Below are 916,910 nucleotides of genomic sequence, written 5' to 3' on the forward strand. Positions count from 1 at the left end.
GGCTTCGGCGGTCAGGAACGCCACCGCCGGGGTGGGCAGCACGCCGACCCGCACCACGTTGGCCCCGGCGCTGGTCAGGCCGGCGACGACAGCGGCCTCCAGCATCTCGCCGCTGGCCCGGGTGTCCCGGCCGACCACGGCGAGCGGCGGATGGCTGCGGTCCGTCTCGGCGAGCGTGTGCGCGGCGGCAACAGCGAGCGCCAGCGCCAACTCCGGAGTGAGATCCGCGTTCGCCCGCCCGCGTACGCCGTCCGTGCCGAACAACCGACCCATACCCGCCAACCTCCGATTGAGCACTGCCTGTGAGGAGAAAGCGAAACGGCCGACCCACCTCCCCCGGGTGAGGGGAGGCGGACCGGCCGTCCGTCAGAAGTACAACGCGCTGGGAAAGATCAGCGCTTCGAGTACTGGGGAGCCTTACGGGCCTTCTTGAGGCCGTACTTCTTGCTCTCCTTGACCCGGGCGTCCCGGGTGAGGAAGCCGGCCTTCTTGAGGGCCGGGCGGTCGTCCGGCTCGCTGACGATCAGCGCGCGGGCGATGGCGAGCCGCAGCGCACCGGCCTGGCCGGTGGTGCCGCCGCCCCGCAGGTTGGCGATGACGTCGAACGCCTCGGGCTTCTCGGCGGTGACCAGCGGGTCCTTGATGAGCTGCTGGTGCACCTTGCTCGGGAAGTAGGCCTCGAGGTCACGACCGTTGCAGGTGATCTTGCCGGTGCCCGGGACGATGCGGACCCGGACGATGGCCTCCTTGCGCCGACCCACGGTCTGGATCGGGCGGTCACCACGCGGCGCGCGGGCGACGGGCGCCGGTGCCTCGGTGACCTCGGGGGCGACCTCGGTCTCGGTGATGTCGGTCATGCTGCTTCCTTCGCCCGCGCTCACTGCGCGATCTGCTTGATCTCGAACGGCACCGGCTGCTGCGCGAGGTGCGGGTGCTCGGCACCGGCGTAGACCTTCAGCTTCTTGATCAGCTGACGGCCGAGCTTGTTGTGCGGGAGCATCCCCTTCACGGCCAGCTCGATGGCCCGCTCGGGCCGCTTGGTCAGCAGCTCCTCGTAGCCGACCTGCTTCAGACCACCCGGGTAACCGGAGTGGCGGTAAGCGACCTTGGTCTGGCGCTTGTTGCCGGTCAGCGCGACCTTGCCCGCGTTCACGATGACGACGAAGTCGCCCGTGTCGACGTGCGGCGCGAAAGTCGGCTTGTGCTTACCACGCAGCAACGTGGCGGCGTGGGTGGCCAGGCGGCCCAGCACGACATCAGAGGCGTCGATGACGTGCCACTGACGCTCGATCTCACCCGGCTTCGGGCTGTACGTACGCACAGGTCTACCTTGTCTCGTCGTCGGTCTGGGGTCGCGCGCCGAGGTGACCAGAGCTTGCAGGCCGGACCAGCGCGCACGAACGACCAAGCGTACCTGATGGGGCACGCTTCTGGATGTCGTACAACAGCAGGCAACAATACCGGGCGGGGTGTCCGCAGGTCAAAACGGGGGTAGGGTCCGGCGCGGCCAGGCACGGAGCGTGGCGCGGGTCACACGTTGGCGAGCCGGCCGGCCCTCGGCCGGCGGTAGACGACCCAGGTCACCGCGAAGCACAACGCGTACCAACCGATGAAGGCCAGGTAGGCGGCGTCGGCGTTGCCCGAGCTGAGGAACGACTGGCGGAACGCGATGTTGACCAGCACCCCGCCGAAGGCGCCGATCGCGCCCGCGATGCCGATCAACGCGCCGGTCATCCGCCGGGCCCACCGCGCGGCGGCCTCCGGATCGTGGCGCCCCGCGGCCACCGCGTCCGCCGCCCGCGCCCGGAAGATCGCCGGGATCATCTTGTAGGTGGAGCCGTTGCCGATGCCGGAGAAGACGAAGAGGGCCAGGAAGCCGGTCAGGTAGAGCCCGAACGAGCGCTCGCGGGCGGCGTAGAGCACGGTGCCCGCGCCCACCGCCATCGCCACGAAGTTCCAGAACGTCACCCGGGCCCCGCCCAGCCGGTCGGCGAGGTGCCCGCCCAGCGGCCGGATCAGCGAGCCGATCAACGGGCCGAGGAAGGTCAGCCAGGCGGCGTCGACAGGGGTCGGGAAGCGCTCGGCGAACTGGAGCTGGAGCACCTGACCGAAGGCGAAGCCGAAACCGATGAACGAGCCGAAGGTGCCGATGTAGAGCAGGGACATCACCCAGGTGTGCGGGTCGCGGGCCGCCTCGCGCAGCGCGCCCGGTTCGTTGCGCGCCCCGGGCACGGTGTCCAGCCAGCGGGCCGCCGCCAGCGCGGCCAGCACGATCAGCGGCAGGTAGACCGCCGGCACCAGCCGGGGGTACGCGGCGCCCGCTGTCGCGAGGACCGCCAGGCCGACCAGCTGCACGGCGGGTACGCCCAGGTTGCCGCCGCCGGCGTTGAGCCCGAGCGCCCGACCCTTGAGTCGTTGCGGGTAGAACAGGTTGATGTTGGCCATCGAGGAGGCGAAGTTGCCGCCGCCCACGCCGGTCAGGCAGGCCAGCACCATCAGGGTGGAGTAGGAGACCCCGGGCTCCAGCAGCACCGTCATCGGCACCGCGGGCACCAGCAGCAGGAGGGCGCTGATGATCGTCCAGCGTCGTCCACCGAAGCGGGCCACCGCGAGCGTGTACGGCAGCCGCAACACCGCGCCCAACGCGGCCGGTACGGCGGTGAGCAGGAACTTCCCGGCCGGGTCGATGCCGTACGCGGGGCCGAGGAAGAGCACGGTGACCGACCAGAGGCTCCACACCGAGAAGCCGACGTGCTCGGCGAAGATCGAGACCCAGAGGTTGCGTCTGGCGATCGGCGCGCCGGTGGTCCGCCAGAACTCGGGGTCCTCCGGACGCCAGTCGTGCAGCGGCTGCCGGCGGCCGATGACGGCGGGCGGTTCGGCGGTGACTGCGGTGCTGGTGAGCGTGCTCACGGCGGCTCCTCCTCGTCGATGCGACGAGCAGGAACGCTAGGAACGCCCGGTTACCTCACCATGCCTGGAATGGGTCGGACCGGAAACGCCTAGCGCACCACGGGCCGGGGGCGATGGTGAGCGGGTCGCCCGGTGCGCGGTCAGAGCTGCTGGAGGATGCGCAACGCACGGCCGACCCGGAGCATCGTCTCGGTGTCGGCGACGTCCACGCAACTGGTGAACCACTTCTTCATGGGCGAGGAGATCCGGTCGGGCATCACCACGTACCGGCCCATCGGGACGGCGAGCGGGGAATCGCGCAGCAGCGACTCCTCGACCACCTCGACCACGATCACGATGGGCACGTCGGTGGAGTTGTAGACGTCCGAGCTGATCACGAGGCCGAGGCGTTCCCGGGCGCCCTCGATGCGCCAGACCTCACCCCTACGCAGCACGCGGCCGTCCGTTGGAGAACAGGTCGTTGACCATGCCCACCTCGTGGGCGTCGGCGAGGGCGGCGGACTCCAGGTCCAGGCTCGCGCGGCCCACGGCGGCGGCGTGCGCGCTGAAGACCTCCCGCAGCGCCTTCTCCCGGGCTGCCTGGTCCATCCACGCGGAGAGCGACAGCCCCTCACGCTTGGCGAACTTCCGCGCCTCCTCGATCGTCTCGTCGGTGAACGACAGAGTCACCTTGGCAGTCATGCCGAGCAGACTACCCACCGGTGTGACCGACAGTCATCCTCACGTTCATCGCGTCCGCTCCCGACGTCGAAACGCACATTCCGCCGGGCCTACCCGGCCCGGCCGCCGAACACCGCGAAGCGCCACTCCTTGAAGTAGCAGTCGACGTCCGTCAGCCCCGCTTCGGCGAGCCACCGACACTGGTCGGCGACGGTCGCCGGACGGTCGTGCCGCATCCGCTCCCGGGCGGCGGCGACCTCCTCGGGAGACGAGCCCAGCTCGGCGATCCGCGCCGTCCACACCTCGTCGTAGCGCCGGTCCAGCGTCGGCGTCGGACCGGCCACCTGCTCCGCGTTCACGAACACGCCACCCGGTGCCAGCGCCTTGGCGGCCCGCCGGTAGAGCGCCCGCTTGCCGTCGTCGTCCAGGTGGTGGATCGCCAGGGCGCTGACCACCGCGTCGTACCGGCCGGGTGGAAGCGGGTCGGCCAGGTCGGCCCGGACCGCCCGGTGCGGCACCGAGCGGGCGCGCAACTGGCCGGCGGCGCGGGCGAGCATCGCCGGCGCGGCGTCCACCACGGTCAACCGCACTCCGGGCACCGCCGTGGCGAGCAGGAGCGAGAGCAGCCCGGTGCCCGCGCCCAGGTCCAACACCTCGGGGGTACGACCGGCGGCGAGCGCGGCGCGCAACGGCGGCGCGGCCACCTCCACGGCGGTGCCGTAGAACGCGTCGAAGCACGGCACCAACCGTCGACGGGCCTGGTCGTACGTGCCGGCCACCGCGTCGAAGACGTCCACCACGCTCACCATGATCTCCCACAATTTGAGACGACTTTCCCACATTATAAGTGCTGCGGCTCTGCCGACCCTTGATCCACTCGTGTTCCTTGAAGTCGGGGTATCCGGGCGTGAGCGATGGCCCGATTTCAAGGAAGTCGAGTCGGTCACGGACCGGGCCACGCAAAAGGCCCTCGACTCCCTAGGGGGCGTCGAGGGCCTTGGGTGCTGCGCTGTCTAGCCGACGGGGCCGATCGCCTTCGCCAGGTCGACGAAATTAGCCCAGGCCGCCGGTCCGAAGGTCAGCGCGCCGCCGTCGCGGTGCTTGCTGTCGCGGACGAGGACAACGCCGGGAAGATTGTCAGCGACCTCGACACAGGAGCCGCCGTTGTTTCCGCTCTTCATGCTGTACAGAACCAACTCGTGCACGACGGCGACCAGCAGGGGTGGACGCTCCCGGCGGAGAACTGGTCCGGACGCCTGCGCACCCGGGATCACCCCCACCCGAAGGAGATCTTGGACAGTTTCCGTTAGCGGCTAACGGAAACTGTCCAAGATCTCGGCTGGCGAGCGACCAGGGCGGCCCCCAGTGACGACCAGGAGGAGCACCGAGCACCGTGCCGGAACGGCCAGCCGATCGGACGACCGCACCCCGGCCAACGCGAACTCCGTCTTCACCAACCGGGCTTCCGTCAGGCGAGGACCGGTGCGGGTCGGATGACCAGCCGCCCCCCGCCCACACCTTCCGATGCGCCCGGCGTGGCTCTGCCGTAACTGTGCCGGTTCCTGGCCGTGCGCGCCGGCTCAACTGCACCTCGCTACCGAGTTCCCACGGCCACGCGATCGCCCTGGCGTTCTATCTGGCGGCGAACATGCGGGACGCGGTCGACGACCTGTACTCCCTGGGCGTCCGCCCTGACCTGCGCGCACTGCACGCCCGGTTCCTGGGCTGGCTGTCCCTGACCCGTGGACCACGCCGCGCCGACCTGGGCTGATCGTGCGTCGGTACGGCACCGGGGCGAGGGTGTCGACCACCCGTTCAGCGCCGATCCGCCGTGCGGTGTGAGCCCCACTTGACAGGACCGAAACAGAAGGGACCCGGACCGGAAACCGCCCGCCGGCACGCTTTCCCGACATGACAGACGGTGCACGGTCGGCAACTCCGCCGGGGAGCACACCCCGGGAGGTGGCGACGCACTGCCCGTACTGCGCCCTGCAGTGCGGCATGACCCTGCGCGACGACGGCGGCGCGGTGACCGTCCACCCGCGCCAGTTCCCCACCAACCGGGGCGGGCTGTGCCAGAAGGGCTGGACCGCCGCCGAACTGCTGGACCACCCGGAGCGGCTGACCACTCCGCTGGTACGCGACAGGGCGACCGACGAGCTGCGCCCGGCGAGCTGGGACGCCGCCCTCGACCGGGTGGTCGCCGGCATCCGGGCCGTCCAGCGCGACGCCGGCCGGGACGCGGTGGCCGTCTTCGGCGGCGGCGGGTTGACCAACGAGAAGGCGTACGCGTTGGGCAAGTTCGCCCGGATCGGCCTGCGGACCCGGCACATCGACTACAACGGACGGTTCTGCATGTCGTCGGCGGCGGCCGCCGGGATGCGCGCCTTCGGCATCGACCGGGGGCTGCCGTTCCCCCTCTCCGATCTGGGCCGGGCCGACACCCTGCTGCTGGTCGGGGCCAACCCGGCGGAGACCATGCCGCCGCTGGTGCGCTGGCTCACCGAGCAGCGCCGTGCCGGCGGCCGGTTGATCGTCGTCGACCCCCGCGTCACCGCCACCGCCCGGCAGGCCGACCTGCACCTGCAACCGCTGCCCGGCACCGACCTCGCGGTCGCCAACGCGCTGCTGCACATCGCCCTGACCGAGGGTTGGGTCGACCGGGCGTACGTGGCCGAGCGCACCACCGGCTTCGACGCGGTCCGCCGGAGCGTCGCCGCCTGGTGGCCGGCGCGCGCCGAACAGCTCTCCGGGGTGCCGGTGGCCGACCTGGAGGCGACCGCCCGCGCGCTCGGCACCGGCGGTCGGGTGATCATCCTGACCGCCCGCGGGGCCGAGCAGCACGCCAAGGGCGTGGACACCGTCACCGCGTACGTCAATCTGGCTCTCGCCCTCGGGCTGCCCGGCCGGGAGGGCTCCGGCTACGGCTGCCTCACCGGCCAGGGCAACGGCCAGGGTGGCCGGGAGCACGGGCAGAAGGCCGACCAGCTCCCCGGCTACCGGAAGCTCGACGACCCCGCGGCCCGGGAGCACGTGGCCGGGGTCTGGGGCGTGCCGCCCGACGAGCTGCCGGGGCCGGGGGTGCCCGCCTACCAGTTGCTCGACGCGCTCGGCACCCCCGAGGGTCCGCGCGCGCTGCTGGTGTTCGGCTCCAACCCGGTGGTCTCGGCACCCCGCGCCACCCGGATCGAGGGTCGGCTGCGCGACCTCGACCTGCTGGTCGTGGCCGATCTCCTGCTCTCCGAGACGGCCGCGCTGGCGGACGTGGTGCTGCCGACCGCGCAGTGGGCCGAGGAGGACGGCACGATGACCAACCTGGAGGGCCGGGTGCTGCGCCGGCGAGCGCTCCGCCCGCCGCCGCCGGGCGTCCGGACCGACCTGGCCATCATCGCCGACCTCGCCGCCCGTCTGGCGGCCGCCGAAGCGCCCGGCCCGGCACCGGGACGCGCACCCGCCACCGACCAGGCCAGCGCCGCGCCGACCAGCGCCCAGGCGCCCGGCGCGCGGCCGGAACCCACCGCGGCGCCCGGCCCGGCACCGGCCCGCGCCGAGGAACCCGGGGCCCGACCGGAAGCCGTCGCGGCCGCCCGGTTCCCGGCCGACCCGGTCACCGTCTTCGCGGAGCTGCGCCGCGCCTCCGCCGGTGGGGCCGCCGACTACGCCGGCATCAGCTGGGACCGGATCGACGCGGACGACGGCGTCTACTGGCCCTGCCCGAGCGAGGCCGGGCCGGACACGCCGCGACTCTTCGCCGACCGGTTCGCCACCCCTGACGGCCGGGCCCGGTTCCACGCCGTCGACCACCGGCCGGCCGCCGAGGAGGTCTGCGCCACCTACCCGCTGCACTTCACCACCGGGCGGGTGTTGGCGCAGTACCAGTCCGGCAGCCAGACCCGCCGGGTGCCGGCGCTGCGACGGGCCGCCCCGGAGTCGTTCGTCGAGCTGCACCCCGACCTCGCCGCCCGGCTCGGCATCGACGACGGCGACCCGGTACGGGTCACCTCGCGCCGGGGCGAGCTACGTGCCCCGGCCCGGCTCAGCGCCGGGATCCGGCCGGACACCGTGTTCGCCCCGTTCCACTACGCCGGGGCGGGACGGGCCAACTCGGTGACGAACGACGCTGTGGACCCGATCTCCGGGATGCCGGAGTTCAAGGTCTGCGCGGTCCGGGTGGAGAAGGCATGACCGCCCGGGTGGTGATCGTCGGTCACGGGATGGCGGGTGCCCGCCTCGCCGCCGAGCTGCACGCCCGGGAGGGGGACCACAAGGTCACAGTGCTCGGGGCGGAGCCGCACCGCGCGTACAACCGGATCCTGCTCTCCACCCTGCTGGCCGGACGGATCGGCGAACCGGACGTGGAGCTGACCGAGGCCGCCGGGCACGGCATCGACCTGCGCGGCGGGGTGGCGGTGACGGCGATCGACAGGTCCGCCCGGGAGGTGCGCACTGTCGACGGCGAACGCCTCCCCTACGACCACCTGGTGCTGGCCACCGGCGCCCGCCCGGTGGTGCCGTCGCTGCCCGGCCTGGACCCGGCGGACCTGCCGGAGCGGGTGGTTCCCTTCCGTACGCTCGACGACTGCCGGCGGATCCTCGCCGTGGCCGACGGCGCCCGCAGCGCGTTGGTGCTCGGCGGTGGGCTGCTCGGCCTGGAGGCGGCGCGCGGGCTGGCCGCCCGGGGCCTGGCGACCACGGTGGTGCATCCCCGCGAGCACCTGATGGAACGGCAGTTGGACAGGACGGCGGGGGCGGTGCTCGCCGGCACGCTCGCCGGTCTCGGGGTCACCGTCGAGCTGGCCGTGCCGGCGACCGGCGTGACCGCCGACGCCACTGGTGTCCGCCTCGACCTGGCCGACGGCCGATCGCTCCGGGCCGACCTGCTGGTGCTCTCCTGCGGCGTACGCCCGGACACCGCTCTCGCCCGAGCCGCCGGGCTGACGGTGCGGCGCGGCGTGGTGGTGGACGACCGGCTCCGCACCGACGACCGGTCCATCTCGGCGATCGGCGACTGCGCCGAGCACGACGGTGTGCTCACCGGGCTGGTCGCGCCCGCCTGGGCGCAGGCCCGGGTGCTCGCCGACGTGCTGGCCGGGACCGACCCGCTGGCCCGCTACCGGCCCCGGCCGGTGGTCACCCGGTTGAAGGCGGCCGGGATCGACCTGGCCTCGATGGGCGACGCGGACAGCGGCGGGCCGGGCGAGGAGTTGACCTTCGCCGACCCGGCCCGTGGCACGTACGCCCGGCTGCGGATCCGGGACGAGCGGCTGGTCGGCGCGATCCTGCTCGGCGACAACCCGGCCGTCGGCACGGTGATCCAACTCTTCGACCGTGGGCACCCGGTGCCGGCCGACCGGCGGGCGCTGCTGCTGGGCCGGGCGCTCGGCAACGTCGACCCGACACCGGCGGCGTCACCGGCGCTGATGCCGGACGCGGTCACGGTCTGCCAGTGCAACACGGTGAGCAAGGGCGCTCTGGTCCGCAGTTGGCGCTCCGGCGCCCGGACCGTCGACGCGGTGGTGGCCGCCACCCGGGCCGGCACCGGATGTGGCGGCTGCCGGGACGCGGTGAGCGGCATCGTCGACTGGCTGAGCCAGGCGGAATCGGTGGAGGTGACGCGATGAGCGGCGGCGAACTGGTCGTCATCGGCAACGGCATGGTCGGGCAGCGCTTCGTCGACGCGCTGCGCGCCCGTGACCCGGAGGGCCGGTGGCGGGTGACGGTGTTGGCCGAGGAGGACCGTCCGGCGTACGACCGGGTGCGGCTCTCCGCGTACTTCGACGGGGTGAGCGCTGACGAGCTGAACCTGCACACACCGCACGAGGGGGTACGGCTGCGTCTCGGTGAGCCGGCGACAGCCGTCGACCGGGCACGCCGGGTGGTGACGACCGCCCTCGGCGAGTACCCGTACGACGCGCTGGTGCTGGCCACCGGCTCGTACGCGTTCGTGCCTCCGGTGGCCGGAGCGGACCTCCCCGGGGTCTTCGTCTACCGGACCCTCGACGACCTGGCGGCGATCCGGGCGTACGCGCGGGGTCGGCGGGCCGGCGCGGTGATCGGTGGCGGGCTGCTCGGTCTGGAGGCCGCGAACGCCCTGCGGCTGCTGGGCCTGAGCACCGACGTGGTCGAGTTCGCGCCCCGGTTGATGCCGGTCCAGGTGGACCAGGCCGGCGGCGCGATGCTCCGCCGTTACGTCGACGAGCTGGGGGTGCGTACCCATCTCGGGGTGGCGACGACAGCGCTCCTGCCGGGGCCGGACGGCGGCGTCGCGGCCCTGGAACTCTCCGACGGCACCACTGTGGACGCCGACCTGGTGGTGGTGGCCGCCGGCATCCGGCCCCGGGACCAGCTCGCCCGGGACGCGGGGCTGCCGCTCGGGCCGCGCGGCGGGGTCCTTGTCGACGCGACCTGCCGCACCGCCGACGAGCGGATCTGGGCGGTCGGCGAGTGCGCCGCCGTCGACGGCACCTGCCACGGACTTGTCGCGCCGGGGTACGCGACGGCCGAGGTGGTGGCCGACCGGCTGGTCGGCGGCGCGGCGACCTTCCCGGGCGCGGACACCGCCACCAAGCTCAAGCTGCTCGGCGTCGACGTGGCCTCGTTCGGGGACGCCCACGGCACGACCGAGGGCTGCCTGGACGTCACGTTCACCGACCCGGCGACCCGGGTGTACGCGAAACTCGTTCTCTCCGACGACGCGCGCACCCTGCTCGGTGGGGTGCTGGTGGGTGACGCCAGCGCGTACCCGACGCTGCGGGCCAGCGTGGGTGGCCCGCTGCCGGCCGCGCCGCTGGCGCTGCTCGCCCCGGACGGCGGCGGCGCGGACGCCGGCGCGCTGCCCGCCACCGCCCAGGTCTGCTCCTGCAACGCGGTGACCCGGGGCGACGTGGACGCCGCCATCGCCGGGGGCTGCGCGGACGTGGCGGCGCTGAAGTCGTGTACCCGGGCCGGCACCAGCTGCGGCTCCTGCGTGCCGATGCTCAAGCAGCTCCTGGACGCCGCCGGGGTGACGCAGTCCAGGGCGCTCTGTGAGCACTTCGACGTGAGCCGGCGGGAGCTGTTCGAGATCATCCAGGTGCGCGGCATCCGTACCTTCTCCCGGTTGGTCAGGGAGCACGGCCGGGGGCGCGGCTGCGACATCTGCAAGCCGGTCGTCGCGTCGATCCTCGCCTCCCTCGGCGCCGGCCACGTGCTCGACGGCGAGCAGGCGTCGTTGCAGGACACCAACGACCACTTCCTGGCCAACCTGCAACGCGACGGCAGCTACTCGGTGGTGCCCCGGATTCCCGGCGGCGAGATCACCCCGGAGAAGCTGATCGTGATCGGTGAGGTGGCGCGGGACTTCCAGCTCTACACGAAGATCACCGGTGGGCAGCGCATCGACCTGTTCGGGGCGCGGGTCGAGCAGCTCCCGCAGATCTGGCGGCGGTTGGTGGACGCCGGCTTCGAGTCCGGCCACGCGTACGGCAAGGCGTTGCGGACCGTGAAGTCCTGCGTGGGCGAGACCTGGTGCCGCTACGGCGTACAGGACTCGGTCGGCCTGGCGGTGGCGCTCGAGCTGCGCTACCGCGGGCTGCGCGCTCCGCACAAGCTCAAGTCGGCGGTGTCCGGCTGCGCCCGCGAGTGCGCCGAGGCGCGCAGCAAGGACTTCGGCATCATCGCCACCGAGAACGGCTGGAACCTCTACGTCGGTGGCAACGGCGGCTTCCGGCCCCGGCACGCCGACCTGTTCGCCACCGACCTGAGCACCGACGAGTTGATCACGCTCATCGACAGGTTCCTCATGTACTACATCCGCACCGCCGACCGGTTGCAACGCACCGCCGGCTGGATCGAGGCGATGGACGGCGGTCTCGACCACCTGCGCTCGGTGATCGTGGACGACTCGTTGGGCCTCTGCGCCGACCTCGACGCGGCGATGGCCCGGCACGTGTCGTCGTACTCCGACGAGTGGCGCGACGTGCTCGACGACCCGGACCGGCTGCGCCGCTACACCTCCTTCGTCAACGCCCCCGAGGTGCCCGACCCGTCGATCAGCTTCGTCCGGGAGCGCGACCAGCCTGTTCCCGTACGCGCCGACGGTCCGCCGGGCGGTCACCGTCGGCAACCCGTCACCCTTGGCCTACCGGAGGTACGGCGATGACCCAGACCCTCACGCTGAACTGGACGACCGTCTGCCCGCTCGACCGCCTGGAACCCGACCGCGGGGTCGCCGCCCTGGTCGACGGCGTGCAGGTCGCCCTCTTCCGGACGGCGGACGGCCTGTTCGCCATCGACAACCGCGACCCGGTGTCCGGGGCGTACGTAATGTCCCGGGGCATCGTCGGCAGCCGTGGCGGGGTGCCCACCGTCGCCTCGCCACTGCACAAGCAGGTCTACGACCTGCGCAGCGGGGACTGCCTCGACCTGCCCGGGGTCGCCGTGGCCCGGCACGACGCGCGGTGTCGTGCCGGGCTGGTCGAGGTGCGGTTGCGACAGGAGGGTTGATGCGCGAAGAACTGGCGGGCTTCACCGTCGGGGTGACCGCCGACCGGCGGCGCGACGAGTTGGCCGCGCTGCTCGAACGCCGGGGCGCCCGGGTGGTGCTCGCCCCGGCGCTCCGGATCGTGCCGCTCTCCGACGACACCGAACTGCGCGAGGCGACCCGCGCCTGCCTCGACCAGCCGCCGGACATCCTGATGGCCAACACCGGCATCGGCATGCGCGGGTGGCTGGAGGCGGCCGAGGGTTGGGGCCTGGCCGAGCCGCTGCGCTCGGTGCTGTCCAGCTCGTACGTGGTGGCCCGGGGCCCGAAGGCGCGCGGCGCGATCCGCGCGGCCGGGCTGCACGACCAGTGGTCGCCCGCCTCCGAGAGCTGCGACGAGGTGGTCGACCACCTGCGCCGGCGGGGCGTGGCCGGGCAGGTGATCGCGATGCAGTTGCACGGCGAGCGGCAGCCCGACTGCACCCTCGCACTGGAGGCGGCGGGAGCCACAGTCATCGAGGTGCCGGTGTACCGCTGGGCGCCGCCGACCGACCCGGCGCCGCTGCACCGGCTGATCGACCTGATCGCCGGCCGGCTGGTGGACGCGGTGACCTTCACCTCGGCCCCGGCCGCGGAGGCGCTGTTGCGGGCCGCAGGGGACCGCACCGAGGCGGTGCTCTCCGCGTTGCGCGGCGACGTGCTGGCCAGCTGCGTCGGCGCGGTGACCGCCGAGCCGTTGCTGCGCCGTGGGGTGCCGGTGAGCGCCCCGGGCCGGGCCCGGTTGGGCGCTCTGGTGCGGACCATCGTCGACGAGCTGCCCCGCCGGACCGTGACGTTCAAGGCCGGCGGGCACCTGCTCACCCTGCGCGGGCACGCCGCCGTGATCGACGGTGAGCTGCGGCCCCTCGCCCCCGCCCCGATGGCGGTGCTGCGGGCGCTGGCCCAGACGCCCGGCCGGGTGCTGTCGCGCACGGCGCTGCTGCGGACGCTGCCCCGGGGCGCCGACGAGCACGCCGTGGAGATGGCCGTCGCCCGCCTGCGGGCCGGCCTGCGCGCGCCCCGCGTGGTGCAGACGGTGGTGAAACGGGGCTACCGGCTGCGGGTGGACTGAAGCGTCACGGCCGGCCGCCGCCGGCCGTGACCCGCCGGGTCAGCCGACCGGCGTGGGGAAGCCCCGCCCGTGCTCCGACTGGAGCCGGAGCATCGCGTGCTCGACCACCGTCACCAGCACCTGCTTGACCGAGTCCCGACGCCGGGCGTCGGTCATCACCAGCGGCACCTGCGGTGAGATGGCCAGCGCCTCGCGGATCTCCTCCAGCTCGTACTGGGGAGCGCCGTCGAACCGGTTCAGCGCCACCACGTACGGCAGGTTGCGGTTCTCGAAGTAGTCCAGCGGGGCGAACGCGTCGGTGATCCGGCGGGTGTCCACCAGCACCGCGGCGCCCACCGCGCCCCGGATGATCTCGTCCCACATGAACCAGAACCGGGTCTGACCGGGCGTACCGAAGAGGTACAGGATCAGGTCCTGAGCCATGGTGATCCGGCCGAAGTCCATGGCGACCGTGGTGGTCTCCTTGCCCGGCACCTTGGACGGATCGTCGATGCCGACGCCCGCCGCCGTCATCAACGCCTCGGTGGTCAGCGGTGTGATCTCGGAGATCGCCCCGACCAGTGTCGTCTTACCGACGCCGAAGCCACCCGCGACGACGATCTTCGCGGAGACGATTCCCCGGCCCGGCCGCCCCCCTGCGGAGTCATAGCCTGCGAAGTCCACTTAGCACCCTTCCAAGCAGTTCCATCCGCTCCTCGAACCCCTCGGCGGGAGCAGCAGTGTGTAACGTCAGCAGGCTCTCGGCCACCATGTCGGCGACCAACACCCGGGCGACGCCGAGCGGCATCCGGGTGTACGCGGCGATCTCCGCCAGCGACTGCGCGCGGCCCTCACAGACCGTGGCGATGCGGTGCTTGTCATGCCCGGCGAAGCGGGACTCGGCGACCTGGGTGGGCGAGGCGGTGAGGACTGCCTCGAGGGCGATGTCCTGCCGGGGCTCGGTACGACCGCGGGTGACCGCGTACGGACGCACCAGCGCGCCGCGTGGGTCAGCGCGTCGTTGGTCCATCCCCGATCACCTCCTCGTCCATTGTGGAGCTATTCGACGCCGTTCGCCGGCCGTACGGCGACGCTCGGCCGGAGCGCCGCCGTCCGGTCCTACGAGCGCACCGCGTCGCGCGGCAGCGGCACCAGCGCGGCGCCCACCCGTTCGACGAGCAGCGCCATCTCGTAGCCCACCTGACCCACGTCGCAGCTACGCGCGGCGAGCACCGCCATCGACGAGCCGTCGCTGATCGACATCAGGAAGAGATAGCCGCTGTCCATCTCGATGACTGTCTGCAACACCCCACCCGCGCTGAACATCCGGGCCGCGCCCTCGGTCAGGCTCACCACACCGGAGGTGATCGCGGCGAGCTGGTCGGCCCGGTCCGCCGGGAGATCCCGGGAGGACGCGAGCAGCAGCCCGTCGGCGGACACCGCCACCACGTGGGCGATGCCCGCCACGCTGTCGGCGAAGTTGGTGAGCAGCCAACCCATGTCCTGCATGGCAGCTGGCCTGTTCATTGGCTCTCCTTGGTCGAGGTGCTGTTCAGGTCCGATCCGGCCGTTCGACCGCGCTGCACACCACGGTGGTAGGCGGACAGCAGACCACGTACTTCGTCCGGGGTCCGCCGGCTGCGGTCCCGGCCACTCTTCGGCTCGATGCCACCGGGCACGAGCTGCGCCTGCGGCACCCGCTTGGGCAACCCGGACCGGGTCGTCCCGGCGGGGGACGGCTCAGCCGCCCGACTGGCCCGGGACCAGCCCTCGTCGGCGGCCGTCCGCCACGCCTCCGGCTCCACGGCGGGAGCCGGTCGGGCAGCCGGGGGTGGAGTGTACGACGGCGGCGCTGTCGACGGCGCGCCCAGCGCGTCGGCGCTCGCACCACCGCGGCCGCCGGTACCCGGCGTGCCGCCGCCGTCGGTGGAGCCCGGGGTACGGGTCGGCAGCGGCGGTCGGGCCGGTGCCGCGGCCGGCACCGACGTGGCAGGCTGCTGGCTTCCGCTGTCCGGACGCAGCCCGGCGTCGGCGGTGGTGGGCGCCGGTGGCGGTCCGTCGAAGTTCGGTCGGGTGAAGATCGCCGTGGCGTCGTCGCCGTGCGACCGGAACCAGACGGCCTCCATCTCCCGGAAGATCGGCGCCTCGGCCGGGAAGTCGGGCCGGGTGCTGACCGGTGCGGGCGGCACCGACGGCGCGGGAGGCACCGACGGCGCGACCGGCGGGGCCACCGCCCCCGGTCCGGCGACCGGACCGACCGGGAGGCCCGGGGCGACGGGTCCGTCGGCGGGCTCCGTCGTGGCGCCGCGCCGCGGCAGCGGGTCGACGGCCGGGTAGGCCACCGTCGGGCCGCCAGCCCCGTTGCTGTACGCGGGCTGCGCCGGCGCGAGCGGAGCGGCGGGCGGTGGGGCCGCCGGGGCCGGGACGGACGGCATCGTCGAGCGCGGACCGGTGTAGCCACCCGCCTGCACTGTCGAGGTGGCGTCCCGCGAGTCCAACGGGGACTGCCACTGGGGGGACGCCGGGGTACGCCACTGGTCGGGCAGGGTGGCCGCCGAGGTCGCGGCACCGGCGAACTGCTCGGCGTGCCCCGCGGTGGCCAGCGGCGCCTGCTCGACAGCCATCGGCTGGCGCGGCCGGGTGAGCACCTGCTCGCGGCCCCGGGTGCTGGGCAGAACCACTGTGGTGGCGGGAAGCGTCACCTGGGCGACGGTGCCGCCCTCGGCGTTGCGGCGCAGCTCGACCCGGATGCCGTACCGGGAGGCGAGCCGGCTGACCACGGCCAGACCCATCAGTCGGAACGCGGCGACGTCGACGCTCGGCGGGGCCGCCAGCCGGCGGTTGAGCGAGTCGAGCTGGTCGTCGGTGAGGCCGAGACCACGGTCCTCGATCTGGATCAGGACGTAGTCGCGGATCCGTCGGCCGTCGGCGACCACAGTGGTGTTCGGCGGCGAGAACCGGGTGGCGTTGTCGAGCAGCTCGGCGACGAGGCGTACCACGTCGTTGACCGCGTGCGCGGCCACCGAGATGTCGGTGTCCACGGTCCCGAACTCGATGCGGTTGTACAGCTCCACCTCGGACTGCGCGGCGCGCAGCACGTCCACCACCAGCGCGTCGTCGCGGCGCGGCACCGCGGAGTCGGCGCCGGCCAGGACCAGCAGGTTCTCGTCGTTGCGGCGCATTCGGGTGGCCAGGTGGTCCAGCTCGAAGAGCTGCGCGAGCCGCTTCGGGTCCTCCTCGCCACGCTCGATCGCGTCCAGCTCGCCGATCATCCGGTCGACCAGGGTCTGACTGCGGCGGGCCAGGTTGAGGAACATCGCCGAGACGCTGGTCCGCAGCGCGGCCTGCTCGGCCGCGACCCGCACCGCCTCCCGGTGTACGACGTTGAAGGCCAGCGCGACCTGCCCCACCTCGTCGCGGATGTTGAGCTGGATCGGGTCCCGCACCTGCCGGACGATCTCCTCCACCCCGCCGTCGCCGACGCTGCCCATGTTCTGCAGCCGGTGCACCGCGTCGGGCAGGTCGTGGTTGGCCACCGAGAGGGCGCCCTCACGCAGGCGGCGCAGCGAGTCGTTGAGCGAGCGGGCCAGCACCACGGCCAGCGTCACCGCGATGATCAGGGTCAGCAGCACCAGGACCGACTCGACCACCGCCTGCCGGATCACGTCCGATCGCGCCTGGTCGGCCTGGCGCAACAACCGGTCCTGGAGTTGGATCTCGGCCCAGCGCATCAGGTCGTTGACGGCGCCGACAGCGGCGACGGCGTCCTGCGCGGTGACCAGCGGACGCTGCCCCACCGAGCGGCTGATGTCGGTGGCCACCCGGTCGGCCAGACCGACGGCGTCGCCGGAGACGGTGCTGTCGACGAGCGCGCGCTGCACCGGGTCGGCCGCCAGCGAGAAGGCGACGAGCGCCTCCTGCTGGCCGGTCAACGTCGCCACGAAGGAGGAGAACTGTTCCGAGTCGAGCTGGCCCGCGGTCAGCGCGGTGAACGCGACGGCCTCCTCCTCGGCGACCGCGGCCTTGGCGCGGGCGAAGGCGGCCACCGCGCGTCGGCTGTCCGCCAGGCTCTCGTCGCCGGGCAGTTGGGCCAGGCCGTCGCCGTAGGAGACCAGGTCGGTGAGGATGACCCCGTAACGGAGCACCGCCTCGGCGACCGCCATCTGCCGGCGGTCCAGCACCTCCTGGCGGGTGCCGTCCAGGGTCGCCAGGTGGTCGTCGATGGCGGCCAACCGGTCCCGCAGGGCCGCCGGCACCTCGCCGATCCGGTCCCGCTCGGCGCGGTACTCGTCGACCCGCTGCTGCGTCTGACGGACCCGCAGGTTGTACGCGTCGGCCGGCTGCTGCGGGCTGGCCAGGTAGCCGGCCGCGGCCATCCGCTCGGCCTGGAGGTCCTGGGTCAGGGCGCTGACGTCGATGGAGAGCGCGGTCAGCGCGCGGGCCCGGGTGGCGTCGAAGGCGCCCTCGCCCACCGAGATCAGACGAACCGTGGCGAGGGCGATGACCGCCGCCACCGGTACGACCAGGATCAGCGCCAGTTTGGACCGGATCCGGGCGTCCCGCAGCCGCGGCAACCGTCGACGCGCACGTCGACTGCTGTCGCCGAACGCGGGCAGGGTCGTCGGTCCGGTGCTCACGACATCGCCTCCGTCGTTTCTTCCCCGCCTGACCCGCCGAGCCATGCCGTAAGCGGAGGGGACCACGCGCGGCACGGCCGCGATTTCATCAGAGATGATCCTGTTTGGGAAGCCGCAGTGAGGTAGGAAACGGTCGGACGGAGCGCATCCCCTGATCCGGGCAACTGATACCTTCATTTCCGCAAGCCCCTGAACAGGGCATGTGACTCCAGAGTGGTCACGCGTGTATGCAAAGTGAGGTTTTGCAAACATCGCGTTACCCCAGCATGTGGGATGACCGTCCCGAAAATACCGTCGGGGTCCGCGCTTGACCACAGCGCCGGCCATTGGCAAGGTTTTGCAGGCTTCGCGCACACCGTACGGCAGAGAAGATCCCGCCCTCCACTGAGGACGGATTAGCGGCGGTGACCGGGCAGCGCCCGCGCCCGCACCTGGAGGACTGAGTTGAGCCCCATCCGCTCCGCGACGATCGCGGCGCTCGCATCGGCCGTAGTGGCCACCACCCTCACCGGCTGCCAGTTCGGCGCAGCGGAGCAGGACACGAGTCCGATCGTGATCGGCGCCGATCTCGAGCTATCCGGCGCCGCGGCCTCGATCGGCCAGACATACCAGCGGGCACTGAAACTCAAGGTCGATCAGTTGAACGCCTCCGGGGCACTGAACGGCCGGAAGATCGATTTGGACGTGAAGGACAACCGTTCCGACGCCGCCGAGTCGCTTCGCAACATCGTCGACTTCAGCAGTAATCCGCGGGTCAGCGCCATCATCATGGGCGGCTGCAACGAATGCGCGGTCGGCGCGGTGGGAACGATCAACGAGAAGCGGATTCCCACCATTGCGCTCGCCTCTTCCGGCGCGATCGCGGCCCCGGTCGCCGATCGGCGGTACGTGTTCAAGCTGGGCCCCAACGCCGCGGACAGCGCCGCCGCACTGACCACGGAACTGCGCCGCAACAACATTCGCAAGGTCGGAATGCTCGTCAGCGACAACGACTACGGCCGGGAGGGCTCGGCAGCGCTCAAGAGCGAACTGGACAAGGCCCGGATCTCGCTCCGCGAGCAGCGGGCCAAAATCACCGACACCGACGTCAGCCAGCAGGTCCGGCAGCTCACCACCGGCAAGCCGGACGCGCTGGTCTTCTGGACCCCGCCGGAGCAGGCGACGCTCGCCGCGACCAGCGCCCAGCAGGCCAGCTTCCGTGGGTCGCTCTACTTCGACGCTGGAGCGGCCGGTGACCTCTTCCTCGGCGCGGCGGCCAAGGCCACCGAGCGGGCAACGCTGATCTTCACCCAGACCATGGTGATCGACGACGTGATCGCGACCACGCCGGCCAAGGCGGCGCGACGGCAGTGGTTCCAGGACTACACGGCACGCTTCGGTGACTACAACGGAGCCTCGTCGTTCGCCGCGGACGCCGTCCAGCTCATCGCCGACGCGGAGCTGCGGGCCGGCGGCGAGGCCGGCAAGGTCGACCGCGACGGCATCCGGAACGTCCTCGAGACGTCGCAGATGGACGGCCTCTCCGGTCCGATCCGCATGACGCCGGACAACCACAGCGGCCTGATGCCCCAGGCCCTCACCACGCTCGTCGCGCGCAATGGCCGGTGGCGGTTGGCGGGGTAAGGCTCTGGCCTTGTTTCTCCGTGTCGGGCTTTGTCCGGTGCCGGGTGGGGTGTGGCCGACCGTGCCCGGCTCCGGGCGGTCAGGCTTGATCCCTCCGCCGGGCACGGCCGGCCACACCTGACTCGCCTGCGGCATCGAACAAAAAGGCCGGCCTCCTGGTGGGGGCCGGCCTTCTGCTTACCTTGGTGGTTCTCGTTTTTGGTGGTCAGCGGCTGCTGGTGGTTTCGCGGACCCAGGGCAGGGCCAGGCGTTCGATCAGCAGGAGCGCCGTGTAGAGCAGGATGCTCACCAACGCCACCAGCATGATCGCCGCCCAGGCGGTGGGCGTGTCGCCGACGCCGGCGTACTGCGTGATGACGTACCCCAGGCCGCTCTCGCCGGCCTGGAACTCACCGATCACCGCGCCGATCGCGGCGAGCGGCATCGCCACCTTGAGGCCGACGAAGATCTGCGGCAGCGCGGCCGGGAAGCGCACCTTGCGGAACGCCTGCCAGCGGGACGCGTTCCAGGAGCGCACCAGCTCGGCCAGGTCGGCCGGCGTGGTGGTCAGCCCGGTCGCGGTGGAGAGCACGATCGGGAAGAAGCAGAGCAGGAACACCATGGTCAGGATCGGCTTCTGACCCCAACCGAGCGCCACCACCAGCAGCGGCCCGAGCGTGATCTTCGGTACCGCGTTCACCGCGACCAGCAGCGGTGTGAACATCCGCTCGACGGTGCGGGAGCTGGCCAGGGACAGTCCGAGCAGGACACCGGCGGCCACCGAGAGCGCGAAGCCGTACAGGATCTCCAGCATCGTGTCCCAGGTGTGCTCCAGCATCTGCGCGGGCTTGTCGACGAAGGCGGTGAGCACGTCACCGGGCGGCGGCAGGGCCGCGGGGTGGACCAGCTCCAGACGGGCGATCAGCCACCACGCCCCCAGGGCGACAAGCAGGCCGGCCGTGGGCAGCAGCGCGGCCCCGGCCCCGGCCCGGAGGCCGGCGCCACGACCGGCCCGCCCCGCCTCGCCTCCACCCGCTGATGGCGCTGGCGCCACCGCCGGATCCGCCGACCGGACGTCGGTCATCTCTCCTCCTCCGAAATCCCACGGCCCGCCGGGGAGCCGACGAGCGCCGGGGGTACGCCCCGCCGGAGACGGCGGGACGTACCCCCGGTTGGCGACCCGACGATCAGGCCTTCGGCGCGAGGCCGAAGTCGATGATCTGCTCGGGGGTGATGTTCTGCTTCAGCGCGCCGGCGCCCTGCAGGATGGCGATGCTCTTGGCGACCCGGCCGCTGTCCAGGGTGCCGATCGCGGTGCCGGTGTTGCCGGAACGGACGTACGCGGCCATCAGCTCCAGCTCGGCGGCGGCGGCGACCGGGTTGGAGGCGTCCACGTTCTTCTTCAGGATCTCGCCGGCCTCCTTGGCGTTGGCCAGGCTGTACTCCAGGCCCTTGAGCAGCGCCGCGGTGAACCGCTTCACCATCTCGGGCTTCTCCTTGGCGATCTTGGAGGAGGTGATCAGCACGTTGCCGTAGAGGTCCTGCATCACGTTGCTGTACGGCAGCATGACGGCCTTCTTCTTGGCCACCGCCTCGATGGTCGGCTGACCGACGACGAACTGGCCGATGCCGTCCACGGAGCCGGAGCCGAGCATGCCGATCAGGCCCTGCGCCTCACCGTTGACCCAGGTGACCTTGTTCACGTCCACGCCGGCGAGCCGGGCGTACGTCGGGAAGAGGTTGCGGACCACGGAGCCGGGGGTGTCGGCGAGCTTCTTGCCCTCCAGGTCCTTCGGCGACGCGATGTTCTTGCCCTCGACGGAGGCGATGCCCGCCATGGTGCGCTGCTGGATCGCCGCCACCACGGTGAAGTCCTTGGCCTGGCCGTTGCCGACCTGGAGCAGACCGCCGGTGAGGTCGATCGGGCCGAAGTCGGCCTGGCCACCGACGACGGTCTGGATCACGCCGCCGGTGCCCTGACCGGCCTTGATCTCGACGTCGAAGCCGGCGTCCTTGAAGAAGCCCTTCTCCTTCGCGACCCACGCGTAGGAGTCGCGCCCGAACTGGCCGAACGAGGTCAGGTAGGTCACCTTCTCCAGGGCCTTGCCGTCGCCGCCCTTGGCGTCGTCGGCCGAATCCGACCCGCTGCTGCAGGCGGAGACAAGGGCGAGGGCGGTGGCCAGCGCGGCCGTGGCGACCGTACGGGTCAGCCTTCTCATCAGTGCACCATGTCCTTTCCGACCGGGGCCGGGAGCCACCGGAGGGGGTTGTCGTGACGGGCCGGCGGAAGGGGTGGAAGCCGGACGCCGCCGTCGTGGGGGGACTCTTCGCGGGCACAGCGTACGAGAACCCCACAGTTGCGACGCCAGTCGTACCGGGTTGCGTTACGGAAACAACCTGACGACCACCCCGGACGGTGCGACAGGGCGACAAGCCGGCTAGCCTTTCCCGGATTCCTGACCAACCACTCAGCGGAGGTACGCCGGAGATGATCCGACTGTCCGGGGTGTCCCGTACCTTCGAGGGCCGATCCGGCCGGGTGGAGGCGCTGCGCGGCATCGACCTCGACGTCGCCGACGGGGAGTTCGTCGCCGTGCTCGGCCGCTCCGGCTGCGGCAAGTCCACTCTGCTGCGACTGATCGCCGGGCTGCTCCCGCTGAGCGCGGGCGAGATCACCGTCGCCGGCACGCCGATCACCCGCCCCCGTCAGGACATCGCGATGCTGTTCCAGAAGCCGGCACTGCTGCCCTGGCGCACCGTTCTGGACAACGTTCTCCTGCCGGTGGAGATCTTCGGCTGGAGCCGCGCCAAGCATCGGGAGCGGGCCCGGCAACTGCTCGACGTCGCGGGCCTGGCCGGCTTCGAGAAGCGGCTGCCGCACGAGCTCTCCGGCGGCATGCAGCAGCGGGTGTCGCTGTGCCGGTCGCTGATCGGCGAGCCCCGGGTGATGCTGATGGACGAGCCGTTCTCCGCGCTGGACGCGCTCACCCGCGAGGAGCTCTCCGGCGAACTCCAGCGGGTGCACATGGAGAACAAGTCGACGATCGTCTTCGTCACCCACTCGATCGACGAGGCGGTGCTGCTCGCCGACCGGGTGGTCGTGCTGAGCCCGCGTCCGGGCCGGATCCGCAAGGTCGTCGACGTCGACATCCCCCGACCCCGCACCCTGGGCCGCAACGCGCACCTGGCCGACGTCGCCCGGGTCAGCGCGGATCTGCACGAGCTGCTGATGGAACGCGAGCAGCCGGCCCCGGCCGGCGCGGAAGGACACTGACCATGCGGGTGTCGGTCTTCACCGAGCCGCACCGTGGCGCCAGCTACGACGACCAGCTCCGGTTCGCGCGACTGGTCGAGGCCTGCGGCTACGAGGGCTTTCTCCGTGCCGACCACTACCAGTCGATGGGCGCCGACCCGGGACTGCCCGGCCCGACGGACGCCTGGCTGACCCTCGCCGCGCTGGCCCGGGAGACCGAGCGGATCCGGCTCGGCACCCTGGTGACGTCTGCCACGTTCCGGCTGCCCGGCCCGCTCGCGGTGATGGTGGCGCAGGTCGACCAGATGAGCGGCGGCCGGATCGACCTGGGCATCGGCGCCGGCTGGTACGAGCGCGAGCACACCTCGTACGGCATCCCGTTCCCGGCGGTCGGCGAGCGCTTCGACAGGCTGGCCGAGCAACTTGAGGTGATCACCGGGCTGTGGCGGACCCCGCCGGGCGGGACCTACTCCTTCACCGGCGACCACTACCGCCTGGTGGACGCGCCCGCACTGCCCAAGCCGGTGCAGGTGCCCGGCCCACCGATCATCGTGGGCGGGCGGGGCCCCAAGCGGACGCCCGAGCTGGCCGCCCGGTACGCCGACGAGTTCAACATGCCGTTCAAGTCCGTGGCGGTCACCGCCGGTGCGTTCGACCGGGTTGGTGAGGCGTGCGAGCGCACCGGACGGGCGGAGTCCGGGCGGGCTCCGCTGGTGCTGTCCGCCGGGATCGTGGTGGCCATCGGTCGCACCGACGCGGAGGCCCAGCGGCGGGCCGCGCCACTGCACGAGAAGAGCGCGCTGCCGCCGGAGGACCCGGTGGTCGGCTCCCCGGCCCAGCTCGTGGAGCGGATCGGGGAGTTCGCCGCGATCGGCGCCACCCGCGTGCACCTCCGTCTGATCGACTTCGCCGACCTCGACCACCTCGAGCTGATCGCCGCCGAGGTGCTGCCCCAACTGGACGGAGAACGATGACCGACGTGATCGAGGGAACCGAACTCGGGCCGGTGGGCCAGGAGATCGTGTACGAGAACGACAGGGTCCGGGTCTGGCACATCCGCCTGGAGCCGGGCGAGCGGCAGCCGCTGCACCGGCACGACCACCCGTACCTGGTGGTGGCGATCCAGGGCGCGAAGAACGTCGTGCAGACCGTGGACGGCACCCGGATCGACGCCGACGAGCCCACCGGCGGGGTGGTCTACCGGGACCCGGGTGCGGTGCACATGCTGACCAATGTCGGAGATACGACTTATCTCGCCCGGCTGGTCGAGCTGAAGTAGCCCACCGGTCGCCACCGGCGTGCCGCGCGGCGTGCCGGTGGCGATCGGGTGTACCAGGTGCGTAACGTGCCGGACATGGCCTATCGGACCTGGGGCAGACTGCTGCTCACGGCGCTCGGGGTGAGTGTGCTGGCCGGGGCCGGCCAGCTCGGCGTCGCGTACGGCTTCGGCATCGTCCGGCTGACCGGCGCCTTCACCGGGACGACGGTCAACCAGTGGCCGGCCCAGCTCGTCTGGGTGGGCTGGTTCGCCGGCAACGCCGCCGTCGCCGGCGCCGTCCTGACCGGACGCCTCGCCCGCCGGGACGCCCCGGCTCCCAGCACCGGTCGGCACCTGGCGATCGGTGCCGCGGCGGCGCTCGGCGCCACCGTCATCGCCCCGCTGTGCATGCAGCCCGCCCGCGCCGCGGAGCTGATCTCCGTCGACCCGGTCTGGGCGGTCGGCATCTGCGCCATGGTCGGCGCGGTGATCGGGGCGGGCGCGGCGATCGCCGTCCTGCTCCGTCCCGAGTTGGGCTGGAACATGGCGGCGGTGGCGGGGGCGGTCTGGCTGCTGGCGCTGCTCTCCGTCCTGCCGTCGCTGGGCACGACCGGCCCGCTGCCGACCGTCCGGCTCGGCGTGTTGGAGCCGAGCGGGCTCGACGACGACGTCGCACAGCGGTTGGCTCTGCTCCTGCTGCCCACCGTCGCCCTGCTGGCCGGGGCGGCGACCGCCGGGTTCGCCCGTTGGCGGGGCGAGACACCGCTGGTCAGCGGGGCCACCGGTGTCGCCGGCCCGGTGCTGGTGGCCTTCGCCTACCTCACCGCCGGCCCGGGTGACGGGATCGACCGTTACCAGGCCACCCCGTACTACGGCTCCCTGATCGCGATCGTCGCCGGAGCGCTCGGCGCGGCCGCCGCCGCGCTGCTGCGCTGGCCGCTCGTCGCCCGCACCGCGGACCCGAAGGCTATCGAGCCCACCGCCATTCTGAGGCCGCTGCCCGCCGGTCCGGCCCGGCCCGGCGCCTCCGACGATGGGGACGACGACGCGCAGCCGGGCAACGCCGAGCTGGCCACCCGGGCCGAGCCGGGGGGCGTCGTTCCCGCCCCGTGGGGCGAGCGTGCGGGCGTACGCACCGTCCCGGCCCACTGGGACTGGCCAACCACCGGCACCGGCGGCGAGCAGGGCGTCACCGCTGCGGCCCCGGCGACGCCGGCCGCGTGGTTGACCGCTCCGACGGGTGAGTTCACCGCCGCGGCGCGGACCTCGTCGGCGAGCCGGGACGAGGACGTCAGCTCGGTCGACACCGCCCTGACCGGGGCCACGGCAGGGCCCGCCGACGCCACCGCGGGACGTACCGACGCCGAAGCGGCGACGGCCGACCCCGGGGCCGACGAGCCGACCGGGAGCGTGGCCGGCACGAGCGGCAGGCGTACCTCCCGCAGGAGCGCCACGGCCACGGCCGCGACCGGCACGGCGACGCCGACCCCGGACAACCCCGGCTCGGACCGTAACGACGCGGTCGGGTCCAGCGCGGCAGCGACCACCGGAGCCGTCGACACGCCACCGCCTGTCGCACCACGCCGGACCCGCAGGCCGAAGGCCGAGCCGGAGGCCACCGGCTCCGCCCCGGCCACCGAGCCGCCCGCGTCCGCGCTTGACCAGGGGACGACCGCCGACACGACGACCAGCGACGCGACACCCACCGGCCGCACGCGGAAGGCGTCCCGACCCGGGAAGGCAGCCCCCGAGCCGGCCGACGACAGGGCCGCGCCCAGCCCGGACGGCACGGGTACGGGTGGCGCTTCCGCCGCCACGACGGCAACCGGTCCCGCCGCGACGACGGCAACCGCTTCCGCCGCGACGACGGTGGCTCGATCGGCCGCGACCGGTTCGAAGCGCACGGCGGCGACCCCGAGCACGAAGCGAGCGGCGGCGGGCCCGGCAGCCGCCGGGCCCGGCACGACACCTGCGGACCTCAAGCGGGACACCGCCACGACCGACGGGTCGGCGGCGGCAGTCGCGGCGACTCCCCCACAAGCCCAGGACGATCCGGCAGGCGCGCCCGGCAGCTCCGCCCCCGACGCGGGTACGACGCAACGCGGCCCGGCCGCCGACACCACCACAGCGTCGTCCGACCCCGTGTCGGCGGCCGACCAGGCATCGTCGACAAGCGAATCCGTGCCGCCCAGCACCGCTACGCGCACCACCGAGGACAGCGTCATCGCCGGGTTGTTCGGGGTAACCACCGCCAGCGACCCGGACGCCGCCAAATGGACGCCGACGCCGACGGTCCGACCGCACACGTCGGGGTGGACCGTGCCGCCGCAGCCCTCCCAGCCGGAGACACCGGACGAGCCGGCCGGGCACCTGCCGCGACCTCGGCACCGGGCGCCGCTGCCCGACCTGAGTCAGGCCGGCACCTGGAACGCGTTCGACACCTCTCGCCGCGGACGTCGGGACGCCCAGGACAGCGCCCCGGCATCGACCGGGGATACCGGCCCCGAGCGGCAGACGGCGTCCCCGGGCACGGCGAACACGTCCACCGCCGGCAACCACGACGACAGCGCCACCGCCACCAGCGGCAGCGCCACCAGCACCGGCGCCGGCACCACGACTGGCGGCAACGGCAGCGCCGGCAACGCCACCGGCGCCGGCGCTGGTAATGCCGGCAGCAGCGGCAGCACCGCCACCAGCACCACCAGTAACGGCACCGGTAGCGGCGCCAGCAGCGGCGGTCCGGCGAGCACCGACGCGACACCGGCCGGGTCGACGGACGCCGTGGCAGCACAGCCCTCTCGGCGCGGCCGGCTCGGCGGGCTGTTCCGCCGCAACCGGGGCCGGGCGGACGAGGCGAGCGCCCCGACGTCGGACGAGAGCGAGCCGCTGGCCACCCAGGACGAGGAGTTCGTCGACTGGGTCGCCGGTCTGAGCAAGCCGGTGTCGGACAACGAGCCCGAGCAGGGCAACGGCCGGCGCTCGCTGCGCTCCTCCGGTCGACACCACCGCGACTGACGGACGGCGGCACCCGCGACCCACGCGACGACCCGCGCCGTCACATCTGCCGGCCGCAGCTTGACCGACTCGGGTTCAAGGAAACCGGGCCATTCCACCGGCCCGGAAGCCCCGACTTCAGGAAACTCGAGTCGATCAAGCCCACGACACCGCGCGTCAGGCGATCGGCAGGTAGACCCGCCCGCCGCCGGACACGAACTCCTCCGACTTGTCCTTCATGCCGCGCGCCGCGTACTCCTTCAGCTCCTGGGTGATCTTCATGGAGCAGAACTTCGGGCCACACATCGAACAGAAGTGGGCGGTCTTCGCCGGCTCGGCGGGCAGCGTCGCGTCGTGGTACGAGCGCGCCGTCTCCGGGTCCAGCGAGAGGTTGAACTGGTCCTCCCAGCGGAACTCGAACCGCGCCTTGGACAGGGCGTCGTCCCAGGCCTGCGCGCCCGGGTGTCCCTTGGCCAGGTCCGCGGCGTGCGCCGCGATCTTGTACGCGATCACGCCCGCCTTGACGTCGTCGCGGTCCGGCAGGCCCAGGTGCTCCTTCGGCGTGACGTAGCAGAGCATCGCGGTGCCGAACATGCCGATCATCGCGGCGCCGATCGCCGAGGTGATGTGGTCGTACGCGGGAGCGATGTCGGTGGTCAGCGGGCCGAGCGTGTAGAACGGCGCCTCGTGGCACCACTCCTGCTGGAGGTCCACGTTCTCCTTGATCTTGTGCATGGGCACGTGGCCGGGGCCCTCGATCATCACCTGCACGTCGTGCTCCCAGGCGATCTTCGTCAACTCCCCGAGGGTACGTAGCTCGGCGAACTGCGCCTCGTCGTTGGCGTCCGCGATCGATCCCGGGCGCAGACCGTCGCCGAGCGAGAACGTCACGTCGTAGCGGGCGAGGATCGCGCACAGCTCCGCGAAGTTGGTGTAGAGGAAGTTCTCCTCGTGGTGCGCGAGGCACCAGGCGGCCATGATCGAACCGCCCCGGGAGACGATCCCGGTCACCCGGTCCACGGCCAGCGGCACGTACGGCAGCAGCACCCCGGCGTGCACGGTCATGTAGTCGACGCCCTGCTCGGCCTGCTCGATCACGGTCTCCCGGAACACCTCCCAGCTCAACTTGACCGGGTCGCCGCCGACCTTCTCCAGCGCCTGGTAGATCGGCACCGTCCCGATCGGCACCGGCGAGTTGCGCACGATCGCCTCCCGGGTCTCGTGGATCCGCTTGCCGGTGGACAGGTCCATCACGGTGTCCGCGCCCCAGCGGGTCGCCCAGGTCAGCTTCTCCACCTCCTCGGCGACCGACGAGCTGACCGCCGAGGTGCCGATGTTGGCGTTGACCTTGACCAGGAACGCCTTACCGATGATCGCCGGCTCGCACTCCGGGTGGTTGACGTTGAGCGGGAGCACCGCCCGACCGGCGGCGATCTCGGCCCGGACCAGCTCCGGGTCGACGTTCTCCCGGATCGCCACGAACTCCATCTCCGGCGTCACCACACCGGCCCGCGCGTACGCGAGCTGCGTCGGACGACGACCGTCCACTCCGGCGAGCGGCGTGCCCGCGCCCCGCACCGGGGCCACGTCGCCGCGCTCGGCGATCCACGGCCCCCGCAACGCGGGCAACCCCACCGACGGGTCCGACCCCGGGCCGGACGTGTCGTAGAGCCGCACCGGCGGATGGTCCCCGGTCAACGTCACCTCCGCGAACGGCACCCGCAGGTCCGGCCGCGACCCCTCGACGTACACCTTGCCTCGTGCCTGCATGACAGCCTCCCTGGTGATCAGGCGGACCAGCCGAAGTGGTTCAGCGGCCCGCGCCCAGCTCCCAGCTCCCAACCCCGCGCGCCGGTCAGCGCACGGAGCACGTACTCCTTGGCGGCGCGCACGGCCGCCGGCACCGGATCGCCGTGCGCGAGGCGCACCGCGATCGCCGCCGAGAACGAGCACCCGGTGCCGTGGGTGTGCCGGGTGTCCACCCGTGGGCCGCGCAGCACAGTGCTGACCCCGTCGCCGTGCAGCACGTCGACCGCCTCGCCCCCGTCGAGGTCACCGCCGGTCACCACCACGTAATCCGGGCCGCCGGCCGCCAGGGCCTCGGCGGCCAGCACCATCGCGGCCACGTCGTCCACCGGACGTCCGGTGATGGCCGCGGCCTCCGCGCAGTTCGGCGTCGCCACCCGGGCGTACGGCAGCAGCCGCTCCACGGCGCCCACCACACCGAGCTGATGTCCACTGGTGGCGACCAGCACCGGGTCGACGACGAGCTGGGGCAACCGGCCGTCGCGAGCCGCCTCGGCCACCACCTCGGCGATCGCCGGGGTGCCGAGCATCCCCGTCTTGACCGCGCCGACGGTGAAGTCGGCCAGCACGCTGTCCAACTGCTCGGTGACAGTGCGCGGAGGCAGCGGCAGGACGGCGTCGACACCCCTGGTGTTCTGCGCGGTGACCGCCGTGAGGACGCTCGTGCCGTAAGCGCCGAGCGCCGCGAAGACCTTGAGATCCGCCTGGATGCCCGCGCCGCCGCCGGAGTCGGAGCCGGCGATCGTCAACGTTGTTCGTGGCGTCATCTGTCCTCTTTGGTTGCGGTTTGGGGCTGCTGGAAGGCGCTGACCAGATTTGCGGCTGTCGCAGAGGGGTCTTCTGCGCGCATCAGTGCGCCCAGCACCGCCACCCCGACGGCTCCCGCCTGGACGCAGGTGATGACGTGTTCCGGGGTTTCGATCCCGCCCAGGGCCAGCACGGGGACCGGGCTGACGCCGACGAGCTCGCGCAGCCCCGCGACGCCCAGGGGTGGGCCGTAGCCGGGTTTCGTCCTCGTGTGGTGGATCGGGGAGATGGTGGCGTAGTGCTCGGTGGTCAGGCGGCCCAGCTCTGCCCGGTCGTGGCAGGAGCGGCCGACCAGCGGATGGGACGGTGGCGGGTACGGGCCGGCGGCCGGCAGGTGGACCGCGTCGCCGCCGAGCGGGTCGGGGCCGGCCACGATGAGCGTCCCGCCGACGTCGGCGAGGATCGCGCGGAGGTCGGCGGCGAGGGCGGCGCGCTCGGGCGGGGGCAGGTCCTTCTCGCGCAGCACCACCCAGCGCACTCCCCCGGCCACCGCGCCCGCCACGACCCGGTCGAGCCGGTCCCGCGCGACGAGCCGGTCGGTCAGGAGGACGACTCCGGACGGCCGGCTCACAGGTCCGGTCTTCCCTCGTCCGGGGTGGACGCGAGCGCGTGGAAGCGACGGGCGATCCGCCCGGCGCCCGCCGCCAGGCGCCCGGCCTCGACCGCGTAGCGCATCGCGGTGGCCATCGCCACCGGGTCGGCCGCCCGGGTGACGGCGCTGGCCAGCAGCACCCCGTCACAGCCCAGTTCCATCGCCAGCGCCGCGTCGGACGCGGTGCCGATGCCGGCGTCCAGGATCACCGGTACGTCGACGCCCTGGCGGATGAGCCGGATGTGGTGCGGGTTGCCGACGCCGAGCCCCGAGCCGATCGGCGAGCCGGCCGGCATCACCGCCGCGCACCCCACGTCCGCCAGGCGGCGGGCCAGCACCGGGTCGTCACTGGTGTACGGCAGCACCGTGAACCCGTCGGCCACCAGCTCCTCGGCGGCACGCAGCAACTCCACCCCGTCCGGCAGCAGCGTCCGCTCGTCGCCGATCACCTCCAGCTTGACCCAGTCGGTGTCGAACGCGTCCCGGGCCAGCCGGGCCACCTTCACCGCCTCGATCGCGGTGTGGCAACCGGCCGTGTTCGGCAACAGGCGTACGCCGCAGCGGTCCAGCAGCTCCAGCAGCCCGCCGGTGGAGCCGGGCGCGGTGCCCACCCGGCGCAGCGCCACAGTGACCAACTCGGTCCCGGACGCCCGGATCGCCTGCTCCAGCACGTGCAGGTTGGCGGCTCCGCCGGTGCCCAGGATCAGCCGCGAGGTGAACGTCTGGCCACCCAGCTCGAACGACACCCCGCTCACCCGCCCTGCGCCGCGGTGAGCACCTCGACCCGGTCACCGTCGCGCAGCGCCCGGGTCGGCCAGTCGGCCCGGGGCACCACCTCGCCGTTGACCGCGACCGCCACCCCGCGCGGGTGCGGAACGATCTCGCCGACCAGGTCCGCCACCGACACGTCGGTGGCGACGCTGCGCCCGGTCCCGTTCACCGTCAACTCCACCGGTCCCCCTTCGTGGTCCGTTCCGGTCCGCCCGTCCCGTCCGCGCCGGAACCCGCCGGCGGCGTACCAGCCGCCGCGGAACCGGCAGCGCCGGCACCGTCGAAGCGATCGGCCCGCAGCGGCGCGAGCAGCGGATCGGGTACGCCGCCGAGCACCAGGTCGGCGATCAGGTCGGCGGTGAGCGGGGTGAGCACGATGCCGTGCCGGTGGTGCCCGGTGGCGACCAGGACACCCGGCCGGCCGGGCAACGGCCCGAGGATCGGCGCGTTGTCCGGGGTTCCCGGGCGCAGCCCGGCGACCGCCTCGACCAGCTCGTACTCGGCCAGCTCGGGCAGCAGGTCGACACCCGCGCGCAGCAGGCGCTGCACCGCGCCGGCGGTGACAGTGGTGTCCGACCGCTCCTCGACGGTCGCGCCGAGCACGACCTCACCGTCGGGGCGAGGCACCAGGTAGACCGACTCGCCGTCGGCGTACCCCCGGATCACGTGCCGGAAGCCCGGCGCGCCGCCGTCGGGCGCGCGCAGCCGGAGGATCTGGCCCTTGACCGGCCGCACGGGCAGGCCGGTGAGCGCGGCGGCCCCGCAGCCGGCGGCGACCACGGTGTGCCCGGCGTCCACATCGGACAGCCGGCGGACCGCCCGTGGCACCAGCACCGCGCCGGCCCGCCGCGCGGCCGTGCGCAGCGCCGGCACCAGCCGGCGGGGGTCGACCTGGTGGTCGGTGGGCGCGAGCGCGCCGCCGCGCACCCCCGGGGCGAGCGCCGGTTCGTGGTCGCGCAGCGCACTGGGGCGCAGCGGGGTCACCGGCAGACCCAGCCCCTGCTGGTACGCCCAGAGCCGGCGCGCCTCGGCCAGGTCGTCGCCGGTCAGCCCGACCAGCACCGTGCCCTCGGTCCGGTAACCGATCCCGACGCCGGTCGTCGCGGTCAGCTCGGCGGCGAACGCCGGCCAGCGGGCGGCGGACGCCAGCAGCAGCTCGGTCAACAGCCGCTCCCCGAAGTACGCCTCGGCGACCGGGGAGAGCATGCCGGCGGCGACCGCCGAGGCCCCCGAGCCGGACGCGGCGTCGTACACCTCGACGCGCAGCCCACGGGCGGCACAGCGCCACGCGATGGCCAGCCCGATCGGGCCCGCGCCCACCACCGCCACGTCCGGCCGGGCCCGGTCGCGTGCTGGCGCTGACGGTGACCGGCCGGTCAGCACGCCAGCGCCTCGATCAGCTCGGCGGTCGCCCGTGCCGGATCGGCGGCGGCGGAGACGGCGCCGACGACGGCCACCCCGTACGCCCCGGCGGCGCGCAGCGCGGGCACCCGGGCGGCGGTCACCCCGCCGATCGCGATGACCGGCACGTCGACGGCGTCGACGACGGCGCGTACCCCGGTGGGGCCGATCGGGTCCGGGAGTCCGGTCTTGGTGCTCGTGCGGTGGCACGGCCCGACGCCCAGGTAGCTGGCGCCGGCCGCGACGGCAGCGCTCGCCGTGCCCGGCGCGCGGGCGGTGGCGCCCAGCACACCGGCGGGGCCGAGCACCCGGCGGGCGGCGGCGACCGGCAGGTCGTCGGCCCCGACGTGCCCACCGGCGGCACCCACCGCCAGGGCGACGTGCAGCCGGTCGTTGACCAGGCAGGTCGCCCCGTACGGCGTGCAGAGCGCGAGCACCCGCCGGGCCAGGTCGTACGCCTCGCGGTCGGTGGCGGAGTCCTCGACCCGGACCTGCACGACGAGGTCGGCGCGGGCCGCGCTGAGGGCGGCCCGGACCACGGCGAGCGGTTCGCGCCCGGGTCGGGTGTCGGTGATCAGATGCAGTCGGCCGAGGGACGGCACGGCAACACTCCTCCCTGCGCCGGCATTACCCGGATCAGGTTCGACGGTCGGGGGCTGTCAGCCCCCCTCTCAGCCCGGTACACCGGGCTCCCGTGGGTTACGTGAGTGTCACCGTACGACAGAACCGCCGCTCTGCCAAGGCGCGGGCCGGCGGGGGTCCGGCGGCCGGGCGCGGCGAAATCTGTGGGGCACTTCATACGGTCCTGTTCGGAATGTCGCCCGCCGTTGCAGAACCGTTACCCGTCCGCATCTTGCCCGACATCGAACCAGCCGAATTAATTTGTTCAGCGATTCGACAAAATGTCGGTGGGACACCTGACGAGGTGTGACCACCGACTCCACCGGGGACGGCATTCGGCGAGCCGGCTCCAGCGAGCTCTGTCACTACGACACAGGAGGCGGCGTGTCCCGTTCTCGTCGTGCCCGCGTACCCATCACCGCAACACTGATCTCACTGGCCATGGCCTCGACCACGCTGTTCGGCACGCCCGCCCAGGCGGCCCCGCAGCAGGCCCCGGCAGCCCAGGTGGCGCCGAAGGCGGCCAACGCCGCCGACGATCCCTACTCCGTCCTGATCTTCTCCAAGACCGCCGGTTTCCGGCACGACTCCATCCCCACCGGCATCGCCGCCATCCAACAGCTCGGCGCTGCCAACGGATTCACCGCCGACAACACCGAGGACGGCGCGGCATTCAACGACGCCAACCTGGCGAAGTACAAGGCCGTGATCTGGCTCTCCACCACCGGTGACGTGCTCAACGCCGAGCAGCAGGCGGCGTTCGAGCGCTACGTCAAGGCCGGCGGCGGCTACGTCGGCATCCACGCCGCCTCGGACACCGAGTACAGCTGGGCCTGGTACGGCGACCTGGTCGGCGCGTACTTCGCCAACCACCCGCAGAACCAGACGGCAACGGTCAAGGTGGAGGACCACGCCCACCCGTCCACCGCCGAGCTGCCGGACCGCTGGTCCCGCTTCGACGAGTGGTACAACTACCAGACCAACCCCCGGCCGGACGTGCACGTGCTGGCCAGCCTGGACGAGAAGTCCTACACCCCGGGCGCGGGCGCGATGGGCGCGGACCACCCGATCGCCTGGTGTCAGGACTACGACGGCGGCCGGTCCTGGTACACCGGCGGCGGCCACACCCGCGAGTCGTACGCGGAGCCGGAGTTCCTGTCCCACCTGCTCGGCGGCATCCGGACCGCGGCCGGTGTCGCGGACGCCGACTGCGGCGCGTCGAAGACCGCCAACTTCGAGAAGGTCACGCTGGACAGCAACACCAGCAACCCGATGGAGCTGGACATCGCCCCCGACGGGCGGGTCTTCTACATCGAGCGGGACGGCCGCGTGCAGATCGTGAAGCCGGACACCGGCAACACCGTCACCGCCATCGACCTGGACGTCTTCACCGGCAACGAGGACGGCCTGATCGGCATCCGGCTCGACCCGGACTTCGCCACCAACAAGTGGGTGTACCTCTACTACGCGCCGAACGACGGCGTCACCCGCAACCTGCTCTCCCGGTTCACGGTGACCGGCGACACCATCGACCCGGCCAGCGAGAAGCAGATGCTGCGGGTCGACACCCAGCGCAACACCTGCTGCCACGCCGGCGGCAGCATGGCGTTCGACAGCGCGGGCAACCTCTACCTGGCCACCGGTGACAACACCAACCCGTTCGAGTCGAACTCGTACTCGCCGCTCGACGAGCGGGCGGGCCGCCAGGACTACGACGCGCAGCGCACCTCCGCGAACACCAACGACCTGCGCGGCAAGGTGATCCGCATCCACCCGGAGGACGACGGGACGTACACCGTCCCGTCCGGCAACCTCTTCCCGCCGGGCACCGAGAAGACCCGTCCCGAGATCTACGCGATGGGCTTCCGCAACCCGTTCCGGATCGGCACCGACCCGAAGACCAACACGCTGTACGTCGGGGACTACGGGCCGGACGCCAACAGTGACAACCCGAACCGGGGCCCGCGCGGTCTGGTCGAGTGGAACATCGTCACCCCGGGCAACTACGGCTGGCCGTACTGCACGGGCACGAACGAGGCGTACAACGACTACACCTTCCCGTCCGGCCCGAGCGGCCCGAAGTTCGACTGCGCGGCACCGGTCAACAACTCGCCGAACAACACCGGCCTGACCAACCTGCCGCCGGTCGTCCCGGCGACCGTCGACTACGGGTACGCCGGTGACGCGCGCTACCCCGAGATCGGCGGCGGTGGCGCCCCGATGGGCGGCCCGGTCTACCGGTACGACGCGGACCTCAACTCGACCCGCAAGTGGCCGGCCTACTACGACGGCAAGGCGCTGCTCGGCGAGTGGAACCAGAACAAGATGTACACCATGCAGGTGACCGCCGACGGCAAGTCGCTTGTGGACATCAACCAGCTGCTCGCCGGCATGAGCATGATCCGGCCGATGGACTTCGAGTTCGGCCCGGACGGCGCGCTGTACCTGATCGAGTGGGGCAGCGGCTTCGGCGGCAACAACGACAACTCCGGCGTCTACCGGATCGACTACACCGCCGGTGACCGCGCCCCGATCGCGGCGGCGTCCGCCAACCCGACCTCGGGTCCGGCGCCGTTGACAGTCACCTTCTCCAGCGCCGGCTCCCGGGACCCGGACGGCGGCGCGCTCACCTACGCCTGGACGTTCGGCGACGGGCAGACCTCGACCGAGGCCAACCCGACGCACACGTACGCCACGGCGGGCAACTACACCGCCCAGCTCACCGTCACCAACCCCAAGGGCCGGACCGCGGTGGCCAACGTGCCGGTCACCGTGGGCAACACCGCGCCGACGGTCTCCATCGAGTTCCCGCCGGACGGTGGCTTCTTCAACTGGGGTGACCAGGTCCGCTACTCGATCAAGGTGACCGACCCCGAGGACGGGGAGATCGACTGTGACCGGGTCGGGTTGCAGGTGCTCCTCGGTCACGACGAGCACGCCCACCCGCTGGAGCAGCACACCGGCTGCACCGGCACCGTCCAGACGTCGCTCGCCTCCGGGCACGGCGCCGAGGCGAACGTCTTCGCGGTCTTCGAGGCCACCTACACCGACGAGGGCGGCGCCGGCGGTTCCGGCGCGCTGACCGGCCGGCAGATCGAGGTTCTCCAGCCGAAGCAGAAACAGGCCGAGTACTTCACCGCCACCGGGCGCGCCCCGGTGAGCACCGGCGGTGGCGACCCCGGCGTGCAGCGGGAGACCGGCTCGGACACCGCCGGCGGTGGCCAGAACATCGGCTTCATCGAGGACGGCGACTGGTGGTCGGTCGCTCCGGCGGACCTGACCAACATCACCGAGATCCGGTTCCGGGCCGCCTCGGCCGCCGCTGGCGGTCGTATCGAGGTCCGGGCGGGCGCTGTCGACGGACCGGTGGTCGCCACGGCGACGGTGCCGGCGACCGGCGCGTGGCAGACGTACACGGACGTGAGCGCACCGGTCACCGGCGCGGCGAGCGGCTCGCTGTACTTCCTGGCCCGCGACCCGAACGGCGGCACGGGTTCACTGTTCAACGTCAACTGGATGGACTTCGTCGGTCGCGGTGTCACCGAGAACGCGCCGCCGACGGTCAGTGCCACCGCCACCCCGGCGACCGGCACCGCGCCGGTCACCGTCGCCTTCGACGGCACGGCCACCGACGCCGAGGGTGACACCCCGCTGACGTACGCCTGGGACTTCGGTGACGGCGGCACGGCGACCACTGTGGACGCCAGCCACACCTACACCAGCGCGGGCACCTTCACGGCCACCCTCACGGTGACCGACAGCAAGGGCGCCAAGTCGTACGCCACGGTACCGGTGCGGGTCGACGCGCCGGACACGTCCTGCTTCGGGGCGCGTTCGGACGACTTCAACGGCAACACCCTCGACAAGGAGCGCTGGACCAGCGTCATCCGGGAGAACCAGCTCTACTCCCTCAGTGGCGGCGCGCTGCGGCTGCCCACTGCCGTGGGCGACCTCTACGGCGCCCGCAACGACGCCACCAACCTGGTGCTCCAGCCGGCCCCGACCGGCGCCTGGGAGATGACCACCAAGGTCACCCTCCCGGTGACGGCCAACTACCAGCAGGCCGGCCTGCTGGTGTACGGCGACGACGACAACTACGCCAAGGTGGACCTGCTGTACAACGGCAGCCGGCGGGTGGAGTTCATCCGGGAGACGGCGGGCACGCCGCGCAACGAGTCCACCGACGCCACCAACGCACCGGCGGGTGACACCGTGTACCTGCGGGTCACCAGCGACGGGACGAACCTGACCGCGTCCGTTTCGAGCGACGGGCAGACGTTCACCCCGGTCGGCCGTTCGGCGGCGCTGGCCGGCATCACCAACCCGCGGATCGGGGTCTTCGCGCTCAACGGCGGCACCGAGGCGCCGGTCGTCGAGGCGGCCTTCGACTCGTTCCAGGTGACGCCGGACGCCCCGGCCGGACCGGTCGACCCGTCCGACGAGTTCAACGGCACCACGTTGGACAAGTGCCGGTGGGACGCCATCCTGCGGGAGGACCCGACCGGTTACCGGGTCACCGGCGGCGCGCTGCGCATCGACGTGCCGAACGGTGACATCTACGGCACCGACAACACCGGGCCGAAGAACTTCATCCTCCAGACCGCGCCGTCGGGCGACTGGACCCTGGAGACGAAGGTCGACGGCAGCCTGCTGAACGAGCAGTACCAGCAGGCCGGTCTGCTCGTGCAGGCGGACGACGACAACTACCTGAAGTTCGACTTCATCGCGGACAACCAGGCCGGCCAGGCGGTCACGCGGCGGATCGAGTTCCGCAGCGAGATCGGCGGCGTCGTCCAGAGTCCGCAGCCGGAGGCGACCAGCCTGACCAGTGCCGTCTGGCACCTCCGGTTGGCCCGCACCGGTAACACGTTCACCGCGTCGTACTCGGCCGACGGGACGACCTGGACCGCGCTCGAGGCGCTGACCAACACCGCTGTGGGTGCCACCCCGAAGGTCGGTCTGTTCACCCTCGGCGCCAACCAGACGGCCTCGAAGACCGCCGCGTTCGACTACTTCCGGTTGAGCACCGAGGTTGCCGACGAGACCGCTCCGGTCACCACGGCCGCGGTGTCCGGCACCCCCGTCGAGGGGTGGTACACCGGACCGGTGACGGTGACCCTCACCGCCGCCGACGAGGCCGGCGGTAGCGGGCTCGCCAGCACCGAGTACCAGCTGGACGGGGCCACCACCTGGACGGCCTACACCGAGCCGGTGCAGGTCAGCGGGGACGGCGAGCACGAGCTGCGGTTCCGCTCGACGGACGAGGCCGGCAACGTGGAGGCGACCAAGACCGTCTCGGTCAAGATCGACGCCACCGCACCGGTGACCACCGCGACGTTCGCCCCGGCGAACGACGAGGGCTGGCACAACGGCACGATCCCGGTCGTGCTGGCCGCCACCGACGCCGGTTCCGGCGTCAAGACGGTGGAGTGGTCGCTGGACGGTGGCGCGTGGACGCCGTACACCACGCCGGTCGAGGTGACCGGTGACGGGCAGCACGAGCTGCTGTACCGCTCGACCGACAAGGCGGGCAACGCCGAGACGCTCAAGTCGGCGGTCCTGAAGATCGACGGCAGCAAGCCGACGCTGCTGGTCTCCGGCATCGCCGACGGCCAGCTCTACGGTGACAGCCAGGACGTCCGGGTGTCCTGGCAGGCCGTCGACCCGACCTCGGGCATCGCGTCGGTGGTCGGCCAGTTGGACGGCCAGACGTACGCCAGCGGCACCCTGCAGGCCATGTACGAGCTGTCGCTCGGCCTGCACGAGCTGACCGTGACCGCGACCGACAAGGCGGGCAACAAGACCACCTCGAACGTCCGGTTCTTCGTCACCACCTCGTTCCGGGACATGCAGGGTCTGCTGGACCGGTTCAAGGCGACGGGTCGGCTCTCGGCCAAGGCGCACAAGCAGCTGACCGCCAAGCTCGACGCGGCCCGGCAGGCCGAGGCGGCCGGCAACGACAACAAGGCGATCAAGCAGTTGACCGCGTTCCGCGCGCTCGCCGCCGACGCCACCCTGGTGGCCGAGGCGGAGATCCGCGACGTCCTGATCCGGGACGCCGACGCCATGATCGTCCGGCTCGGTGGCGAGGCCAGCAAGGCCGGGGTCAAGGCGAACGACGGCGAGACGGTCAAGGGCACCGGACGGCTCGGTGGCGACGCCACCCGGCTCGCACCCGGTCGCCAGCTCTGATCCGACGAGGCCCCTTCCCGACGCTCCGGCGTCGGGGAGGGGCCTCCCTCATCGGTAGTGAGGAGATGTCCGTGACGGGTATCCGCAAGGTGTTGGCCGCCGTGTTCGCCGGGCTGGTCCTGACCCTGTTCGTCGCCGCCCCGGCGGCGGCCGAGGCCGCTCAGGTCGCCCCGGCGGCAGCCGGCGCCGCTCAGGTCGCCCCGGCGGCGAAGGCCGCCCCGGCGGCGAAGGCCGACAAACTCAAGCTCACGGTGGCCGGCGACGGGGCCGAGGGAGTCACCATCCAGGCCACCTACGCCGACGGTCGCCGGCTGGAGCAGGTGGTGCGGCTGGTCCTCACCGCCACCGGCCCGGATGGGCAGCGGGTCGGACCGGTGCAGTTGGAACCACAGCCGGAGGGGCAGGGCTTCTACAGCAGTGGCCCGCTGCTCTCCGCCGGCACGTGGAAGGTGACTGTGGACTCCCCCGCTCCCCTGGCGGCCAAGGCCACCGCGACGGTGCAGGCGAAGGCGGCACAAACGCCGCCGGCGCCCGCGCCGGTGGCGGTGACCACGCGGACGGACGAGGCGGGCGGACCGGGCTGGTGGCCGTTCGCGGCTGCCGGCCTCGTGCTGGTCGCCCTGGCGATGGCTGTGGCCATGGTGTTCGGCCGCCGCCGCACGAGCTGACCGAACAGACAGCGCACGACCGGGCCGGGCCGCTGTCGCGGCCCGGCCCGGTGTCGTCTCGGCGACGTGATCAACTCGACGTCCCGCGAAGTCGGGGCCTCCCGATCGCAGGTCACCCCGATTTTCAGGAACCCGAGTGGATCACGCTAGGCGCCCACGCGGCGCGCCCGGCTCACACGCGGCGCGCCCGGCTCAGAGGATGGCGCGCAGCGCGGCCAGGTCCTCGTCGTCGGGCTCCCAGGTGCCGGCGGCGGCGTTCGCACGCACCTGCTCGGGCGTGGTGGCACCGGCGATCACCGAGGTCACCGCCGGCTGGGCGGCCAGCCCACCGATCGCCACCTGGAGCATGCTGAGACCTCGCTCGGCCGCGTACGCCTCGATCGCCTCGATGGTGTCCCAGTCGGCGGCGGCGAACCGCTCGGCGTACCGGCCACCGCCAGCGAGCCGGCTGCCGGCCGGGGGCTGCTCACTGCGCCGGTACTTGCCGGTGAGCAGGCCGTTGGCGAGCGGGAAGAACGGAAGCATGCCCAGTCCGAACCGCTCACAGGCCGGAATCACCTCGGTCTCCACCGACCGCTCCACCAGACTGTAGTGGTTCTGCGCGCTGACGAAGCGGGCCCGACCGTTCGACGAGGCGACCCAGTCCGCGTCGGCGATCTGCCATCCGGCGAAGTTGGAGTTGCCCAGGTAGCGCACCTTGCCGTCACGGACCAGGTCGTCCAGGGCGGCCAGGGTCTCGTCGATCGGGGTGCCCGGGTCGGGCTCGTGCATCTGGTACAGGTCGATGTGGTCGGTGCCGAGCCGGCGCAGCGACGCCTCCACCGCGCGGGCGATGTACCGCCGGGAGCCACGGGCGCCGAAGTCCGGCCCGTTGAGGCCGTGCATGTCCATGCCGAACTTGGTCGCCACCACCACGTCGTCCCGGCGGCCCTTGAGCGCCTGCCCGAGCAGCTCCTCGGAGCCACCCTGCGGCTCACCGTAGATGTCGGCGGTGTCGAAGAGGGTGATCCCGGCGTCCAGGGCGGCGTCCACCACCGCGCGGGTGCCGTCCAGGTCGAGCTTGCGGCCGAAGTTGTTGCAGCCGATGCCGACCACGGACACCACGAGCCCGGAGTCGCCCAGCCGGCGATAGGTCATCTCAGTCACGAGATCCACCCTATGCCGGCTGGACGGTTGTCGTCGGGGACCGGTCAGCCCACGTCCCAGACCGGCTCCGGGGTCTCCACCACCTCGTTGTCGCCCCGGAACAGCACGAACCTGTCGAAGGAGCGGGTGAACCAGCGATCGTGGGTCACCGCGATCACCGTTCCCTCGAAGGCGTTCAGGCCCGCCTCCAGAGCCTCCGCGCTGGCCAGGTCGAGGTTGTCGGTGGGCTCGTCGAGCAGCAGCAGGGTCGCCCCGGACAGCTCCAGCAGCAGCACCAGGAACCGGGCCTGCTGCCCGCCGGAGAGCGTGCCGAAGCGCTGGTCGCCCTGCGCGGCCAACTCGTACCGGCTGAGCATCCCCATCGCGGCGTGCCGGTCCATGCCGGCGCGGTGCTCGTCGCCCCGCCACAGGATCTCGACCAGCGTCTTCGCCATCAGCTCCGGTCGGTCGTGGGTCTGCGAGAAGTGCCCGGGGCGGACCCGGGCGCCGAGCCGGGCGGTGCCGTCGTGGGCCACCGGCGCCAGCCCACCCGCGCCGTCGACCGGCCCGCTCGCCGGGTCGGGATCGGTGCCACCGCGCGCCAGCAGCCGCAGGAAGTGCGACTTGCCGGTGCCGTTGGCACCGAGCACCGCCACCCGGTCGCCGTACCAGATCTCCAGGTCGAACGGGAACGTCAGGCCGTCCAGCTCCAGTTGCTCACAGACGACGGCGCGCTTGCCGGTCCGTCCGCCGCTCAGCCGCATCCGGATGTCCTGGTCCTTCGGGGGTACGGGCGGCGGCCCGGCCTCCTCGAACTTGCGCAGCCGGGTCTGCGCGGCCTGGTAGCGCGAGGCCAACCCGTCGTTGTACGCGGCCTTCTGCTTGTACATCAGCATCAGCTCGCGCAGCTTCTGGTGCTCCTCGTCCCAGCGTCGGCGCAGCTCGTCGAGGCGGGCGTGCCGGGCCACCCGCGCCTCGTGCCAGCTCGCGAAGCCGCCCGGGTGCACCCAGGCGCTACCGCCCTCGACGGCGACCACCCGGTCGGCGCTCTGGGCCAGCAACTCCCTGTCGTGCGAGACGTAGAGCACCGACTTGGTCGACTCGCGCAGGCGCGCCTCCAGCCACCGCTTGCCGGGCACGTCGAGGAAGTTGTCCGGTTCGTCGAGCAGCAACACCTCGTCCGGGCCACGCAACAGCAGCTCCAACGCGAAGCGCTTCTGCTGACCGCCGGAGAGCGTACGCACCGGTCGGTCTCGTACGGCGTCCCACTGCTTGTCGAGCACGATGGTGGCGACGGTGTCGAAGAGCACCTCGGCGTCGTAGCCGCCCGCCTCGCCCCAGGCGCCGAGCGCGTCCGCGTACGCCAGTTGAGCCTTGCCCGCGGCGGTGCTGAACTTCCCGTGGGCCTCGGCGGCGCGCATGGCCGTCTCGGTCTCGGCGAGCCGGCGGCCGGCGTCGCGCAGCGCCGGCGGGGCCAGCGACAGCGCCAGGTCGGCGAGCGTCGACTCGTCACCGATCATGCCGATGAACTGGCGCATCACGCCCAGCCCGCCGGAGCGCGCCACGACGCCGGTGCGCACCGGCAGGTCGCCGGCCACCATTCTCAGCAGCGTCGTCTTCCCGGCCCCGTTCGGCCCGACCAGGGCGACCTTGGCGCCCTCGCCAACCCGGAACGACACGTCGGCGAAGAGTTCCCGGCCGTCGGGCAGGCTGTGCCCGACCCCTGCCACGTCCACGTATCCCACGCCGGGATACTGCCCCAGCGAGGGCGGACGGTACATCCAATTACCGGGTGACCCGCAGTACCCGAAAGCCCTTCTGGCTGGCGTGCCGATCGACCTGCCAGCCCTGCTCGACGAGCCAGCGCTGGAGCGAGTCGCCGCCCAGGTGCCGGGCGACGACCAGCCAACCGACGCCGTCCGGGGCGAGTCGGGGCAGCCACCGCAGCAGCAGCCCGTGCAGGTCGTCCTTGCCGATCCGAATGGGCGGGTTGGACCAGATCTCGGCGAACCGGATGTCCGCCGGAACGTCGTCCGGCGCGCTGACCCGGACCCGGTCACCGGCGCCGATGCGGGCCGCGTTGGCGGCGGTCAACTCGCGCGCCCGCGCGTTGACGTCGACGGCCCAGACGGTGCTCAGCGGCGCGGAGTCGGCCAGCACACAGCTGATCGGCCCGAACCCGCAGCCGAGGTCGAGCAGGTCACCACCGGTGTCGGCGGCGGGCAGCTCGGCCTTGCGCAGCAGCACGGCGGTGCCCGGGTCGAGCCGGCTGGCGGAGAAGACCCCGCCGGCCGAGGCGAGCCGGTAGTCGCGGTCGGCGACCGAGAACTCCACCTCGCGCGCCGGGGCGTCGCTGGTGGGCTGAGCGGTGAAGTAGTGGTCGCCGGTCACCCGGCAATTCTCGCACCGGCCGGGGGCAGCTCCGGCAGGGCCCACGAGCACAATTACTGGAAATTACCCCCTAAAGGGACAATGGCTCCTACTCTGGGCAACATGGTGTATCGGTACGAGTCCGATGAGGACGCTTTCGAGGAGTACCCGGAGCCCGGGTCCGGTCCGTCGACGTTCGGCGCCGGACCGCCTCCGCCGGCCGGGCCCTCCCCGTCCCGCTTCCCCACGCCGTCGCTGCCCCGGCCCAACCAGCTCTCGCTGCCCTCGTCGCAGCCCACACCACCCCGCATCGACCTGGCCCGGCCGACCCGGGCCGAGACGACACAGCCGGCGTCGACAGGTGCCGAGATCCCGCCCGCGCCGCCCCGCAGCCAGATCTACACCTCGGCGATGCCGGCGGAGCCTGCCGGCCGGCGCGGCGGCGGCCGGCTGTGGCAGATGCTGATCGGCGGCGCGGCGGTCCTGGTGCTGCTCGCCCTCTGCGGCCTGGGCGCCGCCGCGCTCCTGAGCGATCGAGGGCAGCAACCGCAGAGCGACCCGACGTTCCAGCCGAACGCCGCGCCGACCTCCGCCGCACCGGCGGAACGGCTGGCCCTCGACTCGCGCGACACCGACCAGGCGCCGCTCACCGCCAAGGAACTCTTCCCCGGTAAGGAACTGAAACTCACCGACGGCCAGCCGGGCTACCGGGTGCTCAAGACCCAGTCCAGCGGCAGTTGCGCCGTCGCCGCCACCGACGAGGTCGCCGACCTACTGGTCCGGCTCGGCTGCAACCAGGCCGTCCGGGCCACCCTGCGGACACCGGACGGCGAACACCTGGTGACCGCGGGCCTGTTCAACCTCACCGACAAGGTCAGCGCGGAGCGCGCCCGGGACCGGATCCGCCAGGTGCTCGACGAACGGCAGGGCCGGTTCCGTGGCCTGACCGCTGACGACGGCGACGGCGACGGCACCGAGGTTCTGGCGACCGCCCCCGCTCGGGTCGGTTGGCAGGTCCGGGGGCACTACCTGGCGTACGCGCTGGTGGTCCGCAGGGACGGCGCCACGATCAAGGCGGGCGACGCCAGGGTGCGCGAGATCCTGTTCGACATGATCGAGCTGCACCTCAGTCGGGGTGTGCTGCAACAGCGCGTCGACGGCGGCACCGCCGCACAACCGACGGCGGCGCCGAGCGGCACCACAGCCACCCAGGACGGCACGGACGAGCTGCCGGGCGACTGACCGGGACCGGTCAGCCCTCGACCGGAACCCGGAGCCGACGGGTGAGGTCCGCGCGGCGGGCGTACTCGGCCGGATCGTCCGGGTAGCCGACGGCGACGAGCGTCAACCCACGGGCCGGCGCCACCGTGACCTCGCTGGACCGCTCCCGGTGCCGGAGCAGGCTGCCCGGCCACTCCACCGGTCGGCGGCCGTCCCCGGCCACCAGCATGGCCCCCACCAGGCTGCGCACCATCGCCTGGCAGAACGCGTCGGCCTGCACCGTCGCGACCAGGATGCCGTCCGGGTCGCGCCGCCAGTCCAGCCGCGTCACCTCGCGCAGCGTGGTCGCGTTCTCCTTGCGCCGGCAGTACGCGGCGAAGTCGTGCTCCCCCACCAGCCCGGTCGCCGCGGCGTTCAGCGCGGCCAGGTCGAGCGGCTTCGGCCAGGCCAGCACCTCGTGCCGGCGCAACGGCTCGACGCCGAAGGACGCGTCGGTGACCCGGTACTCGTAGCGCCGGAACGTGGCCGAGAACCGGGCGTCGAAATCGGCAGGCACCTCCGTCATCGCCCGGACCCGCACGTCGGGGGGGAGCAGCCGGGCCAGCCGGCGCACCAGGCGTCCCTCGTGCTGCCGCCACACCTCGGCGGGCAGATCCAGGTGGCACACCTGTCCCGTGGCGTGCACCCCCGCGTCGGTCCGACCGGCCACCGTCAGCCCGGTGGCCGTACCGACGCCGAGGACCAGGTCCAGGGTCTCGACGAGCACTCCCGCGACGGTACGGCGGGTCGGCTGCGGGGCCCAGCCGGAGAAATCGGTGCCGTCGTACGAGACGTCCAGCCGGAGCCGGAGCCGCTCGTCCACCTCGTACCTCCTGTTACGGGTCGGGCCCGACACCCCAGGTGGGGTGCCGGGCCCGAAACAGCCCTCGATCAGGCCTTGTTCTCGGTGTTCTCGGTGGCCTCGTCGCTGTCCTCGCGGGCGGCGGCGGTGTCACCGGACGCCGACACCGGCGCCTCGGCGTCCTGGTCGGCCGGGGCCGACTGCGGGGCGTCCTCGGCCGGGGCAAGCGCCTCGACCTTGTCCTGCTGCGCGGCCTTGCGGGCGGCGGTCTTCTTGTTCGCCTTCGGCTCGGCGACCTGAAGCTCCTCCACCAGCTCGATGATCGCCATCGGAGCGGCGTCACCCTTGCGCGGACCGGTCTTCACGATCCGGGTGTAACCGCCGGGCCGGTTGGCGTACCGGGGCGCGATCTGGTCGAACAGGGCGTAGACCACGTCCTTGTCCTTGACGACACCCAGCACCCGCCGCCGCGAGGCGAGGTCACCGCGCTTGGCCTTGGTGATGAGCTGCTCGGCCAGCGGACGCAGCCGCCGGGCCTTCGTCTCGGTGGTCTGGATCTTGCCGTGCTGGAACAGCGCGGTGGCCAGGTTGGCCAGCATCAGCCGCTCGTGCGCGGGGCTGCCGCCGAGGCGGGGGCCCTTGGTGGGCGTGGGCATGCTTGGTGCTCCTCAGTTGTGGCGGCAGCGCGGACTAGAGCTGCTCGGTCTCGCGGTAGTCGTCGGTGTCGTAGTCGGCCTCGCCGAAGGTGTCCACGACGTGCGCCGGGTCGAAGTTCGGAGCCGAGTCCTTCAGCCCGAGACCCATCCCGGCGAGCTTCATCTTGACCTCGTCGATCGACTTCTGACCGAAGTTGCGGATGTCGAGGAGGTCGGCCTCGGTACGCCCGATGAGCTCACCAACGGAGTTGATGCCCTCGCGCTTGAGGCAGTTGTAGGAGCGGACGGTCAGGTCCAGCTCCTCGATCGGCAGGGCGAGGTCCGCCGCCAGCTGGGCGTCCTGCGGGGACGGCCCGATGTCGATGCCCTCGGCGGTCTCGTCCAGCTCCCGGGCCAGCCCGAACAGCTCGACGAGCGTCGAACCGGCGGAGGCCAGCGCGGTACGCGGACCCATCGACGGCTTGGTCTCGACGTCGATGATCAGCCGGTCGAAGTCGGTGCGCTGCTCGACACGGGTCGCCTCGACGCGGTACGTCACCTTCAGCACCGGCGAGTAGATCGAGTCGACCGGGATCCGGCCGATCTCGGCGCCGGACTGCTTGTTCTGCGCCGCCGTCACGTAGCCCCGACCCCGCTCGACGGTCAGCTCCATGTCGAGCCGGCCCTTGCCGTTCAGGGTCGCGAGCTTGAGGTCCGGGTTGTGCACCGAGACGCCGGCCGGCGGCTGGATGTCACCAGCGGTCACGTCGCCCGGGCCCTGCTTGCGCAGGTACATGCTGACCGGCTCGTCGTGCTCGGAGCTGACGCACAGCTCCTTGATGTTCATGACGAGCTCGACCACGTCCTCCTTGACGCCGGGGATCGTGGTGAACTCGTGCAGCACACCGTCGATCTTGATCGAGGTGACGGCCGCGCCCGGGATCGACGACAGCAGCGTACGCCGCAGCGAGTTACCCAGGGTGTAGCCGAAGCCCGGCTCCAGCGGCTCGATGGCGAACCGGGACCGGGTCTCGTTGATCGACTCCTCGGAGAGGGAGGGTCGCTGGCTGATGAGCATCTTTTCTCTTCTCTTCCGGGGACGCCCGCTATTTGACGCCCACGACACAAACTGTTCCGGTGGCCCGCCCTGCCGGACGGGCCACCGCAACGAGCCCGACTACTTGGAGTAGAGCTCGACGATCAGCTGCTCCTGGACCTGCGTGTCGATGACCTGCCGGGCCGGGAGGGAGTGCACGAGCACCTTCATCTGGCTCGGGATGGCCTCGAGCCACGCCGGAACCGTCTTCGAGCCGGCCTGGGCCTGCGCGACGATGAACGGGGTGAGCTCCTTGCTCTTGCCCCGAACCTCGATGATGTCGTGCTCCTTGACGCGGTACGACGGGATGTCGACCTTCTTGCCGTTCACCGTGAAGTGACCGTGCTTGACCAGCTGGCGGGCCATGTCCCGGGACTGGGCGAAGCCGGCCCGGTAGACCACGTTGTCCAGCCGCGACTCGAGGATCTGCAGGAGGACCTCACCGGTCTTGGCCTGCTTGCCGACGGCTTCCTCGTAGTAACCGCGGAACTGCTTCTCCAGCACGCCGTACACGCGGCGGGCCTTCTGCTTCTCACGGAGCTGGAGCAGGTACTCCGTCTCCTTGGTGCGGCCGCGGCCGTGCTGCCCGGGCGGGAACGGCCGGGACTCGAACGGGCACTTCGGACCATCGCACTTGCTGCCCTTGAGGAACAGCTTCATCTTCTCCCGCCGGCAACGGCGGCAGTCAGCACCGGTGTAACGAGCCATCTCTCTCTACCTCTCAGACCCGGCGACGCTTCGGCGGACGGCACCCGTTGTGCGGCTGCGGGGTGACGTCGGAGATCTGCCCGACCTCGAGGCCCACGGCCTGCAGCGAACGGATGGCGGTCTCCCGGCCGGAGCCGGGACCCTTGACGAACACGTCGACCTTGCGCATGCCGTGCTCCATGGCGCGACGCGCGGCGGCCTCGGCGGCCAGCTGCGCGGCGAACGGAGTCGACTTGCGGGAGCCCTTGAAGCCGACCTGGCCGGCGGAGGCCCAGGAGATGACCGCACCGGTCGGGTCCGTGATGGACACGATGGTGTTGTTGAACGTGCTCTTGATATGCGCCTGCCCGTGGGCGACGTTCTTGCGTTCCTTGCGCCGGACCTTCTTGACAGCGGCTCCGGCACGAGCCTTCGGTGGCATAAGTCTGTGCGCTCCTGATTGGTTTCTGGCTTGTCGCCCCGTTGATGACGTAGACACCGGTTCCGGTTGGAGCCCGGCCTACCTCGGCGGAGAACGACCAGAATTCCGGTTAAAGAACTACTTCTTGCCGGGCTTCTTCTTGCCGGCGACGGTCCGCTTCGGGCCCTTGCGGGTCCGGGCGTTGGTCTTGGTCCGCTGGCCACGCACGGGCAGGCCCCGGCGGTGCCGGATGCCGGCGTAGCAGCCGATCTCGACCTTGCGGCGGATGTCAGCGGCGACCTCGCGGCGCAGGTCACCTTCAACCTTGTAGTTGCCCTCGATGTGGTCGCGGAGCTGCACGAGCTCCTCGTCCGTGAGGTCCCGAGCGCGCTTGTCCGGCGAGATGCCGGTGGCGGCGAGCGTCTCCAGGGCGCGGGTGCGACCGACCCCGAAGATGTAGGTGAGCGCGATCTCCAACCGCTTCTCGCGGGGGAGATCAACGCCGACTAGACGTGCCATGTGCGGGCGTACTCCTCGTGATGTGTGGCGGAGGTGTGGACCCGTCCCACCCCGCTACCGGCCGTCCCGTCCTTCCGACGCGGTGCGCGCCGGCGACCGGGATCGGTCGCTGCCCGAGCGGGCCCCGGCCTCCGACCGGGGGTCAGCCACGAGAGGAGTACGTCTTCACGTACCGCTCGCGGCTGGGACGAGCATGTGTGATGTGTGGTGTCGCTGGGATCTGCCTGGACCAACGCCACCCGGCCGTGTTCCGGCCGGACGGGCTGAGTCAGCCCTGGCGCTGCTTGTGGCGCGGGTCGCTGCAGATGACCATGACCCGGCCGTGCCGGCGGATAACCCGGCACTTGTTGCAGATCCTCTTGACGCTCGGCTTGACCTTCACGGTTGCCTTACTTCCCATCTGGGCCCGGGGACGCGAATGCGACACCGGACGTCGAAGACGGACACGGGACTTCCCGGCCGTCGTCAGGACTACTTGTAGCGGTAGACGATGCGCCCGCGGGTCAGGTCGTACGGCGAGAGTTCGACGACGACCCGGTCCTCCGGAAGAATGCGGATGTAGTGCTGCCGCATCTTGCCGCTGATGTGAGCCAACACCTTGTGACCGTTCGCGAGCTCCACCCGGAACATGGCGTTCGGCAGGGGCTCGATGACCCGACCCTCGATCTCAATGGCTCCGTCTTTTTTCGGCATGTCCTCCGCTGTCCTGACGTCGATTGCTCCGGGCGACCCACAACGCCTTACACGGAAATCTGACCAGAATCAGAAGACCGCGCCAGCCGCGGCTCCGACTCCCACCGAAGCGCAGGGTGGGCATGCCGGAGTGGACGCTGTGCGCCGATCAGAAAGTGTACGCCCGCCAGCAGGCACCCGCCAAACCGGCACCCACCCCACCCCCGGACCCCCAACCGCCAACCCCCACCCCGGCCCCCACCCCATCCGGTCGATCATGAAGTTGTGGTCACGACACGCCGCGCCCGGTGACCATAACTTCATGATCAGCCGGCAGGGCTCATGCGGGGGCGCATCCTGGGGGCGGGGCGTGGGGGTTGTTCTTCTTGGGGAGGCTTGGGAACCCCGGGCCAACCAGGCCGGCCAGCGTGCGGGCCAGCAGCACCACGCCCAACGGGCCGGCCACCCAGCCCGGCCAGAGGTAGAGCAGTTCCCTGCTGAACAGGGAGGCCGCCGCCCAGATGGTCACCACGATGGCGACGACGCTCAGGTACGGCACCCAGATCTCGACCAACCAGTGCGCCATACCGCCAAGGCCGGCGGGGCGGCTCAGCCGGGATGTCCACCGCCGGCGGAGTGGCTGCGACCGGCACCAGGCGGGATGTCCACCGCCGGCGAAGTGGCTGCGGCCGGCACCAGGCGGGACCGCTGCGGTGGTGCCACCGCCTCCCAGCCCCCGTCCCACCCGTCAAGGCTGGCTGATCATGAAGTTGTCGTTCGCGCCACCGGCGTGTCGTGACCATAACTTCAGGATCAACCTCGGGGTGGGGCGGGTGTTCAGGCGGTCGTCGACACGGCGGGCTGGCGGGCCGTCACCAGGTCGCCCAGGCGGGCCCGGCCGCCGTCGAAGGCGGTGAGGACCCAGACCCCGTCCGGCAACAGTGCCATCGAGTGCTCGACGTGGGCCGCCATCGAGCCGTCCCGGGTCACCACCGTCCAACCGTCGGCCAATTCGACGGTACGCGGGGACGCCATGGTGATCATCGGCTCGATGGCCAGCGCCATGCCGGGAACCAGTCGGGGGCCCTTGCCCGGCCGACCATGGTTCAGCACGTGCGGGTCCTGGTGCATCTCGGTGCCGATCCCGTGCCCGCCGTACCCGTCGACGATGCCGTACCGCCCGCCCTTGCGCACGGCGGTCTCCACAGCGTGTGAGATGTCGGTGAGTCGGCCCCTGCCGCTGGCGGCGCCACGCGCGGCGGCGGCGATCCCGGCCCACATCGCGTCCTCGGCGACAGCGGCCATCTTCAGCAGCGCCGGGTCGACCTCGCCGACCCCGACGGTGATCGCGGAGTCGCCGTGCCACCCGTCCAGCACCGCGCCGCAGTCGATCGAGATCAGGTCGCCGTCCTGAAGGACCTGCTTGGGCGACGGGATGGCGTGCACGACCTGCTCGTTGACCGAGGAGCAGATGGACGCCGGAAAACCGTGGTAGCCCTTGAACGACGGAACGGCCCCCGCCTCGCGGATGGTCGCCTCGGCGATGGCGTCCAGATCGGCGGTGCTCACGCCCGGAGCGACAGCCTCCCGCATGCGGCGCAGCGCCTCGGCCACCACCAGGCCGGCGGCCCGCATCTTCTCGATCTGGTCAGGGGTCTTCAGCTGGATGTCCAGCTGGGGACGACGCATGGAGCGGTTACCTTTCGTGGCCGTTCAGCGGGGCACGTCCTGCGTACCCCGCTGTTCGCACTCTATCCGCCGCGGCCCGGCGGGACCTCAGCCGCTGTACGACCGCAGGGCGTCGATGGCCCGGGTGGTGACGTCCTCCACCGGCCCGGTCGCGTCGATGCCGACCAGCTTGCCCTGGGCGCCGTAGTAGTCGACCAGGGGCGCGGTCTTCGCGCTGTATTCCCGGAGCCGCGTGGCGATGGTCTCCGGCTTGTCGTCGTCGCGCTGGAACAGCTCGGCGCCGCACCGGTCGCAGATGCCCGGCCGGGTCGTCGCGTCGAACTCGACGTGCCAGATCTTGCCGCAGCCCCGGCAGGTACGCCGACCGGACAGCCGCCGGATCACCTCGTCGTCGTCGACGACCAACTCCAGGACGAGGTCCAGGGCGGTGCCCAGGTCGGCGAGGAGCTTGTCCAGCGCGGCGGCCTGCGGAGTCGTCCGCGGGAAGCCGTCGAGCAGGAAGCCCTCGCTGGCGTCGGCCTCGGCCAGCCGGTCCCGGACCATGTTGATGGTGACCTCGTCCGGGACCAGCTCGCCCGCGTCCATGTACCGCTTCGCCTCGACGCCCAGCGGCGTGCCCTGGGTGACGTTCGACCGGAAGATGTCCCCGGTCGAGATCTTCGGCACCGAGAGGTGTGCGGCGATGAACTCGGCCTGTGTGCCCTTGCCCGCGCCCGGCGGGCCAACCAGAACGAGTCTCATCTACCGCAGGAACCCTTCGTAGTTCCGCTGCATGAGTTGGCTCTCGATCTGCTTCACGGTCTCCAGACCGACGCCGACCATGATGAGCACAGCGGTGCCGCCGAACGGGAAGTTCTGGTACTGCTGGTTGTCCAGCCAGATGAAGAAGAAGTTCGGCAGGATCGAGATGATGCCGAGGTAGAGCGCGCCCGGCAGGGTGATCCGGCTGAGGATGAAGTCCAGGTAGTCGGCGGTCGGCTTACCCGGGCGGATGCCCGGCACGAAGCCGCCGTACTTCTTCATGTTGTCCGCGACCTCGGTCGGGTTGAACGTGATCGAGACGTAGAAGTACGTGAAGAAGATGATCAGCAGGAAGTAGACCGCGATGTAGATCGGGCTGCTCGGGTTGACCAGGTTGTTCTGGATCCACGCCTGCGTCTTGCCCGGGTCGTTCTGGTCGAAGAACTGCAACGCCAGTTGCGGCAGGTAGAGCAGCGACGAGCCGAAGATGACCGGGATGACACCCGCCTGGTTGACCTTCAGCGGGATGTAGGTCGAGGTGCCGCCGTACATCCGCCGGCCGATCATCCGCTTGGCGTACTGCACCGGGATGCGGCGCTGCGCCTGCTCGATGAAGGTGACAGCGGTGATGACCACCAGGACCAGCACGATGACCAGGGCGAACATGTCCCAGCCCTTGCTGGTCTTGATCTGCCAACCCTCGCTGGGCAGCCGGGCCGCGATCGAGGTGAAGATCAGGACGGACATGCCGTTGCCGACGCCGCGGTCGGTGATCAACTCGCCGAGCCACATGACCATGCCGGTGCCGGCGGTCATCGTCATCACCAGGATGGTCAGCGTCAGCCAGTCCGGGATGCCGGTGCCGGTCGGGATGATCGGGAACTGGTCGCACCTGTTCTGGAACAGCTGACCGGAGCGGGCCAGCGCCACGAACGCCGACGCCTGGAGCACACCGAGACCCAGGGTCAGGTAGCGGGTGTACTGGGTGATCTTCGCCTGGCCGGCCTGGCCCTCCTTGCGGAGCTGCTCGAGGCGGGGGATCACGACGGTCAACAGCTGCAGGATGATCGACGCGGTGATGTAGGGCATGATGCCCAGCGCGAACACCGAGAGCTGGAGCAGCGCTCCGCCGGAGAAGAGGTTGAGCAGGTTCACCACCGAGGTGGTGTCACCCTGGATGGTGTCGAGGCACTTCTGCACGTTGCCGTACGAGACGCCCGGGCTGGGGAGCGTGGCGCCCAGCCGGTAGACCGCGATGATGCCTACTGTGAACAGCAGCTTCTTGCGCAGGTCAGGCGTACGGAACGCACTGAGAAAGGCGGACAGCAACTTCTTCCTCCTGCGCGCGGCGGGCCGCCGGTGATCCCTGGCGGGTCGGGGTGGATCACGGGCGAGTGCCCGCAACCCATGGCTGGGATGGGACTCTAACAGCCCCAACCCGGTCCGGGCAGATGTGCCCGACTACATAAATCGATTCCGATGTTACCTGGCGCTCATGGCCCCGGGCAGACCATGGCGCCCGCCAGTTGCTCACAACTGGACGGGCGCCATGGGTGTACGCCTTACAGCTCGGTGACGGAGCCACCGGCGGCGGCGATCTTCTCCTTGGCCGACGCACTGAACGCGTGCGCGGACACCTGGAGCGCCACACCCCCGAGGTCCCCGGTGCCGAGGACCTTTACCGGGTGGCCCTTGCGGACCGCGCCGGCCTCGACCAGCTCCAGCGGACCGACCTGACCACCGTTCGGGAACAGCTCAGCGAGCCGGTCCAGGTTGACCACCTGGAAGACGACCTTGAACTTGTTCTTGAAGCCCTTCATCTTCGGCAGGCGCATGTGGATGGGCATCTGCCCACCCTCGAACGCCGCCGAGATGTTCTTGCGGGCCTTGGAGCCCTTGGTACCGCGACCAGCGGTCTTGCCCTTGGAACCCTCACCGCGACCCACGCGGGTCTTCGCGGTCTTGGCACCGGGCGCCGGGCGCAGGTGGTGCACCTTGATCGTCATTACTCGACCTCCTCGACCTTCACGAGGTGGTTCACAGTGAAGATCATGCCGCGGATCTCGGGCCGGTCCTCCTTGACCACCACGTCGTTGATCCGCTTGAGACCGAGCGAACGCAGCGAGTCACGCTGGTTCTGCTTGGTCCCGATACCGGACCGGACCTGGGTGACCTTCAGGCGTGCCATCAGCTCGCCACCCCCGCCCGCGACGCCAGCATGGCGGCCGGCGCGACGTCCTCCACCGGCAGGCCACGACGCGACGCGACCTGCTCGGGGGACTCGAGCCCCTTCAGGGCCGCCACGGTGGCGTGCACGATGTTGATCGGGTTCGACGAGCCGAGGCTCTTGGAGAGCACGTCGTGGATCCCCGCGCACTCCAGCACGGCGCGCACCGGACCACCGGCGATGACACCCGTACCGGCCGAGGCCGGCTTGAGCAGCACCACACCGGCGGCGTCCTCGCCCTGCACCGGGTGCGGGATCGAGGCGCCGATGCGCGGGACCTTGAAGAAGTGCTTCTTGGCCTCCTCGACGCCCTTGGCGATGGCCGCGGGCACCTCCTTGGCCTTTCCGTAGCCCACGCCGACCGTGCCGTCGCCGTCGCCCACGATCACCAGGGCGGTGAAGCTGAAGCGACGACCACCCTTCACGACCTTGGCGACGCGGTTGATCGCGACGACCCGCTCAAGGTGCGGGGTCTTCTCGACGGGCGCGTTTCCGCGGCCGCCCTCACGGCGGTTGTCGCGGCGACCACCCTCGTTGCCACCGGACCCGCCGCCACGGCGCTGTTGACCTGGCATCAGCAGCCTTCCTTCTCTCTCGTGACGGGGTTGTTAGAACTCGAGCCCGGCTTCGCGGGCGGCGTCGGCAAGCGCGGCGACCCGCCCCGCGTACCGGTTGCCACCGCGGTCGAAGACGACCTTGGAGACGCCGGCGGCCTTGGCCCGCTCGGCGAGCAGCGCGCCCACCTTGCCAGCCAGGGCGCTCTTGTCGCCCTCCGCGCCACGCAGCGAGCCGTCCAGCGTCGACGCCGAGGCCAGGGTGTGACCCTTGGTGTCGTCGACGATCTGGGCGACGATGTGCCGCAGGGAGCGGGTGACGACCAGGCGCGGACGCTCGGCCGTACCGCTGACGTTCTTGCGGACGCGGAAGTGTCGACGCGCACGCCCGACGGCGCGCTTGGCGGCGACGCCGCGGCGGCGCTTGAGCAGCGTGGCGCTCACTTCTTACCTGCCTTTCCGGCCTTGCGGCGGATGACCTCGCCCTGGTACTTCACGCCCTTGCCCTTGTAGGGCTCCGGCGGGCGGATCTTCCGGATGTTGGCGGCGACCTCACCGACCTGCTGCTTGTCGATGCCAGCCACGTGGAACAGGGTCGGCCGCTCCACTGTGAAGGTGATGCCCGCCGGGGCGGAGACGACCACCGGGTGCGAGAACCCGAGCGCGAACTCGAGGTCCGAGCCCTTGGCGGTGACCCGGTAACCGGTGCCGGCGATCTCCAGGCTCTTACGGTAGCCCTCGGTGACCCCGACGATCATGTTGGCGACCAGCGTACGGGTCAGGCCGTGGAGCTCCTTGGCCTTGCGCTCGTCGTTGGGCCGGTTGACGTTCAGCTGGCCGTCCTCGGCCCGCTCGATCGTGATCGGCTCGGCGAGGGTGTGCTCAAGCTGGCCCTTGGGCCCCTTGACCTTGACGGTCTGCCCGTCGATCGTGATGTCGACGCCGGCTGGTACCGGGATCGACTTACGTCCAATTCGCGACATTTCTACCTGTCTCCCGTTACCAGACGAAGGCGAGGACTTCCCCGCCAACGCTCCGCTTGCGGGCCTGCCGGTCGGTCAGCAGCCCCTGGGACGTCGAAATGATCGCCACGCCCAGCCCACCGAGCACCCGCGGGAGCCCGTCCGACTTGGCGTACACCCGCAGACCGGGCTTGGACACGCGCTTGATGCCGGCCAGGCTCCGCTCGCGGTTCTGGCCGTACTTCAGCTCGACGACCAGTCGCTTGCCGACGGCACCCTCCTCGGGCTCCTCGACCGACCAGGTGGCGATGTAACCCTCGGCCTTCAGGACCTCGGCGATGTTCGCCTTGATCTTGGAGTAGGGCATCTTCACCTGATCGTGGTACGCCTGGTTGGCGTTACGCAGACGCGTGAGCATGTCTGCGATCGGGTCGGTCATCGTCATGGATTTCGTCAGCCTTTCTCGCCGGGGTTCCCGGGGCAGCAGCCCCGGGCCTACGGCGAAGAGCAATACCTAATCGGTGCAGGAGTCCCAGCCGACGGCCGGGACGCGGTCGCCCTTACCAGGAAGCCTTGGACACGCCCGGCAGCTCACCGCGGTGAGCCATCTCCCGGATGCAGACCCGGCAGAGCCCGAACTTGCGGTAGACCGCCTTCGGACGCCCGCACCGCTGGCAGCGGGTGTACGCGCGAACCGAGAACTTCGGCTTCGCGGCCGCCTTGATGATCAGCGCCTTCTTGGCCATCTCAGTTCTCCTTGAACGGGAAGCCCAGGAGCTTGAGCAGCGCCCGGCCCTCGTCGTCGGTCGTGGCGGTCGTGACCACCGTGATGTCCATGCCCCGCTGCCGATCGATCTTGTCCTGATCGATCTCGTGGAACACCGACTGCTCGGTCAGACCGAACGTGTAGTTGCCATGCCCGTCCAGCTTGCGCCCGTCCAGGCCGCGGAAGTCGCGGATACGCGGCAGCGCGATGGAGAGCAGCCGGTCGAGGAACTCCCACATCCGGTCGCCACGAAGGGTGACCTTCGCGCCGATCGGCATGCCCTCGCGGAGCTTGAACTGCGCGATGGACTTGGTCGCCCGCCGCACCTGCGGCTTCTGGCCGGTGATCGTGGCGAGGTCACGGACCGCACCGTCGATCAGCTTGGCGTCGCGAGCAGCCTCGCCGACACCCATGTTGACGACGATCTTGACCAGCCGCGGCACCTGCATGGGGTTGCCGTAGCTGTGCTGCTCGCGCAGCTGGGCCACGATCTCGTTGCGGTACCGCTCCTTGAGGCGCGGCATGGTCTTTTCGGTAGCCGTGGTCATCACAGGTCCTTACCGGTGCTACGCGCGATGCGGACCTTCTGGCCGTTGTCGTCGATCCGGTAACCGACGCGGGTCGGCTTGCCGTCGGAGTCCAGGACCTGCACGTTCGAGACGTGGATCGGGGCCTCCTGGGTGACGATGCCGCCGGTCTTGGCGCCACGCTGGGTGGTGCTGATGCGGGTGTGCTTCTTGACCCGGTTCACGCCCTCGACGAGGACCTTGTCCTGCCGCGGGTAGGCCGCGATGACCTTGCCCTTGGCACCCTTGTCCTTGCCGGCGATGACGACGACCGTGTCGCCCTTCTTGACCTTCACGGTCACAACACCTCCGGCGCGAGGGAAATAATCTTCATGAACCGCTTGTCCCGCAGCTCCCGACCCACCGGGCCGAAGATGCGGGTACCACGCGGGTCCCCACCGTCCTTGATGATGACGGCGGCGTTCTCGTCGAAGCGGATGTACGAGCCGTCCGGCCGCCGCTTCTCCTTGGCCGTGCGAACGACGACAGCCTTGACGACGTCGCCCTTCTTCACACCGGCACCGGGGATCGCGTCCTTGACCGTGGCCACGATGACGTCGCCGATGCTCGCGTAGCGCCGACCGGAGCCACCGAGAACCCGGATGCACAGGATCTCCCGAGCACCCGTGTTGTCGGCGACGCGCAGTCGCGACTCCTGCTGAATCACGTCTATCTCCTATGTCTGCCGGTTCTCCGGCCGCCGGAGCGGCCGGAGCCTGGCGGAACCTACGCCCGACGCGACGCCGGGCGAGCTCGAGCCTTCGCTACTTGGCCTTTTCCAGGATCTCCACGATCCGCCAACGCTTGGTGGCGCTCAGCGGCCGGGTCTCCATGATGAGAACCCGGTCACCGGTGCCAGCGGCGTTCTGCTCGTCGTGCACCTTCAGCTTGCTCGTACGACGCATGATCTTGCCGTAGAGCGCGTGCCGAACCCGGTCCTCGACCTCGACCACGACGGTCTTGTCCATCTTGTCGCTGACCACCAGGCCCTCACGGACCTTGCGGCGGGACCGCGCGGTGGCGGTGGCGGTGTCTTCGGTCATGATGCAGTCACCTCAGTCGGCGCGGCCGAGAGCCCCAGCTCGCGCTCGCGCATGATCGTGTAGATCCGGGCGATCTCCCGACGGATGACCTGCAGCCGCCGGTTGTTGTCCAGCTGCCCGGTTGCGGCCTGCACGCGGAGGTTGAACAGCTCCGCCTTGGCCTCCCGCAGCTTCGTGACCAGCTCCTCCTCGGAGAGCTCACGCAGCTCGGTCGCCTTAACGCCCGCTGCCATCAGGATTCACCCACTTCGCGCGTAACAATGCGGCACTTCATCGGGAGCTTGTGGATCGCGCGACGCATGGCCTCTCGCGCGGTCTGCTCGTTGGGGAAGGACATCTCGAAGAGGACCCGCCCCGGCTTGACGTTGGCGACCCACCACTCCGGCGAACCCTTACCGGAACCCATCCGGGTCTCGGCCGGCTTCTTGGTGAGGGCCTGGTCCGGGAAGATCGTGATCCAGACCTTGCCACCACGCTTGATGTGGCGAGTCATCGCGATACGTGCCGACTCGATCTGTCGGTTGGTCACGTACGCCGGCTCGAGAGCCTGGATCCCGAACTCGCCGAACACCACCCGGTTACCACCCTTGGACGCGCCACTGCGGTCCGGGTGGTGCGGCTTGCGGAAGCCCTTCGGGGGCTTGCGCGGCATCAGCATCTGTCAGCCCTCCTGCTGCGTTTCTGCCGGAGCAGCCGCGGCGGCGACAGCGGAGCTGTCCACCGGCTCGCCGCTCGGCGTCTCGGCCTGCTGCGCGATCGTGGTCGCAGCGGCACGACCGGCCTCGGTGCCACCAGCCGTGGTGCCGGACGAACCCGACCGACCACGGCGCGGACGCTCGGGACGGTCGCCACGCTCACCACGACGCGGGCGGGACGGACCGGCCTCGGCCGGAGCCTCCCGGCCCGGGACGGCGTCGCCCTTGTAGATCCAGACCTTCACACCGATCCGACCGAACGTGGTACGGGCCTCGAAGAAGCCGTACTCGATGTTGGCCCGCAGCGTGTGCAGCGGGACCCGGCCCTCGCGGTAGAACTCGGTCCGGCTCATCTCGGCGCCACCCAGGCGACCCGAGACCTGAACCCGGATGCCCTTGCAGACCGGGTTCTTCATCGCCGACTGCATGGCCTTGCGCATCGCCCGACGGAAGCTGACCCGGCTGGACAGCTGCTCGGCCACGCCCTGCGCGACCAGCTGGGCGTCCGACTCGGGGTTCTTCACCTCGATGATGTTCAGCTGAACCTGCTTGCCGGTGAGCTTCTCCAGCTCGCCGCGGATCCGGTCGGCCTCCGCGCCCTTACGGCCGATGACGATGCCCGGCCGGGCGGTGTGGATGTCGACCCGGACCCGGTCACGGGTGCGCTCGATGTCGACCTTGGAGATTCCGGCGCGCTCGAGGCCCTTGGACATCATCCGGCGGATCTTGACATCCTCGCCGATGTAGTCCTTGTAGAGCTTGTCCGCGAACCAGCGGGACTTCCAGTCGGTCGAGATGCCGAGCCGGAACCCAGTGGGGTGAACCTTCTGACCCATTACTCGGCGTCCTCCGTCTTGCTCTGCGCTTCGGCCGGTGCGGCCTCCGTGGCCGGGGCGGCCTTCTTCGCCGCGGCCTTCCTCGGCGCTGCCGGCGCGACCGCTTCGACCGCCACGGTGATGTGACAGGTGCGCTTGCGGATGCGGTACGCCCGACCCTGCGCCCGCGGCTGGAACCGCTTCATCGTCGGGCCCTCGTCCACGAACGCCTCGCTGACGAGCAGCGCGTCGGGGTCCAGCCGCTCGTTGTTCTCCGCGTTGGCGATCGCGCTAGCGAGCACCTTGTACACCTGCTCGCTCGCAGCCTGCGGCGCGAACTGCAGCACCGTGAGCGCCTCCTTCGCGGGCAGGCCGCGGACGAGGTTGACCACCCGGCGCGCCTTCATCGGCGAGATGCGCACGTGCCGCGCAACCGCCCGCGCGCCCGGAAGCACCGGAGCGTCGCCCTTTCCTGGCATCGCTGTAACCCCTTGTTCCCTCTATCCGTATGCCCGCGGCGTCAGCGCCGACGGCTCTTCCGGTCGTCCTTCTCGTGACCCTTGAACGTACGGGTCAGCGCGAACTCGCCGAGCTTGTGCCCGACCATCGCCTCGGTCACGAACACCGGGACGTGCTTGCGTCCGTCGTGCACGGCGATCGTGTGCCCGAGCATCTCCGGGATGATCGTCGAGCGCCGCGACCAGGTCTTGATCACGTTTTTGGAGCCCTTGTCGTTCTGGACCTCCACCTTCTTGAGCAGGTGGTCGTCGACGAACGGGCCCTTCTTCAGGCTGCGAGGCATGTCTTATCTCCCTCAGCCGCGCTTACGCGTGGCGTAGCGGCGGCGGACGATCAGCCGGTCACTCGGCTGGCCCTTACGGCGGGTGCGGCCCTCGGGCTTACCCTGCGGGTTGACCGGGTGGCGACCACCGGAGGTCTTACCCTCACCACCACCGTGCGGGTGGTCGACCGGGTTCATGGCGACACCACGGACGGTCGGGCGCTTGCCCTTCCACCGCATCCGGCCGGCCTTACCCCAGTTGATGTTCGACTGGTCGGCGTTGCCGATCTCGCCGACGCTCGCGCGGCAGCGGACGTCCACCCGCCGGATCTCACCGGACGGCATACGCAGGGTCGCGTACGCGCCCTCGCGGCCGAGTAGCTGGATGCCGACGCCGGCGGAACGGGCCAGCTTGGCCCCGCCGCCCGGACGCAGCTCCACGTTGTGGATCGTGGTACCGACCGGGATGTTGCGCAGCGGGAGGTTGTTACCCGGCTTGATGTCGGCGCCCGGGCCGGACTCGACGCGGTCGCCCTGCTTCAGGTCCTTCGGCGCGATGATGTACCGCTTCTCGCCGTCGGCGTAGTGCAGCAGCGCGATGCGCGCGGTGCGGTTCGGGTCGTACTCGATGTGCGCGACCTTCGCCGGCACGCCGTCCTTGTCGACCCGCTTGAAGTCGATCAGACGGTACTGGCGCTTGTGACCGCCGCCGTGGTGCCGCGTGGTGATCCGGCCGTGGGCGTTACGCCCGCCCTTCTTCGGCAGCGGAGCCAGCAGCGACTTCTCCGGCGTGGACCGGGTGATCTCGGCGAAGTCCGCGACACTCGAGCCACGTCGGCCCGGCGTCGTCGGCTTGTACTTACGGATAGCCATTGTCTACACCCCTCAGCTGACCGGGCCGCCGAAGGCCTCGATGCGGTCACCGTCAGCCAGCTTCACGATCGCCCGCTTGGTCGCCTTGCGCTGACCGAAGCCGGTCCTGGTGCGCTTGCGCTTGCCCTGGCGGTTGAGCGTGTTGACCGTCAGGACGCGGACGTCGAAGATCTGCTGGATAGCGATCTTGATCTCGGTCTTGTTCGCGTCCGGGTGCACCAGGAAGGTGTACCAGTTCCGGTTCAGCTCGCTGTAGCTCTTCTCCGAGACGACCGGCGCCACGATGATGTCGCGCGGGTCGGCGATCGTGCTCACTTGCCACCCTCCTCGGTGGTCTCGGCGGGCACGCCCAGGAACTCGTCCAGGGCGTCCTTGGTGAAGACCACGTCGTCGGCCACGAGCACGTCGTACGTGTTCAGCTGGCCGGACTCGATCAGGTGCACCCGCGGCTCGTTGCGCAGCGACACCCAGTTCAGCTCGTCGGTGCTGCTCAGCACGACCAGGACCCGACGGGCCTCGGTGAGCTTCGCCAGCGTGGCCAGGGCCGCCTTGGTGGACGGCTTCTCGCCCGAGACGAACGCCTCGACCACGTGCACCTGGCCGGCGCGGGCCCGGTCGGAGAGGGCGCCACGCAGGGCGGCGGCCTTCATCTTCTTCGGGGTCCGCTGGCTGTAGTCACGCGGCACGGGACCGTGCACGACGCCACCACCGGCGAACTGCGGCGCGCGGATCGAGCCCTGCCGGGCGCGACCGGTGCCCTTCTGCTTGTACGGCTTCTTGCCGCCGCCGGCGACCTCGCCGCGGGTCTTGGTCTTGTGCGTGCCCTGTCGGGCCGCCGCGAGCTGGGCCACCACGACCTGGTGCATCAGCGCGACGTTGGCCTGCACGTCGAAGATGTCCGCCGGCAGCTCGACCGAGCCGCTGGTGGTGCCTTCGACGGTGCGCACGTCAACGGTGGTCACTTGGCCGCACCGCCCTTCTTCACCTTGCTCTTGGCCGCGGTACGGACCAGAACCAGCGCGCCCTTGGGGCCAGGAATGGCGCCCCGGACGAGCAGGAGGTTGTTCTCGGTGTCGACCGCCTGGACGGTGAGGTTCTGCACGGTGAAGCGCACGCCACCCATCCGACCGGCCATCCGGGTGCCCTTGAAGACACGACCCGGAGTGGCGCAGGCGCCGATGGAGCCGGGCGAGCGGTGCTTGCGCTCGACACCGTGGCCGGCGCCCAGACCGTGGAAGCCGTGCCGCTTCATGGCGCCGGCGTAGCCCTTGCCCTTGGTCTTGCCGGTGACGTCGATGGTGACGCCGGCCGGGAACTCCTCGACAGTGACTTCCTGCCCGAGGGAGTATTCCCCGGCGTCCGTGGTGCGCAGCTCGACGATGTGCCGGCGCGGCGCCACGTCCGCCTTGGCGAAGTGCCCGCTGATCGGCTTCTTGACCTTGCGCGGGTCGATGGTGCCGTAGGCCAGCTGGACCGCTGAGTAACCGTCCTTCTCGGCGCTACGAACCTGGCTGATGACGCACGGGCCGGCCTCGACCACGGTCACGGGAACAACACGGTTGTTGTCCCAGACCTGGGTCATGCCGAGCTTGGCGCCCAGGATCCCCTTGACTTGCCTGTCCATTTGTCCGGTCCCTACAGCTTGATCTCGATGTCGACGCCAGCCGGCAGGTCGAGGCGCATGAGCGAGTCGACCGTCTTCGGGGTCGGGTCGATGATGTCGATCAGCCGCTTGTGCGTGCGCATCTCGAAGTGCTCGCGCGAGTCCTTGTACTTGTGCGGCGAGCGGATAACGCAGAAACGGTTGATCTCCGTGGGCAGCGGCACCGGGCCCGCGACCTGCGCCCCGGTGCGCGTCACCGTCTCGACGATCTTCCGAGCCGAGGAGTCGACGACCTCGTGGTCATAGGCCTTGAGCCGGATGCGGATCTTCTGTCCCGCCATGGTGGCTTCTGTTCCTTCTCTCGATGCCGCTGTGTTGCGGGCGCCTGCACCGGCTGGCACAGGCCCACTTCGCCGACCCCCGCGGTCGGGCGTGTCGCGCCCTCGGGCCGAGCTCCGCCCCATTGTTCCGGAGTGGTGCTGACCGCGCGGTGGGTCAAGGCGCCGATCGCATAACCGCGACCTGAACGCCGTGCGAGGGTGGTTGGCGACTGGGCCGCCAACCACCCTACGCTCGACTGTCTCGCCACCCGGAGGTTCAGCGAAAGCCGAACACAGGCGACGAACTGTCGTTACGCAACCTGACTAGTATGCCGCACGACCGGCGGCGGGTCTAATCGGGGTTACCTAGTTCACTTCGTGATCTTGGTGACGAACCCGGCGCCGACGGTACGGCCACCCTCGCGGATCGCGAACTTGAGGTTCTCCTCCATGGCGATGGGCTGGATCAGCTTCACCGACATCGAGGTGTTGTCACCCGGCATGACCATCTCGGTGCCCTCGGGGAGGGTGACGACACCGGTGACGTCAGTGGTCCGGAAGTAGAACTGCGGACGGTAGTTCTGGAAGAACGGGGTGTGGCGGCCACCCTCCTCCTTGGAGAGGATGTAGACCGTCGCCTCGAACTCCGTGTGCGGGGTGGTCGTGCCCGGCTTGATGACAACCATGCCGCGCTCGACGTCCTCGCGCTTGGTGCCCCGCAGCAGCAGGCCGACGTTCTCACCTGCGCGGGCGTCGTCCAGGGTCTTCCGGAACATCTCGATCGCGGTGACCTTGGTCTTGAAGCCCTTCTCCTTGATGCCGACGATCTCGACGTCCTCGTTCGGCAGCAGGACGCCGCGCTCGACGCGGCCGGTGACGACGGTGCCACGACCGGTGATCGTGAACACGTCCTCAACGGGCATGAGGAACGGCTTCTCGGTCTCGCGCTCCGGCTGCGGGATCGAGGTGTCGACAGCGGTCATCAGGTCCAGCAGCTTGCCGGTCCACTCGGGGTCACCCTCGAGGGCCTTCAGCGCCGAGACCCGCACGACCGGCAGGTCGTCACCCGGGTACTCCTGCGAGGAGAGCAGCTCGCGGACCTCGAGCTCGACGAGCTCCAGGAGCTCCTCGTCGTCGACCATGTCGCTCTTGTTGAGCGCCACGACGATGTACGGCACACCAACCTGACGGGCCAGCAGCACGTGCTCGCGGGTCTGCGGCATCGGACCGTCGGTCGCCGCCACCACCAGGATCGCGCCGTCCATCTGCGCGGCACCGGTGATCATGTTCTTGATGTAGTCGGCGTGGCCGGGGCAGTCGACGTGCGCGTAGTGCCGCGCCTCGGTCTGGTACTCGACGTGCGCGATCGAGATCGTGATACCGCGGGCCTTCTCCTCCGGCGCCTTGTCGATCTCGTCGAACGGCGTGTAGGGGTTCAGGTCGGGGTACTGGTCGTGCAGGACCTTGGTGATGGCCGCCGTCAGCGTCGTCTTACCGTGGTCGATGTGACCAATGGTGCCGATGTTGACGTGCGGCTTAGTCCGCTCGAACTTAGCCTTCGCCACTGGTGTCCTCCTGTGGACTTCTTGGTTCGTACGCCCGGCGCGCCGGTCGGCGCTTAGGACTCTGTCGACAGCCTTTCCGGCCTGAACGGCCGGAGAGCCTTTGTGGGTTCTGCGGCGATGAAGCCTACAGGCCCGGTCTCATGCGATCCGATCGTGGTGGCCGCGGGCGGGTGAACCTCCCGCGACCAACCACGAATCACCTGCTCAGAGCGATTTACTCGCCCGTTGCCTTGGCGATGATCTCCTTCGCGACGCTCTGCGGAACCTCGGCGTAGGAGTCGAACTGCATGCTGTAGCTAGCCCGGCCCTGGGTCTTCGACCGCAGGTCGCCGACGTAGCCGAACATCTCCGACAACGGCACCAGGGCCCGGACGATGCGGGCGCCGCTGCGCTCCTCCATCGCCTGGATGATGCCGCGCCGGGAGTTGAGGTCGCCGATGACGTCACCCATGTTCTCCTCGGGAGTGGTGACCTCAACAGCCATCATCGGCTCGAGCAGTGCGGGGTCGGCCTTGCGGGCCGCCTCCTTCATCACCATCGAGCCGGCGATCTTGAATGCCATTTCCGAGGAGTCGACCTCGTGGTACTGACCGTCCAGCAGGGTCAGCTTCACACCGACCAGCGGGAAGCCCGCCAGGATGCCGTACTGCATGGCGTCCTGCGCACCGGCGTCCACCGACGGGATGAACTCCCGCGGAACGCGACCACCGGTGACGGCGTTGGCGAACTCGTAGGTCGGCGAGTCGTTGTCCAGCGGGAGCGGCTCGACGCTCACGATGACGCGGGCGTACTGACCCGAACCACCGGTCTGCTTCTTGTGGGTGTACTCGATCTTCTCCACCGCGCGGCGGATCGTCTCGCGGTACGCCACCTGCGGCTTACCGATGTTCGCCTCGACGTTGAACTCGCGGCGCATCCGGTCGACCAGGATGTCCAGGTGCAGCTCGCCCATGCCGGCGATGACCGTCTGACCGGTCTCCTCGTCCAGCTTGACGCGGAAGGTCGGGTCCTCCTCGGCCAGCCGCTGGATGGCGGTGCTGAGCTTCTCCTGGTCGGCCTTGGTCTTCGGCTCGATGGCGACCTCGATGACCGGCTCCGGGAAGGTCATCGACTCCAGGATGACCGGGTTCGCCGGGTCGCACAGCGTGTCACCGGTGGTGGTCTGCTTGAGACCCTGCACCGCGATGATGTCGCCAGCCTGGGCCGAGCCGCGCTCTTCCCGCTTGTTGGCGTGCATCTGGTAGATCTTGCCGATCCGCTCCTTGCGGTCCTTGGTGGAGTTGACCACCTGGGTGCCGGTCTCGACCACGCCGGAGTAGACCCGGACGTAGGTGAGCTTGCCAAGGTGCTTGTCGGTCTGGATCTTGAACGCCAGGCCGGAGAAGGGCTCGGTCTTCGACGGCTTCCGCAGCAGCGGGGTCTCGCCGTCGGGCGCCGTACCCTCGATCGCCGGAACGTCCAGCGGCGACGGCAGGAAGTCGACGACGGCGTCGAGCATGGGCTGGACGCCCTTGTTCTTGAACGCCGAGCCGCAGAGCACCGGGTTGGCCTTGCCGGCGATGGTGGCACGCCGGATGGCGGCCTTGATCTCCTCGACGGAGACCTCTTCGCCCTCCAGGTACTTCTCCATCACCGAGTCGTCGACGTCGGCGAGGGTCTCCATCAGCTTCTCGCGCCACTCGGCCGCGGAGTCGGCCAGCTCGGCCGGGATCTCCTCGATCGCGTAGTCCTCACCCTTCTGGGTCTCCCCGCGCCAGGTGAGGGCGCGCATGCCGATCAGGTCGACGACACCGATGTGGTCACCCTCGAGCCCGATCGGGATCTGGAGCACCAGCGGGGTGGCGTTCAGCCGGTCGATCATCATCTGCACGCAGCGGAAGAAGTCGGCGCCGGTCCGGTCGAGCTTGTTGACGAAGCACATCCGCGGGACGTTGTACTTGTCGGCCTGCCGCCAGACGTTCTCCGTCTGCGGCTCCACGCCGGCGACACCGTCGTAGACCGCGACCGCACCATCCAGGACCCGCAGCGACCGCTCGACCTCGACCGTGAAGTCGACGTGGCCGGGCGTGTCGATGATCTGGATCGTGTGGCCCTTCCACTCACACTTGGTGGCAGCGGAGGTGATGGTGATGCCACGCTCCTGCTCCTGCTCCATCCAGTCCATGACGGCGGCGCCCTCGTGGACCTCACCGATCTTGTACGTGATGCCGGTGTAGAACAGGATTCGCTCGGTGGTCGTGGTCTTACCGGCATCGATGTGCGCCATGATGCCGATGTTGCGTACGTTGGCGAGCGCGTCTGCGGCGGCCACTTCAATCCCTACTTATCGTCGTCTCGACTCAACTGGTGGCGGTTCCGGCGCCCGGTGGCGCCGGAACCAGGGTGTTACCAGCGGTAGTGCGCGAAGGCCTTGTTGGACTCGGCCATCTTGTGCGTGTCCTCGCGCCGCTTGACGGCGGCACCGAGGCCGTTGCTCGCGTCCAGCAGCTCGTTCATCAGCCGCTCGACCATGGTCTTCTCGCGCCGGGCGCGGGAGTACGTCACCAGCCAGCGCAGGCCCAGGGTGGTCGCCCGGGTCGGGCGGACCTCGACCGGAACCTGGTAGGTGGCGCCACCGACACGGCGGCTGCGCACCTCGAGGGTCGGCTTGACGTTGTCCATCGCCCGCTTGAGGGTGACGACCGGGTCGGTGCCGGACTTCTCGCGGCAGCCCTCGAGGGCCGCGTACACGATCGACTCGGCGAGCTGGCGCTTGCCGCGCAGCAGGATCTTGTTCACCAGCTGGGTGACCAGCGGCGAGTTGTACACCGGGTCAGCGACCAGCGGCCGCCGCGGAGCGGGTCCCTTACGCGGCATGTCAGCTCTTCTCCTTCTTCGCGCCGTAGCGGCTGCGTGCCTGCTTGCGGTTGCGGACACCCTGGGTGTCAAGCGAACCGCGAACGATCTTGTAACGCACGCCGGGGAGGTCCTTCACCCGGCCACCGCGGACGAGCACGATCGAGTGCTCCTGCAGGTTGTGACCGACGCCCGGGATGTAGGCGGTCACCTCGATCTGGCTGCTGAGCTTCACGCGAGCGACCTTGCGCAGCGCCGAGTTCGGCTTCTTCGGGGTGGTGGTGTACACGCGGGTGCACACGCCGCGCCGCTGAGGGGAACCCTTCAGCGCCGGGGTCTTGGTCTTGGTCGTCTTCGCCTGGCGGCCCTTTCGGACCAGCTGCTGGATCGTGGGCACCGGGTTTCTCCGCTCCCTTCGGCCGCGTTCGCGGCCGCGCCGTCTGCTCGTTAGCCGGCCTGGTGACCGGCTCTCCTACATTCCGACCAGGGCCGCCTCGCGGAGACCCCGGCACCCGCGGTCGGGCGTGTCGCCCTCGTCACGGCCCGGTTGCGCCGCTCTCGCGTGCGAACCGGGTTTGTGTCACCGGCGCGCGGGTCGCCCCGCCCCGGGTCTTTGGCTTTGTCGTGCCGCCGCCCGGACCCCGGATGCAGCGCACGCACGAGTTGCCCGGGCATGCCCGGGCACAAGGGGAAAGAGTACCTACCACAACCGCCCAGGTCAAAACGGAATGGCCCGGCGACTGTCCAACACTCGCCGGCCGGATCTCGTTCTGCCTCGTCGCCCGCGATGGGCACCTACGAACACAAGTGTACCGGCTTCCCCACCGAAGCACCCGTCGCCCCCGACCGGGACCGGAAGAGCTCCTGTCGGGAGGGCCGTCAGGTGCCCCTAACTGAACGCCAACAGCAGCGCCAGCCCGAGGCCCAGGACGCTGAGCAGCGCTCCCGCCGCCCCGCAGCTGATCCCGGCCAGCGCCAGCCCTCGACCGGTGAACCGGACCGTGGCGGGCGCGGCCGGACGGCGGATCTGCCGCTGAGCGACCAGCCCGGTGACGACCGCCGCCGCGCCGGCCAGGACGCCGAGGGCGGTGAACGCCCCGGAGGCCCACGCCCCGCCCTCGTCCGAGAAGGCCACGCCGAAGCAGATGACGAGCAGCGAGACCAGTACCGACGCGATGCCCGCCACCAGCGATCCGATGGCCAGCCCGGAGGTGACCGGCGGCACGTCCAGGTGCACCACGGCGAACGGCGTACCCGGCACCGCCTCCACCCGCTTCGGTGGGAGCCGCTGGTCGTCGGTGGGCGGCGGCGGAACCGGCGCGCCACCCCACCCGCCGGCATGACCCGGCGGCGGAGGCCAACCGGGCGGCCCGGACAGCGGCGGACCCGACGGCGGCGGACCCCAACCCTGCGGGCCCGACGCTGGCGGACCCCAACCGGGCGGCCCCGACGGCTGCGGACCCCAACCAGGCGGCCCCCAACCGGGCGGACCCGACGGCTGCGGACCCCAACCAGGCGGCCCCGACGGCTGCGGACCCCAACCAGGCGGCCCCCAACCGGGCGGACCCGACGGCTGCGGACCCCAGCCGGGCGGCGCGGGCGTCGGCGTCGCGCCCGAGACCGGGTACGGCTGATCGGAACCGGGCGGCGGCGACATCAGCCCGCCGTGGTCGGGCGCGGGAGGCGGCGACGCGCCCGGACCCGAGGTGGCAGCGGCGGCATCTGGCGCACCGGCCGGACCCGGCTGAGCCGTCCCCGCCGACTCGGAGGGCGTCGGTCGGTCGGGATCGCCGGCCGGTTCGTCAGCAGGGGGCCGCGCCGGTTCCGTCACGAGTACTCCTGTCGAAAGGCCGCCGCCGCACGGCGGACACCGGCCAGGCTACCGCCGCGAGTGTCGGCGCCCGCGCCCGGCGCGGAACCGCGGGTTCAGTCCATGTTCGTCGGGTAGTCCTGGCCGAACGGCGCGCCGGCCAACCGGACCACCCCGATGACCACCGCGACCACCACACTGACCGCGACCAGCACGAGGCCCGTCCAGGCCATCCGCTCCCCGCGCCGCAGCCAGGCGCCGCCGGTCAGGAAACCCCCCGAGGCGTACGCCTCGCGGCGCGCCTGCCGGGCCAGCAGCAGCGCCACCGTCGCCGGGACCACGCCACCGATGAACAGACCCGTCAGCATGCCGAGCAGCCCCAGCGCGAAGACCGCCCGCGCCTTGGTGGCACGGGCCGGGTCCGGGTCCAGTGGATGACGCAGGTCCTGCGGCGCGACGGGCACCTGCCCGGGTGCTGTCGTCATCCACCCATCATGCCGAACCCGGGCGGCAGGCGGGTGGGGCACCGACGCGACGAGGCCCCCGGCAGGTGCCGGGGGCCTCGTCGTGTGACTGGTGCCTAGCGGTACGACCCGAAGTCGAAGTCGTCCAGCGGAACCGCCTGCCCGCTGGCCGGCCCGAAACCGTAGTCGGTCTCCGGGTAGCCGGTCATCGAGTAGACCTTGGCCTTGGCCTCCTCGGTCGGCTCCACCCGGACGTTGCGGTACTTGCTGATGCCCGTACCGGCCGGGATGAGCTTTCCGATGATCACGTTCTCCTTGAGGCCGACGAGCGAGTCGCTGCGCGAGTTGATCGCCGCGTCGGTCAGCACCCGGGTGGTCTCCTGGAAGGAGGCCGCCGAGAGCCAGGAGTCGGTGGCCAGCGAGGCCTTGGTGATACCCATCAGCACCGGACGACCGGCGGCGGGCTCGCCGCCCTCCGAGACGAGTCGGCGGTTCTCCGACTCGAACAGCGCCCGGTCGACGAGCACGCCCGGCAGGAACTCGGTCGAGCCGGAGTCGATGACCGTCACCCGCTTGAGCATCTGGCGGATGATGATCTCGATGTGCTTGTCGTGGATGAGCACACCCTGCGAGCGGTAGACCTCCTGGACCTCACTGGTCAGGTGGACCTGGACCGCCCGCGGACCCATGATCCGCAGCAGCTCGTGCGGGTCGATGGTGCCCTCGGTCAGCTTCTCGCCGACCGCGACGTGACCGCCGTCGTGGGTCCGGAGCTTGACCCGCTTCGAGATCTTGTCGTAGACGATCTCGTCGCTGCCGTCGTCCGGCACCACGATGATCTTCCGCGAGCGCTCGCCGTCCTCGATCCGGATCCGGCCGGGGGTGTCGGCGATGGGCGCCTTACCCTTCGGGACCCGAGCTTCGAAGATCTCCTGCACACGCGGCAGACCCTGCGTGATGTCCTCACCCGCGACACCACCGGTGTGGAAGGTACGCATCGTCAGCTGCGTACCGGGCTCACCGATGGACTGGGCGGCGATGATGCCGACCGCCTCGCCGATGTCGACCGACTTACCGGTCGGCAGCGACCGGCCGTAGCAGGCCGCGCAGACGCCCAGCTTCGACTCGCAGGTGAGCACGCTGCGCACCCGGACCGTCTCCACCCCGGCGGCGACGATCTTGTCGACGCCGATGGAGTTGATGTCCTGACCGCGCTCGGCCACCACGGTGCCGTCCGGCCCCTTGATGTCGTCGGCGAGCGTACGGGCGTGCACGCTGGTCTCGGCGTGGGTGTGGACCACGAGCTTGCCGTCCAGCCGCTCGCCGATCTGCATCGGGATCGCCCGGTCGGTGCCGCAGTCCTCCTCGCGGATGATGACGTCCTGCGAGACGTCCACCAGACGACGGGTCAGGTAACCCGAGTCGGCGGTCCGCAGCGCGGTGTCGGCGAGACCCTTGCGGGCGCCGTGCGTGGAGATGAAGTACTCCAGCACGGACAGACCCTCCCGGTAGCTGGCCTTGATCGGCCGCGGGATGATCTCACCCTTCGGGTTGGCCACCAGACCACGGATCGCCGCGATCTGCCGGAGCTGGAGCAGGTTACCGCGAGCACCCGAGTTGATCATCTTCCACAGCGGGTTCTCCTGCGGCAGCGCGGTGTCCATCTCCTTGGCGACCTCGTTGGTCGCCTTGGTCCAGATCTCGATGAGCTCGCCGCGACGCTCCTCGGCGGTCATCAGACCACGCTGGTACTGCTTGTCGATCCGGTCGGCTTCCTTCTCGTACCGCGCCAGGATCTCCGCCTTGCGCGGCGGAGCGATGACGTCCTCCATACCGATCGTCACACCGGACCAGGTGGCCCAGTGGAAGCCGGCCTCCTTGAGCCCGTCCAGGGTGGCCGCGAGGGCCACCTTGGGGAAGCGCTCGGCGAGGTCGTTGACGATCGCGGAGAGCTGACCCTTGCGGATCTCGTAGTTCACGAAGCGGTAGCCCTGCGGCAGCGTCTCGTTGAACAGCACCCGACCGAGGGTGGTCTCCACGGTCAGCGGCTCACCCTCGACCCAGCCCTCCGGGGCGGTCCACGGCTCGGCGCCGGCGCCGTTGTCGACACCGATCACGTCCCGCAGACGGATCTTCACCGGCGCCTGCAGGTGCAGCTCGCCGTTGTCGAAGGCCATCCGCGCCTCGGCGTCCGAGCTGAACGCCCGGCCCTCGCCCTTCTCACCGGCGGTGAGGTGGGTGAGGTGGTAGAGGCCGATGACCATGTCCTGGGTGGGCATGGTGACCGGCTTGCCGTCGGCCGGCTTGAGGATGTTGTTCGACGACAGCATCAGGATCCGGGCCTCGGCCTGGGCCTCGGCGGACAGCGGCACGTGCACCGCCATCTGGTCACCGTCGAAGTCGGCGTTGAACGCGGTGCAGACCAGCGGGTGGATCTGGATCGCCTTGCCCTCGACCAGCTGCGGCTCGAAGGCCTGGATGCCCAGGCGGTGCAGGGTCGGCGCCCGGTTGAGCAGCACCGGGTGCTCGCCGATGACCTCTTCCAGCACGTCCCACACGACCGGGCGCTGACGCTCGACCATCCGCTTGGCGGACTTGATGTTCTGCGCGTGGTTGAGGTCGACCAGCCGCTTCATCACGAACGGCTTGAACAGCTCCAGCGCCATCTGCTTGGGCAGGCCGCACTGGTGCAGCTTGAGCTTCGGGCCGACCACGATGACCGAACGGCCGGAGTAGTCGACGCGCTTGCCCAGCAGGTTCTGCCGGAACCGGCCCTGCTTGCCCTTGAGCATGTCGGACAGCGACTTGAGCGGGCGGTTACCCGGACCGGTGACCGGCCGGCCGCGACGGCCGTTGTCGAACAGCGCGTCGACGGCCTCCTGGAGCATCCGCTTCTCGTTGTTGACGATGATCTCGGGCGCGCCGAGGTCGATCAGCCGCTTGAGGCGGTTGTTCCGGTTGATCACGCGGCGGTACAGGTCGTTCAGGTCCGAGGTCGCGAACCGGCCACCGTCGAGCTGCACCATCGGGCGCAGGTCCGGCGGGATGACCGGGACGCAGTCCAGCACCATGCCGAGCGGCGAGTTGCGGGTGTTCAGGAACGCCGCGACGACCTTGAGCCGCTTGAGCGCCCGGATCTTCCGCTGGCCCTTGCCGGACCGGATGGTCTCCCGCAGGCTCTCGGCCTCGGCGTCGAGGTCCATGTTCTGGACCAGCGCCTTGATCGCCTCGGCGCCCATCGAGCCGGTGAAGTACTCACCGAACCGGTCGCGCAGCTCGCGGTAGAGCAGCTCGTCGGTGACCAGCTGCTTCGGCTCCAGCTTGCGGAAGGTGTCCAGCACCTCGTCCAGGCGGTCGATCTCGCGCTGGGCCCGGTCGCGGATCTGGCGCATCTCGCGCTCTCCGCCCTCCTTGACCTTGCGCCGGACGTCCGCCTTGGCACCCTCGGCCTCCAGCTCGGCCAGGTCGGCCTCGAGCTTGGCGGCCCGCTTCTCGATCTCCGAGTCGCGGCTGTTCTCGGACTGCCGCTTCTCGGCCAGGATCTCGTTCTCGATCGTCGAGAGGTCACGGTGACGCGACTCGGCGTCCACGCTCGTCACGACGTACGAGGCGAAGTAAATGATCTTTTCGAGGTCCTTCGGAGCGAGGTCCAGCAGGTAGCCCAGCCGGCTCGGGACGCCCTTGAAGTACCAGATGTGGGTCACCGGAGCGGCGAGCTCGATGTGCCCCATCCGCTCACGACGGACCTTGGAACGGGTCACCTCGACGCCGCAGCGCTCGCAGATGATGCCCTTGAACCGGACGCGCTTGTACTTACCGCAGTAGCACTCCCAGTCCCGCTGCGGACCGAAGATCTTCTCGCAGAAGAGCCCGTCCTTCTCCGGCTTCAGGGTGCGGTAGTTGATCGTTTCAGGCTTCTTGACCTCGCCGTGGGACCACTGACGGATGTCGTCGGCGGTGGCGAGGCCAATGCGCAGCTCGTCGAAGAAGTTGACGTCGAGCACTATGTCCCCTATGTCGTCGTCTTTAAAGCTAGCTATACCGGGGGGTTCGGGACGGGGTGACCGACGGAACGATCAAGCCTGACCGCCTGGAGCCGGTCACCCCGCCCCGAACCGCCACCTCAAACCTCTTCGACCGAGCTCGGCTCGCGCCGGGACAGGTCGATGCCCAGCTCCTCAGCGGCCCGGAACACCTCGTCGTCGGTCTCGCGCATCTCCAGGGCCACACCGTCGCTGGAGAGCACCTCGACGTTGAGGCACAGCGACTGCAGCTCCTTGAGCAGCACCTTGAACGACTCCGGGATGCCCGGCTCCGGGATGTTCTCGCCCTTGACGATGGCCTCGTAGACCTTCACCCGGCCGAGCACGTCGTCGGACTTGATCGTGAGCAGCTCCTGCAGGGCGTACGCGGCGCCGTACGCCTGCATCGCCCAGCACTCCATCTCACCGAAGCGCTGACCACCGAACTGCGCCTTACCACCCAGCGGCTGCTGCGTGATCATCGAGTACGGACCGGTCGACCGAGCGTGGATCTTGTCGTCGACCAGGTGGTTGAGCTTCAGGATGTAGATGTAGCCGACCGCGATCGGGTCCGGCAGCGGCTCACCGGAGCGACCGTCGAACAGCTGCGCCTTACCGCTGGAACCGATCAGCTGCTTGCCGTCGCGGTTGGGCAGCGTGGACGCCAGCAGGCCGGAGATCTCGGCCTCGCGGGCACCGTCGAAGACCGGGGTGGCCACGTTGGTGTCACCCTCGGACTCGTGCGCGTCGATCGAGCGCAGCTGCCGCTTCCACTCGGTGTCGTCGCCCTCGACCTTCCAACCGGTCTTGGCGACCCAACCGAGGTGGGTCTCCAGCACCTGGCCGATGTTCATCCGGCTCGGCACACCGAGCGGGTTGAGCACGATGTCGACCGGGGTGCCGTCCTCCAGGAACGGCATGTCCTCGATCGGCAGGATCTTCGAGATGACACCCTTGTTGCCGTGCCGGCCGGCGAGCTTGTCGCCGTCCTGGATCTTGCGCTTCTGGGCCACGTAGACCCGGACCAGCTCGTTGACGCCCGGCGGCAGCTCGTCGCCGTCCTCGCGGGAGAAGGTACGCACACCGATGACCGTGCCGGTCTCGCCGTGCGGGACCTTCAGCGAGGTGTCCCGAACCTCGCGCGCCTTCTCACCGAAGATCGCGCGGAGCAGCCGCTCCTCCGGGGTCAGCTCGGTCTCACCCTTGGGCGTGACCTTGCCGACCAGGATGTCGCCGGGGACGACCTCGGCGCCGATCCGGATGATGCCGCGCTCGTCGAGGTCGGCGAGCATCTCCTCGCTGACGTTCGGGATGTCGCGGGTGATCTCCTCCGGGCCGAGCTTGGTGTCCCGGGCGTCGACCTCGTGCTCCTCGATGTGGATCGAGGTGAGCACGTCCTGCTGCACGAGGCGCTGCGACAGGATGATCGCGTCCTCGTAGTTGTGCCCCTCCCAGGTCATGAAGGCGACGAGCAGGTTACGCCCGAGCGCCATCTCGCCCTCGTCGGTGCACGGCCCGTCGGCGATGACCTGACCGGCCTCGACGCGGTCGCCCTCGAAGACCACCGGCTTCTGGTTGACGCAGGAGCCGGCGTTCGAGCGACGGAACTTGTGCAGCAGGTACGTCCGGCGGTGGCCGTCATCCTGGTGGATGGTGACGTAGTCGGCGCACAGGTCCTCGATCACACCGCCGACCTCGGCGACGACGACGTCACCGGCGTCGACGGCGGCCCGGTACTCCATGCCCGTACCCACCAGCGGCGCCTCGGCCTTGACCAGCGGCACCGCCTGGCGCTGCATGTTCGCGCCCATGAGTGCCCGGTTGGCGTCGTCGTGCTCGAGGAACGGGATCATCGCGGTCGCGACCGAGGTCATCTGCCGCGGCGACACGTCCATGTAGTCCACGGCGCCCGGCGCCACGTCCTCGGTCTCGCCGCCCTTACGACGGACCAGGACGCGGTCCTCGGCGAACGTCCCGTCGGCCCGCAGCGGCGCGTTGGCCTGGGCCTTGACGAAGCGGTCCTCCTCGTCCGCGGTCAGGTAGTCGATCTGGTCGGTGACCCGACCCTCGACGACCTTCCGGTACGGCGTCTCGATGAAGCCGAACGGGTTGACCCGGGCGAAGGTGGACAGCGCGCCGATCAGACCGATGTTCGGGCCTTCCGGCGTCTCGATCGGGCACATCCGGCCGTAGTGGGACGGGTGCACGTCGCGGACCTCGAAGCCGGCCCGCTCACGGGACAGACCACCCGGGCCGAGCGCGCTCAGCCGGCGCCGGTGGGTCAGGCCCGCCAGCGGGTTGGTCTGGTCCATGAACTGGGACAGCTGCGACGTACCGAAGAACTCCTTGATCGCCGCTACCACCGGGCGGATGTTGATCAGGGTCTGCGGGGTGATCGCCTCGACGTCCTGCGTGGTCATCCGCTCGCGGACGACCCGCTCCATCCGGGAGAGGCCGACCCGAACCTGGTTCTGGATCAGCTCACCGACGGTGCGCAGGCGACGGTTGCCGAAGTGGTCGATGTCGTCGGCCTCGTAGCCCTCCTCACCGGCGTGCAGCCGGCAGAGGTATTCCACGGTGGCGACGATGTCGTCCTCGGTCAGCGTGCCGGTGGTGATCGGCACGTCGAGCTCGAGCTTCTTGTTGAACTTGTAGCGCCCGACCTTGGCCACGTCGTACCTCTTCGGGTTGAAGAAGAGGTTGTCGAGCAGGGTCTGGGCGTTCTCGCGCGTCGGCGGCTCGCCGGGGCGCAGCTTGCGGTAGATGTCTAGCAGCGCCTCGTCGGCGCCGGCGATGTGGTCCTTCTCGAGCGTGGTCATCATCAGCTCGGACCAGCCGAACCGCTCACGGATCCGCTCGGCCGACCATCCGATGGCCTTGAGCAGGACGGTGACGGCCTGCCGACGCTTACGGTCGATGCGTACGCCGACCGTGTCGCGCTTGTCGATGTCGAACTCCAGCCAGGCACCCCGACTCGGGATGACCTTGACGCTGGAGAGGTCGCGGTCGGAGGTCTTGTCCGGCTGCTTGTCGAAGTACACGCCCGGAGACCGGACGAGCTGGCTGACCACGACACGCTCGGTGCCGTTGATGACGAAGGTGCCCTTGGGCGTCATCATCGGGAAGTCACCCATGAACACCGTCTGGCTCTTGATCTCGCCAGTGGTGTTGTTGGTGAACTCCGCGGTCACGAAGAGCGGAGCGCAGTAGGTCAGGTCCTTCTCCTTGCACTCCTCGATCGAGGCCTTGACCTCGTCGAAGCGCGGCGCCGAGAAGGAGAGCGACATGGTGCCGGAGAAGTCCTCAATGGGACTGATCTCTTCAAGGATCTCCGCGAGACCCGAGCGTGCGTGCGGGTCGTCCGCCGACCGGCCCTGCCAAGCCTCGTTGCCGACGAGCCAGTCGAAGGACTCGTTCTGGATGGCAAGGAGGTTGGGGACCTCGAGGTGTTCGGTGATCCTGCCGAATGAAACTCGGCGGGGAGCGAATGCGCTCGACGTACGACTGGTCTTCGCAGGGCGGGAAGCTGCCAAGATGCGTCCTTCCGAGGACCGGTGCTGCAGAACGGCTGGTACGCGTGCACTCCAATGACCCCACCAGAATTATCCGTAAACGGACATTTCCGAGCAGGGGTCAAGTCGGAAGGCAGCGCAAACTAGCAGTGTAGCCGAGAGGCTAACCGCTGTCCAGCCCACCCCGCAGGTCGTTTGCGGAACGCGCCTCGGCCCCCGTCAACCGGGGTCTGCCGGGCCGCTCAGAACGCAACTCCCCACTGGGCCGCTCGGGTGACCGCGACCGATGGTGCCGTCGCTGTCATACCCACATCGTGGCCGTCGCAAGCGCGGTGTCTTGCTGGTGTCAGCGTGCCTGGCAGCCCGGTGCCGCGTCAAGGGCCGGTATCCGGGTCGGCTTGGGTTTCCCACTGGCGGGCGACCCGTCCCGCTCGCCCCGGCGACTGCGGTGGACGGCAGCGCCCCAGGTCAGCGGGCTGTCGCTGGCAGTCACAGCAACACGACGGGCGGCGATCCTTGTCGGATCACCGCCCGTCGCTACGCGATGGTGTCCCGGCTCACTGCCGGGTACGCGCGTGGGGAACGTCAGGTCACTTGAGGGTGACCTTGGCGCCCTCACCCTCGAGCTTGGCCTTCGCCTTGTCGGCGGTCTCCTTGTTGACCTTCTCCAGGATGGCCTTCGGCGCGGACTCGACCGCGTCCTTGGCCTCCTTGAGGCCCAGGCCGGTCAGCTCACGCACGACCTTGATGACCTGGATCTTCTTGCCACCGTCAGCCTCGAGGATGACGTCGAACTCGTCCTTCTCCTCCTCGGCCGGGGCCGCGGCGCCACCGGCGCCGCCACCGGCGGCGGCAACCGCGACCGGAGCGGCAGCGGTGACCTCGAAGACGGTCTCGAACTGCTTCACGAACTCGGAGAGCTCGATCAGCGTCATCTCCTTGAACGCGTCGAGCAGCTCGTCGGTGCTGAGCTTCGCCATGTCTGGCGTCCTTTCCTGAATCTGTTAAGTAAGAACTGGTGCGCCGTGGGGGCCTCAGGCCGCCTCGGCGCCCTCCTTCTCGCGCTTGTCCTGCAGGGCAGCCGCCAGCCGGGCGGTCTTCGACAGCGGGGCCTGGAACAGGGCCGCGGCCTTGCTCAGGTTGCCCTTCATCGCGCCGGCCAGCTTGGCCAGCAGCACCTCGCGGGACTCCAGGTCGGCGAGCTTCGTGACCTCGGCCGCGGAAATGGCCTTGCCCTCGAAGACACCGCCCTTGATGACGAGCTTCGGGTTGGCCTTCGCGAAGTCGCGAAGCCCCTTCGCCGCCTCGACGACGTCGCCCGAAACGAAAGTCAGCGCGGTAGGACCGGTGAACAGCTCGTCGAGGCCGGTGATGCCCGCGTCCGTCGCGGCACGCTTGGCCAGCGTGTTCTTCGCGACCATGTAGCTGGTCTCGGCGCCGAGCGTGCGCCGAAGCTGGGTGAGCTGGGAAACCGTCAGACCGCGGTACTCGGTCAGCACGGTGGCGCCCGAGCTGCGGAAGCTCTCGGTCAGCTCAGCGACGGCCGTGGCCTTGTCGGCTCGGATCGGCTTGTCCGCCATGTCCCTCCTCTCTCGTTACTCCAGGCTGGTCCCGCCTCGGCCGAAGCCGGAACGGGGGCGGAGGCAGCGCGGCAACGAAAAAGCCCCGGCGCAGGGCGCACGGGGCGAGGGCCGGCGGATCGTCACGGTCGGCGGACCGTGTTCACTGCCGAGTTACGCTTGCCGCCCTGCGCGGGTCGCCCGTTGTCGCGGGACCTTCGACCGTGCCGGGGCACGGTGACCAGCGGTCTCTGGGTGGTTCGTCATCCATGAGAACACGGATGACCGGATGAAGACTACGCCCCGTCGCCACCAGCGCCAAATCCAGGTGGGTGAGCCGGGTCACCGGCGCCGGCGCCGTCAGCCCTGGGCGCGCCGCCGCCACAGGTAACCGCCGACCACCGCCGCGCTCCAGGCCAGCCCCCACACTGTCAACCCCACCAGGGTCAGGGCGGCGGCGTCACCCCCGGCGGCGCGCGCGGCGGCCATGATCGGCGGTGCCAGCCAGGGCGCCACCGAGTTGGACAACCCGAACACCACGGCGCCGACGCCGCCGAGGGCCAGCACCGCGACGCCGTACCCGGCGCCGCCGACCGCCGCCCGGCTGGCCAGCGCGCCAAGAGCAACAGCAGCGGGTACGACGAGCAGGTGCGCCCACAGCCCCAGCGCGAGCCCGACCGGGATGGACCGGTCCCCCGGCTCGACCGGGCCGGACACCCCGCCCACCAGCCACGGGAAGAGCAGCGCGACGGCGACCGTCACCAGCGCGGCCAGGGCGGCGGCGAGCAACCCGGCCGTCCGCTCCCGGGCCACCCCCACCAACACCTGGGCGAGCCGACGCTGCACGTCCGGCTCGACGTCCAGGAGGATCTTGGTCTGCCAGGCGAGCACCGGAAAGAGCACCACGGCCGAGACGCCGTACGCCTCCGCCGGCTGAGCCCGCCCACCGCCGTAGAGGATGCCGAGCGCGACGAGGCCGGCGAGCAGCGGCGCCAGCGCCCGCCCGGTCCGCAGGAAGCCGGCCAGCCGCATCCGGATCAGGGCGTTCACCGGACCTCCCCCGCCGCCGGGCCGAGCACCGCGTCGCCGGCGTCCGGCTGCTCCCCCGTCGACGCCCCGGTGGCCGTCGACGGCGGCGCGGCGGGTCGGGCCGGACCAGCCGCCCGGGACGGCTCGCCGGGTCGCGCCTGCGGTGCGGCGGGGGAGGCGTCGGCGCGTACCCGCAGAATCTGGTGGCCCTCGGCGCGCAACCGGGCGACGGCGCCGGCCACCCGCGCGGCCGGGACCGCCACCTCGACCACGGCGATCGTCTCGTCCGCCTCCGACGCCTCCTCGGACAGCGACCCGTCGGCGACCAGCCACCGGCGCGCGGCCGGTAGCCGGACGGTCTCCCCACGGTGGTCGCTGACCAGGACGGACCCCTCGGCGGCCAGCACCTCGTCGATCAGCTCGGGCACCAGCTCGCGGGTGGCCGCGTCCAGCCCCTCCCACGGCTCGTCGAGCACCAGCAGGCCCGGCCGGAGCAGCATCGCCTGGGCGAGACCCACCTTCTGGGCGGTGCCCTTGGACAGCTCCGGCAGTCGGACCGAGCGGAAGGCGGACAGCCCGAGCCGGTCGGTCCAGGACGCCACCGCCGCGTCGGCCGCGGCTCTGCCCAGCCCCGCCACCCGGGCCATCCCGGTCAGATAGCGGGCCACTGTGAACGGCTGGTCGGCGGGGAATCGTTCGGGAACCCAGCCCACCCGCCCCGGACGGCCGGTGACCCGGCCCCGGCCCGGCCGCAGCACCCCGGTGGCGACCTGGAGCAGCGTGGACTTGCCCGCCCCGTTGCGACCGAGCACGATCGCCACCTCGCCCGGACCGAGCCGCGCGTCGATGCCCCGCAGCACCCACGGGCCCCGCCGGTGGTACCGCAACCACACGTTCTCCAGCCGCATGGGTCGAGCCTGCCACACGTCAGACGCGCCGGGGCGCCGCCACTGTCGTGGCGGCGCCCCGGCGGAGCGAACTGTCGACTCAGGCCTCGGCCGAGTCCTCCCGGAGGTTCTTGACCACGTTCGGGTCGACCGGGACACCCGGGCCCATCGTGGTGGTCACGACGACCTTGCGGAGGTACTTGCCCTTGGCGGCGGACGGCTTCGCCCGCAGCACCTCGTCGAGCACGGCGGCGTAGTTGTCCACCAGCTGGTTCTCGCTGAAGGACGCCTTGCCGATGATCAGGTGCAGGTTGGAGTGCTTGTCCACCCGGAAGGTGATCTTGCCGCCCTTGATGTCCTGTACCGCCTTGGTGACGTCCATGGTCACCGTGCCGGTCTTCGGGTTCGGCATGAGACCGCGCGGGCCCAGGATCCGCGCGATCCGGCCGATCTTGGCCATCTGGTCCGGCGTGGCGATCGCCGCGTCGAAGTCGAGCCAACCGCCCTGGATCCGGGCGACCAGCTCGTCGGTGCCCACCTCGTCCGCACCGGCCGCGGCGGCCTCCTCGGCCTTCGCGCCGCCGGCGAACACGATCACGCGGGCGGTCTTACCGGTGCCGTGCGGCAGGTTGACGGTGCCACGCACCATCTGGTCCGCCTTGCGGGGGTCGACGCCGAGGCGCATCGCGACCTCGACCGTGGCGTCGAACTTGACGTTGGTGGTCTCCTTGGCCAGCTTCACGGCCTCGGCGGGGGTGTAGAGCTTGGACCGGTCGATGACGTCGGCGGCCTTGCGGTAGCTCTTGCTGCGCTGCATTGCTGATTACTCCTGTGGTCTCTGGCGGGCCGCTCGGCGCGGGCCCTCCCACGATCGGGTCGGACGGCTGGCGCCGACGTCAGTCGTTGACGTTGATGCCCATCGAACGGGCGGTGCCGGCGATGATCTTCTCGGCCTGGTCCAGGCTGTTGGCGTTGAGGTCGGCCATCTTCTTCTCGGCGATCTCGCGCAGCTGGGCGCGGCTGACCGAGCCGACCTTGGTGGTGTGCGGAACACCCGAACCCTTCTGCACACCGGCGGCCTTGATCAGCAGCCGGGCGGCGGGCGGGGTCTTCAGCACGAAGGTGAAGGACCGGTCCTCGTACACGCTGATCTCGGCGGGGACGATGTCGCCCCGCTGGGACTCGGTCTGCGCGTTGTACGACTTGCAGAACTCCATGATGTTGACGCCGTGCTGGCCGAGCGCGGGGCCGACCGGCGGCGCCGGCGTGGCCTGGCCCGCGGGCAGCTGAAGCGTGAACGTCTTGACGAGCTTCTTCTTCGGAGGCATGTCACTTCCTGGGCTTGGAGCGGGGAAAATGCGGCTGTCGCCGCCTCGGGGCGCGCACGGTCAGCGCGGTGCGACAGCGGCGACATTCAAGAGTAGCGCAGGCCGCAGCCCACCCGTCCGCCGAGGTCGGGCGGGAGCGCGTACGCCGACGTCGGCGGCGGGACGGGCCCGCCGCCGACGACCAATCAGATCTTGGCGACCTGGTTGAAGTTGAGCTCCACCGGCGTCTCCCGGCCGAAGATCGACACCAGCACCTTGAGCTTCTGCTGGTCGGCGTTGATCTCGCTGATCGTGGCCGGCAGCGACGCGAACGCGCCGTCGGTGACGGTGACCGAGTCACCCACCTCGAAGTCGAGGACCTTGACCTCGGGCTTGGCCTTCTTCTGCTCGGTCTCCACGGCCGGCGCCAGCCACTTCAGCACCTCGTCGAGGGAGAGCGGGGCGGGCCGGTCGGCCCGGTCGGTCGCGCCGACGAAGCCGGTCACACCCGGGGTGTTCCGGACACACGAGTAGGACTCGGCGGTCAGCTCCATCCGAACCAGGATGTAGCCCGGGAAGACCTTGGCCTGGACCTGCGAACGCTTACCGTTCTTGACCTCGACCTCCTCCCGGGTCGGCACCTCGACCTGGTAGATGAAGTCCTCCATGTCGAGGCTCGTGATCCGGGTCTCGAGGTTGGTCTTGACCTTGTTCTCGTAGCCGGCGTACGAGTGCACCACGTACCAGTCGCCCGGCGCGTAGCGCAGCTTCTGCCGCAACTCCGCCACCGCGTCGTAGTCCTCGTCCGGTGCGGGCTCGGTCGTCGGGAATTCCGGCTCGCTGGCGGCCTCGACCGACTCGTCACCAGCCGCCGTCGCGACGGTGGACTGCTCGTCCACCGGTCCGGCGGTCTCGTCGTACTCAGGCACGCTCGCTCACTTCCGTCACTATCGGCTGGAGGCAGCCGGTCAGTCCGAGTTGCCGAAGACGAACAGCACGACCTTGGCGAAGCCGAAGTCGAGCAGGCCCACGATCGTCAGCATGACCGCGACGAACGTCACCACCACGGCGGTGTACGTCAGCAACTCCTTGCGGGTCGGCCAGATGACCTTACGCAGTTCGGCTACGACCTCGCGGAAAAACCGGGCGATGCGACCGAACACGCCCACCCGACCGGTTTCCGACCGGGTCGTCGGCCGGCTGTCCGCCGACTCCGCACGGGCACGGGACCGCGTGGCGGTGCCGCCCCGGGAGACCGGCTCGTCCGCGCTGGAGGCGTCGTCGTCGGCTGCCTCGTCGACGAGTTCGTCGTCGAGACGATCGTCGCCGGCGTCCTCGCCGTGCCGCTTGTTGTCGGCCACTTCGCCCTCCGTCGCGGAATCTGGGGTCGTACGCCGGGTGGCGTACGCGGCGTTGGTCACGCCGGCCGGACCCAACCGTCCCGCGACGGGCCGCGGCCGGTGGATCACCGGAGGGCCCGACTGCCTCGGAACCACCCCGCCGATGCCACCACCACGGGCCGGACGCCGCCACTGTGGCGGCGCGACCCACGGGAACGGTCAGGCCTGAGGCGCAGGGGTGACAGGACTTGAACCTGCAGCCTGCGGTTTTGGAGACCGCTGCTCTGCCAATTGAGCTACACCCCTATGCGGCAACAGTCGCCCCACCCGGCCACACACGACCGAGCAGGGGTCACTTGCCCCACGGCGGACCAGTGTACGGGTACCCGCCCGACTTTCCCAACCGGTCTCGCCGTCACGCGTGGCGGACCCGGCTCAGCGCGTCGTCCGGATGGTCGCCCGCGCCTGGGACAGCACCTTCTCCCCACCGCAGATGGCGGTCACGTCGAGACGGGTGAGACCGTCCTCGGTCACCTCACGGACCCGTGCGGTCACCTCGATCTCGGTCCCCTCGTCATCGTCCGGGACCACCACCGGACGGGTGAAGCGGACACCGTAGTCGACCACCGCGTCCGGCGCGCCGGCCCAGCCGGTGATCGCTCGACCCACCAGCGCCATGGTGAACATGCCGTGCGCGATCACCCCGGGCAGACCCACACCGGTGGCGACCCGGTCGCTCCAGTGGATCGGGTTGAAGTCCCCCGACGCGCCGGCGTACTGGACCAGGTCCGCGCGCGTCACCCGGAACGTCTGTGCTGGCAACTCCATCTCAGCTCTCCCCGCGTACGACGTACTTGGCCCAGACCGCGACGACCGGTTCCCCGCCGACGGTGCTCACGTCGGTGCGGGTGGTCAGGAAGCCGTGCCCACCCCGGGTGCTGACGTCCTCGATGGTGTTCGTGCAGACCAGCTCGTCGCCCGCGACCACCGGCCGGGTGTACGCGAAGCGCTGGTCGCCGTGCACCACCCGGCTGTAGTCGACGCCCAGCGCCGGGTCCTCGATGATCTGCCGGCTCGCGGCCATCGTGATCACGAAGGGAAAGGTCGGCGGGGCCACCACGTCGGGGTGGCCCAGCGCCTTCGCGGCGTCCGGGTCGTGGTGGGCCGGATCGGTGGCGCCGATGGCGGTGGCGAACTCACGGATCTTTTCTCGGCCGACCTGGTAGGGGGCGGTCGGCGGATACGTCCGGCCGACGAAGGAAGGGTCCAGAGGCATGCCGCGAACCTACACGGAAAGCACGATCGCCGACCTGACGGTCAACACGGCGGTAGCCGTGCCGGACCGGGCAGATCGGCGATCGGAAGAGCAGGACGACGAGGGCCGGCGCAGTGCCGGCCCTCGGTCAGCGGGTCTCGCGGTGGACCGTGTGCCGACCGTCGCGCGGGCAGAACTTCTTCAGCTCGATGCGGTCGGGGTCGTTGCGCCGGTTCTTGCGCGTGATGTAGTTGCGCTCCTTGCACTCCACACACGCCAAAGTGATCTTCGGCCGGACATCGGTAGCCTTCGCCACGGCGGAGTGCCTTCCTCGCTAACGGAAACAACTACGACGCGCCAGCTTAGACGCTGACAGCGCGGACATGCAAAGTGGGCGCCGGAAGCGCCCATTTCTTACGACCACCGGCAACGAGCCCGGAAGACGAGAGTAGCGGTGGCCGGACTTGAACCGGCGACACAGCGATTATGAGCCGCTTGCTCTACCATCTGAGCTACACCGCTGCGATGGGTCCAGCTGAACCCTCGAGCCCCCTTACGGAATCGAACCGTAGACCTTCTCCTTACCATGGAGACGCTCTGCCGACTGAGCTAAGGGGGCCTGCGCGATCTCCCCGTGGGGCGCGCAGGAGTAAGAGTACACGGCCCGGCTCGCCAGGTGAAATCGGATCCCCGGTGATCGTCTTCGCCCTGCTCAGGGCACGACACGCAGGCGCGGCAGCTCCCCGTTGGCGACAGTGTCCGGCTCGACCTGGGCGCCGAACCAGGCGGCCAACCGCTCGTACGGCAGGGGCCTGCTGAACAGGAAGCCCTGCCCGATCTCACAACCGATGTCCTGGAGCAGCTCGAGGGTCAGCTCGCTCTCCACGCCCTCGGCGACCACGGCCAGCCCGAACTGCTGGGAGAGGGTCACCACGGCGTTGACGATGGCCAGATCCCCGGGGTCGGTCGCCATGCCCTGCACGAAGGAGCGGTCCACCTTCACCTCGTGCACCGGCAGTCGGCGCAGGTGCGCCAGGGACGAGTCGCCGGTGCCGAAGTCGTCCACCGACAGCCGGACACCCAGGTCGCGCAGTCGTCGGAGGGTCGGGATGGGCCGGTCCGTGCCGTCCAGCACCCCCGACTCGGTGATCTCCAGGGTCAGGCGTTGCGCCGGCACCCCGTACTCGGAGAGCAGCTCCTGGACCCGGTCCGGGAAGTGCTGGTCGATGAGCGTTCGGGCGGCGAGGTTGACGGCGATGGGCAGCGGCTGGTTGGCCTCGGCCCAGTCCCGGCTGCGCCGCAGACCCTCGCGGAGCACCACCTCGGTGAGGCGGCTCAACTGACCGGTGTGCTCGGCCACCGCGACGAAGTCCTCGGGTGCGACGGTGCCGTGCGCCGGATGCTCCCACCGGGCCAGGCACTCGACACCGACCAGACGCCGGTCGCCCAGGGTGACCTTCGGCTGGAAGTAGACCTCCAGCTCGTTCTGGTCGAGAGCCTGACGCAGGTCGCCGGCGAGACCCAACCGGCGCATCGACCGGGACTCCAGGGCCGGGTTGAACAGCTGCACGCTGCCCGGCACCGACTTGGCCGCCGTGGCCGCCAGGTCGACCCGGAGCAGCAGGGTGGCGGCATCGCCGCCATGATCCGGGTGTACGGCCACACCGACAGCGGTGTTCACGTCGAGCGTCAGCGCGTCGAAGACCATCTCGTCGCGGATCTGGTCGCGTAGCTGGGCGGCCAGCTCGACAGCCGCCTCGGCGCTCTCCAGGCGGAGCGTGACCAGGAACTCGTCGCCGCCCACCCGGCCGACGAGGGCCGACGACGGCGCGCTCGCCCGCAACCGGGTCGCCACCTCGGCGAGCACCTTGTCCCCGGCGGCGTGGCCGAGGGACTCGTTGACCTGGCGCAGCCCGTCCACGTCGAAGAGCAGCAACGCCACCACCTCGCCGGGGGCGGCGATCCGGAAGGACTCCTCCAACGCTGCGGTGATCCGCCGGCGGTTGGGCAGCCGGGTCAGCGCGTCGTGGTACGCGTCGTGCCGGAGCCGGTCGACCAGCCGGGAGTTTTCCAGGGCGACGGCGGCGTGCGCCGCCACAGTCTCGAAGATGGGGATGTCCGCCGGGGCGAAGTGACCCACGTCGCTGAGCCGGTTGACGACCTCCAACGTGCCGATCACCGCCTGCCCCGACCGCAGCGGCACCGCGATGACATCCTTGATCTTGGAGTCGGCGAGTGCCGAGCGCAGCGCCGGATCACCACCGAAGGCCCGACCGAGAGCGATGGTCCGGCCCGACTCACGGGTCTTCTCCCGGAACACCGCCGGCGTACGGGCGACGTCGAGCAGACCCCGATCGTCCAGGCGCGCGGTCAGCAGCACCTCCGGGTGCCGGCCGTGCGCGGGAAGCCACAGCGTGGCGTACTCGGCCTGCATCAGGGAGCGGACCCGGCCGAGCAGGGCATCGGTCAGGTTGCCCTCCTGACCCGCCTCGCTCATCGCCCGGGTCAGCTCATACATGTCACCGAGCGTGCGGTGCTGCCTGATGAACTGCGAATAGGAGCGGTAGAGCAGCACGCCGGCCACCGCCAGCGCCAACAACAGCAGGCTCGACCAGAGGGTCGTCGCCAGCGCGATGAGGATGATCATCCCGATCGCGACGTTCAGCGCGGTGGTCAACAGGACCTGGATGGCGGTGCTCGTCGTCTCCCGCGTGCCCTGCCAGCCCTGGAGGAGCGTGATCACGCCGACCACGGCGATCAGGCTGATCAGCGCGTTGGCGGCGACGGCGGCGAAGAGCGAACCCCACGTCGCCGGCCCCACCCCGTCGTGCGGCGGTCGGGCGGCCAGCACCAGCCCAGCGACGGAGGAGCCGGCCGCCGCCCGGGCGACGTTGAACCAGTATTTCGGCGGCGCGTAGCCGCGGTGCATCTGGGTGAACAACTCGGCCAGGGTGGCCACGACCACCATGAGCACCGGCGAGAGCCAGAACAGGGCGAGCACCAGCGGGATCTCGCTGAGCGTCACCACCACCGCCTGGCGGCGGACGACGAAGCTGAGCGTGGGTATGCCAGCGGCAGTCATCACCACCAGCAGCACCAACGCTGTCGGCCAGTCCGACAAGCGGATCGGCACCGACAGCGCCAGGACCAACGACCCGACCAGGGCGATCCCGGCTAGGGGGGCCGTGATCAGCCAGGCATGCTCGGTCGTACGACGTCGGACAGTCTTAGGTGACACCGCACCGCCCTGTCATCGGTCACGCCGTCCGCCACGCCAGGGTTACCGAGCGGTGACTGACTGCGCTCCACTCGAAACCGAAACGCTGTGGCCAGTGGGGGCGCCCCATTCGATAGCCGTGGACTGGAAGCCACTGCCAAGTTGGGTGCCCAGGAGACCAACGGCCAGCGCGGCGAGGGCGATGGTCGCCAAGCGCAGCCGGCCATACTTTCGACCAGACATTTGGAACTCCTGTCGGCTGGGGGCCTGCGAGGGGATGGAGATTCCACGATGGTGCCACAGCGACGTCCGCCTGGAAAGTTTCCCACCCGCGATCGAGCCAACCGCCCGCCGAGCTGACCCGCTCGGGCGGACAGTCACAACGTCCGGCCAGACGATCTGCTGATCGACCCACACTCAAACGCTCAACAAACGACCTAGCAGAGGAAAGCTCGCCTACTAGGCGTATCAGTTGAATCGAACTGCATGTCCCCTGCCCCGGCTACGCACACTACTCGCCGCTACCCCGCCGCAACAGGTCACTGTCATCTATATCCCGCAGTTCGGCCAGAACAGTCGCGGCATCCCGCCGTACGCGTCAACGGTGGCCGGGCGCGACGGCTCGGTGGGACGCGACGGCCTGGCGCTCGGCGGCTCCGGTGCGCGGTGGCGCGGCGGCTCCGGTGCGCGGTGGCGCGGCGGCTCCGGTGCGCGGCGGCTCGCCGCTCGGCGGGTCGACGCACGGCCGGTCACCCGGATTCAGGGTGTCCGCAGTGGCCGAAAGACCGCGCGCACCTCGGCGGTGAAGAGCTCGGGTTCCTCCCAGGCGGCGAAGTGGCCGCCGCTGGCCGCCTCGTTGAAGTACGCCAGGCCGGGATAGACGGCCTCGGCCCAACTCCGCGGGGCGGCGAAGATCTCGCCGGGAAAGGTGGTGAATCCGACCGGGACCCGCACCGGCGGGAGCGCCTGACCGGCCGCCCGCGCCGCTGCCTGCATCCGGCCCGCCTCCCAGTACCACCGTGCGGCCGAGGCACCGGTGCCGGTGAACCAGTAGAGCGTGATGTTGTCGATGATCGTGTCGCGGGTGAGTTGGCCGGTGGCCTCGCCGCCGACGAACACGCGGGACATCTTGTAGTAGCTGTCCGTGTCGTGGTCGAGCATCCACGCCGCCAGCCCCACCGGGGAGTCCAGCAGCGAGTAACCGATCGTCTGCGGCCGGGTGGACTGCTCCAGGAAATAGCCGAAGCCATCCGTCGTGAAAAGGTTGAGCGCGTCGAACGCGGCCCGCTCCTCGGCGGACGTCACCGGCAGTTTGTCCTTGATGCCGATAGCCCCGGCGAGCAGGTTGAGGTGGATGCCGAGCAGCCCGTCGGGTGCCTGCCGACCCATCGCGTCCGTGACGGAGGCGCCGACGTCGCCACCCTGGGCCACGTAGCGCGAGTAACCGAGCCGGTCCATGAGCGTCGCCCACGCCTGTGCCATTCGAGCCGAATCCCAGCCGAGGTCGGTGGGCTCACCCGAGAAGCCGTAGCCGGGCAGGGACGGCAGCACCAGGTGGAAGGCGTCCTCCGCCGTACCGCCGTGCGCCGTCGGATCGGTGAGCGGCCCGACCACCCCGAGCAGCTCGACAACCGAACCCGGCCAGCCGTGCGTCATGATCAGCGGCAGGGCGTCCTCGTGTGGCGACCGCACGTGGACGAAGTGGATCTCGACGCCGTCGATGAGGGTCGTGTACTGCGGCAACGCGTTCAGCCTCGTCTCGAACGCACGCCAGTCGTACTCGTTCGTCCAGTAGCGGGCCAGCGCCTGCATCGTCGCCAGCTGCACGCCCTGGGAACGGTCGGTGACCAGTTCACGGGTCGGCCACCGCATGGCCGCTATCCGGCGACGAAGGTCAGCGATCGCCTCCTCCGGCGTATCGAGCCGGAAGGGACGGATCTCGTCGTCGGACATCTCTCCCACCGCCTGGCGAACCGAGGTAGCCGACGCCGGAAGCACCGGTGCGGGCTGGAATTCGCCCAGTTTCGCAGCAGCCCGCTGGTCCCCGGGCCGAAACGCGACACAACCCCTCCAACGGGCTGCGTCGGCAGGACATCCACTCGCGCGGCTCTCCAGGGTTGGACCAACGACACCGGCCCCTGATCAGCAGCTCTGCTGGTCAGGGGCCGTGTCTGCACCTGGTGGCGGGTAGAGGATTCGAACCTCTGTAGCTTTCGCGACGGATTTACAGTCCGCTCCCATTGGCCGCTCGGGCAACCCGCCAGGGCACCCCACCGCGTCGCAACGCGGCGGCGAGAGCAAGAATAGCGGCTGCCCCCGGGCCCGACGCAACCGGGTACGGTCAGGGGGTCGTGCCGCTGGTCGGCGGCCGACGGCACGCCCAGACCGCCGGACAGCAGGAGCAGAAACATGGCAGCGAACCCGTCGTTCGACATCGTGAGCAAGGTCGACCGCCAGGAGGTCGACAACGCCCTCCGGCAGGCGGAGAAGGAGCTTTCGACGCGGTTCGACTTCCGCGGCACGGGCGCGGAGATCTCCTGGTCGGGCGAGGAGGCGATCGGTATCCAGGCGGAGACCGAGGAGCGGGCGCGCGCCGCGCTGGACGTGTTCAAGGAGAAGCTGGTCAAGCGGAACATCTCGCTGAAGTCGCTGGACGCTGGCGAGCCCCGCCCGTCGGGCAAGACCTTCAAGATCGACTGCAAGGTGATCCAGGGCATCGAGACGGACAAGGCCAAGGCGATCAGCAAGAAGATCCGGGACGAGGGCCCCAAGGGCGTGCAGGCCCAGATCCAGGGCGACCAGTTGCGGGTCACCGGCAAGAAGAAGGACGACCTCCAGGCGGTCATCACGCTGCTCAAGGGCGAGGACTTCGGGGTCGCCCTCCAGTTCAACAACTACCGGTAGGCGTCAGCGGACGACGCGGTACCAGTGCGCGGTCTCGCCCGGAACGGGTGCCAGCCGCACCCGTTCACCGCCCGGGTCGTCGAAGATGCGCACCCCGTCGCCGAGCAGCACGGGCGCGAAGAAGATCAGCACCTCCTCGAGCAGGCCGGCCCGGAGGCACTGCCGGGCGACGTCCGCGCCGAGAACGTTGACGTACCGCTCGCCGGCGGCCTCCCTGGCCTGCGCGACGGCGTCGTGCAGGCCGCCGACGAACGTGATGTCCGGGGGTGGCTCGGCCGGAGGTTGGTGGGTCAACACGAACACCGGCCCGTGGTACTGGCCACCGAAGGCGCCTTCACTGTCGGTGCCGCGGTTGGGGTCGTCGCCGCCGTAGGTGCGGTTGCCGGCCAGGATCGCTCCGACGTTGGCCAGCAGACGCTCCGCCGTCGGGTTCGCACCGGTGAGGTGTTCGGTCAGCCAGGACATGTCGCCGCCCGGTCCGGCGATGTAGCCGTCGAGCGACGCCGTCGCCGAGTACAGCAGCTTGGCCATGGGACTTCCCCTCTCCGGGGTTCAGCTTGCATCCGGTACCCGGGTACAGGCTTACCGTCGAATGGTGAGCGACGCACACCCACCGGCCAGTGTGACCTGGGTTCCCGGTTCCTGCCGCCTGCCGACCGTCGAACTTCCCGTTCGCCTCGCCGAGTTCGACAGCTTCTTCGCCGGGTCGGTCCGGCGGTTCGAGCGGCCGTCCGCGCAGCGTCTGCGACTACACCTCGACGGTACGGAGGAGGTGGAGCGCACCGCACGGGACCGGTGTGCCCGGGAGTCGGCGTGCTGCTCGTTCTTCACCTTCGGGATCGTTCGGGGCGGCCCCGACGCGCTGACGCTGGAGGTGCGGGTGCGGCCGGCTGCGACGACCTCAGCGTCTGTGCCGACAGCCCGTGCTGTCCCCTGCCGTTCCCGGACGATGCGGACGGGATGCTGCCCGCCGACGCCAGCACCCACTGAGATCGACTCGACTTTCAGGATGTCGGGGCATCCCGCGCCCCGGGACACCCCGGCTTCCTTGAAACCGAGTCGATCAAGGTCGTGCGGACCCGTCGGCGCGGAGACCGAGTCGACCAAGACCCAAGGGCCCCCCAGCGCGGCGGAGACCGAGTCGATCAGGGCTCGCCCAGCGCGGTGTCAGGCGGCGACGGGCTGCTCGGTACGTACCGCTGTGGTTTCCGCCCGGGCGATGGGCCCGGCGGGTAGCGCGGCGACAGCGGCCCCGACGGCGACCGCCGCCCCGGCGAACAGGAACGCCCACCGGACGCCGCCGGCGTGGTCCACGATCAGGCCGGCCACCGAGCCACCGGCGGCGCTCGCCGCGACCGCCACGGTGACCACCCAGGTGTACGCCTCGTTCAGCATGCTGGTCGGGGCGATCCGACCGACCAGGGTGTTCTCCAGGGTCAGCGCGGGCGCGATGGTGGCCCCGCCGGCGATCAGCGCGACGCCCAACGCCAGCGGGGTGGGCATCACCGCGAAGACGGCGAAGGTGCCGGCCAGCGCGGCGAGCAGCACCGCGAACTGGCGGGTCATGTTCGGCGCCGGCTTGCGCAGGCCGAACCAGAAACCGCCGATGGCGCTGCCGACACCCCAGACCGCGAGCAGGAGACCGGCCAGGCTCTCCGGGTCGTCGGTGGTGTGGCCGCTCGCGTAGGCCGGGACGATCACTCCGGCGGCGCCGAACGCGATGCCCAGGCCGGCGACGCAGAGCAGCAGGGCCGGGAATCCGGCGACCCGCAGCGGACCGAGCCCGCGGGCGTGGTGCTCGCGCGGGTGCGGGCGCCAGCCGCGCATCACCTGGCCGAGAGCGACGGCGGTGGTGCCCACGAGGGTCACCACTGCCGCCCCGATCAGCGCGGCCGCCGCGTCGGCGACCAGGACGAAGCCGGCGACGAGCAGCGGGCCGAGCACGAAGACGATCTCGAAGAGCGTGGTCTCGGCGGCCAGGGCGGTGTTGCGCAGGGCGTACCGGCCGGAGTTGGGGCCGGTCAGGTCGTTCCAGGCGCCCCGGATGGCGGCGGTGAGCGGCGGGAAGGTGGCGCCGGCAACGCCGGACGCGAGGTAGATGACGGCGAGCGCGTCGTCGCCCGAGCGGCTGGCCAGCAGCAGGCCGGTGAGGGCCAGCGGGTGGGCCACGGCGGTGACCAGCAGGACGGGGCTCGGGCCGACCCGGTCGGCGATCCGCCCGGCCACCGGGCTGAGCGCGGCGCCGGCGATGGCGTAGATCCCGCCCGCTACGGCGGCCAGCGCGTACCGCCCGGTGACCTGCTCCACGACCAGCAGCAGCGCCAGCGGGGTCATGCCGATGCCGAGCCGCCCGATGATGCCGGTGATCAGCAACATCGGTGCGCCCGGGATCCGCCAGACACCCAGGTACTGACGCAGCGCGACCACTTCGAACCTCCCGAAGAGTGTAATGAGCGTGGGCCCGTAACGACCCTAACGCCGGGACCCGGGCGGGAGACACCGATATCCGGCCGCAGACGGCACTCCGCCCGCACCCGGCGAGCGGGTACGGGCGGAGTGCGCGAATCAGCCGGTCAGCGCTGGAACTGCACCGGCCCCGAGTTGGCAGCCATCTGCTCCAGCCGGGCGACGCGGTCCTCCATCTTCGGGTGGGTGGAGAAGAGCGCCGCCACGCCGCCGCCCCGGAACGGGTTGGCGATCATGAGGTGCGCGGTGCTGGTGAGCTGACCCTCGGCCGGCAGCGGCCGACGCCGGGCCACCGCGTCGATCTTGCGCAGCGCGCTGGCCAGGGCGAGCGGGTCACGGCTCAACTCCGCGCCCGAGGCGTCCGCCTGGAACTCGCGGCTCCGGCTGATCGCCAACTGGATCACGGTGGCCGCGATCGGGCCGAGGATCAGGGTGAGCAGCAGCACAGCCGGGTTCGGCCGGTCCTCGTCGTCCCCACCGCCCAGCGGGATGAAGAACGCGAGGTTCGCCAGCAGGGTGATGATGCTGGCCAAACCCGCCGCCACGCTGGAGATCAGGATGTCCCGGTTGTAGACGTGCGACAGCTCGTGCCCGATCACACCGCGCAGCTCGCGGTAGTCGAGGATCTCGGTGATGCCCTGCGTCACGCAGACCGCCGCGTGCTGCGGGTTACGACCCGTGGCGAACGCGTTGGGCTGTGCCGTCGGGCTCACGTAGAGGCGCGGCATCGGCTGCCGGGCGTCGGCGGCCAACTCCCGCACCATCCGGTACAGCTCGGGGAACTGTGCCTCGCTGACCGGTTGCGCCCCCATCGAGCGCAGCGCGATCTTGTCGGAGAAGAAGTAGGAAACGCCGTTCATGACCAGCGACACGAGCACGGCGATGACCAGACCGCCGCTGCCGCCGAACCAGTAACCCACCGCGAGGATCAGGGCGGAGAGCAGGCCGAGCAGCGCCGCGGTCTTCAGACGGTTGTGGTGCACGATGTCTCCTTCGGTGCACGGATCGCCGGGATCCGCTGACCGGTTCAACAACCCGGTACCCGCCAACCATCCGTTACAACGCTGAGAGTTGACTGAGACTCATCCGCGCAGGTCAACGGCCGGCCAGGTCGAGCACCAGCTGCGGCGCGACACCCACCACCACGGCGGCCACCGTCGTCGCGGCCAGCACCAGCGCCACCACACCCCCCAGGGGTACGCCCACAGCGCCGCCGCCGTCCGCGGAGGCGGTCGGCGTCGGCGTCCAGAGCGCGGCGGTCACCCGCAGGTAGTAGGCGAGCCCGAGCACCGCGTTCAGCGCCACCACCAGCGCCAGCCAACCCGCGCCGCCGTCCAGCAGCGCCCGCACCACTGTCACCTTGGCGAACAACCCGGCCAGCCCGGGCGGCAGGCCGGCCAGGCCCACCAGCGCGAGACCGAACCCGGCGGCCCGCCACGGGTGCCGGCGTGCCGCCCCGCGCAGGTCGTCGACGGTGCCGCCGTCCGCGCCCACCGGCCGCAGCGCGGTCACCCCGGAGAACGCGGCCAGCTCCAACACCACGAAGAAGACGGCGTACGCGACAGCGGCGGCGTACGCGGCGGCGCGGGCGTCGTCGGTGCGCCCGGCGGCCAGCGCCAAGGCGCCCAGCGGGGCGAGGATGTAGCCGGCCTGCGCCACCGACGACCAGGCGAGCAGCCGGACGGTCCGCCGCTGCCGCAGGGCGACCAGGTTGCCGACGGTCATGGTGAGCACCGCGAGCACCGCCAGCACCGGGCCGGTCTGGTCCGCCGGCAGCGCCCGCTGCACCACGGCGAGCAGCGCGACCAGGCCGCCCAGCTTCGACGCCGTGGACAGGTACGCGGCCACCGGCAGCGGCGCTCCGTCGTAGGTGGCCGGCGCCCAGGCGTGGAACGGCACCGCCGCCACCTTGAAGGCCAGCCCGACCAGCAGCACCGCCACCGCCGCGGTGGTCAGCGGCAACTCCCGCAGCTCCGGGCGTTCGGCGAGCACACCGCCGAGCCGGTCCAGGTGCAGGCTCCCGGTCACCGCGTACAGCAGCGCCGCGCCGAGCAGGGTCAGCGTGGTCGCGACAACGCTGACCACGAAGAAGGTCACCGCGGCCTCGGCGCTCGCGAGGCTCCCCCGGCGCAGGCCGACGAGCACGTACAGCGGAAGGGTCAACGTCTCCAGAGCGACGATGAGCGTGATCAGGTCGCCGGCCGCGCCGAGCACCACGCCGCCGGTCATCGAGCAGGCAAGCAGGAAGCAGTATTCCCCCACCGGCGACCGCCCGGCCCGCAGCGCCGGCACGGACAGCCCGAGCACGCCCACAGTGAGCAGGGCGATCACCGCGCCGACAAGCGCCGCCCGGCCGTTGAACACCCAGGAGCAGTCGGCCCCCACGCAGAACGTGCGGCGCTGTGCGCCCGCGCCGACCAGGGCGCAGCCGACGGCGGTGCCGACCGCGCCGAGCGCCGCCACCGCGATCGTGGCCCGGGGGCGCGCCAGCACCAGGTCGGTGACGAGGACGAGCACGGCGGTGCCGGCCGCCAGGTAGGCCGGCAGCAGCGCGACGCTGTCCACACTCTGCACGCCCGTCACCGGAGCTCACCTTCGTTCGCGACTGCGGGGCTCCGCTTCGCTGCACTCCTCGCGCTCACCGGCCGACCACCCCGATCAACGCGTCGACGGGGGCTTCGGCGACACCGAGGACCAGCGTCGGCGCCAGCCCGATGGCCAACGCGAGCAGCACCAGCGGCACCCACGCGGTCAGCTCCGCACCGGCGAGGCCCGGGGCGACCGGCCCGACGGCCGGGCTCGGCCGCTGGTGGGTGACCTGCCGCAACAGCCGCAGGAAATACGCGGCGGTGAGCGCCCCGCCGACCGCCGCCAGCACCCCGAGCGTGGTCCAGAGCGGGCCGCCCACCTGCACGGCCGCGACAACCGCGAACGCCTCGCCCCAGAACCCGGCCAACCCGGGTAGGCCGAGCGACGCGATCGCCGCGAACGCGAGCAATCCGGCCAGCTGGGGCGCGGTCTCGCGCAGCCCGGACAGTTCGGCGAGCGAACCCGTGCCGGTACGGTCCTTCACCGCGCCGGCCAGGAAGAACAGCAGGCCGGTGATCACCCCGTGCGCGATGTTGCCGATCAACGCCGCCTGGATGCCGGTGGCGGTCAGGGTGGCCACCCCCAGCAGCACGAAACCCATGTGCCCGACGCTGGAGTACGCGATCAGCCGCTTCACGTCCGCCTGCGCCAGGCAGACCAGCGAGCCGACCAGGATCGCGGCGACCGCCAGCACGCCGAGCACCGGCGCCGCCCAGCGGGCGCCCTCCGGGGCCACCCCCACCGCGACCCGGATCAGCCCGTACGTGCCCATCTTCAGCAGCACCCCGGCCAACACCACACTGCCCACGGTGGGGGCCTGGGTGTGCGCGTCGGGCAGCCAGGAGTGCAGCGGCCACAGCGGGCTCTTCACCGCGAACGCCACAGCGAGCAGTGTGAACGCCGCCAACTGGGTGCCCCGGGACAGCCCCGCGCCACCGGTCAACGCCATCAGGTCGGCGGTGCCGGCGGCGGCGACCACCACGTACACACCGACCAGGAGCAACACCGAGCCGAAGAGCGTGTAGAGCGCGAACTTGCGGGCCGCCCGACGCCGGTCCGCGCCGCCCCAGCCGGCGATGATCGCGTACATCGGCAGCAGGACGACCTCGAAGAAGAGGAAGAACAACACCAGATCCAGGGCGAGGAAGGTGCCCAGGATGCCCACCTCGACCACCAGCAGCAACGCCACCAGCGTCCGGCCGCTGCCGCCGTCCGGCACCCGCCACACCGTGTACGCGCAGCAGAGCAGCGTGAGCAGCGCGGTCAACACCACGAGCGGCCAGGAGATGCCGTCCACGCCGAGGTGGAAACGCAACTCCAGACCGGGCACCCACCGCAGATCCAGGTGATGCCACGGGAACACCGCCGGTTCGGTGCCCGACCAGACCAGCCAGTCCCGACGGCCGAACACCAACCCCACAGCGGCCAGCAGGGTCAGCGCCGCCGCGACCGTCCCGACCAGCCGGGCCGCCCGGTCCCGGGGCGTCGCCGCCACCGCGACCGCGCCCAGCGCCGGCAGCACCAGCACGGCGACCAGCAACACCTGCCCGAACGTCATCGGACCGCCCTCGTTCGCGACTGCGGGGCTCGCAGACCCGGCTCACTCCTCGCACTCACCCGGTTCCCCCGATCAGGGCGGCAGCCACGCCGACCAGCAGCGCGCCGGCCAGCACGCCGACGGCGGCCCTCGGCAACGCCGCCCGGTGCAGCGCGGCCAGCGCCGCGCCCAGGCCGGACGCGGCGCGCCCACTGCCCTCGACCGCGCCGTCCACCAGCACCTCGTCACCGGTACGCGCGGCGCTGGCCAGCGCGCGGACCGGGCGTACGACAATGGCGTGCTGGACGTCGTCGAGCCGGAACGCGCGGGCGAAGACCGGCCCCAACGGACCCAGCGCGGCCGCCGGGTCGGCGGCCCGGTCGCGGCGCCAACCCAGCGTCACCAGCAGGGCCCCGACCAGCAGGAAGGCCAGCGGCAGCAGCACCCCCAGCCCGAGGTGGACCAGGCCGTCCTCGGAGCCCGCCACCGGGACGGTGGGGAACCGCAGGCGGTCGGCGAACGCGGGGACGAAGCCGGCCAGGCCGAGCAGCGCGGCCGGCACGGTCAGCAGCAGCACCGGCCAGCGCAGCACGGCCGGTGGGTCGTGCGGCCGGACCAGCGGCAGGCGCGGTTCGCCGAAGAAGGCGCGCAGCAGCAGCCGACCGGCGTACCAGGCGGTGATCGCCACGCCGACCAACCCGGCGACCCAGACCAGCCAGCCCACCCAGGAGGGCGCCGGGCCGGTGCCGTCCAGCGCGGCGGCCTCGGCGACCGTCAGCACGCCGTCCTTGCTCCAGAAACCCGCCAGTGGCGGCACCCCGGCCAGCGCGCCCAGCCCCACCACGGTGCACCAGAACGTGACAGGCATGCTGCGCCGCAGCCCGCCCATCTCGGACATCAGCGTGGTGCCGACCGCGTGGATGACGGCCCCCGCGGCGAGGAACAGCAGGGCCTTGAACGCGGCGTGGGTGAGCAGGTGGAACAGCGCCGCCGACGGTGAGCCCACCGCCAGCGCGCCGGTCATGTAGCCGAGCTGGGACACCGTCGACCAGGCCAGCACCCGTTTGATGTCGTCCTGGGCGGTGGCCGCGAGCGCGCCGAGCAGCACCGTGATCGCGCCGAGCACCCCCAGCACGGTCAGGGTCACCGGCGCGGCGGTGAACAGCGGGTAGAGCCGGGCCACCGCGTACACGCCGGCGGCGACCATCGTCGCGGCGTGGATCAGCGCGGAGATCGGCGTCGGGCCGGCCATCGCGTCCGGCAGCCAGGTGTGCAGCGGGAACTGGGCGCTCTTGCCGGCCACACCGGCGAGCAGCAGCAGCCCGGCGGCGGTCAGCGTCACGCCGGAGTGGTCGTGGGCGAGCACGTCGCTGATCCGGAAGCTGCCCGTCGACACGCCGAGCAGCGCGATGCCGAGCAGGAACCCGACGTCACCGACCCGGGTCACCAGGAACGCCTTCATGGCGGCGGCGGGAGCGCCGGGCAGTCGGCGGTCGTGGGCGATGAGCAGGTACGAGCACAGACCCATCACCTCCCAGCCGACCAGCAGCATGATCAGGTCACCGGCGACCACCACCAGCAGCATCGCCCCGGTGAAGAGGCTGATCTGCGCGGCGTACGGCGGGTAGCGGTGGTCGACGTCGAGGTCGTCGTGCGGACCCCGCCGCAGGTAGCCGATCGAGTAGACCTGCACGGCCAGGGCGACAGCGGTGACCGCCACCGCCACCAGTGCGGCGGCGCCGTCCAGCCGTACGCCGAGGGTCACCGCCAGGCCGCCGAGGTCGACCCAGGTGGTCGACGTCTCCGTCGGACCGTCGACGGTCAGCAGCAGCGCCACGGCCAGGGCCAGCGCGCCGGCCGCACCGGTGACACCGAGCGCGACGGCCGCCGTCCGGGCCCGGTCTCCCCCGGTCGCGTCCGCGTCCCGGTCCCGCGGGGCCGGCGGCAACAGCAGGCCGAGCAGCCCGGCGACCAGGGGTACGGCGGGCAGCGCCGCGCCGAGCAGCCCGGTCACCGGTTCGCCTCCGTGCTCGTGGCGGCCGGCTCCCGCGCACCGGCGGGGTGCGGCGGCTCGGTCAGCGGCACGTCGTCCACCGCCACCGTCCGCCGCAGCCGGTAGAGCTGGAGGACGATCGCCAGCCCCACCCCGATCTCGGCGGCGGCGAGGACGATCACGAACAGGGCGAAGACCTGCCCCGAGTGCGGGAGCACGGCACGGGCGGTGGTGTCGGCGGTGACCAGGATCAGGTTGACCGCGTTGAGCATCAGCTCGACCGACATCAGCACCAGCACCGCGTTGCGGCGGCGCAGCACGCCGTACACGCCGAGACCGAACAGCAGCGCGGCGGTGACGTACGGGATGACCGGCCTCACCGGCGTCCCCCGGGCTCGACCTCGACCGGGTCGGTCACCGCCGCCGTGCTGTGCGGAGCAGCACGGCCGATCTCCGGTCGGGACAGCACTATCGCGCCCACCAGGGCGGACAGCAGCAGCACCGACAGCACCTCGAACGGCAGCACCCAGGACTGGAAGATCTGTTCGCCCAGCCGCTCGGCGGTGCCGGCGGTGGGCAGGTCGACGGCGCTCCAGCGGTACGCGTCGACGAGCAGCACGGCCAGCCCCAGCCCGGCCCCGCCGCCGATGAGCGCGGCCGGCCAGCCCTGCCGGTCCAGATCGTCCGACGCGCCGATCGGGGCGCGGGTCAGCATGACCGCGAACAGCAGCAGCACCACCACCGCGCCCACGTAGATCAACACCTGCACCCAGGCCACCAGCTCGGCGCTGAGCACCAGGAAGTCACCGGCCAACGCGGCCAGGCACACCACCAGGTAGAGCCCGGCGCGGACCAGGTGTTTCGTCGTCACCACCAGCGCACCGGCGCCGACCGCCACCGCCCCGAGGGCGAGCAGCAGCACGTCCGCCCCGGTCACCGGAGGGTCTCCAACGCCGAGGCGGTCACGAGGCGGCGCCGGGTTCGGGGCGTACCCCTGGAGAGGCCGGACGGGCGGTCGCCGCCTTGCGCGCGGCGGACGTCTCCTCCTTGGCCGGCTCGCCGTTGGGGTCGTGCGCCTGCGGCGGCGGGACGGTGGCCATCCACTGACCGAGGTGGTCCTTGTCGTGCAGCAGGTCCTTGATGTCGTACTCCGAGTACTCGAACTCGGGCGACCAGTAGAGGGCGTCGAACGGGCAGACCTCGATGCAGATGCCGCAGTACATGCAGAGCGAGAAGTCGATGTCGAAGCGGTCGAGCACGTTGCGCTGGCGGGGGCGGGCGGCGCCGGGCACCGCCACCTCCTCCTTGTGCGAGTCGATGTAGATGCACCAGTCCGGGCACTCCCGGGCGCAGAGCATGCAGACCGTGCAGTTCTCCTCGGACAGCGCGATCACGCCCCGGGAGCGGGGCGGCAGGTCGGGTGCCACGTCCGGGTACTGCTGGGTGGTCGACCGGCTGGTCATCGTCTTGAGGGTGACCGCCAGCCCCTTCACCAGGCCCGCGCCGGGCAGGCCACGCTCGCCGGCGCCGCCGCGCTCGCTGGGGTCGCTCATGTCGACCATCCTGCCCTGTGCCCACGGCGCGCGCGACCACCACCCACAGGTCGAAGGCGGTACCGTGGTCGCGGGGAGAACGAACGCACCCGGAAGGACCTGCCATGACCGCCGCGCTGCAGAGCGACCACCCGCCCGAGAGCGAGTGGACGACTGACGATCTGGATGCGCTGCCCGAGGATGGCCGCCGCCGGGAACTGCTCGATGGAGTGCTGCTGATGTCCCCCTCCCCCACCCGCATCCACCAGACCATCGCCGGTCGCCTGATGGCCGCGCTCGACGAGGAGTGCCCGGACGGCTACGACGTGACCCAGGGGGTCGAGGTGCGGATCAACCGCACCCGGTCGTTCATCCCCGACGTGTTGATCACCACCTCGACCGCGGCGGCCCGCGAGCCGTCGAGGTACGAGCCGCACGAGGTGGTCCTCGCCGTCGAGATCGTCTCACCGAGCACCCGTTCCATCGACCGGGTGCTGAAGCCGGCGCTGTACGCCCAGGCCGGCATCCCCTACTACTGGCGGATCGAGACCGAGGGCGGCGCGCTGGAGGTGGTCACCCACCGGATCGACGCGGTCAACGAGGTCTACACCGAGACCGGGCGGTGGACGAAGTTCGTCGACACCGGCGAGCCCTTCCCCATCAACCTGCCGGTCGCCCGGATCACGCCTCGGGCCCACTGACCACGGTCGGCGGCAGCATCTCGACGCCGAGCTGCTGGAGCAGCTGGAACAGCTCGTTGCAGCTCCACACCTCGACGATCCGGCCCTCCGTGCCGAAGCGCAGGAACGTGGCCCCGGAGTAGCTGACCACCTGCCCGGTCGGCGGCACCGGCCCGAACTGCCCGACCTGGGTGCCGGCCGCCCGCCAGTGCACCGCCACCCGCTCGCCGGAGGCGACCACGTCGACGATCTTGTAGCGCAGGTCCGGGAACGCCGCCCGGCGTTCCCGGTGCCAGGCCAGCGTCGCCTCCGGCCCGGTGCCGCCGCCCAGCCCCGGGCACTGCTCGCCGACCAGCTCGTACGCCGACTCCTCGCGGCGGGCGTTCCACACGTCGGCGATGAACCGCCGGGCCGCCGCCTCCACATCCGTCATGCCGGGGAGGGTAACCGGACGCCCGGTCGTAGATCCGTAAGGATGGGGTAGAGACAGGGGACCGAACCGGGAGGATCACGTGGGCGAGGAAACAGGCGGGAAGTACGTCGAGCCGGGCGGCGAGTTCACCCGGGACCAGCGGTACATCGCCACTCGGATCACCGAGGACGGGCGCGACGGCTATCCGGTGGAGCCCGGTCGCTACCGGCTGGCGGTCAGCCGGGCCTGCCCGTGGGCCAACCGCCTGATCATCGTACGGCGGCTGCTCGGCCTGGAGGACGCCCTCTCGATGGCGGTGGCCGGCCCGACCCACGACGCGCGGAGCTGGACGTTCGACCTCGACCCGGACGGGCGGGACCCGGTGCTCGGCATCGAACGCCTCCAGGAGGCGTACTTCAAGCGCTTCCCCGGCTACGACCGTGGCATCACCGTGCCGGCGATCGTGGACGTGCCGACCGGGCAGGTGGTGACGAACGACTACGCGCAGATGAGCCTGGACCTGTCCACGCAGTGGCGCGCGTACCACCGCGACGGCGCCCCCCAGCTCTACCCCGAGCACCTGCGTACGCAGATCGACGAGGTCAACGAGGTGGTGTTCCGGGACGTCAACAACGGCGTCTACCGGTGCGGGTTCGCCGGCAGCCAGGAGGCGTACGACAAGGCGTACCACCGGCTCTTCGACCGGCTGGACTGGCTGACCGAGCGACTGACCGACCAGCGTTACCTGGTGGGCGACACCATCACCGAGGCCGACGTGCGGCTGTTCACCACGCTGGTCCGCTTCGACCCGGTCTACCACGGCCACTTCAAGTGCAACAGGCAGAAGCTGAGCGAGATGCCGGTGCTGTGGGCGTACGCCCGGGATCTGTTCCAGACCCCCGGTTTCGGCGACACCATCGACTTCGACCACATCAAGCGGCACTACTACGAGGTGCACCGCGACATCAACCCGACCGGGATCGTGCCGCTCGGCCCCGACCTGTCCAACTGGCTCACCCCGCACGGTCGGGAGGCGCTGGGTGGTCGCCCGTTCGGCGACGGCACCCCACCCCCACCCCCCACCGAGACCGTAGACCCAACCCACACCCCCCTCCCCTGACCCCACGCCCCCACCCTCCCGCCCCCGCTGATCTTGACTCCCGCTCCCGCTGATCTTGACTCCCGCTCCCGCCGATCTTGCACTTAGGTATGCCGAAACACCCGCTTTGCGGGTTTTTGTCACCACAGAAAACGCAAGATCGACGGGGGAGGGCGGGACGCGGGGCCGCGGGCGCGGTTAGAGGGTTAGGCGGACTGTTGCGGTCAGGACGAGCTGGGCCAGGGAGGCGGGGACCAGCACCAGCCAGCAGAGGCGTTGGAGTTGGTCCTCGCGCAGCCGGGGGTAGGACACCCGGAGCCAGATGATCACGAAGGACACGGCGAAGACCTTGAGCAGGGTCCAGAGCCAGCCCAACTGCTCGTCGGCGAACGGGCCCTGCCAGCCGCCGAGGAACAGCACGGTGGTCAGCGCGGCGATCACCACGATCCCGACGTACTCGGCGAGCAGGAAGAACGCGAACCGCAGCCCGGTGTACTCGGTCATGTAGCCGAAGACCAGTTCCGAGTCGGCCACCGGCATGTCGAACGGCGGTCGGCGGATCTCGGCCAGCCCGGCGACGAAAAATACGATCATGGCGGGCGCCTGCCACAGCAACCACCACGGTCGCCACGCCTCCACGATGCCCGGCAGGCTGAGCGTGCCCGCCGCCATCGCCACCGAGGCGGCCGCGAGCACCAGCGGCAACTCGTAGCCGAGTAGCTGCGCGGCGCCCCGCAACCCGCCGAGCAGGCTGTACTTGTTCGCCGACGCCCACGCCGACATGAGCACCGCCACCACCCCGACGCCGACCACCGCCAGCACGAAGAACAGGCCGATGTCCAGCGGTTGCCCGACCAGGTCGTTCGGGCCGAGCGGGATGACCAGCAGCACCAGCAGGTAGGGCACCAGCGCCACCGCCGGCGCCAGCCGGAACACCGCCCGGTCGGCCTCGCGCGGGGTGATGTCCTCCTTCTGCACGAACTTCACGCCGTCGGCCACGAGCTGCGCCCACCCGTGGAAGCCACCCGCGTACATCGGGCCGAGCCGGCCCTGCATGTGCGCCATCACCTTGTGCTCGGCCTGGCCGACCAGCAACGGCAGGGTGAGGAACGCGACCACCACGCCGCCGATCCGCAGCACCAGCTCCAACCAGAGCGGCATCAGGCCGTACCCCCGTCGTGGCCAATCGGGTCGTCGCCCGCCGGCCCGGCAGAGCCCGGGTCGGTCGGTGCCGGGCCCGCGCCGGACCCGGGCCTGTCGGTCGGCGCCGGGCCGTCGGCGGTGCCGGCGGGTCGGGGTGTACGCGCCGGACGGGCCCCCGGGGCGGGCCGCGCCGGACGCCCGCCGGCGGGCCGGGCCGGGGTGCCGCCACGCGGCCCCTCCCCGACCCCACCGGCGCCGGCCGGGGTGGGCGTGGGACCCCACTCGCCCGGGGCGGGGACGCCCGGCGGGCGGATCGGTCGACGCCCGCCGCCGGCCTCGGACTCGCCCGGCTCCTTCGCGCCCGGCCAGGGCTTGGCCACCCGGGAGGCGAGCACGAACTCCTTGCGCAGCGGATGGCCCTCGAACTCCGGCGGCAGCAACAGGGGGCGCAACTCCCCGTGACCGGGGAAGTCGATACCGAACATCTCGTGCGTCTCCCGTTCGTGCCAGGCGGCACCCGGGTAGACGTCGACCACCGACGCGAGGGCGGGCGCGTCGCGGGGCAGGCGGGTACGCAGCAGCACGCCGTGGCGCAACCGCGTCGACCACAGGTGCGCCACCACGTCGAAGCCCTCGGCCAACTCGTCGACGGCGGAGAGCCAGTCGAAGAAGTCGCAGGCCAGCTCGGCGTCGTCACGGGTGGTCCGCAGCGCGGTCAGCCAACTCTCCGGTGGCACGTCGACGGTGGCGCGGGCGAACCGTTGCCCGCCGGAGACCGACGAAGTCGCCGCAACCGGCGCGAGCGACGCCACCAGCCGAGCGCCGACCTCTTCGGGAGTCATGCCGCTGATCCTAGTGCCGCCCCGGCCTCCACCTGGCCGGCGGCGATCTGCCGGCTTCGGGTACGGCACGGCCTGCGGCGGGGAAAGATGAGGGCGTGCGCGCTGTGACTGTGCAACCCGGAGTCGCCGACTCGCTGTACCTCGTCGAGGATCAGCCGGAGCCGCCCGCCGAGGAGGGCTCGATCCTGGTCGAGGCGCTTGCCGTCGGCATCTGCGGCACCGACCACGAGATCATCGCCGGGGACTACGGCGAGGCGCCGCCGGGCGCCGATCGCCTGATCATCGGGCACGAGTCGCTGGGCCGGGTGATCGAGGACGCCAGCGGCACCGTGCGACCCGGCGACCTGGTGGCCGGGATCGTCCGGCACGCCGACCCGGTCCCCTGCCTCAACTGCGCCGTCGGCGAGTGGGACATGTGCCGCAACGGTCAGTACACCGAGCACGGCATCAAGGCGCTGCCGGGGTTCGCCCGCGACCGCTGGCGGATCGACCCCTCCTACGTGGTCCGGCTGGACCCGGCGTTGGCGCAGGTGGGTGTGCTGCTGGAGCCGACGAGTGTGGTGGCGAAGGCCTGGGACCACATCGAACGGATCGGGCACCGGGCCGAGTGGCAACCGCAGACCGTGTTGGTGACCGGCGCCGGGCCGATCGGGCTGCTGGCCGCGTTGCTCGGCACCCAGCGCGGGCTCACCGTGCACGTGTTGGACCGGGCGACCGACGGGCCGAAGCCGGAGCTGGTCGCCGGGCTCGGCGCGACCTACCACGCGGTGCCGGTCAACGACCTGCCGTTCGAACCGGACGTGGTGGTGGAGTGCACCGGGGCGCCGACCGTCGTCCTCGACGTGATGTGCAAGGCGGCGCCGAACGGGATCGTCTGCCTGGCCGGGGTGTCCAGCGGCGGCCGGACCATCGACTTCGACGCCGGTGCGCTCAACCGGGAGCTGGTGCTGGAGAACAACGTGGTGTTCGGCTCGGTGAACGCCAACCGACGGCACTGGACGATGGCGGCGCAGGCGCTCGCCCGCGCGGACCAGATCTGGCTGGAGTCGCTGATCACCCGGCGGGTGCCGGTGAACAGGTACGCCGACGCGTACACCCCGGGGCCGGACGACATCAAGGTGGTGCTCGAGTTCGCGTCCTGAGCGGACGTGCCCGGTCCTAGATGCCGGGCAACCGACCGTTGCGGAACAGGTCGACGAAGAGTTGGTGGTCCTGTCGGGCACGCACCCCGTACGCGTGCGCGAAGTCCACCAGGTGGTTGACGAAACCGGGCTCGTCGCCGTCCACCGCCGCGACGATCGCCTCCTCGGTGGAGTAGTCCACCAGGTCGTGGCTGGACTCGTCGTCGGCGACCGAGTGCATCCGGGCCACCGCCCGTCCCAGGTCGACGAGCACCCCGGTCAGCTCCTCCGGCTCGTTCACGTCGGACCAGTCCAGGTCGGCGGCGTTGTCGATCGTCGTCTGCGCGGCGAGCAGGTCGACCCGGGTGTTGAGCCGGGCCTGCTGGAGCACCCGGCGCAGCACCCCGTCGGCGTTGTCCAGCGTGATAGAGCCGATCGCGTCGTCACCGCCGGCGGCGATCGCCCGCAGCTCGGTCAGGTACGACCGGGCGAAGCCGGCCACCAGTTCCCCGATCGCCGTGTCGGAGAGCGCCTTGCCGTAGCCGAGCAGCGCCACGCTGGCCGGCAGCCGCCGCAGGTCCCAGGTGAACGGCCCGACGTACGCCTCGTCGAAGTCGTTGACGTTGACGTTGACGTTGAACACCAACTGCCCGGAGGCGTTCATGTAGGTGCCGAAGTTCTCCGCGTGCAGGTCGCCATGGATCCATACCCGGCCGGTCCGCTCGTCGAGGAAGCGGTCGTCGGCGAAGTCACCGAGCTGGTCGGCGTAGAAGAGCGCGGCGCTGCCCCGGTAGAAGGCGAACGGGGAGGCCGCCATCTTCCGGAGCCTACGCCGGAACGCGGCCGGGTCGATCGCCATCGACGCCCCGAACTCCGCGCTGAGCACGTCGACGATGTGCGTCGCGCGCTGGCCCCCTGAGCTGCTCATGGTGCGCAGGGTAGTGCGGCGGTTCCAGAACGAGGTGGCGATCCGTCCGGTCATCGACCATGATGTCTCGGTCACGGCACGGGGGCTGGGACACCACGGTTACGACGATCGATCGCACCGCCCGCAGCGGGCGTGCGCGTGCCCCTTGCCGGACGTCGACCATGGAGGACCAGAAACACCATGATCAAACGTACGGGGACACTGCTCACCGCCGCCCTGCTCGGCCTGACCGCGACGATCGGCTGGGCCGGACCGGCCGCCGCCGCGCCGGCCGACGCTCCTACCGTCACGGTGAGCCGGCTGGTGCTCGAACCGACCGAACGCGGCTACCGCGGCAGCATTCGCGTGACGGTCACCAACAACAGTGACAGCACGGATCACGTCACGTTCCAGATCCGGGAGGCGGTGGCGGGCTCCTTCTCCGGTGGGCCCGAGTCGCTCTGCGAATCGGACGGCGTGTCGGAGGGGCGACTGGTCCGTTCCTGCGCCTTCCCGCGCAGTTCCGAGCTGGCCCCGGGTGAGCGCCGTCAGGCCACCGTCGACTTCCAGGTGCTGACCAGTCCCCGCAGCTACCCGATGATCGCGGACGGTGGCCTGGTCACCGTGCAGTCAGCGAACGTCGGGTCGTTGGAGACCATCCCGTTCAGCGCGCGGTTCCGCTCCCTCGACGGCACGCTGACCCGTCCGCAGACGTACGTTCAGGACGCCCTGACGAACGCGTCCGTCGAGCTGATCGGTCCGGTGACCGACGGCCCGGAGAACACCCGACGGGTGCCGTTCCGGGTCCGGTACTCGGGTGACGCTCGGCAGCTCGCCAACTCGCTCACCGCCACGCCGTTGCCCGCCGGGTCGATGATCCTCTTCACCGAACCCTTCGACGGCCCGGTCTACAGCGCACAGGCCTTCGTGCCGGGTGGGCTCCTGATGCAGGGCGAGGAGCGCGACGTGGCACTCTACATCACCCGGCCGACCGACCCGGCGGACGAGTCGAACCCGATCACCCTGGAGCTGAAGACCCACTACTGGGACGAGACGGTTCCCGACGTGGACCCGAGCGACAACACCGTCACGTTCAACCTGGCCCTGCCGACCAGCTGACCCACCAGCGGCGGGCCGTCATCCGGACCAGCTCCGGGTGGCGGCCTGCAGCCGTCAGCGCGCCGTGGGTGGGCGGACCGGCGGGGCGGTGAGCGAGTCGACCGAGCGGGGCGCGGCGGCCTCGCGGGGTGGCGCGTCCAGCGGCGCGGCCAACGCGTCCCGCTGCGGCACCCCGCCGATGCCGGACTGCTCGGCCGCGATCTTCTCCTGCAGGCGCAGGATGCCGTGCAGCAACGCCTCCGGTCGGGGCGGGCAGCCGGGCACGTACACGTCGACCGGAATGAGCTGGTCGACGCCCTTGGTCACCGAGTACGAGTCCCAGTAGGGGCCGCCGCAGTTCGAGCAGGCGCCGAACGAGATGACGTACTTCGGCTCGGGCATCTGGTCGTAGAGCCGCTTGATCGCCGGGGCCATCTTGTCGGTCACCGTGCCCGAGACGACCATCAGATCGGCCTGCCGGGGGCCGTGGGCGAACGGGATCACGCCGAGCCGGATGAAGTCGTGCCGGCCCATGCTGGTGGCGATGAACTCGATCGCGCAGCAGGCGAGGCCGAAGTTGAACACCCAGAGCGAGTAGCGGCGTCCCCAGTTCAACACGAACCGGATCGGCTCACCGAGCACCGCCGGTAGCTGCACGGACGCCCCCTCTCTCCTCCACCGACAGTGAATCACAGTCGGATGTCGCGGACCGGACAGGCCGACACCGCGCTCCGCTGCAACCCCGAGGCCCGCTCAGGACTTTTAACGGGGTACGGCGCGCCGAGCAGGGGCGCCGCCAACGGGGACCACGGGAGGACTCTTGATGAACACTCGTTCCAGACTGCGCGCCGGTGTGCTGCTGGGCTCGGCGCTGGCCCTGGTGGCAGCGCTGCCGGGCACCACCGCGCTGGCGTCGACCGGGACGCCGGCCGCCATCTCGACGGGCCGGCTGCTCCTGGAGCCGACCGCCGACGGTTACCGGGGCACACTGCCAGTGACCATCACCAACCGCAGTCGGGCCGCCGACTACTACAGCATCCAGGTCACCGAGCCGGTCTCCGGCTCGTTCGACGGGTTGGCGCCCAGCACCGCCTGCGTCCAGGCCGGACGGGTGGAGAACCGGCGGGTCCTCGCGTGCTCGGTGCCGGGGCCGGACCTGGAGCCGGGTGAGCGACGCAGCTTCGACGTCGCCTTCGAGGTGCTGACCGCGCCCCGCCCGTACGCGATGAGCGCCACCGGTGGTCGGGTCGAGGTCGTGCCCGGGCACACCCAGCAGGTGGCCGCCGGTAAGGACTTCACCACACTGTTCCGGGCCACCACCGGATCGCTGCGCAACCCGCGACCGTACGTGCAGGACACCGTGGCGAATGCCGCGCTGGGCGCCGGGACCGGCGCGCTCACCCTGACCCGGCAGGCGGACGGGACGTACGCGGGCCGACTGTCGGTGACCGTGCGCTATGCGGGCGACGCCCCGCACGACTACCTGTGGGTCGAGGCGACACTGCCCGCCGGGGTGGAGATCGCCGGCACCGATCCGCAGGACTCCCCGAGCTTCGGCGGGTTCTTCGAGGTCCCCGGTGGGCGGATGGCACCCGGCGAGGAACGCACGTTCGCGGTGCTGTTCCGGGCGTCGTCGGACGTCGTCGTCGGTGACCTCGGGATTGTCGAGATGGCCCTGAACACCCAGTACGGCGCGGGCGTGGTGGCCGACGGCGCTCCGGCCGACAACAGCGTCCAGGTCACGCTGAGCGCCTCCGGCGACAGCTGACCCGGACCGTGCGTCGCCGGCCGGCACGGGGGTCTGGCCGGCGACGCACGCGGGGCGCTGCCCCGATCGGAGATGTGACTGTTGGCGGACGGCCAGCACGGCACCGGTGCCGGTGACCGTTGAGTCCGCAACCCCCTGGCCGACCGGTGAGCGTGACGACCGCCTCGGGCCATCCGACGGCGAACGGGGAGGGGCAGCAACAGTGATGACGGGAGCCCGTGCCAACGAGCCGCCGGGGGCGACTGCCGCGGTCGACCGGGAGCGCGCCACGCCGGTGAGCTTCGACGACTTCTACCACGCGCACTACCGCAACGTGACCACCCAGCTCGGCGCGTACGTGGGCGACCTCTCGCAGGCCCAGGACCTCGCGCAGGAGGCGTTCTGCCGCGCGCTGGCCCGGTGGGACCGGCTGGCCCGGTACGACGACCCGGTCGCCTGGGTCCGTCAGGTCGCCTGGAACCTCGCCCGCAGCCGCTGGCGGAGGCTCCGGACCGCGCGCAACCACCTGCTGCGGCAGCGGCGGACGGAGGCCGCGATGGCGGGTCCGACACCCGATCGGGTGGCGATCGACGCCGCGCTGGCCCAACTGCCCGCCAACCACCGACGGGCCGTCATCCTGCACTACCTCGCCGACCTGCCGGTCACCGAGATCGCGAGCCAGGAGGGGGTGGCCGAGGGCACCGTCAAGTCCTGGCTGCACCGGGGCCGGTCGGCGCTGGCGGGGTTGCTCGACGAGAGCGCGGAAGGAGAGGGCAATGTCTGACGTCGACCCGCGGCTACGGGATCGGTTCGCCGCGTACCGCGCCGAGACGGTCACCCGGATCGCCAGCCCGGGTCCGGAGCAGGCCCGGCGTACCCTCCGCCTGCGCCGCCGACGGACGGCCGTGGCGGTGGCGGTGACCGCTGTCGCGCTGGCGGTCGCGCCGATCGTGGCCCATGGCGCGCTCCGCGACGACGGGTCGCTGCCGACGCCGGCGGAGACCGGCGCGCCGACCGGCACGCCGTCGACGACCACGCCCGCTCCGACACCGTCCAGCCCGCCCACGCCGGACGTCACCACCAGCACCAGCCCGGCCGCGCCGGACGGCCGGATCAGTCGGGCGCAGTTGCTGGCCGCCCGCGTGGACCTGCCGGCGTGGCCCGCGGGCAGCCCGAAGACCTGCCTCACCTCAGACGTACGGCTGCAGCCCTCGTCGCGCACCGACTACGTATCCGTGCTGACCGATGTGGAGCTGCGCTACACCGACCTGGACGACGACGGCGCCACAGAGACGGTCGCACTGGTCGCCTGCCGGTTCGGCGAGGCGTCGGCGAAGCAACTCGTCGCGTTCGACCGGGACCGGCAGGGTCGGATCGTCACCATGGCGCGCGTCGTCGGCACCGGGGAAGGGCTCGACGACATCACCGATGCCGCCGTCACGGCGGAGGGCGAGGTGCGGGCGCAGGTCGCGGACATCCAGCCCTGCTGCTCCATGCGGAGCTACTGGGCCCAGCAACAGTGGCGGACGTACCGCTGGACGGGTGACGGTTTCACCCAGAGCGACGGGCCGAGGTCTTTCGGCACCGACCCCCGGTTGACCGACCTGGTGCTGACCGGCGGCGACCTCGTACTCGGGCCGGCGGACGCCGGCGGGAAGCGTCCGGGCACCCTGACCCTGACCGTGACGAACAGGGGACCGGTGGACGTCGCGAAGGTCGGCTTCGCGGAATTGAGTTTCGTCGGCGCGCTGACGAAGGCCGACTCGTCGATCTGCAGGCCGTGGCAGGAGGCTGACGAGTCGGGGACCAGCTGCCGCACCGCCGGCCTGCGGTCCGGAGAGCGCCGGACGTACACGTTCCACCTGCTCGTCGATCCGGCGGAGCTGGACCAGCCCAGCGTCAGGGCGGTGCACTTCGACGACCAGGACCGGCACTGGCAGGACCTGACCTACCGGGACAACAGGGTGGATGTGCGGGTCGTTTCCTGACCCCGCCGATCGGGCCCGGCCGGAACACCCGGCCGGGCCCCGTGCCGCCCGGTCAGCCGGCGGACCAGGCCGGGCGCTGGAGCAGGCTGACGAACTCGACGAGCAGCCGTTCGCGCAGCGCCGGTGGCGCGGTGTCGAGCAGGGTGTTGATCAGCGCCATCCGCTCCGGCAGCGGCCCCGCGCCCGACCCCGGCTCGCCGCTTAGGCCCAGCCCGCCGGCCAGGCCGGCGACGAATTCCGGTGTCAACGCCTCCGGGGTCAGGGCGCCGAGCACCGACGCCAGCTCGGCGGGCAGCCGCACCGGACCGGCGGACCGGGCGGCGGCCACCGCCGCGGCCAGGTCCGGCCCGAACTCGCCGACCCGGGGCGCGACCGCCGCGGTCACCGTGAGGTGCACGCTGACGGGCAGACCGGCGTACGACAGCTGGGGCTGGGTGTGCCAGCCACGCGCGGTCAGCTCGTCGACCAGCACGAACAGGTCCGGCCCGCCGTCGGTCGCGGTGAAGCAGACCACTGTGGACTCCGGCTCGGCCAGCAGCCGCAACCCGTCGACGGCGCGGACCGCGTCGGCCAGACCGGCGACGGCGTCCCGGGTGGCGGCGGCCAATCGCAGGTAGCCGTCGTCGCCGAGGTGGCGCAGTGTGGCGTACGCGGCGGCGATCGGCCCACCCGAGCGGGTCGAGGCGAGCACCGGGTTGATCATCGTGTACCCGGGCCAGTCCGCGTACGCGAAGTACTGCGCCGCGCGCAGGGCGGCATCGCGGTGCAGGAGCACCGACACCCCCTTCGGGGCGTACGCGTACTTGTGCAGGTCCACCGAGATGGACGTGACTCCGGGCACGGAGAAGTCGAACGGCGGCACCGGCTCGCCGAGTCGACGCAGGTACGGCAGGGTCCAGCCGCCGAAGCAGGCATCCACGTGGCAGCGCACCCCGGCGGCGGCGGCCGACGCCGCGATCTCGGTGACCGGGTCCACCACCCCGTGCGCGTACGACGGCGCGGAGCAGGCGACGAGCACCGTCTCCGGGCGGATCGCGGCGGCCATCGCTACCGGGTCGGGGCGCAGCGTCTCCGGGGAGACCGGCACGACGTCCAGCGCCACCCGCAGGTAGTGCGCCGCCTTGGCGAACGCGGCGTGCGCCGTGGACGGCACCACGATCCGGGGCGCGGCGATCTCCGGGTGGGCGTCCCGGGCGGTCTTGACCGCGAGGATCAGCGACTCGGTGCCGCCGCTGGTGACGCTGCCGACGACATCCGGGGCTGCGCTGCCCGGCCCCGCGCCGAGCACCCGGCCCGCGGCAGCGACCAGCGCGTTCTCCATGGCCAGCAGCGAGGGGAACGCGGTCGGGTCCAGCCCGTTGACGTGGGCGCTCGCGGCGTGGGCGGTGGCGGTCAGGTCGTCCAGACCGGTCACCGCCGGGTCGTAGACGTACGCGAACAGCCGGCCACCGTGGGTGGGACGGTCCGCGCCGCGTAGCTGACGAAGCTCGGCCAGCACCTGCTCGGCGGGTACCCCGGTGGCGGGGAGCGCCCCGGCCGCGACAGTGCTCTCGTCGATCATGAGGTGATGGCACCCTTCTCGTGACGGTCGTGGTCCTCCGCGCCCCGTGCGACCTGATCGTCGCCCCGGCCGCCGCGCGGACCGAGCGTGTACTGGCGCAGGAGCAGGATCGGCGGCCCGATCAGCGCCGCCGGGATCAGCGTGAAGCCCAGCAGGACGCCCAGGCGGGCGGTGTCGGACTGGATGGCCGCCGACCCGGTCTCCGAGGAGACGTAGCCGGACAGTTGCAGCACCAGACCGTAGATGCCCGGCCCGAGCGCCAGACCGAGGGTCTCCCCGGCGGTCCACAGCCCGGTGAAGACGCCGGCCTGACGACGACCGGTGCGGGCCGTCTCGTCGGCGATGCAGTCCGGCAGCATCGCCAGCGCGAAGACCTGCTGCCCGGCGTAGCCCACGCCGAGCAGCGCGACCACCAGGTAGACCGCGACCGACGGCAACAGCGGCGCGGCGACCAGGGCGAGCGCGCCGACGGCCAAAATCAGCGAGGCGACGACGAGCGCGGCCCGTTTGCCCAGCCGGGCGCCGGCCCTGCTCCAGAGCGGCATCACCAGCAGCGCCGGCCCGACGAAGCAGGCGAAGAGCACCGTCGGACCGCTCTCCTCGTCGCGCAGGATCTGCCCGGCGAAGTAGTTGACCCCGGCCAGGATCGTGGCCACCCCGGCGGACTGGACCACGAAGCAGATCAACAGGGCCCGGAACGGGCGGTGGGCGCCGGCCAGGGCGAGCTGGGCCCGCAGCGTCGGCTCGCTCTCGCCCACGGTGCCGGTCGGCGCGGACCGGGTGCCCAGAAACGCGCCGAGGGCGCCCAGGGCGATCAGCGCCGCCACGAACAACCCCATCCACCGGTGCCCGGCCAGCCCGTCCCCACCGGCGCCGACCACCAGCGGCGCGACCGCTCCGGAGACCAGGATGGCCAGCGCCAGCACGGCGATCCGCCAGGTCATCAACCGGGTCCGCTCGGCGTGGTCGCCGGTCAGCTCCGCCGGCATCGCCACGTACGGCACCTGGAAGAAGGCGAACGCGGTGGCGGTGGCCAGGAAGGCGAAGGCGACGTACGCGGCGGCGGCCGAGCCGCTACCGAACGGCGCGGCGAAGATCGAGGCGAACAGCACCGCGAGCGCGAGGCCGGCGACCAGCAGGTACGGCCGGCGGGCTCCCCACCGGGACCGGGTGCGGTCGGAGATCCGCCCGGCGAACGGGTTGACCAGCACGTCCCAGGCCTTGGGCAGCAGGACCAGCACCGCCGCCAGTCCGGCGGCCACCCCGAGCGTGTCGGTCAGGTAGGGCAGCAGCAGCAGGCCCGGCACGGTGCCGAACGCGCCGGTCGCCAGTGAGCCGAGCGCGTAGCCGGCGTGCACCGACCGGGGCAGCGGACCCGGGGCTGACCTGCCGGTGCCCGGCGGCGTCGTCATGGGGCCGAATGTTACTCATGTTATGGCGCGGGTCACATCCCCCTCCTCCGGCGACCAACCCGCTGCCGCGATGTCGACCCTCTCGCCGCGCAGCGGCACGCCCTCCGAGCGCAGCCGGGCCCGCGCCTCCCGCTCGTGCCCCGGGGGCAGCCGCCCGCTCGCCGTCACCACCCGGTGCCAGGGCACCGAACCGCCGTACCGGGCCATGATGGTGCCGACCAGCCGGGCCGAGGTGCGACCCGAGCGCTCGGCCAACGCGTCGGCCACCCCGCCGTACGACATCACCCGGCCCTCCGGGATTCGCTCGACCAGGTCGAGCACCGCCTCCACGTACTCGTCAGGTGTCACAATCCGCCACCATATGGGAACGCTGCCGGGCGGTCCCGCCGTGACCACGCAGAATGGTCGGGTGCGCGACGCAGTCACGTCGGCCCGTCGGGTCGTCGTCAAGATCGGGTCCTCTTCGTTGACCACCGCCACCGGCGGCCTGGCCGACGAGCGCGTCGACACCCTCGTCGACACCCTCGGCCGGCTCACCGCCGAGGGCCGCGAGGTGGTGCTCGTCTCGTCCGGCGCCATCGCCGCCGGCCTCGCCCCGCTCGGCCTGGCCCGACGTCCGCGCGACCTGGCCACCCAGCAGGCCGCCGCCAGCGTCGGCCAGGGCCTCCTGATCGGCAGGTACGCGGCGAGCTTCGCCCGGCACGGCCGCACCGTCGGGCAGGTGCTGCTCACCGTCGACGACGTGACCCGGCGGGCGCACTACCGCAACGCGTACCGGACGCTGCGCAAGCTCCTCGACCTGCGGGCGGTGCCGATCGTCAACGAGAACGACACGGTGGCCACCCAGGAGATCCGGTTCGGTGACAACGACCGGCTGGCCGCCCTGGTCGCCGCGCTGGTCCACGCCGACCTGCTGGTGCTCCTCTCCGACGTGGACGCGCTCTGGACCGGCGACCCGACCAACCCACGCTCCACCCGGATCGCGGAGGTCCGCGACGACGCGGACCTGGCCGGGATCACCATCGGCGGGGCCGGCCGGTCCGGCGTCGGCACCGGCGGCATGGTGACAAAGGTCGAGGCCGCCCGGATCGCCACCGGCTTCGGCATCCCGGTGGTGCTCACCGCCGCCGACCTGGCCACCGCCGCGCTGGCCGGCGAACCGGTCGGCACGCTCTTCCACCCGCAGCGGCGACGCCCGACGGCCCGGCTGTTCTGGCTGGCCCACGCCACCTCACCCCGGGGGCGGCTACACCTGGACCCGGGCGCCGTCGCGGCCGTCGTCGGGCGGCGCAAGTCGCTTCTACCGGCCGGCATCACCGCCGTGGACGGCACCTTCACCGCCGGCGACCCGGTGGACCTGGTGGACACCGCCGGCGCGTCGGTCGCCCGGGGTCTGGTCAACTACGACGCGGTCGAGCTGCCCGGTCTGCTCGGCCGCTCCACCTCCGAACTCGCCGCGGCGCTCGGCCCGGCGTACGAACGAGAGGTCGTCCACCGCGACGACCTCGTGCTGCTGTGAGCCCTTCCCGACTGTGAGGAGTTGTGCCGGCATGAACGTCGTCGAGCAGGCCCGGCGGGCGCGCGACGCCGCCGCCGAGTTGGCGGTTGCCACCCGTACCGTCAAGGACAGCGCGCTGGTGGCGATGGCCGACGCGCTGGTGGCGCGTACCCCGGAGATCCTGGCCGCGAACGAGGCGGACCTGGCGGCCGGGCGCGCGGCCGGGCTGAGCGCGGCCATCCTGGACCGGCTCGCGCTCGACGCGGGTCGGGTGGAGGCCATCGCGGGCGCGCTGCGCGAGATGGCCGCGTTGCCCGACCCGGTCGGCGAGGTGGTCCGTGGGTCGACCCTGCCCAACGGGCTGGAGCTGCGCCAGATCCGGGTGCCGTTCGGGGTGGTCGGCATCATCTACGAGGCGCGACCCAACGTGACGGTGGACGCGGCCGGCATCTGCCTCAAGTCCGGCAACGCGGCGCTGCTGCGCGGGTCGTCGTCGGCCGCGCACTCCAACGCCGCGCTGGTAGCGGTGCTGCGCGACGCCGTCGCCGGGGCCGGCCTGCCCGCCGACGCGGTGCAGCTGCTCGACGCCAGCTCCCGTGACTCGGTCAAGGAGTTGATGCGCGCCCGCGGGCTCGTCGACGTGCTCATTCCGCGCGGTGGCGCGTCGCTGATCCGCACCGTTGTCGAGGAGTCCACCGTCCCGGTGATCGAGACCGGCGTGGGCAACTGCCACGTCTACGTCGATGCCGCCGCCGACCTGGCCAAGGCCGTCGCGGTGACGCTGAACGCCAAGACCCAGCGCCTCTCCACCTGCAACACCGCGGAGTCGCTGCTGGTGCACGCGGACGTCGCCGACGCGTTCCTGCCGCCGGTGCTGGCCGCGTTCGCCGAGGCGGGGGTGACCGTGCACGGCTCCCCGGAGGTGGCCGCCCACTCGAGCGCCGTGGTCCCGGCCACCGAGGAGGACTACGCCACCGAGTACCTGTCCGCCGACATCTCGGTGGCGGTGGTCGACTCGCTCGACGCGGCGATCGCACACATCCGGCGGTACGGCACCGGGCACACCGAGGCGATCATCACCGACTCGACGAGCGCCGCCCGCGAGTTCGTCGCCCGGGTGGACGCGGCGGCGGTCATGGTCAACGCGTCGACCCGGTTCACCGACGGAGGCGAGTTCGGCTTCGGCGCGGAAATCGGCATCTCCACCCAGAAGCTGCACGCCCGCGGTCCAATGGGCCTGCCCGAGTTGACCAGCACGAAGTACGTAGTAACCGGAACAGGCCACCTCCGCTAGCCCCTCCCCGCCTCCCCGCCCCCGCGCCCTCCCTCCCCGCCGATCTTGCAGTTCCTGTCCCGGCATAAGGGGCATATATCGCACAACGGCGACAGAAACTGCAAGATCGCCGCGAAACCGGGGCGGGGGGCGGGGCGGGGTGGGGTGGGGTGGGGTGGGGTGGGGTGGGGCGGGGCGGGGCGGGGCGGGCTCAGGCTGGTGGGGCGGGGCGGGCCGCGCGGATGGCCGCCAGGGTCGCGTGCACGTCGAACTGGTGGCCGTCGTCGCTCTCCCAACCGCCGTCGCTGCGCTGGGTCTCGGTGAGCCGGCGCAGCGCCCGCACCATGATCCACTCCTGCGGCTCGATGCCGGCGCGGCGCAGCGTGGCCCCCAACCACGCCACGTCACCGGGGGACATCGTCGGCATGCGTTCGGCGAGCAGCACCTGGATCCGCGCGGACTCCTGGAACATCTCCTGCCGGTGCAGCACCGCCGCGCTCAGCCAGCCGGCCGCCAGGTAGGACGGCCAACCACCGTCCGGGCGCAGCCGCGCCGCCAGCGAGTGGGCCGCCGCCTGCACCACGCCGGCGTACGCCCCACCGACGCGGTGGTCGAGCGGCCCCGAGGCACGGGCGTCCAGGCCGGCGACGGTGAGCCAGAAGCCGGCGTTCGCCGAGGCCAGGAACCCGGCCTCCGGGTCGCCGGGGCGGGCCCACTCCGGTGCCGAGTCGGCCAACGACGTGTCCTCCTGCCAACCGCCGTCGGCCTGCTGCCGGGACGCCAGCCAGTCCAGCGCGCGGCGGGCGGCGGGACGACCGAGCGCCCCCAGGTCGTCCAGCTCGCCCAGGCGGAAGCAGGTGGCGTCGATCGAGGACACCTCGCCACCCCAGGTGGCCGGCCAGCCGCCGTCGGAGGACTGGCCAACCTCGGCCGTCTCCAGCAACGCGGCGGGCGCGACAGTGCCGTTGCGGAGCCAGGAGAGGCGGGCACGGTCCACCGCGTCCCCATGCGCCACCACGAATCCGATGGCGGCTTCCAAGTCGACCACGGCGGTGACGCTACCTGCGCAGACGCGCCGCCGCCTCAGAGAATCGGCCAGCCCGACCTGGCTGCGTCGCTCCGCCGGTGGCGGCCCTCGGCATGATCTGCGTCGATTCGCCAGCGCGGCCGCGCTGCACGGCACGGCACGGACCCGGGCCGGGGCGGTACGGGCCGCCCCGGCACCTCGGTCAGTACGCGGGGAGCGACGGGTCGATCTGCTTGATCCAGGAGAGCACGCCGCCCTGGACGTGTACGGCGTCGCGGAAGCCGGCGGCCTTGAGCGCGGCGAGCGCCTCCGCCGAGCGGACGCCGGACTTGCAGTGCAGCACGATCTGCCGGTCCTGCGGAAGTTGGGAGAGCGCCTCACCGGACAGGATGTCGCCCTTGGGGATCAGGGTGGCGCCGGGGATGCGGACGATCTCGTACTCGGCCGGCTCCCGGACGTCGACCAGGAAGATGTCCTTCCCGGCGTCCTGCCACTCCTTCAACTCCAGCGCGGTGATCGTCGAGTCGACGGTCGCCTCCTGCGCCTCCTCGGAGACCGCGCCGCAGAAGTCCTCGTAGTCTTCCAGCAGATCGGTGACCGTGGGGTTCTCGCCGCAGAGCGCGCAGTTCGGGTCCTTCCGAACCTTGATCTTGCGGTATTCCATCTCCAGGGCGTCGTAGACCATCAGGCGGCCGACGAGGGGCTCGCCGATGCCGGTGAGCAGCTTGATCGCCTCGTTCACCTGGATCGACCCGATCGACGCGCAGAGCACCCCGAGCACGCCGCCCTCGGCGCAGGACGGGACCATGCCGGGCGGCGGCGGCTCCGGGTAGAGGCAGCGGTAGCAGGGGCCGTGCTCGGCCCAGAAGACCGACGCCTGGCCGTCGAAGCGGTAGATCGAGCCCCACACGTACGGCTTGCCGAGCAGCACGGCCGCGTCGTTGACCATGTAGCGGGTGGCGAAGTTGTCGGTGCCGTCGACGATCAGGTCGTACTGGGCGAAGATCTCGCGGACGTTGTCCCGGTCCAGCGCGGTGTTGTGGATCTCGACGTTGACCAGCGGGTTGATCTCGCGGATCGACGCGGCGGCGGACTCGGCCTTGGACCGGCCGACGTCGGACACCCCGTGGATGACCTGGCGCTGGAGGTTGGACTCGTCGACGGTGTCGAAGTCGATGATGCCGAGCGTGCCGACTCCGGCCGCGGCGAGGTAGAGCAGGGCGGGCGATCCGAGGCCACCGGCGCCGACACAGAGCACCCGGGCGTTCTTCAGCCGCTTCTGCCCGGTGACCCCGACGTCCGGGATGATCAGGTGACGTGAGTAGCGGCGGATCTCGTCAACGGTCAGCTCGGCGGCGGGCTCGACGAGCGGGGGCAACGACACGGTGGACTCCCCGGGATCGGCGGTGTGAACCGCGCCATTGTTGCTCGCGGAGACCCCGGTCGGCCATGAGGGACGACACGTCGTCCGTAATGCGGGAGCGGGAATAACCGGCCATCCGGCCGGTCAGGGGACGATCTCCCCGGCGTAGCGACGGCCGTCGAGGTAGGGCCAGGCGTTCGCCACACAGCCACGCAGACCGTACGTCTGCTGCTGCATCACCGGTGCCGGCTCCCCCGGACCCGGGCAGTTCTCGTGCAGCTCGCCGAACTCGTGCCCCGCCTCGTGGTTGATGACGTAGGTCCGGTAGGTGTCCAGCGGGGCCCCGTAGTCGGGCACCGCCTCCATCCAGCGGGCCAGGTTGATGATCACCCGGCCGGGCAGTCGGCAGGAGGTGTAGCGCTCGGTGGTCAGCCCGCCCTCGGCGCACATCCGCTCGGAGGTGACGGGCGTGGCGAGGTAGATGGTGAAGTCCGCCTCCTCGGCGTCGGCGACCCGTTGCACCCGCAGCTCGTTCGAGGCGATCCAACTGCGGCCGTCGCTCAACACCTCGTCGACCCGGGCGGCGAACGCGTCGACGTCCTGACCGGCGCCGCGCTCGACGGCGACCCGGTAACGGTGCAGCGGCCCGTCCGTCCCGTGCACGGCGGTCCCACCGTCGGCCGCGGTGAAGCGTCCCGCGCCGACCGACGGGTAGCCGCTGGGCGCCGGATGCGCCACCCCACCGCCGTGCCCCATTCCGCCGGGGTTGGTGACGGTCCGCGTCGGCGGCTCGTCGTCGCCTCGACTCACCGTCACCCCGACGCCCACGGCGAGCACGAGCAGGCCGAGCAGCAGGGTACGGCGAGGTCGCCGGCGCATCCGCACGAGCATCGACCGCACGCCGTCGTACGACGGCCGACGCGAGGGGTCGGGCCGCCCTGGCGGGCCGTAAGGGGACGACGGCGTCATGACGTCGAGCCTGCCAGATTATTCGGGCATTTCTCTGCTCTTGCCGATATTGCTGGTAATAGGCCTTTTCGCCTCAGAGCGGTGGACCGGAGTAGCGGCGTCCGTCGAGGTACGGCCACGGGTTGACGGTGCAGCCCTTGAGGAAGAGCGTCTGCTGCATCATCACCGGGGCCGGCCGACCCGCGCCGGGGCAGCGCTCGTGCCGGTGCCCGAGTTGGTGACCGACCTCGTGGTTGACCACGTACGTCCGGTAGACGGCCAGCGGCACCTCGGCCGACACGAAGTGCGGCACCGACAGCCGCCAGCGGTCCAGGTTGATGATCACCTGACCGGGTGCCCGGCACGACGTGTACGGCCGACCCCCCACCCGGATGTCCACCCCACCGGCGGCGCACATCCGGCCCGCCGTACGGGCCGTGGCCAGGTAGACGGTGAAGTCGCGAGGAGCGTCCCCCGGCACCTGCCGCAGGCGCAACCGGCCGCTGTCCACCCAGCTGCCGGGCCCGGCGAGCGCCGCCTCGACCACCTGCCCGAAGTCGGCGGCGGACTCGTCGCTGCCCGACTCCACAGCGACCCGGTAACGCCGCAGCTCACCGGCGCGCCCCAGCACCGGCCCCGAGCGGGCGTCGTACCCGAACCGTCCGCTGCCGGCGCTCGGGACCGCGCCCGGCACGCGCAGCACCGGGGGCGGGCTGGACGGGACCGCATCGGCGGGTACGGGGTCGACGGTCGGCGGCGCGGCCAGCAACGGCGGAGGCGTACGGATCTCCTCAGCGGCCAGGTGCTCCGGCCCGGGACGCCCACCGGGCCCCTCGGCGATCACGGTCACCGCCGCGCCGACGGCCAACACCACCGCCACCAGTTGGGCGAGCACCGCCAAACGTCGCCGACGGCGACCGGGACGACGAGCTGGGCTGGGCATCCACGTCAGCCTGCCAGATCGGACCGCCCGACGGTCTCAGCCGTTTCGGCGAGCAGACCCACCACCGCACGGGCAACCAGCCGAGGAACCTCCAACTGCGCCACGTGACCGACTCCGTCGAGCATCAGCAGCCGGCTGTCCGGTATGACCCGGGCGGTCTGCGGCGCGACCCGTACGTCGACCAGACGATCCTGCCGGCCACCGACCACCAGGGTCGGTGCCCGGACCGCGGCGGCGAGCCGCCACAGCGAACCGGACCCCGGCAGGTACGCCCGCAGGAAGCTCGAGACCAGCCCTCGGAACGTGCGGACGTACGCGGCGGCGTAGTGCGCAGCCTCGTAGCGCACCCGGATCTCCTCCAGCGCCTCGGCCCGGCGCTGGTCGCAGATCCGGCTGAGGTCGGCGACGCAGGCCTCCAGCACCTGCGCGGCCATCACCTCCGGCGCGAGCTGGGTGAGCCGCCGGGCGACCAACCGTTCGCCCATCGGGATGGCGAGCACCGGCAGCATCCGCCCCTGCAACGAGCGGCGGAAGTCGAGGAACGGCAACGCCGGGGAGATCAGGGTGAGCGTCCGGACCAGGTCCGGCCGGAGCGCCGCGACCTGGACGGCGACGGCGCCACCCAGCGAGTTGCCGAACAGGTGCACCGGACCGCGACCGGAATGCTCGATCCAGCGGACGACGAGGTCGGCGAAGGACGCAATGGTGTAGCGGCGACCCGGCTCGCTGCGACCGAAGCCGGGCAGGTCGATGGCCTGGCCGTCCAACCGGTCGGCGAGCAGCCCGGCCAGGTCGGTCCAGTTCTGCGACGACCCGCCCAGGCCGTGCACGTACAGCGCCGGCTCCGCTCCGGGGGCGGTGGCCGGGGTGTCCCGCACGTACGTGACCAGACCGTCGAGGCGAACCTCCCGGCCCGGCCACGGCGGCGGGACGGTGTCGTCGGGGAGCAGGTGGTCCGGCCAGAGGGTGGCGCGTCTCATCACCCCAGTCTGCCTCGGACCACTCAGGACAGCAGGGCCTCCAGTCGACGATTCACCGCCGCCAGCGTCGCCCGGACCACCGCCTGACGCGGATCACCGGCGACCAGCGCGGAGCCGGCCAACTGCTCGACCCAGCCGTCGCAGACGAGCAGTGCCACCACTGTGGCCACCTCGCAGTTGCCGAACGGCACCACCGCCGCGTGCTCGACGAAGCACCGCCCGCGCTCGGCGTTGTCGGTGCCGCGCAGCAACTCGTCCACCGCCGCGGCGGCCGCCACCGCGCAGAGGCGCAGCACGTAACCGTCCACCGCCGGGCCGGTCGCGTACCCGGAGGCGCTCTCCCCTCCGGCCAGCAGCCGGACCTCCACGTGTGCGTCCAGGCCGAAGGTGCTGACCTGCACGTGGTCGATCACCACACGGGGACCCGGAGCGCCGCCGGTGTCCAGCGGCCGGGACGGCGCCGACTCCGTCGTGGTCACCTGACCACCGGAGTACGACGTACCGAGCGTCGCCGGGCTGCCGGTCGCGGCACCGGCCGGCGCCGCCGAGACCGAACCGGGCTCCTCCACCGTCGCGCGACCCCGGTGCGGGGCGTTCGACCGGCGGCGGCGCGAGCTGTCCGTGCCGGTCCGCTGCTCGGGGGCGGTCGGCGGAGCCTCGACCCGGCCGGCGGACCGACGGGCGGCGTCCGCCGCGTCGGCCGCACGGATTCCGTCGACGCCGAGCGCCTCCTTGGTGACCCGTTCGGTGGCCCGGATCTCCGCCGCGCGACGGCGAGTCGCCGGCGGTGGCGTGCTGGGCAGGCCGGGCACGTTCTGCGGGGCGGCGGCCAGGCCCATCCGCTCCTGGAGCAGCCGGGCCACCTGTCGGCTCACCTCGGCCGGGTCGGCGCCGTCGGCCAGGTCCAGTCGCAGGCTGTGCGCACCGGCCGGCGTACGACGCAGGGCGGCGTCACGGACACCGGCCACCTCCCGGACGGCGTCCAGGATGGCGTTGACGTCGAATCCCTCGGGGCGTTCCCGTAGCGGCGCCGGCTCGTCGTCGCGCCGCAGGTGGGTGGCGATGCGGGCGAGTTCCGGGGTTTCGGCGGGCGGCTCCACGCCCGGTGGCTCCGGCACCACCGGCACGTCCGGTTCCGCCGGCACCCGCTGCGGCAACACCGCAGCGCCCTCGGTCGGCTGCACGCCGTCATCCGACGGGCCCGGCGTCGCTTCGGGGGCGGACCGGCGAGCCGTGTACGCGGACGCCGCCGGCTGCCGCTCCCGACGACCCGGCCCGTACGCGGGCGGAGAGGGGAACGCCGCGCCGGGGGACGAGGTGGCATCGCTCGAAGACGGCTCGTTCGCCGGGACGGTGGTGTTGGGTGGCTCGCCGGGCACCGGACCGGGCGGCTCGGGGGCCTCCGGCCGGAGTCGGAACGGTGCGGTCGGCCGGATCTCCGGCCGTGCCGGCCCAGCCGTCTCGCCCCGGTCGCCCCCGCCGGAAGCGCCGGTCGACCGACTGGCCGGCCAGGACGGACGTTCCACGGGAGTCGGCGGTATCCGCCCCTCCGACCAGTCCGGCCGGTCGGCGCGGGAACTGCTCGCCGTCGGCGGGGCGCCGGTCCACGAGGAACGGTCCACCACCAGCGGCGGGCTCGCCGGAGCCGGTGGCGCTTCGGCCAGCGCGGGAGGTGGCCCGGCCGGCGCAGGGGGTGGCGCGTCGTCCGACGGTGCCACCTCCGGCGCTGTCGGGACGGGCGCCCAGGAGGATCGCGCCGACGGGGAACCGCCCGGCACCGGGTCGGGCCCCTGCGCCCAGGACGGTCGTACCGGTGGAACGCTCGTCGCCGTCTCGGACCCACCGGCCCAGGACGGCCGCGCCGGCGGCGCGCTGGTGGGCTCCCGGTCGGCCCCGGCGGACCAGGACGGGAGGCCGGCCGCGTGTCCGCTCGTCGCGCCGGGCCCGGCCCAGGACGGGCGCTCGGCGGGCGGACCGCTGGTCGGCGCCGCACCACCCGCCCACGACGGACGCTCAGCCGGCGGACCGCTGGTCGGCGCCGCACCACCCGCCCACGACGGACGCTCAGCCGGCGGACCGCTGGTCGGCTCGCCGGGCCGGCCGGTCGCGGTCTCCGAGCCGGACTCGGCGCGGGCGGGGTCGTAGGAGCGGGGTCGCTCGACGCGCACCGGCTCGTACGGGCGGGGCGACTCGGCGCGCACCGGCTCGTACGGCTGGTGCGGCTCGGCCACCCAGCCCGGCGCGGGCTCGTCCTCAGACGGTGGGCCGACCGGCTCGTCCCGCTGCTGGGACCAGGGCGGTGCCCAACCGCCACCCCAGCTCGAACGGTTCCAGCTCGGCTCCGACCAGTCCGGGTCACCCGCCGCCGGCTCGCCGGCCCGGTGCGGCTCGCCGGCCCGGTGCGGCTCCGCCGGTCGGGACCTGTCGGCGGCGTGACCCGGTTCGGGCTCGCCGGAGTGCCCGGCCGGACCCGAGGCCGCCGCGCTCTGCTCCGGTGGGAGCGGGTCCTGCCAGTTGTGGGACCCGGCCGAGATGTCGTCGGCGGCCGACCGCTCACCGGTCGGGGCGTGGAATCCGGGCGGCACCTCGAAGCCCGACGCGGCGGTGCCGACGGGCGGCACCTGGACGGCCGGCGGCGCCGAGGTGGGCGGACCGGGTTCGGCCCAGCGGGCCCGGTGAGCGGCGGCCGGATCGACGGTGGACTGTGGGGGGCGAGCCGGGTCGGGTTCGCCGGCCCCCTGCTCGGCCGTGGGCGCGGGCCGCTGGGCGGGCACCACGAGCCGTTCGCCGGCCGCGCTGGGGCGGCCCTCGGCGGGCGCTCCGGGCGGTGCGCTCACCGGGGTGGGGCGGCCGGCCGGCGGTTCCAGGCCGGGATGACGGACGCCGTTGACCGCGTCCGGGTGGTGCGCGCCGTTGACCGCGTCCGGGTGGTGCGCGCCGTTGGCGTGCTGTCCGTTGGCCCGGGTCGGCGCGTCAGTGTCACCCGCGCCTCCGACCAGCGGCGACGGTAGGTCGCCGTGTCGTTTCGACGAGGTACGCCAGCCCGACGCCGGGTCCGGCTGCCAGCGCGGCGCCTCGTCCCGGGGGTCGTCGCGATCGGCGGCTCGGGGCCACCCACCCGCCGGGGGCGCCCACCCACTGCCGGGACGGCCCGGGTCGTCGTGCCGACCCGCTTCGTCACCGTGCTCTCCCGGGGTGGCGGCTCCGGGTTGCCCTGATTCACTCACCGCGCGCTCCTTGGTCGCCCTCGCTGAGGCTACCGTGTGCCGAGAGTGGCGATAAGTTACAGCGGCGGGCCATTTCCACGACGGGGGTCACGGGCTTTGCCCGGTCTGGGGGGAAAATGCCGGCTCGTACGGAGAACTCGGAGGATTCCATGACCGCTGCGGGGAACGGCGCGCAGACCGCTGGCCGGCCCACCCGCCTGCCTCGCTCCGCGCGTCGCAAGCAGCTTCTCGCTGCAGCGCAGGAAGTGTTTGTCGCCCAGGGCTACCACGCCGCCGCGATGGACGACATCGCCGAGCGGGCCGGGGTCTCGAAGCCGGTGCTGTACCAACACTTCCCCGGCAAGATGGACCTCTACCTGGCGCTGCTCGACACGCATTGTGACGCAATCGTCGCCAAGGTGCACGAGGCGATGCGCAGCACCAGCGACAACAAGGAGCGGGTGAGCGCGTCCGTACGGGCGTACTTCGACTTCGTCGACCACGAGAGCGAGGCGTTCCGCCTCGTCTTCGAGTCGGATCTGCGCAACGACCCGGCGGTGCGTCAGCGGGTGGAGCGGGTCGAGCAGGGCTGCATCGCGGCGATCACCGACACCATCATCTCCGACACCGGAGTGAGCCGGTCGCACGCCGAGCTGCTCGCCTCCGGGCTGGTCGGCGCGGCGGAGAGCGCCGCGCAGTTCTGGCTGGCCGGCGGCCGCCAGGTGCCCAAGGCCGAGGCCGAGGCGTTGGTGGCCGCGCTGTCGTGGCGGGGCATCGCGAGCTTCCCGCTGCAAGGTGAGTCAGCCTGACCGCCGGGCCCGTGATCGGATAGCCTTCGCAGGGCGGTTCTTTCGCCCCAGTTGAGGAGGCACAGTGGAGGTCAAGATCGGCGTGCAGTACGCGCCGCGCGAGCTGGTACTGGACAGCGCGCAGTCGCCGGCCGAGATCGAGCAGATCGTGACCGACGCCTTCGCCGGCAACGGCGGCACGCTCTCCCTGACCGACGAGAAGGGCCGGCGGGTCATCGTTCCCGTCGAGAAGGTCGCCTACGTCGAGATCGCCGAGGCGTCGCCCCGGGCGGTCGGTTTCACCGTCCGCTGAGCGGTCCGGCCGCTGCGGCAGGTCGGCGTCGAGCCCACCTGCCGCAGGCCGGCACCGACCGTCGGGCGGTCAGTTGTTCAGCCCGGCGGCGGCCATCCGCGCGGTGTGCGCGCTGGTCAACCGTCCGAACAGCCCCGGCACGTCGACCCGGCCGTCCCGCGCGATCAGCGCGGTGAGTGTGGCCCGCTCGGCGGCGACCCGCCCGGCCTGCGACAACGCCTCCCCGACCAGCCGCCGCGCCCACATCGACAGCCGACCGGCCACCCGTGGATCGTTCGCGACGGCCTCCCGGATCTCCGTCGCGGCGAAGTCCGCGTACCGGGTGTCGTGCAACACCTCCAGGACCAACGTCCGGTCCGGCTCCTCCAGCGCTCCGGCGATCTCGCGGACGAAGTCGTCGGTGATGGCGTCGCCCACGTACGCCTTGGTGACGACCTCCGCCCAGTCCCGCGGCTCGGTCGAGTCGTGGTACGCCTGCAACGGCTCGACGTACGGCGTCATGGCGTCCGCCGGCACCACGCCCAACGCGGTGAGCCGGTCGGCGAGACGTCGGTAGTTGGCGATCCCGGCCCCGGCCATCTCGCTCAGCGCGGCTCGGCGGCGCAGGTCAGGGGCGAGCCGGGCGTCGCCGGCCATCCGCTCGAAGGCGAGCAGCTCACCGGAGGCGACCAGGCCCAACAGGTCGACGACGGCGGAACCGGGGGCGGACACGAGCGCAGGCTACCGCGCCGACCAGGTCGCCCGGCGTCCCAGACGATCACCACATCTTTGTGACCTGGATCACTTCTACTTGCCCCGGGCGCCAGTCGGCCGGCGGGGAATCGGGACGGGAGGGCGCCTGTTCAGGTAACATGGAGCAGTTGCCGTGGGCGCCGATCTGATCGAAGCTCAGCCCGCGGAGCGCGTGCGGCCCGGTCCGGCCTGGCAGTCTGCCCGCCGACCGTGTGGCCCGCGTCATACCGAACGCGCCCTGAGGACATGACGGGCGCACCCACGAGAGGGCACCCCCAGATCCAGATGAGCGAGTTGACTCACGATATGACGGGCGGCCAGGAGCTGGCCCCCACCGCCCCGGTCCGACCGGAGGCACCCACGTTCGCCGAGCTCGGCGCCCGCGCCGAGACCGTCGAGGCCCTGGCCGCGGCCGGCATCACCCGCGCCTTCGCCATCCAGGAGTACGCGATCCCGATCGCGCTGCGCGGCGTCGACCTGATCGGTCAGGCGCCCACCGGCACCGGCAAGACCCTCGGCTTCGGCGTACCCCTGCTCGACCGGGTCTTCGCCCCGGCCGAGGGCGGCGACGGCGTGCCCCAGGCGCTTGTCGTCGTACCCACCCGCGAGCTGGGCATCCAGGTCGCCAAGGACCTGGCCGCCGCCGGCCGGACGCGCGGCGTCCGGGTGCTGCCGATCTACGGCGGCGTGGCGTACGAGCCGCAGATCGACGCGCTGCGCAAGGGCGTCGAGATCCTCGTCGGCACCCCGGGCCGGCTGATGGACCTGCAGAAGCAGAAGCACCTCCGCCTGGACCGGGTGCACGCGCTCGTCCTCGACGAGGCCGACCGCATGCTCGACCTGGGCTTCCTCGACGACGTCGAGAAGATCCTGGCGATGCTTCCGGAGGACCGCCAGACGATGCTCTTCTCGGCCACCATGCCGGACCCGATCGTCACCCTGTCCCGGCGCTTCCTGCGCCAGCCGATGACGATCCACGCCGGGCACACCGCCGAGACCGGCCCCTCGCCGCAGACCCAGCAGCTCGTCTACCGCACCCACTCGATGAACAAGCTCGAGGTGGTGGCACGCATCCTCCAGGCGGAGGGGCGTGGGCTGACCATGATCTTCACGCGGACCAAGCGGGCCGCCGACCGGGTCGCCGAGGACCTCGACTTCCGCGGCTTCGCGGTCGCCGCGGTGCACGGCGACCTCGGCCAGGGCGCTCGCGAGCGGGCCCTGCGGGCCTTCCGGGCCGGCAAGATCGACATCCTGGTCGCCACCGACGTGGCGGCCCGCGGGTTGGACGTCACCGGCGTCACCCATGTCATCAACTACGACTGCCCGGAAGACCAGGACACCTACACGCACCGCATCGGTCGTACCGGCCGGGCCGGCGCGACGGGTGTCGCGGTGACCTTCGTCGACTGGGACGACATGCCGCGCTGGCGGATCATCGACAAGACCCTCGGCCTGGAGATGCCGGAGCCGCCGGAGACGTACCACACGTCGCCGCACCTCTACACCGACCTGCACATCTCCACCGAGGTCACCGGCACGCTGCCCACCGCCGAGCGCACCCGGGCCGGCCTGTCCGCCGAGATCGAGGAGGACCTGGGTGGGACGAGCCGGTCGCGCCGGGGCGACGGCGGTGGCCGGGGTTCCCGTCGCGGTGGCGAGCGCCGTGGCCGGGGCGAGGGTCGCCGCGACCGTTCCGCCGCCGGCACGCCGGCCGACGCCGCCGCACCCTCGGCCGATGCCGAGGAGGAGGGCACCCGTACCCCTCGCCGTCGGCGTCGTCGCCGGGGCGGCGAGGTGGTCGCGGGCGAGACCACCGCGGTGATCTCCGCCGACAGCGGTCCCACCGAGCCGGCCGCGACCTCCGACGGCGAACCGGCCAAGCCGCGCCGCCGCCGGCGCCGCCGTGGTGGCGGTTCCGGCGCGGGTACGCCGGCCGAGGCGACCGCAGACTGACGAGCACCACCTCTGACATCCCCCGGACCGCCGCTCGCGGTACGGGGGATGTTCCCTTCTCCCCACCGCACCTGCTGCCGAAGATGGAACGATGCCGCAACCACTGGACGCCGCCCTGACCGAGGTTCGGGCGTTACTGCTCGACCCCACGCTGACCCGTGCGGTCGCCGCCGGACGCCGCAGAGGGCGGCGCCCCACGGTGGTCCGGGCCGAGCTGCGGCCGGTGACGCTGAAGGCCGGTCCCCGACTCCAGATCGCCACGTCCGACGGCAGCCGGCCGTACACCCGCAACGTGGCTCCCGGCGCGGAGGCGGCGGGGGCGGTCGACGAGCTGCTGGCCGAGCCGTTCGGCAACTGGCACGTCGAGACGGCGGACGCGACGCTGCAACTGCGGGTGACCAAGTCCGGCGAGGCACAGGTGCACCGGGCCGCGACGTCCCGACCGGTGGCGAGTCCGGGCGGCAACGACCGGACGAAGGACTACCTGCTCGACCCCGGTGACCCGATCTTCGCCGAGATCGGCGGCTCGGCGGCCAAGCGCCGGCAGGTGGACGCGTTCCTGCGCGCCCTGGCCGCGACCCTGCCCGACGAGCTGACCGGTCCGTTGCGGGTTGTCGATCTGGGCTGCGGCAACGCCTACCTGACGTTCGCTGCCTACCGCTACCTCACCGGTCGGGGGCTCGACGTCCAACTCGTCGGCGTCGACGTCCGGGAGGACCAGCGGCGGCGCAACACCGAGCTGGCACAGCGGCTGGGCTGGGCCGACTCCATCAGCTTCGTGGCCGGCACGATCGCCGACGCCGTCGTCGACCCCGCGCCCGACCTGGTGCTGGCGCTGCACGCCTGCGACACCGCCACGGACGAGGCGCTGGCCCGGGCGGTGCGCTGGAACGCCCGGTGGGTGCTGGCCGCGCCGTGCTGTCACCACGACCTGGCGAAGCAGCTACGCGCCCACCCCGCCCCCGCACCGTACGAGTTGCTGACCCGGCAGGGCATCCTGCGCGAACGCTTCGCCGACGTGCTCACCGACGCGCTGCGCGCCGGTCTGCTGCGGCTGCACGGGTACCGCGCCGAGGTGGTCGAGTTCGTCGACTCGCAGCACACGCCGCGGAACCTGCTGATCCGCGCCCGCCGCACCGGCAGCGCGGCGACCGAGTCACAGCGTACGGAGTACCGCGAGCTGGTGGACCAGTGGCGGGTCACGCCCCGGCTGGAAACCCTGCTGGCGCCCTAACGGCGACGGTCCGCGTTGCCACCCCGGTCGCGGACGCCGCTGCGCTCGATGCTCCGATCCAGGACCGACACCCGCTCCGCGCCCGGCCGCTGACCCACCCACTCGTCGTCGCTCGACACGGTCGGGAAGGGTACGACCTTGCCCGTGCTCTCCGCGTTGCCGGCCGCCGTGAACGCGTTCCAGGAGATGTCGACGAGCAGCTTCTTCACCTCGCTGTGCCGGATGGCGGCGTTGCGCTGCAACGCCATCCGGGCACCGAGCACGACACCGACCAGCGTGGTGGTGCCGGCGCCGGTCGCCGCCAGCACCTGAAGGCCGGTCGCCGAGTCGGTGCGGAGCACCAGGATCAGCAACCAGATCCAGAACGCGGCGGCGAAGACGGCGGCCTTGGCGACGAAGAAGAGGCTCACCGCACCGGGCTGGTACGGCTGGGGGCGGCTCGAGTCGGCCATGGTGCTCCTCGGCGGTGGTCCGGTCGGACACGCAGGCACCCGTTGCCTGCCGGGACGGGCACCGAGCTTAGTGGAAGAACGACGTTGATCGCTCGATGCAACTTTCGATCTGCAACAGGAGAACCTCAGAGAAGTCTCATTCATGGGACAGATTGTGCGGTCAGTCAGTTGTTTGCGGCCCTCGGCGTACTACCCTCGGAAGGCGCATCGTCCCGGTGCTCCGCGGGGAGGGAAGACACACAGGGATGGGATCCGCAGACGTAACACCGCAGATGGCCTTCGCTCGCTTCGTCCGGCGCGCCATCGATGACGCTCGCGACGAACGCGGCTGGACCGTGACCGATCTTGCCTCGCACACGGGCGTGGGCCGCTCGACAGTCTTCCGCTGGCTCGCCGGCGATTGGCAGGATTACCCCGAATTGGCCAAAGTGCGGGGCTTCTGTTCCGCCCTGGACCTACCGGTCGCCGCCGCGTTCCGCGCCCTCGGCCTACCCGACGCCGGCCCCGCACCCCGCCGTCGCCACGACGACGGCCCGGTCGAGGCGGACGTCCGCGCCATCCTGGACCGACTGGCAGACCCCACGGTCCCCGCCGAGGAGAAGCACCACATCCGCGACCTCCTCCGCTACCTGGCCCGCCGCCCCATCCGCCGAGCCAGCTAACCCCTGACCCCGCCCGACCCCGCCCCCACCCACCCCGCCCCGCCCCACCCCACCCCGCCCCGCCCCGCCCCGCCCCGCCCCGCCCCGCCCCGCCCCGCCCCGCCCCGCCCCGCCCCGCCCCGCCCCGCCCCCGTTGATCATGAAGTTATTGCCATGACACGCCGAGCCACGTGGTCATAACTTCATGATCAACGGGGGCGGGGTGAGGGCTGGGGGATCCGGTCGGGGGGTTTAGGGGATGGTTTGGGTGAAATTGGCGGTTTGGACTTTCTGATCTACCTGGAAGTCGAGGTAGAGGCGGTAGCGTCCGGGGCCGGGTACGGTCAGCCAGAATTTGATCTGCCCGTCGACCAATTCCGGCTCCGGGTGCACGTGCAGGTAGCCGAGGTCGCCCTCGCGCAACGCCACCAGGTGCCCGTACGCCCCGAGGTAACGCTCCAGCGGGGCGGCTCCGGCCGGCCCGTCGACCCGGAAGGTCAACGGCACCGTCGTCCCAGCCTGCGGAGTGCCCTGGTAGGCCACCGTGAACCCGCCGACGGTGGTCGAGGTGGCCGGCGCCGGCAGCGCGACGGGCTGGTAGTCCCCGGGTACGACCAGGTCCGTGCCGAGCGTCACAGCGGTCTGCGTTCCGTCGTCGGCGACGACTGTGAAGTCGGCGTACGCGCGCCAGACCCCCGGCCGCGCGAGGGTCAACGGCACCGACCAGGTGCCGTCCGCCGCCATTGTCGGGTGCAGGTGCTGGTAGCCGGTCAGGTCCCGCCGGACGACGATGAGATGCATCGGCTTGTCGTGCACGATCGCGAACCGGGTGACCGACCGACGCTGCGCGTCACGCACCTGGAAGCGGAGCTGACCCGGACGGTTGGCGGCGAACTCGTTGGTAAGGGGAGCCAGTGTGAACCCGGCCGCGCTGACCGCCAGGCCGCCGGGCTCGATGGCCCCGCCCGGATCGGCGCCGACGGCGGAGCCGTGGTTGTGTGGCCCGACGCCGGGCGGGTCGGTGTGCTCGGCGGCCAGCGACGGGCTGCCGCTGGCGGCCCCTGTGGTGTTCATCCGGCCCAGCCCGAAGCCGAGCAGCACCGCCAGCACCAGCCCGCCGACCACCAGCGCCAGCCGGAGAGTGCCGCGGTCCGGCCCGGCGGAGGCCTGGTCCGGCCCGGCGGAAACCCGATCCGGCCCGGCGGAAACCCGATCCGGCCCGGCGGAGGCCTGATCCGGCCCGGCGGGAATCCGGTCCGGCCCGGCGGGGGCCTGGTCCGGAGTCGTCGTCGCCCGGGGCGCGGCCTCGTCGTCGCCGGCGGTCGGCTCCGCGACGGCGGACGCACGGCGGACGGGCTGCTGGTGGGTCATGTCGCCACGGTACCGTCGCGCCGGGCCACTCTCGGCCGACGTCCGCAGGGCGTGGCGACTGTCGCATTCGCCGCCGCCCGGGAACCAGCCAGCGCCGCCCCGGGAACCAGCCGCCGCCCGGGAACCAGCCAGCGCCGCCAGCGCGCCCGGGAACCAGCCGCCGCCCACGAACCAGCCGGTCGGCCCGGCAAGGGCGAGCGGGAGCCACCGGCGGACCATCCCCCCCGCCCGAACCGGGCGAGCAGGAGCGGCAGGTCAGCCCGCCACGGCGAGGGCGAGCGGAAGGACGTCGGTCGCGCCGGCCCGGCGCAGTTCCCGGGCCACGATCGTCATCGTCCACCCCGAGTCGATCAGGTCGTCGACCAGCAGCACCGGCCCGTCGAGGCCGGCAAGGACGTCAGCCACCGAGGCCGGCACGGTGAAAGCGTCGTGCAGCGCGCGTACCCGTTGGGCACTGTTGCCGCGCGGCCCGACAGGGCTGCCCGGACCGGTCGGGGCGACCTCACCCAGCAGTGGCAGCCGGCCCACAGTGGCGATCCGCTCGGCGAGCGAGCCGAGCAGCCGGGGCCGCCGCCGGGAGCCGACCGCCACCACCGCGACCGGCCGGCGGGGCCACGGGTCGTCGCCGTGCGCCCATGCCTTGAGCACCTCGACCACGGCGGCGGCCACGTCGTCGGGCACCGGCACGTCGGGGACCTCCGGGCCGACGAGATCCCGCAGGCGTCCGCCCCAGCCCAGGTCGGAGAGGCGGCCCACGGCCCGCCCCGGCAGCGCCTGGTCCGTCGGGGCGATCCGCCCCTTCAGGGGTACGCCCACAGCCTCCAAACCGGTCGGCCAGAGCTTCTTGGGCGCGATCTCCACGCCGGGTCGGCCCAGGAAGGTCTGCGCCGCGCTCAGCGCGGCCGTCGACACGTCGGCGGTGAAGAGGGGGTCGGCGCACCTGTCGCACCGGCCGCAGTCTGTCGCGCCGGTGTCGTCCAGGCGCTCCCGGAGGTACCGCATCCGGCAGTCGGGCGTGGTCGCGTACTCCCGCATGGCCTGTTGCTCGACGGTGCGCGCCTCGGCGACGCGGCGCAACCGGGCCTCGTCGTAGGCCCAGGGCTCGCCGGTGGCGAGCCAACCACCGCGCACCCGGCGGACCGCGCCGTCCACGTCGAGCACCTTGAGCATCAACTCCAGGCGGGCCCGGCGCAGGTCGACGAGGGGTTCGAGGGCCTGGGTGGAGAGCGGGCGGTCGGTGTGCAGGGCGGCCAGCACGGCACGGACCTGCTGCTCCGGCGGGAACGCCAGCGAGGCGAAGTACCGCCAGATGGCCGCGTCCTCGACGCCGGGCAGCAGCAGCACCTCGGCGTGCTCGACGGCCCGGCCGGCGCGGCCGACCTGCTGGTAGTACGCGATCGGCGAGGGTGGCGCGCCGAGGTGCACGACGAAGCCCAGGTCGGGCTTGTCGAAGCCCATGCCGAGCGCGCTCGTCGCGACCAACGCCTTGATCTTGTTGTCGAGCAGGTCCTGCTCGGCGGCCCGCCGGTCGGCGTCGTCGGCCTGACCGGTGTACGAGGCGACCGGGTAGCCCCGGGAGCGCAGGAACTCGGCCGTCTCCCCCGCCGCCGCGACCGTGAGCGTGTAGACGATGCCCGAGCCGGGCAGCCGGTCCAGGTGGTCGGCGAGCCAGGCCAGCCGGTGCGCCGGGCTGGGCAGGTCGAGGACGCCGAGGCGCAGCGACTCGCGGTCCAGGGTGCCGCGCAGGACGAGGGCGTCGCCCAACTGCTCGGCGACGTCCTGGGTGACCCGGGCGTTCGCGGTGGCGGTGGTGGCCAGCACGGGCGTGCGCTCGGGCAGCTCGGCGAGGAACGTGCGCAGCCGCCGGTAGTCCGGTCGGAAGTCGTGACCCCAGTCGGAGACGCAGTGCGCCTCGTCGACCACCAGTAGCCCGGTGGTCGCGGCCAGCTTGGGCAGCACGCCGTCGCGGAAGTCCGGATTGTTGAGCCGTTCCGGGCTGATCAGCAGCACGTCCACAGCGCCGCTCTGGATCTCGGCGGTGATCTCGTCCCACTCGTCGAGGTTCGCCGAGTTGATCGTGCGGGCCCGGATGCCGGCCCGCGCCGCGGCCTCGACCTGGTTACGCATCAACGCCAGCAGCGGCGACACGATGACTGTGGGGCCGTGCTCCCCGCCGTGGCCGCCGCCCCGCCCGCGCTCTCGCAGCAGCGCGGTGGCCACGAAGTAGACCGCCGACTTGCCCCAACCGGTGCGCTGCACGCAGAGCACCCGCCGCCGGTCGATCACCAGCGCCTCGATGGCCCGCCACTGGTCCTCACGCAGCCGCGCGTGCTCCCCGGCCAGTCGGCGCAGCACCGCCTCGGCCCGCTCCCGTACCGCCGCCCGCTCGTCGCCCATCCGGCATTTCTACCAGCGCGGGCGGACATCCCCTCGGTCTGCCGCCCGGTCTGCTGCGGGTGGGGTGATGTCGTCCGGGTCGCCACCGCCGACCACGCCGATGAACGTGACCATCACCGAGCGGTGGCCGACGGCGGCGAGCCCGTTCCGCCAGCTTCGTCGTCACAGGGCGTAGACCAGCACCACCAACCAGGTGAGCAGGCCGAATTGGAGCACGCGAACTGCTTGATCAACACGGCCGACGCTGAGCGCCCCGGTCTACCGGCCCAGGACCGAGCCGCCGTTGACGCCGAGGACCTGGCCGGTCACGTAGCCGGCCGCCGGGCTGGCGAGGTAGCGGACCGCCTCGGCGACGTCGTCCGGCAGCCCGGCCCGCCCGACCAGGGTCGCCGCCACCCGCTTGGCGTGCCCCTCGGGAGTCATCCGGTCACCGAAGAACTCGGTCTCGGCGACGTAGCCCGGGCTCACCACGTTGACCGTGATCTGTTCCGGGCCGAGCTGCGCCGCCAGGTCGTACGCCCACCCGTGCAGGGCAGCCTTGGCCGCCGAGTACGGGCCGCCGCCGCCCCGCTGGGCGGCGATCGAACCGACCAGGATCACCCGGCCGCCGGGGCGACGCAGGGTCGGCCGCAGCGCCTCGGTCAGCAGCACCGCGGTGAGCACGTTGGCGTCCAGGTTTGCCCGCCAGTACGCGGCGGTCCCGGCCAGCGTGTCGGTCTCCCCGGCCAGGTAGCCGCCCGCGTTGTTGACCACCGCGTCGACCGGCCGACCGCCTACCGCCGCGAGGACCCGGTCCACCTGCTCCGGCTCGGTCAGGTCCGCGGTCACCGGGGTGACGGCGTCCGGCCGTCCGCAGTCGGCGGCGATCCGCTCGGCGGCCGCCGTCAACACGTCCGCCCGCCGGCCGACGATGAGGACGTCGTACCCGTCCCCAACGAACGCCCTGGCGACCGCCTCCCCGATCCCGGTCCCACCCCCGCTGACCACCGCAATCCGCGACTCCACCCGCCCAACCTCCCGGTAGAAGAACCCCGTCGATCATGAAGTTGTCGCCATCCGACACGGCTTGGGGTCAAGGGGTGAGTGCAATCGTTAGGCGGCGATGAGGTGGTCTAGGCGTTCGGCTGGGGTTGCCCAGTCGAGTGTTTGGCGGGGGCGGGTGTTCAGTTCGTGGGCGATCTCGTCGAGGCCGCTCTGGTTGATGCTGCGGAAGTCGTAGCTGCCTTTGGGGAAGTACTGGCGTAGCAGGCCGTTGGTGTTCTCGTTGCTGCCGCGTTGCCAGGGGCTGTGGGGGTCGCAGAAGTAGACCGGGCAGCCGGTGGCGACGGTGAAGACCGCGTGGGCGGCCATCTCGCTGCCTTGGTCCCAGGTCAGTGAGCGGCGTAGGTGCGTCGGTAGTCGGGCGGCGAGGTCGGTGAGCACGCCGATGACGGCTTCGGTGTCACGCCCGTGCGGCAGCGCGCCGAGCATCACGTAGCGGGTGGCGCGTTCGACCAGTGTCACGATCGCCGAGCGGCCGCCCTTGCCGATGACCAGATCACCTTCCCAGTGACCCGGCACGGCCCGGTCGGTGGCCTCGGCGGGCCGGTTACTGATGTGCAGGTCCCCGATCCAGGGGCGGCGGCCCCGATCCGCTGCCGCCAGCCGCGACTGGGCACGCCGGTCGGCGCGTCCCGAGCGCAGAGCGACCTGCCGAGTCAACTCCTCCCGCAGGCTGCCCCGCGACTGAACGTAGATCGCCTGGTAGATCGTCTCGTGAGACACCTGCAACTCCGGCCGGTCAGCGAACATGGCCCGCAGCCACGCGGCGATCTGCGTCGGAGACCACCTACGCGCCAGTCTGCCCCGCACCACCTGCCGCAGCCGCGTCCCGGCCCCCAACTTCGTCGCCTTCGGCCGACGCCGCGCCGCGTCAGCACGCCGCTGCGCCCACTGCGCCTGATACCCCCACCGATACGGCGCCCGAGCCCGCCCCGACGGCAACGACCGCCCCAACGGGTTCTTCGTCCCATGCCGGGCACTGTGATACCGGCCCACCTCCCGCGAGACCGTGCTCACCGACACCCCGAGCACACCCGCGATCTGCGAAATCGTCCGCCCTGCCCCCCACAGATGCTCCAACACCTGCCGATGCCCAAACGTCACCACACCCGGCCTCGCCACCAGCACCCCCAGCCCAACCAAGATCAGTTGCACTGAAGCCTAGAAACCACCCGGCGTGTCGTGACAATAACTTCATGATCGACGGGGCGGGGGGTGGGGGTGGGGCGGGGGTGGGGGGTGGGGGGTGGGGGCTAGCTGCGGGGTGGGCGGGGGCGGGTCAGGCGGGGGGCCAGGCTGGCCAGGCCACCGGGGAAGAAGTAGACGGCCAGGATGAACACCGTGCCGAGGACGAACAGCGGCTGGCTCAGCGGACGACTGAGGACGGCCGGCAGGTCGTTCACCGCGTCGCTGGCGCCGAAGGCGGTGAGCCGGTGGTCCAGGTACATGTAGAGGACACCGCCGAGCACCGGCCCCCAGCGGGTGCCCGGCCCGCCGAGCACCACCATGACCAGCAGCGACAGGGTCAGCTCGGACGACGTGATGTGCGGTGAGGCACCGCCGACGATCAGGACGTACACCACCCCGCCGGCCGACGCCAGCCCGCCGGCCAGGGTGAACGCCACCAGCTTGTAGCGGTACGGGTCCAGGCCGAGGACGCCGATCCGCCGCTCGTCGTCGCGGAGCCCGGCGAGCACCCGACCGGTGGGCGATCCGCTCACCCGGTGCACGACGAAGACCACGAGCGTCAGGTACGCCAGCGCCAACCAGTACAGGTTGACCGTGTTGGCCACCCCCACCAGCCCGGCGGGCAGCCCGGACACGTCCAGCGGCAGGCCCTCCTCGCCGCCGGTCAGGCCGCCGAAGTCCCGCGCCACCAGGATCGCGCCCACCTGGGCGAAGGCCAGGGTGACCATGGCGAACGCGATGCCCACCGTACGCAGCGCCACCGCGCCCAGCAGCGCGGCGAGGATCGTGCCACCGGTGACGGTCAGCAACGCCGCCTGCCACAGCGGCAGGCCAGCGCGGGTGACGAGGATGTCGGTGCCGTACACGCCGGCCGCGAAGTAGAGCGCGTGCCCGAAGGAGAGCATCCCGGTCCGGCCGAAGAGCAGGTCGTAGCCCGCGGCCAAGCCGCCGAAGATCAGGCAGATGGCGAGCAGTTGCAGGGTGCCGGGTGAGTTGACCGGCCCGTCGAAGATCCCCGGCACCGTGATCGTCGAGTACGGCAGGATCGCGAGCACTGCCAACGCGACGAGCGGCAGGAACGGACGGACCCGGTGCCACCGCCCCCGCTGCGGGGTCAGCTCGTCCGGCACCCGAGCGGGAGGAGCGTCGATCACCGTCATGCCGTTGCCACCTTTCCGGCGATGCCCTGCGGACGCAGCAGCAGCACCACGGCCAGCAGCCCGACCACGCAGATGTCGCCCAGCCCGGACGTGCCGTAGTAGTTGACGAACTGCTGCACCAGCCCGACCACGACCGCCGCGTACGCGGAGCCGACCACCGAGCCCATCCCGCCGATCACCACCACGATGAACGCGAAGATCAGCAGCGAGCCGCCCTGGCCGGGCGAGACGGTGCCGAAGTAGACCCCGCCGAGCGCCCCGGCGAGCGCGGCCGCCGCTCCGCCGATCGCGAAGACCAGCGTGAACGCCTTGCGCACGTCGATGCCGAGCGCGGTCACCATCTCCCGGTTCTCCACTCCGGCGCGGATCACCAGGCCGTACCGGGTCCAGCGCAGGAACGCCAGGATCGCGCCGAGCACCAGCACCGCCGCGATGATCAGCAGCAGGCCGCCGTTCGGCACCTGCGCGCCGAGGATCCCGGTCACCTGCCGGGTCCAGTCGGGGCGCGGGAACGGTCGGGCGTCGGCACCCCAGGTGGCCTGGAGCAGCGCCACCCCGGCCAGCGAGAGACCGACGGTGACCAGCACCTGTTCGATGGTGCGGGAGTAGAGCGGGCGGATCAGCACCAACTCGACCAGCACCGCCACCAGCGTGCCGGCGGCCACCCCGAAGGCGACAGCGAGCACGAAACCCAACCCGTGGGACCCGGCGCCCGGCAGGTTGCCCGCCGCCCACCAGGTGCCGTACGCGCCGACGCCGAGGAACAGCCCGTGCGCGAAGTTGAGCACGTCGGCCAGGCCGAAGACCAGCGACAGGCCGGACGCGACCAGGAAGTACAGCGCCGCCAGGCCCAGCCCGGTCAACGCCAACAGGATCACGGTCCCCATCAGTGACTCACCTCCGCCGAGCCGACGCCGAGCAGCGACTTGGTCAGCGCCGTCTCCAACAGCAGCTCACCGGCATCGCCGGTCCAGGCCACCTTGCCGGCGGAGAGCACCACGGCGTCGCGGGCCAGCCGCCGCACCACTGCCAGGTTCTGCTCGACGAGCAGCACCGGCACCGACTCCGCGACCCGTTCCACCACCTCGGCCACCTCGGTCACCACCTTCGGCGCCAATCCCTTGGTCGGCTCGTCGACGAGCAGCAGCCGGTTGTCGTTCAGCAGCACCCGACCGATCGCGAGCATCTGCTGCTGACCGCCGGAGAGCGAGCCGGCCCGTTGCCGTCCGCGCCGGTCCAGCTCGGGAAAGAGCGCGAAGACCTTGTCGTACGCCGGGGCGCTGCCCCGCCGTTCGGCGAGCCGCAGGTTCTCGGCGACGGTGAGGCCGGCGAACACGCACCGGTCCTCGGGTACGTAGCCGAGCCCGTCACGGACCAGCCGGTGGGTGGGCCGGGCCAGCAGGCTCTGCGCGCCCATCCGGATGGTGCCGCGGACCTCTCCGGCGGGCGGGGTAAGGCCGACGATCGCGCGCAGCGTGGTGCTCTTGCCGACGCCGTTGCGCCCGAGCAGGACCGTCACGCCGGTCGGGGCGACAGTGAAGGACACCCCCTGGAGGATGTGCAGCCCGGCGATCCGGACCGACAGGTCCTCCACCGTGAGAATGGGTTCCATCAGAGCGATTCCCCCAGGTACGCCTCTTGCACCGTCGGATTGGCCATCACCGTCTCCGGGGTGTCGCAGGCCAGCAGCGCGCCGTGGTGCATGACGGCGATCCGGTCGGCCAGCTCCAGGATGACGTCCATGTGGTGTTCGACCATCAGCACCGACCGGCCGCTGTCGCCGGTCAACGACCTGATGACGGCCACCAGCTCCGGTACGTCCTCGGCGCTGACCCCGGCCATCGGCTCGTCCAGCAGCATCACCCGTGGTTCGCCGGCGAGTAGCAGCGCGATCTCCAGCTTGCGCTTCTCGCCGTGGGCGAGGGTGCCGGCGAGCGCCGTACCCCGGTGGGCGAGGCCGACCCGGTCGAGCGCCGCGTCGGCGGCGGCGGCGACCCCGCGGTCGGCCGCCGCCCGTCGCCACAGCGCCATCGAGCCCCCGCGGTGCGCCTGCACGGCGAGCCGGACGTTCTCCCGCACGCTGAGCGAGCCGAAGACCGAGGACGCCTGGAAGGTACGGCCCAGTCCGAGGCGGGCCCGCCGGTGCGGCGGGAACGCCCCGATGTCCTGCCCGTCCAGGGTGATCCGGCCCTCCGTGGCCCGGCGCAGGCCGGTGATCAGGTTGAACAGTGAGGTCTTGCCGGCGCCGTTCGGCCCGATCACGCCCAGGAACTCCCCGGGCGCCAGGTCGAGGTAGACGCTGTCGACGATGGCGACCTCACCGATCCGCCAGGTCAGACCGCGGGTGGCGAGCATGTCTCAGCCCTTCATGGCCACGGCCGGTGGCGCGGTCTCGTCGCCGGTGAGGCTCTTCTGCGCGGTGGCCGTGAAGTCGGTGCCGCTGCCGGTCAGCTTGGCCTGGAACATCGGCTGGAGCAGCGCGTGGTCGGCGGCGCGGATGGTCATCTTGCCCTTGACCCCGTCGAAGCTCCAGTCCTCCAGCGCGGTGACCATCTTGTCGACGTCGTCGCCGCCCTCCTGCACGGCCCGCACCACCATCTGGGCGGCGGCGAAGCCGTCCGGGTGGAACAGGTCGATGGTGTTCACCTTGGCCTTGAGCGCCTTGCTGGCCTCGGTGTCGCTGGCGCCGTCGAAGTAGTGCGACAGGAAGGAGATCTTCGCGCCGGCGGCGCCGAAGGTCGGCCAGGACGCCCGGATGTCCAGACCGGTGACGACGGTGGTGGAGGACAGCACGCCCTGCTGGTCGAGGGTCTGCCACATGGCCGGGGCGGTGGTGCCGGCCCAGGCGACGAAGAGCAGGTCCGGCTTGGCGGCCTTGATCTGGCTGGCGAACGGGGTGAACTCGGTGGCGCTGGCCGGAGCCCGGACGCTGCTCACGGTGGCCCCCGCGCCGCCGATGACGGTCTTGACGGCCGCCTCGTTGGCGTCGCCGAACGCGCCGTCCTGGGCGAAGACCACCACCTTCTTGCCGGTCGGGTCGCCGATGAACGACTTGGCGGTCACCACGTCCTGGTACGACTGCCGGCCGGAACGGAAGGTGTACTTGTTCGCGCCGGTCACCGCGTCGGTCGCGGCCGGCCCGGAGATGAAGAGCACCTTGTTCTGCGCCGCGATCGGCGCGACCTGGAGCGCCACCCCGGAGGCGGTGGAGCCGGCGATGATCTTCGTGCCCTTACCGATCAGGTCCTTCGCCGCGGAGACCGCCTTGGCCGGATCGCCCGCGTCGTCGACCTCGGTCACCTCGATCGTCCGGTCACCGACCTTGCCGGTGCCCTTGGTGGCGAAGTCCAGCCCCGCCCTGAACCCCTCGATGTACTGCTTTCCGTAACTGGCCAGGGCACCCGACTGGGAGTACACCAGGCCGACCTTGACCGGCGCGGCGCTGTCGCCGCCGCCGGTGGCGGTGTCCTGCGGGCTGCCACAGGCCGTGGCGGCCAACGCCGCGGCCATCATCGTGGCGGCGGAGAGGAACACCCGCCGCGTCGTCCGGACCGTCATTGCGACTCCACATGAGGACTCGGAGGGAGAGAAACTTCTTCGTGACGGCCCACGGTAGAAGTGACGTCACCCACGAGCTATGTGGCGGAAACACACAAGTAACAGGAACGAGGTGGCCCGGGGTTACAACGGACCGCGTTCTCACCCGAGGGCCCTCGCTCCCGATGGCCCAAACCCCCACGGACCAGGGTGCCCGTGTGTCGCCCCGCGCCATTCGCCCGGTTGGTCCAACCGCTGAGCCCTTGCTAGACCGCAGGATCGTGCGCGGATCCGGCGGCAACGCGAGGAAGATCAAGCCCGGGAGCGATTTCGGTTCGGGGTGCTGGCCGCCGAGACGCCTTACCGAGCTTCCAGCTGCGGTACACCTCTCTGTCGGAGATCGAAGCGGGCGGCGGCTCTTTCTACTTCTTCCGCTAGAGACGACCCTGATCGGCACGAGGGCACCGACACTGCCACTTCGACGCCGGAGCAGCTACGTCGCGATGGCGCGCCCAGCAGCATCGCCCCGCCGGGTTGGCATCCTCGATGCCCGGGCAACCAAGATTGCCGCCATATCCCTGATGTTGTTGCCTTCCCTCCATCTCACACCCGCAAGGTCCTGCTCGATCCTCGATGTAGTGGTCTCGGATGGCCGTAAAGCCACTACTTCCTGGATCGAGTGCGATCTCCGAACCGCAACGCGTGATCCCCGTCAGTGGCATGCCCTTGACGTGCCGCTGGCCCGCCGTCCGGGTGGCGGACGACGGGCCAGCGTGTGGGCCGGGCGTGATCGGCCCGGTGGTCGGCGCGGAGCGGATCGGCCCCGCGCCGAGGTTCGCGGTTGGTCAGCGGCCGGCGCGCGCGGCGACGGCGGTGTCCGGGTGGTCGCTGAAGACGCCGTCCAGGCCCAGGCCGAGGAAGAGTTCGTACTCGGCGGTGATGTCGCCGCGCGCGTTCGGGTCGGTGCCGATCCGGAGGCCCGCCGGGAGGAACTGGTTCTCGGCCCGGAACGTCCAGGAGTGCACGAGCAGCCGCTCGCGGTGCGCGTCCCGGACCACGTTCGTCGGGGCGAGCAGGTTGCCGGCGGCGTCGCGCGGCACGATCAGGTTCTTGTTCGCCCCGATCCCGTCGGCGTACCCGGCGATCCACTTCAGCCCTGCCGGCGTGGCGAGGTCCTGGTAGCTGCGGGGGTCCCCGGCGGCGGTGAAGTCGTACGGACGACCGGTGGCGTCGAGCAGTTGGATCAGCTTGACGTCGGTCAGCCGGCTCAACCGGCGCAGGTTGGCCGTCTCGAAGGACTGGATGAAGACCGGCGCGTTCTTCCGGTCCAGCTTGTTCTGCCGCAGCACGGCGAGCAGCGGCGCCTCCAACGGCAGGCCGATCGAGGCGAAGTAGCTGGGGTGCTTGGTCTCCGGGTAGATGCCGATGGTCCGGCCCCGTGCCCGCCCCTCGGTCCGGGCCAGGTCGATGACCTCCTGGAGGGTGGGCACCTCGAAACGGCCGTCGAAGGCGGTGTTCGCCACCCGTACCTGCGGCAGGCGCTCCTTGGCCCGCAGGGTCTTCAGCTCGGCGAGGGTGAAGTCCTCGGTGAACCATCCGGTCACCGCGACGCCGTCGATGGTCTTCGTCGCCTTGCGGGCCGCGAACTCCGGGCGGCCCGACACGTCGGTGGTGCCGGAGATCTCGTTCTCGTGCCGGGCGACGAGGACGCCGTCGGCGGTGGAGACCAGGTCCGGCTCGACGTAGTCGGCACCCATCCGGATCGCCAGCCGGTACGCCTCGAGCGTGTGCTCGGGTCGGTAGCCGCTGGCGCCCCGGTGACCGATAACGATGGGTCGGTCGGCGGCCCGTGCACGGTCCGCGTCGTGGGCCGGCTCGGCGGCGGCCATTGTCGGCACGACCACGGCGGCGGCGAGCAGCGCGCCGGCCACGCCGAGGGTCGAGAGGGTACGTCGCAACGCCGTCTCCTGTCGTCGGTGATCCGGGTAAGCAGACCGTCCGTTCCTGGCCAGGAGTTGGTCGATGGCTGGCCGGCAGATGAATCTCCGGAATGCCCGTTCCCACTCGGGGGTGGCGGCCGGTAAGGAAGATTGTCTGGTGCGCCGGTTTCTCCGCAATCCCGTGCGGCTGGTGCCGTTCGCCTTCCTGGTGCCGATCCTGCTGGGCGCCGGTCTGCTCATGACGCGCTGGTCGACTGTCGAACACCAGCGCCCACCGGTGGTCACCGCGCTCTTCACGGCCACCTCGGCGGTGTCGGTCACCGGGATGGCGATCACCGACACGCCGAACTACTGGTCCGGCTGGGGTCTGTTGGTGATCACCATGCTCACCCAGCTCGGCGGGCTCGGCATCCTCACCGTCGCGGCGCTGGTGATCCTCGTGGTCTCCAGTCAGTTGGGGCTGCGCAACCGGCTGCTCGTGCAGGCGGAGACGGCGGAGTTCGGCATCGGTGACGTGGGGAGGTTGCTCCGCCGGATCGCGGTGACCGTCTTCGCCTGCGAGGCGGTGATGACGGCGGTGGTCGCCGGTCGGCTCTGGTGGGGCTACGACTACCCGCCGGGGCGGGCTCTCTGGTCGGGCCTCTTCCACGCCGTGCAGGCTTTCAACAACGGCGGGTTCGCGCTCTACTCCGACGGCCTGCTGGCGTTCAGCCGCGACCCGTGGGTGTCGCTGCCGCTGGCGCTCGGCGCGATCGTCGGCGGGCTCGGGTTCCCCGCGCTGTTCGAGGCGGTCCGTGAGTGGCGGGTGCCGGCCCGATGGGCGGTGGCGACCAAGCTGACCATCTGGGGCAGCGTGGTGCTGCTGCTCGTCGGTTCCGCCGGCCTGCTCGCCGCCGAGTGGACGAACGCGAGCACCATCGGCCGGTACGACGTACCCGGAAAGATTCTCGCGTCGTTCACCCAGATCGCGTTGAGCCGGACCGGTGGCTTCAGCGTGTTGGACGTCGCCGCCCTGCAGGAGGAGAGCTATCCCCTGCTGATCGTGCTGATGTTCATCGGCGGGGGCAGCGCCAGCACGGCCGGCGGCATCAAGGTGTCCACGTTCTTCCTGCTGGCGTTCACCATCTGGGCGGAGTTGCGGGGCGAGCCGGACGTGACGGTCGGGCACCGCCGGGTGGCCACCGCCAGTCAGCGGCAGGCGGTCACCGTGGCGCTGCTCAGCGTCGCGTTGGTGACGGCCGGGACGATGACGCTGCTGCTCTTCACCGAGGGCGTCCGCTTCGTCGCGGCCCTGTTCGAGGTCACCTCGGCGTTCAGCACCACCGGCCTGAGCATTGGCCTGGCCGCCGAGCTGCCGGCCGGCGGACAACTGGCCCTCACCCTGCTGATGTTCATCGGCCGGGTGGGGACGCTCACCCTCGGGTCGGCGATCGCCCTCAACACCCGTCGCCGGCTCTACCGCTATCCGCGGGAACAACCAATCGTCGGCTAGGAGCGAGGGGGTCGAAGTGTCTGCTGGACGTGCGGACAGTCGCGGTGTGGTGGTGATCGGGCTGGGTCGCTTCGGGTGTCACCTGGCCGGTTCGCTCAGCCGGATGAACCGGGAGGTGTTGGCCATCGACCGCAACCCGGCGCAGGTGCAGCGCTGGTCGGCGCAGCTGGACCGGGTGGTCCAGGCCGACTCGACCGAGGAGGGAGCGTTGCGCCAGTTGGGCATCGCGAGTTTCGGGCGGGCGGTGGTGGCCATCGGGGCCTCGGTGGAGGCGAGCGTGCTCACCGTGCTGGCGCTCGTCGAGCTGGGCATCCCGCAGATCTGGGCGCGGGCCACCTCGCAGAAGCACGCCAAGATCCTGTCGTCGGTGGGCGCGCATCACGTGATCTTCCCGGAGGCGGAGACCGGTGAGCGGGTCGCGCACCTGATCGTCAGCCGGCTGCTCGATTTCATCGAGTTCGACGACGACTTCGCCATCGCCACCGTCCGGGTGCCGGACTCCCTGGCCGGGCGTAGCCTGCTCGACCTGCGCCCGGAACAGCGCTTCGGGGTACGCGTGGTCGGGGCGAAGCTGCCCGGCGAACGCTTCCGGTACGCCGCGGACGACACGGCGCTTCCGCGAGGTGGGATGCTCATCGTCGAGGGCGGAATCAACCAGGTGCAGCGGTTCGCCGAGATGAATTGACCGTCACCTGCCGCGACCGTGGCCCTTGGCCGCCTGCGCACCCGGGCCGCCGGCGCTACCGGCGCCCTCGGGAGCCTTCACCCTTTTCCCGGACCACCACCCTTGCCCGGCTTCGCGGGGGCCTTGGGCGCCTTGGGAGCCTTGGGCGGCTGTGCCTTCGTCGCACCACCGGCCGAGCCGCCGCGTACCGTCGTCGTCTTCTTCGGTGGGGCCTTCACAGTGGTGGCCGCCTTGCTCGGCGCGACCACGGCCGGCACGCTGCCAGCCACCCCGGACACGCGTACGCCGCAGGTGGTGTCGCCGATCCGGAACTCGACAGGCAGCGGATTGGTGCCGCTGTACTTCCCGGTGAGGGTGAGCTTCTCCGCCGCGCCGGGCGCGAGGGTGGCACGCTGCGCCGCCGGCCGGACCAGCACCGTGTTGCCGTGTTGCTGCACCGGCGTCGGCTCCGCCTTCGTGACCGACTGCTGGCCGGGGAACGTGAAGCTCATCGTCCAGTCCCGCAGCTCCTGCTTGCCGCTGTTGGTGAGGGTCAGTTCGGCGGCGAAGTCCTTGCCGGTGTCGCTGCGCAGCGCGTACGCCACCTCACAGGGCACAGTCGTCGGCAGACCCATCCGAGCCTCGGTGGTCGGCCGGTCGCCGCCGCTGGCCGGGCTGCGGGAGGTGAACCCCCACATCGCCCCGGTGACCGCGATCAACCCCACGGTCGCCACCCCGGCCTCGATCCGACGGCGACGCCGCTGCTCCCGCCGGGTCCGGTTACGGGTCCGCGAGTACGGCAACGCGTCGGTCGCCGCGGACCAGGGCAGGATCGTGGTGCCCGCGGTGGCCAACGCGGCCGGGTCCAGTGGTCCGGCAGCCGGCGAGACCGGCACCGCCGCCAGCATGCCGGCCGCCTCGGCGAGGGTCCGGGCCAGCTCGGCGGTCGGCGGGCGGTCGGCGGGCCGCTTGGCCAGGCAACGTCCGACCAACTCGGTCACCTCGCCCGGCAGGTCCGGCACCGAGGGCATCGGGTCCGGGTCGGTGTACATGTGCGCCCGCAGCATCTGCGTGGTCGTGGTGGCCTGCCACGGCAGCCGGCCGGTGAGCATCCGGTAGAGCAGCAGCCCCACCGCGTACACGTCGGTGGCCGGGGAGACCTGGCCGTTGTCCAGGCGTTCCGGGGCGAGGTACGCGGGGGTGCCGAGCAGCGCGCCGTCCGGCCCCTTCTCGCTCTCCCCCACCAGCGCGGAGATTCCGAAGTCGACCACCTTGACGCCGGTCGAGGTGAGCATCACGTTGCCCGGGGTGACGTCGCGGTGCACCACACCGCGCGCGTGCGCGGTGGCCAGCGCGGAGCTGACCTCGGCGGCGATGGTCACCGCCTCCCGCCACGGCAGGCGTACCTCCCGGCCCAGCCGGTTGGCCAGCGAGGCGCCGTCGACGAGCTCCATCACCACGTACGGCACGGTGAGGCCGACCTGCTCGGACTCGCCGTAGTCGTACACGTTGGTGATGTTGGGGTGGCAGAGGCGCGCGGCGGCCTGCGCCTCCACGCGAATCCGGTGCCGGAAGGCCCGGTCGCTGGCCAGCCGGGAGGCCAGCACCTTCACCGCGACCTGGCGGCCGAGCACCTCGTCGTACCCACGCCAGACCACCGACATGCCGCCCGCGCCGAGCTGCTCGACGAGCCGGTACCGCTCATCGAGGAGTTGCGCGCTGTTCCGGTCCCCACCGCCCATGGTGGCCGTTGTTGCCCGTCCGGGGACCGCCTACACCTGAAGGATCGGAATCGGTCAGGAAAGTCACCCGATCAGGCGGTGGCCAGCAGTTGGTCCACCGGGGCGTAGTCGTCGGTCAACACCATCGCGTCGTCGACGAAGTCCGTCAACTCGGCGCCGGAGAGCAGGCTGACCTTCGGGTCCACCTCGCCCAGCCGGTCCCGGACCGCGTCCAGCGGCAGCGGCGCGTCGGAGCCGACGATCAGGAAGTTGGCGCCCTGCTGCTCGGCCAGCGCCTCCGGCGGCGCGATCAGCGCGACGTGCGCGAACTCGGCGGACACGGTGGCCAGCTCGGCGCGGATGAACCGTAGCGGCGGGTAGTCGATCACGTTCTGCACGTACACCCCGCCGGGGCGGGTGACCCGCCGGATCTCGGCCGCCATCTCCCGGGTGGCCAGGTGCCACGGCACCACCAGGTGCCCGAAGGCGTCACCGACGACCAGGTCACGGCTGTCCGCCGGCTCGCCGGCGACGAGCATCCGGGCGTCACCCACCACCGCCCGCAGGTCCGGCCCCGGGCGTACGCCCAGCTCCCGCTCGCCCAACTCGACCAGCCCGCCGTCGATCTCGAAAACCACGTTGTCGGTGCCCGGCCGGGTGGCGGTCAGGTAGCGCGGCACCGTGAAGCCGCCGCCGCCCAGATGCAGCGCGTCCAGGCGCCGACCGGCCGGCGCGGCGACGTCGGCGACCGCGCCGATCCATTTCGTGTACGCGTACTCGAGGTGTTTCGGGTCGCGAAGGTCGACGTACGAGTGGTGGGCGGAGTTGAGCAGCAACGTCCGCCCGGAGGGCCGGGACGGGTCCGTGACGACCCGGGCGCAGTGGTACGCCGTCTCGACGTCGCACGGGTTCGGGGCGACAGTGGTCAACCCCGCCCCGACCAGGCCGAGGACGGCCAGCGCGGCGCGGGTCCGGGCCGGGCCGGGCAGCTCGGTGGGCTGCTGCCGGCGCAGATACCAGCCGAGACCGATACCGACCACACCGAGCGAGATCGCCAGGGCCAGCAGGATGACGGTGCTGCGTAGCGCGGCGACCAGCACGAAACCGGTGAGCAGGGTGGCGGTGATGCCGCCCAGGGTGCCGATCCCGGAGAGTCGCCCGACCACCTGGCCGGTACGGCGCAGGTCGGCGAGCTGGAGCTTCACCACCAGCGGGGTGACCGCCGCCAACAACGCGGCCGGGACGAACACGGCGAGCGCCACCAGCAGCAGGATGGCGCTCGCCGCGCCGCCCCGCAGCACCTCGCCGGCATAGCGGACGACGGGCAGGGTGATCGCGGTGGCGATGCCGGCCAGCACCAGCGCCGGCGCCAGCAGGCCGCGCGGGTCGCGCCGGTCGGCCAGCCAGCCGCCGGACCACGCCCCGTACGCGATGGCGGCCAGCGCGATGCCGATCACCGAGCTGGTCACCTGGAGGGTCACCCCGACGTACGGGCCGACCAGGCGCAACGCGACGGTTTCCAGCACCAGCACGGCGCCGCTCGAGAAGAAGACCAGGAAGGCGGCCAGGCCGTTGGGCAGCGCCCGGCCGGTGACCGGCGCTTCCGGGGCCGGAGGAGCCGCTATGTCGGACGGTGGGGAGCTCATCGTCGCGATGGTACGCAGCGAAGCTGGGGCTCCGGGTCAGTACATCGAGAGATGAACATGGTTCGTGTGGGATGCGGCGGGACTGCCGCTACCGCTGTAGGCCCGCCAGCCGGTGCCGGGATGCCAGATCTGCCGGTACCAGATCACGTAGAGCACACCCAGGCGGTCCGCGTTGCGCACGTGCCAGGCGGCGAGGCTGTCCCCGTACGCCTTGTCGCCGCCGGTCGCGTTCTTGTCCTCGAAGCCGTTGGTGGCTGCCGAGAAGTCGCAGGCCCTGCCCTTCGGGTGCTCGCCGCCGCCCCCGCTGCGCTTGCACGAGACGTGCCGCTTGTAGCCGGCCGCCTGGGTCTCCTTCAGGGCGTGCAAGGTGCGCGGGGTGATGCACCCGGAGGTGGTCGGGTCCTTCACCGAGCAGGATTCCGACGGCCAGGACCCGTCGGAGTTTCGCGGCGCCGGCTTCGCCGAGGAGGAGTTGCCGCCGCTGAAACCGTTGCTGCCACCGGAGCTGACCTCGGCGAGCGCCGCCTCGGCCTCCTTCTTCTTCTTCGCCATCACGGCGAGTTGCTTCTGCTGCTCGCGGACCTCGGCGTCGATGGCGACCTTGGCCTGCTGCGCCTGCCGCTGGGCCTCGGTGAGGTCCCGCAACCGCTTGCTGTCCCGCTGGGCCATCAGGTCCAGGTCGTTCGCGCGTTCCAGGAACGCCTCCGGCGAGCCGGTGTTGAGCAGCATCGACACCGCGTTGAGCCGGCCGTACCGGTACGACTGCGCGGCCACCTCACCGACCTGGGCGGTGAGCCCCACCAGGCGGCCCTCCAGCGCGGTCAGCTCGCCGGCCAGCGCCGCCTGCCGACGCTTGGAGTTGTCCAGTTTGGCCTTGGCCTCGATGTGCCCCTTGGCGGTCAGCTCCAACGCGTCGCGCAGCTTCTTGCTGCCGCCCTCGTCCGGCTCCGCGTACGCCGGCACGGCGGTGCCGCCGAGCACCAGCGCGACAGCGGCGAGCAGGGCGAGCAGAGCGCGGCGACCGAGCCGCGGGTTGAGCCTGGTCCTGGGCACGAAAGCGTCCTTCCGTCGACCGCCGGCCCCCCGGTTGGAAACCACTTCGGGGCGGCGTCTCCGCCGGCGCCGGTCGGCGGCCTGCTGGCGGAGACCGCCGTCACGATACCGGACGACGGGCCGGTGACCAGCCCTCCGCCCCGCGCGCTGTCCCGATGTCGACGCAGCGTTCCGGCGTCATCGCGCAGCGCGCGGATCAGGAGCCGAGCAGCGCCTCGTGCACCTCGGCCCAGACCTGCTCGCTGCTGGCGACGAGCAGACCGCGGCCGTCGTCGGCGGGGTGGTAGTCGACGCCGTCGAAGCGGCGGGCCACCCCACCGGCGGCACGGACCAGCAGGGCGCCCGGGGCGTGGTCCCAGGGCAGGGTGCGCCAGAAGAGGACGAACTGCTGCTCGCCGGTGAGGATGTCCAGGTACTCCCGGCCGGCGCAGTGCTGGCCGGGCAGCAGCTCGCCCAGCCGCCGGCCGCCGGCGCGAACCCGGTCGCGGGTCTCCGGTGGCAGGAAGGTGGTCATCGCCGCGCCGCGCAGGTCGCCGGTGGCCGGCACCGCAGTGGTGCTGTCCACCGGCCGGCCGTTGAGCAGGGTGCCCTCGTCCGCCCGGCCCATCGCGAGGGTCTCGGCGAGCGGGTCGAGGATCCAGCCCGCGGTCGGCCGGCCGCCGGTCAGCAGGGCCACCATCAGGGCGAACGGCCGTTTGCCGGCGGCGAAGTTGGCGGTGCCGTCGACCGGGTCGACGAGCCAGACGTCCCCGTCGTCGCGCAGGTGCCGCAGCAACGCCGGGTCGTCGGCGACGCCCTCCTCGCCCACGACCCGCGAGCCGGGCCGGATCCGACGCAAGCCGGCCGAGAGCAGCTCCTCGGCCCGGCGGTCGGCGACGGTGACCACCTCGCCGGGCGCCTTCTCGGTGACGTCGCCGTCGTCGAGTTTGCGGAACAGGGGCAGCACGACCTGGTCGGCGGCCTCCCGGAGCAGGTCGCCGACGTCGTCGAGCAGGGTGTCAGCCACGCGGCGGCAACTTGACCACGCTGACGAAGAACTCGTCGATCTGGCGGACCACCGAGATGAAGCGCTCGAAGTCCACCGGCTTGGTCACGTAGGCGTTGGCGTGCAGCTGGTAGCTGCGCAGGATGTCCTCGTCGGCCTGGGAGGTGGTCAGCACCACGACCGGGATGCGGCGCAGCTCCTCGTCCTTCTTGATCTCTTCCAGCACCTCCCGCCCGTCGCGGCGCGGCAGGTTGAGGTCGAGCAGGATCAGGTCGGGCGCCACCGCGTCGGCGTACTGGCCCTCCCGGCGCAGGTAGGCGAGCGCCTCCGCGCCGTCCGAGACGACCGTCAGCCGGTTGCGCAGCTTGTGCTCCTCGAACGCCTCCTGGGTCATCAGCACGTCACCCGGGTCGTCCTCCACGAGCAGGACCTCGATCGGGCTCTTGCCGTCCGCCGGCGCGGTCATCCCACCGTCTCCCTCATGTCACCCGTTCTACCGCTTTCCGGCGTCTCGTCGACCCGGTCCGGCTGGTCCGACCCGTCGGAGGGCTCCGTCCGCCCGGCCGCAGTATCGCCCGCGGACGTGGTGCCGTCCGCCTCCTGATCCTGCGGCTGCTCCTGCGCGTCGGCGGCGGCAGCCGCCTCGACGTCGGCGGGGAGCGCCGGCAGCGTGAACCGGATGGCGGTGCCCTCCGGCACGTCGGTGTCCACCCAGACCCGCCCGCCGTGGTACTCGACGATCTTCTTGACGATGGCCAACCCGATGCCGGTGCCCGGGTACGCGTCCTTGGAGTGCAGCCGCTGGAAGATCACGAAGATCTTGTCGGCGAACTCCGGCTCGATCCCGATGCCGTTGTCCTGGCAGGTGATCTCCCACTCGGCGCCCACCAGCCGGGCCGACACGTGCACCTTGCACGGCACGTCCGGGCGGCGGAACTTGACCGAGTTGCTGACCAGGTTCACCAGCAGGTTGGTGAGCAGCGGCTCCTCGCCGGAGATCACCGGCAGCGGGCCCCAGGTCAGCTCCGCGTCGGCGTACTGCCGGGCGGCCTCGGTCTGGCCGGCGACGTCGCCCATCACCCGGTTCAGGTCGACCTCGACGAAACCGGTGGTGAGCCGGCCGATCCGGGAGAACGCGAGCAGGTCGTTGATCAGGCGCTGCATCCGTTGCGCGCCGTCCACAGCGAAGGCGATGTACTGGTCGGCCCGCTCGTCGAGTTGCCCGGCGTACCGACGCTGGAGCAGTTGGCAGAAGCTGGCCACCTTGCGCAGCGGCTCCTGGAGGTCGTGCGAGGCGACGTAGGCGAACTGCTCCAGGTCACGGTTGGACCGGGTCAGCTCCTCGGCCTGTTTCTGGAGCTGGTCGTTGACGAACTCGATACGTTCCCGGGCCTCCTGGACCTCGGCCAGGTCGGCGGCGATCCTCTGCCGCATCGCGTCCACGTCCGCGCCGAGGCCGATGAACTCCGGCGGGCCGCTGGTGGCGATGTGGTGCTGGTAGTCGCCCTTGGCGACCTCACGGACCTGGTCGGCCAACACGATCAGCGGCCGGATGACCATCCGGTCCAGGGAGAGCAGCAGCACCGCCCCGGCGACGACCACCACCAACGCCGCGATGATCAACAGTACGACCAGCGCGTTGCTGCTGGTGCGTACGTTCGTCGCGGCCTGCTCCCGGGCGGTCAGTATCTCCGCCTGGAGGTCGTTCACCGCCGCCCGCAACTGGTCGAACTGCTGGCGGGCCTGTTCGCTGATCAACGCCTGCCCGGCGGCGGTGCCACTCCGCTCGGTGGCGGAGATCACCGGCTCCGCCACCGACTGCCGCCACTGCGCGGAGCGCTCCTCGACGATCCGCAGTTCGGTGCCGATCTGCGGGTAGTCGTCGAGCAACGAGCCCATCGAGGCGACGAGGTCCTTCTCCTGCTCGATCCCTTCCCGGTAGGGGTTCAGGTCGGCCGGGTCACCGCTGACCGCGTACCCCCGAACCGCCGTCTCCTGGTCCAGCAGGGCGTTGAGCAGTTCCTGCGACTGCACCCGCAGCGGGCCGGTCTGGTTCAGCACCGCGTCGATCTGGGTGCGGTTGCGGGCCGCCACCGCCGCCTCCGCAGCGGCCAGGCCGAGCAGCAGCACACCGACGACGACGAGCAGGGTGATGACGCGACGGCGCAGGCTCCAGCCGCCGACCCCCGGCCTCACCGGCCACCGCCCCGGCTGACCAGCAGCATCGCCACGTCGTCGGCGAGCGCGCCGCCGTTGAGCCGTTCGGCCCGACCGACCAGCCACGCCGGCAACTCGGGCAGCGACACCGACTGGTTGTCCGGCTCGTCCAGCAGGGCGCTGAGCCCCGGCACGTCGAGTCGTTCGTCGCCGGCGCCCACCCGCCCCTCGATCAGGCCGTCGGTGTACATCAGCAGGGACCAGTCATCGGTGTCGAACTCCAGGTCGTAGGCGATCGGCCGGCGGGGTCGTACGCCCAGCAGCAGACCGCCGGGCGCGGGCACGGGGGCGACCCGGCCACCGGAGAGCAGCAGCGGCGGCGGGTGCCCGGCCAGGCGGACGGTGGCCCGGTTGGCGTCCAGGTCCAGTCGGGTGGTGGCCACCGTGGCGAAGATCTCCTGAAGCCGGCGCTCACTCATCAGCACCTGTTCCAGGGCGGGCAGCACCTCGTCGTCCGGCACTCCGGCGAGCACCAGCGCCCGCCAGGCCACCCGCAGCTCCACCCCGAGCGCTGCCTCGTCGACGCCGTGCCCGCAGACGTCGCCGACGATCAGGTCCAGGCGGTCCGGGCGGGTCTGCACCACGTCGAAGAAGTCACCGCCGATCAACGCGGCGTGCCGGCCGGGCCGGTAGAAGGTGTGCACCGCCACCTCGTCCGTGGTCATCAGCGGCTGGGGCAGCAGGCCACGTTCGAGGCGGGCCGACTCGGCCTGCCGCAACTCGACCTCGCGCAACCGCCGGGCGTTCTCGTCGGCGCGCTTACGCTCCACGGCGTAGCGCAGGGCGCGGGTCAGCAACACCCCGTCGACCTGCCCCTTGACCAGATAGTCCTGGGCGCCCTCGGCGACCGCCACGATGCCCAGGTGCTCGTCCGAGCGGCCGGTCAGCACGCAGACCGCGGCGCCGCTGGACATCTCCAGCACCTGGCGCAACCCGTCCAGCCCCTGCGCGTCGGGCAGGCCCAGGTCGAGCAGGACGCAGTCGACGTCGCTGATCCGCTGGCGCGCCTCGCTGAGGCTGGTGGCGACCAGCAGGTCGATCATCGAGTTCGTCTCGGCCAACAGCTCACCGACCAGGAAGGCGTCGCCCTCGTCGTCCTCCACCAACAGCACCCGCAACCGCTCACCCGGCGGCAGGTTGGCGTGCCGCGCCAGACCGCCGTGCGGGTACGGCACGACTGGGGAACCGGCCGAGCCGGCCCCCCGGTGCGGCCGGGTCACCGCCGCGAGACGCGGGAGATCGCTGGTGATGTCGGGCTCCTTCCGATGGCCCTGCTGATCCTGTATTAGACAACGGTCGCACACAACACGAGGCCTGCGGCGCGGGCGGTGATGGACTGCGTCACCACCCGCCGGACGACAAACCGGACCGGCCATCCCATCCGGAGCCGGTCCCGGGCAGGATGGTGCCACCCCAGGCCCCACCACCTTCGAGGAGTTCCCGTGGGCGCACCTCCCACCCCAGCCACGACGGGCAGACCGCCCCGCCCGACCCCGGGCGTACCGCCGGCCGACCGCGCTCTGACCCGGCCCCGCCGCCGGTTGCTGGCCGCCGCGGCGGCGCTCGCCGCGTTGGCCGCCGTCGGCGCGGGCAGTCTGCTCGACCTGCGCACCCCGGCCCCGAAGGCGGCGGACGCCCCGCCGGACGTGTTCAGCGCCGGCCGGGCGTACGAGGACGTCCAGGTGATCGCCCCCCGGACGCACGTCGCCGGCAGTACGGCGAACGACCAGGTCCGCGCGCACATCGAGCAGCGGTTGCGCGGGCTGGGCCTGGAGACCGAGGTGCAGGACACCGTGGCGCCCGAGGCCGGTCAGCTCAGTGGCGCGGCGGGCGGGGCGACGATGGCCCACGTCCGCAACGTGGTGGCCCGGCTGCCCGGCACCGACCCGACCGGCCGGGTGTTCCTGGTCGCCCACTACGACTCGGTGCAGACCGGGCCGGGCGGCAACGACGACGCGGCCGGCACGTCGGCCATCCTGGAGGTGGCCCGCGCCCTGACCACCGGCCCCCGACCCCGCAACGACATCGTCTTCGTGCTCACCGACGCCGAGGAGGCGTGCCTCTGCGGCGCGTCCGCGTTCGCCGCGAGCCATCCGCTCGCCGCCGACGGCGGCGTGGTGCTCAACCTGGAGGCGCGCGGCTCCACCGGGCCGGTGATCATGTTCGAGACGTCCCGGAACAACGCGAAGCTGGTGGACATCTTCGGCCGCGCCGCCCCGCACCCGGTGGGCACCTCGTTCGCTGTGGAGATCTACCGCGCGCTGCCCAACGACACCGACTTCACCGCGTTCCTGGACCGGAGGTTCGTCGGGCTGAACTCGGCGTACATCGACGGCGGGGCGATCTACCACACCCCGTTGGACACGCCCGCCGCGATGGACCGGGGCAGCCTCCAGCAGCACGGGGACAACGCGTTGGGCCTGGCCCGGGAGTTCGGCGCCACCGACCTGGGCGACCTGCGCGCCGGGCACGACGCCACCTACTTCCCCGTGCCGGGCGGGCTGGTCCGTTACCCGGGCTGGCTCACCGTGCCGCTGGCGCTGCTCGCGGTGGTCGCGGTGGCCGCCCTGGCCTGGCTGACCCGCCGCGGCGGCCGGGCTGGCACCGGCAGGCTCGCCGCCGGCTTCGGGCTGGCCCTGGTGCCGATCATCGCCGCGCCGGTCGCCGCCCAGCTGCTCTGGCTGGCGATCACCACCATCCGGCCGGGGTACGCGGAGCTGCTCGACCCGTACCGGCCGATCTGGTACCGGCTCGCCGTCCTGGCGCTGGCCGCCGCCATCCTGTTCACCTGGTACGCGCTGACCCGCCGCCGGATCGGTCCGGCCGCCCTCGCCGTCGGCGGGCTCGCCTGGTTGGCGGTGCTCGGGGTGCTCCTGGCCGTCGCGGTGCCCGGTGGGGCGTACCTCACGACACTGCCGGCACTGGCCGGCGCCCTCGGCGGGCTGGTCGCGCTGCGTACCCGTCAGACCGGGCCGTGGCCGGTGGTGGCGGTGACGGCCGCCGCGGCCGTCGGCGTGCTCATCCTGCTGCCGACGGTGGTGCTGCTCTTCCCGGCGCTGGGGATGGGCATGGGCGGGGTGGCCGCGCTGGTCGCGGTGCTGCTCGGCCTGACCGCCCTGCCGGTGGTCGACCTCCTGCACCCGCAGGCCGGTGGCCAGCGCGGCCTCTTGGCGCTGCGGGCCCGGCGGCTCGCGGTGCTGCCGGCCGGTGCGGCCGCCGTGGCGGCGCTGGTGCTCGCCGGGGTCGGGCTGGGCATCGACCGGTTCGACGCCGCGCACCCCGCGCCCACCCATCTGATGTACGCCATGGACGCCGACACCGGTCAGGCCCGGTGGCTCAGCCACGAGAGCGACCCGCAACCCTGGACGGACGGCTACGTGGACGGGGTGACCGACGTCGGCGACGACTTCCCCGGGCTGGGCGACGGTGAGCTGCGGGCCGGGCCGGCACAGCCGGCGGACCTGCCGGCGCCGAAGCTGGAGGTGCTGGCCGACACGACAGCGGGCGGCGAACGCACACTGCGGTTGCGGCTCACCCCACAGCGGGTGGCCCGGCTCGCCACGGTGCACGTCGACACGTCGACAGCCACGGTGCTGCGCGCCGAGGTGGCCGGGCGGTCGGTGCCGGTGGAGCCGCGCGCCGGGAGGTGGGGCTTCGGGCTGGTCTTCCACGCCCCGCCGGCGGAGGGTGTCGAGATGACGCTGACGCTGCGCCCGATCGCCGCGCGGGTGTCGATGCGGGCGATGGACGCCAGTGACGGGTTGGACGCGCTGCCCGGCTTCCGTCCCCGGCCGCCGGCGGTCGGCGTCGTCGGGTCGCACAGCTCCGAGATGCTGGCGGTGGCCCGCAGCTATCCCATCTGACCGGGCGTGGTCCGGCGATACGACCTGCCCGCCGGACCACCGCCCTGGTCAGCCCACCGGTTCGGGTTGCCCGGCACCGACCCGGCGCCAGCGGTTGCCGTCGTGATCGGTGAAGGTCAGCTCCACCAGAACGGTGTCGTCCGGGCGCAACCGGTGCTCCGGCGCGACCGTCACGAAAATGTCCTGCACGTCGTGGCCCGGCACCCGGCGGACCTGCTTCGCGGCGGCCAGCCCGACCGGCGGGGCGTCCGGGTCGTCGGGTGCGGCGAGCCGGGCCAGGACCGCCACGTCCAGCACCGGGGCGTCGCTCTCGTTGGCCACAGTGACCCGCAGCACGGACGTGCCCCGGATCTCGGCCACCGCCGAGACCAGCCGGGCCTGGGTGGCCCGGGTCCGCAGGTCGTCGGCGCGACGGGCGCGGATCTCCCGGCGTAACCCGAGGTACACGAAGAGCACGCTGGCGATCGAGCCGACCGCGCCGAACCAGTCGGGCACGGAACCCCAGTCGATCACATCCTGGATTGACGACCAGTTCATCGGTCCATCGTGGAGGCATCCGTCGAGCGCCGGGCCCGGCGGATCGGCCGGATTCGGCCGCGAAATGCGAATGCCGGCACCGATTTCGGTTGGCCGGGCGGCCTAAACGGAGAGTGTGCAACCTACTACGGGGGTGGATACCCTTGCCGTTGACATGGTGTCCGCGGCAAATTCCCTCCGACTGTCCACGCACGGACAGAATCTTCCGCCGTCGGCCCATTGTGATTTCGCCACCGAAGGGGGACCGCATTGACTGCGGACGTTCCACCCGAGGATGTCGGCGTGCCTCGGCCGGCCTACGACCGACCGAGTCGCGTTTCCGTCGATCCACCGTTCGGGCGGCTCGACAGCCCGCTGCACGGGCGTGACGATCTGATCAACGAGATCGTGCGAGCGGCAGAGTTCGCCGACGACAGACCGTCGGTGCACATTCTGTGCGGCATGGGCGGCTCCGGTAAGAGCCACGTCGCCCTGGAGATCGCCCGCCGCGCCCGGGCCGACGGCCGGACGGTCTGGTGGGTGCAGGCCGGGCGGCTCAACTCCGGCATGCGGGAGGTGGTCAGCCAGCTCGGCGCGTCGGAGACCCAGGTCGACCAGGCGTGGGCCGGCATGATCAGCGCCACCGACCTGGTGTGGCGCTACCTCAACCAGGCCGCCCAGCCCTGGCTGCTGATCTTCGACAGCGCGGACGAGCCCGCCTCGCTCGGCCCCACCGACGGGGTGTTGGCGGACGGCACCGGATGGTTGCGCCGCCCGGAGGCCGACGACGGCATGGTCATCGTGACCAGCCGGGACGGCAACCGGGCCACCTGGGGCACCTGGTCGACGCTGCACCAGGTGCGCCCGCTCGATGCCGATGCCGGCGCGCAGGTGCTCATCGACCGGGCCGGCACGCAGGCCGGCGACCTGGCCGACGCCCGGGAGCTGTCCCGCGAGTTGGGCGGGTTGCCCCTGGCCCTGCGGGCCGCCGGCAACTACCTGCGGTCGGTGAACGCCAGCCCGGTCTGGCGCGGCTCGTCGACGATCACCACCTTCGCCGACTACCTGGCCGCCGTGCAGCGCCGCTTCCGGGCGCCCCGCGACGCGTCCGACGCCGACGTCGACCTGGACGAGTCGCTGGGCCTGGAGATCGTCCGTGAGGTCGACGACATCTCACTCGATCTGCTCGCTCGCCGCCAGCTCAGGCAGAGCCGGCCACTGCTCAACGTGCTGGCCTGCCTGAGCACCTCCCCGGTGCCCTACGAGGTGGTGCTCAAGCCGGCCATCCTGGCCGGGTCGCCGCTGTTCAAGGGGCTGACCGCGTCCCAGCGGGTGCGGGTGCTGGAGGGCATCGGCGACCTCGCCCTGGTCGAATTCGACGTGCAGGAGGACGTCAGCGACCCGGCGTTCGCGCACGTGCTGTCGCTGCACCCGCTGGTGCACGCGATGTTCCGCGACCGGGAGGAGGTCCGCGAGCAGATCGCCGAATACCACGGGGTGGTCATGAAGCTGCTGCTCGCCGCCACCGAGGGGCAGAATCCGGACTACCCCGCCGACTGGGCGAACTGGGACGTGCTGGTGCCGCACCTGGTCGAGGCCGTGCGGGAGTACCTCGCCCCGCAGAAACACAAGCACGACCCCGACACGGTACGCCGGGCGCTGGAGCTGGCCCGACTCACCGCCCGCTACCTGATCGCCGTCGGCCTGCCCGGCTCCGCCTACGACATCCTGGAGCCGATCGTGCGTGGCTGCGGGGCGTACGACCACGACCTGGACCGGCCACAGGTGCTGGCGCTGCGCCACGAGCTGGGCCGCACCTGGCTGGAGCGCAACCAGCCGGAGATGGCCGACCGGGTGCTCCGCCAGGTGATCGCGGACCGCACCCGGGTGCTGGGCAGCGACGACGCCGACACCCTGGCCAGCCGGCACAAACTCACCAAGGCGATCATGGCGCAGCGCCAGTGGCCGGAGGCCGAGGCGGAGTTGCGCCAGATCGTCGCCGCGGAGGACCAGGTCCGGGGCCCGGAACACTGGGACACCATGATCATCCGGCACAGCCTGGCGTTGGCGGTGCTCGCCCAGCAACGCGCCGCCGAGGCCGAGGAGATGCTGCACGCCATCCTCGAGGTCCGCTACCGGTTGTGGCCGCTCAACCAACCGGAGACCTGGCAGGCCCGGCACACGCTGGCCCGCTGCATGCAGGCGCAGGGCCGGCTCGCCGAGGCGGAGGCCGAGCTGCGCGCCACCCTGGCCACCGTGGAACCCCGGCACGCCGACCGCAGCGAGGTGCTCGCCATCCGGTTCACCCTGGCCGCGGTGCTCCTGCTCGACGGGCAGGTCGACGCGGCCATCGAGGAGTACGAGCGGTTGCTGACCGACCGGCGGCGACTGCTCGGGGACACCCACCTGGACACCCTCCAGGTGGAGCACGCGTTGCGCCGGCTGCGCGACGGCGGGTGACAGGTCAGTGCGGCGCGGCCGGCCCCAGGTCGCTGGGGTCGGTGTTGCCGCCACAGACGATCACCGCCACCCGCTCGTCCGGCTGCGGCACGTACGCCCCACCGACGAGCGCGGCGAGCGCGGCGGCCCCGCCCAACTCGGCGGCGACCCGCAGCTCCGACCAGAGCAGCCGGCGCGCCCGCACCAGGTCCTCGTCCCGGACCAGCACGGACTCCACACCGGTCCGACTGGCGGTGTCGTAGGCGATCTCACCGATGCGGCGGGCGCCCAGCGAATCCGTGGCGATGCCGCCCACCTCGATGTCGACCGGCCGGCCGGCCTTGAGCGCCGCGTGCAGGGTGGGGATCTGCTCGGGCTCGACGGCGACGACCCGCACCGACCCGTCGAACCAACTGGCGATGCCGGACACCAGCCCACCACCGCCGACCGCCACCAGCACGGTGTCGATCCCGTCGACCTGCCGTTCCAACTCCCGACCGACGGTGCCCTGACCGGCCACCACCTCCGGCTGGTCGTACGCGTGGACCACCAACGCGCCGCTCTCCGCAGCCCGCTGCGTGCTCGCGGCCAGGGCCTCGGCGTAGTGCTGGCCGACCTGGCGCACCTGCGCGCCGAGCCCGGCCAACCGCTGCACCTTCACCGGCGAGGCGGTGACCGGCACGAAGACCTCCGCCGGCACACCCAGCGACCGGGCCGCGTACGCCACGGCGAGGCCGTGGTTGCCGCCCGAGGCGGCGATCACCCCCGCCGACGGCAACGGCCCCTGGAGCATCCGGTTGAACGCGCCGCGCGGCTTGAACGAGCCGGTGTGCTGGTGCAGCTCCAGCTTGAGACCGAGCTGACCGGGCACACCGAGGTCGGCGCCGTCCACGGCGATCACCGGGGTTTCCCGGACCCGCCCCCCGACACGTGTCGCGGCCGCCTCGACGTCGCTTCTGTCCACCATGGGGAAACGCCCTTCGCTACGACCAGAGGGCCAGTCGACCGTCGTCGGTCAGACCCACGAAACATCCTATGGAGATCCGCCGACCGTCGGTCGCCTGACGCACCGTGTGATAGTGCCGGGGATCGAACAGGAAACCCTCGCCGAGGGTCGGGCGCAGCGACAACGACTGCGCGCCAGCGGTCACCGACTCGTCGAAGCCGTACCCGTTGGGAATGCGCAGCTCCTCGTCGTCCGGCTGCCACCGCCGCCGCCACAGCACCGTCTCACCACCGGACGGCGGCACCCTGACGTAGATGTTGAACGCCAACTGCGCCACCAGCTCGCTGTCCAGCAGCCGACCCGCGTACTCCCGGACCGCGTCGTCGAAGTGCACCTGGAGACCGGCGTTGATCTCGCGGACGATGCCGACGTGCATGTCCCGACGCTGCCGCCGCCCGGGCGCGACGTCCGGCCAGGCGCCCCGGAACGCCGCCAGGCACAGCTCCCGTGGCGAATCCGCCAGCCCCAGCGTGGACCAGCCCTTCTCGGCCGCGTGGGCGGCGTCCCAGTAGTCGTCGCGAAGCTCGCCGGCGGAGCGGTGGTCGTTGATGGCCGGGCCGAACTTGGCCACGACCGGGAAGACCCGGCTCTCGTCGTAGCGGTCCATCGGCGCGTCGGCGAGCGCGGCGGTGATCGCCTGACAGCGGGCCGCGGACAGCAGCCCCGGCACCCGGACGGCGGCCAGCCGCCCCGCGATGAGCCCGGCGACATCCGCACGGGTGATCGACTCTGATTCGACGGCGACGAACAACGGGTCGGTCCTACTCGGATGCCGCACGGTGGTCCTCCCGAAACGAAGATCCCTCACCGGACATGTCGCGTCCCCCGAATCGCGCAAGTGCAATGTACCGAGCGTCGGCAAGACGGCTTTTTCTCAGTTCCGGGCGCGGTGGCGCGGGCGTCGCTACCATCGGCGCAACCGGGATACGCGACACCGAACCGTACGGCGAGGATTTTCCACCGATCGGGGAATGGTGACGATTCTCGGCGCGACACATGATGCGACTAGTTCGAACGCTGACGAGGAGTTCGATATGGCTGGCGCCGGCCCATCCGATCTTGACTTGCATGTCGACCGCCTGGAGATGGCGCGTCGGATCGCTCGGGAAATGATCGAGTCGGACCACGAGGCACTGGAGCTCGCCGTCCGGCAGCGCCCGCAGTGCTGGTCCCGCCGCCCGGTCGGCCACGGCGCCCGCGTCGACGCTCTCGGGGGCTGACACCGCTCACGCGGCGGGGCACACTTCACCGTGACTCTGGCACCGGCACGCACCCACTCATCGGTCTCTGACGCACGCTCGGCCCTCCTGGTTCTGGCCCTGCCCGCGCTCGTCCTCGCGCTGCTGGTGAGCCTGGCAACGCTCGCGGCCCTCGTCTCCCGTACCCGGATCGGCTGGTCGGCCATGGTGGGCACCCTCGCCGCGGTGCCTCCGCTGCTCGCGTGCGGCCTGCTCGTCCTGATCGCTTGATGGTGAGTAGCTCCCACCAGGCGCTGGAAGCTACTCAGCATCAACTGATCACCCGCCGCTGCCGACCACATCCTCAAAAGTCCGCACGGAGCGAAATGACCTTGGTGGCGTCGATCTTGTGTGTGAGGCTTCGGCGGTGACTGATCTCGGCTTCCGCGCAGCCATTCCGGCTGATTCCGACTTCCTTGTCGACATGCTCGTGGAGGCCGTGAACTGGCTACCGGGGCGCACCTGGTCGCGCGAGCAGATCCTGGCGAACCCGGCGCTGGCGCACTACGTCACCGACTGGATGCGGCCGACCGACTTCGGCCTGGTAGCGGTGGACCCGACCGACCGACCGGTCGGCGCGGCCTGGTTCCGCTACCTCACCGCCGCCGACCCCGGCTACGGGTACGTGAGCGACGACGTGCCGGAACTGACCATCGGCGTGGTGGAGTCGTGGAGGGGGCGAGGCGTGGGCCGGGCGCTCCTGCGGGCCGTTCTGGACGCCGCCCGAGCACGTGGCATCCGTACGGTGTCGCTGAGCGTGGAGCGGGCGAACTTCGCCGCCAGGTTCTACGCGGCCGAGGGGTTCCGCACCGTCGAGTCGTTCGAGAACGCGGACACGATGATCGCCGAGCTCAGAGACTGACAAACGATCCAGTCAAACGCCATACCGCGCGATCTTGCACTTTCGGCGCGCGCATTAATCGCAAATCACCACAAAGCGGCAACAGCAAGTGCAAGATCGCCGAGGGCGGGAGCGGGAGCGGGGGGCGGGGGCGGGGGCGGGGGCGGGGGTGGATTACTTCCAGCGGAAGTGGACGAAGAGGCGGCCGAAGTTCTTGGAGTCCTTCTCCACCCGGTGGTAGAGCTGCTTGACGTCCTTCTGGTCGAGGAACCGCAGCACGCGCTTCTTGAGCTGGCCGGAGCCCTTGCCGGGGATGATCTCGACGAGGGTGGCCTTCTTCGCCACCGCCTCGTCCATGATCCCGCGCAGCGCGCGGTCGATGTCGTGGCCCTTGTTGAAGATGTCGTGCAGGTCCAGCTTGAGCTTCATGCCGCAGCCCTCGGCCGGTCGAGTCCCATGCCCGCCATCCTAGGCGGGCGGGCGGGCCTGCCGGCCCGCCAGAAGCGGAGGCAGCCCCGGACGACCGAAGGGGCGGCCCCGGAGGACCGCCCCTGTCACGTCACGCGGCACACTCAGCGCCGGCCGCCCACGCGGGTCTCGACCCGCTCCAGCGCGGTCCGGTAGTCGTCGTTCGCCGCGTACATCGCGGCGGCGATCCGCAGGTGCCGGAGCGCGTCGGTGTGCCGGTTGAGCCGTTCCAGCGTCCGCCCCAGCACGTGGTGCGCGTAGTGGTCGCTCGGGTCCCGGTCGACGAGCTCCCGCAGGTGCTCCTCGGCCCGGTTGAGCTGGGCCGACTGGAAGTACGCACGGGCCAGCAACTGCCGGACGGCAGTGTTGCCCGGTTCGGCGTCGATGATCGGCTCCAGCAGCCGGGCCGCCTGGCCGGGGTCACCGGTCTCGAAGAACATGGTCGCCCGCCGGTAGTCCGCCAGAAGATCCATCTGCCACCTCCTCGGGTCGCACCGCCACCTGTTCCGACGCTGGCACAACACCGGGCGTTTGGCGACTGTTCCCGGGAGTGGAGATCAGGTCAGGTGCGCGCGTCCCGGCGTCCGGCGGCGAGTTCCCAGGCCCGGACACCGCCGACGATCCCGGCGGTGTTCGGCACCACCACCACATCGTCGCCCATCCGGGCCAGCTGCTCGGGCCGGATCAGCCGGGAGTTCCCCCCGCCCAGGTAGAGCCGGTCCCAGCGGAACACCGGGCGGAGCCCGTCCACCACCTGCCTGATCCGGCGGGACCAGAAGGCGTCCCCGAGCCGGCGGCGTTCCGGCTCCCCCACGTACGTGTCGTAGGTGGTGCCCCACCGCACGGGCGCGTGCGACAGCTCCAGGTGCGGCGCGAGGAGCCCGCCGTCGAAGAGCGCGCTGCCCAGCCCCGTCCCCAGGGTCAGCACCAGCTCACAGCCGGTGCCGGCGACCACCCCGGCGCCGTGCACCTCGGCGTCGTTGAGCACCAGCGCCGGGACCCCGAAAGCGTCGGCCAGCGCGGCCCGCGCGTCCCAGCCGGACCACTGGGCGAGCAGGTCCGGATCGACCCGGGACCGGGGGCCGCTGCGGGTCACGTAGTGCGGCGTGGTCACCACCACGCCGTGCCGGATCATTCCGGGTACGCCGACGGTGAGCCGGTCCGCCGCCGGCAACCGGGCACCGAGGTCCCGCAGGGTACGGACGAACAGCGCGGTCGGCAGCGGGTACGGGGTCGGCACCCGTAACGGCCGGGCGCGCATCGTCCCCGCCTCGTCGAGCACGGACGCCTTGATGCCGCCGCCGCCGCAGTCGATCGCCAGTGTGGTCACCACGTCGTTGAGTCTGCCCGCTGGCGAGCGCCGGTATGCGGGCGGCCGGATAGGCTGCCGTCCTGATGAGCGCCACGATGATCGTCAAGGACCTGGCCGCCGGACACGGCGACCGCGCACTCTTCGCCGGGTTGGACCTGGTGGTCGCGCCCGGCGACGTGGTCGGCCTGGTCGGGCCGAACGGGGCCGGCAAGTCGACGCTGCTGCGTACCCTCGCCGGGTTGCTGCCGGTCGAGGCCGGCAGCGTGCGGCTCAGCCCGCCCACCGCGAGCGTCGGGCACCTGCCGCAGGAGCCGGAGCGGCGATCCGGCGAGACGGTACGTGACTTCCTGGCCCGCCGGACCGGGGTGACCGCCGCGCAGGCGGCGTTGGACGCGGCGACCGAGGCGCTGACCGCCGGGGCGGCCGGCGCGGACGACGCCTACGGTGACGCGCTGGAGCGCTGGCTCGCTCTCGGCGGCGCGGACCTGGACGAGCGCGCCGAGCAGGTGAGCGCCGACCTGGGGCTCGCTGTCGACCTGGACCACGCCATGACCGGGTTGTCCGGTGGCCAGGCGGCCCGCGCCGGGCTCGCGTCGCTGCTGCTCAGCCGGTACGACGTGTTCCTGCTCGACGAGCCGACCAACGACCTGGACCTGGCCGGCCTGGAGCGGCTGGAGGAGTTCGTGACCGGGCTGCGGGCCGGCACCGTGCTGGTGAGCCACGATCGGGAGTTCCTGACCCGCACGGTGACCCGGGTGCTGGAGCTGGACCTGCCGCAGCAGCAGGTCAACCACTACGGCGGTGGCTACGCGGCCTACCTGGAGGAGCGCGAGGTGGCGCGCCGGCACGCCCGCGCGGACTTCGAGGAGTACGCCGAGACGAAGGCCGGGCTGGAGGCGCGCGCCCGCACCCAGCGGGGCTGGATGGAGAAGGGCGTACGGAACGCCCGCCGCAAGGCCACCGACAACGACAAGATCGGTCGCAAGTTCCGCAGCGAGTCGAGTGAGAAGCAGGCCGCCAAGGCGAAGCAGACCGACCGGCTGATCGAACGTCTCGAGGTGGTCGAGGAGCCCCGCAAGGAGTGGGAGCTGCGGATGGAGATCGCCGCCGCGCCCCGCGCCGGGGCCGTCGTGGCCACGCTGCGCGGCGCTGTCGTACGCCGTGGTGGCTTCACCCTCGGCCCGGTCGACCTCCAGATCGACTGGGCGGACCGGGTCGCGGTGACCGGGGCGAACGGCTCGGGCAAGACCACCCTGCTGGCCGCGCTGCTGGGACGGCTGCCGCTGGACGAGGGCACCGCCGCGCTCGGTCCGGGCGTGGTGGTGGGTGAGGTGGACCAGGCCCGGGGGTTGTTCCTCGGCGACGCGCCGTTGATCGACGCGTTCCAGGCGGCCGTACCCGGGATGTCGCCGGCGGACGCGCGGACCCTGCTGGCCAAGTTCGGCCTGCGGGCGGCGCACGTGCCGCGACCGGCGGCCACCCTCTCCCCCGGCGAGCGGACCCGGGCGGCGCTGGCCCTGCTCCAGGGCCGCGGCGTCAACCTGCTGGTGCTCGACGAGCCCACCAACCACCTGGACCTGCCCGCCATCGAGCAGCTCGAGTCGGCGCTGGCCAGCTACCCCGGCACGCTGCTGCTGGTGACCCACGACCGGCGGATGCTGGCCGCGATCGAGACGAACCGGCGGCTGCGGGTCGACGCCGGGCGGATCGCCGAGGACTGATCCGTGCCCGCCGGTCGTCGCGGGGTGAGAATGACGCCATGCTCAAGTGGGAGTACGCCCTGCTGGTCCGCCGTCGTCAGGCGGCGACCAACGACCTCGGCTGGGAGGTCGTCTTCGTCTGGTACGGCCCGGACGGCTCGATGGTCGACGTGACGCCGTACGGCGACACCTCGCTGGCCCACCTGAACCGGGCCGGCGACCAGGGCTGGGAGTTGGTCGCGATGAGCGAGGACCCGTCCCTGCCCGGCAACCACGAGTTGCACCGCTATCACCTCAAGCGGCCGAAGCCCGCCGACCCGCCACCCCGGCAGCGGATGCGCGGGGGCCGCCGAACCATCTCGGGCTGAGGCGCGGGCCCCGGCGAGCCGGGCATAACGGGCGCGATAGCGGGTATCGCCGCGGCCGGAGGTGGCCCGAAATGGTGGCTTTGGCACAGACTCCGCCCTCGGCCGACCGGCTGCGGGCGATCGACGAGTCCCTCGCGCAGGCGTGGGCGGACCAGGCCCGGCACGACGACCGGCTGCGGGACCTGGCCGTCGAGGTGCGGTTCGACAGGGGCGTGGCCCACCTGAGCGGCGACGTGTCCGAGCCCTCCCAACTGCGACTGGTCCGCGACCTGGTCGGCCGGTTGGCCGGCGTCTACGGCGTCTGGTGCCGGGTCGGCGTCGGCGGTCGGGCGCCGGTGGTGGTGGATCTCGGCTGCGGGCCGACCAAGCAGTGGTCCGGCAACCTGGGGTTGGACATCTACCCCGCGCCCGGGGTGGACGCTGTCGCGGACCTGTCCGGCTCGCTGCCGCTCGCCGACGACTCGGTGGACGTCCTCTTCGCCGTGCACATCCTGGAGCACCTGATCGACTTCCTGCCGCTGGTGGACGAGTGCCACCGGGTGCTCCGGCCGGGCGGCGTCCTGCACGTGATGAGCCCCTGGTGGGGGCACGTCAACGCGGTGGCCGACCCGACCCACGTCCGGCTGATGGACGTGCAGACGTTCAAGGGGATCTGCCAGCTCCGGCCGCCCGGCACGCCGCGCTGGTATCCGCTGCACGCGGGCTGCGACGGCGCGTCGATCTTCGCCGACCTGACCCCCCTGCCGCCGGACGCCGAGCCGGCGTCGCAGAGCCATCTGGCGCGCTTCTTCGACTGAGGGCGCCGGCGACTCCGGCGCCCTTCACCCGGCGCGCTCAGACGGCGGGCTCGTGCCGGGCCAGCCGGTTGCGGCGGTAGCCGTAGCCGAAGTAGATCAACGCGCCGAGCAGCATCCAGGCCAGGAACCGCAGCCAGGTCTCCACCGACAGGTTGAGCATCAGGTAGAAGCAGGCCAGCGCGGAGACGATCGGCAGCACCGGGGAGAACGGCACCCGGAAGGGCCGCTCCAGGTCCGGACGCCGACGACGCAGGATCGGCACCGCCACCGAGACCAGCACGAACGCGCAGAGCGCGCCGATGCTGACCAGGTCGGCCAGCGCTGACAACGGCAGGAAACCGGCCAGCAGCGCGACCGCCACCGTCATGATCGCGGAGATCCGGTACGGGGTGCCCCAGCGCAGGTGCACCTTCGCGATGGCGGGCGGGATCAGCCCGTCCCGGGCGATGGCGAAGCCGATCCGCCCCATCGCCACCAGGTCGACCAGGATCACGCTGGTCAGGCCGGCGACCGCGGCGATGGAGACCAGCACCGCCGCCCAGCCCGCGCCGACCGACTCGAAGGCCGACGCGATCGGCGCGCCCCTGTCGATCTCGGTGTACGGCACCATGCCGACGACCACCAGCGAGACCCCGATGTAGAGCGCAGTCGAGATCAGCAGCGTGCCGAGCAGGCCCAGGGTCAGGTCCCGCTTGGGCTTCCTGGTCTCCTCACCGAGGTTGGCAACGGCCTCGAAGCCGGTGTACGCGAAGAAGACCACGGCCGCGGCGCTGAGCACCCCGACGAAGCCGAAGACCGACGGCTCCAGCCCGAAGAGCGCCTGCGTGACCGGCTGCCTGATCCCGTCGTCGCCGCCACCGGCGGGCTCGGCCGGCGGGATGAACGGGGTGAGGTTGGCGGCCTTGACGAAGAACAGGCCGGCGACCACCACGAAGACGCAGATCGCCACCTTGACCAGCACCAGCAGGTTGGTGATCCGGGCCGACTCGCGGATGCCGACGATCGCGACGACGCCGAGGATCAGCACGATGGCGATGGCGCCGACGTTGACGACGCTGCCCTCCTCACCGAACCAGCGGGTGGGCAGGTCGAGCAGTTCCGCCAGATAGCCGGACCATCCTCGGGCGACCACCGCCGCGCCGAGCGCGAACTCCAGCAGCAGGTCCCAGCCGATGATCCAGGCGACGATCTCGCCCATCGTGGCGTACGCGTAGGTGTAGGCGCTGCCGGCGGTCGGCACGCTGGAGGCCAGTTCGGCGTAGCAGAGGGCGGCGAGCAGGGCCACCACGCCGGCGATGGCGAACGAGATCACCACGCCCGGTCCGGCGCTGTCCCGGGCCTCGATCCCGGTGAGCGTGAAGATGCCGGTGCCGATCACGATGCCGATGCCGAAGCCGGTGAGGTCGACGGCGCCGAGGCGTCTCTTCAGCCCCAGTTGACCATCGCTGCCGTCCACCTCCCCCTGGGCGATCACGTCCTTGATCGGTTTTGTGCGCAGCACGGACATGCGCTCACCCCTCCCCGCACACGGCCACCGCTCGTGGCAGCCGGTGACCGGCGTTGCTACCCAGCGACGCGAACCGCCAATCACGAACCCTTGCGGTTGTGGGCCAGATGTGAAAATTTCCTACCAGCGATACGTATGCATCGGCATATCTTGCCGACTGTCACGCTGATCACACGGGAGCCCCACCGAAGGGACACACCGCATGAAGGCAACTCGCCTCGGCGCGGCCGGACTGGCCGCCGCCCTGCTCGGCACCCTGGCCACCGCCACCCCCGCGAGCGCCGCACCCGACGCGGCCGGCACCACCACCGCCACCTGCGCCACCGACCCGGCCACGCCGAAACGGCAGTTCCGGGCCATGTGGATCTCCTCGGTGGTCAACATCGACTGGCCCAGCAAGGCGTCCCAGACCGACCCGGACCGGATCGCCGCCCAGCAGGCCGAGTACCGGTCACTGCTCGACCTCGCCGAGCGGCTGCACCACAACGCCGTCGTCGTGCAGGTCCGACCCACCGCCGACGCGCTCTGGCCCTCGCCGTACGAACCCTGGTCGGAGTACCTGACCGGGGTACGCGGCCAGGACCCGGGCTGGGACCCGCTGGCCTTCCTGGTCGACGAGTCGCACCGGCGCAACCTGGAGTTCCACGCCTGGTTCAACCCGTACCGCGTCTCCATGCCGGCCCCCGGCGGGGCCGGCGCGGACCCCGGCCAGCTCGCGCCCGGCCACCCGGCCCGCGAGCACCCCGACTGGACCTTCGCCTACCCGCCGGCCGGCGTCGCCGGCAGCCGGCTCTACTACAACCCCGGCATTCCCGAGGTACGCGAGTTCGTGCAGACCGCGATGCTGGACGCGGTGAAGCGGTACGACGTCGACGGCGTCCACTTCGACGACTACTTCTACCCGTACCCCAGCGGGACCCACCAGGTGCCGGACGACGCCACCTTCGCCGCGCACAACAGGGGTTTCACCGACCGGGCGGACTGGCGGCGGGACAACATCAACCTGCTGATCCAGGAGATGAGCGGCAAGATCAAGGCGGCGAAGCCGTGGGTGAAGTTCGGGGTCAGCCCGTTCGGCATCTGGCGCAACGCCAGCGCCGACCCGCTCGGCTCGGACACCACCGGCAGCCAGTCGTACGACATCATCTCCGCCGACACCCGCAAGTGGATCAAGCAGGAGTGGATCGACTACGTGGTGCCGCAGCTCTACTGGTACATCGGCCAGTACCCGGCGGCCGACTACGCGCGGCTGGTGCCGTGGTGGGCCGAGACGGTGCGCGGCACCCGGGTGCAGCTCTACATCGGCCAGGCCGACTACAAGAGCGGCGACCCGGCGTACGGGCCGTACTGGCAGAACCCGCGTGAGCTGTCCGACCACCTGACGCTCAACCGGTCGTACCCGGAGGTGCAGGGCAACGTGCACTTCTCCGCCGTGCAGGTCCGCGCCAACCGGCTCGGCGCCACCGACATCTACGCCGCCGAGCACTACTCGCGCCCGGCGTTGGTGCCCGCCATGCCGCACCTGCCGGCCAAGCCGCCGCTCTTCCCGGTGATCACCAAGACCACCCGGCAGACCGACGGCGTACGCCTCACCTGGCGGCAGCCCGCCGACGGCGCCGGCCCGCTCGGCACCGCCACCTCGTACGCGATCTACCGGTTCGACGGCGTCACGCCGCCCGGTCGGTGCGGTACGGCGGACGCCGCGCACCTGGTCGACACCGTTCGGGCCACGCCCGGCGGCGCCCAGTCCTGGGTGGACACCTCGGCCGAGCCCGGTCGGCGCTACACCTACCGGCTGACCGCGCTGGACCGGTCGGCCAACGAGAGCCCGGCCAGCCCGCCCGCGGTCGTCCTGCGCTGATCCGTCAGCTCCACCGAATGCCCCGGGTGCTCCGCGCACCCGGGGCATTCGTCTGTTTCGACGGATGTCACCAATAGTTGGCGAGGCCCATACCGTCCAGTTGATCAGTTGATCGACACTCGTCGACATCCGGTGACCCGCCGGTAACTTCCGTCCCACCCGCTCACCCCCGCGGAGGAACCCGTGCCCCGACGTCTCACCACACTGCTCGCCTCGGGCGCGCTAGCGCTGCTCGCCACCCTCACCATCGCCTCCCCCGCCGCCGCCGTCACCCCCGCCGAGCGCCTGTCCGTGCTCTCCAGTTGGACCCAGACCAGCGCGTCCAGCTACAACGCATGGAACAACGCCCGGGTCAACCGGGCCCCCTGGGCCGAGTACAACTTCAACTGGTCCACCGACTACTGCTCGTCCAGCCCGGACAACCCCCTCGGCTTCACCTTCAACCTGGGCTGCTACCGGCACGACTTCGGCTACCGCAACTACAAGGCGGTCGGCCAGTTCCCCGCCAACAAGGCCCGCCTCGACAACGCCTTCTACGCGGACCTCAAGCGCGTCTGCGCCACGTACAACTCCGTCGTCCGGCCCGCCTGCTACAGCCTGGCCTGGACCTACTACCAGGCGGTGCACATCTTCGGTTCGGTAGCGGCCGTCCAGCAGGCCGACATCGACCGCGCCGCGAGAATGAAGGCCGAAGCCGAAGCCAAGACCACCCGCCGCTAAACCCCACCCCGGTCCCCCCTGCCCCGCCCCGCCCCCGGTGATCATGAAGTTGTGGACCGTCAGCTCGGCGTGTCCTGGCGATAACTTCATGATCAACCGAGAGAGGGCGGGGCCGGGGGCCGGGCGGGCGGTCAGGGGGTCAGGGGGTCAGGGGGTCAGGGGGTCAGGGGGTCAGGGGGTCAGGGGGTCAGGGGGTTGGGGTGGGTTAGGCGCGTTCGGTTCTGGTGGGGGGTTGGTGGGGAGAGGTCGGTGCTGAAGCGGGTCGAATCGGCTGCCAGATCCGGATGTTCCACGTCGAGGGCCAGCGCCACGGCCTCGTCCAGCCCCAACTCGGCGCCCTCGCCGTACGCGTCGTCGAACGCCGTGTCACCCAGCTTCGCGCGTAGCTCCGCCTGCTGTTCCGCCCAGTAGCCGCCGTAGATGCCCGGGGTCGCCCGCATGCTCGCCCGGGTGGCCTGCGCCGCGCCGAACAGCCGGGCGGCGGTCAGCCGTTCCCCGCCGATCGCGCAGCGCACCGCGATGGCGTTCAGGGTGTCGCACGCCCGGCCGTGGTAGCCGTGGCCCATCCGGGAGCGCAGCGCCACCAGCAGGTGTTCGTGCGCGGCGATCACGTCGCCCCGGGCCAGCGCGACCATCCCCAGCAGCATGTCCACCGAACGCCGACCCCGCTCCACCGGCCGGGCGGCCTCCACCGGCCGGACCGTCCCGAGAAGTTCCGCCGCCTCGTCCAGGGCGCCCCGCCGCCAGAGCAACTCGGCCAGGCTGAACACGGCGAACAGCGCCTCACCGACCACGTCCTGCCCGTGCGCCCAGTCGATGACCTCCCGGCACACCCGCTCGGCCTCGACGAACTGACCCATGTCCGCCAGCGGCGCGGCGCGCCCGGCGAGCACCCGGGCCAGCAGGCCGGCGTCACCGGCCTGCCGGGCCGCTGCCTCGGCCCGTTGCGAGTAGCGCAGCTCCTCGGCGAACTCGCCGTCGGCGCTCGCGTGCAACGAGTGCATGTGGTACGCCGCCGCCAGCTCCGCCTCGGGGATCCGCTCCCCCGTCTCGGCGATGCGCCCGTACAGCCGGAACAGCCACAGCCGGCCCTCCCGCGCCAGGCCGCGCTCCAACCACCACTGGTCCAGACCACCGGCCAGACCGAGACCGGCCCGGGCGCTGCCCCCGGTGGCGCACCAGCGCAACGCGGCACGCAGCTCCCCGGCCAGGGGGTCCAGCGCGTACAGCGAGAGTGTCACCGGCCGGCCGTCCTGCCCCAGGTGCGCCCGGTCCAACGCGTGCGCCGACCAGGCCACGTGCCGATCCCGGGCGGCCTGTTCCTCGCCCGCCTCGGCCAGCCGGCGCGCCGCGTACGCCCGGATGGGATCGAGCATCCGGTAGGTGCTGCCGGAGGCCCGGGGCTCGGCCAGCACCATCGACTTGTCCACCAGGACCGAGAGCGGGTCCAGCGGATCGTCGCCCAGCAGCCACTCCACCGTCGCCAGGTCCACCGGGCCGGCGAAGACCGCCAGCCACCGCAGCAGCCGGGCGGCCCGGGGGCCCAACGTCCGGTACGACCAGGTGACGGTGGCCTGCATGGTCAGGTGCCGCTCGGTGGCCGAGCGTTGCACCGCCCGGCTCGCCGGGGTGGGCGGCGACATCCCGGCCGCCGCGGCGACCAGGTCGACGGTGTCCTGCTGGTTGCCGGACCAACCGCGCTCCATCGGCGGCGGCTCCGGGTCCTCCCGGCCGGCGTCCAGGGTGCCGAGGACATCGTCCAGCCGCTCGGCGAGCTGGCCGACGGAGAGCACCCGCAGCCGGGCGGCGGCCAACTCGATGGCGAGCGGCAGACCGTCCAGCCGTTGCACCACCCGGCGCAGATCAGCGGACTCGGCCGGGTCCGGTTGGCGACCACCACGCGCCGCCGCCGTACGGTCCAGCAGCAGCGCCACCGCGTCGCTCTCCGCGCCGTCGCCGGCCGGGTCCACCGAGAGCGGCGGGATCCGCCACACCACCTCGCCGGGCAGGCCGAACGACTCCCGGCTGGTCGCCAACACCCGTACGCCGCCGCCGCCGGAGAGCAGCCGGGCGATCACCTCGGCGCAGGCGGCCGGTTGGGCGTCGCAGGTGTCCAGGACGACGAGCATGCGGCGGCCGGCAGCGTACTCGACGAGGGTGTCGAGCATCGGTCGTCCCGGTTCGGGTCGCAGGCCGAGCACGGCGGCGACCGCGAAGGCCACGAGCCCCGGGTCGGTCACCGAGGCGATGTCGACGAACCAGACCCCGTCCGGGTACGCCTCGACGACTCCGCTGGCCAACTCCACGGCGAGCCGGGTCTTGCCCGCGCCGCCGGCGCCCAGCACCGTGACCAGGCGGTGCTGCCGCACCAGCAGGCCCAGCTCGACGCGCTCGGTCTGCCGGCCGACGAACGACGTCACCTGGGTGGGCAGGTTGTGCGCCACCGCGTCGGCGGTGCGGGGCCGCGGGAACTGCCGTTCCAGACCCGGCGCTACCAGTTGGAACAGTCGTTCCCGGTCGTCGAAGCCGCGCAGCCGGTGCAGCCCCAGGTCGAGCAGGGTCGCGCCCGGCGGCAACGGCTCGGCGCGGCGCGCGGTGGAGGCGGTGCAGAGCACCTGCCCGCCGTGCGCGGCGGCGGCGACCCGGGCGGCCCGGTGCACCTCGGGGCTGGCGTACTCGCCATCGCGGGGCTCGGCGTAGCCGGTGTGCAGGCCCATCCGCACCCGCGGCGCGGCCTCGGAGGTGGGCCAGTCGTGGCTGGACAACGCGCGCTGCGCGGTCAGACACGCGGTCAGCGCGGCGGTCGCGTCCTCGAACGCCAGGAAGAACGAGTCGCCCTCGGTCAGCAGCTCCGCGCCCCCGGTGCTGGCCAGCGTCCGGCGCAGCAGCCGACGGTGCTCGGCGAGCACCGGCCGGTAGTCGGGGCCGAGCAACTGGGCCAACCGGGTCGAGCCCTCGATATCGGTGAAAACGAAGGTCACCCAACCGCTCGGGAGCTGGATCCGTGGCGACATGCGTGAAACCTCCGCCCGTGACGTCGGGTTCATGCTGCCTGAATCCGAGCGATCACACATCGTGAGAACGGCCGGGCAGGTGCCGCCTCAAGGTGCCACTCCACTCTGCTCCCGCCAGGACCAGCGCACCGGGTGACGGCGGGTCGGTCCGGTCAGCAGCCGCAGGCGCCACCGCAGCAACCACCACCGGTCGGTGCCGGTGCGGTGCCGGCGCCTCTGCCGGTGACCGCCACCGTGGACAGCAGCTTCACCGTGTCGGCGTGCCCCTGCGGGCAGGTCGCCGGTTCACCGGCCGCCGACATCGGGCGGTTGACCTCGAAAGTGTCGCCGCAGGCGCGGCAGCGGAACTCGTACCGGGGCATACGGTCCAGGGTACGTGGATCTGACGGTTGGCGAAGCATGGGTGATACTCGACAGGTGGTGGACGGCGAGGACGACACGCGCACTCGGAAGTTACGACCGGCCGCGCCGCTGGACGGGCCGTTGGAGGGCTCGGGGGCCGCGCCCGACCCGACACGCGCGGTGCCCCGCCCGCGCCGCCCGTGGCTGAGCGGGCGTTCCCCGGCCGCCTCGTCACCAGAGTCGGCAGAACCGACACCCGCGCCGGCGACGACACCGGCAACACCGCCAGCGCCAGCGCCGGCAGCGGCAAAGACGCCGGCCGAGCCGGACGTCAAGGCCGACAGCGCCGGAAGCGCCGAGAGCGCCGACAGCCAGGTCGGGACGCCCACGGCCAAAGACAGTAGGACCGCCGAACCCAAGCCCGACGCCAGCAAGCCCGACGACAGCAAGGCCGACGCCAGCAAGCCCGACGACGGCAAGCCCGACGACGCGACGGCCACCGTGGGACCGGCCAGGACCACTGTGGATGAGATCCCTGTCGTGCCGGCGGCCAACCCCGCCCGGCGGCGGCGGGTGCCCTTCGCGCACGCGGTACGCCTGCCACCGCGCCAGGTCGCGGCGTCGGCCGCCCAGGCGACCCGCGAGTGGTCCCGCCGTCCGAGCGGTCGGTTGACCCTGCCCGGCCTGTTCCTGCTGCTGATGGTGGCGGCGACCGCCGCGGCGGGCGCACTGCTGGTGCCCGCCACGATCCGCGCGCCACGCCCGGTCGCTGTCGACGCGTCCGCCACGCCGAACCCTGTCGTACCGCCGGCGGGGCCGTCCGGTCTGCCCACCACCCCGCTGCCCACCGGTCCACTGCCGACCCTCCCCCTGCCCACCGGCGGGGTGCCCACCAACGGGCTACCGACCGGCCCCGCCGTCGGACCGGGTCTCGGCGGCCGGCCGTCGGACGCCCTGGCCGGCTGGGCACAGCAGGTCAGCGCCAAGGTCGGCGTCCCCGCCACCGCCATGCAGGCGTACGGCTACGCCGAGCTGGTGCTCGCCCAGACCAACCGCAGTTGCGCGCTGAGCTGGACCACGCTGGCCGCGATCGGCCAGGTCGAGTCGGGGCACGGCTCGGCCAACGGCGCGCGCCTGGGGCCGGACGGCAAGGCGCTACCGAAGATCATCGGGCTCCCGCTGGACGGCAAGGACGGCCGCATGCGGATCATCGACACCGACCGTGGGGCGCTCGACGGCGACACAGTCCTGGACCGGGCCATCGGGCCGATGCAGTTCATCCCGACCACCTGGAAGGAGATCGGGGCGGACGCGGACAACGACGGCGTCAAGGACCCGCACGACCTGGACGACGCCGCGCTGGCGGCGGGGAACTACCTCTGCAAGGGCGGGCGCAACCTGAGCATCGCTGGCGACTGGTGGAACGCCATCCTGTCCTACAACGATGTGCGGCGGTACGCCCAGGACGTCTACGACACCGCCAACCGGTACGGACGGGCCAGTCGCTGATGAAGTGATCGTCTCGATACGTTGGAGAACTGGACACTTCCCCCCGACAGCTGTAAGCGGCAAGCTAGACGGGTGATGGTGCGCGAGTGGGACCCGAGGACCGCGTCGTCCGCCGAGATCGCGTCGCTGCTGGCCACGCTCAATGAGGTCCTGGCGGCCGACCTGCCGCAGGACCCGCCCTGGCGGGAGACCTCGCTGCGGGAATATCTCGCCGAGGTGATGCCCGGTGAGCGGCGGATCTCCTGGATCGCCCAGGCCGAGGCGGGCGATCCCGGCGAGCCCGGGGCGGTGCTCGGCCAGGTGCACGTGCTCCTGCTCGGCGACATCGGCGTGATCGAGGTGCTGGTGCACCCGTCGGTGCGGCGCGGTGGCCTCGGCCGGGACCTGGTGCTGCGCGCCGCCCGCCGGGTCTACCAGGAGGGCTTCCGGTCGATCGGGGTCGAGGTGGTCGGCGACACGCCCTCCGTCGCGTTCTACGAGTCGTTGGGCTTCACCAGGGAGTACGTGGAGACCCGCAGCGTGCTCGACCTGACCGCCGTCGACTGGGCCGAGCTGACCGAGATGGCCACCGGCATCGCGGCGGGCTACCAGGTGGAGTTCTTCCCGGGCGGGCCGCCGGACGACCTGCTCGAGGCGTACGCGCGGGCGAAGGCCGAGGTGCGCGACGTCGACGAGGTTGAGCTGCGTCCCAGCTCCTACGACCCGGAGCGGCTGCGCGACAGCCTCGACACCCTGCACCGCCGGGGCATGAAACCGTACATCGTGCTCGCCCGGCACGAGCAGAGCGGCGAGGTCGCCGGCCTGACCGAGGTGGTGGTGCCGGCGCAGCACCCGACCCGCGCCGACCAGTACGACACGATCGTCGCGCAGGACCACCGGGGCTACGGCATCGACCGGGCGATCAAGGCCCGGATGCTGCTGGAGCTGCGCTCCGCCGAGCCGGAGCTGATCGAGGTGCAGACCTGGAACGCCCAGGCCAACGAGGCGATGTTGAAGGTCAACGCGGAGCTGGGCTACCGCCCCGACCGGGACTGGTGCGAATACAGCGTCGACGTCGCCGAGCTGGTGCACCGGCTCGATCCGCAGCGCTGACCGAATTCACGAAAGTGTCCACCTGGGGATGGACGGTGGACAGCCGGGCACCTTAACGTGCGTTGATCCCGTCCCCCATCGTGGAGGCCCCATGCGCCCGCGCCGCTCACTAGCCGCGCTCGCGACCGCCACCGCCGCCGTGACCATCACGGCGCTCGGCGTCGCACCCACAGCGGCCAGCGCCGCGCCCACCGACCTGTTCATTTCGGAGTACGTCGAGGGTTCGTCGAACAACAAGGCCATCGAACTGTTCAACGGCACCGGCGCGCCGGTCGACCTCACGGCCGGGGGGTACCAGCTCCAGCTCTACTTCAACGGCGCCACGACGGCCACCACCATCGCGCTGACCGGCACTGTCGCCGCCGGGGACGCGTTCGTGTTCGCCAGCGCGTCGGCGGGGGCCGCCATCCTCGCCCAGGCCGATCAGACCACCGGGGCGAGCCTGTTCAACGGTGACGACGCGATCGTGCTGCGTCGGGGCGCCACGGTGCTCGACTCGATCGGCCAGGTGGGCGTCGACCCGGGCACCGAGTGGGGTGCCGGCCTCACCAGCACCGCTGACAACACACTGCGTCGGCTGCCGCCCGTGACGAGCGGCGACACCGACCCCTCGGACGCCTTCGACCCCGCCGCGCAGTGGGCCGGCCACCCGGTCGACACGTTCGACGGGTTGGGCGCGCACACCGTGGACGGCGGCGGCCCGGTCGACGTGCCGGCCACGCTCACCTGCGGCCAACCGCTGGTCACCCCCGCCGGCACGGCCGCGAGCCGCGAGGTCACCGGCACCGATCCCGACGACACGATCGTCGACCTGGCGGTCACCGCGGTCAGCCCGACCCCGGCCGCCGGCTCGATCACCCGTACCGCGTTCACACCGGCCGACGCGGTGGGCGGCACCGCCCGCGCCACCGTCGGCGCGAGCGCCGACCTCACCGCCGGGGCGTACACCGTCACGGTGACCGCGACCGACACGGACGGTGGCACCGCGACCTGCGCGTTGGCCGTGCAGGTGACCCGGGAGCTGACCGTCGGCGAGGTGCAGGGCCCGACCACCGACGCCGAGTCCGGTCCGACCGACCGGTCACCGCTCGCGCCGGCGAGCGGCAACGGCACGAGCAGCACGCTGTACGACGTACGCGGCGTGATCACCCAGCTGACCCTGGCCCGCACCTCGGCCGGGGCGGACCAGCACGGCTTCTTCCTGCAGAGCCGCCTTGGTGACACCGACGGGGACCCGACCAGCTCCGACGGCATCTTCGTCTTCATGGGCGGGTTCACCTCGCTGGTCGGCGGTTACGTGCCGACGGTCGGCGACGAGGTGGTGCTGCGGGCCCGGGTGTCGGAGTACTACAACTTCACCCAGCTCTCCGGTGCGTCGCTGGTCCGCCGGATCGGGGGTGGCCTGGCGGTGGACACCGCCGTCGCGGTTACCGACGCGGTCCCGCCGGCCGTGCTGACCGACGCGCAGCGCTTCTGGGAGCGGCACGAGGGTTCCCGGATGCGGGTACGCGCGGGCAGCGGCGCGGTGAGCGGTCGGGACGTCTTCTCCTCCACCGCCGACGCGGAGCTGTGGGTGGTCGACCGTGACGACCCGCTGCTGGACCGCGCGGACCCGTACTCCCGGAGGGTCTTCCGGGACGCGCACCCGCTGGACAACGACCCGACCCGGCGTTTCGACGACGGCAACGGCCAGCGGACGCTGCTCGGCAGCATGGGTGTGAAGGCGACCGCCGGGGACAGCGCCACGGTGCTGCCGCCGGCGCACACCTTCGACACGCTGCGCGCGGACGCGGTGGGCGGTGTCTACTACTCGTTCGAGAAGTACGGCGTCCAGGTCGAGCGGGCGGAGTTCGACGCCGGCTCCGACCCGTCGAAGAACAGCCCGCCCACGCCGGCGGACCGCTCGCAGGAGCTGGCCGTCGCCACCTACAACGTGGAGAACCTGTACGACTACCGGGACGACCCGTTCGACGGCTGCGACTTCGCCGGCAACGCCGGGTGCGCCGGGGTCAGCCCGCCGTTCGACTACGTCCCGGCCAACGAGGCGGAGTACCGGGCGCAGTTGGCGGCGCTCGCCGACCAGATCGTCACCGACCTGCACGCACCGGATCTGATCCTCGTGCAGGAGGCCGAGGACCAGGACATCTGCACGGTCTCCGGGGCCGCGTTGAGCTGCGGTGACACCGACAACGCCGACGGCGCTCCGGACAGCGTCCAGGAGTTGGCGCTCACCGTGGCGGCGGCCGGCGGCCCGGCGTACGCCGCCGCCTATGACCGGACCGGCGCGGACGCCCGCGGCATCACCGCCGCGTTCCTGTACCGCACCGACCGGTTGTCGCTGGCGGCGGCGACGGCGAACGACCCTCTGCTCGGCTCGGCGCCGACTGTTGAGTACCGCGCGGCGGGGCTGCCGGCCAACGCCGACGTGCAGAATCCGAAGGCACTGAACGCGGTGCTGCCGGCGGATGTGGACACCTCCACCGGCAGGGACGGGAACAACGTGTTCACCCGCGCCCCGCAGTTGGGCAAGTTCAGTGTCGCCGCGGCACCGGGTTCCACCGAGCGGTTCACGCTGTACGCGCTCAGCAACCACTACTCGTCCGGCCCGGACAGTCGGGTCGGGCAACGGCGGGAGCAGGCGCGCTACGGCGCGGCGATCGTCACCGCGATCGAGGCGGCCGACCAGGGCGCCCGGGTGGTCTACGGCGGGGACCTGAACGTCTTCCCGCGCCCGGACGATCCCGTCGCCACCGGTGACCAGCCCACCCCGTCGGATCAGCTCGCGCCGCTCTACGAGGCGGGTCTGCACAACCTGTGGGACAACCTGGTCGCGGACGTGCCGGCGTCGGCCTACTCGTACAGTTTCGAAGGGCAGGCGCAGACGCTCGACCACCTGTTCGTCAACGACGCGTTCTACGGCGACCTGGTGCAGGTGCGGGCGGCGCACATCAACGCCGACTGGCCGGCGGAGTCCGCCGGCGACGGGTCCCGGGGCTCCAGCGACCACGACCCGCAGGTGGCCCGGTTCCGGTCCCGCGCGTCGTTGACCGTGGCCGACACGACTGTGGTCGAGGGCAACCAGGGCACCAGGCAGATGACCTTCACCGCCACCGTGTCGCGGCCGTTGTCCCAGCCGGTGCTGCTCTGTGCCGCCGCCGTCGGTGTCACGGCGCAGGCCGGCTCGGACTTCGACCCGTACGCGGGCTGCACCGTGCTCGCCGCCGGGCAGACGTCGGCCACCTTCGCGGTGACGGTGCGCGGTGACCGGAAGCGGGAGTCGGACGAGAAGCTGACGCTGCTGGTGGCCGGTGTTCCCGGCCTCCGCCTGGCCGACCCGCTCGCGGTCGGAACGATCACCAACGACGACTGACGTCGCGCGCTCGGGCGAGGCCCGTCGATCCGGTGCGGATCGACGGGCCTCGCCTCGTTCATGCCACTGTCACACCAGCCCTCGGGCTGGCCGGGGCGGCGGGGGCAGGTGCCTCTGCTGGGCCACACGCACCTCCCACTGGCTGCGTCGACGCATCGCGTCGCGGACCGCCCTGTCGCGACGGAACGTCTCGGGCGGGCGGGCCAGCCCGTAGATGTCGCCCCACCACTCGCCCAGCTCCGGGTCGAGAATGGTGTCCAGGTGCGACGGGTAACGCCGCTCCGCACCGTCGCGGGTGTCCTGCCAGTCACGCATCGGCTTCAGCACTCGGCCGAACTCGTCCACCACGGCCAGTCGGCAGCCCAGCACGCTGATGATGCGCTGGAGGAGGACGATGCTCGGCACCATCCGACCGGCCTCGATCCTGCCGATGGTGGCGTGGTGCACGCCCGCCCACCGGGCCAGCTCGCGTTGGCTCAGGTCAGCGCGGCGTCGGACCGCACGGACGATTCCGGCGGCCGGCCACTGTGTGTCGGACGGTTCGGTGACCAGGACCGGCTCGGCCGAGGCTGCGGAATCGCTCATGCCGTCACCGTCCCGCCTGCGAGGGCAACCGGCAACCCCGAGTGCCGCGCCTGTGGACAACGAGCGGGTCTGTGGAAAACTCCTCACGCCGCCGCTTCACTGTTCGTGTTGCCGTCCCTCAAGCACGTCGTCGGTCACGCGATGTCACGACTCTTGACCTGCTCGCGAGGCCGGCAGTACCAGAAGGAGCCCCGCACTCAGGCCGACCAGGGAAACTCGCATTCCCGCCGCCAGCGTCCCAACGCGCCGTTCCCGCCCTTTGCTCTGCACTTGCATATGCACCAGTAACGGAGCGTAGCTGTCGCCGTCGTGGGTGCAGAGCAAAGGGCCAAAGAACGGTGCTGGCTGGTCGGCGGATTATTACGCGATGTGATCCAGGCTCGGCGCTCGGCTCACGAGCTGACAGGTCCGACACGTCCAGCCGCGAGCCGCGGGGTACGGCACGATCAGGAATCACCAGGGCACCCGCCGGAGCCGCGCCACGGGCCGCCTCCCGGGGGAGACGGCGCGCGGCCAGCAGGGACCCGCGACCGAGATCAGTAGCGCTGGCGGAGCAACCCGGCGGCCTCGACCGCCCAGTAGGTGAGGATGATCTGCGCGCCTGCCCGCTTGATCGACGTCAGGGTCTCCAGCATCACCCGCTCGCGGTCGATCCAGCCGTTGGCGGCGGCGGCCTCGACCATCGCGTACTCGCCGGAGACCTGGTAGGCGGCGACCGGCACGTCCACCGCGGCCCGAACCGCCGACACCACGTCGAGGTAGGGCAGCGCCGGCTTGACCATCACCAGGTCGGCGCCCTCGGCGACGTCGAGCGCCACCTCGCGCAGCGACTCGCGGAGGTTCGCCGGGTCCTGCTGGTAGGTACGCCGGTCGCCCTCCAGCTGCGACTCCACCGCCTCCCGGAACGGGCCGTAGAAGGCCGAGGCGTACTTCACGGCGTACGCCAGCACCGCCACATCCTGGTGCCCGGCGGCGTCGAGCGCCCGGCGCACCACGCCGACCTGGCCGTCCATCATCCCGGACGGCCCGACCACGCCGACCCCGGCGGCGGCCTGGGCCACCGCCATTTCGGCGTACGCGGCAAGCGTGGCGTCGTTGTCGACAGCACCGTCGGGGGTGAGCAACCCGCAGTGCCCGTGCGAGGTGAACTCGTCAAGACACAGGTCGCTCATCACCACTGTGGCATCGCCCACCTCGGCCACCACGTCACGGATGGCGACGTTCAGGATGCCGTTCGGATCGACGCCACCGGAGCCGGTCGGGTCCCGTCGCTCCGGCACGCCGAAGAGCATGATCCCGCCGACACCGGCCTGAACCGCCTCCGCCGCCGCCTTGCGCAGGGAGTCCCGGGAGTGCTGAAGCACCCCCGGGAGCGACCCGATGGCGCGGGGTTCGGTCAACCCCTCCTTGACGAACATCGGCACGACCAGCTCGGCCGGGTCGACCCTGGTCTCGGACACCAGCCGGCGGATCGCCGGGGTGCGGCGCAGCCGGCGGGGCCGGATCTCGGGGTACGACATGGCAGGCCCTCCTCGAACGACTACCGGAAGCGCAGGGCGGTCGGCCCCTGCACCTTCGAACCGCGACGCTGCTTGGCCGGCATGGCGGCCAGCTTCTCGCGCAGCTCAACGGCGTAGGCGGCGAGCGCCTCCACCAGGTCGGGCACCGAGGCGTGCGGCGGCTGGACGTCGACCCGCAGGCCGAACTCCGTCGCGGTCTCCGCCGTCTTGGGCCCGATGACGGCAACAACCGTCCGGGCGTGCGGCTTCCCGGCGATGCCGACCAGGTTGCGCACCGTGGAGGACGAGGTGAAGAGCACCGCGTCGAACCCGCCCGACTTGATCGCGTCCCGGATCTCGGCGGGCGGCGGCGCGGCCCGCACCGTGCGGTACGCGGTCACGTCGTCGACCTCCCAGCCGCGCTCGGTGAGCCCCGCGGCAAGCGTCTCGGTGGCGATGTCGGCGCGGGGCAGCAGCACCCGGCCCACCGGGTCGAGGATCTCGTCGTGCGGGGAGAACTCGGCCAGCAGCCCCTCGGAGGACTGCTCCCCGGCGGGGATCAGCTCCGGCTGGATGCCGAACGCGCGGACCGCGTCCGCGGTGGCCTCACCGATGCAGGCGATCTTGACGCCGCCGAAGTGCCGGGCGTCCAGCCCGTGCTCGGCGAACTTCTCCCAGACCGCGCGGACCGCGTTGACCGAGGTGAAGATCACCCAGGCGTACCGGCCATCGACCAGGCCCTTGACCGCCCGCTCCATCTGCGCCGGGGTACGCGGCGGCTCGACCGCGATGGTCGGCACCTCACACGGGATCGCCCCGTACGCGCGCAGCCGGGCGCTCATCACGCCGGCCTGCTCCTTGGTACGCGGTACGAGCACCTTCCAGCCGTACAGCGGGCGGTTCTCCCACCAGCTCAGCTTGTCGCGCTGCCCCACCCCGACGCCGACGGTCAGCACGACCCGGCCGGTGAAGCCGAGCGCGGCGGCCACGAAGCTGTCCACCGTCGACGTGGTCGTGTACTGGGTCTCGCCGGTGCCGTCACCGGTCACCCCGACGCCGGTGGTGCCCTCGACCCCGGCGGCGAGCAGCCCGTCCCGCACGGCGGCGAGGTCACCGGCGTCCACGGCGAGCGCGAGCGAGCCCCGGCCGACGGCCGTTGCCAGCGCCTCGAAGTCCAGCGTGCTGACGTCCTCGACGTCCGCGGCGGTACGCACACCCGGCAGCGGAACGCCCGCGTAGGTGGCCACACCCTCGGCCTGACCGACGCCCGGCACCACCTCGAAGTGGGCGGCGGTGCGGGCCACCGCCTGCACCTCCTTGACCACCGAGTCGTGACCGAACGGGTCACCGGCCACGAGGTGCACCGCGTTCAACCCGGAGCGGGCCGCGGAGATCAGCACCTTCGCCACGTCCCCCGGGGCGCCCTCGGCCGGGGTGAACTCGGCGTCCTCGGCGGCCTCGGCGCGGACGACGGCGAGCAACGACTCCGGGACTCCCCGGTCGTAGATCACCTGGTCGGCGTCGACCAGGGCGTCGTGGGCCCGGCGGGTCAGCAGACCTGGGTCGCCGGGGCCGGCCCCGACGAACGCGATACGGCCGACGGGCTTACGGGTGCGGGTCATTCTGTGCTCCCAAATTGCTGGGTCCCCGGGCCGGTGGGTCCATCGTGGCCGAGGATCGAGTCGGCGCCGAGGTCGAGGAGTTCGGCGGCGAGTGCCTTACCGATCTCCGCCGCGTCGGCGGGCGTTCCGGTGCGGGACAGCCGGAGGTCACGAGTGCCGTCCGGGCTGATCACCGCCCCGCGCAGGTAGATCTCATCGCCGGACTCACCTTCGGCGAGTTCGGCGTAGGCGGCGACGGGCGCGGTGCACCCGGCCTCCAGGGTTGCCAGCAACGCGCGTTCCGCGATGACCGCGGCGCGCGACGGTGCGTGGTCGAGCACCCCGAGCAGCTCGACCATGTCCTGGTCGTCGACCCGGCACTCCACGGCCAGCGCCCCCTGGGCGGGTGCGGGCAGCATGAGCATCGGGTCCAGCGTCTCGGTGATCACGTCGAGCCGCCCGAGCCGGGCGAGCCCGGCGCGGGCGAGCACGATGGCGTCGAGGTCGGCCTCGGGGCCGATCACCCGCGCGAGGCGGGTGTCCACGTTGCCGCGGATCGGGGCGACCTCCAGTTGCAGGCCGAGCGCGTGCAACTGGGCGATGCGGCGCAGCGCGCCGGTGCCCACCGTGGCGCCCGGGGGCAGCTCGGCGAGCGTCCGGCCGCCGCGTGCGACGAGCGCGTCACGCGGATCCTGCCGGGTCGGCACCGCCGCGATGTGCAGCCCGCCGGCGGCAGCGGTGGGCAGGTCCTTGTACGAGTGCACAGCGAAGTCGATCGTCCCGGCGGTCAGCGCGTCGCGCAGCGCCGAGACGAACACGCCGACGCCGAGCCGGTGCACCGGAGCGGGCGACCGGTCGCCCGCGGTGACCACCTCGACCAGCTCGACCGGGCGTCCGGTGGCGGCGGTCAACGCCTCGGCGATCTGACCGGACTGGGCCATCGCCAGGGCGCTGCCCCGGGTGCCGAGGCGCAGGGGGGCGGTCATCGCACACCTCCGGTGGGTGGGGTCGACTCGACGGTGTCGGCCCCGGACACCGGGCCGACACCGGGGAGCGCCCGGCCCAGGTCGGGGGTCAGCACGTCCGGGACGGTGTCCACCGGCGAGGTCTGCGGCACCTCCAGGTCGAACAGCTCGCGCAGCAGCGCCGCGTACTGGTCGCCGCCGGGCTCCGCGGCCAGCTGACGAACCTTGACGGTGGGCTGGTGCAGCAGTCGTTGCACGACACGGTGCACCGTCCGGGCCACCTCGGCCCGCAGGTCGTCGCCGAGGTCGGGGCGACGCTGGGCCAACCTGCGCAGCTCGGCGCTGACCACGTCGTCGGCCCGGCCGCGCAGCGCGGCCACCGTGGGTGCCACGTCCGCACCCCGCAGCCAGGTGAGGAAGCCCTCCACCTCGGTCAGCACGATGCGTTCGACGGCGGCGGCGTCGGCAGCCGCCGGACCGTCGGCGAGCAGCGCCGCCATCCGGTCGATGTCGATCACCTCGACGCCGGGCAGCTCGGCCACGCCCTCCTCGACGTCGCGCGGAACGGCCAGGTCGAGCAGGACCAGCGGACCCCGGCCGGGGTCGCGCCCGGCGAGCGCCTCGCTGACCACCGCCCGGGTGAGGACCGGTTCGGTGGACGCGGTGGCGGCCACTACGATGTCCACTGTGGAGAGGGTGTCGGCCAGCGCGGTCATCGGCGCGGCGCTCGCACCGTACGACTCGGCGAGCCGGACGGCCCGGTCGGCGCCCCGGTTGCTGACGGTGAGCGGCCCGGCGCCCAGCCGGGACAGCGTGGCCACTCCGAGCGACCCCATCGCGCCGGCGCCGACCACCAGGGCCGGGCGACCGGCCAGGTCGCCGTCGAGGTGCCCGGCGGCCAGTTCCAGCGCGGCGGTGACGACGCTCTGGCCGGCCCTGTCGATGCCGGTCTCGGCGTGCGCCCGCTTGCCGACCCGCAGCGCCTGCTGCATCAGCTCGTGCAGCAGGCGGCCGGCCGAGTCGGCCCCGGTGGCCCAGTGGTACGCGTCGCGTAGCTGGCCGAGGATCTGCGCCTCGCCCACCACCATCGAGTCCAGACCGGTGGCGACCCGGAAGACGTGGTCCACGGCCGCGGTGTCGTAGTGCACGTACAGGTGGCTGGCGAGCGCGGCCGGCGCGGTGCCGGCCTGCTCGGCGAGGACGGCGCAGACGTCGCCGAGCCCACCGTGGAAACCGGACACGGCGGCGTAGACCTCCACCCGGTTACAGGTCGAGACGATCACCGCCTCGGACACGTACGGCTGGGCGACCAGGCGGTCGAGTGTGCGGGTCAGGTCGGCGGGTGGCACTGCCAGCTGCTCCAGCGTGGCGACCGGGGCGGTCCGGTAGGACGCGCCGACGACGAGCAGTTTCACGTGCCGATCGCCTCCTGGGTGTCGGTGGCCGCGAACCCGCCCGGCAGGGCGGTGAGAGCGGACCCGCCGGTGGCCGGCAGCGCGGTCAACGACGCCTTACGGTGCTCGTGGAAGGACAGGATCTGCAGCTCGATGGCGAGGTCGACCTTGCGCACGTCGACCCCCTCCGGAACCGAGAGTACGCATGGCGCGAAGTTGAGGATGCTCGTCACGCCGACGGCGACCAACTGGTCGGCGACCTGCTGGGCGGCGGCGGCCGGAGTGGCGATCACGCCGATCGCCAGCGATTCCTCCGCGGCGACCGCCGGCAGGTCGTCCACATGCCTGACCACCAGGCCGTTGATCTCCTCACCGACCCGGGACGGATCGGCGTCGAGGAGTGCGGCGATCCGGAATCCGCGACTGGCGAAGCCGTCGTAGCCGGCCAGGGCGTGACCGAGATTACCCACGCCGACCAGGGCGACGGCCCGTCGTTGGGTGAGCCCGAGCACGAACTCGATCTGCTCGATCAGCAGGGCGACGTCGTAGCCGACCCCCCGGGTGCCGTACGAGCCGAGGTGGGAGAGATCCTTACGGAGCTTGGCGGAGTTGACCCCCGCAGCGGCGGATAGCCCTTCGCTGGAAACTGTCTCGTGCCCGCCTTCGGCGAGGTTGTGCAGCGCGCGCAGGTACTCCGGGAGCCGAGCGACGGTTGCCTCGGGCAGATCCGGGAGCGCCGGGACGGCACCGGCGCGGCCGGGCGCGCCTGGGTGACGGTGCTGACTCATGAGACTCCGTGCGGTGCGATCCTCGGCCAACTCCGCTGGTCGGCCGTTTGTGGACTCCCGCTGGCGACCGAGGTTGCCGGCTGTGCTAGCAGGGCGCGTAGGACTCACAGCGTAGGCGCTTGTGAAGACGTGCACAAATCGCGATCTTGTCGCTGCGTGACGCGACCTCACCAGCACCTCCTTCTGCAAGATCGATTAAACGCGCAGGTCGGCCCACGGCCCGCGGCGATTATTGCTCAATCCCGACTTCTCTGACCAATCCCGCGCCGCAACCAAACACCCCCCGCCACCCCGACCCACCTCCCAACCCTCACGCCCTCGCGCCCCCACCCCCTCGCCCCTTCGCCCTCGCGCCCTCGCCCCCTCGCCCCCTCGCGCCCTCGCCCACGGGTGCGGCCATGACCCCACCCAACCCCGCGCCGATCTTGCACTTCCTGTCCTCGCTTTTCACATGTAAAGGGACGAAACAACGTCCGCGAGTGCAAGATCGGCGCCGAAGTGGCACCAAGGGCGCGGCCCGGGGGCCGGGGGGGCACTGGCGGGGGGTAGGGGTAGCACTACGGCGGAGAGGCGGGGTTTCGGGATGGGGGCGGTCGGTCGCGGTGCCTAGCCTTCTGGGCATGACCGCAGTTGCCGCCAGCGACCGACCGACGCTGACTCCGAGCATTCCGCGCCAGCTCCTCGTCGACTCCGGGTACGTGCTGCTCGGCCTGCCCCTGGGGGTGGCCAGCTTCGTCGTCCTCATCGTCGGCCTCTCGGTGAGCATCGGCCTGGTCGTCACGGTGATCGGCCTGCCGATCCTCAGCGGCACCCTGTACGCCGCTCGCGGACTGGCCGACATCGAGCGGCTGCGGATGGCCGCTGTGCTCCGGCAGCCCCGGGTCCGGCCGCGCTACCGGCTGCCGGAGACGGGCGCGAGCGCGTGGCGTCGCATCTTCGTGCCGATGCGGGACGCGCAGTCCTGGCTCGACCTGGCGCACGGCATCATCCGGCTGGTCGTCGCGCTGGGCACCTTCGTGGTGACGGTGGTCTGGTGGGGCGTCGCGCTCGCCGGCTCGCTCTACTGGGCGTACGACTGGGCGCTGCCCCGCGCGTCCGGCGACGGTGACCAGGATCTGGCACAGCTCCTCGGTCTGGGTGACTCGACCACCGCCCGGATCGGGCTGCACACCGCGCTCGGGGTGTTCTTTTTGATCACGCTGCCGATCGTGGTGCGGGGCTGCGCGTTGCTCCAGGCCAGCCTCGCGAAGGCCCTGTTGACCGGGGTGGCCGAGATGCGTGACCGGATCACCGTGCTGGAGGAGCAGAAGCGGGCCGCGGTGTCCGCCGAGGCGGCCGCGCTGCGCCGGCTGGAGCGTGACATCCACGACGGCCCCCAGCAGCGCCTGGTCCGGCTGGCGATGGACCTCAGCCGGGCGCGGATGCAGCTCTCGGACGACCCGGGCGCCGCCGGCCAGACCCTTGACGAGGCCGTCGCTCAGACCCGGGACACGCTGGCCGAGCTGCGGGCGTTGTCCCGGGGCATCGCCCCGCCGATCCTGGTGGACCGGGGCCTGCCCAGCGCCCTGGCCGCGATCGCCGCCCGCGGGCTGATCCCGATCGAGTTGCAGGTGGACCCGCAGCTCGGCACCCGCGGCGGACGGCTCGATCCGGCGGTGGAGAACACCGCGTACTTCGTGGTGTCCGAGGCGCTGACGAATGTCGCCAAGCACAGCCGGGCCACCGAGGCCATGGTGAGCGTCGTCCGGCAGGGTGACCGCCTCCAGGTCCGGGTGGGCGACGACGGGCAGGGCGGCGCGCATCTGGCCAAGGGTCACGGGCTGGCCGGGATCGCCGACCGGGTCCGGGCCGCCGGCGGTGAGCTGCACGTGGTCAGTCCGGCCGGTGGCCCCACCGAGATCCGCGCCGAGCTACCCCTGTGACCCGCCGGATGCCGCCCGAAGGCCGAGGGGCCCCGCCCACCCACCGGCGACCACCCGAAGGCCGACAGACCCCGCCCACCCACCGGCGACCACCCGAAGGCCGACAGACCCCGCCCACCCACCGGCGACCACCCGAAGATCGACAGACCCCGGCAACCCACCAGCGACCACCCGAAGGCCGACAGACCCCGCCCACCCACCGGCGACCACCCGAAGATCGACAGACCCCGGCAACCCACCAGCGACCACCCGGGGCGGGTGCGACGTGGTAGACAACACAGCCATGCGCATCGTGATCGCCGACGACGCCGTCCTGCTCCGCGAAGGGCTGCTCCGGCTGCTGACCGAGAGCGGACACCAGGTGGTGGCCGCCGTCGGCGACGGTGAGGCCCTGGTCGCGGCGGTGCTGGAGCACCAGCCCGACGTGTCGATCGTCGACGTCCGGATGCCGCCGTCGCACACCGACGAGGGGCTGCGGGCGGCGGTGGAGGCGCGTCGGCTGGTGCCGCGCAGCCCGATCCTTGTCCTCTCGCAGTACGTCGAGGTCTCGTACGCCGATGATCTTCTCGCCACCACCGGCGGCGCCGGCGGTGGCGGCGGTGGCGGCGGTGGCGGGATCGGCTACCTGCTCAAGGACCGGGTGGCGGCGATCGACGAGTTCCTGGACGCGCTGCGGCGGGTGGCCGCCGGCGGCACGGTGCTCGACCCGGAGGTGGTCGGTCAGCTCTTCGCCCGACGGCGCCGGGACGACCCGCTGCGCGAGCTGACCCCCCGCGAGCGCGAGGTGCTCGCCCTGATGGCCGAGGGTCGCTCGAACACCGCCATCGCGCGCGCCCTCGTGGTCAGCGACGGGGCGGTGGAGAAGCACGTGCGCAACATCTTCACCAAGCTCACCCTGCCGCCGGACACCGAGCAGCACCGGCGGGTGCTCGCCGTCCTCACCTACCTGCGGAACTGACCTCCCGGGCCAGGGCCACCGCGTCGGTGAGGGTGTCGGCCACCGGGTGCCCGGAGGCGCGCAGCCGGGCCGGGTCGGTGAACCCGCCGGTGTAGAGCACGGCCCGGCCACCCACCGAGAGGGCCGCGTCCGCGTCGTCGATCGAGTCGCCGATGAGCACCACCGAGGCGCCGTCCAGGCCCAGCTCGGCGAGGTGCAGCTTGAGCGACTCGGCCTTGCGGTCGCCGCCGACGGTGGCCCGCAGCCCGTCGACCCGGGTGAACGTGTCGGTGAGCCCGTACGTCCGCACGGTCGGCACCAGCTCCTCGTGGAACCACATGGAGAGCAGGCTCTGGCTGCCCGGCCAGGCGGCCATCGCGGTCCGCGCGTCGGCGGCCAGCTCGCAGGTGGTCAACCCGGTGCGGTACGCGTCGTGGAAGATCCGGTCCAGTCGGCCGAACTCGTCGTCGTCAACCGCCTGCCCGAGCACCTCGGCGTAGTACTCGGCGATCGGCCGGCGGAACCGCACCCGGTGCTCGTCCGGTGTGACGGTCGGCCCGCCGACGCTGGCGAAGACGACGTTGGTGGCGGACACCACCAGGCTGAGGTCGTTGAGCAGGGTGCCGTTCCAGTCCCAGACGAGGTGCGGGTGCGCGGGGGTCATCAGAGCACCCTAGGCACTCCTCAGAGCTGCGGCGTCGTCAGGTCCCGCAGCAGCCGGTCCTCCTCGACACGCCAGTAACCGTGCTCCTTGCCGTCCAGCATCACCACCGGCAGCCGGTCGCCGTACTCGCGCTCCAGCTCGTCGTTCCCGGTGACGTCCCACTCGACCCATGTGTCGCCGGTGACCGCCACGACCCGGTCGAGCGCCGCCTTGGCGTCGTCGCAGAGGTGGCAGCCGGGTCGGGTGATCAGCGCGAGCCGGGCGTCAGTTGCCATCGGTTACCTCCGTGCGGTCGGTCGGCGTCGCCGACCGGAGCTGGGTCTTGCGTACCTTGCCGATCGCCGAGTGCGGCAGGGCGTCGACGAACTCGACGGCGGTCGGGCACTTGAACCGGGCCAGGTTACGTGCGCAGTGGGCGAGCAGCTCCTCGCCGGTCACCGGCCGTCCCGGCGCCGGCACCACGTACGCCCGCACAGTCTCGCCGGTCCGGGGGTGCGGCACACCCAGTACCGCCGACTCGGCCACCCCGGGGTGCCCGGCGAGCACCAGCTCGACCTCGTGCGGATAGACGTTGAACCCGTTGACCAGGATCAGCTCGCCGAGCCGGTCGACGAGGAACAGGTCGCCGTCGGCGTCGGCGTAGGCGATGTCGCCGGTGCCCCACCACCCGTCGGCGTCCGGGCCGCCCCGACCGTCGGGCCAGTAACCGGCGAAGAGGTGGGGACCACGTACGACGATCTGCCCCGGGTCGGTGCCCGGCGCCACGTCGGAGATGTCCAGCTCGTCCGGGTCGTCGTCGAGGGCTGCCACGCCGTCGCGCCACAGGTCCGCCCCGTCGGCGCCGACCAGGCGCAGCCCCACGCCGGGCAGGGGCCGGCCGATCGAGCCGGGCGTGGCCACCCCGCCGACCAGTGTCGAGGTGAGCACCGGCGCGGTCTCGGTGAGGCCGTACCCGATGTGCACCCGGTGGCCGGTGACCTCGGTGAAGCGCGCCGCGACCGTGCGGTCGAGCGGCGCCGCGCCGCAGACCGCCACCCGCACCGACGCGGTCGCCGCGCGGGCCGTGCCGGCGTCCGCCCAGGTCGCGAACATCGACGGTACGCCGACCAGCACCGTCACGCGGTGTCGGGCGATCTCGTGCAGCCCCGCTGTCGGGCCCGGCTCGTCCAGCAGCACGCCGGTGGCGCCGTGCCGCACGACCGCGCCGAGCCCCGAGTTGAGCCCGTACGCGTGGAACAGCGGCAACGCGAGCAGGACGGTGTCCGCGGGCCCGACCACCGGCGGATCGATGGCCGCTACCTGGTCCTGGTTGGCGAGCAGCGCCCGGTGCGACAGCATCGCCCCCTTGGGCCGACCCTCGGTGCCCGAGGTGTAGAGCAGGACCGCGAGGTCGTCGCCGCCGCGGCGGGGGCGGGGTGCCGGTCCGGGGGCCTCGGCGGTCGGCGGCGCGGTGTACGTGGCGGTGAGCGCGGGCAGCTCGTCGGCGACGTCGGCGACCAGGCCCCGAACGCGATCGGTGGCGACGAGCAGCGAGGCGCCCGAGTCGGCCAGTAGGTGCCGCAGCTCCGGTGCGGTGAGGCCGGGGTTGACCGGCACGGCGACCAGCCCGGCGCGGAGGGCGCCGAACCAGGTGACCACGAAGTCGGGGGTGTTGGGCAGCGCGACGGCGACGCGGGGCGGGACGGCGCCGGGGTCGGTGGGCGGCGCGGCGACGGACAGGCCGCGTGCGGCGGCGTCGATCGCGGTGTCCAGTTCGGACCAGCTCAGCGTCTGGTCGCGCCAGTGCAGCGCGGCCCGGTCGGGACCGTCGAGGGCCGCCCGGCGGACCTGGTCGGCGAGGTTCGGCGCGGAGTCGGCCGTGGCGTCCTGCACGGTGATCGAGTCTGGCACAGCGGACGGCGACAGGCCACGCCCGACGGGCCGGCCGCGGGACCGGCGACAGGCGGGCGCGATAGTCCCATTTATGGGACTGTCCCGTGTGTCATCGGTGATTCGACGGCGTCCTGCCGACGGGACGCGCGCCGTCCCTCCCGGACACTCCGGCCGGGCCCGCCCGAACACCGGAAACGGCCCGTGCACCGGGCCGGCGAGAGCCCCTCCGAGCAGGGAATCCATCCTGGATCACCGGGCCGACGGAAAGTCAATCGCACACGACGGACAACCGGTCCGCCGCTGGCGCGGAGGAGCGGTAAATACTTCCGCCTTGTGTAACGGACTTGCCACGCGCGGGTGACGTTGGCCCTATCATCACTCGGGTCGGGTCACCCCATTTGCCGTGAGTCGACACCCCTCAGCCCGAGGAGGCCCCCGTGCCTGTGAGCGCATTGGACCAGCACCTCCAGGGGAGTTGCCGCCCGCCGGCAAGCCCCGCGACCGTCCTGCCCGACCGAAGGCCCGGTCGGGCCGCCCTGACCAGACACAGACCGGCCGGTCCGGCGGTCGACGGGACGGAGGCGACACGGTGACCACCTTCGGATACGCGGAACGCCCGCTCGGCCTGACCGGCCAGCCGGCCCGCTCCCACGTCAACGAGCGGCCGGCGGCCCGCGCCCCACTCGACGACCAGCACGGCGCCGTCGTACGCGGTGACGGCGCGACCAGCCGGATCCGCAGCCGACCGCACCACAACGAGCCGCCGCCACGACCCGCGGCGCCCGGCGCGAACGCGAAGTCGGCCGGTGGCCGGGTCGCCGTACCCCGGCCGGCCATGCCGGTGCAGGGTCGCCGGGTCAGCGACACGCCGGCGGTGACGGCCGAGCCGCCGGCGGCGGAGACGGCGGTGCTTCCGGCGGTGCCCGCGGCCGCCGCCACCGCCCCGACCGGGTTTCCGAGCCGCCCGGACCCGTCCGACCCGGCCACCGAGGTCTGGACGCTGATCGAGCGCGCCCAGGCCGGCGAGTCCGAGGCGTTCGGTCTGATCTACGACCGGTACGTGGACACCGTCTTCCGGTTCGTCTACTTCCGGGTCGGCAACCGCCAACTCGCCGAGGACCTCACCTCGGACACCTTCCTGCGCGCGCTCAAGCGGATCGGCAGCTTCACCTGGCAGGGCCGCGACCTCGGCGCCTGGCTGGTCACCATCGCCCGCAACCTGGTCGCGGACCACTTCAAGTCGGGTCGGTACCGGCTGGAGGTCACCACCGGGGACGTGCTCGACGCCGACCGGGAGGACCGGGGTCCGGAGGGCAGCCCGGAAGCGGCGGTGGTGGAGCACATCACCAACGTCGCCCTGCTCAGCGCCGTGAAGCAGCTCAACCCCGAGCAGCAGGAGTGCATAGTGCTCCGCTTCCTCCAGGGCTTCTCGGTCGCCGAGACGGCCCGCGCGATGGGCAAGAACGAGGGCGCCATCAAAGCTCTCCAGTACCGGGCCGTCCGCGCCCTGGCCCGACTCCTGCCCGACGGCTTCCAGCCGTAGATTGTTACGGCGAGCCGACGGCGTCGATCGATGTCCGCGCAGCTCAGGGCCGGCCTCGCCCGGTGACGACGATCACTTTCCGTAATTTCGGCTCCGCCCGGCCCGTAACCCGTGCCCGGCCCGCCGCGTTTCTCCGGGTGCGACCGGTGGTTTCCCGGCCGTGACCAGCGAGAGGAGGTGCCTGCGGTGGACGACATCCTCTTCTCCCGTCGGCGCGCCGAGCGCTTCGCGCAGCTTCTCGACGAGGCCAACGGCGCTCGGCGACACCACGTGCGCTCCCGGGTAGACGGACAACTCGCGCCACTCGTCGCTGTCGGGCAGCGGCTCAGCGTCGACCCACCGGCAGTCGAGGTGAACCAGGAGTTCCGCACCGGCCTGCGGGCGATGCTGCTCGCCACCGCCGAGCGGGAAGGGCTGGGCAACCCACCGGCGGCCGCCACCGAACCGGCCGCCACGACCAACCGTGGTCGGCTGCTGCCGGCGGTCACCGCCCGACGGGCCCGCGCCCGAGGCGCGATAGTGGTCGGCATCGCGGCCGGCGCCATCGCCGTCTCGGGGATCTCCGCCGCCAGCGAGAACGCGGTGCCCGGCGACGCGCTCTACGGCATGAAGCGCTCGACCGAACGGGCGCAGCTCGCCCTGGCCAGCTCGGACATCAGCCGTGGCCAACTCTTCCTCGACTTCGCCCGAACCAGGCTCGGCGAAGCCGCCAAGTTGCGCGGTGACCGGGTCGGTTACAGCGCCGTCCTCGACGACATGGACGCCGACACCCGGCAGGGCGTACGCCTGCTCGCCTCCGCCGCGGTGCAGCAGGCCCAGCCGGGCAGCCTGGACACGCTCAACGCCTTCGTGGCGAGCCAGCGCCGGGCGGTGAGCGGCCTGCTCGACGGGAGCACCCGCGCCGAACGGGAACGCACCCAGCGGTCGCTGCTGCTGCTGGAGAGCATCCGGCACCGGTCGGACGCCCTGCGCGCGGCGATCACCTGCGGTCTGCCGGTGCCCAGCGCCAGCGACGCCCTCGGCCCGAATCCGAGCACCTGCCCCGGGTCGCGCTGACCGCCGCCCTATACCGCACGCCCGGCCGGCCGCGCCGCAGTTCACACTGTGCCCGGCCGGTCGACCGTTTCCGGCGGCTACCCTCGCGGGAGGCAGTTGTCGTACCGGTGAGGAAGGGAATCGTGTGGCGCGTAGCCGTAAGGTGACGGTCAGCACCGACGCCGAGGGGCACACCGCCGGCTGGGCGGAGACCGACCTGGCCCCGGTCGGCGCGCCCGATCCGACCGCCGCCGCCTTCTTCGACGTGGACAACACGATGATGCAGGGCGCCTCGATCTACTGGTTCGCCCGGGGTCTCGCCTCCCGCAACTACTTCACCAGCGCCGACCTGGCCCGGTTCGCCTGGCAGCAGCTCCGCTTCCGGCTGTTGGCCCGGGAGCACGCCGGTGACATGTCGCTGGCGAAGGAGGCCGCGCTGGCCTTCGTGAAGGGCTGGCGGGTCGACGAGGTGGAGAGCCTCGCCGAGGAGATCTTCGACGAGATGATGGCCCCCCGGATCTGGGCCGGCACCCACCAGCTCGCCCAGCGTCACCTGGCGGCCGGTCAGCGGGTCTGGCTGGTCAGCGCCGCCCCGGTGGAGCTCGGCCGGGTGATCGCCGCCCGGCTCGGCCTGACCGGCGCCATCGGCACGGTGGCCGAGGTCTGCGACGGGGCGTACACCGGGCGGTTGGTGGGTGACCTGATGCACGGGCCGGCCAAGGCCGAGGCGGTGACCCAGCTCGCCGCCGTGGAAGGGCTCGACCTGAGCCGCTGCGCCGCGTACAGCGACTCGGCGAACGACCTGCCGCTGCTCTCCGCCGTGGGACGGGCGGTGGCGGTCAACCCGGACGGCACCCTGCTGCGGCAGGCCCGCCAGCACCGCTGGGAGGTGCGCGACTTCCGCACCGGGCGGCGGGCCGTGCGGATCGCCGTACCGTCGACGGCGGCGGCCGGGCTGGTCGTCGGCGCGGTCACCGCCGGCCTGGCCCTCCAGCGTCGTCGTCGCGCCGGCTGAGGGTCAGGGACCGAACGGGTCGGGTCGTCGTTCCAGCAGCGTGTGCAGGGTCTGCTGGATGGTCTCCCGCACCTGGTCGGCGAGGTTGAAGACGACCAGCGGGTCGTCCGCCGAGTCGGTCAGGTGGGCGGTGGGGATCGGCGGGCAGAACTCGATGAGCCACTTGCTCGGCAGCGGCACCATGCCCAGCGGGCCGAGCCACGGGAACGTCGGCGTGACCGGGAAGTAGGGCAGCTTGAGCAGCCGGGCCAGCGGCTTGATGTCAGCGAGCATCGGGTAGATCTCCTCGCCACCCACTATCGCGACCGGCACGATCGGGGTGCCGGTGCGCAGCGCCGCCGAGACGAAGCCGCCCCGCCCGAACCGCTGGAGCTTGTATCTGTCGGCGTAGAGCTTGCCGATGCCCTTGAAGCCCTCCGGGAACACCCCGACCAGGTCACCGCCGCCGAGCAGCCGCTCCGCGTCCGGGTTGCAGGCAACGGTGCCGCCGGTCTTGCGGGCCAACTCGGAGACGACAGGCATCCGGAAGACCAGGTCCGCGCCGAGCAGCCGCAGGTAGCGGTGTGTGGGGTGCTTGTCGTGCAGCGCCGCCGAGAGGATCAGCGCGTCCAGCGCCACCGTCCCGGAGTGGTTACCCACGACCAGGGCGGGCCCGTCGACGGGAACGTGCTCCACGCCGCTGACCTCGGTGCGGAACCAGTCCCGGTAGAGCCTGCGCAGCAGGGGGTGGAAGACCGCGTCGGTCAGGTCCGGGTCGAAGCCGAACTCGTCGACCTCGTAGTCGCCCGCGAGCCGCCGGCGCAGGAACGCCAGCCCGCTCGCGACCCTGCGGTCCCACTGGTCGCCCGGACGGTCCGGCACCGCCGGCTCGGTGCCGCCTGTCGGCGCGGCGTGGGATTCGCCGGCCGGCGTCGGCGCGGCGTCGGACTCGGCCACCGGCGTCGGCGCGGCCTGCGCGGCGGGTCGGTGTCCGTTGCGCCGCGCCGGCTCCGGGGTCGACTCAGGCCCCTGCTGGGGTACGCCGAACCGCCCGACCCACTGCGGGTCGCGCCCCTCCACCGGCCCGGTCACGAGGAACGCTCCCGGACGGCGGCGCGGACCTGTCGGATTCCGTCGAGGACGAGCTGCTCGGCGGCGGCCAACTGGTCCCGGGTGACCACCGCCCCGCCGTGGTGGGCCTTGATGAAGTCCTCGAACGCCTCGGCGGTGGAGCGCGGGGTGAAGCCGTACTCCTGCGCGAGCCGGCTGGTGTCGACCACCCGGCCGTGCACGAACAGGTCGACCTGGTCCAGGCCGTAGCGGCCGAAGCCCATGGTGCGGGCCAGCGCCGCGGCGCCGGAGAGGCCCGGCTCGAACACCGGCACCGCCACCCGGCCGGCGCGCCGGATCGCCTGGGACAGCGACAGCACCCCGGGGCCGGCGACGTTGTAGGTGCCCGGATGGTCCTCCACGATCGAGCGGTGCAGCACCTCCAGCGCGTCGTCGAAGTGCAGGAACTGGAGGCGGGGGTCCCGGCCGAACACTGTCGGCACGAACGGTTGCGAGAAGTAGCGGGTCAACGTGGTGTCGGCCGTCGAGCCGATGAACGGGGCGAAGCGCAGCACCGTGGCGGTGACGTCGGGTCGGCGGCGACGGAAGCCCCGGACATACCCCTCCAGGTCGAGGATGTCGCGGCCGAAACCGCCGCGCGGCACCTCGCGGGGCTCGGTCTCCTCGGTGAAGACCGCCGGGTCCCGGAACGACACCCCGTACGCGGCTGTGGACGAGCGGACCACGAGCTTGCGCAGCCGGGGCGCGCGCTGGCAGGCGGCGAGCATCTGCATGCTGCCGATGACGTTCTGGTCCTTCATCGCGGACCGGCCACCGTGCTGCGGGTCGGGGGCGGTGACCAGCGCGAGGTGCACCACCGCGTCGACGTCCAGGTCGGCGAGGAGGCCACCGAGCGAACCGCTGTCGACGCGGAGCCTCTCGACGCGGTCGAGGAGGTCGGTGAACTCGGCACCGGAGTCGGGCGCGTCCACCCCGATGACCCGCTCGATGCGCGGGTCGGCGGCCAGCCGGGCCGCCACGTGGGCGCCCAGGTATCGACCGATCCCGGTGACGACGACAACCCCCGGAGCACCTGGGGTGCCACCGGGGGTCATCTGACGCACCTACCCCGGCAGGGCGGATCGAGCCGGGACGACCACGGCCTGATCACCTGAGCCTCCGGAGATCGACTGTTGGGCAAGTGACGCCGGGCCGGGTGAGCCGGGGGTACGCCGGCGCAGCATGCGCCGGCGGCCTGCCCGTCAGTGCCCGGCCGCGATCACTTGCCGAGACGGCGACGCTGGACGCGGGTCTTGCGCAGCAGCTTGCGGTGCTTCTTCTTAGCCATGCGCTTACGGCGCTTCTTGACCACCGAGCCCATACGACAGCCTTTCGATACAACGTGCGGGGCGGACCGGATGACACCACGCAGGTGGCGACGGCGACCGCATGCGGACAACGGACCGGACCAGTCTGGGCGGCAGGGCGCACCGGCGGGGTCTCGGTCGGGGTCCAGGGTAGCCGCAGGGCGTCAACCGGACCAACGCGCCCCCGTCGATGGTGGTCAGCGGGCGCTCGGAGGGCGGCGCTGTAGCTCAGGCGGTCTCCTGGAAAGCACCACGGAGATATTCGTGCACCGCGTGCTCGGGCACCCGGAATGACCGGCCCACCCGCACAGCGGTGAGCTCACCGCTGTGCACGAGGCGATAGACGGTCATCTTCGACACCCGCATGACCGTCGCCACTTCCGCGACGGTAAGGAACTTGACCTCCGACAGCCGCCCGTCGGACTGTGACCCGGCCATGGCTCACCGACCCATCCCATGCCCGGCGCGTGCCAACCCGACGGATGCTCCGGGTCGGGCCGGCGACGCGCGTGTTATCAGTACGGTAGCGGGGCGGTTGTGACCGGCGCGATCCCTTCGTACAACTGATCATGTTTCGACGCCGGGTTCACCCGATCCGCGCTCCCGGTATCGGCCCGACCGGCACCCCCGTCCGGTTTCTCCCACGGCCTCTCACTCGGTGCGCAGGGCGACCACCGGGTCGAGCCGGCCGGCGCGCTGCGCGGGGACCACCCCGAAGACGATCCCCACCGCCGCCGACACGCCGAAGGCGAGCGCCAACGACCACCAGGTGATCGCGGCCGGGATGGGCGAGAAGGCATCGACCAGCAGAGCCGTCCCCACGCCCAACGCCATCCCGGTGACCCCACCGATGGTGGTCAGCAGCACCGCCTCCAGCAGGAACTGCACCCCGATGTCGCGGGGGCGCGCGCCGACCGCCTTGCGCAGGCCGATCTCCCGGGTCCGTTCCCGGACGCTGACCAGCATGATGTTGGAGACGCCGACCCCGCCGACGAGCAGCGAGATGCCGGCGATGGCGGCCAGCACGCCGGTGAGGACGCCGAGGATGTCGCCGAGGACGCCGAGGATCTGTTGCTGGGTGACGGCGCTGAACTCGGTGTCCGGGTGCCGGCGGTTCAGCTCGGCGACGATCCGTTCGCCCAGCTCCTCGATCCGCTCCCGGTCCGGGGCCTTCACCGCGATGCCGTCCACCCGCTGGGTACCCCAGAGCCGCTGCGCGGCGGTCACCGGGACGTGCACCTCGTCGTCCCGGTCGACGCCCAGGCTCTGGCCGAGCGGCGCGAAGACGCCGATCACCCGGAACCGCACCCCGGCCAGCGTCACCTGCTGGCCGAGCGGTTCCCGGTCGGGGAAGAGCGCACGGGCCACCGAGTCGCCGAGTACCGCCACCCGCCGGGCGGTGTCCACGTCCGTTCCGGTGAGGTAGCGGCCCCGGGCCAACGACCTGGTGAACACCGCCGGCGTCGTCTCCAGCACACCCTGCACGGTGGTGAAGTCGGAACGGGCACCGGCCCGCGCGGTCGCCCCGGAGGCGACGGTGACCGCCACCCGGTCGGGGTCACCCACCACCCGGTTGACGGCGTCCACGTCCTTGAGGGTCAGCGGGGAGACCACCGGGGCGTTGCCCACCTCGATCCGGCCGGGGACGACGAGCAGCAGGTTGGAACCAAGGCCCTCGACCTGCTGCTCGACCTTCTGCTTGGTGCCGGTGCCGATGGCCACCAGCAGGACCACCGAGGCCACCCCGATGATCACCCCGAGCATGGTCAGCGCGCTGCGCAACCGGTTGGCGCGCAGCGCGTCCAGCGCCACCCGCCACGCCTCGGCGACCCTCACGAAGCGCCTCCGGGCCGCTCGGCGTCGGGCGTACCCCGGTCGGCGCCCCGCCGGGCCTCCTCGGCCCCGCGCGGAAGGCGCCCGGTGGCTCCGGCGGCGCCACCGGAGCCACCGGACGGGTGCCCCGGGCCGCTTCCGGACGCGGACCGGGGCTCCGCGCTGGGAGCGGGGACCAGTGTCGCAGGTCGACTGTGATCAACGGACGGCGGTCGATCATGACCGGCGGAGGGGTCGCCCGTCGGGGGTCCGGCGTCCGCGTCACTGTCCGCGACGACCACGCCGTCGCGCATCGTGATCCGCCGTCGGGCGCGGGCCGCCACCTCCTGGTCGTGGGTGACCATCACCAGCGCCACCCCGGACTCCGCGTTCAGTTGCTCCAGCAGCTCCAGCACCGCCGCGCCGGTGACGCTGTCCAGGTTGCCCGTGGGTTCGTCGGCCAGCAGCACCGTCGGCTCGGTGACCAGCGCACGGGCGATCGCCACCCGCTGCTGCTCACCACCGGACATCTGGTTGGGCCGGTGGTCCAGGCGGTGCCCGAGGCCGACCCGACCGAGCATCGCCGCCGCCCGTGCCCGGCGCTGCCGGGCCGACACGCCCCGGTAGACCAGGGGCAGCGCCACGTTCTCCACCGCCGACGTACGCGGCAGCAGGTGGAACGCCTGGAAGACGAAGCCGATCGTCTCGTTGCGCAGGGTGGCCAGCTCCGGCGGGGTGAGCGCGCCGACGTCCCGCCCGCCGATCACCAGGCGGCCACCGGTGGGCCGGTCCAGCCCGCCGAGCAGGTGCATCAGGGTGGACTTGCCGGAGCCGGACGGGCCGACCAGTGCCACATAGTCCCCCGGTCGCACGACGAGCGTCACCCCCCGCAGCGCCTCGACGGACACCCCGTCGAGCTGGTAGGTCCGGGACACGTCCACCGCCTCGATCGCCGGCGGACCAGCGGTCACCGGACCTCCTGGCCGTCGCGGACCCGGTCCGTGCCGCGTACGACGATCCGCTCGCCGGGTTGGACGCCGTCGAGGATCTGCACCAGGTCCGACCCCTGCACGCCCACCGTCACCGGCGCCCGGTCCGCCCGACCGTCGCGGACCACCCAGACCGCGTCCCGGCCGTCGGCGGAGAACACCGCCGAAGCGGGGACGGTCACCGCGTCGGCGGCCTCGCGTACCCGCAGCCGCACTATCGCGTTCATGCCCGGCCGGGGACTCGGGGCCGGCTGGTCCTCGGCCAGCGTGCCGGCGCCCAGCGCGAGGCGTACCCGGTAGGTGACGCCGCCCTGTGCGGAGCTGGTGGGCAACACGTCGACCGAGCGGACGGTGGCCTCGTAGCTGGCCCCGGTGACGGCGTCCAGCTCGACGGTGGCGGGCACGCCAGCCTTCACCAGCAGCACGTCGGTCTCGTCCACCTCGGCGAGCAGCCCGAGCTGGCCGGTGTCCACCACCGTCAGCACCGGCGCTCCGGCGGTGACCAGGCCGCCGACCGCTACCGCGTCGTCGACCCCGGCGGGCGGCCCGCCCTGGTTGGGGGTGAACACGGACGGGTCGAGCCCGGCCGGGCCGCCGGCCTGCTCCAGGAGCCCGGCGAGACCACCGCTCGGGCCGCCGCCGGCCCGGACGCCGCCCGGCTGGACCACGCCGGCGATGGGCGCGCGCAGGGTCAGCGCGTCCACAGTCGCCCTCGCGAGGTCGTACGCCTGCTGGGCCTGGAGCCGCTGCGCGGCGGAGAGCGCGCCGACGGCGGAACCCAGCCCGTTGATGCCCCGCTGCACCGCGCGGACGGCCTGGTCGGCGCTACGCGCGGCGGCGGCGTACTGCCGCTGCGCCGAGGTGACCTGGGTCAGCAACGCCTCCCGTAGCTGCGGGTCGGCGATCTTCTCGGCGGCGTCCCGGGCGGTGTCGAACGCCTCGTCGGCGGCCCTGTCGGTGCTGCGCCGGCTGCTGCTCAGGTTGCCGGTGGAGACGCCGCGACCCGCGCGCCTGGCGGCGTCGAGGGCCTGCTCGGCCTGGCGCAGCCGCTGTCGGGCCGACGGGGAGTCGACGACGGCGAGCACCTGGCCGCGCCGCACCCGCTGCCCGGGTTGCACCCGCAGGCTGGCCACTGTGCCGTCGGCGGGCGCGGTCAGGGTGGCGGCGGCCCGCGCGGTGACGGTGGCCGGCGCGTCGATCACCTCGGTGACCGGGTTGCGGGCGGCCGAGGCGAGCGCGAGATCGGGCTCGTCGTCCCCGCAGGACGCGGCGGTGGTGGCGGTCAGGGCGGCGAGCGCGGTCAGGACGACGAGCAGGCGGGGCCGGCGGGTGCTGCCCGACCGAGGTGACTGAGGGCGAGGCACCCGTCGATGGTACGGCCCGGGGTCACCCCACCCCCGCGTCCCGTCAGGCGACGGTGGCGCGCACGTACGCGACGCACTCGTCGTGCAGCGTCGACCACTGCTCGCCGAACGCCTTCTCGGCAGCCACGTCGAGGCCACGACGATCGTGCACCACGGTCTTGAAGAAGGTGAGCAACCGCAGCGGCCCGTACCTGTCGACGAGGTGGCGTACGGCCAGGTAGCCGACGCCGTAGCTGCCGGCGACCCGCTCGGCGGAGGCGTCGTCGGCGGGGTTCACGCCCGCCAGCTTCCCGTCCCACCCGCCGCGGACCAGCTTGCGCACGTCGGCGATGCCCTCGTACCTGTCGACGGCCTGACCGCCGGAGCCGGCGAACTCGGCCAGCCCCTCCACCAGCCACCAGTCGTCTTTGCCCGGGTAGCCGCGCTCCGGCAGGGACGCGGCGTGGGTCAACTCGTGCCGCAGCAGGTCGTCGGTGCCGTTGCTGGTCAACCCCTCGGCGTTGAGCACCACCTCGTGGTGCCCGCCGCCCACCGTCACCGCGTAGCCGCCGGTCCACTCGGGACGCTCGCCGCCGTACCAGCGTTGCCACTCGGTCCGGCCGGCGTAGAAGATCCGGTAGCGGTCCGGGGGTGACCCGGTCACCGCGTACCCGTCGGCGACCCGCGCGGCGGCTTCGGCCTGCGTGAGCAGGCCGGGCAGCTTACCGCGCAGCGCCGGGGTGGTGGCGACGATGGTCCGCGCGCCGACGGCCACCGCCAGGTCGCTGATCTCCCACGGACGGGTGCCGGTCTCCACCGACTTGGACTCCTCCAGGGCGAGCAGCCGGGGCTGGTCGCCGCTCTCCCGCCAGCGGGTGCCGATCAGCACCGGGCTGGGCCGGCAGTTCGGTGTGACGAAGCAGTACTGGAAGCGCACCAGGAGACGCCACTCGCCGGCCTTGCCGGTGATCGGGGTGGGTAGTCCGCTCGGCTCGGCCCGCCAGCCGGTGACCCTGAGCGCGCGCAGCGCGGCGAACCGCCGACCCAGGTCCCTGTGGGCGGCGGGATCGGCGATCGCGAGGTAGCCCGCGCGGTCGCCGGCGAGGAGCGCCGACGACTGCCTCTGCAACTGGGCGGTGATCCGGTCGGACAGCGCCCGCGCCACGGCGGTCGCCGGATCGTCGGACGCCGGGGCGCCGGTCCGGCTGATGGTGGTGCGGGCGCCACCCTCCCGGATCACCTGCACCACGAGCAGCGCCGGCAGGCCACAGCCCAGCAGCACGACGACCACCACGAACACCGTCCACAGCGGCCAGAGCCGTCGCGGTGGGGGCTGCTGCACCTCGTCTGTCACCCGCCGAAGGGTACGACCAATCGGCGCGAGCGGCGAGGCCGCCCCGAGCCGATCGACCCGGCGCGGTCGCTCACCCGGCGGAGCCCGGCCAGCCGACCTCGTCGAAACGGCGTCAGCGCTCCGTCGCCGGACCGCTGACCGCCGCGATCACTTCTTGGAGACCAGGGCGCGACCGAAGAAGACGAGGTTGGCGGGGCGCTCGGCGAGCCGGCGCATCAGGTAGCCGTACCACTGGTCGCCGTACGGGACGTAGGTGCGGACCGTGTAACCCTCGCCGGCCAGCCGGGCCTGCTCCTCGGGGCGGATGCCGTAGAGCATCTGGAACTCGAAACGCTCCGGCCCCCTGTCGAACCACCGGGCCCGGTCCTCGCCGATGGCGATCATCCGGGGGTCGTGGGTGGCCAGCATCGGGTAGCCGTCGCCGGACATCAGGATGTTCATGCAGCGGACGTAGGACCGGTCCACCTCGCGGGCCGACTGGTACGCCACCGACTCCGGCTCCTTGTAGGCGCCCTTGCACAGCCGCACCCGGGAGCCGGCCGAGGCCAGCTCCCGGCAGTCCGACTCGGTCCGCCGCAGGTACGACTGGAGCACCGCGCCGGTCGACGGGAAGTCCTTGCGCAGCCGGCTCAGCACCTCCAAGGTCGAGTCGGTGGTGGTGTGGTCCTCCATGTCCAGGGTGACCGTGGTGCCCGCCGCGTCGGCCGCCGCGCAGATCGCCCGCGCGTTGTCGTACGCCAGCTGCTCGTCGAACATCTGGCCGAGGGCGGAGAGCTTCACGCTCACCTCGGCGGCCGGGGTGAGCCCTCCGGCGGCGAGCATCTTCAGCAACGTCAGGTATTCGTCGCGGGTGGCGACGGCCTGCTCGGGGGTGACGGTGTCCTCGCCGAGGTGGTCGAGGGTGACAGCGAGACCGTCGTCGACGAGCCCGCGGGTCGCGCGCAACGCGTCGTCGGTGGCGGCGCCGGCGACGAACCGGCGGACGACGTCCCGGGTGTACGGGGCAGTCGCGACGAGCCGCTCGACCTGGGATGACCGGGAGGCGGCGAGAATGACGGAACGGAGCATGAGCCGAGCGTAACGCCCCTGCCAGGACCCCCGCCGAGGGGCGGTCAGGGCTGCGGGGCTGGCGTCGATCAGCTACAACGATGCCGTGGACCAACACCCCCGCCCCCGCCGCCGGCTCCGGTCGGCCTCCGTCCAGCTCGGCGCTCTCACCGCGCTCGCGCTCGCCCTGTCCGGATGCAACATGACCTCTGACGACGACGATGACGACGACTGCGCCCTCGGGCCGGTCGGCGGCGGCGGAACCGTGGCGCTGGCGATGCGCGTCAACGATCCCGCCGCCGCTCCCCGCGCGCCGGAGTCGACCACCGCGGCGCTGCCCGAGCGCGGCGGGTTCGGCACCCACCTCGCCTCCTGCGGCGGCTGAGGTGCGTCGCGAGACGGTCACGCCCCGCGCGGACTGGGACGCCACCATCCGGGCGCAGGGCCTGGTCTACGTCGACACCGAACTGCCCGACGGCGGGATCTCCTCGTACTGGGACGAGACCGGCGCGTACGCGTTCGACCTGGACGAGGTGCTGCGGCTGGAGGAGGCCACCGAGGAGCTGCACCGGATGTCGGTGGCCGCCGCCGAGCACGTGGTGGCTCGACGTCGGTACGCCGAGTTCGGCATCCCGGAGTGGGCGGCCGAGGCGGTGGCCCGGTCGCTGCGCGAGGCGCCACCCACCCTCTACGGACGCTTCGACCTGGCGTACGACGGCACCTGGCCGCCGAAGATGCTGGAGTACAACGCGGACACCCCCACCGCGCTCGTCGAGGCGAGCATCATCCAGTGGTACTGGTTGGAGGAGACCCGGCCCGACCTGGACCAGTGGAACAGCCTGCACGAACGGCTGGTCGGCGCGTGGGCCAAGATCGGCGCCGGGTTGCACGAACCCCGGGTGCACGTGCTCTGGTCGAACGAGGAGGAGTCCGGCGAGGACCACATGACCGCCGGTTACCTCGCCGAGACCGCCCGGCAGGCCGGCCTGAGCGTGACGTTGCAGCCGATCCAGGAGATCGGCTGGGACGGCCGCCGCTTCGTGGACGCCGCCGACCAACCGGTCACCACCTGCTTCAAGCTCTATCCCTGGGAGTGGATGCTGGCCGAGCCCTACGGGCCGGCGGCGCTGGACCCGGGCACCCCGACCACCTGGATCGAGCCGGCCTGGAAGCTGCTGCTCTCCAACAAGGCGCTGCTCGCGGTCCTCTGGGAGCTGTATCCGGGCCACGAGTACCTGCTCCCGGCGTACCTGGACGCACCGCGCGGCATGCCGGAGTACGTGGCGAAGCCGCTGCTGGGGCGCGAGGGCGGTTCGGTGCGGATCGTCACCGCCGCCGAGGAGATCACCAACCCGGGGATCTACGGCGACGAGGGCTGGTGTTACCAGGAGTTCCGGGCGTTGCCGCAGTTCGCCGGCAACCACATGGTGCTGGGCAGCTGGATCGTCGACGGTGAGTCGGCCGGGGTGGGGGTGCGGGAGAGCGCGAGTCTGATCACCGACGGCTACGCGCGGTTCCTGCCGCACTACATCGACGCGCCACGCGCCCCGTGAGTCGTCTACCGTTGAGGTGTGAACTTCGACGCGTACGCCCGGACCGGCGTTGACCTGGTCAACGCCCGTCTGGACGACCTCGACGACCTGCGGGCCCTCTTCGGCGCCGACCACGCCTGGATGAGCGACGAGGTCGTGGAACGGGACGTCGCCATCTTCCGGCGGGCCCAGAAGCGGCTGCGCGACGTCTTCGAGTACGGCACCTCGGGTCGGGACGCCAAGGCGGTCGCCGAGCTGAACGCGCTGCTGGAGGCGTTCCCGGTGCAGCCGCGCATCTCCGGGCACGACTCCAGCGACTGGCACATGCACGTGACCAGCCGTGGCGCGTCGGTCAGCGCGGAATACCTGGCCGGCGCGGTCTGGGGCCTCTCGGTGTGGCTCTGCGAGTACGGCAGCGCCAGGTTCGGGGTCTGCGCCGACGAGCGGTGCGGCAACGTCTACCTGGACACGTCGTCCAACTGCTGCCGGCGCTTCTGCTCGGAGCGCTGCGCCACCCGCTCACACGTGGCGGCGCACCGTGCCCGCAAGCGGGCGGCGGTCGGCGAGCAGGTGACCGTCGCCCCGCAGCAGACCGCCGACGCGGACTCGCTCTCGCCGGTGCGCTGACCCCGACTCCGCCCCTTGTCGGGCGGGTCAGGCGTCGACCGGGGACGACGCGGTCAGGTGCTGGCGCGCGAACTCCAGCGCGGCGCGCAGGTCCGCCTCGCGCACCGCGCGACTCTTCGCGCCCCGGGTGGCGACCTCCACCGCCACCGCTCCGGTGAAGCCCCGGCCAGCCAGCGACGAGAGCAGCTCCGCGCAGGGCTGGGTGCCGCGCCCGGGCACCAGGTGCTCGTCGCGCCCCTCGCCGGTGCCGTCCCCGAGGTGCACGTGGGCCAACCCGGCGCCCATCCGGTCGGCCATCTCGAGGGGGTCGCTGTGCGACGCCGCGCAGTGCGACAGGTCCAGGGTGTACGACGGGTAGCCGGTGTCGGTGGGATCCCAACCCGGCACGTACGGAACGAACTGCCGGCCGGCCATCCGCACCGGGTACATGTTCTCCACGGCGAAGCGCAGCCCGCCGAACCGGTCGGCGACAGTGGCCAGCCCCTCGGCGAAGTTGCGCGCGTAGTCACGCTGCCAGGTGAACGGTGGGTGCACCACGACTGTCGGCGCCCCCAGCGTCTCGGCCAGCTCGGCGGCCCGGCGCAGACGCTCCCACGGGTCGGGGCTCCAGACCCGCTGGGTGACCAGCAGGCAGGGCGCGTGCACCGAGAGCACCGGCACGTCGTAGTGCGCGGCGAGGCCACGCAGGGCCCCCGCGTCCTGGCTGACCACGTCGGTCCAGACCATCACCTCGACGCCGTCGTAGCCGAGCGCCGAGGCCAGTTGGAACGCCGCGGCGGTCGGCTCGGGGAAGACCGACGAGCTGGACAGGAGCACGGGCACCGGGGAAGTCACATCAGCCAGGGTAGCCCGGCGGCGCTGTCCGCATCGTGACGAGCGCCGGCAAACAGCCCTAAACCGGTCACCCGGTCAGCGCGGTTCGAGTTGGTCGAGCCGGCGGAGGATGACCCCCTCCCGCAGCGCCCACGGGCAGATGTCCAGCGAGTCGATGTCCAGCCGGCGCAGCACCGCCTCGGCGACCACGGCGCCGGCCAGCAGTTGGTGGGCCCGACCCGCGCTGACCCCCTCCAACTCCATGAGCTGAGCCGGTGGGATGTGCCTGATGAAGCCGATGACCTGCCGCAGACCGGCGCGGGTCAGGCTGCGCCGCACCCACAGCCCGGCGCCGGACGGGGCCGCCCCGGCCAGCCGGGCCAGGGTGCGGAACGTCTTCGAGGTGGCCACCGTGCGATCCCAACCGACCTGGATGATCTGGTCGGCCACCTTGTCCAACCGGCCTTCGACGTACTCCCGCAGCTTCTCGACGGCCTCCGCCGACGGCGGGGCCGCGCTGCCCGCATCGACCCGCAGCCGCTCCCGGGTCAGCCGGCCGGCCCCGAGCGGCAGCGAGATGGCGACCTCCGGGTCCTCGTCGATGCCGGCCGCGATCTCCAGCGAGCCACCGCCGATGTCCAGCACCAGCAGCCGCCCCGCCGACCAGCCGAACCACCGCCGGACCGCCAGGAACGTCATCCGCGCCTCGTCCGCGCCGGAGAGCACCGCCAGGCGTACGCCGGTCTCGTCGCGGACCCGGGCCAGCACCTCGGCCGCGTTCGTGGCGTCGCGCACGGCGGAGGTGGCGAACGCGATGAGGTCGTCGGCCTCCAACCCGCCGGCCGCCGCCTTGGCCATGCCCACGGCCTTCACCAGGCCGTCCGCGCCGGTCTCGGTGAGCGCGCCGTCCGGGCCGATCTGCTCCGCCAGCCGGAGCACCACCTTCTCGGAGTGCGCCGGCCACGGGTGCGCGCCGTGGTGCGCGTCCACCACGAGCAGGTGCACGGTGTTGGAACCGACGTCGAGGACACCCAGTCGCATGGTGAAGACAGTAGGCGCAACACGTTCGCGCGGCTCGCCGGCCCGCCGCCGACACCGCGCGTACGCTGGGCCGAGTGACGATGGAGCTCCGTGTGCTGGTGGACGACCCGGGTGACCCGCGCAGTCGTGAGGTGCCGCTGGACTTCCCGCGGGAGTGGATCGAGTTCACCGACCCGGCCGACGAGACGCACGTGATCCGGGCCGACCTGACCTGGCTGCTCTCCCGCTGGACGTGCATCTTCGGCAAGGGCTGCCACGGCATCATCGCCGGCCGGGCCAGCGACGGTTGCTGCTCGCACGGGGCGTTCTTCACCGACTCCGACGACGAGAAGCGGGTCCGCGCCGCCGTCAAGCGGCTCACACCGGAGACCTGGCAGCACTTCCGGCGCGGGTTCAAGAACTGGACCGACGAGGACACCATCGACGGCAAGAACCCGGCCCGGCGCACCGCAACCCAGGGCGTCGACGGTCCGTGCGTCTTCCTCAACGACGCCGACTTCGTCGGCGGGGGCGGTTGCGCGCTGCACGCCCAGGCGCTGCGCGACGGGGTGCACCCGCTGGAATACAAGCCGGACGTGTGCTGGCAACTGCCGATCCGCCGGGACCAGGACTGGGTCAAGCGGCCGGACAACACCAAGGTGCTGGTCTCCACCCTGGCCGAGTTCGACAGGCGGGGTTGGGGCGCCGGCGGTCACGACCTGGACTGGTGGTGCACCTCCTCGACGGACGCGCATGTCGGCGCCGAACCGATGTATTTGTCGTACGCACCGGAGCTGACCGCGTTGATCGGCGCCGCCGCGTACGAGCGGCTGGCCGAGCTGTGCGCGGCCCGGGTGCGACAGGGCATGGTCGCCCCGCACCCCGCCGACGAGCTCTAGCCGGCCCCAGGCGGCCGCTGTCCCGACCGCGCGGGTCGGTCCAGGGCGCTGTCGACGAGCGTGCGGGCGCTCTGCCGGGCCGCCTCGGCGATCGCCGGATCGCCGTCCAGCACGCCGCTGGCGAGCCCGCCGTCGATCAGCAGGGTGAGCTGCCGGGCGAGCAGCTCCGGGTCGGGTGCGCCGGCCTTGCGGGCCAGCTCGGTCACCCAGGCCCGGACGACGGTCTTGTGCTCGACGGTGCGGGCGTGCACCGCTCCGCTGGCTGGCGACTCGGCGGCCGTGTTGATGAACGCGCAGCCGTGGTAGCCGTCCCGGCGACAGGCGCTGGCGAGGGCGTCGAACATCCCGACGAGCTGGTCGCGCGGCTCGTCGCCGGCATCGCGGGCCGCCGCCCGTAACGCGCCGAACCACACCTGGTCGACCCTGTCCAGGTACGCCAGCACCAGGTCGTCCTTGCGGGGAAAGTGCTTGTAGAGCGTCGCCTTGGCCACGCCCGACTCGGCGATGACAGTGTCCACCCCCACGCCACGGGGGCCGTGCGCATAGAAGAGCCGGAACGCGGTGTCCATGATCCGGTCCCGGGCCGAGCCGGCCGGCGTGCGCTGCGCGGACATCGGCGCTCCCTCGTCTTTGCTGGTGGCGGGCACGATTTTACAGACTGCTCCGTCTACCGGCACACGTCAGCGCGGCCGCAGGGGCTGGCGGGATGTTCGACTCCTGTCGAGCTGCCCCGGATACGGGGCTGAGCCGTCGGGGCTGAGGTCACTGGTCACGCGCCACAACGCCCCCCGACCCCGCCGCCCCATTCGCGGGGCAACTCGACAGGCTCCGAGAAAGAACTGCGCCCGCCGTCCAGGAGGGACATCAGTAGACAGACCTGTCTGTTAGCCTGCAGATAATCGGCGCAAGGCCACCGCGCCCCACTGGAGGATCGATCGACATGCGCATCGCAGTTCTCGGCACCGGCTCGGTGGGGCAGGCCATCGCGGCCCGCACGGCGGAGCTGGGCCACCAGGTCACCATCGGCACCCGGGACGTCGCGGCCACCCAGGCCGGCGCGTACGCCGCCTGGGCCGCCGAGCACTCCGAGGTCGGCCTGGCGACCATGGCCGCCGCGGCAGCCGACGCCGAGCTGGTGGTCAACGCCACCAGTGGGAACGGCTCCCTGGCGGCGCTCACCGCGGCCGGCGCGGAGAACCTGTCCGGCAAGGTCCTGCTCGACGTCGCCAACCCGCTCGACTTCAGCGCGGGCTTCCCGCCCTCCCTGACGGTGCAGAACACCGACTCCCTCGCCGAGCGGATCCAGCGGGAGTTTCCGCACGCCAAGGTGGTCAAGTCGCTCAACACGATGACCGCGGAGCTGATGGTCCACCCACGCCAGCTCGCCGACGGCGCCCACAGCGTCTTCGTCTCGGGCGACGACGCCGAGGCCAAGCGGGTCGTCACCGAGCTGCTCGTCAGCTTCGGGCACACCGACGTGATCGACCTCGGGGACCTCTCCACCGCGCGGGGCGCCGAGATGCTGGTGCCGCTCTGGGTGCGGCTCTACGGCCGGCTCGACACCGCGATCTTCAACATCAGGGTCGTCCGCTGAGCGGCCCCCGACAGCCCGGAGGAGGCCCGCGCGTGGCGTGGGCCCCCTCCGGGTCGGCCGATCACGGCTCGAACTTGTAGCCCAGGCCCCGGACGGTCACGATGAAGCGCGGCGCGGACGGCTCCGGCTCGATCTTGGAGCGCAGCCGCTTGACGTGCACGTCCAACGTCTTGGTGTCACCGACGTAGTCGGCCCCCCAGACCCGGTCGATGAGCTGCCCGCGGGTCAGCACCCGACCCGCGTTGCGCAGCAGCAGCTCCAGCAGCTCGAACTCCTTCAGCGGCAACTGCACGGCCCCGCCGTCGACGGTGACCACGTGCCGCTCGATGTCCATCCGCACCGGCCCGGCGGCCAGCGTCGGGGCACCCACGTCCGCCACCTCCGGGCTCTGCCGGCGCAACACCGCCCGGATCCGGGCGACCAGCTCGCGCGGCGAGTACGGCTTGGTGACGTAGTCGTCGGCGCCGATCTCCAGCCCGACCACCTTGTCGATCTCGCTGTCCCGGGCGGTGACCATGATGATCGGCACCGCAGACCGCTGCCGCAACTGCCGGCAGACCTCGGTCCCCGACATCTCGGGCAACATCAGGTCGAGCAGCACGATGTCCGCGCCGGTCCGGTCGAACTCGGTGAGGGCGTCGGTCCCGGTCGCGGCGACCGACACCTCGAAACCCTCCTTACGGAGCATGTACGACAGGGCGTCGGAGAACGACTCCTCGTCCTCGACCACCAGAACGCGGCTCAACGGGGATTTCCTTTCCATTTTCTGTCAGACCTGCCGTAGCCCGGCCGGACCGGACTCGATCCCAACCGGCGGCAGTGTCGCCAGGAGGTCGTCCGGTGGACTGGCGGGCAGCCGGAGGGTGAACGTCGACCCCCCACCAAGAGTGCTCGACACCTCGACCCGTCCGCCATGGTTGCTCGCTATGTGTTTCACGATCGCCAGGCCGAGCCCGGTGCCGCCGGTCGCCCGCGAGCGGGCCTGGTCGGCCCGGTAGAACCGCTCGAAGATCCGGTCGACGTCGGTGGGCGCGATGCCGATGCCCTGGTCGGCGACGGCGATCTCGACGTGCTCGTCGTCGCCGGCGAGGGTCACCCGCACTGTGGTGTTCTCACCGGAGTAGTTGATGGCGTTCTCCACGAGGTTCGCCACCGCGGTGGCGAGCTGGGAGTCGCTGCCGTACGCGGTGAGACCGCGCTGACCCTCGATCAACACCTCGATCCCCCGGGCGGAGGCGGTGGTGCGGGTCCGGTCGACCACCTCGGCGATCACCCAGTCCAGCGCGACCGGCTCCGGTGGCGGCTGCGGCTCGGCCCCCTGCAACCGGGTCAACTCCAGCAACTCCTGCACCAGCCGGCCCAGCCGGGTCGACTCGTGCTGGATCCGCTCGGCGAACCGGCGGGCCGCCACCAGGTCCTCGGAGAGGTCCGGCGCCGCGACGTCGGCCGGCTCGGTCGCGTCCAGCAGCGCCTCGGCGAGTAGCTGCAGGGCCCCGATCGGGGTCTTCAACTCGTGGCTGACATTCGCCACGAAGTCCCGTCGTACGCGGGTCAGCCGGTGCGCCTCGGTCACGTCGACCGCTTCGACCGCGATGAAGCCGTTGCCGAGACCCATCGCCCGCAGGTGCACGCCCAGCGGGTTCTCTCCCGCGCTGTCGCGACCCCGGGGCAGGTCCAGCTCGATCTCGCGCCGCACGCCGGTGCGGCGCACCTGACCGGCAAGGGTACGGATCAGCGGGTGCGCGGCGATCGAGCCGGGCGTACTGCCGGTGCGCAGCAGCCCCATCGCGCGGGCGGCCGGGTTGATCAGCACGGGAACGTCGTCGTCGTCCAGGACCACGACACCGGCCCGGAGCGAGTCGATCGTCCGGCGACCGAGCCCGGTCTGCTGCTCGTCGGCTATCGCGGGCCTCCCCATCATCCGGGGCAGCAGGAAACCGGCGGCCACCCCGGCCACCAACGCCACGGCCACCACGACCGCCACCGCCCACTCCACCCGGCGATCGTAGGGTCATTGTTAACCTGGCTACCACACAGAACGGGACGAACTACCCGCACTTCGAGAAGTGTTCACCCGTACGTCCGGCGTCGTTCACCGTGGTTCATCCGGGGTCCGTCCGCGCCGCCTACCGTTGGCGTCGCACCTGCTCAGCCCCTGCGCCGGCAACCGCTGGCGGCGACCGACCACAGGACGTGATGATGCGCGACGAGTTCCGGGCCGACCTCCAGATCGTCAGCCAACTGCTGGTGGACATGGCGGAGGGCGTCCGCGCCGCCATGCGCCAGGCCACCCGGGCACTGCTCACCGCCGACCGGCAGGCCGCCGAGACGGTCATCGAGCGGGACGCCGAGATCGACGACCTCTACCGGCACGTCGAGGAGCGGGTCTGCGACCTGCTCGCCCGGCAGGCGCCGGTCGCCTCCGACCTGCGGGCGATGATCACCGCGCTGCACGTCGCCGCCGACCTGGAACGGATGGGTGACCTGGCCGAGCACGTGGCGAAGACCGCGCTGCGCCGGCACCCCTCGCCGGCCGTACCGGCCGAGCTGCGGGCGGTCTTCACCGAGATGTCCGAGATCGCCGACCGGATGGCCGTGAAGATCGGTTCGGTGCTGGCGAAGCCCGACGCCGACCTCGCCGGCGAGCTGGACCGCGACGACGACGCCATGGACGAGCTGCACAAGAACCTGTTCGCGGTGCTGCTCGGCGACGACTGGCCGTACGGGGTGGAGACGGCGATCGACGCCACCCTGCTCGGCCGCTTCTACGAGCGCTTCGCCGACCACGCGGTGAACGCCGGCGAGCACGTCATCTACCTGATCACCGGGCAGAACAGCCCCGCCACCACCTGAGGCGACGAACAGAGGGGCCCCCGCCCGGCGCGGGGGCCCCTCTGTTCGTTCACCGGCCCTGGTTGGCGACCGCCGCGGCGGCCTCCTTCGCCGCCGTGGGGTCGAGGTAGGTGCCGCCCAGTGTGAGCGGGCGCAGCTGCGGGTCGAGGTCGTAGCGCAGCGGGATGCCGGTCGGGATGTTGAGCTTGGCGATCGCCTCGTCGGAGATCTGGTCGAGGTGCTTGACCAGCGCACGCAGCGAGTTGCCGTGCGCCGCCACCAGCACCGTCCGGCCGGCCAGGATGTCCGGCACGATCGAGTCGTACCAGTAGGGCAGCATCCGCTCGACGACGTCCTTGAGGCACTCGGTACGTGGCATCAGCTCGGTCGGCAGCAACGCGTACCGCGGGTCGCCCACCTGCGACCACTCGTCGTTGTCGTTGATCGGTGGCGGAGGCGTGTCGTACGACCGGCGCCAGAGCATGAACTGCTCCTCGCCGTACTCGTCGAGGGTCTGCTTCTTGTTCTTGCCCTGCAGGGCGCCGTAGTGCCGCTCGTTGAGCCGCCACGACCGGCGTACGGCGATCCAGTGCCGGTCGGCGGCGTTGAGCGCCAGCTCGGCGGTGCGGATGGCGCGGCGCATCACGCTCGTGTGCACCACGTCCGGCAGCAGGCTGTGCTCGCGCAGCAGCTCGCCGCCGCGTCGCGCCTCACCCTCGCCCTTCTCGGTCAGGTCGACGTCCACCCAGCCGGTGAAGAGGTTCTTGGCATTCCAGTCGCTCTCACCGTGGCGCAGCAGGACCAGCGTCCCGACGGTGGGCCCTTCGCTCGCAGTCATGCGGATCATCCTGCCTCAACCGGCTCGGGGACACGCGGGCACCTGTCGTGACGACCACCACCTGAAAAAGCGGGTGACCAGCCAGCCCGCCCAACACTAGGGTCGTAAGGCGCGATAGCAGTGCCGGTCATTACGTGCGAGCGGGGCGCCATATGCGGACGATGCGGACCTGGTTCCGGGACACCACCGGCGGACTGCCGACCACCTTCTGGTACCTGTGGTCCGGCACACTGATCAACCGGCTCGGCTCGTTCGTCCTCGTCTTCCTAGCGATCTACCTGACCCAGGAGCGCGGGTTCTCGCCCTCCCAGGCCGGCCTGGTGATCGGGCTGTGGGGCGTCGGCGGGGCCTTCGGCACGACCGCCGGCGGCACCCTGGCGGACCGGTGGGGCCGCCGGCCGACGTTGCTCACCGCCCACGTGGGCGCGGCAGCCATGATGCTGGCGCTCGGGCTGGCCCGGGACCTCTGGGCGGTGGCGCTCGGGGCACTGCTGCTCGGCATGTTCGCCGAGGCGGCCCGGCCCGCCTTCGGGGCGATGATGATCGACGTGGTGCCGGCAAGGGACCGGCTGCGGGCCTTCTCGCTCAACTACTGGGCGATCAACCTGGGTTTCGCGTGCGCCGCCGTCCTCGCCGGGCTGGCCGCGCAGGCCGACTACCTGCTGCTGTTCGTTGTCGACGCCGGCACCATGCTGATCACCGCGCTGATCATCTTCGTCAAGGTGCCGGAGACCCAACAGGTCCGCTCGGCGACCGCCGCCGCGACGAAGGCGCCGGGTGGCGCGCTGCGCACGATCCTCACCGACCGCGTGTACCTCGGGTTCGTGGCCCTCAACCTGTTCGCCGCGCTGGTGTTCCTCCAGCACATCTCGATGCTGCCGATCGCGATGGGCGACAGCGGCCTGAGCCCGGCCACCTACGGCTCGGTGATCGCGCTCAACGGCGTCCTCATCGTGGTCGGCCAACTGTTCGTTCCCCGCCTGATCCGCGGGCGCAGCCGCTCCCACGTGCTGGCACTGGCCTCCGTGGTGATGGGCGTCGGCTTCGGGCTGACCGCGCTCGCCGGCACCGCCTGGTTCTACGGGCTGACGGTGCTGATCTGGACGGTCGGCGAGATGCTGAACTCGCCGTCCAACTCCACGCTGATCGCCGAGCTGTCCCCGGCCGAGCTGCGCGGGCGCTACCAGGGCGTGTTCTCGCTCTCCTGGCAGATCGCCGGCGCCAGCGCACCGATCCTCGGCGGCCTGGTCCGGGAGCACGCGGGCAACGACGCGCTCTGGTACGGCTGCGCCGCGCTGGGCGCCCTGACCGCCGTGGCCCACCTGGTGTCGGGCCCGGCCCGGGAGCGGCGCGCCACCGAGCTGCGCCACTCCGGCGAGGCGTTGGCCCCGGTCCGCGCCGATCGGGCGGCGCAGCCCGCCGAGGCCGCCGTCTGACCGTTCGCCCCGTCGGCCCTCGGGCTAGTGTGACCGGAACAGTTAGGAATCCGAACTGTCGGGAGGTCGGGTGCACGCCCTGCGGCGCTGGTGGCACGACACCGCGGGCGGCCTCCCCGCCACCTTCTGGTACCTCTGGGCCGGCCTGCTGATCAACCGGGCCGGCGCGTTCGCCATGCTGTTCCTCTCGCTCTACCTCACCGACGTACGCGGCGCCAGCGAGAGTCTCGCCGGCACCGTGGTCGGCGCGTACGGTGCCGGCGGAGCGGCCGGGGTGCTGCTCGGCGGGGTGCTCGCCGACCGGTGGGGCCGCCGGGCGACACTGCTCGCCGCACACCTGGCCACCGTGGGCCTGATGGTGGCGCTCGCCTTCAGCCAGCACCTGCTGCTGATCGCCGTGCTCTCCGCGTTGATCGGAGTGGTCCACTCGATGCCCAGCCCGGCGTTCGTCGCGGCGATCGTCGACGTGGTGCCGGCCGAGCGCCGCTCCCGGGCGTTCAACCTGCAGTTCTGGGCGTTCAACCTGGGCATGGCGGTCGCCTCGCTGCTCGCCGGGGTGTTGGCCGAGGCGAGCTTCACCGCCCTGTTCCTGGTGGACGCCGGCGCCACCCTGACCGCCGCCGCCGTCATCGGCTGGAAGGTGCCGGAGACCCTACGGCTGGCCGCCCGGCCGACCACCACCGCGTCGGGGCCCACCCCGGCGTCGGTGCGGACCCGCCGGCCCGGACTGCACACCGCGCTCACCGACCGCACCTTCCTCGTCTTCGTCGGGCTCACCTTCGTGCTGGCCGTGCTCACCATGCAGACGTCGACGATCATGCCGCTGGCCATGCGCGCGGACGGCCTGGGCCCGTCGGCGTACGGGGTGGTGGTGGCACTGGGTGGGGCGCTCATCGTGGTGGGGCAACTGTTCGTGCCCCGGTTGATCGACAGGCACCGCAAGGACGTCGTGCTGGCCGTCTCGACAGCGCTGCTCGCGCTCGGTTTCGGGGTGCTCGCCGTCGCCGACGACCTGGCCGTCTACCTCGGCGCCGCAGTGGTCTGGACGGTCGGTTCGATGCTCGCCGCCCCGCCCAACGCGCAGATCAACGCCGACCTGGCACCTCCGCTGCTGCGGGCGCGCTACCAGTCGGTCTTCTATCTGACCTTCCCGGCGGCGGCCTTCGTCGCGCCCACCCTCGGCGGCGTGAGCCTGCAACACCTCGGCGACCGGCACTGGCTGATCGTGGCCGGGCTGGGCCTCCTGGCCGCGCTCGGGCATCTGCTCGCCGGACCGCCCAGGGAGCGGCACGTCGCCGCGCTCCGCCGGAACGCGACGCCCGTCACGACCACAGAACGGGTGCCGGCGCCGTAACGGGTGGTCGACCCATAACCAACGCAAAGCGCCCACCACGTCCCCTGAGGTCGTGGTGGGCGCCCGCCGGTGGGGCCGGCGGCGGCGGGCAACACTCACCCCCGTAAGCGTCGCCCGCTCGCGCCGCCGGTCCAAACAGGTGGGAACCGTCCCCCAACGGTTTATCCACCCGTCCCCTCGCACCTCGCCTGGTGCACGGATCTGATCGATCCGCCGCTCCCCCGAACGTTTCCAAGCGTGGTGCGGTGCAATAAAGCTAGTTCGACCGGATTCTGGATTCAACCCAGAAGGGCTGTCTCGCCGGTCACAACTGGCGAGTATCCACTGCTCCGACCTCGATCTTTGCCAACAGCCGCGTACCCGTCAGCCATTCCCGCAAACACCTCAACCGTCCTCCCGATCGGGTGACTCGGTCCGGAAGAAGTTACTCGGCCGGCCGTCGCGCATCTGTTCCTGGTAAATCAGGTTCAACCGGCGCAGGTCGAAGGTGTGGAACCACTCATCCCAGGTGATCTCACGAATCCGGCTGCTTTCCCGGTATCCGGGAATGTTGAAGGTCAACACACCCGCCCGGCCGTCCCGCTCGGTGCCGGCGATGGTGGCCGGCTTCGCCCCGCGCTCCCGGGCCCATCGCTGGATCACCTCGTGATTCGCCGTGATCAGGCTTCGTCCCGGCCGCTCCGGCCGATCCATCGTCGACGAGATCACCTGCGAGCTGCGAACCGACCGGCCGGTACCCCGTCCGGTACGAATCCCGCCCGTCGTCGTCCCGCCGGAGGCCGAGCCGGGCGTCAGACGCCTGGCCGGCGCGCGCTTCGCCGGCGCGGCGCGCTTCGCCGCCGGTCGGGTGGCCGCCTTCTTCGCCGGCGCCTTCTTCGCCGGTGCCTTCCGGGCCGTCGCCGCCTTCCGGGCCGTCGCCGCCTTCCGGGCCGTCGCCGTCTTCCGGGCCGTCGCCGCCTTCCGGGCCGCGGTGGTCGACGTCGACGCTGCGCTCCGCGCGGTGGTCGTCCGCTGCGCCGCGGTCGTCTTCCTGGCGGCGGCCGTCTTCTTGGCCGCTGTCGTCCTCTTGGCGGCGGGCGCCTTCTTCGCGGCGGTCGACGTCTTCGCCGCCGTCGTCTGCTTCGCCGCCGTCTTCTTCGCGGCGGTCGTCTTCCTAGCGGTCGTCTTCTTCGCGGCGGTCGTCTTCTTCGCGGCGGTAGCCTGCTTCGCGGCGGGCGCCTTCTTCGCCGCTGTCGTCCTCTTCGCCGCCGACGCGCGCGCGGAGGTGGTCTTCCTGGCGGCGGCCGCGCGCTTCGCGGGTGCGCTCTTGTTCGCCGGCACCGCCTTCGCGCGGCGGGACGCCGGCCTGGCGGCCGACTTCTTGGTGGCCGCGGCACGACCCGCCGAGGCCCTGGTGCCGGTGGCCCGACCCGACGGGCCGGTGCTGCTCCGACCCGAGCCGGCCCGCATCGAGCGCGCCAACTGTTTCACCAGGTCGGGCTTGCGCAACGCGGAGATCCCGGTGACTCCGCGCTTGCGCAGTTGCGCGCGGATGTCGTCCACCCGCATCCGGGAGATCTCCGACTCGGAGACCCCGGGCGTACCCGGCGTCTGGTTTCCGGTCTGTCGCTTGGTCCTGGTCGCAGTCGCGCCGCGACCTGAGCTGTTCCGCTGAGCCATGGGACGCTCCGCTCCTTGAACTCCGTCCTCGGCACGCGGGGGTCCCTTGCCGCACCGCGCGCCGCGGCATACCCGTCAGGAGCAGTCCGAACCACCGCTCGCCCGCCATGATCGTGCAACTTCCGGGAAGTAGTGGCCTCGACCCGTGGGGCAGGCCACTACTTCCCGGATCGAGCACGATCTTGCGGGAGGGAGCGCGGGGCGCGAGGGAGCGCGGGGCGCGAGGGAGCGCGGGGCGCGAGGGGGCGCGGGGCGCGAGGGAGCGCGGGGCGCGAGGGCGCGGGGCGCGAGGGGGCGCTGGGGCGGGCGCGGTCAGGCGGGGTTGGAGGCGGTGCCGGAGGGCTCGAAGAGGTGGGCGAACGCGGCCAGGTTGGCCGTCGACTCACCCCGCTTGACGCGCCACTCGTACTCGCGCCGGATCGAACTGCCGAAGCCGATCTCCAGCATCGTGTCGAACGACTCGTCGGCGTACGTGAGCACGGCGCCGAGCAGCCTGTCCAACTCGTCGGCGTCCACGCCGGCCGGGTTGACCCGCCCGGTCAGGTAGACGTCACCGACCGCGTCGGTGGAGAACGAGACGCCGTACATCCGGGCGTTGCGCTGCAACAGCCAGGCCCACAGCTCCTCACGGCGCTCGTCCGGCTGGCGCATCACGAACGCCTCGATCCGCAGCGCGTGGTCGCCGACGATCAGGTTGCAGATCGTCTTGAGCTTGTGGGTGCCCGGCAGCGTCACCGCGTACGAGTCGGGGCCGGTCGACTCCCAGGCCAGGTCCCGCTCGGCGCAGACCGACTCGATCAGGGTCGCGAGATCGCTCTTCGGGCTCATCGGGCCCACTCTACGACCGACCCGACCGGCGCACCTTCCGAGCGACACGCTCCGCTCGGCAGGAGAGCGACGCTCTCGGGTCACCAGGAGCAGGAGAGCGCCGGGTCGCAGGCGAGGTCGGCCGCGAGCCGGGCGCGGTGCGCGGCGATCGCCTCGCCGTAGACGCCGAGCAGACCTGTGACGGTACGGTCCCAGGAGAAGTGCCGGGCGTGCTGCTCGGCGCCCCGGGCCAGCACCGCCCGCAGGGCCCGGTTGGGCAGCAGGCGGGCCAGCGTGCGGGCCCAGTCGACCGGGTCGTGCCCGTTGATCAGGATGCCGCTGACCTGGTCGCGTACCGCGGTGACCAGTCCGCCGACGGCGGCCGCCAGGACCGGCGTACCGCAGGCCTGTGCCTCCAGGGCGACCAGGCCGAACGACTCGTTGTGGGACGGCACCGCGACCAGGTCGGCCGCCCGGTACAGGGCCGGCAGGTCGTCACCGGTGAGCGGCGGCAGGAAGCGTACGCCGTCGGCGACCCCGGAGTTGGCCGCCAGCTCGATCAGCGCGGTCGGCCGGTCCAACCCGCTGCCGCTGGGCCCACCACAGATCACCACTGTCAGCCGCTCGGACAGCGCCGGGTCGCGCTCCCGCAGCGCGGCGACCGCGCGGATCAGCACGTCCGGCGCCTTGAGTGGCTGGATCCGGCCGACGAAGGCGACAACGTACCCGTCGACCGGAAGCCCCAGCCGGCGACGGGCCTGGCGGGCGGCCGCGAACCGGTCACCCGACGCGGGCCGGAACCGGGCCAGATCGACGCCCGGCTGGACGACGGACACCCGGCTCGGGTCGGCGTCGTACCTGTGGATGAGGTCGCTGGCCTCGAACCGGGTGTTGGCGACCAGCCGGTCGGCCTCGGCGACCACCTGCTCCTCGCCGATCACCCGGGCCTTGGGCTCCGGCCGGTCGCCGGCGGCGAGCTGGGAGTTCTTGACCTTGGCCAGGGTGTGCGCGGTGTGCACCAGCGGCACGCCCCACCGTTCCTTCGCCAACCAGCCCACCTGGCCGGAGAGCCAGTAGTGCGAGTGGATGAGGTCGTAGTGCCCGGGCGGGCGGGACGCCTCGGCGCGCAGCACCCCGGCGGTGAAGGCGCAGAGCTGGCCGGGCAGCTCCTCCTTGGTGAGGCCCTCCAGCGGGCCGGAGGTGATGTGCCGGACCTGCACGCCGGGGGCCATCTCCACCACCGGGGGCAGGTCGCCGGAGGTGGCCCGGGTGAAGATCTCCACCTCCACGTCGGCCTCGGCCAGTCGCCGGGCGACCTCGAGGATGTAGACGTTCATCCCGCCGGCGTCGCCCGTGCCGGGCTGGTGCAGCGGGGAGGTGTGCACCGACAGGGTGGCGATGCGGCGGGGTCGAGGCCACGGTCGGGCACCCCGCTGACGCCCGACACCGGTGTGCATGTCCGCCACATCCGCTCCTTCGTCACGGTTGATGCCGTTCGCACGACCGGCGCTTCTCGGTCAACCTGTACGCCGGACCTCATCTTCCCCATCGGCCTACGGAAATACCCCGGCGCGGCTCCCCAGGGTGACGGACCTCATTGCCGTACCCCCGGGCGTGGCCGCCGCACGCCCGGTCGAAGGGGGTCGGACGGCCGAGGGGAGAATGTCGGAATGACAGCAGTCGCCATCGTCACCGGAGCGTCCAGCGGGATCGGCGCGGCCACCGCCCGCCGACTGGCCGCCGAGGGCTTCCACGTCCTCGCCGCCGCCCGCCGCGCCGAACGGCTCGCCGACCTGGTCGCCGAGATCGCCGCCGCCGGCGGGCGGGCCACCGCGGTGACCTGCGACGTCACCTCCGACGAGTCGGTGGCCGGGCTGGCCGAGGCCGCCGCCCGGGCGCCCGGGCCGGTCACAGTGCTGGTCAACAACGCCGGCGGAGCGCGCGGGCTGGACCCGGTGGAGACCGGCTCGGTCACCGACTGGCAGTGGATGTACGACGTCAACGTGCTCGGCACCCTGCGGGTCACCCAGGCGCTGCTGCCGGCGCTGGAGGCGTCCGGCTCGGGCACGATAGTGGTGGTCTCCTCCACCGCCGGCCAGGTCGTCTACGAGGGTGGTGGCGGCTACGCCGCCGCGAAGCACGCGCAGACCGCCATCGCCGGCACACTCCGCCTGGAGCTGTGCGGCCGACCGCTGCGGGTGATCGAGATCGACCCGGGGATGGTGAAGACCGACGAGTTCGGGTTGGTCCGCTTCGACGGCGACGCCGAGCGGGCCGCCGCCGTCTACGCCGGAGTGCCGGATCCGCTGGTGGCGGAGGACGTCGCCGACTGCGTCGTCTGGTGCGCCACCCGCCCGGAGCACGTGAACGTGGACCGGCTGGTGGTCCGACCCCGGGCGCAGGCCGCCCAGCACAAGGTGTACCGCGTCGGCAACTGAGTCCAGGGGTCGGCACGGCCGAGGGGTCGGTGCGAGCGGCCGACGGGTCGACGGGGGCGGCTGAAGGGTCGATGGGGGCGGCTGAGGGGTCGATGGGCGGCGGCTGAGGGGTCGATGGGGGGCGGCATGAGTGGCGCGGCACGGCACCGGCCGCTCGGCGTGGTCACCCGGGGCACGACCAACCCGAACCGGCTGCGTCGGGTGGACAACTGGATCGTCGCCACCTGTGCCGACCGGCTGCTGGCGGCGGCCGACCCCCTGGTCGTCGACCTCGGCTACGGCGCCACCCCGGTGACCGCAGTGGAACTGCGGGCTCGACTCGCGGCCGGGGTCCGTCCGGACGTACGCCTGGTCGGCCTGGAGATCGACCCGGCCCGGGTGGCCGCCGCGGCGTCGGCCGCCGACCCGCCCCGGCTGACATTCGCCCGAGGTGGGTTCGAGTTGGCCGGGCTCCGGCCGGTGCTGGTCCGCGCGTTCAACGTCCTCCGACAGTACGACGAGAGCCAGGTGCCGGACGCCTGGCGGACCATCACCGCAGCCCTCGCACCCGGCGGGGCGCTCGTCGAGGGCACGTGCGACGAGTTGGGGCGCCTGGCCAGTTGGCTGCTGATCGACGCGGACGGTCCTCGGACACTGACTCTCGCGGCGAAGCTCACCACCCTGAGCAGCCCCGCCGAGTTGGCCGAGCGCCTGCCGAAGGCCCTGATCCACCGCAACGTCCCCGGTGAGCCGGTGTACGCGCTGATCCGCGCTCTGGACGACGCCTGGCAGGCCGCCGCCCCCTACGCCACCTTCGGCCCCCGGCAGCGCTGGGTCCAGGCGGTGACCCGCCTACGGCAGACAGGCTGGCCCGTCCTGCACAACCGAACCCGCTGGCGCCAGGGCGAACTAACCCTCCCCTGGCCCCTCCCCTAACCCCAGCCCTCGGCCCCGCGCCCCTGGCCCTGGCCCTGGCCCTGGCCCTGGCCCACGCCCACGCCCACGCCCACGCCCACGCCCACGCCCACGCCCACGCGATCTTGCACTTTCGGTTGGCGATTTGTCACTTCTGGTGCCGTTATGTAACCGCAGAAAGTGCAAGATCGCGCAGGGCGGGGGGCGGGGCGGGGCGGGGCGGGGCGGGGTTAGAGGGTGCAGTTGATGAGGACTGGTTCGGGGTGGAGGGTTACGCCGAAGCGGGTGTGGACCTGGTCGCGGATGGTTTCGGCCAGGGCCAGCAGGTCGGCGGTGTGGGCTGTGCCGCTGCGGTTGGTCAGGGCCAGGGTGTGCTTGCTGGAGATCGCCACCCCACCCGCGCCGGGGTGGCCCTTGCTGAAGCCGGCTTTGTCGATCAGCCATGCCGCGCTCACCTTGACCAGGCCGTCGGCCCCCGGCCAGGCGGGCGGGTCGCCCACCTCGGCGGAGCGCTCCAGCAGCAGGTCGTACGTCGCGCGGTCGAGCACGGGGTTGGTGAAGAAGGAGCCGACCGAGCGGGTGTCCGGGTCGGTCGCGTCGAGCACCATGCCCTTGCCCGCGCGCAGCCGCCGCACCACGGCGCGGGCGTCGGCGAGCGGCACCTGGTCACCGATCTCGACACCGAGCGCCCTGGCCAGCTCGGCGTACCGCACCGGGCCGGAGAGCGGGGACTTGGTGAGCCGGAAGTCGACGCTGAGCACCACCCAGCGGTCCACGTACTTGAAGATGCTGCCCCGGTAGGCGAACCCGCAGTCGGCGGCCGGGATGTCGTAGCGGGCGCCCTCGACCCGGTCGTACACCTCCACGGAGGTGATCGTCTCGGCGACCTCCTGCCCGTACGCGCCGACGTTCTGGATCGGGGTGGCGCCGGTCGAGCCGGGGATGCCGGAGAGGCATTCCAGCCCGGCCCAGCCGTTGGCGACGGTGGCGGCGACCAGGTCGTCCCACGGCTCGCCGGCGTCGACGCGTACGGTGACCGACCCGGCGGTCTCCTCGACGACCCGGAGGCCCCGGGAGCGCACCAGCACGACGGTGCCGGGGAAGCCGGAATCGCCGATGACCACGTTGCTGCCACCGGCCAGGATCAGGATGGGCTCCTCGGCGACCTGGACGGCTCGGACGATCTCGTCGGCGCTGCCGGCGGCCACGATCCGCGCGGCGGGCCCACCCATCCGCAGGGTGGTGTAGCCAGCGAGTGGACCGGGGATGGCACGATCGGCGTCGGTTGTCGGCTGGGCGGAGGCGTCTGGCACGCCCTTCACCTTAGGCTGACTGATAGCCGTGGCACCCACTGGTCGCCCGGCACCCCCGGGAGGATGGCGATGAGCAGACTGCAGGGCAGCAAGGATTTCTGGATCGGGGCGCTCCGGGCGGAGGGCCCGGCTTTCGCCGCGGCGGTGGCCGAGGCGCCACCGGAGACACCGGTGCTGTCCTGTCCGGGCTGGACGGTCAGCGACCTCACCCTGCACCTGGCCGGCATCTACCACTGGGTGTCGTCGTTCGCCGGCTCCGGTGAGACCGGTCAGCCGGCGCGGCGGGAACCGCTCGAGGCGGAGCCGGGGGTGACTCCACTCCAGCTCTGGCAGCAGGGCTACGACCGGCTGATGACGCTGTTCGACGGGCTCGACCCGGAGGCACCGGCCTGGAACTGGGCCCCGCAGCCGAAGAAGGCCGGCTTCTGGCCGCGCCGGATGGCGCACGAGACGGCGGTGCACCGCTGGGACGCCCAGCTCGCCATCGGGGCCGGTGACCCGGTGGAGGCGAAGCTCGCGGCCGACGGGGTGAGCGAGGTGCTGGACACCTGGCTGCCGGCGGGCCGGCGGCAGGCGCCGGGCGACTGGCGCGGGGTGGTGCAGCTCTCCGCGACCGACGCGGCCCAGGAGTGGTATCTGCGGTTGCGCGGCGAGGGGGTGGCGCTGCTCGACACGGCGACCATCTTCGACCACGACGACCACCACGCGCGGGCCCAGGTCAGCGGCACCGCGAGCGACCTGCTGCTGGCGCTCTGGGGCCGGGTGAGCTTCGAGACGCTCGACGTCGCCGGGGACCGCTCCCTGCTGAACGGCCTCCGCACCGGCTGATCGACAGGCCAGCCCGCGAGGGCGTCACCCGTCGGGGTGACGCCCTCGTTCGCGTGGCCGGCACCGGAGCAATCGAGAGAGCGCTCTCTTGACAGGGTGGGTGGCACCCATCACAGTGTCGTGAGAGCGCTCTCTTACCAAACCCGACCCCCTGCAGAGAGGTCCAGATACATGGCTCTCCTCCCGCGCCGCCGCCTCGCCGCGGTGGCCCTCGCCGCCACCACCGCCCTGCTCGTCACCGCCGGCTGCGGCGGCGACGACAAGGGCGGCGACGGGACCGTCACCCTCACCGTCGACGTCTTCGGCCAGTTCGGCTACGAACAGCTCTACCAGGAGTACATGGCCGCGAACCCCGGTGTGAAGATCGTGGAGCGGGGCACCGGCACCAACCTCGACGAATACTCCCCGAAGCTGACCCAGTGGCTCGCCGCCGGCCGGGGCGCCGGCGACGTGGTGGCCATCGAGGAAGGGCTGCTGGTCGAGTACAAGGCCAACCCCGGCAACTTCGTCAACCTGCTGGACCACGGCGCCGCCGACCTCAAGGGCAACTTCCTGGAGTGGAAGTGGAACGCCGGCCTGACCGCCGACGGCAAGCAGCTCATCGGCCTCGGCACCGACGTCGGCGGCATCGCCATCTGCTATCGCAAGGACCTCTTCGCGAAGGCCGGCCTGCCCACCGAGCGGGACGCGGTCTCCCAGCTCTGGCCGACGTGGCCGGACTACATCGCCACCGGCGAGAAGTTCGCCGCGGCGAAGACCGGCGCGTCCTTCCTCGACGGGGCGACGAACACCTTCAACACCATCCTGCTCCAGACCGCCGGCAACACCACCGGCTACAGCTACTACGACACCAGCGACAACCTGGTCGTGGACAGCAACCCGTCGGTACGGCAGGCGTGGGACACCACGATGGACATCATCGACTCGGGCCTCTCCGGCAGGTACGGCTCCTGGTCCGAGGAGTGGGTCTCCGCGTTCAAGCAGTCGAAGTTCGCCACCATCGCCTGCCCGGCCTGGATGACCGGCGTCATCGAGGCCAACGCCGGCACCGCCGCCTCGGGCAAGTGGGACATCGCCCGGGTTCCCGGCAACGGCGGCAACTGGGGTGGCTCGCACCTCGCCGTGCCCAAGCAGAGCAAGCACCGGGCCGAGGCGATCGAGCTGCTCAAGTTCCTCACCAGCGCCAAGGGGCAGATCGGGGCGTTCAAGGCCAAGGGTCCGCTGCCCTCCTCCCCGCAGGCGCTCGACGACCCGGCCATCACCGGCGCGACGAACGCGTACTTCTCCGGAGCGCCGGTCGGCGCCATCTTCGGCACCGGCGCGAAGAGCCTGAAGCCGGTCTACATGGGCCCGAAGAACCAGGCGGTACGCACCGAGGTGGAGAACGCGGTACGGACCGTCGAGCTGGGCCAGCGCAGCCCCGCGCAGGGCTGGACGGACGCGGTGAACAACGCCAAGAAGGCCGCCGCCAAGTAGCCCAACCAGCGTGCGGGCGGGCTCCGGCACCAGGAGTCCCGCCCGTACGGCGGAAAGGAGTTCCCGGGCATGACCGTCCAGCTCGACGCCCGCCCGCCGGTGGCGCCGGCCCCCCAGCGCTCGTCGGGTCGGCTGACCCGGCTCGACACCCGGCTCTCGCCGTACCTCTACATCGCCCCGTTCTTCCTGCTCTTCGCGGTCTTCGGGGCCTACCCCCTGGCGTACACCTTCTGGGTGTCGCTGCACGACTGGGACCTGCTCGGCGCCGACCACCCGTTCGTCGGGGCGGAGAACTACACCCGGCTGCTCGCCGACCCCGACTTCTGGCACGCGCTCGTCAACACGCTGGGGATCTTCGTCATCTCCACGGTCCCGCAGTTGCTGGCCGCGCTCTGGTTGGCCAACCTGCTCAACCGGGGCCTGCGCGCCCGTACCGGTTGGCGGATGGCGGTGCTCGTCCCCAACGTCACGTCCACCGCGGCGGTGGCGATCGTCTTCGGAGTCATCTTCGGCCGCGAGTTCGGCATGATCAACTGGCTGCTGGACTTCGTCGGGGTGGACCCGATCGGCTGGAAGTCCGACCGGTTCGCCTCCTGGGTGGCCATCTCCGCCATGGTCGACTGGCGGTGGACCGGCTACAACGCGCTGATCCTGCTGGCCGCCATGCAGGCCATCCCCAAGGACCTCTACGAGTCGGCGGCCATCGACGGCGCCAACCGGGCCCGCCAGTTCTGGTCGATCACCGTGCCGCTGCTCAAACCGACGATCGTCTTCTGCGCCATCATCGCCACCATCGGCGGGTTGCAGCTCTTCACCGAGCCCCGGCTGTTCCACTCCGGCACCAACCCGATCCGGGGCGGGCCGTCGCGCGAGTCGCAGACGCTGACCATGTACATGTTCGAGAACGCCTTCGCGCCGCACTACAACTTCGGGTACGGCTCCGCCGTGGCCTGGCTGCTCTTCGCGCTCATCGCGATCGTGGCGGCGGTCAACGTGCTGATCCTGCGCCGACTGGGTGGCGGCACGGGCGCGCGAAAGGGAACGGCCCGATGAGCCGACTCTGGCGGGCCAGCCCGCTCACCTACCTCGCCCTGGTCGTCGCCGCCGGCCTGTCGGTCTTTCCGATCTGGTGGATGTTCGTGGTGGCCAGCCGGTCCAGCGACGCGATGGGCCAACTGCCACCGCCGATGACGCCGGGCGGCAACCTCGGCGCCAACATCGCCCGGCTGTTCGACAACACCGACGCGTACTTCCTCACCGGCCTGATCAACTCGACGATCGTGTCCGGCACCGTCACCGTGTCCGTGGTGCTCTTCTCCAGCCTGGCCGGCTTCGCCTTCGCCAAGCTGCGGTTTCGCGGGCGCAACGCGCTGCTGCTGGTCATCATCGCGACGATGATGGTGCCGACCCAGCTCGGTGTGATCCCGCTGTACCTGCTGATGACCCGGCTGGAGTGGAACGACAGGCTCCCCGCGGTGATCGTGCCGGCCCTGGTCACCGGCTTCGGGGTGTTCATGATGCGGCAGTACGCCGGCCAGGCGGTGAGCGACGAGCTGATCGAGGCCGCCCGGATGGACGGCTGCGGCACCGCCCGGATCTGGTGGCACGTGGTGCTGCCCGCGCTGCGTCCCGCCGCCGCCGTCCTCGGCCTGCTCACCTTCATGACCACCTGGAACGACTTCCTCTGGCCGTACGCTGTGCTGAACGATCCGGCGAACCCGACAGTGCAGCTCTCGCTCCGGGCCCTGTCGGACGGGTACTACCAGGACATGTCGCAGGTGTTCACCGGGACCGCCATCGCGACGCTGCCCCTGCTGCTGGTCTTCGTGGTGTTCGGGCGGCAGATCATCGGCGGAATCATGGAAGGTGCGGTCAAGGCGTGAGTGAACTCAAGTTTCCCGAGGATTTCCTCTGGGGTGCGGCCACCGCCGCGTACCAGATCGAGGGCGCCGCCCGCGACGACGGTCGCGGACCGTCCATCTGGGACACCTTCAGCCGCACCCCGGGCAGGGTCTACCAGGGGCACACCGGCGACGTCGCCTGCGACCACTACCACCGGTACGCCGACGACGTGGCGCTGATGGCCGAGCTGGGGCTGCGGGCGTACCGGTTCTCGGTCTCCTGGCCGCGCGTGCAGCCCGACGGCACCGGGCCGGTCAACCCGCGCGGGCTGGACTTCTACGACCGGCTCACCGACGCGCTGCTGGCGCGGGGCATCGACCCGATCGTCACCCTCTACCACTGGGACCTGCCGCAGAGCCTCGGCGACCGGGGCGGCTGGACCAACCGGGACACCGCCGAGCACTTCGCCAGCTACGCCACAGCGGTGTACGCCCGCCTCGGCGACCGGATCGACACCTGGACCACCCTCAACGAGCCGTGGTGCTCGGCCTACCTCGGGTACGCCAACGGGGTGCACGCGCCGGGCGAGCGGAACCCGGCGGCGGCCTTCACCGCCGTACACCATCTGCTGTTGGGGCACGGCCTGGCCGCGCGGGCGCTGCGCACCGCCGGCGCGCGCAGCGTCGGCATCACCCTCAACCCGGCGGATGTACGACCAGCCGACCCGGAGAGCGCTGTCGACGCCGCTGCCGTGCGCCTGGTCGACGGCCTGCACAACCGGATCTTCCTCGACCCGCTGCTGGCCGGCGGCTACCCGGACGACGTCCGGGAGCACGTGGCCCGGATCGTCGAGCCGACGTTCATCAGGGACGGCGACGAGAAGCTGATCGCCGCCCCGATCGACCTGCTCGGCATCAACTACTACGCGCCCGGCTACGTGGCGGGGCGGCCCGACGGCGCCGGCAACCCCGCCTACCCCGGCACCGAGGGCGCTGTGCACTTCCTTCCCCCCACCGGGCCGCTCACCGACATGGGCTGGATGATCGAGCCGGCCGGGCTGACCCGGCTGCTGGAGCGGATCGCCACCGACTATCCCGGTGTGCCGCTGCTGATCACCGAGAACGGCGCGGCGTTCCCCGACAAGCCGGGCGCCGACTCGCCCGACGGGTCCGCACAGGTCATCGACGCCGATCGCATCGCCTACCTCGACGGGCACCTGCGTGCCGCGCACGAGGCCATCGCCCGGGGCGTGGACCTGCGCGGTTATCTCGTATGGTCATTACTGGACAACTTCGAGTGGGCGGAGGGTTACCGCAAGCGGTTCGGGATCGTGCACGTCGACTACCTGACCCAGCGGCGCACACCGAAGGCCAGCGCCCGGTGGTACCAGGAGGTGATCTCCCGGAACGGGCTGTGACGAGCGGGGGGAAAGGCGCGATGACGACGGCGCAGCGGCCGACGCTCGAAGCGGTGGCGGCCCGGGCCGGGGTGTCCCGGGCCACCGTGTCCCGGGTGGTCAACGGCTCCACCACCGTCGCCGAACCGATCCGCGAGGCGGTCACCCGGGCGGTCGCCGAGCTGGGGTACGTCCCCAACCTCGCCGCCCGCAGCCTGGTCACCCAACGCACCGACTCGATCGCCCTGGTCATGCCGGAGGCGGCCACCCGGGTCTTCTCCGACGACCAGGTCTTCCCCGGCATCATCAGGGGTGTCAGCCAGGAGCTGGAGGCGGCCGACAAGCAGTTGGTGCTGATGCTCGCCGGCTCGCCGGCCGGGCACCACCGCGTCGAGCGCTACACCACCGGCCGGCACGTCGACGGGGTGCTCTTCGCCTCGCTGCACGGCGCCGACCCGCTGCCCGGCACGCTGACCCGGCTCGGCATCCCGGTGGTGTGCAGTGGCCGGCCGCTCGGCGACGTGCCGGTCCCGTACGTCGACGTCGACCACGTCGCCGGGGTGACCACCGCCGTCGGCTACATGATCGACAGCGGTCGCCGGCGGATCGCCACCATCGCCGGGCCGCAGGACATGGTCGCCGGGATCGAACGGCTCAACGGCTACCGGCAGGCGGTCGCCGCCGCCGGTCTGCCCGAGCTGGTAGCTGTCGGTGACTTCACCAGGGAGTCCGGCGCGGCGGCGATGCGCCAACTGCTCACCGACCACCCCGACCTGGACGGTGTCTTCGCCGCCTCCGACCTGATGGCGCACGCCGCCCTGCGTACGCTGCGCGAGGCCGGCCGGCGGGTGCCGGAGGACGTGGCGGTGATCGGCTTCGACGACATCGAGACCGCCGCCTACACCGAGCCGCCACTGACCACAGTCCGGCAGCCGATCGTGGAACTCGGCCGCCAGATGACCCGACAACTGCTGCGGTTGGCCGCCGGGGAGAGCATCGAGCAGGTCGTCATGCTCCCCACCGAGCTGATCCGCCGCGCCTCAGCCTGACCGCGTGCGTGCTGGCTCGCGGCGCGCGGCAAGATCCACACAACTTCAGGGAAACAGTGGTTTCCGAGCGTCGGGAGACCACTGTTTCCCTGAAGTTGCTGCCTCGACAGCTCGCGCGCGGCCAGCGGGCGCGCGGTTAATACGTCGCCGTCACGGGCCATCGTCGCTAGCCTCGCCGACATGCCGAAATCCCTTGCGAAACCGCACACCTCCACTCTCAGCGCCGTACCGACGGGGGCCTGACATGGAGATCCGGGTGGCGCAGCCGGACGACGCCCCGGGTGTGGTGGCGCTGCGGGCGATCGTGCACCCGTACCAGGTGCGCGGGGTCGAGTCGACCCGGAAGATGCTCGCCGAGCCTCCGCCCGAGATGGGCTGGACCGCCTTCGTGGCCGAGGTCGACGGCCAGGTCGTCGGCTGGGTGTCGGCACAGTGCTCCACCTGGACCTCCACGCCGAACTTCGGCGAGGTCTCGAACCTGCACGTGCACCCGGAGCACCGGCGACGCGGCATCGGCACCGCACTGCTGACCGCCGCGACCGAGCACCTCAGACCCCTCGACATCCGCCGGGTACGCACCATGGCGCTGCCTGACGGGCTGCCGTTCGCGCGCCGGCACGGCTACGGGCCCAGCCGGGAGGTGCGCTACTCGGCGCTGGAACTGGACGCGCTGCCGCCCCTACCCGAGCCGCCGCCGGGCGTACGGCTGCTGCCGATCGTCGACCTGGACCCGCGCCTGCTGTACGCGGCGGACGTGGCCGCTGCCGCCGACGAGCCGGGCGACGAGCCGGTCGACTCGATCAGCTACGAGAACTGGCGGTACGACGTGTGGGACAACCTCGGCCTGGACAAGTCGGCGAGCACCACCGCCGAGGTTGACGGCGAGGTGGTGGCGTTCAGCCTGGTGAAGCGGGACGGGGACCGGATGTGGTCGGACTTCACCGGCACGATTCCGGCGTACCGGGGGCGAGGGCTGGCCCGACTGGCGAAGACGGCGGCACTGCACCGGGCCGCCGCGAGCGGCGTACGTGTCGCGTACACCTCGAACGACGAGGCGAACGGGCCGATGCTCGCTGTCAACACCCGACTGGGCTACCGACCGGTCGCCTCCCAGTGGACCTGCCTGGCCGACCTGACAGCCCCGGCAAGATCAGATGATGGAGAGTAGTTCGAATCCTCTTCTGGGAACTACTCTCCATCAAGTGATCAAGGGTGCAGCGGCTACCCGACGGCCGTAGCGGGACGCGCGCAACGCCCGGCACTCGGTCAGGATCGCCGGACCGCCACGCCGGTGGATCGCGCCGTCGACGCCACCACCGCCGAGCAGGGACGAGTTCGCCGCGTTGACGATCGCGTCCACCCGCTGGGTGGTGATGTCCCCCTCGACCAGGATGACGTCCATGTCAGCTCCGCTCGATCGGCTGACCGAGCCGACGGCGGGTCAGCAGGGCCGCGCCGGCCACCGCTGCCGGCATGACCAGCACGGCGCCCAACGGGATCAGGAAGCAGAGGAAGACCGCCACCCCGAAGCCCAGCGCGGTGGGACGGTCGGCCTTGAGGATCGCCCGGCGCTCGGGCAGCCGCATCCCGCGCCGGTAGAACGGCGCGCCGACCAGCTCGACGGCGAGGAACCAGCCACCCACAGCGGCCCCGATCACCGGCACCACCGTCTGCCCCAGCACCGGGATGAAGCCGGCGACGAACAGGGGGATGCCGACCAGCGCGGAGAGCGCCACCAGCCGCACCGAGTCCACGGAGCTGCGGCGCAGCGACGACAGGAAGGGCACGTCCACAGCGCCCGGCGTGCCGCCGTACCGCTCCTCCACCCGCTCGGAGATCTTCTCGTAGAACGGGTCGCCGATGACCAGGGTGACCGCGGTGAAGGTGAGCACGCCGAGCAGGCCGCCGAGGCCCAGGAAGGCCAGCCCGGCGATCACCCGGACCAGGCTGCGCGCACCGCTCGACCAGTCGTCGGCGAACGGGGTGACCAGCGCGGCGAGATCGTCCACGAAGTACACGAGCGTGCCGAGCGCGGCCAGGAACAGCGCGCCGGAGATCAGCGCCGGCACGATGCCGAGCAGCATCAACCCCGGGCTGCGGACGTAGAGGCCCAACCCCCGCACCAGCAACCCGGCCCCGCCCAGGAAGCGTCCGACTACCCCGGTCACCGGGCTGGCGATTCTGCTGACGTCCACGAACGAGCAGCCTAGCGAGCGGTGCTCGAACCCGCCCGACGGCGAGCGGCACCGGGCAGGATGGTCGGGTGCGCGCGTCCCGACTGATCTCGCTGTTGTTGCTGTTGCAGTCGCGGGGGTCGATGACCGCGACCGAGCTGGCGCGGGAACTGGAAGTCTCCGAACGCACCGTGTACCGGGACGTCCTGGCGCTCTCCGCCGCCGGCGTGCCGGTCTACGCCGATCGTGGACGCGCCGGCGGCTACCGGCTGCTCGGCGGTTACCGCACCCGACTGACCGGGCTGAGCCGGGACGAGGCGGAGGCGCTCTTCCTCGCCGGGCTGCCCGGGCCGGCCGGCGAGATGGGGCTCGCCGACGCGGTGGCGTCCGCCGAGCTGAAGGTGCTCGCCGCGCTGCCGCCCGCGCTGCGGGACGCGCCGGCCCGCGCCGGTCAGCGTTTCCACCTGGACGTGCCGGGTTGGTTCCGGGAGACGCCACCGCCGGTCGCGCTGCCCGAGCTGGCCCGGGCGGTCTGGGGCGACCGGGTGGTCCGGGTGGGCTACCGCCGGGGCGACGGGGAGGTCACTCGCCGGGTCGAGCCGTACGGGCTGGTGCTGAAGAGCGGAATCTGGTACCTGGTCGGCCGCGTCGGCGACGACACCCGCACCTACCGGGTGGACCGGGTGACCGCCGTCGAGGTGGGCGACGAGCGGTTCGACCGCGACGAGAGCTTCGACCTGGCCGGGCACTGGCGCGAGCAGGCCGGGTCGTTCCTGCGGAGCATGCTGCGGGCCGCTGTCACCGTCCGGCTGAGCCCCGCCGGCCTGCGCCGGCTCCGGCACCTGGTCGATGCTCCCTTCGTGTACGACGAGGTGGTGGCCGCCGCCGGGAAGCCCGACGGGCAGGGCTGGGTGGTGGCCAGCCTGCCCGTCGAGTCCGTCCCGGTGGCGTACCACCAACTGCTGGGCCTCGGCCCGGAGGTGGAAGTGCTCGACCCGCCGGAGCTGCGGCAGTTGTTCGTCGAGGCTGCCGGGCGCTTCGCCGCGCTCTACCGGTAGCCGGTGACGTCCGCCGGCTTGCCCGCGTCGACCACCTCGGTGATGTAGCGGAAACCCTCGGGCTGGCTGCCGTCGAGGTCGGTGAACCCGTACACCTTGGACAGCGTGCCGGCGTCGACGGACTGGCCGTTCCACCGGGCCCGATCCTCGTCGGCGGCGAGCGCCACCACCGCGCGGCCGACGAACGCGGGGGTCTCCGAGATGAGGAAGTTGGGGTCGGTGGCGGCACCGTCGCGCCAGTTCTCCTCGGTCACGCCGAAGTGCTCGAGCATCGCCTCCGACCGGATCCAGCCGGGGGTGAGCGCGACGGCGGTGCAGCCGTGCGGTTTCAGCTCGTGCGCCTGGCTGAAGGCGAGCCTGGTGACCGAGACCTTCGCCAGGTCGTAGAAGATCGAGAGCCGATAGTTCTCGTCGTTGTACGCCTTGGTGCCGTCGCCCATCTCCACCACCAACCCGCCGGGGTTGCGGATCAGCAGGGGCAGCGCGAAGTGGCTGGTGATGATGTGCGTGTCGATGGCCAACCGCAGGGTGCGGAAGCCGGCGTCCAGCGGCTGCTCCCAGACCGGCTTGTCCCAGGTGGTCAGCGGGTCGCCGCCCCAGATGTCGTTGACCAGCACGTCGAGGCGGCCCTGCTCGGCGTCGATCCGGGCGACCAGGTCACGGACCTGCTCGGGAACCAGGTGGTCGACCTGGACGGCGATGCCGGTGCCCCCGGCCTTGGTCACCAGCTCGGCGGTCTCCTCGATGGTTTCCGGCCGGTCCATCTCCGAACGGGCGGCGCGGGTGCTGCGGCCGGTCGCGTACACGGTGGCTCCGGCCGCGCCGAGCTGGACCGCGATCTGCCGACCGGCGCCCCTGGTGGCGCCGGCGACGAGCGCGGTCTTTCCGGTTAGCTGTTGCGTCATGCCTGCGACGGTGTCACCGATACCTGACAACCGACGTCCGAATTCGTGATTCGGCCTAGTCGACGAGTCGGACGCGGACCCGCCGGTTGGCCCGGCCCTTGCTCTCCACCTTGACCACCTGCACCTTGCCGATCTGGGCGGTGGAGGCGACGTGGGTGCCGCCGTCGGCCTGCACGTCCAACCCGACGATGTCGACGATCCGGACCTCCTGCTCGTCGGGCGGGATGAGGTTGGACTGGGTGCGGATGATGTCCGGCAGCGCCAGCGCCTCGGCCCGTGGCAGCACCCGGGTGGCTACCGAGCGGTCGGCGGCAACCTCGGCGTTGACCAGCTCCTCGATCCGGGCCTTGAAGTCCGGCGGCACCTCGGGGAGGTTGAAATCCATCCGGGCCTCACCCGGCTCCATGTTGCCGCCGGTGACCAGCGCGCCGAAGTCGCGGAACACCACCCCGCAGAGCACGTGCAGGCCGGAGTGGGTACGCATCAGCCGGGTGCGGCGCTCGTCCTCCACCGCGCCGACGACAGCGGCGCCGACCGGCGGCAGCGGGTCGCCCTCGGCGGGGATCAGGTACAGGTCGTCGCCCTTGCGGGTGCCCACGATCCGGGTCTGCACGCCCTGCCAGAGCAGCACGCCGTGGTCCGGCGGTTGGCCCCCGCCGCCCGGGTAGAACGCCGAACGGTCCAGCACGATGCCCTGCTCCGGGTCGACGTGCAGGACCGTGCAGGTCCACTCGCGCAGTGTGGGGTCGGCGAGATCGAGCCGGTGCGTCCGGCCGTGCTGTGTGACGCCCATGACAGGGCAGGTTACTCGTTCAGGAAGCCGGAGATGCGGTCGCGCAGGTCGGCGCGTTCCGACCAGAGCACGCCCGGACGGTCGTACACGTGCAGGGTGGCCTGGGGCAGCGCGGCGGCGAGCCGTTCGGCGGTCTCGACCGGGTGCAGGTCGTCGCCCGCGCAACCGATCACCAGCGCCGGCGCGGTGACCGCCGCCAGGTCCCCGAGCCGCCGCAGCGGGGTTTTCCCGGCGAGGGTGGCCAGGTTCTCGGCCAGGCCGTCGCGGAGCAGGTGGTCGAGCCGCTGCCGCAGGTACGCCCAACCGGCGGGGGTGTTGCGCACCGCCGGGGGCAGTTCCAGCGAGACGACGTCGGCGACAATCGCGGCGTCCCCGCTCTCCACCGCCGCCAGGAGGTCGGTGAAGCGTTCCTGGGCGATCGAGCCGCGTGGTTCGTCGAGCACCGCGGGCAGGAAGAACACCAGTTTCTCGAAGCGCTCCGGGCTCTCCACGAGAAGTCGGCAGAGCGCGCCCGCGCCGAGACTCGCGCCGAACGCCCGGCTGGCTCCGCTCAGGTCGGCGACGGCCCGCAGGTCACGGGCCAGGTCCAGGTAGTCCCACGGCCCGTCCGGCGCCTCGGACCGGCCGTGCCCACGGAACTGGAAGAACACCCGGCGACCGGTCACCCCGCTGCCGAACGGTCGGGTGGTGGCGATGCCGTTGCCCAGCCCGTGCGCGAACACGGTGACCGGATCACCGGCGCCGGTGACCAGCCGCTCCAGTCGTACGCCGTGCGGGGTGGTGACCAGGTCGGTGTCGGGTTCCGGCAGTGCCGGCCGACCGGTGCGCGGCCCTCCCGGGCCCGGCCCCCAGGTGCGGGGCCCGCTGTCCGGTGGAGGTGGCCAGCGAAAACCTCTCACCAGAACCCTTTGCCGTCGCTCAGGTCGCGCAGACCGACCCGGACGTCGAGCAGGTAGATGAGCGCGGCGGCGATGCCGATCAGTCCGAAGAGGCTGATCGGACCGAAGCCGAGCAGGGTGAGCACGAGGCAGACCGCCAGGATGGCGATCCAACCGCCCTTGGGCAGCGTCCCGATTGCGGGGAAGGCGTCGGAGCGTTGCGTGATGGCGTGCACCAGCGCGACACCCTGGATGATCAGCGCGAAGACGAGCAGGATCAGCTCGATCACGTAGCGGACTTCGAACGCGAAGATCGGCGCGGCGTTGGCCATGCCGGCAAGTTTATGTCGACGCCCCCGGCTTCGTCCGACAAGGACGTCGCCGGGGGCGTCGACACCGCTCCTACTCGGCCGGCGGGCGGGTCCGCTTGGTGGCCCGGGGCAGCTTCGCCGAGGGGGTCTCGGTCTGCTTGGGCGCCTTCGGCGCGCGGGCGGCCTTCTTGACGGCGGCCGGCTTGGCCTCCGCGATCTCGGCCACCTCGGCCGGGGTCGGCGCCTCGGTCGGGGCCGACGGCGTGGCGGCGGTCGGGGCCTCGGTCGGCGTCGCGGCCTGGGTGGCCTCGATGTCGGCGTTGACCGTCTCGGCGGCCCCGAGCACACCGGCGCCGACGACCCGCTCACCACGGGCGACGAGCGCGCCGTAGGCGGCGAACGCGCGCTCCTGGGCGGCCTGGGCCCCCGCAACCACCAGGGCGGCGTTGCGGGTCGCGGCGGCGCGCAGCTTGTCCAGGTCGGCCGCGTCCCGCAGCTTCGCGAGGTCGGCGGCGTCGCGGAGCTTGGCCAGGTCGGCCGATTCGCGGAGCTTGGCCAGGTCCAGCTCGGCGGCCTTCTGTCGCAGCTCGAAGCCGGTCAGCACGGCCTTGCCGCCGAGGTCGGCGACGACGCGGGTGCCGAGCACGCCGACCGTGGACGGCAGCTTCCGCAACTGCTCGATGGCCAGTTCACCGGCGCCGGCAGCGGCGTAGATCGGGGCGGGGATACGGCTCGTCTTCGGCTCGCTCATGACGTCTCCTTCTTCTGGGGGCTGCTGGTGCTGCCCGGGGCGGGAGCGGTGCCCGCCTCGGTGACGGCGATCGACTCGAGCACGGCCTCGGTCGGGGTGCCGGCTGCGGTGGTGGGGCCGGTGGCGGCCACGTTGGCCAGGTCGGCGGGCTGGGCGGCGGGGGCCGTGCCGGGCACCGTCGTGCTGGTGCCGGACGCCTCGGCCTGCGCCTCCGCCAGCCGGGTGTTCTCCCGGCGGAACGTTTCATAGATCTGGGTGAGCGACTGCTTCTGCGCCATGGTCAGGTCGGCGTCCACCGCGATGGCGGCGAGGACCCCGTGGCCCTCCTTGTCGTCGAGCAGGCCGGCGCGCAGGTACATCGCGGGGGTGGAGACCCGCAGCGCGCTCGCCAGTTGCTGGAGCACCTCCGCGCTGGGCTTGCGCAGGCCGCGCTCGATCTGGCTGAGGTACGGGTTGCTGACCCCCGCCTGCTCGGCGAGCTGCCGCAGCGAGATCTTGGCGTTACGGCGCAGATCGCGGATGAACCCGCCGACATCGGGAAGGTCCTTCGGGGTGGCCATGGGTGCGACGTTAACCGACCCTGCTAGCTCCTGCAAGCAGAACGCTAACCATAGTTAGCAAGGTCTCAGCAACCCGTTTGCGCGCCGCCCACCCGATCCGTACGGTCCGATCGTGCAAAGGATCACTGTCAACGGAGCAAGCATCGCGTACGACGAGGCCGGCAGCGGCTCGCCGGTCGTCCTGCTGCACGCCGGCATCGCCGACCGGCGGATGTGGCGCGCGCAGCTGCCCGTGCTCGCCACCCGGCACCGGGTGATCGTTCCGGACCTGCGCGGTTACGGCGACTCGGAGCTGCCGACGACCCCGTTCGCGCACCACGACGACGTGGCCGGGTTGCTGGACGCGCTCGACCTGCCCCGGGCCGCCCTGGTCGGTTGTTCCTTCGGCGGGTCGGTCGCCATCGACACCGCGCTGGCCCACCCGCACCGGGTGAGCGCGCTCGCGCTGTTCGGCGCGGCCGTCTCCGGCAACGAGTGGTCCGAGCAGACGAACGACCTCTGGGACGACCTGGTCGGCGAGGTCGACCCCGACGACTTCGTGGCCGGCGCGGCCGGCGAGGTGCGGTTCTGGGTGGTCGGCCCGGGACGCCGGCCGCAGGACGTCGACAGCGGGCTGATCGCGTTCGCCCAGGAGATGGACCAGCGCGCCCTCGCCGCCGAACTGGCGCTCGGCGCGGTCGAGGTGGGCGAGCTGACGCCACCGGCGATCGGCCGGCTCGGCGAGCTGACGGTGCCCGTCCTGGTCACCGCCGGCGCCGCCGACGTGCCGGACATCAGCCGGCTCGCCGACCGGATCGCCGCCGAGGTCCCCGGCGCGGTGCGCCTGCCCGACGTGCCGGACGCCGCGCACCTGCTACCACTGGAGCGCCCGGAGCCGGTCAACGCGGCTCTGCTCGACTTCCTGGGCTGAACCGACTCCGCCCGGCGTCCCGGGTTGCCCGGCCGTGCCCGCCTCCCGGGCCGATGACGGTCGGGCCATGCCCCTCCTCCATCCAGCCGGATCGCGCCGGCCCGGGAGCGGACGTCACCAGAGCGGGCGGACCGCCCCGACCGGGACGCCGCCGCCGAACAGCGGCAACTCGGCGTACTCGGTCAGCACCGGCGCGTCCACCCCCAGCCGGCGCAGCGCGGACACCAGCACCGGCATCCGGGCCCGGTCGGCGCCATCGTCGATCTTGAGGGCGACGGCGCCGACGCCCGGCAGCGCCACCGCGAGCACACCCTCCGCGCCGACCTTGGCCAGCAGGCCCGGGACGCCGCGCATCAACCGGGTGTCGTCGGCCTGGGTGCCACCGACGATTTCCGGGTACGCCCGCATGGCGTCGGCCACCGTGCGCGGCACCGACCCGGGATCGGCGTCGACCAGCCGGAGGTACGCGCCGGCCAGGCCGGTCAGCGACACCGCGAGCACCGGGGCGCCGCAACCGTCCACGCCCACCGCGGCGGCCTGCTCACCGGTGAACTCCTCGATGGTGGCCCGCAACCGCTGCTGGAGCGGGTGTTCCGGGCGCCAGTAGCCCGCCAGCGGCCAACCGGCGGCCGCGCAGGTCAGCAGCATCCCGCTGTGCTTGCCAGAGCAGTTCATCTGCACCCGGGTGGGGCCGCCTCCGGCGCGCAGCACCGCCTCCCGGGCGGCCTCGCCCACCGGCAGGTCGGGCGGACAGTGCAGCGCCGACGCGTCCAGCCCGGCGCGCCCCAGCAACGCGGCGACCCGGGCCAGGTGAAAGTCCTCGCCCGCGTGACTCGCGGACACCAACGCCACGTCGGCCGGATCGGTCAGCGCCAGGCCGGCCCGGAGCATCCCGATCGTCTGCATCGGCTTGCTCGCCGAACGGGGGAAGACCGGCGAGGTCACGTCCCCGGCCGAGGCCACCACCGATCCGGCGGCGTCCAGCACCACCACCGAGCCACGGTGCGCGCCCTCCACGAACCCCGACCGGACCACCTCGGCGAGCGGCGCGCCGCCCTCGTACGTCTTCGTCACGAGCTGGACGGTACCGACGGCGTGAGGGTGCCCGACGGCGGGGTGACCAGGGGATCCACCGCTCGGGTGACAGGGGCGCGGGCCGGGGGGCGACCTTACAGCCCGAGCAGCTCGCGGGCCTCGGCGGTGGTCAATGGCGGACGCTGGGCGAGCTGGGCGAAGCCCACCGCGCGGGCGACCAGTTGCATGTTGGACTCCACCGGGCGACCCTTCGCGTACGTCACCGTGTCCTCCATGCCGACCCGCAGGTGCCCACCGGTGGACAGCGCGGCCAGCAGCACCGGGATCGTGCTCCGGCCGATGCCGGTGGCCGAGAACGTGGTGCCCTCGGGCAGGTCGCGCAACATCCGGTGGGCCGCGACGAGCGTCTCGGTGGTGCCCGGCATGCCCCCCGGAACCCCCATCACGAAGTCGACGTGCACGTGCCCGCCGGCTGGGAGGCCGTACCTGCCGAGCAGTCTCTGCAACGCGGAGAGGTGACCGAGGTCGAAGATCTCGTACTCCGGAACGATCCCGCGGTCCTGCATGCGGGTGTGCAGGTCGACGATGAACTCCCAACGGTTGAGGAAGACGTCGTCACCGAAGTTGACGGTGCCCATCGTGCAGGACGCCATGTCCGGCCGCGCGTCGAGGACGGCGAGCCGGGCGGCCTCCGGGTCGGTCACGGCCCCGCCGGAGGAGAGCTGCACGATCAGGTCGGTGCTCTCCCGCAACGCCGCGACGGTGTCCGCCAGCCGCACCGGGTCGAGGGTCGGCCGGGCCTCGTCGTCGCGGATGTGGACGTGGATCACGGCGGCGCCGAGCGCCTCGCACTCCTTGGCGGTGAGCAGCAGCTCGTCGAGGGTCACCGGCAGCGCCGGCACCTCCGCCTTGGCCGACTCGGCACCGGTCGGGGCCACCGTGATCAACGTCCCTGTCGTCATGCCGGCGATCCTAGACGCCGGGTCAGGATGGGTCGATCGCCGCCGCGGTCGCGCCGACGAGCAGTGCCGCGTCGTCCGGAACGTTCCGCTTGACCACCGCGAGGGCCACCTGACCCAGCTCGTGGTGCAGCACCGCGGTGCCGACGAAGCCGACCGTCCGACCGTCGAGGGTCACCGGCGTGCCGGCCGTCGGCGGCTGATCGGTGGTCACCCCGTCCAGGTGCAGCAGGACGAGGCGACGCGGCGGCCGGCCCATGTTGTGCACCCGGGCCACCGTCTCCTGACCCCGGTAGCAGCCCTTGTCGAGGTGCACCGCGGGCCCGATCAGGTCGACCTCAGCGGGAATGGTCCGGTGGTCGGTGTCCACCCCGACCCGGGGTCGGCGGGCGGCCACCCGGATCGCCTCGTACGCCCAGAGCCCCGCGACCGGCACCCCGGCGCCCCGCAGCTCCGCCACCACCTGGTCCATCGCCGACCGGGGCACCAGCAGGTCCACCCCGATCGGGCCGCGTCGGGCCCAGCCGCCGACCGGCAGCGGGCGGACGTCGTACCGAACACTCGCCCGCTGCGGCACGGCGCCGGCGGCGAACTTCGGACCGGGCACCGCGACCAGGTCCGGTTCGGCGAGCCCGGTCACGCCGAGCGTGCCCAGCGCCTCCGTCGCCGCCGGCCCGACCAGCGACAGCAGCGCCCGCTCGGCGGTCGCGTCGCGCGGCTCGACCTTGGTGAAGAAGCGCATCTTCTCCAGGTACGTCAGCAGGCCCTCGGTCGCCCCCGGTTCGGTGTCCAGCCAGGCGGTCTCGCCGTCCTCCGCGACCACCGCGTGCTGCTCCACGTGGCCGTGCGGCGACAGCACCAGCAGCTCGGTGCCCTCCCCGGCGGCCAGCGCGCTCAGGTGCTGCGAGGTGATCGTGTGCAACCACCCGGCCCGCTCCTCGCCGGGGACCGCGACGACCCCGCGGTGTGACCTGTCGACGAGGCCGACAGCGGTGTCGAGGATGCGCTGCTCCCGCAGCGGGTCACCGTAGTGCGCGGCCACCCCGCGCACCCCGGCGGCGACGTGCGCCGGGTCCGGCTGGTCCCGGCTGGCCTCGTCGATGCTCTCGACGGCCACCGCCCCGGCGATGTCGATCATTTGTCGTCCCCGTTCGCGCAGCGTCCGCAGACGCCGAAGAGTGATACGTGCCCGATGTCCACCCGGAACCCGCGCTGCACGGCCAACTGGTCGACGAGCGGGCCGAGCAGCTCCGGATCGATCTCGTCGATCGCTCCGCAGTCCCGGCAGACCAGGTGGACGTGTTGGTGCTCACCTGCCGCGTGGTAGGTGGGCGAGCCGTGCGACAGGTGCGTGTGGGTGACCAGACCGAGTCGTTCCAGCAGCTCGAGCGTGCGGTAGATGGTGGTGATGTTGACGCCGGCGGCGACCTCCCGCACGGCGGTGTGCACCTGCTCCGGCGTGGCGTGCCCCAGATCGAGCACCGCCTGGAGGACGAGCTGCCGCTGGGCTGTCAGCCGCAGCCCACGGGCCCGGAGCATTTCCGCGAGGGAGGATTCGGACACCGTCCGATCATAGTTCGGCCGCCCGACCGGGTCGTGCCGCGCGCTCGACCGCCACTACGCTCGACGGTCATGGTGAGGTCGCCCGTCGGGCACACATCGGGCAGCCCGTCCGCACGGATCGCCGTGCTGGGGCGCGGCCCGGTCCCGGCCCGCGACCCCGTGCTGCGCGCCGACGACCTCGGCGTGCTGCACGGCGACGGCCTCTTCGAGACGATGCACCTGCGCGACGGCCGGCCGTGGCTGCGCGACGAGCACCTTGCCCGCCTGGTCGCGGCGGCCACCGCGGTCGAGCTGGCCCTGCCCCCCACCGCCGCGCTCGTCGACCTGCTCGACGAGGTACGGAAGGGCTGGCCAGCACAGGTGGAGGGGGCACTGCGACTGGTGTGCACGCGGGGCCCGGAGGCCGGCGGCCCGCCGACCGTCTACGCCACGCTGGCCGAGGTGCCGGCGACCTCCCGGGCGACCCGCCGCGACGGCATCGCGGTGGCGACCCTGCCGCTGGGGGTGCCGGCCGCCGCCCGCGCCGGGCTGACCTGGCTGCCCGCCGGCGTCAAATCCACGTCGTACGCGGTCAACAGCGCCGCCCGCCGCTGGGCCCGCCGCACAGGAGTGGACGACGTCCTGTGGACCTCATCCGACGGTTACGCGTTGGAGGGGCCCACAGCGAGTGTGGTGTGGCTCACCGCCGGCACGCTCTGCACGGTTCCCGCCGCCGGCACCGGCATCCTCCCCGGCACGACGGCGGCCTGGCTGCTCGCGCACGCCGCCGAGCTGGGCCTGGACGCCGCCGAGCGGATGGTCGCCCCCGCCGAGCTGCACGCCGCCGACGGGGTGTGGTTCACCTCGTCGCTGCGCGGCGCCGCCGAGGTGCACACGCTGGACGGGGTGCGCCGGGCGCGTTGCCCGCGCACCCCCGACGTGCAGGCGCTGCTGGGTTTCCCGGTCTAGTCAGCCGCCGACCCGGACGAGCCGGGCGGAGAGGTGCGGGCTGAGCCCGTGCCCCATGGCCGCCATCTCCTGCGCGTAGAGCAGCGCGCCCTCGACGATGCCGAAGAGCCGGTGCCCGCCGGTGACCTCCTTGGCGGTCGGCGTCCGGACCACCGCGTCGGTGGCGAACTCGACCTGCGTGCCGGTGCGCTTGCCGAGGTGCAGCTCCATCACCCCGGTCGGGGTGGTCAGCAGCGCCTCCAGCTCGTCGGTCGCCCGACCGTCCACCAGCACCGGCCGCCACCAGCCGACCTCCCGGCCGCCCGGACGGACCGGCCTGCTCTGCTCGTCCAGGATCCAGGCACGCGACTCGTAGTGCAGGAACGGTCGGCCGTCGTGGCTGATCCGGATCTCCTGCGCGTAGTCGAAGTCCTCGATCGTGGGGAAACCACCCTTACCCCGACCCCGCCAGAGGCCGATGTACGGCAGCAGACCGTCGAGCGCGGGGTGCAGCTTCGGCCCGACCCGCAGGTCGTAGGTCTCCTCGAACGGGTACTCCTCGACCGGCGGCGCGTTCAACCACGGAGGCTGCAAGGGGTTCTCGTCGCTCACCAGTGTCACCAACGCCCTCTCGATATGCGTACCGCCAGGTAGACCAGGCCACCGGCGAGCCCGCCGAGGCCGGCGACAAGCAGGCTGACAAACCCGATCTCGGTAACCATCCCGGCCATCCTATGCTGGGCCACATGGCCCGTACTCTCGTCGTCAAGGCCACCGCGGGGGCGGACGCCCCGGAGCGGTGCGCGCAGGCATTCACTGTCGCCTCGACGGCGGTCGCGGCCGGGGTGGACGTCTCGCTCTGGCTGACCGGCGAGTCGACCTGGTTCGCGTTGCCCGGCCGCGCCCAGCAGTTCGAGCTTCCACACTCCGCGCCGCTGGCCGAGTTGTTGCACGTCATCCTGACCAGTGGCCGGGTCACCGCCTGCACCCAGTGCGCGGCGCGACGGGAGATCGGCCCGGACGACGTCCTTCCCGGTGTCCGGATCGCGGGTGCCGCCGTCTTCGTCGAGGAGGCGTTGGCCGAGGGCGCGCAGGCACTCGTCTACTGAGCGGGCTGACGGCACCGGGTCGGTGGTGAGCGGAGTTCCGATACCGACCCGACATCTCGGGCAACTGCCTACGATTCGCATGTGACCGAGGCGACGGAGAGGTTCTTCGCGGGACTGCCGTCGCGTGGCCCCGAGGTCCTGGAGGGATTGGCCGACGGGACCCTCCAGATCGACCTCACCGACGACGAGCACCGCACCGAACACTGGCTGATCCGGTTGCGCCCCGGGTCGGTGCGGGTCAGCCGGGAATGCGGGCCGGCCGACGCGAACTGGTACAGCAGCGTCGCCCTCTTCGACCGCCTGATCACCGGCGAGACCCAGGGTGTCGCCGCCGTGCTCCGCAACGAGAGCACGTTCAGCGGGAACGTGATGCTCTTCCTCGCCTTCCGCAGGTTCTTCCCGGACCCGCCCGGCACCCGTGACCCCCGGGAGACGGCCCGCCGAACAGCCGGACGCCTGGCGTGAAGCAACTGGTCAGCATCCTGGACGGCAACACCTTCGTGGTCAGCGACCGGCGGGGGGACATCGAGCCGTCCTACGACTTCCCGACCGGGCTGTTCTCCTTCGACACCAGGTTCCTGTCGAAGTGGCTGCTCACCCTGGACGGCAACCGGCTGCACGCCCTCTCCGTCGACGACGAGGAGTCGTACCGGACGACCTTCTTCCTCGCCCCCGGCGAACCCACGCACTACCTGGACGCGAAGGCATCGGTGATCCGGAGCCGGGCGATAGTGGGCAGCTTCCAGGAGGAGCTGACAGTGCTCAACCACACCGGCTCGGAGGTCGAGTTCACCGTCCGGATGGAGATGAGCGCCGACTTCGCCGACCTGTTCGAGATCAAGCGTCCCCGGCAGAAGCGCGGGCAGACCACCATCTCGGTGTCCGCTAACGAACTGCGACTGACCTACCGGCGAGAGGCGTTCCACCGGGAGACGATCATCAGCAGCACCGCGGAGGCCCAGGTCGACGAGGCCGGGATGACCTTCCGGATCCGGATTCCCCGCAACAGCCAGTGGAGCACCCGACTGCACGTGTCGAGCGTCGTCTACGGCGCGCGGGGCGAGGACATCAGGGTCACCCTGCCGTACGGCGGCAGCCGCAGCGCGGACGCCATCCGGGCCGAGCAGCAGCAGCTGATCGACCGGGCACCGAAGCTCGACTGCGACTGCCAGCCGCTGGCCGGGGCGTACCGGCGCAGCCTCAACGACCTGGCCGCGCTGCGCTACGAGTCGATCACCCTCGGCGTACGGCTGATCGCCGCGGGCCTGCCCTGGTTCATGACCCTGTTCGGCAGGGACAGCATCATCACCTCGTTGCAGGTGCTGCCGTTCCTGCCGGAGCTGGTCCCGCCGACCATCCTGATGCTGGCCGGCCTCCAGGGGCATCGGGTCGACGACTTCCGGGACGAGGAACCCGGCAAGATCCTGCACGAGCTGCGGTACGGGGAGACCGCCGGCTTCGAGGAGCAGCCACACTCGCCGTACTACGGGTCGGCCGACTCGACGCCGCTGTTCATCATCCTCGTCGACGAGTACGAACGCTGGACCGGCGACGCCGCCCTGGTGCGCCGGCTGGAGCCGCAGATCCGTGCGGCGCTGGAGTGGATCGACACCTACGGGGACCTGCTCGGCACCGGCTACCTCTGGTACCAGACCCGCAACCCGGACAGTGGTCTACAGAACCAGTGCTGGAAGGACTCCTGGGACGCCATCTCGTACGCCGACGGGCGGTTTCCCGGCTTCCCCCGGGCCACCTGTGAACTCCAGGGGTACGCGTACGACGCGAAGATCCGTGCCGCCCGGCTGGCCCGGACCTGCTGGAACGACCCCGGGTACGCGGACCGGCTGGAGCGGCAGGCGGCCGATCTCAAGCGGCGGTTCAACAACGACTTCTGGATCGCCGACCGCGGGTACCACGCGCTGGCGCTGGACGCCGACGGCCGGCAGGTGGACGCGCTGACCTCCAACATCGGGCACCTGCTGTGGAGCGGCATCGTGGACGAGTCCCGCGCCGGCAGCGTGGTCGAGCACCTGCTCGGGCCACGCCTCTTCTCCGGCTGGGGAGTGCGCACGCTCGCCGTCGACGACGGACGGTACAACCCGATCGGCTACCACGTGGGAACGGTGTGGCCGTTCGACAACTCGCTCATCGCCTGGGGGCTGTGGCGGTACGGCTTCCGGGTCGAGGCGGGGATGCTCTGCGACGCGATGCTGGCGGCGTCCCGGTACTTCGGGGGGCGGCTGCCGGAGGCGTTCGCCGGCTACGCCCGTGACCTCACCGACTATCCGGTGGAGTACCCGACGGCGTGCAGCCCGCAGGCGTGGTCCACCGGCACCCCGCTGCTGCTGCTCCGGGTCGTGCTGGGGTTGGAGCCGCAGGGCGAGCACCTGATCATCGATCCCGCCGTGCCGCCGGGCATGGGCCGGATCGAACTGCTGGACATCCCGGGCCGGTGGGGCACGGTCGACGCGTTGGGACGCAGCCGGGGCCCCGGGGAGTAACGGGGCGAGCGCCGTCGGGGCGGCCCGACCGGCTCAACCCGGGCAGCCGACTGTGGCAGCCAGCCGGGCGGCGTCCGGGCCCACCTCGGCCAGCACCGTCACCGAGCCGGTGCGGTACGCGTACACCGGGGGTTGGTCCAGGATCGGGGTGTCGCCGGCCAGCGTGGCGAGAGCGGTGGTCGACGGGCCTGGATCGATCGCGGCCCGCACGCTACGGACCAGGCCGCCACCCGGGCAGGGCGCGGTGACCAGCTCCGGCGCGGCGTCGCCGGGGCGGTCGAGAGCGCGTAGCGCGGCGGTCAGCGCGGCGGCCTCCGGGCCGGCGGGCGTGCTCGGCGCGGGTGAATAGCCGGAGCCGACCGGCCGGCAGCCGGTGTCGACGACCAGACGCACCCGGCCGTCGGTGGTCGGCCGCCCCTCGACCGCCACGAACTCGCCGGCGTCGGCGCGCAGCTCGGGGCCCGCCAGCCCCGGTCCGACCCCGGCCCGCCAGCCGGTGGGGAGCCGCTCGGCGAGGTCGGCCAGGACGGCCTGTTCGGTGCCGGTGGGTGCGAGCACGGCGACCTCGCGGCGCAACCTCGCCCCGTCGGCGAACGGGGTGACCCGGCAACCGGACGCGACCCGCGCCGGGCCCAGCTCCAGCAGGCGAGTCGCGCCAGCCGCGCGGGCCAGCTCGCCGACCGCCCGGTCGACGACCGGACCGGCCTGGTCGAGGGAGCGCTGCTCGCGTACGGTCGGCGGGTCGTCGCGGACCGATGTCCAGGTGAGCGCCGCCAGCAGCACGGCCCAGGCCACCGTCGCCGCCAGCAGCCACCGCCGCCGCGACCGGGCCGGCGCCGGCGGGGTGGGACCGGCCGAGGAGGCCCAACCCGTCTGGACAGCACCGCTCACCCGGCCATGGTGTCACGCCTCCGCCGCCGTTCGAGCGGCGGAGGCCGTCGAGGTCAGTTCGACGGTGGATCGAGTCGGTAGCCGACCCCGTGGACGGCCCGCATCCGCGGCCCGCCGGGAAGGTCACGCAGTTTGTGCCGGAGCCGGTCGATTGTCGATTGCAGCCCCTTCGGGTCCGCGCCCTGAAGGATCGCGGTGCGGAGTTGTTCGTGACTCCACACCACGCGCGGTGGGCCGACCAGACGGGCCAGCACCTCGCGCTCGGTGGGGCTGAGCGGGAGCGGGCTTCCCCGCCAGGTGACCAGGTGCCCGGCCCGGTCGACGACCAGGTCGCCACAACTGACCGGCCCTGTGGGCACGACCAGGGGGACGACCGCCGGACCGGCCCGCGTCGGAGCATCCGGTGACGGGAACAGCAGCGTGCGCAACTGGTACGGGTCGGCCGAGCGCACCACCCGACCGACGCCGCCGAGCTGTTTCAGCACCCGCTCCATCAAGGCGGCGTCCGCGCCGACACAGACGACGATCGGAATCTCCGCGCCGGACGTATCGCCGCCACCCGTACCAACCTCGATATCCACCCGTAGATAGTGACGTACACCGATGAGTTCCATTGGCCCGGCCCGGTGGCGCCGCCGGGCCGAGCTTGATCCACTCGTGCTCCCGGAAGTCGCGGCCTCCCACGCCGTTCGATGGCCCGGCTTCCTTGATATCGAGCCGGAGGAACGACCGGGGCCGGCCACCCGCGGTGGGTGGCCGGCCCCGGTCGAGCAGAGCGTGGGTCAGGCGACGGTGACGGCGACCTCGTTGATGCCCCGTCCGGCGGTGACGGCGGTGTCGCCGTTGCCGTGCCGGGACAGCGCCCGCAACGTCCAGGACCCGGGCGCGGCGAAGAACCGGAACTGACCGGCCGCCGAGGTCACCACCTCGGCGGTGAACTCACCGGTCGAGTCGAGCAGCCGGACGTACGCGCCCGGCACCGGCTCGGCCTCCGCGGACCGGACGATGCCGGTGATGACGGTTTCCTTCTCCAGGTCCAGACCGGCCGGCAGCGGCGCGGCCTGGTCGGGCGCGGCGCAACCCGCGGCGGTGGGCAGAGTCATGATCACGCCTCCCCGGGTTCGTCGCCGAGCGCGACCGGCACGCCGACCAGCGAGCCGTACTCGGTCCACGAACCGTCGTAGTTCTTGACGTTGCGGTGGCCGAGCAGCTCCTGGAGCACGAACCAGGTGTGTGAGGAGCGCTCGCCGATCCGGCAGTAGGCGATGGTCTCCTTGCTGTCGTCGAGCCCCGCGTCGCCGTAGATCCGGCGCAGCTCGTCGTCCGAGCGGAAGGTGCCGTCCTCGTTGGCCGCCTTGGACCACGGGACGCTGATCGCGGTGGGGATGTGGCCACCCCGCTGCGCCTGCTCCTGCGGTAGGTGGGCGGGGGCGAGCAGGCGACCCGCGTACTCGTCGGGGCTGCGCACATCGACGAGGTTCTTGCTGCCGATCGCGGCGACGACCTCGTCGCGGAAGGCCCGGATCGAGGTGTCCGGCTCCTGGGCGACGTACTGGGTGGCCGGGCGGGACACCTGCTCGGTGACCAGCGGCCGGGCGTCCAGCTCCCACTTCTTGCGGCCGCCGTCGAGCAGCTTGACGTCGCGGTGGCCGTAGAGCTTGAAGTACCAGTAGGCGTACGCGGCGAACCAGTTGTTGTTGCCGCCGTAGAGGATGACGGTGTCGTCGTTGCTGATGCCCCGCTCGGAGAGCAGCGCCTCGAACTGCGTCTTGTTGACGAAGTCGCGGCGGACCTGATCCTGCAGGTCGGTCTTCCAGTCGATCTTGATGGCGCCCGCGATGTGGCCGGTGTCGTAGGCCGAGGTGTCCTCGTCGACCTCGACGAAGACGACGCCCGGGGCGTCGAGGTTCTTCTCGGCCCACTCGGCCGAGACGAGTGCGGTGTCGCGACTCATCGAATCACTCCCTGGTGAGGATGGATGGTGAGCCAACGCGCGTGTATCGATGGATGTCTCTGTCGCACCACGCGCGGGACCCAGCGGAAGGACGGGATCACGGGTTCGTGCGACGGCGCCGCTGCCGGGCGTTCGGTGGGATGACCGGAGGGTCTGAGGACCCCGTGCCGGTGGCCGCCGTCAGGCGGCCGGAGACAGCCCCGCCGTCAGATGACGGGGCGACACAGGCAGGTGGCCACGCGGCACAGGTCGACCGCGCGCCGTTTGGTGAGGTGGGTCCCCATGGCCAGGGAGCCTACCAGCCAGTGACCGCGCTGCCACTCAGCCGACCACCATCCGGGATCACCCGAACGACCGAGGACACCGCTGCCTGACGACTCAGCCAACCTTGTTGATCGGCACGTTCCTCGCGTCGGCGGTGACCGCCAGACCCTCCGGCAGTGGCCGGACCTCACGGACCGCGAGTTGGAACGGCAGCTCGGGCAGGGGTACGTCGACCGAGATGCCCTTGGCGTAGTTGCTCAACAGGGCGCGGGCCAGCGGCAGGTTCGGCAGGCCGGCCGCGTCCAGATCGTCGAAGCGCAGGGCGACGGCGCCGTTGTCGGCGACGGTGATGTCGGCGGTGCCGGCGACGGTCAGCTTCTGACCGAGGATGTCGACGGGCGCGGTGACGGCGAGCTTGCCGTTCTGCTCGCCGAGCGTGAGCCCCGGGCGGTTCAACAGTGCGGCGAGGCTGTCGTAGCTGATCGTGCCGGCACCGTTGACGGTGTCCGCGACGATGTCGCCCTGACCGCTGCGCAGGGTGTCCAGCGTGGCCCGTACGTTGCGGGCGGTGACGTCCAGCACCGGCAGTCGTACGGCGTCACCCTCGACCGAGGCGCGCACGTCCCGCAGGTTGATGGTGATCCGCTGGTAGCGGCCGTCGAGCACCTGGGTGAGGAACGGGGTGCCGCCCACCTCCACGTCGGGCTCGGCGGCCTGGGCGCCCTGCTTGGCGATCTCCTGACTGACCCGCTCGGCGATGGTCCGCTCGGCCACCCCGACCGCCACCCGGTCGGCGACCACCAGCAACCCGGCCAGCAGCACGAGCAGGATCACCAGCCCGACGAGCAGCTTGCGACCGCGGCGTCGGGGTCGCGCCTCGTCCACCGGATAGTCGTGCGCCACGCCGCCTCCTGTCTCCGCCCGCCGCGCCGCGACGGGTCGTCCGATACCGGTGCCGCAGGGCGGCGCACCCGTAGGTACCCGACCGGCTCCGGGCTCAACCGTGGCTCAGAGCAAGAGCCTGCACATGGCGTACGCGGCGGGCGCCGCCAGGGCGAAGCCACCGAGCGGACCCTGCATGTGCCGGGCCACCCACATGGTGGGCGGCTCGCCGGCCATCAACCGGCCCGCCTCCGCGTACCCGACGGCGAGGTCGGCGAGGACGGCGGCGACCGCCGCGACCAGGCCGAGCACGGCGGCCCGGGTCGGCGTGAAGGGCGCCACCAGGTAGCTGCCGAGGAGCGCGCTGGTCAACGTGCCGACCATCGCGCCGCCCACCACCCCGGCGGCGCCCCGGGGCACCTGCGGAGCCAGCCGGGGCCAGGGCAGCACGGCGTCGGTGAGCCGGGCGACTGTCAGCGCGACACCGCTCGCGGTCAGGCACACGGTGATCGCCTGGGTGCCGGCCGGAATGCGGCTGAGCACGATCAGGGTGCCGAAGGCCACCACCCCGACCACGATGAGCAGCGTGGCGCCGAGGGAGTCGGTGACCCGGACCCGGTCGACCCGACGGACCAGTTGGCCGAGCACGGCGGCGAGGAAGCCGCCGACGGCCAGATAGCCCAGTGGCGCCAGGCCGGCGACGTCGGTCTGGACCGCGGCGATGTCGGCGAGGGCCGCGACCGCCGCGCTGATCCCGGCCACCACCAGCAACGCGGGCGGACGCATGGCCATCGTCCAGGCGAGCACGAACAGCAACTGGACGCCGAAGATGATGAAGGCGAACGGCAGCCGGTGACCGGGCCCGGACGTCTGCGCGCCGAGCACCAGACCGACGCCGAGCAGCGCGGCGAAGCCGGCGATGGTCAACGCCAACTGGCGGCGCACCTCGACCGGCGGGACGACCTCCTCGTCCGCCTCGTCGTCCTCGTCCTCGGACCGGCGGGCCGGCTCGCCGGAGCGGCGGGCGCGGCGCGGGCCGTCCCGATCGCGCCGATCGCCGTCGCTGACGGCCGGACCGGTACGCGGCGCGGGCGGTTGGCCGCGGGTCGGTGCGGCGGCCGGGCCCGGGTGGGGCCCGGAGGGCCACGATTCGCGACCGGCCTCGGGCGAGGTGGAGGGAAACACGACCCGATCGTGCCAGACCCGCGACCCGACGCGTCGGTCACGGGTTTCAGCGACGTTAAAACCGGGCCACGATCGGGGGCAAGCTAGACAAACAGGAAATGGCCTGCCGACGCGGCCGGAGCGATCAGTTACGCTCAACCCGTTACCCGCCCGTCAGCGACGCCGGGACCACGCTATTCGCAGCGCACTCCCCGGTGGGTGCGACTGGCGCCGCGTGCGGACCCCCGCGCGCCGCCGGGACGGAGGTGATCGTGGAGATCCTGTTGCTGGTGACCGCACGCGCAGGGGAACCGTCGGCGGTGCTGCCGGCGCTCGACCTGCTGCCGCATTCGGTCCGCACCGCGCCGCGCGACGTGCGCACCCTGGTCGCGGGTCCGAGCCCGGACGCGGTGCTGGTGGACGCCCGGTCGGAGTTGAGCGAGGCCCGGGCGACCTGCCGGATGTTGCACGCCACCGGCCTCGGGGTGCCGCTGGTCGCGGTGGTGACGGAGGCCGGCCTGATCGCGCTGAACGCCGACTGGGGCGTCGACGACGTCATCCTCGCCTCGGCCGGCCCCGCCGAGGTCGAGGCGCGACTGCGGCTCGCGGTGGGCCGGTTGAGCAACGCGACGGCTGGCGCGGGCGGCTCGATCCGGGCCGGCGAGCTGACCATCGACCCGGACACCTACGCCGCCAAGCTGAAGGGTCGCCCGCTCGACCTCACCTACAAGGAGTTCGAGCTGCTGAAGTTCCTGGCCCAGCACCCGGGGCGGGTCTTCACCCGGGACCAGCTCCTGCGGGAGGTCTGGGGCTACGACTACTTCGGCGGCACCCGCACCGTGGACGTGCACGTCCGGCGTCTGCGCGCCAAGCTCGGCTCGGAGTACGAGTCGATGATCGGCACCGTTCGCCAGGTCGGCTACAAGTTCGTCGTACCACCGTCGCGGTCGTTGCCGGAGGCGGAGCACGCGCCCCTGCCGGTCTGATCCGGGAGCCCATTCCCGGGTGATTCCCGATATGCCCTTTTCGTGCAGCTTGTCGGTCATATTCTGACTGCCGAGTTTGTCAGAGAAAGGGGCGATGGTGCGCGCACTGACCACGGGGGCGACGGGCCGGCCTGACCGGCCGACCGGGCGGAAGCCGTGACGCGGGGCGGCTCGACCGCACGGGCGGTCGCGATCATGACGCTCGTGGTGACGGGGCTGCTCGGCTCCGCGTACCTGCTGGGCCGCAGCCTCATCCCCGACCAGACCCCACGGCACTCCACGGGCGTCACCACCGCCGTCGACGGGCCGCACTACGCCGACCAGCCGAGCGCGGGCGAGCCGGGCCTGACGCCGCAGGCGAGCGGCAGCGCCGGACCGACCGAGGCCGGTCAGGACGGCACCGGACGGGACGCCGGCGGCGACCGGCTGTTCGGCGCGCACGCCACCACCGGCACCCACCGACTCGCGCTGACCTTCGACGACGGGCCGGACCCGCGGTACACCCCGCAGGTCCTCGCCCTGCTGCGTGAGTTCGACGTACGGGCCACGTTCTGCGTGGTCGGGGAGAACGCGCAGAACCACCCCGACCTGGTCCAGGCGATCGTGAACGACGGGCACACCCTCTGCAACCACTCCTGGCACCACGACGTCGGCCTGGGCGCCCGGTCCGCCGACGCGATCCGCTCCGACCTGCTCCGCACCAACGCCGCGATCCGGGCGGCGGCCCCGGACGCGCCGATCGTCTGGTACCGGCAGCCCGGCGGCGCCTGGACGTACCCGGTGGTGTCGGTGGCGCGGCAGCTCGGCATGACCCCGCTGCACTGGTCGGTCGACCCGTCCGACTGGGATTTGCCCGGGGCCAGCAAGATCGCGGCCACGGTGCTGACCCAGGCCGAACCGGACTCGGTGGTGCTGCTGCACGACGCCGGCGGGGACCGCCAGGGCACTGTGGACGCGCTGCGCCAGATCCTGCCGGAGCTGACCGCACGCTTCGAGCTGGAGGCGCTGCCCACCGACCCGACCTGAGCGCCCGCCCGGGGTGCCGCCCCCGGCGGGGCCGGCACCCCGGGCTGCTTCGGGGCGACCTTCCAGCGGCACGACAGGTAACGGATACGGTGGCGGGATGAGCAGCGCGGAGCCGACCAGCGATCAGGTAACCCGGAGCGAGCGGCTGACGCCCGTGGAGATCGCCGACGTGCTGGCCCTCGCCGGTGTCGCGGGCGACACCGACGGGGCGAGCCCGCTCGACGAGCACGTGCTGCTGCGACTCCGCGAGCCGGACGCCCCGGCCCTGCACCTGATCGCCCGCGCCGACGACGGCACGCTGACCGGGTACGCGCACCTGGACACCACCGACCCGGTCGGCGGGATCGGGGTCGAGCTGGTGGTGCACCCCGCGTACCGCCGGCGGGGCACCGGCCGCGCCCTGGCCCGGGGGGTACTCGCCTCCGCCACCGGGCCGCTGCGGGCCTGGGCGCACGGCGACCACCCCTCGGCCGCGGCCCTCGGTGTGGATCTCGGGTTCACCCGGGCACGGGTGCTCTGGCAGCTACGCCGACCCCTGGCCGGCCCGTTGGGCGAGCCGCGTCTGCCCGACGGGGTGACGCTGCGCGCCTTCCGGCCCGGATCGGACGACGCGGCCTGGCTGGAACTCAACGCGCGGGCCTTCGCCGAGCATCCCGAACAGGGCCGCTGGACCTCCGACGACCTGCGGGTCCGGCTCGCCGAGCCGTGGTTCGACAAGGAGGGCTTCCTGCTCGCCGAGGAGACGGCGACCGGTCGGCTGCTGGGCTTCCACTGGACCAAGGTGCACGAGCGGCCGGGGTCGGCCCGGATCGGCGAGGTGTACGTGCTGGGCGTGGAGCCGACCGCGCACGGTGGCGGGCTCGGTCGGGCGTTGACCACCGCCGGCCTGGCGTACCTGCGGGACCGGCGTGGCCTGGACCGGGTGATGCTCTACGTGGACGAGTCGAACACCGGTGCTGTCGCGCTCTACGAACGGCTGGGTTTCGCCCGCTGGTCCGCGCACATCAACTACCACCTGGGCTGACCGCCTCCACCGACCGGCCCACTGGTCGACACCGGGGCCGCCGAGGCGGCCGGGTCACCGGTCGGTAACGGGCGGGCGTCGGCGGGATAACGGCGAACCGGAAATATCCGCATACTTCCGACAGGTGTACCCCGGTTCACTTAACGGACAACTCACCCTCAGCATGCGGTCACCTGGACGGCCGCACGTGTTCACCTCGCGTTCATTTGCGACCGGCGAACCGGCTACCTGGCACTTCTAACTTTCGTGTCAGCCGGTCAGCGCCGGTCCACGGACCCCGGGATCGGGGTGCCAAGTCAGACGCGAAGGGAAACCCCTCAGGTGAAGCTCCAGCGGTACGGCACTATTGCCTGCCTCGCTCTTACTGCGACGCTCGGTCTCAGTGCTTGCGGCTCGGACAACAACGAGCCCAGCACCAGCGCTTCGGGCTCGACCGCCGCGGTCGACTGCGCCACCGGCACGGTGAACGCCCAGGGCTCCTCTGCGCAGAAGAACGCCATGGCCGAATGGATCAAGGCGTACCAGCAGAAGTGCCAGGGCACCACAATCAACTACGAGTCCTCCGGCTCCGGCGCCGGCATCCAGGCGTTCATCGCCGGAACCGCCGACTTCGCCGGCTCCGACTCCGCGCTCAAGCCGGAGGAGCAGCCGCAGGCCGACGCCAAGTGCACCGGCGGCAAGGCCATCCACCTGCCGATGGTGATCGGTCCGGTCGCGGTCGTCTACAACGCCGGCGGCGACGTGAAGGACCTCCAGTTCAAGCCGGCCACCCTGGCGAAGATCTTCGCCGGCACGGTGACCAAGTGGGACGACCCGGCGATCAAGGCCGACAACCCGGACGCCAAGCTCCCGTCCGCCGCCATCCAGACCGTGCACCGCTCGGACGAGTCGGGCACCACCGACAACTTCACCAAGTACCTGTCGAAGACCGCCGAGGCGGACTGGACCTTCGGCAACGCCAAGGCGTGGAAGGCCCCGGGCGGCGTCGGCGCCGCCAAGTCCGACGGTGTGGCCAGCAAGGTCAAGAGCACGGTCGGCACCATCAGCTACGTCGAGTGGTCGTACGCCGAGAACTCCGGGCTGAACATGGCCAAGGTGCAGAACGGCGCCGGCGAGTGGGCGGCGCTGACCGCCGAGTCCGCCGGCAAGACCATCGCCGGGGCCAAGGTCGAGGGCCAGGGCGACGACCTCAAGCTGTCGATCGACTACAACACTAAGGAGGCCGGGGCGTACCCGATCGTCCTGGCGACGTACGAGATCGTCTGCAGCAAGGGCCTCGCTGCCGACAAGCTGAAGCTGGTCAAGGGTCTGCTGACCCACGCCGCCAGCGCCGAGGGCCAGAACTCGCTGACCGAGCTGGGCTACGCCCCGCTGCCGGAGACCGTCCGGACCAAGGTCGAGACCGCGGTCAAGAACCTCTCCTGACCCGAATCCACCTCCGCAACCGAATCGAGCGAGCAGATGGGTGAAACCCCTCACCGCTCGGCCGACGCCGGCACCGGCGGGACGCGCGTGACCCAGAGTCACGAGTGGCCCGCCGGTGCCTCGGCGCGTGTGGCCGAGGCACCAGTCAGCACCCGTTCCCCGGGCGGCGCCGGGTTCGGCGGCGGCGGTGGCGCGCTGCCCCGCAACCGAAAGTTCGGCGCCGAGCGGGCCTTCCGTGGCCTCACCCTGGCTGCCGGGACGACAGTGTTGGTCATCATCGTGGCCATCGCGGTCTTCCTGATCGCGAAGGCGATCCCGGCCCTACGTGCCAACTCCGCGAACTTCTGGACCTTCGAGGGCTGGTTCCCGAACGACAGCCCGCCCACGTTCGGCATCGGCGCGCTCGCCTTCGGCACCGTGCTCACCGCCGCCCTGGCGCTGCTGATGGCGGTGCCGGTGGCCATGGGCATCGCGCTCTACCTGTCCCACTACGCCCCCCGCAGGCTCGGCAACGGCCTCGGTTTCCTGATCGACCTGCTGGCGGCCGTACCCAGCGTGGTGTTCGGCCTCTGGGGCCGCGACTACCTCATCGGGCCGGTGTCGGACCTCTCGGTGTGGCTCAACACCTACTTCGGCTGGCTCCCGATCTTCGGCGGCGACGGCCCCTACGGCAACTCGATCCTGCTCGGCTCCCTGGTACTGGCGATCATGATCCTGCCGATCGTCACCTCGCTCACCCGCGAGGTGTTCCTCCAGACGCCGAAGGCCAACGAGGAGGCCGCCATCGCGCTGGGCGCCACCCGCTGGGAGATGTTGCGTACCGCTGTGCTGCCGTACGGCCGCCCCGGCATCATCGCCGCCGTGATGCTCGGCCTGGGTCGCGCGCTGGGTGAGACCATCGCGCTGGCGTTGACCCTCGGCTCCACCTACGCCATCTCGTTCAACCTGCTCGAATCCGGTGGCAACACCATCGCGGCCAACATCGCCAACCGGTTCGCCGAGGCGAACGAGACCGGACGGGGCGCTCTGATCGCCTCCGGCCTGGTGCTGTTCGCGATCACGTTGATCGTCAACATCATCGCGCGGGCGATCATCTACCGCCGCCGGGAGTTCACGGAGTCCGCCGCATGACCACAACCGTCACCTCCCCCCGCACCCGCCCGCCGGCCCAGCCGCCCTCGCTGCGGGCCAAGCGGCTGCCCTGGTACGCCGCGCCGGTCATCGCCGTGGCGGCCCTCGCGCTCTCCGCCGTGATCGTCTACGGCGCGGGCATCGGCGGCCCGGTCCTGGTGATCGTCCTGGGCGCGATCCTCTACCTGGTCGGGCTATTCGCCGCGGCCAACGCGGTCGAGGGGCGCCGGTCCGCGCGCAACCGCACCTGGAGCGCGCTGATCCACTCCGCGTTCGTGCTGGCGGTGCTGCCGCTCGCGTCGGTCGTCTGGACGCTGGTCAGCAAGGGCGCCGAGCGACTGGACGGCGACTTCTTCAACAGCTCGATGAACAACATCGGGGCCCGCGACCCGAACGGCGGCGCGTACCACGCGATCGTCGGCACGTTGGAGCAGGTCGGCATCGCCACCCTGATCACCGTGCCGCTCGGCATCCTCTGCGCCATCTACGTCGTCGAGTACGGCCGCGGCCGCTTCGCCTTCGCGATCCGGTTCTTCGTGGACGTGATGACGGGTATCCCGTCGATCGTCACCGGCCTCTTCGTGCTGGCGTTCTGGGTGCTGATCGTCTCGCCGTGGTTCAACGACGGCCGGCCGAGCTTCTCCGGCTTCGCCGCCGCGCTGGCCCTCGCCGTACTGATGCTGCCCACCATCGTCCGGTCCACCGAGGAGATGCTCCGCCTCGTGCCGGCCCCGCTGCGCGAGGGCGCGTACGCGCTCGGCGTACCCAAGTGGAAGACGATCCTGCGGGTGGTGCTTCCCACCGCGCTGCCCGGCATCGTCACCGGCGTCATGCTCGCGATCGCCCGCGCGGCCGGTGAGACCGCGCCGGTGCTCCTGGTCGCCGGCGGTGGCGCGGCGATCAACTTCAACCCCTTCGAGAACAACCAGTCGTCGCTGGCCCTCTTCGTCTACCAGCAGGCCGGCGAGGCGTCGAAGTACTCGCCGGCACGGGCGTGGACCGCGGCACTCACCCTGGTCGCCCTCGTGCTCATCCTGACGATCGCGGCGAAGTTGCTGGCCCGTCGCAACCGGCTCAGCCGATGAACCCCGGAGGTACCACAATGGCCAAGCGCGTCGAAGCCTCGAACGTCACCGCCTACTACGGCGGGTTCAAGGCGATCGAGAACATCAACCTGACGGTCGAGCCGAAGACCGTCACCGCCCTCATCGGGCCGTCCGGGTGCGGCAAGTCGACCTTCCTGCGGTCGATCAACCGGATGCACGAGGTGCTGCCGGGCGCCCGCGTCGAGGGCAGCCTGACCATCGACGACCAGGACATCTACGACCGGGACGTGGACGTCACGGCGGTCCGGCGCATGATCGGCATGGTCTTCCAGCGGCCGAACCCGTTCCCCACCATGAGCATCTTCGAGAACGTGGTGGCCGGGCTGAAGCTCAACGGCGTCCGGAAGAAGTCGATCCTGGACGAGGCCGCCGAGAAGGCGCTGCGCTCGGCGAACCTGTGGGACGAGGTCAAGGACCGGCTGGGCAAGCCCGGCGCCGGCCTCTCCGGTGGTCAGCAGCAGCGGCTCTGCATCGCCCGGACCATCGCGGTCGAGCCGCAGGTCGTCCTGATGGACGAGCCCTGCTCGGCCCTGGACCCGATCTCCACGCTGGCGATCGAGGACCTGATGTTCCAGCTCAAGGACAAGTTCACGATCATCATCGTGACCCACAACATGCAGCAGGCCGCGCGGGTGTCGGACCGGACCGCCTTCTTCTCCATCGAGAAGACCGGCGACCCGGGCCGCCTCATCGAGTACGACAACACCCAGAAGATCTTCAGCAACCCGAGCGTGAAGAAGACCGAGGACTACATCACCGGCCGCTTCGGCTGAGCTGAAGACGTCCGGTCACCGGCGCCCCGCCCTCCCGGCGTGGGCGCCGGTGTCGTCTGTTCGGCCGCCGGCCGCCGGCCCCGGCCCCCGCCCCGGCCGCCGGCCGCCGGCCCGGCCCCGGCCCAATCAGGCCAGCACGAAGCGGGGCTCGCCGTTCGGTGGGACGTCCAGGCGTGGGGTGATGGGGGTGGCGGCGTCCCGGTCGGCCGCCGCCCGCGCGACTCCGGCCAGGTCACCGGCCGCCGCCACCTCCGCCAACGTGACGAGGGTCGGTGGCAGCATGGTCAGCTCGCCGGCCCGCGCCCGGGCCAGCGCGTCCGCCGGTCGGATCCAGAGCGTGTGGTCGGCCTCGCCGGAGACGTCGCGGGTCCGCTGGCCCGCCGGCAGCAGGGCGACGAAAAAGTACGTGTCGAAGCGGCGCGGCTCGAACTCGGGAGTGATCCACCGGCTCCAGGGCAGCAGCAGGTCCGACCGGAGGGTGAGCCGGCGGTCGGCGAGCAGCGCCGCGAAGCCCAGCCGACGCCCCTCCAGGTCCTGCCGGGCGGCCTCCCAGTCGTCGCCGCTGACGTCGCCCACCACCGTCCCCCGGTCCGGGCCGGCGAGCAGCACGCCCGCCTCCTCGAACACCTCCCGCGCGGCGGCGCAGACCACCGCCTGGGCGGCGTCCGGAGCCACGCCGAGGCGGCCCGCCCAGTCGTTCGGCGTGGGCCCGGCCCAGTCGAGGTGTGTCTCCGAGTCGGAGCGGTCCACCCCGCCGCCCGGGAACGCGTACATCCCGCCGAAGGTCATCGCGGCGACCCGGCGGATGACGTACACCTCGAAGTCGGTGTCGGTCGGACGCAGCAGCAGGACGGTGGCCGCGACCCGCGGCGTGGCCGGGACGCCACCCTCGGCGCGGAACCGGCGGGCGTGCTCGACCAGGGCGGCCGGGGCGGGGAAGCCGTCGCTGTCGATCGTCATGCTCGCGAGCCTAGTTCCCCGGGCCGGGCCACCCCCGAGCACGCCCTTTGCTCTGCCGCCGTTGACGCACCACCCCGAGCAGCCGTGCTGGCGCATCGGCGGCGGCAGAGCAAAGGGCGATGCAATAGGTGGTCGGCCGTCGAGGGGTGGGGCGGTCGAGCCGGCGACCGTGGGGGCTAGCGTTTCCGGCATGACTCGTTGGGGCATCCTGGCCACCGGCCACATCGCCAGCCGTTTCGCCGAAGACCTCCGACTGGTGCCGGACGCCGAGTTGGTGGCGGTCGGCTCCCGCGCCGCCGACAGCGCGCGGCGCTTCGCCGACACCTACGGCGCGAAGCGCGCCTACGGCTCGTGGGTGGAGCTGGCCGCCGATCCGGAGGTGGACGCGATCTACGTGGCGACGCCGCACTCCGCGCACCACGAGGCGGCGATGACCTGTCTCACCGCCGGTCGGGCGGTGCTGCTGGAGAAGCCGTTCACCCTCGACCTGGCCACCAGCACCGAGGTTGTGGAGACGGCCCGCGCCGCCGGGGTCTTCCTGATGGAGGCCATGTGGATGCGGACCAACCCCCTGATCCGGCGGGTGGTCGAGCTGGTCGCGGACGGGGCGATCGGCGCGGTCACCGGCGTCCGGGCGGACTTCGGGGTGGCCGGGCCGTTCCCGCCCGAGCACCGGATGCGCAACGCGGCGCTGGGCGGGGGTGCCCTGCTCGACCTGGGGATCTACCCGATCAGCCTGGCCCACCTGCTGCTCGGGGTGCCGCAGCACATCCGGTCCTGGGCGCGGCTCGGCCCGGAGGGCACCGACGAGAACACCGGCATCCTGTTCGGCTACGACGACGGCGCGCTGGCGACCCTCAGCTGCGGCATGGTCGGCGCCACCCAGTTGTCCGCGTCGATCACCGGCACCACCGGTCGGGTCGACCTGCCGGAGCCGTTCTTCCGGCCGGCTTCGGTGACACTGCACCGGGCCGGCGTCGAGCCGGAGACGATCGTCGCGGACGAGGCCGGCAACGGCTACCAGTACGAGGCGATCGAGGTGCAGCGCTGCCTCGCCGCCGGGCTGACCGAGAGTCCGCTGGTCCCGCACAGCACGACCCTCGAGGTGATGGCTCTGCTGGACACGGTCCGCGAGCAGATCGGCGTGCGCTACGCGTGAACGCGAAAGGCCCCCCGCCGAGGCGGATTCTTGGGGTCCTCGCAACACCTGATGGTTTATGTGGTCGTCAGTAGATCACGCAGGCGCTCGGCTGGGGTTCGCCAGCCGAGCGTTTTGCGTGGTCGGCTGTTGAGTCGTTGCGCGACGTGTTCGAGGTCTTCGGGGCTGTGCACGGACAGGTCGGTGCTCTTGGGGAAGTACTGCCGCAGCAGGCCGTTGGTGTTCTCGTTTGATCCGCGTTGCCAGGGTGAGTGCGGGTCGCAGAAGTAGACCGGCACGCCCGTGGCCACGGTGAACTGCTTGTGCGCGGCCATCTCGCAGCCCTGGTCCCAGGTCAGCGAGCCGCGTAGGTGTGCGGGCAGGGTTTGGATCAAGGGCACCAGCACGTCACGGACTTCCTCGGCGGTGTGTCCGCCGGGCAGGTGCCCGAGCAGGACGTAGCGGGTGGAGCGCTCGACCAGAGTCACGATCGCGCTTTCGCTGCGGGGGCCGACGATCAGATCGCCTTCCCAGTGGCCGGGAACCGCCCGGTCCTCGACCTCGGCGGGTCGTTGGGAGATCATCACCATCTCGTCGACGAAGCGGCGGGTGCGCTGCTGCGGACCGCGGTGTGGCTTGCGGCGGGTGCGCCCAGTGCGCAGTGCGACCGCGACCTCGCGGCGCAGCCCGCCACGGGCCTGGACGTAGATCGCCTGGTAGATCGTCTCCGGACTCACCCGCATGCTCTCGTCGTCGGGGAACTCGATGAGCAGAGCGTGACAGATCTGCTCAGGTGACCACTGTTCCCGAAGCTTGTCCGCGACGAACTCGCGCAGCGGACCGTCCTGGGCAAGCTTGGACTCCTTGGGGCGTGACCGGCTCTTCGCCCACGCCCGCTGCGCCCGATGCGGCTGGTAGACACCATCGACTGCACGGGCATCGACCTCGCGTTTGACGGTGGATGCCGGTCGGCCCAGTTCCCGTCCGATCGCGCGTAGTGACCGGCCCTCACGACGCATGTCAGCGATCAATTCCCGCTCACCGACGGTGAGGAACCGAGCGTGCAACTCGGCCTCGACCGCCGCGAGAGACGACGCTGACGTGGCGGCAATGAGGCTGGTCATGCCCGTTGTGTAGTCGATCCTGCGTCCATCGGGGTGCAGGCGCGCGTTGCCGATCTTCCGGATACCACGGTCCCAGTCCCGGGCAGTGCGTTCGTGGACCCCGACCTGCGCCGCAGCGTCGCGCCGTCGCACCCCGCACGCCCGAAGCCGCTCATACTCCACCCGACCCGGATGCCCGCTCGTGCCCGTCTTCCCACGACCACGAACACCGGCCTTGCGCGCCCACCCGAACGCCGTCGCACGGTTCACCCCGACCGCCCGAGCAGCTCCCGAGACGCTGCCGTTCTCCCGGTCCAGCGCCTCGAAGAACTTCACCTTCAAGTCCTCAAAACCCACGATCCCCGCAACTCCCTGGATTTCAGGGTGTTGCGGGGATCGCTAGAACCCGCCCGAGCGGGGGGCCTTTCACACGTCGGGTCCGGTCAGCCGAAGAGTGGCCGGACCAGCAGGTACGTGACGCAGGCGATCAGCGCGGCAGCCGGGAACGTGATGATCCAGGCGAGCACGATGTTGCCGGCGACGTTCCAGCGCACCGCGGAGAGCCGCTTGGTCGCCCCCACCCCCATGATCGCCGAGGTGATCGTGTGGGTGGTGGAGATGGGCGCCTTGAGCACCAGGGCGTTGAAGTAGAGCACCGCGCTGGCGACCGTCTCGGCGGCGAAGCCCTCCGGCGGTCCCAGGTCGATGATCTTGCGGCCCAGGGTGCGGATGATCCGCCAACCACCGGCGTACGTGCCGAGGGCCAGCATCGTCGCCGAGGTCCAGAACACCCATCCGGGGATGTGCGTCTTGCTCTCCTGGAAGCCGCCGGTGTAGAGCGCCAGCACCACGATGCCCATGGTCTTGGCGGCGTCCTGCATGCCGTGACCGACCGACATGGCGGCGGCCGAGGCGGTCTGCGCCCACCGGAAGCCCCGGTTGAGCTTGCCCGGCTGCCCCTTCCGGAACAGCCAGAGGATGGCGAGCATCAGCAGGTAGCCGAGGGTGAGGCCGACGATCGGCGAGAGCACCATCGGCAGCAGCACCTTCTCGCCGATGTTGACCCACTGCACGATGCCGCCGGTGGACAGCAGGGTCGCGCCGACCAGGCCGCCGAAGAGCGCGTGCGAGGACGACGAGGGCAGGCCGAAGTACCAGGTGATCAGGTTCCAGGCGATGGCGCCGAGCACCCCGGCGAAGACCACCCCGAGGCTGCTGATCCCGGTGGGGAGGGTGACCAGACCGTCACCGACGGTCTTGGCCACCCCCGCGCCGAAGTGCGCGCCGACGAAGTTGCCGACGGCGGCGAGCCCGAGGGCGATCCGGGGGGTCAGCGCCCGGGTGGAGACGCTTGTCGCGATCGCGTTGGCGGCGTCGTGGAAGCCGTTGGTGTAGTCGAACGCCAGGGCCACCGCGATCACCGCCAGTACGGCGATGAGTTCAGGGGACACCGGCTCAGGACTCCTTGACGGCGATGGTCTCGACGGTGTTGGCCACGTGCTCGAATGCGTCGCAGGCGGCCTCCAGCTCGTCGGCCACCTCCTTCATCTTCAGCACCGTCAACGCGTCGTACTCACCGGAGAAGAGCCGGACGAGCAGCTGCCTGTTGATCCGGTCGCCCTCGTTCTCGAGCCGGTTGCACTCGATCCAGTAGTCCTCGAGATCCTTCATCGACTTCAGCCGGGGCATCGCGTCGGCGGTGAGCTTGGCCTGCTGGTCGAGCACGTTCACCATCTCGTGCAGCTCGCGGGGCAGCGCCGGAAGCTCGGTCAACCCGTACAGGTAGAGCAGGTCGCCGACCGCCTCCAGGTGGTCCATCACGTCGTCCAGCAGCGAGCCCAGCCGGTAGATGTCCTCCCTGTCGAACGGGGTGATGAAGGTCGAGTTGATCTTCTTGTACAGCTCGTGGGTGATCTGGTCGCTGTCGTGCTCGACCTCGGTCAGCCGCTCGCTGACGGACTGCACGTCCACGCCGGGCAGGGCCAGCTCGTTGAGCAGCTCGGTGCCTCGGACCAGGTTCTGCGCGGCCCTGGTGAAGAGCTCGTAGAAGGCGCCCTCGGTGGGGCGGAAGGAAAACTTCACAGCACAGACCTCGTCGCGTCGGTGGAAGGGTGGCGGTGCCCAGCGGACGCCCGCTCGGTGAATGCTAGGAAACGGCAGATCCGCGAATTCGCCGGCCCACCCCTGGCCAGGCGTCATTCACCGCTCGTTCACCTGCTGTTCATCTCGGCTGCCCCACCCGCACCCGCTCCCCCAGCGAGGAGGCGTTGCCGCTCCCGTGCAACGTCGAAATCGGCCGCCGGATACCCAAGATCGAGGGTGTCGAACGTCTCACGCAGCAGGTGCGCGACGGCCCAGTCCCTGTACCACTTGCGGTCCGCCGGCACCACGAACCAGGGCGCGGCGTCCGTGCCGCACCGGCTCAGGGCCTCGGCGTACGCCGCCTGGTAGTCGTCCCAGCGCGCCCGGGAGTCGATGTCGGAGGGGTTGTACTTCCAGTGCTTGCGCGGGTCGGTGAGCCGCTCCAGCAGGCGCTGCCCCTGCTCCGCGTACGAGATGTGCAACATCACCTTGACCAGCGTCACGCCACCCTCGGTCAACTCCCGCTCGAAGGAGTTGATCTCGTCGTAGCGGGCCCGCCAGGTCGCCTCCGGCACCAGCACGCCGACCCTGGCGATCAGCACGTCCTCGTAGTGCGACCGGTTGAACATCCCCACGTACCCCGGCGGCGGCAGCTCCCGGCGGACCCGCCAGAGGAAGTCGTGCCGCAGCTCCTCCTCCGTCGGCGGCCCGAACGACCGGATGTGCAGGCCCAGCGGGTTCATCGCACCGGCCACCCGCTTGATCGTGCCGTCCTTGCCGCCGCAGTCCATCGCCTGGAGCACCAGCAGCACCCGCCGCGCCGGGTCCCCCGACCCGGCCTTGGCGGTCGCGAACAGCATCTCCTGCTGCCGGCCCAGCTCGGCGCCGACCAGCTCCACCTGCTCCCGCGCCCACGCCTTCCGGTGCTCACCGGGCCCTTCGACGGACGGCAGGCCGGGCGTCGACCGGGGGTCGATCGCGCCGAGGTCAACGGGCGCGGTGACCCGTAACAACTCCCCCACCGAGCCGCCGTCCGGTGCCACGATCCGCCGTTGCCGAGGTGCGTCCATGCACGGATCATCACCCAGCGGCCGGCTTTCCGCCCGCCAGCCGCGGCTCAGACCACCAGGGCCAACCACTTGCGGTACGCGGTCGCGAACGGCTCGGTGCCGTCGCCGAGCGACGTGAACAGCCGCTGGGCGGCGGCCTCGGCCTCGACCACCACGTCGTCCGGGTAGCCGAACCGGGCCCGGTGCTCGGCGAACTCGTCCTCGTCCAGCAACTCGACCAGGCCGGTGGCCCGTCGCCGCACGACGTCCAGGTCCAGGTCGATGAGGTGAACGGTGTCGTCCGATTCCCAGCGGGCCGGGGTGGCGATGTCGCAGTAGACCTCGCTGGTGCGCGGCGGCGGGTTGAACATGGCCGTCCACCAGGCGCGATGTGGCACGAGCAGCACGAACGGGATCTTCTCCACCGACGGCCGGCCGTGGTAGACCGACTCGGTGCCCTCGGGCACGCCGAGCCAGATGCCGAGGTCGTCCTCGGTGAGCCGGCGGGCCGGGTAGTCGCGGTGGGCGCTGCCGTCGTACTTGCGGTAGATCACTCGGACCACGTCGCTCGGCATGATTCGCACCCTAACCGATCCCGCCCACGCGACGTAGTGCGGCCGTAACCGGACGGCGTCGGCCAGAACCCCGACCCGGCGCGCGGCACGCCACGTGGCGGATGGGCACGGCCGCTGTCGGCGGCGCCGGGTACCGTCGCACGGTGACTCCGTCCCGCACCGCCACCGGTTCCGCCAGCCCGTCGGCCCGTGCCGGGAAACGGCGGCGGGGCGCCCGGCCCAGCGGCACCGAGCTGCTGGCGGCGGCGGTCGGCGCGGTGCCCGGTGGCGCGGAACGCCCCGGCCAGCTCCAGATGACCACGGCGATCGAGGAGTGCGTGGCCACCGGCGAGCATCTGCTCGTGCAGGCCGGCACCGGCACCGGCAAGTCACTCGCCTGCCTCGCGCCGGCGCTCACTGTGGACGGTCCGGTGGTGGTCTCCACCGCCACCCTCGCGTTGCAGTCCCAGCTGGTCGACCACGACCTGCCCCGGCTCGCCGACGCGGTCGAGCCGGTGCTCGGCCGTCGACCCACCTTCGCGGTGCTCAAGGGTCGCCACCACTACCTCTGCCTCGCCCGCCTGGACAACTCCACCGAGGAGGAGCCGGAGGACACGCTCTTCGACGCTCCGGCGGCACGCCCCGGTGGCGGCACCAGGTGGCTCGGCGAGGCGGGTCGGCTGGGCAAGCAGGTCGAGCGGTTGCGCGAGTGGGCCGAGAAGACCGACACCGGCGACCGCGACGAGCTGGACCCGGGCGTCGACGACCAGGCCTGGCGGCTGGTGTCGATGCCGGCCCGGGAGTGCGTCGGGGCGACCCGCTGCCCGTTCGGGCAGGAGTGCTTCGCGGAGGCGTCCCGGGCTCGGGCCCGCGAGGCCGACATCGTGGTGACCAACCACAGCCTGCTCGCTGTCGACATGCTCGCCGAGCGGCACATCGTGCCGCCACACAAGCTGCTCATCGTCGACGAGGCGCACGAGCTGGCCGACCGGGTCTCCTCGGCGGCCCAGGCGGAGCTGGTGCCGGAGCTGATCGACAGGTCCGCCCGGCGGGCCCGACCGCTGCTCCGGCCGGAGGTCGCCGAGGCGCTCACCGCCGCCGGGGACGCCCTCGCCGTGGGGCTGGCCGAGGCGCCGGCGGGGCGGATCACCGCCGGGCTGCCGGCGCCGCTGCGGGAGGCGTGCACTCTGCTCGACGCGGCCACCCGCTCGGCTCTCGACGCGATCGGCGACGTCAAGGCCGACGACCCGGACCCGGTCCGCAAGCAGCAGGCCAAGGCCGCGCTGGACGAGCTGTCCAGCACCGCCCAGCGGCTGCTGGAGGAGGCCGACCACGACGTCGCCTGGGTGGAGAAGAACGACAGCGGCAGCCGCCGGGCGCTCGTGGTCGCGCCGCTGTCGGTGGCCGGCACCCTCGCCACCCATCTCTACGACGAGCGCACGGTCGTCGCCACCTCGGCCACCCTGGCGCTGGGCGGCCGGTTCGACACCGTCGCCCGCGCCCTCGGCCTGGACGCGCCGCCGCCCGCCCCGCCCTCGCCCGCCGCCGCCGCGCTGGCCGCCCGTACCGGCCCGGGGCGTCCGGCTGCCGAGACGCCGGGCCGCCGGCTGGCCGGCGACACCCCCAACGCCGTCGTGCCGGCGACCGAGGGCCCGGGTTGGCGCTCCCTCGACGTCGGGTCGCCGTTCGACTACGCCCGGCAGGGCATCCTGTACGTCGCCGCGCACCTGCCCCGACCCAGCGTCTCCGGGCTGCCCGACGCCGCCGGGGAGGAGCTGCTCGGGTTGGTCGAGGCGCTCGGTGGTCGTACCCTCGGGCTCTTCTCCTCCCGGCGGGCCGCGCAGCAGGCGGCGGAGCTGCTGCGGGCGCGCACCGACCTGCCGGTGCTGTTGCAGGGCGAGGAGGCTCTGCCGCTGCTGGTCCGCCGGTTCCGGGAGGAGCGGGCGAGCTGCCTGTTCGGCGTGATGTCGCTGTGGCAGGGGGTGGACGTGCCGGGCGACTCCTGCCAACTCGTCGTCATCGACCGGCTGCCCTTCCCCCGCCCGGACGAACCGCTGGCGGCGGCTCGGGCCGCGGCAGTGGACGCGGGCGGCGGCTCCGGCTTCGCCGCTGTCAGCGTGCCGATCGCCGCCGTGCGGTTGGCCCAGGGTGTGGGCCGGTTGATCCGGGCGACCGGAGACAAGGGCGTGGTCGCGGTGCTCGACTCCCGGTTGGAGACTGCCCGCGGTTACGGGCCGTTCCTACGCCGGTCGCTGCCGCCGTTCTGGTACACGACCCGCCCCGAGGTCGCCCGGGGCGCCCTGAAGCGTCTGGCCGACTCCTGAGCCGCCCGGTCAGGGGGCCTGCGCGGCGACGACCACGGCGTCGGGTGGGGTGTCCGGGACCCGTCGGGCGGCGAGCCGGCGGATCGCCGTGTTCAGCACCGCGATGAGCGGCACCGAGACCAGCGCGCCGGTGATCCCGGCGAGGACGACACCGGCGGCGATGGCGATGATCACGGCGAGCGGGTGCAGGGCGACCGCCCGTCCCATGATCAGCGGTTGCAGGATGTGGCCTTCGACCTGCTGCACACCGATCACCGCCCCGAGGATGATCAGCGCGGTCACCGGGCCGCTGTCGACGAGTGCCACCAGCACTGCCACGCCACCGGAGAGCGCCGCGCCGACGATCGGGATGAACGCGCCCAGGAACACCAGCGCGGCCAGCGGGAACGCGAACGGGATGTCGAAGACGACAAGGAAGATGCCGATGCCGACGGCGTCGATGAAGGCGACGAGCACCGTCGCGCGGACGTAGGCGACGAGCGTCTGCCACGAGGCGCGTCCGGCGTCGTCGACCTTCCAGCGCGCGGCCACCGGTAGCAGCCGGACCAGGAAGCGCCAGATCCGGTTGCCGTCGCGCAGGAAGAAGAACGTCGCGAAGAGCACAAGCAGTGTGCCGGTCAGCACCTCGGCGAGTGTGGCGGCGGTGCTCAACGCGCCGCTGGTGAACCTCGAGGTGTTGCCGTTGATCCAGTTCTGCGCCTCGTCGATGTAGCGGTCGAGTTGGGTGTCGGAGAGGTGCAGCGGGCCCGTCTTGAGCCAGTTCTGGATCTGCCGGACGCCCTCCGAGGACTTCGCGCTCAGCTCCGGCACACCGCGGATGAACTCGTTGACCACGAGCGTCAGGGTGCCGATCACCGCGGCCAGGCCGCCGACCAGCACCACCGCCGTCGCCAGCGACCGGGGGAACCGGGCCCGCAGCAGCCAGCCCACCGCCGGCGCGAGCAGCGCGGAGAGCAGCAGCGCGACGGCCAGCGGGATGATGACGATCTTGATGGTGCCGACCACCCGCAGGAGGGCCCAGGCGACCACGCCGATCACGATCAGGCGCCAGCACCAGGCCGCGGCGATCCGGAGCCCGTGCGGAACGTCCGCGTCGTCCCGGCTGGAGGTGGAGCTGTGCTGGTCCACCGGAGGCTCGGCGCCGTAGACGGCGGCGCTCGGTGGGGCGCTCGGACCGGGCACGCCGGGGGACGCCACCCCGGCCGTCGACGGCAGGTCGTCGACAGCGACCTCGTCGGCGCCCGTCGACGTCTGTCGTGACTGGTAGGCGCGGCGAAGCCGCCCGCGTACCCGCTCGAAGCGGCTCAAGCGCACCTCCTGGCAGAGAGACCGGCCCGCCCACGGCGACAGGTCGGACAGCTTACGCGTGTTCTCGACACCTTAGGGGAGTTCCGCCACACATTGCCCGGACCACCTTCGGCGTAACCACCGGCGGGACCGCCGTCGGCCACACGGTAGCGTCTGCGACGTGACCGCCGACAAGGATCTCGACGCCGGCCTGCCGATCCGCCTGCTGCACGACCGCGTGCTGGTGCGCATGGAGGGCAGCGAGGGCGAACGCCGCTCCACAGCGGGCATCGTCATCCCGGCGACCGCCGCGGTCGGCAAGCGTCTCGCCTGGGCCACGGCGGTCGGGGTGGGGCCCAACGTCCGCGCGATCGTCTCGGGCGACCGGGTGCTGTTCGACCCCGACGACCGCTCCGAGGTCGAGCTGCACGGCCGTGGCTACGTGCTGCTGCGGGAGCGGGACGTGCACGCGGTCGCCGCCGAGCGGATCGAGAACGACTCGACAGGCCTCTACCTCTGACGCTCCTCCCCCGGCCAGCGGAGCCCGCCGGGCGCCGTTTGCCCGCCGGTACGACGGGAAGCCAGCCGGCGACCGTGGCCCTGGGGAGGGACGATGCCGGTATTCGTGAAGAAGGTCTTGACCTGGGGCTTCGTCGCGTTCCTGATCTATTTCGTGGCCTTCCGGCCGGACGGGGCCGCGCAGATGTTCCGGGCGATCGGGGCCGCGCTGATCGCGATGTTCCAGGGTTTCGGTGACTTCCTGACCTCGCTCATGGCCTGACCCAGCCCGGCGGCGGGTACCCGTGCGGAGCAGGTGGCGGAGCCGGCGCGAGCACCACCGGAATCGGCACGACCGGCTCGTGCGGCGCGTCCACCGTGCGCTGGGTGCCGTCCGGGAAGCGCAGGTGGTAGCGGTTGCCGTCCCAGATCCCCGCCGGGGCCTGCGGGTCCCGACCGACGAAGAACGACCGGTACCCGGTGATCGCGTCCAGCAACTCGCGCTCCTCCCGCGCGGTCCGTTCCTGGTCGGCGGGCTTGCGGTCCAACCCGCGCACCGTCCCGTCGCGGAGCAACGCCAACCGGGTGGCGGCGGACTGGTAGCCGCGCATCGCGCGCACCCCGGCGTCGCCGGCCACCCGCCGCGCCCAGCTCCGGGCGGCGTGCCGTCGGGCGAGGCTGCTCAGCGCGGCCACCTCGGGTGGGCTGAGCCAGCCGGCACTTACGTAGGCCGGCAGCGCCCGCTCGGTGAGCCGGCCCTCCCAGGCGCGCAGCCACACCGCCAGGCCGACGGTGCCGAAGAAGACCGGCACCATCAGGCCCAGGAAGCCGTACAGCATGATCACCGCCTCGCCGGTGGCCTGGGTCAGCGTGGGCAGCAGGTTCCACGTGCCGTGCAGCATCATCGCGAGCAGCAGACCGGCGATCGGCGCGAGCACCCGGACCCGCCGGTCGGCGGTCCGGGAGGCGATGCCCAGCCCGAAACCGGTCATCGAGGTGAAGAGCGGGTGGGCGAACCCGAACAGCAGGATCCGCAGGATGAAGATCGCGATGACCTGCTGGATGCCGGTGGCGGGGCCGTACCTGTCGACACCGGACGCGTAGCCCAGACCGCCCAGGTAGAGGATGTTCTCCACCATGGCGAAGCCGACCGCGGAGAGCCCGCAGTAGACCAGGCCGTCGGTGATGCCGGACCACTCCCGGCGACGGAACACCAGCAGCAGGATCGGGCCCAGCGCCTTGGTCAGCTCCTCGATGAAGGGCGCCACCAGCACGCCGGTGAGCGCGGACGGCAGGCCCCAGTCGGCGAACAGGCCGGCGGCGAAGTCGTTCACGGTGAGCGAGGCGGCGGTGGAGACGAACGCGCCCCAGGCGAAGCAGAAGATCAGGTACTTCAGCGGCTCCGGCTCGTACCGGTCCAGCCAGAGGAAGCAGGCGACCAGCACCGGCACCGGCAGGATGGCGGCGACGACGCCGATCAGCAGCGCCTGCGCCCCCAGCGACTGACCGAGCGTGAAGACCATGAACACCGCGCACGCGGCGATCAGCAGCACCACCGCGGCCAGCACCAGGAACCGCCGCCAACCCAGCCGGCGCAGCGGCATCCGGGGCGTCGCGTCGGCCGGCGGGGCCTTGGGGGCGGGCGACGGCGGCAGCGGTGAACCGGGTGGGGTGTCGGCCATGCGGTCAGCGTAGCCATCCGCCGCCGGCTGGTCCGGCCGCATCGGCGGCAGCTATGCTGCCGGCAGGTCACGAGCGCCAGCGTCAAGCCCCGGCTTGCTGGCCGGCAACCCTCGTCAGTTCGCGGTGGGGTGCCCCGGGTGATGACCGGGCCCAGCCCGATCGGCGTGCTGGGCAAGCGCGGACCCCGTCCCGACGTCGCACCGGGGTCCCTGACCCCGGAGGTTCCGGCGTGCCCGTCACCCTCGTCTCCCCGCTGCCCACCCGCCCCGACACCGCGCCCACGCCGGCCCCGTCGCGGCCGCTCGACGTCCTCGGCGTGCCGGGCGAGATCAACCTGGACCACGCGGCCAGCGCGCCGTGCGCGCGAGCCGCCGCCGACGCGGTGGCCGAGCTGCTGCCCTGGTACGCCAGCGTGCATCGCGGGGCGGGGGCGCTGTCCCGGCGGTGCACACTCGCGTACGAGCAGGCGCGGCAGACCGTCGGCGACTTCTTCGGGGCCCGGATCGGCGATCACGTGGTCTTCACCCGCAACACGACCGACGCGCTCAACCTGTTGGGGCGCTCGCTACCGGCCGGCACGACGGTGGTCACCTTCGCCGCCGAGCACCACGCCAACCTGCTGCCCTGGCCGCGCGGCTCGGTACGGCTGCCGGTGCCCACCGACCCCGCCGCGGCGGTACGCGACCTCGCCGCCGCCCTCACCGAGCTGCGCCGGGGCAGCAATCCAGCGCTGCCGGTGCTGGTCGCGGTGACCGGCGCGAGCAACGTGACCGGGGAACGTTGGCCGGTCGCCGAGCTGGCCCGGGTGGCCCACCGGCACAGCGCCCGGATCGTGCTCGACGCCGCGCAACTCGCTCCGCACGCCCCCGTCGACCTGGGCACGCTCGACGTCGACTACCTGGCGGTCTCCGGGCACAAGCTGTACGCGCCGTTCGGCGCGGGTGTGCTGATCGGCAGGTCGGACTGGTTGGACGACGCGCCCCCGTACCTGGCCGGTGGCGGGGCCACCAGTCACGTCGGGTCGGCCACCCACGACGTGACCTGGTCGACCGGCCCGGCCCGGCACGAGGGCGGCACCCCGAACCTGCTCGGCGCGGTGGCGCTGGCGGCCGTCTGCGGGGCGCTCGCCGACGCCGACCGGGCCGCGCTGGCGGCGCACGAGCAGGCGCTGCTGACCCGGCTGCGGACCGGCATCGCCGCCCTGCCGCACGTGGTGGAGCTGCGCACGTTCGGCCCGGACGCGCCCCGGGTGGGCATCGTCTCGTTCGTGGTCGCCGGCCGGGACTCCAGCGAGGTCGCGGCACGGCTGGCCGCCGAGCACCACATCGGCGTACGGGACGGGTTGTTCTGCGCGCATCCGCTGGCCCGGCGGCTGCTCGCCGAGGCGGCGGATCGTACCGGCCGGCGGGACCTGCCGCCGACAGCGCTGCGCGCCAGCCTCGGCCTGGGCAGCACCGCCGCCCAGGTGGACCGACTGCTCGCCGCGTTGGCCGAGCTGGGCTGACTCGCGCGCTCAGCCGACCGGCGGGGCGGTCGGGGGTTTCCGGGGCTCGCCGGACTCGGTGGGCTCACCGACCGGCCGCTCCTGCTCGCCGAACGCGCTGCGGATACACCGGTTCGCCTCCTCCTGGTCGATGCCGGAGGCGACCAGAAGGTCGCTCGCCGTGGTACGCACCTGGGCGACCACCACGCTGCCCGAGAAACCGACACCCGCGCCGTACGCCCGACCGGCCTCGCTGACCGCCCGCAGCGACCGCTCCCGGGCCTTGTGCGGCTCCTCGCCGACGGCGAACTCGTGCTTGAGCAGCCGAACCGACTCGGCGAGGTGGCCGATCGCGTCCGGCATCGGATCGGGCACCGGTTCCTCGTCCTCGACGAGCGTCACGGACCGGCGGATCAGGGTGCCGCTGTTGCGCATCGCCCGGTCGATCGGGTCGGCCGCCTCCGCGTAGTGGGTCAGCTCGCCCCGGCGGTGCCAGCGGGCCGGGGAGAGCGTGGCGGTCTCCTTGGCGCCCTCGATCGCCTCACTGAGGGTGTTCAGCTCCTCCCTGTTGTCGCGCAGCCGGTCCAGCGCCCGCTGGATGGTGGCCCGGTCCCGGCGGCGCAGTCCGTCGGCCGTCTGGTCGAGCTGGTCGGCGAGCAGATCCAGCGCGGGGCGGGCCGCCCGGTTGATCACCCGGAGCGGGTTCAGCGGCAACAGCACCGCCGTGACCAGCAGCGCGATCCCACCCCCCAGGAACGCGTCCACGAAGCGCGGGATCTCCAGGTTCTGTGTGGACGGGCTCAGCGTGACGATCAGCACCGCCGTGGCCGCCGCCTGGATGACGATCGCCACGCTCGCCCCCGCGAAGATGGTGAGCAGGATCGCCACGGTGACCACCAGGCCGAGCTGCCACGCCCCGGTGCCGAGGAAGTAGATCAGCAGGTCGCCGATGAACACCCCGATGCCGACCCCGACGATCAGCTCCACGGTCCGGCGGAACCGCTGGCCGACCGACGCGGCCAGGGTGCCGACCGCGGAGATCGGCGCGAAGACCGGTTGCGGGTTGCCGAGCACCTTGTGCGCGACCAGGTAGGCCAGCCCGGCGGCCAGCCCGGCCTGCACCGCGAGCCCGCCGGCCATCCGCACCCGGTGCAGCCGGTCGTGCAGGGTGGCCCGACCACGGTGGCGCAGTTGCTCGGTGGCCTCGGCGATCCGGGCGCCGTCGATGTCCACCATCCCCTCCCGCAGCGGGGCACGTCGCACCACCGGAGGTCGCTTGTCCCGGGACACGGCCATGGGCGCGACTACCCGTGCTGGGCGCGCTGAATCCTCCCCTTCCGCGCGTCGCGCCGGAATGCGGCAGACTCGGGCGGTGGTCGATCTGCTGAGCCGGTGGCGGGCGGTGGTCCGGGCCGTCGGCACGAGCCCCGAACCGGCGACGATCCGGGCCGGGGAGCGTCTGCTCGCCCGGTGGCGGGAGCCGCACCGGCACTACCACACGCCGACCCACCTGGCGGCTGTGCTCGACGTGGTGGACCAGCACGCCGACCTGGCCGATCAGGTCGACGCGGTCCGGCTGGCGGCCTGGTTCCACGACGCGGTCTACGATCCTCGGGCCACCGGCGACGCCAACGAGCGGGACAGCGCCGCGCTGGCCGGCAGCGTGCTCGGCGGGCTCGGGGTGCCGGCGCCCACGGTGGCCGAGACGCGCCGGCTGGTGCTGCTCACCGCCGGGCACACGGTGGCGGCGGACGACCAGGACGGCGCGCTGCTCTGCGACGCGGACCTGGCCGTGCTCGCCGCCCCGCCGGAGGCGTACGCGCGGTACGCGGCGGCGATCCGCCGGGAGTACGCGCACGTGCCGGAGCCGGCCTTCCGGGCCGGACGCGCCGCGGTGTTGACAGGTCTGCTGGCGCTGCCGGCGCTGTTCCGGCTGCCGCCGCTGGCCGGCAGTTGGGAGGCGGCCGCGCGGAGCAACGTGCGCCGCGAGCTGGCGGCGCTCAGCGCTGAGCCGGCGGACCCGAACTGACCAGGTGCTTCGGCCGGCGCAGCCCGGCGTCCCGGAGCAACCGGACCAGCTCCCGGCTCGGCACCACCCGGGCGCCGAGCCACACCGCCGCCGCGAACCGGTCCGCCGGGAGGTCGTAGTGGTCCCGGTCGAAGCCGCGCCGGGGCGCGCCGAGCGTCTCGGCGAAGGCGTGCAGCTCGGCGTAGGAGACGTCGCTGATCAGGTGCGACCAGAGGCGACCGCGCCACGGCCAGGCCGGCCGGTCCAGGTAGAGCATGACGTTCACGCCATCCCGCACGGTCGATCACGTTGATGATCGCCGACCGGCGACCTAGCCTCGGCTGCATGGCCCCCACCACTCTGCTCGACGACCTGCGCGCCGCGCTCGGTGACGACGCCGTGCTCACCGACCCGGACCTGCTGCGCACACACGAGCGGGACGAGGCCGACCTGTGCGCCGCCGGTACCCCACTGGTGGTGACCCGTCCGCGCAGCACGGAGCAGGTGGTCGCCGTGGTACGCGCGGCGGCGCGGCACGGCGTATCGCTGGTGCCGCAGGGCGCGCGGACCGGGCTGGCCGGGGCGGCGAACGCCGTCGACGGCGCTGTCGTCCTCAGCACCGTCGCGATGGACGAGATCCGGGAGATCGATCCGGTGAGCCGGATCGCCGTGGTCCAGCCGGGGGTGGTCAACGCGACGTTGGCCGGGGCCGTCGCCAAACAGGGGCTCTGGTACCCGCCGGACCCCGGCTCCTGGGAGTCGTCCACGATCGGCGGCAACGTGGCCACGAACGCCGGTGGCATGTGCTGTGTGAAGTACGGCGTGACCACCGAGTACGTGCTCGGCCTGGAGGTGGTGCTCGCCTCCGGGGAGGTGCTGCGCACCGGGCGGCGTACGGCGAAGGGGGTGGCCGGTTACGACCTGACCCGGCTCTTCGTCGGCTCGGAGGGCACCCTCGGGGTGATCACCGAGGTGACTGTGGCGCTGCGGCCCGCCCCGGCCGACTCGCTGACCCTGGTGGCGGTCTTCCCGTCCACCGCGACGGCCGGCGCGGCGGTCGCCGAGATCGCAGCGCGTGGCCTCACCCCCAGCCTGTTGGAGCTGCTCGACCAGACCCACCTGCGGGCGATCGAGGCGTACCGACCGATGGGGTTGCGGACCGACGCGCAGGCGGTGTTGCTGGCAGCCGCGGACACCGGCGTCCGGGCTGCGGACGACCTGGCCGCCCTCGCCCAGGTGTGCGAGACGGTGGGCGCCGACGAGGTCTACGCGGCCACCGACGCGGTGGAGGCGGCGGCGCTGCTCCAGGCCCGCCGGCTGGCCCACCCCGCGATGGAGAGGTTCGCGGCGGACGCCTATCCGGGCGGCAACGGCGGCCTGGTGATCGACGACGTCGCCGTTCCGCGCGGCTCGCTGGCCGCGCTGCTGGATGGGGTGGCCCGGATCGCGGCCGAGTGCGCGGTGCCGATCGGCGTGGTGGGGCACGCCGGGGACGGCAACATGCACCCGAACATCGTCGTCGACCGGTCCGACCCGGCCAGCGTGGAGCGGGGCCGGCGCGCGTTCGACGAAATCATGCGGCTCGGCCTGGACCTGGGTGGCACCTGCACCGGCGAGCACGGGGTGGGGCTGCTCAAGCGGGACTGGCTGGCCCGGGAGATCGGACCGGTCGGGGTCCGGGTGCACCAGGCGATCAAGTCGGCGCTCGACCCGGCGGGCCTGCTCAACCCTGGCAAGGTGCTCTGAGCGGCTGCGGTCAGCCCTTGATCTCGGCCGGGGTGGCCTGGGTGAGCAGCAGCAGGATCTCCCCGGCGACCGGCGGGCGTTCCTCACCCGGGCAGTCCTGCGAGGTGATCAGCCCGCTCGAGGTGATCAGGCTCGACGTCAGCGCGTCGATGCAGGTGGTCCGGTATCTCCGGGCCTGATCGGTCTCGTCGACCAGCAACGGGTTGGCGAGCAGCACCTGGAGTCGTTCGGTCAACTCCGGCGCGAGGGTGCCCCGGGAGGTGACCCCGTCCCCGGCGCAGTCGACGCACTGCCACGCGCCGTTGCGCTCCACGCTCAGCGTCCGCAGCGGGCCGTCCTCGCCCAGCCGCTGGATGAGGCTGACCTGGCCGGCGGCGACGGTGGCGGGGATCTCCAGTTGCGGCGCGCCACCGGCCACGCCGGCGGACGGTTGCGCCACCGGCGTGCGCGGCGCCTCCCGGTCGAAGAGCCCACACCCGGTCAGGGTGCCGACGAGCGCGAGAGCGAGGAGGGGGGCGAGGAGACGAGGGCGCGCGCGGGGTAGCACGGGCGGAAACCTACCTCAGCGTAGGTAGCGTCCGAAACCACCATCCGGGCTGGTATCGATAGTTACCCATTGGTAACGTCGCAATTCGTTACCGAGCGGACGGGCGCAGCTCCGCCTGATCGTCGTCCCCACCCCGGTCGGCGGCGTAACCCCGCACGTCCGGGGCGCCGATCCGGGCCGCGTCGGCGGCGACGTCGTCCGGCATGAGCTGGGACTGCCGCTCCGCCTCCACCCGGGCGCGGTAGTGCTCGACCTCGCGCCCCCTGGTGGTCGCGTTCCACCCGAGCACCGCGCCCATCAGCTCGGCGGTGTGCTCCGCCGACTCCAACCCCCGGTGGCTGGTCTCGAACGAGATCCGGGTCCGCCGGGTCAGCACGTCCTCCAGGTGCAGCGCACCCTCGGCCTGCGCCGCGTAGGTGACCTCCGCCGCCAGGTACTCCGGAGCGCCGGCCAACGGAGACGCCAGCAGTGGATCGGCGTCGACCAGGCCCAGCAGATCGAGCGTGAGGCTGCCGTACCGCTCCAGCAGGTGCTCCACGACACCGACCGGCACACCGTGCCGACGGGCCAGGTCGGCCCGGTCCCGCCACATCGACGCGTACCCGTCGGCGCCGAGCAGCGGCAGGTCGGCGGTCCGCGACGAGCGGCCGCCACCGAGTCGGCGGACGGCCCGGTCCACCACGTCGGAGGCCATCACCCGGTACGTCGTGTACTTGCCACCGGCGACCAGCAGCAGCCCGAGCATCGGCTCGAAGACCGCGTGCTCGCGGGAGAGCTTCGAGGTCGAGTCCGCCTCGCCGGCCAGCAGCGGCCGCAACCCGGCGTACACACCCTCGATGTCGGCGGTGGTCAACGGCCGGTCCAACACCGTGTTGACCTGCTCCAACAGGTACTCGATGTCGTGCGCCGAGGCCGCCGGGTGGGAGCGGTCCAACTGCCAGTCGGTGTCGGTGGTGCCGATGATCCAGTGCCCGCCCCAGGGGATGACGAAGAGCACCGACGTCGGCGTACGCAGGATCAGCCCCGCCTCACCGGTGATCGCCGAGCGGGGCACCACCAGGTGCACCCCCTTCGAGGCGCGCACCCGTACGCCGGGCCGCAGGCCCACGTCGTTGAGCATCCGGGACATGTCGTCGCTCCACACCCCGGTGGCCGCGATGACCGTACGCGCCCGCACCTCGAACTCGGCGTCCGGCGAACCCGCCGGCGCCTCCAGGTCCCGCACCCGTACGCCGGTCACCTCGCGGGCCTGCCGGACCAGCCCGACGGCGCGGGCGCTGCTCACCACCGTGGCGCCGAGGCTGGCCGCCGTCCGGGCCAGGGTCACCACCAGCCGGGCGTCGTCGACCTGCCCGTCGTAGTAGCGGATCGCCCCGGCCAGCGTGTCGGGGCGCAGGCTGGGGAAGACCCGCCGTGCGCCCTCCCGGGTCAGGTGCCGGTGCAGCGGCATTCCCCGACCGCCGCCGAAGACCCCGGCGAAGACGTCGTACGCGGCCACTCCGGCGCCGTAGTAGGAGCGGCGGAACACCCGGGCCGGCAGGTCCCGCAGGCCCCGCCCGGCCGGCAGGGGCACCAGGATCGGCACCGGGCGGACCAGGTGCGGCGCGAGCCGGGTGGCCAGCAGGCCGCGTTCGGTGAGCGCCTCGTGGACCAGGTGGAACTCCAGCTGCTCCAGGTAGCGCAGCCCGCCGTGAATGAGCTTGCTGGACCGGCTGGAGGTGCCCGAGGCGAGGTCCCGCGCCTCGACCAGGGCGACCTTCAGGCCCCGGGACGCCGCGTCCACGGCGGCGCCGGCACCGGTCACGCCACCACCGATGACCAGCACGTCGAAGCGCTCGCCGCGCAGTCGACGCAGGTCGGCGACGCGGCGGACCGGCGAGAGCTGACCGGCGAGGGAACGGGAGATGTTGGGGTCGCGCACAGGTCCACCGTAACCGCCGGCCGACCATGTCGACATTCGCCGCAGCCCTCCCACCGCGCTCGCGTCCACGTCGACCGGCGCAGATCTTGGACAGTTTCCGTCAGCGGCTGACGGAAACTGTCCAAGATCCGCTCGGCTCTTCGGTGTTCCACCGCGCGACGGTCGGTCCGAAACCGTTCGGCGTGGTCGTAAGGTTCTCGGATGCACGGTCACCCTGCGCACCCCGGAGTCGGCGACCGCGGTTCCCCCTGGGCGGTGGTCGCGGCCGTGCTGGTGGGCTGCTGGACGGTGGCGGTCACCGTGGCCGCCCAGACCGGTGGCTGGCTCACCGATCAGGTGCTGTTGAGCTTCGGACGGGACCGGGTCGGCTGGCTCTGGCCGGTGCTCGGCCTGGCCACCGTCGTCCTGCTGGGCACGCCTGCCCTGCTGCTGGCCGCCCTGCCCCGCTCGGCAGCGGTCCGGGCCACCGGACGGGTCTGGCTGGCCGCCGCGCTCACCCTCGGGCTGCTGACACTGCCGCGGGTCGTGCCGCCGGTGCACCACGAGGCGTACCTCGCCGCGCTCGCCGTTGCCGCGCTCCTCGCCGCGCTCCTCGTGCGCCGCTCGACCCGCCGGTGGTCGTACCCCGAAGCGGCCGGCACCGTCGGCGGCCCGGCACCCGCCGCGGGCGGCGACGCCGCGCCCACCCCGGTCGTCGGCCCGGCACCCAGCGACGCGGCCGGCGAGACCGCGCGGACCGGGGCGGGTGTCGCGCCGGCCGAGCTGACGCGGCAGTCGGCGCCACTGCTCGCGGTCGCCGCCGGGCTGGCCCTGCTGCTGCCGTGGGCCTGGCTGGGCGCGCTCGGCGGGCTCCTGGAGACGGTTCTCGCGCTGGTGGCCGCCGCCGCGCTCGGGGCGCTGGCCGCGACGCTGCTGGACGCCACTGTGTGGTCCCGGTTCGCTGTCGGTCGGCCGCCCCGACCGGCTCGGCTGGTGCTGGTCGGCGGCCTGGTCTCCGGGGTGGCGTTGCTGCTGCTCGCCGCCGGGACCGGCCAGTCCGGCGCGCAACTGCCGGCGCTGCTGACCCTCCCGCCGACCGGTTTCGCGCTGGCCGCCCTGTGGGCCGCGACCTGGCGCGCGACCGTCGAGCCGGCCGCGCCCCCGCTATCCACCACCGACCCGGCCGCGACCCCACCCACGGCCGGGGCCGCCCGTGTCGGACGCGCGGCGACCGGGTGGCTCGTGGGCCTGGCCGCGCTCGGCCCGCTGGCCTTCACCGACCCGGAGGAGATCAGCCTGCTGCTGGTCGGCACCCGGGACGTGCCGTTCTGGGTGGCGACCGCCGCCGCCGCCGGGCTCGTCGTGGCCGTCCTGGTGGCCGTCGCGTACGCGGTGCTGCTCGCCCGGCCGGCGGCCCGTACCCCGAGTCGTCGGGTGGCCGCGGCGACCACGCTGGTGCTGCTGGTGGCGTTCGGCGTGGTGGACCTCGGCCCCGGTCAGCCGGGCCTGCACGGCGAACGGCTGTTCGTGGTGCTGCGCACGCAGGCCGACCTGACCGATCTGCCGGCCGGCACGCCGGGGCGGGCGGGGCGGGACGCCCGCGCGGCGGAGGTCTACCGACGGCTGGTGACCACCGCCGAGCGGAGCCAGTCCGGACTGCTCCGGGACCTGCGCCGGCTGCGCCTGGCCCCGGTGCCGTACTACCTGGTGAACGCGATCGAGGTGGACGGCGGCCCGGCGGTGCGGGCCTGGCTCGCACGCCGGCCGGAGGTGGCCCGGGTGCTCGTCAGCCAGCGGCTGCGCCCACTGCCGGCCCCGGCCGGGCAGAGTCGGGGCACCGCGCCCCGACCGACCGGCCCGGAGTGGAACATCAGGCAGATCGGTGCCGACCGGGTGTGGTCGCAGCTCGGGGTGACCGGGGCGGGCGTCGTGGTGGGCAGCTCCGACTCCGGCGTGGACGGCGCCCATCCGGCGCTGCGCGCCGGGTTCCGCGGTGGCGACGACTCCTGGTTGGACCCGTGGGACGGCACCCGGAGCCCGACCGACAAGGGCGGGCACGGCACCCACACGGTCGGCAGCGCGGTCGGGCGGGACGGCATCGGGGTGGCCCCGGACGCGCAGTGGGTGGGCTGCGTCAACCTGGACCGCAACCTCGGCAGCCCCGGGCACTACCTGGACTGCCTCCAGTTCATGCTGGCGCCCTTCCCGAGCGGGGGCGACCCGTTCACCGACGGCCGACCGGAGCGCGCGCCGCAGGTGCTGACCAACTCCTGGGGCTGCCCGGCCATCGAGGGGTGCGACCCGGGCGTGCTGCGGCCGGCCACCGCAGCACTGGACGCCGCCGGGATCTTCGTGGTGGTGGCGGCCGGCAACACAGGTCCGTGGTGCGCGTCCATCGACGATCCACCCGCGCCGTACGCGGATGTGCTGACGGTGGGCGCCGTGGACGCGCAGCGCCGGGTCGCCGAGTTCTCCTCCCGGGGGCCGGTGCCGGGCGGTGCCGCCAAGCCGGACGTGCTGGCGCCGGGGGTGGGCGTGGTGTCGGCGATGCCGGGCGGCACGTACGCCGCGCTGGACGGCACCTCGATGGCGACCCCGCAGGTGGCCGGGGTGGTCGCGCTGATGTGGTCGGCGAACCCGGCGCTGGTCGGTGACCTCGCCCGGACCCGGCAGATCCTGCGGGACACCGCCACCCCGGCGACGCCCACCTACCGTTCCGGCAACCCGTCCGACGCCTGCGGCACGCCGTCGAACGTCACCGGAGCGGGCCAGGTCGACGCGTACGCCGCCGTTCGCGCCGCCCGGGGGTGACGGGTCGGCGCCGGTTCGCGGTGATCTACTGTCGGCGACCATGGACGCCGAGATCACCGTCAGCGAGCTGACCGCCGACGAGTCCCCCACCGTCTCGCGCCTCTGCGAGCAGGCCCTCGACCTGCCGGAGGACGCCGTCGAGGCGACGTCGATCGTGGACGTGCTCTGGTCCCGGGCCGCCGCCGACCGGGTGGTGGTCGGGCTCGGCGCGTACCGGGACGGGGCCCTGGTCGGGGCCCTGCTCTGCTCGCTGTCGGCGACCGAGCCGGGGACCGGGCACGTGGACCTGATCGCCGTCGCCCCGGACCAGCGCCGACGAGGAGTCGGCCGGGCGCTGCTGCGGCGTGCCGAGCGGGTGCTCGCCGAGCGCGGGGCGACCGAGGTGCTGCTGGCCGGCAACCCGCCCTACTACGCGTGGCCCGGCATCGACGTCCGCTACACCCCGGCGGTCTGCGCCGCGCTCGCGCTCGGCTACCGGCAGGACCGGACGGCGTGGAACATGACCGCCGACCTGTCGTACGACACGTCGCCCGCGCTGCGGTCCACCGAGGCTGCCGAGCGGCGGCTGGCCGACCAGGGCGTCACCGTACGTCGGGCGGAGCCGGCGGACCTGCCCGCGCTGGCCGCGTTCGCCCGGTCCACGTTCGGGGGCGCCTGGGACGGCGAGTTGGCCGGGTCGGTGGGTCGCGCCGACGCCGGTTGCCACCTTGCCGAGCGGGATGGCGAGGTGCTCGGCTTCGCCGCGTACGGGTCGTCCCGGCCGAGCTGGTTCGGGCCGATGGGGACCGCGCCGGCCGCCGAGGGATCGGGCATCGGTGGCGTCCTGCTACGGCGCTGCCTGCGCGACCAGCGGGCGGCGGGGTTGGACCAGGCCCAGATCGGCTGGGTCGGGCCGGTGCCGTTCTACTCCGGCAGCGCGGGCGCCCGGATCGAGCGGGTCTTCTTCCTGTACCGGCGGTCACTGAACGCCGAATAGGGAGCGAACGGGATGAAAGCCTAGATAGCGCCATTCGCCCGCGCCGATCGCTGCCGCCCCCTACCGTTTCGGTAGAGGAGGCAGCCATGACCACGGATGACAACCAGACCGAGGACGGCCCGCCGATCACCTGGACACCGGTCGGTGAGCTCCCCGGCCAACTGCCGTTCGACCGACTCGACTACGGCGACGCCGAGCAACTGGCCGAGATGACCACGGACCGGCAGCCGCCGGTCGCCGAGGAGCCGCAGGAGATGGTCGACGCCCCGATCCAGCTGCTTCCGCCGTACGGTCGGGCACACAAACGGCGCAACCAACGCCCCCTGCCCACCTGACGACGAACGGGGCGGACCGCGTCAGCGGCCCGCCCCGTTCGGTGTGTCGGAACTGGACTCAGAAGTCCATGTCCCCGCCACCCGGGCCAGCCGGGGCAGCCGGGGCCTTCTCCGGCTTGTCCGCGACAACGGCCTCGGTGGTGAGGAACAGCGCCGCGATGGAGGCGGCGTTCTGCAGCGCGGAGCGCGTCACCTTGGCCGGGTCGATGATGCCCGCGGCCAGCAGGTCGACGTACTCGCCGTTGGCGGCGTTGAGGCCGTGACCCGCTTCGAGGTTACGGACCTTCTCCACCACGACGCCGCCCTCGAGGCCGGCGTTGACGGCGATCTGCCGCAGCGGGGCGTCCAGCGCGACCTTGACGATGTTCGCACCGGTGGCCTCGTCGCCGACCAGGTCGAGCTTGTCGAAGGCGGTCTTGCCGGCCTGCACCAGCGCGACGCCACCACCCGGGACGATGCCCTCCTCGACGGCGGCCTTCGCGTTGCGAACGGCGTCCTCGATGCGGTGCTTGCGCTCCTTCAGCTCGACCTCGGTGGCCGCGCCGACCTTGATGACCGCGACGCCGCCGGCCAGCTTGGCCAGCCGCTCCTGCAGCTTCTCGCGGTCGTAGTCGGAGTCGCTCTTGTCGATCTCGGCCCGGATCTGGTTGACCCGGCCCTGGATCTGCTCGGCGTCACCGGCACCGTCGACGATGGTGGTCTCGTCCTTGGTCACCACGACCTTGCGGGCGCGGCCCAGCATGTCGAGGCTGGCGGCGTCGAGCTTGAGGCCGACCTCCTCGCTGATGACCTGACCACCGGTGAGGATGGCGATGTCGGTCAGCATGGCCTTGCGGCGGTCACCGAAGCCCGGGGCCTTGACGGCGACCGACTTGAAGGTGCCCCGGACCTTGTTGACCACCAGGGTGGCGAGCGCCTCGCCCTCCAGGTCCTCGGCGATGATCAGCAGCGGCTTGCCCGACTGCATGACCTTCTCCAGGATCGGGAGCAGGTCCTTCACCGAGGAGATCTTGCTGTTCGCGATCAGGATGTACGGGTCGTCGAAGACGGCCTCCATACGCTCCGGGTCGGTCATGAAGTAGGCCGAGATGTAGCCCTTGTCGAAGCGCATGCCCTCGGTGAGCTCCAGCTCCAGCCCGAAGGTGTTGCTCTCCTCGACGGTGATGACGCCTTCCTTGCCGACCTTGTCCATCGCCTCGGCGATGATCTCGCCGACGGTGCTGTCACCAGCGGAGATGGAGGCGGTGGAGGCGATCTGCTCCTTGGTCTCGACGTCCTTGGCGAGCTTGGACAGCTCCTCCGAGACGCTCTCGACAGCGGTCTCGATGCCCCGCTTCAGGGCCATCGGGTTGGCGCCGGCGGCCACGTTGCGCAGGCCCTCGCGAACCAGGGCCTGGGCCAGGACGGTCGCCGTCGTCGTGCCGTCACCGGCGACGTCGTCGGTCTTCTTGGCGACCTCCTTGACCAGCTCAGCGCCGATCTTCTCGTACGGGTCCTCGAGCTCGATCTCCTTGGCGATGCTCACACCATCGTTGGTGATGGTGGGGGCACCCCACTTCTTCTCGAGCACGACGTTGCGGCCCTTGGGGCCGAGGGTCACCTTCACGGCGTCGGCGAGCTGGTTCATGCCCCGCTCGAGGCCGCGGCGCGCCTCTTCGTCGAACGCGATCATCTTGGCCATACGGCGTTGTCCTCCTGGACACTCACGGGCCACCCGAGATGTGTCCCCCGGATGGGCCGCCTGGTGTACGCACCTTGGGACGTCGCCACCTGGCGACGACGACGTCCTTCGGCCGGGCCGGATAGCCCGCGACGACCGGCCATGTGCCGCCCCGGCGTCTCCGCGCCGGCGCAACCTGGCCCCACCGTCCCGACCATTGGCACTCGCGGTGTGCGAGTGCCAATACCTTGTTTAGCACTCTCCCCTGCCGAGTGCAAGCACGATGGGGCCGCTCAGCCGAGTTCCGCCGCCAGTCCGGCGCTGTTCACCGGCCCCTCATGGGCGCGCTGCTCGACGTACGTCAGCAGCAGGCCGATCAACTGGGCGAGGTGGGCCGGAAGGGCCAGGACCGCGGTGATCCCGATCACCACCACCGCCCCGACGGCGCTGCCCGGCGACGCGAGCGGGTCGGTGCCGAACGCGGAGGTGCCGACCCCCTCCAGCGCACCCGGGATCAGGGTGCCGACGAGCACCGCCGCGGCCACCAGGGCCACCCGGCCGAGTAGCAGACCGAGCCGGTCGTGGAACATCCGGAACGAGCGGCCGATCGGGTTGTGGCGTTCGAAGAGGTAGACCGGGCCGGCCATGCTCAGCGCGAACAGCAGGTAGATGCCCGGCAGCACGCAGAAACAGAGACCGACCCCGATGAGCACGCTGATCAGCAGCGTCCAGCCCCACAGCCCGAGCGCGCGGCGCAGGCCGTACCGCAGCGCCGCCTCCAGGCCGGCCGGCTGGCCGGCCGCCTGCCGGGTGATCACCCAACTGCCGGCGGCCCACCCGACCGACTGCGCCAGGCCCACCAGCAGGCTGCCCCCGACGAGCACGACCAGGAGGCTGACCAGCTCGGCGAAGAAGTTGTCCGGCAGCGCCGTGCTCGTCTCGGCCTCGGCGGCCCAGGTGGCGGAGGGGTCCACCCCGAGACTGACCACCGACAGCACCGCCGCCGGCAGCACCTGCGTGAGCAGCGCGATGGGCACCAACTGCCGCCAGCCCCGACGCAGTGCCCCGCCGCACCTGGCGAACCAGCCGCCGACGCCGGCGCCGGGCGGAGTGACCAGGGCGTCGTTCGGATCGAGCCCGTGGCCGGGCGGGTACCACCCGACCGGCGGCCCCGGATACCACTGCTGCCCGCCGTACGGACCGACGCCGGGCGGATAGCCCCCGGTGGGCGGAAACGTCCAGCCCTGTTGCGGTGGCGCGGCCGGCCCGCCCGGACCCCAGCCGGGCGGCGGGCCGACAGGCCCGGTCTGACCCGGCGACGGCTCGGGCGTGGGCGGGACGCCGGGCGCCGTTTCGGCACCGCCGGCGGGCGGGATCGGGTCGGGTCGGCCCGGCTCCCCCGGCCCGGAGGATGCGGTGGGCGGGGGCGGCTGGTCGGTCATGAACGCTCCTCAGCATCGGCTGGAACGGTTCACGATCCTCCCGGCTGCGCGGTCCTGCCGCAGCCCCGCCCCGGGGCCGATCGACCGGGAGGCTCAGCCGATGACGCGGACGTGCTCCGCCTGGGGACCCTTCTGGCCCTGGGCGACCTCGAACTCCACCCGCTGACCGTCCTCCAGCGACTTGTAGCCGTCCATCTCGATCGCGGAGAAGTGGACGAACACGTCCTGACCGCCGTCGACGGCGATGAAGCCGTAGCCCTTCTCGGCGTTGAACCACTTCACGGTGCCCTGTGCCACGGTGCTTCCCTCACTTCGCACTGTGTTGCCTGATCCGGCGCACGGCGCGGCCGGACGCCCCCGACAACCGCCTCAGCGATCGATGACCGCCATTGAAGCGGGTGACGGAAATCGCACGCTACACGAGGAGAGACAGCGGCGCACGGTCACAAATCAGGCATATTTCTTGGCCAACCATTCGGGTTTTCGATCTACCAGACCCCGCGTGTGCCACCTGGTGCAGGAGGCGACACGGTTCCGGCCACCGGACGACGGCCGGGCACATCTCGGCGGACCCCGACCGGCCGCTGTGGTAGGCATGCGGACATGACCACCGACACCGGCTCGACCGCCCTGCGACACGCGCGGATCCGCCGGGTCCGGCCGGAGGACGCCGCCCGGATGCGGGCACTGCGCCTGGAGATGCTCGCGGACGCGCCGCTCGCGTTCCTGGAGACCCTGGCGGACGCGGCGGCCCGACCGCACAACGAGTACGCCGCCCGCGTCGCGTACACCTCGGCCGGTCCCGGCAACGCGCAGTTCGTCGCCGACCCGGGCGGCCGGCTGGTCGGGCACGCCGGTGGCACGACCGCCCCCGACGAGCCCGGCCTGACCGTGATCTACGCCGTGTACGTCACGCCGAGCTGGCGGGGCAGCGGACTGCTCGGCGAGCTGATCGACGGGGTGGCCGCCTGGTCGCGGGAGTGCGGCCGACCGGAGCTGCTGCTGGAGGTGGTGGTCGGCAACGACCGCGCCTACCGGGCCTACCAGCGGCTGGGCTTCACCGACACCGGGGTACGCGTCCCCCACCCGACGATCCCCGCCCTGACCGAACTACAGATGCGCCGCCCCGCCTGAACCCGCAACCAACAATCAGACATGCCGCCGCGACTGCACGGTCCGGAACCGGTTCGCCACGTACGCGCCGTCGGTCAACGCCGAGTTGGCCGCCGCGTTGGCGCCGCTGCCGTGGAAGTCGGAGAACGCCGCCGACTGGTTCACGAAGACCCCGCCGGTGAGGTTGCAGGACAGGTGCACCCCGACCTCGACGGCTACCGCCTCGGTGGCGTCCAGCACCGACTCGTCGGTCGAGTAGACCCCGGCGGTGAGCGCGCCCTTCTCGCCGACGGTGCGGCGCAGCAGCTCCAGGCTGTGCGCCGTGGAGTCGGTGGCGATGACGAACGAGATCGGCCCGAACCACTCCCGGCCGTACGTCTCGGCGTCGTCAGCGGTCAGCTTCACGATGGTCGGGGTACGCACCACCGCGTCGGCGTACGACGGGTGGACCACGGCCCGTGACTCCAGCACCGGCTCGCCGACCTTCGTCACCTCGGCCAGCCGCTCCAGCACCCCGTCGTTGACGATGGCGCCGGTCAGCTCCACCCCCCGGGCCGGGTCGGCGGTGAGCTTGCCGACGGCGGCGGCGATCCCGCCGGCCACCTCGTCGAAGCTCTTGTGCCCCTGGTCGGTCTCGATGCCGCCGGCCGGGATGAGGATGTTCTGCGAGGTGGTGCACATCTGACCGCTGTAGAGGGTCAGCGTGAAGCCGAGGTTGCGGCACATGCCGGCGAAGTCGTCGGTGGAGTCGATGACGACGGTGTTCAGGCCGGCCTTCTCGGTGTAGACCGCCGCCTGCCGGGCGTGCGTCTCCAGCCAGTCGCCGTACTCGGTCGAGCCGGTGAAGTCGACGATCCTCACCGACCGGTGCAGGGCGAGGTCACTGGCGAGCTTCTCGCCGGGCGCCTCGGCCGCCAGCAGGACCAGGTTCGGGTCGAAGCCGGCCTCGGCGAGCACCTCCCGGGCGTACCGCACGGTGATGGCCAGCGGCAGCACCGCGCGCGGATGCGGCTTCACGATCACCGGGTTGCCGGTGACCAGCGAGGCGAACAGACCGGGGTACGAGTTCCAGGTCGGGAAGGTGTTGCAGCCGATCACCAGCGCCACACCGCGCGGCACCACGTGGAACGACTTGGTCATCCGCAGCGGCTCACCCTTGCCGGCGGCCTTCTCCCAGCCCGCGGTGCCCGGGTGCCGGGTCATCTCGGCGTACGCGTACGCCAGCGCCTCCAGCGCCCGGTCCAACGCGTGCGCGCCACCGGCCTGGAACGCCATCACGAACGCCTGCCCGCTGGTGAACTGCACCGCGTTGGCCAGCTCGAAGACGTGCTTGTGCAGCCGGTCGAGGATCTCCAGGCAGACCCCCACCCGGGCCTGCGGCCCGGCGTCGCGCCAGGCCGGCAGCGCGGCAGAGGCGGCGCTGATCAGCTCTCCGGTGCCGGTGTGCGGGTAACGCACCGCCAGGTCCACCCCGAACGGGCTCGTCTCGGTGGCCACCCGGTCGCCCGAGCCGGGCTGGTCGAGCGGGAAGTCACCACCGAGGTACGCCTCGAAGGCGGCCCTGCCGTCGGCGGCGGCGCTCTCGCCGTACACCCGAGGGCTGGGGGATTCGGGGTAGGCGGACCAGTAGCCCCGCTCCGTGATCGCGGTCAGCGCGCGGTTGAGGGTGTCGGCGTGCCTGTCGTACAGGGGATGCGGGGTCTCCGTCATGCCCGCCATCATGCCTGAGGACCGGCAGTGAGCAGTAGCGCCGATACCCGTCAGAGGGTGAGCTGCCAGTCGGTCCAGGCGTCCACCGGGCGGAAGCCGAGCTGCTCGTTGATCGCCACCATGTACGTGTTGCTGGCCGCGTTGAAGGTGTCGATGACGCGTACCGCCGGTTCGTGGGTGAGCAGGTGGTGCAGGTTCTCCGCCTTGGCGATCAGGCCGAGCCGGTGCCCGCGGTGGGCCGGGTCGACGATGGTGATCTGCTGGAAGGCGTGCCAGTCGGCGGACGCGCCCACGTCCAGCAGGGTCCAGGCGACCAGTCGACCGGACGCCTCGTGCCGCATCCCGAGGTGGTAGCGCCGCCGACCCCGGGCGTCCAGGGCGCGCTCGTTGCCGCGGATGCGGTCGGCGTCCACCTGCTCCGGTTCCCACTGCACGTCACCCATCGGCGCGTCCACCAGCAGCCGGCCGTCCAGGTAGGCGACGTCCGCGACGTACTCCTGCGGTGTTGCCCCCTGCCAGCAGACCGCCTGGTAACCCTCGGCTCGCGGGCGGGCCTCGGCCAGCGCCGCCCGCAGGGCGACCCGATCGATCTGGCCGACGTCCAGGCGGCGACGCACCTCGGCCAACGCGGGCTGGGCGCCGGTGGAGGCGGCGAACGCGTCACCGGCCGCCGACCGGGCCGGCCCGCCGGGCAGGGCGGAGACCGTCATCGCGACAACCCGTTTGCGTCCGTGCTCGCGCAGCAGCCGCAGCCCGTACTCGTGCAACGCCCGGCCGACGCCCCGGCGCCGCAGCTCCGGACGCACCGTCAGCTCGGCGGTGGCGTTGTCGGTGTTGTCGAGCTGCGGCAGGTCCACCTGTTGGTAGGCGGCGGGCACACCGTCCAGTCGGGCCAGCGCCCAGAGCGACGCGGTGCCGGGCATCGGCGTCTGGAACAACGCGTCGAAACGCCGCCGGCAGAAGGGCGGGAAGTCCGGCAGATCGACGTCGTTGGCCGCCGCCCCGATCCGGTACGCCTCGTCGACGGAGGCGCGGTCGGTGCCGTCGAACGCCGCGATGGTGATGCTCATTCGGTGAGAGTGCACCGGCGAAAAGCGATCGGGCCAGCGATTTAAATCGCTGGCCCGATCGGACGTGGTCGGGAGGGACACTCGCACAACGCCTCCGGCGTTGGGTCGCAAGAACTTCAAAAGTCTTCGGCGAAGTGCCCTCCCGCACGGAGCATCTTGCGCCGTCCGGTTCCTGCCGTCAAGTCCGCAGGGGCGGGTTTTCCGCACTCAACGCGAAAACCCAGTTACCCGGCGGATCCGCCTGCTCCCCCGATCGGCTGGTCAGCCGTCCCCCACCCGGCTGACGCACCCTCGGCCCGCTTCGATTTTCTTTATGTCGCCCGGTCAGCCGAGCAGGCCCGCGTCGCGCGCGGCGCGCAGCGAGGGCTTGATCTGGTGGGTCGGCCCGACCTGACCGGCCACCGCGTCGATGGTCTTCAGGCCCTCGCCGGTGTTGAACACGACGGTCTCCGCCGACGGGTCGAGCCGGCCGGACCCGACGAGCTTGCGCAGCACCGCCACCGTCACACCGCCGGCGGTCTCCGCGAAGACGCCGGTGGTGCGGGCCAGGTCGCGGATGCCGGCGCGGATCTCGTCGTCGTCGACGTACTCCATCCAGCCGCCGGTGCGGCGGACCGCTTCCAGCGCGTAGAGACCGGCCGCCGGGTCGCCGATGTTGAGTGACTTGGCGATGCCGGTCGGCCGGACCGGGGTGATCGTGTCGGTGTCGGCGTGCAGCGCGGCGGCGATCGGGTTGCAGCCCGCCGACTGCGCGCCGAAGACCTTCCAGCCGCCGGCCGGCGCCTCGACCAGGCCGATCTCCACCAGCTCGGAGAACGCCTTGTCAATCTTGGTGAGCAGCTCGCCGCTGGCCATCGGGATGACCACCTGCGCCGGGATGCGCCAACCGAGCTGCTCGGCCACCTCGTAGCCGAGGGTCTTGGAGCCCTCCGCGTAGTACGGCCGGACGTTCACGTTGACGAAGGCGGTGTCCTCGAACTCGTCGGTCTCCACCAGCTCACCGCAGAGCCGGTTGACGTCGTCGTACGAGCCGTCGATCGCGACCAGGTCACCGCCGTAGACGGCGGTGGTGATGACCTTGCCCTGCTCCAGGTCGCCGGGGATGAAGACCACCGAGGGCGCCCCGGCGCGGGCGGCGTGGGCGGCCACCGAGTTGGCCAGGTTGCCGGTCGACGCGCAGGCGAAGCGGGTGAAGCCGAGCGCCCTGGCGGCGGTGAGCGCCACCGAGACGACCCGGTCCTTGAACGAGTGGGTGGGGTTGGCGCTGTCGTCCTTGACCCACAGCGGCCCGGTGATGCCCAGCTCGGCGGCGAGTTGCGGAGCCGCCACCAGTGGGGTCAACCCCGGGTCGAGGGTGACCCGGCCGGCCGGGTCCTGACCGGCGGGGAGCAGACCGGCGTACCGCCAGATCGTGTTCGGCCCGGCCTCGATCTGCTCCCGGGTGACGGTGGCCAGCGCGGCGACATCGTAGTCGACCTCCAGCGGGCCGAAACACTCGTAGCAGGCGTGCTGGGCGACGAGCGGGTAGCGGGCCGAACAGGCACGGCAGACCAGGGCGCGGGCGGGGCTGGTGGAGGTGTCGATGCCGGTGACGAGCGTCGACGTCATGTCGAGAGTCCTCTCATCTTTCCCCACATCGCACGGTGCGGCGGGGACGGAATTGGCACCTGCCCCGCCGGTCGCTCAGCGGTGAGCGCGCGGGGTGGTTGCCGGGGCGTCGTCGGGCCGTATCCCTCAGCCCCTCTGGATGAGGTATGCAGTTGTGCCGCCGAGTCTAGGACAACGCTGTCGGCCCTTGCTACCGCTCATCCCACACAGTGGGTCAGCGGGCGCTCACCGCCACCGGGTCGGTCACCGCCACCGGGTCCGTGACGGCGGTCGGCCGGGGCAGCGCGGGGGTCCGGGGCAGCGCCTCGGTCCGGGGTCGGGCGGCGAGGTTCGCGGCGACCAGGGCGGCGATCGTGATGGCGGCCCCGACCAGCTCCACCGGCTCCGGGCGGTAGCCGCGAACGATCTGCACGACGAAGGTGGTCACCGGCACCAGGTTCATGAACAGCGCGGCGTTGGCGGCGCCGAGTCGCTGCACGCCGGTGTTCCAGGCCAGGACCGCGACCACCGCGCCGACCAGCACCGCGTACGCCAACTGCGGGGTGACCGCCACGACGTCGCCGACGCCCGGCGCGTGCTGCCAGCCGACGGCGTCGGCCACGATGCTCGCGGCGAGCATGGCGGCGGTGCCGGCGAGCGCGGTCAGCGTGGTGAAGCGCAGCGGCGACCATTCGCCGAACCGGCTGGCGCCGTGGGTGTAGATCGCCCAGCCCAGCACCGCGCCGATCATCATCAGGCCGCCGACACCGAACTGACCGAGGCCGGCCAGGCTTCCGCGCGTGATCACCAGACCGACACCGACGAGCGCCGCCAGGGAGAGGGCCAACAGAAGAGGCTTCGGGCGTACGCCGTCCCGGGCCCAGCGGACGAGCTGGGTGATCACCGGCGTGGTGGCCACGAAGAGGGCGATCTGCTGCGGGGCGGCGTGTTCGAGAGCGAGGCCGGTCAGCAGGTTGAAGCCGGCGAAGCCGACCACCCCGAGCACCACCACCTCCACCGCCCGAGCGCCGAGGCGCAGCGCGCCGGAGCCCTCGCGGAGCAGCAGGATGCCGACCAGGATGACGGCGGCCAGCAGGTAGCGGGCGGTGGTCAGGTTGAGCGGGTCGACCCGGTTCAGGGCGCTGGCGAGGACCGGAAACATGACGCCCCAGCCGAGCGCGGCGAGCAGTGGGTACGCGGCGGCGCGGGATCGCATCGGCATCTCCAATGTTCGAGTATCGTCGAACCAACGACACCGACCCTAGGAGCTTGTTCGAGAATTGTCGAACAACGGTTACACTGCTCACATGGAGCCGCACGAACCCGACCTGACCTCCGTACCGGTGACCGCCGTGCTGGCCGCGCTCGCGGACGACGTGCGGCTACAGATCGTCCGGGCGCTGGCCGAGGGGGGCGAGGCACCCTGCGGCAGCCTCGACTTCGGCGTCTCCAAGGCGACCCGCAGCCACCACCTCCGGGTGCTGCGCGAGGCCGGCCTCACCCGCACCCGGGCCGCCGGCACGAGCCGCCTGGTCCGCCTCCGCCGCGACGAGGTCGACAAGCTCTATCCGGGCCTGCTGAATGCGGTGCTAGCTCCGCGCGCGGAGTAACCCCTCCCCCGCGCAGAGCAACCCCTCGCCCCGCGCAGAGCACCCCCTCACCCCGCGCAGAGCACCCCCTCGCCCCGCGCAGAGCAACCCCTCGCCCCGCGCAGAGCAACCCCTCGCCCCGCGCAGAGCACCCCCTCGCCCCGCGCAGAGCACCCCCTCGCCCCGCGCAGAGCAACCCCTCGCCCCGCGCAGAGCAACCCCTCGCCCCGCGCAGAGCAACCCCTCGCCCCGCGCAGAGCAACCCCTCGCCCCGCGCAGAGCAACCCCTCGCCCCGCGCAGAGCAACCCCTCGCCCCGCGCGATCTTGCACTTACTGTCCCCCCATAAGGGGCATTCCCGGCTTTTCGGCAACAGAAGCTGCAAGATCGACGCGGCTCAGGGGCTTCGGCCCCCTACGCCACCTCGCTGACCGGCTTGGCGTTGTTCTTGATCGAGCGCAGGATCGAGACCATGCGGTCGGCGTCGTCGTTGGAGAACAGCGCCTCCGGCCCGCGCGGGGCGACACCGTTGAACGGCGACTCGTAGAGGCGCCCCGGCTCCATCACACCGTTCATCGTCAGGTCGTTGACGATCAGGTTGATGAAGTCGAGCTGGGCGGCGTTGAGGGCCCGGTCGACGAGGAACTCGCTGAACGCCTCCCGGGCCGCCTCGCGGTCCAGGCCGACCAGTGAGCGGATGAACAGGCCCAGGCCCTCGGAGGACCGCCGGGCCTGGTCGATGTCCTGCTTGTCGCCGACGCCGCTCTCGCCGAGCATCCGTTCCAGCTCGGCGAGGTCGGTGCCGGAGAGCTGCCGGTTGCGGCGCAGCTTCTGCACGGCCACGTGATCCTCGTGGATGCGCAGGTAGACACGCATCTTCGCGCGGAAGCGCTCCAGGTCGGTGCCGACCGTCACCCCGCTGAACGGCAGCTCGATTTCCTGGTCAATCTCGTCGGCGAAGTTGGTGAAGACGAGGGTGCGACGCACCTTCGGCACCAGCCGGACCAGGTCACGCATCCGACGTCGGGCCAACTCCAGCATGGGCAGCGTGACGTCCTGCCACCACTCGTCGCCGGCCACCTCCTCAAGCAGGTGGGCCCGCTGCTGGATCATCGGGATGGTGGTCTGCTCCAGCAGCGCCGAGGCGATCTCCTGGACCTCGGTGCGGTGCCGGTTGAACCGACTGTCGGGCACCAGCAGGCCGAGCTGCATCCGCAGGATCAACAGGTCGAAGCGCTTGGCCTCCTCGCCGTCGTCGCGGACTTCGCTGGGCAGACCGGCGAGGCCGGCGACGAGCTGCGCGGACGACTCGGGCGACAGCCGGTGCCAGTTGGCGAGGTCGACGTAGTACTCGACGAGGCGGCGGTGCGGTCGCACCACCACGTTGTCCAGGCGCATGCCCCGCACCCGGCCGTGCAGGTCCCGGGCGATGTCCCAGCGCAGGCCGGCCTCACTCTGCGTACCGTCGGCGGCGTCGCTGTCGGCGGCGTCGCCGGGTCGGCGCTGGTCGAGTTGGCTGACCAGCTCGACCTTGGCCTTGAAGATCCGTTCGGTGAGGGACGGGCTGAGCGAGCCCTCGGTGGTGGTCGGGTCCTGACTGAAGTACTCGAAGTTGCCGCAGAAGTCGAAGACGAAGAAGTCCTTCTTGTGGATGCCGGGGGCGTACAGGTCGGGCCGCAGGCGGGTGCCCCGACCGAGCATCTGCGCGAATTTGGTCTTGGACCGCACGATCTTGAAGAACACCAGGTTGACGACGTCGGGGACGTCGATGCCGGTGTCGAGCATGTCGACGGAGATGGCGATGTGCGGCTGCCGGTCGGGCAGCGAGAAGCTGTCGATCAGGCCCTGCGCGCGCTCCACCCGGTGGGTGATGATCCGGGCGAAGTCGCCCCGGTAGTGCGGGTAGTTGTCGTCGAAGCGCTTCGCGATGAACTTCGCGTGCTCGTTGTTCTTGGCGAAGATGATCGTCTTGCCGATCCGGTCACCGCCGGCCACCCGGTGACCCCGGGTCATCAGGTATTCGAGGACCTTGTCCACGGTGTCCGCGTTGAAGAACCACTTGTTGACCGCCTCGGCGCTCACCTCGTCGGGCACGTCGACGTCATCGCCCCACTCCAGGGCGTCCCAGTCGTCCTTCTGCTGCTCGGTCAGCTCGTCGTAGCGCAGGCCGGAGCGCTGGATACGCAGGTCGACAGCGACCACCCGGGGCGGCACCAGGTAGCCCTCGTCGACGGCCTCCTCCAGGGTGTACGCGTCGGTCGGGACCCCGTCGACCAGGTCGAAGAGGCCGTAGGTGTTGCGGTCGACCTCGTCCTTCGGGGTCGCGGTCAGCCCGACGAGCAGCGCGTCGAAGTAGGAGAAGATCGTCCGGTACTTCTGGTAGACCGACCGGTGCGCCTCGTCGATGACGATCAGGTCGAAGTAGCCCGGCCCGAAGCGGCGCAACTCGCCGTCGGTCTGGTTGATCAGGCCCAGCATGGTCGGGTACGTCGACACGTACACCCGGCCCTCGGCGACCCTGTCCTCGGTGAGGTTGACGGTGGTCACGTCGGGCAGGTGCGCGCCGAACGCGTTGGCGGCCTGCTTGACCAGCGCCACCCGGTCGGCGAGGAAGAGCACGCGCTTGACCCAGTTGGCCCGCATCAGCAGCTCGACCAGGGCGATGACGGTGCGGGTCTTGCCCGCGCCGGTGGCCATCACGACCAGCGCCTTGCGCTGCCAGTCCACCTCGAACGCCTCGGAGATCAACCGGATGGCCCGCTGCTGGTAGTGCCGTTCGACGATCCCGGTGTCGATGGTCAGCTCGGCGAGCCGCCGCCGGGTGCTGCGTCGCTGCACGAGCAGTTGCAGCTCGTCACGGGTGTAGAAGCCCTGCACCGGACGGGGCGGATAGCAGACGTCATCCCAGAGCCAGGTCTCGTAGCCGTTGGTGTAGAAGATGACCGGCCGCTGCCCGTACGCCGCTTCGAGCGCGTCGGCGTAGTTCTTGGCCTGCTGCTGGCCGGTCAGCGGGTCACGGCGGGTGCGCTTCGCCTCGACCAGGGCGAGAGGCTTGTCGTCCTCGCCCCACAGCACGTAGTCGACCCGCCCGGCACCCGAGCCGTGCGGCAGGCCGCTGACCGGGAACTCCCGGTCCCGCGCCTGGTCCAGCCGCCAACCCGCCTCGGCGAGCAGCACGTCGATGTAGCGGTCGCGGGTCTCCTGCTCGTCGTAGTCGTGCTCGTCCGGCCGGGCCGCGTTCGCGGCCTTGGCCGCCGCGATCTGCGCCCGCAGGGCGGCGACCTGCGCGTCCAGGTCGGCGTTGTCGGCCTCGGCCGCGGCCAGCGCGGCGTCCCGGGCGGCCAGCCGCTCGTCGAGCGCGCGCACCTCCGCGCGGCTCTGCTGCCGTACACCGGTCGCGGTGGGGACCAACGCCGGGTCAAAGGCAAGGGCATCCGGGGGTACGTTGACAGCGTCCCGGGTGTACCGACGAGCGAGCCAATACATCAGGTGGAACAACTCCCGGACGACCTCGGTGCTGACCGCGTCGGAAACCGTGCCCGCCTCGTGGACCGCCTTGTTGCTCTTAACGCGAATGATCCGCATCTTTGCGAACAAGGTGTCTCCGACTAGAGACTTCATCGACGGGTTTGTGGTGAGCCCGACGAGGCGCTTGTCGCTGGGCTCGCGCAAGTCGGGGTCGGCGCGGTAGAGCCACTTCACCGTGTGTTCCAGGCACCGGCGAGCATAGAAACAGGCGGTACGCGGATTGACCACCGCGTTCAGCTCCGCCTGTTCGGCCTCGGCGAAGAGGTCCGGCCACTCGGCGCGCAGGAACACGAAGTTACTCATCGACGAAGATCCCCCTGACACGTGGACAGCCCTCGATCATCACACATCACAGCTCCCCGCGAAAGGCTTTATCCTGAAGGGATGCAAACAGCACTTCCAGCCCGGCCAGGTGCGCTCGGTGCATGACTTCAAGCCGATTGGAGGCACCGACTTGGATCGCAAATTTTCGCAAAAGGTTGGGTGGCGGGACAAGGACCCGGGTAGCCGCGATCTGCTTGATGTTCAAAGTCGGTTGGCTCACTGTCCGCAACTCGCGCACAAAGTAATCCTGCGCGGCCTTTGTTCGCAGATAAGCCATCAGATACTGGCGAGTGTCGTCGTCGTCGACAGGCACTCGCGCAACAGCGCGAGCAATGTTGGATCCTACATCCTCCGGACCAACCATAGACACTGAACCGACCGATCCTACGCAGCTAACAAGCAACTCGTTACCACGGATACGAGATCTAGAGTATTGACTCTCGATCAACGGACTGATGCGTTTCAAGTTAGACCGATCAACTCCATTAACGGTCAAGTCGCCGACACGGATCATTGGCACACCAGCCTCGTCATGAGTTCCCGGCTGAACAACTCCGTAATTGATCCGGTCTCCCACGGATACCAGCTCAGCCAATTCGCATTCAGGAAATTGATAAGGGTTTACAGACGGGTCGCCGAACGCAGCCACGAAAGCAGACCGTTCAAGCTCGCCGAGCACAGCCAGAGTCTGCCGCCTCTTGACACCAAGCCCATCTGCACGATCCAGCACCTCAGCGATTCGCCGCTGAGCCCTTATCGGCGGGACTGGAATCGGCAAATTCCTCAGGCTAGCCTTGTTCAAGACCTCACCCATCGCAGCACGGTTCGCACCACCAGAAAGATCCGCTGCCCGTAGAGCCCAATAAAGATAGGAAGGCAACAATTGCTTCGGCGTCCGGACCGGCAGCGCGGCAATCGCTTCGTTCGTAAACATTGAGGTCGTTAGGATTCCGACCTTTCCGATACTCAACTTGAAGCTGAGCACAACCGTTCCTGAAGGAACAATCTTTCCGGCCGCTGCCGCCGCCGCTCGCGAAATCCCCTCTTTCGTAGTTGCCAAATAGCGCCCCTGCCGCATATCTGCAATAGAAAGCCACGGGATATCACCATCCCAATAATCAGCGCGACCACGGGAAGGTGTTCTACCGACATTTATCTCACACAGCTCACCCAAAGGCAGAGAGGGCCAAGCGCTCATCCGAGCAGCGCCTTCAGGTCGGCCATGCCCTGCTGGATCTCGGATTCGAGGCGTTCGAGGTCCACGAGGATTTCCAATGGGGCCCGGTGCTCGATCTCGTTGTGCACGATCTCCTTGTAGCGATTGAGGCTGAGGTCGTAGTCCTGGGCGACGACGTCGTCCTTCGGCACGCAGAAGCTCTGCTCGGTTCGAGTGCGCTTCAGCTCGTCATCATTACGCTGCGACCAGCGGGCCAGAACGTCCGGCAGGTTGTTCTTAGCGTGGTCGGCCTCGCCGAAATCCGCCGACGGACGTACACCAAGCTTGTCTTCCGGCAGCAGCGGACTTCGCTTGTCATCAAGGCTCCAGCCGTCGGCGGTCATCTCGTAGAACCAAACGTTGTCGGTCCCACCGCTGCTGGTCTTGTTAAAAAAAAGGATGGCGGCAGACACGCCCGTGTAGGGCTTGAAGACGCCGCCGGGGAGCTTGACCACCGCATCGAGCTTGTGGTCGTCCACCAACATGCGGCGGATCTCTTTGTGCGCCTTGCTCGACCCGAAGAGCACCCCGTCGGGCACGATTACCGCTGCCTGGCCACCCGGCTTGAGTAGCCGTAGGAACAGGATCAGGAAGAGCAGTTCGGTCTTCTTGGTCTTGACGACCTGGGTCAGGTCCTTCGCCGTGCTGTCGTAGTCGATGCTGCCGGCGAAGGGTGGGTTGGCGAGGATGACGGAGTACTTCTCGGCCTCGTCGGCGACGCTCTGCGCGAGCGAGTCACGGTATTCAATGACCGGGCTCTCCACGCCGTGCAGCAGCATGTTCATGCTGCCGACGCGCAGCATGGTGCTGTCGAAGTCGAAGCCGTGGAACATCTCGTGGTGGAAGTGCTCGTTCCGCTTCGGCTCGTGGAACAGGTAATCGTGTTCTCTGCGGACGTACTCGCTGGCCTCCATGAGGAAGCCGGCGCTACCGCAGGCCGGGTCACAGATGGTGTCGTCCGGGCCGGGAGCGACCATCTCGACCATGAGCCGGATGATGTGCCGGGGCGTCCGGAACTGTCCGTTGTGGCCAGCCGTCGCGATCTTGCTGAGCAGGTACTCGTACAGGTCACCCTTGGTGTCGCGGTCGTCCATCGGCACGCTGTCGAGCATGTCGACCACCCGGGACAGCAGCGCCGCGTTCGGGATGGTGAAGCGGGCGTCCTTCATGTGGGTCGAGTAGGTGGAGCCGTCGCCACCGAGCGTCCGCAGGAACGGAAAGACGTGCTCACCCACCGTCTGGAACATCTCAGGCGCGCTGGTGTTCTTGAAGCGCGACCAGCGCAGCTCCTCGTATGGCTTGCCGTTGTTGTCCGCGCCGGACGGAAAAATAGGCCGCTCGATCGGCGTGCCGGTGCGGGCCGACTTGTTGAGCGCGAGGGTGTGCAGGTCGTCCAGTCGGCGGATGAACAGCAGGTAGGTGATCTGCTCGATCACCTCAAGCGGGTTGGAGATGCCGCCCGACCAGAAGCTGTCCCAAATCCGGTCGACCTTGCTTTTCAGTTCCCCAGTGATCACGAAGCGTTGTCCCACCATCTCGATACGTCTCGGCTGAGCCCGTAAGGCTACGACGCACCCGCTGATCCCCGGAACCCACCGCTCGGCGTCTTCGGCGTGGTGTCACCATGCCGACTGTGGCGATTTTTCGGGGCAGCGACGGGACGGCGGTGTCCGATAGTGTCCGGCCCAACACACGGAGCGAGAATGTCTCGCCTGTCAGTCGGAGGGGTCAGATGGCGAGCATCGAGGAAGTCAAAGCCGCGCTTGCCCAGGCCGCCGAGCAGGGCAACAGCACCCAGCAGCAGATCCGGGCCGTCATCGAGGCGACCGAGCAGACCCTCGCCCGGCTCCGCGCGGTAGCGGCTGGCACCGGCCATCCGACCCTCGTCGAGGCCATCGCGCGCGGCGAGCAGAGCAAGCAACGCCTCGTCGAGGCGATGACCCTGCTCCAGGGCAGCTCGCAGGCCGCGCGCAACTACATGAACGTCCTGGGCTGACCTCGCCGGCACGGCATCAACTCGGAAGGGCACGGATGTGAGTCGCCAGACGTCTCGGCTGATGACGGCCGACCACCTGGGCGCCCTGTTGTCACCCTTGGCGGAAGCGGTGACGGTCGGCCGGATCATCTGGACCACGAAGAACCACGTCGTACGCGAGGGCCTGATCCGGGTCGACACCTCGATCAACGCCCTCGCCCCCTGCCGACTCCGAGTGCTGGTCAACGAGCGGAAACCGAGCGAGCCGGCATTCCAGTACCTGGCTGGTGACGGCCGGATGGCGTTCTCGGCACGCCGGCTGTGCATCAACACGCCACACCGTCCGTTCGCCGGCACCCACAAGCACCGGGTCGAGCCCGGCGGAGGTGAGGAGGCCGCCTACGAGCCCAATGACATCCCCGTCGTTCCGCTCCAACCACGGGTGTCACCTGGGACCTATCGTGCGATCCTGGAAGCGTTCGCTGCGGAATGCTTCATCACGTTCGGCACCGACTTCGGCTGGTCAGAACCGTGAGGGGGATGATCGTGGACGCCACGACCGTGATCGGCGCGGTCCTGCGGGCCGCCAACGACAACATCGTCGCGCAGCCGTACGGCGATGGTCTGTTGGTCGATCTGCCCTTGGCATACGGCGACGGTGACGGCGTACGGGTGTTGGTCGAGCCGATGGGCACCGGCTTTCGGGTCAGCGATCGCGCAACGGCGGCCACTCTGCTGGCGATGGCAGGGGTCAACCTGTTCGCCGGCCGCGCAGCGGAGGCGTTCGCCGAGATAACCCGCGGTGCCGGCCTCAACGGAGTCAATGCCGTCCCGGGTGAGCTTGCCACCTTCGGCACCGCCGATGATCTCGGTGTCATGATCCTTTCCGTGGCCCAGGCATCACTGCGGGCTGATCAGCTTCGGTGGCTCGCACCTCGGCAGGCGGGGATGAGGTTCGTCGACCGGGTTGCCGATCGGGTCACCGTCTGGGCTGGTCGCACCCGCAACCTCCAGCGGGACGCGCCGATCCCGCTCGGGTCCGGTCGTACCCGCTCGGTGACCGTACGAGTGGCCAACGACGGCAAGGCGGCATACGTCCAGGCGCTCAGCTTGCGCGACCCCGACCAGGCAGCCGAGCACTGTTATCACGTCTTCGGTCTCTCGACGATCGCCAAGGAGCGCCGGATCGCCGCCTTGGCCGGCTCGAAGCGGGATTGGCCGGCGGCGATCGTCACGGAGCTGCGGACCGTCAGTGATGTCGAGTTCTTCGACGACCCCCTGAGCCTTGAGCGACAGCTCGACAAGGTAGTACCGCCGCCACAGCCCGCGCTGCGGGCGTAATGCCTGTCAGGCTTCCGGCGTGATCTCCACGGCCTCGGCCAGCAGCGCGTCCAACTCCGCGTCGGTGAAATCGTCCTCGGTCAGGACCTTCTGGATGGTCGCAGCCTGTATCCGCCCGATCATCTCCTGACTGGCCGAGTAGTCGGCCGAAGGATCGATAGTGGCGAGGATGAACGCCTCGGCCGCTTCCGCGTCGATCACCGGCCCGCCCTCACTGAGGCTGGCGCGCAGCTCAGCAACGAACATGATGACGTCCGCTCGTCTCGCTGCCGTGCCGAAACGGCGGTCAACCGCGAGGAAGAAGAGTGCCGCGAGGAAGCGCGGGAAGCCATCCCAGCCGGCCGCGTCAAGCCTCGCCTCGACGGCAACGCTGGCTGCGTAGTCGCCCTTAACCATGGTCCGGACGTACTCCGGCAGGTCTGGATTGATCATCTTCAGGCCGCTTCCTCAGGCGTCGTAGCCGTCGGGGACCGCCGTGACAGCAGGTCACTGCGGGTTGTTCCGGGGCTGACTGAGAGTACGGATTTCGGTAGGGTCGGCGGCGTTCGCAACGCCGAAGGGACCACTCATGCCTCGCGTCATCATTCCGGTGGGCTTCAGCCTTGGCCCGCAGCACCGGTACGTGCGTCCCGCCGATCCGACGCCCGAGTCGTGGGAGGTTCATCTCGGCAGCGACATGCTCGAACTCAGCGAGGACGAGGTCGGCGTCTATGGTGCCGCTTTCCTCGACGTGGAGGGGCACTCCAAGCTCCGCGTCGACCGCGCAGCCCTGGTCAAGACGCTGTTGACCGCACCAACGCCGCAACCGGAGGCCGAGCGCCTGGTCGATGGCCTGATCAGTCGGGGTCTGCTGTTGGAGTTCGATCCGGAGGGCCCGTTGGAGGACCTTTTTCGGCGCTACCGCCTGTTTCCCACCGCCGAAGGCATGGGCACCACCCCTGAGGAACCACACTTCCACCGGATGGGCCACCACAACCGCGCCCTGGTCGCGGTGCAGAACGACGCGTATGTGATGTGGGCATTCTCGTTCGTGCACCCCAACCTCTGGGAAGCCTGTTCCTACTTCGCGAGGGCGGACCACGAGGAACTGATCGAAGGTGAGGCACCGATCGGCCTCACCACCGAGAGCGTTGCGCGGGAGGTGGCGATGAATCTGCCCATGATGATCGCTACCCAGTGTGCGTTCCTGGACCCCGTCGCAGTGCTGTGAGCTACCGGCGGCGCGGCTACCGTAACGGCTCCCGCCAACAGGACGGCTACCTTCGCAGCCTACGTTACGAGGCCCCGAAGGAAGGGCTCGGCAAACTCGTCGAGAAGCTCAGCGAGTGGGGTGGTGCTGTGGTTGGCCTCGCAGCGGCGACGGCCGTCGCCAAGCAGGGAGTGGCGGTGCCGCCAACCGTCCTGGCCGGCTCTGGGCTGGTGTTGGGGGCAGCGTCAGGCGCCATGGCCAAAGCAGCGGTAACCGCAGCCTTCGACACCATCAAGGAGCGTCGCCGAGCACGGCTGGCAAGCAGCAGCGGGAACGTCAGCGTCGGCGGCCTGACCGTGGAGATCGAACAGATCATCACCTCGGTCGAGCGCAATCACGATGCGCTGCGCGGAGTGGTGGACCGGATCGGCAATAACCACGCCTGGTTGATGACTGTGCTCATGGGAGCGAACCCGACGGTCTTGCAGCACGTGAACGGGCAGTTGACCGGCGCGCGTAGGTCGGTTGAGGAAGCCTGCACCATGTTGCGACTGTCGAAAGACAACCTGCGCGCTTACCTTCGTACCATTTGACCTACGGCATTTCCGATGGTCCCGCTACGTAGGTGCCCCTGCCCTGGTGGCCCTCGACCAGCCCTCGATCGCGCAGTATTCGAAGTGCTGCCTGAGCAGTTGAGACGCTGACGTTGCCAGAGATGATCCGCCGATAGTGCGGCTCTAACGTGCGCGGCGAGGGCACGCGAGATAGCTCCAAGCAGGGCCTACCGCTGGTCCCCACTTCGATCTCGCACGAAGACGCCGCGACCCTGATGCCCCTCGACCAGCCCCTCGGCGCGCAGCGTCAGCATGGCCGAGCGGATGACCTGGGTGGAGACGCCGTAGTGCGCGCACAGTTCGGAAATCGAGGGCAGCTTGTCGCCGGGCTTGAGGTCGCCCGACTTGATCCGATCGCGGATCTCAGTGGCGATGCGCTCATAGAACGGCGTAACAGACATGGCGGTACTCCCTCGTCGGCACCACCATCTGACCACTCTTCGCTTATGACATCAAGTTCTTGGTGTTTCAGGGGTTGCGCTACTGATACTAGGCATCATATGTTGAGGCCGAGGCGGCCCTCGTCGGCAAACAAGGGGCGGCTCACCCCGGGCACGCCCGGTTCGCCGGGGTGGCACCCCCCTGTGCTGCCCCGGCATCCCCGTAACCCCCACCAGAGGAGTCCATCCATGACCGTGTCGGAGGCAGCGGACGTGCCGGCGGCAAACGCGATCTGGTCCGTCGAGCAGGTGACGACAGAGCTGCGCGAGACGTACCTCGCCGTTGCCGCTGCGGCCGTACTGCTGGAACGGACCGGGGCGGGGTGCGCTCACCCGGCGATCCGGCTCGCCCGCCGCAGCGGTGAGGACGCGCTCGACCTGGCCGGCGACGCGGAGCGGCAGCTCAGCGACGGCATTCACCTGCTGCGCAGCGACGCCGGCCACCAGGACCGGGCCACCATCGGCGCTCTGGTCGAGGTGCTGGACACCGTCCGCGACCAGTTGGCCGGCGCGGCCGCCCGGATCGGTGCGCTCCCGGCCCAGATCAGCGCTGCCGGGCGGCAACTCCTCGACGGCGACCCGCACGACCGGCCCGGCGACCCGGTGACCGAGACGGCGGCCGGGCAGTGGCACCGGGCCGCCGACCAGCTCGGGCTGATGACCGAGAGCCTGTCCGCGGCGGTCGCCGCGCTCGCGTCGTACACCGGCGGGTTGTCCGGCGCGGAACCCGCGACCACCTGAAACGTGCCGGCGGACCTCCGGAAGAGGAAGGGCCCGGGGTGGGTGACGGCCGACCTCGCCCGCCCCGGTGCCGCCCGGCACCAGGATCGAACGGAAGGCGGTTCAACAGTGACCTACCGGCCCGCGCGGCGCACCCCGACCGCCCCGAACAGCGGGTGGTCCCGGTGACGGAACCGCACTGGATCATCCACCTGCCGACCACCCTGCGGCGGGTCGACGAGGCGGCGGCGCTGGCCATGGCGCTACGTCACTCCCTCGGGCACGTGCTCGCGATCGACTTCGGCGAGACGACGTTGAGCGAGGAGGACCGCCAGTTGGTGCGTACCCGTGTCTGGTGTGACCACCGTCTGCCCGACGGCGCCCGCTGCGCCCTGCCGGCCGACCACCCCGGCGGGTCGTGCACGGCCCGACCCTGACGACCCGATGAGTCCCAAAAGCAGGTTGAGCCGCGCCACCCCTGGGATCTTGCACTTGCTGCCCCGGCACAAGGGGCATTACACGCGCACCGGCATCCGCAACTACAAGATCGACGCGGGTGTGGAACGCTCAGGGTCATGATCTTTCGGGGTGGCGTCGGGCTACGGGCTGGCGTGACCTTGGCTGCGGCTCTCCTCCTCGGCGCGTGCACCGACAGTGACCACCGGGGTCAGGGCGGCGACCCCACGTACCCACCGCCGCCCCCGCCCAGCGCCACGACGAGCGTCGATCCGCCGGCCGAGTGCCCGGTCACCGGCGTCCGGGTCCGGTCGACCGGGTCGGATGCCGCGATGGGCCTGCGCGCGCTCGGGCTGGAGCTGGTCAACTGCGGCGACCGCCCCTACCAGCTCAACGGGTACCCGGTGCCGCACGTCTTCGACGAGCAGCGGGAGCCGATCCTGCTGCGGGTGGTCAACGGCGCCAAGGAGATCACCTCAGGCTTCGACCAGCCGCCCCGGCCGGTCACCCTCGCCCCCGGTGAGCGGGCCACCGCCGTGGTGCTCTGGCGCAACCTGGTCACCGACTCGACTGTGGTGGCCACCACCGGAGAATTCCTGACGGTGGCCCCCGCCGCCGGTCGGCCGGCCGACGAGGTGGACCCGGACGGGCCGATCGACCTGGGCAACACCGGCCGGATCGGCGTGAGCGCCTGGAAGAAGGCCGACCCGTCGACGCCCGCACCGACGCGACCGGCCCCGCCGCCGGCACCCAGCGCGGTGCCGTCGTCGGTGAGCCCGCCGGACAGCCGCCTCTGAGCCTGGTTCGCTGCGTCGGTGGGTCCTGTTCAGCGGTATACCTCAGAGTCATAAATATGACTCTGAGGTATACCGTTCAACTCGGTATCCGCCCCCGGCGAGGTGACCGAGGGTAACCGCATACGCCCTGATCAGGACGTGATGTCCTTGCGGGTGAAGCGCCAGAAGGCCAGGCCCCAGAACAGCGTCGCGTAGCTGATCGCCGAGATGCTGCCGCGTACCACGTCGTCGGTCTGCACCGGTGTCGACAGCAGCCCGAGCCAGGCGGTGCTGAAGTGTGTCGGCAGGAAGTCCCGCAGCGCGCCCAGGGCGGTGATCTGATCCAGGATGCTGGACAGGATCCAGAGCAGCACCGCGCCACCCACCGCGCCCAGCGCGGCGTCGGTGGTCACCGAGAGCAGGAACGCCAGGCCGGCGACCACCAGCAGGACCACCGCCAGATAACCGAGTACGGCCAGCAGCCGGAGCAGCCCCTCGGTCGGCTCCAACTCGGCGGCGACGGTGCTGCGTAGCGGCGACCAGCCGTAGCGCAGGGTGCCGACCAGCAGCGCCGTCCCGGCCAGCAGGATCAGGGCCAGCCCCGAGTACGTGAGCGCGACCAGCAGCTTCACCGCCAGCAACCGGGCCCGGGGCACCGGTACCGCCAACAGGTAACGCAGACTGCCCCAGCTCGCCTCGCTGGCCACCGTGTCGCCGCAGAACAGCGCGACGACCACCACCAGCAGGAACGACGCCGAGACGAAGATCGAGAACAGGGTGAAGTTGAGCCCGCCCGAGGTGGCCAGCCCGACCAGGCTGGAGAACTCGTTGCGCCCGTTGTCGTCGTCACCGCCCGAGTCGAACTGGAACGCGATCAGGATGATCAGCGGCAGCAGCACCATGAACCCGAGCGCCAACTGGGTCCGCCGCCGGGACGCCTGCCGGCGGAACTCCGCCCCGAACGGCATGGTGGCCGAGGGCCGGTAACCCCGGGCCTCGCCCGCTTCAGCAACAGCCATCACCGGTCACCGCTTCCCCGAGAGTTCTCGCCCACCAGGGCGAGGAACGCGTCCTCCAGGCGCCGCCGGGGCACCACCCGGTCCACCCCGACACCGGCGCGCACCAACTCCGCCACGACCTCGCTGCGGGCCGTGCCGTTGGTGTCGACCACGAGCTGACCGTCGCTCTCCGGCAACACCCGGACACCGTGCAGCCGGTCCAGCACGGCACGGGCCGCGACCGGGTCGCTGACGTCGAAGAGCACGCTCGGCGACTCGCCGACGATCTCCTCCACCGGCCCGGACGCCACGATCCGGCCCTTGTTCACCACCACCGCGTGCGTGCAGGTCTGCTCCACCTCGGCCAGCAGGTGGCTGGAGACCAGCACCGCCCGGCCGTCGGTGGCGTACCGCTGGAGCACCCGGCGCATCTCGGCGATCTGCGGCGGGTCGAGCCCGTCGGTCGGCTCGTCCAGCACCAGCAACTCGGGCAGGCCGAGCATGGCCTGGGCGATGGCCAGCCGCTGACGCATCCCGTGGCTGTAGTTCTTGATCTTCCGGTGTACGGAGTCGCCCAGCCCGGCGATCTCCAGCGCCTGGTCGAACCGCGCGTCCTCCCACGGCCGGCCGGTGGCCCGCCAGTACGCCTTGAGGTTGTCCAACCCGGACAGGTGCGGCAGGAAGCCCGGCCCCTCCACCAGCGCGCCGATCCGGGACAGCACCGGCGAGCCGGGCACCAACCGGCGACCGAAGACGTAGATCTCCCCCGCCGTCGGCTGGGTCAGCCCCATCAGCACCCGCAGGGTGGTCGTCTTTCCGGCGCCGTTCGGCCCGAGCAGGCCCACCACCTGCCCGGGGTGCACCTCGAAGTCCACGTTCGACACGGCGACGAAGCCGTCCGCGTACTCCTTGCGCAGCGCGCGCACGGCCAGCGGGGTGTCCGCGTACTCCGGATGCACCGAGCGGTCCTGGCGGCGGTGCCGGCGGCGGACCACGGCGACGACCACGACGAGCCCGACCGCGATGGCCGCGAGCAGGCCGCCGAGCACCCAACGCCAGACGGTCGCGGCGGTGGGGATCGGCTCGCCGTCGACGGTGGGCAGTGTGACGGCGCCGTCCGCCGCCACCGTGTAGACGGTGGGCTCGGCCGGCGTGGTGTACGCCTGGTCGGAGGTGGCCACCACCAGGCGCAACCGGTGGCCGGCCTCCACCCGGCGGACGATGCCGGGCAGCGTCACGGTGACCGGTCGGGCGTCCTGCACCCGCTGCGGCAGGCCGGTGAGGCGGATCGGGGCGACCAGGCCGTTCGGCAGGGTCGCCGCGCCGTCCGGGTCGACGTCGTAGAGCTTGACGAAGAGCACCGCCTCCCCGGTCGGCGACGCGGCCCGCACCGTGACGGTGGGCGCGCCGGCGATGTCGACCGCCTCGGTCAGCGGGGCGGACTCGAACCGGGCGTGCTGGCCGGGCACGTCACCGGCCACCCCGTCGAGCAGCGAGGTGAGCCCGCCCGCGAACGGGAGCGACGAGATGGCGGCCGGGTTGCCGTTCGGTGGGTTCGCGATCGGCTGGGCCGGGCCGACCACCGCCACCTCCCGGCGGCTGTTGCCGGCCAGGCCGGGGTAGTCGGCGCGGCGGAACCCGGTGGCGACCAGCCCGCGGTCGAGCGCGTCGAAGCCGGCGATCCGGGACCAGGTGAAGTCGTCGCCCGGCGCGTCGCCCTCGCCCTTGACGTAGTGGTCGAGCCACTGCACGGTCAGGAACTTCACCCGGTCGGAGTCGGATCGGGGCCCGGCGCCGCCGTCGTGCCCGCCGGTGAACCAGGCGACCCGGACCGGGGTGCCGGTGGCGGCGATGCCGCGCGCGTTGGCGTCCGCCTCGGCGAGCGGGAAGAGGGTGTCCGCCTCGCCCTGCACCAGCAGGGTGGGCGCCGTGATCCGGTCCAGCACGCCCGCCGGGCTGGACCGGCGCAGCAGGTCCACGGCGGCCTGGTCGGCGCGTCCGGTGGTGGCGATGCGCAGGTACGCGGCGCACACGTCGGCGGCGAACCGCCCGCAGGACGGATTGCCCGCACCACTCGGGGCGGTGCTGGGACCGGTGCCCGGCCCGGCGCCCGGGTCGGGGCTGGGCGGGCCGGCCGACGCCGGCGCGCCCTGCGGCTGGGCGGCGGTCACACCCGACACACCTGCCGGGCCGGAGCCCACGTTGCCGCCACCACCGAAGAAGAGGCCGGCCCACCCCTTCTTGAAGACGCCCTCGGTCGGCGCCCCACCGGTGCTCTCCGGCAGGAACGCCCGGGACAGGTCGTTCCAGGTGATCATCGGGACGATCGCGTCGACCCGCCGGTCCTGGGCGGCCAGCAGCAGCGCCAGGCCGCCACCGTACGAGCCGCCGACCACGCCGACCCGGGGGTCACCGGCGGCGTCGGTACGCACCTCGGGGCGGGCGGCCAACCAGTCCAGCAGCCCGGACGCGTCCCGTACCTCGTAGTCCGGGCTGTCCAGGTGGATCTCCCCGCCGCTGCGGCCGAAACCCCGCGCGGTCCAGGTCAGCACCGCGTAGCCGCGCCCGGCGAACTCCTCCGCGTCGGAGCGCACCGACTCCTTCGTGCCGCCGAACCCGTGCGCGAGCAGGACCGCCGGGACCTTGCGACCGGCCGAGGCGTCGTCCGGCAGATAGAGGGTGGTGTCCAGGTCCACCGGCTGGTCGCCGGACGGTCCGGAGCGGACGGTGAGCATCGCGCTCTCGGTGCGTACACCCGGTCCCTGCGGCCAGGCCGCCCAGCCGACGGCGGCGGCCACCAGCACGACGACCGCCAGAGCGGCGATCGCACGGCGGCGGGTGGGGAGGGCACGCCGGAACCACGCGGCCGGCGACGGCGTTGTCATGCGGCACACGGTACGGCCCGCCGCCTGAGCGTTGGCTGAGATCCGCCGTACGTCTGTCCGGTTGGCCCGATCGGTGCCGGCCGGGGGGCGAGCCTCCACCGTCGGCTGCGACCCAGTGAGTTGACTTCGGATCCCGTGAATTCCGATGTTCCTCGGATATCCACCTCGATCCCTCCATGTCACACCTGAGAGCACTACAGAACGTGCCGGCAACGAGGACAAATGGTGACATCGATCGAACTGACGCAAACCTGACTCGCTGGCCGGGGCCTGACCAGTGGGGGGTTCGATTAGTTTTCCGGTCCGGTGCACGGGACTTCGTCGGCTGGTCCGGCACCGTGCCGATCCCCGCCGCACGCCGGAGGAGACATCAATGACAGTCCCCGCGCCGCGGGCCCGTCGACGGTCGACCACCCTGGGCCGACTACTGCCCCTGCTGCTCATCGGGGCGCTACTGGCACCGCTGGGTCTGCTCGCCGCCACCACCTGGCGGCAGGCCGCCGACGACCGGGATCTGGCCGCTCGGGAACGGCTCGGCGTGCAGTACCTCGGCGCGCTGGCCCCGGTGACCGACGCCCTCGTGGAGGCCCAGTCCGCCGCGGTCAACGGCCGCCCGGTCCCCCGGGAGGCGCTGGACCGCGCCGTCGAGCGGGCCGCCGCCGTCGATGCCCGCATCGGCGTCGAACTACTCAGTCAGGAGCGGTGGGCCGGCGTACGCGCCAAGCTGGAGGCGCTGCGCGGTGGTGGCACCGACCCGGAGGCCGCGTACACCGCCTACGGCGAGGCCGCCGACCTGCTGCTGGCCCTGCACCAGAAGGTCCGGGAGACTTCCGGCCTGGTCCGCGACCCGCAGGCCGACTCCTTCTTCCTCCAGGACAGCGCCGGTCAGCAGCTACCCGAGGCGGTGGTCGCCGCCGGTCGCCTCACCGACCTGGGCACCCTGGTGGCACGCCGTCCCGCCGCCGAGCAACAGCGCGGCCTGCTGGAGTTGACCGGCCTCCGGGTGGCCGCCCTCGGCCCCGCCGCCGACCTCGTCGACAACCTGCGCTCCGCCGTGGACGGCTCCGAGAGCACCGATCTGGGCGCCAACGTGCTGACCCCGCTGGACACGTACCAGCGCTCGGTGGAGGCGCTGGCCGCGTACTCGACACCGGGCAGGAGCACCGGTGTGGTGGATTCGACCCAGTTGACCGCCGCCGGGCTCAACGCGCACCGCTCGGCCCGTCAACTCCAGCCGGTCATCCTCGCCGAGTTGGACGCGCTGCTGGTCGAGCGCGTCGACACCCTCGACCGGGACCGCTGGCTGGCCGCCGGCGCGGCAGCACTCGCCGTCCTGCTGCTCGGCTGGCTCGCCGCGCTGCTGGTCACCGCCGACCGCCGGACCCGACGCCGGGCCACAGTTGCCGCGACCCACGCCGAGAACGCCGACACGGCGGCGCGCCGGGACGCCTGGCAACCGCCGGCGCCCGAGGCCCGTGCGCTGCAACCGACCGGCGCGGCCCGGGAGCACGAGGCCGGGCAGTGGGGGGCGTTCGATGCTGCTCGGTAGGCTCCGCATCCGCGGCAAACTCGCGCTGCTCGTGGTGATCCCCCTGCTCAGCATGGTCGGCCTGGCCGTGCCGGTGATGCTCGACCGGGTCGACGCGGCGCAGCGGGCCGGCGACACCGCCGAGCGGGTACGCCTCGCCAGCCGGGTCGGCACCCTGGTGCAGGACCTCCAGCAGGAACGCATCCTCTCCATCGGTTACCTGCTCGGCCGGGTCGACCGCAGCGAACTGGTCCGCAAGTCCGCCGACGTGGACGACCGGATCGCCGACCTCCGCGCGGGTGGCAACGACGCGCTGACCAGCCGGGTGAACCAGGCCCTCAACGGGGTGGCCAGCCTGGTCGACGTACGGACGGCGGTGCTGGCCCGGGTGGCGAAGCCGGCACAGGTGATGACCGCGTTCGGCCCGGTCAACCTCGGGATCATCGACTCGCTGCGGCTGGTGGTGGGGGTGGACACCGACACGTTGCCGGGCCGGCAGGTGCTCGCGCTCGACGGGCTGCTCCGCGCCGACGAGGGGCTGGCCGCCTGTGCCACCCTGAGCCTGCTGGTCAAGGCCGTCGGCACTCCGGACACCACCTCCGGTTACGTGGCGTGCATCGCCGCGCTCCAGGTCCACAGCGCGCGCTTCCGCAGCCTGATCACCCCCGAGCAACTCAGCGTGGCGCAGCTCAACGACGCGGCGGTGGCCGCGCGTACCAGCCCCGACTTCCTGGTCAGAAGCGCCCGGGACCCGGCCGCCGCGGTCCGCCCGGTGCCGATGGAGGCGCTGTTCCCGGCCGTCCGCACGATGATCCGCCTCGGCCAGTTCGTGGAGAAGAAGATCGTCGCCGACGTGCTCGCCGAGGTGACGGCCGAGCAGCGGCGCGCGCTGACCGCCGCGTACCTGGTCGGCGCCGCGGCGGCGCTGATCCTGACACTCGTCGTGCTGCTCAGCGTGGCGGTCGCGCGGACCGTCGCCCGGCCGCTGACCCGCCTGACCCGCTCGGCCGACCGGGTCGCCCGGGTCGCCGAGGCGGAGCTGGTCCGGGTCACCGACGACGAGACGGAGAGCCCGCAAGCGGTCCGGTTGGACCCGGTGGACGTGCGCACCAACGACGAGATCGGCGACCTGGCACGGGCCTTCGACCGGGTGCAGAACACCGCGGCCCGGCTCGTCGAACGGCAGGTCGCCGGCCGACGCAACGTCGCGCAGATGTTCGGCCACGTCGGGCGGCGTACGCAGAACCTGGTCGGTCGGCAGATCGCGCTGATCGACCGGCTGGAGCAGCAGGAGGCCGACCCGGGTCGGCTGGAGCACCTGTACCGACTCGACCACATCTCCAGCCGGTTGCGGCGCAACGCGGGCAGCCTGGTGGTGCTCTCCGGGTCGGCCGGCGCCGACGCGTACACCGCGCCGGTGCCCCTGGCCGACGTCGTCCGGCTGGCGCTCGGCGAGATCGAGGACTACACCCGGGTCGAGGTGCGGGTGCCGCCGGACCTCGCCGCGGCGCCGGCGGTGGTCGGTGACCTGATCCTGGCGCTCGCCGAGCTGATGGAGAACGCGACGGTCTTCTCCCCGCCGCACACCCGGGTGCTGGTGTCCGCCGAGGCGTCCGGCGTCGGCGCCCGCATCACGGTGGTGGACCACGGCATCGGGATGAGCGAGCAGCGGCTGGCCGAGGAGAACGCCCGGCTCACCCGCCGGGAACGGCTCGACCTCGCCCCGACCGAGGTGCTCGGTCTCTTCGTGGTGGGCCGGCTGGCCCGCCGTCACGGGTGGGTGGTCGAGCTGTCCGCCACCGGCGGTGGAGGGATCACCGCGCAGATGGAGATCCCGTCGACGTCACTGGTGCCGCACCGCACCGCCGAGCGCGCCGGTGTCGCGGTGGCCCGCGCCGCCGTGCCGGCGCGGCCCACGGCGGCACCGCTCGACGGCGAGCCGGACCCGCAGGCCCGGACTGCGGTGGCGGTGGCCGCCCGCTTCGACTCGGACCTGCTCGACCGGGCCACCCGCAGCCTGGACGCCGCCCCGTCCTGGGACGCGTTCGGCCGGAGCCGGTCGGAGCAGGCCGCCGGGACCGAAGCCGAAGCGGCGCAACCGGCGAGCAAGCCGGCCGCGCCCCGGGTCCGGCAACGGGTGCCGGGTGCCAGCCTGCCCGCCAGCACCGCGCCGGCCCGGCCGGTGGACGTCACCGACGCGGACCCCGCCGCCGCCCAGGCGCTCGTCGAGGCGTTCCAGGCCGGCGTACGCCGAGCCGAGCTGACGGTGACTGTCGACCTGCCGAGCACGCCGGGCGGCGCCGGTCCCACTGTGACGATCGGCGGCGGCCCGGTCGACAGCGCCCCGCAACGCCCCCGACTCAATCGGCGGGTGCCGGGGGCCAACCTGAGCACCGTGCCGGCGTGCCAACCGCCCAGCCCCCACCTCGGTGACCCGGCCGAGGTCCGCGCCCTGATCAACGAGTTCGAGGAGGGCGTCGCCCGCGCTCTCCGCGACATCAGCCCCGACTACCGGAACGAAGAAGGATCATCACGGTGACCAGCCCCTTCCTGCACGAGAACGTCGACCAGAGCCAGCCCGGCGCGAATGGGGACCTCAGCCCCGAGGCCCGTACGTTCAACTGGCTGTTGGACTCCTTCACCTCCAGCACGGCCGGGGTCGTGGAGGCGATCGCCGTCTCCTCCGACGGACTGCTGATGGCCATGTCGGCGATCAAGGACCGGTCCAACGCCGAGCGGCTGGCCGCCGTGGTGTCCGGCATGACCAGCCTCGCCGGCGGGGCGGCCAGCTGGTACGCGCTGGGCGGGCTGAACCGGGTGATCGTCGACATGGCCGACGGTTACCTGCTGATCAGCTCGATCAGCAGCGGCTCCGTGCTGGGGGTGGTCGCCGACCGGTCGGCGAACCTGGGCACCGTCGCGTACGAGATGACGCTCTTCGCGGGCCGGGCCGGTGGCGCCCTGACGCCACGGCTGATCGCCGAGTTGAAGAACGCCGTCCAGCAGTGACGCCCGACGTCGCCGGCGAGGATCCGGACCCGGAACCGAGGGTCCGCATCCGCCCGTACCTGCGTACGCCACCGACCGGGGACGGCTCGGCTCCGGCCCTGCCCACGCCGGACGAGGAGCGGCCCTCGGGGCCCCGCCCGTTCGTGCTCACCTCCGGCCGGGTGGCGGGCGCGGACCCGGCGATCGGGCTGGAGACGCAGGTGACAGTCCGCGCGGACGGCGGCTGGTGGACCGGCTCTCCGCACGCGCTGCTGGCGCCCGAACTCCAGGCGATCATCGCGCTCTGCGCCGAACCGATCTCGGTGGCGGAGATCTCCGCCCGGACCCGACTCCAGTTCGGCGTGACCCGGGTCCTGGTCGGCGACCTGAGTGCCGCCGGGCACCTGGACGTGCACGTCACCGACACCGACAGCGCTGTCGACCCCGACCTCATCCTGCGAGTGATTGATGGACTCCGTGCGATCTCCTGAATGGCCGGTCCCCCCGCTCGGCGGGGTCGCCGCGAACAGCGCCGCCGCCCGTTACGGCACGTCCCCGACCACCGGGCCCGTCGTCGGGCGGGCCAGCCCACAACCGAGCGCCCCGCCGCCGTACCGGGCGCCGTCCGGTCCGGCGTCCGCGCCGCCACCGACCGGCCGGTCGACAGCGCCGCCGATCCCGGTCAAGATCCTGGTCGCCGGTGGTTTCGGGGTGGGCAAGACCACCACCGTCGGTGCGATCTCCGAAATCGCTCCGCTGACCACCGAGGCCGAGATGACCACCGCCGGGATCGGCGTGGACGACCCCGGTGCCCGGTCCGGCAAGACCACCACCACAGTGGCGATGGACTTCGGCTGCGTGACGATCGACCGCAGCCTCAAGCTCTACCTGTTCGGTACGCCGGGGCAGGCCCGGTTCGGCTTCATGTGGGACGACCTCGCCCGGGGGGCGTTGGGCGCGCTGGTGGTGGTGGACAGCGCCCGGCTGGACGACTGCTTTCCGGCTGTCGACTTCTTCGAGCGGGCCGGCCTGCCGTTCGTCGTCGGGGTCAACGCGTTCGACGGGCGGTTGGCCCTGGAACTCGGCGAGATCCGTTGGGCGCTGGCCATCGGCGACCACGTACCCCTGGTGCAGTTCGACGCGCGGGACCGGCTCTCGGTGCGGGACGCTCTGCTGGTGGTCCTGGACCGGGCGTTGGAACGCGCCACCCGGGACAGGAGGACCTGAGCCGACCGGCTCCGGTCGTGGCGGGAAGGGGTGATCTGGTGAGGGGCGACCTGGACGAGACGCTGGCCCGGCTGGCGCGGCGCGAGGAGGCGCGGCGCCGTCGGGCCACCGACAGTGACGACACCGCCGCCGCACGGTCGGGTCCTCCCCGACCCGCCGCCGGCAGCGCCCGCAACCCCGGGTCGGGCCGGCACGCGGAGCCGGACACCTCGGACGACGTGCCCGGCTGGGGGCCGGTCGAGGAGGTGGCCGAGGCGGTCCGTCAGGTCGTCGGCGCCCACCCCGGGCTGGCCGTGACGGTGCAGGTGGAGCACGCCGGGCGGACGTACCCGTTGCGGGTCCGCTGGGACGGACCGGCGGTGAGCGTCGGACCGGTGCCCCCGGCGGCCCCTGTGCAACCCCCGCCGACCTGGCCGCTCTCCGGCCGGACGGTGCCCGCGTGGGCGCCCGGCCCGGACGGCCTGAACCCGGACCCGGCGGCCCGGTTGGCCGAGCTGATCCGCCGCGACCCGTCGCTGCTGGACGAGCTGGATCCGCGCCGCTGACCGCGTGGTTGGCCGGAGGCGGCTACGGTCGGGCGGTGGCGCAACCCGAGCTGACCCTGACGGCGAGCCTGCGGCCGGCCGCGCTGGACGCCCGACGGGGCATCGTGCGACTGCATCCGGAGGCCCTCACCGCGCTGGGGCTGCGTCCCGGCGACCCGGTCCGGCTGGCCGGCCGCCGGGAGACGGCCGGCATCGCCGCGGCGGCCGAGCCGGCAGCGAGCAACCTCCTGCTGTACGCGGACGACCTGACGCTGGGCAACCTGGGTCTGCGCGACGGGGGCCAGGTGCGGGTGAGCCCGGTGCCGCTGGCTTCGGCCGACCGGGTCGTCCTGGCCGGCCCGGTCGAGGTGGTCGCGGCGGTGAGCCCTGAGATGCTCCGGCTCGCCCTGCTGGGCAAGGTGCTCACCGCCGGCGACGACGTGTCGCTGCTGCCGCAGGACGTGCTGCCGGACGCCTCGGTACGCGGCCTGGTCGAGGCGGCCCGACGCAGCCTGGCCAACACCGTTGGTGTCGCCTGGACCAGCACCCTGCTGCGGGTGGTGGCGGTCGAGCCGGCCGCCGGTGCGCTGGTCACCATGGGCACGGCGGTCGGTTGGGAGCACCGCGCGGTGACGCACACCGGCCCCGCAGCGGCCGGTGTCGCACCGGCCCGAACGTCCGGCGGCGCGGTGGAGGTCGGCACTGACGACGCGCCCGACGTGGACGAGCTGCCCGGCCTGCGGGCGCAGGCGGAGGAGCTGACCGAACTGCTCGACCTCGGCTTCCACCACCGTGAGGTGCTGGGTCGGCTGGGCACCACCGTCTCGCTGGGGGTGCTGCTCGTCGGCCCGGCGGGGTCCGGGAAGGCGGCGCTGGTCCGGGCCGTCGCCGCGCGGGTCGGCGCCCGCGTCCACCCGCTCTGGGCGCCCGAGGTGGCCGCGCTCGCCAACCAGGCCGCCGCCGAGCGGCTGCGCGACGCGGGCCGGGCGGCCCGCTCCGGCGGTCCGGCGGTGCTGCTGGTCACCGACGTCGAGGCGCTCGCCCCGGCGGACGATCCCGGTCCGGTGGCGACGGTGTTCCGCCAGGTGCTGGCGGACTGCGTCCGCGCCGGTGTCGCGGTGGTCTGCGCGACCGGCCGACCGGAGGCCGTGGACCCCGCGCTGCGCGCCCCCGACCTGCTGTCGCTGCGGATCAACGTCCCGCTTCCGGACCAGCCGATGCGCCGCGAACAGCTCACCGTGCTGACCCGGCAGGTGCCGCTCGCCGACGACGTCCGGCTCGACGAGGTGGCCGCGCGTACCCCGGGGTTCGTCGCGGCGGACCTGGCCGCGTTGGTCCGGGAGGCCGGGGTACGCGCGGCGTTGCGGCAGAAGTCGGCGGCGACGCCGACGGTGTCGATGGCCGACTTCACCGCCGCCCTGGAGGTGGTACGCCCCACCACGATGGCCGCCTCCACCCTGGACCTCGCGTCGGTGACCCTCGACGACGTGGGTGGCCTGGACGAGGTCAAGCAGACGCTCACCGAGTCGGTGCTGTGGCCGCTCACCTACCCGGACACCTTCGCCCGGCTCGGGGTGCGACCGCCGCGTGGTGTGCTGCTCTACGGGCCGCCAGGCTGCGGCAAGACCTACCTGGTCACCGCCCTCGCCGGGTCGGGGCGGGCGAACGTGCTGTCGGTGAAGGGCGCGGAGCTGCTCTCCAAGTGGGTCGGCGAGAGCGAACGCGCCGTCCGCGAGCTGTTCCGCCGGGCCCGGGAGGCGGCCCCCACGCTGATCTTCCTGGACGAGGTGGACGCGTTGGCCCCGGTACGCGGCCAGGCCACCGACGGCGGCACCACGGACCGGGTGGTCGCCGCCCTGCTCACCGAACTGGACGGGGTGGAGACGCTGCGCAACGTCGTGGTGGTCGGCGCGACGAACCGGCCGGACCTCATCGACCCGGCGCTGCTGCGCCCCGGCCGGTTGGAGCGGCTGGTCTACGTGCCGCCACCGGACGGGCCGGCCCGTGCGGAGATCCTGCGGGCCGCGTCCCGGCAGGTGCCGTTGGCGCCGGACGTGGACCTGGCCGCCCTCGGCGAGGAGCTGTCCGGCTTCTCCGCCGCGGACTGCGCGGCGCTGGTCCGGGAGGCGGCGCTGGCCGCGATGCGGGAGTCGCTCGCCGCCGCCACCGTCACCGCCGCGCACGTGGCGACAGCGCGGGCCCGGGTACGCCCGTCGCTGGACCCGGGCCAGGTCGCCTGGCTGGCCGCGTACGCCGCCGGGCGGGAGTGAGCCGTCAGTCGGTGGGCAGGAGCGGGCCGAGTGGGCCGAGGTCGACGTTCAGGTCCTCCGGGGCGAGCCCGAAGTGCTCACGCAGCCCGACCATCTGCTCCTCCAGGGCCAGCAGCGTCACCCCGATGCGCTCGATCTGCTCCGCGGTGAGGTCCCCGACGTCCACCCGGCGCAGGGCCTGCCGTTCCATGAGCTGGCGCAGCAGCTCGACCACGGTGAGCACCAGGCTCGCCAGTCCCCGCTCGACCGAGTTCCGGTCCACCTCGATCCGGCGGTCCAGCGGCGTCACCCGGGGCGGCTGCCACGACCGTGCGCCCAGCGCGGCGGCCAACTCGGCCGCCTCGTCCCGCGTGCTCACCGGGCGTCCTCCGTCGGGGTCAGGGCGTCCACCGAGGCGACCAGCGCGCGCAGCGAGATCCGGACCAGATCCACGTCGGCGATGGCCAGGGTGAGGTCCCCGCTGATCACCACACCGCTGGCGAGGACCCGGTCGAGCAGGTCGACAAGGGCGACCGGCCGGTACGCCGACGGGTCGTCCGCGCTGCTGGGCGCGAGCGTGGTGGTCACGCCGGCTGCCGTACGGTCAGGGCGGGCTCCGGCCGGTCCGTGACGAACGAGTACGCCGGCCACGGGCCGGTCAGCTCCAGGCGCAGGCCCGGGTGTCGGCCACCCAACGACCCGACCAGCTCGGTGAAGCGGGGCAACGCCGAGACGTCGACCAGGTACGCCCCGTTGAGCACCATCGGGGCGGACGCCCCGGACAGCCGCCGGTCCTGCGGGGCGTGCCGCCGGCCGGACACGGCCACCTGGCACAGGGCGTCGTGCACCGCCTCGGCGGCGGCGTCGGCCGACCGATGACCCTGCTCCCGGGCGGTGAGCTGGGCGCGTCGACGCCGCAGGTACGCCGTACCCACCCCGCCCGCGCCGACCGGTTCCGGGTCCACGGCGGGCGCACCCGGCACCAGGTAGCCCTTGACGCCCCACTCGCCGCGCCCGGTGAGCCGGTCCAGTGTGGCGAGCAGTTCGGCGCGGCGGGCGGTGAGGGAACGGGCCACCCGCTCGTCGTCGGTGTGCACCGTGGCGAGTCGCGCCGGCACCACCGGCCCGCGCCGCGCCAACGCCGCCACCACCGCGTGGTGCGCGCGGGCGGCCCGTTCCAGCCAGGCCAGATCCTCCAGGTTGCGGCGGAGCGCCTGCTCGCCGTACTCGGCGAGGGGGGCGGCGCTGACCACGGCGACCAGGCCGGCGGCGGACACCGCGCGCACCCGGCCACCGTCCATTCCCACGATCCCGGCCAGGGCCGCCGGCCCGAACGCCCCGTCGCCGTGCCCGGCCGGCCCGGCCTCCGGAACCACGCCGTGCAACCAGGCCCCGACCGCCGGGTTGGGCGGCTCGGACTCAACCATCGAACCCATCCCACTCCTCCGCTTCCGCGTCGCGGCGCAGCGTTCGGGCCGCCACCCGGGGTCTGCGCTCCGCTTCGACCTCCTCCGGGTCACGCGGGCCCGGCTCGACCGGGGGACGGGCGCGGGAGCTGAGCCACGGGTCGTGCTCCCACCAGTCGATGCCGATCTGCCGTGCGGTGTCGACGGACGCGATGACCAGCCGCAGCTTCAACGTCAACAGCTCGATGTCGAGCAGGCTGACCCGGATGTCACCGGCGATCACGATGCCCCGGTCCAGCACCCGCTCCAGGATGTCGCCCAGGTTCGCCGGCTCGTGACCGGCGGGCAGCACCTGACCCGAGTTCTGCACCACCGACGGCTGCTGCCCCGCTGTCATCTCAGCCCACCTCGCCCTTCCCGCGCTGGTAGCGGCGCACCCGCCGATAGCCGAGCAGGTTGCCCTCGACGTCCAGCTCCACCTCGTAGAGGCCGAGCAGGTCGGTGGAGTTGGGGATGCGCCGCGTTTCGACGACCTCCACGCCGACCAGCCAGCCGTCCTCGGTGGCCTCCAGCGACGTGGTGACGGACCCCTCGCGGCCGGTCAACTCGACGAGCTGCCGTTGCCCCGCCCGCGCCGCCTCGGCGGCCGTCACCGGCTCCACGTACTCGTCGTCGGGGTAACCCTCGGCGGCCGGGTCACGCCGCCGGGCCCGCGCGTCGTCGGTCATGGCGCACTCCTTCCTCGCGTGCCGGGCCGCGCGGTGGCGGCCGACGCACACCGCCGGTGAGCCGGTCCAGGACCCGCTGCTCGGCCCGGTCGCGTTCGTCGGGAGTCAGCTCGCCGGCCGCCACCGCGGCGTCCAACTCCTCCAACTCGCGCCGGACGTTGACCGGATTCCGCTGCCGTGACTCGGCCTCGCGGGCGACCACCTTGACCGCCGCGGTCAGCCCGCGCACCGGCGCGTACGGCAGGGTCAGCAGCGCCCAGAGCAGGTCCACCGGTCAGCCCGCCAACTGGTGCGCGGCCACGAAGTCGTACGGGGCGAGCGGCCCGAGCAGCCGCAACCGCAACAGACCCCGCCGCTGCTGCGCGAACTCCTCCAGCGCGTCCACCAGGGCGTTCGCGCGGTCGCTGTCGACCAGCAGCGCGACGTGCACCGCGTCCATCTCGTGGCTGGGCGGACGCAGCTCGGTGGAGCTGACGTGGTCGGCCACGACGTCGAGCAGCCGCCGGTTCTCCGCCTCCCGGCGCAGCTCCACCGCCTGGCTGATCAGCTCGCCGAGCCGGATGCGGGGTTCCCGGCTGGCCGCCTCGGCCCGGCCGCGGACCTGCTCGGCGAGCCGGGCGGCGGCCGGGTTCTCGTCCAGGATGCCGCGCAGCAGCGCCCGCTCGTCAAAGCGTCCGTGCACGACGTACTGGACCCGGCCCTCGAACTCCGCGAGCGCGGCGGCGAACCGGTCGTGGTGCGGTCGGAGCAGATCCAGCACCGCGTCCGGACCGGTGACCACCGTGCCGAACCGCACCGGCAGCACCGGGGCGACCGCCGCCGTACCGTCCAGCAGCTCCTGGTACGCCCGCAGGTCCGCCGACCGGCCGAGCGGCGCGTCCAGTGGCACCTCGCTCACCAGGGCGCCGAGGTCGCCGTGCCGGATCACCGTCACGTCGCCGGGCGGGTCGCCGACACCGGCGGCGTCGGACGTGGCCTCCACGTCGGACGGCACCAGCCCGTAGACGAACAGTCCCGTCTCGCCCGCCATCTCAGCCCCTCCCCAGGTCGCGCACGTTTCCGGCGACGTCACCGACGGAGTCGGTGACGTCCCGGACGGCACCGGTGACACCACCGAGCAGACCGGACAGCCCTTCGCCCTCCTCCGGGGTGACGTCCAGCCGGTCCACCGCCTCGGCGAAGCGCAGGTACGTCTCGATGCTCGCCACCACCACCCGGGCGTTGATCTCCACAAGTGGGATGCCGACGACCCCGACCGTCACCTGCGCGTCGATCACGACGCCCTTGTCGAGCACCGTCTCCACCACGTCGGCGAGCCCGCCGCCGCCGGAGCCCACCCGATCCAGGGCCCCGCCGACGGCGTCATCGCCGGACACCAGCGTCACTCGTCCTCCTCCCGGCGACGGCGCACCACCGGTCGGCGCGGTGACTCCGGCGCACGCCGGACGGGCGGCCGGGGTCGCTGCGGTTCCGCACGCCGCTGCGGCTCCTCGCGGGGCGGCGTCCGCCGTGCCCGCTCCGGTACCCGTCGGCGGGGTGGCGGTGGCGGCTCCTCGTCGGCCTCGTCCGCGTACCCCTCGTCGTAGCCGTCCTCGTACGCCTCGTACTCGTCGTCGTACTCCGGCTCCGGGGCCCGGCGGGGTGGCCGCTGGCGCGACCGGCCGGCGGGCCGGCGACGCGGCTCCTCCTCGGCCGGCTCCTCCTCGTCCCACTCGCCCTGCTCGCGGTCCCGGTCCTGCTCCCGGTCCTGCTCCCGCGTCTGTTCCTGCTCCTCGCGCAGTCCGGTCTCGTGGTCCTTGACCACCCGGGAGTCGCGGATCTCACCGCGCCAGCCCTCGACCTGGTCCGGGTCGAGGACCACAGAGGTCATCACGTGTCGGACGAAGTGCTTCAACTCCAACCGCACCCGCCGCCCCTGGGCCCGCCACAGGTTGCCGGTGTGCTCGAAGAGACCCTGCGGGTGGTACTCCAGCACCACGAGGATGCGGGTCAGATCCGGGGTGATCTCGTGGAAGCTGACGGTGCCGTCGACCGAGCCCTTCTCACCCTTGGAGCGCCAGTGGATGAGCCGGTCCGGCACCTGGCGGACGATCGTCGACTCCCACGTCCGGTGCGACCAGAAGACCTGCGCCTTCCACGTCAACTTCTCGTCGGAGTCGGTGTCGACGTTCTCGACCTTCTTCATGAAGCTGGGAAAGTCGCCGAACTGCGTCCACTGGTTGTACGCGGCCCGCACCGGCACGCCGACCTCGATCGTCTCGACGATGTTGGTGACCTTGTTCTTCTTGCCGCCGCCCTTGCCGCCCTTCCCGCCCGCACGGCCCAGAGCCGCCATCACCTTCTCCTTACCGCCGGCCACACCGGCATGCACCATCGCCTTCACCGGTGAACCGCCCTCGGCCAGCTTCTGCGCGCCCGTGGCGGCGGCGACCAGGCCGGGTCCGCCGCCCTGGCGCGCGTACTCGCTGAGCCGGCCGGTCGCGCCGGTGATCCGCTCGGTCACCACGCTCATCGCGCGGTCGCCGATCGCCCCGGCCAGATTGCGCACCTCGCCTGCCAACTGGCCACGGAGCTTGTCGCCGAGCCCTCCCGGGCTGGTGTTCGCCGCCATGCTCACCGCCCCCGCCGCTGCTCGACCCGCGCCTCGCCACGGTCGTCGTCGCGGTCGTCGTCGCGGTTCCGGTCGCCACCGTTGTCGTCGGTACCGTTCTGGTTGCCCTCACCCTTCTGGCCGTCGTCCTGGCCGCCGGAGCGGCGGCGCAGGGCGTCGGCGGAGTTCCGCAGCCGGCCGGTGAGCGCGTCGACACCGCTGCCCGCCGCGGCGGTCGCGGCGGCCCGGCCGGCGTTCACCAGCGGCCCGCCGAGCCGGCCGAGGTTGCTCAACTGCGGAGACGCGTGCAACGCGTCGGTGCCCCGCTTCAGCAGGCCCCCCGGGTCGCGACTGGCCCGGCCGGCGGCGACCGCCGCGGCCAGGGTCAGCGCGGTACGGAGTTTGCGGCGGCGGCCCAACAGGTAGCCGAAGCCGACCGCCAACCCGATTCGTGTTCCGGTCTTCATCAGGTCTCCCTCGCTCCCCGGAGGTCCGGACGTCTGCCCGGTACGGGCCGGAATAGGGCTCCCCGGGGAACAGCGCGAACCATGCCCTCGATCAGACGTCCCGTATCAACGGACCCGGCGGGCAGTACCCGGCACCATTAAGCCGAAACCGTGACTGCAATTTCCGGCAGTGCAATTTAATGGCATTCGGATAGCCGGCACGAAAGAGGGCGAGACCGGACTTTGCCGTGGTCAGGCGCAGGAAGAACGGCAGTGATGCGAAAGTTGGCAGGTGCGCTCAGAGAGCGGGCGGGGTCGAATCGAGGCTAATTTCGGCGTGCACTGCGCCGTCGTCCTCACGCAGTTTCGCGCCGCACTTCTCGAGTACGGCGAGCGCGCCGATGTTGTCGCGCGTCGTCTCCGCCACGACGACCCGCATCCCGGCGCGCGCGGCGGCGTTCAGCAGCTCCCGCAGGGCGGCGGCGCCGATGCCCTGCCCCCGCGCCGAACGGCCGAGCCACATGCCGGTCTCCACCGCGCCGGGCTCGTCACAGCGCGTCATCCGGACCATGCCCACCACCTCGCCACCGGCGAGGATCGCGTACATCTGCGAGCCGGTCGGGCCGTCCAGGCCACCGAAGCTCGCCCTGTGAAACTCCCGAAAGGCGTCGCGGCGAGCCAGCGACCAGCCGGCGGGCGCCTCCACCGGAGGCATGACGTCATCCGGCTCGGCCTCGGCAGCCGCTACGGAGAGCAACGGCTCCAGGTTCCGCTCGTCCACCGGCTCCAGCCGGACCGCACCCGCCACGTGCCGCAGTCTGCCGCCCCCATCGGCCGAAGTCCACCCCATTGGCCGTCCACTGGCGGTCTGGACAGCGGTGTCGGCCGGTCGGGCGGTCGAGGTGTTTCACCTCACGCTCTGTTGTCACCCGACCGGGTGTCGCCAGCTCGAATCGCCGGCGAAAACTCGCAGAACACCACCGACGCGTCGTCGGTGGACTTGTGCCGGCGCAGCCGGTCACCGTGGTCGCGCTCGGCGGCCCGCACCCGGTCGAGCAACGCGACCGGCCCCTCGGCGGCGAGCAGGTCCAGCAGGCCGGCCCAGTCGGTCAACCCGAACTGCTCCACCGCGCTGGACGCGCCGTCAGTGAGCAGCGCCGCCCGCCGGATCGCCCCCGGACCCCGCCGGGGCAGCGTGCCGGTCACCGCGTGGAAGGCCGCGTCCGGGTCGGCAGCCGCCACCCAGTAGCCGTGCGTACGGTTCATCCGCTCCCGCTGGACGCTGACCGCGTGCCGGAACCGGGTGACCGGGTCCGCCGCGCCACCCGGCACCATGGCCACCGTCTCCCGCAACTCCGCCATCGCCGCGTCCAGCCGGTCGTCGGTCACCACGCGCACCTGACCGCCGACGTCGAGCACCAGCGGGCTGTCGCAGAGCACCAGGTACTCCACCTCGTCGCCGCAGTCCCGCAGCAGGCAGACGGTGCTGGACGGGGTGCCGGGATGGTCCAGGTCGCACTGCCCGCCGTGGTCCGCCCGGACGGCCAGGATGGCGGCGGCCAGGTTGCTGGTCAGCCGGGCCGCCGGGCGTACCGCCTCGGCGACACCGAGCCGCGCGGCGAGGTGCCGGACGTACCATTCCGGCCCGTGCGCGCAGCCGGTGTCGAAACCCTCCGGCACCGTCGCGCCGTCCAGCACCCCGACCAGCGGACCGAACCGGAACACGATGTCCTCGTTGACCGGCCGTCCGGGAGCCGGCGCGGAGGCGGACGACACCCGCATCACCGACACTCCCGCCGAAGGCTGGTGCCTGTCACAGCGCGCTCCCTCCGTCGTCTCCGGTCCGTCGACAGCCGCACCGGAGTGCTGCCCGCGTACCCCCTGGACCGGGCGACATTCGTGCCGACCAGCACGGTCAGCGACGGCGGTTACGGGCGCGCGACGACCGCAACCGGCGCAGCCGGCTGATCAGCACGGGGTCGGCGGCGAGTGCGGCCGGATTGTCCAGCAGCCCGTTGAGCAACTGGTAGTAGCGGGTCGAGGAGAGCCCGAACGTGTCCCGTACGGCCTGCTCCTTCGCCCCGGCGTGCCGCCACCACTGCTGCTCGAACGCGAGGATGGCGCGTTCCCGCTCGGTCAGGCCGGCCGCCGGGTCGACCGGCTGGTCGGGCGCCGCACCGTCGGTCGCCTCACCCGACCGGTTCGGCTCGTCGGTCGGCTCGCCCGACCTTGTTGGCCCGTCGGTCGGCTCGACAGGTCGCGCCGGCTCGTCGGCGGTCTCGATCGGCGGCGCCGGCCGGGGAGTCGGAACGGTCCGCCCGGCACCGTCCGGACGAGCGTCGGTGGACGGCTCGGGGGCGGTGGCGTCGGCGGACATTCGCTCAGCCTAGCCAGCGGGGACGCTGGTCGCAGCAGCCGGCGCGGCGGCTTCCGACGCACGACGGCCCCCGGTGTGCGCCGGGGGCCGTCGTGGGGTCGGACGTCAGGAGATGTCGCGACGACGCATCACCCAGAGCGCCGCGCCGAGGATCACCACGACCGCTACCGAGAGCAGGGCTGACGACTGCTGCCAGGTGATGTCCATGGTGGCCGGCTTGCACTCGCCGTAGTAGGTGGCGTTGCAGGCGTCCCAGTTCTGCAACGTCACGGTCTTGGTCATCCAGGCCAGGATGTACGTGGGCAGCAGCCACGCCTCGGCGAACTTCACGTTCGCCATCTCCAGCAGGATGCCCAGGCCGAACTGGCCGACCACCATCACCGCCACCACGCCGCCGAGGGCCATCGCGGTGTGCCGCCCCAGCGAGGCGAGCGCGAAGCCGAGGGTGGTGAGCACCAGCACCAGCACCACGCCCCGCAGCCCGGTCAGGGCGAACGACTGCCAGGCCCCGGAGGTCACCTTCTCGGTGCTGCCCCGGAAGGTGGCGACCGCCCAGAACCCGGCGAACCACAGCACCGCGGCCGGCAACGTCACCGCCAGCGTGCCGGTGAGCAGCGCGGCCAGCTTGGTGAGCAGGACGGTGAGCCGCTTCGGCCGCCACAGCAGCAGGTTCATCATGCCGCCGGTGCTCCACTCGGCCCCGATGAACGACGCCCCGACCACGAACCCGACCAGCGCCAGGATCGCCGCGAACGGAATCAGCGTCTCGTCGAACGTCTCCCGGAAGTCGAACGTCGACGGCAGGAACCACTCCGCCTCGATCTGGTCCCGGGACGGCGGCGTGATCACCGAGCAGTCGTCGGGGTAGCGGCCGTCGCTCGGCGTGCCGGCCGTCTTGGCCCTCTCACACTCGGCGCGCTCCTGCTCGCTCCAGCGCACCTGCTCCTGATACTGCCTGTCGGCCTGCCGCTCGGCCTCGGCGAGTTGGCCGGCGTCGATCTTCTGGTTGGTGAAGAACACCCCGACCACCACGGCGGCCAGCACCAGCAGGCCGAGCAGCGTCGCGTAACGGGTGAAGCGCCGCTTGGTGAGCCGGCGCAGCTCCGTGCGATAGAGGCTCACGCGCCCCACCCTCCTCCGGCGGCGCCGGACTGACCCGTCCCGCCGACCCTCATGGACTCGTCGACCTGCCGGTGCTGCCCCGGTACCGGCGCGGTGGCGGTCAGTTCGAGGAAGACACTCTCCAGGTCGACGGCGATCGGCGCCAGCTCACTGACGTAGAGGTCGCGCTCGGCCAGCAGCCGCGTCAGCGTGGCCGGCTTGTCGACGCCGGCCACCATCAGGTGGTCCGGGTGACCTGTCACCCGGACGCCCGCCCTGGTGAGCACCTCGGTGGCCAACGGCAGGTCGCTGACCGCCTCCAGCCGGACCCGGACCGCGCCGGACGAGTGCTGTGCGAGCACCTCGTCGACCGGGCCGAACGCGACCCGCCGGCCCAGCGAGATGATGGTGACCGAGTCACAGATCAGTTGGATCTCACCGAGGATGTGGCTGGACAGCAGCACCGTCATGCCGGACTCGGCGAGGTTGCGCATCAGCGTGCGCATCTCCCGGATGCCGCCCGGGTCGAGGCCGTTGGCCGGCTCGTCGAGGATCAGCAGCTTCGGGTTCTTCAGCAGGGCCGAGGCCACGGCGAGCCGCTGCTTCATGCCCAGCGAGTACGTCTTGACCCGTTCGCCGGCCCGGTCCCGCAGCCCGACCAGCTCCAGCACCTCGTCGACCCGGGCGGTCGGCACCTGGCCCGCCCCGGCCAGCAGGGACAGCGTGTCCCGTGCGGTGAAGTGCGGGAAGAACTGCGGGCTCTCCACTATCGCGCCGACCTGGCCGGCGACGGTGGGCAGCGCGTCGGGGACCTCCTGCCCGAGCAGCGCCATCCGGCCGCCGTCCGGACGGATCAGGCCGAGCAGCGTACGCAGCGTAGTGGTCTTGCCGGACCCGTTGGGGCCCAGGAAGCCGTGCACCTGCCCCGCGTCGACCCGCATGTCGAAGCCGTCGAGCGCGTTGCGGGTGCCGCGTCGACGACTCTTGTACGTCTTACGTAGACCTTCGATCTCCAGGACAGCTGGCAAGCTGCACCTCCCCCGTTGGTGGGCGTGACAGGCGACACCATACGCGGTATGCAGCAGTGCGCAATACCCGGTATGCATCGACGCGCCGAACGGGCACCTATATCGACGGAGGGTGACGACTCAGGCGCAGATCACCTGGACGCCGGCGGCCCGGAACGCCTCCACCACCTCCGGCGCCGCGCCGGAGTCGGTCACCAGCGTCTCCACCCGCTCCACCGGGCAGATCCGGGCGAAGGCGTGACCGCCCAGCTTGGACGAGTCCGCGATGATCACCACACGCTTCGCCCGAGCCACCATCAAGTTGTTCATCGCCGCCTCCCCCTCGTGGTGGGCGGCGGCGCCGAGCTGCGGGTCGACCGCGTCCACACCGAGCAGGGCGACGTCCAGGGTGACCTCACGCAGCAGCGCCCCGCCCAGCGGGCCGACGAGTTCGAACGACTTGGGGCGCACCACCCCGCCGGCCACCACGACCTTCATCCGCGAGCGGACCAGCAGCTCGTTCGCGATGTTCAGCGCGTTCGTCACGACTGTCAGCTGAGCGCCCTCGGCGCTGGTGTTCAGATCTGGTCGGACGGCGAGAGCCCTCGCGACCTCGGTGCTGGTGGTGCCGCCGTTCAGGCCGACCACTGTGCCCTGCGTGACGAGCGCGGCGGCGGCCGCCCCGATCCGCTGCTTTTCCGCCGAGTGCTTGGCCGTCTTGTAGCGCAGCGGCAGGTCGTACGACACACCGTTCGCGACCGCGCCGCCCCGGGTTCGCGTGATCATCTGCTGTTGCGCCAGCTGGTCGAAGTCACGCCGGATGGTGGCCTGGGAGACGTCCAGCCGCTCGGCTGCCGCCTCGACGCTGACCCGACCGTTGTCGGTCAGCATCTCGAGCAGGGCGTTCCATCGGGCGTACCGGTCCACCGCGGGGGCCCTCCCAGCAACTGCACGGACGGTGATTGATTGCGTGCACACTAGTGCGCGAAACTAGGCTGGCGCAAAAGACCGAGCTGCACGATCGACTGGCCGGTTGCCACAGCCGCCCGCGTTCGCGCAGAATAACGCGCGAAACACGGCCATAACGAGCCGTATTGCGCACTGGTCGGCCCGGCGAGGAGTTTCCCCATGGCGTACGTGGACGACCCCCCACACCCGAGCCGGTCGGTGGTGTTGGCGTGAGTGCGGACCCGGTGGTGGTCGCGCTGGACGTCGGCGGCACCGGCATGAAGTGCGCCCTGGTCCGGCCGGACGGCGACACCGTGCACACCGAGCGGCACCCCACCGACGCCGGGCGCGGGCCGGCCGCCGTGGTCGGCACCGTCCTGGACGTGGCCGGTGGCCTGGCGGCCAAGGCGCGCGCCAACGGCCGCACCCCGATCGCCGTGGGCATCGCGGTGCCCGGGGTGGTGGACGAGACGCGTGGCGTCGCGGTGTGGTCGGCGAACGTGGGCTTCCGGGACGTACCCCTGCGGGACCTGGCGGTGACGCGGCTCGGCCTGCCGACGGCGCTCGGCCACGACGTGCGCGTCGGTGGTCTCGCCGAGGCCCGGCTGGGCGCCGGGCGCGGCACCGACCACGTGCTGTTCGTGGCGATCGGCACCGGAATCGCCGCCGCGCACGTCGTCGGCGGCACCGCCGCCGTCGGTGCCCACGGAGCCCCGGGCGAGATCGGCCACATCATGGTCCGGCCGGACGGACCACGCTGCGGCTGCGGGCGGCCCGGCTGCCTGGAGGCGCTCGCCTCCGCCGCCGCCATCGGCCGCCGCTACGCCGAGGTGGCCGGCACACCGGGCGACGCCGCGGTGACGGCTGCCGAGGTGGCCGAACGGGCCGCCGCCGGCGAGCCACTGGCCGGCCGGGTCTGGCGGGAGGCCGTCGACGCGCTCGCCGACGGCCTCGCCACCGGGCAGGCGCTGTTCGACGTGGCGACGATCGTGCTCGGCGGTGGTCTGGTCCGGGCCGGTGACCTGCTGCTCACCCCGCTGCGGGCGGCGCTGCGCGAACGGATGACCTTCCACCGGGAGCCGCGACTGGTCGCGGCCGCCCTCGGCGACGAGGCAGGATGCCTCGGTGCCGCCCTGCTCGCCCTCGACGCCATCGGCGTCCGTGACCAACAGGAGATGCGATGACCCTACGGGTGAACGGCCGAGTGGTGACCCCGACCGGTGTCGTTCGACAGGGCTGCGTCGAGTGGGACGGCGAGCGGATAACGGCGGTGGCCGAATATCCGTCGGTCCGCGACGGGCACTGGATTTTGCCCGGCTTCGTCGACATGCACACCCACGGGGGCGGCGGACACACCTTCACCACCGGGGACGCCGACGAGGCCCGCGCGGCCGCCGGGTTCCACCTGACCCACGGCACGACGACACTGCTGGCCAGCCTGGTGAGCGCGCCCTTTCCGCTGATGCGTGCCGCCACCGAGGCGTACGCCCCGCTGGTGGACGAGGGCGTGCTGGCGGGGGTCCACTTCGAAGGGCCGTATCTCTCCGCCGCGCGCTGCGGCGCCCAGAACCCGGAGTACCTGCGCGACCCGTCGACCGACGAGCTGACCGAGCTGGTCGAGCTGGGCCGGGGCGCGGTCCGGATGGTCACCCTCGCGCCCGAGCGCGACGGCGCGCTGGAGGCGATCAAACTGCTCACCGCGCAGCGGGTGGTGGCGGCGGTGGGTCACACCGACGCCACGTACGAGCAGACCCGCGCCGCGGTCGCCGCCGGGGCCAGCGTCGGCACCCACCTGTTCAACGGGATGCGCCCGGTGCACCACCGCGAGCCGGGGCCGGTGGTGGCGCTGCTGGACTCGCCCGGCGTGATCTGTGAGCTGGTGGCCGACGGCGTACACCTGCACGACGGCACGCTCACCTTCGCGACGGCGACCGCCGGCCCGGACCGGGCCGCGCTGATCACCGACGCGATGGCCGCCGCCGGAATGGCCGACGGGGAGTACGAGCTGGGCGGTCAGGCCGTCACGGTGTCCGACGGGGTGGCCCGGCTCGCCCGCGACGGGGCGATCGCCGGCAGCACCCTGACCATGGACGCCGCGCTGCGGCACGCCGTGAACGCCGGAATCCCCATCGCCGACGCCGCCCGGATGGTGGCCACCACCCCGGCCCGCGCCATCGGCCTGGGCGACCGCGTGGGTGCCCTCCAGGTGGGTCTCCGCGCCGACCTGGTGGTGCTCGACGACGACCTCAACGTGGTGCGGGTGCTGCGCGGCGGCTCCTGGGTGGAGTGACGCCGGGGCGTCGGCGGTGGCCGTCGTGCGCCGGCGGCTGCTGTCATGCGCCGGCGGCTGCTGTCGCGGTGAGCCCGACTGACGCCGACCGCGTACCGACCGCGCCCGTTGTGCGGCCTGTCGAGCTGCCCCGAATGTGGGGCAGGCCGCGACCGTCACCCGCTCCGACCCACCGGCACAGGTGTCTGCCCCCCATGTCTGCCCCGCATGTCCGCCCCGCATGTCCGCCCCGCATGTCCGCCCCGCATCTGGGGCAGCTCGACAGGGCGCCTGGAGAGTCTTTGCAGCTGAGTCGCTGACGACATCAGCCCAGGGTGGGGACCTCGACGCCGAGGATCGCCTGCTCGTCGGGGCGGTGCACCAGCACGTCGGTCAGGTACGACTGAACCGCGTGGCGCATCCCCACATCCCGGCCGACCCGCTCGGATAGCAGCCACTTGTGCTCGATGATCTGCGCGAACAGCTCCTGCGGCTCCAGCTTGCGGCGCAGGTGCGCGGGCACCGCCCGGACCACCGGCTCGAAGACCTCGGTGAGCCAGCGATGTGCCGCCTGCTGCTCGTCGACGAGGTCGCTCTCGGCCCGGTAGGCGTCCAGGTCGTTGAGCAGCTTGCGAGCCTGGTTCTCCTCGGCGTCCAGGCCGGTGAGCCGCAGCAGCCGCCGGGTGTGGTAGCCGGCGTCCACCACCTTCGGCCGGACCAGGTAACGCCCGTTGTCGATGGACGACATGGCCACCTCGGCCACGTCGAAGCCCAACTCGTTGAGCCGGCGGATCCGGCCCTCGATGTCGCGCCGGGCCTCCCGCTCGACCGCCTGCTCGTAGGTGATCTCGTGCCAGAGCCGCTCGTAGCGCTGCACGACCTCCTCGCAGACCACCTCCGGGTCGATGGACTCGTGCAACAGGCCGGCGGCCTGTAGATCGAGCGCCTCGCCGAAGATGTTGACCCGGGCGATCTCCAGGTCCTCACCGCGCTGACCATTGGAGAGCGAGGCGTGCAACGCGCCGGTCTCCGCGTCCACCAGGTAGGCGGCGAACGCTCCCGCGTCCCGGCGGAAGAGCGTGTTCGACAGCGAACAGTCGCCCCAGAAGAAGCCGGTCAGGTGCATCCGGACGATCAGGGCGGCGAGCGCGTCGAGCAGCCGGCTCATCGTCTCCGGCCGCAGGGTGTGCGAGAACAGCGCCCGGTACGGCAGTGAGAACTGGAGGTGCCGGGTGATCAGCACCGATTCGAGCGGCTCACCGTCCTCGGTCTGCCGGTCGGCGACGACAGCCACCGCCTCGACCGAGGGGAAGTCGATCCGCTCCAGGGCCCGGAGCAGGTCGTACTCGCGCTCGGCGATCCGCTCGCGGGTCTCCTTGAACGCGTACACGTAGTCACCAAGCCGGACGAACCGGACGATGTGTCGGGAGATGCCCTGCGGTAGGGCGACCAGGTGCTGGGCAGGCCACTCCTCCAGCGGCGTCGACCACGGAAGGTCGAGCAGCGCCGGGTCGACGAGGGCAGACGTGATCCGCACGGGCCCAAGCATGACGCCTCGCCCCCCGCCTCCGCCGCACATCGTGGTTGGGCCCACAGCGCCGCACACCCCGACGTCGCGCCGGGCCGGTAGCGTGGTCGCGTGCTCAAACCCACGGCGGTACGACGTGACCTGCGGCTACGGCCCGTCCGCCCGGCCGGCTGGTGGTTCGACGCCATTCTGCTCGTCGGTCTGGTCGGGTTGACAGTGGCGCTCGCCGCCGATCACCTCTTCGGGCTGGACCGTACCGTCGCCGACTGGGCCGACGCGCACCGGCCGACCGCCGCGTACTGGATCGCCCGGGTGCTGAACTTCCTCGGTCAGGGCACCCCGCTCACGCTGATCGGTGTCGGGCTGGGTGTGCTGCTCGCCGTCCGGCTGCGCTCGGTGCGGCCGATCCTGCCGCCGGTGGTCGGCTTCGTGCTGACCACCTTCACGATCGGGCCGCTCAAGGTGTGGACCGCGCGGGCCGCGCCGAGCGCCAGCGTCAAGGAGCCGTTCCTGCCGCCCGAGCAGACCCTGCCGCTGTTCCACGACGACCTGCCGGTCCGGTTCGCCCAGTCCTACCCGTCGGGGCACGTCGCCAACGCGATCGTCTGGTACGGCGTCATCGCGCTGCTGCTGGCCCCGCTGGCCCACAGCTTCGGCCGGCAGCTCCCGTCCCGGCTGGTCACCGTGATCCGGGTGGCGCCGCCGCTGGTCGTCCTCACCACCACCACCTACCTGGGCTGGCACTGGCTCACCGACTCGGTGGCCGGGCTGCTGCTCGGGCTGCTGCTGGACCGGCTGCTGCACCGGGTGCCCTGGGACGATCTGCCGCTCCCCGGCCGGTTACGCGGATGGGACCGGCCGTTCACGTCGTACCCCTAGGGTTCCGGTCCGTGGATCACCTGGCGCGGCGGCTCGGCGTACCCGATGCGGTTGTCATCGGTCTCGGCGCGATGCTCGGCGCGGGCGTCTTCGTGGTCTTCGGCCCGGCCGCGGCGGCGGCCGGCGGCGCCGGCCTGCTGCCGGCGCTGGTGCTCGCCGGCTTCGTCGCCTACTGCAACGCGACCAGCTCGGCGCGGTTGGCGGCCCGCTACCCGGAGTCCGGCGGCACCTACGTCTACGGCCGGGAACGCCTCGGGCCGTTCGCCGGGTTCCTGGCCGGCTGGGGCTTCGTCGTCGGCAAGACGGCGAGCTGCGCCGCGATGGCGCTGACCATCGGGGCGTACCTGTGGCCGGGGCAGGCCCGGCTGGTGGCGGCCGGCGCGGTGCTCGCGGTGACCGCCGTGAACCTGCTGGGCATCGGCAAGACGGCCGCCGTGACCAGGGCGCTGGTCGCGCTGGTGCTCGCGGTGCTGGCGGTGGTCGCTGTCGTCGGGGTGCTGGGCGGTCCGGTGCGCCTGGCCCGGTTGACCGAGACCGGTGGCTCCGTCCGGGGCGTGCTCACCGCCGCCGGCCTGCTGTTCTTCGCCTTCGCCGGGTACGCGCGGATCGCCACGCTCGGTGAGGAGGTCCGCGACCCGAGGCGGACCATCCCGCGTGCCGTGCCGGTGGCGCTCGGGGTGGTGCTGGTGATCTACCTGGTGCTGGCGGTGATCACGCTCGGGGTGCTCGGGGCCGACCGGCTGGCCGGTTCCGCCGCGCCACTGGTCGACGTGGTGACCGCCGCCGACCTGCCCGGCCTGGCCTGGGTCGTGCGCGCCGGGGCCACCATCGCCGTCACCGGGGTGCTGCTGTCTTTGGTCGCCGGGGTCGGCCGGACCACGCTGGCGATGGCCCGTCGCCGCGACCTGCCCGGCGCGCTGGCGGCCGTGCACCCGGTGCGCCAGGTGCCGCACCGCGCCGAGGTGGCGGTGGCCACGGTGGTGGTCCTGGTCGTGCTCCTCGGCGACGTGCGGCAGGCGATCGGCTTCTCCAGCTGCACGGTGCTGGTCTACTACGCGATCACCAACGCGGCGGCGCTGACCCTGGGCCCGGACCCGGACCGGCGGGTGCCGGTCCGGGCGCTCGCCGGACTGGGGTTGATCGGCTGCCTGCTGCTGGCGGTCAGCCTGCCGTTGGGCAGCGTCGTCGCGGGCTTCGGCGTGCTCGCCGTCGGTGCCGTCGTGTTCGGTCTGCGGCGGGTCGGTCAGCGACCCAGCCGCTGGTAGCGGCTCAGCGACTCAGCCGCCGGTAGCGGCGGACGGCCAGCGGAGCGAAGATCGCGATCAGCAGCACCGGCCACCCCACCGCCAGGAGCATCGCGTGCTCCGCCGGCCAGGAGTCGCCACCCAGGCCCGGATTGCCGAACAGCTCGCGGATCGCCGCGACCGTCGCGGACAACGGGTTCCACGCCGAGATCGCCCCGACGAACGACGGCATCAGCTCGGGCGCCACGAAGATGTTGGAGATCGCGGTGAAGGGGAACGCCGCCGGAAACACGATCACGCCGACCGTGTCCGGGTTGCGGACCAGCAGCGCCAGGTAGATCCCGACCCAGGTGATCGCGATCCGCAGCAGCAGGAGGAGCCCGACGGCGAGCAGCGCCCTACCCGCGCCGAGATGCCACTGCCAGCCGACGAGCAGGCCGCAGACCAGCAGGGTGGACATCTCCAGTACGGCGCGCAGCAGGTCGGCCGCACCGCGACCGGTCATCAGCGCGGACCGCGCCATCGGCATCGAGCGGAACCTGTCGACGACCCCCCGGCTCAGGTCCAGCGCCACTCCGGTAGCGGTGGCGCCCAGCCCGTACAGCATCGTCATCACGAACACCCCGGGCAGCAGGAACTCCCGATAGTTGCCGCCTCCGGGCACCTGCATGCCGCTGCCGAACACGTACCCGAAGACCAGGACGAACATGATCGGTAGCGAGAAGTAGAGGATCAGCTCCTCGGGGGCGCGGACCACGTGTGTCATGTTCCGCCTGGTCATCGTCCAGCCGTCGGTGACAGCGGTGATCATGCGACGGCCGCCTCTCCACGCGTACCGGCCTGCTCGCGGGCGTCGTCGGTCCGGCGCCCGGTCAGGTGCAGGAACGCCTCGTCCAGCGTCGCGCGCCGCAGACCGATGTCCTCGACCGCGACGGCGGCGTCGTCGAGCGCCCGCACCACGGCGACGAGCGCGGCGACGCCGTCGACCACCGGCACGCTGAGTCGCCGTACCTCGGTGTCGATGTCGGGCTGCGCGTGCGTGATCGGCGCGACGACGCGGGCGGCCCGGGTCAGGTCGGCGACGTCGCGCACCACCACCTCGATCCGGTCGCCGCCGGTCATCGACTTCAGCTCGTCCGGGGTGCCGTCGGCCACCACCCGGCCGGCGTCGATCACCGAGATCCGGTCGGCGAGCTGGTCGGCCTCCTCCAGGTACTGGGTGGTGAGCAGCACCGTGGTTCCGTCCCGCACCAGGGCGCGGACGAGGTCCCACACCTGGTTGCGGCTGCGCGGGTCCAGGCCGGTCGTCGGCTCGTCCAGGAAGAGCACCCGGGGCGTACGGATCAGGCTGGCGGCGATATCCAGTCGGCGGCGCATCCCGCCCGAGTACTCACCGGCGGACCGGCCCGCCGCCTCGTCGAGCCCGAACCGTTCCAACAGCTCACTGGCGCGGCGGCGGGCCTCCCGTGGGCCGAGCCGGAACAGCCGGCCGAACAGCTCCAGATTCTGCCGTCCGCTCAGGATCTCGTCCACGGCGGCGTACTGCCCGGTCAGCCCGATCCGGGCGCGCACCTGGCCCGGCTGGCGCAGCACGTCGAACCCGGCCACTGTGGCCCGACCGGTGTCGAACCGCAGCAGCGTGGCGAGGATGCGGACGGCCGTCGTCTTGCCCGCGCCGTTCGGCCCGAGCAGCCCGTGCACACTGCCCCTCGGCACGGCCAGGTCGAACCCGTCAAGCGCGCGGGTCGGGCCGTACCGCTTGCCCAGACCCTCGGCGGTCACCTCGAATGTCGTCATGCCGCCACCGTGCGGGTCGACGCTGACGGGTCACGCACCGTCCGCTGACGGCGGCGCGTTCCTCGCCAGCTCGGCGATCTGCTCCAGGGTACGGATGATCTCCTCGCGGGTGGCCTCGCCGACGTACCAGCCGGTGAGGCCGCCGGCCAACGCCTCCTCGCAGAGCCGTCGCGCGTCGGCCAGCTCGCCACGCAGTCGGGCCACCTGGGCGAGGCCGAGCCGCGCGGCGGCGACGAACTCGGGCGCGCCGCTGCGCTGCGCGAGGAGCAGCGCGGCGGCGAAGTCGTCCCGGGCCGCCGCGAGGTCACCGGCGCGCAGCCTGATCTCACCCCGGGTACGCAGCATGTCGGCCCGGTCGACGACCGACCCGAGCTCCTCGGCCAACCCCATGGCCTGATCCATGTGGCTGCCCGCCGCCTCGGGGTCGCCCTGCCAGGCCGCGAGTTCGCCGAGCGCGCCCAGCGTGATCATGGTGCCCCACCGGTCGCCGGCACCGCGGAACCCGCCCAACGCCGTGGTCAGCGTGGTTCGGGCCTGATCCCACTCGTCGCTCCACATCAGCGCCGAACCCTTGCCCATCGTGCCGAGCGCGTCCAGCCACTCATCCGGCCCGACCAGCCGGCGCAGCTCCCGCATCAGCTCGTCGATGTACCCGGCCCCGCCCGGTGGCGGTCCGGTGGAGATGCCCGACAGGTAGAGCAGGAACGGTTGTCGGGGCGGCCGGTCGAGTTGGCGGATCACGAACTGCTGCGTGCCGACCGCCGGCAGGCGCCCGGCGCCGGCGAGCGCGGCGTTGTAGACGCAGAGGAAGAACTCCTCCCGCAACCCGGGCGGCGCCTCGGAGCCGAGCAGGTCGAGCACGTCGGCGGCGAGCCTCGCGCCCTCCCCGCGCATGCCGCGTAGCCACCAGTAGAAGGACAGGGCAGCGACCAGCCCCGCGGCCTCGGGCGCGTCCCCGGCCGCGGTGGCCCGACGCAGCGCGGCGTGCAGGTTGTCCCGCTCGGCGTCCAACCGGCGCAACCAGCGCAGCTGTTCGGCGTGCCGCAGGTGGTCGCTGGCGGTCCAGGCGAACTCCAGGAAGTACGCGGTGTGCGCGCGGCGCAGGTGATCGGCCTCGCCGGCCTCGTGCAGGCGTTCGGCGCAGAAGGCGCGGACCGTCTCCAGCATCCGGTAGCGGCCGTCGGCCAGCTCCACGAAGGACTTGTCCACCAGGCCGGTCAGCGCCTCGACGAACACGGCGGCGGGCAGCCCGGACACCTGCCCGGCCGCCTCCAGCGTGGCACCGCCGGCGAAGACGGTCAGCCGCCGGGCCAGCAACCGTTCGGCCTCGTCGAGCAGGTCCCAACTCCACTCGACCACCGCCCGCAGGGTGCGGTGTCGCGGCGCCGCGGCCCGGCCGCCCATCGCCAGCAGCCGATCGTCCAGGTGGGCGGCGACCTCCGCGACGGGCAGCGCCCGCAGCCGGGCGGCGGCCAGCTCGATCGCCAACGGCAGACCGTCGAGGGTACGGCAGATCCGCAGCACCACCTCGACGTTCGCCGGCGTGACGGTGAAGTCGGGTACGACGTCGGCGGCCCGCTGGGCGAAGAGGCGGACCGCCGGAGAGTCGTCGGCATCCCGCCCGTGCGCGCCGAGTGGCGGCACGGTGAGCCCGGACAGTGGGCACAGCGCCTCACCGGCCAGCCCGAGCGGTTCCCGGCTGGTGGCGAGCACACGCAACGCCGGGCAGGCGCTCAGCAACCGCGCGGCGAGCCGGGCCGCGTCGACGACGACGTGCTCGCAGTTGTCCAGCACGAGCAGCAGCGGCCGCTCGGCGAGCGCCTCCACCAGGCGATCGACGGCCGTACGCCCCGGTTCGGCCGGGGCACGCAGGCCGGCGTCGCGGAGGCCGAGCGCGCTGAGCACCGCCTGCGGTACGTCAGCGCCGTCCGCCAGGCCGGCCAGCTCGACGAAGCGGACCTCGCCGTCGACGTCACCGGCGACCTCGATCGCCAGGCGGGTCTTGCCCGCGCCTCCCGGGCCGGTGAGGGTCACCAACCGGCGCTCGCCGAGCAGCCGCCGGACGCGCCCCAGTTCCACCTCCCGACCGACGAACGTGGTGAGCTGGCTCGGCAGCGCCGCTCCGGCCGACTCGCGTACGGGCCTGCCGTGCTCTCCGCGCAGCACCGCCAGGTGGATCGCGGCCAGCTCCGCCGACGGGTCGACGCCGAGCTGTTCGGCGAGCACCCGACGCGCGTCCTCGAACTCGGTCAGCGCCTCCGCCGGGCGGCCCAGTGCCGCCAGCACGCGCAGGAGCTGGCCCCGCGACCGCTCCCGCAGCGGGTGAGCGACGACCAGTTCGCGCAGCTCGCCGGCCAGCCCGGCGTACGCGCCCAACGCCAGGTCCGCCTCGACCCGGTCCTCGACGGCGGCCAGCCGCAGCTCGTCGAGTCGGGCGGCCTGCGCGCTCGCGCCGGGAACATCGGCGAGGGCGTCACCACGCCACAGCTCCAGCGCCTCCCGCAGGACGGTGGCCGCCCGGGACCAGTCGCCGTCGGCGAGCGCCCGCCGCCCCACCCCGGCGAGCCGTTCGAACCGGTACGCGTCGACGTCGTCGGGGTCCACCGCGAGTCGGTAACCGGCAGTGTGGAACTCGACCGGGTCGTGCGCGCCGGACAGGGCCTGCCGCAGCCGCGACACCTGGGATTGGAGGGCGTTCGCCGCTCCCCGGGGCGGACGATCGCCGTACAGGCCGTCGATCAGCCGCTCGGCGGGGACGACCCGGCCCGCGTCGAGCACCAGGAGCGCCAGCAGCGTACGCAGCCGTGGACCGCCCACGGGGATCTCGCGCCCATCGGCGTGCAGCACCCGGGTCGGGCCCAGGATGCGGAACCGCATGACAGGGATTGTCACCCAGCGCGGGCCGGCACCCACCGACCGGTCCACCAGTCCGTGCTCGGCAACGAATGAGCTGCGGCGCGCGCGCCGCCGCCTTCAGGCTGCGCTCGGGTGGCTCACGAGTAGACGTCCTTGCGGTGACCGACGTCGTGGATGGTCAACTCGTCCTCGTCAAGGCGATAGAGAACCCGATAGTCACCGACTCGCAGGCGACGCCCAGACCCGTCACGCATCTCGGTGGAGTTCTGCGGCGCAGGGTCGGAAATCAGGCCCAGGATCGCCCCCAGGACGGTTAGGAAGACGTTGCGCGGCTGCTTGTGCAGCCAGACCAGCACGTTCCGGTCGACCTGGACCTTCACGCGGCCTCGCCGTTGGCTCGTTCGGTCAGCAGAGCCTCCACCTCGCGGGGGTCCACCCCGAGCGACTCCAGTGCCGCCGACAGCGGTACGAACTGGCCTTCCGCACGGGAACGGGCGATCACCGCCGAGTCCCGGCGATCCCGAAGGGCTTCGATCTCCTCCCACTCGTCGATACCGACGAGCACTGCGACCGGCCGTTCGTATTTCGTAATGATCACCGGCTCACCGGTGCGCTCGACACCGTCCAGCACCCGACCCGCGCCGTCCCGAAATTCTCGCAGCGTAATCCTTTCCATCCCTCAACGGTACCAGGCGGTACCGCGATGTCCCATACTGAGAAGGTGAGGGGTGTCGCTCGTGTCTGGCCGGCCGCCCGAAGAGGTCAACTCACCTCGCCGGTTCCGTCGGGTTGGCCGGTCAGCTCCAGTTCACCGGTAGCGCCGCCGGCCGTCGCCGAGGGGGCGTCCCGGGTGGGCGGAACGGAGGACGCCGCGCCCGGCGCGCCGACCCCATGGTTGGGCAGGGCCGGTGGGGCGCACTGCCGGGTCAGCCAGTCCAGCCCGCGACGACGGGCGACGACAGTCAGCCGGTCCCCCGCGAAGATCACCTGCCGGGGGTCGAGGTCCTTCCACCAGATCGTCCTGCCGCCGCCGGCCGGGGTACGCGCGATCAACCGGACCTGCCCGTCCCGGTTGACCACGTCCAGTGGCCGCCCGTCCAACTCGGAGCCGGCGGCGACCGGCACCTCGGCGACCGGCAACGCGTGCCTGTCGACGGGGATCGTGGCGATCACCGCGCGTTCGGTGAGCGCCCCGATGAAGGCCGGGGCGGCCAGGTAGGAGACCGAGCGGGACACGCCGAGGGCGAAGGTCTCCTCCACCCGTTCGGCGAAGTCCCCGTCGAAGAGCCGCAGCACCACACGCAGGTCCGCACGCAGGTCGCGGGCGGCGAGAGCCGATTCCAGATTGGCCACGTCGTCGGTGGACGCCACCACCAGCGCCTGGCAGTCGGCCACCGACGCGGCGGCGAGCGTCTCCGGCAGCGCCGCGTCGCCGATGATCAGCGGCACCTCCAGTTGCCGGGCGAGCGCGGCCCCGCGTGGCTCCGGGTCCTTGTCGATCGCCACCACCTCGACGTCGTACTCGCGGAGTTGCGCCATCACCCGGGTGCCGACGTTGCCGAGGCCGACCACGACGACGTGCCCGACCCGCGCGGGCTGCAACCGGCCGGTGTGCAGCGCCAGCCGGGCGTTGACGATGCCGTCCACCACGACGGCGGTGATCAGCGGGATCAGCGCCAACCCGGCCAGGTTGAGCACCACCTGCATGATCTGGGCGTCCGCCGGCTTGGTGGTGTCCGGGTCGGCGCCGCTCAGCGTGGTGACCAGTGTCAGGTACAGCGCCTCCAACGGGGACACGTCCTCGGCCCGGGAGATCAGCGCCCCGAGCACCGCGATCAGCGTGAGCACCAGCATCACCGCGATGCCGATCTTGCGGGTGGCGAAGCCGCGTACCGCGCCCAGCAGGACCGTGAGCGGCCGACGTCGCCGACGGGCCCGGACCAGCCGGCGCGCGGCGACCTCGGTGCCCGGCGGCTGACCGGTCGCCTCGGCGAGCACCACGTCGGCGTCGGCCTGGTAGGCCGGCAGCAGTCGCACCCCCTGCGCCTCGGTGAGGTGCGCCAACCCGCAGACCACGTCCTGGGCGCGGACGTCGGCCCGCCGCGCCACCCGCAGCGTCTTGTCCCGGTGCTGGAACGAGCTGGGATCGACCTCACCCAGCGCGGCGGCCACGAAGGCCGGCGCGGCCATCTCGGCGTCGGAGAGCACCTCGACCGGCGCCTTGAGCAGCTTGCGGACGCCGCCGGCGAGGGTGCCGTTGAACATCCGCAACACCTGGCGGACCCGCTGGTCGACGGCCTGGGCGCAGAGTGCGGCGTGCAGGTTGCCGACGTCGTCCTGGTGCAGCAGGGCCAGACCGGTCGCCCCGGCCAGGCCGGCGGTCTCGAAGGTGGCGACGTCCAGCCGATCCGAGCGGACCACCCGGACCCCGCGCAGTCCCGCCACGTCCGGACCGTTGCTGCGGTAGCGCTCCGGCACCACGACCGTCACCCGGGCCCCGCCGACCGGCAGCTCGGACTCGAGCATCGCGCGGGCCACGTAGTAGGCGAGCGCGTCCTTTCCGCAGATCACGTAGTGCGGGCGCGGATCACCGACGGAGCGCAGCCGCCAGTTCCACTCGACCGCCCGTCGCGCCCGGTCCCGCCACGGCTCCGCCATGCCCGGATCGTAATCAGCGCTGCCACCACGGGCGACCCCGTCCTGATCACCCAGGCATGCCGGCCCCGGCGGCGGGTAGAGCAGCGCCATGCAGACGTTCCTCCCGTACCCGGACTTCCTGGCCAGCGCCCGCGCGCTGGACCAGAAGCGGCTGGGCAAGCAGCGGGTGGAGGCCATCCAGGTGCTGCGCGGGCTCACCTGGCCGGCGTACGGCTGGCGCAACCACCCGGCGGTGAAGATGTGGGCCGGGTACGAGGAGGCGCTCACCCGCTACGGGTTGGACATGTGCGCGGTCTGGACCGAGCCGGGACGGGCCGACACCTGCGCCACCACGATGACCGTCGACCTGGCCGCCGCCTGCGGCCCCGGTGTCGTACGGACCCAGGACGAGTTGGCCCGCGCCGGTGAGCTGCCACCGTGGCTGGGCCGCGACGACCTGCACCTCAGCCACCGCTCGTCGCTGCTGCGCAAGGACCCGGCGCACTACCGACCGCTCTTCGGCGACGACGTGCCGGAGGATCTGGAGTACGTCTGGCCCGCCTCGGACCGCCCGCGCCGCTGCCTACCGACCGGGGAAGCCCGAGCTGGGGCAGACTGACCTCCATGACTGTGTCGCGAGTGGTGGGTCGCCTCATCGGCGTACGACAGCACCAGGTGGACCCGGGCGGCGGCGGCGCGGACCGGGTGCCTCGACCGACCACGGCGCTGGTGGTGGGTGGCGGCATCGCCGGCATGTCGGCGGCGGTGGTGCTGGCCGAGCGGGGTGTGGCGGTGACAGTGCTGGAGGCGGCGCCGACGCTCGGCGGTCGACTGGGCGCCTGGCCGGAGGCGCTCGCCGACGGCAGCCAGCAGAACGAGCACGGGTTCCACGCGTTCTTCCGGCAGTACTACAACTGGCGGTCCATCCTCCGTCGGATCGATGGTGACCTGGGCTTCCTCAAGCCCATCCCGGGCTATCCGATCCTCAGCGCGCAGTGGCCGACCGAGGAGTTCGGCAGCCTGCCGCCCGCGCCACCGGCGAACCTGCTGGCCCTGCTGCTGCGCAGCCCCAGCCTGCGCCTCGCCGACCTGCGCCGGATGGACCGGGACGCGGCGCTGCCGCTGCTCACCTACGATCCGGTGCGCACCTACGCCGAGCTGGACGACACCACCGCCGACGAGCTGCTGACCTCGCTGCGGCTGCCGGACCGGGCGCGGGCGATGCTGTTCGAGGTCTTCTCGCACTCGTTCTTCAACCACGAGGCGGAGATGTCGGCCGCCGAGATGGTCGCCCAGTTCCACTTCTATCTCCTGGGCAATCCGGAGGGGCTGGCCTTCGACTGCCCGGACGAGGACTACGCCACGGCGATCTGGGAGCCGCTGACCCGGCACGTGGAGAAGCACGGCGGCCGGGTGCGCACCGGCTGCGCCGCCACCGCGATCCACCGGGACGGCGCGGGTTGGCGGGTGACGACCAGCGACGGTGACAGCCATCCGGCCGGGCACGTGGTGCTCGCCGTCGACCCGCCGGCGCTCGCCGCGCTCGTCGCGGCCTCCCCCGACCTGGCCGAGCGGGCCCCGGAGCTGGCGGCGCGGATGCCGGCCTTCGGCACCCCCGGTCCGCCGTACGCGGTCGCCCGCTACTGGTGCGACGGGGACGTGGCCGCCGATCGGGCGGTGTTCAGCGGCGTGTCCCGGCAGCCCACGCTGGACTCGGTGACGCTCTACCACCGGTTGGAGAACGAGCCGCGGCGCTGGGCGCGGCAGACCGGCGGGTCGGTCGTCGAGCTGCACGCGTACGCCTGTGACCCCGGGGTGCCGGCCGAGGAGCTGGCCGAGCGGATGCGCCGTGAGCTGGTCGCGCTCTGGCCGGAGGCCGGCGAGCTGCGGGTCCGCGAGCTGCGGGCCCGGGTGGAGGCGCAGGCTCCGGCGTTCACCCCGGGCAGCCACGCCTGGCGACCGGGGGTACGCACCGACGCGCCGGACCTCTACCTGGCCGGTGACGGCATCGCCACGGAGTTCCCGAGCGCGTTGATGGAACGCTCGGCCGCCACCGGGATCATCGCCGCGAACCACATCCTGCGCGCGGCGGGCGCGGCGGCCGAACCGGTGCTGTCGATCCGGCCGCGCGGTCTGCTGGCCGGACGTGACAAGCTAAACCGACAAAACACCCAATAAGCGACGGTACGCTGCCGTACGCTCGGATGATCAACCGTCGATCGGCCGGGCGGGAGGGCAGCGGACGATGTCACCACTGCACCGCGTCGGCGCGGAGAGCGGCTTCGACGAGGCCGCCCACGACGACGGGTACCCGCTGATCCGCGACGAGCGGGCCTGCGTCGTCACCGCCCTGCGTCTGGGCTGGTGGATGGCGGACGCCTACCACCACGGGCAGCACGCGGAACCGAAGAACCCCGCCGCCGCCCGCCCGGCCACCCCGCCGGCCAAGCTCTCCAACCTCACCGAGATGTCCGCCCACCGCCGGATGCGGATGTACCTCGACGGGGTGGACGTCGCGCTGGCCCAGATCGCCGAACTCACCCGGCACACCGGGCCGGTGCCGGACACGTCCGTCCCCCGGACGCTGCTGCCCGACCTGGACCGGCCGGACCTCGCCGATCCGGTGCCGCTCCTGCTCGCCCTGGACGACCTCAACGTGGAGGTGCTGCGCTGGACGATGGCCACCAACCACCGGGTCGGGTTGGCCTACCGGCTCGGCCGGTCGGTGGCCGACACCGTCCGGGCCGGCGACGCCACGCAGTTGCTCCGGCAGTTCGGCGGCCGGCAGATCCAGATCAGCCGGTGGCTGGACGAGCTGGCCAGCGTCCTGCCGCCGTACTCGGCCGCCGTGGTGCGCCGGTCGCTGACCGCCTGGGCGGGCGCTGTCGACCGGGCCGGCCACGGGGACCCGACCGAGCCTGCGCCCGCCGAGCTGAGTCGGGCGCTGCGCGGCCAGGGTGACCTCTGGCGGGACGTGCTCACCGGTGGCCTGCACCCGCGTGACCTGCTCGACGAGGAGGACTACGCGGTGATCGCCCGCAACCTGATCATCCGGGACCGGCGGCTGGTGGCGCAGGCGGCGCGGGGCATCTTCTGGCCGGTGCTCGTACCCCTGCTGCTGGTGCTCTTCGCCGTGGTCGGAGTGAGCGCCGCCGCGGCGGCCGGTTCGCCGACCACCCGGGCCACCGTCGCCCTGGTCGGCCTGGGCGCCGGTCTGGCCGCGATCTGGCGGTCGGTCTCCGGGCCCGCGCTGGCGGTCGCCGGCGAGGTCAACAGGCCCCTGCTGGACAGCGAACTCACCGCGCGGATGGCGCTGCGGCTGAACCGGCCGCTGACCACCGCCCGGGTCGCGGCGCGGGCGACGCCACGCACCCGCCGGCAGCGGCGTCCCGAGGACCGTGGGCGATCGAAATACGTTGCCGGTGTCTCCCCCGCCGACCTACCGTGATCGCGCACCGCCAACCACCACCGCTGGAGCAGCAAATGACGATGCCGCACGTCAGCACAGTGCCGTCGACGCTGCCCGGCGACGGTTGGCACGCGGAACGCCCCCGGGCGGGCCGGCCTGACTGACGCGTACCCGTACGCGCCGAGCCGCCCGTCCGACCCCCGGACCGGGCGGCTCTTCGCTGTCCGTCACCATCTGGAAAGGAGCCCCGGTGGACGCCGTCCTCGTCATCAACGCCGACCTCGGTCCGCTGCACCGGGTCACTGTCCAACACGCCGTACGCATGCTCTGCCGCCGGGTGGCCGAGATCCACGAGGCCGAGCCGGACCGGGTGATCGGTGTCTTCCCGATGCCCCGGGTGGTGCGGCTGGTCCGCTACGTGGTCACCCGATGGCGGTTCCAGTCCGGACCGGCCTGGTCCCGCTCCGGGGTGCTGCGTCGCGACGACAGGTGCTGCGCGTACTGCGCCGGCCCGGCCTCCACCATCGACCACATCCTGCCCCGCTCGCGCGGCGGTCGGAACACCTGGCGGAACACCACCGCCGCCTGCTACGCCTGCAACCAGCGCAAGGGTGACCGGACGCCGGCCGAGGCGGGCATGCCGCTGCGCCGGGAGCCGGTGAACCCCGGCTGGGGCGCGCTGCTCGGGCGGTGACGGACCGGCCGGCGGGAACGGGGGGCCGCGTCGCGGGTACGTCCCGGGCGCGGCACCCGCCGGCCTCCGGTCAGGCGGCGCCCTCCTTGACCTTCGGCTTCGGACGGCCGTTGGCGCAGTGCGCCCGGATCTCGCTGCGGTGCTCGTCCGAGATCAACTCGACCTGGATCTGCTTCGCCGGGCCCGGGTCGTACGCCTCGACCCGGAAGCCGGGCGCGAGGGTCACCGCGAGCACCTCGATCGACCTGTCCGTACAGCGGACGGTCACCGTGCCACCGAGCGCGACGACCGGCGTGTCCGACCCGGGCGTGGGCGTCGGCGCCGGCGTGGCACCGGTCGGGGTCGGATTGTCGATGGTGGCGGTCGGGGGCGGCTGCTCGCTCGCGTCCGGACTGGTCGGAGGGCTGGTCCGGACGGCGGGCGCGGTGGTGCCCGGCGGCGGGATGGCGGACGGTCCGCTGTAGACCGAATCGACTGATTCCCCAGGTTGGGGCATACCCACAGTGGTGGTGCCCGGGCCGCCGGCCGTCGGTGGCACGCCCCGCTCCGGCCGACGATTGGCGAAGTCACCGAGCGATCCGGCCAACGCCAGCGCGGCGATCACCGCGCCGCCGACGGTGAGGATCGCCCGACGCCGACGCCAGGACCCGTGCCGCCCGACCGCGCCCAACACCGGTCGACCCGGCGCGTCGCCGGTCGCCCCGGCGGCCTTCTCCTCGGTCGCCCCGGCGGCGCTCTTCTCGGTCGCCGGCCCGGCCTTCTTCTCGGTCGCCCCGGCGGCCTTGCTCTCGGTCGCCCCGTCGGCGCTCTTCTCGGTCGCCCCGGCCTTGCTCTCCGTCGCCCCGGCGGCCTTCGTCTCGGTCGCCCCGGGGGTCGCGGACGCGGCCTCCGACGCGGCTACGGCGGCGGGCGGTGCGATGACCGCCTCCGGCTCGACACCGCTGATCACGGCGCGCAGCGTGCGGGCCGCGGCGCAGGCCGACGGCCGGTCAGCGGGGTCCCGTGCCAGGCACCACCGGTAGAGCCGGTGCACCTCCGGGGGTACACCGTCGATCGGCGGCAGCAGGTCCGGCTCCACAGGCCTGTCCGCGCGTAGCAGCTCGATAGGTCCCTCGGCGGGCCAGGGCAGCCGGCCGGTGAGCACCCGGTACAGCAGCAGGCCGAGCGCGTACACGTCGCTGGCCGGCAGCACCTCGCCCGCCCGCAGTCGCTCCGGCGCCAGGTACGCGGGCGTGCCCAACAGCCGCCCCTCGAAGTCGATCTCCGGCTCGCCGGCGCCGGCCGCGATGCCGAAGTCGAGCACCTTCGCCCCGGTGGGGGTGAGCATCACGTTGGCCGGCTTGATGTCGCGGTGCACCAGGCCCTGATCGTGGGCGGCGGCGAGCGCCGAGGCCACCTCCGCGCACACCCGCAGAGCGGCACGGGGCGGCAACGGCCCCGCCGCCAGGCGTTGTTCGAGGGTGTGACCGTTGAGCAGCTCCATCACCACGAACGGGACCTCGGCACCGTCCAGCAACGACTCGCCGTAGTCGTAGACGCTCGTGACGTGCGGGTGCGCCAACCGGGCCGCGGCCTTGGCCTCACCCCTGATCCGCTGCCGCGCGTTGACCTCCGAGGCGACGAGCACCTTCACCGCCACGTCCCGTTCGAGCACCTCGTCGTAGGCGCGGTGCACCACCGCCATGCCGCCACTGCCGAGGCGCTCCAGGAGCCGGTAGCGGCCCGCGAGCAACTGATCACGCTGCACGACCGACAGCCTGCCGTACCGGCCCGCCGACGAACCACCCGGGATCGAGGTTTCGCGATGATTGCACGCGGACTGCGGCTACCGCCCGCCCAGATCCGGGTTGGCCCGCAGGAACGCCTCGCCCCGACGTGCACCTCGCAGGACCAGCACGATCAGGACGGTCCACACCACCACCAGCACCCCGCCGATCACCGCGTGGAACGGCGCGAACCCCACCAACACCTGACCGACGCTGACCACCGCCAAGCCGGCGATCAGCACCGCGAACCAACGCTGGCCGACTGCCTGCCGGGCGGTCTCCACCAACAGGGCCCGGTCCTCGTCGGGCTCGGGTGTGCCGCGTCGAACCTGCCGCTCGAGCCGTCGACGATGCGATGGGCCCACCGTCAGCAGCGGGGACCGTCGAGACATCCGGTAGCGCCCGGTGCGAACGGCCCAGACGATCGCGGCCGCCTCGATGAGGACTCCGAGAAGGATCAGGACCCGTCCCAGGTTGCTCGCCCAGACCGGCGGGTCGCCGTCGAAGATGCCGCTGTTGCGGCCACCCGTCGCGACACCGACGGCGAGCGCAGCGACCACGGCGGTGGGCAGTGCCAGGGCGAGCATCAGCCGGCCCCGGCGGTGCCGCCGTTCGGCCTGGTCCGGCGTTACGTCCGTCGCGTCCATGGCGGCCCCCATCCGGTGCGGAATTCTGGGCTACCCAGCGACGGCGACAGTTCAAACGCGGTCAGTCGTCGGTCGGTGGCTGCCAGGCAAAGCGGGGCGTACGGCGTTCGGCGATCGCCGCCACGCCCTCTCTGGCCTCGCCGGAGGTCGTCACCTTCCGGTGCCACCAGGCGACCCGGGCCGGTCCGGCCCGATCGTCGATGATCTCCTTCGCGGCGGTGATGCTCACCGGTGACCGTTGGGCCATCGTCGCCGTCACCTCGTGCACCCGCGCGGCGAGCCGGTCCGCCGGCAGCACCTCGTCGACAAGGCCGATCCGCAGGGCGCGTTCGGCGTCGATCAGCTCGGCGGTGAACAGCAGGTGCTTGGCGGCGGACGGGCCCACCAGCCGAGCCAGCCGGCGCGTGGTCGGCGCGGGATAGACCAGACCGAGCCGGGCCGGTGGCACGCCGAACCGGGCATCGTCGGCGGCGATCCGCAGGTCGCAGGCGACGGCGAGCTGAGCGCCACCGCCGACGCACGCACCCCGGACGGAGGCGATCGTCGGCTTGGCGAAGCGCGCCAACCGTTCCTCGGCGGCCACCGCGATGCTCGCGTCGCCCGCGTCCAGCAGCTCGGCCAGGTCGCCCAGGTCGGCACCCGCGCAGAAGGTGTCGCCGGCACCGGTGAGCACCAGCGCCCGTACGTCGGGGTCCGGCTCCAGCCGGTCGAGCAGGTCGGGGAGCTGACGCCACATGGCGGCGGTCATCGCGTTGCGTCGGGGTGGATTGTGGATCACCACAGTGGCGACCGGTCTGGTCACCTCGACTGTCAACTCCGCGTCCGACACATGCTTCCCCTCTCCCGCCACCGGTGCCAGGTTGCCAGAAGGCGGCGGCAGCGATGCCGACGGGAACCGATGTTCGGGGCCGCGCGTCCGACGGACATGAGACCCGCATCGACGGCCGCCATCATGATCGCACTCCTGGCCGGCACGCTGGCCGGCTGCACCAGCGCCGACCGGTCGCCCACCACCTCTGCCACGCCCCCGGCCAGCACCATCGCCGGCCCCACCGGCCCGGCCAGCGGCGCTCCACTGCCGACGATCTCCGGCCCGGGCGCCGTCAGCCCGGGCGCGGGTGGCGCGGCCCCTCGGGTGGTGTTGAAGATGACCGGCGGCTTCACCGGGCGCGGTGACGCGATCACCGTCGAGCCGGATGGCCGGTGGACAGTGGTGGACCGGGCCGGCGGTCGGCGCAGCGGCAAGCTCGCCGCCGCCGACCACGGCAGCCTGACCGCCCTGACCGCCGACCCTCGGCTGACCGCCGAGGCCGGCCGGCCCACCACGTCGACCTCCTGCTCCGACGTGATGCACTACCGGCTCACCGTCGGCAGCAGCGACAGCGGGTACGCCGACTGCCCCGCCGACGGGAGGCCGCCGCCGGCCACCCAGGCGGTGGTCAAGCTGCTGCTGCGGGCGACCGGCACCTACCAGAGGTAGTCCGGGGGCATACCGGTGCCCCGCAGCTCCGGCGGCAGGTGGCCCACGTCGTTGACGGCGAGCAGGTTCGGCGGCCCGGCCGGGCTGTACCGGATGATGGTGAGTCCCGCGTTCTGCGCGTTCAGGCCCAACCACCTCCGCTCCGGCGCGTCCAACGCGTGCCGGACCAGCCAGCCGATCAGGAAGGTGTGCGTCACCACCAGCTCGCGGACCGGCTCGTCACCGGCGGTCCCCTCGCCGACCGGGCCGGCGAACCGCCGTACCGCCGCCGCCGTCACCCGCGGTCCGTCGGTCCGCTCGGCCGCCGAGAACCGCGTCAGGAACGTCGCGTACGCGGGCGGCAGGCCGGCCGTGTCCGTGTCGTGTGGGAGGTGGTCGCCGGCCAACTCCGTCTCGTACACCGGAACCTCGGGCAGCGACGTGGCGACCAGCTCGGCGGTCTGCGCGGCCCGCAGCAGCGGCCCGTGGTGGATGGCGCTGAAGCGCTGGCCGCGCAGGCGCTCGCCGAGCAGGATGGCCTGACGCCGGCCCCGCTCGGACAGGCCGGTGTCGGGCTCCTCGACAGCGGACTCGGCCAGCTCCTGCTCGCCGTGACGAACGAGGTACAGCAGGCGGGTGATCATGCCGCCCATCGCAGCACAACGGGAGCCCCCGGTGCTGCCCCGGGGGCTCCCGGACCGGCTAGCCGCGGGGGAACATCTGGCCGATGCGGATCTTGTTGCCGAACGGGTCCCGGATGCCGAAGTCGATACCGTACGGGCGCTCGGTCGGCTCGTCGGTGATCTCGACGCCCTTCGCCACCAGATCCGCGTGCGTCTTGTGGGCGTCGTCGGTGGTCATGAAGAGGTAGCCACCCAGGGCACCCTTGGTGAGCAGCTCGCGGACCTGCTCGGCGGTGGCCGGGTCCAGCGCGGGCGGGCCGGGCTTCTCCAGCAGGATCTCCCGCTCCGGGTCGCCGGGCAGGTTAACCGTCAGCCACCGCATGAAGCCGAGGTCCTGGTCGGTGTTGACCTCCATGCCGAGCTTGTTCACGTAGAAGTCGAGCGCCTCGTCCTGGTCGAGGACGTAGATCTGAGAGCGGCTGATCGCGTTCATCGTCATGCCCATGACGCTAGACGTCGCCCGTGACCTGCTGCTTATCCAAAACTGCTGGGTCGGGTCCAGGCTTTGGTGAAGCACGACGGCACGTTGGCCGAGGCGACGCGGCGACGCCGGAAGTCCGACGGCGACTCGCCGACGATCTGCCGGAACGTCCGGCTGAACGTGCCCAGGCTGGCGAAGCCCACGGCGTAGCAGATGTCGGTCACGTCCCGGTCGGTCTCCACCAGCAACGTCATCGCCCGCTCCACCCGGCGGCGTTGCAGGTAGCGGTGCGGGGTCTCGCCGAAGGTGGCCCGGAAGGTACGGATGAAGTGCGCCTCGGAGACGTGCGCGATCCGGGCCAGGGCGGGGATGTCCAGGGGCTCGGCGTACGCCCGGTCCATCGCGTCCCGGGCACGCAGCATCGCCCGGTTCGACTCCTCCACCGCGCGACTCATCCGTCCCCGCCTCGCTCGCCCGTTGCCGGGCCCAGGCTACGCCGACCCCGGTGACCTGGCGTTCAAACCTGTCTGCGCTGTGACATCGACCTATGGCCGGAACGGACCGGCCACGCCAGCATGGAGGGCATGACTCGTGCACTAATCGCCCTTACCAGTCACTCCGAGCTGGGCCGCACCGGCCGCTCGACCGGCTACTACGTCGGCGAGGCCGCCGAGCCGTGGGAGGTGTTCCGGGCCGCCGGCTACGACGTCGACCTGGTGTCCGTAGCCGGCGGAGAGCCGCCGGTGGACGGCCGGGACGAGAACGACAGCACCCAGAACGACTTCCTCGCCACCGCCGGCGTCACGGACACCCCGAGGGCGGCCGACGTCGACCCGGCCGGGTACGACGTGGTCCTCTTCGCCGGCGGTCACGGCACCATGTGGGACTTTCCCGATGACCCCGACCTGGCCCGCCTCGCCCGCTCGGTCTACGAGCGCGGCGGCGTGGTGGCCGCCGTATGCCACGGGCCGGCGGCGCTGGTGAACCTGACCCTCACCGACGGTAGCCGACTGGTCGCCGGTAAGCGGGTGGCCGGCTTCACGAACAGCGAGGAGGCCTCGGTCGGCCTCACCGACGAGGTGCCGTTCCTGCTCGCCGACAAGCTCACCGAGGCTGGCGCGCAGCACGTACCGGCACCGGACTTCACCGAGCACGCGGTGGTCGACGGCCGCCTGGTGACCGGTCAGAACCCGCAGTCCGCCCGCGCGGTGGCCGACGCCGTGGTGAAGCTGCTCGCCTGAGCGCCGGTCGGATCCGAGAGTCGTCTGGCGGGCCGGTGACTCTCAGCGTCCCAGGACCACCCGGAGACGAACGGCCTGTTGGACCTGCGTTCGTTGTCCGGCATCGAATCCCCCAACGGAGCCTTCCGTCAAGAGTAGGGAAACGACACCCACACGTCGCGGAATAACTCGACGCCAGGCGTCAGGCGCTCGGCGGGCCGACGGGCGGCTGCCGTGACCCCGCTGCTGACAGCATTGCTGTCGGCCGCCGGATCGCGGCAGCGCCCGCCGTCAAAACGCCTGATGGAGTTGGAGCCCCCGGCCGGGATCGAACCGGCGACATCTCGCTTACAAGGCGAGTGCTCTGGCCAGCTGAGCTACAGGGGCGTGTGTGTCGACGCCAGCATAGCGACTGACGTCCGGATATCCCGCTGGCGAGGGCTCCCGAGCACGGGAAACGTCAACAACCCGACGCGCGAGGGCCGGCAGGAGGCGCAAGCGGGCGTCGATTGATGTCTGACCGTGCCCGAGTGACCGGAATGTGCAGGCCCGCCGCCGGCTTCGGCGCGACCCCGCCTTGGCAGCGGGGGGAAACGCGTTTACGGTTCATGACACGGACGACGACCGGGCGCCCCCGCGCCCGAACGCCGCCCGATGACCGGCACGGACACGCGCCGGTCGCTCCTTCACTCGGATCGTCCGGCACGTTCCTGCCGGTGAAAGGAAGCGCTTCACCATGGCTACGGTCACCTATTCCAAGGCGTCCCGGATCTACCCGGGCCAAGAGCGTCCCGCCGTCAACGAGCTGGACCTCGAGATCGGCGACGGCGAGTTCCTGGTCCTGGTCGGCCCCTCGGGTTGTGGTAAGTCCACCAGCCTGCGGATGCTCGCCGGTCTGGAGGACGTGGACGCCGGCTCGATCTACATCGACCAGCGTGACGTCACCCACCTCCCCCCGAAGGCCCGCGACATCGCGATGGTCTTCCAGAACTACGCCCTCTACCCGCACATGACGGTGTACGAGAACATGGCGTTCGCGCTGAAGCTGCGCAAGACCTCCAAGTCGGAGATCGACCGGCGGGTCAAGGAGGCGGCGGGGCTTCTCCAGCTTGAGGAATACCTCAACCGTAAGCCGAAGGCGCTCTCCGGTGGTCAGCGTCAGCGTGTCGCGATGGGCCGGGCGATCGTCCGCGAGCCGCAGGTCTTCCTGATGGACGAGCCGCTGTCGAACCTCGACGCGAAGCTGCGGGTGCAGACCCGTACCCAGATCGCGTCGCTGCAGGCCAAGCTCGGCGTCACCACCGTCTACGTCACGCACGACCAGGTCGAGGCCATGACCATGGGTCACCGGGTCGCGGTGCTGCTCGACGGTGTCCTCCAGCAGGTGGACACCCCGCGGGCGCTCTACGACACCCCGGCCAACGTGTTCGTCGCCGGCTTCATGGGCTCGCCCGCCATGAACATCAAGACGGTGCCGCTCAACGAGAAGGGCGCCGAGTTCGCCGAGATGTACATCCCGCTGACCCGGGAGCAGGTCGAGGCGGCCCGCGCCGAGGGTGGCAACGGCAAGGTCACCGTGGGCTTCCGCCCGGAGGACTGCGAGCTGGTCAGCCCGACCGAGGGCGGCATGCCGGTGGTGGTCGAGCTGGTCGAGGACCTCGGCTCGGACGCCAACGTCTACGGCCACGCCGCGCTGGGTGGCAACTCGGAGCGCTTCGTCGTCCGCACCGACCGGCGCAACATGCCGAACATGGGTGACACCGTGTTCGTCAAGCCGGTCACCGGTCGCAGCCACGTCTTCCACGCCTCCACCGGCAGCCGGATCTGACGTAACGCCGTACCGACGGGGGCGGTCCGCTTCGGCGGGCCGCCCCTGTCGTCGTACCGGTGCGCGGTTGTCGGAGCCCGCTCTGGTTGCTGCCGACGGTGCTGCTGATGGCGCTCGCCGGCGCGGCGTTGTTCGTCGCGTGGCTCCACCAGAGCTGGCCCCTCCCGCCTCCGGGAGGGGCCAGACCGATCGGGTCTACAGCTCGGCGTTGCGCCGGCGGGCCACCTCGGCCAGGGCGACCGCCGCCGCCACGCTGGCGTTGAGCGACTCGACCTCCGAGATCATCGGAATGCTGACGGTCAGGTCACAGGTCTCCCCGACCAGGCGGGACAGACCGCGACCCTCGGAACCGACCACCACGACCAGCGGGCCGACAGCGGCCTCCAGGTCGTACAGGTCGGTGTCACCGTCGGCGTCCAGGCCGACGACCATGAAACCGGCGTCCCGGCACGCCTTCAACGACCGGGTCAGGTTGGTCACCTGCGCCACCGGCACCCGCGCCGCCGCGCCGGCGCTGGTCCGCCAGGCGGTCGCGGTGATGCCTGCGGCACGCCGCTCGGGTACGAACACACCCTGCGCGCCGAACGCGGCGGCGGACCGGATCACCGCCCCCAGGTTGCGCGGGTCGGTGACACCGTCCAGCGCGACGAGCAGCGGGGCCTGCTGCTCCAGCGCGGCGGCGACCATGTCCTCGAACGGCTGGTAGGCGAACGGCGGCACCTGCAACCCGACACCCTGGTGCAGCACCCCGCCGGTCATCCGGTCCAGCTCGGCCCGGCTGATCTCCAGGTTGGCGATGCCCCGGTCGGCGGCGGTCCGGATGATCTCCTTGGTGCGGTCGTCCATGTCGATGCCCTGGGCGGTGTAGAGCGCCGTCGCCGGCACCTGGGCGCGCAGCGCCTCCAGCACCGGGTTGCGCCCCACCAGCAGCTCGGGAGCGTCCTTGGCCGGGTTGGACCTGCGCCCCGGCGTGACCCGGGGGCCGGACCGCCCGGTCGGCTTGCCGCCCCGACCGCCGACGCCGCCACGACCGGCCGGTACGCCCCGACCGCCACCCTTGCCCCAGGTGGTGTCCTTGGAGCCCGGCTGGCCGATCTTCGGGGCGCGCCCCTCCTCGGCCGCGGCGCGGCGCTCCTTCTCCTGCTTCCAGGCGGTGCGCTGGGGCAGCTTCTCGGTGCCCGAGTAGCCCTTGTGCCACGGCCGCTCGTCGGCGGGCAGGGTGCGACCCCGCCCGGCCAGCGAGTCCTTGTTCTTGCCGCCGGAGCCCTTGGGGGCACCCGCCTTCGACGTCAGTCGCCGGCCACGGCGCTGCGAGTTGCCGGCCATCAGTCCTGCTCTCCAATAGTCCAACGGGGGCCCTGGGGGGTGTCCTCGACCACCACGCCGGCCAGCTTGAGCTGGTCACGTACCGCGTCGGCGGCGGTCCAGTCCTTGCGACCCCGGGCCTGCGCGCGCTGCTCCAGGGCCAGCGCGATCAGGGAGTCCACCACGGCACGGAGATCGTCGGTACGGCCGCCACCGGTCCAGGCCGGGCTCAGGGGGTCGACACCGAGGATATCCAGCATCGCCCGCACGACGGCCAGGGTGGTGCGGACGGTCACATCGTCGCCGGTGCTCAGCGCGGTGTTGCCGTCCCGGAGGTGCTGTTGCAGCACGGCCAGGGCGGCGGACGTGTTGAGGTCGTCGTTCATCGCCGCGACGAAACCCTCGGGCAGCTCACCGGGCTGCCCGGCGCCGACCCGCTCGGCCGCCCGCTGCACGAAACCCTCGATCCGCCGGTACGCGGTGGCCGCCTCGCGCAGCGCGTCCTCGGAGTAGTCGATCACGGAGCGGTAGTGCGCGGCCGCGTAGTAGTACCGCAGCTCCACCGGCCGCACCCCGAGCGAGTCGACGTAGGCCAGATCGAGGGCGTTGCCGGCGGACTTGCCCATCTTGGCCCCGCCGATGCTCAACAGCCCGTGGTGCACCCAGTAGCGGGCGAACGGCAGCCCGGCCGCCTTGGACTGGGCGATCTCGTTCTCGTGGTGCGGGAAGGTCAGGTCCAGGCCGCCACCGTGGATGTCGAACTCCGGCCCGAGGTAGCGCCAGCACATCGCCGAGCACTCGATGTGCCAGCCCGGACGGCCCAGCCCCCACGGGGACGGCCAGTACGCGTCGGCCGGCTCGTCCGGTTTGGCGCCCTTCCAGAGCGCGAAGTCGCGCGGGTCCCGCTTGCCCCGGTCCGGGGCGTCACCGGCGGACTGCATCGCGTCCGGCGACTGACCCGACAACGACCCGTACGACGGCCAGGACGCCACGTCGAAGTAGACGTCGCCCGAGCCGTCGGTGGCCGGGTAGGCATGACCGTCGGTGATCAGTTTTGTGATCAGCTCGTGCATCTCGGGGATGTGCCCGGTGGCGCGCGGCTCGTAGGTGGGCGGCAGCACGTTCAACGACCGGTACGCCTCGGCGAGCAGCAGCTCGTTCGCGTACGCGATGGACCAGAACGGCCGACCCTGCTCCCCCGACTTGACCAGCAGCTTGTCGTCGATGTCGGTCAGGTTGCGGATGAAGGTGACCTGGTAACCGGCAGCCAACAGCCAGCGGCGCAACACGTCGTAGTTGACGCCGGAACGAAGATGGCCGATGTGCGGCGGCGCCTGAAGGGTGAGACCACACAGGTAGACCCCCACCTTGCCGGCTTCCCGCGGGACGAAGTCCCGCACCGATCGGGTGGCGGTGTCATACAGGCGTAGCGTCACCGCACAAGGGTAGCTGTCCGTGCCTGTCCGGGTCTGCCGGTGCCGGGTCGTACGCTGCCAGACGTGGATGCGACAGCACGCTCCGGTGATTCTCCGTCCCGCCCGGACACCGACTTACGCCATGCCACCGACCCACGCACCTCCCCCGACGCGGGTCGGCCCGGCGCGACTTGGGCCGGCGCGGAACGGACCGGCGCGGAACAGACCGGCGCGGAACGGACCGGCGCGGAACGGACCGGCGCGGAACTGACCGGCGCGGAACTGACCGGCGCGGAACGAACCGGCGCGGGTCGGGTCGGCGCGGGTCGGGCCGGCGCGGGTCTGCCTGGCACGGGTCTGCCTGGCGCGACTTTGGCCGGCGCGGGGTTGGTTAGCAGGGGCGCGGGGTCTTCCGACGTCGGTGCCCAGCGGGGCGAGGTCGGTGCTCAGGGAGGCGACGGCAGCGCGGGCCGGGTCGGGGAGACCTCGCAGACGCTCGACCGGGGGTTGCGGCTGCTGCACCTTGTCGCCGATGCGCCGGGCGGACTGACCGTCACCGAGGCCGCCAGTCAGCTCGGCATCGGCCGGGCGGCCGTCTACCGACTGGTCAGCGCCTTGCACGCGCACGGCATGCTGCGCCGTGACGACGACAACCGGCTACGCCTCGGCGTCGGGCTGCTGCACCTGGCCCGGCGGGCCCAGCCGCTGCTCGCCGAGGGTGCGCTGCCGGCGTTACGCCGCCTCGCCGAACAGGCTGGTGCGACAGCGCATCTGACAGTCGTCGAGGGTGGCGAGGGCGTGGCGCTGGCGGTGGTCGAGCCGAGCTGGACGTCGTTCCACGTCGCCTACCGGACCGGCGCACGGCACCCACTGGACCGGGGAGCGGCGGGCCGGGCGATCCTGGCCGGCCGGACCGGGAACGCGGACCCGGTGAGCAGCAGCGGTGAGTTGCAGGCCGGGGCGTACGGGGTGGCCGCACCGGTGCTCGGCGTACCGGGCCTGGAGGCCAGCGTCGGCGTGGTCGCCCTCGCCCCGCTGGACGTCGACACGACCGGACCGCAGGTGCTGGCCGCCGCAGACGCCATCAGCCACGCCCTCAGCTGACCCGGCGCGTTCGATCTGACCCCGGCGCGTCTGATCTGTCCCGGCGATTCTGATCAACTCGACTTCCCGGGAAACCGCGGCATCCCACCGCCCGCGAAGGCCCGACTTCCGGGAACCCGAGTGGATCATGCCTGCCGGCCCCGGACGCGTCGCCATACCACGATCGGCCGGCGGATTCCCCGTTGTCCACAGGCGTGCGGGCGGTCGCGAGCGGGGTTGTCCACAGGGGTCGCATGGGCCGCCCGGCGGCGGGCAGGCTGTTTGACATGCCCCGACGTCCGTATCGTCCCGAAGCCCTGACCTGGCAGGTGTTCCGTGGCTCCGACGCTGTCCGGGAGGGCCTGCTCAGCGAGCACCAACTGCGCAGCTCCGCCTGGGTCCGGCTGCGCCACGACATCTACGCCGACGCGCGACTGGACCGGGACCATGCCCTCGCCTGCCGCGCGGCGCTCCTCCGGCTGCCGCCAGGAGTGGTGATCGGTGGTCCGTCGGCCGCCTGTCTGCACGGTGTCGTCCACGCGGCCGACTTCACCGACGACATCCACGTCCTCGCGCCCCGACCGCTGCGCATCGGTCCCCAGCGCGGTCTCCGCGTGCACGTCAACACCATCACCCCGCTCCAGCCGCGAGCGGTCGCCCGGTCGCAAACCCCACGCCCACAAGGCGCAGAGGAGGCGCCACCCGCCACCCACCCATCAGGCGCAGAACAGACGCCACAGGCCACGCGACCACCAGCCGTGGGCCGAGCGCCCCAGGCCACCCGACCACCAGGCACGGGCCAAGAACCCCAGACCACGCGACCACCAAACGCGGGCCAAACGCCCCGGATCACCCGACCACCAAACGCGGGCCAACCACCTCAGGCCACCCCACCACGCGACCCGGCCCGACCTACGGGAACACGACCACCGACCTTCGCGTCGACGCCGCGCCGCAGCCGTCGACCTTCCCTACCGACCGCCCTCTCCGGTGGATCGGGCGGCATGGCCACGGCCAGAGCGGGCGATCGTCGCGTGAGGGCCAACGCTTCCCGGCCGAGCCGGGACCGGGGCAACCCGATCCCCTGCTCCGACCCGGGACGGGCGGCCTGGGAAACAGCCGTCTGGCTCGACCCGATCCGAGCGGTCGCCATCGTCGATTCGCTGCTCGGGCAGCGGTTGACCGATCACGACGCGCTGGCCGTCCTCGGTGCCAGCAATGCCGACCGGCCCGGTGGCCGACGAGCGCAGTGGGTGTTCGGCCTGGCCGACGGCGGAGCCGAGTCTCCACCGGAGTCCCACCTGCGGGTGCGGTTGGTGCTCGGTGGACTTCCACGCCCGGTCACCCAGCATCCGATCCGCCTGCCCAACGGCACTGTCGTACACCCCGACCTGGCCTGGCCGGAGTTCCGGGTGGCGGTCGAGTACGACGGTCAGTGGCACTCCGACCCGGAGCAGCTGCACCGCGACCGTCGCCGGCTGAACATGTTGGTGAGCGCGGGCTGGCTGGTCCTGCACGTGACCAGTCGACGCCTCTACGGCGAGTTCCCGGCGGTGCTCCACGAGGTGCGCAACGCGCTGGTCAGCCGTGGTTGGCGGCGGGGAGTGCCCGCATGACCAGGGTCAACTCGCCTTCCGGGAAACCGCGCCTACCCCGGCCCTCGGTTACCGCGCCTTCAAGGAACCCGAGTCGATCAAGCCCGGCGGGCCAAGACCAGGACCGAAGCCAGGGCCAGGGCCAGGGCCAGGGCCAGGACCAGGGCCAGGGCCAGGGCCAGGACCAGGGCCAGGACCAGGACCAGGACCAGGACCAGGACCCCGGCCAAGGCCAGGACCCCGGCCAAGGCCAGGACCCCGGCCAAGGCCAAGGCCAGGACCAAGGCCAAGGCCAGGACCAAGGCCGAGGCCGGCGGGCAGGGGCGGACCAGGGCCAGCGCCGGGCAGCCCCGGACAAGACAGGCCGGGAAAAGACAGGCCCAGACAAGACAGACCCACACAAGACAGACCCACACAAGACAGACCCCGACAGGACAGCCCGGGCCAGGACAGAACCCGACAGGACAGGGCCCGGTCGACGAGCGTCGACCGGGCCCTGGACAGGTGCCTTACGGGCGGGCGTTCGGGTCGAGCGGGGTCTTCACCGCCGCGTAGGCGTCGATGATCCCGTAGCCGTAGAAGCCGTTGAAGTTGATCCCACCGGCGCAGTAGGCGTCGTAGGTCTCGTCCCGGCCCTCGTCGCGATACTGCTGCAACCGCGGTTCCGGGCAGGCGTGCTCGGCCGCCGTGCGGTAGAGGTGCTGCTCGACCAGCTTGGGCGACATACCGAAGGCGGCCCGGCCCTGCGCCTTGCCGTACCGGCTGACGATCAGCGCGGCGACACCGGCGGCGTGCGGGGACGCCATCGAGGTGCCCTGCAGGTAGGTGTAGTAGCCGCACTCACCGTTGGCCTTGCACTGCTTGAAGACCGACTCCTCGAAACCGGCGACGATGTTGCCGTCGGCGTCGACCGAGCCCTCCTCCTGGAGCACGTGCTTCGGGTACGAGGAGAGGATCATGTTGGCGTCGGTACGGAACGTGTCGGTGCCGAAGCCGTCCCGGTACCAACCGCCGGGGGCGGCGACCGAGGTCTGCTCGGTGCCGTAGTTGGAGAAGTCCGACTTCTTGCCGGACGGGCCGAGCGAGGACACCCCGATCACGTTGGGGCCCTCGGTGGGCAGGTTCCAGCAGCTCTCGTTGTCGATCGGCCGGGGGTACGGGTCTGCGCCGTAGTCCGGGCTGGTCACGTCGGTACGGGGAGAGCCGAGGTCGTCGTTCTCGTTGCCGAGCGCGGCGACGAGGGTGACGCCCTTGTTGTGGGCGAACGTCAGCGCCCGCTTCATCGCCTTGATGATGGCCCGCTGCTCGGCCTGGGCCTCCGGCGAGTCGGCCGGGTTGGCGGTGCAGTTGAAGAGCCACGGGTCGACGTAGAACGACATGTTCACCACGTCGATGCCGGACCGGCCGGCGTGCAGCAGGGCGTTGACCACGGGCTCGAGGAAGAAGTAGCCGGAGTCCTGGCCGCCCTTCAGTTCGACGAGCGAGACGTTCGGGGCGACACCGGAGAGGCCGAAGCCGTTGGCGGCGGCGCCGATGGTGCCGGCCACGTGGGTGCCGTGCCCGCCGTCGTCGGTGCCCACCGGGTCGAGGCAGCTCGGCACCTCGCACGGGCCGTCCACGTCGACCAGGTCCGGGGCGAAGTTGCGCGACAGCGCCCAGTCGAAGTTCGGCGCGATGTCCGGGTTGCTGGCGTCGACGCCGGTGTCCAGCACGCCGACGGTCACCCGCCGGTCGCCCGGCTCGATGGCGCGCGCCTTGTCGGCCCGGATCATCTCCAGACCCCAGAGCCTGTCGTCCAGCGGGTCGAGCTTGGCACCCTTGCGAGCGACACCCTTGCGGGCGGCGGCACCAGAAATGGCTGCCGTCAGGTGCTCCTGCTCAACCCGGTCCAGCTTCGGCTTGCGGCCGATGGCCTTCTGTTCGGCAGCGCCGATCAGCGTGGGAGCGGCCGTCGCCTTGGCCGCGAAGTCAGCCCGGTCACTGCTGACCTGGTACATGCCGACCTCGTCGGCGCGGGACACCACAGTGCCGCCGGCAGCCCGGATCGCGGCGACCGCCGTCTCGGCGGCGACACCGTCCTCAGCCACGACGGTGAAGGTGCGGGAGGTGCTCGGCGCGGCACTGGCCGGCACACCCAGCCCCGCAGCCGTCAGTGCCAGCACTGCCGCGCTCGCGACAGCACCGGCGGTGGAGCGCTTGCTCACCACATCGGATCCTCTCGTTGAGGGACGTGGCAGCCATCACACAGCACCCGGCAGCTTTCCGCCACCTGAACGTCCGTTATGGCGGCGAATCTCTGCTTCATCCGCCCGACACATCACCCGGCACCGCCGGCACATCACCCGGCACCGGCAGATCGGCAGCCGTCGGGATCTCCGCCAGCACCGATGGCAGGTCAGCCAGCGTGGACACCTCCGCGTCAGGCGTGACCCCGCGCGGGCGCGGCAGACCAATCCGGTTCAACCAGACCGACCGCAGGCCGGCACGCCGTGGGGCCACCACGTCGTGCTCCCAGGAGTCACCGACGTACACGATCTGCTCTGGCAGCACGCCCGCGGCCGCGACCACCGCCGCGAAGAACTCCGGGGCGGGCTTCTTCGGCAGGCCGCCTTCGTGCGCGTACACCTCGAAGGCGAACTCGCCGGCGAGCCCGCAGCGTTCGGCCCGGCTGTTGCCATTGGTGGCGAACCCGAGCGTGTATCGGGAGCGGAGCGCCCTGAGCGCGAGTGGCACGTCCGGGAACGGTCGGGTGAGCGCGAACCGGCGGGCGAAGAAGAGGTCGGCGATCTCATCCAGGTGGTCGCCCAGCTCTGCGCGGGCCAGCGACCGGGCCAGCGCGGCGCGGCGGATCTCCATCACCGGCGCGGCCGACATCTCGCCGAAGACCGCGCCCCAGTCCGACTCCAGGTCGGCGAGGGTCACCTCCGCCGCCGCCGGGGTGCGTCGCCGCATCTCGTCGAGGACGGTCACCAACCCACCGGTCACCGCCGGGCGCAGGTCCAGCAGGGTCTCGTCGGCGTCGAACACCACTGTGGTCAGCACGCCGCCCAGTGTCTCAGCGCCTGTCGACCGCCAGCGCGGGCTCGGGCGAGGCGGGCGTGGGCGTGGGCGACGGTCCGCGCAGTTCGTCGAGGCGTACCAGGGCGACGCCGGCGATGATCAGCGCACCACCGAAGAGCTGCCAGCCGGTGGGCAGTTCGTTGAGGAACAGCCAGGCGATCAGCACCGCGAAGAGCACCTCGGTGAGCCCGACGAACGAGGAGAGGCGCGGGCCCAGGATCCGGTTGCCCGCGATCCCGGCCAGGTAGGCGATGACGGCGGCCACCAGCGAGAGTCCGGCGATGGGCAGCAGCCAACTGGTGCGCTGCCCGGCGAAGGTGACCTCGCCGAACGTCGCGCGCAGCGGCAGCAGACCGGCCAACCCTACGACGAGCAGCACCACCGCGCCGACGGCCATGCCGGCGCTGGCCATGGCGACCGAGGGCAGCCGGGGGTCGACCCGACCGGCGAGCACGAAGTATCCGGCCAGGCCGAACGCCGCGCCCAGGCCCCAGAGCACACCCACCGGATGGAAGTCGGCGGTGCCGGCGAGGTCGAGCACGAATGCCAGGCCGGCGAGGGCGACCACCGAGCCGGCGACGGTGAGCCGACGGGGAGGCTGACCGTGCCGTAGCCACATCCACCCCACGACGAGGATGATGCCCAGGTATTCCAGCAGCAGCGCGACACCGACCGGCAGGTAGCGCACGGCGTTGAAGAAGCACACCTGGGCCAGCGCCACCCCGAGGAGCCCGAACAGCCCGATGGAGACGGCATTGCTCCGCAGCACGTGCATCCTGCCCCGCAGCGACAGCAGGGCGGGGACCGCCAGCACCACGGCGGCTATCCCGACCCGGGCGACGACAGCCGACTCGGCCGACCAACCGGCCTGGATGAGGGATCGCGCGAAGGTCCCGGAGGTGGCGAAGGTGACAGCCGAGAGCACCGCCAGAGCGGCACCGGCGGCAGCGGGTCGTGAATTCATGCGCGCTCCTCGGGACGGTGCCATGTAATGAGCAAACTATCCTTGTACTGATGACGCTAGACGCCCGAGATGAAAGGAGTCAAGTTGCTATTCGCTCATGACACCGAGTGTTCGCTGATCGCCACCGCCGCGTTGGTCAACACCGCGGGTCGGGACGGCGAGCTGCTGCCCGACGTCGCGGCGCTGGACGCCTTCTTCGTTCGGCACAACTACAGCGGCCGACACGAGCACACCGAGGCCGAGCTGCGCGCCGTCCGGGACCTCCGCCCCCGACTACGCCGCATCTGGCACGCCGAGCCACCGGAGATCGTCGCGATCGTCAACGGCCTGCTCCTCGAACACAAGGCGTTGCCGCAGCTCATCGAGCACGACGACGAGCCGTACCATCTGCACTCCGTTCCCCGCGACGCGCCGCTGGCGACCCGGATCGCGGTGGAGGCGGCCATGGCGATGGCCGACCTGGTCCGCGCCGGCGAGCTGAGCCGCCTGCGGATCTGCGACTACCCGGACTGCGGCAACGTAGTCGTCGACCTCTCCCGCAACCGCTCCCGGCGATTCTGCGAAGCCGGCTGCGGCAACCGCGCGGCGGTGACCGCCTACCGCGCCCGCCGGGCGGCCAGCCGCTCCTGACCGAGGGCCGACCACTCCTCGGCCCGCAGCTCGTACTCCACCTCGCCCTGCTCGGCGCCCGGGATCGGGTCGTCCCACTGCAGGTGGAAGGTCCGCACGTAGCGCAGCCCGGCCTTCGACATCACCCGCCGGGAACGTTCGTTGACCGCCATCGTCTCGGCCCACACCCGACGCACCCCGACCGCGTCGAAGGCGTACCGGACCAACGCCCGGGACCCCTCGGTCGCCAGCCCTCGTCCCCACGCCGCCCGGCGCAGCCGGTAACCCAACTCGGCCTCGGCCCCGTCCGCCGACGGGTCCAGCGCGAACCACCCCAGGAAGTCACCGTTCTCCCGGTCGAGCGCCGCCCAGCGACCCAACCCGGGGTGCCGCTCGTACTGAGCGAGCAACCTCGGCAACTGCTCGTCCCGCACCTTCGCCACCGGGGTGGCGACACCGCCGGTGAGGAACCGCATGACCTCCGGGTCGCTGTCCAACTCGACGAGCGCGTCCACGTCCGCCATGGTCAACCGCCGCAACCGCAACCGCTCGGTCCCCGGAGGTCGGCTCGCCCCAAAACCACCCATGCGCCGGATCATCCCGCCACCGCACGTCACGGTCGAGCCGTTTACCCCGGCCCGCCCTCGGCCTTCCGCGCGAGATCCGCGCAACATCGGGGAAGCTGCCGCCTCCGGCCGCGCCGAGGCAGCACCTTCGCCGACGTTGCGCGCGAGGACCCGACCGCCGTCGCGCGCCCGGCGGTCGCGTCAGCGCGGAGGCGCGACCACGAAGAGCCGCCAGGAGTACGCGTCGACTACGAGCACGGGCCCGTCCGGGTCCTTGCTGTCTCGCACCCCGACCACGTCCCCCAGATTCGTAGCCACCTCGACACACTGGTCGTTGGAACCACTCCGGCTGCTCTTGCGCCACCGAACTCCGGTCAACTCCACGCCTCCGCCACCTCCCTCAGCAACTCGATTGACTCCTGCGGAGGCATCGCTTGGCCGAGAGTCGCCTCCCACGTCCACTGTAGACGCAGGAGATCCGCAGGCTGATCAAGTTCCTGACCGCCGATCTGGCCACCAAGGTAGGCGAGGTCACTGTGATCGGCCACCGTGGCGAGGATGAACGGCCCGTTCAGACCGGGGTACTCCTCGGCAGAGCGTGGCACTACGTGCAGTTGCACTCGTGGATGCTCGGTTGCCAAGCGCGCCAGGTGCAGGGCCTGCTCGCACATCACCTTCCGACCGCCAACGCGTCGCCGCAGCACCGACTCATCCAGCACGGCGACCAGGTGCGGTGGGCGGTCCCCGTAGAGAATCCGCTGACTGTCCATCCGGTCCGCCAGCCGCCTCTCCACCTCGTCGGCGTCAAGTAGCCGGTCAGACTCGAAGACGGCGCGGGCATAACCTTCGGTTTGCAGCAGTCCAGGAACATGCAGCGGGTCGAACCACCGCAGCGCCCGCGCCTCCGAGAGGATTGATCGCCAACCACGCAGCCACGCCTGGGCTTTGTCCAGGCTGACCAACTCCGTCGACATGCGGCCGAAGAGGCCGCCGGTGTCCAGGGCGCGGTCGACGAGTTCCAGGTATTTGGCGGTGGGAGGCTGCTGACCCAACTCGACGGCGCTGACCATCGACGCCGAGTAGTTCACCGCCTTGGCCAGCTCGTCCTGACTCCAGCCCCGGCGGGCCCGCGCCCGGCGCAGCTCCGCGACCAGGAACGCCGCCGCCGTCATCTGCCCATCGGCCATGCCCAACCACTCTCCACCCCGCCGACGATCAACTCCACGAGACCACCAGACCGGCGCGGCGCAGTAACAGGACAGCACCGACAGGCAGCGCGAACCCTTCCGAACGTAGTCGCCTCATCACCACACTGTGAAGCGCACCACCGCTCCCCGCCGTTATCCCCGTCGATCTTGCACTTCCGGTTGCCGTTTAGCGGCTCTTATCCATGTTTGCGACAACAGAAACAGCAAGATCGACGGCCCTCCCCGGGCCCAAGCCACTACTTCCCGGATCGAGCACGATCTTGAGGCAGCACCCGGGGAGAACCTACGGTGCCGGCTCCGGGACGGGCGACGGGGTGATGTCACAGACGATTCAGCTCGAAAGGACCGCAACGACATGTCCCGGACCGGTCCGGAGGACCGCACCGCCGCACCCCGCCGACCGCACCTGCCGTTGCGCCCGCTCTGGCTCTGCCGGGTCTGCGCCGCGCCCTGGCCGTGCCCGGTGGCCCGGCTCAGCCTCTGCCAGGAGTACGCGCACGATCGGATCGCGTTGAGCGTCTACCTGTGCGCGGTGCTGCACGACGCGGGGGCGGACCTCTACCGACTCAACCCCCAGGACGGCCCCGACCCGAAGGCGCTCTTCACCCGCTTCCTCGGCTGGGCGGCCCCGCGCGGCGACCCGCACTCGCCGGCACCGCCCACACCACCCACACCACCGCCGAACCCGCGCTGATCCCCGCAAAGCCGCGCTCACCCTCGCCAACCCACGCTGATCCCCCGAAACCGCAACACCCGCTGAGCAGGTCAGGGGTGGGTCATCCGGAGCAGGTCGAGCGTCTCGTCGAGCTGGGTCTCGGTGAGCTTGCCGGAGTCGACGTGCCCCCGGGAGAGCACCACCTCGCGGATCGAGGTCTGCTTGGCCAGCGCCTCCTTGGCGATCGAGGCGGCCTCGTCGTACCCCAGGTAGCGGTTGAGCGGGGTGACGATCGACGGTGAGCCCTCGGCGTACGCCAGGCAGACCTCGGCGTCCGCGACCAGGCCGACCACCAGGCGGTCGGCGAACAGCCGGCTCACCGCGGACAGCAGGCGGATCGACTCCAGCAGGTTGCGGCCCATCACGGGGAGCATGACGTTCAGTTCGAAGTCGCCCTGCGAACCGGCGAACCCGACCGTCGCGTCGTTGCCGATGACCTGGGCGCAGACCTGCCGCATCGCCTCGGCGACCACCGGGTTGACCTTGCCCGGCATGATCGACGAGCCGGGCTGGAGGTCGGGGATGCGCAGCTCGCGGAGGCCGGCCCGGGGGCCGGAACCCATCCAGCGAATGTCGTTGGCGATCTTGTAGAGGCCGACCGCGATGGTCCGCAGTTGCCCCGAGGTCTCCACCAGCGCGTCCCGCGCGCCCTGCGCCTCGAAGTGGTTACGCGCCTCGCTCAGCGGCAGGCCTGTCGACTCGCGCAGCTTGCCGATCACCGCGGCGGCGAACCCGAGGGGGGTGTTGATCCCGGTGCCTACCGCGGTGCCGCCCAGCGGCAGCTCGGCCAGCCGGGGCAGCGAGCCCTCCAGGCGCTCGATGCCGTAGCGGACCTGGGCGGCGTACCCGCCGAACTCCTGGCCCAGGGTGACCGGGGTGGCGTCCATCAGATGGGTACGCCCGGCCTTGACCACCGTCTCGAACTCGGCCGCCTTCGCCTCCAGCGCCGACGCGAGGTGGTTCAGCGACGGCAGCAGATCCTCCACGATGAACTGGGTGGCGGCCAGGTGGATCGACGTCGGGAACACGTCGTTGCTGGACTGCGAGGCGTTGACGTGGTCGTTCGGGTGCACAGGGGCGCCCATCTCGCGGCTCGCCAGAGTGGCGATCACCTCGTTGGTGTTCATGTTCGACGACGTGCCCGAGCCGGTCTGGAACACGTCCACCGGGAACTGGTCGTCGTAACCGCCGTCCGCCACGTGCGCGGCGGCGGCAGCGATGGCCGCGGCGATGGTGGGATCTATCACACCCAACTCTCCGTTGACGGCGGCTGCCGCGCCCTTGATCTGCGCGAGGGCCTTGATCTGGGCCGGTTCCAGGCCCCGGCCGGAGATCGGGAAGTTCTGCACGGCGCGCTGGGTCTGCGCCCGCCACAGCGCCTCGGCGGGCACCTCCACCTCGCCCATCGAGTCGCGTTCGATGCGGTAACCGGTCGCCTCTGGAGTCGTCACGCGTACCATCCTGCCCCGCCGGTCGACGAACCGCAGATGATCCGTCAGCCCGACCCGGGCAGGCGATAGTGATGCGAGAGCGGTCCGACAGCGGGGCGCGGCAGACTCGTAGTGGGTCAATGGTGACGGCATCCAACGGGGGCGGTGCGACCATCCCACTCCGGCGGGGTGGGCGCACCGATGCCGGCCGCGACCGGACGACAGAGGGGGCGCCAGGCGGGCTCGCCCAGCGCCCCTTCTGCTGCTGCCTGTCGGGTCAGCGGCGGCCGACGGTGAGCACCGGCTTGGTGACCTCGGCGAAGAAGTCGTTGCCCTTGTCGTCGACGACGATGAAGGCGGGGAAGTCCTCCACCTCGATCTTCCAGACCGCCTCCATGCCCAGCTCCGGGTACTCCAGCACCTCGACGTGCTTGATGCAGTCCTGGGCGAGACGGGCCGCGGGGCCGCCGATCGAGCCGAGATAGAACCCGCCGTGCCGCTGGCAGGAGCGGGTCACCTGACCGGATCGGTTGCCCTTGGCCAGCATCACCTGCGACCCGCCGGCGGCCTGGAACTTCTCCACGTAGGCGTCCATCCGGCCGGCGGTGGTCGGGCCGAACGAGCCGGACGCGTACCCCTCGGGGGTCTTCGCCGGGCCCGCGTAGTAGACCGCGTGGTCCCGTAGGTACTGCGGCATCGGCTCACCGGCGTCCAGCCGCTCGGCGATCTTGGCGTGCGCGATGTCCCGGGCGACGACGAGCGGGCCGGACAGCGACAGCCGCGTCTTCACGGGGTACTTCGACAGCTCGGCGCGGATCTCGGCCATCGGCCGGTTGAGGTCGACCCGGACGACCGTCTCGGTGTCGAGCGCTTCGTCGGTGACGTCGGGCAGGAACCGCGCCGGATCGGTCTCCAGCCGCTCCAGCCACACACCCGACGGGGTGATCTTGGCAACGGCCTGCCGGTCCGCCGAGCAGGAGACGGCGATGGCCACCGGGCAGGACGCCCCGTGTCGGGGCAGCCGCACCACCCGTACGTCGTGGCAGAAGTACCGGCCGCCGAACTGCGCGCCGATGCCGAAGTTGCGGGTCAGCTCCAGCACCTGCGCCTCCAGCTCCAGGTCGCGGAAGCCGTGCGCGCTCATCGAACCCGCCGTCGGCAGCGCGTCGAGGTACTTGGCGCTGGCGTACTTGGCGGTCTTCAACGCGTACTCGGCGGAGGTGCCGCCGATGACGATGGCCAGGTGGTACGGCGGGCACGCGGCGGTGCCGATCAGCCGCAGCTTCTCCTCCAGGAACTGCATCATCCGCACCGGGTTGAGCAGCGCCTTCGTCTCCTGGTAGAGGTACGACTTGTTGGCCGAGCCGCCGCCCTTGGCCATGAACAGGAACTTGTACGCGTCGGGGTGCCCGTCCGGGTCCTCGGCGTACAGCTCCACCTGGGCGGGCAGGTTGCTGCCGGTGTTCCGCTCGTCCCACATGGTGAGCGGCGCGAGCTGCGAGTAGCGCAGGTTGAGCCTGGTGTACGCCTGGTAGACGCCCCGGGAGATGGCCTCGGCGTCGGCGCCGTCGGTCAGCACGTGCCGACCGCGCTTGCCCATCACGATGGCGGTGCCGGTGTCCTGGCACATCGGCAACACCCCGCCGGCGGCGATGTTGGCGTTGCGCAGCAGGTCCAGTGCGACGAACCTGTCGTTCGGCGAGGCGGCCGGATCGTCGATGATGGCCCGGAGCTGCGCCAGGTGCGTCGGGCGCAGGAAGTGCGCGATGTCGTGCATCGCCTCGGCGGTCAGCGCGGTGAGCGCGGCCGGCTCCACGGTGAGGAACCGACGGCCCCCCGGACCGTGTACGACGTCCACGCCCTCGTCGGTGACCAGGCGGTAGTCCGTCTGGTCCGGGCCGGTCGGCAGCAGAGGGGCGTACGAGAATGCGGCGGCACTGCTCATGAGCGGCAAGCCTAGGGCAGACCGGTCGATCACTCCCACCCGCCGGGCGGGTCCTGGGACGCCGCTCTCATCCACCGCCGGCACGCACGGATCGACGAGCAGGTGAACGCCCCGCTCAGCCGTCCTTGCCGCCGTCCGGCTCCGGGCACAGCTCACCCTTCGGCCCGCAGTCGCCGTTGTTCGTGCCGCCGGGACCGGAGCCGGGACCGGCCGGCCCGGGATTCCCGCCGTTGCCGGGCGGGCGGCCGGGCGATCCACCGGCCGCGCCGAAGCGCACGTAGCCGATCTCCCGCCCCTCGCCGACGATCATGCCCTGCGAGCCGACGGCGAGGGCGTTCGCCGAGGTGCGCAGCGCGGCCAGCTCCTTGCCGTTGCGCGGGTCCACAGCCGTCAACCGGGACGGCTTCTCGTCGGTGACCACCGCCGCGTACGGGGTGAGCGCGGCACCGGATTTACCGGTTGCCGGCCGCGTCCACAGCACCTTCTCGGTGCCCAACTCCCGGGCGACGACCGAGCGCTTGTCGGCGGCCCGGAACACCGCCACCCGGTCGTCGACGGCGATCAGCTTGGTGCCCGGCTCGCCGACCCAGAGCAGCCGCCCGTCGTACCCGTCGATGACCGCCTCGCGACCGTCCGGCCCGACGCCGATCAGCACGTTCCGCGCGCCCTGCGGGTCCTCGCGCTGCACGCAGCCGGCGCTGTCCGCGGTCCGCAGGTTGACCCCGGCCCGCTGCCACGCCTCCTGCCCGGTGGCCGGGTCCCGCGCGGAGATGGCGAAGTAGCAGGCCCCGTCCTGGGAGCGGGCGGCGATCCGCAGCATCCGACCGCCCACCACCGACAGACGCTCGTCGCGGGCCGGCTCGACGTTCTGCAACACCCGACCGGTGGCGGTGTCGACGACGTGCACCCGGCCGTCGACCGGGAAGCCGAGCAGCGGCGGCGCGGTCTCCGCCCCGGCCACCCCGTCGTCGATCCGGGTGGCGGTGAGCCGCCGGGTGCCGCGCAGGCCCGGGTTGTCGGCCAGCAGGCCGCTGTGCACCCCGGGCAGGAACGCGGTCCACAGCGGCGCCGTGCCCCGCGGGTCCCAGGCGCTGAGGGTGCAGTCGGTGGCGTCCGTGCACCGGGCGTCGAGCAGCAGATTCCGGTACGTCCACACGGCCACCGCGTCACCGTCACGTCGCCGGGTCGCCCCGGTGGTGGGGTCGAGCAGCTCGTACCCCTTGACCAGGAGCTTGCCCACGGCGACCACCGAGTCCCGGTCCCCGCCGGCGACCGCGGCCCAGTCGGCCTTGCGCTCCCAGAGCTGCGCGCCGGTGGCCAGACTGCGCGCCTCGACCCGGGTGCGCTGCTCGACCACGACGGCGTCGCCGGCGAAGGTCACGCTGCGCGGGGTGCCGCCGACCCGCTGCTGCCAGACCACGTCGGGCTCGGAGATGGGCTCGCTGCGGTCGATCCAGTCCCACAGGCCGGGGAAGGGGTTCCACACGCCGGTCGCGGCGAGCGCGACGACCACGGCGAGGCCGGCCAGCAGCCCGCCGCGCACCCTCCCCTTCGCCACACCGCACACCGTAGCCACGATCGCGGATCTTTCGTACGCCCGTGCCGCCGTGTCGCCACGCTTTCTGGGCCCGGAGGTGTTACGGCGTCTTCCCCTCGGCGCGGACGGCGCTGCGCACCAGCGGCAGCGTCCGGTAGGGGATCTGCTCGGCCAGCGCGATGATCGTGGAGGCCCGGGTGATGCCGGCGGACGAGACGATCTGGTCGATGACCCGTTGCAGGTCGGTGTTGGAGCGGGCCACGATCCGGCAGAGCAGGTCACTGGAGCCGGTGATGGTGTGCGCCTCCAGCACCTCGGGGATGGCGGCGAGGTGCGCGGTGACCGGGTCGTGGCCCTGTCGCTGGCTGATCTCCAGGGTGACGAAGCTGGTCACACCGAACCCGATCGCGGCCGGGGCGATCTCCGGACCGAAGCCCCCGATGACACCACGCTCGACGAGCTTGTCGAGCCTCGCCTGCACGGTGCCCCGGGCCACCCCGAGCCGCCGGGAGCACTCCAGCACGCCGATCCGCGGCTCCTCGGCGAGCAGTTCGATCAAGCGCACGTCGAGCGCGTCGAGCTGTACATTCTGCTCACCATTCATGGGTGCAGACCATACCGAATGCGCAACCTGACCAGCGTTTCTGTCGACAGTTGCCCACCCGGCACCGGTCCAGCGATCCTCCCCAGAAGAACCGACCACGGCGGCCCACAAGGCCGGCCGGTACGCGAGGGAGCCCATCATGACCCAGGCGATCGACCGACCCCAGTCGACCGAGGACGTCGACATCGACCGGCTCGTCGGTGCTGTCGACCACGACATCAGCCACGACCCGTTCCCGGTCCGGGGCCTCGACCACATCCACTTCCTGGTCGGCAACGCCAAGCAGGCCGCCCACTACTACTCCACCGCGTTCGGCATGACCTGCGTGGCGTACCGCGGGCCCGAGCAGGGCTACCGGGACCACGCCCAGTACGTGCTGACCAGCGGTTCGGCCCGGTTCGTGCTGACCGGCGCGGTACGCCCCGACGCCGACGGCGCCGACCACGTGGCCCGGCACAGCGACGGCATCAGCGACATCGCGCTCGAGGTGCCGGACGTGGACGCCGCGTACGCCCACGCCGTCGCCCAGGGCGCCGCCGGTGTCATCGAGCCGCACGACGTCAGCGACGAGTACGGCACCGTGCGGATGGCCGCGATCGGCGCGTACGGCGACACCCGGCACACCCTCGTCGACCGGTCCCGCTACACCGGCCCGTTCCTGCCCGGTTTCGTGGCCCGGGGCCCGATCGTGGACCGGCAGCCGATGATCGCCGCCGGCATCCAGCCGAAGCGCTTCTTCCAGGCCGTCGACCACGTGGTCGGCAACGTTGAGCTGGGCCGGATGGACGAGTGGGTCGAGTTCTACAAGCGGGTGATGGGCTTCTCCAACATGGCGGAGTTCGTCGGCGACGACATCGCCACCGACTACTCGGCGCTGATGAGCAAGGTGGTGGCGAACGGCACCCGCAAGGTGAAGTTCCCCCTCAACGAGCCGGCGATCGCCCGCAAGAAGTCGCAGATCGACGAGTACCTGGAGTTCTACCAGGGTCCGGGCGCGCAGCACATCGCCGTCGCCACCAACGACATCCTCGCCAGCGTCGACGCGATGCGGGCCGCCGGCGTGGAGTTCCTGGACACCCCGGACTCGTACTACGACGACCCGGAGCTGCGCGAGCGCATCGGCAAGGTGCGGGTGCCGATCGAGGAGCTGAAGGCCCGCAAGATCCTTGTCGACCGGGACGAGGACGGCTACCTGCTGCAGATCTTCACCAAGCCGGTGCAGGACCGGCCGACGGTCTTCTTCGAGCTGATCGAGCGGCACGGGTCGCTCGGCTTCGGCAAGGGCAATTTCAAGGCGCTCTTCCAGGCCATCGAGCGGGAGCAGGAAGCCCGCGGCAACCTGTAACACTTGCGGGCGTGACGCAACCTCCGTCGTATCCGATGCCGCCGGTCGGTGGGCCGCAGCCCACCACCGGCGGCTTCGCGCCGCGCCTCCAGAACCGGTTCGGCACAGCGATCGTCGTTAAGGTGGCGGCGTGAGCGAGCGGAGTGAGCGAACCAGCAGGCTCAGTAGCGTGGCGCCTCGCGCCGTCGCGCAGCGAAGCGGAGCGACGGCGTGAGCGAGCGGAGTGAGCGAACCAGCAGGCTCAGTAGCGTGGCGCCTCGCGCCGTCGCGCAGCGAAGCGGAGCGACGGCGTGAGCGAGCGGAGTGAGCGAAGCGGAGCGACGGCGTGAGCGTGCAACCCGGGTGGTATGTCGACCCGGCCGACCCCGAGACCCGGCGTTACTGGGACGGCGAGGGTTGGCTGGGCGCGCCCATACCTGTCGACGCGACGCCGCCGGACGGTCCGCCGCCGGTGGAGCAGCCGCCCGCGGCAGCGACGCCGCCGACCCCGGTTCCGACGCCCGCCGCGCCGGGCTGGCCGCAGCAGCCGGGGCCGCAGCAGCCGGGCCCACCACCGGGGTACGGCCCGCAACCGGGACACGGACCGGGCTGGGGGCCCCAGGCCGGGCCGCCCGGGTGGGCGCCCCAGCAGGTTCCGCCGGGCTGGTCCGCACCGGGCGGTCAGCCCGGCTGGACCGCGCCGGCCGGTCATCCGGGCTGGCCGGGTCGTCCGCCCGAGCCCCGGCCGCACGGTTTCCGACTGGCCGGCTACGGCCGCCGGCTCACCGCCCGGCTGATCGACTTCGGTCTCGTCTTCGCCCTGAACGTGGTGGTCAACGGCTGGTTCGTCTGGCGTTGGGCGCAGGAGTGGGCACCGTACTGGGAGGAGGTCTTCCGTCGCGCGGCACGGGGCGACACCTCCGCCGAGGGCCTGCCGATGCCCGGGGAGCAGGCCAGCTCCCTGCTGGTGGCGATCCTGCTGATCGCCACCGCGCTCTGGCTGGCCTACGAGGTGCCCAGCATGGCCGCCGGCGGGCAGACCATCGGTAAGCGGCTGATGCGCATCCGCGCGGTGCCGATGGCCGCCGACCAGCCGTTGGGTGTCCGCCGGGCGCTGGGCCGGTGGAGCACCCTGGGTCTGCCCACCCTGCTCTGGTACTGCGCCGGGCTCGGCCTGGTGCTGCAACTCGTCGATGCCCTGTCCCCGCTCTTCGACCACCCGCTGCGTCAGGCGCTGCACGACAAGCGCGCGCAGACGGTGGTGGTCGAGGTCCCCCAGCACACCCCCACGAACGACCGCGACCAGCCCTCGGGAGACACCCCATGACCGACTCCGGACGTCACCAGCCGGCGCTGCGGCTGACCCGCGCCGACCTGGACGCGCTGCCCAACTACGTGCCCGGGCGCAGCCCCGCCGACCTGGCCCGGGAGCTGGGTCTGCCGGAGGCCATCAAGCTGGCCAGCAACGAGGTTCCGTACGGACCGCTGCCCGGCGTGGTGGAGGCGGTCACCGAGGCGGCCACCAGCGCCCACCGCTACCCGGACATGGGCGTGGTGGCGCTGCGCGACGCGCTGGCCGAGCGGTACGGCGTGGACGCGGACCGGATCGCCACCGGCTGCGGTTCGGTGGCGCTCGCCGAGCACCTGGTCCGTGCCACCTGCCTGCCCGGTGACGAGGTGGTCTACTCGTGGCGGTCCTTCGAGGCGTACCCGATCATCGTGGCGACCAGCGGCGCGACCAGCGTGCGGGTGCCCAACGACGCCGGGCACGGGCACGACCTGGCGGCGATGGCCGCGGCGGTGACCGACCGGACCCGGGTCATCCTGGTCTGCAACCCGAACAACCCGACCGGTACGGCGCTGCGCCGGGCCGAGTTGGACCGCTTCCTGGACGCGGTGCCGGACGACGTGCTCGTGGTGATCGACGAGGCGTACCGGGAGTTCGTGGACGACACCGAGGTGCCGGACGGGCTCGACTACTCCGACCGGCCGAACGTGGCGGTGCTGCGCACGCTGTCCAAGGCGTGGGGGCTCGCCGGTCTGCGGATCGGTTGGCTGGTCGCCCAGCCGACGGTGGCCGCCGCCATCCGCAAGGTGGTGACCCCGTTCTCCGCCAGCGCGGCGGCTCAGGCCGGGGCGCTCGCCGCGCTCGCGCAGGCCACCGAGATGGAGCGCCGCTGCGCCCTGGTCGTCGCCGAACGGGAGCGGGTCACCGAGGCGCTGCGCAAGTTCGTGCCCGACGTGCCGACGAGCCGGGCCAACTTCGTCTGGCTGCCGTTGGGTGACCGCGCGGTGGCGTTCGGCAGGGCGTGCGAGGCGCGCGGGGTGATCGTCCGGCCGTTCGCCGGGGACGGGGTCCGGGTGACCATCGGCACGCCGGCCGAGAACGACGCGTTCCTCGCGGCGGCGGAGGCGGCGCTGGCCTGACCGTCCGCCCGGCCCGCTCGGGCAGGCGGGCCGGGCCGGACGGCGGGCGGGGGCGTTGCCGCGCGGCTCAGCTCAGCCGGGGCGCCCGCAGCGGCGGCTGCCGGCGGCGGCGCACCACGAGCAGCAGACCGGCGAGGAGCAGCAGGCCGACGACGAGCGAGCCGCCGACCAGCATCGACAGGTCGTCGAGGCCGAAGGTGCCGGCCGGCTCGCCCGGGTCCGGGAAGGTGATCGTGGCGCTCGCGGTCTCCTTGACCAGTCCGCTGGTCAGCGTGAGGTCCGCCCGCCACGGACCGTTGGGCAGCTTCGGGGGCAGGGCGACGGTGACCGAACCGGATTGCGCCGGTCCCAGCGTGGTCCCGTCGACCACGTCGAACGGACCGGCCCGGACGCCCGCGGGCCCCTCGGCCAGCGAGAACGTGCCGGTCAGGTCCAGCGCCCGGCCGCCGGTGTTGCGCACCGCGACGGCCAGGGTGGCCTGGCCCTCGACAGTGCGACCGGCGGTGAAGTCGCCGATGGCGAAGCTGGACGGCGGCTCCCCGCCCGCGCCGACGTCGAGGTAGACCCGGATGCCCACCCGGTGCACCTGGGTGACGTTGCCGCCCTCCTTCGGCGCCGAGGTGGCAGCGGCCCAGATCACCGCGTACCGCTCGCCGGCCGATGCCTTCTTCGGCACCCGGATCGTGGCGGTCAGCTCCGACTCGTCGCCCGGCCCGAGGGTGACGGTGTCGCGGTCCAGCGACGTCCAGGAGGACAGTTCGTTGGCGCTGCGGCCCTCGCCGAAGCGGAACTGTCCGCCGTCCACCGTCGCGGAGGCCGGATACAGCTCCAGCCGGTAGCGGCTGTCGGAACGGTTGACCACCTTGACCTGGCGGCTGATCGTGCTGCCGGGGGCGAGGTGGTCGATGATGTACGTGTGGGCGCGGGGGTCCGCCCGCCGGTCGACGGGTGCTTCCAGCAGTTGGATACCGATCCTGTCCCGCTCCGGATCGGGCGCGGCCGCCCCGGCGGGTGCCGGGGCAGCCGGGGTGGCGGCGAGCAGCGCGGCCAGCGCCGCCACCGCCAGACGGAGCCCGAACCGGTCAGGCCACCGAATGTGTCACCGTCCCGGTGTAGAGGCCGACGACGGCCGACGCGGGGATGTTGACGTTCAGCGTCGGCGACCAGGCGATGCTGTTGATGCCGGTGCCGCCGGTGTGGGTGAAGGCGACGAGCGGGTTGACGGTGTCCAACGGCTGGGCGTTGGCCGAGGTGAGCTGGCCCGGCGTGAAGGTGCCGTTGCCCTGCTGCTCCGCGCCGGGGCCGGACCAGTAGTCGACCTGGCTGGCCAGGATCCGCTCGCTGGGGCTGCCGCCGCCGGTCTCGAAGTGCGTCGAGGTGACGGTGGCCGTCCACGACGCGTCGGGAGCGCCGCGCTGGTCGGTCACCCGCACGGTGCCGATCGAGCCGCTGAGGACCGTGCCGGGCAGGCCACTGCCGAGGCTGGCCGTCTCGGGAGCGGTGATGTCGAGGCCGGCGCCGACCACGTTGAACGTGACGACGGTGCTGTCGTTCGGGGCGGCAACCGCGGGGGTGGCCAGCGCGAGGCCCGCCCCGACGGCTACGGTGGCGCAGGCCGCCATACGAAGAGAGCGCACAGACTTCCTCACTTCCAGTTCGGTAACGCCGGTAGGCGGAGGCCAGGTCGGCCACATGTCTATTTTATGGATCTATGTCCGCATTGTGCTGTTTTGCTCTTCCTGTACCTCTTACGCGACCGAATGCTCGATCGTCGCCTGGTATGCGCCGGCGACCAGCGACGGGGCCAGCGCCACGGTGAGGCTCGGATTCCAGGTCACCTCGTTCGGGCCGGCGCCTCCGGTCCACCGCGCGGCGATCTGCGCGGTGCCCAGGGCCACTCCCGACTGCGGCAGGAACGTCCCGGTGCCGATGGTCTGCACGGCGGGACCCGAGGAGTAGGTCACCGAGGCGCCCGGCACCGCCCCACCACCGCCCGTGAAGCTGGTGATCGAGACCGTCGCCGTCCAACTGCCGGACTGCGCGCCGCGATCGTCGGTGACCACCACCGCGCCGAGTTCCCCGTTCGCCGCCGGGGCGCCCACCCGCACCGTGGGCAGCGCTGCCGTCTCCGGGGCGCTGATCGAGAGACCGGAACCCGCCGCCGGACTGACCACCACCGTGACCCGCCCGGTCGCCCGACCGTCGCCCGGGTCGCGGACCGTGTATTCGAAGGTGTCCTCGCCGGCGAAGCCCGCCCCCGCCGTGTAGGTGCAGCGCACCGTGTCGCACACGAAGCCGCCGCGGCCGGTGCCGCCGGTCGCCGGCACGACGGAGAGCGGGTCGCCGTCCACATCGGTGTCGTTGGCCAGCACGTCCACCGCCACCGGTGCGGTGCCGGCCGTTGTCGCCCGGTCGGCCACCGCCACCGGCGGGTCGTTCGCGGCGGTGACGGTGATGGTGCCGGCCGCCGTGGCGGACCGCCCGGACGGGTCGGAGACGGTGTAGCTGAAGCCCACCGGCCCGCTGACGTTCGGCGCCGGGACGTAGGTGCAGGCGCCGGAGGGCGCACAGGTCAACGTCCCCTGCGCGGACGGCGTCGACGTGACGGTGAAGGTGACCTCGTCCCCGTCCGGCTCCACCACGAAGTCACGCAGGCTGAAGGTGAGCGCCGTGTCCTCCGCCGTGCCGACCTGGACCGCCTGCGCCTGCGGGCTGTCGTTGATGTCGGTCCTGGTGGGATCTCCTACCCCGGCCGCAGCCGGGTCGTCGGTGAGATCCGTGTAGATGGTGGTCGACGTCGGTGATCCGTAGGTGATGCCCGCCTGGTTGGCGACTGTGACGCCCGGCGCCGGCGCGTCCACCACCCGCACGCGGAAGCGGACCGTGTTCACCGCGCCCGTGACCAGCGTGCCGCCCGCCGAGGCTGTCGCGCCGGTCCCCAGGTTGGCCACCACCCGGTTGCTGGCCGCGACGTAGCCGGCCTGGTCGTCGCCGGCCGCGTCGGTACGGCTGACGCCGTTGACGGCCAACGACCCCGGCACGTACGTGGTGGCCGCCGGGATGGCGTCGGTGAGCTGGACCGCTGTGGCGTTCTCGTTGCCGCTGGACGTGACCGACACCGTGTACTCGATCTGGTCGCCGGGCTCGACGCGGCTGCCGCCACCCACCCGGCCGACGGTCTTCGTGGCGATGACGTCCGGTTCCAGGATGTCGATGGCGGTGAACAGCGCCATCGGCTCGTACGACTCACCACCGGTGCTGAACGCCACGGTGGCGGAGGTCTGCGCGTTGCCGATCGAGCCGGCCGGCGCGGCCAGGTAGTCGATGTCGAAGCCGAGCTGGTTGACGTAGTTCGGGTTCTTCGCTGTCACCCGGGAGCCGAGCCGGGTGATCGAGCTGTTGAAGAAGTTTGTCGCCGGGTTCAGGGCGTCGGTCAACGCCACCCCGTTGAACGAGATCCCGTCGCCGGTCAGCCCGGCGTCCCCCTCCGAGGCGATCGCCCCGATGCGCGCCGTCACAGCGCCCGAGCTGGGGGTACGGAAGCCGGAGATGGTGGTGGTCACCCGGGAGTCGGCGGCGGCGGAGCTGATCTCGGCGTACCCGTCGAAGACCGCCAGATTGCGAAGCGGCTGCGCGGGGTCGCGGATCGCCGCGACCAGCGCCCATCCACCACGCGCGTTGGCGCCCAACGTGGTGGTCAGGCCGCCGACCGTGTAGCTGCCGCTGCCGGTGACGAGCGAGGTCACCTCGGCGAACGCCGAGTACGCGACCCCACCGTTGGTGGCCACCCTGCCGGTGCTGACCTGCCCCTGGAGGGTGCTGTACGAACCGCCGGGAGGAGCGAGGCGGATGCTCGACCGCCCGGCGTCACCGCTCGCGGCGCTGCCCATCCACCAGAGACCGGCCCAGAGCACAGTGGCTCCGGTCGGCACCGTGAGGGTGGCACTGCTGGAGTTGGTCGTCGCGGCGACGCTGTCCACGTCCACGTGGCGGGCGGTGAAGTCGTTGTTGTTGGCGGTGGTGCCGGCCTGCGCGGTGGCACACGTTCCGGCGGGCGTCGAGCAGGTGACCAGTGTGTTGCCGGCGAAGATGACGTCCCCGCGCTCGCTCTCCTGAAAGCGCGGCGCGAACGTCCGGACCAGCGCCGCCGACGCGGGCTGTGCGGGCAGCACCACCAGGCCGCCGAGCAGCACGAGCAGGGCGGCGACGGTGGCCACCATTCGTCGGAGAAACCGCATTGAGGTCCAGCCCTTCAGTCCGCTGTCCACCGACTAGCAGTCTGAAGGATTTATGGCGCTTTTTGTCCGTTTTTGCGTTAACCGGCCAACCGGCGACGACGCAGCAGAACCCCGCCGACCACGAGCGCCGCGCCCACCAGGACCAGGATGAGGAGCGATGAGCCCATCCCGGTCACCGGCAGTTCGCCCCCGTGCTGCGGCGAGCGGGTCGGCGGCTGCGGTTCGGCGGTCCGCGTGGGTTGCGCCGACGGCGTGGGCGGCTGCGTCGGAGGCGCGGTGGTCGGCGCCGGGCGCACCTCGAAGGTGACACCGGTGCCGGCGCTCGGAGTCGCCACTGCCCTGCTCGGCGGCCGGCCGACGGCGTTCGGGGCACCCGGCGCGAGGAGCGCGGCCGCCAGGACGACGAGCGCCACCAGGACCAGCCGGCCGGCGACCGGGATCGCGGTTAGTCGTCGGTGCAGCATCTCGGTTACCCCCGGATCACCCACAGTGATGTTGAGGGGACAGTACCGCCGAACATGAACCGGAACCGTGATTGCCGGCTCCCCGCCTCAGCTCACCGCCAGGATCACCGGTTCGGACGACAGGAAGTAGCGCAGGTCTTCGGCGTCCGGGTCGACCGGCCGCCGGAGGCGTTCCACCGCCACGTACCCGTCTCCGGTGGCCACCGCCCCGGGCGACCAGCCGGTGCCGTCCGAGCCGACGTTCATCCGGAAGCGGGACAGCTGCGTACCGGTCGCCGGGTCGAGCGTCACCAGGTCGTTATCCTGGGTCAGCAGGTGCACCCGGCCGGGCTGGGCGGCGAGCACCCGGGCCGCCGGCCCGAGGCCGCCGAAGCGCCACAGCTCGGTGCCGGAACGCGCCGAACGGCCCACCGCCGTCCCGTCGAGCACGGTGACCGCCTCCTCGCCGACCACCGTCGCGCCGGCCGGGTCCAGCGCGGCGGCGGGGACGGGGCCGCCCGCGCCCACCAGCCAGCCCCGACCACCCGCGTCGCCCGGCCCGGCGGTCCGCAGGGCCGGACACTCCGACCTGCCGGTGCGGCAACCGAGCGGGGTCACCACCAACGCGTCCGGGGCCCCCGCCGGCCGCCAGCGCTCTCGGACCGCACCGGTGGCCGCGTCCCGGAACTCGACAGCGGCCGGACCGGCGCAGGTGTCCAGGCCGACCAACTGGCCGGTGACGGTCGTGCCGACGTCACCACGGCAGGACCCCGGCAGCTCGACCCGCCACAGCTCCCGGCCTCCGGCCAGCTCGATCCCACGCGCCTGGCGGTCGCCGGTCACCACCAGCACCGTCCGGCCGCCCGGCAGGCCGGCGCGGTAGAGGCCGGGCGGATCCCAGACGGTGGCCGCCCCGGTCCGTCGCACCGCGGCGTCACCCGTGGGCGGCACCGGGCCGTCGGCGCGCCACAGCACCCGACCGGTGGACGCGTCGAGCGCGACCACCCGGCCGTCCGACCAGCGGCTGATGACGGTACGACCGCTGGCCACCACCCCGCTCAGCTCAGCCGGCCAGCGCCGGTACGACCAGAACGGCGAGGTTCGGTACCGCCCGTTGGCCGGCCGGTCGGCGTACACCTGCCGGTGCGCCGCGAAGACCCGCAGCCGGGCATCCACGATCAACGGCGCGGCGGGGAGCCGGCCGACCACCCCGGCGGATGGTTGCGGCGCCGCCGGGTACTCGGCCCGCGCCACGGTGCTCACCTCGGCGGGCGCGAGGACCCGGTGCACGACGGCCGCGGCAGCCACTGTCGCGAGCAGCGCCGCGACAGTGACCACGAGCCGTCGTCGGCCTCTCGGGAACCCCATGCCGCACCTCCGCCCGGCACCCTACCCAGCGGAACCCGCCGGAGCCCGCTCAGGTCAAGGCCCCGCGCCCGGGTCGGGGTGGCCGGGCCGCCGCGCTCGCCGGAGTCAGGCGGCTTCGGCGGAGCCGGGGCGACCGGCCGCGACGGTCAGGCGGCTTCGGCGGAGCCGGGGCGACCGGCCGCGACGGTCAGATCGGCCAGATCACGCCGGAGCGCCGCCTCGACCGCCCGCGCGGCGAGCCCGCCGAGCAGGAGCGCCACCACCCGCCCGTACGGCGCGGTCGGCACCGCCTCGTGGGTGACGGTGATCGCCGTGCCGACCCGACGGCGACGCCGGACCGGTCGCAGGTTCCAGGTGATGCGGTAGTCCGCCCCGGCGCCGGAGGAGCACAACACGAGTCGTTGCGGGGCGAGGGCCTCCACCACCAGGAACTCCTCGGTCAGGGTGCCGCCACCCGGCTGGGCGCGCTCCTCCCGCCAGGAGGTGCCCGGCCCGAACGGGCCCGGGGTGAGCACCTCGATCGGACCGGCTCCGGTCAGCCGGGCCGCACGGCCGGGCAGGTCGGTCAGCAGACGCCACACATCGACAGCGTGCGCCTCGATGAGACCGGTAACCGCGACCATCGACATGCCACCCTCCCGTGTCCCCGACGGTACGCGGAGTGAGGGCCGGGCGATGCCCCCGGGACGAAATTCCCACTACCCGGGGGCCAGACTGTCCGAAAAGGCGGTCGCTCCGGCACCGGTCGTCGTCGACTGGTGCCGGAGCGCCGGTCAGCGTTCGAAGCGACCGGCCCGAATCGCGCCGATGAAGGCTGTCCACCCCGGCGGGCTGACCGCGAGTGTGGGGCCGGACTGGTCCTTGGAGTCGCGGATCGCGACCAGACCGTGAACGTCGACCAGGTTGTCCGCCACCTCCACGCAGAGCCCCTGGTCGTTGGAGCGGCTGCTGGTGCGCCACACGGCGCCCGCGAGATCGTGCATGGTCAATACCTCCGTGTGCGTCGGGATGCCCCGTCGCGGCGACCGGGCGGGGGCCCGGCCCGGACGGGGCGACGTGATCCGCACGGGCCAACGGCGCAGGCGGGCCTCTTGATCGCACCCGCTGTGCGACCAAAAGTCCCGTGCACGAGACGACCCGAAGACCAGGTGGTCAGCCCGGTCCGCAGGAGGTGCAAGGAATCCGACTCAGGCCTCAGCGAGCCGGATGGATGGTGCCGGTGACCTCGCCGAGGGCGATGCTGGTGCCGTCCGGCCCGGGAGCGGTCGCGGTGATGGTGACCGTGTCGCCGTCGACGAGGAAGGTACGGCTCTCGCCGCCCACCGTGACCGGCTCGGCCCCACCCCAGGTCAGCTCCAGGAACGACCCGACCTGCCGCCGGTCCGGGCCGGAGACGGTGCCGGAGGCGTACAGGTCGCCGGTGCGCAGCGACGCGCCGTTGACGGTGAGGTGCGCCAACTGCTGCGCCGGGGTCCAGTACATGGTGGCGAACGGCGGCCGGCTGACCTCCTCGCCGTTCCACTCGACCGCCAACCGGAGATCCAGACCCAGGTGGGGCACGTCCCGCAGGTAGTCGACCACCGGCGGGTCCTGGTCGGGGGCCGCCACGAAGGCGTCGCCGAGCGCGTCCAGCGGCGTCACCCAGGCCGAGACCGAGGTGGCGAAGGACTTTCCGAGGAACGGGCCGAGCGGCTGGTACTCCCACGCCTGGATGTCCCGGGCCGACCAGTCGTTGACCAGCACCACCCCGAAGACGTGGTCGGCGAAGTCGTCGGCGGCCACCCGCTCACCCAGCGGACTGGGCACCCCCACCACGAAGCCGACCTCGGCCTCGATGTCCAGGCGTACCGATGGGCCGGTGACCGGACCCTCGGCGGAGGCCCGCTGCCCGGTCGGCCGGGTCACCGGCGTGCCGGAGACGACCACGGTGCCGGCCCGCCCGTGGTAGCCGATCGGCAGGTGCTTCCAGTTGGGCAGCAGCGCCGGCTGGCCGGGCCGGAAGATCTGCCCCACGTTCGACGCGTGCTGCTCGGACGAGTAGAAGTCCACGTAGTCGGCGACCTCGATCGGCAGCACCAGCTCCACGTCGTCGAGGGGCACCAGCAGCGGCTCCACGGCGGCCCGGTGCGCGGGGTCGGTCAACAGCTCGGTGATCCGCTGCCGCACCGCCGTCCACTGTGGCCGGCCGAGCGCCATGAAGTCGTTGAGCACGGGCCGGCACAGCGTGCCGGCGGCCAGCACCAGCTCGGCGCTCTCGGCCGCGTGCAGGTCGAGCACCCAGGACCCGATCCGTACGCCGATCCGCGACCGACCCCCGTCCTGGCGGAACACGCCGTACGGCAGGTTCGTCACCCCGTACGGCGAACCGTCGGCGCCGGTCACCCAGGTCATGCGTCGTAGCCCCCGTTCACCAGCCCAAGCCGGATCAGATCGGTCAGTGGTTCCAGGATGCTGCACGAGCCGAAGCCGACCCACAGTGGCCGGGGCGTGTCCAGCCGTTCGGTGGCGCGCGCCAGCAGCGGGCGCGGGTCGACGACGGTGAGCAGCTCGGCGACGGTGCCCACGCCGGCGCCGTCGGCGGCGGCCACCGTCGCCGCCAGCACGTTGGCGTAGCCGTGGTGGGTGAACCCGGTCTCCGGGTCCAGGTGGCGGACCGCCTGGTGCAGCCCGGCGGTGAGCTTGAAGGGCAGGTTCCGGTCGCGGCACGCGCAGATGACGGCGGCCAGCTCGGCGGGTGTGGGGAAGAGTTCGGCGGCCAGGCCGCCGGTGCGGAACTTGGCCGCGATCGGCGTGCCGGCGGCACGGGCGGCAGCGAGCGCGTCCAGCGCGCCCATCAGCCCGAAGGTCAGTGGCAGCTCGGCGTAGACGGTCTCGACGCCCGGCAGTTCGTCGGTGAGCCGCAGCAGCTCGGCGATGCCGGGCAACGGGTCCTCGCCGCGCTTGGCGACCGCCACCTCCACCTGGCGGGCGGTGACGCCGTCCGGTGCCAGGAACGAGAGCGCGAACGGCAGCTTCCCGATCCCGGTGTCACCGATCAGCCCGATCACCAGACCCGCGTCCGGGTCGACCAGGCCGGTCAACTCGCCCGCGGTGACGGTCGAGGCGGGGAGGAGCAGCGGGCCGACCAGGTCGGCGTACCAGGCGGCGCGGTGGCGGCGGTGCGCGGTGAGCGCATCGGAGAGCGCGGCGCTGCCCGGCGGGAAGACGGCGGCGTCGTCCACCAGGCCGTCGAGGAGTGCGGGCACCTGCGTTGACACGGAACAAGAATGTACGGGACGCTACGAGGAACGGACAACAGCGTCCGATTATCGGACGCCTTCGGCCGGTGAACGGGACTTTTCGGGAGGCGAGATGCCGTACTACCGCAGCGTCGGCGAGGTGCCGCGCAAGCGCCACACCCAGTTCCGGCAGCCCGACGGCAGCCTCTACGCCGAGGAGCTGATGGGCCAGGAGGGCTTCTCCTCCGACTCGTCACTGCTCTACCACCGGCACGCGCCCACCGCGATCCTGGCCGCCGACGAGTTCGCCCCGCCCGCGTTCACCCGCACGCCGAACCTGCCGCTCAAGCCCCGTCACCTGCGCACCCACAAGCTGGACACCGGCGGCTCCGACCCGGTCCTCGGCCGGCAGTACCTGCTCGCCAACGACGACGTACGGATCGCGTACGTCCTCGCCGACCGCCCCTCGCCGCTGTTCCGGGACGCCACCGGCGACCACTGTCTCTACGTCGAGGCGGGCACCCTCCGGGTCGAGTCGCCATTCGGGATGCTGGACGTGACGGCCGGGGACTACGTCATCATTCCCACCTCGACGATCCATCGCCTGGTGCCCACCGGCGACCAGCCCGTCCGACTGCTCGCCGTCGAGGCCGCCGGGCACATCGGCCCGCCCAAGCGCTACCTCTCCGTACGTGGGCAGTTCCTGGAGCACTCGCCGTACTGCGAGCGCGACGTCCGCGGCCCGGACGCCCCGCTGCTCGTCGACGGCGAGGAGGTCGAGGTGCTGGTCCGGCACCGCCGTGGCTGGACCCGCTACGTCTACGCGAACCACCCGTTCGACGTGGTCGGGTGGGACGGGCACCTCTACCCGTGGGCGTTCTCCATCCACGACTTCGAGCCGATCACCGGCCGCATCCACCAGCCCCCGCCGGTGCACCAGACCTTCCAGGGGCCCAACTTCGTCATCTGCTCGTTCGTGCCGCGCAAGGTCGACTACCACCCGGACGCGATCCCGGTGCCGTACAACCACCACAACGTCGACTCCGACGAGATGCTCTTCTACACCGGAGGCAACTACGAGGCCCGGCGCGGCTCGGGCATCGAGCAGGGCTCGATCTCCCTGCACCCGTCCGGCTTCACCCACGGCCCCCAGCCCGGCGCCGCCGAGCGGTCCATCGGCGCGGACTACTTTGACGAGTTGGCCGTCATGGTCGACACCTTCCGACCGCTGGACCTCTGCGACGCCGCCGGCGCCTGCGAGGACGAGGCGTACGCCTGGACCTGGGCGCGCCGCGGTTAGCGGACCGCCGTCCTGGTGAAGACGGCGAACTCGGCGACAGCCGTCGCGGCGATGGCGAGCACCAGCGGCCACGGCGAGCCGACCACCGCGTACACCAACAGCAACACCGGCGCGGCGGCCACGGCGTAGACGGCCAGGGCCATCGCGCGGTCCGAGTGCAGCAGCGCGGGCAGGACACTCCGGGTCAACCCCGGCAGTCGGGCCGCGAGCTGCCAGACCACGACACCGCCGGTGAGCGCGGCCAGCACCGCCAACACCCGGGAGAGGCCGTCGCTCGCCGAGGCCGCGAACGCGACGAGCACCGCCGCCACCAGTGACCAGGCCGCGCCGTAGAGCACCAGGCGGTGCAGCCCGTACGCGAGGGTCCGTGGCGAGTCGATCCGGCTCGGGCTGACCGTCACCGCCTCCGCGACGTGCTCCAACGCCTGCGACCAGCGGCGCTGCTCCAGCCGCAGGACGCCCACGTCCTGCCCGGCCTCGGCGATGCGGGGGTCCAGCCGCAACGCCTCCCGGTAGGCCCGCTCCGCCAGGTCGAACAGGTCCAGGCGGGCCGCGACCAGGCTGAGCACGAGGTGCGCCTGCGGTTCCTCCGGCGCCAACTCGACTCCACGCCAGGCCGCGTTGAGCGCCGGCTGCCCGTTGCGCGAGTCGGCCAGGATCGCGGCGGCACTGCGCTGGGCGTACGCGTCGACCGGGCCCAGCGCGAGGATCCGGTCGGCGGTCGCGGCCGACTCGGGGTAGCGCTCCAGGTCGGCGAGCGCCATGGCCCTGACGACGAGCGGTGGCAGTGCCTCCGGCGCGGCGGCCACCGCCGTGTCGGCGGCGGTCAGCGCCTCGGTGGGGCGACCGGCCACCAGATGCACCCGGGCCAGCGTGGTGAGCGCGTCCACGTCGTCCGGCCGGAGCGCCAACCCGTAGGCCAGCTCCCCGGCCGCCTCGTCGTGACGCCCCAGCTCGGCGAGGAGTTGGGCCCGTTGGAGGTAACCGTCGGCGGCGGACTGGTCGGGGGCGGGATCGGTGGACATCGCGGCGAGCTTAGGCGGCCGGCGCGTCGTAGACCAGGGCCACCGCTATTCCGGTCAGCCCTTCCTCGCGGCCGGCGAAGCCGAGCCCGTCGGTGGTCGCCGCCGAGACGGTGACCGGGGCTCCGACGGCGGCGGAGAGGACCTGCTGGGCCTCCTCGCGACGCCGACCGATCTTCGGACGGTTGCCGATGACCTGCACGGACACGTTGCCGATCGCCAGGCCGGCCGCTCGCACCCGACGGGCCGTCTCGGTCAACAGCGCCACCCCGGACGCGCCGGACCACTCCGGCTGGTCCACCCCGAAGGCCGCGCCGAGATCGCCGAGGCCGGCGGCGGAGAGCAGCGCGTTGCAGGCGGCGTGCGCGGCGACGTCGGCGTCCGAGTGGCCGGCGAGACCATCCTGGTCCGGCCAGAGCAGCCCGGCCACCCAGCACGGCCGACCGGGCTCGAACGCGTGCACGTCGGTGCCGATGGCCACCCGGGGAACGATCATGCGCAGAGCGTACGCGTCAACCGGTCGCGGCGAGCAGGTGCTCCGCCAGCGCCAGGTCGAACGGGCGGGTGATTTTCAGCGCGTACTCCGAGCCGGGCACGCATCGCACCGCGACGCCCTGCTTCTCGACGAGCCCGGCGTCGTCGGTGAGGGAATCGCCGGCCGCGGCGTGTGCGGCGCTGAGCACGGCCCGGCGGAAACCCTGCGGGGTCTGCACCGCGCGCAGCGCAGCCCGGTCGACGGTGCCGAGCACGACCTCGCCCGCGTCGACCTCCTTGATCGTGTCGACGACCGGCAGCACCGGAATCACCGCGTCGGACCCGTCGCGAACCGCCGCGGCGACGGATTCGACCAGCTCAGGCGGGGTGAGCGCGCGGGCGGCATCGTGGACCAGGACGATCGTCGGCCCGGCGGGGACCGCGGCCAGGGCGGCGGCCACCGAGGCCTGCCGTTCCGCACCGCCCGGCACCACCGTCACCGGGGCGACCGGGGCCAGCAGCTCCCGGACGGCCTCCAGCTCGGCGAGCGGGGCGGCCACCACGATCGTGCGCACGGAGGGCGCGGCGGCCAGCCGGCGCACGGCGTGCACCAACAGCGGTTCGCCGGCGAGGAGGCGCAACGCCTTGGGGCGGCCAGGACCGAGTCGTACGCCGGCACCCGCCGCAGGCACGAGGACCGCGACGTCACCGCGCGGATTCAGCTGCGCGGTCACGTCGCGGTCCTCGGTGGTTTCTTCGCTACGAAGTGGGTAGCAGGATGCTGTCCGGACTAGGCCTCGGTGAGGACCTTGTCGAGCAGCGTCTCCGCCTCATCCTTGGTGCTCTTCTCGGCCAGCGCGACCTCGCCGACGAGAATGTCGCGGGCCTTGGCGAGCATTCGCTTCTCGCCCGCGGAGAGGCCCCGCTCCCGCTCCCGACGCCACAGGTCACGCACGACCTCGGCGACCTTCAGCGGGTTGCCGGAAGCCAGCTTTTCCAGATTGGCCTTGTAACGCCGCGACCAGTTGGTCGGCTCCTCGGTGTGCGGAGCCCGGAGAACGTCGAAGACCTTACCGAGGCCCTCTTCGCCGACCACCTCACGAACGCCCACGATCTCGGCGTTCTCAGCCGGCACCCGGACCGTCAGGTCACCCTGCGCGACCCTCAGGACGAGGTATTGCTTAGGCTCGCCCTTGATGACCCGAGTCTCGATTGCCTCGATGAGTGCGGCCCCGTGGTGGGGGTAAACAACGGTCTCGCCGACACTGAAAACCATAGGTTCGAAACCCCTTTCGCTGTGTCTAGGGTAACACGGTCAGGCACCGATGTCTCACCGATGTCCTGACCGTTGGCGCAGCTCAGGGGCCCTGTGAGAGGTCTTGCTTCAGCTTGACAGGCGGTCAAACCGATGGTTCGAACACGCTCCGTAACGCACAAATGACTGCCCGGTACGGGTGAACAGAACGTCGAGATCAAGGGCTACGCGCTCCTTCCATGGTAGCTCGGCGGCCCGGACCGCGCCCAGGTGTAGCGGGAGGAGCCCTCGGTGCGGGACCCTGGAGACCGAGCCGCACTCCGCTCTCGAGACGCTTCCAGGAGGTCCGATGGGCAAGCCGGACGCCGAGGGTCACGGACCAGCAGAGGGTCTGCCCGGCCTGCCACCCGAGTGGGGCCGGGTGGTGGTCCCCGACGACGCCTCCACGCTCGCCACCGAGGCCGCCCAGGTCCGCCGCGAGCTGCGCCGGGCCGCCGGCCGACCCGGCCGGCCCCACGCGATGGGCCTGCCGCTGCTCGTCCTGCTGGTGGCGGTGATCACTACGATGGCCGGCCTCTTCGCGGTCACCTGGCCGCGGGCCAACCGGGGCACCGACCGCCCGAATCCGGCGCCCTACTCGCCCCCCGCCGACCCGGCCGGCCGGGCCCTCCCCGCGCTGGACCTGGTGGACGAGGACGAGGCGCCGGTGCCGCTTCGTGGCCTGCTGCCCGCCGTGATCATCCTGCTGGACGGCTGCCCCTGCCCGGACCGCGTAAGCGACGCCCTGGCCGCGGCACCACCCGGCGTCTCGGTGGTCACCGTCACCGGCGCGCGTCGTCCGACGCCGACCAGCGGCAACCCTGCCGGGCCGACCGACAGTCGACAGGTCCGCGTGCTGGCGGACCCGGCCGGAGGTCTGCGCTCGTTCCTGGGGCGGCCGGCCCGCTCCGGCGCGGCCACGGTGCTCCTGGTCGATCGCACCGGCACCGTCACCCGCGTGCTGCCCGACATCGGACCGATCGACGCCTACCGGGACGAGCTGCTCGCTCTCGCCGCCTGACCACCGCCCCGTTCCGTCACCGGAGCAGGGCTCACGACCCGCGCTAGCGGGGCAGGGTGACGAGCTGCGCCTCGACGTCGATCACGCGCGTCCCGCCCGCGGACAACGTCACCCGGAACGGCCGGCCGTGCGCGAACACCACGCCGCTGGAGGTCACACCGTCGCAGTCGATCTCGGACGGGCCGTTCAGCTCGGCCCCGGTGACCGTCACCACCAAGGTGCCCGGCCTGGTGCACCGGTACTGCAACACCTGGCGGGGGTCGCTCCCGCTGCCGTCGAAGACGACCTGCTGCCCCGGGACGACCGTCACCTGCTCACGCCAGATCGTCTCGCGGAACACGGGCAGCTCACCCTCGAAGACGAGCCAGGTCGGATCGCCCTCGATGTCGGTGATCATGCCGGTGGCCGGGTCGACCTCCGTCCGTACCATCTCGCCCGCCGCGTCCACCCGCACCCGCAGCCGCTCACCCGGCGCCGCGGTGAGCAGGGCGCGGGCGCGGTCCAGCTCGGTGCTGACGCTCCGCCCGACGCTCGGCGCGGCCGTCGATGCGCCGACCGGCCCGGCCGTCGGGGCGGGCGCGGCGGCACGCCACCACCAGCCGCCGACGGCCAGGGCGAGCGCCGCGACGCCGTACAGCACCACCGAGCGCAGTCGATCGTCCACCGTGGCGTCCATCAGTCGAGCGTACCGGCCGAACTCTCAGAGAATCACCCTTGTCGATCGAGCAGGGCGGCGTACAGGGTCAGACCCGGGCCGAACGCCAGCATGACGATGCGCCGAGCGGCCGGCGCCCCGCGGCTCAGCCGATCCAGGATCAGCAACACCGTCGGTGACGAGCAGTTGCCGTGCTCGTCGAGCGTCGCCCGGGACGCCGCCAACCCGTCCGGCGGCAACGCCAACTCCCGCTCGACCACGTTGAGGATGCGCGGTCCGCCCGGGTGCACCGCCCAACCGTCCACCTCGGAGCTGGTGAGGCCGTGCCGGGCCAGCAGCTCGTCGACGAGCTTGCGGACGTGCCTCGAGAGCACCTGCGGCACCTTCGGCGACAACCCCATCCGGAAGCCGGCGTCGGTGACGTCCCAGGTCATGTGGTCGGCGGTCGAGGTGTCCGTGACGGCGGCGACCTCGCGCAACGCGTACCCCCGACCGCCCGGGACGACCACGGCGGCGACCGCGGCGTCCGAGAAGAGCGCGTGGGAGACGATCTGCTGGGTGTCCACCCGGGCGCTGGACGGCTGGATGTGCAGGCTGGTCAGCTCCGCGCAGAGCAGCAGCGCCGGACGGCCCCGGGCGGCGACGAAGTCACTCGCCGCGCCCAGCCCCGGCAGCGCCGCGTAACAGCCCATGTGACCGATGAACATCCGCTGGGTGTCCGCGGCCATACCGAGGTCACGGGCGAGCAGGATGTCCAGCCCCGGGGTGGCGTACCCGGTGCAGGAGCAGACGATGAACAGCCCGATGTCACCGGCGCTCAGCCCGGCGGCGGTCAACGCGCGACCCACCGCCTCCTTGCCCAGCGGCAGGGCCTCCACCTGGTAGCGACGCATCCGGCGCTCGGTCGGCCAGTCCGAGACGTCCTCCAGCAGCGGGTTGACCGCGGCCTGCCGTCGGGTCACCCCCGAGTTCGCGAAGATGCGTTGGGCCAACGACCGGGTCGCCCCGGAGAAGTGCCGGGAGAAGAAGCCCTCCCACAACTCGTCCTGGCAGGCGGACGGCGGCTGCGCGGTCCCGAGCCCCGCGATCACTGGTACGGACACGATCCCCACCTCTCGTCAGATGCTGTCCTCCCCCTGGTCCTCCCACCAGCCACAGCGGCTGGCCTGTCCTCCGCACCATTCGCGTACGGCCGGCTCACCAACGCGGGGCCGATCCGTCACGATCCGGGTCGCCACCCAACGCGGCGATGCCGAGCCAGTCAGCGCACACGTCCGACGTGGCCGGGTGCAGCGAACCGCAGCGGGCGTCCCGGTAGAGCCGTTCCAGCGGATGACCACGACGGGTCGCCGAGGTGCCCGCCGCCTCCAGCACCGACGCCGCCACCTCCGCGGCCGTGGTGCCGGCGAGCAGCTTCGCCCGCCACACCCACCGGTTGGTCTCCTCGTCACCCGGCGCCTCGTCCACCCGGCGGGCCGCCTCCGCGACCACCAGTTGCGCGGCCGCCGTCGCCGCGTCCGCCCGACCCAGGCGGGCCCGCACCGCCGGCAGACCCGCCAGGTTACGGGCGTTGAGGTGCTCGGCCGCCGCGTCGATGGCCGCGCGGGCGACGCCCACGTAGACCGCGGCGTAGCTCGCCACCAGCCAGTGCGGCATCAACTGGGCGACGACGAGCGCCAGCCCCTCCACGCCACCCAGCAGCCGGTCGGCCGGCACCGTGACATCCAGGTGCAGGTCGTGCGAGGAGGTGGCGCGCATACCGAGCGAGTCCCAGGTCGGCTCCACCGTCAGGCCGTCGCCGGCCGGCACCAGGAACTGCGAGACCACCGACTGGTCGGCGGCGCTCCGCGCCGCCACCAGGTAGCCGTCGGCGTGCCCGGCGCCGGAACAGAACGTCTTGCTGCCCTTGATGTGCCAACCCTCGTCGGTCGGTTGGTAGGCGGTGGTCAACTGGGACAGCCGGGCGCCCGCGCCACGTTCGCTCATCGCCACCGCGTACCACGAGCCCTGCGCCGCGGCCGTGAGCAGCCGGTCCCGGGCGGCCAGGGCCTCCTCCGGCACCCCCAGCGCCTCGGCCAACTCCTCGGTGACCGCGCCCAACGCGCCGGTGACCGAGGCGTGCATGTTGAACACCAGAGCCGTGGCGCCGTTGCCCCGGGCGAGCTCGGTGGCCACCGCCGCGTACTCGGCGAACGTGGCTCCCAGGCCGCCCAACTCGCGGGGCACCAGCAACCCGAACAGACCGGCCTCGCGCAGGTCGGCGAAGTCGTCCACGGGGAAGGAACCGTCCCGGTCGTGCTCCGCCGCCCGCGCGGCGAACCGCGGCGCCAACCGGCGGGCTGCCTCAAGCGCATGCACCGTCATATCGTCCCCTCCTCGGCGTCTCATACCCCGCCGCGACGCGACTATCCTCTGCGGACCCCCCGGCCCTGGTAGAGCACCGCCGTGGACCAGGTCGGCACGATGCGCGGCGCGGCGCCGACGGTCGCCGTACCCGCCGCGCCGGCCGCGCGGGCGCGCCGGAGCAGCCAGACGAGCAGGCCACCCACCTGCGGCCGGACACCCCGCAGGCGCAGGTCGACACCGTGCCGGGCACACTCCGCCACCAGCGCCCGATCGTCCACGAACAACAGTGGATCGTGGATGCCCCGGGGCACCGTCGGCAGCCGCTCGGCGATCCGTACCGCGACGAGACGGGCCAGCGCCGTGTCGTTCAGGGTGTCGAGCACCAGCAGGCCGCCGGGGCGCAGCAGTCGACACGCCTCGGCCACCACGCGCGGCCAGGCCGGCACGTGCTCCAGCAGCTCACCGGCGGAGACCACGGCGGCGCAGCCGTCGGGCAGCGGCACGGCGGTGGCGTCCGCCTGGATCACGTCCACCCCGTGCTCGGCCGCCTGGACCAGCGCCGACCGGGTCAGGTCGACACCGACGTGGTGGTAACCCTTGCCCTTCAGGTGCGGCGCGAGCAGGCCGGCGCCACAGCCCAGGTCGACGAGCAACGCGCCCGGTCGGTAGGCCGGTGGCACCAGCGCCGCGCGGGCCTCGGCCAGCCAGTGCAGCATCGCGAACGCGCCGTCCGGTCGCCACCACTCACCGGCCAGGTCGTCGTACTGGCGCGGATCGTTGGGCGGCAGCACCCTCCTGCCGGTGGACGCCGCGGCCGCGGCCACGTCTCGCATGGCACCGAGCGTGGCACGACTGCTCGGTAACGACCAGACTTCCCTTATGTCGTCGAGGGTGTTAGGGCTGGTCAGGGCGAGCCATCCGGAACCGGCCGCAGCAGTGACCACGGTGGCCGGTCTGCTCGCGTGGGGAGTGGGTCATCGACCCGCCGGAATCGCCTCGGTGGTACTCGCCGTGCTGGCCAGCCAGCTCGCCGTCGGCTGGACCAACGACGCGCTGGACGCCGATCGGGACGCCACCGTGGGGCGTACCGACAAACCGGTCGCCGCCGGCGCTGTCGGTCGGCGCGCCACGGCCTGGGCCGCCGCGACGGCCGCGGTGGCCTGCCCGCTGCTGGCCCTGACCACGAACCCCACGGCGGCGTTCTGGCTGACCCTCGCGCTGGTCTCCGCGCTGCTCTACGACTGGCCGCTCAAGGCCACGGCGTTCTCGGTGCTGCCCTACGCCGTCTCCTTCGGCGCGCTGCCGGCCTTCATCGTGCTGGCCCTGCCCGACCAGCCGTCCCCACCCGCCTGGCTCATCGTCGCGGCGGCGTCCCTGGGCGCCGGCGCGCACTTCGCCAACGTGTTGCCGGACCTCGCCGACGACGCCCGGACCGGTGTGCGCGGCCTGCCGCACCGGCTGGGCGCGGTAGGCAGCCGGGCGGCGGCGGCCGTTCTGCTCCTCACCGCGACCGCGGCCCTGGTCCTCGGACCACCCGGGCCACCGTCGACCATCGGGCTGGCGGCGGTCGGCACGGCCGCCGTGGTGCCGCCACTGAGCTGGTACGCCGGGCGCTCGGCGAGCCGGGCCGGCCGGCGGCCGGTGGCGGCCTTCCGGGCGGTGATGCTCGTCGCCCTCATCGACGTGGTTCTGCTGGTGACGAGCGGTCGAGTGGTGTGAGCGGCACCCCTTGAGGTGGCATTGCCCGGGTCCGCGTGCGGGCCTCGATCAGCCCCAACTACCCTGGAGCGCGGTCTGCGCGGGTATGGCCACCGTGCCCGGCGTACGGCCCGGGTGGGATTGTGACGAGGAGGACCGACGTGACGCGCTCGATCAGGGGATCCCGGCGGGCGGCCCTGCTGCTGTCCGGGGTCGCGGCGGTCGGCCTGCTGGCCTCCGGATGCGGCACCGGCCAGATCGCCGAGACCGCGATGAAGGAGCCGTCGGTCCAGGGCGTCAACCTCACCACCAACAACGGCCTGCTGTCGGTGCGCGGCCTGTTGGTGGAATACCCGGGCCTCGAGGGCTACCGGGCCGGCGAGGACGCGACGCTCGAAGCCGTGATCTACAACGACTCGAAGGAGACGGTGACCGTCACCGTCACCAGCGAGAACGCTCGCGAGGTGGTGATCAGCGGCGGCTCGGCGAGCCCGTCGCCGTCGGTCGGGGAGTCCGCCTCGACCAGCCCGACGCCGTCCGGTTCGGTCAGCCCGTCGGTGACGCCGTCCGGTTCGGCCAGCCCGTCGACCTCGACGTCGCGCTCGGCCACCCCGTCGGTGACCCCCTCCGAGACCGGGTCGTCCTCGGCCACCCCGTCCGCGCCGGAATCGGCGCGGGCGTCCGGTTCGGCCAGCCCGTCCGCCCCGGGTCAGCCGGCCCGCATCGAGTTGGCGCCGTTGAGCTACGTCCAGTTCAACGTCGAGTCCACCACCCAGCTCCGGCTGATCGGCCTGACCGAGGCGGTGCGCTCCGGCCAGAACGTCGCTCTGACCTTCGACTTCGGCAACGGCAACATCCTCACCGGCCAGGCGCCGGTCGCGGTTCCGCTCACCCCGGCGGCTCCGCCCTCGCGGATCGTCGAGCGCGAGGGCGGCTATGAGGGCGACGAGGGCGGCACCACCCACGAGTGATCCCGACGCACATCGACGAACGCCCCGGCGTGGTGACCACCACGCCGGGGTGTTTTCGTCGTACGCGGGGGCTAGCGTCCTGATGTGACCACCTCCCGATCAACCCCTCCGCGCGGCGGCACGGCCGGTGCCGCGCGTGGGCGGTCCGCCGCCCGTGAGCCGCGTCCGGCCTACGAGTGCGACGCCTGCGGTCACCAGCCGCCCAAGTGGGTGGGGCGCTGCCCCGAGTGCGGTGAGTGGGGCTCGGTGGTCGAGAGCACGGTGACCGGCCCGATGGTGTCCGGTCGGGTGGTCAGCTCCCGGATGCCCAGCGAGCCGGCCCGGCCGATCGCCACCATCAGCGCCGCGCCGGCCCGCGCCCGCCCCACCGGCGTCAGCGAGCTGGATCGGGTGCTCGGCGGCGGCCTGGTGCCCGGTGCGGTGGTGCTGCTCGCCGGCGAGCCGGGCGTGGGCAAGTCGACCCTCCTGCTGGACGTGGCCCAGCAGTGGGCGGTCGGTGCCGGCAGCCCCTCGCTGGTGGTCAGCGGTGAGGAGTCGGTCAGCCAGGTGCGGCTGCGCGCCGAACGGATGGGCACCCTGCACGACCAGCTCTACCTCGCGGCGGAGAGCGACCTGGCCGCGGTGCTCGGGCACCTCGACGCGGTCAAGCCGGGCCTGCTGGTGCTCGACTCGGTGCAGACCATCTCGACCACCGGCACCGAGGGTGTGCCCGGCGGCGTGACCCAGGTCCGTGCGGTCACCGCCGCGCTGGTCTCGGTCGCCAAGGAGCGGGGCATCGCCACGGTGCTGGTCGGGCACGTCACCAAGGACGGCCAGGTCGCCGGCCCCCGGGTGCTGGAGCACCTGGTCGACGTGGTGCTGCACTTCGAGGGCGACAAGCACTCCTCGCTGCGCCTGGTGCGCGGGGTGAAGAACAGGTTCGGCGCGGCCGACGAGGTCGGCTGCTTCGAGATGCACGAGGGCGGCATCAGCAGCCTCGCCGATCCGTCCGGGCTGTTCCTGACCCGCTACGCGGAGCCCGTTCCGGGCACCTGCGTGACGGTGGCCATGGAGGGGCGACGAGCCCTGGTCACCGAGGTGCAGGCGCTGATCGGCGCGACGGTGGCCGGCTCACCCCGGCGCACGGTCTCCGGTCTCGACTCGGCGCGGCTGGCGATGGTGCTCGCGGTGCTGCAACGGCGCACCGAGCGGCTGACCCTGCACGACCGGGAGGTCTTCGCCGCCACCGTCGGCGGCATCCGGGTGGTCGAGCCGGCCGCCGATCTGGCGGTCGCCCTGGCGGTCGCGTCCGGCGGGCTCAACCTGGCGATCGCGCCGCACCTGGTGGCGATCGGGGAGGTGGGGTTGACCGGCGAGGTGCGCCGGGTCGGGGCGGTGCCCCGCCGGCTGGCCGAGGCGGCACGGTTGGGCTTCAAGGTGGCCCTGGTGCCGCCCGGCTGTGGTCCGGCCAGCACCGGCGCCGGGCCCGAGCAGATGCGGGTGACCGAGGTCACTGACGTCCGCTCCGCGCTGCACCATGCGGCCCGCGCGTCCGCCGAGTGACCCGCTGTGCCGACGGGACCGGCGATAACGGACAGGCCGTCCCAGACCGAAAATGGTGGAAAGGGCGGCATCGTGACACATCACAGTAACCACGACAGCACCCACCGCACGGCAGTCCGTAGAATGTGCCCGTGCCGATCGACCGCGATACCACCAAGCCAGCCGGCGCGCCGCCCCAGGCCCGCACCGGCGCCGTGGGCTCGCCCGCCCGCCCGATCAGCGTGAGCGTGACCGCAGGGGTCGCCGGGGGCGCTGGCGACCCGCTACGGGCCAATCTCGCCCTGATGGCTCCCGGCACGGCCCTGCGCGACGGTCTGGAGCGCATCCTGCGCGGCCGCACCGGCGCGCTCATCGTGCTCGGCTACGACAAGGTGGTCGAGGGTCTGTGCACCGGCGGCTTCCCGCTGGATGTGGAGTTCTCCGCGACCCGGGTTCGCGAGCTGTGCAAGATGGACGGCGCGGTCGTGCTCTCCAGCGACGGCACCCGCATCGTCCGCGCCGCCGTGCACCTGATGCCCGACCCGTCCATCCCGACGGAGGAGTCCGGCACCCGGCACCGCACCGCCGAGCGGGTCGCCCGCCAGACCGGCTATCCCGTCATCTCGGTCAGCCAGTCGATGCGGATCATCAGCCTCTACGTCAACGGCCAGCGGCACGTGCTCGACGACTCGGCGGCGATCCTCTCCCGGGCCAACCAGGCGCTCGCCACCCTGGAGCGCTACAAGCTCCGGCTGGACGAGGTCTCCGGCACCCTCTCCGCCCTGGAGATCGAAGACCTGGTCACCGTCCGGGACGCGGTGGCAGTGGTGCAGCGACTGGAGATGGTGCGCCGCATCGCCGACGAGATCGCCGGTTACGTGGTGGAGCTGGGCACCGACGGTCGCCTGCTGGCCCTGCAACTCGACGAGCTGATGGCCGGCGTGGACGCCGACCGCACGCTGGTCATCCGGGACTACCTCCCGGTCGGCCGCAAGTCGCGCACCCTGGACGAGGCGCTCGTCGAGCTGGACCTGCTCGGCGCCACCGAGCTGATCGACCTGGTGTCGGTGGCCAAGGCGATCGGCTACCCGGCCGCGTCCGACGCGCTGGACGCCGCGGTCAGCCCGCGCGGCTTCCGGCTGCTGGCCAAGGTGCCCCGGCTGCCGGTGGCGGTGGTCGATCGCCTGGTGTCGCACTTCGGCAGCCTGCAACGGCTGCTCGGCGCGACGGTGGAGGACCTTCAGGCAGTCGAGGGGGTCGGCGACGCTCGGGCGCGCGGCGTCCGGGAGGGGCTGTCCCGGCTCGCCGAGGCATCCATCCTGGAACGCTACGTCTGACCCGGCTCAGCCGGTGATGGTGAGCTTCACCGGCGCGCTGAGCTTCGTGCCGACCCGGGCCAGCACCTGGTACGTCCCGAGCGGCGGGAACGGCCCCGCGGCCAGCCCGCTGCCGTCGCACCTGCTGGTGTCCCGCCCGTTCCAGGCCACCTGGTAGGAGCGCTCGAAGTTCGGCGTGAAGGACTGCACGTCCGAGCCCTGGACCTTGCCGCAGGTGTCCGACGACCAGACCTTCTCGGCACCGGACTTGATGAAGATCTCCTGGGCCTCGGCGCCGACGTTACGGCTGCACGTCCGGTCCGAGGTGTTCTTGATCTTGAGCTGCAGATCGACCACCGCCCCCCGCTGGACCGAGGTCGGGCTCGCCACCGAGACCACGCTGATCTCCTCGTTGGTGCACGTGCCGTCGTCCTCCGAACCGGCGGCCTCGCCCAGCGGAGGCGTGTTGCTGGTGACCGCGGGGCTCGGGTTCGTGGCACCCGCGTCGGCGGAAGCGGACGCGGACGGTGGCGGAGCGCCGGTCTGCGGGGTCAACACCGGATCGCCGGTGGCGGACGGCGCGGCGGACGTCGCCGTCGACGACGCCCCCGCCTTCGGGTCACCACCGCCCGAACGACCCGAGCCGGTGCAGGAGTAGAGCAGGACAATCAGGAAGAGAGCAACCGCTCCGAGTACGACGGCGCGACGCCGCCAGTACACGGCGGATGGCAAGGGGCCGACCGTCAGACGCATGATGCCTCCCACCGTAGCGGCGGCGCGCCCACCGGTGCGGCGCGACGCGCCGGAACCGATCCAGGGCGTGCGCCCCATCCTCCACTGAGGACGAACAGCGGGGCGTTACCGGGGTCGGTCACAGATAGACCTTGCGCTGGTAGACGGCATGCGCACCGGCCACCCGGTCCAGGAACAGCAACCCCGCGCAGTGGTCGATCTCGTGCTGCAACGCACGGGCCTCGAAGCCGTCCGTCGCCAACCGGACCGGCTCGCCGGTGCCCGGCAGCACACCCTCCACCACCAACCGGCTGGCCCGTTTCACGTCACCGGTCAGGTCCGGCACCGACATGCAGCCCTCCCGGCCCGGCCTCCACCGGGTCGCCTCGACCACCCGGGCGTTACACAACACGAACGTGCCGTGCACGGTGATCGACTTCGGGTGCCCCGTGACGTCCACGACGAAGACGTCGGCGGCCACCCCGACCTGCGGCGCGGCCAACCCGACGCAGCCCGGCGAAACCCTCATCGTGGCGACCAGGTCGGCCGCCAGCTGAACCGTCTCCCGCGCCCGGGGGTCGACCTCGGCGGCAGTGCCGCTGAGCAGCGGATGCGGGGCGGAAACCACAGCGCGCACCACCCCGGGCACCCCGAGCGCCTCCGGTGTCCAGCCGCCCAACCCGTCGTACGCCCCGCTCTCCGGCGTCGCCTCGCCGGCCACGACCCTGGCGTCGGCCACGGCCTCGTCGCCGGTCACGGCCCTGTCCTCGGCCACGGCCTTGTCGCGGGCCACAGCCTCGTCGTCGGTCACGGCCTTGTCGTCGGTCACAGGAGATCCGGGTCCGCCGGCCGGAGGGTGACCTCCACGCCCAGCTCCGCAGCTGTCCGGTGCAGTCTCTCCGCTACCGCGTCGGCCACACCGTCCGGCAACTCGACCTCGGCCAGCACCACGTAGAGCGCACCGGCCAACCGGGTGCTGAGATCGGTGACGTTGCCTCCCGCGTCCACCAGCACCCGCGTCATCGCCGCCACGATGCCCATCCGGTCCGAACCGTGCACCGTCAGCACGTACGGCTCGCCAGCCGGCGGCACCTCACCGTCCGGGGTGACAGCGCGTACCGTCGCCACCAGCTGGCCCTCGGCGGCCAGCGGCGCCAGGGCGGCCTCGACCCCGGCGGCGGCCGGTCCGGTGCAGATGAGGGTCATCGCGAAATGCCCCCGCAGTCGCGTCATGGTGCTGTCGGTCAGGTTCGCGCCCAGTCGGGCCAGCACCTCGGCGACGTCGGCCACGATGCCCGGCCGGTCCCGACCGATGACGGTGATCGCGAGCTCGTTCATCCGCGCATTCTCCCCCGCCGGTCGAACGTCGACCTGTCACCCCGCCCGAGCCGCCCATCAACCGGGACCGTCGCCCGTGACATCATCGGGGTCGTCATGACACAACCCGATTTCGCCACGCTGGTCAGCCGATGGTTCCAAGAGCACGCGCGTGACCTGCCGTGGCGTGCGCCAGGGGTCAGCCCGTGGGCCATCCTGGTCAGTGAGGTCATGCTCCAGCAGACGCCGGTGGTCCGGGTGGTGCCCGCCTGGCAGGCATGGCTGACCCGCTGGCCGGAGCCGGCCGCGTTGGCGGCGGACACCCCGGCCGAGGCGATCCGGATGTGGGGACGGCTCGGCTACCCGCGTCGGGCCGTGCGGCTGCGGGAGTGCGCGGTCGCGATCGTGGAACGACACGCCGGCCGCGTACCGGACCGGCTGGACCAACTGCTGGCACTGCCCGGGGTAGGCACCTACACGGCACGGGCGGTCGCCGCGTTCGCGTACGGGCAGCGGCACCCGGTGGTCGACACCAACGTCCGCCGGGTGGTCAGCCGGGCGGTGGCCGGTGAGCCGGACGCCGGCCCGGTGACCCGCCCAGCCGACCTGGTCGCCACCGAGGAACTGCTCCCGGTGCAACCCGCCGCGGCGGCCCTCGCCAGCGCCGCGTTCATGGAACTCGGCGCGGTGATCTGCACCGCCCGGTCACCGCGCTGCCCGGCCTGCCCGGTCGAATCGATCTGCGCGTGGCGGGCCTCCGGGCAGGAGGCGCCGGCAGGGCCCACCCGCCGGCCCCAGCGGTACGCGGGCACCGACCGGCAGGTACGCGGCCTGCTGCTCGGAGTGCTCCGGGAACACAGCGAGCCGGTCCCACACCAGCGGCTGGACCAGGTCTGGAGCGATGACGTCCAGCGTGCGCGTGCCCTCGCCGGCCTGGTGCAGGACGGGTTGGTCGAACCGGCGGGCACGGACTCCTACCGTCTGGCCGGCGACGGCCCGTCCCCTCCCACCGCCGACCTGACCGCCTGACCCGCGCACTAGCGCCGTCGCGCGTACGCCTCGCTCACGGCCGTCCGGCAGCCGCGAGGCCACACCACGGGCCCGCGAGCCGCCACGGGTGTCCCGGCAGCCCCCGGCTGCCTCTCGGGCATGAGGATCGCGCTCGATCCTTGTTCTAGTGGCATCAAGCGCGCCGGGACCCCACTACATCCACGATGTAGTGGGCTCTTGCCCGCGAGCCCCGAGCCCCGCGCCCCAGGCCCGCGGGCGCCAAGCCCCGCGAGCCCTCACGTACCGGGCCCCGCGCCCCAGGCCCGCGAGCGCCAAGCCCCGCAAGCCCCGCGCCCGCAAGCGCCGCACACCGCGCCCCGAGCCCTCGCGCCCCACGCCCCGCGAGCCCCCGCCCGACGGGGGCGCGGAGAGCGCGCGGCAGGGGGCGCTGTGGGAGGGGTGCGGATGGTGCGCAAAAAGTCGGGGCCCGGTGGCGTGCGCCACCGGGCCCCGACTCGTGCTGTTGCTGTTACTCGTCCGCGCCTGCGGCGGCGGTGCCAGCGGCAGTGCCACCCAGATCGGCCGGCACGGCGTCCGGAACTTCGACCGGCTTGTCCGCGCCCCGGAAGACGAGCTTGGACTTGTCGATGTCGTTCGGGTCGCCCTCGCAGTCCACCACGACGATCTGACCCGGGGTCAGCTCGTTGAACAGGATCCGCTCGGAGAGGTTGTCCTCGATGTCGCGCTGGATCGTGCGACGAAGCGGACGGGCACCGAGCACCGGGTCGAAGCCCTTCGCCGCCAGGTACTTCTTGGCGTTGTCGGTCAGCTCCAGACCCATGTCCTTGTTGCGCAGCTGGCCCTCGATCCGCTGGATCATGATGTCCACGATCGAGAGGATCTCGGTCTGACGCAGCTGGTGGAAGACGATGGTGTCGTCGATCCGGTTCAGGAACTCAGGCCGGAAGTGCTGCTTGAGCTCGTCGTTGACCTTCTGCTTCATCCGGTCGTAGTTGGACTCGGAGTCCTCCGACTGCTGGAAGCCCAGCGACACCGCCTTGGCGACGTCGCGGGTGCCCAGGTTCGTGGTCAGGATGATGACCGTGTTCTTGAAGTCCACGATCCGACCCTGACCGTCGGTGAGCCGACCGTCCTCCAGGATCTGGAGCAGCGTGTTGAACACGTCCGGGTGGGCCTTCTCGATCTCGTCGAAGAGGACCACCGAGAACGGCCGACGACGCACCTTCTCGGTCAGCTGCCCGCCCTCGTCGTAACCGACGTAGCCGGGAGGGGCACCCACGAGCCGGGAGACCGTGTAACGGTCGTGGAACTCGGACATGTCCAGCTGGATGAGCGCATCCTCGCTGCCGAACAGGAACTCGGCGAGCGCCTTGGACAGCTCGGTCTTACCGACACCGGACGGGCCGGCGAAGATGAACGAGCCCGACGGGCGCTTCGGGTCCTTCAGGCCGGCCCGGGTACGCCGGATCGCCTTCGAGACCGCCTTGACCGCGTCCTCCTGGCCGATGACGCGCTTGTGCAGCTCGTCCTCCATGCGCAGCAGGCGCGAGGTCTCCTCCTCGGTCAGCTTGTAGACCGGGATGCCGGTCCAGTTGCCGAGCACCTCGGCGATCTGCTCGTCGTCGACCTCGCTGACGACGTCCAGGTCACCGGCCTTCCACTCCTTCTCCCGCTGGGCCTTCTGCCCGAGGAGCTGCTTTTCCTTGTCGCGCAGCTGGGCGGCGCGCTCGAAGTCCTGCGCGTCGATCGCGGACTCCTTGTCGCGGCGCACCTGGGCGATGCGCTCGTCGAAGTCACGCAGGTCTGGCGGCGCGGTCATCCGGCGGATGCGCATCCGGGCGCCGGCCTCGTCGATCAGGTCGATCGCCTTGTCCGGCAGGAAACGGTCGGAGATGTACCGGTCGGCCAGGGTGGCGGCCGCGACGAGAGCCGCGTCGGTGATGCTCACCCGGTGGTGCGCCTCGTAACGGTCGCGCAGGCCCTTGAGGATCTCGATGGTGTGCGCCAGCGACGGCTCACCCACCTGGATCGGCTGGAACCGGCGCTCGAGGGCGGCGTCCTTCTCCAGGTGCTTGCGGTATTCGTCGAGGGTGGTCGCGCCGATGGTCTGCAGCTCACCACGGGCCAGCATCGGCTTGAGGATGCTGGCGGCGTCGATCGCGCCCTCGGCGGCACCCGCACCCACCAGGGTGTGGATCTCGTCGATGAACAGGATGATGTCGCCGCGGGTGCGGATCTCCTTGAGCACCTTCTTGAGGCGCTCCTCGAAGTCACCGCGGTAGCGGGAGCCGGCGACCAGCGCGCCGAGGTCGAGCGTGTAGAGCTGCTTGTCCTTGAGCGTCTCCGGCACCTCACCCTTGATGATCTTCTGGGAGAGGCCCTCCACCACGGCCGTCTTACCGACGCCGGGCTCACCGATCAGGACCGGGTTGTTCTTGGTACGGCGGGAGAGCACCTGCATGACCCGCTCGATTTCCTTCTCGCGCCCGATGACCGGGTCAAGCTTGCCCTCGCGGGCGGCCTGGGTCAGGTTGCGGCCGAACTGGTCCAGCACGAGGCTGGTCGACGGCGCGGCCTCGCCCGGCGCGGCGCCCGCCGCGGCAGGCTCCTTGCCCTGGTAGCCGGAGAGCAGCTGGATCACCTGCTGGCGGACCCGGTTGAGGTCGGCGCCGAGCTTGACCAGCACCTGGGCGGCGACGCCCTCGCCCTCGCGGATCAGACCGAGCAGGATGTGCTCGGTGCCGATGTAGTTGTGGCCGAGCTGCAGCGCCTCGCGCAGCGACAGCTCCAGCACCTTCTTGGCCCGCGGCGTGAACGGGATGTGCCCGCTCGGCGCCTGCTGGCCCTGGCCGATGATCTCCTCGACCTGCTGGCGGACGCCCTCCAGGGAGATGCCGAGGCTCTCCAGGGCCTTTGCCGCGACGCCTTCACCTTCGTGGATCAGGCCCAGCAGGATGTGTTCCGTACCGATGTAGTTGTGGTTGAGCATCCGGGCCTCTTCTTGGGCCAGGACGACAACCCGTCGCGCTCGGTCGGTGAACCGCTCGAACATGCCCTCGTGCTCCTCACGTGCCGTGCGCCTTGATGGTCAAGATCTTGGCGGGGCCGGTGCACGAACGTCCGGGACGGGCGTCCGTGCCTCCTTACTCTATCGTCGCTGACCGACTCAGCTGAGGTCGTGTGTCTCCGGTCTGGGTCGGTTCCACGTCGTTTTGGACAACCGTCCGCGCTCAGGAGGTGTTCCGGTAGCCCTGTCGCTACGCGCAGAGCGAAATCCGACCGGCCCGATCGGGGCCGTATCCCGCCCCCGGAGGCGCTCCGAACGCCCTCCGAAGGCGCTCCGGCGGCAATCGAAGGGCCAGTTTGCCGGTCCTGGCGAGCGCCGAGCCGCACCCGTAGCGGTTGTCCACAGGTTGTGGATGACTGCTCCACTGGTTGTGGACAACGCCGGTCGACACGGAATGCTTCCCGGGCACCGGAAGGCGCCAGACCCGCGCTCGGCGACCGTGGTCGGCCCCGGCCGACCCCACAGGCCCCACAGGCCCCACAGGCCCCACAGGCGCAGGTCCCAGCGACCCGCCGAACAACGGCGACACCGCCCGAAGCACTCACCGGACCGGCGGATACGGCGACGCCGGCCCGGAGAATCACTCCGGCCCGGCGTCGGTTGTCGCCCGCGGTGGCGGCTGGCCGCCACCGTCGCTGGCTGCCAGCGCTGCTGATCAGCGCTTCGCGTGGAACTCGTCGACGATCTCCTGGGGGATGCGGCCCCGGTCAGAGATGTCCTTGCCGGCCTTCTTCGCCCACTCCCGGATCGCCTTGTTCTGCTCCCGGTCAGCGGTCGCGCCACCCCGACCGCGGGCAGCCCGCCCACCGATCACGACGCCACCCCGGCCGACCTTAGTGCCGGCGCTCACGTACGAGGCAAAAGCGTCGCGCAATTTAGCGGCGTTGGCACTCGACAGGTCGATCTCGTACTGAACACCGTCGAGGGCGAACTTGACGGTCTCGTCCGCGTCCCCGCCGTCCAGGTCATCGACCAGCTTGTGAATGATCTGCTTGGCCACGTCCCACATTCCTTTCGAGCAGGATGCTCCTGCTAACGAGAGCACAATAACCCGCGTGCCGCTCGTCGCGTCAATAGGACGCCGTTACGGCCCGCCATGAGCGTGGCGGGCCACTCGGGGCGGGACTACTCGGGGCGGACCAACGGGAAGAGGATCGTTTCCCGAATTCCGAGGCCGGTCAGGGCCATCAACAGCCGGTCGATTCCCATTCCCATACCGCCGGCCGGCGGCATTCCGTACTCCATGGCCCGAAGAAAGTCCTCGTCGAGACGCATGGCCTCGTCGTCGCCGCGGGCGGCCAGCTGCGCCTGGGCGATCAGCCGCTCCCGCTGCACGACCGGGTCGACCAGCTCGGAGTACCCGGTGCCCAGCTCGAAGCCGAGCACGTAGAGGTCCCACTTCTCGGCGAGCCCCGGCTCGGTGCGGTGCCCCCTGGTGAGCGGGCTCGTCTCCTCCGGGTAGTCCCGCACGAAGGTGGGCGCCTCCAGGCTGGGGACCACCAGTTCCTCGAACAGCTCCTCGGCCAGCTTGCCCGGCCCCCACTTGGGGTCGACCGCCAATCCCACCTTGTCCGCGTACTCCACCAGGCGGGTCCGGTCGGTGCGGACGGTGACCTCCTCGCCCAGCGCCTCGGAAAGCACGCCGAAGAGTGTCACCGACCGCCACTCACCACCCAGGTCGAACTCCCGCCCGTCGGCGTGGGTGACGGTCGTCGAGCCACCCACCGCGATCGCCGCCTGTTGCACGAGATTACGGGTCAGCTCGCCGATCGTGTTGTAGTCCCCGTACGCCTGGTAGGTCTCCAACATCGCGAACTCCGGCGAGTGCGAAGAGTCGACACCCTCATTACGGAAGTTACGGTTGATCTCGAAGACTCGTTCGACGCCGCCGACCACGGCGCGCTTGAGAAACAGTTCCGGAGCGATTCGGAGATACAGATCGGTGTTCAAAGCATTGCTGTGGGTCACGAACGGTCGGGCCGCCGCTCCACCATGCAGCAGTTGCAACATCGGCGTTTCCACCTCGATGTAGCCCTGCCCGTGCAGTGAATCGCGCAGACTACGTACGGCGGCGGCCCGGGTGCGGACCATTTCCCGGGCCTGCGGCCGGACGATGAGGTCGACGTAACGCTGCCGGACGCGAGCCTCCTCGGAGAGGGGCTTGTGCGCCACCGGCAGCGGTCGCAGCGCCTTGGCGGTCATCTCCCACTCCTGGGCGAGCACCGACAACTCACCCCGGCGGCTGGTGATCACCTCACCGGAGACGCCGACCAGGTCGCCGAGGTCGACCAGGCGCTTCCAGGCCTCCAGCCGCTCCGACCCGACCCGGTCCAGCGACAGCATCGCCTGCAGCTCGGTGCCGTCGCCGTCGCGGAGCGTCGCGAAGCAGAGCTTGCCCGTGTTGCGGACGAAGATCACCCGACCGGTCACAGCGACCTGGTCACCGGTCGCGGTGTCGGTAGGCAGGTCGGCGTAGCGCGCCCGGACCTGCGCCAGGGTGGTCGTACGGGGGAAGCCGACCGGGTAGGGCTCGACGCCCTCGGCGAGCATCCGGTCCCGCTTCTCCCGGCGGACCTTCATCTGCTCGGGAAGGTCGTCGGCGGGGTCCACTGGCACGGCGTTCTGCTCGCTCACGGCACGCTTCCTCGTCACGGAGTTACGGGGGGTCAGGCCCGAGCGTACTCAAGCGGTCCGGAGGCCGTTAACGGATAACCCGCCCGTCCCGGTCAGAGGTTGCGCTCGTAGACCATCCGCAGACCGATCAGTGTGATCATCGGTTCGTGGTGGGTGATGGTGCGGCACTCGTTGATCACCAGGGAGGCGAGACCCCCGGTGGCGATGACCGCCCGCACCTCGCCCAGTTCCTCGGTCATCCGCTCGACGATCCGGTCCACCTGACCGGCGAAGCCGAAGTACAGACCGGCCTGGAGGCACTCGACGGTGTTCTTGCCGATCACCGAGCGGGGCTTGGTGGCCTCGACCTTGCGTAGCTGGGCCGCCCGCGCCGCGAGCGCGTCGAAGGAGATCTCGATCCCCGGGGCGAACGCCCCGCCGAGGAACTCCCCACGCCCGCTGATCACGTCGAAGTTGGTGGTGGTGCCGAAGTCGACGACGATCGACGGCCCGCCGTAGAGGGTGTACGCGGCCAGCGTGTTCACCACCCGGTCCGAGCCCACCTCCTTGGGGTTGTCGATCGCCAACTGCACGCCCGTGCGGACGCCCGGCTCGACCACGACGCTCGGCAGGTCGGCGTAGTAGCGGCTGAGCATGGTGCGCAACGAGCGCAGCGCCGCCGGCACCGTCGAGCAGGCGGCCACGCCGGTGATCTCGACGTTGTCACCGGCGAGCAGACCCCGGAACATCAGGCCCAACTCGTCCGCCGTCGAACGGGCATCGGTCTTGATCCGCCAGGAGTGCACCAGCCTGTCGCCCTCGAAGGTCGCCAGCACGGTGTTGGTGTTTCCGATGTCAATGCAGAGCAGCACGCCCCGCAGCCTAGACAACTAGTGGCTGCGCAGGTCCAGCGCGATGTCCAGGATCGGCGACGAGTGCGTCAGCGCGCCCACCGAGAGGAAGTCGACGCCGGTGGCCGCGTACCGGCCCGCCACCTCGAGTGTCAACCCGCCGGTCGCCTCCAACTCGGCCCGGTCGCCGACCACCGCGACCGTCTCGGCCAACGCCTCCGGCGTCATGTTGTCGCAGAGCAGGAAGTCGGCGCCGGCCTCCACCGCCTCCACCGCCTCGTCGACTCCTGTCACCTCGACCTGCACCGGCACCTCCGGGAACGCCTCCCGGACCCGCCGATAGGCCGCCGTGATGCCTCCGGCCGCCAGCTTGTGGTTGTCCTTGATCATGGCGACGTCGTAGAGGCCCATCCGCTTGTTGGTGCCACCGCCGGCCCGGACCGCGTACTTCTCCAACGCCCGCAGACCCGGCGTCGTCTTGCGGGTGTCCAGCACCATCGCCTTCGTGCCGGCCAGCGCGTCCGCCCAGGCCCGGGTGTGGGTGGCCACGCCGGACATCCGGCAGAGCAGGTTGAGCGCCGTCCGCTCGGCGGTCAGCAGCAACCGGGTCGGGCCGGTCACCGTCGCCAGCACGTCGCCGCGAGCCACCCGCTCGCCGTCGCGGGCCGACACCGAGACCTCGACGGTACGACCGGCGCCGGTCACCTCACCGACCAGCTCGAACACGGCGGCGGCCACGGCCAGCCCGGCGATCACCCCGTCCGCGCGAGCCACCAGGTCCGCGGTGTCGGTCTGCTCCGCCGGAATGGTGGCCACGCTGGTGACGTCGAGGAACTCCGGTCCCAGGTCCTCGACCAGGGCGCCCTCGATCACCCGTCGCACCTGCGCCGGGTCCAGCCCGGCCGCCCGCAACGCCGCCCGCGTCGACTCCGTCATGCTGATGTCCCCTCCCACTGCTGCGTCACCCGTCCCTTTGCCCCGATCGCACCGACCAGGTGGCCCAGCCACCGCTCGTCGGCCGTCGGGAAGTCCTCCCGCCAGTGGCAACCCCGGGTCTCACCGCGCGCGTACGCGGCGGCGACGAGCGTCGACGCCACCGTCAGCAGGTTGGTCGCCTCCCAGTCGGCGGTGCGCGGACGGCCCCGGGCGACACCCAGCCCGGTGAGCGTCGCGGCCGTCGCGGCCAACGTGGTCGCCGACCGGAGCACCCCGGCCCCCCGGGTCATCGCCCGTTGCAGGGTCGGCGTCACCTCGGCGGGGAGGACCCAGCCCGCGCCCCCGCGCCAGGCGCCGGTGTCCGCCGGTTGCGCCTGCTCGGGCAGACCGACCGCGATGTCCTCGGCGATCCGCCGGGAGAAGACCAGGCCCTCCAGCAGCGAGTTGCTGGCCAGCCGGTTCGCGCCGTGCACGCCCGTGCAGGCCACCTCGCCGCAGGCGTACAGGCCGGGGATGGAGGTGCGGCCGTGCAGGTCCGTGCGGACGCCGCCGGAGGCGTAGTGGGCGGCCGGCGCGACCGGGATCAGGTCGGTCGCCGGGTCGACGCCGATCGCCAGGCAGGACGCCACGATGGTGGGGAACCGGCCGGCCAGGAAGTCGGCGCCCAGGTGCCGCGCGTCCAGGAAGACGTGGTCCGCGCCGGTGTCCAGCAACACCCGGTGGATGCCCTTGGCCACCACGTCCCGGGGCGCCAGCTCGGCAAGCTCGTGCTGGCCCAGCATGAACCGCTTGCCGTCCGCGTCCACCAGGTACGCGCCCTCGCCGCGCAGCGCCTCGGAGACGAGTGGCTGCTGCGCGTGCCCCGCCCCGGGCACCCCCGCGCCGGAGGGCGTGATCAGGGCCGTCGGGTGGAACTGGACGAACTCCACGTCGGTCACGGCCGCTCCGGCCCGCATCGCCAGCGCCACCCCGTCCCCGGTGGAGACGCCCGGGTTGGTGGTGGCCGAGAAGACCTGTCCCATGCCGCCGGTGGCGAGCACCACCGCGCGGGCCAGCAGCGCGCCCACACCGTCCTCGCTGCCCTCGCCGAGCACGTGCAGGGTGATCCCGCACGCCGGGCCGAGCCCGTCCGGGCCGTCACCGGGCGCGCGCAGCAAATCCAGCACGAGGGCGTGCTCGACCAGCCGGATCCACGGGTCGCGTTGCACAGCCGCGTGCAGGGCGCGCTGCACCTCCGCGCCGGTGGCGTCCCCGCCGGCGTGCACGATCCGGTCCGCCCGGTGCCCGCCCTCGCGGGTCAACATCAGGGAGCCGTCCGGGTGCCTGTCGAACTCGGCGCCGATCCGGATCAGCTCCCGCAGCCGGGTCGGGCCCTCCTCGACCAGCACCCGGACCGCTGCCGGATCACAGATCCCGACCCCGGCGATCTCGGTGTCGCGGGCGTGCGCCGCCGGGGTGTCGGCCGGGTCGAGCACGGCGGCTATGCCGCCCTGCGCCCAGCGGGTCGAGCCGTCATCAATGTTGACCTTGGTGACCACCGTGACGTGCAGGCCCGCCTCGCGCAGGTGCAGCGCCGCGGTCAACCCGGCCACGCCGGAACCCACCACGATCACGTCGGTGGTCTCCACCCAGCCGGGCGCGGGCGCCGCCAGCAACGCGGGCAGGGCGGGGAGGTCGACGGTCGGAAGGTCCATCCCCCCAGTCAACCCGAACCATCCTCGCTCGGGGCGGCGGGGGCGCTACGAGTGTTGTGGGCGACCCCGTCCGGGCCGCGCCCGCCGTCCGGCGGTGGTCACTTCGTCCGGACCGGCAGGCCAGCCGGGCCCGCGCCCTTCAACGACACGCTCACCGTACGGTTGCTGAGCCACAGGTAGCAGCGGACGCCCCGGTCACCGACCTTCCAGCGCCCCGCCCCCGGTGGGCGGACCACCACACCGCTGCGGAACCGCAGCGCGGCGTCGTCCGGCACGCCGACGTAGCGACCGAGGACGCCGCGGCAGCCGGTGTAGAGCGACGCCCAGTCGGCCTCCCTGGTCGGGTACGGCCGGTCCGGCGCGCGCCACACCCCGACGAACTCGGCGTCGTGCTGCTTGCCGCACTCCACCGGGGTCAGCGTCTGTACGCCCCGGCCGGCCCCACCACGGGTCTGCTGGCAACCGAGCCGCAACCCGGAGGCCCCCTTCAACGCGTCGCGCAGACTGCCCGACCGAACCACCACCGTGGCCGCCGCCTCGACAGTGGTCAGCTCGGTGAGATCGCAGCGGAACCAGCGGGAGCCGGCCGCCCAACCGGTGCCGTTCGGCAGCGCCACGGACAGCCGCAGCCGACCCGCCCGCCAGTCGTCACCCAGGTAGCCGGTCGCCCGGGTGTCGCACTCGGCGAACGCGCCCCGCAGCTCGGTCGAACCGCCCGCCGGCGCTGTCGTCCGCTCCGCCGGAAACGCCCCCACGTGCACCGTCTCCAACCGGTGCGGACCCGCGCAGTCCACCGGCTCGTAGCTGGCCAGGGAGACCGTGTCGGTGAAGTCGCCGGCGTGACACACCCCGGCGGCCGGAGTGAACGCCGACGGCGCGGGCAGGGCGGCCCAGTCGTCGGTCAGGTCACCGTCGAGGCCGTTGGCGGCGGCACAGCCAGCGAGCAGCACCGCCGCGACGGCAGCGGCGAACAGGGTCGTCATGGCACGGCGCATCGCGGCCTCCCCCAGCCACTGACCGGCTTCCGCCAGCCCGCCAAGGGTAACCGGAAATGACCTTTCGGTGACAGACCGGAATCGCCTTACCGGGGATCAGACACCGGACACCGCCAGCGGGCTGGGCACCGGGTCACCGGCCGTGCCGGGCGCGACCGCGGCCGGGTCGGCGCCCAGCTCGATCACCCGGTTGTCGGCGTCGACGTGCACGATCCGTGGCCGGTACGACCGCGCCTCCGCGTCGTCCATCTGCCCGTAGGAGATCAGGATGACCAGGTCACCGGGGTGCACCAGGTGGGCGGCGGCCCCGTTGATGCCGATCACGCCGCTGCCCCGCTGACCCGGGATCACGTACGTCTCCAGCCGGGCGCCGTTGGTGATGTCGACGATCGCGACCTGCTCGCCGGGGAGCAGGTCGGCGGCGTCGAGCAGGTCCTCGTCCACCGTCACCGAACCGACGTAGTGCAGGTCGGCCTGGGTCACCGTGGCCCGGTGGATCTTCGACTTGAGCATGGTCCGCAGCATCGGATTGGCCTTTCGGTGGGGTGGTGGAAGAGTGGCGCGGCCGGGTCAGGGACGCGGGGCGAGGTGGATCGCCGCGTTGTCGATCAACCGGGTGGCGCCGACCCACGCCGCGATCACCAGTCGGGCCGGCCCGGACACCGGCCCCGGCTCCAGGTCGGGATCGGTCAGCACCAGGTAGTCGAGGCGGGCGCCGGGCGTACCGGCGCCGAACGCGGCGTGCGCGGCGGTCAGCACCGCCCCCGCGTCCGCGCCGTCGTCGGCGGCCCGCGCCCCGGCCCGCAACGCGGCGGACAGACTCAACGCGGCGGCCCGCTCCGGCTCGCTCAGGTAACGGTTACGGCTGGAGAGCGCCAGTCCGTCCGGCTCCCGGACCGTCGGTACGCCAACCACCTCGACCGGCACGTCCAGGTCACGGGTCATCCGCCGGACCAGGGTGAGCTGCTGGTAGTCCTTCTCGCCGAAGAACGTGAGGTCCGGCCGGGTGAGCTGGAGCAGCTTCAGGACAACCGTCAGCACCCCGTGGAAGAAGCCGGGACGGCTGGCCCCCTCCAACTCCGCGCCGAGCGGACCCGGGTCGAGGCGTACCCGGGGCTGGCCGTCCGGGTACATGTCCGCCACCGACGGGGCGAAGACCACGTCGGCGCCGGCCCGCCGGCACACCTCCAGGTCCGCGTCGAGCGTTCGTGGGTAGCGGTCGAAGTCCTCGTTCGGCCCGAACTGCAACGGGTTCACGAAGATGGTCACCAGCAGGTGGTCGGCCCGTTCCCGGGCCGCGCGCAGCAACGTCTCGTGCCCGGAGTGCAGCGCGCCCATGGTCATCACCACCCCGACCGTGCCCTTCAGCCCGGCCCGGGCCTCGGCCAACTCGGCGCGGGTGTGCACCACCTGGATCATGCCGCCACCTCGGTTCGCGACTGCGGGGCTCGCAGGACCGGCTCACTCCTCGCGCTCACAGCGACACCTCGGTTCGCGACTGCGGGGCTCGCAGGACCGGCTCACTCCTCGCGCTCACAGCGACACCTCCCGACCGCTGTCGGCCAGCACACCGAGCAGCGACTGCGCGTCCACCGGGCGCAGCCGGCCGGCGGCGATGGCCCGGTCCGCGGTACGACGCGCCAGCGCCAGGTACGCCGGGACGGACTCGGGCGCGGTGGCCGCCAACCGGGCCAAATGCCGCCGTACGGTCCCGGCGTCGCCACGGGAGACCGGACCGGTCAGCGCGTCGTCGCCGAGGCGCAGCGCGTTCTCCAGGGCGGCGCGCAGCAACGGGGCGAGGACCTTCTCCGGCCGGGACACCCCGGCGTCGCGCAACCTGTCGGTCGCCTCGTTGACCAGGGTCACCAGGTGGTTGGCGCCATGGGCCAGCGCGGCGTGGTACAGCTGACGATCCGACTCGGCCACCCACTCGGGCACGCCACCCAGGTCGGCGACCAACCGGGCGGCGAGCGGGCGCAACTCCGCCGGAGCGGTCACCCCGTACGAGATGCCGTCCAGACGGACGAGGTCGTCGGGCGTACCGGTGAAGGTCATCGCGGGGTGCAGAGCCAGCGGTCGGGCACCGGCCGCGACGGCCGCCCCCAGCACGGCGAGGCCGTGCGCTCCGGAGGTGTGCGCGACGATCTGACCCGGCCGCAACGCGCCCTGTTCCGCGAGGTCGGTCACCAGGTCGGCGAGCCGGTCGTCCGGCACCGCGATCAGCAGCAGGTCGGCGGCGGCGCGGGCCACCGCGACGGCCGGGTGACGGGGCACCTCGGGCAGCAGCAGGGCGAGGCGGGCACGGCTGGCACCGGAGTCACCGGAGACGGCGACCACGCGGTGCCCGGCGGCGGCGAGCGCGGCTCCCAGCACGGCTCCGACCCGACCGGAGCCGACGACACCGACGGTGAGCAGGCGGGAGGTGGGAACGGCGCGATCCCGCGACGCGGCGGGCCCCGAGGGGGCGGCCGGGCGCGGGCGCAACGGTGCGCTCATGGCGTTGATCCAGTCCTCGAGCAGGGGTACCGGTCGATCGCAAGTATGCGCCCGGCGCACCGAACCGGGACAAGCATGTGTGAAAACCTTCACCACCCCGGCAACACCCCGCCCGCACCCCCGCCACCCCGCGTCGATCTTGCACGTTCTGTCGGTGATATGCGTTGAATATTCCTTATGTCGCGACAGCAACTGCAAGATCGCCGGGTTGGGCTGCCGTAGGGTCGGCACGGTGACGCACGTGGAACGCGGAACGAACTGATGCCGATCCGGTGGCGGGACGCGATGAGCGGGGCCCTCTACGGGGCGGGCGGCTTCTTTGTCGCCGGCACCGGGCCGGCAGACCACTTCCGCACCAGCGTGCACGCCTCGCCGGCCTTCGCCACCGCGCTGCTACGCCTGCTCACCCAGGTCGACAGGGCCCTCGGGCACCCGTCCCGGCTCGACGTGGTCGACGTGGGCGCGGGGCGCGGTGAGCTGCTGCTGGCGCTCACCGGGCTTGCGGTCGGGGTTTCCGGGGAGCCCGCCCACTCCGGGCGGTCAGGCTTCATCCCTCCGTGGTCGGGCTCCCCGGAAACCCCGACTCCCACGACCTCCGCCCGCCTGTCACTCGCCGAGCGGGTCCGCTTCACAGCCGTGGAGTACGCGCCCCGCCCCGAGAACCTGCCCCAAAAGATCAACTGGACCGCCGAGATCCCGGACGGAATCACCGGACTGCTGATCGCCACCGAGTGGTTGGACAACGTCCCCCTCGACACAGCCGTGCACACCGAAGCCGGCTGGCGCTACCTGCTGGTCGACCCGGAGACCGGCGCGGAGACCATAGGCGAACACGTCACCGCCGAAGATCACGACTGGTTAGCCAGGTGGTGGCCCCACACCTCGACAGCCGCGAACAGCGACCGCACCGCACCCTCGACCGCCCCGGACACGACAAGCGGAAGCGAGTCGGGTTTCGGGGCAGCCCGGCCGGCGCAGGGATCGAGCCTGACCGCCCGGAGCCGGTCGGACTGCCCCGAAACCCCCCACCGCCACCACCGCGCGGAGATAGGCCGGACCAGGGATGAAGCCTGGGCGAGTGCCGTGCAGAAGATGGAACGCGGGCTCGCGGTCGCGGTGGACTACGGGCACCTGAGAGCAGGTCGCCCGGTGGACGGGACGCTGACCGGTTACCGGGACGGGCGGCAGGTGCACCCGATTCCGGACGGGTCGAGTGATGTGACAGCCCACGTCGCCATGGACTCGGTCGCCTCCGCCGGCGCCGCGGTCGCCCGGTGCGCGTACTCCCTGGTCTCGCAGCGGAAGGCGCTGCGGGCGCTCGGGGCCGACGGCGGGCGACCGCCGCTGAGCCTGGCCGGCACCGACCCGGCCGGCTACGTGCGGGCGCTGGCTGCTGCCTCGACGGTGGCCGAGCTGACCGACCCGGCCGGGCTCGGCGGGCACTGGTGGCTGCGCCAGCCGGTCGGCATCCCGCCCGAGCCGCCCGTGGCACGATGACGGGCATGACCACCGACGCCGGGGACCTCCGTGAACTGACCGTCGGCACCGGGGCCGGCCTGGTCGCCGGCACCAGCGACCAGCCGCTCGGCACCGACATGGTGCTGAACATCGGCCCGCAGCACCCCTCCACGCACGGTGTGCTGCGGCTGAAGCTGGTGCTGGACGGCGAGCGGGTGGTCTCCTGCGAGCCGATCGTCGGCTACATGCACCGGGGCGCGGAGAAGCTCTTCGAGGTACGCGACTACCGGCAGATCATCGTGCTGGCCAACCGGCACGACTGGCTCTCGGCCTTCGCCAACGAGCTGGGTGTGGTGCTCGCCGTGGAACGCCTGATGGGCATGGAGGTGCCGGAGCGGGCCACCTGGCTGCGGATGGCGCTCGCGGAGCTGAACCGGGTGCTCAACCACCTGATGTTCCTCGGCTCGTACCCGTTGGAGATCGGGGCGATCACACCGATCTTCTATGCGTTCCGGGAGCGGGAGACCATCCAGGCGGTGATGGAGGAGGTCTCCGGCGGCCGGATCCACTACATGTTCAACCGGGTTGGCGGCCTCAAGGAGGAGGTGCCGGCCGGCTGGACCGGCCGGGCGCGCGCGGCGATCGGCGAGGTGCGTCGGCGGATGCCCGACCTGGATCACCTGATCCGGCGCAACGAGATCTTCCTGGCCCGCACCGTCGGTGTCGGCGTGCTGTCCGCCGCGGACGCGGCCGCGTTCGGCGCGTCCGGCCCGGTGGCCCGCGCCTCCGGGCTCGATCTGGACCTGCGCCGCGACGACCCCTACCTGGCCTACGACGAGTTGAACGTGCCGGTGGTCACCCGCACCGCCGGGGACTGCCACGCCCGCTTCGAGGTGCTGCTCGACCAGGTGTACGCGTCACTGGACCTCGCCGAGCAGTGCCTGGACCGGGTGGACCGGCTGACCGGGCCGATCAACACCCGGCTGCCGAAGGTGCTCAAGGCGCCGGAGGGCCACACGTACGCCTGGACGGAGAACCCGCTCGGCATCAACGGCTACTACCTGGTGTCCCGGGGGGAGAAGACACCGTGGCGGTTGAAGTTGCGCACCGCGTCGTACGCGAACGTGCAGGCGCTGGCCACCCTGCTCCCCGGCTGCCTGGTCCCGGACCTGATCGCGATCCTCGGCTCGATGTTCTTCGTGGTCGGCGACATCGACAAGTGACGCGGGCCGCCTGACCCGTCACCGAGAGCGGCCCGTCTCCCGTCAGCGCCAGCGGGCCGTCTCCCGTCAGCGCCAGCGGCCCGTCTCCCGTCAGCGCCAGCGGTCGGTCGGCGAGGCGCCGCCGGCACGCGGCGCGTCGTCCCGGGGCGGGTAGCCGTAACGCTCCTCGACCCGACGCCTACCGACCCGGTCCGGCGCGGGTTCGGCCTGGCCGCGCTGACGCGGCGGGCGCCACTCGTCCGGCACCGGCACCCCGCCCCTCGGCAGCGCCGGTCGGCCCGCCGGCTCGTCCCGGTACGACTCGCGCTCCCCGTACCGGCCGCCGCCCTCGTAACGACCGTCGTCCTCGTGCCGGCGCGGCTCCTCGTGCCGGACGGTGGCCCAGCGGTCGGCGACCCGGTACTCGGTGCCGGAGGCGTCGGCGTGCACCTCGGCCCGGCGTTCACCGACCCGCATCTCGTGGCCGTTCTCGTCGTCCCGGACGGCGGCCCACCGGTCGCCGGCCCGCAACTGCGACCAGTACTCGCCGGTGTCGTCGGCCCGCAACGGCGGCCCGGCCTGCGGCGCCGAGGCGCCCGCCCGATCACGCCGCTCCGACCAGCCACGATCGTCCGGTCCATCCCACGACCGCTCCGGCGGGCGCGGTGACCTGGCCGTCGACCCGCGCTCGTCGGGTTGGGCGTACGCGTCGCGCGGATCGGTCCACTCCGGCTCGTCGGCCCCGTACCGCGGGTCACGGCCCGACCCGTCCCGCGCGGCGCTCCACTCCGACTGGCCACCCCGGGTCGCCTGCTGCGCACCCCGGGCGCGGTCGTCGCCGGCCCCGGCCCGGTCGTCGCCGTAGCCGCCCGCGGGGCGGTCGTCGCCGTAGCCGGCTCGGGGACGCTCCTCCGCACCGCCGCCCCTCGTCCACTCCTGCGCCGGCGGGGTCCACTGACCGGTGTACCGGCCGCCGTAGTGTCCGGCCGGCTCGGGCGTGCCACCATCCACCACCGTGTGCCGGGTGGTGACGTGCACGGTCTCGGTGTGCCGGACCACGCCGGGTCGGTGCGCCGATTCCGGGCGGGCGGCCCCGTACGCGGTGCCGGCCGGTCGTCCCGCGCCGTACGTCCCGGCGGGCGCCGACTGCTCGGCGGCCTCCCACGCGTACGCCGGCTCGTCGTCGTCCTCGTTCCCGGAGCGACCCCACCGGGACGCCTCGTCGGGACCCGGACCCGACACCCGGGCCCGGCCCGCCGGTGCGTCGACCGGCGCCGAGACCCGGCTGCGGGCCACCGGCGCGTCGTCGGTCGGCGGCTCGGCGGGCACCCGGGCCCGACCGGCGCCGGGTGGGTCGGCGCTCGCGGCACCGGCGAGGGCGGCGCTGCTGGCGTCGAGTCGACGACTCAGCGCGGCGACGCCCTCCTGGGCCCGTTGCGCCTGGTCGAGCGCCTGATTGCCACGCTGGGCGGCGGCCACGATCTCGCTGCGCAGCTCCCGGCGCAGCCCTTCGATCTCGTCCAGCAGCTCGTCGGCCCGCGCCGCGTCGCCCTCGCCGTCGGGTCGCAGCGCGATGGACAGGCCGATCAGCACCACCGCGAGAATGGCGAGCACCGCGGCGAAGCGCAGCGGACCGTTGCCGTCGGCGACCAGCAGGATCAGCGCCGCCACCGGGGCCAGACCCACACCCGCCCAGAAGAGCATGGTCAGCAGTGGTGGTTGACGCCGGACGTCAGGGGTGGCCGGGGCTGGCATGGATGTGCAGCCTACCGAGAACCGGCACCGGAGGAAATGGGTCCCCGGACGCGCGGACGCCCCTCGCCCGGTCCGGGCGAGGGGCGTCCGTGGCCCGCTCCGAGGGGCCTCAGCTGGTGGCGAAGGCGCTGTCCGAGGAGAAGATCAGGCCGACGCTGATCGACCCGTCGCGCAGGCCGCTCTTGGTCAGCGGACCGCCCTGGTCGAGCGAGGAGAACTTGCCCACCGACAGCCCGTAGGTCTTCTCCAGACCCGGCTTGCAGAACGGGCGCTGCTCGCACTCCGGCGGGCCGCCCAGCACCGTGGCGCTGCCGGAGCACTTGGCGGCCAGCTCGGAGAGGGTCCGCACGCCGTACTTGTCGGCGAAGGCCTGGGTCACCGCGAAGGCGTTCTGGTCCTGCGCGGCGGCCGGAGCGCCGAAGGTGATGCCGACCTTGTCGCCCTGGGCCTTCAGCGCGGTCACCGTCGTGTTGATGTCCGGCGAGGAGACCGGCTGGGCGTTCTGACCGTTGGCCTTCGTGTTGAGGAACTCGGCCATCGTCGCCGCGTACTCCGGGACGACCTGGACCTCGCCCTTCTCCAGGGCGGGCTCGTAGAGCTCCCGGTTGCCGATCTGCTGCACCTTGACCTGGTAGCCGGCGGCGGTGAGCGCGATCCGGTACAGCTCGCCGAGGATCTGGCTCTCGGCGAAGTTGCCGGCGCCGACGGTGATGTCACCGCCGGGGCCCTTGGCGATGCCGGCCGTCAGGTTGTTGGCGGACGCGAACTCCTCGGCGGCCACCTTGGCGGTCTTGCGCTCGTCGTTCACCGCCTTGTTGAGCTGGATCAGCTTCGGGGTGTCGAGCGCCGCGGAGACCTTGTCCAGCGCGGCGATCAGCTGCGGGTTGGCCGCCTTGCTGTTGACGGCGGGAATGACGTTGTCGGAGTTCTGCAGCTTCTTGTCGTCCTGCAACGCGATGAGCTGCTGCCCGGCGACCGGCGCGCACCCGGCGCCGGAGGCGTTCGGCTCGGGTGCGTCGGTGCCGGACGAGCCGGCGTCACCGCAACCGGTGAGAAGTGCTGCTCCGGCGATGGCGCTGACCGCCCCGATCGCCAGACGTGTACGTGCGCGCATGTGCCGCCCGCCTTCCGTGTCCCGGCGCGACCCGTCTCGGGCCGGCCGCGTGTCCGACGGGCGATCCTGACTCTTGGCCGCCCGCGAATATCCACCCAACATGCTCCGCAACCGACCGACAACCTGAGGTGGACTTCGTCACCACATCGTCACCGACCGGACCGGCGTGGGCCGTCCGCTCGACGCCGGGCTCACCCGGACGGGTCAGGCGTTGCCGGTGGCGTCGGCCGGTCGGGGCCGGCCCAGACGTTGCCGTCCGCGCCGCAGCGGTCGCGGGGTGACCATTCGTTCGACGCCGCCGAGGACCACCTCGGCGAGCAGGGCCAGGCCGGCCACCAGCACACCGCCCGCGACGATCTGCCCGCCACCGGCAGCGATGCCCAGACCGAACCCGGTCCGGATGATCTGGCCGAGGCCGCCGCCGTTGACGAACGAGGCGAGCGCCGCGGTGGCGATCACCTGCACGGCGGCGGTCCGGAATCCGGCCGCGAGATAGGGCACCGCGAGGGGCAGCTCCACCCGGCGCAGCAGTTGACCACCGGACAGGCCCATGCCGAGGGCCGCGTCCCGGGCCTCCGGGTCCACCTGCCGCACCCCGGTGTACGCGTTCGCCAGCAACGGCGGCACGGCGAAGACCGCCAGCGCCACCACCACCGGCGTCTTGCCGAAACCGCTGGCGAACACCACCGGAAGGATGGTCAGCAGCGCCAGCGTGGGGATGGCCAGTGTGGCGTTGGACACCAGCACCACAAGGCCGCCGCCCCGACCGATGTGGCCCAGCCAGAGGCCGAGCGGCCAGGCCACCAGGCAGCCGAGCGCCACCGCCAGGGCGGAGATCGTCAGGTGTTCGCCGAGCCGGTCCAGCAGGCCGCCCGGGTTCGTCCAGTTCAACGGGTCGTTGATCCAGACGACGGCCTGACTGATCGGGTTCTCCACGACTGTCACCGCGCCCTCCGGGTGGACCACGGGGTCACCAGTCGGGCGACCAGGATGAGCAGCAGGTCGAGCAGCACAGCGAGCGCCACGCAGAGCAGGGTCGCGGTCATGATCTCGGCCTTGTAGAGGTTGTTCTGGAAGCCCGCGAAGATCAACTGACCGAGGCCGCCGTGCCCGACGACGACCCCGACCGTGACCAACGCCACTGTCGAGACGGTCGCCAGGCGTACGCCGGTCACGATGCCGGGCAGCGCCAGCGGCAGGTCGATCCGGAACAGTCGGCCCCACCGGCCGTACCCCATGCCCTCGGCGGCCTCACGGACCTCCGGCGGCACCTGGTTGAGGCCCGCCACCGCGTTGCGCACGATCAGCAGCAGCGCGTAGAGGACCAGGCCGACGAGCACAGTGGTCGTCCCGGTGCCGAGGTAGGGGGCGATGAACGCGAAGAGCGCCAGGGACGGGATGGTGTACACCACCCCGCTGACGGCGAGGATCGGGCCGGCGAGCGGGCGGACCCAGTACGCCAGCACCGCCAACGGCAGCGCGATCAACACCGCGATCAACACCGCCCGCCCGGTGAGGGTGGCGTGTTCACGCACCGCGGCGAGGATCGTGTCAGAGTTGTCCCGCACGTACTGCCAGGAGAACCAGGGGTTACCCGGGTCGTCCCGGTAGCTCAGGCGGAAGGACATACGTGGACGTTACCCCGGAGGCCACCGACGTGGCCCGATCCCCTCGCGCCGCGTCGATCTCGTTACAGGGGATCCAGAAGCGCTACCCGAACGGCACCGAGGCCGTCCGGGACCTGAGCCTTGACGTCCGGGCCGGTGAGCTGGTGGTGCTGATCGGCCCGTCCGGCTGCGGCAAGTCGACGGTGTTACGCATGATCAATCGGCTGATCGAACCGACCGGCGGCCGCATCATGCTCGGCGACGAGGACGTCACCGACGTGGACCCGGTGTCGTTGCGCCGCCGGATCGGCTACGTGATCCAGAACGTCGGTCTCTTTCCACACCAGACCGTCCGGGCCAACGTCGCCACGGTGCCGGGCCTGCTGCGGTGGCCGAAGGGCAAGACCCGGACCCGGGTCGACGAGCTGCTCGACCTGGTCGGGCTGGACCCGTCCGAGTTCGGCGGGCGCTACCCGCAGGAGCTGTCCGGCGGTCAGCGGCAACGCGTCGGCGTGGCCCGCGCGCTCGCCGCCGATCCGGTGGTGCTGTTGATGGACGAGCCGTTCTCCGCCGTCGACCCGATCGTCCGGGCCCGCCTCCAGGAGGAGTTCCTCCGCCTCCAGGCCGAGGTCCGCAAGACGATCGTGCTGGTCACCCACGACCTTGACGAGGCGGTCCGGCTGGGTGACCGGATCGCGGTGCTCTCCGCGGGCGGCCACCTGGAGCAGTACGACACGCCGGCCGCCCTGCTCGGCACACCCGCCACCCCGTTCGTCAGCGAGTTCGTCGGCGCCGACCGGGGCATCCGCCGACTGGTGGTCACTCCCCTGGACCGGCAGTCGCTGGAGCCGGTGCCCAGGGACGCCGCAGCCGACCTGCCCACCGTCGCACTGGGCAACTCCGCGTACGACGCGCTCGCGGTCCTGCTCACCTCGGGTCGGGACCGGCTCGTCGTGACCGAGTCGGGCCGGCCGGTGGGAGCGCTCAGCCGGCAGCGCCTCCTCGACCTCGGTCGCACGCCCCGCTGACCCGGCCACCGACGGCGGTCGCGCCCGGTCTGGTCAGGCGCGACCGCCCAGGCTGGCGGTGCCGATGATCCACCCGGTGAGGAAGCCGTAGCCGGCGCCGGCGCTGGCGGCCTGTAGGGCGGCCAGCAGCGACGCCGCCGGGCCGAGCGCCGTCGCCAGCAGCCCGGCGAGCCCGGCGGCCAGCACGTACGCGGCCCAACCGGAGAAGAACTGGCTGACCGGGCCCGGCACCCGGGCCACCTGGGCGGCGGGCAGAAGATAGAGCAGCGCCACCGCGAGCACCACGAGCAGCACGGCCCGCAGGTCGGCGGCGAACAATCCGCCGGGCCGCCCGTCCGCGTCGAGCAGCCAGGCCGGCCAGGCGAGCAGGCGCGCGTAGTAGGCGCCGGCCGACGCCGGTTCGGTCTGACCCTGCGCCCAACCGGTGTACGCCGGACTGCCGCAGATGCCGACTAGCAGCAGCACCGCCAGGGCGCCGGTGCCGGCGGCCGTGCCGTAACGGCTCACCGGGCCCGAGCGGTGCAGGAACGACGTGATCCGCCCAGACCTCGAACCGGTGGCTCGCGCGGACCTGGGCTGCCCCGAGCGGCTCAGTGCTTCATCAGGTAGTCGATGAAGGCGGCCCGCAGCAGCGGCGCCGACTCCTCGTACCCGTGACCGGTCAGCTCGCGCCACAGCGCGTTGGCCTCGTCGATGGTGGGGCCGATCGAGTTCGGCGCGCCGTCCAGCACCGTGGCCTCGTCCGCGTTCGGCAGGTGCCGCAGCACCGACCAGTAGAACCCCACGTCACGCCGCTCCCGGGCCAGGGCGAACGCCCGCTCCCGCAGCTCCTCGGTGGACAGCGCGTCAAGCTCGGAGAAGGAGGTTCCGCCGGGGGTGGCGGCAGGTGTGTCGGTCATGTCGCCGAGCCTAACTGTCGAGATCAGCCCCGGCTCGGCGGACGCGGCGCGACGCGGGTCACCGTTCGTCGGTGTCCCACCGGCGAGGGCTGTCCTCCCACCGCGGGTCCCGCCACGGATCGACCGGTTGCGGCGCGGCCTGGGTGGGCAGCGCGGGAGGCCAGTTCTCGACCGGCTGCGGCTGCGGTCTGGTCCACCCCGCGCTGATCGTGCCGTCGCTGACCGGCTCAGGGCTGTCGATGCTGCCCGTCCGGGGCCGACCGAACGTCTCGACCAGCCGGGTGACCAGCAGGCCGGCACCGAGCGCGGCCCCGCCGACCACCCAGTTGCTCAACGTCCATCCGCGCTCCGACGCGTAGACCTGGAAGACGGCGACCAGGCTGACCGCCAGCAGCGTGCCGAACACGCCGCCCCGCCGCCCGTACGCGCTGGTGCCGGCGAGCAGGGCGACGCCGATCGCCAGCACCGTCCAGTCCAACCCGGAGGTGGGCGCCACCGGGCCGGGATCGTTTGCGGCGAGCAGCACGCCGGCGAGGGCCGCCAGGACCGTCGAGACGACGAGCGCCACGGCGGCGACGACGGCGGCGACCACGCCCCGACGACGGGCCGGGTCGGCCACCGGCCGGTAGCGGCCGACCAGCCGGCGGATCGCCCGGATCGCGCCGAACAACCCACCGAGGACGGCCACCGCGGCGAAGCCGGCGAACAGGTACCCGGCGCTGCGCCCCGGGTCGTAGTCGCCCTGCACCAGCACCGGCGCGGACCGGCGTTCGATGAACACCACCACCCCGGCCGCGCCGGCCAGGCTGGCGGCCCAACCCGGCACGTGCAGGAGCACCACCGCCAGCGCCAGGGCGAGGCCACCCACCGCGGCCGCCGCCACGGCCGGCCCGACCGACGCTGGCAGACCGCGATCGCCCTGCTCGGCGTAGTGCAGCGCGGCCGCCACGGCGACCGGGCCGACCGCCAGGTTGGGCGCCGCCGCCCGCAGACTCACGCCGGCGGCCAGGGCGAGCAATCCCAGGCCGACCGCGTCGATCAGCAGGGTGCGCAGGTTGCCGTCGCGCACGGCGGCCGGGTCCTCCTGCCAGAGCAGCCAGCCCACCGCCGCCACCCCCACCAGCAGCAGCAGCTCCCAGCCAAGATGCACACCGACCCGGTCCCGGCCGGGCTCACCCTGACTGGGGTCGTCGAAGACGTTCTCCAGAACGGCGGCCGGCACCCCGGACGAGGTCTCGGCCGACCGGTCCCGGCCCGCTTCTTCGTACCCCATGACGCCGCCCTCCCCAGTGGCCGGCCCAGGTCCAGCGTGCGGACGGACCTCGGGCGGCCCTCGCTCTCCGATCGCAGGCACCGTACCCGCGCCCGCAGCCGGGCGTAACCCCCTGGTCAGCGCTGGCCGGGGCGGCTCTCCCGCGAGTCCGGCTCGCGCTCGTCGTCCGGGCGCTCCGGCACCCGGCAGGACCGCTCCAGCCAGAGCGCAGCGCCGACCAGGGCCAGCGAGGCGAGCAGGCCGCCGCCCGCGGCGGGCCGGTCGTCCAGCGCCGCGCGGGTGGTCTCGACGAACAGCCAGCCGGTGAGCCCCGCGTAGAAGCCGGCGAAGATCGCGGCGGCCAACGCCGACGCCTTGGCCAGGACCACGAACCGGGCGACCATCAGCGGGTTGACCGGGTCCCGGCCGGGCTTGCGTTCGATCCGGCCCCGGGTGTTGACCGCCGCGTACGCCTCGAGCACGGCGAGGCCGGCCAGCGTCACCACCGGTAGCCAGGGCAGGCGGGGAATGCCGCTGTAGTAGAAGCTGCTGATCAGCAGCCAGGCCACCGCCGCCGCGGCCAGGCCGGCCACGAGCAGGGTCGAGATGCGGGTGGGGCCCATCCGGGACCGGTCCGGGCCCGACCCGCCCGGTGGTGAGGGCCTCGCCTGCGTCATGCCGGCCCGTTCCGCTCGGTCATGCCGTCGACTCTAACGCCAACTCCGGCCGGGGACGCAGTTCCAACGCGTCGTCCGCCGCCGGGCCGCTGGTCAGCAGGTCGGTCAGCCAGCCGTGACCGGGCAGCCGACCGTACGGCTGGATGTCGATCCACGGCCGCAGCACGAAGGCCCGCAGGTGCGCGCGGGGGTGCGGCAGGGTCAACTCCTCCTCGTCGCTGAGCACCGGTTCGCCGTCGTCGCCCCAGACCGCGATCACGTCCACGTCGAGGGTGCGCGGCCCGAACCGCCGCAGCGGGTCACGCACCCGACCCGCCGCGCGCTCCGCGTCGCGGGCCCGCTCCAGCCAGTCGCGCGGGGTCGCGGTCTCGTCCTCGACGAGCACCACGGCGTTGAGGTACGCGGGCTGGTCGGCGTCGCCCCACGGTGGAGTCTCGTACACCCCGGAGAGGACGCGCACGGCGTCACCGAGGGTGGCGACCGCCGTGCGCAGGTTGTCCAGGCGGTCGCCCAGGTTGCTGCCGAGCGAGAGGACGGCGCGGGTCACCGGGCACGCGTCCGGGTCATGGTGACTGCCACGTCGGTGAACGTGTGCGGCACCGGCGCCTCCGGCTTGTGCACGGTGATCGTGGCCGTGTCGACCCGCTGGTCGGCGAGGCACACCGCGAGGAGCCGGTCCGCCAGGGTCTCGATCAGGTTGACCGGCTCACCGGTCACCACCGCGACCAGGCGTTCGGCCAACTCGCCGTAGTGCACGGTGGCGGTGACGTCGTCGCTGGCCGCAGCGGGCGCCAGGTCCAACTCCAGGACGGCGTCGACGACGAAGTCCTGCCCCTGTTCGCGTTCGAAGTCGTACACCCCGTGCCGGCCGCGCGCCCGCAGGCCGGTCAGGTGAATCCGGTCCGTGCTCATGACTGCGCCTCCTGCCCGTGCCCGCGCGGGCCGGTGGCCAGGCGAGGGCTGCCGGTAGCCGTCCACACCGCGAGCGCGTCGACGGTGGCCCGCACGTCGTGCACGCGGACACCCCAGGCGCCCGCGGCGACCGCCAGCACGCTCGTCGCCACGGTGGCGGCCTCCCGCCCGGCGGTCGGCCGTGGGGCGCCGTCGGGTGCGGCCAGCAGCCTTCCGAGGTACGACTTGCGGCTGGCGCCGAAGAGCAGCGGGTAACCGAGGTCCAGCAGTTCCGGCAGGCGGGCGCTGAGCTCCCAGTTGTGCGTGGCCGTCTTGGCGAAGCCGAGCCCCGGATCGACGACCAGGCGGTCGGCGGCCACCCCGGCGGCCAACGCCGCGTCGATCCGTTGGGCCAGCTCGGCCCGGACGTCGGCCACCACGTCGGTGTAGACGGCCAGGTCACGCATGGCGCGCGAGTGCCCACGCCAGTGCATCAGCACCCACGGGCAGCGGGCGTCGCGGACCACGCGGGCCATGTCCGGGTCGGCCAGCCCGCCGGAGACGTCGTTGACGACGGCCGCCCCGGCAGCCAGGGCGGCCTCCGCCACCCGGGCGCGGCTGGTGTCGATGCTGACCGCGACGCCGGCGGCGGTCAGCTCGCGGACGACAGGCAACACCCTGTCGATCTCGGTCACGGCGTCGATGCGTTCGGCGCCCGGGCGGGTCGACTCGCCGCCGATGTCGACGAGGTGTGCGCCCTCGTCCCGCAGACGGACGCCGTGTCCGACGGCGGCATCCAGGTCGGCGTACCGTCCGCCGTCGGAGAAGGAGTCCGGCGTGACGTTGAGGACGCCCATCACCACCGGGCCCGCAGCCCGCACCAGATCGGTCACGACTAGACCGTACCGGTCCGGACAGCGGCGTCCGCCGGCCCGGGTCGAGCCCGGACACCGCCCCTGACATGGCCATTAGAACACGTGTACGATCGGACATTCGAGCAGCGTCAGGCAGCCCCTTCGCGGCTTGTCGCAATCCGGGGCGGGCCGTACGCTTTGGAATTGGCCAGCATGGAGACGGCGAAGCTTGGAGGGAGGGCCGAAGCGGGGGAAAACCGCCCAAATCTCGCCACCCTCTGTGGTGAGTAACGAACACAGGGTCAAGAACGCCATGCCCTGTGGAGCACTTTTCCCGCAAGGCTTGCCTATTGCACCGCCGCGGCATCGCCGGCCGCGCTATGGGGAGGTTCCAGTGATCGCCTTCGAGCTCATGGAGACGGCGTCGTCCGGCGTCGCCCACGCGCTCTCCACCCTGGCGTCGACTCCACTCGCGGAGCCGGCACCGAAGGGGATCGACACCAACGGTGTCGTCACCTTCTTCGCCAGCAAGATCGCGCCGATCCTGCTCGCCGTCCTGGGCGTCATCTTCATCGGCCGCGCCAGCCGCGGTGAGATCTCCAAGGTGCTGACCAGCTCCGCCATCGCCATCGTCGGTCTCGCCTTCATCGCGGGCGCGGCAACACTCTTCTTCGTCGGCGATTATCTGATCGACCTGATCTTCGAATAGGCGCGGTCACCAGATGCGGCTGCGCACCGACGACGACATCTACCGGGCCCGCCTGGTCTACCTCGGGCCGCCCGGCTACACCCTTCCGGTCCACCTGCCGTACGCCCAGTACGGGCTCTTCATGCTGCTGGTCCCCCTCTACATGTTCATCCACTGGCTGTTCACGTTGAAGGTCGAGCTCTTCCCCGCCTGGGAGATCGCGCTCGCCATCGTGACCACGTCGTTCATCTTCCGGCACGTCGACCCCGATCGGCCGGCGCGGGTGGTCATCCGCACCGCGCTGACCGACTGGCGACGCACCCGGGAGCCGGCGGTCGAGCAGCGCGACCCGCGCCTGGTCGGCAGCCGGATCAGGATCCGGGAGGAGCTGGCATGACCGGGCGTACGTCGATCGGTCCGTCGCAGGGCGCGGGCAGGGGCCTGCCGCCAGTCACCGAGGCGGTCGCATGAGCCGCTCCGCCACGCCGGGCTCCCCGGCCGGTCGCCCGCCCGCACCGACTGGTCACCGTGCGCACTCGTTCGACTACACCGAGGACGAGGACGAGGTGGCGCTCGACCCCGCGCTCGTCACGTCACCCGGCCACGGCGCGGTCGGCGTGTTCCAGCCGCCCCGACCGGTTACCCGTCGGACGCCACCCGCCGAGCCCACCACCGTGTCGGCCGGCGAGAACGCCGACATCGACTCCCCCTTCCTGGACCTGTTCGGAGGTGCGCGACCCGGCACGGCGCGAGCCGTCACCGCCGGCCCGAGCACGCGCGAGCAGCAGGCGATCCCGCAGCAGTCGCCGCCACCCAACGGCCCGGCGGCGGCGACCCGCGCGACGCCACAGCTGGAACCACAGTGGACTCCCGACGACCGGCCCTCAGCCGGCGAGCGGCGCACCAGCACGCACCCGCCCAGCGAAGCCCGGCCGCCCCGGCAGGCCGGTGACCGGCTGCCACCGCGCCAACCCGAGCCGGCCGACGAACCCGTGCCGGCCCGCCCGGCCACCGACGCGAGGCGGGCGCCGGGCGGCACGCCCGACCGGCCGACCGAACCGGGCCGGCCCGCGACACCGACCGCCCGGCCGACGACCCCGGCGGAGCAACCACCCGCCGCGGCGGACGCGCCTACCGCGCCAACCAACCGGACCCCGATCGCCCCGCCGGCCGACCGGCCCGCACTGGAGCCGCCGCCGCGCCGCGCCGCCGGTTCGCAGCGGACGAAGAGCGCCGGCAAAGAGGTGGCCGCACCCCGGCAGCGCGCGGCGAAGCGGCAGGACCGGCCGATCCAGCCGACCCGGGTCCGGGCCCCGAAGATCAAGTTCGGCGACCGGGACCCGTCGGTCGAGCTGGCCATCACCGAGATCGCCGGTCACCTGACCTTCACTCCGAACACCGTCACCGCGTGGTATTGGCTGCCCGAGGTCCGCTGGGCGTTCCGACCGGACGCCGAACGCGAGGCGCTGCTGTCGGCGATCTCCGAGCAGTACGCCGGCCTGGCCGGCTTCCGGCTGCACCTGCGCCGCACCACGCGGCCCTTCCCGGCCGACGAGTGGGCACGCACCATCGACGCCAACACCGCCGCTCCGCTCGCGGACGTGCCCGGCACCACCGGCTGGGCCGACCACCTGGTCGCCGCCCAGCGACACCTGATGGCCGTCAACCACGCGGAGGGGCAGACCTACCTGGGCGTCACCTTCGCCCGGCGGTCCCTCGGCGACTCGCTCACCGAGCGTCTACTGCGCACCTTCGGCCGGGGCACCGCCGAGGGCGAACGCCGCAAGCTGGGCCGCACCGTCGAACAGTTCGACGAGGTGCTCGGCGCGTTCGGCATGCGCGGCCGGCGGGTGACCGCCCAGGAGCTCGAATGGCTGCTCTACCGTTCGGTGGCGTTGTGCATGGCGCCGCCCGGCACACTCTCCCCGGTCACCGACGGGCGCTGGGAACGTGGGGACCTGCTGGCCCTGACCGAGCAGGTCGAGCGCTACCGCACCCCGTACGGCTCCACGGTCAAGCTGGTCAACCGGATGACCGGCGAGGAGCGGCACGTCGCAGTGCTCGCGGTCGGCCGGATGGAGCCCCTGGAGATCCCGGAGCGGCACGAGCCCTGGCTGCACTTCCACGAGCGGCTGCCCTGGCCGATGGAGATCTCCACCCGCGTCGACATCCTCGGCTCGGGCGACTCCTTCCGCAATCTCGAACACCGGCTGCGGATGATCCGCTCACAACAGCTCGACTACGCCGAGCACGGCATCGACGCACCGCCGGAGCTGGAGCGACTCGCCAAGCGCGCCCTGGTCATCGGGGACGAGATGACCACCGGCCTGCCTGTCGACTCGGCCCGCGCGCACGGCTGGCACCGGATCGCGGTCGGCGGCCGTACCAGGGAAGAGTGCCTGGAACGCGCACGCCGGCTCATCCAGCTCTACTCCCGGGAGCTGCGCATCTCCCTGCAGCACCCGAAGAACCAGGACTGGCTGGCCCGCGAGTTCATCCCGGGCGAGCCGATCGCCAACACCGGTTACGTCCGACGCATGCCGGTGCCGCTGCTCGCGGCGGCGCTCCCCCAGGCCGCGTCGAACGTGGGCGACCGACGCGGTGACCTGATCGGCCGGACCGCCGGCACCTGCCGTCGCCCGGTCTTCCTCGACCTGCACTTCCCCATGGAGGTCCGGGAACGCTCCGGGCTCGCGGTCTTCGTCGCCGAGCCGGGCGGTGGCAAGTCGACACTGCTCGGCGCGCTGGGCTACCTGGCCGCCCGCCGGGGCGTTCAGGTGACCCTGCTCGACCCGTCCGGTCCGCTGGCCCGGCTCTGCGCGATGCCGGAGCTGCGGCCGTACTCCCGGGTCTTGAACCTGACCGGCTCGGAGCACGGCACGCTCGCGCCCTACTCGCTCATTCCGACACCGCTGCGCAGCGAGTTCGGCACCGGGGCCGCCGGAGACCGCGAGTTCGAGATCGCGGTCTCCAACGCCCGGGCCGAGCGGCGGATGCTCGTGCAGGACATCTGCATGATGCTCGTGCCGCCGCAGGTCGCCAGGGAGGCGTCCACCGCCACCCTGTTCCGGCACGCGGTCCGCCAGGTCCCCGCCGAGGAAACGTCCACCCTGGACGACGTGGTGAGCTGCCTCGGGCGGCTCGACGACGACGCCGGCAAGGAACTGGCGAACCTGCTGCTGGACACCGCCGAGATGCCACTGGCCATGCTCTTCTTCGGTCGGCCACCGGAAGGGCTGCTCGGCGCCGACGCCGCGCTCACCGTGATCACGATGGCCGGGCTGCGACTGCCCGACCTGAAGATCGAGCGGGAGTACTGGTCGGCCGAGGAGGCGCTCGCCCTGCCGATGCTGCACACCGCTCACCGGCTCGCCGTTCGACGCTGCTACGGCGGCTCCATGTCGTCCCGGAAGCTGGTCGGCCTGGACGAGGCGCACTTCATGGAGGGTTGGCGTTCCGGGCGATCCTTCCTCGTCCGACTCGCCCGCGACTCCCGGAAGTGGAACCTCGCCGCACTCGTCGCCTCCCAGAACCCCCGCGACATCCTCGGCCTCGACGTGCAGAACCTCGTCTCCACCGTCTTCGTCGGCCGCATCGCCGAGGACACCGAGATCGCCTCCGAAGCGCTACGGCTGCTGCGGGTGCCGGTCGACGACGGGTACGAGGCGACGCTCGCGTCACTCTCGGCCGCCGACACCAACTCCGCCTCCCGCCTCGGCTTCCGCGAGTTCGTGATGCGCGACGTCGACGGGCGGGTGCAGAAGGTCCGCGTAGACGTCTCGTACGTCGACGGGCTGCTGGACCACCTCGACACGACGCCCGCCGCGATCGCCGCCGCGGCCGGAGTCCTGCCGAGCATCCCTCTGCCGGATCTGGAGGCGTGACATGGCGAGGGTTCGGGCGAGGATCACGTCGTTCCTGCTCGCCCTCGGCGTACTGGCCGGGGCCAGTCTCACCTGGCCGCTGATCGGCGCGGAGGCCGCGGCCGCCGCACCGCCGGCCGCCCAGGCCCGCGCGGACCTCTGTACCACTGCCGAATGGCAGGCCGACTTCCGCGCCTGCGTACAGAAGCTCCAGGCCGTCAGCGAAGACGAGATCAAGTGCCGTAACGCGCCGACACCGGGTACACCAGATTCGGGCCTCGCCGGATGGTTTGCCGCCGCCCCACCGGCGGAGGCAGCGAATGGGATCGCCGGCCGATACAGTCTCTATGGCTACGGGGGCTACAGCTACAACACCTATGACGTAGACGGTGGATGCGCATCGAGTGTGCTTCACCCGGACTACAAGTTCACGACCACGATCGCCAATGGCGAATTCATGGCCGCTACGGCAATCATCGGTGCATCGAACGCGCTGCGAGAGCGCGCCTGGGACCCCGGCTCCATGTGGGGTTGGGCGGACCCGCTGGTTGAGCAGGCGACTAAATCCGTCTACCAAAAAGTCTTTAGCGTCTTTGGCATTGTCACTCTGTGCATCGTGGGCCTCTATCTGCTCTGGCGGTCCCGCCAGTCCGACATGAGCAACGCGATGACCACCGCGGGCTGGGCGCTCTTGGTGATGGTTGCTGTAACGGCACTTGCCGCCTGGCCAGTAAAGTCGGCAAATATAGCCGACGGCGCACTTGTCACCAGCCTCGGCGTGGTGCACGACGCCGTGGGCCCGCAGGCAAAGGAGCCGGACCCAGGACGGTGCATCGATCCGGACCGCTGCAAGGATCTCCGCACTCCCGCCGTCCGAGCCAGCGATACCGCAACGGAAACGATGCTTTACCGAAACTGGCTCCGCGGGGTGCTTGGCTCCGCCGACAGCGAGACGGCACAGAAGTACGGCCCAGCCCTGTACGATGCTAAATCCCTCACCTGGGGCGAAGCGAAATCCATGCGCGTCAGCTCTGCATCTCGGGATGCAACAATCAAAGCCAAGCAGCAGCAGTGGGCGCGGGTGGCGCAACAAATCAAGGACGAGGATCCCGAGGCATACGAATACCTCCAAGGTGTGCGGGATATGGACCGAATCGGCGCAGGGTTCATCGCCGTGCTGGCGGCCGTGCTTTTCGCGATGTTTGACCTGACCGCATCACTGCTGGTCCTACTAGGTTTTCTGATCTTCCGGTGGGCGGTGATCGCGGCACCCATCCTGGGCACCGTCGGTCTGCTACGGCCTGCCAGCGCCGGCCTGCGGCGGCTAGCGAACGCTGTGGTCGCTGCGCTGTTCAACATCGCCATCTTCGGCACCGGTGCCGCCATTTACCTATTCGCCGTTGACTTGATCATGAATACCACCACAATGCCTGGCTGGCTGCAGGTGGTGCTGGTCTGGCTCTGTGGCGTGGTCGGCTGGTTGTTGCTGCGGCCGTATCGGCGGATCACCCAACTTGGCGGTAAGGACAGCAGCGAAGCGGTCAGCTCGGCCGGTTCCTGGCATCGCCGGTTCTTCCGGGACATGCGGACGGCGGCGCGACTGGACGTGGCGGAGCCGGGCGGCACTCTCGAGCCGGTGGGTGGGCGACGGCGGTCCCCTGGCACCGAACAGACCCGGCTACGCCCGGAGGCGCGTCGTGAGGATCCGGTGCCGGTGCCGGTGCCGACGGCAGCAGCCGAGGGCCGGCGCGCGGACGGCGTACGCCCTGACGGGCAGGAACGGTCGGACGAGGTACCGGCCGAGGAGTCCAGAGGCGGCGGCCGGCCGGTCGCACCCCGACCCCGGCGGCGACAGCCGGCCACCTGGACCGAGCCGGATGTGCCGGCGGAGAACCCGTCGTTCGTGGTCTACCGACCGGGTTCCGCTGAACGTGCACCGGATCGCACTGGACCTCGGGTGCGCTCAGAGGCACGGTGACGGTGATGCGACGGGCTCTGGAGTTTGTCTTCACCCGGGCGCTGCGGTCCCGGCTGGGTGTGGCGCTGGTCATCGCGGTACTCGTCCTCGGCGTGCTCGGGACAGCCCGGCTGATCTCCGGCCCGCTCGATCCAGGTGACGGCTTGAGCAGCCGTCCGAACCAGCCGATCACCACCGTGGACCCGACGACCGGTGACGACGGTGTGCTGAGCAGCGCGACACCGGCGGTGCCGGTGACATCTCCCGGTGCCCGCACACCCGAACAGACCGCCGACCGTTTCGCTCTGGCCTGGCTGGGTCGTCCCGGCATGACCACCGAAGAATGGCAGGCGGGTCTGCGGCCGCTTTCCACACCAGCGCTGCGTGACAAGTTGGCCGGCGTCGAGCCCGAGAGCGTGCCCGCCGAGAAGGTCACCGGCCCGCCCACCATGCGCGAGCGGACCGAGACGTTCGTCGAGTTGCTGCTCCCCCTGGACGCCGGCCAGCTCCGGCTGGAGTTGGTCAGCGCCAACGGCGGTTGGCTTGTCGACGTGCTGGACTGGGAGAGGCCGTGAGAGACACCGGAAGCGCCGCACCCCGCCGCAGGCCAGTTCGACGCGGCGTGATCGCCGCAGCACTCACCGGAATTCTGCTCCTGCTGTGCTGTACCGGCGGTACCGCGGCCTTCTTTCTCAGCGGGCTGGGCGGCGACGACGGCGAGACCCCCAACACGCTGGCGGGTATGGAGTGTGGGCCGGTCCGACCGGTGGACGTCGCTGGCGACTTGCCGCGCTTCTCCGAGTACGGTGACGCGCAGATCCGCAATGCCGCCATCATCGTCAAGGTCGGCCAGGACATGGGAGTGCCCTCGCGAGGCTGGGTGATCGCGGTGTCGACGGCCATGCAGGAGTCCGCCCTGCGGAACCTGGCGAACCGGCGTGTGCCCGAATCCCTACGTCTGCCCCACGAGGGTGTCGGCGCGGACCACGACTCGCTGGGCCTGTTCCAGCAACGACCCGGTTGGGGGACCGTCGCTCAGCGGCTGACTCCCGCATACACGGCTCGGAAATTCTACGAAAAGCTCGTCCAGGTCGGGAACTGGCAGCGCCGGCCGCTGACTGCTGTCGCCCAGCGGGTGCAGATCAGCGCATACCCGGATGCCTACGCCAAGCACGAGGAACTGGCCAGCCGGATCGTGAATGCGCTCTCCGGTGGCGCCGCGCGGATCGTCGAGATCGACGGCGATGCGCTGTGCGACGCGGCCGAAGGAGGTGAGATCGCCGCCTCCGGCTGGACCGCCCCGATCCCCGGCGGGGTCGGCTCGGGATTCCGCACCGCCAGCCGCCCAGGGCACAACGGCGTCGACATCGCCGCGGCCAAGGGCACCGAGATCCGCGCGGCGGCAGCCGGCCGTGTGCTGGTATCCACCTGCGACGAGGACTACCGGGGCCGACAGGACTGCAACGTGGACGGTTTCCCCGGCAAGAAGGGCTGCGGCTGGTTCGTCGACATGCTGCACGCTGGCGGCTACATCACCCGATACTGCCACATGGTGGTTCAGCCCTTCGTCAAGAGAAACCAGATGGTGGCGGCTGGCGAGGTGATCGGAAAGGTCGGAAGTAGTGGCAACTCCTCCGGCCCGCATCTGCACTTCGAGGTGCATATCCGCAACGACCGTAACGCGTCCGGAGCGGTGAACCCGGTTCCGTTCATGCGTCAGCGGGGTGCCCCGCTACGCGCCGCTGAGTGAGGCCACCGGGGAAATGACCGGACCCTTGCCCGACCCGTTCGCCGACCAGCCGGACTGGGCTCCCCGGCCGCCTCGTCCGCTGGCCATCGTTCCCGCTACGGAACGGGTGGAGTTGCGCGGCCGACGCGTGCTCGTCGGGCTGCCGGGTTTGGGCTGGCGCGGCGACCTGCGCGCCGACGATCGGGTGGTACAGAGCGCCCGGACCTACGTGCCGGTGATTCCGGAGCACGAGTGGTACCGGGCCGAGGCCGATCAGGTCGAGGTGTTCGCGCCTCTGGTGCCGGTGGAGCGGGTCTGGGTGGAGACGGTCGGGGACCGACCAGGGACGGAGACGCCTCGGGACACCGGTATTCGGCTGGTCTCGCTGGACGGCCCGGCACACCGGCCCCCCACACCCGTCTTCGAGGCTGACGCCGTTGCCGGACGACGGGTGGTGCACGTCGAGGACGGCGTCGAGCATCGTGACCTTCGAGCGGTGACCGAAACCTACTCAGGCGCCGAGGGTGACATCTGCGTGCGGATCACCCCGGAGGTGGAGTGGTACCGGTGGGCTTGGCGTGGTCAGTCGCCCAATACTCTAGAGGTCCCGGTTCATTTACTGTGGATTGAGTGAGGGTTAGCCGATTCTAGAGCCGGCGCAGACGCGCCAACCATCTTTATCCTTGAGATCGAATCGCCACGTGTCCGCCAAGCTCTGTTGAATACCATCGATCGTGGCACTTCGCCTAATAACGGCGATCACAGAGGCGCCGGAAGTGCCGGCTTCAGACACGGCGACGTCTTCGATGTTGATCGAAAACGAGACGCCCAGTTCGTCTTCTCGCCTGGCTAGGTCACCAGCAAACTCGTCAAGCGCCGGAATCCCGCCGTCGCAGGTAAATAACTTCGCTCGGTTGGAATCATGGTTGACAAGCGCTGCCTGGAGGTAGCTGATTACTGCCACGTCCGGTGTACTGCGGTCCGGAGTCGACGCGCGGTCGTACAACACGTAGCCCGTGATGGCCGCGCCCGCGGTGACAAGCGCCAGCACCCCGGCGACGACGATGAGCACAGTCCGCATTCGAGGGCGCGGCGGCTGCGGCACCGGCGTCGGGACGGCCGGCGGCAGTTGCTCGCCCGGGGGCCGTTGGGCCGGTACGCGGGAGACCTGGGAACCGGCGGGGGGCTGCACTGATTCCACCTCCTGACGTTATCGGCTGGACGCCCCGGAGCCAATGCCTCAAGTCCAGCGGATCGTGACGGACCCCTCCCCAGCGGTAACATCCGCGACAACACCGGCGCAGCGCCGAGGCACCTCCCGGAGGAGCGCCCCCGGCTGGGATACCGTCTCTGCTCGGGGAGGGGTTGCCAACCTCGGACAGAGGGGGTGGACGCGGTGGCCGGTCCGAAGGCACGCACGAACCGCGCCGCTGCCCTGCACCGCCGGGCGGCGGCAGTCGCGGCGGCTGCTGCCGGGATTCTGGACGAGACCCGCCCGGCCCCGGCCGATCAGCGCCGCCAGTACGAGGTGGCTGACCGCCTGCGGGCTGCTGCGGCGTCGTTGGCCCCAGGTTGGTCGGGGGCGGCGCTGGACACGCTGACCGTCAACTGTCCGGCGGGTGACAGCCCACCGCGGTTCGTTCGGGTGGGCACCGCGGCACCTCTGGACGACGCTCGCTTTCCCGCGTTGGTGCCGCTTGTCGGCACCGGTCACCTCAGCGTGGATGTCGACGCCCGCGAGCCCCGGGTGGCGGGTCTGCTCCGGGCCGTGCTCCTGCGGTTGTTGGGTGCGGCCCCGGCGGGTGCCCTGCTGGTCCGCGCGGTGGATGCCACGGGGTCGGTCCTGACGCCGTTCGGCGTGCTCGCTGATGCCGGCCTGTTGCCGCCGCCGGCCGTGGACGTGACGGGCCTACGGGCGGTGCTGACCGAGGCGGAGCAGTGGGTCACCCCGGGGGCGAGTGGCCGGCGGCGACACGATCGCACGCTGTTGCTGGTGGTGGCCGCACTGCCGGAGTCGGCCGGGCCGAGCGATCTGGCCCGGCTCGAGGCGTTGGCCGAGCAGGGGCCGGCTGCGGGGTTGCACCTGGTGGTGGCGGGCTGGCCGCCGGCCGGCCCGTACTCTGCGCGGGCGCCGTTGCCGCGCACCACCGCCGTGGCGTTGCGCAATGCGTACGCGCTGCTCGGCGACCCGCCGGGAGCGTCCTTCGCCAGCCCGGGGTCGACTGGGCCGGGCGGCCTGAACTCGCCGGTCTTCGTCGAGCCGGATCCACCGGCCGACCTGGTCGACGCGGTCTGTCGGCGCCTGGCCGAGCAGGTGGAGGCGGGTAGCCGGTTGGCGCTGAGCGACCTGCTGCCGCCGACTGGCGAACGGCTGTGGGAGTCGGATTCGGCGGACGGGTTGACGTCAGCGGTCGGTGACGCCGGAGGGCGGTCGGTGCCGCTGGGTTTCAGCGAGTTGACCCCACACTGGCTGGTCAGCGGCCGGTCGTCGGCGGGTCGCGCGGCGTTCCTGACCACCGCCCTGCTCGGGCTCGCGGCCCGGTACGGCCCGGACGAGCTGGCGCTGTACCTGGCGGACCTGGGCGACGGTGAGTCCTTCGTGGAGTTCCTACAGACCGAGCGGGACCGGTCGTGGGTTCCGCAGGTGCGCGCGGCCGCGATGGCCGCCGACCGGGAGTACGTCCGGGACCTGCTCGACCAGTTGACGGCCGAGGTGCGGCGCCGGGCGGAGGCCGCGGCGCGGGCCGGCGGACAGCGCTTCGCGGAGCTGCGGCAGCACCAGCCGCTGCCTCGGATCGTGTGTGTGGTGGACAACGTGCCGCTGCTGTTCGCGGAGCGGGACCGGTTGGCCACCGAGGTGGCCTCGCAGTTGGACGGTCTGGCGCGGGCCGGCCGGGCGTACGGCGTGCACCTGGTGTTGGCCGGCGCTGGCGAGCTGGGGTTGGGTTCGCGAGCGGATGCCGGTCACCGGGATTCGGTGCTCGGGCAGTTCCCGGTGCGGGTGGCGCTTCCGGGCGGGGGCCCGGTGCTGGAGCCGACGAACGACTCGGCCGCCGGTCTGCCGGTGGGCAGCGCGGTGGTGAACACCGCAGGCGGGTTGGGCGGCCCCCGGGGCGCGATCCGTGGTCACGAACGCCTGATCCGTCACCCCGATCCGCAGGACCACCCGGAGGTGGTGGAGGGGCTGCGGCACGAGTTGTGGGCGGCCCGACCGGCCGGGTCGGCGCCACCGGTGGTCTTCGCCGGTTACGCCCGACCGCTGCTGGGCAACGATCCGCGTCACCGGGCGGCCCTGGCCGGGCAGGCGCACGGGCCGGCCGCGCTGCTGGGGCGCGCGGTGGATGTGGCCCGTTCGACGGTGGCCGTGCCGTTGGGGCCGGCGGCGGGGCGCAACCTCGCGGTGCTGGGCTCGGGCACGGCGGCCGGAGGGCTGTTGGCGACCGCCGCCCGGAGCACCTCGGCCCATCACGCGCCGGGCACCGCGCGCTTCCTGGTGGCCGCCCCGGACCCGGGCTCCCGGGCGCTGGCGCAGGCGCTGACGGCCGAGCTGGCGACCCGCCATCCGGCCGAACTGGTGGATCTGCCGACGCTGCTCGCGGACACGGCCGCCGAGCTGCCGACCTATCTGGTGGTCTTCGGCCTGGACCGGCCGGGCCCCCGGGAGCTGCCGGTGGACCGGCTGCGGTTGTTGCTCCGGGACGGGCCGCCGGCGGGGCGGCACCTGCTGGGTTGGTGGCGTGCCGTGCCGCCGTTCGCCGCGCTGCTCGAACCGGCGGGTGAGGTCGACAAGCTCTCCGCCGTGGTCGTGCTGGACGTGCCGGTCGCCCAGCTCGGCGCGGTCTTCGGGCGGCCGGTGGAGTGGCACGCCCGCCCCGACCGGGCGGTGCTCTGGGACGGTCCGGACGAGCGGGGAACGATCCTGGTGCCGTTCGCCGACGAGGCCGGGTGACCGGGTGGGGGGCGTGGAGGGTGCCGAGGTGAGTCCGCACGCGGCGGTGGCCGGGCCGGGCCGGCAGCGGGCCGCCCGGCCGGCGGCTGTCGAGCCGGCCACGGCGTGGGCGGAGTATCTGGCCGCGGCCCGACAGCTTGACGGGGTACGCCGCGGCGCCGCCACGGCGGCCGGTGAGCAGGCCCGGTCGGCGGAGGCGGCCCGCGAGGAGCTGACTGTGGTTCGCACCGGGCTGGCGACCCAGCAGGACCGGCTGCGCGAGTTGGGCGTACCCGCGATCTCTCTGGTGCCCTCGCCGCCGGAGGTGACCGAGGCGGCCCGGTCGATGTCGGGTGGTCCGGCGGCCGTGCTGGCGGCGCTGCGGGCCGCGCGTGGGCGGGCCGAGGCGGCGGACGCGGCCCTGGCCGCGCGCGGCCGGCTCCGGCCCGGGTCGTGGCCCGCGCGAGCCCGCAACTTCCTGGTGTACGGGCCGTTCGCGCTGCTGGTGCCACTGATCCAGCTTGCGGTGTACGCGGCGACGGGGGTGGGACCGGCCACCGTGGCGGCGCTGATCTGCGGTCTGCCGATGCCGGCGGTCGCGTTCGTCGCCGGTTGGCTGGGCATCGGGCGGTTGTTCCGGGTCGGTCCTGACGAGCGGCTGGACCGCACCGTGCGCTTCGGCGCGTTGGTGTGCCTCGTGCCGGCGGTGCTGGCCACCGCGGGCCTGCTGCTCGCCCTGCTCGCTGGCTGACCGGGCCGGGCTGACCGACCCGGGCGCGCAGCGGAACGACGCGGACTGACCGGGCCGGGCCGACCGAAGCGGGGCGCGCAGCGGAACGACGCGGACTGACCGGGCCGGATGGTCGCGGACATGGATCGGCCGGCCGCTCCCGGTGGGAGTCGGCCGGCCGTGGTGCGTCGGTGTCAGCGGGGAATGATCAGGGCCATCGCCTCGGCCCGCGACTTGGAGTCGGTTTGCAGGATGCCGCGGACGGCCGAGGTGATCGTCTTGGCGCCGGACTTCTGGATGCCGCGCATCGCCATGCACATGTGCTCGCACTTCAGCACGACGACGACGCCGCGTGGTTCGAGTTTGCTCATCAGCAGGTCGGCGACCTGCGAGGTGAGCCGCTCCTGCACCTGGGGCCGGCGGGCGAAGACCTCGACCAGTCGGGCCAGCTTGGAGAGGCCGGTGATGCGCCCGTCGGGACCGGGGATGTAACCGATGTGCGCGCTGCCCCGGAACGGCAGCAGGTGGTGCTCGCAGAGGCTCATCACGTCGATGTCCCGGACGATCACCAGCTCTTCGTGGTTGGCCTCGAAGGTGGTGCTGAGCACCTGGGCCGGGTCGACCCGCAACCCGGCGAAGAGTTCGGCGTACGCGCGGGCCACCCGGGCCGGGGTCTGCTGGAGGCCGTCGCGGTCCGGGTCCTCGCCGACGGCGATCAGGATCTCGCGGACGGCCTTCTCGATGCGGCCGAGGTCGACAGCGTCCTCGACGGGGCGGCCGGTCAGCTTGCCGCTGATCAGCCGCGCGGCCACGTAGTCCAGCTCGTCGTCGCCGTCGGGTTCGGTCGCGGAGACGGCCAGCTCCCGGTGGGGGGAGCTGGCCGTCGGGTCGTTGCTGCTCAGTGCGTACCGTCCGAGTTGTTGCTGGACGGCGACCCGCCACCGACGGACGCCTGCGCGCCGTCGGCCTGGGCCTGCGCCTTGAGCGCGTCCTTCTCCGCAGGGGTGAGCACGGGCGGCTCGGTGGACGGCTGGCGCTTGCCGAAGCCGTTGTACGGGGCCAGCGGCGGGCGCTTGACCACCCGGGAGCAGATCCGGGCCATGTCGGCGGTGGAGAGGGTTTCCTTCTCCATCAGCTCGAGCACGATGTTGTCCAGGACGTCCCGGTATTCCACCAGGATCTCCCAGGCCTCGTCGTGCGCCAGCTCGATCAGGGCCCGCATCTCGCCGTCGATCTCGGCGGCGACGGAGTCCGAGTAGTCCCGCTCGTGGCCCATGTTGCGGCCGAGGAACGGCTCGTCCCCGCTGGTGCCGTACTTGATCGCGCCGAGCTTGGAGCTCATGCCGTACTGCGTGATCATCGCGCGGGCCAGCTGGGTGGCCTTCTCGATGTCGTTGCCGGCGCCGGTGGTCGGCTCGTGGAAGACCAGCTCCTCGGCGGCCCGACCGCCCAGCGCGTACGCCAGGGTGTCGATCATCTCGGCGCGGGTCTGGGTGTACTTGTCCTCGGTGGGGAGCACCAGGGTGTGGCCCAGCGAGCGGCCACGGGACAGGATCGTCACCTTGTGCACCGGCGCGGCGTGCGGCAGCGCCCAGGCGACCAGCGCGTGCCCACCCTCGTGGTACGCGGTGATCTTCTTCTCCTGGTCGCTCATCACCCGGGTCCGGCGCTGCGGACCGGCGATCACCCTGTCGATCGACTCTTCAAGCGAGTCGTTGGTGATCGCCCGCTGGTCCTTACGGGCGGTGAGCAGGGCCGACTCGTTGATCACATTGGCCAGGTCGGCGCCGCTGAAGCCCGGGGTCCGCCGTGCCACCGAGTCGAGGTCGACGTCGGGCGTGAACGGCTTGCCCTTGGCGTGCACCCGCAGGATGGCCTTGCGGCCCTCCATGTCGGGGGCGTCCACCGGGATCTGCCTGTCGAACCGGCCCGGGCGCAGCAGCGCCGGGTCGAGGATGTCCGGCCGGTTGGTGGCGGCGATCAGGATGACCCCGCCCTTGGTGTCGAAGCCGTCCATCTCGACGAGCAGCTGGTTGAGGGTCTGCTCGCGCTCGTCGTGACCGCCGCCCATGCCGGCGCCGCGGTGCCGACCGACGGCGTCGATCTCGTCGACGAAGACGATCGCCGGAGCGTTGGTCTTGGCCTGCTCGAACAGGTCGCGGACCCGGCTGGCGCCGACACCGACGAACATCTCCACGAAGTCCGAGCCGGAGATGGAGTAGAAGGGCACCCCTGCCTCGCCGGCGACCGCGCGGGCCAGCAGCGTCTTACCCGTACCGGGCGGGCCGAACAGCAGCACACCCTTCGGGATCTTGGCGCCGAGGGCCTGGTACTTCGCGGGGTTCTGCAGGAAGTCCTTGATCTCGTGCAGCTCCTCGACGGCCTCCTCGGCACCCGCGACGTCCGCGAAGGTCGTCTTCGGGGTGTCCTTGGTGATCATCTTGGCCTTGGACTTGCCGAAGTTGAGCACCCGGGAGCCGCCGCCCTGCATCTGCGACATGAAGAACAGCAGCAGGAGCACGAGCAGCGCGATCGGCAGCAGGTTGACCAGCAGGCTCACCCAGATGCTGTCCGAGGAGACCTTGACGTCGGCCGGGCCGGTGACCCGGTTGGCCGCCTTGGCGTCCAGCACCTCGTTCCAGACCTGGTCGCCGGCCTGGTAGGGGAACTGCGCCTCGATCCTGTCGGTCTCGGTCTTGCCGAACTTCGTCTTCTGGGCGAGGTCCAGTTGGACCGTCTGCTCCTTGTCCTGGAAGACGACCTTATTGATCTTGGCGGTGTGCAGCTGGTCGAGCGCAACGGAAGTGTCCACCCGGTGGTAGCTGGGACCAGCGGTGAACAACTGACTGAGCACAACGGCGCCGAGGATGACCAGGATGATCCAGACCACCGGTCGGCGGAAGAAACGCGTACGTTCCATACTGTTGTCGAGCGCCGGAGCGCCCGCATCCTCCTGATCGACATCCTGACCGTCTGATGATGTCGCCGCGTCGAGCGGCGGCCGGAGCCGCCGTGCGGGCCGGCCTCGACCCCGAGGCGCGAAAACTGCCGCGCCGCGGTCATTCGACGGTACACCGTGTACGCGAGGAGTGAGCTTGCGAGCCCCGCAGTCGTGCACAATCGAAAGCCCGGGTACGCGAGGAGTGAGCCGGCGAGCCCCGCGCCCGGCGCGCCTCCGACATCGACGGCACACACCATGGGCAGGCCCACCAGCCCCGCGACGCGTACGGCGGGTCCGGGTTGGGACCGGCGTGGCGGGGAGTCCGGCTCGGCCACCCGAACGCCCGGTCACGCGGTCGAGGGGGTCGAGCGCGGAGTTTCCTCCGCACCACCGTGCTCCACGGTAACCGCATTCGCTGAGAGTGCGCTGAACGTCGGCTTGACGAATGCCGATACGGGTCGACCGCGCGCGGCCGGACGAACCGCCCGACCGGGCCGAGGGAGGTCAGGAGCGGGCGTACACCTCGGGCTTGAGCACCCCGACGTACGGCAGCTCCCGGTAGCGCTCGCCGAAGTCCAGGCCGTACCCGACCACGAACTCGGTGGGGATGTCGAAGCCGACGTACTTCACCGGGACCGGCACCTTGACCGCGTCCGGCTTACGGAACAGCGCGACGACCTCGACGCTCGCCGCCGACCGCGACTCGAGGTAACGCAGCAGCCAGGACAGCGTGAGCCCGGAGTCGACGATGTCCTCGACGACCACCACGTGCCGGCCGGCGATGTCCCGGTCCAGGTCCTTGAGGATGCGCACCACGCCGGAGGAGGTGGTGCCCTGGCCGTAGGAGGAGATGGCCATGAAGTCCAGCTCCGCCGGGGGACCGTTGCGGCCCAGCGCCCGGGCGAAGTCCGCCATGAACATCACCGCGCCCTTGAGGACGCACACCAGCAGGAGCCCGTCGCCCACGTGGGCGTAGTCGGCGGAGACCTGCTTGGCCAGCTCCGCTGTCTTCTCGCGGATCTGCGCCTCGGAGATGATCACGTGGTCGATGTCGGCGTCGTACCAGGAGCCGTCAGCCATGACTCCTAGCCTGCCGTACGTCCGCCGGCCTCCGTCGGCGGGGCCGCACCTTTTGGCGCGGTCCCCCCGAGGATTTTCTACGCGAATTATGCCAATCACATCAGTTGGTACGGGAACGCCATCGGCGACCGTCATCGCTCGGCTTCCAGTCCGCCGAGTCGTGGCTGTCAGCGGTGAGCCCGGCCGCCGAGGCGGCAGCGAGCAGGACGAGGAACAGGAGGAGGAACAGGAACTCCATGGCGGCGCTCACTTTCGCATGGTTGCTGTCGGTTTCGCCGCCGGTGCGCACCGGACTGAGAACAGTCTGCGCCCACTCCAACCGCCCGGACAGTGGCAGGAATGCCATCGGCCATCGATTTACTGCCACCTGTCGGGTTACCCTCGTCACATGCTGCGATCCATCGCCGTCATCGTCCTCGACCAGGTCGCCCCCTTCGAGCTCGGCGTGCTGGCCGAGGTCTTCGGCACCGACCGCACCGCTGACGGCTTCCCCGGCTACCGCTTCCAGCTGTGCAGCCCGGACGGCGCTCCGGTGCGTACCTCATCGGGCTTCCACCTCACGCCGCACGCCGACCTGGGCCCGGTCGACGAGGCCGACCTGGTCGCCGTCCCCGCGCACAGTCAGGGCACCACGGTGCCCGGCCCGGTCCTCGACGCGCTGCGCCGGGCCGACGCACGCGGCGCGCACCTGTTCAGCGTCTGCTCCGGGGCGTTCCTGCTCGGCGAGGCCGGCCTGCTCGACGACCGGGAGTGCACCACCCACTGGCGGCACGTGGACGAGCTGCAACGTCGCCACCCGCGTGCGCGGGTCCGGTGCAACTCGCTCTACGTCCACGACGGCCGGCTGCTCACCAGCGCCGGCACGGCGGCCGGCATCGACGCCTGCCTGCACCTGATCCGCCAGGAGCACGGCTCGGCCACCGCGACCCGGCTGGCCCGGCGGATGGTGGTCCCACCGCACCGCGACGGCGGCCAGTCCCAGTACGTCGAGGCGCCCATCCCCAAGGCGCCCGAGGCGCCCACCCTGGAGCCGGTGCTCGAGTGGCTGATGGGTCACCTGGACCGGACGATCACGGTGGAGGAGTTGGCCGCCCGCGCCGGCATGGCGCCACGGACGTTCGCCCGGCGGTTCCGCGCCGAGACCGGCACCACCCCGCACGACTGGCTCACCAACCAGCGGGTGCTGCTCGCCCGACGACTGCTGGAGGAGACGCCGCTGAGCGTGGAGGCGGTGGCCGACCAGTCCGGCTTCGGCGACGCGGCAGCGCTCCGGCACCACTTCAGCCGCCGGGTCGGGGCCACCCCACACAGCTACCGGACGACCTTCCGGGACCGGGCGCACAGCGGTTGACCAGGGCGCTCAGCCCGGCGTGACAAGCGCCAACCGGTCGGCCCCGCGGAACACCCGGACACCGCCCGGCAGGTCCGCCGGGCCCTGACCGCGCCAGGCGGTGACCAGGGCGTCCAGGGCGTCGACGTGGCGGTGCGACAACGCGCCCGGCGCGGCCCCCAGCTCCCGGGCCCAGGAGTGCAGCACCCGGCCACGCACCGCCGGGACCAGGCCGAGCAGCACCGGCACCGAGAGCCCGCCGTCGGGGTGCCGCGCCGCCGCCAGCGCCGCCTCCGCCACATCGTCGAGCGCGGCGTTGTCGGCGGCCACCAACCGGGCGGTACGCGCCAGGTTGTCCACCACGCCGGGCCCGAGCGCCCGCACCAGCGCCGGCAGCAGGTCGGCCCGCACCCTCGACCGGGCGTACGACGGGTCGGTGTTGTGCGGGTCCTGCCACGGCTCCAACCCGAGCGCGGCACACGCGGCCCGGGTCTGCTCCCGATCGATGTCCAGTAACGGACGCAGCAGCGGCACCCCGTCCAGGTCCCGTTGGGCCGGCATCCCCGCCAGCCCGCGCGGGCCGGCGCCCCGGGCGAGCGCGAGCAGCACCGTCTCCGCCTGGTCGTCGCGGGTGTGCCCGGTCAGCACCGCCACCGCGTGCCGCTGCCGGGCCACAGCGCTCAACGCCTCGTAACGGGCAGCGCGGGCGGCCGCCTCCGGCCCGCCGGGACGCCCGGCCACCGCCACCCGTACCGCCGTCGCCGACGCGAAGCCGACCTCGCGAGCCCAGCTCGCCACGGCCTCGGCGCGCTCGGCCGAACCGGCCTGCAGGCCGTGGTCGACGCTGACGAGCGCGGCGGCACGGCCCAACCGGGGCGCCACGAACACGGTGGCCGCCGCCAGGGCGAGCGAATCGGCGCCGCCGGAGCAGGCGACGAGCACCGGACCGGCGGACGGCAGACCGGCCAACGCGCGGCGCACGGCCACCCGGATCGCGGCCACCGGTGGGGCGAGCGCGGCCACTGGCGGGTGGTCAGCCAGCGGTCGGGAAGGTGCCGGCCGGGCCGTGCACCCGTGCGACCCACGCGTCCGGGTCGCCCAGCTCCGACAGCCGGGGCAGGGTGAGCGGCGAGCCGAAGATCGAGTTGAAGCCCTCCATGCCGACCCGCTCGACGACACCGTGCACGAACTTGCGACCCTCGGCGTACTGGCGCATCTTGACGTCCACGCCGAGCAGCCGGCGGATCGCCTTCTCCAGGGGGTTGCCCGCCTCCCGACGCCTGTTGAACGACGCCCGGATCCGCTCCACGCTCGGGATCACCGCCGGGCCCACGCCGTCCATGACGAACTCGGCGTGCCCCTCCAGCAGGGTCATCAGCGCGGTGAGCCGGTCCAGCACGGCCCGCTGCGCCGGGGTCTGCACGATGTCCAGCACGCTGGTGCGGCTCTCCGGGTCGCGGACCGCGTCGGAGAGCGTGGCCACCCCGCGCCGCAGCCGCTCGACCAGGTGCTCACTCCCACTGGACGAGGCGTCGACGAACGCCTGCACCTCGCTGAGGAAGTAGGCCCGCATCCACGGCACGGCGGTGAACTGGGTGCGGTGGGTGACCTCGTGCAGGCACACCCAGAGCCGGAAGTCCCGGGGGTCGGCGCCGAGCTTCCGCTCGACCTCGACGATGTTCGGCGCCACCAGCAGCAGTTGGCCCGGGTCGGCCGAGAAGACCTCGTACTGGCCGAGCACCCGGCCGGAGAGGTAGGCCAGCACCGTTCCGGCCTGCACGCCGGTCAGCCGGGACCCGATCGCCTCGGTCAACGCGCCCGGCTGCTTGTCGCCGGAGAGCCGGCTCATCAGCGGCGTGATCACCTCGCGGAGGCCGGCGATGTTCGTCGCGGCCCAGTCCCTGCGGTCGACCACCCGCACCGGCGGATGCGCCACCTGCGCCCGCAGCCCGGTGTAGTCGGCCACGTGTCCGGCCGCCTCGTCGGTCAGCCGGCGCAGATCGCCGACCACGTCGGTGGCCTCGGCGTACGACACGCGGGGGCCCGACTTGCTCAACGCCCCCGCGGTGGCGGCGGCCAGATCCCAGTCCACGAACTGCGCCATGGACCCACCGTACCCGCGCCGCGACACCCCGGCCCGGGCTCGCATCCGGCGATCGACGGTGGTGGCCGTTCGCGGGGGCCGTCGCCGCGGGTCAGCCGCAGCCGCAGGTGGCGAGCGCGGAGGTGATCCGGTCCAGGGCGGGTTGGGCGGTCTCCTTACCGCCGGGCACCTTGTCGGTGAGCACCGCGAAGGTCAACAACCGGCCGTCGGCGGTCGTGACGAGGCCCGCGATGGAGTGCACGCCGGTCAGGGTGCCGGTCTTGGCCCGGACGCTGCCCGCCCCTGCGGCGGTGCCGGCGGCGGTGCCGTAGCGCTCGCCGAGCGTGCCGGACCAACCGCCCACCGGCAGGCCGCCGAAGACGCCGGCAAGCTCCGGATGGTCCGGGCTGGCGGCCAGCCGGATCAGATCGGTCAGCAGTGACGGGCTGATCCGGTTGCGGCGGGACAGGCCGCTGCCGTCGGAGACGGTGATCTCGTCGGCCGGCAGACCCAGCTCGGCCACCTCGGCGTCCATCGCGGCGGCACCGCCGTCGAAGGAGGCCGGCTGGTTGCGGGCCAACGCGACCTGCCGGGCTAGCGCCTCGGCCACCAGGTTGTCACTCTCGCTGATCATCACGTCGACCAGCCGGATCAGCGGCGGGGACTGCACCACACCGAGTTCGGCGCCGGGCGCCGAGGTCGCGCCCCCGGCGGCCTGGGCGGCAACCGGGGCGGTACCCCGCTTCACGGTCTCGGTCGGCACCCCGAGCAGCCGGGCGAACGACCTGCCGGCGGCGAGGTCCGGATCGGTGAACCGCAGGGCCGCCCCGGGCCCGACGCTCGGGTCCTTGCGGGCGCCGTCGGTCATCAACGCGGTGATCGCTCCGCCGGAGCCGCCGGTGGGGATGTCGTCGTCCCAGCCGGGGCCGTAGACCGGGCCGGAGTAGACCGACCCGTCGACAGTCACGCTCGTCGGGGCGGTACCGCCGAGTGCGGTGCGGACCTGGGCGGCCAGGTCGTCGAGGCGGGCCGCGCCGGTGTAGTAGCCCTTCTTGTCGATCGCCAGGGTCGGATCTCCACCCCCGACGATCACCACCTCACCGGGCTTCGCGCCGGCCACCGCACGGGTGGGAATCCGGTGACCGGGCCCCCGGGCGGCCAGCACCGTCACCGCCGTCGCCAGCTTGGTGACCGAGGCGGGCACCGTGCCGTTGTCCGCCCCCTTCGCGAACAGCGTCTGGCCGGAGATCACATCGGCCACCGAGACGTTCACCCGGGGCCCCAGCGCGGCGGTGCCCACCAGCGGGTCGAGGGCGGCGCGCACCCCGTCCGGGCTGGGCATCGGGGCGTTCGGGTCCGGGCCCGCCAGCACGTCCCCCGGCGCCGGGTCCGCTGTCGCGCCGGCGGCGTTCGGCGCGGACCCGGCGTCGTCACCCAACCACCCGGCGACCGGGCCGGGTCGGGCGATGAAGACACCGACGCTGGCGAGCACCAGCACGAGCACGGCCGCCAGCACCACCGCCAGCCGCCCGCGGCGGCGGGGCGCGGCGGGAACGGGCGTCGGCGCGGCGCCGGCGGGCGCGGGCAACGCGGAGATCGGCGGACCCACCGGGGGGACGCCGGCGGAGCCGGGAACTGCCCGACCGGGCGCGGGGCTGACCGGCACGCTGGCGCTTCCCGCACCGACAGTGGGAAAACGACCGGTGTTCGGGCCGGACGGGACGTTGTGCGGGTCGGTCGGTGGGCGCCAGGGCAGTGGCGGGGGCCGCTCGGGCACCGTCTCCGGTGCCGCGCCGGCCGGCTCGGGGGTTTTCGGAAGGTGCGCCCCCGGCACCGGGACCCGCCCCTTGGCGCTTCCCGAGCCGGATCGTCCGGTACCGGGCGCGGAGCCCCTGTCCGGACGGTAGTGTGAATCTTCCCTCCCCACGACCCCCTCCTCCCCCAGCGAAAATCGGCTTGGGTGACACTACTTCGGTCCGAAGACTATGCGGCGGCCGGAGTCGGCGGGTGGGCATTTGACCTGTCCGAGGGCCGCCATTGTTTCCGTAAGCCAGCGTGGGCAGACGAGGGAGCGTGCAGATGGATTTCGACGTGACGGTTGAGATCCCCAAGGGTCACCGAAACAAGTACGAGGTGGACCACGCGACCGGCCGGATCCGGCTGGACCGCACCCTCTTCACGTCCACCCAGTACCCGGCCGACTACGGGTTCATCGAGGGCACCCTCGGCGAGGACGGCGACCCGCTGGACGCCCTGGTGCTGGTCCCCGAGCCGACCTTCCCGGGCTGCCTGATCCGCTGCCGCACCATCGGCATGTTCCGGATGACCGACGAGAAGGGCGGGGACGACAAGGTCCTCTGCGTGCCCTACGAGGACCCCCGGCAGGAGCACCTGCGCGACATCCACCACCTGGGCGAGTTCGACCGCCTGGAGATCCAGCACTTCTTCGAGGTCTACAAGGACCTGGAGCCCGGCAAGTCGGTGGAGGGCGCGACCTGGGTCGGCCGCGTCGAGGCCGAGGCCGAGATCCAGGCCTCCTACCGGCGGGCCCGGGAGGCCGAGGCACGCGGCGAATCCACCCACTGACGGCATCTGACGCACCGGGCCCGGGGGCCGCTCAACCGAGCAGCCCTCGGGCTTTGTCGTACAGGTCGAGCACCGCGCAGGCGATCGGCACCACCGCCACCACCAGGGCCGTGTCGGTGAGGTCCGCGACCCTGCCCAGGTACGGCGAGACGGGCCGCCGGGCGTACCCGGTGCCGGCGGCGACCGTCACCAGGGCCAACGCCGTGCCGCCCAGGACCAGCGTCAACCGTCCGGCGTCGTCGGCCCGGCCGACCAGTACGGCACCCAGCACCGCGTAGCCGGCGAGCCCGGCGAGCACCGTCGGCACCCGGTGCCGCACCGCCACGAACAGCCGCGACCGCAGCAGCAGCACGGCCGAGGTGACCGCCACCAGCACCCGGCCAGCCGTCGCGCCCGAGACCCCGAGAACGACAGCAGCGGCCACCGCCAGCAGCGCGTGCCCGATCAGCATCCCGGTCAGGATCTCCTCGGTACGGATCACCGCGGCGTGCACCCGGCTCCGCTGCGGCAGGTCCCGGGGCCGCTCCGGCGCCTCCGTCGGAGTCGAGGTCGGCAGCGTGATCGGCGGTAGCGGCAGCTTGCCGAGCCGGATCGCCAGCAGCGGGATCACGCCGATGGCGAACACCAGCGCGCTGAGCAGCACCGCCGCCGTGCCGGACGGGGTCATCAGCAGCCCGCCGAGCGCGGCGCCGACGCCGACCAGCCCGACCGTGACACCGGCGACGAAGACCCGCAGCCGGCTGGCCACGCCGAGCAGACCGATCAGCGCCACCAGCAGCAGCGCGACCGAACCGGCCAGCAGCTCGGGAGCGCCCACCCAGCGGGCCGGGCCGAACGGTCCGACCGGGTCGCCGGAGCCGACCGCGAGCGCGCCGGCAGTGAAGGCGTAGGGCAGCGCGTAGCCGCCGAGCGTCGCCCCGGCGGCGCCGTCGCCGTTGGCGCGGGAGAAGACCGTGCCGGCCACGGTGAGCACCAGCGCCACGGCGGCGGCCGCCAGCCAACCGTTGCGGTGCGCCGGACCACCGGCGAACAGCGCGAGCAGCCCGACGGCGAGCGGCACGGCGGCGCCGGCCAGACCGGCCGCCCGGGTGGCGGTGGGTGACCAGGCCCCACCGCGGCGGCGGGCGCCGTCGGCGATCGCCTCGATGACGTCGTCGTACTCCAGCTCGGGCCAGTGGGCGCGGGCCGGCACGAGGTGCAGCACCTCGCCGTCGCGGACCCCCTGCGGCAGCAGCGCCTGGGCCGTCACCAGCGGCGCGCCGTCGGTACGGCGAAGCACCCAACCGCCGTGCTGCTCACCGTCGTCGGCCAGCCCGACCCCGGCGTGCCGGAGCACGTCCGGCAGCAGTTCGGCCAGGGGCGTCTGCTCCGGCAGGGCGACGTCCACCCGTCGTTGCGGCGCGCTGATGGTGACGCGGGCCAAGCCGGTTGTCATCGACTGGTCTCCATATCGACTGGGATCGGAGGCTGCGCGGACGACAGGACTTTACCTACGATGAGCCAGGCTCGGGTTACCCAGCGCTGTCAGGAGGGCGCGTGTCCACCGTCGTCATCAAGCGCCCGCCGCGTCGACCGGCACCGGAGATTCCCGGCGGTGAGTTGGCGGTGGAGGCGCCACCGGAGATCCCTGTGGTGGCCGGCGGGCGATGGCAGCAGATGTTCATGCTGCTGCCCATGCTGGGTGGCACCGTGGCGATGGCGATGATGTTCGGTCGGGGCGGTGGCGCCTACTCGTACGTCGTGGGTGGGATGTTCGGCCTGTCCTCGTTGGCGATGCTGGTGACCTCCTGGGGCAGCGCCTCCGGGACCCCGAAGAAGTCCGAGATGATGGCCGCGCGCCGGGAGTACCTGCGCCACCTGGCCACGCTGCGTCGGCGGGTCCGGCGCACGGCCGGGCAGCAGCGGGCCGGGCTCTACTACCGGCACCCGGACCCGGGCGGGCTCTGGTCGACGGTGGACAGCCACCGGGTCTGGGAACGACGCCCCGCCGACCCGGACTTCGCGGTGGTCCGCGTCGCCGTCGGGCCACAGACCCTGGCCACGCCGCTCGTCCCGCCGGTCACCCGCCCGCTGGAGGAGCTGGAGCCGATGACCGCCGGCGCGCTGCGCCGCTTCCTGGACACGTACTCCGTGGTGCCGGACCTGCCGGTGGCGCTGTCGTTGCGCAGCTTCGCCCGGGTGCACGTGCGGCCGGCCGGCCGCGCCGGCGCGACCACCGCGACCGCCGGCGGTCCGCCCACCGGTGACCCGGCGGCGCAGGCGCTGGTCCGGGCCGTGCTGACCCAACTGGCGGTCTTCCACGCCCCCGACGAACTGCTCGTCGCGGTGTGCGCGGGGCCGGAGCGCCGCGCCCGCTGGGAGTGGGTGAAGTGGCTCCCGCACGCCCACCACCCCGGCCGCACCGACGCGCTCGGGCCGGTACGCCTGGTCACCAGCTCCGCCGCCGAACTGGAGGCGCTGCTGGCGGACGTGCTGGCCAGCCGGTCGCGGTTCAGCCCGACCGGCCCGGCCACCGACGGCCCGCACGTGGTGGTGGTCCTCGACGGCGGGGACCTCACCGGCGCGAGTGACCTGACCGGTGACGGCGGCATCGACGCGGTCACCGTGCTGGACCTGGACACCCCACCGCCCCGCCTGCTGGACCGGTACGCGCTGCTGCTGGAGCTGCACGGCCGTCGGCTGCACTCGTTCTCGTCGGACGGGCACGCCGAGGTGGGCACCGCCGACCAGTTGGAGCTGGCCGACGCGGAGGCGGTGGCCCGCCGGTTGGCGCCGCTGCGGCTCGCCGGCGCGGCCCGCGGCCCGGACGCGCCGCTCCAGGCCGACCTGGGCCTCCCCGAGTTGCTCGGTCTCGGTGACCCGGAGAGTTTCACAGCGGAACAGGGCTGGTTGCCACGCTCGGCACGGGACCGGCTGCGGGTGCCGATCGGGGTGGGCGCGGACGGCGGGGCGATCGAACTGGACCTGAAGGAGTCCGCCCAGGACGGGATGGGCCCGCACGGCCTGTTGATCGGGGCGACCGGTTCCGGAAAGTCCGAGCTGCTCCGCACGCTGGTGCTCGGGCTCGCCGCCACGCACAGCTCCGAGCAGCTCAACTTCGTGCTCGTCGACTTCAAGGGCGGCGCCACCTTCGCCTCGTTCGACAGGCTGCCGCACACCGCTGCCGTGATCACCAATCTGGCCGACGCGTTGCCCCTGGTCGACCGGATGGTGGACGCCATCAACGGCGAGCTGGTCCGCCGCCAGGAGTTGCTGCGGCGCGCCGGCAACTTCGCCAGCGTGCGCGACTACGAGCGGGCCCGCTCGGCGGGCAGCCCGCTCGCCCCGCTGCCGTCGCTCCTGCTGATCTGCGACGAGTTCTCCGAGCTGCTCTCCGCCAAGCCCGACTTCATCGACCTGTTCGTGCAGATCGGCCGGCTGGGCCGCTCGCTGGGCGTACACCTGTTGCTGGCCAGCCAGCGGTTGGAGGAGGGGCGGCTGCGCGGGTTGGACACGCACCTGTCGTACCGGATCGGGTTGCGCACCTTCTCCGCGCTGGAGTCCCGCACCGTGCTGGGGGTGGCGGACGCGCACGAGCTGCCCCGCTCGCCGGGCCACGGCTACCTGCGCGCCGGCACCGACCCGCTGGTCCGGTTCAAGGCCGCGTACGTCTCCGGCGCCGTCCGCCGGCGGGCCGCGACCGGCGGCGGCGTCGCGGAGGGGAACGCCCGGCTGCTCACGTTCACCACCCACGTCGTGCCGGTGCCCGAGCCGGCGGTCCCGGCGGCGCCCACCCCGGCCGAGGACGAGGCCCGGGAGACGCTGCTCGACCTTCTGGTCGACCGGCTCGTCGGGCAGGGCCCCCCGGCGCACCAGGTCTGGCTTCCGCCGCTCGGGCAGCCGCCGGCCCTCGACGAACTCCTCGGCCCGGTCGAGGTGGACCCGAAGCGCGGGCTCACCGTCGGCAACCCGGAGCTGCACGGCGCGCTCGGCGTGCCGCTCGCCCTGGTGGACAGGCCGTTGGAGCAACGCCGTGACCTCCTCTGGCTGGCGCTGGACGGCGCGGCCGGGCACGTCGCGGTGGTGGGCGCGCCGCAGAGCGGCAAGTCCACAGCGCTGCGGACGCTGGTGTGCGCGCTGGCGCTCACCCACACACCGGCCGAGGTGCAGGTCTACTGCCTGGACTTCGGCGGTGGCGGGCTGGCCGCGCTGCGCGATCTCCCGCACGTGGGCGGGGTGACCGGCCGCGCCGACCCGACCGCCGTACGACGGACCGTCGGCGAGATGACCACGGTGCTGGCCGACCGGGAACGCCGCTTCGCGGAGTCGGGTGTGGAGTCGATGGCCGCGTACCGGCAGCGGCGGGCGGCGGCGGCCGGGCAGCCGGGCGGTGATCCGTTCGGTGACGTGTTCCTGGTGATCGACGGTTGGAGCACCCTGCGCAGCGAGTACGACGACCTGGAGCCGCTGGTCACCGACCTGGCCACCCGGGGTCTGTCGTACGGCGTGCACGTGGTCGCCACCGCGCTGCGCTGGCTGGACTTCCGTCCGGCGATCCGGGACCTGTTCGGCTCCCGGCTGGAGTTGCGCCTCGGCGACCCGGCCGACTCGCTGGTGGCCAGACGTGCGGCGGCGAACGTGCCGGAGCGCCCCGGCCGGGGGGTGACGGCCGAGAGCCTGCACTTCCTCACCGCGCTGCCGCAGCTCGGCACCGCCGGTGCGGACACCGCCGACCTGGTCAAGCGCGCCGCCGAGGGGTGGGCGGGCGCACCGGCGCCCTGGGTGCGACTGCTCCCGCCGGTGCTGCCGTACGCCGATCTGGACCTCGCCGCGACGACCGGGCTGCGACTACCGATCGGTGTCGCGGAGGCGGACCTGCGTCCGGTGCTGCTCGACTTCGCCACCGAGCCGCACTTCGTGGTCTTCGGCGACTCGGAGTGCGGCAAGTCCTCGTTCCTGCGCGCGCTGGCCACGTCGATCGTCACCCGGTTCACGCCCGAGCAGGCCCGGGTGATCCTCGTCGACTACCGACGCAGCCTGCTCGGCGCCATCGAGACGCCGCATCTGATCGGGTACGGCACCGCTGCCGCGCACACCACCGACCTGATCGAGTCGGCGGCGGGTTACCTGGAGCGACGGGCGCCCGGGCCGGAGGTCACGCCGCAGCAGCTGCGGGACCGCTCCTGGTGGTCGGGGCCGGAGCTGTTCGTGCTGGTGGACGATTACGACCTGGTGGCGGCGGGGCCGGCGAACCCGTTGCGGGCGCTGGAGGAGCACCTGCCGCACGCCCGGGACATCGGACTGCACCTGGTGCTGGCCCGCCGCTCCGGTGGCGCGGGCCGGGCCCAGTACGAGCCGATCGTGCAGCGACTGCGGGAGTTGTCCACCTCCGGTCTGGTGATGGCGGGCAGCCCCGAGGAGGGCGCGCTCGTCGGGTCGGTGCGGCCCGGCCCGCTGCCACCGGGGCGTGGTCGGCTGGTCACCAGGCGGGAGGGCGTACGCCTCGTTCAGCTCGCACAACTACCGCCATCCTGACCTGACTCGCCAGTTCTTCCCGTGACTGGTGGGAAAACCGGTAATCTCCGATCGTCATGGTTCCGTCGGGATGAATGGCTGAGGATGTGACTCGGGTGCGGCACAGCGGTCCGTCGACGGCCCGTCGAGCGACCGGCCGGGCGCTGCTCGGTGTGGCCGCGGCGCTCGCCGTCGTGACCCCCACCGCCGCAGCCGCGCCCACCGCCGCGCCCACCGGCGGTGGTCAGCTCGCCGGCATGCCGATGGCGTTCGCGCCCGGTGACGCCGTCGCCCGCACCGACCAGGTCCGCGACGAGCAGTGGCAACTCGACGAGCTGCGGGCCGAGACGGCCTGGCGCACCTCGACCGGCCGGGGGGTGACCGTCGCCGTGGTGGACTCCGGGGTGGACGGCACGCATCCCGACCTGGTCGGGCAGGTGCTGCCCGGCCGGGACCTGGTCGGCCCCGAGGGCGGGCCGGGCCCGGACCCGGTGGGCCACGGCACCACTGTCGCCGGCCTGATCGCCGGCCGCAACGACGACAAGCGCGGCGTCGTCGGCCTGGCGCCGGACGCCCGGATCCTGCCGGTCCGGGTGCTCGACAAGGACAACCGCTACGACGACGCGCTGATCGTCGCCCAGGGGGTTCGTTGGGCCGTCGACAACGGCGCTCGCGTGATCAACCTGTCGCTGGGCGGCAGCGGCGACAGCCCGGCCCTGGCGGCGGCTCTCGACTACGCGTTCGTCCGGGACGTGGTGGTGATCGCGTGCACCGGCAACCTGGCCACCTCCAGCAGCACCCAGGTGTGGTACCCGGCCCGCGAGCCGGGTGTCATCGCGGTCGCCGGCCTCGAACGCAGCAGCGACAACCTCTGGTCCGGGTCGATCACCGGCCGGGCGACGGTGCTCACCGCTCCGGCCAGCGGACTGGTGGGGGCCAAGCCGCCCGGTGGGTACTGGCGCGTCCAGGGCACCAGTTTCGCCGCACCGCTGGTGACGGCCACCGCCGCGCTGGTCCGGTCCCGCTACCCGCAGATGCCTGCCGGCGAGGTGGTCAACCGGTTGCTGGCCACCGCCCGGGACATCGGCCCGACCGGGCGCGACGACCGTTTCGGGTACGGCGTGGTCGACCCGGTGGCCGCGCTCACCGCTGACGTGCCGCCGGTGACCGTCAACCCGTTGGACGACCAGACCTCGCCCGGGGTCACCGGGTTCGGTCCGGCGCCCGGCACCGCCGACGACAACCCGGTGGCCGGAGCCGGTAGCGACCCGCTCGGTCTCTCCGCGCCCCACCAGCAGAGCCAGTGGACGGCTCGGGCGGCCGGCGGTCAGGACCCGTCCGCGCCGAAGCAGCTCTGGACCGCCGTCGTGCTCCTCGTCGGCCTGCTCGGCGGCGCCGCCCTCCTGGCCCGTCGTCTGCGACGCCGGATTCGTTGACCGGGTGTCCCCGGAAGGTCTGATCGGCGTCCGGGTCGGGTAGAACCGACAGATGCGTACGCGTCGTCCGCTCTCTCCCGCCCCCGCCGGCCGGCCGTCCTGGCGGCGCCGCCGGCTCGACCCGGACCACGCGCTGGGGCTGCGGCTGACAGTGGCCGCGGCGGCGGCGTTCCTGATTCTGGTGCCCTTCGCGCTGCTCACGTTGCTGGTGCTCGGCGCGTGGGCGCCGCTGCGCCGGCTGGACAACGCGGTCACCGACGCGCTGCACAGCTATGCGCAGGACCATCCGGCCTGGGTGGTGCTGATGCGGATCTGGACCGAGGTGTTCGCGCCGATGCCGCTGCGGGCCGTCGCGGTGCTGCTGGTGGTCTGGCTGGTGCGTCGGGGCGCCCGCCGACTGGCTCTCTGGGCGGCCACCACCATGATCGTTGGCGGGCTCATCGGGCCGCTGCTCAAGCTGCTCGTCGGCCGGGACCGGCCGGAGTTGCTGGACCCGGTGGCACGGGCCGCCGGTTACTCGTTCCCCTCCGGGCACGCGCTCAACGCCACACTGGCCGCCGGGGTGCTGCTGCTGGTGCTCCTCCCGTACGCCGGGCGGGGGCTGGGGCGGGCGGCGCTCTGGGTCGGCGCAGTGCTGCTCACCGTCGTGACCGGACTCAGCCGGGTGGCGCTCGGCGTGCACTTCACCAGCGACGTGCTGGGCGGCTGGCTGCTCGGGGTGGCGGTGGTCGCGGCGACCACCGCCGCGTTCACCAGTTGGCGGGCGCACACCGGCCGCCGGCCGGTCCGGCCGACCCGCGACGGCCTCGCCCCCGAGGTCGAACGGCAGCCGGGGGCGGCCTGAGGCGTGCCGGCGACGCCGGTTGGGTACTGGCGCACGCATGTCCGACACCATGGTCCAGATCGTCCGGCGCGTGCTGCTGCCGGTGTCAGTGCTGTTCGGCGTCATGGTGCTGCTCGGGGTGCTGGTGACCCGGGTGTTCGCCCGGACCTGGCCGTTCACGGTGGAGGACGCGGTCAACCGGGAGTTGGCCGCCGACCGCACCGGCGAGTGGAACAACGTCTCGCTGGTGTTCAGCACGCTGGCCAGCACCCAGATGATCGTGGTCGTCACCGTGCTGGTGGCGTTGGCGCTACGACTCTGGCTCAAGCGCTGGCGGGAGCCGCTGTTCCTGTGCGCCGCGGTGACCGCCCAGGCGCTGGTGTTCCTGCTGACCACGATCGCGATCGACAGGCGACGGCCGGCGGTGGAGCACATGGACGTCTCGCCGCCCACGTCGAGCTTCCCGTCCGGGCACACCTCGGCGGCCGTCGCGCTCTACGTCGGGATCGCCGTGCTGATGGCGCTGCGGGCGCGCAGCACCGGCGCGAAGGTCGCCTGGTGGGCGCTGCTGCTGGTGCCGCTGGGGGTGGCGCTGACCCGCATGTACCGGGGGATGCACCACCCGAGCGACGTGGTGGCCTCGTTCCTCAACGGCGGCACCTGCGTCGCGATCATGGCTCGCGCCGTGCTGGACCGAAGCGTGCGGTGGGGCCGGGCGAAGCTGCCGAGCGTCCGGCGGCCCGCCATGCCGAGCCCGAGCTGACCCGGCGCGCCGCTCAGGTGCACTCGCCGGTGGCCACCTGCCGGTTGCGCTCGGCGCCGGCCAGGGCCACCGGGCGGGCCTCGGCTGCGGTCACCGCGAAGCCCGTGTTCGGGTCGTCGGACGCCGCCGCGAAGATCACTCCGAGCACCAGGCCGTTGGCGGAGAGCAGCGGACCACCGGAGTTGCCGCTGCGGACCAGCGCCCGGATCGTGTAGATCTCCCGGGTGACGTCGTTCTCGGAGTAGATGTCCGGGCCCTTGATCCGGTCAACGTCGCGGATACGCGCCGACTGCGCGTTGTACGGACCGTCGAGCGGGAACCCGAGCACGATCGCGTCCGAGCCGCTGCCCGCGTTGCCGGCGGCGAACCGCAGGGACGGGCCGGGCAGCCCGGGCACCAGCAGCACGGCCAGGTCCCGGTTCGGGTCGTAGACGACCACCTTGCCGTCGTACCGTTCGCCGCCCAGCTCGACGGCGACCGACCGGGTGCCGGCGACGACGTGCGCGTTGGTCATCACCCGGTCGTCGGCGTAGACGAAGCCGGAGCCCTCGATGCGGCGGGAACAGCTCGGCGCGGAACCGAGCACCTTGACGACCGACTGTTGACCGTTGACCACCACCTGTGAGCCGGCCAGCGCCGGGTCCGGCGGATCGACCTGCCGGGCCCGGGTCGGCGCGAGGTCACCGAAGACGTCCGGGAAGCCGTCGGTGTCGACGGTGTCCTCCAGGGCTGTGGACAACTGGTGGGCCTGCTCGGGCAGGACCCGGTTGACCACCGTGATCAACGCGCTGTTACGGACCGACGCGGCGAGCCAGGGCACCGAGGACGAGCCGAGCGGCACCGCCACGAGCCATGCGAGCAGAAGCACCGCGAAGAGCGAGACCAGCGCCCCGCCGACGTCGTCGACCCGTCTGCCCACGTCGCTGGTGATCGTCTTGCGCAGGTGCGAACCGAGCCAGCCGGCCAGCGCCTGGCCCACCACCGCCAGCCCGAAGATCGCCACCAGCGAGATCAGCACACGGGTGCCGGCGTCCGCGAACTGCCTGGCGAACAACGGCCCGAGCTGGAGACCCAGCAGCAGGCCGAGGAAGAAGCCGGACAGCGACGTGACGCCGATGACGAAGCCCTGGCGGTATCCGCTGATCGCGAACACGAGCATGAGCAGCAGCAGGACGAGATCCACGACGGACACGGGTCAAGCGTACGGGCAGTGCGCCCGCCAGATGACCATCGCTTGCGGATGGTGACCGCGCGGTCAGCGCAAGGCGGTCTCGTCGGCGTCGTCGGTGCCGGCCGACGGTGCCGGGGTCGCCCCGGTCGGCGGAAGCTCCACGACCCGGCTACGCGACCACGGACGGGCCCAGCCGCCCATTTCCAGCAGGGTGGAGAGCACCCCGGCGGTGAAGCCCCAGACGAGCATCCCGCGGGCCGAGAACGCCGGCCCGATCCAGCCGCTGGGGTGCCGGACCCGGAGCCGGTTGGCCGGATCGACGAGTTCGCTGACCGGCAGGCGGGCGACGTGCGCCACCTCGGCCGGTTCGCGGGGGTGCACCGGGTGCGGGTCGTGCCACCAGGCCAGCACCGGCGTGACCACGAAGTCACTGACCGGAATCCACAGCTTGGGCAGCTCGGCCAGCACCGTCACGCTGGTCGGGTCGAGGCCGACCTCCTCGTTGGCCTCGCGCAGGGCGGTGGCTCGGGCGTCGGCGTCCTCCGGGTCGGCCGCACCCCCGGGAAAGGCCGGCTGGCCGGCGTGGTTGCGCAGGGTGGCCGCGCGTTGCAGGACCAGCACGTCCGGGCCCGCGCCGGGCTGCTCGCCGAGCAGCACGAGCACCGCGCTCTCCCGACCGCCCTCGGACGGAGTGGTCAGCCGGGTGAAGTCCTCGGCGCGGGCGGTGCCGAGCCGGGTCAGCAACGGCTCGATCCACTCGGGTGGTCGGCGGGTCACACGGTCACCGTGAGGCCGAGGTGCTGGCGGACCAGCTTGCTGAGCTGGGCGTCGTCGAGCGCGCCGGTGGCGTCGATGTGCCGGACCCGACCGTCGGCGTCGACGAAGAGGGTCAATGGGATGGCGTTGCGCCTCAGCTCGCGTTGCAGCGCCTCCCCCTGGTCGACAAGGATCGGGAATCGCACGCCGAAATCCTCGCCGATGGACTGGGCACCGCTGCGGCTGTCCCGGCTGTTGACCCCGACGACCTGGAGCTGGCCGGCGGCCCGCTCGCTCAGCCGCTGGAAGGCGGGCAGCTCCTTGCGGCACGGCGGGCACCAGGACGCCCACACGTTGATGACCGCCGGCCCTGCCACGTCCGCGAGCGCGACCGGAGCGCCGCCGGTGAAGCAGGACAGCGTCAGTGCCGGCAGCGCCTGCCCACCGGAGGCCGTCGCGCCGGGGGACGCGGTGCCAGCACCGGACGTGTCGGGAGACGCGGGCGGCGTGGTCAGCGTGGCGCAGTCCCGGAACGGCGACGGGCGCTCGGCGGCGGCCGGCCGGGAAGTCGGTTGATCGTCGGCCGGGTCGCTGGTGCAGCCGACGGCGGCCAGCAGCAGCGGGAGGACCAGGAGGGTGAGCGGGCGTTTCACGGCACCTCCGCGGCGACCGCCTGGGCGGGCACCAGTTCCGGGTCGACCCCGGCGGCCACCGCGAGGTCGCGGGCGCGGGGCCCCTTGAGCAGCTTCGCGGCGGCGGCCGGCTCGGTCGGCCCGGTGCCGTACGAGGGGCAGAGCTTGGCGAGCGTGCACGCGCCGCAGGCCGGCTTGCGGGCGTGACAGACCCGTCGACCGTGGAAGATGATCCGGTGCGAGAGCATCGTCCAGTCGCGCTTCTCGTACAGCGCGCCGACCGCGTGCTCGATCTTGACCGGGTCGCTTTCGGCGGTGAGCCGCCACCTGTGCACCAGCCGCTGGAAGTGCGTGTCGACGGTGATCCCCGGGACGTCGAAGGCGTTGCCGAGGATCACGTTGGCGGTCTTGCGGCCGATGCCGGGCAGGGTGACCAGGTCGGCGAGCCGGCCGGGGACAGCGCCGTCGTACCGGTCCACCAGGGCCTGGCCGAGCTTGAGCAGTGAGTCCGTCTTGTTGCGGTAGAAGCCGGTGGGCCGGATCAGCTCCTCCATCTCGCCCCGGTCGGCCCCGGCGTACGCGGCGGCGCTCGGGTAGCGGGCGAAGAGCTTGGGGGTGACCTCGTTGACCTTCTTGTCGGTGCACTGCGCGGAGAGAATGGTGGCGACGGCCAACTCCAGCGGACTGCTGTGGTTCAGCTCACAGTGCGCGTCGGGATGCGTCTCGGCCAGCACCCGGCCGATCTTGCGGGCACGGCGTTTGCGCCCGAGGTCGGTCTCGCTGGCACCGGGAGGGCTACTGGTCACGACGGTCAGCCTACGTCGCGCCCCGGACAGCCCTCGCCGGGTCAGCCGCCGGTCGGCGGCGAGATCCTGCCCTGGCCGTCGAACCGGGCGCCACCCTTGGGGAAGTCGGCGCGGCTCAGCTCGGTGACCAGCCCCAGACCCCGGTCGTCCGGGTCCATCGTCGGCTTGCCGGCCGAGTTCATGTACGTCGAGGTGAACGAGCCACCGGCCCAGCTGCCGTCCGGCTTGAGCGACACCTTCAGCACCCCGCCCCAGCCGAGCCGCCCGGCGTTGCTCAGCGAGTTGCCGCCGCCGGCGAAGTTGCCCAGGCTGTACGCGATCAGCCGCCCCCGGTAGAACTCCATTCCGCGCAGCACGTGCGGGCCGTGCCCGACGATCAGGTCGGCGCCCGCGTCGATCATCGCGTGCGAGAACTTCACCGGGTCGCCCCGGTTCTCGCCCAGGAACATCTCGGTGCCCGGCTTCACCCGGGTCTTGTCCGCTCCCTCGCCGCCCATGTGCACCTGCACCACGACGAGATCCGCCATGGTGGCCGCCTTGGCCACCACCGTCTTGGCCTCGGCGATGTCGACAAGGCTGTTGGACCAGACGTACGACGAGAAGCCGGCCACCGCGACCTTGACGCCCTTGACGTCGACAACGGTGATCTCGTCCGGTGCCCCGGTGTGCTCCAGGTCGTACTTCTGGAGGGCCTTCTGGGTGTTCTCGTAGCCCTTCGGCCCGTAGTCGTAGCCGTGGTTGTTGGCCTGGTTGAGCACGTCGAAGCCGGCGTCGCGCAGGTGCGCGGCGTACTCCGGCGGGGCCCGGAACTGGAAGCAGCGGGTGGAGTTGGCCCCGCACTTGCCGGTGCCGGTGTCCACCGTCAACGGCTCCTCCAGGTTGCCCATCACCAGGTCGGCCTTGAGCGCCCCGGTCACCGACTCGAAGAAGCCCTTACCGCCGGCGGCCGGCAGTCGGCTCGGCGCGTTGCCCATGATGATGTCGCCGGTGGCGGAGAGCGAGATCGCCCCGCCCTGACCGGAGTCGTCCGAGCCGGTGGCCTTCGGGCCGGCCGTGGAGACCGGCGCGCCGGTGCCACCGCCCCCGGCGCCGGGCTGCCAGACGGGGTCCGCGCCACCGGAGTCGGCGCAGCCGGCGACCAGAAGAGCAGCCAGCAGCGCCGCGAGGCCGAGGGGGACGCGGCGACGCGGGCGGGACGCGGGAGGGGCGGAAGCGTACATCGCCCGCGACCCTACCGGTCGTTAAACGCGCCGACCCCAGCCGATCGGGTGGATTTTCCGCTGCTGACCTGGTCGGACCAGGGCACCACCGGCCGGGCGCCCCCGGCCAGCACCGAGGCGTGCACCGCCCGGGCGAGCGGGCCGCCCCAGGTCGAGCGCGGCCCACCGTACGCCGCCTCCGGCCCGTCCACCGGGCAGAGCACGGTGACCGCGTCGGTCGGGGTGCCGGTGCCCGGCAGCCCCAGCTCGGCGATCGCCTGACTCTTCGCCTCGGTCGCGGTGGCCACCGCGTTGACCAGCGCGCTGTCGGCGAGCCGGGCCGGCACGTACACCACGATGTTGACGGTGCCGACGCGCGGCGCGAGCGCGGCCGGCGCGGCGGCCGGCACCGGCGTGCCGAGCCCGACCGTCGCCCAGGCGCGCACCCCGGTGTCGGTCCGCGCCACGACCTCGCTCACGTCGACGCCGGTCAGCAGGCCGACCCCGGGCCCGTCGAGGGTCAGGTCGGCGGCGAGCGCGGCCAGGTGCGCGGCGGGGTCCTCCCGGTCGTACGACATGGGGACTGTCGCGTTCAGCACCCAGTGCCGGGTTCCGATCCCTCCGCCGAGCGGGCCGCTGCTGACCGCCCGCACTGGTACGTCCGCACGCCAGACGAGCAGTGGGACGCCCTGCCCGCCCTCGGCCCGGCTGGTCAGAATCGGCTCGCTCAGCACGTCGGGCAGGTTACGCCCACCGATCACGATTCCAGGGGCCACCTCTGATTCATGCTCACGTGCGCCTAGACTTGGCGGCGCGCGAGGGGATCAGCGGACGGCGGCCCCGGCCGACGGACGGCACGCGCAACCGGAGGTGCGCAATGGACGAGGTACTGGCCCGCAGCGGGATCTTCCAGGGTGTCGACCCGGAAGCTGCCGAGGCGCTCGCCAAGGAGATGGAGACGATCGAGGTCCGCAAGGGCGAGATCGTCTTCAATGAGGGCGAGCCCGGTGACAGCCTCTACATCCTGCTGTCCGGGAAAATCAAGGTTGGCCGCCGCGCGGCGGACGGCCGACAGAACCTGATCGCTGTCATGGGTCCGTCGGACATGGTGGGCGAGCTGTCGCTCTTCGACCCGGGCCCGCGTACGGCGACCGCCACGGCGGTGACCGACACCCGCCTGGTGCGGCTGCGTAAGCAGGCGCTCCGGCCGTGGCTGAACAACCGGCCGGAGATCGCCGAGCAGTTGCTCCGGGTGCTGGCCCGGCGGCTGCGCCGGACCAACGACTCGCTCGCCGACCTGATCTTCACGGACGTGCCGGGTCGGGTCGCCAAGAACCTGCTCCAGATGGCGGGCCGGTTCGGCACCCGCGACGGTGGCGTCCTGCGGGTGACCCACGACCTCACCCAGGAGGAGATCGCCCAGCTCGTCGGCGCCTCACGGGAGACCGTCAACAAGGCCCTCGCCGACTTCGCCTCGCGCGGCTGGCTGCGGCTGGACGGCAAGAGCATCATCATCCTGGACCCGGAGCGCCTGGCCCGCCGCGCCCGCGTCTGAGCGGTACGTCCCGTCCCCGCCATCCGTCACCGACGGACGGCGGGGACGTTTCGTCTGCCCTGCGCAGAAAACACTGGTTCCGCTGCGCCGAAGCGGTGAGGGTGGGCCCATGCTGAACCGGGTTGCGGTGCTCTCCGACGTCCATGGCGCGCTTCCGGCGTTGGAGGCCGTGCTGGCCGACCCGGACGTCACCGCCGCCGACCTGATCGTGCTCACCGGCGACATCGCGGCCGGCCCGCAGCCGGTAGAGGTGCTGGACGTGCTCAGCGGCCTCGGTGACCGGGTGTGCTGGGTGGGTGGCAACGCGGACCGCGAGCTGGTCGAGGCCCGCGCCGGGCGACCCGCCTCGATCGAGGTGTCGAACTGGGCCGCCGGCCAGCTCCGTGACGAGGAGGTGGTGCTCGTCGACTCGCGGCTAGGGCGCTGGGCGGAGGTGTTCGAGGGCCTTCCCGCCGAGGTCACCACGGTGGTCTGCGGCCACACGCACATGCCCTTCACCCGACTGGTGAACCGACGCCTGGTGGTCAACCCGGGCAGCGTCGGCATGCCGTACGGGGGCGCGGGCGCGTGGTGGGCGCTGCTCGGGCCGGGCGTCCAGCTGCGCCGCACCGCCTTCGACGTGGACGCGGCGTGCGCCCGGGTGGCCGCCGAGTCGACCTTCCCGGACGCCGCCGCCTGGGCGGACGAGTACCTGCGCTCGCAGCACAGCGACGCCGACGCGCTGGCCGTCTTCGGCCCACGCGACGGCCGCTGAGCGCCCACGCCCCCGTTTCCGAGTCGCCGTGGCGGCGCGGCGAGCGCGGAATCGACGGCTGGCAGCGGGGTGAGTGGGTCTTGTCGGGCCGGCGCGCGCCTGTTGGTGCCCCGCGCTTACCAGTTCGCGGCCTGTAGAGCTGCCCCAGATGTGGGGCACGAAACCACGCTCATGCCCCCGACGGCATCCCGGCCACCGCCCGGCCCGGCCCGACCCGGCCCGGCCCGACCCGGCCCGGTGAAGCGCATCGACCCGGGGGCGTCCGAACAAGGCTGGTTGACCAGTACGGTGCGCTGGGCCTGCCCCGCTCACTGGGCAGCTCGACAGGGGCTCACCGCAGCACCGCCCGCCGGAGCGCCGCCCAGCCGCACCGCCCGCCGGAGCACCGCCCGCCGGAGCACTGCCCAGCGCGGCACCACCCACGGCAGCACCGCCCACGGCGGCGAGGGCACCGGGACCGGTCCCAAAAAAAAGTCAAGCTTGACTGTTTGTTTCTGAGGCCGCACGCTGTTCGCGTGTCCCCCGCATCGACGCGTGTCCCACAGCAGGAGCGCAGTCGCGCCACCCAGGCCCGACTGCTGGAGGCGACCGTCGACTGCCTGATCGAGCACGGGTGGTCCGGCACCACGACCACTGTGGTCGCCGCCCGCGCCGGCGTGTCCCGGGGGGCCCAACTGCATCACTACCCGACCAAGGCGGCGCTGGTGACTGCCGCCGTGGGCCACCTGGCCGAACGGCGCGCCGATGAGCTGCGCTCCGAGGCCGAGGCGTTGCCGGCCGGTCCGCAGCGACTGGACCGGGTGATCGACCTGCTCGCCGTGGCGTTCACCGGGCCGCTGTTCGTGGCCGCGCTCGAACTCTGGGTCGCCGCGCGTACCGACCGGGAACTCCGGGACGCCCTGGTTCCGCTCGAGGCGACGGTCGGTCGGGAGATGCACCGGCTCACCGTCGCGCTGCTCGGGGTCGACGAAGGCCGCCCCGGCGTGCGCGAGGCGGTGCAGGCCACCCTCGACCTGATGCGCGGGCTCGGGGTGGCCAACCTGCTCAGCGACGACTCGGCACGCCGCACCGCCCTCCTGACCACCTGGAAGCGTCAGCTCACCACACTGCTCACGCCCTGACCGCCGGCCGCAGCGGCCACCACCGACCGGAGGCACCATGGTCGACCTCAGCGACCTGCTCACCGACCTGGCCGACGAGTCCGCCCACCTGGACGATCTGGTGGCCACTCTGCCCGCCGCCGGCTGGGCCACACCGACCCCCGCGCCGCGTTGGAGCATCGCGCACCAGATCGCCCACCTCGCGTGGACCGACCACGTCGCGCTGCTGAGCGCCGCCGACCCCGAGGCGTTCTACGCGACGGTGACCAGCGCACCGGACGTGACCCGACTCGTCGACGTCGGCGCCGAGCACTTCCTCGCCCCACCGGCCGAGTTGCTCGCCCGCTGGCGGGACGGCCGGACCGCGCTCGTCGACGCGCTGGCCGCCGTCCCGTCCGGAGAGAAGCTGCCCTGGTACGGCACCCGGATGTCGGCCACCTCGATGGCGACCGCCCGGATCATGGAGACCTGGGCGCACGGCGTCGACGTCGCCGACGCGCTCGGCGTGATCCCTGCGGACAGCGACCGGCTCCGGCACGTGGCGCACCTCGGCGTCCGTACCCTCGGGCACGGTTTCGTCGCGCACGGCCGGGTGGCGCCAACCACGCCGGTCCGGGTGGAGCTGGTCGGACCGGGCGGCGACACGTGGGTGTGGGGTCCGGCGGAGGCCGCCGACCGGCTCACCGGGCCGGCCCGGGACTTCTGCCTGCTGGTCACCCAGCGCCGGCACCGCGCGGACCTCGCCCTGGTCGCCACCGGACCGGTAGCCGACGAATGGCTCGACGTGGCGCAGGCGTTCGCCGGGCCGCCCGGCGCCGGCCGCGAACCGACGGGCCCGAGCGGGGTACGCGCGTGATCCGCGTCGGTAACGCCTCCGGCTTCTACGGCGACCGTTTCACAGCGTGGCGGGAGATGCTCGACGGTGGCGAGCTGGACGTGCTGACCGGCGACTACCTGGCCGAGTTGACCATGCTGATTCTCGCCCGGGACCGCCTGCGGGACCCCGACCTGGGCTACGCGAAGACGTTCCTGCGGCAACTGGAGACGTGTCTCGGCACCGCCCTCGACCGCGGGGTGCGGATCGTGACGAACGCCGGCGGGTTGAACCCGGCCGGCCTGGCCTCTGCCATCGAGAAGCTCGCCGACCGGCTCGGCCTGCCGGTCCGGGTCGGGCACGTGGAGGGCGACGCGATCCAGCGACCGGACGCGTTGAGCGCCAACGCGTACCTCGGCGCGTTCGGGATCGCCGCCTGCCTCGGCGCGGGTGCGGACGTGGTGGTCACCGGGCGGGTCACCGACGCGTCGCTGGTGGTCGGCCCGGCCATCGCCCGCTACGGGTGGGGCCGCGACGACCTCGACGAACTGGCCGGAGCCACCGTGGCGGGGCACCTCGTCGAGTGCGGGGCACAGGTCACCGGCGGCAACTTCAGCTTCTTCACCGAGCTGCCCGACGGTGGGCACCGGCCCGGCTTCCCGATCGCCGAGGTGTACGCCGACGGCTCGTCGGTGCTCACCAAGCATCCGGGCACCGGCGGCGCGGTCACCGTGGAGACGGTCACCGCGCAACTGCTCTACGAGATCGGCGGGCCGGCGTACCTGGGGCCGGACGTGGTGACCCGACTGGACACCGTGACGTTGAGCCCCGACGGGCCGGACCGGGTGCGGGTCTCCGGCGTCCGGGGCACGCCGCCGCCGGCCACCCTCAAGGTGGGCGTCAACAACCTCGGCGGCTTCCGCAACTCGATGACGTTCGTCCTGTGCGGCCTGGACATCGAGGCGAAGGCGGCACTGGTCCGGGGCCAGATCGAGGAGGCGGTGGGCGCTGACGGGCTGGAGTGCGTACTGGCCCGGACCGACCACCCGGACGCGGTGGACACCGAGGCGGCGAGCGCGCTGCTGCACGTACACCTGCGCGACGGTGACCGGGCGCGGGCCGGACGGGCGTTCTCGGCCGCCGCTGTGGAGCTGGCGCTGGCCTCGTACCCGGGTTGCACGCTGACCACGGTGCCGGGCGACGCGACACCGTACGGCGTGTTCACCGCCGAGGCGACGCCGCAGGACGCGGTGGCGCACGTGGCAATGCTGCCCGGTGGCGAACGGGTGCCGATCGCCCCGCCGACGCGTACCGCGGCCGTCGCGCCGGACGAGACGGACCCGGGCGGCGACGCGGCTGTCGACGGACCAACCCGCCGGGGCGCGCTCGGCCAGGTGGTCGGCGCGCGCTCCGGGGACAAGGGCGGGGACGCCAATCTCGGCGTCTGGGCGCGTTCCAACGCCGGGTACGCGTGGCTGCGCGCCTGGTTGACTGTCGAGCGGCTGGCCGAGCTGCTGCCGGAGACCGCCCCGCTGACGGTGCGGCGCTACGAGTTGCCGAACCTGCGCGCTGTCAACTTCGTGGTCGAGGGCCTGCTCGGCGCGGGGGTCGCGGCGTCCACCCGGTTCGACCCCCAGGCCAAGGCGCTCGGCGAGCTGCTCCGCGCCCGGGTCGTCGACCTGCCGGTCGAGGTGCTGCCATGAGCATCGTCGACACGCCGGAGCGGCGGCAACTGCGGGAGCTGACGCGTGCGTTCGTGACCCGGGAGGTGCTGCCCCACCTGAGCGAATGGGAGCGGGCCGGCGAGGTACCCCGGGCGCTGCACGCGACGGCCGCGAAGCTCGGCCTGCTCGGCATCGGCTTCCCCGAGTCGGTCGGTGGCAGTGGTGGGAGCCTGCTCGACTCGATCATCATGACCGAGGAGCTGATCCGCTCCGGCGGCTCGTCCGGACTGGTGGCCGCCCTGTTCACGCACGGCATCGCGGTGCCGCACCTGGTCGCGGCGAGCGACGACGACCTGATCGAGCGGTACGTCCGGCCCACGCTGGCCGGCACGATGATCGGGGCGCTGGCCATCACCGAGCCGGACGGCGGTTCGGACGTGGCCGGCATCCGCACCTGCGCCCGCCGGGACGGCGACCACTACGTGGTGAACGGGTCGAAGACGTACATCACCAGTGGGCACCGGGCCGATTTCGTGACCACGGCGGTCTGTACCAACTTCCCCGGCAGCGGCGCGCTCACCCTGCTGGTCATCGACAAGGGGCTACCCGGGTTCACTGTGGGCCGCCGGCTGGACAAGCTGGGCTGGCACTGCTCGGACACCGCCGAGCTGTCCTTCGTCGACGTGCGGGTGCCGGTGGCCAACCGGATCGGGGCGGAGAACACCGGCTTCCTCGCGATCATGCAGCAGTTCGCGACGGAACGGCTCTCGCTGGCCACCCAGGCGTACGCGACCGCGCAGCGCTGTGTCGAGCTGGCGGTGCGGTGGTGCCGGGACCGGGAGACGTTCGGACGTCCACTGGCCAGCCGGCAGTTGATCCGGCACCGGCTGGCCGAGATGCACACCCGGGCCGAGGCGGCCCGGTCGTACGTGCACGAGGTGGCGGCCCGGGTCGCCGCCGGCGAGCCGGTGGTGACCGAGGTGGCGATGGCCAAGAACGTGGCGGTGGCCGCCTGCGACCACGTCGTCGACCAGGCGTTGCAGCTGCACGGCGGTTTCGGCTACCTGCGCGACGCCGAGGTGGAGCGGCACTACCGCGACGCGCGGATCCTCGGCATCGGCGGCGGCACCACCGAGATCATGAACGAGATCATCGCGAAGGGCATCGGCCTGTGAGCGCGAGGAGTGCGCCGGGTTTGCAAGCCCCGCAGTCGCGAACGAGGGAGGCACGGTGAGCATTTTGGAGAGCGGCATCGACCCGTCCGCGCCCGCGTACCTGGCGAACCGGGCGGCCCTGCTGGAGCGGCTGGCCGAGCTGGAGTCCGCGCTGGACCAGGCTCGGGCCAGCGGCGGCGAGAAGTACGTGAGCCGGCATCACGCCCGCGGCAAGCTGCTCCCCCGGGAGCGGATCGAGCTGCTGGTGGACGCGGACAGCCCGTTCCTGGAGCTGTCGCCGGTCGCCGCGTTCGGCACCGACTTCCCGGTGGGGGCCAGCGTGGTCACCGGCATCGGGGTGGTCGAGGGCGTGGAGTGCCTGATCGTCGCCAACGACCCGACGGTACGCGGCGGCGCGGTCAATCCGTGGTCGCTCGCGAAGACCCGGCGGGCGGGCGAGATCGCGCTGGCCAACCGGCTTCCCATGGTCAACCTGGTCGAGTCGGCCGGGGCGGACCTGCCCACCCAGGCGGAGATCTTCATCCCGGGCGGTCGGGTGTTCCGGGACCTGACCCGGCTCTCGGCGGCCGGCATCCCCACCGTCAGCGTGGTGTTCGGCAACGCCACCGCCGGTGGGGCGTACGTGCCGGGAATGTCCGACCACGTGATCATGATCCGGGACCGGTCGCAGGTCTACCTGGCCGGGCCACCGCTGGTGAGGATGGCGACCGGCGAGGTCACCGACGACGAGTCGCTGGGCGGCGCGGCGATGCACGCCGGCACGTCCGGGCTCGCCGACTACCTGGCCGAGGACGAGCGGGACGGCATCCGGTTGGCCCGGCAGTGCGTACGCCGGTTGAACTGGCGCAAGCAGGGCCCGTCGCCGCGTACGGCGGTGCCGCAGCCGCCCACGTACGACCCGGAGGAGCTGCTCGGCATCACCAGCGCCGACCTGAAGGTGCCGTTCGATCCGCGCGCGGTGCTGGCCCGGGTCCTCGACGGCAGCGACTTCGACGAGTTCAAGCCGGCGTACGGGGACGCGCTGGTCACCGGCTGGGGCGAGCTGCACGGTTACCCGGTGGGGGTGCTGGCGAACGCCCGGGGGGTGCTGTTCAGCGCGGAGGCGCAGAAGGCCGCCCAGTTCATCCAGCTCGCCAACGCGTCCGACACACCGTTGATCTTCCTGCAGAACACCACCGGCTACATGGTCGGCACCGAGTACGAGCAGCGCGGCATCATCAAGCACGGCGCCCTGATGATCAACGCGGTGTCGAACTCGACGGTGCCGCACCTGACGGTGAACCTGGGCGCCTCGTACGGGGCCGGCAACTACGGGATGTGCGGTCGGGCGTACGAGCCGAGGTTCCTGTTCACCTGGCCGAACGCGAAGTCGGCGGTGATGGGCCCGGCGCAGCTCGCCGGCGTGCTCTCCATCGTGGCCCGGCAGGCCGCCGCCGCGCGGGGTCGCGACTACGACGAGGAGTCCGACGCGGCGATGCGGATGATGGTCGAGCAGCAGATCGAGTCGCAGTCGGGGGCGCTGTTCCTCTCCGGGCGGCTCTACGACGACGGGGTGATCGACCCCCGGGACACCCGTACCGTCCTCGGGCTCTGCCTGTCGGCGATCCACAACGGACCGGTGAAGGGCGCCGACGGCTTCGGCGTCTTCCGGATGTAGGAGCTGCTGTGATCTCACGACTTCTGGTCGCCAACCGGGGCGAGATCGCCCGCCGGATCTTCGCGACCTGCCGGGCGCTCGGTGTGGAGACGGTGGCCGTGCACTCGGACGCCGACGCCGCCGCGCCCTTCGTCGCCGAGGCCGACCGGGCGGTCCGGCTGCCGGGGGCCACTCCGGCCGAGACGTACCTGCGGATGGACCTGATTCTGGACGCGGCCCGGCGCGGCGGCGCGGACGCGGTCCATCCGGGCTACGGCTTCCTCGCCGAGAACGCCGAGTTCGCGGCGGCGGTGACCGACGCCGGGCTGACCTGGGTCGGTCCGCCGGCCAAGGTGATCGCCGTGATGGGCGACAAGCTGGCCGCGAAGGTGCTGCTCGCCGAGGCGGGTGTGCCGATGCTGCCGAGCTGGACCGACACCGAGCAGGTCACCGCCTTCCCGGTGCTGGTGAAGGCGTCCGCCGGCGGTGGCGGGCGGGGCATGCGGATCGTCCGGGACGCCGCCGGGCTCGCCGAGGCCGTCGCCTCCGCGCGCCGCGAGGCGGCTGCGGCGTTCGGTGACGGCACTGTCTTCATCGAGCGGTACGTCGAACGCGGCCGGCATGTGGAGGTGCAGATCTTCGGTGACGCCCATGGTCGGGTGGTGGCCCTCGGCGACCGGGAGTGCTCGATCCAGCGTCGCCATCAGAAGATCGTCGAGGAGGCCCCGGCGGTCGTGCCGGAGCCGGTGCGGACGGCGTTGCACGAGGCGGCCGTGGCCGCCGGTCGGGCCGTCGACTACCTGGGCGCGGGCACCGTGGAGTTCCTGCTGGCCCCGACCGGTGAGGTCTTCTTCCTGGAGATGAACACCCGGCTCCAGGTGGAGCACCCGGTCACCGAGCTGTGCACCGGGCTGGACCTGGTGGCGCTGCAACTGCTCGTGGTCGAGGGTGAGCCGCTGCCGGCGGCGCTGCCGGCGAGCACCGGCCACGCCATCGAGGTACGCCTGTGCGCGGAGGACGCGACGGCGGGTTGGCGACCGGTCACCGGCACGCTGCACCGGTTCACGGTGCCGGGTGTGGCGACGGCGTTCGCCGGGCTGGCCGGGCCGGGCCTGCGGCTCGACTCGGGTGTGGTGGACGGCTCGGTGGTCGGGGCGCACTACGACTCGATGCTGGCCAAGCTGGTCGCCTGGGGACGTACCCGGGCGGAGGCGACCCGGCTGCTGTCCGGCGCGTTGGCCGGGGCCGAGCTGCACGGGGTGACCACCAACCGGGACGCGCTGGTCCGGGTGCTGCGCAGCGCCGACTTCGGCGCCGTGGACATCGACACCGGCTTCCTGGACCGGCACCCCGACGTCCTCGCCCCGCTCCTCCCCGCTGACCAGGTCCCGCTCACCGCTCTCGCCGCCGCGCTGGCCGGCGCCGCGCACCGGCGGGCGACCGCACCGGTGCTGGGCGGCCTGCCGTCGGGCTGGCGCAACGTGCCCGCCGTCGCGCAGGTCGCCCGCTTCACCGGCCCGGACGGCGAGGAGATCGAGGTCCGCTACCGGCTGGACCGTGGCGGCCGGCTCGCCGAGTGGTCCAGCACGGCCGGGGGCGCCGCGACCGGGCCGACCGATTCCGACGCCGCTGATCCGGCGGTAGCGCCCACCGTGGGGCTGGTCGAGGCCGCCCCGGACCGGGTGGTGCTCGACGTCGACGGGGTTCGCCACGCGTACCGCGTACACCGGGTGGGGTCGGAGGTCTTCGTGGACGGCCCGGACGGGGCGGCGGCCCTGGCCGAGCTGCCGCGCCTCCCGCCACCCGGCACGGCCGTGCCGGCCGGGTCGCTGCTCGCGCCGCTGCCCGGCGCGGTGACCCGGGTGCACGTCCAGGTCGGCCAGCGGGTCGCGGCCGGCGACCCGCTGCTCACGCTGGAAGCGATGAAGCTGGAACATCCCGTGCTCGCCCCGATCGACGGCGTGGTCGCCGAGCTGCCGGTGCCGACCGGCGGTCAGGTGCGGACCGGCGCCGTGCTGGCCGTTATCGAGGAGGACCCGCAATGACCTTCGACCTCACCCCCGAGCAGGATCAGTTGCGCGACGCCGTGCGGGCGCTCGGCCGCCGGTACGGTCACGGTTACTTCGTGGCGAAGGCGAAGGCCGGCGAGCACACCACCGAGCTGTGGGCCGAGGCGGGACGGCTCGGCTACCTGGGGGTCAACATCCCCACCGAGTACGGCGGCGGGGGCGGTGGCATCACCGAGCTGGCCATCGTCTGCGAGGAGTTGGCCGCGGCCGGGTGTCCGTTGCTGCTGCTGGTGGTCTCCCCCGCCATCGCGGCGACGGTGCTCACCCGGCACGGCACCGAGGAGCAGCGCAAACGGCATCTCCCCGGCCTCGCCGACGGCTCTCAGAAGATCGTCTTCGCGATCACCGAGCCGGAGGCCGGTTCCAACTTCCACCGGCTCGGCACCGTGGCCCGCCGGGAGGGCGACGGCTGGCTGCTGAACGGCCGCAAGTGCTACATCTCCGGCGTCGACGAGGCCGGCCACGTGCTGGTGGTGGCCCGAACCGAGGACTCCTCCACCGGAAAGCTCAAGCCCGCGCTGTTCCTGGTGCCCACCGACGCGGCCGGGCTGACCCGCTCCAAGCTGGACATGGAGATCCTGTCCCCGGAGAACCAGTTCCTGCTCTACCTGGACGACGTGCGGGTGCCCGCCGACGCGCTGGTCGGTGCGTCGCTGGACGCCGGCCTGCCGGCGCTCTTCTCCGGGCTGAACCCGGAACGGATCACGGTGGCCGCGATGGGCGCCGGCACCGGCCGGTACGCCATCGAGCGGGCCAGCGAGTACACCGCCACCCGGAAGGTCTGGGGTGGCCGCAGCATCGGCTCCCACCAGGGCGTGTCGCACCCGCTGGCGCACGCGGCGGTCCAGGTGGAGCTGGCCCGGCTGATGATCCAGAAGGCGGCCACCCTCTATGACGCCGGCCGGGACCTGGAGGCCGGGGTGGCCGGCAACATGGCCAAGTACGCGTCCGGGGAGGCCGCCGCGCTCGCCGTGGACACCGCCGTCCAGGCGCTCGGCGGGGCCGGCATGACCACCGAGTACGGGGTGGCCACCCTGCTCGGCGCGGTCCGGGCCGGCCGGATCGCCCCGGTCAGCCGGGAGATGATCCTCAACTTCGTGGCCCAGCACGTCCTCGGGCAGGACAAGTCGTACTGACGGCCCGGCTGTCAGGCCGGGGCCCGGCAGGCGGCGTCGATGCGGTGGACGGGACGGACCCGCCGCCCCATCCCCTCCAGCAGCGAGTCCTCGACGTGGAAGTCGTGGATGCGTAGCTGGTGGCGGGGCAGCTCCTCCTCGCTCGGGCAGAGCACCTGGGCCCGGACCAGACCGACCGGGACGTAACGCACGCCGCCCCGCTCCTGGAGGATCACCATGTTGACGTCGTCGGTGGTCACCACGTGCCCGCGTACGTCCTCTGTGGGCCCACCCTCCGGGCCGACAGTGGTGACTGTCAACGGCAGCACCGGTGTGCTGATCACCGGCACCGCGGCCCAGACCAGCGTGACCAGCACCGCCACCTCGGTCAGCGACGCCAGCGGCCGGATCACCAGGCCCGGCAGCGGCCCCGCGACGAAGAGCGCCAGCACCGGCGGCACCACGATCAGCGTCAGCACCAGCCACTCGTCCTGCTTGTTGGCCTCGCGCATCGTGGGCAGCAGCAGCCAGGCGTACCCGGCGAGCAACGCGGCGATCATCAGCAACCGGGGGATCACCTGGTCGTGCAGTCGCGAGGGCCGGAGCTGGAACGCGGCAACGAACGCCGGCAGCAGCAACGGGAGGTAGAGCAGCGGCCAGGTGATCAGGGCGAGCAGGAAGCTGGCCAGCACCACCCAGGCCGGGGTGATGTCGGCCCAGCGGGCGAAGAGCGGCCGGCGACGGCTGCCCGCCGGAAGCCGGTCCGCGCTGACGGCCAGCACCGCGCCGAGCGCGAAGACGGCGACCATGCCGGTCGAGAGTAGCCGGGCCGCAGTGGTCAGGAAGCCGGCCAGCAGGTTGACCGGTCCGACGTTCGCCACCAGCAGCAGCGTGGTCTGGAGCTCACCGCCGGCCTCCACGCCGAGGCGGAGCACGGAGAAGATCGCCGGTACGCCCACGACCGCCGTCCAGAACGACTGGCTGGCACGGGCCCGTCGCTCGGCCGGGTCCCACCGCACCCGTCCGGGCTCCACGTCGGCGACGACCGGCGCGGCGGGTTCGACGGCCGGCACACCCTCCGGCCAGGCCACGCCGTCCACGGCGGTCGGCGCGACGGCGTCGTCGGCGGGGGCCGACGTACGCGGCGGCGGGACTGGCCCGTCGCCGCCGGTCGCGGTCGGTGCCGCGCTCACTTCGCCGGCGCCTTGTCGTCGAAGTCGACGAGCTTCGGCACCTCCAGCGGCTGGGGCTGGCGCTTCTCGGCCTTCAACCAGGGGCCCAGGGTCCGGTTGTACGCGGTCTGCCAGGGGCTCGCCTCGCCGTCCCGACCCTGCTCGTAGCTCTTCTGCAGGAAGTAGGCGACAAGGTCCCGCAGCGCGGGGTCGCCGATCGGCACGCCGATGCCGAGCAGTTCGCTGGTGCCGAACGGCATGTCCACGATCTCGAAGTCCTTGGGATAGCTGGCCAGGAATCCGGCGAGGATCGACTCGTCGGAGCTGACCGCGTCGTACCGGCCCTTGCGGATGCCGTCGACGCAGTCACCCACGTCCTTGACCACGAACGTCTTGACCTGGTGTTTCTCCAGCTCCGCCTCGGTGGTGGAACCACCGCTGGTGCACACCCGGTAGGCCGGGTTACGCAGGTCCTCGATGGTGCGGATCTGATCCTTGAGCCGGGCCGCGACCATCACCTCCTGGGTGGTGACGAAGTACGGGCCGGCGAAGCTGACCAGCTTCTTGCGCTCCTCGGTGATCGAGAAGCTGGACACCACCAGGTCGACGGTGCCGCCCTGGAGCGCCGGGATCCGGTCCTCGGTGGCCACCGAGACGAACTCCAGCCGCTGGTCCCCCTCGAACCCGAGGGAGGCGGCGATGTACCTGCCGATCTCGACGTCGAAGCCGACGTGCTGGCCGTTGCGCAACTCGCCCATCAACGGCTCGTTGGTGGCGACACCGATACGCAGCTTGGCCTGACCGTAGATGTGCGACTCGCGCAGTTTCTCCTGCACGGACGGCAGCTCCGGCTCCTGCCGGCTGTCGCATCCGGCGGCGGCGGCCAGGACGAGGGTCAGGGCGACCGCCAGCGTCGTCGCTACCGCACGGAGCCGGGACCGGAAACTGTGTACGTTCATTGGCGACCTCGCTGACGGAACGGCCTGCGGGATACCGAGAGTAGCGGTTCCGGTCCACTCCGTGGCGCGCCGATCGGTCACTTCCGGGCGGCCAATCGATCAACGCGGATCGGCGCGCCGGTCGCCTCTGCGGTTGACAGCCAGCCCCGTCGCGACATGCTGGACGGGTGAGTCGATTGTCCAGACCCGATGCGCGGACGGTGGCGGTGCTGGCGGCGCTGGCCGCCCTCGCACCGCTGGTCATGCTGGTCGTGTGGCGCCGACAGGACCTTCTCGGTGTGGTCCTCGCGCTGCTCTGCGTACTGCTGACCATGGTGGCTGGCGTCGCCTTCTCGGCCGCTCGGCAGGGCGACAGTCCGGAGCCGGTCGACCGCTCGGCCGCCGCCGGGCCGCCCGAGCTGATGCCGTACGGGATCGACGCCGACACGCTCGAAGCCCTCGACAGCCGGGACGCCTTGCGTGCGGTGCGTGACCGGCGACGCGGGACGAACGGCCTCAGCGGCCGGTGAGCGTGGGGGCGGTGAGGGCGGTGAGGGCGTCCACGCCCCGCCGCTCAGCGGCCGGTGAGCGTGGGGGCGGTGAGGGCGTCCACGCCCCGCCCCGCCAGGCAGCGGTAGGTGCGGTCGATGCTGCCCTCGACCGGCGGTAGCACCTCCAGGTGCCAGCCGGTCGCCTTGGTGATCCCGGTGGTCAACCGGAACGTCGTGGCGCTGCACACCTGCCGTACCGGCTCGGCGGCGACCACCTCGTCGTAGTCGGCGCCGATCAGCGACACCGGCAGGATCCCCTCGGCGTACGTCTCCCAGGTGTGCCGGCCGGCGCAGGGCAGTCGAGCCGCCTCGGCGCGGCTGCCCCGGATCCGTACCGGACCGAAACATTCCAGCTCGGGCTGGCACCGGGCACCCTCGGGCAGGGCGGTGGGCAGGCCGGCCCCGGTGGCGCAGCCGGGCAGCGGGCCGGTCGCCGGCGCGCCGAGCTGGGTGATCGATGGGCTCGGGGTGGGCGGAGGCGCCCGGTCGGCGACCCATGCTCCCGCGGTCGCGGAGGCGGCGAGCGCGAGCACCCCGGCGCCGCCGAAGAGCCACCGCCGCCAGCGCCGGCCGGCGGGGACGGTCCGCTGGGTGTCCTCGATGGGCGGTCGGGGCGTCGGCTGGCTGGCCGCGTACGGGCCGGCGAGGGCCGCGCCACCCCTCACCGGTTGGCTGCCCACCCCGCCACCGCTGACCGAAGCGCCGCTGATCGGGGCGCCACTGATCGGGGCGCCGCTGATCGGGGCGCCGCTGATCGGGGCGCCGCTGACCGGTTTCGCCGGTGAGCCGAACGGCAGGTTCGCGAGCAGGTCGTGCAACTCCAGGGCGGAGGGGCGCTCGCCCGGGTCGTTGGCCATCCCGACGCGCAGCACGTCGATCAGCTCGTCCGGCACGCCGGGCAGGCCGGGCAGCGGTTGGTTGAACATCTCCAGCACCGTGATCAGGCTGGGGTTGCGCTCGGACTGCCAGCGCGGCGGCCGACCGTGCATCACCGCGTAGAGGGTGGCGCAGAGCGCGTACACGTCGACGGCCGGTGAGGGCGGGCTGTGGTTGAACATCTCCGGCGGCGCGTACGCCGGGGTGAGCACCTCCAGGGTGACCGAGGCGTCCCGGTGCTCGGCGAGGACGGCCAGCCCGAAGTCGGCGAGCACCGCCGAGTTGAAGTTCGAGTAGAGGATGTTGGCCGGCTTCACGTCCCGGTGCAGCACCCCGGCGGCGTGCGAGTGGGCCAGCGCGTCCGCGATCTTGATGCCGAGGTCGCGGGCCTCCACCGGGCCGAGCGGCGAGGTACGCATGCGTTCGGCGTACGAGCCGTCGCAGAGTTCCATGATCAGGTAGGGGTGCTGGTCGACGGTGACCCCGACGTCGAAGAGGTCCACCACGTGCGGGTGCGACGACATCCGGCCGGCCGCCCGTGCCTCACGCAGGAAACGGGCCTGGTCCCGCTCGCTGTCCAGCGTCCGGTTCTCCACCTTGACCGCGACCTCGCGATCCACGGAGATCTGGGTCGCCTGGTAGACGGTCGCGTACCCGCCCCGGGCAAAGACCCGCAAATCGGTCAGGCCGGGCACGATCGGCACTGGCACGCCGCCGGTCGGGGTGTCGGTCACCGCTCGAAAATACCCAACCCGACCGATGGCTCAGCGCACCGCGTCCGCCGAGGCGGCCCCGGCGGAGCCGGTACCCTCCCCGGTGGTGGCGGTGGCCGCTGCGGCACCGTCGGTCGACGCGACACCGCCGGCCGGCGCGCCCCGGCGGGCGTCGAGTCGCAGACCGATCGCGGTCGCCACGGCCCCCAGCCCCTCCCAGGCCGCGACCCCGAAGAACCGGTCGGGGGCGATGTCGGCGAGCACCGCGATGGTGAAGACGGTGAACGTGACCAACCGGAAGACCACCGTGAACCGGTAGAACGCCCGCCACTCGGTGACGGTGGCGAGCAGGTAGTAGACACCCATGTTGAACGCCGCCATCGAGGACGCCAGCAGGAACGTCCCGGTGTGGTCACCGACGGCCCTCGTCTCCGGCACCTCGAAGCCGAGCATGCGTAGCTGCGCCTCCGGCCAGAGCAGCCCGACCGCTCCCATCGCCAACGCCAGCACGCCGAAGACCGCGATGGTCCAGCCCGCGATGGATCGCGGCAGCTTCATGAACGGCCTCCCCGAAACGGCGCGCCGATCACCACTGTGGACCGGCACACGGTCCTGACACGCTAGCCCGTCGCCCCGTCAACCACATCCCCAGAACCGCCAAACCTGCCCCCTACCCCCCTGCCCCCACCCCACCTAGCCCGTTGATCATGAAGTTATTGCCTCGACACGCCGATGCGGAGGGCAATAACTTCATGATCAACTGCGCCGGGCCGGATGGGCCGGGCCGGGCCGGGCCGGGCCGGGGGTTAGGCCGGGGGTTTTAGGCGGGCGGCGAGGGCTTCGGCGGCGGCTCGTTCGCTGCGCTGCTCCGTCGCGTACGCCAGGCGGACCGCCTCCTGGGCGCAGGACCGGGCCTCGCCCGGCTGACCGCACGCCGCCAACGCCTCGGCCAGCACGCTCGCCGCGATCACCTGGCTGCGTACGTCCTCGGCCGGTGCGGTGACCGCCCGCCGGGCCCAGTCCAACGCCTGCTCCCGCTGGCCGTGCGCGAGCAGTGCCGCAGCGTACTGGGCCATCGTCTGGCGGCGGGAGAAGAGCAGCGAGGGGCCGTTCGCGGCGGCAGTGGCCACCGGGGCGAGCAACCCCACGGCGGTCGCCGGATCGCCGGCGGCCAGCCGGGCCGTGGCCAGTAGCACCCGTGGCGCCACCTGCGCCGGGGCCTGCGGGTTGTGCGGTTCCACAGTGGTCAACACGGTGCGCGCGGCCCGCTCGGCCGTCTCGCAGTCGTTCAGGTCCAGAGCGACGAAACCCCGTAGCGTGCCGGCCATCCCGGTGAGCAGCGGGTGCGAGGTCCGCTGGGCGTACGCCAGGGCGTCGGTGAGCAGGTCGGCCGCGTGCTCCGGCTCGCCCAGCCCGCGCGCCACCACCGCCCGCACCACCAGGGCGAAGCCACGCCCCCAGTCGTCCGAGGCGGCGGCGAACTCCCGGTACGCCCGCCGGGCCTCCCGGTCCGCCTCGGCCAGGTCACCCAGCTCGGCGGTGGCGAACGCCGCCACCGCGCGTAACGTGCCCACCGCCCACGCCTCGCCGACCCGCTCACCGAAGGGCAGGAACACCTGCGCCATCCGACACGCCTCGCGCAGTCGGCCGGCGAGCAGCCGGGCGAACGCCGTGGTGCCGCGCAGCCAGGCCCGCCCGTACGGGTCCTTCAGCTCGGCGAATAGCCGGGCGGCCCGGCCGAGCACCGCGTCCGTGCCGGCGAAGTCACCCCGGGTGGTGGTCACCCAGGCCAGGTTCTGCAACGACCACGCCTGCCCGCGCCGGTCCTGGGCGCTGAGGCTGACCTGGTACGCGGCGGCCAACCGGCTGCTCGCCTGACTGAGCCGCCCGGCCACGAAGTCGGCCATGCCGAGCCGGCGCATCGCGGTGGCGCGCTGCACCGGCAGGTGACCGTCGGTGGCCACCTGCAACGCCTCCTGCCAGGCGGTCACCGCCCGACCCTGGTCACCGAGGGTCTCCTGGGCCTGCCCCGCCAGCAGCAGGGCGCTGGCCCGGGTGGCGCCGTCGCCCGCGTTCGCGGCGATCTTCTCGGCGTACGCCAACGCGTCGGCGACCCGGCCGACCTGGAGCAACGCCCGGGCGTGCACCACCCGGTCGGCGGCCGGCACCCCGTCGCGGGCCAGCTCGTTGGCGCGCTCGGCGTACTCGACGGCAAGGACCGGCTCCCCGGCGGAGAGCGACCGGCGGGCGGCCCGGCCGAGCGCGGCGACGCCGAGCGGCACCACGGCGCGGGCCGGCGCGTCCGGGCGCAGCTTCACCGCGTCGGCGAGTGTGGCGGCCCGCTCGACGTGGGTGGCCACGAAGTCGTCCCGCGCCTCGTCGGTGAAGCCGCCGACGGTGCTGACGTCCGTCCCGTCCGCCGGCGCCGCCCAGCGGGCCAACGCGGCGTGCCGTTCGGCCAGCTCCGCCTTGCTCACCCCGGCGTACGCGGCCTCGCGCATCAGCGGTGTCGCGAACGCGTAACCGGTGCGGGTGCGGTGCAGCATCCGGCGTTGCAGCAGCTCCTCCACCGCCCGTTCGAGCTCCACGGCGACCACCGCCGACGGTCGGCCGTCCCGGCCGGAACGCTGCTCACGCATGGCCTCCAGCGCCCCGGCCGGGACCGTGTCGCCGATGACCGCGGCGTCGCGCAGCACCGAGCGGGCGTCCGGCGGCAACGCGTCGATGCGGGCCGCGAGCACGGCGGCGAGGTCGCGGGAGAGCAGCCGACTGCCGAGTGACCCCGGCACCAGCCGCCAGCCGACCGACGCGCCCTGCTCCCGCTCGGTGAAGCCGGGCCGGTCCCCGGACGCGCGGGCGGAGCGCGCCGACTCGGCGGCACGCACCGAGTCGGTCGTGAGCGCCCCGCGCTCGATCAGCAGGGTGACCAGTTCGGCCAGGTAGAACGGGTTGCCCTGGGCGGTGGCGAGCAGACGGTCGGCGTCGGCCGGGGGCAGCTTGCCACCGCCGAGGTAGCTGGTGAGCAGCCGTGCGGCGTCGGCACCGCGCAGCGGCGGCAGGGCGTGCACCTCTGCGTCCGCGACCCGGGTCAGCGCCCCGGCGGTACGCACCAGCTCGGGACGGCCGAGCAGCAGCACCAGCACCGGGCCGGTGAGCCGGGACAGGGTCAGCCCGAGGGCGCTGATCGTCTCGGCGGTGGCGTCGTGCAGGTCGTCCACCACGATCACCAGCGGCGCCTCCGAGGCGAGCCCGCTGAGCAGGTCGGCGACCGCGTTGGGCACCACCTCGGCGTCGGCGGCCGGGGTGCCCGTCCCGCCCCACTCGCCGCTGTCGGTGCCGACGTGCGCGGGGAGTTCCGCGTAACCCAGCAGGGCGAGGAGCTGCTCCGTGGCGATCGGCGCTGTCGTGCCGGCGGAGCGGGCGAGACGCTGCTCCAACCGCCGCAGCCGCTCCTCCACAGCCGGGCGGGTCAACGCGGTGGAGGCGTCGCTGGGCAGGCCGACGGCGGCACGTACCAGGTCGGCCAGGGGCGCGAGCCGCCGCCGCTCGCCGAACGCGGCACAGCGCACCGACAGCACCCGGGCGCCGGTGTGCGCGGCGTACCGGCCGGCGCCCACGTCGTACCCGGCGGCGAGCCGTTCCACCTCGGCGGCGAACCGGGACTTGCCGATCCCCGCCTCGGCGGTCATCAGCAGCACCCGCGGGTCGCCCTGGTCGATCACCTCGGCGAGCCGGCCGGCGACCCGGCCGATCTCGGTCTCCCGACCGACGTACGGCGCCTCGTCACCCAGCCCGGAGCGGGTGCCCGGCGCGTCCAGCAGACCCAGCAGCTCGTACGCCTCGACCGGCTCCCGCTTGCCCTTGAGCCGCAACGGGCGCAGCGCCCGCCACGAGGACACGTGCCGGGTGGCGGCGGCGGTGCGGGCGCCGGCGTAGACGGCGCCGACGGCGGCGGCGTCGGCGAGCCGGGCGGCGGTGTTCACCGTGTCGCCGATGACCGTGTACTCGATGGCGGCCTGGATGCCGGCGATGACGTCGCCGGTGTTCAGCCCCACCCGCAGCCCGAGCGGCGCCCCGCCGCCCCGCTCGTCGTCGAGCACCCGGCGCACCGCGCGCTGCATCGACAGGGCCGCCCGGACGGCACGCTCGGCGTCGTCCTCGTGCGCGACCGGCGCGCCGAAGACCGCCATGATGCCGTCGCCGGTGAGCTTGTCGACGTGCCCGCCGAAGGTCTTCACCGCGCCGGCGAGCGCGGCGAGCACCCGGTCCGTGACAGCGCCGACGCGCTCCGGGTCGAGGTCCTCCGACCAGGAGGTGAACTCGGAGAGGTCGCCGAAGAGAACGGTGACCACCCGACGCTCGGCCGCCGGCAACGTGGCGGCGGCCGGCAACGCGGCGCCGCAGTTGTGGCAGAACCGCGCGCCGGGAACGGCGACGGTTCCGCACACGGGGCAGGTCACGTGTGCTCCAACCCACTGACCCCGGTCGCGGATTCCCCGGTGCCGACGCCCAGATACTCCAACTGGGCACGGACCGACCATTCGGCCGCCCACCACAGCGAGCGGTCCACGTCCGCGTAGACCACCGCCACCACCTCGGCGGGGGTGTGCGCGCCGGCGGCGACCGCCGCCCGGACCTGGTCGAGCCGGGCCCGGCGGTGGGCCAGGTAGAAGAGCGCGGCGGCGGCGCAGTCGGCCAGCGCCGGGCCGTGACCCGGCAACGCCGGGGTCTTCTGGTACGCGGAGAGCAGTTCGAGGCTGTTCAGGTAGTCCCCGAGGTGCCCGTCCGGATGGGCGACCACCGTCGTGCCCCGGCCGAGGATGGTGTCACCGGTCAGCACCACCCGCTCGTCGCCGTGCTCGACGAGGAAGCAGACCGAGTCGGCGGTGTGCCCGGGGGTGTTCAGCAGGTGGATGTCCAGGCCGAAGCCGCCGAGTTGCTCGCCGGGCTGGGTCAGTGGCGTGCCGCCGATGGTGTGTGCCGGGTCGACGGCGAGGACGTGCACACCGCCGAGCAGCGCGCTGAGCCGCGCCGCGCCCTCGGTGTGGTCGGGGTGCCCGTGGGTGATCAGGATCAGCCCGATGGGGCCGTGCCCGGCGATCTGGTTCAGGTGCCCCTCGTCGGCCGGCCCCGGGTCGACCACGATGGCGTGCTCCGCCGTGGGGGCGCGCAGCACCCAGGTGTTGGTGCCGTCGAGAGTCATCGGCCCCGGGTTGGGCGCACGCACAAGTGTCACCCAGGCCGGCAGTTCGTCGGCAAGCGCCGCCACCGCCCCCGTCACGTGCCCGCTCATGGCTGCGATCGTACGACCCCGCCCGCCACCCTCCGCGATCTTGCACTTTCGGTCCCTGATTCGTCCCTGTTCAGGGCTTTTCTCCGGACAGAAAGTGCAAGATCGCGAGTGTGTGAGGGGGTCGGGTCAGGCGACCTCGACGATCAGCTCGATCTCCACCGGGGCGTCCAGCGGAAGCTCGGCCACGCCCACGGCGCTGCGCGCGTGCCGGCCGGCCTCGCCGAACACGGTGCCGAACAGGTCGGAGGCGCCGTTGATGACGGCGGGCTGACCGGTGAAGCCGGGGGCGGAGGCCACGAAACCGGTCACCTTGACGATCTTGACCACGTTCTCCAGGCCGACGAGCGAGTCGACAGCGGCCAACGCGTTGAGCGCGCACCGCTGGGCCAGGTCCTTCGCCTGGTCGGCCGAGACCCCGGCGCCGACCTTGCCGGTGGCGAGCAACCTGCCCTCGGCGATGGGCAACTGACCGGAGACGTACACGTGCTGCCCGGACTGAACGGCCGGCACGTAGCTGGCCACCGGGGGCACGACCTCGGGCAGCTCGAACCCCAGCTCGGCGAGCTTCGCGTGCGGGCCGTTGCTCATGCCTTCGGTCGCTTCAGGTAGGCGACCAGTTGGTCCGGGTTCGGCCCGGGGACCACGGCGACAAGCTCCCAGCCGTCCTCGCCCCAGTTGTCGAGGATCTGCTTGGTCGCGTGGACCAGCAGCGGGACCGTGGAGTATTCCCACTTCTGCATCGCTGAAGGGCTCCCTCTCGGTGCGGAATTGTTCGAGGGACAGCCTACGGTCCGCTGGCCGGACGAGGTGCGGGGCGCTGCTCCGGCGCGGCCGGCAGCTCCCCGCAGAGACCGTCGTGCTCGTAACCCTGGGGGCAGCGGGAGCGGTCGGGCAGCAAAAGGTCGCAGAAGACCCGGTGCCTGTTGTTCTGGTCGTCGGCGTTGGACACCGTGGTCTCGCCCGCGTCCAGCTCGGGCAGGAAGCCCAGGGACACCGCCACCCGCCCGGCCAGCACCGTCGCCGCCGCCAGCGTCGGCACCCGGATCGGCAGGTGGATGACGAAACCGGGCTCGTCGTCGTCGCGGGCCCGTTCGGCGGGCGGGGTCGGCGCCCGGACCGCGTCCACCTGCTCCGGCATCCGTCGGTACGACCGTTCGTTGATCGGCTGACCGCCGGCCGGCCCGCCGGTCTCGACCACCGATCCGGGCCGGCGCGGCCGGTCGTTCGTCGGAAACGGGGTGCGAGGGATGTTGTCCGCGTCGCGCATGCACTGCCTCCGGTCGTACCGCCTGGTTCATGCTTCCGTCCGGAACCGATCGTCCGTTCCGGCCCCCCGCACCCGGACGAAGGTAGGTGTGCGGGCGCAGTCCCGCCACAGGACGCGCACAGGGCGTCACCAAAAGTCACATATGCGACACACCGCAGGTCAGCGTCCTGACACCGAGGCTGGTGGCGGTATCACCGACCGGATCGCGGCTGGCACCGCGCGGCAGCGGCGAGACCGGTTCGCTCATCGACCGCTACCCTTCCGGTCGGACGGTCGCGCAGCGCCCGGCCGCCCGCTCGATCACGCTCGACGCCCCCGGTGGCGGCGGGCGTCGCACCCCCCGGGGGAAAGACATGACCCAACCGCCCAGCGGCGACCAGGCCGGCGCACCCACGCACCCGCCGACCCTGCCCGATTCCGGTCAGCCCGGCACACCGGTCACCGACCAGCCGCCCTCCGCTGCGCGGCCCGGACAACTCGCCCTCCCCGCGTCCCCCGCCGAGCCGCCGCAGTCCACCCCGCCGACCGTCCCCGTCCAACCCGCCGTCCCCACCCAGCCGGCCCCCGGGCAGCCGGCCTTCCCCGGGCAGCCGGTCAGCTCCCGGCCGGACGGCGGTGACGCCCCGGGCGGAGCACCGCAGCCGGGCGCCCCGGACCCCACCGCCATCCCACCGGCGCCGCCGCCCTACCCGCCGTACGGGGGCACCGCCGCACCGCAGAAGAAGCGCGGGCTGCTGATCGCTGTGATCGCCCTGGCCGTGATCATGGTTCTCTGCGTCGGCGGCGGCGTGGTGGCGTTCCTGACCCTGCGCAACGCCGAGACCGGCGAGGGCGCGAAGGAGCCGGCGGTCGCCGTGGACGAGTTCCTTACCGCGGTCTACAAGGATCGCGACGCGACGAAGGCGGCCAGTCGCGTCTGCGCCGCCTCCCGCGACGACGACAAGATCGCCGCGAAGGTCGCCGAGGTACGGAAGTACGCCTCCACCTACCAGAACCCCCGATTCCGGTGGACCACCCCGAAGGTGGACAACCAGACCGGGGACCGGGCCACCGTCTCCACCCGGCTCACCATGACCACCGCCGACGAGAAGGTGGCCGACCAGGATCTGCGCTTCACGGTGATCCAGAAGACCGGTTGGTGGGTCTGCGAGGTCGCCTGACCGCCCAGCCTGGATAGGCTCGACTGGTGTGTGCAGCGCAGCAGCCGGCCGAGTCGACCGGCACCGGATGGCCGGCCCGCCTCCACGTGGTGACCGGCAAGGGCGGCACCGGCAAGACCAGCGTGGCGGCGGCCCTGGCTCTCGCCCTCGCCACCGGCGGTCGGCGCACCCTGCTGGTCGAGGTCGAGGGACGGCAGGGCATCGCCCAGTTGTTCGGCATCGACCCGCTGCCCTACGAGGAGCGGCACCTCACCGACGCCCCGGACGGCGGGGAGGTGCACGCGCTCGCGGTGGACGCCGAGGAGGCGCTGCTCGAGTACCTCGACATGTTCTACAAGCTGGGCGCGGCCGGCCGGGCACTGCGCAAGCTCGGCGCCATCGACTTCGCCACCACCATCGCGCCGGGCCTGCGGGACGTGCTGCTGACCGGCAAGGTGAAGGAGGCGACCACCCGCACCTCGGGGCAGCAGCGCGCGTACGACGCGGTGGTGCTGGACGCCCCGCCCACCGGACGGATCGGCCGCTTCCTGAACGTGACGGCGGAGACGGCCCGACTGGCCAAGGTGGGCCCGATCAAGACCCAGAGCGAGGGGGTCGCCGCGCTGCTGCGATCCCCGATCACCGCGGTGCACGTGGTCACCCTGTTGGAGGAGATGCCGGTCCAGGAGACGGTGGACGCGATCGCCGACCTGACCGCGCTCGGCTTCGGCATCGGCCGGGTGCTCGTCAACGGCGTCCGGCCTCCGCTGCCCGCCGGCCGGTCGGTCACCACCGCCGAGCTGGAGCGCGGGCTGGTCGCCGCCGGCCTGCCGGCCGATCGGGACGTCGTGGCCGGCCTGCACGACGAGGCGCGGGACCAACTGATCCGCCGCGAGCTGGAGGACTCGCTCCGCGCGGACCTGGTGGAGTTGGGGTTGCCGATGACCGAGCTGCCGTTGTTGCCGGACGGGGTGGACCGGGCCGGGCTCGCGACGCTGGCCGAGGCCCTCCTCCGCGCCGAATGACTCACACCTGAGCGCAGCACGGGCACGCGCCCCTACCGGCCCGATACGCTCGATTGGTGCCTTCCGAAGACGCGGCGCCGCAGCTGGACGTCGACCAGATTCTCGCCGACCCAGGCGTACGGATCGTGGTGTGCTGCGGCGCGGGCGGGGTGGGGAAGACGACCACCGCCGCGGCGTTGGCGCTGCGGGCCGCCGAGCACCACGGCCGGCGCACGGTGGTGCTCACCATCGACCCGGCCCGCCGGCTGGCCCAGTCGCTGGGCCTGAACGAGCTCGACAACACGCCCCGCCAGGTCAAGGGCCTCGACGTCGAGGGCACCGGCGGCGAGTTGCACGCCATGATGCTGGACATGAAGCGCACCTTCGACGACGTGGTGCTGCAACACACCGATCCGGCGAAGGCCGCGGAGATCTTCGCGAACCCGTTCTACCAGGCGATGAGTTCGACCTTCGCCGGCACGCAGGAATACATGGCGATGGAGAAGCTGGGCCAGCTGCACGCCCGGGGCGAGTGGGACCTGATCGTGGTGGACACGCCGCCGTCCCGCTCGGCGCTCGACTTCCTGGACGCGCCGGCCCGGCTCTCCCGTTTCCTCGACGGGCGCATGCTGCGGCTGCTGCTGGCGCCGGCGCGCAGCGGGGGCCGGAGCATGTTCAGCCTGGTCACCGCCTCGTTCGGGATGTTCTCGAAGGTGGTGCAGAAGGTGCTCGGCGCGCAACTGCTCACCGACCTGTCCGGCTTCGTGGCCGCGCTGGACTCGATGTTCGGCGGCTTCCGGCAGCGCGCCGAGCAGACGTACCGCATCCTGCAGGCGCGGGAGACGGCGTTCCTCCTGGTCGCGGCGCCGGAGCCGGACGCGGTCCGGGAGGCCGCCTACTTCGCGGGCCGGCTGCGCGACGAACGGATGCCGCTGGCCGGCCTGGTGCTCAACCGGGTGCACCGCCCGACCGTCCCCGGCCTGGACGCCGAGCGGAGCCGGGCCGCCGCGGACCGGCTGACCGAGCTGGGTGGGCACGAGGCCGCCGCCGAGGTGCTGCGGGCGCACGCGACGCTGGCCCGCCAGGCGGTACGCGAGCAGCAGGTGGCCGCGCGGTTCACCGAGGCGTTTCCGGCGGTGCCGGCGGTGTCGGTGACGGCGCAGCCCGCCGACGTGCACGACGTCGACGGGCTACGGACGATCGGTGAAGCGATCAGCCGGTCGTGACCGGCCTCAGTTGGTCGCGCTGACCAGGATCTTGTCCTTGGCGGCCTTGTCCTTGCTGTTCTTCTTCATCGCGGCTTCGAACATCTTGCGCCAGCTCGTGACCTGCGGGTGACGACGCAACAGCGCCCGCCGCTCGCGTTCGGTCATGCCACCCCACACACCGAACTCGATCCGGTTGTCCAGCGCGTCGGCCAGGCACTCGTACCGAACTGGGCAGCTCCGGCAGATCCGCTTGGCCACGTTCTGTTCGGCGCCCTGTACGAACAACGCGTCCGGGTCCCCGTTCTGACACGCCGCCAGCGACGGCCAGTCAGTGATCATGCCCATGTGTACACGTCCCCCCTTGCAGTACCTACCGACCTCGTCGATGCACGTCAGCCGGCAATTCCCCCCGATCGCCCGGCCCGCCTTCCCCAAGGCGGCGCGGACGACATGTGGCGCTGTCGCCGCCCCCATCATGCTCTGTAGTCGACTGATTACGCAACGTTGTCGGCAAAATCCATCATTCCGGACACTCCCGGCTTCCCGGGCCTTCGACCGCCGGTTACCCCGAGAAGGTCGGCGATAACGCTGCGCCACCTCCCCGATTCGGGGAGACTCACGCCCTGTCACACGCAACCGAGCACCGGGGGTCGTGCGTTTAGCACAACGAGGGCAGCGCGCGCAGGAAATGGGGAAAGAACGCCCCAGCGCCCCTCGTTCCCTACTCGCGTACCCTGTCGAGGTGACCTGGATGCGGAAACGTGACCACAATGTGCTGACCAACGCCGCATCGCTGCTCGTGTGTGGCCTGTTGGCCGGCGTGGTGGTCGCTGCGGCGGCCTTCCCCGCGGTAGCGATGTCCGGCCTGGCCGCGAAGGCCGGCGCCGAGACATTCGGCGCACTGCCCACGGAGTTGACAGTGGCCCGCGCGCCGCAGATCAGCTACCTGCTGGCGTCCGACGGCAAGACGCCGCTCGCGACGATGTACGACGAGAACCGGCGCGACGTCAAACTCGCCGACATCTCGCCCTACATGCAGAAGGCCATCATCGCGGCCGAGGACCACGACTTCTACAAGCACAACGGTGTCGACATCAACGGTGTCGCCCGCGCGTTCGTCAACAACCAGAACGAGGGCGCCGGCCGGCAGGGCGCCTCGACGCTGACCATGCAGTACGTCCGGCTGGCCATCGCCTACTCGGCCACCCACCCGGCCGACGTGGTCGCGGCGACCGAGGACACCAGTGCCCGCAAGCTCCGCGAGATGCGGCTGGCCCTCCAGGTCGACAAGGAGTTCTCCAAGGACGAGATCCTCACCCGCTACCTCAACCTCGCCTCGTTCGGCAACGGCGCGTACGGCATCTACGCCGCCAGCCAGGTCTACTTCGGCAAGCCGCCGAGCAAGCTCAAGATCGAGGAAGCGGCGCTGCTCGCCGGCATGGTCAAGGCGCCGACGACGAACAACCCGACCACCGAGGCGGGCTACCCGCTCGCGCTGGAGCGGCGCAACTACGTCATCCAGAACATGGTCGACATCAAGGCCATCACCCAGCAGGAGGCGGACGCCGCCAAGGCCGTCGAGCTGAAGGTGAAGGACAAGCGCACCCCCAACGGCTGCGTCTCGGCGAACGTCAACGAGTGGGGCTTCTTCTGCGACTACTTCTACCGCTGGTGGATGCAGCAGGAGACGTTCGGCTCGACCACGTACGACCGGGAGCGGCGGCTCAAGAGCGGTGGCTACACCGTCGTGACGTCGCTCGACGTCCAGGCGCAGCGCGGCGCGGACAAGGCGGTCCGCAAGGCCAAGAGCATCAACAGCAAGGAAGCCGCGATGGTCGCGGTGGTCGAGCCGGGCACCGGCCGGGTCCGGGCGCTCGCGGTCAACAGGCAGTTCAAGCTGGACGACCCGAAGAACCCGAAGAACAAGCTCTCCAGCGACCCGGCGAAGAGCAAGAAGAAGATCCGGGGCAACTACCCGGCGACCGTCAACCCGCTGCTCACCGGCGGTGACGGCATCACCGGTTACCAGGCCGGCTCGACCTTCAAGCTCTTCACGATCGCCGCCGCGGCGGAGAAGGGCATCCCGCTCAGCTACACCTTCAACGCGCCGCAGCAGTTCAAGTCGGAATACATCATCGACAGCAGCAGCCCGGCCGCCTGCAAGGGCACCCACTTCTACTGCCCGACCAACTCCGGCCTGAAGGCCGGCGGCGTGCAGAACATCTGGTCCGCGTTCGCCCAGTCGACAAACACCTTCTTCGTCCCGCTGCAGCAGCAGGTCGGCGCGGAGAACGTGGTGGACGTCGCCAAGCGCGCCGGCATCCAGTTCCGGGCGAGCAACGACGCCAAGTTCGCCGCCACCAAGGAGGCCGCCCACCAGTGGGGCGCCTTCACCCTGGGTGTCTCCTCCACCACCCCGCTCGACCTGGCCAACGCGTACGCGACCTTCGCGGCGGACGGCAAGTACTGCGAGCCGATCCCGGTGCAGGAGATCAAGGACCCGGAGGGCAAGAAGCTGGACATCGCCAACCCGCGCTGCGAGAAGCGGTTCAGCACCGAGGTGGCCCGCGCCACCGTGGATGCCGCCCGCTGCCCGGTCGGCGACAACTCCCGGACCAGCAAGTGCGGCGGCAGCCGTACCGCGGCCGTGGTGAAGGGCATCGTCGACGCGCCGGTGGCCGGCAAGTCCGGCACCACCGACTCGGAGAAGACCGCCGCCCTGGTCGCGATGACCAAGCAGTACTCGGTGGCCGGCATCATGGCCGACCCGGACTGGCCGCAGACGAACGTCAAGATGAAGCACGCCGAGAAGGACGGCATCAACCCGCCGGTCTACGAGACACTGCGGGACGCCATGAAGAACAAGCCCCGGATCAACTTCGAGCCGCCCGGTCAGAAGATCTCCGAGGGCGACCAGCGCAGCATCCCCGACGTCAAGTGCGTGTCGGTGGACCAGGCGAAGTCCCGGCTCAAGGGCGCCGGCTTCGAGCCGGTCGTCTCCAGCGCCCGGGTGCCCTCCTCCTGCAAGGCGGGCGACGCCGCCGGCACCAGCCCGGACGGCCGCACCATCAAGGGTGGTGTGGTCACCATCCAGGTGAGCAGCGGCGGCGGCACGCCGGGCAACACCGACGGCACCCCGCCGGGCAACCAGCCCGGCAACCCGCCCGGCCGTCCCGGCGGACGCCCGGGCGGCTGAGCCGACGGACAGGACACCAACGGGCGGGCACCCTCCTCGGGTGCCCGCCCGTTCGGCTGTCCGGACCCTGCGGCGGGTACGACGTTCCGCCGACCCAGGTGTGCGGCTACCCGGCCGTGCCGCGCGTCTGCTCGGTCAGAGACCGAGCTGTCGGCGTACCTCGGCGGCCACCCGGCCACCCTCGGCCTGGCCGGCCACCGCGGCCTGGGCCGCCTTCATGGCCGGGCCCATCTGGGCCTTCCCGGTGAAGCCGCCCGCGGCGAGCGCCCCCGACACCAGCTCGGTCAGCTCGGCGTCGGAGAGCTGCCGGGGCAGGTAGCGGTCCAGCACCTCACCCTCGGCGGCCTCCTTCGCGGCCTGCTCGGCGCGGCCGGCGTCGGCGAAGGCGGTGGCCGCCTCCCGACGCTTCTTGGCCTCCTTGGTCAGCACCGCGAGCACCTCGTCGTCGGTGAGCTCGCGCTTGGCCTTGCCGGCGACCTCGGCGGTGCCGACGGCGGCCAGGGCCATCCGCAGCGTGGAGGTGGTCAGCTCGTCGCGCGCCTTGAGCGCGGAACGCATGTCGGCGGTGAGGCGGTCCTTCAGCGTGCTCATGGACGGTCAAACTACCCTGAACGCCATGCGAAAGCGCACACTATTCCGGCTCGCCGCCGGAACCGCCGCGGTCGGCGCGGCCACCCTCGCGTACGCGTCGCTCGTCGAGCGCAACATGTTCACAGTGCGGCGGTTCGATGTGCCGGTGCTCCCGGCCGACGCCGAACCGCTGCGCGTGCTGCACCTGTCGGACCTGCACATGATGCCCGGCCAGGCGCGCAAGCAACGCTGGGTGGCGTCGTTGGCCGCCCTCGACCCCGACCTGGTGGTGGTGACCGGCGACAACATGGCCCACCCGGGCGCGGTGCCCGGCGTGCTGCGTGCGCTGCAACCGCTGCTGGACTACCCGGGCGCGTTCGTGTTCGGCTCGAACGACTACACCGGGCCGGTGCTGAAGAACCCGTTCACCTACTTCCTGCCCGACCGGGAGTACACCGAGGGCGTCGAGCTGCCCTACGAGGAGCTGCGCCAGGTCTTCACCGGCGCCGGCTGGGCCGACCTCAACAACGCCCGGACGACGCTGAAGGCCGGCGGCCGGCAGGTCGACCTGGTCGGGGTCGACGACCCGCACATCGAGCGGGACGACTACCCGTCAGTGGCCGGGGCGGTCTCCTCCTCGGCCGACCTGTCCATCGCGGTGACGCACTCCCCCGAGCCACGGGTGCTCGACCAGATGGCCGCGGACGGCTTCGGGCTGCTGCTGGCCGGGCACACCCACGGTGGCCAGGTGTGCGTGCCGGGCTACGGCGCCCTCGTGACCAACTGCGGCCTGCCCCGCTCGATGGCGCGTGGCCTGCACCGGTGGCCGGGCTCGGACTCCTGGCTGCACGTCTCCGCCGGCCTCGGCACCCACCCGACGGCCCCGGTCCGCTTCGCCTGTCCCCCGGAGGCCAGCATCCTCACCCTGATCCCCCGCTGACCACGCGCGGCGCGGCCCCGGTCCGCGGCGCGGCCCCGGTCCGCGGCGCGGCCCCGGTCCGACGTCGCGCGGGCAGCGCGCGGCTCGGCGCGCGGCTCCAAGATCGCGCAGTTTCCCTGATTTAGTGGCCTCAGCGCGCGGCGAGGGCACTACATCCCTGAAGTTGTGCGGATCTTGACGGCGGGCCGCGCAGGGCGCGGGCGGCGCGGGGCGCGGGGCGCGCGCAGCGCGCAGCGCGGGGCGCGCGCAGCGCGGGGCGCGGGGCGCGGCGGCGGTTTGGGGCCGGCGGGCGGCGGGGGTACCGAGTTTGACCATCGGAGCGGGTGGGCTACTATTTGTCGGCACGCCTCGGGGTGTGGCGCAGCTTGGTAGCGCGCTTCGTTCGGGACGAAGAGGTCGTCGGTTCGAATCCGGCCACCCCGACCAGAGGCAGCAGGGCCAGGTGAGAGGACATCTCACCTGGCCCTTTGCGGTTGCCGACACGATCTAGCTGTTCCGTCCATGGACGGACGGGCGGGTGACAGGGCGGCATGATCCAGGTCGGCTGGGGTGACATGGTCTGGGACCAGCCCGGCGCCGTCTGAAGTGTCCCGGGGCCCACACGGACGGGACCTCGCGCGCTGCTGATCCTCGCTACCCTGTGCCGCGTGACGGACATGCTCAGCAGGCGAAACGCGTTACGGGCCGCGGTGGTAGGCGGTGCGACCGCCGTCGGCGCCGTGGCCATGGCGCCGACGGCGGCCCAGGCGGCTCCTGGGGACGAGGGATGGGTCTCGGTCCTCGACCACGGTGCGGTCGGTGACGGGGTCGCCGACGATACGACGAAGATTCAGGCGGCGCTGAACGCCGCGACTGGAACGGTCCCACACAAGAGCGTGTACTTTCCGCCGGGGCGGGTGTTCCGGGTCAGCGAGGAGATAAGCCTCACCGGGTACGCCAACGCGACGATCGCCGGCAACGGGGCGACGCTCGCGCTAACCGGTGCGAAGCCGACCGCCTCCCACATCAGCACGGTACTGCGCCTCACCGACGTGCGTGAGGTCACCATCGAGGACCTGACTATCCGCGACACCGACCGCACCCAGGTCTACAACGGTCTGTTGCTGGCCCAGGCGAACCGATGCGCCATCCGCGGCGTCCGGGTGATCAACGTGCGATACACCGGCATCTCGGTCTTCGACGATCCGCCGGGCGCCTCCGACGACGTGCTGATCACCGGCTGCGTCATCGAGGGCACGCGGCAGGGCATCTCGGTCAACGGCCGCGACATCCGGATCATCGGCAACCATGTGGCGATGGACTGGTGGTCCACCGACGAGGCCAAGCGGGGTCCATGGCAGCCGAGCTCCGACTACTACGACGGCATCAACGTGCTGGCCGGCTCGGACCGCACAGTGGTCTCCGGCAACACCATCACCGACTGCGGCCAGTCCGGCATCTACACCCAGTCGCTGAGGAACCTCGTCGTCGCCGACAACACCGTCACCGGCTGTGTACTTCGTGGCATCGAGATCGACGGGCAGCGCAAGCATCTGGAGAAGCCGTCCGACAACGTGCCGGAAGCGCAGAAGCTTCGTGCGCACGGCGTGGCGATCACCGGCAACACGCTGCTGGACAACTTTGGCAACATCAACATCCTGTACGCCACGGACGTCACCATCACGGGCAACCGAGTACACAACAAGCGCGAGTCGACATGCATCGCGCTCAACCGGGGCACGCACCACGCGGTCGTCGTCGGCAACCACTGCCGCCAGGACGACCCGACCCGGCCGGCGATCTGGGTGAAGCCGGTCGAGACGGTGAACGACACTGTCATCCCGGGCGCGACAGCGGCCACCGTCGCCTGGAACAACGTCGAGGCCGCAGTCGACTGGTACGCACCCGCCGACGCAGTCATCATGCAGCGGACCGGGAACGCGGAGATCTCCACGGTCGGCACGATCAAGGCCACCGGCAAGATGCTCGCTGCGGGCGGTATCGGCGTGGGCAACAGCGCCACCGCGTCCCGGCCGGGCACGGTGATCCGCAAGGTCGAGGTGTTCTCCTCGACCGGGGCGAGCCTGGGTTTCATTCCGATCTACAACTCGATCACCTGAGCGCCGGGGTCGTCAGACCCGTTTCACGAACGGTTTCCCCGCAGTCGCGGACCACGATGTGCGTTCCCAGCACGACGTGGTCCGCGTCACCGGTGCTGCGTTCGGCGCGCCGCACGGCCAGGCCCACCGGGGTGGGGTCAACTCCCCGTGCGGCCCGTGCACGGTAGTGGCGCCGCCCCGAACATCTGGAGCCGGCACCGTCAGACGGTGCCGGCTCCGGATTGAATCAGTTGGTCAGGGGGTGGTGGTGATGAAGTGACCGGCCTGGTCGACGATCACGTGGGTGCTGCCACCGCTGTTGTTGGTCAGCGTCACGTACCCGCTGGCACCCACGCGGACCACTGCGGCGTTCGACGCCGTCTCGCCGGCCACGAAGTTCACGTTCGAGACGGTCGACGGCGTCTCACCCTTGGGTTGTGCGGTGAGTAGGCCCGGAGCGGTCGGCCCGGTGACCGTCAGGTTGGCCACCAGCGCGGTCGGTTTCGGCGTCCTGTCGTTACCGTTCGGGTCGAGGAACGGCACCATCAGGTCGACCGACGAGAACTGGGGCAGGGCGCTGCCGCTGGCCCCGGACCGGGTGTCGAGGATCCGCCGGGGACCGTACGGAACGAAGCCGTCGGTGGCGCCGGTGCCGTACCAGCCGGCCAGGTCCGCGAGCACGTGGGTGGTGCCGGAACTGTTGTTGAGGATGACGAGCCGGCCGTTCACCACCGGCACGGTCACCAGGTTGGGGATGGTCTGACCGGCGACGAAGTTCAGGTTGGACGCGGTCGGCACCGACGAGCCGGCCGGGTAGACGGTGAGGACGCCGTTCGCCGTCGGCTGGGTGGCCGTCACGTTCAGCACGACGGCCTTGGCACCCGACGGCACCCGCCCGGACAGGTCCAGCACCCGGTAGCTGTTCGCCGGGACCGGCGCACCCCCGTTGGCCCGGCTGTCCAGCACCCGGGTCGGCGGCATCGGCGTGAAGCCGTCACCCGTGCCGGAGTAGAAGCCCTGGAGGTCGACGACGACGTGCACCGTCCCGCCGGCGCTGTTCCGGATCCGCAGGTTGCCGTTGGACATCGGCACCGTCGCCAGGTTCGGCACTGTCTCACCGGCGACGAAGTTGACGCTCGACGCCTGGGGGACGGCGGTGCCGTCCGGGTAGACGGTGAGGTATCCGGCGGTGGTCGGCTGGGTGGCCGTCACGTTCAGCACGACGGCAGTGACGTTGGCGGCCGACACACCGTTGATGGACATGACCGGCAGGACGATCTCGGAGTTGGCCGCGATCGGAACCGTGGTGCTGATGCCGACGGCGGCACGGGTGTCCAGGAGCCGGGTCGGTGCCACCGGGGTGAACATCGCGCCCAGGACCGCGCAGTTCCCCAGCGGCCCGCCCACGAACTCCGGGAGCACCCGGAAGTTGTCGAACCTGATGTCGTTGTCCACACAGGCCGAGCCAGCACGCCTGAGCTGCCCGTCGACCGGCACGATCGGGCCGACCCGGTAGAACCGGTCGCCGCTGAGGCGGCGGGCAACCTTGCCGACCGGACCGTCGGTGGACCATGCGTGACTCACCGTCAGGGGCGCGGTGAAGTCCAGCGAGGATCCGCCGGGCTTGCTCTGGACCCCCTCCCCGGTCACCGTACGGCCGCCCTGGAGTTCGACGGCGCCCCGGTCGTGATAGCCGTTGCCCGTGCCGGTGTTGGGCACGGTGGGCGAGTCGGCGTGCGCGTTGTCCAGCAGGTCGGTACGGGTGCTGCCGGGCGCCTCGGCGTCGGCGGAGTCGATCGCCGGCGACGCGGCGGTCGGCGGGAACCAGCCACGATCGGTGCCCAGCTTCTCGCCGAGCAGGGCCGGGGAGAGGATGTCGTGGCTGCCCTGCCCGGTGGACGCCCGGAACGACGCCAGGTCGGCGTGATCGGTGTCACCCCACCGGTACACAGCCCCGCCACTGGCCGGATCGACCAGGTTGTAGTCGGCCTCGGCGCCGTCGGTGGCGGCGGCGGAGACCGAGATCGCGGGCGCGCCCGTCGGGTCGGCGCAGGGTTGCGGTGCCGGTACCGAACCGGCGCCGGTACGCAGGATGTTGTTCCGGATGCTCGCGCCGGTCGATGCACCGGCCAGCACGATTCCGGTCGCGCAGTCGGTCACCACGGTGTTGCCGGTGACCCGGGCTCCGGGGGCGTCCGTCACGGCTATCCGGGTCTTGAAGAAGGTGCTGGCGGTGATCACCGCGCCGGACACGCCCGCCTCGACGGCCACGCCGGTGGCACCGGCGCCTGGGCTGGAGAACCAGCCCCGGCTGACCGTGACGGCGCTGGACGAGCCGGTCACCCGGACGGCGGGGAAGGCGCCAACGGCAGTGGCGATACCGTCCACTGTGACCCGCTGGGCGCCGCTGATCAGCACCGGTGCCGCGTCGCCACGGCTGGTGAGCGTGAAGCCCTCGACCACGACGTCGTGCACGCCGGAGATCGTCAGCGGTGTGCCGCTGATCGTGTAGTGGCCGAGACGGACAAGGCCACGCGACGTGTTGACAGCACGCACGGTGATCGGCGCGGATTCCGTGCCGGACCGGGTGATCGTCACCTTCTCGGCGTACTCGCCTGGCTGCACGAGCACCGTCTGACCCGGCTGGGCCACCGCCAGGGCGGCGGTGATGGTGCAGTAGGGCGCCGCCTCGCTGCCGTCGCCAGCCGGCTTGCAGTCGCGCTCGCTGACGTACACCTCGGAAGCTGCCACCGCCGGCGCGGCGACCGGCGCGGCCGCGGCCTGGGTGGCGGGCCCGACCAGACCGACCCCACCAACTATCGGCACCACCGCCAGTGACAACAGCCTTCTTCTCATCGACAGCCCCCGTTGATATCGAAAACCTGGCGCGGGCAGCCTATACAAACGTTCAGCTACTCGTGTGCCGCCAAACGCACAACGTGGAGCCGGCGCCCACCCGCGACTGCGGGTGGACGCCGGCTGGCGGCTACTCGGATCAGGACGGCGCGGCGATGAAGTAGCCCGCCTGGTCGATGATCACGTGGGAGTTGCCGGATGTGTTGTTGTACAGCACGACGAGCCCGTATTCGCCGACGCCAACGATGGCGTGGTTGCTGGCGGTCTCACCGGCGACGTAGTTGACGTTGGACGCGGTCGGCCGGTCCGATCCGTTCGGGTAGATGGTGAGGACGCCAGCCTTGGTCGGCGCGGTGACGGTCAGGTTCGCCACCAGCGCGGTCGGCCGGGGCGCGCTCTTGTCGCTCCTGGGATCGAGGAAGGGCACGGTCAGCGCCCCCCAGCCGTCGGACCCGAGGGGTCCCTCGCCGTCCCGGGTGTCGTAGATCCGGGTCGGACCGAACGGCACGAAGGTGTCAGCGGCGCCCGCACCGAACCAACCAGCAAGGTCGGCAACCACATGGGTACGCCCCGAACTGACGTTCTGGATGGCCACCTTCCCACCGACAACCGGCACCATCACCAGGTTCGGAATGGTCTGTCCCGCCACGAAGTTCAGATTCGACGCCGTCGGCACCGCCGTACCGAACGGATGAACAGTCAACACCCCACTGGTCGTCGGCTCGGTCACCGTCACATTCAGCACCACCGCCGTCGCCCCCGACGGAACCCGACCAGACAGATCCAACGTCCGACCCGTGTGCGGAGCGAACGCCGAACCACCCGCCGCACGCGTGTCCAACACCCGCACCGGCGCGACCGAGCGGAACCCCGAACCGCCCGCCGAGTAGTAACCCTGAAGGTCGGCAACGACGTGCACCGTACCGCTGGCGGTGTTGCGGACACGCAGGTTGCCGTTGGACATCGGCACGGTGACCAGGTTCGGCACCGTCTCGCCCGGTACGAAGTTGACTGTCGACGCCTCCGGCAGCGTGGTGCCGTCCGGGTAGACCCGCAGGAACCCCGCTGTGGTCGGCGCGGTCGCTGTCACGTTCAGGACGACAGCGCTGATGTCCGCGGCCGGCAGCCCGTTGATCTGCGGCAGCGCCAGCACGACCTCGGTGTTCGCCGGGATGGGCACCCTGCCCGGCACTCCGAGTGCCGCACGGGTGTCCAGCACCCGCTGTGGTGTCAGAGCCGTGTAGGCGGCGCCGACCACCGTGCAGCTGGTCTTGTCAGCTCCGTAGGTCCAGCGGAAGTCGGTGAAGCTCACCTGATGGGTCTCGCAGGCACTGCCGGCCCGGCGGACGCTGTGGTCCTCCGGCCCGACCGGAGCGATCCGCCGGAACGGCTCGTCGCTCCACTTGCGGGAAACCTTGCCCAACGGCCCGTCGGTCGGCCAGGCGGTGGTGACGGAGAGGCCGACGGTCACGTCGAAGGGACTGCCACCGGCCCTGCGTCGGACCGGAACCTCGGTGACCGTCGCCGGCCCCTGCACCTCGACGGCGCCCCGGTCGTGATAGCCCGATCCGGTGCCCGTGTTGGGGACCTCCGGGGCGTCACTGTGCGGGTTGTCCAGCAGGTCGGTACGGGAGACGCCATCGGCGCTGGCGTCGGCCGAGTCGACCCCGGGTGAGGTCGGGGCGATCTGGGTGTACGGCCGCTCGTACGTCGGCACCGACGTCAGCTGGGGATTCGCGGCGATGTCGTGGGTGCCGTTTCCGGTGGCGGCGACGAACCCGGGCAGGCTCGTGTACTCGGTGCCACCCCATCGGTAGAGCGGACCGCCGCTGGCCGGCTCGATCAGGTTGTAGTCCGCAACGGTCTGCGCGACGCTCTCGGGCGAGACGGCGACGGCGGTCGCCCGCGACGGCACCAGGCACCGCTGCGGATCGTCGAACGGGCCGGCGGCGGTCTCCAGGATGTTGTTCCGGATCGACACGCCTGGTGAAGCACCGGCAACGTCCACCGCCACAGTGCAGTCGGTCATCAGCGTGTTGCCGACGATCTTCGTGCCCGGCGCGTCCCGCACCGTGATCCCACCGAGGGTGCTGGCCGTCACCAGGGCGCCGCGCACACCCGGGTCCACCACCAGACCGTTACCGCCCACGAAGGCACCACGACTCACCGTGACGTCCACGGAGGCACCGGTGATCCGGACCCGTCCCGGAGCCGCGTAGTCGCTGACGACCAGCCGATCGAGGGTGATCCGGGTTGAGCCGTCGACGACGACCGCCTCGACAGTGCCCTCGCCGGCTGCCCGGAAGCCGTCGAGGACCACGTCATGGACACCACGCAGGGTGAAGGCGCTCTCGTTGCCGTCGGGCCCACGTCGCTTGCCCACCTTGACGACGGTGGCACCGTCAGCCGGCGCGTTCACCGCCCGGAAGGTGATCGGTGCCCCCTCGGTCCCCGAGCGGCTGATCACCACCGACTCCCGGTACTCGACTCCGGGGTGGACCAGGACGGTCTGGCCGGGTCCGGCCACCGCGGCGGCGGCCGAGATGGTGCAGAAGGGGGCAGCCAGGCTGCCGTCGCCGGCCGCCGTGCAGTGCGTGTTGCTGACGTGCAACTCGGCGGCGGCTGCGACCGGCGCCTGCGCGACGGCGGCACCGGGGGCCACCGCCGACGCGGGTCCCGCCGGGAGCACCAGGCCCGCGCCGACGGTGAGCGGTACGAGCGCGATCCGCGCCAGTACAGGAGTCCTCATCAACCATCCTCGGTCAGGAGTGGGTCTTCCAGTAGGTCAGGAAACGTATGGCGGCGTACAGCGCGGGCCGGACGGTACGGCCGTCCACCGACAGGGCGATGAACGGCCGTACCGGGACCGTCGGGTCAGGACGCGCCGTCGATGAAGTAGCCCGCCTGGTCGACGATCGTGTGGATGGACCCGGAGCTGTTGTTGAACAGCACGATGTTCTGGTCCGTTCCCACGCCCACGATGGCGTGGTTCGAGGCGGTCTCACCGGCGACGAAGTTGACGTTCGACGCGGTCGGCTGGACCGTCCCGTTCGGGTAGGCGGTGAGCACGCCCGCCCTGGTCGGCGCGGTGACGGTCAGGTTCGCCACCACCGCCGTCGGCTTCTGCGCCGTGCCGCTGGACGAGTCGAAGTAGTGGACCGGAACACCCGCGTTGGTGACCGGTCCCTGCGGCCACCCTTCGCCGGCCTCCCCCCGGCTGTCCTGGATGCGGCGCGGGCCGAACGGCACGAAGACGTTCGTGGCCCCCGCACCGAACCATCCGGAGAGGTCGGCAACCACATGGGTACGCCCGGAGCTGACGTTCTGGATGGCCACCTTGCCGTTGACCACAGGCACCAGCACCAGGTTCGGGATGGTCTGCCCGGCCACGAAGTTCAGGTTCGACGCCGTCGGCACCGCGGTGCCGTACGGGTGCACGGTGAGCACCCCACTGGTCGTCGGCGCGGTCACCGTCACGTTGAGCACCACGGCGGTCGCGGCGGCCGGAACCCGCGCGGACAGGTCCAGCGTCCGACCGGAGTTCGGGGCCAACGCCGAACTGCCGGCCGCGCGGGTGTCCAGGACCCGCGTCGGTTCGACCGACCGGAAGCCCGAGCCGCTCGCCGAGTAGTAGCCCTGCAGGTCGGCGACGACGTGCGTGGTGCCGCCGGAGTTGTTGACGATCACCACCGACCGCTCCTTCAGCACCGGCACGGTGACCAGGTTCGGCACCGTCTCACCGGCGACGAAGTTGACACTCGAGATGTCCGCCGGACCACCCGTGGGATAGACCTGGAGGAACCCGGCGGTGGTCGGCTGGGTCGCCGTCACGTTCAACACGACGGCGCTGATGTCCTGCTCCGGCACCCCGTTGAGCGCGGAGAACGAGACCGTGACGGCCGCCTTGGGCGGGATGGGCACTGTCGGGTACCCACCGATCCCGGTGCGGGTGTCGAGCACCCGCCGCGGTGCCAGCGGCGTGTAGGCGGCACCCAGCACGGTGCAGGTCGTCACGGGGTTCTGCCGGGCCTTCCGGAAGTCGTCGAGGCTGACCTGGTGGGTCTCGCAGACCCTGCCGGCGCGGCCGAAGCGGTGCTCCTCCGACCCCACCGGCAGCACCCGACGGTTGGTTTCGTCGCTCCAGTTGCGCGACACCTTGCCCAACGGACCGTCGGTGGGCCAGGCGGTGGTGACGGAGAGTTCGGCGGTCACGTCGAGCGGTGTGCCACCCGCCTTCCGCCGGATCGGCCGCTCGTTGATCGTCACCGGGCCCTGGGCCTCGACGGCGCCCCGGTCGTGGTAGCCCGAGCCGCTGCCGGTGTTGGGCGTCGCCGGATCGTCGGTGTGCGGGTTGTCCAACAGGTCGGTTCGAGAGACGCCCTCGGCGGTGGCGTCGGCCGAGTCGACGGCGGGCGAGTTCCGGGCGATCTCGTAGTACGGACGGTCGTAGGCGTCCGTCGACACCAGCCACGGGGTGGCCGCGATGTCGTGCGTGCCGTTGCCGGTGGCGGCGACGAACGCCGGCAGGCTGGCGTACTCGGTGCCACCCCACCGGTAGAGCGGGCCCCCGCTGGCCGGCTCGATCAGGTTGTGGTCCGCCACGGTCTGCGGAACGCTCTCGGCCGAGACGGAGATGGCGGTCGCCTCCGCCGGCACCTCGCACGCCACCCCGTCGTTGAGCGCGCCGGTGGAGGTCTCCAGGATGTTGTTCCGGATCGACGTGCCCGGAGAGGTGCCGGCCACGTCCACGCCGAAGGTGCAGTCGGTCTCCACCGTGTTGCCGACGATCTTCGTGCCGGGCGCGTCCCGCACCGTGATGCCGCTCTGGGTGAAGGTGCTCGCGGTCACCAGCGCACCACGTACCCCCGGGTCGACAAGCAGGCCCCCGCCGGGCCGGAAGGCGCCCCGGCTCACCGTGACGTTCTCGGACCCGCCGGTGATCCGGACCGCCGCCGGGGCGTCGTAGTCCGAGGCCACCAGGCGGTTCACCGTGATCCGGGAGGAGCCGTCGACGAGGACCGCCTCGGCCGTACCCTCGCCGTACGCCAGGAAGCCGTCGAGGACCACGTCGTGGACGCCACGCACGGTGAAGGCGTTCTCGTTGCCGTTGGCGCCGCGTCGCTTGCCCACCTTGACCACAGTGGCGCTTCGACCCGGCCCGTTGAGCGCCCGAAAGGTGACGGGCGCGTCAGCGGTCCCCGAGCTGCTGATCACCACCGACTCCCGGTAGTCACCGGGCCGGACCAGGACCGTCTGGCCCGCCCGCACCACCTCCGCAGCCTGGGAGATGGTGCAGAACGGGCTGGTGGCGCTGCCGTTACCGTGGTTGAGGCAGTTGGCCGAGTCGACGTACCACTCGGTCACGGCGGCGGCCGGGGCGGCGGTCGGCAGGGGGGCCGCCGCGGCGGCCGACGCCGCCGGAACCGCCAGGCCCGCGGCGACGGTGAGTGGTACGAGCGCGAAGCGCGCCAGCACAGATTGACTCATGCAGGATTCCTCATGGTAGGTGGATCTGAGGGCGGAGAGTCCGGTCAGGACGCGGCGGCGATGAAGTAGCCGGCCTGGTCGACGATGACGTGCGACGTACCCCCGCTGTTGTGGAAGAGGTCGACGCCGGAGCCCACGGCGACCACCGCGGCGTTTGACGCCGTCTCGCCGGCGACGAAGTTGACGTTCGAGGCGGTGGGCCGCTGCCCGCCGCCGGGGTGGAGGGTGAGCACGCCCGCCGTGGTCGGCGCGGTGACCGTCACGTTGCCCAGCAGTGCGGTGGGGGCGGGGCAGGCCGGGTTGCAGATCGCCTCGCTGGGCAACGGCGCGAACCGGACGGTTTCCCGGGCGGTGAGCGGGGCCGGGGTGCGACCGGGCAGTCCGAGGCTGGACCGGGAGTCGACGATCCGCTTCGGCGTCATCGGCACGAACGTCTGGGTGGCCTGCGGGCTGAACCAACCGGCCAGGTCCGCGATGACGTGGGTGGTGCCGGAGCTGTTGTTGAAGATGTTGACCTCGCCGTTCCGCACGGGCACGGTGACCAGGTTGGGAATCGTCTGTCCGGCGACGAAGTTGAGGCTGGACGCGACAGGTGCCGTCGAGCCGGCCGGGTAGATGGTCAGCACGCCGCTGGTGGTCGGTGCGGTGACCGCCACGGAGAGCACGGCGGCGGTTGCGTTGGCGGGGATCCGGCCGGAGAGGTCGAGGGTCCGGGTGCTCTTGCCCGGCATCGGGGCTCCCCCGCCGTCGCGGGTGTCGAGGACCCGCGTCGGCGGCGTCGACGCGAAGCCGGACCCGCTCGCGGCGTAGAAGCCCTGGAGGTCGGCGATCAGGTGAACGGTGCCCGAGCCCGCATTGCGGAACATCACCGAACCATTGCGGACAGGAACCGTGACCTGGTTCGGCACCGTCTCGCCGGCCACGAAGTTGACGCTGGACGCGTCGCTGAAGTCACCACCCGGATAGGCGCTGATGAAACCGGCGGAGGTCGGCTGGGTCACCGTCACGTTGAGCACGACGGCGCTGATGTCCGCGGCCTGGACGCCACCGATGATGCCGATCGGCAGTTCGATCACTCCGGAACCGGGTACCGGACCCGGGGCGGACACACCGATCGGCGCCCGGGTGTCCAGCAGTCGGGTCGGCGTGATCGGCACGTAGCGCGCTCCGACCTGGGTGCAGATCCGCTGGTCGGCACCAGCGGGGTTGCGGAAGTCGGACAGGGTGATCTGCACCTGGACGCAGGCGTCCCCGGCCCGTCGCACCGTGAACTCCGCAACCGGGGCATCGGTCACCCGCCAGAAACGCTCGCCGTCGACGTAGTACGCGTACGTGGCCCGCTCCCGCTCGACCGGCCAGGTCTGGCGCCAGCCGGCCCGCGCCACGATGTCGAACGGTCCGCCGCCCACCTTGCGGTCGACACGCAGCGGCTCCTCCGTAACGGTCGGGAATGCCTCCGCCGCGCCCCGGTCGCGGAAACCGCTGCCGGTGCCGGTGTTCGGCACGCCCGGATCGTCGGCGAAGGACGCGTCGAGCAGGTCGGTGTCCAGCACACCGGCGGCGGTGGCGTCGGCGGAGTCCCGAGCCGGCGACCCGCCCTGGGTGAAGAGGTAGTCACGGTGCAGCGCGTTGGTCCAGGTGAGCTTCGGGTCGGCCGCCAGGTCGTGCGTGGCCTGTCCCGTCGCCGTCACGAAGGCGTTGAGGTCCGGGTACTCGATGCCCGCCCAGTCGTAGGGCGCACCGCCGCTGAGCGGTTCGATCAGGTTGTAGTCGGTGCTACTTCCCGGCACCGACGCGGCGGACACCCGGATGCCCGTGGCGTTCGCCGGGGTGGCGCAGCGCGTCCGTTGGCTGGCGGTGACGACGATGTTGTTCCGGATCGACGTGCCCGGGGAGTCGCCCGCCACATCGATGCCTCGCCGACAGTCGACGTAGACGGTGTTGCCGGTGACGGTCAGGCCGCTGGCGTCCGTCGCGACGAGACCGGACTTGTCGAACTGGTTGGCGGTGACCGTCGTAGCGGTGACGCCGGGCTCGATGGACACGGATGACACCTGTGCGGCGCGGATGACGCTCCGGCTGAGAGTCACCGCGTCGGACCGACCGCTGATCCGTACGCCGGTGGGGCTACCGAGGCCGTTGTGGATCGTGAGCTTGTCGACACGAACCCGCTGGGAGTCCCGCACCGTCACGGCGTCGGCGAGGTTGGCCCCGAAGACGACAAGGCCCTGCACCGTCACATCGTGCACGCTGGTGAGGTCGAGGACGACACCGGTCACCGAGGTGGTGTCGAAGTTGCCGACCCGCGCCATCTGCCACTTGACGTTCACCGCCCGGAAGGTGATCGGCGCCGACTGGGTGCCGGACCGGGTGAACCGCACGTTCTCCCGGTACTCCCCCGGGTGGATGAGCACCGTCTGCCCGGGACCGGCCACCGCCGCCGCCGCGGAGATGGTGCAGAACGGCCGCTGCTCGCTGCCGTCACCGTTGCTCGGGCACCACTGCTCGCTGACATGCAGCTCGCCGCCGGCCGCCGCCGCGACGGTGACCGGCGCGGGCGCCGCCACCGCAGGCACCGTCGGGACCACCAGGGCCGCGCCGCCGATCAGTGGTACGAGCGCAAGCGGCGCCCGCCGTCGAAGGTTCATGAATCGCCCCCGTGAGAAAGGTTGTGAGTGGCGTACCGTGCCCGTGGCAAACTCGAACGCGACCGCCGTCAGTACAGCGGCGTGATGAAGACACCCGCCTGGTCGACGATGGCGTGGGTGGTGCCCGAGCTGTTGTTGTAGAGCGTGGTGCCGCCAGCCGTCCCGACGATGGCGAGGTTGGAAGCGGTCTCCCCGGCAACGAAGTTGACGTTCGACGCCGATGGCCGTGCCTGGTCGGTCGGGTAGGCGGTCAGCACGCCCGCGGTGGTCGGAGCGGTGACGGTCAGGTTCGCCACCAACGCCGTCACACCCGGGCAGGAGCAGTTGGCGCCGGCCGCGAAGTCGGCCCAGACGTTGATCGACTCGCGCGGGTTGAGGGGGTGGTTGCCCCGGCTCGCGTCGGCGCGGGTGTCGGCGATGCGGACCGGGGAGTTCGGCACGTAGGTCAACTCACCGTCCGGGCCGAAGTAGCCGGCCACGTCCGCGATCACGTGCGTGCTGCCGGAACTCGCGTTGTGGATGTCCACCTTGCCGCCTACCACCGGGACGGTCACCAGGTTCGGGATGCTCTGCCCGGCGACGAAGTTCAGGTTCGAGGCGGCCGGCACCGGAGCACCGGCGGGGAAGACCTTCAGGACGCCGCTCGTCGTCGGCGCGGTCACCGTGACGTTGAGGACGACGGCGGTGGCATCCGCCGGGAGCTGCCGGCCGAGGTCCAGCTGGCGGGTGGTGTTCGGCGACAACGCTCCACCTGAGGTACGGGTGTCGAGCGCCCGCTGCGGGTTGAGGGCGGTGAAACCCTGACCCTCCGCGCTGTACTGACCCTGAAGGTCGGCGATCACGTGCACCGTGCCGCCGCTGCTGTTCCTGATCCGGATCTTTCCGTTCTCCACCGGGACGGTCACCAGGTTCGGCACCGTCTCCCGGGCCACGAAGTTGACGTTCGACGCGCTCGGAGTTCCCGTGCCGTCCGGATAGACGGTCAGGAAGCCGGACGTCGTCGGCTCGGTCACCGTCACGTTGAGCACCACGGCGCTGATCCGCGCGACCGGCACTCCGCCGATGTCGCTGAGCGGCAGCACCACGTCGGAGTTGGCGGGGATCGGCGTCCGCGTACCCACTCCGACCGCGTTGCGGGTGTCCAGCAGCCGGGTCGGTGACACGGGCGTGTAGTGCGCGCCCAGAACGGTGCAGAGCGTGGTGTAGGAGCCGACCTCCTCACGGTTACCGGAGACGTTCGCGCGGATGTAGGCGCAGGCCCGGCCCGCCCGGCGGAACCGGTGGGTCTCCTCGGCCGACTGGCTGACCCGGTAGAACCGCGAATCGCTGAACTTGTAGGTGAAGGTGCCCACGGGGCCGTCGGACGGCCAGGTCGACCGGCTGGTGCTGCGAGCGGTTCCGTCCAGTGGCCCACCGCCCCTGGTCTGCCGGAACGGTGCGACGCTCCAGACGAAGCCACCGACCCGCTCGACCGCGCCACGGTCGTGGAACCCGTTGCCGGTGCCGGTGTTCGTCACCTGCGGGTCGTCGAGGTGCGAATTGCCCACCATGTCGGTTGCCGGCACGCCCCGCGCCGAGGCGTTGCCCGAGTCGATCGCCGGTGAGCCGGGCTTCAGGGGAAGGTAACTCCGCATCCCGCCGCGCTGGACGTCCAGCTGCGGGTCGGCGGAGATGTCGTGCCCGCCCTGCCCGGTGGCGGCGTGGAACGCCTCGATGGTGGCGTGCGTGGTGCCGGCCCAGGCGTACGGGGCGACACCCGCCGTGGGGTCGATCAGGTTGTAGTCCGCCACGCTCGGCAGGGACGCCGACGAGACCGAGACGGCGGCGTCGGTGACCGGCACGCTGCACAAAGCCGTTTGCTTGCTCAGCGGCTTGACGATGTTGTTCTCGATGACGGCGTCGGGCGAGGCGCCCGCGACGTCGATGCCGGGCCCGCAGGCCGCCGTCACCGTGTTGTTGGTGACGGTGCTGCCAGGCGCGTCGGTGATCCCGATCCGCCCGGCGACGACCTGGTTGGCGACGACAGTGGTGCCGGTAGCGGCGCCCTCGACAACCAGCGCGGCGTTACCGGTGTCGTTGATGTTGACCAGCCAGTTCCGGCTGATCGTCACGTCCCGGGAGGCACCGCCCACCCGTACCGCCGCCGGCACCTTCGTCTGTTGCGCGGCGATCCCGTTCAGCGTGACCCGGGACGAGCCGTCGATCACCACGGCGGGCGACGCGCTCGCACTCTGCCCCTGCACCACGAAGCCGTCCACGACCACGTCGTGGACCTGGCTGAGGGACAGGATCGTCCCGGTGACGTTCGACCCGTTGGTGCGGCCCACATAGACCCAACCGGAGAACGCGTTCACCGCCCGGAACGTGATGGGCGCGGTCTCCGTGCCGGACCGGGTGAAGGTGACGTTCTCGGGATAGTTGCCCGGCTGCACCAGCACCGTCTGGCCGGGCTGGACCACCGCCGCGGCGGCCGAGATCGTGCAGAACGGCGCATCTTCGCTGCCGTCGGCTGTCGCCGAACAGTATTTCTGGCTCACGTACAGCTCGTTCGCCGGACCGGCCGCGGCTCGCGCGACCGGCGTCGGGGCCGCCGCCACCGCGGGCGCCGCCAGCCCCACCAGGGCCGCACCACCCATCAGTGGTACGACAGCGAGCCGCGCCACCATCCGTCTGTCCATCGAGCACCCCCGTGCAAGTCGATCATGCGAGAGGGAGCGTAACGTTCGTTCGTCGGTTTGATCAGCTCCGATCGGTCGACACCCTCGGCCGTTCGGTCGGAGCCGGTCAGTCGTGCCGTTCGGTGCGCTCGATCTCGGCGAACGCCGCGCTCAGATAGCCGTCGACCGGTCGACCCGTCACCGTCAACAGGTCGGCCACGAGCAGTGGGGCGTGCCGGGCGAGCGCGGCCGGGTCCGGCGGGGAGTCGTCCTCGCCGCTGTCGTAGACCCCGAGAGCCCCGGCCAGCAGCACCAGCACGACGTGCGGGTCGACGTCCGGCCGCCAGGCTGCCGCCGCGCGCACGCACCGCTGCAACACCTGGCGTACGTCGTGGCTGTCCAGCCCGTCCGGGTGGCTCTCCTCGAGCAGCAGCCGCACCACGGCGCCGAGCACCAGCCCGGAACGTTCGGCGGTGGCGAGCCGGCCGGCGGCCGCCTCGTACCCCTCCGGGTCCTGGGTCTTCGCGGCCTCCACCGCGTCGCTGGCGGCGTCGGCGATCTCGCGGGCGGGTGCGGGCAGATGTCGCCAGGTCACGCTCACCGGGCCAGCATGGCAGAGCCCTCCGACAGCCCGGCGGCTCGGTAAACGGTTCGCGCGTTGTCGCACCTGACGAACAGAATGCGGTCATGCTGCGTCGCGCCCTGCCCCGCCGTCCGGAGGCTCGCCGGCTCCTCGTCGGCACCCTGCTCTCGGCGATCGGGCGTGGCCTCACACTGCCCTTCCTCTTCATCTATTTCACCGACGTACGCGGCCTCACCGACACCCGCGCCGGCCTGGTCATCGGTTGGTACGGCGCGGTCACCCTGGCCCTGTCGCCGCTGGGCGGGACGCTGATCGACAGGTTCGGGGCCCGCCGGGTGGTGCTGCCGTGCCTGGTGATCGAGGCGGTGGGCACCGGCTCGCTGGCCCTGGTCGACTCGAGTGCCTCCGCGTTCGCGGTGATGACGGTGGTCGCGGTGGGCAGCTCGGCGATCTGGTCCGGGCAGAACACCATCCTCGCCTCGCTGACCGACGACGGTGAGCGGCAGCGCGTCTTCGGGTTGAACTTCGCGCTGCTCAACCTCGGCATCGGCATCGGCGGTATGACCTCCGGCGCGATCATCGACACCGACCGACCGGGCACCTTCCAGACGATCTACCTGCTGGACGCGGTGAGCTACCTGATGCCCGCCGTGATCCTGCTCACCCTGCCGGGTGTCGGGCACCGGCTCGGCACCCGTCGGGCCGCCGACCAATCGTCACCGGGTGGCTACCTGACAGTGCTCGGCGACCGCCCGTTCCGCCGCCTGGTGATCTTCGCGATGATCCTCACCACCTGTGGGTACGCCCAGATCGAGGTCGGCTTCGCCGCGTACGCCGTGCGGGTCGCCGAGGTGAGCCCACGGGTGGTGGCCTGGGCGCTCGCCGCCAACACGGTGATGATCGTGCTCGCCCAACTCCTGGTCATCCGTCGCATCGAGGGCCGCAGCCGCACCGCCGCACTCGCCGTGGTCGGGGCGGTGTTCGCCACCGCCTGGCTGGTCCTCGGCGCGGCCGACCTGGTCAGCACCGGCGGCGCCGTGCTGGGCGCGCTGTGCGTGGTGGCCTGCTCGGCGATCTTCGGCTTCGGCGAGACGATGCTGTCACCGGTGATGCCGGCACTGACCAACGCGCTGGCCACCGACGAACTACGCGGCAGGTACAACGCGATGAGTTCGATGATCTTCGGAATCAGCGGGGTGATCGGCCCGGTCACCGCCGGCCCGCTCATCGGTGTGGCCGATGGCAAGGTCTGGGTGGCCACAGTGGTCGGCGGCTGCCTGGTCGCCTCGTTCGTCGCGCTCTCCCTGCGCCGCCTGCTCACCGCCCAGCAGGACGGCAGGACGACACCTGCACCCCAATCCCCCGAGCCGGTCCCGACCCCCACCTGACCCGCTCGCGCAGGACGGAAAACCACCAGCCGGGACGGGTCCCGGGAACGGCTCGGGCCCCGGAGCGCGCGCTCCGGGGCCCGGTCGTCGCGGGTCGGCCGTCAGGCGGTGGGGACCTCGGCGGTGGTGCGGATCCGGTCCAGCGTCGGTGCGGAGACCGGGGACTGGGCGGTCAGGTAGTTCACGAAGGCGTCCAGGTCGATCTGGCCGGTGACCGGGTTGGTCCCGCCGGTGAGGGCGGTGAAGCCGTCACCGCCGCCGGCCAGGAAGTTGTTCACCGTCACCCGGTAGGTGGCGGCGGTGTCGACAGTGGTGCCGCCCAGGGTGAGGCTGCCCCGGACCACGCGGGTGCCGGCGCACGGGTCGGCGGCCGTGCCGGTGGTGCCGTTCGGGTCGACGACGTAGCCGACCGTCGCCGACGGGTACAGCGTCCGGTTCGTGACGAACTGCTGCTCCAGCACGCAGTACAGCTGCGCGCCGGTCAGGTCCAACGTCACCAGGTTGTTGGCGAACGGCTGCACCGTGAACGCCTCCTCGTAGGTGACCGGGCCGGCGTCGAGGTCGGCCCGGACCCCGCCCGGGTTCATGAAGGCGGCGACGGCGCCCTCCTCGTCGTCGGTGGCGGCGAGCTGCGCGTCGGCGATCAGGTTGCCCAGCGGCGACTCGCCCAGACTCGTACCGAAGAGGGTTTCCTGGCTCCGGGTGATCGCCTCGTTGGTCACCCCGACCTGGCGGCCGGCGACCGGGCCGAGCACCGTCTTGTAGCGGTTGATCAGCTCGGTCTGCTTCGGGTCCTTCGCCACGTCCCGGGTGACCACGACGTTGTTCGCGGCGGCGGAGAGCACGTCACCGCTACGACGATCGATCTTGAGGTCGATGTCGGTGACCAGGCGACCGAAGGAGCTGGCGCTGGTGACCAGCTTGCCGTTGATGTCGCAGTTGTACGCCTGGTGGGTGTGCCCGCTGACCACCACGTCGATCGACGGGTCCATCCGGTTGGCGATGTCCACGATGGGTCCGGTCATGCCGACGCAGTCGTTGATCCCACCGGTCGCGGCCTGGGTGCCGCCCTCGTGCAGCAGGACGACGATCGCCTCCACGCCCTTGCGGCGCAGCTCACGGGCGTACCTGTTGGCGGTGTCCGCCTCGTCGGCGAAGCCGAGGCCGGCGACCCCCTGCTGGCTGACGATCTGCGGGGTGCCCTCCAGGGTCATGCCGATGAAGCCGACCTTGACGCCCTGCACCCTGTGGATCGCGTACGGCGCCATCAGCGGCTTGCCGGTCGCGGTCTTGAAGGCGTTCGCGGAGAGGTACTGGAAGCCGGCGCCCTTGAACGGGGTGCCGTCGGCGCAGCCGTCCACCGGGTGGCAGCCACCGTTCTGCATGCGCAGCAGCTCGGCGGCGCCCTCGTCGAACTCGTGGTTGCCGACGCTGGCGTAGTCCAGCCCGGCCATGCTCAGCGCCTCGATGGTCGGCTCGTCGTGGAAAGCCGCCGAGAGCAGCGGGGACGCTCCGATCAGGTCACCGGCGGCGACGGTGATGGTGTTCTTCTTCTTGGCGGCGGCGCGCAGCTCGGCCAGGTGCGTGGACAGGAACTCGACGCCACCCGCCGCCTGTCCGGCGATGGTGCCGCTGGACCCGCTCGGCGGTTCGAGGTTGCCGTGGAAGTCGTTGAGGGCCAGCAGGGTGACGTCGACCGGCTTCGGTCGCGCGTCGGCCTGCTCGGGGCTGCTGGCGACCGCGCCGAGGGCGGCCACCGCGAGCGCGGTCAGGCCGATGCCGGCCCGCCGCATCCCGGTTATGAACATGGATCTCCTCGTGAGAATCGGCGCCTGCGCCGTCCGGCCGATGGGTCGACCGGGCCGCCGACGGGCGCCGTCGGAAGGGTCGCGGTTGGCGGCGGGGGAGGATGGCCGCCCACCGACAGCCTCTCATTCGGACGCCGGCCGGTCGACCCGAGCAGAGCATCGGAGCTGCGGGTACGCCCGGACCGTCGGCGACGGCCGTTTCGCGGCGGCGCGCCGGACAGCATCCTGCTCGCGCCGGCACCAACGGATGCGGCCGAGCCGCGCCCACGACCGACGTCCACCGGGCGCGGCCGGCTGGCGTGCCGGTCAAGCGCCGGCCAGCGCCTCGGTGACCAGGGTCGCGACCGCCTCCGGGGTCCAGCCGTCCGGCACGCCGGGTCGCGCCGCCAGATAGGTGGTGATCCGCCCTGCGGGCCAGCCGTGCGACTCGTACAGCCCGCGAGCGATCATGCCGAGGTAGATCGGCGCGGGTGGCCGGCACCGCGCGGCGGACATTCCCTCGGGGGCGGTGAAGGTGAGCAGCGGAACGCCGTCGTGGCCGCCCGGACAGACCAACGTCTCGTACCGTCCGGGGCCGAGCGTGGCCCTCCCCTCGGCGACGGCCACCTCGATGGCCGCGCCGGTCGCCTCGGCCAGGTCAACCGGCCGGTACATCTCCTGGGCCGCGATGTCGGTGAACTGCTCCACCGTGACCAGGTAGGCGCGGGCGGCGGCCTCGTCCGGCAGGTCCGGGTCGTAGAAGGCCATCCCGCCGGTCCAGGCCCGGGACTCACCGGCGAAATAGATGCCACCGGGCAGCGACACCGGGACCGAACGGCTCGGCGGGCGGCGGTCACGGCAACCGGGGTACGTCCGCCTGCCACCGGGTGGGCAGCCACCCCCGATGTACCAGGCGAGCCGGGCGGCGTGCATGTTCGAGCCGTACGCGACATACCAGACCAGCACGCCGTCGCCTCCTCACCGGCGGGAGCCTCCACGCTAACGCCGGCCAACCGCCCACAGGCTGCGTCCACAGCCTGTGGATAGCACGTGTGTACGAAGGATGATCGGGCCCTCGCCGCCGTGAGTACGCTTGATCGCGCGGCTCGGCGCTGGCCGGGCCCCTCCCCTACCTGGAACGACGTGCGAGTGGATCATCAGCGAGTCATCCGTGACGTCACCGTCCGCCTGCCGATGGCGTCGAGTGCGCTGGAGGCCTGTCGGTGGACGGTCACCGCGCTGTCCCGGCACACCCCGGCGACCATCTCGGTGCTGCTCGCGGTCCATGACCGCCTGCGCTGCGTCGCGGCGACCGGTGCCTGGCAGGTCTTCGCCACGGTGCCGGCGCGCACCGGCATCGTCGGTCGCGTGCACGCGACCGGCGTGGCCGCCGTCGTCCCGGACGTCACCGCCGACCCGGACTACCTACCGGTACGCCCGGACGTGACCGCCGAGCTGTGCGTGCCGGTGCTGGACCCGGCGGGCCGGGCGATCGGTGTCCTCGACCTCCAGTGGAGCGAGTCGACCGATCTGGCATCGTGGTGTGAGGTCGCGCAGCGGCTGGCCGACCGGCTCGGCTCGCGCATCGCCGCGCTCGGTGGCCCACCCGCCGAGACCCGCAGCGAGAAGCTGCTCCGGCACGCCGCGGCACTCTCCTCCGCCCCGACCGAGGGGGAGGTGTTGGGCGTGGCCGCCGACGCCGCCCGGGAGGTCTCCACCCTCTCCACAGCGGTGCTGGTGCTCGGCGGTCAGCTCGGCCCACCCCCGGCGGCGCCCGACGGACTGGAGCTCCGACTCCGCGCCGAACTGGCCAAGGCCGGCCCGGTCGCACTGGACCGGATTGTCGACCGCGCCCACCGGTACGGGGCCGGCTACACGCTGGGCGAAGCGGGGCACCCCCCGACCGCCGACTACCGACCGCTGATCCGGGCGGGTGTGCACACGCTGGTCGCCGTGCCGGTCGGTCCGGCGGAGGCCGGTGGCGTCCTGCTGGTAGCCGACGAGCGCGCCCTGCGCCCGGACCCGACCACCGTCAGCCTCATGGAACTGCTCGCCGGGCAGGCCTGGACCAGCATCGACCGGCTGCGCACGCTGACCCGACTGCGGGAGCAGGCCAGCTCGGACCCGCTCACCGGGTTGCGGCACACCGGCCCGTTCGGGCAGCGGATCGCAGCGGCCACCCCCGGGCGTACGGCGCTGCTGGCCATCGACGTGGACGGCTTCAAGACCGTCAACGACACGTACGGCCACCAGGCCGGCGACCGGGTGCTGGTCGGGCTGGCGCGGGCCCTGGAGGCGGCGTTGCGGCACGGCGACGAGCTGTACCGGATCGGCGGCGACGAGTTCGTCGCGGTGATCGAGGTGAGCCGCCCGGAGGAGGCGGTCCGGATCGCCGAGCGCCTGACCGAGGCTGCCCGGCGGATCGGACGCACGATCAGTGTGGGTGTGGCGCTGCCCCGTCCCGGCGAATCCCCCGACCGCGCCCTCAAGCGAGCCGACCAGGCCCTCTACGCGGTGAAGCGCCACGGCCGCGACGGCGTACGCCTCTCCGCCGCCTAACCCCCGCCCCAGCCCAGCCCCGCCCTCCCTGCCCTGCCCTGTTCTCCGTTGATCATGAAGTTATTGCCAGGACACGCCGAGCCGATTGGCCATAACTTCATGATCAACCGGGCCGGGGGCCGGGGGCCCGGGCCGGGGGCCGGGGGGTGGGGTTAGGGGGTTTGGAGTTCTTTGGCTAGGAGCTCGGCTATCTGGGCGGTGTTGAGGGCCGCGCCCTTGCGGAGGTTGTCGCCGGTGACGAAGAAGTCGAGAGCCCTGGGGTCGTCCAGGGCGCGGCGGATCCGGCCGACCCAGGACGGGTCGGTGCCGACCGCGTCGATCGGCATCGGGAACTCCCCGGCGGCGGGGTCGTCGACCAGGATCACGCCGGGCGCGTTGCGGAGCGCCTCGCGGGCGCCCTCGGCGTCGACCTCGGTGGCGAAGACCGCGTGCACGGCCACCGAGTGGGCGGTGACCACCGGCACCCGGACGCAGGTGGCGGACACCTTGAGATCGGGCAGACCGAGGATCTTCCGGGACTCGTTGCGAATCTTCATCTCTTCCGACGACCAGCCGCTGTCCGCCGGGGAGCCGGCCCAGGGCACCACGTTGAGCGCCAGCGGCGCGGGGAACGGGCCCAGGTCGTCGCCGACCGCCTGGCGTACGTCGCCGGTCCGTGAGCCGAGCGCCCGATCGCCGGCGACCTTGGTGAGCTGGTCGTGCAGGATGTCGACGCCGGATTGTCCGGCGCCGGAGACCGCCTGGTAGGAGGCGAGCACCAGTTCGCGTAGGCCGTACTCGCGGTGCAGCGGCGCGACCGCGATGATCATCGCGAGGGTGGTGCAGTTGGCGTTGGCGATGATGCCCCGGGGCCGGTTGCGGACCTGGTCGGGGTTGATCTCCGGTACGACCAGCGGGACGTCCCGATCCATCCGGAACGCGCCGGAGTTGTCGACGGCGATAGCGCCCCGGGAGACGGCGATCGGCGCCCACTCGGCCGAGACCTCGTCGGGGACGTCGAACATGGCCACGTCGACCCCGTCGAACGCCTCGGGGGTCAGCGCCTGGACGACGAGTTCCTCACCCCGGCAACGCACCCGGCGACCGACCGACCGCTCGGAGGCCAGCAGGCGGATCTCGCCCCAGACGTTGCGCCGGCCGGTGAGCAGCTCACACATCACCGTGCCGACGGCTCCTGTCGCTCCGACCACGGCGAGGGTGGGCAGCGCCGACACGGGTGTTACCTACCCGTCCCCGCGTAGACCACGGCTTCGGTATCGCCGCCCAACTCGAACGCGTCGTGGATGGCGCGGACAGCGGCGTCGAGGTCGGTGTCCCGGCAGACCACGGAGACCCGGATCTCCGAGGTGGAGATCATCTCGATGTTGACCCCGGCCGCGCCGAGCGCGGCGAAGAAGCCGGCGGCCACGCCGGGGTGCGAGCGCATGCCGGCGCCGATCAGTGAGACCTTGCCGACGTGGTCGTCGTAGAGCAGGCCCTTGAACTTGACCGGCTCCTGGATCTTGCTGAGCGCGGCCATGGCGGTCGGGCCGTCGGCCTTGGGCAGGGTGAACGAGATGTCCGTGCGACCGGTGCCCTCGGTGGAGACGTTCTGGACGATCATGTCGATGTTGATCTCGGCGCCCGCGACGGTGTCGAAGATCCGCGCGGCGGCACCCGGCTCGTCGGGCACGCCGACGATCGTGATCTTGGCCTCGCTACGGTCGTGCGCGACCCCGGTGATCAGTGCCTGCTCCACGGAAGGGTCCTCCATCGATCCGGTGACCAGCGTGCCGGTGTTGGTCGAGTATGACGAACGGACGTGGATCGGCAACCCCGCCCGTCGGGCGTATTCCACGCTACGCAGGTGCAGGACCTTCGCGCCGCACGCGGCCAGCTCCAGCGTCTCCTCGTAGGTGATCTGCTCGATGTGCCGGGCGTTCGGCACGATCCGCGGGTCGGCGGTGAAGATGCCGTCCACGTCGGTGTAGATCTCGCAGACGTCGGCGTGCAGGGCGGCAGCGAGCGCCACGGCGGTGGTGTCCGAGCCACCGCGGCCCAGCGTGGTGACGTCCTTGGTGTCCTGTGAAACGCCCTGGAAGCCGGCCACGATGACCACCGAGCCCTCGTCGAGCGCGCCCTTGAGCCGCCCGGGGGTGACGTCGATGATCCGGGCACGGCCGTGCACCGAGGTGGTGATCACGCCGGCCTGCGAGCCGGTGAACGAGCGGGCCTCGTACCCCAGGTTGTGGATGGCCATGGCGAGCAGCGCCATGGAGATCCGCTCCCCGGCGGTGAGCAACATGTCCAGCTCGCGGCCCGGCGGCAGCGGGCTGACCTGGTTGGCCAGGTCGAGCAGTTCGTCGGTGGTGTCCCCCATGGCGGAGACCACCACCACCACGTCGTCGCCGGCCTTGCGGGCAGCGACGATGCGCTCGGCCACCCGCTTGATCCGCTCGGCGTTGGCGACGGAGGACCCGCCGTACTTCTGCACCACGAGTGCCACGACGGTGCACTCCCTCCCAGTGACCCTGAGCGTGCCGACGCCGCCGGAACCGGGGCCGGCGGCGCGTGTCAGACCCCTTGAGGGTATCCGGCGGGCGGCGAGGCCGGGTCAGGTGATCCCACGATCCGGCCCGCCCGGCCGGTCCCACCAGGTCGGAGGGTACGCGGAACGGCGTCGCCCGACACGCCGGAGCGAGCACGGCACGCGTCGACCCCGCCGGCCGCCCGCACCCGCCAGAATGGGCCGGTGCCCGTCCTCCTCCGCCCGACCGGCCGTGTGCTCGGGCCGCTCGCCCTCGCCCTGCCGGCGTTCCTGGTCGCCTGCTCCACCGCGCAGCCTCCGGCACCGCCACCGGCCGATCCCGGAACGGTCGAGGTGGACGCGGCGCGGGAGGAGCTGGCCGCGCTGGCGGCCGCCGCCCAGGACCGCCACATGGTCGCCCAGTACGTCTACAGCCAGGCCGACCAACCGGACCGCACCCTCGTCTTCACCAGCGCGAACGATGGCAGTTGGCGGGTCGACGTGCCCGGGGGCGCGCTGGGCGGCACCGTCGACGTCTCGATGGCCAGCACGACCGACGGCCTGTTCCAGTGCGCCCTGCCGTCGAGCGGCCATCCGGACCCGGCCCGTTGCGTCCGCCTGGGCGACCGGGACGACACGATCCCCCGCCGGTCGGACCCTCGGGTCCAGCACCCGCTCACCGACTGGCTGGACGTGCTCACCGACCGGCGGGCGCCGCTGGCGGTGGCGCAGGCCGACGCGCCCGAGGGCGTGACCGGCACCTGCTACTCGGTGGACTCCACCTCGGCGTCGCTGAACGCCCCGCTGGACGTGGGCATCTACTGCTACGACACCGACGGCACACCGACCGGCGTCCGGACCGGGGCCGGGGCGCTGCGGCTGGCCGCGCCGCCCGGCCCGGCGCCGGCCACCGTGCAACTGGCCGGCGCGGTGGTGGTGGACGCGGAACCACTCGACACCGCGGCACCGCCGACGCCGGACCCGTCGGACAGCCCGAGCGCGGGAACGCCCTGATCCTTTCGGCGGGTCATCCGCCCTGACTCGCCCGGAGCAGGACCTTCGCCGCGTCGGTGTTGCGGTAGAGGACGTGCCGACCCTCGCGGGACCGGTGGACCAGGCCGGCGGCGTGCAGCGCGGCCAGGTGCTGGGAGACGTTCCCGGCGGACATCCCGGTGAGTCGGGCCAGGCCGGTGGTGGTGGTGGTCGCGGCGTCGAGCAGGTGCAGCAGCGCGGCCCGGCCAGGGCTGATCACCCGTGCCAGCGGGTCGCCGGCCGGCGCCCCGGTCGCCTCCCAGAGCGTTCCCACCGCACGAACGGGGTACGCCCCGACCGGCACCGAGTCCTCCAGGAGGTTCCACAGCACCCGCCGGTTGGAGAACACGGAGGGATTCAGCGCCAGCCCACGCCAGCTCCACCAGCGGTCGGACCCGCTCGGCCGCCGGCCGACCAGCGCGGCGCGTACGTGGGGGCGTTCCGGCTCGGCTCCCAGGTGCAGTACCTGATCGCTCCGGCGGGACTGACCGCGCTCGGCGTGACCACCGGCGGCTGGGGTTGGTTACCGACGGCAGCGATCTTCGTGCTGGTCGCAGCGGCGATCGTGCCCGCCGTGGCCTGGGCCGGACGGACCCCGAGGCTGGGTTCCCAGGCCCCGGAGCCGACAAGGACATCGATCCCATAGTCCGGACCGGCCTTTCCACACCCAGGTTCATCACGTAGGGTGACCTGGTCATGTGGCAGGCGCTCGTTCTCCTTAGCCGCCGCGACGAGGCCTGACCGGCCGGCACCTCGTCGCGGAGTCGCATCGCGCCGTCCAGCACATCTGAGCTTCCCCTCGGCACCGCCGCGCACCGTCGCCCGGCATCTCGCCGACACCTTCCGATCTGCTGACGCCACATGTTCCAGGGAGCACTCTGAGATGGCTCAACCTGTCACCGACGCCGAATCTGATCCGATCGCCCGGCAGCGCCCGAGCCGGATGCCGTACCACCGCTACCAGCCGTACCAGGAGCAGATCCGGGTCGAGCTGCCCGACCGCACCTGGCCCACCCGCACCATCCAGGCGGCCCCGCGCTGGTGCGCCGTCGACCTGCGCGACGGCAACCAGGCCCTGATCGACCCGATGTCGCCGGAGCGCAAGCGCCGGATGTTCCAACTGCTGGTGCAGATGGGTTACAAGGAGATCGAGGTCGGCTTCCCGTCCGCCAGCCAGACCGACTTCGACTTCGTCCGGCAGCTCATCGAACAGGACATGATCCCGGACGACGTCACCATCCAGGTGCTCACGCAGTGCCGGGAGCACCTGATCGACAGGACGTTCGAGTCGCTGCGCGGCGCGAAGCGCGCCATCGTGCACTTCTACAACTCGACCTCCACCCTCCAGCGGCGGGTGGTCTTCGGCCTGGACAAGGACGGCATCGCCGACATCGCCACCACCGGCGCGCGGCTCTGCCAGAAGTACGCGGAGATCCACACCCCGGACACGGACATCTACTACGAGTACTCGCCGGAGTCGTACACGGGCACCGAGCTGGAGTACGCGCTGGAGGTCTGCTCCCGGGTCATCGACGTGATCGACCCGACCCCGGACCGGCCGCTGATCATCAACCTGCCGGCCACCGTGGAGATGGCCACCCCCAACGTGTACGCCGACTCGATCGAGTGGATGCACAGGCACCTGCCGCGGCGGGACAGCGTGGTGCTCAGCCTGCACCCGCACAACGACCGGGGCACCGGGGTCGCCGCCGCCGAGCTGGGCCTGCTCGCCGGCGCGGACCGCATCGAGGGCTGCCTGTTCGGCAACGGTGAGCGCACCGGCAACGTCGACCTGGTGACCCTGGGGCTCAACATCTTCTCGCAGGGCATCGATCCGATGATCGACTTCTCGAACATCGACGAGATCCGGCGCGCCGTCGAATACTGCAACCAGCTCCCCGTGCACGAGCGCCACCCGTACGCGGGTGACCTGGTCTACACCGCCTTCTCCGGCTCCCACCAGGACGCCATCAAGAAGGGCTTCGACGCGCTCGCCGCCGACGCGGAGGCAGCCGGCGTGCCGGTGGACGAGCACACCTGGGCGGTGCCGTACCTGCCGATCGACCCGAAGGACCTGGGCCGCACCTACGAGGCGGTCATCCGGGTCAACTCGCAGTCCGGCAAGGGCGGCGTCGCGTACATCATGAAGAGCGAGTACCAGCTGGACCTGCCGCGCCGGCTCCAGATCGAGTTCTCCGGTGTGGTGCAGCAGGTCACCGACCACAACGGTGGCGAGGTCGACCCGCGCGCCATGTGGGAGATCTTCGCTACCCACTACCTGCTCGACCACCAGCCCGACCCGGCGGTCCGGCTGCACGGCTACACCATCGGCACCGCCGACGGCAAGGTGGAGATCGAGGCCGAGGTCGGGGTGGGCGCCGACCGGCGGTCGCTGGCCGCGGTCGGCAACGGCCCGATCGACGCGTACGTCAACGCGCTCGTCTCGGTCGGGGTGGGCGTCCGGGTGCTCGACTACCACGAGCACGCGCTCTCCTCCGGCGGTGACGCGCAGGCCGCCGCGTACGTGGAGTGCGAGGTGGACGGGAAGACGGTCTGGGGTGTCGGCACCGACGCCAACATCGTCACCGCGTCGATCAGGGCGGTCACCAGCGCCGTCAACCGGGCCCGCGCGAGCTGAGAGCTGATCGGAAGGGCCTCCGTTCGGGGGCCCTTCCCTATTTCCGCCGGGCCGGTGGTGTGGCGGCGGGCAGCGAGTGACAGGGCTGGGACGGCGGCGCCTCCCGGTTCGGTCGGTGGATCAGCACGAGGGCCAGGACCGCGCCGACGACGAGCAGCCCGGCGCACCACTCCATAGCGCTCCGGAACGCGTCGGTCAGTTCGGTCTTCTGCTCGTACCCGCCACCGGAGAGGCCCACCAGCAGGGGCAGCGCGGCCACCGCGAGCAGGCCGCCGGCCCGGGACGCGGCGTTGTTGAAGCCGCTGGCCACCCCGGAGAACCGGTCCTGCACGGCGGCCAGCACGGACGCGGTGAGCGGTGCCACGACCAGGGTCAGCCCGATGCCGAAGAGCAGCACCCCGGGCAGCACGTCCCGCCAGTACGACGCGCCCGGCCCGACGCCGCGCAGCAGCAGCAGACCGACCGCGGCGAGCACCGGCCCGACCGTCAACTGGAGGCGGGGGCCGATCCGCGCCGACAGGGCGCCGGACCGGGCCGACCCGACCAACAACAGCAGCGTCATCGGCAGCAGCGCGATGCCGGTGCGGAAGGCCGACCACCCGACCACGTTCTGCAGGTAGACGGCAAAGAAGAAGGTGAAGCCGCCGAGCGCCGCGTAGACGACCACCGTGAAGATGTTCAACACCGAGAAGAGCCGACTGCCGAACAGCCCGGTGGGCAGCATCGCCGTGTCGCCGCGCCGCCGTTCCAGCAGCACGAAGGCCACCGCGGACAGCACCCCGACCACCGCGGCGACCAGCACCTCGACCGAGTCGAACCCGCGCGCCGGCGCGTCGATCAGGGCGTAGGTGATGCCGGCGAGGGCGAGCGCTCCGAGCAGGGCGCCGGCCACGTCGAAGCGGCGTCGGGTCTGTCCCGGCCCGGCGGTCCGCGAGGCGCTCTCGTCCCGGCTCTCCGGCACCCAGCGCAGCGCGGCCAGCACCACGAGCACGGCGATCGGCACGTTGAGGAAGAAGATCCAGCGCCAGGAGAGCGCGTCGATCAACCAACCCCCGATGAACGGACCCAGCGCCGTGGACACCCCGGACAGCCCGGCCCACGCGCCGATGGCCCGGCCCCGGTCGTCCGGATGGAAACTGGCCTGGAGCACCGACAGCGACCCGGGGGTGAGCAACGCGCCACCGGCGCCCTGGAGGAAGCGGGCGGCGATCAGCCAGCCGGTGCCCTGGGCGAGCCCGCACAGCACCGAGGCGGCGGTGAACCAGAGCACGCCGAGGAGGAAGACCCGCCGCCTGCCGAAACGGTCCCCGAGCGCGCCGCCGAGTAGCACGAACGCCGCGAGCATGAGTAGATAGCCGTTGATGGTCCACTGGAGGTCGGAGACGTTCGCGCCGAGGTCCTGCCCGAGCTTCGGCAGCGCCACGTTGACGACGGTGCTGTCCAGGAAGACCATGCCGGAGGCGAGCACGGCGGCGAGCAGGGTGCCCCGCCCGGCGGCGGTGCCCATCCGGAGGGTGGACGCCGGTACGGGTGCGGTCATCCCACCAATCTTCCTTGCGTCATGCGGGAGACGCCACGAAACGCCGAAACCATACCCGGGTACTGTGCGCAATCGCCGGGAGCCCCCAAGCTGGAGAGGTGTCGTCTGTGCGTACCAGATCAGGACCGCGAGCGGCGGTGGCCGCGCTCACCGCGGCGCTGGCGCTCGGCGTGGCCGGTTGCGTCCCTCCGCAGGACGAGCCGGGCGCATCACCGCCGAGCGGTGGCGGCGACGCCGCGCAGCAGCTCAGTGAGCTGACGGTCGCCGCCGCCGGCTCGATGAGGGGCTACAGCAGGGAGCGCTTCCCGCACTGGCGGGACACCGGCAAGAACTGCGACGTCCGGGACAGCATCCTCCAACGCGACGGCAAGGACGTGAAGCTGTCCGGATGCAACGTCGTCGGCGGCCGCTGGGAGAGCGTGTACGACGGTCGCAGCTTCTCCGATCCCTCCGACGTGGACATCGACCACATGGTGCCGTTGGCCAACGCGTGGCGCTCGGGCGCCGACGAGTGGGACAACACGAAGCGCGGTGATTTCGCCAACGACACCACCCGTCCGCAGCTCTTCGCGGTTTCCGCCGCCTCCAACCGGGCAAAGGGTGACCAGGACCCGTCCCAGTGGAAGCCGGCGGACCGGTCCTACTGGTGCCAGTACGCCAAGGACTGGGTGACGGTGAAGCACTACTGGAAGCTGACGGTGACCGCTGCCGAGAAGGCCGCCCTGACCGACATGCTGGAGGGCTGTTGATGAGCGAGGAAGCGGCGACAGGCGCCACGGCGGGCGCGGAACCCGCCCCGGCCGCCGCCGGCATGACCGCGGACGGCTCCGCCGAGACCGCCGCCGCCGTGCCGGGTGCCGGCATGGTGGCCGATTCCGGCGGCGCGACCGGCCCGCAGAGTCGCACCGCGGACATCGTGCCCGGCCCCGGCGGGGTGATGACCGACGAGGTGGGCGTGGTCACCGGCGACCTGACCCTGCGCACCGAGTACGCCGACGGCAAGGTCACCCTGCGGGTGCAGTACAAGGACGCGGACGAGTGGTACGCGGTGACCGGCGGCTCGGTCGCGCTGACCGACCCGGCGGCGGTGGACGCGGTGCACGGCATCGCGGTGGGTCTGCTGAACCGACCCGAGGGCTGAACCGTCGATCGGCCGGCCGCGCTCGCCCCGGCCGCTGGTCGGGGCGAGCGGGCCTGGTCAGACGTACGAGCCGGGCTCGGTGGGGGCGGAGACGACCGCCGGCTCGTCCCCCTCGGCCTCGGGGCGGACGACCTGCGCGCTGGTCTGGTGCGGTCGTAGCTCACCGCTGGCGATCTGCTCGGCCCAGTGGCACGCCACCCGGCTGACGCCGATCTCCCGCAACACGGGTCGTTCGTCGGCGCAGCGGGTGGGCTGCGACCAGGGGCACCGTGTGTGGAAACGGCAGCCGGACGGCGGGTTGGCCGGCGACGGCAGGTCACCGGCGAGCAGGATGCGCTCCCGGCGGTCCTCCACGTCCGGGTCCGGCACCGGCACCGCGGACATCAACGCCCTGGTGTACGGGTGCAGCGGCTCGGTGTAGAGCCTGTCGCTCGGCGCCTCCTCGACCAGCGCGCCCAGGTACATCACGCCGACGGTGTCGGAGATGTGCCGGACCACCGCGAGGTCGTGTGCGATCACCAGGTAGGTCAGCCCGAGGCTGTCCTGGAGTTCGTCGAGCAGGTTGACCACCTGCGCCTGGATCGAGACGTCGAGCGCGGACACCGGTTCGTCGGCGACAATCAGCTCCGGCCCGAGCACGAGCGCGCGGGCGATGCCGATGCGCTGCCGCTGGCCACCGGAGAACTCGTGCGGGTAGCGGGACAGCGCCCACCGGGGCAACCCCACCGCGTCCAGGGTCTCGCCGATGATCCGGCGACGTTCGGTGCGGTCGGCCCCGATCCCGTGGGTCTGCATCCCCTCGGTCAGGATCGACTCGACGTTCTGCCGGGGATCGAGGCTGGACATCGGGTCCTGGAAGATCATCTGCATCCGCCGACGCATGCCGCGCAGCTTGCCGGCCGGCAACGTGGTCAGCTCGACGCCGTCGAACTCGACCTCGCCGGCGGTCGGCGGGGTGAGCTGGAGCAACGCCCGACCCAGCGTGGACTTGCCACAGCCGGACTCGCCGACCAGGCCGTACGTCTTGCCCCTCGGAATGCTGAGGTCCACCCCGTCGACGGCCTTCACATGGCCGACCACCCTGTCGAACAGCACACCCCGCTTGATCGGAAAGTGCACCTTCAGGTCGCGTACCTCGACGAGCGTGTCGTTCTCGCTCACGCTGGCTCCTCCTCGCGCGGTGCGGGCACCGTGCCGGGCACCGGCTCCGGGTTGACGCACCGGTAGCTACGTCCGTCGTGTGCCTGCACCAACTCCGGCGGCTCACCCACGCACTCGTCGGTCCGACGGGCGCAGCGCGGGGCGAAGGCACAGCCCTCCGGCCAGGGCAGCAGGTCGCGGACCGAACCGGGGATCGGGCTGAGCTTCTCGCCCCGCCCAGCGTCGAGCCGGGGCACCGAGCCGAGCAGACCCACCGTGTACGGGTGCCGCGGCTGGCGGAACAGCGGACGGCGACGGGCCGTCTCCACCACCCGACCGCCGTAGAGCACGTTGACGGTGTCGCACATGCCGGCCACCACACCCAGGTCGTGGGTGATCATCAGCAGTGCGGTGCCGGAGTCCCGGACCAGTTCCTTGAGCAGTTCCAGGATCTGCGCCTGGATGGTGACGTCCAGCGCGGTGGTCGGCTCGTCGGCGATCAGCAGCCGAGGCTGGCAGGCCACCGCCATGGCGATGAGCGCACGCTGGCGCATCCCACCGGAGAGCTGGTGCGGGTACTCCTTCAGCCGCCGCCTCGGGTCGGGGATACCGACCCGGTCCAGCAACTCCGCCGCCTCCTTCGCCGCGGCCGCGCCCTTCATCCCCCGGTGCCGGGTCAGCACCTCGGTCACCTGCAACCCGATCGGGATCACCGGGTTCAGCGAGGAGAGCGGATCCTGGAAGATCATGGCGATGTCCCGGCCGCGGATGTCCCGCCGCGACCGGTCGTCGAGCTGGAGCAGGTCGGTGCCGTCGAAGACGGCCTTGCCGCCGACCCGCAGGCCCGGCTGCTTCGGCAGCAGACCCATGATCGCCAGCGAGGTGACGCTCTTGCCACAGCCGGACTCGCCGACCAGGCCGACCACCTCACCGGCGTCGACCGAGAAGGACACCCCGTCGACGGCGTGCACGGCCCGCTGGCCGCGCCGCGCGAACGTGACGGAGAGATCATCAACTTCGAGCAGTGCCATCACTGGCCTTCCGTTCGCGACTGCGGGGCTCGCAAGCTCACTCCTCGCGCTTCACACATGACGGCCTTCGTTCGCGACTGCGGGGCTCGCAAGCTCACTCCTCGCGCTTCACACATGACGGCCTTCGTTCGCGACTGCGGGGCTCGCAAGCTCACTCCTCGCGCTTCACACATGAAGGGGCCTACTTCCGCAGCTTCGGGTCGAGGGCCTCACGCATCGCCTCACCGAGCAGGGTGAAGCCGAGCGCGGTGATGATGATCGCGACGGCCGGGTAGATCGCCAGCGACGGCCGGATGCCGAGGTACTGCTGCGCGTCGGCGAGCATGACGCCCCACTCCGGCACGGCGGTGTCCGGGTTGCCCAGGCCGAGGAAGGACAGCGCCGCGGCCTCGATGATCGCGGTGGCCAGGGTCAGCGTGGCCTGCACGATCACCGGGGCCAGCGAGTTCGGCACCACGTGGGTCAGCGCGATCTTCGACTTCTTCACACCGAGCGAGGTGGCCGCCAGCACGTAGTCGCTGTTGGCCTGGGAGATCATCGAACCGCGCAGCAGCCGGGCGAAGACCGGCACCGAGACCACGCCGACCGCGATCATCACGGTGGTCAGGCTGGCCCCGAGCAGGGCGGCGATGCTCACCGCCAGCAGCAGGCTCGGCATCGCCAGCAGCATGTCTATGAAGCGCATCAGGGTGGTGTCGACCCAGCGCCCCCACCGGCCGCCGAGACCGGCCGCGGCACCCGAGATGCCACCGATCAACGCGCCGATCGCCAGACCGATGAGGGTGGAGACCACACCGACCAGCAGGGTCTGTCGGGCCCCCACGATCATCCGGCTGAACTCGTCCCGGCCCTGGTGGTCGTACCCGAACCAGTGGTCACCGTCCGGTCCGGGGATGACACCCGGCTTGATCAGGCCCTCGCGGATGCCGATCGTGTCGGTCGGCCCGTACGGCACGAGGAACGGCCCGATTATCGCGACCAGCAGGAAGAGCGCCAGGATGACCGCGCCGACGATCGCGGCCGGGTTGCTCCGGAGTCGGCGGAACGCCTCCTGCCAGAGGCTGACGCCGCGCTCGTCGTCACGGGCGGCCAGCTCGGAGAGCCGGTCGATCTTCTCGCGCTTCTTGCCCGGGGTGAGTGTCATCGCACCCTCACCCTCGGGTCGATGAAGCTGTAGGAGAGGTCGACCAGCAGGTTCACCAGCACGTACACCACCGCGATGATCAGGATGAAGCCCATCAGCACCGGATAGTCGCGCTGGCCGATGGCCTCGGCGACGAACGCTCCGATGCCGCTGAAGGCGAAGACGGTCTCGGTCAGCACGGCGCCGGAGAGCAGGCCACCGGCGAGCAGGCCGATCGAGGTGGCCACCGGCAGCATCGCGTTGCGCAGCACGTGGCGGCGGCGGACCGTCTGCTCGGTCAGGCCCTTCGCCTCGGCGGTGCGGACGAAGTCCTCGTTGAGGACCTCCAGCACGCTCGCCCGGGTGATCCGCACGATGATCGCCAGCGGAATGCTGGCCAGCGCGATGGCCGGCAGCACCAGGTGCCAGAGCGCGTCGGCCGCGGCGTCCCACTCACGGGTCATCAACCCGTCGAGGACGAAGAAGTTGGTGATCCGGGTCGCTCCGAGCGTCGGGTCCTGCCGACCACTGGACGGGAACCAGTGCAGGTTCTCCGAGAAGATCGCCTTGAGCACGTAGCCCAGGAAGAAGACCGGGATGCAGATGCCGATCAGCGAGCCGCCGACCGACGCGTGGTCCAGGAATCGGCCGCGCCGACGGGCGGCCAGGTAACCCAGCGGGATGCCGACCCCGATCGCGATGATCATCGCAGTGATGGTCAGCTCGACGGTGCCGGGGAAGCGCTCGATGAACTCCGTGGTGACCGCCCGCTTGGTGGAGGTCGAGGTGCCCAGATCGAGTTTGATCATCCGACGGACGAACCGGCCGTACTGGACCAGGATGGGCTCGTCGAGCCCCATGTTGCGGCGGATGGCGGCACGCATCTCCGGCGTGCCGCGCTCGCCGAGGATGGCGGTCTCGGGGCCGCCGGGAAGCCGGCGGAGCCAGATGAAGAGCAGGAGGGAGAGCCCGAACAGCGTGGGTATCAGCTGAAGCAGGCGTCTGACGATGAACCGGAACACGGCGGCCTCGAAGGGGTGCGGAGGGTTGCGGGCGGGCGCTGTGGACAGCGCCCGCCCGCGTTCCTTGCTGCGTCAGATCAGGACTTACTTGAACTCGGCGGTGGCGTACCGCTCGTCGGTGACCGGGCTGGCCTTGACGCCGGTCACGTCCTTGCCGAACACGATCGCCGGGGGCGAGTGCGAGATCGGCACACCGGGCAGGAAGTCCATCACGGACTTGTTCAGGGCCTTGTACTTCTCCGTCCGGGCCGCGATGTCGGCGGTGGTGTCCGCGTCCTTGAACTGGTCGAACAGGGCCTTGTTGTTGAAGCCCCACTCGTCCTTCGGCCGGTCGAAGAAGGTGCCGATGAAGTTGTAGGCGTCGCCGTAGTCACCGGTCCAGCCCAGGAAGTGGATGTCGTGCTTGCTGCCCGACGTGGTGGCGTTCAGGTAGTCCGGGCTCCACTTCAGCGGGATCGCCTCGACGGTGATGCCGACGGCCTTGAGGTCCGCCGAGAGCAGCTCGAAGATGTCCTTCGGGTTCGGCATGTACGGCCGGGTGACCTCGGTCGGGTAGTGGAACTTCAGCGTCAGGTTCGACGCGCCCGCCTCGGCCAGCAGCGCCTTCGCCTTGGCCGGGTCGTAGCTGTACTTGGTGACGTCACCGTTCCAGCCCTCGACGGTGTCCGGCATGAAGTTGTCGGCGACCTTCGCGCCCGGCGGCAGCTTGGAGGTGACCAGCTGCTGACGGTTCAGGGCGTACGCGATGGCCTGCCGTACGCGGATGTCGGCGAGCTTCGGGTTGCCCTTCTGGTTGATCGCCAGGTAGAGCACGTTGAACGCCGGGCGGGTGAGCACGTTGAAGCCCTCGGACTTCAGCGGCTCGACGTCGGCCGGGCCGACCAGGTCGTAGCCCTGGATGTCACCGGAGCGCAGCGCCTGCTTGCGGGCGTTCTCGTCCGAGATCGTCTTGAAGATGAGGGTCTTCAGCTTGGCCTTGGCGCCCGCGTAGTCGTCGTTGCGCTCCAGGGTCAGCGTCTTGTTGGCGACGTCCCAGGACTTGAACTTGAACGGGCCGGTGCCGGTCGGGTGCGCCGTCGCGTACGCCGGGTACTTGATGTCCTCGGCGGTACCGCCCACGTTGCTGGCGTCGAACTCCTGCAGCGCCTTCGGGCTGTGCATGCCGAACGAGGGGAGCATCAGCGCGGCCGGCACCTTGCTGGAGACCCGGGTGAAGGACAGGTCCACAGTGGTGGCGTCCTTGGCGGCGCAGGACTTGAAGAGGCTCGGCGGCAGCTCCGCGTTCTCGTTCTTGGCGAAGCCGCCCATGACGTCCTGCCAGTACGCGGTCACGTCCGGGCTCTGCATGAGGCCCTTGGCGTTGTACCAGCGGTCGAAGTTGGCGCAGACGGCCTCGGCGTTGAAGTCGGTCCCGTCGTGGAACTTCACTCCGGAGCGGAGCTTGAAGGTCCAGGTGGTGCCGGCGGCGTCCGGCGTCCAGGACTCGGCCAGCCCGGGGCTGATCTTCGTGCCACCCTCCTCCGGCCGAACCAGGGTCTCGAAGACCTGACGCGCCACGCGCAGCGACTCACCGTCGCTGGCGAAGCTCGGGTCGAGCACCTTCGGGTCTCCGGCGACGCCGAAGACGAGGGTGTCCTTCTTGCTATCACCGGATTTGTCGCCGCGGTTGCTCTCGGCGCAGCCTGCTACCGCGAGGGCCGCGACCGCGACGGCCGCGATGGCGACCTTCGGCCTGGGTGCACGCATGTGTGCTTCACCTCGTCCTTGGGGGTACGGACAACGTGGTGACAGGGGTCACCGATGGCGGTGACCATAGCTCTCGCGATGTCCACCCGGAAACCGCCGGGTGGATGGTTGGTATCGGATCGTGCCTCAAACGTCGTTTGGCTTTCGATTCGAAGGCAAACGGCCCTTCAAACCGATCAATCCGCACCCGCGATGCCAAACTGTTACGTCGAACAGCCCCGATGAGGGATCAAGTGTCAGATCAATTCCGGGCAGTGACGACGCGATGGCCGGCACCCACGAGGATGCCGGCCATCGGTTGCAGACAAGGGATCAGACCGCGCGGCGGCCCTCGAAGGCCCGGCCCAGGGTGATCTCGTCGGCGTACTCCAGGTCGCCGCCGACCGGCAGCCCACTGGCCAGCCGGGTCACCGAGATGCCCATCGGCTTCACCATCAGCGCCAGGTAGGTGGCTGTCGCCTCGCCCTCGGTGTTCGGGTCGGTGGCCAGGATCAACTCCCGCACCCCACCGCCGCCGAGCCGGATCAGCAGCTCCCGGATGCGCAGATTGTCCGGGCCGATCCCCTCCAGCGGATTGATCGCGCCGCCCAGCACGTGATAGCGGCCCCGGAACTCACCCGTCCGCTCGATCGCCACCACGTCCTTGGGCTCCTCCACCACGCACAGCACCTCGTCGGTGCGGCGCGGGTCGCGGCAGATCCGGCACTGCTCGGACTCGGCGACGTTGTAGCAGGTGGTGCAGAACCGCACCAGCTCCTTGACCTTGCGCAGCGCGCCGGCCAGCCGGTTGACGTCGGCCGGGTCCGCCGACAGGACGTGGAACGCGATCCGCTGGGCGCTCTTCGGACCCACGCCCGGCAGCCGACCCAGCTCGTCGATCAGATCCTGGATGGCACCCTCGTACATCTGTTGGCTCAGAAACCGGGCAGGCCGAGGCCGCCCATGCCACCGGCGACCGGGCCCATCTTGCGCTCGGTCAGCTCCCGGGCCGCCTCGGCGGCGTTGTGCACCGCCGCGACGACCAGGTCCTCGAGCGTCTCCACGTCGTCCGGGTCGACGGCCTTCGGGTCGATCTTGATGGCCTTCAGCTCGCCGGCGCCGGAGACGGTAGCGGTGACCAACCCGCCACCGGCGGTGCCGGTCAGCTCGGCCTCGGCCAGCTCGGCCTGGGCGGCGGCGATCTGCTGCTGCATCTTCTGCGCCTGCTTCAGCATCTGCTGCATGTTGGGCTGTCCACCTGGGCGCACGGGATGGCTCCTTCTCGCACTCGTCTGCTCGACCGCCGATCAGCCTATCCGCTGGGACCGACCCCGCCCCGCCCGGTGCGTCCGACCACGCCGGGGCCGGACCGCAGTGTCCGGGTACGGCTACCCCTACCCGAATCGGGCGGCTGCTGGTAGTGCGCCGGAGCCCGCCGCACTGGTCTGCTCGACGGTATGAACCTCAACCCCACCGGCCGGGTCGGCGCGCTGTGCTGGGTCGCGGCCGTACCTCTCTTCCTCGCCGCCAGCCTCGTCACCGGCCTGCGGTGGCGCGAGCCGACCTACAGCTGGGCCGTCCACAACATCAGCGACCTCGGCAACGCCCACTGCGGCGTCTGGGACACCACCCGACCCCGCTACGTGTGCTCGCCCTGGCACCCGCTGATGAACGCCGCGACACTGGCCACCGCCGTGCTGCTCGCCGCCGGGCTCCTGCTGACCTGGCGGCTCCTCGGTCGCGGAGGGGTGGTGCGCACGGCGCAGACCCTCCTGCTGGCGGCCACCGGTGGTCTCGCCCTGGTCGCCCTCTACCCGGCCGACGTCGACGAGAACCGGCACGTCCTCGGCGCACTACTGATCATGGGCGTGGGGAACGTCGGCCTGCTGCTCGCCGGCTTCGCGCCGCGCACCACCACGCTCGGCCGGTGGCGACCGCTCACCCTCAGCGCCGGGCTCGTCGCGCTGACCGGGACGGTGCTGTTCTTCGCCCAGCAGGGCCTCGGTCTCGGGGTCGGCGGCATGGAACGGGTCGCGGTGCTGCCCTTCCCGATCTGGGCCTGCTGCCTCGGCGTCCTGCTCGCCGAGAGGCCGGCCTGCCACCGGGGTCGCGCCCGGTCGATGGTGCCGAACTAACGAGCGTCGACCTCGTTGATCTTCTCGGCGCCGAAGGTCTCCCGGAGCAGCCGCACCGCCTGCTCCTCGCTGGACTCCCGGGCGGTCTTCTCGTCGATGACCTCGTCCAACGGCTCGTCGCCCGGGTCGAAACCCTCGTAGGCAGGTGTCGCCGCCACGGCGGCGCCACCGGGCCGACCACCGCGCGGGCCGTCGAAGTCCGGGTCGTAGGGCGGCTCGCCGGCCCACTCGGCGTCCGCGATGGGCCGGGCTGCCGCTCCGGTACGCGCACCGCGCCCCGCCGCCGCCGCGCGAGCCGCGGCGATGGCGCTGCTCACCGGTGCGCCACCGGCTGCCGCCGGCTGCCGGGCGGCAGGAGCGGGGTTGCCGCCGCCGCTGTGCGCGGCACTACCGTTCGTGCTGGTCGGCGTCGGCTCGGAGCCACCCGGACCCGGCTCGTTCCCGGCCGCCGTGCCGCCGGGGCGGGCGGCCTCCGGCCAGTCCTCGTCCTCCGTCGGCCGGGCGGCGGGGGCGCCGCCACCCGGCCGCGCCGCCTCCGGCCAGTCGTCCTCGTCATCCGTCGCCGCCGGCGCGGGCCCCCGGCCGCCACCGGGACCGCTCGCCGCCGGCGCGGGCCCCCGGCCACCAACGGGACCGCTCGCCGCCGGCGCGGGCCCCCGGCCACCAACGGGACCGCTCGCCGCCGGCGCGGGCCCCCGGCCCTCAACGGGACCGCTCGCCGTCGGCGCGGCGACGGGGGAGCCGGACGCGGTCCTGGCTCCGGGCGCATCGGTCGAGCGGGGCGCGGTGGGCGGGGCGCTCGTCGGGCTGACCGGCGGCGGCGACGCGTCCGGAGCCGCCGGGCGGGTCGGCGTGCGCTGCGCCCCGGACGGCGCGACACCACCGCGCTCGCCGGCCACCTCGCACCGGATCTGCCAACGCCCGCCCAACTCCTCGTAGAGCGCGTCGGTGAGCACGGCGGCGTGGTCGGCCATCATCTTGGCCAGCACCGTGGACTTCACCGTCAGCACCAGCAGGTCGCCGTCGAGTTCGCGGACCACCGCGTCACGCATCAGGGCGGCGATCCGCTTGTTGGTCCGGTTGACCTTGCCGACCACGTCGGGCCAGGCCCGGCGGACAGCCACCGCGTCCAGCGCGGCGGCCGGCGCACCCGGTCGGGGTGGCGCGGGCGTGGCCGGGTCGGGAAGCACCGCCGACGGCGGCACCACCCGGCGCGCGGCCGTCGAGCCGTCCGCCGAACCGGAGCCGGTCGAGCCCATGCCCGCCAGGCCGGCAGCCGACGCCGGAGTCGCCGACGCGCCGGGCGACGCCGGGATCGGCGAGTCGGCGGTGACCGAAGCACCCCGGACCGGAACACCCGAGGTCGGAGCGCCCGATACCGGGGACGCGGGCGGGTCGACGTCCCACGGCGGGGCGGAGGTCGGAGCGTTGGCGGGCTTCGGGGCTGCGGCAGCCGGGACCGGAGCGGCGTGCTGTGGGCGTACCCCCGGTGTGGCGGCGGTCGGCGCGGAGCCGGCGGCGGCCGACGGCGCGTCGGTGCCGGCCAGTGTGAGCCGACGTTCCATCCGCTCCAGGCGCTGGAGCAGGCCGCCGGTGGAGTCGTCCGCGCCGGGCAGCAGCATCCGGGCGCAGATCAGTTCCAGCAGCAGGCGGGGCGCCGTGGTGCCACGCATCTCCACCAGGCCGTCGTGCACGATGTCGGCGCAGCGGGAGAGCGTGCCCGGGCCGAGCTGCGCGGCCTGCGCGGCCATCCGCTCGATCTGGTCGGCCGGGCCGTCGATCAGGCCCTTCGCGGCGGCGTCCGGCACCTGCTGGAGGACGATCAGGTCGCGCAGCCGCTCCAACAGGTCGGACGCGAACCGGCGCGGATCGTGCCCGGCCTCGGCCACCCGGTCCACGGTGGCGTACGCGGCGGCGCCGTCCCCGGCGGCCAACGCGTCGCACATCTCGTCGATCAGCGCCGAGTCGGTGACCCCGAGCAGGGCGGCGGCCCGCGCGTAGCTGACCCCCTCCGGGCCGGCGCCGGCGATGAGCTGGTCGAGCACGGAGAGGCTGTCCCGGGCGCTGCCACCACCCGCGCGGACGACCAGCGGGAACACCGCCGGCTCGACGGCGACGCCCTCCGCCTGGGTGAGCTGTTCGAGGTACGGGCGGAGCACCTTCGGCGGGATCAGCCGGAACGGGTAGTGGTGGGTCCGCGACCGGATCGTGCCGAGGACCTTCTCCGGCTCGGTGGTGGCGAAGATGAACTTGACGTACTCCGGGGGCTCCTCGACCAGTTTGAGCAGGGCGTTGAAGCCCTGGGTCGAGACCATGTGCGCCTCGTCGATCACGTAGATCTTGAAGCGACTGTTGGCCGGCGCGAAGAAGGCGCGCTCGCGCAGCTCGCGGGCGTCGTCGACACCGCCGTGGCTGGCCGCGTCGATCTCGATCACGTCGATCGAGCCGGCGCCGTCGGTGGCCAGCGAGCGGCAGGACTCGCACTTGCCGCACGGCTCGGGGGTGGGGCCCTGCTCACAGTTGAGCGAGCGGGCCAGAATGCGGGCACTGGACGTCTTGCCGCAGCCGCGCGGGCCGGAGAAGAGGTAGGCGTGGTTGAGCCGCCCGCTGCGCAGCGCCTGCGACAACGGCTCGGTCACGTGCTCCTGGCCGATGACCTCAGCGAAGGTACGCGGCCGGTACTTGCGGTAGAGCGCCAGCGTCACTCGTCCCGCCTCCTCTCGACCGAGCCATTCTGCGCCGGTCGGGCGCGGGTGACCACCCACCACCCCGGCCGGCTGAGTCGATCAACTCAGCTTCGTGAGAACCGGGGCATCCGCGCGCCCGGGAAGCCCCGACATCAGGGGAAGACGAGTGGATCAACCGGCCCACAGACAGAAAGGCCTCCCGTGCACCCGGCAGAGCTCGCTTATCCTTGCTGCCTTCCGGCCCTGGGGAGGTTCACGAGATACCGCCGCACGGGAGGTGCCGCCAAGCCTACCCGACCGCCGGTCGATCTTCGGGGGGTGGTGGGGTGGCCCGGCCGAGCGGGGCCTGTATCCTGGCTCGCGGAGGATTCGCCTAGAGGCCTAGGGCGCACGCTTGGAAAGCGTGTTGGGTTAACACCCTCACGAGTTCGAATCTCGTATCCTCCGCTCGCCTGAGCAGCACGAACGACAGGGCCGGCCCCGAAACGGGGACCGGCCCTGAGTCGTCTGCGCGGGGGTCAGCCGACCACCTGGACGGCCTCCGCGCCCCGCGCCGAGAACCACGCCTCCAGCTCGGCGCCACCCACCGACCGGGTCGCCTCCTCGTCGACGAACACCGGCCCGACGACAGCGCCCTTGGCGCCCTCGAACTGGCAGCCGGCCATGCGGGCGTCGGTCAGCACCGTCGGCATTGTGGTGCTGCCCAGCGTGCACCAGCGCAGGCTGGCCAGCTCGAGGTTCGCGCCGCGCAGATCGGTCCGGTAGAGCTTCGCGGAGTTGAGGATGGCGTGACGGAGATCCGCCCCGGCCAGAACGGCGTCGTCGAGCTGCACCGCGAACAGTCGCGCCGAACGGAAAACCGCCCGCTCGGCCGCGCAACCGACCAATTCCGCCTTGGCCAGGTCGGCGAAGGAGAAATCCGCTCCCGGCACCTCGGCGTTGCTCAGGTTGGCGTCGCCGAGGTTGGCCTCCTCGAATCGCACGCCGGGCAACTGGGAATTGGCGAGATAGGCGCCGGCCAGGTCGAGCCGGCTGAGGTCCGCCCCGCGAAAATCGAGAAAATCACCCGACAGGTACGCCCCGGGGGACGCGTCGGCGAACCACTCCTCCAGCGCTTCCCGCGCGTCCGGGCTGTCCGGCCAGCGGAGCACGTCGCCGCTGGTCCGCTTGTACTTACTCATTTGTCGAACACCACCTTGCCGTCCCACTCCGGTCGACCAGCGACCCGCGCCCTGAGATCGGCCAACGCGCTCGGCGACAGGCTGCGGGTGTTGAGAATGACGTTCTGGCCACCGGCGACCTCGTCGGCGAGTTTCTGCTCGAACTCCTCGCCATCGTAACGACCCTTCATTCCCTCGGGCATGGGCTCACCGGCCCGCCGCCCGGCGGGGAACAGATCGTTCGGCGACTTGACGTCCCAGTTGTCCCCGTTGGCATCGAAGAACTCGCCCTGGTCCTTCTGGAAGGCCGGATCCGAGTTGTCGAGTTCGGCCCGACGAATCGGTCCGGGAATCTTTCCGTCGGCCTCCGCCGCGAGCCCGACCTCGGCCTCGATCCGGGACTTCGCGCTGATGGCACCGTTGTGGGCCGGGTCGGCGGCCAGCTCTTCCAGTCGCCGGTCGTACTCCGGGGTGCCGGGCTTCGGGCTCTGGTAGCCGTCGTCCCCGCCGGGCGGGCGGCCCGGCGCGTCACCGGAGTCACCACCGGGCCGGCCGAGCTTCAGCTCTCCGGAGGCGAAGTCCTGTCCGCCCGTGACGGTGTCGGGCACCTCGTTGGAGCTGCGGCGTCGCTGACCCGGGATGTCGCCGTCACCGTCACCGGGGCGCGGCGGCGTCTCGCCGTCGCCGTGCCCACCGGGGGGCGTCTTGGGTTTCGCCATCGTCGGGGCCTAGCCGTTCAGCAACTTGGTGAGATTGGTCAGGCTCGCGATCAGCGCGGCGACGTAGGTGAGGATGCGCCCCGCCCACTTGACCACGGCCGCGACGATCTGCGTGGCGATCACCGGAATCGTGACCACGAAGATCGCCTCGACGGCCCACACGATGACGCGCGCCACCAGGTCGGCGATGAGGTCGCGGACGATGTCCCGGGTGAACGCCACCAGGTTCCCGGCCGCCTGGGTCGCGGCGGCCATCGCGGCGGAGACGCCGCTCAGCGAGTCGATCCCGGTGACGTTGTGCGCCATCAACGCCTGGTACGCGGTGGCGGCCCGCCCCTGCCACCCCGGCAGGTCTACAGCGAGGTGCGACTTCAGGTCGGCGGCCATGCTCTCCAGCTCGGCGGCCATGTTGTTCCAGGTGGCCGCGTGCGCGGTGACCCGGTCCGGCATGCCGGTGAGCTGGTCCAGGATCTCGCGCAGCGGCTCGAAGTATTCCATCGCCCAGCCCAGCCCGTTCGCGAGCAGGGCGCTGAACGGGTCCATGACCGTCGCGACGGCCTCGACGCCGAACGCCGCGCCGGCGAGCAGGTCGTCGACCCAGCCCTCGCTGCGGATGGCGTCGACCAGACCCTGGAAGCTGTCCGCGGCCGCCGCGCCGGTCCAGGGCTTGCGGGTCGAGTGGACGTCCGCGATGAGCGAGGCGTCGGTCATGACGCGTCCAGTTGACTGCCGACCTTGCGGATCGTGTTGTCGGACTCCAGGTCGGCGTTGTCGTAGTTGTCGGCGGTGGTGCCGAGGCCCTCCACCACCAGGGCCAGGTTCTCCTCGGCGTAGGCGATCAGCTCGTCCTGCCGGGTGTGTCGACCCTCGAGCACCCCGGCGATCCACCCACACAGCAGCCCGTACGCCGCGTCGTCCTGGGTGATGTGCGCGCTGGCCGCCTTGACCGCGGCGAACCGGGCGCGCAGCGCTTCGATGTTGCGGGCGTGCTGACGGATCTGGTCGGCGTCGACCTCGAAGCCGCCGCTCACCCGGTCACCACCGGCCGGGCTGCTCGTCCGGGCCGCCCACCGCCGGATCGTCCCGCAGGCGTTGCCCGATGCGCTCGGCCATCGCCTGGCCGGTCGGCGAGTCGGGTCCTAACGTGTCGCCGATGATCTCCTGGGCCCTGTCGGCCAGTTGCCGCTTGGCCAGGGCGATCGTGCTCATGATCGTCCTGGCGACGACATCGGGTGCCACCCGCTGGATGCGCTGGCCGAGCTGTAGGTCGACAAGCGCGCCGGTGGAGTCGACGGTCACCTCGGCCAGCCCGTTGCCGTCGGCGACGGTGACCCGCAGATCCCGCATCCGGTCACTCATCGCGTCGGTAGCGGTCGCCAACTGGTCGAGGCGACCCTTCCACTCGGCGAGCCGATCCATCGCGCCGCCCGGGTCCAGCAACCCACCCGCGTGTGGAACCTCGGCTGTCACGTGTCCCCTCGGCCGGTCAGGGTGATCATGCCTGGCTGAGGGGAGGTTAACACGAGCGACCTTCCGAGATGGTCCACCTCAGACGGTGCCGGCGGTGGGCGTCGACGCCGACCGGGACATGCTCGTCGGGACGCGATGGTCGCTTCGCTTCGCCGAACGCCGCCGCGACATCGACGTGGCGTTCCGACACCCCTGAATCGACGTGGCGTTCCGACACCCCTGACCGGTCGGGTGCCGCGTCCCTTCCAACCCGCCTGTAGAGCTGCCCCGAATATGGGGCGCGGGCGACCGTTCTGCCTCGGAAGCACCGGTGCGGCGAGGCACGGGACGGGCGGCGGCGAGGCACGGGACGGGCGGCGACGAGACAGGGGACGGGCGGCCACGAGGCACGGGACCGGCGGCGGCGAGACAGGGGACGGGCGGTCAGCCTCGGGCTCGGGTCCAGGCGAGGAAGCGTTCGGCCAGTCGGACCGGGTCGACGGTGGTGAGGTGTTCGCCGGCCTCGGCCAGGAGGGTCGCCAGGTAGACGGCCAACGCCACCCGATCGTGCCGGTACTCCCCGAGCAGGCGCAGTTTCGCCGCCGAACAGGGCCAGGCGATGCCGCACGCCGCGCAGCGCCAGGTGGGACGGGTCGGGCGGTGGTCCCGGTGCCGGCGGCGGGGCATGGCAGGTCTCCTTCAGCGCTGGACGGGCGCCGTCCCGCCTCCCCGTCGGGACGACGCCCGGACTGACGTCGACCGCCGGGCTTCTGCGCCTCCACCGGTCACGCCGTCTTCTGTGGATAACACTCGGCCGCGTTACCGGGCAGATACACCGCGTAACGATATGGTTCTCGGATATCCAGGACATCCGATGGAGGGGTCATGAACGACGCACTCCGGGTGGCGCTGAGCGACACCGGGCACACCACCGAATCCCTCGCCGAGGTCGTCGGCGTCGACCCGAAGACCGTGGGGCGATGGCTGAGCGAGGGGCGCATCCCGCATCCTCGGCACCGACTGGCGGCGGCGGAAGCCCTCCACAAGGACGTGTCGGACATCTGGCCGGACACTTCAAGACGTCGTGACCCCATCTGGTTCCGTCCCTGGCAGGAGATCGAGCGGGAGGCGGTGTCGCTGCGCTCATATGAGTCGACCGTCCTGCCGGGGTTGCTCCAGACCGAGGCGTACGCCCGTGCGGTGTTGAGCGGCGCGGGCCTGATCCCCCGTGGTGAGATCGAGCGGCATCTCACGGTCCGGCTCGGCCGGCAGGGCGTGCTCAAGCGGGACGACCCTCCGCAGTTCACGGCGGTCGTCGACGAGGCGGTCATCCGTCGCCCCGTGGGCGGCGGGCCGACCATGCGCGAGCAACTGCTGGCGGTGGCGGCGGCGTGCGCCGAGCCGCACATCCGGGTGCACGTCGTGCCCGCCACTGTCGGGGCTTATGCCGGCTTGAACGGGCCGTTCGTGATCGCGCACAGCCACGACCACCGGGCCGCCGGCTATCTGGACAACCAACTCCAGGGACAAGTGGCTAGCGACCCGGAGGACATCGCGGCCATGATGGCGGCGTGGGAGAACGTGCGCGGGGAGGCGCTGTCCCACCGGCAGTCGGTCGATCTGATCACGGAGGTGGCGAACTCATGGAGCTGAACGGCGCCCGGTGGCGCAAGAGCAGCCGCAGCAGCGGCAACGGCGGCAACTGTGTCGAGGTCGCCGACAACCTGCCCGGCGTGGTGGCCGTCCGCGATTCCAAGGACCCGACCGGCCCGACGCTCACCTTCGCCCCGGCGGCCTGGCGCGCGTTCGTCGGTCAGGTCGCCCGGCCCGCCTGACCTGGCGAGACACTGCCGGCCGGACGGGTTCGACCACCGGCACGACCGGCGCGGTACCAACCGCCGCGACGCTGAAAGCCCGAGCCCGATCGCGAGCCCGAGCCCGAGCCCGATCGCGAGCCCGAGCGCGCCGCCCCGATCCCGAGCGCGCCGCCCGATCTCGAACGCGATGCCCCAACCATCACGCCTGGGCCCCAGCGGATGCTCGCTTCCCGCGCGGGGCCCTGCGCCCACGGAAGCCCCGAGGGCGGCTACGCCCCCACAGCGCGGCCCGCCCGATGAAATCTTGGACACTTTTCGTCCTGCGCGAACGGAAACTGTCCAAGATCTCCCGAGAACAGCGGCGATCTTGCACTTCATGTCGTGACAAACAGGAATTATGCCCCGAATCGACCTCCGCAAGTGCAAGATCGCGGGCAAGGGCGGGGGCGCGGGGCGCGGTAAGGGCACGGACGCGGGGCGCGGTTAGAGCGCGAGCGCGGGGGGCGGGGCGCGGTGAGAGCGCGACGCGGGGGGCGGGGCGCGGTGAGAGCGCGGGCGCGGGGCGCGGTGAGAGCGCGGGGCCGGGGGGTGTCCCTATGGGTTTCGTCAAGCGGGGACGGGGCTGGTGGGGCGTGGTTGGTAGGGGATCTTGTCGCGGAGCATGGCGAACAGGACGTCGCAGCGGCGTCGGGCGAGGCAGATGAGGGCGGCGTTGTGACGTTTGCCCTCGGCTCGTTTGCGGTCGTAGTAGGCGCGGCTGGTGGGGTCGGCGAGGGAGGCGAACGCGGCGAGGAAGAACGCGCGTTTGAGGTTTTTGTTGCCGCCTCGGGGTGGATGTTCGCCGCGGATGCTGCTTCCGGATCGTCGGGTGACGGGGGCGAGGCCGGCGTAGGCGGCGAGGTGGCCGGGCGTGGCGAAGGCGGTGCCGTCGCCGACTTCGAGCAGGATCCGGGCTGCGGTCCTGACGCCGATGCCGGGCATCGAGGTCAGGACCGGGGCAAGAGGGTGCGCATCAAGGATCCTCTCGACCTCGCCAGCGATTTGGTCGCGCTGGCGGAGAACGTCGCGGAGGCTGTCGGCGAGGCGGGGCAGGATCGTCTCCGCCGCTGTCGTGCCGGGGACCGTGACGGTCTGTTCGTCGAGGGCGGTCATGATCTGCTCGACGAGTCGTTCGCCCATGCGGGGTGCGTGGACGGCGGCGATCGAGAGGACTTTGCGGCGGCCGGCTTTGCGGAGTCCGGCGGGGCCGCCGCATCGTGACAGCAGTTCCAGGACCGCCTTGTGGTGCACTTTCGGGCCGAGAACGCGTTCCAGGGCGGGGTGGATCTGGGTGAGTAGGCCCCGGATGCGGTTGGATACTCGGGTGGCTTCGCCGGCGAGGTCGTCGTCGAAACCGACCAGGACTTCCAGTTCGGCCAGGGCCTCGTCGCCGACGTCGACCCGCCGCAGCGTGTGCGGCAGGGTGCGGGCCGCGTCGGCGATGACGTAGGCGTCGCGGGCGTCGGTCTTCGCCGCACCGGGGTGCAGGTCAGCGATGCGGCGCATCGCCAGGCCGGGCAGGTAGGCCACCTGATGCCCGCACGCCCGAGCCACCGCGACCGGCAGGGCGCCGATCGAGGCCGGTTGGTCGACTACGACCAGGACCCGGCCGTGGCGGCCGAGTTTGTCGAACAGCTGCCGCAACCTGGCCTCAGTGTTCGGCAACGGCGCGTCGTGCAGCCGCTTGCCGTCCGGAGCCAGTCCGACCGCGTGGTGACCTTCCTTGCCGACGTCCAACCCGAGGAACACGCCGTAGTCGCCGTGCACCCACGCCTCCTCACCCGCGTCGCTGCCTCGGCCGCTGGTCTAGGCGTCGGACTGCCGGCAGCCACGTTACGAAGAGACCTACCCCAACACGGGTGGCCGTGTCCCTATCAGCGGTCCACCGACGCCACCCGACCCGGCGACAACACCCCCCGGATCATCCGAACGACAGGGGCAGGAAGTCATACCGGGCCGGGCGACCGAGGAGTCCCCGGCTGGGGACGATCAAAAAGGTAACGGGCGGGCACGGCCGGGCGGGGGGTGGGGGGAGCACGCTTCGGGTGTTCCGGCGGTACGGTGCCAGGGCCGGCGGAACGGCGAGCCCGCACCCGTCGTACACATGTTCTATCCACAGGTTGTGGACGGCGGGGGATGCGATGGCTTACCAGCTCAGCGCGGTGGTTGCTGATGTCGAACTGCTGCGCGAGCACACCGCGGACCTCGACCACGCGGTCCTCGGCGAGCTGCGCCAGGATTTCGTGTTGCTGCCGGTCACCCCGCAACTGGTGGTGGAGCTGACCGGCGCGCTGCCGGACTACGCGCCGGACGACCCCAGCGCCGAGCAGCCCTTCGGGCTGGTGCTGTCGTCGGCGCTGGTGGAGATCCTCAGCCGGTGGTCGCAGGCGGGGCCGGTGGCGTACCTGGAGGCGGAGTTCGCGGGTGGCATCGGCTACCAGTCGGCGGCGGTGTGGCTGGGTGGGGCGCTGTCCTGGGGTCCGCGCTTCGACGACGAGTTGGACGCCCCGCGCGAGCAGTGGCCGATCAACGGCGCGCTGGTCCGGCTGGGCGTGGAGCCCGGGACGTGGATCGACCCGTTCGCCGAGTTGGGGTTGCACGTGGAGCGCAACACCGACGGCTGGTTGGCGCACGGGCGGCGTCGGCTCAGCGCCGACTACTGGGATGAGCTGGTCGAAGACTGGGAAAAGCAGTAATCCGGCCGACGGCAGCAACCTGAACGCTCCCGTTCCGTTGGGGACTGGGGGATTCCATGAAATTGCGACAATTTGCGTTTATTGCCACGCTGATGACGGCTGCCTCGATCGCCGGCAGCGGCGTACCGCCGACCGGGCACCTCCCGGACGGTCGGCCCGCCGGCAGCGTGGAGATCATCGACCTGAACGGCCTGCGCAACATCGAGTTCGGCGCCACCGAGGACGAGTTGACCGAACGGGGCATCCTGCGTACCGACCTGGACGCCTGCGGGCCGACGCTCGCCGGCCACGACGAGGTCAGCCCGGTCTTCGTGGAGGACAGGCTGGTGCTGCTCTGGGTCGGCGACCCGATGCGGACACCGGAGGGCATCACCGCCGGCTCACCGGTGGACGAGGTGTGGGACCGCTATCCGGAGGTGACCCGGCTGCACGCTCCACAGGGGACACACCGCCTGGACGGGCTGCTGGCCCGCAGCGGCGACCGCGCGTACCTGTTCCTGCACGACGGGCGCACGGTCCGGAAGACCATCGCCGGGTACGCGGACTGGGCCCGCCGCCTCTTCGACGAGGGCGCCGGACCGTGCTGAAACGCGGCTCCACGGCGCACGGGAGGACAAAGCGCACCAGAGGAGCACGACATACCCCGGCTCAAACGAAACGCCCGACCGATCCGTCAGGATCGACCGGGCGTTCTCGCTGTTCACGAGCGGTGGCGGCGGGATTTGAACCCGCGGAGGGCGTAAACCCTCACACGCTTTCGAGGCGTGCTCCTTAGGCCACTCGGACACGCCACCGCCGACGAGGGTACAGGACCCCTGGTTCGGACGCCGAACCGGTATCGCCCAGGCCGGCCTGGCAGGATCTTTGCCATGAGTACGCACATCGGCGCGAAGCCGGGCGAGATCGCCGAGCGGGTCCTGATGCCGGGCGACCCGCTGCGGGCCAAGTGGATCGCGGAGACCTACCTCGAGGGCGCCACCTGCTACTCGACGGTTCGGGGCATGCTGGGCTTCACCGGCCGCTGGAACGGCGTCGAGGTTTCCGTCCAGGGCTCCGGCATGGGCATGCCGTCGGCCTCCATCTACGCCCACGAGCTGATCAACGAGTACGGCGTGAAGACGCTGATCCGGGTCGGCTCCTGCGGCGCCCTCAGCACCGACCTGCGACTGCGCGACGTGGTGGCGGCGATCGGGTCGTCCACCGACTCGAACATGAACCGGATGCGGTTCGACGGGTTGATCGACTACGCCCCGGTGGCCGACTTCGGGCTGCTGCGTACCTCGGTCGAGGTGGCCGAGCGGCGCGGCATCGCCATGCACGTCGGGCCGATCCTGGCGGCGGACGCCTTCTACACCGACCGGCCGGACCTCTACGACACGCTCGCCGACTACGGCGTGCTGGCGGTGGAGATGGAGTCGGCGGCCCTCTACACGATCGCCGCCCGGTTCAAGGCCCGCGCGCTGACCGTGCTGACCGTCAGCGACCACATCAAGACCGGCGAGAAGACCACGTCGGAGGAGCGCGAGCAGACCTTCAGCCAGATGGTCGAGATCGCCCTGGACACGATCGTCGCCTGACCCGCCGTACCCGACCGCCCCGCCGTCCCTTCGGACGGCGGGGCGGCCCGCTGTCGAAGCGGAGCGGCCGACGACGGTCAGCCCAGCGCCTCGGTCGGGGCGAGGCGGGCGGCGCGGACCGCCGGGTACAGGCCCGCCAGGGCGCCGATCAGCACTGTCGCGCCGACGCCGCCGGCCATCGCCCAGACCGGCACCACCGTCGGCCACTGCCGCCAGAGGGCGTAGCCGGTGGTGACCAGGATGCCGAGCAGCACCCCGCCGGACCCGCCGAGCGCGGAGAGCAGCAGCGACTCGGCCAGGAACTGCGTCCGGACCTGTCCCCGGGTGGCGCCGAGGGACCGCCGCAGGCCGATCTCGGCCCGCCGTTCGAGCACCGAGATGACCATCGTGTTGGCCACCCCGACCCCGCCGACCAGCAGTGCCACAGCGCCCAACCCGAGCAGCAGCCCGGTGAACGCCTCGTCGGTCGCCGCCGCGGCGGCCAGCGCGTCCGACGGCCGGGAGACCCGCACCTCGTTCGGCGCCTCCGGGTTGGCGGTCGCGCCGAGCACGTCCCGGACCGCCTCCACCGAGGCTTCCCGGGACCTGGTGTAGACGGTGGTCGGGTGCCCGTCGAAGCCGAGGTACGCCGTCGCCGCCGGCCAGCCGACGAACGCCGAGCTGTCCAGCTCCGGGGCGAGCGGGGCCGGGGCGAGGATGCCGACCACTGTGAACCAGCGTCCGCCCAGGTGGACCTGTACGTCAGGTCCGGCCGCGCCGAGGCCGAGCCGTCGGGCGGCGGCGTCGCCGAGCACCACGGCCGGGTAGCGCTCGGTGGCCGCGTTCAGCCAGGTGCCGCTGCGCACCGTCGCGCCGACCGTGTCGAGCAGCCCGAGCTGGGCGGCCCGGGTGGCGATGCCACCCGTCTCGCCGGACGGGATGCGGTCACTGCGGTAGACCGGGGTGTCCGGCAGTTGGGCGGTCGCTGCCACGTCGGTGACCGGCGCGATCCGACCGATCATGGCGACCGACTCGACGGGCAGCTTCGCCTCGTCACCGAAGAGCGTGTTGCCGGGCGCCACGGTCAGCAGGTTGGTGCCCAACCGGTCCAGTGTGCGGTCCAGGTCGGCCCGGGACGACGACGAGATACCCACCACCGCGACCATCGCGGCGATGCCGATCGCGATGCCCAACGCGGACAGGAACGCCCGCAGCGGCCGGGTCCGCAGGCCCACCCCGCCGACCCGGAGCACGTCGCCGGCTCCCAGCCGGGCCGGAGTCAGCCGTGGCGGCGCGTCCACCGGCGCCGGTGGTAGCCGCGTGTCGGTCGCCATCAGCGCACCTCCTCGACGTACCCGCCGGCAGCCGTGTCGGCCACCACCCGGCCGTCACGCATCCGCACCTGCCGGGGCAGGGCGTCGGCGATCTCCCGGTCATGTGTGATCACCAGGACCGTGGTGCCGGCCGTGTGCAGGTCCCGCAGCAGACCGAGCACCGCCGCGCCGGCGACCGAGTCGAGGTTGCCGGTCGGCTCGTCGGCGAGCAGGACCGCCGGCTCGCCGACCACCGCACGGGCCACCGCCACCCGCTGTCGCTCGCCGCCGGACAGCTCGTGCGGGCGGTGGTCCAGCCGGTGCCCCAACCCGACCCGTTCCAACGCCGCCGCCGCGCGCCGCCGCCGCTCCCTTCGCGGTACGCCGGCGTAGAGCAGCCCGTCGGCCACGTTGTCCAGCACCGGCGTGCCGGCGGCCAGGTGGAACTGCTGGAAGACGAAACCGATCCGGCGGGCCCGCAGCGCGGAGAGCTGCCGGTCCGGCAGGGTCGCCACGTCGTACCCGTCGATCCGTACCCGGCCGGCGGAAGGGCGGTCCAGTGTGCCGATCAGGTTCAGCATCGTCGACTTGCCGGAACCCGACGGACCGACGATGGCCGCCAGCTCGCCGTACCCGATCCGTAACGAGACCCCCCGCAGCGCGGCGACCCCACCGGGGTAGGTCCGGCTCACCCCATCCAGCACGACGGCGTCACCGGTCACGCCGGCACCCCCACCGTCACGCCCTCGGTGATCTCGGGACCGGCGACCTCGACCCGGCCGGCGGCGAAGAGCCCGGTGGTCACCGCCACGATCCGACTCCGACCGCCGTCGACCACCTCGACCCCGTAACCGCCCTCGGCGAGCGCGAGCAGCGCCGCCACGGGCACGGTGAGCACGTCCGGGCGTTCGGCGGCGGTGAAGGTGACCTCCACGCTCGCCTGGTCGTACCCGGTCACCTTCGCCGGGTCGGTCAGCGAGACCGTCACCTCGATCTTCGTCTGGGCCTCGGCGGACTGACCGGTCGCGCCGGCCGACCCGGCCTCGATCACCGTCTGCACCGACTCGATCTTCCCGGTCAGCGGCTCACCGTCGGGCAGGGCGACGCGCACCGCGCCGCCCTTCTTCGCCAGCCGCTGGTCGTCCGCGTCCAGGTCCACGGTGACCAGCCGGCTGGTGCCGGTGTAGCTGAGCACCGCCTGACCGGGCTGCGCCAGGTCACCGGTCGCCATCTGGTGACCCTCCACCCGCACCGCCTCGTCGGCGTAGACGATCCGGCCCGGCTCCACCCGGCCCGTCTCCGGCAGCCCGAGATCCTCCTGCCACTCCCGGACGGCGTCGGCGGTGCTGCCGGTGTACTCGTCGTCGACGGTGAAGCCGTCATAGCCGAGCGCGCGCAGGTTCCGTTCGAACTGTGCGACGTCCTTGCCCTCCACGCCCGGTTCGAGCACCCGGTACGCCGGCAACGTGCCGTAGAGCAGCAGCACAGGGTCGTCGTCGACCGCGTAGAGCCGGCCGCCGCGCTTGACGACGGCACCCGTCTCCGGCAGGCCGGTGATCGTTCCGCCGAGCCGGGTGGTGGCGGTCCGGGTGCTGCCGTACCCCAGCTCCCCGTCCACCTCCTGCGCGTCGGTGAGCGTCTGGCGGGTGACGGTGGCGGTGCCCGGCGGGGTGGTGCCGGCCGCCGCCGTACCCCGGTCGGTGCCGCCGAAGCCGACCGCGGCCGCGACACCGGCCGCGGCGGCGACCACGACGGCGACGGTCAGCGCGACGGTCCGGAGCCGGATGCGGCGAGCGCTCACCGGTCGGCCCCGAGGATCTTCGGCGCGTACTGCCGGCACTTCTCCATCGCCGCCTTCACCGTCGGGTCCTTGATGTCCACCTGGTCGAGCCGCAACTGCAACCCGCCGTCCGCCGACGGGTCGGGGAACTCGGGTACGCCGTTCTCCCGCATGCACACGGCGAGTTGGCGCAGCCGCTCCACCTGCTCCGGGTCGAGCTTGAGCTTCTCCCCACCGTTGGGCAGGTACTGGCGGCACTTCTCCATGGCCGCCTGCACCTTCTGCGGGTCGGCGTTCTCGCCGAACCGGAACATCCGGTCACCGCCCGGCTCCGGGTCCGGCACCTCGACACCGTTCTCCCGCATGCACCCGCTGAATTTCAGCCGCCGTTCGTCGTCGCTGAGCTGGGCCGCCGGGCTGGCCGTCGCCGATTGCGTCCCACCGCCGCCGGCGGTCGCCACCGCCGGTTCGTCGCCCGCCGGGCCGCAGCCGACGACGGCAAACGCGAGCAGCAGCGGCAGCGCGAACAGTCCTCGTCGCATCGCACGCCTCTCTCCGGGCCCGGCGACACTCGCCGGGCACTGCGTACCGGCCGACGGGGCCGCCGGCCGGGACGCCCGGCGGAGACCGGCGGGCGTCCCGGTCAGTCGACGACAAGAGGCGTATCCCGGGCGTAACCACCAGCGTTAACGGCGGCGTTATCCGGGCCGACGCACTATTGGCGGGTGAGGGTGCTGGTGGTCGAGGACGAGAGCCTGCTCGCCGAGAGCATCGCCGAGTGGCTGCGCCGCGAGGCGTTCGCGGTTGACGTCGCGTACGACGGCGACGCGGCGCTGGAACGACTCGGCGTCAACGAGTACGACGTGGTCGTCCTGGACCGGGACCTGCCGGTGGTGCACGGCGACGAGGTGTGCCGGGCGATCGTGGACAGCGGCGGGGAGACCCGGGTGCTGATGCTCACCGCCGCGGCAGCCGTACGGGAGCGGGTGGCCGGGCTGGCGCTCGGCGCGGACGACTACCTGACCAAGCCGTTCGCCCTGCTGGAACTCTCCGCCCGGGTGCACGCGCTGAGCCGGCGCACCCGGCGGGCCGCGCCGCCGACCCTGGCCCGCGCCGGAGTGCTCGTCGACCCGGCGCGCCGCGAGGTGCACCGCGACGGCCGCTACGTGCCGCTGTCCCGCAAGGAGTTCGCCGTGCTGGTCGAGCTGCTGCGCGCCGAGGGCGCTGTGGTCTCCGCCGAGGAGTTGCTGGAACGTGCCTGGGACGAGCACATCGACCCGTTCACCAACGTGGTCCGGGTCACCGTCATGAAGCTGCGCCGCAAGCTGGGCGAACCGCCGTTGGTCGAGACCGTTCCCGGTGTGGGATACCGGATCCCGTGAAGCGCTTCTCGCTGCGGGCCCGGCTCACCCTGATCTACGGCGGCCTGTTCCTGATCGCCGGGCTGGTCCTGCTCGCTGTCACCTACGTGCTCGTCGACCAGCGGACCGCGCAGCCGTTCGGGGTCGCGCTGCGCGACGTCAAGCCGATCATTCCCGAGGCGGCGACGAAACTCACCGGCCGCGAGGCCGAACAGCTCCGCCTCATCGTCAACAAGGCCCAGGACGACGCCCGGGAGCAGACCCTCTACTCGCTGCTCACCCAGGGTGGGATCGCGCTCGGGCTGGTCTCCGTGGTGGCCATCGCCTTCGGCTGGCTGATCGCCGGTCGGGCGCTGCAACCCCTGCACCAGATCACCGGGACCGCCCGGCGGATCGCGGTGGGCGGTCGCGGTCTGCACGAGCGGATCTCGCTGCCCGGACCGCACGACGAGGTACGCGAGCTGGCCGACACCTTCGACGAGATGCTGGAACGGTTGGACCGCTCCTTCGACGGGCAGCGCCGCTTCGTCGCGAACGCCTCGCACGAGCTGCGTACGCCGCTGGCGCTGAACCGGTCGCTCATCGAGCTGGCGGTCACCCGGACCGACGCCTCCGAGGACGTACGCCGGCTGGGCGAGTCGCTGCTGGCTGTCAACGAGCGGCACGAACGGCTGATCGACGGGTTGCTCACCCTCGCCGACTCGGAGAACGAGGTGACCGCCCGTTCCCTCGTCGACCTGGCCGACCTGGCCGACCACGTGCTGGACCAGGCCGTCCCGGACGCGGGCGGGCCGACGGTGACCCGGGAGCTGGCGCCGGCGCTGGTCCACGGCGACCCGGTGCTGCTGGAACGGCTGACCACGAACCTGGTGGAGAACGCGCTGCGGCACAACGTGCCGTCCGGCGGCTGGGTCCGGGTGAGCACCGGGCTGCGCGACGGCCGTTCGACGCTGACAGTGCGCAACACCGGACCGGTGGTGCCCGGCTACGACGTGGAGGCCATCTTCGAGCCGTTCCGCCGGCTCTCCGGCGAGCGGGTCGGCGGCGGCCGCGGGTTCGGCCTGGGGCTCTCCATCGTCCGGGCGGTGGCCCGGGCACACGGCGGTACGGTGACCGCCCGGCCGCGCGAGGGTGGCGGGCTGGAGGTCACCGTCACACTGCCCTCGGCCTGAGCCGGCCGGGTTCAGCAGCGGAAGCCTGAGCCGGCCGGGGTCGGCGGAAGCCTGAGCCGGCCGGGGTCGGCGGAGGTTCAGCGGAAGAACGCGCGCAGCACCGCCGCGGTCTCCGCCTCCAGCACGCCGCCGTAGACCTCCGGGCGATGGTTGAGGCGGCGGTCGCGCAGCACGTCCCAGAGCGAGCCGGCCGCGCCGGTCTTCGGCTCCCAGGCCCCGAACACGACTGTGGAGACCCGGGCGAGCACCAGGGCGCCCGCGCACATGGTGCACGGCTCCAGGGTGACCACCAGGGTGCAGCCGTCCAGTCGCCAACTGCCGGCGCGCTCGGCGGCCCGGCGCACTGCCAGCACCTCGGCGTGCGCGGTGGGGTCACCGGTCAGTTCCCGCTCGTTGCGGCCGACTGCCAACTCGGTGCCGTCCGCGCCGTAGAGCACCGCCCCGACCGGGATGTCGTCGATCGTCGTGGTGTCGGCGGGGCCGCTGACGGCGACCTCCAGCGCCCGGCGCATCCACAGCTCGTGCCGCTGCCGTCGCCCGACCTCACCCAGCTCGGCCAGGCCCTCGTGCGCGCCCGGCCCGGCGCGGCCCACCACGCCGGGAGTCGGTTGCCCGGGCCGAATCGACTCCAACGACGGGTCGGTGGAGTCGGCCGGCTCAGACCTCACGCAGCTCCTCGACCTCGTCGGCGCAGCCGAGCACCTGGCAGATCTCGGCGGTGACGTCCGCCGGCAGCATCCCCTCGTGCGAGCACAGGGTCAGCAGCTTCTGCGCGGAGATGCCCAAATTGGCCAGGAGGTCGGCGTCGCCGACCGGGTCGGCCTCCGGGTCGACGACGGGCTGTTCGCTCTCGTCGTCGCCGCTGCTCGCCGGGCGCGGCTCGTCGTCGCCGTCCAGCCCGGTGACCGAGGTCTTCAGGTCACCGACCAGCAGCGAACCGAGCTGGGACTCCTCGGCGTACGCGGAGTCCGACCCGAACACCCGCAGGTCCTCGCCCTCGTCGAGACGCATGATCACCAGGTACGCGTCGTCGGCCTCGACGAAGAGCAGCGACACGTCGGCCTCCGGGTCGACGTCCCGCAGGCGGTCGGCGACCTCGTCGATGTCGGCGGCGCCACGCAGGCTGACCTCGGCGGCGGTCCAGCCACTGTCGTCACGCACCACTGCCGCAGCGAAGTACGACACGGTCCCCCCAATAGCCCTCGACACAGCGTCGACTCGTTACGCGTGCACGTTAGCCGGTCGGGTCGGCAGGCGACCCGTCAACGCCCCGAAGGACGGGTCATTCCTGACAAAGTCGGGTCAGCCGGTAACCCGACGACGGGTGGCGATGAGCTGGCGCAGACGCTCGGTGCGTTGCCGTTGCGGTCGGCTGCGCTGGCTGACGGCACGGGCGCCCGCCAACTCGGCCAGCAACTGCAGGCGGCGGCGGCTGCGATCAGGGTCCTGCCGCGGAGTGGTCCAGGCCATAGTGCCGAGAGTGCCGAGTCTCGACGGCCACGTCAAGACGGCGTTCGCTCCGCAGCCGATCGGGCACGCCGCGCATTCGTCGAGGGGCGCCGCGCAGTCGTCGAGGGGCGCCGCCGGTGTTACCAGAGCGGCCAGTCACCGCTGGTGGCCCAGCGGACGGCCACCACCGCGGCGGCGATGCTCCAGCCACCCGCCGTGACGATGGCGACGCCGGTGGCCACCCCCCGGTCGCCGTGGCGGACCAGCACCACAGCGGCCAGCCAGGCCAGCAGGCCGGCCGTCACCGTCCACCACGCGTAACTGGCCACATCGGTGCCGAGCAGACCGAACAGCAGCAGCCAGCCAGCCGCCGCGCCGCCCCCGGCGGCGACGCCACCGCCGGTGACCGGGTGCGGTTCGCGGTAGGTGGGGCGGGCCGGGGGCCCGGCCGGAAAGAGCCCCGACGGGGTACGCGACACCGGGCGAACCGCCCCGGGATCGGGGCCGGGCTCGGGTCGGGCGATGGTCACCGTCGCTGCCCTCCCTCACGCGTGCCGCTCGTGCCCACCGTACCGGCTCTGTCAGGATGACCGGATGTCCTCGCCGACGATCAGCCGCCGCGCGCGTCCGGCGTACCCGATCCTGCTGCTGCTCGCCCCGGTGCTGGCCGCCGGCTGCGCGACCACCCGGCCGGGGGTGCCGGCCGAGGGCGCGGCGACCACGCCTCCGGCGATCTGGGCGACCGCGGACCAGGTGCCGTCACCGACGAGCGCACCGCCGACGACCGGGCCGAGCCGCCCCGCGCCGTCGTCGGCCACGCCGTCGGCGACCGCACCCCGCGCCGGGCTGCGGCACGTCTTTCCGGTACGCGCCGACGACGTCGACTACCACCCGACGCACGGCGCGTACCCGGCGACCGACCTCTTCGCCGACTGCGGAGAGCCCTTCGTCGCGGTGACCGACGGGACGGTGCTGGAGGTGAGCCGGGTCGACAGGTACTCGAAGCGGGGGCCGCAGGGGCCGGACAACGGCGGGCTGTCGGTCTCCCTGCTCGGCGACGACGGGGTGCGGTACTACGGCTCGCACCTGAGCGTGGTGAGCAAGGGCGTCGAGGCCGGGGTGCGGGTCCGGGCCGGGCAGCAGCTCGGCAAGGTCGGGCGTACCGGCAACGCGAACAACGTCTGTCACGTGCACTTCGGCATCTCGCCACCGTGCACGGGGAAGGACGGCTGGTGGATCCGACGGGGAGTGCTCTGGCCGGCGCGGTACCTCGACTCCTGGCGACGCGGCGGCAACCGGGAGCCGGCCGCCGAGGTCACCGAGTGGCAGCGCCGGCACGGCTGCCCGAAGGCGCCCTGACATGACCGGCGCGAGGGATCCCATCGCCGACCTGCGGCGGATCGCGTTCCTGCTGGAGCGCGCCAACGAGGCCACCTACCGGGTACGCGCGTTCCGGTCGGCGGCCACGGCGCTGGCCGGCCTGTCGGCGGACGAGGTGGCCGAACGCGCCCGCAACGGCACACTCACCGAGCTGGCCGGCGTCGGCGACGTCACGGCCCGCTGCGTCACCGAGTCGCTCACCGGCGAGGAGCCGGTCTACCTCCGCCGGCTGGTGGCGACCGAGGGCACCGACCTCGACGCCGAGGCCACCGCGCTGCGTACCGCCCTGCGCGGTGACTGCCACACCCACTCGGACTGGTCCGACGGTGGCTCGCCGATCGAGGAGATGGCGTTGGCCGCCGTGGAGCTGGGCCACGAGTACCTGGTGCTCACCGACCACTCGCCCCGACTGACTGTGGCCCGGGGGCTGACCGCCGACCGGCTGCGTCGGCAGCTCGACCACGTGGCCCAGCTCAACGCGGCACTGCCCGAGGGCTTCCGCATCCTCACCGGCATCGAGGTGGACATCCTCGCCGACGGTTCGCTGGACCAGGACGAGGAGCTGCTGGCCCGTCTCGACGTGGTGGTCGGCTCGGTGCACAGCGGCCTGAAGGACGAGCGCGCGAAGATGACCCGGCGCATGGTGGCCGCTGTCGCCAACCCGCACCTGGACATCCTCGGCCACGTCACCGGCCGGATGGTGTCGTCGCGGCCGGCCGGGGTGACCGGGCCGGGCGACAGGGGGCACCGCGCCCGGACCCGGGCGGAGAGCGACTTCGACGCGGACGCGGTCTTCGCCGCCTGCGCCGAGCACGACAAAGCCGTCGAGATCAACTCCCGCCCGGAGCGGCAGGACCCGCCGAAGCGCCTGATCCGCCGGGCGCTGGAGGCCGGCTGCCGGTTCGCCATCAACACCGACGCGCACGCGCCCGGCCAACTGGACTGGCAGCGGTTCGGCTGCGAACGCGCCGCCCGCTGCGGCGTCCCCGCGGACCGGGTGGTCAACACCTGGCCGGCCGAGCAGTTGGTGGCCTGGACGCGCGACCGCTCCTGACCCGATCACCGCCGCGCGGGTGCCCGGTCAGGAACGAACGGGCTCGGCGGCGGGGGCGGAAGGGGCGCCGACGCCGACCACCGGGCTGGTCCGCCGGCGGCCGAACATCCCCTGCGAGACCGCGACGCCGAGGAGCACGACGAACGCGCCGACCGGCTGGTGCCAGTTGAGGCGTTCGTCGAGCGCCACCGCGCCGATCAACACCGCGAAGATCGGGATCAGGTACGTGACGGTGGACGCGGTGCTCGCGCCGGCCACCCGGATGTTGCGCATGTTGATCACGAAGGCGAGCCCGGTGCCGAGCGCGCCGAGGGCCAGCACGCTCGCCACCACACCCGGCGACAGGTCGGTCGGCAGCGGCGGCAGGCCGGCGACGAACGGGGTGACGATGGCCAGTTGCGCGGCGGCGAGGAGTAGCTGCGCGGCGGACAGCGACAGGCCGGAGTGCGTGCTGCCGGCGACGAAACGCTTCTGGTACGGGATAGCGACGCCATAGCAGGCGGCGGCACCGAAGCACATCAACTGCCCGGTGAAGTGCGCCCCACCGATGCCCTCCCAGACGCCCAGCACCACGAGCACCCCGAGGAAGCCCAGCCCGAGCCCGACCGCGCGGCGCACGGTCAGGCGCTCGGTACGGAAGACGAGCACGGCCAGCGGCAGCACGATCAGTGGCGTGGTGGCGTTCCAGATGCCGGCCAACATCGACTCGACCCGCTGCTCCCCGTAGCCGAAGAGGGTGAACGGCACGGAGACGCCGAACGCGGCGACCACGGTCAGGTGCGCCCAGACCCGGGGCTCGCGGGGCAGCCGGTCGCGCAGGACGGCGAGGACCACCAGGAGCGTCAGCGCGCCGGCGACGACCCGGTAGAGAGTGAGCTGGACCGGGTGCAGCTCGGCCACCCCGACCTTGATGAACAGGAAGCTGGAACCCCAGATCGCGGCCAGGGCGACGAAACCCGGCAGCCAGGCACGGACCGGCGCTTTGTCAGGAGTGGTATCGGTGTTCACCCCTGACACTCTGCCGTACGGGTACGACAGAGTCGTACCCGTTTTCCACCGGCGCGAGCCGTCCCGATCGGTGCCGTGAACACGCCAAACGTCATCGACACGGGGGTGGGGTGGTCACGTAGGGTCGCAGCGTGGGACGAATTGATGAACTCGCCAACCGATACGTGGCCGAGTGGGCGCCGTTGAGCCCCACCGGAGCGACCTTCGTCGGCATCGCCGGCCATGATGACAAGCTCGACGACCTCTCCCCCGACGGTTACCAGGCGCGCGCGGACCTCACCCGCCGGACGCTCGCCGAGTTGGAGGTGACCGAACCGGAGACCGAGGCGGAGCGCACCGCCAAGGAGGCCATGCAGGAGCGCCTCGGCCTGGAGATGGCCCGCTACGACGCCGGCGAGGTGACCAGCGAGGTCAGCGTGATCGCCAGCGGGTTGCACGAGATCCGCATGGTGTTCGACCTGATGCCGACCGCGACCAGCGACGACCAGGCCAACATCGCCGCCCGGCTCAACGCCTTCGCGGGCGCGCTCGACGGCTACAAGACCACGTTGCGCCGGGCGCTCGCCGCCGGCGAGGTCAGCTCGAAGGTGCAGCTCGTCGAGGTCGCCAAGCAGTGCGACATCTGGGTCGACCCGGCCGGGGACAACTTCTTCCACGGCCTGGTCGAGCGGTTGGGCGCGGACGGCACGCTCGGCTCGGAGCTGCGCCGGGGAGCGGCGGCGGCCACCGCGGCGACCGCCGAGTTCGGCCAGTTCCTGCGTACCGAGATGGCCCCGCACGGTCGGGACAAGCAGGCCGCCGGCCGGGAACGCTACGAGTTGGCCTCGCAGTACTTCCTCGGCGCCAAGGTCGACCTGGACGAGACGTACGCCTGGGGTTTCGCGGAGTTGGCCCGCCTGGAGGCGGAGATGCGTGTCGTCGCCGGGCGGATCGCCGGCTCCGGCGCGACTGTCGACGAGGCGGTGGCCGCGCTGGACGCCGACCCGGCCCGGACCATCCAGGGCAAGGAGGCGTTCCGGGACTGGATGCAGGCCCTCGCCGACAAGGCGATCACCGAGTTGAACGGCACCCACTTCGACATCCCCGAGCAGGTCCGGCGCATCGAGTGCTGCCTCGCCCCGACCAGCGACGGCGCGATCTACTACACCGGGCCCAGTGAGGACTTCTCCCGCCCGGGCCGGATGTGGTGGGCGGTGCCGCAGGGCATCAGCGACTTCTCCACCTGGCGTGAGGTGACCACGGTCTACCACGAGGGCGTGCCGGGTCACCACCTCCAGGTGGCGCAGACCGCCGTCCGGGCCAACCTGCTCAACAGGTGGCAGCGGCTGCTCTGCTGGGTCTCCGGGCATGGCGAGGGCTGGGCGCTCTACTCGGAGCGGCTGATGGACGAGTTGGGCTACCTGGAGGACCCGGGCGACAAGCTGGGCATGCTCGACGGCCAGGCGATGCGCGCGGCGCGCGTGATCGTGGACATCGGCATGCACCTGGAGCTGGAGATCCCGAAGGACAACCCCTTCGGCTTCCACCCGGGCGAGCGGTGGACGCCCGAGCTGGGCTGGGAGTTCATGCGGGCGCACTGCCGGGTGCCGGACGAGAACCTGCGTTTCGAGTTGAACCGCTACCTGGGCTGGCCGGGGCAGGCGCCGTCGTACAAGGTCGGTGAGCGGATCTGGCTCCAGGCCCGCGAGGACGCCAAGGCCCGCAAGGGTGCCGACTTCGACCTGCGGGAGTTCCACAGGCAGGCGTTGGACCTGGGCGCGCTGGGTCTCGACCCGCTGCGCCGGGCGCTGGCCCGGCTCTGACGCGGCACGGCTGCGCGCGGTACGACGACACCGTCGCCGCGCGCAGCCAGGTGGCTCAGCCGAGGGTGAGCGCCAGCGCCGGCCGGGCGGTGAGCGTGTCGCTGGTGACGTACGCCAGGTCGATGACCGGGTCGGTGAACGTGATCGGGATGGGTGAGGTGACCGGCAGGCCATCCGGCAGCGGCAGGTCCGGGGTCAGGGTGACCTTGATGCCGAGCAGCCGGCCGACGAAGCGGGTCGCGTAGAACGCCACGTCTCCCCGAACGGTGAGCTGGTCGGTCGCGTACCGCTGGTCGCGGCCGGCCGGGCCGTCGGCGCGGAGCAGGAAGTCCGCCGTCACCGCCTCGCGCATGCTGAACTTCAGCACCCTGAGGTCGCCCTTGACGGTGTGCAGGTCGGTGATCCCGTCGAACCGCAGCCCGGTCATCCGGACCGACGACCCGGTCAGTTTGGACGGTGTCCGCGCCACCGTCGGCAGCGTCGGGTCGGCGGCGATGCGTGGCAACGGCTTGCCCGGTCGCACGGTCCCCGGCGGGGCCGGCGCCGTGCCGCTCGGCCTTCCCGGGGCCGGCCGACCCGGAGTCGCCGGTGGACAGCCGGCCGGCCGGGGCGTCGCCGTGCCGGACGGCCGCGCCGTGGGCGTCGCGGTCGGGTCCGTCGAGGGTGTGCCGGGCTCGCTGCGGCGCCCGCCGCCGAGCAGGTCGCCGATGCCGTCCAGGATGTCGGTGAGCACGTTGCCGCTCCGCGACGGGCTCGGGGTGAGCGTCGGCGTGGTCGCGCCACGGCTGGGCGACGGGGTGACGGTTCGCGGTGGGTTCGGGCAGGCCGGCGCGGCCTGCACGGCTCGGGGCTGGCTGCCCAGGACCGTGGCTGCCAGGCCGAGCGCCACCAGCGCGATGCCGAAGGCACGAGGATCGACGGTACGTTCCGCCCGCGCGGGAGGCGGGCCGGGCGCGGCCGGATCGGGCGCGGCCGAGCCAAGCTCCGCCGGGCCGGGCGCGGCCGGATCGGGCTGGACGTCGGTCGGAGCGGTTTCCGGCGCGGCCGGATCGGACGCGGTGGCGGCCGTATCGACAGCGGGTGCGGTCGGTCGGGTCGGCGTCCAGGCGAAGGCGAGCGCGCTGCCGACGATGCCGAGCAACAGGCCGACGAAGAAGCCGCCCAGGTTCAGTCCGATCAGCGAGTAGACAGCGGTGACGGCGGCGACGACCGAGTAGAAGAGTCGCTGCGCCGGGGTGAGCCAGAGCAGCAGGCCGCAGGTCACCAGAATGACCGGGATCAGCAGCGACAGCAGGCCGGTCGCTCCGCTGTGGAAGCTGAGACCGTTGAGTGTCATCCGGGTGGAGGCGAACATCTCCAGGCCGGCGAGGGCGACGAGCAGTCCGCCCCAGAACGGTCGGCTGCGCCGCCAGCGGCGGAAGAGCCGCCACGCCTCGGCCGCTCGACCGGACCGGGCGTGGGACGGGTTCGCGGTTGTCACGTGCTCCTCCTGGCCGAGTGGGAACGGGGGCGTGGACCGTGGCCCGCGGTGGTGGTGGGCACCGCAGGCCACGGCTCAGCTCAGAAGCACTCCTTGCCCTTGGCGTCGTCACCCACGTTGACCTTGAGCCGCAGCCCGACCAGGTTGAACGTGGCGGCCGTGGTGTACCGGGACACCTGGCGCAGGTCGGTGATGGTGACGTGGTCGGAGTTCTGCCCGAACGAGCCGGCCTGCGCCGTCGGGTTGAGGTCGGTGGCGTCCCGACCGATCCTGATGTTGGTGAAGGTCGCGTTGCCGTTCAACGAGTCCATCGCGATCAACAGGTCCTTGGCGCGGGCGGGCTCCTTGCCCTCACCGGCGTTGATGGTGAGCACCACCGGCAGGCCCGGCAGGTCGGCGCGGACGGACTGGCAGAGGCTGTACAGCTCGGCGCTGCTGATCTCGGACAGCGCGACGGGGTGCGCCTGGCCGGACTTCCCGTCCTTGCCCTTCTCCCGGACGATGCCGCCGTACTGCTTGAATCCGTCGCCCTCCAGGCGATCCGCGCCGATCTTGAACGTCTGCCCGGAGACCGTGACGTCGGAGGCGATCGCGCCGGTCGACATTCCGAAGAGGATGGCCCCGGCCGCGGCCGTGGCGGGCACCAGCATGGCGGCGAACCGCCGCCACCGGGTACGACCCTGACTGTCAAACCGATCCTGCACGGGTTCCTCCTCGGGTCGATGCGAGTGGCGGTCCGGAAAGGGTGGGCCCATCGGGGCCGGTCAAAGTGTTACCGGCTGGTAACCATCGGCCTCGATGGTGCACCCGCTGCGACGCGGGTCACAACCCCCCGGCTACCAAGCGGTAACAGACGATGGACCCGGCGCATCAACCCCAGCACCCAGAGTCAGGGGATAGCGCTTTTGGATCGCCCTCAATGGCATCAAAGCCGGCATCGCCTGGGCGATTACCCAGCACAGAGTGACCAGCCATTGACCAATTACAATCAGATAACAGATGTAAAGCAGGCGGCTCGCGGCAGCACAGCACGAAGGGTGGACCGCTTGTGCGGTCCACCCTTCGGTCGTACGTCAGTCGGTGCGCGTCAGCGCCGCTCCACCTCGCCGGATGCCGGACGCTGGGCCGGCGTGGTCGGCTCCGACTTCCAGTTGGTCGACGCCGGCGGAATCTCGTCGGTCAGTGGGCCACCGACCGGCTGGGGCTTGGGCTGCTCCACGGTGTCCGGGTCGCGGACCGGCTCCTGGTCGACCCGGGTGGGGCTCGGGTCGGCGGCCGGAGCGGGGGTCGGCGGCTCGGCGCGGTGCCGAGCGGTGGCGCCCGCGCTGCCGCTGGGCCGGGTCACCAACCACACGCCGACGACGACGGCGATCAGACCGAGCACACCGGCGGCGATCGGACCCCAGAAGCTGATCAGGCCGATCTTGGTGCGGTTCTCCTCGACCGTCTCGACACTGCGGCTGACCGTGTCGTCGGTGTAGTTGAAGTCGGCGTCCAGCAGCACAGTTGGCGTGCCGGTGTCGGGACGCAGCTCCTTGCGCTGCTGCTCCCGCACGTTCACGTAGGAACCGGTCACCGGATCGACCCAGACCGTACGGGTGTTGCTGTAGACGACCTGACCACTCGTGGCGCCGGGAGCGAACTTGCCGACAAGCGTCTGGAGGCTGCTCTCCGGCGTGGCCAGCACCTCGTTCTCGATCCGCTGCTCGAACCGGTACGTCTCGATGCCCTTGATCTTCTCGGCGCCGACGAACTTCGCCGGGGTCGCCTTCTTCAGGTCCCGGTCGAAGATCTGGTAATCCCGCTTCTGCGTGCCGAACGGGAACTTGTAGATCTGCCCGGAGTACTTCACGTTGCCGACCGGGGTCTGCTCCGCGCCAGCCTCGTTGAGCCACTGCTCCTTCCACGGGGCCGCCGCCCCGGAGATCCGGTAGAGCGCGAGCTCCGTGCTGTACTGGCTGACCACGTCCTGGTTGTCGGTGCGCCGAACCGTCTGGTAGACGTCCCAGATCACCGCGTCGCCCTTGAGCTCCTCGGGCAGTCGGTCCTTGGTGTCGTCGGGCTGGGGAATGACCTCGACACTGGACACCAGATCGCCCTGCGGGACCTCGATACTCACCGAATCGCCGACCCGGGTGATCTTCAGGAACCTGGCGTTCTTCGCCTCGGCGACGGACGTCGTCGGCTCAAGATCGTAGGGCAGCTTGGTCACGGCGGGGGCCACGTAGAACGGCAGCCCGGCCGCGAAGACCAGCAACAAGACGCCAAGCCCGAAGAGCGCGGCGCCCACGCGAAGCTTCACTCATCCTCCTGTAACCTGCCGCCCTACGACCTGTCGTCCGGGGCACCCGATCCTTAACATGGCGGGAGGTTACTCCCCGGTCACCTTCAAAGCGACCCCCTGGATGTCCAGATGTCCACAGCCGCCGCGCCAACAGTTTCGGAGCCTTCGGTAGGCGATCGACTCCCCGCCCTCGACGCGCTGCGCGCGATCGGCGCCGTGGCGGTGGTCGGTCACCACGTGGGGTTCCAGACGGCCACCACCATGAACACCACCTGGGGCGGCTGGCTGGCGCGACTGGACGTCGGCGTCGCGATCTTCTTCGTACTCTCCGGATTTCTGCTGTTCCGGCCGTGGGCGCTGAGCGCCGCGACGGGCCGGGCCCGGCCCCGCGCCCGGCGTTACCTCTGGCGGCGGGCGCTGCGCATCCTGCCCGCCTACTGGTTGGCGGTGGTGGTCTGCCTCGTCGTCCTGCCGCAGAACCGTCCGGCGTCCGCCGGCGACTGGCTCCGCCACCTCACGCTCACCCAGATCTACCAGCCGGCGCAACTGCGCTACGGCCTCAGCCAGACCTGGAGTCTCGCCACCGAGGTCACGTTCTACCTGGTCCTGCCGCTCGTCGCCGTGTTCGCCGTCGGCCGGTCGTGGCGTCCCGTGCGGACCATGGTGATCGTCAGCGGGGGTGTGCTGCTGACCGCCGGGTGGCTCGGCCTGATGGCGATCGGTCTGCTCGACACCGCTCTGCACACCATGTGGCTCCCGTCGTACGCGGCCTGGTTCGGCATCGGCATGGCACTGGCGGCGGCACACGTCGCGCTGCGCACCGGAACCGCGCCCGCCGCGCTGCGCGTACTCGATGATCTGGCCTCGGCCCCGGTCGCCTGCTGGGCCGCGGCGGTCGGCCTGATGGCCATCGCGACGACGCCGGTCGCCGGGCCGCGCGATCTCGCCGGGCCGACGGCCGCCGAGTTCGGGGTCAAGCTGGCGCTGTACCTCGCGATCGCGGCGCTGATCCTGATCCCGGTGGCCTTCGGCGGTCCGACCCGCCTCAAGGAGCTGTTCGGCAGCGGCTCCGCCCGCTGGCTCGGCGCCGTCTCCTACGGGCTGTTTCTGTGGCACCCGCTGGTCATCGAACTCATCTACCTGCTCGACGACCGGCCGCTGTTCACCGGCGGGCTGCTGAACACCTTCGCCCTCACCATGGCCTTCGGCCTGGTGTACGCCGCGGTCAGCTACTACGGCGTGGAGCGGCCGCTGCAACTGCTCGGGTCGCAGCGTCGACCTCGGTCCACCCGGCGTGGCGCGGCGTCCGGCCCGCCAACCGCCGACGGGGCCGCACCGACCAGCGCGCCGCCGACCGTCGCGGCCACCACACCGGTGCCCACGGCCGGCGGGTAGCGCCGCCGATCAGCGCTGGCCCAAAGGGGCATTGCCGGCCGGCACACCAGCCCCTAATGTGACGCGGGTCGCTAAATTACTTGAGAGTAGGCTTCGCGTGAAGCGTCGCTTCGGCATGCCCGGACACGTGCTGTTCCTCAACTGGCGAGACACCAGAAACCCCGAGGGCGGCGGTTCCGAGGTGTACGTGGAACGGATCGCCGCCGAGCTGGTGGCGCGCGGTTTCCGCGCCACCCTCTTCTGCGCCGCCCACAGCGAGGCGCCCGCCGACGAGGTCGACGAGTCGGGCGTACGACTGGTGCGGCGGGGCGGCCGGCACACCGTCTACCTCTGGGCTGCGCTCTGCTACGTCGGGGGAGCGCTGGGCCTGGGCCCGCTGTCGAACCGCCGGGGCGGCCGGCCGGACATCCTCGTCGACGTCTGCAACGGGCTGCCGTTCCTCGCTCCGCTCTGGGCACGCCGGCCGGTGGTGAAGCTGATCCACCACGTGCACCGCGAGCAGTGGCCGGTGGTGCTTCCACAGTGGGCGGCGCGGTTCGGCTGGTGGATCGAGTCGTCGCTCGCCGTACGCGTCTACCGGCGGTGCCGGTACGTCACCGTCTCCGAGGCCACCCGTGGTGAGCTGGCCGCCCTCGGCGTACCGCCGGAGCAGGTCTCGGTGGTGCACAACGGCACCCCGACACTCGCGCCCACCGACGCCGAGCGCGCACCGTTCCCGCTGCTCGTGACACTGAACCGGCTGGTGCCGCACAAGCGGGTGGAGGTGGCGCTGCGGGCCGTCGCCGCGCTCGCCGACGAACTGCCGCAACTGCGCCTGGTCGTCGCCGGGCAGGGCTGGTGGGAGGCACACCTGCGTCAGCTCGCCGACGAGCTGCGCATCACCGACCGGGTGGACTTCCGGGGCTTCGTGACGGAGGAGGAGAAGGCCGGGCTGCTCGCCTCCGCCTGGGTGGCCCTGACGCCGTCCCTCAAGGAGGGCTGGGGCCTCACCATCGTCGAGGCGGGTTCGGCGGGCACGCCCACAGTGGCGTTCCGGGCAGCGGGTGGCGTCGCCGAGGCCGTCGTCGACGGGCGGACCGGCCTGCTGGCCGACGACGTCGACGACTACCTCAGGAAGGTGCGCACGCTCCTGCACGAGCACGAGCTGCGACGGGAGATGGGCGCGCAGGCCCGCGAGCACGCGGCGAGCTTCACCTGGCAGATGGCGGGTGGACGCTTCGAGGCCCTGCTGAGGAGTGCCGAGTCGCCCCGCCCGGTGCCGCAGCGGGGCGAGCCGTCCTACCTGACGCCGTAGACCTCGGGGGCGTACGGGTCCTTCTTCCCGGCCCGCTTGGCCGCCTCCGAGACGGTCTTGGCCTCCTTGGCGGCCTCCTCGTCGGTGGCCGTCGCGGCGGCCGAGATCCCGCCGAGGGCCAGGATCCCCAGCAACGCCGCCACCAGGCCGGACACGACCAGGGTCATAGCTCTACGCATGCCAATCCTCCAATGGCGAGACGTGCGAGCGGACGTTACCACGCGGTAGCTCGCCGGTGTAGCGCCGAAAAGCTGGCAGCCAGGACCACCAGAAGGGCGGCACCGAGCGCCGCCACCACAGCCAGTCGGGCCGGCCCGGACGCGACCGGACCCGGCACGATCTCCGGATTGCGGTAGAGCGTCAGGAACGGGCCGTCGTGCACCCGCACCAGGCCGTCGAGGAGCCGGGGGTCCACGTCGTCGGGCACCTGGTGCTGCACCAGGACCCAGCGCACGCCGGTGGTCCAGACCGGCCGCCCCTCGGCCAGCGCCCGGCGTACCTCGCGGACGCGCGGATTCTCGCCGGCCACCGCGACGTCGCCGACCCGGAGGGTGTCGTCGGTCAGGACGGTGCCCGGCAGGTAGCGCGGCGCCGGGTCCAGGACGGTCCGGTCGGGGTTCCAGGCGTACGCGCGGTAGGCACTCAGCGGCAGCGCCAGGACCTCACCCGGCTCCTCGTCGACCACCGCGGCGACGCGCTGCCAGTCCGCCGGGTAACTCACCGGACGGAGCCGGCCGGCGCCCCCGTACGCGAGGTCGGGCAGGACCGCCACGGGCAGGAGCAGCAGGCCGACCAGGACGATCCCGGCCACCTCCCGGTCGATCCGGGCGACCAGCCGCTCGGCCCCGAGGGCGGCGCACACCACGAGCAGCAGGGCGTACGGCGCCAGGAACTTCTGGCCGTCACGCAGCAGGCCCGCACCCGGCACGTGCACCACCGCCCAGCGCAGCAGGACGTCCCCGCCCGGGAGCACCCCGAGCGCGGCAAGCAGGAAGCCGGCCCCGGCGAGCGTCGCCAGGCGCGCCGCCATCCCCCCGGGCAGTCGACGGCGCAGCAGGCCCACCCCGACGCCGGCCAGGACCAGCAGCACCACTGTCGCGAACGGCACCAGCGGCGCGGCCCGACTGTCCGGCGTGGCCTGGGAGCTCCAGATCCCTCCGGTTCCGGCGAGCGCCACCAGCGGGCCGGCCCAGTTCTCCGCGCGCGCCGCGAACGCCGCCACCCCCGCCGGGTCCGAGGAACCACCCGCGCCGGTGACCACCGCCGCTACCACCCAGGGCGCGTTGAGCACCCCGACGCCGGCCACCACGAGCGCCGACCGCCGCCGATGTCGCCGGTCCGGCGCCAGCAGCAGCACCGTCCCCCACGCCAGCAACCCGCCGGTCGGCGTGATCGCGGCGGGAGCGGCGGCGAGCAGCACCCGGGCGAGAGCGCCGTCGCGCCCCGCCCGCAGGTCCAGCACCGCGCGCACCAACCAGGGCAGCGCGGCGTACGCGAGCAGCAGCCCCCACTGCCCGATCAGCAGCCGCTCGGCGAGGTACGGCGTCCACGCGTACGCCAGCGCGGCGAACAGCCGAACCGCCCGCCGGTCGGTCGGTACCAACCGGCCGGCGCCGACCGCGGCGAGGAAGACCGCCCCGACGAGCACCAGCCGTTGCAGCAGCGAGCCCGGCACCACCTGGGTGGCGAGCGAGACCAGCGCGTCCATCGGCACCGCCCGGGGCAGGCTCTGCGCCGGGGCGACCAGGTCCCAGGTCAGCGGCTGCCGGGGCACGAACACCATGTCGTAGAGCAGCGCATAGCCGGGTGCCGCCAGCGGGGCCAGCACCAGCGCCGTGACGACCGCCGCGACCGCGTACAGCGGCAGCGTGTCCCGCGTCCACCGGGCCGGCGGGTCCCCGGCCTCGGCAGCGGCCCCAGCGGCCTCGGCAGCGGCGGCGGTCCGCTCAACCATTCACGGCGCCGGCACCGCCCGGCCGACGGTGATCAGTTGGGTGCACACCCCGACCCCCGGCGTACGCACGGTGACCTCGACGGCGTCCCCGGACCCCTCGATCAGGAAGAACACGTCGTTCAGCCCGCTCCGCAGGGTGATCTCCCGGGTGGCGTCGCCGAGCCGGAACAGCGCCGTCGAGTCGCCCGAGCTGAGGTAACCGAAGTGCACGACGTACGGCCACTCCACCAGCGGACCGTCCAACGGGATACGGGTCGGCTGACCGCCCTGCGCCAGGTGCCCGCAGCCGGCCACCGGGCCGGACATGATCTTGCGCCCCTCCACCACCACCGGACGGATCCGGCCGAAGTCGTCGAACGTCGACGGCTTGGCGGCCTCCTGGACGAAGGTCGGTCGCCGCTCGGCCGGCCGGAAGAAGTGCGACTGGAGATTGTCCGGCCAGAAGTAGCCGGCCACGACCCGGTCCGGGACGACGGTGTCCAGGAATACGGTGCCCGGCGGCGCGGCGGCCAGCTCGGCCTGCGTCGTCGCCAGGTACTCCCGCCCGTACTTGGTCTTCCAGTTGTCCCCGAACCGGGCGGTGCTCCACAGGGTGCCCACCCCGACGGTGGCCAGCACGACGATGATCGAGACCAGACCGACAGCGAACGCCCCCGGCTCGCGCAGGACGGTCGGGACCGGCCACGCGGACACCTCGTCCTCGTCGGCGTCCCTCGTGCCGAGCAGCGCCGCGCCGACACAGATCGCGGCGACCAGCACCACGTCCGCCACGTACCGGGGGACGGCGCCGACCAGTGGGCCGAGCGGCCCGCCGAGCCGGGTGACGGCGAAGAGCGCCGCGACCATCCCGAGGTAGGAGGCGAGCAGCAGCCAGGCTCGCCCGGCCGAGGGGCGTCGCCGCACGGTCACCACGACGAGCGTCACCAGCAGCGCCCAGGACAGCCACTTGGCGATGTCGTACGGGTCCACCAGCGGCGGCCCGTCACCCGCGTACGTCCAGCGCCACGGACCGCCGAGCAGGCCCGGCACCAGGGTTTCGCCGACCAGGTCACCGAGGAAGGTGAGCACCTGACCGACCGACGTGGGTTCGTTCAGCTCGCCGGACGGACGGGTGAGATACAACGCCAGGTACGCCACGGAGAGCGCGGAGAGCAGCAACCACGCCGGCCAGTACCGGCGGATCGCGGTCACCAGGCTGCGCCACGCCCGGCCCGACGTGAACAGGAAGACCGTCAGCAGGAACAGCAGCGGCACGATCAGCAGCGACTTGGTGTCGAAGAGCAGGCCGAAAACCAGCCAGAACGCGACCGCCACGAGGTGCCGCGGACGCCTGGTCCGCGCGTACCGCACCTGGGCCGCCACCGCCAGCACCAGGGCCAGCTGCATCGGCAGCACGAGCAGGCCGACGAGCCACAGCGAGGAGACCTCGAGCGTCAGCGGGCTGAACACGAACAGGCACAGCGGGATGAGCAGCCCCCAGCCCGGGCGCAGCAGACTCCGCAGCAACCGCCAGGTGGCGAGACCGACCGCCGCCTGGCCGACCGCCAGCAGCAACACCCACGGCCAGGTGGCGAAGCCCGCCACCCGCACCATCAACCACGCCACCAACAGGCCGCCGGGCATCAGGTGGTTGTTGAAGGTACGCAGCAGGTAGTCCGCCTCCAACCCGGTGTCGAGAACCTGGGCGGCGATCACGAACTCGTCCTGCGAGAACCAGCCGCGGGTGGCGAGACCCGCACGCCAGGCGACCGAGACGAGGATCAGGGTGATCGCCACCGCGCGGACCCGGTCGGAGCGGACCCAGCGACCGACCGGCCCCGGCCCGTCGCCGTCGGCTCCGACGCCTCTCGAATGCGTCTCGGCCTCAGCTTCTGGCATTGACATGGTCGGCAGCCTGCCACACGCTTACACGCCGTGGGGACGGCCGTTCTCCCGATAACGCCACCGCAGCACCCCTGGTCGCCCGTCCGTGCCCGGTCCGGACAACGTCGCGCGACAGTCGTCGCCTGCCGGTGCGTGTTCGGCCGGCGAAGACAGGAGCAAGGATGCGCGCAGAGGTGGCCGCCGGTGTCGCCCCGAATTCCCGCCGTACCCGCCACATCGCCCGGCGGTTCCGGCACCTGACCATCTGCATCGCGCTCGCCGCCCTCGCGTTCCAGCAGGCCCCCGGCCAGGTCGTCCCGGACACCAAGGTCGACCTGAACGTCAATCCGGCCGGCTGGCTGCTCCGCTCGCTGCACCTCTGGGACCCGACCGGAACGTTCGGCCAACTCCAGAACCAGGCGTACGGATATCTCTGGCCGATGGGCCCGTTCTTCCTGCTCGGGTCGGAGCTCGGCCTGGCGCCGTGGGTGGTTCAGCGGCTGTGGTGGGCGATGCTCTTCTGCGTCGCCTACCTGGGCGCGGTGCGCCTGGCCGGCCGGCTCGGCGTCGGCACGCCCGCCGGGCGCATGATCGCCGCTGTCGCGTTCGCGCTGTCTCCCCGCATCCTCACCCAGCTCGGCTGGTCCTCGGTGGAGGCGTGGCCCAGCGCCGTCGCCCCGTGGGTGCTCATTCCGCTGGTCGGTCTCGCCCGCGGCGCCCCGCTGCGGCGCGCGGTGGCCGGGTCGGCCCTCGCCGTGGCCTGCGCCGGCGGGGTCAACGCCACCGCCGTGGCCGCTGTGGTGCCGCTGGCCCTGCTCTGGCTCGCCACCCTCCAGCCGGTACGCCGACGGGTCACCGCCATCGCCGCCTGGTGCGGCGCGGTCGCCCTGGCCACCGCGTGGTGGTTGGTGCCGCTGCTGGTCCTCGGGCGCTACAGCCCACCGTTCCTCGACTACATCGAGACCGCCCGGAACACCACGAGCGTCACCGACGCGGTGACCACGCTCCGGGGCGCGTCCTACTGGGTCGCCTACCTGGGTTCCCCCTTCGGCCCGACGATCCCGGCCGGCGCCCGACTCGCCAACGAGACGGTGCTGGTCGCCGCCACCCTCGCGGTCGCCGTCCTCGGTGTCCTCGGGCTGTCCCGGCGCGGGATGCCGCACCGCCGGTTCCTCGTCACCGGCCTGCTGCTCGGCGTCGCGCTCGTCGGCCTCGGGCACGTCAGCGACCTACCGAACATCCTCGCCGGCCCGCAACGGGAGTTCCTCGACGGCGTCGGCGCCCCGCTGCGCAACGTGCACAAGTTCGACGTCCTGCTCCGCCTGCCCCTGGCCCTGGGCCTGGCGCACCTGGTGGGCCTTGTCGTCCGGGCGGCCCGTACCGCGCCCGAGCGGTACCGGCCGCGAGCCGTCGTCCGCGCCTGGCTCACCGCCGGCGTCGCCATGGTCGCCGTCACCGCTGTCGCCTCGCCGGCGCTCGCCGGTGGCCTCGCCACCCCGGGCAGCGTCAAGGAGGTGCCCGGCTACTGGCACGAGGCCGCCGACTGGCTCGACGCGAACACCGGACGCGGGCGGGTGCTCGTCGTGCCCGGGGCGCGTTTCCCGTCGTACGACTGGGGCAGCACCACCGACGAGATCACCCAACCGCTGCTCGACAGCCGGTGGGCGGTCCGCAACGCCATCCCCTTCACCCCACCGACCACGATCCGGCTGCTGGACGCCGTCGAGTCGACGCTCGCCACCGGCGCCGGGTCGACCGGCCTGGCGGACCTGCTGGCCCGCTCCGGCATCAGTCACGTGCTGTTTCGCGCCGACCTCGACCACGGCCGCTCCGACACGGCCCGTCCGGCGGTGGTCCGCCAGGCGCTGGAACGCTCACCGGGGCTGACCCGGGTCACGTCCTTCGGCCCGCTCCGCGGCGGACCGTCGTCGCCCGACGAGTTCCGCGACCGAGGGCTCGACGTGCCCGTCCGGGCGCTGGAGGTCTACCGGGTCGACCGGCCGGTGGAGCCGGTCGTCGCGTACGACCGGGACGACGTGACGACCGTGGTGGGTGGCCCCGAGTCACTTCTCGACCTCGCCGCCGCGGGGCAACTCGGCCCGGCCCCGACGATCCTGGCCGGTGACGCGCCGGCCGCCGGCACCGCCGGGTCGGTCGCGCTGACCGACGGTCTACGCCGGCAGGACGTGTCGTTCGGGCGGCTGCGGGACAACTCCTCGCAGACGCTCACCGCCGACGACACGTTCGAGGTGCCCGCGCCCGCGCACGACTACCTGCCCGAGTGGGGCGAGCAGCGGTCCACCGTCGCCCGCTTCGAGGGCATCAGCGCGATCCGCACGTCGACGGCCCGCTCCCAGGTGGACTCTCCCGGCGGCGCCCGCCCCGAGCACCAGCCGTACGCGGCGATGGACGGCGACCCGGCGACCTCCTGGCAGTCCGCGCCGTACTCCCCGAGCGACCGGCAGTGGGTCGAGGTCAGCCTCGCCAACCCCACCCGGGTCACCCGGGTCGAGGTGTGGTTCGACCTGAAGGCCGACGCCCTGCCCACCACTGTGACGGTCAGCGCCGGCTACGAGAGCCGGACCATCGAGCAGTTCACCGACCACATGGTGTTCGACCTGCCCGGCGTGCACGTCACGCGCGAGGTCGAGGTGTCCGTCGGCGGCGCGTACGACCTCCGTCCGCTCGGCAACGGGTCGGTCGGCATCGCCGAGATCAAGATCCCCGGGCTCGAGACCAGCCGGACCCTCGTCCTCCCCGCCGCACCGGCCACCGACCGGCCGGCGACGGTCGTCGTGTCGGCGGCGCCCACCACACCGGCCTGCTTCTCCGTCGACGGGCGCCCACGCTGCTCCACCGACGCCGCCCGGGGCTCCGAGGACGCGTCCATCATCGACCGCACGCTGGCCCTGCCGGCCTCCGGCGCGTACGACACCAGGCTGTGGGCGCGGCCGACCGCCGGCCCGGAGCTGGACAAGGCCCTCGACAAGCTGGTGACCGACGCGCAGCCGTTACGCCTCACCGCACAGGTCAGCGCCTCCTCGACAGCGGTGCCCGACCCGACCGGCCGGGCCGGCGCGGCGCTCGACGGGAACCCGGCCACCGCCTGGTCGCCGGCGGCCGACGACGAGGCGCCGATCCTGCGCCTCAAGTGGCTCAAGCGGCAGACCATCACCGGGCTCCGCTTCGCCGTCCCCGACGGGACGGCGGCCACCCGCCTCGGCAGCGTGCGCGTCGTCGGTGACGACGGTTTCCGGAGCAGCCTGCTCGGTGACGACGGCCTGCTCCGCCTGGACCCGCCGATGCGGACCGACGAGATCACCATCCAGTTCCTCGACAAGCCGTCGGCCACCAGCACCGACCCGTACAAACTGCGGTTGGCGGAGAAGCTGCCCGTCGCCGTCGGTGAGGTGACGGTGCTGCCCGGAGCGCCCACCGTGGCCCCGCGCCCGGACACACCGGTGGCGTTGGCCTGCGGGTCGGGCCCCACCCTCCAGCTCGGCGCGGCACGGCTGACCACCGCGCTGCGCGGCACGCTCCGCGACCTGCTGGAGCTGCGCGAGATGCCGGTGACGCTCTGCGGCCGGACCACGCCGAAGCAGCTCGACCTCACCGCCGGCGAGCACCGGCTCGTCACCACGCCGAGCCAGCTGGCCGCGCCGACCCGGGTCGCGCTGGTGCCCCGGACGCCCACGCCGACCCCGGCGGCCACCGCCAGCGCCATCGAGGTGGGGTCGTGGCAGACCACCGAGCGACGGGTACGGGTGAGCAGCCACCCCGTCGACCGGGTGCTCGCGGTCCGGGAGAACACCAACACCGGCTGGCAGGCGACCATCGGCGGGCGCACCCTCGCGCCGCTGGTGGTGGACGGGTGGCAGCAGGGCTGGGTCCTCCCGGCCGGCGTCTCCGGGGAGGTGGTGCTGCGCTTCGCCCCGGACACCCCGTACCGGGCCGGGCTCCTCCTCGGCGGCGTCCTGCTCGCTGTGGTGGTCCTCCTCGCGGTGCTGCCCGCCCGGCAGCCCGGCGGGCGTGACGCGGCCACCGTCGGCCCGCGCGGCCGTCGCCGGATCACCCGCTCGCTGCCGCTGCTGGCCGTCGGCGCCGCAGCGCTGGTGCTGTCGAGTGGTCTCATCGGCGGCCTCGTGGTGGCCGCCGGATTCATGCTGGCGGTGCCCGGCCCGCGCCGCCTTCCCTGGCTGGCCGACCCGCGCCGGGCCAGGATGATCAGCCGGGCCGCCGAGACGTGGCTGCCGGGCGCGCTGGTCGTGCTCGCCGGCTGGCTCTACCTCGACGCGGCGGACCGCAACACCGATGCCCTGCTCCAGCTCACCGTCGTCGTCGCCCTCGGCGTTCTCTGGCTCTCCACCGCCGCCCGCCGCCGACCCGTACGCCGGACCACCCCGGCCCCGGCGAATCCCGCAGTCCCGGCGGCTGTCGAGGAGCCGCAACCGAGCGTGGCAGCACGGCCGGAACCGGTGGCGGCCAAGCCGGCCGACGAGCAGCGGCCCACCTTCTCCGAGATCACATGAGCGGTCAGCGGACGGCCTCCGGCGAGCGGACGGGCAGCCTGGGCGCCGCCGGGATCGGCGTCACGGTGGCTGGCGTACTCGTCAACGGTCTCGCCTACCTGGTGCCGGTGCTGGCCGCCCGGCGGCTCGACCCGGCCGACCTCAGCGCGCTCGCCACCGCCCTCGGCCTGGTGGCCATCGTCAGCGTGCCCGGCCTCGGGCTGCAACTGGCCGTCGCCGTGCACCACGCACGACACGGCTCCTCCGACACCCGGCGGCTCACCGCGGTCACCGCCGCCGCGTGCGCGGGAAGCCTCCTCCTGGCCACCCCGGTGCTGGCCACCGCCCTCGACCTCCCGGTCGAGGTGCCCGCCCTGCTCGCTGTCACCACGGCGGCGATAGTGCTCTCCTCCCGTTTCCTCGGCGAGTTGCAGGGCGGCCAGCGCTTCCTGCGACTCGCCAGCGGGATGGCGGTCCTCGCCCTCGGCCGCTACGGCGGCGTGATCGTCGGCCTGCTGTTCGGGGCGGGACTGACCGGCGCGCTCACCGTCGGCGCGGTCACCGCCGCGCTCGCCCCACCGGCGCTGGCCCGGCTCGCCCGCGCTCCGCGCGCACCGTCCGGCGCGCCACCGCTGACCGTCGCCCAGGTCGTCGCTGGCTGCGGGGCGACACTGGCGATGCTCGTCGTCTCCTACGCCGACCTGCTCCTGGCCCGACAACTGCTGCCCGCCGCGGACGCCGGGGCGTACGCGGTCGGCACCGTACTGAGCAAGGGCGCACTCTGGGCGCCGCAGGTCGCGGCGGTCCTGGCCCTGCCGCGCCTCGCCCGCGGCGACGGTCGCAGCCGGACCGTGGCGCTCCTGGTGACCGGGACGTGCGGAGTGGTGCTGGTGCTCGCCTCGACGCTCGCCGGCGGGCTGGCCTTCCGGCTCGCCGGCGGACCCGACTACGCCCACCTCGGCCGGTACGCGCCACTCTTCGCCGCTGTCGGCGCGCTCTACGCGGTGACGTTCGTGCTGCTCAACGACCGCCTCGCCGCCGGTGCGCGTCGGGCGGCGGCGCCACTGTGGGTGGGCACGGCCGGCCTGGTGGTCGTCACGGCGACGGTGCGGCCCCGCACCGTCCCCGGGCTTCTCCTCGTCGCCCTGGGCACGGCAGTGGTCACCACACTGGCCATGGCGCTGACGGCCCGGCGACTCACCCCTCGGCGAGCCAGTCCTCCAGGAGACGGTGGTCGATAGCGTCCACCCGGCCCAGCGATCGGCCGGACGCGACCCGCTCCCGTAGCTCCGCCCGGGTGAACCAGCGGGCCTCCACCAACTCGTCGCCGTCGACACGTACCTCGTCGGACGCGGCGGTGGCCCGGAAGCCGACCATCAGGCCGGCCGGGAACGGCCACGCCTGCGACCCCTGGTAGGCCACGTCGGTGACGACAACGCCCGCCTCCTCGGCCATCTCCCTGCGGACCGCGTCCTCCAGGCTCTCACCGACCTCGACGAAGCCGGCGAGTGTCGAGAAGGCGTCCTCCGCAGCGCCCGCGTGACGGGCCAGCAGGCAGCGCCCCGGCCCGCCGGGCGCCTGGACCAACACGATGATCGCGGGTTCGATCCGGGGGAACAGCAGGCGTCCGCACTCCGCGCCGGTACAGGTCCGCAGGTGCCCACCGCCGCCGGCCACCGCCGGCGCGCCGCAGGTGCCGCAGAACCGCTGCTGCCGGTGCCAGTGCAACAAACCCCTGGCGTACGCCTGGACGGCCGCGTCACCCGGCGTCAGCCGCCCGACGAGCGCCCGTACGTCGACGGACCGCACCGCGCCGGCCATCTCCACGGCGGACCGCTCGGGAAGCGCGGACAGGTCCGCCGCGAACACGGCGACATCCCCGTCCAGCCCAAGGAAGACAGTCTCACCGGCGGCGGAGCGAACGAGCGAGGCACGCTCCGCGCCGAGCCGGACCGGCCCGTCGCCGTCCACCAGCGACCGGTCCCGCCACATCGGCAGCAGCACCGTCGTCGGCTCGCTGAGCAGCGCTGCCAACCGCGTCTCGTCGGTGCGCAGCGGACCCGCCCGGTCCAGCCATCCGCCGCCGTACGCCAACACCCGCTCCGCAGTGCCCACGCGGCCACCGTGCCACGTCGGCGCCCGACCGCCGGCAGCACCCCCCGACCGGCACGACACGCCGACGGACACGCGGTAGCAGCGCCGGCCCGGCGCAGCCTACGAGGACGGCCCGGCATTGGTTACCGTAGGTGCCTCCGGGAGGGAAGGGCCTCCCCGAGCACCCTGGCGATCGAGGTTGCAGTGACGCTGTACGGCGAAAAGAATCCCCCCGCCGACGACCGGCCCACGGTGCAGGTCACCGCGGTCACCTGGCCGGATGACGGCGCGGCGCCGGTGACAGCTACCGCGCCCGGAGAGCCGGACGACGGCCCGCGCCGGTCGCGCCGGGGCCGGATGCTGCTCGCGACCGGTGTCACCGGCGCCATCGTCGCCGCCATCGCGGGCGCCGGCGCCTGGGCGTACGCCGGCGACGTCCCCCGTGGCACCACGGTGCTCGGCACCGAACTGGGCGGCCGGAGCCGCGCGGAGGCCGACCGCCAACTGCGGGCCGAGTTGGAGAAGCGGGCGGCACAGCTCGCCGCCCCGCTGAAGGTGACGGTCGACGGGCGGACCGCCGAGATCAAACCCGAGGACGTCGGGCTGGCCATCGACGTCGCGGCGACCGTCGCGGCAGCGGCGGAGGCGTCCGCGCACCCGGTCAGCCGGCTGGTCGGCTCCCGCACCGTCGACCCGGTGGTGACAGTCGACGTGGCCCGCCTGGACGACGCGCTCCGCACTGTGCTCGGCAAGCAGGCCCAGGGCATGACGATGCCGGCGATCACCTACAAGGGCACCACGCCGAACGTCGTACCGCCCAAGCCGGGGCTGACCCTCGACCCGCAGCGCTCCGCCGAGGTGGTCCGCGCCGGCTGGCTGGCCAACACCCCGATCACCGTGCCGCTGGTCGAGAAGCACCCGGCGACCACCCCGGAGGAGTTGGACCGGCTGGTCACCGAGTTCGCCAAGCCGGCGGTCGCCGCGCCGGTCACCCTGCGCACCGGCAAGGGCTCACTGCTGATCCCACCCGCCGCCATCGCGAAGAGTCTGCGGTTCACCGCCGACAAGACCGGCAAGCTCACCCCGTCGGTGGACGTCAAGCGGCTACGGGCTGCGCTCGGTGACGACCTCGAGGCCATCGAGGTGTCACCCAAGGACGCCACGATGACCATCTCCGGCGGTCGACCGGTCACCACCGAGGGGCGCCCCGGGCAGCAGGTGGACACCGAGGCGCTCAGCCGGGACCTGCTGGCGGTCCTACCGAAGTCGGACGGCCGCGAGGTGAACGGCGAGCTGAAGACGACACCGCCCACACTGACCGCGGACAAGCTGGCCGGCCTGGGCATCAAGGAGCGGGTGTCGACCTTCACCACCCGCTTCACCGGTGGCCTGACCTCGGCGCGCAGCCAGAACATAGTGACCATCGCGAAGAAGGTGGACGGCACCGTCGTCCTGCCCGGGAAGACGTTCTCCCTCAACGGGCACACCGGCGAACGCGGCTACGCCCAGGGCTACCGCGACGCGCCGGTCATCCTCGACGGCAAGCTGGTGCCCGGTGTGGGAGGCGGCACCTCACAGTTCACCACCACGCTGTTCAACGCGACCTACTACGCCGGCCTCGAGGACGTCGAGCACAAGCCGCACTCGTACTGGTTCGACAGGTACCCGGCGGTGATCGAGTCGACGATCTTCTGGCCGAACCTGGACTTCAAGTTCCGCAACAACACCGAATACGGCGTCCTCATCGACACCTCGTACACGTCCAGCTCGATCACCGTCTCCATCTGGAGCACGAAGATCTACGACAGCGTGAAGACCGAGTACAGCCCCCGTCGCAACATCACCGCGCCGAAGAAGATCCACCTGGAGCCCGGCCCCTCGTGCATCGAGACCAACGGCATCAACGGCTTCACCCAGGACGCCTTCCGGGTCATCAAGAAGGGCGGGGTCGTGGTGAAGCGGGAGAAGTTCACCTGGCGCTACGACGCGGAGCCCCGCTACGTCTGCGGACCGAAGCCCTCCTGAGGACCGACTCTCCCTGACGTCCACTCGCGGCCTCTGCCGCCATCTCGCCTGCGGTCCTGCCCGCTGGTGGGCCCGTGCCCGCTGGCGGGGCCGTGCCCGCTGGCGGGGCCGCTGCCGTGCCCGTCGCCGCGTCGCCGGCCGCCCTGTGGCGGCACCGGCGCCAGGCGCGTCTCGTGTACGCGGATCTCGGCCCGGAACCGGTGCGCGGCGGGATGCCACATCTCCTCGAACGGGCCCATGACCTCACCGCCGATCCCGCGACGACGCACCCGGACCCCGAGCCACCAGAGGCTCCACAGGATGCCCGCCAGGCAGCTCGCGAACGCCAACAGGATCACTACCTCATCCACAGCCCGAGCCTAAGCGCCCGGTCAGGTTCGGCCAGCCCGGTGAACGTCCCGGGTTTCGTGAACTTCGGGCATCCCGGCCCCCGGGTAGGGCCGACATTCGGCCACGCCCCCGCTGATCGACTCGGGTTTCGTGAACTCGGGGCATCCCGGCCCCCGGGTAGGGCCGACGTCCGGGCACGGCCCGCGCTGATCCACTCGGGTTTCGTGAACTCGGGGCATCCCGGCCCCCGGGTAGGGCCGACATTCGGCCACGGCCGCGCTGATCCACTCGGGTTCCGTGAACTCGGGGCATCCCGGCACCCGGGTAGGGCCGACATCCGGCCACGGCCGCGCTGATCGACTCGGGTTTCGTGAACTCGGGGCATCCCGGTGCTCGGGTAGGGCCGACATCCGCGCAGCCCGAGGTTGGCCACGCGGGTTCCGTGAACTCGGGGCGTCCCGGTGCTCGGGTAGGGCTGACTTCCGGCCAGGCCCCGGTGATCGACTCGGGTTTCGTGAACTTGGGGCATCCCGATGGCCGGGTAGGGCCGACGTCCGGGCACACCCCCTGGTGATCGACTCGGGTTTTGTGAAGTCGGGGCATTCCGGGGCTTGGGTAGGGCCAACCTGCGGGTACGCCTGCGCTGGATCGGCCCCGGGCTAGCGGGGTGCCGGGATATCGGGGCTACCCACCGACCGGATACCCCCGATACCACGGAACCCGGGGGTCGATCACCGCCCCTCAACCCCCGCCAGCCGTCAAGGCAGCCCTTCAGTAGCCGCGGTGCGGCCTACAAGGCAGCCCCGCAGGGGGGTCGGGAAACGCGAATAAGCCCACCCCGTTTACGGGGTGGGCTTATTCGGAAGATTGTCCGGCGGCGTCCTACTCTCCCACACCCTCACAAGTGCAGTACCATCGGCGCTGGAGGGCTTAGCTTCCGGGTTCGGAATGTAACCGGGCGTTTCCCCTCCGCCATGACCGCCGTAACACTATGAACATATCAAACAACCCACGGCATGATCACGCGGGTGTTCGCTCGTTCAGAGTTGCACAGTGGACGCGTAGCAGCTTAGTAGTCAAGTCCTCGGCCTATTAGTACCGGTCAACTGAACCCGTTACCGGGCTTACATTTCCGGCCTATCAACCCAGTCGTCTAGCTGGGGGCCTTACCCCACCAAAAGTGGGTGGGATACCTCATCTTGAAGCAGGCTTCCCGCTTAGATGCTTTCAGCGGTTATCCCTTCCGAACGTAGCTAACCAGCCGTGCCCTTGGCAGAACAACTGGCACACCAGAGGTTCGTCCGTCCCGGTCCTCTCGTACTAGGGACAGCCCTTCTCAAGTATCCTACGCGCACGGCGGATAGGGACCGAACTGTCTCACGACGTTCTAAACCCAGCTCGCGTACCGCTTTAATGGGCGAACAGCCCAACCCTTGGGACCTGCTACAGCCCCAGGATGCGACGAGCCGACATCGAGGTGCCAAACCATCCCGTCGATATGGACTCTTGGGGAAGATCAGCCTGTTATCCCCGGGGTACCTTTTATCCGTTGAGCGACACCGCTTCCACTCGCAAGTGCCGGATCACTAGTCCCGACTTTCGTCCCTGCTCGACCTGTCAGTCTCACAGTCAAGCTCCCTTGTGTACTTGCACTCAACACCTGATTGCCAACCAGGCTGAGGGAACCTTTGGGCGCCTCCGTTACCCTTTAGGAGGCAACCGCCCCAGTTAAACTACCCACCAGACACTGTCCCTGAACCGGATAACGGTCCGAAGTTAGATACCCAAATCAACCAGAGTGGTATTTCAAGATTGCCTCCACCCATACTGGCGTATGAGCTTCACCGGCTCCCACCTATCCTACACAAGCTAACTCAAGTACCAATGTCAAGCTATAGTAAAGGTCCCGGGGTCTTTCCGTCCTGCCGCGCGTAACGAGCATCTTTACTCGTACTGCAATTTCGCCGGGCCTGTGGTTGAGACAGTGGGGAAGTCGTTACGCCATTCGTGCAGGTCGGAACTTACCCGACAAGGAATTTCGCTACCTTAGGATGGTTATAGTTACCACCGCCGTTTACTGGCGCTTAAGTTCTCCGCTTCGCCCCCAAAAGGAGCTAACAGGTCCCCTTAACGTTCCAGCACCGGGCAGGCGTCAGTCCATATACATCGAATTACTTCTTCGCATGGACCTGTGTTTTTAGTAAACAGTCGCTTCCCCCTGCTCTCTGCGGCCATACAACGCTCCACCCGCGCGGGGCTTCACGTCTCCGGCCCCCCTTCTCCCTAAGTTACGGGGGCAATTTGCCGAGTTCCTTAACCACAGTTCGCCCGATCGCCTCGGTATTCTCTACCTGACCACCTGTGTCGGTTTGGGGTACGGGCCGCTCAGAACTCGCTAGAGGCTTTTCTCGGCAGCATAGGATCACTGACTTCACCTGAATCGGCTCGGCATCACGTCTCAGCCTTCATGTGTTGCGGATTTGCCTACAACACGGCCTACACGCTTACCCCGGCACAACCACCGGCCGGGCTCAGCTACCTTCCTGCGTCACCCCATCGCTTGACTACTACCCGCCAGGTTCCCACGCTCCCCAACATCAACCCGAAGGTATCCGTCAGTTTGGGTGGTTAGCACAACGAGGTTCATCAGGGACGCTCTTTCGCGGGTACGGGAATATCAACCCGTTGTCCATCGACTACGCCTCTCGGCCTCGCCTTAGGTCCCGACTCACCCAGGGCGGATTAGCCTGGCCCTGGAACCCTTGGTCATCCGGCGGAAGGGTTTCTCACCCTTCTTTCGCTACTCATGCCTGCATTCTCACTCGTGCCGCGTCCACAACTGGGTCACCCCGCTGCTTCACCCCCGGCACGACGCTCCCCTACCCATCCACACACCTGCACGCACCATCAAGGGCACGCGAAGTTAAAATGTGAATGCCACAGCTTCGGCGGTGTGCTTGAGCCCCGCTACATTGTCGGCGCGGAACCACTTGACCAGTGAGCTATTACGCACTCTTTAAAGGGTGGCTGCTTCTAAGCCAACCTCCTGGTTGTCTATGCGACCCCACATCCTTTTCCACTTAGCACACGCTTAGGGGCCTTAGCTGGTGATCTGGGCTGTTTCCCTCTCGACTACGAAGCTTATCCCCCGCAGTCTCACTGCCGCGCTCTCACTTACCGGCATTCGGAGTTTGGCTGATTTCGGTAAGCTTGTGGGCCCCCTAGACCATCCAGTGCTCTACCTCCGGCAAGAAACACACGACGCTGCACCTAAATGCATTTCGGGGAGAACCAGCTATCACGGAGTTTGATTGGCCTTTCACCCCTAACCACAGGTCATCCCCCAACTTTTCAACGTTGGTGGGTTCGGCCCTCCACGCGGTCTTACCCGCGCTTCAGCCTGCCCATGGCTAGATCACTCCGCTTCGGGTCTAGGACACGCGACTGAATCGCCCTATTCAGACTCGCTTTCGCTACGGCTCCCCCACACGGGTTAACCTCGCCACATGCCACTAACTCGCAGGCTCATTCTTCAAAAGGCACGCCGTCACCCCGCAAGGCTCCGACGGATTGTAGGCGAACGGTTTCAGGTACTATTTCACTCCCCTCCCGGGGTACTTTTCACCATTCCCTCACGGTACTCGTCCGCTATCGGTCACCAGGAAGTATTTAGGCTTACCAGGTGGTCCTGGCAGATTCACGGCAGATTTCAGGGGTCCGCCGCTACTCGGGAACACCCACAGAAGGTCAGCAACTTTCACCTACCGGACTCTCACCGTCTACGGTCAGCCTTCCCAGACTGTTCGACTAGCCACTGACTTGATAACTCCTCGAACAAGTGTCAGCTTGTTCAGCAGGGTCCCACAACCCCGACCACGCAACCCCTGACAGGTATCACACGCAGCCGGTTTAGCCTCAATCCGCTTTCGCTCGCCACTACTCACGGAATCACTAAATTGTTTTCTCTTCCTACGGGTACTGAGATGTTTCACTTCCCCGCGTTCCCTCCACACACCCTATGTGTTCAGGTGTGGGTGACTGGACATGACTCCAGCCAGGTTTCCCCATTCGGACACCCTGGGATCACAGCTCGGTTGACAGCTCCCCCAGGCCTATCGCGGCCTCCCACGTCCTTCATCGGCTCCTGGTGCCAAGGCATCCACCGTTCGCCCTTGACAACTTGACCACAAAGATGCTCGCGTCCACTGTGCAATTCTCAACAAACGACCAACCCACAACCCCACAGCCCCACACCAAACCCAACACCAGTTGGCGGTATGCGAGACCAGGCCATGCCTGGCGCCTCAACGAGCCACACGCTCGCCACAAGGCTCTGAAAGCAACAACCACCGGTTGTTCCTTCAGGACCCAACAGGGTGCTCACGCCCTCCCCAGCCGCACCAGAACATTACCGTTCCCACCACCCCCGAAGGGAAATGGCTGTACTAGGCGTCCCGGCCGTTGCCAAGGAAAAACTTGCCAGTGTCTCCGCCATCGAGCACCCCGACCCGACACTCGCGGATCGCGGGCTCCTTACCGACTTTCGTCGGAAGGTGCTCCTTAGAAAGGAGGTGATCCAGCCGCACCTTCCGGTACGGCTACCTTGTTACGACTTCGTCCCAATCGCCAGCCCCACCTTCGACGGCTCCCTCCACAAGGGTTGGGCCACCGGCTTCGGGTGTTGCCGACTTTCGTGACGTGACGGGCGGTGTGTACAAGGCCCGGGAACGTATTCACCGCAGCGTTGCTGATCTGCGATTACTAGCGACTCCGACTTCACGGGGTCGAGTTGCAGACCCCGATCCGAACTGAGACCGGCTTTTTGGGATTCGCTCCACCTCACGGTATCGCAGCCCATTGTACCGGCCATTGTAGCATGCGTGAAGCCCTGGACATAAGGGGCATGATGACTTGACGTCATCCCCACCTTCCTCCGAGTTGACCCCGGCAGTCTTCGATGAGTCCCCGCCATAACGCGCTGGCAACATCGAACGAGGGTTGCGCTCGTTGCGGGACTTAACCCAACATCTCACGACACGAGCTGACGACAGCCATGCACCACCTGTGACCGCCCCCGAAGGACCTCCCATCTCTGGAAGTTTTGCGGCCATGTCAAACCCAGGTAAGGTTCTTCGCGTTGCATCGAATTAATCCGCATGCTCCGCCGCTTGTGCGGGCCCCCGTCAATTCCTTTGAGTTTTAGCCTTGCGGCCGTACTCCCCAGGCGGGGCGCTTAATGCGTTAGCTGCGGCACAGGGAACCGGAGAGGCCCCCCACACCTAGCGCCCAACGTTTACAGCGTGGACTACCAGGGTATCTAATCCTGTTCGCTCCCCACGCTTTCGCTCCTCAGCGTCAGTATCGGCCCAGAGACCCGCCTTCGCCACCGGTGTTCCTCCTGATATCTGCGCATTTCACCGCTACACCAGGAATTCCAGTCTCCCCTACCGAACTCTAGCCTGCCCGTATCGACCGCAGGCTTGGGGTTGAGCCCCAAGTTTTCACGGTCGACGCGACAAGCCGCCTACGAGCTCTTTACGCCCAATAAATCCGGACAACGCTCGCACCCTACGTCTTACCGCGGCTGCTGGCACGTAGTTGGCCGGTGCTTCTTCTGCAGGTACCGTCACTTCCGCTTCGTCCCTGCTGAAAGAGGTTTACAACCCGAAGGCCGTCATCCCTCACGCGGCGTCGCTGCATCAGGCTTCCGCCCATTGTGCAATATTCCCCACTGCTGCCTCCCGTAGGAGTCTGGGCCGTGTCTCAGTCCCAGTGTGGCCGGTCGCCCTCTCAGGCCGGCTACCCGTCGTCGCCTTGGTAGGCCATCACCCCACCAACAAGCTGATAGGCCGCGAGCCCATCCCAAGCCGAAAAACTTTCCACCCAACCCCATGCGAGGTCAGGTCCTATCCGGTATTAGCCCCCGTTTCCGAGGGTTATCCCAAAGCTTGGGGCAGGTTGCTCACGTGTTACTCACCCGTTCGCCGCTCGAGTACCCCGAAGGGCCTTTCCGCTCGACTTGCATGTGTTAAGCACGCCGCCAGCGTTCGTCCTGAGCCAGGATCAAACTCTCCAACAAAAAATTGGAAAACAATCCTGACAACAAACAAATGTTGCCAAAGGAATCCCAACCAACCAGCAAAACTGGCCAGTCCGGGGTATAAATCATAATTGGCACTGGCTTTACAAGCACCCTGTTGAGTTCTCAAAGAACAACCACACACCGACCCGAAACCCCACTCACGTGAGGCCCCAACCCGGGGCTATCCCTACCGCATCCCCGCCGCTCTCGCGCCGGGCACTTTTACTACGTTACCTCACCGTCTCTGCCGTGTCAAACCGGTGTGTCCCGGTCTGTCGTGCTTCGTACGGGTTGGCACCGACACACTCACGCAGCAGCGAACCGCTGCATCAGGTGATCGGATTTGGCAGGCCGGCCGCTGCGGTGTCCCGCACGCTCGCCCGGTGCCCTGCCGGTCGTCAACCTTACCCGGTCGGCTGCGCCGCACCAAATCGGCCTGCGGCCGATCCGGCGAGCCCCGCCCGGACCGCGTCGTCCAGGAGCGAACCCCTGGTTGACCCGGCTGCCAGCCCTGGTTTGGCGCTCCAGGACCTTCGTCCTGTTTGCCCCGTTCCGCGCTGGCAGAGAGAAAGTTACGCGTCCGGAGGTTTGATCGTCAAATCGGGGGGTGGAGGCGGCCGTCACATTTCGAGCCATCAGCCGTTTTCGCAGCTCAGGCCCACTTCAGCGAACGCGGCCTCGGTTCGGTGGTCGTACCCAGGGTCAGGACGCGCGACCGCGACGGGCGGCCAACCAGGCCCGGACGCCCAGGACACCGACGGCGGTGCCGATCGCCAGCGACGCAAGGATCAGCAGAGCGTGCACCCACAGGAAGCTGGTGGCATCGCCGTCGGCAACCCTGCCGGACTCCCAGGAGCGCGGGTCCTGCCAGATGGCCACCGCGAACCTCGGCCAGATCACCCAGGTCCAGACTCCGACCCCGACCAGGAAGACGGCCCACGCACGTGACAGCACCATGGCAGCCGAGTATGCCAGCGCACCTGGTCAGCGGCCCCCATCATGGACCGGAAGACCGGGGCGACGACGGCGCCGTGCCGGAAGCCCGGCGCGCCGCCGTCGGGCGCCCGCAGCCGGAGGATCTGGCCCCTGACCGGCCGCACGGGCAGGCCGGTAAGCGCGGGCGCCGCCGCGCGACCTACCTTCCGCACCCAGTTTCCGAGGGCAGTGGTTCGGGCACTGGAAGAAGGGACAGCTGAGGACGAGTCCTGGAGGTGTCCCCGTGCAACAGTCGATGTTCAACCCCTGGGCCTGGCGTGACCCGTCCGCCCTCGCTGGCGGATACACGCTGGCCACGCCATCGGTCACCCCGCCGGATGACCCGGACGGCGGTCCTGACGGTCCGGATGCGCCCGGCCCCGGCACACCGGTCGACCTGGTGGGCTACCAGGTGCAGGCCAGCGACGGACGCGTCGGCACCATCGACGAGACCAGCGACGAGGCGGACGCCGGCTACCTGGTGGTGGACACCGGGCCGTGGATCTTCGGGCAGAAGGTGCTGCTGCCGGCCGGCACCGTGGAGCGGGTGGATCACCAGGAACGCGTCGTCCACGTCGACCGTACCCGTCAGGAGATCAAGGACGCGCCGCCGTTCGACAGGGATGCGGGTGACCCGGAATACCGGGAACGCGTCGGCGCCTACTACACCGACAGTCACCTCCCCCCACCCGGCGGGGTTCCGCGGGTAATCTGAGGCCATGGTCCGGGCGGGCAGCTGCGCGTCGGAGGCGGTCGACCTGGTCGACGGCCTCCCCTTCGACGCCCTGCCCGGCATTCCGGCCGGCTCCGGCGACAGCCGTGAGCAACTTCTGAACGTCCTCCGTGCCGGTGGTCTGCGGTTCCGCGCCGGCGCGCGATGGCGGGCGGCTCGCTGAGTCGACCCCGCTGACCGAGAGGGCTTGCACCGTCCCTCTCGGCGCGCGCCCGCGCAACCCACCACCTGAGTACGAGAGGCAGCACCATGTCCGTCGCACGAATGCTCACCGGCGACCGGCCCACCGGCCGCCTGCACCTTGGTCACTACGTCGGCAGCATCGCCAACCGGGTACGGCTGCACCACCGCTACGAGAGCTTCTTCATCATCGCCGACCTGCACATGCTCACCACCCGCAACCGTCGCGAGGACATCGACCAGGTCTCCGGCAACGCCCGCGAGATGGTGACCGACATCCTCGCGGCCGGCGTCGACCCGGCACGGGCCACCTTCTACCTCCAGTCGGCCATCCCGGAGGTCGGCGATCTCAACACCCTGCTTCAGAACCTGGTGACGGTGCCCCGGCTGGAACGGGTTCCCTCGCTCAAGGACATGGCCCGGGACGCGGGCAAGGAGGAGATGCCGTACGGGTTGCTCGGTTACCCGGTGCTCCAGGCCGCGGACATCCTCTGCGTGAAGGGGGAGGTCGTCCCGGTCGGTCGTGACAATGCCGCGCACGTCGAGGTCACCCGGGAGATCGCCCGACGGTTCAACCACCTGTACGGCCCGGTCTTTCCGGTGCCCGAGCTGATCCCGGCGGACACGCCGAGCCTGGTGGGCACGGACGGCATGGCCAAGATGAGCAAGAGCCGGGGCAACGCGATCGCCCTCTCCGACGACGCGCCGACGGTTCGTCGCAAGGTGCTCGGCATGTATACCGACCCGAAGCGGGTGCGCGCCGACGTGCCCGGCACCGTGGAGGGCAACCCGGTCTTCGCGTACCACGAGGTGTTCAACCCGGACCGGGACGAGGTCAGCGACCTGGCCCGGCGGTACCGGGCCGGCCGGGTGGGCGACGTCGAGGTGAAGGAAAGCCTGATCGTGGCGTTGGAGGAGTTCCTGGCGCCGATCCGGCAGCGTCGCGCCGAGATCGAGGCCGACCGGGGCCTGGTCGACCGGCTGATCGTCGAGGGCACCGAGCGGACGCGCCAGGAGGTGCGCCAGACGGTTCTGGAGGTACGCCGGGCGATGGGACTGACCGGCGCGTACCAGCAGGTGCGGCGGCGGGCCGAGCGGAGCAGGCGTCGGACGACGACGACGGCGACCTGACCGTCGAGCGGGGGATCGGTCACGCATCGACCGGTCGACGCCCGACCGGTGCCGCAGACTGCGAGGATGAGGGGGATTCTCGCCATTCGGCCGGTACCGGTCGGGTCACCGCACCGGACCACGATGTTCGAGATCTTCTTCGACCTGGTCTTCGTCTTCGCCCTTACCCGGGTCATCACGTTCATGGCCGGATCTCCGAGCGCGCTCGCCCTGGTGCAGGGGCTGATCCTCCTTCTGCTGCTGCTCTACTCCTGGGGTCCGTACACCTGGGTGGGGAACCTGGTCCGGGCCGATGTCGGCCTGGTCCGGGCGGCGACCCTTGTCGCGATGGCGGCGATCTTCGTCGCCGCGCTGGTGTTGCCGGAGGCCTGGCAGCAGAGCGCGGAGCTGTTCGACGCGCCGCTCACCGTGGCCCTGGCCTACGTGGTGGGCCGGGCCGTGCAGCTCGTGATCCTGTTCCGGGTGAGCGCGACCGACCCGCCGCTGCGCTCGACGCTGCGCTTCTTCAGGGTGCCGGTGGTCCTGGCGTGGTTTCCGCTGGTCGGCGGCGCACTGCTCGGCGACACGGCCCAGACGGTGCTCTGGATCGTCGCGTTGGTCGTGGACATCGGCGGCGCGCGGATCGCGTCCGCCTTCCGGCCGTGGCAACTGCGCAGTGTGGACCACTTCACCGAGCGGTTCGGGCTGGTGCTCATCATCGCGCTCGGCGAGTCGTTGATCTCCGCCGGCACCGGGACGCGGACGATGGCGCCGGTCGGTGCGGCGGTGCTGGCCGCGCTGCTCGGCCTCGCCAGCACCGTCTGTCTGTGGTGGCTCTACTTCGACCGGCTGGCGCCCGCCGCGCGGCAGGCTGTCGGCGACGCGCCGGATGAGCGACGGGCCGGCGTCGCCGGCGACGCGTACGGCCTCGGGCACTCGCCGCTGATCATCGGTGCCATCTATGTGGCGCTCGGCATCGAGAAGGTGATCACTCAGCTCACCGAGGAGCACCCCGGTCGGTTGGGTTGGGAGGCCGCGACGGCGCTCTACGGCGGCACCGCCCTCTACCTGCTCAGCCGCCTGGTCTTCCGGCGGCTGACGGTGCACGCGGTCGGCCCGACACAGGTCGTCGCGGCGCTGCTGCCGCTGGCTCTTCTGCCGATCGGCCGGTCTCTGCCTCCGTTGGCGGCGTTGGCCCTGTTGACCGCCTTCCTGGTCGGGGTCACCTGGTACGAGCGTCGGATGGACCGCCGCCACTCGATCTGAGAAAACCGGGCGGGCCGTGTCGACATCGGTGGCCCCCGTTCGTCGTCATGCTGTACGGCGAGACGCCGCACCGAGAGGAGTCGAGACGTGAAGTACATGCTGCTGTTCATGAGTCCGCTGGTCGATGGAGAGGTCGAGGAGAACGGGTGCGCCGTCGAGGACTGGATCCGCTACGACCGGGAGATGAAGGACGCCGGGATCTGGGTCTCCGGGCATCCGTTGCAGGACCTCACCACCTGCACCTCGGTGCGGGTCGGGCCTGCGGGTGAGCGCACGATCACCGACGGGCCGTTCGCCGAGACCCGGGAGCTGCTCGGCGGGTACGACGTCATCGACGTACCGGACCTCGACGCCGCGCTGGAGTGGGCGGCCCGCAGTCCCGGCGCCACCGGCGGCGGGTCCGTCCAGGTACGCCCGATCGCCGAGATCGACGTCCCGGTCTGACAGTGCCCGACGTGGAGGGGACGACCGTCGGGTCGTCGGTGGAGGCGGTGTTCCGGGAGGAACGCGGCCGGCTGCTCGCGTCGCTCGTGCACCGCTTCGGTGACCTGGACCTGGCCGAGGAGGTCGCGTCCGAGGCCATCGAAGCGGCGCTCGTGCGCTGGCCGGTCGACGGCGTCCCGAGTCGACCGGGCGCGTGGTTGCTCACCACTGCCCGCCGCCGCGCCGTCGACCGGCTGCGCCGCGACCGGGTGCTGGCGACACGGCTCGCCGTACTCCGGGCGGAGGCCGAGCGGGCCGACCCCGCGCCGCCCGCCGACGCGGACCGCGACCTGCCCGACGACCGGTTGGCCCTCTTCTTCACCTGTGCGCACCCGGCGCTGGCCGCGCCGGATCGGGGGGCGCTCACCCTGCGCTTCCTCGCCGGCCTCACCACCGGCGAGGTCGCGCGGGCCTACCTGGTGCCGCCGGCAACCATGGCCCAGCGGCTCGTCCGGGCGAAACGGAAGATCCGCGACGCGCGGATCCCGTTCCGGGTGCCGGGCGCCGACGAGTTGCCCGACCGCCTGCCCACCGTGCTCCAGGCCGTCTACTCGGTCTTCACCGAGGGGTACGCCGCCAGCGCCGGCCCGGATCTGCAACGGATCGACCTGGCCGAGGAGGCCATCCGGCTGGGCCGGATCCTGCGTCGGCTGCTGCCCGCCGAGCGGGAGGTCGCCGGGTTGCTCGGCCTGATGCTGCTGGTCCATGCCCGCCGGGCCGCGCGTACCGGGCCGGACGGCGCCCTGGTGCTCCTCGACGAGCAGGACCGGGGCAGGTGGGACCAGCGGATGATCGAGGAGGGCCGGGGCCTGGTGGTGGTCGCGTTGACCGGCCCGGCACCCGGTCCGTACGGGGTGCAGGCCGCGATCGCCGCGCTGCACGACGAGGCCGCCGACGTGGCCAGCACCGACTGGCCGCAGGTGGTGGCGCTCTACGACGTGCTGCTGAGGCTGACCCCCTCGCCGATCGTCGCGCTCAACCGGGCCGCCGCGGTGGCCATGCAGGACGGACCGCAGGCGGGGCTCGCGCTGCTCGACGAGTTGGCCGACGACCCGCGGCTGCGCGGCCACCACCCCTACCCGGCGGCGCGGGCCGACCTGCTGCGCCGGCTCGGCCGACACGACGAGGCCGCCGAGGCGTACCGCGACGCGCTGGCGCTGGTCGGCACCGAACCGGAGCGGGCGCACCTGCTGCGCCAGCTCAGGTCCGTCGCGACCGAGTGAGCGCTGTACCCTTCCCGGGTGAGTCTGCCTCTGCCTTCCGGCCAGTTCGCCGCGTACCTGTTCGACTGCGACGGCACCATCGTCGACTCCATGCCCTTGCACTACGTGGCCTGGCAGCGGGCCCTGGAGGAGTGGGGCTGCGAGTTCCCGGAGGATCTCTTCTACGCCTGGGGTGGGCGACCGACCGCCGACATCATCGTCGCCCTGAACGAGCAGCAGGGCCTGGCCATGCCGGTGGCGACCGTCGTCGAACGCCGGGAGAGCTACTACCAGGAGTTGCTGCCGCAGGTGGCCGCCGTGCCCGAGGTGCTGGAGCACATCCACGACGCGCACCGGCGGGTTCCGTTCGCCGTCGTCTCCGGCAGCACCCGCGCCGCGGTCACCGCCTCGCTGGACGCGCTCGGCCTGCTGGACCGCTTCGACGTGCTGGTCTGCGCCGAGGACTACACCCGGGCCAAGCCCGACCCGGAGGCGTTCCTGCTGGCGGCGGAGCAGCTCGGCGTGGCGCCGGAGTCCTGCCTGGTCTTCGAGGACACCGACCTCGGCATCCAGGCCGCGACCGCCGCCGGCATGGCTTCGGTACGCGTGCCGCAGCAGCGCGTCAGCTGAGGTCTCAGGCCACAGTGAGCAGGAGCTTCCCGGCGTAGGACGTCTCCAGGCGCTGGTGCGCCTCGCGCACCCTGCCCAGCGGGAACGTCTCCGCCACGTGCACGACGAACGGGCCGGCCTCGATGAGTTCGTTGAGGCGTCGCAGCTGTCGGGGGTTCGACTCCCCGTCGTACGCCCGCACGACGACGCCGGGTCGCTCGGTGGGCTCGGGCCGCACCCCGTGCGCGAACCCGACCACGCCACCGTCGACGAGCGCCTCGGTGAGCCGGTCCAGGGTCGGGCCGCCGGCCATCGCCAGGATGCCGTTCACCCCGGCCGGCGTCGCCTCCCGGATGCGGGCGAGCACGTCGGTCAGGTCGCCGTGGCCGTCGAGGGACACGTCCGCGCCGAGACGGGTGACCAGCGCGACGCCGTCCGCGCCGGACGCCACCGCGATCACGTTCAGTCCTTGCCGCTTGGCCATCTGCACGGCGAGGTGACCCTGGCCGCCGCTCGCGCCGAAGACCAGCAGCCAGTCGCCGGCCGACAGGCTGAGCGTGTCGAGTCCGGCGAGCGCGGTCAGCGCGTCGGTGGACATGGCACCGGCGTGCTCCACCGGTACCCCGTCGGGCACCTTCGCCGCGTACTGGGCCTGGACCGCCGCGTACTCGGCGTAGAAGCCACCCTTGGGCCGGGTGGCGGCGGAGACGTAGACCAGGTCGCCCACCGCGAGGTCCGTCACCTGGCCGCCGACCGCGACCACGGTTCCGGCGCCGTCGGAGCCGGGCACTATCGGTAGGGAGGAGCCCTCCGGCACCAGCACACCCTGCCGCTCGTACACGTCCCACACCCCGACGCCCGCGCTCCAGACCTTGATCAGCACCTCGTCGTCGGCGACCTCGGGGATCGGCAGCTTCCGCAGGGTGATCACCTCCGGCCCGCCGAACTCGTCCAGGGCCGCGGCCTGCATCCGCTCTGGCAGATCCCCGTCAACCATGTGGATTCCCCCTCCGTGCCGGCGTCACCGTCGCAGCATGCCGGCTCGGCAACGGGCGTGGCCCGGGGCCGAGCGCCGTTCACCCACACGGACGACCACCTGCTGGCGCGGCCGGGCCGGGCGGTGGCCGCCGCCGACGAGCGCCGACCGCAGCCGGGGTCAGGTAGTCCGGGGCTGCTGACCGCGGAGCGCCTGCTCGACGGCGTCACGGACGCGGGCGTCCTCGCGGGCCTTGCGCTGGGTCCGGTTACGGCGGTGGTACCGGTACGCCCCGACGGCCACGGCGACCAGCACGACGAGCACGAGTAGCAGCAGCCAGGGCAGGGCCCAGCCGTGCGCGGTGACCTCGACCGGCTTGAGCGAGGTGGTGGAGCCCGAGGCGTCGGTGAGCAGGGGTGTCAGTGTCGCTGTCGCGGCCAGCGAGATGGTCGGCGCGACGCCGTGCACCGGCACGGTCACTGTCCAGCGCTCACCGGGCAGCAGCTCCGGCGGCGCGGTGATGTCTGCGGCTCGTACCCGCAACAGGCCGAACGGCCCGGAGACCGCGACCGCCTGCTGCCCGGACAGGGCGGCGTTGCCGACGTTGTGGACCTGGTAGGTGATGGTGGCGTCGCCCTTGGCGAACGGGTTGACCGAGCCGGCGTACCGCACGTGCAGGTTATCGATCGCGAGGCTCGGCTTCAGCTCGCCGCCCACCCGCAGCTTGATCCGGATGCCGAGACGCCGGTCGACGTTGATGCCCTCGGCCTGGTCGGTCTGGGTGAGCGCGGTGAGGATGCCGCCGACGTAGTCCCCGGGCGTGGCATTGTCCGGAACCCTCATCGAGAAGGGGACCTGGGCTGTCTTCCCGGGTTGGATCACCACGGTGTCGGTCTGCGCCTTCACCCAGGCGCCGACCGCCACGGACTTCTTGTCGGTGGTCAGCAGGTCGAGTTGGCCCGCTTCGGTGGTGAAGCCGTCGGCGGCGTACACCGCGAGGGTGAGCGGCGCGGGGCCGCGGTTGGCCACCACCATGGCGTCCTCGACCGCGCCACCGGGGTTGACGTTGTAGCTGTAACTGGACCGGGCTTCGCCGTAGCCGTTGGAGGCCGTCCGGACCGTCCAGGCGACGTTGCCCTCCGCCGCCGTGGCGGGGGCGACGCCGACGCCTGCGGCCACGACGGCGGCGAGCACTGACAGTGCTGTGGTACGGACGAGCGTCTTCCAGCGCGCTACGGACGATTGCATGTCGGGTCCTTGAGGTGATCTTGGGAGAGCGTCACATGGGTGGCGGGGCGGGCCCCCGAAGGTGCCCACCCCGCCCGGTGGAGTGGAACGGTCAGCTGCTCAGCGCGGTGATCGTGAGGGTGGTGCGGTAGCTGCCCTTCGCGATGCTGTCCGGGATCTTCAGATCCAGGTCGGCACCGAGCTTGGCGCCACCCCGGGGGTGGCCCTGGGCGGCAGCGCCCAGTGCGCTGGAGACCGAGAGGCCCTTGCCCTGGTCGTCGTAGGACGACAGGACCGGCGCGCCGGCCTCGGCGCCCGCGCCGGTGTCGAGCACGTACGGGGTCCAGCCGAGGTAGGAGCCGGAGAAGGTCTTCTCGGCGTCGGAGAAGTCGCCGACGTTGGCCGAGATCGACCACGGGGCGAGCGAGCGCCGGCTGTCCGACACCAGGATCGGGTTGATCTTGCCGGTGGCCTGGAAGTAGGTTCCGTCGCGCTCCTGGGCGGTGCCCAGGTCCACCAGACCGTTGTAGCCGTCGATCGTCCAGCCGAACTCGCCCGGAGCCGGGTTCGGCACGTTGACCTGGATGGCCTGGCCGTCACCGTGGTACGGGTGCACCGTCACGTTGTCGACGATCGAGCCGACCGGCTGGCCCTCCGGAGTGTTGACGCAGGAGAGGCCGTTCTCGACCGACGCGTTCGGCGCGGCGCAGGTGCCGCTGCGAATGTTGGCCAGCACCAGCTTGTCGCCGCGCACCTGCACCTTGACGTAGCTGCGGACGTGCTCCTGGTTCTGCACCGAGTTGTACCAGTACTTGTCCGGGTCCAGCGGGTCCGGCCCGTTACCGCGGATGCCGGTGCCGCTGCCGTCCGGCTTCTTGATGTCGTAGTACTTCGAGCCGGAGGCCGAGTTGGCGGTCACGTAGATGACGCCACCGGGGCCGGGGAACACGTCGGCAGCGCCCGGCTTCTCCGCCGGGTTCTCCTTCTGGCCGTTCTTGATGGAGTAGCTACGCGAGTAGCTGTGGTCGTGGCCCTGGAGCACCATGTCGATGCCGAGGTTGGAGAAGGCGGTGGTGAAGTCCTCGCGCCGCTGCTTGTTGTCGGTGTCGGTCGCGTGGCTGGCCGGGGAGTAGATGGAGTGGTGGTAGACGAGCACCTTCCACTTGGCCTCGGAGCCGTGCTTGTTGACCACGTCGGTGATGTACGCGACGTGCGCCGCGTCGCCGGCGTTGCCGCCGTCGGTCGGCAGTTTGTAGCTGTTGCTGTTGATGTCGATGAACAGCACGTCCTTGTAGACGAACCAGTAGTCGCCACCGGACTTGGTGCCCGCCGGGTTCCCGTTGTCGTAGTACGGGGCGGTGCGGTCGGTGTTCGGGGTGAAGTGGTGCTGCTCGTACGACTTGCCGCCGACGTCGTGGTTACCGATGGTCGCCACGACGGGGTACTGCCGTAGCTGGTCGGGCGCCATGAACGAGGTCCACTGGCCCTCGTCGTTGGCGGACTCGACGTGGTCGCCGCCGGAGACCAGCAGCTCGGCGTTCGGGTTGGCGGCGGTGGCCACCTTCAGGGTGTCCTCCCAGCCGGCCTGGTCCTTCAGCCGGTCGCCGGACGAGCCGATCTGCGGGTCGCCGAAGAACAGGAAGTCGTAGTCGCCCTCGAAGTCCCGCGTCTTGAACGCGTACGTCGGGGACCAACTGCCCTCCGCGCCGACCCGGTACGAGTACGCCGTGTTCTCGCGAAGGTTGCTGATCGTGGCGTGCCGGTTGAAGCCGGTGGTGGAGGTGTTCGCCGCGCCGACGGCGTCGAACGTGATCGCGCCGGCCGGGAACTCGCCGTTCACGATCTCGGCGGTCGGGGCGAGTTGGATCTTCTGCGCGGTGTCGGCGGAGGAGTACCAGGTCACGATGCGCTGGGTCTCGTTGGCGCCGACGCCGAGGATCACGCTACTGATCGTGGCCGACTCGGCCGCGCTCGCGGTGACCGTCAGGCCACTGCCGAGGGCCGCGCCCATGCCCAGGAAGCCGGCTGCGACCCCGGCGACCAGGCGCCGCCGCACGAGCCCGGAGGCCCGCGCCGAGGTGCTCAATGTCATCGACATTGTTCCCTTTTCGAATAGAGGAATGGATGTTTCTTCGCCCGACGCTGGGGAAGCGCACCCACGCTTTCGCCGCCCGATGAACCAACCATGAACATGATCTTGCGGAAGACTGCACTTCACGAACTACTTAGCCTTACTCAGGACCCGGAAATGCGCTGCACAAACCAGACGATCCCCATGACGGACACGGCTGCGGAAACCGCCCCGGTCGCCCAGACACCAACTTTCGGCGCGCGGTGGCGCAGCACGAGAAGCAGCGGAAAGACGACAGCGATAATCGTCAACTGAACGACCTCGATACCGACGTTGAACACCAGCAGCGACCAGAGCAGGGTCCACGACCACGCCTCGTCGATGCCCAACGCGCCGGCGAAGCCCAGGCCGTGCACGAGGCCGAAGCAGAACACCACGCCGAGGCGGACCCAGCCGGCCCGGTCCAGACTGAGGTGTCCGCGCCCAGCCACGTCCAGGTCGGCCGCGTGCGTACCGCGCCGCCGGATGCCCCACAGGTGCCAACCGGCGACGACGGCGATCGACAGGGCGATGACCGGCTCCACGACCCTCCCCGGCACCTCGACCAGGCCGAGCGCCGCGAGCATGAACGTCACCGAGTGCGCCACGGTGAAGCTGGTGGCCGCGAGCACGATCTCGCGCAGCCGCCGGGAGCCGGCGATGAGCGCCAGCAGGAACAGGATGTGGTCGATGCCGGACAGCAGGTGCTCGGCACCCAGGAGGAAGAACTCCCCGAACCGCTCGTACCACGCCTGGGCGGTGGAGAACGCCGGGTGGGCGGCGTCCAGCGCCGCGCTGCCGGAGCGACCGTCGATCTCGTAGGTGACGATCGTCTTGGTGCCCTTGACGTAACCCTCGCGGTCCGGGAAGAGACCGCTGCGCACCTCGTGCGCGTCGCTCCTCTCCGGGCAGGTCCAGTCCAACAGCAGATCCGCGTACGGCACGCCCTCGCGAGCGCCGATCGTCGCGTCCCCCACCTGGCTCGGCCGGCAGGCCGTACCCCCGGAGGCGACCGAGAAGCGGTCGGAGACGTAGCGGAGCACCGCCGGGGCGTGGCTGGTCAGCGCCGCGGCCTGGGCCGCGGCGTCACCCGCCTCGAAGGCGGCGGTACCCGCCCGGAAGAGCGGATCGTCGTCACCGGCATCCGCGGCGGAGACGACGAGGAGGTCGTACTCGAGTTCCACGGCCGTGCGGATGTGACCCTCGTCTCCCGCCGAGATCGTGCTGTAAACGGTCGACGAAAAACCGTGCGCGGACGCCGGCGCGGCGCCCAGAAACGGGACCACCGCCGCGGCGAAACCGACAGCGGCGACGATAACGGTACGGCGGATGCGGCCGGACATACGACTCCCTCAGTTGGCCAGTGCACGGTGCATGGCACGGGTGAACAGCAACCCGCACAGCGACGAACCGCCGGGAAACAAACAGCCCGACCGACCGACCGTCGATTCGCGCCCGCCGAAATTGCGATAGGAATACGAAGCACAACGCGCTTTCCCATCACCATCCGAAAGGACGACCACCGTGCGTCCCCCGCTTCGGGCCGTTGCCCTGCTGGCCGTGACCGCCGCGCTGCTCGCCGGCTGCGACTCCGGCGACGACTGGGCGCGGCCGCGTCCGACGCCGAGCGCCATCGGCACTCTCGGTCCAGGGTTCGTCGACCCCTCCGCGAAGCCCGCGCCGGAAGCGACGATCACGCCGCAGCCGGGCTCGTGGGCCGGCGTCCACCCGCCGAGGGGTTACCGGGTCGTCCTGCTCACCAGCGGTGACGACACACCGACCAGAGCCCTCGTCAGCGCGGTACAGGAGTGGGCCGAGGAGGAGCACGTCGACCTACGGACGACCGCCATCGCGGACGCGCACGACATCGTTCCCCGCATCGCCACGGCGATGGAGATGGGTCCGGACCTCGTCGTCAGCGCCGGCAACGATCTCATCGACGCGCTCGCCCTGGTCACCCCGAACCACCTCGACGAGAAGTTCCTCGTGGTCGGCGCGGAGCTGGCCGAGCCCACGCACAACGTCACCGCCGTCGACTGGGACGGGGCGTCGTTCCGGGGGGAGGGGCTCGGCATGTCCTCGACGTACGACCCGGCGTCGTTCACGTCCGAGCGCTGCGCGTCGGCCATCCGCGCGGGAGTGGCAGCGGTCCTCAACGACCTGACCGGGATCGTGGTCTGGCTCTGACACCGGGCGGACACATCGGTCGACGCAACCGTTCGGCTGATCTTCGTGGGGGCGGAAAGACGGGCTGCCGTCAACGGGCGCGGCGTGCGATCCTTTGCCGGTTGATCATGGCCGGGGCCGGCACTGGAGGCAGGGTTTGCGGACCGCTTCACGCATCCACCGACGAATCGTGTCGCTGGGCGTCGCCATCACGCTCGGCTGCGGCGCGGCGGTGGGGCTCACCTCGGCCACCGCCACCGCGGCAGCGAGCGCCCCGACCGACCTCAGGACCGCCGGTCAGCAGTGCGCCAGCGCCGCCCCGGGGCCGTACCTGAGCCCGAGTCGCCTCGGTATCGCCCAGGCCGTCTCGCTACAGGGCACCCACAGCGGTACGCCCCGGAGCGGTCGGCAAGCGGACTTCCAGGTCTGGGACGTCACCGACCCGGCACATCCGCAGCAGTGGCTCGTCGAGATGGGCGGGACGAGCGACACGGTCCACGTCCAACTTGAGGACGCGTCGCGGCAGCTCGACGGCGTCACCTACGCCTGGAAAGTGCGTGTCCTCGACGGCGCGGACGCGTCACCGTGGAGCGACACCTGCCACTTCACCATCGACCGCAGCGGAGGCCCGGCGCCAACTGTCACCTCCGCCGACTACCCCGCCAGCGGCAGCGGCAGTCCCGGTGGCGCGATCGGTGTCCCCGGGGCGTTCACGCTGACCTCGGCCTCGGCCGACACCGTCAGCTATCTCTACACGTTCTATTCGGCCGAGCTGCCCGACGAGTACCAGGAAGCCACAGTGGACGCCACCGGGCTCGGTGGACCGGCCGTCGTCACTGTCACACCGAAGGCGGCCTCCCACCATTCACTCACGGTCTACGCCATCGACCGTGCGGGAAACAGGTCCGAGCGGGCGGTCCACACGTTCTACGTCAGGGAGACCCGACCGGAGGTCTTCTCCGCCGCGTATCCGGAGTCGACGCCGAACCCGAACTACAACGTCGGCGTGCCGGGCGCGTTCGATTTCCGGGCCACCCTTGCCGGCACGGTGTCCTTCGCGTGGCGGATCGACGAGGGCGGGCCGTCCGGCACCGTGTCGGCCGATGCCAGCGGAAAGGCGACGGCGATGATCGCCCCGACCCGTGGCGGCCCGCAGACCCTGCACGTCCACAGCGTCACCCGTGACGGCACCGCGCACGCCCCGCGCGCCTACTCCTTCACCGTCGACAACGCCCCGGTCCTCACCGGCGACACGCGTGGGGAGGTGACCATCGGTTCCTCGCTCACCATCCACCTCACTCCGCGCGCGCCGCAGGTCGTGGAGTACCTGTACTGGCCGGAGTACTCGGGCCTGGACGAGCGGCCGGTCGTGAAGACCACAGTGCCGGCCCGCCCGGACGGCAGCGCCGACCTCGTCTGGACCGCCACCGAGACCCGCGTCGACGGCCTGCGGATCCAGAGTCGGAGCGCGGACGGCACCCTGTCCACCCCGCGCTGGCTGAACGTCTCGGTCGACGGCGCGAGGCCGACGGTGACCCGTACCGGCGACACGGCGGCCGGCACCTCGTCCACCTTCACCGCACGCAGCTCGATGACCGACATCGTCGAGTACGTGGCGACGCTGAACAGCGACGACAACACGAAGAAGGTGCTCCGTCCGTCCGCCAACGGCGCTGTCACCTTCAGCTTCACCACGATGGCGATCGGCCACAACCACGTGAGCGTCATCGCCCGTAACGCCGCCGGGGTGCAGACGGAGGAGGGCGCCGCGGTCTGGACGACGACGGACGAGCCGCAGGTCAGCTCGGCCGACTTCCCGGTAAACGGCAGCGGCCGACTGGCCACCGGCACGTTCACCTTCAGCTCGTACCTGCCCGACACCGTCGGCTACCAGTACTCGGTGAACGGTGCGCCGTACGTGAAGGTCCCCGCCCGTGCCGACGGTACCGCGCAGGTGACCTGGACGCCGACGGCCGAGGGCGCCCACAGCCTGAAGGTTCGCCGGGTCAGGACCGAGGGCTTCCCTTCGGCGATCACCGACTACCGCTTCGCGGTCACCGCCGGTGTCACCACCGTCACCTCGGTCACTCCGGGCACCGTGCCGGCGGGTGACCTCCGCACGATCACTGTCCACGGCACCCGACTGCATCCGGACGACAGGGTCGAGGTGACCCCGGTGGACAGGCTGCCGAGGCGGGCCTGGGTGAAGACGGTCTCGGCGGACCGCAGGACGCTCACCGCCGAGGTGGATCTCCACCTGGTACCGGAGGGTACGGCCACCCTGACCCTGCACCCGTACGGGATGCTCAAGCCGCTGGTTCTGGACAACGCGTTCACGATCGGCCCACCCCCACCGCTGCAAGTGGTTCGGCCACCCACCATCAGCGGCACGGTGGAGGTCGGCGCCACCGTCACGGCGGACCCGGGCGAGTGGTCGCCCAGCGCGGACAGCCACTCGTACCAGTGGTCGGCGAACGGCGTCGAGATCTGGCGGGCGAATACCCCTACGTACACCATCCCCCTGGCGCTGCTCGGGCAGCGGCTGACGGTCACTGTCTACGCCGGCCGGGACCGTCACACCACGACCACGGTCACCTCGGCTGCCGTCGTCGTCGACAGGGGCAAGCGGCCCCCGCGTCGAACGGTGATCCGCCCGGACACGCCCTGGTCGACTCCGCGCCAACCACAGACCTGACCATCCGGCTGACGCCACCGCGCTGATCGGCCGCCGGAAACAGCCTGCTCGGCAACCTGCCAACCACGGCTCGGGCCCACCTGCAACAGCTCCACATGGGACTCTCGTGTCAGCAGGTGGCGCTCGATGCCTGCGATCCACAATGGGGGAGACACCAGTGCGGACACCTTTGCTCGCTCGTCGCCGAACAACGACTGTCGTCGCGGCATCTGCGCTCAGCTGCACGCTCGTGGTCGGGCTCGCGGCCACGCCGGCCGCCGCGGCCCTGACGGCGCCGACCGACCTCATGACCGCGGGCCAGCCCTGCGCCACCGACGCGCCGGGGCCGTACCTGAGCCCGGACAGGCTCAACGACGCCCGTGCCGTGGTGCTGAAGGGCGCCTTCACCGGCGCCGACGAGGGTGCCGAGCTGCAGGCCGACTTCCAGGTCTGGGACATCACCGACCCGGGGCACCCGCAGCAGTGGCTCACCGGGGTGGGCGAGCGGAACAACGAGGTCTACATCCAGCTCGAGGACGACTCGCGGCAGCTCGACGGCGTCACGTACGCCTGGCGGGTCCGCGTCCTCGACGGGGACACGGCGACACCGTGGAGCGGCACCTGCCACTTCACCCTCGACCGCACCGGCGGCCCGGCGCCAACCGTCGACTCGCCGGAGTACCCCTCCGGAGGGTGGGACAGGCCGGGCGGCGCGATCGGTGTTCCCGGCGTCTTCACGCTGACCTCGGCGAGCCCGGACACCGTCAGCTACCGCTACCAGTTCTACGCGAGCGAGATGAGCGAGCAGGCGCCGGCCGGCACCGTGGCCGCGAACGGGCTCGGCGGTCCGGCCACCGTCGAGTGGACGCCCCAGTCGGCGGGTTACCACTCGGTGGAGGTCTACGCCATCGACCGGGCTGGAAACTACTCCGAGCGAAACATCTACGAGTACGTCGTCCGGGAGACCCGCCCGTCGATCTTCTCTGCCGCGTACCCGGACTGGGGCACGAACCTGGACTACAACGTCGGCGTGCCCGGCGCGTTCGAGCTGCGCTCCAACGTCGCCGACACGGCGTCGTTCGCCTGGCGGATCGACGGGGGCGGCCCGTCGGGGACGGTGCCGGCGGCGTCCGACGGAACGGCGACGGCGATGATCGCCCCCACCCGCGCCGGCCGACAGACCCTCTACGTCCACAGCGTCACCCGCGACGGCACGGCACACGCCCCCCGCGCCTACGAGTTCCTCGTCGACAACGGCCCCAGACTCACCGGTGACGTCGACAGGGGTGTCACGATCGGCTCGTCGCTCAACTTCCACCTCGCCCCCCGGGCACCTCAGGTGCAGGCCTACGTCTACTGGGTGGAGTACCTGGGCCTGGAGCCCCGACCGATCGAGAAGATCACCATTCCGGCGCGGGCGGACGGCACCGCGGACTTCACCTGGACCGCCACCGAGACCAGCGTCAACGGTCTGCGGGTGCAGAGCCGCAGTGCGGACGGCACGCTGTCCGAGCCGCGCTGGAACCCCATCTCGGTCGACGGGGCGGAACCGACGGTGGTCCGCAGCGGAGGCACCGACCTGGGCACACCGGCCACCTTCACGGCCCGTACCCGGATGGCCGGCGTCACCGAGTACGTGACGACGCTGAACCGCGACGAGTCCACGAAGCAGGTCATCCGGCCGGCCGCCGACGGCAGCGCCACCTTCACCTACACGCCCACCAAGGCCGGCTACAACTACGTCACTGTCGTCGCCCGCAACGCCGCCGGCGTGCAGACCGAGGAGGGCGGCACCTACTGGACCGTGCTGGACGGACCCAGGATCACCTCGACCGACTTCCCGACGACCAGCAGCGGGCGGTTGGCCCCGGGCACCTTCACCTTCACGCCCCGCCTGGCGGGCACGACCGCGTACGAGTACACGGTCAACTTCGGCGCGTACACCAGGATCGCCGCGAAGGCCGACGGCACCGCGACGTTGACGTGGACCCCGCCGGAGGCCGGCTGGTACTACCTGACCGTTCGCAGCCTGACCGCCGGCGGCACCCGTTCCGCGAACACCCAGTACAACTTCCTGGTGGAGTCGGCGACGGTCAGCTCCGTGGCACCGGCCGTGGTGCCACCGGGAGCGGTCCGGACGATCACCGTCAGCGGCACCGGGTTGCACCCGAGGGACGGGGTCCAGGTGAACCCGGCCTCGGGAGACCCGCTGACGGCCACCGTCAAGACCGTCTCGTCGGACGGCACGTCCATGACCGTCGACGTGAACCTCGGCTCCGCGCCAGCCGGTCCGGCCAGCGTGACGCTGCGCCCGTACGGCGGCGGCGCGCCGGTGGTGCTGGCCGCCGCGTTCACGATCAACCCGCCGCTGGCGCTCCGCGCGACGAAGGCTCCGGCCATCACCGGGGCGGCGGTCGTCGGCGGAACACTCACCGCGCAGCCGGGCGAGTGGACGCCTTCCGCCACCTCCTACCGCTACCAGTGGTCCGCCGACGGAGTCCCGATCAAGGGCGCCACCAAGGCCACGCTCCGGGTCGACGAGGGGTTGCTCTGGAAGAGGCTCACCGTGACGGTGACGGCCATCCGTACGGGCTACGCCGATGCCTCCGCTGTCTCGGCCGCCACGACGAAGGTCGGCCGAGGCAGCGAGGAGCGTCCGCCGCCCCGACCGGTCGTGCGTCCGGGCACACCCTGGTCGGACACCCGCCGCCCGACCACCTGATCGGACGACCGGTGACCGGCCGCGCACGCCGACGGTGGGCGGCCGGTCACCGGGACGTCCGCGGTCCGGCGTGGTCGCGCGACCTGTCGTAACAGTCAGCCAGGGCACGGTGACCGAGGACACGGTGCACGGTGGGCTCGGACAGGGTGGAATCGGAGGCGTGAGCAGAACAGGCCCGGCGGCTGACGTGGCGGGGTCCGGTCTTCCGGCCCGCGACCCGGGCCCTTCCGGGGCCGGCACCGCCTCCTCGGCGGACGCGCCCGTCCGGGCGACGGCCGCCCACCGGCAGCGCTGGGCGGTCGAGACGATGACCGTCGCGCCGGACGACCAGGTGTTGGAGATCGGCTGCGGTCGGGGCGCCGCCGTCTCCCTGGTCGCCGACCGGCTCACCAGCGGACGGATCGTCGCCGTCGATCGCGCCGCGACCATGGTCCGGCTCGCCACCAGGCGCAACCTTCGCCACATCGGTGCCGGTCGAGCCGAGATCCGGTGTGCCGAGTTCGAGACGACCGACCTTCCCACCGCTCACTTCACCAGGATCTTCGCGGTGAACGTCAGCCTCTTCTGGTTGGGCGACGCGGCCCAACAGGTCGCACGCATCAGGAGCCTGCTGGCACCGGAGGGCCGGCTGTACGTGTTCGGTGAGCGGCCCACCGTCGCACACGCCACCGCGAACCTCACCGCCACCGAGCTCCTGCTGCGGACGCACGGGTTCACCACCACCAGGTTGAGCGCCACCCGTGGACAGGGACGGGTGCTCACCTGCGTCACCGGCACGCCGTAGACATGACGAGGGCGGGCCCGGCGTGCTGCCGGGCCCGCCCGTCTGGGTCAGGTTGGATCAGCGTTGCAGGGTCAACAGACCCGGCCGGTACGGCAGCAGCCCGTATTCGACGCCGTCGGAGCTGGGCGAGCGACCCTGGTAGAGCAGTTGCAGGTTGCACGCGTTGACGGTCATCGTCTGGTCCGCGTTGGTCCGCAGCAGCTCACCGTGGCTGATGTCGTTGGTCCAGGTGGCGCCGCTGTTGGCCTTGCCGGCGAACGGGTTGCTCTCACTGGTGGCCTGCGGCGTCCAGGTGCCACCCAGGCTGGTCGCCGTGAACGACCGGAAGTAGCGGCCCTGCGAACCGATCGCCTCGACGATCATGAGGTACTTGTTCAGGCCCTGGAGCTTGTAGACCTGAACGGCCTCGAACAGGTTGTTGGTGGTGTCGGTCATGATCGTGGTGTAGTTCGAGCCGAAGCTGCCCGGGAAGTTCCCGATCGGCATGCTGGCCCGGTAGATCCGGCCGTTGTCACCGGCGAAGAACAGGTACATGTTCTGGTCGTCACCGATCAACGCCTGGTCGATCGGGCCGGTGCCGGAGTTGGAGATGCTGCCGCTGAACAGCGTCTGCGGCGACGACCACCCGTTCGCGTTCGTCGGGTTGGTCGACGTCCGGTACGAGAACGCCGGGCCGCCCCACTGGTACGCCAGCACCCAGATGTTGCGCGGCGCGAAGTAGAACAGCGACGGCGCGACGGTGCCCTGGTTCATCGGGTTCTGCGTCGCCGACGCCATCTGCGAGTAGTTCGTGAACAGGCTGAAGTTCATCGAGCCCCACGAGCTGCCGAAGTCGTGCGTGGTGGCGTAGACGAGCTGCTGGCCGTTGTACGGCGCGACGGTGAAGTCCTTCAGCGAGACCCAGCCCGACCTCGGCTGCGCCAGCGCCCCGGTCGACGACCAGCGGTACGTCGACGGCAGGTCGCAGGTGCCGGTCGGCGGCGGGGTGGTGGTGGGCGGCGTGCTCCCGTCGACGCGGACGAGCTGCCACTGCTGGTTGGCGCCGTTCCAGTCGTCGTACTGCACGATGTTGCCACCGTCGGCGGTCGAGGCGCCCTGCACCTCCATCACCCGGTTGCTGTTCCGGTTGATCAGCCGAACGTAACCACCGTCCGAGTCCGCCAACCGGAACTGCTGGTTGGTGCCGTTGTTGTCGGACCACTGCACGATCGCCGCCCCGTTGGCGGTCGCACGCTGGTAGACGTCGAGCACCTTGCCGGACAGCCGCGACTTCAACCGGTAGTACCCACCACCGGAGTCGACGAACTGCCACTGCTGCTGGTTACCGTTGTTCCGGGTCCACTGCGTGATCCGGGCACCATCGTTGGTAGCCAGGTTGTACACGTCCAGCGCCTTGCCGCTGTTGCGGTTGACCAACACGTACCACGCGTTGGTGTCCACGGTCGCCGCTGCGGCGGGGGACGACACCACCACCGCGGCAGCGCCACCGACCATCAGGGCCGCCGCGCCGGCGGCGATGAGCCGGGGCAGCCACCAGCGCCGACGCACGGGCGGCGCAATCGATGGAGACCTATCTAGGGCAGACATGATCCTCCTCCAATGACCAAGAGCCGAACGGCCTGCCCGGGGCTGGGCCCACCGCGACGCGTGGCCGGGCCCAGGCGTCCCAGCGTTAGCGTTAACAAGACGCCTGTACAGCCCAGCGCACGCCTGAAACGAGATCGACGGAGCTGGCCTTGCCCGGAGAGCCAGCATGCCGTCGCCCTTAGGCATCGACTGTGAGCGATAACATGTCGTTCGTCAAGACGTAATGTGCTGGGAACATCGATGACTGCCACAGTGTCACCCCCGACGTGATCGCGTGGTGCCGAGCACCCGCAGGCCACCGCCCCGCTCGGCCAGCGGGTAACTCCCGGCGCCCTCGCTCGTTGATCACCGTGTGCGACAAGCCCTCGGCGTTGCGGGTCACGGCGTCGCCTCGGGATCGACACGACCCGACGTGGCAGCGTCAGCAGAGGGCGCGGCGGAGCCGGCGGGCCGATGACCGGCACGGACCCGGCCGGGCTGCGACGTAACCCCAGGTCGTCAAATCGGGCGACGCTCCTGGAACTGTTCTTCGACGTCTTCTACGTCGCCATGTTCGCGCAGCTCTCCATGCAGTTCGCCAAAGATCCCAGCGGGGGCGGGCTGGGACAGACCCTCATCCTGCTGCTGGCCGGCTGGTGGACCTGGTCGACGACGGTGAACGCCACCGAGTTCTACGACCCCCAGCTCCGGGTGGTCCAGGCGGTGGTCGCCGGCACGGTGTTCGGCGTGGCCCTGATGGCGGTCGCCGTACCGGCCGCCTACGGCGGGCGCGGGCTGCTCTTCGCCGGCGCGTACGTCGGCATCCATCTGCTCCGGGGAATCCTGCTGATCGTCGCGCTACGCCCACGCCGTGCGCACGCCCGGGAGGAGCGCGTCCTCTTCTGGTTCGTCCTCTCCGGGACCCTGTGGCTCGCCGGCGGGTTCGCTGGCCCGGCGTGGCGCACCGGCCTGTGGGCCGGCGCGCTGGCTGTCGACTACCTGGCCGCCGGACTGCGCTACCCGACGCCTCGACGGGGCCGGCTACCCATCACACGGTTGAGCACGCACTTCGGCGAGCGCTACCAGCAGATCGCCATTCTCGCCCTCGGCGAGCTGGCGCTGATGTCCACGTTGATATTCAGCCGCGCGAGCTACACCCCGGCCCGTGCCGTCGCGTTCCTCACCGCAGTCGTCACGGCGCTGCTGTTCTGGCACATCTACGTGTTACAGAGCAACAAGCTGGTCGACCGGTCGGCGCACCTGCGTCCGCACGCCTCGATCTTGTTGGCCCCGTACGTCTACGCCTCCGTCATCACCGGCATCATCGCCACGTCCGGCGGTGTGGACCTCGTCCTCCACGACCCGCAGGGAACCACACCGGCGAGTTGGGTCGCTCTCCTCACCGTGGGACCGGTCCTGTACGTGCTCGGCCGGATGAGCTCGGAGTACGTGCTCCTCGGCCAACTCCCGCCCATCCGCGTAGCCTGGCTGGCGCTGCTGCTCGCCTCGACGCCGCTGCTGACCATGCTGGCCCCGTGGCTCGTCATGATCGTGAGCGCGGTCGTCCTGGTCGGCATCACGATCACCGACGTGCGGCGTCTCCGACGCGCCGCCCTCGCCTCTGATTAACCTGGGTCGGCCGCTCCGAACCGCCCTTCCGCGCGCCCCTTCGCCCGTACCGTCAAGGACAGGTCCGGCGCGACGGAGGGCGACCTCCGGTGACCGGCGCGACCGGGCACGGACGGAGGCGATGTTCGGTGTCAGGTCGGGCCGCGTCGACAGGCTCGGTGACGCTTTCGTCGCCGGCGGGCGCGCCAGGGTCATCTACTGCCCACCCGGGGTGTACTCCATCCGCAACGCCGGCACTACTCGGTGACCATCCGGGGCAACCTGATCCGGGACAGCGGTTCCGGCACCCAGACCCAGGGAATCTGGATCACCGACCGGGGCAGCTGTCTGAACTGCCGAGTGGTCGAGAACGACCTGGACGGCAACGACGAACCCGTCCGCACCGACACACCGGCGGTGGGCGGCCACTGGAGCGGCAACCACGGCAGGCCGTGAGACCGAGCCGGCTCACCGCCGCCTGCGGGCAGCGGCGGGAGGAGGGGAGAGCACACGGAGGCCGGAGGGCTGGACGAACAGTTCCCGCCGGGCCGCCGCCTCGCCCCGGGCGTCCAGCTCGTACCCCTCGATCCAGGCCCATCCGTCGTACGTGACGCGGTCCGTCAGAACGCGGATCAGGCGCAGGCGGAACGGCCGGCAGAACTGGACGCTCGCCGCTCGGGTGACGAGCAGGAGGTCACCACTGGCGAATGGGAGCACGCGCCACCGCCCGCCGCCAGGCCAGGATCCGCGCTCGGGCCACTGCGGCCCTCGGACACCAGCCGTCCGGATGGCAGCGGACACACCTCTGCACGCGGTGGTAGTCGACCACCGTCCAGGACAGCTCGACGACGAACGGAATCTTCACGAGCGCCTCCTAGCTGGGCAAAGGTCTGACCTGGAATATAGTCCAACTCGTACAGTATGTATAGCAGGTACTATAAGTTTCATACGTGTAGTCAGTACCCAACGCCCGGCCCGTATTGAGCGTCCATAAAGTGTCGATCATGGTTGACGAGATGAGCCCGGTAGCGCTCTACATCCAGGTCGCGGATCTCCTCACCAAGAAGATCGAGTCCGGGAAGCTCAAGCCTCGTCAGCCGCTGCCATCCGAGGCCCATCTCCAGCAGGAGTACGGCGTAGCTCGCGGCACGGTGCGAGCCGCCATCCGCCTACTGCGGGAGCGGGGTCTCGTGGTGACCCTCCCGGCCCGCGGCACGTTCGTCGCCGACAAGCCCTGACCTGAGCGGTGTCGCTTCCTGCCGGAGGCGTCGATCCTGGTGCGGGAACGACGGCTACCGTGCGGCTGCCGGTCGCTCAGGGCAGCTCGGCGTCGTGCACGAGCAGGGCGATCTGCACCCTGTTGTTCGATCCCAGCTTGTCCAACAGCCGCGAGACGTGCCCCTTCACCGTCGGCACGCCCATTCCCAGCCGGGCGGCGATCTCGGCGTTCGAGTGACCCTGGCCGACGAGCACCGCCACCTCCCGTTCCCGGTCGGTGAGGGCGGCCAGTTGTTCGCGGGCGCGGGCCCGGCGGCTGCCCGCTACCGGGTCCGCGACGTGGTCGATGAGCTGGCGGACCACCGAGGGGGACAGGATCGCCGCCCCCGCGGCGACGGTACGGACGGCGGCGAGGATCTCCAGGGGCGGCGTGTCCTTGAGCAGGAACCCGCACGCGCCACCGCGGAGGGCGTCCAGCACGTACTCGTCGGCGTTGAACGTGGTCAGCACAATGATCTCCGGTGCGCCCGGTCGGGACCGGATCTCGCGGGTGGCGGCCAGCCCGTCGACGCGGGGCATTCGGACGTCCATGAGGATCACGTCCGGCCAGTGCGCGTGGGCTACCGACACCGCCTGCGCGCCGTCGGCCGCCTCGGCGACCACCTCGATGTCGGGTGACCCACCGACGAGGATGCGCAACCCGGCCCGGACCAGCGGGTCGTCGTCCACGACGGCCAGCCGGATCGGCCGCCGACCGGGATGAGACCCGGCTGGGCGCGAATCGCCGGGCACGCCGTTCAGGTGGGCCACGGCAGCCAGGCCTCCAACCGGTACGTCCCATCCACAACGCCGTACGTCACCCGACCGCCGGCCAACGCCACCCGCTCGCCGATGCCGACCAGCCCTATCCCGCCGGGCCGCGCCGCCCGTCCGACCGTCGGCGGGGACGGGTTGACCACCACGATGCGCAGGCCGTCGCCCGGCCGGCCGACCAACCGGACCGTGGCACTCGCGTCGCCGCCGTGTCTGCGGGCGTTGGTGAGCGCCTCCTGCGTGATCCGGTACGCCGTCCGCCCCACCAACGTCGGCGGATCGTCCCCGGTCACCTCGTCGGCGAACTCGACCCGCATCCCCGCCGCACGCGCGCTGGCCACCAGGTCCGGCACGTCGGCCAGCCCGGGTTGCGGAGGTTCCGGCCGGGCCGCGACGCCGACCACGGCTCGCAGCTCCTCAAGGGCCTCGTGCGCGCTGGACCGGATCGCGCCGGCCGCGATGGTGATCTCGTCGGGGCGGGCGTCGGGACGGACCTCGAGCGCACCCGCGTGCAGACTGATCAACGACATCCGGTGTGCCAGCACGTCGTGCATCTCCCGGGCGATCCGGGCCCGTTCGGTCAGTCGCGCCTGATCGACGCGCAGGTGCTGCTCGGCCTCCAACCGCGCCGCGTGCGATCGCAGCGACTCGGTGAGCCGCCGGTACGCCTGCACGAACTGACCCCAGCCGATGACCGCGACGCCGGTCACGGCGCGGAGGACGACGTCCACCCAGACCGGGTACGGCGGATCGTTCTGAAGCAGGAAGTAGACCACGCCGGTGCCGACGTGCGCCGCGCCCAGGGCGAACAGCAGCCGGGCCCGGCGGCGGACCGCCGCGGTGAAGATCGCGACCAGAATCGGCCCGGTCGCGGTCACCGAGATCGCGCCGAACGGCAGCAGCGCGAGCAGCACGGCAACCGGCCAGCGTCGCCGGACCAGCAGCGGGACGGCGCAGAGCATGCCGATCAGCACGTCGACCGGCCACGGGATCGCCGCGCCGGGTGCGGTGCCGTCGCCGATCCGCAGCATGACGAGGCCGTACCCCAGGGCCACCGTCACCGCCACGGCGTCGGCCAGGCGGTGCCGCTGGGCCAACCGGTCGCCGGCCGGGTCGGGCACGAGCAGGGCGAACAGCGCGGCGGCCATGCCGGCAGCCTAGGGGGTACGGCCGGAGGCGCCAGCTACCAAAGTAGGGCATCCGCCAGGTCCTCCGGCTCGTGCGTGAGCCGCCACCCGTCGACGATCCTCATCCGGGTCGATCCCGCGAGGTGGAGGACCAGATGAGCGAACACGAGACGATCACCGGCGCGTTGCGGCGTGCTGCCGGGGCCCGGAACCGCCGCGTCCTACTCCTGGTGACGGTTGTGGTCGGGGTCGTCGCCGCCACGGCGCTCGTCGCCGGGCTCCCGCCGGCCGAACGCACCGTCGTCGCGTTCGCCGAGCCGGTGCACGCGTTCATCTCCGTACCGCTGCCCTTCATCGGGGTCATGCTGGCCCACGACCTCCGGAAGGCCCCCGGCGCGCCGGTGCTGCCCACGCTCGCCGCGGCGACGCTGATCGCGGTGGCCGCCGGGGTGGCCGGTGACGCGATTCTCGGCGTCGCGCTGGCCGCCTCCGGGTCCACCGCGCCCGACCGGTGGACGTACGCCGGCCCCATCGCCCTCACCGGCGTGCTGGTGCAACTGCTCGCGCAGCTCGTCGGCACCGGCCTGGGGCTGCTCATCGCCCGACCACTGTGGGCCTGCCTGGCCACCGTCGTGCTGCCGCTCGGGGCGTACGCGCTGCTCACCCCGCTCGGTGCGGTCCGGGACGCGCTCACCCCGTACGGCGCTCTACAGCAAGTCCTCACCGAGGCTCCCACGGGCACGGGATGGGTGCGCTGGGCGACCGCGGCGGTGGTGTGGGGCGTGGCGCTCAACGTGGTCGGCGCTGTGGTGCGGTGCCGGACCGACCGCACTTCGGCGCGGACGGGACTCTGAGGCTGTGTACCGACAGGTGTCTGCCTGGGGCAGGCACGGCCGATCATGCTGGCGCTGGCAGGGCGTGGACGCTGGCCTGGCCGCGCGCCGAAACCCATCCGTGCACCCCCGGGAAGACGGGCGAAATAGACAGTATTCCATAACCACGACGCGGGGGCGGGCGACGTTACGCGCAGCGCAACTGAAACCGTGCCGGTCTTAGCGAGTGGCGAGCCAGGTATCCTCGACTGTGTAGTCGAAAGCCTTCTCGCCGCAGGCTCCGGAGGAAGACGGGGAAGGCGTCTCGCCAGTCGCGGTGCCGCACAGTTTCAACGATCCATTCGACGAGGCCTGGCAGGGCCGCCACGTAGTCGACCACTGGCCGGCTCTCGGCCGACGACGGGAAACCCGCTGACGCGATCCGGCTCTTCTGCGAGGCGGAGGCATTCTCCGACGATTACCTGACGGGCCACGGATACTTCCACCAGCGCATCGCCGAGGTGCTTGTCGACTACGGTTCCCTGCGAGAGGCGGAGTACCACCTCAAGGCAGCGGAACGCACGTTCGCGACTGTAGGACAGACGAGCAGCGGTCTACACGTACTGAACGGTACGTGGGCACGCTGGTTTGTCCGCAGCGGTGACCTCCGATCAGCGGTCGACACCCTACGGGCGGCCGTGCGGCAGAGTCGGCGACACGGCACGCCGCGCGTTGAGCTCGTCCTGCTGGCCGAGATGCTTCGGATACAGCTCAAACGGCGTCGGATCGACGCGGCGTCACTGATCCTGGCCCGCGCGGGCGTCGTCTATCTACGCTCGGAGTCGATACGCGGCCCGACACAATTCGCCCGGCAGGCGGTGACGGTGTTCCGGCGTGCCGTCCGGATGCTGCGGACGCCTCGGACCGTCGGCACCGGTGGTCGGGAAGGCCGCCCCGTGCCTATCGGGTGCACCTGCGGCGCCGACCACGATCCGTCAAGGTCATATGACTGAAAGAAGAAGGCCGTGACCCTCTTCTTGCAGGTCACGGCCTTGATCTTGTGGTGCGCCCGAAGGGACTCGAACCCCTAACCTTCTGATCCGTAGTCAGATGCTCTATCCATTGAGCTACGGGCGCTCGTGCTCAGCCAGCATACACACCCGGCTTTCGCGCGGAGACTCCGGGATTCGAACCCGGGAGGGGCTTTAAGACCCCAACCGCATTAGCAGTGCGGCGCCATAGACCAGACTAGGCGAAGTCTCCCTGGTGATCCTCAGACCACCGCGCCCGAGGATACAGGTCACCACCCACCGGGAGCAAAACGACTTCCGGGGTACGTCGACCGGGTCCGCCCACCCTCCGTGTCGTCACGCTGTGCCGGGGCGTGATCGGGACTACGCTCCATCGATATGCAGGAGCAGCCGCCCAGCGAGTCGCCCCGTCGAGAGCCTGCTGAGAGGGCGCGGCGACGCTCCCCACGGGCCACCTTCACGCCCCCGACGACCGCCGAGCAGGCCCCGACCGCCGAGCAGGCCACGACCGCCGGGCCGTCGCCGACCGACGGCGAGCAGCCGACGGGGAAGGCCACCCCGCGCCCCCGACGGGCCAAGGCTGCTCCCCCGGTGCTCTTCCAGCCACCCGACCCGGACCGACCCCTGCCCCGGCAGCCCAAACGCACCCGGGCCGCCGCGCCCAGCGACCCGAGCAGCGAGCAGCCCGCGCCGCCTGCCGGCGGAGCCAGCCGCGAGCCGGACGAGCCCAACGAGCAGCCCGAGCAGCCGGCCAACGTCGCCAGCCCGGAACCGCCGCAGCCGCAGACCAGCAAGACGAGCCCAGAGCCAGCCGAGCCGCCGGCCGCCGACACCGGCCAGGAGCCGCCGGGCGCCAACGCGGGCCAGGAGCGACCGGAACCGACTGCAGAGGCCGAACCGGCGACCCGCACGCCGAAGGCCCGAGCCACCCGCGCACGGAAAACCGCCGCCAAGAAGGCGGTCGAGGTGACGCCGACCACACCGAAGCCGAGCAAGCGCGCCGCGAGCCCCACCAAGCGGGCGACCGCCCCCCGCACGAGCACCACCGCACCGCAGACCACACCCGAGCCGCCGACCGCCCCGCGCACGAGCGCCACCGCACCGCAGACCACACCCGAGCCGCCGACGGTGGTGATCGCCGGCTCGGGGCGTACCAGGGAATCGGACCTGCTGTCGACGGCCGCGCGGGTGCTCGACCACCCCGGCTTCGCGCCGGAGTTGTTGGCTCTTGCCGCGGTGCGCGCGCTCGGGCCCGGCGCGGCCGAGTGGGCGGCGCGGCTGCGCAGCCGGTACCCGGACGCCTCGGCGGACGGGTTGGCTCGGTTGGCGACCCGGCGGTTCGTCCGCGCGGCGGGCGCTGGCGGGGTTACCGCGGCGTTGGCGGGGCTCTTCGCTCCGCTGGCCGAGCTGACCTCGGTGCTGTGGACGCACGCGAGCCTGGTGCTGCACCTGGCCGCCGCGTACGGGAAGGACCCGACGCATCCCGACCGGGCCGTGGAACTGCTGGTGCTGACCCAGGTGCATCCGGACGCCGCGAGCGCGAGGGCCGCCCTGGCCGCCGCGCAGGCGGCGAGCGAGCCGGCCGAGCAGGGCTGGCCCAGGGCCGCGGAGGCGGCCTGGCGGCTGGCTGCGCCGCTCACGGCGCAGGCGGGCGGTTGGATGGCGTTGCGGCTGGCAGCCCGGCTGCTGCCGGGCGCGGCGGTGCTCGCCGCGGCGCTGGGTGACGCGGCGGCGGCCGACCGGCTCGCGGCCCGGGCGGCGGCCGCCTACCGGCCGGGCCGGGGCTGAGCCGTCAGAGCCACCGGCCGGCAGTGCGCCGTCAGAGCCACCGGCCGGGGCTGAGCCGTCAGAGCCACCGGCCGGCGGTGCGCCGTCAGAGCCAGTCGAACCACTCGCGGGGCAGCAGCGCGTAGCCGACGAAGGCGAACACGTCGAGCAGTGTGTGCGCGATGACCAGCGGCAGGACCCGCTTGGTGCGCAGGTAGAAGAGGCTGAACACGACGCCCATCACCGCGTTGCCGACGAACGCGCCGAAGCCCTGGTAGAGGTGGTAGGAGCCGCGCAGCAGCGCGCTCGCCGCGATGATCGCCGCCAGCCGCCAGTGCAGCTGGCGCAGTCGGGTGACCAGGTAACCGACCACGATCACCTCCTCCAGCACCGCGTTCTGCACGGCCGCGAGGATCAGCACCGGGACGGTCCACCAGAGGTCCGGCAGCGCGGCCGGCACCAGCGTGGCGTTGAGGCCGAGCTGGGCCGCCACCCAGAACAGCGCCAACCCGGGCAGGCCGATCAGCGCCGCCAGGCCGGCCCCCCGGGCCAGGTCCTGGCCGGGCCGCCGGGCGTCCAGGCCGAGGGTCCGCGCCGGGTCGCCGGGGTCACGAGCCAGCAGGTGTACGGCGAGCAGCACCGGCAGCAGCGCGAACACGATGCCGAGCAGTTGGTAGGTGAGGTCCAGCCAGGGTCGGGCCGACGCCGAGGTGTTCAGCGAGGCGGTCTGCTTGGAGAGCGGACCGTCGGCGGTCAGCTTCGCGATGATCGACACCACCGCGTAGACCGCTGACTGGCCGAGCGAGAGGCCGAGGACCAGCAACGTCTCGGTGCCCAACAGTCGGCGGGACACCGGGCGGGTCAGCTCAACTGTCACCGCACCACTGTGCCCGACCGGCGGCGCCGGTGACACGGCCGACCGGCCAGCATGAGCCGATCGCACATTCTGTGCGACCGGTCGACACTCTCCGTGGAGATTCTAACGGGGCCCGATCCGCTGCCGTCTGGAGAAGGAGCGCCCGTGGACAACCTCGCGCGGTTGCTGAAGGAGAGCTGGACCCTGGTCGAGGACGACCGGGTCCGGCTGACCGAGCACTTCTACGCTCGGCTGTTCCTGCTCGACCCCGCCCTGCGGACCCTCTTCCCCGTGCAGATGACCGGCCAGGGTGATCGCCTGCTGGAGGCGATCATCACCGCAATCCACACCGTTGACGACCCGGAGAGCTTCGACGAGTTCCTCCGGGCGCTGGGCCGCGACCACCGCAAGTACCACGTCGACGAGCGGCACTACACGACGATGGGCGTCGCCCTGCTGGACGCGCTGCGCAGCACCGCCGGCGACGGCTGGAACCTCGAGTACGACCAGGCGTGGCGCGAGGCGTACGCGGCGATCGCCGCCCTGATGATGGCGGGCGCGGCCGCTGACGACGACCCGCCGTTCTGGCACGCCGAGGTGCTGACCCACGAGCGCCACGGACCGGACACCGCCGTGCTGACCTGCCGGGCGTTGCAGCATCCGCTGCGCTGGAAGGCGGGGCAGTACGTGAGCCTGGAGGTGCCGCGACACCACCCCCGGGTGTGGCGCAACTACTCGGTGGCGAACGCCCCGAACGACGACAACGTGCTGGAGTTCCACGTCCGGTCGCCGGGGGCGGGCTGGGTGTCCGGCGCGCTGGTGCGCCGGGTGCGACCGGGTGACCTGCTCCGCCTGGCGGCCCCGATGGGCTCGATGACCCTGGACCGCGCCTCGGAACGGGACATCCTCTGCGTGGCCGGCGGTGTCGGCCTGGCCCCGATCAAGGCGCTGGTGGAGGAGCTGGCCAGCTACAACCGCACCCGGTGGGTGCACGTCTTCTACGGCGCCCGGCAGGCGGCGGACCTGTACGGGCTGGCCGCGTTGCAGGAGTTGGTGGCCGTACACCAGTGGTTGTCGGTCACGGCGGCGTGCAGCGAGGACCCGGACTTCGACGGCGAGCAGGGCGACATCCCCGAGGTGGTGGCCCGGTACGGTCCGTGGACCACGCACGACTGCTATGTCTCCGGGGCCGCCCGGATGGTCCGGTCCACCCTGCGGGTGCTCGCCGCGGACGGGGTGCCGCCGCCGCAGATCCGCTACGACACCTTCGGTGACCTCTAGACGTTCCTCCCCCCACACCGGGGCGCGTGCCCCTGCCCCCTGGGGCACGCGCCCCGGTCCCCAACGGTCAGTAGCGCCACGGATGCCCGGTCTCGCGGTATTCCTCGACCGGCACCAACGGCACCCCGGGCGCCATCCGGTCGACGTAGAGCCGGCCCTCCAGGTGGTCGATCTCGTGGGCGACCAGTCGCGCCATGCCGAACTCGAACGACGTGATGATCCGGCTGCCGTCCCACTGGGCGTGCTCCACGTCCAGCCGCAGCGGCCGGGGCACCAGACCCCTGTGGTCGAAGAAGGAGAGGCAGCCCTCGTACTGCTCGTCACTGTCCTGAGCGGCGTCGACCACCCGGGGATTGAGCAGCACGACCGGCTCCGCCGACCGGTCCGGGGGCCGCACCACCGCCACCGCCCGACCGACGCCGAACTGCGGGGCGGCGACACCCACCCCCTTGCTGAACGGGTGCAGCTCGTCCAGCCGGGCCAGAGCGGTCACGAGCCGGTCGACCAGGTCCCGGGCGAGTTGCTCCTCGCCGGGCAGGTCGAACGGGCGGGCGCGTTGCCGGAGCAGGTCGGCTCCGCGCTGCACGATGCCGAGGCCGCGCATCCGGTCGCTGGGCCGGACCCGGGGGCCACCGGGGCCGCTGTCCGGTTCGGTGTCCGGTCGAGCCCGGAAGCGCCACTGCAACCGGTAGCGGGCGTTCAGCGGCGGGTCGTCGGTATGCCAGTCGTAGATCGCCCGGTCACCCTCGTCGTGTCGCTGCGGCGCCGTCCGCAACGGGCCCTCCTCCGCCGAGAGCGAGGTCTCCACGCCCCAGACCTGCGGGTCGAGCGCCGCCGGCAGATCCAGCCGTACGGCGAGCTGCCTGGTAGGCAGCCGGACCGCGCGTTGGAACCAGGGGCCCCACTTCTCCTGCCCGACGCAGTAGGCGTACTCGATGGTGGCCCGGTCGCCCGGGTAGAGCGGGAAGCGTCGTTCCCCGTTCTCGAAGAGCAGCCAGATTTCCTTGAACGCGTCCCGGTCGTGTTTGGCCCGCCAGTGCATCGGCTCCGGGTCGCCGCTGCCGTCGTCCCGGTGGGCCTGTAGTTGCAGCTCGGCGAACGTGAGCGGGTGCTCCCGGTGGTGCCGGTTGGACCGGCCCGGGTCGTTCGGGTAGCGGTCGACGGCGACCCGGACCAGGTAGCGGGTCACCGGTTCGGTGCCGGCGTTGTACAACTGACGGTGGATGACGCACCGGTAGCCGTCGTCGGTGTGGGTGAGGGTGGCCAACTCCCGTTCCACCACGAGCCCGGTGCCGGGTGGCAGCCACTGGCCGGGCGGACTGGACTCTCGGTTCGGCTGGCCCACCCGGGCGTGCCGCAGGTCGTCGTACTCCCGGAAGCGCTGCCAGATCGCGCCGCTGGCCTCCAGGACGGCCTCCGCGCGACGGGCGAAGTCCTCGGTTGGGCGGTGCCGGCGCCCCTCGACGTGGCTCACGTAGGACGGGTCGAACCCCATCAGGACGGCCAGTTGTTTCTTGGACAGCCCGCGCCCGGTCCGTTGGCGGGCGAGTTCGGCCGCGAAGGAGTCGGCAGCCCGTTCGAGGGGTGAGGTCGTCATCGGCTTCCTCGTGGCCGGGGCTATAAGTTTCACGTTCCGTACGTGAACGCACACGCATCTGGCATTTTCCCGACACACCGCTTGACAGTTGTCGATGAATACCGGCCGTGAGGGCAGTTGGCCATGGCAACCCCACCGGGGTGGATGGAGCGGCGCTCCTGCGGCCGAACGACTGACCCGCGTTTACGGGGCCCCGGATCGCGGTACGCGGTCCGGGGCCTTCCCGGTGCCTGTCGCTCGAATTACAGACGCTCGCGCATGTCGGCAGGATTGGTTAGGCTAGCCTTAGCTCAGGACGGCAGCTGGCCGTCCGCCGGGGCCCACTCCTCGGCCACGCGGACGGGGGATCTCAGGTGACTGTGGTGATGCCGAGGCGGGAGGTGACCGCCACTCCGTTCGCCCCCGTCACCGCCGCCCTGCGGGCCATGTTCGGCACCGACGACCTGCCCGGACTCGCCCGGGGCCTGCTGGTCGACGACGAGTTCGGCTGGGCCCCCGCCAGCACCCTGATCGACGGCACCCGGCTGCCGGAGCTGCTGCGCAACGCCGCCGTCCGCTGGGGCGGCACCCCGCACGCCTGTGCGGCGCTGGCCTGGAAGTCGTACAGCTACTGGACGGCGCTGCCGGTCGTGCTCGGCTGGGCCTCCGCGCGGCGGGTGCCGCTCGCCGGCCCGGACGACGTGCTGATCCACTTCGAGGACCACCGGCAGCTGCTGACCCTGGGCCTGCGCTCCGGCACCGCCGTGGCGGTGCTGCCGAACGACCCGCTCGCGCTCGCCGGCCTGCCGCAGGTGCGGGTCGTGGCCGACGAGGCGGAGCTGCTGGCCGCGTTGCGCGCGTCACTGCTCGATGCCCACCTGTCGCCGCTCATCGCGGCCATCCAGTCCGAGGTCCGGGTGGGCGCCCGGACGCTGCTCGGCTCGGTCGCCTCCGGCATCGCGCACGGCCTGCTGCGGGCGGCCGACAACCTGCCCGGCCCGACCACGCAGAACATCGAGACGCTGCTCGGCGCGCTCGACCTGGCCGACCTGATCGAGCTGGTGCCCGGCGCGAACGGCGAGCCGACGGTGCAGCGGCGCACCTGCTGCCTCGCCTTCACCCTGCCCCGACCGAAGGTCTGCCAGGGCTGCTGCGTCCGGTAGGACCGGCGCGTCCGCCCGACGAGCAGACACCCCCCGGTTCGCTCTGGTCGCACCGCTTGCACCGGGGAGCCGATGTGTCCGAGAGCGGTATACCTCAGAGTCATAACTATGCCTGTGAGGTATAAGGCTCACCACTGCATCCGCCCCGCCGGACGTGACCGACGGTAACCGCCGCCAGCAACCCACCCACACGCTCAGTCGGTGAGCGACCGGACGTCCCACACCCACACCCCACCGGTGAAGATCGGTTGGATGCCGGTCAGCTCAGTCATTCCCCGGCGCAGCGCGGTCTCGTGCTCGTGCGGCCCGAGGATGACCACGCCGGCCCGCCAGAAGCGCAGGTCGTCGATCGCGTTCACCCGACTTTGCGGAGTGATCGGCGGCACCGCCCCGGTGCGGCGGATGGTGTTGAAGAAGCTGCTGGTGGGCCGGGGCGGGGCACCGAACAGGGCGACCCGGGGCGGATCGGCGGTCGGGCGGGTGTCCGGGCCGAGGAAGTAGCCCCGGGCCAGTGGCAGGTCCAGCCGGGTCGCCGCGGACCAGCGCAGCGGCTCCGCGTAGTTGGTGTCCGGCAGCGGGAGGGTCACCACACTGCGCCCACCGGCCACGTAGTGCCGCCAGGTCCCATCCGTCACGAAGGTGGGGATGGGATCGAGCATCGCCACCGGCAGCGGCGTGGGGACGATCGGCAGCAGGGCCATGGTGAGCACCGTCGCGGTGCCGAAGCGGATCTGCCCCCGGGCGCCCGGGTACGCGGCGGCCAGCTCGCGGGCGCGTTCGGCGCCGTAGGCGAGCAGCAGCCCGATGATCGGGGTGATCGCCAACGCCCACCGGGTCGGCACCACCGAGTGCAGGATCGGCAGGTTCTCCAGGGCCGCCCAGGGGCCGGGCACGCCCGTGCCCCGATTCTCGAAACGCACCTCGCGGCCCAGTGAGAGCACCGCGAAGAGCAACCCGAGCCCGGCCAGCGCGAGCACCACCACCGAGCGGCGCAACCACCACACCAGGGCGATGACCAGCACCAGGAGGGCCCAGCCGAAGAAGCTGTTCTCCTCGGTCGGGTTCTTGGCCAGGCCGGCGGCGGTGCGATCGCTGCCGGCGAGGGACTCCCGGGCGTACGCGACGAACGAGGCCAGATCACTCGAGTAGCCCCGGATCAGCCGGGACAGCCCGGAGTACGCGTCCGGGCCGAAGAACTGCACGTACAGGGGATAGGCCAGCAGTAACCCGGCGGCGACGGCGGCCACGGCGAGGCCGGCGAGGAAGGGGCGGGTCCGCGACCGCAGGTCCGCGCGGCCGAGGGCGAGCACGCCGATGACCACGCCGAGCCCGATCGCCGTCATCAGCAGGATCTCGAGGTTGAGGAAGGCCTGCCAGACGATGACGAGGGCCAGCAGCAGGCCGTTGCGCAACCAACGACGGGGCTCACCGAGGCGCAGCGTGCGCCAGATGATCAACGGGACGACGAACTGGGACACGATGTTCGGGTGCCCGTTGGCGTGCGACACCATGGCCGGCGCGAACGCGCAGAAGCCGGCACCCAGCCACGCCGGCCCGCGGCTGCCGATCAGCACCCGGGAGAGCAGGAAATACCAGGCGGTGGCCGTGGCGATCATGCCGGCGGTGAGAAAGAGCAGGAACGATGCCCGTGGCCCGAGCAGCAGGGTGACGGGTGTCAGTGGCAGAGAAATGGATAATACGGACGTATTGGCCATCAGATTGACGCCCTCGGGGACGTTCATCTGATTGGAATGGAATGGATACGCAAAGTGCGTGACTACTCGCGCACCGTGGGCCATCATCCATTCAAACTGCGGCTGATCGGACGGGTTGTCCCGCACCTCGGTGCCGGGATTCAGCCAGAGCCGACCGGTCACCCAGAGGCCGAGCAGCACGAAGCTCGCCACGGCGGCCAGATCGATCCACCTACCCCTGCGGGAGGCGCGAGTGAACCCGGCAACCCCCTCCACGGACGGCGTGGCGGCCGGGTCACCGCTACCGCTGGGCAAGTCCGGTTCAGGAGTAGTCATGACAATTCGTAGGGTAGTCAGCATATGACACCGCCGTGACATGTTTCGGGGTACTGCCGTACTATGTGCCGGGTTCGCCGACCGCCGATGCCGAACCCAACCCCCAACCCCCGACCACAATTCGGCCACCCCGATGCCCCGATTCTTCTGCCGCACCAGCGGATGATTCACTCGGTCGGTCCAGGCACGGGTCGAGTCATATCGTGAGGAATCGACGCATGGCAGAAATCACTGGGGATCAGCGCGTGCAGTCCGAGGTGCTGGAAGGCCTGGCGACTGCTGTCAACCATCGCCGCTGGTTCATCGAACTGGCCGTGCCGTATCTGGGCGACAACCCGATCGAGATCGGCAGCGGCCTCGGCGACTACGCGCTGGAGTGGTCCGAGCGGTTGCCCCGGTTCACCGCCACCGAGGCCGACCCGGACCGGCTGGTGCAGCTCAAGGAGCGCCTCGCGGACCGTCCGAACATCGACGTCCGGCAGATGCTGCTGCCGCACGACGACCAGGGCGACTACAGCGCCGCGGTCTCGTACAACGTCCTGGAGCACATCGAGGACCACGTCGGCGCGCTGAGCAGCATGCGCGACCTGGTGCGTCCCGGCGGCGCCGTGATCATCATCGTGCCGGCGTTCCAGTTCGCGATGGGCCCGGCCGACATCGCCACCGGCCACGTCCGCCGCTACACCAAGAAGACCCTCGCCGCCGCGATGACCGAGGCCGGCCTGACCGTCGAGAAGATCCACTACGCCAACGCGCTCGGGTTGATCGGCTACTTCATGGCCACCAAGGTCTTCCGGCTGATGCCGAAGGAGGGCCCCATGGTCAAGGTGTACGACACCGTCGTCCTACCCGCCACCAAGGCCGCCGAACAGCTCGTCCGCCCCCCGTTCGGCCAGTCCGTCTTCGCAGTAGCCCGAGTCCCCGCCTAACCCCACCCCCGCGATCCCCCCCACCCCCGCGATCTTGCACTTTTGGTTGCCGTTATGCCCTTTACGCCCGGCATGTCGGCACAGAAAGTGCAAGATCGCGGGAGAGGTGGGGTGGGGCGAGGGCGGGGTGGGGGTGGGGGTGGTTACTCCTTGATCTGGTAGGTCGGGCGGATCACCGCTCGGGCCAGGGTGTGGAACGTCAGGTTGAAGCCGACGTAGGCAGGACTGGCGTCCGGCGTCAGGTCCAGGCGCTCGACGTCCAGGGCGTGCACCGCGAAAACGTACCGGTGCGGGCGGTCCCCGGGCGGCGGAGCCGCCCCGCCGTACCCCTGATCGCCGTAGTCGTTGCGGACCGAGAAGGCCCCACCGAGGTCGGTGCCCGCAGCGCCGCCGGCGCCGGTGGGCAACTGCGTGACAGTGGCCGGCACGTTCACCAGCACCCAGTGCCAGAACCCGCTGCCGGTCGGCGCGTCGGGGTCGTAGCAGGTCACCGCGAAGCTCTTCGTCTCGGCGGGGAAATCCGACCAGGTCAGCTGCGGCGAGACGTTGTCGCCGCCGGTGCTGCCGTGCGCGTGCCGGGCATCCATCGGCTCGCCGTTCTGCACGTCGTCACTGGTCAGCGTGAACGCGGGCAGCGTCGGCAGCAGCTCGTACGGGTCCGGGGCGATCGGTCGTTCCAGGGTCATCGGGACGCGTCCTTCCGGTGTGCGGAAATACCAGCCTCTTCTTACCCCGCTGTGTCCGTTCCGACGACCGGCACCGTGGTTTTCCGGCGCTACGGTGGAGTTCGGGCGACGTTCCGCAGGGGGACATGGTGGCCGGCATCTGGCGGGATTTCCTGGTGGCCGTCCTCACCGCGTTCCGTCGCCGGGACGAGCGGGCCAGCGCCGAGGAGCGCCGACGGGCGGTCGAGCGGCTGGCCGAGGAGACGATTCGCGAGAACCGTCGAGCGGGGCGCTCCGGGGACAGCGGCGACTGATCAACTCCGCTTCAATGACGTCGGGGCATCCAGTCGGTTCGGATACCCCAACTTCCAGGAAGCCGAGTGGATCAGGGACGTAGGTGACGTGAACGAGTTCGAGGAGCAGGTGGATTCGGCGCGCTGGACCGCGGAGGACCGGGTCGAGGCAACACGCCGTGGTGACGCGTCATCGGTGGACCTGAGTGGGCTGATGCTGACGGCCCTGCCCGACTCGCTGGGGGAGCTGACCACCCTCACCGAGCTGAACCTGGCCGGCAACCGACTCGGCGCCCTACCGGAATGGCTGACCGGGTTCACCGGGCTCACCGAACTGAACCTGACCGCCAACCAGCTCACCGAGCTGCCGGACTGGGTGGGCAACCTCAGCACCCTCACCCGGCTCGACCTGGGCGGCAACCGGCTGGCGGCGCTGCCCGAGACACTGGGCGGGCTGACCGCCCTCACCGAGCTGTTCGTGTGGGGTAACCAGCTCGCGGCGCTACCGGAGTCCATCGGCGCGTTGACCGCGCTGACCGACCTGTTCGTCGGCGGCAACGAGCTCACCGCGCTACCGGACTCGCTGGGGAAACTCAGCTCCCTCACCCGGCTCGGCCTCTCCGGTAACCGATTCGCGGCGCTGCCCGAGTCGCTGCGCAACCTGACCGCTCTCACCTGGCTGGATCTGGCCGGTAACCGGCTCACCGCGTTGCCCGACTGGGTGGGTGACCTCACCGCTCTCACCCGGCTGGACCTGACCGGCAACCAGCTCTCGTCGCTGCCCGGGTCGCTGGGCAACCTCACCACCCTCAACCGGCTGTTGCTGACCGACAACCGGCTCACCGCGCTGCCCGAGTCGCTGGGCGACCTCACCCACCTCGACCGGCTGGACGTGGCCGGGAACCCGTTCACCGCGCCGCCGGCCTGGCTGGGCAGGCCCCGCCCCGGGACGCAGCCGACGAACGCGCCGCTGCGGGCCTGGCACGACGACACCAACACCGTCGTGAACGACGCCGCCGACCTCGACACCCTTTTTGATCGGGTACGGTCCGGCGGCGTCTCGCTCAGCACCGAGGACGACGAGCGGCGTCTCTTCGTCGACCTGGCCGGCGACCAGTCCGCGCTGGTGTGGGAGGACGAGGAAGACATCATGATCAGCTGGGGGCCGGTGCCATCGGGCGCCCCTGCCGGTCAAACCGCGGCCGACGCCGAGTACGCGTACGACGACCCGTGGTTCACCGAGTCGGAGGACGACGAAGCGCCGCTTCCCATCACCGTGGAGCAGGCCCGGCAGGCGGCGCACGAGTTCCTGCGCACCGGCCGGCGCCCCACCTGTGTCCAGTGGGTCGAGAAGCCGTAGGCGGTGCCCGGCGGCGGAGGGTGTGGGATTCGAACCCACGAAGACATCGCTGCCTTACCGGTTTTCAAGACCAGCGCCATCGGCCACTAGGCGAACCCTCCCGGACCGCCGCCCGTGGGCGTACGGCCACGGACAGTCTGCCATGGCTCACTCCGGGCGGCCCGCCGTCCCTCCCCGAATCGCGTCGGCCTGACCGCCCGGCGGGTCCACTGTGTCCCGGCCGGTGCGGCTGCGGCCCTCCGTGATCGTGGGTAAGACTGGGCCCATGCGAGCCATCACCATCCCGCAGCCCGGTGGACCCGACGCGCTGGTCTGGGCCGAGGTGCCCGACCCCGAGCCGGGCCCGGACGAGGTGATCGTGGACGTGCGGGCCACCGCTGTGAACCGTGCTGACCTGCTGCAACGGCAGGGGCACTATCCGCCACCGCCGGGCGCCTCGGCGTACCCCGGGTTGGAGTGCTCCGGGGTGATCACGGTGGTCGGCGCGGACGTCGCCGGGTGGGCAGTGGGGCAGCAGGTCTGCGCGCTGCTGGCCGGCGGCGGGTACGCGGAGCGGGTGGCGGTCCCGGCCGGGCAGTTGCTGCCGGTGCCGGCCTGCGACCCGGTCGACGCGGCGGCCCTGCCCGAGGTGGCCTGTACGGTCTGGTCGAACCTGATCCAGGTGGCGCGGCTCCGCGCGGGCGAGCGGCTGCTGGTGCACGGCGGCGGCAGCGGGATCGGCACCTTCGCCGTCCAGTTCGCGGCGGCCCTCGGCGCGACGGTCCTGACCACCGCCCGTGCGGAGAAGCACGCCCGGTTGCGCGAGCTGGGCGCGGCGCACCCGATCGACTACCGGGAGCAGGACTTCGTCGAGGAGGTCCAGCGGGTCACCGACGGTCGCGGAGTCGATGTCATCCTCGACATCATGGGCGGCTCCTACCTCGGTCGCAACGTGGCCGCGCTGGCTACCGGCGGGCGGCTGGTGGTGATCGGGATGCAGGGTGGGCGCAGGGCCGAGTTGGATCTCGGCGCGCTGTTGACCAAGCGGGCGAGCGTCATGGCGACGTCGCTGCGCTCCCGACCGCTCGCGGAGAAGGCGGAGATCGTCCAGGGCGTACGGGACGAGGTCTGGCCTTTGGTCGAGGCCGGCAGGATCCGCCCGATCGTGGACCGGCGGCTGCCGATGACCGAGGCCGCCGAGGCGCACCGGCTGGTCGAGTCGAACGACCACTTCGGCAAGGTGCTGCTCACCCGCCCGCCGGACGCGGCGACGGCGGTCAGCTGAGCGCCGGTGGCGACAGCGCGGCGTCCTCCGCGGGTCGGGGCAGCACCAGACGGGCGCCCGGCCCCTCCCCGCCGAGCGCGTCTCCCGGGTTGTTGAGCGCGCAGCGCTGGAGGGAGAGGCAGCCGCAGCCGATGCAGCCGTCCAGGTCGTCGCGGAGCCGGGTGAGCAGCCGGATCTTCTCCTCCAGCCGACCCCGCCAGCTCGCGGAGAGCCGCGCCCAGTCCTGCGGACTGGGCGTGCGCGCGTCGGGAAGCGAGTCGAGGGCGGCCCGGATCTCGTCGAGCGAGATGCCGACCTGCTGGGAGATGCGGATGAAGGCGACCCGGCGCAGCTCGGCGCGGGCGTAGCGGCGTTGGTTGCCGCCGGTGCGGTCGGCGCGGATCAATCCGAGTCGCTCGTAGTAGCGCAGCGCCGACGGCGCCACCCCGGAGCGGACGGACAGCTCACCGATCGTCAGTGAATCCTGCATCACCAGGTCCTTGAGTTGAAGTGCGCTTTAACTCGCACAGTAGCGGCATGACGACCACACTGACCACCGACAGCGGTCCTCGGCTCCCCGGCCTGATCCGGCGGCTGACCGGCGACGAGAAGCACGCGCCGAGCGCCCACTCCACCCTCGACGTGCTCCAGGTCCTCTACGACCGGGTGTTGCGGATCAGTCCGGAGACCGTCGACGACCCGGAGCGGGACCGGTTCCTGCTCTCCAAGGGCCACGGGCCGGCCGCCTACTACGCGGTGCTCGCCGCGCACGGTTTCCTCCCGGAAGCCTGGCTCGACGACCTCGCCGGACCGGACAGCCGACTCGGCCACCACCCGGACCGACTGCTGGTGCCCGGGGTCGAGATCGGCTCCGGCTCGCTCGGCCACGGACTCGGCCTGGCCGTCGGGACCGCCCTCGGCCTGCGGGCCCAGGGCCTGGACAAACCCCGGGTGTACGTGTTGCTCGGCGACGCCGAACTGGACGAGGGCGCCAACCACGAGGCGATGGCGTACGCGGGAGCGACCGGCCTGGACACCCTCACCGCGATCGTCGTCGACAACTCGTCGGCGACGTACGGCTGGCCGGGCGGCATCGCCAGCCGCTTCACGGTGAACGGCTGGTCCGCCGAGACCGTCGACGGCCGGGACCACGAGGCTCTGCACCGGGCGCTCACCGGGCACCGACCGGCGCGACCGCACGTGGTGGTCGCCCGGATCGAGGGGAAGGGCTGACCGAGATGCGTACCACCTTCATCGACACCACCACAGCGCTTCTCGACGAGGACCCGCGTACCGCCCTCGTGCTGGCCGACATCTCGGCGAGCCAGTTCGCCCAGGCGGCGCACCGGCACCCGGACCGGGTGCTCAACGTCGGCATCCGGGAGCAACTGATGATCGGGGTCGCCGGCGGACTCGCCCTGACCGGCCTGCGCCCGATCGCGCACTCGTACGCGACGTTCCTCGTGGACCGGGCGTACGAGCAGATCAAGTTGGATCTGGACCACCAGGGCGTCGGCGCGGTCCTGGTCAGCGTCGGCGCGTCGTACGACGGGTCGGCGGAGGGCCGCACCCACCAGTCGCCGGGGGACGTGGCGCTCTTCGACTCGCTCGGCGACGGCTGGACGGTGCGGGCGCCCGGACACCCGGACGAGGTCCCCGCGCTGCTCCGCGACGCGGTGCGCACCGACGAGCCGGTCTACCTGCGGCTCACCGAGCAGCGGAACCGGGTGGCCCATCCGGACGCCGACCGGTTACTGGTGCTCCGGCGGGGTGGCACGAACGCGCCGCTGGTGGTGGCGGTCGGGCCGATGCTCGACCCCACGCTGGCGGCGACCGAGGGGATGGACGTGACGGTCGCGTACACCCACACCCCGAGGCCGTTCGACACCGCCGGTCTGCGGGCGCTCACCGGTACCGACGTGGTGCTCGTCGAGCCGTACCTGGCGGGAACGTCGAGCGCTGTCGTCAGCCGGGCGCTGGCGGACCGGCCGCACCGGCTGCTCGCGCTCGGGGTGGGTCAGACCGACCTGCGCCGGTACGGCTCCCCGGCCGACCACACCCGGTGGCACGGTCTGGACGCCGACGGTCTACGCCGGTCGATCGGCGCGTTCCTGGGGTCAGTTGGCGGCTGAGGCGGCGGGACGGCGGCGGGCGCGCTCGCGACCGAGGATCCAGATCGCCTCGACGCCGTCCTTCCAGGTGATCTTCTTGCCCTCTTCCCGGCCCCGCGCCCGGTAGCTGATCGGCACCTCGTACGGGCGGATGCGGCGGCGCAGCAGCTTGCCGGTCACCTCGGCCTCCATGCCGAACCCGCGGGACCGGACCTGGAGCGACCGGTACAGCTCCACCGGCATCAGCTTGAAGCAGGTCTCCAGGTCGCCGATGTACGAGTTGAACAGCACGTTGGCCGCCATCGTGACGCCCTTGTTGCCCATCACGTACCAGAAGCTGTAGGCGCTGTGGCTGCCGAAGGTGCGATTGCCGTAGACGACAGTGGCCCGCCCGTCGAGCACCGGGTCGAGCAGCTTGGGGATGTCCTGCGGGTCGTACTCGAGGTCGGCGTCGAGAATGACCATGTAGTCGCCCTCGGCGCTGTCGACGGCCGTCTTGATGGCGGCGCCCTTGCCGGCGTTGCGCTGGTGGGTGATGACCCGCAGTCGCGCGTCGTCGGCACGGCCGAGGATCTCACCGGTGCCGTCCCGGCTGCCGTCGTCGACGACGACCAGCTCGACCTCACACGGGTAGTCCACCGCGAGGGCCTGCTTCAGGGCATCCGCGATGCGTTCTTCCTCGTTGTAGACCGGCATGAGGATCGAGAGCTTCACGGGAATCTCCACGGTGGCGGCAACACGTCGGCCATAGCCTAACCTGGTTGGTTTGTCTGTCGGGTACCGCCACCACGGGGCAGCCGGCGCGGCGACCTCAGACAGATGGTGTTTACTTCCGCCATGTCGGCTGCCGGCCCCCTGCTCGTGGCGCTTCCCGTCGTCGCGGTGCTCCTACTCACCGTCGCGACGAGACCCCGTTCGGCTGACCCGGTGGCACCGCTGCGGCTCGCCGTGGTACGCGCCGTCCTACTCGGCGGGGCGTACGCGGTGCTCGTCGTCGAGGTGCTCGGCGCGGCGCGCGCGCTGACCCGGCCGGCCTTCGCCGTCGCCTGGCTGCTCCTCCTGGTCGCCGCCGGGACGGCCGCCGTGCTGCGGCGGCGGTCGGCGCTGCCGGCGCGACCGTCGGCCACCGCACCCCGACCCGTGCCGGTCGGCGCCGCGCTCTCCGGCGGCGGCGGCCGGACCCCCGCCCCGGTCCTCGACGGCGGTCAGCCCGGCCCCGCGCCGACCCGGGCGGGCGCGCTCGCCGTGGCCCTCGACGCCTGGCGTACGGCGGGACGGGGCGAGCGGCTCCTCGCCGGCACCGTCGCCGGGCTGGTGCTGGTGGAGCTGCTCGTCGCGCTGCTGGCAGAGCCGAACAACTTCGACTCGCAGACGTACCACCTGCCGAAGGTGGAGCACTGGGTCGCCCAGGGTGACCTGGACTTCTGGCCGACCGCCATCCACCGGCAGGTGACCATCCCGCCCGGCGCCGAGTACCTGCTGCTGCACCTGCGCCTGTTCACCGGCGGGGACCACCTGCACAACCTGGTGCAGTGGGCGGCGGGGGTGGTGTGCCTGCTGGTGGCCGCCCGGATCACCGCGCAGCTCGGCGGCGGCCGGCGGGCCCAACTGCTCACCGCGTTCCTGCTGGCGACCACGCCGATGGTGGTGCTCCAGGCGACCAGCACGCAGACCGACCTGGTCTGCGCGGCGTGGGTGGGCTGCGCGGCGACCCTCGTGCTGGACGGGCTGCGTCGACCGACCGGGTGGGGCACCGTGCTCGGTCTCGGCGCGGCCACCGGTCTGACGGCGGTGACCAAGACCAGCGGCCTGATCGCTGTCGGCCCGCTGCTGGTGCTCTGGGGGGTGGCGCAGCTCCGGCTGGCGCTGACCGCGCGCCCCACGCCGGGCCGACCCACCGACGACGCTGACGAGGATCGGCGGTCGGGGCCGGTCGGCGGGCTGGCCCGGACGGTCGCCGGCTCGGTGCTGATCCTGCTGGTGGCGGCGGTGGTGGTCGGCCCGTTCCTGGCCCGGGTGACAGCCGATTTCGGGCATCCGCTGGGGCCGCCCCGGCTGCGCGAGTCCATCCCGATGGAACGGCACGACCCCGCCTCGATAGTGGTCAACGCGCTGCGGATCGGGCACACCGCGTTCGACACGCCGCTGGAACCGCTGCGCCGGGCGGGCGCGGAGGCGATCATCAGCGGCGCCGACGCGATCGGGGTCGACCCGCAGGACCGGGCGATCACCTTCGGCCGGGAACTGTTCCCCGAGCCCGCCTGGTATCCGGACGAGGACCGGGTGGCGTTCCCACTGACCGGCGCGCTGGCGGTGGTCGGCCTGGTGTTCGCGCTCGCCCGCCCCCGGCAGGTCGAGCCCGACCGGGCCGGGTCGCTGCGGGCGTACGCCGGTGTGGTGCTCGTCGCCGTGCTGCTGCACACCGCGATGATCAAGTGGCAGCCGTGGGGCAACCGCCTGCTGCTCTACGCGGTGGTGCTCGCCGTGCCACTGGCCGGACTCTGGCTGGACGCGTTGTTCCGCCGTCGAGCCGGCGACGCCGCTCGGGGACGCCGGTCGGTGGCCACCCTGACGGCCGTCGCCGTGCTGGCCGGCTCGGCGCTGGCCGGGGTGCTCGCGCTGTCGTACGGCTTCCCGCGTCGGCTGGTCGGCACCGGCTCGGTCTTCACCACAGCGGACTGGGACACCCGGTTCCTGCGCCGCCCGCAGTGGGCGGACGAGTTCCGCTGGGCCGCGGCGGCGGTCCAGGCCAGCGGCGCGCGACGGATCGGGCTGGTGCAGCAGAACGACAACTGGGAGTACCCGTGGTGGCTGCTGCTGCGGCGGCCCGACGGCGGTTCACCGGACCTGGTGGCGCTCCAGTCGGTGCTGCCGGAACGGCCACCGGCCGACCCGTCGTCGGTGGACGCGATCGTCTGCACGGGCAGCAGGCCGGCGTGCGCCAAACTCGTGCCGGCCGGTTGGCGGTTGGAGTTCGACGGCTACGTCGGCTACGCGCTCCCGCCGGGACGCTGAGACCGACGGGAGCAGGGGCCCCGGTCTCCACCAGGGCCCCTCGCCTCACTTCGCGCGGGGGATGAGCACGAGCCGGGCGACGCCCTTGTCGCCGTCCTTCGCCCCGGCCACCCCGAGCGTCGTGCCGACCTTCACGTCGCTGGCCCGCACCGTGGCCCGCCGCTCGACCACCCGCAGGTCCTCGCCGAACGTCCAGGTCATGGTGAAGCCGTCGGTCGACTTGACGGTCATCGAATCGTCGTCGATGGCGGTCACCTCGCCGCGCTGCACGGCGACGGTCTGCGTACCGCCCTCCTTGGTCTGCACCACCGCCTCACCGTGCAGGGTGTTCTTCCGCAGCAGGACACGGGCCTGACGGCGCTTGCGCCACTCTTCGCCGCGCTTCTCCCCGGCCTTGTCCTTCGCGCTGGGTGAGCTGTCCGGCGTCGGAGTGGCCGGTGCGGCTACGGTCCGGACGTCCAGGTCGTCGGCGTCGAAGCCCATCGCGGTCAGCGCCTGACCCTCCACCCCGAGGGCGGCGGCGACCTCGACACCGACCTCCCGCGCGGGCTGGCTGGCCACCTCGGCCGCGCCGCAGCCGCTGACGCCGAGCGCGACAGCGGCGAGCAGAGCCGTGGTGCCGGTGACGAAACCCCAACGTGGCATGACTTTCCCTCTCCGTCAGTGGAGCCCTCAGCCTTCCCCGCGACGACGAGCGAAGCGTCAGGCCGATGTTCGGGTCAGGTAAGGATCACCGGGCAGCCGGACCGTGAAGGCGGCCCCGCCCTCCGGCGCGTGCCCCGCGACGATCTCCCCGCCCAGCCGGCGGACCAGTCCGGCGGCCAGCGCCAACCCCAGCCCGCTGCCCACCTTGCGGACGCCCCGGTAACGCTCGTGCAGCGCGCCGCGTTCGAAGGCCACCGCCAGGTCGTCGTCGGTGAAGCCGGGGCCGCCGTCCCGGACCTCCAGCACACCGCCGGCGGCCGGGTCCGCGCCGACCGGCCGGACCGCGAGCACCACCGGCGACCCCGGGGGTACGACCCGCAGCGCGTTCTCCAGCAGGCCGTCCAGCACCTGGCGGATCCTTCCCGGATCGGTGTACGCGGGCACCGGTCCACCCGGCGTCTCCAGGCGGAACGGCACGCCCACCGCCGCGCACCGGCCGGACCAGGTCGGCTCCGCGTCCACCGCCAGCCGGGCGAGATCGACCGACACCGGTTCCAGGGGGAAGTCGGCGGCCTCCAGCCGGGCCAGCGCCAGCAGGTCACCGATCAGCCGGTCCAGGTGTTGCGCTTCGGTGAGCATGGTCCGACCGGTGTCGGCGGTGTCGCCCGCGTCGAGCACTCCGTCGGCGAGCGCCTCGGCGTACCCCCGGATCGCGGTCAGCGGGGTCCGCAGCTCGTGCGAGACGGAGAGCAGGAACTCCCGCTGCCGGCCCTCGCTGGTGGCCAACGCGGCGGCCAGGCCGTTCAACGCCTCGGCCAGGTCGGCGACCTCGTCCGGCGGCTCGACGGGCACCCGGACGGCGCGGTCCCCGGCGCGCAGCCGGGCGGCGGCGGTGGCCGCGACGCGGATCGGCCGGGCCAGGCGACGGGCCAGCAGCAGGCCGGCCACCACCCCGGCGGTCAGCCCGGCCAGCAACGGCAACCAGAGACTGAGCAGGACCCGCGCCCAGAGCCCGTCCGCCACCGGACGGGAGAGCACCACGCCGTTGCCACCCGGCAGCGCCCGGCCCTCGACCACCGCGCGCCTGCCGTCGACGAGGCGATGGGCCGACACGTGACGACCCTGCCCGATCCGCTGCACGACCCGGGCTGGCAGGCCGGGACGGTCGACCCGCCCCCGCCGGATCAGGTACGCGTCGATGCCCTGGTCCCGCAGTTGCTGGATGAGCCGTTCCTCGTCGGCGCCGCGACCACGGTCCAGCCGGGTGCGCAGCACCTCGGCCGCGAGCCGGGCCTGGGCGGCGAGCGCGTCCTGGTCACGTCGCTCCGCCCCGCGGATCGCCAACGGCACCGCGACGATGGCGGTGACCAGCACCGACACCAGCGCCACCGTGCAGGTGACGAGCACCGCCCGGACGGTGAGCGTACGGCCGAAGCGGACACGTCGGGGCGCGGCCGGTTCGCCGGCGCCGACCACCGGCAGCGCCATGGTCGGCGACTCGACACGCGCGGGCGGGTCAGGCATCGACGGCGTACCCCACGCCCCGGTGGGTACGGATCACGCTCGTCGGGCCGAGCTTCGCCCGCACCTGGGCGACGTGCACGTCGACCGTCCGGGTCCCGGCGTGCGCCGCGTAACCCCAGACCCCGGCCAGCAACTCCTCCCTGGTGAAGACCCGGCCGGGCCGGGCCATCAGGTGGGCCAGCAGGTCGAACTCGGTGGAGGTGAGGTGCACCGGCGTACCCGCCGCGGTGACCGTGCGCCGGGCCGGGTCGAGGGTCACGGCGCCGACGACCCGGGGCCGGTCCGCGCCCTCCGGGCCACCGGCGCTACGACGCAGCACCGCGCGCACCCGGGCGACCAGCTCGCGTGGACTGAACGGCTTGGTGACGTAGTCGTCGGCGCCCAACTCCAGGCCGACGATCCGGTCCACCTCGTCGTCACGGGCGGTGAGGAAGATGACCGGAGTCCAGTCACCCGCATCGCGTAGCTGACGGCAGATCTCGGTGCCGGGCAGGCCCGGCAGCGAGATGTCCAGCACGCAGGCCACGGGTCGCAGCCGCCGGGCCGCGCTCAGGCCGCCGGTTCCGTCGCGTTCCAGGTGGACGCCGAAACCGTCGCGGACGAGATAGAGGCGGACCAGGTCGGCGATGGCCGGCTCGTCCTCGACGACGAGAACGAGCCCGCGATGCGGTGGTTCGGCGGTCACCGGACCATGATTGCCGACCGGCGGGTCGGACGCGATCGGTGCGTGTTCGAGTTCGGTAAGGGTGCTACCGGGTGGGCGTCAGCTCACCACGGCGGAATGGAGGACGCCGGCCGGCACGGCGGCGGGCGCGTCACCGATGGTGGCGACCACCCGCTCCCGGGGTGTGCGGAGCCGGGTCCGGAAGGCGTGGTTCAGCAACGCGTCGAGCTGCCACACCCGCTTCGGGTGGGTGGTGCGGATCAGGAACCGCTCGCGGATGCCGTCGATCGCGGTGGCGGCCAGCTCGACCGAGTGCAGGCGCGGGTCCGGGCTCCAGGTCACGTTGCTCAGCTCGCGCAGCTCGGTGTTGAGGTGCAGCCGCAGCCGGTGCAGCAGCCGGGTCTGCTGGGTCACCACCAGTCGGCGGTGCGTCAGCAGCAGCAGGTAGTCGCCGGTGACCGGGCGGTCGGGGCGGCTGCACCGGGTGACCAGGATGGTGGCGTCACCGGAGCCGACACAGCGTCGGAAGACCGGCATGTGCCGGCTCACCGTCTGCACGGCCAGGCCGGCCTCGGCGGCGGCCGGGAGGAACGTTCGGGAGAAGACGTCCATGACATGCCCAACGACCTCCCACCGGGAGTGACGTGGCTCACGGCACAACTTCTGGAAGTTCCACGTGCCGGGTCGCACCGGCTGTCCGACATCGCGCCGACCGACGGCCCGGGAGCAGCCCTCAGCGGGTCGGCGGACGCACCGAGGGCCGGTCCACGCGCGGCGTCGTGCCGATCGCCCCGGGGCTCGCCCAATCGGGAGGGGCATGGCGGGGCTGCCGAAGGTCGAGGTAGTTGCTGTCGATGTTGATCCGCACCCCGCCCCAGGTCTCGTGGTGGTCGCCCCGGAACTGCTTCATCCACGCGCCGGGCGACCAGTAGGAGGCCGGCAGGGCAGCGTCCGACACCGTCTGGACGCCGTCCCAGCGGGCAAAGTCGATCATGTCGGGTCGGGCGTGACCCGGCCGCTCGTACGCCGCCACCTGGTCGGCCAGCCCGGCGGAGGTGACCGAGGTGTAGAGACCGGCGAAGAATTTGTGCTCGTGCAGCCGGGTGGTCCAGGCGCTCACGAAGGAGTTGACCGCCTCGATGCAGGCGGCGTTCCCCGCCGGGTAGTGCTCCATGTCGAGCGTGATCGTGCTGCCCAACCAGAGGCCGAGCGCGCGGGCGTTGCCGGCCGCGTCGTCCGCCGCCTCCCTACCCTGCGCCGCCGCACGACTCGGATCGATCCTCCGCTGGTACGTCGAGCACGGCGCCTGCAGCCCGACGTAGAGCGGGACGGGCGGCACGATGACTGCTGGTCACAGGAACCCGATCTGCTGTGGACGGCACGGGGTCGGCGTCAAGATCCTGCCCGCCCGACCCGCACCTGTCCATCCCCGCGCCGGCCACGATCTCACGCCGGCTCGGAACCCAGCAGCTCCGCCAACCAGCCCGGCACGGCGTCGACGAACTCCCCACGGGCCGGGTCGGCCGTGTCCAGGGCGCGACGCCAGGACAGCGACCGGCTCACCGGGCCCAGGCTGATCGCGAGATCGGCGGCCGCCACCAGCGTCCGGCGGTCGTACCTATCGGTCCACGCCTCCAGGTAGGCGTCGCGCAACCGCGCGAGTCGGGCGTCGTCGGCCGCCAGCCGCCTGTCGTGCCGGATCGCGCGCAGGGTCACCAGCAGGGTGCCGAACGGGTGCGCCACCGAGGCGTCGCCCCAGTCGAAGTAGCGGTACCCGTACACGCCCGCGAACACGTTGCCGTCGTGCAGGTCGTCGTGCTGCACGGTGGCCGGGATGCCGAGGTCGGCGAGCCGCCGGCACCGCTCGGCGTACGACGGCGCCGCCGCCCGCAGCCGCTCGTACACCTCCGGGCTGAGCCCGCCCTCGGCGCCGATCAGCAGCGACCGGCGATCGTCGAGCAGCTCCACGAGGAGCCCGGCCAGCACCTCGGGACGGTGGTCCGGCACGCCCCTGGCGACCAGCTCGTCGGCCCGCCGGGCGCTGGCCAGTTGCAGCGCCGCGTACCCGGGCAGCGCCCGCTCCCAGTGCGTCAGGTCGCTGTCCCGCCCCAGCACGTCACGCAGCGACTCGCCGCCGTCGGGAAGCAACGACCAGCCCTGGGCCGGGTCCACGGCGATCGGTGTGAGCACCCGATCCGGCGCCACCTCGGCGAGCGTCGCGATCAGCACCGCCTCGTGCGTCGTGCCCGGATTGTTCGCCTTGAACCAGACCGGCCCGTCGTCGGTGGGCACCCGCCAGACCAGCGACCAGGGACGGACCCGGGACTCCACCTGCCCGACCACCCGGCGGCCGGCCTGGCTCACCTGGGCGTCCACCCAGGAACGGGCGCGCACCTGCCACTGCTCGCTGGACCAGTCGAAGGTGCGCTCGCCGGCGATCGTCGTCACGCTCGGCACCCTAGGTGGCCCGGCCGGAGCGGGCGAGGCGTTTTCCCCGACCGCGGCCGTCAGACCAGCTCGACGATGGTGGCGTTGGCCATGCCGCCGCCCTCGCACATCGTCTGGAGGCCGTAGCGGAGACCGTTGTCCCGCATGTGCTGGAGCATGGTGGTCATGATCCGGGCACCGGAGCCACCGAGCGGGTGACCGAGGGCGATCGCGCCACCCCGCGGGTTGAGCCGCTCCGGGTCCGCCTCCGTCTCCGCCAACCAGGCCAGCGGCACCGGGGCGAACGCCTCGTTCACCTCGTACACCCCGATCTCCTCGATGCCCAGCCCCGCGCGGCGCAGCGCCTTCGCGGTGGCCGGGATGGGCGCGGTGAGCATGGTGACCGGGTCGTCGGCGGCGACCACAGCGGTGTGGATGCGGGCGAGCGGGCGCAGGCCGTGCCGACTGGCCCACTCGGAGGTGGTCACCGCGAGGGCCGCCGCGCCGTCGGAGATCTGGGACGCGGAGCCGGCGGTCACCACGCCGTCGGCCCGGAACGGGGTCGCCAGCTCACCGAGCTTGTCGAGCGAGGTGTCCCGTCGGATGCCCTCGTCGGCGGCGAACTTGCCGCCGTCGCCGAGCGGCACCGCCGTCACCTCCGGGTCGAACGCCCCGGCGTCCTGCGCGGCGGCGGCCTTCTCGTGGCTGGCCAGCGCGAACTCGTCGAGTTGGGTACGGGAGAGACGCCAGCGCTCGGCGATCAGCTCGGCGCCGACCCCCTGGTTGAACGGCAGCGGCGCGTCCTCGGCGAAGCCCTCGACGCCCCGGTAACGGGCGCGCAGTTGGTCGCTGAAGGGCATGCCGTCGGCCACACTGGAGCCCATCGGCACCCGGGTCATCGACTCCACCCCACCGGCGACCACCAGGTCGGCCTGGCCGGAGAGCACCGTCGCGGCGGCGAAGTGCAGCGCCTGCTGGCTGGAGCCGCACTGCCGGTCGAGTGTCGTGCCGGGCACGCTCTCGGGCCAGCCGGCGGCGAGCACGGCGTTGCGGGCGATGTTCCACGACTGCTCGCCGACCTGCGACACGCAGCCCCAGAAGACGTCGTCGACCTGCGCCGGGTCCAGCCCGGTGCGCTCGGCGAGGGCGCGCAGCACGTGCGCCGAGAGGTCGACCGGGTGGACGCCCGCGAGGCTGCCCCTGCGCCGCCCGACCGGGGTCCGCACCGCGCCGACGATGACCGCGTCACTCATGTTTACTCCCCGGTAACTTGGGCTGCCCCCGATCCTACGTCGTCCATCGAGCGCCGTCCGCCCAGGCGGCACACGCGCACCGCTGGCATGCTGGGCGGGTGAACGAGATCTCCCCGACGCGGCAGTGGCGGGTGCCGGCGGGACTGCCGGCCGCGAAGCTGGCCGGCGGCGTCCTGCTCGTCGCGCTCGGGCTGCTGCTGGCCGACGGCGACCCGGTCCGCCTGGTGGTGGCCGCGCTGGCCGCCGCCGCGCTGGCCGGTTGGGCGGTACGCGACCTGGTCGCGCCGGTGCGACTCGAGGTGGACCCCGCCGGCCTGACCGTCATTCACGGATTCGCCGGCCGGCGTCGGCTGCCCTGGTCGGCGATCGAGGCGATCGCCGTCGACCGGCGGCCACGGTTGGGGCTGACCAGCGAGACCCTGGAGATCGACGCGGGCGACTCGCTGCACTTGTTCGGTAGGTACGACCTGGGCGTCAACCCGGACGAGGTGGCCAGCGTGTTGCAGGCCGCCCGCCCGAGCAGGTGACCTCTGCTCCCTGTCGACCTGCCCCGTTGGTGGGGCAGGTCGGACCGGCAAGTGGCACCGGTCAGCCAAGCAGGTAGGCGGTGCGGACCAGGACCAGCACGAGCAGGACCAGCAGGATGATCGCGCCACCGGCCGCCTGCACCAGCGTGCGTCGACCGCGCGGCGCGTAGGCGAGCACGAGCGCCATCAGCGCGCCGACGACCAGCCCACCGAGGTGCCCGGGGATCGAGATGCCCGGCACGGCCAGCGTGAACACCAGGTTGATCACCAGGATCGGGATGATCCGGGAGATGTCCCGGCCCAGCTTCCGCTCGATGATGATCAGCGCGGCGAAGAGGCCGAACACCGCCGTCGACGCGCCGACGGTGGCCGCTCTCGGGTCGCTGAACAGGTAGGCGGCCACGTTGCCGCCGAGACCCGCGATCAGGTAGAGCGCGGCGAAACGCACCCGCCCGAGGTTGGCCTCCAGCGACCGGCCGAGCACCCACAGCGCCCACATGTTGAGCAGCAGGTGAATGACGCCGTAGTGCAGGAACATGGCGGTGACGAGTCGGTACCACTGGCCCTCGGCGATCCCGCCGAATGTGAAATCGGAGAGGTAGGTCCGGCCGAGCACCGCACCCCACTCGGTGAGCGGCGTGCTGCCACCCATCAGGCCACCGAAGCCGGAGCCACCCACCGCCGCGTCCCCGCCCCGCGCGGAGGCGATGGAGAGCAGCAGGAGCAGCGCGTTAACGGCGATCAGCGCCTTGGTGACATAGCCGTGCCGGCCGGCCGTGCCGCCACCGAAGGCGGTACGGACCGGCCGGACACTGCGACGCCCCTCGTTGACGCACTCCGGGCACTGGTGCCCGACCGACGCCTCCCGCATGCAGTCCGGGCAGATCGGCCGGTCGCAGCGGGTGCAGCGGACGTAGGTCTCCCGGCCGGGGTGCCGGTAGCAGACCGGGGTGGTCGGCGGTGACTCACTCACCGGGCCGCCCCGCCGTCCGCCACCGCGCGATCCACCGGCATCGGCCGATGCGATGCTCCGGAGCGCTCAATCATGCGAGCAAAGGTACCTCGCCGGTCGCTCAGGAAGCAGACCGCTCGATCTCGACCCGCTCGATGACGACGTCCTGCAGCGGACGGTCGCTCGGGCCGGTCGGGGTGTTCGCGATCGAGTCCACGACCTTCACCGACTCCTCGTCGGCAACCTGGCCGAAGATGGTGTGCCGGTTGTTCAGGTGCGGCGTCGGGGACACGGTGATGAAGAACTGCGAACCGTTGGTGCCGGGTCCGGCGTTCGCCATCGCCAGCAGGTAGGGGCGGTCGAACCGCAGCTCCGGGTGGAACTCGTCGGCGAACTTGTAACCCGGCCCGCCCCGACCGGTGCCGGTCGGGTCGCCCATCTGGATCATGAACCCGCTGATCACGCGGTGCGAGATGGTGCCGTCGTAGTACGGACCACTGCCCGGCTGACCGGTGCGCGGGTCGGTGTACTCCCGGTTGCCCTCGGCCAGGTCGACGAAGTTACGGACGGTCTTCGGCGCGTGGTTGGGGAAGAGCTCCAGCCGGATCGGGCCAGCGTTGGTGTGCAGGGTGGCGTAGACAGCCTCGGCCACGGGTACTCCTCACTCGTTGGTCAGTTCCATGCGGATCCTCCCATGTGCCCGATCTGGCATCGCGGAGGCATCCGAAGGTGGAGGATGACGAAGGAACAACTCCCAGGAGGTAGGACCGTGTTTGGATTCGGGCGGCGGCAGTCCCAGGCGCAGCTGGCCAGGGCCGAGCTGAACCAGAGCATCAGCCACCTGATGCAGGCAGCCAACCACGCCGCGAAGGGCGCCAACGCGACGGTGGGCCCACGGGTCCGGGTGGCCCGGAGTTACGTCGCGCCGACCGCGGCGAGGGTTCGTGACCACGCGTCGACCGGCTGGGGGACGACTCTCACCACGCTGGCACCGCTGGCGGCGGCGGCCCGTGACGGCGCCGCGCAGGCCGGGCCGCTGACCAGGAAGGCCAAGTCGAAGACCATGCGGATCACTGGTAGGAAGAAGCAGCCGCGTCGTCGCGGCTCGATGATGACCGGCCTGCTGGCGGCTGGCGCCGTCGCCGGCCTGGCCGGCGCTGTCGCGCTGCGCCGCCGTCGCGAGCAGCAGGAGTGGGCCGAGTACGACCCGACCCGCACCCTCGATCCGATGCGCGACGAGATCGACTCGATCGAGGTCCGCACGCCGTCCGCCACCAAGGGCACCGACGGGTCGGCCATGACCGGCGCGGCGGGGATGACCGGCGCGGCGGGGATGACCGGCGCGGGCAGCTCGGCGGTGGCCGGCGGCAGCAGCGCCAGCACCACCGGCCCGGCCAAGCAGAGCGCCGTCCGCCCCACCGACAAGGTCCCGTCGGTCGCCGAGGGCGCCACCGACGTCTCCGGTCGGCCGACCGACGATCTCACCAAGGCGCTGGGCAAGGACACGGCCCGCACCAACGGCCGCCGCTGAGGTCAACGGCCGCGCTTCGAGCGCCGGCACGCGGGGAAGGCTCCCGCGTGCCGGCGCTCGCGCACGGGTGGCGTGCGGCCGGTCCACGCCGTGTCGGAGCGCCGGCCCGCGCGGTCAGAGCCAGCCGTTGCGGCGGAACCAGCGATAGAGCGCCAGCGAGACGCCGAGCATGAGCGCCAGGACCACCGGATAGCCGTACGTCATCTTCAGCTCGGGCATGTTGTCGAAGTTCATCCCATAGATGCCGGCGATGGCCGTCCATACCGCGGCGATTCCGGCCCAGGCGGCGATCTTGCGCATGTCGTTGTTCTGGTCGACGGTGACCTGGGCCAACCGCGCCTGGAGGATCGAGTTGAGCAGGTCGTCGTAGGAGTTCACCTGCTCCACGGTGCGGCTCAGGTGGTCCTGCACGTCGCGGAAGTACTTGCGAATCTCCTTGGGTACGTCCCGGTTGACCTGCGAGGTCAGCGTGATCATCGGCCGCTGCAGCGGCACCACCGCGCGCTTGAACTCGACCAGCTCCCGCTTCATCTGGTAAATCCGCTGGATCCGACCGTGGCCGTTGCGGTCGAAGACCTCGGCCTCCAGCACGTCCAGGTCGTCCTCGATCTGGTCGGCCACCTCGAGGTAGAGGTCGACCACCCGGTCGGTCACCCCGTACGCCACCGCCCACGGGCCGTGCAGCAGCAGCTCCTGCTTGGTCTCCAGGTCGGCCCGGATCGGCGCGAGCCGACAGGCGTCCCCGTGCCGGACGCTGATCACGAAGTTCGGGCCGATGAAGAGCATCACCTGCCCGGTCTCCACGACCTCGGAGTTCTCGGTCAGCTCGGTGTGCTCGCAGTAGCGGGCGGTGCGCAGCACCAGGAAGACGACATCACCGAACCGCTCCAGCTTGGGGCGCTGCTCGGCCTTGACCGCGTCCTCCACGGCCAGCTCGTGCAGACCGTAGGTCTCCGCGATCGCGGTCATCTCCGCCAGCTCCGGCTGGTGCAGGCCGAGCCAGACGAAGCCGTGCTCCTCGCGGCGGGCCGCGGTCAGCGCGTCCGCGTACGTCCAGTCGCCGGGCTGCCGCTCGCCGTCGACGTACAGCGCGCAGTCGACCACAGCGCTGCGGCCGGGGCCGGTCGGGGCCGGGACGGGCGGCGAGCCGTCGGCGTTGAGGATCCGGGTCATCGCCCGGACCGGGGAGGGCCACGCCCGGGGTCGCAGCACCCGACCTGTGGTCGACGGCGCCGTCCGGCCCCGCTCTGTCCGATCCGTCATCGCGTCACCTCCCGCGCTCAGCCGCGGCTTGCAGGCTACGCCGACTGTTGTCGAGGACCGGTGTGACGGCCGTCGCGTGGGGCGGCGCCGGGCGGGCCGGGCCGCATTGGGGGGTGCGGGGACGACACGGCCCACCCGGCACCTGTGGGGGCGGGAGGTTGTGCTTCCGCGTCACCCAGGTCGCGGCGGCCCGGGGGGCCGGGCGGTCATACCACGTTTGACGGGTGACGCTCGCAGCATTGTGGGCCGCCGGCCGCCCGGAGGGGAGCCCCGGGACGGCCGGCATCGTCGTTCTGTCAGGAACCCGACAGATGAATCAGCTCCGGACCGCCTCGACGGCCTCCGCGAGCCGCCGGACGCCCTCGTCGATCCGGTCCGCCGTCACCGCCGAGAAGGCCAGCCGCAGGGCGTGCCGCCCGCCGTCCAGGAGGAAGTCACTGCCCTTCACCACGGCGACCCCGCGCTCGGCCGCCGCCGGGGCGAGCCGGTCGACGAGCACGTCCTCCGGGAACTCCACCCAGAGGAAGTAGCCACCGTCAGGCTCCACGAACCGCGCCTGCGGCAGGTGCCGGCGCAACGACTCGGCGAGCACCTGGGCGCGCTCGCCCAGCGCCGCGCGCACCGTCTCGATCGAGCGGTCGATGTCACCCGACACGCAGAACTGGTGCACGATCGCCTGGGACACCATGCCCGGCGAGATGTAGAGGCTCGTCGCGTTCTTCGCGATGTCGGCGATCAGATCGGCCGGGCCGACCAGGTAACCCACCCGCACACCGGGGCAGACCGTCTTGGTGAAGCTCGACGCGTGCACCACCACGTCGCGGGTGTCCAGCGAGAGCATCGACGGCAGGGCCTCGCCCCGAAAGCGGATGTCCGCGTACGGGTCGTCCTCGAAGATCGTGAACTGGTACTCGGCGGCCAGGTCGAGCAGCTCCCGGCGCTTCTCCAGCGACAGCGTCATGCCGGCCGGGTTCTGGTAGTTGGGGATGACGTGCGCGAGTCGGGGGCGGACCCCGGACTCCAGCAGCTTGCGCAGCTCGGCGGTGTCCAGACCGTCCGGCTGGACGGTGATGCCGTGCAGCTCGCTGCCCATTCGCTTGAGGTTGAGCAGCGTCCGGTCGTACGTCGGGCGCTCCACCACCACCGCGTCGCCGGGGCGGACCAGGTGGTCGAAGAGGAACGCGTCGGCCTGGAGCGAGCCGTTGGTGACCAGCACCTGGTTGGCTTCGACCCCGTGCTTCTCGGCGATCCACTTGCGCAGCGGGACGTAGCCGACGGAGGTGCCGTACGCCGTCACTCCGGCGGGGTCGGCGTCGAAGGCGCGGACGGCGGCGGCCTTGAGCCCTTCGACATCGACGATGTCCAGCGAGGGGGCTCCACGGGCGAAGGAGATCAGCTGCTCGGCGGTCATGGATATTGAGCGTACGGGCGGCGGCGGGCGACGCGCGGACGGCACGGCGATGTCCGCATCCTGAGCCACCGGGTCGGGTGACTCCGCTCCACCGGTCGGCGGCAGATCAGACCGGAAGGGCGAGCGCGTCGTGCTGCGCCGCCCGGGAGAGCCCGTCAAACTGCACGCCGAGGGCGTCCAGGAGTTGGCTCCAGTCGAAGTAGGAGCGCCAGGCGGTGATCAGTCCCTTGCGGGCGCGGACCACGTCGGCGACCTCCCAGCTCACCACCCGACCGGTGGGTGCGACAGTGCCGTACGGCGAGTGCAGTGTGCCGGTGTGGGTGCCGGTCAGCCGCAGCTCGACGGCGGCGCCACCGCCGGTCCGGACGGCGCCCAGGGGATCGACCCGGAGGTCCGGAAAGGCGCCCGTCCAGGTCCGCAGGAGCGCGGGCAGTTCGATCGGGCGCACCGTCACGCCCGGCATGGCGTAGAACGCCTCCCGGGCGTAGAGATCCGGGAGCCGGGCCACGTCCCGACGCAGGAGCATGGCGTACTGCTGTTGGACCAGTCGCTCCGCGTCGCGCATCGGGACCTCCCCCACGGGCCACGGCACCTCCGCGCCCGCGAGGGATTCCTACCCGTCGACCCGCCCGACACACCTGCGCCGGGCGGGATGTCCGATTGGTCGCTTCGGTCAGGTCGCGGCGGTGGCCGCCCGGCTCTCCGCCCAGACCCGCATGATGTCCCGTACGGAGATCACGCCGGCCACCTCCCGACCGTCCAGCACCACCAGGTGCCGGAACCCGCCCCGGGCCATCGCGGCGGCGGCCTCGGCGACCGTCCACTCCGGCCCCGCGTAGACCACGTCCCAGGTCAGGTGCGCGCCGGTGCGTTCCACGTCGCAGTCCAGGCCGGCGCCGACGGCCTTCAACACGTCGCGTTCGGTCATGATCCCGACGCCCTCGGAATCCGGGTCGATCACGACCGCCGACCCGACACCACGGGCCGACATCATCTGGGCCGCCTGGCGGAGCGTGTGCTCCGGGCCGACGACCAGGACCTGGCTGGACATGGCTTCCCGTACCTGCATCACACATCACCCCTTTGGGACGGTGGCCTCCGGTACGGACATCGTGGTCGGCGGATGTTTCCGGGACAAGCACGGCATCGTCGCGGTGTCGAACCCCTCGCTACTGTCGAACCGTGTCCACCGAGCCCCTGCGCTGTGCCGGCGCGTTGATCGTCGACAACGACTGCCGCATCTTCTTCCAGCGCCGCTCACCACACCGACGCCTCTTCCCCAACTGCTGGGACATCGTCGGTGGGCACGTGGAGCCGGGTGAGGGCATCACCGACGCGCTGCGCCGGGAGATCACCGAGGAGACCGGGTGGGTGCTCGCGCACGTCCTCGACCAGGTCGGCGAGTACCGCTACGTGGGCGACGACGGCCTGGCCCGGATCGAGCACGACTTCCTCGTCCGGGTCGACGGTGACCTGGGCCATCCCCGGCTGGAGGCGGGCAAGCACACCGAGTACCGCTGGCTGGCCGAGCACGAGGTGGCCATGCTGGACGAGCATCGCCACGTCAACGACGGGCTGATCCGGCGGATCGCGGAGGAGGGTTTCGCCGCCCTCCGGTCGATCGGCCGGTGAACACCGTCGCGCTGGCGCCGCACCGGATCGCCGGACTGCTCGCTCCGGCCGTGGACCGGACCTTCCGCGCCGGCATGCTCGCCGGGTACGACGGTGGCGGGGCCGAGCTGTCCCAGCGCTATGGCGGCTCGGCGGCGACCGGCTTCCTCGTCGACCTGCGGACCCGACTGGCCGCGCCCGGTGGCACCGTCGACGGGCCGGGGTTCGCGGCGATCACCCGTTACCGGGACCCGATCGCCTGCCGGCGGACCGTGGACAAACACGTGGCGCACGGGATGGTCCACCGCAACCCAAAGGGTGACCTGTCGGCCACCGAGCGTGGTGCCGCCTTCCTCACCGAGCTGTACCAGGTGCACGCCGAGGTCACCGAGGAGCTGTGGACCGGGCACGAGGAGCGGGTGGAACGACTCGTCGCCGTGTTCGGCCGGCTGCTGTCGTACGCCCTGGTGCTGGCCGAGGAGGAGGGGACCGGCGGTGGTTCCGCCTTCGCCGCGCTGGCACCCCCGTACGAGCCGGACGGCACCCCGCCGGGTGTGCTGCTGCTCAACCGGCTCGGCGCGCTGCGTCACCACCGGGCCGACGCGCACGCCGCCGCCTGGACCGCCGCCGGGCACACCGCGTCGAGCATCGCCGCCCTACCGGCCGGCCCGGAGCGGCTGGCCATCGAGTTGGAGACCGACCGGCGGGCCGCCGGCCCGTACGCCGTGCTCGGCGCCGAGGAGCGCCTGACAGTGCTCGCCGACCTGGCGGCGTTGCCCGGCTGACCCGGCACGCCGACCTGGCGGCGTTGCCCGGCTGACCCGGTTGGCCGGAGCGGCGCGGCCGGCCGGCGCTATCCTCCAGCGGTGACGGGGAGCCGGACGAGGGAGGATGTCGCGATGATCGGAATGGTGCTCGCGGCCGGAGCGGGACGACGGCTGCGCCCGTACACCGACACCCTGCCCAAGGCGTTGGTGCCGGTGGACGGCGAGACGACGATCCTGGACATCGCGCTCGGCAACCTCGCCGAGGTCGGGCTCACCGACATCGTGATCGTGGTCGGCTACGCGGCGGACGCGGTCGTCTCCCGTCAGGCGGACCTGGAGAAGAAGTACGGCGTCTCGCTCACCCTGGTGCACAACGACAGGGCCGAGGAGTGGAACAACGCGTACTCCCTCTGGCTGGCCCGGGAGCACTTCGCCCGGGGGGTGCTGCTGGTCAACGGCGACACCGTGCACCCGGTGAGCGTGGAGAAGACCCTGCTGGCCGAGCGGGGGCCGGGCATCCTGCTCGCCGTGGACACCCTCAAGCCGCTGGCCGAGGAGGAGATGAAGACCACCTTCGACGCCGCCGGCCAGCTCACCCGGATCACCAAGATCATGGACCCGGGCGAGGCGTACGGGGAGTACATCGGCGCGACGCTGATCGAGCCGCAGGTCGCCGACGCCCTCGCCGACGCGCTGGAGGCGACCTGGCGACGGGACCCGAACCTCTACTACGAGGACGGCTACCAGGAGTTCGCCGACCGGGGCGGGGAGGTGCGGGCCGCGCCGATCGGCGACGTCCCGTGGGTCGAGGTCGACAACCACGCCGACCTGGCCCGCGCGCGGGAGATCGCGTGCCGCTACTAGCACGCAGCGTCCTCACCCCGCTGCACATCGACGTACGGCGGGGCGCGGTCGCCGATCTGGGCGCGATCCTGGCCGACGGCCGGATCTCCTCCGGCGGCGACGTCGCGGTGGTGGTCGGCCCGGGTCAGGGTGCCCAGATCGCGGAGTTGATCCGGCCGTCGCTGCGGTCGGCGGACGTGTTCACCGTCTCCGGGGGCACCCTGGACGCCGCCGACGACCTGGGCGGCAAACTGCGCGCCCGCTCGTACGACGCGGTGGTGGGCATCGGCGGCGGCAAGACCATAGACGTCGCGAAGTACGCCGCGACCCGGCGCGGGCTGCCGATGGTGTCGGTGGCGACCAGCCTCGCCAACGACGGGATCGCCTCCCCGGTGGCCAGCCTGATCACCGACGGGATCAAGGGCTCCTACGGGGTGCACATCCCGATCGGGGTGATCGTCGATCTGGACTTCGTGGACAGCGGCCCGGACCGGCACAACCGGGCCGGCATCGGCGACGTGGTCAGCAACATCAGCGCGCTGGCCGACTGGGAGCTGTCCCGCCAGGTACGCGGCGAGCCGGTCGACGGGCTGGCCGCCTCGCTGGCCCGTGCGGGCGCCGAGGCGGTGCTGAACCACCCGGGCGACATGGGCGACGACGCGTTCGTCACCGTGCTGGCCGAGGCGTTGATCTCCAGCGGCCTCGCGATGGCGGTCTGCGGCACCAGCCGCCCGTCCAGCGGCGGCTGCCACGAGATCATGCACGCCGTCGACTCGCTCTTCCCCGGCACCGCCTCGCACGGCGAGCTGGCCGGGCTGGGCGCGCTGTTCTGTACCTGGCTGCGCGGTGACCTGCGCCGCTTCGGGGAGATGTCGGCCTGTCTGGCCCGGCACGGCCTGCCCCGGCTGCCCGCCGAGGTGACGCTCACCGACGACCAGTTCGTGGAGGCGGTGCAGTTCGCACCGCGTACCCGCCCGGACCGCTACACGATCCTCGAACACCTGGCACTGTCGCCTACCGAGACGCGGGAACGGCTGGCAGACTACGCCGGTGCAATCCGCGACCAGCTTGGCTGACCCCCGTCCCACCGTCGCCGACTTTCACCGGGTGAACCGGGGCGGCGGCCTGTTCAGCGAGTCGATCAGCCAGTGGCTGGGGGCCGTCTTCGCGCTGGTCGCCCAGCGGCTGGGGCTGCGCCCGACCGCGCTGACCATGACCAACCTGGTGCTCGGCCTGGCCACCTCGGTCTCCGTGGTGGCGCTCGCCGGCCCGGTCGCCGCCGGGGACGTACCGGCCTGGGTGGTCGGCCTGCTCGCCCTGGTCGGCTGGCAGGTGGCGTACTCCCTGGACTGCGCGGACGGACAGCTCGCCCGGGTCACCGGTCAGGGCAGCGCGGCCGGCGCCCGGGTCGACGTGCTCTGCGACGTGGCCGCGCAGATCGCCCTGGTGGCCGCGCTGGCCGCCACCGCCGTGGCGCAGGAGCCGTCCACCCCACCCTGGCTGGTGGCCACCTTCGCGGGGACCTGGATGGTCAACCTGGTCACCTCGGTGATGCAGTCCGGACCCAACGCGGCCAGCATGGTCACCTCGACCTCGCTGCCGGTACGCCTGGTCAAGCTGGTCCGGGACTACGGCGCGGTGATCTTCGTGGCCGCGGTGGTGCTGGCCGTCGCCCCCGCGCTGGTCCTCTGGGTGCTGGTCGCCTTCACGATCGTCAACGGCGGCTTCCTGCTGGCGAGCATCGCCTTCTCCGCCCGATCCTCCCTGCGCTGACCCGCCCCCTCTGATTGCGTCGATCTTGCACTTCCGGCTGCCGTTATGGGCGCTAAGCCCTTTATGTCGGGGCAGAAAGTGCAAGATCGCGGAGGGCCAGGGAGGGCGGGCGCGGGGGCTAGCGGGGGCGGGACAGGTTTGCGTAGATGTCGATGAGGCGCTTGGTGACCACGTCGGGGTGGAACGTGCGCTCGTAGCGGGCGCGGGCGGGCAGGGCCAGGCCGGGCGCTTCGGCTCGGGCGACCGGCAGGGCGGCGGCCAGCGCGGCCGGCTCCGGGGCGACGACCCAGCCGGCCTCGCCCCTACCGATCCCGGCCGGAGTCGCCGACCCGTCACGCCCGGCGAACCCGGAGCCGACCGGCGCAGCCGGGGCGATCGGCGAGGCGACCTCGGAGGCAGCCGGCGCGGCGACCGCGGAGGCGGTCTCGGCCGGACCGGTGCCCGCCGGCTCGTGCGGGGCGTCGGCCCCGACCAGGTACGGAATCCCACCCAACGCCGTGCCGAGCACCGGCCGACCGCTCGCCAACGCCTCGATGATCACGGTGGGCAGCACGTCGTGCCACATCGCCGCGGCGATCACCACAGCGCTCGCCTCGACCGCCGCCCGGACGCCGGCCCGGTCGAGCTGCCCGAGGTAGACCACGTCGGGTCGCTCGGCGGCGGCAGCCTCCACCAGCGGACGCAGCTCTCCGTCACCCGCCACCCGCAGCGTGCCCAGCGCGCCGACGGGGTGCCGACGCCAGGCGTCCAGCAGCAGGTCGACGCCCTTTTCCGGGGAGAGGCGGGCCATGTAGAGGAACCCGTCGCCGAGCGGCACCGGCCGACCCGGATCGGGTACGGAGTTCGGCTTCACCACGATCCGGCCGTCCGGAATGCCGTAGTCCCGGAGGTGGTCGGCGATGGCCGAGGTGAGCGCGATGTACCGGTCCACCGAACGCCAGGTGCCCCGGTGCACGGCCAGGGTGGTCGCCATCAGCGCGCTCTGCGCCGCCGAGTCCCGGTAGCAGCGGTGCCTGATGGCGGGCACCCCCAGCGCCCGCCCCTTGCAGTCCTGGCAGATCACCCCGTCCCGGAAGTAGATCCCCGACGAGCAGACCTGCCGGTAGTTGTGCACCGTCTGCACCACCGGCACGCCGTGCCGGTGCGCGGTCCGCACCACCCAGGGCGAGATCAGGGGGTACGGGTTGTGCAGGTGCAGCACGTCCGGTCGGTGCTCGGTGAGCAGCCGGCCCAGGTCCTGCTGGGCGCGCGGCGCCCAGATCGGCGAGATCGGCAGCAGCGCCTTGGCGGCCTTCGACATCGACGGGATCTCGTCCGAGCTGCGGATGAACGGCAGCACCTCGACGCCGGCGGCGGTGAGCTGGGCGATCTCCGAGTCGACGATCGTGTTCTCACCCGAGGGCTGGGCTTCCCGGTACCGGTTGTGCGCCACCACGATTCTCACTGAGCTTGCCTTTCGTTCGCGATTGCGGGACTCGCAAGCTCATTCCTCACGCTCACGGGAAAGAAGGCTACCGTTGGGTCGTGCCCGAACTACCGGAGGTTGAAGCGCTCGCGGGTTACCTGCGGCAGCGCGCGGTGGGGCGGCGTGTCGACCGGCTGGAGATCGCCGCGATCAGCGCCCTGAAGACGTACGACCCGGCACCCACCGCCGTCGCCGGCAAGGCGGTCATCGACGCCCGCCGACACGGCAAGTTCCTCGACGTCGTCATCGAGGGTGACCTGCATCTCGTGGTGCACCTGGCTCGGGCGGGCTGGCTGCACTACCGGGAGGCGTTCCCGTCCGCCACGCCGCTGCGGCCGGGCAAGGGCCCGATCGCGGTACGGGTCCGACTCGACGACGGCTCCGGGTTCGACCTGACCGAGGCGGGCACCCAGAAGAAGCTGGCGGCCTACCTGGTCACCGATCCGGCGGCGGTCCCCGGGGTGGCCAAGCTCGGTCCGGACGCGCTCGCCGCGGACCTGCCCACCTTCACCGAGCGGCTGCGCAGCCGCCGGGGGCAGGTCAAGGGGGTGTTGACCGACCAGGCGGTGCTGTCCGGGGTGGGCAACGCGTACTCCGACGAGATCCTGCACGCCGCGAAGCTGTCCCCGTTCGCGATCACCGACCGACTCACCGACGCCCAGCTCGCCACGCTGCACGCCGCCACCCGGCAGGTGCTCGGCGACGCGGTGGAGCGGTCGCTCGGCCAGCGGGCCGCCGAGCTGAAGGGCGAGAAGCGCTCCGGGCTGAAGGTGCACGCCCGGACCGGGCTACCCTGCCCGGTCTGCGGGGACACCGTACGGGAGGTGTCGTTCGCCGACTCCAGCCTCCAGTACTGCCCGACCTGCCAGACCGGCGGCAAGCCGCTCGCTGACCGTCGGTTGTCCCGCCTCGTACGGTGAGTAATCCCACTCGGCGACTACGGAGCGGAATCACCCCTCCTGAGCCGATGCTCCGGTCCGCCAGTCTCGCCAGGCGCGCATCCATCGGTATAGTGACCCGGTCCCCGGCTTCTGAAATGGTGCGGAGCCGGCCAGATCCCGCCGGCACCATCGGTCGCCAATCTCCCTCGGGGCGGCGACCGGTCGGGGCTCGCGTGGGAGACTGGGACGGTGGGCGACCCGGGCCCTCACGCCGAGTGAGCGGCCCGTGTCATGCGGGAGGACATGGGTGAGGTGACGGCAAGCCTCCAGCGCCCGGTAACCAACGAAGGCCGGAGCAGACTCGTGCGGCACGTCGACAGCTTCGAGATCCAGCCGCCGACGCCGCCGTCACACAACGGTGTCCCCCGGTCGGCGTGGACCAGGGCGCGGCGTCGTGTCTCCCGTTGGCACCGCCCCTACATCGCTACCCTGCTGCTGCTGGACTTCGGGGCCGCGGCGTTCGCCAGCTGGATCGCGATCCAGCTCTTCGACCAGGCCGCCTCCGGGTTCACCGGCACCAACCAGGACCCGACCTGGTTCCACACCATCTCCTATCTGCTGCTCCCGCTCGGGTGGGTGGTCATCCTCTGGAGCAACAGGGCCTACGACCGGCGCTACCTGGGGCTCGGCCCGGACGAGTTCAAACGGGTGATCCGGGCGGCGGTGACGGTCGCCGCGAGCGTGTCGTTCCTCGCCTTCGCCACCAAGACCGCGCTCTCCCGGTGGACGGTCGGCACGGCCCTGCTCGGCGCGCTGCTGCTGATCCTGTGGTGCCGTTTCGTGGCCCGCTGGGCCCTGCACTACATCCGGCGGCGGGCCGGTCAGGCCGCCCACCGGATGGTGCTGGTCGGCACGCTGCCCGAGTGCCTGGAGGTCTACGCGGCGGTCACCCGCAGCCCGGCCGCCGGGCTGATGCCCGTCGCCATCCACATCACCGACGGCTATGCGGCGGCCCGGGGAATGCCGACCCCGGTGCCGGTGTACGCCGGGCGGGACGTCCTGGCCCTCGTACGTGAGGTCGGCGGGGACACCATCGCCGTCTGCGGGTCGGCGAGCGCCGAGCCGGGCGAGTTGCGCCGGTTGGCCTGGCAGTTGGAGGGCTCCGGCGTCGACCTGGTGGTCGCCCCGCAGCTCACCGACATCGCCGGCCCCCGGGTGCACATCCGACCGATCGAGGGTCTGCCGCTGCTGCACGTGGAGGAGCCGACCCTCTCCGGGCCGGCCCTGCTGGCCAAGAACCTGATGGACCGGATCGCCGCCGGCCTCGGCCTGCTGCTGCTGATCCCACTCTTCGTGGCCATCGCCGTGGCGATCCGGATCTCCGACCCGGGGCCGGTCTTCTTCCGGCAGCCCCGGGTGGGCCACGAGGGGCGCACGTTCCGCGTGTGGAAGTTCCGGACGATGTACGTCGACGCCGAGGACCGGCTGGCCAGCCTGGTGGACCGGAACGAGACCGACGGCATGCTGTTCAAGATGAAGGAGGACCCGCGGGTCTTCCCGGTCGGCCGCTTCCTCCGGGCCACCTCGCTGGACGAGCTGCCGCAGCTGATCAACGTCCTGTGGGGCGAGATGTCGCTGGTCGGGCCGCGCCCGCTGCCGGCCGACGACGGTGACTTCCTCGGTGACGTACGCCGCCGGCTGCTGGTCCGCCCGGGGATGACCGGCCTGTGGCAGGTCTCCGGCCGCTCCGACCTGTCCTGGGACGAGTCGGTCCGCCTGGACCTCTACTACGTCGACAACTGGTCGCTGGCGTACGACCTCAGCATCCTGTGGCGCACCGTCGGTGTGGTGCTCGCCCGCAAGGGCGCGTACTAGCCCTGTCGCGAGGCTTGGGGCCACCGGTGTGACAGCCGGTGGCCGCGCCGAATCGGGATTGCCGCACAGTAGCGATAAGGTGACCAACGGCAACCAGGGCAAAAAAACGGCCCCCGATCGGGGGCCGTTCCTGCCGTATCTCTCGGCGTCGTATGTGCCCACCATACACCAACCCCGAGAACCAGAGGGGTGGACGTGGCCACAGTCGCCGCCTACATCGATGGCTTCAACCTGTATTACGGGATGAAGAACAAGTACGGCCGCAAGCACCTGTGGCTCGACGTCGTCGAACTCGTGCGCAAACTCAGACCCAAGGACACCGTCACCGGGGTCCACTACTTCTCAGCCATAGTCAAGAACGAGCCTGCCGCCGCTCAGAACCAGACCAGCTACATCGATGCCATGAAAATCCGCAACGGCGGGCTGCTCACTGTGCATCTCGGGCGATTCAAGGAGCGGACGATCAAAGATTGCCGCCGCTGCGGACAGAGCTACACCTGCGGCTGCGGCCGGCAGTACAGGAGCTTCGAGGAGAAGGGGACCGACGTCGCACTCGGTGCGATGATGGTCGCCGACGCTGCCCTCCGCATCGCGGACACAACCCTGCTCATCAGCGCTGACACCGATCTCGCCCCAGCGCTGTCCACGGTACGGGCGGTGAACCCCGCCCAGCGGATCTACCTCGCTATGCCACCTGGCAACACCAAGGCATCCAGCCATTTGACCAGCATCGGCGATCTCGGTCAGTTCTTCATTCGCGAGCAAGCTCTGCGGGACGCCCAGTTGCCCAACATCGTCGCGGACCCCGCGACGGGGCGCAGCTACACCCGCCCTGCGAAGTGGAGCTGAGGGTCCCTACACTTGTCAGCCGCCCTTCCGTGCCGGCCGGGTGGTGGACCCCGACCTGTCGTACCCGATGGGGTGGGGCTTGGCTGGTCGGCCCGCACCGGCGAGGATCGCTGCGTGGCTGCCAACCTCTCCGCCGTGGTCGGTGTCGTCTCGCTCGTCACCGCGCTGACCGCTGCCCTGTTGGCGGTGCTGCGGTTGCGGGCCCGCCGGGGCATCGCCACCGCCACCCAGCGGGCCACCTACGAGGTGTTGCACACCGCCGGCCTGGCCGCCGAGCCGCTGCGGGCCGGCCTGAGCGCGGCGGGCGCGGCGAAGGCCGTACGCCATCTCCGGGCCCTGGTGGGCGCGGTCGGGCTGGCGCTCACCGACGCCGACCGGCTGCTGGCCCACGACGGGCGCGGCACGCACCACGGCGGGCAACTGCTCGCGGCGGCCCAGCGGACGGTGACCACCGGCCGGTCGTCGGTGCTGGGTGAGCGGGACCTGCACTGCGACCGGGTGGACTGCCCGATCCGGGGCGCGGTGGTGGCGCCCTTGCAGGGGGCCGACGGTCGGGTGGTCGGCGCGCTGGTGGCGGTCGCCGACAGCCCACCGCCGCCCGGGTTGGTGCAGGCCACCCTGGAGACGGCGCACTGGGCCGGCAACCAGCTCGCCCTGGCCGAGCTGGACTCGTCCCGGGAGCGCCTGGCCCGGGCGGAGATCCGGGCGTTGCGGGCGCAGATCAGCCCGCACTTCATCTACAACGCGCTGACCGCCATCGGCTCGTTCGTCCGCACCGATCCGGAGCGGGCCCGGGAGTTGATCCTGGAGTTCGCGGAGTTCACCAGGTACTCGTTCCGGGCGCACGGCGAGTTCACCACGCTCGCCGAGGAGTTGCGGTCGATCGACCGCTACCTGACCATCGAGCGGGCCCGGTTCGGCGACCGGTTGCAGGTGCGGTTGCAGATCGCCCCCGAGGTGCTGCCGGTGACGCTGCCGTTCCTCTGCCTCCAGCCGCTGGTGGAGAACGCGGTTCGCCACGGGTTGTCCCGCAAGCCGGGCACGGGCATGGTGAGCATCGAGGCCCAGGACGCGGGCGCCGAGTGCCACATCACGGTGGAGGACGACGGAGTGGGAATGGATCCGACCACGTTGACCGCCGGCATCGCCGAGCTGGCCCGCAGCACCGGCGACCCGGGCGACGACACCGGCCAGCACGTCGGCCTCTCCAACGTCGACGAGCGGCTGCGGTCGGTCTTCGGGGACCGGTTCGGCCTGGTCGTGGAGACCGGGTTGGGCTCGGGCACGAAGGTCAGCATGCGGGTGCCGAAGTTCCACCCGGGTGTACGGGCCGGTTCGTGAGCGAGCGAACCGGGACGGGCGCTGTCAACGCGTCGGGTTTCCTCAGGGTGCTGGCGGTGGACGACGAGCCGCCCGCGCTCGACGAGTTGGCGTACCACCTGCGGGCCGACCCCCGGGTGGCCCGGCTGCACACGGCCGGGGACGCCACCGAGGCGCTGCGGCTGTTGCGCGACGGTGACGTGGACGTGGTCTTCCTGGACATCCGGATGCCCGGCCTGGACGGCATGGAGCTGGCCCGGGTGCTGCGCCGCTTCGCCCGGCCACCGGCGATCGTGTTCGTCACCGCGTACGACGACGGCGCTGTGGACGCCTTCGACCTGGGCGCCACCGACTACGTCCGGAAGCCGGTACGCGCCGAGCGGCTGGCCGAGTCGTTGCGCCGGGTGATCGGCTCGCGGGTGGTGCCGTCGCACCCGGCGGCGCTGGCCCGCGCGGAGGAGGACCCGACCATCCCGATCGAGCTGGCCGGCACCACCCGCATGCTGCCCCGCTCGGCGGTGCGCTGGGTGGAGGCGCAGGGGGACTACGCCCGGCTGCACACGGCGGAGGGGTCACATCTGGTCCGGGTGTCGCTGGCCACGCTCGCGGAGCGGTGGGCCGATGCCGGTTTCGTCCGGGTGCACCGGTCGTACCTGGTGCAGTTGAAGCTGATCGCGGAGCTGCGGCTGGTCAACTCCGGCTACGTGGTGGTGATCGATTCCACCGAGCTACCGGTGAGCAGACGGCACACCCGGGAGCTGAAGGACAAGCTGGTCAGGGCCGCCAAGCAGGATTGGAGTCGGTGAGTCGGGAATGCCGCACGCCGTCCCGTACGTTGTACGCTAGTCCGTACGACTTCCGGGAGGCCGCCGTGACCGAGACTCCGTTCGACGCCGAGACCGAATTCGACAGCCAACTCGACCGGCTGGTGCGGCTCGGTCACCCCGCCCTCGCCGGGCTGACCGAGAGCGCCTTCCGCGACCTGGTCGCGCCGCTGCGGGCCCGTGCGGTGGAGGGCGCCGCCGGCCTGGCCGCCCCCACCGACGCCCGGGTGCCCTTCCTGCTGGTCATCAGCCGGGAGCTGATCGGGGTACGGGAACGACTGGAGCTGACCACGCTGGCCGGCAAACGCAAGCCGGGCGTCCTGGACCGGAACTACGCCGAGGACGACCTGCCCCGCTTCGACCCGATCAAGGAGCTGGAGGTGCCGGCCGGCCCGGCGTACCTGCTCTTCGACGTCGACCGGGGCGAGGAGTTCCGCAACCTGGCCCCGGCGACGGCGATGGAGGCGATCACCGCTCAGGGCCGGCTGCCGCTCACCATCGACGAGGGTCTCGCCCTCGTCACGCTGCACCCGGCCGCACTGGCCAGCAACAGGTGTTTCTCGCTCGTCGGCTCGCGCTGCGGCGACAAGCGGGTACCGGCGCTGTGGATCAGCCAGGGAGCGCCCAAGCTGGGCTGGTGCTGGTACGGCAACCCGCACACCTGGCTCGGCTCCGCCTCGGCCCGGCCGGAGCGCGTCGGCCTGGACTGAGACATCCGCCAGGTGAAATGCCCGGTCGTGCGGATTCGGCCGGCCGGGCACCCGGCAGTCATCGTGAGTGACCTATTCTCCTGAGACCGATTCGCGTACGGGGCGCCGGAGCGGTGCAGGCGGAGTCTGCTCGATCGCCCCATCCACCATCACGTTGGGACATCGATGCAGCTAATCCCACCCCGCCGTGGCCTGCTGGCCGGGGCCGTCGTGGCGGCACTCGTGCTGTCCGGCGCCACTCCGGCCCAGGCCGCGGCAACGGGCGTCGTCAGTGGACGGGTCACCACCAACACCGGCGCCGGCGCCGCCGAGGTCCAGGTGCAGCTTCTCCGGAGCGACGACTACGCGTACGCGGGCTCCACCAACACCGACGCCGACGGCAACTACACCATCACCGGGCTGCAAGCCGGCTCCTACCTGGTCGGCTACTCCGCCTCGGAGAGGCCCGAGCAGTGGCACCACCAGCAGGTCAGCCCGTTCGACGCCGATCCGGTGACTGTCACCGAGGGTGGCACGACCCGGGTCGACGAGCAGCTCTTCGAGACCGGCACCCTCACCGGGCGGATGGTGGACGCCGCCGGCCAGCCGGTGGTGGACCTCACCATCGATGTCCGTGAGGTCGACACCTTCGCCTGGGCCTATGGTCGCACCGACGACCAGGGCAGGTTCACCATCGCGGCCCGGCCGGGCCGCTACACGGTGAGCATCCAACCCATCGAGGGCTCCTACCAGCAGCAGTACGTGCCCGGAAAGATCGACGAACAGGGCGCCACCGTCTTCGAGGTCAAGGCGGACGAGGCGATCGAAATCAACGAGACGGTGCTGCCGGCCGGCGACCTGACCGGCCGGTTCACCACCGCCTCCGGCGCTCCGCTCAGCAACGCCGAGGTCAACGTCACCACCGCCAACTTCTACGGCGGGGCGTGGACCCAGACCGACGCGAACGGCGCGTTCACCGTGCGGGTGCTCCAGGGCTCCTACCGGGTCGGCGTGACGGCCGGTGACCGGCAGCAGTACTACCGCGGCAAACTGACCCAGGAGGAGGCGAACCTGGTCGAGGTACGGGGTGGGCAGCAGACGCGCATCACCGACAGCCTGCTCGGGACCGGCTCGGTCACCGTCTCCGCCGTCGACTCGATCACCGGTGAGCCCGTCGCCAACTTCTGCGCGCAGTCGATCTGCAGCAACGGCACCGGCACGGTGACCGTCACCGACCTGCCGCAGGGCCGGCACACCCTCTACCTGGACGCGCCGGACAGGCTGCACTTCTCCCGGGAGGTGACCGGGGTCCGGGTGACCGCGAACACCGACACCAAGCTGACAGTGAAGATGCGGCCCGGCGCGGTCATCAGCACCACGATCGTGGATCGGCAGAGCGGCGCGCCGGTCGCGGACGTCTGCCTGGACGCGTTCCTGCCCAAGCAGGCGGCCCTCGCCGACGGCTACGGCGACTGCAGCGACCGGCTCGGCCGGATCAAGGTGGGGCCGCTGGCCGCGGGCAGCTACAAGCTCTTCGCGGTGCCGCAGGGCGACACCTACGGCCGCCAGTGGGTGGGCGCCGACGGTGGTAGCGGCGACGAGCGGCAGGCGGCCGTCGTCGCGGCGACCGCCGGTCAGGTCGTCACCGGACCGCAGGTGAAGCTCGACCGGGCCGGCAAGGTCACCGGGACGGTCACCGACGCGGCCGGCACGCCGGTGCCGAACGCCAGCGTGTCGGTGCTGACCGGGCACCCCGGCGTCGGCACCGAGGACGCCGTCGCCGACGAGCGCGGCGTCTACACGATCAAGCGCCTCGGCCCGTACGCCTGGCCACTGGTGTTCAGCGGCTACCGACAGGCCAGCGAGTGGTCCGGCGACAAGCCGAGCCGGTTCACCGCCACACCGGTGCAGGTGACGGCCGGAGCGACCGCCACCCAGAACGCCCAACTGGACCAGGGCGTCGAGCTGACCGGCACCTTCCGGACGCCGGACGGCACCCCGTTCACCAGCGGGTACGTCATCGCCCGCAGTGCCGACACCGGCGACATCGCGGGCAACGGGTGGATGGAGAACGGGCAGTTCACCTTCCGTCTGAAGGGGTCGCAGCGGGTCTTCTTCACCTACAACGTCTCGCTCGGCGATGAGTACTTCGACGGTCGCTACCTGGTGACGCAGCCGGACGGCACCCGCAAGCTGGGGCTGTTCTCGGTGCCGGCCAGCGGCAGCATGTCGGTGGACCTGGTCGTACCGACCAGCTGACGGTTCGACGTGGCGGGGCCGGTGGCACGACGCCACCGGCCCCGTCGCATGTCCGACGTCGAGAGCGGTCAGAAGATGTCGGCCAGCGGCAGGGTGAGGGGAAACGGCTGCTCGGTGCGGTAGACCTCGCCGACAGGGAGGAAAGCATGCTCGCGGTATCCGCCCGCGCCGTTCACCAGCACGGTGAGGGTCTGCTTGCGCGGGTCCACGAGCCAGTAGAGCGGGATGCCCGCGGCCGCGTACTCGTGTCGCTTGAGCACCAGATCACGGCCGGCGTTGCTCGGCGAGATCACCTCGACGACGAGCAGCACGTCGGCCGGGTCGAGCGCCGCGCCTCCCCGGTCCACCGCGCTCTCGCGGGCGACGAAGAGGTCTGGCACGAAGTAGGAGGAGCGTTTGGCGCTGACGCCGATGTCCTGACCGACGAGAACCCCGGCCGGGGCCTGCCGGTCGACGAGCCGGCGGAGGCGGTTGGCGACCGCGCCGTGGAAGACGTCCGCATGGGGGGACACGAGCAGGCTCCCGTCGAAGATCTCGTAGACCTGGTCGTCCTCGGGAAGGCTCTGGAGGTCGTCCACCGTCCAGACGTCGCCGTGGCCGGGCCGGGCGGGGTTGGTCACCGTCACACCTCCTCTCTACCCGACCACAGTGACAGTTCGATCGGTCGTCCACAACGAGCCCCGGGAGTTCACACAGGCCAGCCTGCGTCGCAAGCGAGTTATCCACAGCCGTGAACCGTTGTCCACAGGTTATGCACAATGGTGTCGGGCACGTGCTGCTTGACAATCCGGCGCGGGGGGCGAGACTGCCGTGATGGCCAAGCAACTCCCGGACGTGGAGTCGGGCGGCGCGGTCCCGCCGCCCCGGCGGGCCCGGATCGTGCTGGCCGAGATCAGCCGGCAGGACACCCGCGCCGAGCGGACCCGCGCCGAACTGGCCCAGCAGACCCAGATCGGTGAGGCGCTGGTCCGCGGCCTGGTCCGGGCGCAACTCGCGCTGGCGCTGCGGCTCTCCCTGGTGGTCGCCATCGGCTTGGGTGGGTTGCCCTGGCTGTTCGCCATCGCACCCGCGCTCGGCCGGACCACTGTCGCCGGCGTCAACCTGCCGTGGTTGCTGCTCGGGGTGGCGTCCTTCCCCTTCCTGATCGGGGTCGGCTGGGCGTACGTGCGGTTGGCCGAGCGCAACGAGCAGGACTTCGTCGACCTGGTGCAACGGCCGGAGCGCTGACGTGGGCAACGGCTTCGTGGTCCCGGCGATCGTCGCGGTCACCCTGGTCACCGTCGGGATCGGCTTCTACGGGCTGCGGCTGGCCCGGACCACATCCGACTTCCTGGTGGCGTCCCGGGCGATCAGTCCGACCTGGAACGCAGCCGCCATCGGTGGGGAGTACCTGTCGGCGGCGAGCTTCCTCGGCATCGCGGGGCTGGTCCTCAAGTACGGCGTGGACGTGCTCTGGTATCCGGTCGGGTTCGCCGCCGGTTACCTGGCCCTGCTGCTGTTCGTGGCGGCGCCGCTGCGGCGGTCCGGCGCGTTCACCCTGCCGGACTTCTGCGAGCTACGGCTGGGGTCCCGGCGGCTCCGCATCCTGGCCACCGCCTTCGTGATCTTCATCGGTTGGCTGTACCTGGTGCCGCAACTCCAGGGCGCCGGCCTCACCCTGGCCACCGTGGCCGGCTCCCCGTACCCGCTCGGCGCTCTCCTGGTGGCCGCCGTGGTCACCGCGAACGTGGCGCTGGGCGGGATGCGCGCGATCACCTTCGTCCAGGCGTTCCAGTACTGGCTCAAGCTGACCGCTCTCGCCGTACCGGTGATCTTCCTGGCGTTGCAGTGGCAGGCCGACGGCCGCCCGGCGGTGACGCCACCCGACGGGCCGACGTTCCGGGCCGCGACCACCGTCGTGGTCGAGCACCGGGCGACCCTCACCCTGCCCGACGGTGACATCCGGGAGGTACGCCCCGGCGACGAGCTGACCTTCGCCGAGGGTGACAGGGTGCCGGACGTGTCCGGGGTGGCCACCGCCGCCGGTGACTGGCTGTTGCCCAGCGCGGCGGGCAACGACGATCGGGGACTGTTCGCCACGTACTCGCTGATCCTGGCCACCTTCCTGGGCACCATGGGTCTGCCGCACGTGCTGGTCCGCTTCTACACCAACCCGGACGGCGCGGCGGCACGCCGGACCACCCTGGTCGTGCTGGCCCTGGTCGGCGCCTTCTATCTGCTGCCCACCCTGTACGGGGTGCTGGGCCGGATCTACACCCCGCAGTTGCTGCTCAGCGGGCAGACCGACGCGGTGGTGGTGTTGCTGCCCGGCGCGGCCCTCGGCGACGGCACCGTCGGGCGGCTGCTCGCCGCGCTGGTCTCGGCGGGCGCCTTCGCGGCCTTCCTGTCCACCTCGTCCGGGCTGCTGACCAGCGTCGCCGGCGTCATCTCGACGGACGTGCTGGGCCGCGGCTCGGTACGCGGCTTCCGGCTGGCCACGGTGATCGCCGGAGCGGTGCCGACGGTGTTGGCGCTGCACGTCTCCGGGCTGGACGTGTCGCAGGTGGTCGGGCTGGCCTTCGCGGTCGCCGCGTCGAGCTTCTGCCCGCTGCTGGTGCTCGGCATCTGGTGGCGTGGGCTGACCGACCTGGGCGCCGCCGCCGGAGTGCTGGTGGGTGGCGGGGCCGCGATCGGCGCCGTGCTGGTGACCGTGCTCGGCCCACCGCTGTCCGGCTGGCCGGCCACGCTCACCACCCAGCCGGCCGCCTGGACGGTGCCACTGGCGTTCGCGGTGATGGTCGCGGTGTCGATGGCGACCCGCCGTCGCGCCCCCGCCGACGTCGCGGCCACCATGCTCCGCCTGCACACCCCGGAATCCCTCCGTACGCAGTGAGCACGAGTGCCCCACCGCGCCGATCTTGCACTTGCGGTTGTTGATTTAAGCGGTTATGCACTTTATGCCAGGACAGTAAGTGCAAGATCGCGCGTTGTCCGCCTCGGGGATGATGCCGGTCCGCCCCGCGCCGGAGGGCGGGACTGGTGGCTGGCGGATAACGTCGGCGCATGACTGTTGAGCATCCCGCACTCGCGCTGCGTGGCCTGGCCAAGCAGTTCGACGGCACGGTCGCGGTCGGCGGCGTCGACCTGGACGTTCCCGTGGGCTCGTTCTACGGCCTGCTCGGCCCGAACGGCGCGGGTAAGACCACCACCCTGTCAATGGCGGTCGGGCTGCTCCGGCCGGATGCCGGGGCGGCCTGGGTGCTCGGGCACGACGTCTGGCAGGACCCGATCACCGCGAAGCGGATGCTCGGCGTGATGCCCGACGGAGTCCGCCTGTTCGACAGGCTCACCGGGGCGGAGCTGCTGGCGTACAACGGGCTGTTGCGGGGGATGGACCCGGCGGTGGTCGACCAGCGGGCCGCGGAGCTGCTCGACGTGCTGGCGCTCGGCGACGCCGGCCGGACGCTCGTGGTGGACTACTCGGCGGGCATGAAGAAGAAGATCGGTCTGGCCTGCGCGCTGCTGCACGGGCCCCGCGTGCTGGTGCTGGACGAGCCGTTCGAGGCTGTCGACCCGGTCTCCGCCGCGCTGATCCGGGACATCCTCACCAGGTACGCGGCCGGCGGCGGCACCGTGGTCTTCTCCAGCCACGTGATGGAGGTCGTGGAACGGCTCTGCTCACACGTGGCGATCCTGGCCGGCGGCACCATCAAGCGGGTCGGGACGCTCGACGAGGTCCGCGGCGACCGCTCGCTGGAGCAGGTTTTCGTCGAGGTGGTCGGTGGCCGCACCGCGACCGGCGAGGAGTTGTCGTGGCTCTCCCAGTGACTTCTGACGCCAGCCCCGCCGCGCCGGCCCGCGCGGTCTCCGCCCGGCACTTCGTACGGCTCAAGCTGCGGGTGATGGGCAACAACTTCCGGGGCCAGGGCTGGCGGATCGCCATGTTCATCGGCGGCGCGCTGCTCGGGCTCTGGTTCGCCGCCAGCGGCTTCCTCCTGTTCGCCGCCACCGGCCTGGCGGAGGACGGACGCTACGCGGTACTCGCCGCCGCGGCGGGCGGAGGGCTGCTGGTGCTCGGTTGGCTGCTCCTGCCACTGGTCTTCTTCGGCGTGGACGAGACACTGGACCCGGCCCGGTTCGCGCTCCTGCCGCTGCCCCGCCGCACCCTGGTCAGCGGTCTGTTCTTCGCGGCCCTGCTCAGCGTCCCGGCGCTGGCGACGTTGATCGGCACGTCCGGGTTGGTGCTGACCGCCTGGTCGCTGGGCGGGTGGTCGGCGGGGTTGGCCGGCGTCGTCGGCGTACTCGCGGGGTTGCTGCTCTGCGTCGCCGCCAGCCGGGCGATGACGAGCGCCTTCGCCACCATGTTGCGGTCCCGCCGGGTACGCGACCTGGCCGCTGTGCTGTTGGCGGTGGCCGCCGCGCTGCTCGGCCCGTTGCAGGTCTTCGGTCTCGCCGCATTGCGGGGGGCGGACTGGTCCCGGTTGACCGGGATCGCGACGGTGATCGGTTGGACGCCGCTCGGCGCGCCCTGGACCGTCGGCGTCGACGTGGCCCAGGGCCGGGTCTGGGCCGCCCCGGTCAAGTTGCTGATCACGCTGGTGTCCCTCGGGGCGCTGCTGGTCTGGTGGTCGCGTTCGTTGGAGTCGGCGATGGTGGGCGCGACGAGCGGCGGCAAGGCCCCGGCGCGGCGGGGAGCCACCGGCGGCGCTGTCGCCCAACTGTTCCCCCGGGCCGCCGGCTGGGTCCGCCGGGACCAGTTCGGGGCCCTGGTCGCCCGGGAGGCCCGCTACTGGTGGCGGGACGCCCGCCGCCGCGCCAACCTGATCACGATCGCGGTGGTCGGCATCTTCGTTCCCGTCTTCATCAACGTCACGGGCGGGGACTTCGCGGCCATGGAGGGCGGGAGTTTCACGGCGGCGGCCAGCGACAGCTCACCGGTCGTGGTCACCATCTCCATGGTTCTCGTGGGTGTGCTCGCCGCCGCCACCCTGGCCAACCAGTTCGGCTTCGACGGCAGCGCGTACGCGGCGAACGTGGTGGCCGGGGTGTCCGGCCGGGTCGAGCTGCGGGCGCGGATGACCGCCTTCTCGCTGTACGTGCTGCCGATGCTGGCGTTCGTGGCGGTGGTGCTGTCGGTGCTGCTCGGTCAGCCGGGTTGGATCGGTCTCACCTTCGGCAGCCTGGTCGCCACCTATGGCACCGGGCTGGCGGTGAACAGCCTGGTGTCGGTGCTCGGGGCGTACTCGCTGCCGGAGACGAGCAACCCGTTCGCGATGAACAGCGGGGCGGGTCTGACGAAGGGATTCCTCACCCTGCTGACGATGGTCGCCTCGGCGGTCGCGGCGGTGCCGATGGTGGTCGCCGCGGCGCTGCTCGGCGACGCGTGGCTCTGGTTGGCGTTGCCGGTCGGCGGGGCGTACGGGTTCGGGGCGGCGTTACTGGGCGCGTACCTGGCCGGAGACGTGCTGGACCGTCGCCAGCCGGAGTTGCTGGCCACCGTCACGCCGCGCCGTTAACCGGTGCGGCGGCCCTGGGCCTGGGCGGCGTCGGCGACGAAGCCGCGCCAGGCGTTCGGAGCGAAGGTGAGGACCGGGCCGGAGCGGTCCTTGCTGTCCCGAACCAGCACCACGCCGGGTACGTTGTCCGCCACCTCGACGCAGTTGCCGCCGGAGTCGGTCGACCGAGTGGAGGTGCGCCATTGTGGTTCGTTGGTCGTCATGGGGTCACCTTCAGCTTCCGGATCAGATCCATCGAGGCGCTTGTGGAAAGTGCTTCGCCGAGCAGGCTATCCCATTTTCGATCGATCAACCGGAGTATCTCCGGGTCGTCCATGACGTGTCCGCGAGCGGCATTCTCCAGGTAGAGCACCCGGTCGCCGTCCGGCAGATCGGCGAACACGAAGCCGCCCCCGAAGCCGACATGCTCCCCGACGCTCAGTGGGATGACGTGCAGTCGGGCGGACGGAAGCTCCGCCACCTCGAGCAGTCGGCCGAGTTGGGCGTTGAGCACGGCGTGACCACCCACCGGACGGTGGAGGCCCATCTCGTCCACCAGGAAGACGCACGTTGGCGGCGCGTCTCGGGACAGCAGCAGTTGGCGTTCGAGACGAACCGCGACAAGCTCATCGACCATCGCCGGCGGATGCAGCCCACCCGCTGAGATGACGGCTCGGGCGTAATCCTCGGTCTGAAGAAGGCCGGGCACGAGACATGCCTCGAAGGCCCGTAGGCGTGTCGCCCGCTGTTCGTATCCGCGCCAGGGGACGAACCAGGAGGGGCCATATTCCTGGTCTGCTGCCTTGAGGAGTTCGGCGAGGAGGCCGCCGGTGGCGAGGGCTTCGTCTGCCGCCACCGCGAACTCCATTGTCGGCCGGCGTCGGCCGGTCTCGATGGCCGCCACCGTGGACGGACTCCACCTGGTCAGTGTCGCCAAGGCCTCCTGGGACACCTCGGCACCGGCGCGGGCGGACTTCAACGCCCGTACCCACATGTCGACGTTCATCCTTACCTCTCCGGTAAGTACGTGACCGCGCTGTGTAGTAAGCCCTGGCATCCTCCCCTGTCCGCGCCTTTCCGTCCAGGGTGGAGAGCACGCGGCCCGGCCGATGGAGGCGACGTCCCGGCGGTTGGGTCCAGCGTGGGGCCGCCCCGGTCATCCCCCGGTCGGGGCGGCCCCGTCGACCGGGAGGAGATCAGCCGTGTTCGGGTTCGTTCGGGGCAGGAAGGGGGCGCTGTGGTCGTACCCAAGAAGGAAGCCGGCGGCACCGGCGGCGGTGACGGGCGCGGAGGGGCCGCCGGCCAGGTCCGCGCAGTTGCCGGGATATTGGTGCCTCTCGCGCCTGGGATGCAGCAACATCCCGGAAGGTGCCCGGATCTTCGCGCGGGGCGTAGGGCCGCACCGGTGAGTCCGCCGCACCTGCCGATGCGGCCGCTCTGGCGGTGCCGTGGCTGCGGCGCGCTCTGGCCGTGTCAGCCGGCGCGGCTGGCCCTGCTCGCCGAGTACCGGGGTGACCGGGTGGGGCTGCTGGTCTACCTGGGTGCCCTCATGGCCGAGGCCGGCGATCAGCTCGCCCGGTTGAACGGGCGCCCCGCCGATCTGCACGAACGCTTCCTTGGTTGGGCGAGAGCCCGGGGCGGCACAATGTTTCACGTGAATCATGAGCCGGGCGCCGAGATCCACCACACCGATCCCTTCGCGGTGCCGGCCGGGCAGCGGTCACGGGTCCGCCGGCTGCGGGGTCGCCTCGCCGCGCCGGTGACCCTCTGGACGGCGCCCGGCCCGGCCGGGCTGACGGTCTCGTCCACCCTGGTGGCCGAGGGGGAGCCGGACCGGCTGCTCGGGCTGATCGACGCCGAGTCCGACCTCTGGGCCGCCGCGCAGGAGTCGGGTCGGTTCGCCGTGTCGCCGCTCGGCCCGCCGCACCGGCAGCTCGCCGACCGGTTCGCCGGCCTCTTTCCCGCCCCGGGTGGTCTCTTCGCCGACGGCGCGTGGACCGAGACGCCGTACGGGCCGGTCCCGGCGGACGCCGGTGGCTGGGCCGGATGCCGGCTGGACACCGCCCGGGAGTACGGCTGGGCCCTGCTGGTGGAGGCCACCATCGAGGCGGTCGAGCTGACCGAGGAGAGTGCGCCGCTGCTGCACTACCGCGGCCGTTACCACGAGCTGCCGACCTGACCGGGCAATCCGCGCCGGCCGACCGATCATCGCGGTGATCTGAGTCACTTGGCGCAGCCAGTCAACCGCTCAGCGCAGTCGCCGACCGGCGTCGATCTCGGCCTTCCCTGCCGGCGAGTGCGCTCTCTACGGTGCGCGAAACTCCCCTGACGCCTGTGAAGGTGGTGATCCACAGATGTCCACGGACACACCCGCTCCGGCCGCTCCCCAGTCGGACAAGTACCTGACCGTACAACGGTCGGACGAGTTCGCCGGGCTGCGGCGTGCGCTGCGCGGCTTCGTCTTCCCGATGACCGTCGCGTTCTTCCTGTGGTATGCGCTCTACGTCATTCTCTCCGCGTACGCCCGGGACTTCATGGGCACGAGGCTGTTCGGCAGCAACATCAACGTCGCGCTGGTCTTCGGCCTGCTCCAGTTCGTCTCCACGTTCCTGATCGCCTGGCTCTACTCCCGGTACGCGGACCGGAAGATCGACCCCATCGCCGACCGGATCCGCGCCGAGATCGGGGAGGTGACCCATGAGCACGGTCCACGCGGTTGAGACGTTCCTCGCGGCGGACGCGCCCGATCACACCGCCCGTAACCTGACCATCACGCTCTTCCTGGTCTTCGTGGCGGTGACCCTCGGCATCACCATCTGGGCCAGCCGGCAGACCAAGACGGCAACCGACTTCTACGCCGGAGGCCGGTCCTTCTCCGGCTTCCAGAACGGCATGGCGATCGGTGGCGACTACATGTCCGCCGCCTCGTTCCTCGGCATCGCCGGCATCATCGCGCTCTACGGGTACGACGGCTTCCTCTACTCGATCGGCTTCCTGGTCGCCTGGTTGGTGGCCCTGCTGCTGGTCGCGGAGCTGCTGCGCAACTCGGGCCGGTACACGATGGCCGACGTGCTGGCCTTCCGGATGCGGCAGCGTCCGGTGCGTACGGCGGCGGCGGTCTCCACCATCACGGTGTCGATCTTCTATCTGCTCGCGCAGATGGTCGGCGCGGGCGCGCTGGTCGCGCTGCTGCTCGGCATCAAGCCGGGGACGACGTTCCTCGGCATGGACGCCGACACCGCGAAGGTGGCGACCATCATCATGGTCGGCGCCCTGATGATCATCTACGTCACCGTGGGTGGCATGAAGGGCACCACCTACGTGCAGATCGTCAAGGCGTTCCTGCTCATGGGCGGCGCGCTGCTGATGACGATCCTGGTGCTGGCGAAGTTCAACTTCAACCTGTCGGCGCTACTGGGCCAGGCGGCCGAGGCGTCCGGCAAGGGCAGCGCGTTCCTCGAACCCGGTCTGCGCTACGGGGTCGAGGTCGCCGGGAACTCGACGCAGACGTTCTACAACAAGATGGACCTGCTGTCCCTGGGCATCGCCCTGGTGCTCGGCACCGCCGGCCTGCCGCACATCCTGATCCGCTTCTACACGGTGCCGACCGCGAAGGCGGCCCGCAAGAGCGTGCTCTGGGCCATCGGCATCATCGGCACCTTCTACCTGCTCACCCTCGCGCTCGGCTTCGGTGCGGCGGCGCTGGTCGGCGGCCAGGCGATCACCGCCCAGGACAAGGCCGGCAACACCGCCGCGCCGCAGTTGGCCGAGGCGCTCGGCATCGACTTCTTCGGCGGCGACCTGGGGGGCGCGGCCCTGCTGGCGATCATCGCGGCGGTCGCCTTCGCCACCATCCTCGCGGTGGTCGCCGGGTTGACGCTGGCCTCGTCGTCCAGCCTGGCGCACGACTTCTACGCGAACGTGCTGAAGAGGGGCGACACGTCGGAGCGACAGGAGGTACGGGTCGCCCGGATCTCCGCCCTGGCGATCGGCGCGGTGTCGATCGCCCTGTCGATCTACGCGCAGAACCTCAACGTGGCGTTCCTGGTGGCGCTGGCCTTCGCGGTCGCCGCCTCCGGCAACCTGCCGGCGATCCTCTACAGCCTCTTCTGGCGGCGGTTCAACACCTCCGGAGCGGTGTGGGCGATCTACGGCGGTCTGCTCTCGGCAGTGGTGCTGGTGTTCTTCTCGCCGGTGGTCTCGGGCGGGGCGACCTCGATGTTCCCGGACCACGACTGGCAGTGGTTCCCGCTGTCCAACCCGGGCATCCTCTCCATCCCGTTCGGCTTCCTGTGCGGGTGGATCGGCACCGTCATCTCCAAGGAGCATGACGAGGACAAGTACGCGGAGCTGGAGGTTCGCGCCCTCACCGGCGCCGGCGCCCACTGACGCGACACCCGGGCCCCCGGCGACGCCACGCGTCGCCGGGGGCCCGACCGCATCCGGGGCGGTCGGTAGGCTGACCGGTATGAAGGTTGCTGAGCGCTTTGGTTCCGGTCACCGCGTCCTCGTCACCGGCGGTGCGGGCTTCGTGCCGTCGCACCTGGTGGACGTCCTGATCGGCCGTGGGTGCACGGTGGTGGTCGTGGACAACTTCGTCACCGGTTCCAAGGAGAACGTGGCGCACCTGCTGGACCGGCCGACCTTCACCCTCGTCGAGGCGGACATCTCCGACGGCCTGCCGACCCACCACCCGGCGCTGGCCGAGCGGTTCGACGCCATCCTGCACATGGCCTCCCCGGCCAGCCCGACCGACTTCGCCCAACTGCCGGTGGAGATCCTCCGGGTCGGCTCGGTGGGCACCCTGCACCTCTTGGAGCGGGCGGTCGCCGACGGCGCGCGGTTCCTGATGGCCTCCACCTCCGAGGCGTACGGAGACCCGAAGGAGCACCCGCAGCGCGAGACCTACTGGGGCAACGTCAACCCGATCGGGGTCCGCAGCGTCTACGACGAGGCGAAGCGCTTCTCCGAGGCCGCGACGATGGCGTACCACCGCTACCGCGGGCTCGACGCGGCGATCGTCCGGATCTTCAACACGTACGGCCCCCGGATGCGCCCCGACGACGGCCGCGCCATCCCCACCTTCGTCTCGCAGGCGCTGCGCGGCGAGCCGATCACCGTGCACGGCACCGGCAACCAGACCCGGTCCATCTGCTTCGTCGAGGACCTGGTGCGGGGCATCCTGCTGTTGCTCGACTCGACCGAGACGGGCCCGGTCAACTGCGGCACCGAGCACGAGCTGTCGATGCGGCAACTGGCCGAGTTGATCGTGTCGCTCTCCGGCAGCACCTCCGAGGTGACCTACGTCACCCGCAGCTCGGACGACCCGGAGATGCGCCGGCCGGACCTCACTCTCGCTCGTGAACTGCTCGGGTACGAGCCGACGGTGGCGCCCGAAGACGGCCTTCGACGCACGATCGAGTACTTCCGGGAGCGGCTAGGGTAACCGGCGCGTTGCGCGCCGCCTGCCGCTGAGTGTCGCCTGAAGGCGGCGGTGGCTCCCGCTACGTACCCTGAGTTACATGTCCGCGACGTCGTCTGCCGACCTTCCGCATCCATACCTGAACCGCAGCGCCGGACGTGCCGCGGTGCCCGGTCCCGACCGGGGCGTCTCCGGGCGCGCCCGTCCGTCCGAGGCGCGCTTCTACCCGTCGTACGACGAGGAGCAGCCCCGCCCGGGCGGCCCGGTCGGGCCGACGGGGCCCGGCGGTCCGGGCGGCGCCGGCGGTCCGGGGCGGCGTGGCCCCCGACCGCGCTGGGGTCGGATCGCCCTCGTGGCCGGGGTGGCGGTGCTGGTGCTGGCGCTGCTCGGCGGCGTGGGGGCCTGGCTGTACGCCCGCAACCTCGACTCCGACCTGGCCCGCACCGACCCGTTCGCGGAGATCACCGGAGGCCGGCCGGCGAAGCCGGTCGAGGGTGCGCTGAACATCCTGCTGGTCGGCAGCGACTCCCGGGACCCGGACGCCCCGGTCGACACCAAGAGCCAGTGGCGCGCCGACACGATCATCGTGATGCACATCCCGGCGGACCACCAGGAGGCGTACCTGGTCTCCATCCCGCGTGACCTGTACGTGCCGATCCCGGAGAGCGCCGGTGCCGACTGCGGGTCCGGCCAGCGGGCGAAGATCAACGCGGCGTTCGCGTTCGGTGGGCTGCCGCTGGCGGTACGCACCGTGGAGTGCTTCACCGACGTCCGGATCGACCACGTCATGGCGATCGACTTCGGCGGCTTCAAGGAGGTCACCGACGCCCTCGGCGGGGTGGACCTGAAGGTGGAGCGGACGATCACCTCGATCCACAAGCCGTACCGGACGTTCACCAAGGGAACCAACCACATGGACGGCGCGGAGGCGCTGGACTGGATCCGGCAGCGCAAGCAGTTCCCGGACGGGGACTTCGCCCGGATGCGGCACCAGCAGGAGTTCCTACGGGCGCTGATGGACAAGGCGGCCAGCAGCGGCACGCTGGCGAACCCGAAGAAGCTCAACGACTTCCTCCGGTCGGTGACCGCGGCCGTAACCGTCGACCAGTCGTTCTCGGTTACCGATATGGCGTTGCAGTTCCGCAACCTGCGCGGCGAGAACCTGACCTTCGTGACCAGCCCGAACTCGGGTAGCGACACGATCAACGGCGAGTCGGTTGTGGTATCGGACCGGGAGAGGGCGCTCGCGATGTACCGGGCCATGTCCGCCGACACCATGGCGGACTGGGTCAAGGCCAACCCGCCGAAGGGCAACAACGGCGGCTGACCGCGGCACGGGCGGCGCCACCGTACGACGCACGGCGGCCCGACGGGCACCTGCCCGTTCGGCTTATCGAGTCTCGACGATCGACCGAGTCGGGAAAATTCGACGTCCGGATTGACCCGCGATGAACTCGCCAAGTCGATTTGATGTACGTACAGTGGTGCCGCCCCCTCCTGATCACGAGCTGGAGCACGCATGCCGGTTCAGGCCAGTCGTCGCCCTTCCTCCTCCGGGTCCGCCGCGCCCAGCGGTCGAGTCGGTGTGGCCATCCCCGCGCAGTCGCGCCTCTCGGGTGGCGGACCGGCCACACCACCACCCGGTGGCGGCGGCGCTGGTGGCGGCGGCACAGGGGGCGGGTCGGCGAAGAAGCGCAGCAAGCGCAAGGACCCACTCTGGGCCCGTCTGACGGTGGTCTTCGGTGCCGTGCTGATGCTGAGCAGCGGGGTGGCCATCGTCGGCAGCAAGGCGCTGATCGCGCAGGCGACCGGTGACATCGCCAAGGGCAACCTGCTGGGTGACGCCGGCAAGTCCGACGCCGAGGGCGGGGCGAGCCTGGACGGCCCCATCGACATGCTGCTGCTCGGCGTGGACGCCCGGGAGCGCTGGGCCGCCGACGACGTCCGCTCGGACAGCATCATCATCCTGCACATCCCCGCCTCGCACGACCAGGCATACCTGATCTCGATCCCGCGCGACACCGAGGCGCAGATCCCCCCGTTCAAGAAGAGCGGCTACGGCGGTGGCACCGGAAAGATCAATGCCGCCTTCCAGGCCGGCGCCGCCAACGGTGGCGGCTGGGAGGGTGGCGCCCAGTTGATGGCACAGACCATCAAGCGCCTGACCGGGATCAGCTTCGACGGCGCGGCGATCATCAACTTCGGCGGTTTCAAGAACGTCATCGACACCCTGGGCACCGTGCGCATCTGCGTCAGCCAGGAGGTCAAGTCGCTGCACATGTCGTACGTCGACGGTAAGCCGATGTGGAACGCGGACGCGAAGAAGACCGGCAAGCCGAGGACGCCGGTGGTGCACAAGAAGGGCTGCCAGGAGATGGAGGGTTGGGCCGCGCTCGACTACTCCCGGCAGCGCAAGAGCCTCAAGAACGGCGACTACGACCGGCAGGCCAACCAGCAGCAGCTGATCAAGGCGATGGCCAAGAAGGCCACCGACGGCGGGATGTTGACCAACCCGGCCAAGATGAACAACCTGATCAAGGCGGCGGGCAAGGCTTTCGTGCTGGACACCGGCGGTGTCGCGATCGAGAAGTTCATCTTCACCATGCGCGGCGTCACGGCCAACGAGCTGACCATGCTCAAGACCAACAACGGCACCTTCCACGCCAACGGCAACAACACCGAGGGCCTGAGCGAAGAGACCATGGCCATGTTCCGGGCGGTCAAGGAGGACAAACTCGCCGAGTTCGTCTTCACCCACCCAGAGGTGATCTCCACCCGCAAGTGAGGTCGTGGTCGCGGAACGCCAGCGCCGCCGCCGTCACTCCCCGTAGCCTGACGTGAGCAGGTTTCACGTATCGGTTGCGGGGAGGCGGTCACGTCCAGGTGGGGACGGAACGCGGCGAGTCGGGCCGGAGCGGTCCGGTCCGCCCGGCCCGGCCGTGCCCGGGGGTCACGCATCCTGCTCGGCGTCGGCCTGGCGCTCGTCCTGCTGGCCGGGCTCGCCGTGGTCGGGCTCAAGACCCTCACCCACCGGTACGACCGCACCGTCACCAGGGAGCAGTTGCTCGACCCGGACGCTCGGGCCGACCGCACCGACCTCGACGGGCCCCTCAACTATCTGCTCGTCGGCTCCGACCGGCGGCCCGGTGACAGCGGGCCGGACCAGCGCTCGGACACCATCCTCATCGTGCACGTCCCCGCCGGGCAACGGGAGGCGTACCTGGTCTCCGTCCCGCGTGATTTGCTGGTCGCGATCCCACCCGCGAACGGGTTCGGCGGTGGGCAAGACAAGATCAATGCCGCGTACGAGCACGGCGGCGGCGGTCAGGCCGGCGCGCAACTGCTCTCCGCCACCCTGCACCGGCTCACCGGGATCAGGTTCGACGGCGCCGCGTTGATCGACTTCTCCGGCTTCCGGAAGGTGATCGACCTGCTCGGTGGGGTGCAGATGTGCGTGGACACCGAGGTGCGCTCGATCCACACGAACCGGGTCTTCCCCACCGGCTGCCAGCGGATGGACGGGGCACAGGCCCTCGACTACGTACGGCAGCGCTACGACCTCCCCGGCGGTGACTACGACCGGCAGCACCACCAGCAGCAGTTGCTCCGAGCGATGCTGGACAGCGCCGGCAGGTCCGACCTGCGCAGCAACCCCGTCAAGCTGGACCAGGTGCTACGGGCGGTCGGCGGCTCGTTGACAGTCGACACCAACGGCGTACCCCTGGAGGATCTGCTCCTCGCGCTGCGCGCGCTGCCGCCCGACGGCATGCGCGGCGTCCAGGTGCCGTCCTCCCCGCAGACCATCGACGAGGTCTCGTACGTGGTGCTGGAGAACGGGGGCGACGGGCTGTTCGAGGCGATTCGCGGCACCCGTGTGCCGGCCTGGGCCCAGGCCAACCCCCGCTGGGTGACCCGTTTGTGATGGTGCCGACGGCCCGGTCGGTGCCGAATCGGCCGTCGAGGATCTAGTCTTGCTAGCTGTGTTCGGACCCCAGGTTCCCACAGTGCCCGTGACCGAGATCGCCGACGACACCTACCTGCTCGACGTGCGGGAGGCCGACGAGTGGGCGGCCGGCCATGCCCCCACAGCGCACCACCTGCCGATGATGGAATTGCCGGCACGGCTGGCCGAGGTGCCCACCGACCGGGACGTGGCGGTGATCTGCCGTTCCGGCGGGCGTTCCGCCCAGGTCGTCGCCTACCTGATCAGCAACGGCTGGGAGCAGGTGCGAAACGCCGACGGCGGGATGCGCCAGTGGGCCGCGACCGGCCGACCGGTGGTCGACGCGAACGGACAGCCCGGTCAGGTCATCTGAGGTCGTCGGGATGGGCGGGCCACTGGTCTTCGCGCACCGCGGCGCCTCGTACGACCTCCCCGAGCACACCCTCGCCGCGTACCTCCGCGCACTCGACGAGGGCGCCGACGGCCTGGAGTGCGACGTCCGGCTGACCCGGGACGGGCACCTGGTCTGCGTGCACGACCGGCGGCTCGACCGCACCAGCAACGGCCGCGGCCTGGTCAGCGCACGTACGCTCGCCGAGCTGGACGCCCTGGATTTCGGCTCCTGGCACCCGGGCAGCGCGCCGAGCGGCGACCTGCCTCCGGACGAGTCGCACACCCGGTTGCTGACCCTGGCCCGGCTGCTGGACGCGGTGCTCGCGGCCGGCCGGCCGGTCCGGCTACTGGTCGAGACGAAGCACCCGTCCCGCTACGGCTCGAACGTGGAACGACGGCTGGTCGAGCTGCTGCGCCGCTACGGGTTGGCCGACCCGGCGCCGGACGATCCGGTGCAGGTCACCGTGATGTCGTTCTCCCCGCTGGCGGTCCGCCGGGTACGCGAGCTGGCCCCGGCGCTGCCCACCGTGCTGTTGCTGGAGGTGTTGCCGCGCTGGCTGCGGTTGGGCCGGCTGCCGTTCGGCACCCGGATCGCCGGGCCGGGCATCGGCCTGGTCCGGGCCCGCCCGCGGTTGCTGCCCGCGCTGCGCGCCGCCGGCAACCAGGTGTACGTCTGGACGGTGAACGAACCGACCGACCTTGAGCTGGTGTTGGCCGCCGGGGTGGACGGGATCATCACCGACCGGCCCGCCCACACCCTCGCCCGGCTGGAGCGCTGAGCCGGGGGGTGCCCAAATCCGGGTCCGCGGGGCAGACTCGGCACATGCCGGAGCGTATCGACTTCCCCGCTCTCCTCGCCGGCCACACCGTCGTCATCGAGATGATCAACTCGGGGGACGCGGGACTACCGGTCCTCACCCAGTTGCTCCGGGTGGCCCAGCCGGCACTCGGCGCTACCGGGATGGCGTTCGTCGAGTTCGGGCCGACCGGCGGTCGCGTGATCGCCGCCACCGGCGTGGCGGAGTGGGCCCTCGGCCGGCCCCTGGCGGTCGACGACCCGGACACTGTCTGCCTGCTCGCCGGTCCCCGGGTGCGCCAGGTGCGGGTGGGCGACCTGAACGGCAAGCTCGCCGCCGAGCTGGCCGGCAGCGGCCTGCGCCGGATGGTCGTCTCCCGGGCCGAGATCGGCGGTCACACCGCCGGCAGCCTGCACGCGCTCTACCCGGGCGACGACGAGCCGAGCGCCGAGCAGCTCGGTGCGATCACCTACCTCGCGGCCTGCGTGGCGCACATGTACGGCGACCAGAGCGGCCTGCCGGTGCACGGCGACGGCCCGGTGGTGGCAGCCCTCGCCGACGGGCTGGCCGTCGTGGACCGGGACGAGCACGTCCGGCTCTGGAACCCGGCCGCCGCCCAGGTCACCGGCCAGCCGGTGGAGCAGGCGCTGGGCCGTCCCCTGCCGTTCCCGCTGCCGCCGTCCGGTCAGGTCCGCGACCACCGGATGCCGGACGGGCGCTGGCTGCGGATCACCTCCGGCGAGCTGCCCGGTCCGGGCACGTTGCGGGTGGTCACCTTCCGCGACATCACCGACCAGCAGCGCCGCGACCACGACCGGGAGCTGTTCGTCGCGGTGACCAGCCACGAGCTGCGCACGCCGGTCACCGTCATCAAGGGGTACGCGGACACCCTCACCGACCACTGGGACTCGCTCAGCGACGTCGACCGGCGGCAGGCCGCCCGGGTGATCGGGCAGCGCGCCAACGAGCTGGCCCGGTTGGTGGACCGTCTGCTCAGCTCGGCGTCCGAGGTGGGGCCGGGCGACGAACCACCCAGCCCGTTCGACCTGGGCGAGGCGCTGCGCTCCGCCGTCGTGGACCTGCCGACGGAGCTGCGTCGCCGGTTGGTGCTGCTGCTGCCGAGCGACCTGCCCAAGGCGCTCGGCCACCGACCCAGCCTGGCCACGGTGCTCACCGAGTTGACGACGAACGCCGGGAAATACTCGGCGCCCGACTCACCGATCGAGATCAGCGCCTCCGCCGACGGTCACCTGGTGGCGTTCCGGGTCAGTGACCGGGGCATCGGCATCCGACCCGAGCACGTGGAACGGGCGTTCGACAGGTTCTGGCAGGGCGAGTCCGGGGACCGCCGGGGCTATCCGGGGGCAGGGTTGGGCCTCTATCTCGTCCGCCGGATCGTTGAACAACAGAATGGATGGGTATCCCTACGTCCGAGGACCGGCGGCGGTACGGTCGCAGAGGTGCGGCTACCACGCGGTTGACCGAGGTGGCGCGACGTGGAGGCGACGGTGGCAGCGGCAGTGGCAGCGAGGGATCGGGCGTGGTGTGTGGTGGTCCCCCACCACCCGGGCGGGGCACGGCTGGCCCGACACCGGCTCGCCGACGAGCTGGCGGACGTCGTACCGTCGACGCTCCTGGCGGATCTGATCGCGGTGCTGGCGGAGCTGGTGGGCAACGCGGTGCGGCACGCCCGGCCGCTGCCCGGCGGTGTGATCCGGGTGGCCTGGCGGTTGCGACAGTCGACCGACGGTGCCCTGGTCCAGCTCTGCGTGACCGACGGTGGCGCGGGCACCGCTCCCCGGCTGCGGACGGCCAGCCTCGACGCGGCGGACGGTCGAGGGCTGCACATCGTGGCCGGCCTGGCGAGCCGCTGGGGCGTCGAGCAGGACGGCATGGGCCAGCGGGTCTGGGCCGAGTTCGAGCCCACCGCCGCCCCGCCCCCCTCCCGTCCGCGTCTGCTGACAGCGGGCTGAAGCCCCGGGTGGGTGGGTCCGGCCCGCGGTGCGGCGCTGAGGGCTCTAGGCTGTGACGCCGTGAGCAAGCGTCGTAAGAACCAGCGCACCGCCGCCGACACCGCCGCCCCCCGCCGGGACAAGGTGCGGGATGTCTTCGTGCCGCGTCCGTTCGACGGGCTGGTCGACGAGGCCGAGTGGATCGCGCTGCGCGAGTTGGTGCCGGCCGCCTCCGCCCCGCTGCGGCTGACGCCCGCCCTGGTCGAGGAGTTCGGCGACCGGCAGGTGACGCTCGCCACCGTGTTGCCGATGGCCGCCCCGGCGGTCAGCAAGCCGGACGGTCGGGTGCTCATCGGTATCCAGCGCCACCAGCAGTCCGGTGACGTCTCCCGGGACCTGGCCGACGCGCTGCTCTGCGCGCTCCGCACCGAGCCGGGTGGTCAGGTGACGGTGCCACCGCTGCCCGGCCCCGGCCCCCGCCTCCAGGACATCCTGGAGGACGGTCCACTCGAGATCAGCATGCACGACGGCTTCGACTTCTGGCTCGACCCGGGGGCCACCGACGACCCGACCGTCCAGGCGTCGCTGGAGCGGGCGAACGCCGCGATCTACCCGACGGTGCGGCTGACCGCGGCGAAGGCCGCGTACTGGTGCCAGGTCCCGGAGAAGGCACACGTGCGGTGGGTGCTGGCGGACGACGAGGACGTCGCGCTGGACGCGCTGGCCCGGCTCGGCGCCGCCGGCACGCTGCCGCTCGGCGAGCAGACCAGGTTCGCCGGCATGTTCCGCGCGCACGGCCGGCTGGTGCCGGTCTGGGACCTGCCGGAGGAGACGCCGGCGGCGGAGTGGGAGGAGCCGGTGGCGCAGTTCGCCAAGCGGTACGCCGAGGCGCTCACCGTCACCGGTCCACTCGACGCGGCGAGCCGCCGGGCCCGTCAGGGCCTGCTGGGCCGCCAGCTCACCCTGCGCTGACGCCCGGCAGCTCGCCTCCGTCGCTCAGCGCAGCGGCTCGCGGCTGATCGGGCAGGACATGCAGCGGGGCCCGCCCCGGCCCGAGCCCAGCTCGGAGCCGGCGATGGGAATGACCTCGATGCCGGCGCGTTCGAGCTGTGCGTTGGTCTCGGTGTTGCGTTCGTAGCCGACGCAGAGCCGGGGCGCGAGCGCGAGGGTGTTGTTGCCGTCGTCCCACTGCTCCCGTTCCGCGGTGACCGGGTCCAGACCGGTGTCGATGACCCGCAGCACGTCGAGGTCCATCGCGTCGGCGGCGGCCCGCAGGAACGGCGCGGGGCCGTCCACCCGGGGGTCCGCGCCGTCCGCGCCCGCGATCACCGTGTACGCGGAGAGCGTGCTCGCGATGTTGGGGTACATCAGCACCGCGTCCACGTCGACCATCGTGCACACGGTGTCGAGATGCATGGTGGCGCGTTTCTGGGCGATCGGCACCACCAGGATGGTGTGCGCCAGACCGGCGGCGAAGACCTGCCGCCCGAGGCGTTCGGCGCCGGCCGGCGTGGTCCGCTCGCCCACCCCGACCGCCAGCACCCCGGGCGCGAGCAGGAGCACGTCCCCGCCCTCCAGGTGTTCGAGGTTCGGGCGGTAGACGAACTCGGTGCCGGCGAAGCGCGGGTGGTGACGGTAGATGGCGTCGGTCAGTGTGGTCTCGCGGCGGCGGGCCGGCATGGCCAGGCTGGTGACGCCCACCCGGTCGCCGATCCAGAGCGACGAGTCGCGGGTGAACAGCAGGTTGGGCAGTGGGTCGATGACGAACTCGTGCCGATCCATCAGCGTGTAGACCAGCCCGCCCGGCCGCTCCGAGCTGATCCGCAGCTCCTCGTGGGCGAGCCCGGCGGTGAGCACGTCGGCCAGGGCGGCCGGGTCCAGGTAGGAGAGGTGGTCGGCGACCCGGGCCCGGAGGGTGTCGCCGAGTCGCCGGGAGCGCAACACCTGCTCGGTGAGCTCGGCGCGGGCGTCCGCGACGGCGAGGGTCTCGGCCAGCAGGGTGGCCAGGTAGAGCACCTCGACGCCGCGCTCGCGGAGCGCGGCGGCGAACGCGTCGTGCTCCTCCTGGGCGCGCCCCACCCAGGGGATCGCGTCGAACAGAAGCGAGTCGTTGTTGCGTGGGGTGAGCCGGGCCAGTTCGGGGCCGGGCCGGTGCAGCAGTACGGTGCCGAGCCGGCCGACTTCACTGTCGACGTAGTGGGTCACACCCGCAGCGTAGGGCAGGGTTTAGCGGCATCCGAGAAAAGAACTGTGGATGAATATGGCATTCATCCACAGTCATTCCGGCGCTCCGGCTTGCCGAACACCGGTAGTGGCAACGTAGGGTAGTGAGGACATAACTTCGAGGGACCTTTTGCCGGAGGTCGCGATGACTGTCTTTCCCGCACGACGAGCCGTACCGTCCGCTCGGGCACTGCCGCCCGTCGCGGTGCCGCACCCCCGCGCCGAGTCGCCGGGGGTTCTCGAACCGGTCCGTCCGACACCGCTCGAGTGGGCCCGCCGTCGTCGGGCCGAGCGCGGTGCGCGCCGCCTGGAGGCGGCCGGGGCACGGGCTCTGGGGCGGCTCGACCACCTCGGGCCCGCCTGGCACGTCATCGAGTGGCCGCGCACCGACGTGGCGGACGTCCTCGACCGCGGTCAGGACGACCGCGCCGGATTCCTCGCCATCGGGCCGAGCGGGCTCTTCGCCGTGACCATCGCCGATCACGGCCGGGCCCGGGTGCTCGTCGCCGGTGACGTGGTGCAGATCAACGGCAAGCGGCCGCCATACGTGGCCGAGGCCCGCCGGGACGCCAAGCGGGCCAGCAAGGCCCTCTCCGACGCGGTGGGGCTGCCTGTTCCGGTGACGCCGGTGCTGACCTTCGTCGGCTCCGGCGTGATCAGTGTCTACGGGCTGCCGAAAGACTGCCTGATGGCCACCCACCGGGAACTGGACCGGCTCCTCGTGGCCGGTGGCAGCCGGATCAGCCCGGCCACCGCCGAGAAGCTGTCCCGGGTCGCCCAGCATCCCGGCACCTGGTTGAACGGCACCTACCGTCCAACAGCCGACTACCGGTGGTACGACGAGGGCCGAACGGCCGCTGACAAGCCGGCTCACCACCGGTAACGTCACCGGCGACGCCACGTGGCTCCGGTCCCCCCGTTCACCTCACCGGTTTCCGCGCCGTCGCCGGTCGCCTCGGTTCCCGCCGCGCGCCCGGTGACCTGGTGCGCTCGGTGATTCCGTCGGCGACCCGCTAGCGTGGACAGTCGATCGGTGCACATAGGAGGCGCGGTGGCCCACGTCGAACTTTCGCTCTCGGAAGCGTTCGTCTCGGCGGCGCAGGGCTCGACAGAGCCCGACTCCGACAACGTCGGCCAGTGGTCGCTGACGGTCTCCCGGGCCGACGAGCCGTGTCTGCTGATCGACGCCGGCACCCGGGTGGTGGCGATCTCCACGTCCGGCTGCGAGCTGCTCTGCCTGGGTGAGCCGGAGGGCCTGATCGGCCGCCCGCTGCTCGACGGCGGGTTGCGCCTGCTCGACTTCACGGCCAACCGGGGCGAGCTGACCGAAGCCGAGATCGACATGATCCCACCGCTGCTGGCCCTCTCCTCCGGCCGACTGGCCCGCGGGCTCCTGCGGGTGCAGGCCGCCTCGGCGGACAGCTCCGACGCGACAGTCGACGCGATCTCGACGCCACTGCTCACCGACGGTGCCGTCGCCGGTTCGCTCACCTTCTTCTCCGAGGTCTGACCTGCGGCGGAGTGTGTCCTTCGCCGCACGCGGCGTTGCGCGGGTGGGTCCGGGTCGAGGCCGTAAGGTGCCCTCATGCTCGATATCGTCCTGCTGCCGGGGGAGTACGCCGTGTGCCGGTTGCCGGCCGGCACCGTCCTACCGCACGCGCTGTCGAGCGGGCTGAGCGGCACCGACGTGGTGACGGTGAGCTGGACCTCCGACGGCATCTCCGTGATCTGCCCGAGCGACCGGGCACCGGAGCAGGCCGTGCTGGAGACTGCCTGGCGCTGCCTGCGGGTCACCGCCCCGGCTGACTCGACGGTCAGCCTCGCCGCGCTCGTCGACCCCCTCGCCGAGGCGCGGGTCAGCGCTGTCACGTTCTCCACCTTCGACACCGACTACCTGCTCGTGCCGGCCGTCCGGCTGACCGAGGGCACGGCCGCGCTCCAGCGTGCCGGGCACCGCGTCACCGGCTGAGCTTCACCCGGCCGGCCGCGCAACCTACGATGGGTTCGGCCGCCCCGGCCGCGACGAATCTTCCGATGTCCCGAGGACCGGCCCGTGCCGTTCGCCCCACCCCGCCCCGCGCTCCCCCCGACGCGGACGACTGTCGGCGTTCCACCGGTGCGCCGTGCGCCCGGGCGGCGCAGGGGCCGGCTCCTCCCCACGGCAGTGGCGGTGCTCGCCGTCGCGGCGTTGGCCGGCTGCGGCGCCCCACCCGGTCAGGACGAGCCGACCGCCGTGCCCAGTCGGAGCGCTGCCCCGACGACAGCGGCCCCGAGCACGGCCCCGGTGACCCCGCCGACCAGCGTGCCATCACGCGGCACGGTCAGCCCCACGCCGGACGCCGGGTACGTCGCCACGGCATGCCGGAACGGGCCGACCGGGCAGCAGGTGGTGGGACTGCTGCGTGGCCGCGCCGGGGTGCTCCCGACGAACGTCCGGGTCCAGGTCCGCACCGGGCCGCTGTGCGCCGGTGAGTGGCAGTTCACCGTGGTGGGGGTGACCGGGCACGAGGAACTCCAGGTGGTCACCCGCGGCAGTCGGTCGGCGCCGTCGCTGGTCACCGCCGGCACTGACGTCTGCACCATCGAGGTACGCGCCACCGCCCCGGTCGGGATCCGCACCCTTGCCTGCGACGCCGGTCCGGTCACCCGGCCGGGTGCGTAGTCTGATCGACATGCCGGGAACACCGCCGACGCGTTTCGTCTACCTCGGGCCGGAGGGCACATTCTCCGAGCAGGCCCTGCGCTCCGTGCCCGCGGCCGAGCGCGGCACCCGTACGCCCGCCCGCAGTGTCGGGGAGGCGCTGGACAGCGTCCGGGCGGGTGACGCGGATGCGGCGCTGGTGCCGCTGGAGAACTCGATCGGCGGGGCCGTGGGGGTCACGCTCGACGAGATGGCCGAGGGCGAGCCGTTGGTGATCACCCGGGAGGTGGTCCTGCCGGTGGACTTCGTGCTCGCCGCCCGGCCCGGCACCCCGCTGACCTCGATCCGCGCCGTGGCGGCCCACCCGCAGGCGTCCACCCAGTGCCGGGGGTGGCTGCACGACCATTTGCCCGACGCCGTGGTGGTCGACGTGCTGTCCAACGGCGCGGCCGCCGCGGGCGCCGCCACCGGCGAGTACGACGCGGCGATCTGCGCGCCGATCGGGGCGTCCCGGCACCGGCTCGCGATCCTCGCCGACAAGATCGCGGACCACCCGGACGCGGTGACCCGGTTCGCGCTGGTGTCCCGGCCGGGGCCGCCACCGCCGCCCACCGGCGACGATCTCACCTCGCTCGCCGTCTACATCGCGCACGACCGGGTCGGCGCGCTGTTGTCCGTGCTGATGGAGCTTGCCGTACGCGGGGTCAACCTGACCCGGATCGAGTCCCGTCCGACCGGTGAGGCGCTGGGCCGGTACGTCTTCTTCCTGGACTGCACCGGCCACGTCGCCGACGTACGTCTCGGCGAGGCGTTGCAGGGGTTGCGCCGGGTCTGCGCCGAGGTCCGGTTCCTCGGTTCGTACCCGCGTCACCGCTGGACCGACGCGCCCGCCGAACGGCCGGTGCCCGCGCCGGCGGGTCTCTCCGACGTCGACTACGCGGACGCGGCGGCCTGGCTGGCGCGCCTGCGCACCGGCGAGTTGACCTGACCCGGGGCGGCGCTCCCGCGACCGGGAGCGCCGCGCCGCCGCGATCAGCTCAGCAGACCGCCGAGCAGACCGCCCTCCTGCTGCTGCTGGCCACTGCCCATGACCGGCGGCTCCTCGGACGGCTGCACCACCACGAAGCCCTGACCGGCGAAGCTCATGGTGAACGACTCACCGGTGCGGCGACCGAGCAGGGTGCCGAGGCCGAGCTGCTCGGCGCGGTGGTAGCCGGTCTGCAGGTTGGCCGACCAGCAGACCGCCGCCTGCGGGTCGACGTACGTCGGGGCGTCGACGTTGAGCACGACCGGGGTGCCCTTCGTGGTGATGGCGATCCGTCCGTAGCCACTGAACACGCAGTTGAAGAGGCCGGACGAGGAGGCCATTCCGGCGCCGCCGACCATCCTGATGTCGTACTGGAGGGTGGATTCGAAGGCGAGCACGCTGGAACCGTTGATCGAGAGGGCGTCGCCCGGCTCCAGGTCGATGACGTGGACGTCCTTCGCCAGCTCCGCGAGGAAGACGTCCCCCTGGCCGGAGACCTTCATCAGCGGAACGCCCTCACCGGTGAGCTTCTGCTTGAGGAACTTGCCGAGCCCGCCCGAGCCGAGCGCCTGGAACTGCACGTTGCCCTGGTAGGCGACCATCGAGCCGACCCGGGCCATCGCCTCGCCGTTCAGCTCGATCTTCAGCATCTTGGAGTTCTGTAGCCGCATGCCGGGCTGCGCGGACTCCTTCTCCAGATTCTCGGTGGAGAACAGCTCGCTGCGCATGAAGGGCCTCCTGAATAGTGTCGCGTTCGCTGCACCGACGGTAGGCGACCTCGGCAAGCGGCACCGCGCGACGCACGCGGGACGGCGCGACGCACGCGGGACGGCGCGACGCACGCGGGACGGGCGCGACGCACGCGGGACGGTCAGCCCCAGCCCAGGGCGTGCAGTCGCGCGTCGTCGATGCCGAAGTGGTGGGCGATCTCGTGCACCACAGTCACCGCCACCTCGTCGATGACGTCCTCGTCGTTGTCGCAGATGCGCAGGATCGGGTGGCGGTAGATGAAGATCCGGTCCGGCAGGACGCCGGAATAGTCCCAGCCCCGTTCGGTGAGCGCGTGCCCCTCGTAGAGGCCGAGCAGGTCGGACTCACCCGGCGGCGGGTCGTCCTCGACCAGGATCACCACGTTGTTCATCAGGCCGAGCAGTTCCTCGGGCACCTCATCGAGGGCTTCGCCGACCAACTCCTCGAAGCGCTCGCGGCTCATCTCCACCGGCACCTCGCCCATTGTGCCCGACGTGACGGCGGCCGGCCCGGCCCTGCGCAGGACAGTGACCGGAACGCACGTACCCGGAAGGAGGGCTCATTCCGGGCCGACTCCGTCCGGGTACGTGCGCTGTGGACGATGCGCTCAGGCGGCCAGGCGGGCGCTGAGGGTGATCTCGGCGCCCGGCGAGAGCAGGCGGGAGATCGGGCAGTTGGCCTTGGCGGCCTCGGCGAGCTTCTGGAAGTCCGCCTCGTCGATGCCGGGGACCTGGCCGACGGTCTCCAGGTCGATCCGGGTCACGGTCATGCCGGCGTCGGTCTTGTCGAGGTGCACCTTGGCGGTGGTCTCGACGGAGGTGGCCGTCGTGCCCGCGTCGGCGAGCGCCTTCGAGAACGCCATCGAGAAGCAGCCGGCGTGCGCGGCGGCGATCAGCTCCTCGGGGTTGGTGCCCTCGCCCTCCTCGAAGCGCGACTTGAAGGAGTAGTTGCCGGACAGGCCGCCCTTACCGGTGCGGACGGTGCCCGCGCCCTCGGTGAGGTTGCCCTGCCACTGTGCTGAAGCGGTACGGATAGGCATGCGGCAAACGCTAGCGGAAAGGTGACCGCCGGGGCGACCGACCGGCACGCTCGCCAGCCCTGCGATCCCGGTCACCACCAGGAAGCTGTGCCATGATGCGACCCAGGTCCGTGACCGGCGGAAGGATGGCGATGTCCGAGGAGCTTCCGATCCCACGCCAAGGCGACCGGTCCGAGGGCCCTGCCGTGATCGAGTGGGGTGCCGCGGACCCGCCCGTACGCCGTCGATTCGGCTGGTCCGCAGCGGCCTTGACACAGGATCCTCGGCTCCCCGTGCTGCTCGCCGCCCTGGGCGCGGTGGCCGGGGTCGCCTCACTCGTCGGCGAGTGGCTGGTGATGATCGTGCCGAACAGCGGTCCCGTCGGCACCGCCACGATCGAGGTGCCCGCCGGGGTGTCCGAGATCGGCGGCTTCGGGGTCGGTTACCTGGTCGGGTTACTCGGCCTCGTCTGCGCCGTGGCCCTGGCGCTGCGCGGCACCGCGGCGGCACGACCGAACGCCCGCCTGGCCGGCCTCACCCTCGCCGGCGCACTGCTGGCGATGCTGATCGCCGCCGCCACCACCCTCGACGGTCCCAGTCAGCTGAACTTCTTCTACTCGCAGCAGGACGACTTTCGCACCGACTACGGTCGCGGGCTGGTGCTGGCGTTCGTCGCGTGCGTGCTGCTGGCCGTCGCCCTGCGGCTCGCCCCGGCCACGCCCGTGGAAGCGGCTGGCGACGACCGGCCCGGACTGACGCCACCCTCCCGTGCCACGCGCCCGCGCCGGGGTCGGGACCCGATCGACGAGGACGGCCTGCCCGCACCGGCCGACCTGACGGTCACCCCCACCGCCCCCTTCACCCACCCCACCCCACCCTCCTGACCCACCCCCACCCGAGCCCAGGACCCCACCCAGACCCCCGCGATCTTGCACTCCCTGTCCCGACATAGCGGTGATATCACCGCATAACGGCAACCGGATCTGCAAGATCGACACGTGGGACCGCCCTCGGGTTGTTCGGGGGCGATTCGCCTGGAAGACATGGTTGGGGGCTGTTTCCCGAGGTACGGTTGCTGCCCGCCGTTCCGGCTCCCTCAACCGCGGCAGGCGCGACGGCGGTGGGCGAAGGAGGAACGATGACCCGCCCAGGACTACCCAAGCTGATCGCGACCGACCTCGACGGGACGCTGGTGCGCAGCGATGACACCGTCTCCGCGTACACCCATGGGGTGCTCGACCGGGTGCGGGCCGCCGGGATTCCGGTGGTCGGCGCGACCGGTCGCGGCCCCCGGTTGACCGAGCTGACCCGCAACGACATCCGCGCGGCCGACTTCCTGGTGATGGCCGGCGGCGGCCGGGTGGTCGACCAGAGCGATCCGGCCGGCCCGGTGGTGCTCCGCGACGAGCGGTTGCCCGCCGAGGTGCTGGCGCGGCTCCTCGCCGACCTGGAGGCCGCGGTCGGCCCGCTGACGGTGATGGTCGAGGCGTCCGACGAGCACGACGCCCCGCTCTGGGGTGACTACGACGAGAGCTGGCCCTACCAGGACCGGTTCGAGGCCCGCAGCCGCGCGGAGTGCCTCTCCTGTGACGTGCTCAAGGCGTTCGCGCGCACCGCCGACCACCACGTGGACGAGCTGCTGGCGGTGGCCCGTCGGATCGTCCCGCCGCAGGTCGCCACGCTCACCCAGGCAGGGCTCGGCTTCGTCGAGATCACCCCGCCCGGGGTGGACAAGGCGACCGGTCTGAACGTGGTGGCGCAGACCCTCGGGGTCGATCCGGCGGACGTGCTGGTCTTCGGCGACATGCCCAACGACCTGCCGATGTTCGAGTGGGCCGGCTGGTCGCGGGTGGCGGTGGCCAACGCGCATCCCACGCTGCGTGCCGTCGCCGACGATGTGACGCTGCGCAACGACGACGACGGGGTGGCGGTGTATCTGGACCGGCTACTGTCGCGGTGATGGAAGAAACACCCCGCCTCGTCGCCACCGACATCGACGGCACCCTGATCCGCGACGACCACACCGTCAGCCCGCGTACCGCCGCCGTGCTCGCGCGGATCTCCGCGCGGGGCACGCCGGTCGTCCTGGTCACCGGCCGTCCGGTGCGCTGGCTCAAGATGGTGTACGACCAGCTCGCCGAACCGCTCCCGGCGGTCTGCGCCAACGGCGCCGTGGTCTACGACCCGTTCAACGACGAGGTCGTGCGTGCCGACCCGCTGGCGCCGCACCACCTGGCCGAGGTGGCCCGACGCTTACGTGCCGAGGTGCCCGGTATCAGCTTCGCCGTCGAGATCCAGGACAGCAGGGAGATGCGGCACGAGGCGCACTACCCGCTGCGCTGGGACGCTGATGCCGACGGCATCCGACCGGTCGAGACGCCGGAGGAGTTGCTCTCGGTGCCGGCGGTGAAGCTGCTCGCCCGTGCCGGCGAGCAGGACCCGGACGCCTTCGCGGCGCTGATCGCGGCAGCGGTGACCGGGCTGGCCGAGGCGACGCACTCGTCGTCGTCCGGCCTGGTGGAGATCTCCGCGTCGGGTGTGACGAAGGCGGCGGGGCTGGCCTGGTACTGCGACCAGCTCGACGTGTCCGCGGCGGACGTGTTGGCCTTCGGGGACATGCCCAACGACGTACCCATGCTCACCTGGGCCGGGCGCGGTGTGGCAGTGGCGAACGCGCACCGCGCCGTCCTGGCGGTCGCCGACGAGGTGACGGCGACCAACTCGGAGGACGGCGTGGCGGCGTACCTGGAGAAGGTCTTCGGGGTGGACTGAGGTCAGAGGTACTGACCGGTGTTGTGGCCTTCGCCGCCGCCGGGCTGGCCCATGCCCGGCATTCCGGGCACCATCCCGCCGGGACCGCTGGGCAGCGCCTGCCGGCCGCCGCGCATCTGCTCCAGCTGGACCCGGGCGGCCATCTGCTGGGCCACCAGTGCCGCCTGGATGCCGTGGAACAGGCCCTCCAGCCAGCCGACCAGCTGGGCGTGCGCGATCCGCAGCTCACCCTCGCTGGGGGCCTTGTCCTCGGCGAAGGGCAGCGAGATGCGCTCCAGCTCGTCGCGCAGCTCGGGGGCGAGGCCCTCCTTCAGCTCGACGATCGACCGCTCGTGGATCTCCCGCATCCGGCTGCGGCTGGCGTCGTCGAGGGGCGCGGCCTTCACCTCCTCCAGCAACTGCTTGATCATGCTGCCGATCCGCATCACCTTGGCCGGCTGTTCGACCAGGCGGGTCGGGTCCTCGCCCTGACCCTCCTCGGTCTGCATGGTGCCGATCGGCCGGCCGTCCGGGCCGACCACCACCACCGCACCGGAGTGGCCGGAGTCGTCGGTGCCGTGCTCGTCGTTCTGTCCAGCGGAGCGCGCGTCGGTCATGGGGTCCATCTTTACCCAGCGGGCGCGGCCCATGCCGCCCGGGACCGACTACCGGGGCCCAACCACCCGGGCGGGCGCGCTACCGTCGCGCCATGTCCGTCGACCCGCGTGCCGTGCTGACCCGGCCCGCGCCAGCGCCCGACCGGACGGTGGCGTACGGCGACGACCCGAACCAGGTGGCCGATCTGCGTCGCCCGGCGGGGACGGGCCCGGCGCTGCCGCTCGTCATCGTGGTGCACGGCGGTTTCTGGCGCGCCGAGTACGACCGACGGCACACCGACCCGTTGGCGGCCGCGCTGGCCGCCGACGGCTATCCCGTGGCGCAGCTGGAGTACCGCCGGACCGGGCAGCCGGGTGGCGGTTGGCCCGGCACCCTCGTCGACGTGCTGACCGGGGTGGCGGAGCTGCCCGCGCTGGCCGAGCAGGCGCTGCCCGGCCGGGTGGCCCGGACCGCGCCGATCCTGCTCGGCCACTCGGCCGGTGGCCACCTGGCGCTGTACGTGGCGGCGACCGCTCCGGCGACGGTGGGCGGCATCCTCGCCCTGGCCCCGGTGGCCGATCTGGTTGAGGCGTACCGGCGGGACCTGGACTCGGGTGCTGTCGCCGCGTTGCTGGGCGGCGGCCCGGCGGAGGTTCCGGAGCGCTACGCGGCGGCGGATCCACGGGCGTTGGTACCCATTCAGGCACGCACCGTAGTCATCCACGGAAGGCAGGACCTCCAGGTCCCGGTGGAGATGAGCTCGAATTTCGTCACACACGCCCGTGCCGCCGATTCCGAAATCTCCCTTATCGAACTGCCCGAATGTGAGCACTTCGGGCTGATCGATCCGGAGTCCGCCGCCTGGCCCCGGGTTCTCGCGGTGTTGCGGTCCCTGCACGATGATCACTAACCATTGACGCAGCGTCGCGGACCAGGTAGAACGCCGAAGGGGCGGTCTTCGGCCCCGGCAACGCTCCTCGGAAGGAACCTGGTGTCACAGATGAATCGCAGGCGGGCGCTCCAACTGTTGGCCGCGCTCGGTACCACCGGGTTCGTCGCCGGGTGTGGCTCCGACGGTGACGGCGAAGCCGAATCGACCGCCAACCGTGGCCCGATCAAGATCGGCTTGATCACGCCGCAGGCCGGTGGCTTCAAGAGCATCGGCGACGACATCACCAACGGGTTCCAACTCTTCCTCGATCTGCACGACCAGCGGCTGGGCGGTCACCCCGTGGAGCTGCTGACCGCCGACGAGGGAGACACCGCGAAGACCGGCAAGGCCGCCGTCGAAGGCCTGCTCAAGCAGGGCGTGCTGGCGCTCACCGGCGTGGTCAACTCCGCGGTGATGGTCGGCATCCGGGACACCGTCGAGCAGGCCCGGGTCCCGCTGATCGGCTCCAACGCATCGCCGAGCAGCCTGCAGAGCGTCTTCTACATCTGGCGGACGTCGTACGTGCTGGACGAGGCCGGGCGGGCGCTGGGCCGCTACCTCCGCGACCAACTGCCGGAGAACGGCCGCGTCGCCATCATCATGCCGGAGAACGTCGGCAGCCCGGACGTGGTGCGTGGCTTCCGGCAGGAATTCGGCACGACCGACCCGCGGATCGCCGACCCGGTCACCTACACCAACCCCACCCCCAACCCGGGCAAGACCACCTACGTCTCGGACATCAACAAGGCGCTGGCCAAGAAGCCCACGGCGGTCTTCTGCTTCTTCGCCGGCGCCGCCTCGGTGGAGTTCATCAAGCAGCTGCGCGAGAAGTTCAGCGGACCGATCTACGCGCCCGGCTTCCTCACCGAGGGCACGGTGCTGGACAACCTGAAGGACAACGCGCTGGGCATCCAGACCGCGCTCAACTACTCAGCCGACCTGAACAACACCTCGAACCGGGTCTTCGCCTCGGCCTACCGCAAGAAGTACCAGGTCACCCCGACCACGTACGCGATGGCGTCGTACGACGCGGCGCAGGTGCTCGACCAGGCCATCCAGCTGACCGGGGGGAAGCCCACCCCGCAGCAGGTCAACCTGGCCCTCGGCAAGATCGGCCAGATCGACAGCCCGCGCGGCATCTGGCAGTTCAACCAGCCGCGTACCCCGCAGCAGAAGTGGTACCTGCGCGAGGTGCAGCGTGACGGTCAGGTCATGTCGAACGTGCTGATCAACGAGCTGGCCACCCTGGGCTGACCGCCCACCAGGAGCACGAGCAGGGGCCGGCCTCCCGTCGGGAGGCCGGCCCCTGGCGTACCGGAGTCAGTGCCGCAGTTCGGCGACGCAGCACTTCACGCTGCCGCCGCCCTTCTTCAACTCGGCCAGATCGACCGGCACCGGCGTGTACCCGGCCGCCTTGAGCTTGCCGGCCAGCCGGGTGGCCTCGCTGCTGAGTACCACGTTCGCGCCGTCGCTGACCAGGTTGAGCCCGAAGGCCATGGCGTCCTCGTCGTCGGCGATGACCGCGTCCGGGAAGAGTTGGGTAAGCACCCGCTGGCTCGCCGAGGAGAACGCGCCCGGGAAGTAGACGACGTTCGAGTCGTCGAGCGCCGCGAGCGCCACGTCCAGGTGGTAGAAGCGCGGGTCGATCAGACGCAGCGACACCACCGGGCGGCCCAACGCCTCCTGCGCCTCGGCGTGCGCCGGGATCTCGGTGCGGAAGCCGTGTCCCGCCAGGACCAGCCCGCCGTGCGCCTCCGGCACGTAGGCGAAGTCACCCTCGCCCTCGTTGGTCTCGCTGGGCGCGATGAACCGCCAGCCCTGCGTCTCGTAGAAGGCGTGGTGGGCGGCGGCCTCGGCGGCCCGCTGCTCGTGCTTGAACCGGGCGCCGTAGACGGTGCCGTCGACCGAGAAGCCGCCGTTCGCGGCGTAGACCATGTCGGGCAGCCCTGACTCGGGAGCGAGCAGGTGCACCTCGTGGCCGAGGCCGACCAGCGTCTCGCGCAGCCGGTCCCACTGCTTGACCGCCAGGTCGGCGTCGACCGGGGTGGTCACGTCCATCCACGGGTTGATGGCGTACTCGACCGCGAAGTGCTCGGGTGAGCACATGAGATATGTCCGCTTTCGCGGCACTCGCTGCTGGTTCACGGTCACCAAGAGTAGGTACCGTGGAACGTTGAAAACAGCCACAACCGTTGCTTCCCAGAGGCGGAACGTTGCAGATAGATGCCGTAGACCAGCGGATCATTGCGTTGCTCGTCGCCGACGCCCGGGCGTCGTACGCCGACATCGGCACCCGGGTGTCGCTCTCCGCCCCCGCCGTCAAGCGTCGCGTCGACCGACTGCGCGCCACCGGCGTCATCAGGGGATTCACGGCCGTCGTCGACCCGGCTGCGGTCGGCTGGACCACCGAGGCCTTCGTCGAGCTGTTCTGCGCCGGCCGGACCACCCCGGCGCAGATCGGCGTGGCCACCCGCCGGCACCCCGAGGTGGTCGGCGCGTACACCGTCTCCGGAGAGGCGGACGCGCTCGTGCACCTGCGCGCCGCCGACATCGGGCACCTGGAGGCGGCGCTGGAACGGCTACGCGCCGAGTCCTTCGTGACCTCGACCCGCAGCACCATCGTGCTGTCCCGGCTCGTCGAGTCCCCCGGCGTAGGCCCGTCCCCCGCCCCATAACCCGCCCCACCCGCGCCCTCGCCCCCGCCGCGCCCCGCCGCGCCCCGCCGCGCCACGCCGCGCCAAGACCCGCGCGATCTTGCACTTTCGGTCGCCGTTACGCGGCTTTTGCGCCTTATGCCGCAACAGAAAGTGCAAGATCGCGGGAACCGGGGGCGGGGGCGCGGGGGACCGAGGGCGGGGGGGCGGGGGTGGGTTGTTAGAGGTACATGCCGGTTCGGTGCTCGGAATCGTCGCGGCGGACCGGCTTGTCACCCTCGCCGAAGAAGCGCTTGCCGCCGAACTCGCCGTGCAGACGGTCGTCCAACTCGTCGGCGAGGCCGGTCATCACCTGCACCGCCAGCATGAGGTGGGTCGCCTGGAAGTTCCGGCCGAAGACCGGGATGGACGCCCAGACCGTGTCGTCGGCGCAGTAGAGGCGGCCGATCGGCATCCGGTTCGTCAACTCGGAGAGCTTCACGTAGAGCCGCTCGGTGGGCTCCACCTCGGTCAGCACCGGGGAGAAGACGTCCACCAGCGGCGGATTGTCCCGTACCCGCACGAAGACCATCGCCGAGCCGGCGCGGATGGTGATGTCGCCGTCCGAGTCGACCTGCAACCGGTCCGGTTCCGACTTCAGCATGGTGGAGATCACGGTGCGAACCCGCTCGGCCAGGTCGAGCACGTCCTCCCGCTCGACCTGCGCGGCTGCCGCTTCGGCCAGCGCCTCCTCCAGATCGGCCTCGACGTCGGCGTCCGGGCCGAACTCGCTGCGCGCCGTGCCGAGCGGGTCCACCGCCAGCGGCTCGCCCTCGGAGTCCTGCACGGTGTAGACGAGGAAGGCCGGGTGTGGTGCGCCGTACACGTCGCGCAGCGTCCGGGACAGCAGTTTGGCGATCCCGGTCGACTCGGCCGTCGTGCCGTCCAGGCCGAAGGACCCGCCGCTGCCGGCGACCACACCGGGCGGGGACCACCCGAGCGCGATCATGTCGGCCACCGCTCCCCGGTCGAGTCGGTAGCCCGCCGGCAGTGTGGAGTTTCCCACCGCACGGGCGGACAACGCGCCGTCGCCGTCCCTGTCGACGCTGATCGAGTAGACGGCGTCCCCGGTGCCGGAGGCGGTCGGGTCCAGGGTCACGTCGAGGTGCGCGCCGGCGGGCAGCTCCCGCAGCCGTACGGCGAGCGCGCGGGCGAACTCCTGCCACGCCTCGGTCACCTTGGCTCGCAGGTCGGTGGTGCTGGGCTCGTCGAGCAGGATCGATTCCGCCGGCTCGGCCGAAGCGCCGGGTAGCTCACCGTGCGGCGCCGAGGGGTGGTCAGCCGTCATGATCGCCTCCGTCCGTCACGATCACCCTACCCACGCCGCCCGTACGTCGAATCAGCCCGGACCGGGATCGGACAACGGCGGTCAGGGCGCCGTCGGGTCCGCGGTTTCGGCATCCAGCCCGATCGGCCAGGTGCCCGCCAGCGCGCTGAGTCGGGCCGCGGCTTCCGCCGGGTCCGCACCCCTACCGACCGCCAGCCCAAGCAGGTACGCGGTGACCGGCGCGCCCGGGCGCACCACCTGGTGGGCGACGTCCCGGGCCAGGTCCAGCACCGCGGGCACGGGCACCCCGGACCGGTCCAGCTCCAACTCGGCGCAGACCGCCGTCACCCAGTCGTCAAGCACCGTCATCGCGCCCACTCCTCCGCCCGGCGTACGTCCTCGTCAGTGTCGCAGTCGAACCACGGTGGCGGGCCGTCGCCGGACCACCGCACCTCGCGTACGACGAGGTCGGTCAGCAGTCCCCGGACCGGGGCACCGGTCAGGCCGCCCCGCTCGTCGGCCAGCCGATCAAGCGCGGCCCGCAGCGCGGCGACCCGCCAGACACCGCAGAGCGACTGCCGCCGCCCGTCCCCGTCGACGAAGCACGCCCCGTCGGCGTCGCCGTGCGCGGCGGCGAGATGGTTCAGCAGGTCACCGATCGCGGAGCGGGTGAGCAGCGGCAGGTCGGCGGCGAGCAAGGCGACCACGTCGGTTTCCGGGCCGAGCAGCGCCAGACCGGCGGCCGTGGCGGCGACCGGCCCGCCGCCGGGCGGCTGTTCCCGGACGGTGAGCACACCCGGCGGGACGCCGTCGGGAGGCCCGACCAGCACCCGGGGCGTCGCGTCGTCGACGGCGGACAGCACCCGGTCGCGCATCGGCCAGCCGCCGACGGGGCGCGCCGGCTTGTCCACCCCGCCCATCCTCCGGGCGGCCCCGCCGGCGAGCACCACTGCGGCGTACGTACCCACCGGGCCACCGTAGCCGTGTACGTGCCGACCCGGCCCGACCTCCCACCCCGATGATCATGAAGTTATCGCTCGACACGCCGACGACACGCACGAACAACTTCATGATCAACACGCAGGGGTGGGGTGTGCGCGGTGGGGGTTGGGGGTTCGGGTGGGGGTTGGGGGTTCGGGTGGGGGTTGGGTGGAGGATGGCGGGATGGGACGGGCAACTGATCGGCGGGCCGTACTCCGGATCGACCTGGACGCGGCGAGCACCGGACGCGGATCCGTCCGCCGTCCGGACACGCTCGCTGTCGAGGAGCCGCTGGAGATCCGGGTCGGCGCGGCCGGGCCGGGCCGACGCCGGCCACTCGCCGTCACCATGCGTACGCCCGGCGACGACCTGGACCTGGCCATCGGCTTCCTGCTGACGGAGGGGTTGATCCGGTCGGCCGACGACGTGCTGACCGCGCAGCTCTGCGCCGGTGCGGAGACCCCGAACACCTACAACGTGGTGGACGTGGTGCTCGCCCCCGGCGTGCCGGAGCCGACCACCGACCCGTCCCGGAACTTCTACACGACCAGTTCCTGCGGGGTCTGCGGCAAGGCCAGCATCGACGCGGTACGCACCCGGTCGCTGTTCGCGGTCGCGGCGGACCAGCTCAGCGTCCCCGCCGCGGTGCTCGCCGAACTGCCCGACCGGTTGCGCGCCGCCCAGCGCGGCTTCGATCGGACCGGTGGGCTGCACGCCGCCGGGCTGTTCACCTCCGACGGCGACCTGGTGGTGCTCCGCGAGGACGTGGGCCGGCACAACGCGGTGGACAAGGTGATCGGCTGGGCGGTGCGGGAACGCCGCCTGCCGCTCGCCGGGCACGTGCTGATGGTCTCCGGCCGGGCCAGCTTCGAGCTGACCCAGAAGGCGTGGATGGCCGGGTTGCCGCTGCTGGCGGCGGTGTCCGCCCCGAGCACCCTCGCGGTCGAGTTGGCCGACGAGGCGGGGATGACGCTTGTCGGCTTCCTGCGCGGACAGACCATGAACGTCTACGCCAACGCGCACCGCATCACGCTGGCGCAGCCGGCTGCCTGACACGGGCACGGCCGGCACGGGCACGGCCGGCACGGGCACGGCCGGCACGGGCACGGCCGGCACGGGCACGGCCAGCACGGGCGCAGGCACGGCCGTCCGGCTGGATGGATGCTCGTGCCACCGGCGGGCGCTCAGCGGTCGAGCAGGCTGAACAGCTCGAGCCGGACGGCGGCGTCCCGGGCGATCAGGAAGCCGGCGATGCCGAGGATCCAGCCCAGCGCGCCGCCCGCCTTCGTCACGATCCAGGCGTTCAGGCGGGCCAGCACCGGCTCGACCAGGCTGGGGCGGGCCACCCTGGCGCCCAGCAGCAGCACCGCCGGTAGCACCATCACCAGGCAGTACCCGGCGAGCATCAGCACCACGCCCGCCGCTCCCACCTCCGAGGTGGCCAGCAGACCCACCGCGGCCAAATACGGGAGCATGGTCGCCACCTCGGCGAGCGCGGCGAGCAGCGCCAGCCCTACCAGCCAGCGGGCCGACGAGTCCCCTGCGGTGGCGCGGTCCCGCCAGCGCAGCACCCCACCGGTACGGGGTCGGCGCTTGCCGTCGTACCGGAAGCTGAGAGCCAGCATGGCCACCCCGAGGACGAGTTGCGCCCAGAGGACGGCGCGGTTGTCCAGGGCGCCGCCCAGCGCCTCCGCCAACCTGCTTCCGCCGAAGGCCAGCAGCAGACCCACAGCGAAGTAGAACGTCGCGATCGTCGCGAGGTAGCCGAGGATCCGCCGCGCGTTGACCGGCCCGGGGGCGAGCAGCAGCCAGACCGGAATGAAGAGGGTGCCGATGCTGGTGCTGTCGACCAGTGCCAACCCGGCCAGCGGCAGCAGCAGTGCGGGGGTCATGTCGTACCGACGCGGAAAGCGAACACGAGATCATTCTCGGTCGGCCGTGCACCGGTGGCGTCGGCCGTGGACAGGAGAGACGCGTACATCCTTCGACGGAGACCGCGCCGACGGGAACCTCGCGTTCCTTGAAATCGGGCTATCCCCGCGTCCGGGAAACCCCGCTTTTCAGGAAGCCGAGGCGGCCGCGTCAGCGGCGGCCACGTCGGCTCCGCCTGCGGGGGCGGATCACCCCCGGCATGCCGACCGACGGCCACCCGTCCAGCTCGGACGGGGGTACGCCGCGCCGGAGCAGGTCGTCCAGCAGCACCGCGAGCGAGTAGTCGGGGTGCAGGCTCAGCGTGCGTTCGAGCGCGACCGCCGCCAGCGCCCCCTGCCCCGCCCGCCAGGCCGCGAACGCCAACAGCGCGCCGGGCGCGGCGGCCAGCTTCGGCTCGGCTCTGCGCAGCACGTCGGTCCAGAGCGCGATGTCCCGCTCCCGACCGTCGGTGCGTTCCCACGCGTGGTCACGGATCGGCAGGTGGGTCATCAGCAGACACAGCCAGGCCACCTCGTCGTCGTCGAGCCGCTCGCCACGCCGCTGCCGGTGCTGGGCGTCGCGGACCGCCGCCACCCCGGCGGCGCGCAGCGCCCGACCACCCAGGAGGTCACTGGCGGGCGCCTGGTCGATCAGCTCGGCCATCCGCTGCTCGGCTCGGGTGGTGGCCGCGCGGGCCGCGTCCCGGGTCGGGCCGTCCAACGGCGCCACCTGGGCGACCAGGGCGGCCCGGTCAGGCAGTGCCACCTGACCGGCGAACACCGCCGAGGCGGCGACCGGGTTGGCGGTCAGGTCGTACCGCCGGCCCTCCGGCGGGCAGCAGTCGGGCTCGGTGCAGAGGTAGGATCACCACCGCCCGTCGGTGACCCGCAGCGCGTCGAGCACGTGCATCCCGTTCGCGCGCACCGCCGCGCGCACCGCGTCGACGGCGGGGGTCACGCGCTCGGGCGGCCCGTAGCCGACCACCGTGGCGGTCTCGGCACCCTGCCGGGCGATCACACCGGCGAGGTGCCGGGCCAGCGCGGCCGGGTCGGTCGACGTGTCGGGCAGGTCCATCCGGGCGGCGAAGACGATCTGCCGGCGGAGCAGCGCCACGGCCACCACGCTGTCCGCCGGGTGGAACCCGAGCAGGTACGGCACGGCGGCGATCAGGTCGGCGGGAGAGCGGACGGCGAGCCGGGGGCGTTCGGTCGAGGTCATGTCGGGAGCCTGCGGCCGGACGGACCCGCTCCGCCGCCCCTGTGGACGACACGCGACTTATCCACAGCTACGCAGAGTGTTCTTCCTGGTCAGGCGAGACTACGAGGGTCGAAAGAGGCGCGATGTCAGCGGGCGGCACCGCGCTGTCGCAGGAAGCGGTTACCGTGCGCTGATGGACCTGGCGTACCTGCGCGCACACCCGGCACACCTGCCGACCTTCCGGACCCACCAGCGGCTCCGGGAGACGCCTGTCGCCGGTGGCGACATCTGCGCCGCCGCCCGGCTCACCCTCGACGACGGCCACTCCGTCTTCGCCAAGTCGTGGCCCGAACGGTCCGACCGGGCGGTGCCGGAGGGCTTCTTCGAGGCCGAGGCCGCCGGGCTGCGCTGGCTGCGTGCCGCCGGCTCGGTGGCCGTACCCGAGGTGATCGTGGCGTTGCCCGACCTGTTGGCGCTCGACTGGGTGGAGCCCGGCGAGCCGACGCCGGAGGCCGCGGACCGCTTCGGCCGGGAGCTGGCAGGGCTGCACCGGGCGGGCGCGACCACCTTCGGCGCGACCTGGCCCGGCTTCATCGGGTCGCTCCCCCAGGACAACACCCCCACCGACGGCCCCTGGTCGGCGTGGTTCGCCGAGCGGCGTCTCCTCCCCTACCTGCGCCGATCGGTCGACAATGGTGCGCTGACGGTCGCCGACGTGACGCTGGTCGAGCGGGTCGTCGACAAGGCCGACGGGCTCGGCGGCGACGAGCCGCCCGCGCGCGTCCACGGCGATCTGTGGCCCGGCAACGTGCTGTGGGGGGCCGACGAGCGGGCCTGGCTCGTCGACCCGGCGGCGCACGGCGGGCACCGGGAGACGGATCTCGCCCAGCTCGCCCTCTTCGGCGGTCTTCCGTACCTGGATCGGGTGCTGGCCGCCTACCACGAGAGTTGGCCGCTGTCGGACGGTTGGCGCGACCGGGTTCCCCTGCATCAGTTGCACCTGCTGCTCGTGCACACCGCGATCTTCGGCAGCGGTTACCGGGAGGCGGTCGTCCGGACCGCCCGGGCCGTCCTGGGCCGGGCCGAGCGCGCTACGGTCGACAGGTGAGCGTCGCCCCGGGAGCCGACGGCGTCCTCGTCGACCGGTACGGCCGCGTCGCTCGGGACCTGCGCGTGTCCCTCACCGACAAGTGCAACCTGCGCTGCACCTACTGCATGCCGGCCGAGGGGTTGCCCTGGCTGGCCGGCCCCGAGCTGCTGACCGACGCGGAGATCGTCCGGCTGGTCCGGGTGGCCGTCGAACGGCTCGGCGTGACCGAGGTGCGGTTCACCGGCGGTGAGCCGCTGATCCGACCCGGGCTCGTCGACATCGTGACCGCCGTCGCCGCCCTGGAGCCCCGCCCCCGGGTCTCGCTGACCACCAACGGCATCGGGCTGGACCGGCTGGCCCCGGCGCTGCGCACGGCCGGCCTCGATCGGGTGAACGTCTCGCTCGACACCCTCGACGCCGGCCGGTTCACCAGGCTCACCCGCCGCCCCCGCCTGGACGCGGTGCTGGCCGGGCTCGCCGGGGCGGCAGCCGCCGGGCTGGAGCCCGTCAAAATCAACTCGGTGCTGATGCGCGGCGTCAACGAGGACGAGGCCCCCGCGCTGCTCCGCTTCGCCCTCGACCACGGCTACCAGCTACGGATCATCGAGCAGATGCCGTTGGACGCCCAGCACGGCTGGACCCGGGACACGATGGTCACCGCGGCGGAGATCCTGGCGTCCCTGCGTACCGGCTTCGACCTCAGCCCCGACCCGGTGGAACGCGGCGCGGCGCCGGCCGAGACCTGGCTCGTCGATGGCGGACCCGCCCGGGTCGGTGTGATCGCCAGCGTCACCCGCCCCTTCTGCGGCGACTGCGACCGCACCCGACTGACCGCCGACGGCCAGGTCCGCGCCTGCCTCTTCGCGACCGAGGAGTCGGACCTGCGCGCCGCCCTGCGCGCCGGGGCCGACGACGACGAGTTGGCCCGACGCTGGCGGGTGGCGATGTGGGGCAAGCGCGCCGGGCACGGCATCGACGATCCCACCTTCCTCCAACCGACCCGCCCGATGTCCGCGATCGGGGGTTGAGGCGTGCAGCCGACCTCGCTCACCGTCCGCTACTTCGCCGGCGCCCGCGCCGCCGCCGGGCGTTCCGAGGAGATCCTGCCGGCGGCGCCGTCCCTCGACGACCTCACGACCGAGCTGACCCGACGCCACGGCGACCGGCTCGCCGTGGTGCTGCGGGTGGCGAGTTTCCTGGTAGATGGCGTCGCCTGTCATGATCGTCGGGCACCCCTGCCGGCCGGGGCCACGATCGATGTCCTGCCCCCGTTCGCGGGCGGCTGAGGGAGGCGCGCAGATGTTGGCGGTTCTGGGGTTCGTGGCTGTCCTGGCGCTGGTCGCCGGTCTCATCCATCTCTATTTGTGGAAGCGGCTCGTCCGGGACACCACCACGCCGGGCCGGTGGCGGCGCGTCGGCGGTATCGCCGCTGTGGTGCTGGCGCTGCTCGTGCCGATCACCATGGCCGGCACGCAGGCCGGCCTCTACTGGCTCGCCTGGCCGGGCTACCTGTGGCTCGCGCTGATGTTCTACCTGCTGGTCGTGCTGATCGTCCTGGAAGTCCCGATGCTCGTCGCCCGGTTGGCGCTGCGCCGCCGGGTGGTCGCCGCGGAGCCGACCACCGCCGCGCCCGAGCCGGTGCTGGTGGGCGCCGCCGGGCCGACCGAGCCGCCGGCCACCGGCGCCGTCGCGGCACCCGATCACGACCCGGCCCGCCGGCTGCTGCTGGCCCGTGGGGCGGCCATCTTCGCCGGTCTCACCGCCACTGGCGTTGTGGGGTACGGCATCCGCACCGCCCTCGGCCCGCCCCAGCTCGACCGGGTGCGTATCCCGCTCGCCAAGCTGCCCCGGAGCATGGACGGTCTGCGCATCGCCACCGTCTCCGACATCCACCTCGGCCCGCTGCGCGGCCGGGCACACACCGAGCGGATCGTCGCCGCCATCAACCGGCTCGACGCCGACCTGGTCGCTGTCGTCGGCGACCTGGTCGACGGCTCGGTGGCCGAGCTCGGCGCGGCCGCCGAACCCCTGCGCGACCTGCGCTCCCGCTACGGCAACTTCTTCGTCACCGGCAACCACGAGTACTACTCCGGCGTCGAGGAGTGGGTCCAGGAGGTCGACCGGCTCGGCCTGCGGGTGTTGCAGAACCAGCGACAGGAGATCCAGGCCCGGGGTGGTGTGCTCGACCTGGCCGGCGTGAACGACCTGACCGCGGAGGGCATTGGCCTCGCCGCGGGTCCGGACTTCGCCGCCGCCCTCGGTGACCGCGACCCGAGCCGTCCGGTGGTCCTGCTCGCGCACCAACCGGTGGCGGCGAAGGAGGCGGCCCGTTACGGCGTCGACCTGCAACTGTCCGGGCACACCCACGGTGGGCAGATGGTGCCGTTCAACCTGGCCGTCAAACTGGAGCAGCCGGTGGTCAGCGGGCTCGGCGAGGTCGACGGCACCAAGGTCTACGTCACCAACGGCGCCGGTTTCTGGGGTCCTCCGGTCCGGGTCGGCGCCGAGCCACAGATCAGTCTGGTCGAACTGCGCTCGGCATAGCGGACGTCACGTCCGCGCGTGGCGGCAGGCGGCCGGCGTGGCGGGCGTGACAGGATGCGGCGTGCCCCCGTTCAGCGCCGTACCCCCCGGTGGCCTCCCGCCATTCGTCGCGGACCTGCACATCCACTCGAAATACTCGCGCGCGTGCAGCCGTGACCTCACCACACCGAACCTCGCGTGGTGGGCGCGACGTAAGGGCATCGGTCTGCTCGGCACCGGCGACTTCACCCACCCCGCCTGGTACGACCACCTGCGTGAGACGCTGCACCCGGCCGAGCCGGGGCTGTACCGACTGGACCCCGACGCGGAACGGGATGTCGCCCGCCGGCTGCCGCCCCGCCTGGCCAGCGTCGCGGAGGCCGACCCGGTCCGGTTCATGCTGAGCGTCGAGATCTCCACCATCTACAAGAGGGACGACCGGACCCGCAAGGTGCACCACCTGATCTACCTGCCTGATCTGGACGCGGTGGCCCGGTTCAACACCGCGCTCGGCCGGATCGGCAACCTCGGCTCGGACGGCCGGCCGATCCTCGGACTGGACTCCCGCGACCTGCTGGAGATCACCCTGGAGGCCAGCCCGGACGGTTACCTGGTGCCGGCGCACATCTGGACGCCCTGGTTCTCGGCGCTGGGCTCGAAGTCCGGCTTCGACGCGATCGCTGACTGCTACGCCGACCTGGCCGAGCACATCTTCGCCGTGGAGACCGGGCTCTCCTCCGACCCGGCGATGAACTGGCGGGTCGGCAGCCTCGACCGCTACCAGTTGGTGTCCAACTCGGACGCGCACTCGCCACCGGCCCTCGGCCGGGAGGCGACGGTGTTGACCGCCGAACGGGACTACTTCGCCGTCCGGGAGGCGCTGCGGACCGGGAACGGCCTGGCCGGGACCATCGAGTTCTTCCCCGAGGAGGGCAAGTACCACGCCGACGGGCACCGGTTGTGCGGGGTCAACTGGTCCCCGGAGCGCACCCGCGCGGCTGGCGGGCGGTGCCCCGAGTGTGGCAAGCCGCTCACCGTGGGTGTGCTGAGCCGGGTCGAGGAGCTGGCCGACCGCCCGGAGGGGCACCGGCCGGCGCACGCCCGGGACGTCACCCATCTGGTGCCGCTCGCCGAGATCCTTGGCGAGATCAACAAGGTCGGCGTCAAGTCCAAGAAGGTCGAGGGACGGTTCAACGAGCTGCTGGCCACGCTCGGCCCCGAGTTGGAGATCCTGACCACGACGCCGTTGAGCGACATCGCGCAGGCCGGTGGCGAGCTGCTCGCGGAGGGCATCGGGCGGCTGCGCCGCGGTGACGTACGCCGGGTGCCCGGCTACGACGGCGAGTACGGGGTGATCACGCTGTTCGATCCGGCGGAGCTGGGCGCGCAGGAGACGCTGTTCGACGTACCCGTGCCGGCGCAACGACCGCCCGCGGAGCCGGCTCCCCGCGCGACGGCCAAGCGCCCGACGGCGGCCAGGGCCGAGCCGAAACGCAAGCCGGCCCCGCCGCCCGCACCGCCGATAGCGCCGCCGCCGTCACCACACGAGCCGTTCGAGCCGATGCTCGCCGGGATGGAAGAGGTCGGCACCGGACTGCTGGACCGGTTGGACGCGATGCAGCGGGTGGCCGCGTCCGCGCCCGGCGGCCCACTGCTCATCGTGGCCGGTCCCGGCACCGGCAAGACCAGGACCCTCACCCACCGGATCGCGTACCTCTGCGCGGAGCTGAACGTCTTCCCCGAGCAGTGCCTCGCGATCACGTTCACCCGCCGGGCCGCCGAGGAGTTGCGGCACCGCCTCGACGGCCTGCTCGGTCCGGTCGCCGAGGACGTGACAGTGGGCACGTTCCACGCGCTGGGGCTGACCATCCTGCGGGACAACGCCGAGGCGGCGGGCCTGCCGGCCGGTTTCCGGATCGCCGACGACGCCGAGCGGGCCGCCGCCCGGACGGAGGCCGGCGACGACGCCGCCGCCTACACCGCGCTGCTGCGCAAGCAGGACCTCGTCGACCTGGACGAGTTGGTGAGCCTGCCGGTGGAGCTGCTGCGGGCCGACCCGAAGCTGGTCGAGCGGTACCGGGACCGCTGGCGGTGGATCTTCGTCGACGAGTACCAGGACGTCGACGCGGTGCAGTACGAGCTGCTGCGGCTACTCAGCCCCGCCGACGGCAACCTGTGCGCGATCGGCGACCCGGACCAGGCGATCTACTCGTTCCGCGGCGCGGACGTCGGCTACTTCCTGCGCTTCTCCGAGGACTTCACCGACGCCCGGCTGGTCCGGCTCAACCGCAACTACCGCTCGTCCGCGCCGATCCTGGCCGCCGCCGTGCAGGCCATCGCGCCGTCCTCGCTGGTCCGGGGCCGGCGACTGGACCCGGCCCGGCTCGACCCGGAGGCACCCCTGGTCGGGCGGTACCCGGCGGCGTCCGTCGCCGAGGAGGCCGACTTCGTGGTGCGTACCGTCGACGATCTGGTCGGTGGGTTGTCGCACCGCTCGCTGGACTCGGGCCGCATCGACGGGCGTTCGACCACGCTGTCGTTCTCCGACATCGCCGTGCTGTACCGCACCGACTCGCAGGCCGCCCCGATCGTCGACGCCCTGACCCGGGCGAACATCCCGGTGCAGAAGCGTTCCCACGACAGGTTGCGGGACCGCCCCGGCGTCGCCGCCATCGCCCGCGAACTGCGGCACGCCGACGGCCTGTCCGGCCCGCTGGCCGCCCGGGTGCGGTTGGCCGGCCAGGTCGTCGCGGAGCGGTTCGCGGTGCCCACCCTGGACGGAGCCAGCAGCGCGGTTCGACCGGAGGACGTCCGCTCGGCGGTGGACCTGCTGACCCCGCTGGCCCGGCGGTGCGGCGACGATCTGGAGACCTTCCTGTCCCAGTTGGCCACCGGCGCGGAGGTGGACGCCCTGGACCCGCGCGCCGAGGCGGTCACGCTACTCACCCTGCACGCGGCGAAGGGCCTGGAGTTTCCGGTGGTCTTCCTGGTCGGCGTCGAGGACGGGTTGCTGCCGTTGCGCTGGCCGGGCTCGACGCCCGACGAGGACGCCGTCGCGGAGGAGCGCCGGCTCTTCTTCGTCGGCCTGACCCGGGCCCAGGACCGGCTCTACGTCAGCCACGCGGCCCGCCGCGTCCGCCACGGCGCGGAGCGCGACTGCGCGCCCTCGCCGTACCTGAGCGCGATCGACCCCGGCCTGTTCGAACGCTTCGGCGAGGCCGAACCCCGCCGCCCCAAGGACCGCCAACTCCGCCTGATCTAACCTCCCCCCACCCGCGCCGAGCCCCGCCCCTTTTCTCGCGATCTTGCACTTTGAGATGACGATCTGTAGGTTTTCGCACCTTTTGTCGCCGCAGCAAGTGCAAGATCGGCGCGAAGCAGGGGGGCACGGGGGGGGATTCAGGGGAGGAGGGCGGCTAGCCAGGCTCCGGTGAGGAGGGCTGGTCCCAGCGGCAGCGGGGTGTCGCGGCGGATCTGCCGGGTGGCGAGCAGGCCGAGGGCCAGCGTGCCGAACAGCAGGTGCGGTAGGAGCAGCCCGGTGAGCAGCACGTCGCGGCCGAGCCAGCCGAGCGGCAGGCCGAGGACGGCGGCGAGTTTCACGTCCCCGAAGCCGAGCCGGGAGCCGGGAAGCAGGGCCAGCAGCACGTGTGCGGCGCCGGCGACCAGCGCGCCCGCCAGCGCGCCGAGGAACCGGGCCGGAACGTCGCCGAGCAGCGCCACGCCACCGAGGCCGAGGAGGCCCAGTAGCGCGGCGGCGAGCACCAGTGGGTCGGGTAGGCGCAGGCAGGCCAGGTCGACCCGGGCCAGCACCAGCCCCACCGCCGCCACCGCGAGGAGGACCGGCAGCGCCGGGTCGTCGGCCCGCGCGACGGCGAGCCCGACGAACACCACCGCCGCCACCGCCGGGCTCACCCAGACGCCACGGCCCAGCCGGGCCGGCATGGTCGCGAAGCGCCGGGCCAACGGGGGTACGACCACACCGATGGACCCGCCGAGCACGGTCACCCCGACCAGCGCAGCCGCCGACATGGGGCGCAGATTAGCGACCGTCCCCCGTCGGCGCGGCCCCCGAACGCGAGCCCGGGCGCACCCGGCGAGGCCGTTCGGTGGTCACCACCACAGCCACGCCGGCGACGATGACGGCGCCGCCGAGCAGGACCTGCGGGGTGATCGGCTCGGCCACCAGCAGCGCGCCGAGGGCCACCGCCACCACCGGGTTGACGTAGGCGTACGTCGACACCAGCGAGATGGGCGCGTTGTGCAGCAGCCAGATGTACGCGGTGAAGGCCACCAGCGAGCCCGCCACCATGAGGTAGGCCAGCGCGAGCCAGGATCGGGTGCTGACCGCCGCCGGGTGGAAGTCGCCCAACTCGCCCCGACCGGCGGCGACGACGGCCAGCGCCAGCGCTCCGGCCATCATCTCGTACACGGTGGCCACGAAGGGGTCGACGGGCATCCGGATCCGTCCGGACAGGAACGAGCCGATCGACCAGCAGGTGGACGCCGCCACGACTGTCAACGCCCCGAGCAGCGGGACCGCGGCGGAGTCGCCGGCCGGCAGCACCAGCAGGACCAGTCCGGCGAAGCCCACCGTGACCCCGACGAGGGTCCAGACCGGCGGACGGTCCCCGGTGATCGAGCGCAGCAGCACCACCAGCAACGGCACCGTGGCCACCAGCAGCGCGGCGATCCCGGACGGAACCGCCGTGCCGGGCGGTCCGGATTCGGCGAGCACCACGAGGCCGTTGCCGCCGGCGAGCAGGAGCACACCGACAAGCGCGGCCGAGCCGAGCTGCCACCTGTCGACCCGGAGCGCGCCCGGCCCTCGGCGCAGCCGCAGCACCACCGCCAGCAGCAGACCGGCCACGGCGAACCGCAGGACGGCCGACAACAGCGGGGGTAGCGTCTCCACGGCTATCCGGATGGCCAGATAGGTGGAACCCCACAGCACGTAGACCACGATCAACGCGGTCCAGATCAGTGCCGGCGTGCTGCCGGCGACACGGCTGGCGAGGGCTGTGCCGCTCGGCGAAGGTGAGCTCATCAGTGGACCACGCTACGGTGGCGTCGGGGTCGGCGTCGCATGTTCGTGGCCGGCCTCTCATCACTGCGCAGGAGGGCGGCATGACGAACTACGGACCACCGGGGGGCGGCAACCCGGGACCGTGGCGTGGACCTCGACCCGACGAAACCTACGGTCGCCCGGCCCAGCAGCCCTACCCGCCGTCGGTTCCGTCGTACCCGCCGGCGCCGAACGGGCACCCCGGGTCGTACGGCGGCGGACCCCAGACGCCCCACGGCAGCCCCTACGAGCCGGTGTACGGCGGCCAGCCGTACCAGCTCGACGACGACAGGTACGGCGACGACCGTCCGCCGAACCGGCGCGGTCGGGGGCCGCTGATCGCGGTACTCGCCGTTGTGCTGGTGCTGCTGGCGGCTGGCGGCGCCGCGTTCTGGCTCGGTCGGGGCAAGGGCGACCCGGCACCGGTAGCCGCTCCGACCACTCCGGCGGCGGTCGACGAGCCCAGCCCGGACGCGTCGGCGCCCACGCCGAGCGCCGCCGCGCCGCAGTCGTCGGCCGATCCCCGGTTCGCCAAGGTCGGCCAGTGCGTCCGCAACGACGGCGTGGCCGGCGGCAAACCCAAGCTGCTGATCAGCGGTTGCACCGCCAAGTCGTACGAGGTGCTGAGCCGGATCGACGGCGCGACGAGCGGTGAGCGGGACGCCGAGGCCAAGTGCGCCAAGGTCGAGGGCTACACCAACTGGTACTTCTTCGACAGCGAGCTGGACACTCTCGACTTCGTCCTCTGCCTCAAGCAACGCTGAGACCACCCACCCCGGGAATGACATGACGACCTACGGACCATCGGGTCCCGATCATCCGGACGACCCGTACCAGCGCCCGCCCACCGGGCCCGACGGCTCACCGGCGGTCGACCCCACAGTGCCCCAGTGGAGTACGCCGCCACCCGCGGACGATCCGACCCGGCAGCAGTGGGGGCCACCACCCGCCGGGGCGGAGCCGCCGACAGCACCGATGTGGGCCCCACCGCCCACGTCGGGTCCGGGCTACCCACCGCCGGCGGCCGATTCGGGCCCACCGCCGCCCACCTCGGGTGCGGGCTACCCGCCACCCGTCTCGGGTCCCGGCTACCCGCCGCCCGGGCCGTTCCCGCCGGCCGGGCCGATGCCGGGTCAGCCCGCCGGATTGGTGCCGGGTCAGCCCGCCGGGCCGATGCCGGGTCAGCCGGCCGGTCCCTGGGGTCAGCCGGCTCCCGGCTACCCGATGCCGCCGGCGGTTCCGGCGAAGAAGACGGGCGGCAAGGTCGCCCTCATCATCGCGCTGGTGGTGCTGCTCGTGCTGTGTCCCTGCCTCGGGCTGGCCGGTTGGGCGGTCTGGCGGGTCGCGGACGCCGCGAACGAGGTCGATCCCACGCCAACTCTCAGCGCGCCGGTGTTTCCGCCCGCCCTGCCCGACGACCCACCGACGCCGGCCGCGCCCACCCCGGACGAGGAGTTCGCCCGGGGTGACTGCGTGGTGAACGACGGCAGCGACGACGACGCCGCGTTGCGCAAGGTGCCGTGCGGCCCGAACACCTATCAGGTGCTGCTGCGGATTCCGGCCACCACCGACGGGGACCGCTGCGAGACACTCGCGCCGCAGGCGACCGCGAACTACGTGCACGACAACTCGATCGACCTGTTCGACTACGTGCTCTGCCTGAAGAAGCGGTAGCGCGATTGCCGAAACTAGGGCTGTCTAGCATCCACGCTAGACAGCCCTAGTTTCGTGTCGACAGCCCCGACACGCCGGTAGCCGCATCTATCCATGTCTAGCTGCGCAGCTAGATGGCCCGATACTCTGCGATGCGTGGATCCGGTCCGCAACCCGTACGCGCCGGGCGCCGGCCAGCGTCCGCCCGAACTCGCCGGGCGGGGGCGGGAGCTGGACGTCTTCGACATCGTGCTGGAACGCATCGCGCGGGGTCGCCCGGAGCGCAGCCTGATGCTCACCGGGCTCCGTGGGGTCGGCAAGACCGTCCTGCTCAACACCCTCCGGTCCCAGGCGATCAACCGCCTCTGGGGCACCGGCAAGATCGAGGCGAGACCGGACCAGTCGTTGCGCCGTCCGGTCGCCGCCGCCCTGCACATGGCGGTCCGGGAGCTGGCTCCCCGACACCGCGCACCCGACCGGATCGACGCCTTCCTCGGCGTACTCAAGGCGTTCGCCCAGCGCTCCGCCCCCACCGGCCGGGCCGGCGCCGCACCCAAGCTCCGCGACCGGTGGCAGCCCGGCATCGACGTGCCGGCGGCCAGCGGCCGAGCGGACTCCGGGGACATCGAGATCGACCTTGTCGAGCTGTTCAGCGACGCCGCCGCGGTGGCGAGCGACGTCGGCACCGGCATCGCCGTCTTCATCGACGAGATGCAGGACCTCGGCCCGGAGGACGTGTCGGCGCTCTGTGCCGCCTGCCACGAGCTGTCCCAGCTCGGCGCGCCGCTGATCGTCGTCGGCGCCGGCCTGCCGCACCTGCCGGCCGTGCTCAGCGCCGCCAAGTCGTACTCCGAGCGGTTGTTCCGCTACCAGCGCATCGACCGGCTCGACCGGATCGCCGCCGACCACGCGCTCTGCGCGCCCGCCGAGCGCGAGGAGGTCGAGTACGAGCAGAAGGCCCTCGACCTGCTCTACGAGAAGTCCGGCGGCTACCCCTACTTCGTCCAGGCGTACGGGAAGGCGACCTGGGACCACGCGCCGCGCTCGCCGATCACCGCAGCCGACGTGCGGGTCGCCGCGCCCGAGGCGGAGGCCGAGCTGGCGGTCGGGTTCTTCGGGTCGCGGTTCGAACGGGCCACTCCGGCCGAACGCGAGTACATGCGGGCGATGGCGACGCTGTCAGCGGTCGAGGGCGAGCCCGGCACCGTGGTTCGCGACGACATGGACGCGGCGGTGCCCACAGCGGAGATCGCCCGCGCTCTGGGCCGCAAGCCCGCGAGTCTCTCCCCGGCCCGGGACGCGTTGATCAAGAAGGGCTTGATCTATTCCGGTGAACGGGGCACCGTCGCCTTCACGGTCCCGCACTTCGGGCGGTATTTGCGGACTCAGCCGGCCTGACCGTCTCAGACCTTCGACCAGGGCGCCGGGAAGAGCACCTCGCCGCGTGGCGGCGGACCCTCCTCACTGGTCGACGGCGGCAGCACCAACGCCTGCCAGGGCTCGCCGAGGCCGGCCCACGGGCTGCTCAGGCCCAGCTCCGTCGCGGGGCCGAACCCGAACCGCCGGTAGAAGGCCGGTGCGCCGAGGACGACGACGAGCCGCTCGGTCAGTTCGGTGGCGGCGTCCAGGGCGGCCTGCACGACAGCCGTGCCGTGGCCGACCCGCTGTCGGTGCGGTGCGACGGCCACCGGGCCGAGCGCCAGCACGGGCACGTCCGGACCGCGCTCCGGCCGCAGCCGCACGCGGGTGAGCAGGGCGTACCCGACGATCTCGCCGCCGTACTCGGCGACCATGGCCAGCTCCGGCAGCCAGGCGGGCGTGCCCCGCAGCTCGTCCACCAGACTCACCTCCGGCGGCGTCGGCACGTCCGGACGGGCGAAGGCGGCGGCCAGTACGCGGCGGACCGGGCCGGCGTCGGCCGGGTCCTCGGGTCGGAGCCGCAGCGTCGTCACCCGCGCGACGTTACCCGCCACCGCTCGTCCATCCGTGACTGTCGCTCGATTCGGCGTGGCGCACGTGTACACGTACCGATCCGATCCTGCGGTTGCCCGGGTAGCAAACGCCGCGAAGGGGTATGACTGATCCATGACGCCCGTACGCTCCCTCGCCCGCGCCATGTTGAGCGGCATCTTCGTGGTGCAGGGATACCGCAACTTCCGCAACCCGGGCCGGCTGACGGCGGCCGCCCAACCGGTGACCGACAAGGTCGCGCCGATGCTGAAGAAGGCGCACCCCAACTTCCCCACGGAGACCGAGAAGCTGGTCCGGCTCAACGCGGCGGTGCAGGCCGGCGCGGGCCTGATGCTGGCCACCGGGCGGTTCAGCCGGCCCGCGGCGCTGGTGCTGGCCGGCACGCTGGTGCCGGTGACCATCGCCGGGCATCCCTTCTGGAACAACGACGACCCGGTCGCCAAGAACAACAACCAGATCCACGCGCTGAAGAACCTCGGTCTCCTCGGCGGTCTGCTGCTCGCCGCCGCGGACACCGGCGGCAAGCCCGGTCTGCGGTGGCGCGCCGGCCATCGCATCGGCCACTCTCGACGTTCCATGCAGCGGGCCGTCCGTACCGCCCGACGCGAGGCGCGGATCGCCGTCCGGTCCGCGGCCACCGCACGTCGACTGCCGGGCTGACCTGCGTCAATGCAATCCTGTCTCATCCCTCACCCCCGCTAAGGCCACGAATTACCTGAACCACCCGGTAGGCGTTAACGCGGTGGAAATGTCAAAAACATGTGTGGGATCGGACACGGTCGCATAACGCGGGAGGCACTGACGTGAGGCGCCGTTCTAGGCTCCGTGCAGGACCTGGACGGGTAGGACGACCTTGGTACGGGGGTGGCCACGCCATGCCGACGGCTGTCGGTAGACGGGCGGACCGCCTCGCCCCAATCCAGCGTGTGACGCGTGGGATCGATCGCAGGAACGTCGTACGGGGCGCCATCGTGGCCGCCGTCGCTTACGCCGCATGGCTCGCCATCGGCACCTTCGGGCGGCCGTACAACTTCTTCGACATGAAGATCTACCACGGTGCGGTGGTGTGGTGGGCGAGCGGTCACGAGCTCTACGAGTTCATCGCGCCCGGAACCACACTCGGGTTCACCTATCCGCCCTTCGCCGGGCTGGTCATGCTGCCGATGGCACAGCTCCCGGTCGGTCTGGCCGGCCTGGCGAACGTCGTCGCCAGCATCGCCGCGTTGGCGCTGGTGCTGGCCGGGCTGCTGCGCCCCATCGTGGACCGGCTGGGCTGGCCGCTGTGGTTCACAGTGGCCGTGGCGGTGCCGCTCGCGGTCGCGATCGAGCCGGGCCGGGAGACCCTCGGCTACGGCCAGGTCAACCTGCTGCTGTTCGCCCTGATCATGGCGGACCTGATCGGCCTGCGGTGGCGCTCCCGCCGGGGCACCCACTACGTCGCGACCGACGGGCCGCTGCTCCGCTTCGTCTACGGCGGGGCGTGGGCCGGCGCCGGCATCGGCCTGGCCACCGCGATAAAGCTGACCCCGGCGCTGTTCATCGTCTACCTGCTGATCACCCGTCAGTGGCGGGTGGCGGCCACGGCGATCGGCACCGCGATCGGCGTGACGGTGGCGTCCTTCGTGATCGTCGGCGACGAGTCACGCACCTACTTCGGCAGCGTGCTCTGGCAGACCGAACGGGTCGGCGCGGCGGACATGACGCCCAACCAGTCGCTCGCCGGACTGCTCGCCCGGCTGTACGACTCGATCGAGACCCCGGGCCTGCTCTGGCTCGCCTTCTCGGTGCTGATGCTGGCGCTGGGCCTGTCCCGGGCGGCCAGTTCCCGCGCCGACGGTGACGAGTTGACCGCGTTCACCCTCGTCGGTCTGACCGCGAACGTGATCAGCCCGATCTCCTGGACGCATCACCTGGTCTGGGTGATCCCGGCGATCATCGTGCTGGCCGACGCCGCCGTACGCCGCCGGGAGGCGAGCCGGGGGTTGCCGCAACGCAACGGCCAGGGCGCCGGGTTCGGTGGGCTGTCCGGGGTGAACGGGCTCCGCCCGCCGATCTGGTATCCCACGTTGACCGGGCTGCGGCACGGCGTCGCCGCGATCGGGCTCTATCTGCTCTTCCTGATCTCGCCGATCTGGCCGTACGAGCACCAACTGCCGGAGATGTCGCACTACCAGGACGGCCTCTTCGGCGCGCTGATGGAGAACTCGCTGGCTCTCGCGCTGATCGTGCTCGTCGCCGCGTTGCCCTGGCGTCCGGGAGCGGAGCCGGCCTTCTACGGCGATCGGCTCGCCCGGACCGTGGTGGTCAACGGCCAACGCTGAACGGTCAGGGGCAGTTGACCCACTCCTCGGTGCCGTCGGTGAAGACCTGCCGCTTCCAGATCGGCAGGCGGGCCTTGACCTCGTCGACCAGCCGGGCGCAGGCCGCGAAGGCCGCCGCCCGGTGGGCGGTGCTCACCGCGGCCACCAGGGCGACGTCACCGATCGCCAGCGCGCCGACCCGGTGCGAGACCGCCACCGCGTAGACGTCCGGGTCCGCGGCGATCTCGGCGGCGACCTCGCGGAGCACCTGCGCGGCGCTGGGGTGCCCCTCGTACTCCAGGCTGGTGACCTGGCGGCCGTGGTCGTGGTCGCGGACCACGCCCTGGAAGGAGACCACCGCGCCGGCCCGGCGGTCGGCGACCGCGGCCTCGTGCGTGGCGAGATCCAGTGGCTGGTCGGTGACCTCGCCGAAGGTGATCGCTGGTGCGGTCACGACACACGCTCCCCGGGAAACAGTGGCAGCGGCACGAACGGCACCCGGTCTCCCGCAGCGCCGCTGGTGCCGGGTCGGATGACGGCGAAGCCGTCCGCGCCGGCCAGGCCGCGCAGCATGGCTGAGCCGACGTGTCGGACCGGCCGGGCGACGCCCGCGACGCGGTCCAGCCGCACCAGCGCCAGGTGGGTGTGGTCGCCGCGACCGGGCACCGCCTCGGCCAGCGTGGTGTGCGGCAGCACCGGCATGGCGCGGCCCTGGAGGCCGGCGAGCAGGGGAGCGACGAGCGAGACCAGTGCGACGATGGCGGACTGCGGGTTGCCCGGCAACCCGGCCACGAACCGGACCCGCCCGTCGTGGTCGGTCAGCCGGGCCAGCAGCATCGGAAAGCCCGGCCGGACCGCCACCGTGTTGACCACGTAGTCGGCGCCGAGCGCCTCCAGCGTCGGGTGCAGGTGGTCGACCGGACCGTTCATCGTGCCGCCGGTCGTGCAGACCAGATCGGCGGTGCCGAGCGCCGCGCGCACGGCCGCCACGTGCGCGGGCAGCGTGTCGGCCACCGGGCCGACCACGTCGGACGGACGGACCTGGCAACCGTAGCGTCGCAGCCACCCGGGCACCGCCGGGCCCAGCGCGTCCCGGACGCGGCCGGCCGCCGGCGGACCCGACGTCAGCAGCTCGTCGCCGAAGACCAACAGCGCGGCCCGCGGCACCCGCCGGACCCGCAGCGTGTCATGCCCGCACGAGGCCGCCAGCCCGATCACCGCCGGGTCGACAGGCGTGCCGGCCGGCAGCAGCTCCTCACCCGCGGACGCCTCCTCGCCGGGCTCGCGCCACTCCGGCGCCTCCCGGGGCACGCCGCTGACCAGGCCGTCGACTGTCGTCGACTCCTCCACCCGCAGGACGGCAGTGGCTCCCTGGGGCACCATCGCACCGGTCGCGATCTCGACGGTCGTGCCGTCCTCGGTCAGCGGAGCGGGCGTGCTGCCCGCCAGCACCCGGCCGACGACGCGCCACGGGCCACTGCCGCGCACCGCCCAGCCGTCCACGCTGGAGGTCGGAAAGGCGGGCAGGTCGGTGCGGGGGGTCAGCGGCTCGGCCAGGGTCGACCCGTCGGCGTCGGCCAGCGATCGGACGACTGCGGGCAGCGCGGCGGCCAGACCGACCGCGTAGACCCGCGCCCGCGCCTCCTCCCACCCGGCCGGGGGCGGTGCGCTGACCCGATCCGCCGTGGGTGCGGTTTCCGTGCTCACCGACCGAGCCTATCGGCCCGGACCGACACCCGCCGGAACCTGGACGGGCGCGGGCCGTCGGTGGACCCCGCCGCGCGGTGGTGCCTAGTGGTCTCCGCCGCGTAGCTGGTCGACGGTGTGGCCGAGGATGGGACCGAGGACGGCCAGGCCGTCGCGGGCACCACCGGTCGAGCCGGGCAGGTTGACCACGAGCATCCGGCCGGCGACGCCGGCCAGGCCCCGGGACAGCACCGAGGTGGGCACCCGGTCCCGACTGTGCGCGCGGATCGCCTCGGCGATGCCCGGGATCTCGTAGTCCAGCAGACCCCTTGTGACGTCCGGAGTCCGATCCGACGGCGTCACCCCGGTGCCGCCACTGGTCAGCACCACGTCGACACCGTCGTCGCGGGCGGCCCGCAGCGCCGCGCCGACCGGCTCACCGTCGGGCACCACCACCGGCTCGTCCACCTGGCAGCCCAGCTCACGTAGACCGGCGACGAGCAGGGGCCCGCTGGTGTCGGCGTAGACACCCGCCGCGGCCCGGTTGGACGCGACGATCACCCGTGCCCGGATCACTGGCGGTCCTCCGGACGCACCCACTCGCCGGTCTTGCCGCCCTCCTTGCGCAGCACCCGCACGGCCTCGACCGACGCCGCCGGGTCGACCGCCTTGACCATGTCGATCAGGGCGAGACCGGCGACGGCGACCGCCGTGAGCGCCTCCATCTCCACCCCCGTCCGGTCCGCCGTGCGGGCGGTGGCGGTGATCTCCACGGTGTCGGTGGTCAACCGCAGGTCGACGGTGACGCCGTGCAGGGCGATCGGGTGGCAGAGCGGAATCAGATCCGGCGTGCGCTTGGCCCCCATGATGCCGGCCAGCCGACCGACCGCCAACGCGTCACCCTTGGGCAACCCGTCGCGGTGCAGCAGGTCGACGACCTCGGGAGTGGTCCGCAGGCGACCGGCGGCGACGGCCAGCCGACCGGTCACCGCCTTGGCGGAGACGTCGACCATGCGTGCCGCGCCGGCGCGGTCGACGTGGCTGAGCTGCGCGGGTTCCGTCACGGTCGTGAGCCTATCGCCGGGGTACGACGGCGCTGTGAAGGAGCGGCGTCACGCTGACTGCGCGCCGGGTGCTGACGGCGCACCGTCGGACGCCGCTCCTTCCGCGCCGACCCGTCGTCGAGGAGACCGGGGGGAAACCTCACAACGGGCGGTCGACGCGGTCCTGCACACCGGCAGAACCTTCCCCGTTCGTCGTTACGCCAGAAGCTATCGGGCGCCGCGATAAGAAATCGATAAGCGCTGTACGGGCTGGTCAGCGCCCCACGTACGCGGCCCGGTCCGGCAACTCCGCCAGCCGCCGTTCGACCTCGAAGCGCTCCGGCACACCCATCCGTCGGAAGATCGCCAGTGCCCGTTCCCAGTGCCGTCGGGCCTCGACGGGGTCGACGCGGGCGAAGTGCTCCGCGAGCCCGGACAGCGCGCGTCCCTGCTCGTGCGGGTGTGCGATCCGGGTCGCCAACCGCAGGGCTTCCTGGAACATCTCGTACGCCTCGCCGCCGCGTCCCTGCGCCAGCAGGGTGCGCCCGAGTTCGTTCAGGGCCGCGGCCTCGACGTGCCGTTCCCCCGAGGCGACTGACAGCTTGCGGGCCGTCTCGTGTTCCTGCTGAGCCTCGACCAGCCGACCGAGACCGCGGTAGGCGATCCCGAGATCGTTGCGCACCTCGCCCTCGGCGTACCGGTGGCCGGTGCGATCACGCAGGGCCAGGGAGGCGAGCAGGATGCGGATGGCCTGCGGTAGGGCGCCCATCCGCACGCGTACGGCCCCGATGTGGCTGAGGGCGTTCAGGATGTGAAAGTCGTCCGAGTGCGTCCGGGCCCAGAACAGGTGCAGACGGTGCAGACGCAACGCCTCCTCGTACCGGCCCAGCGAGATCAGCGCTATGCCGAGGTTCGGCAACGCCATCGGCACTTCGACGTTGCCGTACCCCTTGTAGTCGCGCAGGGACTCCCGGCTGACGTCCACCGCGGCGGTCAGATTGCCGTTCCACCAGTAGACGGCCGCCAGGTTGGCACGGTACCGCGCGGTGTTCAGCGAGTCGCGTGATTCTCTGCTGAGCGCGACCGCGCGGGTCAGGTGGCTGAGCGCGTTGCGGTTGTCACCGGTGCGGACGTAGCCGGAGGCGAGGTAGTTGTTCATCAACGCCGTGGCCGCGACGTCTCCGGTCGTTTCCGCCGCGACCAGCGCGTGGCGGTGGGTGAGGATGATGTCCTCGAAGTACCCGCGGATGTAACAGAAGCGCCAGAGCGCGCGGGCCAGTCGCCAGGAGTGTTCGTGGAAGCCGTGGTCGAGGGCGGACACCACAATGGTCACCAGATCCGTCCGCTCCGCCTCGAGCCAGTCGGCGGTGAGCTCACCGATCGCATCGACCAACTCGGGTCGCCAGGTCGGTGCGGGGTCGAGGTTGAAGCGGAGGACGCCGGGCTCCACCGTCTCGGCGGCCGTCAGCGCCGCCGCCACCGTGAAGTCGAACAGCTGGGCCAGCGCGCGCCGTCGATCGTCCACCGGATCGGTGCGCGAACACAGTTCGGCGGAGTACTGGCGCATGAGGTCGTGCAGCTGATATCGCGTGGAGTCCACGTCCTCCACCAGGTTGCGGTCGACGAGGTCGTCGAGCGCCCCGCGCGCCTCCGGGACACTCAGGCCGGTCAGGGCGGCGACCGACGGAGGGCCGAATCGACGGCCGGGGTACAGACCCAGGAACCGGAAGACCCGCCGGGTGGGTTCCGGCAGCGGCTCGTACGAGGTGGCGAAGGCGCCACGGACCGTGCTCTGCTCGCCGGCCAGCTGGTGTAGCGCCGACGTCGCGCCGGCCAACTGGTCGACGAGGTCCGCCACCTGCCAACCCCGTCGGTGGGCCAGTCGAGCGCCGGCCAGCCGAATCGCCAGCGGAAGATGCCCGCAGAGCCGAACCAGTGTGGCCGCCGCGTCCGGCTCGGCTGTCACCCGGTCCCGACCCAGGGTGAGTGCGAGGAGGTCCAGGCTCTCCTGCTCGGTCAGGGCCGGCAGCGTCTGCGATGGCCCGACACCCAGGTGGGCGAGTCTGCGCCGCGAGGTCACCAGCACGACGGCGGTCGGTTCGACCGGCAGGAGCGGCATGATCTGTTCGCTGCCCGCGGCATTGTCGAGCACGATCACCGATCTGCGGAGGGCGAGTTCCCGTCGCCACAACTCCCGCCGGTCGTCGAACTCGATCGGGATCCGCTCCGCGGGCACCTCGAGTTGACGGAGCAGGGTCACCAGCGCGCTCGCTGGTTCGACCTGGTTCTTCTCGCCATGCCCGCACAGGTCGATGAAGAGCGCGGCGTCCGGATACCCGGCGGACAACCGGCGGGCCAGGTGCACCGCAAGGGTCGTCTTTCCGCTACCGGCCATGCCGTCGATGATGTGCACAGCCGGCACCCGCTCCTCGACCCGCCGGGTCTCGGACAACAGCCGCGACACCACGTCCTCCCGACCCACGAAGTCGGTCACCGCCCGAGGTAGGTGATCCACTTGGTGCGGTTGACGCCTTCTTTCCGCGTCGACGGCGCCCTGGGAGGCCGCAACGCTCGACACCGCGCCTGCACTCCGACCGGTCGGACGAGGTGCTCGGGCTGGGCCCGCCTTGATCGCCATGTGCAGGGACTGGAGGCTGGCGCCCGGAACGGTGCCGAGTTCGCTCGTCAGCCGCGTCCGCAGCTCGTCGTACGCGACCAGGGCGCCCGCGTGGTCGCCACGCTCGTACAACCCCCGCAGCAGCAGGGCGTACGCCGGTTCCCGGAGCGGATGACGGACGATGAGCTCCCGCAACAACGGGATGGCCAGATCGTCCCGCCCGGACCGCAGTTGCACGTCGGCGAGGAGTTCCACGGCCAGCAGGCGCTCCTCTTCGGCGGCCACCGCGCGAGCGGTCAGCACGGGCCCGAGCGGAATCCCGGCGAATATCGGGCCGCGCCAGCGCGCCACCGCGGTGGCCAACAGTTCGAGGGCCCGATCCAAATCGCCGGTCATGACAGCTTCCCGGCCGGCAGCGCGCTCCATCTCGAAGCGGAAGACGTCGATAAGCTCCGGGCCGACGGTGAGCCGGTAGCCGTTCTGCTGCCGAACGATGATGCTCGGTCCGGTGTCGGAAGCCTCGAAGGTCCGGCGCAGATTGGCGGCGTAGGTTCGGACATTCGCAATCGCGGAGCGCGGCGGGTCATCCGACCACAACTCGTCGACCAGGTCGTTCAGGCTGACCAGTTGACCCGCGTGTACCGCGAGCATCGCGAACACCGCCTGTTGTTTAGGCGTACCAAGGTGCAGCTTGCGATCAGGCAGTTGCGCCGAGAGGCCGCCCAGAAGTTGAATCTCCACCCGTCCCCCTGATGCAGCAGGGTGTCCAGCCGATCACGGAACGAAGCTTACGGGCCTCGGGAGTCAGGGCCGAGGGGCTGTCCCACGCCCCGGTCATCGCGTCGACGGGAAGCCGGGTGCAATACGAACATCGCAAGAACCAACGGAAGCCTCGACGTGCATTTGCGAAAAGAAGGAGCGAAAGACCCCAAATACAGGAATCTTCGCCGGCCCGTGCGGCCGGCCGGCGCTCGCGCACGGTCAACCGAATCGGCGGATGAGTTGTGACACCTCAGCGCTCACACTGATGGGCGCGGCCCCTCCATCGGTCCTGCGGGCGACATTCCGCTACGGAACGGCTGCGCCAGGCGAGCGATCCAGTGCTCTCCGCACCGGAACCCAAACAGAATGTCACTTATGCGCGCAAGATTAACTTATGTTGAGGATAACGACATTTATCATCCCTAACTAGGGCCAACCCCATTTAAGCTCCATTCGTAGAGAGCCGACTCCGACAGGTTCGGCAGTCACGAAGGAGGGGGTAGGTGAAATGCGCGGAAACGAGTGGGGCTGAGAACCACGCAGGACTTCCCCGTCACGCGGCGGTATGGTTCCAGCAGGACAGGAGCTATCCAGGAGCTGCGTGGCCTCTGCACAACGACGCGACGGTGAGGGAGACCGACGGCTACGGCTGATCGTCGGTCTCCTCGTCGTTGCCGCCACGGTCATCGCACTCGCCTCCCTCAACCGGATCTTCCCAGCGGCGAAGGCCCCGACACCCGACGGGGCCACGCTGGTGACGCTGACCGCCATGATCGCCCTCGGGGCGTTCGTCAAGGCACGCGTCCGGGTCCGCTCCACAGTGCACCTGATCAGTTGGAGCGAGGCGGCGATCGTCATCGCGGCAGCCATCGTCCCGATCCCCTGGGTTCTGCTCTGCACGTGCATCGGGATCACCATCGCGTCGGCCCGCCTACCACCGATCAAGATCGCCTTCGGCGTCGGCAAGAACATCCTTGTCGCGGCGGGCGCCGGCATCACCTTCGCACTCCTCGACTGGACCTGGCCCGCCATGCGGGCCCCGCAACTGGTGGGAATCCTGGCGGTCGCCTACCTCCTCGCCGCCGCCCTCGACGAGGTGCTCGCCATCCCCGTGATCGCCCTGGCCTCCGGCACCCGAATCCTGTCCCAGTTCCGCAGCAACCTGGACCTTCGCCTGGCCGGGTACGCGGTCCGGTTCGTGGTGGCCGCGCTGACCCTGCTCACCCTCCGCGCGGACCCGCGTCTGCTGCTCGCCGTCCCGCCCCTCGTGCTCAGCCTGCACCTCGCCTACTCCGCCCGCATCCGCGGCCGTACCGAGCAGCAGGCGTGGCAGCGACTGGCCCGCACCACCGACGCCCTCAACGTGGTCGACCTGGACAACGTCCTCACCACCGCCGTCACCCAGGCCGCCGAGCTGTTCTCCGCCGACGAGGTCGAGATCGAGCTGCGCGACGGCGGCCGCACCGTACGCGGCGGCACCGGCGGCATCACCTTCGACGGCCCGACCGGCACACCCACCGACGTGAACGGCACCGTCGTCCCCACGCCGCTGGAGGGCCACGACCGCACCGTCGACGTCGGGCTGCTCCGGTTGCGCTTCCGCGGCCCGGTGCGGCTCTCCGAGCGGGAGCAGTACACCCTGCGCACCTTCGCCTCCGCGCTCTGCACCGCCGTACGCAACGCCCAGGCGTACGCCGAGCTGGCCCGGGTCGCCGACGACCACGCGTACGCCGCCACACACGACGCGCTCACCGACCTGGCCAACCGCCGACACCTGCTCGACGAGGGCACCGAACAGCTGAGCACCCGCCACGCCGACGGGGTGACCGCCCTGGTGCTGATCGACCTCAACCACTTCAAGGAGGTCAACGACACCCTCGGGCACGCCGCCGGCGACCAGGTGCTGGTGCAGGTCGCCAACCGGCTGCGCGACGCCGCCCAACCGAGCGACCTGGTGGCCCGCCTCGGTGGCGACGAGTTCGCCGTACTCCTGCGCGGGCTGCCGGCCCCGGCGGTGGCCGCGCACCGGGCCGAGAGCCTGCTCGCCGCCCTGCACGAGCCCTTCGAGCTGGACGGCATGCGGATCAGCGTGGAGGCCAGCGGCGGCATCGCCGTCGCCCCGCCCAGCGGCGGCATGGCCGAGCTGCTGCGCCGTGCCGACGTCGCCATGTACCAGGCGAAACGGGCCGGGCAGCGAACCTCCACCTACGCTCCGACCCGGGACACCGCCGACCTGGGCCGGCTCACCCTCGGCGGCGAACTGCCACGCGCGGTCGCCGACCACGAGTTCGTCGTCAACTTCCAACCGATCGTCGACCTGGGCACCGGGGTGGTCACCAGCGCCGAGGCCCTGGCCCGCTGGCACCACCCCACCCACGGCATGATCGACCCGCTGCGCTTCCTGGAGGCCGTGGAACGCTCCGGCCTGCTACCCGCCTTCGCCGAGGCGATCCTCGACCAGGCGCTCATCGCCGCCGCCGACTGGCGCGACGCCGGCTTCGACGTACCCGTCGCGGTGAACGTGTCCCCCCGCAGCCTGCTCGACGCGCGGTTCCCCGGCTCGGTGCTGGCCCGGCTCCGCGCCCACGACCTGCCACCGGACCGGCTCGTCCTGGAGCTGACCGAGACGCTGACACTCAGCCAACTCGACGTGGTCGACCGGGTCCTCAGCCGGCTCCGCGACGAGGGCGTACGGCTGGCCCTCGACGACTTCGGCACCGGCTACTCCTCGCTGTCCCTGCTCTCCCGGATCCCCGTTCACGAGTTGAAGATCGACCGCAGCTTCGTGACGACGATGGAGAGCTCGACGGAGGCCGCCGCGGTCATCCGTTCCACCCTCGACCTGGGGCGCAGCCTCGACCTCGACGTGGTCGCCGAGGGTGTCGAGAGCGAACCGCAGCGACGCGCCCTCTGGCAGTTGGGCTGTGTCGCCGGCCAGGGCCACCTCTTCGCCCGACCGATGCCCGCCGGCACCCTGCTCGCCGCGATGCAACGCGGCTCCGGTGGTCGACCGGGCACCCTCGCCGCGCCGCTGCACGACGCCGGAGCGGTCATCCGGCTGACCCAGAACCGCCGCCAGAGCGGCCGGCACAACCCCGACCGCCTCCCGCACCTGCCCGCCTGACACCGCGACCACCGGCGTCCCGTCGCGCGACCAGCCTGGTCTGCCAGACTGTCGCCCGTGATCGTCGACGACCGGACCGCCCGCCGCCGACGCCGGCACTGGCGGACGCTCGACACCGCCGCCGGCGGCCTCGCCCTCGACCTCGGCCTCTACGCGGTGTCGGCCGTCTTCGCCGCGGTCACCGCGGTCACCTCGACCCTGCTGCCACACCGGGCCTGGGGCACCGTCGCCGCCGCCGGCTACCTGCTCGCGACGCTCGCGGTACTCGCCCAACTGGCGCTCCGCCGGCACGATCCAACCTCCCGACTGACCGGCCTACCAGCCCGCTGGACGGTCACCGGCCTCACCTGGGCCCTGACCGCACTGCTGCCGCTGGCCTGGCAGAGCATCGACCGGTCCGCCGGGCGCACCGACCGCGCCCAGGAGGAAGTCCTCGTCGTCGAGCAGGCCGGCATCCGCCTCCTGGAGCACGGCACCCCGTACCTCGGACCCGACGCCATCGCCGCCCTACCACCCGGCGAACAGCTGCTCGGCTACACCCCGTACCAGCCGGGCATGGCGATGTTCGGTCTACCCAGAGCGCTCGTCGACACCTGGTGGACCGACTCCCGGGTCTGGTTCGCGGTGGGCACCGCGCTCGCGCTCGCCCTGGCCGTCGCCGCCCTCCGCGGCACACCAGCCACCCCCACCGACGCCACCCGCCGACGTGACGCCGCGCTGCTGCGCGGGGTGCAGGCCGCCACCGTCCTGCCCATCTGCGCCCTCACCCTCGCCACCGGCGGCGACGACCTCCCCGTACTCGCGCTCTGCCTGCTCGCCCTCACTCTCGCCGCCGCCGACCGGCCCGGCCGCGCCGGCCTGGCCGTCGGGCTCGCCGGCGCCCTGAAGCTCTTCGCCTGGCCGGTAGCGCTCGTCCTGATCGTCTGGGGCCTGACCCGGCGCGCCGGCGCCCGGGTCGCCGCCGGCGCGATCGGCCTGCCCGTCGCCGCGCTGGTGCCGGCCCTGCTCGTGGACCGCGACGCGCTGATCGAGAACGTGCTGCGCTTCCCACTCGGCCACGGCCTCGTCACCAGCCCCGCCCAGTCCCCGTTCCCCGGCCACCTGATCGCCAGCACGCTGCCCGCCGGCCGCCTGATCGCCGCCGGGCTGCTGGTCGCCGCCGGCCTGGCCATCGCCGTCCGACTCGCCCGCCGCCCGCCCCGAACCGCCGTCGCCACCACGGTCGTCTGCGGGTACGGGCTACTCGTCGCCATCGCCCTGATGCCGTCCACCCGCTTCGGCTACCTGCTGTACCCGCTGGCCCTGCTCACCTGGGCACCCGCCCTGCACCGGCAGACCGCCCGCACGTCCGACGAGCGCTCCGGTCGGACCACTTCGGCCTAACCGGCGGGCGGAACAGCCCGTCAGGGCGTACACCTGAAGGCATGACGACCTACCGCGACCGGGCCGACGCCGGCCGGGTGCTCTCCGAACGACTCACCGCGCTCATCGGCGAACCGGACGTCGTCGTTCTCGGCCTGGTCCGCGGCGGAGTCCCGGTCGCCCGGGTCGTCGCCGAACGGCTCGGCGCGCCACTCGACGTCCTGGTCGTCCGCAAACTCGGCATGCCCTGGGCCCGCGAGGTCGCCTTCGGCGCGCTCGGGCCGGGCGGGGTCACGGTGCTCAACGAGGCGGTGGCCAGCCGACTCAGCAGCGACGACATCGCCGAGGTCCGCCGACGCGAGCAAGCCGAACTGGAACGCCGGGAACGGCTCTACCGGGGCGGCCGCGCACAGGTGGACCTCACCGGACGAACGGCCGTGATCGTCGACGACGGCCTCGCCACCGGCGCCACCGCCCGCGCCGCCGTCGAAGTCGTCCGGCGCCTCGGCGCGCACCGGGTCGTCGTCGCCGTCCCGGTCGGCGCCCAGGAGGCGTACGAACTGCTCAGCGCCGAGGCCGACCAGGTCATCTGCGCCCAACGACCCACCGACTTCGGGGCGGTCAGCGTCTACTACGACGACTTTCACGAGGTGTCCGACGAAGAAGTCACCGAGGCGCTCACAGCAACCGCCTAGGTGCACCAGGTACCGTCGGGAGATGAGCCTTACCTGTCCCAAGTGTCGTGGAGAAATGCGCCAGTACGAGCGCAGTGGCGTCGTCATCGACCAGTGCGGGGAGTGCCGAGGCATCTTCCTGGACCGGGGTGAGTTGGAGAAGCTGTTCGAGGCGGAGGCCAACTGGAGCCGCCAACAGACCGGAGGCGCCCCGGGGCAGCCCAGCCACCAGCCAGCCGGTTACCCCCCGCCGCCCCCGCCGCCGCACCAGCCCGGTTACGGCAGCGTCCCGCCGCCGCCCCCGCCAGCACACGGCTACCCGCCGCAGCCGGCCTACGGCCACCAGCAGCAGCACCACGGCTACCACGGCCACTACCGGCACAAGAAGCGCAAGGGATTCCTCGACGAGATGTTCGGCTGAGCCCAGGCCGACGCAGCGCCCGGGTCGACCCCCGACCTCGGCCCGGGCACATCACCCACCGTCCAACCCGGGCGGGCGGCATCGGTTCGTGCGAGGCTGCATCGCATGACCACGATCCGACCGGACGAGGCGCTGGCCCAGGCGTACGACGGGATCACCGCGGTGGTCAGCGGCCTCGACGACGCCGGCCTGCAACGCGCCACCCGCTGCCGAGGCTGGCTCGTCGCCGACCTGCTCCTGCACGTGCTCGGCGATGCCCAGCGGGCACTCGTCGCCCTGGCCAGCCCCGCCGACGGCCCCGCGGACGTGGACGACGTCAGCTACTGGCGTGACTTCCCGGGCAACGACGACGCGGCCACCCGGCACGCCTGGTGGGTCCGCCGGTCGGCCGCCGCGTTCGACAGTCCGACCGGGATCGTCCGGCTCTGGCGGGAGACCGCCCCGGCGGCTGTCCGGGCCGCCGCCTCAGCCGACCCCGAGGGGTACGTGAGCACCCAGGGACACGTCCTGCGGGTCCCTGACTTCCTCGCCACGCTGACCACCGAGGCCGTCGTGCACCACCTGGACCTCATTCCCGAGTTGCCCGACGCGCCGGCGCCCGGCTCTCTCGCCGTACGCGTGGCGGTGGCCACCATGGATGGTCTGCTCAGCGACGACACCGTCCGCCCCACCGCCTGGGACGACAACGACTACCTGCTGAAGGCGACGGGGCGCGTTCCGTTGACCGATCGGGACCGACTGGAGTTGGGTGAGTCGGCGGGCTGGTTCCCGCTGCTCGGTTGAGCCGGCGACGGAGGGGAACGGACATCTCCGGGGCGCGGACACCTCCGCAGGCGGTATTCCCCTGAGGAATATCTATACCCGTGAGTCATCCCGCTCGATGGACAAGCCGCCGCCCATCGGGCAGCGATCAGTGTCGCTGCGTCGGAGCGGAGCGGCCCGGCAGAGGGGTCGGGTCGTCACCCTATCGCCATGTCCACGAATCGCGAGAGATGCAATTGCGCCGCAACAGTCACCGTGTCGGTCGGCCCATTCCGATGCTTGGCAACAATGAAATCCGCTTCCCCGGCCCGCGGCGACTCCTTGTCGTAGTAGTCATCTCGGTGCAAAAGTATAACAACGTCTGCATCTTGCTCAATTGATCCAGATTCCCGCAAATCGGACAACTGGGGTCGCTTGTCGGTTCGTTGCTCGGGCCCACGATTCAGCTGACTGACCGCGATGACCGGGCACTCGACCTCCTTGGCCAGCAGCTTCAGGCCACGGGAGAGGTCCGCGACCTCCTGCTGGCGACTTTCGGTGCGCTTCGGCGAGGTCATCAGCTGGAGATAGTCGACAACGATCATCTTGAGGTCGTGCCGCTGCTTGAGCCGCCGCGCCTTGGCCCGGATCTCCATCAGGTTCATGCTCGGCGTGTCGTCGACGAACAGTGGCGCCTCGCTGATCTCACCCATGCACCGCGCCAGCTTGGTCCAGTCGTCGTCGGAGAGCTGCCCACTGCGCAGCACGTGCAGCGGCACCCGCGCCTCGGCGGAGAGCAACCGCATGACAATCTCGACCTTGCTCATTTCCAGCGAGAAGATGGCGGCAGCCTGGTTGGCACGAATCGCAGCATTTCGGGCGAAATCCATGCTAGCCGTCGATTTTCCGAGACCAGGCCTCCCCGCAACGATTACCAGCTGCCCGGCGTGCAGGCCGTTGAGCAGCCGGTCCAGGTCGCTGAAGCCGGTCGGCACACCGGTCATCACACCGCCCTGCGCGCCCACCGCCTCGATCTCGTCGAGGGTCGGCTGCAACATGTCGGCCAGGACCGCGAAGTCCTCGCTGACGCGGCGTTCGGTGACGTCGTAGACGGCCTGCTGGGCGAGGTCAACGATGTCGTCGACGTCGCGGCTTCCGCCGCTGGCGGTGCCGTAGCCGAGCTGCACGATCTTGGTGCCGGCCTCGACCAGGCGGCGCAGCACCGCCCGCTCGCTCACGATCCGGGCGTAGTACGCCGCGTTCGCCGCTGTGGGCACGCTGGCGATCAGGGTGTGCAGGTAGGGCGCGCCACCGATGCGCACCAGGTCTCCGGAGTCGGCGAGCGCCGCCGCGACGGTGATCGAGTCGGCGGGCTCGCCCCGGCCGTAGATGTCGAGGATGGTGTCGAAGATGGTGGCGTGCACCGGCCGGTAGAAGTCGTTGGTCTTGAGGATCTCGACGACGTCGGCGATGGCGTCCTTGGAGAGCAGCATGCCGCCGAGCACGCACTGCTCGGCGGCGACGTCCTGCGGCGGGGTCTTGTCGAACTGGCCGTCCCGCTGCGCGGGCGGCTGGCCTGCGCCGGAGCGTGGCTCTGCCCGCATGTCGTCGGTGACCGACACGGGTCCCCCCTCCACTGCGCCGGATGTAGTCCCAGCTCTACCTCTGCGGTACGACACTTCCGTCCGACCGGGCCGGTCGATCGGGGGCCATCGCCGGCGGTCGAGCGCCAACCATACGGACCCCGAGGTCAGAGCTTCAACAAGGCCGGTGGACGAGCCTCGGGACAACCTGTGGATGCCGGTGGGCAGCATGTGCGCAGAGTGTGCACAGCCTGTGGAAAACCATTGGGGAATTCTCGGCCGCAAGCCCTTGGCCTGCTTAAACAGCCTCCCCACCCTGTGGAGGAGAATATTTCGGTCGGGTCTGTGACACGATCGTCCCGTACTATCTCCAGCGAACGGCTACACCTGGACAGCGGATTCCGCTTTCGGTTCAGAAGGGTCACACTCCGGCCGTGAGTTACCGGGACTGGGGACGCGGGGATGGCAGCCCGCGCGAGCGCCAGCCAACCGCCTCGTGGAGTGAGCGCGCGGCGTCCGTTCCGGTCGATCCCTATGAGGAGGACGGGCGCTACCGCACCTCCAGTCGGCGGCGTGCCCTGGAACGCGGCCAAGACGAGCCGGTCGACGCCTACCTGCCCCGGTGGGCGCTGGAGTCGGGCGTCCAGCGCGCCGACGGCGGGGGTCGTCATGCCGCGCCGGACGAGGACGACGACGGGTTCGACCGGCCGACGTCGGGCGCCGGTCGGCGCGCGGCCGAGTCGGACGCCTGGCAGCGGGGTGGCCGGGCGGGTCGTCGGGAGCAGATGGCGATCGGCGCCGGCCCGGCGTCGGACCACACCCGGGAGTGGACGCTCGACCGTCCGCAGGAGCAGGGGTACGCGGGGCGCCGCCGCGCCGACGCGGAGGAGGACGAGCCGGTTTCCGGCGCGGTGCGGGACCGGCGTCCCCGGCGTGCGCCCGCTGGCCGTCCACAGGTGATCTGGTCGGGCGGCGATCTGGAGTCGGCTACCCCGGGTGAGCAGACGCCGGGCCAGCAGGCGAGTCCTCCGAGCCGGCGTAGGCGTCGGGTGACGGAGGAGTCGTGGGGGTCCCGTCCGGTGGCCGACCCGTGGGCCCGTACGTCGGATCGGGCGGTTGAGCCCGAGCCGTCGTATCCGCCGGCGGTGGATCCGTGGGACGCGTCGGGCGTGCACGAGTGGCTGCCGTCGGCCGGGGCGGACACCGGTGACCTGAGTGGCCAGTGGCCGGCGGCGGAGAGCGTCGGTGGCTGGGAGCGCTCGGAGCACACCGGCCAGTGGGAACGGTCCGCGATCGAGGACGACCAGTGGGACCGGACGCTGCCGCCGCGCTCTGACCGGTCGGTGGCGGCGGAGGGGTGGCCGAGCCGGGACGACGGGTTCTGGTCGGGCACCCGATTGGCCGATGACGATCCTCGGTGGATGGACCCGACGACGTCGGCGCCGCGTTCGCCGGTTGTCGGCTACACGGCGCCTCGGCCGCGCAGCACGGCCGCGCCGCGTACCGCTGCGCCCCGCGGGGCTGCGCCGCGGACTGGTGCGCCGCGGCGTCGGGCGGACCGGCCGGTGGTGGGGACGGCGTCGGTGCGCCGGCGGGTCGAGTCGGCGGCCAGTGGCGCCTGGGCGCGGCGGCTGGAGGATGACCTGCTCGACCCGGATCCCGGTGGGTCGGTCCGACCGCTGCTGTACACGGCTGCCTGTTATCTGGTGCCGGCGATGCTGATCTTCGTCTGGTTGTTGACGTTGGACGCTCAGGCGCCGGCCGGTTGCGTGACCGACATCAGTGGAGGCGGTTGCGACTCGGCGCGCTCGCGGGCGTTGGAGTCGTTGCTCGCCGGTTCGCCGCGCTTCGGGTTGGCGCTGGTGAGCAGCCTGGTGGTGGCGGCGCTGCTGCGCCGGGTGGGCACGACGTGGCGGTCGGCGACCATCGCGGTGGCCGCCGCGGTGGTCGGTGGCGGTCTGTCCACGGTGTTGATCAGCGCGGTGACGGGTCAGCCGATCGGCTGACCGGCCGGCGAAGCCGAGTCCGGGCCGGCAGGCCGCGTCCGCCGGGTGCCGGCGGCAGGGCCACGGCCCGGCCAACAACAACGGCGATGGGGTACGCGCGAGGGCCCGCACCGATCGCTCGGTGCGGGCCCTCGTGTGGCGTTGCGGACGTCAGCCCTGAACGACGTTCAGGTTGAACGACGCGGTCACCTCGGGGTGCAGCTTGATCTTCACCGGGTAGGTGCCGGTCGACTTGATGTGACCGGGCACCTCCAGCCGACGCCGGTCGAGGACCGGGCCGCTGGCCGCCTTGACGGCGTCGACGATCTCGGCCGGAGTGACCGAGCCGAAGAGCCGCCCACCGTCGCCGGCACGGACCTTCAGGTTGACCTTCAGACCCTCGAGCTGAGCCTTGACCTCGTTGGCGTGGTCGAGGTCGCGGATCTCACGGGCCGAACGAGCCCGCTTGATGACCGTGACCTGCTTTTCCGCGCCCTTGGTCCAGGCGATCGCGAAGCCCTGCGGCAGCAGGTAGTTACGGCCGTAGCCGTTCTTGACCTCGACGATGTCGCCCGGGGCACCGAGGCCGGACACTTCCTGAGTCAGGATGATCTTCATATCGGTGCCTCCTCTCAGCGGGTGGTGGCCGTGTACGGCAGGAGCGCCATCTCACGGGCGTTCTTGACCGCACGGGCGATCTGCCGCTGCTGCTGCGAGGTCACGCCGGTCACCCGCCGAGCGCGGATCTTGCCGCGGTCGGAGATGAACTTGCGCAGCAGCGCGGTGTCCTTGTAATCGATGTAGGTGATCCCGTCCTTGTCGAGCGGGTTCACCTTCTTCTTCGGCTTGCGAAGTGCCGCAGCCTTGGCCATTGCACGTGCTCCTGGTTTGCGATCGCGGGCGCTCGGCGCCATTAGAACGGAGGCTCCTCGTCGAAGTTGCCGCCCGATCCAGCACGCGCGGGAGAGGGAGCGGCCGAAGCCCAGGGGTCGTCGAAGTTGCCTCCGCCGCCCTGGTTGCCACCGCCACCGCCACCGAAGCCGCCGCCACCGCCACCGGAGCGGGACATCTTCTGCACCTTCGCCGTGGCGTAGCGCAGCGAAGGGCCGATCTCGTCGACCTCAAGCTCGATGACAGTGCGCTTCTCGCCCTCGCGGGTCTCGTAGGACCGCTGACGCAGCCGGCCCGAGACGATCACCCGAGCGCCACGCTGGAGCGACTCGGCGACGTGCTCGGCGGCCTGCCGCCAGACGGTGCATGCGAGGAACAGCGGCTCGCCGTCCTTCCACTCGTTCGACGCCTTGTCCATGTAACGGGGCGTCGAAGCGACTCGGAACTTGGCGACCGCAGCCCCGGAGGGGGTGAACCGCAACTCGGGGTCATCGGTCAGATTGCCGATGACCGTGATGGTGGTGTCTCCTGCCATGACCATCTCCTCGCGCACTCAGCGTCTCGTCCTACAGGCTCGCAGAGCCGTACGACAGAGCCGCGGAGGCTGATCCGGGCGAACCGGGTTGAATGCTTAGCGCATCTCCGGCCGGATGACCTTGGTGCGCAGCACGGACTCGTTGAGCCGGAGCTGACGGTCCAGCTCGGCCACGGCAGCAGGCGTGGCCTGCAGGTCGACGACGGCGTAGATGCCCTCGGCCTTTTTGTTGATCTCGTACGCGAGGCGCCGGCGGCCCCACACGTCGGTCTTCTCAACCGAGCCACCCGCGGTCCGGATCACGTTCAGGTACGTGTCGAGCGACGGGGCGACGGTGCGTTCCTCGAGGCTGGGGTCGAGGATCACCATGATCTCGTAATGACGCAAGACGTGCTCACCTCCTGTGGGCTAAGCGGCCACGGTCCTTCCGTGGCAGGAGGTCGTGCGTCGTTGCCCGCACGTGCCGGGGGATCCCGGTCGGACGCGGACAACCTGACCAGGATAGCCGGTCCGAACGATCATGCCCCGGGTGGTGGCGGCGGAGCCGGGACGCGGCGACGGGGGTCCACCGCCCGGCCGCCTGTCGGCTGGTGGTGAACCCCCGTCTACGAGGCCGCGGGGCGTCCGGTCCGCATTCCTTGGGTGGGACCTGGGGAGGAACGACCACACCGATGAGGTTGGACCGAAGACGCCCCGCGGAGCTTTATCGTGTTGTTATCTGACGATACAACGGCACTCGTACCTTGTCGGGGGAAAAAGCACAAATTTCCGAGATTTTCCGAGGGCCGCCATCCAGGTGCGGCGAGGGCGGCCCCCGCCGCGCCGGGCCGCGCGGCAGGGGTGACCTTGCTGTCGACCGTCGACCACCGGCCACCCGCCGCGGACGCCCGCGCCACTCGCGCCGACCGGAGGTCGATCGCCGGCTCGATCCCATCAACGATCGTCGGTTCCCACGGTGACGCGACACCGTCCCAACCGTCGCCACGGTGGTCGGGGCCGCGACGTAGGCTCGCTCGCATGCGTATCGGAGCCCACGTCGATTCGACCGACCCGCTGGCGGAGGCGACCGCCCGGTCCGCCGACACCGTGCAGTTCTTCCTCTCCGACCCCCAGGGCTGGAAGGCGCCCAAGCCTCGGGAGGATGCCGAGCTGCTACGCGCGGCCGAGGTCGACCTCTACGTGCACGCCCCCTACGTCATCAACGTCGCCACCCTGAACAACCGGATCCGTATCCCCAGCCGGAAGCTGCTCCTCGGGCACGCCACCGCGGCCGCCGGCATCGGCGCCAAGGGCCTCATCGTGCACGGCGGCCACGTCAACGCCGGCGACGACATCGCCGTCGGGTTCGACAACTGGCGCAAGACCTTCGCGTACGCGGCCGACTCCGGCGGCTTCGGCGTGCCGGTCCTGATCGAGAACACCGCCGGCGGCGACAACGCGTGCGCCCGACGCCTGGACGCCCTCGCCCGACTCTGGGACGCCGTCGGCGACTACGAGGTCGGCTTCTGTCTGGACACCTGCCACGCCTACGCGGGCGGTGAGGAACTGCTCGGCCTCGTCGACCGGGTCAAGGCGATCACCGGACGGATCGACCTGGTGCACGCCAACAACTCCAAGGGTGGTTTCAACTCCGGCCAGGACCGGCACGACAACCTCGACGGCGGCACGATCGAGCCCGAGTTGCTGGTAGCGGTGATCCGGGCCGCCGGCGCGCCGGTCGTGGTCGAGACACCGGGGGGCGCGACCGGTCAGAGCGCCGACATCGACTTCCTCCGTGAGCAGCTCGGCAACGGGAGTTCCGCGGCATGACCACCGGACAGCCCGGGACCGGCAACGCCCGGTCCGCCCCCACCGACGCAGATGCCGAGAGCCGAGGCGGCACCGCCCCGGGCACCCCCGCCCAGCCGGCCCGCACCGCCGAGGTGACCCCGCAGGTCGGCATCCCGCGAGCGGGCGATGCCGGAGCGACCGCGAACGGCGGCTCCGCGGCCGACGCTCCCGGCGCGCCGCCGTCCGCCGGTGTCGCCGGTCAGCAGACGAGCCCCACCGCCGTAACAGACACGGCCGGAGGCGGAAAGGACGCGGCCGGAGGCAGTGGGCGCGCGGCCGGAGGCAGTGGGTACGCGGCCGGGGGCGGCGGGGAGGCAGCCGGAGGCAGCGGGGACGGCGGCAAACAGGACGCCACCGCCACGGACACCGCCGGGGACGCTGCCGCGACCACCGACGCCGCTACCAAGGACAGCAGCGCGACCGAGGACGACAGCACGACCAAGAGCAACAGCGCGACCAAGGACGACAGCAAGACCAAGGACGGCAGCGGCGCCAGCACGGCCGCCACGGACGGAAGGACGACCACCGACGGGCGGGCCGCCGAGGAGGAGAAGGCGGGCGACGCCGGCGACAAGGCCAAGGCCGGCGGCGAGACCAAGGCCGATGGCGAGGCCAAGGCCGGCGACAAGGCCAAGGCCGGCGATAAGGCCAAGGCCGGCAGCGAGACGAAGGGGGACGGCGGCGACCCGTGGGAGGCGTTCGCGTCCGCGCCGGAGCCGAAGCCGACTCTCCTCGCCCGGGTGGGCGGCGCCGTCGGCCGGTTCCTGAGCCACGAGTGGACCCTCGCAGCCCTCGCCTCGTTGGCGCTGGCCGTGCTGATGACCTGGCCCACGCTGCGCTATCCGCGGTACACGCTTCCCCAGGACTACTGGGACCCGAGCCTTCAGGCGTGGCAGATGGCCTGGTCCGGGCACATCCTGCTGGCCGACCCGGCTCGGCTGTGGCAGTCGAACACGTTCTTCCCCGAGCTGTGGAGCTTCGCCTTCTCCGACACGCTGCTCGGGTATGCCCCGGCCGGAATGCTCGGCAGCGGTCCCGAGGACGCGGTGCTGCGCTACAACATCATGTTCGTGCTGGCGCACGCGCTCGCCACGTTCGGGGCGTACGCGCTGGCGCGGCAGCTCGGGGCCGGCCGGATCGGCGCGGCCGTGGCGGGCGTCAGCTACACCTACGCGCCGTGGTTGCTGGCCCAGGCCGGACACCTGCACGTGCTCTCCAACGGGGGTATCCCGCTGGCGCTGGCGATGTTGGCGCGCGGGCACGGTTGGTCCCTCCGGCACGGTTACCGACCGGAGCGCCGGCACGACGGTTGGGTCTACGCCGGTTGGCTGGTGGCGGCCTGGCAGCTCAGCCTCGGCTTCGGCATCGGGCTGCCGTTCGCGTACCTCCTGGCCGGTGTGGTGCTAATCGCCGCCGTCCTGTTCCTCGTACGACGGCTGCGCACCGGTCGGGCAGTGCCGTTCGGTCGTCGGCTGCTCGCCGCCGACGTGCTCGGTGGGGTGCTGTTCGCCGGGGTGGGGCTGCTGATGGCGTACCCCTTCTTCAAGGTCACCGAGCTGCACCCGTACGCGGAGCGCACCATCGGCGATGTCAGCATCTTCTCGCCACCGGCGTCGGGGTTCGTGACGGCGCCGGCCGAGTCCCGGATCTGGGGCGGGCTGCACGAGGGTGCCCGAGCGGCGCTGCCGTGGCACCCGGAGATGACCCTGCTGCCGGGTTTCGTGCTCTACGCCCTCGCCCTGGGCGGGCTGTTCTTCTCGGTCTGGCGGCTGCGGCACCGACTGCTGCTGCTGGCCGGGGTGCTGGTCACGATGGCCTTCGCGATGGGCACCCGCTTCTTCGACGGCACGTTCACCTACGTGCCGCTCTTCGAGCACGTGCCGGGTTGGAGCGCGCTGCGTACCCCCGGGCGGTTGATGCTCTGGACGACGTTGCTGCTCGGCCTGCTCGCGGCGGGCGCGGTGACGGCGCTGACCGACCGGGTCCGTGAGTTGACCGCGCACCGGATCCCGTCGTGGCCGGGTCCGTGGTTGCGGACGGCGACCCTGCTGCCGCTGCTGCTGGTCACCGTCGAGGGTCTGAACACCACCCCGCACCCGGTGGTGCCGACGCAACCGGCCGCGATGCGGTCGGCCCAGGGGCCGCTGCTGGTGCTGCCCAGCAACCAGAGCCTGGACCAGCACGTGATGCTCTGGTCGACCAGCGGGTTCCCCGACGTGGTCAACGGCGGCAGCGGTTTCACCCCCCGCCAGCTCGACGACGTCCGCCGGGTGAGCCAGTCGTTCCCCGACCAGACCAGCGTGGACTACCTGCGCACGCTCGGCGTCCGCACCGTGGTGTTGCTGCGCGGTCAGGTGCCCGGCACACCGTGGGAGATCACCATCGACGCGCCGGTCGAGTCGCTGGGCATCAGCCGGCAGGAGGTCGGGGACGCGGTCGTTTACCGGCTCTGAGGCTTAGGGCGGGTTTTGGGGGGAGCCCACCCGGCTCCGGGCGGTCAGGCTTGATCCCTGCGCCGGGCGGGCTCCCCCCAAAACCCTGACGTGGTCCGGGCCACGTTCGACCTTGCGGGTCAGGTGCTGACCGGTTCCAGAGAGGGCTCGCTCTTCAGGGGGCGGCGCCAGCGGTCGAGCCAGGGGGCGTCGGGGGCGCCGTCGAGAACGCCGCCGTCCGGGTCGTCGGCGTAGGTGGCGCGTACCGCGTCCCGCTCGGGGTGCAGGATCTCCTTCACGACCAGCACGCAGAGCACCACCACTGTGGTCAGCCGCAACGTGGCGGCCAGCACGAACACTCCCTCCGGGAAGACCGGACGGCTGGTCGCCGCACCGAGCAGTTCACCGTAGAAGGCGACGAAGTAGCAGACCTCGGCGATCTGCCAGGCCAGGAAGGCGCCCCACTTCGGGCGGGCCAGCACCACCAGCGGGAGCAGCCACAGCACGAACTGCTGCGACCAGACCTTGCTGAAGATGAGGAACGCCGCCACCACCAGGAAGGCGAGTTGGCCCAGCCGGGGTCGGCGGGGCGCCCGCAGCGCCAGCACCGCCACCCCGAGGCAGGCCACCGCGAAGAGGGCGTACGAGAGGTTGTTGAGGGTGGGGATGTTGGCGTTCAGCCATTCGAACGGGCCGAGTTGCGTGGGGTCGTTGCCGACCTTGCCGTCCAGGTAGCGGCCGATGTACCAGAGCGTTCCCCAGTCGATCGGCCGGGTGGTGTTCAGCTCGAAGAACCGGTCCCAGTTCTCCGGGTACGCGCGTGCGGCCGGCAGGTTCACCAGCACCACTGCCGCGACGGCGGTTCCGGTCGCGACGAGCGCGGCGCGGACCCGGTTGGCGCGCAGCGCCAGAACGAGGATCGGCCCGAGCAGGAACAGCGGCCAGAGTTTCGCCGCGCCGGCCAGTCCGAGCAGCACCCCGGCCACCGCCGGTCGTTGTCGGGCCCAGGCCAGCAGGCCGAACGCGGCCAGCCCGATGGCGAGCAGGTCCCAGTTGACGGTGGCGGTGAGCACCAGCGCCGGGGCCAGCGCGAACATCGCCGCGTCCCAGGGTCGTCGGCGGCGCAACGACAGCAGCACCGCCACCGTCGCCACGGCGAGCGCGCCCAGCACCAGCGCGTTGAGGTTGTAGAACCACTGAGCCTGGTTGACGCTCGGGTCGTCCGCCCCGACGGCGTGCACCGGCAGACCCAGCGCACCCATGAAGTAGCCGGTGAGCACCGGGTACTCCACCGGGTGGTCCCGGTAGGGCACCTTGCCCTCGTTGAGGCCCTCGGCGTAATAGAGCGCGAGCACGTCGGTGTAGCAGAACCGGGTGTACTGGATGTTGTTCTGCCACCCGCCGTCCTGGCAGGGTGACTTCTGCACCCAGTGCAGCGCGAGGGTGAGGCACGCCAGCGCCAGCACGATCCGGGCGGCCGTCCAGAAGCGACCCTCCCGCCCGGCCGGCCGGTCGAGGGCGGTCGCGTGGTCGCCCAGCGGGCCGCCGATGACGCCGGAGACGCCGCGGACGAACCCGTCGGAACGGGACGGGTGATCGATGGTTCCGGCGTCGTCGATGCCGGGCGTCGACTGGGTGCTCATGAACAGGCATCCTGCCGTACGACAGGGGTGCCCGTCCTGTCCCGGCGTCGAGATCCGGATAGGAAACGCCGCCACCGGCGGGACAGGTCGTCCGGCCGGCGGCGGCGTCAGGTGTACGTCGGTTACTCCCGGTTGGGTGGTAGGCCGGGTAACAGCCCACCACCGGCGCCACCGTTGTTGTTGGGCCCGCCGGGTCCTCCCGGTCCGCCAGGTCCGCCCGGGCCACCCGGGTTACCGGGGCCGCCCGGGTTGACCACGCAGAACGGGTCGATGAGCGGGTTGCAGGACGGCCCACCGGGCTGGCCCGGGTTGGTCGGCGGTGGCGCGACCGGCTCCTTGCCGTTGCCCTTCGTGGTGTCGCCCTCGCCGGTGACACTGGGCAGGGAGACCTTCTCCTGACCGTTGAGGGCGATGTTCATGTACTTCTCCCAGATCGGACCGGGGAGCGTCGAGCCGCCGATGTCCTTACCGCTGGCGAGGCGGATCTGCGGCTTCTTCGGGTCCCGGCTGCCCACCCACACCGCCGTGGCGTTCTGCGGGGTGTAGCCGACCGTCCAGGCGTGCGCGTTGTCCTTGCTGTCGTACTCCCAGGTGCCGGTCTTGGCGGCGGCCTGGCGGCCGTCCTCCAGGGAGATGTTGTTCGGACGGGGGATCTGCTTCAGGACGCCGGTGACCTCATCGGTGATCTTCTTGGGGATCCGTTGAACCGGCTTGATCCGCTCGCTACCGACGGTCTTCCACTTGCCGGTCTCCTTGTCCTGCTGGTCCACCTTGATGATGAAGTGCGCAGGGATGTACTTGCCGTCGTTGGCGAAGGTGGCCATGGCGTTGGCGTGGTCGAACACGGTGATCGGGTACTTGCCGAAACCGGTGTAGTTGTCGAACGGGGTCTTCCCCTTCTTCGACAGGTCGAAGGCCTGCGGCGGATCGACGCCCCACATGGTGGTCACGCCGGCCTTGTGGGCCATCTCGACGACCTTCTCGGCGCCGATCTCGTCGGCGACCCAGTAGAAGGGCACGTTGTACGACTGGATCGTCGACTCTTCGAGGGTGCACCACTTGCCGCACTTCAGGTTGGTCCGGCCGGCGTTGCCGATCGTGTCCCTCGAACCCTCCGGCTTGTACGGCGTCGGGTCCCAGTGCGACTTGACCGAGATGCCGGCCTCGATCGCGGCGGCCAGGGTGTAGACCTTCATCGACGAGCCCGGCGGATGACCGCCGGTGAGGTCGCCGTTCTTGTCGGTGTTCTTGCCCGCGTAGTCGAAGTCGGCACCGCTGTCACCGCCGTAGTAGGCGAGCACCCGGCCCTTCTTCGGGTCGATCGAGACCACCGCCGCCATCAGGTTCTTCGGCTGGTCGTTGAGCTCGGAGCCCTTCTTCGACTGCATCGCCGTGTTCTCCGCGGCGGCCTGGAGCTTGGGGTCGATGGTCGTGGTGATCCGGTAGCCACCGTCGCGCAACGCGTCCACGCAGCTCGTCTTGCCGGCCGCACCGGTGTCGGAGCAGAGCCCCATCTGGTCCATCTCTTGCCGGACGTAGTTGATGACGTTGCCGCGCGGGCTGTCGACGCCGAAGCCGACGCCGTCCTTCTTCGGCGGCAGCACCTTCGGGTACTCCGTCGGCGCCGGGGGACGGCCCGGAGCGTCCAACCAGCGTTCCTTCTTCATGCCGTCGATCACGTAGGCCCACCGTGCCTTGGCATCCACCTCGTTGACGGCCGGGTCGAAGCCCCGGTGCGTCGAGCTCGCCACCGGCTGCTTGATCACCGCAGCCAGGACCGCGCCCTCGGCGGGGGTGAGCTTGATCGCCGACTTGCCGAAGTAGGTCTGCGCCGCCGCCTCGATGCCGTACGCGCCGCGGCCGAAGTAGATGACGTTCAGGTAGTGCTGCATGATCGTCGGCTTGTCGTACCGCTCGTTGAGCTTGGAGGCGAGGATGGCCTCCTTCACCTTCCGGCCGTACGTGTCGTCCTGGAGGTTCTCGAACGCGTTGCGGGCGTACTGCTGGGTGATCGTCGAGGCGCCCTGCTTGTCACCGCCGGAGACGTTGTTCCACGCGGCCCGGACGATGCCCTTGTAGTCGACGCCCGAGTGCCGGTAGAAGTTGCGGTCCTCGGCCGCGGCGACCGCGTCCTGCACGTGCTGCGGAATCTGCTGGATGGTGACGAAGGTGCGGTTCTCGCTGCCCAGCTTGGCCAGCTGCGTCTTGCCGTCCTTGGCGTAGACGGTGGTGGACAACGGCAGCGGCATCTCGTCGGGCATGACGACGTTCGTCGAGTAGTAGGTGAACCCGACGACGCCGATGCCGGCGAGCATGATGAAGACCGCGAACCCGGCGATCAGCATGTTCATCCGCTTACGCTTCTTGGCCCGCGCCGCGCCGCCCGGGTCACCCGCGCCCCGTCCGCCCCGTCCGGGACCGGTGGGGCCACCAGGACCGCCCGGCCCACCGGAGACCGGCGTGACACTCGCCCGGGCGACCGCCGCGCGACCACCGACCGACGCGGAGCCGACACTGGCCCGGCCCGCCGACGCCGCGCCGACCGACGCCGCGCCGACGACGGCACGGCCCGCCGGAGCGCCCGGCGCCGGGGAGACGGGCACCGAGGCCCGACCAGCGCCGGCACGGCCAGCGGCCACAGCCGGCGCCGGTGACACCGGAACCGAGGCCCGCCCGGCCCGACCCGCCGACGCCGAACCCACCGAGGCGGAACCGGAGGCCGCGCCGCCCCGCGGTGGCACCGCAGCCGAGCCGCCGACAGTGGCCCGCCCGCCGGCCGCCCGTGGGGTCACCGAGGCCCGACCCGGGGTGGCTGTGCCACCGTCCGAGGCCGACCAGCCACTTCCGCCGGAGTCACCGCCGGATCGTCGGTACGCGTCGTCCGCGCCCGGTCCGGGATCACCGTTCGGGCCCGGGTACTGGGCCCGTCCGCGCGCAGAACTGGGATCGCCGTACGAGTTCATTCCTCACACCCTGCCGGTCGCGGTGGGGCGCGGCTGCGCCACCACCGGGTTGCCGTGAGTTGCTTCACCCGGGACATCGGCACGGGGGTGCCGACCCGACGGGTTCATTGCCGTATCAATCGGGCCAATCGGACCAACATGTGGTCGACCGTCCCGGGTTTCGTCAGCGGCCCCGGGGCCGGCCCCACCTGTTGCGATCACCGTTGCGCCTCTCGCCTCCGCCGCCCGGCACCTTCGGCGCCCGCCGCGTCCTGGTCGGCGGCGCCGTCGCCGTCACCGGTCAGACCGTCCCGCCCGAGCAGATACTGCTCCACAAGATGGTTCCAGTCACAGCCGAGGCACACCTCCACCACAAAGACCTGGAACTCACGCAGCGTCATCGCCAGCACGGGCAACTCGGCCAGTGTCCGGGCCTGCCCGGCGGACTGCTTGAGCTCGTCGCCGTAAATGTAATGGACGAGGGTCAGGTTCTCGCTGCGGCAGATCGGGCAGCGTCGGTCGGTCGGCTCGCCGTGGAACCGAGCGGCGTTCTTGAGGTAGGGCGATGCGTCGCACACGTCGTAGGTGCCGATCCGGCCGGCCAGGAGCTCACGCAGCACCGCTCGCTTCTGGAGCGAGTAGTCGACGACCTGGCGCTGCGTACGCATGCCGAGAAGGGTACGCGGTCCGGCCCACGCAGGCGACCGTGCTCACAATCAGTGACGAAGGGGTATCGGAACGGGGGGTTTGCCCTGGCCGGCGCGACCCGCTAACGTGCGATGTATCGGTCCGATACATCGCGGCGGTCACCACTCGACGCCGGAGGGTCAAGAGAGGGTGGCCAGTGCTCGAGTTCGCCATCCTCGGCCTCCTGCAGGAGTCTCCGATGCACGGCTACGAGCTGCGCAAGGAGTTGACCGCCAAACTCGGCGCGATCCGGGCGGCGATCAGTTACGGCTCGCTCTATCCGACGCTGCGTAGGCTGCAGGCGGCCGGATGGATCACCGAAGCTGCTGAGACGCCCGTCAACGCCGAGGAGGTCCCCGCGCTGACCAGCCGACGAGGTCGGGTGGTCTACAAAATCACCGCGGAGGGCAAGGAACGCTTCGCCCAGTTGATCGCACAGGCCGGGCCCGAGACGTACGACGACACGGGCTTCGGTGTGCACTTCGCGTTCTTCGCCCGGACCGACCAGGCGACCCGACTACGCATTCTGGAGGGTCGCCGCCGCAAGATCGAGGAGCGTCGCGAAGGGCTTCGTGACGTGCTGGGCCGGGCGGCCGAGCGCCTCGACGCTTACACGCTGGAGCTGCAGCGCCACGGTCTTGATGCCTGTGAGCGCGAGGTCCGCTGGCTGGAGGAGCTCATCGCCAACGAGCGCTCCGGCCGAGCCCCGACAGTCCCGAACCCCGGGACGGCCGGCGGCCGACGAGAAGACAACAGCCCGCCTCCGCCTGGAGAGACCAGGAATGAGCGGCCGTGACAGAAAAGAAGGAGGCAGACGCTATGGGCTCCGTCCGCGTCGCCATCGTCGGTGTGGGTAACTGCGCCTCGTCCCTGGTTCAGGGCGTCGAGTACTACCGGAATGCCGACCCGAACGACCGCGTCCCGGGTCTCATGCACGTTGCCTTCGGCGACTACCACGTCAACGCCGTGGAGTTCGTCGCGGCGTTCGACGTGGACGCCAAGAAGGTCGGCATGGACCTCGCGGAGGCGATCGTCGCCAGCGAGAACAACACCATCAAGCTCTGCGACGTGCCGCCGACCGGCGTCAGCGTGCAGCGCGGCCCCACCCTCGACGGTCTGGGCCAGTACTACCGCGAGATCGTCGAGGAGTCGGACGCCGCGCCGGTCGACGTGGCGCAGGCGCTGCGCGACGCGCAGGTCGACGTCGTCGTCTGCTACCTGCCGGTGGGCTCCGAGGAGGCCGCGAAGTTCTACGCCCAGGCCGCTATCGACGCCGGCTGCGCGTTCGTCAACGCCCTGCCCGTCTTCATCGCCTCCGACCCGGAGTGGGCCAAGAAGTTCGAGGACGCGGGCCTGCCGATCGTCGGTGACGACATCAAGAGCCAGGTCGGCGCCACCATCGTGCACCGCGCGCTCGCGAAGCTGTTCGAGGACCGCGGGGTCGAGCTGCTGCGCACGTACCAGCTCAACTTCGGCGGCAACATGGACTTCATGAACATGCTGGAGCGCAAGCGGCTGGTCTCCAAGAAGATCTCGAAGACCCAGTCGGTCACCTCGCAGATCCCGCACGAGATGAGCAAGAGCGACGTGCACATCGGCCCGTCGGACCACGTGCCGTGGCTGGACGACCGCAAGTGGGCGTACATCCGCCTGGAGGGCCGCTCCTTCGGTGACACCCCGCTGAACGCCGAGCTCAAGCTCGAGGTGTGGGACTCGCCGAACTCCGCCGGCGTGATCATCGACGCCGTTCGGGCCGCGAAGATCGCCCTGGACCGCAAGATCGGTGGCCCGATCCTGTCGGCCTCGTCGTACTTCATGAAGTCCCCGCCGGTGCAGTACGCCGACCACGACGCCCACCAGGCCGTGGAGGAGTTCATCGCCGGCGAGGTCGCGCGCTGACCCGCTGACACCCACACACGGCCGAGGGCCGGGTCCGTTCGGACCCGGCCCTCGCCGCGTTCCAGGCTTCGCCGTCGGGTACGGCGACCGCCTCACTTCCAGCTCGGCGTCTCCTGCTGAGCCTTGGCCGCGCGCTTGGCCCGACGCTGCTCCGGAGTCTCCGCGCTGCGCGCCGACACCGCGTTGGCGGAGAGCGGCAGGATCTCCGGGTTGACCGCGCCGACGCCGATCACGAACGCCACCACGTCGATGATGATGTGGGTGGTCCGCGCCGCGTAGACGGAGATGTAGTCGGCGTCGAAGCCGATGCCCGACATGAACGAGTTCGCGACCACCTGGTTGGTCAGGTAGTTGATGGTCGAGAAGTTCTGCGGGCGCGGGCTGCCGTACGGGAAGACCTGCACGAAGCCCGACGCGACGGCGGTGGTCACGGTGAGGTTGCCGAAGAGGGCGTCACCGTAGAAGACGAAGTCGCTCAGGTCGATGTGGATCGTCTGGCCGTCGCGCAGCCGACCCGAGCTGTCCAGGGTGGTCGACGAGGCGTTGACGATCCGGGCGCGCGACCCCGCCGAACGGGTGTCCACGACCCGCTGCGGCGCGACCGGGACGATCTGGTTCGAGTTGGCGCTGGTGTGCACGTAGTCGAGGTACTTGTCGCCGCCGAACTCGGTGACCAGCTGGATGTTGCCGTAGGTGTCCAGACCGATCGAGCCGCCCGGCGAGTCGCTGTGCAGCAGGTCGCCGCTCGGCGTCAACTGCAGCGCCGGGCGGGCCAGCACCGTGCCGTCCGCGGCGGTGCTGGTGCTCGTGTTCGCCAGCCGCAGCGCGGGGCCGGTGCCGGTGCTGGTCAGCGAGGTGGTGGTGGCGCCGGCGGCGTTGGTGGCACCCTGGACCACCGGGTCGCCCGGCGCGGCCTGGGCCGGACCGGCGACGGCGGCACCCGCCACGGCGGTGCCGGCGACACCGGCGGCGACGGTGCCGGCGCGGCTCAGCAGCCGCCGACGGTTGACGGTCTTGTCCTGGTTCTCGGTCACAGGTCCCCCGTGAGGTTCGGTGAAATGACGCCCGATCATGACGGTTGCCACCACGTGTCCACATCGACCGATCGGTCGATATGAAGGAGATCTTGCCGACAGCGGACCGGACCGGTCAGGACCACGCCCGTTGCAGGGCCACCCGGGCCTCCAACTCCAACAGGTGCACCTTGCGGGGCAGGCCGCCCCCGAAGCCGACAAGTCGACCACCCGCACCGACGATGCGGTGGCACGGCACGAGGACCGGAACCGGGTTGCGGTTGCACGCCACGCCCACCGCCCGGGCCGCTCCGGCGTCGCCGACCCGGCGCGCCACCTCACCGTAGGTCAGCGTCTCGCCGTAGGGGATCAGTGTCATCTCCCGCCACACCGCCCGCTCGAAGTCCGACCCACGGGGGACCGTCACCGGGACGGTGAACCCGGTCAGCTCACCCTCGAAATACCTCCGCAGCTCGTCTACGGCCTGCCGGGACAACGCGTCGTCGGGCTCCTCCGCCGCCCCGTCGACCCTGCCGAAGTGCGCGCCGCGGACGCTCGTGCCGTCGGTGCCCACGGAGAACTCACCGATCGGGGAGTCGAGCACGGTCCAGCGCATGACCCCATTGTCCCCCACCCGGGACCGCCGTCCGCCGAGCCGTCGGACGTTGCGCGACGTCGATACCGTGCAGGTCGTGGCAGCGGGGACGGTCATTTTCCTGATCATCGGTGGGGCGGGCATCGGTGTGCTCGCGCTCGCCCTGCTCGGCACCGAACTGTTCCACCTCGGCCACGCTGACGTGGACGGTCCGATCTCGGTCGAGACGGTCGCCGGCTTCGCCGGAGCGTTCGGCTTCGGCGCCGCCATCGTCAACGAGCTGCTCGGTGCGCGTACCCCCGCGATGGTCGTCGGGGCGGCGGTCGGCGGCATGCTCGCGGCAGTGCCCACCGGCTGGTTGGTCGCCCGGCTCAGCCGGGCGGCGCGGAACATGCGCACCGACCCCACCCCCACCCGCGACGACCTGGTCGGCGCGCTCGGCCTGGTCGTCACGCCGGTGCCCGCCAACGGGTACGGCGAGGTCCGGGTGCGCCTGGCCGGCCAACCGGTCAAGCTCAGCGCCCGCGCCGACCAGCCGATCCCGATCGGCGCCCAGGTCTTCGTGGTGCAGGCGCTGAGCGAGACCAGCGTGCACGTCGAGACCTACTGACCCACCCCTCGTAGACGGGACTCTCAGATGGCCCTGTTAATCGCCATCGGTGGCGCGGTCCTCCTCGCGCTCATCCTGGTGCTCTTCGTGCTCTCCCGGATCAAGGTGGCCGGACCGAACGAGGCGTTCATCGTCACCGGTCGCAAGGGTCGCACCACGCACACCGCCGACGGCGGACGGTCCACAGACACCTCCGGGCAGAAGGTGGTGCTGGGCGCGTCCGTCTTCGTGCTGCCGGTGGTGCAGAAACTCCAGTCGCTCGACCTGTCCAGTCGTCGCATCGACGTCGGCATCCGGGGCGCGGTGAGCAAGCAGGGCATCCGCGCGGACCTGCACGGCGTGGCGATCGTCAAGGTCGGCGGCACCGAGGACGCGATCCGGGCCGCCGCCCAGCGGTTCCTGCACCAACAGGACGAGATCGACAACTTCACCCGGGAGGTGTTGGCCGGCGCGCTGCGCTCGATCGTCGGCCGGCTCACCGTCGAGGAGGTGATCCGGGACCGGGCCGCGTTCGCCAGCGCCGTGGCCGAGGAGGCCGAGCACTCGATGACCAACCAGGGTCTGGTGCTGGACACCTTCCAGCTCCAGGACATCCTCGCCGAGGGGTCGTACCTCCAGGACCTCGGTCGACCGGAGGCGGCCCGGGTGCTCAAGGACGCCGCCATCGCCGAGGCCCGAGCCCGCCAGCAGGCCGAGCAGGAGCGGCTGCTGGCCGAGGAGGCAATCGCGGAGGCGAACCGGAACCTGGCCCTCAAGCAGGCCGGCATCCAGGCCGAGATCGACGCGGCGAAGGCGAAGTCCGCCGCCGCCGGCCCACTCGCGCAGGCCGAACGCGACCAGGCGATCCTCTCCGAGCAGCAGAAGGTCGCCGAGCGCAACGCCGAGCTGAAGCAGCGCCAACTGGACACCGAGGTGCGCAAGCCCGCCGACGCGGCGCGCTACAAGGTGGAGCAGGAGGCCGAGGCGTCCCGCAACGCCGCCGTGCTGCACGCGGACGCGCAGCGCCAGTCGGTCATCGCCGCCGCCCAGGCCTCCGCCGAGCAGGCGCGGCTCACCGGTGAGGGTGAGCGGGCGCGGCGTGCCGCACTCGCCGAGGCGAACGCGATCGAGGGCGCCAAGGAGGGTGAGGCCGAACAGCGCCGGCGCTCCGCCATCGCCGAGGCGGTGGAGCGGGAGGGCCAGGCCGAGGCGGCGGCCATCCTGGCCAGGGGTGAGGCCGAGGCGGACGCGATGGCGCGCAAGGCTGAGGCGTTCGCCGCGTACGGGGAGGCCGCCGTACTGGACCTGCTGGTCAAGGTGTTGCCGGAGGTGGTGGGGGCGGCCAGCGCGCCGATCGGGGCAATCGACAAGATGACCGTCATCTCCACCGACGGGGCGTCCTCGCTGACGAAGTCGGTGGCCGGCAACGTCGCCCAGGGGTTGCAGCTCGGCAGCGACCTCACCGGCATCGACCTACCCGGGCTGCTCGCCCGCCTCGGCGCGGCGTCAACGCCCAACGGCACCGCCCTGCCAAAGGCAGAAACCCAAGAACCCCGCTAACAGGAGCCCTTGTCCCCCCGCCCGCCGCCCTCGTCCCCGCCCGCGGTCCTCGTCCTCGTCCTCGTCCTCGCCGATCTTGCGGTTTGGGTTGCCGATACGTGGCGAAATGCCTCTTATGCCGCGACAAGAAGTGCAAGATCGGCGAGGGCTGGGGCGGGGTTAGGGCGAGGAGGGTGGGGTGGGATGGGGTTAGGGGATGACGCCTTCGGCGCGGGCCCAGCGGAGCAGTTCGGCCTCGGCGGCGTCGCGGTCCAGTGGGCCCTGTTCGAGGCGCTGTTCCTTGAGGTGCTTCCAGGCGCGGCCCACCACCGGCCCCGGCGGTACGCCGAGCAACTCCATGATCGCGTTGCCGTCCAGGTCGGGGCGGACCCGGGCCAGGTCCTCGTCGGCCGCGATCCGGGCGATCCGTGCCTCCAACGCGTCGTAGTCGCCAGCGAGCTGCGCGGCCTTGCGGCGGTTACGGGTCGTGCAGTCCGATCGGGTCAGCTTGTGCAGACGCGGCAGCAGGTCCCCGGCGTCGGCGACGTAGCGGCGCACCGCCGAGTCGGTCCACTCGCCCCGCCCGTACCCGTAGAAACGCAGGTGCAGCGCGACCAGCGCGGTTACCTTGGCGGTGACCTCCTTCGGGTACCGCAGCGCCTTCATCCTGGCCTTGGTCAGCCGTGCGCCGACCACCTCGTGGTGGTGGAAGCTGACCCGACCGTCGGACCCGACCGCCTTCGTCGCCGGCTTGCCGACGTCGTGCATCAGTGCGGCCATCCGCAGGATGAAGTCGCAGCCCTCCTCCTCGTAGGAGACCGCGTTCTCGACGACCGTCAGGGTGTGCTCGTAGACGTCCTTGTGCTGCGCGTGCTCGTCGATCTCCAGCTTCAACCCGGTCAGCTCCGGCAGGAACCGCTCGGCCAGGCCGGTGTCGACGAGCAGCCGCAGACCGGCGATCGGGTCCGCGCCGCAGAGCAGCTTGGTGAACTCGTCGCGGATCCGCTCGGCGGTGATCCGGTCCAGGTCGGCGGCCATGGCGGTCATCGCCGAGCGTACGTCCGGGTGCACGGCGAACTGAAGCTGCGCGGCGAACCGGGCGGCCCGCAGCATCCGCAGCGGGTCGTCGCCGAAGGACTCGGCCGGGGTGCTCGGGGTACGGATCACCCGGGCCGAGAGGTCGTCCAGCCCACCGTGCGGGTCGGTGAACCGGTGCTCCGGCAGGCTGACCGCCATCGCGTTGATGGTGAAGTCGCGGCGCTTGAGGTCCTCGACCAGGCTGGTGCCGTAGACCACCACCGGGTTACGGCTGACCTGGTCGTACGACTCCGCGCGGAACGTGGTGATCTCCAACCGGAGACCGTCGCGCTGGGCGCCGATGGTGCCGAACTCGCGGCCGGTCTCCCAGATCGCCTCGGCCCAACCCTTGATGATCCGCAGGGTTTCGTCGGGGTGGGCGTCGGTGCAGAAGTCGAGGTCGTCCCCGAGGCGGCCGAGCAGGGCATCCCGCACCGAACCGCCCACCAGGTGCAACTCGTGCCCGGCGCTGACGAAGCGGCGCCCCAACTCGTCGGCGACCGGGGAGACGCGGAGCAGTTCGGCGACGGCGTTGCGCTGCGCGGCGGTGAGGTCGCGGCGGTCGGCGGCGTGGGGAGCGGAGGCTTCGGACATGGGATCGCCAGCTTATCGGGCCACTGTGTGATCCGATCCGCCGGGCGCGGGTAACGGGTGTGGGTTGACTATGGTCTGTGGCGTGCGGGTCGGTGTCCGACCCGACGTACCCCTGGGAGGCTGGAGATGAGCGGCGGGCTCTACCGCAGCGCCAACGCCGCGCAGGCCGGCGGGCCCGGAGCCGGCGGACGTCCGGGTGACGGCGCCACCTTCATCTCCGCCGAGCCACTGAACCAGCCGGCGATGGAGTCGACGGCACCGCCTCAGGAGCAGGTCGGCGAGGCGAGCGCGGCGACCAACAGCGCGGTGATGGCGATCGGCAGCCTGGTCAGCCGGGGCACCGGCTTCCTGCGCAACCTGGTGATCGCGGCGGCGCTCGGTGGCGCGCTGGTCGGTGACGCGTACACCACGGCGCAGATCCTGCCCGGAATGGTGTACGAGTTCCTGCTCGGCGGTGTGCTCACCAGCGTGCTGATCCCCGTGCTGGTACGCCGCCGCAAGATCGACATGGACGGCGGTCAGGCGTACACCCAGCGGCTGTTGACCCTGGCGGTGCTAGCGCTCGGCGCCGCCGCGCTGCTCGCCATAGCGTTCGCCTCCCAGCTGACCTGGCTGTACGGCAGCGGTGATTCGGCCAACGACTACTCGCAGCTGGTCACCGGGCTGGCCCGGCTGATGCTGCCGATGATCTTTTTCTCCGGGCTGAGCGCGCTGATCAGCGCGGTGCTCAACACCCGGGGTCACTTCGCCGCCCCGATGTGGGCGCCGATCCTCAACAACCTTGTGGTGATCGGCACCGCCGGCCTCTACATCGCCATCTTCGGCGCCGAGATCGTCCAGCCCGGGGAGATGACCACCGGGCGGATTCTGTTGATCGGTGGCGGCACGCTGCTCGGCGTGGCCATCCAGGCGGTCGGTCTGCTGCCCGCCCTGCGCAAGGTCGGGTTCCGCTGGAAGCTCCGGTTCGACTTCCGGGAGCTGGGCCTGCGCGAGCTGGGCCGGCTCGGCGCGTGGATGTTCTGCTACGTCGCGGTGAGTCAGGTTGGCCTGATCGTGCTGTTCAACCTGCTGAACCGTGCCGGCAAGGAGAACGCCGCCGGTCCGCTCATCTACAACAACGTCTTCCTGTTGCTGATGACCGCGCACGGCATCATCGCCGTGTCGATCATCACCGCGCTGATGCCGCGGATGAGCGCCGCCGCGGCGGACGGTCGCTACGGTGACCTCGCCGCCGACCTCTCGCGCGGCACCCGGACGGTCTCCGCGGTGCTCGCGCCGATCGCTGTCTGCTACGCGGTCCTGGCCACCCCATTGGCGTTCACGCTCTTCCGGTTCGGCGCCTTCGACGAGCGCAACGCCACCGCCACCTCCGTCGTGCTGCTCGCCGCGGCGCTCGCGCTGGTGCCGTTCGCCGTCAGCCAGCTGTTCACCTTCGCTTTCTACGCGCTGCCGGACACCCGCACCCCGGCGCTGATCAACATCCCGGTGGTCGCGCTCCGGATCGGGGTGCAGGTCGTGCTCTTCGTGGCCTTCTCGGCCAGCTTCGCCGGCGCGGGGATGATGATCGGCAACACCATCTCCTACCTGGCTGCCGCGATCGGCTCGGCCTGGCTGCTGCGACCTCGGGTCGGCCGGATCGGCCTCGGCGCGATCATGCGGACCTGGGGCCGCGTCGGGGTGGCGGCACTGGGTTCGGCACTGGTCGGCCTGCTGGTCGTGAAGCTGCTGCCGGGCGACGACACGCCGAGCCGCCTGGAGGCGGTCGTCCAGCTCGTGGTCGGTGGCGCGGTGATCGGCGGTAGCTACCTGGCGCTGGCCATGCTGCTGCGGATCAACGAGATCACCGAGGTGGTCGGCATGGTCCGCCGCCGTCTCGGTCGCTGACCGGCAGCGCCCGATCACAACAAGTTGACACCCATACGGACGGTCACCAAGGATCACCAGGCTGGGGATGTCCCTGTGGATAACTCCGCGATTCGCCGGTCAGCTACCGCATCGGCCTGTGGATAACCAGCCGTATGGCTGAGGGTGGCAACCCGATCGGTGGGAACATGCGAGGTAGCGGAAGCGCCGCGCCCGCCCGGCCCCGACGTCGGTCGCTTGCGGCGAAGCCGTAGATTAGCTAGTACATGTGCCAGCAACGTGGCTGACAACGGTCGTAACCGGACGAGTTTCCCGACTACCAGAACGCCGCCAGGTGCGGCGGGAAGATGACATGTCGGGGAGGCGGGCAACCCGGGTAAGGTCGCTCTCGACGGGTACGGCAGGGGCCGGCGCTGCGCGTCGACACCGGTCGGCCGGTCCCTTCGACGCAGAGCGGGAAGCCACATGCCCAGCAGTTCGGGTTCATCGATCGACACGATCACCGAGGGAGGACGGGTGACCCAGGTCGGCGAGGGTCAGGAGGCGGACGAAAGCGCTCCTCCGGTCATGACCTTCGGTGCTCCCACGGCCGGTGAAGTCCTCGCCGAGCGTTACGAACTGGTTGAGCACATCAACAACGACAGCGCGGGTCGGCTGGTCTGGCGCGGGGTCGACGTCATCCTTCGCCGTCCCGTCGCGGTGGTGCTGCGTTACCCGGGTGGCGACTCCGCCACCGAGATGCTTCAGGCCGCCGTCGCGGCCAGCCGGGTCATCCACCCCAACCTGGTCGGCGTCTACGACGCGATCGACGAGTCCGACCGCGCCTACGTGGTGCGCGAGTGGGTCGACGGGCAGTCCCTGCGGGACCTGGCGAGCGACGGCCCCCTGGACCCGGCCCGCGCCACCGCCATCGGCAACGCCGTCGCGAGCGCGCTCGCCGCCGTGCACGCCACCGGCATGGTGCACGGCAACGTCCACCCCGGCACCGTCATGATCAGCGACGACGGTCGGGTGGTCCTTGCCGACGCGCGCACCGACGGCGCCGACAGCCAGGAGAACGACATCCGGGCCGTCGGTGGCGTCCTCTACTTCGCCCTGACCGGCCACTGGCCGCACGCCGAGGCTCCGCTGCACGGCGCCACCGCCGGCCATGGTCGCGCCGCCATCCCGGACGCGGTCCGCGACGCCCAGGGCGGTCTCGCGGCGCCCCGGCAGGTTCGGGCCGGCGTGCCGGCGTACCTGGACGACCTGACGATGGATCTCCTCGACGCCGAGATCGCGCCGCCCTCCTCGGACGTGCTCGCCGCCGAGCTGGCCCGTCTGGACGTGCCGGCCGAGGAGGAGCACTACCTCGACAACAGCGGGCCGCTGCGATTCGCCGCCGACACCGGGGAGGAGCCGTCGCCGCTGGCCGCCGCCGGTGGTCGCAAGGTGGCCCTGGGCATCGCCGGGCTGCTCGTCGTCGCGTTGGTCGGGCTCCTCATCGGGATCAACGCGTTGGGCGGCGACGACGAGAACCCGCAGGCCAACCAGTCCCCCACCCCGAGCGCCAGCGCCCCGGCCGGTGACGCCACCCCGGCCGCCGCGACGGTACGCAAGCTGCCCGTCAAGGCTGTTCGGATCATCGACCCGGACAGCAAGGACCGCAGCGAGGTCGACGGCGCCGAGAAGGTGATCGACGGCGACGAGGACAAGGGCTGGGAGACGGAGACGTACAACAACCGGCCCAACTTCGGCAACATCAAGAAGGGCATGGGGGTCTGGATCGACCTCGGCGAGCCGCACAGCGTCAAGTCGGTGCAGGCGGTGCTCTCCGCCACCGGTGCGTCCGCCCAGCTCTTCGCCGGCACGACCAACCCGCCGTCCAACTCCAACGGTGACAAGCAGTTGGTCGCGAGCTACAAGACCGCGATCGGGCAGCCGTTCGAGGACCACGACGGCACCACGATGACGTTCAACGGCTTCGACGCCGACCAGAAATACCGGTACCTGCTGTTCTGGATCACCGAGCTGCCGCCGTCCGACGGTGGGTACAAGCTGGGGGTGCAGGAGATCACGGTCCAGGGGTCGTGAACCCGGCAGCGTCGTCCGGGCACCGCCTCCGCGGGACGTGGTGATGGACGGGCGTGCCGCCACCACCGATCTGGAGCTGCTGCGCGCCCACGTCGACGGCGACCCGCACGCCTTCGCCGAGCTGTTCCACAGGCACCGCGATCGACTCTGGGCCGTCGCCCTGCGGACGCTCGGTGAGCGCGAGGAGGCCGCCGACGCGCTCCAGGACGCCCTGCTCTCGGCACACCGGGCGGCGGGGCGCTTCCGCGGCGACTCCGCGGTCACCACCTGGCTGCACCGCATCGTGGTGAACGCCTGCCTGGACCGGATCCGCCGTCGGCAGGCGCACCCGACAGTGCCGCTGCCCGACGGCAACCGGGCCGGGGACGGGTTCGGCACCGGCGGCGCGGAGCCGGCCGCGCCGGCCGAGGACCACGACACCGCTCTGGTGGTCCGCGAGGCGCTGGCGGCGCTTCCCACCGAGCAACGCGCCGCGCTGGTGCTCGTGGACGTGCAGGGCTACCCGGTCGCGGAGGTCGCCCGCATCCTCAACGTCGCCGAGGGAACGGTGAAGAGCCGGTGCGCGCGGGGTCGGGCCCGATTGGCGGTGCTGCTCGGCCACCTCCGCCCCGCCGTCGCCGCCACGCCGGCCACCCGGTCGGGCCCCACCGCCGCGAGCACTGACGTGCCCGGCGTCACGCAGGGGAACCCGGGCGCGGCGGACGGCGTCGGATCGAGGTCGGGTCGGTACCGGCGGGACGCCAACCAGGAGGACACGTGACAGCCGAGGGGTTCCGGGAGGTCGACGACGGCCTGCTCGCTGACTACCTCGGCGGGGCGTTGGAGGGCACCCCACAGCAGGAGGAGATCACCCGACTGGTGTCCACGGACCCGGCCTGGGCCGAGGCGTACGCGCTGCTGGCGCCCGCGCTGACGGCGATCCGGGCGGATCTCGCCCGGTGGGCCGAGCCGTCGCCGGAGATGCCGCAGGAGATCGTCGACCGGCTCTCCGCCGCGCTGGCCGCCGAGAGGGCGACGACTGACACCGCCGCCACGCCCCGTACCGAACCAAGCGCTGAGAGCCCGACGCCGCTGGTCGTACCGGCGCAGGGTGGGGCCGGTCGCCGGCCGGCCGCTGCCACGCCGGCCGGCTCCGAACGCCCGGCGTCCACCGGACCGGGCCGACGCCGGCGCGGCTGGGCCCGCCGTGGCGTGCCGGTCGCCGCCGCCGCGCTCGTCGTCGTCGCGGCCAGCCTGGGCCTCGGCCAACTGTCGACGCGGACGTCGGACGACTCCGGCACCGTCAGCACCCTGGACCAGCCGGTCGTGCCCGAGGGCGCGCCGGCCGCCGGAACGGCCCGCACGACCGGGCCGGCGCTGCGCAGCGGCACGAACTACACCCCGGAGACCCTCGGCGGCGTGCGGGGGGAGCCCGGCGCGACCAGTCGCACGACCGCCGACGCTTCCGGTGGGCAGCCGCGGGTGGAGGCCGAGGGCGGTCGGCGTCCGTCACCCGACGGCACCGACCAGTTGATACGGCTGACCGACGAGGCCGCGCTGACCACCTGCCTGGCCGCCGTCGCGGCGGAACACGGCTCGGCGCCGTTGGTGGTCGAGGTCATCGACTACGCGCGCTTCGAGGGCGAGCATGCACTCGTCATCCGGTTCACCGACGCGGCGGGCGCCCGGTGGGCCTGGGTGAGCGGCGCGGAGTGCGGGGTGCCCGGGTCCGGCGCGGACAGCCGCTATTCGGCGCGGGTAGGGTGAATCCACTGTCAGCGGCGCGGTGACCCCGTACGTGACCTGACCCACCGGATGCCCGGCTCGGGAATCTCCGCTTCGTACGATGACGTTCAGGAAGTAGCTGCCGGCCCCATCCAGGCGTCGGCGACTCGGATCGGCATCGGTGCTCGCGCCGACGCCGACACACACAACTCGGGAGACGGCAGTGGACGAGGTCCGCAACCTGATCATCATCGGCTCCGGGCCGGCCGGTTACACGGCGGCGGTCTATGCCGCGCGCGCCAACCTGAAGCCGCTGATCATCGAGGGCGTGCAGTCCGGCGGCGCGTTGATGACCACGACCGAGGTGGAGAACTTCCCCGGCTTCGCGGACGGCATCCTCGGTCCCGAGCTGATGGACAACATGCGCAAGCAGGCCGAACGGTTCGGCGCCGAGTTCCTGACCGACGACGTGACCCGGGTCGAGCTGAAGGACACCGGCGACGCCGGCTCCGGCGCGCTGAGCACCGTCTGGGTCGGCGAGACCGCCTACCGCGCGCGGGCCGTCATCCTCTCCACCGGTTCGGCGTGGCGTCCGCTCGGTGTGCCCGGCGAGCAGGAATACCTGGGCCACGGCGTCTCCGCGTGCGCCACCTGCGACGGGTTCTTCTTCCGCAACCAGCACATCGTCGTCGTCGGCGGTGGCGACTCGGCGATGGAGGAGGCGACCTTCCTCACCCGGTTCGCCGACACGGTCACCATCATCCACCGGCGTGACTCGTTCCGGGCCAGCAAGATCATGGCCGACCGGGCGCTGAGCAACGAGAAGATCAAGGTCGAGTGGAACAGCACCGTCGAGGAGATCCTCGGCGACGACGGCAAGGTCACCGGCGTCCGCGTCCGCAACGTGCACAGCGGCGAGACCAAGGTGATGGACGTGACGGGCGTCTTCGTCGCCATCGGTCACGACCCCCGCAGCGAGCTCTTCCGGGGCCAGGTCGAGCTGGACGACGAGGGCTACGTGAAGGTTCACGCCCCCAGCACCCGCACCAACGTGCCCGGCGTCTTCGCCGCTGGCGACGTGGTCGACCACACCTACCGCCAGGCGATCACCGCGGCGGGCACCGGCTGTGCCGCGGCGCTCGACGCCGAACGGTTCATCGCGACGCTCAGCTGAAGCAGGAAACAACCCGGAGGAGGGCATAGTGGGAAATACCAAGGCGGTCACGGACAAGAGCTTCGTCGCTGACGTGCTGCAGGCCGACAAGCCGGTTCTGGTGGACTTCTGGGCCGAGTGGTGCGGCCCGTGCCGCAAGGTGTCGCCGCTGCTCGAGGAGATCGCCGGCGAGATGGGCGACCAGGTCACCATCGTCAAGCTCAACATCGACGAGAACCCGGAGACCGCGCGGGCGTACCGGGTGATGTCGGTGCCGACGCTCACCGTCTTCAAGAACGGTCAGCCGGTGCAGTCGATCGCCGGCGCCAAGCCGAAGGGCGAGCTGGTCCGGCTCATCGAGTCGGCCCTCTGACCGGCAGAAACACCTCACCGAACCCCGTACCCGCTCGTCGGGTGCGGGGTTCGGCGTTCTCCGGCCGCACCCGCCGACGTTTTTCCCGGGCCTGCCACCTCGTCGCCCCGGAGCGCATAGCCTCAAGCCTGGGCCGCCCGGCCAGCCACTGTCGTGCAGAGGGGGTCGTGCGTGCGTCCGATCCGACCCGGTGACCGGGGACCAGCGGTCACGGAGATCCGTACCATCCTGACCGGTCTCGACCTGCTCAGCGCCGCCGGCCCGCAGAGCGACGAGTTCGACCTCGACGCCGAACGGGCGGTCCGTGCCTTCCAGCAGTCCCGAGGACTCAGCGTCGACGGCCGGGTCGGAGCGGAGACGTGGCGCGCGCTGGACGCCGCCCGCTGGCGGCTCGGCGCCCGCACCCTGTACCACGCGGTCCCCGAGCCGCTCACCGGCGAGGACGTCCGTTCGCTCCAGGAGCGGCTCCTGGAGATGGGGTACGACGTGGGCCGCGCCGACGCCGTCTACGGCATCCGGACCTCCCGCGCGGTGGCCCAGTTCCAGCGCGAGGTCGGGCTCACCCCCGACGGCTCGTGCGGCCCGCACACGATGAACGCGCTGCGCCGGATCGGCCGCAAGGTGGTCGGTGGCCGCCCGCAGTGGCTGCGCGAGTCGGACGCCATCCGGCAGTCCGGGCCGGCGTTGGTCGGCAAGACCGTCGTCATCGACCCGGGGCACGGCGGCACCGATCCCGGGATGGTGGTGCCCGACGGGTCGCTGCGCTGGACCGAGGCGGACCTGATGCACGACCTGGCCAGCCGGTTGGAGGGCCGGCTCGCCGCCTCCGGGGTGCGGGTGCAGCTCACCCGGGGCCCGTCGCCGGACAGCTGCCTGCCGGACAGCGAACGGGCCGAGCTGGCCAACTCGCTCGGTGCCGACGTCTTCATCTCACTGCACCTGGACGGCCACGCCAACCCGGACGCGGAGGGCGTGGCGACCTACCACTACGGCACCGACAACGGGGTGACCTCGGCGACCGGCGAGCGGCTGGCCGGGCTGGTGCAGCGGGAGATCGTCGCCCGGACCGGCCTGCGGGACTGCCGCACCCACGCGAAGACCTGGGAGTTGCTGCGGCTGACCCGGATGCCCGCCGTCCGGGTCGAGGTCGGCTACCTCACCTCGCCGACCGACCGCGCCCACCTGGTCGACCCACGGTTCCGGGACCGCGTGGTGGAGGCGATCATCGCCGCGGTGCAACGCATGTATTACCCGATCGAGCGGGACGTCGCGACCGGTTCACTCGACGTCAGCGAGCTGCGTGCCGTCGTCTCCGCGGGCACCGTCGTCGACTGACCGCCGCCGGCGCGACGTCAGCCGTTGGTGGACCGGGTGGCCGGGGCGGGACGTACCGGCCGGAGCAGGGTCTCCGGACTCATCGACCCGAGCAGCTTCTCCAACGCGTACTCGACGTCGGACTTCCAGCTCAACGCCGTCCGCAGTTCGAGGCGCAGCCGGGGAAAGCGCGGATGCGGACGGACGGTCTTGAAACCCACGGAGAGGAAGAAGTCGACGGGCGCCACGCACCCGCCGGCCGGGTCGTCGGCGTCACCGAACTTGGCGTCACCGAACGCCTCGATCGCCTTGATCCCCCGCTTGGTCAGGTCCCGGGCGACGCCCTGCACCAGCATCCGCCCCAACCCGCCTCCGGCGAAGGCGGCGACCACGTTGGCTGTCATCAGCAGCGCCGCGTCGGCGGAGACCGGCGAGGTCGGAAACGCCATCGACCGGGGCACGTAGGCGGGCGGGGCGTACATCACGAAGCCAGCCGGCATGCCGTCGACGTACGCGAGCTTGCCGCAGGAGCCCCACTCCAACAGCGTCTGGGAGACCCAGGCCTCCTTCTCCAGCCCGGGGTCGCCGGACGCGCAGGCGCGCTCCGCGGAGACCGGATCGAGCTCCCAGTAGACGCACTGCCGGCACGGCCGGGGAAGGTCCTCCAACGTGTCGAGGGTCAGGCTGACCAGACGTCGCGACATATGGCGCATCCCCACAATAGGCTCGGTGGTGAGACCGGCATGGAACGACAGCGCCGCCTTCCTGCCCCCGACGAGCGATCGTACGCCGCCGATCGGCGATGCGGGAGGGGACGCGCAGATGCCCCCGGGTCGGGGGACGTCCGCCATGTGGTCGATCCGCTTCGGGACGGCGGAAGCGGGACCGTTGCGGACTAGGATCGACAATCGGTGTGCCCCGCCGCAATGGTCAGCGGTACGCGGGGTACCCGGGCGGGAGCCACCCGAGCAGCGATCGAGGTGAGGTCATGACCGGCACGACACTCGACGACTACACCGACCGGTACGCCCGGCGGGTACGCGGGATGACGGCTTCCGAGATCCGAGCACTGTTCGCGGTGGCCAGTCGACCCGAGGTCGTCTCGCTCGCCGGTGGCGCACCGTACATCGCCGCTCTGCCGCTGGACGCGGTCGGCGAGATGCTCGGCCGGCTCGGCTCCGAGCAGGGCGTGACCACCCTCCAGTACGGCATCGGCCAGGGCACCCTCGATCTGCGCGAGCGGATCTGCGAGGTGATGGCGCTCTCCGGGATCGACGCCGGGTGCGGCGCCTCCCCGGAGGACGTGGTGGTCACCGTGGGCGGGCAGCAGGCACTGGACCTGGTGGCCCGGCTCTTCCTCGACCCGGGTGACGTGGTGCTGGCCGAGGGGCCCACGTACGTCGGCGCGCTCGGGGTCTTCCAGGCCGCCCAGGCGCAGGTCGTGCACGTGCCCATGGACGAGGACGGGCTCATTCCCGAGGCGCTGGAGGCGGCCGTCGCCGAGCTGACCCGGGCCGGCCAGCGGGTCAAGTTCCTCTACACGATCCCCACCTACCAGAACCCGACGGGCGTGACGCTCAGCGAGGAGCGCCGGGAGCGGGTGCTCGACATCTGCGAGCGCGCCGGCCTGCTGGTCGTCGAGGACGACCCGTACGGTCAGCTGGGTTTCGAGACCGAGGCGCCGGCGCCGTTGCGGGCCCGCCGGCGGGACGGGGTCTTCTACCTCAGCACCTTCTCCAAGACCTTCGCCCCGGGGCTGCGGGTCGGCTGGATTCTGGCCCCGCACGCCGTCCGCGACAAGCTCGTCATCGCCAGCGAGGCGCAGATCCTCTGCCCCAGCGTCTACGCCCAGGCGGCGGTGGCCACCTATCTGGGCACGATGCCGTGGCGGCAGCAGCTCAAGGTCTACCGCGAGGTCTATCGGGAACGCCGGGACGCCCTGCTCGACGCGATGAGCGACCTGATGCCCGAGGGCACCCGGTGGACCACCCCGACCGGCGGGCTCTTCGTGTGGGCCACGCTGCCCGACGGGCTCGACTCGAAGGCCATGATGCCGCGGGCCGTCGCCGCCCGCGTCGCCTACGTGCCGGGCACCGGTTTCTACGCCGACGGCACCGGCACCGACGCGATGCGGCTCAACTTCAGCTTCCCGCCGCCCGAGCGCATCCGTGAGGGCGTTCGTCGGCTGGCCGGGGTGATGGAGCAGGAAATCGCGATGCGCCGGGTCTTCGGCGCCGTGGGTGGCGCCGCCGGCCGTCGTGGTCGGGCCGGCTGGGACGTGCCCGGGCCCGACTTGGCATGATGCCGGCATGGGTACGACCGCCGAGCGCCTCCTCGTGACCGACAACGCCACCTCGGCCGACCTGCGTGTCGTGGTGCTCGCGGGCGGGCTCTCCTACGAACGGGACGTCTCACTACGCTCCGGTCGCCGGGTGCTCGACGCGCTGCGCGCGGTTGGGGTCGACGCCGAGCTGCGGGACGCCGATGTGGCCCTGTTGCCGGCGCTCGCGGCGGACCCGCCGGACGCGGTGGTGATCGCGCTGCACGGCGCCACCGGCGAGGACGGCTCGCTGCGCGGCGTGCTGGACCTGTGCGACATCCCGTACGTCGGCTGCGACGCGCGAGCATCCCGGGTCGCCTGGGACAAGCCCTCCGCCAAGGCCGTGCTCCGCGAGGCCGGAATCCCCACCCCGGACTGGGTGGCACTGCCACACGATCGCTTCTCCGAGCTGGGCGCGGTCGCCGTACTGGATCGGATCGTCGACCGCCTGGGCCTGCCCCTCATGGTCAAGCCGGCGCAGGGCGGTTCGGGGTTGGGCGGGGCTGTGGTCCGGGACGCCGCGGCGCTGCCCGCCGCGATGGTGGGTTGCTTCGCGTACGACTCCACGGCCCTGGTGGAACGGTACGTGCCGGGCATCGACGTGGCGGTCTCCGTCGTCGACCTCGGCGACGGTCCGCAGGCGCTGCCGCCGGTGGAGATCGTGCCGCGCAACGGCGTGTACGACTACGCCGCCCGCTACACGGCGGGACGGACCACCTGGCACGCGCCGGCCCGACTGGAGCCCGAGGTGGCCGACACCGTCGCGGAGGTGGCCCTCGCCGCGCACACCGCGCTCGGGCTACGGGACCTGTCCCGCGTCGACGTGATCGTGGATACGGCCGGCCAGCCACACGTGCTGGAGGTCAACGTCTCGCCAGGCATGACGGAGACGTCACTGCTCCCACTCGCCGCCCAGGCGGCGGGCCTCGACTTCGGCCGGCTCCTCGGCACCCTTGTCGCCCGCGCGGCGGCCCGCCGCACCGCCGCCTGATCAACCCGTTCGGGCGTCCGAGGACGGGTGGCCCCGCGAACGGCTCCCGAGGCTGACGCCCGCCGAGGGCAACGGTCAGCCTCGGGAGCGGCTTTCCGCTCAGTGGGGCGGCCTCCCGCTCAGTGAGTCGGAGACGCGTTCGGTGTGTCGCTGCCGTCGGTACGCGGGCTCGGCGCGGATGCTGCTCTCGGGGTGTCTGTGTCGCTGACAGCGCCGCCGACGGCAGTCCCGTTCCCGGTCGCGCCGCCGGTGGCCGGCTCGTCGGTGACCGCGCTGTTGGTGGCCCGCTCATCGGTGGCCGCCTCGGCGCCGTACGCCTCGGAAGTCACGTCGTTGGCTGAGGCCCCGGGGGCACGAGGTCCTCTGGCGGGCGAATCCGCCAAGCCTTCCGCAGGGACGGTGGCCGCCGGGATACTGGCGGAGGCCGGCCGCGTCGGTTCGGTCGACTGAGCGGTGGTGTCGACGCCGACCGAGCCGCCAGCGGCGGTCCGGTCGGCCACTGTCGACGCGGACGCCGGCTCCGGAATTTCCTCTGCCGCCTCGATGACCGAGACGGCCTCCTCGGCTTCGGCCGCTGCGGCGGCGTCCGCCGCTGCGGACTGGGCCAACAGGCTGGACGGCGCCTGCCACTGGATGCGGGGCGGCTCGGCGAGCGGGCGGCCACCGAACTCGGCGAGCCACGCGGCGACGAGCGCGAGATTCTCCCGCCACTGCGCCTCCGAGATGGGCGGGAGGATCGAGTCCCACAGGGACAGGAAGGTGCCCCGCAGTTGAAGGCGGCCGTACGGGCGCGCGAGGAACCACATGTGCAGGTGCGCCGAGCCGTCGCCCCACCGGTTGACGTGCACCCGCGCCACCCCGTCGAGAGACCGGATGGCACGCTCCAGCCGTACGGTCATCACACCCAGCTCGGCGGCCAGCAGGTTCGGCAGATCACCGAGATCGAGGTGGGACCGCGACTCCAGGATGAGCACCATCGGCAGACCGGTGGGTCGGTCCATGGCGCGCACCCGCCAGCGCTCGCCCACCCAGATGTAGGCATCGTCAGGGGCATTGCAGGCGGTGCATTCCCGGAGGCCCTCGCCCTTGCGGGGCGGCTCGACCGGGACCGGATCGTCGAGTTGCTTCACGCGGAGGTCCCCCTCGAAGGGGAACGACGGCCACTGGGTGAAGTCCGGGACTGCGGGAGGGGTGTCGTGCACGACGCTGACCCTAACCGAGTATGGCACCGCTGTCCCTACCTGTTTGATCGGTCACGGGCGGCCGGAACGGCGGCTCGCATCCCCTCGACGCGCACGACGCGCGGACGCCTGGGAAGCGGTATCCACAGGCTGCCGAGATCGCGAGTACACCCCGTCATCCACAGGTCCACACCCACTTCTACGCGCTGTTTCACGTGAAACAGCGGGTGCCTGTGGAAAACCGGTGTGGATAACTTTTCGGCCGGTCGGTCGTTGTCCGCGATCGTCCCGAGCGACGCGCCGGGCCGAGCCGGGCCGGCCGAGCCAGGCCGGGCGATGGCCGGGCCGAGCCGCGAGCCGGACCGAGTCGGGCCGAGTCGATGACCCGGACGCACGGAGTGAATGTGTGGACCGAAGTTGAGCCGAGCCGAGCCGCGAGCCGAGCCGAGCCGCGAGCCGAGCAGGGCCGGGCCGCGAGCCGGACCGCGAGCCGGACCGAGCCGAGCCGGGCCGGACCGCGAGCCGGACCGAGCCGAGCCGGGCCGGGCCGCGAGCCGGGCCGCGAGCCGATCAGGGCGTGGCCGAGCCGGGCCGGGCCGGGCACCGAGGTGGGCCGGGAGCTGAACCGCGCCGGACAGGTCGATTGAGTCCGGCCGGGCCTGCCGGGCACCGGGCTGGTTGCGGCTGGGTTGTTCGGGGGCGGCGTCTCGTCCGTCCACAGCCGGTGGCTCTTGGCGTGGGAGCAGCGGCCGGGCTTCGTCAGCTCAGTCGGCAGAGGCTCCGACGCCGCGCTGGCGCCGATGGTTGGTCGCCTGCTGCGGCGGTGTCGGCTGCGTCGTGCGGGCCAGGTTCGGCAGGGCGAGGGAGAACTCCACAGCGCCGCGCCGTCGATTCAGCGCGATCCCAAACGGCCGGACCCGACGGCCGCGATGCCACCGATGCCCGCCGAGTGAGCAACACCGCCGCTGGCATGGCCACCGCCGGTCGGGCTCGGCAAGGCTTGCCCGATAGCAGTCGGGCCAGTCATCGACCGGCTGGATGCAAGATGACAGCCCTCCGTGCGCTAGCCTCATCAACCGCTGCAGGGCTCAACAAAGGCCGGCCCGCCCACAGGCACCCCTCGCGCCTGAGGAAGCGGCAGCAGGTCACTGAGCGGGCCGGAGCGCCCCTCGCGGTCACGCCTCAACCGAGGCGACAGCTGCCCGCTCCCGTTTCACGTGAAACGGAACCCAGCGAGTTGCGCGGGGCGCCGAGCATGGAGTGCCGCTCCGAGCCGTACCCCGAGCAGAGCGCCGTGGCGTTTCACGTGAAACGCCACGGCCTGGACGCAGAACGGCCGCGTCACCCGGCGGGGTGCGCGGCCGTCGACGGGAGCCGAGATCAGCTCTCGCTCTCCTCCTGCTGGACGCCGATGATCCCGACGATGCGCTCAAGGTCGTCGACCGTTGCGAACTCGATCGTGATCTTGCCCTTGCTCCGGCCGATGTCCACCTTCACCCGGGTGTCGAACCGATCGGACAACCGATCGGCGAGGTCGGTCAGCGCGGGGGCGTGCGCCTTGGGACGACGCTTCGCCGCCTGCCCCTTGGCCGGTCCGTCGTTGAGGGCCAGCGCCACGATCTCCTCGGTCGCACGGACCGAAAGGCCCTCGGCCACGATCCGCAGGGCCAACTGCTCCTGCGCCTCCGCCTCGTCGAGGCTCAGCAGAGCGCGGGCGTGACCCGCCGACAGGACGCCGGCAGCAACCCGACGTTGCACCTGCGCCGGCAGGTTCAGCAGTCGAATCGTGTTGGAGATCTGGGGGCGGCTCCGGCCGATCCGGCGGGCCAGCTCCTCGTGGGTGGCCCCGAACTCCTCCAGCAGTTGTTGATAGGCGGCGGCCTCTTCCAGCGGGTTCAGGTTCGCCCGGTGGATGTTCTCCAGGAGGGCGTCGCGGAGCATGGCGTCGTCACGGGTGTCCCGGACGATCGCGGGAATGCTCTCCCGCCCCACCGCCTGCGCGGCGCGCCAGCGCCGCTCGCCCATCACCAGCTCGTACTTCTCGTCGTCGAGCTGTCGCACGACGATGGGCTGAAGGAAGCCGACCTCCTGGATCGAGGTCTTGAGTTCCTCCAGCGCGTCCTCGTCGAAGACCTGGCGGGGCTGCTTCGGGTTGGGCAGGATCGCGTCGACCGGGATCTCGGCGAATCGCGCACCGGGCACCGGGCTGAGCACCGGCTGTGGCTCGTGCGCCGACGGCGTTCCGGCGGCGACCGCGGGGACTGCCGTGGTGCCGGCGTCTCCTGCGTGCTCGTGCTCCGGCTCGGCCGTCACGGTGCCGGCGGCGCCCGGCACGGGACCGGTTGGGATCAGTGCTCCCAGGCCCCTACCCAGACCGCCCCGAGGACGGTTCTTCATGCCACGCCTCCCAGCGACTTGTCCGCACTACGCATTCCGGCCCACCGGCTCCTTGGCCCCTCGCTCGGCGATCTCCTGAGCCGCCTCGAAGTAGCTCGTGGCACCCCGCGACCCGGGATCGTAGGTCATCACCGACTGGCCGTAGCTCGGCGCCTCGGAGACCCGCACGTTGCGGGGGATGACCGCCTGGAGAACCTTGTCGCCGAAGTGGTTACGGACGTCCTGCTCGACGGCGTCGGCCAGTCGGGTCCGGCGGTCGTACATCGTCAGCAGGATCGTCGAGACATCGAGCTTCGGGTTGAGGTGCTGGCGTACGAGGTTGATGTTGTTGATCAACTGGTTGAGGCCCTCCAGCGCGTAGTACTCGCACTGGATCGGGATCAGCACCTCCTGCGCGGCGACCAGCGCGTTGACGGTGAGCAGACCGAGCGAGGGTGGGCAGTCGATGAAGACGTAGTCGAACTCGCCCGGGTAGGCGGCGATGGCACGGTCCAGACGCGACTCGCGCGCCACCACCGACACCAGCTCGATCTCGGCACCCGCCAGGTCGATGGTCGCGGGTACGCACCAGAGGTTGGGGATGCCCTCGACGGCCTGTGCCACCTCCACCAACGGCATGCTGTTGATGAGGCAGTCGTAGACATCGGGCACGCCGGTGTGGTGCGGAACGTTGAGCCCGGTCGAGGCGTTGCCCTGCGGGTCGAGATCCACCACGAGCACCCGGTTGCCGTGCAGGGCGAGCGCCACCGCGAGGTTCACGGTGGTCGTGGTCTTACCGACGCCGCCCTTCTGGTTGGCGACGCACATGACCCGGGTCCGGTCCGGCCGAGGCATGGTCACCTCGCCACTGGGGTTCAGGATCTGCACGGCGCGCATCGCCTCCATTGCCAACGGTGGGTCATCCTCGTCACGTGGCGAGGTTTCACGTGAAACGTACGTGGGGTCGGCCGCCACGGCGGCCAACGACTCGGTCGACGCGACCGGCTCGTCAACGATCATCGGTGCGGCGTCCCGGACGGCGGACGCAGTGGGTTGGTGGGGAACCGCCGACTCGAAACGCACAGCGGCGGCGGTGTTGCGGCGCCAGGAGGCCGGTCGCACCTCGGGCGCGTTCGCCGGATGACTCGGCCCTTCCGCCGCTCGCCGACCGCTCGTCGAGCCGGGATGGGGCGACGGGTCCGGCAGTTGGCCATGGACTGCCGGCGGTTCGCTGTCAGTGGATCGGCTCGATGGGCCGGCCGCGCCCGGCGACCAACTCGGGTAGTCGGTTTCACGTGAAACGGGATCGCCCGACCCGGTCACGTGTGGATCGTCGTACCTGCCGTCGTCATGCACCTGTCATCCCTGCCCGCTTCGGATGGTCGGTCCGCGCCCCGGTCACCTCGGCCGCACTCGCGCCCGCGTCCCGGAGCGTGCGGCCCTCGGGAGCGGTCGGAGACCCGCGACGTCCGTCACCCGCTCCACACTATCGACGCGCGGTCAGCCTACGGCGGACGGGCGTTACCGGTCCACGTCGGGTTCTCATCCCCTCGTCCATCCGTACCGGTACAACGAGGCAACCCGCCGCCCGGAAGTCCGATGACGGGAGGCGTCAGCCTCGGCGGGAGCGGCCACTCCGGGAGCGCTTCTTCGCTGCCGGGCGTGCGGGACCCACCATCCGTTCACGCACGATCTCGACGACAGTGGTGGGCGGGTCGATCACCCCGACACCGCAGAGGCGCACCGCCGGTTGCCCACCACCGAGTCGCGCCACCACGTCGGCATGCTCCGCGATCTCGGCCTCCGCGGACGATCCCTTGAGCGCCAGCAGACGTCCGCCGCGAACCGCGAGCGGAAGACACCAGCCGGCCAGTCGGTCCAGCGGCGCCACCGCGCGCGCGGTCACCACGTCGCCGCTGATCGGCTCCCGCCCGGTCGACCCGCTGGCCGCCTCGTCGGCGCGACCGCGGAACACCCGCACCGACCTCGCCAGGCCGAGTCGCTCGACGACCTCGATCAGGAACGACGTCCGGCGGGCGAGCGGCTCGATCAGGGTCACTGTCAGATCGGGGCGGGCGATGGCCAGGACGAGACCGGGCAGACCCGCGCCCGAGCCGACGTCGAGCACCGTCGCGCCGGCCGGGATCAGCTCGGCGACCGCCGCGCAGTTGAGCAGGTGCCGGTCCCAGATCCGGGGCGCCTCCCGAGGACCGATCAGGCCGCGTACCACGCCGTCGGTGGCGAGCAGTTCGGCGTACGCGGCGGCCAGGTCGAGCCGGTCGCCGAAGAGGGTCAGGGCCGCCGGCGCAAGCTCGGGCGGCAGCGACGCGTCTCCCGGCGACGGTGTGGGGCGGGGGGAGTCGGCGGGCCGGACAGCGGACGGCCCGGGCGGCGTTCCGCCCGGGCCGGTCACGGCATCGGCCGTGTTGTCGTCGTGGGCCACCCGGTCAGTCCGCCGGCCGTACGACGATGCGCCGGTTCGGCTCGACACCCTCGGACTCGCTCACCACACCGGACATGGCGTTGACGACGTCGTGCACGCACTTGCGCTCGAACGCGGACATCGCCTCCAGCCGGACCGACTCGCCGTACTCCTTGACCTTCTCGACCGCGTTCTTGGCGACAGCGGCGAGTTCCTTACGGCGGTTGGCCCGGTAGCCACCGACGTCGAGCAGCAGGCGGCTCGGCGTGCCGGTCTGCCGGAAGACGGCGAGACGGGTCAACTCCTGCAGCGCCTCCAGGGTGGCGCCACGCTGACCGACGAGACTCTGCAACCGCTCGCCCACGACCTCGACCATCGGACGGCCGGCGGAGACCAGCTCGTCGATGTCGCCGTCGTAGTCGAGGATGTCGAGCAGGCCCTCGACGTAGTCGGCGGCGATCTCGCTCTGCCGGAACAGGTCGCTCTCGCCCACTGCCTTCTTCGTCCGGGTGCTGGCGGCGCCGGCCTCGTCGTCCGCCTCGGCGTCGTCGGCGTCGGTGTCGTCGCCGTTCACCGCGAGCGTCGCGGTCTCCTCCTCGTCCAGGGGCTGCTCGGCGCGGGGGATGCTGGTCTCGGTCACGGTCTCATCTCCGTACTCGCTCGGCCGGACCGTCGGGTCCGACTGGTTTCCCGGGGCCGGCGGGAGGTCGCCGGTGCCCGCGGGCACGTCTGTACGGGCAGTGTCGCCCGTGGCCGCGCGGTGCGCGGTCGGTTCCACCCCGGCGCCGGCCGTACGGCGGCTGCGCGGCGCGGAACGGGCCGCCGCGGTCACCCGGCGGCGGCCCTACCTGGTCAGCCCTGCCGCTTCGCGGGGCGACCCTTCTTCGGGTTGTTCACCGGCTTGGCGCCCGGCTTCGGCCCGGCCACCTTGGGGGCGGCAGCCTTGACCGGCGCGGCCGGAACAGCCTTGCCGCGCCCGAACAGACCGCCGGACTTGGCGGGTTGCACAGGGTTACGAGCGGCGGCGGGGACGGCCTTCTTGGCGGTCACCGGCGGCGGGAACTTCCGGAGCACCCACTGCTGCTGGCCGAGGGTGAAGAGGTTGTTGGTGACCCAGTAGATGATCACACCGATCGGGAAGATCGCGCCCGAGATCAGCAGCGACGCGGGGATGCCGTAGAGCATCAGGCGCTGGATCATCCGCTGCTGCGGGTCCTCGGCCCAGCCGGTCTTGAGAATCATCTGACGGCTGGTGAGGTAGGTGGTAGCGATCATGACCAGAACCAGGACACCAGCGATGATCTTGACGGTGGTGCCGTTGGCGCCGAGGCTGGCCAGCTCGTCGGCGGTGGAGCCGAACTTGCCGGCGATCGGGGCGGTGAAGAGCTTCGCCTGCGAGGCGCTCTGGAACTGGTCGACGGTCCAGCCGTACAGCGTCTTGTTCTGCTTGTCCGGGTCGAGGCGGCGCAGCACGTGGAAGAGGCCGAGGAAGACCGGGATCTGCAGGAACATCGGAAGGCAGCCCATCAGCGGGTTGGCCTTCTCCTTCCGGTACAGCTCCATCATCTCTTTCTGGAGCGTCTCCCGGTCACCCTTGTGCTTCTCCTGAAGCTCCTTGACCTTGGGCTGGAGCGCCTGCATCGCCCGCTGCGACTTGATCTGCTTGACGAAGACGGGGAACAGGATCACCCGGACGGTGACCACCAGGAAGACGATGGCCAGGATCCAGGCGAAGTTGGTGCCGATCACCGCGCCCACCGGCACCCCGATGGCGTCCCAGGCAGAGTGCCAGGTCAGCAGGATCCACGAAATCGCGTAGTAGATCCAGTCGAGACTCAATTCGGGGCTCCAGTCACATCAGCGCGGCGGCGGCCGCCCGGCTCCGGTACCGGGTCATGTCCACCAGGGTGAAAGGGGTGGCAGCGCAACAGCCGCCGGACCGCCAGGACGGCTCCCCGGAGCGCGCCGTGCCGAACGACCGCCTCCTGGGCGTACGCACTGCACGACGGGTAGAACCGACAGCGAGCCGGCAGTGCCGGACTTATCCACCGACGGTACGCGATGATAGGCGCGATCAGCACCTTGGCACCTGTTGTCGCCGGCCGGGGGCTGGCCTGCTCCGTACCGCTCATCGGGACCGCCGCTCGCGGGGCGACCGGGCGACCGCGATGGCGGCGTCCAGGTCGGCGGCGAGCCGAGGGTACGACGCCTGCGCCGCGGCGGGGAGCGCCCGCACGACGAGGGTGCTTCCGGACGGCAGACCGGCCAGCCGCTCCCGTGCCAACGCCCGCAGGCGGCGGCGGACCCGGTTCCGGGTCACCGCGTTGCCGACCGCCTTGGAGACGACGAAACCGGCGCGGGACGGCACGGACGACTGCTCCGCACTGGTGTCCCGCACCGGCTCCGGTGAGGTCGGTGTGCCGGGGTCGACGGTCGCCGGCACGGTCAGGTGCACCACGACGGCGCCACGTCCGGCCCGTCGGCCACCGCGGACCGCTGCGGCGAAGTCAGTGCTGCGCCGCAGTCGCTGCGCGGCGGCCAGCACGACTGCCCACGTCCCCTGGACCGGCCCGGTCGGCTCAGGCCGACAGGGTGGTGCGACCCTTGGCGCGACGGCTCGAGAGGATGGCACGGCCGGCACGGGTGCGCATGCGCAGCCGGAAGCCGTGGGTCTTCGCGCGCCGGCGGTTGTTCGGCTGGTAGGTGCGCTTGCTCACGTCAGGCTCTCCGTTTTCGTACGCGCCCCGCGCGACGGGATCGCCGGGGTCGTGTGGTGGTCCAGGCCACCTCGACGGTGGCCCCCGATCGGTGCTGCCCGGCGGAAGGACACCTCGGCGGTGCGGGGATGCGACCGCGGACAGCAAGCACCCATCACCCTAGCAGAGGGCGTGAAAGCAGCCGTTCCAGCCTACGCAGGGGGGCAATGACCGTCAAACACCCCGAGCGGCGGTGAACGGGACGCGCCCGAGGCCGGACGGCGGTTTTCGCTGATGCCGGCAAGGGCGCAACCGCGTCGCCGGTTGATGGCGCAGGGACAACGCTGTTACCGTGCCCGATTGCGGTTAGCGTCTTCAAGCTCCGGTCGTCGCAAGAGGCAAGAGTCGTCGCAGCGGCAAGACCGGACAAGGCAGTGAATCGTTCGGCACGGTGAACCCGCTTCAGCGCCCGTTCAGGCAGGGGGCAGGTCCCACCCGCGTCCGGCGGCGGCCCACAATCGGTCGGTACACAGGCTGTGGATAACTTGTGGATGGACCACCGGTCGACCGGCCGGGTGGGTGTTGTTCCACCCGCGAACGCGGCGGGCCCGGAACGGCCGGCTGGCAGACAGCGGCGGCCGGGAGCAGAGGCGAGGGGGTGGCACGACGGTGGCCGGTACGACCGACCTTGCCGCAGTGTGGTTAGCGGCGACCGACGAGCTGGCCGACGAGATCATCTCCGCCCAGCAGCGTGCCTACCTCCGGCTGACCCGGCTGCGGGCGATCGTCGAGGACACCGCGCTGCTCTCCGTCCCGGACGCGTTCACCCGCGACGTGATCGAGTCGCGGCTGCGCCCGGCGATCACCGAGGCGCTCACCCGCCGGCTCGGCCGACCGATCCAGGTCGCGGTCACCGTCCGGGTGGCCGAGGACGCCACCGGCCGACCCGCCGGCACCGTCTACCGCAGCGCCCCGGAGCCCGAGCCGCCCGACATCGAGGGTCCGGGCGCCGCGCCGTTCGACGACGGCCAGGGCGCTCGACCCACTGCCGAGGCGTTGATCCCCGAGCAGCCACCCGCGGGCCGTACGCCCGACCCGGTGCCGCCCCCCGCCCCGGCGGGCGCACCGCTCGTCGACCGGCCCCGCGCCGGCCTGGTCCCGGGTAGCCGCGACGGGCAGGAGGCGTTGTTCAGCGCCGCCTTCGCCGAGCCCCTGCGGTCGCCACGACAGGGGCCGGAGCGGCGCGGTTACGACGAGCAGGCCGCCCGACTGGACCCGCCGGGCCCGGACACCCGCCCGTACGAGCCCCACTACCGGGACGACTCGTCCTCCCCCCGCGACCAGCACGTGATCCGCGCGCTGCCGCGCGACAGCGGAACGGACAGCGGCCCCGGCCGCAGCGCTGTCGACCATCGGACGGGCGCCCGGGACGACCGCCGGTTGCCCGGCGCCGACGCCGGTGGCAACCGGCTCAACCCGAAGTACATGTTCGAGACGTTCGTCATCGGCTCGTCCAACCGCTTCGCGCACGCGGCGAGCGTGGCGGTGGCGGAGTCACCGGCCAAGGCGTACAACCCGCTGTTCATCTACGGGCACTCCGGGCTGGGCAAGACCCACCTGTTGCACGCCATCGGCCACTACGCCACGACGCTCGGCAACGCCCGCTCGGTCCGGTACGTCTCGACCGAGGAGTTCACCAACGACTTCATCAACTCGCTCCGGGACGACAAGACCAGCGCCTTCCAGCGCCGCTACCGCGACGTCGACATCCTGCTGATCGACGACATCCAGTTCCTGGAGAACCGCGAGCGCACCCAGGAGGAGTTCTTCCACACCTTCAACACCCTGCACAACGCCAACAAGCAGATCGTGATCACGTCCGACCGGTCCCCGCGTCAGCTCGCCACCCTGGAGGACCGGATGCGGACCCGGTTCGAGTGGGGGCTGCTGGCCGACATCCAGCCGCCGGACCTGGAGACCCGGATCGCGATCCTGCAGAAGAAGGCGGCGCAGGAGCGGATGTACGCCCCGCCGGACGTGTTGGAGTTCATCGCCTCGCGGGTGTCGAACTCGATCCGGGAGCTGGAGGGGGCGCTGATCCGGGTCACCGCGTTCGCCAGCCTGACCCGGTCGACCGTCGAGCTCTCCCTGGCCGAGGAGGTGCTGCGGGACTTCATGCCCGACGGCGCCGGCCCGGAGATCAACGCCGACCAGATCATGGCTTCGACCGCCGACTACTTCGGGGTGAGCCTGGAGGACCTGCGCGGTCAGTCGCGGTCCCGGGTGCTCGTCAACGCCCGCCAGGTGGCCATGTATCTGTGTCGGGAGCTGACCGAGCTGTCCCTGCCCCGGATCGGGCAGGCGTTCGGTGGCCGGGACCACACCACTGTCATGCACGCGGACCGCAAGATCCGTCAGCAGATGGCGGAGCGCCGTTCGCTGTACAACCAGATCGCCGAGCTGACCAACCGGATCAAGCAGAACAGCTGACGCGTACCCGCGCAGCACCGGGACCGCCCGGCCGGAGTTCCGGCCGGGCGGTCCTTTTTTTCGGCGGAGAACTGGACTCTCGACATGGTGTAGAGCACAGCATCGAGGCCGTGACCGTCACGCCACCCGCTCGTTGTCCACAACTCGTTATCCACCGCCGGTGGATAACTACGGTCCGTCCCGCGCCGGTTACCCACAGGCTGTGGAGAAACCCTGTGTACGACGCTGTGGACGCCTGGGGACAACCGGCAGGTTTTCCACCGACGAGCCCTCGCCTGTGTACGAGCTGTTGAAGGTTCTGGGGATGACGGCAATGGTGATCTTCACCGCGATCCACAGGCTTGGGGAGAAAGTCGGTGGATTACCGGTGGATAACCGGTGGACAACGGTGGATAACCGGTCGACGGGCCGGGGCTGTGGACACAGAAGCCGGTTGTACCCCCGGTTCTCCACAGCCAACTCACCGGTGGATAACCTGCCTGAGCTGCGCAAACCCTGCCTGTCCACAGTTTGCACAGGTGCGATGAAGACGATGAGTTATCTCTTCTAAGAGAACAAAAACCAATCATCACCGTTGGGCTTTCTGTGGATCGGGCCGAACGCTGCCGGATCAGCCGGTCAGCATCGACACGATCCCCGGGGTCGGGCGCACAGCCGATACCCCCGCGCCCTAAGGTGCGATGGGTACCCGCACGGTCGGGCGGGACGGTAGGCAGCGGTCGGCATGAGAGAGTTGTCGCTGACGTCGACGCGGAGGCATTGATGAAGTTCCGAGTAGAGCGCGATGCGCTCGCCGAGGCCGTGGCGTGGACCGCTAAGAGCCTGCCCAACCGGCCGTCCGTTCCGGTGCTCGCCGGGGTGATGCTCCGCGTCACCGACGGCAACCTGCGGGTCTCCGGGTTCGACTACGAGGTCTCCAGCCAGGTGACCGTCGAGGTCCAGGGTGACGCCGACGGCGCCGCGCTCGTCTCCGGTCGGCTGCTCGCCGAGATCACCAAGGCGTTGCCGGCCAAGCCCGTCGACATCGCCGCGGTCGGCGCCCACCTCGAGCTGGTCTGCGGCAGCGCGCGGTTCACCCTGCCGACGATGCCGGTGGAGGACTACCCGGCGCTGCCCGAGATGCCACAGAGCGCCGGCACCGTGGACGCCGCCGCCTTCGCCACAGCGGTGTCCCAGGTGGCCGTCGCGGCCGGTCGCGACGAGACGCTGCCGATGATGACCGGTGTCCGGGTCGAGCTGTCCGGCGAGACGCTGTCGATGCTCGCCACCGACCGCTACCGGCTGGCCCTGCGCGAGATCCAGTGGCGGCCGGACGACCCCGAGGTGAGCATCAACGCCCTGGTGCCGGCCCGCACCCTGAACGACACCGCCAAGGCCCTCGGCCCGCTGGGTGGTGAGGTCACCCTGGCCCTCGCCCAGGGCGCCGCGGGTGAGGGGATGGTCGGCCTCGCCGGCGGCACCCGACGCACCACCAGTCGACTGCTGGACGGCGCCAACTACCCGCCGGTGCGCTCGCTCTTCCCCGCCACCCACAACGCCGAGGCCCGGGTGGCGGTCAGCACGCTGATCGAGGTGGTCAAGCGGGTCGCGTTGGTCGCCGAGCGGACCACCCCGGTGCTGCTCAGCTTCAGCGCCGACGGCCTGGTGGTCGAGGCCGGAGGCTCCGAGGAGGCCCGAGCCAGCGAGGCCATGGAGGCCACCTTCACCGGAGACGCGCTGACCATCGGCTTCAACCCGCAGTACCTGATCGACGGTCTGGCCAACCTGGGGTCCCAGACGGCCGTGCTGTCGTTCGTTGACGCGTTCAAGCCCGCGGTGATCTCACCCGCTGGTGAGGATGGAGAGGTGATTCCGGGGTACCGGTACCTCATCATGCCGATCCGCGTCTCGCGCTGATCGCGCCAAGCAACACCCAGATCCACGGAGGTAGAAACACATGCAGCTCGGCCTTGTAGGACTCGGCCGGATGGGCGGCAACATGCGGGAGCGGTTGCGTGCTGCTGGCCACGATGTCGTCGGGTTCGACCACAACGCTCAGCTGAGCGACGTTCCTGACCTCGCGGGCCTGGCAGAGAAGCTTGAGTCGCCCCGCGCGGTCTGGGTCATGGTGCCGGCCGGCGTCACCGATGCCACGATCGACGAGCTCTCCACCGTCCTCGGCGAGGGCGACATCATCATCGACGGCGGCAACTCACGCTTCAGCGACGACGCGCCACGCGCCGAGCGGCTCAACAAGCTGGGCATCGGCTACCTGGACGTCGGCGTCTCCGGCGGCGTCTGGGGACGGCAGAACGGCTACGGACTCATGGTCGGCGGCGCCCAGGAGCACGTCGACCGGCTGATGCCGATCTTCAACGCGCTCAAGCCCGAGGGCGAGTTCGGCTTCGTGCACGCCGGGCCGGTCGGCGCCGGGCACTACTCGAAGATGGTGCACAACGGCATCGAGTACGGCCTGATGCACGCCTACGCCGAGGGCTACGAGCTGTTGACCGCCTCCGAGCTGGTCACCAACGTGCCCGGGGTGTTCAAGTCGTGGCGGGAGGGCACCGTCGTCCAGTCCTGGCTGCTGGACCTGCTGGACCGGGCGCTCGACGAGGACCCGGAGCTGGCCGACCTGAGCGGCTACACCGAGGACACCGGCGAGGGCCGGTGGACTGTCGACGAGGCGGTCCGGTTGGCCGTGCCGCTCAACGTCATTGCCGCCGCGCTGTTCGCCCGGTTCGCCTCCCGACAGGACGACTCGCCCGCCATGAAGGCCGTCTCCGCGCTGCGTCAGCAGTTCGGCGGCCACGCCGTTCACAAGCGCTGAGCGGCATCCACAACCTGTGTACGTTCACCGGCTGGAACTGGTCGACTTCCGCTCGTACGAGCGGGTGGCCGTCAACCTCCGGCCGGGGGCGAACGTCCTGATCGGCGCCAACGGCGTCGGCAAGACCAATCTCGTCGAGGCGCTGGGTTACGTGGCGACCCTGGGCTCGCACCGGGTCGCCACCGACGCGCCCCTGGTCCGCATGGGCGCCGCGGCAGCGGTGATCCGCTGCGCCGTCGTGCACGAGGGCCGGGAGCTGCTGGTCGAGTTGGAGATCGTGCCCGGCAAGGCCAACCGGGCACGCCTCGGCCGTTCACCGGCCCGGCGGGCCCGGGACGTGCTCGGCGCCCTGCGGCTCGTCCTCTTCGCCCCGGAAGACCTCGAACTGGTCCGGGGCGACCCGGCCGAGCGTCGCCGCTACCTGGACGACCTGCTGGTCAACAGGCAACCCCGGTACGCGGGCGTGCGCGCCGACTACGAGCGGGTGGTCAAGCAGCGCAACGCCCTGCTGCGCACCGCGTACCTGGCCCGCAAGACCGGTGGGTCACGGGGCGGGGACCTCGGCACCCTCGCCGTCTGGGACGCCCACCTGGCCCAGCACGGCGCGGATCTGCTCGCCGGTCGGCTGGAGCTGGTCGCCGCGCTCACCCCGCACGTCGCGAAGGCGTACGACGCGGTGGCCGCGGGTCGGGGCGCGGCCGGCATCGCCTACCGGCCCTCGGTCGAGCTGCCCGAGCCGACCACCGACCGGGCCGCGCTGGCCGAGGCGCTGACCGCTGCCCTGGCCGCGTCCCGCCCGGCCGAGATCGAACGGGGCACCACCCTGATCGGTCCGCACCGCGACGAGCTGGCGCTGAGCCTCGGCCCGCTGCCCGCCAAGGGATACGCGAGCCACGGCGAGTCGTGGTCGTTCGCGCTCGCGTTGCGGTTGGCGGGGTACGACCTGCTGCGGGCCGACGGCATCGAGCCCGTGCTGGTGTTGGACGACGTCTTCGCGGAGTTGGACACCGGCCGCCGGGAACGGCTGGCGGAGCTGGTCGGCGGGGCGAGTCAGCTCCTTGTCACCTGCGCCGTGGACGACGACGTGCCGGCCGCGCTGCGCGGCACCCGCTACCAGGTCGGCGAAGGGACGGTACGCCGTGTCGAGTGAGTCCAGCGGCACCCCACCGGCAGCGGGTGACGGCGCGGGCGCGCGTACCCCCGGGGTGGACGCGACAGGTGGCGCGCCGGCGGCGGCCAGCGGCCCGGAGCTGGCCCGTGCCGTGCTCGACGCGGCGTTGGCCCGGCGGCAGGCGGCGGCGCGGGCGCGGCGGTCCCCCGGCAGCGGCGGCGACGCGGCCGGCGGCTCGGGTCGCCGGTTGCGGGGCTACTCCGGGCCCGGCCCGGACCCGCGTGATCCACAGCCCCTCGGTGCCGTGCTCAACCGGTTGGTCAAGGCCCGGGGCTGGCAGCAGCCGGCGGCCGAGGCCACCGTGTTCGGCGCCTGGGAGCGGGTCGTCGGGGCGGAGGTCGCCCAGAACAGCCGACCGGTGAAGCTGGAGAACGGCGAGCTGACGGTGGAGGCCCGCTCTACCGCGTGGGCCACCCAGCTACGGCTGCTCGCCGGCTCACTGCTCAAGCAGATCGCCAGCGAGGTCGGTCACAACGTGGTGCGCAAGCTGCACATCCACGGCCCGGCAGCGCCCTCCTGGGGCAAGGGTCCGCGCCGGGTCCGTGGTCGGGGCCCCCGCGACACGTACGGCTGAACCGGCGCTCGACCGCGCTTCGGCGGCGGCTCAGGCGTCGGCGTAGACGGCGAAGCCGCGCTCGGCGCACCTCCGATAGAACGCCGCCAGCACGCCCAACTCGGCGCAGGTGAAGTTCCACTGCGGCGGGTCGCCGCGCTCGTCGCGCAGTGCGTCGAGGCGGCTCTCCAGCCACCGGAGCTGCTGCTCGGCCAGTCGGCCGTCGCCCAGCAGGGAGCGCAGCACAGTGCTCACCGACTCGAAGGTGACCGCCTCGCCGTGCGGCCGGTGCCCGGCGACGAACCGCTCGATGCCGCTCGCGATCCAGGAGCAGCCGTCCGGGTCGATCACCGGGTCCTCGTCCTCGGCGGCGGCATCTGTGGCGTACAACACACCTTCCAGGCCGAGGAGCAGGTCCACCAACTCGGTGTACGCGGTCGCCCGGATGGTTCCGGTCTTCGCGATCAGTTCGGCCAGCGCCGCGGTCGGCGCGGAGATGCGCGGCATCTCGACGATCTCGCCGAAGTCGACGAACTCGGCCGGAGCGACCGGGTCGTAGAAGCGGCCGGTCCGCGGCCAGTGCACCGCGACGTTGTCCAGCCCCATCTGTCACCTCTTAAAGAGCACGTGTCGGGTCGATCGGGTCGATCGTCCCGGTTCCCACCGGTAAAGATCAAGGCCCGTTCCGGAGCGCCGCAAACGTACGGCACCGACGCTCCGCCCGCGACCCCCGACCCGCCCGACCGCGGGTCAACGCGTTCCGGGGCGGCGCGTGCGACGGGAGCCTGGCGTGTGGGGGGAGTCGTGGGCGGCGGGGTTCTGCCGGCTACGGACATCTCAGCCGCCTCTCCGAGGGTGCCGAGTGGTGGATCTGTCCCCCACGCACAGTAGGATTGACAGCGAGACGAAGACCCGGTGCGGGAGCGGGGCGGGGCCGGTGGCCCTGGTTCATTCTCCACGTCGGGTCGAGCCGATCGCGATCCGCGGGCAACCGCGGCGACCGGCGCGTTCGACCCGTTGTCCGGAAGTCTCCGGCACCGGTCCGCGCGTCGACGTCGCGTCCTGTCCGCCGAACCCGCGCCCGACGCGCCCTACCGGCGCGGCTGACGCGAGAAAGTGGCCGAGGGTGGCAGCGCAGGACAAGCAGGAGTACGGCGCAGAGTCGATCACCGTTCTCGAGGGTCTGGAGGCGGTTCGCAAGCGGCCCGGTATGTACATCGGGTCCACCGGCGAACGCGGCCTCCACCACCTTGTTTGGGAGGTTGTCGACAACGCTGTCGACGAGGCGCTGGCCGGATACTGCGACACCATCGACGTCGTGCTGCTCGCCGACGGCGGTGTCCGGGTCACCGACAACGGGCGTGGTTTCCCGGTCGATCTCCACCCCAAGCTGAAGAAGCCGGGTGTCGAGGTCGCGCTCACAGTGCTGCACGCGGGCGGCAAGTTCGACGGCAAGGCGTACGCGGTCTCCGGCGGTCTGCACGGCGTCGGCGTCTCGGTGGTGAACGCGCTGTCCACCCGGATGGCCGTCGAGATCCACAAGTCCGGCTTCGTGTGGCGGCAGCAGTACACCAACTCCAAGCCCACCCCCCTGGAGAAGGGCGAGGCCACCGACCGCAGCGGCTCGGCGGTCTCCTTCTGGCCCGACCCGGACGTCTTCGAGACCGTCGACTTCGACTTCCAGACCATCTACCGGCGCCTCCAGGAGATGGCCTTCCTCAACCGCGCCCTGCGCATCCACCTGCTCGACGAGCGGGTCGCCGAGGAGGAGGACGGTCGCCAGCGTGAGGTGACCTTCTACTACGAGGGCGGCATCTCCGACTTCGTCCGGCACCTCAACGCCTCGAAGAACCCGATCCACAAGACCGTGGTCGAGTTCGGCGCCGAGGAGGAGGGCATGTCGGTCGAGATCGCCATGCAGTGGAACGAGTCGTACGGCGAGTCGGTCTACACCTTCGCCAACACGATCAACACGCACGAGGGCGGCACCCACGAGGAGGGCTTCCGGTCCGCGCTGACCAGCGTGGTCAACCGGTACGGCACCGACAAGAAGCTGCTCAAGGGTGACGAGAAGCTCTCCGGCGAGGACATCCGCGAAGGGCTCGCGGCGATCATCTCGGTCAAGCTGGCCAACCCGCAGTTCGAGGGTCAGACCAAGACCAAGCTCGGCAACACGCCGGTGAAGAGCTTCGTGCAGCGGGTCTGCAACGAGTGGCTCGTCGACTGGTTCGACCGTAACCCGGCCGAGGCCAAGATGATCATCCAGAAGGCGTCCCAGGCGGCTCGCGCCCGGATCGCCGCCCAGCAGGCGCGCAAGCTGGCCCGGCGCAAGTCGCTGCTGGAGTCCGGCTCGATGCCGGGCAAGCTGGCCGACTGCCAGTCGACCGACCCGCGCGAGTCCGAGGTGTTCATCGTCGAGGGCGACTCGGCCGGTGGCTCGGCCAAGCAGGGTCGCGACCCACGGACGCAGGCGATCCTGCCCATTCGCGGCAAGATCCTCAACGTGGAGAAGGCCCGGATCGACCGGGTGCTCAAGAACAACGAGGTCCAGGCGCTGATCACCGCGCTGGGCACCGGCATCCACGACGACTTCGACATCGAGAAGCTGCGCTACCACAAGATCGTGCTGATGGCCGACGCGGACGTCGACGGCCAGCACATCCAGACCCTGCTGCTCACCCTGCTGTTCCGCTTCATGCGTCCGCTGGTCGAGCTGGGGCACGTCTACCTGGCCGCCCCGCCGCTCTACAAGATCAAGTGGAACAGGAAGGGCGACGACGCGCAGTACGCCTACTCCGACCGCGAGCGGGACGGGCTCATCGCGCTGCGCCAGCAGAAGAAGGCCAACGCCAAGCCGGACGACATCCAGCGGTTCAAGGGCCTCGGCGAGATGAACTATCCCGAGCTGTGGGAAACCACGATGAACCCGGCGACCCGTACCCTGCGTCAGGTCACGCTCGACGACGCGGCAACCGCCGACGAGTTGTTCAGCGTCCTGATGGGCGAGGACGTCGAAGCCCGCCGGTCGTTCATCCAGCGCAACGCCAAGGACGTGCGGTTCCTGGACATCTGACGGACTGCTGTGGATCGGCCGGCAGTGCCCGGCCGATCCACCGGTCCACAGAGTTATCCACAGCTTGGCCGGTATCCACAGCCGTTATCCACAGCACGAAAACGACTCTGAGTCTGATAAGGGTACACAGTGACTGATTCGCCCGAGTCCACACCGAACGAGCCCGAGGTCCCCGCCGAGGCCATCGCCGCGGTGGTCGCGCACGACCGGATCGAACCGGTCGGGCTCGAGGTGGAGATGCAGCGCTCCTACCTCGACTACGCGATGAGCGTCATCGTCGGGCGCGCGCTGCCGGACGTCCGGGACGGGCTCAAGCCGGTCCACCGCAAGATCCTCTACGCGATGTTCGACTCCGGCTACCGGCCGGACCGTGGCTACGTGAAGTGCTCCCGCGTCGTCGGCGACGTGATGGGCCAGTTCCACCCGCACGGCGACTCGGCGATCTACGACGCGCTGGTCCGGATGGCGCAGCCGTGGTCGCTGCGCTACCCGCTGGTCGACGGCAACGGCAACTTCGGCTCGCCGGGTAATGATCCGGCTGCCGCCATGCGCTACTGTATTACGGGAAATGTCCGTATTCGCACCGCCGAGGGCAGCGTGCGGATCGCGGACGTGGTCGCCGACGCCGCGCCGTCCAGCGAGATCGACATCGACCTCAAGGTCCGCGACCGCAACGGCGACCTGGTCCGCGCCTCGAAGTTCTTCCACTCCGGCGAGCACCCGACGCTGCGGCTACGCACCCGCGAGGGGTACGAGCTGACCGGCACCCACAACCACCCGGTGCTCTGCCTGGTGGACGTGGCCGGAGTGCCGACCCTGCTGTGGAAGCTGCTCGCCGAGATCTCCCCCGGCGACCGGGTGGTCCTCCAGCGCAGCGTGCCGGACGAGATCGGCTACCCGATGCTGGAGCACGTCGAGGCGGCCGTTCTCGCCGGCGCCTTCGTCAGCGAGGGCTGGGTCTCCGCGAACCGCGCGGGCTTCAACAACGTCGACCGGGAGTTCTTCGTCCGCGTCCTCGCGGCGTATAACCTGGCCGTCGGCGGACCCCGTTACGTGAGCGAGCGGGTCATCGCCTCGGGCAGCGTTTTGCACGAACTCGACGTGCAGGACGTCGCCGCGCTGCGTGCGAGCGTCCTCGGCGAGATGGTGGGCGCGCGTAGCGCCGCCAAGTTCGTCCCCGAGTTCGTCTGGCAGGGGCCCGCCGCGATCAAGCGGGCGTTCCTCCAGGCGCTGTTCGAGGGCGACGGCTCGTCCTCGCTACTGCCGCGCAACACCATCCAGATCTCGTACTCCACTCGCAGCGAGCGGCTGGCAGCCGAGGTCCAGCAGTTGCTGCTGGAGTTCGGCGTGATCAGCCGGCAGACCCGCTACGACGACGGCGAGATCAAGGTCGTGGTGACCAACCGCCGCGACGCCCGGATCTTCGCCGCCCACGTCGGGTTCCTGGGCCGCAAGCAGGCCAAGCTGGAAGCCGAGCTGGCCCAGGTGCCGGCGAGCAGCACCGCGCTCGCCAGCGACCACGTGCCGCTGGTCGGCGACTTCATCCGCGAGCATGGCGCGAGCCGTTGGACGGAGCGGGACTGGCTGCGGCGGCACAACGTGGACCGGATCGAGCGGTGGGAGCGGGACCGCGACGAGATCGCGGCCCGGATCACCAACTCCGAGGTGCTCGACGTGGTCGAGCCTTTGGTCGACGGGCGTTTCTACTACGCCGAGGTGGCGCAGATCACCGACGCCGGTGTGCAGCCGGTCTACAGCGTCCGGGTCGACACCGACGACCACTCGTTCGTGTCGGACGGGTTCGTCAGCCACAACACCGAGTGCAAGCTCGACCCCCTCGCGATGGAGATGCTGCGGGACATCGACGAGGACACCGTCGACCTGCAGGACAACTACGACGGCCGGGCCAAGGAGCCCACCATCCTGCCGTCGAGGATTCCCAACCTGCTGGTGAACGGCTCCGAGGGCATCGCGGTCGGCATGGCCACCAAGATCCCGCCGCACAACCTGCGCGAGATCGGCGCAGCGGTGCAGTGGTGCCTGGAGCACCCGGAGGAGGACGAGGAGACCACCCTCGAGGCGCTGCTCGGCATCGTCAAGGGGCCGGACTTCCCGACGCACGGTCTGATCGTGGGCACGACGGCGATCCAGGACGCGTACCGCACCGGTCGCGGCTCCATCCGGATGCGGGCCGTGGTGGAGGTCGAGGAGGACAAGCGGGGTCGGCCCTGCCTGGTCGTCAGCGAGCTGCCCTACCAGGTCAACCCGGACAACCTCGCCGAACGGATCGCCGAGCTGATCAAGGAGGGCAAGCTCGCCGGCATCGCCGACATCCGCGACGAGTCCTCCGGCCGTACCGGTATGCGGATTGTGCTGGTGCTCAAGCGCGACGCGGTCGCCAAGGTCGTGCTGAACAACCTCTACAAGCACACCCAGCTCCAGGAGACGTTCGGCGCCAACATGCTGGCGCTGGTCGACGGCGTGCCGCGGACGCTCAACCTGGCCCAGTTCATCAGGTACTACGTCGAGCACCAGATCGACGTGATCCGCCGGCGGACGGCGTTCCGGCTGCGCAAGGCCGAGGAGCGGGCGCACATCCTGCGGGGTCTGGCCAAGGCGCTGGACGCCCTGGACGAGGTGATCGCCCTGATCCGGCGCTCGCCGACGGTGGAGGACGCGCGGCAGGGCCTGATCCGACTGCTGGAGATCGACGAGATCCAGGCGACCGCGATCCTGGACATGCAGCTGCGGCGGCTCGCCGCGCTGGAGCGGCAGCGGATCCTCGACGACCTGGCCAAGCTGGAGATCGAGATCGCCGACCTGAAGGACATCCTGGCCAAGCCGGAGCGGCAGCGGAAGATCGTCTCGGAGGAGCTGGGCGAGATCGTCGCCAAGTGGGGCGACGATCGGCGTACGCAGATCATCCCGTTCGACGGCGAGGTCTCGATGGAGGACCTCATCGCCCGCGAGGACGTGGTCGTCACGATCACCCGGACCGGGTACGCCAAGCGGACCAAGGTCGATCTCTACCGCTCCCAGCGGCGCGGCGGGAAGGGCGTCAGTGGCGCTACGCTGCGGCAGGACGACATCGTCAGCCACTTCTTCGTCTGCTCGACCCACGACTGGATCCTGTTCTTCACGAACAAGGGCCGGGTGTACCGGGCCAAGGCGTACGAGCTACCGGAGGCCAGTAGGGTAGCCAAGGGCCAACACGTGGCCAATCTGCTCGCCTTCCAACCGGACGAGCAGATCGCGCAGATCATCGAAATCCCGGACTACCAGGTAGCCCCCTATCTGGTACTGGCCACGAAGAACGGCCTGGTGAAGAAGACGCGGCTCGAGGAGTTCGACTCCAACCGTTCCGGCGGCATCATCGCGATCAACCTGCGCGATGAGGACGAGCTGGTCGGTGCTGCGCTGGCTGCCCCGGAGGACGACCTGCTGCTGGTCTCGAAGAAGGCGCAGGCGATCCGGTTCAACGCGTCGGACGAGGCGCTGCGGCCGATGGGCCGGGCCACCTCGGGGGTGATCGGCATGCGCTTCACGGACGACGACGTCCTGCTGGCCATGGAGGTCGTCCGAGAAGGTCTGGACGTCCTGGTGGCCACGAACGGGGGATATGCGAAGCGCACCCCGATCGAGGAATACCCGGTGCAGGGCCGGGGAGGTAAGGGCGTGTTGACTGCGAAGATCACCGAACGGCGCGGTGGTCTGGTCGGCGCGGTGGTGATCGACCCGGACGACGAGCTGTTCGCGATCACCAGCAACGGTGGTGTCATCCGGACTCCGGTGAAGCCTGTACGCCGTACGCGTGACCGGAACACAATGGGGGTCAAGCTGATGGACCTCCCGGACGGCGTGACTATCGTGGCAATTGCTCGCAATGCCGACGAGCCTGACGAACAGGACTAGTTGAATGACGGAGACACAGGCGAAGTCGGGGAACACGGGGACCTCGACCAACCCGGTCGACGAGGAGGCCGCCAAGGGCGGCACACCAGCGACCGGCCGCGCGGCCGTGGGCCGGGCGACGGTCCCCGCCGACGCGCCTGCCCCGAAGTTCACCAGGGCTCCCGGCATGACACCCCCGCCGGAACAGCCGGGCGAGGACGTCGGGTCGGGTGACAAGACCGAGGCGTCCGCAGCGGAGACGCCGACGTCCGCTGCCACCACACCGGCGGGCTCGGCGTCGTCCGCCGCCCGGCCGTCGACCACCCAGCCGATCGGTCTGCGGGCCGGTCAGGCGGCGTCGACCAGCGCCACCGGCACCCAGCCGCGGATCACGCCGGGCACCGCACAGCCGCAGTCGGACACGACCCGGGTCGGTGCCGCCGCCGGGCGCCCGGCCAGCGGTGGTGGCCTGCCGCCCGGGATCGGCAACGCGTCCGCCGTCGGGGCCGCCCGGGTCGGTGAAGCGGTACGCGCGGCGCGCACCTCGGTCAGCTCGGCGGCGTCCCGCGGGCCGCGCCGGGCGCGACTGAACCTCAAGCGGATCGACCCGTGGTCCGTGATGAAGTTCGCGTTCGCCGTCTCGGTGGTGCTCTTCATCGTCGTGGTGGTGGCCACCTCGGTCCTCTACCTCGCGCTGGACGCGATGGGCGTCTTCCAGAGCGTCAACGAGAGCCTGAGCGACCTGGTCAACGCCGGCGGTGGGCAGAGCACCAGCGGCTTCCAGATCACGGCCAAGGGCGTCATCCTCAGCTCGGCCCTGATCGGCCTGGTCAACGTGGTGCTGTTCACCGCGCTGGCCACCCTGGGGGCGTTCGTCTACAACGTCTGCGCCGACCTGGTCGGCGGGATCGAGCTGACGCTCGCCGAGCGGGACTGAGACAACCGGACGCCGGGGCTCCGCATAATGCGGTCGCCCCGGCGTCGCGTACTCGGGTAGGTTTTGCAGGCAACGACACCCGGCTCGCAGGCCCGGACCCCGATTTGGGGCGGGCAGGGCGGATGGGTTAATCTTGCTCGTCGCAACGCGGGGCTATAGCTCAGTCGGTTAGAGCGCAGAGCTGATAACTCTGAGGTCGCTGGTTCGATTCCAGCTAGCCCCACCGCACGTCGTCCGACAGTAGTCGAGCGCGAGGGGTCCCCGGCATGTTCAAGAAGCTGCTGATTCTGGCGGGTGTCGTCGGTGTGGCCGCCGTCGTGTTCAACAAGATCAAGGCCTCGAACGACGAGCGCGCCCTCTGGCACGAGGCGACCACCGCCCCCGACCTGCGCTGACTCCCGGCCCGGCGGCGAGCGATCGACGCCACGGCCATCCACGGGGCCCTAGCTCAACTGGCAGAGCACTGCCTTTGCAAGGCAGGGGTTAGGGGTTCGAGTCCCCTGGGCTCCACACACTTCTCTGACCTGCGACTCTTGGCTGTACCGCAGTCGTCATGCGAACCAGTTGATCGAGGGTGCGAGTCTTTCCTGGCGAGCGAGCGAGCGGTGATGCATGCATAATGAATGCATGGTTGCTCTCCAGATTCGGGACGTGCCGGAAGAAGTGCGAGACGCCCTGGCGGCCCAGGCCAGGGCGCGCGGGCAGTCACTCCAGGCATACCTGCTGGAACTGGTGGAGACGCAGGCTCGACGGCTGCGCAACACGGCGGCTCTTGATCGCTTCGCCGGCCGATCCGACGGTGCTCGCTCTCTGCCGGGGGAGAGCGCCGCAGAGTTGAACGACCAGCGGGAGCAGCGCGGATCGTGGGGAAGCACCGCGTGATCGTCGTGGATGCGTTGGTTCTGGCCGACGCTCTGGTCGATGATGGGCCGGTCGGGGACGCGGCGCGGGCGGAACTGACCGGAGATCCGCACTGGGCCGCGCCGAGTCATCTTCTGGTCGAGGTCCTGTCCTTGATCAGAGGCAAGGTCCTCGGCGGGAAGCTCGGCCTTGCCCGGGCTCAGGAGGCGATCGACACCCTGCCTTCGTTGGTCATCGACGAGGTTGGCGTCGCGATGCTGGTTGACCGGATGTGGCAGATGCGGGGCAATGTCACGGCGTACGACGCGGCTTACGTCGCGGCGGCGGAGTTGATGGCCTGCCCACTCGTGACCGGTGATGGTCGGCTCGCCAAGGCCAGCGGTATCCGCTGCGAGATCCGACTGCTCGCCGCGTCCTGACGGCAGCCGCCTGGGTGGACGGTCCTGGCCGCTACCCGACGAGGAGATCCGGTTCAAGACTGGCGGCGCGCAAAGATGATCCCGCCGAGCGAACTCTCGGCCGAAGTGAGAGTCATCTGCGCCTCCACCGTGAACCCGCCGTCTTGCAGCCATGCCGCCATCTGAGCGGGCTGGCGGCGGTGGACGTACACCTTCATCGGGTGGCCGCCGTAGCCCTGCGTCTTGAGCCGTGATCCGTCACCGACGTGGAAGCTGAGCAGTAGCGGGCTACCGGGACGCATCACCCGTCGGAAGTGCGCGAAGACCGAGCCGACCTGGTCGTCGGGAATGTGGATCAGCGAGTACCAGGCGACCAAGCCGGCGACAGAGCCCTCAACCAGATCCAGGTCGGTCATGGAGCCCACCTCGAACCTCAGACCCGGATGATCACGCCGAGCCACATCGATCATCCTCGGCGACAGGTCAATTCCGAAGGCGTCAACGCCGAGCTCATGCAGGTAGGCGGTGATGCGCCCTGATCCACAGCCCACGTCCACCACTGGACCACCACCGGCGGCCTGAACGAACCCGGCGAACAAGGCCAGAGTCGCTCGTTCGTAGGGCGTTTCATCCAGGAAGTTGCGCAGGCTCTCTGCATAACTATCGGCGACTGTGTCGTACGAGGTGCGAGTGTCTGCCAACCAGCCCTCAACGCTCATCGCGGCAACACTAACTTGATCTTCAACCCCTGAGGTCCTGCGGGGACCCTGATCGATCGCATCAAGGCGTGGACCGGACTGTCCGATCACACCTTGAGGACGTCCACGTCGTACAGCGCTATCGACGCGTCGCGGGAGGCGAGGGTCAGCCCTTCGGTGATTGCCTGTGCCACCAGCATGCGGTCGAAGGGATCGCGGTGATGCGATGGCAGGCGGCCGGCGGCGATGGCGTGGGCGTGAGTCACCGGAAGGTCCCGAAAGCCCATGTCTCGTACCCGCTCTGCGAGGTCAGGGGGTCCGGCGAGTTTCCCGGTGCTCTGTTTGATGGTGATCTCCCACAGGGTGACCGGGGAGAGGAAGATGTCCGGCTCGTGGCGTAGTTGGTCGAGCAACTCGGTGCCGAGGGTCGGGTCGCCGGTGATGGCCCAGAGCGCGACGTGCGTGTCCAGCAGCAGGTTCATGCGCCGATGCCGAAGTCGTCGGCGATCTCGGCGTTGGTCTGGGGGGAATCCCAGTCACCGGAGAGGTCCAGTTGGCCGGCGAGGGAGCCGACTGCGGTGCGGTTGGCCCGCCGGACCAGCGGTACGACCTTCGCCACCGGGGTGCCCGCCCGGTCGATGATGATCTCCTCGCCACGTTCCACCCGTTCGATGATCCGCGACAGATGGGTCTTGGCGTCATGCATGTTGTAGTGCACCGCCTCAGCCGACATGGCGCGACCTCCTCGCTTAGCTAAGGGATTAGCTTAGCCTGCTTGGTCGCATGCGTCAGCGGCCTTGGCTGCTCAGGGCCGGGGTCGCCAGACGCCGTCCGAGTCCGTGCCCCGGGAGAAGTCAGGGGCGGCTTTCCGCCTCCTGACCGCGCCCGAGGAGCGGCGGGCGGCCAGTTCCGTTCACTGCCGCCGCTCCGCAGTTCGACGCCGGTCCGTGTCCTCGATGGCGTGCCGCACCGCCGTCCTGATCACCAGGTACAGGACGGCTTGGCCGACCAGCCACAGGACCAGGGCGAAGAACATCTCAGGGACCGAGGCGTCGAACGACATGGACGGCACGCTAGCTCGACGCGTCCGCTCCCGCTGTCCCGCGCGTCACCGACGTCGGACGTAGAACTCGTTGCCGTCGGGGTCGGCCAGCGTGACGGTGCCGTCCTCGGCGACCTCGACAGGTGTCGCGCCGAGGGACAACAGCCGGTCGACCTCGGCCTGTTGGTCGGCATCGCCCGGGGTGAGGTCGAAGCGTTGCCGGTTCCGCGCCGGCTTGGGGTTCAGCGGCGGGCCGCCCCACGCGACCTTGGTGCCGCCCTGCGGTGACTGGATCGCCGTCTCCTCGTCCTGGTCCCACACCAGCGGCCAGCCCAGCGCGGCGCTCCAGAACTGGCCGACCTGCCGGGTGCCGTCACAGGCGAGTTCCGCGAGTGGGCCGCAGCCGGCGAGGAAGCTGTTCCCCGCTTCGATCACACAGAACTCGTTGCCCTCGGGGTCGGCGAGGACGACGTGTTCCTCCTCGGGCAGCTGCCCGACGTCGAGGTGGTTGCCGCCGAGCCCGAGTGCCCTCTCCACAAGGTGACGCTGGTCGGCCTCGCTGGTGGGGGTGAGGTGCAGGTGTACGAGGTTCGGGCCTTCCTTCTTCGTCTGGCTGGCCACGAAGCGGAGGCTGACCTGGGCAGCTTCCCCCGGCAGCAGCACGGCGTCGTCTTCCTTGACGACCTCCCGCCCGAGCATTCCGGCCCAGAACGTGGCCAGGCGAGCGGGGTCGTGCGCGTCATAGCTCAGCGTCAGCATTCGCGAGGACATGACCGCACCGTAGACGCGGCCCGGTCCGGCGACAACGCGAATTCCGAGCGACTGTCGACCGCCGACTTGCCATGATCCAGTGATGGTTGAAGATTCGACGCCCGTCACCGTGCACGTCTACTGCCGGGTCGAGGTGACCATCACCGAAGCGGCGGCGGTCATCGACCACGCGGTCGCCGACCTGCGCGCGGCCGACATCGACTGGTCCACCGAGGAGGACGACCTCGACGCGGCTGCCGACGAGCTGCGCGCCGACGTCACCACCGCGCTGGAGAGCGTTGTGGACATCAGCCGAGTCGTCGAGAGCATTCCCGGGGTGGAGTTTCGTGGGGGCCACTGCTGGGCCGAGCACGGGCCGGCCCGGGACCCGTACCGGGGCCCGGGATCGGTGACCCCCACGGCTCGCATGGTCGTGGCCGACCGGGGTAGGAGGGACGGCACCCCCTAGGAAGCGAGGTGCACACAATGCCAACCGCACGCGAGATCATGACGAACGACGTGAGCTGTGTCCGCGAGCAGGACGACCTGGCATCGGCCGCGAAGCAGATGGCCGAGCTGGGGGTCGGATCACTGCCCATCTGCGGGGACGACAACCGACTCAAGGGCATGTTGACCGACCGCGACATCGTGGTGAAGGTGCTGGCCGAGGGTCGGGACCCGGCGAACGTGACGGCCGGTGAGCTCGCCCAGGGTGAGGCGGTGACCATCGGCGCGGACGACGACGCGGCCGAGATCCTGCGCACCATGGGCCAGCACAAGGTACGCCGGCTGCCGGTGATCGACGGCCACGAGCTGGTCGGCATCGTGGCGGTGGCCGACGTGGCCCGGTCCCTGCCGGAGCGCCCGGTCGGCGACCTGATCGAGGCGATCTCCGAGCGCGGCTGACCGGCACCGACGACATCGATCGCCGCCCTCCGGACCTACCGGTGGGCGGCGATCCGCGCGCGGCGGTCAGGGGACGGGCGTGAGCGGGACCGTCTCGCCGCGCGTGATCGTGCGTACCTGCCGTACCCAGCCACGGCGGCGGGCCTCGTCGACGAAGTGCGCCAGTGGCGAGCGGAACACCGGATAGTCGTCGTAGTGGATCGGCACCGTCAGCCGGGGCCGGATCAGCTCCACCAGGTCGGCGCCCTGCCGGGCGTCCATGGTCAGCAGGATCCCGGCGACCTTCGTGCCGCCGAGGTGGATGAGCAGCGCGTCGATGTCCGGATACCGCTCGGGGATCGCGGCGAGCATCGGCCGGTTGAGCGTGTCACCGGTGACGTAGAGCCGGAACTCGCGCCGTCCGGCGCGCTCCACGTCGATCATCGTGCCCATCACGTCGGGCATCAGGTGGTCGAGGACGCCGGGGCCGTGCTGGCCGGGCATCGAGGTGAGGCGCACCGTCGTACCGTCGCGGTGTAGCTCGTGCGACGACCAGGTCGGCAGGCCCTCGGCGGCCCGGAAGCCCCAGCGGCGCAGCCTGCGGGCCGCCGCAGGGGTGGTGACGACCGGCAGGGCGCGGTCCAGTTCCCGGCGGGCCACCCGGTCGAAGTGGTCGCCGTGCAGGTGCGAGAGCACCACCGCATCCAGCTCGGGGAGCTGGGCGAGCCGCAGCGCCGGGTCCGTGCGTCGGCGCGACCACAGACCCTTGCCGAGGTACGCCCGCTGGCCCCGGTGCAGGAAGTTCGGGTCGGTCAGCAGCGTGCAGCCGCCGATCCGCAGCACCGTCGTCGCGGTGCCGATGAAGGTCACCTGCGGTTGCTCCGCCATCGTGTCCACCTCCTCCGGGTGCGGTACCCCGGCCGGGGCCGGTCAAGCGGAGCGCCGGACGTCAGTCCGCCTCGGACGCGGGTTCGTCGCTGTCGGGCTGGGCGGTGTCGGGCTGGGCAGTGTCGGGCCGGGCCTCCGGGAGGCGTTCCATCAGCCTGGTGAGCACGCCGTTGGCGAAGGTGGCGCCGAGCGCCGAGCCGGCCCCGATGGTCCAGCCGACGGGCCCGAGCGGGGTGCAGCCGAAGAACTGGCTCACCCCCGGCGTCTGCACCACGACGGCGAGCACCCCCAGCGACGCCGCCGTGGACGCCAACACCGTCGGGCTGGTGCCGCCAGCCAGGATGGTCTGCCCGAGTTGGGTGCCGACCAGGGAGACCAGTGCGACGGTGCCGGCCCGCTGTCGGCGGCCGGTGTAGCGGGCCAGCGTCCAGCCCGTCGTCGCGCCGAGCGTGGTGGCCGCCGCGCGCAGGCCGATCTCCCGGGTGAGGGTTTCCCCGAGCGCCGCGTCGGGTCCCTCCCGGAGCAGGTGGTCGGTACGGTCCGAGGCGGGTGGTCGGACCGCGATCGCGAGCGCGGGCGCCAGGTCGGTGAGCAGGTTGACCAGCAGCAGTTGTCGGCCGGTGAGCGCGGAGCGGCCGGTCGCGGCGGCGGTGAGCACGCTGAACGCGATCTCGCCGAGGTTGCCGCCGACCAGGATGCTGAGCGCGTGCCGCACCGACGACCACATCGCCCGTCCCTCGACCAGGGTGGCGATGATCGTCTCCAGGCGGTCGTCGGTGACCACCAGGTCGGCGGCGGCGCGGGCGGCCGGGGTGCCGCGTTGACCGAGGGCGATGCCGACGTCGGCCAGCCGGATCGCCGGGGCGTCGTTGGCCCCGTCGCCGGTCATCGCCACGGTGCGGCCGTGCTTCTGCAACGCCTGGATGATCCGCACCTTGTGGGCCGGCGTGCAGCGGGCCACGACGTCGGTGTTCGTCAATTGGTCGGCGAGCGCGTCGTCGTCGAGTTTGTCGAGTTCAGCGGCGGTGACCACCCGCTGGTCGTCGTGCTCGCTGATGGTGGCGGCGATGGCCTCGGCGGTGGCCGGATGATCGCCGGTGATCATGATGGTGTGCACACCGGCCTGCCGGATCCGGCGTACCGCCGGGGCGGCGCTCTCCCGGACCCCGTCCGCGAGGGCCAGGAAACCCACGAAGGTCAGGCCCCGGACGTCCTCGTCGGTCACCGTCGGGTCGGCCACCGGGCACTCGGCCACGGCCAGGATGCGGTTTCCCGCCCCGGCCCGGTCGGCGAGCACCCGCTCCAGCTCGGCGCGGCCGGCGTCGTCCAACGGTTCCTGCCGGCCGTCGGCGCGCCGGGACGAACAGCGCGGCAACACCGTCTCCGGTGCCCCCTTGACGCTCAACAACAGGTGGCCGTCGGTCTCGCCGATGCTCGCGTGGTATCCCCGGGACGGCTCGAACGGCAGCCCTCCGGCCGCCCGCCAGCCGGCGGCGCCGGTCTCCTCCACGACCCCGGCCTCCCCGGCGCCCCGCCGGACCGCCCGGTCGGTCTGCAGGGCCAACTCCTCGGGGTTCGCGGCGGCGGGAGTGGCACGAAGCGCCGCAGCCAGCGTCAACCGCAGCCGGTCGTCCAGCCGGTCCACCGGGGCGTACCGCTCGCCGATGCCGTCACCGACGCCGGCAAGCAGCAACTGCCCCTCGGTGAGGGTGCCGGTCTTGTCGAAGCAGAGCACGTCCACCCGGCCCAACGCCTCGATCGTGCGCGGGTTGCGGACCAACGCGCCGTGCTCGGCCAGCCGCCGGGCGGCGGCCAGCTGCGCGGCACTGACCAGGAACGGCAGCCCTTCCGGCACCGACGCGACGGCCAGGTTCGCGGCGGTCGCCGCCGTTTCGGCAAGGGGTACGCCCCGAAGCAACCCCGCGCCGGCCACCGCCACCGCCGAGCCGGCGGCCAACGGAATGGCGGTCCTGGTCAGCGAGCCGAGCCGGGCTTCCACCCCGCTGGCCGGCGGTGCCTGGCGGACCAACGCCAGGCTGCGCCCGGACTCCGTGTCGCTGCCGGTGGCCACCACGACGGCGGTGCCGTGCCCGGCCGCGACGGTGGTGCCCTCGTACAGCATCGAGTGCCGCTCGGCGATGGCGGCGGCGACCACCGGCCGGTTGGACTTGGCGACCGGCAGCGACTCGCCGGTGAGCGACGACTCGTCCGCCTCGAGACCCACCGTGTCGAGGACGCGGCAGTCGGCGGGCACCGAGTCACCCGGTTCGAGGGAGATGACGTCGCCGAGCACCAGATCCTCGGCGGCCACCACCTGCTCGGCACCGTCCCGACGGACCCGTGCGGTCACCGCCGAGCGGGACAGCAGCTCCGCCAGCGACCGCTCCGTGTTGCGTTCGTGCACCGCGCCGACCAGGGCGGAGCCACCGACGACGCTGCCCACCAGCGCCGCGTCGACGAGCGAGCCGAACGACGCGGAGAGCACCGCGCCGGCGGCCAGCACCGGGGTGAGCGGGTTGGAGAGCTCGTCCACGAACGCGCGGAGCAGCCCGCCGCTGCCGGGTGTGCCGCCGCCGTCGCTGCGGTGGGCCTCCTGCCGGCGTCGTACCTCGTCGCCCGTCAGTCCGTCCGGCGTGGAGCGCAGCTGGTCCAGGACGGTACCGACCGGCATCAGGTGCCAGGCGGTCGTCACGGGCGCCGGCGTGTCCGACTGGTCGTGCAACCGGCGGGCCTGCCAGACCCCGTTCGCGAAGGCCAGCCCGGCGGCGCCGTTGACCGCCACGGCCGCCCGTTGCGGCAGTTGGGTCGGTGGGGCGGTGAGCGCGGCGAGCGCTCCGAGGCCGGTGCCGGCCATGGACAGCCTGATGCTCTGCTGGGCCGTCCGACGGGCCACCCCGGTCGCCTCGATTATCAGGGCCACCACCCGAAGGTCCGCACCGACCAGCAGGTGCGCGCCCCACGGCGGCGGCTGCTCCGGACCGGCGAACCCGAGACCACAGTCGGACACGCCCAGCGCCCTGCGGTCCGCGGAGACCACCATCACCACCGCGCCCTCGCGTTGCAACGCGCGTACCGAATCGACCAACCGGTCGCCGCCGGGCAGCACCGCGTCGGCGAAGCCGTACCGCTGCTCGTCACCGCCGGCCACCACCAGCCGAAGGCCGGCCTCGCGGGCGGCGGTCGGGAGGCCGTCGACGCCGGGCGCGGGCTCCGGCTCGACCCGCAACAGCGCGGCGAGCCGGTCGCCGTGGGCGAGGCCCAGCAGTTGGCCGCCGGCGGAGCGGAGCCGGTCGGCGTCCGGGATGTCGTCCAGGTTGCTCGACGGCAGTTGGCCCAGGGGTCCGATGCGCCATCCGTCCGCTGCCCGGGAGGCGCCCGGATCGTCGGCGTCGAACAGCGCGAACGCCCGCTCGGCGATCTGGTCGACGTCCGCGTCGGGGGCCGGCGCCAGATCGGCCAGTACGCCCCGGTCCGAGCCGAGCACCGCGGCGTCGAGCACGATCGTGTCGATCCGGTCCAGCTCCCGCAGCACGCTGCGGTCCATCGCGATCACGCCCCGCCTGGCCAGCATGCGGCCGAGCTGGGCGGCGTACCCCTCGCGGCCGCTCCCGGGCGCCTTGGGCAGCACCGACAGGCCCAGCGCGGTGGCCCGCTTCGGTCCGGTGAACGGTGTCGCCGCCGCTCCGGCGGCCACACCCGCCGCGAGCACGCTGTTGATGTACCGCTCGACCGGGCCGTCCGGCATCGGCCGGGGACGTTCGATCACCGGCCAGCGCGCGACAGCGCGTTCCGGGTCGCCGGTCAGCCGTGGCTCGGCCCGCACCCAGGCGGAGAGCTGCGCCCGCGCCTCACCCCACAGCACCAGCCGCTGCGCGCCGTCCAGGACGATCCCGGTCCAGCGGCCGGTCAGACCCTGCACCACCGCCTCGGCCAGCGGGAAGAGGATGTCGGCGCGCGGATCGGACCGCAGCCGTTTGCCGATGAACTCGTGCACCTTGGGCTGCAGGTCCGCCGCGGCGAGCAGACCGGCCACCTCACCGGGTAGCGGAGCGAACGGCAGCACCCGGGTGGCGGCCCAGATGGTCAGCCCCAGCGCGTCCGAGGCGAGCGCGCCCAGGGTGCGCGGGGTCCGGGGACCCTCCTCGGGTGGGTGCGGCGGTGGGATCTCCGGGTCGGGCTCGTGGTCACAGGTCCGCTCGACCCGGCTGATCGTGTTGATCAGGTCGCTCAGGGTCGGCTCGGGGGCCTCGACGGCGACCACCACCCGGCTGGACGGCGCGTTCACCCGGGCCCAGGCGACCCCGGGCATCCGCTCCAGCGCGTCCTCCACCTGGACTGCCAGCTTGTTGCCGCCCGTCTCGCACACGCCGTGCACCTCGATGTGGTGCCGGCCCGGGCGGGACCAGACCCGACGCCGGGTCAACCCGGCCGTACGGGCCAGCCGCGTCGCGGCCGAGCCGACGGTCCGCGTCGCCTCCCCGATCAGGTGCGGTACGCCCAGGGACGGCAGAATGCGGCCGGCAGCGCGACCTGCCGCCGTCATCGCCATTTGCCCTCCCACCGCACCGACGTCCGGCGGCCTGGCTTCCCGACCTGCCATCCGTTATGCCCCCCGAGGGGCGGAAGTTTCCGGCGCGGCGAGTGCATGGACGGGGTGCACCGTGGAATCCGACCACCGTCACCGGATACGGGGAGGCCGGCATGAGCACGTTGACGCGACACCTCAACGGGTCGCACGAGAACGTCCGGATGTACAGCCGACGGGTCGATCTGCCGATGCTGGGCGAGGTGGCGGTGCCGCCGCCGGACAAGGTCGCCTACTACGCCGGTCTCGGGGTGCTCGCCGCGCTCCAGGTCATCGAGTGGCCGATCGCCCTGGTCATCACCGCCGGCCATCTGCTGGCCGACCAGCATTTTTCCGGGCTGGTCCGCGGGGTCGGGGAGGCACTGGAGAACGCCTGACCGGAGCCCGCGGTTGACCTGAATCCGGGTTGAGGTCGCATGCTCGGCTGATGTCGAGCACAGTCGTCACGCCCGTACCGTCCGCGTCGGGGTTGTTCGCACCCCGGCTGCGGGCGATGACGGTGGGCAGCGTCGCGTTGATCTCGCTCCTCGCGTTCGAGGCGTTGGCGGTCGGTACGGCGATGCCGACCGTCGCCCGCAGCCTGGACGGGTTGGCGCTGTACGGGATCGCCTTCGGCGGGCCGTTCGCCACCGGTGTGCTGGCGATGGTGGTCTCCGGCATCTGGTCCGACGCCCGGGGCCCGCGCGCACCGATGTGGCACGGGGTCGCCTGGTTCGTCGTCGGGTTGCTGATCGCGGGCACCGCCAACGCGATGAGCGCGCTCGTCGTCGGGCGGGTCGTGCAGGGCTTCGGCTCCGGGCTGCTCTCGGTGGCGCTCTACGTCATCGTCGGGCAGGCGTACCCCCAGGAGTTGCACCGGCGGATCTTCGCCGCGTTCGCGGCGGCGTGGGTCGTACCGTCGCTGGTCGGGCCGGCTGTGGCCGGCCTGATCGTGGAACACCTCGGGTGGCGGTGGGTCTTCCTGGCGGTGCCGGCGGTGGCGGTGCCGGCGGTCCTTCTGATCCACCCGGGTCTGCGGTCGCTGGGCGGCAGCGCGGCGACCAGCCTGCCGGCCGGCGCGGTGGCGCGCATCGGCTGGGCGTGCGGGGCCGCCGTGAGCGCCGCGCTGCTGCACATCGGGGGTCAGCAGCGCGGCGGCACGGCCCTGGCGCTGATCGCGGTCGCCGTGGTCGGTCTCCTGGTGTGCGCTCCGCGCCTGCTCCCGGCCGGGTTCCTCCGGGCGGCCCGGGGACTGCCCACCGTGGTCGGCTTGCGCGGTCTGGCGTCGGCGGCGTTCGTCGGCGCCGAGGTGGTCATTCCGTTGCTGCTCTCCCGGGAGCGGGGTCTCTCGCCGACGGCGGCCGGGCTGGTCCTCACCGTCGGCGCGCTGGCGTGGTCGGTGGGCTCCTGGTTGCAGGGCCGGCTGCCGGTGCCGGTCTCCCGGGCCACGCTGCCGCGCGTCGGGTTGAGCTGCATCACGGTGGGCACCGCCACCGTGGCGTTGGCCGTCCGGCCCGAACTGCCGGTGGCCGTCGCCGTGGTCGGCTGGGCGGTCGCCGGCCTGGGCATGGGGCTGCTCTACCCGTCGCTCTCGGTGCTCACACTGGAGTTGTCAGCACCCGGCGAGCAGGGCCGCAACAGCTCCTCGCTGCAACTCGGCGACTCGCTCTTCGCGGCGACGGTGCTCGCGCTGACCGGGGCCGTCCTGGCCGCCGGGAGCGCGCCGGGTCCGGCCAGCTACGCGGTGACGCTCGTGGTGGCCGCGGGACTGGCACTGCTCGGGGCGGTCCTTGCCGGCCGGGTGGTGGTGGCGGGCGGGGGCCGACGGCCGCTCGGTTGATCCGCTGATTCGCCCGCGTCCGACCCGCACGGGCCGGGAAGATGACGGGCGATGAACCTCCTGACCGTCCTGCCGCTGGCCGTGGTCATGGTGGCCGGTACGCAGCTGGTGGTGGCGGTCTTCCTCGCCTCGGCGGACCGCCCCCGGGCCGCGTCGCTGGGTTTCCTCGCGGGCGCCGGGCTGGTGGTCACCGCGGGGGTGACAGTGGGGTGGCTGCTGACCCGGTTGGTGGGCGGGTTGGTGGCCGACGCTGGCGCCGTCGCCGGGAGGGTCGATCGCGGGCCCGTCATCGACCTGGTGGTGCTCGCCCTGCTCGTCGTCCTCGCGGTGCTGGTCTGGGCGCGGCGGGACCGGTCGGGTCCACCGAAATGGTTGGGGAGCATCGAGCACGCCGGTCCGCGTTCGGCGCTGCGGCTGGGCGCGCTGCTCTTCGTGGTGACGCCCACCGATGACCTGACGATGGCGGCCGTGGGGGCCAGCGTGGCTCGCCATGATCTGCCATGGTGGCACCTGACGCCGTTCGTTCTGCTCACCGTTCTCCTGCTCGCGCTGCCCCTGCTGGCGTTGCTGCTGCTCGGGCCGAGGGCGGCGCGGGTGTTGACGCGGATGCGGGAGTGGGCCGAGGGTCACGCGTGGATCGTGAACGAGATCGTGATCGCGTTCTTCGCGCTGCTGACGGTGGTGGATCTGCTGCGTTCGGGGAGTGGGAGGACGACATGAAGGTTCTGGTCACCGGTGCGAGCGGCAACCTGGGCCGCCCGGTGCTGGCGCGGCTGCTCGACGACGGGGCCACCGTCCGGGCCACCAGCCGGCGAACGAGGAGCGGCGCCGACGTGGAGTGGGTGGTGGCCGACCTGGCCACCGGCGCCGGGTTGGCCGAGGCGGTGGCCGGGGTGGACGCGGTGCTGCACCTGGCGTCCGCGCCCCGGGGGCGGCAGACCCACCAGGTGGACGTGCTGGGCACCCGCCACCTGGTGGTGGCCGCCGGAGCGGCAGGGGTGGGACACATCGTCTACACCTCGATCGTCGGGGTGGATCGGGTGCCGTTCGCGTACTACAAGCAGAAGCTCGCCGCCGAGCAGGCGATCACCGCCGGTCCGGTGCCGTGGTCGGTGCTACGGGCGACCCAGTTCCCCCAGTTCCTGGAGAAGCTGCTGACGATCAGCTCCCGACTGGGCCCGGTGATCGCGGACGGGGCGATCCTCGGCCAGCCGGTCGACCCGGGCGAGGTGGCGGAGCGGTTGGTGGCGCGGCTGTTCGCCGGTCCGCTTCGCGGCATCGAGGAGTTCGGCGGGCCGGAGGTGCTGCGGCTCGACGAGGCCGCCCGGGCGTGGCGCGAGGCCCGCGGATCGCGCCGACCTCTGCTGCCGGTGCGGGTTCCCGGCCGGCTCGGCAGCGAGTTGCGCGCTGGCGGCCTGTGCACCGATGCGCTGCCCCGGGGTGTGCGTACCTGGGCCGACTACCTCACGGACACGTACGGGGGAACCGGCCGGAAATGAGCGCAAGAGCCGTTCACGTTCGTCTTACCGTGACGCCATGTTCGCTGTCGTCACCACTGTGATCCTCTACGTCTTCGGCTTCGTCTTCCTCTACGGCGTGATCCGGCTGGGTGTCCGGCACGCGTTCGAGGACCTGGAGCTGCAACGGGCCAAGGCCCAGCGCGAGGAGGAGTTGGCGGCCGCCCGCGACCGCTCCTTCCTGCGTGACAACGCGTTCCTCGCCGGCAGTTGAGCACCGGATCGGTCCGCCCCGGGCCGGTGGGGTCGCCGGGTCGCCCGGGAGCCGCCGGGCGGTCCGGCGTGGCGGATGCGAGGATCGCACCCGTGATGGGAACGCTCAAGACCGAACCGGCCCGCGCCCGCCTGGACCTGCTCGCGCCGCCGGTGGCGGAGGCCGTCGCGCAGTGGCCCGCCGACGCTCCGGTGGACGTCGACGACGTGCTGGTCGCGCCGATCGACGCCGACCTCGCCGACACCGCCGCGTTCTGCGCGGCGTACGAGGTGGGGCTGGACGTCTCGGCGAACTGTGTCGTGGTGGCGGGCAAACGCGACGGAGTGGTCCGTTACGCGGCCTGCGTCGTGCTGTCCACCACCCGGGCCGACGTGAACGGGGTGGCCCGCCGGGCGCTGGACGTCCGCAAGGCGAGCTTCGCCCCGATGGCCGACGCGGTTGAGATGACCGCCATGGAGTACGGCGGCATCACCCCGATCGGGCTGCCGGCGCAGTGGCCGATCCTGGTGGACGCGCGGGTCATCGCCACGCCGCACGTGATCGTCGGGTCCGGTGTGCGGCACAGCAAGATCGCGCTACCCGGTCCGGCGCTGGGCGCGTTGCCCGGCGCACGGGTGGTGGAAGGGCTGGCCAGGCCCGCCTGACCAGCGAACGACATCGATGTTGTTGCACGTGAAACATCGTGATCATCGATGCCGACGCCGGGTCAGCGCGCGGCGGCCTCGCGCTGCTCGACCTCGCTGAACGCGGCGAGCAACGTCTGCGTCTCCTGCGCGCCGGAGACCGCGTACTTCCCAGCCAGGACGAAGGTCGGCACGCTGGTGATGCCCAGGTCCCGGGCGGCGGCCAGTTGCGCGGAGACGTCGGCGACGCGCTCCTCGGAGTCGAGGAACCGTCGGGCGTCGGCCACGTCCAGACCGACCTCGCCGGCCAGGGTGGCCAGGGCCTCGCGCGAGCCGACGTCGACGCCGTCGTGGAAGTGCGCCTGGTACAGCGCGTCCACCATCTCCGCCGCCCGCCCCTGCCCGGTGGCGTACGCGACCAGCCGGTGCGCGTCGAAGGTGTTGGCGGCGACCGCCCTGTCGTAGTTCAGCCGCAGCCCGTCCGCCGCCGCGACCTGGGTCACGTGGGCGACCATCTGCTGGGCGCGCGCCGGACCGCCGAACTTGGCGGCCAGCGCCTCCACCAGCGGGCGGGGTTCGGGCACCGGCGACGGGTCGAGCTGGAACGGCCGGTAACGGACCGTCACCTCGCCCTGGTACGCGGCCAGCGCCGCATCCAGGCGGCGCTTGCCGATGTAGCACCACGGGCAGATGACGTCGGCGTAGATCTCGATCTCCACGACCGGTGGCAACTGCGTGCTCAGCCGAGTTGTTCCCGGATCTGGCGCTTGAGTCGGGCCAGGATCGCCGTGCCGCCGCGTACCCGCAGCGGGCTGATCGCCTGCGCGAGCCCCATCCGTTGGTAGAGGTCGTCGGGGACCGCCAGCACCTGCTCGGCGCTCGCGCCCGCCAGCCCTTCGGCGAGGATGCCCGCGAACGCCCGGGTGGTGGGCGCCTCCGGCGGGCAGTCGAAGAGGGTCTGCACGGTGCCGTCGGCGGCCACCCGGGCGCGCAGGAAGAACGCCGTCTGGCACTCGGGCACCTGCTCCATGCCCTCGCGCTCGACGCTGCCCTCCGGCAGCGCCGGGATGACGTCCGCATACTCCAGCAGCATCTCGAGCACCAGGTCGCGGGGCGCGGCGGCGAACTCGTCGACGATCTCGGCCAGTCGGGCCGGCATGTCAGCCATGCGTCGAGGCTACCGCCGCCGCGCCGGAGGGCCGGTCACACAGTGGGCGACTGCTCGCTGATCTCACTGAGCGCGCTGGTGGGGTCGAGCTGCATGGCCAGGTCACCGAGCGAGACGATGCCGACCAGCTTGCGGTCGCTGTCACAGACCAGCACCCGCCGGATGCCCCGGTCCCGCATCAGCGCCGCCGCCTCACCGGCGGTGCAGTGCTGCTCGATCATGACGACCTCCCGGGTGACGATCGACCCGATGGTGGTGGCCGCGGGGGAGCTGTTCTCCGCCACGGCCCGCACCACGATGTCCCGGTCGGTCAGCATGCCGGCGAGGCTCGAGCCGTCGGTGACCACCACGTCGCCGATGTCCGCCTCCTTCATCACCCTGGCCGCCTCGTCCAGGGTGGTCTCCGCCGGCAGGTACACCACCTGCTTGGTCATCACGTCACTGACCCGGTAACCGGTCATCAGAGCCTCCCGTTCCACCCGATCGGACTGGACTACCCCCGTGACCCGACGGCTACACCAGGTTGGCACGTTCCTGGCGCACGTCGTGGACGAGTCGTTCCACCAGACCGTCCAACGCCAGTTCGCCGCGCGCGTCGCCGGCCCGCTCGCGCAGCTCGACGTACCCGTCGGTGAGCCGGCGACCGACCACGACGGCCCGGGGGATGCCGATCAGCTCGGCGTCGGTGAACTTGACCCCGGCCGAGACGTGCGCGCGGTCGTCGACGAGCACCCGCAGGCCGGCGGCGGCGAGGCGTCCGCCGAGCTCCAGCGCCGCGTCGAGCTGCGGGCCCTTGCCCGCCACCACGAGGTGTACGTCACACGGCGCGACCGCCGCCGGCCAGATGAGTCCCCGGTCGTCGTGGTGCTGCTCGGCGATGGCGGCGACCGCCCGGGAGATCCCGATGCCGTAGCAGCCCATCGTGGGCCGCACCGGCTTGCCGGCCGGGCCGAGCACGTCGACGGTGAACGCGTCCGTGTAGCGGCGACCGAGCTGGAAGATGTGCCCGATCTCGATGCCGCGCCGGATGGTCAGCTCGCCGTCGCCACACTCGGGGCAGGGGTCACCGGCGCGCACCTCGGCCGCCTCGATCGTGCCGTCGGGCGTGAAGTCCCGCCCGCAGACCACGTCGGTGGCGTGCCGGCCCGGCTCGTTCGCACCGGTCAGCCACGCGGAACCGGTCACCACCCGGGGATCGACCAGGTAGCGGATGCCCAGCTTGTCGAGCAGCTGGGGCCCGATGTAGCCGCGTACCAGCTCCGGATGCTCGGCCCAGTCCTCGAAGACGGCCACCTGCGCGGGCTCCAGCGCGGCACCGACCCGCTTGAGGTCGACCTCGCGGTCGCCGGGCAGCCCGATGACCACGGGCTCGGCCCCCTCGGCACCCGGTTGGCGGACCGCCAGCACGACGTTCTTCAACGTGTCGGCGGCCGTCCACGTGCTCCGGCCACCCAGTCGGCGGGTGTTGGCCAGCTCGACCTGGCTGGCGATCGTCGGGGTCTCGGGGGTGTCGTGCGCCTCGGCGGGGCGCTGCGCGTCCGGGTCGCCGGCAGCGGGCGCCCGGGTGACCACGGCCTCGGTGTTCGCCGCGTAGTCGCAGGCCGTGCAGCCGACGAACGTGTCCTCACCGACGGGTGTCGCGGCCAGGAACTCCTCCGACGCGGAGCCGCCCATCGCGCCGGACATCGCCCGCACCACCGTGTGGTCCAGACCCAACCGGTCGAAGATCCGCCGGTACGCCGCCCGGTGCCGGGCGTACGCGTCCCCCAACCCCGCCTCGTCCAGGTCGAAGGAGTACGCGTCCTTCATCAGGAACTCCCGGCCCCGCAGCAGGCCGGCACGGGGCCGGGCCTCGTCGCGGAACTTCGTCTGCACCTGGAACAGCGTCACCGGAAAGTCCCGGTACGAGGTGAACACGTCCTTGACCAGTAGCGCCGCCATCTCCTCGTGGGTCGGCGCCAACAGGTGCTCGGCGCCGCGCCGGTCGGCGAGGGTGAAGATGTCGTCGCCGTACTCCGTCCACCGGCCGCTGGTGCGGTAGGGCTCGGCCGGCAGCAGCGCCGGGAAGTGCACCTCCTGGTCGCCGATCGCGGTCAGCTCGCCACGCACCACCTCGGTGATCCGGTCCAGCACCAGCTTGCCCAGCGGCAGCCACGTGTAGCCACCCGGTGCGGCGCGACGGATGTAACCGGCGCGCAGCAGCAGCCGATGGCTCGGCACCTCCGCGTCGGCCGGGTCCTCGCGAAGGGTCCGCAGCAACAGTGTCGACATGCGTAGCAGCATGAAGCGAACAGTAGGGCCAGCCAGGCGCTGGAAGCGAGGCAATTCGTCCGGTACGACGGGTCTCCGCGTGGCACGCCCCACACGTTTCGGGCGGTGACCCGGCCAGCCCTCGGTGACAGACTGGTCGCCGCAGGCAACGATGGCGTGAGGGGGCGCGGGTGCGCTGGGGCAGTTTCGTCGCGGTCGGAGACAGCTTCACCGAGGGCATGGACGACGCGTACCCGGACGGCACCTTCCGGGGCTGGGCCGACCTGGTGGCGACCAGGCTCGCCGCCGAGGCCGGTCCCGACTTCCGGTACGCGAACCTGGCGATCCGGGGTCGGCTCTTCCCAAACGTGGTCGCCGAGCAGGTGCCGGCGGCGGTGGCGATGAAGCCCGACCTGATCAGCTTCGCGGCCGGCGGCAACGACGTGCTGCGCCGCACCTTCGACCCGCACACGCTGGTCGCCCGCTTCGACGAGGTGGTCCGGCAACTGCGCTCGGGCGGCGCTGACGTGCTCCTCTTCCGGTTCGCGGACGTGATGGCCCGACTGCCCGGCCAACGCCTCGTCGCCCCCCGGGTGCAGCTGCTCAACCAGGCGGTCGGTGAGACCGCCGAGCGGCACGGCGCGATCATGGTCGACCTGTACGCCGACGACACCTTCCTCAACCCGATGCTCTGGAGCACCGACCGGTTGCACCTCTCCCCGGCCGGGCACCGGCGGGTCGCCGGCCAGGTGTTGAACGCCCTGGGGGTTGGTTGCGACGAGGAGTGGCTGATGGTCCCGCCGCACCCGGCACCCTCGCCGTGGCTGGCCGCCCGCGCCGCCGACCTGCGCTGGGCCGGTCAGCACCTCGCCCCGTGGGTGAAGCGGCGGTTGACCGGTCGGTCGTCCGGCGACACGGTGACCGCGAAGCGCCCGCACCTCGGCCCGCTCGTCGACTGAGCGTGCTCACCCTGCACAGCGCGGCCCTGCTGTGCCGCGTCCGGGACGGCGAACCGGTGCCGGAGCACGCCGTGCTGGTCGACGGCGACCGGGTCGCGGCCGTCGGCCCGCTGGCCGAGCTGAGTGCGGCGTACACCGGTGCCCGGGTTCGCGGTTGGCCCGGGACGCTGGGGCCGGGTCTGCTGCACGACGGTCCGCTGCCGCCCGCACCGACGCCGCGCGAACGGGTGCACGCGCTGCTGCATACCGGGGTGACGGCGGTCCTGGCGGAACACTTGGCCGACCCGGCGCTGCGGGCCGCCGCCGAGCGGAGCGACCTGCTGGTGCTGCCCACCGCCGTGGTGCCGACGCTGCGTCCGGACGGTCGGGCCGACCTCGCGGTGCACGGCGACGACGGCACCTGTCTGGTGACGGTGATAGCCGGTCGGATCGTCCACCGCCGCGCCTGAGCAGGCCCCCGACAGCTCCATTGTGGAGTGCCTTCTTCGTCGGCAACCAACCGCCGAGCAGCTGGGGCGTGTGTCAAAGCCCCTGGCCGGACCGCCGCCCGGACTCCGCCTCGGCTCGACCGAGGACCCTGACACACGCCCCAGGGCTGCTGCCCGGCCGGGCGATCGTGACCCGGCGTTACAGCGGTCGTGGACGGCGATCCGGCGTACCTTTGGGCTCATGTCTGTGCCGAACGATAGTGATCCCCGCCTCCAGTCGTACGCGGACCCGCAGCGGCTCGTCACCACCGAGTGGCTGGCCGAGCACCTGGGCGACGAGGGTCTCGTCGTCGTCGAGTCCGACGAGGACGTGCTGCTCTACGAATCCGGGCACATTCCCGGCGCCGTCAAGGTCGACTGGCACCTGGAGCTGAACGACCAGGTGACCCGGGACTACCTGGACGCCAAGAGCTTCGCCGAGCTGTGTGCCGCCAAGGGCATCGGCCGGGACGACACAGTCGTCTTCTACGGCGACAACTTCAACTGGTGGGCGGCGTACGCCCTCTGGGTGTTCTCGCTCTTCGGCCACGCCGACGTGCGGCTGCTCGACGGCGGTCGGCAGAAGTGGGTCGCCGAGGGGCGCGAGCTGACCCGGGACAAGCCGGCCCGCCCGCGCGCCGACTACCCGGTGCCGGTGCGCGACGACGCGCCGCTGCGGGCGTACCGCGAGCAGGTCATGGCGCACGTCGCCGCCGGCCGGCCGCTCGTCGACGTCCGGTCGCCGGGTGAGTACACCGGCGAGATGCTGCACATGCCGGACTACCCGCAGGAGGGCGCGCTGCGCGGCGGGCACATCCCGGGGGCGCTGAGCAAGCCGTGGAAGTCCGCCGCCAACGAGGACGGCACGTTCAAGTCCGCCGACGAGCTGAAGGCGATCTACGCCGACCAGCTCGGGCTCAGCCCCGACGACGACGTGATCGCCTACTGCCGGATCGGTGAGCGCTCCAGCCACACCTGGTTCGTGCTGCGGCACCTGCTGGGTTACCCGCAGGTGCGCAACTACGACGGCTCGTGGACCGAGTGGGGCAACCTGGTCCGGGCGCCAGTGGTCAAGGGCGACCAGCCCGGCGGCCTCGCCGCCTGAACCGGCCCGGCGGCCTCGCCGCCTGCGACGGGACCGTCCCCGCGCGACAGTACGTCGCGCGGGGACGGGTGTTCAGCCGGCGAGCGCGATCACCCCGCGCAGGTCGCGGAGGATGCCGGTGATCTCGCCGGTATCCGGGTTCCACCGCGCCAGGGCGGCCGGTTCCAGCCGGAGCAGCACCGCGCCCCAGCCGTCCCAACCCAGCACCGGACAGCAGCCCTTGGCGCGCTCCCGGCCCAGGTTGAGCAGGTGGGTCACGGCGCCCGTGCGCGCGTCCAGCACCGCCACCCCCTCGGCGCCGTCGATCTGGCCGCTGGTGATCCAGGCCGCCTGGGCCAGGCGTTGGCCGTGCAGCCAGCCCCGGCCGTAGAACTCGTTCACCTGGTAGGGCAGGGGCAGCGCCGAGCCGCTGACCCGCTGCTCGGAACGGATCGTGCCACCGCCGGCGTCCCGGCTGCGCAGCTTCGGGCCACCCCACTCGCCGACCGACTCGACGAGCCCCGCCGCACTGCCGGCGGACGGGTCCGGGGCGACCACGTCCCAGGCCGACACGTCGATCGGGCTGGCGGCCCCGCTGATCCGGTCTACCGCGTACGTCCGGCTGTCGCCGCCGACGAGCACCCGGTCGCCCGCCCAGACCGCCAACTCCAGGTAGCCGTCGAGGGGGGTCCGGCGTACGGCGGCGGTGGTGAGGTCGACCATGATCAGCTCACCGGTCTGCGGGAAAGCCGCCGACCTGCCGTCCGGTGACAGCACCCCCGGCTTCAGGGCCGCCGCCTCGTTGCCGCCCGCGTCCCGGGTGGGCGCGAGCGTCACCACGTCCAGACCGCGTACCACCCCGTCGTCGCCGAGCACCCGCACCGGGCCGTCCGCGCGCCCCTCCTCGTCCAACGGCTGGAACAGCGCCAGGGCCCGCTGGACCGGTCGTTCGGAGAGCGGCACGGTCACCGGATCGCCGAGCCGGGCCAGCGGATCGGGCCGGAAGGTCAGCTCGGCGGGCGGCCGCTGCACCGGCCCGGTGGCCCTGGGGCCGGCGCTCGGCGTCACCGTCGAGGCGATCGGGGGCACCAGCACGGGCTGGTCGGGCGGTCGCAGGGCGGCCACCGTGCCACCGCCGGCCAGTGCCACGGCCAGGGCGACCGCTCCGGCCGCCCGCCGGTTGCGCCGGGTACGGCCGGCCCGCTCCCACCCGGCGGTGGCCGGCTGGCTGGGCAGCACGTCCTCGACGCTGCTCGTCAACAGGTGGCGTAGCTCCTGCTCGTTCACGGGTTCACCTCCAGGCCGTTGTTCACGTCGGCCGGACCCTGACCCGGCCGGGTGTCCCGAGCGAGCTCCGGCGCGACCTCACGGAGCCGGCGCAGCGCCGCGTGACACTGGCTCTTCACGGTGCCGACGGTCACCCCGAGCGCCTCGGCGGTGGCGGTCTCGGTCAGGTCCTCGTAGTAGCGCAGGACCAGCACGGCCCGCTGCCGGGGAGGCAGCAGCCCCAGAGCGTGGTGCATGGTCAGCCGCAAAGCGCCGTCCCGGTCGTGGGCCACCTGCTCCGGCGGCGCGGCGCTGAGCCACTCCCGCCGCCGTCGCCGCCACCACGACACGGCGTCCCGGTAGAGGATGGACCGCACGTACGCGGCCGGATCACCGCCACGGACCGAGGACCAGCGCAGTGCCAACTTGAGCAGCGCGTCCTGGAGAAGGTCCTCGGCCTGGTGCCGGTTGCCGCAGATCAGGTAGGCCGCGCGGAGCAGCCGGTGCTGGTGGCTCTCCACGAAGGCGAGGTAGCCGTCCCGGCCGTCGTTCCCCGTCGCTGCCATCCGCCCCCCTTCCGGCCGTCGCGGTGCGCGTCACCTGGCAGACGCACGGGAGGCGGCAAAAGGTTGGGTCAATTCGACGGCGTTCCGGTCAGGTAGCGCTGAAGCGTCGGTGCGATCCAGCGGACCAGCTCCTCGGGCGTCGTGTCCACCATGGGTGGTAGGCGGACGATGTACCTGGTGAAGGCGAGGCCGAGGATCTGACTTGCCACCAGGCCGGCTCGTCGGGCGGTCGTCTCCGCGTCGGTGCCGAACACGGCGACGGCGGCGGTGAGCTGGTCGGCGAAGATGCCGCGCATGCGTTCGGCGGCGCCGGGGTTGGTGCTGGCGGCCCGCAGCAGCGCCACCAGCGTCTCGTCGCCCTCCCAGCGGGCGAGGAAGTGCCGGACCAGCACCGCACCGAGGTCGTGTGGCGGGACCGCGCTCAGGTCGGGCAGCCGCAGGTCGAACTCGGCCGCCGCCGCGAAGAGCCCTTCCTTGCTGCCGTAGTAGCGCATGACCATCGACGGGTCGATCTGGGCGTCGGCGGCGATGGCCCGGATGGTGGCGCGCTCGTAACCGTCCGCGGCGAACCTTTCCCGGGCCGCGCGCAGGATCGCCGCCCGGGTGGCGTCCGAGCGACGGGACTGGGTCGGCGACGCCGGTGAGGTCATGCCAACAACCGTAGGCCAACGCCTGTTGACACGCAATCGGGGAGCGTCCTAGCGTTGCCAACAACCGTTTGCCAACAATCGTTGGCATCGACTGGCGGAGGTTGTCATGCTGCCCACGAGCACCGACGTCCTGGTGGTGGGGGCCGGCCCCACCGGTCTGGCCACCGCGCTGACGCTCGCCCGGCGCGGAGTCGACGTGACGGTGGTGGACCGGTTGGCCGGGCCGCCGACGACCTCCCGCGCCGCCGTCGTGCACGCGTACACCCTGGAGGTGCTGGACCGGATCGACGCCGCCGCGCCGCTGATCGCGCAGGCGGTGCGGACGCCGCGTTTCACGGTGCGGGACAGGGACCGGGTGCTGCTGTCGGTGCCGTTCCACGAACTGCCCTCCCGCTTCCCGTACGCGCTGCTGGTCTCCCAGGCGGTCACCGAGACGGTGCTGACCGGGAAGCTGGCAGACCTCGGTGTCCAGGTGCGACGCCCGTGCCGGTTGACCGGGCTGGACACCGCCGGCGACCACGTGGTGGCGCGGGTGGACGGGTTGGCGCTGCGCGCCCGCTTCGTGGTCGGCGCGGACGGCCTGCACAGCACCGTCCGCCAGGCGGCCGGCATCGGCTTCACCGGCCCGGACGACGACGAGGAGTCGTTCGTCCTCGCCGACGTGCGGGTGCGCAGCGACCTGCCCCGCAACGAGGCGGCGCTCTTCCTCGCCCGCCCGGGACCGCTGGTGTGGGCGCCGCTCCCCGGCGGGGTGGTGCGGCTGGTCGCCGCCGTGGCGACCGCGCCCGCCGACCCGGACCGGGCCTACCTCCAGGCGCTGCTCGACGAGCGCGGCCCGGCACGACGACCGGATCGGGTCACCGAGGTGCTGTGGGGTTCGCGGTTCCGGGTGCACCACCGGATCGCCGATACCTTCCGCGCCGGGCGGGTGCTGCTGGCCGGTGACGCCGCGCACGTGCACAGCCCGGCCGGCGGACAGGGCATGAACCTCGGCATCTGCGACGCGGTGGCGGTGGGCACGGCCCTGGCGGACGTGCTCGACGGCGGCCCGGACACGCTGCTCGACGACTATGCCGCGCGGCAGCGGCCGATGGCCGAGGACGTGTTGAGCTTCGCCGCCGGGCTGACCCGGCTGGCCGCCACGCCGCCGGTCCGGCGGCCCGCGCGGGACGCCCTGCTCCGGCTCTTCGGTGCCGTGCCGCCGGTCCGGCGGAGGATCGCGCTACGCCTGTCCGGGCTGTCCCACCGGGAACGAAGGCCCGGCTAGGCCAGACTGTCGGCAGCCGGCCGTAGTGCCCGCCACCCGGCTGCGGTGACCAGGGCGACTGTTCCCGCCGCCGCCGCCATGACCGGGCCCGTGCCGTAGCTCGCCGCGGCCAGCCCGGCGAGCGCGGCCCCGAGCGGCGCGGTGAGCAGCCCCACCATCCGCTGCGCCGCACCGACCCGACCGAGCAGATCGTGCGGCACGTGCCGCTGCCCGTACGACGCCCACAGGCTGTTCCAGACGACGGTCCCGGCGGCGAAGACGGCGAGCGCGAGCCCGCCCGGCACCGGGTGCCGGGCCAGCGCGAAACCGACCAGCGCCACGGTCTCCACGGCGAGCACCGCGCGCAGCGCCGGCATCGTGCCGAGGCGGGCGGCGATTCGACCCGACCCGAGGGCGCCCGCCACGCCCCCGACGATGGCGGCGGCGGCGAACAGGCCGTACCCGGCCGGCGGCACCCGCAGCACGTCCAGCGCGTAGAGCACCTGCACCGCCAGGATTCCGCTGATCGCCAGGTTGCTCGCGGCGGTCAGCAGCGTGACCTGCCACAGCGTCCGGTGCCCGCGCAGCCAGCGCATCCCCTCGACGATCTCGCTCCACACCGACCGGCGCCCCGCGCCGGGCCGGGCGGTCGCGTCCGCGACGGGCGCCGGGGTGAGAGCCAGCACGAGCAGGGCGGCGGCGGCGAAGGTGACGGCGTCCAGGGCGAACGGTAGGGCCGGGGCGACGGCGAACAGCACGCCGGCGGCGGGCGCCCCGAGGAACCCGCCGGCGATCGCGGACCCCGCCTGGAGCCGCCCGTTCGCCCGGGGCAGCGCGTCCGGCGGCACCAGCGCGGGCAGTAGCGCGAACGAGGCGGCGTCGAAGAGGGTGCCCGACGCGGCGAGCAGGAACGCCGCCACCAGCAGCACGGCGACGTCGACCCGGTGCAGGGCGACCGCCACGGCCAGCGCCGCCACCGCCGCGGCCCGTACCCCGTCGACCAGCGCCATCGTCCGCCGGCGGTCCCACCGGTCCGCGTACACGCCGCCGAGCAGGCCGAAGAGCAGCGGCGGCAACTGGCCGGCCACGGTGATCGCCGCGATGGCCCGGGGATCGCGGGTCACCGTCGCGGCCAGCAGGGCCAGTGCCGGGGTACGCAGCGCGTCGCCGAACCGCGACGAGACGGCGGCGGACCAGAGCAGCCGGAAGTCCCGGCCGAGAGCGGTGGCAGTCATGCGGTGACCGTGCGGGTTCGACCGGGTCGAGGGTCAAGCGGCCACACTGCGGAACGGCGGTCACCGCCGGCCCCGGGCAGCCGGCACGCGGTCTAGGCTTGCCCGGTGACGGTCGAGCAGCAGGCACGGGGTGCGGCGGGTGCGGGCCGGCGCAGGTCCCGCAAGGACGAGATCCTGGAGATCGCGGTCGGCCTGTTCGCCGCCCGTGGCTACCACGGTGTGTCGATGGACGACATCGGCGCGGCCGCCGGGGTCACCGGCCCGGCGCTCTACCACCACTTCGCCGGCAAGGAGGCCATGCTGGCCGCCGCGCTGATCCCGGTCAGCGAGGGGCTGCTGGCCGGCGGGCGGGAACGCGCCGCCGGGCATCCGGACGACCCGCGCGGCGTGCTGGAGTCGCTCATCGACTTCCACGTCGAGTTCGCGCTCGCCAACCCCGCGGTGATCGCGCTGCACCTGCACGAGTTGGATCGCCTGCCCGACGAGCCGAGGCGGCGGATCCGCCGCCTGCAACGCCTCTATGTCGAGGAGTGGGTGACGGTGCTCACCGCGCTGCACCCGGGCATGCCGGACGGGGAGGCGCGGGTGCTCGCGCACGCCGCGTTCGGCCTGATGAACTCGACGCCGTTCCTCGGTGGCGAGGTGGACCGGCGACGGCGGGCGGAACTGCTGCGCGGCGCGACGCTGGCCGCGCTGCTCGCCTGAGCCGACGCCGTTCGCCGGGCGGCTTCGCGGAGCCCGGCTCGGCAGGAGCGTGCCGGTCATGATTCCCTGACATCGTCCCACCATCCGGACGCTGGGAGAAAACATGATCGAGTCACTGCTGGTCGCCAACCGGGGCGAGATCGCCCGCCGGATCATCCGGACCGCCAAGCGGCTGGGCATCCGTACGATCGCCGTCCACTCGGAGGCCGACGCCGACCTGCCGTTCGTCACCGAGGCGGACGAGGCGGTGCTCATCGGCCCACCCAACCCGGCACAGAGCTACCGCAACGCCGAGGCGATCCTCGCCGCCGCGAAGGCGACAGGCGCGCAGGCCATCCACCCCGGGTACGGCTTCCTGTCGGAGAACGCCGAGTTCGCCCGTACCGTCGAGGCGAGCGGCCTGATCTGGGTCGGACCCGGCGCGGACGCGATCAGCGCGATGGGCGACAAGATCAATGCTCGGAACCTGATGGCGGCGGCCGGCGTCCCGGTCGCGCCCGGCACCACCGACCCGGCGGCCGACCTGGACGCGGCGGTGACCGCCGCCGCCGAGATCGGTTACCCGGTGATGGTCAAGGCCGCTGCCGGCGGTGGCGGCATGGGCATGGGCGTGGCCGCCGACGAGGCCGCGCTGCGCATTGAGTACGACAAGGTGCGCGCGTTCGCCGAGCGGATGTTCGGTGACGGTTCGGTGCTGATCGAGCGGTACTTCCCCCGGGTGCGCCACGTGGAGGTGCAGATCCTCGGGCTGGCCGACGGCCGGGTGGTGGCGCTCGGCGAGCGCGAGTGCTCGGTGCAGCGGCGTAACCAGAAGCTGGTCGAGGAGTCCCCGTCGCCAGCGGTCTCGGCGGAACTGCGGGAGCGGTTCCTGGCGGCCGCGGTACGCGCTGGCGAGGCGGTCGGCTACCGCAACGCTGGCACCGTGGAGTGCCTGTTGGTCCCGCGTCAGCGGGGCTCCGAGGGTGACGGCTCCGGCTCCGGCTCCGGCTCCGAAGATTTTTTCTTCCTGGAGATGAACACCCGGCTCCAGGTGGAGCACCCGGTGACCGAGTACGTCTACGGCGTCGACCTGGTCGAGGAGCAGTTGCGGGTGGCGTCCGGGCTGGCGCCGACGTTCGACCCGGACGCGTTGACCCCGCGTGGTCACGCCCTCGAGATGCGGATCAACGCGGAGGACCCGAAGCGCTTCCTGCCCGGCCCCGGTGTGATCAGGACCTGGGTGGAGCCGACCGGTGAGGGTGTCCGGGTGGACTCGGGCTACACCGCTGGCAACACCGTGACCCCGTTCTACGACAGCCTGCTGGCCAAGCTGATCGTCACCGGCGCGACCCGGGACGAGGTGCTGGAACGGGCGAAGGCGGCGGTCGCCGGCTTCCAGATCGAGGGGCCGAAGAACAACGTGCCCTTCTTCGCCGAGCTGCTGGAGAACGAGGAGTTCCGCTCCGGCGCCTACGACACCGGCATCGTCTCCCGTATGCGCTGACCCCGCGTCCCCGGCCGTCGTGCCCGGCGGCCTGGCCGGGCAAGACTGGTTCGCGCGCCCTTTGCTCTGCTGCCCTCTATGCGACAGTGGTTACCCCGACGACGGACAGTAACTGTCGCGCATAGGGCGGCAGAGCAAAGGGATTCCACAGCTGTCCCGATCCGACGTCACAGCGAGGTGACCGATGAGTCAACTGCCAGATTCCGTCTCCATCCGCGAGGTGGGGCCCCGGGACGGGTTGCAGAACGAGGACCCGATCCCGACCGACGCGAAGGTGCGGCTGCTCGACGCGCTCTCCGCCACCGGCGTCCGCCGGATCGAGGCGGTGTCGTTCGTGCACCCGAAGGCGATCCCCCAGATGGCCGACGCCGACGAGGTGTGGCGGCGGGCGGTCAAGGCCGACGGGGTGCGCTACTCCGCGCTGGTGCCGAACAGCCGGGGCGCCCAGCGGGCCCTCGCCGCCGGTTTCACCGACATCGAGGTGGTGGTCTCGGCCAGCGACACGCACAACCGGCGCAATGTCAACCGGTCCACCGACGAGTCGCTCGACGACATCGCCGAGCTGATCGACCTGCTGCACGGGGCGTCCGCGCGGGTAGAGGTGATCATCGCGACCAGCTTCGGCTGCCCGTACGAGGGGGACGTCGACCCGCACCGGGTGGCCGGCATCGTCGACCGGGTCGTCCGCGACGGGGCGGACCGGGTGGCCTTCGGCGACACCACCGGCATGGGCACTCCGCGCCGGGTCCGCGAGCTGCTCACCGCGGTACGCGACCGCAACGCGCACGTGCCGGTGCTGCTGCACTTCCACAACACCAGGGGTACCGCGCTGGCCAACCTGTTGACGGCGTTGGAGCTGGGGGTGACCGAGTTCGACGCCAGCGTCGGTGGCTTGGGCGGCTGCCCGTACGCGCCGGGGGCGAGCGGCAACCTGGCGACCGAGGAGGCAGTGCACATGCTGCACGACATGGGCATCGACACCGGCATCGACCTGGCCGCCCTGATCGAGGTGGCGGAGTTGGCCGAGGAGTTGCTCGGCAAGAGGTTGCCGTCCGGCGTGCTGCGCGCCGGCCCGCGTACCCGGCTGACGCCACTGCCGGGCTGACCGCGCGTACACGGGACAGGGGCCGACCCGCGTGGGCCGGCCCCTGTCCGACGTGCCTGGTCGGTCAGCTCACCGGGGTGAGCATGCTCGGCCAGCTGTCCCGGAAGATGTCCGCTCCGGCGCTGTCGGTGCTGCGTTCGGTGGCGATCCGGGTGCCGGCGAAGAGGCTGCTGACCCGGTTCGCCTCGGTGCTGCTCGGGTACGGGTTGGTGCAGCTGGTGCCGGCGCTGCCGCCGGACATCAGGATCGCGCAGTTGCCGTTGTAGTTGTCCGGCAGACCGAGGATGTGCCCGATCTCGTGGGTCATGATCCGCAGTGGGCTGTACTGCGCTGCCTGCTGGGTGTCGATGTAGACCCGGCCGTTGCCGAGGCTGGTCCGTACGGCGTAGGAGCCGCCGCCGGTGATCTGGTAGATCCGCAGGTTGGAGCCGCAGTTGGCGGAGAGGGTCAGGTTGACTGTGGCGTTGTTCCAGATCGATGCGGCCTGGTTGGCGGTGCCGGCGTAGCTGCCTGCCTGGCTGGTGTTGTAGCAGATCGTCATGGCGGCGCTGGCGGGCGCGGGGTTGGCGACCGTGACGCCGAGGGTGGCACCCGCCGTCGCCACCAGGGCGACCGCAAGCCGACTGAGTCGTGAGGTCATCGCTGACTCCAATCCGGAAGGGGGTGCCAGGAGCCTAGCCACAGACATTAGTAAATATCAATGTCTGTGGCGCCGACTCCTGGTCGTCCGCCCTCCGGACGAGCGCCGAGCCACCGCCGCTACTGGGACCACCAGGTCGGCTGACGCGACCAGCGGTGCCGACGCAGGGTCGCCAGCACCTCCGGCTCCAGTGACCTCCCGTCGCTCACCGCGATGTTGCTCTCGACGTGCGCGATCCGCCGCATCCCCGGGATCGTGGTGCAGACCCGACTGTCGGCCAGGATGAAGCGCAACGCCGCCTCCGGCATCGACATCCCGGGCGGCAGGTCCGCGCGCAGCGCCTCCGCCTTCGCGACGCTCTCGGCCAGGTTCTCCGGCACGAAGTACGAGTTGCGCCAGTCTCCCTCCGGCCACGTCGTGTCGACAGTCAACGTGCCGGTCAGCGTGCCCTCGTCGAACGGCACCCGGGCGATGACCGCGACGTCCTGCGCCGTCGCCGCCGGGAACAGCTCGTCCTCCGGGTCCTGGTCGAAGATGTTGTAGATGACCTGGACGGCGTCGATCAGCCCGGTCTCGATCGCCCGTACGCCGTTCCACGCCTCCCAGCGGTTGACCGAGATGCCGATCCCGCCGATCAGGCCGCTGTCCCGCAACTTCGTGAGGGTGTCCTGCCAGCGGCTGTCGTCCGCCCAGGAGTCCTCCCAGACGTGCAGTTGCAGCAGGTCGATCGACTCCAGCCCGAGATTGGCGAGGCTCTTGTGGACGTACTCCTCGATGTGTTCGGGAGGGAAGACGTCGTCGAGCGTCGACTCGCGGGTCGACGGCCACCGCATGTCCTTCGGCGGCACCTTCGTGGCCACGTACAGCCGGGTGTCGGGGTTCGCCCGCACCAGGTCGCCGAGCACCCGCTCGCTGTGCCCGCGCCCGTACACCCAGGCGGTGTCGAAGAAGTTGCAACCCAGGTCGACGGCCCGCTGGAGCGCGGCGACCTTCTCGTCGTCCTCGACGCCGGTCCAGCCGTGCAGGCCGCCGCCGACGCCCCACATGCCGTACGAGACCTCACTTACCTGCCAGCCCAGCCGGCCGAACCTCCGATAGCGCATCGTCGCCTTCCTGCTGCGAGGGGATGGTGGGGGCGGGCCCGCCCCAGATCCGGACCGCCTGCCGGTAGTCCGAACCATCGATGGCGAAGGCCCGGGTCAGCTCGTCGGAGACGTCCGCCGGAGGCCGAACCAGGCCCGCCGTCCAGCGTGGCTCGGCGCCGCGGGCGCGCTTCGCACCGTAGGTGCCGGCGCCGAGATGCACCCCCGGCAGGCCCCGCTCCGCCGCGAGATCGCGGGGACGGTACATGGTCAGGTTGAAGTAGGAGTACGCCGCCGCCCGCTGCCCGAAGCCGGCCGCGCGGACGTACACCCCGTCCGGCCACAGGTAGTTGAGGCTGAACCCGACCGCCTCGTCGCCGGCGAACTCCAGGAGCACCAGGCTGTACGCGTCCAACGCCGGCACCTGGGAGGCGAAGTAGCGGCGCATGTCGGCGTCGCTGTCCGGCCCACCGTACTTGCGCTGGGTGGCGCCGAGCAGTGGAGCGATCACGTCCACGCACTCGGCGAGCCGAACGGTCTCCACCCGGTCCACGGCGTCGTCGTAGCGCCGCCGTTCGCGCCGCCACTCCCGCCGGTCCGCCGCCTCGACGGTCCGGTCACCGCCCGGCGCGGGCAACACCGCCTCGGCCGAGAGCATCGCCGCCACCGGACCGCGGCCGGCCGGGCCGACCGCGCGATGCCACGCCTTCGAGTACGCGGCCACGTGTGCCACTGGCGTGTAGAGCAGTGCGACACAGGCCGCCCCGAGTCGTGCGGCGAGTGCCTCCACCTCGACGAAGAGGGCGGTCAGCACGGCGTCCCGCCGGTCGGCCGGCAGGTCCTTGGAGATGGCGACGGCACCGTGGTAGCCGGCCCGCGAACCCACCAGCAGCGCGGGCAGGAACGCGGCGTGCTCCTCGGCCGACAGCGACCGTTGCAGGTTCTCCTCGGCGATGTGACCCGGGCTGTACGCCAGGTTCATCGACGGCACGCTCGCGCCGTTCCACAGGTAGGTGGCCACCGCCGCGACGATGGCGCCCGAGGCGTCCCGGGCAACCAGGTAGGTGGTGACGAACGACGGGTCGGTCTCGGCCCAGGCCAGCCACGGGTAACCGCTGTAGAACCCCTCACCCTCGGCGAGGTCGTTCCACACCCGTTCGCCGATCTCGCGGATCGAGCGCAGGGCCGTGACCGACACGTCGCCGTCCATCAGCCGTCCCGGTCGCTGCCGTCGTCGAGCAGTTCCAGCGCCACCAGGTCGTCGTACGTCTCCCGCCGTCGGATCAGCGAGACCTGGTCGCCGTGCACGAGCACCTCGGCGGGGCGCAACTGGCTGTTGTAGTTGCTCGTCATCGTCATGCCGTACGCGCCGGCCGTGAAGATCGCGAAGTGGTCACCGGCATTCAGCGTCGGCAATGACCGGCCCCGGGCCAGGTAGTCACTCGACTCGCAGATCGGGCCCACCACGTCGTACGTCGTGAGCCCCGTCAGGCCCGACACGTCACGGGAGGCGGGAACCGACTCGACCGGCGGTCGCACCGGCCACATGAAGTGGTAGCTGTCGTACATCGCCGCGCGGGCGATGTGCGTCATGCCGGCGTCGATCACGGCGAGTTGGTGGTCACCGGCCTGCTTGAGATAGCGGACAGTGCTGAGCAGAATTCCGGCATTGGCGGCGATGGTGCGGCCCGGCTCGAAAATGACCTGACCACCCTGCCGGGTGAAGCCGGTGAGCCGGTGCACGATCACCTCGGCGAAATCGTCCCAGCTCGGCGCGGTGCGGTCGATGTATTCGGCGGGGAAACCGCCGCCCAGGTTGAGCGTCGTGATGCGGTGCCCGGCCGCCTCCAGCCGGCTGACGAGGTCGAGCAGTCGGTCCAGCGCGGTGGCGTAGACCTGCGGGTCGAAGATCGGGCTACCCAGGTGGATGTGGAAACCCTCGATCCGCAGCGCGTCGTCGGCGGCGGCCCGCTCGAACAACGCCCCGGCCCGCTCGATGTCGACACCGAACTTGCCGCCCCGGGTGCCGGTCGTGGTGCGGGCCGGAGTGCGCTGGTCAGGGGCGACATCGGGGTTGACCCGGATCGCCAGCCGAGGACGCGCTCCCTCCTCGCGGGCGATCCGGGACAGCAGCTCGACCTCCGCCTCGGACTCGACGTTGATGCAGCGGATGTTGCGACGGACCGCCTCCCGAAGCTCGCTCTCGGACTTGCCCACCCCGGCCAGCACCGTCCGCTCGCTGTCGATCCCCGCCACCATCGCGCGGTGCAGCTCGCCCCCGCTGACCGCGTCGATCCCGGCGCCCTCCCGCCCGAGCAGCCGGAGCAGATGAACGTTGCCCAGCGCTTTCGCGGAGAAGCAGACCAATGGGCTGACCGGGTCGAAGGCCTTGGCGAATCGGCGATAATGATCAATCAGGGTGCTCGCGGAGTAGACGTATGTGGGTGTGCCGTAGCGCTCGGCCACCGCTGTCAGCGACACTCCTTCGCACCAGAGGGAACCGTCGCGATAGGTGAACTCATCCATCAAATCCTCATTCGGGAGATCAGCGCTCAGGATATCGCCCACCCAACGGGGATCTACCCCTTATCGGGACTCGTACAGGCCGTTGTGTTCGAGAGCGCGAATCCGCTGGTAGTCCTCCTCCAGGCGGGCCGGGTCGTCGGCGATCAGGTAGAGGTGACCGGGTGAGGTGAACAGGTCGACGGTCCGGTGCACGGGGGTGCCCGGCACCAGATCCAACGCCGTACCGCAGAAGATCGACGGGATCTCGGCCAGTCGCTGGGCAGCGCCCTCGGCGACAGTGCCGTCGTACGGCGCCACCAGGCAGACGACCATCAGGGCCCGCTGCCGTTGGTAGCCGGCGCCGATCCGCCGGGCGAAGCGTTCCGGGTCGGTGTACCGCTCGACGGTCAGCGACAACTGGCTCACCCCGGTCGCCCGCTCCGGCCCGGCCGGGGTGACACCGCCCTCCAGGCGCGCGCCGGACTCGATCAGGACCGGTCCCCGGTCGTCCACGAGCAGTTCGGTGTGCGCCGGGCCGGTACGCACGCCGAGCGCGTCCAGCACCCCCTCCACGAACGGCCGAAGGACGCCCTCGGTCTCACCGGTCCCGTCCAGCAGGAGTTGCCTGTCGTACACCGGACGGCCCTCGATGAAGAAGCGGTCGTCGCGCCAGATCTCGTGGATGTGGTGCCGGCCGTCGAGGCTCACGCTGTTGACGAAGTACTGCTGGCCGACGAGTTGCTCCTGCACCAGCAGCGAGTCGTTGGGCTGGCCCATCGCGTTGGTGGCCCCGAGCAGCTTCGCCGTCGCGGATCGGGCCTGGGCCTCGTCCGCGCAGAAGTAGACGCCCTCCGAGCCGGCGCTGGCCGCGGGCTTGACCACCACCGGCAGCACCCGGCTGGCCGTCAGGAAGTCGTCCAGGTCCTCGACGCTGCCCACCCGCGCGCCGAGCGGCACCCGCAACCCCGCGCGGGCGACCGCCTCCATCATCGCGGGCTTCTCCCGCCGGGGTCGGTCGGCCGAGTGGACGTTGCCGGGCAGACCCAACAGGTGCGCGAGGTCGTCGGCCACGTTGACGCCCCACTCGCTGCCGGCGATCACCTCGACCGGGCGCATCGGGGCGAGCAGTTCGGCGGTGGCGTCGAGTGCCTGCGGGGACTCACCGCGCACTGTCAACACGGTCAGGAAGTCGTCGCGGCGCAGACCGGCGGCGTACCGCTCGTTGATGGTGCCGGTGAGGACCGCGACGCAGCGCCGGCCCTGCCTGTTGAAGGCGGGCGCCAGCATCGCGCCGGTCGAGAACGGGTCGACGATCACGACGACCTCACCAGCGGCCACCCCGGCGGCCGGTGGCTGCACGACGGTCTCGGTGACGAACGGGGCATGGTACGGGCGCAGGTCGAGACCGTGGGCCGGGCGGAGCACGTCCAGCCGCATCGGCAGCGGGTCCGCCCAGGTGGCGAGCCGGTCCGGCGGCCGGGCGTAGCAGAGGCTCAGGGCCGGCTCGCCGAGCCGTTCGGTGCTGAGCACCAGTTCCGCCTCGTCGCAGCCGTCGTCGTCGGGGTCGAGGTGGTGCAGCGGCACCGGCACGAAGCCGAGTCGGCTCTTGAAGGTGAACAGGCCGGCCTGGACGATGTGCCCGTACAGGGTGGGGTCGGTGCCGAGCGAGACCCAGGTGAAGGCACGCCGGCGGGCCTCCTCGAACGCCGCCAGGTAGAGCGCCCGGCTGATCATCGCGTGGCGGACCTGTGGCCGGGCGGCCGAGAAGGCCACCCGCATCGCCGGGTCGGACGCGGCGACCCGGCAGACCACACCGGCGGTCAACTCGTCCCCGGTGCGCGCGGAGACGAAGAAGTAGTCGGCGAGCCCGGCCTCGGTGGCGACGACGGAGTGCGCCGCCGGCAGGCCGTGCGGCATGGTGGCGAGCTGCGCGTCGTAGACGGTCAGGAACTCGGCGAACAACTCCGGGGTGAGCCTGGCGTGCACCTCGATGGTGATCGCCTTCCGGTCGACGTACCGCCGTACGTCCCGGAAGTTGCGCCGTTCCGCCTTGGAGAGCCCGGCGAGGAAGTCCTCCGCGTGGGCCGGGGTGCGCCTCCCCCAGGTCACCCACCGCGGCTTGATCCGGAAGCCGGCGGCCTGCAGATTCGCCCAGTGCTCCCGGGGTGGGTCGGTCACGACGACCACGTCCGCGTCGTCCGCCCACCGTCGGTCCAGTGCCTCCTGCGCCGTCACCATGGATCTGCGCAGGCCGTAGTAGTCGTGCGCGCCGTTTCCGGACACGTGCCCCCCCGCTGTTTCCGTCCACCCCGGGCGTTGTTCGACCTCGCTGTCCCGTCACGCTCCGCTGTCGGCAGTGACCAATGAATCGACGGCGCTCAGCGTAGACCGCATCGACAAGACGGCCGCGAACGCGATCAGGGCGGCCGTCGGGGACAGCAGGCGCGCCTCGGTGGGGCCGAGCCAGCCCAGCACCGCCCCCGCCGCGAGCGTCCCGGCCGCGCTGCCCACCGCCATCATCGTCGCCGCGAGGGCGAACGACTCGTTGATCACCGTCTTCGGCACCAGGCTGCCGAGCAGGCCGAACTCCTCGGAGCTGAGCGCCGCCAGCGGCAGACCGGCGAGGAACAGGCAGCCCGCGAGCACCGGCACCGACGTGGCGAAGACCAGCGGCACCATGCACGCGAACGCCACCGCCAGCAGCACGAGGTAGCGGTTGACCGGCAGTCGACTGTGCTGCCGAGCGCCGTACACCAGTCCACCGAGGACGCTGGCCGCCGGGGGCAGCGAGAGCAGCGCCACGCCGGTCGCTGCGGCGTCGCCGTGCGCCGACACGGTCGCGGGCACTGTCACCTCGAGGACGGCGAACGCCGCGGCGGCCCCACCGGCGGCCACCAGGATCGCCACGACCCCGGGGATGCGCCACGGTCTCCGTTCACCCCGGGGGTGGCCGGCGCCGCCCCCGGCCGCGCCCGGCTCGGCGCCGTCGGTTTCCCGACGCATCGTCGCCACGGCCGGCGCGGTGCCGTACAGGAGGGAGCCGACCACGAGCATCCCGCCGGCCAGCAGTGTCGTGGTGAGTGCGCTGAAGACACCTGTCAACAGGCCGGTCAGGGCCGGGCCGATCACGAAGAAGACCTCGACCAGCACCGCCTCCAGTGCGTTGGCGGTGTTGAGCGCCGGGCCGGGCGGCAGGATCAGCGCCCAGGCCGCGCGGACGGTCGAGCCCACCGGGGCCATGGTCAGCGCGACGGGCGCGACCGAGGCCACCAGTAGCCAGGACGGGCCGCTGCCCGCGACAACGAACAGGGCCAGCGCCGCCGTGTGCAGCGCCGCCAGGGTCAGCAACACGACCCGCAACCCGCGCCGGTCGATCAGTCGGCCGTGCAGGGGCCAGGCGACGGCCAGCGCCGCCGAGAAGACGCCGAGGGCCGTCGCGCCGGCCGTGTAGGAGCCGGTCTCGGCGCTGATGTGCAGGAAGATCGCCAGCGGTTCGATGGCCACCGGCAGCCGGGCGAGCATGGCGGGCAGCATCACCCGGGGGACGCCGGGCGTACGCCAGAGTGCGGCGTAACGCCCGACGGCTTCACCCAGTGACATCAGTCACCAGTTCAGACAACGGGGACGGACTCCTTCTGCGCATGCGGCCGGTAGATGCCGTCGTACTGGTCGATGAGGGAGCCGTTCAGCGCCTCGGTGAGCCGGAGGCGTTGCTCGAACAGCTCGTAGTAGGAGAGGTGGTTCGACGGCATCGGCGAGAGGTAGACGCTGATCACTTCCGGCGTCTCCTCGATGTTGAACGATAGTCGATCCGCCTTCTTGCGGAAGTCCGCGGTCCCCGGGAGCAGGGTCCGGTTGAAGACATTGAAGTAGCTGGTCGCCTCGGTGCTGGCCTCGTGGAGCCGGGCCTTGAGTTGCAGGCAGCGGTCGAGGTACATGTCGATCATCGCCTGGTCGTCGTCGTCATGCCCGATCAGCATGTTGAAGGTCAGATACCGGACGCCGAGGTCCAGCATCGAGGTGACGATCTGTAGCTGCTCCTGGAACGGCCGCAGCTTGTTGAACTTCTTGGTGGGCTCGTCGCCGAGGTATTCCAGCGGGATCTGCACCCGGTAGCAGCCGACCCAGCGGTCCCCGCTGGTGTCGTTCCAGAACAGGGTCTCCATCAACTCCCTGTCCACCTCGCCCAGGTCGAGGAACTTGCCGAACTCGAGCCCGTTGGCGAACTCCCAGGAGAAGCCCATCTCGCGGGCCATCCGGAAGATCGCCAGCGTGTCCTCCCGCCCGCTGTCGTGCAGCAGCGTTCCCCGCCCGGAGCGCTGGATCCGGGAGAGCGTGTTGTCCTCCTGGAACAGGATGTTCGAGATCCCCATCGACTTCAGGTACTCGAAGTGCCGGCGTACGACCTCCGGCTTCATGTAGCGGTAGTGCCCGCGCATCGGGGTCGCGCAGAACGAGCACGTCCGGTAGCAGCCACGCGAGGTCTCGAAGCAGGTGAACGGGGGGCGTACCGTCATCGGCGGCTGGCCCTCGCCGGTGTCGTCGTAGACCGACAGGTCGTCGATCAGGTCGAGCGCCATCGGTGGCAACTCGGCCAGGTTCAGCTGGGCGCCACCCATGATGACGAGGCCGTCGCCGACGCGCCGGGTCATCACCATGCTCTCGATGGGCTGACCGGTCGCCCTCGCCTGGATCAGCTTGGCGAAGGTCAGCTCACCCTCGAGCTGGATCACCACGTCGAAACCGTTGGCCAGGTACCACTCCGGTCGCGCGGTGACGTCCATGCCGCCGCCGACGACGAGCGCGTTCGGGTTCACCTGCTTGAGGAACGTGGCGAACTCGGTCACCACCCGCGCCGAGTTGGTGAAGTTGTTGGAGATTCCGATGATGTCGGCGGCACGGGCCTCGTCGGCGTACGCCTCGAACGGGCCGCCGTAGCGGTGGCAGTCGATGGTGCGCGGCCCGTACTGGAACGAGGCGTAGTGCTCCGGTTCACCGGCGTCGACCTGGGTGTCGACGATCTTGAACTCCGCGTCGACGCCCCACTCGCGCAGGTAGGCGCGGGCGCCCGCGGCCAGCGTGACGAGGGCGCTCTTGGGGTTGCGGACACGCACCGGGCTGATGGTCGTGTCCTCGTCGCGGAACGACTGCCCGGGGTACGGGGCGTACAACAGGGTGACGCGCATGGCCGGTACCTCCTGGTCAGCCCGCGTAGATGCCGTCGTAGAGACGGTGCATCTCGCGATCGTTGAGCATGGTCGTCATCTCAAGACGCTTCTGGTAGATGTCCCAGTAGGTGAAGTGATCGGTGTTGATCGCCGACAGGAAGATCCCGATCACCTCCGGGTTCTCGTCGATGTCGAACTGGAGCAGGGAGTGCAGCGTGGTCCAGTCCCGGGCGCCCGGGAGCAGCGACAGGTTGAACACGTTGAAGTACGGCTGGTACCTCCCCTGCCCGACGGACGTCAGCTCCTCCTTCAACCGCAGGCAGTAGTCGGTGAACATGTCGATGCCCTCGCGGTCGTGCTCGGGATAGCCGATGAACAGGTCGTACGTCTGGTGGCCGACGCCGTGGTCGGTGAGCATCGTGGCCAGCACGTCGACCTGCTCGTCGAAGCCGAGCAGCTTCGGGAACCGGCGCTTCTTGACGTTCATGTTGTCCAGCGGGATCTGCACGCGGTAGCAACCGACCCAGCGGCCGTCGACCATCTTGCTGCCGAGCAGGGCGTCGGCGAGTTCGTGGTCGAAGCTGCCGTTCTGCATGAACTTGCCGAACTCGATGCCGTTGGCGAACTCCCAGGCGAAGCCGTAGTCCCGGAACATGTGGAACATCGCGAGCACGTCCTCGCGCCCGGAGTCGTACAGGTAGCGGCCGGTGCCGTTCTGTTGGATCCGGGACAGCGGGTTGTCCTCCTGCCACACGATCGTCTTGATGCCGTACTCCTGGAACGTCTTGAGGTGTTTCTCCATCGTCGGCAGGCTCATGTAGCGGTAGCCGCCCCGGGACGGGGCGGTGCAGAACGAGCACCGCCACGCGCAGCCGCGGGACGTCTCCCAGCAGATGAAGCTGCCCTGCACGCCCTCCGGCGGCGGCCCCTCGGCGGTGTCCGTGTAGACGGAGAGGTCGGGGATCAGGTCCAGGGCCATCGGCTCGATCGAGTCCATCGGAATGGTCTCGCCGGTGTCCACCTTCGTGGGGATGAGCCGGCCCCGGAGCGAGATGTTCGGCACGGTGCCGAGGTCCTGCTTACGGTTCAGCGCGTCGATGATCCGGGCGAAGGTCAGCTCGCCCTCGCCGCGCACCACCACGTCCGCGCCCCGGGCGAGGTAGTACTGCGGACGGGCGGTGCAGTCGACCCCGCCCACCACGACGAGGGCCTTCGGGTTGACCCGCTTGATGTGCTGGGCGAGGTCGCTGACGATGTTCGCGCTGTTGGTGAAGTTGCAGGTGATCCCGTGCACCTCGGCCGAGCGGATCTTCTCGTCGGCCTCCTCGAACGGGGTGCCGTACCGGAAACAGTCCATGATCCGAGGGCCGTACGGCAGCGACTTGTACTTGACCCGTTGCCCACCGAGCTGGAGGTCGATGATCTCGATGTCGCAGGAGTAGCCAAAGTGCGGGGCGTACGCCCGCAGCCCGGCGGCGATGGTGGTCAGCGCGCTCTTCGGGTTGAGTGGCCGCTCGGTGTTGATCGGCTCGCTCTCCCCCTGGAAGATCTGCGAGGGGAAGGGGGCGTAGTAGAGGTTCACCTTCATGGCGTCTCCTGGGCCGGTAGGTCGCGGTTCACTGGACTGTCGCGGTGGACAGGTGCGGACGGTTCACCGACCGGTGGGCCCTCGTGAGACGGTCGATCATCGTGTCGATCTCCGCGTCCCGACGGGTTGCCCAGTCGAGGCCGAGGTCCCGGGCCAGCCGGGCGGCGCGGACCGTGTCGGTGCCGACCAGGGCGTCGTGGCACACCCCGGTCAGTGCGTCGGTCGCCGCGGCGCTGCGGGGCCGAAGAACAGCGAGACAGCGGGCTGTCTCGTCATCGCCGACCAGGTCGGCGGCCCGGTCGAGGAACCGGTCGTACGGGACTTCCGGCAGCGCGCCCGCATCGGTGCGGAGCCGGGACAGCAGATCGGACACCGGCACCGACCCCGGCGCCACCACGTTCAGCACGGTGCCCGGTGGCACCGGGTCGGTGAGCGCGGCGACCACCCGTGCGACCAGGTCGACAGGGGTCCAGTCCACGTGCAGGCCGGTCGGTGGCCGTACGCCGAGCCGCAGGCAGAGCCGCAGCATCATGGTCACCGAGGACCGCGGGTTGGCGTGCCCGGTGCGTGCGTGGGCGGCGACCTCTCCCAGCCGGACGACGGCGCACGGCACACCCTGCTCGGTGGCTGTCCGCAGCAGTTGCTCACCGACCCATTTGGACTGGCTGTAGCCGTCGGGCGGCAGCGCGGACCAGCGCGGCAGGAACGACTCGGCGAGGGGCGCGCCGGGGGCGTGCCGCACCGTTGTCGTCGACAGCGAGATGATCCGCTTGCGGACGTGGGTGCCGGCGAGGTGGATGAGGGTGCGCAGGCCGTGCACGTTGGTGGTGCGGAGGTCGGCGTAGTCGCGCAGGGTGTCGACCCGACCGCCGGCGTCGACGAGGGTGCCGACCTGTCGGCAGAGCCGCCGCCAGTCCGCGGACACCAGCCCGAGGTGGGGCTTCTCCAGGTCACCGGCGAGCGCCGACCATCCGGTCAGTTCGGCCGGTCGGTAGCCGGCGGCCGCCAGCCCGGACGCGACCCGGTGCCGGGCCGCCTCGTCGTCGGTGGCGCGGACCAGGCAGACGATCGGCCGGTCACCGTGTGCCGAGAGCGCGGCCAGCACGTGCGAACCGATGAAGCCGGTCGCGCCGACCAGCAGTATCGATCCCCTGTCGCCCGGCCGCCGGACCCGCATCCGGCCCAGCTCGCCGAGGCGCAGGTCGTCGGCGAGTTCGTGGGGCGCCACCGCGGGCGGGGGCAGCGGGCTGCCCCGCCGGACCAGCTCGGCCTGCGCCGCGATGGTCGCCGAACGGATCAGGTCGCGGACGTCCAGTCGGATTCCGAACGCGCGCTCGAACTCGACAGCGAGTCGGGCCGCCCCGAGCGAGGTGCCACCCAGGCAGTAGAAGTCGTCGTCGTTGGCGCTGAAGCCCAGCACCCGTGCCCAGATCTCGGCGATCCGCGCCTCGACGCTGTCCGCCGGGTAGCCGGCCTCGGGCTCGGCGGTCTTCGGCGCGGTGCCGGCCAGCCGGCGGCGCAGGCGTTCCTGGTCGACCTTGCCGTTGGAGAGCAGCGGCAGGGTGGCGAGGCGGACGAACCTGCCGGGCACCAGCGCGGCGGGGAGCGCGGCCCGGACGTGCCCGCGCAGCGCGTCCTCGGTCACCAGGCGGTCGGCCGAGTAGAAGCAGACCATCGTCGACGACGCGCCGGCGTCGTCGACGATCACCTTCACCTGGTGTACGCCGGGCAGCGTGGTGATCGCGCACTCGACCTCGCCCAGGTCGACGCGCATGCCGGCGATCTGGACCTGCGCGTCGCGGCGGCCGCTGAACATGAGCAGGCCGTCCTCGCGTACCCAGCCGAAGTCCCCGGTGCGGTAGAGCAGGTCGCCGGCGACCTCGTCGTACGGGTTCGGGACGAAGACCTGCCGGGTCCGCTGGACGTCGCCGTGGTAGCCGGCGCCGAGGCAGACGCCGGCGAGATGGATCTCGCCGATCTCGCCCCGGGGGGTCGGGAGACCGTGCTGGTCGAGGAGGAGCACCGACGTGTTGGGCAGCGGCAGACCGAGTGGGATGACCTGGCGGTCGTCGTCGGTCACGGCGTGGAAGACCGAGCCGATCGACGCCTCCGTCGGGCCGTAGGTGTTCGTCACGCGGATGTCGGCGAACATCCGCCGGAAGGCCTGCACCGTGTGCGGTTTGGCGGCCTCACCGCCGATGAAGACCTGACGCATCGACGCCAGCAGGTGCCGGTCCTGTGGGCGGTGCTCCAGGCGTTCGACGAGCAGGTCGAAGATGCTGGGAACGAAGTCGGTCATGGTGACGCCGTGCCGGTGGATCTGGGCCAGCGTCGCGTCGAAGTCGAGGATCCCGGTGCGGTCCGGGATGACCACGGTGCCGCCGCGGGTCAGCGGCCAGAGCAGCTGCCAGATCGACGAGTCGAAGGTGTGCGCCGAGTTCTGCAGGACCACGGCGCCGTCGGCGGCGAACCGTTCGGTCATCGACAGGAAGCGGTTGACCAGGCCGTGGTGCAGGTTGACAGCGCACTTGGGCAGCCCGGTGGAGCCGCTGGTGAAGAACGCGTAGATGGGGTCGTCCGGCCGGGCCCGACCGGTGGTGGGCACCCGGCGGCGGAGCGTGGTCGGCGTCGTCCGCACGTCGATCACCGGCAGGTCGGGCGCGCCGTCCGGTGGCGTCGACCCGACGGCGGCCACCGGGCGGAGCCCGTCGAGCATCCGCACCTGGCGGAGGGTCGGCCAGGTCTTGTCGAACGGCACGAACGCGGCGCCTGACCGCATGGTGCCGAGCATCGCGACGAGGAGCCCGACCCGGTCGTCGAGCAGGAGCGCGACGAAATCACCCTGCCGCGCGCCGACGGCGAGCAGGTCGGCTGTGACGGCGTCGGCCAGCCGGTCCACGTCCCGGTAGGTGAGTGTGCCGGTGGGGTGGATGACCGCCGTGTCGTCGGGGTGCCGGCGGATCGTCTCGTCGATGAGGTCGACGACCGTCTGGTGGATAGGACGTGGCCGGACTGGTCCGTTGAGAAGAGCGCCGAGCTGGGTGGGGCTGGGGCGCTCTGTCCGCGCGATGGTCAAGGTTTTTCTGAGGACACCACGGAGGCACCTCTCCCGAGCTGAAACAATATGCCGTTGCGGCGACACCGTAGGCAGGATTGATAGTCCCCGTTGACTCCAACGCATCGTAACTACGAAGTTTTGAAATTGTCTATGCATCGATAGTGGTGATTTACCACCGCCGAACAGGGCGAAGCGTCGATATCGGTAGTGTCGAATTTGCCCCGGTTGGTCGCTGGTGCGGCACCGGCCCGTCGCCAGGTCGTCAGTTTCCGCGGATAGCAGCGGAAACCCAATGCTGTCAACGATTCTCAGTCCTCGGGACCAACGATCTTGTGGTGTCGATCCCACTGTCGGGGCGGACCCGCCGGTCAGTGCTTTTGGATCTGGTCCGCAATCCTCGGAATCAGGTACGGTCCCACTGCCGCCACCCTGTCCTCCCGATACCTCGGGGAAACGAAGGGGTATGAATGTGATTGTCAACATGCCGGTTCGAATCGTCGGTCTTCTTCTTGGCGTCGGCGCGCTCGCCCTCGGCGCCGGATGCGCCAAAAAGGATCAGGGCGAGGTGCAGGGCAGCGGGGTCAAACTGATCAAGGCGGGCACCCTCACCGTCTGCACCCACCTGCCGTACGCGCCGTTCCAGTCGAAGGACGCCAGGGGCGAGGTGGTCGGGTTCGACGTCGACGTGATGGAGTTGGTCGCCAAGAAGTTGGGCGTCAAGCAGGCGATCGTCGACACGCCGTTCGAGGGCATCAAGTCCGGTCAGGACCTGAACACCGGCAAGTGCGACGCCGCCGCCGCGGGCATGACGATCACCGAGGAGCGGCAGAAGGTGATGGACTTCTCCGTCCCCTACTTCGATGCCACCCAGGCGATGCTGGTCAAGGTCGGCAAGCCGTACCGGTCGCTGGACGACCTGCGGGGCCGCAAGGTGGGCGTGCAGGCGGCGACCACGGGCCGTGACTACGCCCGCGGGTTCGAGAAGGAGAAGGGCCTCCAACTCGTCGAGTTCGAGGACCTCGCCGCCGAGCAGCAGGCGCTCGCCACCGGGCAGATCGAGGCCGCCATCAACGACCTGCCGGTCTGGGCCGAGTACATCAAGGAGAACCCGGGCGGCTTCGAGGTGGCGGCCGAGTTCAACACCGGCGAGCAGTACGGCATCTCGGTGAAGAAGGGCGGCAACCCGGAGCTGCTCAGGACGATCAACGAGGAGTTGACCAGGGCGAAGCAGGACGGCACGTACGACACGCTCTACGAGAAGTGGATCGGCAGGAAGCCGAACGCCTGAGCCGTCCCGCCACGCCGTCCGCGCGCCGCGCGCGGCGGTTGGCCGTCGCGGCTTTCCCGGGTACGTTAGCCTAACGATCGTTTAGGTCGGTCGGCGTGCCCAGCGCGGCTGCCGGCCGGGGTGGCGGCAGTAGGGGGTCGGCGTGACGCTCGACGGTGAGGCGCTGGAACAGCTGCGCAAGCGGGCCCGGTCCGGCGGCGCGGACAAGTACCACGCCGCCAACGCGGCCAAGGGCAAGCTCTTCGCCCGGGAGCGGGTCGCGCTCCTGGTCGACGAGGGTTCGTTCGTCGAGGACGGCCTCTACGCCAACGCGCTCGCCGACGGGTTGCCCGCCGACGGCGTGGTCACCGGCACGGCCACCATCGACGGCCGGCAGGTCTGCCTGATGGCCAACGACTCCACGGTCAAGGCCGGCAGCTGGGGCGCCCGCACCGTCGAGAAGATCATCCGGATCATCGAGCGGGCGTACGGCGCCGGCGTGCCGATGGTCTACCTGGTCGACTCGGCCGGCGCCCGGATCACCGACCAGGTCGACCTCTTCCCCGGCCGCCGCGGCGCCGGCAAGATCTTCTGGAACCAGGTCCGCGCCTCCGGCTCGATCCCGCAGGTCTGCGCGCTGTTCGGCCCGAGCGCCGCCGGTGGGGCGTACATTCCGGCGTTCTGCGACGTGGTGGCGCTCGTCGACGGCAACGCGAGCATGTATCTCGGCTCCGATCGCATGGTCGAGATGGTGACCGGCGAGAAGACCACCCTGGAGGCGATGGGCGGGGCCAGGGTGCACACCGCCGAGTCCGGCGTCGGGCACTTCCTCTGCAAGACCGAGGCCGACGCGCTCGACGTGGTGAAGACCTACCTGTCGTACCTCCCGGCGAACTGGACCCAGACGCCGCCGGCCGCGCCGGCCGTCCCCGCGCCCGCGAAGGCCGACCTGGCCGCGCTGGTGCCGGCCAGCGAGCGGCAGGCGTTCGACATGCGGCGGTACGCCAGGGGCCTGCTCGACGAGGGTTCCTTCTTCGAGATCCAGGCCCTCTGGGCCAAGGAGCTGACCATCGGCTTCGGCCGCCTGGACGGGCAGGTCGTCGGCGTGGTCGGCAACAACTCGATGTTCAAGGGCGGCGTGCTCTTCGTCGACTCGGCCGACAAGGCCACCCGCTTCGTGCAGCTCTGCGACGCGTTCAACGTGCCCCTGCTGTTCCTCAGCGACGTGCCCGGGTTCATGGTGGGCAGCGCCGTGGAGAAGCAGGGCATCATCCGGCACGGCGCCAAGATGATCACCGCGATCTCCGAGGCGACGGTGCCGAAGATCTGCGTGGTGGTCCGCAAGGCGTACGGCGCGGGCCTCTACGCGATGGCCGGCCCCGGGTTCGAGCCGGACGCCACCATTGCGCTGCCGACCGCGAAGATCGCGGTGATGGGGGCCGAGGCCGCTGTGAACGCCGTCTACGCCAACAAGATCGCCGCTATTCCGGACGAGGACGAGCGGGCCGCCTTCGTCGCCGCCAAGCGCGCCGAGTACGAGCAGGACATCGACGTCGTCCGGCTCGCCAGCGAACTGGTCGTGGACGCCATCGTCGAGCCGCACGACCTGCGCGCCGAACTGGTCCGGCGGTTCGCGGCCGCGCGGACGAAGGACCGGCACTTCTCCCGCCGCAGGCACGGCGTCACCCCGGTCTGACAGTCGACCACCGCCCCACAGCGACCCCGTCCCGGCGTCACGAGCGCCCGGGGCGGACCGTCCTTACAGGAGGATGAGATGGACTTTCGGCTCACCGACGAACAAGCGGCGCTGCGGGAGAGTGTGCGGGAATTCGCGCGCGAGGTCGTCGCCCCGGTCATCGCCGAGCACTACGAGAAGCACACCTTCCCGTACGAGGTGATCCGGCAGATGGGCAAGATGGGCCTTTTCGGCCTGCCCTTCGACGAGGAGCACGGCGGCATGGGCGGCGACTACTTCGCGCTCTGCCTGGCGCTGGAGGAGCTGGCCCGGGTCGATTCCAGCGTGGCCATCACGCTGGAGGCGGCGGTCTCGCTGGGCGCGATGCCGATCTACCGCTTCGGCACCGCGGAGCAGAAGGCGACCTGGTTGCCCCGGCTGCTCAGCGGTGAGGCGCTCGCCGGCTTCGGGCTAACCGAGCCCGGCACCGGCTCGGACGCCGCCGGCACCCAGACGCGGGCGGTACTGGACGGCGACGAGTGGGTGATCAACGGCTCGAAGGCGTTCATCACGAACTCGGGGACCGACATCACGGCGATGGTCACCGTCACCGCGGTCACCGGCACGAACCCGGACGGCTCCAAGGAGCTGTCGACGATCATCGTGCCGACCGGCACTCCCGGGTTCACCGTCGCGCCGGGCTACTCCAAGGTGGGCTGGACCGCCTCGGACACCCACGAGCTCACCTTCGACGACTGTCGGGTGCCGGCCGCGAACCTGCTGGGCGCACGGGGTCGGGGCTTCGCCCAGTTCCTGCGCATCCTGGACGAGGGCCGGATCGCCATCGCCGCGTTGGCGGTCGGGCTCGCGCAGGGCTGCGTCGACGAGTCGATCACGTACGCGAAGGAGCGGCACGCCTTCGGGCAGCCGATCGGCGCGAACCAGGCCATCCAGTTCAAGATCGCGGACATGGAGTTGAAGGCGCACACCGCCCGGTTGGCCTACTACGACGCCGCCGCGCGGATGCTCGCCGGTGAGCCGTTCAAGCGGCAGGCGGCCATCGCCAAGCTGCACGCCAGCACGATCGCCGTCGACAACGCCCGGGAGGCCACCCAGATCCACGGCGGCTACGGCTTCATGAACGAGTACCCGGTGGCCCGCTTCTGGCGGGACTCCAAGATCCTGGAGATCGGCGAGGGCACCAGCGAGGTGCAGCGGATGATCATCGCTCGCGATCTCGGTCTCTGACCGGTTCAGCGCGGCCACTCCACCGGCCGTACCGGGTGGGCTGACCGTACGGCTGTCGGATATCGGCGAGCGGACGTCAGTAGCCCGACGTTCGACTGCCGATGGTCGGGGGCCATCCGTACTCTTCGTGCCCATGACTCCGGATCACGACCGGTCGCGGAGCCCGGCTGGTCGTACCACACTGCCGGAGCTGCTCCGCGGGCATCGACGGGCCGCCGGCCTGACCCAGGCCGAGCTGGCCTTTCGGGCCGGCGTGGGCGTACGGACCGTACGGGACCTGGAGCGCGGCCGATCGAACCGGCCACAACGCACCACCGTCGAGCTGCTCGCCGGGGCGCTGGCGCTGACCGGCGTCAGCCGGGCGGCGTTCCTCGTCGCGGCCCGCGGCGCCGGCACCGAGTCCAGCTCGCCGGAGACCGGCTCGACGGCGTTCGCGGTAAGTGGCAGCCAGACCACCGAGGCGGTACCGGTCAGTCCACCGGTGGCCCTGCCGCCGCCGGTCGCGCTCATCGGCCGGGAGCGTGACCTCACCGAGCTGACCGGGATGCTGGCAGCGGAGCGCGGACCCCGACTGGTGAGCCTTGTCGGCCTGGCCGGAGTCGGCAAGACCGCCCTGGCGACGTCGGTGGCGCACCTGGTCGCCTCCGCCTACCCGGCCGGCGTGGCCGGCGTGCTGATCGGTGAGGGCTCGGACGGGCCGGACGTCCTCGTCGCCTCGATGTCCGTCCTCGGTGGGGCTCGGCTGCCGGAACTCGTCGCCCGGCTCGCCGGCCGGCCGGCGCTGTTGGTGATGGACGCTGTGGAGCGTGCCCCGGGTCCGGTGGCCGCGACCCTGCACCAACTGATCGGCGCGGTGCCCGCGCTGCGGGTGCTGGCGACCGGGCGACACCCGGTCGGGCTTTCGGGCGAGCGGGTCTGGCCCGTCACGCCACTCGACGTGCCACCACCGGACGCCGAACACGACGGGCCGTCCGCGCACGAGGCGTCGCCGGCGGTCGAGTTGTTCACCGCCCGGCTCGCGCAGGTGCGCCGCGAGCCGCCCACCCCGGACGAACTGCCCGCGCTCGCCGCGCTGGTGCGCCGGTTGGGTGGACTGCCGCTGGCCATCGAGCTGATGGCCGCCCGGGGTCGGCTCCTCGACCTCACCGAGTTGCTCGACAGGTACGGCGACCGGGTGCTCGACCTCGCCACGAAGGAGATGTCGGCGCATCCCGGCTGGGACGTACCGGAGAATCACCGCGCGGACGGGACGGTGGCGGTCACCCTCCGGGACGCTGTCGCCTTCAGCTACCGGCTGCTGGCGCCGAACGAGCGGGCCGCGCTGCGCCAACTCGCCGTGTTCGGCAACCGCTGGTCCGTGGAGTTGGCCGAGGAGATGCTCGCCGACGAGGGCGACCCGGACGGCACCGTGGCGATCGATCCGGTCCCGCTGCTGGACCGGTTCGTCGAGCTGGGGCTGCTGAGCGTACGCGGGGCCGGAGCGTTCCGGTTCCGGCTGCTCGACGCGGTACGGGACTACGCCGTCGAGCAGGCGGCCGGCGCCGGCGAGCTGCCCGGCATCCGGCGTCGGCACGCCGAGGTGATCGCGCGTCTGGTGGCACGGACCGCCACCGACCTGGTCGGTCCACGGTTGCCCGACGCGGTGCACCGGCTGGACGAGATGACCAGTGACATCAGCTCGTCGCTGGCACACGCGGTCGGCGACGACCCGCTGACCGCGCTCCGGCTGGCGGCGTGCCTCACGCGTTGGTGGCGGTTGCGCGGGCGCGACGTCGTCGGGCGGCAGTGGCTCCGGCGGCTGTTGGCCGACCCGCGTACCGCCGACGCCGATCCCCTCCTGCGTGCCTGGGCGAGTCTCGGGGTGGCCCGGTTGGCGGCCGAGCACGGTGCCGGCGCCGAGGAGTTGTCGACGGCGCGATCGGCGTTGGACATCTTCCGGCAGCTCGGCGACATCACCGGGGAGTTGGAGGCGCGCAACGTGCTCGACACGTTGCTCGTCTCCGTGGGGCGGCAGGACGAGGCGCGCGAGCAGGCCGAGGCGGTGCTGCGGTTGGCCGCCCGTAACGGTCGTACGCGGGATCTCGCGGTGGCCCAGAACAGCCTCGCCTGGCACGAGATCCGATCAGGTGACCTGGCCGCGGCCCGCCGCCGACTGGCCGCCGTGGACCGACTCGCCGCCGAGAGCGGGGAACAGCGACTGCGGGTGTTGGGCTGGGCCAACCGGGCCGAGGTCGCCCGCCTGGAGGGCCGGTACGCGGACGCCATCGACCAGGGGCGCGGCGCGATCGCCGCGTTGACGGAGCTGGGTGATCCCGGGCGCCGCCGTCGGGTGCTCGGCACCGTCGGTTTGGCGCTCGCCCAGGACGGGCGGGTGGCCGAGGCGACCGAGGTGCTGGCCGAGTTGCGGGCAGGTTCGGCGGCTGCCGTACCCATGGGTAGGGCGGTGCCGCGACCCCGGTCGGACGACGCGAGCCTGACCTGGGGAGGACCCGAGGCGGGGCTCTGCGCGTTGATCGAGGGCAACCTGGCGCTGCACCGGGGTGATCGGGAGTTGGCCGCCGAGTGGTTCGCCGCCGCGGCCGACGACGCGGGTCAGGAGCGCCGCGACGCGGTGGAGGCGCTGGTGGGACTGGCAGCGAGCACCGCGGATCTGGCGGTGCTCGATCGGCTGGAACGGGTCTGCCAGGCGAACGGCATCCGGCTGTTGCCGCAGGAGTCCGGGTTGCTCTACGCGTTGATCGCCGCTCGGGGCGGGCCGGCGGTCCAGTAGGCGAGCACGCCGACGGGACGGGAACCGCTCGGGCCGGGAGAGTGGCGCGGGCGAAGAGCCCCCTTGGTGCTACCCCTCGCTGATCGCCCGCGCCGTCACCCCCCGGTGATCCCCGGTGCTCGAAGCCTGCCACCGCGCCAGTGGCGGAAAGTCGGCTTAGGTCGAATTCTCCGGCTTGGCCGGCCCAGTTCTGCCGGTCTTTCTGCCGGTGCCGCCGTCCGTCGACATCCGGCTCTCAGGCCCGGGTGGCGCCATCGGTGGTGGCGGCCAACTGCTCCGGACTGACGTCGTCGCTGCCGGCGGTGGCGCACGGGTGCGCGGCGTCGCGGACCCGGCGCAGCCCGTCCAGGAGCGCCGCCAGCGCGTCGGGGCTGAGCTGGCCGGTGAACCACTGCTCGATGATCTGGAGGTGACCGGGCAGCGTCTCGTTCAGGCGCTGCATCCCGGCCGCGGTGACGACCGCGTAGGAGCTGCGCCTGTCGTTCGGACAGGCCCGCCGGGTGAGCAGGCCGTCGCGTTCCATCCGGTCCACCACCCTCGTCACTCCGCTCGTCGACAGGGAGGTCTGGGCGGCGAGGTCGGTCATGCGTAGTTGGTTGCCCGGCGAGCGGGCCAGTCGGGTGATGACCTCGAACTCGACCGCGGAGAGGCCGTGCTCCTCGAGTTGGGCGGTGAACCGGGCCGACAGCCCGGCGTGGGCCTCGAAGAGCAGGCCGACGGCGGTGATCCGGGGATCGTCGAAGACGTTGGTCACTCGTTCATCCTACCAGTACTTGACACGGGGAATGTTGTTGAAGTTATATTTGCTTCAGCAGTCGTTGGGCCACTAATCAACCTTCCTGGAGGACAGCAGCATGACCAGCAGCACCGATGCGGTTACCCGCGACTGGGACGGCCTTACCATCCCGGCGGCCGGCACCTACGTGCTCGACGCGGCGCACAAGCGGGTTGGCTTCGTCGCCCGGCACATGATGGTCAGCAAGGTTCGCGGTGAGTTCAACGAGGCGACCGCCACGATCACCGTCGCCGAGGACCCGCTGCAGTCCTCGGTCGTCGCCACCATCCAGGCCGCCAGCATCGACACCACCCAGGCCGACCGGGACGCGCACCTGCGCAGCCCCGAGTTCCTGGACGCGGAGAAGTTCCCGACGCTCGAGTTTCGCAGCACCGGGGTCAAGTCCCACAGTGGCAGCGAGTTCGTGCTGACCGGTGACCTGACCATCCGCGACGTCACCCGGCCCGTCGAGCTGGAGGTCGAGTTCGAGGGCGTCGGGCGCAGCCCGTTCGGCCAGGACATCTTCGGCTTCTCCGCGAGCACCGAGATCGACCGCGAGGAGTTCGGCCTGACCTGGAACGTCGCGCTGGAGACCGGCGGCGTGCTGGTCAGCCGCAAGATCAAGATCGAGATCGAGGGCGAGGCCCTCCGCCAGGCCTGACCGTCGCGTACCCAGGGCCCGCGCCGAACCCGGCGCGGGCCCTGCGTCTTTTCCAGGCGGACCTCGTGGTAATTGTCACGACTTGTTCGCAGCCTCGTCGAGTCCACCAGGCCGGCCGCTGGGTACAAGTGGCACCACGAGCGCCGCCGCTTCGGCCGATGTCGGATCCCCGCTGTGCCCTCTGGCCCCGGTCCGGTGGGCGCTCTTACCGTTGATGCTGCACAATGCGCTTTCCGGGACGGCAGGATCCCGACCGCGCCGGCCGTCGGGAGGACACAATGGGCAGGGACGTCGCAGAAGGCGCCTTCACCCGGGACGATCGGGCCCGCTATCGCCAGAAGGTGCGGCGGTGCCTGGACGTCTTCGCCCTGATGCTCGACGACTTCGGTTTCGACGCCGATCGGCCGATGACCGGTCTGGAGATCGAACTCAACCTGGTCGACTCGGCTGCCCAGCCGGCGATGCGCAACGAGGAGATCCTCGCCGACATCGCCGACCCGCTCTTCCAGACCGAGCTGGGGCAGTTCAACCTGGAACTCAACGCCGAGCCCCGGCTGATCGAGGGTGCCGGCTTCGCCGACTACGAGCACGACCTGCGCAGCAGCCTCACCCGCGCCGACGAGCGCGCGGCCCGGTCCGACGCGAAGATCGTTCTGGTCGGCATCCTGCCCACCCTCACCGAGGGGCACCTGGTCGAGGACAACCTCTCCACCAACGAGCGCTACCGGGTGCTCAACGACCAGATCGTCGGCGCCCGTGGTGAGGACATCGAGCTGGACATCCGCGGCGTCGAGCAGTTGCGCGCGCACACCGACTCGATCGCGCCCGAGGCCGCCTGCACCAGCCTCCAGTTCCACCTCCAGGTGGCCCCGGACAGCTTCGCCGACTACTGGAACGCCTCCCAGGCCGTCGCCGGCGTACAGGTGGCGGTCGGCGCGAACAGCCCCTTCCTGTACGGCCGCCAACTCTGGGCCGAGACGCGGATCGCCCTGTTCCAGCAGGCCACCGACACCCGTCCCGACGAACTCAAGGCCCAGGGGGTACGGCCACGGGTGTGGTTCGGTGAGCGGTGGATCACCTCGATCTTCGACCTGTTCGAGGAGAACGTCCGGTATTTTCCGCCGCTGCTCCCGATCTGCGAGGACGAGGACCCGGTGGAGGTGCTGCACGCCGGCGGTGTGCCGAAGCTCGGCGAGTTGCGGCTGCACAACGGCACCGTCTACCGGTGGAACCGCCCGGTCTACGACATCATGAACAGCCGCCCCCACCTGCGTGTGGAGAACCGGGTGCTGCCCGCCGGCCCCACCGTGGTGGACATGCTGGCCAACGCCGCCCTCTATTTCGGGCTGGTACGCGGCCTGGCCGAAGCCGACCGTCCCATCTGGAGCCAGCTCACCTTCAGCTCCGCCGAGGAGAACTTCCACGCCGCCGCCCGACGTGGCCTCAACGCCGTGCTGCACTGGCCCGGACTCGGCGACGTACCGGTCACCAAGCTGGTGATGGATCAACTGCTGCCCACCGCCGCGGCCGGCCTGGACGGGTTCGGTGTCGCCGCGGCGCAGCGGGACCGGCTGCTCGGCATCATCGAGCAGCGCTGCCGTACCGGCCGCAACGGCGCGGTCTGGCAGACCGAGACGGTCTGGGCCGCCGAACACCACCACGGCATGGACCGCCAGGCCGCGCTGCACCACATGGTCCAGCGCTACGCCGAGCTACAACGCACAAACGAACCAGTCCACACCTGGCCAGTCCCCTAACCCCTCGCCAAGCCCCCCGCCCTCCCCCTCCCACCCTCCCTCCTCTCCCCTCACCCTCCTCTCCCCGGTTGATCATGAAGTTATGGCCACGACTCGCCGCGCGAACTGGCCATAACTTCATGATCAACCGGGGAGAGGGGAGAGGGGGGAGGCCAGGGGGAGGCCAGGGGAGGCCGGGTGGGGGTGGGGGTGGGGGTGGGGTCAGTTTGGGGCGGTGCGGCGGTTGGCGCGGCTGCGGCGGGGGGCTGGGGTAGCGGCCTCCGCTGACGGGGTTGGGGACGGGTGGTCGGGGTCCGTGCGGGGGGCGGGTACCCGGGGCGTGTCGGTGGCCTCCGGCGGTGTGGCATCGGACCTGCCGCGCCGGCCGCGTGCGCTGACCGAGGTACCGCCGGAGGGTGGACCGCCGGCCGTCGGAGCGCCGACCGCGGGAACACCGGCCGAGGAGTCACTGGCCGAGGAGCCACCGGCCGAGGAGCTGCCGGCCGAGGAGCTGCCGACCGACGAGCTGCCGACCGAGGGAGCGCCGACCGAGGGAGCGCCGGCCGGCGGGCCGTTCGTTGACGAGGCGGCTGCCGGCCGCGCCGGGTCGGCGTCATCGGCAGGGTCGACGGCAGCCGCGACAGCAGGGTCCGGGTCCGTCGTCGGGTGCGGCACAGCGGTCGGCCCCGGGACGACCGCCGCTGGCTCGATCCCACTCCGCGCGGCCGCCGCACCGCCGCGGTGCCGCCCGGCTCGCTCGGCGAGGACGGCGGCCAGCACCGAGCCGCCGATGCCGGCGATCATCGCGTACGGGGCGATCAGTTGGGTGGACAGTTGCGCGGGACCCAGCGTCGACCAGTGCGGCAGGGTGGTCAGGTAGGCGAGCGCGACGAGCGCCGGACCGGCCCCGCCCGAGGCCGCCGCGCCGACGCGGTGCCCGTCGGACCGGGCGGCCCGGCGAGCGGCCAGCAGGCCGATCAGCAGCGCGGGCACCAGCGCCAGCAGCGCGCCGGGCCAGTAGAGCTGGCCCCCGATCCAGTACCGGGAGTGGTCCGGGTCGAGCTGCCAGGTGCCGAGCTGGGCGCCGGTCAGGCCGCGTCCGACGCGTACCCCGTCGATCACCGAGACCACCGCGAGCAGCCACAGCCAGGCGGCCGTCGCCGTCACGTTCGTTGCGGCGGCCCGTGACCGGAGCGCCCAGAGCGCGACGAGGACGCCGAGCAGGATGCCCGCCGTAGCCTGTACGGCTGCCGTCCGTTGCGGGGCGCCGGTGTCAGCGCCGGTGGCCACCCGTGCGGGTACGGCGATCAGCAGCACCGTGACCAGCCCGCCGATTCCGGCGCCGAGGGCGAGAGCGATTCGCCGCAGCAGACCGCCGTCGCCGGTCGAGGGGTGGGCGCGGCGCGCAGCCGGGCCGCCCGGATGGGCGGCGTCGGTTGTCGCCGGGGCACTGCGTTGCTGGAGTCGCTGCGCGCAGACCGCGCCGAGGACCGTCGAGCTGGCGGCGAGCCAGGTGGCCCAGGCGAGGCCGTCCGCCCAGGCCGTGTCGGTCGCTCCGGCCTCGGTGGGCGTCCAGGTGATGACGCCCAGCCCGTACCCGAAGCCCAGCTGCGCGGCACCCGCGCCGGCAGCGATCCCGATCGCGGTCGCGATCGACACTCCCCAGCCCTGTCTGGCCATGCCGGGCAGCGTAACGTCCCGTGGTCGGCGCGGCGAGTGGCGACGACCCGCCGGTGTGGACGGCCGGTGCGGCGGATTGGGCGGCGGGCGGTACGGTCGCCGGTGATGAGGCGGTGGGCGTTATGACTGACACGAACACGGGCCGGCAGGAGGCCGTTGGCGGTCGGGACGGTGCCGGTCCGGGTCGGGCCAGCATCGTGCTCGGTGGTGGGTTGGCGGCGGTGCTGCTGGCCGCGATCGGCGCGACCGGCGGCTGGCTGCTGGCCGGCGAGGACGACGCGCCTGACGAGAATCCGCTGGCGGTAGCGACCACGACCGCCCCACCCAGCGAACGGGCGACGGCGTCCCGGCCGAGTACCGGCCGCGCCACGCCGACGGCGGTCCGTACCTCCGCCACCGCCACGAAGGGGACGGGTCTGACCGTTCCGCCGGTGGTCGGCACCGACTTCGAGCAGGCCCGGGACATGCTGCGCGAGCGGCGGCTCGGTTGGCGGTTGGTGTTCGGCGGCGGTTCCGGTCGTACAGTGCAGAGCAGCACGCCGGCCGTGGGCGCCGAGATCACCCGGGGTACGACGGTGCAGCTCCAGGTCGCCGGGCCGGCGCCCGCCGCCGAGGTGCCGGACCTGATCGGCGCGGACTGCGCCGACGCCGCGGACGAGCTGGTTGAGGAGGGCCTGTACCCGCGCTACGTCACCGGACGCAGCGGGAAGGTCAGCCGACAGGAGCCGGCGGAGGACGGTCCGGCCCGGTGGAACGACCAGGTGAGCATCTGGTGTGGCGCGGGCTCCGCCGAGCAGCCGACCGTGAAACCCACAGTCTGATCCGGTCGTACATCCGCCTCGCCGTGCTGGCGGCCCGCCGCCCGGCACGCTGATCCCGGCCGATGGCGGTGTGGGCGACTAACCTCGCGGTCGAGGGCCGTGACGCCCGTCGGGTCCGGGAAGGGACGTGCCATGAGCGACGACCGCCAGGAACCTTCCGCCGACGAGCACGACGACGACCGGACCCGCCCCCTGCCACCCGCCGCGGCCCGGCCCGAGTCGCCGGGAACCGGGCCCGAGCCGCCGGCCCGGCCCGAGTCGCCGGGAACCGGGCCCGGGTCGCCGGCGGTCCGGCCTGCCGCCGGTCCGGACGCGACGGCGCCGATCGACCGCGCCGCCCCGGCCGAAGCGGACCAGACCGTGCCGATCGATCGTCGGGCCGGCACCCGCCCGGCCGCACCGGCGGACCGGACGGCCCAGATACCGCCCGCGTGGTCCGGACGGGCCGAGGTGCGGTCGCCTGCTCCGACCGACCCCGCTGGTGAGTGGTACGTCGAGGAGCAGGGCCGCCGGTGGTGGTTGCCGATCCTCTGGGGCGTACTCGCGCTGTTGCTCGCCGGTCTGCTCGGTGGCGCGCTCTGGTTCGCGCTGGCCGGACGGGACGACGACACGGACGACCCGGGGAGCACTCCCTCGGTTCCGTCGGCGTCGCCCAGCAGTGCGACACCGACCAGCGCGTCCCCGAGTTCGGCGGCGCCGACCAGCGAGACGCCGAGCAGCCCGGCGACCAGCGCCGCGCCGCTCGACGTGCCGGTGCCACCGCTTGTCGGTCTGCCGCAAGCCACCGCGGAGGGCTTGCTGGACCGGCTCGGCCTGACGCACCGGGTGGTCTACCGGACGTCGGAGCTGCCACCGGGGACCGTGGTCGGCACCGAGCCGGGGGCCGGCACACCGGTGGCGACCGACGACGAGGTGTTGTTGATCATCTCGGCGGCCCTGCCGTCGACCGAGGCGAGCCCGAGGACCCCGAGCCCCACCGTGACGAGCACGCCCTGATCGCTGTCACCACATCCGACGGCGGGTGCCGACCAGGCCGAGACCGGCCAGCGAGATGGCGAGGCCGAAGATCCCCGACCAGAACAGGGAGCGCCGGACGTCGGTGGCGCTGTGTCCGGTCGGACCAGCTTCGGTGATCTCCGGCTGGCCGCTGGACTCGCCACCCGCCCCGAGGCCGGCGACCGGGCCGGTCGGTCCGGCGGCTCCGGCGTGGTCAGCGGGGTCGTCCGCGCCGATCCAGGACGACGAGTCGTCGCCCGTCGGCGGATAGGAGTCGATGACGGTGATCTCCGGTGCGGGCACCGGCACTGTCAGCCGGGTGGACGACATCGCCGGGTCGCGGACGAGGACCAGGAGTGCCGCCATCGCCCCGAGGAGGGCGAGGAGTCCGAAGGCGTAGGCGATACGGGAGCGGTGGTGCCGCCGCAGGGCGGGCTGATTGACCATGACCATCCCAGGGTCAGGGTCCTGGACGAGCGGGTGGAACGTGCCGGGGTGGGCGTACCGATTCTATGGCGACGGCACGCCCACCGGCGGCGGATTGGGGCCGGTCAACCCACCCGGAGTGGGGTGCGGGCGACCGGTCGGCGGGCCCGCACGGTGTGCGGGCGGGGCTCGGGGGCGGCCTGCAACCGTTGCAGGCCCTCCCGCTGGACGAAGATCGACCGTCGGGTGACCGCGTCGCCCGCGGCGTTCAACTCGTAGCCGTCGAGCCAGAGCCAGCCGTCGTAGGTGGGCCAGTCGAGCACCCGGATCACCCGGAACTTGAACGGCCTGAGGAACTGGACACTCGCCGCGCGAGTCACGTGCAGTACGTCACCGGTGCGGGGAAGCACATGGGCTCCTGGGGAGGATCGGCCGGCGGTTGCGCCGGAGGTGCCTGAACGGGGGACGTCTCGGCCGGTGACGGGGTCGTGCCTCGTGGACCGGTGGTGCGGGATGGCGGTGGTCGGGCCGTACTCCGCTGGTGGCGTGCCGCCACCCGACCACCACCCGGTTGCTTCCGGGACCGCGCCCGCCGCCGCAGCCTGCGGCTTGCAGCGGTGGGGTCTTTATCCCGGAGCACGTCTCGTTGTCGTCGGCCGGAACCGTGTCGCGCCTGGCGTCCTCGGCTCGGTGGGGTCACCACTCCGAGAGATCAGACCGGGACGCTGAGTGATCCGTGCCATACGGACAGAGTGCATCAGCGACGTGCTTCATGCAAGTTGCACGTCGAGTTTTGCCAATACGTGAGCGTGTTGCGCGAAAGGGCTATTGATGCCGTCCGGTTACGGACGGCACACTGAGATCCGGTTTCGCCCGTCGCGGCCGGCCGAGGACCGGCACCACTCCCTTCGTCGCGAACGCTCGCCGGCCGACGGTCGCGCCCCCGGCGGGTGCCGCCCAGTGGCGCGTGACCGGAGGTAGCCCGAGTGGGGTCGAGCAGCCAGCGGCGAGGACCAGCGACGGACGGGTTGCGCCATGAGTGAGCGGCGCAGCCCCACCATCAGACGGCGGCGGCTCGGCGCCGAGCTGCGTCGGCAGCGGGAGTCCGCCGGGATCACCATCGAGGTGGTCGCCGAACAGTTGGAGTGTTCGGCGTCGAAGGTCTCCCGCATCGAGACCGGGCACACCACGGCCACGCCTCGCGACGTCCGGGACATGCTGCGGATCTACGGCGTGGTCGGTGCCGAGAGCGACGAGCTCGTCCAGATTGCCCGGGAGGCCCGCCAGAAGGGCTGGTGGCATCCGTACAGCACGGTGCTCGTCGGCGCGTACGTCGGGCTGGAGGCGGCGGCGAGCTCCATCCGGGCGTACGAACAGCAGGTCGTTCCGGGCCTTCTGGAGACCGAGGAGTACGCCGGTGCCATGATCCGCGCCGCCCGGCCGGATTTCACCGCCGATCAGGTGCACCAGAGGGTGCGTGTCCGTTTGGGTCGTCAGTCGTTATTGACCCAGGACGATCCGGTCGATCTGTGGGTGGTGCTCGATGAGGCGGTGGTGAGTCGGCCGGTGGGCGGGGACGAGGTGATGCGCGGCCAACTCAGGCGGTTGGTCGAGGTGGCCGAGTTGCCGAACGTGACGCTGCAGATCCTGCCCTTCGAGGTGGGTGCGCATGCCGGCATGGATGGCACGTTCACGATCCTCAGCTTCCCTGAGCCCGGTGATCCGGATGTTGTGTACGCGGAGAACGCCACGGGTGGGCTCTTCCTGGAGAAGAGCGACGAGCTACAGAAGTACAGCTTCATCTTCGATCACATCCGCGCTGCGGCCATACGTCCCGAGGAGTCCGTCGCACACATCGCAAAACTGGCAGAGGAGCCGTTGTGGAAATGGCGACCAAGGGGTTCCCCGTGGACCTGACGCAGGCAGCCTGGTTCAAGAGCTCGAAGAGCGGACCGAACTGCGACAACTGCGTGGAGGTGGCGTACGTGACGGGGGCGGTCGGAGTGCGGGACTCGAAGGACAAGGCCGGCCCGGCCCTGGTCTTCGCGCCGGGTGACTGGCACGCCTTCGTCGCCGGAACCCGGGGCGGCGCGTTCGGCGCGGCCTGACCAACCCAACGAACGAGTCCCCGTCCGGTTCCACCGGACGGGGACTCGTCCGTGTACGAGGGTGCGTGGCGGACGGCGGCCCGCCGATGTTCCGTCGGGAATCCCGTCGCCAGAGCGCACCCGTCGTCGTTGAACCGGTCGGTACGGCGCTGGTCGACGACCCGCCGCATGGACCCGCAACCGAGCGAGTAGGCGAGACGGATGACGACGATCGGCTCAGAAAACCTCACCAACGGCCCGGCCAAGCCGGAGCGGTTCGGTGGCAAGTACCGCGGCGCCCGTCGGGACACCGTGCTGACCGAGGTGGTGTCGAGCGACGAGGAGTCGAGTGGGCGGGAGGGCGTCTCCGAGGCGACCGACCCGCCGCTCTCGCTGCCCTCGCTGGACCCGAACCCGCTCATCGAGCCGTCGTTCCCGCCGTCCGGGTGGCCGATGGAGCCCGCCGAGTCGTTCGCGGACCACCCGTTGTTGCGAGGGCTGCTGATGGAGTTGCCGCCGAAGGGCAGCCTGCCGTCGCAGGACTGGCTGGACCGCTGGTTCGAGGCGACCAGGGCGATCCTGGAGTTGCTATACGTGCAGGGCGCCGCCAGCCGCCCGCGCTGACGGCGCCGCGGCGGGTTGCGCCCGCTCGGCGAGGCGGCTGTGCCGGAGCGCGTGGCGGACCCCGATGACGGCCACCGCGAGCGCGCCGATGGTGATCGCCGGCCCGGTGACGCCGGGGTCGGCGCCGAGGTCGGCGCCGGCCGCCGCGATGACGGCCGGGACCGTGGCAAGCGCGGTCACCTGTAGTGGCAGCCCGATCAGCGGGTGGGCGGCGGCGGCACGGAGCCCGTGCGGCGCGGGGGTCGCGGGGGCGCTGGCGAACGCGCCCGCGCCGGCCCAGAGCCGGCGGATCCGCCGTACCGAGGAGATCGCCGCCACCAGCGCCGGCCCGAAGGCCACGGTGAGCCCGGCGGCGGCCTGGTCGACCGGCGCGGTGCCCGCGCTCAGCAGCCCACCGCCCAGCACGGCCGCGGTGAGCCCGACGCCGGTGAGGGTCAGCACCAACAACCATCCGGTACGCCGGCGCAGCACGCTGGTGTTCTGGAGGCGGGGGAGGCCGTCGGCAACGACGCCGGCGGCCAACCAGACGGCGGCGACCGGGAGCAGGATGGTGAGCTGACTCTCCATGTTCGAGAGTCTTTCCCGAATCGCGGTGCGGCGAATCCGGGCCCGTCCCCCGTTCGCCCCGGACCCCGGGCCCGTAGGGGGTCATCACCCAAAAGTATGGCCGTTTCGACATGTTTCATCGGCTGAGGGCTGCTCTACCCTCAGCTTGATCGGCGCACGTCGATTGATTTTCAGGGCCGGTGTCACGTTCCGCCGCCGGTCAGAGGGAGGTAGGAGATGGGTCTTCCACGAAGGTCCGTACTGATCGGGGTGGCCACGGCGACGGTGCTCGCCGTCGGCACCCCGGCCCTGGCCGCCGAACCCGTGGGTGTGGTTCGGGCTGCCGGCGGTGCCACCGCCGTACCGGACAGCTACATCGTCGTGCTGAAGGACGGCGCGGTGGCCCGGGACAAGGTCGCCGACACCGCCAAGCGGCTCTCCGGCCGCCACGGCGGCGCGGTCGCCCGCACCTACGGCGCGGCGCTGCGCGGCTTCGAGGTCACCGTCAACGCGAGCGCGGCGGCGCGGATCGCGGCCGACCCGGCGGTGGCGTACGTCGAGCAGAACCACACCGTGTCGATCTCCGGGACGCAGACCAACCCGCCCTCCTGGGGTCTGGACCGGATCGACCAGCGCAACCTGCCGCTGGACAGCTCCTACACCTACCCGAACACGGCGAGCAACGTGCACGCCTACATCATCGACACCGGCATCCGGTTCTCGCACAGCGACTTCGGCGGCCGGGCCACCTCGGGCTACGACGCGGTGGACGGCGGGTCGGCCGACGACTGCAACGGGCACGGCACGCACGTCGCCGGCACCGTCGGTGGCTCCGCGTACGGGGTGGCGAAGGCCGTCCAGCTCGTCGGCGTACGCGTGCTGAACTGCTCCGGCAGCGGCACCACCGCCGGCGTCATCGCCGGTGTCGACTGGGTCACCCAGAACGCCATCAAGCCCGCGGTGGCCAACATGAGCCTCGGCGGCGGGGCGAACACCTCGCTGGACAACGCGGTCCGCAACTCGGTCGCCTCGGGTGTGACGTACGGCCTGGCGGCCGGCAACGATACCGGCGCGAACGCGTGCAACACCTCACCGGCCCGGGTCACCGAGGCGATCACGGTGGGCTCGACGACCAGTTCGGACGCCCGCTCGTCGTTCTCCAACATCGGCACCTGCCTGGACCTCTTCGCGCCCGGCTCGTCGATCACCTCGGCCTGGTACACGAGCAACACCGCGACGAACACGATCAGCGGCACGTCGATGGCCACGCCGCACGTGGTCGGGGCGGCGGCCCTGGTGGCCAGCGCCAACCCGAGCTGGACCCCGACGCAGGTGCGCAACCAGTTGGTGTCCAACGCCACGCCCAACGTGATCAGCAACGTCGGCTCGGGCTCACCGAACCTGCTGCTCTACGTCGGCAGCGGCGGCACCACCCCGCCGCCGCCCACCGGCTGCACCGGCACCAACGGCACCGACGTGTCGATCCCGGACGCCGGCTCGGCGGTGACCAGTTCGATCACCATCTCCGGCTGTGGCCGCAACGCCTCCTCGGCGTCCACGGTGGCGGTGAACATCGTGCACACCTACCGAGGTGACCTGGTCATCGACCTGCTCGCCCCGGACGGCAGCTCGTACCGGCTGAAGAACAGCAGCACCTCGGACAGCGCCGACAACGTGAACGCCACGTACACGGTGAACGTGTCCGGTGAGGCCGCCGACGGCACCTGGCGGCTGCAGGTGCGCGACACCTACTCGGCCGACGTCGGCTACATCAACACCTGGACCCTGACCGTCTGACCGGTCCTGCCACGCACGAGGCCCCACCCCGGGCACGCCGGGTGGGGCCTCGTGTCGTGTGGATCGGGTCAGACCGCGAAGGTCGCCGGCCGCTCGGTGGCCGGGGCCGGCGGTCGGGCCTTCCACAGTCCGACCTTCTGCGCGGCGAGCCGGGCCAGGTAGGCCGGGTTGAGGATGACGTAGCGACGCCAGAGCCGCTTCGGCTCCAGACCGAGACGCCAGAACCACTCCAGGCCGGCGCGCTGCATCCACGGCGGCGGCTGACGCAGCAGTCCCGCGTGGTAGTCGAACGCGGCGCCGACCGCCATCATCGGCATGTCGAGCAACGGGCGCATGGCGTACGTGAAGACCTCCTGGCGCGGGCAGCCGAGCCCGACCAGGACGAGCCGGGCGCCGCTGGACCGGATCCGGTCGGCGATCTCGGCGTCCTCGCCCGGCTGGACCGCGCGGAACTTCGACGGCTCCACTCCGGCGATCTTCAGCGCCGGGAACATCCGCTCCAGGGCCGGGATCAGCCGGGCGAGGGTCTCCTCGGTCGAGCCGTACAGGTAGACCGGCAGGCCCTCGTCGGCGAAACGCGAGAGCACGTGCAGGGTCAGCGTCGGCCCGTAGACCCGGTCGGTGAGCCCCGCGCGGTGCAGCAGGTTGAGCGCCCAGCGCACCGGCTGCCCGTCCGGCGTGACCACGTCGAAGGAGTTGAGGCGCGCGTTGTGCGCCGGGTCCAGCACGCCGGTCATCACGCCGTGCACCGCCAACGCGGTGAGCGCGAGGGGGCGCCGCTCGTGTGCCGCGGTCACCACCGCGTCGGTGGCAGCGGCGTAGTCGGTGGCGTCGACGAGGACGCCGAGCACGTTGCGCTTGGTTCGCGTGCTCATGCCTTGGCCACCCACTTGTCCACGTTGGCCTCGTAGATCTCCCGCAGGATCATCGGCACGTCGTACGTGATCTTCCAGTCCGGGTACTGCGCCTCGAACCGGGACATGCTGCTGACGTACCACTGGTGGTCGCCGGTGCGGTTCTGCTCGACGTAGTTGATCCGTGCCTCGCGGCCGGTGATCTCCTGGGCGATCGCGAACGCCTCGATGTGCGAGGTGTTCGAGTGCCGGCCGCCGCCGAGGTTGTAGACCTCGGCGGATCGCGGCGCCCGGAAGAACGCCTCGAACGCGGTCAGCACGTCGTGCGAGTGGATCGCGTCGCGGACCATCTTGCCCTTGTAGCCGAACAGGTTGTACGTCCGGCCCTCCATCACGCAGCGCATCAGGTAGGCCAGGAACCCGTGCAACTCGGCCGCCGAGTGCGCCGGGCCGGTCAGCGTGCCACCGCGGAAGCAGGCGGTCTTCATGTCGAAGTAGCGGCCGTACTCCTGGACCATGACGTCCGCCGCGACCTTGGAGGCGCCGAAGACCGAGTGCAGCGAGTGGTCGATCGACATCTCCTCGGTGATGCCCTCGTACCACCTGTGGTCCTCGGGCAGCTCGTACCGGGTCTCCAGCTCGAGCAGCGGCAGGCTGTTGGGCCGGTCGCCGTAGACCTTGTTCGTCGAGCAGTGGATGAACGCCGCGTCGATCGCGTGCCGGCGGGTGTTCTCCAGCATGTTGAGCGTGCCGCCGGCGTTCACGTCGAAGTCCGTGTACGGCTCCTTCGCGGCCCAGTCGTGGCTGGGCTGGGCGGCGCTGTGGATCACCACGGCGATGTCCGAGCCGTACTTCTTGAACACCTGCTCCAGGCCGTCCCGGTCCCGGATGTCCACCGCGAAGTGGGTGTACGCGTTACCCAGGTCACGGCCGAGCTGTTCCAGGCTCCACGAGGTGGAGCCGTCCTCGCCGAAGAAGTACCGGCGCATGTCGTTGTCGATGCCGACGACGTCCAGACCGAGGCCGGCGAAGTGCCGGACCGCCTCGGAGCCGATCAGACCGCCCGACCCTGTCACCAACGCGACACTCACACGCCACTCCTGGTCCATCGGAGGCAGAATCCATCGGAGCATAGCGTGACGTCCGGCACGCCCCAATATGACGGAAGGGCCCCGCTTGCGCGGAGCCCTTACCGGTGGTGGGGATGGGGGGAGTTGAACCCCCACGCCCTTTCGGGCACACGGACCTGAACCGTGCGCGTCTGCCATTCCGCCACATCCCCGTGGCACAACCCGGAACACTGTAGCCGCCCCGATCCCGCCGTCTCCGGCGGGCCTCGGGAATACTACGCTGTTCCCGACGCTCGCCACGAGCGGTTACCGTTCGTGGTGGACGAAAGATTAGCACGAGAGTGCCGGCCCTTCCGAACGGGTCGAGAGCAGGCGGCCGAGCGGCGTGTGAGCTGCGCGCGCGCCGGCCGGATACCATCATGTCCTCGGGACCCGAGGAGGAGCCGGTGAGCGTGCTGCAACGCTTCGAGAAGCGTCTGGAAGGCCTGGTCGAAGGGGCCTTCGCCAAGGTCTTCAAAGGGGTGGTCCACCCCGTGGAGATCCTCAACGCCATGCAGCGGGAGGCCGAGGCGCACAAGGCGATCCTGGCCGGTGGGCGCACGTTGGTGCCCAACCGCTACGTGATCGATCTCTCGCCGTTCGACCACAGTCGGCTGGCGCCGTACGCCGCCGCGCTGGCCCAGGAGTTGGCCCAGTCGCAGGCGGAGTTCATCGGCGAGCAGGCGTGGACGGTCTACGGCGACGTGATCGTCGAGATCGAGCGAGGCGAGGGCCTGGACACGGGCATGTTCCGTGTCACGGCCGAGGTCTACACCGGTGGCGAGGTCGCCCCGGTGTCGGCGCCCGGCTACGACGCCGGTCCGCCCGCCTACCCCGCGTACGACCAGGGTGGCGGCTACGGTCCGCCCCCCGGGCACGGTGGCGGTCGCAACGTGCGACTGGTGTCCGGCGACGGCCGCACCTATCCCCTCCAGATGGGGTCGACGGTGATCGGTCGCGGCGACCAGGCCAACCTGCGCCTGCCCGACGTCGGCATCTCCCGACGACACGCCCGGCTGGATTTCGACGGTGGGCAGGTCGTGCTGACCGATCTGGGCTCGACCAACGGCACCATGGTGAACGGGCAGCGGGTCTCCGCCGTCGCGCTCAACCCCGGTGACATGGTTCAGCTCGGCACGACGACGCTGACCTTCCGCGTGGACGGCTGACCCGCCTTGCCGGAGCTGGTCATCACCGTCGCCCGGTTCGGGTTCCTGATCCTCCTGTGGATCTTCGTGTTCACGGTGGTCGGTGTGATCCGCCGGGATCTCTTCGCGGGCGCCCGGTCCGGTCGCCTGGTGGCCGCGCCGCGCGCGGTGGGCGCCTCGACGGGGCAGGCGGCCAAGCCGGCGAAGGTGAAGCGGGGCAGGGCGGCGCACCAACTGGTGGTGACAGCGGGTCAGCTGGCCGGCACCAGGATCACTCTCGGTGAAGCGCAGATCACCATCGGTCGGGCTGAGGACTCCACCCTGGTCATCACCGACGACTACGCCTCCGCGCGACACGCCCGGCTCGTGCCGCGCGACGGGCAGTGGTACGTCGAGGATCTCGGCTCGACTAACGGCACGTACCTCGATCGCGCTAAGGTCACCGGACCAACCCCCGTCCCCCTCGGCGTGCCGATCCGGATCGGCCGCACTTCCCTCGAATTACGGCCATGACTCTGACCCTGCGCTATGCGGCCCACAGCGACCGCGGTCTGATCCGAGACGGCAATCAAGACTCCGTCTACGCCGGGCCGCGGTTACTCGCCGTTGCCGACGGCATGGGCGGTATGGCCGCCGGTGACGTCGCCAGCAACATCGTCATCGGTGCCATGGCGCCGCTCGACGAGGACGTCCCGGGGGACGCCCTCGTCGACGCGTTGCGTTCGGCAGTGGGCACCGCCAACCAACAACTCCGTGACACGGTGGACGCCAACCCTCAGTTGGAGGGGATGGGGACCACGCTGACGGCCACCCTCTTCACCGGCAGCAAGCTGGGCATGGTCCACATCGGCGACTCCCGGGCCTATCTGCTGCGCAACGGCGAGTTCGCGCAGATCACCAAGGACGACACGTACGTCCAGATGCTCGTCGACGAGGGCCGCATCAGCGCCGAGGAGGCGAGCAGCCACCCGCAGCGGTCGCTGCTCACCCGTGCGCTCGACGGTCGGGACATCGACCCGGAATACTCGGTGCGGCAGGTCCTGCCCGGTGACCGGTACCTGATCTGTAGCGACGGTCTCTCCGGCGTGGTCAGCGCCGAGACCATCGGCGACACCATGCGGGAGTACGCCGACCCGCAGCAGTGCGTCGAGCGGCTGGTGCAGCTCGCGCTGCGTGGCGGCGGTCCGGACAACATCACCGTGATCATCGCCGACGCGACGGACCAGGACATCGTCGAGGCGAGCCCGATCGTCGGCGGCGCCGCCGCCCGCGACCGGGGCATGGCGACCTCCGCCGACGACTCGACCCCGGCCGCCCGGGCCTCGGCGCTCTCCGCGCCGCGTCCGGCCGCGCCCGAGGAGCCGACGGCGTCGGACGACGACCCGGAGCGGCCGAAGCGCCGTCCGGTACGGACCGCCGCCATGGCGCTGGCCCTGCTGGTCATCGTCGGTGGTGCGGCCTTCGGCGGCTGGACGTACACCCAGCGGCAGTACTACGTGGGCGCCACCGACGAGGGCCAGATCGCCGTCTTCCGTGGTGTCCAGGGTCAGATCGCCGGGATGGACCTCTCCAGCGTGCACCGTCGCAGCGGCACCCGACTGGAGGACCTCACCGTCGCCGCGCAGGACACCGTCAAGGTCGGCATCCGGGCCAAGAGCGAGCCGGACGCCGAGCGGCAGCTCGCGGAGCTGACCAGCGACACGCCGAACAACCCCAACCTGAAGCCGCTCTGCCCGAGCGACCCGAACGCCACGGTGGGCGGCACGCCCACGCCGCCGCCGGTCGGCGCCACTCCGACCCCGAACGGCAGCCCGAGTGGCCCGGCGACGCCGACGCCCAACGGGGTCGTCAGCGGCAGCCCGACCGTCGGTGCCTCCACCCCGGTCGGTGCCAACGGCTCGACCACCACACCCGACGTCTCGCCCTCCGACTCGGCCCCGCCGGCGCTCGACCCGGCCGGTTGCCGGTCTCCCGAGTGAGCGTCGGCTGAGATCCTGAGGACTCACCCGTGACCGTAGCGGCCACACCGGCATCCTCGCCCGCCACCGCGGGCGAGCAGTCCGGCGTACGCCTGGCGCGGTCGCGCCGCAACGCCGAGCTGTCCCTGCTGCTGCTCGCGATGGTGTTGGTGGCCGCCTACGGGGCGACCGTCGAGGCGAACCTGCTGGACACTGTCACCCCGGACTTCTGGATGCCCGCCGCCGCGCTCGGCGCGGTCTTCCTCGGTCTGCACCTGGTGATCCGATTCCTCGCGCCGTTCGCCGACCCGGCCCTGCTGCCGGCGGTGGCCCTGCTCAACGGGCTCGGGGTGGGCTTCCTGCGCCGCATCGACCTGGGCGAGGCCCCGGTGGCCGATCGGGAGAGCCTGGCCGTCTTCGCGGGGCAGGGCGGGCGTCAGTTGGCCTGGACGCTCGGTGCGGTGATCCTCGCCGCCGGCCTGCTCGCCATCATGCGCGACCACCGCTCGATCTCGCGGTACGCGTACACCCTGGGGTTGGCCGGTATCGTGCTGGTGATGATCCCGGCGGTGCTGCCGTCGAGCATCTCCGAGATCAACGGCGCGAAGCTGTGGGTCCGGGTGGGCAGTTTCTCCATCCAGCCAGGCGAGTTCGCCAAGTTGGCGCTGCTGGTCTTCTTCGCCTACTACCTGGTGCGTAAGCGCGAGGTGCTGTCGCTGGCCAGCCGACGCTTCCTCGGCATCGACTTCCCGCGTGGCCGCGACCTCGGCCCGGTGGTCGGCGTCTGGCTGATCAGCGTCCTGGTGCTGGTCTTCGAGAAGGACCTGGGCACGTCGCTGCTCTACTTCGGCATGTTCGTGGTGACGCTCTACATCGCCACCGAACGGGTCAGCTGGTTGCTGATCGGCCTGGTGCTCTTCTTCGGCGGCGCGTACCTCGCCTACGTCCTCGGCTCGACGGTCGGCGGCCCGTTCGCCAACTTCTACCTGCGGGCGGAGATCTGGCTCGACCCGTTCGCCGACCCGACCAACAAGGGCTACCAGCTCGTGCAGGGCCTGCTCGCGCTGGGCACTGGCGGCCTCTTCGGCGCGGGTCCCGGCGGTGGTCAGCCGGAGATCCTGCCCGAGGTGCAGAACGACTTCATCTTCGCCGGTATCGGCGAGGAGATCGGCCTCTTCGGCCTCTCCGCGCTGCTCGTCGTCTACCTGCTGATCGTGGAGCGCGGGCTGCGCGCCGCGCTCGCGGTGCGGGACTCGTTCGGCAAGCTGCTCGCCGGCGGTCTGGCCTTCACCCTGGGCCTTCAGGTCTTCGTGATCGTCGGCGGGATCAGCAAGCTCATCCCGCTGACCGGTCAGACCACGCCGTTCCTCTCCGCCGGTGGGTCGTCGCTGATGGCCAACTGGTTGCTGATCGCGGTGCTGTTGCGGGTCTCCGACGGCGCCCGCCGGCCGGTGACCGGAGGCGGCGGCAAGGCGGTCCGGCCCAGCGGTGGCCAGCCTGAGCAGTTGCACGGTGCCCCCACGGAGGTGATCAAGCCGTGAACGCACCACTGCGCCGGGTCGGCGTCGTCGTCATGGTCCTGTTCGGCCTGCTCTTCGCCAACCTCAACTGGATCCAGGCGTACAAGGCCGACGAATATCGGACGAGCGACTACAACGGTCGGGTCCAGGTCGCCGAGTACGACCGCAAGCGCGGCAACATCGAGGCCGGCGGCACGGCCCTGGCCACCAGCAAGGAGACCACCGGCAACCTGAAGTTCCTGCGCACCTATCCCGGCGGCGCCAAGTACGCCCACGTGCTCGGCTACAAGCCGGTCAACCTGGCGGACCAGGGCATCGAGCGGGTGGAGAACGACTTCCTGGCCGGCACCAGCGACCAGCTCATCGGCGACCGGTTGAAGGACATGTTCACCGGCGACGACACCGGTGGCGGCAACGTGCTGCTCACGCTCTCCAAGCGTGCCCAGGACGTGGCGTACGACCAGCTGCGCAACAACGAGGTGGGCGCGAAGCGGGGCGCGGCGATCGCCATCGACCCGCGTACCGGGGCGGTGCAGGCGTTGGTGTCCATGCCCAGCTTCGACCCGAACCCGCTGGCCAGTCACAACGGCACCGAGGCGGCGGCCGCGTACAGCAAGCTGGAGCAGGACCCGGAGGGCCCGCTGAAGAACCGGGCGCTCTCCGAGACGCTGCCGCCCGGCTCCACCTTCAAGATCGTCGTGGCGGCGGCGGCGCTGGAGAACGGCGTCACCAAGTCGACCCAGATCCCGGCCGGCCCCAGCTACACCCCGCCCACCTCGGGCAGCCCGATCCGCAACGCCGCCGCGTCGATCTGCCCGGAATCGCAGGTCACCCTGCTGAGCGCGGTGACCGAGTCGTGCAACACCGGTTTCGCCCAGCTCGGCGTACGCCTCGGCGCCGACACCATCAAGGAGAAGGCCCGGCAGTTCGGCTTCGAGCAGGACGACCTCACCGTCGGCCAACTCGGCGAGGACGGGCTGCCCACGGCGGCCAGCCGGACCGGCGACATGCAGAACCCGGACGGCAGCACCGATCCGGCCGCGCTGGCCCAGTCCTCGATCGGCCAGAACAACGTCCGGATGACGCCGCTGGAGGGCGCGATGATCGCCGGCGCGATCGCCCACAACGGCAGTCAGATGCGGCCGTACCTGGTCCGGCAGTTGCTCGCCCCGGACCGGACGACCAGCTACTACACCGCCAAGGCCCGGGAGCTGCGCCAGCCGGTCAGCGCGCAGGTCGCCGGCGACCTGCGGGACATGATGGTCAGCGTGGTCCAGAACGGCACCGGCCGGAAGGCCGCGATCAGCGGCTACACGGTCGGCGGCAAGACCGGCACCGCCCAGTCCGCTCCGGACCGGCCGGACCACGGCTGGTTCATCGGCTTCGCGCTGGACAAGAACGGCACCCCGGTCTCCGCGGTCTGCGTCATGCTGGAGCAGGCCGGTCCCGGCGGCAGCGCCGAGGCGGCCCGGATCGCCGGCCAGATCATGCGGGCCGCCATCGCCGATCCGGGGGGTCGCTGACATGCTCAGCCCCGGCGTCCAGCTCGGCAACCGCTACCGTCTCGACGAGCGGATCGCCAGCGGCGGCATGGGCGACGTCTGGCGCGGCACCGACCAGGTGCTCGGCCGGACGGTCGCGGTGAAGAGCCTGCTCCCGGCGTTGCTCGACGACCCGGACTTCGGCGAGCGGTTCCGCGGCGAGGCCCGCACCATGGCCACCATCAACCACCCGGGCGTGGTGGACGTCTACGACTTCGGCAACGACCAGCAGATCGCCTTCCTGGTCATGGAGTACATCGAGGGTGACGCCCTGTCGTCCACCCTCAGTCGGGTCGGTCGACTCACCCCGGCCCGGACGATGGCCCTCGTCGCGCAGGCCGCCGACGCGCTGCACGCCGCGCACGCGAAGGGCATCGTGCACCGCGACGTGAAGCCGGGCAACCTGCTGGTCCGACCGAACGGCACGCTGGTGCTCACCGACTTCGGTATCGCCCGCTCCGACCTGGTCGGTCAGCTCACCGCCGCCGGCTCGGTGCTCGGCACCGCCTCCTACATCTCGCCCGAGCAGGCCACCGGTGGGGTGGCCACTCCGGCATCCGACGTGTACGCCCTCGGCGTGGTGGCGTACCAGTGCCTGGCCGGTCGGCGGCCGTTCGAGGGTGACAACCCGCTGGACATCGCGATGCGGCACGTCCGGGAGACCCCCCGACCGCTGCCCGCCGACATCCCCCCGCAGGTGCGCGCGCTCGTGGAGCGGGCGTTGGCGAAGGACCCGGCCGCCCGCTGGCCGAGCGCCGCCGCGCTGGCGGGTGCCGCCCGGCAGCTCAAGGCCGCGCTCTCCCAGCAGGCCCGCACCGGCAACGCCGGACCGGTCTCGGCGGCGCCTGCCTCACCCGCCGCGCCCGGTCGGGCCCAGGTGCCGCAGCCGCGCCAGATGCGTCCGCCCGCCGCCCACCCACCGGCGGTCGGGCCGAGGCCGACCGCTGTCGCACCGGTTCAGCAGCCACGCCCCACCACCGTCGCTCCGGTGGTGCAGGCGGGGCGCCCGCCGGCCGCCCCGGGTGGTTACCCGCGAGGTGCCGCTGCGGTGCCGTCCGGGCCGCCCCGACAGGACCACCCCCCGGCGTACGCCCGACCGGCCGGTCCGGGAGCGCCGGCCCCCGAGCCCCAGCGGTCCCGGCCCGGAATGGTGCTCCTCGCCATCCTGTTGGCAGTGCTGGTCCTCGTGTGCTCCGGCGTGATTTCCTACAACCTGCGAAAGCAGTCGCAGGCCGGCGCGGCAGCCGGTCTGGCACCACGCACAGTGACGTCCGGCGCGCTGCGACCCGACGGGCGCGACGATTCCACCTGGACGTCGTACCGTCGGGAGATGCGACTCCAGCCCGGCGACGGCGGGACGACGACGAGCGAAGGACGACAGACGCGATGACAGCGCAGGCCCGCCTGCTCGGTGGCAGGTACCAGGTCGGCGAGCTGCTCGGCTACGGCGGCATGGCCGAGGTGCACCGCGGTCGCGATCTCCGGCTCGGTCGGGATGTCGCGATCAAGATGCTCCGCACCGACCTCGCCCGGGACGCGACGTTCCAGATGCGGTTCCGCCGGGAGGCGCAGAACGCCGCCTCGCTCAACCATCCGGCGATCGTGGCGGTCTACGACACCGGCGAGGAGACCGCGCCGACCGGCGAGACACTGCCGTTCATCGTGATGGAGTTCGTGAACGGGCGGACGCTCAAGGAGGTGCTCGGCGCCGAGGGCCGGCTGCAGCCGCGCCGTGCGCTGGAGATCTGCGCCGACATGTGCGCCGCCCTGGAGTTCAGTCACCGGCACGGCATCATCCACCGGGACATCAAGCCCGGCAACGTGATGCTCACCCAGACCGGCCAGGTCAAGGTGATGGACTTCGGCATCGCCCGCGCGCTGGCCAGCGGTGCGACCACCATGACGCAGACCAGCGCGGTGATCGGCACGGCGCAGTACCTCTCGCCGGAGCAGGCCCGCGGCGAGGCGGTCGACGCCCGCTCCGACGTGTACGCGGCCGGCTGTGTGCTCTTCGAGCTGGTCTGCGGGCACCCGCCGTTCGTCGGGGACAGCCCGGTGAGCGTGGCCTACCAGCACGTACGGGAGACGCCCCCGACCCCGAGCGACATCAACCCGGACGTCACCCCCGCCGTCGACGCGATCGTGCTCAAGGCGCTGTCGAAGAACCCGCTCAACCGTTACCAGAGCGCCGGCGAGATGCGTGCCGACCTGCTCCGCGCCGCCGCCGGCCGGCCTGTGCTGGCCACGCCGGTGCTGCGCGAGGCGGAGACGGTGGCGATGGCCCCGGCCGGCGCCGGAGGCGGTTACCCGGCACCTTCCCGTGGGCCGCAGACCGGGCAGATCCCCGCCCGGGTCGGCGACCCACGGCAGCGCAAGGCGTCCTCCTGGCTGATCGCGACGTTCAGCGCGGTCGGCGTGTTGGCGGTGATCGCGCTGGTCGCGGCCCTGCTCTGGAGCCAGCAGCAGGACAAGGACCTGAAAGCCGTGCCCACCCTGACCGGCAAGAGCCAGGCCGCAGCGATCACCGAGATCCAGGCCGCCGGGTTCGCCCCGCAGGTGGGTGAGGCCGTTCTGACCAGTGACTGCACGAAGGACACTGTCGTCAGGCAGGACCCGGCTCCGGCGACCCGGCTGGAGAAGGACCGCACTGTCACCATCCAGGTCTGTGGCGGCAAGCCCGAGGTGGCCGTTCCCGCCGGGCTGAAGGGCAGCAAGCGGGAGAGTGCCATCGCCCGGCTCACCGAGGCGAAACTGAAGTACGAGATCAAGACGGTGGACGACGAGGCGAGCGAGGACGAGGTCCTCAGCGTCGATCCGGCGGAGGGGGAGCGCGTCCCCGAGGGCACTCAGGTGAAGCTCACCGTCTCCAACGGCAAGGTCCGTGAGGTGCCGGACGTCGTCGGGCTGAGCCAGGACGAGGCCACCCGCGTCCTGCGGAACGCCGGCTTCACCGTCGTAACGCAGGACGGGCCGGAGGTGCCCGCCGCCGAGGCGGGAAAGGTCACCGACCAGAGCCCGAACGGCAAGGAGAAGAAGCCCAGCGGCACCAGGGTCACCATCAAGGTGAGTCAGCCGGAGCCGGAGACCGACCCGACGCCCACCGCGACGCCGAGCGGCACCCCCTCGGGCACCCCGACCCCGCCCGGCACCGGTGGTGGGGGCGGTCTGCCGTTCCCGCCCCCGCCGGGCCGGCCCGGCGAGGAATAGGCAACGACCGGGATGACCGATCCGGCAGCGCCCCCGGCCGGGGCGGTGCGATGGTGGCGTCGACGTCGCCGGTGGTTCGCTGTCGCGGGCGTCGCGGTGCTGCTGCTCGCCAGCCTCCCGTGGCTGTGGACGACACTCACCGCGCGCGGTCACCTGCACGACGAGGCCGACGCGCCGGCCGCCGATGTGGTGATCGTCCTCGGCACGGCCGTCGCGCCTGATCGACAGCGGCCCGGGGACCGGCTGACCGGTCGGCTGGAGACCGCCGCCGAGCTGGTGCGGAGCGGGCGGGCCACCGTCGTCCTGGTGTCCGGCGACGGGGGTGGCGCATCGGGCGACGAGCCGGCGGTGATGACGAGCCACCTCGCCGAACTCGGTGTCGAGCCGCGCCGGGTGGTGGCCGACCCGTTCGGCCTGGACACCTACGACAGTTGCCTACGGGCGCGGGAGGTGTACGGCGTCCGGCGGGCGCTGATCGTCACCCAGTCCTACCACCTGCCCCGGGCGGTGACGCTGTGCCGGCACCTCGGCCTCGACGTGGACGGGGTGGCCGCCCGCTGTGACGGCTGCGGGCCCGTCCTGCTCGCCGGCAAGGCGGTTCGGGACTACTTCGCCAGCAGCAAGGCGGCGTGGGACGCGCTCCGTGGCCGCCCGCCGGCGGTGCGCTCACCCGCCGACCCGGCCGTCGAGCGGGCGCTGCGGAGCTGACCCCTCAGGCGGTGGCGAAGGCGGCCAGACGGCGGGCGTCGACCTCGGCGGCCAGCGCCGGTGCCCGCTCCAGCGCCTCCGGGTGACCGCAACCGGCCAGCCAGTTCGCCAGCATCAGGTGGCCACCCTCGGTCAGCACCGACTCCGGGTGGAACTGGACGCCCTCGATGGGCAGCGTCCGGTGCCGCATGGCCATCACCACGCCGGAGCCGGTCCACCCGGTGACCTCCAGCTCGTCCGGCAGCGTCTCGGGCAGCACGGCGAGCGAGTGGTAGCGGGTGGCGGTGAACGGGTCAGGCAGGCCGGCGAGCACACCGACCGACTGGTGCCGCACCTCGGACGTCTTGCCGTGCAGCAGCTCGGGGGCGCGGGCCACCGTCGCGCCGAACGCCTCACCGATCGCCTGGTGGCCGAGGCACACGCCAAAGATGGGCAGCTTGCCCGCGTACTCCCGGATGACGTCGAGGCAGATGCCGGCCCGGTCGGGGCTGCCCGGACCGGGTGAGAGCAGGACGCCGTCCGCGCCGACAGCGCCCACCCCGGCGACGTCGATCTCGTCGTTGCGGCGGACCTCGCAGTCCACACCGAGTTGGCCCAGGTATTGCACCAGGTTGAAGACGAACGAGTCGTAGTTGTCGATCACCAGGATGCGCATTGTCACCTGCTCGGGGAGGACGAGGACGGCACCGGATTGTTCTGGTCCGTGTCGTACGGGATGTCGTGCTCGTCGCCGGCCGGGGTCTCCCCGGTCACCGGGTCACCGCCGCCGCCGGTCTCGGCGGGTACGCCGGACTCGACCTGCACGTCGTCGAAGGGCAGCAGGGGCTCGGCCCAGGGGAAGGCGACATACCACAGCAGAGCCACCGTCGCCGCCACGAGCAGCACCGAGCCGGTCAGCTTGCCGGCCAGGCCGAACGGCAGCTTGCGCCAGATGAAGGCGTACATCGGGTCAGCCTCCCAGCTCCGCCGGACGGCCCGCCGACTTGGGTTGGGTGCGGTCCAACTCGGCGTGGATGATCAGGCGCTGGTAGTTGTCGAACTTCGGATTGCACGTGGTCAGCGTGAGCATCCGCTTCGTCGGTTTCTTGTCCGGCTGGCCGGGGACCGGTGCCACCACCTCGACCTGTGTCGGCCGGACGATCCGGGACTGCGACACCCGGTAGACGTACCAGTCGGTCTTGCTCTCGACCACGATCGGGTCGCCGTCGTCGAGTTCGTCGAGCCGCCAGAAGGTGGCCCGGTTGCGGTGACCGGCGACGGAGAAGTTGCCGACCTGGCCGGGTAGCGCGCTGGCCGGGTAGTGGCCCGGCGCGAAGCGGATGTCCTCCTGCGTGACGCCCTCGACCACCACCCAGTTCTTCTCGAGCTTGGGGATGTAGAGGCCGGCGAGCGGCTTGCCGCGGACCGGCGGGGACGGCTTGGCGCTCGGCCCGGCCGACGGGACGACAGTCGGGTCGCCGGTGGGACCCCACGCCTGCGCCAACTCGTTGGTGAGGTCGTTCTGGTGGGCGTCGACGATGGCCGACTTGCCCCACACCTCGTAGCCGGCGAAGAGCAGCACCACCAAGCCGAAGGTGATCAGGACCTCGCCGGTGACGCGCACGCCGGTGCGGATCCGCGAGCCGAGCGACGGGCGGGTGAGTTCGGAGTAGACGCTCTTGTAGCCCTCGCCGGTCTGGTGTGGACGGAGCTGGACCACCCGCTCGCCGCGCCGGGGTTGGGGAGGCTCGTTGGCGCTGTCGCCGGTCGGCTCCTCCGGGACCGCCGTCCGGGGGACGGCCCCCATCAACGCCGTCGAGTCCATCGCTGGCGGCCTGCTGGCAGGCGTGCCGGACACTGCGGGGATCAGCGCCGTGGCGGACGGGTCCGATTCGGCGGCCGGCAGGCGGCCGGTGCCGCTCGGCGGGACGCGGCTCGGCCCGGTCGCGGCGGAGCCACCCGGCCCGGAGGTCGCAGTTCCGTCCGGTGCGGCCGGCGAGACCGGGGTCGCCGGGGAGCCGGTCGGTCGGGCGGCCACCTTCGGGATGAACGCGGTCGGCGAGTCGGCGACCGGGGCGGTCGGGGCACCGGCCGGTGCCGGACGGCCCGGCGGACCGGCGGTCACCGACCGGCTCGGCGGGGCGTTGGGGGGCAGCGGTTGGGTCGACTCGGCGCTCGACGCGGGCGATTGGACTGAGGGAACGGAGGTGGCAGGCGGCCGGGCGGTGGTGTCGGGGGCGCCGGGCCGGGCTATCGGGGCAGCGGGTCGGAGCGGGCCGTTACCGCTGGCGGCCGGCGACGGCGCGGCGGGTCGAGGCGGGTTCGGCGGGGTGGTGGCCGGCGCACCCGTGGCGGGACCGGCGGAGACGGCGGAACCGCCCTGCGGACCCGGCCGCTGAGCCGCCGCGCCCGGCCAGGCAGGCGGTGCGAGGGCGCCCGGACGGTCGGCGGCCTGCGTGGGCCCGTTTCGGCCGACACCGGGGCGCGCCGGCTGGCCCTCGTGCGGACGCTCGCCAGAAGCCCTCTGGCCGGTACGCGGCGGCTGCTCGGCACGAGGCGCGGGACCGGTACGCGGCGGCTGCGGCACGGGGGCGGGCCAGTTGCCGGCGGGCGGTCGTCCGGCGGGCGGCGTCTCGGGCTGGTCGAGCTTGTGCAGGAACACCGTCGGCTCGTCGGTCTGGTTCCGGTGTCGCCCGTCGCGGCGGTCGTCCGGCCCGCTCACCGGGGCACCGTCGCGGAGCGCAGGGCGGTCGAGTCCTCGAATGCGGGCACGCGCACCGTGGAGGCTGTCTCGTTGTAGCCGAGCTGGTAGTCGTCGACCGCGTCCTTGAACAACCGGACTCCCTCAGAGCTGGCGAGGGCCTGCTGGAGGGCAGCGGGGTCGCCGATTGCTACGATCTTGAACGGTGGGGAGTACACCCGGCCGTGCAGCAGCAGGGTGTTACCGACGCAGCGTACCGCGCTGGTGGTGAGCACGCGGACGTTCATGATTGACATGGCCTCGGCGCCGCCGGCCCAGAGCGCGTTGACCACCGCCTGGACGTCCTGCTGGTGCACGACCAGGTCGTCGTTGCTGGCGTCCGACTGGGTCTGCTCCAGCTGTGGGGCGTCGTTCAGCTCGACGGTGACCCCGGGACCGGTGAGCGCTGTGAAGCCGGCGGCCTGGAGGCTGCCCTGGGCGCGATTCTGCTGCTCCTTGATGGGCGCGTCCGAGCCGGCGAGCGTGTCGGTCCGTTGCTCGACCTCGCCGCGCAGCGTGGCGGCCCGGCGTTCGCTGGCGGCGACCTGCTCGCGCCGGTCCTCGATGAGCTGGTTGAGCTGGGGCCGCCGATCCTCGCGCAGGGCGGTGCCGTCGGCGGTGGTGGCGGAGGTGGTGAAGAGCAGTCCGGCCGCGGCGGCGATCAGGGGCACCCCGATCGACCAGCCCGGGCGGCGTTGGCGTGGTCGCCGGGGCAGCAGCCCGGCGGCGGCCCGTCGGAGGACCTTCTGCCAGGAGGTTGCGCCGGATGTGTACTCCACCGAGCGTTCCTTCCGCGTGTCGGGGGTCAGCCCGCTCCGGCTGTGCCGGTGATGCGAACAGTCCCGCCTCTTTCGGTCACTCCGCGCACCGGCTTGACCCCATTCGTGGTCCGGACGGTCAATCGGGACTACGCTAGCTGTCGAACATTATTGGCCATGGACCGTCGCCCCCGCGCCCGGTTGTCAGGCCGGACGAGGTCGTCACCCCCTCTGGAGAGCGTCGTGCCCAAGTCTCAGGTCCGTAAGAAGAAGGTGTACACCCCGCCGACGGACGTCCGTCCGACGACGACGGCGTCCTCGCGCAAGCCTAGCCCGGTGTGGCTGCCGATCACCGCTGTCGCTCTGATCGTCGCCGGGATCGGCTGGCTGGTCGTCTACTACCTGTCTGAGCAGGAGTTCCCGGTCGCCGCGTGGGGTTATTGGAACCTCGCTGTCGGCTTCGGCGCGATGGTCGCCTCGCTGGCGTTGCTCTCGCGCTGGCGCTGAGCCGGCCGGCCGTCGCGTCGGCGGTCCCACGTCACCCCGCCGAGCCCCTGTCCAGCGGGACCGGCCGGGTCCCCCTATGGTGTCCGCAGGCAGGGTGGCCTACTGCGAGATGACTCACGTTACTGATGGGTAGCCTTCGCGTAGGCTGCACTGCATGACCGAGCAGAACGTGGTCGTCAGGTAGCAGACCGGGGGAGGCCAACTCGATGGGCAGCGTCCAGATCGTCACCACGATCCTCGCGGCCGCCATCACCGCCGTGGCGGTGTGGCTCGCGGCTCGTGCGGTCCTGAAGATGGTGGCAGTCATACGGCTCGGCCAGCCCGCGCCGGAGCGGTTCACCGACAAGATCGCCCGCACCAGGGCCATGCTCGTCGAGACGGCCGGCCACACCCGGATGTTCAAGTGGGGCGTGGTGGGCGCCGCCCACTGGTTCGTGATGGTCGGCTTCGTCGTGCTGTCGTTGCTGGTGCTCGAGGCGTACTTCGAGGTGGTCACCACCGAGGGCGGCCTGCCGGTCATCGGGCACTGGACGATCTTCGGTCTGGTCACCGAGATCATCGGGGTGCTGGGTCTGGTCGGGATTCTGGTGCTGATGGCGATCCGGCTCGCCAACCGACCGACCCGTCCGGGTGGGCGGTCCCGGTTCACCGGGTCGACGATGTGGCAGGGCTACTTCGTCGAGTGGATCGTGCTGCTGGTCCTGGTCTTCGGGTTCGTGATCCGGGGCTTCAAGGTCGCCACCGACCACTTCGAGTTCCCGTTCTGGGCGACCCCGTTCAGCCACGCGGTCGGCGCGGTGCTGCCCGACTGGGAGGACGGGGTTAGCGTCGCCGCGGCCGTCAAGATCATCATCTCGATGACCTGGCTGATCGTCATCTCGCTGAATGTCACGATGGGTGTCGCCTGGCACCGCTTCCTGGCGTTCCCCAACATCTTCTTCAAGCGCGAGCCGGCCAAACCGGCGGGCTCCGGCCTCGGCGCGCTGCGCCCGATGACGAGCCAGGGCAAGCCGCTCGACTTCGAGGAGGCCGACCCGGAGAAGGACCAGTTCGGCGTCGCCCACGTCGAGCAGTTCAGCTGGAAGGGTCTGCTGGACTTCAGCACCTGCACCGAGTGCGGTCGCTGCCAGTCCCAGTGCCCCGCCTGGAACACCGGCAAGCCGCTCTCACCCAAGCTGCTCGTGCTGAGCCTGCGCGACCACGCGTACGCCAAGGCGCCCTACCTGCTGGCCGGCGGCGGCAAGGACCTGACCGGCGAGGAGAAGGCCACCCAGGCGCAGCTCGCGCACCTGGACGTGCTGGCCCTGGCCGAGGCGGACAAGCCGTTGATCGGCGCCGCCGAGGAGGGCGGCGTGATCGACCCGGACGTGCTCTGGTCCTGCACCACCTGCGGCGCCTGCGTCGAGCAGTGCCCGGTGGACATCGAGCACGTCGACCACATCGTCGACATGCGCCGCTACCAGGTGCTGATCGAGTCCAGCTTCCCCTCCGAGGCCGGCGTGATGCTGCGCAACCTGGAGAACAAGGGCAACCCGTGGGGCGCGCCGCAGAACACCCGCGAGGACTGGACCAAGGGCCTCGACTTCGAGGTGCCCCGGGTCGGTGAGGTGGACGACTTCGAGTACCTGTTCTGGGTCGGTTGCGCCGGTGCGTTCGAGGACCGGGCCAAGAAGACCACCCGCGCGGTCGCCACGCTGCTCAACGAGGCGGGCGTCTCGTTCGCGATCCTGGGCGAGGGCGAGACCTGCTCGGGCGACCCGGCGCGGCGGATCGGCAACGAGTTCGTCTTCCAGATGCTCGCCCAGCAGAACGTGGAGACGCTGAACGAGGCGTTCGACGGCCGGGAGAAGAGCAAGCGGAAGATCGTCGCGACCTGCCCGCACTGCTTCAACACCCTGGGCAACGAGTACGGCCAACTCGGTGGCGAGTTCGAGGTGGTCCACCACACCCAACTGCTCGCCCACCTGGTCTCCACCGGCAAGCTCACGCCGGTGCAGCCGGTCGACGGCGGCGTCACCTACCACGATCCCTGCTACCTGGGTCGGCACAACCGGGTCTTCGCCGCTCCCCGCGAGGTGCTCGGTGACGCCATCGCCGGCGACCTCACCGAGATGCCCCGCAACAGCGAGCGCTCCTTCTGCTGCGGCGCCGGCGGCGCCCGGATGTGGATGGAGGAGAAGATCGGCAAGCGGATCAACGTGGACCGCGTCGAGGAGGCCATGGCCACCGGGGCGAAGACGGTCGCGGTCGGTTGCCCGTTCTGCTCGACAATGCTCAACGACGGGGTCAACGGCAAGGGTGCCGGCGAGCAGGTCGAGGTGGTCGACGTGGCCAGCGTGCTGCTCCGCTCGGTCAAGCCGGAGCAGCCGCAGAGCAGCAAGGAGTCCACGCCGGTCGTCGGCTGAGGCGTACACCCGGGTTCTGCGCATCGACGGCGGCGGTCCCTGCCGGCCGCCGCCGTCGTGCAAGAATCTCGCCGAGGTGAGGCGACATCGACGGCCTACTCTGGACGACGGCGTTGCCCCTGGTCGGCTTCGTCGCGCTGACCGCGGGCAACGCGTTCTTCGTCGCGGCCGAGTTCGCCCTGGTCACCGTCGATCGCGCGGAGATCGACCGGCGGGCCGCCGCCGGCGACCAGGCCGCTCTGACGGTACGCAGGGCGCTGCGGGAACTCTCCTTCCAACTCTCCGGGGCGCAGCTCGGCATCACCATCACCGCGCTGCTCACCGGTTATCTGGCGGAGCCGGCGCTGGCCCGGGTGTTCGCCCCGCTGCTGCGCCCGGTGGCCGGGGACGACACCGACCGCTTCACCCCGTTCCTCGCGCTCGCCCTGGCGACCCTGATCTCCATGCTCTTCGGGGAACTCGTGCCGAAGAACGCCGCGCTGGCCCGGCCCATGCCGGCGGCGCTGGCCACGGCGGGTCCGATGCACACCTTCTCCCGGCTGCTCGGTTGGGTGATCCGCGCGCTGAACGACTCGGCGAACCGGTTGGTCCGGGCGTTCGGTGTGCAGCCGCAGGAGGAGTTGGCAAGCGCCCGGTCGCCGGAGGAGTTGGGCCTGCTGGCTGCCATCTCGGCCCGCGCCGGCGCGTTGCCCACCGACACCGCGATGCTGCTGCGCCGCACCATCCGCTTCGGCGACAAGCGGGCCGCCGAGGCGATGACGCCCCGGGTGGACGTGGTCGCGCTGCGGGCCACGGCCACCGTGGCCGAGCTGCTCGAAGAGTCCCGGCGCACCGGGCGGACCCGATTCCCGGTGTACGAGGAGACGCTGGACCTGGTGACCGGCGTGGCCGGCGTGCCGGACGCGCTGGGCGTGCCGGTGGCCCGCCGGTCGTCCACCCGGGTCTGCTCGGTGGCCCGCGAGCCGGTGTACGTGCCGGAGAGCCTGAACCTGGACGGCGTCCTGGCCGCACTGAGGGCGGCGGGCGCCGATCTGGCCATCGTCGTCGACGAGTACGGCGGCACCGACGGCGTGGTGTCGATCGAGGACCTGGTCGAGGAGTTGGTCGGCGAGATCGCCGACGAGTTCGACCCGGCGAGCGTCGACGACACCGGGCCGGCGGAGCTGACCGTGCCCGGCGGGGAACGCACGGTGCTCGTCGACGGGATGCTCCGCTCCGACGAGATGACCGAGCAGACCGGTTTCCGGCTCCCCGAGGGGCCGTACGAGACGCTTGCCGGCTTCCTGATGGCCCGGCTCGGGCACATCCCGCTGGCGGGCGAGACGGTCGAGGCGGACGGTTGGGAGTTCACAGTGGTGGAGGTGGAGCGGCACCGGATCGAGCAGGTCCGGGTGCTGCGCCCGGCGGATCCGGACGACGATGGCTGAGCTGCTGGTGACAGTGCTCCTGCTGCTCGGCAACGGGTTCTTCGTGGGCAGTGAGTTCGCGCTCATCGCGTCCCGCCGGACGGTGATCGAGCCGCTGGCCGTCGCGTCGAAGCGGGCCCGGTGGGCGCTGTCCGCGATGAACCAGATCCCGCTGATGATCGCCGGGGCGCAGCTCGGCATCACGATCTGCTCGTTGGGCCTCGGCGCGATCGCCGAGCCGGCGCTGGCCCATCTGCTGGAGCCACCCTTCCACGCGGTCGGCCTGCCGGAACGCGCGGTGCATCCGGTGGCCTTCGTCCTGGCCCTGGGCCTTGTGGTGTTTCTGCACACGGTGGTCGGCGAAATGGTGCCGAAGAACATCACGCTTGCCGGTCCGGAGGTCTCCGCGCTCTGGCTCGGCCCGGCGATGCTGGCCTTCTGCGTGGCCACCAAACCGTTGTTGCTCGCGATGAAATGGGCGGCCCGTCGCGTGCTGGCGCTCTGGCGGATCGAGGCGTCGGAGTCGGTCAAGACGGTGTTCACCGCCACCGAGTTGGCCGGGCTGGTCTCCCAGGCGCGTACCGAGGGGTTGCTCGACGAGGAGCAGCACGCGCGGATCACGGGGGCGCTGGCCCTGCACGCGCGGACGGCGGCCGACGCGCTGCAACAGTGGTCGACGGTGGTGACGGTGGCCGAGGACGTCTCACCGGCGTCGTTGGAGGTGTTGGCGACCCGGACCGGCCGATCCCGCTTCCCCGTGGTGCAGAGATCCACCCGCCGGGTGTTGGGCTTCGTGCACGTCAAGGACGTGCTCGGGTACGCCGGTCAGGCCCGTCGGTCCCCGGTGCCGGCCCGGGTCTACCGCCCGCTGGCGGTGGTGCCGCCGGAGCGTACGCTCGCCGATCTGCTGCTGGCGATGCGGCGCGAGCGGCGGCACATGGTGCTGGTCAGCGACGGCCGGCGGCCTCTCGGTGTCGTCACACTCGATGATGTATTGACCGCAATCGTTGGTTGACGAACCAATACCCTTGGTGTGCAAGCGGTTGCACGACAGTGATGGTTCCGGTGCTCGCCTTGATTACCGCTGCGCGCTTCCCTAATGTGATGCACCGACCGCTGTGGGTCGTCTGCCTCGGCCCTTCCGCACGCGAGGCGCCCGGCGGTCGGTTGCAAAGGAGTCGGTGCCGGTGGCAACCATGCCCCCTCATCGTCACGACCTGAATACTTCTGCTCGGTCCGGTGGTCTGCGCCGCGTCGCCCACCGTGTGCTCGTCCTGATCGCCGCTGCCGCGGTCGGCGCCGGTCTGCTGGCCGCACCGGCGCACGCCGAGCCCACGGTCGACGAGATCGAGGCGCAGATCGACAAGAAGTGGGAGCAGTTGGAGCCCACCATCGAGCAGTACAACAAGGTCCGGGCGCAGCTGAAGGTCAACCGGCAGAAGTCTGCCGACCTGCAGAAGAAGATCGAGCCGCTGGCGTTGCAGAGCGAGCTGGCGCTCAACCGGGTCGGCGACCTCGCCTCGCGCTACTACATCTCCGGCCCGTCGTACGAGCTCGGCGCGCTGCTGGTCAGTGCCAAGCCGGACACCCTCACCGAGCAGCTCACCCTCCTCGACCGGCTGGCCTCGCAGGAGCGCAAGCAGGTCGAGGGCGTGCTTGCCGTGCGGGCCAAGTACGACGTCGAGAAGCAGAAGCTGGACGCGCTCATCGCGACCCAGACGAAGCAGCAGAACGACCTCGCGGCCAAGAAGAAGCAGATCGACGCCGAGATCAAGAAGCTCGAGGCATCGATGCCCAAGACCACGGTCAGGACCGCCGGCTGCCCGACCATCAACGGTGTGCTCGCCGTGGCCGCCCAGAAGGCGATCAGGACCGCCTGCCAGCAGGTCGGCGATCCGTACGTGTGGGGCGCGACCGGCCCGAACTCGTTCGACTGCTCGGGGCTGACCCAGTACGCCTACAAGTCGGCCGGGATCTACCTCACCCACCACACCGGTGACCAGTGGAACGAGGGCAAGGCCGTCTCGCGCGCCGACGCCCGCCCCGGTGACCTGGTCTTCTTCTACTCCGGCCTGAGTCACGTCGGGCTGTACCTGGGTAACAACCAGATGGTGCACGCGCCCCGCGCCGGCAAACCGGTGCAGGTGTCCAGCATCAACACCATGCCGGTCGCCGGGTTCCGCAGACCCGGTTGATCCCACAGCACGCGGCACGACGGCCCCCGGTCACCCGACCGGGGGCCGTCGCGTCCGCTCAGCGTGGTGCGCCCACCGGGGACGGCAACAACCGTACGTCGGCGAGGTCGACGTACATGATCCGGTGACCGAACTGGATCTGCGCGTACCGGTTCTCGCCGCGGATCACCGTCCAGTCGCCGGGTGACGAGCCGTCGACGGTGCTGGCCCGGTAGTACTCGCCGCCCAGCACCGCGCCGACGGCGTACCGCTGCCCGGCGGCGAGCGTGTACTGCAACGGCGAGATCGTCTGGTAGGGCACCCCGTCCGGGTACGCCGCCTGCTCGGGGTACGCCCGCCCGTACACCGGGATGGTGGCCTTTCCGGGTTTCGGCGTGGCCACGACGCCGACGGTCCAGCTCGCCGTCGGCGCGGACGCGGGGTTGTGGAACCAGGCCCGCTGCCCGAGGTACCAGATCGCCGTCCAGTCGCCCTGCCGCCCGGCGAGCGCGTACGTCTGCCCGGCGGAGGCGCGGGCCCCGTGATCCGACACCTCCATCGTGTTCGGTGTGCCGTCGGGGCGGAGCGCGACGTCGTTGACCAGCGGCGCGTCCGGCGCGGGTGCGCTCCGCAGCACCACCGCCGAGGACCCGCGCGGCGGGCAGGGCGCACCGGCGGTGACGCAGCCGGTGAACGCCGGCTGGTTGGTGGCGAAGTCCGGGTCGATCCGCACCAGTCCGGTGGCCGGGGTGCCGGTGTCCAGCCGGGGCGCGTGCAGCAGGTCGAAGTAGTGCGTCCAGTCCCAGTACGGCCCCGGGTCCCAGTGCATCCCGCGTACCGTCGACGCGACGGTGCCGGGCACGTTGTCGTGCCCGATGATGTGCTGGCGGTCCAGCGGGATGCCCAACCGCAGCGCGAGGTGCCGGACCAGCTCCGCCGACGTGCGGTACATCGCCTCGGTGTACCAGGTGCCCTGCGCCGCGAAGCCCTCGTGCTCCAGACCGATCGACTTGGCGTTGACGTACCAGTTGCCGGCGTGCCAGCCGACGTCCTTGGTCCGCACGTGCTGGGCGATGTGCCCGTCGACCGAGCGCAGCGAGTAGTGCCAGCTCACGTAGGTCGGGTCCTGGACGAGTTGGAGGGTCGTCGCCCAACTCGCCTCGGTGTCGTGGATGACTATGTACTCGATCTTCTGCCGGGCGGGCCGGTCGGACAGGTCGTGGTTGCCGTAGTCGCCGTCGCCGAATGCCTCGTAGGGCGCCGGTATCCACTCGCAGGAGATGGTGCGTGGGCACTCCAGCCCGTCCGGGCGGGCCAGACGGCGCAGGCCCAGCCGGTCCAACCAGGACCGGTCGGGCCGCACCGCGCGAGCCGCCAGGGTGACCCGCTGGCCGTCGTCGGTCACCCGGGACTCGCCCGCGCCGATGGTGGTGAAGACCTCGTCGGCGAAGGCCGCGGCGGCGTCGGCGCTGTCCGCGCCGGAGTAGCGGGCCACCGCGCCGTACCAGGCGGCCGGGTCGGTGTCCGTGCCGATCGGCCCACCGACCTCCCGTTGGTACGCCCGCAGCAGCGCGGCGCCACCCCTGATGTTGAGGGCCGGATCGGTACGCAGCGCGTCGGGCGAGACGCCGGTCAGCGTGGCGGCGGTGTCCACGGTCTGCAACGCGGCGGTGGACGGCGCGGGGTCGGTCGTCGAGCGGGGCGCGGGGACGCGGGCGGGACGGGAGTCGTCGCCGCGTGGGTCCTCGGTGTCGGTGTCGTGGTGGCCGCGCGGGGGCAGGCTCACCACGTGCCGGGCGTCGGTGAGGTGCATGGGGCCGTAGCCGCCGCTGGTGCTCGGCGTGCCGGCGTTGCTGTCCCAGCGTGATTCCAGGTAGGAGACGCCGAGCAGCACGACGGTCGGCACGCCGTACTCGGCCGACGCGGCGGCGTACTGCTGTTGGCGGTCGGCGGTGGGCGTGGCGGCGGCCGCCGGGCCGGTGGACAGCGGCACCGCGCTGGCGGCGGCGACCACGGCGACGGCGAGCAGCGCGCGGGACCGGGTCGACACTGGTGGATGGTGCATCGAACCCCCTAGATTCTCGGACAGGGTCAGGTCACCATCGCGCCGCGTGGGTCCGTACGTCAATACCTTTCTATTTGGCGAACTGTTCGGGAAAAAACCTTCACGCACCGTTGGTGGCGGCTGCGATTCAGTACGGAGTGTCACGGCCGCGCGGGTTGCGGATCGGTAACGGGCGTCTCTACTCTGGTCATTCGTCGGCTCGACAGCAGCTCCGCCCAGCCCGGGTGGTAACGGACCGACACCGCCGAGTCGTTTCCGAGCGAACCGGGGACCCACCTCCCTCGGGGTGAATCCGCAGCCACTGCGGTAGGGCGCCGACTTCCCGCCCGAACCCGTCAGCTAACCCGGTAGGCGGTCAGGAAGAAGGAGTACGGAACCCCGGTGGCACTCCATGCCCCGCGGCCGTCGTCCCGGTGGTCGGCGCCAGCCGACCCGGCGTCGATCGTGCCGCGCCCACGCTGGTCCCGCTTCACCACAGTTCTCGCCGCGCTGGCCGGCGTCGCCGTCGTCCTGACCGGCAGCGCCACGGCGGCCCACGCCGACCCGTCCGTCGCCGAGATCGAGCGCCAGATCGACGCCGACTGGAACAAGCTCGAACCCATCATCGAACGGCACAACGCCACCCGGATCGACCTGGCCGCGAAGCGTAAGCAGACCGAGGCGCTGGCCGCCCGGATCGCACCGCTGGAGCGTCAGGTCGACGCCGCGATGGATAAGGTCAGCGCCCTGGCCGTACGCGCGTACAAGGGCGAGAACGTCTCGACCGTCAACGCGATGCTGGGCAGCCGGTCACCCAGCGACGTGGTCGTCCAACTCGAGATGCTCGACCGGTTCGCGCACAACCAGCAGAAGGACGTCCGCGAGGTAGCCGACCTGCGTGACCGGTTGGCCGCGCAGAAGGCGCCGCTGGACGAGATGGTGGCCCAGCTCACCCGCACCGAGGCCCAGCTGGCGGCCAAGAAGAAGCAGATCAACGAGGAGATCGACAGACTGCAGAAGCTGCGCCTCAAGGTGTACGGCAACGGTGGCGGCGGCCCCCTGCGTCCGGCGCCCTGCCCGGCCAGCTACCCCGGCGGCGGTGCGGGCGTCGCTGTCAAGTTCGCCTGCGCGCAGATCGGCAAGCCCTACGTGTGGGGCGCCGAGGGCCCGAACTCGTACGACTGCTCCGGTTTGATGCTGGCGGCCTGGGCGAAGGCCGGCGTGTCGCTGCCGCACAACGCCGCCGCGCAGAGCCGCGTCACCAAGAACGTCAGCAGGGGCGACCTGCGCCCCGGTGACCTGGTCTTCTACTACAGCGACATCCACCACGTCGGCATGTACGTCGGCGACGGCTGGGTGGTGCACGCCTCGCAGGCCGGCCAGCCGGTCAAGATGAAGAAGGTCGACGACGGCCCGATCCACAGCTACGGCCGCCCGGGCTGACCCGGGCCGAGCGGAAGGGCCCGTCGCGATCCGTCGCGGCGGGCCCTCGTCGTCGGTGTGTCCCGGCGCGTCAGCGGGTGGGCCAGGTGCGCCAGTGCTGCCAGGCGCGGCTCGGCGTCGGCCCGCGCTGACCCTGGTAGCGCGACCCGTAAACCACCGAGCCGTACGGGTGCTCGGCCGGCGAGGAGAGCCGGAAGATGCAGAGCTGCCCGATCTTCATGCCGGGCCAGAGGGTGATCGGTAAATTCGCCACGTTCGAGAGCTCCAGCGTGACGTGACCGGAGAAGCCCGGGTCGATGAAGCCGGCGGTGGAGTGCGTCAACAGCCCGAGCCGGCCCAGTGAGCTCTTGCCCTCCAGCCGACCGGCGAGCTGGTCACCGAGCGAGATGACCTCCAGCGTCGAGGCGAGCACGAACTCGCCCGGGTGCAGCACGAACGGCTCGCCGTCCGGCACCTCGACCACCGACGTCAGGTCGTCCTGCTGCATGGCGGGGTCGATGTGGGTGTAGAGGTGGTTGTTGAAGACCCGGAACAGCCGGTCGAGCCGGACGTCGATGCTGGACGGCTGGACCAGGGTCGGCTCGAACGGGTCCAGGCCCAGCGTGCCGGCCTTGATCTCGGAGACCAGGTCGCGGTCGGAGAGCAGCATCGGACAACCATAGCGTTCCCCGTAGGTGCCGGATTCGGTGCCGGTGACCAGCGCGTCGAGGTCGCTGCTAGTACATTTGTTCGATAGAATGCCGGCATGGCTTCCTGGTCCGAATTCGCCGCCGACGAGCCCCGCCTCGCCGACGGGATCCGCGTTCTCCTCCAGCAATACGGGCCGGGCTTCGGCTACCTGGCCACGGTCCGCGCCGACGGCGGGCCCCGCGTCCATCCGGTGTCCCCGGTGATCACCGACGACGGTCTCTTCTGTTTCATCATCGACTCGCCGAAGCGCCGTGACCTCGAACGCGACGGCCGCTACGCGCTGCACTCGTTCCCGCCGGAGGAGAGCGACGACGAGGCGTACGTGGCGGGGCGCGCCCGACCGGTGACCGATCCGGTGCGGGTGGCGCAGCTGGCCCGCAGCGCGCGCGCCGAGCCGCGGGTCGACTGGCGGCTGTTCGAGTTCACCGTCGACGTGGCGATGCTCACCCGCCGCGACCAGCACGGTCTGGGCTTCGCGGTGGGTCATCCGGCCGTGCAGGTCTGGCTCGATCCGCGCGCTCCGGTCGCGGCGGCGGCGCCGGCAGCCGTACCGCAGACGCGCCCGACCCGTCGCAGCCGCGACGTCCAGTGCACGGCCGCCTGACCGCGGCCCTGGAAGAAGCAACCGGTGCCGGCTCCGTCACGACGGAGCCGGCACCGGCTGTACGCGAACGGTCAGGCCGCGCGGTAGGCGTTCCACGCGGTGAGCATGCGGCTCGCCTGTCCCGGGGTGAACTGGTACATGCACGAGTCGTAGGTGTAGTCCATGAAGTTGGTGATCGGGTCCAGGCCAGCCGTCGAGCAGGTGTTCCGGCCGGTCGGGCACTGGTAGGCCGGCGACGCCTCGGCGGGGGTGTCGCTGACCCCGTCACCCGTGCCGCCGCAGCCACCCTGGAAGGTGTGGTAAAGGTTCAGCCAGTGGCCGACCTCGTGTGTGCCGGTGTCGCCCTGGTTGTAGTTGGTGGCGGTGCCGCCCGGCAGAGACTCGCTCAGCACGACCACGCCGTCCATGCTGCTGAGGTTGCGCTGCGGGAAGGTCGCCCAGCCCAGCAGGTCGTTGCTCAGCTCGCCGAGGTAGATGTTGAGCGTGTTCTTGCCGCCCACCCGCAGCGACGACTTCATCGACCGCTCTGCTGACGAACCTTGGACGATCGGGTACCAGGACGTGTTGGTGACGCGGTTGATCTTGTCGAGCCGGAAGGCGAACGCGGTGGCCGCGCCGCCGGTCGACCCGGCGTAGGCCTGGTTGAGCACGCTGATCTGCGAGGTGATCATCGAGTCGGGGATGTTGCCACCGGCCCGGGTGCTGTTCTCCTGGATCACGTGCACGACCACCGGAATGGTGACGGTGGCCAGCGCCGTCACGCCGGGGCCGGCGCGGTGGCTGGCGCGCTCCCGCAACGCCGCGGCGAGGTCGGCCTCCCGCTCGCGGACCTGCGCGGCGGTCAGCTCGTTCGGCTCGTGCCGGGCCGCGCCGCCGGGCTTCGCCCGGGCGTCGGCGTGGCTGTCGGCCGGCTCGGCGCAGGTGCCGCCCGGCGCCGCGGAGGAGGCCGAAGCGGCCGGAACGACCCCCACCGCGGCGGTGCTGAGCAGCAGCGCGAGGGTCGTGGTCGCCACGCCGGCGACACGCCGGGTCAGCAGGTTGGGACGTTGTCCCATGGGCCCACCTCTTTCTGGGCGGCGTGGCAGGGGGTGTGTCACGCCGTGGCTGGAAACGTGTGGCAGACGTTACATTCCATCGAAGCATTTGAGAACGGCCATATGTTGCCGTCTGGAAACTTCTTCCCGGTGAGCTGGGCCGGCCGGCGGATGGGGGTGGCTGGGTGCACGGCTGCGGCGACTCGGGTACAGTGGTGCCGCCCGCGGGTGTAGTTCAATGGCAGAACATCAGCTTCCCAAGCTGACAGTGCGGGTTCGATTCCCGTCACCCGCTCCACACGAAAGGCCCTGGCCAGGACGACAGTCCGAGCCAGGGCCTTCTTGTCAATGGTCGACTGACGCACGCACTACGCGGCGTCGAACCATGGCTTGTCGGCGGCCCAATGCTTGACCCAGCCGACGAATCCGGCATCACCGGTGGTGAACCCGAACTCTGCCCCGAACGGCACCGCGCCTTCGCCGCTGATGTGCCAATTCACGCCGCATCCGTCGGTACCCAACACGATCGACCCCGATAGGGTCTCGCCATGACCGGCCCCGGAGCCACCCAGGTCCAGATCAACCTGTTCTGCGCCGACGTGGAGGGGTGTCTCACCTTCTACACCCGGCTCGGGCTGACCGAGGCGTTCCGGGCACCGACCACGGGTCCCGTCGAACACGTCGAGGTGGAGGCTGCCGGCATCCGGATCGGCCTGACGTCGGCGCGGGTCGCCAACGCGCTCGTGGGCCTCGGGGTCAGCCCCGGCGGCGGCGTGTCGACCGAGCTGGTGCTCTGGTGCGAGGACACCGACGCGTTCTACGACCGGGCTGTGGCGGCGGGTGCGACGAGCGTGGTGGCGCCGATGGACTCGCCGGACGGGCGGCTCCACTACGCGTGGGTCCGTGACCCCGACGGCCACCAGGTCAAGTTCGTGCAGAAGCGCTGAGCTGTCGTCACCGCTCGCGACGGTCACCGGCCAGCAGGTCGGAGGCGACGCGGAGGGATCTCCACACCATTCGTCGGCGGCGCGCGGTCCAGCAGCACCATCCATGCGGCACCACGCGCGGGGGGCGGTACGTCGGCGACATGGACGCGTCTCGCGTTCATGGCAAGATCTGCCAGGTGCAGGTCGGGTTACTTGGTCCATTCGAGGTTCGTACTGACGACGGCACCGTCACCGACATTCCCGGCGCGCGACTGCGCGGTTTGTTGACGGCTCTCGCGCTCCACCCGGGTCAGGTGGTCAGCAAGGCGACGCTCGTCGACTGGATCTGGGGTGAGAACCCGCCCTCGGACGCGGCGAACGCCCTGCACCGACTGGTCTCCCGGCTGCGGAAGGTGCTGCCCGACGGGGTCATCGAGGGGCAGACCGACGGCTACCGCCTGCTGGTGGGACCCGACGTCGTCGACGCCGTACGGTTCGAACGCCTCGTCGGCCAGGCGCGCGACGACGAGGGCCGGCAGCGGCGCCGGCGGCTGCGCGAAGCCCTCGACCTGTGGCGCGGCGCGGCATTGCAGGACGTGGGCTTGGCCGACAGCGCGGCGCTCGACGCGGCCGCCACCCGGCTGGAGCGGCTGCGGATGACCGCCCTGGAGGACCGTTTCGACGCGGAGATCGCCGTTGGAGACGGCCCGGAGCTGGTCGCGGAGCTGACCGACCTGGTGGCCGCGCACCCGGTACGGGAACGGCTCGCCATCGCGTTGATGCGTGCCCTCGCCGCGGCCGGCCGGGACAACGACGCGCTGCTCGTCTACCAACGGACCAGCGAGGCCCTGGCCGACGCGCTCGGCGTCGACCCCTCGCCGGAGCTGTCGGCGTTGCACGTCGCGCTGCTGCGGGGCGAACTCAGCCGGCGGGAGGAGAGCCGGAACACCAACCTGCGTGCCGAGTTGAGCAGCTTCGTCGGCAAGGAGCACGCGGTCGCCGAGGTCGGCGCGCTCGTCACCGAACACCGGCTGACCACCCTGATCGGCCCCGGTGGCTCGGGTAAGACCCGGTTGGCCACCGAGACCGCGCGCCGGATGCTCGACGACCTGCCGGACGGCGCCTGGCTGGTGGAGTTGGCGGCCATCGGCGCGGAGGGGGACGTGGTACGGGCGACGGTCGCCGGCCTCGGCCTGCGCGACGCCCTGCTCGGTGAGGCGCCGAGCATGGAGCTGATCGATCGGCTCGTCGCCGCGATCCGGGAGCGGGAGGCGCTCCTGATCCTGGACAACTGCGAGCACGTGATCGAATCGGCGGCGGCGCTCGCCCATCGTCTCCTCGGCGAGTGCCGGCGGCTGCGGATCCTGGCCACCAGCCGAGAGCCGTTGGGCATCACCGGTGAGGTGCTCTGGCCGGTCGCCCCGCTGGCCCTGCCGGCCCTCGACGCCGACCCGCCCGAGATCGAAGCCTCGCCCGCCGTCCGGCTGCTGCGGGACCGGGCGGGCGCGGTACGCAGGGACCTGACGGTCGACGCCGAGACCCTGTCGACGATGGCCCGGGTCTGCCGGGCGCTGGACGGGATGCCACTCGCCATCGAACTGGCCGCGGCCCGGTTGCGCACCATGTCCGTCGACCAGCTCGCCCGCCGGCTCGACGACCGTTTCCGCCTGCTGACCGGCGGCAGCCGTACCGCGCTACCCCGGCACCGGACGCTGCGCGCGGTGGTCGACTGGAGTTGGGAGCTGCTGTCCGACGCGGAACGCGCGGTGCTGCGCCGGCTGTCGGTCTTCTCCGGCGGGGTCGGCCTGGAGGCCGCCGAACGGGTCTGCGCCGACGACGCGGTCGACCGGGAGGAGATGCTCGAACTCCTCACCGCGCTGGTCGAGAAGTCGCTGCTGATCGCCGAGGGCGACGACGCGCCGCGCTACCGGATGCTCGGCACGATCAAGGAGTACGCGGCGCACCGACTCGTCGAGTCGGGAGAGGCGGATCTCGCGCGGCGCGCGCACCTGGCCTACTTCACCGAGCTCACCGAGACCGCGGAGCCGCACCTCCGCCGCGCCGATCAGGTGCGCTGGCTCGCCACTCTGCACGCCGAACACGACAACATCGCGTCGGCGATGCGTGGCGCTCTCGCGGCCGGCGAGGCGTCGGCGGCGATGCGGCTGGCCGCCGGCGCGGGTTGGTACTGGTGGCTGAGCGGTCACCGCACCGAGGGCATGGAGCTGGTGACCGCCGCCACCGAGGTGCCCGGCGAGGTCAGCGACGAGGTCCGGGCCGTCGTGTACGCGCTCGTCGTGCTCTCCCTGAACTCCGGGCCGGGCGACGAACACCAGGCCGCGGAGTGGATCCACAGGGCGTACGAGGTCAGTCGGCGAAGCCGCGGCAGCCATCCGGGTGTGGCGCTGGTCGTGCCGCTGGAACTGATGCTTCGGGCTCCGGCGGAGATCCTGTCCGCCTGGGAACCGCTGCTCGACGACGAGGACCCGTGGGTACGCGCGCTGGCCCGACTGCAACTCGGCAAGATGCGGAGCATCCTCGGCCAGGACGGCCCGGAGGTGGACGCGTACCTCACGTCGGCGCTCGCCGAGTTCCGGGTGCTCGGCGAGCGGTTCGGGATCTCCTTCGCGTTGAGCGAGTTGTCGGAGCTGATCGCCGTCCGTGGTGACTTCGCCGGTGCCTGCGCGCACTACGAGGAGGCAATAACGGCGGTGACCGAGGTCGGCACCGTGGAGGACGTCATCCGGATGCGGTCGCGACAGGCGCAGCTGTACTGGTTGCTCGGGGACGAGGCGGCCAGCGCCGCCGCGCTGGCCGAGGCGCGCAGCCACGCGGAACGGGTGACCTGGCCGGGCGCGCTGGTCATGTTGGCGTTGTCGCGGGCGGAGCTGGCCCGTTGGCGCGGCGACGCCGAGGAGGCGACCCGGCAGGTCGGTGTCGCGACGGCCCTGCTCCGTGAGGAGGCCGACGAGGCGCACGTCCGGGTGGTGACCGACGACCTGCTCGGGTTCCTCAGCGACGATCTCGACGAGGCGCGCCGGCACCACGCGTCGGCGTGCGCGGCGGCGGCGGTGACCAAGCACGCGCCCTCGATCGCGCGGGTGCTCGTCGGAGTCGCGGATCTCGCCCTGCGCCGGGAGCGGTACGAGGAGGCCGCGCGGCTGCTCGCGGCGGCCACCGCCGTACGGGGCCGGCCGGATCTCGCCCAGCCGGACGTGGCCCGGATCGAGCGGGAAGCGCGACGCCGCCTCGGCGAAGAGGGCTTCGCGGAGGCGGCGATCGAGGGCACTCGGACGAGCTGGAGCGAGTTGGTGGCGGTCACGCTCGCTTCGTGAAGGTGGACCGCGCCCACAGGTAGCCGACGAGCGCGATGGCGACGCACCAGGCGAGGGCGGGGATCACGTCGCCCGCCGACGGCGTGCCGTTGAGCAGTCCGCGCAGCGTCTCGATGATCGGCGTGAAGGGCTGGTACTCGGCGAACTCCCGGAGGCCGGGCCCCATCTTGTCCGCCGGGACGATCGCGCTGCTGAAGAACGGCAGCATGACCAGCGGTACGGAGGCCAGCCCGGCGGTCTCCGGCGACTTCGCGAACAGCCCCAGGGCGACGGTCAGCCATCCGGCGGCGACGCCGAGCAGCACGATCACGCCGATCGCGCCGAGCCAGTGGACGAGGCTCGCCGCCGGGCTGAACCCGAGCAGGAACGCCACCCCGACCAGGGCCGCGATGGCGATCAGGTTGGTCAGCACGCTGGCGACGACGTGGCCGGTCAGCACCGCGCCACGGGAGACGTGCATGACCTTGAACCGGTTGATGATGCCCTTCGTCATGTCGGAGTTGACAGCCGTCGCGGTGGACCCCAGCCCGTAGCAGACCGCCAACAGCATCAGGCCGGGAGTGGCGTAGTCGATGTAGTCGACGCCGACGCTGAAGGCGTCACCGAACATGTACACGAACATCAACATGATGACGATCGGCATGAGGACCGCGTTGAAGACCGAGGTCGGGTTGCGGGTGATGTGCGTGAGGTTGCGGCGCAGCATGACGATCGAGTGGGACTTGGCGCTCATTTCGCGGAAACCTCCTGGGTGCGGTTGCCCGTCAGGGCGAGGAAGACGTCATCGAGGTCCGGGGTCTGCACGGAGAACCCCTCGGCGTTGATCGCGTACTCGTCGAGCCGGTCCAGCAGGGCACGCAGCGAGGCCGTCCCGCCGTCGCTGGGAACCCGCAGGGCCAGCGCCTCGTCGTCCCGCGTGGCGTCGGTGAGCACCCGGGCCGCCGTGTCCAGCTCCGCGACGGTGGCGAACCGGAGTCGAACGTGCGTACCGGGGATCTGGCGCTTGAGGTCGTCGGGCGTGCCCTGGGCGACCAGGCGGCCCTGGTCGAGCACGGCGATCCGGTCGGCGAGCTGGTCGGCTTCCTCCAGGTACTGGGTGGTGAGGAAGATCGTCACCCCGTCGTCCACCAGGTCCCGGATGATCGACCACATGGTGCGGCGGCTGCGCGGGTCGAGGCCCGTCGTCGGCTCGTCGAGGAAGATGATCCGCGGGTCACCGACGAGCGTCATCGCCAGATCCAGCTTGCGGCGCATCCCCCCGGAGTAGGTCGACACCGGCTTCTGTGCCGACTCCACCAGGTCGAACCGTTCCAGCAGCTCGGCGACGATCCGCTTGCCGCCGGGGGCGGGCGCCTGGCCGAGGTCCACCATCAGTTGCAGGTTCTCCCGGCCGGTCAGCAGCTCGTCCACCGCCGCGAACTGGCCGGTGACCCCGATCGCCGCGCGTACCGCCTTGGCCTGGGTCGCGACGTCGTGTCCGGCGACCCGAACCGTCCCGGCGTCGGCCCGGACCAACGTGGTCAGCACGTTCACCGTCGTCGTCTTACCGGCCCCGTTCGGGCCGAGGAGGGAGAAGATCGTGCCCTCCGGGACCTCCAGGTCGATGCCATCGAGCACGACCTTGTCCTGGTAGGCCTTGCGCAGTCCGGAGACCGCAATCGCTGTCGTCATGCGACAACCATCGGCGGCCGGCCTGTCACCCCCCTGTCATGGCCCTGACACGGCCCACCGACGCCGTGTCACCACCCTCGACGGACCCGCCGGTCGTGGAGCCACCGGCCGATCCGGTCCCGGCCGCGGTAGGTGGCGACACCGGCGACCAGGAGTCCGATCAGGACGGTCCAGTACCAGAACCGGCCGCCGACCCCGCCGGGTGGGCTCGCCTCCCGGGTACGACCAGAGGTGATCACGTTGTCCGCGATGTCGACGGCGAGGACCTGCTCCGGAGCGGTGAGCAGGGTGCGCGGCGCGCCGGCCCCGGGTGTCAACGCCAGCACCCGGACGCCGCGTACGTTCGGGTAGGCGGTCCGCTGGTCCATCTCCAACGGCTGGTCGAACCGGTCCGGGCTGAGGGGTTCCGGTCGGTACGCCACCACCATGGCCGACCCGTCCGGGCCCCAACCGAACAGCCGGATGGCGGTCACGCCGGTGACGCCGGGCAGGGGCAGCGGCGTGCTGTCCGCTCCGGTGGCGGGGTCGACCCGCCGCAGGCGCCACTCGGTGCTGCCGACCGTCCGGCTGGCGAGCGTCAACGCGCCGTCCCTCGTCCAGGCGCCCTTGCCGGCCAGCCAGCTCTCGGCGGGCAGCTCGAACGAGGACAGTGTCCGGCCGTCCGAGTCGGCGACCGTCACGGCCCGCCCGATCTGGTAGGCGACCCGGTCGCCGCCGGGTGCGAAGGCGACCGACCCACCGAAGATCGGCTGTTGGGCGCTCTCGGCCAGGTGGGTCCGGCGCTCGCCGTCGAGTGTGACGACGCTCAGCACCCGCCGGTAGTCGCTGCGCTCCGGGTTCGTGGGCACCGTGTCGTCGACCACCAGGCGTCTTCCGTCCGGTGACCAGGCCAACGGGATGGTCCCCACACTGCCGGCGACAGTGCTGGCCACCTGCCTCGTGCGGCCGGCGACGAGATCGACGAGGTCCACCCGGGGCGCCTCGGTGGTGCCGGCGGGCCGGGCCACGAAGCGGCCGTCCGGGGAGAGGACCACCTGCTCGCCGACGGGTGCCTCGTACCCCACGGAGAAGACCCGGTAGCGGTCGGAGTCGGCGCCGACGACGCCGACGACGCCATCCTCGTCGCCGCCCTGAAGCCGTGCGGCCTGGCCGCTGAAGAGGACCGACGCCGGCCCGAGCCGAGGCCGGTCGGTGGCGTGCAACGTCCCGACCGGCGGCAGGCCGATCCGGTCGGGCAGCGCGGCGTCCGCGCCGGACGCCGGGTCCAGCACGGGTGTACGCGCCAACGGCAGCACCGCGCCGGTCAGCGCGACGAGCACCGCCACCACGACGGTGGCGAGGACAGTCCGGCGGCGGGAGCGGCGGGCGGTGGCGAGCGCGCGTTCGTACACCGGGTAGGTGGGCACGTCCGCGGCGGCGACGTGCAGCGTCTCGCGGAGTCGGAAGGTCACCGCGTACTCCTCTGCGCCGGAGGGTCGACCAGGTCGAGCGCGGTGGCGCGCAACCGGCGGATGGCTTCGTGGCCGTGCCGTTTCACGGTGCCGACCGAGCAGCCCAGCACCTCGGCGGCCTCCGCCTCGGTCAGGTCCTCGTAGAACCGCAGCACGATCACCGCGCGCTGGCGAGGGGTGAGCCCGCGCAGCGCGGCCACCACGCTCAGCCGCAGCGCCGTCGCGTCCGAGTGGTCGTCGCCGGACCGCTCGGTGGGCTCGGCCTCCAGCCGCTCGGTCGGTCGGCGTCGCCGCCACCAGGAGACCTGCTGGTGGTACATCGCCCGGCGTACGTACGCCTCGGGGTTGCCGTCGCTGATCCGCCGCCAGTGCCGGTACGTCCGGGCCAGGGCGCTCTGCAACAGGTCCTCGGCGAGTTGGTGGTCGCCGGTGAGCAGGTAGGCCGTTCGGGACAGCGCCGGCGTGCGGTGCGCCACGAACTCCTGGAACGTCTCGGTCATCCCACCCCCTCACCCGGTAGAACGCCACCCTCACCCGGGATGGTTGAGCCGCGCCGCCCCGGTCTGGTGGCTGGACGTCCTCATCGCCTCCAGAACAAGAGGTGGGTGACACCGCTGGGACTGGGCACCGACTCGAGGTGGAAGCGGTCGAGCAGTTCGCTGGGACTGTCCCACAGTCGCTCGCCCCGACAGAGGTCGACGGGCGCCACGGCGATGTGCATCGTGTCGACCAGGTCGGCCTCGATGAACTCGCGGATGGTCGCCACCCCACCACCGAGGCGTACGTCCCGGCCGGCGGCTGCCTGCTTCGCCCGGGCCAGCGCCTCCGTCGGGCTGGCATCGAGGAAGTGGAAGGTGGTGTCGGCCACCGTGAACGACGGCCGTTCGTAATGGGTGAGCACGAAGACCGGCGTGTGGAAGGGCGGGTTGTCACCCCACCACCCCCGCCACTCGTGGTTCTCCCAGGGGCCGCGCTGGGGGCCGAACTTGTTGCGGCCCATGATCTCGGCACCGATGTTGTGCTCGGCGTCGCGGGTGAAGTAGTCGTCCAGGCCGCGGGTGCCACCCGGCTCGGTGCGGTACACGAAGCTGGCGGTGGCCGAGCGCCAGGAGAACAGCGGGTCGGGGTCCGCGTGGCCGAAGGGCCGTTCCAGGCTCTGCCCCTCTCCGGCGCCGAACCCGTCGCGCGAGACGTTGAAGCACTGGACCCGTAGCAGTTGCGACATGGTGTTCCCTCCTCGGTTCGACAGGCGGTGAGTCAGTTCGTGGTCGCCGTCGGCCCGCCGCCGCTGCCCCGGTCGTCCAGGAGGAGCGGGGCGCGACCGCGCACCGCGTACCGGATGTGGGTCACCTCCGGGTCGGAGATGACCCGGGTGGGGGTCAGCTCGATCGCCTCCTTGTCGCCCAGGTCGAGGTCCGCGTCGAGCAGTCGCGAACCGGTGCCGAGCACCACGGGTACGACGTGCAGCTCCAACTCGTCGAGCAGACCGGCCCTGAGCACCTGCCGCACCAGACTGCCGCCCCCGGCCACCGCGACGTTCCGGTCACCGGCCACGGCGCGCGCCTGCTCGACGGCGCTGGCCACTCCATCCGTGACGAAGGTGAAGCTGGTGCCGCCATCGCGCACCAGCGGCTGGCGGGGGCGGTGGGTGACGACGAACACCGGTGCGCGGAACGGCGGCACCTCACCCCACGGCACCTCACCGCCGTCGAACATCCGGCGCCCCATCACGTACGCCCCGGCGGCCGCGAACGACTCGGCGACCACCTCCGAGTTGGCGTCCCGCTCACCACCGGCGAAACCCTGTCGATCCCGCCAGGCCATCGCGTTGGTGACCCAGCGGGTGACCCGGAAGAACCCGGCGCTCTCCGCCGAGTCGATCCAGTCGCCGTCGCCGTCGAACAGCGGGCCGGCGTAGAACCCGTCCGCCGACACCGACATCTGTGCGGTCACCTTCGTCATCTCGTCTGTTCCTCTCCTCCGGGCACACCTGTCCAGGTGTCGCTCACCGAGGGGTCGGAACCGAACGCGACCAACCTACCGGAACGGGGTGTGACGTGGGTCACCTGCTGACCTGACCCGTCTGGCGCGGATAGGCTGATGATCATGAGATTCGGCATCGTGATCCTTCCGGACCAGCGCTGGACGGAGGCGCGGCGTCGCTGGCGGCAGGTCGAGGAGTGGGGCTTCGACCACGCCTGGACGTACGACCACCTGGGTTGGCGGGACCTCGTCGACGGTCCCTGGTTCGACTCCATGTCCACGCTCACCGCCGCCGCCACCGTGACGTCCCGGATCAGGTTCGGCACCCTCGTGGCGTCACCGAACTTCCGGCACCCGGCCGCGTTCGCCCGGCAGATCACCACGATGGACGACGTCTCCGACGGCCGACTGCTGCTCGGGCTCGGAGCGGGCGGCATCGGTTTCGACGCGACGGTGCTCGGCGGCGAGACGCTGCCGCCGCGGCGACGGGTCGACCGGTTCGCCGAGTTCGTCGAGCTGCTGGACCTGATCCTGCGCGAGGACGGCACCACCTGGCGGGGTGACTGGTTCGCCGCTGTGGACGCCCGCAGCGCCCCCGGCTGCGTGCAGCGGCCCCGGGTGCCGTTCGTGGTGGCCGCCAACGGACCGCGGTCGATGCGGCTGGCGGCCCGCTTCGGGCAGGGGTGGGTGACCAGCGGCACCGGTGACCACGACGACCTGGCGGGCTGGTGGGCCGGCGTGTCGGCGCTGTCGGCGCGGATGGACCGGACGCTGGACGAGGTCGGTCGCGACAGGGTCAGCCTCGACCGTTACCTGTCGTTGGACGCGGCGCCGGTCTTCTCGCTGAGCAGCGCGCAGTTCTTCGCCGACCAGGTGGGCCGGGCCGCCGAGCTGGGCTTCACCGACGTGGTGACGCACTGGCCGCGCGCCAGCAGTTGGTACGCCGGCGACGAGGCCGTCCTGACGGACGTGGCGACGCGACTGATGCCCCAACTGCGCGGCTGACCGCGCCGTGGCCGTCGCAGACGCGGCGGCCGCGGCGGGCCGGGACCGGGCCAGTCAGGTGCCGAGGTCGCCGCTCGCCACACCACCGTCCGGGCCGGAGACCAACCGCAGGCGAAGACAGACGATCGGGGTGTCGGCGTCGACGGGGGTGCCGAGCCGCGCCCAGTAGGCCGAGTGTCCCGCCCGCCACTCCTCGATCGAGCGGTCACCCTCACCCTCCGCGCGGGCGAAGTCCCAGGGCACGTCGGCGAAACGGACCACCTCGACCTCGGTGATCTCGACGACGCCGGCCAGCGCGTTGTCGTCGTCGATCAGCGCCAGTCGTTCCCCGACGCGCTCCAACTCCTCGCCCTCTTCGGCGTACTCGGCGAGCCGCCCGGCCGTGGCGGTCTTCACGCCGGCGAGCACCAGCGTGTTGAGGGTCTCCCGCAACTCGCCGGGAGTGCCGAGAGCGAGGGTGCGCAGTTCACCGATCCGAGGCCACATCCTGCCGAGGCTAGGCCAGCACGCTCCGGGTCGCCGCCGCAATTCGCGCGACCCCGCTCAGATCAGCTGCCCGGCGTAGCCGGGAGCGGTGAGCAACCGGTCGTCGCCACTGCGGGCGTGCGCGTCGAGGATCGCGTCGGCCAGTTTCACCACGTGTTCGTCACCGTGCCGGGCCGCGCGGGCGAAGACCTCCTCCGGGGTGCCGGGGGCCACCGCCGGAGGCGTGCTGCCGTCAGCCGGGGCGTACACCGCTGTCATGGCCGCCGTCGCGGCCCAGGCCGCGGCGAGGCTCGGCGCCCACAGCGCGCGGTCCAGGGACGGGAGGGTACGCAGCACAGCGGTCGGCGCGGTCACCGCGTGTACCAACATGACCGGCTCGGCGTGCCCGAACCGCAGGTAGTCAAGGCCGGCCGTGTGGATCAGCGTGGTGAGCCCACGCTCCGCCTCGGCCGGGCCGCGCGCGGGGCGCAGCGCCGTGAGCGCGGCCTCCCACCGGGGTACGGCCGGCAGCCGTGGCAGCCGATCGCGGACGCCCCCGCTCCGGTCGTCGATCCGGGGCAGCCCGGCCAGCGCGGCGTCCAGTTCGATCCCGTCGGCCTCCGGCCGGTTCGGATCGTCGGAGAAGAGCCGGTCGGCGCCGGGGACGGGCAGCCAGCGGGACGCCCAGTAACCGAGAGCCTGGCCCAGCTCGGCGAGCCGCCGCGGGTTCGCCTCGTCCGCCTCGAGCGCGCGCACGGCGTGTCCGACCCGGATCACCCCGTGGGTGGCGCCGGCGGCGATGCCCGGCAGGAGTCGGGGCCACCAGGCGCCGAGCACCGCACGCCACTCGTGTTCACGCAGCTGCCGGTCGAAGTACGCCAGCCAGTCACCGGCCCGCTTCGCGTCGCCCAGCGCCTCCCGCCAGTCGTCGATCGGGCGCAGCCCTCGGGGCACCTCGTCGAGTCGGCGCAGGTAGTCGTCGAGCCAGCGGTGCACCCGTTGCTGGTGACCGTGGCGGACCAACGCCTCGACCGCCATCGGCCCGTGGTTGGACAACCAGCCCTCGAACTCGGGGCCGGTGCGGTGCAGTCGCTCGTACGCCTCGTCGAGGATTCCGTCACTCATGCACCGATCGTCGATGCTGAAGCTCGCTTGAGGTCAAGTCGGTAGATCCGCCGCGTTCACCAGGCCGGTGATCCGGAGGGCGGCCACGGTCTCGGCCGGGCAGTCCACGGCCACCACAGCGCTGCCCAGCACCTCGGCGCCGCGCCTGGCGCAGATGTCGTAGATGGCCCGCAACTGCGCGCCGGTGCGTACCCAGTCGTCCACAACGAGCACCCGGTCGCCGGGGCCCACGTGCCGGTCCCGGACGGCGAGGTCCACCTGTCGGCCCCGGTAGTCAGGTGGGCTCTGCGCCCAGGTCAGCGGCCCGGTCGGCAGGCGCCCGTCGCCGGGCTTGTGCGCGGCCACGAAACCGACCCCGAGGGCGGTGGCGGCCAGCGGCCCGAGCAGCAGCCCGGTGACGGCCGGAGCGATCACCACCGTGGGTCGGGCCGTCCGGTACGGCGCCACCAGGGCCGGGCCCAACTCGGCGAGCACCGCCGCGTCCCGCCACCAGCCGGAGATGTCACTGACCAGGTGGCTAGCCCCGGGTCCGGGGTCGACCCACTGGAACAGGGCGGTCAGGCGTCGGCTCAGCTCGGCGGACATCCGCTCATCCTGCGGCACGAGTGGTCGGCGGGGCGAACCCCGGGCCGGCCGGCCCACCCGGGATCGGATGATCGGCTACACGTACCAGTGCAAATACGGGCATACCACAATGATCACGTTGACTTCGGAAGTGCTTCTCTCGTTACGGTCCGACCCGGTTTGTTGAGACGACGAAAGGACCGGCCGGTGGCAGGCAAGCACTCCCGTACCCGCATCTTCTCCTCCCCGGCGGGCATCGCGGCCACCGCGGCGGTCGGCGTCGCCCTCGCCGTCGGCGGCACCGTCGGTGCCGTGCAACTGACCTCCGGCTCCGACCCGGCGGAGCAGGCGGCCCTCGAATTCGCCCCGACCACCGCCGCGAGCAGCCCCACCCCCGGCTCGCCGACGGCCGCTCCGAGCGCCAGCGCCTCGCCGAGCGTGACCGCCAGCCCGTCGCCGACCCGGTCGCAGCAGGCGGCCTCCCGGTCCAGGGCCCGCACCGCGTCACCGAAGCCGAGCCCGACGGTCAAGAAGACCAAGGCCGCGGCCAAGGTCCTGGAGAGCGGTTCGTGCGGCGCCTCGTTCTACTCCGACGGGCAGCTCACGGCGAACGGCGAGTCGTTCAACCCGGACGCGCTGACCGCCGCGCACAAGACGCTGCCGTTCAACACCAAGGTCCGGGTGACCAACCCGGCCAACGGCAAGTCGGTGACGGTACGGATCAACGACCGCGGCCCGTTCATCGACGGTCGTTGCCTGGACCTGTCCCGGGCGGCCTTCGCCACCATCGCCTCGGTCGACGTGGGGGCACTCACGGTGCGCTACGAGGTGCTCGGCTGACCGGGGCGGGCGGGACCGACGCGGCCGGCCGGGTGGGCCGGCCGGACAGAACCTTCTCAAACGTCGGGTCAGGTTCATTCACCCGTTCACGTCCATCAGGCAAACTGTCTCTCGTACCCACGCGACTCCTCCAGTCGGGCCGTCGCCCGCTGAGCCCCGGATCCCGCGCCGGCCTCGGCGCGGCCCTTGTTCTGCTCGCGATCGTCTCGGGGGTGGAGGCGGCGGACGGCCGCAAGGCGCACTACATCGCGCTGCTGGCCGCCGCGCCCTTCCTGGCCGCCGCGCTGGCGTCCTGGCCGGTGGTCCTCGGTGTCGGCGTCGTGGCGACGCTGATCGGGGTCGGTTTCGCGCTGGTCGAACCGAAGATGTGGCTTGTCACTTCGGTCAACGTTGTCTCGGTCGCGCTCGCCACCGGTTTGGCGGTGGGGGTGGCCTGGGCCCGGCAGCGGCAGACCGAGCAGATCGTCGAGTTGACCAGGCTCGCCTCGGTGGCCCAGCAGGCGGTGCTGCGTCCGCTCGGGCCCCAGGTCGGCACGCTCTCGGTCGCCGGGCGCTACATCTCGTCGACAGCGACGGCCGAGATCGGCGGTGACCTGTACGAGGCGATCGACACCCCCTACGGCGTACGCATGATCATCGGTGACGTGCGCGGCAAGGGCCTGGACGCGGTCCGGCTGGCCAGCATCGTGCTCGGTTCCTACCGGCACGTCGCGTACGAACGCGCCGACCTGCGGGCCGTCGTCGCCGATCTGGACCGCGCGGTGGCCCGCAATGTCGGCGACGAGGACTTCGTCACCGCGGCGCTGGTCGAGGAGCGTGGTGGCACGCTCACCATCGTCAACTGTGGACATCCGCCGCCGCTGCTGTTGCGCCGGGGTGCGGTGATCGCGCTGGACCCGCCGGCCCCCGCCCCTCCGCTCGGGTTCATGCCGGTGGTCCGTCCCCGGGTCGAACGCCTGGAGCCCGGGGACCGCCTGCTGCTGTTCACCGACGGCCTCGGGGAGGCGCGGCGGGACGGCGAGTTCTTCCCCACCGCCGACCGGGCCTGGCGACTACTCGGCCACGGCACTGTCGCCGACGGCCTGGCGTCGCTGGAGACCGCACTGGTCGAGTGGGTCCACGGCCGGCTCGACGACGACATCGCGCTGGTCCTGATGGAGTACGTCGGTGATCGTCGCGGCGCGGCGGTGGCCGTCCCGAGCTGGGAGGTCGGCACCGCCGAGGGCTGATCGGGACGCCGGTGCCGAAGCTGTGTAATCGCCGTCACTCGGGTGATCCGCTTGTCGCTGCCTACTTGTGAGTAATACAGTCGGGGTTACTGATCGGTAACACCTGTCCGGAAGCGGGGGCCAGCGAGCATGACCCACTACAAGAGCAACCTCCGGGATCTCGAGTTCAACCTTTTCGAGGTCTTCGGCGCGGACCGGGCGTTCGGCCAGGAGCCGTACTCGGAGCTCGACACCGACACCGCCCGCAGCTTCCTCGCCGAGGTCGAGCGGCTGGCCCGCGAAGACCTGGCCGCCAGCTACACGGACAGCGACCGCAACCCGCCGGTCTTCGACCCGGCCACCCACACCGCACCGCTGCCGGAGTCGTTCAAGAAGTCGTACCAGGCGTTCATGGACTCGGAGTTCTGGCGGCTGGACCTACCGCCGGCGCTCGGCGGCACCAACGCCCCACGCGCCCTCTGGTGGGCGCTCGCCGAGCTGGTCCTCGGCGCGAACGCGCCGGTCTGGATGTACGCCTCCGGCCCGTCCTTCGCGCACGTCCTGCACGTCGAGGGCACCGAGCGGCAGAAGAAGTGGGCCAAGCTCTTCATCGACAAGCAGTGGGGCTCCACGATGGTGCTCACCGAGCCGGATGCCGGCTCGGACGTGGGCGCGGGCCGCGCGCGGGCGGTCCCGCAGCCCGACGGCAGCTGGCACATCGAGGGCGTGAAGCGCTTCATCACCTCCGGTGAGCACGACCTGAGCGACAACATCGTGCACTACGTGCTGGCCCGCCCGGTCGGCGTGGAAGGTGTCGGTGGCCCCGGCACCAAGGGCCTGTCCCTCTTCGTGGTGCCGAAGTTCCACTTCGACGAGGCCACCGGCGAGCTGGGCGAGCGCAACGGCGTCTACGCCACCAACGTCGAGCACAAGATGGGCCTGAAGGTCTCCAACACCTGCGAGGTGACCTTCGGCGAGCACGGCGTGCCGGCCAAGGGCTGGCTGCTGGGCGACAGGCACGACGGCATCCGGCAGATGTTCATGATCATCGAGTACGCCCGGATGATGGTCGGCACCAAGGCGATCGCCACCCTCTCCACCGGCTACCTCAACGCCCTGGAGTACGCGAAGAACCGGGTGCAGGGCGCCGACCTGGTCCAGCAGGCGGACAAGACCGCCCCCCGGGTCACCATCACCCACCACCCGGACGTCCGCCGCTCGCTGCTGTTGCAGAAGTCGTACGCCGAGGGCCTGCGGGCCCTGGTCCTCTACACCGCCACCTGGCAGGACAGGGTCGCGCTCGCCGAGGCCGCCGGTGACGAGAAGGCCACCAAGCTGGCCAAGCGGGTCAACGACCTGCTGCTGCCGCTGGTCAAGGGCGTCGGCTCGGAGCGGGCGTACGAGCTGCTCGGACACGAGGCCCTGCAGACCTTCGGCGGCTCCGGCTTCCTCCAGGACTACCCGCTGGAGCAGTACGTCCGGGACGCGAAGATCGACACCCTGTACGAGGGCACCACCGCCATCCAGAGCCTCGACCTGATCTTCCGGAAGATCGTCCGGGACAACGGCAAGGCGCTGCTGGCGGTCTCCGGTGAGATCCAGGAGTTCATCACGTCCGAGGCCGGCAACGGGCAGCTCAAGGAGGAGCGGCAGGCGCTCGGCAGGGCGCTGGGCGAGATCCAGAACATCCTCGGCGTGCTGACCGGCTGGCTGGGTGAGGCGCAGGCCGGCGACGCCCGCGCGCTCTACAAGGTCGGGCTGAGCAGCCGGCGGTTCCTGCTGGCGGTCGGCGACCTGGTGGTCGGCTGGCTGCTCCAGCGGCAGGCCGACGTGGCGCTGAAGGCGCTGGCCGGCGACGTCTCCGCCAGCGACAGGGCGTTCTACACCGGCAAGGTGGCCGCTGCCCGTTTCTTCGCCCGCGAGGTGCTGCCCCGCATCGGCGCCGACCGGCGGATCATCGAGGGCGCCGACCTCGACATCATGGACCTCCCCGAGGACGCCTTCTGACAGTGCCACGGCACGCCTGACGGTTCCGGGTCGCACCACCCGGCACCGACGGCCGGCGGGGCGACTCTGCCCCCGCCGGCCGTCGCCGTCTCCCCGGGTGGGTGGACGGCCGACCGGTGGACGCCGCATTGACCGGGCCCGGCCGGGTATGCCCGGAGCGTCGCGGGTAACCGTCACGTGACCTCGAAAGGGCACGCCCAGAGCCACCGCACGGGGGAGTGCAGCGCACATGGGTGTAGGAAGCGGCATCTTTCTCATCGCGATCGGCGCGATCCTGACCTTCGCGCTGAGAGCCAACGTCTGGTGGATCGACGTACGGGCGGTCGGCTGGGTGTTCATCCTGGCCGGGCTGGCCGTACTGCTGACCACACTCTGGTTCTGGCAGGACCGGCGTAAGCGGGCCCGGACCCTCATCGTGGAGGAGAACCGGCTCTCGCACCCGACGGCGATGATGCCGCCGCCGCCGGACCCACCGCCACCGACCGCGCCACCGTCCTGATTCCGTAGGACCCGGGACGCGTGCCCCTGAGCCACCCGCCGACGATCGGCGGGTGGCTCAGTCGCGTGCGGCGTGCCGGGCCGTCATCGGCGCGCCCGCCCGGGCCACCTCCGTCCAGTTGGACGGGCAGCGGTGCACCGCCAGTTCGGCGGTGCGCAACCCGTCCTCGCCGATGCCGGCCGGATCGAGGAGCGCGGAGAGCAGCGATATGCCCGGGTTGTGGGCGATCAGCAGTGCTGTGCGGGCGTCCGGGTCCACGGTGCGGACCAGCGCCAGCAACTCCTCGGGATGCGCGTCGTACGCCCCCGGCTCGTAACGGACAGCGGGTCGGGGGCCGGTCGGACCGCCCTCCGGCGGCGAGCCGGTCATCCCCATCGCCACCCCGTGCCAGGTCTGTCGGGTGCGTCTGGCGGTCGAGCAGAGCACCACGTCGGGCAGCAGGCCGTGGTGCGCCAGCCAGGCTCCGGCCGCCGCCGCGTCGGCGGTGCCGCGGGCGCTCAGTGGACGCTCGGCGTCGTCGGTCGCGTCGCTGCCCTGCTCGGCCTTCGCGTGCCGCAGCAGGATCAGTGTGCGTGTTTCGGGGTCCGCGTCCGTCATGCCCTCAGCTTGCCCGATTGGCGATCTCCGTGCCGGGGTAAGTCGATGGATGCCGCACCCCCACCGACGGCCGCGGCGCGAGGTACGCCAGGTGAGAGCCGAGGAGCGAGACATGGGCATTGGTGGCAGCATCTTCCTGATCGCGCTGGGCGCGATCTTCGCGTTCGCAGTGGAGGCCGATCTGGGCTGGTTGGACCTGGCCGTGGTCGGCTGGGTGCTGATGCTGGCCGGCGTCGCCGGTCTGCTCGGCACCCTCTACTTCTGGAGCAGCCGCCGCCGTGCGGTGGTCGCCGCTCCGGTCCGCGAGGAGCGCGTGGTGGCCGACCGGGTCGTGCCCGTCCAGGACGACCAGGTCATGCGGGAGTACCGCGAGGTGCGTCGGCCGGGGCGCCCGGTCTGATACCCACTCACACACTCCGGGGTCCCGCAGCGTGGCGGGGCCCCGGCTCGCGTCCGGCTCCGCCCTCCCGGCCGGTCAGGCGAACAGCGCGAAGTAGATCGCGATGTGGTGGCAGAGCGCCGCCACCAGCGTGCAGGCGTGGAAGAACTCGTGGTGGCCGAAGACGGTCGGCCAGGGATTGGGCCGCCGCAGCGCGTAGAAGACCGCGCCGACGCTGTAGATCGCGCCACCCGTGATCAGCAGGACCAGCGCCGCGACCCCGCCGCCGTGCAGGATCTCGGGGAGCATCGCCACCGCCACCCAGCCCAGCGCCAGGTAGAGCGGCGCGGACACCCAGCGCGGCGCGTGCGGCCAGACCAGCTTGACGGCCACGCCGGCCAGCGCGCCACCCCAGACCACTGCCAGCATCACGGTGGCCGGCCGGGGCGCCAGCAGCAGCACGCAGAACGGGGTGTACGTGCCGGCGATGAACACGAAGATCATCGAGTGGTCCATCCGGCGCATCACCTGGTAGCCGCGCTCCGACCACACCCGACGGTGGTACAGCGCGCTGGTGCCGAAGAGGCCGCACACCGTCAGGCTGTAGATGAGACAACTGACCAGGGGTGCCCAGCCCGGGCGGCTGGCGGCGATCGAGCAGAGCACGATGCCGCAGACCAGGGCGACGAAGAAGGCGTACGTGTGCAGCCAGCCGCGCATCCGGGGCTTACCGATGTCGACCGGCTTCAGGCGAAGCGGGGCGGAGGTGGTCACCCGCTCAGGTTACGACACCGTAGGTTACTTGTAAGTAGTGGCGTTGGTGACACCTGGCACCGGCACCGTGAACACCACGGCGGCACGACATCGGCGAGGATGAGCGGATGCGGATCCGACCCGTCGGCGAGCACGCCCTGCTGATCGACTGCACCACTCCCAGCGCCGTCGCCGAGGCCGACCCGCCCGGGCCTGACGTGTCCGAGGCGGACCTGGTCGAGGCGTGGCGGGCCGAGCTGTGGCACCGCCGCGAACAGGGGGACCTGGCCACCGTGGAGATCGTGCCGGCGGCCAGCACCGTCCTGCTCGACGGCGTGCCGGACCCCGCCGCCACCGCCGACCTGCTGTCGCTCTGGGCATCGACGGTCAGCACCGCCGCACGAGGAGCCGCGACGGCCATCAGCCCCGCCGATCTTGCACTTTCTGCCCCGACGGAACGGGGCGATCGAGTCATAACGCCGACCAAAAGTGCAAGATCGACGGATGGAGGGTGCTCGGTTCCGGAATGGGCGGCGGATTTTGCGGTTCCGGTCGTGTTCGACGGGCCGGATCTGGTTTCGGTCGCTGACCACTGGAAGGTGGACGTGCCGGCGGTGCTGCGCCGGCTGACCAGCACCCCGTTCCGGGTCGCGTTCTGCGGCTTCGCTCCCGGCTTCCCCTACCTGACCGGGCTGCCCGCCGAGCTGGCGCTGCCCCGGCTGGCCACCCCCCGCCCCCGGGTGCCGGCCGGTTCGGTCGCGCTCGCCGGCCCGTACGCGGGCATCTACCCGAGCGCGTCCCCCGGTGGTTGGCTGCTGGTCGGCCGCACCGAACTCGTCCTCTTCGACGTGCACGCGGACCCGCCGGCCCGCCTGGGCCCCGGCACCTCGGTCCGGATGGTCGTGGCGTGACCGGGCCGGCGGCGATCGAGGTGCTGCGCGCCGGGGCGCTCACCACGGTGCAGGACCTGGGCCGGCTCGGCTGGGCGCACCTCGGCGTACCCCGGTCCGGTGCCCTCGACCCGGCCGCCCTCCGGTTGGCCAACAGGTTGGTCGGCAACCCCGAGCACGCCGCCGGGCTGGAGATCACCCTCACCGGTTGCACGCTGCGACTGACCCGCGCCACCACCGTGGCGGTCACCGGCGCCGAGGTGCCGGTGCTGGCGGGTACCCGCCCCGGCGACACCGGACGCCCACTCAGCGTGCCGGCCGGAACGGTGCTGCGGATCGGCCCGGCCCGACAGGGCGTACGGAGTTGGCTGGCGGTGGCGGGCGGCATCGAGGTGTCGCCGGTGCTCGGCAGCCGGTCCACCGACACGCTCTCCGGCCTCGGCCCGCCTCCGCTGCGCGACGGCGACCGGCTACCGCTGGGCGACCCGATCGGCGCACCCGCGCCGGTGGACCTGACCCTCGGCCGCACGCCCGCGCCGGAGCTGCGCCTGACGCTGCGCCTCGGCCCGCGCGACGACTGGTTCCCGCCGGCCGCGATCGATCTGCTGTTCGGTACCGCGTACACGATCAGCCCGGTGAGCAACCGGGTCGGCGCGCGACTCGACGGCGCGGCCCTGCCCCGCGCGGTGGCCGGCGAACTGCCCAGCGAGGGCCTGGTGCTCGGCGCGGTGCAGGTGCCGGCGGACGGACAACCCCTGATCTTCCTCGCCGACCATCCGACCACCGGCGGGTACCCGGTCATCGGAGTGGTCACCGACGTGACAGCGCTCGCGCAGGCCCGGCCAGGGACTACCGTCAGGTTCCATGGACCTCAACGCTGACCTGGGCGAGGGATTCGGGATCTGGCGACTCGGCGACGACGAGGCACTGTTGAGCCTCGTCACCTCGGCGAACGTCGCCTGCGGCTTCCACGGCGGCGACCCGTCCACCATGCGGCGGGTCTGCGAGGGCGCCGCCCGGCGCGGGGTCGCGGTGGGCGCGCAGGTCGGCTACCGGGACCTGGCCGGCTTCGGCCGGCGGCACATCGCGTACGACTTCGCCGAGCTGCGCGACGAGGTGACCTACCAGTTGGGGGCGTTGGACGCGTTCTGCCGGCTGTTCCGCACCCGGGTCCGCTATCTCAAGCCGCACGGCGCGCTCTACCACGCGGCGAGCACCGACGAGTCCCAGGCGGCGGCGGTGGTCGCCGCGGTCACCGGCTTCAATCCCGAGCTGCCCGTCCTCTGCCTGCCCGGCTCGACGCTCGCCCAGCTCTCCGTGGGGGCGGGTCTGCCGGTCGTCGCCGAGGCGTTCGCCGACCGCGCCTACCTGCCCACCGGGGCACTGGTGCCGAGGGGCACCCCCGGCGCGGTGATCAGCGACCCCGAGCAGGTGGCCGAGCGGGCGGTCCGGATGGCCACCCAACGCAGCGTGGTGGCTGTCGACGGCACCGTCATCCCCTGCTCGGTCGACTCGATCTGCGTACACGGCGACACGCCGGGCGCGGTCTCCGCCGCCGAACTCGTCCGCGCCACACTCATCGACGCCGGCGTGCCGCTGGCCCCGTTCGCCTGACGCGGAGGGGCCCGGCGGGGCCCCTCCGCGCTGCGCCTCAGGCGTCCAGGTCCCTGCGCACCAGGTCAAGCGTCCAGGCCGCGCAGCACCAGCGGCAGCCGGGTCACCGCACCGTCGACCACCCGGACCGGTACGCCCCAGTCCTGCCGGGTCAGGTGACACGCCGCGTGCTCGACGTCCGCGTCGCAGGTCGCCGCCTGGGCGGTCACCTGCAGAACCCCGCCGGTGACCTCGCCGTTGAGCACCAGCCGCCGGGACAGCTCGGTGCCCGTGCCGGCGCCCTCCACCAGCAGCTCCGGCGGGGACGCCGAGACCACAAGCCGGGTCGACGGCCCGTACGTCTCGTCCAGCTTCTGCCCCGGCGCCGGGGTGAACACGATGTCCAGGGTCACTTCACCGGCAGCCACGTCGGTCGGCCTGCGCTCGGTGCGGTGCCGGGGCCCGTCGACAGTGCTGGCACCCGCCGCCGACAGGGCACCCGGGGCGAGCCGGGTCAACCGGTGCGCGGCGGACTCCACCACCAGCACCTCACCGGACGGGGTGAGCACCAGGTCGCTCGGCTCCGCCAAGCCGTCGGCGACTGTGGAGACCTGGTTGCTCTCCCTGTCGAAGCGGCGTACCGCCCCGTTGTACGTGTCCGCGATCAGCACCGAGCCGTCCGGCAGCGCGCACACCCCCAGCGGGTGCTGGAGCAGCGCCGACTCGGCCGGACCATCCACGTGCCCGAAGTCGAACAGGCCCTGCCCGACGGCGGTGCCCAGCACGCCGTTCTCGACGTAGCGGATCGCGCTGGTCTCGCTGTCGGCGACCCATAGCCGGGCGCCGTCGGTCGACACGGACAGCCCGGACGGCTGCGCCATCCACGCCTCGTCCAACGGCCCGTCGCGCAGCGCCTCCACGGTCGTGCCCGCGTACATGCCGGCGGTCCGCTTGATCGGGTCGAACCACCAGAGCTGGTGGATGCCGGCCATCGCGATGATCAGTTTGTCGTCGTACCAGGCCAGGTCCCACGGGGACGAGAGGTCCACGGCGAGCGCGTCGTGGGCGTGGTCGTCGACCTCGGCGCGCCACTGCCGGCCGCTGCCGGCCACAGTCACCACCTCGCCGGACTCGAGCCGTACGCCACGCAGGAGGTGGTTGACGGTGTCGGCCACCACCAGGTCGTAGCCGGCGACCTCGGCGACGTGTGTGGGCAGCAGGCACACCCCCTGCGGCTCGGAGAAGGTCGCCACGGTGGCCGGCCCGTCGGCCCGGCCGCGTTCACCGGAGCCGATCCGGCGCACCGGCGTCTCGCCGTCCGGGGCGACCTCCACCAGGGAGTGCCGGGCCGAGTCCGAGACCAGCAGGTTGCCGTTCGGCAGCAGCGCCGCCTTACCCGGGAACCGCAACACGGTCTCCGGCGCCGGCGGCGGGACGTACGGGCCGTCGCCCCGGTGCAGGGTGCCCTTGGCCTCGTGCGTGGCGATCAGCTCATCGATCAGCCGGGCCAGCCCCTCGGCGTGCCCCTCGCCGGCCATGGTGGCGACCACGTACCCCTCGGGGTCGATCACCGACAGGGTCGGCCAGGCCCGGGCCGCGTACTGCTGCCACATGTCCAGCTCGGGATCGTCGAGGACGGGGTGGTGCACCCCGTACCGCTCGACCGCGGCGGCGAGCGCGTCCGGGTCCTTCTCGTGTTCGAACTTCGGCGAGTGCACACCGATCACGACGAGCACGTCGCCGTACTTCTCCTCGAGCGGGCGCAGCTCGTCGAGCACGTGCAGACAGTTGATGCAGCAGAACGTCCAAAAATCCGCGATGACGATCTTGCCGCGGAGGTCGGCGAGCTTGAGATCGCGTCCACCGGTGTTCAGCCAGCCTCGGCCGCGCAGCTCAGGAGCCCGTACTCGTGCAGTCGTTCCCATGCCTGCCAGCCTGCCACGCCGTACCGTCCCGCCCGCCGCCGAGCCCTGCGCGATCTTGCACTTCCTGCTGCGACTTAAGAGACATTTGGCGCAAAACGACGTCCGAAACTACAAGATCGACGCGGCGGGGGGCGGGGCGGGGCGTGGGCGGGGCGTGGGCGGGGCGGGGCCACGAACAACCGTGGCCCCGCCGTGGTGTGCTACTTCGTTGCTGGCTTGAGGCAGAGGACCCGGTTGCTGCCCTCGCCCGGCAGCACCACGTGGGGCTGCGTCGGGTCGGCGCACTTGTCCTTCGCGCTCACCTTCGACACGATCGTGAACGCGCCCGCCTCGCCGCAGTCCGCCGCCGAGGCGCCGCCCTGCCCCGACTGCTTCACGCAGGTGCCGACCGCCGGGTCGAAGGAGGGCGTGTCGTCCCCGCCGACCTTGCCGAGCAGCAGCAGCAGACCGAGTGGCACCGCAAGGATGAGCACCGCGGCGATCAGCACCGCCGCCAGCACCCGTCCGTTGCGGACCTTCGGCGCCGGTGGCTCGACCTTGGGCTCGTCGGCCTCCGGCTTGAACGCGTCGAATCGGCCCTGGTCGGACTGGCTGTCGGACTCCTGGCCCCAGGACGGGGCCGGATGCTGCGCCGGCGGGAAGCCGCTGGGGGCGTGCTCGGTCGCCGGTCCGGCGCCGAAGCCGGGGCCGTTGCCCCCCGGGCCGCCGAAGCTCGGTGCACCGAAGGCAGCCGTGCCGTTGACGCTGGCGGCACCGCTGGCGGGTGCGCCCGGACCGCCGAAGGGGTCACCCGGCGTATCGGCACCGGAGTGTGGCCGGGTGCCGTTCACCGGCCGGTTGTTGGCCGGCGCGTCGACGAAGGACGGCACACCGGGCGGGAACGCCGGCGGCGCGGGCTGCTCGTTGAACGCGTTCGGCGCGGGCTGCCGGTCGTCGAAGTGACTGTCGCCTGCGGACTCGCCACCCCAGCCGGGGCCGACCTGCCGCGGCGCTTCGTTCTGCCAGTCCGGGGCGATCTGGCGCTGCGGCTCGTTCGGCCAGTCCGGCACGCCCTGACGGCCGGCAGCCGGATTGCCCGGGAACACCTCCGGCTCCGGCTCGGCCTCCGGCTCCGGGCGGGTCGGGCGGCCGTACACCCGGGGTTGCGGGCTGGCGGTGCCGGTCGGTCGGATGGCCTGGTCGGTCGGGGGCATGACCCGGCTGGCCAGCGGCACCGAAGCGCTCGCCGTGGCCTTGGCCGCGCCGGCTGCCGGGTCGGCCTCCGGCGTGGGGACGACGGCCCGGCCCGCTCCGGACTCCGGAGAGGTGCGCGGCGCGGGCACCACCGCGCCACTCGCGGGGGCGTCGTCGGAGCGCCCCCAACCGGCCGGCTCCGGCTCGTACGACGTGGCGTCCGGGGTCTGCGGCGTGTAGTCGGCGGGTGGGGCGGCGGCCAGGCTGGCGCCCGGAACGCGCTGCTCCTGCGGCGGCAGCGGCACGGCGTTGGCCGGGGAGATGCCCGGCGCGGGCCCCGGTTGGTAGGCCGGTGGCTCGTCGGCGCGGTCCGCCTCCCGCCCCGCGCGGGCGGCTTCCGCCTCGGCGCGGCCCCACACCTCACCGGGCGCCCACGGCTCGGCCTCCGGCACGCCGGGAGTGCTCGGCGCGACGTTGTCGGAGCCGGTGGCCCAGGCGGGCGCCCCGTCGTTGCCGGGCACGCTGGCGCTGGCGCGGGCGGGGAGGCCGCTCTGCTCGGCGGGGGTCCAGCCCGCCTGCTCGGGCCGGTCGGTCGGTTGGTCCTGCGCCGGGAGCACCCAGTCGGGCTGCTGCGGACGCCCCTCGGCGCCGCCCCAGGCGGCCGGCTGTGCGGGCTGGTCCTGCCGCTGGTCACCGTCGCCGTTCCAGCCGGGCTGCGCGGGCTGCTGCGGTGCGGCCGCCCATCCGCCGGAGCGGGCCGGGTCGTCCTGCCCGGGCCAGTTCGGCGTCGCGGGCGCCGGCACCTGGGCAGCGCCACGGGCCGGGTTGGCCGGGGCGGCCTGCCCCCAGGCGGGGGCGGGGGCTTGCTCGGTCGCCTCGGCGGGCTGGCCCCACGCTGGCGGGGACTGCTCCGCCGGCGTCCACACCGGCTGGTCGTCGCGGGCGGGCCAGCCGCCGTTGCCGGCGGAATGCTCCTGCTGCGGGCCACCGGACCAGCCGGCGGCCTGCGGCGACTCGGGCTGCTGCGGCTCGGCCCCACGCCACTCGGTGGTGGGGGGACTGGCCGGTGCCGCCCCGCCCCAGCCGCCGGAGGTGGCCGGATCGTCCTGGGCGGGCCAGGCGGCGGTGGCCGGGGCCACCTGCGCGGCGCCTCGGGCCGCCGGCTGGGCCTGCGCCCAGTCCGGCTGCTCGGCGGCGTTGGTGCCCCAGGCGGGGGCCGCCGCGTTCGGCTCGGCGGGTGGCCAGGCCTGCTGCTGCGCTGCCCACGGTGCCGGCTGCTGCTGCGGTGGCTCGGTCGGGCCGCCGCCGGCCGCCCAGGCGGGCTGCGCCGGCTCACCGGGCTGCGGGGCAGCGGCGGCGCCCCAGGCGGGGGCCGGCGGTTGCTCGGGCTGGCTGGCCCACGCCGGCGCCGACGGGTTGGGCCGTGCCGGGGGCGCGGGCGCCCAACCCAGGTCGGGTCCGCCAGCGTTCTGGCTGTTGTCCGGCTGCGCCGGGCGGTCGCCGTACGGCGCCGGTCCGCCGGCGCCCGGTGACACCTCGTCCGGCTCTTGGCCGGGGCGGTGCGGGCCCTCGGACGTCATGGGTGCGCCTCCTCCATCACTGGTCGGCTCGCCGTGCCGATCGGACTCCTCGGCGTGGCTGCCGGCGTCACCGGCGTACCGCGGTGCCGGCTCCCCGCACGGTATCGGGTGGCGGCACGGCACGTCCAAGGAGCATCGGCCGTCACTCCCCGTGACCGGCTGGTGTCGAGCAGTTCCTGTCGGCTCGGCCTCTGCCGGGTCGGCGGGCGGCGACCGAAGCCCACCGTACCGGGCGCTGCGGCACTGCGGAATCCCGGTGGCGGGTGGTCCGGAAACGCCGATGGCCCACCCGGTGGGCCGGGTGGGCCATCGATCTGGAGGAGGTGAGGGATGTCGTGGAGCGTCAGCCCATGTGACGCTGGGCGATGACGAGGATTTCCTCGCGGACCGCCGGCGAGTTCGCCGAGCGCAGCGCGTGCTCGATGGCACGGGCGCGGCGGGTGGCCTCGCGGTGGTTGCGGATTCGCTCGATCATGCTCATTGGTGGGTCCCCCTAGCTATTCGGTTGTTCGCCCCTGATGCCTCTATTCAACAGCACCATCGACCTAAAATCCATCGATTATTAGGTGAGCTGGGACACCTGCCTAACAATCATAGGTCAACAGGCTGTCTGGCCGACGATTTCGTCGTCCAACGGACACGGCCGGTGTGCCGGGCGTTAACCCGTGGCACACCGGCCGTGGCTGGCGTCTCGAACGGTCAGGTCCAGGCGAGCAGTGCCGCCTCCGGGTCAGCGAGGAAGTCGCCGATGTCCCGGAGGAACTTCGAACCCAACTCGCCGTCGATGATCCGGTGGTCGAAGCTCAATCCCAGGGTGGTCACCTGGCGAACCTTGACCTTGCCCTTGTGCGCCCAGGGCATCTCCCGCACCGCGCCGAAGGCCAGGATGGCCGACTCGCCCGGCGGCAGGATCGGCGTGCCGGTGTCCACCCCGAACACGCCGACGTTGGTGATGGTCAGCGTGCCGCCCGACATGGCCGCCGGTGAGGTACGGCCGGACTTCGCCGTCTGCACCAGGTCGGTCAGCGCGTCCGCCAGCTCCCGCAGCGTCAGCCGGCCGGCGTCCTTGATGTTCGGCACGATCAGCCCACGCTCGGTGGCCGCCGCGATACCGAGGTTGACGTACTCCTTGACGACGATCTCGTCGCCGGCCCACGTCGAGTTGACCATCGGGTGACGACGTACCGCGAGCAGCACCGCCTTCGCCACCAGCAGCAGCGGCGAGACCCGTACGTCGCGCCACTCCCGCCGGCCCCGGAGCCGGTCCAGCGCCTTCATCGCCCGGGTCACGTCGACGGTCAGGAACTCCGTCACGTGCGGGGCGGTGAACGCCGAGCGGGACATGTTCTCCGCGGTGAGCTTGCGGACCCCCTTGACCGGGATGCGCTGCTCCCGGTCGGCGCCGAAGCTGGGCGCTGTCGTCGTCGCGATCGGTTCGGCGGCCACCACCGCCGCACCGCTGGCGGCCTGCTGGACGTCCTCCCGGGTGATCGAACCGAGCGGCCCCGACCCGGTCACCGTTCCGAGGTCGACCCCGAGGTCCTTGGCGAGCTTGCGGACGGGCGGCTTGGCCAGCACCGCGCCGGCCGCCGTCGCGTGCCCGTTCCGCTGCGGAACGGGCGGGACCACCGGCTGCGGAGTGGGCGGGACCGCCACCGGGGCCGCCACGGCCTGCGCCGGAACCGCCCCCTTGCGCGGGCGGCGCTTCGCGGCGGTCGTCCGCGGGCCGTAGCCGACCAGCACCGCCGTCCGGCCACCCGGTGCCGCTCCGCCGATCAGGCCCGGCTCCACCATGCCCTCGGCCGGTGCCACCTCCACCGCCGCCAGCGAGGCCGCCGACGGGGTCGGCAGGTCACCGCTCGGCGTGGCGGTGGTCGACGGCGACTCCAGCGGGCCGGCGCCCGGGTCGGTGTCGATCGCGATGATCGGAGCGCCGACCTCGACAGTGGTGCCCTGCGGGTGGAAGATCGCCTGCACCTGCCCGGCCCACTTCGCCGGGATCTCCACCGCCGCCTTGGCCGTCTCCACCTCGACGATCGGCTGGTTCAGCTCGATCGTGTCGCCGACCTCGACCAGCCAGGCCAGGATCTCGCCCTCGGTCAGGCCCTCGCCCAGGTCGGGCAGGTTGAATGTCTTGATCCGGGACATGTCGCTCACCAGCCGAAGGTGCGGTCGACGGCGTCGAGCACCCGGTCGAGGTCGGGCAGGTACTCCTCCTCCACCCGGGCGGCCGGGTAGGGGGTGTCGAAGCCGGTCACCCGCAGCACCGGCGACTCCAGGGAGTAGAAGCACTCCTCGGTGATCCGCGCGGCCAGCTCGGCGCCGAGGCCGATGTTCGACGGCGCCTCGTGCACCACGACCGCCCGGCCGGTGCGCTTCACCGACTCGTAGGCCGCGCTCAGGTCCAGCGGGGACAGCGAGCGCAGGTCGATGACCTCCAGCTCCCGGCCGTCCTCGGCGGCGGCGGTCGCCGCCTCCAGGCAGGTCCGCACCATCGGCCCGTACGCCAGCACCGTGACGTCGGCGCCGGGCCGCACCACGCGGGCCGAGTGCAGGGGGTACGCCTCGGACAGCGGGGCGTCCAGGTCGACCTGACCCTTCTCCCAGTAGCGCCGCTTGGGCTCCAGGAAGACGATCGGGTCGTCCGAGGCGATGGCCTGCTGGATCATCACGTACGCGTCCTGCGGGTTGGAGCAGGTCACCACCTTGAGGCCGGCGGTGTGCGCGAAGTACGCCTCGGGCGACTCGGAGTGGTGTTCGACAGCCCCGATGCCGCCACCGAACGGGATCCGGATCACCATCGGGATGTTGAGCTTGCCGCCCGAGCGGTAGTGCATCTTCGCCACCTGCGAGACGATCTGGTCGTACGCCGGGTAGACGAAGCCGTCGAACTGGATCTCGCAGACCGGCCGGTAACCACGGATGGCTAGGCCGACAGCGGTGCCGATGATGCCGGACTCGGCGAGCGGGGTGTCGATCACCCGCTGGTCGCCGAAGTCCTTCTGGAGCCCGTCGGTGATGCGGAACACACCACCGAGCTTGCCGACGTCCTCGCCCATGATGACGACCTTGCTGTCGTTCTCCAGGGCGCGACGCAGGCCGGTGTTGAGGGCCTTGCCGAGGGTGAGCGTCTCCGTGGCCATCAGTGGTTGCTCCCCTCGAACGACTCCAGGTAGCGGCTGAACTGCGCGCGCTGCTCGTCGAGCAGCGGAGAGCCGTTGGGGTAGACGTTGTCGAACATCGTCACCGGCTCCGGGTTGGGCATGTTGAGCACCCGTTCACGCAGGTGCACCGACTCGCGGCGGGCCTGCTCGTCGACCTCGGCGAAGAAGCCCGCGTCGGCGATCTGCTGCTTCTCCAGGAAGGCCCTGACCCGGGCGATCGGGTCCTTGGCCTGCCACGCCTCGACCTCGCTGGCGATCCGGTAGCGGGTCGGGTCGTCGGAGGTGGTGTGCGCGCCCATCCGGTAGGTGTACGCCTCGATCAGGCTCGGACCCTGCCCGAGCCGCGCGTTGTCCAGCGCGGTGCGGGTCACCGCGTACGACGCGAGCACGTCGTTGCCGTCCACCCGTACGCCGGGGAACCCGAAGCCGGCGGCCCGCTGGTACAGCGGAACGCGGGTCTGCCGCTCCAGCGGCTCGGAGATGGCGTACTGGTTGTTCTGGCAGAAGAAGACCAGCGGCGCGTTGAACACGCTGGCCCAGACGAACGCCTCGTTCACGTCGCCCTGGCTGGTCGCCCCGTCGCCGAAGTAGGCGATCGCGGCCTCGCCGTCGTCGGTGCCGGTCTTGCCGTCCATGGTGATGCCCATGGCGTAGCCGGTCGCGTGCAGGGTCTGCGCGCCGATGACGATCGTGTACATGTTGAACTTGAACTCGTTCGGGTCCCAGCCGCCCTGGTCCACGCCGCGGAACAGGCCGAGGGGCATGATCGGGTCGATTCCCCGGCAGTACAGGACGCCGTGCTCCCGGTAGGTCGGGAAGGCCATGTCCTGCGGACGCAGCGCCCGTCCGGAGCCGACCTGGGCGGCTTCCTGGCCGAGCAGGCTGGCCCAGAGGCCCAGCTCGCCCTGACGCTGGAGCGCTGTCGCCTCGGCGTCCAACTTCCGGACCAGCACCAGGTCGCGGTAGAGACCGCGGTATTCCTCGTCGGTGAAGTCGGCGCGGTACTCGGTGCCGTCCGGCCCGGTGACGCTGTCGATCCGCTCGCCTTCGGGGGTGAGCAGCTGCACCAGTTCGGGGTCGCCGGCCGCGCCCTTCTTGGAGCGGGGTGCGGCCCGCCTGCTGCGGGTGGTGCCCCCGGGGTCGCCCTTTGCCATCGGTCTCTCCCTGTCGTGTCTGCGTCGGCACCGGGGGGTCACCCGGCCACGCAACTCGTGCGCCTGTCCGGCTGGTGCCGGACCGGTTCCTGGCGGCCGCGCCTAGCCCCGGTGGGGGTTGCCGCACGGCGTGAAGCCGGGTTCTGGCCGAACCCGGTTCGGGAGCGCCGGCGTTCAACCGCGCCTGCCGCGAGGGTGCGCGGAGGTCACGGCTGCGTTGCCGTCGTGCTCCATATTCGCAGAGCAGGTGAGCGCGCCCACAGTACGGCTGCCCAGGAATCCGACCGTCACCGCTTTGACGCCGTTTGTCGCCATCACGCCGTGTCGGACCGCCGGTGCCTCCCGGCGCGGTTTGGCGCCGTTCGGCCAGCACCGCGTGTCGACACGCCGTGGAGGTTGGCTGACGGAGGGTGACTACGCCAGGCTGATTCCCGCAGGATCGCGCCGATCGGGTCTTATGCCGGGTTTCCCGCCGTGGCGTCCATCCATGTCCCTCGACGGACCGATGACAAGGGGTGCGCGGTGTACGAGCCAGGTGACGGTCCCGGCACGCCAGCCCTCGCCGGGCGGCTACCGCCGGGTGGTCGGCGTCCACCGGGCTCCCGCCGCCGTCGGCCCCACCCGGGGCTACCTGCTGACCGTGGCACTGCTCGCCGGCACCGCCTCGCTGCCCATCCTGGCCGCGATCAGCGCGGGCTCGGCCACCCCGGGCAGCACCGCCCTGCCGGACAGCAGCACCCCCTTCATTCCGGCCCCCTCAGTCGGGCCGGTCCTGATCCCGCAGCCGTTGACGAGCCAACCGATGTTCCCGCCGCCAGGTACCCCCGACGTCGGCCCGAGCAGCGGCTGGCTGCCCTCCGCGCCGAGGCCGGCCAAGCAACGGCCGGCCGTTGTCGGTCCGGCCCCGGCCCCGCGGATGACCGCCCCGCCGCCGGTGCCGGCGCCGACCCGGGGCACCCCACCGATCGCGCCGCCATCCGTCGCCCCACCGGCCCCGACCGCTGGACCGACCAACCCCGAGCCGACCGAACCCCCGGAGCCGGACCCGACCGATCCCGACCCGACCGCCTCGTCGGACCCGGAACCGACCGCTTCGTCGGACCCCGACCCGACCGACCCGGCCCCGACCGCCTCGTCGGACCCGGGCCCGACCGGTCCCCCCGATCCGAGCCCGACCGGCTCCACCGGGACCGATCCGATCCCGAACCTGACTGTGGAACCGTCGCCCACGCGGCAGTCGACGCTGACGGCCAGCCGCACGCCGCTGGCCGGACCGACACACCCCACGGTGTCCCCGGCGGTACGGTGACGCTCAGGCGCGGCCCGTCCGGCGCCGGCGGTGTTCGCAGGTAGGCGCGTTCCGGAGGGGGTGACGTGGGCGGCGGTCCGGAACTCCGCCCGGCTCCCACCCGCCGCGGTCCGGGCCTGCGGATCGCCCGACTGGTCACCGAGGTGACCGCGCCCGCGGTGCTGGTGTCCCTGCTGATCCTCACCGTGAGCTGGCACAGCGCGCGACGCCCTGGTCAGGGACTCGTCTGGGGCCTGCTCGGCACGCTCTTCGTCACCGGCATCCCGTTCGCCTACATCCTCGGCGGCGTACGCCGTGGTCGCCTCACCGACCATCACGTGGGCCGCCGGGAGCAGCGCCGGGCGCCACTGCTTGTCGGCATCGGCTCGGTAGCGGCAGGGCTCGCCCTGCTGGCCGTGCTCGGCGCGCCCCGCCCGGTGCTGGCGCTCGCGGTGGCCGGGCTGGTCGGCCTCGTGGTCTGCGTGTCGGTCAGCCACTGGTGGAAGGTGTCCATCCACTCGGCGGTGGCCGCCGGCACGCTCGTCATCCTGATCCTGACCTTCGGCGCCCGGCTGGTCGTCGCCGTACCCCTGGTGGCGTTCGTCGGTTGGTCCCGGGTGCGTCTGCGCGACCACACGGTGCCGCAGGTGGTCGCCGGCGGCGTGCTCGGCGCGCTGATCGCCGCCGTGGTCTTCGGCCCGCTGCGCTAGCGGACGCCGGGGTGGGCGACCCGCCGGGGTGGGCGGCGCGCCGGGGTGGGCGACCCGCCGGGGTGGGCGGCGCGCCGGGGTGGGTGACCCGCCGGGGTGGGTGACCCGCCGGGGTGGGTGACCCGCCGGGGTGGGTGACGCGTCACCCACCCCGGTGGACCGTCAGGCGCCGTCGTCGGCGAGACGGTGCCGGTTCGCCTCGATCCAGGCGTCCAGCGCCGCCGGGTCGTCCGGGTCGACGCCGTCGGCCATCAGCTGCGCAACGGCGGCGGTGGCCGGGCTGCGCCGCTCGCCCGTCGAGTAGAGGCGGGCGAACTCCGGCACCATCTCCTCGATCGCCTCGTCGACGCGGGTCGCCGCCGCCTCGGGGAGGCCGCGCTGGCGCGACGCGTACCGCGCCCAGGCCCGTAGCACCCGGGGCAGCATCGCCGCGTCGTCCATGTCCAGCACGGCCCGGCGGTGCACCCAGTCCAGCAGGAACAGCCCGGACACCGCGGGGCTCCAGCGCATCGGGTCGGCGTCCGGGAAGCTCGCCGAGTGGTCCAGCAGCAGGCTGAGGCAGAAGTGCAGCGAGGCCAACTCGGGGCCGTCGACGGTGTCCAGCCCGAAGCGGGCGGCCTCCGGCGCGGCGAGGAAACGCCGGACCAGGTCGGTGCGCTCGGTGGCGGACAGCGGCTCGACCTCCGCCGGGCCGGTCGGGGTGTTCGCCGTGGGCAGCAGCGCCAGTCGGGCGCCGACCAGCGCGCGGTCGGTGGCGAGCGAGCCCTCGCCCGGCAGCTCGCTCAGGTCGTCGGTGACCGCCAGGTGGCGGGCCACCTCACCGCGGAGCCGGGCCGGGTCCTCGGCGCGGAACCAGGTCAGCTCGTCGTCCGCGCACATCTGCCGGACCTGGTCCAGGATCCGTTCGGCCGGCCCGCCGACGAAGATGTCCTTGGTGATGCCGATGTTGTGGTCCACCAGGGCCACCAGCGCGTGCTCCGAGCCGCCGGCGGCGTCCTCGTAGGCGAAGGTCGCGAGGTAGGAGGTCTGGTCGCCGTACACGTCGCCGTACGCCCACGTGCCGGTGAGGCGCACCCGACCCAACTGGGCCGTCCAGGTGGGCGCCTGGCTGCCCGGTCGCACCCGCTCGGTGCCGTCGGCGGTCGGGACGAGCGCGGCGAAGACCTGTCGGATGGTGGTCGCCGACGCGACCCGGCGGCGGGCGGTGGCGGCGAGGAAACCGGTGACGAACTCGCGTACGGCGGTGTCGCGGTCGGTCTCCGCGATCGCGTAGACACTGCCCAGCAGCGCGCTGCCGAGCATCTCGGCGTCGAGGGCGGACTCCAGCTTGGTCACGTCGCGTGCGGCGTGCAGCACCGCGTCGTAGGGGGTCTGAGGCGTGGCCATGCTCCGACCCTACGCCGCCGCGGGCGTACGGAGAGCGGTAGCGAGCCGTGCGGTGCGTCAGCGGCGGGCGGCGTCCCGCAACGCGTCGCGCGCCTGCGCGTACGAGCCGAGGACGGCGCGCACCGGCGTCAGCACGTACTCCTCACCCACCTGGGAGACCCGGACCGTCAGCCGGTGCTCGGCCCGGGACCGGGCCCGTCGCGCGGCCCAGCGCACCACCGGCCGGGTGAGTGCCGCCGCCAGCAGCCCGGTCAGCAGGCCGCCGAGCAGCAGGACGGTGGGCAGCGGCACCTGACCCACCATCGGGTTCTCCAGCGCGGGCAGGCCGAGCGCCTGGAGCGCGTAGCCGAGCACCAACCAGCCCAGCCCGACCACGGCGGCCAGGGTGACCAGCCACTGCACCCCGCCGACGACCCGCCACCAGAGCGGTCGCCGGTCGAGGCCGAGGTCGGTGCCGGCGATCGTGCGGTCCAGCGCGTCCGGCAGATCAGTGAGGCGGGACCGGGCGGCCGAGGTCACCGCGCCGGCCCAGGCGGCGGGCAGGTCCGTGGCGGCCCGATCGGCCACCGCCCGGATGGCGAGGCCGAGAGCGGAGCGCTGGGCGGCCGTCGGGTCCGGCACCGAGGTGGCCGCGACCAGACTCTCCGCCGGATCGGCCGGGTCGCCGGCCGGACCGGGCAGGTGCAGCCGGCGCAGCGGGTCGGGGCGCAACCGACGCCAACCCCTGACCACGGGCCAACCCGTGGCCGAGCCGGCCCGGTGCCGGTACGCCTGTTCCACGGCGTCCGCCACGGCCGGTACCCCGGAGGCTCCGGCGAGCGCCCGGTTCAACCCGGCGACGGCGGCGTCGTCCGGCCCACCCGCCGGCCGGGTCGAGCCCATCAGCTCGTCCAGCCCGGCGACCACCGCGTCGACGTCACCGGCGAGCCGGCGCAGCGCGGCCTGCCGCTCGGCGACGGTACCTTCCAGGGCGCCGCGCAGCCCGACCATCCCGGCCGGGTCGAGGGCGGTGGTGGCGAGCAGCGGCACCCCGGTCAGGCCGTCCGAGTCGAGGAGCCGACGCAGGTCGTCCAGGACCCGGGGCACCTCGGCCGGGGGCAGCCGGTCGGACTGGTTGAGCACGACGAGCGTGACGTCCCGGTGCCGGTGGAACTCGCGCAGGTAGCTGTCGTGAATGACCCGGTCGGCGTACTTCTGCGGGTCGACGACCCAGACCACCTGGTCGACCAGGCCGAGCAGGCGGTCCACCTCGAGCCGGTGGGATCGCTGCACGGAGTCGAAGTCGGGCAGGTCGAGCAGGATCAGCCCGTGCAGCGGCGTCTCGTCGTCCCCGTCCAGGGCGCTCTCCCGGACGAAGCGGTGCCGGGGCAGCACGCCGATCCAGTCGAGCAGCCGGTTGGCCCCCTCCAGCGGCCCCCACACGCAGGCGTGGGTGACGCCGGTGGTGGGCCGGCGGACCCCGACCGGTGACAGCTCCAACTGGGCCAACGCGTTGAACAGGCTGGACTTGCCACTGCCGGTGGCCCCGGCCAGGGCGACCACAGTGTGGTCCCGGGACAGCGCGAGCCGGGTGCCGGCTCGCTCGACCAGCGTGTGCGCGGGCACCAGGTCGCCGTCCGGCAGCAGGCCGTCCACGGCGGTCAGGAACCGGCGTACCGCGTCCAGCCGCGCGATCAGCGCGTCGGCGTCGACCCGCTGGTCCCCCCGGAACGCCTCGCGCAGCCGGCCGGCGATGTTGCTCACCGGGCGCCCTCCTCGTCGGCGGCGAGGCCGCTGTGGTGCCGGGCCAGCTCGACCTGGTCGGCGGCCCGGCGCAGGCGGTCGCCGGCGTCCGCGGCGGGGCGGGCGTCCGCGGTGCGGCTCAAGAAGCGGTCGGCCTCCGCGCCGAGCAGCGTCCGCACCCGCTCCAGCAGGTCGGCACGGGCCTTGGCGGCGAGGGTACGCACCGCCTGGTCACCGAAGATCGCCTGGAGCACCGCCTGCGCGGCGACTGTGGTGCCGGCCCCGGTGGCCACCTCCAACCCGGTCGGGATGAACGCGGTGGAGGCGAAGACGGCGATCATCACGGCCAGCCCGGTGGCGTTGACCGCGTACGCGGCGGTGCGGGCGACGAACCGCTTGTCGCTGCCCTCGATCCGGACCAGCTCCAACACCCCGCGCTGCCAGTCCCGGACCAGGCGCTCGGCGCGGTCGGGGAAGTCGTCGCCCGGGTGGGCGAGGCTCGGGTCGAGCAGCCCGGCGCCGGCCGGGTTCGCCTTCCACGCCGTGTACGCCGACTCGGCCGCCTCCGAGGCCACCCCGCGCAGCAGGGTCACCAGCTGCGACTCGATGGCGTTGCGCAGCTCGGCGGCGGGCGCCGGCCGGCCGGTGACGGCGGCCACCAGGCGGTCCCGGAGGCGGCCGATCCGCGCCTCCAGGGTGCGGAACAGCTCACCGGTGCCGACGAACTCCTGCCAGCGGGCGAGCACCTCCCCGCGCAGCAGCCGGCCGTCCCGAAGCCCCTGCTCGACTGTGCGTTCGGCGCCCCGGTACGCGGCCCGGACCCGCTCGTCCAGCCCGTCGGCGGCGGCGACCTGCTCGTCGGCCGCCTCGGCCAGAGCCTCCACAGTGGGTCGGAGCGCGGCCAGCGCCCCGTCGAGCGTCTGGCGGACCACCGCCGCCCGCGCGTCCGCGTCGGCGGCCAGCCGGGCGAACCAGTCGGCGAGCGGCGCGGTCACCCCCTCGGGCAGCAACCCCTGACCGTCGACCCAGGTCTCCGGCAGCACGAACAGCGGCGCCTGGTCGAGGGCCTGCTCGGCGAGCATCTCGGTCAGGTGCGCGGCGATCTCGTCGGTGGCCTCGGCGGGCACCCGGTCCAGCACCATGGCGATCACCGCGCCGCGTGCGCGGGCGCTGCGCAGCAGTTCCCAGGGCACCGCGTCGGCATAGCGGGCGGCGGTGGTGACGAAGAGCCACAGGTCGGCGGCGGCCAGCAGTTGGGTGGCGAGAGCCCGGTTGGCGTCGACGACCGAGTCGATGTCGGGCGCGTCGAGGAAGGCCAGCCCGGGTGGCAGGGCCGGAGCGGTGACGAGGTGCAGGGACCGGGGGTCCTCACTCGGCTCGGTGGTGCGGGTCAGCCCGGGCAGCAGGTCGCCCTGCCGGAACCAGGTCGCGTCGGCCGGGTTGCAGACCAGCACCGGGGACCGGGTGGTGGGCCGGAGCACGCCGGCGGCGCTGACCCGGGCCTTGACCAGGCTGTTGACCAGCGTCGACTTGCCCGCGCCGGTGGAGCCGCCGACGACCACGAGCAGGGGGGCGTCCAGCCGGGCGAGCCGGGGCAGCAGGTAGTCGTCGAGCTGGTCGGTGAGCGCGGTGGCGGTCTGCCGGGCGGGATCGGCGGACGGCAGCGCGAGCGGGTACCGGGTCGCGCCGATCGCCTCCCGGAGGCCCGTCAGCGCGCCGGGGAGACTGTCGTCCCCGGTGGTGGCGGGGGGCTCCGGCACGGCGTCCGGTGGGCTGGTGCGGGCTGCGACGGCGGGCGCGCCGGAACGGGTGGCGGAATCGCCGTGCGTCGTCACCGCTAAAGCGTGCCCGACCGATGCAACAGAAGACAACCAGACGGTAATAACGGCTGGGTTGCGTCGGGTCGACTCAACCCGACTTGACGATTCGCCAACCCGTGGCACTATTGAGTCAAGTTCACTCAACTTGTGGTGGGGCCCGCTGCGGGCGGTGCTCGCCAGGCAGCCCACGGGCGACGCCCGTCACCTGCACAACCTTACGAAGCGAGGAAGCGAACATGGCACGTGCGGTCGGTATCGACCTCGGCACGACGAACTCCTGCGTCAGCGTTCTCGAGGGCGGTGAACCCACCGTCATCGCCAACGCTGAGGGGTCCCGGACGACTCCGTCGATCGTCGCGTTCGCCCGCAACGGCGAGGTGCTCGTCGGCGAGGTCGCCAAGCGTCAGGCAGTGACCAACCCGGACCGGACGATCCGGTCGGTCAAGCGCGAGGTCGGCACGAACTGGTCCGTCGACATCGACGGCAAGAAGTACACGCCGCAGGAGATCTCGGCCCGCACGCTGATGAAGCTCAAGCGGGACGCCGAGGCGTACCTGGGCGAGCAGATCGCCGACGCAGTGATCACCGTCCCGGCCTACTTCAACGACAGCCAGCGCCAGGCCACCAAGGAGGCCGGCGAGATCGCGGGCTTCAACGTGCTGCGGATCGTCAACGAGCCGACCGCTGCCGCCCTGGCGTACGGGCTGGACAAGGGCTCCAAGGAGCAGACCGTCCTGGTCTTCGACCTCGGTGGCGGCACCTTCGACGTGTCGCTGCTGGAGTTGGCCGAGGGTGTGATCGAGGTCAAGTCGACCAGTGGTGACAACAACCTCGGTGGCGACGACTGGGACCAGCGGATCATCGACCACCTGGTCAAGACGTTCCGTGGCGAGCACGGCATCGACCTCAGCCAGGACAAGATGGCCCTCCAGCGACTCCGTGAGGCCGCCGAGAAGGCCAAGATCGAGCTGTCCGCCGCCACCACCACCAACATCAACCTGCCGTACATCACCGCTGGCGCGGCCGGCCCGCTGCACCTCGACGTGACGCTGAGCCGGGCCGAGTTCCAGCGGATGACCCAGGACCTGCTGGACCGCTGCAAGGGCCCGTTCGAGCAGGCCGTGAAGGACGCCGGGATCAAGATCTCGGACGTCGAGCACGTCATCCTGGTCGGCGGCTCGACCCGGATGCCCGCCGTGACCGACCTGGTCAAGCAGCTCACCGGCCGGGACCCGAACAAGGGCGTCAACCCGGACGAGGTCGTCGCCGTCGGCGCCGCCCTCCAGGCCGGCGTGCTCAAGGGCGAGGTCAAGGACGTCCTGCTGCTCGACGTGACCCCGCTGAGCCTGGGCATCGAGACCAAGGGCGGCATCTTCACCAAGCTGATCGAGCGCAACACCACCATCCCGACCAAGCGCTCCGAGGTCTTCACCACCGCCGACGACAACCAGCCGTCGGTGCTGATCCAGGTCTTCCAGGGCGAGCGGGAGATCGCGGCCTACAACAAGAAGCTCGGCACGTTCGAGCTGACCGGCCTCCCGCCGGCCCCGCGCGGTGTGCCGCAGATCGAGGTCGCCTTCGACATCGACGCCAACGGCATCGTGAACGTGCACGCCAAGGACCTGGGCACCGGCAAGGAACAGAAGATGACGATCACCGGCGGCTCCTCGCTGCCGAAGGACGACATCGAGCGGATGCGCCGGGACGCCGAGGAGCACGCGGAGGAGGACAAGCGCCGCCGCGACGACGCGGAGACCCGCAACGTGGCCGAGGCGCTCCAGTGGCAGACCGAGAAGTTCCTCGCCGAGAGCGGCGACAAGCTGCCGAGCGAGAACCGGGACCAGCTCAACGAGGCGCTCGGCGAGCTGCGCGGCGCCCTCGGCGGTCAGGACATTGACAAGATCAAGTCCGCCCACGAGAAGCTGGCGCAGGTCTCCCAGCAGGCCGGTTCGCTGCTCTACGCGCAGCAGGCCGAGCAGGGTCAGCAGCCCGGTGGCGAGGCCGGCCCGGGCGCGACCGGCGCGACCGGCGCGACCGGTCCGCAGGCCGGCGGCGCCGACGACGTGGTCGACGCCGAGATCGTGGACGAGGACGGCAAGAAGTGACTTTCGGCCTCCGGCACGTGTCCACGGCGAAGGGGATGAGGTAACCGCATGACGCAGAAGCCACGAGCCGCCGACCCGGGCGAAACCGGGTCGACGCCGGGTGGCTCCGCGCCCACGGAGCCGACCGTCGGTGACGGGGAGCGGGTCGTCATCCGCAACAACCGCAAGCTCCTCGACACCTCGGAGCCGGAGGGCACCGCCGCCGACGCGGAGACCGGCGTGCCGGCCGAGGGGCTGGTCGAGGACGCCGAGGTGGTCGTCGACGAGATCGAGGTCGAGGTCAACTCGACCGACGGGCCGGAGCCGTCCGGTCCGGCGGTGGTGGACGCCCCGGCGCAGCCGGCGGACGGCGCAGCCTCGGCCACCTCACTCGGTGCCGAGCTGGAGGCGCTCCGCGCCGAGCTGGACGAGCGGACCAGGGACGTGCAGCGGGTGTCGGCGGAGTACGCCAACTACCGCAAGCGGGTCGACCGGGACCGCAGCCTGGTGCAGGAGCAGGCGACCGGCTCGGTGCTGGCGGCGCTGCTGCCGATCCTCGACGACCTGGACCGGGCCCGGGAACACGGGGACCTGGTCGGGCCGTTCGGAACGGTGGCGGACCAGCTCACCAGCGCGCTGGGCAAGTTCGGCCTGAACGCCTTCGGCGAGCAGGGCGATCCGTTCGATCCGACCCGGCACGAGGCGGTCGCGCACCAGACCTCGGCCGAGGTCAGCGAGCCGACCTGCGTGCAGGTCATGCGGCGCGGCTACCAGCTCGGTGAGCGGCTGCTGCGCCCCGCGCTGGTCGCGGTCGCGGATCCGGAATAGTGCGAAGCAGTGACCGGGTCGTCCCGCCCACCGCCCGGTGGGCGGGACGACCTGGCCACCAGGGTCGGAAGGAGGTGGACCGGTGAGTTCGAAGGACTGGATCGAGAAGGACTTCTACGCCGTGCTCGGCGTGGACAAGGCCGCCTCCGCGGACGACATCAAGAAGGCCTACCGGAAGATCGCCCGGGAGTCACACCCGGACCACAACCCGGGTGACTCGAAGGCCGAGGAGCGGTTCAAGGCCGCCTCCGAGGCACACCACGTGCTCTCGGACAGCAACCGCCGTCGCGAGTACGACGAGATGCGCTCGCTGTTCGGGTCCGGCGCGTTCCGGCGCAACGCCCGGGGCGGCGGCCAGCCGGGCGGCATGCCGTTCGACGTGTCCGACATGTTCGGCGGCGGGGGCGGTGACCGCCGATTCGGTGGCGCCGGCTTCCAGGACCTGTTCAGCTCCATCTTCAGCGGCGGTCAGGCCGGTGGGCCGGCCGCCCCACGCGGCCCGGCCCGGGGCCGGGACGTGGAGACCGAGGTCGCGCTCGACTTCGGCGACGCGGTACGCGGGGTGACACTGCCTCTCACCCTGCGCGCACCGGGGGTCTGCGACACCTGCCACGGCAACGGGGCGAAGCCCGGCACCCAGCCGCGCACCTGCCCGGTCTGCCACGGCGCCGGCGTGACGAACCGTAACCAGGGGTCGTTCAGCTTCTCCGAGCCGTGCCGCAACTGCCAGGGCGTCGGCACCGTGGTCGAGGAGAAGTGCCCCGAGTGCCACGGCAGCGGCGGGGTCACCAAGACCCGCACCATGAACGTACGCTTCCCCGCCGGTGTGGCCGACGGCCAGCGCATCCGGCTGGCCGGACGGGGTGAGCCGGGCGAGCGCGGCGGTCCGGCCGGTGATCTCTTCGTACACGTCAAGGTCCGACCGGACGAGCTGTTCGGGCGTACCGGAGACGACCTGACGCTGACCGTGCCGGTCACCTTCGCGGAGGCCGTGCTCGGCACGGACCTGCGGGTGCCCACGCTCGACGGCGCGGTGACCCTCCGGGTCCCGCCGGGGACGCCGAGCGGGCGCGTGCTGCGGGCCCGGGGCAAGGGTGTGGCCCGCCGGGAGGGTCAGGTCGGTGACCTGCTGGTCACGTTGGACGTGGTGGTGCCGGCCCGGTTGTCGGACGAGGCGCGGGCGGCGCTGGAGGCGTTCGCCGAGCAGAGTCCGCCGGCGGCCCGGGAACATCTCGACGCGCGGGTGCGTCGGGTCAGCTAGTCCGGTGGAATGACGCGGAGGTGAGCGGGATGTCGGGCGAGTTCCTTGGTTCGGGTGACCCTGCCTACGAGGCCAAGGTGCTGATGATCTCTGTTGCCGCCCGGATGGCGGGGATGCATCCACAGACCCTGCGACAGTACGACCGGCTGGGGCTGGTGCAGCCCGGCCGGGCCGCGGGTGGTGGGCGTCGGTACAGCGTCCGGGACGTGGTGCTGCTGCGCGAGGTGCAGCGGCTCAGTCAGGACGACGGGATCAACCTGGCCGGCGTCAAGCGGATCATCGGACTGGAGCGGTTGCTGGAGCAGGCGCAGCAGCGGGTGGCACGGCTGGAGGCGGAGCTTGACGCCGCGTACCGCCGGGTGGCCGAGTTGGAGTCGCTGGCCCGCTTCCCGGGTCGCGACCTGGTGCCGACCAACCGCACCTCCACCGCGCTCGTGGTGTGGCGACCACGTCGTACCCCCGACCGCTGACCCGCTGCTCGGTTCTTCGGCCCGGCCCGTGCTCCGGTTTTCCGGCGCGGGCCGGGCCGCTTCCGTTAACCTGTCGATAAGGGTTCAACCGGCTTAATTCGGACCTACCGGCATGGCGAGGGGGAGCGATGGCGGAGCCGGCGAAGAAGGTCGCCCAGCAGACAGAGGAACGGTTGGAGAACCTGGCCGACACCATTCGCGCCAAGTTCGACAAGGTCACCAAGGGAACCTTCCGGGACCGGATCAAGGAGGGTCGGTTCGCCGAGCGGACCGATCAGACCCCGACCCGGGAGCGCGACTGACCGGTGACCGACGTGCGGGCCGGGACCCACGGGGGGTCCCGGCCCGTTCGCCGTCCCGCCGCGCTCCCCGCGCGCTCCCCGGCGCGCTCCCCCGCGCGCTCCCCGCGCGCTCCCCGCGCGCTCCCCGGCGCGCTCCCCGCGTCGATCTTGCAGTTTGGGATGACGAAATGTCCCGCTTAGCACGTTATGTCGGTGCAGGAAGTGCAAGATCGGCGATGACGAGAGCAGGAAGTGGGGGCGGTTTCGGTCAGCCGAGGCGGCGGTTCTCGCGGACCAGGCCGCCCTCGCACCAGTCCCGGTAGACGAAGAGGTCCGGTCGGGCCAACAGCACCCGGCCGTTGTGCGCCCAGACCTTCATCAGCTCGTCGCCCTCACGCTCGGCCTGCTCCACGAGCTTGCGGAATCGGCGCTTGGGGTGGGCGCGGAAGTTCGTCCGGATGCCGTCCGCCGCGTAGATGTAGAGACAGTGCAGCGCGAAGCGCCGGGCCGGGCAGGTCGGGTCCATCGCCAACGCGAACAGGGTCAGCACCAGTCGGTCGCCGGAGACCAGCAGGTCCCAGTCGGGAGGCATCGACGCCAACGGCACCGAATCCGGCTTGTACGCCCAAGCTCGCAACTCCGCCGGAGTCGGATCGACGGGGTTGGCGAAGCCGTGGAACGTCGACTCCTGCACGCTCACCGGCCAACCTTCCGCTTGCGCCCGCGCTGGCACTGGCTGCCCTGCGGACCGTGGCTGCTGGGGCGAAACGGTAACCCGCCGCCGGGTGCTGCGGTAGTCCCCGTGCGGCGCAATTCAGCAACCGTTGGTCGGGCCGACGCGGTTCAGTCGTGGACCGGAATCGGCGCCGGTCGCTGGGCGGCCGCGCGGCTGCGCAGCCACCGCTTGAACCACGGGAAGTCCGGCAGCCGCGCCAGAATCGGCCCGGTCACCACCGTGATCAGGACGTATGTCGCGGCCAGCGCCGCCAACCGCGGCTCGACACTGCCGGCGGCGACCGCGAGCCCGGCGATGACGATGGAGAACTCACCCCGGGGTACGAGCGCCAGGCCGGCCCGCCACCGGCCAGGCTCCGCGATGCCGACCCGCCGCGCCGCGAGATAGCCGGTGAGGGTCTTCGTCCCCATGGTGACCACCGCCAACGCGAGCGCCGGCAACAGCACCGGTGGGATGTCCGACGGGTCGGTGGTCAGGCCGAAGAACACGAAGAACACGGCCGCGAACAGGTCCCGCAGTGGGGAGAGCAGTTCGGTCGCGTGGTGCGCGACCGGGCCGGAGAGTGCGATGCCGACCAGGAACGCGCCGACCGCCGCCGACACCTGGAGCGACGCCGCGATGCCGGCGATCAGCAGGGTCAGACCGAGTACACCGAGCAGCAGCGCCTCCGGGTCCTTCGCCGACAGGGCGGACGAGATGAGGTGGCCGTACCGGATGGCGACGACCAGCACGATCAGCACCGTGGCCACCGCGACGGAGAGCGCGATGCCGCCGCCGAGCAGGCCGGTGCCGGCCAGCACTGCGGTGACCAGCGGCAGGTAGAGGGCCATCGCCAGGTCCTCGATGACCAGCACCGACAGGATCACCGGGGTTTCCCGGTTACCGAGCCGGCCCAGGTCGGCGAGGACCTTGGCGATCACTCCGGACGAGGAGACCCAGGTGATGCCGCCGAGCACCAGGGCGGCGACCCAGTCCCAGCCGAGCAGCAGGGCGAACCCCGCGCCGGGCAGCGCGTTGAGGACGCCGTCGATCAGCCCCGCCGGTGCCGCCGAGCGGAGGTTGCCGACCAGTTCGTTGGCGGAGTATTCCAGGCCCAGCATCACCAGCAGCAGGATGACACCGATCTCGGCGCCGACCGCGAAGAACTCCTCGCTGGCGTCCAGCGGCAGCAGCCCGCCGTGCCCGAACGCGAGCCCGGCGAGCAGGTAGAGGGGAATGGGAGAGAGACCGAAGCGTCGGCTGAGTCGACTCAGCAGCCCGAGCAGCAGGAGGAGCGCACCGACCTCGATGAGCAGCGTGGTGAAATCGTGCATCCGCCTCAGCCGTCCGGGTCACTGTCGGCGAGGATGGCGGACACGCCGTCGAGACCCCGTCGGGTCCCGACGACCACCACCACGTCGCCGGCTGCGAAGCGGAAGGAGGGGAGGGGTGAGACGATCACTTCGCCTTCGCGCAGCACCGCCACGATGGAGGCGCTGGTGCGGGTACGCGCCTTGGTGTCGGCCAGCCTCCGGTTGACGTATCGGGACCCGGCCGGGATGGCGATCTGCTCGGTGAGCAGACCGGCGGCCTGTTCCCGGAGCCCGGAGAGCTGACCGAGCATCAGCGACGCCCCGAGGATGTCGGCGAGCGCCTCGGCCTCGTCGTCGGTCAGCGGGATGTCCGCCTGGCACGAATCCGGATCGTCGGGATCGTAGAAGACGAGATCACGGCGACCGTTGCGGTGGGAGACGACACCGAGGCGGCGTCCGGACTCCGTCACCAGATCGTGACGTACCCCGATCCCGGGTAGGGCGGTCTGCTCGACACGTACTCGCACGCGCCAAGGCTACCGCTTCGTTAACAACCGGCAGATGTGGAGCGACCGCCACGACTGGGGGTCGGCCACGTAGGTGTCCGTGCCCTGGTGGTCCTCGATCAGCCTTTCGGCTCGGGGGATCAGCGCCGCCGAGCGGATCGGCTCGGCCGCCACGCCCCGTTCAGCCCGGCTTGATCGACTCGGTTTCCGTGGAAGTCGGGCCATCCCGGCTTGGGGAAAGGCCCGACTTCCGGGAAGCCGAGTCGATCAAGCGCCGGGTCAGGTGAGGCTGGCAAAGAAGGC

The 916,910-nt window shown here is 71.8% G+C and carries 843 protein-coding genes, 15 tRNA genes, 3 rRNA genes, 1 other RNA gene, 11 pseudogenes and 4 riboswitches (2 of these 877 running past the window's edge); of the genes and pseudogenes, 365 read left to right on the forward strand and 508 right to left on the reverse strand.

Annotated elements, in window-relative coordinates; translation table 11 throughout:
• The 8 genes from glmM to O7634_RS05540 all read right to left on the reverse strand — a co-directional run.
• Positions 1–273 carry the beginning of a phosphoglucosamine mutase gene (gene glmM / locus O7634_RS05505; protein ID WP_278149082.1) on the reverse strand. It extends 1,086 nt beyond the left edge of the window, so the window shows 273 of its 1,359 coding nt (coding positions 1–273); it begins with the start codon at positions 271–273; its stop codon lies off the left edge, out of view.
• Between the two features lie 119 nt (positions 274–392).
• Positions 393–857, reverse strand: a complete 465-nt coding sequence (rpsI, locus tag O7634_RS05510; protein WP_088987626.1) for a 30S ribosomal protein S9 — start codon at positions 855–857, stop codon at positions 393–395.
• Between the two features lie 20 nt (positions 858–877).
• Positions 878–1,321: a 50S ribosomal protein L13 gene (gene rplM / locus O7634_RS05515; protein WP_088647410.1), complete on the reverse strand. Its 444-nt coding sequence runs from the start codon at positions 1,319–1,321 to the stop codon at positions 878–880.
• Between the two features lie 209 nt (positions 1,322–1,530).
• Positions 1,531–2,865, reverse strand: coding sequence for a nitrate/nitrite transporter (locus O7634_RS05520; RefSeq protein ID WP_278153880.1), 1,335 nt, complete (start codon positions 2,863–2,865; stop codon positions 1,531–1,533).
• A 188-nt stretch (positions 2,866–3,053) separates the two neighbouring features.
• A complete protein-coding gene (locus O7634_RS05525; RefSeq protein WP_278149083.1) occupies positions 3,054–3,347 on the reverse strand; it encodes a hypothetical protein in 294 nt (97 codons plus the stop codon).
• Entirely contained in the window at positions 3,337–3,594 is a 258-nt protein-coding gene (locus tag O7634_RS05530) for a DUF6364 family protein (RefSeq protein ID WP_278149084.1), read from the reverse strand. The genes O7634_RS05525 and O7634_RS05530 overlap by 11 nt, the downstream gene beginning before the upstream one ends.
• Before the next feature lie 89 nt (positions 3,595–3,683).
• Positions 3,684–4,382 carry a class I SAM-dependent methyltransferase gene (locus O7634_RS05535; protein ID WP_278149085.1) on the reverse strand — a complete coding sequence of 233 codons (699 nt, stop codon included), beginning with the start codon at positions 4,380–4,382 and terminating at the stop codon, positions 3,684–3,686.
• Positions 4,383–4,586: 204 nt separating this feature from the next.
• Positions 4,587–4,754: a DUF397 domain-containing protein gene (locus O7634_RS05540; protein WP_278153881.1), complete on the reverse strand. Its 168-nt coding sequence runs from the start codon at positions 4,752–4,754 to the stop codon at positions 4,587–4,589.
• Positions 4,755–5,125: 371 nt separating this feature from the next.
• Between O7634_RS05540 and O7634_RS05545 the strand changes: the two genes are divergently transcribed.
• The 7 genes and pseudogenes from O7634_RS05545 to O7634_RS05570 all read left to right on the forward strand — a co-directional run bounded on the left by O7634_RS05545 (position 5,126) and on the right by O7634_RS05570 (position 13,145).
• On the forward strand, positions 5,126–5,344 hold the full coding sequence (locus tag O7634_RS05545) for a hypothetical protein (RefSeq protein ID WP_278149086.1): 219 nt from the start codon (positions 5,126–5,128) through the stop codon (positions 5,342–5,344).
• Positions 5,345–5,484: 140 nt separating this feature from the next.
• Positions 5,485–6,978 (forward strand): annotated as a pseudogene (locus O7634_RS05550) (molybdopterin-dependent oxidoreductase); the annotation flags it as partial.
• Positions 6,979–7,173: 195 nt separating this feature from the next.
• Positions 7,174–7,758, forward strand: a pseudogene (locus O7634_RS31870) (molybdopterin oxidoreductase family protein); the annotation flags it as partial.
• Entirely contained in the window at positions 7,755–9,194 is a 1,440-nt protein-coding gene (locus O7634_RS05555) for an FAD-dependent oxidoreductase (RefSeq protein ID WP_278149088.1), read from the forward strand. The pseudogene O7634_RS31870 and the gene O7634_RS05555, both read left to right, overlap by 4 nt.
• On the forward strand, positions 9,191–11,713 hold the full coding sequence (gene nirB / locus O7634_RS05560) for a nitrite reductase large subunit NirB (RefSeq protein WP_278149089.1): 2,523 nt from the start codon (positions 9,191–9,193) through the stop codon (positions 11,711–11,713). The genes O7634_RS05555 and nirB overlap by 4 nt, the downstream gene beginning before the upstream one ends.
• Positions 11,710–12,057 (forward strand): nitrite reductase small subunit NirD, encoded by a 348-nt coding sequence (gene nirD, locus O7634_RS05565; protein WP_278149090.1) that lies wholly within the window; start codon positions 11,710–11,712, stop codon positions 12,055–12,057. Before nirB ends, nirD begins: the two co-directional genes overlap by 4 nt.
• Positions 12,057–13,145, forward strand: a complete 1,089-nt coding sequence (locus tag O7634_RS05570) for a uroporphyrinogen-III synthase (RefSeq protein WP_278149091.1) — start codon at positions 12,057–12,059, stop codon at positions 13,143–13,145. Before nirD ends, O7634_RS05570 begins: the two co-directional genes overlap by 1 nt.
• Before the next feature lie 39 nt (positions 13,146–13,184).
• Here the strand turns inward: O7634_RS05570 and O7634_RS05575 are convergent, their stop codons facing one another.
• From O7634_RS05575 to O7634_RS05590, 4 genes are all read right to left on the reverse strand, one after another.
• Positions 13,185–13,808, reverse strand: coding sequence for an ATP/GTP-binding protein (locus O7634_RS05575; protein ID WP_278149092.1), 624 nt, complete (start codon positions 13,806–13,808; stop codon positions 13,185–13,187).
• On the reverse strand, positions 13,789–14,154 hold the full coding sequence (locus O7634_RS05580; RefSeq protein WP_007465174.1) for a DUF742 domain-containing protein: 366 nt from the start codon (positions 14,152–14,154) through the stop codon (positions 13,789–13,791). The genes O7634_RS05575 and O7634_RS05580 overlap by 20 nt, the downstream gene beginning before the upstream one ends.
• 89 nt (positions 14,155–14,243) lie before the next feature.
• The gene (locus O7634_RS05585) at positions 14,244–14,651 is read right to left on the reverse strand and encodes a roadblock/LC7 domain-containing protein (RefSeq protein ID WP_030329975.1); all 408 of its coding nucleotides are present in this window, start codon (positions 14,649–14,651) and stop codon (positions 14,244–14,246) included.
• The gene (locus O7634_RS05590; protein WP_278149093.1) at positions 14,648–17,761 is read right to left on the reverse strand and encodes a sensor histidine kinase; all 3,114 of its coding nucleotides are present in this window, start codon (positions 17,759–17,761) and stop codon (positions 14,648–14,650) included. The genes O7634_RS05585 and O7634_RS05590 overlap by 4 nt, the downstream gene beginning before the upstream one ends.
• Before the next feature lie 444 nt (positions 17,762–18,205).
• Here O7634_RS05590 and O7634_RS05595 point away from each other — a divergent pair, with 444 nt between their 5' ends.
• Complete coding sequence (locus O7634_RS05595) at positions 18,206–19,384, forward strand: ABC transporter substrate-binding protein (protein WP_278149094.1); 1,179 nt, start codon at positions 18,206–18,208, stop codon at positions 19,382–19,384.
• 205 nt (positions 19,385–19,589) lie between these two features.
• On the opposite strand, the gene O7634_RS05600 is transcribed toward O7634_RS05595, so the two are convergent.
• Complete coding sequence (locus tag O7634_RS05600; protein WP_278149095.1) at positions 19,590–20,447, reverse strand: ABC transporter permease; 858 nt, start codon at positions 20,445–20,447, stop codon at positions 19,590–19,592.
• A 103-nt stretch (positions 20,448–20,550) separates the two neighbouring features.
• Positions 20,551–21,582, reverse strand: a complete 1,032-nt coding sequence (locus O7634_RS05605; RefSeq protein ID WP_278149096.1) for an ABC transporter substrate-binding protein — start codon at positions 21,580–21,582, stop codon at positions 20,551–20,553.
• A gap of 269 nt (positions 21,583–21,851) precedes the next feature.
• Between O7634_RS05605 and O7634_RS05610 the strand changes: the two genes are divergently transcribed.
• The 4 genes from O7634_RS05610 to O7634_RS05625 all read left to right on the forward strand — a co-directional run bounded on the left by O7634_RS05610 (position 21,852) and on the right by O7634_RS05625 (position 26,889).
• Positions 21,852–22,637: an ABC transporter ATP-binding protein gene (locus O7634_RS05610; RefSeq protein ID WP_278149097.1), complete on the forward strand. Its 786-nt coding sequence runs from the start codon at positions 21,852–21,854 to the stop codon at positions 22,635–22,637.
• A gap of 2 nt (positions 22,638–22,639) precedes the next feature.
• Positions 22,640–23,590: an LLM class F420-dependent oxidoreductase gene (locus tag O7634_RS05615; protein ID WP_278149098.1), complete on the forward strand. Its 951-nt coding sequence runs from the start codon at positions 22,640–22,642 to the stop codon at positions 23,588–23,590.
• Positions 23,587–23,895 (forward strand): cupin, encoded by a 309-nt coding sequence (locus O7634_RS05620; RefSeq protein ID WP_278149099.1) that lies wholly within the window; start codon positions 23,587–23,589, stop codon positions 23,893–23,895. The genes O7634_RS05615 and O7634_RS05620 overlap by 4 nt, the downstream gene beginning before the upstream one ends.
• Positions 23,896–23,970: 75 nt before the next feature.
• Positions 23,971–26,889, forward strand: coding sequence for a hypothetical protein (locus tag O7634_RS05625; protein WP_278149100.1), 2,919 nt, complete (start codon positions 23,971–23,973; stop codon positions 26,887–26,889).
• 156 nt (positions 26,890–27,045) lie between these two features.
• Here O7634_RS05625 and thiC read toward each other — a convergent pair whose 3' ends face one another.
• From thiC to thiE, 7 genes are all read right to left on the reverse strand, one after another.
• Entirely contained in the window at positions 27,046–28,638 is a 1,593-nt protein-coding gene (thiC, locus tag O7634_RS05630) for a phosphomethylpyrimidine synthase ThiC (RefSeq protein ID WP_278149101.1), read from the reverse strand.
• 17 nt (positions 28,639–28,655) lie between these two features.
• Positions 28,656–29,441 carry a bifunctional hydroxymethylpyrimidine kinase/phosphomethylpyrimidine kinase gene (thiD, locus tag O7634_RS05635; RefSeq protein WP_278149102.1) on the reverse strand — a complete coding sequence of 262 codons (786 nt, stop codon included), beginning with the start codon at positions 29,439–29,441 and terminating at the stop codon, positions 28,656–28,658.
• On the reverse strand, positions 29,438–30,052 hold the full coding sequence (locus tag O7634_RS05640) for a thiamine phosphate synthase (RefSeq protein WP_278149103.1): 615 nt from the start codon (positions 30,050–30,052) through the stop codon (positions 29,438–29,440). Before O7634_RS05640 ends, thiD begins: the two co-directional genes overlap by 4 nt.
• Positions 30,049–30,828 carry a thiazole synthase gene (locus O7634_RS05645; protein ID WP_278149104.1) on the reverse strand — a complete coding sequence of 260 codons (780 nt, stop codon included), beginning with the start codon at positions 30,826–30,828 and terminating at the stop codon, positions 30,049–30,051. The genes O7634_RS05640 and O7634_RS05645 overlap by 4 nt, the downstream gene beginning before the upstream one ends.
• Positions 30,825–31,025: a sulfur carrier protein ThiS gene (thiS, locus tag O7634_RS05650; protein WP_278149105.1), complete on the reverse strand. Its 201-nt coding sequence runs from the start codon at positions 31,023–31,025 to the stop codon at positions 30,825–30,827. Before thiS ends, O7634_RS05645 begins: the two co-directional genes overlap by 4 nt.
• On the reverse strand, positions 31,016–32,224 hold the full coding sequence (thiO, locus tag O7634_RS05655) for a glycine oxidase ThiO (RefSeq protein WP_278153882.1): 1,209 nt from the start codon (positions 32,222–32,224) through the stop codon (positions 31,016–31,018). Before thiO ends, thiS begins: the two co-directional genes overlap by 10 nt.
• Positions 32,221–32,847 carry a thiamine phosphate synthase gene (thiE, locus tag O7634_RS05660; RefSeq protein ID WP_278149106.1) on the reverse strand — a complete coding sequence of 209 codons (627 nt, stop codon included), beginning with the start codon at positions 32,845–32,847 and terminating at the stop codon, positions 32,221–32,223. Before thiE ends, thiO begins: the two co-directional genes overlap by 4 nt.
• A riboswitch (TPP riboswitch) is annotated at positions 32,842–32,950 on the reverse strand. It overlaps the preceding gene by 6 nt.
• 300 nt (positions 32,951–33,250) lie before the next feature.
• Between thiE and O7634_RS05665 the strand changes: the two genes are divergently transcribed.
• Positions 33,251–39,058 carry a ThuA domain-containing protein gene (locus O7634_RS05665; protein ID WP_278149107.1) on the forward strand — a complete coding sequence of 1,936 codons (5,808 nt, stop codon included), beginning with the start codon at positions 33,251–33,253 and terminating at the stop codon, positions 39,056–39,058.
• Positions 39,059–39,129: 71 nt separating this feature from the next.
• Entirely contained in the window at positions 39,130–39,726 is a 597-nt protein-coding gene (locus O7634_RS05670) for a hypothetical protein (RefSeq protein WP_278149108.1), read from the forward strand.
• 192 nt (positions 39,727–39,918) lie between these two features.
• Here O7634_RS05670 and O7634_RS05675 read toward each other — a convergent pair whose 3' ends face one another.
• From O7634_RS05675 to O7634_RS05685, 3 genes are read right to left on the reverse strand one after another with little or no spacing between them, the layout of a single operon-like run.
• Positions 39,919–40,863: an aldo/keto reductase gene (locus tag O7634_RS05675; RefSeq protein ID WP_278153883.1), complete on the reverse strand. Its 945-nt coding sequence runs from the start codon at positions 40,861–40,863 to the stop codon at positions 39,919–39,921.
• Between the two features lie 53 nt (positions 40,864–40,916).
• On the reverse strand, positions 40,917–42,596 hold the full coding sequence (locus O7634_RS05680) for an ATP-binding cassette domain-containing protein (protein ID WP_278149109.1): 1,680 nt from the start codon (positions 42,594–42,596) through the stop codon (positions 40,917–40,919).
• A gap of 40 nt (positions 42,597–42,636) precedes the next feature.
• On the reverse strand, positions 42,637–43,242 hold the full coding sequence (locus O7634_RS05685; protein WP_278149110.1) for a methyltransferase: 606 nt from the start codon (positions 43,240–43,242) through the stop codon (positions 42,637–42,639).
• 102 nt (positions 43,243–43,344) lie between these two features.
• On the opposite strand from O7634_RS05685, the gene O7634_RS05690 reads away from it, so the two are divergent.
• Positions 43,345–44,463 carry a hypothetical protein gene (locus tag O7634_RS05690; protein WP_278149111.1) on the forward strand — a complete coding sequence of 373 codons (1,119 nt, stop codon included), beginning with the start codon at positions 43,345–43,347 and terminating at the stop codon, positions 44,461–44,463.
• A 10-nt stretch (positions 44,464–44,473) separates the two neighbouring features.
• Here the strand turns inward: O7634_RS05690 and truA are convergent, their stop codons facing one another.
• The 58 genes from truA to O7634_RS05980 all read right to left on the reverse strand — a co-directional run bounded on the left by truA (position 44,474) and on the right by O7634_RS05980 (position 90,012).
• Positions 44,474–45,304 carry a tRNA pseudouridine(38-40) synthase TruA gene (truA, locus tag O7634_RS05695; RefSeq protein WP_278149112.1) on the reverse strand — a complete coding sequence of 277 codons (831 nt, stop codon included), beginning with the start codon at positions 45,302–45,304 and terminating at the stop codon, positions 44,474–44,476.
• Positions 45,305–45,372: 68 nt separating this feature from the next.
• Positions 45,373–45,939: a 50S ribosomal protein L17 gene (gene rplQ, locus O7634_RS05700; protein ID WP_278149113.1), complete on the reverse strand. Its 567-nt coding sequence runs from the start codon at positions 45,937–45,939 to the stop codon at positions 45,373–45,375.
• Positions 45,940–45,973: 34 nt separating this feature from the next.
• Positions 45,974–46,996, reverse strand: coding sequence for a DNA-directed RNA polymerase subunit alpha (locus tag O7634_RS05705; protein WP_007465227.1), 1,023 nt, complete (start codon positions 46,994–46,996; stop codon positions 45,974–45,976).
• A gap of 99 nt (positions 46,997–47,095) precedes the next feature.
• Positions 47,096–47,722, reverse strand: a complete 627-nt coding sequence (rpsD, locus tag O7634_RS05710; protein WP_278149114.1) for a 30S ribosomal protein S4 — start codon at positions 47,720–47,722, stop codon at positions 47,096–47,098.
• Positions 47,723–47,735: 13 nt separating this feature from the next.
• Positions 47,736–48,143 carry a 30S ribosomal protein S11 gene (gene rpsK / locus O7634_RS05715; RefSeq protein ID WP_007073011.1) on the reverse strand — a complete coding sequence of 136 codons (408 nt, stop codon included), beginning with the start codon at positions 48,141–48,143 and terminating at the stop codon, positions 47,736–47,738.
• A gap of 117 nt (positions 48,144–48,260) precedes the next feature.
• Complete coding sequence (gene rpsM / locus O7634_RS05720) at positions 48,261–48,641, reverse strand: 30S ribosomal protein S13 (RefSeq protein ID WP_030329917.1); 381 nt, start codon at positions 48,639–48,641, stop codon at positions 48,261–48,263.
• Positions 48,642–48,909: 268 nt separating this feature from the next.
• Entirely contained in the window at positions 48,910–49,023 is a 114-nt protein-coding gene (gene rpmJ, locus O7634_RS05725) for a 50S ribosomal protein L36 (RefSeq protein WP_043965539.1), read from the reverse strand.
• Positions 49,024–49,112: 89 nt separating this feature from the next.
• The gene (gene infA / locus O7634_RS05730; RefSeq protein ID WP_007073013.1) at positions 49,113–49,334 is read right to left on the reverse strand and encodes a translation initiation factor IF-1; all 222 of its coding nucleotides are present in this window, start codon (positions 49,332–49,334) and stop codon (positions 49,113–49,115) included.
• 319 nt (positions 49,335–49,653) lie between these two features.
• Positions 49,654–49,899 (reverse strand): hypothetical protein, encoded by a 246-nt coding sequence (locus O7634_RS05735; protein ID WP_278149115.1) that lies wholly within the window; start codon positions 49,897–49,899, stop codon positions 49,654–49,656.
• A gap of 251 nt (positions 49,900–50,150) precedes the next feature.
• Positions 50,151–51,002 carry a type I methionyl aminopeptidase gene (map, locus tag O7634_RS05740; protein ID WP_278149116.1) on the reverse strand — a complete coding sequence of 284 codons (852 nt, stop codon included), beginning with the start codon at positions 51,000–51,002 and terminating at the stop codon, positions 50,151–50,153.
• A gap of 87 nt (positions 51,003–51,089) precedes the next feature.
• Positions 51,090–51,743 (reverse strand): adenylate kinase, encoded by a 654-nt coding sequence (locus O7634_RS05745; protein WP_278149117.1) that lies wholly within the window; start codon positions 51,741–51,743, stop codon positions 51,090–51,092.
• A complete protein-coding gene (gene secY, locus O7634_RS05750; RefSeq protein ID WP_278149118.1) occupies positions 51,744–53,072 on the reverse strand; it encodes a preprotein translocase subunit SecY in 1,329 nt (442 codons plus the stop codon).
• A gap of 233 nt (positions 53,073–53,305) precedes the next feature.
• Positions 53,306–53,749: a 50S ribosomal protein L15 gene (gene rplO / locus O7634_RS05755; RefSeq protein ID WP_278149119.1), complete on the reverse strand. Its 444-nt coding sequence runs from the start codon at positions 53,747–53,749 to the stop codon at positions 53,306–53,308.
• Entirely contained in the window at positions 53,749–53,931 is a 183-nt protein-coding gene (rpmD, locus tag O7634_RS05760) for a 50S ribosomal protein L30 (protein WP_074314584.1), read from the reverse strand. Before rpmD ends, rplO begins: the two co-directional genes overlap by 1 nt.
• Positions 53,931–54,545, reverse strand: coding sequence for a 30S ribosomal protein S5 (rpsE, locus tag O7634_RS05765; RefSeq protein ID WP_278149120.1), 615 nt, complete (start codon positions 54,543–54,545; stop codon positions 53,931–53,933). Before rpsE ends, rpmD begins: the two co-directional genes overlap by 1 nt.
• 33 nt (positions 54,546–54,578) lie before the next feature.
• Positions 54,579–54,956 (reverse strand): 50S ribosomal protein L18, encoded by a 378-nt coding sequence (gene rplR, locus O7634_RS05770; RefSeq protein ID WP_347404305.1) that lies wholly within the window; start codon positions 54,954–54,956, stop codon positions 54,579–54,581.
• Between the two features lie 8 nt (positions 54,957–54,964).
• Positions 54,965–55,507, reverse strand: coding sequence for a 50S ribosomal protein L6 (rplF, locus tag O7634_RS05775; RefSeq protein ID WP_278149122.1), 543 nt, complete (start codon positions 55,505–55,507; stop codon positions 54,965–54,967).
• Positions 55,508–55,523: 16 nt separating this feature from the next.
• Positions 55,524–55,931, reverse strand: coding sequence for a 30S ribosomal protein S8 (rpsH, locus tag O7634_RS05780; RefSeq protein WP_007465270.1), 408 nt, complete (start codon positions 55,929–55,931; stop codon positions 55,524–55,526).
• 115 nt (positions 55,932–56,046) lie between these two features.
• Positions 56,047–56,232: a type Z 30S ribosomal protein S14 gene (locus O7634_RS05785; RefSeq protein WP_007465272.1), complete on the reverse strand. Its 186-nt coding sequence runs from the start codon at positions 56,230–56,232 to the stop codon at positions 56,047–56,049.
• Between the two features lies 1 nt (position 56,233).
• Complete coding sequence (gene rplE, locus O7634_RS05790) at positions 56,234–56,800, reverse strand: 50S ribosomal protein L5 (protein ID WP_088987580.1); 567 nt, start codon at positions 56,798–56,800, stop codon at positions 56,234–56,236.
• On the reverse strand, positions 56,800–57,120 hold the full coding sequence (gene rplX / locus O7634_RS05795) for a 50S ribosomal protein L24 (protein ID WP_007465276.1): 321 nt from the start codon (positions 57,118–57,120) through the stop codon (positions 56,800–56,802). Before rplX ends, rplE begins: the two co-directional genes overlap by 1 nt.
• On the reverse strand, positions 57,117–57,485 hold the full coding sequence (gene rplN, locus O7634_RS05800) for a 50S ribosomal protein L14 (RefSeq protein ID WP_007073026.1): 369 nt from the start codon (positions 57,483–57,485) through the stop codon (positions 57,117–57,119). Before rplN ends, rplX begins: the two co-directional genes overlap by 4 nt.
• Before the next feature lie 97 nt (positions 57,486–57,582).
• Positions 57,583–57,861, reverse strand: a complete 279-nt coding sequence (rpsQ, locus tag O7634_RS05805) for a 30S ribosomal protein S17 (protein WP_112584814.1) — start codon at positions 57,859–57,861, stop codon at positions 57,583–57,585.
• Entirely contained in the window at positions 57,858–58,094 is a 237-nt protein-coding gene (gene rpmC / locus O7634_RS05810) for a 50S ribosomal protein L29 (protein WP_007465283.1), read from the reverse strand. The genes rpsQ and rpmC overlap by 4 nt, the downstream gene beginning before the upstream one ends.
• Positions 58,094–58,519, reverse strand: a complete 426-nt coding sequence (gene rplP, locus O7634_RS05815) for a 50S ribosomal protein L16 (RefSeq protein WP_053653940.1) — start codon at positions 58,517–58,519, stop codon at positions 58,094–58,096. The genes rpmC and rplP overlap by 1 nt, the downstream gene beginning before the upstream one ends.
• Positions 58,520–58,522: 3 nt before the next feature.
• Positions 58,523–59,392, reverse strand: a complete 870-nt coding sequence (gene rpsC, locus O7634_RS05820; protein ID WP_145778898.1) for a 30S ribosomal protein S3 — start codon at positions 59,390–59,392, stop codon at positions 58,523–58,525.
• Positions 59,392–59,850: a 50S ribosomal protein L22 gene (gene rplV / locus O7634_RS05825; protein ID WP_007465297.1), complete on the reverse strand. Its 459-nt coding sequence runs from the start codon at positions 59,848–59,850 to the stop codon at positions 59,392–59,394. The genes rpsC and rplV overlap by 1 nt, the downstream gene beginning before the upstream one ends.
• 41 nt (positions 59,851–59,891) lie before the next feature.
• Positions 59,892–60,173, reverse strand: a complete 282-nt coding sequence (gene rpsS / locus O7634_RS05830; RefSeq protein WP_007465299.1) for a 30S ribosomal protein S19 — start codon at positions 60,171–60,173, stop codon at positions 59,892–59,894.
• Positions 60,174–60,185: 12 nt separating this feature from the next.
• Entirely contained in the window at positions 60,186–61,025 is an 840-nt protein-coding gene (gene rplB, locus O7634_RS05835; RefSeq protein WP_088987576.1) for a 50S ribosomal protein L2, read from the reverse strand.
• Between the two features lie 12 nt (positions 61,026–61,037).
• Positions 61,038–61,340: a 50S ribosomal protein L23 gene (gene rplW / locus O7634_RS05840; RefSeq protein ID WP_278149123.1), complete on the reverse strand. Its 303-nt coding sequence runs from the start codon at positions 61,338–61,340 to the stop codon at positions 61,038–61,040.
• On the reverse strand, positions 61,337–61,987 hold the full coding sequence (rplD, locus tag O7634_RS05845) for a 50S ribosomal protein L4 (protein ID WP_278149124.1): 651 nt from the start codon (positions 61,985–61,987) through the stop codon (positions 61,337–61,339). Before rplD ends, rplW begins: the two co-directional genes overlap by 4 nt.
• Entirely contained in the window at positions 61,984–62,649 is a 666-nt protein-coding gene (rplC, locus tag O7634_RS05850) for a 50S ribosomal protein L3 (protein WP_278149125.1), read from the reverse strand. The genes rplD and rplC overlap by 4 nt, the downstream gene beginning before the upstream one ends.
• Before the next feature lie 11 nt (positions 62,650–62,660).
• Positions 62,661–62,969 carry a 30S ribosomal protein S10 gene (gene rpsJ / locus O7634_RS05855; protein WP_007073037.1) on the reverse strand — a complete coding sequence of 103 codons (309 nt, stop codon included), beginning with the start codon at positions 62,967–62,969 and terminating at the stop codon, positions 62,661–62,663.
• Between the two features lie 350 nt (positions 62,970–63,319).
• Entirely contained in the window at positions 63,320–64,513 is a 1,194-nt protein-coding gene (tuf, locus tag O7634_RS05860) for an elongation factor Tu (RefSeq protein ID WP_278149126.1), read from the reverse strand.
• Positions 64,514–64,727: 214 nt separating this feature from the next.
• Entirely contained in the window at positions 64,728–66,824 is a 2,097-nt protein-coding gene (gene fusA / locus O7634_RS05865) for an elongation factor G (RefSeq protein WP_278149127.1), read from the reverse strand.
• 74 nt (positions 66,825–66,898) lie between these two features.
• Positions 66,899–67,369 (reverse strand): 30S ribosomal protein S7, encoded by a 471-nt coding sequence (rpsG, locus tag O7634_RS05870; RefSeq protein WP_007465317.1) that lies wholly within the window; start codon positions 67,367–67,369, stop codon positions 66,899–66,901.
• A gap of 1 nt (position 67,370) precedes the next feature.
• Positions 67,371–67,745, reverse strand: coding sequence for a 30S ribosomal protein S12 (rpsL, locus tag O7634_RS05875; protein ID WP_007465318.1), 375 nt, complete (start codon positions 67,743–67,745; stop codon positions 67,371–67,373).
• Positions 67,746–68,237: 492 nt separating this feature from the next.
• On the reverse strand, positions 68,238–68,609 hold the full coding sequence (locus O7634_RS05880; protein WP_278149129.1) for a hypothetical protein: 372 nt from the start codon (positions 68,607–68,609) through the stop codon (positions 68,238–68,240).
• Between the two features lie 665 nt (positions 68,610–69,274).
• Positions 69,275–69,643: a hypothetical protein gene (locus O7634_RS05885; RefSeq protein WP_278149130.1), complete on the reverse strand. Its 369-nt coding sequence runs from the start codon at positions 69,641–69,643 to the stop codon at positions 69,275–69,277.
• Positions 69,644–69,738: 95 nt separating this feature from the next.
• Positions 69,739–73,626: a DNA-directed RNA polymerase subunit beta' gene (locus O7634_RS05890; protein ID WP_278149131.1), complete on the reverse strand. Its 3,888-nt coding sequence runs from the start codon at positions 73,624–73,626 to the stop codon at positions 69,739–69,741.
• 119 nt (positions 73,627–73,745) lie between these two features.
• Positions 73,746–77,177, reverse strand: coding sequence for a DNA-directed RNA polymerase subunit beta (locus tag O7634_RS05895; RefSeq protein WP_278149132.1), 3,432 nt, complete (start codon positions 77,175–77,177; stop codon positions 73,746–73,748).
• 569 nt (positions 77,178–77,746) lie between these two features.
• Complete coding sequence (gene rplL, locus O7634_RS05900) at positions 77,747–78,136, reverse strand: 50S ribosomal protein L7/L12 (RefSeq protein WP_278149133.1); 390 nt, start codon at positions 78,134–78,136, stop codon at positions 77,747–77,749.
• Between the two features lie 54 nt (positions 78,137–78,190).
• Complete coding sequence (gene rplJ, locus O7634_RS05905; protein ID WP_278149134.1) at positions 78,191–78,736, reverse strand: 50S ribosomal protein L10; 546 nt, start codon at positions 78,734–78,736, stop codon at positions 78,191–78,193.
• A gap of 339 nt (positions 78,737–79,075) precedes the next feature.
• Positions 79,076–79,765, reverse strand: a complete 690-nt coding sequence (locus O7634_RS05910) for a hypothetical protein (protein WP_278149136.1) — start codon at positions 79,763–79,765, stop codon at positions 79,076–79,078.
• Positions 79,762–80,652: an ATP-binding cassette domain-containing protein gene (locus O7634_RS05915; protein WP_278149137.1), complete on the reverse strand. Its 891-nt coding sequence runs from the start codon at positions 80,650–80,652 to the stop codon at positions 79,762–79,764. Before O7634_RS05915 ends, O7634_RS05910 begins: the two co-directional genes overlap by 4 nt.
• 79 nt (positions 80,653–80,731) lie before the next feature.
• Positions 80,732–81,448 (reverse strand): 50S ribosomal protein L1, encoded by a 717-nt coding sequence (gene rplA / locus O7634_RS05920; RefSeq protein WP_278149138.1) that lies wholly within the window; start codon positions 81,446–81,448, stop codon positions 80,732–80,734.
• A gap of 79 nt (positions 81,449–81,527) precedes the next feature.
• Positions 81,528–81,959: a 50S ribosomal protein L11 gene (gene rplK / locus O7634_RS05925; protein ID WP_278149139.1), complete on the reverse strand. Its 432-nt coding sequence runs from the start codon at positions 81,957–81,959 to the stop codon at positions 81,528–81,530.
• A 185-nt stretch (positions 81,960–82,144) separates the two neighbouring features.
• On the reverse strand, positions 82,145–82,867 hold the full coding sequence (gene nusG, locus O7634_RS05930) for a transcription termination/antitermination protein NusG (RefSeq protein WP_278149140.1): 723 nt from the start codon (positions 82,865–82,867) through the stop codon (positions 82,145–82,147).
• Between the two features lie 39 nt (positions 82,868–82,906).
• Positions 82,907–83,299 (reverse strand): preprotein translocase subunit SecE, encoded by a 393-nt coding sequence (secE, locus tag O7634_RS05935; protein WP_278149141.1) that lies wholly within the window; start codon positions 83,297–83,299, stop codon positions 82,907–82,909.
• A 212-nt stretch (positions 83,300–83,511) separates the two neighbouring features.
• A tRNA-Trp gene (locus tag O7634_RS05940) sits at positions 83,512–83,584 on the reverse strand.
• 129 nt (positions 83,585–83,713) lie between these two features.
• A complete protein-coding gene (locus O7634_RS05945; protein ID WP_278149142.1) occupies positions 83,714–84,106 on the reverse strand; it encodes a MaoC family dehydratase in 393 nt (130 codons plus the stop codon).
• Between the two features lies 1 nt (position 84,107).
• On the reverse strand, positions 84,108–84,554 hold the full coding sequence (locus tag O7634_RS05950; protein WP_278149143.1) for a MaoC family dehydratase N-terminal domain-containing protein: 447 nt from the start codon (positions 84,552–84,554) through the stop codon (positions 84,108–84,110).
• Positions 84,555–84,681: 127 nt separating this feature from the next.
• Positions 84,682–84,849, reverse strand: a complete 168-nt coding sequence (rpmG, locus tag O7634_RS05955) for a 50S ribosomal protein L33 (protein WP_007073056.1) — start codon at positions 84,847–84,849, stop codon at positions 84,682–84,684.
• A 133-nt stretch (positions 84,850–84,982) separates the two neighbouring features.
• Positions 84,983–85,055, reverse strand: a tRNA-Met gene (locus O7634_RS05960).
• A gap of 24 nt (positions 85,056–85,079) precedes the next feature.
• Positions 85,080–85,152 (reverse strand) — tRNA-Thr (locus tag O7634_RS05965).
• Between the two features lie 93 nt (positions 85,153–85,245).
• Positions 85,246–87,771 carry a bifunctional diguanylate cyclase/phosphodiesterase gene (locus tag O7634_RS05970; RefSeq protein WP_278149144.1) on the reverse strand — a complete coding sequence of 842 codons (2,526 nt, stop codon included), beginning with the start codon at positions 87,769–87,771 and terminating at the stop codon, positions 85,246–85,248.
• A gap of 738 nt (positions 87,772–88,509) precedes the next feature.
• Positions 88,510–89,703 (reverse strand): epoxide hydrolase family protein, encoded by a 1,194-nt coding sequence (locus tag O7634_RS05975; protein ID WP_278149145.1) that lies wholly within the window; start codon positions 89,701–89,703, stop codon positions 88,510–88,512.
• 225 nt (positions 89,704–89,928) lie between these two features.
• A tRNA-Tyr gene (locus O7634_RS05980) sits at positions 89,929–90,012 on the reverse strand.
• Positions 90,013–90,159: 147 nt separating this feature from the next.
• Between O7634_RS05980 and O7634_RS05985 the strand changes: the two genes are divergently transcribed.
• Positions 90,160–90,654 carry a YajQ family cyclic di-GMP-binding protein gene (locus tag O7634_RS05985; RefSeq protein ID WP_278149146.1) on the forward strand — a complete coding sequence of 165 codons (495 nt, stop codon included), beginning with the start codon at positions 90,160–90,162 and terminating at the stop codon, positions 90,652–90,654.
• Positions 90,655–90,657: 3 nt separating this feature from the next.
• On the opposite strand, the gene O7634_RS05990 is transcribed toward O7634_RS05985, so the two are convergent.
• The 9 genes from O7634_RS05990 to O7634_RS06030 all read right to left on the reverse strand — a co-directional run bounded on the left by O7634_RS05990 (position 90,658) and on the right by O7634_RS06030 (position 100,801).
• A complete protein-coding gene (locus O7634_RS05990) occupies positions 90,658–91,185 on the reverse strand; it encodes a dihydrofolate reductase family protein (protein WP_278149147.1) in 528 nt (175 codons plus the stop codon).
• A gap of 636 nt (positions 91,186–91,821) precedes the next feature.
• Positions 91,822–93,081 carry an MFS transporter gene (locus O7634_RS05995; RefSeq protein ID WP_278149148.1) on the reverse strand — a complete coding sequence of 420 codons (1,260 nt, stop codon included), beginning with the start codon at positions 93,079–93,081 and terminating at the stop codon, positions 91,822–91,824.
• A gap of 146 nt (positions 93,082–93,227) precedes the next feature.
• Positions 93,228–94,103 (reverse strand): zinc metalloprotease HtpX, encoded by an 876-nt coding sequence (gene htpX, locus O7634_RS06000; protein ID WP_278149149.1) that lies wholly within the window; start codon positions 94,101–94,103, stop codon positions 93,228–93,230.
• 112 nt (positions 94,104–94,215) lie between these two features.
• Positions 94,216–95,703, reverse strand: coding sequence for a proton-conducting transporter membrane subunit (locus tag O7634_RS06005; RefSeq protein WP_278149150.1), 1,488 nt, complete (start codon positions 95,701–95,703; stop codon positions 94,216–94,218).
• Between the two features lie 55 nt (positions 95,704–95,758).
• Positions 95,759–97,267 (reverse strand): NADH-quinone oxidoreductase subunit M, encoded by a 1,509-nt coding sequence (locus tag O7634_RS06010; protein WP_278149151.1) that lies wholly within the window; start codon positions 97,265–97,267, stop codon positions 95,759–95,761.
• Positions 97,268–97,322: 55 nt separating this feature from the next.
• Positions 97,323–99,260: an NADH-quinone oxidoreductase subunit L gene (locus tag O7634_RS06015; RefSeq protein WP_278149152.1), complete on the reverse strand. Its 1,938-nt coding sequence runs from the start codon at positions 99,258–99,260 to the stop codon at positions 97,323–97,325.
• Entirely contained in the window at positions 99,257–99,619 is a 363-nt protein-coding gene (gene nuoK, locus O7634_RS06020) for an NADH-quinone oxidoreductase subunit NuoK (RefSeq protein ID WP_278149153.1), read from the reverse strand. Before nuoK ends, O7634_RS06015 begins: the two co-directional genes overlap by 4 nt.
• Positions 99,616–100,176: an NADH-quinone oxidoreductase subunit J gene (locus tag O7634_RS06025; protein WP_278149154.1), complete on the reverse strand. Its 561-nt coding sequence runs from the start codon at positions 100,174–100,176 to the stop codon at positions 99,616–99,618. Before O7634_RS06025 ends, nuoK begins: the two co-directional genes overlap by 4 nt.
• 25 nt (positions 100,177–100,201) lie before the next feature.
• Positions 100,202–100,801, reverse strand: coding sequence for an NADH-quinone oxidoreductase subunit I (locus O7634_RS06030; RefSeq protein WP_278149155.1), 600 nt, complete (start codon positions 100,799–100,801; stop codon positions 100,202–100,204).
• A 95-nt stretch (positions 100,802–100,896) separates the two neighbouring features.
• On the opposite strand from O7634_RS06030, the gene O7634_RS06035 reads away from it, so the two are divergent.
• Positions 100,897–101,472 carry a Uma2 family endonuclease gene (locus O7634_RS06035; protein WP_278149156.1) on the forward strand — a complete coding sequence of 192 codons (576 nt, stop codon included), beginning with the start codon at positions 100,897–100,899 and terminating at the stop codon, positions 101,470–101,472.
• Here O7634_RS06035 and O7634_RS06040 read toward each other — a convergent pair.
• A complete protein-coding gene (locus tag O7634_RS06040; protein WP_278149157.1) occupies positions 101,453–101,884 on the reverse strand; it encodes an ester cyclase in 432 nt (143 codons plus the stop codon). The two genes, O7634_RS06035 and O7634_RS06040, sit on opposite strands and share 20 nt — an antisense overlap.
• 79 nt (positions 101,885–101,963) lie before the next feature.
• Between O7634_RS06040 and O7634_RS06045 the strand changes: the two genes are divergently transcribed.
• Positions 101,964–102,983, forward strand: a complete 1,020-nt coding sequence (locus tag O7634_RS06045) for a glutathione S-transferase C-terminal domain-containing protein (protein WP_278149158.1) — start codon at positions 101,964–101,966, stop codon at positions 102,981–102,983.
• 177 nt (positions 102,984–103,160) lie between these two features.
• Here the strand turns inward: O7634_RS06045 and O7634_RS06050 are convergent, their stop codons facing one another.
• Both O7634_RS06050 and O7634_RS06055 read right to left on the reverse strand, forming a co-directional pair.
• On the reverse strand, positions 103,161–104,123 hold the full coding sequence (locus tag O7634_RS06050; protein ID WP_278149159.1) for a complex I subunit 1 family protein: 963 nt from the start codon (positions 104,121–104,123) through the stop codon (positions 103,161–103,163).
• On the reverse strand, positions 104,123–104,947 hold the full coding sequence (locus O7634_RS06055) for an NADH-quinone oxidoreductase subunit C (protein WP_347404241.1): 825 nt from the start codon (positions 104,945–104,947) through the stop codon (positions 104,123–104,125). Before O7634_RS06055 ends, O7634_RS06050 begins: the two co-directional genes overlap by 1 nt.
• A gap of 95 nt (positions 104,948–105,042) precedes the next feature.
• Here O7634_RS06055 and O7634_RS06060 point away from each other — a divergent pair, with 95 nt between their 5' ends.
• Positions 105,043–106,089, forward strand: coding sequence for a glucose 1-dehydrogenase (locus tag O7634_RS06060; protein ID WP_278149160.1), 1,047 nt, complete (start codon positions 105,043–105,045; stop codon positions 106,087–106,089).
• A 16-nt stretch (positions 106,090–106,105) separates the two neighbouring features.
• Here O7634_RS06060 and O7634_RS06065 read toward each other — a convergent pair whose 3' ends face one another.
• Positions 106,106–106,996, reverse strand: a complete 891-nt coding sequence (locus O7634_RS06065) for a DUF2252 family protein (RefSeq protein WP_278149161.1) — start codon at positions 106,994–106,996, stop codon at positions 106,106–106,108.
• 180 nt (positions 106,997–107,176) lie between these two features.
• Here O7634_RS06065 and O7634_RS06070 point away from each other — a divergent pair, with 180 nt between their 5' ends.
• Positions 107,177–108,094 carry a hypothetical protein gene (locus O7634_RS06070; protein ID WP_278149162.1) on the forward strand — a complete coding sequence of 306 codons (918 nt, stop codon included), beginning with the start codon at positions 107,177–107,179 and terminating at the stop codon, positions 108,092–108,094.
• A 54-nt stretch (positions 108,095–108,148) separates the two neighbouring features.
• On the opposite strand, the gene O7634_RS06075 is transcribed toward O7634_RS06070, so the two are convergent.
• On the reverse strand, positions 108,149–108,730 hold the full coding sequence (locus tag O7634_RS06075) for an NADH-quinone oxidoreductase subunit B (protein WP_278149163.1): 582 nt from the start codon (positions 108,728–108,730) through the stop codon (positions 108,149–108,151).
• A 166-nt stretch (positions 108,731–108,896) separates the two neighbouring features.
• Between O7634_RS06075 and O7634_RS06080 the strand changes: the two genes are divergently transcribed.
• The 3 genes from O7634_RS06080 to O7634_RS06090 all read left to right on the forward strand — a co-directional run bounded on the left by O7634_RS06080 (position 108,897) and on the right by O7634_RS06090 (position 111,808).
• On the forward strand, positions 108,897–109,841 hold the full coding sequence (locus tag O7634_RS06080; protein WP_278149164.1) for a hypothetical protein: 945 nt from the start codon (positions 108,897–108,899) through the stop codon (positions 109,839–109,841).
• A gap of 205 nt (positions 109,842–110,046) precedes the next feature.
• Positions 110,047–110,604 (forward strand): sigma-70 family RNA polymerase sigma factor, encoded by a 558-nt coding sequence (locus O7634_RS06085; protein WP_278149165.1) that lies wholly within the window; start codon positions 110,047–110,049, stop codon positions 110,602–110,604.
• A complete protein-coding gene (locus O7634_RS06090; protein ID WP_278149166.1) occupies positions 110,597–111,808 on the forward strand; it encodes a hypothetical protein in 1,212 nt (403 codons plus the stop codon). Before O7634_RS06085 ends, O7634_RS06090 begins: the two co-directional genes overlap by 8 nt.
• A 52-nt stretch (positions 111,809–111,860) precedes the next feature.
• On the opposite strand, the gene O7634_RS06095 is transcribed toward O7634_RS06090, so the two are convergent.
• The 3 genes from O7634_RS06095 to O7634_RS06105 are packed head-to-tail and all read right to left on the reverse strand — an operon-like array spanning position 111,861 to position 115,129.
• Complete coding sequence (locus tag O7634_RS06095; protein ID WP_278149167.1) at positions 111,861–113,369, reverse strand: aminotransferase class V-fold PLP-dependent enzyme; 1,509 nt, start codon at positions 113,367–113,369, stop codon at positions 111,861–111,863.
• Positions 113,366–114,781 (reverse strand): MFS transporter, encoded by a 1,416-nt coding sequence (locus tag O7634_RS06100; protein WP_278149168.1) that lies wholly within the window; start codon positions 114,779–114,781, stop codon positions 113,366–113,368. Before O7634_RS06100 ends, O7634_RS06095 begins: the two co-directional genes overlap by 4 nt.
• Positions 114,782–114,796: 15 nt before the next feature.
• Complete coding sequence (locus tag O7634_RS06105) at positions 114,797–115,129, reverse strand: MGMT family protein (protein WP_278149169.1); 333 nt, start codon at positions 115,127–115,129, stop codon at positions 114,797–114,799.
• A 13-nt stretch (positions 115,130–115,142) separates the two neighbouring features.
• Here O7634_RS06105 and proB point away from each other — a divergent pair, with 13 nt between their 5' ends.
• Complete coding sequence (gene proB, locus O7634_RS06110) at positions 115,143–116,300, forward strand: glutamate 5-kinase (RefSeq protein WP_278149170.1); 1,158 nt, start codon at positions 115,143–115,145, stop codon at positions 116,298–116,300.
• 31 nt (positions 116,301–116,331) lie between these two features.
• The gene (locus tag O7634_RS06115; protein WP_278149171.1) at positions 116,332–117,573 is read left to right on the forward strand and encodes a glutamate-5-semialdehyde dehydrogenase; all 1,242 of its coding nucleotides are present in this window, start codon (positions 116,332–116,334) and stop codon (positions 117,571–117,573) included.
• Positions 117,574–117,763: 190 nt separating this feature from the next.
• On the opposite strand, the gene O7634_RS06120 is transcribed toward O7634_RS06115, so the two are convergent.
• The 6 genes and pseudogenes from O7634_RS06120 to O7634_RS06145 form a co-directional block, all read right to left on the reverse strand.
• A complete protein-coding gene (locus O7634_RS06120; protein WP_347404306.1) occupies positions 117,764–118,651 on the reverse strand; it encodes a prenyltransferase/squalene oxidase repeat-containing protein in 888 nt (295 codons plus the stop codon).
• Positions 118,652–118,781: 130 nt separating this feature from the next.
• A pseudogene (moeZ, locus tag O7634_RS06125) lies at positions 118,782–120,030 on the reverse strand (adenylyltransferase/sulfurtransferase MoeZ).
• 56 nt (positions 120,031–120,086) lie between these two features.
• Positions 120,087–120,821 carry a DUF3152 domain-containing protein gene (locus tag O7634_RS06130; protein WP_278149174.1) on the reverse strand — a complete coding sequence of 245 codons (735 nt, stop codon included), beginning with the start codon at positions 120,819–120,821 and terminating at the stop codon, positions 120,087–120,089.
• A 163-nt stretch (positions 120,822–120,984) separates the two neighbouring features.
• Positions 120,985–121,833 carry a DUF3152 domain-containing protein gene (locus O7634_RS06135; protein ID WP_278149175.1) on the reverse strand — a complete coding sequence of 283 codons (849 nt, stop codon included), beginning with the start codon at positions 121,831–121,833 and terminating at the stop codon, positions 120,985–120,987.
• 5 nt (positions 121,834–121,838) lie between these two features.
• Entirely contained in the window at positions 121,839–122,813 is a 975-nt protein-coding gene (locus O7634_RS06140) for an alpha/beta hydrolase (protein ID WP_278149176.1), read from the reverse strand.
• A gap of 23 nt (positions 122,814–122,836) precedes the next feature.
• A complete protein-coding gene (locus O7634_RS06145; RefSeq protein ID WP_278149177.1) occupies positions 122,837–126,040 on the reverse strand; it encodes a hypothetical protein in 3,204 nt (1,067 codons plus the stop codon).
• A 149-nt stretch (positions 126,041–126,189) separates the two neighbouring features.
• On the opposite strand from O7634_RS06145, the gene O7634_RS06150 reads away from it, so the two are divergent.
• Positions 126,190–126,828 carry a TetR/AcrR family transcriptional regulator gene (locus O7634_RS06150; RefSeq protein ID WP_278149178.1) on the forward strand — a complete coding sequence of 213 codons (639 nt, stop codon included), beginning with the start codon at positions 126,190–126,192 and terminating at the stop codon, positions 126,826–126,828.
• Positions 126,829–126,892: 64 nt separating this feature from the next.
• Positions 126,893–127,120, forward strand: coding sequence for a DUF3107 domain-containing protein (locus tag O7634_RS06155; protein ID WP_030329796.1), 228 nt, complete (start codon positions 126,893–126,895; stop codon positions 127,118–127,120).
• Between the two features lie 69 nt (positions 127,121–127,189).
• Here the strand turns inward: O7634_RS06155 and O7634_RS06160 are convergent, their stop codons facing one another.
• Positions 127,190–127,831 (reverse strand): ferritin-like fold-containing protein, encoded by a 642-nt coding sequence (locus tag O7634_RS06160; protein WP_278149179.1) that lies wholly within the window; start codon positions 127,829–127,831, stop codon positions 127,190–127,192.
• A gap of 306 nt (positions 127,832–128,137) precedes the next feature.
• Here O7634_RS06160 and O7634_RS06165 point away from each other — a divergent pair, with 306 nt between their 5' ends.
• Together O7634_RS06165 and O7634_RS06170 are read left to right on the forward strand one after the other, a co-directional pair.
• Positions 128,138–129,805, forward strand: coding sequence for a DEAD/DEAH box helicase (locus tag O7634_RS06165; RefSeq protein WP_278149180.1), 1,668 nt, complete (start codon positions 128,138–128,140; stop codon positions 129,803–129,805).
• A gap of 91 nt (positions 129,806–129,896) precedes the next feature.
• Positions 129,897–131,039, forward strand: a complete 1,143-nt coding sequence (locus O7634_RS06170) for an SAM-dependent methyltransferase (protein WP_278149181.1) — start codon at positions 129,897–129,899, stop codon at positions 131,037–131,039.
• On the opposite strand, the gene O7634_RS06175 is transcribed toward O7634_RS06170, so the two are convergent.
• Positions 131,036–131,491, reverse strand: coding sequence for a hypothetical protein (locus O7634_RS06175; RefSeq protein WP_278149182.1), 456 nt, complete (start codon positions 131,489–131,491; stop codon positions 131,036–131,038). The two genes, O7634_RS06170 and O7634_RS06175, sit on opposite strands and share 4 nt — an antisense overlap.
• Positions 131,492–131,736: 245 nt before the next feature.
• Here O7634_RS06175 and O7634_RS06180 point away from each other — a divergent pair, with 245 nt between their 5' ends.
• Positions 131,737–132,153 (forward strand): helix-turn-helix domain-containing protein, encoded by a 417-nt coding sequence (locus tag O7634_RS06180; protein WP_278149183.1) that lies wholly within the window; start codon positions 131,737–131,739, stop codon positions 132,151–132,153.
• Between the two features lie 231 nt (positions 132,154–132,384).
• Here the strand turns inward: O7634_RS06180 and O7634_RS06185 are convergent, their stop codons facing one another.
• The 10 genes from O7634_RS06185 to O7634_RS06230 form a co-directional block, all read right to left on the reverse strand.
• Positions 132,385–133,503, reverse strand: coding sequence for a hypothetical protein (locus O7634_RS06185; RefSeq protein WP_278149184.1), 1,119 nt, complete (start codon positions 133,501–133,503; stop codon positions 132,385–132,387).
• A gap of 255 nt (positions 133,504–133,758) precedes the next feature.
• Positions 133,759–135,900, reverse strand: a complete 2,142-nt coding sequence (locus tag O7634_RS06190; RefSeq protein WP_278149185.1) for a DEAD/DEAH box helicase — start codon at positions 135,898–135,900, stop codon at positions 133,759–133,761.
• A gap of 258 nt (positions 135,901–136,158) precedes the next feature.
• Positions 136,159–136,905 carry an SDR family oxidoreductase gene (locus O7634_RS06195; protein ID WP_278149186.1) on the reverse strand — a complete coding sequence of 249 codons (747 nt, stop codon included), beginning with the start codon at positions 136,903–136,905 and terminating at the stop codon, positions 136,159–136,161.
• Between the two features lie 87 nt (positions 136,906–136,992).
• On the reverse strand, positions 136,993–138,096 hold the full coding sequence (locus tag O7634_RS06200; RefSeq protein WP_347404242.1) for an IS30 family transposase: 1,104 nt from the start codon (positions 138,094–138,096) through the stop codon (positions 136,993–136,995).
• A 98-nt stretch (positions 138,097–138,194) separates the two neighbouring features.
• Positions 138,195–139,289, reverse strand: a complete 1,095-nt coding sequence (locus O7634_RS06205) for a branched-chain amino acid ABC transporter permease (protein WP_278149188.1) — start codon at positions 139,287–139,289, stop codon at positions 138,195–138,197.
• The gene (locus O7634_RS06210) at positions 139,286–140,176 is read right to left on the reverse strand and encodes a branched-chain amino acid ABC transporter permease (RefSeq protein WP_278149189.1); all 891 of its coding nucleotides are present in this window, start codon (positions 140,174–140,176) and stop codon (positions 139,286–139,288) included. The genes O7634_RS06205 and O7634_RS06210 overlap by 4 nt, the downstream gene beginning before the upstream one ends.
• Complete coding sequence (locus O7634_RS06215) at positions 140,176–140,901, reverse strand: ATP-binding cassette domain-containing protein (protein ID WP_278149190.1); 726 nt, start codon at positions 140,899–140,901, stop codon at positions 140,176–140,178. The genes O7634_RS06210 and O7634_RS06215 overlap by 1 nt, the downstream gene beginning before the upstream one ends.
• Positions 140,901–141,644, reverse strand: a complete 744-nt coding sequence (locus O7634_RS06220; RefSeq protein ID WP_278149191.1) for an ABC transporter ATP-binding protein — start codon at positions 141,642–141,644, stop codon at positions 140,901–140,903. The genes O7634_RS06215 and O7634_RS06220 overlap by 1 nt, the downstream gene beginning before the upstream one ends.
• A gap of 3 nt (positions 141,645–141,647) precedes the next feature.
• Positions 141,648–142,847 (reverse strand): substrate-binding domain-containing protein, encoded by a 1,200-nt coding sequence (locus O7634_RS06225; protein WP_278149192.1) that lies wholly within the window; start codon positions 142,845–142,847, stop codon positions 141,648–141,650.
• 824 nt (positions 142,848–143,671) lie between these two features.
• Positions 143,672–144,784, reverse strand: coding sequence for a glycerophosphodiester phosphodiesterase (locus O7634_RS06230; protein ID WP_278149193.1), 1,113 nt, complete (start codon positions 144,782–144,784; stop codon positions 143,672–143,674).
• Positions 144,785–144,923: 139 nt separating this feature from the next.
• Here O7634_RS06230 and O7634_RS06235 point away from each other — a divergent pair, with 139 nt between their 5' ends.
• Both O7634_RS06235 and O7634_RS06240 read left to right on the forward strand, forming a co-directional pair.
• Entirely contained in the window at positions 144,924–146,258 is a 1,335-nt protein-coding gene (locus tag O7634_RS06235; protein WP_278149194.1) for a potassium transporter TrkG, read from the forward strand.
• 52 nt (positions 146,259–146,310) lie between these two features.
• Positions 146,311–146,943, forward strand: a complete 633-nt coding sequence (locus O7634_RS06240; RefSeq protein ID WP_278153884.1) for a TrkA family potassium uptake protein — start codon at positions 146,311–146,313, stop codon at positions 146,941–146,943.
• Positions 146,944–147,020: 77 nt separating this feature from the next.
• Here O7634_RS06240 and O7634_RS06245 read toward each other — a convergent pair whose 3' ends face one another.
• The 7 genes from O7634_RS06245 to O7634_RS06275 form a co-directional block, all read right to left on the reverse strand.
• Positions 147,021–148,664 (reverse strand): serine/threonine-protein kinase, encoded by a 1,644-nt coding sequence (locus O7634_RS06245; protein WP_278149195.1) that lies wholly within the window; start codon positions 148,662–148,664, stop codon positions 147,021–147,023.
• Positions 148,665–148,735: 71 nt separating this feature from the next.
• On the reverse strand, positions 148,736–150,289 hold the full coding sequence (locus tag O7634_RS06250; RefSeq protein WP_278149196.1) for a fused MFS/spermidine synthase: 1,554 nt from the start codon (positions 150,287–150,289) through the stop codon (positions 148,736–148,738).
• Positions 150,290–150,325: 36 nt separating this feature from the next.
• Positions 150,326–151,342 (reverse strand): hypothetical protein, encoded by a 1,017-nt coding sequence (locus tag O7634_RS06255; protein ID WP_278149197.1) that lies wholly within the window; start codon positions 151,340–151,342, stop codon positions 150,326–150,328.
• Between the two features lie 196 nt (positions 151,343–151,538).
• Positions 151,539–152,348, reverse strand: coding sequence for an inositol monophosphatase (locus O7634_RS06260; protein ID WP_278149198.1), 810 nt, complete (start codon positions 152,346–152,348; stop codon positions 151,539–151,541).
• Positions 152,341–152,793 (reverse strand): response regulator, encoded by a 453-nt coding sequence (locus tag O7634_RS06265; RefSeq protein ID WP_088950306.1) that lies wholly within the window; start codon positions 152,791–152,793, stop codon positions 152,341–152,343. Before O7634_RS06265 ends, O7634_RS06260 begins: the two co-directional genes overlap by 8 nt.
• Positions 152,790–154,523 carry a sensor histidine kinase gene (locus O7634_RS06270; RefSeq protein ID WP_278149199.1) on the reverse strand — a complete coding sequence of 578 codons (1,734 nt, stop codon included), beginning with the start codon at positions 154,521–154,523 and terminating at the stop codon, positions 152,790–152,792. The genes O7634_RS06265 and O7634_RS06270 overlap by 4 nt, the downstream gene beginning before the upstream one ends.
• Complete coding sequence (locus tag O7634_RS06275) at positions 154,520–155,719, reverse strand: fused response regulator/phosphatase (protein WP_278149201.1); 1,200 nt, start codon at positions 155,717–155,719, stop codon at positions 154,520–154,522. The genes O7634_RS06270 and O7634_RS06275 overlap by 4 nt, the downstream gene beginning before the upstream one ends.
• A 267-nt stretch (positions 155,720–155,986) precedes the next feature.
• Between O7634_RS06275 and O7634_RS06280 the strand changes: the two genes are divergently transcribed.
• Positions 155,987–158,407 carry a M28 family peptidase gene (locus O7634_RS06280; RefSeq protein WP_278149202.1) on the forward strand — a complete coding sequence of 807 codons (2,421 nt, stop codon included), beginning with the start codon at positions 155,987–155,989 and terminating at the stop codon, positions 158,405–158,407.
• A 48-nt stretch (positions 158,408–158,455) separates the two neighbouring features.
• On the opposite strand, the gene O7634_RS06285 is transcribed toward O7634_RS06280, so the two are convergent.
• On the reverse strand, positions 158,456–158,944 hold the full coding sequence (locus O7634_RS06285; RefSeq protein ID WP_278149203.1) for a hypothetical protein: 489 nt from the start codon (positions 158,942–158,944) through the stop codon (positions 158,456–158,458).
• Between the two features lie 282 nt (positions 158,945–159,226).
• On the opposite strand from O7634_RS06285, the gene O7634_RS06290 reads away from it, so the two are divergent.
• A complete protein-coding gene (locus O7634_RS06290; RefSeq protein WP_278149204.1) occupies positions 159,227–161,383 on the forward strand; it encodes a tetratricopeptide repeat protein in 2,157 nt (718 codons plus the stop codon).
• A gap of 4 nt (positions 161,384–161,387) precedes the next feature.
• On the opposite strand, the gene O7634_RS06295 is transcribed toward O7634_RS06290, so the two are convergent.
• Both O7634_RS06295 and O7634_RS06300 read right to left on the reverse strand, forming a co-directional pair.
• On the reverse strand, positions 161,388–162,329 hold the full coding sequence (locus tag O7634_RS06295; RefSeq protein ID WP_278149205.1) for a threonine/serine dehydratase: 942 nt from the start codon (positions 162,327–162,329) through the stop codon (positions 161,388–161,390).
• A 16-nt stretch (positions 162,330–162,345) separates the two neighbouring features.
• A complete protein-coding gene (locus O7634_RS06300) occupies positions 162,346–163,146 on the reverse strand; it encodes a hypothetical protein (protein WP_278149206.1) in 801 nt (266 codons plus the stop codon).
• A 286-nt stretch (positions 163,147–163,432) separates the two neighbouring features.
• On the opposite strand from O7634_RS06300, the gene O7634_RS06305 reads away from it, so the two are divergent.
• The 3 genes from O7634_RS06305 to O7634_RS06315 all read left to right on the forward strand — a co-directional run bounded on the left by O7634_RS06305 (position 163,433) and on the right by O7634_RS06315 (position 164,468).
• Positions 163,433–163,588, forward strand: coding sequence for a hypothetical protein (locus O7634_RS06305; RefSeq protein ID WP_278149207.1), 156 nt, complete (start codon positions 163,433–163,435; stop codon positions 163,586–163,588).
• Positions 163,589–163,618: 30 nt separating this feature from the next.
• On the forward strand, positions 163,619–163,837 hold the full coding sequence (locus O7634_RS06310; RefSeq protein ID WP_278149208.1) for a hypothetical protein: 219 nt from the start codon (positions 163,619–163,621) through the stop codon (positions 163,835–163,837).
• A gap of 136 nt (positions 163,838–163,973) precedes the next feature.
• Positions 163,974–164,468 (forward strand): GNAT family N-acetyltransferase, encoded by a 495-nt coding sequence (locus tag O7634_RS06315; protein WP_278149209.1) that lies wholly within the window; start codon positions 163,974–163,976, stop codon positions 164,466–164,468.
• A 153-nt stretch (positions 164,469–164,621) separates the two neighbouring features.
• Here the strand turns inward: O7634_RS06315 and O7634_RS06320 are convergent, their stop codons facing one another.
• From O7634_RS06320 to O7634_RS06330, 3 genes are all read right to left on the reverse strand, one after another.
• Positions 164,622–164,876, reverse strand: a complete 255-nt coding sequence (locus O7634_RS06320) for a Smr/MutS family protein (protein WP_013736060.1) — start codon at positions 164,874–164,876, stop codon at positions 164,622–164,624.
• Positions 164,877–165,019: 143 nt separating this feature from the next.
• The gene (locus O7634_RS06325; protein ID WP_278149211.1) at positions 165,020–165,388 is read right to left on the reverse strand and encodes a tetratricopeptide repeat protein; all 369 of its coding nucleotides are present in this window, start codon (positions 165,386–165,388) and stop codon (positions 165,020–165,022) included.
• An 89-nt stretch (positions 165,389–165,477) separates the two neighbouring features.
• Positions 165,478–166,248, reverse strand: coding sequence for an ROK family protein (locus tag O7634_RS06330; protein WP_278149212.1), 771 nt, complete (start codon positions 166,246–166,248; stop codon positions 165,478–165,480).
• A 62-nt stretch (positions 166,249–166,310) separates the two neighbouring features.
• Here O7634_RS06330 and O7634_RS06335 point away from each other — a divergent pair, with 62 nt between their 5' ends.
• The 3 genes from O7634_RS06335 (at position 166,311) to O7634_RS06345 (ending at position 169,092) form a co-directional block, all read left to right on the forward strand.
• Positions 166,311–167,948, forward strand: coding sequence for an ABC-F family ATP-binding cassette domain-containing protein (locus O7634_RS06335; protein ID WP_278149213.1), 1,638 nt, complete (start codon positions 166,311–166,313; stop codon positions 167,946–167,948).
• A 38-nt stretch (positions 167,949–167,986) separates the two neighbouring features.
• The gene (locus tag O7634_RS06340) at positions 167,987–168,295 is read left to right on the forward strand and encodes a hypothetical protein (RefSeq protein WP_030329764.1); all 309 of its coding nucleotides are present in this window, start codon (positions 167,987–167,989) and stop codon (positions 168,293–168,295) included.
• A 71-nt stretch (positions 168,296–168,366) separates the two neighbouring features.
• Positions 168,367–169,092, forward strand: a complete 726-nt coding sequence (locus O7634_RS06345) for a methyltransferase domain-containing protein (protein WP_278149214.1) — start codon at positions 168,367–168,369, stop codon at positions 169,090–169,092.
• 37 nt (positions 169,093–169,129) lie between these two features.
• Here O7634_RS06345 and O7634_RS06350 read toward each other — a convergent pair whose 3' ends face one another.
• A complete protein-coding gene (locus O7634_RS06350; RefSeq protein WP_278149215.1) occupies positions 169,130–170,599 on the reverse strand; it encodes an amino acid permease in 1,470 nt (489 codons plus the stop codon).
• Positions 170,600–170,801: 202 nt separating this feature from the next.
• On the opposite strand from O7634_RS06350, the gene O7634_RS06355 reads away from it, so the two are divergent.
• Positions 170,802–172,460, forward strand: a complete 1,659-nt coding sequence (locus O7634_RS06355; RefSeq protein ID WP_278149216.1) for a family 10 glycosylhydrolase — start codon at positions 170,802–170,804, stop codon at positions 172,458–172,460.
• A gap of 183 nt (positions 172,461–172,643) precedes the next feature.
• Positions 172,644–173,180: a phospholipase gene (locus O7634_RS06360; RefSeq protein ID WP_278149217.1), complete on the forward strand. Its 537-nt coding sequence runs from the start codon at positions 172,644–172,646 to the stop codon at positions 173,178–173,180.
• 179 nt (positions 173,181–173,359) lie between these two features.
• Here O7634_RS06360 and O7634_RS06365 read toward each other — a convergent pair whose 3' ends face one another.
• Together O7634_RS06365 and O7634_RS06370 are read right to left on the reverse strand one after the other, a co-directional pair.
• Positions 173,360–176,194: an adenylate/guanylate cyclase domain-containing protein gene (locus tag O7634_RS06365; protein ID WP_278149218.1), complete on the reverse strand. Its 2,835-nt coding sequence runs from the start codon at positions 176,192–176,194 to the stop codon at positions 173,360–173,362.
• 152 nt (positions 176,195–176,346) lie between these two features.
• Positions 176,347–176,556 (reverse strand): zinc ribbon domain-containing protein, encoded by a 210-nt coding sequence (locus tag O7634_RS06370; protein ID WP_278149219.1) that lies wholly within the window; start codon positions 176,554–176,556, stop codon positions 176,347–176,349.
• Positions 176,557–176,611: 55 nt separating this feature from the next.
• On the opposite strand from O7634_RS06370, the gene O7634_RS06375 reads away from it, so the two are divergent.
• The 3 genes from O7634_RS06375 to O7634_RS06385 all read left to right on the forward strand — a co-directional run bounded on the left by O7634_RS06375 (position 176,612) and on the right by O7634_RS06385 (position 182,507).
• Positions 176,612–178,045, forward strand: coding sequence for a lytic murein transglycosylase (locus O7634_RS06375; protein WP_278153885.1), 1,434 nt, complete (start codon positions 176,612–176,614; stop codon positions 178,043–178,045).
• A 75-nt stretch (positions 178,046–178,120) separates the two neighbouring features.
• On the forward strand, positions 178,121–179,137 hold the full coding sequence (locus O7634_RS06380; RefSeq protein ID WP_278153886.1) for a GNAT family N-acetyltransferase: 1,017 nt from the start codon (positions 178,121–178,123) through the stop codon (positions 179,135–179,137).
• A gap of 91 nt (positions 179,138–179,228) precedes the next feature.
• Positions 179,229–182,507, forward strand: coding sequence for a lamin tail domain-containing protein (locus O7634_RS06385; protein ID WP_278149220.1), 3,279 nt, complete (start codon positions 179,229–179,231; stop codon positions 182,505–182,507).
• Between the two features lie 69 nt (positions 182,508–182,576).
• On the opposite strand, the gene O7634_RS06390 is transcribed toward O7634_RS06385, so the two are convergent.
• The 6 genes from O7634_RS06390 to O7634_RS06415 all read right to left on the reverse strand — a co-directional run bounded on the left by O7634_RS06390 (position 182,577) and on the right by O7634_RS06415 (position 189,339).
• Complete coding sequence (locus O7634_RS06390; RefSeq protein ID WP_278149221.1) at positions 182,577–183,092, reverse strand: helix-turn-helix transcriptional regulator; 516 nt, start codon at positions 183,090–183,092, stop codon at positions 182,577–182,579.
• 536 nt (positions 183,093–183,628) lie between these two features.
• Positions 183,629–184,612, reverse strand: coding sequence for a porphobilinogen synthase (gene hemB / locus O7634_RS06395; RefSeq protein ID WP_278149222.1), 984 nt, complete (start codon positions 184,610–184,612; stop codon positions 183,629–183,631).
• 20 nt (positions 184,613–184,632) lie between these two features.
• The gene (locus tag O7634_RS06400; RefSeq protein WP_278149223.1) at positions 184,633–186,213 is read right to left on the reverse strand and encodes a uroporphyrinogen-III synthase; all 1,581 of its coding nucleotides are present in this window, start codon (positions 186,211–186,213) and stop codon (positions 184,633–184,635) included.
• Positions 186,210–187,178 (reverse strand): hydroxymethylbilane synthase, encoded by a 969-nt coding sequence (gene hemC / locus O7634_RS06405; protein ID WP_278149224.1) that lies wholly within the window; start codon positions 187,176–187,178, stop codon positions 186,210–186,212. The genes O7634_RS06400 and hemC overlap by 4 nt, the downstream gene beginning before the upstream one ends.
• Entirely contained in the window at positions 187,175–188,572 is a 1,398-nt protein-coding gene (locus O7634_RS06410; protein ID WP_278149225.1) for a glutamyl-tRNA reductase, read from the reverse strand. Before O7634_RS06410 ends, hemC begins: the two co-directional genes overlap by 4 nt.
• Positions 188,569–189,339, reverse strand: a complete 771-nt coding sequence (locus O7634_RS06415) for a redox-sensing transcriptional repressor Rex (RefSeq protein WP_278149226.1) — start codon at positions 189,337–189,339, stop codon at positions 188,569–188,571. The genes O7634_RS06410 and O7634_RS06415 overlap by 4 nt, the downstream gene beginning before the upstream one ends.
• Before the next feature lie 620 nt (positions 189,340–189,959).
• Here O7634_RS06415 and O7634_RS06420 point away from each other — a divergent pair.
• Positions 189,960–191,261: a sensor histidine kinase gene (locus O7634_RS06420; RefSeq protein ID WP_278149227.1), complete on the forward strand. Its 1,302-nt coding sequence runs from the start codon at positions 189,960–189,962 to the stop codon at positions 191,259–191,261.
• Positions 191,262–191,544: 283 nt separating this feature from the next.
• Positions 191,545–192,219, forward strand: a complete 675-nt coding sequence (locus O7634_RS06425) for a response regulator transcription factor (RefSeq protein WP_278149228.1) — start codon at positions 191,545–191,547, stop codon at positions 192,217–192,219.
• Here O7634_RS06425 and O7634_RS06430 read toward each other — a convergent pair.
• Genes O7634_RS06430 through O7634_RS06440 form a run of 3 tightly spaced genes read right to left on the reverse strand, consistent with a single transcriptional unit; the run spans position 192,200 to position 194,734 of the window.
• Positions 192,200–192,862, reverse strand: coding sequence for an HAD hydrolase-like protein (locus O7634_RS06430; protein ID WP_278149229.1), 663 nt, complete (start codon positions 192,860–192,862; stop codon positions 192,200–192,202). The two genes, O7634_RS06425 and O7634_RS06430, sit on opposite strands and share 20 nt — an antisense overlap.
• A gap of 20 nt (positions 192,863–192,882) precedes the next feature.
• Positions 192,883–193,137 (reverse strand): glutaredoxin family protein, encoded by a 255-nt coding sequence (locus O7634_RS06435; protein WP_278149230.1) that lies wholly within the window; start codon positions 193,135–193,137, stop codon positions 192,883–192,885.
• Positions 193,127–194,734 (reverse strand): AMP-binding protein, encoded by a 1,608-nt coding sequence (locus O7634_RS06440; RefSeq protein ID WP_278149231.1) that lies wholly within the window; start codon positions 194,732–194,734, stop codon positions 193,127–193,129. The genes O7634_RS06435 and O7634_RS06440 overlap by 11 nt, the downstream gene beginning before the upstream one ends.
• Before the next feature lie 589 nt (positions 194,735–195,323).
• Between O7634_RS06440 and O7634_RS06445 the strand changes: the two genes are divergently transcribed.
• The 3 genes from O7634_RS06445 to O7634_RS06455 all read left to right on the forward strand — a co-directional run bounded on the left by O7634_RS06445 (position 195,324) and on the right by O7634_RS06455 (position 198,327).
• Entirely contained in the window at positions 195,324–196,277 is a 954-nt protein-coding gene (locus tag O7634_RS06445; protein WP_278149232.1) for an ECF subfamily RNA polymerase sigma factor, BldN family, read from the forward strand.
• Positions 196,278–196,454: 177 nt separating this feature from the next.
• Positions 196,455–197,333, forward strand: a complete 879-nt coding sequence (locus O7634_RS06450; RefSeq protein ID WP_278149233.1) for a DUF5667 domain-containing protein — start codon at positions 196,455–196,457, stop codon at positions 197,331–197,333.
• A gap of 124 nt (positions 197,334–197,457) precedes the next feature.
• Positions 197,458–198,327 carry an HAD-IB family hydrolase gene (locus tag O7634_RS06455; RefSeq protein ID WP_278149234.1) on the forward strand — a complete coding sequence of 290 codons (870 nt, stop codon included), beginning with the start codon at positions 197,458–197,460 and terminating at the stop codon, positions 198,325–198,327.
• A gap of 3 nt (positions 198,328–198,330) precedes the next feature.
• Here O7634_RS06455 and O7634_RS06460 read toward each other — a convergent pair whose 3' ends face one another.
• The 9 genes from O7634_RS06460 to O7634_RS06500 all read right to left on the reverse strand — a co-directional run bounded on the left by O7634_RS06460 (position 198,331) and on the right by O7634_RS06500 (position 207,289).
• On the reverse strand, positions 198,331–199,188 hold the full coding sequence (locus O7634_RS06460; RefSeq protein ID WP_278153887.1) for a lysophospholipid acyltransferase family protein: 858 nt from the start codon (positions 199,186–199,188) through the stop codon (positions 198,331–198,333).
• Between the two features lie 206 nt (positions 199,189–199,394).
• Positions 199,395–200,471, reverse strand: coding sequence for an NAD-dependent epimerase/dehydratase family protein (locus O7634_RS06465; RefSeq protein ID WP_278149235.1), 1,077 nt, complete (start codon positions 200,469–200,471; stop codon positions 199,395–199,397).
• A gap of 164 nt (positions 200,472–200,635) precedes the next feature.
• A complete protein-coding gene (locus O7634_RS06470) occupies positions 200,636–200,737 on the reverse strand; it encodes an AURKAIP1/COX24 domain-containing protein (protein ID WP_007465623.1) in 102 nt (33 codons plus the stop codon).
• Between the two features lie 214 nt (positions 200,738–200,951).
• Positions 200,952–201,161, reverse strand: a complete 210-nt coding sequence (locus O7634_RS06475) for a helix-turn-helix domain-containing protein (protein WP_007465625.1) — start codon at positions 201,159–201,161, stop codon at positions 200,952–200,954.
• Positions 201,162–201,374: 213 nt separating this feature from the next.
• On the reverse strand, positions 201,375–202,559 hold the full coding sequence (locus tag O7634_RS06480; RefSeq protein WP_278149236.1) for an ABC transporter permease: 1,185 nt from the start codon (positions 202,557–202,559) through the stop codon (positions 201,375–201,377).
• Complete coding sequence (locus O7634_RS06485) at positions 202,556–203,506, reverse strand: ABC transporter ATP-binding protein (RefSeq protein ID WP_278149237.1); 951 nt, start codon at positions 203,504–203,506, stop codon at positions 202,556–202,558. Before O7634_RS06485 ends, O7634_RS06480 begins: the two co-directional genes overlap by 4 nt.
• Complete coding sequence (locus O7634_RS06490) at positions 203,503–204,888, reverse strand: efflux RND transporter periplasmic adaptor subunit (protein ID WP_278149238.1); 1,386 nt, start codon at positions 204,886–204,888, stop codon at positions 203,503–203,505. Before O7634_RS06490 ends, O7634_RS06485 begins: the two co-directional genes overlap by 4 nt.
• Before the next feature lie 43 nt (positions 204,889–204,931).
• Complete coding sequence (locus O7634_RS06495) at positions 204,932–206,221, reverse strand: hypothetical protein (RefSeq protein WP_278149239.1); 1,290 nt, start codon at positions 206,219–206,221, stop codon at positions 204,932–204,934.
• Positions 206,222–206,368: 147 nt separating this feature from the next.
• A complete protein-coding gene (locus O7634_RS06500; protein WP_278149240.1) occupies positions 206,369–207,289 on the reverse strand; it encodes a proline dehydrogenase family protein in 921 nt (306 codons plus the stop codon).
• An 85-nt stretch (positions 207,290–207,374) separates the two neighbouring features.
• On the opposite strand from O7634_RS06500, the gene O7634_RS06505 reads away from it, so the two are divergent.
• The 3 genes from O7634_RS06505 to O7634_RS06515 are packed head-to-tail and all read left to right on the forward strand — an operon-like array spanning position 207,375 to position 209,427.
• A complete protein-coding gene (locus O7634_RS06505) occupies positions 207,375–207,653 on the forward strand; it encodes a hypothetical protein (RefSeq protein WP_278149241.1) in 279 nt (92 codons plus the stop codon).
• Between the two features lies 1 nt (position 207,654).
• Positions 207,655–208,821: a glutathionylspermidine synthase family protein gene (locus O7634_RS06510; protein WP_278149242.1), complete on the forward strand. Its 1,167-nt coding sequence runs from the start codon at positions 207,655–207,657 to the stop codon at positions 208,819–208,821.
• Between the two features lie 18 nt (positions 208,822–208,839).
• Positions 208,840–209,427: a CGNR zinc finger domain-containing protein gene (locus O7634_RS06515; RefSeq protein WP_278149243.1), complete on the forward strand. Its 588-nt coding sequence runs from the start codon at positions 208,840–208,842 to the stop codon at positions 209,425–209,427.
• A 27-nt stretch (positions 209,428–209,454) separates the two neighbouring features.
• Here the strand turns inward: O7634_RS06515 and O7634_RS06520 are convergent, their stop codons facing one another.
• Together O7634_RS06520 and O7634_RS06525 are read right to left on the reverse strand one after the other, a co-directional pair.
• Complete coding sequence (locus tag O7634_RS06520; RefSeq protein ID WP_278149244.1) at positions 209,455–210,261, reverse strand: sugar phosphate isomerase/epimerase; 807 nt, start codon at positions 210,259–210,261, stop codon at positions 209,455–209,457.
• Between the two features lie 75 nt (positions 210,262–210,336).
• The gene (locus O7634_RS06525; protein ID WP_278149245.1) at positions 210,337–211,281 is read right to left on the reverse strand and encodes a Ppx/GppA phosphatase family protein; all 945 of its coding nucleotides are present in this window, start codon (positions 211,279–211,281) and stop codon (positions 210,337–210,339) included.
• A gap of 80 nt (positions 211,282–211,361) precedes the next feature.
• Here O7634_RS06525 and O7634_RS06530 point away from each other — a divergent pair, with 80 nt between their 5' ends.
• Complete coding sequence (locus O7634_RS06530) at positions 211,362–212,159, forward strand: hypothetical protein (protein ID WP_278153888.1); 798 nt, start codon at positions 211,362–211,364, stop codon at positions 212,157–212,159.
• Here O7634_RS06530 and O7634_RS06535 read toward each other — a convergent pair.
• The gene (locus tag O7634_RS06535) at positions 212,156–212,773 is read right to left on the reverse strand and encodes a TetR/AcrR family transcriptional regulator (protein WP_278149246.1); all 618 of its coding nucleotides are present in this window, start codon (positions 212,771–212,773) and stop codon (positions 212,156–212,158) included. The two genes, O7634_RS06530 and O7634_RS06535, sit on opposite strands and share 4 nt — an antisense overlap.
• Positions 212,774–213,099: 326 nt before the next feature.
• Here O7634_RS06535 and O7634_RS06540 point away from each other — a divergent pair, with 326 nt between their 5' ends.
• On the forward strand, positions 213,100–213,753 hold the full coding sequence (locus O7634_RS06540; protein WP_278149247.1) for an NAD(P)-binding domain-containing protein: 654 nt from the start codon (positions 213,100–213,102) through the stop codon (positions 213,751–213,753).
• Between the two features lie 61 nt (positions 213,754–213,814).
• On the opposite strand, the gene O7634_RS06545 is transcribed toward O7634_RS06540, so the two are convergent.
• Positions 213,815–214,498, reverse strand: coding sequence for a response regulator transcription factor (locus tag O7634_RS06545; protein WP_278149248.1), 684 nt, complete (start codon positions 214,496–214,498; stop codon positions 213,815–213,817).
• Between the two features lie 24 nt (positions 214,499–214,522).
• Positions 214,523–215,749: an ATP-binding protein gene (locus tag O7634_RS06550; protein ID WP_278149249.1), complete on the reverse strand. Its 1,227-nt coding sequence runs from the start codon at positions 215,747–215,749 to the stop codon at positions 214,523–214,525.
• A 203-nt stretch (positions 215,750–215,952) separates the two neighbouring features.
• Between O7634_RS06550 and phoU the strand changes: the two genes are divergently transcribed.
• Positions 215,953–216,606, forward strand: coding sequence for a phosphate signaling complex protein PhoU (gene phoU, locus O7634_RS06555; RefSeq protein WP_278149250.1), 654 nt, complete (start codon positions 215,953–215,955; stop codon positions 216,604–216,606).
• A gap of 49 nt (positions 216,607–216,655) precedes the next feature.
• Here the strand turns inward: phoU and O7634_RS06560 are convergent, their stop codons facing one another.
• Positions 216,656–217,423, reverse strand: coding sequence for a phosphoglyceromutase (locus tag O7634_RS06560; protein WP_278149251.1), 768 nt, complete (start codon positions 217,421–217,423; stop codon positions 216,656–216,658).
• Between the two features lie 152 nt (positions 217,424–217,575).
• On the opposite strand from O7634_RS06560, the gene O7634_RS06565 reads away from it, so the two are divergent.
• A complete protein-coding gene (locus O7634_RS06565) occupies positions 217,576–218,859 on the forward strand; it encodes an MFS transporter (protein WP_278149252.1) in 1,284 nt (427 codons plus the stop codon).
• Positions 218,860–218,929: 70 nt separating this feature from the next.
• The gene (locus tag O7634_RS06570) at positions 218,930–220,213 is read left to right on the forward strand and encodes an MFS transporter (protein ID WP_278149253.1); all 1,284 of its coding nucleotides are present in this window, start codon (positions 218,930–218,932) and stop codon (positions 220,211–220,213) included.
• Between the two features lie 384 nt (positions 220,214–220,597).
• Here the strand turns inward: O7634_RS06570 and O7634_RS31875 are convergent.
• The 3 genes and pseudogenes from O7634_RS31875 to mshA all read right to left on the reverse strand — a co-directional run.
• Positions 220,598–221,251, reverse strand: a pseudogene (locus O7634_RS31875) (hypothetical protein); the annotation flags it as partial.
• Positions 221,252–222,184: 933 nt separating this feature from the next.
• A complete protein-coding gene (locus tag O7634_RS06585) occupies positions 222,185–222,700 on the reverse strand; it encodes a YbjN domain-containing protein (protein WP_278149256.1) in 516 nt (171 codons plus the stop codon).
• Between the two features lie 80 nt (positions 222,701–222,780).
• Positions 222,781–224,145 carry a D-inositol-3-phosphate glycosyltransferase gene (gene mshA / locus O7634_RS06590; RefSeq protein ID WP_278149257.1) on the reverse strand — a complete coding sequence of 455 codons (1,365 nt, stop codon included), beginning with the start codon at positions 224,143–224,145 and terminating at the stop codon, positions 222,781–222,783.
• A 204-nt stretch (positions 224,146–224,349) separates the two neighbouring features.
• Here mshA and O7634_RS06595 point away from each other — a divergent pair, with 204 nt between their 5' ends.
• Together O7634_RS06595 and O7634_RS06600 are read left to right on the forward strand one after the other, a co-directional pair.
• Complete coding sequence (locus O7634_RS06595) at positions 224,350–225,117, forward strand: SDR family oxidoreductase (RefSeq protein WP_278149258.1); 768 nt, start codon at positions 224,350–224,352, stop codon at positions 225,115–225,117.
• Between the two features lie 126 nt (positions 225,118–225,243).
• Complete coding sequence (locus O7634_RS06600) at positions 225,244–226,032, forward strand: class I SAM-dependent methyltransferase (protein WP_278149259.1); 789 nt, start codon at positions 225,244–225,246, stop codon at positions 226,030–226,032.
• A gap of 209 nt (positions 226,033–226,241) precedes the next feature.
• On the opposite strand, the gene O7634_RS06605 is transcribed toward O7634_RS06600, so the two are convergent.
• Positions 226,242–227,279: a UDP-N-acetylmuramate dehydrogenase gene (locus tag O7634_RS06605; RefSeq protein ID WP_278153889.1), complete on the reverse strand. Its 1,038-nt coding sequence runs from the start codon at positions 227,277–227,279 to the stop codon at positions 226,242–226,244.
• 114 nt (positions 227,280–227,393) lie between these two features.
• Between O7634_RS06605 and O7634_RS06610 the strand changes: the two genes are divergently transcribed.
• From O7634_RS06610 to O7634_RS06640, 7 genes are all read left to right on the forward strand, one after another.
• On the forward strand, positions 227,394–228,152 hold the full coding sequence (locus tag O7634_RS06610) for a maleylpyruvate isomerase family mycothiol-dependent enzyme (RefSeq protein ID WP_278149260.1): 759 nt from the start codon (positions 227,394–227,396) through the stop codon (positions 228,150–228,152).
• Positions 228,153–228,323: 171 nt separating this feature from the next.
• Positions 228,324–229,628, forward strand: coding sequence for an extracellular solute-binding protein (locus O7634_RS06615; protein WP_278149261.1), 1,305 nt, complete (start codon positions 228,324–228,326; stop codon positions 229,626–229,628).
• A gap of 69 nt (positions 229,629–229,697) precedes the next feature.
• A complete protein-coding gene (locus O7634_RS06620) occupies positions 229,698–230,681 on the forward strand; it encodes a sugar ABC transporter permease (protein WP_278149262.1) in 984 nt (327 codons plus the stop codon).
• Positions 230,678–231,511, forward strand: coding sequence for a carbohydrate ABC transporter permease (locus O7634_RS06625; RefSeq protein ID WP_278149263.1), 834 nt, complete (start codon positions 230,678–230,680; stop codon positions 231,509–231,511). Before O7634_RS06620 ends, O7634_RS06625 begins: the two co-directional genes overlap by 4 nt.
• Entirely contained in the window at positions 231,508–232,887 is a 1,380-nt protein-coding gene (locus O7634_RS06630) for a GH1 family beta-glucosidase (protein ID WP_278149264.1), read from the forward strand. The genes O7634_RS06625 and O7634_RS06630 overlap by 4 nt, the downstream gene beginning before the upstream one ends.
• 20 nt (positions 232,888–232,907) lie before the next feature.
• Entirely contained in the window at positions 232,908–233,915 is a 1,008-nt protein-coding gene (locus O7634_RS06635; protein ID WP_278149265.1) for a LacI family DNA-binding transcriptional regulator, read from the forward strand.
• A gap of 244 nt (positions 233,916–234,159) precedes the next feature.
• Entirely contained in the window at positions 234,160–235,083 is a 924-nt protein-coding gene (locus tag O7634_RS06640; RefSeq protein ID WP_278149266.1) for a GNAT family N-acetyltransferase, read from the forward strand.
• 60 nt (positions 235,084–235,143) lie between these two features.
• On the opposite strand, the pseudogene O7634_RS06645 reads toward O7634_RS06640, so the two are convergent.
• Both O7634_RS06645 and O7634_RS06650 read right to left on the reverse strand, forming a co-directional pair.
• Positions 235,144–235,317, reverse strand: a pseudogene (locus tag O7634_RS06645) (macro domain-containing protein); the annotation flags it as partial.
• A 1-nt stretch (position 235,318) separates the two neighbouring features.
• Positions 235,319–236,110 carry an EI24 domain-containing protein gene (locus tag O7634_RS06650; RefSeq protein WP_278149267.1) on the reverse strand — a complete coding sequence of 264 codons (792 nt, stop codon included), beginning with the start codon at positions 236,108–236,110 and terminating at the stop codon, positions 235,319–235,321.
• Positions 236,111–236,178: 68 nt separating this feature from the next.
• On the opposite strand from O7634_RS06650, the gene O7634_RS06655 reads away from it, so the two are divergent.
• Complete coding sequence (locus O7634_RS06655; protein WP_278149268.1) at positions 236,179–237,147, forward strand: YafY family protein; 969 nt, start codon at positions 236,179–236,181, stop codon at positions 237,145–237,147.
• Here the strand turns inward: O7634_RS06655 and O7634_RS06660 are convergent.
• From O7634_RS06660 to O7634_RS06685, 6 genes and pseudogenes are all read right to left on the reverse strand, one after another.
• Positions 237,138–238,052: an SDR family oxidoreductase gene (locus tag O7634_RS06660; protein ID WP_278149269.1), complete on the reverse strand. Its 915-nt coding sequence runs from the start codon at positions 238,050–238,052 to the stop codon at positions 237,138–237,140. The two genes, O7634_RS06655 and O7634_RS06660, sit on opposite strands and share 10 nt — an antisense overlap.
• Positions 238,053–238,107: 55 nt before the next feature.
• Positions 238,108–238,845, reverse strand: coding sequence for an alanyl-tRNA editing protein (locus O7634_RS06665; protein WP_278149270.1), 738 nt, complete (start codon positions 238,843–238,845; stop codon positions 238,108–238,110).
• 11 nt (positions 238,846–238,856) lie between these two features.
• Positions 238,857–239,744 (reverse strand): alpha/beta hydrolase, encoded by an 888-nt coding sequence (locus O7634_RS06670; protein WP_278149271.1) that lies wholly within the window; start codon positions 239,742–239,744, stop codon positions 238,857–238,859.
• Positions 239,741–240,055, reverse strand: a complete 315-nt coding sequence (locus O7634_RS06675; protein WP_124820335.1) for a DUF2516 family protein — start codon at positions 240,053–240,055, stop codon at positions 239,741–239,743. The genes O7634_RS06670 and O7634_RS06675 overlap by 4 nt, the downstream gene beginning before the upstream one ends.
• A 70-nt stretch (positions 240,056–240,125) precedes the next feature.
• On the reverse strand, positions 240,126–240,785 hold the full coding sequence (locus tag O7634_RS06680; RefSeq protein WP_278149272.1) for a hypothetical protein: 660 nt from the start codon (positions 240,783–240,785) through the stop codon (positions 240,126–240,128).
• An 89-nt stretch (positions 240,786–240,874) separates the two neighbouring features.
• A pseudogene (locus tag O7634_RS06685) lies at positions 240,875–241,345 on the reverse strand (helix-turn-helix transcriptional regulator); the annotation flags it as partial.
• Positions 241,346–241,457: 112 nt separating this feature from the next.
• Between O7634_RS06685 and O7634_RS06690 the strand changes: the two are divergent.
• Positions 241,458–242,255: an alpha/beta hydrolase gene (locus O7634_RS06690; RefSeq protein ID WP_278149273.1), complete on the forward strand. Its 798-nt coding sequence runs from the start codon at positions 241,458–241,460 to the stop codon at positions 242,253–242,255.
• A 114-nt stretch (positions 242,256–242,369) separates the two neighbouring features.
• Here O7634_RS06690 and O7634_RS06695 read toward each other — a convergent pair whose 3' ends face one another.
• The 4 genes from O7634_RS06695 to O7634_RS06710 all read right to left on the reverse strand — a co-directional run bounded on the left by O7634_RS06695 (position 242,370) and on the right by O7634_RS06710 (position 245,812).
• Positions 242,370–243,329: an asparaginase gene (locus O7634_RS06695; RefSeq protein ID WP_278149274.1), complete on the reverse strand. Its 960-nt coding sequence runs from the start codon at positions 243,327–243,329 to the stop codon at positions 242,370–242,372.
• Between the two features lie 95 nt (positions 243,330–243,424).
• Entirely contained in the window at positions 243,425–244,252 is an 828-nt protein-coding gene (locus O7634_RS06700) for a 3-keto-5-aminohexanoate cleavage protein (RefSeq protein ID WP_278149275.1), read from the reverse strand.
• A gap of 22 nt (positions 244,253–244,274) precedes the next feature.
• A complete protein-coding gene (locus tag O7634_RS06705; protein ID WP_278149276.1) occupies positions 244,275–245,387 on the reverse strand; it encodes a folate-binding protein in 1,113 nt (370 codons plus the stop codon).
• A complete protein-coding gene (locus tag O7634_RS06710) occupies positions 245,384–245,812 on the reverse strand; it encodes a Fur family transcriptional regulator (protein WP_278149277.1) in 429 nt (142 codons plus the stop codon). The genes O7634_RS06705 and O7634_RS06710 overlap by 4 nt, the downstream gene beginning before the upstream one ends.
• A 69-nt stretch (positions 245,813–245,881) precedes the next feature.
• On the opposite strand from O7634_RS06710, the gene O7634_RS06715 reads away from it, so the two are divergent.
• Complete coding sequence (locus O7634_RS06715) at positions 245,882–246,760, forward strand: aminotransferase class IV (protein WP_278149278.1); 879 nt, start codon at positions 245,882–245,884, stop codon at positions 246,758–246,760.
• Here O7634_RS06715 and O7634_RS06720 read toward each other — a convergent pair whose 3' ends face one another.
• Complete coding sequence (locus tag O7634_RS06720; protein WP_278149279.1) at positions 246,761–247,351, reverse strand: FABP family protein; 591 nt, start codon at positions 247,349–247,351, stop codon at positions 246,761–246,763.
• 5 nt (positions 247,352–247,356) lie between these two features.
• Positions 247,357–247,461 (reverse strand): small membrane protein MtfM, encoded by a 105-nt coding sequence (gene mtfM, locus O7634_RS06725; protein ID WP_030327764.1) that lies wholly within the window; start codon positions 247,459–247,461, stop codon positions 247,357–247,359.
• 12 nt (positions 247,462–247,473) lie between these two features.
• Between mtfM and O7634_RS06730 the strand changes: the two genes are divergently transcribed.
• From O7634_RS06730 to O7634_RS06740, 3 genes are all read left to right on the forward strand, one after another.
• Positions 247,474–247,848, forward strand: a complete 375-nt coding sequence (locus O7634_RS06730) for a DsrE family protein (protein WP_278149280.1) — start codon at positions 247,474–247,476, stop codon at positions 247,846–247,848.
• 81 nt (positions 247,849–247,929) lie between these two features.
• Entirely contained in the window at positions 247,930–248,313 is a 384-nt protein-coding gene (locus tag O7634_RS06735; RefSeq protein WP_278149281.1) for an SCP2 sterol-binding domain-containing protein, read from the forward strand.
• A complete protein-coding gene (locus tag O7634_RS06740) occupies positions 248,310–250,349 on the forward strand; it encodes a glycogen debranching N-terminal domain-containing protein (RefSeq protein WP_278149282.1) in 2,040 nt (679 codons plus the stop codon). Before O7634_RS06735 ends, O7634_RS06740 begins: the two co-directional genes overlap by 4 nt.
• Positions 250,350–250,382: 33 nt before the next feature.
• On the opposite strand, the gene O7634_RS06745 is transcribed toward O7634_RS06740, so the two are convergent.
• The 7 genes from O7634_RS06745 to O7634_RS06770 form a co-directional block, all read right to left on the reverse strand.
• A complete protein-coding gene (locus tag O7634_RS06745) occupies positions 250,383–251,240 on the reverse strand; it encodes a hypothetical protein (protein WP_278149283.1) in 858 nt (285 codons plus the stop codon).
• Positions 251,241–251,293: 53 nt separating this feature from the next.
• Positions 251,294–251,734, reverse strand: coding sequence for a winged helix-turn-helix domain-containing protein (locus O7634_RS06750; protein ID WP_278153890.1), 441 nt, complete (start codon positions 251,732–251,734; stop codon positions 251,294–251,296).
• Between the two features lie 288 nt (positions 251,735–252,022).
• Positions 252,023–252,343, reverse strand: a complete 321-nt coding sequence (locus O7634_RS06755) for a DUF1416 domain-containing protein (RefSeq protein ID WP_278149284.1) — start codon at positions 252,341–252,343, stop codon at positions 252,023–252,025.
• A 2-nt stretch (positions 252,344–252,345) separates the two neighbouring features.
• Entirely contained in the window at positions 252,346–253,194 is an 849-nt protein-coding gene (locus tag O7634_RS06760) for a sulfurtransferase (RefSeq protein ID WP_278149285.1), read from the reverse strand.
• Positions 253,195–253,400: 206 nt separating this feature from the next.
• Positions 253,401–253,478, reverse strand: coding sequence for an Ms5788A family Cys-rich leader peptide (locus tag O7634_RS31880; RefSeq protein WP_310503780.1), 78 nt, complete (start codon positions 253,476–253,478; stop codon positions 253,401–253,403).
• A gap of 94 nt (positions 253,479–253,572) precedes the next feature.
• Complete coding sequence (locus O7634_RS06765) at positions 253,573–254,361, reverse strand: DUF2993 domain-containing protein (protein ID WP_278149286.1); 789 nt, start codon at positions 254,359–254,361, stop codon at positions 253,573–253,575.
• A 105-nt stretch (positions 254,362–254,466) separates the two neighbouring features.
• A complete protein-coding gene (locus O7634_RS06770; RefSeq protein ID WP_278149287.1) occupies positions 254,467–255,525 on the reverse strand; it encodes a hypothetical protein in 1,059 nt (352 codons plus the stop codon).
• A gap of 245 nt (positions 255,526–255,770) precedes the next feature.
• Between O7634_RS06770 and O7634_RS06775 the strand changes: the two genes are divergently transcribed.
• From O7634_RS06775 to pstB, 7 genes are all read left to right on the forward strand, one after another.
• Positions 255,771–256,490 (forward strand): response regulator transcription factor, encoded by a 720-nt coding sequence (locus O7634_RS06775; RefSeq protein ID WP_179781168.1) that lies wholly within the window; start codon positions 255,771–255,773, stop codon positions 256,488–256,490.
• A 195-nt stretch (positions 256,491–256,685) separates the two neighbouring features.
• Positions 256,686–257,516 carry a polysaccharide deacetylase family protein gene (locus O7634_RS06780; protein ID WP_278149288.1) on the forward strand — a complete coding sequence of 277 codons (831 nt, stop codon included), beginning with the start codon at positions 256,686–256,688 and terminating at the stop codon, positions 257,514–257,516.
• A 97-nt stretch (positions 257,517–257,613) separates the two neighbouring features.
• Positions 257,614–258,540, forward strand: coding sequence for a mycothiol synthase (gene mshD, locus O7634_RS06785; RefSeq protein ID WP_278149289.1), 927 nt, complete (start codon positions 257,614–257,616; stop codon positions 258,538–258,540).
• 321 nt (positions 258,541–258,861) lie between these two features.
• The gene (gene pstS / locus O7634_RS06790) at positions 258,862–259,965 is read left to right on the forward strand and encodes a phosphate ABC transporter substrate-binding protein PstS (RefSeq protein WP_278149290.1); all 1,104 of its coding nucleotides are present in this window, start codon (positions 258,862–258,864) and stop codon (positions 259,963–259,965) included.
• A gap of 36 nt (positions 259,966–260,001) precedes the next feature.
• A complete protein-coding gene (gene pstC / locus O7634_RS06795) occupies positions 260,002–261,096 on the forward strand; it encodes a phosphate ABC transporter permease subunit PstC (RefSeq protein ID WP_278149291.1) in 1,095 nt (364 codons plus the stop codon).
• A complete protein-coding gene (gene pstA / locus O7634_RS06800) occupies positions 261,093–262,181 on the forward strand; it encodes a phosphate ABC transporter permease PstA (RefSeq protein ID WP_278149292.1) in 1,089 nt (362 codons plus the stop codon). Before pstC ends, pstA begins: the two co-directional genes overlap by 4 nt.
• Before the next feature lie 17 nt (positions 262,182–262,198).
• Entirely contained in the window at positions 262,199–262,975 is a 777-nt protein-coding gene (gene pstB, locus O7634_RS06805; protein WP_151488544.1) for a phosphate ABC transporter ATP-binding protein PstB, read from the forward strand.
• Between the two features lie 126 nt (positions 262,976–263,101).
• Here the strand turns inward: pstB and O7634_RS06810 are convergent, their stop codons facing one another.
• Entirely contained in the window at positions 263,102–263,935 is an 834-nt protein-coding gene (locus O7634_RS06810) for an NUDIX domain-containing protein (RefSeq protein WP_278149293.1), read from the reverse strand.
• A gap of 190 nt (positions 263,936–264,125) precedes the next feature.
• Here O7634_RS06810 and O7634_RS06815 point away from each other — a divergent pair, with 190 nt between their 5' ends.
• Complete coding sequence (locus O7634_RS06815) at positions 264,126–265,094, forward strand: Gfo/Idh/MocA family oxidoreductase (protein ID WP_278149294.1); 969 nt, start codon at positions 264,126–264,128, stop codon at positions 265,092–265,094.
• Between the two features lie 56 nt (positions 265,095–265,150).
• On the opposite strand, the gene O7634_RS06820 is transcribed toward O7634_RS06815, so the two are convergent.
• From O7634_RS06820 to O7634_RS06840, 5 genes are all read right to left on the reverse strand, one after another.
• Complete coding sequence (locus O7634_RS06820; RefSeq protein ID WP_278153813.1) at positions 265,151–266,329, reverse strand: IS30 family transposase; 1,179 nt, start codon at positions 266,327–266,329, stop codon at positions 265,151–265,153.
• A 290-nt stretch (positions 266,330–266,619) separates the two neighbouring features.
• Positions 266,620–267,627, reverse strand: coding sequence for an inorganic phosphate transporter (locus O7634_RS06825; protein WP_278149295.1), 1,008 nt, complete (start codon positions 267,625–267,627; stop codon positions 266,620–266,622).
• A 4-nt stretch (positions 267,628–267,631) separates the two neighbouring features.
• Positions 267,632–268,258, reverse strand: coding sequence for a DUF47 family protein (locus O7634_RS06830; RefSeq protein ID WP_121653529.1), 627 nt, complete (start codon positions 268,256–268,258; stop codon positions 267,632–267,634).
• 128 nt (positions 268,259–268,386) lie between these two features.
• Entirely contained in the window at positions 268,387–269,328 is a 942-nt protein-coding gene (locus tag O7634_RS06835; protein ID WP_278149296.1) for a PPK2 family polyphosphate kinase, read from the reverse strand.
• 47 nt (positions 269,329–269,375) lie between these two features.
• Positions 269,376–269,882, reverse strand: a complete 507-nt coding sequence (locus tag O7634_RS06840) for a DUF402 domain-containing protein (RefSeq protein WP_278149297.1) — start codon at positions 269,880–269,882, stop codon at positions 269,376–269,378.
• 101 nt (positions 269,883–269,983) lie between these two features.
• On the opposite strand from O7634_RS06840, the gene O7634_RS06845 reads away from it, so the two are divergent.
• Positions 269,984–272,185 carry an ATP-dependent DNA helicase gene (locus tag O7634_RS06845; RefSeq protein ID WP_278149298.1) on the forward strand — a complete coding sequence of 734 codons (2,202 nt, stop codon included), beginning with the start codon at positions 269,984–269,986 and terminating at the stop codon, positions 272,183–272,185.
• Between the two features lie 9 nt (positions 272,186–272,194).
• Here O7634_RS06845 and O7634_RS06850 read toward each other — a convergent pair whose 3' ends face one another.
• On the reverse strand, positions 272,195–273,544 hold the full coding sequence (locus O7634_RS06850; RefSeq protein WP_347404307.1) for an AI-2E family transporter: 1,350 nt from the start codon (positions 273,542–273,544) through the stop codon (positions 272,195–272,197).
• A gap of 109 nt (positions 273,545–273,653) precedes the next feature.
• On the opposite strand from O7634_RS06850, the gene O7634_RS06855 reads away from it, so the two are divergent.
• Together O7634_RS06855 and O7634_RS06860 are read left to right on the forward strand one after the other, a co-directional pair.
• On the forward strand, positions 273,654–273,992 hold the full coding sequence (locus tag O7634_RS06855) for a co-chaperone GroES (RefSeq protein WP_278149300.1): 339 nt from the start codon (positions 273,654–273,656) through the stop codon (positions 273,990–273,992).
• Between the two features lie 93 nt (positions 273,993–274,085).
• Entirely contained in the window at positions 274,086–274,253 is a 168-nt protein-coding gene (locus O7634_RS06860; protein ID WP_278149301.1) for a hypothetical protein, read from the forward strand.
• On the opposite strand, the gene O7634_RS06865 is transcribed toward O7634_RS06860, so the two are convergent.
• Positions 274,243–275,694 (reverse strand): PrsW family intramembrane metalloprotease, encoded by a 1,452-nt coding sequence (locus O7634_RS06865; protein ID WP_278149302.1) that lies wholly within the window; start codon positions 275,692–275,694, stop codon positions 274,243–274,245. The genes O7634_RS06860 and O7634_RS06865 overlap by 11 nt on opposite strands.
• A 23-nt stretch (positions 275,695–275,717) precedes the next feature.
• Positions 275,718–275,837: riboswitch (SAM riboswitch) on the forward strand.
• 69 nt (positions 275,838–275,906) lie between these two features.
• Between O7634_RS06865 and O7634_RS06870 the strand changes: the two genes are divergently transcribed.
• Positions 275,907–277,157: an aminotransferase class V-fold PLP-dependent enzyme gene (locus tag O7634_RS06870; protein WP_278153891.1), complete on the forward strand. Its 1,251-nt coding sequence runs from the start codon at positions 275,907–275,909 to the stop codon at positions 277,155–277,157.
• Between the two features lie 9 nt (positions 277,158–277,166).
• On the opposite strand, the gene O7634_RS06875 is transcribed toward O7634_RS06870, so the two are convergent.
• Entirely contained in the window at positions 277,167–278,369 is a 1,203-nt protein-coding gene (locus tag O7634_RS06875) for an FUSC family protein (RefSeq protein ID WP_278153892.1), read from the reverse strand.
• Positions 278,370–278,508: 139 nt separating this feature from the next.
• Between O7634_RS06875 and O7634_RS06880 the strand changes: the two genes are divergently transcribed.
• Positions 278,509–279,165, forward strand: coding sequence for a metal-dependent phosphohydrolase (locus tag O7634_RS06880; protein WP_278149303.1), 657 nt, complete (start codon positions 278,509–278,511; stop codon positions 279,163–279,165).
• Here the strand turns inward: O7634_RS06880 and O7634_RS06885 are convergent.
• Positions 279,137–279,421, reverse strand: a complete 285-nt coding sequence (locus tag O7634_RS06885; RefSeq protein WP_278153893.1) for a DUF4031 domain-containing protein — start codon at positions 279,419–279,421, stop codon at positions 279,137–279,139. The genes O7634_RS06880 and O7634_RS06885 overlap by 29 nt on opposite strands.
• A gap of 68 nt (positions 279,422–279,489) precedes the next feature.
• Here O7634_RS06885 and O7634_RS06890 point away from each other — a divergent pair, with 68 nt between their 5' ends.
• On the forward strand, positions 279,490–280,890 hold the full coding sequence (locus tag O7634_RS06890) for an FAD-linked oxidase C-terminal domain-containing protein (protein WP_278149304.1): 1,401 nt from the start codon (positions 279,490–279,492) through the stop codon (positions 280,888–280,890).
• A 10-nt stretch (positions 280,891–280,900) separates the two neighbouring features.
• On the opposite strand, the gene O7634_RS06895 is transcribed toward O7634_RS06890, so the two are convergent.
• Together O7634_RS06895 and O7634_RS06900 are read right to left on the reverse strand one after the other, a co-directional pair.
• Entirely contained in the window at positions 280,901–281,437 is a 537-nt protein-coding gene (locus O7634_RS06895) for a hypothetical protein (RefSeq protein WP_278149305.1), read from the reverse strand.
• Between the two features lie 88 nt (positions 281,438–281,525).
• Entirely contained in the window at positions 281,526–283,343 is a 1,818-nt protein-coding gene (locus O7634_RS06900; RefSeq protein WP_278153894.1) for a glycerol-3-phosphate dehydrogenase/oxidase, read from the reverse strand.
• Positions 283,344–283,559: 216 nt separating this feature from the next.
• On the opposite strand from O7634_RS06900, the gene O7634_RS06905 reads away from it, so the two are divergent.
• The 3 genes from O7634_RS06905 to O7634_RS06915 all read left to right on the forward strand — a co-directional run bounded on the left by O7634_RS06905 (position 283,560) and on the right by O7634_RS06915 (position 287,459).
• Positions 283,560–286,148, forward strand: coding sequence for a S8 family serine peptidase (locus O7634_RS06905; RefSeq protein WP_278149306.1), 2,589 nt, complete (start codon positions 283,560–283,562; stop codon positions 286,146–286,148).
• Positions 286,149–286,188: 40 nt separating this feature from the next.
• Positions 286,189–287,124 (forward strand): GNAT family N-acetyltransferase, encoded by a 936-nt coding sequence (locus O7634_RS06910; protein WP_278149307.1) that lies wholly within the window; start codon positions 286,189–286,191, stop codon positions 287,122–287,124.
• Positions 287,125–287,210: 86 nt separating this feature from the next.
• Positions 287,211–287,459 (forward strand): hypothetical protein, encoded by a 249-nt coding sequence (locus O7634_RS06915; RefSeq protein ID WP_278149308.1) that lies wholly within the window; start codon positions 287,211–287,213, stop codon positions 287,457–287,459.
• Positions 287,460–287,517: 58 nt separating this feature from the next.
• On the opposite strand, the gene groL is transcribed toward O7634_RS06915, so the two are convergent.
• The 3 genes from groL to O7634_RS06930 all read right to left on the reverse strand — a co-directional run bounded on the left by groL (position 287,518) and on the right by O7634_RS06930 (position 290,858).
• A complete protein-coding gene (groL, locus tag O7634_RS06920) occupies positions 287,518–289,140 on the reverse strand; it encodes a chaperonin GroEL (RefSeq protein ID WP_278149309.1) in 1,623 nt (540 codons plus the stop codon).
• Positions 289,141–289,412: 272 nt separating this feature from the next.
• The gene (locus O7634_RS06925; RefSeq protein WP_278149310.1) at positions 289,413–290,561 is read right to left on the reverse strand and encodes a hypothetical protein; all 1,149 of its coding nucleotides are present in this window, start codon (positions 290,559–290,561) and stop codon (positions 289,413–289,415) included.
• A gap of 93 nt (positions 290,562–290,654) precedes the next feature.
• Positions 290,655–290,858: a cold-shock protein gene (locus O7634_RS06930; protein WP_203151109.1), complete on the reverse strand. Its 204-nt coding sequence runs from the start codon at positions 290,856–290,858 to the stop codon at positions 290,655–290,657.
• Between the two features lie 306 nt (positions 290,859–291,164).
• Here O7634_RS06930 and O7634_RS06935 point away from each other — a divergent pair, with 306 nt between their 5' ends.
• Positions 291,165–291,695 carry a GNAT family N-acetyltransferase gene (locus O7634_RS06935; protein ID WP_278149311.1) on the forward strand — a complete coding sequence of 177 codons (531 nt, stop codon included), beginning with the start codon at positions 291,165–291,167 and terminating at the stop codon, positions 291,693–291,695.
• 15 nt (positions 291,696–291,710) lie between these two features.
• Here the strand turns inward: O7634_RS06935 and paaN are convergent, their stop codons facing one another.
• The 4 genes from paaN to O7634_RS06955 form a co-directional block, all read right to left on the reverse strand.
• Positions 291,711–293,384: a phenylacetic acid degradation protein PaaN gene (gene paaN, locus O7634_RS06940; RefSeq protein WP_278149312.1), complete on the reverse strand. Its 1,674-nt coding sequence runs from the start codon at positions 293,382–293,384 to the stop codon at positions 291,711–291,713.
• A gap of 50 nt (positions 293,385–293,434) precedes the next feature.
• Entirely contained in the window at positions 293,435–294,454 is a 1,020-nt protein-coding gene (locus O7634_RS06945; RefSeq protein ID WP_278149313.1) for a GNAT family N-acetyltransferase, read from the reverse strand.
• A gap of 324 nt (positions 294,455–294,778) precedes the next feature.
• Complete coding sequence (thrC, locus tag O7634_RS06950) at positions 294,779–296,062, reverse strand: threonine synthase (RefSeq protein WP_278149314.1); 1,284 nt, start codon at positions 296,060–296,062, stop codon at positions 294,779–294,781.
• Between the two features lie 10 nt (positions 296,063–296,072).
• A riboswitch (SAM riboswitch) is annotated at positions 296,073–296,208 on the reverse strand.
• A gap of 68 nt (positions 296,209–296,276) precedes the next feature.
• Positions 296,277–297,257, reverse strand: a complete 981-nt coding sequence (locus O7634_RS06955; protein ID WP_278149315.1) for a DMT family transporter — start codon at positions 297,255–297,257, stop codon at positions 296,277–296,279.
• A 91-nt stretch (positions 297,258–297,348) separates the two neighbouring features.
• Between O7634_RS06955 and O7634_RS06960 the strand changes: the two genes are divergently transcribed.
• Positions 297,349–297,651, forward strand: a complete 303-nt coding sequence (locus tag O7634_RS06960) for a metalloregulator ArsR/SmtB family transcription factor (protein WP_278149316.1) — start codon at positions 297,349–297,351, stop codon at positions 297,649–297,651.
• A gap of 392 nt (positions 297,652–298,043) precedes the next feature.
• On the opposite strand, the gene O7634_RS06965 is transcribed toward O7634_RS06960, so the two are convergent.
• From O7634_RS06965 to O7634_RS06975, 3 genes are read right to left on the reverse strand one after another with little or no spacing between them, the layout of a single operon-like run.
• Entirely contained in the window at positions 298,044–301,460 is a 3,417-nt protein-coding gene (locus tag O7634_RS06965) for a DEAD/DEAH box helicase family protein (protein ID WP_278149317.1), read from the reverse strand.
• Positions 301,461–301,506: 46 nt separating this feature from the next.
• Positions 301,507–302,679 (reverse strand): restriction endonuclease subunit S, encoded by a 1,173-nt coding sequence (locus O7634_RS06970; protein WP_278149318.1) that lies wholly within the window; start codon positions 302,677–302,679, stop codon positions 301,507–301,509.
• Positions 302,676–304,214, reverse strand: coding sequence for a class I SAM-dependent DNA methyltransferase (locus tag O7634_RS06975; RefSeq protein ID WP_278149319.1), 1,539 nt, complete (start codon positions 304,212–304,214; stop codon positions 302,676–302,678). Before O7634_RS06975 ends, O7634_RS06970 begins: the two co-directional genes overlap by 4 nt.
• A gap of 215 nt (positions 304,215–304,429) precedes the next feature.
• Here O7634_RS06975 and O7634_RS06980 point away from each other — a divergent pair, with 215 nt between their 5' ends.
• The 3 genes from O7634_RS06980 to O7634_RS06990 all read left to right on the forward strand — a co-directional run bounded on the left by O7634_RS06980 (position 304,430) and on the right by O7634_RS06990 (position 306,013).
• A complete protein-coding gene (locus tag O7634_RS06980) occupies positions 304,430–304,693 on the forward strand; it encodes a hypothetical protein (RefSeq protein WP_278149320.1) in 264 nt (87 codons plus the stop codon).
• A gap of 61 nt (positions 304,694–304,754) precedes the next feature.
• A complete protein-coding gene (locus O7634_RS06985; protein ID WP_278149321.1) occupies positions 304,755–305,207 on the forward strand; it encodes a hypothetical protein in 453 nt (150 codons plus the stop codon).
• A 5-nt stretch (positions 305,208–305,212) separates the two neighbouring features.
• The gene (locus O7634_RS06990) at positions 305,213–306,013 is read left to right on the forward strand and encodes a hypothetical protein (protein WP_278149322.1); all 801 of its coding nucleotides are present in this window, start codon (positions 305,213–305,215) and stop codon (positions 306,011–306,013) included.
• A 6-nt stretch (positions 306,014–306,019) separates the two neighbouring features.
• On the opposite strand, the gene O7634_RS06995 is transcribed toward O7634_RS06990, so the two are convergent.
• Positions 306,020–306,445 (reverse strand): hypothetical protein, encoded by a 426-nt coding sequence (locus O7634_RS06995; protein ID WP_278149323.1) that lies wholly within the window; start codon positions 306,443–306,445, stop codon positions 306,020–306,022.
• 136 nt (positions 306,446–306,581) lie between these two features.
• Here O7634_RS06995 and O7634_RS07000 point away from each other — a divergent pair, with 136 nt between their 5' ends.
• Positions 306,582–307,223, forward strand: a complete 642-nt coding sequence (locus O7634_RS07000; protein ID WP_278149324.1) for a hypothetical protein — start codon at positions 306,582–306,584, stop codon at positions 307,221–307,223.
• On the forward strand, positions 307,220–307,795 hold the full coding sequence (locus O7634_RS07005) for a hypothetical protein (RefSeq protein WP_278149325.1): 576 nt from the start codon (positions 307,220–307,222) through the stop codon (positions 307,793–307,795). Before O7634_RS07000 ends, O7634_RS07005 begins: the two co-directional genes overlap by 4 nt.
• Positions 307,796–307,983: 188 nt before the next feature.
• On the opposite strand, the gene O7634_RS07015 is transcribed toward O7634_RS07005, so the two are convergent.
• On the reverse strand, positions 307,984–308,217 hold the full coding sequence (locus O7634_RS07015) for a winged helix-turn-helix domain-containing protein (RefSeq protein WP_278149327.1): 234 nt from the start codon (positions 308,215–308,217) through the stop codon (positions 307,984–307,986).
• A gap of 228 nt (positions 308,218–308,445) precedes the next feature.
• On the opposite strand from O7634_RS07015, the gene O7634_RS07020 reads away from it, so the two are divergent.
• The 3 genes from O7634_RS07020 (at position 308,446) to O7634_RS07030 (ending at position 310,229) form a co-directional block, all read left to right on the forward strand.
• On the forward strand, positions 308,446–308,997 hold the full coding sequence (locus O7634_RS07020; RefSeq protein ID WP_278149328.1) for a hypothetical protein: 552 nt from the start codon (positions 308,446–308,448) through the stop codon (positions 308,995–308,997).
• A gap of 155 nt (positions 308,998–309,152) precedes the next feature.
• The gene (locus O7634_RS07025) at positions 309,153–309,413 is read left to right on the forward strand and encodes a hypothetical protein (protein WP_278149329.1); all 261 of its coding nucleotides are present in this window, start codon (positions 309,153–309,155) and stop codon (positions 309,411–309,413) included.
• A gap of 138 nt (positions 309,414–309,551) precedes the next feature.
• Positions 309,552–310,229: a DUF4232 domain-containing protein gene (locus O7634_RS07030; RefSeq protein WP_278149330.1), complete on the forward strand. Its 678-nt coding sequence runs from the start codon at positions 309,552–309,554 to the stop codon at positions 310,227–310,229.
• A gap of 131 nt (positions 310,230–310,360) precedes the next feature.
• On the opposite strand, the gene O7634_RS07035 is transcribed toward O7634_RS07030, so the two are convergent.
• Positions 310,361–311,227: an ABC transporter permease subunit gene (locus tag O7634_RS07035; RefSeq protein ID WP_278149331.1), complete on the reverse strand. Its 867-nt coding sequence runs from the start codon at positions 311,225–311,227 to the stop codon at positions 310,361–310,363.
• Complete coding sequence (locus tag O7634_RS07040; RefSeq protein ID WP_278149332.1) at positions 311,227–314,091, reverse strand: alpha/beta fold hydrolase; 2,865 nt, start codon at positions 314,089–314,091, stop codon at positions 311,227–311,229. The genes O7634_RS07035 and O7634_RS07040 overlap by 1 nt, the downstream gene beginning before the upstream one ends.
• 373 nt (positions 314,092–314,464) lie before the next feature.
• Here O7634_RS07040 and O7634_RS07045 point away from each other — a divergent pair, with 373 nt between their 5' ends.
• The 7 genes from O7634_RS07045 to O7634_RS07075 are packed head-to-tail and all read left to right on the forward strand — an operon-like array spanning position 314,465 to position 322,628.
• The gene (locus O7634_RS07045) at positions 314,465–315,640 is read left to right on the forward strand and encodes a hypothetical protein (RefSeq protein ID WP_278149333.1); all 1,176 of its coding nucleotides are present in this window, start codon (positions 314,465–314,467) and stop codon (positions 315,638–315,640) included.
• Positions 315,627–318,158: a nitrate- and nitrite sensing domain-containing protein gene (locus tag O7634_RS07050; protein ID WP_278149334.1), complete on the forward strand. Its 2,532-nt coding sequence runs from the start codon at positions 315,627–315,629 to the stop codon at positions 318,156–318,158. The genes O7634_RS07045 and O7634_RS07050 overlap by 14 nt, the downstream gene beginning before the upstream one ends.
• Positions 318,155–318,628 (forward strand): roadblock/LC7 domain-containing protein, encoded by a 474-nt coding sequence (locus O7634_RS07055; protein WP_278149335.1) that lies wholly within the window; start codon positions 318,155–318,157, stop codon positions 318,626–318,628. The genes O7634_RS07050 and O7634_RS07055 overlap by 4 nt, the downstream gene beginning before the upstream one ends.
• Positions 318,625–319,098, forward strand: coding sequence for a DUF742 domain-containing protein (locus O7634_RS07060; RefSeq protein ID WP_278149336.1), 474 nt, complete (start codon positions 318,625–318,627; stop codon positions 319,096–319,098). Before O7634_RS07055 ends, O7634_RS07060 begins: the two co-directional genes overlap by 4 nt.
• Entirely contained in the window at positions 319,076–319,834 is a 759-nt protein-coding gene (locus O7634_RS07065) for an ATP/GTP-binding protein (protein ID WP_278149337.1), read from the forward strand. The genes O7634_RS07060 and O7634_RS07065 overlap by 23 nt, the downstream gene beginning before the upstream one ends.
• 38 nt (positions 319,835–319,872) lie before the next feature.
• Positions 319,873–320,379 carry a hypothetical protein gene (locus O7634_RS07070; RefSeq protein ID WP_278149338.1) on the forward strand — a complete coding sequence of 169 codons (507 nt, stop codon included), beginning with the start codon at positions 319,873–319,875 and terminating at the stop codon, positions 320,377–320,379.
• 35 nt (positions 320,380–320,414) lie between these two features.
• Positions 320,415–322,628 carry an AAA family ATPase gene (locus tag O7634_RS07075; RefSeq protein WP_278149339.1) on the forward strand — a complete coding sequence of 738 codons (2,214 nt, stop codon included), beginning with the start codon at positions 320,415–320,417 and terminating at the stop codon, positions 322,626–322,628.
• A gap of 4 nt (positions 322,629–322,632) precedes the next feature.
• On the opposite strand, the gene O7634_RS07080 is transcribed toward O7634_RS07075, so the two are convergent.
• The 16 genes and pseudogenes from O7634_RS07080 to O7634_RS07155 form a co-directional block, all read right to left on the reverse strand.
• Complete coding sequence (locus O7634_RS07080; RefSeq protein ID WP_278149340.1) at positions 322,633–322,986, reverse strand: gas vesicle protein K; 354 nt, start codon at positions 322,984–322,986, stop codon at positions 322,633–322,635.
• A complete protein-coding gene (locus O7634_RS07085) occupies positions 322,983–323,195 on the reverse strand; it encodes a gas vesicle protein (protein WP_278149341.1) in 213 nt (70 codons plus the stop codon). Before O7634_RS07085 ends, O7634_RS07080 begins: the two co-directional genes overlap by 4 nt.
• Positions 323,192–324,034, reverse strand: coding sequence for a GvpL/GvpF family gas vesicle protein (locus O7634_RS07090; RefSeq protein WP_278149342.1), 843 nt, complete (start codon positions 324,032–324,034; stop codon positions 323,192–323,194). Before O7634_RS07090 ends, O7634_RS07085 begins: the two co-directional genes overlap by 4 nt.
• Positions 324,027–324,410: a gas vesicle protein gene (locus O7634_RS07095; RefSeq protein ID WP_278149343.1), complete on the reverse strand. Its 384-nt coding sequence runs from the start codon at positions 324,408–324,410 to the stop codon at positions 324,027–324,029. The genes O7634_RS07090 and O7634_RS07095 overlap by 8 nt, the downstream gene beginning before the upstream one ends.
• Position 324,411: 1 nt before the next feature.
• The gene (locus O7634_RS07100; protein ID WP_278149344.1) at positions 324,412–324,741 is read right to left on the reverse strand and encodes a gas vesicle protein; all 330 of its coding nucleotides are present in this window, start codon (positions 324,739–324,741) and stop codon (positions 324,412–324,414) included.
• The gene (locus tag O7634_RS07105) at positions 324,710–325,012 is read right to left on the reverse strand and encodes a gas vesicle protein GvpG (protein WP_278149345.1); all 303 of its coding nucleotides are present in this window, start codon (positions 325,010–325,012) and stop codon (positions 324,710–324,712) included. The genes O7634_RS07100 and O7634_RS07105 overlap by 32 nt, the downstream gene beginning before the upstream one ends.
• 3 nt (positions 325,013–325,015) lie before the next feature.
• Positions 325,016–325,771: a GvpL/GvpF family gas vesicle protein gene (locus O7634_RS07110; RefSeq protein ID WP_278149346.1), complete on the reverse strand. Its 756-nt coding sequence runs from the start codon at positions 325,769–325,771 to the stop codon at positions 325,016–325,018.
• Between the two features lie 136 nt (positions 325,772–325,907).
• Positions 325,908–326,117: pseudogene (gene gvpJ, locus O7634_RS31885) on the reverse strand (gas vesicle protein GvpJ); the annotation flags it as partial.
• A 5-nt stretch (positions 326,118–326,122) separates the two neighbouring features.
• Entirely contained in the window at positions 326,123–327,352 is a 1,230-nt protein-coding gene (locus O7634_RS07120; RefSeq protein ID WP_278149348.1) for an SRPBCC family protein, read from the reverse strand.
• A gap of 2 nt (positions 327,353–327,354) precedes the next feature.
• Positions 327,355–327,798, reverse strand: coding sequence for a hypothetical protein (locus tag O7634_RS07125; RefSeq protein ID WP_278149349.1), 444 nt, complete (start codon positions 327,796–327,798; stop codon positions 327,355–327,357).
• Between the two features lie 277 nt (positions 327,799–328,075).
• Complete coding sequence (locus tag O7634_RS07130; protein ID WP_278149350.1) at positions 328,076–328,585, reverse strand: GNAT family N-acetyltransferase; 510 nt, start codon at positions 328,583–328,585, stop codon at positions 328,076–328,078.
• Between the two features lie 104 nt (positions 328,586–328,689).
• Positions 328,690–329,559, reverse strand: coding sequence for a hypothetical protein (locus tag O7634_RS07135; RefSeq protein WP_278149351.1), 870 nt, complete (start codon positions 329,557–329,559; stop codon positions 328,690–328,692).
• Between the two features lie 133 nt (positions 329,560–329,692).
• Complete coding sequence (locus tag O7634_RS07140; protein WP_278149352.1) at positions 329,693–330,154, reverse strand: DUF3263 domain-containing protein; 462 nt, start codon at positions 330,152–330,154, stop codon at positions 329,693–329,695.
• A gap of 105 nt (positions 330,155–330,259) precedes the next feature.
• Positions 330,260–331,276, reverse strand: coding sequence for an ABC transporter permease subunit (locus tag O7634_RS07145; RefSeq protein ID WP_278149353.1), 1,017 nt, complete (start codon positions 331,274–331,276; stop codon positions 330,260–330,262).
• Complete coding sequence (locus O7634_RS07150) at positions 331,273–332,283, reverse strand: ATP-binding cassette domain-containing protein (protein ID WP_278149354.1); 1,011 nt, start codon at positions 332,281–332,283, stop codon at positions 331,273–331,275. The genes O7634_RS07145 and O7634_RS07150 overlap by 4 nt, the downstream gene beginning before the upstream one ends.
• A gap of 120 nt (positions 332,284–332,403) precedes the next feature.
• Positions 332,404–333,189 carry a DeoR/GlpR family DNA-binding transcription regulator gene (locus O7634_RS07155; RefSeq protein WP_278149355.1) on the reverse strand — a complete coding sequence of 262 codons (786 nt, stop codon included), beginning with the start codon at positions 333,187–333,189 and terminating at the stop codon, positions 332,404–332,406.
• Positions 333,190–333,440: 251 nt separating this feature from the next.
• Between O7634_RS07155 and O7634_RS07160 the strand changes: the two genes are divergently transcribed.
• Together O7634_RS07160 and nagA are read left to right on the forward strand one after the other, a co-directional pair.
• Positions 333,441–334,394 (forward strand): ROK family protein, encoded by a 954-nt coding sequence (locus O7634_RS07160; RefSeq protein ID WP_278149356.1) that lies wholly within the window; start codon positions 333,441–333,443, stop codon positions 334,392–334,394.
• A complete protein-coding gene (gene nagA, locus O7634_RS07165; protein ID WP_278149357.1) occupies positions 334,391–335,500 on the forward strand; it encodes an N-acetylglucosamine-6-phosphate deacetylase in 1,110 nt (369 codons plus the stop codon). Before O7634_RS07160 ends, nagA begins: the two co-directional genes overlap by 4 nt.
• 304 nt (positions 335,501–335,804) lie before the next feature.
• Here the strand turns inward: nagA and O7634_RS07170 are convergent, their stop codons facing one another.
• The gene (locus tag O7634_RS07170) at positions 335,805–337,028 is read right to left on the reverse strand and encodes a DUF4032 domain-containing protein (RefSeq protein ID WP_278149358.1); all 1,224 of its coding nucleotides are present in this window, start codon (positions 337,026–337,028) and stop codon (positions 335,805–335,807) included.
• 120 nt (positions 337,029–337,148) lie between these two features.
• Between O7634_RS07170 and O7634_RS07175 the strand changes: the two genes are divergently transcribed.
• Positions 337,149–337,886, forward strand: a complete 738-nt coding sequence (locus tag O7634_RS07175) for a phosphatase PAP2 family protein (RefSeq protein WP_278153895.1) — start codon at positions 337,149–337,151, stop codon at positions 337,884–337,886.
• An 11-nt stretch (positions 337,887–337,897) separates the two neighbouring features.
• A complete protein-coding gene (locus tag O7634_RS07180; protein WP_278149359.1) occupies positions 337,898–339,151 on the forward strand; it encodes an APC family permease in 1,254 nt (417 codons plus the stop codon).
• 4 nt (positions 339,152–339,155) lie between these two features.
• Here O7634_RS07180 and O7634_RS07185 read toward each other — a convergent pair whose 3' ends face one another.
• From O7634_RS07185 to O7634_RS07210, 6 genes are all read right to left on the reverse strand, one after another.
• Positions 339,156–339,941 carry an ABC transporter permease gene (locus O7634_RS07185; RefSeq protein ID WP_278149360.1) on the reverse strand — a complete coding sequence of 262 codons (786 nt, stop codon included), beginning with the start codon at positions 339,939–339,941 and terminating at the stop codon, positions 339,156–339,158.
• Positions 339,938–340,927: an ATP-binding cassette domain-containing protein gene (locus tag O7634_RS07190; RefSeq protein WP_278149361.1), complete on the reverse strand. Its 990-nt coding sequence runs from the start codon at positions 340,925–340,927 to the stop codon at positions 339,938–339,940. The genes O7634_RS07185 and O7634_RS07190 overlap by 4 nt, the downstream gene beginning before the upstream one ends.
• A 30-nt stretch (positions 340,928–340,957) precedes the next feature.
• Positions 340,958–343,804 (reverse strand): BTAD domain-containing putative transcriptional regulator, encoded by a 2,847-nt coding sequence (locus O7634_RS07195; RefSeq protein ID WP_278149362.1) that lies wholly within the window; start codon positions 343,802–343,804, stop codon positions 340,958–340,960.
• Between the two features lie 116 nt (positions 343,805–343,920).
• The gene (locus O7634_RS07200) at positions 343,921–344,163 is read right to left on the reverse strand and encodes a type II toxin-antitoxin system RelE/ParE family toxin (protein ID WP_278149363.1); all 243 of its coding nucleotides are present in this window, start codon (positions 344,161–344,163) and stop codon (positions 343,921–343,923) included.
• Positions 344,160–344,459 carry a type II toxin-antitoxin system Phd/YefM family antitoxin gene (locus O7634_RS07205; protein ID WP_278149364.1) on the reverse strand — a complete coding sequence of 100 codons (300 nt, stop codon included), beginning with the start codon at positions 344,457–344,459 and terminating at the stop codon, positions 344,160–344,162. Before O7634_RS07205 ends, O7634_RS07200 begins: the two co-directional genes overlap by 4 nt.
• An 86-nt stretch (positions 344,460–344,545) precedes the next feature.
• The gene (locus O7634_RS07210) at positions 344,546–346,441 is read right to left on the reverse strand and encodes an NAD-binding protein (protein ID WP_278149365.1); all 1,896 of its coding nucleotides are present in this window, start codon (positions 346,439–346,441) and stop codon (positions 344,546–344,548) included.
• 88 nt (positions 346,442–346,529) lie between these two features.
• On the opposite strand from O7634_RS07210, the gene O7634_RS07215 reads away from it, so the two are divergent.
• From O7634_RS07215 to O7634_RS07230, 4 genes are all read left to right on the forward strand, one after another.
• The gene (locus O7634_RS07215; RefSeq protein ID WP_278149366.1) at positions 346,530–347,039 is read left to right on the forward strand and encodes an MSMEG_6728 family protein; all 510 of its coding nucleotides are present in this window, start codon (positions 346,530–346,532) and stop codon (positions 347,037–347,039) included.
• Positions 347,040–347,044: 5 nt separating this feature from the next.
• A complete protein-coding gene (locus tag O7634_RS07220; protein WP_278149367.1) occupies positions 347,045–348,598 on the forward strand; it encodes an FAD-dependent oxidoreductase in 1,554 nt (517 codons plus the stop codon).
• Positions 348,599–348,665: 67 nt separating this feature from the next.
• Positions 348,666–349,868 (forward strand): hypothetical protein, encoded by a 1,203-nt coding sequence (locus tag O7634_RS07225; protein ID WP_278149368.1) that lies wholly within the window; start codon positions 348,666–348,668, stop codon positions 349,866–349,868.
• Between the two features lie 211 nt (positions 349,869–350,079).
• On the forward strand, positions 350,080–350,523 hold the full coding sequence (locus O7634_RS07230; protein WP_278149369.1) for an HNH endonuclease: 444 nt from the start codon (positions 350,080–350,082) through the stop codon (positions 350,521–350,523).
• Between the two features lie 70 nt (positions 350,524–350,593).
• Here O7634_RS07230 and O7634_RS07235 read toward each other — a convergent pair whose 3' ends face one another.
• The 3 genes from O7634_RS07235 to O7634_RS07245 form a co-directional block, all read right to left on the reverse strand.
• A complete protein-coding gene (locus O7634_RS07235) occupies positions 350,594–352,270 on the reverse strand; it encodes a protein kinase (protein WP_278149370.1) in 1,677 nt (558 codons plus the stop codon).
• A 78-nt stretch (positions 352,271–352,348) separates the two neighbouring features.
• Positions 352,349–352,936 carry a hypothetical protein gene (locus O7634_RS07240; protein WP_278149371.1) on the reverse strand — a complete coding sequence of 196 codons (588 nt, stop codon included), beginning with the start codon at positions 352,934–352,936 and terminating at the stop codon, positions 352,349–352,351.
• A gap of 61 nt (positions 352,937–352,997) precedes the next feature.
• Positions 352,998–353,765, reverse strand: a complete 768-nt coding sequence (locus tag O7634_RS07245; RefSeq protein ID WP_278153896.1) for an enoyl-CoA hydratase/isomerase family protein — start codon at positions 353,763–353,765, stop codon at positions 352,998–353,000.
• 123 nt (positions 353,766–353,888) lie between these two features.
• On the opposite strand from O7634_RS07245, the gene O7634_RS07250 reads away from it, so the two are divergent.
• Positions 353,889–354,416, forward strand: coding sequence for a hypothetical protein (locus tag O7634_RS07250; protein ID WP_278149372.1), 528 nt, complete (start codon positions 353,889–353,891; stop codon positions 354,414–354,416).
• Here the strand turns inward: O7634_RS07250 and O7634_RS07255 are convergent.
• The 3 genes from O7634_RS07255 to O7634_RS07265 are packed head-to-tail and all read right to left on the reverse strand — an operon-like array spanning position 354,404 to position 355,954.
• Complete coding sequence (locus tag O7634_RS07255; protein ID WP_278149373.1) at positions 354,404–355,039, reverse strand: histidine phosphatase family protein; 636 nt, start codon at positions 355,037–355,039, stop codon at positions 354,404–354,406. The two genes, O7634_RS07250 and O7634_RS07255, sit on opposite strands and share 13 nt — an antisense overlap.
• Before the next feature lie 58 nt (positions 355,040–355,097).
• Positions 355,098–355,517 carry a VOC family protein gene (locus O7634_RS07260; RefSeq protein ID WP_278149374.1) on the reverse strand — a complete coding sequence of 140 codons (420 nt, stop codon included), beginning with the start codon at positions 355,515–355,517 and terminating at the stop codon, positions 355,098–355,100.
• A 35-nt stretch (positions 355,518–355,552) separates the two neighbouring features.
• Entirely contained in the window at positions 355,553–355,954 is a 402-nt protein-coding gene (locus tag O7634_RS07265; protein WP_278149375.1) for an AraC family transcriptional regulator, read from the reverse strand.
• A gap of 129 nt (positions 355,955–356,083) precedes the next feature.
• Between O7634_RS07265 and O7634_RS07270 the strand changes: the two genes are divergently transcribed.
• Positions 356,084–356,740 (forward strand): type 1 glutamine amidotransferase domain-containing protein, encoded by a 657-nt coding sequence (locus tag O7634_RS07270; protein ID WP_278149376.1) that lies wholly within the window; start codon positions 356,084–356,086, stop codon positions 356,738–356,740.
• Positions 356,741–357,029: 289 nt separating this feature from the next.
• Here O7634_RS07270 and O7634_RS07275 read toward each other — a convergent pair.
• Positions 357,030–357,106, reverse strand: a tRNA-Thr gene (locus tag O7634_RS07275).
• Between the two features lie 349 nt (positions 357,107–357,455).
• Between O7634_RS07275 and ugpC the strand changes: the two genes are divergently transcribed.
• Positions 357,456–358,547, forward strand: a complete 1,092-nt coding sequence (gene ugpC, locus O7634_RS07280; RefSeq protein ID WP_278149377.1) for a sn-glycerol-3-phosphate ABC transporter ATP-binding protein UgpC — start codon at positions 357,456–357,458, stop codon at positions 358,545–358,547.
• Positions 358,548–358,742: 195 nt separating this feature from the next.
• Here the strand turns inward: ugpC and rlmB are convergent, their stop codons facing one another.
• Positions 358,743–359,873 carry a 23S rRNA (guanosine(2251)-2'-O)-methyltransferase RlmB gene (rlmB, locus tag O7634_RS07285; protein ID WP_278149378.1) on the reverse strand — a complete coding sequence of 377 codons (1,131 nt, stop codon included), beginning with the start codon at positions 359,871–359,873 and terminating at the stop codon, positions 358,743–358,745.
• Positions 359,873–361,288: a cysteine--tRNA ligase gene (cysS, locus tag O7634_RS07290; RefSeq protein WP_278149379.1), complete on the reverse strand. Its 1,416-nt coding sequence runs from the start codon at positions 361,286–361,288 to the stop codon at positions 359,873–359,875. Before cysS ends, rlmB begins: the two co-directional genes overlap by 1 nt.
• A gap of 441 nt (positions 361,289–361,729) precedes the next feature.
• Here cysS and O7634_RS07295 point away from each other — a divergent pair.
• Positions 361,730–362,371, forward strand: a pseudogene (locus tag O7634_RS07295) (helix-turn-helix domain-containing protein); the annotation flags it as partial.
• A 1,013-nt stretch (positions 362,372–363,384) separates the two neighbouring features.
• A complete protein-coding gene (locus tag O7634_RS07300; protein ID WP_278149380.1) occupies positions 363,385–363,966 on the forward strand; it encodes a DUF559 domain-containing protein in 582 nt (193 codons plus the stop codon).
• A gap of 77 nt (positions 363,967–364,043) precedes the next feature.
• Here the strand turns inward: O7634_RS07300 and O7634_RS07305 are convergent, their stop codons facing one another.
• From O7634_RS07305 to O7634_RS07320, 4 genes are all read right to left on the reverse strand, one after another.
• Positions 364,044–364,193: a hypothetical protein gene (locus O7634_RS07305; protein ID WP_278149381.1), complete on the reverse strand. Its 150-nt coding sequence runs from the start codon at positions 364,191–364,193 to the stop codon at positions 364,044–364,046.
• Positions 364,194–364,454: 261 nt separating this feature from the next.
• Positions 364,455–366,149, reverse strand: coding sequence for a S8 family serine peptidase (locus O7634_RS07310; RefSeq protein WP_278149382.1), 1,695 nt, complete (start codon positions 366,147–366,149; stop codon positions 364,455–364,457).
• A 97-nt stretch (positions 366,150–366,246) separates the two neighbouring features.
• Positions 366,247–366,987 (reverse strand): HAD family hydrolase, encoded by a 741-nt coding sequence (locus O7634_RS07315; RefSeq protein WP_278149383.1) that lies wholly within the window; start codon positions 366,985–366,987, stop codon positions 366,247–366,249.
• A 13-nt stretch (positions 366,988–367,000) separates the two neighbouring features.
• Positions 367,001–367,969: a DMT family transporter gene (locus tag O7634_RS07320; protein WP_278149384.1), complete on the reverse strand. Its 969-nt coding sequence runs from the start codon at positions 367,967–367,969 to the stop codon at positions 367,001–367,003.
• Between the two features lie 84 nt (positions 367,970–368,053).
• On the opposite strand from O7634_RS07320, the gene O7634_RS07325 reads away from it, so the two are divergent.
• Positions 368,054–368,599: a CGNR zinc finger domain-containing protein gene (locus O7634_RS07325; protein ID WP_278149385.1), complete on the forward strand. Its 546-nt coding sequence runs from the start codon at positions 368,054–368,056 to the stop codon at positions 368,597–368,599.
• On the opposite strand, the gene O7634_RS07330 is transcribed toward O7634_RS07325, so the two are convergent.
• The 3 genes from O7634_RS07330 to O7634_RS07340 form a co-directional block, all read right to left on the reverse strand.
• A complete protein-coding gene (locus O7634_RS07330) occupies positions 368,566–369,165 on the reverse strand; it encodes a GNAT family N-acetyltransferase (RefSeq protein WP_278149386.1) in 600 nt (199 codons plus the stop codon). The two genes, O7634_RS07325 and O7634_RS07330, sit on opposite strands and share 34 nt — an antisense overlap.
• 180 nt (positions 369,166–369,345) lie before the next feature.
• Positions 369,346–369,528 carry a DUF397 domain-containing protein gene (locus O7634_RS07335; RefSeq protein ID WP_278149387.1) on the reverse strand — a complete coding sequence of 61 codons (183 nt, stop codon included), beginning with the start codon at positions 369,526–369,528 and terminating at the stop codon, positions 369,346–369,348.
• On the reverse strand, positions 369,519–370,331 hold the full coding sequence (locus O7634_RS07340) for a helix-turn-helix transcriptional regulator (protein ID WP_278149388.1): 813 nt from the start codon (positions 370,329–370,331) through the stop codon (positions 369,519–369,521). Before O7634_RS07340 ends, O7634_RS07335 begins: the two co-directional genes overlap by 10 nt.
• Positions 370,332–370,707: 376 nt before the next feature.
• Here O7634_RS07340 and O7634_RS07345 point away from each other — a divergent pair, with 376 nt between their 5' ends.
• Entirely contained in the window at positions 370,708–371,046 is a 339-nt protein-coding gene (locus O7634_RS07345; protein WP_278149389.1) for a hypothetical protein, read from the forward strand.
• Positions 371,047–371,117: 71 nt separating this feature from the next.
• Here O7634_RS07345 and O7634_RS07350 read toward each other — a convergent pair whose 3' ends face one another.
• The 4 genes from O7634_RS07350 to O7634_RS07365 form a co-directional block, all read right to left on the reverse strand.
• Complete coding sequence (locus tag O7634_RS07350; RefSeq protein ID WP_278149390.1) at positions 371,118–372,527, reverse strand: class II fumarate hydratase; 1,410 nt, start codon at positions 372,525–372,527, stop codon at positions 371,118–371,120.
• Positions 372,528–372,774: 247 nt separating this feature from the next.
• On the reverse strand, positions 372,775–374,442 hold the full coding sequence (locus tag O7634_RS07355) for a fumarate hydratase (RefSeq protein WP_278149391.1): 1,668 nt from the start codon (positions 374,440–374,442) through the stop codon (positions 372,775–372,777).
• A 115-nt stretch (positions 374,443–374,557) separates the two neighbouring features.
• Positions 374,558–375,973, reverse strand: coding sequence for a PQQ-binding-like beta-propeller repeat protein (locus O7634_RS07360; RefSeq protein WP_278153897.1), 1,416 nt, complete (start codon positions 375,971–375,973; stop codon positions 374,558–374,560).
• A gap of 106 nt (positions 375,974–376,079) precedes the next feature.
• On the reverse strand, positions 376,080–376,583 hold the full coding sequence (locus O7634_RS07365) for an Lrp/AsnC family transcriptional regulator (RefSeq protein WP_278149392.1): 504 nt from the start codon (positions 376,581–376,583) through the stop codon (positions 376,080–376,082).
• A gap of 139 nt (positions 376,584–376,722) precedes the next feature.
• Here O7634_RS07365 and hppD point away from each other — a divergent pair, with 139 nt between their 5' ends.
• The 4 genes from hppD (at position 376,723) to hisC (ending at position 380,334) form a co-directional block, all read left to right on the forward strand.
• Entirely contained in the window at positions 376,723–377,928 is a 1,206-nt protein-coding gene (hppD, locus tag O7634_RS07370) for a 4-hydroxyphenylpyruvate dioxygenase (RefSeq protein ID WP_278149393.1), read from the forward strand.
• An 11-nt stretch (positions 377,929–377,939) separates the two neighbouring features.
• On the forward strand, positions 377,940–378,062 hold the full coding sequence (locus O7634_RS07375) for a hypothetical protein (protein ID WP_278149394.1): 123 nt from the start codon (positions 377,940–377,942) through the stop codon (positions 378,060–378,062).
• A 191-nt stretch (positions 378,063–378,253) separates the two neighbouring features.
• Positions 378,254–379,234: an RDD family protein gene (locus O7634_RS07380; RefSeq protein ID WP_278149395.1), complete on the forward strand. Its 981-nt coding sequence runs from the start codon at positions 378,254–378,256 to the stop codon at positions 379,232–379,234.
• The gene (gene hisC / locus O7634_RS07385) at positions 379,231–380,334 is read left to right on the forward strand and encodes a histidinol-phosphate transaminase (RefSeq protein ID WP_278149396.1); all 1,104 of its coding nucleotides are present in this window, start codon (positions 379,231–379,233) and stop codon (positions 380,332–380,334) included. The genes O7634_RS07380 and hisC overlap by 4 nt, the downstream gene beginning before the upstream one ends.
• Positions 380,335–380,401: 67 nt before the next feature.
• On the opposite strand, the gene O7634_RS07390 is transcribed toward hisC, so the two are convergent.
• The 9 genes from O7634_RS07390 to O7634_RS07430 all read right to left on the reverse strand — a co-directional run bounded on the left by O7634_RS07390 (position 380,402) and on the right by O7634_RS07430 (position 389,640).
• On the reverse strand, positions 380,402–381,394 hold the full coding sequence (locus O7634_RS07390) for a hypothetical protein (RefSeq protein WP_278149397.1): 993 nt from the start codon (positions 381,392–381,394) through the stop codon (positions 380,402–380,404).
• A 22-nt stretch (positions 381,395–381,416) separates the two neighbouring features.
• Positions 381,417–381,971, reverse strand: a complete 555-nt coding sequence (locus O7634_RS07395) for a hypothetical protein (RefSeq protein WP_278149398.1) — start codon at positions 381,969–381,971, stop codon at positions 381,417–381,419.
• A 111-nt stretch (positions 381,972–382,082) separates the two neighbouring features.
• The gene (locus tag O7634_RS07400) at positions 382,083–384,602 is read right to left on the reverse strand and encodes an Ig-like domain-containing protein (RefSeq protein ID WP_278149399.1); all 2,520 of its coding nucleotides are present in this window, start codon (positions 384,600–384,602) and stop codon (positions 382,083–382,085) included.
• A gap of 47 nt (positions 384,603–384,649) precedes the next feature.
• A complete protein-coding gene (locus tag O7634_RS07405; protein ID WP_278149400.1) occupies positions 384,650–385,036 on the reverse strand; it encodes an LPXTG cell wall anchor domain-containing protein in 387 nt (128 codons plus the stop codon).
• Positions 385,037–385,123: 87 nt separating this feature from the next.
• Complete coding sequence (locus O7634_RS07410) at positions 385,124–386,383, reverse strand: PQQ-binding-like beta-propeller repeat protein (RefSeq protein WP_278149401.1); 1,260 nt, start codon at positions 386,381–386,383, stop codon at positions 385,124–385,126.
• Between the two features lie 146 nt (positions 386,384–386,529).
• Complete coding sequence (locus O7634_RS07415; protein ID WP_278149402.1) at positions 386,530–387,012, reverse strand: SRPBCC family protein; 483 nt, start codon at positions 387,010–387,012, stop codon at positions 386,530–386,532.
• Positions 387,013–387,156: 144 nt separating this feature from the next.
• Positions 387,157–387,366 (reverse strand): DUF397 domain-containing protein, encoded by a 210-nt coding sequence (locus O7634_RS07420; RefSeq protein ID WP_278149403.1) that lies wholly within the window; start codon positions 387,364–387,366, stop codon positions 387,157–387,159.
• Between the two features lie 211 nt (positions 387,367–387,577).
• A complete protein-coding gene (gene fahA, locus O7634_RS07425; protein ID WP_278149404.1) occupies positions 387,578–388,774 on the reverse strand; it encodes a fumarylacetoacetase in 1,197 nt (398 codons plus the stop codon).
• A complete protein-coding gene (locus O7634_RS07430; RefSeq protein ID WP_278149405.1) occupies positions 388,771–389,640 on the reverse strand; it encodes a hypothetical protein in 870 nt (289 codons plus the stop codon). Before O7634_RS07430 ends, fahA begins: the two co-directional genes overlap by 4 nt.
• A 94-nt stretch (positions 389,641–389,734) precedes the next feature.
• On the opposite strand from O7634_RS07430, the gene O7634_RS07435 reads away from it, so the two are divergent.
• The gene (locus O7634_RS07435) at positions 389,735–390,901 is read left to right on the forward strand and encodes a cupin domain-containing protein (protein WP_278149406.1); all 1,167 of its coding nucleotides are present in this window, start codon (positions 389,735–389,737) and stop codon (positions 390,899–390,901) included.
• On the opposite strand, the gene O7634_RS07440 is transcribed toward O7634_RS07435, so the two are convergent.
• From O7634_RS07440 to O7634_RS07455, 4 genes are read right to left on the reverse strand one after another with little or no spacing between them, the layout of a single operon-like run.
• Positions 390,898–391,926, reverse strand: coding sequence for a tetratricopeptide repeat protein (locus O7634_RS07440; RefSeq protein WP_278149407.1), 1,029 nt, complete (start codon positions 391,924–391,926; stop codon positions 390,898–390,900). The genes O7634_RS07435 and O7634_RS07440 overlap by 4 nt on opposite strands.
• A gap of 10 nt (positions 391,927–391,936) precedes the next feature.
• Entirely contained in the window at positions 391,937–392,419 is a 483-nt protein-coding gene (gene ispF / locus O7634_RS07445) for a 2-C-methyl-D-erythritol 2,4-cyclodiphosphate synthase (protein ID WP_278149408.1), read from the reverse strand.
• Between the two features lie 16 nt (positions 392,420–392,435).
• On the reverse strand, positions 392,436–393,131 hold the full coding sequence (ispD, locus tag O7634_RS07450) for a 2-C-methyl-D-erythritol 4-phosphate cytidylyltransferase (protein ID WP_278149409.1): 696 nt from the start codon (positions 393,129–393,131) through the stop codon (positions 392,436–392,438).
• A 56-nt stretch (positions 393,132–393,187) separates the two neighbouring features.
• Positions 393,188–393,673 (reverse strand): CarD family transcriptional regulator, encoded by a 486-nt coding sequence (locus tag O7634_RS07455; RefSeq protein WP_007073334.1) that lies wholly within the window; start codon positions 393,671–393,673, stop codon positions 393,188–393,190.
• 328 nt (positions 393,674–394,001) lie between these two features.
• On the opposite strand from O7634_RS07455, the gene O7634_RS07460 reads away from it, so the two are divergent.
• The gene (locus tag O7634_RS07460; RefSeq protein WP_278149410.1) at positions 394,002–394,712 is read left to right on the forward strand and encodes a hypothetical protein; all 711 of its coding nucleotides are present in this window, start codon (positions 394,002–394,004) and stop codon (positions 394,710–394,712) included.
• 43 nt (positions 394,713–394,755) lie between these two features.
• Here the strand turns inward: O7634_RS07460 and O7634_RS07465 are convergent, their stop codons facing one another.
• The 4 genes from O7634_RS07465 to O7634_RS07480 all read right to left on the reverse strand — a co-directional run bounded on the left by O7634_RS07465 (position 394,756) and on the right by O7634_RS07480 (position 398,546).
• Positions 394,756–395,388: a hypothetical protein gene (locus O7634_RS07465; RefSeq protein WP_278149411.1), complete on the reverse strand. Its 633-nt coding sequence runs from the start codon at positions 395,386–395,388 to the stop codon at positions 394,756–394,758.
• A gap of 32 nt (positions 395,389–395,420) precedes the next feature.
• Positions 395,421–396,479 (reverse strand): type III polyketide synthase, encoded by a 1,059-nt coding sequence (locus O7634_RS07470; protein WP_278149412.1) that lies wholly within the window; start codon positions 396,477–396,479, stop codon positions 395,421–395,423.
• An 85-nt stretch (positions 396,480–396,564) separates the two neighbouring features.
• On the reverse strand, positions 396,565–397,731 hold the full coding sequence (locus tag O7634_RS07475; RefSeq protein ID WP_278149413.1) for an acyl-CoA dehydrogenase family protein: 1,167 nt from the start codon (positions 397,729–397,731) through the stop codon (positions 396,565–396,567).
• A gap of 41 nt (positions 397,732–397,772) precedes the next feature.
• Positions 397,773–398,546, reverse strand: coding sequence for a methyltransferase domain-containing protein (locus O7634_RS07480; RefSeq protein ID WP_278149414.1), 774 nt, complete (start codon positions 398,544–398,546; stop codon positions 397,773–397,775).
• A 46-nt stretch (positions 398,547–398,592) separates the two neighbouring features.
• Between O7634_RS07480 and O7634_RS07485 the strand changes: the two genes are divergently transcribed.
• The 4 genes from O7634_RS07485 (at position 398,593) to disA (ending at position 403,240) form a co-directional block, all read left to right on the forward strand.
• Positions 398,593–399,432 (forward strand): UbiA family prenyltransferase, encoded by an 840-nt coding sequence (locus O7634_RS07485; protein WP_278149415.1) that lies wholly within the window; start codon positions 398,593–398,595, stop codon positions 399,430–399,432.
• Positions 399,433–399,572: 140 nt separating this feature from the next.
• On the forward strand, positions 399,573–400,382 hold the full coding sequence (locus O7634_RS07490; protein WP_278149416.1) for a hypothetical protein: 810 nt from the start codon (positions 399,573–399,575) through the stop codon (positions 400,380–400,382).
• An 84-nt stretch (positions 400,383–400,466) separates the two neighbouring features.
• Positions 400,467–401,924 carry a DNA repair protein RadA gene (gene radA / locus O7634_RS07495; protein ID WP_278149417.1) on the forward strand — a complete coding sequence of 486 codons (1,458 nt, stop codon included), beginning with the start codon at positions 400,467–400,469 and terminating at the stop codon, positions 401,922–401,924.
• A gap of 131 nt (positions 401,925–402,055) precedes the next feature.
• Entirely contained in the window at positions 402,056–403,240 is a 1,185-nt protein-coding gene (gene disA, locus O7634_RS07500; RefSeq protein WP_203148032.1) for a DNA integrity scanning diadenylate cyclase DisA, read from the forward strand.
• A 6-nt stretch (positions 403,241–403,246) separates the two neighbouring features.
• Here the strand turns inward: disA and O7634_RS07505 are convergent, their stop codons facing one another.
• The 3 genes from O7634_RS07505 to O7634_RS07515 form a co-directional block, all read right to left on the reverse strand.
• Positions 403,247–403,972 carry a hypothetical protein gene (locus O7634_RS07505; protein WP_278149418.1) on the reverse strand — a complete coding sequence of 242 codons (726 nt, stop codon included), beginning with the start codon at positions 403,970–403,972 and terminating at the stop codon, positions 403,247–403,249.
• A 118-nt stretch (positions 403,973–404,090) separates the two neighbouring features.
• Complete coding sequence (locus O7634_RS07510; protein ID WP_278153898.1) at positions 404,091–404,672, reverse strand: peptide deformylase; 582 nt, start codon at positions 404,670–404,672, stop codon at positions 404,091–404,093.
• 104 nt (positions 404,673–404,776) lie between these two features.
• On the reverse strand, positions 404,777–405,289 hold the full coding sequence (locus tag O7634_RS07515) for an ACT domain-containing protein (RefSeq protein ID WP_278149419.1): 513 nt from the start codon (positions 405,287–405,289) through the stop codon (positions 404,777–404,779).
• Positions 405,290–405,385: 96 nt separating this feature from the next.
• Here O7634_RS07515 and O7634_RS07520 point away from each other — a divergent pair, with 96 nt between their 5' ends.
• Positions 405,386–406,297, forward strand: coding sequence for an A/G-specific adenine glycosylase (locus O7634_RS07520; protein ID WP_278149420.1), 912 nt, complete (start codon positions 405,386–405,388; stop codon positions 406,295–406,297).
• 490 nt (positions 406,298–406,787) lie between these two features.
• Here the strand turns inward: O7634_RS07520 and O7634_RS07525 are convergent, their stop codons facing one another.
• The 10 genes from O7634_RS07525 to O7634_RS07570 all read right to left on the reverse strand — a co-directional run bounded on the left by O7634_RS07525 (position 406,788) and on the right by O7634_RS07570 (position 418,931).
• Positions 406,788–409,331: an ATP-dependent Clp protease ATP-binding subunit gene (locus O7634_RS07525; protein WP_278149421.1), complete on the reverse strand. Its 2,544-nt coding sequence runs from the start codon at positions 409,329–409,331 to the stop codon at positions 406,788–406,790.
• 670 nt (positions 409,332–410,001) lie between these two features.
• The gene (locus tag O7634_RS07530) at positions 410,002–410,346 is read right to left on the reverse strand and encodes an Lsr2 family protein (RefSeq protein WP_347404243.1); all 345 of its coding nucleotides are present in this window, start codon (positions 410,344–410,346) and stop codon (positions 410,002–410,004) included.
• Positions 410,347–410,471: 125 nt separating this feature from the next.
• The gene (gene lysS, locus O7634_RS07535) at positions 410,472–411,980 is read right to left on the reverse strand and encodes a lysine--tRNA ligase (RefSeq protein ID WP_278149423.1); all 1,509 of its coding nucleotides are present in this window, start codon (positions 411,978–411,980) and stop codon (positions 410,472–410,474) included.
• A gap of 92 nt (positions 411,981–412,072) precedes the next feature.
• On the reverse strand, positions 412,073–412,831 hold the full coding sequence (locus tag O7634_RS07540) for a type III pantothenate kinase (protein ID WP_278149424.1): 759 nt from the start codon (positions 412,829–412,831) through the stop codon (positions 412,073–412,075).
• 18 nt (positions 412,832–412,849) lie between these two features.
• Positions 412,850–413,746 (reverse strand): carboxylating nicotinate-nucleotide diphosphorylase, encoded by an 897-nt coding sequence (nadC, locus tag O7634_RS07545; RefSeq protein WP_278149425.1) that lies wholly within the window; start codon positions 413,744–413,746, stop codon positions 412,850–412,852.
• Positions 413,743–415,440 carry an L-aspartate oxidase gene (locus O7634_RS07550; protein WP_278149426.1) on the reverse strand — a complete coding sequence of 566 codons (1,698 nt, stop codon included), beginning with the start codon at positions 415,438–415,440 and terminating at the stop codon, positions 413,743–413,745. Before O7634_RS07550 ends, nadC begins: the two co-directional genes overlap by 4 nt.
• Before the next feature lie 98 nt (positions 415,441–415,538).
• A complete protein-coding gene (locus tag O7634_RS07555) occupies positions 415,539–416,435 on the reverse strand; it encodes a septum formation family protein (RefSeq protein ID WP_278149427.1) in 897 nt (298 codons plus the stop codon).
• A 96-nt stretch (positions 416,436–416,531) separates the two neighbouring features.
• A complete protein-coding gene (panD, locus tag O7634_RS07560) occupies positions 416,532–416,960 on the reverse strand; it encodes an aspartate 1-decarboxylase (protein ID WP_278149428.1) in 429 nt (142 codons plus the stop codon).
• Positions 416,961–417,005: 45 nt separating this feature from the next.
• On the reverse strand, positions 417,006–417,854 hold the full coding sequence (gene panC / locus O7634_RS07565) for a pantoate--beta-alanine ligase (RefSeq protein ID WP_278149429.1): 849 nt from the start codon (positions 417,852–417,854) through the stop codon (positions 417,006–417,008).
• Between the two features lie 114 nt (positions 417,855–417,968).
• Entirely contained in the window at positions 417,969–418,931 is a 963-nt protein-coding gene (locus O7634_RS07570; RefSeq protein ID WP_278149430.1) for a Rossmann-like and DUF2520 domain-containing protein, read from the reverse strand.
• 261 nt (positions 418,932–419,192) lie between these two features.
• On the opposite strand from O7634_RS07570, the gene O7634_RS07575 reads away from it, so the two are divergent.
• Together O7634_RS07575 and O7634_RS07580 are read left to right on the forward strand one after the other, a co-directional pair.
• Positions 419,193–420,428 carry an SAM-dependent methyltransferase gene (locus O7634_RS07575; protein ID WP_278149431.1) on the forward strand — a complete coding sequence of 412 codons (1,236 nt, stop codon included), beginning with the start codon at positions 419,193–419,195 and terminating at the stop codon, positions 420,426–420,428.
• Entirely contained in the window at positions 420,425–421,612 is a 1,188-nt protein-coding gene (locus tag O7634_RS07580) for an NADH-quinone oxidoreductase subunit D (protein WP_278149432.1), read from the forward strand. Before O7634_RS07575 ends, O7634_RS07580 begins: the two co-directional genes overlap by 4 nt.
• Before the next feature lie 90 nt (positions 421,613–421,702).
• Here O7634_RS07580 and O7634_RS07585 read toward each other — a convergent pair whose 3' ends face one another.
• The 4 genes from O7634_RS07585 to O7634_RS07600 form a co-directional block, all read right to left on the reverse strand.
• Positions 421,703–423,346, reverse strand: coding sequence for a hypothetical protein (locus O7634_RS07585; RefSeq protein WP_278149433.1), 1,644 nt, complete (start codon positions 423,344–423,346; stop codon positions 421,703–421,705).
• Between the two features lie 109 nt (positions 423,347–423,455).
• Positions 423,456–424,460, reverse strand: a complete 1,005-nt coding sequence (locus O7634_RS07590) for a glycine betaine ABC transporter substrate-binding protein (RefSeq protein ID WP_278149434.1) — start codon at positions 424,458–424,460, stop codon at positions 423,456–423,458.
• Between the two features lie 204 nt (positions 424,461–424,664).
• Positions 424,665–425,405, reverse strand: coding sequence for an ABC transporter permease (locus O7634_RS07595; protein WP_278153899.1), 741 nt, complete (start codon positions 425,403–425,405; stop codon positions 424,665–424,667).
• Positions 425,402–426,088: an ABC transporter permease gene (locus O7634_RS07600; protein ID WP_278149435.1), complete on the reverse strand. Its 687-nt coding sequence runs from the start codon at positions 426,086–426,088 to the stop codon at positions 425,402–425,404. Before O7634_RS07600 ends, O7634_RS07595 begins: the two co-directional genes overlap by 4 nt.
• Before the next feature lie 2 nt (positions 426,089–426,090).
• Here O7634_RS07600 and O7634_RS07605 point away from each other — a divergent pair, with 2 nt between their 5' ends.
• Complete coding sequence (locus O7634_RS07605) at positions 426,091–427,095, forward strand: ATP-binding cassette domain-containing protein (protein WP_278149436.1); 1,005 nt, start codon at positions 426,091–426,093, stop codon at positions 427,093–427,095.
• A gap of 33 nt (positions 427,096–427,128) precedes the next feature.
• On the opposite strand, the gene O7634_RS07610 is transcribed toward O7634_RS07605, so the two are convergent.
• From O7634_RS07610 to folP, 7 genes are all read right to left on the reverse strand, one after another.
• Positions 427,129–427,602, reverse strand: a complete 474-nt coding sequence (locus O7634_RS07610) for a hypothetical protein (protein ID WP_278149437.1) — start codon at positions 427,600–427,602, stop codon at positions 427,129–427,131.
• Between the two features lie 83 nt (positions 427,603–427,685).
• Positions 427,686–427,994 carry a hypothetical protein gene (locus O7634_RS07615; RefSeq protein ID WP_278149438.1) on the reverse strand — a complete coding sequence of 103 codons (309 nt, stop codon included), beginning with the start codon at positions 427,992–427,994 and terminating at the stop codon, positions 427,686–427,688.
• A 58-nt stretch (positions 427,995–428,052) separates the two neighbouring features.
• Positions 428,053–429,267, reverse strand: coding sequence for an ABC transporter permease (locus O7634_RS07620; RefSeq protein WP_278149439.1), 1,215 nt, complete (start codon positions 429,265–429,267; stop codon positions 428,053–428,055).
• 116 nt (positions 429,268–429,383) lie between these two features.
• A complete protein-coding gene (locus tag O7634_RS07625; RefSeq protein ID WP_278149440.1) occupies positions 429,384–429,923 on the reverse strand; it encodes a DUF3180 domain-containing protein in 540 nt (179 codons plus the stop codon).
• Positions 429,924–429,942: 19 nt separating this feature from the next.
• A complete protein-coding gene (gene folK / locus O7634_RS07630) occupies positions 429,943–430,470 on the reverse strand; it encodes a 2-amino-4-hydroxy-6-hydroxymethyldihydropteridine diphosphokinase (protein ID WP_278149441.1) in 528 nt (175 codons plus the stop codon).
• Positions 430,467–430,835, reverse strand: a complete 369-nt coding sequence (gene folB, locus O7634_RS07635; RefSeq protein WP_278149442.1) for a dihydroneopterin aldolase — start codon at positions 430,833–430,835, stop codon at positions 430,467–430,469. Before folB ends, folK begins: the two co-directional genes overlap by 4 nt.
• Positions 430,832–431,707 carry a dihydropteroate synthase gene (folP, locus tag O7634_RS07640; RefSeq protein WP_278149443.1) on the reverse strand — a complete coding sequence of 292 codons (876 nt, stop codon included), beginning with the start codon at positions 431,705–431,707 and terminating at the stop codon, positions 430,832–430,834. The genes folB and folP overlap by 4 nt, the downstream gene beginning before the upstream one ends.
• 355 nt (positions 431,708–432,062) lie before the next feature.
• Here folP and O7634_RS07645 point away from each other — a divergent pair, with 355 nt between their 5' ends.
• From O7634_RS07645 to O7634_RS07675, 7 genes are all read left to right on the forward strand, one after another.
• A complete protein-coding gene (locus tag O7634_RS07645) occupies positions 432,063–432,377 on the forward strand; it encodes a hypothetical protein (RefSeq protein ID WP_278149444.1) in 315 nt (104 codons plus the stop codon).
• 13 nt (positions 432,378–432,390) lie between these two features.
• Positions 432,391–432,753 (forward strand): hypothetical protein, encoded by a 363-nt coding sequence (locus O7634_RS07650; protein WP_278149445.1) that lies wholly within the window; start codon positions 432,391–432,393, stop codon positions 432,751–432,753.
• Positions 432,754–432,823: 70 nt separating this feature from the next.
• Positions 432,824–436,240, forward strand: coding sequence for an ATP-binding protein (locus O7634_RS07655; RefSeq protein WP_278149446.1), 3,417 nt, complete (start codon positions 432,824–432,826; stop codon positions 436,238–436,240).
• A gap of 1 nt (position 436,241) precedes the next feature.
• On the forward strand, positions 436,242–438,197 hold the full coding sequence (locus O7634_RS07660; RefSeq protein ID WP_278149447.1) for an MFS transporter: 1,956 nt from the start codon (positions 436,242–436,244) through the stop codon (positions 438,195–438,197).
• Positions 438,194–438,751, forward strand: a complete 558-nt coding sequence (locus O7634_RS07665) for a hypothetical protein (RefSeq protein WP_278149448.1) — start codon at positions 438,194–438,196, stop codon at positions 438,749–438,751. The genes O7634_RS07660 and O7634_RS07665 overlap by 4 nt, the downstream gene beginning before the upstream one ends.
• Positions 438,748–439,926, forward strand: coding sequence for a M23 family metallopeptidase (locus O7634_RS07670; protein WP_278149449.1), 1,179 nt, complete (start codon positions 438,748–438,750; stop codon positions 439,924–439,926). Before O7634_RS07665 ends, O7634_RS07670 begins: the two co-directional genes overlap by 4 nt.
• A gap of 13 nt (positions 439,927–439,939) precedes the next feature.
• Positions 439,940–440,539 (forward strand): hypothetical protein, encoded by a 600-nt coding sequence (locus O7634_RS07675; RefSeq protein ID WP_278149450.1) that lies wholly within the window; start codon positions 439,940–439,942, stop codon positions 440,537–440,539.
• Positions 440,540–440,542: 3 nt separating this feature from the next.
• On the opposite strand, the gene O7634_RS07680 is transcribed toward O7634_RS07675, so the two are convergent.
• Entirely contained in the window at positions 440,543–440,977 is a 435-nt protein-coding gene (locus O7634_RS07680) for a hypothetical protein (protein ID WP_278149451.1), read from the reverse strand.
• A gap of 315 nt (positions 440,978–441,292) precedes the next feature.
• On the opposite strand from O7634_RS07680, the gene O7634_RS07685 reads away from it, so the two are divergent.
• Both O7634_RS07685 and O7634_RS07690 read left to right on the forward strand, forming a co-directional pair.
• Positions 441,293–443,854, forward strand: coding sequence for an FtsK/SpoIIIE domain-containing protein (locus O7634_RS07685; RefSeq protein WP_278149452.1), 2,562 nt, complete (start codon positions 441,293–441,295; stop codon positions 443,852–443,854).
• Between the two features lie 28 nt (positions 443,855–443,882).
• Positions 443,883–444,584 (forward strand): hypothetical protein, encoded by a 702-nt coding sequence (locus O7634_RS07690; protein ID WP_278149453.1) that lies wholly within the window; start codon positions 443,883–443,885, stop codon positions 444,582–444,584.
• Positions 444,585–444,757: 173 nt separating this feature from the next.
• Here the strand turns inward: O7634_RS07690 and folE are convergent, their stop codons facing one another.
• From folE to O7634_RS07710, 4 genes are all read right to left on the reverse strand, one after another.
• On the reverse strand, positions 444,758–445,423 hold the full coding sequence (gene folE, locus O7634_RS07695; RefSeq protein WP_278153900.1) for a GTP cyclohydrolase I FolE: 666 nt from the start codon (positions 445,421–445,423) through the stop codon (positions 444,758–444,760).
• Between the two features lie 38 nt (positions 445,424–445,461).
• Positions 445,462–447,483, reverse strand: coding sequence for an ATP-dependent zinc metalloprotease FtsH (gene ftsH, locus O7634_RS07700; protein ID WP_278149454.1), 2,022 nt, complete (start codon positions 447,481–447,483; stop codon positions 445,462–445,464).
• A 525-nt stretch (positions 447,484–448,008) separates the two neighbouring features.
• Positions 448,009–448,584: a hypoxanthine phosphoribosyltransferase gene (gene hpt / locus O7634_RS07705; RefSeq protein WP_030328005.1), complete on the reverse strand. Its 576-nt coding sequence runs from the start codon at positions 448,582–448,584 to the stop codon at positions 448,009–448,011.
• Between the two features lie 100 nt (positions 448,585–448,684).
• Entirely contained in the window at positions 448,685–448,930 is a 246-nt protein-coding gene (locus tag O7634_RS07710; protein ID WP_278149455.1) for a hypothetical protein, read from the reverse strand.
• Positions 448,931–448,972: 42 nt separating this feature from the next.
• Between O7634_RS07710 and O7634_RS07715 the strand changes: the two genes are divergently transcribed.
• Positions 448,973–449,935: a helix-turn-helix domain-containing protein gene (locus O7634_RS07715; protein WP_278149456.1), complete on the forward strand. Its 963-nt coding sequence runs from the start codon at positions 448,973–448,975 to the stop codon at positions 449,933–449,935.
• A 9-nt stretch (positions 449,936–449,944) separates the two neighbouring features.
• On the opposite strand, the gene tilS is transcribed toward O7634_RS07715, so the two are convergent.
• From tilS to dacB, 3 genes are all read right to left on the reverse strand, one after another.
• Positions 449,945–450,937 carry a tRNA lysidine(34) synthetase TilS gene (gene tilS, locus O7634_RS07720; protein WP_278149457.1) on the reverse strand — a complete coding sequence of 331 codons (993 nt, stop codon included), beginning with the start codon at positions 450,935–450,937 and terminating at the stop codon, positions 449,945–449,947.
• Between the two features lie 10 nt (positions 450,938–450,947).
• Complete coding sequence (locus tag O7634_RS07725; protein WP_278149458.1) at positions 450,948–452,018, reverse strand: zinc-dependent metalloprotease; 1,071 nt, start codon at positions 452,016–452,018, stop codon at positions 450,948–450,950.
• 91 nt (positions 452,019–452,109) lie between these two features.
• Entirely contained in the window at positions 452,110–453,516 is a 1,407-nt protein-coding gene (dacB, locus tag O7634_RS07730) for a D-alanyl-D-alanine carboxypeptidase/D-alanyl-D-alanine-endopeptidase (protein ID WP_278153901.1), read from the reverse strand.
• A gap of 560 nt (positions 453,517–454,076) precedes the next feature.
• On the opposite strand from dacB, the gene O7634_RS07735 reads away from it, so the two are divergent.
• On the forward strand, positions 454,077–454,583 hold the full coding sequence (locus O7634_RS07735; RefSeq protein WP_278149459.1) for an inorganic diphosphatase: 507 nt from the start codon (positions 454,077–454,079) through the stop codon (positions 454,581–454,583).
• Positions 454,584–454,614: 31 nt separating this feature from the next.
• On the opposite strand, the gene eccD is transcribed toward O7634_RS07735, so the two are convergent.
• On the reverse strand, positions 454,615–456,018 hold the full coding sequence (gene eccD, locus O7634_RS07740; RefSeq protein WP_278149460.1) for a type VII secretion integral membrane protein EccD: 1,404 nt from the start codon (positions 456,016–456,018) through the stop codon (positions 454,615–454,617).
• A 101-nt stretch (positions 456,019–456,119) separates the two neighbouring features.
• On the opposite strand from eccD, the gene eccCa reads away from it, so the two are divergent.
• From eccCa to O7634_RS07760, 4 genes are all read left to right on the forward strand, one after another.
• A complete protein-coding gene (eccCa, locus tag O7634_RS07745) occupies positions 456,120–460,097 on the forward strand; it encodes a type VII secretion protein EccCa (RefSeq protein ID WP_278149461.1) in 3,978 nt (1,325 codons plus the stop codon).
• 74 nt (positions 460,098–460,171) lie between these two features.
• Entirely contained in the window at positions 460,172–461,512 is a 1,341-nt protein-coding gene (mycP, locus tag O7634_RS07750; protein ID WP_278149462.1) for a type VII secretion-associated serine protease mycosin, read from the forward strand.
• 52 nt (positions 461,513–461,564) lie between these two features.
• Positions 461,565–462,356: a phosphatase PAP2 family protein gene (locus O7634_RS07755; RefSeq protein WP_278149463.1), complete on the forward strand. Its 792-nt coding sequence runs from the start codon at positions 461,565–461,567 to the stop codon at positions 462,354–462,356.
• A gap of 37 nt (positions 462,357–462,393) precedes the next feature.
• The gene (locus O7634_RS07760; RefSeq protein ID WP_278149464.1) at positions 462,394–463,098 is read left to right on the forward strand and encodes a phosphatase PAP2 family protein; all 705 of its coding nucleotides are present in this window, start codon (positions 462,394–462,396) and stop codon (positions 463,096–463,098) included.
• A 13-nt stretch (positions 463,099–463,111) separates the two neighbouring features.
• Here the strand turns inward: O7634_RS07760 and O7634_RS07765 are convergent, their stop codons facing one another.
• The 6 genes from O7634_RS07765 to O7634_RS07790 all read right to left on the reverse strand — a co-directional run bounded on the left by O7634_RS07765 (position 463,112) and on the right by O7634_RS07790 (position 468,396).
• Complete coding sequence (locus tag O7634_RS07765; protein ID WP_278149465.1) at positions 463,112–464,290, reverse strand: MarP family serine protease; 1,179 nt, start codon at positions 464,288–464,290, stop codon at positions 463,112–463,114.
• A gap of 63 nt (positions 464,291–464,353) precedes the next feature.
• The gene (locus O7634_RS07770; protein WP_278149466.1) at positions 464,354–465,046 is read right to left on the reverse strand and encodes a CoA pyrophosphatase; all 693 of its coding nucleotides are present in this window, start codon (positions 465,044–465,046) and stop codon (positions 464,354–464,356) included.
• Positions 465,043–465,678, reverse strand: a complete 636-nt coding sequence (locus O7634_RS07775) for a TlpA disulfide reductase family protein (protein ID WP_278149467.1) — start codon at positions 465,676–465,678, stop codon at positions 465,043–465,045. The genes O7634_RS07770 and O7634_RS07775 overlap by 4 nt, the downstream gene beginning before the upstream one ends.
• The gene (gene nth, locus O7634_RS07780; protein WP_278153902.1) at positions 465,675–466,493 is read right to left on the reverse strand and encodes an endonuclease III; all 819 of its coding nucleotides are present in this window, start codon (positions 466,491–466,493) and stop codon (positions 465,675–465,677) included. Before nth ends, O7634_RS07775 begins: the two co-directional genes overlap by 4 nt.
• Positions 466,494–466,504: 11 nt before the next feature.
• The gene (locus tag O7634_RS07785) at positions 466,505–467,683 is read right to left on the reverse strand and encodes a CapA family protein (protein ID WP_278149468.1); all 1,179 of its coding nucleotides are present in this window, start codon (positions 467,681–467,683) and stop codon (positions 466,505–466,507) included.
• A gap of 11 nt (positions 467,684–467,694) precedes the next feature.
• Positions 467,695–468,396, reverse strand: a complete 702-nt coding sequence (locus tag O7634_RS07790) for an adenosylcobinamide amidohydrolase (protein ID WP_278153903.1) — start codon at positions 468,394–468,396, stop codon at positions 467,695–467,697.
• 143 nt (positions 468,397–468,539) lie between these two features.
• Here O7634_RS07790 and O7634_RS07795 point away from each other — a divergent pair, with 143 nt between their 5' ends.
• From O7634_RS07795 to O7634_RS07835, 9 genes are all read left to right on the forward strand, one after another.
• Entirely contained in the window at positions 468,540–469,217 is a 678-nt protein-coding gene (locus O7634_RS07795) for a Crp/Fnr family transcriptional regulator (RefSeq protein ID WP_007466162.1), read from the forward strand.
• Positions 469,218–469,326: 109 nt separating this feature from the next.
• Positions 469,327–469,971: a metallophosphoesterase family protein gene (locus O7634_RS07800; RefSeq protein WP_278149469.1), complete on the forward strand. Its 645-nt coding sequence runs from the start codon at positions 469,327–469,329 to the stop codon at positions 469,969–469,971.
• Positions 469,972–470,486: 515 nt separating this feature from the next.
• Positions 470,487–471,092: a TetR/AcrR family transcriptional regulator gene (locus tag O7634_RS07805; RefSeq protein WP_278149470.1), complete on the forward strand. Its 606-nt coding sequence runs from the start codon at positions 470,487–470,489 to the stop codon at positions 471,090–471,092.
• A gap of 37 nt (positions 471,093–471,129) precedes the next feature.
• Positions 471,130–471,927, forward strand: coding sequence for a TIGR03084 family metal-binding protein (locus tag O7634_RS07810; RefSeq protein WP_278149471.1), 798 nt, complete (start codon positions 471,130–471,132; stop codon positions 471,925–471,927).
• Positions 471,924–473,588, forward strand: coding sequence for an acyclic terpene utilization AtuA family protein (locus O7634_RS07815; protein ID WP_278149472.1), 1,665 nt, complete (start codon positions 471,924–471,926; stop codon positions 473,586–473,588). Before O7634_RS07810 ends, O7634_RS07815 begins: the two co-directional genes overlap by 4 nt.
• Complete coding sequence (locus O7634_RS07820) at positions 473,585–474,724, forward strand: acyl-CoA dehydrogenase family protein (RefSeq protein WP_278149473.1); 1,140 nt, start codon at positions 473,585–473,587, stop codon at positions 474,722–474,724. The genes O7634_RS07815 and O7634_RS07820 overlap by 4 nt, the downstream gene beginning before the upstream one ends.
• 55 nt (positions 474,725–474,779) lie before the next feature.
• A complete protein-coding gene (locus tag O7634_RS07825) occupies positions 474,780–476,381 on the forward strand; it encodes a carboxyl transferase domain-containing protein (protein ID WP_278149474.1) in 1,602 nt (533 codons plus the stop codon).
• Positions 476,382–476,389: 8 nt separating this feature from the next.
• A complete protein-coding gene (locus tag O7634_RS07830; RefSeq protein ID WP_278149475.1) occupies positions 476,390–478,405 on the forward strand; it encodes a biotin carboxylase N-terminal domain-containing protein in 2,016 nt (671 codons plus the stop codon).
• A complete protein-coding gene (locus O7634_RS07835; RefSeq protein ID WP_278149476.1) occupies positions 478,402–479,565 on the forward strand; it encodes an acyl-CoA dehydrogenase in 1,164 nt (387 codons plus the stop codon). The genes O7634_RS07830 and O7634_RS07835 overlap by 4 nt, the downstream gene beginning before the upstream one ends.
• A gap of 11 nt (positions 479,566–479,576) precedes the next feature.
• Here O7634_RS07835 and O7634_RS07840 read toward each other — a convergent pair whose 3' ends face one another.
• Together O7634_RS07840 and O7634_RS07845 are read right to left on the reverse strand one after the other, a co-directional pair.
• Positions 479,577–480,737 (reverse strand): hypothetical protein, encoded by a 1,161-nt coding sequence (locus tag O7634_RS07840; protein WP_278149477.1) that lies wholly within the window; start codon positions 480,735–480,737, stop codon positions 479,577–479,579.
• On the reverse strand, positions 480,734–481,675 hold the full coding sequence (locus tag O7634_RS07845) for a transporter substrate-binding domain-containing protein (protein ID WP_278149478.1): 942 nt from the start codon (positions 481,673–481,675) through the stop codon (positions 480,734–480,736). Before O7634_RS07845 ends, O7634_RS07840 begins: the two co-directional genes overlap by 4 nt.
• Positions 481,676–481,851: 176 nt before the next feature.
• Between O7634_RS07845 and O7634_RS07850 the strand changes: the two genes are divergently transcribed.
• Positions 481,852–482,184: a hypothetical protein gene (locus O7634_RS07850; RefSeq protein ID WP_278149479.1), complete on the forward strand. Its 333-nt coding sequence runs from the start codon at positions 481,852–481,854 to the stop codon at positions 482,182–482,184.
• Between the two features lie 44 nt (positions 482,185–482,228).
• On the opposite strand, the gene O7634_RS07855 is transcribed toward O7634_RS07850, so the two are convergent.
• The 7 genes from O7634_RS07855 to O7634_RS07885 all read right to left on the reverse strand — a co-directional run bounded on the left by O7634_RS07855 (position 482,229) and on the right by O7634_RS07885 (position 490,354).
• Positions 482,229–483,815 (reverse strand): serine/threonine-protein kinase, encoded by a 1,587-nt coding sequence (locus O7634_RS07855; protein WP_278149480.1) that lies wholly within the window; start codon positions 483,813–483,815, stop codon positions 482,229–482,231.
• A gap of 30 nt (positions 483,816–483,845) precedes the next feature.
• Entirely contained in the window at positions 483,846–484,352 is a 507-nt protein-coding gene (locus O7634_RS07860; RefSeq protein WP_278149481.1) for a hypothetical protein, read from the reverse strand.
• A gap of 248 nt (positions 484,353–484,600) precedes the next feature.
• Complete coding sequence (locus O7634_RS07865; RefSeq protein ID WP_278149482.1) at positions 484,601–488,254, reverse strand: adenylate/guanylate cyclase domain-containing protein; 3,654 nt, start codon at positions 488,252–488,254, stop codon at positions 484,601–484,603.
• The gene (locus O7634_RS07870) at positions 488,251–489,087 is read right to left on the reverse strand and encodes an MBL fold metallo-hydrolase (protein WP_278149483.1); all 837 of its coding nucleotides are present in this window, start codon (positions 489,085–489,087) and stop codon (positions 488,251–488,253) included. The genes O7634_RS07865 and O7634_RS07870 overlap by 4 nt, the downstream gene beginning before the upstream one ends.
• A gap of 126 nt (positions 489,088–489,213) precedes the next feature.
• The gene (locus O7634_RS07875; protein ID WP_278149484.1) at positions 489,214–489,675 is read right to left on the reverse strand and encodes a RidA family protein; all 462 of its coding nucleotides are present in this window, start codon (positions 489,673–489,675) and stop codon (positions 489,214–489,216) included.
• Positions 489,672–489,827: a DUF4177 domain-containing protein gene (locus O7634_RS07880; RefSeq protein ID WP_007466198.1), complete on the reverse strand. Its 156-nt coding sequence runs from the start codon at positions 489,825–489,827 to the stop codon at positions 489,672–489,674. Before O7634_RS07880 ends, O7634_RS07875 begins: the two co-directional genes overlap by 4 nt.
• Before the next feature lie 44 nt (positions 489,828–489,871).
• Entirely contained in the window at positions 489,872–490,354 is a 483-nt protein-coding gene (locus O7634_RS07885; RefSeq protein ID WP_278149485.1) for a hypothetical protein, read from the reverse strand.
• Between the two features lie 551 nt (positions 490,355–490,905).
• On the opposite strand from O7634_RS07885, the pseudogene O7634_RS07890 reads away from it, so the two are divergent.
• From O7634_RS07890 to O7634_RS07900, 3 genes and pseudogenes are all read left to right on the forward strand, one after another.
• Positions 490,906–491,514 (forward strand): annotated as a pseudogene (locus tag O7634_RS07890) (hypothetical protein); the annotation flags it as partial.
• Positions 491,515–491,540: 26 nt separating this feature from the next.
• On the forward strand, positions 491,541–492,518 hold the full coding sequence (locus O7634_RS07895; protein ID WP_278149486.1) for an ArsA-related P-loop ATPase: 978 nt from the start codon (positions 491,541–491,543) through the stop codon (positions 492,516–492,518).
• Positions 492,519–492,571: 53 nt separating this feature from the next.
• Positions 492,572–493,723, forward strand: coding sequence for an ArsA-related P-loop ATPase (locus O7634_RS07900; protein ID WP_278149487.1), 1,152 nt, complete (start codon positions 492,572–492,574; stop codon positions 493,721–493,723).
• Between the two features lie 6 nt (positions 493,724–493,729).
• On the opposite strand, the gene O7634_RS07905 is transcribed toward O7634_RS07900, so the two are convergent.
• Positions 493,730–494,050 carry a WhiB family transcriptional regulator gene (locus tag O7634_RS07905; RefSeq protein ID WP_278149488.1) on the reverse strand — a complete coding sequence of 107 codons (321 nt, stop codon included), beginning with the start codon at positions 494,048–494,050 and terminating at the stop codon, positions 493,730–493,732.
• A gap of 406 nt (positions 494,051–494,456) precedes the next feature.
• On the opposite strand from O7634_RS07905, the gene O7634_RS07910 reads away from it, so the two are divergent.
• On the forward strand, positions 494,457–496,901 hold the full coding sequence (locus O7634_RS07910) for a transglycosylase domain-containing protein (RefSeq protein ID WP_278149489.1): 2,445 nt from the start codon (positions 494,457–494,459) through the stop codon (positions 496,899–496,901).
• A gap of 135 nt (positions 496,902–497,036) precedes the next feature.
• On the opposite strand, the gene O7634_RS07915 is transcribed toward O7634_RS07910, so the two are convergent.
• Complete coding sequence (locus O7634_RS07915) at positions 497,037–497,492, reverse strand: GatB/YqeY domain-containing protein (RefSeq protein ID WP_203148202.1); 456 nt, start codon at positions 497,490–497,492, stop codon at positions 497,037–497,039.
• A gap of 25 nt (positions 497,493–497,517) precedes the next feature.
• Between O7634_RS07915 and O7634_RS07920 the strand changes: the two genes are divergently transcribed.
• From O7634_RS07920 to O7634_RS07930, 3 genes are all read left to right on the forward strand, one after another.
• Positions 497,518–498,411 (forward strand): metallophosphoesterase, encoded by an 894-nt coding sequence (locus O7634_RS07920; RefSeq protein ID WP_278149490.1) that lies wholly within the window; start codon positions 497,518–497,520, stop codon positions 498,409–498,411.
• A gap of 349 nt (positions 498,412–498,760) precedes the next feature.
• Positions 498,761–498,837, forward strand: a tRNA-Pro gene (locus tag O7634_RS07925).
• A gap of 230 nt (positions 498,838–499,067) precedes the next feature.
• Positions 499,068–500,510: a right-handed parallel beta-helix repeat-containing protein gene (locus O7634_RS07930; RefSeq protein WP_278153904.1), complete on the forward strand. Its 1,443-nt coding sequence runs from the start codon at positions 499,068–499,070 to the stop codon at positions 500,508–500,510.
• Positions 500,511–500,744: 234 nt separating this feature from the next.
• Here O7634_RS07930 and O7634_RS07935 read toward each other — a convergent pair whose 3' ends face one another.
• The 6 genes from O7634_RS07935 to O7634_RS07960 form a co-directional block, all read right to left on the reverse strand.
• Positions 500,745–503,345, reverse strand: coding sequence for a DUF1565 domain-containing protein (locus tag O7634_RS07935; RefSeq protein ID WP_278149491.1), 2,601 nt, complete (start codon positions 503,343–503,345; stop codon positions 500,745–500,747).
• A 139-nt stretch (positions 503,346–503,484) separates the two neighbouring features.
• Positions 503,485–506,094 (reverse strand): hypothetical protein, encoded by a 2,610-nt coding sequence (locus tag O7634_RS07940; protein WP_278149492.1) that lies wholly within the window; start codon positions 506,092–506,094, stop codon positions 503,485–503,487.
• A gap of 125 nt (positions 506,095–506,219) precedes the next feature.
• Positions 506,220–508,832: a hypothetical protein gene (locus O7634_RS07945; RefSeq protein WP_278149493.1), complete on the reverse strand. Its 2,613-nt coding sequence runs from the start codon at positions 508,830–508,832 to the stop codon at positions 506,220–506,222.
• A 44-nt stretch (positions 508,833–508,876) separates the two neighbouring features.
• Positions 508,877–511,480: a right-handed parallel beta-helix repeat-containing protein gene (locus O7634_RS07950; RefSeq protein ID WP_278149494.1), complete on the reverse strand. Its 2,604-nt coding sequence runs from the start codon at positions 511,478–511,480 to the stop codon at positions 508,877–508,879.
• A 68-nt stretch (positions 511,481–511,548) separates the two neighbouring features.
• Complete coding sequence (locus O7634_RS07955; protein WP_278149495.1) at positions 511,549–514,158, reverse strand: right-handed parallel beta-helix repeat-containing protein; 2,610 nt, start codon at positions 514,156–514,158, stop codon at positions 511,549–511,551.
• A 106-nt stretch (positions 514,159–514,264) separates the two neighbouring features.
• On the reverse strand, positions 514,265–514,738 hold the full coding sequence (locus O7634_RS07960) for a hypothetical protein (RefSeq protein WP_278149496.1): 474 nt from the start codon (positions 514,736–514,738) through the stop codon (positions 514,265–514,267).
• 86 nt (positions 514,739–514,824) lie between these two features.
• Here O7634_RS07960 and O7634_RS07965 point away from each other — a divergent pair, with 86 nt between their 5' ends.
• Positions 514,825–516,108, forward strand: a complete 1,284-nt coding sequence (locus tag O7634_RS07965; RefSeq protein WP_278149497.1) for an MFS transporter — start codon at positions 514,825–514,827, stop codon at positions 516,106–516,108.
• A 101-nt stretch (positions 516,109–516,209) separates the two neighbouring features.
• On the opposite strand, the gene O7634_RS07970 is transcribed toward O7634_RS07965, so the two are convergent.
• Complete coding sequence (locus tag O7634_RS07970) at positions 516,210–517,916, reverse strand: bifunctional metallophosphatase/5'-nucleotidase (RefSeq protein WP_278149498.1); 1,707 nt, start codon at positions 517,914–517,916, stop codon at positions 516,210–516,212.
• A gap of 306 nt (positions 517,917–518,222) precedes the next feature.
• Positions 518,223–518,861 (reverse strand): histone deacetylase, encoded by a 639-nt coding sequence (locus O7634_RS07975; RefSeq protein WP_278149499.1) that lies wholly within the window; start codon positions 518,859–518,861, stop codon positions 518,223–518,225.
• Between the two features lie 183 nt (positions 518,862–519,044).
• On the opposite strand from O7634_RS07975, the gene O7634_RS07980 reads away from it, so the two are divergent.
• Positions 519,045–520,454: a sensor domain-containing diguanylate cyclase gene (locus O7634_RS07980; RefSeq protein ID WP_278149500.1), complete on the forward strand. Its 1,410-nt coding sequence runs from the start codon at positions 519,045–519,047 to the stop codon at positions 520,452–520,454.
• 152 nt (positions 520,455–520,606) lie between these two features.
• Here the strand turns inward: O7634_RS07980 and O7634_RS07985 are convergent, their stop codons facing one another.
• Together O7634_RS07985 and O7634_RS07990 are read right to left on the reverse strand one after the other, a co-directional pair.
• Complete coding sequence (locus O7634_RS07985) at positions 520,607–521,668, reverse strand: aspartate-semialdehyde dehydrogenase (RefSeq protein ID WP_278149501.1); 1,062 nt, start codon at positions 521,666–521,668, stop codon at positions 520,607–520,609.
• 5 nt (positions 521,669–521,673) lie between these two features.
• Complete coding sequence (locus O7634_RS07990; RefSeq protein WP_278149502.1) at positions 521,674–522,939, reverse strand: aspartate kinase; 1,266 nt, start codon at positions 522,937–522,939, stop codon at positions 521,674–521,676.
• 246 nt (positions 522,940–523,185) lie between these two features.
• Here O7634_RS07990 and O7634_RS07995 point away from each other — a divergent pair, with 246 nt between their 5' ends.
• Positions 523,186–523,974, forward strand: a complete 789-nt coding sequence (locus O7634_RS07995) for a hypothetical protein (RefSeq protein WP_278149503.1) — start codon at positions 523,186–523,188, stop codon at positions 523,972–523,974.
• Between the two features lie 13 nt (positions 523,975–523,987).
• Here the strand turns inward: O7634_RS07995 and O7634_RS08000 are convergent, their stop codons facing one another.
• A complete protein-coding gene (locus O7634_RS08000) occupies positions 523,988–524,341 on the reverse strand; it encodes a helix-turn-helix domain-containing protein (RefSeq protein ID WP_278149504.1) in 354 nt (117 codons plus the stop codon).
• Positions 524,342–524,422: 81 nt separating this feature from the next.
• On the opposite strand from O7634_RS08000, the gene O7634_RS08005 reads away from it, so the two are divergent.
• Positions 524,423–524,638 carry a hypothetical protein gene (locus O7634_RS08005; RefSeq protein ID WP_278149505.1) on the forward strand — a complete coding sequence of 72 codons (216 nt, stop codon included), beginning with the start codon at positions 524,423–524,425 and terminating at the stop codon, positions 524,636–524,638.
• A 237-nt stretch (positions 524,639–524,875) separates the two neighbouring features.
• Positions 524,876–526,630 carry a 2-isopropylmalate synthase gene (gene leuA / locus O7634_RS08010; RefSeq protein WP_278149506.1) on the forward strand — a complete coding sequence of 585 codons (1,755 nt, stop codon included), beginning with the start codon at positions 524,876–524,878 and terminating at the stop codon, positions 526,628–526,630.
• A gap of 37 nt (positions 526,631–526,667) precedes the next feature.
• Here the strand turns inward: leuA and O7634_RS08015 are convergent, their stop codons facing one another.
• Positions 526,668–528,170, reverse strand: a complete 1,503-nt coding sequence (locus O7634_RS08015) for an MFS transporter (protein WP_278149507.1) — start codon at positions 528,168–528,170, stop codon at positions 526,668–526,670.
• 107 nt (positions 528,171–528,277) lie between these two features.
• Here O7634_RS08015 and O7634_RS08020 point away from each other — a divergent pair, with 107 nt between their 5' ends.
• Entirely contained in the window at positions 528,278–528,919 is a 642-nt protein-coding gene (locus O7634_RS08020) for an HNH endonuclease family protein (RefSeq protein ID WP_278149508.1), read from the forward strand.
• A complete protein-coding gene (locus tag O7634_RS08025) occupies positions 528,919–529,311 on the forward strand; it encodes a hypothetical protein (protein WP_278149509.1) in 393 nt (130 codons plus the stop codon). The genes O7634_RS08020 and O7634_RS08025 overlap by 1 nt, the downstream gene beginning before the upstream one ends.
• Positions 529,312–529,368: 57 nt before the next feature.
• On the opposite strand, the gene O7634_RS08030 is transcribed toward O7634_RS08025, so the two are convergent.
• The 7 genes from O7634_RS08030 to O7634_RS08060 form a co-directional block, all read right to left on the reverse strand.
• Positions 529,369–530,472 (reverse strand): oligopeptide/dipeptide ABC transporter ATP-binding protein, encoded by a 1,104-nt coding sequence (locus O7634_RS08030; RefSeq protein WP_278149510.1) that lies wholly within the window; start codon positions 530,470–530,472, stop codon positions 529,369–529,371.
• A complete protein-coding gene (locus tag O7634_RS08035; RefSeq protein ID WP_278149511.1) occupies positions 530,469–531,482 on the reverse strand; it encodes an ABC transporter ATP-binding protein in 1,014 nt (337 codons plus the stop codon). The genes O7634_RS08030 and O7634_RS08035 overlap by 4 nt, the downstream gene beginning before the upstream one ends.
• 181 nt (positions 531,483–531,663) lie before the next feature.
• Positions 531,664–532,626, reverse strand: coding sequence for an ABC transporter permease (locus tag O7634_RS08040; RefSeq protein WP_278149512.1), 963 nt, complete (start codon positions 532,624–532,626; stop codon positions 531,664–531,666).
• Positions 532,623–533,627: an ABC transporter permease gene (locus O7634_RS08045; RefSeq protein WP_088987228.1), complete on the reverse strand. Its 1,005-nt coding sequence runs from the start codon at positions 533,625–533,627 to the stop codon at positions 532,623–532,625. Before O7634_RS08045 ends, O7634_RS08040 begins: the two co-directional genes overlap by 4 nt.
• 84 nt (positions 533,628–533,711) lie before the next feature.
• Complete coding sequence (locus O7634_RS08050) at positions 533,712–535,373, reverse strand: ABC transporter substrate-binding protein (protein WP_278149513.1); 1,662 nt, start codon at positions 535,371–535,373, stop codon at positions 533,712–533,714.
• Positions 535,374–535,685: 312 nt separating this feature from the next.
• Entirely contained in the window at positions 535,686–536,279 is a 594-nt protein-coding gene (gene recR / locus O7634_RS08055) for a recombination mediator RecR (RefSeq protein ID WP_278149514.1), read from the reverse strand.
• Between the two features lie 8 nt (positions 536,280–536,287).
• Complete coding sequence (locus O7634_RS08060; protein WP_238433593.1) at positions 536,288–536,596, reverse strand: YbaB/EbfC family nucleoid-associated protein; 309 nt, start codon at positions 536,594–536,596, stop codon at positions 536,288–536,290.
• A 213-nt stretch (positions 536,597–536,809) separates the two neighbouring features.
• Here O7634_RS08060 and O7634_RS08065 point away from each other — a divergent pair, with 213 nt between their 5' ends.
• On the forward strand, positions 536,810–537,487 hold the full coding sequence (locus O7634_RS08065; protein WP_278149515.1) for a DUF998 domain-containing protein: 678 nt from the start codon (positions 536,810–536,812) through the stop codon (positions 537,485–537,487).
• Here the strand turns inward: O7634_RS08065 and O7634_RS08070 are convergent.
• Together O7634_RS08070 and ffs are read right to left on the reverse strand one after the other, a co-directional pair.
• Positions 537,484–540,192 carry a DNA polymerase III subunit gamma and tau gene (locus O7634_RS08070; protein ID WP_278149516.1) on the reverse strand — a complete coding sequence of 903 codons (2,709 nt, stop codon included), beginning with the start codon at positions 540,190–540,192 and terminating at the stop codon, positions 537,484–537,486. The genes O7634_RS08065 and O7634_RS08070 overlap by 4 nt on opposite strands.
• Before the next feature lie 172 nt (positions 540,193–540,364).
• An RNA gene (gene ffs, locus O7634_RS08075) (signal recognition particle sRNA small type) lies at positions 540,365–540,454 on the reverse strand.
• A gap of 82 nt (positions 540,455–540,536) precedes the next feature.
• Here ffs and O7634_RS08080 point away from each other — a divergent pair.
• A tRNA-Ser gene (locus tag O7634_RS08080) sits at positions 540,537–540,621 on the forward strand.
• A gap of 71 nt (positions 540,622–540,692) precedes the next feature.
• Here O7634_RS08080 and O7634_RS08085 read toward each other — a convergent pair.
• From O7634_RS08085 to O7634_RS08110, 6 genes are all read right to left on the reverse strand, one after another.
• On the reverse strand, positions 540,693–541,355 hold the full coding sequence (locus O7634_RS08085; RefSeq protein ID WP_278149517.1) for a pentapeptide repeat-containing protein: 663 nt from the start codon (positions 541,353–541,355) through the stop codon (positions 540,693–540,695).
• Entirely contained in the window at positions 541,352–542,053 is a 702-nt protein-coding gene (locus O7634_RS08090) for a hypothetical protein (RefSeq protein ID WP_278149518.1), read from the reverse strand. The genes O7634_RS08085 and O7634_RS08090 overlap by 4 nt, the downstream gene beginning before the upstream one ends.
• A gap of 9 nt (positions 542,054–542,062) precedes the next feature.
• Complete coding sequence (locus O7634_RS08095) at positions 542,063–542,764, reverse strand: hypothetical protein (protein ID WP_278149519.1); 702 nt, start codon at positions 542,762–542,764, stop codon at positions 542,063–542,065.
• Positions 542,761–543,084: a type VII secretion target gene (locus O7634_RS08100; protein ID WP_278149520.1), complete on the reverse strand. Its 324-nt coding sequence runs from the start codon at positions 543,082–543,084 to the stop codon at positions 542,761–542,763. Before O7634_RS08100 ends, O7634_RS08095 begins: the two co-directional genes overlap by 4 nt.
• Before the next feature lie 4 nt (positions 543,085–543,088).
• Entirely contained in the window at positions 543,089–543,523 is a 435-nt protein-coding gene (locus O7634_RS08105; protein ID WP_278149521.1) for a YbaB/EbfC family nucleoid-associated protein, read from the reverse strand.
• Between the two features lie 423 nt (positions 543,524–543,946).
• A complete protein-coding gene (locus O7634_RS08110) occupies positions 543,947–544,189 on the reverse strand; it encodes a flavin reductase (protein WP_278149522.1) in 243 nt (80 codons plus the stop codon).
• Between the two features lie 198 nt (positions 544,190–544,387).
• Here O7634_RS08110 and O7634_RS08115 point away from each other — a divergent pair, with 198 nt between their 5' ends.
• Positions 544,388–545,155, forward strand: a complete 768-nt coding sequence (locus tag O7634_RS08115; RefSeq protein ID WP_278149523.1) for a helix-turn-helix transcriptional regulator — start codon at positions 544,388–544,390, stop codon at positions 545,153–545,155.
• A complete protein-coding gene (locus tag O7634_RS08120; protein WP_278149524.1) occupies positions 545,146–545,337 on the forward strand; it encodes a DUF397 domain-containing protein in 192 nt (63 codons plus the stop codon). Before O7634_RS08115 ends, O7634_RS08120 begins: the two co-directional genes overlap by 10 nt.
• 588 nt (positions 545,338–545,925) lie before the next feature.
• On the opposite strand, the gene O7634_RS08125 is transcribed toward O7634_RS08120, so the two are convergent.
• Entirely contained in the window at positions 545,926–547,125 is a 1,200-nt protein-coding gene (locus O7634_RS08125; RefSeq protein WP_278149525.1) for an IS110 family transposase, read from the reverse strand.
• Positions 547,126–547,499: 374 nt separating this feature from the next.
• Between O7634_RS08125 and O7634_RS08130 the strand changes: the two genes are divergently transcribed.
• Both O7634_RS08130 and O7634_RS08135 read left to right on the forward strand, forming a co-directional pair.
• Positions 547,500–548,054, forward strand: a complete 555-nt coding sequence (locus O7634_RS08130) for a hypothetical protein (RefSeq protein ID WP_278149526.1) — start codon at positions 547,500–547,502, stop codon at positions 548,052–548,054.
• Positions 548,055–548,146: 92 nt separating this feature from the next.
• On the forward strand, positions 548,147–548,641 hold the full coding sequence (locus tag O7634_RS08135) for a hypothetical protein (RefSeq protein WP_278149527.1): 495 nt from the start codon (positions 548,147–548,149) through the stop codon (positions 548,639–548,641).
• Positions 548,642–548,761: 120 nt separating this feature from the next.
• On the opposite strand, the gene O7634_RS08140 is transcribed toward O7634_RS08135, so the two are convergent.
• Positions 548,762–548,848: transfer RNA gene (locus tag O7634_RS08140), tRNA-Ser, on the reverse strand.
• 75 nt (positions 548,849–548,923) lie between these two features.
• Here O7634_RS08140 and deoD point away from each other — a divergent pair.
• Complete coding sequence (deoD, locus tag O7634_RS08145) at positions 548,924–549,631, forward strand: purine-nucleoside phosphorylase (protein ID WP_278149528.1); 708 nt, start codon at positions 548,924–548,926, stop codon at positions 549,629–549,631.
• Positions 549,632–549,708: 77 nt separating this feature from the next.
• Here the strand turns inward: deoD and O7634_RS08150 are convergent, their stop codons facing one another.
• From O7634_RS08150 to O7634_RS08165, 4 genes are read right to left on the reverse strand one after another with little or no spacing between them, the layout of a single operon-like run.
• Positions 549,709–550,911 (reverse strand): ABC transporter permease, encoded by a 1,203-nt coding sequence (locus tag O7634_RS08150; protein WP_278153905.1) that lies wholly within the window; start codon positions 550,909–550,911, stop codon positions 549,709–549,711.
• 32 nt (positions 550,912–550,943) lie between these two features.
• Positions 550,944–551,645 (reverse strand): ABC transporter ATP-binding protein, encoded by a 702-nt coding sequence (locus tag O7634_RS08155; RefSeq protein WP_278149529.1) that lies wholly within the window; start codon positions 551,643–551,645, stop codon positions 550,944–550,946.
• A complete protein-coding gene (locus tag O7634_RS08160) occupies positions 551,642–552,724 on the reverse strand; it encodes a peptidoglycan-binding protein (protein ID WP_278149530.1) in 1,083 nt (360 codons plus the stop codon). Before O7634_RS08160 ends, O7634_RS08155 begins: the two co-directional genes overlap by 4 nt.
• A complete protein-coding gene (locus O7634_RS08165; RefSeq protein ID WP_278149531.1) occupies positions 552,721–553,245 on the reverse strand; it encodes a hypothetical protein in 525 nt (174 codons plus the stop codon). Before O7634_RS08165 ends, O7634_RS08160 begins: the two co-directional genes overlap by 4 nt.
• A 183-nt stretch (positions 553,246–553,428) precedes the next feature.
• Here O7634_RS08165 and O7634_RS08170 point away from each other — a divergent pair, with 183 nt between their 5' ends.
• Positions 553,429–554,085 (forward strand): response regulator transcription factor, encoded by a 657-nt coding sequence (locus O7634_RS08170; RefSeq protein ID WP_278149532.1) that lies wholly within the window; start codon positions 553,429–553,431, stop codon positions 554,083–554,085.
• Positions 554,082–555,236, forward strand: a complete 1,155-nt coding sequence (locus O7634_RS08175) for a HAMP domain-containing sensor histidine kinase (protein ID WP_278149533.1) — start codon at positions 554,082–554,084, stop codon at positions 555,234–555,236. Before O7634_RS08170 ends, O7634_RS08175 begins: the two co-directional genes overlap by 4 nt.
• Before the next feature lie 77 nt (positions 555,237–555,313).
• Here O7634_RS08175 and O7634_RS08180 read toward each other — a convergent pair whose 3' ends face one another.
• The 4 genes from O7634_RS08180 to O7634_RS08195 form a co-directional block, all read right to left on the reverse strand.
• Entirely contained in the window at positions 555,314–555,859 is a 546-nt protein-coding gene (locus O7634_RS08180; RefSeq protein WP_347404308.1) for a nucleoside deaminase, read from the reverse strand.
• Positions 555,860–555,893: 34 nt separating this feature from the next.
• The gene (locus O7634_RS08185) at positions 555,894–556,421 is read right to left on the reverse strand and encodes a tRNA adenosine deaminase-associated protein (RefSeq protein ID WP_278149534.1); all 528 of its coding nucleotides are present in this window, start codon (positions 556,419–556,421) and stop codon (positions 555,894–555,896) included.
• A 117-nt stretch (positions 556,422–556,538) separates the two neighbouring features.
• Positions 556,539–556,706: a hypothetical protein gene (locus tag O7634_RS08190; protein WP_278149535.1), complete on the reverse strand. Its 168-nt coding sequence runs from the start codon at positions 556,704–556,706 to the stop codon at positions 556,539–556,541.
• Between the two features lie 119 nt (positions 556,707–556,825).
• Positions 556,826–557,215, reverse strand: a complete 390-nt coding sequence (locus O7634_RS08195; protein WP_278149536.1) for a hypothetical protein — start codon at positions 557,213–557,215, stop codon at positions 556,826–556,828.
• 64 nt (positions 557,216–557,279) lie between these two features.
• Here O7634_RS08195 and O7634_RS08200 point away from each other — a divergent pair, with 64 nt between their 5' ends.
• Together O7634_RS08200 and O7634_RS08205 are read left to right on the forward strand one after the other, a co-directional pair.
• Complete coding sequence (locus tag O7634_RS08200) at positions 557,280–558,044, forward strand: peptidoglycan DD-metalloendopeptidase family protein (protein WP_278149537.1); 765 nt, start codon at positions 557,280–557,282, stop codon at positions 558,042–558,044.
• Between the two features lies 1 nt (position 558,045).
• Complete coding sequence (locus O7634_RS08205) at positions 558,046–559,119, forward strand: PHP domain-containing protein (protein ID WP_278149538.1); 1,074 nt, start codon at positions 558,046–558,048, stop codon at positions 559,117–559,119.
• Here O7634_RS08205 and O7634_RS08210 read toward each other — a convergent pair.
• Positions 559,002–560,127 (reverse strand): annotated as a pseudogene (locus tag O7634_RS08210) (DMT family transporter); the annotation flags it as partial. The gene O7634_RS08205 and the pseudogene O7634_RS08210 sit on opposite strands and share 118 nt — an antisense overlap.
• Positions 560,128–560,258: 131 nt before the next feature.
• Here O7634_RS08210 and O7634_RS08215 point away from each other — a divergent pair.
• Positions 560,259–561,929, forward strand: coding sequence for a DUF885 domain-containing protein (locus tag O7634_RS08215; RefSeq protein ID WP_278149540.1), 1,671 nt, complete (start codon positions 560,259–560,261; stop codon positions 561,927–561,929).
• A gap of 55 nt (positions 561,930–561,984) precedes the next feature.
• Here the strand turns inward: O7634_RS08215 and O7634_RS08220 are convergent, their stop codons facing one another.
• From O7634_RS08220 to O7634_RS08230, 3 genes are all read right to left on the reverse strand, one after another.
• On the reverse strand, positions 561,985–563,409 hold the full coding sequence (locus O7634_RS08220) for a DUF6114 domain-containing protein (protein WP_278149541.1): 1,425 nt from the start codon (positions 563,407–563,409) through the stop codon (positions 561,985–561,987).
• Positions 563,410–563,489: 80 nt separating this feature from the next.
• Entirely contained in the window at positions 563,490–564,113 is a 624-nt protein-coding gene (locus O7634_RS08225; protein ID WP_278149542.1) for a DUF6230 family protein, read from the reverse strand.
• Between the two features lie 383 nt (positions 564,114–564,496).
• Positions 564,497–565,711 (reverse strand): DUF3068 domain-containing protein, encoded by a 1,215-nt coding sequence (locus tag O7634_RS08230; RefSeq protein WP_278149543.1) that lies wholly within the window; start codon positions 565,709–565,711, stop codon positions 564,497–564,499.
• A gap of 111 nt (positions 565,712–565,822) precedes the next feature.
• Here O7634_RS08230 and O7634_RS08235 point away from each other — a divergent pair, with 111 nt between their 5' ends.
• Positions 565,823–567,088: an acyltransferase gene (locus tag O7634_RS08235; RefSeq protein ID WP_278149544.1), complete on the forward strand. Its 1,266-nt coding sequence runs from the start codon at positions 565,823–565,825 to the stop codon at positions 567,086–567,088.
• A 115-nt stretch (positions 567,089–567,203) separates the two neighbouring features.
• The gene (locus tag O7634_RS08240; RefSeq protein ID WP_278153907.1) at positions 567,204–568,382 is read left to right on the forward strand and encodes a glycosyltransferase family 4 protein; all 1,179 of its coding nucleotides are present in this window, start codon (positions 567,204–567,206) and stop codon (positions 568,380–568,382) included.
• Here O7634_RS08240 and O7634_RS08245 read toward each other — a convergent pair.
• The 3 genes from O7634_RS08245 to O7634_RS08255 are packed head-to-tail and all read right to left on the reverse strand — an operon-like array spanning position 568,367 to position 572,112.
• On the reverse strand, positions 568,367–568,561 hold the full coding sequence (locus O7634_RS08245; protein WP_203149493.1) for a hypothetical protein: 195 nt from the start codon (positions 568,559–568,561) through the stop codon (positions 568,367–568,369). The two genes, O7634_RS08240 and O7634_RS08245, sit on opposite strands and share 16 nt — an antisense overlap.
• 35 nt (positions 568,562–568,596) lie before the next feature.
• On the reverse strand, positions 568,597–570,336 hold the full coding sequence (locus O7634_RS08250) for a hypothetical protein (protein WP_278149545.1): 1,740 nt from the start codon (positions 570,334–570,336) through the stop codon (positions 568,597–568,599).
• A complete protein-coding gene (locus O7634_RS08255) occupies positions 570,337–572,112 on the reverse strand; it encodes a hypothetical protein (RefSeq protein WP_278153908.1) in 1,776 nt (591 codons plus the stop codon).
• A gap of 269 nt (positions 572,113–572,381) precedes the next feature.
• Here O7634_RS08255 and O7634_RS08260 point away from each other — a divergent pair, with 269 nt between their 5' ends.
• Both O7634_RS08260 and O7634_RS08265 read left to right on the forward strand, forming a co-directional pair.
• Positions 572,382–576,728 (forward strand): alpha-(1->3)-arabinofuranosyltransferase, encoded by a 4,347-nt coding sequence (locus tag O7634_RS08260; protein ID WP_278149546.1) that lies wholly within the window; start codon positions 572,382–572,384, stop codon positions 576,726–576,728.
• A complete protein-coding gene (locus O7634_RS08265) occupies positions 576,725–577,948 on the forward strand; it encodes a polysaccharide biosynthesis protein (RefSeq protein WP_278149547.1) in 1,224 nt (407 codons plus the stop codon). The genes O7634_RS08260 and O7634_RS08265 overlap by 4 nt, the downstream gene beginning before the upstream one ends.
• Here O7634_RS08265 and nudC read toward each other — a convergent pair.
• Complete coding sequence (gene nudC / locus O7634_RS08270) at positions 577,905–578,822, reverse strand: NAD(+) diphosphatase (protein WP_278149548.1); 918 nt, start codon at positions 578,820–578,822, stop codon at positions 577,905–577,907. The genes O7634_RS08265 and nudC overlap by 44 nt on opposite strands.
• Before the next feature lie 183 nt (positions 578,823–579,005).
• Here nudC and O7634_RS08275 point away from each other — a divergent pair, with 183 nt between their 5' ends.
• On the forward strand, positions 579,006–580,826 hold the full coding sequence (locus O7634_RS08275; protein ID WP_278149549.1) for a VanW family protein: 1,821 nt from the start codon (positions 579,006–579,008) through the stop codon (positions 580,824–580,826).
• On the opposite strand, the gene O7634_RS08280 is transcribed toward O7634_RS08275, so the two are convergent.
• The 5 genes from O7634_RS08280 to O7634_RS08300 form a co-directional block, all read right to left on the reverse strand.
• Positions 580,799–581,176: a hypothetical protein gene (locus O7634_RS08280; RefSeq protein ID WP_278149550.1), complete on the reverse strand. Its 378-nt coding sequence runs from the start codon at positions 581,174–581,176 to the stop codon at positions 580,799–580,801. The genes O7634_RS08275 and O7634_RS08280 overlap by 28 nt on opposite strands.
• An 849-nt stretch (positions 581,177–582,025) precedes the next feature.
• Positions 582,026–582,142: ribosomal RNA gene (gene rrf, locus O7634_RS08285) — 5S ribosomal RNA — on the reverse strand.
• An 86-nt stretch (positions 582,143–582,228) separates the two neighbouring features.
• Positions 582,229–585,342, reverse strand: a 23S ribosomal RNA gene (locus O7634_RS08290).
• A gap of 378 nt (positions 585,343–585,720) precedes the next feature.
• Positions 585,721–587,235, reverse strand: a 16S ribosomal RNA gene (locus O7634_RS08295).
• Together the 16S, 23S and 5S rRNA genes form the textbook arrangement of a ribosomal RNA operon.
• A 705-nt stretch (positions 587,236–587,940) precedes the next feature.
• On the reverse strand, positions 587,941–588,195 hold the full coding sequence (locus O7634_RS08300; protein ID WP_278149551.1) for a hypothetical protein: 255 nt from the start codon (positions 588,193–588,195) through the stop codon (positions 587,941–587,943).
• A gap of 262 nt (positions 588,196–588,457) precedes the next feature.
• Between O7634_RS08300 and O7634_RS08305 the strand changes: the two genes are divergently transcribed.
• From O7634_RS08305 to O7634_RS08335, 7 genes are all read left to right on the forward strand, one after another.
• Positions 588,458–588,928: a PRC-barrel domain-containing protein gene (locus O7634_RS08305; protein ID WP_278149552.1), complete on the forward strand. Its 471-nt coding sequence runs from the start codon at positions 588,458–588,460 to the stop codon at positions 588,926–588,928.
• A gap of 4 nt (positions 588,929–588,932) precedes the next feature.
• Positions 588,933–589,109 (forward strand): hypothetical protein, encoded by a 177-nt coding sequence (locus tag O7634_RS08310; protein ID WP_278149553.1) that lies wholly within the window; start codon positions 588,933–588,935, stop codon positions 589,107–589,109.
• Between the two features lie 86 nt (positions 589,110–589,195).
• On the forward strand, positions 589,196–590,257 hold the full coding sequence (gene trpS, locus O7634_RS08315) for a tryptophan--tRNA ligase (protein ID WP_278149554.1): 1,062 nt from the start codon (positions 589,196–589,198) through the stop codon (positions 590,255–590,257).
• A gap of 66 nt (positions 590,258–590,323) precedes the next feature.
• Positions 590,324–591,502 carry a low temperature requirement protein A gene (locus O7634_RS08320; RefSeq protein ID WP_278149555.1) on the forward strand — a complete coding sequence of 393 codons (1,179 nt, stop codon included), beginning with the start codon at positions 590,324–590,326 and terminating at the stop codon, positions 591,500–591,502.
• Positions 591,503–591,598: 96 nt separating this feature from the next.
• Entirely contained in the window at positions 591,599–591,946 is a 348-nt protein-coding gene (locus tag O7634_RS08325; protein WP_278153909.1) for a YciI family protein, read from the forward strand.
• An 11-nt stretch (positions 591,947–591,957) separates the two neighbouring features.
• A complete protein-coding gene (locus O7634_RS08330) occupies positions 591,958–593,208 on the forward strand; it encodes a DUF6596 domain-containing protein (RefSeq protein ID WP_278149556.1) in 1,251 nt (416 codons plus the stop codon).
• An 18-nt stretch (positions 593,209–593,226) separates the two neighbouring features.
• Positions 593,227–593,817, forward strand: a complete 591-nt coding sequence (locus O7634_RS08335) for an HAD family phosphatase (protein ID WP_278149557.1) — start codon at positions 593,227–593,229, stop codon at positions 593,815–593,817.
• A gap of 4 nt (positions 593,818–593,821) precedes the next feature.
• Here O7634_RS08335 and O7634_RS08340 read toward each other — a convergent pair whose 3' ends face one another.
• The 4 genes from O7634_RS08340 to O7634_RS08355 form a co-directional block, all read right to left on the reverse strand.
• Positions 593,822–594,793 carry an NADP-dependent oxidoreductase gene (locus O7634_RS08340; RefSeq protein ID WP_278149558.1) on the reverse strand — a complete coding sequence of 324 codons (972 nt, stop codon included), beginning with the start codon at positions 594,791–594,793 and terminating at the stop codon, positions 593,822–593,824.
• A 159-nt stretch (positions 594,794–594,952) separates the two neighbouring features.
• Positions 594,953–596,020, reverse strand: a complete 1,068-nt coding sequence (locus tag O7634_RS08345) for a DUF916 domain-containing protein (RefSeq protein ID WP_278149559.1) — start codon at positions 596,018–596,020, stop codon at positions 594,953–594,955.
• Positions 596,021–596,111: 91 nt separating this feature from the next.
• Positions 596,112–598,091 carry a metallophosphoesterase family protein gene (locus tag O7634_RS08350; RefSeq protein WP_278149560.1) on the reverse strand — a complete coding sequence of 660 codons (1,980 nt, stop codon included), beginning with the start codon at positions 598,089–598,091 and terminating at the stop codon, positions 596,112–596,114.
• 143 nt (positions 598,092–598,234) lie between these two features.
• Positions 598,235–599,293 carry a HupE/UreJ family protein gene (locus O7634_RS08355; protein WP_278149561.1) on the reverse strand — a complete coding sequence of 353 codons (1,059 nt, stop codon included), beginning with the start codon at positions 599,291–599,293 and terminating at the stop codon, positions 598,235–598,237.
• A 340-nt stretch (positions 599,294–599,633) separates the two neighbouring features.
• Between O7634_RS08355 and O7634_RS08360 the strand changes: the two genes are divergently transcribed.
• The 4 genes from O7634_RS08360 to O7634_RS08375 all read left to right on the forward strand — a co-directional run bounded on the left by O7634_RS08360 (position 599,634) and on the right by O7634_RS08375 (position 606,455).
• Positions 599,634–600,296 carry a hypothetical protein gene (locus O7634_RS08360; protein WP_278149562.1) on the forward strand — a complete coding sequence of 221 codons (663 nt, stop codon included), beginning with the start codon at positions 599,634–599,636 and terminating at the stop codon, positions 600,294–600,296.
• A gap of 169 nt (positions 600,297–600,465) precedes the next feature.
• Positions 600,466–602,970, forward strand: coding sequence for a hypothetical protein (locus tag O7634_RS08365; RefSeq protein ID WP_278149563.1), 2,505 nt, complete (start codon positions 600,466–600,468; stop codon positions 602,968–602,970).
• Between the two features lie 229 nt (positions 602,971–603,199).
• The gene (locus O7634_RS08370) at positions 603,200–605,671 is read left to right on the forward strand and encodes a hypothetical protein (RefSeq protein WP_278149564.1); all 2,472 of its coding nucleotides are present in this window, start codon (positions 603,200–603,202) and stop codon (positions 605,669–605,671) included.
• A gap of 160 nt (positions 605,672–605,831) precedes the next feature.
• Positions 605,832–606,455, forward strand: coding sequence for a class I SAM-dependent methyltransferase (locus tag O7634_RS08375; protein ID WP_278149565.1), 624 nt, complete (start codon positions 605,832–605,834; stop codon positions 606,453–606,455).
• A gap of 57 nt (positions 606,456–606,512) precedes the next feature.
• On the opposite strand, the gene O7634_RS08380 is transcribed toward O7634_RS08375, so the two are convergent.
• Positions 606,513–608,042, reverse strand: coding sequence for a non-reducing end alpha-L-arabinofuranosidase family hydrolase (locus O7634_RS08380; RefSeq protein WP_278149566.1), 1,530 nt, complete (start codon positions 608,040–608,042; stop codon positions 606,513–606,515).
• Positions 608,043–608,495: 453 nt separating this feature from the next.
• Between O7634_RS08380 and O7634_RS08385 the strand changes: the two genes are divergently transcribed.
• A complete protein-coding gene (locus O7634_RS08385) occupies positions 608,496–609,650 on the forward strand; it encodes a low temperature requirement protein A (protein ID WP_278149567.1) in 1,155 nt (384 codons plus the stop codon).
• Between the two features lie 243 nt (positions 609,651–609,893).
• Positions 609,894–610,085 (forward strand): hypothetical protein, encoded by a 192-nt coding sequence (locus O7634_RS08390; RefSeq protein ID WP_278149568.1) that lies wholly within the window; start codon positions 609,894–609,896, stop codon positions 610,083–610,085.
• 12 nt (positions 610,086–610,097) lie between these two features.
• On the opposite strand, the gene O7634_RS08395 is transcribed toward O7634_RS08390, so the two are convergent.
• Positions 610,098–610,346, reverse strand: a complete 249-nt coding sequence (locus O7634_RS08395; RefSeq protein ID WP_278149569.1) for a hypothetical protein — start codon at positions 610,344–610,346, stop codon at positions 610,098–610,100.
• Entirely contained in the window at positions 610,324–610,494 is a 171-nt protein-coding gene (locus O7634_RS08400; RefSeq protein WP_278149570.1) for a hypothetical protein, read from the reverse strand. Before O7634_RS08400 ends, O7634_RS08395 begins: the two co-directional genes overlap by 23 nt.
• A gap of 139 nt (positions 610,495–610,633) precedes the next feature.
• On the opposite strand from O7634_RS08400, the gene O7634_RS08405 reads away from it, so the two are divergent.
• Positions 610,634–610,867: a winged helix-turn-helix domain-containing protein gene (locus O7634_RS08405; RefSeq protein WP_278149571.1), complete on the forward strand. Its 234-nt coding sequence runs from the start codon at positions 610,634–610,636 to the stop codon at positions 610,865–610,867.
• Between the two features lie 76 nt (positions 610,868–610,943).
• Here the strand turns inward: O7634_RS08405 and O7634_RS08410 are convergent, their stop codons facing one another.
• Positions 610,944–611,666 carry a response regulator transcription factor gene (locus O7634_RS08410; protein ID WP_278153910.1) on the reverse strand — a complete coding sequence of 241 codons (723 nt, stop codon included), beginning with the start codon at positions 611,664–611,666 and terminating at the stop codon, positions 610,944–610,946.
• Positions 611,645–612,808, reverse strand: coding sequence for a histidine kinase (locus tag O7634_RS08415; protein ID WP_278149572.1), 1,164 nt, complete (start codon positions 612,806–612,808; stop codon positions 611,645–611,647). The genes O7634_RS08410 and O7634_RS08415 overlap by 22 nt, the downstream gene beginning before the upstream one ends.
• Positions 612,809–612,942: 134 nt before the next feature.
• Here O7634_RS08415 and O7634_RS08420 point away from each other — a divergent pair, with 134 nt between their 5' ends.
• Positions 612,943–613,641, forward strand: coding sequence for a hypothetical protein (locus tag O7634_RS08420; RefSeq protein WP_278149573.1), 699 nt, complete (start codon positions 612,943–612,945; stop codon positions 613,639–613,641).
• A gap of 1,019 nt (positions 613,642–614,660) precedes the next feature.
• On the opposite strand, the gene O7634_RS08425 is transcribed toward O7634_RS08420, so the two are convergent.
• Together O7634_RS08425 and O7634_RS08430 are read right to left on the reverse strand one after the other, a co-directional pair.
• Positions 614,661–614,736, reverse strand: a tRNA-Arg gene (locus tag O7634_RS08425).
• Between the two features lie 35 nt (positions 614,737–614,771).
• Positions 614,772–614,862, reverse strand: a tRNA-Ser gene (locus O7634_RS08430).
• Positions 614,863–615,008: 146 nt separating this feature from the next.
• On the opposite strand from O7634_RS08430, the gene O7634_RS08435 reads away from it, so the two are divergent.
• Complete coding sequence (locus tag O7634_RS08435) at positions 615,009–616,418, forward strand: hypothetical protein (protein WP_278149574.1); 1,410 nt, start codon at positions 615,009–615,011, stop codon at positions 616,416–616,418.
• Between the two features lie 85 nt (positions 616,419–616,503).
• On the opposite strand, the gene O7634_RS08440 is transcribed toward O7634_RS08435, so the two are convergent.
• The gene (locus O7634_RS08440) at positions 616,504–617,274 is read right to left on the reverse strand and encodes a CPBP family intramembrane glutamic endopeptidase (RefSeq protein WP_278149575.1); all 771 of its coding nucleotides are present in this window, start codon (positions 617,272–617,274) and stop codon (positions 616,504–616,506) included.
• 144 nt (positions 617,275–617,418) lie between these two features.
• Between O7634_RS08440 and O7634_RS08445 the strand changes: the two genes are divergently transcribed.
• The gene (locus tag O7634_RS08445; RefSeq protein ID WP_278149576.1) at positions 617,419–618,534 is read left to right on the forward strand and encodes a globin domain-containing protein; all 1,116 of its coding nucleotides are present in this window, start codon (positions 617,419–617,421) and stop codon (positions 618,532–618,534) included.
• A 67-nt stretch (positions 618,535–618,601) separates the two neighbouring features.
• On the opposite strand, the gene O7634_RS08450 is transcribed toward O7634_RS08445, so the two are convergent.
• The gene (locus O7634_RS08450) at positions 618,602–620,131 is read right to left on the reverse strand and encodes a peptide deformylase (protein WP_278149577.1); all 1,530 of its coding nucleotides are present in this window, start codon (positions 620,129–620,131) and stop codon (positions 618,602–618,604) included.
• A gap of 365 nt (positions 620,132–620,496) precedes the next feature.
• On the opposite strand from O7634_RS08450, the gene O7634_RS08455 reads away from it, so the two are divergent.
• Positions 620,497–621,273, forward strand: a complete 777-nt coding sequence (locus O7634_RS08455) for an IucA/IucC family C-terminal-domain containing protein (RefSeq protein WP_278153911.1) — start codon at positions 620,497–620,499, stop codon at positions 621,271–621,273.
• A 194-nt stretch (positions 621,274–621,467) separates the two neighbouring features.
• Here the strand turns inward: O7634_RS08455 and O7634_RS08460 are convergent, their stop codons facing one another.
• Positions 621,468–623,303 (reverse strand): hypothetical protein, encoded by a 1,836-nt coding sequence (locus O7634_RS08460; RefSeq protein ID WP_278149578.1) that lies wholly within the window; start codon positions 623,301–623,303, stop codon positions 621,468–621,470.
• Between the two features lie 218 nt (positions 623,304–623,521).
• Here O7634_RS08460 and O7634_RS08465 point away from each other — a divergent pair, with 218 nt between their 5' ends.
• Entirely contained in the window at positions 623,522–624,232 is a 711-nt protein-coding gene (locus O7634_RS08465; RefSeq protein ID WP_278149579.1) for a class I SAM-dependent methyltransferase, read from the forward strand.
• 143 nt (positions 624,233–624,375) lie between these two features.
• On the opposite strand, the gene O7634_RS08470 is transcribed toward O7634_RS08465, so the two are convergent.
• On the reverse strand, positions 624,376–624,918 hold the full coding sequence (locus O7634_RS08470; protein ID WP_278149580.1) for a YbhB/YbcL family Raf kinase inhibitor-like protein: 543 nt from the start codon (positions 624,916–624,918) through the stop codon (positions 624,376–624,378).
• A 128-nt stretch (positions 624,919–625,046) separates the two neighbouring features.
• Here O7634_RS08470 and O7634_RS08475 point away from each other — a divergent pair, with 128 nt between their 5' ends.
• Together O7634_RS08475 and O7634_RS08480 are read left to right on the forward strand one after the other, a co-directional pair.
• On the forward strand, positions 625,047–625,211 hold the full coding sequence (locus O7634_RS08475) for a hypothetical protein (protein ID WP_278149581.1): 165 nt from the start codon (positions 625,047–625,049) through the stop codon (positions 625,209–625,211).
• Positions 625,212–625,299: 88 nt separating this feature from the next.
• Entirely contained in the window at positions 625,300–626,550 is a 1,251-nt protein-coding gene (locus tag O7634_RS08480; RefSeq protein ID WP_278149582.1) for an Imm1 family immunity protein, read from the forward strand.
• Positions 626,551–626,564: 14 nt separating this feature from the next.
• On the opposite strand, the gene O7634_RS08485 is transcribed toward O7634_RS08480, so the two are convergent.
• A tRNA-Ser gene (locus O7634_RS08485) sits at positions 626,565–626,651 on the reverse strand.
• A 164-nt stretch (positions 626,652–626,815) separates the two neighbouring features.
• Between O7634_RS08485 and O7634_RS08490 the strand changes: the two genes are divergently transcribed.
• The gene (locus O7634_RS08490) at positions 626,816–627,814 is read left to right on the forward strand and encodes an NAD(P)H-quinone oxidoreductase (protein WP_278149583.1); all 999 of its coding nucleotides are present in this window, start codon (positions 626,816–626,818) and stop codon (positions 627,812–627,814) included.
• Here the strand turns inward: O7634_RS08490 and soxR are convergent.
• The gene (soxR, locus tag O7634_RS08495; RefSeq protein ID WP_278149584.1) at positions 627,807–628,283 is read right to left on the reverse strand and encodes a redox-sensitive transcriptional activator SoxR; all 477 of its coding nucleotides are present in this window, start codon (positions 628,281–628,283) and stop codon (positions 627,807–627,809) included. The two genes, O7634_RS08490 and soxR, sit on opposite strands and share 8 nt — an antisense overlap.
• Positions 628,284–628,330: 47 nt before the next feature.
• On the opposite strand from soxR, the gene O7634_RS08500 reads away from it, so the two are divergent.
• Positions 628,331–629,026, forward strand: a complete 696-nt coding sequence (locus O7634_RS08500) for a transketolase (RefSeq protein ID WP_278149585.1) — start codon at positions 628,331–628,333, stop codon at positions 629,024–629,026.
• 5 nt (positions 629,027–629,031) lie between these two features.
• The gene (locus O7634_RS08505; RefSeq protein WP_278149586.1) at positions 629,032–629,925 is read left to right on the forward strand and encodes a transketolase; all 894 of its coding nucleotides are present in this window, start codon (positions 629,032–629,034) and stop codon (positions 629,923–629,925) included.
• Here the strand turns inward: O7634_RS08505 and O7634_RS08510 are convergent.
• The gene (locus tag O7634_RS08510; protein ID WP_278149587.1) at positions 629,911–630,618 is read right to left on the reverse strand and encodes a glycosyltransferase family 2 protein; all 708 of its coding nucleotides are present in this window, start codon (positions 630,616–630,618) and stop codon (positions 629,911–629,913) included. The two genes, O7634_RS08505 and O7634_RS08510, sit on opposite strands and share 15 nt — an antisense overlap.
• Positions 630,619–630,741: 123 nt before the next feature.
• Between O7634_RS08510 and O7634_RS08515 the strand changes: the two genes are divergently transcribed.
• Positions 630,742–632,919 (forward strand): glycosyltransferase family 39 protein, encoded by a 2,178-nt coding sequence (locus O7634_RS08515; protein ID WP_278149588.1) that lies wholly within the window; start codon positions 630,742–630,744, stop codon positions 632,917–632,919.
• Between the two features lie 45 nt (positions 632,920–632,964).
• Here O7634_RS08515 and O7634_RS08520 read toward each other — a convergent pair whose 3' ends face one another.
• The 7 genes from O7634_RS08520 to O7634_RS08550 all read right to left on the reverse strand — a co-directional run bounded on the left by O7634_RS08520 (position 632,965) and on the right by O7634_RS08550 (position 639,432).
• Positions 632,965–633,564: a hypothetical protein gene (locus O7634_RS08520; RefSeq protein WP_278149589.1), complete on the reverse strand. Its 600-nt coding sequence runs from the start codon at positions 633,562–633,564 to the stop codon at positions 632,965–632,967.
• Positions 633,565–633,621: 57 nt separating this feature from the next.
• On the reverse strand, positions 633,622–635,088 hold the full coding sequence (locus O7634_RS08525) for a HAMP domain-containing sensor histidine kinase (protein WP_278149590.1): 1,467 nt from the start codon (positions 635,086–635,088) through the stop codon (positions 633,622–633,624).
• Positions 635,081–635,773, reverse strand: coding sequence for a response regulator transcription factor (locus tag O7634_RS08530; RefSeq protein WP_278149591.1), 693 nt, complete (start codon positions 635,771–635,773; stop codon positions 635,081–635,083). Before O7634_RS08530 ends, O7634_RS08525 begins: the two co-directional genes overlap by 8 nt.
• Positions 635,774–635,851: 78 nt before the next feature.
• Positions 635,852–636,364, reverse strand: a complete 513-nt coding sequence (locus O7634_RS08535; RefSeq protein ID WP_278149592.1) for a hypothetical protein — start codon at positions 636,362–636,364, stop codon at positions 635,852–635,854.
• A 121-nt stretch (positions 636,365–636,485) separates the two neighbouring features.
• Positions 636,486–637,091, reverse strand: a complete 606-nt coding sequence (locus O7634_RS08540; RefSeq protein ID WP_278149593.1) for a glycoside hydrolase domain-containing protein — start codon at positions 637,089–637,091, stop codon at positions 636,486–636,488.
• A gap of 107 nt (positions 637,092–637,198) precedes the next feature.
• On the reverse strand, positions 637,199–638,200 hold the full coding sequence (locus O7634_RS08545) for an aminoglycoside phosphotransferase family protein (RefSeq protein ID WP_278149594.1): 1,002 nt from the start codon (positions 638,198–638,200) through the stop codon (positions 637,199–637,201).
• 59 nt (positions 638,201–638,259) lie between these two features.
• A complete protein-coding gene (locus tag O7634_RS08550) occupies positions 638,260–639,432 on the reverse strand; it encodes an acetyl-CoA C-acyltransferase (protein WP_278149595.1) in 1,173 nt (390 codons plus the stop codon).
• 98 nt (positions 639,433–639,530) lie between these two features.
• Between O7634_RS08550 and O7634_RS08555 the strand changes: the two genes are divergently transcribed.
• Positions 639,531–639,959: a PH domain-containing protein gene (locus O7634_RS08555; RefSeq protein ID WP_278149596.1), complete on the forward strand. Its 429-nt coding sequence runs from the start codon at positions 639,531–639,533 to the stop codon at positions 639,957–639,959.
• Between the two features lie 61 nt (positions 639,960–640,020).
• On the opposite strand, the gene O7634_RS08560 is transcribed toward O7634_RS08555, so the two are convergent.
• Together O7634_RS08560 and O7634_RS08565 are read right to left on the reverse strand one after the other, a co-directional pair.
• Positions 640,021–640,932 (reverse strand): rhomboid family intramembrane serine protease, encoded by a 912-nt coding sequence (locus O7634_RS08560; RefSeq protein ID WP_278149597.1) that lies wholly within the window; start codon positions 640,930–640,932, stop codon positions 640,021–640,023.
• 100 nt (positions 640,933–641,032) lie between these two features.
• Positions 641,033–641,563: a peptidylprolyl isomerase gene (locus O7634_RS08565; RefSeq protein ID WP_278149598.1), complete on the reverse strand. Its 531-nt coding sequence runs from the start codon at positions 641,561–641,563 to the stop codon at positions 641,033–641,035.
• An 84-nt stretch (positions 641,564–641,647) separates the two neighbouring features.
• Here O7634_RS08565 and O7634_RS08570 point away from each other — a divergent pair, with 84 nt between their 5' ends.
• Positions 641,648–642,442, forward strand: coding sequence for a hypothetical protein (locus O7634_RS08570; protein WP_278149599.1), 795 nt, complete (start codon positions 641,648–641,650; stop codon positions 642,440–642,442).
• Positions 642,443–642,556: 114 nt separating this feature from the next.
• On the opposite strand, the gene corA is transcribed toward O7634_RS08570, so the two are convergent.
• The 4 genes from corA to O7634_RS08590 form a co-directional block, all read right to left on the reverse strand.
• On the reverse strand, positions 642,557–643,705 hold the full coding sequence (corA, locus tag O7634_RS08575) for a magnesium/cobalt transporter CorA (RefSeq protein ID WP_278149600.1): 1,149 nt from the start codon (positions 643,703–643,705) through the stop codon (positions 642,557–642,559).
• A 316-nt stretch (positions 643,706–644,021) separates the two neighbouring features.
• Entirely contained in the window at positions 644,022–645,116 is a 1,095-nt protein-coding gene (locus tag O7634_RS08580) for a PLP-dependent aminotransferase family protein (RefSeq protein WP_278149601.1), read from the reverse strand.
• A 106-nt stretch (positions 645,117–645,222) separates the two neighbouring features.
• Positions 645,223–645,681: an ester cyclase gene (locus O7634_RS08585; protein WP_278149602.1), complete on the reverse strand. Its 459-nt coding sequence runs from the start codon at positions 645,679–645,681 to the stop codon at positions 645,223–645,225.
• A gap of 108 nt (positions 645,682–645,789) precedes the next feature.
• Entirely contained in the window at positions 645,790–646,185 is a 396-nt protein-coding gene (locus O7634_RS08590) for a CBS domain-containing protein (RefSeq protein WP_278149603.1), read from the reverse strand.
• 113 nt (positions 646,186–646,298) lie between these two features.
• Between O7634_RS08590 and O7634_RS08595 the strand changes: the two genes are divergently transcribed.
• The 5 genes from O7634_RS08595 to O7634_RS08615 all read left to right on the forward strand — a co-directional run bounded on the left by O7634_RS08595 (position 646,299) and on the right by O7634_RS08615 (position 650,110).
• A complete protein-coding gene (locus O7634_RS08595; protein ID WP_278149604.1) occupies positions 646,299–646,748 on the forward strand; it encodes an NUDIX domain-containing protein in 450 nt (149 codons plus the stop codon).
• Positions 646,745–647,512: a hypothetical protein gene (locus O7634_RS08600; protein WP_278149605.1), complete on the forward strand. Its 768-nt coding sequence runs from the start codon at positions 646,745–646,747 to the stop codon at positions 647,510–647,512. Before O7634_RS08595 ends, O7634_RS08600 begins: the two co-directional genes overlap by 4 nt.
• Before the next feature lie 114 nt (positions 647,513–647,626).
• Positions 647,627–648,358, forward strand: coding sequence for a phosphocholine cytidylyltransferase family protein (locus O7634_RS08605; protein WP_278149606.1), 732 nt, complete (start codon positions 647,627–647,629; stop codon positions 648,356–648,358).
• The gene (locus O7634_RS08610; protein ID WP_278149607.1) at positions 648,346–649,413 is read left to right on the forward strand and encodes an iron-containing alcohol dehydrogenase family protein; all 1,068 of its coding nucleotides are present in this window, start codon (positions 648,346–648,348) and stop codon (positions 649,411–649,413) included. The genes O7634_RS08605 and O7634_RS08610 overlap by 13 nt, the downstream gene beginning before the upstream one ends.
• On the forward strand, positions 649,388–650,110 hold the full coding sequence (locus O7634_RS08615; RefSeq protein ID WP_278149608.1) for a CDP-alcohol phosphatidyltransferase family protein: 723 nt from the start codon (positions 649,388–649,390) through the stop codon (positions 650,108–650,110). The genes O7634_RS08610 and O7634_RS08615 overlap by 26 nt, the downstream gene beginning before the upstream one ends.
• A 118-nt stretch (positions 650,111–650,228) precedes the next feature.
• Here O7634_RS08615 and O7634_RS08620 read toward each other — a convergent pair whose 3' ends face one another.
• Positions 650,229–651,554: a glycosyltransferase family 4 protein gene (locus O7634_RS08620; RefSeq protein ID WP_278149609.1), complete on the reverse strand. Its 1,326-nt coding sequence runs from the start codon at positions 651,552–651,554 to the stop codon at positions 650,229–650,231.
• A gap of 80 nt (positions 651,555–651,634) precedes the next feature.
• Between O7634_RS08620 and O7634_RS08625 the strand changes: the two genes are divergently transcribed.
• The 7 genes from O7634_RS08625 (at position 651,635) to O7634_RS08655 (ending at position 660,272) form a co-directional block, all read left to right on the forward strand.
• On the forward strand, positions 651,635–652,495 hold the full coding sequence (locus O7634_RS08625) for a DNA-formamidopyrimidine glycosylase family protein (protein WP_278149610.1): 861 nt from the start codon (positions 651,635–651,637) through the stop codon (positions 652,493–652,495).
• Between the two features lie 264 nt (positions 652,496–652,759).
• Positions 652,760–654,331, forward strand: coding sequence for a sugar transferase (locus tag O7634_RS08630; protein WP_278153912.1), 1,572 nt, complete (start codon positions 652,760–652,762; stop codon positions 654,329–654,331).
• Positions 654,332–654,526: 195 nt separating this feature from the next.
• Positions 654,527–655,180: an NYN domain-containing protein gene (locus tag O7634_RS08635; protein ID WP_278149611.1), complete on the forward strand. Its 654-nt coding sequence runs from the start codon at positions 654,527–654,529 to the stop codon at positions 655,178–655,180.
• A 114-nt stretch (positions 655,181–655,294) separates the two neighbouring features.
• Positions 655,295–656,521 carry a histidine kinase gene (locus O7634_RS08640; RefSeq protein WP_278149612.1) on the forward strand — a complete coding sequence of 409 codons (1,227 nt, stop codon included), beginning with the start codon at positions 655,295–655,297 and terminating at the stop codon, positions 656,519–656,521.
• A complete protein-coding gene (locus O7634_RS08645; protein ID WP_278149613.1) occupies positions 656,518–657,306 on the forward strand; it encodes a LytTR family DNA-binding domain-containing protein in 789 nt (262 codons plus the stop codon). Before O7634_RS08640 ends, O7634_RS08645 begins: the two co-directional genes overlap by 4 nt.
• A 65-nt stretch (positions 657,307–657,371) precedes the next feature.
• Positions 657,372–658,034: a DUF5701 family protein gene (locus O7634_RS08650; RefSeq protein ID WP_278149614.1), complete on the forward strand. Its 663-nt coding sequence runs from the start codon at positions 657,372–657,374 to the stop codon at positions 658,032–658,034.
• A gap of 165 nt (positions 658,035–658,199) precedes the next feature.
• On the forward strand, positions 658,200–660,272 hold the full coding sequence (locus tag O7634_RS08655) for a carboxypeptidase-like regulatory domain-containing protein (RefSeq protein ID WP_278149615.1): 2,073 nt from the start codon (positions 658,200–658,202) through the stop codon (positions 660,270–660,272).
• 68 nt (positions 660,273–660,340) lie between these two features.
• Here O7634_RS08655 and O7634_RS08660 read toward each other — a convergent pair whose 3' ends face one another.
• The gene (locus O7634_RS08660) at positions 660,341–660,892 is read right to left on the reverse strand and encodes a Uma2 family endonuclease (RefSeq protein ID WP_278149616.1); all 552 of its coding nucleotides are present in this window, start codon (positions 660,890–660,892) and stop codon (positions 660,341–660,343) included.
• A gap of 193 nt (positions 660,893–661,085) precedes the next feature.
• Between O7634_RS08660 and O7634_RS08665 the strand changes: the two genes are divergently transcribed.
• From O7634_RS08665 to O7634_RS08680, 4 genes are all read left to right on the forward strand, one after another.
• Entirely contained in the window at positions 661,086–661,499 is a 414-nt protein-coding gene (locus O7634_RS08665; protein WP_278149617.1) for a hypothetical protein, read from the forward strand.
• A gap of 1 nt (position 661,500) precedes the next feature.
• Positions 661,501–663,144 (forward strand): cation acetate symporter, encoded by a 1,644-nt coding sequence (locus tag O7634_RS08670; protein WP_278149618.1) that lies wholly within the window; start codon positions 661,501–661,503, stop codon positions 663,142–663,144.
• 170 nt (positions 663,145–663,314) lie between these two features.
• A complete protein-coding gene (locus tag O7634_RS08675; protein ID WP_278149619.1) occupies positions 663,315–664,079 on the forward strand; it encodes an ABC transporter ATP-binding protein in 765 nt (254 codons plus the stop codon).
• Complete coding sequence (locus tag O7634_RS08680) at positions 664,064–665,767, forward strand: ABC transporter permease (protein ID WP_278149620.1); 1,704 nt, start codon at positions 664,064–664,066, stop codon at positions 665,765–665,767. Before O7634_RS08675 ends, O7634_RS08680 begins: the two co-directional genes overlap by 16 nt.
• On the opposite strand, the gene O7634_RS08685 is transcribed toward O7634_RS08680, so the two are convergent.
• Both O7634_RS08685 and O7634_RS08690 read right to left on the reverse strand, forming a co-directional pair.
• Positions 665,764–665,970: a DUF397 domain-containing protein gene (locus O7634_RS08685; protein WP_278149621.1), complete on the reverse strand. Its 207-nt coding sequence runs from the start codon at positions 665,968–665,970 to the stop codon at positions 665,764–665,766. The two genes, O7634_RS08680 and O7634_RS08685, sit on opposite strands and share 4 nt — an antisense overlap.
• A complete protein-coding gene (locus O7634_RS08690) occupies positions 665,967–666,752 on the reverse strand; it encodes a helix-turn-helix transcriptional regulator (RefSeq protein WP_278149622.1) in 786 nt (261 codons plus the stop codon). Before O7634_RS08690 ends, O7634_RS08685 begins: the two co-directional genes overlap by 4 nt.
• Positions 666,753–667,172: 420 nt before the next feature.
• Between O7634_RS08690 and O7634_RS08695 the strand changes: the two genes are divergently transcribed.
• From O7634_RS08695 to O7634_RS08750, 12 genes are all read left to right on the forward strand, one after another.
• Positions 667,173–667,925 (forward strand): flavin reductase family protein, encoded by a 753-nt coding sequence (locus O7634_RS08695; RefSeq protein ID WP_278153913.1) that lies wholly within the window; start codon positions 667,173–667,175, stop codon positions 667,923–667,925.
• A gap of 175 nt (positions 667,926–668,100) precedes the next feature.
• Positions 668,101–668,466, forward strand: coding sequence for a DUF485 domain-containing protein (locus O7634_RS08700; protein ID WP_278149623.1), 366 nt, complete (start codon positions 668,101–668,103; stop codon positions 668,464–668,466).
• A complete protein-coding gene (locus O7634_RS08705; RefSeq protein ID WP_278149624.1) occupies positions 668,444–670,135 on the forward strand; it encodes a cation acetate symporter in 1,692 nt (563 codons plus the stop codon). The genes O7634_RS08700 and O7634_RS08705 overlap by 23 nt, the downstream gene beginning before the upstream one ends.
• A 79-nt stretch (positions 670,136–670,214) precedes the next feature.
• The gene (locus O7634_RS08710) at positions 670,215–671,192 is read left to right on the forward strand and encodes an NAD-dependent epimerase/dehydratase family protein (protein WP_278149625.1); all 978 of its coding nucleotides are present in this window, start codon (positions 670,215–670,217) and stop codon (positions 671,190–671,192) included.
• A 76-nt stretch (positions 671,193–671,268) separates the two neighbouring features.
• A complete protein-coding gene (locus O7634_RS08715) occupies positions 671,269–672,495 on the forward strand; it encodes an LCP family protein (RefSeq protein ID WP_278149626.1) in 1,227 nt (408 codons plus the stop codon).
• Between the two features lie 258 nt (positions 672,496–672,753).
• Positions 672,754–673,953, forward strand: a complete 1,200-nt coding sequence (locus tag O7634_RS08720; protein ID WP_278149627.1) for an LCP family protein — start codon at positions 672,754–672,756, stop codon at positions 673,951–673,953.
• Between the two features lie 219 nt (positions 673,954–674,172).
• Positions 674,173–675,090 carry an LCP family protein gene (locus O7634_RS08725; protein WP_278149628.1) on the forward strand — a complete coding sequence of 306 codons (918 nt, stop codon included), beginning with the start codon at positions 674,173–674,175 and terminating at the stop codon, positions 675,088–675,090.
• Positions 675,091–675,148: 58 nt separating this feature from the next.
• Positions 675,149–675,484: a rhodanese-like domain-containing protein gene (locus O7634_RS08730; protein WP_278149629.1), complete on the forward strand. Its 336-nt coding sequence runs from the start codon at positions 675,149–675,151 to the stop codon at positions 675,482–675,484.
• A 10-nt stretch (positions 675,485–675,494) separates the two neighbouring features.
• On the forward strand, positions 675,495–676,283 hold the full coding sequence (locus tag O7634_RS08735; protein WP_278149630.1) for a glycerophosphodiester phosphodiesterase family protein: 789 nt from the start codon (positions 675,495–675,497) through the stop codon (positions 676,281–676,283).
• A 44-nt stretch (positions 676,284–676,327) separates the two neighbouring features.
• Complete coding sequence (locus tag O7634_RS08740; RefSeq protein WP_278149631.1) at positions 676,328–677,782, forward strand: PAS domain-containing sensor histidine kinase; 1,455 nt, start codon at positions 676,328–676,330, stop codon at positions 677,780–677,782.
• Positions 677,783–677,848: 66 nt separating this feature from the next.
• Positions 677,849–678,274: an ATP-binding protein gene (locus O7634_RS08745; protein WP_278153914.1), complete on the forward strand. Its 426-nt coding sequence runs from the start codon at positions 677,849–677,851 to the stop codon at positions 678,272–678,274.
• A 60-nt stretch (positions 678,275–678,334) separates the two neighbouring features.
• Positions 678,335–679,225: a DUF5926 family protein gene (locus O7634_RS08750; protein ID WP_278149632.1), complete on the forward strand. Its 891-nt coding sequence runs from the start codon at positions 678,335–678,337 to the stop codon at positions 679,223–679,225.
• Between the two features lie 24 nt (positions 679,226–679,249).
• On the opposite strand, the gene O7634_RS08755 is transcribed toward O7634_RS08750, so the two are convergent.
• Positions 679,250–680,458 carry an arginine deiminase gene (locus O7634_RS08755; RefSeq protein ID WP_278149633.1) on the reverse strand — a complete coding sequence of 403 codons (1,209 nt, stop codon included), beginning with the start codon at positions 680,456–680,458 and terminating at the stop codon, positions 679,250–679,252.
• A 163-nt stretch (positions 680,459–680,621) separates the two neighbouring features.
• Between O7634_RS08755 and O7634_RS08760 the strand changes: the two genes are divergently transcribed.
• The 5 genes from O7634_RS08760 (at position 680,622) to pheA (ending at position 684,105) form a co-directional block, all read left to right on the forward strand.
• Positions 680,622–681,359: a hypothetical protein gene (locus O7634_RS08760; protein WP_278149634.1), complete on the forward strand. Its 738-nt coding sequence runs from the start codon at positions 680,622–680,624 to the stop codon at positions 681,357–681,359.
• 168 nt (positions 681,360–681,527) lie between these two features.
• Positions 681,528–681,986: a hypothetical protein gene (locus O7634_RS08765; protein ID WP_278149635.1), complete on the forward strand. Its 459-nt coding sequence runs from the start codon at positions 681,528–681,530 to the stop codon at positions 681,984–681,986.
• 75 nt (positions 681,987–682,061) lie between these two features.
• Positions 682,062–682,445 carry an ACT domain-containing protein gene (locus tag O7634_RS08770; RefSeq protein ID WP_278149636.1) on the forward strand — a complete coding sequence of 128 codons (384 nt, stop codon included), beginning with the start codon at positions 682,062–682,064 and terminating at the stop codon, positions 682,443–682,445.
• Between the two features lie 147 nt (positions 682,446–682,592).
• On the forward strand, positions 682,593–683,138 hold the full coding sequence (locus O7634_RS08775; RefSeq protein ID WP_278149637.1) for a hypothetical protein: 546 nt from the start codon (positions 682,593–682,595) through the stop codon (positions 683,136–683,138).
• A gap of 10 nt (positions 683,139–683,148) precedes the next feature.
• Positions 683,149–684,105 (forward strand): prephenate dehydratase, encoded by a 957-nt coding sequence (gene pheA, locus O7634_RS08780; RefSeq protein WP_278149638.1) that lies wholly within the window; start codon positions 683,149–683,151, stop codon positions 684,103–684,105.
• A 44-nt stretch (positions 684,106–684,149) separates the two neighbouring features.
• Here the strand turns inward: pheA and O7634_RS08785 are convergent, their stop codons facing one another.
• The 3 genes from O7634_RS08785 to O7634_RS08795 form a co-directional block, all read right to left on the reverse strand.
• A complete protein-coding gene (locus O7634_RS08785; protein ID WP_278149639.1) occupies positions 684,150–684,872 on the reverse strand; it encodes an AIM24 family protein in 723 nt (240 codons plus the stop codon).
• Positions 684,873–685,015: 143 nt separating this feature from the next.
• Positions 685,016–685,363, reverse strand: a complete 348-nt coding sequence (locus tag O7634_RS08790) for a metallopeptidase family protein (RefSeq protein WP_278153915.1) — start codon at positions 685,361–685,363, stop codon at positions 685,016–685,018.
• Positions 685,364–685,501: 138 nt separating this feature from the next.
• Positions 685,502–685,933, reverse strand: coding sequence for an OsmC family protein (locus tag O7634_RS08795; protein WP_278149640.1), 432 nt, complete (start codon positions 685,931–685,933; stop codon positions 685,502–685,504).
• Between the two features lie 131 nt (positions 685,934–686,064).
• Between O7634_RS08795 and O7634_RS08800 the strand changes: the two genes are divergently transcribed.
• From O7634_RS08800 to O7634_RS08810, 3 genes are all read left to right on the forward strand, one after another.
• Entirely contained in the window at positions 686,065–686,796 is a 732-nt protein-coding gene (locus tag O7634_RS08800) for a hypothetical protein (RefSeq protein WP_278149641.1), read from the forward strand.
• 254 nt (positions 686,797–687,050) lie between these two features.
• On the forward strand, positions 687,051–687,872 hold the full coding sequence (locus O7634_RS08805; RefSeq protein ID WP_278149642.1) for an HAD family hydrolase: 822 nt from the start codon (positions 687,051–687,053) through the stop codon (positions 687,870–687,872).
• A complete protein-coding gene (locus tag O7634_RS08810; protein WP_278149643.1) occupies positions 687,872–688,684 on the forward strand; it encodes an HAD family hydrolase in 813 nt (270 codons plus the stop codon). The genes O7634_RS08805 and O7634_RS08810 overlap by 1 nt, the downstream gene beginning before the upstream one ends.
• 2 nt (positions 688,685–688,686) lie before the next feature.
• On the opposite strand, the gene O7634_RS08815 is transcribed toward O7634_RS08810, so the two are convergent.
• On the reverse strand, positions 688,687–689,289 hold the full coding sequence (locus tag O7634_RS08815) for a bacterial proteasome activator family protein (RefSeq protein WP_278149644.1): 603 nt from the start codon (positions 689,287–689,289) through the stop codon (positions 688,687–688,689).
• 83 nt (positions 689,290–689,372) lie between these two features.
• Here O7634_RS08815 and O7634_RS08820 point away from each other — a divergent pair, with 83 nt between their 5' ends.
• The gene (locus O7634_RS08820) at positions 689,373–690,170 is read left to right on the forward strand and encodes an alpha/beta hydrolase (protein ID WP_278149645.1); all 798 of its coding nucleotides are present in this window, start codon (positions 689,373–689,375) and stop codon (positions 690,168–690,170) included.
• Positions 690,171–690,251: 81 nt separating this feature from the next.
• The gene (locus O7634_RS08825; protein WP_278149646.1) at positions 690,252–691,445 is read left to right on the forward strand and encodes an ABC transporter substrate-binding protein; all 1,194 of its coding nucleotides are present in this window, start codon (positions 690,252–690,254) and stop codon (positions 691,443–691,445) included.
• 66 nt (positions 691,446–691,511) lie between these two features.
• On the opposite strand, the gene ddaH is transcribed toward O7634_RS08825, so the two are convergent.
• A complete protein-coding gene (gene ddaH / locus O7634_RS08830; RefSeq protein WP_347404244.1) occupies positions 691,512–692,345 on the reverse strand; it encodes a dimethylargininase in 834 nt (277 codons plus the stop codon).
• Positions 692,346–692,404: 59 nt separating this feature from the next.
• On the opposite strand from ddaH, the gene O7634_RS08835 reads away from it, so the two are divergent.
• Positions 692,405–692,866, forward strand: coding sequence for an Lrp/AsnC family transcriptional regulator (locus O7634_RS08835; protein ID WP_278149648.1), 462 nt, complete (start codon positions 692,405–692,407; stop codon positions 692,864–692,866).
• A 199-nt stretch (positions 692,867–693,065) separates the two neighbouring features.
• Here the strand turns inward: O7634_RS08835 and O7634_RS08840 are convergent, their stop codons facing one another.
• The 3 genes from O7634_RS08840 to O7634_RS08850 form a co-directional block, all read right to left on the reverse strand.
• Positions 693,066–694,172, reverse strand: coding sequence for a hypothetical protein (locus tag O7634_RS08840; protein WP_278149649.1), 1,107 nt, complete (start codon positions 694,170–694,172; stop codon positions 693,066–693,068).
• A gap of 81 nt (positions 694,173–694,253) precedes the next feature.
• Positions 694,254–694,520: a DUF6457 domain-containing protein gene (locus tag O7634_RS08845; protein WP_278149650.1), complete on the reverse strand. Its 267-nt coding sequence runs from the start codon at positions 694,518–694,520 to the stop codon at positions 694,254–694,256.
• Positions 694,517–695,101, reverse strand: coding sequence for an NTP transferase domain-containing protein (locus O7634_RS08850; RefSeq protein ID WP_278153916.1), 585 nt, complete (start codon positions 695,099–695,101; stop codon positions 694,517–694,519). Before O7634_RS08850 ends, O7634_RS08845 begins: the two co-directional genes overlap by 4 nt.
• Before the next feature lie 214 nt (positions 695,102–695,315).
• Here O7634_RS08850 and fdhD point away from each other — a divergent pair, with 214 nt between their 5' ends.
• Positions 695,316–696,185 carry a formate dehydrogenase accessory sulfurtransferase FdhD gene (gene fdhD, locus O7634_RS08855; RefSeq protein ID WP_278149651.1) on the forward strand — a complete coding sequence of 290 codons (870 nt, stop codon included), beginning with the start codon at positions 695,316–695,318 and terminating at the stop codon, positions 696,183–696,185.
• A gap of 131 nt (positions 696,186–696,316) precedes the next feature.
• Here fdhD and O7634_RS08860 read toward each other — a convergent pair whose 3' ends face one another.
• Positions 696,317–697,024, reverse strand: a complete 708-nt coding sequence (locus O7634_RS08860; RefSeq protein WP_278149652.1) for a GAP family protein — start codon at positions 697,022–697,024, stop codon at positions 696,317–696,319.
• A 190-nt stretch (positions 697,025–697,214) separates the two neighbouring features.
• Positions 697,215–698,261, reverse strand: a pseudogene (locus O7634_RS08865) (DUF4192 domain-containing protein).
• Positions 698,262–698,433: 172 nt separating this feature from the next.
• Here O7634_RS08865 and O7634_RS08870 point away from each other — a divergent pair.
• The 5 genes from O7634_RS08870 to O7634_RS08890 all read left to right on the forward strand — a co-directional run bounded on the left by O7634_RS08870 (position 698,434) and on the right by O7634_RS08890 (position 705,115).
• Entirely contained in the window at positions 698,434–699,348 is a 915-nt protein-coding gene (locus tag O7634_RS08870; RefSeq protein ID WP_278149653.1) for a fructosamine kinase family protein, read from the forward strand.
• Positions 699,345–700,358 (forward strand): GTP 3',8-cyclase MoaA, encoded by a 1,014-nt coding sequence (gene moaA / locus O7634_RS08875; protein WP_278149654.1) that lies wholly within the window; start codon positions 699,345–699,347, stop codon positions 700,356–700,358. The genes O7634_RS08870 and moaA overlap by 4 nt, the downstream gene beginning before the upstream one ends.
• A 3-nt stretch (positions 700,359–700,361) precedes the next feature.
• The gene (locus O7634_RS08880; protein WP_278149655.1) at positions 700,362–700,616 is read left to right on the forward strand and encodes a MoaD/ThiS family protein; all 255 of its coding nucleotides are present in this window, start codon (positions 700,362–700,364) and stop codon (positions 700,614–700,616) included.
• Positions 700,617–700,629: 13 nt separating this feature from the next.
• Positions 700,630–701,874, forward strand: a complete 1,245-nt coding sequence (locus tag O7634_RS08885; protein ID WP_278149656.1) for a metallophosphoesterase — start codon at positions 700,630–700,632, stop codon at positions 701,872–701,874.
• Positions 701,875–701,935: 61 nt separating this feature from the next.
• Positions 701,936–705,115, forward strand: a complete 3,180-nt coding sequence (locus O7634_RS08890) for a UvrD-helicase domain-containing protein (RefSeq protein WP_278149657.1) — start codon at positions 701,936–701,938, stop codon at positions 705,113–705,115.
• Between the two features lie 137 nt (positions 705,116–705,252).
• Here O7634_RS08890 and O7634_RS08895 read toward each other — a convergent pair whose 3' ends face one another.
• Together O7634_RS08895 and O7634_RS08900 are read right to left on the reverse strand one after the other, a co-directional pair.
• The gene (locus O7634_RS08895; RefSeq protein ID WP_278149658.1) at positions 705,253–705,882 is read right to left on the reverse strand and encodes a prepilin peptidase; all 630 of its coding nucleotides are present in this window, start codon (positions 705,880–705,882) and stop codon (positions 705,253–705,255) included.
• A 10-nt stretch (positions 705,883–705,892) separates the two neighbouring features.
• Positions 705,893–706,897, reverse strand: a complete 1,005-nt coding sequence (locus O7634_RS08900) for an EamA family transporter (RefSeq protein ID WP_278149659.1) — start codon at positions 706,895–706,897, stop codon at positions 705,893–705,895.
• Positions 706,898–707,169: 272 nt separating this feature from the next.
• Here O7634_RS08900 and O7634_RS08905 point away from each other — a divergent pair, with 272 nt between their 5' ends.
• The 3 genes from O7634_RS08905 (at position 707,170) to O7634_RS08915 (ending at position 709,966) form a co-directional block, all read left to right on the forward strand.
• Positions 707,170–707,679 carry a hypothetical protein gene (locus tag O7634_RS08905; protein WP_278153917.1) on the forward strand — a complete coding sequence of 170 codons (510 nt, stop codon included), beginning with the start codon at positions 707,170–707,172 and terminating at the stop codon, positions 707,677–707,679.
• A gap of 460 nt (positions 707,680–708,139) precedes the next feature.
• A complete protein-coding gene (locus tag O7634_RS31890; RefSeq protein WP_347404309.1) occupies positions 708,140–708,589 on the forward strand; it encodes a hypothetical protein in 450 nt (149 codons plus the stop codon).
• Between the two features lie 135 nt (positions 708,590–708,724).
• Entirely contained in the window at positions 708,725–709,966 is a 1,242-nt protein-coding gene (locus tag O7634_RS08915) for an ATP-binding protein (protein WP_278149661.1), read from the forward strand.
• A 5-nt stretch (positions 709,967–709,971) separates the two neighbouring features.
• On the opposite strand, the gene O7634_RS08920 is transcribed toward O7634_RS08915, so the two are convergent.
• Complete coding sequence (locus O7634_RS08920; protein ID WP_278149662.1) at positions 709,972–710,520, reverse strand: N-acetyltransferase; 549 nt, start codon at positions 710,518–710,520, stop codon at positions 709,972–709,974.
• A gap of 133 nt (positions 710,521–710,653) precedes the next feature.
• Here O7634_RS08920 and O7634_RS08925 point away from each other — a divergent pair, with 133 nt between their 5' ends.
• Together O7634_RS08925 and O7634_RS08930 are read left to right on the forward strand one after the other, a co-directional pair.
• Entirely contained in the window at positions 710,654–711,199 is a 546-nt protein-coding gene (locus tag O7634_RS08925; protein WP_278149663.1) for a DoxX family protein, read from the forward strand.
• A 215-nt stretch (positions 711,200–711,414) separates the two neighbouring features.
• The gene (locus O7634_RS08930) at positions 711,415–712,860 is read left to right on the forward strand and encodes a glycosyltransferase 87 family protein (RefSeq protein WP_278149664.1); all 1,446 of its coding nucleotides are present in this window, start codon (positions 711,415–711,417) and stop codon (positions 712,858–712,860) included.
• 4 nt (positions 712,861–712,864) lie between these two features.
• Here the strand turns inward: O7634_RS08930 and O7634_RS08935 are convergent, their stop codons facing one another.
• The 5 genes from O7634_RS08935 to O7634_RS08955 form a co-directional block, all read right to left on the reverse strand.
• Positions 712,865–713,293 carry a molybdenum cofactor biosynthesis protein MoaE gene (locus O7634_RS08935; RefSeq protein WP_278149665.1) on the reverse strand — a complete coding sequence of 143 codons (429 nt, stop codon included), beginning with the start codon at positions 713,291–713,293 and terminating at the stop codon, positions 712,865–712,867.
• Positions 713,290–714,546, reverse strand: coding sequence for a molybdopterin molybdotransferase MoeA (locus O7634_RS08940; RefSeq protein ID WP_278149666.1), 1,257 nt, complete (start codon positions 714,544–714,546; stop codon positions 713,290–713,292). The genes O7634_RS08935 and O7634_RS08940 overlap by 4 nt, the downstream gene beginning before the upstream one ends.
• Positions 714,547–714,630: 84 nt before the next feature.
• Positions 714,631–715,101: a MogA/MoaB family molybdenum cofactor biosynthesis protein gene (locus O7634_RS08945; protein ID WP_278149667.1), complete on the reverse strand. Its 471-nt coding sequence runs from the start codon at positions 715,099–715,101 to the stop codon at positions 714,631–714,633.
• Positions 715,098–715,589, reverse strand: coding sequence for a cyclic pyranopterin monophosphate synthase MoaC (gene moaC, locus O7634_RS08950; protein ID WP_278149668.1), 492 nt, complete (start codon positions 715,587–715,589; stop codon positions 715,098–715,100). The genes O7634_RS08945 and moaC overlap by 4 nt, the downstream gene beginning before the upstream one ends.
• A 253-nt stretch (positions 715,590–715,842) precedes the next feature.
• Positions 715,843–718,926 (reverse strand): BTAD domain-containing putative transcriptional regulator, encoded by a 3,084-nt coding sequence (locus O7634_RS08955; RefSeq protein ID WP_278149669.1) that lies wholly within the window; start codon positions 718,924–718,926, stop codon positions 715,843–715,845.
• 622 nt (positions 718,927–719,548) lie between these two features.
• On the opposite strand from O7634_RS08955, the gene O7634_RS08960 reads away from it, so the two are divergent.
• The 5 genes from O7634_RS08960 to O7634_RS08980 all read left to right on the forward strand — a co-directional run bounded on the left by O7634_RS08960 (position 719,549) and on the right by O7634_RS08980 (position 725,311).
• Positions 719,549–722,071 (forward strand): bifunctional diguanylate cyclase/phosphodiesterase, encoded by a 2,523-nt coding sequence (locus tag O7634_RS08960; protein WP_278149670.1) that lies wholly within the window; start codon positions 719,549–719,551, stop codon positions 722,069–722,071.
• Positions 722,072–722,128: 57 nt separating this feature from the next.
• Positions 722,129–723,454: a glycosyltransferase family 87 protein gene (locus tag O7634_RS08965; protein WP_278149671.1), complete on the forward strand. Its 1,326-nt coding sequence runs from the start codon at positions 722,129–722,131 to the stop codon at positions 723,452–723,454.
• Positions 723,455–723,495: 41 nt separating this feature from the next.
• A complete protein-coding gene (locus tag O7634_RS08970; protein ID WP_278149672.1) occupies positions 723,496–724,128 on the forward strand; it encodes a phosphoribosyltransferase in 633 nt (210 codons plus the stop codon).
• A gap of 22 nt (positions 724,129–724,150) precedes the next feature.
• Positions 724,151–724,528: a zf-TFIIB domain-containing protein gene (locus tag O7634_RS08975; RefSeq protein WP_278149673.1), complete on the forward strand. Its 378-nt coding sequence runs from the start codon at positions 724,151–724,153 to the stop codon at positions 724,526–724,528.
• Between the two features lie 105 nt (positions 724,529–724,633).
• Positions 724,634–725,311 carry a maleylpyruvate isomerase N-terminal domain-containing protein gene (locus O7634_RS08980; protein ID WP_278149674.1) on the forward strand — a complete coding sequence of 226 codons (678 nt, stop codon included), beginning with the start codon at positions 724,634–724,636 and terminating at the stop codon, positions 725,309–725,311.
• 176 nt (positions 725,312–725,487) lie between these two features.
• On the opposite strand, the gene dnaB is transcribed toward O7634_RS08980, so the two are convergent.
• Positions 725,488–726,891 (reverse strand): replicative DNA helicase, encoded by a 1,404-nt coding sequence (gene dnaB, locus O7634_RS08985; RefSeq protein ID WP_278149675.1) that lies wholly within the window; start codon positions 726,889–726,891, stop codon positions 725,488–725,490.
• 395 nt (positions 726,892–727,286) lie between these two features.
• Here dnaB and O7634_RS08990 point away from each other — a divergent pair, with 395 nt between their 5' ends.
• A complete protein-coding gene (locus O7634_RS08990) occupies positions 727,287–728,858 on the forward strand; it encodes a hypothetical protein (RefSeq protein ID WP_278149676.1) in 1,572 nt (523 codons plus the stop codon).
• A gap of 150 nt (positions 728,859–729,008) precedes the next feature.
• Here the strand turns inward: O7634_RS08990 and rplI are convergent, their stop codons facing one another.
• The 4 genes from rplI to rpsF all read right to left on the reverse strand — a co-directional run bounded on the left by rplI (position 729,009) and on the right by rpsF (position 730,650).
• Positions 729,009–729,455 carry a 50S ribosomal protein L9 gene (gene rplI / locus O7634_RS08995; protein ID WP_030331806.1) on the reverse strand — a complete coding sequence of 149 codons (447 nt, stop codon included), beginning with the start codon at positions 729,453–729,455 and terminating at the stop codon, positions 729,009–729,011.
• 14 nt (positions 729,456–729,469) lie between these two features.
• The gene (gene rpsR / locus O7634_RS09000) at positions 729,470–729,709 is read right to left on the reverse strand and encodes a 30S ribosomal protein S18 (RefSeq protein ID WP_013289355.1); all 240 of its coding nucleotides are present in this window, start codon (positions 729,707–729,709) and stop codon (positions 729,470–729,472) included.
• Between the two features lie 41 nt (positions 729,710–729,750).
• On the reverse strand, positions 729,751–730,281 hold the full coding sequence (locus O7634_RS09005) for a single-stranded DNA-binding protein (protein WP_278149677.1): 531 nt from the start codon (positions 730,279–730,281) through the stop codon (positions 729,751–729,753).
• A gap of 78 nt (positions 730,282–730,359) precedes the next feature.
• Positions 730,360–730,650: a 30S ribosomal protein S6 gene (rpsF, locus tag O7634_RS09010; RefSeq protein ID WP_007073791.1), complete on the reverse strand. Its 291-nt coding sequence runs from the start codon at positions 730,648–730,650 to the stop codon at positions 730,360–730,362.
• Positions 730,651–731,280: 630 nt separating this feature from the next.
• Between rpsF and O7634_RS09015 the strand changes: the two genes are divergently transcribed.
• Together O7634_RS09015 and O7634_RS09020 are read left to right on the forward strand one after the other, a co-directional pair.
• Positions 731,281–732,072, forward strand: coding sequence for a deoxyribonuclease IV (locus tag O7634_RS09015; protein WP_278149678.1), 792 nt, complete (start codon positions 731,281–731,283; stop codon positions 732,070–732,072).
• Entirely contained in the window at positions 732,069–734,546 is a 2,478-nt protein-coding gene (locus O7634_RS09020; protein ID WP_278149679.1) for a hypothetical protein, read from the forward strand. The genes O7634_RS09015 and O7634_RS09020 overlap by 4 nt, the downstream gene beginning before the upstream one ends.
• A gap of 119 nt (positions 734,547–734,665) precedes the next feature.
• On the opposite strand, the gene O7634_RS09025 is transcribed toward O7634_RS09020, so the two are convergent.
• On the reverse strand, positions 734,666–736,168 hold the full coding sequence (locus O7634_RS09025; protein ID WP_278149680.1) for a glycosyltransferase 87 family protein: 1,503 nt from the start codon (positions 736,166–736,168) through the stop codon (positions 734,666–734,668).
• 122 nt (positions 736,169–736,290) lie between these two features.
• Entirely contained in the window at positions 736,291–738,519 is a 2,229-nt protein-coding gene (locus O7634_RS09030; RefSeq protein ID WP_278149681.1) for a transglycosylase domain-containing protein, read from the reverse strand.
• 109 nt (positions 738,520–738,628) lie between these two features.
• Here O7634_RS09030 and O7634_RS09035 point away from each other — a divergent pair, with 109 nt between their 5' ends.
• On the forward strand, positions 738,629–739,189 hold the full coding sequence (locus tag O7634_RS09035) for a hypothetical protein (RefSeq protein WP_278149682.1): 561 nt from the start codon (positions 738,629–738,631) through the stop codon (positions 739,187–739,189).
• Between the two features lie 139 nt (positions 739,190–739,328).
• Here O7634_RS09035 and O7634_RS09040 read toward each other — a convergent pair whose 3' ends face one another.
• Complete coding sequence (locus tag O7634_RS09040) at positions 739,329–739,778, reverse strand: DUF5318 domain-containing protein (RefSeq protein ID WP_278149683.1); 450 nt, start codon at positions 739,776–739,778, stop codon at positions 739,329–739,331.
• A 176-nt stretch (positions 739,779–739,954) separates the two neighbouring features.
• Here O7634_RS09040 and O7634_RS09045 point away from each other — a divergent pair, with 176 nt between their 5' ends.
• Together O7634_RS09045 and O7634_RS09050 are read left to right on the forward strand one after the other, a co-directional pair.
• The gene (locus tag O7634_RS09045; protein WP_278149684.1) at positions 739,955–740,593 is read left to right on the forward strand and encodes a PadR family transcriptional regulator; all 639 of its coding nucleotides are present in this window, start codon (positions 739,955–739,957) and stop codon (positions 740,591–740,593) included.
• A 23-nt stretch (positions 740,594–740,616) separates the two neighbouring features.
• Positions 740,617–741,696 (forward strand): inositol-3-phosphate synthase, encoded by a 1,080-nt coding sequence (locus O7634_RS09050; protein ID WP_278149685.1) that lies wholly within the window; start codon positions 740,617–740,619, stop codon positions 741,694–741,696.
• Between the two features lie 92 nt (positions 741,697–741,788).
• Here O7634_RS09050 and O7634_RS09055 read toward each other — a convergent pair whose 3' ends face one another.
• Together O7634_RS09055 and O7634_RS09060 are read right to left on the reverse strand one after the other, a co-directional pair.
• Positions 741,789–742,730, reverse strand: a complete 942-nt coding sequence (locus O7634_RS09055) for a hypothetical protein (protein ID WP_278149686.1) — start codon at positions 742,728–742,730, stop codon at positions 741,789–741,791.
• A gap of 115 nt (positions 742,731–742,845) precedes the next feature.
• Entirely contained in the window at positions 742,846–743,325 is a 480-nt protein-coding gene (locus O7634_RS09060) for a methylated-DNA--[protein]-cysteine S-methyltransferase (protein ID WP_278149687.1), read from the reverse strand.
• Between the two features lie 67 nt (positions 743,326–743,392).
• On the opposite strand from O7634_RS09060, the gene O7634_RS09065 reads away from it, so the two are divergent.
• On the forward strand, positions 743,393–743,914 hold the full coding sequence (locus O7634_RS09065) for an NfeD family protein (RefSeq protein ID WP_278153918.1): 522 nt from the start codon (positions 743,393–743,395) through the stop codon (positions 743,912–743,914).
• A gap of 27 nt (positions 743,915–743,941) precedes the next feature.
• Positions 743,942–745,453 (forward strand): SPFH domain-containing protein, encoded by a 1,512-nt coding sequence (locus O7634_RS09070; protein WP_278149688.1) that lies wholly within the window; start codon positions 743,942–743,944, stop codon positions 745,451–745,453.
• Positions 745,454–745,642: 189 nt separating this feature from the next.
• On the opposite strand, the gene O7634_RS09075 is transcribed toward O7634_RS09070, so the two are convergent.
• A complete protein-coding gene (locus tag O7634_RS09075; protein ID WP_278149689.1) occupies positions 745,643–747,103 on the reverse strand; it encodes a CCA tRNA nucleotidyltransferase in 1,461 nt (486 codons plus the stop codon).
• Between the two features lie 126 nt (positions 747,104–747,229).
• On the opposite strand from O7634_RS09075, the gene murJ reads away from it, so the two are divergent.
• The 7 genes from murJ to O7634_RS09110 all read left to right on the forward strand — a co-directional run bounded on the left by murJ (position 747,230) and on the right by O7634_RS09110 (position 755,604).
• Complete coding sequence (murJ, locus tag O7634_RS09080; protein ID WP_278149690.1) at positions 747,230–748,987, forward strand: murein biosynthesis integral membrane protein MurJ; 1,758 nt, start codon at positions 747,230–747,232, stop codon at positions 748,985–748,987.
• 444 nt (positions 748,988–749,431) lie between these two features.
• Positions 749,432–751,039 (forward strand): protein kinase family protein, encoded by a 1,608-nt coding sequence (locus O7634_RS09085; protein WP_278149691.1) that lies wholly within the window; start codon positions 749,432–749,434, stop codon positions 751,037–751,039.
• 43 nt (positions 751,040–751,082) lie between these two features.
• Positions 751,083–751,799, forward strand: a complete 717-nt coding sequence (gene sigM / locus O7634_RS09090) for an RNA polymerase sigma factor SigM (protein WP_278149692.1) — start codon at positions 751,083–751,085, stop codon at positions 751,797–751,799.
• Positions 751,796–752,785, forward strand: coding sequence for a hypothetical protein (locus O7634_RS09095; protein WP_278149693.1), 990 nt, complete (start codon positions 751,796–751,798; stop codon positions 752,783–752,785). The genes sigM and O7634_RS09095 overlap by 4 nt, the downstream gene beginning before the upstream one ends.
• 181 nt (positions 752,786–752,966) lie before the next feature.
• Positions 752,967–753,917 carry a thioredoxin-disulfide reductase gene (gene trxB / locus O7634_RS09100; protein WP_278149694.1) on the forward strand — a complete coding sequence of 317 codons (951 nt, stop codon included), beginning with the start codon at positions 752,967–752,969 and terminating at the stop codon, positions 753,915–753,917.
• Between the two features lie 28 nt (positions 753,918–753,945).
• Positions 753,946–754,269 carry a thioredoxin gene (gene trxA / locus O7634_RS09105; protein ID WP_203149813.1) on the forward strand — a complete coding sequence of 108 codons (324 nt, stop codon included), beginning with the start codon at positions 753,946–753,948 and terminating at the stop codon, positions 754,267–754,269.
• A 171-nt stretch (positions 754,270–754,440) separates the two neighbouring features.
• On the forward strand, positions 754,441–755,604 hold the full coding sequence (locus O7634_RS09110; protein WP_278149695.1) for an N-acetylmuramoyl-L-alanine amidase: 1,164 nt from the start codon (positions 754,441–754,443) through the stop codon (positions 755,602–755,604).
• 17 nt (positions 755,605–755,621) lie between these two features.
• On the opposite strand, the gene O7634_RS09115 is transcribed toward O7634_RS09110, so the two are convergent.
• Entirely contained in the window at positions 755,622–756,287 is a 666-nt protein-coding gene (locus O7634_RS09115; RefSeq protein ID WP_278149696.1) for a GNAT family N-acetyltransferase, read from the reverse strand.
• Between the two features lie 284 nt (positions 756,288–756,571).
• Between O7634_RS09115 and O7634_RS09120 the strand changes: the two genes are divergently transcribed.
• Both O7634_RS09120 and O7634_RS09125 read left to right on the forward strand, forming a co-directional pair.
• Positions 756,572–757,885 carry a PLP-dependent aminotransferase family protein gene (locus tag O7634_RS09120; RefSeq protein WP_278149697.1) on the forward strand — a complete coding sequence of 438 codons (1,314 nt, stop codon included), beginning with the start codon at positions 756,572–756,574 and terminating at the stop codon, positions 757,883–757,885.
• A 7-nt stretch (positions 757,886–757,892) separates the two neighbouring features.
• Positions 757,893–758,894 carry a D-alanine--D-alanine ligase gene (locus O7634_RS09125; RefSeq protein WP_278149698.1) on the forward strand — a complete coding sequence of 334 codons (1,002 nt, stop codon included), beginning with the start codon at positions 757,893–757,895 and terminating at the stop codon, positions 758,892–758,894.
• 119 nt (positions 758,895–759,013) lie between these two features.
• Here the strand turns inward: O7634_RS09125 and O7634_RS09130 are convergent, their stop codons facing one another.
• The 9 genes from O7634_RS09130 to rpmH all read right to left on the reverse strand — a co-directional run bounded on the left by O7634_RS09130 (position 759,014) and on the right by rpmH (position 767,590).
• Entirely contained in the window at positions 759,014–760,096 is a 1,083-nt protein-coding gene (locus tag O7634_RS09130; protein WP_278149699.1) for a hypothetical protein, read from the reverse strand.
• Positions 760,097–761,455: 1,359 nt separating this feature from the next.
• A complete protein-coding gene (locus O7634_RS09135) occupies positions 761,456–762,472 on the reverse strand; it encodes a ParB/RepB/Spo0J family partition protein (protein WP_278149700.1) in 1,017 nt (338 codons plus the stop codon).
• Positions 762,473–762,499: 27 nt separating this feature from the next.
• Complete coding sequence (locus O7634_RS09140; RefSeq protein WP_278149701.1) at positions 762,500–763,807, reverse strand: AAA family ATPase; 1,308 nt, start codon at positions 763,805–763,807, stop codon at positions 762,500–762,502.
• 256 nt (positions 763,808–764,063) lie between these two features.
• On the reverse strand, positions 764,064–764,894 hold the full coding sequence (gene rsmG / locus O7634_RS09145; RefSeq protein ID WP_278149702.1) for a 16S rRNA (guanine(527)-N(7))-methyltransferase RsmG: 831 nt from the start codon (positions 764,892–764,894) through the stop codon (positions 764,064–764,066).
• 4 nt (positions 764,895–764,898) lie between these two features.
• Positions 764,899–765,513: a R3H domain-containing nucleic acid-binding protein gene (locus O7634_RS09150; protein WP_278149703.1), complete on the reverse strand. Its 615-nt coding sequence runs from the start codon at positions 765,511–765,513 to the stop codon at positions 764,899–764,901.
• 212 nt (positions 765,514–765,725) lie between these two features.
• Positions 765,726–766,712, reverse strand: a complete 987-nt coding sequence (yidC, locus tag O7634_RS09155) for a membrane protein insertase YidC (RefSeq protein ID WP_278149704.1) — start codon at positions 766,710–766,712, stop codon at positions 765,726–765,728.
• On the reverse strand, positions 766,709–767,005 hold the full coding sequence (yidD, locus tag O7634_RS09160) for a membrane protein insertion efficiency factor YidD (protein ID WP_278149705.1): 297 nt from the start codon (positions 767,003–767,005) through the stop codon (positions 766,709–766,711). The genes yidC and yidD overlap by 4 nt, the downstream gene beginning before the upstream one ends.
• A complete protein-coding gene (gene rnpA / locus O7634_RS09165; RefSeq protein WP_278149706.1) occupies positions 767,002–767,418 on the reverse strand; it encodes a ribonuclease P protein component in 417 nt (138 codons plus the stop codon). Before rnpA ends, yidD begins: the two co-directional genes overlap by 4 nt.
• Positions 767,419–767,452: 34 nt before the next feature.
• Positions 767,453–767,590, reverse strand: coding sequence for a 50S ribosomal protein L34 (gene rpmH / locus O7634_RS09170; RefSeq protein WP_007453904.1), 138 nt, complete (start codon positions 767,588–767,590; stop codon positions 767,453–767,455).
• A gap of 648 nt (positions 767,591–768,238) precedes the next feature.
• Between rpmH and dnaA the strand changes: the two genes are divergently transcribed.
• The 5 genes from dnaA to O7634_RS09195 all read left to right on the forward strand — a co-directional run bounded on the left by dnaA (position 768,239) and on the right by O7634_RS09195 (position 774,613).
• Positions 768,239–770,059 carry a chromosomal replication initiator protein DnaA gene (dnaA, locus tag O7634_RS09175; RefSeq protein WP_278149707.1) on the forward strand — a complete coding sequence of 607 codons (1,821 nt, stop codon included), beginning with the start codon at positions 768,239–768,241 and terminating at the stop codon, positions 770,057–770,059.
• A gap of 762 nt (positions 770,060–770,821) precedes the next feature.
• Positions 770,822–771,955, forward strand: coding sequence for a DNA polymerase III subunit beta (gene dnaN, locus O7634_RS09180; protein WP_278149708.1), 1,134 nt, complete (start codon positions 770,822–770,824; stop codon positions 771,953–771,955).
• A gap of 40 nt (positions 771,956–771,995) precedes the next feature.
• Positions 771,996–772,868, forward strand: coding sequence for a phosphogluconate dehydrogenase (NAD(+)-dependent, decarboxylating) (gnd, locus tag O7634_RS09185; RefSeq protein ID WP_278149709.1), 873 nt, complete (start codon positions 771,996–771,998; stop codon positions 772,866–772,868).
• 16 nt (positions 772,869–772,884) lie between these two features.
• A complete protein-coding gene (gene recF, locus O7634_RS09190) occupies positions 772,885–774,018 on the forward strand; it encodes a DNA replication/repair protein RecF (protein ID WP_278149710.1) in 1,134 nt (377 codons plus the stop codon).
• A 55-nt stretch (positions 774,019–774,073) separates the two neighbouring features.
• Positions 774,074–774,613, forward strand: a complete 540-nt coding sequence (locus O7634_RS09195) for a DciA family protein (protein ID WP_278153919.1) — start codon at positions 774,074–774,076, stop codon at positions 774,611–774,613.
• Positions 774,614–774,643: 30 nt separating this feature from the next.
• On the opposite strand, the gene O7634_RS09200 is transcribed toward O7634_RS09195, so the two are convergent.
• Complete coding sequence (locus tag O7634_RS09200; RefSeq protein WP_278149711.1) at positions 774,644–775,198, reverse strand: hypothetical protein; 555 nt, start codon at positions 775,196–775,198, stop codon at positions 774,644–774,646.
• Positions 775,199–775,718: 520 nt separating this feature from the next.
• Here O7634_RS09200 and gyrB point away from each other — a divergent pair.
• From gyrB to O7634_RS09240, 8 genes are all read left to right on the forward strand, one after another.
• Positions 775,719–777,665 (forward strand): DNA topoisomerase (ATP-hydrolyzing) subunit B, encoded by a 1,947-nt coding sequence (gene gyrB / locus O7634_RS09205; protein ID WP_278149712.1) that lies wholly within the window; start codon positions 775,719–775,721, stop codon positions 777,663–777,665.
• A 192-nt stretch (positions 777,666–777,857) separates the two neighbouring features.
• Positions 777,858–781,577, forward strand: coding sequence for an intein-containing DNA gyrase subunit A (gene gyrA, locus O7634_RS09210; RefSeq protein WP_347404310.1), 3,720 nt, complete (start codon positions 777,858–777,860; stop codon positions 781,575–781,577).
• Between the two features lie 4 nt (positions 781,578–781,581).
• Positions 781,582–782,493 carry a DUF3566 domain-containing protein gene (locus O7634_RS09215; protein WP_278149714.1) on the forward strand — a complete coding sequence of 304 codons (912 nt, stop codon included), beginning with the start codon at positions 781,582–781,584 and terminating at the stop codon, positions 782,491–782,493.
• 149 nt (positions 782,494–782,642) lie between these two features.
• Positions 782,643–782,716: transfer RNA gene (locus O7634_RS09220), tRNA-Ile, on the forward strand.
• A 43-nt stretch (positions 782,717–782,759) separates the two neighbouring features.
• Positions 782,760–782,888 carry a DLW-39 family protein gene (locus tag O7634_RS09225; RefSeq protein ID WP_209444550.1) on the forward strand — a complete coding sequence of 43 codons (129 nt, stop codon included), beginning with the start codon at positions 782,760–782,762 and terminating at the stop codon, positions 782,886–782,888.
• A gap of 42 nt (positions 782,889–782,930) precedes the next feature.
• Positions 782,931–783,003 (forward strand) — tRNA-Ala (locus O7634_RS09230).
• Between the two features lie 117 nt (positions 783,004–783,120).
• Positions 783,121–783,375 (forward strand): hypothetical protein, encoded by a 255-nt coding sequence (locus O7634_RS09235; RefSeq protein WP_278149715.1) that lies wholly within the window; start codon positions 783,121–783,123, stop codon positions 783,373–783,375.
• Positions 783,357–783,773, forward strand: a complete 417-nt coding sequence (locus tag O7634_RS09240) for a type II toxin-antitoxin system VapC family toxin (protein ID WP_278149716.1) — start codon at positions 783,357–783,359, stop codon at positions 783,771–783,773. Before O7634_RS09235 ends, O7634_RS09240 begins: the two co-directional genes overlap by 19 nt.
• A gap of 53 nt (positions 783,774–783,826) precedes the next feature.
• On the opposite strand, the gene O7634_RS09245 is transcribed toward O7634_RS09240, so the two are convergent.
• The 5 genes from O7634_RS09245 to O7634_RS09265 form a co-directional block, all read right to left on the reverse strand.
• A complete protein-coding gene (locus O7634_RS09245; protein ID WP_278149717.1) occupies positions 783,827–784,471 on the reverse strand; it encodes a class I SAM-dependent methyltransferase in 645 nt (214 codons plus the stop codon).
• An 86-nt stretch (positions 784,472–784,557) separates the two neighbouring features.
• Positions 784,558–784,932 (reverse strand): type II toxin-antitoxin system VapC family toxin, encoded by a 375-nt coding sequence (locus tag O7634_RS09250; protein ID WP_278149718.1) that lies wholly within the window; start codon positions 784,930–784,932, stop codon positions 784,558–784,560.
• Positions 784,929–785,183, reverse strand: coding sequence for a type II toxin-antitoxin system prevent-host-death family antitoxin (locus tag O7634_RS09255; protein WP_102659982.1), 255 nt, complete (start codon positions 785,181–785,183; stop codon positions 784,929–784,931). Before O7634_RS09255 ends, O7634_RS09250 begins: the two co-directional genes overlap by 4 nt.
• A 180-nt stretch (positions 785,184–785,363) precedes the next feature.
• Positions 785,364–785,513, reverse strand: coding sequence for a hypothetical protein (locus tag O7634_RS09260; protein WP_278149719.1), 150 nt, complete (start codon positions 785,511–785,513; stop codon positions 785,364–785,366).
• A gap of 45 nt (positions 785,514–785,558) precedes the next feature.
• Positions 785,559–786,263 carry a VOC family protein gene (locus O7634_RS09265; protein ID WP_278149720.1) on the reverse strand — a complete coding sequence of 235 codons (705 nt, stop codon included), beginning with the start codon at positions 786,261–786,263 and terminating at the stop codon, positions 785,559–785,561.
• A gap of 82 nt (positions 786,264–786,345) precedes the next feature.
• On the opposite strand from O7634_RS09265, the gene O7634_RS09270 reads away from it, so the two are divergent.
• Together O7634_RS09270 and O7634_RS09275 are read left to right on the forward strand one after the other, a co-directional pair.
• Positions 786,346–786,711: a hypothetical protein gene (locus O7634_RS09270; protein ID WP_278149721.1), complete on the forward strand. Its 366-nt coding sequence runs from the start codon at positions 786,346–786,348 to the stop codon at positions 786,709–786,711.
• A 17-nt stretch (positions 786,712–786,728) separates the two neighbouring features.
• Entirely contained in the window at positions 786,729–787,148 is a 420-nt protein-coding gene (locus O7634_RS09275) for a CBS domain-containing protein (protein ID WP_278149722.1), read from the forward strand.
• Between the two features lie 66 nt (positions 787,149–787,214).
• Here the strand turns inward: O7634_RS09275 and O7634_RS09280 are convergent, their stop codons facing one another.
• Together O7634_RS09280 and O7634_RS09285 are read right to left on the reverse strand one after the other, a co-directional pair.
• On the reverse strand, positions 787,215–788,015 hold the full coding sequence (locus O7634_RS09280) for an MBL fold metallo-hydrolase (protein WP_278149723.1): 801 nt from the start codon (positions 788,013–788,015) through the stop codon (positions 787,215–787,217).
• A gap of 61 nt (positions 788,016–788,076) precedes the next feature.
• Entirely contained in the window at positions 788,077–792,558 is a 4,482-nt protein-coding gene (locus tag O7634_RS09285; protein ID WP_278153920.1) for an HAD-IC family P-type ATPase, read from the reverse strand.
• 158 nt (positions 792,559–792,716) lie between these two features.
• On the opposite strand from O7634_RS09285, the gene O7634_RS09290 reads away from it, so the two are divergent.
• The 6 genes from O7634_RS09290 to O7634_RS09315 all read left to right on the forward strand — a co-directional run bounded on the left by O7634_RS09290 (position 792,717) and on the right by O7634_RS09315 (position 796,794).
• Complete coding sequence (locus O7634_RS09290) at positions 792,717–792,977, forward strand: hypothetical protein (RefSeq protein WP_278149724.1); 261 nt, start codon at positions 792,717–792,719, stop codon at positions 792,975–792,977.
• A 50-nt stretch (positions 792,978–793,027) separates the two neighbouring features.
• Entirely contained in the window at positions 793,028–794,419 is a 1,392-nt protein-coding gene (locus tag O7634_RS09295) for an MFS transporter (RefSeq protein ID WP_278149725.1), read from the forward strand.
• A 51-nt stretch (positions 794,420–794,470) separates the two neighbouring features.
• A complete protein-coding gene (locus O7634_RS09300; protein ID WP_278149726.1) occupies positions 794,471–795,139 on the forward strand; it encodes a GAP family protein in 669 nt (222 codons plus the stop codon).
• Positions 795,136–795,918 (forward strand): SDR family oxidoreductase, encoded by a 783-nt coding sequence (locus O7634_RS09305; RefSeq protein ID WP_278149727.1) that lies wholly within the window; start codon positions 795,136–795,138, stop codon positions 795,916–795,918. Before O7634_RS09300 ends, O7634_RS09305 begins: the two co-directional genes overlap by 4 nt.
• Before the next feature lie 37 nt (positions 795,919–795,955).
• Complete coding sequence (locus O7634_RS09310; protein ID WP_278149728.1) at positions 795,956–796,150, forward strand: hypothetical protein; 195 nt, start codon at positions 795,956–795,958, stop codon at positions 796,148–796,150.
• Between the two features lie 95 nt (positions 796,151–796,245).
• The gene (locus tag O7634_RS09315) at positions 796,246–796,794 is read left to right on the forward strand and encodes a YbaK/EbsC family protein (RefSeq protein WP_278149729.1); all 549 of its coding nucleotides are present in this window, start codon (positions 796,246–796,248) and stop codon (positions 796,792–796,794) included.
• A 62-nt stretch (positions 796,795–796,856) separates the two neighbouring features.
• Here O7634_RS09315 and O7634_RS09320 read toward each other — a convergent pair whose 3' ends face one another.
• Genes O7634_RS09320 through O7634_RS09335 form a run of 4 tightly spaced genes read right to left on the reverse strand, consistent with a single transcriptional unit; the run spans position 796,857 to position 800,224 of the window.
• Complete coding sequence (locus O7634_RS09320; RefSeq protein WP_278149730.1) at positions 796,857–797,492, reverse strand: DsbA family oxidoreductase; 636 nt, start codon at positions 797,490–797,492, stop codon at positions 796,857–796,859.
• A 20-nt stretch (positions 797,493–797,512) separates the two neighbouring features.
• The gene (locus O7634_RS09325; protein ID WP_278149731.1) at positions 797,513–797,941 is read right to left on the reverse strand and encodes a SufE family protein; all 429 of its coding nucleotides are present in this window, start codon (positions 797,939–797,941) and stop codon (positions 797,513–797,515) included.
• Positions 797,942–797,976: 35 nt separating this feature from the next.
• Positions 797,977–798,402, reverse strand: a complete 426-nt coding sequence (locus tag O7634_RS09330; RefSeq protein ID WP_278149732.1) for a CBS domain-containing protein — start codon at positions 798,400–798,402, stop codon at positions 797,977–797,979.
• Positions 798,403–798,454: 52 nt separating this feature from the next.
• Positions 798,455–800,224, reverse strand: a complete 1,770-nt coding sequence (locus O7634_RS09335) for a proline--tRNA ligase (RefSeq protein ID WP_278149733.1) — start codon at positions 800,222–800,224, stop codon at positions 798,455–798,457.
• 158 nt (positions 800,225–800,382) lie between these two features.
• Between O7634_RS09335 and O7634_RS09340 the strand changes: the two genes are divergently transcribed.
• The 3 genes from O7634_RS09340 (at position 800,383) to O7634_RS09350 (ending at position 802,722) form a co-directional block, all read left to right on the forward strand.
• Positions 800,383–801,150 (forward strand): SGNH/GDSL hydrolase family protein, encoded by a 768-nt coding sequence (locus O7634_RS09340; protein WP_278149734.1) that lies wholly within the window; start codon positions 800,383–800,385, stop codon positions 801,148–801,150.
• A 2-nt stretch (positions 801,151–801,152) separates the two neighbouring features.
• The gene (locus O7634_RS09345) at positions 801,153–801,599 is read left to right on the forward strand and encodes a hypothetical protein (protein WP_278149735.1); all 447 of its coding nucleotides are present in this window, start codon (positions 801,153–801,155) and stop codon (positions 801,597–801,599) included.
• A 220-nt stretch (positions 801,600–801,819) separates the two neighbouring features.
• The gene (locus O7634_RS09350; protein ID WP_278149736.1) at positions 801,820–802,722 is read left to right on the forward strand and encodes a sulfurtransferase; all 903 of its coding nucleotides are present in this window, start codon (positions 801,820–801,822) and stop codon (positions 802,720–802,722) included.
• A 72-nt stretch (positions 802,723–802,794) separates the two neighbouring features.
• Here the strand turns inward: O7634_RS09350 and O7634_RS09355 are convergent, their stop codons facing one another.
• The 3 genes from O7634_RS09355 to O7634_RS09365 form a co-directional block, all read right to left on the reverse strand.
• The gene (locus tag O7634_RS09355) at positions 802,795–803,988 is read right to left on the reverse strand and encodes a hypothetical protein (protein WP_278149737.1); all 1,194 of its coding nucleotides are present in this window, start codon (positions 803,986–803,988) and stop codon (positions 802,795–802,797) included.
• Positions 803,985–804,533: a SigE family RNA polymerase sigma factor gene (locus tag O7634_RS09360; protein WP_278149738.1), complete on the reverse strand. Its 549-nt coding sequence runs from the start codon at positions 804,531–804,533 to the stop codon at positions 803,985–803,987. The genes O7634_RS09355 and O7634_RS09360 overlap by 4 nt, the downstream gene beginning before the upstream one ends.
• Before the next feature lie 68 nt (positions 804,534–804,601).
• Positions 804,602–805,183 (reverse strand): TetR family transcriptional regulator, encoded by a 582-nt coding sequence (locus O7634_RS09365; protein WP_278149739.1) that lies wholly within the window; start codon positions 805,181–805,183, stop codon positions 804,602–804,604.
• A gap of 106 nt (positions 805,184–805,289) precedes the next feature.
• On the opposite strand from O7634_RS09365, the gene O7634_RS09370 reads away from it, so the two are divergent.
• On the forward strand, positions 805,290–806,450 hold the full coding sequence (locus O7634_RS09370) for an FAD-dependent oxidoreductase (protein WP_278149740.1): 1,161 nt from the start codon (positions 805,290–805,292) through the stop codon (positions 806,448–806,450).
• Here O7634_RS09370 and O7634_RS09375 read toward each other — a convergent pair.
• A complete protein-coding gene (locus O7634_RS09375) occupies positions 806,447–807,664 on the reverse strand; it encodes an MFS transporter (RefSeq protein WP_278149741.1) in 1,218 nt (405 codons plus the stop codon). The two genes, O7634_RS09370 and O7634_RS09375, sit on opposite strands and share 4 nt — an antisense overlap.
• A 105-nt stretch (positions 807,665–807,769) precedes the next feature.
• Here O7634_RS09375 and O7634_RS09380 point away from each other — a divergent pair, with 105 nt between their 5' ends.
• The 3 genes from O7634_RS09380 to O7634_RS09390 all read left to right on the forward strand — a co-directional run bounded on the left by O7634_RS09380 (position 807,770) and on the right by O7634_RS09390 (position 810,957).
• A complete protein-coding gene (locus O7634_RS09380) occupies positions 807,770–808,369 on the forward strand; it encodes a TetR/AcrR family transcriptional regulator (protein WP_278149742.1) in 600 nt (199 codons plus the stop codon).
• Between the two features lie 103 nt (positions 808,370–808,472).
• Complete coding sequence (locus O7634_RS09385; RefSeq protein WP_278149743.1) at positions 808,473–809,852, forward strand: biotin carboxylase N-terminal domain-containing protein; 1,380 nt, start codon at positions 808,473–808,475, stop codon at positions 809,850–809,852.
• Positions 809,853–810,045: 193 nt separating this feature from the next.
• Positions 810,046–810,957, forward strand: a complete 912-nt coding sequence (locus O7634_RS09390; protein ID WP_278153921.1) for a hydroxymethylglutaryl-CoA lyase — start codon at positions 810,046–810,048, stop codon at positions 810,955–810,957.
• A 64-nt stretch (positions 810,958–811,021) separates the two neighbouring features.
• Here the strand turns inward: O7634_RS09390 and O7634_RS09395 are convergent, their stop codons facing one another.
• The 9 genes from O7634_RS09395 to O7634_RS09435 form a co-directional block, all read right to left on the reverse strand.
• On the reverse strand, positions 811,022–811,597 hold the full coding sequence (locus tag O7634_RS09395; RefSeq protein ID WP_278149744.1) for a snapalysin family zinc-dependent metalloprotease: 576 nt from the start codon (positions 811,595–811,597) through the stop codon (positions 811,022–811,024).
• 119 nt (positions 811,598–811,716) lie between these two features.
• A complete protein-coding gene (locus tag O7634_RS09400; protein WP_278149745.1) occupies positions 811,717–812,700 on the reverse strand; it encodes an aldo/keto reductase in 984 nt (327 codons plus the stop codon).
• On the reverse strand, positions 812,657–813,889 hold the full coding sequence (locus O7634_RS09405) for a GNAT family N-acetyltransferase (RefSeq protein WP_278149746.1): 1,233 nt from the start codon (positions 813,887–813,889) through the stop codon (positions 812,657–812,659). The genes O7634_RS09400 and O7634_RS09405 overlap by 44 nt, the downstream gene beginning before the upstream one ends.
• Positions 813,889–815,205: a diaminopimelate decarboxylase gene (lysA, locus tag O7634_RS09410; protein WP_278149747.1), complete on the reverse strand. Its 1,317-nt coding sequence runs from the start codon at positions 815,203–815,205 to the stop codon at positions 813,889–813,891. Before lysA ends, O7634_RS09405 begins: the two co-directional genes overlap by 1 nt.
• 60 nt (positions 815,206–815,265) lie before the next feature.
• Positions 815,266–817,467 carry an ATP-grasp domain-containing protein gene (locus tag O7634_RS09415; protein ID WP_278149748.1) on the reverse strand — a complete coding sequence of 734 codons (2,202 nt, stop codon included), beginning with the start codon at positions 817,465–817,467 and terminating at the stop codon, positions 815,266–815,268.
• A gap of 54 nt (positions 817,468–817,521) precedes the next feature.
• Positions 817,522–818,784 carry an MFS transporter gene (locus O7634_RS09420; RefSeq protein WP_278149749.1) on the reverse strand — a complete coding sequence of 421 codons (1,263 nt, stop codon included), beginning with the start codon at positions 818,782–818,784 and terminating at the stop codon, positions 817,522–817,524.
• An 11-nt stretch (positions 818,785–818,795) separates the two neighbouring features.
• Positions 818,796–820,370: a cobalamin-dependent protein gene (locus O7634_RS09425; RefSeq protein ID WP_278149750.1), complete on the reverse strand. Its 1,575-nt coding sequence runs from the start codon at positions 820,368–820,370 to the stop codon at positions 818,796–818,798.
• A gap of 16 nt (positions 820,371–820,386) precedes the next feature.
• Positions 820,387–821,940, reverse strand: coding sequence for a cobalamin-dependent protein (locus tag O7634_RS09430; RefSeq protein WP_278149751.1), 1,554 nt, complete (start codon positions 821,938–821,940; stop codon positions 820,387–820,389).
• A 28-nt stretch (positions 821,941–821,968) separates the two neighbouring features.
• Positions 821,969–825,016 (reverse strand): amino acid adenylation domain-containing protein, encoded by a 3,048-nt coding sequence (locus O7634_RS09435; RefSeq protein ID WP_278149752.1) that lies wholly within the window; start codon positions 825,014–825,016, stop codon positions 821,969–821,971.
• A 463-nt stretch (positions 825,017–825,479) separates the two neighbouring features.
• Here O7634_RS09435 and O7634_RS09440 point away from each other — a divergent pair, with 463 nt between their 5' ends.
• From O7634_RS09440 to O7634_RS09455, 4 genes are all read left to right on the forward strand, one after another.
• The gene (locus tag O7634_RS09440) at positions 825,480–826,286 is read left to right on the forward strand and encodes a basic amino acid ABC transporter substrate-binding protein (RefSeq protein WP_278149753.1); all 807 of its coding nucleotides are present in this window, start codon (positions 825,480–825,482) and stop codon (positions 826,284–826,286) included.
• Between the two features lie 142 nt (positions 826,287–826,428).
• Positions 826,429–827,961 (forward strand): acyl-CoA carboxylase subunit beta, encoded by a 1,533-nt coding sequence (locus tag O7634_RS09445; RefSeq protein WP_278149754.1) that lies wholly within the window; start codon positions 826,429–826,431, stop codon positions 827,959–827,961.
• A gap of 78 nt (positions 827,962–828,039) precedes the next feature.
• On the forward strand, positions 828,040–829,188 hold the full coding sequence (locus O7634_RS09450) for an acyl-CoA dehydrogenase family protein (protein ID WP_278149755.1): 1,149 nt from the start codon (positions 828,040–828,042) through the stop codon (positions 829,186–829,188).
• Positions 829,189–829,321: 133 nt separating this feature from the next.
• On the forward strand, positions 829,322–831,958 hold the full coding sequence (locus tag O7634_RS09455; protein ID WP_278149756.1) for a helix-turn-helix domain-containing protein: 2,637 nt from the start codon (positions 829,322–829,324) through the stop codon (positions 831,956–831,958).
• Between the two features lie 235 nt (positions 831,959–832,193).
• On the opposite strand, the gene O7634_RS09460 is transcribed toward O7634_RS09455, so the two are convergent.
• Positions 832,194–832,712 carry a MarR family transcriptional regulator gene (locus O7634_RS09460; protein ID WP_278149757.1) on the reverse strand — a complete coding sequence of 173 codons (519 nt, stop codon included), beginning with the start codon at positions 832,710–832,712 and terminating at the stop codon, positions 832,194–832,196.
• Positions 832,713–832,812: 100 nt separating this feature from the next.
• Between O7634_RS09460 and O7634_RS09465 the strand changes: the two genes are divergently transcribed.
• A complete protein-coding gene (locus O7634_RS09465; protein ID WP_278149758.1) occupies positions 832,813–833,394 on the forward strand; it encodes a YceI family protein in 582 nt (193 codons plus the stop codon).
• 278 nt (positions 833,395–833,672) lie between these two features.
• A complete protein-coding gene (locus O7634_RS09470; RefSeq protein ID WP_278149759.1) occupies positions 833,673–835,151 on the forward strand; it encodes a glutamate--cysteine ligase in 1,479 nt (492 codons plus the stop codon).
• A 201-nt stretch (positions 835,152–835,352) separates the two neighbouring features.
• Here O7634_RS09470 and O7634_RS09475 read toward each other — a convergent pair whose 3' ends face one another.
• Complete coding sequence (locus O7634_RS09475; protein ID WP_278149760.1) at positions 835,353–836,810, reverse strand: hypothetical protein; 1,458 nt, start codon at positions 836,808–836,810, stop codon at positions 835,353–835,355.
• Between the two features lie 122 nt (positions 836,811–836,932).
• On the opposite strand from O7634_RS09475, the gene O7634_RS09480 reads away from it, so the two are divergent.
• Both O7634_RS09480 and O7634_RS09485 read left to right on the forward strand, forming a co-directional pair.
• Positions 836,933–837,631: a PASTA domain-containing protein gene (locus O7634_RS09480; RefSeq protein ID WP_278149761.1), complete on the forward strand. Its 699-nt coding sequence runs from the start codon at positions 836,933–836,935 to the stop codon at positions 837,629–837,631.
• A gap of 132 nt (positions 837,632–837,763) precedes the next feature.
• Complete coding sequence (locus O7634_RS09485; protein ID WP_278149762.1) at positions 837,764–838,627, forward strand: PASTA domain-containing protein; 864 nt, start codon at positions 837,764–837,766, stop codon at positions 838,625–838,627.
• Between the two features lie 6 nt (positions 838,628–838,633).
• Here the strand turns inward: O7634_RS09485 and O7634_RS09490 are convergent, their stop codons facing one another.
• Complete coding sequence (locus O7634_RS09490; protein ID WP_278149763.1) at positions 838,634–839,080, reverse strand: hypothetical protein; 447 nt, start codon at positions 839,078–839,080, stop codon at positions 838,634–838,636.
• Positions 839,081–839,178: 98 nt separating this feature from the next.
• A complete protein-coding gene (locus O7634_RS09495; protein WP_278149764.1) occupies positions 839,179–839,463 on the reverse strand; it encodes a hypothetical protein in 285 nt (94 codons plus the stop codon).
• Between the two features lie 625 nt (positions 839,464–840,088).
• Between O7634_RS09495 and O7634_RS09500 the strand changes: the two genes are divergently transcribed.
• The 3 genes from O7634_RS09500 to O7634_RS09510 all read left to right on the forward strand — a co-directional run bounded on the left by O7634_RS09500 (position 840,089) and on the right by O7634_RS09510 (position 841,764).
• The gene (locus O7634_RS09500; protein WP_088986987.1) at positions 840,089–840,970 is read left to right on the forward strand and encodes a helix-turn-helix transcriptional regulator; all 882 of its coding nucleotides are present in this window, start codon (positions 840,089–840,091) and stop codon (positions 840,968–840,970) included.
• The gene (locus O7634_RS09505) at positions 840,940–841,161 is read left to right on the forward strand and encodes a DUF397 domain-containing protein (RefSeq protein ID WP_278149765.1); all 222 of its coding nucleotides are present in this window, start codon (positions 840,940–840,942) and stop codon (positions 841,159–841,161) included. The genes O7634_RS09500 and O7634_RS09505 overlap by 31 nt, the downstream gene beginning before the upstream one ends.
• A 201-nt stretch (positions 841,162–841,362) precedes the next feature.
• A complete protein-coding gene (locus O7634_RS09510) occupies positions 841,363–841,764 on the forward strand; it encodes a hypothetical protein (RefSeq protein WP_278149766.1) in 402 nt (133 codons plus the stop codon).
• Here O7634_RS09510 and O7634_RS09515 read toward each other — a convergent pair.
• Positions 841,729–842,331, reverse strand: a complete 603-nt coding sequence (locus O7634_RS09515; protein ID WP_278149767.1) for a hypothetical protein — start codon at positions 842,329–842,331, stop codon at positions 841,729–841,731. The two genes, O7634_RS09510 and O7634_RS09515, sit on opposite strands and share 36 nt — an antisense overlap.
• A 216-nt stretch (positions 842,332–842,547) precedes the next feature.
• Here O7634_RS09515 and O7634_RS09520 point away from each other — a divergent pair, with 216 nt between their 5' ends.
• Complete coding sequence (locus tag O7634_RS09520; RefSeq protein WP_278149768.1) at positions 842,548–844,107, forward strand: S8 family serine peptidase; 1,560 nt, start codon at positions 842,548–842,550, stop codon at positions 844,105–844,107.
• 68 nt (positions 844,108–844,175) lie between these two features.
• Here the strand turns inward: O7634_RS09520 and O7634_RS09525 are convergent, their stop codons facing one another.
• From O7634_RS09525 to O7634_RS09535, 3 genes are all read right to left on the reverse strand, one after another.
• The gene (locus O7634_RS09525) at positions 844,176–844,982 is read right to left on the reverse strand and encodes a WecB/TagA/CpsF family glycosyltransferase (RefSeq protein WP_278149769.1); all 807 of its coding nucleotides are present in this window, start codon (positions 844,980–844,982) and stop codon (positions 844,176–844,178) included.
• The gene (locus O7634_RS09530) at positions 844,979–846,094 is read right to left on the reverse strand and encodes an NAD-dependent epimerase/dehydratase family protein (protein WP_278149770.1); all 1,116 of its coding nucleotides are present in this window, start codon (positions 846,092–846,094) and stop codon (positions 844,979–844,981) included. The genes O7634_RS09525 and O7634_RS09530 overlap by 4 nt, the downstream gene beginning before the upstream one ends.
• A gap of 63 nt (positions 846,095–846,157) precedes the next feature.
• Positions 846,158–846,243: transfer RNA gene (locus O7634_RS09535), tRNA-Leu, on the reverse strand.
• Between the two features lie 207 nt (positions 846,244–846,450).
• Between O7634_RS09535 and O7634_RS09540 the strand changes: the two genes are divergently transcribed.
• The 8 genes from O7634_RS09540 to O7634_RS09575 are packed head-to-tail and all read left to right on the forward strand — an operon-like array spanning position 846,451 to position 856,152.
• Complete coding sequence (locus tag O7634_RS09540; RefSeq protein ID WP_007454122.1) at positions 846,451–847,239, forward strand: DUF3662 and FHA domain-containing protein; 789 nt, start codon at positions 846,451–846,453, stop codon at positions 847,237–847,239.
• 6 nt (positions 847,240–847,245) lie between these two features.
• Complete coding sequence (locus O7634_RS09545) at positions 847,246–847,731, forward strand: FHA domain-containing protein (protein ID WP_088986981.1); 486 nt, start codon at positions 847,246–847,248, stop codon at positions 847,729–847,731.
• Positions 847,728–849,197 carry a protein phosphatase 2C domain-containing protein gene (locus O7634_RS09550; RefSeq protein WP_278149771.1) on the forward strand — a complete coding sequence of 490 codons (1,470 nt, stop codon included), beginning with the start codon at positions 847,728–847,730 and terminating at the stop codon, positions 849,195–849,197. The genes O7634_RS09545 and O7634_RS09550 overlap by 4 nt, the downstream gene beginning before the upstream one ends.
• A 29-nt stretch (positions 849,198–849,226) precedes the next feature.
• Positions 849,227–850,717 carry an FtsW/RodA/SpoVE family cell cycle protein gene (locus O7634_RS09555; protein ID WP_278149772.1) on the forward strand — a complete coding sequence of 497 codons (1,491 nt, stop codon included), beginning with the start codon at positions 849,227–849,229 and terminating at the stop codon, positions 850,715–850,717.
• Positions 850,714–852,219: a penicillin-binding protein 2 gene (locus tag O7634_RS09560; RefSeq protein WP_278149773.1), complete on the forward strand. Its 1,506-nt coding sequence runs from the start codon at positions 850,714–850,716 to the stop codon at positions 852,217–852,219. Before O7634_RS09555 ends, O7634_RS09560 begins: the two co-directional genes overlap by 4 nt.
• Before the next feature lies 1 nt (position 852,220).
• Positions 852,221–853,627, forward strand: coding sequence for a protein kinase (locus tag O7634_RS09565; RefSeq protein ID WP_278149774.1), 1,407 nt, complete (start codon positions 852,221–852,223; stop codon positions 853,625–853,627).
• On the forward strand, positions 853,624–855,444 hold the full coding sequence (gene pknB / locus O7634_RS09570; RefSeq protein ID WP_278149775.1) for a Stk1 family PASTA domain-containing Ser/Thr kinase: 1,821 nt from the start codon (positions 853,624–853,626) through the stop codon (positions 855,442–855,444). The genes O7634_RS09565 and pknB overlap by 4 nt, the downstream gene beginning before the upstream one ends.
• 12 nt (positions 855,445–855,456) lie before the next feature.
• Complete coding sequence (locus O7634_RS09575; RefSeq protein ID WP_278149776.1) at positions 855,457–856,152, forward strand: ElyC/SanA/YdcF family protein; 696 nt, start codon at positions 855,457–855,459, stop codon at positions 856,150–856,152.
• 4 nt (positions 856,153–856,156) lie between these two features.
• Here O7634_RS09575 and O7634_RS09580 read toward each other — a convergent pair whose 3' ends face one another.
• From O7634_RS09580 to O7634_RS09595, 4 genes are read right to left on the reverse strand one after another with little or no spacing between them, the layout of a single operon-like run.
• On the reverse strand, positions 856,157–856,807 hold the full coding sequence (locus O7634_RS09580; RefSeq protein WP_278149777.1) for an aminodeoxychorismate/anthranilate synthase component II: 651 nt from the start codon (positions 856,805–856,807) through the stop codon (positions 856,157–856,159).
• A 2-nt stretch (positions 856,808–856,809) separates the two neighbouring features.
• On the reverse strand, positions 856,810–857,097 hold the full coding sequence (locus tag O7634_RS09585) for a hypothetical protein (protein WP_278149778.1): 288 nt from the start codon (positions 857,095–857,097) through the stop codon (positions 856,810–856,812).
• A 4-nt stretch (positions 857,098–857,101) separates the two neighbouring features.
• Positions 857,102–858,853: a class E sortase gene (locus O7634_RS09590; RefSeq protein ID WP_278149779.1), complete on the reverse strand. Its 1,752-nt coding sequence runs from the start codon at positions 858,851–858,853 to the stop codon at positions 857,102–857,104.
• Complete coding sequence (locus O7634_RS09595) at positions 858,850–859,650, reverse strand: DUF881 domain-containing protein (protein ID WP_278149780.1); 801 nt, start codon at positions 859,648–859,650, stop codon at positions 858,850–858,852. Before O7634_RS09595 ends, O7634_RS09590 begins: the two co-directional genes overlap by 4 nt.
• Before the next feature lie 222 nt (positions 859,651–859,872).
• Here O7634_RS09595 and O7634_RS09600 point away from each other — a divergent pair, with 222 nt between their 5' ends.
• The 5 genes from O7634_RS09600 to O7634_RS09620 all read left to right on the forward strand — a co-directional run bounded on the left by O7634_RS09600 (position 859,873) and on the right by O7634_RS09620 (position 866,142).
• Positions 859,873–860,136 (forward strand): cell division protein CrgA, encoded by a 264-nt coding sequence (locus O7634_RS09600; RefSeq protein ID WP_278149781.1) that lies wholly within the window; start codon positions 859,873–859,875, stop codon positions 860,134–860,136.
• A 206-nt stretch (positions 860,137–860,342) separates the two neighbouring features.
• Entirely contained in the window at positions 860,343–862,541 is a 2,199-nt protein-coding gene (locus O7634_RS09605) for a (Fe-S)-binding protein (RefSeq protein ID WP_278149782.1), read from the forward strand.
• A 113-nt stretch (positions 862,542–862,654) separates the two neighbouring features.
• Positions 862,655–863,968, forward strand: a complete 1,314-nt coding sequence (locus O7634_RS09610) for a hemolysin family protein (protein WP_278149783.1) — start codon at positions 862,655–862,657, stop codon at positions 863,966–863,968.
• Positions 863,961–864,962 (forward strand): hemolysin family protein, encoded by a 1,002-nt coding sequence (locus O7634_RS09615; protein WP_278149784.1) that lies wholly within the window; start codon positions 863,961–863,963, stop codon positions 864,960–864,962. Before O7634_RS09610 ends, O7634_RS09615 begins: the two co-directional genes overlap by 8 nt.
• A gap of 166 nt (positions 864,963–865,128) precedes the next feature.
• The gene (locus O7634_RS09620) at positions 865,129–866,142 is read left to right on the forward strand and encodes a C40 family peptidase (RefSeq protein ID WP_278149785.1); all 1,014 of its coding nucleotides are present in this window, start codon (positions 865,129–865,131) and stop codon (positions 866,140–866,142) included.
• Positions 866,143–866,200: 58 nt separating this feature from the next.
• Here O7634_RS09620 and O7634_RS09625 read toward each other — a convergent pair whose 3' ends face one another.
• The gene (locus O7634_RS09625; RefSeq protein ID WP_278149786.1) at positions 866,201–868,171 is read right to left on the reverse strand and encodes an N-acetylmuramoyl-L-alanine amidase; all 1,971 of its coding nucleotides are present in this window, start codon (positions 868,169–868,171) and stop codon (positions 866,201–866,203) included.
• A 247-nt stretch (positions 868,172–868,418) separates the two neighbouring features.
• A riboswitch (cyclic di-AMP (ydaO/yuaA leader) is annotated at positions 868,419–868,554 on the forward strand.
• A 13-nt stretch (positions 868,555–868,567) separates the two neighbouring features.
• On the opposite strand from O7634_RS09625, the gene O7634_RS09630 reads away from it, so the two are divergent.
• Entirely contained in the window at positions 868,568–869,608 is a 1,041-nt protein-coding gene (locus O7634_RS09630) for an NlpC/P60 family protein (RefSeq protein ID WP_278149787.1), read from the forward strand.
• 70 nt (positions 869,609–869,678) lie between these two features.
• Here the strand turns inward: O7634_RS09630 and dcd are convergent, their stop codons facing one another.
• Positions 869,679–870,257: a dCTP deaminase gene (dcd, locus tag O7634_RS09635; protein ID WP_278149788.1), complete on the reverse strand. Its 579-nt coding sequence runs from the start codon at positions 870,255–870,257 to the stop codon at positions 869,679–869,681.
• Positions 870,258–870,353: 96 nt separating this feature from the next.
• Here dcd and O7634_RS09640 point away from each other — a divergent pair, with 96 nt between their 5' ends.
• On the forward strand, positions 870,354–870,902 hold the full coding sequence (locus O7634_RS09640; RefSeq protein ID WP_278149789.1) for a pyridoxamine 5'-phosphate oxidase family protein: 549 nt from the start codon (positions 870,354–870,356) through the stop codon (positions 870,900–870,902).
• A 71-nt stretch (positions 870,903–870,973) separates the two neighbouring features.
• Here O7634_RS09640 and O7634_RS09645 read toward each other — a convergent pair whose 3' ends face one another.
• Positions 870,974–871,957 carry a zinc metalloprotease gene (locus O7634_RS09645; RefSeq protein ID WP_278149790.1) on the reverse strand — a complete coding sequence of 328 codons (984 nt, stop codon included), beginning with the start codon at positions 871,955–871,957 and terminating at the stop codon, positions 870,974–870,976.
• 203 nt (positions 871,958–872,160) lie between these two features.
• On the opposite strand from O7634_RS09645, the gene O7634_RS09650 reads away from it, so the two are divergent.
• Positions 872,161–872,234: transfer RNA gene (locus tag O7634_RS09650), tRNA-Gly, on the forward strand.
• Between the two features lie 70 nt (positions 872,235–872,304).
• Here O7634_RS09650 and O7634_RS09655 read toward each other — a convergent pair.
• Positions 872,305–872,436 carry a hypothetical protein gene (locus O7634_RS09655; protein WP_278149791.1) on the reverse strand — a complete coding sequence of 44 codons (132 nt, stop codon included), beginning with the start codon at positions 872,434–872,436 and terminating at the stop codon, positions 872,305–872,307.
• Between the two features lie 48 nt (positions 872,437–872,484).
• Between O7634_RS09655 and O7634_RS09660 the strand changes: the two genes are divergently transcribed.
• Both O7634_RS09660 and O7634_RS09665 read left to right on the forward strand, forming a co-directional pair.
• The gene (locus O7634_RS09660; protein WP_278149792.1) at positions 872,485–872,883 is read left to right on the forward strand and encodes a VOC family protein; all 399 of its coding nucleotides are present in this window, start codon (positions 872,485–872,487) and stop codon (positions 872,881–872,883) included.
• Positions 872,884–873,059: 176 nt separating this feature from the next.
• On the forward strand, positions 873,060–876,197 hold the full coding sequence (locus tag O7634_RS09665) for a BTAD domain-containing putative transcriptional regulator (RefSeq protein ID WP_278153922.1): 3,138 nt from the start codon (positions 873,060–873,062) through the stop codon (positions 876,195–876,197).
• Here the strand turns inward: O7634_RS09665 and O7634_RS09670 are convergent.
• The 6 genes from O7634_RS09670 to O7634_RS09695 form a co-directional block, all read right to left on the reverse strand.
• Positions 876,181–876,930, reverse strand: coding sequence for an ABC transporter permease (locus O7634_RS09670; protein ID WP_278149793.1), 750 nt, complete (start codon positions 876,928–876,930; stop codon positions 876,181–876,183). The genes O7634_RS09665 and O7634_RS09670 overlap by 17 nt on opposite strands.
• Entirely contained in the window at positions 876,927–877,868 is a 942-nt protein-coding gene (locus tag O7634_RS09675; protein WP_278149794.1) for an ATP-binding cassette domain-containing protein, read from the reverse strand. The genes O7634_RS09670 and O7634_RS09675 overlap by 4 nt, the downstream gene beginning before the upstream one ends.
• A gap of 68 nt (positions 877,869–877,936) precedes the next feature.
• A complete protein-coding gene (locus tag O7634_RS09680; RefSeq protein ID WP_278149795.1) occupies positions 877,937–879,319 on the reverse strand; it encodes a hypothetical protein in 1,383 nt (460 codons plus the stop codon).
• Entirely contained in the window at positions 879,316–879,819 is a 504-nt protein-coding gene (locus O7634_RS09685) for a SigE family RNA polymerase sigma factor (protein ID WP_278149796.1), read from the reverse strand. Before O7634_RS09685 ends, O7634_RS09680 begins: the two co-directional genes overlap by 4 nt.
• Before the next feature lie 80 nt (positions 879,820–879,899).
• Positions 879,900–880,544 carry a dihydrofolate reductase family protein gene (locus tag O7634_RS09690; RefSeq protein ID WP_278149797.1) on the reverse strand — a complete coding sequence of 215 codons (645 nt, stop codon included), beginning with the start codon at positions 880,542–880,544 and terminating at the stop codon, positions 879,900–879,902.
• A gap of 32 nt (positions 880,545–880,576) precedes the next feature.
• Positions 880,577–881,281 (reverse strand): dihydrofolate reductase family protein, encoded by a 705-nt coding sequence (locus O7634_RS09695; RefSeq protein WP_278149798.1) that lies wholly within the window; start codon positions 881,279–881,281, stop codon positions 880,577–880,579.
• A 138-nt stretch (positions 881,282–881,419) separates the two neighbouring features.
• On the opposite strand from O7634_RS09695, the gene O7634_RS09700 reads away from it, so the two are divergent.
• On the forward strand, positions 881,420–882,307 hold the full coding sequence (locus tag O7634_RS09700; RefSeq protein ID WP_278149799.1) for an LLM class flavin-dependent oxidoreductase: 888 nt from the start codon (positions 881,420–881,422) through the stop codon (positions 882,305–882,307).
• Between the two features lie 54 nt (positions 882,308–882,361).
• Here the strand turns inward: O7634_RS09700 and O7634_RS09705 are convergent, their stop codons facing one another.
• From O7634_RS09705 to O7634_RS09715, 3 genes are read right to left on the reverse strand one after another with little or no spacing between them, the layout of a single operon-like run.
• Entirely contained in the window at positions 882,362–882,793 is a 432-nt protein-coding gene (locus tag O7634_RS09705) for an ASCH domain-containing protein (protein WP_278149800.1), read from the reverse strand.
• Positions 882,794–882,850: 57 nt separating this feature from the next.
• Positions 882,851–883,897 carry a questin oxidase family protein gene (locus tag O7634_RS09710; protein ID WP_278149801.1) on the reverse strand — a complete coding sequence of 349 codons (1,047 nt, stop codon included), beginning with the start codon at positions 883,895–883,897 and terminating at the stop codon, positions 882,851–882,853.
• A 33-nt stretch (positions 883,898–883,930) separates the two neighbouring features.
• A complete protein-coding gene (locus O7634_RS09715; protein ID WP_278149802.1) occupies positions 883,931–884,482 on the reverse strand; it encodes a phosphoribosyltransferase family protein in 552 nt (183 codons plus the stop codon).
• Between the two features lie 186 nt (positions 884,483–884,668).
• Between O7634_RS09715 and O7634_RS09720 the strand changes: the two genes are divergently transcribed.
• The 4 genes from O7634_RS09720 to O7634_RS09735 all read left to right on the forward strand — a co-directional run bounded on the left by O7634_RS09720 (position 884,669) and on the right by O7634_RS09735 (position 889,015).
• The gene (locus O7634_RS09720) at positions 884,669–885,301 is read left to right on the forward strand and encodes a septal ring lytic transglycosylase RlpA family protein (RefSeq protein ID WP_278149803.1); all 633 of its coding nucleotides are present in this window, start codon (positions 884,669–884,671) and stop codon (positions 885,299–885,301) included.
• A 104-nt stretch (positions 885,302–885,405) separates the two neighbouring features.
• Positions 885,406–886,530, forward strand: a complete 1,125-nt coding sequence (locus tag O7634_RS09725) for a PP2C family protein-serine/threonine phosphatase (RefSeq protein ID WP_278153923.1) — start codon at positions 885,406–885,408, stop codon at positions 886,528–886,530.
• Positions 886,531–886,659: 129 nt separating this feature from the next.
• Positions 886,660–888,516 carry an acyl-CoA dehydrogenase gene (locus tag O7634_RS09730; protein ID WP_278149804.1) on the forward strand — a complete coding sequence of 619 codons (1,857 nt, stop codon included), beginning with the start codon at positions 886,660–886,662 and terminating at the stop codon, positions 888,514–888,516.
• Positions 888,517–888,745: 229 nt separating this feature from the next.
• Positions 888,746–889,015, forward strand: a complete 270-nt coding sequence (locus O7634_RS09735; protein WP_030332052.1) for a DUF6458 family protein — start codon at positions 888,746–888,748, stop codon at positions 889,013–889,015.
• Between the two features lie 57 nt (positions 889,016–889,072).
• Here O7634_RS09735 and O7634_RS09740 read toward each other — a convergent pair whose 3' ends face one another.
• Positions 889,073–889,612, reverse strand: coding sequence for a histidine phosphatase family protein (locus O7634_RS09740; RefSeq protein ID WP_278149805.1), 540 nt, complete (start codon positions 889,610–889,612; stop codon positions 889,073–889,075).
• Between the two features lie 112 nt (positions 889,613–889,724).
• Here O7634_RS09740 and O7634_RS09745 point away from each other — a divergent pair, with 112 nt between their 5' ends.
• Entirely contained in the window at positions 889,725–890,012 is a 288-nt protein-coding gene (locus O7634_RS09745; protein ID WP_278149806.1) for a DUF6458 family protein, read from the forward strand.
• 75 nt (positions 890,013–890,087) lie between these two features.
• On the opposite strand, the gene O7634_RS09750 is transcribed toward O7634_RS09745, so the two are convergent.
• Positions 890,088–890,765, reverse strand: a complete 678-nt coding sequence (locus O7634_RS09750) for a hemolysin III family protein (protein WP_278149807.1) — start codon at positions 890,763–890,765, stop codon at positions 890,088–890,090.
• A gap of 107 nt (positions 890,766–890,872) precedes the next feature.
• Here O7634_RS09750 and O7634_RS09755 point away from each other — a divergent pair, with 107 nt between their 5' ends.
• Genes O7634_RS09755 through O7634_RS09765 form a run of 3 tightly spaced genes read left to right on the forward strand, consistent with a single transcriptional unit; the run spans position 890,873 to position 893,248 of the window.
• Positions 890,873–891,655 carry an allophanate hydrolase subunit 1 gene (locus O7634_RS09755; protein ID WP_278149808.1) on the forward strand — a complete coding sequence of 261 codons (783 nt, stop codon included), beginning with the start codon at positions 890,873–890,875 and terminating at the stop codon, positions 891,653–891,655.
• Complete coding sequence (locus O7634_RS09760) at positions 891,652–892,515, forward strand: biotin-dependent carboxyltransferase family protein (RefSeq protein WP_278149809.1); 864 nt, start codon at positions 891,652–891,654, stop codon at positions 892,513–892,515. Before O7634_RS09755 ends, O7634_RS09760 begins: the two co-directional genes overlap by 4 nt.
• Positions 892,499–893,248, forward strand: coding sequence for a 5-oxoprolinase subunit PxpA (locus tag O7634_RS09765; protein ID WP_278149810.1), 750 nt, complete (start codon positions 892,499–892,501; stop codon positions 893,246–893,248). Before O7634_RS09760 ends, O7634_RS09765 begins: the two co-directional genes overlap by 17 nt.
• Positions 893,249–893,313: 65 nt before the next feature.
• On the opposite strand, the gene O7634_RS09770 is transcribed toward O7634_RS09765, so the two are convergent.
• From O7634_RS09770 to pdhA, 6 genes are all read right to left on the reverse strand, one after another.
• The gene (locus O7634_RS09770; RefSeq protein WP_278149811.1) at positions 893,314–895,152 is read right to left on the reverse strand and encodes an NHL domain-containing thioredoxin family protein; all 1,839 of its coding nucleotides are present in this window, start codon (positions 895,150–895,152) and stop codon (positions 893,314–893,316) included.
• A 200-nt stretch (positions 895,153–895,352) separates the two neighbouring features.
• Entirely contained in the window at positions 895,353–897,905 is a 2,553-nt protein-coding gene (locus O7634_RS09775) for a hypothetical protein (RefSeq protein ID WP_278149812.1), read from the reverse strand.
• A 343-nt stretch (positions 897,906–898,248) separates the two neighbouring features.
• Positions 898,249–898,386 (reverse strand): hypothetical protein, encoded by a 138-nt coding sequence (locus O7634_RS09780; RefSeq protein ID WP_278149813.1) that lies wholly within the window; start codon positions 898,384–898,386, stop codon positions 898,249–898,251.
• Between the two features lie 218 nt (positions 898,387–898,604).
• The gene (locus O7634_RS09785; RefSeq protein WP_278153924.1) at positions 898,605–900,053 is read right to left on the reverse strand and encodes a dihydrolipoamide acetyltransferase family protein; all 1,449 of its coding nucleotides are present in this window, start codon (positions 900,051–900,053) and stop codon (positions 898,605–898,607) included.
• A 5-nt stretch (positions 900,054–900,058) separates the two neighbouring features.
• Positions 900,059–901,048, reverse strand: a complete 990-nt coding sequence (locus O7634_RS09790) for an alpha-ketoacid dehydrogenase subunit beta (protein ID WP_278149814.1) — start codon at positions 901,046–901,048, stop codon at positions 900,059–900,061.
• Complete coding sequence (pdhA, locus tag O7634_RS09795) at positions 901,048–902,223, reverse strand: pyruvate dehydrogenase (acetyl-transferring) E1 component subunit alpha (protein WP_278149815.1); 1,176 nt, start codon at positions 902,221–902,223, stop codon at positions 901,048–901,050. Before pdhA ends, O7634_RS09790 begins: the two co-directional genes overlap by 1 nt.
• A gap of 535 nt (positions 902,224–902,758) precedes the next feature.
• Between pdhA and O7634_RS09800 the strand changes: the two genes are divergently transcribed.
• Together O7634_RS09800 and O7634_RS09805 are read left to right on the forward strand one after the other, a co-directional pair.
• Positions 902,759–903,532, forward strand: a complete 774-nt coding sequence (locus O7634_RS09800) for a hypothetical protein (RefSeq protein ID WP_278149816.1) — start codon at positions 902,759–902,761, stop codon at positions 903,530–903,532.
• Between the two features lie 65 nt (positions 903,533–903,597).
• The gene (locus tag O7634_RS09805; RefSeq protein WP_278149817.1) at positions 903,598–904,221 is read left to right on the forward strand and encodes a phosphatase PAP2 family protein; all 624 of its coding nucleotides are present in this window, start codon (positions 903,598–903,600) and stop codon (positions 904,219–904,221) included.
• A 162-nt stretch (positions 904,222–904,383) separates the two neighbouring features.
• Here O7634_RS09805 and O7634_RS09810 read toward each other — a convergent pair whose 3' ends face one another.
• From O7634_RS09810 to O7634_RS09820, 3 genes are read right to left on the reverse strand one after another with little or no spacing between them, the layout of a single operon-like run.
• On the reverse strand, positions 904,384–905,607 hold the full coding sequence (locus tag O7634_RS09810; protein ID WP_278149818.1) for a hypothetical protein: 1,224 nt from the start codon (positions 905,605–905,607) through the stop codon (positions 904,384–904,386).
• 57 nt (positions 905,608–905,664) lie between these two features.
• Positions 905,665–907,350, reverse strand: a complete 1,686-nt coding sequence (locus O7634_RS09815; protein WP_278149819.1) for a GTPase — start codon at positions 907,348–907,350, stop codon at positions 905,665–905,667.
• Positions 907,347–909,164 (reverse strand): ABC transporter, encoded by a 1,818-nt coding sequence (locus O7634_RS09820; RefSeq protein WP_278149820.1) that lies wholly within the window; start codon positions 909,162–909,164, stop codon positions 907,347–907,349. Before O7634_RS09820 ends, O7634_RS09815 begins: the two co-directional genes overlap by 4 nt.
• Positions 909,165–909,385: 221 nt before the next feature.
• Here O7634_RS09820 and dnaK point away from each other — a divergent pair, with 221 nt between their 5' ends.
• The 5 genes from dnaK to O7634_RS09845 all read left to right on the forward strand — a co-directional run bounded on the left by dnaK (position 909,386) and on the right by O7634_RS09845 (position 914,094).
• Positions 909,386–911,254, forward strand: a complete 1,869-nt coding sequence (gene dnaK, locus O7634_RS09825) for a molecular chaperone DnaK (protein WP_278149821.1) — start codon at positions 909,386–909,388, stop codon at positions 911,252–911,254.
• A gap of 48 nt (positions 911,255–911,302) precedes the next feature.
• The gene (gene grpE / locus O7634_RS09830) at positions 911,303–912,061 is read left to right on the forward strand and encodes a nucleotide exchange factor GrpE (protein WP_278149822.1); all 759 of its coding nucleotides are present in this window, start codon (positions 911,303–911,305) and stop codon (positions 912,059–912,061) included.
• A gap of 82 nt (positions 912,062–912,143) precedes the next feature.
• Positions 912,144–913,322 carry a molecular chaperone DnaJ gene (dnaJ, locus tag O7634_RS09835; RefSeq protein ID WP_278149823.1) on the forward strand — a complete coding sequence of 393 codons (1,179 nt, stop codon included), beginning with the start codon at positions 912,144–912,146 and terminating at the stop codon, positions 913,320–913,322.
• A gap of 29 nt (positions 913,323–913,351) precedes the next feature.
• Complete coding sequence (locus O7634_RS09840) at positions 913,352–913,792, forward strand: helix-turn-helix transcriptional regulator (RefSeq protein WP_030332087.1); 441 nt, start codon at positions 913,352–913,354, stop codon at positions 913,790–913,792.
• A gap of 128 nt (positions 913,793–913,920) precedes the next feature.
• A complete protein-coding gene (locus O7634_RS09845) occupies positions 913,921–914,094 on the forward strand; it encodes a hypothetical protein (protein WP_278149824.1) in 174 nt (57 codons plus the stop codon).
• Positions 914,095–914,341: 247 nt separating this feature from the next.
• Here O7634_RS09845 and O7634_RS09850 read toward each other — a convergent pair whose 3' ends face one another.
• From O7634_RS09850 to O7634_RS09865, 4 genes are all read right to left on the reverse strand, one after another.
• Positions 914,342–914,773, reverse strand: coding sequence for a hypothetical protein (locus O7634_RS09850; protein WP_278149825.1), 432 nt, complete (start codon positions 914,771–914,773; stop codon positions 914,342–914,344).
• A 143-nt stretch (positions 914,774–914,916) separates the two neighbouring features.
• Positions 914,917–916,122 (reverse strand): cation:proton antiporter, encoded by a 1,206-nt coding sequence (locus tag O7634_RS09855; protein WP_278149826.1) that lies wholly within the window; start codon positions 916,120–916,122, stop codon positions 914,917–914,919.
• 5 nt (positions 916,123–916,127) lie between these two features.
• The gene (locus O7634_RS09860; RefSeq protein ID WP_278149827.1) at positions 916,128–916,628 is read right to left on the reverse strand and encodes a TrkA C-terminal domain-containing protein; all 501 of its coding nucleotides are present in this window, start codon (positions 916,626–916,628) and stop codon (positions 916,128–916,130) included.
• A 258-nt stretch (positions 916,629–916,886) separates the two neighbouring features.
• Positions 916,887–916,910, reverse strand: partial view of an epoxide hydrolase gene (locus tag O7634_RS09865; protein ID WP_278149828.1) — the final stretch only. Its footprint extends 1,161 nt past the window's final position; only the last 24 of its 1,185 coding nucleotides appear in the window; its start codon lies beyond the right edge, outside the window; it ends in the stop codon at positions 916,887–916,889.

Origin of the sequence: Micromonospora sp. WMMD1120 (assembly GCF_029626235.1) — a bacterium.
Classification (GTDB): domain Bacteria; phylum Actinomycetota; class Actinomycetes; order Mycobacteriales; family Micromonosporaceae; genus Micromonospora.

Bases quoted from the DNA above. Each gene is read 5' to 3' on its own strand.
- rpsI (WP_088987626.1), bottom strand. From the start codon at position 857: ATGACCGACATCACCGAGACCGAGGTCGCCCCCGAGGTCACCGAGGCA.
- O7634_RS05530 (WP_278149084.1), bottom strand. From the start codon at position 3,594: ATGACTGCCAAGGTGACTCTGTCGTTCACCGACGAGACGATCGAGGAG.
- O7634_RS05535 (WP_278149085.1), bottom strand. From the start codon at position 4,382: ATGGTGAGCGTGGTGGACGTCTTCGACGCGGTGGCCGGCACGTACGAC.
- O7634_RS05540 (WP_278153881.1), bottom strand. From the start codon at position 4,754: ATGAAGAGCGGAAACAACGGCGGCTCCTGTGTCGAGGTCGCTGACAAT.
- O7634_RS05555 (WP_278149088.1), top strand. From the start codon at position 7,755: ATGACCGCCCGGGTGGTGATCGTCGGTCACGGGATGGCGGGTGCCCGC.
- nirB (WP_278149089.1), top strand. From the start codon at position 9,191: ATGAGCGGCGGCGAACTGGTCGTCATCGGCAACGGCATGGTCGGGCAG.
- nirD (WP_278149090.1), top strand. From the start codon at position 11,710: ATGACCCAGACCCTCACGCTGAACTGGACGACCGTCTGCCCGCTCGAC.
- O7634_RS05570 (WP_278149091.1), top strand. From the start codon at position 12,057: ATGCGCGAAGAACTGGCGGGCTTCACCGTCGGGGTGACCGCCGACCGG.
- O7634_RS05580 (WP_007465174.1), bottom strand. From the start codon at position 14,154: ATGGACCAACGACGCGCTGACCCACGCGGCGCGCTGGTGCGTCCGTAC.
- O7634_RS05585 (WP_030329975.1), bottom strand. From the start codon at position 14,651: ATGAACAGGCCAGCTGCCATGCAGGACATGGGTTGGCTGCTCACCAAC.
- O7634_RS05600 (WP_278149095.1), bottom strand. From the start codon at position 20,447: ATGACCGACGTCCGGTCGGCGGATCCGGCGGTGGCGCCAGCGCCATCA.
- O7634_RS05605 (WP_278149096.1), bottom strand. From the start codon at position 21,582: ATGAGAAGGCTGACCCGTACGGTCGCCACGGCCGCGCTGGCCACCGCC.
- O7634_RS05610 (WP_278149097.1), top strand. From the start codon at position 21,852: ATGATCCGACTGTCCGGGGTGTCCCGTACCTTCGAGGGCCGATCCGGC.
- O7634_RS05615 (WP_278149098.1), top strand. From the start codon at position 22,640: ATGCGGGTGTCGGTCTTCACCGAGCCGCACCGTGGCGCCAGCTACGAC.
- O7634_RS05620 (WP_278149099.1), top strand. From the start codon at position 23,587: ATGACCGACGTGATCGAGGGAACCGAACTCGGGCCGGTGGGCCAGGAG.
- O7634_RS05625 (WP_278149100.1), top strand. From the start codon at position 23,971: ATGGCCTATCGGACCTGGGGCAGACTGCTGCTCACGGCGCTCGGGGTG.
- thiC (WP_278149101.1), bottom strand. From the start codon at position 28,638: ATGCAGGCACGAGGCAAGGTGTACGTCGAGGGGTCGCGGCCGGACCTG.
- thiD (WP_278149102.1), bottom strand. From the start codon at position 29,441: ATGACGCCACGAACAACGTTGACGATCGCCGGCTCCGACTCCGGCGGC.
- O7634_RS05675 (WP_278153883.1), bottom strand. From the start codon at position 40,863: ATGACCTATCGCCGGCTGGGCGACTCCGGGCTCGTGGTGTCCGTGGTC.
- O7634_RS05690 (WP_278149111.1), top strand. From the start codon at position 43,345: ATGGTGTATCGGTACGAGTCCGATGAGGACGCTTTCGAGGAGTACCCG.
- rplQ (WP_278149113.1), bottom strand. From the start codon at position 45,939: ATGCCCACGCCCACCAAGGGCCCCCGCCTCGGCGGCAGCCCCGCGCAC.
- O7634_RS05705 (WP_007465227.1), bottom strand. From the start codon at position 46,996: ATGCTCATCAGCCAGCGACCCTCCCTCTCCGAGGAGTCGATCAACGAG.
- rpsD (WP_278149114.1), bottom strand. From the start codon at position 47,722: ATGGCTCGTTACACCGGTGCTGACTGCCGCCGTTGCCGGCGGGAGAAG.
- rpsK (WP_007073011.1), bottom strand. From the start codon at position 48,143: ATGCCACCGAAGGCTCGTGCCGGAGCCGCTGTCAAGAAGGTCCGGCGC.
- rpsM (WP_030329917.1), bottom strand. From the start codon at position 48,641: ATGGCACGTCTAGTCGGCGTTGATCTCCCCCGCGAGAAGCGGTTGGAG.
- infA (WP_007073013.1), bottom strand. From the start codon at position 49,334: ATGCCGAAAAAAGACGGAGCCATTGAGATCGAGGGTCGGGTCATCGAG.
- O7634_RS05735 (WP_278149115.1), bottom strand. From the start codon at position 49,899: ATGGCGCACTGGTTGGTCGAGATCTGGGTGCCGTACCTGAGCGTCGTC.
- map (WP_278149116.1), bottom strand. From the start codon at position 51,002: ATGCGTCGTCCCCAGCTGGACATCCAGCTGAAGACCCCTGACCAGATC.
- O7634_RS05745 (WP_278149117.1), bottom strand. From the start codon at position 51,743: ATGAGACTCGTTCTGGTTGGCCCGCCGGGCGCGGGCAAGGGCACACAG.
- rplO (WP_278149119.1), bottom strand. From the start codon at position 53,749: ATGACGATCAAGGTGCACCACCTGCGCCCGGCGCCCGGTGCCAAGACC.
- rpmD (WP_074314584.1), bottom strand. From the start codon at position 53,931: ATGGCACGCCTGAAGGTCACCCAGGTCCGGTCCGGTATCGGGACCAAG.
- rpsE (WP_278149120.1), bottom strand. From the start codon at position 54,545: ATGCCAGGTCAACAGCGCCGTGGCGGCGGGTCCGGTGGCAACGAGGGT.
- rplF (WP_278149122.1), bottom strand. From the start codon at position 55,507: ATGTCGCGAATTGGACGTAAGTCGATCCCGGTACCAGCCGGCGTCGAC.
- rpsH (WP_007465270.1), bottom strand. From the start codon at position 55,931: ATGACGATGACCGACCCGATCGCAGACATGCTCACGCGTCTGCGTAAC.
- O7634_RS05785 (WP_007465272.1), bottom strand. From the start codon at position 56,232: ATGGCCAAGAAGGCGCTGATCATCAAGGCGGCCGCGAAGCCGAAGTTC.
- rplE (WP_088987580.1), bottom strand. From the start codon at position 56,800: ATGACCACGGCTACCGAAAAGACCATGCCGCGCCTCAAGGAGCGGTAC.
- rpsQ (WP_112584814.1), bottom strand. From the start codon at position 57,861: ATGACCGAAGACACCGCCACCGCCACCGCGCGGTCCCGCCGCAAGGTC.
- rpmC (WP_007465283.1), bottom strand. From the start codon at position 58,094: ATGGCAGCGGGCGTTAAGGCGACCGAGCTGCGTGAGCTCTCCGAGGAG.
- rplP (WP_053653940.1), bottom strand. From the start codon at position 58,519: ATGCTGATGCCGCGCAAGCCCCCGAAGGGCTTCCGCAAGCCGCACCAC.
- rpsC (WP_145778898.1), bottom strand. From the start codon at position 59,392: ATGGGTCAGAAGGTTCACCCCACTGGGTTCCGGCTCGGCATCTCGACC.
- rplV (WP_007465297.1), bottom strand. From the start codon at position 59,850: ATGCCAGGAAAGGGCGACGCTCCGGTGCTTCCGGGCGCGCGGGCGGTT.
- rpsS (WP_007465299.1), bottom strand. From the start codon at position 60,173: ATGCCTCGCAGCCTGAAGAAGGGCCCGTTCGTCGACGACCACCTGCTC.
- rplB (WP_088987576.1), bottom strand. From the start codon at position 61,025: ATGGCTATCCGTAAGTACAAGCCGACGACGCCGGGCCGACGTGGCTCG.
- rplC (WP_278149125.1), bottom strand. From the start codon at position 62,649: ATGGACAGGCAAGTCAAGGGGATCCTGGGCGCCAAGCTCGGCATGACC.
- rpsJ (WP_007073037.1), bottom strand. From the start codon at position 62,969: ATGGCGGGACAGAAGATCCGCATCCGGCTCAAGGCCTATGACCACGAG.
- rpsG (WP_007465317.1), bottom strand. From the start codon at position 67,369: ATGCCGCGTAAGGGACCCGCTCCGCGGCGGCCGCTGGTCGCTGACCCG.
- O7634_RS05885 (WP_278149130.1), bottom strand. From the start codon at position 69,643: ATGACGACAGCACCCGGGCAGGTGCCCGTCGCGCCGCAGGACCTGCGT.
- rplL (WP_278149133.1), bottom strand. From the start codon at position 78,136: ATGGCGAAGCTCAGCACCGACGAGCTGCTCGACGCGTTCAAGGAGATG.
- rplJ (WP_278149134.1), bottom strand. From the start codon at position 78,736: ATGGCGGACAAGCCGATCCGAGCCGACAAGGCCACGGCCGTCGCTGAG.
- O7634_RS05915 (WP_278149137.1), bottom strand. From the start codon at position 80,652: ATGCGGCTGGAGAACGTGTGGTTGCGGTACCACCGGCGGGGCCCGTGG.
- rplA (WP_278149138.1), bottom strand. From the start codon at position 81,448: ATGCAGCGCAGCAAGAGCTACCGCAAGGCCGCCGACGTCATCGACCGG.
- rplK (WP_278149139.1), bottom strand. From the start codon at position 81,959: ATGCCTCCGAAGAAGAAGCTCGTCAAGACGTTCACGCTTCAGCTGCCC.
- O7634_RS05945 (WP_278149142.1), bottom strand. From the start codon at position 84,106: ATGGAGTTGCCAGCACAGACGTTCCGGGTGACGCGCGCGGACCTGGTC.
- O7634_RS05950 (WP_278149143.1), bottom strand. From the start codon at position 84,554: ATGCCTCTGGACCCTTCCTTCGTCGGCCGGACGTATCCGCCGACCGCC.
- O7634_RS05975 (WP_278149145.1), bottom strand. From the start codon at position 89,703: ATGTCCGACGACGAGATCCGTCCCTTCCGGCTCGATACGCCGGAGGAG.
- O7634_RS05985 (WP_278149146.1), top strand. From the start codon at position 90,160: ATGGCAGCGAACCCGTCGTTCGACATCGTGAGCAAGGTCGACCGCCAG.
- O7634_RS05990 (WP_278149147.1), bottom strand. From the start codon at position 91,185: ATGGCCAAGCTGCTGTACTCGGCGACGGCGTCGCTCGACGGCTACATC.
- O7634_RS06010 (WP_278149151.1), bottom strand. From the start codon at position 97,267: ATGACGTTCGGGCAGGTGTTGCTGGTCGCCGTGCTGGTGCTGCCGGCG.
- O7634_RS06030 (WP_278149155.1), bottom strand. From the start codon at position 100,801: ATGGTCGACATGAGCGACCCCAGCGAGCGCGGCGGCGCCGGCGAGCGT.
- O7634_RS06035 (WP_278149156.1), top strand. From the start codon at position 100,897: ATGACCGCCGCGCTGCAGAGCGACCACCCGCCCGAGAGCGAGTGGACG.
- O7634_RS06040 (WP_278149157.1), bottom strand. From the start codon at position 101,884: ATGACGGATGTGGAGGCGGCGGCCCGGCGGTTCATCGCCGACGTGTGG.
- O7634_RS06050 (WP_278149159.1), bottom strand. From the start codon at position 104,123: ATGCCGCTCTGGTTGGAGCTGGTGCTGCGGATCGGCGGCGTGGTGGTC.
- O7634_RS06055 (WP_347404241.1), bottom strand. From the start codon at position 104,947: ATGACTCCCGAAGAGGTCGGCGCTCGGCTGGTGGCGTCGCTCGCGCCG.
- O7634_RS06065 (WP_278149161.1), bottom strand. From the start codon at position 106,996: ATGAGCAGCTCAGGGGGCCAGCGCGCGACGCACATCGTCGACGTGCTC.
- O7634_RS06070 (WP_278149162.1), top strand. From the start codon at position 107,177: ATGATCAAACGTACGGGGACACTGCTCACCGCCGCCCTGCTCGGCCTG.
- O7634_RS06080 (WP_278149164.1), top strand. From the start codon at position 108,897: ATGAACACTCGTTCCAGACTGCGCGCCGGTGTGCTGCTGGGCTCGGCG.
- O7634_RS06085 (WP_278149165.1), top strand. From the start codon at position 110,047: ATGACGGGAGCCCGTGCCAACGAGCCGCCGGGGGCGACTGCCGCGGTC.
- O7634_RS06090 (WP_278149166.1), top strand. From the start codon at position 110,597: ATGTCTGACGTCGACCCGCGGCTACGGGATCGGTTCGCCGCGTACCGC.
- O7634_RS06095 (WP_278149167.1), bottom strand. From the start codon at position 113,369: ATGATCGACGAGAGCACTGTCGCGGCCGGGGCGCTCCCCGCCACCGGG.
- O7634_RS06100 (WP_278149168.1), bottom strand. From the start codon at position 114,781: ATGACGACGCCGCCGGGCACCGGCAGGTCAGCCCCGGGTCCGCTGCCC.
- proB (WP_278149170.1), top strand. From the start codon at position 115,143: ATGGGAACGCTGCCGGGCGGTCCCGCCGTGACCACGCAGAATGGTCGG.
- O7634_RS06115 (WP_278149171.1), top strand. From the start codon at position 116,332: ATGAACGTCGTCGAGCAGGCCCGGCGGGCGCGCGACGCCGCCGCCGAG.
- O7634_RS06130 (WP_278149174.1), bottom strand. From the start codon at position 120,821: ATGCGCCGGCGACCTCGCCGTACCCTGCTGCTCGGCCTGCTCGTGCTC.
- O7634_RS06135 (WP_278149175.1), bottom strand. From the start codon at position 121,833: ATGCCCAGCCCAGCTCGTCGTCCCGGTCGCCGTCGGCGACGTTTGGCG.
- O7634_RS06140 (WP_278149176.1), bottom strand. From the start codon at position 122,813: ATGAGACGCGCCACCCTCTGGCCGGACCACCTGCTCCCCGACGACACC.
- O7634_RS06150 (WP_278149178.1), top strand. From the start codon at position 126,190: ATGACCGCTGCGGGGAACGGCGCGCAGACCGCTGGCCGGCCCACCCGC.
- O7634_RS06165 (WP_278149180.1), top strand. From the start codon at position 128,138: ATGAGCGAGTTGACTCACGATATGACGGGCGGCCAGGAGCTGGCCCCC.
- O7634_RS06170 (WP_278149181.1), top strand. From the start codon at position 129,897: ATGCCGCAACCACTGGACGCCGCCCTGACCGAGGTTCGGGCGTTACTG.
- O7634_RS06175 (WP_278149182.1), bottom strand. From the start codon at position 131,491: ATGGCCGACTCGAGCCGCCCCCAGCCGTACCAGCCCGGTGCGGTGAGC.
- O7634_RS06180 (WP_278149183.1), top strand. From the start codon at position 131,737: ATGGGATCCGCAGACGTAACACCGCAGATGGCCTTCGCTCGCTTCGTC.
- O7634_RS06185 (WP_278149184.1), bottom strand. From the start codon at position 133,503: ATGACCCACCAGCAGCCCGTCCGCCGTGCGTCCGCCGTCGCGGAGCCG.
- O7634_RS06190 (WP_278149185.1), bottom strand. From the start codon at position 135,900: ATGGGCGACGAGCGGGCGGCGGTACGGGAGCGGGCCGAGGCGGTGCTG.
- O7634_RS06205 (WP_278149188.1), bottom strand. From the start codon at position 139,289: ATGACGGTGATCGACGCTCCTCCCGCTCGGGTGCCGGACGAGCTGACC.
- O7634_RS06210 (WP_278149189.1), bottom strand. From the start codon at position 140,176: ATGGGGACCGTGATCCTGTTGGCGTTGACCGGGCTGGGCCTGGCGGCG.
- O7634_RS06215 (WP_278149190.1), bottom strand. From the start codon at position 140,901: ATGGAACCCATTCTCACGGTGGAGGACCTGTCGGTCCGGATCGCCGGG.
- O7634_RS06220 (WP_278149191.1), bottom strand. From the start codon at position 141,644: ATGCTCGCCACCCGCGGTCTGACCTGGCGGATCGGTGAGGTCGCCATC.
- O7634_RS06225 (WP_278149192.1), bottom strand. From the start codon at position 142,847: ATGACGGTCCGGACGACGCGGCGGGTGTTCCTCTCCGCCGCCACGATG.
- O7634_RS06245 (WP_278149195.1), bottom strand. From the start codon at position 148,664: ATGGGCGGTGGGGACCGGAACAGCGCGCAACTCCTCGATGAGCGGTAC.
- O7634_RS06250 (WP_278149196.1), bottom strand. From the start codon at position 150,289: ATGAGCTCCCCACCGTCCGACATAGCGGCTCCTCCGGCCCCGGAAGCG.
- O7634_RS06265 (WP_088950306.1), bottom strand. From the start codon at position 152,793: ATGACCGCGCCGGCGGACGGCAAGAGCCCGATCGAGGTCCTGCTCGTG.
- O7634_RS06285 (WP_278149203.1), bottom strand. From the start codon at position 158,944: ATGAACTGGTCGTCAATCCAGGATGTGATCGACTGGGGTTCCGTGCCC.
- O7634_RS06295 (WP_278149205.1), bottom strand. From the start codon at position 162,329: ATGGTGGACAGAAGCGACGTCGAGGCGGCCGCGACACGTGTCGGGGGG.
- O7634_RS06320 (WP_013736060.1), bottom strand. From the start codon at position 164,876: ATGAAGCTCAAGCTGGACCTGCACGACATCTTCAACAAGGGCCACGAC.
- O7634_RS06325 (WP_278149211.1), bottom strand. From the start codon at position 165,388: ATGGATCTTCTGGCGGACTACCGGCGGGCGACCATGTTCTTCGAGACC.
- O7634_RS06335 (WP_278149213.1), top strand. From the start codon at position 166,311: ATGAGCGCCACGATGATCGTCAAGGACCTGGCCGCCGGACACGGCGAC.
- O7634_RS06340 (WP_030329764.1), top strand. From the start codon at position 167,987: ATGCTCAAGTGGGAGTACGCCCTGCTGGTCCGCCGTCGTCAGGCGGCG.
- O7634_RS06345 (WP_278149214.1), top strand. From the start codon at position 168,367: ATGGTGGCTTTGGCACAGACTCCGCCCTCGGCCGACCGGCTGCGGGCG.
- O7634_RS06350 (WP_278149215.1), bottom strand. From the start codon at position 170,599: ATGTCCGTGCTGCGCACAAAACCGATCAAGGACGTGATCGCCCAGGGG.
- O7634_RS06355 (WP_278149216.1), top strand. From the start codon at position 170,802: ATGAAGGCAACTCGCCTCGGCGCGGCCGGACTGGCCGCCGCCCTGCTC.
- O7634_RS06365 (WP_278149218.1), bottom strand. From the start codon at position 176,194: ATGTCGCCACGGATCCAGCTCCCGAGCGGTTGGGTGACCTTCGTTTTC.
- O7634_RS06370 (WP_278149219.1), bottom strand. From the start codon at position 176,556: ATGCCCCGGTACGAGTTCCGCTGCCGCGCCTGCGGCGACACTTTCGAG.
- O7634_RS06380 (WP_278153886.1), top strand. From the start codon at position 178,121: ATGGTGCGCGAGTGGGACCCGAGGACCGCGTCGTCCGCCGAGATCGCG.
- O7634_RS06385 (WP_278149220.1), top strand. From the start codon at position 179,229: ATGCGCCCGCGCCGCTCACTAGCCGCGCTCGCGACCGCCACCGCCGCC.
- O7634_RS06390 (WP_278149221.1), bottom strand. From the start codon at position 183,092: ATGAGCGATTCCGCAGCCTCGGCCGAGCCGGTCCTGGTCACCGAACCG.
- hemB (WP_278149222.1), bottom strand. From the start codon at position 184,612: ATGTCGTACCCCGAGATCCGGCCCCGCCGGCTGCGCCGCACCCCGGCG.
- O7634_RS06400 (WP_278149223.1), bottom strand. From the start codon at position 186,213: ATGACCCGCACCCGTAAGCCCGTCGGCCGTATCGCGTTCGTCGGGGCC.
- hemC (WP_278149224.1), bottom strand. From the start codon at position 187,178: ATGACCGCCCCCCTGCGCCTCGGCACCCGGGGCAGCGCCCTGGCGATG.
- O7634_RS06415 (WP_278149226.1), bottom strand. From the start codon at position 189,339: ATGAGTCAGCACCGTCACCCAGGCGCGCCCGGCCGCGCCGGTGCCGTC.
- O7634_RS06420 (WP_278149227.1), top strand. From the start codon at position 189,960: ATGACCGCAGTTGCCGCCAGCGACCGACCGACGCTGACTCCGAGCATT.
- O7634_RS06425 (WP_278149228.1), top strand. From the start codon at position 191,545: ATGCGCATCGTGATCGCCGACGACGCCGTCCTGCTCCGCGAAGGGCTG.
- O7634_RS06430 (WP_278149229.1), bottom strand. From the start codon at position 192,862: ATGACCCCCGCGCACCCGCACCTCGTCTGGGACTGGAACGGCACCCTG.
- O7634_RS06435 (WP_278149230.1), bottom strand. From the start codon at position 193,137: ATGGCAACTGACGCCCGGCTCGCGCTGATCACCCGACCCGGCTGCCAC.
- O7634_RS06465 (WP_278149235.1), bottom strand. From the start codon at position 200,471: ATGACCCCCGGTGGCACCCCAGGTGCTCCGGGGGTTGTCGTCGTCACC.
- O7634_RS06470 (WP_007465623.1), bottom strand. From the start codon at position 200,737: ATGGGCTCGGTGGTCAAGAAGCGCCGTAAGCGCATGGCTAAGAAGAAG.
- O7634_RS06475 (WP_007465625.1), bottom strand. From the start codon at position 201,161: ATGGCCGGGTCACAGTCCGACGGGCGGCTGTCGGAGGTCAAGTTCCTT.
- O7634_RS06500 (WP_278149240.1), bottom strand. From the start codon at position 207,289: ATGCTCCGTTCCGTCATTCTCGCCGCCTCCCGGTCATCCCAGGTCGAG.
- O7634_RS06525 (WP_278149245.1), bottom strand. From the start codon at position 211,281: ATGCGACTGGGTGTCCTCGACGTCGGTTCCAACACCGTGCACCTGCTC.
- O7634_RS06530 (WP_278153888.1), top strand. From the start codon at position 211,362: ATGGAGCTCCGTGTGCTGGTGGACGACCCGGGTGACCCGCGCAGTCGT.
- O7634_RS06535 (WP_278149246.1), bottom strand. From the start codon at position 212,773: ATGTCCGCGCAGCGCACGCCGGCCGGCTCGGCCCGGGACCGGATCATG.
- O7634_RS06540 (WP_278149247.1), top strand. From the start codon at position 213,100: ATGCGCATCGCAGTTCTCGGCACCGGCTCGGTGGGGCAGGCCATCGCG.
- phoU (WP_278149250.1), top strand. From the start codon at position 215,953: ATGCGCGACGAGTTCCGGGCCGACCTCCAGATCGTCAGCCAACTGCTG.
- O7634_RS06560 (WP_278149251.1), bottom strand. From the start codon at position 217,423: ATGACTGCGAGCGAAGGGCCCACCGTCGGGACGCTGGTCCTGCTGCGC.
- O7634_RS06565 (WP_278149252.1), top strand. From the start codon at position 217,576: ATGCGGACGATGCGGACCTGGTTCCGGGACACCACCGGCGGACTGCCG.
- O7634_RS06585 (WP_278149256.1), bottom strand. From the start codon at position 222,700: ATGAGCCCGAAGAGCGATCTCGCGACCCTGATCGAGTCGGTCTGCGCC.
- O7634_RS06595 (WP_278149258.1), top strand. From the start codon at position 224,350: ATGACAGCAGTCGCCATCGTCACCGGAGCGTCCAGCGGGATCGGCGCG.
- O7634_RS06600 (WP_278149259.1), top strand. From the start codon at position 225,244: ATGAGTGGCGCGGCACGGCACCGGCCGCTCGGCGTGGTCACCCGGGGC.
- O7634_RS06610 (WP_278149260.1), top strand. From the start codon at position 227,394: ATGAGCAGACTGCAGGGCAGCAAGGATTTCTGGATCGGGGCGCTCCGG.
- O7634_RS06615 (WP_278149261.1), top strand. From the start codon at position 228,324: ATGGCTCTCCTCCCGCGCCGCCGCCTCGCCGCGGTGGCCCTCGCCGCC.
- O7634_RS06620 (WP_278149262.1), top strand. From the start codon at position 229,698: ATGACCGTCCAGCTCGACGCCCGCCCGCCGGTGGCGCCGGCCCCCCAG.
- O7634_RS06625 (WP_278149263.1), top strand. From the start codon at position 230,678: ATGAGCCGACTCTGGCGGGCCAGCCCGCTCACCTACCTCGCCCTGGTC.
- O7634_RS06635 (WP_278149265.1), top strand. From the start codon at position 232,908: ATGACGACGGCGCAGCGGCCGACGCTCGAAGCGGTGGCGGCCCGGGCC.
- O7634_RS06640 (WP_278149266.1), top strand. From the start codon at position 234,160: ATGGAGATCCGGGTGGCGCAGCCGGACGACGCCCCGGGTGTGGTGGCG.
- O7634_RS06660 (WP_278149269.1), bottom strand. From the start codon at position 238,052: ATGACGCAACAGCTAACCGGAAAGACCGCGCTCGTCGCCGGCGCCACC.
- O7634_RS06665 (WP_278149270.1), bottom strand. From the start codon at position 238,845: ATGGGCGTCACACAGCACGGCCGGACGCACCGGCTCGATCTCGCCGAC.
- O7634_RS06675 (WP_124820335.1), bottom strand. From the start codon at position 240,055: ATGGCCAACGCCGCGCCGATCTTCGCGTTCGAAGTCCGCTACGTGATC.
- O7634_RS06680 (WP_278149272.1), bottom strand. From the start codon at position 240,785: ATGAGCGAGCCGAAGACGAGCCGTATCCCCGCCCCGATCTACGCCGCT.
- O7634_RS06700 (WP_278149275.1), bottom strand. From the start codon at position 244,252: ATGACGACAGGGACGTTGATCACGGTGGCCCCGACCGGTGCCGAGTCG.
- O7634_RS06705 (WP_278149276.1), bottom strand. From the start codon at position 245,387: ATGATCGACATCGCCGGGGCGGTGGCCGTCGAGAGCATCGACGAGGCC.
- O7634_RS06715 (WP_278149278.1), top strand. From the start codon at position 245,882: ATGGTGAGGTCGCCCGTCGGGCACACATCGGGCAGCCCGTCCGCACGG.
- mtfM (WP_030327764.1), bottom strand. From the start codon at position 247,461: ATGGTTACCGAGATCGGGTTTGTCAGCCTGCTTGTCGCCGGCCTCGGC.
- O7634_RS06730 (WP_278149280.1), top strand. From the start codon at position 247,474: ATGCTGGGCCACATGGCCCGTACTCTCGTCGTCAAGGCCACCGCGGGG.
- O7634_RS06750 (WP_278153890.1), bottom strand. From the start codon at position 251,734: ATGGAGCGGGTGCTGAAACAGCTCGGCGGCGTCGGTCGGGTGGTGCGC.
- O7634_RS06755 (WP_278149284.1), bottom strand. From the start codon at position 252,343: ATGACTCTGCCCACCGCCGCGGGTTGCGCCGCGCCCGACCAGGCCGCG.
- O7634_RS06760 (WP_278149285.1), bottom strand. From the start codon at position 253,194: ATGAGTCGCGACACCGCACTCGTCTCGGCCGAGTGGGCCGAGAAGAAC.
- O7634_RS31880 (WP_310503780.1), bottom strand. From the start codon at position 253,478: ATGGGGACCCACCTCACCAAACGGCGCGCGGTCGACCTGTGCCGCGTG.
- O7634_RS06780 (WP_278149288.1), top strand. From the start codon at position 256,686: ATGACGCTCGTGGTGACGGGGCTGCTCGGCTCCGCGTACCTGCTGGGC.
- mshD (WP_278149289.1), top strand. From the start codon at position 257,614: ATGAGCAGCGCGGAGCCGACCAGCGATCAGGTAACCCGGAGCGAGCGG.
- pstC (WP_278149291.1), top strand. From the start codon at position 260,002: ATGGGTGAAACCCCTCACCGCTCGGCCGACGCCGGCACCGGCGGGACG.
- pstA (WP_278149292.1), top strand. From the start codon at position 261,093: ATGACCACAACCGTCACCTCCCCCCGCACCCGCCCGCCGGCCCAGCCG.
- pstB (WP_151488544.1), top strand. From the start codon at position 262,199: ATGGCCAAGCGCGTCGAAGCCTCGAACGTCACCGCCTACTACGGCGGG.
- O7634_RS06810 (WP_278149293.1), bottom strand. From the start codon at position 263,935: ATGACGATCGACAGCGACGGCTTCCCCGCCCCGGCCGCCCTGGTCGAG.
- O7634_RS06815 (WP_278149294.1), top strand. From the start codon at position 264,126: ATGACTCGTTGGGGCATCCTGGCCACCGGCCACATCGCCAGCCGTTTC.
- O7634_RS06835 (WP_278149296.1), bottom strand. From the start codon at position 269,328: ATGGACGCACCTCGGCAACGGCGGATCGTGGCACCGGACGGCGGCTCG.
- O7634_RS06840 (WP_278149297.1), bottom strand. From the start codon at position 269,882: ATGCCGAGCGACGTGGTCCGAGTGATCTACCGCAAGTACGACGGCAGC.
- O7634_RS06845 (WP_278149298.1), top strand. From the start codon at position 269,984: ATGGGCACGGCCGCTGTCGGCGGCGCCGGGTACCGTCGCACGGTGACT.
- O7634_RS06860 (WP_278149301.1), top strand. From the start codon at position 274,086: ATGCCGGTATTCGTGAAGAAGGTCTTGACCTGGGGCTTCGTCGCGTTC.
- O7634_RS06865 (WP_278149302.1), bottom strand. From the start codon at position 275,694: ATGCGGCCGGACCAGCCGGCGGCGGATGGCTACGCTGACCGCATGGCC.
- O7634_RS06885 (WP_278153893.1), bottom strand. From the start codon at position 279,421: ATGCTCTACCTGGACCGGCCGGCCTGGCCGTGGCGCGGTCGCCTCTGG.
- O7634_RS06890 (WP_278149304.1), top strand. From the start codon at position 279,490: ATGGCCCCCACCACTCTGCTCGACGACCTGCGCGCCGCGCTCGGTGAC.
- O7634_RS06905 (WP_278149306.1), top strand. From the start codon at position 283,560: ATGCACGGTCACCCTGCGCACCCCGGAGTCGGCGACCGCGGTTCCCCC.
- O7634_RS06910 (WP_278149307.1), top strand. From the start codon at position 286,189: ATGGACGCCGAGATCACCGTCAGCGAGCTGACCGCCGACGAGTCCCCC.
- O7634_RS06915 (WP_278149308.1), top strand. From the start codon at position 287,211: ATGACCACGGATGACAACCAGACCGAGGACGGCCCGCCGATCACCTGG.
- groL (WP_278149309.1), bottom strand. From the start codon at position 289,140: ATGGCCAAGATGATCGCGTTCGACGAAGAGGCGCGCCGCGGCCTCGAG.
- O7634_RS06925 (WP_278149310.1), bottom strand. From the start codon at position 290,561: ATGACCGACCAGCCGCCCCCGCCCACCGCATCCTCCGGGCCGGGGGAG.
- O7634_RS06935 (WP_278149311.1), top strand. From the start codon at position 291,165: ATGACCACCGACACCGGCTCGACCGCCCTGCGACACGCGCGGATCCGC.
- paaN (WP_278149312.1), bottom strand. From the start codon at position 293,384: ATGACGGAGACCCCGCATCCCCTGTACGACAGGCACGCCGACACCCTC.
- O7634_RS06945 (WP_278149313.1), bottom strand. From the start codon at position 294,454: ATGAGCATCACCATCGCGGCGTTCGACGGCACCGACCGCGCCTCCGTC.
- thrC (WP_278149314.1), bottom strand. From the start codon at position 296,062: ATGACGTCGACGCTCGTCACCGGCATCGACACCTCCACCAGCCCCGCC.
- O7634_RS06955 (WP_278149315.1), bottom strand. From the start codon at position 297,257: ATGCGATCCCGCGCCGCCGCGTACCCACTGCTCGCCGCGCTCGGCTGG.
- O7634_RS06960 (WP_278149316.1), top strand. From the start codon at position 297,349: ATGGAGCCGCACGAACCCGACCTGACCTCCGTACCGGTGACCGCCGTG.
- O7634_RS06965 (WP_278149317.1), bottom strand. From the start codon at position 301,460: ATGAGTAACTTCGTGTTCCTGCGCGCCGAGTGGCCGGACCTCTTCGCC.
- O7634_RS06970 (WP_278149318.1), bottom strand. From the start codon at position 302,679: ATGAGCGCTTGGCCCTCTCTGCCTTTGGGTGAGCTGTGTGAGATAAAT.
- O7634_RS06980 (WP_278149320.1), top strand. From the start codon at position 304,430: ATGGCGAGCATCGAGGAAGTCAAAGCCGCGCTTGCCCAGGCCGCCGAG.
- O7634_RS06985 (WP_278149321.1), top strand. From the start codon at position 304,755: ATGACGGCCGACCACCTGGGCGCCCTGTTGTCACCCTTGGCGGAAGCG.
- O7634_RS06990 (WP_278149322.1), top strand. From the start codon at position 305,213: ATGATCGTGGACGCCACGACCGTGATCGGCGCGGTCCTGCGGGCCGCC.
- O7634_RS06995 (WP_278149323.1), bottom strand. From the start codon at position 306,445: ATGATCAATCCAGACCTGCCGGAGTACGTCCGGACCATGGTTAAGGGC.
- O7634_RS07000 (WP_278149324.1), top strand. From the start codon at position 306,582: ATGCCTCGCGTCATCATTCCGGTGGGCTTCAGCCTTGGCCCGCAGCAC.
- O7634_RS07015 (WP_278149327.1), bottom strand. From the start codon at position 308,217: ATGTCTGTTACGCCGTTCTATGAGCGCATCGCCACTGAGATCCGCGAT.
- O7634_RS07020 (WP_278149328.1), top strand. From the start codon at position 308,446: ATGACCGTGTCGGAGGCAGCGGACGTGCCGGCGGCAAACGCGATCTGG.
- O7634_RS07030 (WP_278149330.1), top strand. From the start codon at position 309,552: ATGATCTTTCGGGGTGGCGTCGGGCTACGGGCTGGCGTGACCTTGGCT.
- O7634_RS07035 (WP_278149331.1), bottom strand. From the start codon at position 311,227: ATGGCTGTTGCTGAAGCGGGCGAGGCCCGGGGTTACCGGCCCTCGGCC.
- O7634_RS07040 (WP_278149332.1), bottom strand. From the start codon at position 314,091: ATGACAACGCCGTCGCCGGCCGCGTGGTTCCGGCGTGCCCTCCCCACC.
- O7634_RS07045 (WP_278149333.1), top strand. From the start codon at position 314,465: ATGACAGTCCCCGCGCCGCGGGCCCGTCGACGGTCGACCACCCTGGGC.
- O7634_RS07050 (WP_278149334.1), top strand. From the start codon at position 315,627: ATGCTGCTCGGTAGGCTCCGCATCCGCGGCAAACTCGCGCTGCTCGTG.
- O7634_RS07065 (WP_278149337.1), top strand. From the start codon at position 319,076: ATGGACTCCGTGCGATCTCCTGAATGGCCGGTCCCCCCGCTCGGCGGG.
- O7634_RS07090 (WP_278149342.1), bottom strand. From the start codon at position 324,034: ATGGTTGAGTCCGAGCCGCCCAACCCGGCGGTCGGGGCCTGGTTGCAC.
- O7634_RS07095 (WP_278149343.1), bottom strand. From the start codon at position 324,410: ATGACAGCGGGGCAGCAGCCGTCGGTGGTGCAGAACTCGGGTCAGGTG.
- O7634_RS07100 (WP_278149344.1), bottom strand. From the start codon at position 324,741: ATGACCGACGACGCGCGGGCCCGGCGGCGTGACCCGGCCGCCGAGGGT.
- O7634_RS07110 (WP_278149346.1), bottom strand. From the start codon at position 325,771: ATGGCGGGCGAGACGGGACTGTTCGTCTACGGGCTGGTGCCGTCCGAC.
- O7634_RS07120 (WP_278149348.1), bottom strand. From the start codon at position 327,352: ATGGCGGCGAACACCAGCCCGGGAGGGCTCGGCGACAAGCTCCGTGGC.
- O7634_RS07125 (WP_278149349.1), bottom strand. From the start codon at position 327,798: ATGAAGACCGGAACACGAATCGGGTTGGCGGTCGGCTTCGGCTACCTG.
- O7634_RS07135 (WP_278149351.1), bottom strand. From the start codon at position 329,559: ATGCGGGTGTCGTCCGCCTCCGCGCCGGCTCCCGGACGGCCGGTCAAC.
- O7634_RS07140 (WP_278149352.1), bottom strand. From the start codon at position 330,154: ATGTCCGCCGACGCCACCGCCCCCGAGCCGTCCACCGACGCTCGTCCG.
- nagA (WP_278149357.1), top strand. From the start codon at position 334,391: ATGACCCTACGGGTGAACGGCCGAGTGGTGACCCCGACCGGTGTCGTT.
- O7634_RS07170 (WP_278149358.1), bottom strand. From the start codon at position 337,028: ATGCTTGGGCCCGTGCGGATCACGTCTGCCCTCGTCGACCCGGCGCTG.
- O7634_RS07185 (WP_278149360.1), bottom strand. From the start codon at position 339,941: ATGATCACCGCTGTCACCGACGGCTGGACGATGACCAGGCGGAACATG.
- O7634_RS07190 (WP_278149361.1), bottom strand. From the start codon at position 340,927: ATGACGACATTCGAGGTGACCGCCGAGGGTCTGGGCAAGCGGTACGGC.
- O7634_RS07195 (WP_278149362.1), bottom strand. From the start codon at position 343,804: ATGCGGTTCCGCATCCTGGGCCCGACCCGGGTGCTGCACGCCGATGGG.
- O7634_RS07205 (WP_278149364.1), bottom strand. From the start codon at position 344,459: ATGGAAAGGATTACGCTGCGAGAATTTCGGGACGGCGCGGGTCGGGTG.
- O7634_RS07210 (WP_278149365.1), bottom strand. From the start codon at position 346,441: ATGGCGGAGCCGTGGCGGGACCGGGCGCGACGGGCGGTCGAGTGGAAC.
- O7634_RS07215 (WP_278149366.1), top strand. From the start codon at position 346,530: ATGCAGACGTTCCTCCCGTACCCGGACTTCCTGGCCAGCGCCCGCGCG.
- O7634_RS07220 (WP_278149367.1), top strand. From the start codon at position 347,045: ATGACTGTGTCGCGAGTGGTGGGTCGCCTCATCGGCGTACGACAGCAC.
- O7634_RS07225 (WP_278149368.1), top strand. From the start codon at position 348,666: ATGTCACCACTGCACCGCGTCGGCGCGGAGAGCGGCTTCGACGAGGCC.
- O7634_RS07240 (WP_278149371.1), bottom strand. From the start codon at position 352,936: ATGGACGCGACGGACGTAACGCCGGACCAGGCCGAACGGCGGCACCGC.
- O7634_RS07250 (WP_278149372.1), top strand. From the start codon at position 353,889: ATGATCGCACTCCTGGCCGGCACGCTGGCCGGCTGCACCAGCGCCGAC.
- O7634_RS07255 (WP_278149373.1), bottom strand. From the start codon at position 355,039: ATGATCACCCGCCTGCTGTACCTCGTTCGTCACGGCGAGCAGGAGCTG.
- O7634_RS07260 (WP_278149374.1), bottom strand. From the start codon at position 355,517: ATGACGATGAACGCGATCAGCCGCTCTCAGATCTACGTCCTCGACCAG.
- O7634_RS07265 (WP_278149375.1), bottom strand. From the start codon at position 355,954: ATGAGTCGCGCGGTGGAGGAGTCGAACCGGGCGATGCTGCGTGCCCGG.
- O7634_RS07270 (WP_278149376.1), top strand. From the start codon at position 356,084: ATGACTCGTGCACTAATCGCCCTTACCAGTCACTCCGAGCTGGGCCGC.
- ugpC (WP_278149377.1), top strand. From the start codon at position 357,456: ATGGCTACGGTCACCTATTCCAAGGCGTCCCGGATCTACCCGGGCCAA.
- rlmB (WP_278149378.1), bottom strand. From the start codon at position 359,873: ATGGCCGGCAACTCGCAGCGCCGTGGCCGGCGACTGACGTCGAAGGCG.
- O7634_RS07320 (WP_278149384.1), bottom strand. From the start codon at position 367,969: ATGAATTCACGACCCGCTGCCGCCGGTGCCGCTCTGGCGGTGCTCTCG.
- O7634_RS07330 (WP_278149386.1), bottom strand. From the start codon at position 369,165: ATGGGTGGTTTTGGGGCGAGCCGACCTCCGGGGACCGAGCGGTTGCGG.
- O7634_RS07340 (WP_278149388.1), bottom strand. From the start codon at position 370,331: ATGGCCGATGGGCAGATGACGGCGGCGGCGTTCCTGGTCGCGGAGCTG.
- O7634_RS07345 (WP_278149389.1), top strand. From the start codon at position 370,708: ATGTCCCGGACCGGTCCGGAGGACCGCACCGCCGCACCCCGCCGACCG.
- O7634_RS07350 (WP_278149390.1), bottom strand. From the start codon at position 372,527: ATGGTACGCGTGACGACTCCAGAGGCGACCGGTTACCGCATCGAACGC.
- O7634_RS07355 (WP_278149391.1), bottom strand. From the start codon at position 374,442: ATGAGCAGTGCCGCCGCATTCTCGTACGCCCCTCTGCTGCCGACCGGC.
- O7634_RS07365 (WP_278149392.1), bottom strand. From the start codon at position 376,583: ATGAATGGTGAGCAGAATGTACAGCTCGACGCGCTCGACGTGCGCTTG.
- hppD (WP_278149393.1), top strand. From the start codon at position 376,723: ATGACCCAGGCGATCGACCGACCCCAGTCGACCGAGGACGTCGACATC.
- hisC (WP_278149396.1), top strand. From the start codon at position 379,231: ATGACCGACTCCGGACGTCACCAGCCGGCGCTGCGGCTGACCCGCGCC.
- O7634_RS07405 (WP_278149400.1), bottom strand. From the start codon at position 385,036: ATGCTGCACCGACGACTAACCGCGATCCCGGTCGCCGGCCGGCTGGTC.
- O7634_RS07410 (WP_278149401.1), bottom strand. From the start codon at position 386,383: ATGGGGTTCCCGAGAGGCCGACGACGGCTCGTGGTCACTGTCGCGGCG.
- O7634_RS07415 (WP_278149402.1), bottom strand. From the start codon at position 387,012: ATGTCGATGGTCGCGGTTACCGGTCTCATCGAGGCGCACGCTGTCGAT.
- O7634_RS07420 (WP_278149403.1), bottom strand. From the start codon at position 387,366: ATGCACGATCTCGCGGGCGCCGTGTGGCGCACCAGCAGCCGCTCCAAC.
- fahA (WP_278149404.1), bottom strand. From the start codon at position 388,774: ATGACCTGGGTGACCGGCGCCGACGGTTCGCCGTACGGGGTGACGAAC.
- O7634_RS07435 (WP_278149406.1), top strand. From the start codon at position 389,735: ATGCCGTACTACCGCAGCGTCGGCGAGGTGCCGCGCAAGCGCCACACC.
- O7634_RS07440 (WP_278149407.1), bottom strand. From the start codon at position 391,926: ATGTCCACCGATCCCGCCCCCGACCAGTCCGCCGCCGACGGTTACCTC.
- ispF (WP_278149408.1), bottom strand. From the start codon at position 392,419: ATGATCGTTCCCCGGGTGGCCATCGGCACCGACGTGCACGCGTTCGAG.
- O7634_RS07455 (WP_007073334.1), bottom strand. From the start codon at position 393,673: ATGGTTTTCAGTGTCGGCGAGACCGTTGTTTACCCCCACCACGGGGCC.
- O7634_RS07460 (WP_278149410.1), top strand. From the start codon at position 394,002: ATGGGCAAGCCGGACGCCGAGGGTCACGGACCAGCAGAGGGTCTGCCC.
- O7634_RS07465 (WP_278149411.1), bottom strand. From the start codon at position 395,388: ATGGACGCCACGGTGGACGATCGACTGCGCTCGGTGGTGCTGTACGGC.
- O7634_RS07475 (WP_278149413.1), bottom strand. From the start codon at position 397,731: ATGACGGTGCATGCGCTTGAGGCAGCCCGCCGGTTGGCGCCGCGGTTC.
- O7634_RS07480 (WP_278149414.1), bottom strand. From the start codon at position 398,546: ATGCGAGACGTGGCCGCGGCCGCGGCGTCCACCGGCAGGAGGGTGCTG.
- O7634_RS07485 (WP_278149415.1), top strand. From the start codon at position 398,593: ATGTCGTCGAGGGTGTTAGGGCTGGTCAGGGCGAGCCATCCGGAACCG.
- O7634_RS07505 (WP_278149418.1), bottom strand. From the start codon at position 403,972: ATGCGTCTGACGGTCGGCCCCTTGCCATCCGCCGTGTACTGGCGGCGT.
- O7634_RS07515 (WP_278149419.1), bottom strand. From the start codon at position 405,289: ATGAACGAGCTCGCGATCACCGTCATCGGTCGGGACCGGCCGGGCATC.
- O7634_RS07520 (WP_278149420.1), top strand. From the start codon at position 405,386: ATGACACAACCCGATTTCGCCACGCTGGTCAGCCGATGGTTCCAAGAG.
- O7634_RS07525 (WP_278149421.1), bottom strand. From the start codon at position 409,331: ATGTTCGAGCGGTTCACCGACCGAGCGCGACGGGTTGTCGTCCTGGCC.
- nadC (WP_278149425.1), bottom strand. From the start codon at position 413,746: ATGACGGAGTCGACGCGGGCGGCGTTGCGGGCGGCCGGGCTGGACCCG.
- O7634_RS07550 (WP_278149426.1), bottom strand. From the start codon at position 415,440: ATGGACCTTCCGACCGTCGACCTCCCCGCCCTGCCCGCGTTGCTGGCG.
- O7634_RS07555 (WP_278149427.1), bottom strand. From the start codon at position 416,435: ATGCGCCGTGCCATGACGACCCTGTTCGCCGCTGCCGTCGCGGCGGTG.
- panD (WP_278149428.1), bottom strand. From the start codon at position 416,960: ATGCTGCGGACCATGCTCAAGTCGAAGATCCACCGGGCCACGGTGACC.
- panC (WP_278149429.1), bottom strand. From the start codon at position 417,854: ATGATCCAGGTGGTGCACACCCGCGCCGAGTTGGCCGAGGCCCGGGCC.
- O7634_RS07570 (WP_278149430.1), bottom strand. From the start codon at position 418,931: ATGAGCGCACCGTTGCGCCCGCGCCCGGCCGCCCCCTCGGGGCCCGCC.
- O7634_RS07575 (WP_278149431.1), top strand. From the start codon at position 419,193: ATGCCGATCCGGTGGCGGGACGCGATGAGCGGGGCCCTCTACGGGGCG.
- O7634_RS07580 (WP_278149432.1), top strand. From the start codon at position 420,425: ATGACGGGCATGACCACCGACGCCGGGGACCTCCGTGAACTGACCGTC.
- O7634_RS07585 (WP_278149433.1), bottom strand. From the start codon at position 423,346: ATGCCAGCCCCGGCCACCCCTGACGTCCGGCGTCAACCACCACTGCTG.
- O7634_RS07590 (WP_278149434.1), bottom strand. From the start codon at position 424,460: ATGCGCGCACGTACACGTCTGGCGATCGGGGCGGTCAGCGCCATCGCC.
- O7634_RS07600 (WP_278149435.1), bottom strand. From the start codon at position 426,088: ATGTCCTTCCGCCTGAGCTACCGGGACGACCCGGGTAACCCCTGGTTC.
- O7634_RS07615 (WP_278149438.1), bottom strand. From the start codon at position 427,994: ATGACCGACACACCTGCCGCCACCCCCGGCGGAACCTCCTTCTCCGAG.
- O7634_RS07620 (WP_278149439.1), bottom strand. From the start codon at position 429,267: ATGGGGTACGAAGAAGCGGGCCGGGACCGGTCGGCCGAGACCTCGTCC.
- O7634_RS07625 (WP_278149440.1), bottom strand. From the start codon at position 429,923: ATGACGCAGGCGAGGCCCTCACCACCGGGCGGGTCGGGCCCGGACCGG.
- folB (WP_278149442.1), bottom strand. From the start codon at position 430,835: ATGAGCACGGACCGGATTCACCTGACCGGCCTGCGGGCGCGCGGCCGG.
- O7634_RS07650 (WP_278149445.1), top strand. From the start codon at position 432,391: ATGCGGCTGCGCACCGACGACGACATCTACCGGGCCCGCCTGGTCTAC.
- O7634_RS07655 (WP_278149446.1), top strand. From the start codon at position 432,824: ATGAGCCGCTCCGCCACGCCGGGCTCCCCGGCCGGTCGCCCGCCCGCA.
- O7634_RS07660 (WP_278149447.1), top strand. From the start codon at position 436,242: ATGGCGAGGGTTCGGGCGAGGATCACGTCGTTCCTGCTCGCCCTCGGC.
- O7634_RS07675 (WP_278149450.1), top strand. From the start codon at position 439,940: ATGACCGGACCCTTGCCCGACCCGTTCGCCGACCAGCCGGACTGGGCT.
- ftsH (WP_278149454.1), bottom strand. From the start codon at position 447,483: ATGGAACGTACGCGTTTCTTCCGCCGACCGGTGGTCTGGATCATCCTG.
- hpt (WP_030328005.1), bottom strand. From the start codon at position 448,584: ATGGCTGACGGCTCCTGGTACGACGCCGACATCGACCACGTGATCATC.
- O7634_RS07710 (WP_278149455.1), bottom strand. From the start codon at position 448,930: ATGGCATTCCTGCCACTGTCCGGGCGGTTGGAGTGGGCGCAGACTGTT.
- O7634_RS07715 (WP_278149456.1), top strand. From the start codon at position 448,973: ATGCTGCGATCCATCGCCGTCATCGTCCTCGACCAGGTCGCCCCCTTC.
- O7634_RS07725 (WP_278149458.1), bottom strand. From the start codon at position 452,018: ATGGCGCAGTTCGTGGACTGGGATCTGGCCGCCGCCACCGCGGGGGCG.
- O7634_RS07735 (WP_278149459.1), top strand. From the start codon at position 454,077: ATGGATTTCGACGTGACGGTTGAGATCCCCAAGGGTCACCGAAACAAG.
- eccD (WP_278149460.1), bottom strand. From the start codon at position 456,018: ATGACAACCGGCTTGGCCCGCGTCACCATCAGCGCGCCGCAACGACGG.
- mycP (WP_278149462.1), top strand. From the start codon at position 460,172: ATGGCTGAGGATGTGACTCGGGTGCGGCACAGCGGTCCGTCGACGGCC.
- O7634_RS07755 (WP_278149463.1), top strand. From the start codon at position 461,565: ATGCGTACGCGTCGTCCGCTCTCTCCCGCCCCCGCCGGCCGGCCGTCC.
- O7634_RS07760 (WP_278149464.1), top strand. From the start codon at position 462,394: ATGTCCGACACCATGGTCCAGATCGTCCGGCGCGTGCTGCTGCCGGTG.
- O7634_RS07785 (WP_278149468.1), bottom strand. From the start codon at position 467,683: ATGTACGCTTCCGCCCCTCCCGCGTCCCGCCCGCGTCGCCGCGTCCCC.
- O7634_RS07795 (WP_007466162.1), top strand. From the start codon at position 468,540: ATGGACGAGGTACTGGCCCGCAGCGGGATCTTCCAGGGTGTCGACCCG.
- O7634_RS07800 (WP_278149469.1), top strand. From the start codon at position 469,327: ATGCTGAACCGGGTTGCGGTGCTCTCCGACGTCCATGGCGCGCTTCCG.
- O7634_RS07810 (WP_278149471.1), top strand. From the start codon at position 471,130: ATGGTCGACCTCAGCGACCTGCTCACCGACCTGGCCGACGAGTCCGCC.
- O7634_RS07820 (WP_278149473.1), top strand. From the start codon at position 473,585: ATGAGCATCGTCGACACGCCGGAGCGGCGGCAACTGCGGGAGCTGACG.
- O7634_RS07835 (WP_278149476.1), top strand. From the start codon at position 478,402: ATGACCTTCGACCTCACCCCCGAGCAGGATCAGTTGCGCGACGCCGTG.
- O7634_RS07845 (WP_278149478.1), bottom strand. From the start codon at position 481,675: ATGAACGTACACAGTTTCCGGTCCCGGCTCCGTGCGGTAGCGACGACG.
- O7634_RS07860 (WP_278149481.1), bottom strand. From the start codon at position 484,352: ATGAAGCTGCCGCGATCCATCGCGGGCTGGACCATCGCGGTCTTCGGC.
- O7634_RS07870 (WP_278149483.1), bottom strand. From the start codon at position 489,087: ATGAGCGGGCACGTGACGGGGGCGGTGGCGGCGCTTGCCGACGAACTG.
- O7634_RS07875 (WP_278149484.1), bottom strand. From the start codon at position 489,675: ATGAGCAACGGCCCGCACGCGAAGCTCGCCGAGCTGGGGTTCGAGCTG.
- O7634_RS07880 (WP_007466198.1), bottom strand. From the start codon at position 489,827: ATGCAGAAGTGGGAATACTCCACGGTCCCGCTGCTGGTCCACGCGACC.
- O7634_RS07885 (WP_278149485.1), bottom strand. From the start codon at position 490,354: ATGCGCGACGCGGACAACATCCCTCGCACCCCGTTTCCGACGAACGAC.
- O7634_RS07905 (WP_278149488.1), bottom strand. From the start codon at position 494,050: ATGGGCATGATCACTGACTGGCCGTCGCTGGCGGCGTGTCAGAACGGG.
- O7634_RS07910 (WP_278149489.1), top strand. From the start codon at position 494,457: ATGCGGAAACGTGACCACAATGTGCTGACCAACGCCGCATCGCTGCTC.
- O7634_RS07915 (WP_203148202.1), bottom strand. From the start codon at position 497,492: ATGAGCACGCTGAAGGACCGCCTCACCGCCGACATGCGTTCCGCGCTC.
- O7634_RS07920 (WP_278149490.1), top strand. From the start codon at position 497,518: ATGCGAAAGCGCACACTATTCCGGCTCGCCGCCGGAACCGCCGCGGTC.
- O7634_RS07930 (WP_278153904.1), top strand. From the start codon at position 499,068: ATGCTCAGCAGGCGAAACGCGTTACGGGCCGCGGTGGTAGGCGGTGCG.
- O7634_RS07935 (WP_278149491.1), bottom strand. From the start codon at position 503,345: ATGAGAAGAAGGCTGTTGTCACTGGCGGTGGTGCCGATAGTTGGTGGG.
- O7634_RS07940 (WP_278149492.1), bottom strand. From the start codon at position 506,094: ATGAGGACTCCTGTACTGGCGCGGATCGCGCTCGTACCGCTCACCGTC.
- O7634_RS07945 (WP_278149493.1), bottom strand. From the start codon at position 508,832: ATGAGTCAATCTGTGCTGGCGCGCTTCGCGCTCGTACCACTCACCGTC.
- O7634_RS07950 (WP_278149494.1), bottom strand. From the start codon at position 511,480: ATGAACCTTCGACGGCGGGCGCCGCTTGCGCTCGTACCACTGATCGGC.
- O7634_RS07955 (WP_278149495.1), bottom strand. From the start codon at position 514,158: ATGGACAGACGGATGGTGGCGCGGCTCGCTGTCGTACCACTGATGGGT.
- O7634_RS07965 (WP_278149497.1), top strand. From the start codon at position 514,825: ATGCTGCGTCGCGCCCTGCCCCGCCGTCCGGAGGCTCGCCGGCTCCTC.
- O7634_RS07970 (WP_278149498.1), bottom strand. From the start codon at position 517,916: ATGTTCATAACCGGGATGCGGCGGGCCGGCATCGGCCTGACCGCGCTC.
- leuA (WP_278149506.1), top strand. From the start codon at position 524,876: ATGGCTCAACCTGTCACCGACGCCGAATCTGATCCGATCGCCCGGCAG.
- O7634_RS08015 (WP_278149507.1), bottom strand. From the start codon at position 528,170: ATGACCGCACCCGTACCGGCGTCCACCCTCCGGATGGGCACCGCCGCC.
- O7634_RS08025 (WP_278149509.1), top strand. From the start codon at position 528,919: ATGAGCGAGGAAGCGGCGACAGGCGCCACGGCGGGCGCGGAACCCGCC.
- O7634_RS08035 (WP_278149511.1), bottom strand. From the start codon at position 531,482: ATGGCACTGCTCGAAGTTGATGATCTCTCCGTCACGTTCGCGCGGCGC.
- O7634_RS08040 (WP_278149512.1), bottom strand. From the start codon at position 532,626: ATGACACTCACCCCGGGCAAGAAGCGCGAGAAGATCGACCGGCTCTCC.
- O7634_RS08050 (WP_278149513.1), bottom strand. From the start codon at position 535,373: ATGCGTGCACCCAGGCCGAAGGTCGCCATCGCGGCCGTCGCGGTCGCG.
- recR (WP_278149514.1), bottom strand. From the start codon at position 536,279: ATGTACGAGGGTGCCATCCAGGATCTGATCGACGAGCTGGGTCGGCTG.
- O7634_RS08060 (WP_238433593.1), bottom strand. From the start codon at position 536,596: ATGCAGCAGATGCTGAAGCAGGCGCAGAAGATGCAGCAGCAGATCGCC.
- O7634_RS08065 (WP_278149515.1), top strand. From the start codon at position 536,810: ATGAACCTCAACCCCACCGGCCGGGTCGGCGCGCTGTGCTGGGTCGCG.
- O7634_RS08085 (WP_278149517.1), bottom strand. From the start codon at position 541,355: ATGAGTAAGTACAAGCGGACCAGCGGCGACGTGCTCCGCTGGCCGGAC.
- O7634_RS08090 (WP_278149518.1), bottom strand. From the start codon at position 542,053: ATGGCGAAACCCAAGACGCCCCCCGGTGGGCACGGCGACGGCGAGACG.
- O7634_RS08095 (WP_278149519.1), bottom strand. From the start codon at position 542,764: ATGACCGACGCCTCGCTCATCGCGGACGTCCACTCGACCCGCAAGCCC.
- O7634_RS08110 (WP_278149522.1), bottom strand. From the start codon at position 544,189: ATGCCCCGCCGCCGGCACCGGGACCACCGCCCGACCCGTCCCACCTGG.
- O7634_RS08115 (WP_278149523.1), top strand. From the start codon at position 544,388: ATGAACGACGCACTCCGGGTGGCGCTGAGCGACACCGGGCACACCACC.
- O7634_RS08120 (WP_278149524.1), top strand. From the start codon at position 545,146: ATGGAGCTGAACGGCGCCCGGTGGCGCAAGAGCAGCCGCAGCAGCGGC.
- O7634_RS08130 (WP_278149526.1), top strand. From the start codon at position 547,500: ATGGCTTACCAGCTCAGCGCGGTGGTTGCTGATGTCGAACTGCTGCGC.
- O7634_RS08135 (WP_278149527.1), top strand. From the start codon at position 548,147: ATGACGGCTGCCTCGATCGCCGGCAGCGGCGTACCGCCGACCGGGCAC.
- deoD (WP_278149528.1), top strand. From the start codon at position 548,924: ATGAGTACGCACATCGGCGCGAAGCCGGGCGAGATCGCCGAGCGGGTC.
- O7634_RS08165 (WP_278149531.1), bottom strand. From the start codon at position 553,245: ATGCGACGAGGACTGTTCGCGCTGCCGCTGCTGCTCGCGTTTGCCGTC.
- O7634_RS08190 (WP_278149535.1), bottom strand. From the start codon at position 556,706: ATGGCCTGGACCACTCCGCGGCAGGACCCTGATCGCAGCCGCCGCCGC.
- O7634_RS08200 (WP_278149537.1), top strand. From the start codon at position 557,280: ATGTCCTCGCCGACGATCAGCCGCCGCGCGCGTCCGGCGTACCCGATC.
- O7634_RS08205 (WP_278149538.1), top strand. From the start codon at position 558,046: ATGACCGGCGCGAGGGATCCCATCGCCGACCTGCGGCGGATCGCGTTC.
- O7634_RS08235 (WP_278149544.1), top strand. From the start codon at position 565,823: ATGTCCACAGCCGCCGCGCCAACAGTTTCGGAGCCTTCGGTAGGCGAT.
- O7634_RS08240 (WP_278153907.1), top strand. From the start codon at position 567,204: ATGCCCGGACACGTGCTGTTCCTCAACTGGCGAGACACCAGAAACCCC.
- O7634_RS08245 (WP_203149493.1), bottom strand. From the start codon at position 568,561: ATGCGTAGAGCTATGACCCTGGTCGTGTCCGGCCTGGTGGCGGCGTTG.
- O7634_RS08250 (WP_278149545.1), bottom strand. From the start codon at position 570,336: ATGGTTGAGCGGACCGCCGCCGCTGCCGAGGCCGCTGGGGCCGCTGCC.
- O7634_RS08260 (WP_278149546.1), top strand. From the start codon at position 572,382: ATGCGCGCAGAGGTGGCCGCCGGTGTCGCCCCGAATTCCCGCCGTACC.
- O7634_RS08265 (WP_278149547.1), top strand. From the start codon at position 576,725: ATGAGCGGTCAGCGGACGGCCTCCGGCGAGCGGACGGGCAGCCTGGGC.
- O7634_RS08300 (WP_278149551.1), bottom strand. From the start codon at position 588,195: ATGGTGCTGTCACGTGCGTGGGCCGTCTTCCTGGTCGGGGTCGGAGTC.
- O7634_RS08310 (WP_278149553.1), top strand. From the start codon at position 588,933: ATGGTCCGGGCGGGCAGCTGCGCGTCGGAGGCGGTCGACCTGGTCGAC.
- trpS (WP_278149554.1), top strand. From the start codon at position 589,196: ATGTCCGTCGCACGAATGCTCACCGGCGACCGGCCCACCGGCCGCCTG.
- O7634_RS08320 (WP_278149555.1), top strand. From the start codon at position 590,324: ATGAGGGGGATTCTCGCCATTCGGCCGGTACCGGTCGGGTCACCGCAC.
- O7634_RS08325 (WP_278153909.1), top strand. From the start codon at position 591,599: ATGCTGCTGTTCATGAGTCCGCTGGTCGATGGAGAGGTCGAGGAGAAC.
- O7634_RS08340 (WP_278149558.1), bottom strand. From the start codon at position 594,793: ATGGTTGACGGGGATCTGCCAGAGCGGATGCAGGCCGCGGCCCTGGAC.
- O7634_RS08345 (WP_278149559.1), bottom strand. From the start codon at position 596,020: ATGCAATCGTCCGTAGCGCGCTGGAAGACGCTCGTCCGTACCACAGCA.
- O7634_RS08350 (WP_278149560.1), bottom strand. From the start codon at position 598,091: ATGACATTGAGCACCTCGGCGCGGGCCTCCGGGCTCGTGCGGCGGCGC.
- O7634_RS08380 (WP_278149566.1), bottom strand. From the start codon at position 608,042: ATGTCTGCCCTAGATAGGTCTCCATCGATTGCGCCGCCCGTGCGTCGG.
- O7634_RS08385 (WP_278149567.1), top strand. From the start codon at position 608,496: ATGACCGGCACGGACCCGGCCGGGCTGCGACGTAACCCCAGGTCGTCA.
- O7634_RS08405 (WP_278149571.1), top strand. From the start codon at position 610,634: ATGGTTGACGAGATGAGCCCGGTAGCGCTCTACATCCAGGTCGCGGAT.
- O7634_RS08415 (WP_278149572.1), bottom strand. From the start codon at position 612,808: ATGGCCGCCGCGCTGTTCGCCCTGCTCGTGCCCGACCCGGCCGGCGAC.
- O7634_RS08420 (WP_278149573.1), top strand. From the start codon at position 612,943: ATGAGCGAACACGAGACGATCACCGGCGCGTTGCGGCGTGCTGCCGGG.
- O7634_RS08435 (WP_278149574.1), top strand. From the start codon at position 615,009: ATGCAGGAGCAGCCGCCCAGCGAGTCGCCCCGTCGAGAGCCTGCTGAG.
- O7634_RS08450 (WP_278149577.1), bottom strand. From the start codon at position 620,131: ATGACGACCTCACCCCTCGAACGGGCTGCCGACTCCTTCGCGGCCGAA.
- O7634_RS08455 (WP_278153911.1), top strand. From the start codon at position 620,497: ATGCCGAGGCGGGAGGTGACCGCCACTCCGTTCGCCCCCGTCACCGCC.
- O7634_RS08460 (WP_278149578.1), bottom strand. From the start codon at position 623,303: ATGACTACTCCTGAACCGGACTTGCCCAGCGGTAGCGGTGACCCGGCC.
- O7634_RS08465 (WP_278149579.1), top strand. From the start codon at position 623,522: ATGGCAGAAATCACTGGGGATCAGCGCGTGCAGTCCGAGGTGCTGGAA.
- O7634_RS08470 (WP_278149580.1), bottom strand. From the start codon at position 624,918: ATGACCCTGGAACGACCGATCGCCCCGGACCCGTACGAGCTGCTGCCG.
- O7634_RS08490 (WP_278149583.1), top strand. From the start codon at position 626,816: ATGCGAGCCATCACCATCCCGCAGCCCGGTGGACCCGACGCGCTGGTC.
- soxR (WP_278149584.1), bottom strand. From the start codon at position 628,283: ATGCAGGATTCACTGACGATCGGTGAGCTGTCCGTCCGCTCCGGGGTG.
- O7634_RS08500 (WP_278149585.1), top strand. From the start codon at position 628,331: ATGACGACCACACTGACCACCGACAGCGGTCCTCGGCTCCCCGGCCTG.
- O7634_RS08505 (WP_278149586.1), top strand. From the start codon at position 629,032: ATGCGTACCACCTTCATCGACACCACCACAGCGCTTCTCGACGAGGAC.
- O7634_RS08515 (WP_278149588.1), top strand. From the start codon at position 630,742: ATGTCGGCTGCCGGCCCCCTGCTCGTGGCGCTTCCCGTCGTCGCGGTG.
- O7634_RS08520 (WP_278149589.1), bottom strand. From the start codon at position 633,564: ATGCCACGTTGGGGTTTCGTCACCGGCACCACGGCTCTGCTCGCCGCT.
- O7634_RS08525 (WP_278149590.1), bottom strand. From the start codon at position 635,088: ATGCCTGACCCGCCCGCGCGTGTCGAGTCGCCGACCATGGCGCTGCCG.
- O7634_RS08535 (WP_278149592.1), bottom strand. From the start codon at position 636,364: ATGGACGTCTTCTCCCGAACGTTCCTCCCGGCCGCCGCCGAGGCCGGC.
- O7634_RS08550 (WP_278149595.1), bottom strand. From the start codon at position 639,432: ATGAGTGACGCGGTCATCGTCGGCGCGGTGCGGACCCCGGTCGGGCGG.
- O7634_RS08570 (WP_278149599.1), top strand. From the start codon at position 641,648: ATGACGAAGGAACAACTCCCAGGAGGTAGGACCGTGTTTGGATTCGGG.
- corA (WP_278149600.1), bottom strand. From the start codon at position 643,705: ATGACGGATCGGACAGAGCGGGGCCGGACGGCGCCGTCGACCACAGGT.
- O7634_RS08580 (WP_278149601.1), bottom strand. From the start codon at position 645,116: ATGACCGCCGAGCAGCTGATCTCCTTCGCCCGTGGAGCCCCCTCGCTG.
- O7634_RS08585 (WP_278149602.1), bottom strand. From the start codon at position 645,681: ATGCGCGACGCGGAGCGACTGGTCCAACAGCAGTACGCCATGCTCCTG.
- O7634_RS08590 (WP_278149603.1), bottom strand. From the start codon at position 646,185: ATGCAGGTACGGGAAGCCATGTCCAGCCAGGTCCTGGTCGTCGGCCCG.
- O7634_RS08605 (WP_278149606.1), top strand. From the start codon at position 647,627: ATGATCGGAATGGTGCTCGCGGCCGGAGCGGGACGACGGCTGCGCCCG.
- O7634_RS08630 (WP_278153912.1), top strand. From the start codon at position 652,760: ATGGGTGAGGTGACGGCAAGCCTCCAGCGCCCGGTAACCAACGAAGGC.
- O7634_RS08655 (WP_278149615.1), top strand. From the start codon at position 658,200: ATGCAGCTAATCCCACCCCGCCGTGGCCTGCTGGCCGGGGCCGTCGTG.
- O7634_RS08665 (WP_278149617.1), top strand. From the start codon at position 661,086: ATGGCCAAGCAACTCCCGGACGTGGAGTCGGGCGGCGCGGTCCCGCCG.
- O7634_RS08675 (WP_278149619.1), top strand. From the start codon at position 663,315: ATGACTGTTGAGCATCCCGCACTCGCGCTGCGTGGCCTGGCCAAGCAG.
- O7634_RS08685 (WP_278149621.1), bottom strand. From the start codon at position 665,970: ATGACGACCAACGAACCACAATGGCGCACCTCCACTCGGTCGACCGAC.
- O7634_RS08690 (WP_278149622.1), bottom strand. From the start codon at position 666,752: ATGAACGTCGACATGTGGGTACGGGCGTTGAAGTCCGCCCGCGCCGGT.
- O7634_RS08695 (WP_278153913.1), top strand. From the start codon at position 667,173: ATGCGGCCGCTCTGGCGGTGCCGTGGCTGCGGCGCGCTCTGGCCGTGT.
- O7634_RS08700 (WP_278149623.1), top strand. From the start codon at position 668,101: ATGTCCACGGACACACCCGCTCCGGCCGCTCCCCAGTCGGACAAGTAC.
- O7634_RS08705 (WP_278149624.1), top strand. From the start codon at position 668,444: ATGAGCACGGTCCACGCGGTTGAGACGTTCCTCGCGGCGGACGCGCCC.
- O7634_RS08710 (WP_278149625.1), top strand. From the start codon at position 670,215: ATGAAGGTTGCTGAGCGCTTTGGTTCCGGTCACCGCGTCCTCGTCACC.
- O7634_RS08715 (WP_278149626.1), top strand. From the start codon at position 671,269: ATGTCCGCGACGTCGTCTGCCGACCTTCCGCATCCATACCTGAACCGC.
- O7634_RS08735 (WP_278149630.1), top strand. From the start codon at position 675,495: ATGGGCGGGCCACTGGTCTTCGCGCACCGCGGCGCCTCGTACGACCTC.
- O7634_RS08740 (WP_278149631.1), top strand. From the start codon at position 676,328: ATGCCGGAGCGTATCGACTTCCCCGCTCTCCTCGCCGGCCACACCGTC.
- O7634_RS08760 (WP_278149634.1), top strand. From the start codon at position 680,622: ATGACTGTCTTTCCCGCACGACGAGCCGTACCGTCCGCTCGGGCACTG.
- O7634_RS08770 (WP_278149636.1), top strand. From the start codon at position 682,062: ATGCTCGATATCGTCCTGCTGCCGGGGGAGTACGCCGTGTGCCGGTTG.
- pheA (WP_278149638.1), top strand. From the start codon at position 683,149: ATGCCGGGAACACCGCCGACGCGTTTCGTCTACCTCGGGCCGGAGGGC.
- O7634_RS08785 (WP_278149639.1), bottom strand. From the start codon at position 684,872: ATGCGCAGCGAGCTGTTCTCCACCGAGAATCTGGAGAAGGAGTCCGCG.
- O7634_RS08795 (WP_278149640.1), bottom strand. From the start codon at position 685,933: ATGCCTATCCGTACCGCTTCAGCACAGTGGCAGGGCAACCTCACCGAG.
- O7634_RS08800 (WP_278149641.1), top strand. From the start codon at position 686,065: ATGTCCGAGGAGCTTCCGATCCCACGCCAAGGCGACCGGTCCGAGGGC.
- O7634_RS08805 (WP_278149642.1), top strand. From the start codon at position 687,051: ATGACCCGCCCAGGACTACCCAAGCTGATCGCGACCGACCTCGACGGG.
- O7634_RS08810 (WP_278149643.1), top strand. From the start codon at position 687,872: ATGGAAGAAACACCCCGCCTCGTCGCCACCGACATCGACGGCACCCTG.
- O7634_RS08815 (WP_278149644.1), bottom strand. From the start codon at position 689,289: ATGGACCCCATGACCGACGCGCGCTCCGCTGGACAGAACGACGAGCAC.
- O7634_RS08820 (WP_278149645.1), top strand. From the start codon at position 689,373: ATGTCCGTCGACCCGCGTGCCGTGCTGACCCGGCCCGCGCCAGCGCCC.
- O7634_RS08840 (WP_278149649.1), bottom strand. From the start codon at position 694,172: ATGACGGCTGACCACCCCTCGGCGCCGCACGGTGAGCTACCCGGCGCT.
- O7634_RS08845 (WP_278149650.1), bottom strand. From the start codon at position 694,520: ATGACGGTGCTTGACGACTGGGTGACGGCGGTCTGCGCCGAGTTGGAG.
- fdhD (WP_278149651.1), top strand. From the start codon at position 695,316: ATGGGACGGGCAACTGATCGGCGGGCCGTACTCCGGATCGACCTGGAC.
- O7634_RS08860 (WP_278149652.1), bottom strand. From the start codon at position 697,024: ATGACCCCCGCACTGCTGCTGCCGCTGGCCGGGTTGGCACTGGTCGAC.
- O7634_RS08870 (WP_278149653.1), top strand. From the start codon at position 698,434: ATGGACCTGGCGTACCTGCGCGCACACCCGGCACACCTGCCGACCTTC.
- O7634_RS08885 (WP_278149656.1), top strand. From the start codon at position 700,630: ATGTTGGCGGTTCTGGGGTTCGTGGCTGTCCTGGCGCTGGTCGCCGGT.
- O7634_RS08895 (WP_278149658.1), bottom strand. From the start codon at position 705,882: ATGTCGGCGGCTGCGCTGGTCGGGGTGACCGTGCTCGGCGGGTCCATC.
- O7634_RS08900 (WP_278149659.1), bottom strand. From the start codon at position 706,897: ATGAGCTCACCTTCGCCGAGCGGCACAGCCCTCGCCAGCCGTGTCGCC.
- O7634_RS31890 (WP_347404309.1), top strand. From the start codon at position 708,140: ATGCCGCCGGCGGTTCCGGCGAAGAAGACGGGCGGCAAGGTCGCCCTC.
- O7634_RS08925 (WP_278149663.1), top strand. From the start codon at position 710,654: ATGACGCCCGTACGCTCCCTCGCCCGCGCCATGTTGAGCGGCATCTTC.
- O7634_RS08930 (WP_278149664.1), top strand. From the start codon at position 711,415: ATGCCGACGGCTGTCGGTAGACGGGCGGACCGCCTCGCCCCAATCCAG.
- O7634_RS08970 (WP_278149672.1), top strand. From the start codon at position 723,496: ATGACGACCTACCGCGACCGGGCCGACGCCGGCCGGGTGCTCTCCGAA.
- O7634_RS08975 (WP_278149673.1), top strand. From the start codon at position 724,151: ATGAGCCTTACCTGTCCCAAGTGTCGTGGAGAAATGCGCCAGTACGAG.
- O7634_RS08980 (WP_278149674.1), top strand. From the start codon at position 724,634: ATGACCACGATCCGACCGGACGAGGCGCTGGCCCAGGCGTACGACGGG.
- rplI (WP_030331806.1), bottom strand. From the start codon at position 729,455: ATGAAGATCATCCTGACTCAGGAAGTGTCCGGCCTCGGTGCCCCGGGC.
- rpsR (WP_013289355.1), bottom strand. From the start codon at position 729,709: ATGGCCAAGGCTGCGGCACTTCGCAAGCCGAAGAAGAAGGTGAACCCG.
- O7634_RS09015 (WP_278149678.1), top strand. From the start codon at position 731,281: ATGCGTATCGGAGCCCACGTCGATTCGACCGACCCGCTGGCGGAGGCG.
- O7634_RS09020 (WP_278149679.1), top strand. From the start codon at position 732,069: ATGACCACCGGACAGCCCGGGACCGGCAACGCCCGGTCCGCCCCCACC.
- O7634_RS09025 (WP_278149680.1), bottom strand. From the start codon at position 736,168: ATGAGCACCCAGTCGACGCCCGGCATCGACGACGCCGGAACCATCGAT.
- O7634_RS09030 (WP_278149681.1), bottom strand. From the start codon at position 738,519: ATGAACATGCTGATCGCCGGGTTCGCGGTCTTCATCATGCTCGCCGGC.
- O7634_RS09040 (WP_278149683.1), bottom strand. From the start codon at position 739,778: ATGCGTACGCAGCGCCAGGTCGTCGACTACTCGCTCCAGAAGCGAGCG.
- O7634_RS09050 (WP_278149685.1), top strand. From the start codon at position 740,617: ATGGGCTCCGTCCGCGTCGCCATCGTCGGTGTGGGTAACTGCGCCTCG.
- O7634_RS09060 (WP_278149687.1), bottom strand. From the start codon at position 743,325: ATGCGCTGGACCGTGCTCGACTCCCCGATCGGTGAGTTCTCCGTGGGC.
- O7634_RS09070 (WP_278149688.1), top strand. From the start codon at position 743,942: ATGGCCCTGTTAATCGCCATCGGTGGCGCGGTCCTCCTCGCGCTCATC.
- O7634_RS09075 (WP_278149689.1), bottom strand. From the start codon at position 747,103: ATGTCCGAAGCCTCCGCTCCCCACGCCGCCGACCGCCGCGACCTCACC.
- murJ (WP_278149690.1), top strand. From the start codon at position 747,230: ATGAGCGGCGGGCTCTACCGCAGCGCCAACGCCGCGCAGGCCGGCGGG.
- O7634_RS09085 (WP_278149691.1), top strand. From the start codon at position 749,432: ATGCCCAGCAGTTCGGGTTCATCGATCGACACGATCACCGAGGGAGGA.
- sigM (WP_278149692.1), top strand. From the start codon at position 751,083: ATGGACGGGCGTGCCGCCACCACCGATCTGGAGCTGCTGCGCGCCCAC.
- O7634_RS09115 (WP_278149696.1), bottom strand. From the start codon at position 756,287: ATGTCGCGACGTCTGGTCAGCCTGACCCTCGACACGTTGGAGGACCTT.
- O7634_RS09120 (WP_278149697.1), top strand. From the start codon at position 756,572: ATGACCGGCACGACACTCGACGACTACACCGACCGGTACGCCCGGCGG.
- O7634_RS09125 (WP_278149698.1), top strand. From the start codon at position 757,893: ATGGGTACGACCGCCGAGCGCCTCCTCGTGACCGACAACGCCACCTCG.
- O7634_RS09135 (WP_278149700.1), bottom strand. From the start codon at position 762,472: ATGAAGAACCGTCCTCGGGGCGGTCTGGGTAGGGGCCTGGGAGCACTG.
- yidD (WP_278149705.1), bottom strand. From the start codon at position 767,005: ATGAGCGGTACGGAGCAGGCCAGCCCCCGGCCGGCGACAACAGGTGCC.
- dnaN (WP_278149708.1), top strand. From the start codon at position 770,822: ATGAAGTTCCGAGTAGAGCGCGATGCGCTCGCCGAGGCCGTGGCGTGG.
- gnd (WP_278149709.1), top strand. From the start codon at position 771,996: ATGCAGCTCGGCCTTGTAGGACTCGGCCGGATGGGCGGCAACATGCGG.
- O7634_RS09200 (WP_278149711.1), bottom strand. From the start codon at position 775,198: ATGGGGCTGGACAACGTCGCGGTGCACTGGCCGCGGACCGGCCGCTTC.
- O7634_RS09215 (WP_278149714.1), top strand. From the start codon at position 781,582: ATGACGGAGACACAGGCGAAGTCGGGGAACACGGGGACCTCGACCAAC.
- O7634_RS09225 (WP_209444550.1), top strand. From the start codon at position 782,760: ATGTTCAAGAAGCTGCTGATTCTGGCGGGTGTCGTCGGTGTGGCCGCC.
- O7634_RS09235 (WP_278149715.1), top strand. From the start codon at position 783,121: ATGGTTGCTCTCCAGATTCGGGACGTGCCGGAAGAAGTGCGAGACGCC.
- O7634_RS09245 (WP_278149717.1), bottom strand. From the start codon at position 784,471: ATGAGCGTTGAGGGCTGGTTGGCAGACACTCGCACCTCGTACGACACA.
- O7634_RS09250 (WP_278149718.1), bottom strand. From the start codon at position 784,932: ATGAACCTGCTGCTGGACACGCACGTCGCGCTCTGGGCCATCACCGGC.
- O7634_RS09255 (WP_102659982.1), bottom strand. From the start codon at position 785,183: ATGTCGGCTGAGGCGGTGCACTACAACATGCATGACGCCAAGACCCAT.
- O7634_RS09260 (WP_278149719.1), bottom strand. From the start codon at position 785,513: ATGTCGTTCGACGCCTCGGTCCCTGAGATGTTCTTCGCCCTGGTCCTG.
- O7634_RS09265 (WP_278149720.1), bottom strand. From the start codon at position 786,263: ATGTCCTCGCGAATGCTGACGCTGAGCTATGACGCGCACGACCCCGCT.
- O7634_RS09270 (WP_278149721.1), top strand. From the start codon at position 786,346: ATGGTTGAAGATTCGACGCCCGTCACCGTGCACGTCTACTGCCGGGTC.
- O7634_RS09275 (WP_278149722.1), top strand. From the start codon at position 786,729: ATGCCAACCGCACGCGAGATCATGACGAACGACGTGAGCTGTGTCCGC.
- O7634_RS09280 (WP_278149723.1), bottom strand. From the start codon at position 788,015: ATGGCGGAGCAACCGCAGGTGACCTTCATCGGCACCGCGACGACGGTG.
- O7634_RS09285 (WP_278153920.1), bottom strand. From the start codon at position 792,558: ATGACGGCGGCAGGTCGCGCTGCCGGCCGCATTCTGCCGTCCCTGGGC.
- O7634_RS09290 (WP_278149724.1), top strand. From the start codon at position 792,717: ATGAGCACGTTGACGCGACACCTCAACGGGTCGCACGAGAACGTCCGG.
- O7634_RS09295 (WP_278149725.1), top strand. From the start codon at position 793,028: ATGTCGAGCACAGTCGTCACGCCCGTACCGTCCGCGTCGGGGTTGTTC.
- O7634_RS09300 (WP_278149726.1), top strand. From the start codon at position 794,471: ATGAACCTCCTGACCGTCCTGCCGCTGGCCGTGGTCATGGTGGCCGGT.
- O7634_RS09305 (WP_278149727.1), top strand. From the start codon at position 795,136: ATGAAGGTTCTGGTCACCGGTGCGAGCGGCAACCTGGGCCGCCCGGTG.
- O7634_RS09310 (WP_278149728.1), top strand. From the start codon at position 795,956: ATGTTCGCTGTCGTCACCACTGTGATCCTCTACGTCTTCGGCTTCGTC.
- O7634_RS09315 (WP_278149729.1), top strand. From the start codon at position 796,246: ATGGGAACGCTCAAGACCGAACCGGCCCGCGCCCGCCTGGACCTGCTC.
- O7634_RS09325 (WP_278149731.1), bottom strand. From the start codon at position 797,941: ATGGCTGACATGCCGGCCCGACTGGCCGAGATCGTCGACGAGTTCGCC.
- O7634_RS09330 (WP_278149732.1), bottom strand. From the start codon at position 798,402: ATGACCGGTTACCGGGTCAGTGACGTGATGACCAAGCAGGTGGTGTAC.
- O7634_RS09335 (WP_278149733.1), bottom strand. From the start codon at position 800,224: ATGCTGCTACGCATGTCGACACTGTTGCTGCGGACCCTTCGCGAGGAC.
- O7634_RS09350 (WP_278149736.1), top strand. From the start codon at position 801,820: ATGTCTGTGCCGAACGATAGTGATCCCCGCCTCCAGTCGTACGCGGAC.
- O7634_RS09360 (WP_278149738.1), bottom strand. From the start codon at position 804,533: ATGGCAGCGACGGGGAACGACGGCCGGGACGGCTACCTCGCCTTCGTG.
- O7634_RS09365 (WP_278149739.1), bottom strand. From the start codon at position 805,183: ATGACCTCACCGGCGTCGCCGACCCAGTCCCGTCGCTCGGACGCCACC.
- O7634_RS09370 (WP_278149740.1), top strand. From the start codon at position 805,290: ATGCTGCCCACGAGCACCGACGTCCTGGTGGTGGGGGCCGGCCCCACC.
- O7634_RS09375 (WP_278149741.1), bottom strand. From the start codon at position 807,664: ATGACTGCCACCGCTCTCGGCCGGGACTTCCGGCTGCTCTGGTCCGCC.
- O7634_RS09385 (WP_278149743.1), top strand. From the start codon at position 808,473: ATGATCGAGTCACTGCTGGTCGCCAACCGGGGCGAGATCGCCCGCCGG.
- O7634_RS09395 (WP_278149744.1), bottom strand. From the start codon at position 811,597: ATGACCTCACGACTCAGTCGGCTTGCGGTCGCCCTGGTGGCGACGGCG.
- O7634_RS09400 (WP_278149745.1), bottom strand. From the start codon at position 812,700: ATGCGCTATCGGAGGTTCGGCCGGCTGGGCTGGCAGGTAAGTGAGGTC.
- O7634_RS09405 (WP_278149746.1), bottom strand. From the start codon at position 813,889: ATGGACGGCGACGTGTCGGTCACGGCCCTGCGCTCGATCCGCGAGATC.
- lysA (WP_278149747.1), bottom strand. From the start codon at position 815,205: ATGGATGAGTTCACCTATCGCGACGGTTCCCTCTGGTGCGAAGGAGTG.
- O7634_RS09420 (WP_278149749.1), bottom strand. From the start codon at position 818,784: ATGTCACTGGGTGAAGCCGTCGGGCGTTACGCCGCACTCTGGCGTACG.
- O7634_RS09425 (WP_278149750.1), bottom strand. From the start codon at position 820,370: ATGCGCGTCACCCTGTTGTACGCCCCGTACCCCGGGCAGTCGTTCCGC.
- O7634_RS09430 (WP_278149751.1), bottom strand. From the start codon at position 821,940: ATGAAGGTGAACCTCTACTACGCCCCCTTCCCCTCGCAGATCTTCCAG.
- O7634_RS09440 (WP_278149753.1), top strand. From the start codon at position 825,480: ATGCCGGTTCGAATCGTCGGTCTTCTTCTTGGCGTCGGCGCGCTCGCC.
- O7634_RS09450 (WP_278149755.1), top strand. From the start codon at position 828,040: ATGGACTTTCGGCTCACCGACGAACAAGCGGCGCTGCGGGAGAGTGTG.
- O7634_RS09455 (WP_278149756.1), top strand. From the start codon at position 829,322: ATGACTCCGGATCACGACCGGTCGCGGAGCCCGGCTGGTCGTACCACA.
- O7634_RS09465 (WP_278149758.1), top strand. From the start codon at position 832,813: ATGACCAGCAGCACCGATGCGGTTACCCGCGACTGGGACGGCCTTACC.
- O7634_RS09470 (WP_278149759.1), top strand. From the start codon at position 833,673: ATGGGCAGGGACGTCGCAGAAGGCGCCTTCACCCGGGACGATCGGGCC.
- O7634_RS09475 (WP_278149760.1), bottom strand. From the start codon at position 836,810: ATGGCCAGACAGGGCTGGGGAGTGTCGATCGCGACCGCGATCGGGATC.
- O7634_RS09480 (WP_278149761.1), top strand. From the start codon at position 836,933: ATGACTGACACGAACACGGGCCGGCAGGAGGCCGTTGGCGGTCGGGAC.
- O7634_RS09485 (WP_278149762.1), top strand. From the start codon at position 837,764: ATGAGCGACGACCGCCAGGAACCTTCCGCCGACGAGCACGACGACGAC.
- O7634_RS09490 (WP_278149763.1), bottom strand. From the start codon at position 839,080: ATGGTCATGGTCAATCAGCCCGCCCTGCGGCGGCACCACCGCTCCCGT.
- O7634_RS09500 (WP_088986987.1), top strand. From the start codon at position 840,089: ATGAGTGAGCGGCGCAGCCCCACCATCAGACGGCGGCGGCTCGGCGCC.
- O7634_RS09505 (WP_278149765.1), top strand. From the start codon at position 840,940: ATGGCGACCAAGGGGTTCCCCGTGGACCTGACGCAGGCAGCCTGGTTC.
- O7634_RS09510 (WP_278149766.1), top strand. From the start codon at position 841,363: ATGACGACGATCGGCTCAGAAAACCTCACCAACGGCCCGGCCAAGCCG.
- O7634_RS09515 (WP_278149767.1), bottom strand. From the start codon at position 842,331: ATGGAGAGTCAGCTCACCATCCTGCTCCCGGTCGCCGCCGTCTGGTTG.
- O7634_RS09520 (WP_278149768.1), top strand. From the start codon at position 842,548: ATGGGTCTTCCACGAAGGTCCGTACTGATCGGGGTGGCCACGGCGACG.
- O7634_RS09525 (WP_278149769.1), bottom strand. From the start codon at position 844,982: ATGAGCACGCGAACCAAGCGCAACGTGCTCGGCGTCCTCGTCGACGCC.
- O7634_RS09530 (WP_278149770.1), bottom strand. From the start codon at position 846,094: ATGCTCCGATGGATTCTGCCTCCGATGGACCAGGAGTGGCGTGTGAGT.
- O7634_RS09540 (WP_007454122.1), top strand. From the start codon at position 846,451: ATGTCCTCGGGACCCGAGGAGGAGCCGGTGAGCGTGCTGCAACGCTTC.
- O7634_RS09550 (WP_278149771.1), top strand. From the start codon at position 847,728: ATGACTCTGACCCTGCGCTATGCGGCCCACAGCGACCGCGGTCTGATC.
- O7634_RS09565 (WP_278149774.1), top strand. From the start codon at position 852,221: ATGCTCAGCCCCGGCGTCCAGCTCGGCAACCGCTACCGTCTCGACGAG.
- pknB (WP_278149775.1), top strand. From the start codon at position 853,624: ATGACAGCGCAGGCCCGCCTGCTCGGTGGCAGGTACCAGGTCGGCGAG.
- O7634_RS09575 (WP_278149776.1), top strand. From the start codon at position 855,457: ATGACCGATCCGGCAGCGCCCCCGGCCGGGGCGGTGCGATGGTGGCGT.
- O7634_RS09580 (WP_278149777.1), bottom strand. From the start codon at position 856,807: ATGCGCATCCTGGTGATCGACAACTACGACTCGTTCGTCTTCAACCTG.
- O7634_RS09585 (WP_278149778.1), bottom strand. From the start codon at position 857,097: ATGTACGCCTTCATCTGGCGCAAGCTGCCGTTCGGCCTGGCCGGCAAG.
- O7634_RS09605 (WP_278149782.1), top strand. From the start codon at position 860,343: ATGGGCAGCGTCCAGATCGTCACCACGATCCTCGCGGCCGCCATCACC.
- O7634_RS09615 (WP_278149784.1), top strand. From the start codon at position 863,961: ATGGCTGAGCTGCTGGTGACAGTGCTCCTGCTGCTCGGCAACGGGTTC.
- dcd (WP_278149788.1), bottom strand. From the start codon at position 870,257: ATGCTGCTCTCCGACCGCGACCTGGTCTCCGAGATCAAGGCCGGCACG.
- O7634_RS09640 (WP_278149789.1), top strand. From the start codon at position 870,354: ATGGCTTCCTGGTCCGAATTCGCCGCCGACGAGCCCCGCCTCGCCGAC.
- O7634_RS09645 (WP_278149790.1), bottom strand. From the start codon at position 871,957: ATGGGACAACGTCCCAACCTGCTGACCCGGCGTGTCGCCGGCGTGGCG.
- O7634_RS09660 (WP_278149792.1), top strand. From the start codon at position 872,485: ATGACCGGCCCCGGAGCCACCCAGGTCCAGATCAACCTGTTCTGCGCC.
- O7634_RS09670 (WP_278149793.1), bottom strand. From the start codon at position 876,930: ATGAGCGCCAAGTCCCACTCGATCGTCATGCTGCGCCGCAACCTCACG.
- O7634_RS09675 (WP_278149794.1), bottom strand. From the start codon at position 877,868: ATGACGACAGCGATTGCGGTCTCCGGACTGCGCAAGGCCTACCAGGAC.
- O7634_RS09685 (WP_278149796.1), bottom strand. From the start codon at position 879,819: ATGACCGAGACGTTCCAGGAGTTCGTGGCGCACCGCACGCCGGCGCTG.
- O7634_RS09690 (WP_278149797.1), bottom strand. From the start codon at position 880,544: ATGTCGCAACTGCTACGGGTCCAGTGCTTCAACGTCTCGCGCGACGGG.
- O7634_RS09695 (WP_278149798.1), bottom strand. From the start codon at position 881,281: ATGACGAAGGTGACCGCACAGATGTCGGTGTCGGCGGACGGGTTCTAC.
- O7634_RS09700 (WP_278149799.1), top strand. From the start codon at position 881,420: ATGATCATGAGATTCGGCATCGTGATCCTTCCGGACCAGCGCTGGACG.
- O7634_RS09705 (WP_278149800.1), bottom strand. From the start codon at position 882,793: ATGTGGCCTCGGATCGGTGAACTGCGCACCCTCGCTCTCGGCACTCCC.
- O7634_RS09710 (WP_278149801.1), bottom strand. From the start codon at position 883,897: ATGAGTGACGGAATCCTCGACGAGGCGTACGAGCGACTGCACCGCACC.
- O7634_RS09715 (WP_278149802.1), bottom strand. From the start codon at position 884,482: ATGTCCGCCGAGCTGAGCCGACGCCTGACCGCCCTGTTCCAGTGGGTC.
- O7634_RS09730 (WP_278149804.1), top strand. From the start codon at position 886,660: ATGACCCACTACAAGAGCAACCTCCGGGATCTCGAGTTCAACCTTTTC.
- O7634_RS09735 (WP_030332052.1), top strand. From the start codon at position 888,746: ATGGGTGTAGGAAGCGGCATCTTTCTCATCGCGATCGGCGCGATCCTG.
- O7634_RS09740 (WP_278149805.1), bottom strand. From the start codon at position 889,612: ATGACGGACGCGGACCCCGAAACACGCACACTGATCCTGCTGCGGCAC.
- O7634_RS09745 (WP_278149806.1), top strand. From the start codon at position 889,725: ATGGGCATTGGTGGCAGCATCTTCCTGATCGCGCTGGGCGCGATCTTC.
- O7634_RS09755 (WP_278149808.1), top strand. From the start codon at position 890,873: ATGCGGATCCGACCCGTCGGCGAGCACGCCCTGCTGATCGACTGCACC.
- O7634_RS09765 (WP_278149810.1), top strand. From the start codon at position 892,499: ATGGACCTCAACGCTGACCTGGGCGAGGGATTCGGGATCTGGCGACTC.
- O7634_RS09770 (WP_278149811.1), bottom strand. From the start codon at position 895,152: ATGGGAACGACTGCACGAGTACGGGCTCCTGAGCTGCGCGGCCGAGGC.
- O7634_RS09775 (WP_278149812.1), bottom strand. From the start codon at position 897,905: ATGACGTCCGAGGGCCCGCACCGCCCCGGCCAAGAGCCGGACGAGGTG.
- O7634_RS09780 (WP_278149813.1), bottom strand. From the start codon at position 898,386: ATGAGCATGATCGAGCGAATCCGCAACCACCGCGAGGCCACCCGCCGC.
- O7634_RS09785 (WP_278153924.1), bottom strand. From the start codon at position 900,053: ATGTCCCGGATCAAGACATTCAACCTGCCCGACCTGGGCGAGGGCCTG.
- O7634_RS09790 (WP_278149814.1), bottom strand. From the start codon at position 901,048: ATGGCCACGGAGACGCTCACCCTCGGCAAGGCCCTCAACACCGGCCTG.
- pdhA (WP_278149815.1), bottom strand. From the start codon at position 902,223: ATGGCAAAGGGCGACCCCGGGGGCACCACCCGCAGCAGGCGGGCCGCA.
- O7634_RS09810 (WP_278149818.1), bottom strand. From the start codon at position 905,607: ATGGCCACGCCTCAGACCCCCTACGACGCGGTGCTGCACGCCGCACGC.
- dnaK (WP_278149821.1), top strand. From the start codon at position 909,386: ATGGCACGTGCGGTCGGTATCGACCTCGGCACGACGAACTCCTGCGTC.
- grpE (WP_278149822.1), top strand. From the start codon at position 911,303: ATGACGCAGAAGCCACGAGCCGCCGACCCGGGCGAAACCGGGTCGACG.
- O7634_RS09840 (WP_030332087.1), top strand. From the start codon at position 913,352: ATGTCGGGCGAGTTCCTTGGTTCGGGTGACCCTGCCTACGAGGCCAAG.
- O7634_RS09845 (WP_278149824.1), top strand. From the start codon at position 913,921: ATGGCGGAGCCGGCGAAGAAGGTCGCCCAGCAGACAGAGGAACGGTTG.
- O7634_RS09855 (WP_278149826.1), bottom strand. From the start codon at position 916,122: ATGCACGATTTCACCACGCTGCTCATCGAGGTCGGTGCGCTCCTCCTG.